At 63.3% G+C, this 909,541-nt stretch carries 857 protein-coding genes, 1 tRNA gene, 2 other RNA genes, 22 pseudogenes and 1 riboswitch (1 of these 883 cut by a window edge); of the genes and pseudogenes, 532 read left to right on the top strand and 350 right to left on the bottom strand.

Annotated features, from left to right (window positions below; translation table 11 throughout):
* Together V1280_RS22695 and V1280_RS22690 are read right to left on the bottom strand one after the other, a co-directional pair.
* Positions 1-194, bottom strand: the beginning of a protein-coding gene (locus V1280_RS22695; protein WP_334529075.1) for a DUF3320 domain-containing protein. The gene continues 5,755 nt to the left of window position 1, outside the view; 194 of the gene's 5,949 nt are visible here — the first part of the coding sequence; it begins with the start codon at positions 192-194; its stop codon lies off the left edge, out of view.
* A gap of 602 nt (positions 195-796) precedes the next feature.
* Positions 797-1,186: a hypothetical protein gene (locus tag V1280_RS22690; protein ID WP_334529073.1), complete on the bottom strand. Its 390-nt coding sequence runs from the start codon at positions 1,184-1,186 to the stop codon at positions 797-799.
* Between the two features lie 179 nt (positions 1,187-1,365).
* Here V1280_RS22690 and V1280_RS22685 point away from each other — a divergent pair, with 179 nt between their 5' ends.
* The gene (locus V1280_RS22685) at positions 1,366-2,370 is read left to right on the top strand and encodes a SphA family protein (RefSeq protein WP_334529070.1); all 1,005 of its coding nucleotides are present in this window, start codon (positions 1,366-1,368) and stop codon (positions 2,368-2,370) included.
* Positions 2,371-2,458: 88 nt separating this feature from the next.
* Here the strand turns inward: V1280_RS22685 and V1280_RS22680 are convergent, their stop codons facing one another.
* Together V1280_RS22680 and V1280_RS22675 are read right to left on the bottom strand one after the other, a co-directional pair.
* On the bottom strand, positions 2,459-2,827 hold the full coding sequence (locus V1280_RS22680; RefSeq protein WP_334529067.1) for a nuclear transport factor 2 family protein: 369 nt from the start codon (positions 2,825-2,827) through the stop codon (positions 2,459-2,461).
* 33 nt (positions 2,828-2,860) lie between these two features.
* Positions 2,861-3,649 (bottom strand): FadR/GntR family transcriptional regulator, encoded by a 789-nt coding sequence (locus V1280_RS22675; RefSeq protein ID WP_334529064.1) that lies wholly within the window; start codon positions 3,647-3,649, stop codon positions 2,861-2,863.
* A gap of 124 nt (positions 3,650-3,773) precedes the next feature.
* On the opposite strand from V1280_RS22675, the gene V1280_RS22670 reads away from it, so the two are divergent.
* From V1280_RS22670 to V1280_RS22620, 11 genes are all read left to right on the top strand, one after another.
* On the top strand, positions 3,774-4,205 hold the full coding sequence (locus V1280_RS22670) for a GlcG/HbpS family heme-binding protein (RefSeq protein ID WP_334529061.1): 432 nt from the start codon (positions 3,774-3,776) through the stop codon (positions 4,203-4,205).
* A 111-nt stretch (positions 4,206-4,316) separates the two neighbouring features.
* The gene (locus V1280_RS22665) at positions 4,317-5,159 is read left to right on the top strand and encodes an HpcH/HpaI aldolase family protein (RefSeq protein ID WP_334529058.1); all 843 of its coding nucleotides are present in this window, start codon (positions 4,317-4,319) and stop codon (positions 5,157-5,159) included.
* Between the two features lie 35 nt (positions 5,160-5,194).
* The gene (locus V1280_RS22660; RefSeq protein WP_334529055.1) at positions 5,195-5,728 is read left to right on the top strand and encodes a cupin domain-containing protein; all 534 of its coding nucleotides are present in this window, start codon (positions 5,195-5,197) and stop codon (positions 5,726-5,728) included.
* Positions 5,729-5,798: 70 nt separating this feature from the next.
* The gene (locus V1280_RS22655) at positions 5,799-7,166 is read left to right on the top strand and encodes an MFS transporter (protein WP_334529052.1); all 1,368 of its coding nucleotides are present in this window, start codon (positions 5,799-5,801) and stop codon (positions 7,164-7,166) included.
* 497 nt (positions 7,167-7,663) lie between these two features.
* Entirely contained in the window at positions 7,664-8,155 is a 492-nt protein-coding gene (locus V1280_RS22650; RefSeq protein ID WP_334529049.1) for a MarR family winged helix-turn-helix transcriptional regulator, read from the top strand.
* A 144-nt stretch (positions 8,156-8,299) separates the two neighbouring features.
* Positions 8,300-9,466 (top strand): LLM class flavin-dependent oxidoreductase, encoded by a 1,167-nt coding sequence (locus tag V1280_RS22645; protein WP_334529046.1) that lies wholly within the window; start codon positions 8,300-8,302, stop codon positions 9,464-9,466.
* A 12-nt stretch (positions 9,467-9,478) separates the two neighbouring features.
* Entirely contained in the window at positions 9,479-10,276 is a 798-nt protein-coding gene (locus tag V1280_RS22640; RefSeq protein ID WP_334529043.1) for an alpha/beta fold hydrolase, read from the top strand.
* Positions 10,277-10,328: 52 nt separating this feature from the next.
* Complete coding sequence (locus V1280_RS22635; RefSeq protein WP_334529040.1) at positions 10,329-11,546, top strand: ABC transporter substrate-binding protein; 1,218 nt, start codon at positions 10,329-10,331, stop codon at positions 11,544-11,546.
* A gap of 10 nt (positions 11,547-11,556) precedes the next feature.
* On the top strand, positions 11,557-12,360 hold the full coding sequence (locus V1280_RS22630) for an SDR family NAD(P)-dependent oxidoreductase (protein WP_334529037.1): 804 nt from the start codon (positions 11,557-11,559) through the stop codon (positions 12,358-12,360).
* 14 nt (positions 12,361-12,374) lie between these two features.
* Entirely contained in the window at positions 12,375-13,193 is an 819-nt protein-coding gene (locus V1280_RS22625; RefSeq protein ID WP_334529034.1) for an SDR family NAD(P)-dependent oxidoreductase, read from the top strand.
* Between the two features lie 42 nt (positions 13,194-13,235).
* Positions 13,236-13,859, top strand: coding sequence for an NADPH-dependent FMN reductase (locus V1280_RS22620; protein ID WP_334529031.1), 624 nt, complete (start codon positions 13,236-13,238; stop codon positions 13,857-13,859).
* 209 nt (positions 13,860-14,068) lie between these two features.
* Here V1280_RS22620 and V1280_RS22615 read toward each other — a convergent pair.
* From V1280_RS22615 to V1280_RS22605, 3 genes and pseudogenes are all read right to left on the bottom strand, one after another.
* Positions 14,069-14,605: pseudogene (locus tag V1280_RS22615) on the bottom strand (LysR substrate-binding domain-containing protein); the annotation flags it as partial.
* Positions 14,606-14,861: 256 nt separating this feature from the next.
* Entirely contained in the window at positions 14,862-16,763 is a 1,902-nt protein-coding gene (locus V1280_RS22610; RefSeq protein WP_334529028.1) for a sigma-54-dependent Fis family transcriptional regulator, read from the bottom strand.
* A 389-nt stretch (positions 16,764-17,152) separates the two neighbouring features.
* Complete coding sequence (locus V1280_RS22605; RefSeq protein WP_334529025.1) at positions 17,153-18,997, bottom strand: sigma-54-dependent Fis family transcriptional regulator; 1,845 nt, start codon at positions 18,995-18,997, stop codon at positions 17,153-17,155.
* Between the two features lie 317 nt (positions 18,998-19,314).
* On the opposite strand from V1280_RS22605, the gene V1280_RS22600 reads away from it, so the two are divergent.
* The 10 genes from V1280_RS22600 to V1280_RS22555 all read left to right on the top strand — a co-directional run bounded on the left by V1280_RS22600 (position 19,315) and on the right by V1280_RS22555 (position 29,034).
* On the top strand, positions 19,315-20,358 hold the full coding sequence (locus tag V1280_RS22600; RefSeq protein WP_334529022.1) for an NAD(P)-dependent alcohol dehydrogenase: 1,044 nt from the start codon (positions 19,315-19,317) through the stop codon (positions 20,356-20,358).
* 95 nt (positions 20,359-20,453) lie between these two features.
* The gene (locus tag V1280_RS22595; protein ID WP_334529019.1) at positions 20,454-20,780 is read left to right on the top strand and encodes a hypothetical protein; all 327 of its coding nucleotides are present in this window, start codon (positions 20,454-20,456) and stop codon (positions 20,778-20,780) included.
* Positions 20,773-21,006 carry a hypothetical protein gene (locus V1280_RS22590; protein WP_334529016.1) on the top strand — a complete coding sequence of 78 codons (234 nt, stop codon included), beginning with the start codon at positions 20,773-20,775 and terminating at the stop codon, positions 21,004-21,006. Before V1280_RS22595 ends, V1280_RS22590 begins: the two co-directional genes overlap by 8 nt.
* A 122-nt stretch (positions 21,007-21,128) precedes the next feature.
* A complete protein-coding gene (locus V1280_RS22585) occupies positions 21,129-22,799 on the top strand; it encodes an aromatic/alkene/methane monooxygenase hydroxylase/oxygenase subunit alpha (protein ID WP_334529013.1) in 1,671 nt (556 codons plus the stop codon).
* Between the two features lie 119 nt (positions 22,800-22,918).
* A complete protein-coding gene (locus tag V1280_RS22580; protein ID WP_334529010.1) occupies positions 22,919-23,959 on the top strand; it encodes an FAD-binding oxidoreductase in 1,041 nt (346 codons plus the stop codon).
* 67 nt (positions 23,960-24,026) lie between these two features.
* Positions 24,027-25,112 (top strand): aromatic/alkene monooxygenase hydroxylase subunit beta, encoded by a 1,086-nt coding sequence (locus tag V1280_RS22575; protein WP_334529007.1) that lies wholly within the window; start codon positions 24,027-24,029, stop codon positions 25,110-25,112.
* Positions 25,113-25,142: 30 nt separating this feature from the next.
* Positions 25,143-25,496, top strand: a complete 354-nt coding sequence (locus V1280_RS22570) for an MmoB/DmpM family protein (RefSeq protein ID WP_309178496.1) — start codon at positions 25,143-25,145, stop codon at positions 25,494-25,496.
* A gap of 92 nt (positions 25,497-25,588) precedes the next feature.
* A complete protein-coding gene (locus V1280_RS22565) occupies positions 25,589-26,605 on the top strand; it encodes an amidohydrolase family protein (RefSeq protein ID WP_334529004.1) in 1,017 nt (338 codons plus the stop codon).
* Positions 26,602-27,351, top strand: coding sequence for a metal-sulfur cluster assembly factor (locus V1280_RS22560; protein WP_334529001.1), 750 nt, complete (start codon positions 26,602-26,604; stop codon positions 27,349-27,351). Before V1280_RS22565 ends, V1280_RS22560 begins: the two co-directional genes overlap by 4 nt.
* A gap of 45 nt (positions 27,352-27,396) precedes the next feature.
* Positions 27,397-29,034 (top strand): molecular chaperone GroEL, encoded by a 1,638-nt coding sequence (locus V1280_RS22555; protein WP_334528999.1) that lies wholly within the window; start codon positions 27,397-27,399, stop codon positions 29,032-29,034.
* Positions 29,035-29,164: 130 nt separating this feature from the next.
* On the opposite strand, the gene V1280_RS22550 is transcribed toward V1280_RS22555, so the two are convergent.
* Complete coding sequence (locus V1280_RS22550) at positions 29,165-29,914, bottom strand: hypothetical protein (protein ID WP_334528996.1); 750 nt, start codon at positions 29,912-29,914, stop codon at positions 29,165-29,167.
* 257 nt (positions 29,915-30,171) lie between these two features.
* Complete coding sequence (locus V1280_RS22545) at positions 30,172-31,248, bottom strand: sensor histidine kinase (protein ID WP_334528993.1); 1,077 nt, start codon at positions 31,246-31,248, stop codon at positions 30,172-30,174.
* Between the two features lie 171 nt (positions 31,249-31,419).
* On the opposite strand from V1280_RS22545, the gene V1280_RS22540 reads away from it, so the two are divergent.
* The 5 genes from V1280_RS22540 to V1280_RS22520 all read left to right on the top strand — a co-directional run bounded on the left by V1280_RS22540 (position 31,420) and on the right by V1280_RS22520 (position 37,263).
* The gene (locus V1280_RS22540; protein WP_195799827.1) at positions 31,420-31,788 is read left to right on the top strand and encodes a response regulator; all 369 of its coding nucleotides are present in this window, start codon (positions 31,420-31,422) and stop codon (positions 31,786-31,788) included.
* A 4-nt stretch (positions 31,789-31,792) separates the two neighbouring features.
* Positions 31,793-32,518, top strand: a complete 726-nt coding sequence (locus V1280_RS22535) for a histidine kinase dimerization/phospho-acceptor domain-containing protein (protein ID WP_334528984.1) — start codon at positions 31,793-31,795, stop codon at positions 32,516-32,518.
* Positions 32,506-33,402, top strand: a complete 897-nt coding sequence (locus V1280_RS22530) for an adenylate/guanylate cyclase domain-containing protein (RefSeq protein WP_334528982.1) — start codon at positions 32,506-32,508, stop codon at positions 33,400-33,402. The genes V1280_RS22535 and V1280_RS22530 overlap by 13 nt, the downstream gene beginning before the upstream one ends.
* 545 nt (positions 33,403-33,947) lie before the next feature.
* Positions 33,948-34,880, top strand: coding sequence for an esterase/lipase family protein (locus V1280_RS22525; RefSeq protein ID WP_334528980.1), 933 nt, complete (start codon positions 33,948-33,950; stop codon positions 34,878-34,880).
* Complete coding sequence (locus V1280_RS22520; protein WP_334528978.1) at positions 34,840-37,263, top strand: tetratricopeptide repeat protein; 2,424 nt, start codon at positions 34,840-34,842, stop codon at positions 37,261-37,263. Before V1280_RS22525 ends, V1280_RS22520 begins: the two co-directional genes overlap by 41 nt.
* 165 nt (positions 37,264-37,428) lie before the next feature.
* On the opposite strand, the gene V1280_RS22515 is transcribed toward V1280_RS22520, so the two are convergent.
* Both V1280_RS22515 and V1280_RS22510 read right to left on the bottom strand, forming a co-directional pair.
* Positions 37,429-39,132 (bottom strand): adenylate/guanylate cyclase domain-containing protein, encoded by a 1,704-nt coding sequence (locus V1280_RS22515; protein ID WP_334528976.1) that lies wholly within the window; start codon positions 39,130-39,132, stop codon positions 37,429-37,431.
* A gap of 605 nt (positions 39,133-39,737) precedes the next feature.
* A complete protein-coding gene (locus V1280_RS22510; protein WP_334528971.1) occupies positions 39,738-39,950 on the bottom strand; it encodes a hypothetical protein in 213 nt (70 codons plus the stop codon).
* 809 nt (positions 39,951-40,759) lie between these two features.
* Here V1280_RS22510 and V1280_RS22505 point away from each other — a divergent pair.
* Positions 40,760-40,957, top strand: a complete 198-nt coding sequence (locus V1280_RS22505; protein WP_334528969.1) for a hypothetical protein — start codon at positions 40,760-40,762, stop codon at positions 40,955-40,957.
* A gap of 14 nt (positions 40,958-40,971) precedes the next feature.
* On the opposite strand, the gene V1280_RS22500 is transcribed toward V1280_RS22505, so the two are convergent.
* From V1280_RS22500 to V1280_RS22490, 3 genes are read right to left on the bottom strand one after another with little or no spacing between them, the layout of a single operon-like run.
* A complete protein-coding gene (locus tag V1280_RS22500; RefSeq protein ID WP_334528966.1) occupies positions 40,972-41,118 on the bottom strand; it encodes a hypothetical protein in 147 nt (48 codons plus the stop codon).
* The gene (locus V1280_RS22495) at positions 41,115-41,408 is read right to left on the bottom strand and encodes a hypothetical protein (protein ID WP_334528963.1); all 294 of its coding nucleotides are present in this window, start codon (positions 41,406-41,408) and stop codon (positions 41,115-41,117) included. Before V1280_RS22495 ends, V1280_RS22500 begins: the two co-directional genes overlap by 4 nt.
* Positions 41,405-41,584, bottom strand: coding sequence for a hypothetical protein (locus tag V1280_RS22490; RefSeq protein ID WP_334528960.1), 180 nt, complete (start codon positions 41,582-41,584; stop codon positions 41,405-41,407). Before V1280_RS22490 ends, V1280_RS22495 begins: the two co-directional genes overlap by 4 nt.
* A gap of 184 nt (positions 41,585-41,768) precedes the next feature.
* Here V1280_RS22490 and V1280_RS22485 point away from each other — a divergent pair, with 184 nt between their 5' ends.
* A complete protein-coding gene (locus V1280_RS22485; protein WP_334528957.1) occupies positions 41,769-41,951 on the top strand; it encodes a hypothetical protein in 183 nt (60 codons plus the stop codon).
* A gap of 1,185 nt (positions 41,952-43,136) precedes the next feature.
* Positions 43,137-43,304 (top strand): hypothetical protein, encoded by a 168-nt coding sequence (locus V1280_RS22480; protein ID WP_334528954.1) that lies wholly within the window; start codon positions 43,137-43,139, stop codon positions 43,302-43,304.
* A gap of 151 nt (positions 43,305-43,455) precedes the next feature.
* Here V1280_RS22480 and V1280_RS22475 read toward each other — a convergent pair whose 3' ends face one another.
* The 3 genes from V1280_RS22475 to V1280_RS22465 all read right to left on the bottom strand — a co-directional run bounded on the left by V1280_RS22475 (position 43,456) and on the right by V1280_RS22465 (position 45,162).
* A complete protein-coding gene (locus tag V1280_RS22475; protein WP_334528952.1) occupies positions 43,456-44,073 on the bottom strand; it encodes a LabA-like NYN domain-containing protein in 618 nt (205 codons plus the stop codon).
* Between the two features lie 34 nt (positions 44,074-44,107).
* Entirely contained in the window at positions 44,108-44,560 is a 453-nt protein-coding gene (locus V1280_RS22470) for a hypothetical protein (protein ID WP_334528949.1), read from the bottom strand.
* A gap of 353 nt (positions 44,561-44,913) precedes the next feature.
* On the bottom strand, positions 44,914-45,162 hold the full coding sequence (locus tag V1280_RS22465; protein WP_334528946.1) for a PilZ domain-containing protein: 249 nt from the start codon (positions 45,160-45,162) through the stop codon (positions 44,914-44,916).
* A 791-nt stretch (positions 45,163-45,953) separates the two neighbouring features.
* Between V1280_RS22465 and V1280_RS22460 the strand changes: the two genes are divergently transcribed.
* The gene (locus tag V1280_RS22460) at positions 45,954-46,130 is read left to right on the top strand and encodes a hypothetical protein (RefSeq protein WP_334528943.1); all 177 of its coding nucleotides are present in this window, start codon (positions 45,954-45,956) and stop codon (positions 46,128-46,130) included.
* 168 nt (positions 46,131-46,298) lie between these two features.
* On the opposite strand, the gene V1280_RS22455 is transcribed toward V1280_RS22460, so the two are convergent.
* On the bottom strand, positions 46,299-46,526 hold the full coding sequence (locus tag V1280_RS22455) for a hypothetical protein (protein WP_334528941.1): 228 nt from the start codon (positions 46,524-46,526) through the stop codon (positions 46,299-46,301).
* Positions 46,527-47,482: 956 nt separating this feature from the next.
* On the opposite strand from V1280_RS22455, the gene V1280_RS22450 reads away from it, so the two are divergent.
* The 5 genes from V1280_RS22450 (at position 47,483) to V1280_RS46825 (ending at position 49,501) form a co-directional block, all read left to right on the top strand.
* The gene (locus V1280_RS22450; RefSeq protein WP_334528939.1) at positions 47,483-47,716 is read left to right on the top strand and encodes a hypothetical protein; all 234 of its coding nucleotides are present in this window, start codon (positions 47,483-47,485) and stop codon (positions 47,714-47,716) included.
* Positions 47,717-47,719: 3 nt separating this feature from the next.
* Entirely contained in the window at positions 47,720-47,941 is a 222-nt protein-coding gene (locus tag V1280_RS22445; protein WP_334528937.1) for a hypothetical protein, read from the top strand.
* Between the two features lie 121 nt (positions 47,942-48,062).
* A complete protein-coding gene (locus V1280_RS22440; RefSeq protein WP_442895151.1) occupies positions 48,063-48,302 on the top strand; it encodes a hypothetical protein in 240 nt (79 codons plus the stop codon).
* A 312-nt stretch (positions 48,303-48,614) separates the two neighbouring features.
* Complete coding sequence (locus tag V1280_RS22435; RefSeq protein WP_334528933.1) at positions 48,615-48,956, top strand: hypothetical protein; 342 nt, start codon at positions 48,615-48,617, stop codon at positions 48,954-48,956.
* 140 nt (positions 48,957-49,096) lie between these two features.
* Entirely contained in the window at positions 49,097-49,501 is a 405-nt protein-coding gene (locus tag V1280_RS46825) for a PilZ domain-containing protein (RefSeq protein ID WP_442895245.1), read from the top strand.
* A gap of 710 nt (positions 49,502-50,211) precedes the next feature.
* Here the strand turns inward: V1280_RS46825 and V1280_RS22430 are convergent.
* The gene (locus V1280_RS22430) at positions 50,212-50,628 is read right to left on the bottom strand and encodes a hypothetical protein (RefSeq protein WP_334528931.1); all 417 of its coding nucleotides are present in this window, start codon (positions 50,626-50,628) and stop codon (positions 50,212-50,214) included.
* Positions 50,629-50,647: 19 nt separating this feature from the next.
* On the bottom strand, positions 50,648-50,869 hold the full coding sequence (locus V1280_RS22425) for a hypothetical protein (protein ID WP_334528927.1): 222 nt from the start codon (positions 50,867-50,869) through the stop codon (positions 50,648-50,650).
* 815 nt (positions 50,870-51,684) lie between these two features.
* Here V1280_RS22425 and V1280_RS22420 point away from each other — a divergent pair.
* Positions 51,685-52,050, top strand: coding sequence for a VanZ family protein (locus V1280_RS22420; RefSeq protein ID WP_334528924.1), 366 nt, complete (start codon positions 51,685-51,687; stop codon positions 52,048-52,050).
* Between the two features lie 85 nt (positions 52,051-52,135).
* On the opposite strand, the gene V1280_RS22415 is transcribed toward V1280_RS22420, so the two are convergent.
* The 4 genes and pseudogenes from V1280_RS22415 to V1280_RS22400 form a co-directional block, all read right to left on the bottom strand.
* A complete protein-coding gene (locus V1280_RS22415; protein ID WP_334528922.1) occupies positions 52,136-52,483 on the bottom strand; it encodes a hypothetical protein in 348 nt (115 codons plus the stop codon).
* Positions 52,461-52,901 carry an SOS response-associated peptidase family protein gene (locus V1280_RS22410; protein ID WP_334538385.1) on the bottom strand — a complete coding sequence of 147 codons (441 nt, stop codon included), beginning with the start codon at positions 52,899-52,901 and terminating at the stop codon, positions 52,461-52,463. Before V1280_RS22410 ends, V1280_RS22415 begins: the two co-directional genes overlap by 23 nt.
* 25 nt (positions 52,902-52,926) lie before the next feature.
* Positions 52,927-53,511 (bottom strand): annotated as a pseudogene (locus V1280_RS22405) (ATP-dependent DNA ligase); the annotation flags it as partial.
* A gap of 2 nt (positions 53,512-53,513) precedes the next feature.
* Complete coding sequence (locus V1280_RS22400) at positions 53,514-53,978, bottom strand: hypothetical protein (RefSeq protein ID WP_334528920.1); 465 nt, start codon at positions 53,976-53,978, stop codon at positions 53,514-53,516.
* On the opposite strand from V1280_RS22400, the gene V1280_RS22395 reads away from it, so the two are divergent.
* From V1280_RS22395 to V1280_RS22385, 3 genes are all read left to right on the top strand, one after another.
* Positions 53,968-54,195 carry a hypothetical protein gene (locus V1280_RS22395; RefSeq protein ID WP_334528918.1) on the top strand — a complete coding sequence of 76 codons (228 nt, stop codon included), beginning with the start codon at positions 53,968-53,970 and terminating at the stop codon, positions 54,193-54,195. The genes V1280_RS22400 and V1280_RS22395 overlap by 11 nt on opposite strands.
* A gap of 224 nt (positions 54,196-54,419) precedes the next feature.
* Positions 54,420-54,620 (top strand): hypothetical protein, encoded by a 201-nt coding sequence (locus V1280_RS22390; RefSeq protein ID WP_334528916.1) that lies wholly within the window; start codon positions 54,420-54,422, stop codon positions 54,618-54,620.
* Positions 54,584-54,943, top strand: coding sequence for a DUF6894 family protein (locus V1280_RS22385; protein WP_334528913.1), 360 nt, complete (start codon positions 54,584-54,586; stop codon positions 54,941-54,943). The genes V1280_RS22390 and V1280_RS22385 overlap by 37 nt, the downstream gene beginning before the upstream one ends.
* A 768-nt stretch (positions 54,944-55,711) precedes the next feature.
* Here the strand turns inward: V1280_RS22385 and V1280_RS22380 are convergent.
* Positions 55,712-55,903 (bottom strand): hypothetical protein, encoded by a 192-nt coding sequence (locus tag V1280_RS22380; RefSeq protein ID WP_334528911.1) that lies wholly within the window; start codon positions 55,901-55,903, stop codon positions 55,712-55,714.
* A 418-nt stretch (positions 55,904-56,321) separates the two neighbouring features.
* Between V1280_RS22380 and V1280_RS22375 the strand changes: the two genes are divergently transcribed.
* The gene (locus V1280_RS22375) at positions 56,322-57,143 is read left to right on the top strand and encodes a nodulate formation efficiency C protein (RefSeq protein WP_334528908.1); all 822 of its coding nucleotides are present in this window, start codon (positions 56,322-56,324) and stop codon (positions 57,141-57,143) included.
* Positions 57,144-57,499: 356 nt separating this feature from the next.
* Positions 57,500-57,766: a DUF2934 domain-containing protein gene (locus V1280_RS22370; RefSeq protein ID WP_334528906.1), complete on the top strand. Its 267-nt coding sequence runs from the start codon at positions 57,500-57,502 to the stop codon at positions 57,764-57,766.
* 826 nt (positions 57,767-58,592) lie between these two features.
* Here the strand turns inward: V1280_RS22370 and V1280_RS22365 are convergent.
* The 4 genes from V1280_RS22365 to V1280_RS22350 all read right to left on the bottom strand — a co-directional run bounded on the left by V1280_RS22365 (position 58,593) and on the right by V1280_RS22350 (position 64,568).
* Positions 58,593-59,306, bottom strand: coding sequence for a hypothetical protein (locus V1280_RS22365; RefSeq protein ID WP_334528904.1), 714 nt, complete (start codon positions 59,304-59,306; stop codon positions 58,593-58,595).
* A 14-nt stretch (positions 59,307-59,320) separates the two neighbouring features.
* Positions 59,321-59,809 (bottom strand): hypothetical protein, encoded by a 489-nt coding sequence (locus V1280_RS22360; protein WP_334528901.1) that lies wholly within the window; start codon positions 59,807-59,809, stop codon positions 59,321-59,323.
* 218 nt (positions 59,810-60,027) lie between these two features.
* Positions 60,028-62,964 carry an AAA family ATPase gene (locus tag V1280_RS22355; protein ID WP_334528898.1) on the bottom strand — a complete coding sequence of 979 codons (2,937 nt, stop codon included), beginning with the start codon at positions 62,962-62,964 and terminating at the stop codon, positions 60,028-60,030.
* Positions 62,961-64,568 (bottom strand): hypothetical protein, encoded by a 1,608-nt coding sequence (locus V1280_RS22350; RefSeq protein WP_334528895.1) that lies wholly within the window; start codon positions 64,566-64,568, stop codon positions 62,961-62,963. The genes V1280_RS22355 and V1280_RS22350 overlap by 4 nt, the downstream gene beginning before the upstream one ends.
* Positions 64,569-65,391: 823 nt before the next feature.
* On the opposite strand from V1280_RS22350, the gene V1280_RS22345 reads away from it, so the two are divergent.
* Complete coding sequence (locus V1280_RS22345) at positions 65,392-65,751, top strand: hypothetical protein (RefSeq protein WP_442895150.1); 360 nt, start codon at positions 65,392-65,394, stop codon at positions 65,749-65,751.
* Here the strand turns inward: V1280_RS22345 and V1280_RS22340 are convergent.
* The 4 genes from V1280_RS22340 to V1280_RS22325 all read right to left on the bottom strand — a co-directional run bounded on the left by V1280_RS22340 (position 65,714) and on the right by V1280_RS22325 (position 69,806).
* Positions 65,714-66,808, bottom strand: a complete 1,095-nt coding sequence (locus tag V1280_RS22340) for an amino acid ABC transporter permease (RefSeq protein ID WP_334528892.1) — start codon at positions 66,806-66,808, stop codon at positions 65,714-65,716. The genes V1280_RS22345 and V1280_RS22340 overlap by 38 nt on opposite strands.
* A complete protein-coding gene (locus tag V1280_RS22335; protein WP_334528889.1) occupies positions 66,805-67,953 on the bottom strand; it encodes an ABC transporter permease subunit in 1,149 nt (382 codons plus the stop codon). The genes V1280_RS22340 and V1280_RS22335 overlap by 4 nt, the downstream gene beginning before the upstream one ends.
* A complete protein-coding gene (locus V1280_RS22330) occupies positions 67,934-68,947 on the bottom strand; it encodes an amino acid ABC transporter substrate-binding protein (protein ID WP_334528886.1) in 1,014 nt (337 codons plus the stop codon). Before V1280_RS22330 ends, V1280_RS22335 begins: the two co-directional genes overlap by 20 nt.
* A 187-nt stretch (positions 68,948-69,134) precedes the next feature.
* Positions 69,135-69,806 carry a helix-turn-helix domain-containing protein gene (locus V1280_RS22325; protein ID WP_334528883.1) on the bottom strand — a complete coding sequence of 224 codons (672 nt, stop codon included), beginning with the start codon at positions 69,804-69,806 and terminating at the stop codon, positions 69,135-69,137.
* Positions 69,807-69,894: 88 nt separating this feature from the next.
* Here V1280_RS22325 and V1280_RS22320 point away from each other — a divergent pair, with 88 nt between their 5' ends.
* The 3 genes from V1280_RS22320 to V1280_RS22310 all read left to right on the top strand — a co-directional run bounded on the left by V1280_RS22320 (position 69,895) and on the right by V1280_RS22310 (position 71,595).
* A complete protein-coding gene (locus tag V1280_RS22320) occupies positions 69,895-70,986 on the top strand; it encodes a threonine aldolase family protein (RefSeq protein WP_334528880.1) in 1,092 nt (363 codons plus the stop codon).
* Positions 70,987-71,158: 172 nt separating this feature from the next.
* Positions 71,159-71,347, top strand: a complete 189-nt coding sequence (locus tag V1280_RS22315; protein ID WP_334528878.1) for a hypothetical protein — start codon at positions 71,159-71,161, stop codon at positions 71,345-71,347.
* A 41-nt stretch (positions 71,348-71,388) separates the two neighbouring features.
* Positions 71,389-71,595 carry a dihydroxy-acid dehydratase domain-containing protein gene (locus V1280_RS22310; protein WP_334528876.1) on the top strand — a complete coding sequence of 69 codons (207 nt, stop codon included), beginning with the start codon at positions 71,389-71,391 and terminating at the stop codon, positions 71,593-71,595.
* A 34-nt stretch (positions 71,596-71,629) separates the two neighbouring features.
* Here the strand turns inward: V1280_RS22310 and V1280_RS22305 are convergent, their stop codons facing one another.
* The 3 genes from V1280_RS22305 to V1280_RS22295 form a co-directional block, all read right to left on the bottom strand.
* Positions 71,630-73,180: an AMP-binding protein gene (locus V1280_RS22305; RefSeq protein ID WP_334528873.1), complete on the bottom strand. Its 1,551-nt coding sequence runs from the start codon at positions 73,178-73,180 to the stop codon at positions 71,630-71,632.
* A gap of 110 nt (positions 73,181-73,290) precedes the next feature.
* Positions 73,291-74,007, bottom strand: coding sequence for a TetR/AcrR family transcriptional regulator (locus V1280_RS22300; protein WP_334528872.1), 717 nt, complete (start codon positions 74,005-74,007; stop codon positions 73,291-73,293).
* A gap of 10 nt (positions 74,008-74,017) precedes the next feature.
* Positions 74,018-74,803, bottom strand: coding sequence for an SDR family NAD(P)-dependent oxidoreductase (locus V1280_RS22295; protein WP_334528870.1), 786 nt, complete (start codon positions 74,801-74,803; stop codon positions 74,018-74,020).
* Between the two features lie 77 nt (positions 74,804-74,880).
* Between V1280_RS22295 and V1280_RS22290 the strand changes: the two genes are divergently transcribed.
* From V1280_RS22290 to V1280_RS22275, 4 genes are read left to right on the top strand one after another with little or no spacing between them, the layout of a single operon-like run.
* Complete coding sequence (locus V1280_RS22290) at positions 74,881-75,669, top strand: enoyl-CoA hydratase/isomerase family protein (RefSeq protein ID WP_334528867.1); 789 nt, start codon at positions 74,881-74,883, stop codon at positions 75,667-75,669.
* A gap of 24 nt (positions 75,670-75,693) precedes the next feature.
* Positions 75,694-76,926, top strand: a complete 1,233-nt coding sequence (locus V1280_RS22285) for a thiolase family protein (RefSeq protein WP_334528864.1) — start codon at positions 75,694-75,696, stop codon at positions 76,924-76,926.
* 3 nt (positions 76,927-76,929) lie between these two features.
* Positions 76,930-77,889 carry an NAD(P)H-dependent flavin oxidoreductase gene (locus V1280_RS22280; protein ID WP_334528861.1) on the top strand — a complete coding sequence of 320 codons (960 nt, stop codon included), beginning with the start codon at positions 76,930-76,932 and terminating at the stop codon, positions 77,887-77,889.
* 30 nt (positions 77,890-77,919) lie between these two features.
* Positions 77,920-79,125, top strand: a complete 1,206-nt coding sequence (locus V1280_RS22275) for an ABC transporter substrate-binding protein (protein ID WP_334528858.1) — start codon at positions 77,920-77,922, stop codon at positions 79,123-79,125.
* A gap of 284 nt (positions 79,126-79,409) precedes the next feature.
* On the opposite strand, the gene V1280_RS22270 is transcribed toward V1280_RS22275, so the two are convergent.
* From V1280_RS22270 to V1280_RS22235, 8 genes are read right to left on the bottom strand one after another with little or no spacing between them, the layout of a single operon-like run.
* The gene (locus V1280_RS22270; protein WP_334528855.1) at positions 79,410-79,961 is read right to left on the bottom strand and encodes a nucleoside 2-deoxyribosyltransferase; all 552 of its coding nucleotides are present in this window, start codon (positions 79,959-79,961) and stop codon (positions 79,410-79,412) included.
* 45 nt (positions 79,962-80,006) lie between these two features.
* A complete protein-coding gene (locus V1280_RS22265; RefSeq protein ID WP_334528853.1) occupies positions 80,007-80,948 on the bottom strand; it encodes a nucleoside hydrolase in 942 nt (313 codons plus the stop codon).
* Positions 80,949-80,960: 12 nt separating this feature from the next.
* A complete protein-coding gene (locus V1280_RS22260) occupies positions 80,961-81,404 on the bottom strand; it encodes a VOC family protein (RefSeq protein WP_334528850.1) in 444 nt (147 codons plus the stop codon).
* Between the two features lie 12 nt (positions 81,405-81,416).
* Positions 81,417-82,310 carry an ABC transporter permease gene (locus V1280_RS22255; RefSeq protein WP_334528847.1) on the bottom strand — a complete coding sequence of 298 codons (894 nt, stop codon included), beginning with the start codon at positions 82,308-82,310 and terminating at the stop codon, positions 81,417-81,419.
* Complete coding sequence (locus V1280_RS22250) at positions 82,307-83,356, bottom strand: ABC transporter permease (protein ID WP_334528845.1); 1,050 nt, start codon at positions 83,354-83,356, stop codon at positions 82,307-82,309. Before V1280_RS22250 ends, V1280_RS22255 begins: the two co-directional genes overlap by 4 nt.
* Positions 83,353-84,915, bottom strand: coding sequence for an ABC transporter ATP-binding protein (locus V1280_RS22245; RefSeq protein ID WP_334528842.1), 1,563 nt, complete (start codon positions 84,913-84,915; stop codon positions 83,353-83,355). Before V1280_RS22245 ends, V1280_RS22250 begins: the two co-directional genes overlap by 4 nt.
* 38 nt (positions 84,916-84,953) lie before the next feature.
* Positions 84,954-86,012, bottom strand: a complete 1,059-nt coding sequence (locus V1280_RS22240) for a BMP family ABC transporter substrate-binding protein (RefSeq protein WP_334528839.1) — start codon at positions 86,010-86,012, stop codon at positions 84,954-84,956.
* Positions 86,009-86,374 (bottom strand): GMC oxidoreductase, encoded by a 366-nt coding sequence (locus tag V1280_RS22235; protein WP_334538383.1) that lies wholly within the window; start codon positions 86,372-86,374, stop codon positions 86,009-86,011. The genes V1280_RS22240 and V1280_RS22235 overlap by 4 nt, the downstream gene beginning before the upstream one ends.
* A gap of 340 nt (positions 86,375-86,714) precedes the next feature.
* On the opposite strand from V1280_RS22235, the gene V1280_RS22230 reads away from it, so the two are divergent.
* Together V1280_RS22230 and V1280_RS22225 are read left to right on the top strand one after the other, a co-directional pair.
* Positions 86,715-87,224, top strand: coding sequence for a cytidine deaminase (locus V1280_RS22230; protein WP_334528836.1), 510 nt, complete (start codon positions 86,715-86,717; stop codon positions 87,222-87,224).
* A 359-nt stretch (positions 87,225-87,583) separates the two neighbouring features.
* Positions 87,584-87,724, top strand: a pseudogene (locus V1280_RS22225) (proline racemase family protein); the annotation flags it as partial.
* A gap of 125 nt (positions 87,725-87,849) precedes the next feature.
* Here V1280_RS22225 and V1280_RS22220 read toward each other — a convergent pair.
* The 8 genes from V1280_RS22220 to V1280_RS22185 form a co-directional block, all read right to left on the bottom strand.
* Positions 87,850-88,023, bottom strand: coding sequence for a hypothetical protein (locus V1280_RS22220; RefSeq protein WP_334528833.1), 174 nt, complete (start codon positions 88,021-88,023; stop codon positions 87,850-87,852).
* A gap of 341 nt (positions 88,024-88,364) precedes the next feature.
* Positions 88,365-88,556: a CsbD family protein gene (locus V1280_RS22215; RefSeq protein WP_334528831.1), complete on the bottom strand. Its 192-nt coding sequence runs from the start codon at positions 88,554-88,556 to the stop codon at positions 88,365-88,367.
* Positions 88,557-89,308: 752 nt separating this feature from the next.
* Entirely contained in the window at positions 89,309-89,551 is a 243-nt protein-coding gene (locus V1280_RS22210; protein ID WP_334528828.1) for a DUF6894 family protein, read from the bottom strand.
* A gap of 200 nt (positions 89,552-89,751) precedes the next feature.
* Entirely contained in the window at positions 89,752-89,973 is a 222-nt protein-coding gene (locus tag V1280_RS22205; protein ID WP_334528825.1) for a hypothetical protein, read from the bottom strand.
* 61 nt (positions 89,974-90,034) lie between these two features.
* The gene (locus V1280_RS22200) at positions 90,035-90,265 is read right to left on the bottom strand and encodes a hypothetical protein (protein ID WP_334528822.1); all 231 of its coding nucleotides are present in this window, start codon (positions 90,263-90,265) and stop codon (positions 90,035-90,037) included.
* Positions 90,266-90,388: 123 nt separating this feature from the next.
* Positions 90,389-90,544, bottom strand: coding sequence for a hypothetical protein (locus V1280_RS22195; RefSeq protein ID WP_334528819.1), 156 nt, complete (start codon positions 90,542-90,544; stop codon positions 90,389-90,391).
* Positions 90,541-90,738 carry a hypothetical protein gene (locus tag V1280_RS22190; RefSeq protein ID WP_334528816.1) on the bottom strand — a complete coding sequence of 66 codons (198 nt, stop codon included), beginning with the start codon at positions 90,736-90,738 and terminating at the stop codon, positions 90,541-90,543. Before V1280_RS22190 ends, V1280_RS22195 begins: the two co-directional genes overlap by 4 nt.
* A gap of 94 nt (positions 90,739-90,832) precedes the next feature.
* On the bottom strand, positions 90,833-91,012 hold the full coding sequence (locus V1280_RS22185) for a hypothetical protein (RefSeq protein WP_334528814.1): 180 nt from the start codon (positions 91,010-91,012) through the stop codon (positions 90,833-90,835).
* A 241-nt stretch (positions 91,013-91,253) separates the two neighbouring features.
* Between V1280_RS22185 and V1280_RS22180 the strand changes: the two genes are divergently transcribed.
* Positions 91,254-91,397: a hypothetical protein gene (locus V1280_RS22180; protein ID WP_334528811.1), complete on the top strand. Its 144-nt coding sequence runs from the start codon at positions 91,254-91,256 to the stop codon at positions 91,395-91,397.
* A gap of 1,046 nt (positions 91,398-92,443) precedes the next feature.
* Here the strand turns inward: V1280_RS22180 and V1280_RS22175 are convergent.
* Both V1280_RS22175 and V1280_RS22170 read right to left on the bottom strand, forming a co-directional pair.
* Positions 92,444-92,926 (bottom strand): response regulator, encoded by a 483-nt coding sequence (locus tag V1280_RS22175; protein WP_334528808.1) that lies wholly within the window; start codon positions 92,924-92,926, stop codon positions 92,444-92,446.
* Positions 92,923-95,214 (bottom strand): PAS domain S-box protein, encoded by a 2,292-nt coding sequence (locus V1280_RS22170; RefSeq protein ID WP_334528805.1) that lies wholly within the window; start codon positions 95,212-95,214, stop codon positions 92,923-92,925. Before V1280_RS22170 ends, V1280_RS22175 begins: the two co-directional genes overlap by 4 nt.
* Positions 95,215-95,497: 283 nt before the next feature.
* Between V1280_RS22170 and V1280_RS22165 the strand changes: the two genes are divergently transcribed.
* The gene (locus V1280_RS22165) at positions 95,498-96,847 is read left to right on the top strand and encodes a carbohydrate porin (RefSeq protein WP_334538382.1); all 1,350 of its coding nucleotides are present in this window, start codon (positions 95,498-95,500) and stop codon (positions 96,845-96,847) included.
* Here the strand turns inward: V1280_RS22165 and V1280_RS22160 are convergent.
* The 3 genes from V1280_RS22160 to V1280_RS22150 are packed head-to-tail and all read right to left on the bottom strand — an operon-like array spanning position 96,844 to position 97,782.
* On the bottom strand, positions 96,844-97,281 hold the full coding sequence (locus V1280_RS22160) for a DUF3147 family protein (protein WP_334528803.1): 438 nt from the start codon (positions 97,279-97,281) through the stop codon (positions 96,844-96,846). The two genes, V1280_RS22165 and V1280_RS22160, sit on opposite strands and share 4 nt — an antisense overlap.
* A gap of 5 nt (positions 97,282-97,286) precedes the next feature.
* A complete protein-coding gene (locus V1280_RS22155; RefSeq protein WP_334528800.1) occupies positions 97,287-97,637 on the bottom strand; it encodes a DUF3147 family protein in 351 nt (116 codons plus the stop codon).
* Between the two features lie 19 nt (positions 97,638-97,656).
* On the bottom strand, positions 97,657-97,782 hold the full coding sequence (locus tag V1280_RS22150) for a hypothetical protein (RefSeq protein ID WP_334528798.1): 126 nt from the start codon (positions 97,780-97,782) through the stop codon (positions 97,657-97,659).
* 596 nt (positions 97,783-98,378) lie between these two features.
* Here V1280_RS22150 and V1280_RS22145 point away from each other — a divergent pair.
* A complete protein-coding gene (locus V1280_RS22145) occupies positions 98,379-98,939 on the top strand; it encodes a phosphatase PAP2 family protein (RefSeq protein ID WP_334528795.1) in 561 nt (186 codons plus the stop codon).
* A gap of 2 nt (positions 98,940-98,941) precedes the next feature.
* The gene (locus tag V1280_RS22140; RefSeq protein ID WP_334528792.1) at positions 98,942-99,550 is read left to right on the top strand and encodes a cysteine hydrolase; all 609 of its coding nucleotides are present in this window, start codon (positions 98,942-98,944) and stop codon (positions 99,548-99,550) included.
* A gap of 237 nt (positions 99,551-99,787) precedes the next feature.
* Here the strand turns inward: V1280_RS22140 and V1280_RS22135 are convergent, their stop codons facing one another.
* The gene (locus V1280_RS22135; protein WP_334528789.1) at positions 99,788-100,357 is read right to left on the bottom strand and encodes an inorganic diphosphatase; all 570 of its coding nucleotides are present in this window, start codon (positions 100,355-100,357) and stop codon (positions 99,788-99,790) included.
* A gap of 22 nt (positions 100,358-100,379) precedes the next feature.
* Positions 100,380-100,895, bottom strand: a complete 516-nt coding sequence (locus V1280_RS22130; protein ID WP_334528786.1) for a YciE/YciF ferroxidase family protein — start codon at positions 100,893-100,895, stop codon at positions 100,380-100,382.
* Between the two features lie 203 nt (positions 100,896-101,098).
* On the opposite strand from V1280_RS22130, the gene V1280_RS22125 reads away from it, so the two are divergent.
* Together V1280_RS22125 and V1280_RS22120 are read left to right on the top strand one after the other, a co-directional pair.
* Positions 101,099-102,604 (top strand): FAD-dependent oxidoreductase, encoded by a 1,506-nt coding sequence (locus V1280_RS22125; RefSeq protein ID WP_334528783.1) that lies wholly within the window; start codon positions 101,099-101,101, stop codon positions 102,602-102,604.
* 188 nt (positions 102,605-102,792) lie between these two features.
* Positions 102,793-103,878 (top strand): NAD(P)/FAD-dependent oxidoreductase, encoded by a 1,086-nt coding sequence (locus tag V1280_RS22120; protein ID WP_442895244.1) that lies wholly within the window; start codon positions 102,793-102,795, stop codon positions 103,876-103,878.
* Here the strand turns inward: V1280_RS22120 and V1280_RS22115 are convergent.
* Positions 103,875-104,075 carry a hypothetical protein gene (locus tag V1280_RS22115; protein ID WP_334528777.1) on the bottom strand — a complete coding sequence of 67 codons (201 nt, stop codon included), beginning with the start codon at positions 104,073-104,075 and terminating at the stop codon, positions 103,875-103,877. The genes V1280_RS22120 and V1280_RS22115 overlap by 4 nt on opposite strands.
* A 486-nt stretch (positions 104,076-104,561) precedes the next feature.
* Positions 104,562-104,789, bottom strand: coding sequence for a hypothetical protein (locus tag V1280_RS22110; RefSeq protein ID WP_334528774.1), 228 nt, complete (start codon positions 104,787-104,789; stop codon positions 104,562-104,564).
* Between the two features lie 231 nt (positions 104,790-105,020).
* Here V1280_RS22110 and V1280_RS22105 point away from each other — a divergent pair, with 231 nt between their 5' ends.
* Positions 105,021-106,127, top strand: coding sequence for a DUF1236 domain-containing protein (locus V1280_RS22105; protein WP_334528772.1), 1,107 nt, complete (start codon positions 105,021-105,023; stop codon positions 106,125-106,127).
* A 24-nt stretch (positions 106,128-106,151) separates the two neighbouring features.
* Positions 106,152-106,469, top strand: coding sequence for a hypothetical protein (locus V1280_RS22100; protein ID WP_334528769.1), 318 nt, complete (start codon positions 106,152-106,154; stop codon positions 106,467-106,469).
* 593 nt (positions 106,470-107,062) lie between these two features.
* Here the strand turns inward: V1280_RS22100 and V1280_RS22095 are convergent.
* Positions 107,063-107,481: pseudogene (locus V1280_RS22095) on the bottom strand (ATP dependent DNA ligase); the annotation flags it as partial.
* A gap of 95 nt (positions 107,482-107,576) precedes the next feature.
* On the opposite strand from V1280_RS22095, the gene V1280_RS22090 reads away from it, so the two are divergent.
* The 6 genes from V1280_RS22090 (at position 107,577) to V1280_RS22065 (ending at position 112,435) form a co-directional block, all read left to right on the top strand.
* Positions 107,577-107,786 carry a hypothetical protein gene (locus V1280_RS22090; protein WP_334528766.1) on the top strand — a complete coding sequence of 70 codons (210 nt, stop codon included), beginning with the start codon at positions 107,577-107,579 and terminating at the stop codon, positions 107,784-107,786.
* 141 nt (positions 107,787-107,927) lie between these two features.
* The gene (locus tag V1280_RS22085; protein ID WP_334528763.1) at positions 107,928-109,043 is read left to right on the top strand and encodes a glycosyltransferase family 4 protein; all 1,116 of its coding nucleotides are present in this window, start codon (positions 107,928-107,930) and stop codon (positions 109,041-109,043) included.
* A gap of 88 nt (positions 109,044-109,131) precedes the next feature.
* A complete protein-coding gene (locus tag V1280_RS22080) occupies positions 109,132-109,551 on the top strand; it encodes a CopG family transcriptional regulator (RefSeq protein ID WP_334528761.1) in 420 nt (139 codons plus the stop codon).
* Between the two features lie 5 nt (positions 109,552-109,556).
* Positions 109,557-110,735 carry an extracellular catalytic domain type 1 short-chain-length polyhydroxyalkanoate depolymerase gene (locus tag V1280_RS22075; RefSeq protein ID WP_334528758.1) on the top strand — a complete coding sequence of 393 codons (1,179 nt, stop codon included), beginning with the start codon at positions 109,557-109,559 and terminating at the stop codon, positions 110,733-110,735.
* Between the two features lie 226 nt (positions 110,736-110,961).
* Positions 110,962-111,888 carry a non-homologous end joining protein Ku gene (ku, locus tag V1280_RS22070; protein WP_334528755.1) on the top strand — a complete coding sequence of 309 codons (927 nt, stop codon included), beginning with the start codon at positions 110,962-110,964 and terminating at the stop codon, positions 111,886-111,888.
* A 79-nt stretch (positions 111,889-111,967) separates the two neighbouring features.
* Positions 111,968-112,435 (top strand): metallophosphoesterase family protein, encoded by a 468-nt coding sequence (locus tag V1280_RS22065; protein WP_334528753.1) that lies wholly within the window; start codon positions 111,968-111,970, stop codon positions 112,433-112,435.
* A gap of 128 nt (positions 112,436-112,563) precedes the next feature.
* Here V1280_RS22065 and V1280_RS22060 read toward each other — a convergent pair whose 3' ends face one another.
* From V1280_RS22060 to V1280_RS22030, 7 genes and pseudogenes are all read right to left on the bottom strand, one after another.
* Positions 112,564-112,818 (bottom strand): FitA-like ribbon-helix-helix domain-containing protein, encoded by a 255-nt coding sequence (locus tag V1280_RS22060; protein ID WP_334528750.1) that lies wholly within the window; start codon positions 112,816-112,818, stop codon positions 112,564-112,566.
* Positions 112,819-112,894: 76 nt separating this feature from the next.
* A pseudogene (dinB, locus tag V1280_RS22055) lies at positions 112,895-113,997 on the bottom strand (DNA polymerase IV).
* A gap of 40 nt (positions 113,998-114,037) precedes the next feature.
* On the bottom strand, positions 114,038-114,310 hold the full coding sequence (locus tag V1280_RS22050) for a hypothetical protein (protein ID WP_334528747.1): 273 nt from the start codon (positions 114,308-114,310) through the stop codon (positions 114,038-114,040).
* Between the two features lie 570 nt (positions 114,311-114,880).
* Positions 114,881-115,984, bottom strand: coding sequence for an alkene reductase (locus V1280_RS22045; RefSeq protein WP_334528745.1), 1,104 nt, complete (start codon positions 115,982-115,984; stop codon positions 114,881-114,883).
* Between the two features lie 78 nt (positions 115,985-116,062).
* On the bottom strand, positions 116,063-116,737 hold the full coding sequence (locus V1280_RS22040) for a peroxiredoxin-like family protein (protein WP_334528742.1): 675 nt from the start codon (positions 116,735-116,737) through the stop codon (positions 116,063-116,065).
* Between the two features lie 150 nt (positions 116,738-116,887).
* A complete protein-coding gene (locus V1280_RS22035) occupies positions 116,888-117,205 on the bottom strand; it encodes a hypothetical protein (protein ID WP_334528739.1) in 318 nt (105 codons plus the stop codon).
* A 148-nt stretch (positions 117,206-117,353) separates the two neighbouring features.
* The gene (locus V1280_RS22030) at positions 117,354-118,235 is read right to left on the bottom strand and encodes a LysR family transcriptional regulator (protein ID WP_334528736.1); all 882 of its coding nucleotides are present in this window, start codon (positions 118,233-118,235) and stop codon (positions 117,354-117,356) included.
* 103 nt (positions 118,236-118,338) lie between these two features.
* On the opposite strand from V1280_RS22030, the gene V1280_RS22025 reads away from it, so the two are divergent.
* The 4 genes from V1280_RS22025 (at position 118,339) to V1280_RS22010 (ending at position 123,454) form a co-directional block, all read left to right on the top strand.
* Positions 118,339-118,590, top strand: a complete 252-nt coding sequence (locus V1280_RS22025; RefSeq protein ID WP_334528733.1) for a hypothetical protein — start codon at positions 118,339-118,341, stop codon at positions 118,588-118,590.
* Positions 118,591-118,680: 90 nt separating this feature from the next.
* Positions 118,681-121,539, top strand: a complete 2,859-nt coding sequence (locus V1280_RS22020) for an ATP-binding protein (protein WP_334528730.1) — start codon at positions 118,681-118,683, stop codon at positions 121,537-121,539.
* Between the two features lie 344 nt (positions 121,540-121,883).
* Positions 121,884-122,267 carry a hypothetical protein gene (locus V1280_RS22015; protein ID WP_334528727.1) on the top strand — a complete coding sequence of 128 codons (384 nt, stop codon included), beginning with the start codon at positions 121,884-121,886 and terminating at the stop codon, positions 122,265-122,267.
* 419 nt (positions 122,268-122,686) lie between these two features.
* On the top strand, positions 122,687-123,454 hold the full coding sequence (locus V1280_RS22010) for an enoyl-CoA hydratase/isomerase family protein (RefSeq protein WP_334528724.1): 768 nt from the start codon (positions 122,687-122,689) through the stop codon (positions 123,452-123,454).
* 472 nt (positions 123,455-123,926) lie between these two features.
* On the opposite strand, the gene V1280_RS22005 is transcribed toward V1280_RS22010, so the two are convergent.
* Positions 123,927-124,553, bottom strand: a complete 627-nt coding sequence (locus V1280_RS22005) for an AraC family transcriptional regulator (protein ID WP_334528721.1) — start codon at positions 124,551-124,553, stop codon at positions 123,927-123,929.
* Positions 124,554-124,862: 309 nt separating this feature from the next.
* On the opposite strand from V1280_RS22005, the gene V1280_RS22000 reads away from it, so the two are divergent.
* The 8 genes and pseudogenes from V1280_RS22000 to V1280_RS21965 form a co-directional block, all read left to right on the top strand.
* Positions 124,863-125,552 carry a hydrolase gene (locus V1280_RS22000; RefSeq protein WP_334528718.1) on the top strand — a complete coding sequence of 230 codons (690 nt, stop codon included), beginning with the start codon at positions 124,863-124,865 and terminating at the stop codon, positions 125,550-125,552.
* A gap of 55 nt (positions 125,553-125,607) precedes the next feature.
* Entirely contained in the window at positions 125,608-125,898 is a 291-nt protein-coding gene (locus tag V1280_RS21995) for a XapX domain-containing protein (RefSeq protein WP_334528715.1), read from the top strand.
* Positions 125,895-127,775: an amidohydrolase gene (locus tag V1280_RS21990; RefSeq protein WP_334528712.1), complete on the top strand. Its 1,881-nt coding sequence runs from the start codon at positions 125,895-125,897 to the stop codon at positions 127,773-127,775. Before V1280_RS21995 ends, V1280_RS21990 begins: the two co-directional genes overlap by 4 nt.
* 1 nt (position 127,776) lies before the next feature.
* Positions 127,777-128,196: a DoxX family protein gene (locus V1280_RS21985; protein WP_334528709.1), complete on the top strand. Its 420-nt coding sequence runs from the start codon at positions 127,777-127,779 to the stop codon at positions 128,194-128,196.
* 28 nt (positions 128,197-128,224) lie between these two features.
* The gene (locus V1280_RS21980) at positions 128,225-129,133 is read left to right on the top strand and encodes a glyoxalase (protein ID WP_334528706.1); all 909 of its coding nucleotides are present in this window, start codon (positions 128,225-128,227) and stop codon (positions 129,131-129,133) included.
* A pseudogene (locus V1280_RS21975) lies at positions 129,099-129,980 on the top strand (alginate export family protein); the annotation flags it as partial. The gene V1280_RS21980 and the pseudogene V1280_RS21975, both read left to right, overlap by 35 nt.
* Before the next feature lie 3 nt (positions 129,981-129,983).
* Entirely contained in the window at positions 129,984-130,148 is a 165-nt protein-coding gene (locus V1280_RS21970; RefSeq protein WP_334538381.1) for an alginate export family protein, read from the top strand.
* Between the two features lie 25 nt (positions 130,149-130,173).
* A pseudogene (locus V1280_RS21965) lies at positions 130,174-130,603 on the top strand (DUF1275 family protein); the annotation flags it as partial.
* 783 nt (positions 130,604-131,386) lie between these two features.
* Here the strand turns inward: V1280_RS21965 and V1280_RS21960 are convergent.
* The 7 genes from V1280_RS21960 to V1280_RS21930 form a co-directional block, all read right to left on the bottom strand.
* Entirely contained in the window at positions 131,387-131,590 is a 204-nt protein-coding gene (locus V1280_RS21960; protein WP_442895149.1) for a hypothetical protein, read from the bottom strand.
* A 170-nt stretch (positions 131,591-131,760) separates the two neighbouring features.
* Positions 131,761-133,104 (bottom strand): dicarboxylate/amino acid:cation symporter, encoded by a 1,344-nt coding sequence (locus V1280_RS21955; RefSeq protein ID WP_334528703.1) that lies wholly within the window; start codon positions 133,102-133,104, stop codon positions 131,761-131,763.
* The gene (locus V1280_RS21950) at positions 133,101-133,487 is read right to left on the bottom strand and encodes a cupin domain-containing protein (protein ID WP_334528700.1); all 387 of its coding nucleotides are present in this window, start codon (positions 133,485-133,487) and stop codon (positions 133,101-133,103) included. Before V1280_RS21950 ends, V1280_RS21955 begins: the two co-directional genes overlap by 4 nt.
* Before the next feature lie 4 nt (positions 133,488-133,491).
* Positions 133,492-134,517, bottom strand: a complete 1,026-nt coding sequence (locus tag V1280_RS21945; protein ID WP_334528697.1) for a quinone oxidoreductase family protein — start codon at positions 134,515-134,517, stop codon at positions 133,492-133,494.
* Positions 134,518-134,526: 9 nt separating this feature from the next.
* Positions 134,527-135,438, bottom strand: a complete 912-nt coding sequence (locus V1280_RS21940) for a 3-keto-5-aminohexanoate cleavage protein (RefSeq protein ID WP_334528694.1) — start codon at positions 135,436-135,438, stop codon at positions 134,527-134,529.
* Positions 135,439-135,449: 11 nt separating this feature from the next.
* Positions 135,450-136,193, bottom strand: a complete 744-nt coding sequence (locus V1280_RS21935; protein ID WP_334528691.1) for an SDR family NAD(P)-dependent oxidoreductase — start codon at positions 136,191-136,193, stop codon at positions 135,450-135,452.
* A 23-nt stretch (positions 136,194-136,216) separates the two neighbouring features.
* A complete protein-coding gene (locus V1280_RS21930; protein WP_442895148.1) occupies positions 136,217-137,146 on the bottom strand; it encodes a dioxygenase family protein in 930 nt (309 codons plus the stop codon).
* Positions 137,147-137,252: 106 nt separating this feature from the next.
* On the opposite strand from V1280_RS21930, the gene V1280_RS21925 reads away from it, so the two are divergent.
* A complete protein-coding gene (locus V1280_RS21925) occupies positions 137,253-138,284 on the top strand; it encodes a LacI family DNA-binding transcriptional regulator (RefSeq protein ID WP_334528688.1) in 1,032 nt (343 codons plus the stop codon).
* Positions 138,285-138,305: 21 nt separating this feature from the next.
* On the opposite strand, the gene V1280_RS21920 is transcribed toward V1280_RS21925, so the two are convergent.
* Complete coding sequence (locus V1280_RS21920; protein ID WP_334528687.1) at positions 138,306-139,940, bottom strand: MFS transporter; 1,635 nt, start codon at positions 139,938-139,940, stop codon at positions 138,306-138,308.
* 439 nt (positions 139,941-140,379) lie between these two features.
* Between V1280_RS21920 and V1280_RS21915 the strand changes: the two genes are divergently transcribed.
* Positions 140,380-141,258, top strand: a complete 879-nt coding sequence (locus V1280_RS21915; RefSeq protein ID WP_334528685.1) for a ring-cleaving dioxygenase — start codon at positions 140,380-140,382, stop codon at positions 141,256-141,258.
* A gap of 38 nt (positions 141,259-141,296) precedes the next feature.
* Entirely contained in the window at positions 141,297-142,367 is a 1,071-nt protein-coding gene (locus tag V1280_RS21910; protein WP_334528683.1) for an AraC family transcriptional regulator, read from the top strand.
* Between the two features lie 17 nt (positions 142,368-142,384).
* Here V1280_RS21910 and V1280_RS21905 read toward each other — a convergent pair whose 3' ends face one another.
* Complete coding sequence (locus V1280_RS21905) at positions 142,385-142,924, bottom strand: isochorismatase family protein (RefSeq protein WP_334538379.1); 540 nt, start codon at positions 142,922-142,924, stop codon at positions 142,385-142,387.
* 106 nt (positions 142,925-143,030) lie between these two features.
* Complete coding sequence (locus V1280_RS21900; RefSeq protein ID WP_334528680.1) at positions 143,031-143,846, bottom strand: alpha/beta fold hydrolase; 816 nt, start codon at positions 143,844-143,846, stop codon at positions 143,031-143,033.
* Between the two features lie 309 nt (positions 143,847-144,155).
* Here V1280_RS21900 and V1280_RS21895 point away from each other — a divergent pair, with 309 nt between their 5' ends.
* The 7 genes from V1280_RS21895 to V1280_RS21865 are packed head-to-tail and all read left to right on the top strand — an operon-like array spanning position 144,156 to position 150,513.
* Complete coding sequence (locus tag V1280_RS21895) at positions 144,156-144,806, top strand: hydrolase (protein ID WP_334528677.1); 651 nt, start codon at positions 144,156-144,158, stop codon at positions 144,804-144,806.
* 28 nt (positions 144,807-144,834) lie between these two features.
* The gene (locus tag V1280_RS21890; protein ID WP_334528674.1) at positions 144,835-145,125 is read left to right on the top strand and encodes a XapX domain-containing protein; all 291 of its coding nucleotides are present in this window, start codon (positions 144,835-144,837) and stop codon (positions 145,123-145,125) included.
* Positions 145,122-147,002, top strand: coding sequence for an amidohydrolase (locus V1280_RS21885; protein ID WP_334528671.1), 1,881 nt, complete (start codon positions 145,122-145,124; stop codon positions 147,000-147,002). The genes V1280_RS21890 and V1280_RS21885 overlap by 4 nt, the downstream gene beginning before the upstream one ends.
* Position 147,003: 1 nt before the next feature.
* Positions 147,004-147,471, top strand: coding sequence for a DoxX family protein (locus tag V1280_RS21880; protein ID WP_334528668.1), 468 nt, complete (start codon positions 147,004-147,006; stop codon positions 147,469-147,471).
* Positions 147,468-148,400: a glyoxalase gene (locus tag V1280_RS21875; protein WP_334528665.1), complete on the top strand. Its 933-nt coding sequence runs from the start codon at positions 147,468-147,470 to the stop codon at positions 148,398-148,400. Before V1280_RS21880 ends, V1280_RS21875 begins: the two co-directional genes overlap by 4 nt.
* Before the next feature lie 6 nt (positions 148,401-148,406).
* Positions 148,407-149,831: an alginate export family protein gene (locus tag V1280_RS21870; protein WP_334528663.1), complete on the top strand. Its 1,425-nt coding sequence runs from the start codon at positions 148,407-148,409 to the stop codon at positions 149,829-149,831.
* A gap of 1 nt (position 149,832) precedes the next feature.
* Positions 149,833-150,513: a YoaK family protein gene (locus tag V1280_RS21865; RefSeq protein ID WP_334528660.1), complete on the top strand. Its 681-nt coding sequence runs from the start codon at positions 149,833-149,835 to the stop codon at positions 150,511-150,513.
* 67 nt (positions 150,514-150,580) lie between these two features.
* Here the strand turns inward: V1280_RS21865 and V1280_RS21860 are convergent, their stop codons facing one another.
* The gene (locus V1280_RS21860; protein ID WP_334528658.1) at positions 150,581-151,216 is read right to left on the bottom strand and encodes an alpha/beta hydrolase; all 636 of its coding nucleotides are present in this window, start codon (positions 151,214-151,216) and stop codon (positions 150,581-150,583) included.
* On the bottom strand, positions 151,216-152,151 hold the full coding sequence (locus V1280_RS21855) for a ring-cleaving dioxygenase (protein ID WP_334528657.1): 936 nt from the start codon (positions 152,149-152,151) through the stop codon (positions 151,216-151,218). Before V1280_RS21855 ends, V1280_RS21860 begins: the two co-directional genes overlap by 1 nt.
* A gap of 121 nt (positions 152,152-152,272) precedes the next feature.
* Here V1280_RS21855 and V1280_RS21850 point away from each other — a divergent pair, with 121 nt between their 5' ends.
* Positions 152,273-153,178, top strand: coding sequence for a LysR family transcriptional regulator (locus V1280_RS21850; protein WP_334528655.1), 906 nt, complete (start codon positions 152,273-152,275; stop codon positions 153,176-153,178).
* A gap of 328 nt (positions 153,179-153,506) precedes the next feature.
* Here the strand turns inward: V1280_RS21850 and V1280_RS21845 are convergent, their stop codons facing one another.
* Genes V1280_RS21845 through V1280_RS21830 form a run of 4 tightly spaced genes read right to left on the bottom strand, consistent with a single transcriptional unit; the run spans position 153,507 to position 158,198 of the window.
* Entirely contained in the window at positions 153,507-154,625 is a 1,119-nt protein-coding gene (locus V1280_RS21845; protein WP_334528653.1) for an alkene reductase, read from the bottom strand.
* 43 nt (positions 154,626-154,668) lie between these two features.
* Positions 154,669-155,817, bottom strand: a complete 1,149-nt coding sequence (locus V1280_RS21840) for an FAD binding domain-containing protein (RefSeq protein ID WP_334528651.1) — start codon at positions 155,815-155,817, stop codon at positions 154,669-154,671.
* Between the two features lie 27 nt (positions 155,818-155,844).
* Positions 155,845-156,954: an FAD binding domain-containing protein gene (locus tag V1280_RS21835; RefSeq protein ID WP_334528648.1), complete on the bottom strand. Its 1,110-nt coding sequence runs from the start codon at positions 156,952-156,954 to the stop codon at positions 155,845-155,847.
* Positions 156,955-156,992: 38 nt separating this feature from the next.
* Positions 156,993-158,198 (bottom strand): MFS transporter, encoded by a 1,206-nt coding sequence (locus tag V1280_RS21830; protein WP_334528646.1) that lies wholly within the window; start codon positions 158,196-158,198, stop codon positions 156,993-156,995.
* 436 nt (positions 158,199-158,634) lie between these two features.
* Here V1280_RS21830 and V1280_RS21825 point away from each other — a divergent pair, with 436 nt between their 5' ends.
* From V1280_RS21825 to V1280_RS21815, 3 genes are read left to right on the top strand one after another with little or no spacing between them, the layout of a single operon-like run.
* On the top strand, positions 158,635-159,927 hold the full coding sequence (locus V1280_RS21825; protein ID WP_334528643.1) for a c-type cytochrome: 1,293 nt from the start codon (positions 158,635-158,637) through the stop codon (positions 159,925-159,927).
* A 41-nt stretch (positions 159,928-159,968) separates the two neighbouring features.
* Positions 159,969-160,457 (top strand): (2Fe-2S)-binding protein, encoded by a 489-nt coding sequence (locus V1280_RS21820; RefSeq protein ID WP_334528640.1) that lies wholly within the window; start codon positions 159,969-159,971, stop codon positions 160,455-160,457.
* On the top strand, positions 160,454-162,682 hold the full coding sequence (locus tag V1280_RS21815; RefSeq protein WP_334528637.1) for a xanthine dehydrogenase family protein molybdopterin-binding subunit: 2,229 nt from the start codon (positions 160,454-160,456) through the stop codon (positions 162,680-162,682). The genes V1280_RS21820 and V1280_RS21815 overlap by 4 nt, the downstream gene beginning before the upstream one ends.
* Before the next feature lie 76 nt (positions 162,683-162,758).
* On the opposite strand, the gene V1280_RS21810 is transcribed toward V1280_RS21815, so the two are convergent.
* On the bottom strand, positions 162,759-163,430 hold the full coding sequence (locus V1280_RS21810) for a TetR/AcrR family transcriptional regulator (RefSeq protein ID WP_334538378.1): 672 nt from the start codon (positions 163,428-163,430) through the stop codon (positions 162,759-162,761).
* A gap of 176 nt (positions 163,431-163,606) precedes the next feature.
* Here V1280_RS21810 and V1280_RS21805 point away from each other — a divergent pair, with 176 nt between their 5' ends.
* From V1280_RS21805 to V1280_RS21770, 8 genes and pseudogenes are all read left to right on the top strand, one after another.
* Positions 163,607-164,857, top strand: coding sequence for an FAD binding domain-containing protein (locus V1280_RS21805; protein ID WP_334528634.1), 1,251 nt, complete (start codon positions 163,607-163,609; stop codon positions 164,855-164,857).
* A gap of 28 nt (positions 164,858-164,885) precedes the next feature.
* On the top strand, positions 164,886-165,185 hold the full coding sequence (locus V1280_RS21800) for a DUF485 domain-containing protein (RefSeq protein WP_334528631.1): 300 nt from the start codon (positions 164,886-164,888) through the stop codon (positions 165,183-165,185).
* Positions 165,185-166,840, top strand: a complete 1,656-nt coding sequence (actP, locus tag V1280_RS21795) for a cation/acetate symporter ActP (protein WP_442895243.1) — start codon at positions 165,185-165,187, stop codon at positions 166,838-166,840. The genes V1280_RS21800 and actP overlap by 1 nt, the downstream gene beginning before the upstream one ends.
* A 36-nt stretch (positions 166,841-166,876) precedes the next feature.
* On the top strand, positions 166,877-167,287 hold the full coding sequence (locus V1280_RS21790) for a hypothetical protein (protein WP_334528627.1): 411 nt from the start codon (positions 166,877-166,879) through the stop codon (positions 167,285-167,287).
* Between the two features lie 97 nt (positions 167,288-167,384).
* Entirely contained in the window at positions 167,385-167,567 is a 183-nt protein-coding gene (locus V1280_RS21785; RefSeq protein WP_334528624.1) for a hypothetical protein, read from the top strand.
* 105 nt (positions 167,568-167,672) lie between these two features.
* A pseudogene (locus V1280_RS21780) lies at positions 167,673-168,089 on the top strand (helix-turn-helix transcriptional regulator); the annotation flags it as partial.
* A 690-nt stretch (positions 168,090-168,779) separates the two neighbouring features.
* Complete coding sequence (parS, locus tag V1280_RS21775; protein WP_334528622.1) at positions 168,780-169,262, top strand: type II RES/Xre toxin-antitoxin system antitoxin; 483 nt, start codon at positions 168,780-168,782, stop codon at positions 169,260-169,262.
* The gene (locus tag V1280_RS21770; protein WP_334528620.1) at positions 169,259-169,771 is read left to right on the top strand and encodes an RES family NAD+ phosphorylase; all 513 of its coding nucleotides are present in this window, start codon (positions 169,259-169,261) and stop codon (positions 169,769-169,771) included. Before parS ends, V1280_RS21770 begins: the two co-directional genes overlap by 4 nt.
* A 296-nt stretch (positions 169,772-170,067) precedes the next feature.
* Here the strand turns inward: V1280_RS21770 and V1280_RS21765 are convergent.
* Both V1280_RS21765 and V1280_RS21760 read right to left on the bottom strand, forming a co-directional pair.
* Positions 170,068-170,641 (bottom strand): annotated as a pseudogene (locus V1280_RS21765) (type II toxin-antitoxin system VapC family toxin).
* On the bottom strand, positions 170,631-170,927 hold the full coding sequence (locus V1280_RS21760) for a hypothetical protein (protein ID WP_334528618.1): 297 nt from the start codon (positions 170,925-170,927) through the stop codon (positions 170,631-170,633). Before V1280_RS21760 ends, V1280_RS21765 begins: the two are co-directional and overlap by 11 nt.
* Positions 170,928-171,282: 355 nt before the next feature.
* Between V1280_RS21760 and V1280_RS21755 the strand changes: the two genes are divergently transcribed.
* Positions 171,283-171,507: a hypothetical protein gene (locus V1280_RS21755; RefSeq protein WP_334528616.1), complete on the top strand. Its 225-nt coding sequence runs from the start codon at positions 171,283-171,285 to the stop codon at positions 171,505-171,507.
* A gap of 180 nt (positions 171,508-171,687) precedes the next feature.
* Positions 171,688-171,981, top strand: coding sequence for a helix-turn-helix transcriptional regulator (locus V1280_RS21750; RefSeq protein WP_334528613.1), 294 nt, complete (start codon positions 171,688-171,690; stop codon positions 171,979-171,981).
* An 804-nt stretch (positions 171,982-172,785) separates the two neighbouring features.
* Here V1280_RS21750 and V1280_RS21745 read toward each other — a convergent pair.
* Positions 172,786-174,057: a hypothetical protein gene (locus V1280_RS21745; RefSeq protein WP_334528610.1), complete on the bottom strand. Its 1,272-nt coding sequence runs from the start codon at positions 174,055-174,057 to the stop codon at positions 172,786-172,788.
* A gap of 612 nt (positions 174,058-174,669) precedes the next feature.
* Between V1280_RS21745 and V1280_RS21740 the strand changes: the two genes are divergently transcribed.
* Positions 174,670-175,605, top strand: a complete 936-nt coding sequence (locus V1280_RS21740) for a hypothetical protein (RefSeq protein WP_334528607.1) — start codon at positions 174,670-174,672, stop codon at positions 175,603-175,605.
* A 453-nt stretch (positions 175,606-176,058) separates the two neighbouring features.
* Here V1280_RS21740 and V1280_RS21735 read toward each other — a convergent pair whose 3' ends face one another.
* The 9 genes from V1280_RS21735 to V1280_RS21695 form a co-directional block, all read right to left on the bottom strand.
* On the bottom strand, positions 176,059-176,373 hold the full coding sequence (locus V1280_RS21735) for a hypothetical protein (RefSeq protein ID WP_334528605.1): 315 nt from the start codon (positions 176,371-176,373) through the stop codon (positions 176,059-176,061).
* Positions 176,374-176,823: 450 nt separating this feature from the next.
* Complete coding sequence (locus V1280_RS21730) at positions 176,824-177,396, bottom strand: hypothetical protein (protein ID WP_334528602.1); 573 nt, start codon at positions 177,394-177,396, stop codon at positions 176,824-176,826.
* Between the two features lie 667 nt (positions 177,397-178,063).
* Positions 178,064-178,657, bottom strand: coding sequence for a DUF433 domain-containing protein (locus V1280_RS21725; protein WP_334528599.1), 594 nt, complete (start codon positions 178,655-178,657; stop codon positions 178,064-178,066).
* A gap of 3 nt (positions 178,658-178,660) precedes the next feature.
* The gene (locus V1280_RS21720) at positions 178,661-178,927 is read right to left on the bottom strand and encodes a hypothetical protein (RefSeq protein ID WP_334528596.1); all 267 of its coding nucleotides are present in this window, start codon (positions 178,925-178,927) and stop codon (positions 178,661-178,663) included.
* A 136-nt stretch (positions 178,928-179,063) separates the two neighbouring features.
* Complete coding sequence (locus V1280_RS21715) at positions 179,064-179,402, bottom strand: DUF6634 family protein (RefSeq protein WP_334528593.1); 339 nt, start codon at positions 179,400-179,402, stop codon at positions 179,064-179,066.
* 1,014 nt (positions 179,403-180,416) lie between these two features.
* On the bottom strand, positions 180,417-180,572 hold the full coding sequence (locus V1280_RS21710) for a hypothetical protein (protein ID WP_334528590.1): 156 nt from the start codon (positions 180,570-180,572) through the stop codon (positions 180,417-180,419).
* A gap of 115 nt (positions 180,573-180,687) precedes the next feature.
* On the bottom strand, positions 180,688-181,278 hold the full coding sequence (locus tag V1280_RS21705; protein WP_334528587.1) for a hypothetical protein: 591 nt from the start codon (positions 181,276-181,278) through the stop codon (positions 180,688-180,690).
* Positions 181,279-181,984: 706 nt separating this feature from the next.
* Complete coding sequence (locus tag V1280_RS21700) at positions 181,985-182,590, bottom strand: Uma2 family endonuclease (RefSeq protein ID WP_334528584.1); 606 nt, start codon at positions 182,588-182,590, stop codon at positions 181,985-181,987.
* Positions 182,591-183,271: 681 nt separating this feature from the next.
* Positions 183,272-183,538, bottom strand: a complete 267-nt coding sequence (locus tag V1280_RS21695; RefSeq protein WP_334528581.1) for a helix-turn-helix domain-containing protein — start codon at positions 183,536-183,538, stop codon at positions 183,272-183,274.
* A gap of 293 nt (positions 183,539-183,831) precedes the next feature.
* Between V1280_RS21695 and V1280_RS21690 the strand changes: the two genes are divergently transcribed.
* Positions 183,832-184,119, top strand: coding sequence for a hypothetical protein (locus tag V1280_RS21690; protein WP_334528578.1), 288 nt, complete (start codon positions 183,832-183,834; stop codon positions 184,117-184,119).
* A 254-nt stretch (positions 184,120-184,373) separates the two neighbouring features.
* Here the strand turns inward: V1280_RS21690 and V1280_RS21685 are convergent, their stop codons facing one another.
* Both V1280_RS21685 and V1280_RS21680 read right to left on the bottom strand, forming a co-directional pair.
* On the bottom strand, positions 184,374-186,071 hold the full coding sequence (locus V1280_RS21685) for a hypothetical protein (protein ID WP_334528575.1): 1,698 nt from the start codon (positions 186,069-186,071) through the stop codon (positions 184,374-184,376).
* 673 nt (positions 186,072-186,744) lie between these two features.
* A pseudogene (locus tag V1280_RS21680) lies at positions 186,745-187,182 on the bottom strand (ABC transporter substrate-binding protein); the annotation flags it as partial.
* On the opposite strand from V1280_RS21680, the pseudogene V1280_RS21675 reads away from it, so the two are divergent.
* Positions 187,183-187,386: pseudogene (locus tag V1280_RS21675) on the top strand (ABC transporter permease); the annotation flags it as partial. It lies immediately after the preceding pseudogene.
* A gap of 38 nt (positions 187,387-187,424) precedes the next feature.
* The gene (locus tag V1280_RS21670; RefSeq protein ID WP_334528572.1) at positions 187,425-188,063 is read left to right on the top strand and encodes a GAF domain-containing protein; all 639 of its coding nucleotides are present in this window, start codon (positions 187,425-187,427) and stop codon (positions 188,061-188,063) included.
* Positions 188,064-188,161: 98 nt separating this feature from the next.
* Here the strand turns inward: V1280_RS21670 and V1280_RS21665 are convergent, their stop codons facing one another.
* Positions 188,162-188,854 carry a TetR/AcrR family transcriptional regulator gene (locus V1280_RS21665; protein ID WP_334528569.1) on the bottom strand — a complete coding sequence of 231 codons (693 nt, stop codon included), beginning with the start codon at positions 188,852-188,854 and terminating at the stop codon, positions 188,162-188,164.
* Positions 188,855-188,929: 75 nt separating this feature from the next.
* Here V1280_RS21665 and V1280_RS21660 point away from each other — a divergent pair, with 75 nt between their 5' ends.
* Complete coding sequence (locus V1280_RS21660) at positions 188,930-191,086, top strand: alpha/beta hydrolase fold domain-containing protein (protein WP_334528566.1); 2,157 nt, start codon at positions 188,930-188,932, stop codon at positions 191,084-191,086.
* 84 nt (positions 191,087-191,170) lie between these two features.
* On the opposite strand, the gene V1280_RS21655 is transcribed toward V1280_RS21660, so the two are convergent.
* The 3 genes from V1280_RS21655 to V1280_RS21645 all read right to left on the bottom strand — a co-directional run bounded on the left by V1280_RS21655 (position 191,171) and on the right by V1280_RS21645 (position 195,174).
* Positions 191,171-192,451: an MFS transporter gene (locus V1280_RS21655; protein ID WP_334528563.1), complete on the bottom strand. Its 1,281-nt coding sequence runs from the start codon at positions 192,449-192,451 to the stop codon at positions 191,171-191,173.
* 101 nt (positions 192,452-192,552) lie between these two features.
* Positions 192,553-194,178 (bottom strand): FAD-dependent oxidoreductase, encoded by a 1,626-nt coding sequence (locus V1280_RS21650; protein ID WP_334528560.1) that lies wholly within the window; start codon positions 194,176-194,178, stop codon positions 192,553-192,555.
* A 12-nt stretch (positions 194,179-194,190) separates the two neighbouring features.
* Positions 194,191-195,174: an amidohydrolase family protein gene (locus V1280_RS21645; protein WP_334528556.1), complete on the bottom strand. Its 984-nt coding sequence runs from the start codon at positions 195,172-195,174 to the stop codon at positions 194,191-194,193.
* A 76-nt stretch (positions 195,175-195,250) separates the two neighbouring features.
* Here V1280_RS21645 and V1280_RS21640 point away from each other — a divergent pair, with 76 nt between their 5' ends.
* The 10 genes from V1280_RS21640 (at position 195,251) to V1280_RS21595 (ending at position 205,140) form a co-directional block, all read left to right on the top strand.
* Complete coding sequence (locus V1280_RS21640; protein ID WP_334528553.1) at positions 195,251-195,994, top strand: GntR family transcriptional regulator; 744 nt, start codon at positions 195,251-195,253, stop codon at positions 195,992-195,994.
* Positions 195,995-196,101: 107 nt separating this feature from the next.
* Positions 196,102-196,965: a fumarylacetoacetate hydrolase family protein gene (locus V1280_RS21635; protein ID WP_334528551.1), complete on the top strand. Its 864-nt coding sequence runs from the start codon at positions 196,102-196,104 to the stop codon at positions 196,963-196,965.
* Between the two features lie 139 nt (positions 196,966-197,104).
* Positions 197,105-198,019, top strand: a complete 915-nt coding sequence (locus V1280_RS21630; protein ID WP_334528549.1) for a VOC family protein — start codon at positions 197,105-197,107, stop codon at positions 198,017-198,019.
* 41 nt (positions 198,020-198,060) lie between these two features.
* Complete coding sequence (locus V1280_RS21625) at positions 198,061-198,525, top strand: (2Fe-2S)-binding protein (protein ID WP_334528547.1); 465 nt, start codon at positions 198,061-198,063, stop codon at positions 198,523-198,525.
* Positions 198,522-200,747, top strand: a complete 2,226-nt coding sequence (locus V1280_RS21620; RefSeq protein WP_334528544.1) for a xanthine dehydrogenase family protein molybdopterin-binding subunit — start codon at positions 198,522-198,524, stop codon at positions 200,745-200,747. The genes V1280_RS21625 and V1280_RS21620 overlap by 4 nt, the downstream gene beginning before the upstream one ends.
* Before the next feature lie 40 nt (positions 200,748-200,787).
* On the top strand, positions 200,788-201,684 hold the full coding sequence (locus V1280_RS21615; protein ID WP_334528541.1) for a VOC family protein: 897 nt from the start codon (positions 200,788-200,790) through the stop codon (positions 201,682-201,684).
* A 55-nt stretch (positions 201,685-201,739) separates the two neighbouring features.
* The gene (locus tag V1280_RS21610; protein WP_334528538.1) at positions 201,740-202,741 is read left to right on the top strand and encodes an NADP-dependent oxidoreductase; all 1,002 of its coding nucleotides are present in this window, start codon (positions 201,740-201,742) and stop codon (positions 202,739-202,741) included.
* A 1,117-nt stretch (positions 202,742-203,858) separates the two neighbouring features.
* Entirely contained in the window at positions 203,859-204,326 is a 468-nt protein-coding gene (locus V1280_RS21605) for a metallophosphoesterase family protein (RefSeq protein WP_334528535.1), read from the top strand.
* Positions 204,327-204,600: 274 nt separating this feature from the next.
* Positions 204,601-204,789 (top strand): hypothetical protein, encoded by a 189-nt coding sequence (locus tag V1280_RS21600; protein WP_334528532.1) that lies wholly within the window; start codon positions 204,601-204,603, stop codon positions 204,787-204,789.
* Between the two features lie 48 nt (positions 204,790-204,837).
* Positions 204,838-205,140 (top strand): hypothetical protein, encoded by a 303-nt coding sequence (locus tag V1280_RS21595; RefSeq protein WP_334528529.1) that lies wholly within the window; start codon positions 204,838-204,840, stop codon positions 205,138-205,140.
* A 90-nt stretch (positions 205,141-205,230) separates the two neighbouring features.
* On the opposite strand, the gene V1280_RS21590 is transcribed toward V1280_RS21595, so the two are convergent.
* The 8 genes from V1280_RS21590 to V1280_RS21555 all read right to left on the bottom strand — a co-directional run bounded on the left by V1280_RS21590 (position 205,231) and on the right by V1280_RS21555 (position 215,507).
* The gene (locus V1280_RS21590; protein WP_334528526.1) at positions 205,231-205,944 is read right to left on the bottom strand and encodes a class II aldolase/adducin family protein; all 714 of its coding nucleotides are present in this window, start codon (positions 205,942-205,944) and stop codon (positions 205,231-205,233) included.
* Positions 205,941-207,356: a carbohydrate kinase gene (locus tag V1280_RS21585; RefSeq protein WP_334528523.1), complete on the bottom strand. Its 1,416-nt coding sequence runs from the start codon at positions 207,354-207,356 to the stop codon at positions 205,941-205,943. The genes V1280_RS21590 and V1280_RS21585 overlap by 4 nt, the downstream gene beginning before the upstream one ends.
* 6 nt (positions 207,357-207,362) lie before the next feature.
* A complete protein-coding gene (locus V1280_RS21580) occupies positions 207,363-208,370 on the bottom strand; it encodes an ABC transporter permease (RefSeq protein ID WP_334528521.1) in 1,008 nt (335 codons plus the stop codon).
* The gene (locus V1280_RS21575) at positions 208,367-209,371 is read right to left on the bottom strand and encodes an ABC transporter permease (RefSeq protein ID WP_334528518.1); all 1,005 of its coding nucleotides are present in this window, start codon (positions 209,369-209,371) and stop codon (positions 208,367-208,369) included. The genes V1280_RS21580 and V1280_RS21575 overlap by 4 nt, the downstream gene beginning before the upstream one ends.
* On the bottom strand, positions 209,364-210,848 hold the full coding sequence (locus tag V1280_RS21570) for a sugar ABC transporter ATP-binding protein (RefSeq protein ID WP_334528515.1): 1,485 nt from the start codon (positions 210,846-210,848) through the stop codon (positions 209,364-209,366). The genes V1280_RS21575 and V1280_RS21570 overlap by 8 nt, the downstream gene beginning before the upstream one ends.
* Before the next feature lie 112 nt (positions 210,849-210,960).
* Entirely contained in the window at positions 210,961-211,962 is a 1,002-nt protein-coding gene (locus tag V1280_RS21565; protein WP_028150067.1) for an autoinducer 2 ABC transporter substrate-binding protein, read from the bottom strand.
* Between the two features lie 843 nt (positions 211,963-212,805).
* Positions 212,806-214,533 carry a tetratricopeptide repeat protein gene (locus V1280_RS21560; RefSeq protein ID WP_334528507.1) on the bottom strand — a complete coding sequence of 576 codons (1,728 nt, stop codon included), beginning with the start codon at positions 214,531-214,533 and terminating at the stop codon, positions 212,806-212,808.
* Positions 214,530-215,507, bottom strand: a complete 978-nt coding sequence (locus V1280_RS21555; RefSeq protein ID WP_334528504.1) for a LysR family transcriptional regulator — start codon at positions 215,505-215,507, stop codon at positions 214,530-214,532. The genes V1280_RS21560 and V1280_RS21555 overlap by 4 nt, the downstream gene beginning before the upstream one ends.
* A gap of 678 nt (positions 215,508-216,185) precedes the next feature.
* On the opposite strand from V1280_RS21555, the gene V1280_RS21550 reads away from it, so the two are divergent.
* From V1280_RS21550 to V1280_RS21470, 17 genes and pseudogenes are all read left to right on the top strand, one after another.
* A complete protein-coding gene (locus V1280_RS21550; RefSeq protein WP_334528501.1) occupies positions 216,186-217,607 on the top strand; it encodes an ABC transporter substrate-binding protein in 1,422 nt (473 codons plus the stop codon).
* A gap of 12 nt (positions 217,608-217,619) precedes the next feature.
* On the top strand, positions 217,620-218,633 hold the full coding sequence (locus V1280_RS21545) for an ABC transporter permease (protein WP_334538377.1): 1,014 nt from the start codon (positions 217,620-217,622) through the stop codon (positions 218,631-218,633).
* Positions 218,634-218,636: 3 nt separating this feature from the next.
* Entirely contained in the window at positions 218,637-219,479 is an 843-nt protein-coding gene (locus tag V1280_RS21540) for an ABC transporter permease (protein ID WP_334528499.1), read from the top strand.
* On the top strand, positions 219,479-220,390 hold the full coding sequence (locus V1280_RS21535) for an ABC transporter ATP-binding protein (RefSeq protein WP_334528490.1): 912 nt from the start codon (positions 219,479-219,481) through the stop codon (positions 220,388-220,390). The genes V1280_RS21540 and V1280_RS21535 overlap by 1 nt, the downstream gene beginning before the upstream one ends.
* Positions 220,384-220,911, top strand: coding sequence for an ATP-binding cassette domain-containing protein (locus V1280_RS21530; RefSeq protein WP_334528486.1), 528 nt, complete (start codon positions 220,384-220,386; stop codon positions 220,909-220,911). Before V1280_RS21535 ends, V1280_RS21530 begins: the two co-directional genes overlap by 7 nt.
* On the top strand, positions 220,895-221,200 hold the full coding sequence (locus tag V1280_RS21525) for an ABC transporter ATP-binding protein (protein ID WP_334528484.1): 306 nt from the start codon (positions 220,895-220,897) through the stop codon (positions 221,198-221,200). The genes V1280_RS21530 and V1280_RS21525 overlap by 17 nt, the downstream gene beginning before the upstream one ends.
* 13 nt (positions 221,201-221,213) lie before the next feature.
* Complete coding sequence (locus V1280_RS21520; protein WP_334528481.1) at positions 221,214-222,026, top strand: phosphate/phosphite/phosphonate ABC transporter substrate-binding protein; 813 nt, start codon at positions 221,214-221,216, stop codon at positions 222,024-222,026.
* Between the two features lie 540 nt (positions 222,027-222,566).
* Positions 222,567-223,883 (top strand): flavin-containing monooxygenase, encoded by a 1,317-nt coding sequence (locus V1280_RS21515; protein ID WP_334528478.1) that lies wholly within the window; start codon positions 222,567-222,569, stop codon positions 223,881-223,883.
* A 20-nt stretch (positions 223,884-223,903) separates the two neighbouring features.
* The gene (locus V1280_RS21510; protein WP_148771033.1) at positions 223,904-224,320 is read left to right on the top strand and encodes a RidA family protein; all 417 of its coding nucleotides are present in this window, start codon (positions 223,904-223,906) and stop codon (positions 224,318-224,320) included.
* A 4-nt stretch (positions 224,321-224,324) separates the two neighbouring features.
* Positions 224,325-225,362, top strand: a complete 1,038-nt coding sequence (locus V1280_RS21505) for an ABC transporter substrate-binding protein (protein ID WP_334528474.1) — start codon at positions 224,325-224,327, stop codon at positions 225,360-225,362.
* 12 nt (positions 225,363-225,374) lie between these two features.
* Positions 225,375-226,385 carry an ornithine cyclodeaminase family protein gene (locus V1280_RS21500; protein ID WP_334528472.1) on the top strand — a complete coding sequence of 337 codons (1,011 nt, stop codon included), beginning with the start codon at positions 225,375-225,377 and terminating at the stop codon, positions 226,383-226,385.
* A gap of 4 nt (positions 226,386-226,389) precedes the next feature.
* Complete coding sequence (locus V1280_RS21495) at positions 226,390-228,054, top strand: thiamine pyrophosphate-dependent enzyme (RefSeq protein ID WP_334528470.1); 1,665 nt, start codon at positions 226,390-226,392, stop codon at positions 228,052-228,054.
* Positions 228,051-228,725 carry a DUF1028 domain-containing protein gene (locus tag V1280_RS21490; protein WP_334528468.1) on the top strand — a complete coding sequence of 225 codons (675 nt, stop codon included), beginning with the start codon at positions 228,051-228,053 and terminating at the stop codon, positions 228,723-228,725. The genes V1280_RS21495 and V1280_RS21490 overlap by 4 nt, the downstream gene beginning before the upstream one ends.
* A 285-nt stretch (positions 228,726-229,010) precedes the next feature.
* Positions 229,011-229,820 (top strand): ABC transporter ATP-binding protein, encoded by an 810-nt coding sequence (locus V1280_RS21485; RefSeq protein WP_334528465.1) that lies wholly within the window; start codon positions 229,011-229,013, stop codon positions 229,818-229,820.
* Complete coding sequence (locus V1280_RS21480; protein WP_334528462.1) at positions 229,817-230,650, top strand: ABC transporter permease; 834 nt, start codon at positions 229,817-229,819, stop codon at positions 230,648-230,650. Before V1280_RS21485 ends, V1280_RS21480 begins: the two co-directional genes overlap by 4 nt.
* A gap of 155 nt (positions 230,651-230,805) precedes the next feature.
* Positions 230,806-231,807, top strand: a complete 1,002-nt coding sequence (locus tag V1280_RS21475; RefSeq protein ID WP_334528459.1) for an ornithine cyclodeaminase family protein — start codon at positions 230,806-230,808, stop codon at positions 231,805-231,807.
* A 337-nt stretch (positions 231,808-232,144) separates the two neighbouring features.
* Positions 232,145-232,439 (top strand): annotated as a pseudogene (locus V1280_RS21470) (ABC transporter substrate-binding protein); the annotation flags it as partial.
* Positions 232,440-232,955: 516 nt separating this feature from the next.
* Here the strand turns inward: V1280_RS21470 and V1280_RS21465 are convergent.
* Both V1280_RS21465 and V1280_RS21460 read right to left on the bottom strand, forming a co-directional pair.
* Positions 232,956-233,726 carry an SDR family NAD(P)-dependent oxidoreductase gene (locus V1280_RS21465; protein ID WP_334528456.1) on the bottom strand — a complete coding sequence of 257 codons (771 nt, stop codon included), beginning with the start codon at positions 233,724-233,726 and terminating at the stop codon, positions 232,956-232,958.
* 31 nt (positions 233,727-233,757) lie between these two features.
* Positions 233,758-234,972, bottom strand: coding sequence for an NADH:flavin oxidoreductase (locus V1280_RS21460; RefSeq protein ID WP_334528454.1), 1,215 nt, complete (start codon positions 234,970-234,972; stop codon positions 233,758-233,760).
* Between the two features lie 50 nt (positions 234,973-235,022).
* Between V1280_RS21460 and V1280_RS21455 the strand changes: the two genes are divergently transcribed.
* A complete protein-coding gene (locus V1280_RS21455) occupies positions 235,023-235,529 on the top strand; it encodes an Rrf2 family transcriptional regulator (RefSeq protein WP_334528452.1) in 507 nt (168 codons plus the stop codon).
* A gap of 37 nt (positions 235,530-235,566) precedes the next feature.
* Here V1280_RS21455 and V1280_RS21450 read toward each other — a convergent pair whose 3' ends face one another.
* Positions 235,567-236,298 carry a TetR/AcrR family transcriptional regulator gene (locus V1280_RS21450; protein WP_334528450.1) on the bottom strand — a complete coding sequence of 244 codons (732 nt, stop codon included), beginning with the start codon at positions 236,296-236,298 and terminating at the stop codon, positions 235,567-235,569.
* Positions 236,299-236,669: 371 nt separating this feature from the next.
* Here V1280_RS21450 and V1280_RS21445 point away from each other — a divergent pair, with 371 nt between their 5' ends.
* From V1280_RS21445 to V1280_RS21380, 14 genes are all read left to right on the top strand, one after another.
* On the top strand, positions 236,670-238,229 hold the full coding sequence (locus tag V1280_RS21445; RefSeq protein WP_334528448.1) for an AMP-binding protein: 1,560 nt from the start codon (positions 236,670-236,672) through the stop codon (positions 238,227-238,229).
* The gene (locus tag V1280_RS21440) at positions 238,219-239,457 is read left to right on the top strand and encodes an acetyl-CoA C-acetyltransferase (RefSeq protein ID WP_334528445.1); all 1,239 of its coding nucleotides are present in this window, start codon (positions 238,219-238,221) and stop codon (positions 239,455-239,457) included. Before V1280_RS21445 ends, V1280_RS21440 begins: the two co-directional genes overlap by 11 nt.
* An 11-nt stretch (positions 239,458-239,468) precedes the next feature.
* Positions 239,469-241,595 carry a 3-hydroxyacyl-CoA dehydrogenase NAD-binding domain-containing protein gene (locus tag V1280_RS21435; protein ID WP_334528442.1) on the top strand — a complete coding sequence of 709 codons (2,127 nt, stop codon included), beginning with the start codon at positions 239,469-239,471 and terminating at the stop codon, positions 241,593-241,595.
* A complete protein-coding gene (locus V1280_RS21430) occupies positions 241,585-242,082 on the top strand; it encodes a PaaI family thioesterase (protein ID WP_334528439.1) in 498 nt (165 codons plus the stop codon). Before V1280_RS21435 ends, V1280_RS21430 begins: the two co-directional genes overlap by 11 nt.
* The gene (locus tag V1280_RS21425; protein ID WP_334528436.1) at positions 242,079-243,326 is read left to right on the top strand and encodes an FAD-dependent monooxygenase; all 1,248 of its coding nucleotides are present in this window, start codon (positions 242,079-242,081) and stop codon (positions 243,324-243,326) included. Before V1280_RS21430 ends, V1280_RS21425 begins: the two co-directional genes overlap by 4 nt.
* Before the next feature lie 2 nt (positions 243,327-243,328).
* Positions 243,329-244,195 (top strand): branched-chain amino acid ABC transporter permease, encoded by an 867-nt coding sequence (locus V1280_RS21420; RefSeq protein ID WP_334538376.1) that lies wholly within the window; start codon positions 243,329-243,331, stop codon positions 244,193-244,195.
* The gene (locus V1280_RS21415; RefSeq protein ID WP_334528433.1) at positions 244,192-245,196 is read left to right on the top strand and encodes a branched-chain amino acid ABC transporter permease; all 1,005 of its coding nucleotides are present in this window, start codon (positions 244,192-244,194) and stop codon (positions 245,194-245,196) included. Before V1280_RS21420 ends, V1280_RS21415 begins: the two co-directional genes overlap by 4 nt.
* On the top strand, positions 245,193-245,948 hold the full coding sequence (locus V1280_RS21410) for an ABC transporter ATP-binding protein (RefSeq protein ID WP_148771047.1): 756 nt from the start codon (positions 245,193-245,195) through the stop codon (positions 245,946-245,948). Before V1280_RS21415 ends, V1280_RS21410 begins: the two co-directional genes overlap by 4 nt.
* Positions 245,938-246,729: an ABC transporter ATP-binding protein gene (locus tag V1280_RS21405; protein WP_334528430.1), complete on the top strand. Its 792-nt coding sequence runs from the start codon at positions 245,938-245,940 to the stop codon at positions 246,727-246,729. The genes V1280_RS21410 and V1280_RS21405 overlap by 11 nt, the downstream gene beginning before the upstream one ends.
* The gene (locus V1280_RS21400) at positions 246,726-247,979 is read left to right on the top strand and encodes a cytochrome P450 family protein (RefSeq protein WP_334528428.1); all 1,254 of its coding nucleotides are present in this window, start codon (positions 246,726-246,728) and stop codon (positions 247,977-247,979) included. The genes V1280_RS21405 and V1280_RS21400 overlap by 4 nt, the downstream gene beginning before the upstream one ends.
* A gap of 21 nt (positions 247,980-248,000) precedes the next feature.
* Positions 248,001-249,452, top strand: a complete 1,452-nt coding sequence (locus V1280_RS21395) for an aldehyde dehydrogenase family protein (RefSeq protein ID WP_334528425.1) — start codon at positions 248,001-248,003, stop codon at positions 249,450-249,452.
* Positions 249,449-250,543 (top strand): alcohol dehydrogenase catalytic domain-containing protein, encoded by a 1,095-nt coding sequence (locus tag V1280_RS21390; RefSeq protein ID WP_334528422.1) that lies wholly within the window; start codon positions 249,449-249,451, stop codon positions 250,541-250,543. Before V1280_RS21395 ends, V1280_RS21390 begins: the two co-directional genes overlap by 4 nt.
* Before the next feature lie 53 nt (positions 250,544-250,596).
* The gene (locus V1280_RS21385) at positions 250,597-251,769 is read left to right on the top strand and encodes an ABC transporter substrate-binding protein (protein WP_334528419.1); all 1,173 of its coding nucleotides are present in this window, start codon (positions 250,597-250,599) and stop codon (positions 251,767-251,769) included.
* A gap of 65 nt (positions 251,770-251,834) precedes the next feature.
* The gene (locus tag V1280_RS21380; RefSeq protein ID WP_334528416.1) at positions 251,835-252,782 is read left to right on the top strand and encodes an NmrA family NAD(P)-binding protein; all 948 of its coding nucleotides are present in this window, start codon (positions 251,835-251,837) and stop codon (positions 252,780-252,782) included.
* Between the two features lie 209 nt (positions 252,783-252,991).
* On the opposite strand, the gene V1280_RS21375 is transcribed toward V1280_RS21380, so the two are convergent.
* From V1280_RS21375 to V1280_RS21365, 3 genes are all read right to left on the bottom strand, one after another.
* The gene (locus V1280_RS21375) at positions 252,992-253,366 is read right to left on the bottom strand and encodes an SDR family NAD(P)-dependent oxidoreductase (RefSeq protein ID WP_334528413.1); all 375 of its coding nucleotides are present in this window, start codon (positions 253,364-253,366) and stop codon (positions 252,992-252,994) included.
* 176 nt (positions 253,367-253,542) lie between these two features.
* A complete protein-coding gene (locus tag V1280_RS21370) occupies positions 253,543-253,716 on the bottom strand; it encodes a hypothetical protein (protein WP_334528411.1) in 174 nt (57 codons plus the stop codon).
* A gap of 139 nt (positions 253,717-253,855) precedes the next feature.
* Positions 253,856-254,311 carry a MarR family winged helix-turn-helix transcriptional regulator gene (locus tag V1280_RS21365; protein ID WP_334528408.1) on the bottom strand — a complete coding sequence of 152 codons (456 nt, stop codon included), beginning with the start codon at positions 254,309-254,311 and terminating at the stop codon, positions 253,856-253,858.
* 247 nt (positions 254,312-254,558) lie between these two features.
* On the opposite strand from V1280_RS21365, the gene V1280_RS21360 reads away from it, so the two are divergent.
* From V1280_RS21360 to V1280_RS21295, 14 genes are all read left to right on the top strand, one after another.
* A complete protein-coding gene (locus V1280_RS21360) occupies positions 254,559-255,608 on the top strand; it encodes a substrate-binding domain-containing protein (protein WP_334538375.1) in 1,050 nt (349 codons plus the stop codon).
* 65 nt (positions 255,609-255,673) lie between these two features.
* Positions 255,674-256,912: an urea ABC transporter substrate-binding protein gene (locus tag V1280_RS21355; RefSeq protein WP_334528405.1), complete on the top strand. Its 1,239-nt coding sequence runs from the start codon at positions 255,674-255,676 to the stop codon at positions 256,910-256,912.
* Positions 256,913-256,974: 62 nt separating this feature from the next.
* A complete protein-coding gene (locus V1280_RS21350) occupies positions 256,975-257,841 on the top strand; it encodes a branched-chain amino acid ABC transporter permease (RefSeq protein ID WP_334528402.1) in 867 nt (288 codons plus the stop codon).
* Positions 257,841-258,905 (top strand): branched-chain amino acid ABC transporter permease, encoded by a 1,065-nt coding sequence (locus V1280_RS21345; protein WP_334528399.1) that lies wholly within the window; start codon positions 257,841-257,843, stop codon positions 258,903-258,905. Before V1280_RS21350 ends, V1280_RS21345 begins: the two co-directional genes overlap by 1 nt.
* Positions 258,906-258,907: 2 nt before the next feature.
* Positions 258,908-259,636, top strand: coding sequence for an ATP-binding cassette domain-containing protein (locus V1280_RS21340; RefSeq protein ID WP_334528396.1), 729 nt, complete (start codon positions 258,908-258,910; stop codon positions 259,634-259,636).
* Complete coding sequence (locus tag V1280_RS21335; protein WP_148771167.1) at positions 259,633-260,334, top strand: ABC transporter ATP-binding protein; 702 nt, start codon at positions 259,633-259,635, stop codon at positions 260,332-260,334. The genes V1280_RS21340 and V1280_RS21335 overlap by 4 nt, the downstream gene beginning before the upstream one ends.
* A gap of 84 nt (positions 260,335-260,418) precedes the next feature.
* On the top strand, positions 260,419-261,933 hold the full coding sequence (locus V1280_RS21330; RefSeq protein WP_334528391.1) for an amidase: 1,515 nt from the start codon (positions 260,419-260,421) through the stop codon (positions 261,931-261,933).
* Positions 261,933-262,235: a putative quinol monooxygenase gene (locus tag V1280_RS21325; protein WP_334528389.1), complete on the top strand. Its 303-nt coding sequence runs from the start codon at positions 261,933-261,935 to the stop codon at positions 262,233-262,235. Before V1280_RS21330 ends, V1280_RS21325 begins: the two co-directional genes overlap by 1 nt.
* 54 nt (positions 262,236-262,289) lie before the next feature.
* Positions 262,290-262,745 (top strand): urease accessory protein UreE, encoded by a 456-nt coding sequence (gene ureE / locus V1280_RS21320; RefSeq protein WP_442895147.1) that lies wholly within the window; start codon positions 262,290-262,292, stop codon positions 262,743-262,745.
* On the top strand, positions 262,732-263,412 hold the full coding sequence (locus V1280_RS21315) for an urease accessory protein UreF (protein ID WP_334528386.1): 681 nt from the start codon (positions 262,732-262,734) through the stop codon (positions 263,410-263,412). Before ureE ends, V1280_RS21315 begins: the two co-directional genes overlap by 14 nt.
* A gap of 16 nt (positions 263,413-263,428) precedes the next feature.
* Positions 263,429-264,124 carry an urease subunit beta gene (ureB, locus tag V1280_RS21310; RefSeq protein ID WP_334528384.1) on the top strand — a complete coding sequence of 232 codons (696 nt, stop codon included), beginning with the start codon at positions 263,429-263,431 and terminating at the stop codon, positions 264,122-264,124.
* Between the two features lie 2 nt (positions 264,125-264,126).
* Positions 264,127-265,833, top strand: coding sequence for an urease subunit alpha (gene ureC / locus V1280_RS21305; RefSeq protein ID WP_334528382.1), 1,707 nt, complete (start codon positions 264,127-264,129; stop codon positions 265,831-265,833).
* On the top strand, positions 265,830-266,480 hold the full coding sequence (gene ureG, locus V1280_RS21300) for an urease accessory protein UreG (RefSeq protein WP_334528379.1): 651 nt from the start codon (positions 265,830-265,832) through the stop codon (positions 266,478-266,480). The genes ureC and ureG overlap by 4 nt, the downstream gene beginning before the upstream one ends.
* A gap of 26 nt (positions 266,481-266,506) precedes the next feature.
* Entirely contained in the window at positions 266,507-267,304 is a 798-nt protein-coding gene (locus V1280_RS21295) for an urease accessory protein UreD (protein WP_334528376.1), read from the top strand.
* 28 nt (positions 267,305-267,332) lie between these two features.
* Here V1280_RS21295 and V1280_RS21290 read toward each other — a convergent pair whose 3' ends face one another.
* The 8 genes from V1280_RS21290 to V1280_RS21255 all read right to left on the bottom strand — a co-directional run bounded on the left by V1280_RS21290 (position 267,333) and on the right by V1280_RS21255 (position 277,859).
* Positions 267,333-269,639 (bottom strand): penicillin acylase family protein, encoded by a 2,307-nt coding sequence (locus V1280_RS21290; protein WP_334528373.1) that lies wholly within the window; start codon positions 269,637-269,639, stop codon positions 267,333-267,335.
* A gap of 56 nt (positions 269,640-269,695) precedes the next feature.
* The gene (locus V1280_RS21285) at positions 269,696-271,093 is read right to left on the bottom strand and encodes an amidase (protein ID WP_334528370.1); all 1,398 of its coding nucleotides are present in this window, start codon (positions 271,091-271,093) and stop codon (positions 269,696-269,698) included.
* 37 nt (positions 271,094-271,130) lie between these two features.
* The gene (locus V1280_RS21280; RefSeq protein ID WP_334528367.1) at positions 271,131-272,090 is read right to left on the bottom strand and encodes an ABC transporter ATP-binding protein; all 960 of its coding nucleotides are present in this window, start codon (positions 272,088-272,090) and stop codon (positions 271,131-271,133) included.
* Complete coding sequence (locus V1280_RS21275) at positions 272,087-273,076, bottom strand: ABC transporter ATP-binding protein (protein WP_334528364.1); 990 nt, start codon at positions 273,074-273,076, stop codon at positions 272,087-272,089. The genes V1280_RS21280 and V1280_RS21275 overlap by 4 nt, the downstream gene beginning before the upstream one ends.
* Entirely contained in the window at positions 273,077-273,964 is an 888-nt protein-coding gene (locus tag V1280_RS21270; protein WP_334528361.1) for an ABC transporter permease, read from the bottom strand.
* Entirely contained in the window at positions 273,957-274,904 is a 948-nt protein-coding gene (locus V1280_RS21265) for an ABC transporter permease (RefSeq protein ID WP_334528359.1), read from the bottom strand. The genes V1280_RS21270 and V1280_RS21265 overlap by 8 nt, the downstream gene beginning before the upstream one ends.
* A gap of 56 nt (positions 274,905-274,960) precedes the next feature.
* On the bottom strand, positions 274,961-276,496 hold the full coding sequence (locus V1280_RS21260) for an ABC transporter substrate-binding protein (protein WP_334538373.1): 1,536 nt from the start codon (positions 276,494-276,496) through the stop codon (positions 274,961-274,963).
* 91 nt (positions 276,497-276,587) lie between these two features.
* Positions 276,588-277,859 carry an aminotransferase class III-fold pyridoxal phosphate-dependent enzyme gene (locus V1280_RS21255; protein ID WP_334528357.1) on the bottom strand — a complete coding sequence of 424 codons (1,272 nt, stop codon included), beginning with the start codon at positions 277,857-277,859 and terminating at the stop codon, positions 276,588-276,590.
* 170 nt (positions 277,860-278,029) lie between these two features.
* On the opposite strand from V1280_RS21255, the gene V1280_RS21250 reads away from it, so the two are divergent.
* Positions 278,030-278,740, top strand: a complete 711-nt coding sequence (locus tag V1280_RS21250; protein WP_334528354.1) for a GntR family transcriptional regulator — start codon at positions 278,030-278,032, stop codon at positions 278,738-278,740.
* 40 nt (positions 278,741-278,780) lie between these two features.
* On the opposite strand, the gene V1280_RS21245 is transcribed toward V1280_RS21250, so the two are convergent.
* Together V1280_RS21245 and V1280_RS21240 are read right to left on the bottom strand one after the other, a co-directional pair.
* A complete protein-coding gene (locus tag V1280_RS21245; RefSeq protein WP_334528351.1) occupies positions 278,781-278,927 on the bottom strand; it encodes a type II toxin-antitoxin system RelE family toxin in 147 nt (48 codons plus the stop codon).
* 554 nt (positions 278,928-279,481) lie between these two features.
* Positions 279,482-279,874 (bottom strand): hypothetical protein, encoded by a 393-nt coding sequence (locus V1280_RS21240; RefSeq protein ID WP_334528348.1) that lies wholly within the window; start codon positions 279,872-279,874, stop codon positions 279,482-279,484.
* Between the two features lie 906 nt (positions 279,875-280,780).
* Between V1280_RS21240 and V1280_RS21235 the strand changes: the two genes are divergently transcribed.
* From V1280_RS21235 to dhaK, 13 genes are all read left to right on the top strand, one after another.
* The gene (locus V1280_RS21235) at positions 280,781-282,460 is read left to right on the top strand and encodes an IS1182 family transposase (protein ID WP_334528346.1); all 1,680 of its coding nucleotides are present in this window, start codon (positions 280,781-280,783) and stop codon (positions 282,458-282,460) included.
* Between the two features lie 439 nt (positions 282,461-282,899).
* Entirely contained in the window at positions 282,900-284,246 is a 1,347-nt protein-coding gene (locus tag V1280_RS21230; protein ID WP_334528344.1) for an ABC transporter substrate-binding protein, read from the top strand.
* Between the two features lie 101 nt (positions 284,247-284,347).
* Positions 284,348-285,307 carry a carbohydrate ABC transporter permease gene (locus V1280_RS21225; RefSeq protein ID WP_334528342.1) on the top strand — a complete coding sequence of 320 codons (960 nt, stop codon included), beginning with the start codon at positions 284,348-284,350 and terminating at the stop codon, positions 285,305-285,307.
* Entirely contained in the window at positions 285,304-286,257 is a 954-nt protein-coding gene (locus V1280_RS21220; RefSeq protein WP_334528340.1) for a carbohydrate ABC transporter permease, read from the top strand. Before V1280_RS21225 ends, V1280_RS21220 begins: the two co-directional genes overlap by 4 nt.
* Positions 286,254-286,466: a hypothetical protein gene (locus tag V1280_RS21215; RefSeq protein ID WP_334528337.1), complete on the top strand. Its 213-nt coding sequence runs from the start codon at positions 286,254-286,256 to the stop codon at positions 286,464-286,466. The genes V1280_RS21220 and V1280_RS21215 overlap by 4 nt, the downstream gene beginning before the upstream one ends.
* 5 nt (positions 286,467-286,471) lie before the next feature.
* Positions 286,472-287,569: an ABC transporter ATP-binding protein gene (locus V1280_RS21210; protein ID WP_334528334.1), complete on the top strand. Its 1,098-nt coding sequence runs from the start codon at positions 286,472-286,474 to the stop codon at positions 287,567-287,569.
* A complete protein-coding gene (locus V1280_RS21205; protein ID WP_334528331.1) occupies positions 287,562-288,569 on the top strand; it encodes an ABC transporter ATP-binding protein in 1,008 nt (335 codons plus the stop codon). Before V1280_RS21210 ends, V1280_RS21205 begins: the two co-directional genes overlap by 8 nt.
* Positions 288,566-289,180, top strand: a complete 615-nt coding sequence (dhaL, locus tag V1280_RS21200; RefSeq protein ID WP_334528328.1) for a dihydroxyacetone kinase subunit DhaL — start codon at positions 288,566-288,568, stop codon at positions 289,178-289,180. Before V1280_RS21205 ends, dhaL begins: the two co-directional genes overlap by 4 nt.
* Positions 289,177-289,578, top strand: a complete 402-nt coding sequence (gene dhaM, locus V1280_RS21195; RefSeq protein ID WP_334528325.1) for a dihydroxyacetone kinase phosphoryl donor subunit DhaM — start codon at positions 289,177-289,179, stop codon at positions 289,576-289,578. Before dhaL ends, dhaM begins: the two co-directional genes overlap by 4 nt.
* Positions 289,571-289,885 (top strand): HPr family phosphocarrier protein, encoded by a 315-nt coding sequence (locus V1280_RS21190; protein WP_334528322.1) that lies wholly within the window; start codon positions 289,571-289,573, stop codon positions 289,883-289,885. Before dhaM ends, V1280_RS21190 begins: the two co-directional genes overlap by 8 nt.
* Before the next feature lie 4 nt (positions 289,886-289,889).
* On the top strand, positions 289,890-291,488 hold the full coding sequence (ptsP, locus tag V1280_RS21185; protein ID WP_442895146.1) for a phosphoenolpyruvate--protein phosphotransferase: 1,599 nt from the start codon (positions 289,890-289,892) through the stop codon (positions 291,486-291,488).
* Positions 291,485-291,916: a hypothetical protein gene (locus V1280_RS21180; RefSeq protein WP_148773007.1), complete on the top strand. Its 432-nt coding sequence runs from the start codon at positions 291,485-291,487 to the stop codon at positions 291,914-291,916. Before ptsP ends, V1280_RS21180 begins: the two co-directional genes overlap by 4 nt.
* 38 nt (positions 291,917-291,954) lie before the next feature.
* Positions 291,955-292,944, top strand: a complete 990-nt coding sequence (gene dhaK / locus V1280_RS21175; protein ID WP_334528314.1) for a dihydroxyacetone kinase subunit DhaK — start codon at positions 291,955-291,957, stop codon at positions 292,942-292,944.
* Positions 292,945-292,954: 10 nt separating this feature from the next.
* On the opposite strand, the gene V1280_RS21170 is transcribed toward dhaK, so the two are convergent.
* The 5 genes from V1280_RS21170 to V1280_RS21150 all read right to left on the bottom strand — a co-directional run bounded on the left by V1280_RS21170 (position 292,955) and on the right by V1280_RS21150 (position 297,574).
* Positions 292,955-293,752, bottom strand: coding sequence for a carbohydrate ABC transporter permease (locus tag V1280_RS21170; protein WP_334528311.1), 798 nt, complete (start codon positions 293,750-293,752; stop codon positions 292,955-292,957).
* Entirely contained in the window at positions 293,749-294,639 is an 891-nt protein-coding gene (locus tag V1280_RS21165; RefSeq protein ID WP_334528308.1) for a carbohydrate ABC transporter permease, read from the bottom strand. Before V1280_RS21165 ends, V1280_RS21170 begins: the two co-directional genes overlap by 4 nt.
* Positions 294,640-294,798: 159 nt before the next feature.
* A complete protein-coding gene (locus tag V1280_RS21160; protein ID WP_334528305.1) occupies positions 294,799-295,128 on the bottom strand; it encodes a hypothetical protein in 330 nt (109 codons plus the stop codon).
* A 28-nt stretch (positions 295,129-295,156) separates the two neighbouring features.
* Positions 295,157-295,558 carry a DUF302 domain-containing protein gene (locus tag V1280_RS21155; RefSeq protein WP_334528302.1) on the bottom strand — a complete coding sequence of 134 codons (402 nt, stop codon included), beginning with the start codon at positions 295,556-295,558 and terminating at the stop codon, positions 295,157-295,159.
* A 228-nt stretch (positions 295,559-295,786) separates the two neighbouring features.
* The gene (locus V1280_RS21150) at positions 295,787-297,574 is read right to left on the bottom strand and encodes a peptide ABC transporter substrate-binding protein (protein WP_334528299.1); all 1,788 of its coding nucleotides are present in this window, start codon (positions 297,572-297,574) and stop codon (positions 295,787-295,789) included.
* Positions 297,575-298,026: 452 nt separating this feature from the next.
* Here V1280_RS21150 and V1280_RS21145 point away from each other — a divergent pair, with 452 nt between their 5' ends.
* Positions 298,027-300,348, top strand: a complete 2,322-nt coding sequence (locus V1280_RS21145) for a molybdopterin guanine dinucleotide-containing S/N-oxide reductase (RefSeq protein ID WP_334528296.1) — start codon at positions 298,027-298,029, stop codon at positions 300,346-300,348.
* 110 nt (positions 300,349-300,458) lie between these two features.
* Here V1280_RS21145 and V1280_RS21140 read toward each other — a convergent pair whose 3' ends face one another.
* From V1280_RS21140 to V1280_RS21130, 3 genes are read right to left on the bottom strand one after another with little or no spacing between them, the layout of a single operon-like run.
* Positions 300,459-301,343 carry a polysaccharide deacetylase family protein gene (locus tag V1280_RS21140; RefSeq protein ID WP_334528293.1) on the bottom strand — a complete coding sequence of 295 codons (885 nt, stop codon included), beginning with the start codon at positions 301,341-301,343 and terminating at the stop codon, positions 300,459-300,461.
* Between the two features lie 30 nt (positions 301,344-301,373).
* Positions 301,374-302,459: an LLM class flavin-dependent oxidoreductase gene (locus tag V1280_RS21135; RefSeq protein WP_334528290.1), complete on the bottom strand. Its 1,086-nt coding sequence runs from the start codon at positions 302,457-302,459 to the stop codon at positions 301,374-301,376.
* A 31-nt stretch (positions 302,460-302,490) separates the two neighbouring features.
* Positions 302,491-303,135 (bottom strand): FadR/GntR family transcriptional regulator, encoded by a 645-nt coding sequence (locus V1280_RS21130; protein WP_334528287.1) that lies wholly within the window; start codon positions 303,133-303,135, stop codon positions 302,491-302,493.
* A gap of 185 nt (positions 303,136-303,320) precedes the next feature.
* On the opposite strand from V1280_RS21130, the gene V1280_RS21125 reads away from it, so the two are divergent.
* From V1280_RS21125 to V1280_RS21075, 11 genes are all read left to right on the top strand, one after another.
* A complete protein-coding gene (locus V1280_RS21125) occupies positions 303,321-304,484 on the top strand; it encodes a zinc-dependent alcohol dehydrogenase (RefSeq protein ID WP_334528284.1) in 1,164 nt (387 codons plus the stop codon).
* Between the two features lie 46 nt (positions 304,485-304,530).
* The gene (locus tag V1280_RS21120) at positions 304,531-304,974 is read left to right on the top strand and encodes a hypothetical protein (protein WP_334528281.1); all 444 of its coding nucleotides are present in this window, start codon (positions 304,531-304,533) and stop codon (positions 304,972-304,974) included.
* 31 nt (positions 304,975-305,005) lie between these two features.
* Positions 305,006-305,989, top strand: coding sequence for a quinone oxidoreductase family protein (locus V1280_RS21115; RefSeq protein ID WP_334528278.1), 984 nt, complete (start codon positions 305,006-305,008; stop codon positions 305,987-305,989).
* 102 nt (positions 305,990-306,091) lie between these two features.
* Positions 306,092-307,969 (top strand): ABC transporter permease, encoded by a 1,878-nt coding sequence (locus tag V1280_RS21110; protein WP_334528275.1) that lies wholly within the window; start codon positions 306,092-306,094, stop codon positions 307,967-307,969.
* Positions 307,966-308,730, top strand: a complete 765-nt coding sequence (locus V1280_RS21105; RefSeq protein WP_334528272.1) for an ABC transporter ATP-binding protein — start codon at positions 307,966-307,968, stop codon at positions 308,728-308,730. The genes V1280_RS21110 and V1280_RS21105 overlap by 4 nt, the downstream gene beginning before the upstream one ends.
* Positions 308,720-309,451: an ABC transporter ATP-binding protein gene (locus V1280_RS21100; RefSeq protein ID WP_334528269.1), complete on the top strand. Its 732-nt coding sequence runs from the start codon at positions 308,720-308,722 to the stop codon at positions 309,449-309,451. Before V1280_RS21105 ends, V1280_RS21100 begins: the two co-directional genes overlap by 11 nt.
* A 35-nt stretch (positions 309,452-309,486) precedes the next feature.
* On the top strand, positions 309,487-310,761 hold the full coding sequence (locus V1280_RS21095) for an amino acid ABC transporter substrate-binding protein (RefSeq protein ID WP_334528266.1): 1,275 nt from the start codon (positions 309,487-309,489) through the stop codon (positions 310,759-310,761).
* A 32-nt stretch (positions 310,762-310,793) separates the two neighbouring features.
* On the top strand, positions 310,794-311,714 hold the full coding sequence (locus V1280_RS21090) for an NAD(P)-dependent oxidoreductase (protein WP_334528263.1): 921 nt from the start codon (positions 310,794-310,796) through the stop codon (positions 311,712-311,714).
* 10 nt (positions 311,715-311,724) lie between these two features.
* A complete protein-coding gene (locus V1280_RS21085) occupies positions 311,725-312,012 on the top strand; it encodes a DUF1330 domain-containing protein (RefSeq protein WP_334528260.1) in 288 nt (95 codons plus the stop codon).
* Positions 312,013-312,606: 594 nt separating this feature from the next.
* Positions 312,607-313,857 (top strand): efflux RND transporter periplasmic adaptor subunit, encoded by a 1,251-nt coding sequence (locus V1280_RS21080; protein WP_442895145.1) that lies wholly within the window; start codon positions 312,607-312,609, stop codon positions 313,855-313,857.
* Positions 313,854-316,991, top strand: a complete 3,138-nt coding sequence (locus V1280_RS21075; protein WP_334528257.1) for an efflux RND transporter permease subunit — start codon at positions 313,854-313,856, stop codon at positions 316,989-316,991. Before V1280_RS21080 ends, V1280_RS21075 begins: the two co-directional genes overlap by 4 nt.
* Before the next feature lie 16 nt (positions 316,992-317,007).
* Here V1280_RS21075 and V1280_RS21070 read toward each other — a convergent pair whose 3' ends face one another.
* A complete protein-coding gene (locus V1280_RS21070) occupies positions 317,008-317,580 on the bottom strand; it encodes a TetR/AcrR family transcriptional regulator (protein ID WP_334528254.1) in 573 nt (190 codons plus the stop codon).
* Positions 317,581-317,734: 154 nt separating this feature from the next.
* Here V1280_RS21070 and V1280_RS21065 point away from each other — a divergent pair, with 154 nt between their 5' ends.
* The 11 genes and pseudogenes from V1280_RS21065 to V1280_RS21015 all read left to right on the top strand — a co-directional run bounded on the left by V1280_RS21065 (position 317,735) and on the right by V1280_RS21015 (position 330,667).
* On the top strand, positions 317,735-319,171 hold the full coding sequence (locus tag V1280_RS21065; protein WP_334528251.1) for an MATE family efflux transporter: 1,437 nt from the start codon (positions 317,735-317,737) through the stop codon (positions 319,169-319,171).
* A 176-nt stretch (positions 319,172-319,347) separates the two neighbouring features.
* The gene (locus tag V1280_RS21060) at positions 319,348-320,130 is read left to right on the top strand and encodes a MetQ/NlpA family ABC transporter substrate-binding protein (protein WP_334528248.1); all 783 of its coding nucleotides are present in this window, start codon (positions 319,348-319,350) and stop codon (positions 320,128-320,130) included.
* Positions 320,131-320,261: 131 nt separating this feature from the next.
* Entirely contained in the window at positions 320,262-321,296 is a 1,035-nt protein-coding gene (locus V1280_RS21055) for a putative FMN-dependent luciferase-like monooxygenase (RefSeq protein WP_334528245.1), read from the top strand.
* Between the two features lie 30 nt (positions 321,297-321,326).
* Positions 321,327-321,926: a CMD domain protein gene (locus V1280_RS21050; RefSeq protein WP_334538371.1), complete on the top strand. Its 600-nt coding sequence runs from the start codon at positions 321,327-321,329 to the stop codon at positions 321,924-321,926.
* A 14-nt stretch (positions 321,927-321,940) separates the two neighbouring features.
* Entirely contained in the window at positions 321,941-322,519 is a 579-nt protein-coding gene (locus tag V1280_RS21045; protein ID WP_334528242.1) for an alkylhydroperoxidase domain protein, read from the top strand.
* A 62-nt stretch (positions 322,520-322,581) separates the two neighbouring features.
* Positions 322,582-323,739, top strand: a complete 1,158-nt coding sequence (locus tag V1280_RS21040) for an ABC transporter substrate-binding protein (protein WP_334528239.1) — start codon at positions 322,582-322,584, stop codon at positions 323,737-323,739.
* A gap of 53 nt (positions 323,740-323,792) precedes the next feature.
* Complete coding sequence (locus V1280_RS21035) at positions 323,793-325,616, top strand: ABC transporter permease (protein ID WP_334528236.1); 1,824 nt, start codon at positions 323,793-323,795, stop codon at positions 325,614-325,616.
* The gene (locus V1280_RS21030; protein ID WP_334528233.1) at positions 325,616-326,464 is read left to right on the top strand and encodes an ABC transporter ATP-binding protein; all 849 of its coding nucleotides are present in this window, start codon (positions 325,616-325,618) and stop codon (positions 326,462-326,464) included. Before V1280_RS21035 ends, V1280_RS21030 begins: the two co-directional genes overlap by 1 nt.
* Positions 326,461-327,201: an ABC transporter ATP-binding protein gene (locus tag V1280_RS21025; protein WP_334528231.1), complete on the top strand. Its 741-nt coding sequence runs from the start codon at positions 326,461-326,463 to the stop codon at positions 327,199-327,201. Before V1280_RS21030 ends, V1280_RS21025 begins: the two co-directional genes overlap by 4 nt.
* A gap of 104 nt (positions 327,202-327,305) precedes the next feature.
* Positions 327,306-328,377 (top strand): annotated as a pseudogene (locus V1280_RS21020) (HoxN/HupN/NixA family nickel/cobalt transporter).
* Positions 328,358-330,667 carry a TonB-dependent receptor gene (locus V1280_RS21015; protein ID WP_334528228.1) on the top strand — a complete coding sequence of 770 codons (2,310 nt, stop codon included), beginning with the start codon at positions 328,358-328,360 and terminating at the stop codon, positions 330,665-330,667. The pseudogene V1280_RS21020 and the gene V1280_RS21015 overlap by 20 nt, the downstream one beginning before the upstream one ends.
* A gap of 70 nt (positions 330,668-330,737) precedes the next feature.
* Here V1280_RS21015 and V1280_RS21010 read toward each other — a convergent pair whose 3' ends face one another.
* The 6 genes and pseudogenes from V1280_RS21010 to V1280_RS20985 form a co-directional block, all read right to left on the bottom strand.
* Positions 330,738-332,249, bottom strand: a complete 1,512-nt coding sequence (locus V1280_RS21010) for an ATP-binding protein (protein ID WP_334528225.1) — start codon at positions 332,247-332,249, stop codon at positions 330,738-330,740.
* A gap of 159 nt (positions 332,250-332,408) precedes the next feature.
* Positions 332,409-332,770, bottom strand: a pseudogene (locus V1280_RS21005) (transposase); the annotation flags it as partial.
* A gap of 132 nt (positions 332,771-332,902) precedes the next feature.
* A complete protein-coding gene (locus tag V1280_RS21000; protein WP_334528222.1) occupies positions 332,903-333,538 on the bottom strand; it encodes a MarR family winged helix-turn-helix transcriptional regulator in 636 nt (211 codons plus the stop codon).
* 856 nt (positions 333,539-334,394) lie between these two features.
* Positions 334,395-335,720: a flagellar protein export ATPase FliI gene (fliI, locus tag V1280_RS20995; protein ID WP_334528220.1), complete on the bottom strand. Its 1,326-nt coding sequence runs from the start codon at positions 335,718-335,720 to the stop codon at positions 334,395-334,397.
* A 36-nt stretch (positions 335,721-335,756) separates the two neighbouring features.
* Positions 335,757-336,485 carry a flagellar basal-body rod protein FlgF gene (flgF, locus tag V1280_RS20990; RefSeq protein WP_334528218.1) on the bottom strand — a complete coding sequence of 243 codons (729 nt, stop codon included), beginning with the start codon at positions 336,483-336,485 and terminating at the stop codon, positions 335,757-335,759.
* A 3-nt stretch (positions 336,486-336,488) separates the two neighbouring features.
* The gene (locus V1280_RS20985) at positions 336,489-337,280 is read right to left on the bottom strand and encodes a DUF1217 domain-containing protein (RefSeq protein WP_334528216.1); all 792 of its coding nucleotides are present in this window, start codon (positions 337,278-337,280) and stop codon (positions 336,489-336,491) included.
* Between the two features lie 142 nt (positions 337,281-337,422).
* Between V1280_RS20985 and motA the strand changes: the two genes are divergently transcribed.
* From motA to V1280_RS20795, 38 genes are all read left to right on the top strand, one after another.
* Positions 337,423-338,319 (top strand): flagellar motor stator protein MotA, encoded by an 897-nt coding sequence (gene motA / locus V1280_RS20980; protein WP_187436891.1) that lies wholly within the window; start codon positions 337,423-337,425, stop codon positions 338,317-338,319.
* On the top strand, positions 338,316-339,257 hold the full coding sequence (locus tag V1280_RS20975; protein ID WP_334528211.1) for a flagellar motor switch protein FliM: 942 nt from the start codon (positions 338,316-338,318) through the stop codon (positions 339,255-339,257). The genes motA and V1280_RS20975 overlap by 4 nt, the downstream gene beginning before the upstream one ends.
* The gene (locus V1280_RS20970) at positions 339,238-339,552 is read left to right on the top strand and encodes a hypothetical protein (protein WP_148772967.1); all 315 of its coding nucleotides are present in this window, start codon (positions 339,238-339,240) and stop codon (positions 339,550-339,552) included. Before V1280_RS20975 ends, V1280_RS20970 begins: the two co-directional genes overlap by 20 nt.
* A 74-nt stretch (positions 339,553-339,626) precedes the next feature.
* Entirely contained in the window at positions 339,627-340,001 is a 375-nt protein-coding gene (gene fliN / locus V1280_RS20965) for a flagellar motor switch protein FliN (RefSeq protein WP_027535981.1), read from the top strand.
* 2 nt (positions 340,002-340,003) lie between these two features.
* Positions 340,004-341,044, top strand: coding sequence for a flagellar motor switch protein FliG (locus tag V1280_RS20960; protein WP_148772966.1), 1,041 nt, complete (start codon positions 340,004-340,006; stop codon positions 341,042-341,044).
* A gap of 13 nt (positions 341,045-341,057) precedes the next feature.
* On the top strand, positions 341,058-342,143 hold the full coding sequence (gene flhB / locus V1280_RS20955; protein WP_334528201.1) for a flagellar biosynthesis protein FlhB: 1,086 nt from the start codon (positions 341,058-341,060) through the stop codon (positions 342,141-342,143).
* A gap of 64 nt (positions 342,144-342,207) precedes the next feature.
* Positions 342,208-342,609: a flagellar basal body rod protein FlgB gene (gene flgB, locus V1280_RS20950; RefSeq protein WP_035973106.1), complete on the top strand. Its 402-nt coding sequence runs from the start codon at positions 342,208-342,210 to the stop codon at positions 342,607-342,609.
* An 11-nt stretch (positions 342,610-342,620) separates the two neighbouring features.
* Positions 342,621-343,037 carry a flagellar basal body rod protein FlgC gene (gene flgC, locus V1280_RS20945; RefSeq protein WP_148772964.1) on the top strand — a complete coding sequence of 139 codons (417 nt, stop codon included), beginning with the start codon at positions 342,621-342,623 and terminating at the stop codon, positions 343,035-343,037.
* Between the two features lie 2 nt (positions 343,038-343,039).
* A complete protein-coding gene (locus V1280_RS20940; protein ID WP_334528195.1) occupies positions 343,040-343,372 on the top strand; it encodes a flagellar hook-basal body complex protein FliE in 333 nt (110 codons plus the stop codon).
* A 17-nt stretch (positions 343,373-343,389) separates the two neighbouring features.
* A complete protein-coding gene (gene flgG / locus V1280_RS20935) occupies positions 343,390-344,181 on the top strand; it encodes a flagellar basal-body rod protein FlgG (protein WP_254133688.1) in 792 nt (263 codons plus the stop codon).
* Between the two features lie 13 nt (positions 344,182-344,194).
* Positions 344,195-344,671, top strand: coding sequence for a flagellar basal body P-ring formation chaperone FlgA (flgA, locus tag V1280_RS20930; protein ID WP_334528188.1), 477 nt, complete (start codon positions 344,195-344,197; stop codon positions 344,669-344,671).
* Positions 344,668-345,798 (top strand): flagellar basal body P-ring protein FlgI, encoded by a 1,131-nt coding sequence (gene flgI / locus V1280_RS20925; RefSeq protein WP_334528185.1) that lies wholly within the window; start codon positions 344,668-344,670, stop codon positions 345,796-345,798. Before flgA ends, flgI begins: the two co-directional genes overlap by 4 nt.
* 67 nt (positions 345,799-345,865) lie before the next feature.
* Positions 345,866-346,633: a MotE family protein gene (locus tag V1280_RS20920; RefSeq protein WP_334528182.1), complete on the top strand. Its 768-nt coding sequence runs from the start codon at positions 345,866-345,868 to the stop codon at positions 346,631-346,633.
* On the top strand, positions 346,634-347,329 hold the full coding sequence (gene flgH, locus V1280_RS20915) for a flagellar basal body L-ring protein FlgH (RefSeq protein WP_334528180.1): 696 nt from the start codon (positions 346,634-346,636) through the stop codon (positions 347,327-347,329).
* Positions 347,330-347,359: 30 nt separating this feature from the next.
* Entirely contained in the window at positions 347,360-347,803 is a 444-nt protein-coding gene (locus V1280_RS20910) for a flagellar basal body-associated FliL family protein (RefSeq protein ID WP_148772957.1), read from the top strand.
* Positions 347,800-348,540, top strand: a complete 741-nt coding sequence (gene fliP, locus V1280_RS20905) for a flagellar type III secretion system pore protein FliP (protein WP_334528175.1) — start codon at positions 347,800-347,802, stop codon at positions 348,538-348,540. Before V1280_RS20910 ends, fliP begins: the two co-directional genes overlap by 4 nt.
* 242 nt (positions 348,541-348,782) lie before the next feature.
* On the top strand, positions 348,783-349,688 hold the full coding sequence (locus V1280_RS20900) for a flagellin N-terminal helical domain-containing protein (RefSeq protein WP_334528172.1): 906 nt from the start codon (positions 348,783-348,785) through the stop codon (positions 349,686-349,688).
* Between the two features lie 272 nt (positions 349,689-349,960).
* Positions 349,961-350,869 (top strand): flagellin N-terminal helical domain-containing protein, encoded by a 909-nt coding sequence (locus V1280_RS20895; protein ID WP_334528169.1) that lies wholly within the window; start codon positions 349,961-349,963, stop codon positions 350,867-350,869.
* Between the two features lie 276 nt (positions 350,870-351,145).
* Positions 351,146-352,054 (top strand): flagellin N-terminal helical domain-containing protein, encoded by a 909-nt coding sequence (locus V1280_RS20890; protein ID WP_334528166.1) that lies wholly within the window; start codon positions 351,146-351,148, stop codon positions 352,052-352,054.
* Between the two features lie 305 nt (positions 352,055-352,359).
* Positions 352,360-353,985 (top strand): flagellar basal-body MS-ring/collar protein FliF, encoded by a 1,626-nt coding sequence (gene fliF / locus V1280_RS20885; protein WP_334528163.1) that lies wholly within the window; start codon positions 352,360-352,362, stop codon positions 353,983-353,985.
* Positions 353,982-354,683 (top strand): hypothetical protein, encoded by a 702-nt coding sequence (locus V1280_RS20880; protein WP_334528160.1) that lies wholly within the window; start codon positions 353,982-353,984, stop codon positions 354,681-354,683. The genes fliF and V1280_RS20880 overlap by 4 nt, the downstream gene beginning before the upstream one ends.
* A gap of 7 nt (positions 354,684-354,690) precedes the next feature.
* Positions 354,691-356,010, top strand: coding sequence for a MotB family protein (locus V1280_RS20875; protein WP_334528157.1), 1,320 nt, complete (start codon positions 354,691-354,693; stop codon positions 356,008-356,010).
* Positions 356,007-357,191: a chemotaxis protein gene (locus tag V1280_RS20870; protein ID WP_334528155.1), complete on the top strand. Its 1,185-nt coding sequence runs from the start codon at positions 356,007-356,009 to the stop codon at positions 357,189-357,191. Before V1280_RS20875 ends, V1280_RS20870 begins: the two co-directional genes overlap by 4 nt.
* The gene (gene fliK / locus V1280_RS20865; RefSeq protein WP_334528153.1) at positions 357,188-358,543 is read left to right on the top strand and encodes a flagellar hook-length control protein FliK; all 1,356 of its coding nucleotides are present in this window, start codon (positions 357,188-357,190) and stop codon (positions 358,541-358,543) included. Before V1280_RS20870 ends, fliK begins: the two co-directional genes overlap by 4 nt.
* Positions 358,494-359,078, top strand: coding sequence for a lytic transglycosylase domain-containing protein (locus V1280_RS20860; protein WP_334528151.1), 585 nt, complete (start codon positions 358,494-358,496; stop codon positions 359,076-359,078). Before fliK ends, V1280_RS20860 begins: the two co-directional genes overlap by 50 nt.
* 116 nt (positions 359,079-359,194) lie before the next feature.
* On the top strand, positions 359,195-360,448 hold the full coding sequence (locus V1280_RS20855) for a flagellar hook protein FlgE (RefSeq protein WP_334528148.1): 1,254 nt from the start codon (positions 359,195-359,197) through the stop codon (positions 360,446-360,448).
* A gap of 46 nt (positions 360,449-360,494) precedes the next feature.
* The gene (gene flgK / locus V1280_RS20850) at positions 360,495-361,979 is read left to right on the top strand and encodes a flagellar hook-associated protein FlgK (RefSeq protein WP_334528145.1); all 1,485 of its coding nucleotides are present in this window, start codon (positions 360,495-360,497) and stop codon (positions 361,977-361,979) included.
* 2 nt (positions 361,980-361,981) lie between these two features.
* Complete coding sequence (locus tag V1280_RS20845; RefSeq protein WP_334528143.1) at positions 361,982-363,040, top strand: flagellar hook-associated family protein; 1,059 nt, start codon at positions 361,982-361,984, stop codon at positions 363,038-363,040.
* A 61-nt stretch (positions 363,041-363,101) separates the two neighbouring features.
* Complete coding sequence (flaF, locus tag V1280_RS20840) at positions 363,102-363,446, top strand: flagellar biosynthesis regulator FlaF (protein WP_334528140.1); 345 nt, start codon at positions 363,102-363,104, stop codon at positions 363,444-363,446.
* Complete coding sequence (gene flbT, locus V1280_RS20835) at positions 363,446-363,856, top strand: flagellar biosynthesis repressor FlbT (protein WP_148772942.1); 411 nt, start codon at positions 363,446-363,448, stop codon at positions 363,854-363,856. Before flaF ends, flbT begins: the two co-directional genes overlap by 1 nt.
* A gap of 14 nt (positions 363,857-363,870) precedes the next feature.
* Positions 363,871-364,290 carry a flagellar hook assembly protein FlgD gene (gene flgD, locus V1280_RS20830; RefSeq protein ID WP_334528135.1) on the top strand — a complete coding sequence of 140 codons (420 nt, stop codon included), beginning with the start codon at positions 363,871-363,873 and terminating at the stop codon, positions 364,288-364,290.
* A gap of 2 nt (positions 364,291-364,292) precedes the next feature.
* Complete coding sequence (gene fliQ, locus V1280_RS20825) at positions 364,293-364,559, top strand: flagellar biosynthesis protein FliQ (protein WP_148772940.1); 267 nt, start codon at positions 364,293-364,295, stop codon at positions 364,557-364,559.
* A gap of 78 nt (positions 364,560-364,637) precedes the next feature.
* On the top strand, positions 364,638-366,719 hold the full coding sequence (gene flhA / locus V1280_RS20820; protein ID WP_148772939.1) for a flagellar biosynthesis protein FlhA: 2,082 nt from the start codon (positions 364,638-364,640) through the stop codon (positions 366,717-366,719).
* Positions 366,716-367,465: a flagellar biosynthesis protein FliR gene (gene fliR, locus V1280_RS20815; RefSeq protein ID WP_334528127.1), complete on the top strand. Its 750-nt coding sequence runs from the start codon at positions 366,716-366,718 to the stop codon at positions 367,463-367,465. The genes flhA and fliR overlap by 4 nt, the downstream gene beginning before the upstream one ends.
* Positions 367,466-367,471: 6 nt before the next feature.
* The gene (locus V1280_RS20810; RefSeq protein ID WP_334528124.1) at positions 367,472-367,891 is read left to right on the top strand and encodes a hypothetical protein; all 420 of its coding nucleotides are present in this window, start codon (positions 367,472-367,474) and stop codon (positions 367,889-367,891) included.
* Positions 367,888-368,361, top strand: a complete 474-nt coding sequence (locus V1280_RS20805) for a rod-binding protein (RefSeq protein WP_334528122.1) — start codon at positions 367,888-367,890, stop codon at positions 368,359-368,361. Before V1280_RS20810 ends, V1280_RS20805 begins: the two co-directional genes overlap by 4 nt.
* Positions 368,362-368,405: 44 nt before the next feature.
* Positions 368,406-368,945 (top strand): flagellar biosynthesis protein FlgN, encoded by a 540-nt coding sequence (locus tag V1280_RS20800; RefSeq protein ID WP_334528119.1) that lies wholly within the window; start codon positions 368,406-368,408, stop codon positions 368,943-368,945.
* The gene (locus V1280_RS20795; protein ID WP_283049937.1) at positions 368,942-369,400 is read left to right on the top strand and encodes a hypothetical protein; all 459 of its coding nucleotides are present in this window, start codon (positions 368,942-368,944) and stop codon (positions 369,398-369,400) included. The genes V1280_RS20800 and V1280_RS20795 overlap by 4 nt, the downstream gene beginning before the upstream one ends.
* A gap of 214 nt (positions 369,401-369,614) precedes the next feature.
* Here the strand turns inward: V1280_RS20795 and V1280_RS20790 are convergent, their stop codons facing one another.
* Positions 369,615-370,385 carry a response regulator transcription factor gene (locus V1280_RS20790; RefSeq protein WP_334528112.1) on the bottom strand — a complete coding sequence of 257 codons (771 nt, stop codon included), beginning with the start codon at positions 370,383-370,385 and terminating at the stop codon, positions 369,615-369,617.
* An 815-nt stretch (positions 370,386-371,200) separates the two neighbouring features.
* On the opposite strand from V1280_RS20790, the gene V1280_RS20785 reads away from it, so the two are divergent.
* Positions 371,201-372,130: a hypothetical protein gene (locus V1280_RS20785; RefSeq protein WP_334528109.1), complete on the top strand. Its 930-nt coding sequence runs from the start codon at positions 371,201-371,203 to the stop codon at positions 372,128-372,130.
* Between the two features lie 13 nt (positions 372,131-372,143).
* Here V1280_RS20785 and V1280_RS20780 read toward each other — a convergent pair whose 3' ends face one another.
* Positions 372,144-372,722, bottom strand: coding sequence for a MarR family winged helix-turn-helix transcriptional regulator (locus tag V1280_RS20780; RefSeq protein ID WP_334528105.1), 579 nt, complete (start codon positions 372,720-372,722; stop codon positions 372,144-372,146).
* Between the two features lie 531 nt (positions 372,723-373,253).
* Between V1280_RS20780 and V1280_RS20775 the strand changes: the two genes are divergently transcribed.
* Complete coding sequence (locus V1280_RS20775) at positions 373,254-374,480, top strand: MFS transporter (RefSeq protein ID WP_442895242.1); 1,227 nt, start codon at positions 373,254-373,256, stop codon at positions 374,478-374,480.
* A gap of 114 nt (positions 374,481-374,594) precedes the next feature.
* The gene (locus tag V1280_RS20770) at positions 374,595-375,482 is read left to right on the top strand and encodes a dienelactone hydrolase family protein (RefSeq protein WP_334528099.1); all 888 of its coding nucleotides are present in this window, start codon (positions 374,595-374,597) and stop codon (positions 375,480-375,482) included.
* A gap of 57 nt (positions 375,483-375,539) precedes the next feature.
* On the opposite strand, the gene V1280_RS20765 is transcribed toward V1280_RS20770, so the two are convergent.
* Both V1280_RS20765 and V1280_RS20760 read right to left on the bottom strand, forming a co-directional pair.
* A complete protein-coding gene (locus V1280_RS20765) occupies positions 375,540-376,805 on the bottom strand; it encodes a serine hydrolase domain-containing protein (RefSeq protein ID WP_334528096.1) in 1,266 nt (421 codons plus the stop codon).
* A 113-nt stretch (positions 376,806-376,918) separates the two neighbouring features.
* Entirely contained in the window at positions 376,919-377,767 is an 849-nt protein-coding gene (locus V1280_RS20760; RefSeq protein ID WP_334528093.1) for an SDR family oxidoreductase, read from the bottom strand.
* 130 nt (positions 377,768-377,897) lie between these two features.
* Between V1280_RS20760 and V1280_RS20755 the strand changes: the two are divergent.
* A pseudogene (locus V1280_RS20755) lies at positions 377,898-378,431 on the top strand (HAD-IA family hydrolase); the annotation flags it as partial.
* 13 nt (positions 378,432-378,444) lie between these two features.
* Here V1280_RS20755 and V1280_RS20750 read toward each other — a convergent pair.
* Both V1280_RS20750 and V1280_RS20745 read right to left on the bottom strand, forming a co-directional pair.
* On the bottom strand, positions 378,445-378,852 hold the full coding sequence (locus V1280_RS20750; RefSeq protein WP_334528091.1) for a nuclear transport factor 2 family protein: 408 nt from the start codon (positions 378,850-378,852) through the stop codon (positions 378,445-378,447).
* Between the two features lie 86 nt (positions 378,853-378,938).
* Positions 378,939-380,444 carry a mannitol dehydrogenase family protein gene (locus V1280_RS20745; protein WP_334528088.1) on the bottom strand — a complete coding sequence of 502 codons (1,506 nt, stop codon included), beginning with the start codon at positions 380,442-380,444 and terminating at the stop codon, positions 378,939-378,941.
* Between the two features lie 109 nt (positions 380,445-380,553).
* Here V1280_RS20745 and V1280_RS20740 point away from each other — a divergent pair, with 109 nt between their 5' ends.
* The 7 genes from V1280_RS20740 to V1280_RS20710 all read left to right on the top strand — a co-directional run bounded on the left by V1280_RS20740 (position 380,554) and on the right by V1280_RS20710 (position 387,970).
* The gene (locus V1280_RS20740) at positions 380,554-381,363 is read left to right on the top strand and encodes a FadR/GntR family transcriptional regulator (protein WP_334528085.1); all 810 of its coding nucleotides are present in this window, start codon (positions 380,554-380,556) and stop codon (positions 381,361-381,363) included.
* An 87-nt stretch (positions 381,364-381,450) separates the two neighbouring features.
* Entirely contained in the window at positions 381,451-382,410 is a 960-nt protein-coding gene (locus tag V1280_RS20735; protein ID WP_442895241.1) for a sialic acid TRAP transporter substrate-binding protein SiaP, read from the top strand.
* Between the two features lie 133 nt (positions 382,411-382,543).
* Positions 382,544-383,122: a TRAP transporter small permease gene (locus V1280_RS20730; RefSeq protein WP_334528079.1), complete on the top strand. Its 579-nt coding sequence runs from the start codon at positions 382,544-382,546 to the stop codon at positions 383,120-383,122.
* A 4-nt stretch (positions 383,123-383,126) separates the two neighbouring features.
* Entirely contained in the window at positions 383,127-384,533 is a 1,407-nt protein-coding gene (locus tag V1280_RS20725) for a TRAP transporter large permease (RefSeq protein WP_334528076.1), read from the top strand.
* Entirely contained in the window at positions 384,530-385,579 is a 1,050-nt protein-coding gene (locus V1280_RS20720; protein ID WP_334528073.1) for an L-idonate 5-dehydrogenase, read from the top strand. Before V1280_RS20725 ends, V1280_RS20720 begins: the two co-directional genes overlap by 4 nt.
* Positions 385,580-385,593: 14 nt before the next feature.
* Positions 385,594-386,784 (top strand): mannonate dehydratase, encoded by a 1,191-nt coding sequence (gene uxuA / locus V1280_RS20715; protein ID WP_334528070.1) that lies wholly within the window; start codon positions 385,594-385,596, stop codon positions 386,782-386,784.
* A 34-nt stretch (positions 386,785-386,818) separates the two neighbouring features.
* Entirely contained in the window at positions 386,819-387,970 is a 1,152-nt protein-coding gene (locus tag V1280_RS20710) for an alpha-hydroxy acid oxidase (RefSeq protein WP_334528068.1), read from the top strand.
* Between the two features lie 114 nt (positions 387,971-388,084).
* Here V1280_RS20710 and V1280_RS20705 read toward each other — a convergent pair whose 3' ends face one another.
* A complete protein-coding gene (locus V1280_RS20705; RefSeq protein WP_334528066.1) occupies positions 388,085-389,023 on the bottom strand; it encodes a LysR family transcriptional regulator in 939 nt (312 codons plus the stop codon).
* Between the two features lie 212 nt (positions 389,024-389,235).
* On the opposite strand from V1280_RS20705, the gene V1280_RS20700 reads away from it, so the two are divergent.
* The 6 genes and pseudogenes from V1280_RS20700 (at position 389,236) to V1280_RS20675 (ending at position 395,115) form a co-directional block, all read left to right on the top strand.
* On the top strand, positions 389,236-390,315 hold the full coding sequence (locus V1280_RS20700; protein WP_334528063.1) for an ABC transporter ATP-binding protein: 1,080 nt from the start codon (positions 389,236-389,238) through the stop codon (positions 390,313-390,315).
* 35 nt (positions 390,316-390,350) lie between these two features.
* The gene (locus tag V1280_RS20695; protein ID WP_334528060.1) at positions 390,351-391,067 is read left to right on the top strand and encodes an HAD family hydrolase; all 717 of its coding nucleotides are present in this window, start codon (positions 390,351-390,353) and stop codon (positions 391,065-391,067) included.
* Positions 391,068-391,082: 15 nt separating this feature from the next.
* Positions 391,083-392,390: an NAD(P)/FAD-dependent oxidoreductase gene (locus V1280_RS20690; RefSeq protein ID WP_334528058.1), complete on the top strand. Its 1,308-nt coding sequence runs from the start codon at positions 391,083-391,085 to the stop codon at positions 392,388-392,390.
* A 22-nt stretch (positions 392,391-392,412) separates the two neighbouring features.
* The gene (locus tag V1280_RS20685) at positions 392,413-393,450 is read left to right on the top strand and encodes an ABC transporter substrate-binding protein (protein WP_334528055.1); all 1,038 of its coding nucleotides are present in this window, start codon (positions 392,413-392,415) and stop codon (positions 393,448-393,450) included.
* Positions 393,451-393,518: 68 nt separating this feature from the next.
* The gene (locus tag V1280_RS20680; protein WP_334538370.1) at positions 393,519-394,331 is read left to right on the top strand and encodes an ABC transporter permease; all 813 of its coding nucleotides are present in this window, start codon (positions 393,519-393,521) and stop codon (positions 394,329-394,331) included.
* Positions 394,328-395,115: pseudogene (locus V1280_RS20675) on the top strand (ABC transporter permease). Before V1280_RS20680 ends, V1280_RS20675 begins: the two are co-directional and overlap by 4 nt.
* 139 nt (positions 395,116-395,254) lie before the next feature.
* Here the strand turns inward: V1280_RS20675 and V1280_RS20670 are convergent.
* Positions 395,255-395,908 (bottom strand): TetR/AcrR family transcriptional regulator, encoded by a 654-nt coding sequence (locus V1280_RS20670; RefSeq protein WP_334528052.1) that lies wholly within the window; start codon positions 395,906-395,908, stop codon positions 395,255-395,257.
* Between the two features lie 213 nt (positions 395,909-396,121).
* Between V1280_RS20670 and V1280_RS20665 the strand changes: the two genes are divergently transcribed.
* On the top strand, positions 396,122-397,459 hold the full coding sequence (locus V1280_RS20665) for an MFS transporter (RefSeq protein WP_334528049.1): 1,338 nt from the start codon (positions 396,122-396,124) through the stop codon (positions 397,457-397,459).
* Positions 397,460-397,482: 23 nt separating this feature from the next.
* Entirely contained in the window at positions 397,483-398,943 is a 1,461-nt protein-coding gene (locus V1280_RS20660) for a carboxylesterase family protein (RefSeq protein WP_334528047.1), read from the top strand.
* Positions 398,944-398,971: 28 nt separating this feature from the next.
* Here V1280_RS20660 and V1280_RS20655 read toward each other — a convergent pair whose 3' ends face one another.
* Positions 398,972-399,856 carry an NmrA family NAD(P)-binding protein gene (locus V1280_RS20655; RefSeq protein ID WP_334528045.1) on the bottom strand — a complete coding sequence of 295 codons (885 nt, stop codon included), beginning with the start codon at positions 399,854-399,856 and terminating at the stop codon, positions 398,972-398,974.
* 112 nt (positions 399,857-399,968) lie between these two features.
* On the opposite strand from V1280_RS20655, the gene V1280_RS20650 reads away from it, so the two are divergent.
* Both V1280_RS20650 and V1280_RS20645 read left to right on the top strand, forming a co-directional pair.
* Positions 399,969-400,547, top strand: coding sequence for a TetR/AcrR family transcriptional regulator (locus V1280_RS20650; RefSeq protein WP_334528042.1), 579 nt, complete (start codon positions 399,969-399,971; stop codon positions 400,545-400,547).
* A 130-nt stretch (positions 400,548-400,677) separates the two neighbouring features.
* Positions 400,678-400,836, top strand: coding sequence for a hypothetical protein (locus V1280_RS20645; protein WP_200512540.1), 159 nt, complete (start codon positions 400,678-400,680; stop codon positions 400,834-400,836).
* A gap of 15 nt (positions 400,837-400,851) precedes the next feature.
* On the opposite strand, the gene V1280_RS20640 is transcribed toward V1280_RS20645, so the two are convergent.
* Both V1280_RS20640 and V1280_RS20635 read right to left on the bottom strand, forming a co-directional pair.
* Positions 400,852-402,168: an MFS transporter gene (locus V1280_RS20640; RefSeq protein WP_442895240.1), complete on the bottom strand. Its 1,317-nt coding sequence runs from the start codon at positions 402,166-402,168 to the stop codon at positions 400,852-400,854.
* A 246-nt stretch (positions 402,169-402,414) separates the two neighbouring features.
* On the bottom strand, positions 402,415-403,251 hold the full coding sequence (locus tag V1280_RS20635; protein ID WP_334528032.1) for a transporter substrate-binding domain-containing protein: 837 nt from the start codon (positions 403,249-403,251) through the stop codon (positions 402,415-402,417).
* A gap of 214 nt (positions 403,252-403,465) precedes the next feature.
* Here V1280_RS20635 and V1280_RS20630 point away from each other — a divergent pair, with 214 nt between their 5' ends.
* From V1280_RS20630 to V1280_RS20590, 9 genes and pseudogenes are all read left to right on the top strand, one after another.
* The gene (locus V1280_RS20630) at positions 403,466-404,383 is read left to right on the top strand and encodes an NAD(P)-dependent oxidoreductase (protein ID WP_334528029.1); all 918 of its coding nucleotides are present in this window, start codon (positions 403,466-403,468) and stop codon (positions 404,381-404,383) included.
* A 17-nt stretch (positions 404,384-404,400) separates the two neighbouring features.
* Entirely contained in the window at positions 404,401-404,754 is a 354-nt protein-coding gene (locus V1280_RS20625; RefSeq protein ID WP_334528026.1) for a RidA family protein, read from the top strand.
* 129 nt (positions 404,755-404,883) lie between these two features.
* A complete protein-coding gene (locus V1280_RS20620; protein WP_334528023.1) occupies positions 404,884-406,545 on the top strand; it encodes a thiamine pyrophosphate-binding protein in 1,662 nt (553 codons plus the stop codon).
* Between the two features lie 3 nt (positions 406,546-406,548).
* Entirely contained in the window at positions 406,549-407,814 is a 1,266-nt protein-coding gene (locus V1280_RS20615) for an NAD(P)/FAD-dependent oxidoreductase (RefSeq protein ID WP_334528020.1), read from the top strand.
* A gap of 10 nt (positions 407,815-407,824) precedes the next feature.
* Positions 407,825-408,568: an aspartate/glutamate racemase family protein gene (locus tag V1280_RS20610; RefSeq protein ID WP_334528017.1), complete on the top strand. Its 744-nt coding sequence runs from the start codon at positions 407,825-407,827 to the stop codon at positions 408,566-408,568.
* A gap of 91 nt (positions 408,569-408,659) precedes the next feature.
* On the top strand, positions 408,660-409,364 hold the full coding sequence (locus V1280_RS20605) for a GntR family transcriptional regulator (protein WP_334528014.1): 705 nt from the start codon (positions 408,660-408,662) through the stop codon (positions 409,362-409,364).
* A gap of 382 nt (positions 409,365-409,746) precedes the next feature.
* Positions 409,747-410,287, top strand: a pseudogene (locus V1280_RS20600) (phosphonopyruvate decarboxylase).
* A 5-nt stretch (positions 410,288-410,292) separates the two neighbouring features.
* Entirely contained in the window at positions 410,293-410,883 is a 591-nt protein-coding gene (locus V1280_RS20595) for a thiamine pyrophosphate-dependent enzyme (RefSeq protein ID WP_334528012.1), read from the top strand.
* Positions 410,884-410,941: 58 nt separating this feature from the next.
* Positions 410,942-411,721, top strand: a complete 780-nt coding sequence (locus V1280_RS20590) for an SDR family NAD(P)-dependent oxidoreductase (protein ID WP_334528009.1) — start codon at positions 410,942-410,944, stop codon at positions 411,719-411,721.
* A gap of 7 nt (positions 411,722-411,728) precedes the next feature.
* On the opposite strand, the gene V1280_RS20585 is transcribed toward V1280_RS20590, so the two are convergent.
* From V1280_RS20585 to V1280_RS20575, 3 genes are read right to left on the bottom strand one after another with little or no spacing between them, the layout of a single operon-like run.
* Positions 411,729-412,556 carry a carbohydrate ABC transporter permease gene (locus V1280_RS20585; RefSeq protein WP_334528006.1) on the bottom strand — a complete coding sequence of 276 codons (828 nt, stop codon included), beginning with the start codon at positions 412,554-412,556 and terminating at the stop codon, positions 411,729-411,731.
* The gene (locus V1280_RS20580) at positions 412,553-413,401 is read right to left on the bottom strand and encodes a carbohydrate ABC transporter permease (RefSeq protein ID WP_334528003.1); all 849 of its coding nucleotides are present in this window, start codon (positions 413,399-413,401) and stop codon (positions 412,553-412,555) included. Before V1280_RS20580 ends, V1280_RS20585 begins: the two co-directional genes overlap by 4 nt.
* A 7-nt stretch (positions 413,402-413,408) precedes the next feature.
* Positions 413,409-414,749, bottom strand: coding sequence for an ABC transporter substrate-binding protein (locus V1280_RS20575; protein WP_334528001.1), 1,341 nt, complete (start codon positions 414,747-414,749; stop codon positions 413,409-413,411).
* A 155-nt stretch (positions 414,750-414,904) separates the two neighbouring features.
* Between V1280_RS20575 and V1280_RS20570 the strand changes: the two genes are divergently transcribed.
* Together V1280_RS20570 and V1280_RS20565 are read left to right on the top strand one after the other, a co-directional pair.
* Entirely contained in the window at positions 414,905-415,882 is a 978-nt protein-coding gene (locus tag V1280_RS20570; RefSeq protein WP_334538369.1) for a LacI family DNA-binding transcriptional regulator, read from the top strand.
* Positions 415,883-415,915: 33 nt separating this feature from the next.
* Positions 415,916-418,066, top strand: a complete 2,151-nt coding sequence (locus V1280_RS20565) for an ADP-ribosylglycohydrolase family protein (RefSeq protein WP_334527997.1) — start codon at positions 415,916-415,918, stop codon at positions 418,064-418,066.
* Between the two features lie 165 nt (positions 418,067-418,231).
* Here the strand turns inward: V1280_RS20565 and V1280_RS20560 are convergent, their stop codons facing one another.
* From V1280_RS20560 to V1280_RS20550, 3 genes are read right to left on the bottom strand one after another with little or no spacing between them, the layout of a single operon-like run.
* The gene (locus tag V1280_RS20560; RefSeq protein WP_334527994.1) at positions 418,232-419,026 is read right to left on the bottom strand and encodes an IclR family transcriptional regulator; all 795 of its coding nucleotides are present in this window, start codon (positions 419,024-419,026) and stop codon (positions 418,232-418,234) included.
* Positions 419,027-419,046: 20 nt separating this feature from the next.
* The gene (locus tag V1280_RS20555; RefSeq protein ID WP_334527992.1) at positions 419,047-420,780 is read right to left on the bottom strand and encodes an FAD-dependent oxidoreductase; all 1,734 of its coding nucleotides are present in this window, start codon (positions 420,778-420,780) and stop codon (positions 419,047-419,049) included.
* 8 nt (positions 420,781-420,788) lie between these two features.
* Positions 420,789-422,003, bottom strand: a complete 1,215-nt coding sequence (locus tag V1280_RS20550; protein WP_334527989.1) for an ABC transporter substrate-binding protein — start codon at positions 422,001-422,003, stop codon at positions 420,789-420,791.
* Between the two features lie 316 nt (positions 422,004-422,319).
* Between V1280_RS20550 and V1280_RS20545 the strand changes: the two genes are divergently transcribed.
* Positions 422,320-423,621 (top strand): MFS transporter, encoded by a 1,302-nt coding sequence (locus V1280_RS20545; RefSeq protein WP_334527986.1) that lies wholly within the window; start codon positions 422,320-422,322, stop codon positions 423,619-423,621.
* A 6-nt stretch (positions 423,622-423,627) separates the two neighbouring features.
* On the opposite strand, the gene V1280_RS20540 is transcribed toward V1280_RS20545, so the two are convergent.
* Entirely contained in the window at positions 423,628-425,061 is a 1,434-nt protein-coding gene (locus V1280_RS20540) for a hypothetical protein (protein ID WP_334527983.1), read from the bottom strand.
* 303 nt (positions 425,062-425,364) lie between these two features.
* Between V1280_RS20540 and V1280_RS20535 the strand changes: the two genes are divergently transcribed.
* The 8 genes from V1280_RS20535 (at position 425,365) to V1280_RS20500 (ending at position 434,900) form a co-directional block, all read left to right on the top strand.
* Entirely contained in the window at positions 425,365-426,726 is a 1,362-nt protein-coding gene (locus tag V1280_RS20535; RefSeq protein WP_334527980.1) for an ABC transporter substrate-binding protein, read from the top strand.
* 82 nt (positions 426,727-426,808) lie between these two features.
* Positions 426,809-427,699: an ABC transporter permease gene (locus V1280_RS20530; RefSeq protein ID WP_334527977.1), complete on the top strand. Its 891-nt coding sequence runs from the start codon at positions 426,809-426,811 to the stop codon at positions 427,697-427,699.
* Positions 427,696-428,586: an ABC transporter permease gene (locus tag V1280_RS20525; protein WP_334527975.1), complete on the top strand. Its 891-nt coding sequence runs from the start codon at positions 427,696-427,698 to the stop codon at positions 428,584-428,586. Before V1280_RS20530 ends, V1280_RS20525 begins: the two co-directional genes overlap by 4 nt.
* Before the next feature lie 18 nt (positions 428,587-428,604).
* Positions 428,605-429,711 carry an ABC transporter ATP-binding protein gene (locus V1280_RS20520; RefSeq protein WP_334527972.1) on the top strand — a complete coding sequence of 369 codons (1,107 nt, stop codon included), beginning with the start codon at positions 428,605-428,607 and terminating at the stop codon, positions 429,709-429,711.
* Positions 429,712-429,729: 18 nt separating this feature from the next.
* Positions 429,730-430,221 carry a (2Fe-2S)-binding protein gene (locus tag V1280_RS20515; protein ID WP_334527969.1) on the top strand — a complete coding sequence of 164 codons (492 nt, stop codon included), beginning with the start codon at positions 429,730-429,732 and terminating at the stop codon, positions 430,219-430,221.
* Between the two features lie 2 nt (positions 430,222-430,223).
* Positions 430,224-432,611, top strand: coding sequence for a xanthine dehydrogenase family protein molybdopterin-binding subunit (locus V1280_RS20510; RefSeq protein ID WP_334527966.1), 2,388 nt, complete (start codon positions 430,224-430,226; stop codon positions 432,609-432,611).
* 11 nt (positions 432,612-432,622) lie between these two features.
* Positions 432,623-433,420, top strand: coding sequence for an FAD binding domain-containing protein (locus tag V1280_RS20505; protein ID WP_334527963.1), 798 nt, complete (start codon positions 432,623-432,625; stop codon positions 433,418-433,420).
* 16 nt (positions 433,421-433,436) lie between these two features.
* On the top strand, positions 433,437-434,900 hold the full coding sequence (locus V1280_RS20500) for an amidase (RefSeq protein WP_334538368.1): 1,464 nt from the start codon (positions 433,437-433,439) through the stop codon (positions 434,898-434,900).
* 192 nt (positions 434,901-435,092) lie between these two features.
* Here V1280_RS20500 and V1280_RS20495 read toward each other — a convergent pair whose 3' ends face one another.
* Both V1280_RS20495 and V1280_RS20490 read right to left on the bottom strand, forming a co-directional pair.
* Positions 435,093-435,992 carry a LysR substrate-binding domain-containing protein gene (locus V1280_RS20495; RefSeq protein WP_334527960.1) on the bottom strand — a complete coding sequence of 300 codons (900 nt, stop codon included), beginning with the start codon at positions 435,990-435,992 and terminating at the stop codon, positions 435,093-435,095.
* A 46-nt stretch (positions 435,993-436,038) separates the two neighbouring features.
* Entirely contained in the window at positions 436,039-437,007 is a 969-nt protein-coding gene (locus tag V1280_RS20490; RefSeq protein ID WP_334527958.1) for a LysR family transcriptional regulator, read from the bottom strand.
* A gap of 137 nt (positions 437,008-437,144) precedes the next feature.
* Between V1280_RS20490 and V1280_RS20485 the strand changes: the two genes are divergently transcribed.
* From V1280_RS20485 to V1280_RS20440, 10 genes are all read left to right on the top strand, one after another.
* On the top strand, positions 437,145-438,458 hold the full coding sequence (locus V1280_RS20485; RefSeq protein WP_334527956.1) for a cation:dicarboxylate symporter family transporter: 1,314 nt from the start codon (positions 437,145-437,147) through the stop codon (positions 438,456-438,458).
* Positions 438,459-438,476: 18 nt separating this feature from the next.
* Positions 438,477-439,511: a PdxA family dehydrogenase gene (locus V1280_RS20480; RefSeq protein ID WP_334527954.1), complete on the top strand. Its 1,035-nt coding sequence runs from the start codon at positions 438,477-438,479 to the stop codon at positions 439,509-439,511.
* Positions 439,501-440,955 (top strand): MmgE/PrpD family protein, encoded by a 1,455-nt coding sequence (locus V1280_RS20475; RefSeq protein WP_334527951.1) that lies wholly within the window; start codon positions 439,501-439,503, stop codon positions 440,953-440,955. The genes V1280_RS20480 and V1280_RS20475 overlap by 11 nt, the downstream gene beginning before the upstream one ends.
* A 17-nt stretch (positions 440,956-440,972) precedes the next feature.
* Positions 440,973-442,409 carry an MmgE/PrpD family protein gene (locus V1280_RS20470; RefSeq protein ID WP_334527948.1) on the top strand — a complete coding sequence of 479 codons (1,437 nt, stop codon included), beginning with the start codon at positions 440,973-440,975 and terminating at the stop codon, positions 442,407-442,409.
* 40 nt (positions 442,410-442,449) lie between these two features.
* Complete coding sequence (locus V1280_RS20465; RefSeq protein ID WP_334527945.1) at positions 442,450-443,421, top strand: Bug family tripartite tricarboxylate transporter substrate binding protein; 972 nt, start codon at positions 442,450-442,452, stop codon at positions 443,419-443,421.
* A gap of 10 nt (positions 443,422-443,431) precedes the next feature.
* Entirely contained in the window at positions 443,432-444,220 is a 789-nt protein-coding gene (locus V1280_RS20460) for an SDR family oxidoreductase (RefSeq protein ID WP_334527942.1), read from the top strand.
* A complete protein-coding gene (locus tag V1280_RS20455; protein WP_334527940.1) occupies positions 444,220-445,038 on the top strand; it encodes an alpha/beta fold hydrolase in 819 nt (272 codons plus the stop codon). Before V1280_RS20460 ends, V1280_RS20455 begins: the two co-directional genes overlap by 1 nt.
* 84 nt (positions 445,039-445,122) lie before the next feature.
* Entirely contained in the window at positions 445,123-445,914 is a 792-nt protein-coding gene (locus V1280_RS20450; RefSeq protein WP_334527937.1) for a fumarylacetoacetate hydrolase family protein, read from the top strand.
* Between the two features lie 36 nt (positions 445,915-445,950).
* Positions 445,951-446,742, top strand: a complete 792-nt coding sequence (locus V1280_RS20445; RefSeq protein WP_334527934.1) for a transporter substrate-binding domain-containing protein — start codon at positions 445,951-445,953, stop codon at positions 446,740-446,742.
* A gap of 116 nt (positions 446,743-446,858) precedes the next feature.
* On the top strand, positions 446,859-447,275 hold the full coding sequence (locus V1280_RS20440) for a hypothetical protein (RefSeq protein ID WP_334527931.1): 417 nt from the start codon (positions 446,859-446,861) through the stop codon (positions 447,273-447,275).
* Between the two features lie 7 nt (positions 447,276-447,282).
* Here the strand turns inward: V1280_RS20440 and V1280_RS20435 are convergent.
* A pseudogene (locus V1280_RS20435) lies at positions 447,283-447,900 on the bottom strand (IclR family transcriptional regulator); the annotation flags it as partial.
* Between V1280_RS20435 and V1280_RS20430 the strand changes: the two are divergent.
* From V1280_RS20430 to V1280_RS20410, 5 genes and pseudogenes are all read left to right on the top strand, one after another.
* A pseudogene (locus V1280_RS20430) lies at positions 447,896-448,822 on the top strand (TRAP transporter substrate-binding protein); the annotation flags it as partial. The pseudogenes V1280_RS20435 and V1280_RS20430 sit on opposite strands and share 5 nt — an antisense overlap.
* Before the next feature lie 27 nt (positions 448,823-448,849).
* Positions 448,850-449,404 (top strand): TRAP transporter small permease, encoded by a 555-nt coding sequence (locus V1280_RS20425; protein WP_334527928.1) that lies wholly within the window; start codon positions 448,850-448,852, stop codon positions 449,402-449,404.
* 12 nt (positions 449,405-449,416) lie between these two features.
* The gene (locus tag V1280_RS20420; RefSeq protein WP_334527925.1) at positions 449,417-450,460 is read left to right on the top strand and encodes a TRAP transporter large permease; all 1,044 of its coding nucleotides are present in this window, start codon (positions 449,417-449,419) and stop codon (positions 450,458-450,460) included.
* A 111-nt stretch (positions 450,461-450,571) separates the two neighbouring features.
* A complete protein-coding gene (locus V1280_RS20415) occupies positions 450,572-451,735 on the top strand; it encodes an acyl-CoA dehydrogenase family protein (RefSeq protein WP_334527922.1) in 1,164 nt (387 codons plus the stop codon).
* 7 nt (positions 451,736-451,742) lie between these two features.
* Positions 451,743-452,990, top strand: coding sequence for an acetyl-CoA hydrolase/transferase family protein (locus tag V1280_RS20410; protein WP_334527919.1), 1,248 nt, complete (start codon positions 451,743-451,745; stop codon positions 452,988-452,990).
* Position 452,991: 1 nt separating this feature from the next.
* Here V1280_RS20410 and V1280_RS20405 read toward each other — a convergent pair whose 3' ends face one another.
* The 3 genes from V1280_RS20405 to V1280_RS20395 form a co-directional block, all read right to left on the bottom strand.
* Entirely contained in the window at positions 452,992-453,528 is a 537-nt protein-coding gene (locus tag V1280_RS20405; RefSeq protein WP_334527916.1) for a hypothetical protein, read from the bottom strand.
* A 13-nt stretch (positions 453,529-453,541) separates the two neighbouring features.
* Positions 453,542-454,861: a hypothetical protein gene (locus tag V1280_RS20400; protein WP_334527913.1), complete on the bottom strand. Its 1,320-nt coding sequence runs from the start codon at positions 454,859-454,861 to the stop codon at positions 453,542-453,544.
* Between the two features lie 67 nt (positions 454,862-454,928).
* Positions 454,929-457,343 carry an HAD family hydrolase gene (locus V1280_RS20395; RefSeq protein ID WP_334527910.1) on the bottom strand — a complete coding sequence of 805 codons (2,415 nt, stop codon included), beginning with the start codon at positions 457,341-457,343 and terminating at the stop codon, positions 454,929-454,931.
* 513 nt (positions 457,344-457,856) lie between these two features.
* Between V1280_RS20395 and V1280_RS20390 the strand changes: the two genes are divergently transcribed.
* Positions 457,857-458,555 carry an RNA polymerase sigma factor gene (locus tag V1280_RS20390; RefSeq protein ID WP_334527907.1) on the top strand — a complete coding sequence of 233 codons (699 nt, stop codon included), beginning with the start codon at positions 457,857-457,859 and terminating at the stop codon, positions 458,553-458,555.
* 141 nt (positions 458,556-458,696) lie between these two features.
* The gene (locus V1280_RS20385; protein ID WP_148772853.1) at positions 458,697-459,521 is read left to right on the top strand and encodes a flagellin; all 825 of its coding nucleotides are present in this window, start codon (positions 458,697-458,699) and stop codon (positions 459,519-459,521) included.
* Here V1280_RS20385 and V1280_RS20380 read toward each other — a convergent pair.
* Complete coding sequence (locus V1280_RS20380; protein WP_334538648.1) at positions 459,518-459,664, bottom strand: hypothetical protein; 147 nt, start codon at positions 459,662-459,664, stop codon at positions 459,518-459,520. The genes V1280_RS20385 and V1280_RS20380 overlap by 4 nt on opposite strands.
* Here V1280_RS20380 and fliD point away from each other — a divergent pair.
* The 9 genes from fliD (at position 459,594) to V1280_RS20335 (ending at position 467,873) form a co-directional block, all read left to right on the top strand.
* Positions 459,594-461,291, top strand: a complete 1,698-nt coding sequence (gene fliD / locus V1280_RS20375; RefSeq protein WP_334527905.1) for a flagellar filament capping protein FliD — start codon at positions 459,594-459,596, stop codon at positions 461,289-461,291. The two genes, V1280_RS20380 and fliD, sit on opposite strands and share 71 nt — an antisense overlap.
* Positions 461,291-461,719, top strand: coding sequence for a flagellar export chaperone FliS (locus V1280_RS20370; protein ID WP_334527902.1), 429 nt, complete (start codon positions 461,291-461,293; stop codon positions 461,717-461,719). Before fliD ends, V1280_RS20370 begins: the two co-directional genes overlap by 1 nt.
* 169 nt (positions 461,720-461,888) lie before the next feature.
* On the top strand, positions 461,889-462,161 hold the full coding sequence (locus V1280_RS20365; protein WP_334527899.1) for a hypothetical protein: 273 nt from the start codon (positions 461,889-461,891) through the stop codon (positions 462,159-462,161).
* Positions 462,162-462,420: 259 nt separating this feature from the next.
* Entirely contained in the window at positions 462,421-463,089 is a 669-nt protein-coding gene (locus V1280_RS20360) for a flagellar hook assembly protein FlgD (RefSeq protein ID WP_334527896.1), read from the top strand.
* A 31-nt stretch (positions 463,090-463,120) separates the two neighbouring features.
* Complete coding sequence (flgE, locus tag V1280_RS20355) at positions 463,121-464,401, top strand: flagellar hook protein FlgE (protein ID WP_334527893.1); 1,281 nt, start codon at positions 463,121-463,123, stop codon at positions 464,399-464,401.
* Between the two features lie 3 nt (positions 464,402-464,404).
* Positions 464,405-464,665 (top strand): hypothetical protein, encoded by a 261-nt coding sequence (locus V1280_RS20350; protein WP_334527890.1) that lies wholly within the window; start codon positions 464,405-464,407, stop codon positions 464,663-464,665.
* A 9-nt stretch (positions 464,666-464,674) separates the two neighbouring features.
* The gene (locus V1280_RS20345) at positions 464,675-465,148 is read left to right on the top strand and encodes a flagellar protein FlgN (protein WP_187435269.1); all 474 of its coding nucleotides are present in this window, start codon (positions 464,675-464,677) and stop codon (positions 465,146-465,148) included.
* A gap of 18 nt (positions 465,149-465,166) precedes the next feature.
* On the top strand, positions 465,167-466,942 hold the full coding sequence (gene flgK / locus V1280_RS20340) for a flagellar hook-associated protein FlgK (RefSeq protein WP_334527885.1): 1,776 nt from the start codon (positions 465,167-465,169) through the stop codon (positions 466,940-466,942).
* A gap of 19 nt (positions 466,943-466,961) precedes the next feature.
* Entirely contained in the window at positions 466,962-467,873 is a 912-nt protein-coding gene (locus V1280_RS20335; RefSeq protein WP_334527882.1) for a flagellin, read from the top strand.
* Between the two features lie 7 nt (positions 467,874-467,880).
* Here the strand turns inward: V1280_RS20335 and V1280_RS20330 are convergent, their stop codons facing one another.
* The 9 genes from V1280_RS20330 to V1280_RS20290 all read right to left on the bottom strand — a co-directional run bounded on the left by V1280_RS20330 (position 467,881) and on the right by V1280_RS20290 (position 473,194).
* Positions 467,881-469,455 carry an AMP-binding protein gene (locus V1280_RS20330; protein WP_334527880.1) on the bottom strand — a complete coding sequence of 525 codons (1,575 nt, stop codon included), beginning with the start codon at positions 469,453-469,455 and terminating at the stop codon, positions 467,881-467,883.
* Positions 469,456-469,488: 33 nt separating this feature from the next.
* Positions 469,489-470,124: a uracil phosphoribosyltransferase gene (gene upp, locus V1280_RS20325; RefSeq protein WP_334527873.1), complete on the bottom strand. Its 636-nt coding sequence runs from the start codon at positions 470,122-470,124 to the stop codon at positions 469,489-469,491.
* 155 nt (positions 470,125-470,279) lie between these two features.
* Entirely contained in the window at positions 470,280-470,408 is a 129-nt protein-coding gene (locus tag V1280_RS20320; RefSeq protein ID WP_334527870.1) for a hypothetical protein, read from the bottom strand.
* A 1-nt stretch (position 470,409) separates the two neighbouring features.
* Positions 470,410-470,766: a hypothetical protein gene (locus tag V1280_RS20315; RefSeq protein WP_334527867.1), complete on the bottom strand. Its 357-nt coding sequence runs from the start codon at positions 470,764-470,766 to the stop codon at positions 470,410-470,412.
* 18 nt (positions 470,767-470,784) lie between these two features.
* Positions 470,785-470,976, bottom strand: coding sequence for a hypothetical protein (locus V1280_RS20310; RefSeq protein WP_334527864.1), 192 nt, complete (start codon positions 470,974-470,976; stop codon positions 470,785-470,787).
* A gap of 127 nt (positions 470,977-471,103) precedes the next feature.
* A complete protein-coding gene (gene dapA / locus V1280_RS20305) occupies positions 471,104-472,021 on the bottom strand; it encodes a 4-hydroxy-tetrahydrodipicolinate synthase (RefSeq protein ID WP_334527861.1) in 918 nt (305 codons plus the stop codon).
* Positions 472,022-472,045: 24 nt separating this feature from the next.
* Positions 472,046-472,294, bottom strand: a complete 249-nt coding sequence (locus V1280_RS20300) for a hypothetical protein (protein ID WP_334527858.1) — start codon at positions 472,292-472,294, stop codon at positions 472,046-472,048.
* A 133-nt stretch (positions 472,295-472,427) separates the two neighbouring features.
* Positions 472,428-472,643 (bottom strand): hypothetical protein, encoded by a 216-nt coding sequence (locus V1280_RS20295; protein WP_334527855.1) that lies wholly within the window; start codon positions 472,641-472,643, stop codon positions 472,428-472,430.
* A gap of 86 nt (positions 472,644-472,729) precedes the next feature.
* Positions 472,730-473,194: a hypothetical protein gene (locus V1280_RS20290; RefSeq protein WP_334527852.1), complete on the bottom strand. Its 465-nt coding sequence runs from the start codon at positions 473,192-473,194 to the stop codon at positions 472,730-472,732.
* Between the two features lie 441 nt (positions 473,195-473,635).
* Here V1280_RS20290 and V1280_RS20285 point away from each other — a divergent pair, with 441 nt between their 5' ends.
* From V1280_RS20285 to V1280_RS20260, 6 genes are all read left to right on the top strand, one after another.
* Positions 473,636-473,725 (top strand): K(+)-transporting ATPase subunit F, encoded by a 90-nt coding sequence (locus tag V1280_RS20285; protein ID WP_038965694.1) that lies wholly within the window; start codon positions 473,636-473,638, stop codon positions 473,723-473,725.
* A gap of 112 nt (positions 473,726-473,837) precedes the next feature.
* Positions 473,838-475,541 carry a potassium-transporting ATPase subunit KdpA gene (gene kdpA, locus V1280_RS20280; protein ID WP_334527849.1) on the top strand — a complete coding sequence of 568 codons (1,704 nt, stop codon included), beginning with the start codon at positions 473,838-473,840 and terminating at the stop codon, positions 475,539-475,541.
* A 32-nt stretch (positions 475,542-475,573) separates the two neighbouring features.
* The gene (gene kdpB, locus V1280_RS20275) at positions 475,574-477,688 is read left to right on the top strand and encodes a potassium-transporting ATPase subunit KdpB (RefSeq protein ID WP_334527846.1); all 2,115 of its coding nucleotides are present in this window, start codon (positions 475,574-475,576) and stop codon (positions 477,686-477,688) included.
* 60 nt (positions 477,689-477,748) lie between these two features.
* On the top strand, positions 477,749-478,354 hold the full coding sequence (locus tag V1280_RS20270; protein WP_334527843.1) for a K(+)-transporting ATPase subunit C: 606 nt from the start codon (positions 477,749-477,751) through the stop codon (positions 478,352-478,354).
* 40 nt (positions 478,355-478,394) lie between these two features.
* Positions 478,395-481,118 (top strand): sensor histidine kinase KdpD, encoded by a 2,724-nt coding sequence (locus V1280_RS20265; RefSeq protein WP_334527840.1) that lies wholly within the window; start codon positions 478,395-478,397, stop codon positions 481,116-481,118.
* Positions 481,115-481,804 carry a response regulator gene (locus V1280_RS20260; protein ID WP_148772832.1) on the top strand — a complete coding sequence of 230 codons (690 nt, stop codon included), beginning with the start codon at positions 481,115-481,117 and terminating at the stop codon, positions 481,802-481,804. The genes V1280_RS20265 and V1280_RS20260 overlap by 4 nt, the downstream gene beginning before the upstream one ends.
* 131 nt (positions 481,805-481,935) lie before the next feature.
* On the opposite strand, the gene ku (V1280_RS20255) is transcribed toward V1280_RS20260, so the two are convergent.
* A complete protein-coding gene (ku, locus tag V1280_RS20255) occupies positions 481,936-482,820 on the bottom strand; it encodes a non-homologous end joining protein Ku (RefSeq protein ID WP_334527835.1) in 885 nt (294 codons plus the stop codon).
* Between the two features lie 118 nt (positions 482,821-482,938).
* Between ku (V1280_RS20255) and ligD the strand changes: the two genes are divergently transcribed.
* Positions 482,939-485,596: a DNA ligase D gene (ligD, locus tag V1280_RS20250; protein ID WP_334538367.1), complete on the top strand. Its 2,658-nt coding sequence runs from the start codon at positions 482,939-482,941 to the stop codon at positions 485,594-485,596.
* An 87-nt stretch (positions 485,597-485,683) separates the two neighbouring features.
* Here ligD and V1280_RS20245 read toward each other — a convergent pair whose 3' ends face one another.
* Positions 485,684-485,848, bottom strand: coding sequence for a DUF3309 family protein (locus tag V1280_RS20245; RefSeq protein WP_092021464.1), 165 nt, complete (start codon positions 485,846-485,848; stop codon positions 485,684-485,686).
* A gap of 183 nt (positions 485,849-486,031) precedes the next feature.
* Between V1280_RS20245 and V1280_RS20240 the strand changes: the two genes are divergently transcribed.
* Entirely contained in the window at positions 486,032-486,349 is a 318-nt protein-coding gene (locus V1280_RS20240) for a polyhydroxyalkanoic acid system family protein (protein WP_334527831.1), read from the top strand.
* Between the two features lie 3 nt (positions 486,350-486,352).
* Here the strand turns inward: V1280_RS20240 and treY are convergent, their stop codons facing one another.
* The 6 genes from treY to V1280_RS20210 are packed head-to-tail and all read right to left on the bottom strand — an operon-like array spanning position 486,353 to position 500,358.
* On the bottom strand, positions 486,353-489,136 hold the full coding sequence (treY, locus tag V1280_RS20235) for a malto-oligosyltrehalose synthase (RefSeq protein ID WP_334527828.1): 2,784 nt from the start codon (positions 489,134-489,136) through the stop codon (positions 486,353-486,355).
* A gap of 1 nt (position 489,137) precedes the next feature.
* The gene (gene treZ, locus V1280_RS20230; protein WP_334527825.1) at positions 489,138-490,892 is read right to left on the bottom strand and encodes a malto-oligosyltrehalose trehalohydrolase; all 1,755 of its coding nucleotides are present in this window, start codon (positions 490,890-490,892) and stop codon (positions 489,138-489,140) included.
* A complete protein-coding gene (gene glgX, locus V1280_RS20225; RefSeq protein WP_334527822.1) occupies positions 490,889-492,967 on the bottom strand; it encodes a glycogen debranching protein GlgX in 2,079 nt (692 codons plus the stop codon). The genes treZ and glgX overlap by 4 nt, the downstream gene beginning before the upstream one ends.
* 3 nt (positions 492,968-492,970) lie before the next feature.
* Positions 492,971-495,118: a 1,4-alpha-glucan branching protein GlgB gene (gene glgB / locus V1280_RS20220; protein ID WP_334527819.1), complete on the bottom strand. Its 2,148-nt coding sequence runs from the start codon at positions 495,116-495,118 to the stop codon at positions 492,971-492,973.
* Positions 495,111-498,404, bottom strand: coding sequence for a maltose alpha-D-glucosyltransferase (gene treS, locus V1280_RS20215; protein ID WP_334527816.1), 3,294 nt, complete (start codon positions 498,402-498,404; stop codon positions 495,111-495,113). The genes glgB and treS overlap by 8 nt, the downstream gene beginning before the upstream one ends.
* Positions 498,405-498,414: 10 nt before the next feature.
* Positions 498,415-500,358: a maltotransferase domain-containing protein gene (locus V1280_RS20210; protein WP_334527813.1), complete on the bottom strand. Its 1,944-nt coding sequence runs from the start codon at positions 500,356-500,358 to the stop codon at positions 498,415-498,417.
* 204 nt (positions 500,359-500,562) lie between these two features.
* Here V1280_RS20210 and malQ point away from each other — a divergent pair, with 204 nt between their 5' ends.
* Together malQ and V1280_RS20200 are read left to right on the top strand one after the other, a co-directional pair.
* The gene (gene malQ, locus V1280_RS20205; RefSeq protein ID WP_334527810.1) at positions 500,563-502,524 is read left to right on the top strand and encodes a 4-alpha-glucanotransferase; all 1,962 of its coding nucleotides are present in this window, start codon (positions 500,563-500,565) and stop codon (positions 502,522-502,524) included.
* A gap of 32 nt (positions 502,525-502,556) precedes the next feature.
* On the top strand, positions 502,557-504,359 hold the full coding sequence (locus V1280_RS20200; protein WP_334527808.1) for a glycoside hydrolase family 15 protein: 1,803 nt from the start codon (positions 502,557-502,559) through the stop codon (positions 504,357-504,359).
* A gap of 189 nt (positions 504,360-504,548) precedes the next feature.
* Here the strand turns inward: V1280_RS20200 and V1280_RS20195 are convergent, their stop codons facing one another.
* The 6 genes from V1280_RS20195 to V1280_RS20170 are packed head-to-tail and all read right to left on the bottom strand — an operon-like array spanning position 504,549 to position 512,053.
* The gene (locus V1280_RS20195; RefSeq protein WP_334527806.1) at positions 504,549-505,361 is read right to left on the bottom strand and encodes an HAD family hydrolase; all 813 of its coding nucleotides are present in this window, start codon (positions 505,359-505,361) and stop codon (positions 504,549-504,551) included.
* A gap of 14 nt (positions 505,362-505,375) precedes the next feature.
* The gene (locus V1280_RS20190; RefSeq protein WP_334527803.1) at positions 505,376-505,915 is read right to left on the bottom strand and encodes a gluconokinase; all 540 of its coding nucleotides are present in this window, start codon (positions 505,913-505,915) and stop codon (positions 505,376-505,378) included.
* Positions 505,902-506,651 carry a 6-phosphogluconolactonase gene (gene pgl / locus V1280_RS20185; protein WP_334538366.1) on the bottom strand — a complete coding sequence of 250 codons (750 nt, stop codon included), beginning with the start codon at positions 506,649-506,651 and terminating at the stop codon, positions 505,902-505,904. The genes V1280_RS20190 and pgl overlap by 14 nt, the downstream gene beginning before the upstream one ends.
* Positions 506,651-508,162, bottom strand: coding sequence for a glucose-6-phosphate dehydrogenase (zwf, locus tag V1280_RS20180; RefSeq protein WP_148772818.1), 1,512 nt, complete (start codon positions 508,160-508,162; stop codon positions 506,651-506,653). Before zwf ends, pgl begins: the two co-directional genes overlap by 1 nt.
* Positions 508,163-508,191: 29 nt before the next feature.
* Positions 508,192-509,190: a phosphogluconate dehydrogenase (NAD(+)-dependent, decarboxylating) gene (gene gnd / locus V1280_RS20175; protein WP_334527798.1), complete on the bottom strand. Its 999-nt coding sequence runs from the start codon at positions 509,188-509,190 to the stop codon at positions 508,192-508,194.
* 13 nt (positions 509,191-509,203) lie between these two features.
* On the bottom strand, positions 509,204-512,053 hold the full coding sequence (locus V1280_RS20170) for a bifunctional transaldolase/phosoglucose isomerase (protein WP_334527795.1): 2,850 nt from the start codon (positions 512,051-512,053) through the stop codon (positions 509,204-509,206).
* A gap of 999 nt (positions 512,054-513,052) precedes the next feature.
* On the opposite strand from V1280_RS20170, the gene V1280_RS20165 reads away from it, so the two are divergent.
* Genes V1280_RS20165 through V1280_RS20155 form a run of 3 tightly spaced genes read left to right on the top strand, consistent with a single transcriptional unit; the run spans position 513,053 to position 517,825 of the window.
* Complete coding sequence (locus V1280_RS20165) at positions 513,053-514,996, top strand: PrkA family serine protein kinase (RefSeq protein WP_334527792.1); 1,944 nt, start codon at positions 513,053-513,055, stop codon at positions 514,994-514,996.
* Positions 514,997-515,015: 19 nt separating this feature from the next.
* Complete coding sequence (locus V1280_RS20160) at positions 515,016-516,293, top strand: YeaH/YhbH family protein (protein WP_334538365.1); 1,278 nt, start codon at positions 515,016-515,018, stop codon at positions 516,291-516,293.
* On the top strand, positions 516,290-517,825 hold the full coding sequence (locus tag V1280_RS20155) for a SpoVR family protein (RefSeq protein WP_334527789.1): 1,536 nt from the start codon (positions 516,290-516,292) through the stop codon (positions 517,823-517,825). The genes V1280_RS20160 and V1280_RS20155 overlap by 4 nt, the downstream gene beginning before the upstream one ends.
* Before the next feature lie 30 nt (positions 517,826-517,855).
* On the opposite strand, the gene V1280_RS20150 is transcribed toward V1280_RS20155, so the two are convergent.
* From V1280_RS20150 to V1280_RS20125, 6 genes are all read right to left on the bottom strand, one after another.
* Positions 517,856-518,296 carry a DUF1801 domain-containing protein gene (locus V1280_RS20150; protein WP_334527786.1) on the bottom strand — a complete coding sequence of 147 codons (441 nt, stop codon included), beginning with the start codon at positions 518,294-518,296 and terminating at the stop codon, positions 517,856-517,858.
* The gene (locus tag V1280_RS20145) at positions 518,293-518,505 is read right to left on the bottom strand and encodes a hypothetical protein (RefSeq protein ID WP_187436872.1); all 213 of its coding nucleotides are present in this window, start codon (positions 518,503-518,505) and stop codon (positions 518,293-518,295) included. Before V1280_RS20145 ends, V1280_RS20150 begins: the two co-directional genes overlap by 4 nt.
* A gap of 46 nt (positions 518,506-518,551) precedes the next feature.
* Positions 518,552-518,983: an SRPBCC family protein gene (locus tag V1280_RS20140; RefSeq protein WP_334527779.1), complete on the bottom strand. Its 432-nt coding sequence runs from the start codon at positions 518,981-518,983 to the stop codon at positions 518,552-518,554.
* Entirely contained in the window at positions 518,980-519,303 is a 324-nt protein-coding gene (locus V1280_RS20135) for an ArsR/SmtB family transcription factor (RefSeq protein WP_334527776.1), read from the bottom strand. The genes V1280_RS20140 and V1280_RS20135 overlap by 4 nt, the downstream gene beginning before the upstream one ends.
* Before the next feature lie 86 nt (positions 519,304-519,389).
* On the bottom strand, positions 519,390-519,839 hold the full coding sequence (locus V1280_RS20130; RefSeq protein WP_334527773.1) for a DsrE family protein: 450 nt from the start codon (positions 519,837-519,839) through the stop codon (positions 519,390-519,392).
* 98 nt (positions 519,840-519,937) lie between these two features.
* Positions 519,938-520,558 (bottom strand): hypothetical protein, encoded by a 621-nt coding sequence (locus V1280_RS20125; RefSeq protein WP_334527770.1) that lies wholly within the window; start codon positions 520,556-520,558, stop codon positions 519,938-519,940.
* Positions 520,559-520,750: 192 nt separating this feature from the next.
* On the opposite strand from V1280_RS20125, the gene V1280_RS20120 reads away from it, so the two are divergent.
* From V1280_RS20120 to V1280_RS20110, 3 genes are all read left to right on the top strand, one after another.
* On the top strand, positions 520,751-521,335 hold the full coding sequence (locus V1280_RS20120) for an STM3941 family protein (protein ID WP_334527767.1): 585 nt from the start codon (positions 520,751-520,753) through the stop codon (positions 521,333-521,335).
* A gap of 288 nt (positions 521,336-521,623) precedes the next feature.
* Entirely contained in the window at positions 521,624-523,153 is a 1,530-nt protein-coding gene (locus V1280_RS20115) for an SUMF1/EgtB/PvdO family nonheme iron enzyme (RefSeq protein WP_334527764.1), read from the top strand.
* Positions 523,154-523,170: 17 nt separating this feature from the next.
* Entirely contained in the window at positions 523,171-523,617 is a 447-nt protein-coding gene (locus V1280_RS20110; protein ID WP_334527761.1) for a DUF4399 domain-containing protein, read from the top strand.
* A gap of 98 nt (positions 523,618-523,715) precedes the next feature.
* Here the strand turns inward: V1280_RS20110 and V1280_RS20100 are convergent, their stop codons facing one another.
* The 11 genes from V1280_RS20100 to pqqA all read right to left on the bottom strand — a co-directional run bounded on the left by V1280_RS20100 (position 523,716) and on the right by pqqA (position 535,176).
* Positions 523,716-525,047 (bottom strand): adenylate/guanylate cyclase domain-containing protein, encoded by a 1,332-nt coding sequence (locus V1280_RS20100; RefSeq protein ID WP_334527758.1) that lies wholly within the window; start codon positions 525,045-525,047, stop codon positions 523,716-523,718.
* Positions 525,048-525,170: 123 nt separating this feature from the next.
* Positions 525,171-526,226: a 2-oxoacid:ferredoxin oxidoreductase subunit beta gene (locus V1280_RS20095; RefSeq protein WP_148772803.1), complete on the bottom strand. Its 1,056-nt coding sequence runs from the start codon at positions 526,224-526,226 to the stop codon at positions 525,171-525,173.
* Entirely contained in the window at positions 526,223-528,070 is a 1,848-nt protein-coding gene (locus tag V1280_RS20090; protein WP_334527753.1) for a 2-oxoacid:acceptor oxidoreductase subunit alpha, read from the bottom strand. Before V1280_RS20090 ends, V1280_RS20095 begins: the two co-directional genes overlap by 4 nt.
* Positions 528,040-529,839 (bottom strand): FAD-dependent oxidoreductase, encoded by a 1,800-nt coding sequence (locus V1280_RS20085; protein ID WP_334527750.1) that lies wholly within the window; start codon positions 529,837-529,839, stop codon positions 528,040-528,042. Before V1280_RS20085 ends, V1280_RS20090 begins: the two co-directional genes overlap by 31 nt.
* Positions 529,840-530,077: 238 nt before the next feature.
* Positions 530,078-530,755 carry a hypothetical protein gene (locus V1280_RS20080; protein ID WP_334527747.1) on the bottom strand — a complete coding sequence of 226 codons (678 nt, stop codon included), beginning with the start codon at positions 530,753-530,755 and terminating at the stop codon, positions 530,078-530,080.
* A gap of 25 nt (positions 530,756-530,780) precedes the next feature.
* Positions 530,781-531,767, bottom strand: a complete 987-nt coding sequence (gene pip, locus V1280_RS20075) for a prolyl aminopeptidase (protein WP_334527744.1) — start codon at positions 531,765-531,767, stop codon at positions 530,781-530,783.
* Positions 531,757-532,950, bottom strand: coding sequence for a pyrroloquinoline quinone biosynthesis protein PqqE (pqqE, locus tag V1280_RS20070; RefSeq protein ID WP_334527741.1), 1,194 nt, complete (start codon positions 532,948-532,950; stop codon positions 531,757-531,759). Before pqqE ends, pip begins: the two co-directional genes overlap by 11 nt.
* Complete coding sequence (gene pqqD / locus V1280_RS20065; protein ID WP_334527739.1) at positions 532,947-533,258, bottom strand: pyrroloquinoline quinone biosynthesis peptide chaperone PqqD; 312 nt, start codon at positions 533,256-533,258, stop codon at positions 532,947-532,949. Before pqqD ends, pqqE begins: the two co-directional genes overlap by 4 nt.
* Positions 533,259-533,270: 12 nt before the next feature.
* Positions 533,271-534,050: a pyrroloquinoline-quinone synthase PqqC gene (gene pqqC, locus V1280_RS20060; RefSeq protein WP_334527736.1), complete on the bottom strand. Its 780-nt coding sequence runs from the start codon at positions 534,048-534,050 to the stop codon at positions 533,271-533,273.
* Positions 534,047-534,976 carry a pyrroloquinoline quinone biosynthesis protein PqqB gene (pqqB, locus tag V1280_RS20055; RefSeq protein ID WP_334527733.1) on the bottom strand — a complete coding sequence of 310 codons (930 nt, stop codon included), beginning with the start codon at positions 534,974-534,976 and terminating at the stop codon, positions 534,047-534,049. The genes pqqC and pqqB overlap by 4 nt, the downstream gene beginning before the upstream one ends.
* A 119-nt stretch (positions 534,977-535,095) precedes the next feature.
* On the bottom strand, positions 535,096-535,176 hold the full coding sequence (pqqA, locus tag V1280_RS20050) for a pyrroloquinoline quinone precursor peptide PqqA (RefSeq protein WP_007595659.1): 81 nt from the start codon (positions 535,174-535,176) through the stop codon (positions 535,096-535,098).
* A 249-nt stretch (positions 535,177-535,425) separates the two neighbouring features.
* Between pqqA and V1280_RS20045 the strand changes: the two genes are divergently transcribed.
* From V1280_RS20045 to tarD, 6 genes are all read left to right on the top strand, one after another.
* Positions 535,426-535,683: a DUF6894 family protein gene (locus V1280_RS20045; RefSeq protein ID WP_334527730.1), complete on the top strand. Its 258-nt coding sequence runs from the start codon at positions 535,426-535,428 to the stop codon at positions 535,681-535,683.
* Positions 535,684-535,996: 313 nt separating this feature from the next.
* On the top strand, positions 535,997-537,268 hold the full coding sequence (locus tag V1280_RS20040) for an IS110 family transposase (protein WP_334527727.1): 1,272 nt from the start codon (positions 535,997-535,999) through the stop codon (positions 537,266-537,268).
* 185 nt (positions 537,269-537,453) lie between these two features.
* On the top strand, positions 537,454-538,854 hold the full coding sequence (locus tag V1280_RS20035; RefSeq protein ID WP_334527724.1) for an amidase family protein: 1,401 nt from the start codon (positions 537,454-537,456) through the stop codon (positions 538,852-538,854).
* Between the two features lie 2 nt (positions 538,855-538,856).
* On the top strand, positions 538,857-539,333 hold the full coding sequence (locus tag V1280_RS20030; protein ID WP_334527721.1) for a glutathione peroxidase: 477 nt from the start codon (positions 538,857-538,859) through the stop codon (positions 539,331-539,333).
* Entirely contained in the window at positions 539,330-539,587 is a 258-nt protein-coding gene (locus tag V1280_RS20025) for a DUF3297 family protein (RefSeq protein WP_027529356.1), read from the top strand. The genes V1280_RS20030 and V1280_RS20025 overlap by 4 nt, the downstream gene beginning before the upstream one ends.
* A gap of 233 nt (positions 539,588-539,820) precedes the next feature.
* Positions 539,821-540,990 (top strand): D(-)-tartrate dehydratase, encoded by a 1,170-nt coding sequence (gene tarD, locus V1280_RS20020; protein ID WP_334527716.1) that lies wholly within the window; start codon positions 539,821-539,823, stop codon positions 540,988-540,990.
* A 192-nt stretch (positions 540,991-541,182) separates the two neighbouring features.
* On the opposite strand, the gene V1280_RS20015 is transcribed toward tarD, so the two are convergent.
* Positions 541,183-542,325, bottom strand: a complete 1,143-nt coding sequence (locus V1280_RS20015; RefSeq protein ID WP_334527714.1) for a DUF418 domain-containing protein — start codon at positions 542,323-542,325, stop codon at positions 541,183-541,185.
* A gap of 258 nt (positions 542,326-542,583) precedes the next feature.
* Between V1280_RS20015 and V1280_RS20010 the strand changes: the two are divergent.
* A pseudogene (locus tag V1280_RS20010) lies at positions 542,584-542,870 on the top strand (GIY-YIG nuclease family protein).
* A gap of 153 nt (positions 542,871-543,023) precedes the next feature.
* On the opposite strand, the gene V1280_RS20005 reads toward V1280_RS20010, so the two are convergent.
* Both V1280_RS20005 and V1280_RS20000 read right to left on the bottom strand, forming a co-directional pair.
* Positions 543,024-544,373 (bottom strand): malonyl-CoA decarboxylase, encoded by a 1,350-nt coding sequence (locus tag V1280_RS20005; protein WP_334527711.1) that lies wholly within the window; start codon positions 544,371-544,373, stop codon positions 543,024-543,026.
* 230 nt (positions 544,374-544,603) lie between these two features.
* A complete protein-coding gene (locus tag V1280_RS20000; RefSeq protein ID WP_334527708.1) occupies positions 544,604-545,476 on the bottom strand; it encodes an AraC family transcriptional regulator in 873 nt (290 codons plus the stop codon).
* Between the two features lie 51 nt (positions 545,477-545,527).
* Between V1280_RS20000 and V1280_RS19995 the strand changes: the two genes are divergently transcribed.
* Together V1280_RS19995 and V1280_RS19990 are read left to right on the top strand one after the other, a co-directional pair.
* Positions 545,528-546,700 (top strand): MFS transporter, encoded by a 1,173-nt coding sequence (locus tag V1280_RS19995; protein WP_334527705.1) that lies wholly within the window; start codon positions 545,528-545,530, stop codon positions 546,698-546,700.
* 231 nt (positions 546,701-546,931) lie between these two features.
* Positions 546,932-549,199, top strand: coding sequence for a cation:proton antiporter domain-containing protein (locus tag V1280_RS19990; protein ID WP_334527702.1), 2,268 nt, complete (start codon positions 546,932-546,934; stop codon positions 549,197-549,199).
* 261 nt (positions 549,200-549,460) lie between these two features.
* Here V1280_RS19990 and V1280_RS19985 read toward each other — a convergent pair whose 3' ends face one another.
* Complete coding sequence (locus V1280_RS19985; protein ID WP_334527700.1) at positions 549,461-552,619, bottom strand: efflux RND transporter permease subunit; 3,159 nt, start codon at positions 552,617-552,619, stop codon at positions 549,461-549,463.
* Between the two features lie 13 nt (positions 552,620-552,632).
* Complete coding sequence (locus tag V1280_RS19980; protein WP_334527697.1) at positions 552,633-553,826, bottom strand: efflux RND transporter periplasmic adaptor subunit; 1,194 nt, start codon at positions 553,824-553,826, stop codon at positions 552,633-552,635.
* A gap of 239 nt (positions 553,827-554,065) precedes the next feature.
* On the opposite strand from V1280_RS19980, the gene V1280_RS19975 reads away from it, so the two are divergent.
* Positions 554,066-554,857 (top strand): transporter substrate-binding domain-containing protein, encoded by a 792-nt coding sequence (locus V1280_RS19975; RefSeq protein WP_334527694.1) that lies wholly within the window; start codon positions 554,066-554,068, stop codon positions 554,855-554,857.
* Between the two features lie 22 nt (positions 554,858-554,879).
* Positions 554,880-556,133 (top strand): alpha/beta hydrolase family protein, encoded by a 1,254-nt coding sequence (locus V1280_RS19970; protein ID WP_334527692.1) that lies wholly within the window; start codon positions 554,880-554,882, stop codon positions 556,131-556,133.
* A gap of 4 nt (positions 556,134-556,137) precedes the next feature.
* Here the strand turns inward: V1280_RS19970 and V1280_RS19965 are convergent, their stop codons facing one another.
* Complete coding sequence (locus tag V1280_RS19965; protein WP_334527689.1) at positions 556,138-557,313, bottom strand: YncE family protein; 1,176 nt, start codon at positions 557,311-557,313, stop codon at positions 556,138-556,140.
* Between the two features lie 232 nt (positions 557,314-557,545).
* Between V1280_RS19965 and V1280_RS19960 the strand changes: the two genes are divergently transcribed.
* Together V1280_RS19960 and V1280_RS19955 are read left to right on the top strand one after the other, a co-directional pair.
* Positions 557,546-559,246: an alkaline phosphatase family protein gene (locus V1280_RS19960; RefSeq protein WP_334527686.1), complete on the top strand. Its 1,701-nt coding sequence runs from the start codon at positions 557,546-557,548 to the stop codon at positions 559,244-559,246.
* A gap of 17 nt (positions 559,247-559,263) precedes the next feature.
* Positions 559,264-560,610, top strand: a complete 1,347-nt coding sequence (locus V1280_RS19955) for a cytochrome-c peroxidase (RefSeq protein WP_334527683.1) — start codon at positions 559,264-559,266, stop codon at positions 560,608-560,610.
* A gap of 9 nt (positions 560,611-560,619) precedes the next feature.
* On the opposite strand, the gene V1280_RS19950 is transcribed toward V1280_RS19955, so the two are convergent.
* A complete protein-coding gene (locus V1280_RS19950) occupies positions 560,620-561,693 on the bottom strand; it encodes a hypothetical protein (protein WP_334527680.1) in 1,074 nt (357 codons plus the stop codon).
* 309 nt (positions 561,694-562,002) lie between these two features.
* Here V1280_RS19950 and V1280_RS19945 point away from each other — a divergent pair, with 309 nt between their 5' ends.
* On the top strand, positions 562,003-563,565 hold the full coding sequence (locus V1280_RS19945; RefSeq protein WP_334527677.1) for a pilus assembly protein: 1,563 nt from the start codon (positions 562,003-562,005) through the stop codon (positions 563,563-563,565).
* On the opposite strand, the gene V1280_RS19940 is transcribed toward V1280_RS19945, so the two are convergent.
* The gene (locus tag V1280_RS19940) at positions 563,562-565,055 is read right to left on the bottom strand and encodes a flavin-containing monooxygenase (protein ID WP_334527674.1); all 1,494 of its coding nucleotides are present in this window, start codon (positions 565,053-565,055) and stop codon (positions 563,562-563,564) included. The genes V1280_RS19945 and V1280_RS19940 overlap by 4 nt on opposite strands.
* 121 nt (positions 565,056-565,176) lie before the next feature.
* A complete protein-coding gene (locus tag V1280_RS19935; RefSeq protein WP_334527671.1) occupies positions 565,177-565,626 on the bottom strand; it encodes a cupin domain-containing protein in 450 nt (149 codons plus the stop codon).
* A gap of 185 nt (positions 565,627-565,811) precedes the next feature.
* On the opposite strand from V1280_RS19935, the gene V1280_RS19930 reads away from it, so the two are divergent.
* Complete coding sequence (locus V1280_RS19930) at positions 565,812-566,837, top strand: AraC family transcriptional regulator (protein ID WP_334527668.1); 1,026 nt, start codon at positions 565,812-565,814, stop codon at positions 566,835-566,837.
* A gap of 19 nt (positions 566,838-566,856) precedes the next feature.
* On the opposite strand, the gene V1280_RS19925 is transcribed toward V1280_RS19930, so the two are convergent.
* Together V1280_RS19925 and V1280_RS19920 are read right to left on the bottom strand one after the other, a co-directional pair.
* Positions 566,857-568,710 (bottom strand): ATP-binding protein, encoded by a 1,854-nt coding sequence (locus V1280_RS19925; RefSeq protein ID WP_334527665.1) that lies wholly within the window; start codon positions 568,708-568,710, stop codon positions 566,857-566,859.
* A gap of 140 nt (positions 568,711-568,850) precedes the next feature.
* Complete coding sequence (locus tag V1280_RS19920; RefSeq protein ID WP_334527662.1) at positions 568,851-569,486, bottom strand: cupin domain-containing protein; 636 nt, start codon at positions 569,484-569,486, stop codon at positions 568,851-568,853.
* A 204-nt stretch (positions 569,487-569,690) separates the two neighbouring features.
* Here V1280_RS19920 and V1280_RS19915 point away from each other — a divergent pair, with 204 nt between their 5' ends.
* From V1280_RS19915 to V1280_RS19885, 7 genes are all read left to right on the top strand, one after another.
* Entirely contained in the window at positions 569,691-571,385 is a 1,695-nt protein-coding gene (locus V1280_RS19915; RefSeq protein ID WP_334527659.1) for a peptide ABC transporter substrate-binding protein, read from the top strand.
* Positions 571,386-571,412: 27 nt separating this feature from the next.
* A complete protein-coding gene (locus tag V1280_RS19910; protein WP_334527656.1) occupies positions 571,413-572,363 on the top strand; it encodes an ABC transporter permease in 951 nt (316 codons plus the stop codon).
* A 3-nt stretch (positions 572,364-572,366) separates the two neighbouring features.
* Complete coding sequence (locus tag V1280_RS19905) at positions 572,367-573,242, top strand: ABC transporter permease (protein ID WP_334527653.1); 876 nt, start codon at positions 572,367-572,369, stop codon at positions 573,240-573,242.
* Between the two features lie 40 nt (positions 573,243-573,282).
* Positions 573,283-574,611 carry an NAD(P)/FAD-dependent oxidoreductase gene (locus tag V1280_RS19900; RefSeq protein WP_334527650.1) on the top strand — a complete coding sequence of 443 codons (1,329 nt, stop codon included), beginning with the start codon at positions 573,283-573,285 and terminating at the stop codon, positions 574,609-574,611.
* Between the two features lie 7 nt (positions 574,612-574,618).
* A complete protein-coding gene (locus tag V1280_RS19895) occupies positions 574,619-575,545 on the top strand; it encodes a 2-hydroxyacid dehydrogenase (RefSeq protein ID WP_334527647.1) in 927 nt (308 codons plus the stop codon).
* Positions 575,546-575,791: 246 nt separating this feature from the next.
* Positions 575,792-576,895: an ISAs1 family transposase gene (locus V1280_RS19890; protein WP_334527643.1), complete on the top strand. Its 1,104-nt coding sequence runs from the start codon at positions 575,792-575,794 to the stop codon at positions 576,893-576,895.
* A gap of 60 nt (positions 576,896-576,955) precedes the next feature.
* Complete coding sequence (locus V1280_RS19885; RefSeq protein WP_334527641.1) at positions 576,956-578,824, top strand: ABC transporter ATP-binding protein; 1,869 nt, start codon at positions 576,956-576,958, stop codon at positions 578,822-578,824.
* On the opposite strand, the gene V1280_RS19880 is transcribed toward V1280_RS19885, so the two are convergent.
* Positions 578,821-579,735: a LysR family transcriptional regulator gene (locus V1280_RS19880; RefSeq protein WP_334527639.1), complete on the bottom strand. Its 915-nt coding sequence runs from the start codon at positions 579,733-579,735 to the stop codon at positions 578,821-578,823. The genes V1280_RS19885 and V1280_RS19880 overlap by 4 nt on opposite strands.
* A 159-nt stretch (positions 579,736-579,894) precedes the next feature.
* Between V1280_RS19880 and V1280_RS19875 the strand changes: the two genes are divergently transcribed.
* The 7 genes from V1280_RS19875 to V1280_RS19845 all read left to right on the top strand — a co-directional run bounded on the left by V1280_RS19875 (position 579,895) and on the right by V1280_RS19845 (position 585,612).
* On the top strand, positions 579,895-580,860 hold the full coding sequence (locus tag V1280_RS19875; protein ID WP_334527637.1) for an agmatinase: 966 nt from the start codon (positions 579,895-579,897) through the stop codon (positions 580,858-580,860).
* 44 nt (positions 580,861-580,904) lie between these two features.
* On the top strand, positions 580,905-581,762 hold the full coding sequence (locus V1280_RS19870; protein WP_148772761.1) for a transporter substrate-binding domain-containing protein: 858 nt from the start codon (positions 580,905-580,907) through the stop codon (positions 581,760-581,762).
* Between the two features lie 67 nt (positions 581,763-581,829).
* Positions 581,830-582,489 (top strand): amino acid ABC transporter permease, encoded by a 660-nt coding sequence (locus tag V1280_RS19865; RefSeq protein ID WP_334527634.1) that lies wholly within the window; start codon positions 581,830-581,832, stop codon positions 582,487-582,489.
* A 4-nt stretch (positions 582,490-582,493) separates the two neighbouring features.
* The gene (locus V1280_RS19860) at positions 582,494-583,213 is read left to right on the top strand and encodes an amino acid ABC transporter permease (protein WP_334527632.1); all 720 of its coding nucleotides are present in this window, start codon (positions 582,494-582,496) and stop codon (positions 583,211-583,213) included.
* Positions 583,213-584,025 (top strand): amino acid ABC transporter ATP-binding protein, encoded by an 813-nt coding sequence (locus V1280_RS19855; RefSeq protein WP_334527630.1) that lies wholly within the window; start codon positions 583,213-583,215, stop codon positions 584,023-584,025. The genes V1280_RS19860 and V1280_RS19855 overlap by 1 nt, the downstream gene beginning before the upstream one ends.
* Before the next feature lie 4 nt (positions 584,026-584,029).
* Positions 584,030-584,998, top strand: a complete 969-nt coding sequence (locus tag V1280_RS19850; protein ID WP_334527627.1) for an arginase family protein — start codon at positions 584,030-584,032, stop codon at positions 584,996-584,998.
* A gap of 11 nt (positions 584,999-585,009) precedes the next feature.
* Positions 585,010-585,612 carry an urea carboxylase-associated family protein gene (locus V1280_RS19845; protein ID WP_334527624.1) on the top strand — a complete coding sequence of 201 codons (603 nt, stop codon included), beginning with the start codon at positions 585,010-585,012 and terminating at the stop codon, positions 585,610-585,612.
* 15 nt (positions 585,613-585,627) lie between these two features.
* Here V1280_RS19845 and V1280_RS19840 read toward each other — a convergent pair whose 3' ends face one another.
* Positions 585,628-586,851, bottom strand: a complete 1,224-nt coding sequence (locus tag V1280_RS19840; RefSeq protein ID WP_334527621.1) for a polyhydroxyalkanoate depolymerase — start codon at positions 586,849-586,851, stop codon at positions 585,628-585,630.
* A gap of 194 nt (positions 586,852-587,045) precedes the next feature.
* On the opposite strand from V1280_RS19840, the gene V1280_RS19835 reads away from it, so the two are divergent.
* Positions 587,046-587,702 (top strand): glutathione S-transferase family protein, encoded by a 657-nt coding sequence (locus V1280_RS19835; protein ID WP_334527618.1) that lies wholly within the window; start codon positions 587,046-587,048, stop codon positions 587,700-587,702.
* A 280-nt stretch (positions 587,703-587,982) separates the two neighbouring features.
* Here V1280_RS19835 and V1280_RS19830 read toward each other — a convergent pair whose 3' ends face one another.
* Positions 587,983-588,207 carry a hypothetical protein gene (locus V1280_RS19830; RefSeq protein ID WP_334527615.1) on the bottom strand — a complete coding sequence of 75 codons (225 nt, stop codon included), beginning with the start codon at positions 588,205-588,207 and terminating at the stop codon, positions 587,983-587,985.
* 183 nt (positions 588,208-588,390) lie between these two features.
* On the opposite strand from V1280_RS19830, the gene V1280_RS19825 reads away from it, so the two are divergent.
* From V1280_RS19825 to V1280_RS19800, 6 genes are all read left to right on the top strand, one after another.
* Positions 588,391-588,744, top strand: coding sequence for a hypothetical protein (locus V1280_RS19825; protein WP_442895144.1), 354 nt, complete (start codon positions 588,391-588,393; stop codon positions 588,742-588,744).
* 76 nt (positions 588,745-588,820) lie between these two features.
* Positions 588,821-589,654 (top strand): AraC family transcriptional regulator, encoded by an 834-nt coding sequence (locus V1280_RS19820; RefSeq protein ID WP_334527612.1) that lies wholly within the window; start codon positions 588,821-588,823, stop codon positions 589,652-589,654.
* 136 nt (positions 589,655-589,790) lie between these two features.
* Positions 589,791-590,717: an SMP-30/gluconolactonase/LRE family protein gene (locus V1280_RS19815; protein ID WP_334527609.1), complete on the top strand. Its 927-nt coding sequence runs from the start codon at positions 589,791-589,793 to the stop codon at positions 590,715-590,717.
* A 115-nt stretch (positions 590,718-590,832) separates the two neighbouring features.
* Complete coding sequence (locus V1280_RS19810; RefSeq protein WP_334527606.1) at positions 590,833-591,426, top strand: GNAT family N-acetyltransferase; 594 nt, start codon at positions 590,833-590,835, stop codon at positions 591,424-591,426.
* Positions 591,427-591,442: 16 nt separating this feature from the next.
* Positions 591,443-593,089 (top strand): GMC family oxidoreductase, encoded by a 1,647-nt coding sequence (locus V1280_RS19805; RefSeq protein WP_334527603.1) that lies wholly within the window; start codon positions 591,443-591,445, stop codon positions 593,087-593,089.
* Between the two features lie 142 nt (positions 593,090-593,231).
* Positions 593,232-593,816 (top strand): WG repeat-containing protein, encoded by a 585-nt coding sequence (locus tag V1280_RS19800; RefSeq protein ID WP_334527600.1) that lies wholly within the window; start codon positions 593,232-593,234, stop codon positions 593,814-593,816.
* Between the two features lie 842 nt (positions 593,817-594,658).
* On the opposite strand, the gene V1280_RS19795 is transcribed toward V1280_RS19800, so the two are convergent.
* A complete protein-coding gene (locus V1280_RS19795; protein WP_027529387.1) occupies positions 594,659-595,501 on the bottom strand; it encodes an AAA family ATPase in 843 nt (280 codons plus the stop codon).
* Between the two features lie 93 nt (positions 595,502-595,594).
* Positions 595,595-595,840, bottom strand: a complete 246-nt coding sequence (locus V1280_RS19790; RefSeq protein WP_254133485.1) for a GlsB/YeaQ/YmgE family stress response membrane protein — start codon at positions 595,838-595,840, stop codon at positions 595,595-595,597.
* Positions 595,841-595,963: 123 nt separating this feature from the next.
* On the opposite strand from V1280_RS19790, the gene V1280_RS19785 reads away from it, so the two are divergent.
* From V1280_RS19785 to sseA, 3 genes are all read left to right on the top strand, one after another.
* The gene (locus tag V1280_RS19785; protein WP_334527593.1) at positions 595,964-597,139 is read left to right on the top strand and encodes a vWA domain-containing protein; all 1,176 of its coding nucleotides are present in this window, start codon (positions 595,964-595,966) and stop codon (positions 597,137-597,139) included.
* Between the two features lie 32 nt (positions 597,140-597,171).
* Entirely contained in the window at positions 597,172-597,585 is a 414-nt protein-coding gene (locus tag V1280_RS19780) for a rhodanese-like domain-containing protein (protein ID WP_334527591.1), read from the top strand.
* 123 nt (positions 597,586-597,708) lie between these two features.
* The gene (sseA, locus tag V1280_RS19775) at positions 597,709-598,563 is read left to right on the top strand and encodes a 3-mercaptopyruvate sulfurtransferase (protein ID WP_334527589.1); all 855 of its coding nucleotides are present in this window, start codon (positions 597,709-597,711) and stop codon (positions 598,561-598,563) included.
* Positions 598,564-598,565: 2 nt separating this feature from the next.
* Here sseA and V1280_RS19770 read toward each other — a convergent pair whose 3' ends face one another.
* Positions 598,566-599,357, bottom strand: coding sequence for a hypothetical protein (locus V1280_RS19770; protein ID WP_334527586.1), 792 nt, complete (start codon positions 599,355-599,357; stop codon positions 598,566-598,568).
* Between the two features lie 366 nt (positions 599,358-599,723).
* On the opposite strand from V1280_RS19770, the gene V1280_RS19765 reads away from it, so the two are divergent.
* Positions 599,724-600,884 carry a L,D-transpeptidase family protein gene (locus V1280_RS19765; RefSeq protein ID WP_334538363.1) on the top strand — a complete coding sequence of 387 codons (1,161 nt, stop codon included), beginning with the start codon at positions 599,724-599,726 and terminating at the stop codon, positions 600,882-600,884.
* Between the two features lie 90 nt (positions 600,885-600,974).
* Here V1280_RS19765 and V1280_RS19760 read toward each other — a convergent pair whose 3' ends face one another.
* Positions 600,975-601,937 carry a D-2-hydroxyacid dehydrogenase family protein gene (locus tag V1280_RS19760; RefSeq protein WP_334527583.1) on the bottom strand — a complete coding sequence of 321 codons (963 nt, stop codon included), beginning with the start codon at positions 601,935-601,937 and terminating at the stop codon, positions 600,975-600,977.
* Between the two features lie 156 nt (positions 601,938-602,093).
* Positions 602,094-602,309 (bottom strand): hypothetical protein, encoded by a 216-nt coding sequence (locus V1280_RS19755; RefSeq protein WP_334527580.1) that lies wholly within the window; start codon positions 602,307-602,309, stop codon positions 602,094-602,096.
* Here V1280_RS19755 and V1280_RS19750 point away from each other — a divergent pair.
* The 3 genes from V1280_RS19750 to V1280_RS19740 are packed head-to-tail and all read left to right on the top strand — an operon-like array spanning position 602,308 to position 605,426.
* Positions 602,308-602,526 (top strand): hypothetical protein, encoded by a 219-nt coding sequence (locus V1280_RS19750; RefSeq protein WP_334527577.1) that lies wholly within the window; start codon positions 602,308-602,310, stop codon positions 602,524-602,526. The genes V1280_RS19755 and V1280_RS19750 overlap by 2 nt on opposite strands.
* A 16-nt stretch (positions 602,527-602,542) precedes the next feature.
* The gene (gene ettA, locus V1280_RS19745) at positions 602,543-604,192 is read left to right on the top strand and encodes an energy-dependent translational throttle protein EttA (protein WP_334527574.1); all 1,650 of its coding nucleotides are present in this window, start codon (positions 602,543-602,545) and stop codon (positions 604,190-604,192) included.
* A 7-nt stretch (positions 604,193-604,199) separates the two neighbouring features.
* The gene (locus V1280_RS19740; RefSeq protein WP_334527571.1) at positions 604,200-605,426 is read left to right on the top strand and encodes a lytic murein transglycosylase; all 1,227 of its coding nucleotides are present in this window, start codon (positions 604,200-604,202) and stop codon (positions 605,424-605,426) included.
* An 84-nt stretch (positions 605,427-605,510) separates the two neighbouring features.
* Here V1280_RS19740 and V1280_RS19735 read toward each other — a convergent pair whose 3' ends face one another.
* Entirely contained in the window at positions 605,511-605,795 is a 285-nt protein-coding gene (locus tag V1280_RS19735; RefSeq protein WP_148772736.1) for a hypothetical protein, read from the bottom strand.
* 238 nt (positions 605,796-606,033) lie between these two features.
* The gene (locus V1280_RS19730) at positions 606,034-606,372 is read right to left on the bottom strand and encodes a hypothetical protein (RefSeq protein WP_334527567.1); all 339 of its coding nucleotides are present in this window, start codon (positions 606,370-606,372) and stop codon (positions 606,034-606,036) included.
* A gap of 136 nt (positions 606,373-606,508) precedes the next feature.
* Here V1280_RS19730 and V1280_RS19725 point away from each other — a divergent pair, with 136 nt between their 5' ends.
* The 3 genes from V1280_RS19725 (at position 606,509) to bfr (ending at position 607,862) form a co-directional block, all read left to right on the top strand.
* Complete coding sequence (locus V1280_RS19725; RefSeq protein ID WP_334527564.1) at positions 606,509-606,802, top strand: hypothetical protein; 294 nt, start codon at positions 606,509-606,511, stop codon at positions 606,800-606,802.
* A 166-nt stretch (positions 606,803-606,968) separates the two neighbouring features.
* Complete coding sequence (locus V1280_RS19720) at positions 606,969-607,241, top strand: (2Fe-2S)-binding protein (protein WP_334527561.1); 273 nt, start codon at positions 606,969-606,971, stop codon at positions 607,239-607,241.
* A gap of 132 nt (positions 607,242-607,373) precedes the next feature.
* Positions 607,374-607,862, top strand: coding sequence for a bacterioferritin (gene bfr, locus V1280_RS19715; protein ID WP_334527558.1), 489 nt, complete (start codon positions 607,374-607,376; stop codon positions 607,860-607,862).
* Positions 607,863-607,935: 73 nt separating this feature from the next.
* Here the strand turns inward: bfr and V1280_RS19710 are convergent, their stop codons facing one another.
* From V1280_RS19710 to V1280_RS19700, 3 genes are all read right to left on the bottom strand, one after another.
* Positions 607,936-608,538, bottom strand: a complete 603-nt coding sequence (locus V1280_RS19710) for an MSMEG_1061 family FMN-dependent PPOX-type flavoprotein (RefSeq protein ID WP_334527555.1) — start codon at positions 608,536-608,538, stop codon at positions 607,936-607,938.
* Between the two features lie 77 nt (positions 608,539-608,615).
* Positions 608,616-608,960 (bottom strand): hypothetical protein, encoded by a 345-nt coding sequence (locus tag V1280_RS19705; RefSeq protein ID WP_234680080.1) that lies wholly within the window; start codon positions 608,958-608,960, stop codon positions 608,616-608,618.
* A 141-nt stretch (positions 608,961-609,101) separates the two neighbouring features.
* Positions 609,102-610,163, bottom strand: a complete 1,062-nt coding sequence (locus V1280_RS19700) for an alpha/beta fold hydrolase (protein ID WP_334527550.1) — start codon at positions 610,161-610,163, stop codon at positions 609,102-609,104.
* Positions 610,164-610,396: 233 nt separating this feature from the next.
* Here V1280_RS19700 and V1280_RS19695 point away from each other — a divergent pair, with 233 nt between their 5' ends.
* Complete coding sequence (locus V1280_RS19695; RefSeq protein ID WP_148772729.1) at positions 610,397-610,663, top strand: DUF2277 domain-containing protein; 267 nt, start codon at positions 610,397-610,399, stop codon at positions 610,661-610,663.
* Positions 610,664-610,759: 96 nt separating this feature from the next.
* Positions 610,760-610,975: a hypothetical protein gene (locus V1280_RS19690; protein ID WP_334527544.1), complete on the top strand. Its 216-nt coding sequence runs from the start codon at positions 610,760-610,762 to the stop codon at positions 610,973-610,975.
* 7 nt (positions 610,976-610,982) lie between these two features.
* On the opposite strand, the gene V1280_RS19685 is transcribed toward V1280_RS19690, so the two are convergent.
* The 3 genes from V1280_RS19685 to V1280_RS19675 all read right to left on the bottom strand — a co-directional run bounded on the left by V1280_RS19685 (position 610,983) and on the right by V1280_RS19675 (position 612,832).
* A complete protein-coding gene (locus V1280_RS19685) occupies positions 610,983-611,492 on the bottom strand; it encodes a collagen-like protein (RefSeq protein ID WP_334527542.1) in 510 nt (169 codons plus the stop codon).
* A gap of 123 nt (positions 611,493-611,615) precedes the next feature.
* Positions 611,616-611,864: a helix-turn-helix domain-containing protein gene (locus V1280_RS19680; RefSeq protein WP_334527539.1), complete on the bottom strand. Its 249-nt coding sequence runs from the start codon at positions 611,862-611,864 to the stop codon at positions 611,616-611,618.
* 200 nt (positions 611,865-612,064) lie between these two features.
* Positions 612,065-612,832: an SDR family NAD(P)-dependent oxidoreductase gene (locus V1280_RS19675; RefSeq protein ID WP_334527536.1), complete on the bottom strand. Its 768-nt coding sequence runs from the start codon at positions 612,830-612,832 to the stop codon at positions 612,065-612,067.
* Positions 612,833-612,943: 111 nt separating this feature from the next.
* On the opposite strand from V1280_RS19675, the gene V1280_RS19670 reads away from it, so the two are divergent.
* On the top strand, positions 612,944-613,429 hold the full coding sequence (locus V1280_RS19670) for a J domain-containing protein (protein ID WP_334527533.1): 486 nt from the start codon (positions 612,944-612,946) through the stop codon (positions 613,427-613,429).
* A gap of 6 nt (positions 613,430-613,435) precedes the next feature.
* Here the strand turns inward: V1280_RS19670 and V1280_RS19665 are convergent, their stop codons facing one another.
* The 3 genes from V1280_RS19665 to V1280_RS19655 all read right to left on the bottom strand — a co-directional run bounded on the left by V1280_RS19665 (position 613,436) and on the right by V1280_RS19655 (position 615,112).
* The gene (locus V1280_RS19665; RefSeq protein WP_334538362.1) at positions 613,436-614,056 is read right to left on the bottom strand and encodes a hypothetical protein; all 621 of its coding nucleotides are present in this window, start codon (positions 614,054-614,056) and stop codon (positions 613,436-613,438) included.
* Between the two features lie 257 nt (positions 614,057-614,313).
* A complete protein-coding gene (locus V1280_RS19660) occupies positions 614,314-614,574 on the bottom strand; it encodes a hypothetical protein (RefSeq protein WP_334527531.1) in 261 nt (86 codons plus the stop codon).
* A 154-nt stretch (positions 614,575-614,728) separates the two neighbouring features.
* Positions 614,729-615,112 (bottom strand): RidA family protein, encoded by a 384-nt coding sequence (locus V1280_RS19655; protein ID WP_334527528.1) that lies wholly within the window; start codon positions 615,110-615,112, stop codon positions 614,729-614,731.
* Positions 615,113-615,628: 516 nt separating this feature from the next.
* Between V1280_RS19655 and V1280_RS19650 the strand changes: the two genes are divergently transcribed.
* Positions 615,629-616,063 carry a hypothetical protein gene (locus tag V1280_RS19650; RefSeq protein ID WP_334527525.1) on the top strand — a complete coding sequence of 145 codons (435 nt, stop codon included), beginning with the start codon at positions 615,629-615,631 and terminating at the stop codon, positions 616,061-616,063.
* A 145-nt stretch (positions 616,064-616,208) separates the two neighbouring features.
* Here the strand turns inward: V1280_RS19650 and V1280_RS19645 are convergent, their stop codons facing one another.
* Both V1280_RS19645 and V1280_RS19640 read right to left on the bottom strand, forming a co-directional pair.
* Positions 616,209-616,901, bottom strand: coding sequence for a glutathione S-transferase family protein (locus V1280_RS19645; protein WP_334538361.1), 693 nt, complete (start codon positions 616,899-616,901; stop codon positions 616,209-616,211).
* Positions 616,902-617,158: 257 nt separating this feature from the next.
* Positions 617,159-617,545, bottom strand: coding sequence for a hypothetical protein (locus V1280_RS19640; protein WP_334527522.1), 387 nt, complete (start codon positions 617,543-617,545; stop codon positions 617,159-617,161).
* 261 nt (positions 617,546-617,806) lie between these two features.
* Between V1280_RS19640 and V1280_RS19635 the strand changes: the two genes are divergently transcribed.
* From V1280_RS19635 to V1280_RS19620, 4 genes are all read left to right on the top strand, one after another.
* Entirely contained in the window at positions 617,807-618,244 is a 438-nt protein-coding gene (locus V1280_RS19635; RefSeq protein ID WP_334527519.1) for a VOC family protein, read from the top strand.
* A gap of 178 nt (positions 618,245-618,422) precedes the next feature.
* Complete coding sequence (locus V1280_RS19630) at positions 618,423-619,151, top strand: SDR family oxidoreductase (protein ID WP_334527516.1); 729 nt, start codon at positions 618,423-618,425, stop codon at positions 619,149-619,151.
* A 194-nt stretch (positions 619,152-619,345) separates the two neighbouring features.
* A complete protein-coding gene (locus V1280_RS19625) occupies positions 619,346-619,570 on the top strand; it encodes a DUF6429 family protein (protein ID WP_334527515.1) in 225 nt (74 codons plus the stop codon).
* A gap of 10 nt (positions 619,571-619,580) precedes the next feature.
* Positions 619,581-620,126, top strand: a complete 546-nt coding sequence (locus V1280_RS19620; protein ID WP_334527512.1) for an HD domain-containing protein — start codon at positions 619,581-619,583, stop codon at positions 620,124-620,126.
* A gap of 211 nt (positions 620,127-620,337) precedes the next feature.
* Here the strand turns inward: V1280_RS19620 and V1280_RS19615 are convergent, their stop codons facing one another.
* A complete protein-coding gene (locus V1280_RS19615) occupies positions 620,338-620,850 on the bottom strand; it encodes a mismatch-specific DNA-glycosylase (RefSeq protein ID WP_442895143.1) in 513 nt (170 codons plus the stop codon).
* Between the two features lie 120 nt (positions 620,851-620,970).
* Here V1280_RS19615 and V1280_RS19610 point away from each other — a divergent pair, with 120 nt between their 5' ends.
* Complete coding sequence (locus V1280_RS19610; RefSeq protein WP_334527506.1) at positions 620,971-621,423, top strand: hypothetical protein; 453 nt, start codon at positions 620,971-620,973, stop codon at positions 621,421-621,423.
* Between the two features lie 142 nt (positions 621,424-621,565).
* Here the strand turns inward: V1280_RS19610 and thiC are convergent, their stop codons facing one another.
* The 6 genes from thiC to V1280_RS19580 all read right to left on the bottom strand — a co-directional run bounded on the left by thiC (position 621,566) and on the right by V1280_RS19580 (position 627,211).
* The gene (thiC, locus tag V1280_RS19605) at positions 621,566-623,464 is read right to left on the bottom strand and encodes a phosphomethylpyrimidine synthase ThiC (protein WP_334527503.1); all 1,899 of its coding nucleotides are present in this window, start codon (positions 623,462-623,464) and stop codon (positions 621,566-621,568) included.
* A 306-nt stretch (positions 623,465-623,770) separates the two neighbouring features.
* Positions 623,771-624,376, bottom strand: a complete 606-nt coding sequence (locus V1280_RS19600) for a thiamine phosphate synthase (RefSeq protein WP_334527500.1) — start codon at positions 624,374-624,376, stop codon at positions 623,771-623,773.
* Entirely contained in the window at positions 624,363-625,145 is a 783-nt protein-coding gene (locus tag V1280_RS19595; RefSeq protein ID WP_334527497.1) for a thiazole synthase, read from the bottom strand. The genes V1280_RS19600 and V1280_RS19595 overlap by 14 nt, the downstream gene beginning before the upstream one ends.
* Before the next feature lie 157 nt (positions 625,146-625,302).
* Complete coding sequence (thiS, locus tag V1280_RS19590) at positions 625,303-625,500, bottom strand: sulfur carrier protein ThiS (protein ID WP_334527495.1); 198 nt, start codon at positions 625,498-625,500, stop codon at positions 625,303-625,305.
* Positions 625,491-626,501, bottom strand: a complete 1,011-nt coding sequence (locus V1280_RS19585) for an FAD-dependent oxidoreductase (RefSeq protein ID WP_334527493.1) — start codon at positions 626,499-626,501, stop codon at positions 625,491-625,493. Before V1280_RS19585 ends, thiS begins: the two co-directional genes overlap by 10 nt.
* A riboswitch (TPP riboswitch) is annotated at positions 626,489-626,633 on the bottom strand. Its footprint overlaps the gene before it by 13 nt.
* A 26-nt stretch (positions 626,634-626,659) precedes the next feature.
* Positions 626,660-627,211: a lytic transglycosylase domain-containing protein gene (locus V1280_RS19580; protein WP_334527490.1), complete on the bottom strand. Its 552-nt coding sequence runs from the start codon at positions 627,209-627,211 to the stop codon at positions 626,660-626,662.
* A gap of 232 nt (positions 627,212-627,443) precedes the next feature.
* Here V1280_RS19580 and V1280_RS19575 point away from each other — a divergent pair, with 232 nt between their 5' ends.
* Positions 627,444-627,659: a hypothetical protein gene (locus V1280_RS19575; protein ID WP_334527487.1), complete on the top strand. Its 216-nt coding sequence runs from the start codon at positions 627,444-627,446 to the stop codon at positions 627,657-627,659.
* Here V1280_RS19575 and V1280_RS19570 read toward each other — a convergent pair.
* Both V1280_RS19570 and V1280_RS19565 read right to left on the bottom strand, forming a co-directional pair.
* Positions 627,656-628,993, bottom strand: coding sequence for an ATP-binding protein (locus V1280_RS19570; RefSeq protein ID WP_334527484.1), 1,338 nt, complete (start codon positions 628,991-628,993; stop codon positions 627,656-627,658). The two genes, V1280_RS19575 and V1280_RS19570, sit on opposite strands and share 4 nt — an antisense overlap.
* Before the next feature lie 15 nt (positions 628,994-629,008).
* Complete coding sequence (locus V1280_RS19565; RefSeq protein WP_334527481.1) at positions 629,009-629,749, bottom strand: response regulator; 741 nt, start codon at positions 629,747-629,749, stop codon at positions 629,009-629,011.
* 180 nt (positions 629,750-629,929) lie between these two features.
* On the opposite strand from V1280_RS19565, the gene V1280_RS19560 reads away from it, so the two are divergent.
* A complete protein-coding gene (locus tag V1280_RS19560) occupies positions 629,930-630,514 on the top strand; it encodes a hypothetical protein (RefSeq protein ID WP_334527478.1) in 585 nt (194 codons plus the stop codon).
* A gap of 218 nt (positions 630,515-630,732) precedes the next feature.
* Positions 630,733-631,275 (top strand): PRC-barrel domain-containing protein, encoded by a 543-nt coding sequence (locus V1280_RS19555; RefSeq protein ID WP_334527475.1) that lies wholly within the window; start codon positions 630,733-630,735, stop codon positions 631,273-631,275.
* 192 nt (positions 631,276-631,467) lie between these two features.
* Here the strand turns inward: V1280_RS19555 and V1280_RS19550 are convergent, their stop codons facing one another.
* From V1280_RS19550 to V1280_RS19515, 8 genes are all read right to left on the bottom strand, one after another.
* Positions 631,468-632,676 carry an ABC transporter substrate-binding protein gene (locus V1280_RS19550; protein ID WP_334527472.1) on the bottom strand — a complete coding sequence of 403 codons (1,209 nt, stop codon included), beginning with the start codon at positions 632,674-632,676 and terminating at the stop codon, positions 631,468-631,470.
* Positions 632,677-632,910: 234 nt separating this feature from the next.
* Positions 632,911-633,741, bottom strand: a complete 831-nt coding sequence (locus tag V1280_RS19545; RefSeq protein WP_334527469.1) for an ABC transporter permease — start codon at positions 633,739-633,741, stop codon at positions 632,911-632,913.
* Complete coding sequence (locus V1280_RS19540; RefSeq protein ID WP_334527466.1) at positions 633,738-635,000, bottom strand: ABC transporter permease; 1,263 nt, start codon at positions 634,998-635,000, stop codon at positions 633,738-633,740. The genes V1280_RS19545 and V1280_RS19540 overlap by 4 nt, the downstream gene beginning before the upstream one ends.
* Before the next feature lie 34 nt (positions 635,001-635,034).
* The gene (locus V1280_RS19535; RefSeq protein WP_334527463.1) at positions 635,035-636,093 is read right to left on the bottom strand and encodes an ABC transporter substrate-binding protein; all 1,059 of its coding nucleotides are present in this window, start codon (positions 636,091-636,093) and stop codon (positions 635,035-635,037) included.
* A gap of 67 nt (positions 636,094-636,160) precedes the next feature.
* Positions 636,161-637,264: an ABC transporter ATP-binding protein gene (locus tag V1280_RS19530; RefSeq protein ID WP_334527460.1), complete on the bottom strand. Its 1,104-nt coding sequence runs from the start codon at positions 637,262-637,264 to the stop codon at positions 636,161-636,163.
* A gap of 135 nt (positions 637,265-637,399) precedes the next feature.
* The gene (locus tag V1280_RS19525) at positions 637,400-638,968 is read right to left on the bottom strand and encodes a DUF4403 family protein (protein WP_334527457.1); all 1,569 of its coding nucleotides are present in this window, start codon (positions 638,966-638,968) and stop codon (positions 637,400-637,402) included.
* A 129-nt stretch (positions 638,969-639,097) separates the two neighbouring features.
* Positions 639,098-639,736, bottom strand: coding sequence for a Vgb family protein (locus V1280_RS19520; protein WP_334527454.1), 639 nt, complete (start codon positions 639,734-639,736; stop codon positions 639,098-639,100).
* Positions 639,737-639,763: 27 nt separating this feature from the next.
* Positions 639,764-640,984 (bottom strand): helix-turn-helix domain-containing protein, encoded by a 1,221-nt coding sequence (locus tag V1280_RS19515; protein WP_334527451.1) that lies wholly within the window; start codon positions 640,982-640,984, stop codon positions 639,764-639,766.
* 99 nt (positions 640,985-641,083) lie between these two features.
* Between V1280_RS19515 and V1280_RS19510 the strand changes: the two genes are divergently transcribed.
* On the top strand, positions 641,084-641,863 hold the full coding sequence (locus tag V1280_RS19510; protein ID WP_334527448.1) for a DUF899 domain-containing protein: 780 nt from the start codon (positions 641,084-641,086) through the stop codon (positions 641,861-641,863).
* Positions 641,860-642,129 carry a hypothetical protein gene (locus V1280_RS19505; RefSeq protein WP_334527445.1) on the top strand — a complete coding sequence of 90 codons (270 nt, stop codon included), beginning with the start codon at positions 641,860-641,862 and terminating at the stop codon, positions 642,127-642,129. Before V1280_RS19510 ends, V1280_RS19505 begins: the two co-directional genes overlap by 4 nt.
* 82 nt (positions 642,130-642,211) lie before the next feature.
* Here V1280_RS19505 and V1280_RS19500 read toward each other — a convergent pair whose 3' ends face one another.
* Positions 642,212-642,916: a L,D-transpeptidase gene (locus tag V1280_RS19500; protein WP_334527442.1), complete on the bottom strand. Its 705-nt coding sequence runs from the start codon at positions 642,914-642,916 to the stop codon at positions 642,212-642,214.
* Between the two features lie 274 nt (positions 642,917-643,190).
* Between V1280_RS19500 and V1280_RS19495 the strand changes: the two genes are divergently transcribed.
* From V1280_RS19495 to V1280_RS19485, 3 genes are all read left to right on the top strand, one after another.
* Positions 643,191-644,243 carry a glycosyltransferase family 4 protein gene (locus V1280_RS19495; RefSeq protein WP_334527440.1) on the top strand — a complete coding sequence of 351 codons (1,053 nt, stop codon included), beginning with the start codon at positions 643,191-643,193 and terminating at the stop codon, positions 644,241-644,243.
* A 33-nt stretch (positions 644,244-644,276) separates the two neighbouring features.
* On the top strand, positions 644,277-644,966 hold the full coding sequence (locus V1280_RS19490; protein WP_334527438.1) for a class I SAM-dependent methyltransferase: 690 nt from the start codon (positions 644,277-644,279) through the stop codon (positions 644,964-644,966).
* A 155-nt stretch (positions 644,967-645,121) separates the two neighbouring features.
* A complete protein-coding gene (locus V1280_RS19485; RefSeq protein ID WP_334527435.1) occupies positions 645,122-645,781 on the top strand; it encodes a hypothetical protein in 660 nt (219 codons plus the stop codon).
* 395 nt (positions 645,782-646,176) lie between these two features.
* On the opposite strand, the gene V1280_RS19480 is transcribed toward V1280_RS19485, so the two are convergent.
* The gene (locus tag V1280_RS19480; protein WP_334527432.1) at positions 646,177-647,841 is read right to left on the bottom strand and encodes an aminotransferase class III-fold pyridoxal phosphate-dependent enzyme; all 1,665 of its coding nucleotides are present in this window, start codon (positions 647,839-647,841) and stop codon (positions 646,177-646,179) included.
* A 35-nt stretch (positions 647,842-647,876) separates the two neighbouring features.
* Here V1280_RS19480 and asd point away from each other — a divergent pair, with 35 nt between their 5' ends.
* Positions 647,877-648,740, top strand: a complete 864-nt coding sequence (gene asd, locus V1280_RS19475) for an archaetidylserine decarboxylase (RefSeq protein ID WP_334527429.1) — start codon at positions 647,877-647,879, stop codon at positions 648,738-648,740.
* Between the two features lie 67 nt (positions 648,741-648,807).
* Positions 648,808-649,377 carry an NUDIX hydrolase gene (locus V1280_RS19470; RefSeq protein ID WP_334527426.1) on the top strand — a complete coding sequence of 190 codons (570 nt, stop codon included), beginning with the start codon at positions 648,808-648,810 and terminating at the stop codon, positions 649,375-649,377.
* Positions 649,378-649,547: 170 nt separating this feature from the next.
* Here V1280_RS19470 and V1280_RS19465 read toward each other — a convergent pair whose 3' ends face one another.
* Positions 649,548-650,966, bottom strand: a complete 1,419-nt coding sequence (locus tag V1280_RS19465; RefSeq protein WP_334538360.1) for a FecR family protein — start codon at positions 650,964-650,966, stop codon at positions 649,548-649,550.
* 201 nt (positions 650,967-651,167) lie between these two features.
* Positions 651,168-651,947, bottom strand: coding sequence for a DUF2147 domain-containing protein (locus tag V1280_RS19460; protein WP_334527423.1), 780 nt, complete (start codon positions 651,945-651,947; stop codon positions 651,168-651,170).
* 187 nt (positions 651,948-652,134) lie between these two features.
* Here V1280_RS19460 and V1280_RS19455 point away from each other — a divergent pair, with 187 nt between their 5' ends.
* The 3 genes from V1280_RS19455 (at position 652,135) to V1280_RS19445 (ending at position 655,199) form a co-directional block, all read left to right on the top strand.
* On the top strand, positions 652,135-652,986 hold the full coding sequence (locus V1280_RS19455; RefSeq protein WP_334527420.1) for a DUF2147 domain-containing protein: 852 nt from the start codon (positions 652,135-652,137) through the stop codon (positions 652,984-652,986).
* Between the two features lie 309 nt (positions 652,987-653,295).
* Positions 653,296-653,640 (top strand): hypothetical protein, encoded by a 345-nt coding sequence (locus V1280_RS19450; protein ID WP_334527417.1) that lies wholly within the window; start codon positions 653,296-653,298, stop codon positions 653,638-653,640.
* Positions 653,641-653,999: 359 nt separating this feature from the next.
* Positions 654,000-655,199 (top strand): extensin-like domain-containing protein, encoded by a 1,200-nt coding sequence (locus V1280_RS19445; protein ID WP_334527414.1) that lies wholly within the window; start codon positions 654,000-654,002, stop codon positions 655,197-655,199.
* 85 nt (positions 655,200-655,284) lie between these two features.
* On the opposite strand, the gene V1280_RS19440 is transcribed toward V1280_RS19445, so the two are convergent.
* Positions 655,285-655,626, bottom strand: coding sequence for a DUF6665 family protein (locus V1280_RS19440; protein WP_334527411.1), 342 nt, complete (start codon positions 655,624-655,626; stop codon positions 655,285-655,287).
* 54 nt (positions 655,627-655,680) lie between these two features.
* Positions 655,681-656,316, bottom strand: a complete 636-nt coding sequence (locus V1280_RS19435) for a TetR/AcrR family transcriptional regulator (protein ID WP_334527408.1) — start codon at positions 656,314-656,316, stop codon at positions 655,681-655,683.
* A gap of 195 nt (positions 656,317-656,511) precedes the next feature.
* Here V1280_RS19435 and V1280_RS19430 point away from each other — a divergent pair, with 195 nt between their 5' ends.
* From V1280_RS19430 to V1280_RS19415, 4 genes are all read left to right on the top strand, one after another.
* Positions 656,512-657,819 (top strand): HlyD family secretion protein, encoded by a 1,308-nt coding sequence (locus V1280_RS19430; protein WP_334527406.1) that lies wholly within the window; start codon positions 656,512-656,514, stop codon positions 657,817-657,819.
* Between the two features lie 27 nt (positions 657,820-657,846).
* Entirely contained in the window at positions 657,847-659,433 is a 1,587-nt protein-coding gene (locus V1280_RS19425) for a DHA2 family efflux MFS transporter permease subunit (protein WP_334527403.1), read from the top strand.
* Positions 659,434-659,813: 380 nt separating this feature from the next.
* On the top strand, positions 659,814-661,613 hold the full coding sequence (locus V1280_RS19420; RefSeq protein ID WP_334527400.1) for an ABC transporter ATP-binding protein: 1,800 nt from the start codon (positions 659,814-659,816) through the stop codon (positions 661,611-661,613).
* A 54-nt stretch (positions 661,614-661,667) separates the two neighbouring features.
* Positions 661,668-663,071, top strand: coding sequence for an MATE family efflux transporter (locus V1280_RS19415; RefSeq protein ID WP_334527397.1), 1,404 nt, complete (start codon positions 661,668-661,670; stop codon positions 663,069-663,071).
* Positions 663,072-663,124: 53 nt separating this feature from the next.
* Here V1280_RS19415 and V1280_RS19410 read toward each other — a convergent pair whose 3' ends face one another.
* Complete coding sequence (locus tag V1280_RS19410; RefSeq protein WP_334527394.1) at positions 663,125-663,868, bottom strand: sulfite exporter TauE/SafE family protein; 744 nt, start codon at positions 663,866-663,868, stop codon at positions 663,125-663,127.
* Positions 663,869-663,965: 97 nt separating this feature from the next.
* Complete coding sequence (locus tag V1280_RS19405; protein ID WP_334527391.1) at positions 663,966-665,336, bottom strand: aminotransferase-like domain-containing protein; 1,371 nt, start codon at positions 665,334-665,336, stop codon at positions 663,966-663,968.
* A gap of 49 nt (positions 665,337-665,385) precedes the next feature.
* Here V1280_RS19405 and V1280_RS19400 point away from each other — a divergent pair, with 49 nt between their 5' ends.
* Both V1280_RS19400 and V1280_RS19395 read left to right on the top strand, forming a co-directional pair.
* Positions 665,386-665,847, top strand: a complete 462-nt coding sequence (locus tag V1280_RS19400) for a DUF983 domain-containing protein (protein ID WP_334527389.1) — start codon at positions 665,386-665,388, stop codon at positions 665,845-665,847.
* A gap of 74 nt (positions 665,848-665,921) precedes the next feature.
* Complete coding sequence (locus V1280_RS19395; protein WP_334527386.1) at positions 665,922-666,635, top strand: alpha/beta fold hydrolase; 714 nt, start codon at positions 665,922-665,924, stop codon at positions 666,633-666,635.
* A 158-nt stretch (positions 666,636-666,793) separates the two neighbouring features.
* On the opposite strand, the gene rnpB is transcribed toward V1280_RS19395, so the two are convergent.
* Positions 666,794-667,270: RNase P RNA component class A (rnpB, locus tag V1280_RS19390), an RNA gene on the bottom strand.
* 150 nt (positions 667,271-667,420) lie between these two features.
* Here rnpB and V1280_RS19385 point away from each other — a divergent pair.
* Complete coding sequence (locus V1280_RS19385; RefSeq protein ID WP_334527383.1) at positions 667,421-667,771, top strand: YciI family protein; 351 nt, start codon at positions 667,421-667,423, stop codon at positions 667,769-667,771.
* The gene (locus tag V1280_RS19380; RefSeq protein ID WP_442895142.1) at positions 667,768-669,003 is read left to right on the top strand and encodes an RNA polymerase sigma factor; all 1,236 of its coding nucleotides are present in this window, start codon (positions 667,768-667,770) and stop codon (positions 669,001-669,003) included. Before V1280_RS19385 ends, V1280_RS19380 begins: the two co-directional genes overlap by 4 nt.
* Here V1280_RS19380 and V1280_RS19375 read toward each other — a convergent pair.
* Complete coding sequence (locus V1280_RS19375) at positions 669,000-670,022, bottom strand: D-cysteine desulfhydrase family protein (RefSeq protein ID WP_334527380.1); 1,023 nt, start codon at positions 670,020-670,022, stop codon at positions 669,000-669,002. The genes V1280_RS19380 and V1280_RS19375 overlap by 4 nt on opposite strands.
* A 115-nt stretch (positions 670,023-670,137) precedes the next feature.
* Positions 670,138-670,920, bottom strand: a complete 783-nt coding sequence (locus V1280_RS19370) for an N-acetylmuramoyl-L-alanine amidase (protein ID WP_334527377.1) — start codon at positions 670,918-670,920, stop codon at positions 670,138-670,140.
* Positions 670,921-671,432: 512 nt separating this feature from the next.
* Between V1280_RS19370 and rsmH the strand changes: the two genes are divergently transcribed.
* The 20 genes from rsmH to ligA all read left to right on the top strand — a co-directional run bounded on the left by rsmH (position 671,433) and on the right by ligA (position 697,684).
* A complete protein-coding gene (gene rsmH, locus V1280_RS19365; RefSeq protein WP_334527374.1) occupies positions 671,433-672,422 on the top strand; it encodes a 16S rRNA (cytosine(1402)-N(4))-methyltransferase RsmH in 990 nt (329 codons plus the stop codon).
* Between the two features lie 3 nt (positions 672,423-672,425).
* Positions 672,426-672,818 carry a cell division protein FtsL gene (ftsL, locus tag V1280_RS19360; protein WP_334527371.1) on the top strand — a complete coding sequence of 131 codons (393 nt, stop codon included), beginning with the start codon at positions 672,426-672,428 and terminating at the stop codon, positions 672,816-672,818.
* The gene (locus V1280_RS19355) at positions 672,815-674,557 is read left to right on the top strand and encodes a peptidoglycan D,D-transpeptidase FtsI family protein (RefSeq protein WP_334527368.1); all 1,743 of its coding nucleotides are present in this window, start codon (positions 672,815-672,817) and stop codon (positions 674,555-674,557) included. Before ftsL ends, V1280_RS19355 begins: the two co-directional genes overlap by 4 nt.
* Positions 674,558-674,642: 85 nt before the next feature.
* On the top strand, positions 674,643-676,115 hold the full coding sequence (locus tag V1280_RS19350; RefSeq protein WP_334527365.1) for a UDP-N-acetylmuramoyl-L-alanyl-D-glutamate--2,6-diaminopimelate ligase: 1,473 nt from the start codon (positions 674,643-674,645) through the stop codon (positions 676,113-676,115).
* On the top strand, positions 676,112-677,491 hold the full coding sequence (locus tag V1280_RS19345; RefSeq protein ID WP_334527362.1) for a UDP-N-acetylmuramoyl-tripeptide--D-alanyl-D-alanine ligase: 1,380 nt from the start codon (positions 676,112-676,114) through the stop codon (positions 677,489-677,491). The genes V1280_RS19350 and V1280_RS19345 overlap by 4 nt, the downstream gene beginning before the upstream one ends.
* Before the next feature lie 163 nt (positions 677,492-677,654).
* The gene (mraY, locus tag V1280_RS19340) at positions 677,655-678,758 is read left to right on the top strand and encodes a phospho-N-acetylmuramoyl-pentapeptide-transferase (protein WP_334527359.1); all 1,104 of its coding nucleotides are present in this window, start codon (positions 677,655-677,657) and stop codon (positions 678,756-678,758) included.
* A 4-nt stretch (positions 678,759-678,762) separates the two neighbouring features.
* A complete protein-coding gene (gene murD, locus V1280_RS19335) occupies positions 678,763-680,160 on the top strand; it encodes a UDP-N-acetylmuramoyl-L-alanine--D-glutamate ligase (protein WP_334527356.1) in 1,398 nt (465 codons plus the stop codon).
* An 89-nt stretch (positions 680,161-680,249) separates the two neighbouring features.
* A complete protein-coding gene (locus V1280_RS19330) occupies positions 680,250-680,561 on the top strand; it encodes a hypothetical protein (protein ID WP_334527353.1) in 312 nt (103 codons plus the stop codon).
* Between the two features lie 101 nt (positions 680,562-680,662).
* Positions 680,663-681,814, top strand: coding sequence for a putative lipid II flippase FtsW (ftsW, locus tag V1280_RS19325; RefSeq protein WP_334527350.1), 1,152 nt, complete (start codon positions 680,663-680,665; stop codon positions 681,812-681,814).
* Positions 681,815-681,925: 111 nt separating this feature from the next.
* A complete protein-coding gene (murG, locus tag V1280_RS19320; protein ID WP_334527347.1) occupies positions 681,926-683,026 on the top strand; it encodes an undecaprenyldiphospho-muramoylpentapeptide beta-N-acetylglucosaminyltransferase in 1,101 nt (366 codons plus the stop codon).
* Between the two features lie 122 nt (positions 683,027-683,148).
* Positions 683,149-684,552 carry a UDP-N-acetylmuramate--L-alanine ligase gene (gene murC, locus V1280_RS19315; RefSeq protein WP_334527344.1) on the top strand — a complete coding sequence of 468 codons (1,404 nt, stop codon included), beginning with the start codon at positions 683,149-683,151 and terminating at the stop codon, positions 684,550-684,552.
* A gap of 186 nt (positions 684,553-684,738) precedes the next feature.
* Positions 684,739-685,659 (top strand): UDP-N-acetylmuramate dehydrogenase, encoded by a 921-nt coding sequence (gene murB / locus V1280_RS19310; RefSeq protein ID WP_334527341.1) that lies wholly within the window; start codon positions 684,739-684,741, stop codon positions 685,657-685,659.
* Between the two features lie 22 nt (positions 685,660-685,681).
* Positions 685,682-686,668 (top strand): D-alanine--D-alanine ligase family protein, encoded by a 987-nt coding sequence (locus V1280_RS19305; protein WP_334527338.1) that lies wholly within the window; start codon positions 685,682-685,684, stop codon positions 686,666-686,668.
* A gap of 348 nt (positions 686,669-687,016) precedes the next feature.
* Positions 687,017-688,045, top strand: coding sequence for a cell division protein FtsQ/DivIB (locus tag V1280_RS19300; RefSeq protein ID WP_334527335.1), 1,029 nt, complete (start codon positions 687,017-687,019; stop codon positions 688,043-688,045).
* On the top strand, positions 688,042-689,364 hold the full coding sequence (ftsA, locus tag V1280_RS19295; protein WP_334527332.1) for a cell division protein FtsA: 1,323 nt from the start codon (positions 688,042-688,044) through the stop codon (positions 689,362-689,364). The genes V1280_RS19300 and ftsA overlap by 4 nt, the downstream gene beginning before the upstream one ends.
* An 87-nt stretch (positions 689,365-689,451) precedes the next feature.
* Entirely contained in the window at positions 689,452-691,239 is a 1,788-nt protein-coding gene (gene ftsZ, locus V1280_RS19290) for a cell division protein FtsZ (protein WP_334527329.1), read from the top strand.
* A 362-nt stretch (positions 691,240-691,601) separates the two neighbouring features.
* Positions 691,602-692,564, top strand: a complete 963-nt coding sequence (gene lpxC, locus V1280_RS19285) for a UDP-3-O-acyl-N-acetylglucosamine deacetylase (protein WP_334527326.1) — start codon at positions 691,602-691,604, stop codon at positions 692,562-692,564.
* Between the two features lie 232 nt (positions 692,565-692,796).
* Positions 692,797-693,684: an outer membrane protein assembly factor BamD gene (locus V1280_RS19280; RefSeq protein ID WP_334527323.1), complete on the top strand. Its 888-nt coding sequence runs from the start codon at positions 692,797-692,799 to the stop codon at positions 693,682-693,684.
* A gap of 24 nt (positions 693,685-693,708) precedes the next feature.
* Positions 693,709-695,379: a DNA repair protein RecN gene (recN, locus tag V1280_RS19275; RefSeq protein WP_334527319.1), complete on the top strand. Its 1,671-nt coding sequence runs from the start codon at positions 693,709-693,711 to the stop codon at positions 695,377-695,379.
* A 157-nt stretch (positions 695,380-695,536) separates the two neighbouring features.
* A complete protein-coding gene (gene ligA, locus V1280_RS19270) occupies positions 695,537-697,684 on the top strand; it encodes an NAD-dependent DNA ligase LigA (RefSeq protein ID WP_334527316.1) in 2,148 nt (715 codons plus the stop codon).
* A 104-nt stretch (positions 697,685-697,788) separates the two neighbouring features.
* On the opposite strand, the gene V1280_RS19265 is transcribed toward ligA, so the two are convergent.
* Together V1280_RS19265 and V1280_RS19260 are read right to left on the bottom strand one after the other, a co-directional pair.
* Positions 697,789-699,069, bottom strand: a complete 1,281-nt coding sequence (locus tag V1280_RS19265) for a multidrug effflux MFS transporter (RefSeq protein WP_334527313.1) — start codon at positions 699,067-699,069, stop codon at positions 697,789-697,791.
* A 219-nt stretch (positions 699,070-699,288) separates the two neighbouring features.
* Positions 699,289-701,115 carry an aminopeptidase P family protein gene (locus tag V1280_RS19260; RefSeq protein ID WP_334527310.1) on the bottom strand — a complete coding sequence of 609 codons (1,827 nt, stop codon included), beginning with the start codon at positions 701,113-701,115 and terminating at the stop codon, positions 699,289-699,291.
* A 185-nt stretch (positions 701,116-701,300) separates the two neighbouring features.
* Here V1280_RS19260 and V1280_RS19255 point away from each other — a divergent pair, with 185 nt between their 5' ends.
* Positions 701,301-701,480: a hypothetical protein gene (locus tag V1280_RS19255; RefSeq protein ID WP_334527308.1), complete on the top strand. Its 180-nt coding sequence runs from the start codon at positions 701,301-701,303 to the stop codon at positions 701,478-701,480.
* Between the two features lie 119 nt (positions 701,481-701,599).
* Here the strand turns inward: V1280_RS19255 and V1280_RS19250 are convergent, their stop codons facing one another.
* Positions 701,600-702,487: a 50S ribosomal protein L11 methyltransferase gene (locus V1280_RS19250; protein ID WP_334527306.1), complete on the bottom strand. Its 888-nt coding sequence runs from the start codon at positions 702,485-702,487 to the stop codon at positions 701,600-701,602.
* 163 nt (positions 702,488-702,650) lie between these two features.
* Between V1280_RS19250 and V1280_RS19245 the strand changes: the two genes are divergently transcribed.
* The gene (locus V1280_RS19245) at positions 702,651-702,806 is read left to right on the top strand and encodes a Flp family type IVb pilin (protein ID WP_148754203.1); all 156 of its coding nucleotides are present in this window, start codon (positions 702,651-702,653) and stop codon (positions 702,804-702,806) included.
* A 291-nt stretch (positions 702,807-703,097) separates the two neighbouring features.
* Here V1280_RS19245 and V1280_RS19240 read toward each other — a convergent pair whose 3' ends face one another.
* On the bottom strand, positions 703,098-704,708 hold the full coding sequence (locus V1280_RS19240; protein ID WP_334527302.1) for a phytoene desaturase family protein: 1,611 nt from the start codon (positions 704,706-704,708) through the stop codon (positions 703,098-703,100).
* A 232-nt stretch (positions 704,709-704,940) separates the two neighbouring features.
* Here V1280_RS19240 and V1280_RS19235 point away from each other — a divergent pair, with 232 nt between their 5' ends.
* On the top strand, positions 704,941-707,223 hold the full coding sequence (locus V1280_RS19235) for a spermidine synthase (protein WP_334527299.1): 2,283 nt from the start codon (positions 704,941-704,943) through the stop codon (positions 707,221-707,223).
* A 9-nt stretch (positions 707,224-707,232) separates the two neighbouring features.
* On the opposite strand, the gene V1280_RS19230 is transcribed toward V1280_RS19235, so the two are convergent.
* Both V1280_RS19230 and V1280_RS19225 read right to left on the bottom strand, forming a co-directional pair.
* Complete coding sequence (locus V1280_RS19230; RefSeq protein ID WP_334527297.1) at positions 707,233-708,168, bottom strand: glycerophosphodiester phosphodiesterase; 936 nt, start codon at positions 708,166-708,168, stop codon at positions 707,233-707,235.
* A 198-nt stretch (positions 708,169-708,366) separates the two neighbouring features.
* A complete protein-coding gene (locus tag V1280_RS19225) occupies positions 708,367-709,224 on the bottom strand; it encodes an alpha/beta hydrolase (RefSeq protein WP_334527294.1) in 858 nt (285 codons plus the stop codon).
* A gap of 345 nt (positions 709,225-709,569) precedes the next feature.
* On the opposite strand from V1280_RS19225, the gene V1280_RS19220 reads away from it, so the two are divergent.
* From V1280_RS19220 to V1280_RS19210, 3 genes are read left to right on the top strand one after another with little or no spacing between them, the layout of a single operon-like run.
* Entirely contained in the window at positions 709,570-710,529 is a 960-nt protein-coding gene (locus V1280_RS19220) for an acyl-CoA desaturase (RefSeq protein ID WP_334527291.1), read from the top strand.
* A gap of 38 nt (positions 710,530-710,567) precedes the next feature.
* Complete coding sequence (locus tag V1280_RS19215; RefSeq protein WP_334527289.1) at positions 710,568-711,950, top strand: MBOAT family O-acyltransferase; 1,383 nt, start codon at positions 710,568-710,570, stop codon at positions 711,948-711,950.
* On the top strand, positions 711,925-712,935 hold the full coding sequence (locus tag V1280_RS19210; protein WP_334527288.1) for a hypothetical protein: 1,011 nt from the start codon (positions 711,925-711,927) through the stop codon (positions 712,933-712,935). The genes V1280_RS19215 and V1280_RS19210 overlap by 26 nt, the downstream gene beginning before the upstream one ends.
* 6 nt (positions 712,936-712,941) lie before the next feature.
* On the opposite strand, the gene V1280_RS19205 is transcribed toward V1280_RS19210, so the two are convergent.
* Complete coding sequence (locus V1280_RS19205) at positions 712,942-714,642, bottom strand: fatty acyl-AMP ligase (RefSeq protein ID WP_334527285.1); 1,701 nt, start codon at positions 714,640-714,642, stop codon at positions 712,942-712,944.
* A 26-nt stretch (positions 714,643-714,668) separates the two neighbouring features.
* Positions 714,669-714,923 carry an acyl carrier protein gene (locus V1280_RS19200; RefSeq protein WP_148775772.1) on the bottom strand — a complete coding sequence of 85 codons (255 nt, stop codon included), beginning with the start codon at positions 714,921-714,923 and terminating at the stop codon, positions 714,669-714,671.
* Positions 714,924-715,142: 219 nt separating this feature from the next.
* Here V1280_RS19200 and V1280_RS19195 point away from each other — a divergent pair, with 219 nt between their 5' ends.
* Both V1280_RS19195 and V1280_RS19190 read left to right on the top strand, forming a co-directional pair.
* On the top strand, positions 715,143-718,346 hold the full coding sequence (locus V1280_RS19195; protein WP_334527279.1) for a CHAT domain-containing tetratricopeptide repeat protein: 3,204 nt from the start codon (positions 715,143-715,145) through the stop codon (positions 718,344-718,346).
* A 54-nt stretch (positions 718,347-718,400) separates the two neighbouring features.
* On the top strand, positions 718,401-719,663 hold the full coding sequence (locus V1280_RS19190) for a hypothetical protein (RefSeq protein WP_334527276.1): 1,263 nt from the start codon (positions 718,401-718,403) through the stop codon (positions 719,661-719,663).
* Between the two features lie 2 nt (positions 719,664-719,665).
* Here V1280_RS19190 and V1280_RS19185 read toward each other — a convergent pair whose 3' ends face one another.
* Complete coding sequence (locus V1280_RS19185) at positions 719,666-720,454, bottom strand: L,D-transpeptidase (protein ID WP_334527273.1); 789 nt, start codon at positions 720,452-720,454, stop codon at positions 719,666-719,668.
* Here V1280_RS19185 and V1280_RS19180 point away from each other — a divergent pair.
* Positions 720,438-720,761 carry a hypothetical protein gene (locus tag V1280_RS19180; protein ID WP_334527270.1) on the top strand — a complete coding sequence of 108 codons (324 nt, stop codon included), beginning with the start codon at positions 720,438-720,440 and terminating at the stop codon, positions 720,759-720,761. The two genes, V1280_RS19185 and V1280_RS19180, sit on opposite strands and share 17 nt — an antisense overlap.
* 53 nt (positions 720,762-720,814) lie before the next feature.
* Positions 720,815-721,138 carry a hypothetical protein gene (locus tag V1280_RS19175; protein WP_334527267.1) on the top strand — a complete coding sequence of 108 codons (324 nt, stop codon included), beginning with the start codon at positions 720,815-720,817 and terminating at the stop codon, positions 721,136-721,138.
* 43 nt (positions 721,139-721,181) lie between these two features.
* Here V1280_RS19175 and V1280_RS19170 read toward each other — a convergent pair whose 3' ends face one another.
* Positions 721,182-721,943 carry an ABC transporter permease gene (locus V1280_RS19170; protein WP_334527264.1) on the bottom strand — a complete coding sequence of 254 codons (762 nt, stop codon included), beginning with the start codon at positions 721,941-721,943 and terminating at the stop codon, positions 721,182-721,184.
* Positions 721,940-722,863: an ABC transporter ATP-binding protein gene (locus V1280_RS19165; RefSeq protein WP_334527261.1), complete on the bottom strand. Its 924-nt coding sequence runs from the start codon at positions 722,861-722,863 to the stop codon at positions 721,940-721,942. Before V1280_RS19165 ends, V1280_RS19170 begins: the two co-directional genes overlap by 4 nt.
* A 278-nt stretch (positions 722,864-723,141) precedes the next feature.
* Between V1280_RS19165 and V1280_RS19160 the strand changes: the two genes are divergently transcribed.
* The gene (locus V1280_RS19160; RefSeq protein WP_334527258.1) at positions 723,142-723,858 is read left to right on the top strand and encodes a hypothetical protein; all 717 of its coding nucleotides are present in this window, start codon (positions 723,142-723,144) and stop codon (positions 723,856-723,858) included.
* Between the two features lie 213 nt (positions 723,859-724,071).
* Positions 724,072-725,103, top strand: coding sequence for a zinc-binding metallopeptidase family protein (locus V1280_RS19155; RefSeq protein ID WP_334527255.1), 1,032 nt, complete (start codon positions 724,072-724,074; stop codon positions 725,101-725,103).
* A 66-nt stretch (positions 725,104-725,169) separates the two neighbouring features.
* Here V1280_RS19155 and V1280_RS19150 read toward each other — a convergent pair whose 3' ends face one another.
* The 5 genes from V1280_RS19150 to V1280_RS19130 all read right to left on the bottom strand — a co-directional run bounded on the left by V1280_RS19150 (position 725,170) and on the right by V1280_RS19130 (position 728,366).
* Entirely contained in the window at positions 725,170-725,694 is a 525-nt protein-coding gene (locus V1280_RS19150; RefSeq protein WP_334527252.1) for a MarR family winged helix-turn-helix transcriptional regulator, read from the bottom strand.
* Positions 725,695-725,860: 166 nt separating this feature from the next.
* The gene (locus tag V1280_RS19145; protein WP_334538358.1) at positions 725,861-726,058 is read right to left on the bottom strand and encodes a hypothetical protein; all 198 of its coding nucleotides are present in this window, start codon (positions 726,056-726,058) and stop codon (positions 725,861-725,863) included.
* A 117-nt stretch (positions 726,059-726,175) separates the two neighbouring features.
* The gene (locus V1280_RS19140) at positions 726,176-726,550 is read right to left on the bottom strand and encodes a hypothetical protein (RefSeq protein ID WP_334527249.1); all 375 of its coding nucleotides are present in this window, start codon (positions 726,548-726,550) and stop codon (positions 726,176-726,178) included.
* Positions 726,551-726,580: 30 nt separating this feature from the next.
* Positions 726,581-727,462 (bottom strand): NmrA family NAD(P)-binding protein, encoded by an 882-nt coding sequence (locus tag V1280_RS19135; RefSeq protein WP_334527246.1) that lies wholly within the window; start codon positions 727,460-727,462, stop codon positions 726,581-726,583.
* Positions 727,463-727,688: 226 nt separating this feature from the next.
* Positions 727,689-728,366: a TetR/AcrR family transcriptional regulator gene (locus V1280_RS19130; protein WP_334527243.1), complete on the bottom strand. Its 678-nt coding sequence runs from the start codon at positions 728,364-728,366 to the stop codon at positions 727,689-727,691.
* Between the two features lie 171 nt (positions 728,367-728,537).
* Between V1280_RS19130 and V1280_RS19125 the strand changes: the two genes are divergently transcribed.
* The 4 genes from V1280_RS19125 to V1280_RS19110 all read left to right on the top strand — a co-directional run bounded on the left by V1280_RS19125 (position 728,538) and on the right by V1280_RS19110 (position 731,182).
* Positions 728,538-729,401, top strand: coding sequence for a DUF3313 domain-containing protein (locus tag V1280_RS19125; protein WP_334538357.1), 864 nt, complete (start codon positions 728,538-728,540; stop codon positions 729,399-729,401).
* Between the two features lie 128 nt (positions 729,402-729,529).
* Positions 729,530-729,718 carry a hypothetical protein gene (locus V1280_RS19120; RefSeq protein ID WP_334527241.1) on the top strand — a complete coding sequence of 63 codons (189 nt, stop codon included), beginning with the start codon at positions 729,530-729,532 and terminating at the stop codon, positions 729,716-729,718.
* A 53-nt stretch (positions 729,719-729,771) separates the two neighbouring features.
* The gene (locus V1280_RS19115) at positions 729,772-730,098 is read left to right on the top strand and encodes a hypothetical protein (protein ID WP_334527238.1); all 327 of its coding nucleotides are present in this window, start codon (positions 729,772-729,774) and stop codon (positions 730,096-730,098) included.
* A 145-nt stretch (positions 730,099-730,243) separates the two neighbouring features.
* A complete protein-coding gene (locus tag V1280_RS19110) occupies positions 730,244-731,182 on the top strand; it encodes a LysM peptidoglycan-binding domain-containing protein (protein WP_334527235.1) in 939 nt (312 codons plus the stop codon).
* A gap of 303 nt (positions 731,183-731,485) precedes the next feature.
* Here the strand turns inward: V1280_RS19110 and V1280_RS19105 are convergent, their stop codons facing one another.
* The 5 genes from V1280_RS19105 to V1280_RS19085 all read right to left on the bottom strand — a co-directional run bounded on the left by V1280_RS19105 (position 731,486) and on the right by V1280_RS19085 (position 735,294).
* Positions 731,486-731,716 carry a hypothetical protein gene (locus V1280_RS19105; protein ID WP_334527232.1) on the bottom strand — a complete coding sequence of 77 codons (231 nt, stop codon included), beginning with the start codon at positions 731,714-731,716 and terminating at the stop codon, positions 731,486-731,488.
* Positions 731,717-731,744: 28 nt separating this feature from the next.
* Positions 731,745-732,062: a hypothetical protein gene (locus V1280_RS19100; protein WP_334527230.1), complete on the bottom strand. Its 318-nt coding sequence runs from the start codon at positions 732,060-732,062 to the stop codon at positions 731,745-731,747.
* A gap of 122 nt (positions 732,063-732,184) precedes the next feature.
* Positions 732,185-732,640 carry an Hsp20 family protein gene (locus V1280_RS19095; RefSeq protein ID WP_334527227.1) on the bottom strand — a complete coding sequence of 152 codons (456 nt, stop codon included), beginning with the start codon at positions 732,638-732,640 and terminating at the stop codon, positions 732,185-732,187.
* Between the two features lie 260 nt (positions 732,641-732,900).
* A complete protein-coding gene (locus V1280_RS19090; protein WP_334527224.1) occupies positions 732,901-733,974 on the bottom strand; it encodes a tartrate dehydrogenase in 1,074 nt (357 codons plus the stop codon).
* A 21-nt stretch (positions 733,975-733,995) separates the two neighbouring features.
* The gene (locus V1280_RS19085; protein WP_334527221.1) at positions 733,996-735,294 is read right to left on the bottom strand and encodes an MFS transporter; all 1,299 of its coding nucleotides are present in this window, start codon (positions 735,292-735,294) and stop codon (positions 733,996-733,998) included.
* A 132-nt stretch (positions 735,295-735,426) separates the two neighbouring features.
* Here V1280_RS19085 and V1280_RS19080 point away from each other — a divergent pair, with 132 nt between their 5' ends.
* Positions 735,427-736,344 carry a LysR family transcriptional regulator gene (locus V1280_RS19080; protein WP_334527218.1) on the top strand — a complete coding sequence of 306 codons (918 nt, stop codon included), beginning with the start codon at positions 735,427-735,429 and terminating at the stop codon, positions 736,342-736,344.
* 37 nt (positions 736,345-736,381) lie between these two features.
* Entirely contained in the window at positions 736,382-737,206 is an 825-nt protein-coding gene (locus tag V1280_RS19075) for an aspartate dehydrogenase (protein ID WP_334527215.1), read from the top strand.
* Between the two features lie 3 nt (positions 737,207-737,209).
* Here V1280_RS19075 and V1280_RS19070 read toward each other — a convergent pair whose 3' ends face one another.
* The 9 genes from V1280_RS19070 to V1280_RS19030 all read right to left on the bottom strand — a co-directional run bounded on the left by V1280_RS19070 (position 737,210) and on the right by V1280_RS19030 (position 745,653).
* Positions 737,210-738,514, bottom strand: coding sequence for a PQQ-dependent sugar dehydrogenase (locus V1280_RS19070; RefSeq protein WP_334527212.1), 1,305 nt, complete (start codon positions 738,512-738,514; stop codon positions 737,210-737,212).
* A gap of 402 nt (positions 738,515-738,916) precedes the next feature.
* Positions 738,917-739,543: a methyltransferase family protein gene (locus V1280_RS19065; RefSeq protein WP_334527209.1), complete on the bottom strand. Its 627-nt coding sequence runs from the start codon at positions 739,541-739,543 to the stop codon at positions 738,917-738,919.
* 30 nt (positions 739,544-739,573) lie between these two features.
* Positions 739,574-740,605, bottom strand: coding sequence for an NAD-dependent epimerase/dehydratase family protein (locus V1280_RS19060; RefSeq protein ID WP_334527206.1), 1,032 nt, complete (start codon positions 740,603-740,605; stop codon positions 739,574-739,576).
* A gap of 32 nt (positions 740,606-740,637) precedes the next feature.
* Positions 740,638-741,156 carry an Mpo1 family 2-hydroxy fatty acid dioxygenase gene (locus V1280_RS19055; protein WP_334527204.1) on the bottom strand — a complete coding sequence of 173 codons (519 nt, stop codon included), beginning with the start codon at positions 741,154-741,156 and terminating at the stop codon, positions 740,638-740,640.
* A gap of 172 nt (positions 741,157-741,328) precedes the next feature.
* Complete coding sequence (locus tag V1280_RS19050; protein ID WP_334538356.1) at positions 741,329-741,997, bottom strand: OmpA family protein; 669 nt, start codon at positions 741,995-741,997, stop codon at positions 741,329-741,331.
* A complete protein-coding gene (locus V1280_RS19045; RefSeq protein WP_334527201.1) occupies positions 741,997-742,413 on the bottom strand; it encodes a hypothetical protein in 417 nt (138 codons plus the stop codon). The genes V1280_RS19050 and V1280_RS19045 overlap by 1 nt, the downstream gene beginning before the upstream one ends.
* 88 nt (positions 742,414-742,501) lie before the next feature.
* The gene (locus V1280_RS19040) at positions 742,502-742,792 is read right to left on the bottom strand and encodes a type II toxin-antitoxin system HicB family antitoxin (protein WP_334527198.1); all 291 of its coding nucleotides are present in this window, start codon (positions 742,790-742,792) and stop codon (positions 742,502-742,504) included.
* Between the two features lie 7 nt (positions 742,793-742,799).
* The gene (locus V1280_RS19035; RefSeq protein ID WP_334527195.1) at positions 742,800-742,994 is read right to left on the bottom strand and encodes a type II toxin-antitoxin system HicA family toxin; all 195 of its coding nucleotides are present in this window, start codon (positions 742,992-742,994) and stop codon (positions 742,800-742,802) included.
* A 79-nt stretch (positions 742,995-743,073) separates the two neighbouring features.
* On the bottom strand, positions 743,074-745,653 hold the full coding sequence (locus V1280_RS19030; protein ID WP_334527192.1) for an ATP-dependent helicase: 2,580 nt from the start codon (positions 745,651-745,653) through the stop codon (positions 743,074-743,076).
* Between the two features lie 238 nt (positions 745,654-745,891).
* On the opposite strand from V1280_RS19030, the gene V1280_RS19025 reads away from it, so the two are divergent.
* A complete protein-coding gene (locus V1280_RS19025; protein ID WP_045006173.1) occupies positions 745,892-746,062 on the top strand; it encodes a DUF1328 domain-containing protein in 171 nt (56 codons plus the stop codon).
* Between the two features lie 4 nt (positions 746,063-746,066).
* Here the strand turns inward: V1280_RS19025 and V1280_RS19020 are convergent, their stop codons facing one another.
* Positions 746,067-746,573, bottom strand: a complete 507-nt coding sequence (locus V1280_RS19020) for a thioesterase family protein (protein ID WP_334527174.1) — start codon at positions 746,571-746,573, stop codon at positions 746,067-746,069.
* An 87-nt stretch (positions 746,574-746,660) separates the two neighbouring features.
* On the opposite strand from V1280_RS19020, the gene V1280_RS19015 reads away from it, so the two are divergent.
* The 3 genes from V1280_RS19015 (at position 746,661) to V1280_RS19005 (ending at position 750,028) form a co-directional block, all read left to right on the top strand.
* Entirely contained in the window at positions 746,661-748,085 is a 1,425-nt protein-coding gene (locus V1280_RS19015) for an FAD-binding oxidoreductase (protein ID WP_334527172.1), read from the top strand.
* A gap of 106 nt (positions 748,086-748,191) precedes the next feature.
* Positions 748,192-749,532: a Spy/CpxP family protein refolding chaperone gene (locus V1280_RS19010; RefSeq protein WP_334527170.1), complete on the top strand. Its 1,341-nt coding sequence runs from the start codon at positions 748,192-748,194 to the stop codon at positions 749,530-749,532.
* Between the two features lie 124 nt (positions 749,533-749,656).
* Entirely contained in the window at positions 749,657-750,028 is a 372-nt protein-coding gene (locus tag V1280_RS19005; RefSeq protein ID WP_334538355.1) for a hypothetical protein, read from the top strand.
* A 6-nt stretch (positions 750,029-750,034) separates the two neighbouring features.
* Here V1280_RS19005 and V1280_RS19000 read toward each other — a convergent pair whose 3' ends face one another.
* From V1280_RS19000 to V1280_RS18990, 3 genes are all read right to left on the bottom strand, one after another.
* Positions 750,035-751,702, bottom strand: coding sequence for a SulP family inorganic anion transporter (locus V1280_RS19000; RefSeq protein ID WP_334527167.1), 1,668 nt, complete (start codon positions 751,700-751,702; stop codon positions 750,035-750,037).
* A gap of 151 nt (positions 751,703-751,853) precedes the next feature.
* Entirely contained in the window at positions 751,854-753,344 is a 1,491-nt protein-coding gene (locus tag V1280_RS18995) for a caspase family protein (protein WP_334527164.1), read from the bottom strand.
* A 143-nt stretch (positions 753,345-753,487) separates the two neighbouring features.
* Positions 753,488-754,408: a LysR family transcriptional regulator gene (locus V1280_RS18990; RefSeq protein ID WP_334527161.1), complete on the bottom strand. Its 921-nt coding sequence runs from the start codon at positions 754,406-754,408 to the stop codon at positions 753,488-753,490.
* A gap of 96 nt (positions 754,409-754,504) precedes the next feature.
* On the opposite strand from V1280_RS18990, the gene V1280_RS18985 reads away from it, so the two are divergent.
* From V1280_RS18985 to V1280_RS18970, 4 genes are all read left to right on the top strand, one after another.
* On the top strand, positions 754,505-754,948 hold the full coding sequence (locus V1280_RS18985; protein ID WP_148775812.1) for a DoxX family protein: 444 nt from the start codon (positions 754,505-754,507) through the stop codon (positions 754,946-754,948).
* Positions 754,949-755,309: 361 nt separating this feature from the next.
* Positions 755,310-756,341, top strand: a complete 1,032-nt coding sequence (locus tag V1280_RS18980; RefSeq protein WP_334527158.1) for a TRAP transporter substrate-binding protein — start codon at positions 755,310-755,312, stop codon at positions 756,339-756,341.
* 37 nt (positions 756,342-756,378) lie between these two features.
* Complete coding sequence (locus V1280_RS18975) at positions 756,379-758,232, top strand: TRAP transporter large permease (protein WP_334527155.1); 1,854 nt, start codon at positions 756,379-756,381, stop codon at positions 758,230-758,232.
* 12 nt (positions 758,233-758,244) lie between these two features.
* Positions 758,245-759,222 (top strand): hydroxyacid dehydrogenase, encoded by a 978-nt coding sequence (locus tag V1280_RS18970; protein WP_334527152.1) that lies wholly within the window; start codon positions 758,245-758,247, stop codon positions 759,220-759,222.
* Between the two features lie 6 nt (positions 759,223-759,228).
* On the opposite strand, the gene V1280_RS18965 is transcribed toward V1280_RS18970, so the two are convergent.
* Positions 759,229-760,395 (bottom strand): ABC transporter substrate-binding protein, encoded by a 1,167-nt coding sequence (locus V1280_RS18965; RefSeq protein ID WP_334527149.1) that lies wholly within the window; start codon positions 760,393-760,395, stop codon positions 759,229-759,231.
* A gap of 323 nt (positions 760,396-760,718) precedes the next feature.
* On the opposite strand from V1280_RS18965, the gene V1280_RS18960 reads away from it, so the two are divergent.
* The 5 genes from V1280_RS18960 to V1280_RS18940 all read left to right on the top strand — a co-directional run bounded on the left by V1280_RS18960 (position 760,719) and on the right by V1280_RS18940 (position 769,072).
* On the top strand, positions 760,719-763,109 hold the full coding sequence (locus V1280_RS18960) for a bifunctional diguanylate cyclase/phosphodiesterase (RefSeq protein WP_334527146.1): 2,391 nt from the start codon (positions 760,719-760,721) through the stop codon (positions 763,107-763,109).
* A 90-nt stretch (positions 763,110-763,199) separates the two neighbouring features.
* Positions 763,200-764,492 (top strand): MFS transporter, encoded by a 1,293-nt coding sequence (locus tag V1280_RS18955; protein WP_334527143.1) that lies wholly within the window; start codon positions 763,200-763,202, stop codon positions 764,490-764,492.
* Positions 764,493-764,649: 157 nt separating this feature from the next.
* Positions 764,650-767,235 carry an EAL domain-containing protein gene (locus tag V1280_RS18950; RefSeq protein ID WP_334527140.1) on the top strand — a complete coding sequence of 862 codons (2,586 nt, stop codon included), beginning with the start codon at positions 764,650-764,652 and terminating at the stop codon, positions 767,233-767,235.
* 61 nt (positions 767,236-767,296) lie between these two features.
* A complete protein-coding gene (locus V1280_RS18945; RefSeq protein WP_334527137.1) occupies positions 767,297-767,458 on the top strand; it encodes a hypothetical protein in 162 nt (53 codons plus the stop codon).
* Between the two features lie 177 nt (positions 767,459-767,635).
* A complete protein-coding gene (locus V1280_RS18940) occupies positions 767,636-769,072 on the top strand; it encodes an IS1182 family transposase (protein ID WP_334527134.1) in 1,437 nt (478 codons plus the stop codon).
* Between the two features lie 681 nt (positions 769,073-769,753).
* Here V1280_RS18940 and V1280_RS18935 read toward each other — a convergent pair.
* Positions 769,754-770,365 carry a TetR/AcrR family transcriptional regulator gene (locus V1280_RS18935; protein WP_334527131.1) on the bottom strand — a complete coding sequence of 204 codons (612 nt, stop codon included), beginning with the start codon at positions 770,363-770,365 and terminating at the stop codon, positions 769,754-769,756.
* 129 nt (positions 770,366-770,494) lie between these two features.
* On the opposite strand from V1280_RS18935, the gene V1280_RS18930 reads away from it, so the two are divergent.
* The 5 genes from V1280_RS18930 (at position 770,495) to V1280_RS18910 (ending at position 779,269) form a co-directional block, all read left to right on the top strand.
* Positions 770,495-771,724 (top strand): cytochrome P450, encoded by a 1,230-nt coding sequence (locus V1280_RS18930; RefSeq protein WP_334527128.1) that lies wholly within the window; start codon positions 770,495-770,497, stop codon positions 771,722-771,724.
* Between the two features lie 159 nt (positions 771,725-771,883).
* A complete protein-coding gene (locus V1280_RS18925) occupies positions 771,884-775,516 on the top strand; it encodes an AsmA family protein (protein WP_334527125.1) in 3,633 nt (1,210 codons plus the stop codon).
* 352 nt (positions 775,517-775,868) lie between these two features.
* A complete protein-coding gene (locus V1280_RS18920; RefSeq protein WP_334527122.1) occupies positions 775,869-776,993 on the top strand; it encodes a DUF2336 domain-containing protein in 1,125 nt (374 codons plus the stop codon).
* Between the two features lie 25 nt (positions 776,994-777,018).
* Positions 777,019-777,264, top strand: coding sequence for a hypothetical protein (locus tag V1280_RS18915; RefSeq protein WP_334527119.1), 246 nt, complete (start codon positions 777,019-777,021; stop codon positions 777,262-777,264).
* 310 nt (positions 777,265-777,574) lie between these two features.
* Positions 777,575-779,269 (top strand): di-heme-cytochrome C peroxidase, encoded by a 1,695-nt coding sequence (locus V1280_RS18910; protein ID WP_334527116.1) that lies wholly within the window; start codon positions 777,575-777,577, stop codon positions 779,267-779,269.
* 9 nt (positions 779,270-779,278) lie between these two features.
* Here V1280_RS18910 and V1280_RS18905 read toward each other — a convergent pair whose 3' ends face one another.
* Entirely contained in the window at positions 779,279-780,118 is an 840-nt protein-coding gene (locus V1280_RS18905) for a class I SAM-dependent methyltransferase (RefSeq protein ID WP_334527113.1), read from the bottom strand.
* Between the two features lie 160 nt (positions 780,119-780,278).
* On the opposite strand from V1280_RS18905, the gene V1280_RS18900 reads away from it, so the two are divergent.
* From V1280_RS18900 to V1280_RS18885, 4 genes are read left to right on the top strand one after another with little or no spacing between them, the layout of a single operon-like run.
* Positions 780,279-781,976 carry an AAA family ATPase gene (locus V1280_RS18900; protein WP_334527111.1) on the top strand — a complete coding sequence of 566 codons (1,698 nt, stop codon included), beginning with the start codon at positions 780,279-780,281 and terminating at the stop codon, positions 781,974-781,976.
* A complete protein-coding gene (locus V1280_RS18895) occupies positions 781,976-782,371 on the top strand; it encodes a hypothetical protein (protein ID WP_334527110.1) in 396 nt (131 codons plus the stop codon). Before V1280_RS18900 ends, V1280_RS18895 begins: the two co-directional genes overlap by 1 nt.
* Before the next feature lie 7 nt (positions 782,372-782,378).
* Positions 782,379-783,665 carry a hypothetical protein gene (locus V1280_RS18890; protein ID WP_334527108.1) on the top strand — a complete coding sequence of 429 codons (1,287 nt, stop codon included), beginning with the start codon at positions 782,379-782,381 and terminating at the stop codon, positions 783,663-783,665.
* Entirely contained in the window at positions 783,644-784,192 is a 549-nt protein-coding gene (locus tag V1280_RS18885) for a sterol desaturase family protein (protein ID WP_334527105.1), read from the top strand. Before V1280_RS18890 ends, V1280_RS18885 begins: the two co-directional genes overlap by 22 nt.
* A gap of 181 nt (positions 784,193-784,373) precedes the next feature.
* On the opposite strand, the gene V1280_RS18880 is transcribed toward V1280_RS18885, so the two are convergent.
* Both V1280_RS18880 and V1280_RS18875 read right to left on the bottom strand, forming a co-directional pair.
* Positions 784,374-784,736 (bottom strand): hypothetical protein, encoded by a 363-nt coding sequence (locus tag V1280_RS18880; RefSeq protein WP_334527102.1) that lies wholly within the window; start codon positions 784,734-784,736, stop codon positions 784,374-784,376.
* Positions 784,737-784,858: 122 nt separating this feature from the next.
* A complete protein-coding gene (locus V1280_RS18875) occupies positions 784,859-785,599 on the bottom strand; it encodes an SDR family oxidoreductase (RefSeq protein ID WP_334538354.1) in 741 nt (246 codons plus the stop codon).
* A 95-nt stretch (positions 785,600-785,694) separates the two neighbouring features.
* Here V1280_RS18875 and V1280_RS18870 point away from each other — a divergent pair, with 95 nt between their 5' ends.
* Positions 785,695-786,294: a TetR/AcrR family transcriptional regulator gene (locus V1280_RS18870; RefSeq protein ID WP_334527099.1), complete on the top strand. Its 600-nt coding sequence runs from the start codon at positions 785,695-785,697 to the stop codon at positions 786,292-786,294.
* Here V1280_RS18870 and V1280_RS18865 read toward each other — a convergent pair.
* Positions 786,291-788,073 (bottom strand): annotated as a pseudogene (locus V1280_RS18865) (B12-binding domain-containing radical SAM protein). The gene V1280_RS18870 and the pseudogene V1280_RS18865 overlap by 4 nt on opposite strands.
* Positions 788,074-788,268: 195 nt before the next feature.
* On the opposite strand from V1280_RS18865, the gene V1280_RS18860 reads away from it, so the two are divergent.
* The gene (locus V1280_RS18860; RefSeq protein ID WP_334527096.1) at positions 788,269-788,637 is read left to right on the top strand and encodes a cupin domain-containing protein; all 369 of its coding nucleotides are present in this window, start codon (positions 788,269-788,271) and stop codon (positions 788,635-788,637) included.
* A 125-nt stretch (positions 788,638-788,762) separates the two neighbouring features.
* A complete protein-coding gene (locus tag V1280_RS18855) occupies positions 788,763-789,191 on the top strand; it encodes a universal stress protein (RefSeq protein ID WP_334527093.1) in 429 nt (142 codons plus the stop codon).
* 82 nt (positions 789,192-789,273) lie between these two features.
* On the opposite strand, the gene V1280_RS18850 is transcribed toward V1280_RS18855, so the two are convergent.
* The 11 genes and pseudogenes from V1280_RS18850 to ssrA all read right to left on the bottom strand — a co-directional run bounded on the left by V1280_RS18850 (position 789,274) and on the right by ssrA (position 804,298).
* Positions 789,274-789,771: a GNAT family N-acetyltransferase gene (locus V1280_RS18850; protein WP_334527090.1), complete on the bottom strand. Its 498-nt coding sequence runs from the start codon at positions 789,769-789,771 to the stop codon at positions 789,274-789,276.
* A 63-nt stretch (positions 789,772-789,834) separates the two neighbouring features.
* Positions 789,835-791,541: a response regulator gene (locus V1280_RS18845; RefSeq protein WP_334527087.1), complete on the bottom strand. Its 1,707-nt coding sequence runs from the start codon at positions 791,539-791,541 to the stop codon at positions 789,835-789,837.
* A pseudogene (locus tag V1280_RS18840) lies at positions 791,538-793,051 on the bottom strand (ATPase domain-containing protein). Before V1280_RS18840 ends, V1280_RS18845 begins: the two are co-directional and overlap by 4 nt.
* A gap of 372 nt (positions 793,052-793,423) precedes the next feature.
* Complete coding sequence (locus tag V1280_RS18835; RefSeq protein WP_334527084.1) at positions 793,424-798,100, bottom strand: autotransporter outer membrane beta-barrel domain-containing protein; 4,677 nt, start codon at positions 798,098-798,100, stop codon at positions 793,424-793,426.
* Between the two features lie 667 nt (positions 798,101-798,767).
* Positions 798,768-800,639 (bottom strand): ferrous iron transporter B, encoded by a 1,872-nt coding sequence (feoB, locus tag V1280_RS18830; protein ID WP_334527081.1) that lies wholly within the window; start codon positions 800,637-800,639, stop codon positions 798,768-798,770.
* 24 nt (positions 800,640-800,663) lie between these two features.
* Positions 800,664-800,939, bottom strand: coding sequence for a FeoA family protein (locus tag V1280_RS18825; RefSeq protein ID WP_148775844.1), 276 nt, complete (start codon positions 800,937-800,939; stop codon positions 800,664-800,666).
* A 113-nt stretch (positions 800,940-801,052) separates the two neighbouring features.
* Positions 801,053-801,307 carry a ribbon-helix-helix domain-containing protein gene (locus V1280_RS18820; protein WP_148775845.1) on the bottom strand — a complete coding sequence of 85 codons (255 nt, stop codon included), beginning with the start codon at positions 801,305-801,307 and terminating at the stop codon, positions 801,053-801,055.
* A complete protein-coding gene (locus tag V1280_RS18815) occupies positions 801,304-801,492 on the bottom strand; it encodes a DUF4169 family protein (protein WP_254133305.1) in 189 nt (62 codons plus the stop codon). The genes V1280_RS18820 and V1280_RS18815 overlap by 4 nt, the downstream gene beginning before the upstream one ends.
* A gap of 281 nt (positions 801,493-801,773) precedes the next feature.
* The gene (fumC, locus tag V1280_RS18810) at positions 801,774-803,201 is read right to left on the bottom strand and encodes a class II fumarate hydratase (protein ID WP_334538353.1); all 1,428 of its coding nucleotides are present in this window, start codon (positions 803,199-803,201) and stop codon (positions 801,774-801,776) included.
* An 89-nt stretch (positions 803,202-803,290) separates the two neighbouring features.
* The gene (locus V1280_RS18805) at positions 803,291-803,809 is read right to left on the bottom strand and encodes an SspB family protein (RefSeq protein WP_334527071.1); all 519 of its coding nucleotides are present in this window, start codon (positions 803,807-803,809) and stop codon (positions 803,291-803,293) included.
* A gap of 114 nt (positions 803,810-803,923) precedes the next feature.
* Positions 803,924-804,298: a transfer-messenger RNA gene (gene ssrA / locus V1280_RS18800) on the bottom strand.
* Between the two features lie 95 nt (positions 804,299-804,393).
* Here ssrA and V1280_RS18795 point away from each other — a divergent pair.
* The 12 genes from V1280_RS18795 to V1280_RS18740 all read left to right on the top strand — a co-directional run bounded on the left by V1280_RS18795 (position 804,394) and on the right by V1280_RS18740 (position 815,122).
* Entirely contained in the window at positions 804,394-804,999 is a 606-nt protein-coding gene (locus V1280_RS18795) for a chromate transporter (protein ID WP_334527069.1), read from the top strand.
* Positions 804,996-805,526, top strand: coding sequence for a chromate transporter (locus V1280_RS18790; protein ID WP_148775849.1), 531 nt, complete (start codon positions 804,996-804,998; stop codon positions 805,524-805,526). Before V1280_RS18795 ends, V1280_RS18790 begins: the two co-directional genes overlap by 4 nt.
* Positions 805,527-805,619: 93 nt before the next feature.
* The gene (locus V1280_RS18785) at positions 805,620-806,384 is read left to right on the top strand and encodes a tripartite tricarboxylate transporter TctB family protein (protein ID WP_334527063.1); all 765 of its coding nucleotides are present in this window, start codon (positions 805,620-805,622) and stop codon (positions 806,382-806,384) included.
* A gap of 7 nt (positions 806,385-806,391) precedes the next feature.
* Positions 806,392-807,906 carry a tripartite tricarboxylate transporter permease gene (locus V1280_RS18780; protein ID WP_334527060.1) on the top strand — a complete coding sequence of 505 codons (1,515 nt, stop codon included), beginning with the start codon at positions 806,392-806,394 and terminating at the stop codon, positions 807,904-807,906.
* 136 nt (positions 807,907-808,042) lie between these two features.
* Positions 808,043-809,023 (top strand): tripartite tricarboxylate transporter substrate binding protein BugD, encoded by a 981-nt coding sequence (locus V1280_RS18775; protein ID WP_334527057.1) that lies wholly within the window; start codon positions 808,043-808,045, stop codon positions 809,021-809,023.
* Between the two features lie 171 nt (positions 809,024-809,194).
* Positions 809,195-809,989 carry a thymidylate synthase gene (locus tag V1280_RS18770; RefSeq protein WP_334527054.1) on the top strand — a complete coding sequence of 265 codons (795 nt, stop codon included), beginning with the start codon at positions 809,195-809,197 and terminating at the stop codon, positions 809,987-809,989.
* 5 nt (positions 809,990-809,994) lie between these two features.
* Positions 809,995-810,480: a GNAT family N-acetyltransferase gene (locus V1280_RS18765; RefSeq protein ID WP_334527051.1), complete on the top strand. Its 486-nt coding sequence runs from the start codon at positions 809,995-809,997 to the stop codon at positions 810,478-810,480.
* A complete protein-coding gene (locus V1280_RS18760) occupies positions 810,480-810,995 on the top strand; it encodes a dihydrofolate reductase (RefSeq protein ID WP_334527048.1) in 516 nt (171 codons plus the stop codon). Before V1280_RS18765 ends, V1280_RS18760 begins: the two co-directional genes overlap by 1 nt.
* Before the next feature lie 160 nt (positions 810,996-811,155).
* Positions 811,156-812,292, top strand: coding sequence for an FtsH protease activity modulator HflK (gene hflK / locus V1280_RS18755; RefSeq protein ID WP_334527045.1), 1,137 nt, complete (start codon positions 811,156-811,158; stop codon positions 812,290-812,292).
* Positions 812,289-813,185, top strand: coding sequence for a protease modulator HflC (hflC, locus tag V1280_RS18750; RefSeq protein ID WP_334527042.1), 897 nt, complete (start codon positions 812,289-812,291; stop codon positions 813,183-813,185). The genes hflK and hflC overlap by 4 nt, the downstream gene beginning before the upstream one ends.
* A gap of 71 nt (positions 813,186-813,256) precedes the next feature.
* Positions 813,257-813,463 (top strand): DUF2065 domain-containing protein, encoded by a 207-nt coding sequence (locus V1280_RS18745; protein WP_057747247.1) that lies wholly within the window; start codon positions 813,257-813,259, stop codon positions 813,461-813,463.
* Between the two features lie 144 nt (positions 813,464-813,607).
* Positions 813,608-815,122, top strand: a complete 1,515-nt coding sequence (locus tag V1280_RS18740) for a Do family serine endopeptidase (protein ID WP_334527033.1) — start codon at positions 813,608-813,610, stop codon at positions 815,120-815,122.
* 139 nt (positions 815,123-815,261) lie between these two features.
* On the opposite strand, the gene serB is transcribed toward V1280_RS18740, so the two are convergent.
* A complete protein-coding gene (serB, locus tag V1280_RS18735; protein WP_334527031.1) occupies positions 815,262-816,167 on the bottom strand; it encodes a phosphoserine phosphatase SerB in 906 nt (301 codons plus the stop codon).
* An 11-nt stretch (positions 816,168-816,178) separates the two neighbouring features.
* On the opposite strand from serB, the gene miaA reads away from it, so the two are divergent.
* From miaA to V1280_RS18690, 9 genes are all read left to right on the top strand, one after another.
* Complete coding sequence (gene miaA, locus V1280_RS18730) at positions 816,179-817,120, top strand: tRNA (adenosine(37)-N6)-dimethylallyltransferase MiaA (RefSeq protein WP_334527028.1); 942 nt, start codon at positions 816,179-816,181, stop codon at positions 817,118-817,120.
* A gap of 329 nt (positions 817,121-817,449) precedes the next feature.
* Entirely contained in the window at positions 817,450-819,225 is a 1,776-nt protein-coding gene (locus V1280_RS18725; protein ID WP_334527025.1) for an acetolactate synthase 3 large subunit, read from the top strand.
* Positions 819,226-819,443: 218 nt separating this feature from the next.
* Positions 819,444-819,584 (top strand): hypothetical protein, encoded by a 141-nt coding sequence (locus V1280_RS18720; RefSeq protein ID WP_334527023.1) that lies wholly within the window; start codon positions 819,444-819,446, stop codon positions 819,582-819,584.
* A gap of 11 nt (positions 819,585-819,595) precedes the next feature.
* Positions 819,596-820,138 carry an acetolactate synthase small subunit gene (gene ilvN, locus V1280_RS18715; RefSeq protein ID WP_334527020.1) on the top strand — a complete coding sequence of 181 codons (543 nt, stop codon included), beginning with the start codon at positions 819,596-819,598 and terminating at the stop codon, positions 820,136-820,138.
* A gap of 3 nt (positions 820,139-820,141) precedes the next feature.
* On the top strand, positions 820,142-820,831 hold the full coding sequence (locus tag V1280_RS18710; RefSeq protein ID WP_442895141.1) for a class I SAM-dependent methyltransferase: 690 nt from the start codon (positions 820,142-820,144) through the stop codon (positions 820,829-820,831).
* A 69-nt stretch (positions 820,832-820,900) separates the two neighbouring features.
* Positions 820,901-821,791: an EamA family transporter gene (locus V1280_RS18705; RefSeq protein WP_334527019.1), complete on the top strand. Its 891-nt coding sequence runs from the start codon at positions 820,901-820,903 to the stop codon at positions 821,789-821,791.
* A gap of 7 nt (positions 821,792-821,798) precedes the next feature.
* Complete coding sequence (locus V1280_RS18700) at positions 821,799-822,401, top strand: LysE family translocator (RefSeq protein ID WP_334527016.1); 603 nt, start codon at positions 821,799-821,801, stop codon at positions 822,399-822,401.
* Positions 822,402-822,534: 133 nt separating this feature from the next.
* Positions 822,535-823,554, top strand: a complete 1,020-nt coding sequence (gene ilvC / locus V1280_RS18695) for a ketol-acid reductoisomerase (RefSeq protein ID WP_008131520.1) — start codon at positions 822,535-822,537, stop codon at positions 823,552-823,554.
* A 522-nt stretch (positions 823,555-824,076) separates the two neighbouring features.
* Entirely contained in the window at positions 824,077-824,928 is an 852-nt protein-coding gene (locus tag V1280_RS18690; protein ID WP_334527006.1) for an SDR family oxidoreductase, read from the top strand.
* 9 nt (positions 824,929-824,937) lie between these two features.
* Here V1280_RS18690 and V1280_RS18685 read toward each other — a convergent pair whose 3' ends face one another.
* Positions 824,938-825,558, bottom strand: a complete 621-nt coding sequence (locus V1280_RS18685) for a hypothetical protein (RefSeq protein ID WP_334527003.1) — start codon at positions 825,556-825,558, stop codon at positions 824,938-824,940.
* A gap of 105 nt (positions 825,559-825,663) precedes the next feature.
* Between V1280_RS18685 and V1280_RS18680 the strand changes: the two genes are divergently transcribed.
* Positions 825,664-826,332, top strand: a complete 669-nt coding sequence (locus tag V1280_RS18680) for a TetR/AcrR family transcriptional regulator (protein WP_334527000.1) — start codon at positions 825,664-825,666, stop codon at positions 826,330-826,332.
* A 189-nt stretch (positions 826,333-826,521) separates the two neighbouring features.
* Entirely contained in the window at positions 826,522-828,234 is a 1,713-nt protein-coding gene (locus V1280_RS18675; RefSeq protein ID WP_334526997.1) for a sulfatase-like hydrolase/transferase, read from the top strand.
* 11 nt (positions 828,235-828,245) lie between these two features.
* On the opposite strand, the gene V1280_RS18670 is transcribed toward V1280_RS18675, so the two are convergent.
* Both V1280_RS18670 and V1280_RS18665 read right to left on the bottom strand, forming a co-directional pair.
* On the bottom strand, positions 828,246-829,805 hold the full coding sequence (locus V1280_RS18670; RefSeq protein ID WP_334526994.1) for an ABC transporter permease/substrate-binding protein: 1,560 nt from the start codon (positions 829,803-829,805) through the stop codon (positions 828,246-828,248).
* Positions 829,802-830,584 (bottom strand): ABC transporter ATP-binding protein, encoded by a 783-nt coding sequence (locus V1280_RS18665; protein ID WP_334526991.1) that lies wholly within the window; start codon positions 830,582-830,584, stop codon positions 829,802-829,804. The genes V1280_RS18670 and V1280_RS18665 overlap by 4 nt, the downstream gene beginning before the upstream one ends.
* A 278-nt stretch (positions 830,585-830,862) precedes the next feature.
* On the opposite strand from V1280_RS18665, the gene V1280_RS18660 reads away from it, so the two are divergent.
* Both V1280_RS18660 and V1280_RS18655 read left to right on the top strand, forming a co-directional pair.
* Positions 830,863-831,681, top strand: a complete 819-nt coding sequence (locus tag V1280_RS18660; RefSeq protein WP_334526988.1) for an ABC transporter ATP-binding protein — start codon at positions 830,863-830,865, stop codon at positions 831,679-831,681.
* Complete coding sequence (locus V1280_RS18655) at positions 831,681-832,466, top strand: ABC transporter permease (protein WP_334526985.1); 786 nt, start codon at positions 831,681-831,683, stop codon at positions 832,464-832,466. Before V1280_RS18660 ends, V1280_RS18655 begins: the two co-directional genes overlap by 1 nt.
* A gap of 42 nt (positions 832,467-832,508) precedes the next feature.
* On the opposite strand, the gene V1280_RS18650 is transcribed toward V1280_RS18655, so the two are convergent.
* Entirely contained in the window at positions 832,509-832,958 is a 450-nt protein-coding gene (locus V1280_RS18650) for a cupin domain-containing protein (RefSeq protein ID WP_334526982.1), read from the bottom strand.
* 139 nt (positions 832,959-833,097) lie between these two features.
* On the opposite strand from V1280_RS18650, the gene V1280_RS18645 reads away from it, so the two are divergent.
* The 8 genes from V1280_RS18645 (at position 833,098) to V1280_RS18610 (ending at position 840,533) form a co-directional block, all read left to right on the top strand.
* Positions 833,098-834,123: an ABC transporter substrate-binding protein gene (locus V1280_RS18645; protein WP_334526979.1), complete on the top strand. Its 1,026-nt coding sequence runs from the start codon at positions 833,098-833,100 to the stop codon at positions 834,121-834,123.
* A 29-nt stretch (positions 834,124-834,152) separates the two neighbouring features.
* A complete protein-coding gene (locus V1280_RS18640) occupies positions 834,153-834,857 on the top strand; it encodes an NUDIX hydrolase (RefSeq protein WP_334526976.1) in 705 nt (234 codons plus the stop codon).
* Between the two features lie 93 nt (positions 834,858-834,950).
* Positions 834,951-836,261 carry an ABC transporter substrate-binding protein gene (locus tag V1280_RS18635; RefSeq protein WP_334526974.1) on the top strand — a complete coding sequence of 437 codons (1,311 nt, stop codon included), beginning with the start codon at positions 834,951-834,953 and terminating at the stop codon, positions 836,259-836,261.
* Positions 836,262-836,276: 15 nt separating this feature from the next.
* Complete coding sequence (locus V1280_RS18630; RefSeq protein WP_334526971.1) at positions 836,277-837,047, top strand: ABC transporter ATP-binding protein; 771 nt, start codon at positions 836,277-836,279, stop codon at positions 837,045-837,047.
* The gene (locus V1280_RS18625; RefSeq protein ID WP_334538352.1) at positions 837,047-837,751 is read left to right on the top strand and encodes an ABC transporter ATP-binding protein; all 705 of its coding nucleotides are present in this window, start codon (positions 837,047-837,049) and stop codon (positions 837,749-837,751) included. Before V1280_RS18630 ends, V1280_RS18625 begins: the two co-directional genes overlap by 1 nt.
* Before the next feature lie 7 nt (positions 837,752-837,758).
* Positions 837,759-838,640, top strand: coding sequence for a branched-chain amino acid ABC transporter permease (locus V1280_RS18620; protein ID WP_334526968.1), 882 nt, complete (start codon positions 837,759-837,761; stop codon positions 838,638-838,640).
* Positions 838,637-839,656, top strand: a complete 1,020-nt coding sequence (locus tag V1280_RS18615; protein ID WP_334526966.1) for a branched-chain amino acid ABC transporter permease — start codon at positions 838,637-838,639, stop codon at positions 839,654-839,656. Before V1280_RS18620 ends, V1280_RS18615 begins: the two co-directional genes overlap by 4 nt.
* Complete coding sequence (locus tag V1280_RS18610; protein ID WP_334526963.1) at positions 839,616-840,533, top strand: polyphosphate kinase 2 family protein; 918 nt, start codon at positions 839,616-839,618, stop codon at positions 840,531-840,533. The genes V1280_RS18615 and V1280_RS18610 overlap by 41 nt, the downstream gene beginning before the upstream one ends.
* A 505-nt stretch (positions 840,534-841,038) precedes the next feature.
* Here the strand turns inward: V1280_RS18610 and V1280_RS18605 are convergent.
* Positions 841,039-841,662: a hypothetical protein gene (locus V1280_RS18605; protein WP_334526960.1), complete on the bottom strand. Its 624-nt coding sequence runs from the start codon at positions 841,660-841,662 to the stop codon at positions 841,039-841,041.
* A 217-nt stretch (positions 841,663-841,879) separates the two neighbouring features.
* Here V1280_RS18605 and V1280_RS18600 point away from each other — a divergent pair, with 217 nt between their 5' ends.
* From V1280_RS18600 to V1280_RS18565, 8 genes are all read left to right on the top strand, one after another.
* Complete coding sequence (locus V1280_RS18600) at positions 841,880-844,216, top strand: mechanosensitive ion channel family protein (protein WP_334526957.1); 2,337 nt, start codon at positions 841,880-841,882, stop codon at positions 844,214-844,216.
* A 104-nt stretch (positions 844,217-844,320) separates the two neighbouring features.
* On the top strand, positions 844,321-845,319 hold the full coding sequence (locus V1280_RS18595; RefSeq protein WP_334538351.1) for a tripartite tricarboxylate transporter substrate-binding protein: 999 nt from the start codon (positions 844,321-844,323) through the stop codon (positions 845,317-845,319).
* Positions 845,320-845,716: 397 nt separating this feature from the next.
* Positions 845,717-847,369: an NAD-dependent malic enzyme gene (locus V1280_RS18590; protein ID WP_334526954.1), complete on the top strand. Its 1,653-nt coding sequence runs from the start codon at positions 845,717-845,719 to the stop codon at positions 847,367-847,369.
* A gap of 331 nt (positions 847,370-847,700) precedes the next feature.
* Positions 847,701-848,093: a BlaI/MecI/CopY family transcriptional regulator gene (locus V1280_RS18585; RefSeq protein ID WP_148753097.1), complete on the top strand. Its 393-nt coding sequence runs from the start codon at positions 847,701-847,703 to the stop codon at positions 848,091-848,093.
* On the top strand, positions 848,090-850,609 hold the full coding sequence (locus tag V1280_RS18580) for a M56 family metallopeptidase (protein ID WP_334526950.1): 2,520 nt from the start codon (positions 848,090-848,092) through the stop codon (positions 850,607-850,609). The genes V1280_RS18585 and V1280_RS18580 overlap by 4 nt, the downstream gene beginning before the upstream one ends.
* A 77-nt stretch (positions 850,610-850,686) precedes the next feature.
* The gene (locus V1280_RS18575; RefSeq protein WP_334526947.1) at positions 850,687-850,887 is read left to right on the top strand and encodes a hypothetical protein; all 201 of its coding nucleotides are present in this window, start codon (positions 850,687-850,689) and stop codon (positions 850,885-850,887) included.
* A gap of 152 nt (positions 850,888-851,039) precedes the next feature.
* Positions 851,040-851,564, top strand: a complete 525-nt coding sequence (locus V1280_RS18570; protein WP_334526945.1) for a septal ring lytic transglycosylase RlpA family protein — start codon at positions 851,040-851,042, stop codon at positions 851,562-851,564.
* Positions 851,565-851,667: 103 nt separating this feature from the next.
* The gene (locus V1280_RS18565; RefSeq protein WP_187437560.1) at positions 851,668-851,820 is read left to right on the top strand and encodes a hypothetical protein; all 153 of its coding nucleotides are present in this window, start codon (positions 851,668-851,670) and stop codon (positions 851,818-851,820) included.
* 13 nt (positions 851,821-851,833) lie between these two features.
* Here V1280_RS18565 and V1280_RS18560 read toward each other — a convergent pair whose 3' ends face one another.
* The 3 genes from V1280_RS18560 to V1280_RS18550 all read right to left on the bottom strand — a co-directional run bounded on the left by V1280_RS18560 (position 851,834) and on the right by V1280_RS18550 (position 855,352).
* Positions 851,834-852,136 (bottom strand): hypothetical protein, encoded by a 303-nt coding sequence (locus tag V1280_RS18560; RefSeq protein ID WP_334526943.1) that lies wholly within the window; start codon positions 852,134-852,136, stop codon positions 851,834-851,836.
* A 122-nt stretch (positions 852,137-852,258) separates the two neighbouring features.
* Positions 852,259-852,531 (bottom strand): hypothetical protein, encoded by a 273-nt coding sequence (locus tag V1280_RS18555; protein WP_334526940.1) that lies wholly within the window; start codon positions 852,529-852,531, stop codon positions 852,259-852,261.
* Between the two features lie 130 nt (positions 852,532-852,661).
* Positions 852,662-855,352: a flavin-containing monooxygenase gene (locus V1280_RS18550; protein ID WP_334526937.1), complete on the bottom strand. Its 2,691-nt coding sequence runs from the start codon at positions 855,350-855,352 to the stop codon at positions 852,662-852,664.
* Between the two features lie 190 nt (positions 855,353-855,542).
* Between V1280_RS18550 and V1280_RS18545 the strand changes: the two genes are divergently transcribed.
* Together V1280_RS18545 and V1280_RS18540 are read left to right on the top strand one after the other, a co-directional pair.
* Complete coding sequence (locus tag V1280_RS18545) at positions 855,543-855,791, top strand: hypothetical protein (protein ID WP_334526934.1); 249 nt, start codon at positions 855,543-855,545, stop codon at positions 855,789-855,791.
* Positions 855,792-855,872: 81 nt separating this feature from the next.
* On the top strand, positions 855,873-857,342 hold the full coding sequence (locus V1280_RS18540) for a carboxylesterase/lipase family protein (protein ID WP_334526931.1): 1,470 nt from the start codon (positions 855,873-855,875) through the stop codon (positions 857,340-857,342).
* A 7-nt stretch (positions 857,343-857,349) separates the two neighbouring features.
* Here V1280_RS18540 and V1280_RS18535 read toward each other — a convergent pair whose 3' ends face one another.
* Positions 857,350-857,529 carry a hypothetical protein gene (locus V1280_RS18535; protein ID WP_027519499.1) on the bottom strand — a complete coding sequence of 60 codons (180 nt, stop codon included), beginning with the start codon at positions 857,527-857,529 and terminating at the stop codon, positions 857,350-857,352.
* A 157-nt stretch (positions 857,530-857,686) separates the two neighbouring features.
* Between V1280_RS18535 and V1280_RS18530 the strand changes: the two genes are divergently transcribed.
* On the top strand, positions 857,687-858,481 hold the full coding sequence (locus tag V1280_RS18530) for a DODA-type extradiol aromatic ring-opening family dioxygenase (protein WP_334526928.1): 795 nt from the start codon (positions 857,687-857,689) through the stop codon (positions 858,479-858,481).
* Positions 858,482-858,560: 79 nt separating this feature from the next.
* Here V1280_RS18530 and V1280_RS18525 read toward each other — a convergent pair whose 3' ends face one another.
* The 3 genes from V1280_RS18525 to glgC form a co-directional block, all read right to left on the bottom strand.
* Positions 858,561-860,318, bottom strand: a complete 1,758-nt coding sequence (locus V1280_RS18525) for a serine hydrolase (protein ID WP_334526925.1) — start codon at positions 860,316-860,318, stop codon at positions 858,561-858,563.
* Between the two features lie 208 nt (positions 860,319-860,526).
* On the bottom strand, positions 860,527-861,957 hold the full coding sequence (glgA, locus tag V1280_RS18520) for a glycogen synthase GlgA (RefSeq protein WP_334526922.1): 1,431 nt from the start codon (positions 861,955-861,957) through the stop codon (positions 860,527-860,529).
* Complete coding sequence (gene glgC / locus V1280_RS18515; protein WP_334526919.1) at positions 861,954-863,216, bottom strand: glucose-1-phosphate adenylyltransferase; 1,263 nt, start codon at positions 863,214-863,216, stop codon at positions 861,954-861,956. Before glgC ends, glgA begins: the two co-directional genes overlap by 4 nt.
* Positions 863,217-863,562: 346 nt before the next feature.
* Here glgC and V1280_RS18510 point away from each other — a divergent pair, with 346 nt between their 5' ends.
* A complete protein-coding gene (locus V1280_RS18510; RefSeq protein ID WP_334526916.1) occupies positions 863,563-863,976 on the top strand; it encodes a hypothetical protein in 414 nt (137 codons plus the stop codon).
* A gap of 114 nt (positions 863,977-864,090) precedes the next feature.
* Here the strand turns inward: V1280_RS18510 and V1280_RS18505 are convergent, their stop codons facing one another.
* Both V1280_RS18505 and V1280_RS18500 read right to left on the bottom strand, forming a co-directional pair.
* Positions 864,091-865,071 (bottom strand): ABC transporter substrate-binding protein, encoded by a 981-nt coding sequence (locus V1280_RS18505; protein WP_334526913.1) that lies wholly within the window; start codon positions 865,069-865,071, stop codon positions 864,091-864,093.
* Positions 865,072-865,178: 107 nt separating this feature from the next.
* A complete protein-coding gene (locus tag V1280_RS18500) occupies positions 865,179-865,424 on the bottom strand; it encodes a hypothetical protein (RefSeq protein ID WP_334526910.1) in 246 nt (81 codons plus the stop codon).
* A gap of 134 nt (positions 865,425-865,558) precedes the next feature.
* On the opposite strand from V1280_RS18500, the gene V1280_RS18495 reads away from it, so the two are divergent.
* The 7 genes from V1280_RS18495 to V1280_RS18465 all read left to right on the top strand — a co-directional run bounded on the left by V1280_RS18495 (position 865,559) and on the right by V1280_RS18465 (position 872,831).
* Positions 865,559-866,662, top strand: coding sequence for an ABC transporter substrate-binding protein (locus V1280_RS18495; protein WP_334526907.1), 1,104 nt, complete (start codon positions 865,559-865,561; stop codon positions 866,660-866,662).
* Positions 866,640-867,662, top strand: a complete 1,023-nt coding sequence (locus tag V1280_RS18490; protein ID WP_334526904.1) for an ABC transporter permease — start codon at positions 866,640-866,642, stop codon at positions 867,660-867,662. The genes V1280_RS18495 and V1280_RS18490 overlap by 23 nt, the downstream gene beginning before the upstream one ends.
* A complete protein-coding gene (locus tag V1280_RS18485) occupies positions 867,656-868,453 on the top strand; it encodes an ABC transporter ATP-binding protein (protein WP_334526901.1) in 798 nt (265 codons plus the stop codon). The genes V1280_RS18490 and V1280_RS18485 overlap by 7 nt, the downstream gene beginning before the upstream one ends.
* Entirely contained in the window at positions 868,447-869,619 is a 1,173-nt protein-coding gene (locus tag V1280_RS18480; protein WP_334526898.1) for an acyl-CoA dehydrogenase family protein, read from the top strand. The genes V1280_RS18485 and V1280_RS18480 overlap by 7 nt, the downstream gene beginning before the upstream one ends.
* A gap of 27 nt (positions 869,620-869,646) precedes the next feature.
* Entirely contained in the window at positions 869,647-870,741 is a 1,095-nt protein-coding gene (locus V1280_RS18475; RefSeq protein ID WP_334526895.1) for an LLM class flavin-dependent oxidoreductase, read from the top strand.
* Positions 870,738-871,676 (top strand): ABC transporter substrate-binding protein, encoded by a 939-nt coding sequence (locus V1280_RS18470; protein WP_334526892.1) that lies wholly within the window; start codon positions 870,738-870,740, stop codon positions 871,674-871,676. Before V1280_RS18475 ends, V1280_RS18470 begins: the two co-directional genes overlap by 4 nt.
* A 309-nt stretch (positions 871,677-871,985) precedes the next feature.
* Complete coding sequence (locus V1280_RS18465) at positions 871,986-872,831, top strand: CmcJ/NvfI family oxidoreductase (protein WP_334526889.1); 846 nt, start codon at positions 871,986-871,988, stop codon at positions 872,829-872,831.
* Between the two features lie 88 nt (positions 872,832-872,919).
* Here V1280_RS18465 and V1280_RS18460 read toward each other — a convergent pair whose 3' ends face one another.
* Positions 872,920-873,195 (bottom strand): hypothetical protein, encoded by a 276-nt coding sequence (locus V1280_RS18460; RefSeq protein WP_334526886.1) that lies wholly within the window; start codon positions 873,193-873,195, stop codon positions 872,920-872,922.
* A 234-nt stretch (positions 873,196-873,429) separates the two neighbouring features.
* Here V1280_RS18460 and V1280_RS18455 point away from each other — a divergent pair, with 234 nt between their 5' ends.
* From V1280_RS18455 to V1280_RS18445, 3 genes are all read left to right on the top strand, one after another.
* A complete protein-coding gene (locus V1280_RS18455; RefSeq protein ID WP_334526883.1) occupies positions 873,430-873,744 on the top strand; it encodes a septal ring lytic transglycosylase RlpA family protein in 315 nt (104 codons plus the stop codon).
* 48 nt (positions 873,745-873,792) lie between these two features.
* Positions 873,793-874,962 (top strand): Gfo/Idh/MocA family protein, encoded by a 1,170-nt coding sequence (locus tag V1280_RS18450; RefSeq protein WP_334526880.1) that lies wholly within the window; start codon positions 873,793-873,795, stop codon positions 874,960-874,962.
* A gap of 480 nt (positions 874,963-875,442) precedes the next feature.
* Positions 875,443-875,643 carry a hypothetical protein gene (locus V1280_RS18445; protein WP_334526877.1) on the top strand — a complete coding sequence of 67 codons (201 nt, stop codon included), beginning with the start codon at positions 875,443-875,445 and terminating at the stop codon, positions 875,641-875,643.
* 287 nt (positions 875,644-875,930) lie between these two features.
* Here V1280_RS18445 and V1280_RS18440 read toward each other — a convergent pair whose 3' ends face one another.
* Together V1280_RS18440 and V1280_RS18435 are read right to left on the bottom strand one after the other, a co-directional pair.
* A complete protein-coding gene (locus V1280_RS18440; RefSeq protein ID WP_334526875.1) occupies positions 875,931-876,149 on the bottom strand; it encodes a GCG_CRPN prefix-to-repeats domain-containing protein in 219 nt (72 codons plus the stop codon).
* Between the two features lie 118 nt (positions 876,150-876,267).
* Positions 876,268-877,578, bottom strand: coding sequence for an ABC transporter substrate-binding protein (locus V1280_RS18435; RefSeq protein ID WP_334526872.1), 1,311 nt, complete (start codon positions 877,576-877,578; stop codon positions 876,268-876,270).
* 453 nt (positions 877,579-878,031) lie between these two features.
* Between V1280_RS18435 and V1280_RS18430 the strand changes: the two genes are divergently transcribed.
* The 4 genes from V1280_RS18430 (at position 878,032) to V1280_RS18415 (ending at position 882,834) form a co-directional block, all read left to right on the top strand.
* Complete coding sequence (locus V1280_RS18430; protein ID WP_148778553.1) at positions 878,032-879,162, top strand: sugar ABC transporter substrate-binding protein; 1,131 nt, start codon at positions 878,032-878,034, stop codon at positions 879,160-879,162.
* Positions 879,163-879,225: 63 nt separating this feature from the next.
* A complete protein-coding gene (locus V1280_RS18425) occupies positions 879,226-880,773 on the top strand; it encodes a sugar ABC transporter ATP-binding protein (protein ID WP_334526866.1) in 1,548 nt (515 codons plus the stop codon).
* The gene (locus tag V1280_RS18420; protein ID WP_334526863.1) at positions 880,766-881,878 is read left to right on the top strand and encodes an ABC transporter permease; all 1,113 of its coding nucleotides are present in this window, start codon (positions 880,766-880,768) and stop codon (positions 881,876-881,878) included. The genes V1280_RS18425 and V1280_RS18420 overlap by 8 nt, the downstream gene beginning before the upstream one ends.
* Complete coding sequence (locus V1280_RS18415; RefSeq protein ID WP_334526860.1) at positions 881,875-882,834, top strand: ABC transporter permease; 960 nt, start codon at positions 881,875-881,877, stop codon at positions 882,832-882,834. The genes V1280_RS18420 and V1280_RS18415 overlap by 4 nt, the downstream gene beginning before the upstream one ends.
* Positions 882,835-882,860: 26 nt before the next feature.
* Here V1280_RS18415 and V1280_RS18410 read toward each other — a convergent pair whose 3' ends face one another.
* Positions 882,861-884,249, bottom strand: a complete 1,389-nt coding sequence (locus V1280_RS18410) for an aminotransferase-like domain-containing protein (RefSeq protein ID WP_334526857.1) — start codon at positions 884,247-884,249, stop codon at positions 882,861-882,863.
* A 333-nt stretch (positions 884,250-884,582) separates the two neighbouring features.
* Here V1280_RS18410 and V1280_RS18405 point away from each other — a divergent pair, with 333 nt between their 5' ends.
* From V1280_RS18405 to V1280_RS18370, 8 genes are read left to right on the top strand one after another with little or no spacing between them, the layout of a single operon-like run.
* A complete protein-coding gene (locus tag V1280_RS18405; RefSeq protein ID WP_148778558.1) occupies positions 884,583-885,065 on the top strand; it encodes an MSMEG_0572/Sll0783 family nitrogen starvation response protein in 483 nt (160 codons plus the stop codon).
* Positions 885,066-885,103: 38 nt separating this feature from the next.
* Entirely contained in the window at positions 885,104-886,159 is a 1,056-nt protein-coding gene (locus V1280_RS18400; protein WP_334526852.1) for a Nit6803 family nitrilase, read from the top strand.
* Complete coding sequence (locus V1280_RS18395) at positions 886,086-887,204, top strand: MSMEG_0568 family radical SAM protein (protein ID WP_334526849.1); 1,119 nt, start codon at positions 886,086-886,088, stop codon at positions 887,202-887,204. Before V1280_RS18400 ends, V1280_RS18395 begins: the two co-directional genes overlap by 74 nt.
* A complete protein-coding gene (locus tag V1280_RS18390) occupies positions 887,201-887,749 on the top strand; it encodes an MSMEG_0567/Sll0786 family nitrogen starvation N-acetyltransferase (protein WP_334526847.1) in 549 nt (182 codons plus the stop codon). Before V1280_RS18395 ends, V1280_RS18390 begins: the two co-directional genes overlap by 4 nt.
* 2 nt (positions 887,750-887,751) lie before the next feature.
* Positions 887,752-888,747, top strand: a complete 996-nt coding sequence (locus V1280_RS18385; protein WP_334526844.1) for a sll0787 family AIR synthase-like protein — start codon at positions 887,752-887,754, stop codon at positions 888,745-888,747.
* Positions 888,744-889,910, top strand: coding sequence for an MSMEG_0565 family glycosyltransferase (locus tag V1280_RS18380; RefSeq protein ID WP_334526841.1), 1,167 nt, complete (start codon positions 888,744-888,746; stop codon positions 889,908-889,910). Before V1280_RS18385 ends, V1280_RS18380 begins: the two co-directional genes overlap by 4 nt.
* Positions 889,903-890,190 (top strand): MSMEG_0570 family nitrogen starvation response protein, encoded by a 288-nt coding sequence (locus V1280_RS18375; RefSeq protein ID WP_334526838.1) that lies wholly within the window; start codon positions 889,903-889,905, stop codon positions 890,188-890,190. The genes V1280_RS18380 and V1280_RS18375 overlap by 8 nt, the downstream gene beginning before the upstream one ends.
* Positions 890,191-890,202: 12 nt before the next feature.
* Positions 890,203-891,507 carry an MSMEG_0569 family flavin-dependent oxidoreductase gene (locus tag V1280_RS18370; protein ID WP_334526835.1) on the top strand — a complete coding sequence of 435 codons (1,305 nt, stop codon included), beginning with the start codon at positions 890,203-890,205 and terminating at the stop codon, positions 891,505-891,507.
* Between the two features lie 14 nt (positions 891,508-891,521).
* Here the strand turns inward: V1280_RS18370 and V1280_RS18365 are convergent, their stop codons facing one another.
* From V1280_RS18365 to V1280_RS18320, 10 genes are all read right to left on the bottom strand, one after another.
* Positions 891,522-892,421, bottom strand: a complete 900-nt coding sequence (locus tag V1280_RS18365; protein ID WP_334526832.1) for an SMP-30/gluconolactonase/LRE family protein — start codon at positions 892,419-892,421, stop codon at positions 891,522-891,524.
* A gap of 174 nt (positions 892,422-892,595) precedes the next feature.
* On the bottom strand, positions 892,596-893,834 hold the full coding sequence (locus tag V1280_RS18360) for an ABC transporter substrate-binding protein (protein WP_334526829.1): 1,239 nt from the start codon (positions 893,832-893,834) through the stop codon (positions 892,596-892,598).
* 41 nt (positions 893,835-893,875) lie between these two features.
* A complete protein-coding gene (locus V1280_RS18355; RefSeq protein WP_334526828.1) occupies positions 893,876-895,357 on the bottom strand; it encodes an ATP-binding cassette domain-containing protein in 1,482 nt (493 codons plus the stop codon).
* Positions 895,357-896,283, bottom strand: coding sequence for a branched-chain amino acid ABC transporter permease (locus tag V1280_RS18350; RefSeq protein ID WP_334526826.1), 927 nt, complete (start codon positions 896,281-896,283; stop codon positions 895,357-895,359). Before V1280_RS18350 ends, V1280_RS18355 begins: the two co-directional genes overlap by 1 nt.
* 1 nt (position 896,284) lies before the next feature.
* Positions 896,285-897,160, bottom strand: coding sequence for a branched-chain amino acid ABC transporter permease (locus tag V1280_RS18345; RefSeq protein ID WP_148778570.1), 876 nt, complete (start codon positions 897,158-897,160; stop codon positions 896,285-896,287).
* A 92-nt stretch (positions 897,161-897,252) separates the two neighbouring features.
* Positions 897,253-898,497, bottom strand: a complete 1,245-nt coding sequence (locus tag V1280_RS18340; protein WP_334526822.1) for an ABC transporter substrate-binding protein — start codon at positions 898,495-898,497, stop codon at positions 897,253-897,255.
* A 220-nt stretch (positions 898,498-898,717) separates the two neighbouring features.
* Positions 898,718-899,815, bottom strand: a complete 1,098-nt coding sequence (locus V1280_RS18335; protein ID WP_334526819.1) for an NAD(P)/FAD-dependent oxidoreductase — start codon at positions 899,813-899,815, stop codon at positions 898,718-898,720.
* 40 nt (positions 899,816-899,855) lie between these two features.
* Entirely contained in the window at positions 899,856-900,974 is a 1,119-nt protein-coding gene (locus tag V1280_RS18330) for a D-alanine--D-alanine ligase family protein (RefSeq protein ID WP_334526816.1), read from the bottom strand.
* A 51-nt stretch (positions 900,975-901,025) separates the two neighbouring features.
* Positions 901,026-901,769 carry a 3-deoxy-manno-octulosonate cytidylyltransferase gene (locus V1280_RS18325; RefSeq protein ID WP_334526813.1) on the bottom strand — a complete coding sequence of 248 codons (744 nt, stop codon included), beginning with the start codon at positions 901,767-901,769 and terminating at the stop codon, positions 901,026-901,028.
* A 93-nt stretch (positions 901,770-901,862) separates the two neighbouring features.
* A complete protein-coding gene (locus V1280_RS18320) occupies positions 901,863-903,086 on the bottom strand; it encodes an SMP-30/gluconolactonase/LRE family protein (RefSeq protein ID WP_334526810.1) in 1,224 nt (407 codons plus the stop codon).
* A 233-nt stretch (positions 903,087-903,319) separates the two neighbouring features.
* Between V1280_RS18320 and V1280_RS18315 the strand changes: the two genes are divergently transcribed.
* The 5 genes from V1280_RS18315 (at position 903,320) to V1280_RS18295 (ending at position 908,251) form a co-directional block, all read left to right on the top strand.
* Positions 903,320-903,565 (top strand): hypothetical protein, encoded by a 246-nt coding sequence (locus tag V1280_RS18315; RefSeq protein ID WP_334538350.1) that lies wholly within the window; start codon positions 903,320-903,322, stop codon positions 903,563-903,565.
* Positions 903,566-904,343: 778 nt separating this feature from the next.
* The gene (locus tag V1280_RS18310; RefSeq protein ID WP_334526808.1) at positions 904,344-905,906 is read left to right on the top strand and encodes a 2-isopropylmalate synthase; all 1,563 of its coding nucleotides are present in this window, start codon (positions 904,344-904,346) and stop codon (positions 905,904-905,906) included.
* A 285-nt stretch (positions 905,907-906,191) separates the two neighbouring features.
* On the top strand, positions 906,192-907,193 hold the full coding sequence (locus V1280_RS18305; RefSeq protein ID WP_148778577.1) for a TRAP transporter substrate-binding protein: 1,002 nt from the start codon (positions 906,192-906,194) through the stop codon (positions 907,191-907,193).
* 197 nt (positions 907,194-907,390) lie between these two features.
* Positions 907,391-908,008 carry a Spy/CpxP family protein refolding chaperone gene (locus tag V1280_RS18300; RefSeq protein ID WP_334526803.1) on the top strand — a complete coding sequence of 206 codons (618 nt, stop codon included), beginning with the start codon at positions 907,391-907,393 and terminating at the stop codon, positions 908,006-908,008.
* A 167-nt stretch (positions 908,009-908,175) separates the two neighbouring features.
* A tRNA-Lys gene (locus tag V1280_RS18295) sits at positions 908,176-908,251 on the top strand.
* A 61-nt stretch (positions 908,252-908,312) separates the two neighbouring features.
* Here V1280_RS18295 and V1280_RS18290 read toward each other — a convergent pair.
* Positions 908,313-909,089: a tyrosine-type recombinase/integrase gene (locus V1280_RS18290; RefSeq protein ID WP_334526800.1), complete on the bottom strand. Its 777-nt coding sequence runs from the start codon at positions 909,087-909,089 to the stop codon at positions 908,313-908,315.
* Positions 909,090-909,541: the final 452 nt, after the last annotated feature.

The raw sequence follows: 909,541 nt of genomic DNA, 5'->3' as shown, positions 1-909,541 counted from the left end.
GGCGTCAGAAATGCCGGCTCCGCTGTCAGGTGCACAGATAGTTCGGAGAGGTCACGTCCCGTGCAATTTTCAATCGCGAGCTCGCGGACGATCGGAACCGCGTTCTGATAGAAGGCGATGTTGACGTTGTCTGCGACGGTACAATTAATCCTTAGCTCGCCAGCTGCTTCTACGACCTCAGCTCGCTCCACCATATTCTGCCCCCGAAACAAAACCCGGCACTTGCGACCATGTCCGTCCGAGAACAGTCATGTCCGCATAGCGCCCGATCAGGCTCCCCGAGATGGTTTCAGCCTGAAGAATGCCTGATCGGCTCTCAGCGTCTTGTACTCGTTTTGCGCGACTGTAAAGTGCGCAGTTCGCGTAATTCGAGCGCCGTCGAGCGCTTATGCTCTGGATTTAGTGCGAGCCGGTTCGAGAACGCGCCGGACGCTCCGAACCAGTTAGCGTTCCGGCGTTCGACAGCGTTGGCGCGAACCTCGTCGTGGAATGTCGCCCGTGGCGGCGGTCTAGGAATGCCTTCCTCGAAGAGACGGCCAGCTTCAAAGTGACTCCAATCCCAGCGATGGCGGGTAATGATAACAGCGCGGTCACCGAGCTCGGGTCGATAAACGGGGACCCGTGTAAAGCGTGACTATGAGCAGGCCTCGATCGGCTTCTGAGACTCCTGTCGAAAGTCGCGATTTTCAAGATCAGAGAGGCCCGAGGGGTGTCGATCAGCGTTAGTACGCGCCAAGTTTTCTCCGCTTTCTCACACGCATCGATCGCCAAGCCGCTGCGCCTCTTGCAACTGAGATCACTCCAATTGGCGGCGCCGTACCAAGTTGAGCAACGCAAGGAATTGCAGCAGAGCAATGACGAGTGGACCTGCTGTCTTGCCGATGTCTTGCTGAAAGAGGCCGACCCCAGCGTCGAGTAGCTGCACGATTCCGGCAAGCGTTCCCAACCGCAATATCCAGGACCTTCGACCAAGTGTCGACAAGGTAATCAAGGCGAGCGGCACTGTTCGCGCTGACGCATACATCGCAAAAATTTGTGAGGCCTCCGTCGGCGACGAGCCCGAAGGCAAGATCCCGCTGGGACTGACAAGTCCAGCAATCGAAAATCCGCACGCGACGATGACGTTAATCGCCGTGACCAGTGATGCGATGCGCAGCGCAAGTTTATCCGAACCGTCAGTTGTCATGCTTCCGTCCCGTTTATGGGTGCATCCGACCTAGGGTTCAAGTTGCCTCTTGACAAGGTTACTAGGTGACTTAGTGTCTGGCATAACAAGTATGTGATCGGGTCTCGAGATGCAGCTTCCCGCTCTTCCTGGCGGAGGCGGACGCTTCATCGAGCTGGAAGTCACCAATTGGGGGGAAAATGCGTATTGATCTGAAGAAGATGTGCTGTGCCGCGACCGTTGCGGTCGCAGCAACTTCGCTAGGGCCGGCGAACGCCTATGAATCGGGCTCACCCGGCACGCAAGTGCCACCCGGCATTGCGATCGGTAACACGACCGCTGCTGCGCCTGGTCCCGGCATTTACATGTTTGACCAGTTCTGGACCTATCAGGCCAAGATCGTTGGTCCCGGAGCTCCGAATGTGGGCGGCGCCGCTACCACGGTGAACGTCAACGCGGCCACGCCTGGCTTTCTATTCGTTCCTGGCTGGACCTTCCTCGGGGCGACCTATGATGCGGTGATCGTTCAGCCCTTCGCCAGCGCCGACACGGGCGCTCCAGTCAACACCATGAAAACTGGCGTGCACAACACCCTTGTGGTGCCGGTCGAACTCAGTTGGAAGCTTGGTCAATCGGGCTTTTTCGTCAAGACGGGGCTCGGTATCGGCGTGCCCGACGGCACGATCTCTGGTGTCAACGGTCTGGGTAACGTCGGCAATCCCTGGTGGACGTTCAGGCCAGAGTTCATCGTCTCCTATCTGGACGAAGGGTGGAATCTGACCGCCGCCTTCTACTACGAAACCAACACCCGAAATTCCATTACGAAGTATCGTAGTGGCGACGTGCTCGATTCCGAGTTTGCCGCAACGAAGCAGTTCGGGAAGTGGACCCTCGGCGTCCTTGGCTACTACGTGGCACAAGTCGGAGACGATACATCGAGCGCCTTCTACGGCAACGCCACCAGCGCGAACCGCTTTCACGAAGGAGCCGTCGGAGCCCTTGTCGGATACAACTTTGGTCCCGTGCAGTTGAACGTCTTTGGCTTCCGTGAGGTAAGCGCCGGCGCTTCCGGCGGCTCGCCTACCCCGTTTGTTACCGACCGGGCGGCAGTCACCCAGGGCTACAAGTTGTTCGCCAATGTGAGCTATCGCTTGTGGGCACCTGATCCACCGGCGACGGCAATCAAACCACAGATCTACAAGTAGCGGATTGGACCACCGCTAACTGGAGGCGCCGAGAGGCGCCACCTCTCTTTTTGAAATCGTACAGGATCGTACGTCTCTCCAGGATGACCTAGCTCTGCACGCGGGTCGATTGCCACAGGACAAGCTTGGTAGCGCCCAGCGCTCCTGCCCAGACCCCGGTAAACAGATTCACAGACGTGCGGCTTGTCCCGTCTGCCAATACATCCATTTCCAGCTTGCCCCGCACGATTGCGACTGAATCATAGATGCAGATCGCAACTTCGGAGTGGTCTAGGCGATGGCAACGGAGACTTCCGCTGGCAAACTTCCCGATCAAGGACTTCTTCGTGTCCGACTTGGACGATGCATGTATCCAGACCAGGTCGTCGGCGAATAAGCGGTCGAGACCAGCCAGATCGGCTGCCAGCATGGCACTGCGCCGAGCCTGCTCCAGTTCGTCAATATCGCTCTTCTGCATGTGCGGTATCCCTCACAGGCGCGGCGCGTGGAATCATCCAACCCGCAACAGCAATGTTGACAGCAATTGGCGAAGCTTGGGGTCGTTCAGTCGAATTTCCTTCGCCTTTGGCAAGGCGGTGATCAAAGCGACCGCCTTCTTATGGAACTGTTGTGCTGCAGCGACCGCCTTGGTTCGATTTCTCGCGATGACTGACTCGACCAACTGCGTGCGAATTGGCTTGAGCTTGGCGAGAATAGCGCGCCATTGTGTGACGGAATCACAAAGCTGATGACCGAGCTCGGTCTGCAGTTCGGCTAGAAAACTGCAGAGCGCGGCGAGCAGAGGATTGTGCGCTGCGGTCGCCATGGCGTTGTGAAAAGCGAGAACAGCTTGGGCGGCCTGCTCGGCCGTGGCGATGTCATCGAGCGCGGCGAGGGTGCTGCGCAGACGTTCGTGGTCCTCGCGTGTCGAGACCTCGGCGGCCAATGTGGCCACATGTTCGTTCAACGCCCCCCACACGCCGAGGACATCGGCCACTCCCAGCTTGCCGAGTTGAATCACGGCGCTCAAGGAGGTGGCGACCAGCTGATCCGGATTGGCGACAACGTAGGCGCCGCTGCCATGTCGCACGTCGGCAAATCCCAAAAGACTAAGGCCGCGGATCGCCTCACGGACTGTGGGTCCACTGACGCCATAGCGCTGCGCCAAATCCTTCTCTGAAGGCAGTTTAGTGCCCCGCGGGATGGTACCGAGAATGATGTCGTTCCGCAGATCCTTGAAGATCTGATCGGCGATGCGTTCGCGATCAATGACCTGCGACCCGCTTCGGAAGGTTGCCATTTTTGATTGTCCAGCGGCACGATTTGATAGTAGGTGACCTAGTGACTAGCAATTTGTTCGGCTCCGATCAATCCGCAGCGGCATACGCAATTGCTCGAGAGCACAACTTTAAGGGAGTTTCACAATGCTGTCCTTGTCAGATGCGTCACGCGTCGTGGACGAAGCCCTCAAGACTGCGCGCGAGATGAATTTACCGCCGATGACCGTTGCGGTCCTCGACGCGCGGGGATGCCTTGTTTCCTTCAAAATGGAGGACGGATCGAGCTTGTTGCGGGAGCAGATTGCAAGGGCGAAGGCCTGGTCCGCACTGGGCATGGGAATGGGCACCCGGACGCTAATGTCTCGGGCGGCTCACCATCCTTCGTTTTTCGTAGCCCTCTCTTCACTTGCGGAAGGCTCCATGGTGCCAGTCCCGGGCGGTGTGCTTGTCAGATCGCAAGAAGGAGCCGTCATAGGTGCTGTTGGCGTGAGTGGCGACGTGCCGGACAAAGATGAAAACTGCGCGCTGGCCGGAATCCGCTCGGTCAATCTTGTTGCTGATCCCGGAGCCGCGTGAGCCCCGGCAGGGGCGCGCTCGAAAATCTTTGCAAGTTGTTTCTTCCCAAGCAAAGAAACTTATGTCACAAAGACACCAAGTGACTTTATGTGTTTAAGGGGAGGATGCGTTTTGTTCAAGCCCAACCGGCTGATCGAGATGCTTGAGCGCGGCGAAGTTCCGCTCGGCATGCAATGCTTCACTGGCGATTCGGCGCTCGTGGAAGTGCTTGGATTGACCGGGTTCGACTTCGTGATGTTGGATTGCGAACACTCCGGCAACAATGCGCGGGGGCTCGAAGGCCTCATTCGCGTGTCGGAACAAGCCGGCCTTGCGCCATTCGTGCGCGTTCCCGATCGCGCCAACGAGGCTGATATTCGACGTGCGCTTGAAGCCGGGGCGAGCGGGATCTTTCTTCCGATGGTGCGCTCGGCGGAAGACGTCAAGCGTGCTGCTGATGCCGCGTTTTTCCCGCCGCTAGGATCGCGCGGAATTTGTCCCGCGATCCGCGCGGCCGGCTACTCCTTGCGGACATTTGAGGAATATGCAGCGTGGAACAATCGCGAGGTCATCCTGATCCCGATGATCGAGCATCCGACTGCCGTCGAAAATATCGATGAGATATGCGCGATGACGGAAGTAAAGGTCATCGTCTTCGGGGGCGGCGACCTGTCCTATGCGATGGGCGAGGGCACCGCGATGATGAAAAGCCCCCGCGTTCAGGACGCCTACCGGAAGGTGCTGGCAACGGCCAAGCGGCATGGTGTTGCCGTGGTCGGAGGTCCGATCCTGGATCCAACGCCGGAGTCGTGCCGCAAGTCGCTGGACGACGGGATCACTGTGTTCTGCCTCGGTCTCGACACGCTGGGCTTTCGACGCTTTTGCGAACAAACCGTCGATGCGCTCAATGCCGGCATTGAGGGAACAAACTACAGGCGCGCTCCAGCTCCGGCCAGCGGATTTCCAGGGCGCTAATTCCAATCCAACAAACAACACATCGCGAGAGCAAAATGGCTAAGTGGAAAAGATACGTGGTCGGCCTGAATGCTGCCGGAAAATCCGCCGTCCTGATGGACGAAGCTACCAACGTGCAGGAAAATCCCGGAATCTTCTACCGCGCAACGCTGTGGGGTACGAAAGAAGTCCCGGTCGATAACAGCATCGATACGGACCGGTCGCTCGATATCACAACCCGCGAGCCGTTTCCTGGTGGCATGCTCTGCCGCGCCCTCGAGATTCCGCCTGACACCGGTGACAAGACCGGGCATATCGAGGCGCTCCAGCAATTGAATGTCGAAGTGAAGCAGAAACACACGCCTACTGCTGAAGACATGGCGCGCCATCCGAGCATGCACCGGACCGATACGCTGGATTGCATCACTTGCGTGAAGGGCGAGATCTATATGGTGACCGACGTCGACGAGGTGTTGATGCGGCCGGGCGATACCGTCATCATTCGTGGCACCAACCACGCTTGGAGCAACCGTTCGAAAGAACCGTGCTTGTTGGTCGGCTGCATGATTGATGCAAAGCCGCTGACATAACCAAGCAAACGATCAGCAAGAAGAAGACCGGGTAACCGGCGCCTCGGGAAACGCTCGCAATGGAGTGCGCATGGATTCGAGTGAAGCCGTCGACTTGGAAACAGTCGTAGATTCAGGTCGCCTGGGACCTTCCCAGTACCTGATCATCTCGATCTGTGCGCTCGTTGCCATGATAGATGGCTTCGACACGCAATGCGTCGCGTTTGTCGCGCCAGAAATAGCCAGCAGTTGGCACGTCGAGCCTTCCCAATTTGGTCCCGTTTTTGGGGCTGGTCTGCTCGGCGGCATGATGGGCGCAATGGCACTCGGGCTTGCCGGCGACCGGTTTGGCCGCAAGCCTGTGCTGATGTTTTCGGTCGCATTGTTTGCGATATGCTCGTTGCTCACACCCTTCGCCACATCCATCAGCAATCTGGCCGCCTTGCGTTTTGTCACAGGCCTTGGTCTCGGAGGAGCTCTCCCAACGGCCATTTCGCTGACGTCGGAGTATACGCCGACGCGCTTGCGGGCCACGGTCGTCGCGCTCATGTTTTGTGGTTTCCCTCTGGGAGCGGTCATTGGCGGCTTCGCAATGGCGAAACTGCTTCCAATGCTGGGATGGACCAGCGCCTTCTACGCTGGCGGCGTGATCCCGCTTCTCTTTCTCCCGCTCGTGGCCATCTGGGTGCCGGAGTCGATCCGGTTTCTTGCGCTCAAGGGGGATAGCCTCGCGATCACTTCCATCCTGGATCGGATGAAACTGGGAAAGAAGTGGGACGTCAAATTGACGGTCGAAACGCCGGCGCCGCTTTTCAGTCTATTTGCCAGGGGCACCGCGCTCGGTACGATCCTACTTTGGATCACCTTTTTCTTCAGTTTGATGTTGTCCTATTTCCTTCTCAACTGGATCCCCATGCTTGCTCGGCAAGAGGGGCATAGTGTCGAGGAGGCCGTCGTCGCCGTGGCCGTGATCAATTTGGGTGCGATCATTGGCTGCCTTACGCTCGGACAGTTGGCGGAACGCTACGGGCAGGCAACGGTTATTGGGGCCGGGTATGGTCTTGGTGCCTTCGCTATCGTCGCTATCGGCTATGTCGGCACGTCAAGCGCGCTCTTACTGATCTTCTCAGTTCTTGCCGGGATCCTGACCATCGGCGCGCAGATGTGCACGGTGGCTCTATGCGCGGGCTTCTACGATACGCGTCTGCGCGCGACGGGTGTTGGTTGGACGATGGGAATGGGACGAATAGGCGCAATCCTTGGTCCTGTTCTTGGTGGCGTCTTGATCGGAGCGGGCTTCACGGCGCCAACGTTCTTTTTTATTGCTGGTTTGACGTCACTCGGCGCGGCGGCGACGGTGTTCGCGATGGGATGGCTCGTGCTTCGTGGCCGCTTATCTAGCACTCAAAAAAGCGATCTCCGTGGTCAGATTGACGCCCTCGAGGGCCTATCTGGATAGTGAGTGGCCGCACAGGCGGCAACGGATGCCCCTGTTGCCGCCGCTCCCCGCTCCCGCGGTCCGATGATCTGAGTATTGCGTTCGCCGGTGTCTTCTCGATGGCCGAGCGCACACGACGCGCTTCTGCCTTTGATCAAAATCAGTAGCCGCGATCGTCCCGGTCGTTCACCGCTAATGTGATCAGTGCCATCCACGCATCGCAGCAGCGAGCCTGGTGCGCTACAGCAATCGCTCGCGCACCGCTGTCTACGCACGCCACAGCCGGTCGCGAGCTCTGTTGCCGGCTCTCCGCCGCGATATTCCCGACCATGCTGACGCTGCGCCCCGTTGGCCGCCTTCTGCCCGGCGGAACGAAGCGGTGCAGCCAAGCCAAAGCTATTGAATCTCTTGGCAAAAGGCTGCACATGGCTTCCCCTGTAGCTTGGACCAAGATGGTGGTATCCAGCAACAGCATTTTGGCCACGACTTGGCAGTTCGAGACTCATTGAAAGCATTGGATGACCAGGCCCAGCAAAGTTGAAGACGAGCGCGGTGAAACTCAACCGTCCACTGATCGAGAGAGAATTCTCGGCCTTACCGTAAACACCCTCGGCCGGAATATCACCTGGAGCTTGGCGCAGCGAACGGCCCGCCACGGTTTCCTTCCTGGCGTTAATCCTGTCATTGCGCGGTTGATGCAGCTGACGGAATCGACCCAGGGAGAGCTTTCACGCCTCATTGGTATCGAGCAGCCAACGATGGCTGTGACGTTGAAGCGAATGGAAAGGGACGGGCTAATCTCCAGATCGCCCGATCCGGCGCATGGGCGGCGCACTACAATAAGGCTTACTTCGAAAGGTCGCGCGCTCAGTCAACTCATGTCCAAAGCAGCTCGAGAGGTCGAAAAGATGGCCACCAAGGGACTTAGCGCGCATGAGGTCGCCGAGTTTTTCCGCATTGCAAACATAATGACGCAGAACCTAAACGCCGAGCGTTACGGCGACAAATAGGTCTCGTCCACATCCCCAAGTCTTTCGGCCGATAGATCGCAGCGATTCAAATTCGCGCAACACGCCTTGACGTCTCGATGATTATCATAGCATACTATGATTATAAGAGAGCTTCGATGCTCTCGATCATCCAGGGAGGTTACGATGGCGGGATTAGGTGCTCCGCAGTTCTACTTGATGCACTTCATGCCGTATCCGGATGTCGTGCCGAATCGCCCGCAGGGCCAGTGGGTCGACATTCCCAACACGCACTTCGATCCGAAGGTCGGCTACAAGCTCTACAAGGAATACATTGACGAGCTTGTACTGGGTGACAAGCTTGGGTTTGACGGTCTCGTGGTCAACGAGCACCACGCCACCTTCTACAGTCTGATGCCTTCCTGCCAACTGATCGCCAGTGCGCTCGCAGTGCTTACCGAGCGAGCGAAGATCTGTGTGATGGGGACGCCGATCGGGCTGACCTATCCGCATCGCCTGGCGGAAGAGTATGCAATGCTCGACGTCATGTCCGGCGGTCGCCTTGAATGCGCGTTTCCTCTCGGCACTGGCATGGAGTACTGGGTCAATCCGCTCAGCCCTGCCACCGCGCGCGAGCGTTTCCGAGAGGGAATGGACATCCTGATGCAGGCTTGGACCAAGCCCGGCCCAAGCCGCTACGACGGTGACTTCTATCAATACAAGTATCTGAATTGCTTCCCGTTGCCGTACCAAAAGCCGCACCCAAAGATCTATGTGGTCGGTTCGGGTACGGAAGATACCGTAAACTATGCGGCCGAACGGGGTTACGGCTATTCTCAAGTGTTCACGCCCATACCGGCGCAATTGAAGTCCTTCGAGAACTATCGCGCCGTCGCTGCCAAGCACAACCAGCCGACCGATTCAGAATCGATCATCATTTCGGCGATGGTATTCGTGGCTGAATCGGAAGAGAAGGCAATTGAAGAGGGGCGCGATCATATTCTCTTCTACTTCAAAAACTTGCTGAAGACCGACTCTCACCTGAACTCGCCGCCCGGCTATCTCCCGGTCGAGCGCCTTCGCAAGCGGCTCGAATCTGGTGTCACTGAACTCGATGTGACCTGGGAAGGGCTGACCACGGTGTATCGCACCGCTCTCGGGACGCCTGATCACGTCGCTGAGCGTATCGCCTTCTGGTGCGAACAAGCTCAGAGCACCAAGATCATCTTGCATCTGCACGTTGGCGACATGCCGCACTGGAAGGCGGTCAAGAACATCACTCTGTTCGCCGAAGAAGTCATTCCGCGTGTGCGGAAGCTGATGTCGTCCTCGGTTCAAGTAGCGGCAGAATAGTTGGAGGATTCAATGATCAGCTTCATACAGCGTGACATCACCGTCGACGGAATTCGCGTTCAGGTCCTTGAAGCGGGCGAGGGCGAGCCTCTTGTCTTCTTTCATGGTGCCGGCACCACGAGCGGATTCCAGGATCTGTTGCCGCTTGCCCAGGGTCGCCGGCTCGTCGTGCCGATCCACCCGGGATTCGGTGCGTCCGACGATGATCCGGCAGTCAACTCCGTGCTGGACTTTGCTGTCCACTACGCCGCGCTTTTCGATCAGTTGAAATTGTCCGCGCCGGTCGACCTCGTAGGCCACTCACTGGGCGGCTGGATCGCCAGTCTCTTTACGGTATTCAACCAACATCGCGTTCGCCGCCTCGCTCTTGCCTGCCCGGCGGGACTGCGGGTGAGGGAGCATCCGACAACGGACCTGTTTACGATCCGCGCGGAACATGTCCCATCGAAAATCGTGTCCTCGCCTGATGCTCTTGCCCGGATCCCGGCGGTCAATCTCACCAATGACCTCAAGATCGCTCGGTATCGTGAAATGACCTCGCTTGCCCGCATTATCTGGGAGCGAAACTATGAGCCGAAACTCACGCGCTGGCTCGGGCACATCAAGGTGCCGACGTTGGTGCTCTGGGGCGACAAAGACCAAATCATTCCAGTTGAGCAGGCGAACTATTGGTCCAAGCGGCTAGCTTCCAGCGAAGTTGCGCTGTTCGAAGGAGCCGGGCACCTCGTCTTCTTCGAGGCGCCGGCGGCGGTAGCGCGGGTGAAGGCATTCTTCACTGAGCGCGAGGTTCCCCGACGACAGTCAGCCTAATTAGCCAGAACACTGGCATCCAAGACAACAAATGACGGGGAGGTGCGTGCCAATGAGACTCGACATGCGTTTGTTGAGTGTCGTGCTGCTGTCGGGCCTTCTCGCGACGCTCGCCAATGACGTCGCGATGGCCCAAAAGAAATACGACGTGGGAGTGACCGACACGACCATCAAGATTGGCAACATAATGCCTTATAGCGGCCCGGCGTCAGCATATGCTGCCATCGGCAAAACCGAGGCCGCTTACTTCAAGATGATCAACGACCAGGGAGGCATCAACGGTCGAAAGATCGAGTTTGTCACCTATGACGACGGCTTCAGCCCCCCCAAAACAATGGAGCAAGCTCGCAAGCTTATCGAATCCGACGAAGTATTCGCTCTTTTCAACGTTGTTGGGACGGCTGGAAACTCCGCGATCGAGAAGTACGTCAATTCCAAGAAGGTGCCGCATCTCTTCATCTCCAGCGGCGGTGCCAGGTTTGATGACCCTGAACATTCGCCTTGGAGCATGGCGTGGTGGCCGGGATATGTCAGCGAAGCCACGATCTATGCAAAATACATTCAGCAGAACTATCCGACCAAGACGGTCGGAATTCTTTATCAAAATGACGACTCTGGCAAAGACTACATCGCTGGATTCCGTCAAGCGTTCGGAGCTGATGCTGACAAGAAGATAGTCATCGCGCTTCCATACGAGGTGACTACGCCTACGGTCGATTCGCAAGTCGTGCAGATCAAATCTGCCAATGTCGATATCTTCGTCAATCTCTCTACGCCAAAATTTGCCGCGCAGGCGATCAAGAAGATTGGAGAAGTCGGATGGAAGCCCGTCCAGTTCTTGGGCAATGCGTCGGCGTCTACCCAGTCGACAATGTCCGCCGCTGGCATTGATGTCTCACAGGGAATCATCAGTGCCGTCTACCTGAAGGATCCAGCCGATCCTCGTTGGGCCAATGACGAAGGCATCCGGCAATTCCGCGCCTTCATGACGAAGTATTACCCAGAGGGCGATCAAGAGAACGGCACGACTGTATTCGGCTACGGCGCGGCCAAAGCATTCGCAGAAATTCTCAAGCAGTGCGGCGACAATCTCACGCGAGAGAACCTGATGAAGCAAATGACCAGCCTCGATATGGAGATCGATGTCTATCTACCTGGCATCAAGATCCGCACCAGCAAGACTGACTATTCGCCGATCGACCAACTTCAGCCCGTGAAGTTCAACGGTCGACGCTTCGAGCCCTTCGGCGACGTGATCGGCAGCAAGTAGGAGACAAGTCATGACCTCTCTTCAGGGACGGACAGCATTGGTGACAGGTGGTGCTGGCGGAATCGGCTCTGCGATCTGTCGACGCCTTTCGGTGGACGGAGCACTGGTCGTAGTTGCCGACCTTGATGGTGAGCAGGCAGATCGTGTGGCGAGTGGCATCGTGTCAGATGGCGGTCGCGCGGTCGGGATCGGACTCGATATCACGGACCGCGATCAATGGAGGGCGGCCATTGCCGGAACGACCCGGATCGCCGGTGGGTTGAACATTCTCGTGAACAACGCCGGTGGCGCAAAAATCAAGCCGTTTGAAGCACTCACGATCGAGGACTGGAAGCACGACATCGATGTGAATTTGAACGGCGCGTTCCTGGGCATCAAGGAGGCACTTGACGTCATGCGTCAGACTGCAAGCGGTTCCCCCTCTGATGGGGCCATCATCAACATTGCATCTGTCTCTGCGCTAAAGGGATCGCCCGGCATGCCTGCTTATTCGGCGGGCAAGGGTGGGCTGCGATTATTCACAAAAGCTATTGCGGTCGATTTCGCGCGCCGCGGCTATGGGATACGAGTGAACTCTATCTATCCAGGCTTGATCGATACGCCACTAACGAAGCCCTTGTTCGAGAGCCAACTTAAGCCTGGCTCAGAAGAGAGCCTCGAAGCTGCTCGTTCGCGGATCCTTCAGCAATACCCAATCGGTCGTATTGGCAGGCCGGATGAAATAGCGAGCGTAGTTAGATTTCTAGCCGGAGACGACTCCTCGTACATGGTGGGAGCCGAATTAGTCGTCGATGGCGGTCTAACGGCAGCATAATGAAAGGCCTAGCGATGAAAGTCGAGCAGCTATTTGACGTAAAGGACAATGTCGTCGCCATTACTGGCGCTGCGAGTGGAATCGGCCTGGCTATCGCGGAGGTCTTGGCGGCCAATCAAGCGAGGCTGGTGCTTTTTGATATCGACAAGGCGTCGCTCGCCGCCGCTTCAGACCGTCTTACGCAGACGGGCGTAGAAGTCTTCGCAAGGGCAGCCGATGTACGTGACCGCCGTGCCTTGAGGCAGGCATTTGATGAGGCGGTCGCTCACTACGGAGTCCTCGACACGGTATTCGCCAACGCAGGCATTGGTGCAGGCCCAGGCTTTGTCGGCCTTGAGGGGGCCCGCTATCCGGGAGGCGCACTCGAAGCGATCACTGATAACCATTGGGACGATGTTATCGCGGTGAACTTAAGTGGAGTATTTGCGACAATCCAAGCCGCCGTCCGACACATGAAGTCGCGTCGAATGGGGAGGATCATCGTCACCACCTCGATTGCCTCGTCCCGTAATCAGGCCTGGATCGGTACGCCCTACATGCCGGCGAAGGCTGGTGCGGCACACCTGGTCCGGCAGGCAGCCTTGGAACTCGCCGAATTCAATATCACGGTGAATGCGATCGCGCCCGGCGCCTTTGCTACCAATATTGGAGGGGGTCGACTTAAGTCGGCGGAAGTTGCCGCCACCATGAGCAGGAATATCCCACAGCGCCGGGTCGCCGATCCTCAAGATGTTCAAGGGCTAGCATTACTCCTCGCATCGCGGGCCTCCAATTTCATCACCGGCGCAGAGATTCCCATTGATGGAGGAGCCTCGCTCGGGAGGGGGTCCTGAGATCTTGCGGGTCCAGCTCGGTTCGGCATGTGAGGTGACGCTATGAAAATACCATACATCGTGGCGCTTGGAGGCACTACGCGGGTAGGCTCTTCAACCCAGAAGGCGCTCGCGCTGTGCCTCCGTGAAGTTGCCTCACTGGGAGGAGAAACGCACCTGGTGAGCGGCGCCGATCTTGACCTGCCACCATACACACCGGGCGCCAAACTCTCCATTGGAGCGCAAAACATCGTAGCCGAACTCCGTCGCGCCGACGGAGTGATTGTGGGTACGCCAGGCTATCACGGCGGAATTTCAGGCCTCGTCAAAAACGCGCTCGACTACGTCGAGGAACTCAGATCGGACGCAAGGCCCTATTTGGAAGGACGAGCTGTCGGTTGTGTTGTGACCGCGGCAGGCGAGCAAGGTGCCGTCTCGACGCTGCTGGCACTTCGTTCGGTTGTCCACGCCCTAAGAGGATGGCCGACCCCATTGGGAGCGGCGATCGTCACTGTTGGAGAAACATTCGATGCAGCGGGACAATGCCTGTCGGAAAAAGTCGATGTGCAGCTAAGGACTCTGTCCCAACAGGTGTTGCTCTACGCGAAGCGACAAAGATGTGAGGCACAGCTCAACCTTGCCGGTCCAAAATCTCCCGAGATATCGAGCGATAGATACTGCTCGTGATGTTCTAGGCACCAAGGAACTTAAGCGGGAGGTTCTGAATCGTGTTCAGACGACCGATAGTTGATGGCGGGCTCCAGAAAGGATGCACTTGCGCGTGCTAAGGACACCAGGACCCGGTGGACACGGCCTTGAACGCCGTGGTGGGAGAATGGCGCACGATTACCATCGCCCTTTTCCAAAAGCTCTCTACCGAGTTCCGCAAGAGTCCGTCAGGCCATCGTCTCCCTGCTAAACTTCTCACCTCGGAGTTTTGCGCGCCAAGTGCCATGCTCCACGAGCTCCGCGATCAGTTCCGCCAACACGCGGGCAACTGCCTCGCTTCCACGTGTGTTCATGGTTCTTTGCGAAACCACAACTGCAAGCGTCCATGATGGAACCGGATCCACGATCGGGATCGCCACCATCTCGCCACGCGCCATTTCATCGACAAACGCAAAGTGCGGCATGATCGCCATGTAGTTAGAATTGCAGATCAGCTTGGCGATGGCAGGCAGACTGTCGCAGTCCTTGACTGCAGGCGTTATATCATGACGGGCAGCCAGTTGTTCTATCACGGTTCGAAGCACGTTCGGACGCCCTGGGAGAACGATGGGGAAATCAAACAATTTTCTGAAGGACACCGATTTCCGTTTAGCTATCGGGCTGTTCTTGGGCACGAACAGCATCAGGTCTTCCGTCATCATCTCGGTCCACGCGACGTGCTCGAACGCCTTGTGATCGTAGAGAAGCGCCACATCGAGACGACCCGCTTCAAGCTGAACAGAAAGATACGCGTCGTGGAAGTTGAATACGTTTCGGCTGTTATTTTCATATGGCCAACATCAGCGAATGCCGATACCTGTGGTTGCGAGCCCCGCAACTAAGTCCTCCTATAAACTCTTTATGACATCAATCAACGCAGGGACTCCTGCTCGACCGCCGTCGAACGACAAGATCATTCTGACCGCGCCGGACACTGCTCGAGGACCCGATAGACGGTATTTCGTGCGTCGAACGACAAGATCATTCTGACCGCGCCGGACACTGCTCGAGGACCCGATAGACGGTATTTCGTGAGATCCCGAGGCGTCGTGCGGTTTCGCTGATGTTGCCGGCGGTCTCGGAGTGGACGGCGAGGACGCGGGCGCGCTGGATGTCCTGTAGTGAACCGGAGGCCTTGTGCGGAGGCGGGCCGATCATAGCGCCGACCGCGGCCTCGTCGATGAAGCCGTCGGTCGCGGCAAGGGTGAAGCGCGCCAGCATGTTGCGCAGCTCGCGGATGTTGCCGGGCCAGGGCCACGCGGCGAGACTGGCGATGGTGGCCGAAGTGATTTCGCAATCCGGATCGATGGCGCCGAGCAAATGGTGGACGATGGCGTCGAAGTCGGTGCGGTCCTGCAGCCGCGGCAGCGTGACCTCGAGGGTATTGAGGCGGTAGAGCAGGTCGGAGCGGAAGCGGCCCTCGAGGATGGCTTTGTCGAGGGTGGCGTTGGTGGCGGAGACGAGGAAGACATCGACCTTGGTGCGGGCGCCGCCGATCGGACGCACGGTCCAGTCGTCGAGCAGGCGGAGCAGCACCGCCTGCAGGGTGACGGGCATATCGCCGATTTCGTCGAGGAACAGGGTTCCGCCGTCGGCCTCCTTGACGAGGCCGACGGCGCCGCCGCGCCGTGCGCCGGTAAAGGCGCCCTCGGCATAGCCGAACAGTTCGGCCTCGACGAGGCTTTCGGGAAGGGCGGCGCAGTTGACGGGAGCAAAGGCGCCGGTCCGTCCGCTGGCGGCGTGGGCATGGCGGGCGAGTTGCTCCTTGCCGGTGCCGGTCTCGCCGCGGATCAGGATCGGCATCTTGCGGGCTGCTGCGGTCTCGACCTGCCGCACGATCGCCCGCACCGCCGGATCGTGGGCGACGAAGCCGGTCACCGCCGGCTTGAGCGATGCCGCAGCCCGCCGCGGCATCTCCGTCGAGCGAAGGTTCTCGGTTTGGCTGTTCCGATCTCCGGTTGCCGCACGCCGGCGCGCGTGTAGCAATATGATGGCACCTATATTGGAGCTTTCGTTCCTTACGAGATCGAAACTCGCGTTCGGAAGGAACTCCTTCAATTTGATTGGCCATTCGTCAAAGGGAAACGCTTTCAGAAATTGTGTAGGCGTATGATCGCCGACAACGTTGCGATGACCCCTGACGACGCTCAGTGCGTGCTCGGTCGCATGGACGATCATGCCCCGGCGATCGAGCACGACGCAATCCTCGCTAGCCCACAGCGGCCTCTTGGAGAGAAAGTGACGCAGCAGATTTTCGTGATCTTGCCGGATCGACTGCGCCAATACGCTTTCCACATGATGGCCCACGGAAACGGCCAGCGCGAGACTCTGCGAGTTGAAAGTGTTTGCCGGACCCGAAATATCGACGACGCCTAGAAGTTCGCCGTCGGCGGGATCATGAATCGGGACGGCAGCGCAGGTCCATCGCTGAATTTCCGAGCAGAAATGCTCCGTGCCGCGAATCTGAACGGGCTTCGATTCCGCCATCGCCGCGCCGATGGCATTGGTGCCGATGTCGGCCTCGCTCCATCGCCCGCCATGCTCCAGGTGAACCGCGCGGCCGGCGTCAATAACCCTGGCGTCTCCCTGGGTATCGATGATCAACCCGGAGGGATCAGTCAAAATCATCATGGAGTTCGCATCGCTCAGGAATGTTCCGGAGCTCTCGAGCGCGGACCGCGCCGCATGGCGGAGAGCAGCGTGTTTGGAACGGTGACGATATAACTCAGCTTCCGGCACGAGCGGCGCTCTTGCGCGATCGACCGTGACCTGATGATTTTTGGATCTCTGCCACGATGCAGCGACCGACAATCTCAAATTCGCTGACAAGGCGCCGCGCTCGACGAACTTCTCCCAAGCCACCCGTACTTCTCGTTGGTCCATCCCGGCTCCTCCGAGGTGACGGCATCGGCGACCCGTAAAGGAGGTCGCGCTATCGATCACCTTGATGTGGATTGCCTGTCAAATAACCGTCTGCGTGACGTAAGGGCGCGCATCGACCGGACTCCATCCATTCATCTGGAGGGCTGTCCAGGCTCGAATTTTGAACGCTGTCCGGCGCTCGCGTTACGATGACGGCGTCTCCGATCAAACCTATCCTGCGTTTCACTTCCCGGATTCAGCAGGCGCTTCTTTCGTGTCGCCTATCGGCGCAATCTATACCCCTTGTCTACGCGCTGCAAAAGGAGACCCGCTCCAGCAGGACGATGTTCCAATCAGGTCCATGCCGCCAATTCGAAGGCCAACGGCCTCCGCATCTGGGTCGGCGGCGGCTATGGACCGTCCCGGCGGCTTTGGCCGAGCGCCCGATAGACGGTATTTCGTGAGATCCCGAGGCGTCGTGCGGTTTCGCTGATGTTGCCGGCGGTCTCGGAGTGGACGGCGAGGACGCGGGCGCGCTGGGTGTCCTGTAGTGAACCGGAGGCCTTGTGCGGAGGCGGGCCGATCATAGCGCCGACCGCGGCCTCGTCGATGAAGCCGTCGGTCGCGGCAAGGGTGAAGCGCGCCAGCATGTTGCGCAGCTCGCGGATGTTGCCGGGCCAGGGCCACGCGGCGAGACTGGCGATGGTGGCCGAAGTGATTTCGCAATCCGGATCGATGGCGCCGAGCAAATGGTGGACGATGGCGTCGAAGTCGGTGCGGTCCTGCAGCCGCGGCAGCGTGACCTCGAGGGTATTGAGGCGGTAGAGCAGGTCGGAGCGGAAGCGGCCCTCGAGGATGGCTTTGTCGAGGGTGGCGTTGGTGGCGGAGACGAGGAAGACATCGACCTTGGTGCGGGCGCCGCCGATCGGACGCACGGTCCAGTCGTCGAGCAGGCGGAGCAGCACCGCCTGCAGGGTGACGGGCATATCGCCGATTTCGTCGAGGAACAGGGTTCCGCCGTCGGCCTCCTTGACGAGGCCGACGGCGCCGCCGCGCCGTGCGCCGGTAAAGGCGCCCTCGGCATAGCCGAACAGTTCGGCCTCGACGAGGCTTTCGGGAAGGGCGGCGCAGTTGACGGGAACAAAGGCGCCGGTCCGTCCGCTGGCGGCGTGGGCATGGCGGGCGAGTTGCTCCTTGCCGGTGCCGGTCTCGCCGCGGATCAGGATCGGCATCTTGCGCGCTGCCGCGGTCTCGACCTGACGCACGATCGCCCGCACCGCCGGATCGTGGGCGACGAAGCTGGTCAGCGCCGGCTTGGGCGAGACTGCCGGCCGCCGCGGCATCTCCGTTGAACGAAGGTTCTCGATCGTCGCGACGAACGTGCTCCCAACTGCGTCCTCCAATCGCTGGCCCTCCTGCCTGCGACTTTCAGAGAGGAAGGATTGGAAGGGCGTCAGGAATATCTCCTCGAAGCGCTGTCCGGGGGGCGTGGCTAAACCCTGCAGCAGGTTCTTGGCGCGTCCGTTCAAGGCAAGCAGTCGCCCCTCGCGATCGACGGCGAGCAATCCGGCGCTGAGCGTATGGACGTACTCGCTCCGGCTATGGAATGCGATCAGGAGGTCGTTCTCATGTTGGCGGCGAAACAGGCCGTTCTCGATCTGCGCCGCGGCCATGGCCACCAGCGCCTGGGTGTGTTCCTGACGCGATCGGCAGTCCGACGAAGCATCCAGCACACCTGCCAATGATCCGTTCGGCGTAAAGACCGGTGAGGCGACACAGGTGAGCCCGCCAAAGCGCGGAAAGTAATGTTCGGCGCCGTGGACCAGAACCTGGCGGCGCACAATGGATGCGGTCCCCAGTGCGTTGGTGCCGCAACGTGCCTCCGACCAGACGGCACCAGGCCTGATCGAGGCGCCATGTACCGACGTCCGAAAGCTGTCGTCGGCAACCATATCCAGCAACATGCCGTCGGGCGATGCGAAGGCGATCACGAAATTCGTTCCGGCGATCTGGCTGTGAAGACTGTGCATCTCCGCCATGGCGAACCGCAACACGAGTTCGTGCCGCTGTCGCGCAGCCCGCAGCACGGCGGCGCCTTCGATCTGAAGCGGCGGCGGGCGGCGAGGATCCAGTTGGACGTTCGCGCAGCGCTTCCAGCTCTCCAGAATATCGGGTGGCAACAATTCGGTCGAAACCGCTCCGTGCCGTTCTAGCTCGCGACGCGCAAGTGCGACGCGTTCCTCCGTGGACAGCATGCTTTTCCTCCGCGGATGTTTCTCTGAAGACCGCGTTGGCTGTTGCGCCACTCTTGTCGGTCTCGGCCGGACATCGCGATCATCACCTTACGCGCGCGCGAAAGATATCAAAGGCTGAAATATGCTGCGCCGCATGATGTTCCGCGGCTCAACATCTCTGCTCGCAGAATTGTTCATTGGTGCAACAGTCCTGGCAATCGTCCTTAAGCATTGCGTTGGGATTTCAACGCGTTGAAGTGCTGGCACGGCAGTTGCTCATTAGGGAGGAGAAAAGATCAAAGCCGCGCTGAAGGCGGCGGAAAAGAAGGAACCGGGAGATGAAAGCCGCCGTCTTGCACCGTTACGACGAAACCTTGACCGCCAAGGAATTCGTCAGTTTCGAAGATGTCGTCGATCCGCGCCTTGATAATCCAACAGATGTGATCGTGCGTATCGGCGGTGCCGGCGTTTGCAGAACCGATCTCCACATTGTCGAAGGCATCTGGCGCGAAAAGTCTAGCGTCAATCTTCCCTACATCATGGGGCACGAGAACGCCGGATGGGTTGAAGAGGTCGGCAAGGGCGTCACTGGATTCAAGAAGGGCGAGCCGGTGATCTGCCATCCGCTTGTCACCAGCGGCCATTGCCTGGCGTGTCGTCGCGGTGACGACATGCACGCCGAAGAGAGCGTCTTTCCGGGGATCAACGCCAATGGCGGCTATGCCCAGATTCTTCTGACCGGCGCGCGCAGCCTGATCAAGCTCCCGAAGACGCTGGCGCCCAAGGACGTCGCTCCCTACACCGACGCCGGTCTCACGGCCTATCGCGCCGCCAAGAAAGCCTCGCGCCATCTGCTGCCCGGCCAGTACGCGGTGATTATCGGAGCCGGTGGGCTCGGGCATATCGGCATCCAGGTCTTGAAGGCGCTATGCGCCGCCGAGATCATCGTGCTCGATCGTGCGGCGGGCGCGCTCGAGCTCGCCCGGGGTTGCGGCGCTCATCATGTGGTGAAGGCGGACGGCAATGAGGTCGAAGCCGTGCTGTCCTTGACCGGCGGTCACGGAGCCGAAGCCGTCATCGACTTCGTCGGTGAGGGCGATGCGATCGCCAAGGGCCTCGCGATGACGAGGAATGCCGGTTTTTACTACATCGTCGGCTACGGCGGACGGATCGACATTCCGACCATCGACATGATCACGTCCGAAAAGACCATCGTCGGCAATCTGGTCGGGACCTACGCCGAGCTAGTCGAACTCATGGCATTGGCGGACCGCGGTCTGGTCGACCTGAAGACACGCGAGTATCCGCTGAGCGCAGCCAACGACGCGCTCCATGATCTTCATCATGGCCGCGTGCCCGGACGCGCGGTGCTTGTCCCATGATCGCGAGCAACACGGCGTCGGAGTGCGTCTTGCGATGCAGTTTATCATTCAACTGCCTCCTGGCGCGCAGGCCGGCCCTCCCGGAGGGTGACCAGATGGAATCCCAACGTGACGACAAGGCGCGCATGAGGGCACGGCACGAGATGGTGATGAAGTTGATCGACAACAATGCGCGCCAGTTACGCTGCGACAACCAGCGGCACGGCGCCGAGATCGAACGAAAACTGGCGGTTCGTGCGGCGGCTCTGCCGGGTGCGTCCCGATCTTCACTGGCGGCGATCGCGCAGTGCGACCAGCGCCTCGCGGTCATCGACGAGGAAGAGCAGAGGCTCGCCGCCGAGCGGGACTGGCTGACAGCGATGCTTGTCGCATTCGATGCCGCAGCCGATGAGCCGGACACCAAGGAGGATTTCAATGGCTGACGCCAACACCATGGAAGCTCCCGTTCAGACCGACGAGGAGCGTTCGAAGGACGAATTTTTCAAGCGTCTCGCCCTGATCGGCGAAGACATGATCGCCGCCCACGGCAAGGATTTCGCAATAGGGGCCCTGGTGCTGCTGGCGCGATTTCTTGTCGAGGGCAAAGAGCTCGCCAAGCCATCCGAACCCAACATTGGCGAGTGGACGAAAGGGACGAAGCCGGCCTGACGGTCGGTTCGCCGAAGACAGCCTTGAGGCCGCAAGCCGATCGGTGAGGATACCGCGGACGTCGTCCGCAACAATGATCTGACACGGAAGCGACGCTAACGCCACAGATAGGGAGAAGCTAAATGACGGCAAGTCTCACGCTCAACAAGATCACGGCGCAGAAGGGTATCGGTATTACGGAGGCCGCGAACCGGGTCGCCGATCTCGGCTGGACGCCGAGCTATGTTCAGGAAGCGATGACCTTCCCGACCGATTACAAGATCTCGAAGGTTGCCAGGGACCCGATGAAACAGGTCCTGCGGTCCTATTTCCCGATGCAGGAGGAAAAGGACAACCGCGTCTACGGCGCGCTCGATGCGGCGTTGCGCGGCGACATGTTCCGCAATGTCGAGCCGCGCTGGGTGGAGTGGATGAAACTGTTCCTGGCGATCATTCCGTTCCCGGAGATTTCGGCGGCGCGTTCAATGGCCATGGTCGGACGGCTCGCGCCCGGCGAAGAGCTGCGTACCGGCTTCACCATGCAGATGGTCGACGAATTCCGGCATTCGACGATCCAGATGAACCTCAAGAAATGGTACATGGAGAACTACATCGACCCGGCAGGCTTCGACATCACTGAAGCCGCTTTCGGCAAGTGCTATGCGACCACGATCGGCCGGCAGTTTGCCGAAGGCTTCATTACCGGCGACGCCATCACCTCGGCCAACGTCTATCTGACCGTCGTCGCCGAGACGGCTTTCACCAATACGCTGTTCGTGGCCATGCCCTCGGAGGCAGCGCGTAACGGCGACTATGCATTGCCGACCGTGTTCCTGTCGGTGCAGTCGGACGAATCGCGCCACATCGGCAACGGCCATTCGATGCTGATGTCGATGATCAACAACCCCGACAACCATCTCCTGCTCGAGCGGGATCTGAAATACGCGTTCTGGCAAAATCACGCCATCGTCGATGCCGCCATCGGCACGTTCATCGAGTACGGCACCACCAATCGCGACAAGAACAAGGAGTCCTATGCGGAACTCTGGCACCGCTGGATCTATGAAGACTACTACCGGACCTACATGCTTCCGCTCGAGAAATACGGCATCAAAATCCATCATGATGACGTCGCCGAAGCATGGGACCGCATCGTCAAGAAGAACTACGTCCACAAGGTTGCGCAGTTCTTCTCGGTCGGCTGGCCGGTCAATTTCTGGCGCATCGAGGCCCAGACGGAGAAGGACTTCGAGTGGTTCGAGCACAAATATCCGGGCTGGTATGCCGAGTTCGGCGACTACTGGAAGTGGTACGGCAAGAAGAGCAAGCCAGGCGAGACCAACATCCTGTTCGACCAGGAGAACGGATACGTCTATCCGCACCGGTGCTGGAGCTGCATGGTGCCTTGCCTGATCCGCGAAGATATCGTCTGCGACGAGGTGGATGGCAAGGTCTACACCTATTGCTCCAAGCAATGCGCATGGACCCACAAGGTGGCGTTTGCGGCAGAATACGAGGGCCGTCCGACGCCCGCGATGGGCCGCTTCAGCGGCCGCCGCGAGTGGGAGGATTGCTACCACGGCTGGGATCTGGCCGACGCCATCAAGGACCTCGGCTTCGTTCGCCCGGACGGCAAGACGCTGGTGCCGCAACCGCACTTGAGGTTTGACGACAAGGAAATGTGGACGCTCGACCACGTGCGCGGTCACACCCTGCAGAGCCCGTTGCGTCTGCTGCGGGAGCTGAGCCCGGCCGATCGTGAAAAGTCGCTCGCGGAATATCGCAAGGGCTTCAAGATCCGGGCATTCAACTGAGGCGCCACTGAACTGACGTTGCACCGGGAGCCGCCAGGGCGGCTCCCGGATCACCCCGGCGGGCACGCTCGATCCGCTGCGGGACCATCAACAGCTTGGGCACGATCCGGAGAGACTCCATGCCGGCGCCAGCAGTTCACACCGTCCGTTTCGAGCCGCTTGGCGTCGAAATGGAAGTTGAAGAGGGCGAGACCGTGCTCGATGCGGCGTTCCGCCAGGGCATCTCGCTGATGCACGGCTGCAAGGAAGGTCAATGCGGCAGCTGCAAGTCCCGCCTGATCGACGGCGACATCGAGCTTCTCAAATATTCGACGTTCGCGCTGCCGGACTATGAAAGCGACACCAACCATGTTCTGCTGTGCCGGACCCATGCTTTCAGCGATCTAACCGTCGAACTGCTAAATTACGACGAAGATCTGTTGAGCCGCTCCATCGCGGTGAAGGAATTCGATGCGCGGGTCGTCGGTGTCCGCGCACTGACCCACGACATTCGCCGGCTCGAGGTCGAGCTCGAAAAGCCGCTGCGCTTCTGGGCCGGGCAGTATGTCGATCTGACGGTTCCCGGAATGGGCATCACACGCGCCTTCTCGATGGCGAGCGCGCCCAACAGTCAGATGACGCTTCATTTCATCATCAAGAAATATCCCGATGGCGCATTCTCCTCGCTGCTCGACGGCGATCTCAAGCCAGGCGATCAGCTCGTTGCCAAGGGACCGTACGGCACGTGCTTTCGCCGCGAGGCGCGTCCTGGCCCCATGATCCTGGTTGGCGGAGGCTCGGGCATGTCGCCGCTATGGTCGATTCTCACCGATCATATCGAGAGCGGCGAACAGCGGCCGATCCGTTTCTTCTACGGTGCGCGTACCCGCGCTGACCTGTTCCTGTTGGAAGAATTGGCGGCGATCTCAAGCAAGCTTCCCGACTTCAAATTCATTCCCGCGCTGTCGCACGCAGGGCCCTCGGACGATTGGCAAGGAGAGACCGGCTTCATCCACGAAGCCGTGGGCCGCCTTCTTCGGGAAGAGCAGCTGGCCGGTGAGATCGACAGCTATTCGTGCGGTCCGCCGCAGATGATCGACGCCGTTCTGCCGATTCTGCAGATGGCCGGGATCGAGCCGGACCGAATCTACTTCGACAAGTTCACCCAGCCTACAAGATGAGAACACCTGAACAAGATCGCACACAGCACCACACCCGACGACAACCAAGAAGCCCGAGGAGGATACCATGAGCGCCCAAGTCCAATCTGCAGCACAGAAGTCCGGAGCCGCGGGTGCGGCCGTCTTCGCCGGTTCCGAAAGCCGGAAATACAATTATTACGAACCGAAAGGCCGCAAGGCGACGCACTATGAAGACATGACTGTCGACGTTCAGCCCGATCCGGAACGCTATTTGTTGCAGGACTGGATCATCGCCTTCGGTGACGGCCGCCCGGCCTATTCAAAGGACTCGACCGCCGCCAAGAGTTCGAATTGGCACAAGTTCCGCGCTATCGATCAGGAGTGGGAGCGCACCCATTACCAGCGCCAGTCGACGATCTGCGGCATGATCCAGAACGTGATCGACAACGGCCGCAAATCCGGTGCCGCATCGAGATTCGACAAGACCTGGGTCAAGGTCCTGCAGGATCATCTCGGCGCTTACAAGCACGCCGAATTCGGTCTCGGCACCGCGACGATGCAGGCGCAGCGTTACGGCTACACCCAGATGATCAACAATGCGGTGTTGACCAACTCGTCCTACAAGCTGCGCTTCGCCCAGGATCTCACGCTCTATCTGGCTGAGCTCGCGATCGACATCGGTCCGACCCTCGATACCGCGGCGGGCAAGACGCACTGGTTGGAGGATCCGGTCTGGCAGGGCACGCGCAAGTCCGTCGAGTCGATCATGGGCGCGAGCGATTATCTCGAACAATACTTCGCGATCAATCTGGTGTTCGAGCCGCTCGTCGGCGAATTGTTCCGCAGCGGCTTTATCATGCAGCTGGCAGCCGCGCAGGGCGACTTCATCACGCCGGCGGTGGTCTCGGCCGCCGAGGCCGACTACGAGCGCAATCTCGCCAATGCGGTGGAGCTGTTCCATATCCTGGTCCACGAACCGGAGTTCGCGGCGCATAACCAGGGCGTGTTCAACGGCTGGCTCGCCGAACATGGGGCGCTTGCGCTCGAGGCCGCGAAGAACCTGCAGCCGATCTGGTCACAGCCACGGGTGAAGGTGTCCAGCTTTGCCGATGCGCTGGCGGCCGCCAAGAATCGCATCAAGACCATTACCACCGAGGTCGGTATCCGGGCGCCTGCTTCGCTCACCGCCTGATCAAACCCGTCAACAGAGAAGGAGGCAGCGATGTCCCAACACCAGGCCAATATTTTTAAGTCGATGAAGGACGTCCGTTTCGAGGGGACGATTTCCCATCAATGCGGCGTCACCATGAACGACAGTGTCGAGGCGCGCGTCATCGCCGAGGTCATGGCGGACAAGGCGGGAATAACGGTCACCTATATGCCAGCGATGATCCGGATCGATGGCAACGGCAAGATCTTGTTCGACATGGCCGAGATTTCCGAAGCGCTCGGCCGCGTCATGACGCCGCATCTGTTCGAGATTTCGACTTCAACGCACTACGGACGGATGGTGATGATCGACGACAACACCGTCGCGCTGTTCGGCGACATGAACGATGCCCTTGCCTACGAATAGGCGTTCATAGTGACCGGCTGGCTCGGTATCGATTGGCTCGCCCGGCAACACCGCGTGGGCCGGGCGAAAATCAGGATAGGGGAAGAAACACCATGTTCAAGACCAAAGACGGCGAGGAAATCTTCGTGATCGACGGGCACACCCATTTCTGGGATGGCAGCCCGCAGAATCAGAAGAACGTTCACGGCAAGCAGTTCATCGACTGCTTTTATGCCTACCATTCAAATCTCAGCCCGAAGGAGTGGCTGTGGCCGAAGGAGAAGTTTGAAAAATACGATGCGCAGACCATGCACGACGATCTTTTCGTGCATGGCTATGACGACATGGCGATTCTGCAGTCGACCTACCTGTCCGACTTCTACAAGAAAGGCTTCAACAACATCGAACGCAACTATGCGATGATGAAAGCCTATCCCAATCGCTTCATCATCAACGGTGCGTTCGATCCACGGGATGGCGAACGGGGCCTCGATCAGCTGCGCGCCGATGCCGAGAAATACCATCTGAAGGGCGTCAAGCTCTACACCGCCGAGTGGAAGGGCGAGTCCAAAGGCTACAAGCTGACCGATCCGGCCTCGTATCGTTTCCTGGAAGAGGCCGAGAAACTCGGGATCAAGAACATCCATGTGCACAAGGGGCCGACGATTTTGCCCCTGAACCGTGACGCCTTCGATGTCGCCGACGTCGATGATGTCGCGACATCCTTCCAGAACTTGAACTTCATCATCGAGCATTGCGGCCTGCCGCGGCTGGACGATTTCTGTTGGATCGCCACGCAGGAGACCAACGTCTATGGCGGTCTTGCCGTCGCACTACCGTTCATTCATACCCGACCGGGCTATTTCGCCCATGTCATTTCCGAACTGCTGTTCTGGCTCGGAGAGGACAAGCTGCTTTACGGCAGCGACTACGGCATCTGGACGCCGAAATGGCTGATCGAGAAATTCATGGCCTTCGAGCTGCCGGATGATGTGGCCAAGGAGACTGGCGTGTCGTTGTCGCCGACGGCGAAGAAGAAGATTCTTGGGTTGAATGCGGCTCGCCTCTACGACGTCGATATCGTGGCGCAGAAGCAGAAGCTGACGGCCCCTATGGCGGCGGCATCATGACCGCCAGCGGACCACATGCCGGTCGCACGTCCGAGATTTGGGATCGGCTACGCCATGTAATCGACCCGGAGCTTGACGAGTCGGTGACGGAGCTCGGCTTCGTCACCGGTGTGGAGGTGGATGCCATTGATCATGTCCACATCCAGTTCCGTTTGCCGACCTATTGGTGCGCCGCAAACTTTGCCTTCATGATGGCGGACGATATGCGTGCCGTCGTGAGCGCCTTACCATGGGTTCGCGGCGTGAGCGTCGTTCTTGGCGAGCACATGTATGCCGACAAGATCAACGAAGGCATTTCGCAGGGCCTGTCGTTCCAGGAAACCTTCGGCAGCGAGGCAACGGGAGACTTGAGTGAAGTGCGCCGTACTTTTCTTCTGAAGGCGTTTCAGCGCCGCCAGGAAGCGCTGCTGAGTCAGCTGATGGTTCGGGGTTACACGGCGGAGCGACTTGTCACGATGATCCTCGCCGAGCTTGGTGCGCTGGCTGTCGAAAGGGAAGGCCAAGACCTGGTCGGGCGCTATCTGGAGCGGCGAGAGATCGTTGGGCCGTGCAGCTCGGATGCGCCGGCGTTCTTGTCGGCGGAGGGACGGCGTCTTCCGGCCGAGGGCCTCGAAACCTATGTCAGGGGGCTGCGGCGCGTCGGCGTCAACGCCGAGTTCAACGGTGCCTTGTGTAGGGGCTTGTTGTCAGCGCGCTTCGATATGACAACCCCCCTGCCTGAACGCCCCAAGATGAATCCGTCTTAGCGAGCGGCGCCGGAAGCCAGCGACAACAAAATCGGGAGAGAAGCAATGCCAAAGATGATGCTCCATGACGCCGCCGCTCGCGAGGCCCTTGGCCGCGGGGTTGCAAAGCTGGCGCGCGCTGTTGCGGCGACGCTGGGACCGCAGGGCATGAACGCGATCATGGATCGGCCGATCGGTACGCCGGTCGTCTCTCGCGACGGCGTGAGCATAGCCGACGAGATCGAACTCGAATGTCCGTTCGAGAATATGGGCGCGCAGATCGTGCGCGAAGTGTCGCGGCAGACCAATGAGGTCGCCGGCGATGGCACCACGACTGCGACGGTGCTGGCGGATGCGCTTGTTCAGCAGGGGCTGGCGTGCCTCGCCGAGGGCGCCAATCCGGTGGAACTGGTTCACGGAATCGAAGCCGCCGTCGAAGCGACCGTGGCAACGTTGAAAGCAGAGGCAAAGCAGCTTCAGGGCGGCGAGGGTGTGCGGGCGATCGCGCGCGTTGCCGCCAACGACGTCGCGCTTGGAAACCTCGTCGCTGAAGCCTTCGAACGGGCAGGGTCGCAGGGCATCGTCGACGTGCAGTTTGGCATCGGCGTCAAGACTGTCCTGGAGGTGGTCGAGGGCATGGCGTTCGACCGCGGCTATCTCTCCCATCACATGGTGACGGATGTCGAAAGGATGCAGGCTGTGCTTGATAATCCCTTTATCCTGATGACGGACCACAAGATCCTGTCGCCGGCCGAGTTGACGACGGTCTATGGATTGATAGCGAAGAGTGGGCGGCCGCTGCTGCTGATCGCCGATGAGGTGGCTCCGGCCTGCATCATCGACATGCTCGCGCGCCGCGAGCGAGACAAGCTCAAAGTTGCTGCCATTCATCCACCGGAATACGGACATTGGCGCAAAGCGCTGCTCGAGGATATCGCGATCGCGACGGGCGGCAAGGTGATCGCCCGTGATCTTGGCGGCAGCGTCGATAAATGCGAACTCGCGGATCTCGGCAGTGCGCGTCAAGTGCGAATTTCGGCAGAGCGGACGCTGATCACCGCCGGTAACGGCGATCAGGTGGCCGTCGACGCCCGGCGCGAACAGATCAAGCGCCAATATGAGGCCGCGCCGGAGAACATCGAGCGCGACAAATTTCAGGAGCGGCTGGCAAAGCTTGCCGGTGGTACGGCCATCATTCTCGCCGGCGGGGCAACTCCCGTCGAGCAGAAGCGGCGTGTGCAATTGATCGAGGATTCGATCAATGCAACACGTGCCGCACTCGAAGAGGGCGTCGTACCAGGCGGTGGCGTTGCGCTGATACGTGCTGCACCAGCGCTGGAGTCGCTGATCGCCGGCCTCACCGGCAGCGCACGGCAAGGTGCGCAGCTTCTGCAGCGGGCGCTGACGCAGCCGCTCTTCCGCATCGCTGCCAATTGCGGTCTGGACGGCGCGGCCTACGTCGACAAGGTCGCAAAGTCGCATAACGGCGTTGGCCTCGATGCCCGCACCGGTAGCATGGTCGACCTCGTCCAGGCCGGAATCATCGATCCCGTCAGGGTGAGTTACAGCGCGGTGCGCAATGCGGCATCGGTCGCGGGACTGGTTCTGACGACGCAGACGCTGATCGCGAAGAAGCCGGACGATTTTGATCTAACGGTCGCGCCGGCGCGGGGCGGCGGAGCAGAATTGCTCGGGCGGGCTTGAAGTGCGGGTTGTTGCTGCGAAATCAACTCACTTCGACGAGCGCTTCCGCAAGCGATGAGGCACATAGTTGCAGAGCGGGAGTAAGTGGCCGCGTCAGTTCGGATTTGCTGACATGTGGTCGATGCTGTGCTCACGCAAGCGGGCCTCGTCTTGCTTCCGTGACCTCGGGATCGATGGGCTCGTACCACATCGTCAACGTTGTCGCTAACAGCAGAGCGCTGATCGCGATGCTTAGAGGGCGCGACAATACGTAAGCTGCGATGTCGCCGAGGTTGGTGCCAAAGGCGCGGATCGCGACAACGCCTATCCAATAGGTAGCAGTCCCGACCGACGCTTCGCGACGCGGCCTCGCGCCAAGAATGAGGGCAACGGCCACGCCAGTGATCGTTGCAGAGATTGGCACACCGACCGTAACCGGATGAATCGCGTGGCCGATGCAGTCGCCTATGATCGTTCCGAGCGTGCCGGCAAGCAACATGGCCCCCCAATAGTTACCATCTGCATATGAAGCTTGCGGCATCTCTCGTTTAGAGATGAAAGCGTTGCGCACCGCAAGGAACGCCACCAGAATTGCCGCAATCAGGACGGAGAGCGTCGCGTAGCTCGCGTTCGCATATTCGACACCGATATCGGCCAAGCTTGTCGCAGCCGCACGGACGACAAGAATGGCCAGCCAATAGTGAATCTCGCTCCCGCGACTGCTCCACTGATTTGCCAGCACGACGACCGCGAAAGCGAGCCCCGGCGCCGCAAGACGGGCAGCATCGCCCAACTCGAGCACATCCACCGTGGCATCACCCAGATTCGCGCCACAGACACTGGCGATCGCAATGCCGACCCAATAGCGCGCCCCAATGGGCGGAACGATCTTGATGTGCATGAATGCGTTCTCCGATGGTCTTCGCAGGCTTTGGTTGCACGCGACGTTTTGAGCACGTCCGCGGGTATGCTGCCGCTCCATTAACGCGCGACTACGTTGCCCGAGCATTGCTCGATGCCGGCCTGGGTGCCGACGACATGACGCAGGCGCAGCCTGGCGCCTTTCATGGAACGGTTGCGTCCACGATGGTGATGCGGTTCGGCAATCGGCTGGAGTCTTGCGGCAGGTTCGCCACGCGAGGCCCGGAAGCCGTCGCCCTAGGTCGGTTCGATCCCAGGGAAGCTGGTTTCGTTTCGCGCCGCGAAGGCAGCTTCGGGAAAGCGAAGGCAGGCGGTCGTCCCGCCCCCCGGAGCCGACGCCATGGTCAATTCGCCCCCGTGCGCTGCCATGATCTCCTGAACGATTGAAAGCCCGAGCCCCGCGCTGTCCCCGGCGCTGTTGCCCGTCCGGAAAGGCTCAAGCAGTTTGTCCCTGACGTCCGGAGATATGCCCGCTCCGTCATCGGTGATGGATACGCTCCCGGGACCTAGCCTGGCCACAATGTGTCGAGCGCCTCGGGCATGAATTAATGCGTTGCTAACCAGGTTGGCGAGGGCACTCCGAATGGCTGCTTCGACGCCCTTTATACTTGCAGTACCTTCGTCCGCTTCGAACGAGAGCTCGATACCGGCATCCAAAGCCGAGGGACTAAGGTCAGCGAGCACGTCCCTTGTCACTATTGCTAGGTCGAAGGGCTGCTTTTCGATCGCATGATTCTGCAGACGGGCGAGGTCCAGCATTGCCGAGACGAGCGAAGCCAGGCATCGGACATCGCGTACGAGTTCGGCTCTTATCCCCGGTTCGGTGACATCCTCGATCTTCGCGCGGAGCACGGTTAGCGGCGTACGTAGCTGGTGAGCTGCATTGCCGAGGAACCGCCGCTGCATTCGGATGTAGGCATCGATCTCATCGAACGACCGGTTGAGAGCTTGGACCAGCGGTTTGAGCTCGAGCGGGACTTGATCCAGTGCAATCGATCCCTGCGGAGCCGCCGGGTCGATGGCTAGAGCGAGTTCCGTGGCGCGAGCGATGGTGCGGGACACGAAGCGCGCCGACAACAGGATACCCAGCGCAACGGTCAGGGCGAAGGCCAGTGCAGCCAGCGATATGGTCAAACGACCTCGAAGCACGAATGATCTCGCGATCTGCGCGAAATGGATCTGTGCATTGCCTATCATGATCACCAATCGGTCGGAGCCGTTCCGCACGACGGCGAGGCAGAACATGCTCTTCTGGTCCAGCGCGCTGAGCGTCGAGAAGCCGAAAGGTCCGTTATAGGGAAGCGCGAAGGGCAACTCCGGTCTGCGGTCGCTTCCGAACTCATTTGTCAGAGCCCCGTTCGAGACGACGTACCAGAGGTCCGGACTATTAAATTTCAACTCGTCCAATTTGTGCGTGGAATGGACGGTTAGCGGCCGGCCAGAGCCGATCCGACGATGTGACTGCATGACCTGATGGCGGAAACAATGGCCAAGATACTGCTAGTTGAAGATAATGAGATGAACCGGGACATGCTCTCTCGTCGTCTTGTCCGCAAGGGATTCGAGGTGGTGATGGCGGTCGACGGTGGCGAGGCAGTCCACATGGCTGAGAGCGAACAACCGGACCTGATTCTGATGGACATGAGCCTGCCTGTTGTCGACGGCTGGGAGGCAACTCGGCAGGTTAAGGCATCCGCGACGACGGGGCATATCCCGATTATTGCGCTGACGGCCCATGCGATGTCCGGCGACAAGGAGAAGGCCCTTGGGGCGGGTTGCAACGACTACGATACCAAGCCCATCGAAATGTCGCGTTTGCTGGAAAAAATAGAAGCTCTGTTGCCGCCAAGTTGATGGCATGACCGCTCGTCCCACCACAGGCGAACCAGATCCGCGCTTCGACCGCGCGCTGGAGGCATTCGTCCGGCAAGAATTCAACATTTCGACTCAGGTCATTATCGAGATTGCTGAACTCCTGATGGATGACGCGCGCCGCGATCATGACGACGCGCTGGTCGCGGATCTTACACGCATTCGCACCGCAGGACTTTCGCTCCAACAAGAACTTCATCGGCTCGTCGCGTTGACCCTCAAAGGGTCTACCGCTACCGAGCCTGATCTGGTGCAATTCAAGGCCAAGCTTCGCCACGATTTGCGAACGCCCTTAAATGCGGTCAAGGGATACAGCGAACTGATCATTGAGGATGCGCGCGAGAACGGCCGCGAACAACTGCTCAACGATGCCGGGAAGATGGTCTCTGCCGCCGAGCAATTGCTGAAACAGGTTGATCGGCTGGTGGCGATGACCGACTCGGGCGCAATCGGGACGCGCGACAGTCTGCCACTTTTGGTCAGGTCGCAGCAGGACCTCGTCGGCCAGGTTATCGCGTCGATCGGTCCGGCCCGCAGCCGCCTTCAATCGCAATCGAGTCGCATTCTCGTCGTTGATGACATCCTGGCCAATCGCGAATTGCTGTCCCGCAGGCTCAGCCGCGATGGTCACGTTGTCTGCATGGTCGAGGGGGGGCGAGTGCGCTCGACCTGCTGGCGCAAACGCCGTTCGATCTGGTGTTGCTGGACCTGATGATGCCGGATATGAACGGCTTCGAAGTCCTGCTGCGCTTGAAAGAGGATCAGGCGCTGCGAAATATTCCCGTCATCATGATATCCGCACTCGACGAGATCGACAGTACCGTTCGCTGCATCGAAGCGGGTGCCGAGGACTACATTCCGAAACCCTTCAATCCCGTGCTGTTGACTGCACGCATCGAAGCGACTCTCGAGCGAAAGCGGCTACGCGATCGCGAACAGGCTTTCACTGACCAGTTACGGATTGAGAAAAGCAAATCTGACGCGCTGTTGCTGAACATTCTGCCAGCAGGCGTTGTGGACCGCATGCGACTAGGCGAGGTGGCGATCGCGGACCGATTCCCGGATGCGACGATCCTTTTCGCGGACTTGGTCGGCTTTACCAGCTTGGCCAGTGGCTCTTCGCCCGCTCGGATTATTGAAATTCTTAATCACCTGTTTTCCGCTTTCGATACGTTGGCGAAGTCGCTGAACCTCGAGAAGATCAAGACCATCGGTGACGCCTATTTGCTCGCCGGTGGCCTTCCTGATGAGCGGCCTAATCATGCGATTGCGGTCGCGGACATGGCACTCGGTATGATCGACATCGTTCGCGAGACCGGCAAGCAGTTCGGAATAGCGCTGTCATCCCGAATTGGAATTCATTCCGGCGATGTGGTGGCCGGCATCATTGGCCAGCACCGGTTTATCTACGACGTCTGGGGCGACACCGTTAATCTGGCGAGCCGGCTTGAATCGACAAGCCAGCCCGACCAAATTCAAATCTCGGAGGCCACCTACGAAAGAGTCGCGGGAGTGTTTCACTGCGAACCGCGCGGGCAGATCGAAGTTAAAGGCAAGGGGCTCCTCTTAACCTTTTTTCTCGGATCACGGATCTAAAACGTGCGGCAGTGATCTGTCGCCCTTCTTCGGCGGCAGAGGTCGGAAGTGGCGCGGTCGAATTACTGGGCGACAATGAACTCTTCCTGCCATTGCCTCACCGTACCGCCGAATGCCTTTTCGGCGCCTTGCTGAGTTTCGAGAAGGCGCCACCACGTCAACGTGATTTAGCCGACCTGAGAGGATGGCATCCACCGGCTACTCCATCAGATTGACGAGGATGCGACGGCGATTGGGCCGCCTGCGCAGCATCGAGGGGCACTAGCACGCTACTCGTGGGGGATCACCGCTCCTCCAAACCGAGTTTGCTACCGGTCTGAATTTCCACCGGTCTCCTGACAGCTGCAGGTAGCTTCGCACCCTAGCTACGGTGCCAACCCACGCTTTTGCGACTTGGAGGCCCGCCTTCTGGCCCTTGGTACAGCGCCCGGAACGGTGAGCTCACTCGCGGTAAGGCGTGATTATCGGTAGGCAGGTGCAGTCCAATGTCGCCACTAAGTTGCAAATATGCTAACTTCAGCGGTTGAGTAGTCATTGGCGACACGATGTCTGATCTCTTCAAAGTGGCGGATCCCGCCGAACAACCCACCGGCAGCATTTTGTTGCTGCACGGACTTGGCGGGCATCACTATGACACCTGGCGGCTTGAAGTTGGGCGCAAGCCTTGGAACCTGGACGAAACATTCTGGCCGGCATGGTTGGCACGAGACTGTGCGTCACTTGCTATTTACGTTGTGGGGTACAACGCGGCCGTATCGCGTTTGCGCGGGACTGCGATGCATTTAACGGATCAGGCGACCAGCATTTTGGCCAGAGTCAACGCTGAATCAGAGCTCGCGCAGGGCCCATTGACGCTGATCGGGCACAGTCTCGGCGGGTTAGTAATCAAGCAGATATTGCGGACGGCGGATAGCATGGCGCGCTATGATAAGCGCTCGGCTGGATTCATCGAACGCGTTGAACGGGTGGCTTTTCTTGGTACTCCGCATCTTGGATCGGGTTTGGCGACCTGGGGAGATCGCCTACGGATTCTCGTACGCCCTTCGTCCGCGACCGCCTCGCTAGTTCGCAATGACCCCAACCTTCGAGATTTGAACAATTGGTATCGGGATTGGGCAAACGCGCGCGGCATAACTCACTTGGTACTCACTGAAACGCAAAGGACGTCCTTCCTCGGAACCATTGTTTCGCCGGATAGCGCAGATCCTGGTCTCGCAAATGTGCGACCCATTGCAATCGACGCCAATCATTCGAATATCTGCAAGCCTTCCGATGACACGAGGCAAATCTACATTCTCGTGCGAGACTTCAATGTCAGGTTGATAGAAAAACCGAAGCCCTTGGAAGACGCGTTGGTAGAGAGATTAGTTGCTGCCTTCGATGCGCGTGCCTCGATTGCAGCAAAATCTGAGACGGGAGTAGAGAGACGCACTGTATTTGAGCTATGCCCGTCGGCTGAAACCCGCAGAGGTACTTGATTTCGATCAGGCAGTCTTAGAACTGGTTGGCGCAGTGGAGATTGCTGTCGCTGTTAGCGGGAAGAGTATGCGCGGCAGTAACCTCGGTCATCTCGTGAACAGTGTGCTAGACGACGTCGCAGAGAAGACCAGAATTGGTGATCTCGATGGCGCAGCGAGGAAAGCTGATCAGGGCATTGCTGATTGGGAACGTGAAGAAGCGGATCGGCGGCAGGCCTCAACTCGCAGTGGCATCGCACTTTTGGAGGCAGGACTACACCAAGACGTCCTCCGGCGCGACGCGCGTGGCGCTGCTAAGCGTGTGCTGAGGATTGCGACGCTAGAACAACCTGAGAATGAGCCTGCTTGCTTTGAAGCAGTTTGTGGACGCTTTCAAGACTTTTACAGGCGTGGCCGCGATCAGGGAACGAATTTGGATCTTTCAATCGCAATCGAGGTAGCGCGATGTGCTCTACTGATAGCCGGAGGGGCACAGCTCGGACGAGCGCTAAACAGTTTGGGGTTAGCACTCTACATGCTTGGCCGTCGCGAGAGCAATCCCGAGCGCTTGGAAGAAGCTGTCGCGACCTATCGCAAGGCATTGTTACAACGGACCCAGGATAGCGCGCCGCTCGACTGGGCTGAAACGCAGCACAATCTTGGTCACGCGCTTCGGACTCTCGGCGAGCGCGATCGAGGAACGCTACGACTCGAGGAGGCGGTCGCTGCTTTTCGGGCAGCCTTGTTGGAACGCACCCGTGGCCGCGCACCTCTCGATTGGGCCGCAACGCAGGACGGCCTCGCGGCGGCGCTCCGCGAGCTTGGGGGCCGCAGGGGCGGCACCACCTTGTTAAAGGAAGCGATCCTTGCGTACCGGGCGGCACTGACTGAGCGGACCCGTGATCGCGCGCCGCTCGATTGGGCAAGGACTCAGAACAATCTTGGAATTGCGTTGGCAGAATTAGGCGATCGGGAGGAGGGCAGCACATGCCTGGCGGAAGCGGTCGCGGCCCACCGTGCCGCTCTTACCGTGAAGACTCGCGAGTTAGTGCCCCTTGATTGGGCGGCTACGCAGAACAATCTCGGTTGTGCGCTTCTCAGGCTTTCCGGCGGAACAGACTCGAGTGCTCTTAGGGACTCGGTTGAGGCCTACCGCGCTGCTCTGACAGAACGAACCAGAGAACGTGTTCCGCTACAGTGGGCTGCCACTCAGAGTAACCTGGGAGCCGCCTTATCCCTAATCGGTGAGTTTGAAAGCGACGCCGGATTTCTCAGGGAGTCAATTGTTGCCCTAAGGGCTGCCCTGCTGGAATGGACCCGAGAGCGCGTTCCTCTTGATTGGGCGAGCTCAAACACTCATTTAGGTGATGCGCTTTTTGCGCTCGGTGGGATCGTTGACGATGCCAAACTGATTGAGGAAGCGATCGCATGTTACCAGTTAGCATTGCTGGAACGAACCCGCGAAAGTTCGCCGCATCAATGGCCTCTAATGAAGTGGCAGCTGGGCGATGCGCATTGGGCTCTGGGGGTACGCGAGAGCGGGACCACAAATCTTGAACAAGCTGTGACGGCATACCGTGAAGCCTTAACAGAAATGACCTGCGAGCGATCGCCACATTCTTGGGCATTGCTGCAATTTGATCTCGGCAATGCGCTCGCCAAACTTGGCGATCGCGAGCAAAGTACAGGACGGCTACACGAGGCGGTCGTTGCGTTCCAAGAAGCACTGAAGGAGTGGACCAGCGAACATAAGCCCTCGCACGGTGGGGTGCTCAACAATCTCGGGATTGTGCTTAAAAATATTGGCCAACGAGAGGATCGCATGGCTGCGCTCCTTGAAGCCGTTGAGAAGTATCAATGGGCGCTTTCAGTACTTCCGCGTGATCGTGTACCCCTCGACCGGGCTATGGTGCAGTTTAATCTTGGCAACGTGCTAGTAGTAATAGGCGAGCATGAGGGGAATGTAGGACGACTCGTTCAAGCAGTTGCAGCGTATCGTGAGGCGTTGACGGAAAGGACGCGCGAGCTGGTACCATTTGATTGGGCCAGGACACAGCACATGCTCGGATTGGCTCTTTCAAGCCTCGCGCGAAATAGCGGTGATATAAGGGCGTTGGAGGAGGCGATCGATGCATACCAGCGGGCGCTGTTGGAATTGACCCGTGAACGGGCCCCCGATGAGTGGGTCGAATGCGCGTGCAACCTCTGTTCCGGCCTCACGATGCTTGCCGAGCGAACTGGTGATTTAGGAGTGGCACGAACGGCTATTTCACAGATCCAGATTGTGCACGAATATGCCGGCAGCAACGGGCCGATATGGCTCGCGGAAAAATGCGCGGGAGAACTTAAGAAGGCGAACGCTGTCGTAGAGTCCTTAGCTAAGCTCGCTCTTCCGAGCCAGTAACGCTAATTGTGATGCTGCGCATTTCGTCGATGTGACGGTTTTGATAACGTCCGATTATCGAGATCTAAGACTGCTCTCGGCGCGAAGCAGAAATTTGATACAAAGCCAAGGTCGCCTAGGGCCAGAAGCAGTCATTCGGTCGCCTCGTCCCTCCTACGCAGCGGGCTATTCGGGCAACCCCGCTTTCCGAAGACCCTCAACAAACAGCTTTGAGTGTTTGGGGACCTGGGCGATCCACGCCGATATTGTAAAGGCGGGATCGATCTCAAGCACGCGCGCCGCCGCCTCGTGCGCCTCAGTGTCGCGTCCGAGATGGGCGAAGCCGGACGCGAGGCCGCGGTAAGCTGGCACGAAGGAGGGATTGTGACGAAGGGCTTTCTTAAATACGATGATCGCCTCGTCAAAGCGGCGAAGCCTCATAAGGGCATTCCCAATGCCAAAAAACGTCATGTGTAACAGCGGGTCTACGGGGCTCATGCGAATGGCGCGTTCAAAGCTTCGCATCGCTTCCTCTGGATGCCCCGCCAATATGTAGACCCAGCCTCTGTTGTTCCAAGTGCGCCATGAGTTTGGGTTGAGCGCGACGGCCCGGTCAGCCATTTCGATCTCGGCTTCGCTATCGCCGACCATGCCCGCCAAGGTTACGGCAACCCTTGACAGCGTGTCCGGATCACCATCATCGATGCTCAATGCCAAACGGGCAAGCCGAACTGCTTCCTTGCAGTCGAATTGGGGATCCTTGGAATAGCCTAGAGCGACGTTGCTCGCATGACAGTCACCTGCCAGAGCCGCCGCAGAGCCGAACCTCGGGTCTAGCTCCAGAGCGTGATGAGCCTGCTTGATCGCCTCGGCCAAACTTTCGCGGGTCGTCCGGTGATACTGGTGCATGGCTCGGAGAAAAAAGTCATAGGCAGTAAGGTTCTCTGGTCGCCGCCGCGTCGCCATTTCAATTTCTGTTTGAAGCATCTTTGGCTGAACAGCCGAGACAACGGCGAGCGTTACTTCGTCCTGAAGAGAGAAGACGTCGGTCAGGTCACGCTCAAACCTGTCCGCCCATAGATGCGCGCCAGTAACCGCATCGATCAACTGCCCCGTGATGCGAACTTTCCCCGACGCCTTGCGCACCGCCCCCTGAAGGACATAGCGCACGCCAAGCCTGCGCCCGACTTCCTTGATGTCGACGGCTTTGCCCTTGAAGGTGAAACTCGAATTTCGAGCGATCACGAACAACCATTGGAACCGCGAAAGCGCGGTCGTGATCTCCTCAACCATCCCGTCCGCGAAGTACTCCTGCTCGGGATCGCCAGACATGCTCGCGAACGGCAGCACGGCGATGGAGGGCTTGTCTGGAAGTGGAGGAGCCGGAGTGAGCCTCTCGGCCAGCGGGCCATGTGCTCTCGCACATACAGCGTAAGTGCGGACCGGCTTGGCGATGTTCTTGAGCTGCTGTCCGCCGCGATCCTCGAAGCCAGCATCCAGCTTGCCTTCGACCTCGCCGTACACCTTTTCGGAAATCAGGATGCCGCCCGGATCGGCGACCCCCTCTAGCCGGACAGCGATGTTGATCCCGTCGCCAAAAAGATCCCCGTCAGCCCCAACGATAACCTCCCCGAGATTGACCCCAATGCGTAGCTTAAATGAGCTTCGGCCTGAAGCGATGCTTTCCTGTATCTCCACCGCGCATCGCACCGCAGCCGATGGACTTGCGAACTCGGCTAGCGCGCCATCACCCGTTGTCTTGATGAGCCGCCCTTCGTGGCGGGAGAGGCTAGGCTCGATCAATTCTCGCTTGAGCCGCTCGAACTCGGCATAGGTAGCTTCCTCGGCGCGTTGCATCAACGCGGAGTAGCCGACCACGTCGGCAGCCAAGATTGCCGCTAGTCGCCTTGGGACTCGCTGCTCGGTCACAGCCATCCTCTCGCAGGTACCTACCCAGCGGGTGAACTCCCGCGCCGCTACTTTCGACGGCTCCGTTGCATACGCAGCCTAACACAATGTCGCTGGCTGCGGTTGGCAATTGAGGGTGTTCAAACCGTTTGCGGGCCAGACACAACGTTCGTGCCCACTTCTGCATTGGGTCAAAATGCGACGTCGCCGGCTCATAGCGCTCGCCGTGCTTCACAAGCCAGCCACCTTCAACCATCTTTTGCGCCAATTCCGTCGAGCATGCCGGTTGGCTGCCGCCTGGGTAATGAATGCCGCCTCCGCGCTGGACCAAGAAGCCGTAGACGCGCGCCAGCCTTAGCGCCTTGAGCATGCCAGGAATGAGAATGATGGAGCCGGTCATTGCGGACGCTTCCGAATCACCAACGGCGGAGAGAACGGCCCCGGCTCGCGTGGGGCAGGGGTATGGGCCGGGGCCGCTCCACCAGCTCGGTCGAGCGAGCCAGCGAGACTCAGAAGCCGACATGGCGGCCTTTGCTCCTCGCTGAGGATCCACGCTGACAGCTTCGCGAGGCGATCGGGACTCTTGGCTAGCCGTCTCGGCGACGAATGCCAAAGTTGTCGCAGGTTAGCGCAAAAGCTTCTTTCGCCGCGTCATCTTCAAAACAGAAGCGCGTGCCAACTTCGGCGCGATCGGTCCACCAGTTGATCTGTTTTCCTTTTGCGATGCGCGAAGCTTCTCCGCGTAGCAGATCCAATTGTCTTCCAGCTGCGTGGACGATCAGGCAATGTTCGTCAGGCATAGAGTCAATCCCTCAAACAATACGAAGGCCGCAGCGGGAGGTTTAAACCGCTGCGGCCCGCGCATGGTCAAATAAACCGGGTGAAATTGATAAGTGGAATAAGGCGCCAGCCCCGGTAAGGATTTTTTAGCAAAGATCCAATGCCTGCGCGAATCATTCGTAAGTTCCGAAGCGGGAACTTGTGGCATGTCCGGGAGATGCTCACTCCCGGCGCTCTAATCCGAAATTGGATCGGCGGCCGGGAGCATTGGGGCTGGAAAGAGAGCAGTGCCATGTTCCTCTTCGGCTGCAATCCATCTGACCGGTTTCACCAATCCCAATTTCGGAACGGGGTGTTCTATTTGAAGGAACATGGAGAGCCTGGAAGCGCGCGGACGGCTACTGCGCATCGAGGGTCGGCACATGAGCGACAATCGAGAGACACCGCAGCGAGATCGGTTTCTTCACTGCCCTGCGTGCGCCACCCCACTTAAACTTGCCCATAAGTTCCTCGATCCCACACAGGGAAAGACAGTTCGCCTTTTCAAACGCGAAAGGTGCGGCGAACGCATCTGGGATGAGTAGGGCCGCTTCAGTCGGCAGCCTCTTCGCGATCTCCCGCAGGTTCACGCTGGCGGGCTTTGTTTGTAGGTCCGGCGAACTCCCCGTTGATGCGGCCGGGGAAGCTGTCACATCACGTTAACAGTCAGGTGCCAATTTAGCAGGCGCTGGGATTTCAGAGCCCAGACCGGAATACGTGGCGAACGCTGCCGAGCGAATATATTCCGCTTGTGCAGCGTTCAGCATCCCCTCAATTTCGGGAGTTCGGCGTGTTTGATGCTGAAATGACTGCGCTGCTCAGGGCGGTGCTCGAGGAAGTTTGCGAAAATATTCCTGTAAGCGAGACGGGCGCCAGAGCGTACGTTGCTTCGAAGCTGCTCGATGCCGCGTCACATGGACAGCTCTCAACCGACGCGTTGAAAGCGGCGGGTCGCAAGGCCCTGAGCCCACCAACGATGTGGCGCTGATTATCTGCTCCACATCACTCGATCACGTCGTACTCGAAGGCGACGCCTTCCGGATCGTTCGCCTCGAACCACGTTTCCGCGGCGTCGACCGTGGCGAAAACCTTGATGTGGTCGACGTCGCCGACCTGCTTGGCGGTGTTCACGTAGACGAAGACGGTCATTGATCCCTTTTCAGCTTGCGCCGGCCCCAATGCGGCTCTTTGCCCTTCGGGTTGAACTCCGGGACGTAGTGTCGGTTCAACGCCCGCATGATGCCGATTCGGGCGAACATCGTCGGGCCACCGCGCTCGACCACCAGGAGCAAGGCTTCCATTGCAGCCCGCCATTCCAACGCGTCGTGCTCCTTCTTCGGCAGCGCTGCTATGTACTCGCCGGCATCGCGCAGCGTTACCAAGTTGGGGCCGGCTACCTCTATCGGGTCATTGAACGGCCGCCCCCAGCCACCAGTCATCCCTTGCTCACACCCTCCGCAATCGCACGCTCGACCTCGGCGGCGAGCACGCTCAGGTGATCCGCCAGCCGGGTGAACAGGTCTCGCTTCTTGGGATCGGTCGCCAGATCTCGGATCAGCGCGCACTCGGCCGCATCAGTGCGGAGCTTTTCCAACTGAGCCTGCATGTCTTTCATCGCAGCTGCTCCGTTCCCGCCTATGGAACCCTATCGCCAATGTGCGGAAGCGGAACAGTGCTGATTGCCGTTTTTTCCTAGGCTCTGGACCCTTGGCCTTGCCCAAGGTCCAAGCACCTCCAGCGGCCCCGGCCACCCACACCCCAAAAGCCCCCTAGGCCGGGGCCGTCGTTGGCGACGACCCATGTCAACGATCCTCCCTGGCTTCGGCCCACCCTGCTGCATGAGTCCGACAGACCCGCCCCGTCTGGAGAAGGATGCGCCAAAGCCTCAGCTTTCGCGCATGGAAGAGGCCCGCCGGATCATCGAGGAATACGCAAACGACCTTCGCGAGATCATCAAGAAGCTGACCGGCAGGCTGCATTGAGGGCGCCTCGATTGGCGGCCTTTTACTTGGCCCATCACCTCATTCAGGAACCAGTGGCGAGCGACCGGATTGGTGCTGTGCTCCGGCTCCAAGTCCCCCCTGCGGGCCGGAGTAAATACCAACGGCCCCAGCCGCCGCCAAAAAGCTGGGGCCGTTTTTTGGCTCTATCGCGTGTTTCGATGCCCCATGATTGCACGCTGCTGATTGCCGCGCTCGAAGTCGGGCCGGACGTCGGCGCCGCGGCTACCGCATCCCCGGCAGACGAACCGCGGCTCCAGATCCGAAAGCCTCAGGTCGTCCGACCATCCATCCGCATTCAGAGCGGCATGGTGGCCGCAGTGGCAATAGACCAGCACGTCGCGCAATCCTATCCCGCGCATCTCGCCGAACGTGATCTTGGTCTGCCGGTCGTTAGCGTGCGTAGGCGTGGGGCGTAGGGCAGGGCGAAGCATCCGACAAACGACGACGCCGGACTCTAGAGAGTCAAATTATCAATACCTTGGGGCTCAGCTCGCGCGCGAGCTACTGGGCGTCGTGGGTGTGGAATGCGCGTCGCACACCAGCCGACCCTGAAGGTGGGCGCCGGAGACTGAATAGCGCCCATGGGCGACATCAGTCCGCCTGGCATTGCCGATCCGGAAACTGGTCTGTGCGCATCTGGCCGCTCGTCGGCAAGGTTGCTTTACTGATGAGGGAACAGGTCAGCGCCTAGCTGAAGCAGCCGCACATAGGTGCCGCTTTCATGCAGCTCGAGCCACCCCTTTTCGATCGCGTATCTGATGCCGGCGCCGAACTCCGGCCCGCTTGCATTGCATCCGGCCTTGGACATGAAGGGATAATTGACCTTTTCGATGTGGATGCGGCCGTTGATCGGCTCGATGCCGGCGGCGAGCTCGAGAAGCTTGCGAGCGGCGGTCTCCGGATGAGCGTAGGGCGCCCCTCGGTGTGTTCACCAGCTCACCTTTCCTGCCGCATGCGCGGCGTAGATGTGGGCGCGATTGGGGGGCCACAAACGCAGCCTCCTCCGTGCCAATTGCGCTTGCCGGATGCCACTTCGTTCATTCTCTGACCGGTCCGCCCAAACGTCATCCGGCTCCCACGTAATGCGAATCGTCAGCGCGATAGGAACGGAAGTTGGATTGCCAAGTTTTCCCGGTGCCTGGGGGCCCTAGCGAGGCAGCCACAATGAGCAACACAGAAATAGCCCTTCAAACTTCGCCGGTCACTAGGGTCACCCGGATTAAGGATTTCATGTTCGTCGGCGCGTTTGTCTTGGCGACCGTTGCCGCCACGTTCGGATGGGTCGCCGCGCTGGGATGGGGCGCCTTCAGGCTGGGGTCTTGGCTGTTTTGATGCCTGGCTGCGATCCGCAAAGTTAGGCAGGCCGAGACCGGCGCTCACATAAGCGAATGGCTGAACTCGCCCGGACTACGACTACCAGAATAATTACCGGATTCCGCTTCATTCCGCCCGAATTCATCGATGCCGACGCCGCCTTCACAGTCTAGTCGTGAGGGTCGATTCCCCTCGGCTCTTGCAGGAATTTAGGCGCGTGTCCGCGCGCTTCGCGATCGCGCGGGGCAGGGCGCTCGGACGGGTCGCGGCCAAGCTTGGACTGCAACTCGACGAGATCGGTGAAGACATCGGCCTGGCGGCGCAGCTCGTCGGCGATCATCGGCGGCTGGCTGGCGATGGTGGAGATCACCGTCACCCGCACGCCGCGCCGCTGCACGGCCTCGACCAGCGAGCGGAAGTCGCCGTCGCCCGAGAACAGCACCATCTGGTCGATGTGTTCGGCGAGCTCCATGGCATCGACGGCGAGCTCGATGTCCATGTTGCCCTTGACCTTGCGGCGGCCGGAGGCGTCGATGAATTCCTTGGTCGCCTTGGTGACGACCGTGTAGCCGTTGTAGTCGAGCCAGTCGATCAGCGGACGGATCGAGGAATATTCCTGATCCTCGATGATCGCTGTGTAGTAGAACGCCCGAAACAGCTCCCCGCGGCTCTGAAATTCCTTCAGCAGGCGCTTGTAATCGATGTCGAAGCCGAGAGTTTTCGCCGTCGCGTAGAGATTGGCGCCATCGATGAAAAGCGCGATCTTGTTCGTCGGAGCGGATGACATGACTCGCAGGCTTTCCGGAGCGGATTTAGAAGCCCTAAAATACTTTAAGCTTCAAACAATGGAATACGAAGAGGAACTTCGCGCCACCAATAAAATTAGGCTTTGTTAGATTGTTGAGTATTGTGGCGATTTTAGGTGGCTGTTTTGGAGTATGCGTCCCATGAGCGATGCGGATTTCCTTCTCTTTGATAGCTCGATCACGCGGCACGGTCGCGCCTGGCGTTGGTGTGTTTCTAGCGAAGCCGGTGAGATTGTCTTGCAGGGTATCGAGCGCAGCCGACCAGCGGCGCAGTATAGGGCTGCGCGCGCCACTTTTTCGTTGCTTCTCACCGCGCCGTACGGGAGACGCACGAACTCTGCTGAGCCAAGCGACTGGCTTGGGATTGCGGCGCTGAAATTCAGTCGCGGAAAGATCTAGCGAGATGGGCGGCGAGTCCGTCGGATATTCTAATCTGACAGAGCGACTGCCTAATTCGTTCAGCAACATCCTTCGACCTGTTTCCCCACAGTTGGCCTGATTCGGAGCCCACTTTGGGTAGAACGTGACGGGTCGCAGCCGGTAAGGATCAAGCAAGCGGGCCTTTCTGTTTATGAGAGGCAGGCGACGACGGCGAGAACTACATTGGCCAAAGTCACTGAATAGATTGACCAGGTAATCCAGAGACCAAGCGCAAGAGCAACCACTTTAAGAGCGATCATCGATATTCGTTCTGCTCTACGCGATCGTCGAGAAGATGCACGTGAGATGAGAGCTAGTCCGAAATTGAAGTGAGCCGCTACTTTCGCGGCCCGCAGCTGCCCGCGCGCTGTAGGATCAAGCGCTCCGCAATCGCCTAAACGTCAATCTGTAAATTCAACGCCGATACGGCTGCCTGAACGCCAGATTAGACGGCAATTTCTGTCGACGCGATCCTTTGCGATCATCAGCTTGAACCGGTCTCTCATAATATGCCCAGCTGATAAGGGTAGCTCGATTGCTGCTCCGTGCTCGGTGATGTCGACGACGCGGCAAGAGGTGCTCGATCCGTCGCCGAAGATGTAGGCGACCTCGTTTGTTTCGATGCGCTTTTGTCTGCGACGTTCCTGCACTGTTTCTTTCCAGTAGAACGCGTGCGGTCACTCTGCCGAGCAGCAAGGGCCTCGCGTTGCGGGCTTATCGAAGACCACGCCAGCCGCGTAGGGCTGACGCGTTTCCGATTGCCCATGCGTATCCGCGGTACTCGTCACCAATCCGCGACAGCAAATCGTATAGCCACAACGGTTGAAGTTGGGTTACCACTCGCGACCTTAGCGGCGTCGTTCGACGTCGGCCCGGCGGGAGGCGGCGCCGGCGATAAGGAGCGTGGCCGCTCACACGCGCCAGCGACGCGCCATAACGAGCGCAGGCCGCCGCGTTGTTGCCCGCGAAATAGCCAGAGCCTGCCAGAATTGGTTAGTGGGTTGTTAATCGCCGTTCGGCAGGCTTGCCTCAGCGCTGCCGATTACCCCCAGCCCAAGGTAGCGCGAAGCGATGGCCGGCGGCAGTGATGCCCGCCGGCCATTGTTCATGTGTTAGCGAGCCTCGAAGGGCAGGCCGGATGCACGATCTGGCGCTGCCCTGACCAGAGAGCGCCTAGGGATTGCGGGCTGCTTCTGCGGCGAGGTAGTTAACACTCGCGCAATCTCGCAGGCGAGACGCGATCTGGATATGGCCGTCTTCCGATGACGTATGCGAAATAGAAAATGGTCATGGCGCGCCACAGATCGGTTTGGTTGCGATGCGAAAACGGAAATCGCCCATCAGCAAAAAGATATTATGCTCCATAACAATGTTCGCTCTGACTTAATTGAGCGAATACGGTCCTCATCCCTTTTGTAGTAACGAGTTCGGGGCCCCGCCAATGACCGGTTTCCAAGCCAAGCTGGAACGTTTTGAAAGCCTCGCAGCCGAATGCGAGCTGATTGCCAAACGATCGGATGGAAGTAATCGCGGGTTCTATCTGCGTGCCTGCGAACACTATCGCGAGTTGGCCGACGACATACGTGCCCTGATTGCATCGTTCGACGTCGCCGCGTAGAAAACTTCGGATGCTCGCGCCGAAGGAAAACGGCCGTTGTCGATGTCCCGGGCGCAGGTCTCGATCTGGTCTGCGAACAATTGCACGGCCCTCTCCGTCTAAGGCGGAAACTCGCGGCAACCCAAGCAAGGGCTCGGACGAACGCGGGCTTTCGTCCGCATGCTTCGATTAAAGATCGCGTCGTCGAATTCCGTCGGCTTTGATCAAGCAGTTCGTATAGCGCTTATCGAAGGCCTTCGCACGCTGGAACAGCACGGTTTGAAGTCCGGTGATGATCAACTTGTTCAACGTCTCACAATCGTTCGGCGACAGGTGAGGAAGCTGGCGCGCCGTCTTCCACTGCTCAATGGCGGCGGTGACCGCGGCGCGCAATTCGTCATCAGTCGGGCTGGTCATCAGTCGATCCCAATGCGATCGCCTCAGCTTCGCGCCTTTTGAAGCGGATGCAATTGAACCTTCGATGTACCAGCTGAAGGTTACCTCAGCGCGGGCGAACGGACGATGCGATCGGATCGGCTCGCGATCCACTGCGGATGTGATTTTGCGACCTTAGGGATCGATCGTCGTCGCCAGATCGCTCTGGTAACTGAGCAAATGACTTCCCACTCGTCCTGCTCGCTCGCCCCCGCTGTTTTTGAAAGCGCTGCAAGCGAGCGTAAACCGCTTGGCGCGTACGACCTAAGCATTCTCCGACCTCGTCAGCGGTGGCGCCATCGCCAATGAGCGAAAGCAGCTGCGCTTCTTCTTCCGGCAACCAATGTCGCGTCAACCCGCGGCCTTTTGTCATTCGCGACCTCGCGGCTTAGGCACGCGGCGGCGCAGGCCGCCGTGGTTTCTCAGGAATTCGGTTGGGCCGTTCGACCCGCGGCGGTGCCGGCAAGCGGTATCGCGCACCATCCACGCCGCTAGGCGAGCATAGCTCCGCCTGAGTGCCGGCACGAGCCAAGCCGATGCGTCCTCGTGATCCATGCCGCAAAACAATATCCTTGAACCATTTAGAAAAGATTGCCGGCCTTTCTCGATCCAGTATTGATCGTAAACGATGCGATGGCACCAACGGCCATGGACACTGAACGCTCGCCGGAGGCTATACTTCAAGACATACGCCGGAAAGAAAAGCATAGGCCGCTTTTCAATCAGTATCACCGGCAAATGCTCGATCCTCTTCGTGACCGCGATTGGGTGTCTTCTTCGGTGCTTCCCGATCACCCCGGAACAACGCTCGCTCTTTTACGAAACGGATGGATGGAGCGACGCTCAACCGGCGAAGGTGTCGAATTTCGTATGACCGAAGCCGGTCTGACAGAACTTAGCCGGCCCTGTTAATCCGCAACCGGCGGGAAACGACGAACGTGTCAAAGACCATGGAACTGATCGTAGCCAGCTACGTGAAGGTGCGGGACCGTCGCGCCCTGACGGACTTGCTGGCGCATCGGCGCAAGGTGCTCGCCCAATTGCAAGGTGTGTCGGGCATCAATCCTCAGAACGCGGTCGCAGCGATCCAAGAGGAGCTTGCGCTGATCGAAGCCGGTCTCGAAGAACTCAAGCCGCCACCCGGTTCGCTGCCCGAGAATGAGTGGGGCTAGCGAGTGCGCGTTAACAAGATCATATGGGATAAAATCGGCCGTGCAACCGAGCCCGGACGGTACAAGTGCTTTTTTGGCTTTCTGACCGTTACCCAAGACGATATCGACGTGTGGACGCGCTACCCCAACGCCACGTTCACCTTGATCACGCGGCCGACGACTGAGCAATCGGTGGGTGAAGATTACCGCCTAGGCGCGTTCGACATCGGCGATCGTCAACAGTAGGCCCGCTCCGCGACGCGGTCTAAGGACTGAAGCATTGCAGCCCCTATAGGAACTTAGCCACGCAGGTTCGGTTGGTTAGGGTGTGCCGTTCCGCGGCCCTTTGCCAACTCAGGAGATGAAGGTGGCAAAAGCTTTAATTTCAAAGGCGGACCTCGAACGCATTGCGCTTCAGGACATTCGTAGTTTCCCCGGCTCCGAACATGTCGTCTCAGTAGAAGTCGAATACGAGGCCCATCAACCACAGGGCATCAACTGGCAATTGTGTGTCATAGCGAACGACGGAGGCGATCTCGACCGCATTCAATATGCCGCCAAGGTCACAAGCGATCGGTTGAAGCGCCGATACGATCTGGCCTCCTAGGCAGCACGATCAGCCGTGGCGTCCAGTTAGAAATCGGATTGCGAAAAAGCAGTTGCGATGATTGCCGGAAGTCCCTCGGCGCACCTTCCACTTCTTCGATGATCCCCTCGACGTCGGCAGGTCGGCCCGATCAGCCATATTGCACTTGCAAGGCATGCCGGCGCCGCGCTGGCATGCTGCCGCGCGACAGCAGCCCTTGTTCCAGATTTAACTTTTCGCGGCGACATCAAGCTTAATGCGCGTCTTCGGTTGCACCTGGGCTACAGAGCATTAGCCTCTCTTGCACCGGACATTGCCCCGTTCGGGTTCACCATGGCGAAGTCGTCGCGCCAACATATTCGGCGCGGCGGCTTCGTTTATCCGCCGCATCGGTATGAGCTTCACTTGGCGAATAATCCCGACGATAGCCGGCTCGACCTCGTTGAGATGCGACGACAGATCACGAACTTGCGCTCGCAGCACTCTGACAATCTTCTAGTCGCATCGCGATTGAACCGCTTCCTCGTGAAGATTGCGTTTTTGTCAGAGCCAAAGGATGCGGCGCACGAAAAACATCTGCGGTCCGAGTTCGAACGGACGTTGCGAAATGTTGAAGCGATCGCCTCGCGGAGCCGATCTGCGAAGCCATCGGGCGTCGCTAAGCAGCCCAAGTAACACTAACGCACGGACGTTATTGCGTCGGCCCGGGCCAGCGCCGATGCTCGATGTAGTCGCGAAGTCGTCCTCGTTTCGCGTATCGACGCCTTCGCGGCGAGGGGGTCGCCGCCCCCGTGGTCGGTGACCCCCGCCATGTGATGCTGCTAACGTCCGGAGGCAAAGTGTCTGTTGAATGGACGGGTGTTGAACGGCGACGCGTCAGACGCAAGACGGTCGACCAGACAGTTATGCTCTCGCTCTCAGGCGGTGCAACAGTCACGCCCTGCGCAATGCAAAACCTTTCGGTTCTTGGCGCCGGAATTCTGCTAAAAGATACTCTGATCCCGTCGACTGACTTCGACCTATCGTTCGACCAGTTTCGAACGAGCTTCGCCTGCCGCCTCGTATGGCATCGTGATCCTTTCGCCGGGGTGGAGTTTGTCTATTGGCGTGCCACGACCGGGCGCGCTCGAAAAGGACTTGCGATGTTGACGACGCCGCGGGCCAGACAGGAAGGCACCGCGCGCCGATCGCCCGCGACGCGACCCGCGCCAAGGCGCTAGGCGCCGACCTTGGACGAGTTTCAACACGTCGCGTACCAATCGTCAGGGAATGGAATGAGCAGCCAGGGCCCATCCTCATTGTTATCGTTTGCAGCTACAGGTCTGCCGGTCGCTAGAAGCTCGGCCGCGAACTCTTCCACCTCAGCGGCATTCGCCGCGTTACGCTCGGCGCACACTAAATCGCTTTGCATGAGCAAATTTCCCATCCGGGACACGATCAAATTCGCGGCGTCTTCAAAACTTATCGATTAAAAGTTCAGGAACGCCAAAAGATATCAGGGCGCCGTGGCAAGCGATAGGAGCGCGGTCCTGTCCTTTCGCATCCTAGCCGCGGCGTCACCAGGCGTTTGCCGCGGAGCCAACAATCTCGTCGTCGAGCGATGGTCGCTCCAATAAACTTGCGGGCGGCGATCACGGCCTGTCTGTGAGGGCGGCTCAACGGGGTTCTGCGACGGGCGCCTTACACGCCGGCGGCCGAGCGAGCGGCCGCGGCCATCGCGGCGAGCCCGGAGAAGTCGGACCCGCTATCGCGGCGGAAATCGGCGTTAGCCACCCAGCGGTAGCGAAAATCCGTCGTTCAACTAGAAAGCAGTTTCCAGTTGAAAAGCGTACCGGCCGCGACAGGAAGCAACGGAAGGCGCCGACCGCGCAAACGCCGCCTGCTCGGGAAGGGAACGCCGCCACAAGCCGGCCGCCCGCCCATGAGCAGATTAGTAGGCGCGCCGCACCACTTGGGGCCGCGAGGGCGGTCTCATAGAAACCCGGTTGGCGATCGCGAGCACTGCGGCTTCGTCAGTCTCGAGCGCAATCTTCTGTGCCAGCATCACGTCGCCAGCCACCAAGGCGCGCTCGGGAACGAAACACCACCCGGTATTAGGCTGCATTTCGTCATCAAGCTCCAAAACATTACTCACGGTGCCATAATGAATTCGATAACGCCGGCCGGTGTGCGAGCCCGTGACTTCGAAATAACCCTTGGCATCAAACTGCGCCCGCTGATCCGGAGACAGCCATTCGCGGAGAAGGCGACGCGCACGCACCTCCGGTGCATTTTGTTCGATGAAGCTCCGGTAGAACGCACGCACAGCGCGCGCACTATCGGCGCCTCTGCGCCTGAACAAAAACATTTGCCGCACCGCGAAGGTTCTAACCGCCGACCAAGCGTGGATAGAATAGGGTTTCGTCCGCTGTTGGATCAAACGACCGTATCGCGTGGAGATCGCCGCCCCCAGTTCGAGTGGCAGCGGTAAATCCTTGGCCAATCAGCTTTTTGAAGCGCCGCTCAGCCTCGGCGAGCTGCTTGGGATCATCCTGCTCAAAAGAATGTCGGCTGTCGCCTGTGTGGTCCATCACGATCTGGGTAGCCATGGAAGAGAACTCCGCAATGCCTAGCCTCTGATGAGGAAGGAAATCTCGCGACGCTGGATAGCGTTCCTAAGTTCGGCGTACCTTTCCAGCAACTGGCAGCTCGTCTGGCGACGCTCGAAATCGCCGAAAACCTGATTCGACGTGACGTCGGCACAGCGTGCGAAGCTGATCGCGATGCGGAAGGCGGCTTATGAAGGAGTGCATCCGGAGACAAAGCACGGCGGCGTGCGGCGCGGGTCAAGTCCCAAAGTTGAGGACTTGAAAAGCTTCGCAGCCGAAACGGCCGCCAAAAGTAGCCGATCGCGGCAATCCGTCGAGCGGGACGCCGCCCGAGCCAAACGGCTAGGCGTCGACCTTGACCGCGTCGCCGGGACGTCGCTGAACGAGGCGCGTGGGGAACTACAGCAGGCCAAGCATCGTTCTAGACGCGCGAGGGGCCGAATATCTTGCGCAACAGTCTGATCGACACTCCCGCGATCGAATGAAAGCTTGACAAGTTGGCGTCAGAAAGATCGCGCACGGCGCCAGCTGTATTGATGCCTTCGTCCGCGAGAGCATTCCGCAACCGCCGAGGAAGATCGACGTGATTCAGAGGCGTGTCGTCTGGGATTTGATTGGTGGGCAATGCAATGGTGCTCAGGAAAGCCAACATTATTGCGTTTGGCTTATCGCCCCGTCAAGGACGGCGCGCGGGAGCGCATTGATCCTGGACCGGCACGGACCGGCCAAGAATGATTTGGGACAGCCCTGCGCTCCAATTTAGGATATTCTAATTTAGACGACGCGCGATAGCCGAAGCGTCATATGATCCCCTGATGCGACGGAACCGCCAACTCACGCTCGCGATCGGCTTCTGCTTCGGTTTGACCAATTACGTCACAGTGGCAGCCCTGCAAGGCTGGCCCGCAATCGGCGATCCCCATCACAACGCCGCCGGAGCATTCATTGAGCGCTTCTGCGCATACGCCCTTTTCGGATCCGGATTGTCATTCTTTCTACCCGGAAGGGTGTTGCTGGTTTGCGCTTTACTCGTCCTCTCCTCGCTCTCAATCGAGCTGTCGCAAGCTCTACGCCCCGATCGCTATCCGAGCGTGTTTTGCGCGGTACAGCAAATCATCGGCGGCATCGTGGGGGCAGTAATCGCACAAATCGTTCTCATGTTCTTGCCGCGTCCTCCATAGCGGTCGCCGACCAGGGCCCATCGCGCATGCCCAGCAATTCGAATCGTCGGGCAGTCTGCCGCGAAAGGGGCCCGTGAATTCCCAATTAGATCAAGCCACGATCTCGCCGGACGATCAGGCGCCAAGTCGCCGCGATTGTTGCTAGCGCAACGCGCAAGGCAAGAACGAGCAGCGTGATTTGGAGCCAGATCAGTCCGCCAATTTCTCTGAAAACAAATTCGATCCGCGGTCTCCATGGAGACGGTATGGCATCACCTACATGCTCGATGCCGTGTTGAAGAAGCCGCTGAGCCCCTGTCAGCATTTCAGGGCGTTCGTAAAACGCGCCAACTATCAGCGCCCACGCAAGAACCACAGTGATCGTGCGAAAAGAATGGACCCTTAAGTGATAACCCCAGCTGGGCCGATTGCTACCGTCTCGAAGCAGGTTCATTGCATTGGCGCCTAGCGTTGGGAATCGAACAAATCGGTTCAGCGCGCGTTCCGACGTGGCGATGCCTCGCGTCTCGCATCAGTGAGTGAGAATGGGGTGTCGTCAGGATGACAGGCATAGCCTTCGGATGGATGGCGCGGACCTCGGTGTTCGGCTCGGTCGTGAGGAATGCGTAGAGGTCGTTGGTGGTCTCGCCCTCTTTCACCTTTCGGACCGACGTCCAGTTTGCCCATATGCCGCCGAAGCATGCGAGGGGACGCGACTCGTCGAGCGCGAACCAGACGTCGCCGCCTTCGGCCTTGTTGAACTCGCTGAAGCTGTTGAACGGCACCACGCAACGGTTCGCCGGATCCAGCCACCGCGTCCAGTGTTTTGATCTCACGTTCCGAATATTGGTGGTGCCGGAATCCGGCTCCATCCGGAGCAGCTCCTTGAAATCGACGGTCTTTGCTGCGGCCGATCGGGTAGACGCTGTCCCGCACTTTGGAAACGACGCCCTCGAGGCCGACCTTGCAGGCGTGGGTAAACAGATCCGGGCCATCGATCTCGAAGCTTTCGCTGAACTGGACGTCAGTGCCGGCGATGATCTTCTTCAATTCCGCCTTGCGCTGGATCAGAGGCAGTTTTCGAAGATCTCGGCCGTTGAGATAGAGCAGGTCGAAGGCGACCAGGACGATCTTGGTTGAGGTACCTTTCAGCTCATTCTGCAATACGGAGAGGTCGGTGGTGCCATCGGCGGCCGGCACCACGATCTCGCCGTCGATGACGGCCGAGCTCGCCTTGATGTGCCAGGCGTCGGCGGCAACCTTCTGGAAGCGGCGGGTCCAGTCGTGACCGCGTCGTGTGTAGACCTTGACGGCTTCGTTGGCGAGATGAACCTGGACGCGGTACCCGTCGAACTTGATCTCGTGAACCCACCGGTCTCCGGAAGGCACCCGATCGATCGACGAAGCCAAGGCCGGTTCGATGAAGCTGAGAAGCGGCGACTTGGCACCAAGCGCTTCCGGCTTTTTCCGTTGGAACGCCATGGCTAGACCAAGCGCAAGCTGTACTGCCGCGTGTCCTGAGCGGCGTTGCGGTCGACGAACTCCTGAAGGTGCGATGGAACGTCGGTGAGCTGCAGATCGCAGCGGCGCCGGATCTCGTGGGCGATATCTTCGGAGACGTCCTCTGACCAGCGCTCCGATGTGTTGAACGCGATTACCTTGATTGGCCGGAGCTCCTGGATGACCGTTTCGAGGTCCGCGGTCTCCATGTCGGCTTCGCGCCAGGCGCTGCCTGTGCGCCCGAAATCGTCCGCCACCAGGTAGACGGTCGGCTCGTCGGCCGCGACGATCGAGGGAGTCCAACGGGACTGACGCATACGCAAAAAACTCCACGCCACAGAACCGGGATTCAATTTGACGCCAACCGATTCGTTCCAGAGCGTGGAACAGCCTGTCACGACAGCGCTTTTATAGAGCTGGTGGCTCAATGGAGGAAGCATGGCAGTCAACAAGCCTATCGGTGACAACGCTCGCAAGGGCGCGGTGAAGAAGCGCTCTCAAACGAAAACGTCGATCGGCGGAGCTTCGGGATGGACGAAGCGCGACAGATCGTCTGGCGAGTTCATGGCGGTCAAGAGGCCGCGCAAGGCGAAGAAGGCCGCGAAGAAATTCAAGGGCGTGCGGATCGAGAAGAAGAGCGCAAAAAAGAAAAAAGCAAAGCGCTAGCCCCGCGACGGCCCCAGACGTCCCGGGGCTGGAGAGGAGCGGGACACCGGGGCCGCGAGCGCTCGAATACGCTTGGCGCACTGCGGATATCATCCGATTTTTGGCGGCCGATGCCGCTAACAAATGTGGGTATCCCGGATTAAACTTTGTCCAAGTTTCGCCGGCGGAACTAAATCTTGCTGACCCCGTTTCCCAGTCGTTTTTAATTGCTTGAGGAGTGCGCCATGCCGGAGCGCCGCAAAGTGAAGCAGACACGGTCGCTCGAAGAACGGATGGCCGAGCAGGCGGCTAAACTCAAGGCGCAAGCCGGTCAGTTACCTGCCGGTGCTGAACGCGAGGCCCTGCTCAAGCGCGCGCGGATCGCGGAGACCGGGGCGCATCTTAGTGATTGGTTGATTCCGTCCGGGCTGCGGTCGCCAAGTTAATCGTTCGTGGTAGTCAGGAAACTGATCCTGCCGTAGCGCATTATTGGCGCATGCCAAAATACTTCTTTCACATCACGCACGACCGCACCGAGATTGACCGCGAAGGAGAGGAGCTTCCGGACGAACACGCGGCGTGGAAGGAGGCCACGGTCACCGCCGGGCAGATCCTTCAGGGCATTGACGGGAAGCTGGTGCCGGGCTGGGATTGGCGGATGGAAGTGACGGACGAATTCCAGAACACGCTCTACGTCCTGCTCATTCAGGCCCAAAAGCCAAAAGTAGATCGTCGCCGGACGCGTGGATGCGGCCGGCGCCGTCCTTAAGTGCGGGAAAAGTTGCAACTCCCCCGGGGTGGTGCGGTTATGAGTCTCTATCGTTCTTGATTGATGGAGCCCGCATGATTACGGCCGCCAGATGTAAGGAACTCGCAAATCACTACAAAGCCCTTTCTTCAATGCCCCGCATTTCCGAAAGCCGAGCCTTCCTACTGAGAAACATCGCCAGGAGCCTCACTGGTTTATCCGGTCAACTGGAAAGACTGGACGCGGTGACGAGAGCTGAGGTGACGAGAGACGGAGAGACCTCCAGTTAGTCAGCCGTGCTTCTGTCCAATAGTTGCCCGCCATTAAGGCAAATAAATCTGGTCCACTGAGTATGGGAGCGGGCCTCACTGACGCGGGAATAGGTCGGCGCCTCGCGGCAGCAGCCGCACATAGGTGCCGCTCTCGTGCAAGTTCGGGTACTGGCCTGTGTCCGAGCGCGATGGCCTAGTTGAATTTGGGGGGCCTGTTTTGAAATAGGAGCGTTAGGAACGTTAGGAACGTCGCCCGGCGCTTGTCGCTGCAAACTAGCAGTTGTCAGTGATGAGTGAGCAACGCAGGCGGTTCAAACAAACGAAAACGCTGGAGCAGAGACTGGCCGAGGAAGCAAGACGCTGAAGCCGAGTCACTCCCCCATGGACCTGTACGGGAGGCAGCGATCCGCAAGGCCAGACAGGCTGACCGGCTCACAGATGAGTGAATGGCTTCACTCGCCCGGCTTTCAGCGCCGAAGTAAGTCCGATGATCCAAGACCCGCACGTTGAGAATTATTCACGTCGCGCGCGCATTTGCCTTGGCATTGCAGCCTTTGGCGCCGCACTGTTTGTTGCGGCGCTGTTCATGGGCATGCGGTAAGACCGCCTCAATTAGTGCAATTTCGTTGATCACCTGCAACGGACTTACCTGCGACGTTCCTTGGCGGCTCGCGCAAGCTTCATCCACTCGTCGGCGAGCTTCAGCCAAGCCTCTTGATCCAGCGGATTTCTCGCCTTGTCCGCCTCTCGGAGGCACTCCTCGGCCTCTCGTAAGAATCTCTCTGCGTCGGTCTCCGGCATGGCGTGGGGACAATGCGCAGAATCGAAATAGGACAGCAGTCCCGGCGACAATTTCTCGCCGGCAGAAGCGGCGGCTCACGGCCTCGTCGAAGGCTCGGTCCCAGGTCATCCGCACTTATGGTTCTTGGCCTCACGCGCGGACTTGGTGATACTGTCTAGTCTGCTAGGAGCACTGTCTTCGGCCTGAACCGGTATGGCGGAAAACATCATGTTGGCTACAAGAACAGCAAAGGCTGTGGAAACAAATCGCATGGAAGACCCCCGAACCCTTTGGGCGGATAGAGTATCAACCCTAAGATGCGCGCGATAGGAGGGGCGGGGGTAGTATGCGACAGATAATCACTTTGGCCGTGGCTGTCCTGTTGACTAGCTTAGCAGCGCGTGCCGACGACAACGCCACCATTGCCAAAGTCAAAAGCACGTGGCGAGCACAGGACGGCGAAACCGCCGAACAAATATTTGCTAAGGTCTCGAAGGTTGCGCACTTCGTCCCTAGGGGATGGGAGGTCGATAAGACCGGTGGCGGACAGGAAGCCGTTACGTTCTCATGGGCTAGACACAGCAATGACAAATCGGGCGACGAATATACGATCTTTTGGGAATTGGCGGCAGACGGCACGATGACTCTTGATCCGCCGTACGCAAAGCCGATGGAGTTGGGTTGGCAGCCCTTCGCGCTGTCATTGATAGGTGCGGAGGCCACCGAGGGAGGAGAGAAGCCGAACCTTGGCTTTTTGCACGATCTCTCAAACTTCAACTTTGTTGTCACCGCGCAAGGCAAGCTGGGAGACCTTCTCAAGCTTGGCCGGTGCGCTATCACCAATGATCCGGTTGCAGTGGATTACGTCCCAAAACTCGATGAGCAGAAGCCGAAGAGCGGAGACTTCTGGCATCTTCAAATGCAGGTAAACTGCGACATTGCGGGACCGCGGTATTTCACCCGGGGGGGAGTCGTTCTCTTCGACAAGCGTCCGAAGGAAGACTGGCATCCGTCCTCATTTTTCGCGCATCGTATTGCCACGAACGCCCCCGGCCACTGGTTCGATCACGCGGATGCCCGAGAGCAGGAAACGTTCGACGCTGCCCGCAAGGCGTTTGAGCGCAACGGCCTCCCGACCGAAGGGGTGCAATCGCCTTTTCCCAAGTGACGGCAGCCGTCAATTCTCGCGCGGTAGCTCCGCGTTAGCTCCACGCAGCATGATCTCTACGCACCGCCCGGAGATAAGCTCGCCGCGCCCGGCCGGAGGCGCAAGGACCATCAGCTCCCCCGGCTCGAACTCTTCTTCGCAATGTTCGCAGCGGACGCTTTCAGACATCCGGCATTTGCCCGCGTAGTTGTGGCGGAATTCGGCGGCGAAGGCGACTTCTCCCGTTCGAAGGAGCAGCGCCGCCCGCGGGGCTTCGGGAATCTGGAACCCGTCACATCGGTCGGGTTACCTCCGCAGCGGAGGCCGCCGCACGTCCCCGGACACTCTCTGACGCCGTCGCAACCGGGTCTGCGTTGATGGATCAACTAATCGAAATTCGGAAACTTGAGCATCAGCTCGAACTGGCTAACCGGGCCGTCTCACGCATCGGGGATCACGCGACCGTCGAGCGTCTCAGGGAGTTCGCCGCGGAGATCAGCGATAGGCTCCGAAGACTGCGGGCGGCGACCCTGGAGGCGGAAATCAAAAGACGTTCGCACAAGCTTTGGGAAGACGCGGGACGCCCTGAGGGCCGGGACCTGGAATTCTGGCTGCGCGCGGAACGCGAGCTGTCGGAGCGCTGATTGGTCTCTGCCCGATTCTGCACAAACATGCGTAAAGCTGTACGTCAGTGTTTGCGAAATTCTGTTACCCCCGCGTTACCCGAGTCGCAGAAAGTGTTTTGAGCGCGTGACATTAATTCAGAATTTGACTTGAGATATCAGGGCTTTAGGTGGTGAGCGCGCTGGGGCTCGAACCCAGGACCCCGTGATTAAAAGACATGTGCTCAAGGTCGTTCGTGCGTCCTTAGATCCGCTCCCCGGCCATTTCGAAGGAAGGCTTTAGGGGCAGGCCGCAGGGCAAGTTCGCGGGCGAAACTACGGTTGCGATGGTGCTGAGGCGACCGTTGCAAACACCGTAGCTATTGTTCCGGGGCGTAAGAAAAAGCGAGTTAGATCAATAAGGTTGATAAGACACCCCTGGCCCCGAACCTCCGAGGCTTTCAGCGCACTGGCAAGGATCCTCGGGAGGTTGCTGCCGGGGCCGTTGTATGCTTGCGACATCTTGTCGAGGTCGGAACAAGCTTCGAGACGACAGACGCGACATGAGCAATCCTTGCGAGAGACATTGAGGCGCCTATGACGTCAAATCCGGTCCATTTGCCGGCTGATAAGGTTTGATCGCAAACGGAGTCAGTTCTTCGACTGATAAAGTTTCTAACAAACAAAATGGAGTCAATTGGCGCACTTATAAGGAAATTGTACAAAGCTTATCAGTCAGACGAACTCTAACAGTGTGCCGAGCGTTGCGACCGGTCGCCGGGCTGGCGAGTTTTCAGGACAGATTGGTGGAATAGAAGTCCGTGCATCACATATTGTGAGGCAACCTGCATTTACGACGACCGTAACGCTAGTAGGCGCGTCCCCCTTCATCAGCGACCACGTCGCGGATTCTGGAGCGCAGCACGTTTACAAAGGTGTTTACCCGCTCCGCTAACCAATCAAAGGCTTCCTTGCGAACGGCAGCATCTCTGAGGTTCCCTACCGACTTTGAGTCGATAATTCGCTTGCGATTATATCTGTCCTCCGTGAGACGGGCCGTGCCGTTCAAAGCAGGCTTGATTTCGTCCCAGTTGGCAACAATTTCATTCATAGCCATCTCGCCGGGGCTGTTCCGACTAGCGGAGAGGAAGACGCCGACCTCTCCTTTGTGCAAGTCTCGGTAGACGGTGAGCCAGCTGCTGCCTTGAGGTGCTGGCAACATGAAAGCGAGATAGCCCTGACGCGCAGCCTTGGGAATGCTCTGGGTCCGATCGTCGAGGTGCAGATGAGAGTCCAAAAACTCCTTCCAGAATGCCTGTTGCGTGGCGGCTAAAGCGGCGCGGTCGGGATCGACCTCTGCGTCCTCATCAGCTACGGCGTCATCCGGATCCTGCACGATAACGCCTTCAGGTACCGCAACGACATTTCGCAAAATGGACGTTGTGCGAGCGACGACGCGAGGTGCGATCAAGTGCTCTCCGGTAGGCAGGCGGTAAATCGGGAACTCTACCAGACTAAAGGTGAAGTGCAATCCGGCATGGATCTGCAGGTAGCTTGCGATAGCCTCGACATCTTCTCGCACTCCATCGCCAAGAATCAGTAGCAGGAAGCGGCCGCGGCGCAGGTTGGCCGTGACAGCTCAACATTCGGGGCTGCGGCAAGGACGAGCGTGAGAAGTGCATCCGGCCCCATGCCCGTGCGGATCCCGACTTCTTGCTGGAGATCGGAGAAAGACCATCGACTGAGCACTTTGGCATAGTCGAGGATTTGGCCTATCACCTCGCGCCGTGCTTCTGGGTTGCGCCACAGCTTGCATTCGACCAACACCGGCAAGCCTGAAGGAGTGATCAGGAAGTTGTCGACGCGTCCAGCCCTGCCAAGCTGCATCTCCCGGCAAACGCTAATGGCACCCACAAACATAGGGTCAATTTCGGCAATCGGCAGAGCTGCAGCGTGAGCGTGGACCAGCACCTGTATTTCGGCCTCAAGCATTGCAGCCGCCGGGCCACGCTGCGGGATAAGCTCAAGAGCAACGGAGCGCCCTTCTGAGGTGAGAAGAATTGGCGCGCTGTGTTGTCGATCCAAGTTGTGCTCCGCGGGTATTGGTAGAGGGTCTTGATTGGCGAATATTCCTCATCAACTGTGAGATGCCGTTCGCGAAGAGATACGAAACATTGGCCTCAGCCACTGATAAGCTTTTGCGTATTTCCTTATCAGTCGCGAACTGGCTCCGTTTCGTATGAAGGTTTGTCCCTCGACAGGTTGACCGGCAGAGAGAGTGGCGGCGCGGCGCCCCCGCCCATTCACGGCGACGACGGCATGGCGTCCGCCAAATACTGCGCAAACAGGCGCTCGCCGTTCTGCACCGCGCGGCGCTCCTGTTCGGCGACTTCAGAGCGGGCCTCGTCGTGGCGGCCGAGCCTGACCAGCGCCTGCGCGCGGAGCGCACCGAACCAGGTCTGCCAGGTCTCGAAGCCAGTGGCCTTCCAGGCGGCGATGCCCTCGTCGAGGCGCGCAAGGCCATTCTCCACGGCGCCGTCCCGGATCTCGGCCCAGCCGGACGCGACGTCGGCGAAGGCGACGAATTCCGGAAAACCCATCTCGACGCAGAACGGGCGGCAGCGCGTCGCCCAGTCGCGGGCGGTCGCGACGTCGTCGCGCAGCATCGCGACGATGAAATTGGCGAGCATGGAAAAGCCGCGTGAATGCGGCTGGCCGAGCGCCTCCGCAAGCTGCACCGCATCCCGCGCATGGGCCGCGCCGGCATCGCCCGCGCCGGTCATCGCGCAGGCGATGCCGAGATAGAAGCGGCCGAACACGCCGAAATCCATCATGTAGTGCGGATAGAGGGGCGCGTGGCGCTCCGGCCGGTAAAGCCGGACCGTCTCGCTCAGACGGCTCCGCGCCTCAACCGCGTCGCCGAGATGCAGGCGGATCATGCCGTTCATGTTACCGGCCGCGAGCGTGTGCTCGTCGCTGGGGTCATCGGCCTTCATCGCATCGAGCGCTTCAGCAAGCGGCAGCGCGGTTGCAAATTCCGCCTTGCCCCAGTGAAACAGGGCAAGGCCATAGGTGATGCGGAACAATGACGGCGTGTCGGGCAGCGCGCGGCAGGTGTCGTAGGCGCGCCGCTGCACGGCACCGAAGTCGGGACTGCCGGGACCCTTCATCACCATCTGCGCCGGGCCGAGCACAGCGAGCAGGCCGAGTTCCTCGCGCCGGCGCGCCTCGTCATCGGGCTGGTCGGCGAGCGCATCGAGACCCGCCTGCAACAGCGCCGCCGCCTCCTGCGCGCTGCCGCGCCCGATCGCGGCGCCGCCCGCGCGCAGCCACCATCCCGCTGCCGCATGCGGCCTGCCGCCGAGGGTGAGATGGCGGGCGACGAGCTCGGGCTCGCGCTCGGCGGTCTCAGTGAAGTCCAAGATCAGCCGCTGCGCGACGCGCTCGTGAAGCTCGCGCCGCGGCCGCGCCAGCAGCGAGGCATAGGCCGCATCCTGGATCAGCGCGTGCTTGAAGCTGAGGTTCTCGCCCGGCCCCTGGCCGATCAGGCCGGAGGCGAGGATCGCCTGTAGGGGCTCGTCGAGCTCTTCGAGGGGCTGTTCCGTCACTGCGGCGAGCAGCGCGGGCGCGAACTCGCGCCCGATCACGGCGCAGACCTGAATCACGCGCCGGGCCGGCCCGAGCCGGTCGAGCCGCTCGGTCAACAGGTCGGAGAGGGTTTCGGGCAAATCGCCGCGGCGGATGCGATCCGGCGACTCCAGCATCATGCGCGTCATCTCTTCGACGAACAGCGGCACGCCGTCGGTCTTGGCGACGATGCGCGACACGTCAGTGGGCGACAGCCCGATATTGCGCCCGATCGCCTCGGCAAAGCGCGAGGAATCGGCCGCCGTCAACCGGTCGACTGCGAACGTGGTCACGCTCTCGTGCGCGGCCCATTCGAGCCGCGATCCGGGCCGCGTGGTCGCGATCATCATCAGGGGCGCCGCGGGACTTGCCTCGACGAAGCCGGAGAGAAAATCGAGCGAGGTGGCATCGGCCCAGTGCAGATCCTCATAGACGACGACCAGCGGCTTCTCCCGCGCCTGCGCAACCATGAGCTCCTGGAGGATCGCGAGCGTGCGCGCGCGCTGCTCGGGCGGGCTCATGCGGACCGGCGGCACATCCTCGCCGGCAATGCCGAGCAGGCTCGCGAGCAGCGCCGGCGCATCGGGATCGGTCGCCGGCCGGCCATCGAGAAACACGCGCAGCTTCTTTAGCCGCACGCCGTCTTCGTCATGGGCCGCGATGCCGCACTGCCGCTGCAGCAGATCGATATGGGGGTGCAGCACGGTGTTGGCGAGCGCAGCGTTGCATTGCAAACTGACGGTCTGGAACGCGGCGTCCGGCGCGGTTTCGTCCAGCACGTGCGCAAGGCGCGACTTGCCGATGCCGGCTTCGCCGACGAGATTGATGAACTGTGCCGCTCCCCCGCACGCCGCGTCGAACAGGCGCCTGAGCGCATCGCGCTCGACATGGCGATTGATCAGCGGAGCGCGCGCGATATCGAGCCGGCGCTCGAAGCGGCTGCGGCCGGCGCGAATCCCGGTGGGCACGAACGCGGCGATCGGCTCGGCGAAACCCTTCAGCGTCTGCGGCCCGAGCGCGCGCGCCTCGAACACACCCTCGACCAGGCGTGCAGTTGACTGCGCAATGATGACCTCGCCCGGCGCAGCCAGCGACTGCAGCCGTGCGGCAATGTTGAGAGCCGCGCCGGTGAAATTGTCCTCGATGCGCGCGGTGGCCGCATTACCCTGCCCAACGATCACACCGGTGGCGATGCCGATACGGACCTGAAGCGGAGTGCCGGCGACCGCAGGCGCAAGCCGTGCGACCTTGTCGACGATGGCGAGACCGGCGCGGACCGCGCGCTCGGCGGCGTCCTCATTGGCGATCGGGTAGCCGAAGCAGACCACCACGCCGTCGCCGAGATGATGCAGGATGAAACCGCCGAAGCCGTCGACTGTCTCGCGGATGGCCATGCGATAGGCGGCGAGGCCGTCGAGCAGCTCTTCGGGGTCGCGCCCGTCGATCATCTGGGTCGAGCCGACGAGATCGGCGAACAGGACGGTCATGCTGCGCCGCTCGCCGAGCGCAAGCCGAACGGTCACCTTCGCCTCCGGAACCCGCGTGCCGCACGCGCCGCAGAACTTGACGCTCTCGCCGAGCGGCGTGCCGCACTCGGTGCAGAAGGCGGTCAATGGACCGGTGTCCGCTTCGGCAGCAGGGTAAAACCTTGGCTGCTCGTCTGCGCATTACCGATGGCGAACATCAGGAGCATGTCATAGTCGAGCCCCCGGGGCGCCTGCGTCAGGGCGCGGTGGATCGCTTGCGGATTGACCGGCGTCGCAGGATTGGGCGCGAAGCGCACGAACGGCAGCGCCGTCATGCTCGCGGTGGAGACGGCCGCGGGCAGCAGCAGCGCTGGCAACAGAAGCTGCGGCTGGTCGCCCGGACGGTTCTGATACCACTGCGCCCATTGCGGGCCGCCCGGCGTGTAGAGGCAGAACGGCGTTCCGTCCAGCGGCAGCGACGCGATGACCGGTGAAGGATACATCCGCGCCGGAACCAAGCTTTGGGCGGTGCCATGGCAGCTCAGGCATGCGGACGCATGGAAGCCGCCAGAGACGTCAGTATGCCTGACGTTCGGCGAATCGCAATCGGCGTCGGTCTTAAGCTGGCCGCGCTGGACGCCCTCCACCAGGATCACACCGTGGCGCTGGGCGATGTCGATCGGTCCCGACATGCGCCCGCCCCATCCGAGGGTGGCGTCGGTATAGGCGGGCGCGTTCGGATTGTGCCAAAACTGCGTGAGGGCCGTGCCGGGCGGATGACCTTCCGGATAGAGATCGAATTGCGGATCGTTGCCCCAGGTGGCGCCGAGCGGCACGAGCTGGTCCCAGGCGCCCGTGCCCTTGGGCGCATCCTTGTCGTAGACGAAGGTCGTGAACACCCAGCCCGTCTCCGGCGCCGCGTCGGTGTCCTTGACGATGATGTCGAACTGCATCACGCGCAAATCCGTTACTTGCAACGTGTAGGGCGCATTCGAGCCGTGCAGGCGATGGTCGAGGATCTCCTTGAGCGGCGGCCGATACACGCGCCAGATCGCCGCGCCATCGACCACCGACCAGTCGGCCGGCGTCGCCGCCACGCCTCCAGCCTTCACCACGAGGCCGCCCTCGGGAAAGCTCGCGGCATCGACCTCGGGTTTGCCTATGTCCTTCCAGATCTTGCCCAACATCGTCGCCGCCATGCGGTCGTAATAGACGATGGTGTGGTTTTCGGTGTCGCCCTTGAGCGCGCTGTTGGTCTCGCTCGCCCCGAGGATTATCTGCCCGGTGAACGCACCAAGGATCGGATCGCGTCCGCTGTCGTAGTCGGCGGGCGCGTCCGCCGGCCCCATCCAGGGCATGTCGTACCAGCCGCTCGAGGCCGGATCCCATTGCGCGGGCGCCTCGATCATCTTGCGCAGCGACGGCGCGACATAGTCCTTCAGCCGCGCCATGTAGTCGGCGGCGTTGGCAACGGTGATGCGGCCTTCCGGCTTGACGTCGCGCCACGACCGCTCCGGCGGCTGCGCCGGATAGTCGTGGCTCAGCTTGCGAAACTTGTAGGGCCCTTCGAACGGCGGCGGGTTGGAGTCCGCTGGCGGATAGACGCCGAAATTGGAGGCGAACGGATCAGGCGCGTCCGCCGCGACCGCCGTCGCGGGCAGGAGCGCAGATATCAGTGCAAGTTTCAGCGTCAGCGTCGTGGCGGCTGTGGCGACGACCGCCCAGCTCGACCGGGAACCAGATCGCGGCATGTGTACCCCTCGTGCCCGTGAGACTACTGCTCAAGCGCGCATGCCTGCAGGGCACCAATTCCGGCGATTAATCTGACCCGGAGATGCCGTTTGCGCAAGCGCCCGGCAGAGGCCCCATTGAATTTGCAGAACTCTGGAATTTGCAGAAATTTTGAAACTTTGCCGAACCAACCTTGGGACGACGATCGAAAGAAACAAATACGGCGCCCCGTACTCACGAAGCGTAGCATACGATTACGGGAAGATATGTGACATCTATCACAATTCGACATTTTGGATTTTCTTCGACTCATGGCGAAGGGGACAAAGAGATTCGGATCGCTGACGCTCGTGTCATTTCCATCCGCGCGGACGAAGTGCTCGGGACGCTTGCTCGCCTGATCGGTCGTCCGATGGCACGCGGGCAAGTTCGAACCTAAACGAGCCAAAGCGTGCAAACGCCGCGATCTCGCCGACATAGATGAATCGCGACTGGCGGACTGCACCCTAGGTCCCTTCGTCCTGTCTGACGCTGGGGCACGCGTCATAGCGGGGCGCCCCCTTTGCCCAGCTTTGGCTCTTCAGCAGGCAAGAACGCACTGCGTCCTGAAGACCCGATCGGCTCAACAACTGGCCCATTTCGGCGTGCTACGACGATCTTCCTATCAGGAGCAACAGCAACCGCTAAGGCGCGCCAGGATCGTGTCCCTTGGCGTGGTGTAGCTGGCGGCGGGTCACCGCGTTCGCCGGCGAGAGCCGGGCTGGTCAGCTGGCGATCGCCGGAAGGCTGACGGTGGGATCATCGCTCATTGGTGCGATGGTTTCCAGCGTCATATAGCGCGACATGGCGAAGCGTTACGAGCGGATTGGCGATGTTCGCGGCGCTGGTCTCTATGTCGGCGTTGAGTTGGTCAAGGACCGAAAGACCAAGGAGCCGGACGCCACCGCCGCACTAGCCGTCGTCAACGGGCCTCGGGCCCGTCGCGTACTGATCTCGGCAACGGGGGCCGCGGCAAATACGCTGAAGATCCGGCCGCCGCTGGTGTTTTCGGAGGCCAACGTCGACCGGCTGCTGAGCGAAACCGAGGCGGTATTGGCGGCGCTCAAAATAGACGTGCTAGGAACTCCTATGGCAGTCGACCATCCGTGCCGATTGCCGCGAAGAGTTACGCCTGTCCTCCGGCGGCAGCCGCAGACAGCATGATGGATGCGCTGTCGTTTTGGAGGGGGGCAGCAGTGTCTAGCCGCGCTGAAAGCCGACGTCCGAGGCTTGCTACGGCGGAGCACATGAGGAAATAGGCCAGGCCGATGACGAGATACACTTCCACGAAGTATCTCTCCCAGCGGACGTCGATCAACGTGAGTTTTGAAGCGTTCATGAGATCGAGCAGGCCGATGACAGCGACCAGAGAGGTGTCTTTCACAATTCCCACGGCCTCGTTCACTAGGGATGGAGCGCAGACCTTGAGGGCTTGAGGCAAAACGATCAGCCTCTGCATTGTGATCCACCGAACACCCAGAGATTCTGCAGCCTCAAATTGACCTCGCGGGACGGTGCTGAGGCCGCCTCTGATGATTTCCGATACATACGCTGCGTTGAACAGAACAATCGCCCCGGCGGCGGCGGAGAGCTTGTCAAGGTTGGACAGGCCCGAAAGAAAAAGCGGCATTACAAGCGTCGCGAAGAAAAGCAACGACACGAGTGGGACACCGCGAATGCACTCGACCGCGACCAAGGCCAGGGAACGCAAGACCACGCTGCCACTGTTGCGAGCAAGAGCAACGGCGAGCCCGAGAGGGAAGGCGAGCAGTATGGTTCCCTCGGAGAGGAGCAGCGTGAGGGGTATTCCGCCCCAGTCATGGGTTTCGACGACAGGCAAGCCAAACGGCCGACCATCGAGAAGGGCAATCGCAGTTACAAGGCCGCCGGCCCAGTTGCTCGCGAGAACCCGTAGGCTGGGCCGAACCAGCGGGACGGCAAATGCCGCGAGCAAGACCACGGTTGCCGCGAACGGACGCCAGATTGCGGCGAACGGATAGGTGCCAAACAGCACAAGCTTCCACTGGCTGGTGATGACAGCCCAACAGGCTCCGTTGGCCGCTCGGCAGACGTCGGGACTGGAGGACATGAAAACCGCATTCCAAATGCCCCAGCGGATCGCGATGAAGACGGCGATCGCCAGACTGCCCCGAATTATCCACCGGCGAGTCGCCGAGTTTCCGGAGGTTGTCGTTCGATAGACGTCCTGGATGGCGCTCATTTCGAGGCCTGTCTTATCGGATCGCCGAACAGACGCTGCGAACCGAACGATACAACCAGCGAGATCACGAGGTAGCTGGCGAGGATCAACGCAATCGCCTCGACGGCCTGCCCTGTTTGACTAAGCTCGGTGTTGGAGACGGAGACGAGATCAGGATAGCCTATCGCGATCCCCAGCGAGGTCGCTTTGATCAGATTGACGTAGACATTGACCATTGCCGGCGCGATGCCGCGAACGATTTGTGGCGCCATCACGAGGAGGAAAAACTGCGTCTTTGATAGACCTATGGCGAAGGCACCCTCGACTTGACCGCGCGGAAATGAATCGATCGAGCCACGGACGATTTCGGTGACGTAGCCACCGGCATAGAACCCAAGCGCGAGCACGAGCGCGCAGAATTCCACGGACACGGTCCAGCCGCCGGTATAGTTGAAACCACGAAGCACTGGCGCGTTCATCGGCAGGAGGCTTAACCAGACCGAAATTCCGCCGCAGGCTGATACGGCGATCCAAAATCTCGACCACCGTCCCCTCAAGACACGGAATGCCAGCGCGAATCCGATCGTCGATGCGATCGCTGTAACGAGCTCAAAGAGGCCGCCCCATTCTCGGGGGATTGGCAGAACGAGGCCGCGAGTGCTGAGAACGACAGAGCCGAAGGTTAGTGCGCTACGCGGTGCAGGAAGCGTTTCACGAAACACCGCATACCATGCGATGATATGAAGAAGTAACGGGACGTTTCGCGTCAGGCTGACGTATCGCCTGAGACCGGCTCGGCCGCCACCTCCGCCGAAGGCGACGACAAACCCAGCGAACAAGCCGATCAGGGTAACGAGAATTGCAGCGCCCCCGCCAGCGACAAGCGTGTTCACCAAGCCAACCAGGAGCGCACGACCGGCGCTCATCTGCGGTGAATATGAAATCCAGGTGTCGCCGATCTCGAAGCCTGCGGGCCGTGACAGATAGCCAAAGCCGCTCGCAATATTTCTGGCGCGCAGATTCGCGAACAGATTGGCGAATGCGAGCGAGAAACCTCCTACCACTAATGCGAACAGCAGGACCGGGACGAGGCGCTCTGCCCGAAACTGCCGCCGCATGATTTTGCGAAGATAGCTCACTTCGCTCTTAGCGGAACGAGGGAGCAAAAATCAGCCCGCCATCGCGCCAACTACGATTGAGCGCCCGTGGCAGGCCCAGAACGCTGAGATTGCGATTGTAGAGCTCCCCGTAGTTGCCGATCGCGGCAACGACTTGAGACGGCCAGTCATTTGGCAGGCCGAACGGCTTTCCGGCTTCTCCGTCAAGCCCTCGCATCCGTCGGATCTCGGCGTTATCGTTCTTGACGCTGGGGTCCTTCGCCGTCTTGCTGTCGATGCCAAGGTCTTCGGCATCGATGACCGTGTTGACGACCCATCGGACCAAGGTCAGCCACTGATCGTCACCCTGGCGGACGACCGGAGCGAAAGGCGATTTTGTTATGATTTCCGGCAGTATGATCCAGTCGTCTGGCGATGCGAAGCTCTTCGCCTTCATGGAAGCCAACCCCGTAACATCTGTCGTGAATACATCGCAACGGCCGGCATTCAGAGCTGAAACGATTTCCTGCTGGGATTCGATCATAACCGCCTTGAATTCCATGCCGTTGCTACGAAAGTAGTCGGTGGCACCAGATGCGGCATCGGACCCTGGCTGAAGGCAGACACTGGCGCCACTGAGCTGCTTCGCAGATGTCACGCTGAGCTTCTTGGATGCGATGAAACCCTGACCGTCGTAGAAATACGTATTCCCAAAAATCAGACCCAGGCCGGTATCGCGGGAAGAGTTCATCGTCACCGTCATGAGGAGAACGTCTATCGTGCCAGATTGCAGCGCTATGAAGCGTTGCGTCGGCGTAGTTACCATCAAGCGAACCTTGGATGGATCACCGAAGACGGCAGCAGCGATGCCGCGGCACACATCTGCATCCATGCCACGAAGAACTCCCTGGGCATCTGGCGCAGAGAAGCCGAGCAGTCCGGCGGTGACCCCACAGTTGAGAACGCCGCGCTCGCGCACGGCAGCTAGCGTAGAGTCTGCTTTGGCGCCGCCAGCCCAAAGGGTGGCGAACACCGCGAAAGCTGTTGCTAAGCACCACCTCATGCCATCCTCCATCTATGATGGGGGCAATGCTAGAGGTTACGAAAAACAGGTGTCAATAGGATTTTCTCTTAAGAAAAAAATTCTCTCGTGGGACCTGCTAGGTATCCGTAGTACCCGTGTCAACGGTGTCCGTTTGAGTGTCCCCGGCCTGGCGGCCCGGCCCAGCCAAACAATATCCGCGAAAATGTCAGCGGCGAGTTCCAGTGCGTGATCGACGTCGCGTCGCGTCCAGGAACTCGTCGGCTGTGCGCTGTCTGTGCTTGGGGTCATAGCAGATGGAAAGCATGCGCGCGGGGCCGGGGCTGAGCGCCACAAAGGCATGCCGCATACGGCTGTCGATATAAGCGCTTTCGCCCTGCTTCAGCCGAAATGGTGCATAGTCCGACAGCCGCACCTCGATCTCGCCTTCGAGGATGAAGATGAATTCTTCGCCGTCATGCTGGCTCCAATCGGGCGGTTCGGGCAGATCGCGTGCTCGGATTTCCATTTCCAACGGTACCATTGCCTTGTTCGCCAGTTCGCCTGCGTGGACGCGATAGTCGTAGCGCTTGCTCTTGAACTTCAACGTCTGGCGGCTGCGGGTTATCGTGCGGCGGGCACCGCTTGCTTCGGGTCGATCGCCGGAAATCAACTCTTCGAAACCGAGTTCGAGGCCTTCGGCGATCCGCTTGAGCGTGCCATAGGCAGGAGCGGCCTGTCCCGTTTCGATCTTGGAAAGAGTGGACAGGCCGACGCCGCAGAGCCGAGAGGCGGCCTGCAAGGTGAGCTTGCGCTCGAAGCGGATCGCCCTCAGGCGCTCGCCAATAGTGGCGTCGGGAGTCGCTGATTTCGAACGATGGCGAGACGCAGGGGCTTGCATTTGCGGATTTTCCAACTAGAAAATAAATTGACATTCGGCATAATCGCCTACCAGCCGATGGCGGTCAATGCAACGTTCGCGAGGAATAGTGGGCATCATTCCCGATAGCGCTCCGAAATTTCGCTTCGACCTGAGGAGCGACATTGTCGCTCCTCCGTCGGCTTCAGTCGCCAGTGCCGTAATCGCAGCCGCGGGCCGGCACGGCGAATTTGGATGGCGGAGCGATCCAATTGAGCAGGCTCTCGAGCGCAAGGTATGCCAACTGCTCGACAAGCCTGCAGCCGCAATATTTCCGACCTGCACTGCGGCGAACATCGCGGCTCTCGTTGCCCTGGGCGCGGCTAGCCGCACTCTCATTATGGATCGATCCTGCCACCTCATGACGAATGAACGGGCAGGGCTCGACTGGATCGCCCGACCACGCCTTCAGACTTTTGCACAGACCGTCGGTTCGATCGATCTTTCAACCTGCCATGATGAGCCGGATGCGATTCTCTGTTTGGAGAATACCCATAACCGCTTGGGAGGCGCGGTGTTGAGCGCGGATGAAACCAACCGCGCTGCGCAACGGGCCAAAGCTTCGGGCTGGAGCGTTTTTCTGGACGGATCGCGGCTCTGGAACGCTTCCGTCGCATCGGGAGAGTCGCCGGCTGCGCTGGCAGGCCCGGCGGATCTCGTAAGTGTCAGTTTCAATAAGGGACTGGGAGCGCCTAACGGTGCGGCGATAGCCGGCAACCCGGACATTGTAGCAGCGGCTGCAGAAGCTTGGCGCCGCGTGGGCGGGATTTGCCGTCCGAGCCACGTTATCTCAGCGGGAGGTCTTGCGGCGCTGGATGAAATCCAATGCCTCAAACAGGATCACGAACTGGCCCGCGAGGCCGCCGCTGCGATTGCAGAGCTGCCGGCCTTTACCGTCACAAGGCCGCAGACGAATATCGTGCTGGTTTCAGCAGTTGGTTTGGGCTTAAGCGGCGAGGCGCTGGCCACAGTGCTCGATCGGGTCGGATTGGGATGCCTCCCCTTTGGTCCACAACACATCCGCCTGGTCTTTCACCGCGGTATTCCTGCTGGCAGTGCGCCGCTGATTGCCGAAATCTTTCGCGGGATCGTCAGCGATGACAGCCCCGCTACGCGAGCCACCTCTCGCCCTGCAATTGCATCCGATGCCAATCGTGCCTGAATCTCTTTCGATTTCCCCCGATATTTGTACGAGAGGCCGCGAGGTTTCCGCACGCGTTTTTCTCAGAAGCTTCCGGGATATAAGCCGCCATCCATCGGCAGGTTCTGGCCGGTGATGTAGCCGGCTTACCGGCTGCGCCGCGCAAGCCGGCAGCATTCCTACCACCCCACCGGTGAATTTCACCAATAGCACCGACCCCACCGTCGGATACACCATCGTCAACCTGCTGGATTATGCCAGTCTGATGCAGTTCAATCCGAAGCTGAGCCATGGCGTCGGGGTGATGGATTCAGAACTTCGAGACCGTCATCAGGATGACGCGGACTCGCACGACGGCGCAGACCCTGGCCGCGAACCATGACGATCGCACTGCACAGCCCTACAGCATCCTCAACGGATTAGATGGCGTCGCTCTCGGAGGCGCCCGGTGTGCTGCTGCCCGGGACTGTTATCATCCCGGCCGTCCATGCCGAACGTCTGCGAGCCGCTGAGGCGACCGGCGCCGCGGCTATGAACCTGCTACGCGCCGGAATCCGTATCGGCGACATCATCACGGAGAAATCAATCGAGAACGCGATACGTGTGCTGCGGCGCCCGAGCTGTTACTGAACCTTCGGTGCGAGCTAGTCGGTGTCGCCAGGCGTCAGCCTGCATGGTTAGCCATCAGCTCTTGTCGGAGCCTTACTTTGTCTATCTTGCCGAGCGAGGTGAGTGGCAACTCGGTAACGATGTGAATGTGCTTCGGCGTGTGAATCGCTCCCTTCAATGCTTTGACATGAGCGACGATCGTTTCCTTTGAGATGTCGGATCCAGAATCCACGATGACGGCAGCTGCGACCGTTTCGCCCCAATAGTTGTCTGGTAATCCAACCACGGCAGCCATCTTCACTCCTGGACACTTCGTCAGTGCATCTTCCACTTCTCGCGGATAGACATTGAAGCCGCCGGAGATGATGAGGTCTTTCTTGCGATCGACGATGAACATGTACCCGCGCTCATCCATGCGTGCGATGTCGCCGGTATGTACCCACCCGTCTCGAAGTGTTTCGGCTGAGAGTTCGGGCTGACGCCAGTAGAAATCCATCGCCGCCGGAGTGCGCGCGCATATCTCGCCGGGCTCGCCAACCGGGACCTCTTGACCTGCGCTGTCCAACAGACGCACCTCGCAGTTCGCCACCGGCAACCCGCAAGAAGTCAGGAGCTCGGGAACCAAGTGGTCTTGGCGTCGGAGTACTGAAATCGGGTAGCACTCGGTTTGACCGTATCCCTGTGACAGAACCGGTCCCAACCGATCGATCGCCTGCTGCAGCCTTTGTGGCGACGCCGGTGCCGCACCATAATAGACGCACTGAAGCGACCTGATATCATTCCGGGCGAGTTCGAGATGGTCCAGCAATGCGTACAGCATCGTCGGCACCAGGAATGTTATGTTGATCCGCTGCTTTTCAATCGCGTTGAAAACGCGCTCGGGTTCGAACTTCGTTACCGTATGAACGGTCCCGCCCTGACGCCAAGTTGGAAGTAGCATCGTTCCACCTGCATGGCTGTTTGGCGCGATCGCCAGATAGTGAGGGACCTCGGGCAACTCGACATCGGCGAGGACGCTTACGCACGCAAAGGCGACCGCGCTCCGATTAGACCGAACTGCGCCTTTGCTTCGGCCGGTCGTGCCACCCGTATAATGGACAAGCGCGATATCGTCGGGCTTTGCCAGATCGACCGCCGTCGTCGCGCCGCTATCAGTAGCGAGTTGCAGCAAGTCTGGGGCGGCGTCAAAAGAGCCCAAAGAGAACAGTTTGACCGAGCTCCCGCATTTGGAAGCCAAGTCTCTGCCGCGCTCGGCGTGCGTCGCAGGGGAGATGACGATCGCGGCCGATTCGCTGTCCTCCACTTGGAAGGAATGGTCCGCAAGTGAGCCCTTCGGATGAAGCCATGTGACGCTTAGGCCCAATCCTTGAGCTGCAACGGCAGTGCACCAGCTCTCCGCCGAATTCTCGGAGAGCAGGGCTACGCGTTCGCCTCGCGCGAGCCCATCACGCGAAAACACCGACTGAATGCGTCCGATCAGGTCGGCTGCCCCAGCGTAGCTGAGAGTCCCAATTTCGGAAGAAAACGCAATCCGGTCGGGGTATCGGCGCAGGGCGCGAAGCGTCTGGCCGGCGATGGTCAGGCCGCTGTGGATCGACAAGCTCATCGCAGTCCTCCCAGTTTTGTCTTTTTCGATGATAAAGTGACTTGAAAGTCAAATATCTGCTGGCCCTTTTCGATGCGCCGGATCGGCGCACGGCCCGTGGTTATGACGCATCAGGCTTGGTTCGAACTCGCCTTGATTGACTCTCGCAGATAGTCAGCGAATCGATCCGCCATTTCTTGTCCGCTGAAGGCGCCGTCCGGTCGAAACCAGCGGGTCATCCAGTTCACCGATCCCATGAAGAAAAAGACGGTGAGCTTGGGATCGACTTTGCGGATAGACCCGTCTTCGACGCCTTTTTCGATCAGGGCACGGAACCGACGATCAAAGCGGTTTCGGCCGGTCACGATCGTCTTCTTGTTTTCGGGCTGGAGGGCATCGAACTCCATCAACACCGCGGATGCGCCAAATTCTCCCGTGAGAAGTTCGACGTACCGGCGTGCGAGCGCCACCACCCGATCGAGCCCGCTGCCGGGCAGGCTCTCCGCGAACGTCATCGCCTGAGTACCGAGTTCGTTCGAAATCAGGTGGCAGGCGTAAAGGATCTCTTCCTTGTTCTTGACGTAGTAGTAGAGAGCCGGCTTGGTGACGCCAAGCTCTGCCGCGATGTCGTCGAGCGAGGTATTATAAAAGCCGCGCGCGCTGAAAGCTCTGGCAGCCTTCCGGATCAGGGCAGCGCGCTTTGCGGCGAACTGGTCGTCGCGGCTCTGACCAGCGTCTTTCCAGGCGTCAGCCCTCCGAGGTCGTGCAGGCAATGTCGTCTCCCTTCGTCCGGCGATTACCAGAAGCGGCAGGTTTAAACAATCAGTTCGCCGTTCGGTCCGGTGCATATCGACGTTCTCACGAGGAGACGGCGTACCCTCCATTGACGGGATAGGTCTGCCCACTGATCCAACTCGCCGCATCTGAGCTCAGGAAGAGGATCATATTGGCAGCATCGGTCGGTTCACCGAGGCGGCGGATTAAGTAGCTCTTTAACATTCGGGCAACCGCCTCGTCGCTAATGAGGCCGGCTACTCCGGGCGTGCGGATTCCCGATAATGCAACGCAATTCGCGGTGATGTCCGACCGTCCGACGGCCTTGGCGAGCGCTCTCATGAAGCCGGCGGCTCCCGCCTTTGCACCGGAATAGACCGCAAGATGGGGTTCGCCGACGCGGCCCGCATCAGAAATCACGGTGGTGATCCGCCCGTACCGTCGCGACATCATGTTCGGCAAGGCCACCTTGCAACAGTTCAAGACGCCGTAAAAATTGGTACCGAGCCACGCCGCCCAGTCTTGCGGGCCGGTCTCCCAAAACGGCTTGATATCGGCAACATCCTGGGTCGGTCCAGCGTTGCCGGCATTATTGACCAGGACATCGACGGGACCGAAAGCCTCCTGCGCCTTCGCGAACATGCCCTCGACCGACTCGAGCGAAGTGACATCCGCCTGAACGGCGGTCGCGGAGCCGCCCATCGAGCGAACTTCCTCGGCGACGGCCAGCGCCCGATCCAGATGGAAATCGTTGACCACCACGCCGCCGGCGCCATTGGAAGCCAGGTGCAGCGCGGCTTGGCGACCCACCCCCTGTCCTGCGCCGGTGACGAGCGCGATGCGTCCGTTGAGGTCGAGGATGTTGGTCATAAGGACCTCCTTCAAGATCTGTATTGACTTTAAATACAATCATTTTACTTTGAAGTAAATAGACGAGGGCACGCAAAATGACAGAAGAGTTATCCATTCAACGACGCGGTGCGGCTGCCTGGTTCACGCTGAATCGTGCCAAGGAGTTGAACAGCCTAAGCCCGGACTTGTTGAAGGCCCTGGATTTCGGCCTCGCCGAGATGCTGGCGGATCAGTCGGTTCGGGCGATCGTCTTCACGGGTGCTGGTCGCGCCTTTTGCGCAGGCGCGGACCTCAGATTCCTTGAAGCACTGCCTGATCACCAGCGTGACGAAGCGACCGCGACGTTCCTTCTGAGCGCGACAACCCTCATGTCGAAAATTGCGGCAAGTCCGAAGCCGACGATCGCTGCGGTCAACGGCACCGCTGTCGGTGGTGGCCTGGAATTACTGCTGGCCTGCGACATCATCATCGCGGCACGCAGAGCGCCGATCGGAGATGGTCACGCCACCTACGGTCTTGTGCCTGGCGCCGGCAGCAGCATTCGCTTGCCTCGTCGGATCGGAATCGGACGCGCCAAACAACTCCTGTTCACGGGCGAGCTATTGCCCGCCGAGCGCCTGGCAGAGTTCGGTCTGGTCAATGAAGTCGTCGAGCCCGCGGAACTTCAGGCGCGCGTCGATGCCATCGCCGGCGCCATTGCAGCCAAAAGTCCGATCGGGCTCGCGCGCATGAAGCAGCTCGTCGAGCACGCTTTCGACATGTCGGAAGCAGCCGGCCTCGCGCTGGAACAATCTCTAAGCAATTTGCAGACGACGAGCTTCGACCGAAGCGAAGGTTTGGCGGCGTTCCGCGAACGCCGCAAGCCGAATTTCGTCGGCCGATAGCAGCCACTCCAGGGAGCAAATGTCATGAAGGAAGAAATCTTTGTCGTCGGCGTCGGCATGACCCGCTTCGGCCGCTGGCTAGATCGGTCCCTGAAATCGCTTGTGGCCGAGGCCGTTCTGCAAGCGCTCAAGGATGCGAACTGTCGGGCCGCCGATATCGAGGCCGCATTCTTCTCCAATACGACCCAGTCGATCATCGAGGGTCAGCATCTGATCCGCGGTCAGATCGCCTTGCGAGAGATCGGGATCGAATCCATTCCGATCGTGAACGTCGAGAATGCGTGCGCCAGCGGTTCCACGGCGTTCTACCAGGCAATCAATCATCTTCGTGCCGGCGCCGCCGATATCGCCCTCGTGGTTGGCGCGGAGAAGATGTACAACGAGGATCGCCTCAAATCCGCTGCCGTTTTCGACGGCGGATGGGACGTCCACCAGTCGAAGGCCATTGCCGAGCGGCTCGCTTCGATCGGGGCCGGCTTCCCGACTCCGGCGGGGCGTGGGCCCGGGGTAGCAAGCCCGTTCATGGAGCTCTACGCATCCCTCGCCAAGGGTCACATGAGCAAATTCGGCACGACCGAACGTCAGCTCGCGACCGTCGCCGGCAAGAACCACCGCCATTCCACGCTGAACCCTCTGTCACAATATCAGAACGACATGAGCGTCGAAGACGTCTTGGCGGGCAAACTCATCGCCTGGCCACTCACGCTGCCGATGTGTTCGCCGATCAGCGACGGCGCTGCGGCAGCGATTCTCTGTACCAAGCGAACATTGCAGCGATTTTCCGACGTCCGACCGGTCCGCGTTCTCGGTTGCGCGCTCGCCAGCGGATCCTCCCGCGAATGGTCCGATGCCGAGGGACATATTTGTCGACGTGCAGCGGACAAGGCGTACGACGAGGCGGGTGTCGGACCGCAGGACATCTCGGTCGCGGAAGTGCACGACGCATCCGCGTTCGCAGAAATCGTCCAGATCGAGAACTTGAGGTTCTGCGAAATCGGCGAGGGTGGGGCGTTTTCGGAGCGCGGCGAGACCGCATTGGGCGGACGAATTCCAGTCAATCCTTCGGGAGGTCTCGAATCGAAGGGGCACCCGATCGGCGCCACCGGTCTCGGTCAGATCTACGAACTCGTGCAGCAGCTCCGCGGCGAGGCCGGCGCCCGGCAGGTCGCTGACGCGCGTCTCGCGATCGCTGAAAATGGCGGCGGCTTCATCGGCGTTGAAGAGGCTGCCGCTGTTGTCACCATCCTCGGGAGGTGACGGATGATCCCCGAGAAACTGCGTCAAAGACTGAAGCTGCCGGTGATGGCCGCACCGCTATTCCTGGTCTCCGGACCGGACCTTGTCGTCGAGGCATGCAAGGCCGGCGTCGTCGGAGCATTTCCGACCCTCAACCAGCGAAAGGCGGAGGGGTTTGAAGCCTGGCTGATCGAAATTCGACGCCGCCTGTCCGACGAGAGCTCGGCGCTGTTTGCCCCCATGTTCGGGATTCATCGCACCAATCCACGCCAAGCTCCTGATTTGGCGCTTGCGATCAAGTACCAGGCCCCCATCGTCGTCACGACGCTTGGCATCACGCGCGAGATTGTCGATGCGATCCACGCCTATGGTGGTCTTGTATTTCACGATGCGACCACCGTCAGACACGCGATCAAGGCGCTGGAAGCGGGAGTCGATGGGATCATCGCGGTTACGCAAGGGGCAGGTGGCCATGCGGGGACATACAATCCCTTCGCCTTCCTGGCCGAGCTGCGGCCTATCGTCGACAAGAAGACTCTCATCCTCGCCGGTGCAATCAGCAGTGGGCAGGCGATCGCGGGTGCGATCGCCGCGGGGGCCGACATGGTGTCGCTCGGAACGAGGTTCGTCGCCACCGAGGAGAGCATGGCTTCCCGCGGCCAAAAAGAGACGATTCTCTCCTCATGCATCGAAGATATCGTCTTCACGGATGAAATCTCGGGGATGGGAGCGAGTTTCCTCAGGCAAACCATCGAGAAATTCCGTCGACCGCAGACCGGTCCCGTTCAATTCAACGTGGCCGAGGAAATCAGTCCGAAGGTCTGGAAGGACTATTGGTCCGCCGGTCAGGGCGTGGGGGCGATAACCGAGATCGTGTCCGTCCGCACTCTCTGCGAGCAGCTCAAGGTCGAATACCAAAGTGGAGTCACCCGACTTGTCGGGACCCAAGTCGGAGGAGATGGCGAACTCGTCACCCAGCAATAATACGCAATTCGTCGCGGGGAGGAATCAACGATGCAAATACGCGTTCTGCTGTCGTCAATCGCGCTTGCGACATTCTCTATGTTGGCGCACGTCCAAGCCGCAGATGATCGTGTCAAAATCGGTATCTTGACAGATATGAACGGCCCCTATGCGGCGATAACCGGCAAGGGGGCAGTCGCCGCGGCAGAACTCGCGATCGAGGACTTCGGCGGCAAGGCGCTCGGCAAGCCAGTCGAACTCGTCGTTGCTGACCACATGCAAAAGCCCGACATCGGCGCAAGCATCGCCCGAAAGTGGTACGACAACGAGGGGGTGGATGCCATTTTCGATGGGGCCGGCTCCTCAGTTGCTCTGGCAATCCTGGAAATAGCGAAATCGCGCAACAAGATCGTTGCATTCTCCGGCGTCATATCGCCCGACGTGACCGGCAAGCTGTGCGCCGAGACGATCTCGAGCTGGGCCTGGGACACGCATGCGATGGTTGCAACCAGCATCAAGTCCCTGATGAAGTCCGGCGGTAAGCGCTTCTTCTTTCTGACTCTCGACGCTGCCGCTGGCCGCGCATTGGAGGCGGACGCGACCAAGATCATCGAAGCGAACGGTGGATCCGTCGTCGGCTCCGTGAAACACCCAATCAATACTGCGGACTTCTCCTCGTTTCTTTTGCAGGCTCAAGGAGCCAAGCCTGATGTCATCGTGCTGGCCAACGCCGGCGCTGATGCCGTCACTTCACTCAAGCAGGCCGCTGAATTTGGTCTTACATCGGGGCCCAATGCGATCAAGGTGGCTGGTCTACTTGCCATGCTCAACGACATCGAAGCGCTGGGCCTCGAGTTTGCACACGGCGTGGTCGTCTCGGAATCGTTCTACTGGGACATGAATGACGCGACGCGAGCGTGGACCAAACGTTTCAAAGAGCGCACAGGCGCAGCACCGAACATGCTCCAGGCGGCGGTTTACAGCTCAGTGCTTCACTATCTGAAGGCGGTCGAGCAAGTTGGTAAGACCGACGGAATCCCTGTAGCCATGGCCATGAAGGCGGCCCCAATCAACGACATGTATTCGAGGGACGTCCGCCTGCGCGCCGATGGACGGGCGGTTCGCGACTTCCATCTGTTTGAGGTAAAGAGAAGGACGGATTCGAAGGGCGCTTGGGACGACTACAAACTCCTTCAGACCTTGCCGGGAGATGAAGCGTTTCCAGCGTCCGCCAGTGCTTGCCCGTTGCTAAGATAGGGCGGTTCAGAAGACTGGGCGGTGCTCAGGTTGACCGGTGTGGGGGCAACTTACTTTTCGCCGGTTGCTTACCGGCATTTTTGCCGATGACGGGCCATCGGTGGAAGGCGAAACCCATTTTTCGGCCGTAGCTCGAATGGTGGGTTTTGGCCTAGGAAGGTCGAAAACGCTTGATCTTTCAATGGGGATTGACTGACACTCTCTCCGCCGCACTGCCTCTGCGTTGTATCCGGCCGTTCGAAGCGACGATCTCGGCGGACCGCTGCAGGACCGCAAGCACTTCGTCAGCGCTCCTTCCGATCGGCAACAGCGTGCGCCGCGGCGGCTGCGCAGGCCTCGAACACGTCCAGCGCATCGATGCCGCGCGCTTCGCTGTCCCTGGGAACAAAAATCGGGCATCCGCCGCTGGAGACGGCGCCGACGATCATCAGATTGTCCGGCAGATGGAAACCTTCGATGCCGAGGTTCGCGCAGCCGTCGCCAAGCTGCCTCCGCATCCGCTGCTCGAAGCTCCCGGAAAAATTCGAGTAACCAAAGATGGGCTTACCCCTTCCGAGAAACCAGCCGACCTCGATCAGGGTACCCGCATCGGCGGATGCACCTCCGAATGGCGTGAGGTTGGCGATGATGATGTCGCATCGTTCCATCATCGCAATGTCCTTCTCGTAAATGGATTGCCAGACATCCAGCGCCTTGGCGGCCGTCTCGATATCCTGATTGAGCGGCGGGAGACCCTGCAAGCCGAATCGCCGGCATATCTCCACCTTCCGTGCGGCATGCTCGACCGCGTTCGGAAGAAACACGTCAGGCCCCGCCAGATAGGCTGTTGCTGTCATGACAAGTCTCCCCAGGTCGGATCAGTTCGAGGCGGACGGGAACGATCAGGGTAGGCGCGCAAGCCGCTCGGTGAGGAGCTTGTAGAACCCCGGCACATCGACCTCGCGAAGGAACAGGACGTTGGCAGGCTTCTCTGTCACGCGCCACCAGTCGACGATGCACATGCCCGCCGTGGGCCCGTCGCCGGTCTGCACGCCGACGTTCACCTGTTTGCCGCCGAACAGTTTTGACGCCAGCAGATAGGCGATCACACAGGGATCATGGAGCGGCGCGCCGTCCCAGCCGTATTTCTTGATGTCGAACCCCTCCGAGAAGGTCAGCATCTCGCGCGTCGCGATGCCGCAGGCGTTGCCGATGTCGCGAAAGGCCGTAAGACGCGATCTGGTGCTCAGGCACTGATGCGTCACGTCGAGCGGAACCATCGTGATCTTGACGCCGCTGCTCAGGACGACGTCCGCGGCCTCCGGGTCGACGTAGCTGTTGAACTCGGCCACCGGCGTGATGTTGCCACCTTCCGAATACGCACCGAACATCATCACGATTTCCGCGATGCGCTCGACGATATCGGGCGCGAGGACCATCGCCATGGCGATGTTGGTGAGCGGCCCGAGCGTCACCAGCGTGATCTCGCCCGGCTTCGCCGCTCGCAGCGCGTCGACGATGAAAAGCACGCCGTGCTGCTCACGGACCTCCATCGTCGGCGCCGGCAGCGACGGGCCGTCGAGCCCGGTTGGACCATGCACATGTTCCGCGGTGACCGGCTTTCGGCGCATGGGACGCGCGCATCCGGCATGAAGCGGCACGTCGGCGCGCTGCGCGAGCTCCAGGATCTTTCGCGCATTGTCGGTCGTGCGCGAGAGCGGCACGTTGCCCGCCACGGTCACTAGTCCCTGCACGTCGAGCTCTTCAGGCGAGCCAAGAGCCATCAGGATCGCCACGGCGTCGTCCTGGCCGGGATCGGTATCGATAATGATCTTGCGCGCCATGGAGCGCCTCCCTCATTGTCGTGGCGCAGCGTCGGGCGCGATCATGCCGGGCGCGCCGCCGGCAAGCCAGGTGTAGAGCTCCCACAGCTCACCATCCGGACCCGCAAAATACACACATCGCGCGTTCCAGGGATAATTGGCGGGCGGCCGAATGAAGGCGACGTCTTTTACGCAAAGCTCCGCATATACAGCATCGAGCGACGCCGCGTCCGGCAGCCTGACGGCAATCAGGAGGCCGGCTGACGCGTCGAGGTCGACTGGAACGCCGGTATTGGCGGCGATATGCGTGCGTTCCCATAGCGCAAGCGTATGGCCGGCGCCGGTAAAGTCGGCGAAGCCCGGCGCGCGGTGCTGAAGCGCGAAGCCAAGCTTGTCCCGGTAGAACGCGATCGAGGCCTCGAGATCGCGCACCAGAATGCAGGTGTCGGTGATGGCGTGCCGTTGTGCAAATTCCATCCTGTGTCGTCCTCAATAGTCACGCAGTTCGGCGAAGTCTGCCGCTGCTTTGGCGCCGCCGCGCAGCTGGCCGCTGAGCCAAACGCCAAAGACTGTCGCCAAATAGGGAAGCGCCAGCAGCAGGTCGTGCGGCACTGCGTCGCCGAAGACCAGTTGCGCGCGGATGCCGACCGCGCCGACGACGCTGAAGAAGAGCGCGGCGAGGACCGAACCGATGGGATGCCCGGCCCCGAACACTACCGCTGCGAACGCCATGAAACCGCGACCAGCGGTCATGTTCTGCGCGAAGATCTGCAGGCTCCCCGCCGCAAGCTCCGCCCCGCCCACCGTGCACAGGACGCCGCCGCCCACGAGCGCAATGAGGCGCATCGCCGAAGGGCTCACGCCCACGCTGCGCGCTGCGAAAGGATGCTCGCCCGCCGCTGCGAGCTGAAGGCCGAACCGTGTGCGCCGCAATAGTGCCCAGAGCGCAAAGACGACGAAGGGCATTGCCAGGACGAAGACGGACAGGATGCCGTAAGGGCCGAACGCGGGCCCCAGCCTGGGCACGCCGAACGGGGCGGTGACAGCGGCCTGGCTGCCGAAGATCGACTGGATCGCGAGCGCCGTGCCCCCGATGCCGAGCCCCGTCAATCCGAGCCCGGCGATGATTGGGCTGGCCTTCAGCCTCTCGATCACGAACCACAGCAGCGCCGAGGTGATCACGCAGGCGAGGCAAGCGATCAGCATCGCCAGGGCGAACGATCCCGTGGCGACTATGCCGAGAATGGTGGCGCATGCGCCGATGATCATCACGCCTTCAAGGCCCAGGTGCCAGACGCCGGAGCGCTGTGCGAGCACGCCCGCCAGCGTGACGTAGACGAGTGGCGTACCCGAGCGCAGGATGGCGATGATGATATCGTTCATGAGGGCGCGTTCCCGAGCCGAAGCAGGCGGTCGACCCATTCGGACTTGGCGGTGATGAACAGAGCGATCGCCGCGTTGACGATGTCGATCGCCGCCGCCGGCAGGCCCGCCATGATCGGCAAATAAAGCGCGGCGGATGCGAGACCGCCGAAGAACAGGCTGACGAAGCCGATGCCGACGATGGACAGACTGGCGACGAGGGCGATGAGGATCGCGGTAAAGCCGTGCGTGGGCAGGAACCCGCCAACCAGCCGGCCATTGGGACCGAAGACCTCGATGACCCCGGATAGGCCCGCCAGCGCGCCGCTGATGAGGAAGCTGGCAAGTCCGAGGTGCCATACCCGCGCGCCCTGCCATTTCACCATCGTCGGATTGCGGCCGGCGAGGCTCGCGAGCACGCCGAACGCGGTGCGATTGACCAGCAGCCACATGGCGACGCCGACGACCAGCGCGATGACGACGATGACGGGCGAAACACCCAGCGAATCGCTGATCCGATAGGCTGCCTTCAATGGACGGCTCGAGGATTGCTGGCCGCTACCTGACGGGTCCTTCAGCGGTCCGGTCGTCACATACACGAGAATGAGCCCAGCGATGAAGTTGCCCATCAGCGTGGTGATGACTTCGTCGGTCCCCGATCGCAGGCGCAGCCAGCCCGGCCAGAACGCCCAGAGCGCACCGCCGGCCATGCCCGCGAGGAAGCAGAGCGGGGTCAGAACGAAGGCCGGCGCATCGTTCAGCCAAGTCGCCATGAACGTGGCGCATATCGCTCCGATGTAGAACTGTCCCTGCGCGCCGATGTTGAAATAGCCGCACCGGAACGAGATGGAGACACCGACCGAAGTGATGAACAAGGGTAACGCCCAGCGCAAGCTCTGCAGGGACGCGCCCGGCCTCAGGAAAGCGCCATCGACGATGTTCTGAAACATCGAGAACGCGGAGTATCCGGCAAACTGGAAAATGACGCCGCAAAGAGCCAGCGCAGCGACGATGAAGACCAGCGCTCTGACGAAGGGAATCAATCTCGCCGTCAATCTCGCCGTCATGGGCGCGCCTCTGTCATGGTCGCGCCGACTCGCGCGATGTCGTAGGGGGCTGAGAATTCTCCAGCCACGCCGCCTGACAGCATCACCACGATGCGGTCGCTGATGTCGAACAATTCGTCGAGATCCGACGAGACCAACAGGACAGCGCACCCTCGGTCGCGCGCAGCGCGCAGCGAGCGCCAGACGAAGGCGGTCGCACCGATGTCGAGCCCGCGTGTCGGTTGGGCGGCGAGGATCAGCCGCGCCTCGTCGTCGATCTCGCGCGCGAGGATCACCTTCTGGGCGTTGCCGCCGGAGAGCGAACCCGCTCTCTGTCCTGTTGATGCATATCGCACCTCCCACGCCTTGAAGGCGGCCTCGCTGTCGCGCCGGATGCGATGCGGATTGATGAACTGGAATAGAGGCGAGCGCAGAAGCTGGCGCGCCGACCAGTTCTCCCACAGCGCGCTCGAAAGGCTGAGGCCCTCGGTGTTGCGCTCGAATGGGATGATGCGCAGTCCCCGGTTCCTGCGATCGCCAAGTGCCACGCCCATCACCGCCGCTCCGTCTAGCTTGATTTCGCCTTGCGTCGCCTCGACCAGCCCGGCGATGGCTCTCACCAGCGTCCGCTGGCCGTTGCCTTCGACGCCTGCGACGCCGACGATCTCGCCGGGGCGGATGACGAGCGAGACGTCGCGCAGCGCGGGTCCTTCATTGTCGCCGCGCGTCGCGACATTTCGCAATTCGAGCATGGGAGCGGCGACGACCGCGGCGTGGCCCGGCTCGACCACGCCGCTCTCCGCACCGACGAGCGCCTTGGTGTCGGCCGGCGAAAGCGTTTGCGCGCTTGCCGAGCCGATGATCTTTTCCGCGAGCTGAGCGGAATCCGTCTCTCCGACCGGCATCGTTGCCGCGATCAGCTTGCCGCCTCGCAGCACGGTCACGGTGTCGGCGATCGCCAGAACCTCGCGAATCTTATGCAGGATGAGGATGACGGTCACACCGCGCGCATTGAGCGTGCGAATGCGATCGAACAATTTTTCTGCGCCGGACGGCGACAGAACCGCTGTCGGTTCGTCCAGGATCAGCACGCGCGCGTCGGTCACCAAGGCGCGCGCGATTTCCACGCCCTGCTGCGTTTCCACCGGCAGGTCGCGAATCCGGCGGCGCTTGTCCACGGAAATGTCGAGCGAGGCGAGATGGCCGTTCCATCGTCGCTCGAGCTGGCTACGCGTGAAGGCGGAGCGATTCCTCTGTGCGCCGAACTCCATTGCCTCGCAGATCGTGAAACTCGGCGGCAGGGCGAAGCTCTGGTGCACGAGTTCGACGCCCGCCGCACGCGCGCCCTTCACGCTGCCCGCAGCCACCGGCCTCCCCTGGACGAGCACCTCGCCGGATTGCGGCCGGATCAGACCGGCCACGACCCTGGCGAAGGTGGTCTTACCCGCGCCGTTCTGCCCCACCACGGCGTGGACCCGGCCGGCTTCGAAGCGGAGGCTCACCTGCGACAGCGCAGTGACGGGGCCGAACGTGACGGAGACGCTTCGGCACTCGAGAGCGGGCTCCTGCATGTCCGTCATGGGTCCGCGATCCCTGTCGAGTCCTTGAGCGTCCTGGATTACAAAGTGGTGTTGAACGGCACTTTCAGCGAGCCGGCGAGGATGGCGGATTTGGCCTTCTCGATCTGTGGCCAGGCCGCCTTCGCCTTGGCGACGATGTCGGGTGGGCCTTGCTCTAGAAATACAGGCGACAAGACGAAGTCGATCACTCCTGTGCCGAGCCCCGTGGCGACGTGACCGCCGGTCCAGCCCGCGTCGAGGGTGCGCAAGACCTCGTTACGGAGCGACTGGCCAAAGTCGAGCTCCACGAGCGTGACGACGGTCTTGGGCCCGAGCTTGTATTGCGCCGGAGAAATGGCTCCCACCAGGCGGCCCGCGCCTTCGTTCGCCGCAGCGATGATGCCCGCGTCGGTCGCTGCCGAGTCCGTCTGAATATAGTCGACACCTCCCTGGTACATCTGGGTGGCGATTTCCTGGCCCTTCGCCGGGTCCTGGAAGGAGCCGGCGAAGGCGGCGTTCAGCGTCGCCGCGGCGTTGACGGACGTCGCGCCGGCCTTGATCGCGTTGACATCCGCGTTGAGCGGCGGCAATGAAATGCCGCCGATATAGCCGAGCTTGCCGGTCTTGGAGATCAGCGCGCCGAACAGCCCGGAGAGATAGCAGCCGAGGTAATAGTCATAGGATACGGTCGCCACATTGGGCAAAGGCGGCGCGATGGGGTCGCCGAACAGCTGAATCCATTTGGTCTTGGGATAGGTCGGCGCGAGCGCCTTGATCGGCTCGCCGACCTCGTTGAAGGTCGAGACGACGACCGAGGCACCGGCGTCGCCGAGCGTGCGGAAGATCGTCTCGTAAGTGGCGGGATCCGAGGCGTAGACGATGCGCGTCGCAAAACCCTTTTCCTTGGCGAGCTGCTGGAGCTTGGCTATCATAGAGTCGACTGGGCCGTTGTCGCCGGCCGCCTGCGTGTGGACGAGCGCGACGAGGTCGCCCGCGGCCTGCGCTTCGAACGGCGCGAGCGCCGCCATCAGGCCGAGCACCCCCGCGCCGCCCTTAAGGACATCGCGGCGCGAAGGGTCGTTCAATTGACTTTTCGACAGATCGAAAGACTTGCTCACCGTACTCTCCCTGCATAATGGCGCGCCCCGGTCGGCGCGCGCCGGAAAACAGCGCGCAACGGCGCGACGGTCAGGCCCGCGCCATGCCCGTGACCGGTGAAAAACGCGCCGGGTTGGTGACTATCACGTCCTGAGCCAGAATGGTCTCGATCGAACGCCTTTTGCGCGATGAACTCGCGCGCTATGCCGATGCCGTCGATCATCGAACGCCGGTCAAGTTCGGTCTGCAAGTAGTCCGCCCGGATTCGGGGCGGCGCCGTCGGATCGGACGAGCGTAAGGTGCGGCATTGCCAAAGCCGAACTCTACCTCGCCGCACGCCACTCCGGAGGCAGATCGTGAGGCCAATCCGTGGGGATCCCATTTGCGCGCGCTTGACCGAAACCACCATCCGCCATCCCGTGGCGTTGCCGTTGCGGCGGATTTACAAAAACCTCACCAGAACGTTGACCTTTGTCAAGTTGGATCCTGACCAAAACGCCAGCTCTGTTCAAGTTGTCAGGATTTCCCGCGGCGCCTAAATTGTGTGCTGTCTGGCGCCGCCACGAACGCGTTTGAGAAAGAACTCGAGATGCTGCGTCGCGTGCTCTGCCTACGAGAGGCAGCCTACCAATCGGCGTGGTGGCTAGTAGGAAGTATATCCGTTCTGCTAATCATTCATTTCCCTGATTTCATAAGACGCACAATCGGAAGCTAGCAAATCGATGAGCGACCCAGAAAGACCTTCCGTTCATCGTATTGTCCCTGTTTCGGCGCTCGAGCCGTCGGACCAGCATCTTTGCCGCGAAGCAGCCAAGGTCGCGCGGAACGCGTACGCGCCCTATTCGAAATTTTCTGTTGGGGCTGCTGTGCGCACCGAGCGTGGAGTCCACGTTGGTGCGAACCTGGAAAACGCTTCGTACGGCATCGGGATTTGTGCTGAAGTTTCTGCCGTGACTGCGGCGAATTCAGCCGGCGATTTCAATATCAACGCCATCGCCGTGGTAGGATACCCATCGGACGATCCGGCTAGGGGCATCGACATCGTCGCTCCGTGCGGTCGCTGTCGCCAGATTATCCTCGAGGCGAGCCAAGCATCTGCCATAGATATTCGAGTCATCAGTTGCAATGGCGATCTCAGCAAATGCAAAGTGTCTTCGGCTTCCGAGTTGCTGCCGGACTCCTTCGGTCCTGCCAATCTGGGCATCGACGTGAACACTTATGGGAAGAAGTAAGCTCATGTAGGTTAGAAAGAAAGCGGTGATCTGTCGTCCGCCACCAACCTCAGGGCTGAGCAGGCGCAATCCCGCGCCGTCGTTGGAAGCCGGGGTGGGTGGTCGTCTCGGGCTACTTGGCGCCGTGGCGGTGGGCTGCCCGAAATTGATAGCCGACCTTTGGTCGAGGACCGACAGGACCTGATCGGGGGGCTCGGAGCAAGTTCGGTTCCAGTACTCTCTCTCTCTCTCTCTCTCTCTCTCTCTCTCTCCGGCCACCCTACCGAAATCATCTCGTACTTGGAGCCGGAGACAGGCCAGAAACTTGGCCGTTTTCGTACTTTTTTGGGGGCGGAGAACTCCCATTCGTCGTCCAAAGCAACGCCGTCTTTTACGGCGAGAAAGCCATCGACCGCTCGCCATGCGGCACCGGCACCTCAGCGCGCATGGCGCAGCTCGCCGCCAAAGGCAAGCTGAAGGTCGGCGATGAATTCGTGCATGAATCGATCATCGGCTCGATTCACTGGTTCTGGGGCTTGGCCGAGCAGGAATTGATCAACGAGGACAAAAGCTCTCCTCGACGCACGCCGGATACGCTCTAGAAACACCATAACTAGCGTCGCGCTCAAGACGATGAACCGGCCTATTACTTCTCCTTGCGCACCCCCTTGAACTTCTTTGCGCTCTTCTTCACGGCCATGAACTGGCCGCCCTTTTTGTTGCGCTTGGTCGAGGTCTTCGTCAGCGCATTGTTGAGCTGCGTACGCTTCTTCATTGCGCCCTTGCGAGCGTTGTCGCCGGTAGGTTTGTTGATGGCCATCAGTCGCTCCTAAAGGAAGCTCGGTGCGGCCTGTCGAGGCGAATAAATGGACCGCCGAGCTTTTGCTCAAGCAGCGCGCCATACGGAAGCGAATGTTTGCGAGTGCGTTGGGCTAGCATCGATGTCGGCTGGTACCTGCGACATGCGCGGCATCGGCAGAGGGCGGCATGGTCCATGCGAGCAACGCGAAACCAGCCATTGGCGCATTGGGCGACTGACGCATACACAACTCCAACTCAAAGATAGCAATGACGCCGCTGGCCACAGACAGTGTCGGGCGAATGCCAGGAACAGAGCAGAAGAAAGCCGCCCGAAGGCGGCGAGTTCAGTTTCTAGTTTGCCTACCTCTTTGCAGCATCAGCCGCATCGCGCACGGCATCCTTTACGTCACCGGCCGCGTTATGTGCGGAGCCCTTGGCCTTATCCATCTTGCCTTCAGCCTCCATGCTCTTATCGCCAGTGAGCTTACCGGCGCCTTCCTTAATTGCGCCCTTTGCCTTGTCAGCCGCGCCTTTCACGTGTTCGCGATCCATAATCGTGATCCTCCTTGATGATTGTGCACGACAACGGCGAGCCCTGCGGGCCGTTCCGAATGGAAACATTACAAGCTTACAAGCACTCAAGTGTGCTGTGAGGCGCAACAGCGACCTCAATGGCTTAAATTTGAATTTTGCGTGGGCTAATTTTGCCTGTTGGAATGAGCGTCTAACAAAAACGGCCCCAGCTCTGGGGCCAATGGGGGTGAAGCTGGGGCCAATCGGGGTCGCCCTTGGGGGAAGGGCACCGGGAAAAGTGGCAGCCGCTCTACTGTTCCTTGCCCACACCGGGTGTGGGGAGACGAGCAGTGCAAGGCGCAGTAGTGGTCATCTTGATCGTGGAAGACGATCAACTAGTCCGCGAGTTGGTGACGGACGCACTGTCCGAGGGTGGCTTTGAAACCGAGGCCACAACAATAGGGGAGGAGGCGGTAACCCGTTTGAGAGGCGACACGAGCAAGTATGAGCCCTCGTCACGGATATACATCTGCTTGGCACACTCAACGGATGGGAAGTCGGGCACCGCGCCAGAGAGCTAAATCCTGACATCCCCGTCATTTACATGACCGGCGCGGCGGCCGATCAATGGTCCGCCAACGGCGTGCCCAACAGCATCCTGCCGCTGTTGCTCAGCTTCTCAACTCCAGTTCCGCGCCAACGTAAGGGCCGCCTCAGTGGGCGGCTTCTTTCATTACAGCCGCCATTGACGGACTCCACGCAACAACACAAACCCTCTCCCTTGGCGGATTTTACGGATCGGGGGACTGCGAAGTTGTCTCAACCCGTTCGGTCTTGATCTCGATCTTGAAGAGGGGAGCCTGCCGGTCGGTACTGACTTGAAGGCGCCATGTCCCGCCGGGCGCGAGCCTGTCCTCGATCTCGCGCGACCGCCTCAGAGCAGTGCGCCAAGCCGCCTGATCATCTAGCAAGTACTCGCCGATCTCGTCGCGGTATGGCTGTCCGCTCTCGATGTCGAAATAATATCGCGGCATGAAACCGAAACGCTCCAGTGCTATGGCCGTTCCGGAAGCGACCAGTCGCGATTTGGCCACTGAGATGAGGAGGAGCCCCGGCCTGCGGGCCTGCGGGGGGACGAGGGGCCGGGCCGCCAAGGTCCTCGCGCCGATGGCGGACCGGACGAGCAAGTCCAATCCTTTAACTGCTGGCTGGTTCCTATGAGCAGCGGCTCGGCTCATTCTGCCACTCTGCGACCCTGCTCGGTCGGCTCATAGCGCTCGCCGTGCTTCACCAGCCAGCCACCTTCAACCATCTTCTGCGCCAATCCCGTCGAGCATGCCGGTTGGCTGCCGCCCGGGTAATGGACGCCGCCTCCGCGCTGCACCAAAAAGCCGTAGACGCGCGCCAGCCTTAGCGCCTTGAGCATGCCCGGAATGAGAATGATGGAGCTCGTCATGGCTCCCCAAGCAACCGCGCCGATGAACGTTCCGAAGCATTTGGGCGGACGTCGGCGGCATCTAGTCCGTGCGCGTGCCGAGTCGCTCCAGTCCATCTTCGATCACTCGAAGATCATCGGTGACGTGCTTCAAGGCGGTGCGCGGGTTGGTGCTGGACGCCAGCTTGAGCTTGTCCAGCAATTGGCGCCGAAGTTCCCTCATACTCTCCAGCGCGTGGCGGTTTTTCAAGCGCACATAAACGGAAACGAGTGTTTCAATGGGGGATGACAATTGCGGGATTCCAAAAAACATACTCCTGCCCGGGTTATGAAATCTCCCCGCCTTCATTGGTTCCTGCGAACGCAATTGTGAAACCGCGCCAGTCTTACGGCCAGTGAGCATTGGCCGCCAACTGAAGCGCCTTCATGCTGCTATTCACGCTGACGGGCCTATAACGTCGTACTCGAACGCCACGCCCTCGGGATCGTTCTCCTCGAACCACGTTTCCGCGGCGTCGACCGTGGAGAAGACCTTGACGTGGTCGACGTCGCCGACCTGCTTGGCGGTGTTCACGTAGACGAAGACGGTCATTGATCCCTCTTCAGCTTGCGCCGGCCCCAATGCGGCTCTTTTCCCTTCGGGTTGAACTGCGAGACATAGTGTCGGTTCATCGCCCGCATGATGCCGATCCGCGCGAACAGCGTGGGCCGCCGCGCTCGACGACCAAAAGCAGGGTCTTCCATGGCCGCACGCCACTCCGACGCGTCGTGTTCCTTCTTCGGCAACGGGCGATTTATTCGCCGGCATCCCGCAGCGTCGCTAGGTTGCGGCCGTCAACCTCGATCGGATCCTCGAACGGCCGCCCCCAGCCCGCCTTCATCAGGTGCGCTTCAGACTATCCGCGATTTCGCGTTCAACTTCTGAGGCGAGAACCGTCAGATGATCGGCCAGCCTTGTGAACAGATCTCGCTTCTTGGGATCGGTCGCCAGATCTCGGATCAGCGCGCACTCGGCCGCATCCGTGCGGAGCTTTTCCAACTGAGCCTGCATGTCTTTCATCTCAGCTACTCCGCTCCCTGAGGGGAACCGTATAGCCAACGTGCGGAAGTGAACAGAGCTGATTGCCGAATTTTCCTAGGCTCTGGACCTTGGCCTTGCCCAAGGTCCAAGCATCTCCACCGCCCCCGGCCTCCTACACCCCAAAAGCCACGAGGCAGGGCCGTCGTTGGCAATATAGCTCGGCCTCGCAACATCTTGACACAAGTCAACGATCCTCCCTGGCTTCGGCCCACCCTGCTGCATGAGTCCGACAGACCCGCCCCGTCTGGAGAAGGATGCGCCAAAGCCTCAGCTTTCGCGCATGGAAGAGGCGCGCCGGATCATCGAGGAATACGCAAACGACCTTCGCGAGATCATCAAGAAGCTGACCGGCAGGCTGCATTGAGGGCGCCTCGATTGGCGGCCTTTTACTTGGCCCATCACCTCATTCAGGAACCAGTGGCGAGCGACCGGATTGGTGCTGTGCTCCCGCTCCAAGTCCCCCCTGCGGGCCGGAGTAAATCCCAACGGCCCCAGCCGCCGCCAAAAAGCTGGGGCCGTTTTTTGCCAGCTTTCGGCTCGGCAAGAAGCAAGCGACGCGGTTGGACCGAGGACAAGGCGGGTCTTTTGCCGAATTTCGATAGGTCTCCGTACTCACCGCGACTGTACGCATCTTTCGCTCAAACCTATCTTGCTTACGATCGCGAGCGTTGGGGTGATGAGGAGCAGCAAGCAGGACAATCCGCCTATCCTCATTTGAAGAGGCTGCAGGCGCCCCATGAGTTATCTCGCTTGCTTGCCAGAGATTGCAAACCTCCCAGCGGTCTACGCTTACAGATGCGTGCCGTGCCGCAGGTTCGATACAATCGACCTGAAGCAACCATTTTCCAACCCTTGATCATTGCGTGTTTCGATATCCCATGATGGCACGCTGCTGGTTGCCCCGCTCGAAGTCAGGGCGAACATCGGCAGCCCGCCTCAGGCGCGGCTAGGGGCTGCACTGCACACCAAAATTCACGCCGCCGGACGCGGAGGAATGTTCGCTCTAGGTCCTCATCCGGACCGCAAGCAAGATTCAGAAAACATGTCGAGGGGACAGCAGGCTCGCGGGTGACGGAGCGTCGAGCGCGCAAAACACAGCGCTGCTTATATCGTTCAGATCGGGACGTGGGATTGGAGCGACAGCTTCGGTGCGAATGACCTCGCTATGACGACTGGCCTATAGCGATCACGCCACATGAAGGTGCAAGAAGCGGCTATTGTCCCTCGCAGGATCAACCTCACAACTATTCCAATGAATTTGGCTATGGCCTGTTCTGAGTTGCAGCGCACAAGTGGACGGAACTCGAGCCGGAATGCGTGCGTTAGTTAACCATCAACGCCCGGCCCGCGACTTCCATCGGTGATGAGATCGCCGGTTGCGCTCCCGCGGAGGCAGACGCCGCAGAGATATCACCTTGAACTCGATTTCGCGATGGCTTCCCGAACCTGATTGATTAGCGACATCATGGTGTAGGGCTTGGACAGCCAGCCGAGAGGCAAAAATGGCGTGGCTCTCGCTCGCGTCTGCTGATCGTCATGGGCCGTTGCAAACACGCAGCGCACGCCGACTTCGCGGTAGAGATCGCCGGCGGCGTCAATGCCGTCGCGACGGCCAGCCAAGCGGATATCCATAATGGCGATCGCGGGTTTATGCGTCCGTGCAAGCGAAATGGCTTCCTCGGCCGTGGCGGCTATGCCGCTGATCTGAAATCCGGCCGCGATCAACGCGCTCTCTGCCTCCATCGCAATCAGGAAATCATCCTCGACAATAAGGATCGCGGGCCTTTGCTGCGCCGCTTTCGCTACGTTCCCGGTCTCCGAAGTAACCGGCTGATCACCGGCCTCGCCAGACGTGGACGCGTTGCCCTGTTTCTCGGATTCCGAAGGCGTCATGAGCTGGTCGTCGCGAAGCGCAGGCGAGCGCGCGAAGGCGCGCGTGTCACCTTGAATTCCCCGCGCAGCTGGCGGGCTAAACCCTGCACAAGACGTAAGCCTGAGGAGTTCTGTTGAACGGCGCTCAACTCAAAACCAGGGCCGTCATCGTCCACCTCCAGCTCGTATTCTCCATCCCGTTCGTTCAGCGTCACGCGGATGCCATTCCGGTCCGGATCCTTGATGCCGTGCTTAGCAGCGTTCGTCAGCAGTTCGTTGAGGATGAGAGCGAGCGGCATGGCGATATCGTTGGACAGCACGCCCGTCGCCGGAGACCGCTCAATCCTCACGTTGTTTGGCAATGTCTGCTGTACCGTTTCCACCACCGCTCCGAGAAACTGCTCGGCGGAGAAGCGGGTCGCATCCGTCGTGCCATAAAGCACGCGTTGAGCCGCGGCCATCGCGGCGATGCGGCGGGAGGCTTCCTCGAGAACCTGACGCGCTTCCTCACTGCATGCGCTCCTCGCAGCACCCTGCAATAGACCTTGCAGCACCTGCATGTTGTTCTTGGTACGGTGATTGAGCTCGTTCAGCAGCAGCCGCTGCTGTGTCTCGGCCTGCTTGCGCTCGCTCAAATCCACCAGCATGTTGATGGCGCCGGTGACGTTTCCGAAGGCATCGCGCAAGGGGGTCGGGAACGGGATGAAGGGAACTCGCGTCCCGTCCGGTTTCTCGGCAACCGCTTCGACGCCCCGTACAGATCGGCCTTCCTTCAAGGCAATGGCCATCGGACACTGGTCGTGCGGCAACGGTGTTCCGTCCGGCCAGTAAAGTTTCCAGGTGACACACCATTCATCGGTGCCGAGCTCCGGCGTGCGGCCTGCGAGCTCGACCGCCGCCTGATTGAAGTAAGTGATCCTGCCGGCCGCGTCTGTTGTATAGATTGCCGCCGGTATCGCCGCGAGCAGCTCCTGCAATCGCCGTTCGTTGTCCCGGAGGCGCTCTTCCGCGAGTTTCCGTCCGGTGATATCGCGTGCGATTTTCGAGGCCCCCACAATGCGACCGTTGCGATCCCGTATCGGCGATATTGTCAGCGAGATATCGACCATGCGTCCATCCTTGCGACGGCGCACGGTTTCATAGTGGTGAATGGGTTCGCCACGCCTGATCCGAGCGAGAATGTCGGCCTCTTCACCCTCGCGATCTTTGGGTATCAGCAGCATGATCGACCGCCCGATCACCTCCTCCTTGCGATACCCGAACAGCCGTTCAGCGCCTTCGTTCCAAGTCTGGATAATTCCGGCGATATTTTTGCTGACGATCGCATCGTCGGAAGACTCGACAATCGCCGCGAGCTGCCGCGCATCGCGTTCAGCCACTCGCCGCGCTTCCTCGCTGGCGAGGCGGGCAAGGCCGAAGCCCAACAGTCGCGCAAGGACCAGCGCGACATCGATCTCGGCCTCGCTAAAGGAATGAGGAAGCCTGTGATAAGCCATGAATTTGCCGGCGAGGCGGCCATCCTGCAGAATGGGAATAAAGGCGGCTGCTTGAATGCCTTCCTCAAGAATGGTCCGTTTCAGCGCGTCCGGCAGATCGGCTTTCGCGACATCCTCGATGCCGATGGGTTGCGGATCGTGCGCGTCCGGCGTCCAAGGCGAATGCCCTTCGACCGCCTGCCGGTAGCCGTGTGAAAGACCGCGCCACGCCGTAAACCGCATGATCTGGGCCTCGTCAAACAGGAGGATTGATGCCCGTTCGCAAGCCAGGGCCCGCGTGATGGCATCAAGCGAGGCCTCGTAACAATCGTTGGACGAGGTGCAGTGCTGCAATCGCTCCGAAAAGGCAAACAGCGCCGCCTGTTCTTCCATGCGACGTGCGAGTGCCTCTTCAGCCCGCTTGCGATCGGTGATGTCGTGCTGAACGCGAACCGCATAAAGAAAGCGCCCGTCAGCGTCGCGAACGCTCGACGACGTCACCTGGGCCCAGAAATGGCCGCCATCCTTGCGGGCGATGCGCTTTTCGATGCTGTAACGCTCGAACTCGCCCGCGAGCTGGCGCTGGAATTGATCGCGATCCTCCGACACATCTTCCGGATGCGTCTCCCCGAAAATTGTTCGGCCGAGCAGTTGGGCAGCCGAATAGCCTGTGAGTTCGCAGAGCTGCTGATTGACCCGCAACATGCGGCCATTCTGGTCCACTTCAACGATGCCGGCGCCAACATGCTCGTAGGTTGCGGCAAGACGTGCATCGACGAGGGCCAATGGCTCCAGATCGTCACGGCCGGACGGCGCTCGATTTTGGATGTTCATTGGCCTCGTCCCTCCCGCGCCGCGGCATGTCGCCTGACGTCCTTGCCGCCTCGGTCTCCCGAGGCTGCGCAAAGCGTTATGAAACGCACTTTTGGAACAGGAGTTCCTTTGGAGGGCCCCGCGACGCACAAAACATCCGTTGGCGAATCAGCATCGGGCGACTTGAAACCAGCCTTCGAACATGGCCATCCTCGAAAAGGGTCTCCTTGGCTGGGCTTACCAAGTGTCGGCATTAGTTCAAATCCGTCACCTCTGCAGTCTGACGCTGATTGCCGCGTGCCTTATGGCAGCCGGGAATGTCTTCGCACAAGACGACAAAAAGACGGATGACGACAAGCCGGCGGATCCCGACACGGGCGAGAGCACCGTCGAGGAAAAGGCTCTCGGCTTATTGCCGAACCCTCTTCAGAAATACGGTGTCAAGTTTGCCGCGACCTACATCGGGGAAGGCCTTGGCAATACGACCGGCGGGCTGAAACAGGGAGTGGTCTACGAAGGTCGGTTGAACCTTGCCGTCGATATCGACCTCCAGAAGCTCGCCGGCATCGACAAGCTCACCTTCCACGCCAACATGTTCCAGATTCACGGCGACGGCCTGTCGCGCAGCAATCTGCAGAACTTCTTCGTCGTTAGCGGCATCGAAGCTCTGCCCTCGACCCGGTTGTATGAGGCTTACTTCGAGAAGCAGTGGGGCAACAAGAAAGTCTCGCTGAAGTTTGGCCAGCTGGCGGCCGACAGCGAGTTCTTCAACACCAAATACACTGATGTCTTAACCAATGCCTCGATGGGGTGGCCGGCAATGACCTCGCTTGATTTGCCCAGCGGCGGTCCGTCGCCTCCATTGGCGGCCATGGGTGCGAGGCTGCTCGTAAATGTCACCGACCAACTGTCCGTCCTCGGCGGCATATTCGACGGCGATCAGGCCGGTCCCGGGCCGGGCGATCCACAGGAGCGTAACCGCTACGGCGTGAACTTCCGCATCAACGATCCACCCCTGCTGCTCGGACAGATCCAGTACGCCTGGAACAACAAAAAGGGCGATGAAAACCCTGCCGGGCAAATCAAATTTGGCGCCTGGCGTCATTTCGGTAGCTTTTCCGACCAGCGTTTCGCATCCAACGGCGTTTCTCTGGCATCGCCCGCCAGCAGCGGCCAGCCCCTGCTGCTGTCCGGTGACATTGGTGGCTGGATGGTTTTTGAACAGAAGCTTTATCGCGTGCGGAAAAGTGACGATCGTGGCATTGGCTTTTTTACCCGTGTCTCCGGCGCACCTGCCGACCGCAACCTGATCGATCTTTATGCGGACACCGGTATCGAGTTTATCGGTCTCAGCGATGCACGGCCTGACGACAAGTTCGGCATTGCGGCCGGCTATGCACATGTCTCAAAGCGCACGCAAGCGCTCGACGCTGATTATCGCGCTCTCGTCAATCCCAACTGGCCGACCCGAAGCTTCGAGGCGCTTTTGACAACCGTCTATCAGTACCAGATCCGGGACGGTTGGACGCTGCAGCCCAATTTTCAGTACATCATTCACCCCGGTGGAGGAGCAACAAACCCTTCAGGACCTCTAGCCGGAACGCCACTCAAGAATGCTTTCGTGTTCGGCTTGCGGACGACTCTTAAATTTTAGGAGGGACTTCCGAAAAGTAGTTCGCGCCGTAGACGCCACATGAGGACGGCGACCGCGAACCAGACGAGCGAAGCCGCCGCAAGGCAGAGCGCGGGCTGCAAAGCGCGTCCCTGCCACCAGATGAAGAGCGCGAAACAGGCAAGGCCCAGACTTCCCCAACCGGCCCCGGCGGCATCAAGTGCGGCGGCAGCCTTTCCGCGTCGCTTCCCGCGCAGGCCGTTTTTCTCCTTGCGCTCGCGCTCATGCTTTTCGATCAAAGTCGCACTGGCACAGAAGATCGCGGGAAAGGCCAGCATCAGCCCGCCGGCCTCTGGGCCTGCCCCATCCGCGACAAGGCCAGCCACCACGGTTGCCAACCCGCCCAATGCAAAACGCACGACATATTCGTAAGGTCGTCCCTGCTTGAGTGCGGAGAACTTGAAGTGGACAACCATGGCGGTCAGCCTATCAAAAATTGCTTGAGGCCTATCGCGGCTACAAGCCAGACCGCGAGAGCGGCGAGGGTGGCCTTGAGTGCCGACCATTCGGCCCGTATCAGCAACTGACAAACAACAAAGCTGTAAGCCGCCAGCGCGATCGAACCGAGGATCATCGAGCGGCCTTCGATCGCAACATAGTCGCCGCCGTGTTTTGAGAAGGCGAGGCCGAGCGTTGCTAGAGCCACGGAGGGTGCGGCGCCAAACAATCCCGCGAAGCTCTTGGGCCGCAGCGGCCGCAGCACGTCGCCTACGACCGCAAACAGGGAGACGACCAAACCGCCAATCAGAAAGCGCAGCGCGTAGTCCACCATTCCTCCTTGCTTGCCGTTTTTAGGACGATCCTGGCATCAGTATGCTGACCGCCATGCCGACGATGCAAAAAACCATCGCCGCCGTCGACGCCCAGCCGAGCCAATACAGCCAGCACAGCCAGCCTTCGACCACGAGCTTGCCCATCACGTCACGCCGTCTGAGCGCGCCCGCTTGGCTGTAAGTGCCAATCCCAGACGGATCGTCATCCGATGCGCCAGTGATCAGCCCGGGTCCAAGCCGCTTCAAAAGACTTCCATCCGGCTTTTGGCGTCGGCCCTTGCCATGTGCTCCTCGGGGTGGGACTGCGCGCTGAGCGTCCCGTCTGCAATGTCAGGAAGCAATGAGGGCTTCATTGGCCTGGGGCAACGCCTGATGCGGAACGCGCGAGGTACCGCATGAATATTACATCAGCCGGTTGCTCAGGACACTTCGACAGTCCTTTCGCCGAGGCTCGCCTGATCTGTGCCGCCGGTTTAATGGTGCCAGAAGATGGCGAGCAGCAGAATGATCGGCAGCGGTATGCCCAGCAACCACAACAATGCGCCCCGTCCAAAGCCCATGGCACTCTCCTCCATTGATCTGTCCCTCGTATCCAACGCGACCGTCCGGCGCACGTTCCTCGCCGGGAACGGTTTTCGAGGCGGTTGATTGAAAGACCAGGAAGACTTGCTCTGCTTTCCAATCGCTTTTTTACGGAGATTGCTGCAGGGCGTAAGGACATCTGCGAGAGAAGGCAGTCGATGACGATACGAGTGCATCCTTTGTCCTCCGATATCGAACTTGCGCGTGCGATTGCGCGACACACCCGTCCGCTGCCGGAGCGGATTTCGGGCGCGCTGACCTGGGGAGCGGATGAGCATATTCTGACCGCGGTTGCCGTCGGATGGTGGCTCTGGTGTCGCGCCAAGCCACTGCCACAGCGGCACGCAAGCGCTCATGTGTTGCTGACGTCGCTCGCCTCTGTCCTGCTGCCACACCTTCTAAAAACGCATTTTGACCAGGTGCGGCCGGACCGGTGCACCGTGCGCGGCCATCTGCATGGCATCCCGCTCTCCGGCCGCGCGCTGGATGCGTTCCCCTCGGGGCACGCCGTGCATGTCGGTGCCCTCGCATCCGCCGCCGCGGTCCTGCCGCCCGCCAAGCGCAATCTTGCGTGGAGCCTCGGCGCCGTCCTGGTGTCGACACGCATTCTCCTGCTGGCCCACTGGGCAAGTGATGTGCTTGCGGGTCTCGCGATCGGTGCAGTGCTCGAGCGCGTCATAAGGCGACTGACGGGATTTGGTCGTCAGGGCTCGGCCTAGTCATGGGCCAGCTTCTTGCACCCCCCGGTCCGCATGCCGTCCACCTCTGCATCGACATGCAAAGGTTATTCGCGCCGGGTGCCCCCTGGGCAACGCCCTGGCTGGAAAGTGCGCTACCCGAGGCGGTCAGACTGATTGCGCATACGCCGCGACGTACCGTCTTCACGCGCTTCATTCCGGTCCGCAACAAGGCCGAGGCGCGCGGCGTCTGGAAAATCTATTATGAGAAATGGGAATGCGTGACACGCGACAAAGTCGATCCGGTGTTGCTTGAGCTGATGCCGGCCCTGACACGCTTTGTGCCGCCCGCTACGGTAATCGACCGCCAAACTTACTGCGCATTCACGAATAGCCGGCTGCAAGCCTTTCTGGATGAGCATCAGGTGGACACGCTGATCGTGTCCGGCGGCGAGACCGATGTCTGTGTGCTCGCAACGGTGCTGGCTGCAGTCGATATCGGGTACCGTGTTATCCTTGCCGAAGACGCGCTCTGCAGCTCGTCTGATGAAAGCCACGATGCGCTCATCAATCTTTACAGCAAGCGGTTCAGCTTGCAGATCGAGGTGACTCCCGTTGCCAGCATCCTTGCGACCTGGAGCGTCGACGATTGACGGCCGGTCAATTGCCTTCCTGCGTAGTCTGGCGGGGAAACTGATTACCCGCTTGATTGAGGAGGCGTCGCGATGTCGACGTTTGGCTGCTTATATCAGTGAACGAGAAGCCGCTTCGAAAATCGAGGCGTTGGCGGCCGACTATGCGCGGCGCTCGCCGCTTCCAAGGAAGCGAAGCCGGTAAAGGGTGCGGACGAGCCCTCAAATATCACGCCGTGTGCAGTAAGACCGGGCCGACTAACGGGCCAGACGCTTGATGGTCTTGGCCGTACGGTTCGGGCCATGCCATCCGAGAAATTTCAGTTCCTTGTTTTCCAGCGCATTCGTCGCCCGAAAGAACTGTTCGAGATCGTCGCGCGCGTGGGCAGGGAGATTCCGGATATCCTTGAGATCCGTTTCGAGCGGCGACCGGTCAGGCACCGCAAACACACGATCGTTTCGCTCCTTCTTGCCTTTGCTTCTTTGTTCGACTTCGAGAATGCCGACGGGGCGACAGCGCAGCACGACGCCCGGATAGGTCTGCGCATCATGCAGGATCAGCACGTCCAGCGGATCGCCGTCCTCGGCCTTGGTCGAGGGAATAAAGCCCCAATCGTAAGGATAGGTCAGACCCGCCATTAGGGGCTTCGCCAAGGCAAAAACAGCAAGCTTGGGATCGAAATCGAGCTTGCACGAGCTTCCGCGCGGCGTCTCGACAACGGCGAAGATGTTGTCGTCGTCGGCCCAGCTCGGCAGTTTTGTCAGATTGGTCATGGCGCGACCGTCGATCTCGGCATCGGCATACGGGTCCGGGCCTGGCGAGATCATGCGCCAGACCCGTGGGCGGCGATCAGGCGGCGGTGGAGGCCTTCTTGTTGACGCCCTTGCGCAGCGCAACCGTGTTGAGCTTGGTGTTGGCCGCCTTCTCCTCGTTCAGGTTCGTGGTCAGGAAACGCACGATGTCGTCGTGGCCGAGCTCTTCCGCCCAGGCGATCAGCGTGCCGTAGCGGCATATCTCGTAATGTTCGACCGCCTGCGCGTTGGCCACGATCGCCGTATCCAGTACGGCCTTGTCTTCGATCTCGCCGGCCGTCTCATCCGCTTCCTTGATGATGCCGTCAATCGCGGGACATTGCGTGCCGCTTGGCGACTTGCCGAGTTTCTCGAAGGCCTTTTCGAGACGCTCGACCTGCTTGTTCGTCTCTTCGAGATGGTTCTTGAGGCTCGTGACCAGATCCCGGTTGGTGGCCTTGTCGATCATTTTCGGCAATGCCTTGAGGATCTGCTGCTCGGCATAATAGATGTCCTGCAAGCCGTGCACCAGCAGGTCATCCATCGTCTTGATGTCTTTTGAGAATAGTCCCATGACGTCACTCCTTGATCTCAAACCGATGGAACGGCGCGCATTGGGCTTTGTTCCTCGCCGGCTTTGCCTGCAGCCGGCCGCGCAGGTCCCGCGCTCGCCTTCCGAATTGGCGAACTCCCGTCCGAAGCAGGTCGCGAAGCCCGCTGACGGGCGGGAGGAACCGCGGTCCGAAGCCGGCGTTTTGCTTTTTTGCGGAGTTTTGCATGGTCAGCACCTCGCTCTGGATGGAGACCGAGATATTCCCGGAAGCGGGTGGGCTCAAAGGCGATGTGCATTGCGATGTGGCCGTTGTCGGCTCCGGGATCGCAGGCATCTCGACCGCCTACGAGCTTTGCAAGCGCGATCAGTCGGTCATCGTCATTGATCGCAAGGGCATCGTCAGCGGCATGACAGCGCGGACTTCGGCGCACTTGGCGCCGCTCTGCGACGATCTGATGAGCGAATTCAAGAAATTGCGCGGCGCTGAAATCGCCAAGCTATTCTACGAAAGCCAGGCCGCCGGCGTCGACCGGATCGAGGAGATCCAGGCGAGCGAAAAGATCGCCTGCGACTTCCGGCGGCTGGATGGGTACCTCTTTCAGGGCAACGGCATGCCGGCCGACATCATCGACCAGGAATTGGAAGCGGTGCAGGAAGTCGGCGCGCCGGTCCATCGACTGGTCGGCGTTCCGCTCAAGGGATGTGAAAGCCGCCACGTGCTTCGTTATCCCCGGCAGGCGATTTTCCATCCGCTGAAGTACCTTGCTGGAGTTGCCGCGGTTTGTGAGGCGAACGGCGTGCGTTTCTTCGCCAATAGTCCCGTCGAAGAAGTTGCGGAACGGGACGGCGCCGTCACGCTGCGAACAGCACAGGGCCAGATCACGGCGGCTCACGCCGTGATCGCGACCAACGCCTCGATTGCCGACCGCTTCCAGCTGCATACCAAGGTCGCTCCCTACCGCACTTATGTGCTCGCTTTTGCGATCGCGCGTGGCGAACTTCCCGACGCGCTCTACTGGGACACCGAGGATCCCTACCACTATGTGCGGCTGCAAACGGGTCCAGACGATCATGATTTCGTTCTTGTCGGCGGCGAAGACCACAAAAGCGGCGAGGCGAATGACGCCGACCAGCGCTTTGCCCGGCTGGAGAGCTGGGCGCGTGAATTGATTCCGGCTGTTGGCTGCGTCACGCACCGCTGGTCGGGACAGGTACTCGACACCATCGATTATGCCGGCTTCATTGGCCGCGAGCCCGGCAGCGAGCGCACATACCTCGCGATGGGCGACTCCGGTCAGGGTCTGACCCATGGTGTGATGGGAGCAATGCTGAACTCGTCTCTCATTCTCGGCGAGCATCACCCTTGGAAGTCTGTTTATGCGCCGGATCGCAAACCTCTCGTAGCGGCGAGGAATTTCCTGCGCGAGAACATGACGATCCTGCAAAACCTCGCCGAGTATGTGACGGCGGGTGAAATCGCCTCGCTCGAGGAGCTTAAGCCGGGCGAGGGCGCCATCCTGCGTCGCGGTCTCGAGAAGATCGCTGCCTACAGGGACAAAGCGGGCGAGCTGCATTTGCACTCGGCAAGTTGCACCCATATCGGCTGCCATCTGCACTGGAACAGCTTCGAGACCTGTTGGGACTGTCCCTGCCACGGCTCGATCTTCGCGCCCAATGGCCAGCCGATCAATGCGCCGGCCGTTTCGGCCTTGCGACCCGTTCAAAGATAAGCCTGCGTGAAGAAATCACTTCACCTGTTTTTGGGAGCTTGTCCATCTTCAAAGACGAAGATATCGAACAGGACGACCTGCGCAGCGCCCGAACACCATGGGCGGTTCTGCCGCCGCCGTCCATAGAGCCGATCACCGACAGCTTTCGCTGCGAGGTCCTGGTCGTAGGCGCCGGTATCACGGGTGCCCTGCTGGCTGAGCGTCTCAGCCGGCAGGGTCGGCAGGTCGTCATCATCGATCGCGAGGTTCCAAGCCTCGGCAGCACGGTCGCCAGCACCGCAATGCTACTTTGGGAAATCGACCGTCCGCTCTTCCAACTCACCCAGCTTTACGGCTTCGAGAAGGCAGTCCGCTGCTACCGCGCCAGTCACCAGGCCGCTCGGGGATTACGGGCGTTGATTGCGCAGTACGGAATCGCGTGCCACATGCGACCACGTCTTTCGCTCTATCTTGCCGCCGATGACAGCTCGAAGCTCATCCAGGACGAATATAGCCTCAGAAGCCGCGCTGATCTGCCATCCCTCTTCCTGGGGCACGCCGAACTTCTCCAGCGCTTCGCGATCGCCCGGGCGGGCGCCATCCTGTCGAGGGACGCAGCCGACGCCGATCCCGTTCTGCTCACGCGCGGTCTACTCGATCTGTCACTCAAGCGCGGCGCCCGCCTTCTGAAGGCCAACGCGGTTGCTTATGACGGCACCGCATCGACCGTGACCGTCGGCCTCGAAGACGGGTTTTCGATCGAAGCGCGCCAGGTGGTGCTTGCGACAGGCTATGTCATGCCGGACATCGTGCGGCCCACGGCTCAACAACCGGCCTCCAGTTGGGCGATCGCAACTGCGCCGCAGGCGGATAATCTATGGCCGGGGCAGGCGCTCATCTGGGAAGCGACCCAGAACTACCATTATGCCCGTACGACATCCGATGGACGCATCATCTTCGGCGGTGAGGATGATCATGGGCTTATTCAGCCTGACGCTCGTGACGCGGCGACCCCGACAAAGGTGAGGGTGCTCAAGGAACGCCTGAGAGCTTTCTGGCCCCGCACCTCCAGCCACGTTGCATTCACCTGGTCAGGAGCCTTCGACACCACCCGCGACGGGCTGCCCCTCATCGGCGCAGTGCCCGGCTCCAAGAATATCTTTGCGGCCTTTGGCTATGGCGGTAACGGGATCACCTTCAGCCTCCTCGCCGCGGAGCTCATCGGCTCGCTTCTTTCGGGAGGATCGTCGCCCCTGCTCGATGACTTTGCGATCGACCGTGACATTTCCGGCTAGCGGCGGGCGACAAGGCAGCCAAGCGTGAAAGCGACGAGCAATGAGGGAAGCGGAGCCTCACGAACCACGTCGCGGAGAAAGCCGAGCGCTTGGCCAGGGGCCTGACCCTGTTCGAGACTCTGCCGCACAGTGCGGGCAGTCTCCCGCACGCCTTCCGACACTTCTTTCACTTTCGCCATGGCGTCTTCGCTGTCCATTTGATCCTCCTCCTACAGGCCTCCCGCACAACAAATGTCTCGGCAGCTATCCGTTCCTGCAACCCACGACGCGCGGATGCGGATCGTTGCCTTCCATGACTTGAGGAGCGACATGGGAGGTCGCCAGCCAGACGGGTGAGAGCCGCATCTGAAGCGGTGCGACAGGCAACGCGCAATATGTCGGCCATCACTTTGCTTTTCCGATCGCCGGAGGCGTCAACGCGGCGGTCGCCTTGTACGGCGTCTCCGAAAGTATTCGAATGCCTTGGGAGCAGGGACGCGCGCCCTTTGGACAGCATCGCTTGACGGAGAAGTGGCCCATCCGAGGGGATTGGACGGGCCACTTTCGAAGCGAACTTCCATTTACTCAATGCATGTGAATTAGCAACAGCCGGCGCCGCCGATGACGATCGCCGCGGCGACGACCCACAACAGGAATACTGGCAACTGTATTTGCTTGGGCAGATGCCGATCCGTCCGAAGTTCTTACTGCTCGGTGCAGACCTTGGTGGTCTTGACTGCGGACTCCGCTTCCGTTTTGGTCTTGTAGACACCGTCGCCCACGACTGTCGTGGTGGTCGTCGTCGGCTTGGTGTCGACCACGGTGCACTTCTTCGTGGTGGCATCGCGGATGACGTAGAACTCGGCGGCGCTGGCCGCCTGGGTACCCAGAGCGAACGCGGCGAGCGTGCCGCAAACGATCAGCTTCTTCATTTCTGTCTCCTCCAGTGGCTTCAAAGTAGTCACTCCCAACGACGGGTTCAGTTGCAAGTTCCAGTTGTTCCCGAAAGATGCCGTAGCGCGCGCTGCTGCGGTGTCGCAGCAATCTTCCTCTCGCCGGAACAAATCGTCGGCGCACGTGCAATTCTGATTGCCGAGTTTTCCCGATCTGGAACTCAGCCCACCATCGCGTGTTAACGGGCCACCGCATTCAGGAGGTTTCAAATGAACAAGCGTTTATTTTTGGCTACGACCGCTGCAGTCGCGATTGCGACTTCGGCATTTGCGCAGTCGTCTCCCAACACCTCGAGCTCAAATTCGCCGACCGCGCAACGACCGCAGGATTCCACTTCCACGACGACGCCGTCCTCCACGTCCACTACACCATCGTCCAACTCGTCCGGGCAGGCCAGCAATCCTTCGACGAACTCGGCCCAGACGCAGCAGCCTTCTTCGACCGGTCAGAACGCAGCGAACCAGTCGTCCAATTCCGGGACCGGGTCTAACACCACGCAGGCGCCGACCTCCGGCAACTCGACCAATCAGGCCCAGACCAGCCAGCCTTCTAACCAGACCACTACGCCCTCGAACCAGGCGCAGACCAATTCGCCCTCGTCCGGCCAGACCCAGAGCGCGAATCCGCCGGCCTCGACCAGCAATCAGGCGCAGTCTCCGACCGGCAGCAACTCGACCAACACGGCCCAGCAGCCGAACAACCAGCAGAACACGGCCGATCGCTCATCGAACACCAACATGAATGCGTCGGTGAACATCAACGATCAGCAGCGGACGCGGATCAGCACGTCGATTTCGCACCTGAACGTGCAGCCCCTCAACAACGTGAACTTCTCGCTGTCGGTCGGCACGGTCGTGCCGCGCGACGTCCGGGTGCAGCCGCTGCCGGCGGAGGTGGTCGAGATCGCGCCCCAGTACCGAGGCTACGACTTCGTTCTGGTGAAAGACGAGATCGTCATCGTGGAGCCCTCCAGCTACAAGATCGTCGCCGTGATGCCGTACTCGGGCCGCTCGACGGCGGCAGCGCCGGCGCGCGCCGAGCAGCGCAATGTCACCTTTAGCGATCGTGACCGCGAGGTGATCCGCAAGCACGCCAAGGCGCGTCCCGTCGAGCGCGAACGGCAAACGACCGGCAGTACGGTGCGAACCGAGATCCGCCGAGGCGAGCGAGTGCCGGACGGCGTGGAGATCGATGCGTTCCCGGACGAAGTCTATCGCGAGGCGCCGAGTCTGCGGGAGTACCGATACATTCACCGGGATAGCCGCACCTACATCGTTGAACCGCAGGAACGTCGTGTCATCGAAGAGATCGACTGATCTCGCCAAGGAAGGAGAACGCTCATGAAGACAATTGCACTTGGAGCTTTCGCGACGGCCTTGTTGGCGTCGGCTGCCCCTGCCGCTCCGCTCAATCCGACCGCGCTCGGTTCACCCGAGTTATCGGGCATCGATCAGGTCCGGCTCGTTTGCAACGAGTACGGCCGCTGCTTCCGGACCCGCGGTCCCCGCTATGTCCAGCGCTATTACGGCGACGATGACGGCTACGTCGTGCGCCGGAGCTACGGCTACTACGGCGGACCAGGATACTACGATCGCGGCTACGGCTACTACGGCGGTGGCCCGAGCATCGGCTTCAGCTTCGGCACCGGCCGCTGGTGACCAAAGAAAGGGCCGCTCCCGAGCGGCCCTTTCATACGGATATCGACGTTGCGGTGATCGGATGTCCGCTCTTACCAGATTGCTAGGACAGAAAGAGCAACTGCTGGCGCGGCTTGAAGCCGGACCCGGCCCAAATCCAGGCGCTTCTCGCCAAGATCGATACCGCGCTGAAGCTTCTCGGGGCTGAAATGTCTCCCGGAGCAGAGCCGACGGACTAAGGACTGAGGGGCCTTAACTCACCAGCCCCCTGGCGGGCTCGCAGACGACCGAAAGCCCCAGCTCGGGGGCTTGGGGGCGGTGAGCTGGGGCCAGTTCGGGGTTGCCCCTTGGGGTAGGGGCTTCGGGAAAACCTGGCAGCCGAGCTATCGTTCCTCTGCGTCGTCAGGAAGTTTTGGAGGGCGGGCGGTACCGAGCCGGTCAATCCAAGTCCGGCGGCCTCATGGGCTGCCGTCCCGGTAAGGGCGCTTGCGAGCAAATGGCCACGTTGAATGCGACGGGCGTTTAGGTTCAGGGTCGCCGTTGCAAGTCGAGGCATTTGCAGGCGGGGACAATGCAGCGGCGTCCAGGTCGAGCGGCGAGGCGCCTACCGAACACAGATCCTCCCGCAAGCCCTTGAAGAAGGGATGCCGGACCTTGCCTTCCGCGGATGTGGCCCGGTACTCGATCTCCGCTAACAACTTTGGATGCCCTTGTGGCCGACGCGCTTCGCGAAGGGCTGCGTCTTCCGGATCAGCGGCTCCAGCCGCTTCTGCAGGTCGGCGGCGGAGGCCTTGTCGTCGCCATGGTCGACCTTGCCGGCGTAGCTCAGCTCGCCGTCCTTGCGTCGGCCGAGGTAGATACCGTCTCATTGACTCTCGTCGAGCGCGAAACCGGCGATGGTCAGGGTCTACCGCTCCGCGCAGGTCTTCTTCACCCAATTGTTGCCGCTGCCGCTCACGTAAGCGCAGTCATGGACGCCCTCAAGTCCGAGCTTGCAGGCGTGCGTGAACATCTCGCGCCCGTCAAATGACTCGCCTCGACGGGACACGATTTTTCGGGAAAAAATAGAAACTCGATCTTCCGAGACGAGTTGGCATCCAGCGATATCTCTTCTCGTCGGAGCCGAACATGGTCGATGACGTCCCGCTGCGCACGGCGGTACATGCGGTCTGGTCTCTCTACCTGGCGAAGCATCGCGATGTCGATGCTTCCGACACCCTCCGCTGCCTGCTGGAGCGTCATCTGCAAGGGAGATGGGAAGCGCGTGTGAGCGATGCCGAAGAACTCACGGGATTCGGCTTGGCTTACCTTGAGCGCCTTCCCGAAGACGAATGTTGAGGCTGGTGGAGGGGTTCGTCAGGCGAGCTGCGGTCGGCAGCGCCAGGCCGGATTGGACGTTGTTGGCCGTCTCAGAACTCGCCTCCGCGGCCATCGTCCTGTTCTTCCGCTCGATGTTTTCGGTCTAGAGGATCGGCTTTGATGCGCATCGCTCAACTCGCTCCCCTGGCCGAAAGCGTCCCTCCGAAGCTGTACGGAGGCACGGAACGGGTCGTGGCATGGCTGGTGGATGAACTGGTCGAGCTCGGCCACGACGTCACGCTGTTCGCGAGCGGCGACTCCCGGACGAAAGGCGAGCTTCATTCCGTGTGGCCCCGCGCGCTGCGTCTCGGACGTAAGGGCGCCGACCCAAATGCCGCCTGCGCCGTGCTGCTGGAGGCGATCGCAAAGCGCGCGAAAGACTTCGACGTGATCCACGCGCACATCGACTGGCTGCCCCTTCCGCTGCTCAGTCGGCTCGGCGTGCCCTTCGTGACCACCATGCATGGCCGGCTCGACCTGCCGGGCCTTTCCGAGGTGCTGCGGCAGTTTCCCGGCGCGGGCTTCGTGTCGATATCGGACCATCAGCGTCTGCCGTTGCTGGAGGCGAATTGGATCGCCACGATCCAGCACGGACTGCCATCGAACAACTTTCGCCCGTCTTTCGATCAAGGATCCTATCTGGCGTTCCTCGGCCGCCTGACCGCGGAAAAGGGCCCCCAGGACGCCATCCGCATCGCGGGCGCCGCCGGAATGCCCTTGCGCATTGCCGCCAAGATTCCGCGCGGCGAGACAGCCTACTTCAAGAAGCAACTTGAGCCCCACATCGACGGTCGGGCGGTCCAGCTCGTCGGTGAGGTGGACGAGGTGAAGAAGCAGCCGTTCCTCGCAGAGGCCGCGGCCCTGTTGTTTCCGATCGATTGGCCGGAGCCTTTCGGCCTCGTCATGATCGAGGCGATGGCCTGTGGGACGCCAGTGATCGCCTACCGTTCCGGCTCCGTGCCGGAGGTCGTCGAGGACGGCGTGACCGGCTTCATCGTCGAGAACGAGGAGCAGGCTGTCAGAGCCGTAGGCGATCTGGGTCGGCTCGACAGACGAAAAGTACGCGCCCGCTTCGAGGAACGCTTCTCCGCGGACCGAATGGCGCGAGCGTATGAAAGCGCGTACCGCGGATTGATCTCTGCCGCGGTGGGGCACTCGGCTGCGGCATTCGCGGCGCCAAACGCTGAACATCGGCGCGAACCGAGGCCAGCCGACGAACTACCAGCGCCCAGCTAATCGATTTTTCGCTCCCTTGAAACCCCGCCATGAACATCCATATGACATCCATGGAACATCCCATTGGATGGTTGAAATGGATGCTTTCATGGCCGGCAATGTTCGCGAGCTGCGACCCCGAATCCCCGATACTGAGAAGATCACGATCAACCTTGGCTATGTCGATCTGGGTCAGGTCGATCTGATGGTGCAGGAAGGGTTCTATTCGAACCGCACCGATTTCATCCGGACGGCCATCCGCAACCAGCTTGAACGCCACGCGGACGTCGTGAAGCAGTCGACGGTCCGAAAGGGCTTGGACTTGGGCCTGCGGAACTACAGCCGCGAGGATCTCGAAGCGGCGCGGCGCGCCGGCGAGATGCTGCACATCAACGTGCTGGGTCTCGCGACCATCGCCCAGGACGTCACCCCCGAGCTGGCCCGCGCCACCATTGCTTCGGTCTCGGTGCTCGGTGCCCTTCACGCCACTCCCGCGGTCAAGGCCGCACTCTCCGACAGAACTAGGTGAATGCGATGCTGAATCAGAACATGATTTCTGAGGCCACGCGCCTCACGCGTGCGGGCCACCTGGTCGAGGCCACCGCGCTCCTGCAGCGCATGCTCCGCGGCGAGAGCGCCTCCGAGCCGTCGGGCAGCACCGCCCGTGTCTCGCCAGCTCGGCTCGAGCCGCCGACCATCAACGTGACGGCCAACGTCGCGGAGGAGAAGGAAAGCCGACGAACCGCCCGCGTTTCTCCCGCTCCTTTGCAGCGCAGGAGCATCGCCCAGTTCGATCGCTTGAAAGACTTCCCCGGACTCAACCTGCGTGGTCCGATGACCCGCGCTCCGCCTGCCACGACGGATATCGCACCCGAAGGCACGAGGTTCATCGCAGGCACCTTCCGCAGCGCTGCCGGAAGCCGGACCTATAAACTGTTCATCCCCAGCCGCTCGCAAGGAGAACCGCTTCCGCTCGTGGTCATGCTCCACGGTTGCACCCAGTCGCCGGACGATTTCGCGGCCGGCACCCGGATGAATTTCCTGGCGGAAGAACAAAATTGCTTCGTGGTCTATCCGGAGCAGCCCAGCGGAGCCAATCAGTCAAAATGCTGGAACTGGTTTCGCACGGGCGACCAGCAGCGGAACGGGGGCGAGCCGTCGCTGATAGCGGGCATCACCCGTCAGATCATGCAGGACTATCCGATCGACCCGAACCGCGTCTACGTCGCAGGGCTCTCGGCCGGCGGGGCGGCTGCCGCTATCATGGGGGCGACGCACGCCGATCTGTACGCGGCCGTTGGGATCCATTCCGGCCTGGCATGCGGCGCAGCAAGCGATCTTCCCTCAGCGTTCGTCGCGATGCGGCAGGGCGGCGGGAAAGCCAGGAATGGCGGCCCGTCAGTGCCGATCATCGTTTTCCATGGCGACCGTGACACCACTGTGAATCCGAACAACGCCGACCGGATTGTCGAGCAGTCCGCGACGGGGATGAGATCGAAAGCGATCGAGGGACGAGTGCCGGACGGACACGGATATACCCGCACGATCCTGACCCATGCCGACGGGCGCGTCGTGTCCGAGCATTGGAATGTTCACGGCGCTGGTCATGCCTGGGCGGGAGGCAGTCCCGCAGGCTCCTACACCGATCCGCGCGGGCCGGACGCAACCAGGGAAATGCTGCGCTTCTTCCTCGATCATTCGCTCGGGAGTTAGTCGAAACCAGGTTCGCGCAGCGGTTCCCGAGCGAGCTGAAGCCAGCTGGTCTCGCACACGGATTATATTCCCGTTTCGTTCTGAAGAGTGAAGAGGCCCGGTTCGGATTCTGCTGGCATCGCGGCCGACGCAAATGAATCTCAGGGTAAGCGGCTGGCGTGTCGGAACTGGCCGCCCCCGTTCGTCTTGAGTCCGAGTCCCCGTAACCTGGAGCGTTGCGTTCACCATGGCCCCGCGAGCGAACTGGAAAGGCTTCCTGCGTCTGTCCCTCGTCACCTGCCCGGTGGCGCTCTATCCGGCGACCTCGGAGAGCGAGAAGATCGCGTTCAACCAGCTGAACCGGGCGACGGGTCACCGCATCAAATATCTAAAGGTCGATGCCGACACCGGCGACGAGGTGCCCAACGAAGACATCGTTAAGGGCTACCAGATCGAGAAGGACCAGTTCATCGAGGTCACCAAGGAGGAGCTAGAGGAGGTCGCGCTAGAGTCCACGCGCACCATCGAGATCGATGAGTTCGTGGACCGAACCGAGATCGATCCGCGCTACCTGATCCGCCCCTACTATCTGCGTCCGGACGGCAAGGTCGGCCACGACGCCTTCGCGGTGATCCGCGAGACCATCCGGGAGATGGACAAGGTGGCGATCGGCCGCGTGGTTCTCACCAGCCGCGAGCACATCATCGCGCTCGAGCCCATGAACAAGGGTCTCGTCGGCACGCTGCTGCGCTACCCCTACGAGGTCCGCTCCGAGCAGGAGTACTTCGACGAGATCCAGGACGTCAAAGTCACCAAGGACATGCTCGACCTCGCAAGGCACATCGTCAACCAGAAGACGGGCACGTTCGACCCCGAGAAATTCGAGGATCACTACGAGACCGCGCTGGTCGACCTGATCAACCAGAAGCGTGCAGGCAAGACCATCCGCCCGAAGGAGCGGCCCAAAGGCGAAAACGTGGTCGATCTGATGGAGGCGCTGCGGCAGAGCGTCGGTCGGGAGGCTGCGCCGGCGAAGGCAGCAAAGCCCACCAAGAAGCCGCGCAAGGAGGCGGCGGGCCAGAAAGAGATGTTGATGCCGATCCAAGGCAAGAAGCCGGCGAAGGAAGCAGCGGCGAAGAAACCCGCGACGGGCCAGCGGCGGAAGTCGGCTTAGGCGGTTGATGTCCGGGCACCGCGGTGCATCAGGAAGCCGCGGCCCAACGCGCGATAAAGTGCTTCAACCGGACGCTTCGATGACCTTCACCATCGGCATCATCTCGGATACGCACGGCCTGCTCAGGCCGGAGGCTCTTCGCATGCTGGCCCATGTCGACCACATCATTCACGGCGGCGACATCGGCGATCCCGAGATCATCACCGCGCTGCGGAGAATTGCCCCCGTCACGGCGATCAGTGGGAACGTGGACACGGGCGATTGGGCCACCGAATTTGCCAGGACCGAGTTCGTGCGGCTCTCCGGACGGCTGTTCTACGTTCTGCACGACCTCAACACTCTGCAGGTCGATCCCGTAGCTGAGGGCATCGATGTCATTGTTTCCGGCCACTCCCACGTGCCGAAGATCAACACCGTCGACGGCTTGCTCTACCTGAATCCGGGCAGTGCTGGGCGCCGACGCTTCAAGCTACCGATCACGCTTGCGCGCCTCGAAATCACGCCCGACGGTCTGAAACCGATCATCCACGATCTTGAAGTTGGATAGGCCGCGCCGCCGCACGTCCAGTCAGGCGAAACTTTCGGTGCCGTTTCGGCCGCCTTGGCTTCGAGCCAGTCACGGACCGATGGATGCGGTTCGGGCTTCATCGCCTCGGAGACCACATTCGAGCAAGATCATTCGAAGCGCATCGGCTCAGCGGGACGCGCGTCGCGGCCATGTTCAAGTGCCTCGACATCGGCATTGTTGAGGCCGATCTTCCGGCTCATCTCCGAAAGGGCGGTGCCGAGCCGCAGGCGGCTCTCGGGACGCACGGCGGCCTCCAGAATGGCGCGCATTTCCGCTTCCGCGCTGCGATTGTGCTGCGCCGCGCGGACTTTCAGAGCGCGATGCGCCTCCTCGGAGAGGTTACGGATGGTGACATCGGCCATGATAGCGTCCTCCAGAGACGGACGGCGATGCTATCAAAGTCAAATATTTGATGGTGTTTTTCAAGGGATAATGGCCTCAGATCGGCAGATCCAGCTGCGGCTCGGCTAGATCACTAGCCTGCAGCGATGACAGCGAGACCCCCAGTAGCCGCACGGATTTAGGCATCGGCATCTCGGCCTGCAGCAGGCCGACGGCTAGGCTTTCGAGATCGTCCCGGCTCGGAACCGGCGCCACGACAGACCTGCTGCGGGTGATGATCTCGAAGTCGAAGAACTTGACCTTCAGGGTCACCGTCCGCCCCCGATTCCCCGTGCCCTCGCAGTGGCGCCAGATCTTGTCGATCAATGGCCGGAGCTCGGCCGCCATCGCGTCGAATGTCGTGAGGTCCACCGAGAACGTGTTCTCGGCGCCGATGGACTTGCGGATGCGGTTGGCGCGGACGGGACGATCGTCGACGCCGCGCGAGATCCAGTAGTAATAGGCGCCGGACTCGCCGAAGTTGGCGTTCATGAATTCGAGCGTCTGGTTGCGGATGTCCATTCCGGTGAAGATGCCGAGGCCGTTCATCTTCGCGCTCGTCGCCGGACCGATGCCGTGGAATTTGCCGACCGGCAGCGACTCCACGAATGCGGCGCCCATCTTCGGAGAGATGACGTACTGGCCGTTCGGCTTCCTGTGATCCGAAGCGAGCTTCGCCAGAAACTTGTTGTAGCTGATGCCGGCCGAAGCGTTGAGACCCGTCTCGGCCTTGATCTTCTCGCGGATCCGACGTGCCACGTCGCGGGCGAGGGGTATGCCCTGCAAGTTTTCGGTGACGTCCAGATAAGCCTCGTCCAGCGACAGCGGCTCGATGATCAGGGTGTGCTCGGCGAAGATCTCGCGGATCTGCCGGCTAATGGCCTTGTAGACCTCGAAACGCGGCTTCACGAAAATCAGGTCCGGGCATTGCCGCCGGGCCGTGACCGAGGGCATTGCCGACCGCACCCCGAACTTACGGGCTTCATAGCTGGCAGCGGCAACGACCCCCCGCTCGGCCGAGCCACCGACTGCGACCGGTTTCCACGCAGGTCCGGATTGTCCCGCTGCTCGACTGACGCGTAGAAGGCGTCCATGTCGATATGGATGATCTTGCGATGGGGCGCCGTCGAGACGCCTTGCTCCGGATCGGATGGGGCCATGCGCGGATTATAGAGGACCGCAGTCGAGTCGTCGCAGCCGTTAGACCAGGTCCTCGGGCGGACACTCCGGACAGGTATCGCCGATAGAATCAAAGACCTCTGCGATCGCGACCGTGGCCGCCTCCGGCGACACGCCGGCCGGAGGATCCCGGCGGGCGATATCGAACGCGCGGTCGCTCGCATGCGGATCGGCGCGATCGTGAATCCACCCGTGCTCCTCGCATTCACGTATGGCGCCGGCGTCGTTGAGCACGGAGATGGCCCAACCGCGCAGCGTCCGGACCGCAGGCCGCCTATCCTTGAACATCAGCATCGAATTCGCTCCACCGGGATGAATTCTCGTCTCCCGCCGCCGTTCCTGCCGGTTAGCACAGCGCAGGGATTCGAAATCGCGGGCAGTGTAGCTTGTCCACGTGTTCCGCCTTCCTGCGCACACACTACGAGGCCGCAGCGGGATCTTCCTTCTCGCCCGTCGCGACGATCTTCAACGCGCCGTCCGGCAGCGGCCGCTGCAGCCGCAAAGGGCGCCGGGACCCAGCCGGACGCCAACCACCTAAGCCAGAGCCCCGCCGGCCGGGGATTCCGGCCCGGTGGTACGACGAACGCTTGGTCCGGTACCAACCGGGCCGCACGGCTCCCAGAACGCCAGTTCGCCGGCCGGGCCAACGGTGGCGCGTGCCAGTCGCTTTGGTTGTAGGCAAAACCACGTTGCCGCCTGGGACCACCAGTGCCTGCCGACGCAGGCCCACCACGTACGCAGGTAGCTTGCCCTACGCAACGGGTCGTCGATCCTGCCCGGCGTCGATAGTCCGTTGGTGCCGCGCTCCGGCGTGGCAGGGGCCCATCCAACCGCACTCGCGGAGGGATAGGGAAGCGCTGCCGCTTAGGCGGCAGCCGCCGCCTCGGCGACCGGGTAGTCCGTATAGCCGCGCGCGTCGCCGCCATAGAAGGTCGACCGGTCGTAGCGAGTGAGGGGCAGGCCCTGCCGCAGCCGTTCCGGCAGATCAGGGTTCGAGATGAAGTGGCGACCGAAGGCGACAAGGTCGGCATCGCCGAAGGTGACGATGGCTTCTGCGGAAGCCGGGGTGAAGCCGCCAGCCGCGATCAAAGTCCGCGAGAACTTCGGCCGCAGATGCTGCGTGGCGATCGGCGACCGGCCATGCGCGACTTCCTCGGTGCCCTTGATGCGCGGTTCGACGACGTGGAGATAGGCGACGCCCAGGCGGTCAAGCTGCGTCGTCACGTAGCCGAACGTCGCCGCCGGGTTGCTGTCCGACATGGATCCGTAGGTGCCGCTCGGCGCGATGCGCACGCCGACGCGATCGGCTCCCCAGGCGGAGATCGCGGCCTGCGTCACCTCCAGCAGGAAGCGGGCGCGGTTTTCGATGGGCCCGCCGTATTCGTCGGTCCTCTTGTTCGTTCCGTCCTGCAGGAACTGGTCGGGCAGGTAACCGTTCGCGCCATGGATTTCGACGCCATCGAAGCCTGCCCGCAGCGCCCGCTCGGCGCCCGACCGAAACTCTTCGATGATGCCGGGGATCTCATGCAATTCGAGAGCGCGCGGCATCGAGAACGGGACTTCGCCGCGTTTGGAGTACGCGTAGCCCTCGGCAGCGATGGCGGAGGGCGCGACCGGCGCGTCGCCGTTCGGCTGCAAGTCGACATGCGACTGCCGGCCGACGTGCCACAATTGCTGGAAGATGCGGCCGCCCTCGGAATGGACCGCGTTGGTGACGCGTTGCCATCCTGCGATCTGAGTGTCGGAGTAGATGCCAGGCGCACCGGCATAACCGTTGCCGCGGGTCGAGACCGGCGTCGCTTCGGAGACGATCAGGCCGCTTTTGGACGCGCGCTGTGTATAGTATTCGACCATAAGGTCGCTCGGGATGTCGCCCGGATCCGAGCGCATCCGCGTCAGCGGCGCCATCACGACGCGATGGGATAACTTGTAGGGACCGATCTGGGTCGGCGTGAACAGCTTGGACATTGGTATGTTCCTTTCGTGGCTTGAGTGGAGGGACAGCGGCCGATGGTCATTGCGCCCCACCGGCCGCCTCATGCGCCGTCACGCCTTGACGGCGGCCGCCTGCTGGAGGACCGGGATCATGTCTTCTGGCTCGGGCCGGCGGGTGTAGTCGGGGTTCACTTCGGAATAGAGGATCAAGCCGTCCTGTCCGATGACATAGCGGGCCGGCATCGGCAGGGTCCAACTCGGGTCGTCGTTGAACGTCGGCAGATCGTTCTTGAGCTGCTTGTAGAGTTCGACCAGATAGTCGGGCAGGTCGAAGCGCAGGCCGAATTCGGCGCCGACCTTGCCTTTCACGTCCGACAGGATCGGGAATGAGAGCTTGTTCTGACGCACCGACTTGCGGCTGTTGGGGGCGGTCTGCGGCGAGATCGCGACCAGCGAGGCCGCGTACCGGTCGAACTCCGGCTTTGCGGCTTCGAGCGCCTGCAGCTCCGTGTTGCAGTATGGGCACCAGACGCCGCGGTAGAAGCTGAGCACCAGCGGACCACGCTTCAGGAGATCGGCTGAGCTGATGACGTTGCCTTCCGGATCCTTCAGCGAAAAGGACGGGGCGATATCGCCGGCTTTCTTGGCACGCCGGGCAGCCCCTGACTCGATCAGTTCGGCGGTGGCGCGGTGCATCGTCTCGATGACCGAGCGAGGAACATTGTAGGGCGGCTTTCCGGCTTCGAAATCGGCTTTGAAGGCGTCGAGCTTGGCTTGAAGCGACATGACTGGTCTCCTTTGGCGTCTGCGTGGAGGACGGCGGCGCCGCCCGTTTGGTTGAACTCACGCGCAGAAACTAAAGGAGACCGCCATACGAGGTAGCGGGCATGTCGGACTAGCGCTTATTCCGCTCGGGAATGATCGCGGCGCTGCGGTTCAGCAGCCCCTGCAGATGATCAGCTTGCGATCGAGTTCCCGGTCGAACTGCTGTTGCTGATGCTCCCATGCCGAGACGGCTTCGTGCTGGGGGACATTTGCCTGGTGCGGTTGCCGATGGCCGACCGGAGCAAGCCAGGGCAAGCGCGAGGTCAACACGATCGGCGCACGATCTTTGGCGGCGCTGATCGACACATCGGGGGAAGCGGCGACGGTATCTTGCCGATAGGTAGCGTTTGCCGGTGAAAGCAGGGCGGCAAAGATGGCGACGGCGGCGCTTGCGCTAAGTGAGCTCTTCAGGATCGGGGTGCGGGACATGGTGACACTCCTTTGCAGGAGGCTCGGGATGAGCAGCTCCGTTGCGTGTCACCGTACTCATCTGCCCGAGGCGTTGAATGCCGGTCGGGATCGAAGACATGCTCGTTCGTCTCACGAGTCGCGCGAACTACGCCCGCGGCTGCATCGCCTACGCATTGAATCCACGCTCGAAGAAGGCGACGAACGCTCGCGCTTTGGCCGTCGCCGCACGACCGGTCGGAAGCACCGCCCATAGGTCGAGTGGCGGGAGACTCCATTCCGACAGGACCGCACGTACGGCGCCGGATCGCAGTTCGGGGGTGAACATCCATTCCGACGCGACGGTCAGTCCGGCATGGGCGAGCACCGCCGCTCTCACACCTTCCGCTGCGGTCACCCGTAATCTGCTTTGAACGCTAACGGCCAATTCCGTACTTTCGCGCCTGAACGACCACACACTGCCTTCTCCTTGCAGATAGACGACGGCCTGATGCTTGCTCAGCTCACTCGGCGTCGACGGCGTGCCTGCCCGATCGAAGTAGGCGGGCGTGCCCAGCACGAGCCGCTTGCACCTTGCGACGCGCCGAGCGGTCAGCGTCGAATCCATCATCTTCCCCATCCGGAGAGCCACATCGATGCCCTCCTGGACCAGGTCGATTTGACGGTCATCCAGGATCACCTCGAGGTCCAATTCCGGATGCTGCGCCATGAACTGCGGCAACATCGGAATGAGATGGATCCGCGCAAACGTGACGGCGGCGCAGACGCGCAATCGTCCTTTGAGACCTGCTCCCGCTCCACGCGCGGCGAGCTCGGCCTCCGCCGCTTCTTCAAGCGCCCGCCTGGCGCGCTCGAGATAGCCAAGCCCGGCTTCGGTGGGCGTTAGTCCTCGCGTCGAGCGCGTCAGCAGCTTGACTCCGAGATATTCCTCGAGTTGCGCGACCGATTTCGAGACGGCTGGTTGTCCTACTCGAAGCTGCCGCGCCGCTCCGGAGAAGGACCCCGTTTCGACCACCCGCACGAACGTCTCCATCGAAGCCAGACGATCCATCCTATTCTCCGCAGGAATGAGCGATATCGCTCCGCCCTATCTGCCATGCCGCGCGAGAATTGGCCATCTCTCCACGCATTCGAGCCGTCCAAGGAGAGAAGCGATGGGCGCCTATCAAGACGTGACCGCGATGACGGTCCGCAGCGCCGGAACTGTTTCCCGCGGCACGGTCCGCGCGAAGGCCATCGCCTTCGAAACGGTGCAGTCCCTGTCTGGAACGGTGAGGGACGCGCTGTTCGCATATGCGATGACGGGCAGCGCGGTGGCAAGCCTCGCGATCATCGCCGCGCCGCATTTTGAGGCGCTGTTGCGCTGCTCGAGAGCCAACTCTCCGAAATCAAGCATGGCGCAGTAGACTTCATGAGGATCCGGCGTAAAGTCGTCCCAGCGAGGAACTCCGCTTCGCGCGAATGTCCGCGCCGGCTCCTGTGAGCGGAACACTTGCATGAATGATCATCGTCATTCCTTCCAGGACGAAGTCCTTTCCTTTGGGCCATTCAGTTTGTTTGTGACTGGCAGGCAGCTGAAGCGGGTCGACGAACCGGTACCTCTAGGTGGCCGCGCGTTCGATCTCCTGCTTGCCCTAGCGGAACGTGCGGGCGAAGTCGTCAGCTACGACGAGCTGATCTCATGCGCCTGGCCTAATGTGACCGTCTATGACGGAAATCTCCGCGTGCAGATCGCGGCCCTTCGTAAGGCGCTGAACGACGGAGAGGAGGGCGCTCGTTACATATCTAACGTCGCCGGTCGCGGCTATTGCTTTGTCGCACCTGTGTCGCATTTGACAACGCGGTCGACCACCGCCGAAGAAAACGCTGACGCTGAGCTGTCGACGAAGCTGCCGCTGCCATTGGCACGGATGGTCGGTCGGGATGAAGTCGTTCGAGCCGTATCCGAGCAGCTCATCATGGGACGCTTCGTGAGCATCGTGGGCCCAGGTGGCATAGGAAAGACGACGGTCGCCATTTCAGTTGCGCATTTGTTGCTGCGCGGCTTCCGTGGCGCCGCTGTCTTTATCGATCTGAGCGCGTTGACAAATCCCCAACTCGTGCTGGCGACAGTCGGCTCGGCGCTCGGCTTTATGGTTCAGGCTCACGATCCTTTCGGCAGCCTTGTGGCATTTCTAGGCGACAGAAAGATCCTTCTGATTCTCGACAACTGTGAGCACGTGATTGACGCGGCGTCGGCGTTTGCAGGACGCCTCGTCAACGAGGCGCCACAAGCGCATATTCTCGCGACCAGCCGCGAGCCGCTTCGCGTCGAGGGAGAGCACGTCCACCTGTTATATTCACTTGAGTTTCCGCCGGCGGATGCCGATCTGACTGCCGCGGAGGTGCTCAGATATTCGGCTGCTCAGCTTTTTGTGGAACGGGCAGCGGCCGCTGGCCATAGTACGGCATTGAGCGACGTTGACGCACCGATCGTCGCTGCGATCTGTCGTCGACTTGATGGAATCGCGCTCGCCATCGAGCTCGCGGCCAGTCGCGCCGGCTCTCTCGGGATTCGTGGAATTGCGGAGCTGCTCGACAATCGCTTCAGCCTGCTCTGGCACGGACGCCGAAGCGGGTTGCCCCGGCACCAAACCATGAACGCGATGCTCGACTGGAGTTACAACCTCCTTCCCGAGCAGGAAAGGGCCGTTCTTAGCAGGCTCTCGGTATTCGTGGGGGTTTTCACGGTTGAGGCAGCCTGCTCGGTTGCGTGGGAGGCGGGAGCAGACGAGGCCAGTTCTATCGAGGCTCTCGAAAGCCTAGTGACGAAGTCGCTTATATCGACGACCCGGGCATCCGAAGCGACATGTTATCGGGTGCTCGATACGACACGCGCATACGCCCGAGCAAAGCTCGCCGAGCGTGGTGAAGCAGATTCCATCGCGCGCCGTCATGCGGAATACTATTCCAAGTTTCTCCAACGCGACGAGATTACCCGCTCGAGGATCGGCCAACACGATTTTTCGCTATACGCCCCACATATAGGCAACGTGCGTGCGGCGCTGGAGTGGGCACTGTCGGATCGTGGGGATCCCGCCTTCGGAACAGCTCTAGTTGCGCAAGCGGCGCCGCTGCTCTCGGGCCTATCTTTGCTGGAAGAGTGCAGATACTTTTGCGAAAGGGCTTTGGCCGCTCTCGAGGATAACAGCATTGACGCGCGAACGGAGATGATTCTCCAGGAAGCTCTGGCGCTCGCGTCTATGTACACTCGCGGACACGACGCCCGCGCTCGCGCCGCGCTCGAGCGCGGGCTCGTACTCGCCGAGGCACTCGAGGACAGGCCGCGCGAATTGCAACTCTTGGCGAGCTTGAATCTGTTCCTCGTCCGGCAACGTGACCTTCGCGGCGCGCGAGCGGCTGTCGAACGCGGAAGGCGCGTGGCGCAGGCAATCTCAGACCCTGCCGGCCTTGTCTGGGCCGAGTGGATGACGGGTGTTTCGCATTACATGCGTGGAGATCAGGCTTCAGCGCAGGTTCATATCGAAAAAGGAATGTCACTTGACGCCGAAGTCGGCTCACACCACGCTAACAACTACTTTGGAAGCATCAATCGCACAGGAGCCATCGTGGCTCTTGCCAGAGTCTTGTGGCTCCGTGGGTTTCCGGATCGGGCGCTGCGAACAGCACAAAATGCAATCGATGAAATGAGCGGTGGCCGAAACCACCCTGTATGTGTTTGCACATCCCTGCTCTACGGCGCTTCGGTCATTTTCTGGACTGGGAATTTCTCCAGGGCCTGGGAGTTGGTCGAACAGTTGATAGTATACGCCGAAAGATACGCTCTGCGGCCTTATCGCGCCGCGGGGGTTGGGCTGAAGGGCGAACTTCAGGTCGCCAGTGGCGAGGCACAAGCTGGAACAGAGTCATTGCGGGAAGCGTTGGAAATTATGCAAGCCGAGCGGTACCACGTGGTTCGTACCGCAGCTATGGGGGCGCTCGCAGAAGGCCTTCGAAAAATCGGGCAGTTCGAAGAGGCATTCTTTACGATCGATGGTGCAATTGCCTCCGCGACTCATACAGGTGCCGAGTTTGACATGCCCGAACTGCTACGCGTCAAGGCGCAAATCCTTGCCGCGCGAAAGGAGCGTGCATCCGCCAGGACATGTTTGAGGGCGTCGATTGCGAAGGCGCAGGCACAACATGCGCTCAGTCTTGAACTCAGGGCGGCCATGGCACTTGCGGTCCTTCTTCAGGAAGATGGCGAGAGTGTCGAAGCCCGTCAATGCGTGGCCGGCGTCTACGACCGTTTCACGGAAGGTTTCGATACTTTGGATCTGAAATTGGCGCATGCGATGATCTCGCAAGACGGATGAACCTTATCGCAAGTGTGTGACGCCAGGCGGCTGGCGCCGCCCCGAAGGTGGCCTAAATGGTTTAGATCAAGGTCCATCTATAAGCAGTCTTGCTCACGTTCCAGCGGCGGAGTGTCACGTGGATTTCCAGATCGCGCTTCCTCAAAATATGGAACCATGATCGTGGTGGTTCTTGATAGAACCTTAGGCGGATATGCCGGAACCGCCTCACGATCGCCGTGGAAGATCCACAGAGCGCGTGAGAAGCCGTTCCAATTTACACTTTTTTACATCATACAATGCGCCAAGGCTCCCCAACTCAGTCATGTTGGTGAGAATATCTTCTGTGACGGTAGTGGACTGACATGCCAAGTTCCCCATCTTCACCCGATGTTCCTATCCGGCTCCCTCCGCTGGTTGCTGGATTCGTCGAAGCAACGAACAGTTTCGATTTGGAACGATTACTGGGCACATTTGCCGACGATGCCCTCGTCAACGATCAATTGCGCGACTACTGGGGCAAAGCGGCCATCAGGGACTGGGCAGAGCGAGACATCATCGGCGATAGGCTGACGATCGCGGTCACAAAAATAGTGAGTCACTACGGAAATTTCATTGTCACTGCCGATGTTGATGGAAATTTCGATAAGCGCGGGTTACCTGACCCACTTGTCCTGGCGTTTTATTTCACGGCGTACCACGAACTCATTGCCCAATTGATCATCCTGCGCAATCGCCGTGATATTTGATCCGCTTTCGCGCGAGGGCCGCTCCACGCTCGCCCTGCAACCTTTCGAGACGACCCATTTGTCGGAAAACGGCGTGCACGACGTGGGCGACTAAATGAAACCGGGATCGAAGAACGCAACGCGAGCTTTCGGTCCGTTGGTGCGCCTGCATCTTGGCGAACACATCTGGCTCGTAGCAAGACGGGCGGGCCATGCGTTCGAGCGCCTGCTGCGACATTGGAATTCAATCCTGACAAGAAACTTCAAGAACCGACCGATAGGTTGATCGATAATAACAGTCCGAGCTTGTGCGTTCGGCCATCGCCCACGTCATCGCCACGTAAGTCATCTCGGTTGGGTAAGCAGCCGTTCCTAGCGGACTTCTGGCTTACCCTGGGCCGAACAACTGAGCCGGTTCGAACCATACTGGAGAGACTCAAATGTCACGCTTCGAAGATTACCGCGAATCCTTCCCGAACGCGCGCCTCACGCGTTCAGGTACCGGCGTGCTGCAGGTCGTATTGCATACGAACGGGGACAAGCTCGTCTTCAATGGTTTTACGCACGAACAGTTTGTCGACCTGTTCCATGCGATCGGGGAGGACAGAGAAAACCGGGTCGTGATCCTGACGGGAGCCGGCGACGCGTTCATGGATACAATTACCGAAGATGGCTTCGATTTCTTCACGCCCATGGGCTACGACAAGATCTATCGCGAGGGCAAAAGGGTCCTCATGAACATACTGGACATTGAGGTCCCAATGATCACAGCCCTCAACGGACCGGTCCTGCTGCACAGTGAGTATGCCTTGCTCACCGACATCATAATTGCGACGCCGGAAACCGTATTTCAGGACTTTCCTCATCCGGAGTTCGGCATCACCCCGGGAGACGGTATGCACCTTCTCTGGCCGGAAGTGATTGGCTCGATCCGAGGCCGATATTTCCTTCTGACTGGGCAGAAGCTCGACGCCAAGACTGCGAAAGAGTGGGGCGTGGTAAACGAGATCGTGCCGGCAGCCGGCTTACTTGCTCGCGCGTACGAGATAGCCGAAGGCATCGTTAAGATGCCGCCGCTCACAAGCAGTTATACTCGCATCGCTCTCACGCAGCGGCTGCGACGTCTGATCGACGAAGGAGTCGGCTACGGGCTTGCGCTTGAAGGGATAACTGCTGCCGACGTCGCGCGCAGAAGGTCGAAAAACTGACCGGTGACCCATCGTCGGGCGAAGCTCGTCTGGTTGCGATCAATCGTCTAGCGGTCGTTAGTCAAGGCGTGGTCACTTTGGTCGAGCCGATTAGGTCGCATCTTCGGGCGAGGTATCAGCCAAGCGACCAAACTCAGGGGCTTTCAGTCGGCTTCACGATCTGCGGGCGCCTTACATGAAGATCGGGATCGTCGGGACAGGCAATGTCAGATGCGCGCGTGCGATGGCAGCCGTCATGCGAGGGAGCGCAGCCGAGATCGCGCTCGTGAACCGAACTCAAATACGGGCGGGGCCGTTGCGACCGACATGCGCTACGGTGTTCTGATCGCAAGCAAGGTCAACATCGTCGAGGGGATCTATGGCGATCTTTAGGTCGTGGAAGTAGCCTCGGAGCGGAACATCGGGGCCATGGCTAAGGGCAGGCACAGGCACATGCGGCGAGTTGGCCGTCCTTTCGGCGAAAAGGAAGTCGTCAACGCTCCAACGAACGGCGATTTTGCATTCGCTCGATGAGACGATTGCACAGCGCCTCGTCCAATGTTTCTCGATCTGTGGATTCAATTGCCGCGCCTCCCTGCTCGTGGGCGGCACCGACGAGCTGCCGGCGCCAAGTATATGGCGGCACGCCGACAGCCCGGCCGAAAACGCGCGTGAGATGGGGTTGGTCGGAGAACCCGCACAAGAGGGCGATTTCCGCAATCGGTAGTTCGGTCGTGAGCAGCAAACGTTTCGCGAGGGCGATCCGGGCTTGGGCGACGAATTCCGTATAGCAGACACCCACGCTCGCTTTGAATGCTCGGGAAAAATAGCTTGCGCTGAGATGCACCTGGATCGCCACCTCCTCGATGCGGAGGCTCGTGCCGAGATTGTTCTCTATGTAGCCGATGGCACGACGTAGTTGCCAGCCCGCCAGTGTCCCCCCGTTCTCTATGAGTTTGCTGTCGTTGCGCGGTCTAGACAACGCAAAGGCGTGCTCGATCCGTCGGCGAGCCTTGTTGCGGTCCCGGTCGAGAAGGGCAAGCGCTTCACCCAGTAAATGGGCGACCAGGTTGTCGCCGATCGCTGGTGTATCAGGAGTACTTAGCGGTTTTTCCAACACCGAACGACGCCTCTCTATTGATACCACGCTCGATAGATTGAGCCAACGACGACAAAGCGGCCAGTTAAAGATTGTCAAAACTCGTTAGCGCAGGCGGCGAACTTGGCAAAGAGCTCCGGTTCCGGTTCCGAGACCAGGTCCGCACGAGCGTCGGCGACGTCACCGAAAAGCTGCACGTGAGCGAGCGGGCAAGTGTTCGAACTAGGACGACATCAAAAGTCAATTTGAGGCGGCAGACTGCAAGATATTTCGAGGCAGGTGGATGAAATTCCAGCCGAAGTGACTTCGAAAATCGCAAGGGAGAAAGCGATGGCGAAATATCTGGAAGTTCTGACCCCCAAAAACTGTCAGGTCCTTTTCATCGATCAACAGCCTCAGATGGCGTTTGCCGTGCAATCGATCGATCGACAGACGTTGAAGAACAATGTCGTCGGCCTGGCTAAGGCTGCGAAAGTCTTTCGGATCCCTACGACAATCACGACGGTCGAATCCGAGTCCTTCTCCGGCAACACCTATCCCGAATTGCTTGCGGTGTTTCCCGAGAATCAGATCCTCGAACGCAGTTCTATGAATTCTTGGGACGATCAGAACGTCCGCGATGCGTTGGCCAAGCATGCAGCGGACGGCCGCAAGAAGGTCGTTGTCGCGGGCCTCTGGACGGAGGTTTGCGTTAACACCTTTGCCCTCAGTTGTCTGCACGACACTGACTACGAAATGTACATAGTCGCGGACGCGTCAGGCGCCACATCGGTGGACGCGCAAAAGTTCGCGATGGATCGAATGATTCAGGCTGGCATGGTGCCAATGACGTGGCAGCAGGTACTTCTCGAGTGGCAGCGCGATTGGGCGCGCCGAGAGACATACGATGCCGTGATGGGAATCGTGAAGGAGTTTTCAGGAGCATACGGTATGGGCGTAGACTATGCCTATACGCACGTGCACAAGGCGCCGGAGCGCGTCAAGCATGGCCAGCGTATCGGACCAAACCCGGCGAAGTGAAAGCTTCGCTTCGTCTGGTGATCCGTAGCTCCGTTCTCGCTCCGTGGCGGGTGCTATGAAAATGTATGTTCTGTCCCTCGGCGCCGGCCTTCTGGTCGGCGTCATCTACAGCCTGCTCAACGTCCGATCGCCGGCGCCGCCGCTGGTGGCCCTGGTTGGATTGTTGGGCATTCTTGCTGGCGAGCAGATCGTCCCCATCGCCAAACAGGTCGTTGCGGGTCATGGGCTTGCCGCTGCCTGGCGGCAGGCGAAGTGTGCGCCGCATATGTTCGGTATGCTGCCTGGCGGTCGGAGTTTGCAATCGAACGCCGCTGCCAAGGCAACGACTAAGGAGATTGGATCATGAGCAATGCACCGGACGTCATCCTGCACCGCGGCCTGTTCACCACCCTCGATCGCACCAATCCCGCGGCGAGCGCGGTCGCGATCAGCGATGGCCGCTTCATAGCGGTCGGCCACGACCAATCCGTGATGCCGCTCGCCGGCGCCAATACGAAGATCATCGACCTCAAGGGCCGCCGCGTGCTGCCGGGCCTGATCGACAATCACCTGCACATCATCCGCGGCGGGCTTAACTTCAACATGGAGTTGCGCTGGGATGGCGTGCGCTCGCTCGCCGACGCCATGACCATGCTCAAGCGCCAGGTGGCGGTCACGCCGCCGCCGCAATGGGTGCGCGTGGTCGGCGGCTTCACCGAGCACCAGTTCGCCGAGAAGCGCCTGCCGACCATCGATGAGCTGAACGCGGTGGCCCCCGACACCCCAGTGTTCCTGCTGCACCTCTACGACCGCGCCATCCTCAACGCCGCGGCGCTGCGCGCGGTGGGCTATACCAAGGATACGCCGCAACCGCTGGGCGGCGAGATCGTGCGCGATGCCAACGGCAACCCCACCGGGCTGTTGATCGCCAAGCCCAACGCCAACATCCTCTATGCGGCGCTCGCCAAGGGCCCGAAGCTGCCGTTCGATTACCAGGTCAATTCGACCCGCCACTTCATGCGGGAGCTCAATCGCCTCGGCGTCACCGGCGCCATCGACGCAGGCGGGGGCTTCCAGAACTATCCGGAGGACTATGCGGTGATCCAGAAGCTCTCCGACGAGGGCCAGCTCACTATCCGCCTCGCCTACAACCTGTTCACGCAGAAGCCGAAGGGCGAGAAAGACGATTTCCTGAACTGGACCAGGACCTCGAAATACAAGCAGGGTACCGACTACTTCCGCCACAACGGCGCCGGCGAGATGTTGGTGTTCTCGGCAGCTGACTTCGAGGATTTCCGCGTGCCTCGTCCGGATATGCCGCCGGAAATGGAGGGGGAGCTCGAAGACGTCGTCCGCATCCTGGCTCAGAACAAATGGCCATGGCGGCTGCACGCGACCTACGACGAGACGATCTCGCGAGCGCTCGACGTGTTCGAGAAAGTTAACGAGGACACGCCATTGGATGGTTTGCACTGGTTCTTCGACCATGCCGAGACCATCTCCGATCAGTCCATCGACCGTATCGCGGCGCTTGGCGGCGGCGTAGCCGTGCAGCACCGCATGGCCTATCAGGGCGAATATTTCGTCGAGCGCTACGGCTTCGGCGCGGCCGAAGCGACGCCGCCGATCAGGAAGATCATGGACAAGGGCGTGAAGATCTCCGCCGGCACGGATGCAACACGCGTCGCTTCCTACAATCCCTGGGTTTCGTTGGCTTGGCTCGTAACGGGCATGACGGTAGGCGGCCTGCGACTGTACCCCCAGCGTAACTGCCTCGATCGCGAAGCCGCACTTCGGATGTGGACCGAAAATGTCACTTGGTTCTCAAATGAGGAGGGGAAAAAGGGGCGTATCCAGGTCGGGCAGCTTGCAGATCTGATCGTTCCGGATCGCGATTTCTTCTCCTGCTCCGAGAGCGAGATCGGCGACATCACAAGCGATCTGACGGTAGTAGGTGGACGCGTCGTCTATGGTGCGGGAGAGTTCAAGGCTCTCGACGACAGCGAGCCGCCGGCCGCTATGCCCGACTGGTCGCCAGTGCGCAGTTTCGGCGGGTACGGCAGCTGGGCCGAGCAGGGCGGCAAAGCGCAGGCCGTCCGCATGCAGGCGATGCAGATGTGTGGCTGCGCTCATGCCTGCGCCGTGCACGGCCATGATCACCCGCGCGCGTGGTCCGGAAAGCTGCCGGTTTCGGATCTCAAGAGTTTCTGGGGGGCACTCGGTTGTGCCTGCTGGGCGGTGTGAGATGTTCGCCAAATCGGATACGCCGAGCTGGGTCGCGACAATCCTGTCTTGGTCATGGGTTGCGGCGGCGGCCAGAATAGCGCTTGTCTCTGCGTTCCTGATCGGCGGAATTCAGAAAGCCATCGATTTTCCTGGGGCCGTTTCGGAGCAGGCGCATTTCGGACTTCAGCCAGCGTGGCTTTGGGCCGCGGCAGCCATTGTCGTCGAACTCGGCGGCTCCGTGCTCGTCATTTTTGGCCGCTGGGTGTGGCTGGGAGCCGGCGGGCTCGGCGTGCTGACGGCGTTCGCCATGCTCACCGCAAACGATTTCTGGGCCAAAGCCGGTCACGATCGCTTCCTGGCCGTGAATGCCTTTTTCGAGCATTTGGGTCTGATCGCCGGCCTGGTGCTCGTGTCCATACTGTCCTTGCGCCTGAAATGAGCGCTCAACTCCGTGATCGAGGTGTTCCATGACCTGTAAGCGTCATCTGATTGAAATCCTCCTGGTGTGCTCACTGCTATCTCCATCCGTGGCAATCGCCCGGGATCAGGAAGCGCGTACCGCGCGACAGATCGGCGTCGGCGCGCAATACGACACCACACATGTCTATGTCGCTCCCGAAGACGTGGACAAGTTCGCGGCCAGTTTTCTCTCTACGTTCGGAGGTCAGAGCACGAAGCAGATCGTTGCCACGGTGACGCCGACACCGAGCAGCACGACTTCCCAGCTCCTTCAGACGCCGGTTGGTACCGTGTCGCTGTTTGGATTCAAGACGCCCATTCCTCATCCGTTTGGTGCTGAGAGGACGGGCTATCTCGTTACGGACCTCGACGAGGCGATCAACGCGGCCCGGGACTCGGGCGCGGACGTGCTGGTGGCGGCCTTTCCGGATCCCATCGGACGCGATGCCGTGATCCAGTGGCCGGGCGGCGTGAATATGCAACTCTACTGGCACACGACGAAGCCATCCTATACACATTTCGAGACAATTCCCGAGAACCGCGTTTACGTCTCGCCTGAGCGGGCGGATGCCTTTACCCGCAGCTTCCTGCGGTTTTCGCACGGGAAGGTTGTTTCCGACGATGCGCGCGCCGCGGGGATCGAGATCGGCCGAGCCAAAGACACATATCGACGTATCCACATTGAATCGGCATTCGGAAAGATGACGATCCTCGTCACCGATGGCCACTTGCCTTACCCGTATGGACGGGAACTGACCGGCTATGAGGTGGGGGATTTGCAGGAAACCCTGATGAAGGCCAAGGCCTCGGGGGCTACCTTGCTCGTCGAGCCCTACACCTCTGACGGGCGGACCGAAGCCATGGTACAATTCCCCGGTGGATATGTTGCGGAGATTCATGCGGCAGCGCCGAAGTAAGGGGAAGGGATGGCATTCCTGCTGGCACGATTGCTTTTGCGGAGGGAATGGGCGGCAGGCGTACTGTGTTTGGCGGCGCCTCAGATGGCCTGGGCGGATGATCAGAAGTCTCAGGCTTCCGCGCCGCAGCGGCCTGCCATCATGTTCAACCGCTGGCAGGAAGACTGGTCGGTGCTCGCGGACCCACGCGTGCCGCGTGAGCCGTTTGATCAGCTCAAATTATATACCGCTGTCGACCATCGATCCGTACACCTATCTCTCACTCGGCGCCAACACGCGTGAGCGCTTCGAGTCCAACAATGCGGCGAGTTTCGGTACCGGGCCGAACCGCAGCCAGAATTACGTTATCAGCCGAAGCGAATTCCATGCCGATCTCCGCGTAGACAATCAAATCCAGGCGTTCGTGCAATTTCAGGCTGACTAGGCGCCCTGGAAGACCATGTTGACGCCGGTCGATCGGGACCGGCTTGATCTCGAGCAGGCGTGGGTGGCTTTGACCGAGCCAATCGGAGGCGGAACGCTTAAGCTGCGGGCCGGACGGCAGCAATTTGCCTTCGATCTCCAGCGCTTCGTATCCGTTCGCGATGGCCCCAACGTCCGACAATCTTACGACGCCGCTTGGGCTGACTACGAGAATGGACCCTGGCGGTTTATCACTTTTTACAGCCTACCGGTCCTGGTCCGGGACGTTACGATATTCGACGATTACAGCAGCGTCTCCGCGCAGACCTTCGGGATGGCGCGGGCAGAGTATAAGGTTTCCGAGGCCCTGTTTATCGCCGGTTACTATGCCAATTTCACACAGGCCAACGCGCAGTTTGCAAATGCGTCCGGCGACGAACGAAGAAACATTTTCGATACCGGAAGCTACGGCCAGGTTCGGCTCGATTGGACTATAGACCGCGCAACTTCATTCGCAATCGAGGCGGTGCACTTTGCAATCGGTGGCGCATTGCGCAACGCTGGCGGCCATGACTCAAACTATGTCGGCGTTGAAATTAAACGGGGATGGTAGTGCAGCTGGATCGAGCGGAAGTCCCATGATCGTGCCGTTTCTCTTGAGCCTCACCGCAGGCTATGTCGACACGGCAAGGTCTTTTCACAGCCCATGTGACTGGGAATTTCGTGTCCCTTGGTGCGTCGCTTGTTCTCGGTACGTCGGGAGCCGTTGCGAAACTCCTAGCCCTTCCGGTCTTCTGTGCGGTCGTCGTGGCTGTCCGCCTGCTTAGCTCGGCACTAACGCCGCGGTGGCGTTCCGTATTCGAAGTCATGCTCGACCTTAAGGTGCTCCTGTTGATCGTCGGCGCTGCGCTGGCGATCGAGTTCGGTCCTTTCAAGAACGGCGATACCTGGCAAGCGGTAATCACCGGGATGGTACTCGTTGCGGCGATGGCCATCCAGAACGCCGCACATCGGGTCTCAACGAGACGATCGATGCCAGTGTCTTCGGGCGTTGGCGCCTCGACCCAAAGTACCGTCCGGCCAATCTCGTCGAATGGGCACAACGCAAGAACGTTGATCCAGCCCAAGTGCAAACTTCCGTGCGGGCTGACGACCCTCGTGCGCAAGTGCCAGACCAATAGGCCGCCGGCAAATCTTCAGGCCCAATAAGCTCGAATAGACCCCCTCGGTTTTTTCGAGCTCAAAAATGGGCGAAAACATCGAGGCGAAATTCGTCAGCCGCGTCAGGAGGATGCGAGATCGAGTCGTTTTCAAAACGAAATCGAGTCGTTCTTAAAGCGGAAATCGAGTCGTTTTCAAAGTGTCCGCATACTGTGTGGGGCCACTTTGAAAACGACTCGGCTATCCCGTTGATTTCGCCAGACCTCGCATTTTGAAAACGACTCGATTTTGACTTTGAAAACGACTCGATCATCGGTGCTTTCGTTTTGAAAACGACTCGATCCTGGGAGTCATTAGAGATGCTGCGAAAAATCGCCGTGGTTTTTTCGCCGCACCGATGGATTTGAGGGCTGTTGTTCGATCACAAAGCAGGTGGCAGTCCTGGTTTACCGCTCCTACAGGCCCTTCTTACCGCCAAGGCAAACGTTAGAGATGCACCAGCCGCCATTGTTGCGGCGGGTTTCGATGCGGTCGCGCTCGCTTTGGAAGAGGGGCACTATGTGGCCGGCTTGCACCGACCGGCCGAGCACCAAGCCCTCGTCACCGATTTGGAACGTGCGAAATTCGTAGCCAGAGCCGAACTCCAGACAAAGCTTGATCGTTTCGCCGAAGTCGCCGCTCGCGGATATATCAGCTCGACGTCGCCGAAATCCCCCGTTGCCGGATCCCGCTGCGGCTGAACGCGACGGCGGCGGCGTGTCTGGACCTGCGCGACAGCGCCTCGGCCCGCATGGCCGCGGCACTGGCGCTGAAGCACTCCGCCACCTCGCCGGCGACCACGTCGTCGTCGGAGAGAACGAATGGTAGAGCGACGTAGTCGGTCACTTCAGCCATTCGCCTCCTCTTTCCGTTCGCGCGGCCGTGGGGGCCGTCGGCGGTCGCCTTCCGGCGATCCAGACCGTTCCCGCCCAGCCGGCTTACCTTCCATTGCCTGCCCTCACCAAGCCTCCGGATCGCGACCGCGCATTGTATCGCTTGGGCATCCAGGAGACGATTTCGCAGATTCAGGGGAGCGTAGGCTGCTCAGCCAACTGGCCCCCCGAAACCTTAGTCGCCTCACTTTCCGGCATCCTCCCGTCGAGCACCGCAGCCAAGCGGGCGGAATCGAGCTCGCCCTCGCTGCGCGAGATCACGATGGTGGCAACGCCGTTACCGATCACGTTGACCAGGGCTCTCGCCTCGCTCATGAAGCGATCGATGCCGAGAATCAGGGCCATCCCGGCGACCGGAATGGTCGGCACTACGGACAGCGTGCCGACGAGTGCGATGAAGGAAGCGCCGGTGACGCCGCTCGCGCCTTTGGAGGTGACCATCGCGACCGCAAAGATGGCGCACTGCTGGGACAGCGTGAGATCTGTGTTTGTGGCCTGCGCGACGAAGAGAGCCGCGAGCGTCATGTAGATCGAAGAACCGTCTGTGTTGAAGACGTAGCCCGTAGGCACTACCAGACCGACGACTGGCTTCGAGCAGCCGAGCCGTTCCAGCTTTTCCATGAGGCTCGGCAGAACGGGATCGGACGATGACGTCCCGAGCACGATCAGGATTTCTTCCTTGATGAAGAGGAGGAACTTCCAGATGCTGAATCCGGACCACCACGCGATCGGTCCGAGCACGCCGAATACGAACAGGGCCGACGTGAGATAGAAAAGCCCGACCAGCTTGATCAGTGGTCCCAGCGAGCCGATTCCATACCGGCCGACCGTGAACGCCATTGCGCCGAACGCGCCGACCGGGGCGAACCGCATGATGACGTTGATGGCCCCGAACACAAGCATCGATCCGGCGTCGATCATGTCGCGTATCGGCTTGGCGCGATCGCCAAGGCGGGCCAGGACGAACCCGAACAAGACGGAAGTCAGGACCACCGGCAAAATGTCGCCGCGCGCAAATGCGTCGATCACGGTGTTCGGAATGATGTTGAGCACGAATTCCGCGATCGTCTGCTCCTTCGCCTTGCCGGCATATTGCGCGACAGCCTTCGCGTCAAGCGTCGCCGGATCGACGTTGAAACCGGTGCCCGGCGCTGCGACATGCGCCGCGAGGAAGCCGATCAGGAGCGCCAGCGTGGACACGACTTCGAAATAGAGCAGCGCCTTGCCGCCTACGCGGCTGACCTTCTTCATGTCGGACATCCCGGCGATGCCGGTGACGACGGTGCAGAAGATGACGAGGGCGATCACCATCTTGATCAGCTTGATGAAGCCGTCGCCCAGCGGCTTCATGTCGACCGCGACCGAGGGCCAATAATGGCCGAGCACGACCGCGACCGCGATGGCCGCGAGCACCTGCACGTACAGGACTGCGTAGAACGGCCTCCGCGTTGCCTTCTCCTTGACGATCGTGCTCATCGATTTTCTCCGCCCGTTTTTTGTTTCTGGGTTGATATGCGTTCTTCGGCCGGCAGCGGCATGACGAGAAGCACGACCGCGGGCGCATTCGTTCGATTGCTCAGCCGGCGATTTTCCCCGCCGTCGATGCGGCAGGAGTCCCATTTGCCGAGCGAGACGTCGGTCCTGCCGTTGGAGAGCTCGACCGTACCCTCAAGGACCACGTACATTTTCTCCTGGGGCGACGACGTCAGTGTCGTTCCGCCGCCCGGCGCGATGACGGAAACGCCCATCCAGAGGTCGGCCGAGGGGCCAGCCTCTCTGCCCTGAAGCCGCACCATGGACATGTCGACGTGCCCAGGAGCAGCGTATTCGGGGGCGTCGGCGAAGCGGACGACGTGCATGAACTCAGCCCGCCGGTCGCAGGATGACGCGATCGCGGGACGACCCGATCACCGCCGTGTAGGCGGCCCTGGCTTCGGCAAGCGGATAAATGGCGCGCCCGGAAATCGGGAACGGCTTGAGCTTGCCTGCTGCGAAGCCAGGCATCACGCCGCGCAGCAGTTCGCCGCTCTCGATGGAGGAGAACGCAAGCGTGTCGATGCCGATATAAGTATGGCGGCCCCGGTAGAACTCCAGAATGTTGAACGGCACGGTCTTGCCGACCGCGGCGATCAGGATCTGCCGGCCGCCCTTGGCGAGCGAATGGTGCGCATCCTGGAAGTAGGGATCGCCGACCGTGTTGAAGACGATGTCCGCGCCCCTGCCATCGGTGAGCTCGCGGACCCGCTGCGCGACGTCCGTGGCCGCGGCGTTGACGATCTCCACCGGAGCACTGGCGTGGCCGGCATAGGGTTCGTCCCTCCGCACCACGCCGATGACTTTGGCTCCTTGCCACGTCGCAAGTTGAGCGGCGGCCTGGCCGACCTTGCCGTTCACGCCCATCACCAGAACGTGCTCGCCGGGCTTAGGCATTCCGGCTCTGCGAAATCCTTCGATGGCCGTCACGAACGGGACCCCGACGCCTGCGGCCTCGTCCATCGAAATCGCGACCGGCTTTTCGACGAGCGCCGCCGCCTCGACGACCAGGTGCGAGGCATGTGTGCCGTCGCGACGAATGCCCAGGTCACCGGAGGTGCCGAACACGGCTTTTCCGAGCCACTCGCTCGGTCCCTCGATCACGATCCCTGCGAAGTCGCGCCCCGGCGTGCGTGGAAATACGGCATAGGGCATCAGGCCGGTCGCCGCCTTCACGTCGGAGGGATTGACGCCTGCGGCCCGGATCGCGACGATGACGTCATCGGGGCTGCGGGTGAGGGGCCTCGTCTCGATCGCGGGCGCGATCGAAGCCGCATCGGCCGCCTTGGAGTTCAACCGCACGCAGATAGCGTCGGTGCCGGCTACTGAATTCCTTGTGCTCACGCTCGCTTCCATGTCGACCGCCTACGCCGCGCGACTTGATTGTGACTTGGCAGGCAATCCGGCGATCTGTCGCGCTTCCGCAGCGGTCGCGATCGTTCCTCCGAGATCCTCGACGATGCGCCGCGCCTTGGCGACCATTTCGGCATTGGAGGTCGCGAGCCGACCCCGTGACAGGTAGACGGAGTCTTCGAGTCCAATCCTGACATGACCGCCGGCTAGATAGGACTGTGCGACGGAGGTGAATGCCGCCTTGCCGATGCCGATCGCCGTGAATTCCGCGTCGTTCGGGAGCAGGTCGCGGGCATAGAGCGCCGTCTCCGGACCTGGCTGGAAACCGTAGCGCACGCCCATCACGAACGAGCAGAGCGCGGGCCCTTGCAGTGTACCGTCCTCGAGCAGGTCGCGCATGAGCGCGATGTCGCCGGAATCGAACAGTTCGATCTCCGGCTTGACGCCGCAATCCGCGATCACCTTCGCCATCCGGCGGACGTTCGAAGGCGTGTTGATGACGACCTCCTTGCCGGAGTTCATCGTGTTCAGGTCCAGCGTGCAGATGTCCGGCCGCAGCGCGGAAATGTGCTCGACCCGCTTCTCCGGCAGCATCAGCGTCGTGCCCGCGGCGGCGACCTTGGGATCGTCCGGGGAAGGCACGAAGCGCCCGCCAGGACCTGTCGTAAGGTTCAGGATGAGCTCGGGGTTGCTCGAACGGATCCGCCCCACGACGTCGACGTAGTGGTCGAGGGACATCGAGGGGCGTCCGGTCAGCGGGTCGCGCACATGGATGTGCACGATGGCCGCGCCGGCGTCGGCGGCGCCGAGACAGGCGTCGGCGATCTGCTCGGGCGTGATGGGAAGATGGGGCGTCTGTTCGGGCGTGGTCAGGTTGCCGGTCACGGCACAGGTCATGATGACCTTGTCGCGGGGAGATCGCATGGTGGTTTCCTTCAGAGCGAGCGGCCGCCATCGACGACCAGCGTGGTGCCGGTGGCGAAGCCGAGTTGCGTGGCGCATGCGAGGATCGCGGAGGCGATGTCACCGGCGGTGGCGATGCGCTTCAGCGGCGTCGTCGCCGCGGTCTTGCTGTTGAAATCGGCGCTGCGACCCGGGACGAAGCCGGTGTCGACCACGCCCGGTGCCACGGCGAGCACCCGGACTTCGGGGGCGAGCACGCGCGCCAGGGATTTCGTCATTACGTCGATGCCGGCCTTCGCCGCGCAATAGGCGATCGACGAGCCAATGCCATTGCTGCCCGCGATCGACGAGAGGGAAACGATGAGACCGTCGCCGGAGGCCTTCAGAAGGGGAACGAAGGTGCGGATGGTTGCGAACTGACCACGCCAGTTCACGGCGAACATCCTGTCGATCAGTTCGTCGTCGAGCGCCTCGAGGTCGGCGTGGGCCACGGGCTTTGTGAAGCCGGCGGCATTCACCAGCACGTCGAGGCGGCCGTACCGCCGCTCGATCTCGCCGCGCAGCCCCGTCAGCGTCGCGGTCTGCGCGACGTCGGCAACAAGGGCCGCGTGGCCCGCTCCGGAGAGGGTGGCGACGAGCTCCGCAGCGGAGGCCGTTTCCCCCGCTTCGTCACGATGGCTGATGACGATGCGGGCCCCCAGCGAGGCGAAGAGCCGCGCTGCGGCGGAGCCGATGCTGCCCGCCCCGCCGACGATGAGGACGACCTTATCGGTCATGCATGGTTGGATGTTCATGGATCTCACTTGATTGGCGGTTTGGGAAGGACTGCTTCGCCTGCTTCCATGACGAAGCGGTGCGAAAGCGTGTACCAGGGCGCAGAAACGTCGGGCGCCGGTGGCGGCCCGCGGTCATGCCGGCGGAAATCGCCGATCAGTGCCCGGGTGACGCCGAACACCACGTCGCTTTCGAGGTGCGCGTCGTCGTCGACGAATATCTGCGTGATGAGCGTCTTGAAGCCCGGCTTGAAGCCGAGGAAATGGATATGCGCCGGGCGGTAGGGATCCCGGTTCTGTGCGCGCAGCAGATCGCCGACAGGTCCGTCGGTCGGCACGGGATAGCCCGCCGGCTTCACCGATCTGAATGCGAATTGCCCCGCTGCGTCGGTCGTGAGTTTTCCGCGCAGGTTCATCTCCGCCTGGGTCTCGTCCTGGTTTTCATAGAGGCCAACCGGCGAGGACTGCCAGACGTCGATCTCGGCGCCCTCGATCGGCTTACCGGCGCTATCGACGACCTCGCAATTGACGAATAGTTCGGGACCGGGAGTTGGCGACCTGACGATGGACTCGCCATTCCCGATGCGGGGCGAGTTTGCCCGCCAGAACGGACCCAACAGCGCGGCGGCCGTCTCGGTCGCCCCGGCATTGCCGTTGTTGAGCAGGCAGACCAGCGTGGACAGGCCGATCGCGTCCGCAAAGAGGATCCCCTCGTTGTGGCTGTCGTGGGTGGCCTGGCCGATCCGGTTGAGAAAGTCGATGCCGAGTTCGAATTCGCCCTCCGTCAGATTCACCTCGCGCGCGAACGCGTGCATGTGCTTCACGAAGGCCTCGGCGACCCTTTGGAGCCGCAGGTTCGGGGCGCCTGCCATGGCCCGCAGCACGATCGGGGTCACATCGGCGCTGTTCTCGATAATCCCGGCCTGAGACGTCTCTTGCCTGTGTGACTGAGCCATTGGAGCCTCCTGCAATCGATTGCAGCTCAGTATGCAATCGATTGCAATAAGTCAAGCCGGGCGTTATCATGATGGCCATGCAGGACCTAACCCGAAGAGAACTCTGGTGAATCGACAGTCGCCGACCATCAAACAGATCGCTGACGCCACGGGGGTGCATCCCTCGACGGTGTCGCGCGCGCTGGATCCCAGCAAGAAGCACCTGGTCGCCGCGGACGTCGCAAAGCGCATTTCAGCGGAGGCGGCATCGCTTGGATACCGGCCCAATCGGCTGGCTGCGAGCCTCCGCCTCGGGCGCTCGAACCTGGTGGGCGTGCTGCTGCCCGATATCGCCAATCCGGTTTTCGGACCCATCCTCGGCGGAATAGCCGAAACGCTTGCGGCGGCAGGCTACGCGCCCATCGTGGCCGATGCCGGCAATGACTCCTCGCAGCAGATCTCTTTCGTCGAGAAGCTGCTCAACCAGCGTGTCGACGGCCTCATTCTGGCGACCGTCTCGCAGGACGACAAACTGGTCGGATATTGTCTCGAGCGCGGCTTGCCGATCGTTCTGGTCAATCGCTCGGAAGCGCGGGATCGCGTCTCGTCCGTGGTGTCCGACGACGACATGGGCATGAGGTTCGCCGTCGATCATCTCGTGAGCCTCGGGCACAAACGTATCGCGCACGTGGCGGGGCCGTTGACGACGTCCACCGGCCTGCTCAGGCGTGACGGCTTCAAGCGCGCCATGGAAAGCCATGGACTGGAGGGAATCGTACGGGAGGCATCGCACTATACGCGCCAGGCGGGGAGTGCAGCGGCCGCGGGGTTGAAGCGATCTGCGGTCACGGCCGTGGCGGCCGCCAACGACCTGATCGCATTGGGTGTTCTCGATGCGCTGCGGGCAGCCGGTCTCCGCTGTCCGGAGGACGTTGCGGTCGTCGGCCACAACGACATGCCTCTGATGGACGTGGTGTCGCCTTCCTTAACCACGGTTCGCATCGAACATCGTGAAATGGGGCGGATGGCAGCCCGGATGCTGGTCGAGAGCTTCGAAACCGGCAGCAACGAAATCCGCCACGTCGTGCTGTGTCCCGAGCTTGTTGTGAGGAGTTCGACTGCATCCTCAAGACCAACGGCGCAGCGCGCAAAGCGCTGAAAGTGCGCCTCTTCGCCTAACTCACCCGGATGCCGTAGACGACGGCTTGGCCGCTATGAAGTGAGTGACCTTCGGCTCGGTCGCGGCGCCAAATTCGCGGATCGCATCCTGGACGACCCGGTCCGCATTGGTCACGCGCTGATGCTGCCGCAGATGTTCGAGCCAGGACGCCACCATGAATGTCTCAAGGAAACGCTCACTATCGGCCGCATCCTCGAACACGTCCCAGGCGTAGGCGCCGTCTCGCCGGCGTTGCCGACCCAGATCCGTGACCGCAACCAGGAAGGCGTCCCGTTTCTTCCGATCGATGCGGTACTCGACCGTCACCAACACCGGACCGCGATCGGCTTCCGTATCGATCGCCAAGACCGGCGCAGGCCAGTGCATCGACGGCGCGAGATCCACGCCCGCTCCGGACTGGAGCTTCCAGCGCCAAGTCAATCCGATGCCGAGGAGAGCGCCAGCGGCCGCGATGAAGTGCGCCGTGGGCAAGCCGAGCGTGGAGGCAAGCTCTCCCCAAAGCGCGCTACCGGCGGTCATCGCTCCGAAGAAAACCGTGACGAACATGGCCAGCCCGCGGCCGCGCACCCAGTCCGGGAGCGAGACCTGAACCGAGACGTTGAGGCTGGCCAAGACGGCGATCCACGAAATGCCCGCGACCAGGCAGGCGGCAAGCCCGAGCGCGGGATGACGCGCGATGCCCAACAAGATCAGGGTAAGCACGGTCCCAAGCGTCCCCGCGGCAACGAGCCGGTCCGGACCGAGCGCCGTCTTCAAGGTGGGCAGGGCGAAAGCGCCGACGACGGCCCCCAGGCCGATGGCGCCCAGCAGCAGGCCATAGAGTTCAGGACCGCCGGCGATCTGAGTGCGCGAGACCAGCGGGAGAAGTGCCCAATATGCGCTCGCGAAGAAGAAAAACGCCACGGCCCTGACGAGCGTTGCGCGCAGATTGGAGTTGAAGCGGACGTGCCGAAATCCGACCACCAGTGCACCGGTCAGGCGCTCTGGTGGAAGCCCACTGCCTTGCAATGTTGGGGGACGCCACCACAGCAGCGCTCCGATCACCGCGAAATTGCTCAGTGCATTGATCCAGAAGGGTGCGGCGATGCCCAATCCGCCGATGACGACGCCACCCAACGCGGGCCCGATCGCCCTGCTGATGTTGACACCAACACCGTTGCTCGTCACCGCTGCGGCTAGGTCCTCCTTCGGGACCAGCAGAGGTACGATGGACTGCCATGCAGGTGCGGTGAATGCCGCCCCCGCGCCAAGGAGGAACGTGAACACGAGGAGTATCGACGGGTTCATCAAGTCGAGCCAGACGAGAACAGCGCTCGTCGCCGCGAACACCGTGAGTACGATCTCGGAGCCGATCAGAAAACGGCGTTTGTCGACAGTGTCGGCGAGTGCCCCCGCGGGAAGCGCGAACAGAAACATGGGAAGGCTGCTCGCCACCTGAACCATCGAGACGGTGAACGGGTCGGCAGCCAGACTGGTCATAAGCCAACCGGACGCGGCGTTGTACATCCAGGTTCCCACGTTGGCGACGACGGTCGCCGACCAGACTACCGTGAACGCGATATGACGAAACGCGATCCACGGAGAAGCGTTGGGCGCCGCGGATGGTTGATTTGGCTTTTCATCGGGTGGTGGCATCGAACCTCATCAAGCTCCCCACGCCCAACAGAGCGGATACCGGCGGCGCGCATCCGCGTTTGCGCGCCTGCTCATGGCACGTCAGGGGCAATACCCCGATCTCGTTTCCCCGTACAAGGATTCGGGGCATCCTTCGTCGAGCCAGCCCGGGACTGATTGCAGGTTCTCAAGGCGTTTTGTACGATTGCGTCGAGGCAGGAGCGGAACGCCCGGGCTCCTGCCGAATATTTGCTCAGGCGGCCGCTCCGACATCGTGAGAAAGTCCAAGACCTAGTGGTGATGTTCGGGATTGTGTGTTTGAAACGGCCGGCAACCCAGGTGAGGATGAGAGACCGCAAGGCGGATTTCGGCGTCGAGCGGACCCCCTCGGGACCACGGATTAGGTAGTAACCGCGTGAACGCACGGGGACTTCATCACGTTACGACCATCATCGGGGATGTGCGCCGCTCCGCGGACTTCTATGCGGGGGCGCTCGGACTGAAGCGGGTCAAGAAGACCGTCTGCTATGACGACCCCGGCAGTTATCACGTGTACTATGGCGACGATGTCGGAACTCCGGGCGCCGTGATGAGCACGCTCGCTTGGAATTGCGTGACGCGGGGGATGATTGGCGTCGGCGAGGTCGTACAGACCGCCTTCCGGGTGGGGCCGAATTCGCTGGATCTGTGGGCGGATCGTCTCGAATCTCTGCATGTGCCCAACCGACCGGAGATGTCGCCGTTCGGCGAGCGCATGCTTTGTTTCGCAGACCCCGATGGTACGGCGCTTTCGTTGATCGAGACGTGGGAAGCACGATCGGCGTCAACCAGCCGATCATCCCCTGCCGAACTTACCCTGCAGGGCCTTCACGGCGTTACGCTCGACGTTCGCGAGGAGGACGCGACCATCGACATTCTTCAGAAGGTATTCGGATTCCGCCTTGTCTCTCATCGGAACGGGGCCATGCGCCTCGTGGCCCATGACGGCCCTGGCGGCGCGATCACGCTGCGCATGATCGGAAAGTCTTCGCGGGGCCGACTGGGCGGTGGCACCGTCCGACACGTCGCCTTCCGCTCGAGGGATAGCGACGACAGATCGGAAATGGTCGAAAAACTGCAGGCGGCCTACGGCATCGTGGTGAGCGATCCGATCGAGCGGACCTACCTCAATGCCGTGGGCTTTCGCGCGCCTTGCGGGGTGCTTTTCGAGATCGCGACGGACGGCCCGGGCTTCGCGGTCGACGAGGCGCCGGACGGGCTGGGCCAGAACCTTCAGCTTCCTGCCTTTCTCGAAGAGCGCCGTGCCGAGTTGCAGGCGATCCTGCCACCGCTGAATTGAAGCGATCCATCGAGCGAGCGAGCCCCCCGGCGGCTATCATGGGACGTCGCTTTCGATGCGTGGCCGATCTTGCACTTGAATCAAGGCTCTTATCTGTCTATCTGGGAACCTTGTTCGGCAGACGGGACCTGGAATATGGTACTTCGGCGGACATATCCAGCGGAGAGGAAGCTTTGGACGTTCCAATCAGGGAATCTGATAGTGCGTCCCGCGGCTTCTACGGTCGTCGCCTTGGTCAGCACCTCGGAATGGACGGCGACTGCCTGTTGCAGATCGAGCGCGAGCAGCAGTTGATCCTTGCGGTAACCCGCCTGACCTGCTCCCAATTCCTTCCAGAACGAACCGCCGCCATTCCTTCGGAGCCGGCCTTCAGCATCGTTCACCAGCTTGGCGATTTCGATAAGCACTCCTGCTGGCTCGCCGGACGGCCGCGGTATTCGGAAGCTTTCGGTGCGGGGGCGGTCAGCGTGACAGATCTTCGCGACAACCCGCAATGCCAATTCAAAGGGCCGTTCGACGCCCTTCAATACTACGTTCCGGGCAAGGCGCTGGACGACTTCGCGCGTGAGCATGGAGCCAGGCCCATCTCGACGCTCAAATGGAGCAGGGATCAGCGCGACCCCTTCCTTTCGACCCTGTCGAGCGTTCTGCTCAGCGCCGTGGAGCAGGGTCCGCCGACTAATCAGCTATTCATCGACCAAATCGGGTTGAGCCTGCTCGCTCATTTCGCGCAGGCCTACGGCGGCATGCGCCCGGGCGACGAGGTCATGGGCGGGGGTCTTGCGCCATGGCAGGAGCGACGCGCCAAGGAGATCATGCGGACGCGGCTTGCCAGCAGCCTGACCATTGCCGACGTCGCTGCGGAGTGCAAGTTGACGCCGAGCCACTTTGCGAGATCCTTCCGACGGAGCACCGGGGTCGCACCGCACGAATTCCTGTCGCAGCTTCGCATCGAGGAGGCGAAGCGTCTGATGTTGAGCACGAAGCTTCCGCTCGCCGACATCGCGCTTATCTGCGGCTTCGGAGACCAGAGCTATTTCACCAGGGTGTTCTCCCGCTGCGTCGGAGCCAGCCCCGGAGCCTGGCGACGGGCCCGCTCCGAAGGTTGACGCCATCGCGCCCCTGCTCAAGCCGGGCGGATCATGTCGCGGGCGTAAGCCAGGCCGATCCCGTATCCTCCGGCATGGGATTCGACTATGGCGCGTGCACCGTCGTATGTTTCGTGTCTTGTCCAATCGCGCTGCATCTCGAGCAGGACCTGGATCCAGGACGTGAGACGGGCGCCAGCGGCCTCCATCCGGCCCAGAGCCAGTTCGTGGCTTGCGGTCGTGAGCCCTCCGCAGGCGTCTCCGACGACGTAGACTTCCAGGCCGGCCGACAGCGCCGAGAGCACGGCGAACGTCACGCACGCCTCGGTTAAAAGCCCGGAAACGATCAGGCGGCCGCGGCCGGTGGCCAAAACTGCCTCGCGCGCCTTGTCGTCCTCCCACATGTTCATGCTACGCCGGTCGATCGGCTCGACGCCGGGAAGCGCCGACTTGACCGCCGGCATCAGCGGTCCGCTGTATACCTTGGTCGCCGAGGTGGAGGCGACGACCGGGAGGCCGAACACGGTCGCGGTCTTGGCGAGAGCGACGACATTGTTCAAGAGGACCTGCCGGTCGATCGATCCAACTCCGAAGGCCAGACCGGCCTATTGGTCGACCAGGAGCAGGGCGCAGTCCTTGGGTTCGAGCAGGTGAAGCGGATTCGGTGCCATTGGTCTTCTCCGCCTAGGCCTTCAGGAAGGCGAGGAGGTCGGCGTTGACCTGGTCGGCATGCGTCGTCGCCGTCGCGTGGGGAGCGCCGGGGTAGGTCTTCAGTTTGGCGCCCTTGATCATCTCGGCCGCCAGCTTACCCGTATAGGCGAGCGGCACGACCTGGTCGTCTTCGCCATGGATGACAAGGGTGGGCACGTCGATCTTGGCCATGTCCGGCCGGAAGTCGGTTTCCGAGAATGCAGTCACGCAATCGATCGTCGCCTTGACCGACGCCTGAAGCGCGATCTGAAGGGTCTGCTTGAATATGCCTTGCGATACTTTCATGCCGTGGTTGGTGCCGTAGAAGAGGGGGCTAAAATCGTCGAGAAACTGCGGGCGGTCCTTGACCAATCCGGCCTTGATGCCGTCGAACACCGATTTGTCCACGCCGTCGTGGTCCGGAGTCTTCACGAAGAGAGGCGTCACGGCGCTCAGCAGGACGAACTTGGAGACCCGCGACGTTCCGTGGCGCGCGACGTAGCGCGAGATGTCTCCGCCTCCCATGGAGAATCCGACGAGCGTCAGATCCTTCAGGTCGAGATGCTCGACGAGATCGGCAATATCGTCGGCAAAGGTGTCGTAGTCGTACCCCATCCAGGGCTGGCTCGACCGGCCGAAGCCCCTGCGGTCGAACGCCACGGTCCGGTAGCCGTGCTCGGCGAAGAACAGCATCTGCGCGTCCCACATGTCCGCGCTGAGTGGCCAGCCGTGGCTGAACAGGATCGGCTTACCGGCCCCCCAGTCCTTAAAATAAAGCTCGGTACCCTCCCGCAATTTAAGAAAAGCCATGTTTCGCTCCTGTGACGAGTTGCGGACCGGGATGTCGCCCGCGAGGTGGCCCGGATCCCGCGCGCAAACGTCGCGGATGAAGTGCGCGGTGGCTTGGACTGTCTGCGCATGCTTTGGACTTGCTTGCGATCCCGGACCGGCGCTGACGCAGCGAACACTCGGCAATTAGGCGCCCTCGGACGTCATCGGGCCTGAGTCCAAGCCGCGACGCGATCGTCCAAGCGTTGCGCGGGGTTCGATGTTCACGATGCGGCGGCTTGCACCACCCTTACGCCAGATCGCGCACGCCGATCGCAAGGAGACGTCCCGATGTCGAAGCTCGAAATGCTCACCCCGGAAAACAGCGCGATCGCGTTGATCGACTACCAGCCCGCGATGTTTCAGGGCGTTCAATCTCATGATCGTCTTGTCACCGTGAACAACGTCCAGATTCTCGCGAAGGCGGCAAAGCTTTTCAAGATCCCGACGGTCCTGACGACCGTCGCGCGGGATTCCTTCTCCGGACCTTTCATGCCTGAGGTCGCCTCTCTGTTTCCCGAGCACGACATCATCGACCGGACGTCCATGAACTCCTGGCTGGATCCGAACTTCCGCAAGGCCGTGGCGGCGACCGGTCGCAAGAAGTTCGTGATTGCAGGCCTTTGGACCGAGGCTTGCGTCATCTTCCCGACGCTCGACATGCTCAGGGAGGGCTATGAGATCTACATTTCCGCGGACGCTTGCGGCGACCTCTCGCTCGAAGCGCACAACCGGGCCATGGAGCGCGCAATCCAAGCCGGCGCGGTTCCCATCACCTCCTCGCAATACGCCTACGAGCTCCAGCAGGATTGGGCGCGCAGCGAGACGTATGAAGGCATGATGGACATCCAGCGCGCGCATTCGCCCTACGGGATCCAGATCCGCTTCTCGAAGTGGGCGCTCGGCGAACACGCGTCCGAAGGCGGAACGAAGGCGGCCTGAAATCGGCATCGTTACCGGGAGTGATGCCATGAAGATCTACCTGCTGTCGTTGGGCGCCGGCCTTCTGGTCGGCGTCGTCTACAGTCTCCTCAACGTACGCTCGCCGGCGCCGCCGTTGGTGGCGCTCGTCGGGCTTCTCGGCATCCTCGCCGGCGAACAGATCGTGCCGGTGACGCGGCAGTTGCTGTCGGGCAACGGGCTCGCCGCGGCTTGGAAACAGGCCAAGTGCGCTCCCCACATGTTCGGGATGCTTCCCGGACGACAAGACGATCGGTCGTCGAAGACGACTTCCCTCGAAAGCGTGGAGAAGCATTCATGAGCCCGGAACCTGACGTCATCCTGCATCGCGGACTGTTCGCGACGCTCGACCGGTCCAATCCGACGGCTTCCGCCGTCGCGATCGCCGACGGCCGCTTCGTCGCGGTCGGGCACGATCACGACGTGATGAAGCTCGCCGGCCCCTCGACGAAAGTCGTCGATCTCAAGGGCCATCGCGTGCTGCCCGGCCTGATCGACAACCATCTTCACATCATCCGCGGCGGTCTGAACTTCAACATGGAGCTCCGGTGGGACGGGGTGCGCTCGCTTGCGGACGCGATGGACATGCTGAAGCGGCAGGTCGCGGTCACACCGCCTCCCCAGTGGGTGAGGGTCGTCGGTGGATTCACGGAGCATCAGTTCGCCGAGAAGCGGCTGCCGACGATCGACGAGCTCAACGCCGTTGCGCCCGACACACCGGTCTTCCTGCTGCATCTCTACGACCGGGCGATCCTGAACGGCGCCGCGCTGCGTGCCGTCGGCTACGCCAAGGACACGCCGGAACCGCCGGGAGGCGAGATCGTCCGCGACGCCAATGGTAACCCGACCGGGCTTCTGCTCGCGAAGCCTAACGCGAATATCCTCTACGCGACGCTCGCCAGAGGTCCGAAGCTGCCGTTCGACTATCAGGTCAATTCCACCCGCCATTTCATGCGAGAATTGAACCGGCTGGGCGTCACCGGCGCGATCGACGCGGGCGGAGGATTCCAGAACTATCCCGAGGACTATGCCGTCATCCAGAAGCTCAACGACGAGGGTTTGCTGACGGTCCGGCTCGCCTACAATCTCTTCACCCAGAAGCCCAAGGGCGAGAAGGAAGACTTCCTGAACTGGACGAAGACCTCGAAGTACAAGCAGGGCGACGACTATTTCCGGCACAACGGCGCCGGCGAGATGCTTGTCTTCTCGGCAGCCGATTTCGAGGATTTCCGGGTCCCCCGTCCGGATATGCCGCCGGAGATGGAGGGCGAGCTCGAGGAGGTCGTCCGCGTCCTCGCCCAGAACAAGTGGCCGTGGCGGCTCCATGCGACCTACGACGAGACGATCTCGCGGGCGCTGGACGTGTTCGAACGTGTCGACCAGGACATTCCCCTGGAAGGTATGCATTGGTTCTTCGATCACGCCGAGACGATCTCCGATCAGTCGATCGACCGCATCGCGGCGCTCGGCGGCGGCATCGCCGTGCAGCACCGCATGGCCTACCAAGGCGAATACTTCGTGGAACGGTACGGCGCTGGGGCGGCCGAAGCGACGCCGCCGGTCAAGAAGATCATCGACAAGGGCGTCAAGGTTTCGGCCGGCACCGATGCCACGCGTGTGGCTTCCTACAACCCTTGGGTTTCGCTGTCCTGGCTCGTCACTGGCCGGACCGTCGGGGGACTTCGGATCACGCCGCAGCGCAACTGCCTCGATCGCGAGACGGCGCTGCGGATGTGGACCGAGAACGTGACCTGGTTCTCGAACGAGGAAGGCAACAAGGGACGCATCCAGGTAGGCCAACTCGCCGACCTCGTCGTTCCGGACCGCGACTATTTCTCCTGCAGCGAGGCTGAGATCGCCGATACGACCTCGCTGCTGACCATGGTCGGGGGGAAGGTGGTGTTTGGTGCCGGCGACTTCTCCAAACTGGAGAGCGTCACGCCGCCGCCCGCCATGCCGGACTGGTCGCCGGTGCGACGCTTCGGCGGATACGCGGCTTGGGCCGACGAAAAGGCGAAGGAAGGCAATCTTGCGATGAAGGCCATGCAGATGTGCGGCTGCGCAAACTCTTGTGGCGTGCACGGCCACGATCACGCAACGGCCTGGTCGAGCCGGCTGCCGGTGTCCGATCTCCGAAGCTTCTGGGGCGCGCTGGGGTGCGCCTGCTGGGCGGTCTGACGTGCGGAAAAGCGCATCACCCGGCTGGATCTCCGTCATCCTGCGCCGGCCGATCCTGTGGCATGTGGCCAGGCTGCTATTGGTGTCCGCATATATCCTCGGCGGTTTCGCCAAGCTGCTCGACTTCGGCGGCGCCGTCGCCGAGCAGGAGCATTTCGGCCTCACTCCGGGCTGGCTATGGGCGGCAGCCGCCATCATCGTCGAACTGGGTGGGTCTCTGCTCGTCGTCTCGAACCGATTCGTGTGGCTCGGCGCCGGCGCGCTCGGCGTTCTGACGTTCGTCGCGATGCTTACCGCGAACGCCTTCTGGACGATGGAAGGCCATGAGAGGTTCATGGCTATGAACGCCTTCTTCGAACACCTCGGGTTGATCGCCGGTCTGGTCGTCGTCTCGATTCTTTCCGAGGAGGGCGCCTTCGGCCCGAACCCCGCAGCGCGGACCCAAATCGTCCAAGGAGTTTCACAATGAAATCAACGAGCGCTTTCGCAATTTTCGTGCTTGCCGCCGCTGTCGCAGCGAGCGCGCCGGTCGTCGCCAAGGATGCAACGAAGTCCAAGGAGACGGCGGTTGCCGTCGCTCCTCAATACGATACGACCCACGTCTACGTTGCGCCAGACGATGTGGACAAGTTCGTGGCGAGCTTTCTGGCGACTTTCGGCGGCAAGAGCACCAAGCAGGTGGTTGCGACCGTGACGCCGACGCCGAGCAGCACCACGTCGCAACTATTGCAGACGCCTGTCGGCACCGTGTCCTTGTTCGGCTTCAAGACGCCGATCCCTTATCCCTTCGGCGCCGAGCGCAACGGCTACCTGGTCAGCGACATCGACCAGGCGGTCAAAACGGCCCGAGCTGCGGGCGCGGACGTGATCGTCTCCACCTTCCCCGACCCCATCGGGCGCGATGCCGTGGTCCAGTTTCCCGGCGGCGTCAATTTGCAGATCTATTGGCACACGACGAAGCCCGACTACGCGCCCTTCGAGCGGATTCCGGAGAACCGCGTGTACATCTCGCCCGATAGGGCGGGCGCTTTTACCAAGGGCTTCGTCGGATTTTCCAACGGCAAGATCGTGTCGGACGACGCGAAGGCGCCGGGCGTCGAGATAGGCATGCCTGACGCGACCTACCGGCGCATCCGGATCGAGTCCGGATTCGGGAAGATGGTCGTACTGGTCACCGACGGGCATCTGCCCTATCCCTACGGTCGGGAGACGACGGGCTATGAAGTGGCCGACCTCGCTGCAACCCTTGGCAAAGCAAAGGAAGCCGGCGCTACGGTCCTGGTCGAGCCCTATACGGCGGACGGGCGCTCCACGGCATTCGTCATGTTTCCCGGCGGCTACATCGCAGAGGTTCATTCGGTTGCGGAAAAGAGCGCCGCGCGGGCAATCGGCAGGTAAGGAGTGATGAGTTCGGTGTCGGATTGGGCCGGTCTGCGCGGATTCTGGATCGTCCTGGCGCTCGCGACCTTCAGCGCGCGTGCCGACAGCGCGTTCGCGGATGATGGCGCGCTCCCGAAACGGCCAGCGATTCAGGCGAACCGTTGGGCGGAGGATTGGTCGGTTCTCGCCGATCCGAGACTGCGCACCGAACCGTTTGACGGGCTCAAGTACATCCCGCTCTGGGCCACCGACCCCAAGAGTTATATTTCGCTGGGCGCCACCTTGCGCGAGCGGTTCGAGAGCAACAACGCGGCAGGTTTCGGCACCGCCAATACGCCGTCCGACAGCTACCTGCTGCAACGCCTGCAGGTCCACGCCGACATTCACTTCGACGAGAACTGGCGTGCCTTCGTCCAACTCGAGGACGATCGGGCCTTCGACAAGCTCAGCATCTCTCCGGTCGACCAGGACCGTCTCGACCTTCGCCTTGCCTTCCTGGAGTACGTCAACACGTTCTCCGGCGGGACCCTGAAGGCGCGGATAGGACGACAGGACTTCGCATTCGACCTTCAACGCTTCGTTTCGTCGCGGGACGGGCCCAACGTCCGGCAGTCGTTCGATGCGATCTGGGGTGATTGGGAAAGCGGAGCCTGGCGATTCATCGGTTTCGTCAGCCGTCCAGTGCAATACTTTGATGGGCGTCCCTTCGACGATACCTCGAACGACAACTTCCAATTCAGCACGTTGAGGGTCGAGCGCAAGGTGTTCGGCGATAAAGAGCTGTCCGGCTACTATTCCCTCTACGAACGGAACAATGCCAGATATCTGGATGCGAGTGGTGAGGAACATCGACACGTGTTCGATGTCCGCTTCGCGGGCAACGCCCAAAATTTCGATTGGGACCTCGAGGCCATGGGGCAGGTAGGCCAGGTGGGGACGACGGACATTCGCGCTTGGGCCGTCGGCGCGCGCACGGGCTACACGTTCAGCAGCGTGCCGTGGCAGCCGCGGGTCGGGCTACAGATCGACGCCGCGTCCGGCGACCATCACCCCGCAGATGGATCGCTGGGCACGTTCAATCCGCTCTTCCCCAACGGCTACTACTTCACCCTTGCCGGCTACACGGGCTACGTGAACCTGGTGCATATCAAACCGGCCATCATGTTCAATCCGATAGAGCGGCTGAAAGTGCTGGCCGCGGTCGGCTTTCAATGGCGCGAGACCACGGCCGACGCGATTTATGTCCAGCCCAACGTGCCCATTGCGGGGACCGCCGGTAAGGGAAGCAATTGGACGGGCGCATATGGCCAGCTTAGGGTCGACTACGCCTTCAACGACCATCTCACGGGCGCCATCGAAGCTGTGCATTTCGACGTCGGCGACACGATCATCCGCGCCGGGGGACACACCAGCAACTATCTGGGCGTCCAGCTTCAGTACGGTTGGTGAGATGCCCCGGCATATATTCCTGCTTCCGCTTCTGATGAGCCTGAATGCCGGCTTCGTGGATACCGCCGGCTTTCTGGCGCTCCAAGGACTGTTCACTGCGCACGTCACCGGCAATTTCGTCACGTTCGGAGCGGCGATGGTGCTCGGCACGTCCGGCGGCCGCGCCAAGCTCCTCGCGCTTCCCGTCTTCTGCCTGGTCGTGATCACCACACGGATGTTCAGCTTCTTCCTGCCTACGATTGGGTTGCCGATCTTCCGCTCGATGATGGCCCTCAAGGTGGTGCTTCTCGCCATAGGCGGTGCCTGCGCCATCCAGTTCGGGCCGTTCGTCCAGGGCGATTCTTGGCAGGCGATCTGCACCGGCATGATCCTGGTCGCCGCGATGGCCATTCAGAATGCGGCGCACCGGATCCATATGGGTAGCGAGCCTCCCACTACGCTGATGACCGGCACGACAACCCAGATCATGATCGACGTCGCGGACGTCCTGCGCGGCGCGCCAGCATCGGTACTGACCGTAGCCAGGCCGCGGCTCGGCAAGATGGCGGCGAGCGTGGCTGCCTTTGCGTTGGGCTGCGCCGCTGGTGCATGGCTCTACGCGAAGTTCGGGACCTGGTGTTTCGTCTTGCCTCCGCTGATCGCGTTCCCGGCGGTGTTCCTGGCCGCGCCCGAGCCTAAGTGACCGGGTGCCGACCGTTGGAGTCGAGGTGTGTCGATCGGTGCCCGGCCGTGAGGCCAGAGTCTCCTGTTCAGGTGGCCATCGCATGCTGCTTCGCTTTGGCCAGCCAGGCGCGGGCGAGCGCGACGTCGATCTGCGAAAGCTGATGGCCTACCGGCAGGATGCGATGATCCACCTTGGCTCCCGCCGCCGACAGCATCGCGGCGAGCGCATCCGCGTTGTCGGATGGAACGATGGGATCCTGCTGTCCGGACACGATCAAGACCGGCTTTCCGTCGAGATGCGCGGCGGGCGGGTCCGTCAGCGGGACCATGGCGCGCAGCAGGATCGCTCCGGAGAGCGCCCGGGGATCCATCAGCAGAAGCGCGGCGGCGATGTTGGCGCCGTTCGAGTAGCCCACGGCGAGCGGTGCGTCGATGCCGTAGCGTTCCCGGGCGACCTGGACGAACTCTCCGAGCTCGAGCGCGCGATCACGCACGTCTTCCTCGTCGAACACGCCCTCCGCAAGGCGACGAAAGAAGCGTGGCATCCCGTTCTCGAGCACGCGGCCCCTGGGCGACAGGAGCGGGGAGCCCGGCGAGATCATGGTGCCGAGCTGCAGCAGATCGTTCTCGTCGCCGCCCGTGCCGTGAAGCAGCAGGAGCGGCGGCGCGCCCGTCCGATCGCCCGGTTCGAAGCGATGGGTGAATGGAGAATTTGCGGTCATCATGCGGCTCCTTGAAGTTCAGGCAGAACGCCCTCGATTTCCTTGCGGTGCGACTCCAGGAAGCTCGGCAGTTTCAGATCGCGGCCGAGCGTCTCGACCGGTTCGTCAACCGCGAATCCCGGAATGTCCGTCGCGATCTCGAACAGCACGCCGCCCGGCTCCCGGAAGTAGATCGATCGGAAGTAGTTGCGGTCCTTCTGTTCGGTGGGATGAAGCCCATGATTGCTGACAAGCTTCTCGGCCATGCTTCCCTGTTCGGCGTCGTCCTTGGCGCGGAATGCGATGTGGTGCACCGAGCCGCGGCCCTGTCTGCCGCGCAGGAAGCCCTTCGCCTCATAGATGTCGACCACGTTGCCATTCGCGTCGCCGGGCGCCATGAACCGGATCACGGAGCCTTCGCGGGCAGTCTCGCGAAACCCGAACACGTCGGTAAGGACCTTTGCGGTCCTCGTCGCATCCTCGATCAGGAGAGTGACGCCTTGGAAGCCGCGGATCGCATGTTCCTCCGGCACGTCGCCGTTGCTCCATCCCGCTTCGTCCGCAGCGCCGGCGACCCCGACGAGGGCGAGAGCCATGCCGTCCGGATCTGAAAAGGCGAGCACCGGCTCGCCAAAGCGCTTTTCCAGCGCCTCGAACTTGATCCCCTTCTCGAGGAAGCGCTGCGTCCAGTAGCCGATGGAGCGCTGCGGGACCCGGAAAGTCGTCTGGTGGGTTTCGCCGACTCCGCGACGGCCCTCCGGAGCTCCTTCCCAGGGAAAGAATGTGAGGATCGTGCCGGGGCGGCCGGTCTCGTCGCCGTAATAGAAATGGTAGGTCGCCGGATCGTCGAAGTTGACGGTCTTCTTGACGAACCGCAGCCCGAGATCCCGCGTGTAGAAGCTGTAGTTCTTATGCGAGTCGCCTGCGACGGCGGTGACGTGGTGAATGCCTGACATGTTGATCTCCGGGGTTTGCAGTTCGGCTTGGTTCTGCTCCCCATATCGGGCAGCTTTGATTTGAGAACAATCCATGCTTTTATGTCGCCTCTGTTTACGTTTTGGCGACAATGGGGTGGGAATGGACAAGCTGGCCAGTCTGAGGGCTTTTGTGAAGGTGGTCGAAAGCGGGAGCTTCTCCGAGGCCGGCCGTCAGTTGCGGCTGTCCAGGTCAGCCATGAGCAAATACGTTTCTGACCTCGAGGAGAGCCTCGGAGTGCAGCTTCTCAACCGGACCACCAGGCACGCCAGCGCCAACGAGAACGGCCAGCTCTACTACGAGCGGGCGCTGGTGATCCTCTCCGAGCTCGAGGCCGCCGATCAGGCGGTGACGCATTTGCAGTCGACCCCGCGCGGCCTTCTGCGCATCAACGCGCCGATGTCGTTCGGCACGATCAGGCTGGGGCCGGCGCTCGCCGACTTCATGATCAAGTATCCGGAGATGCAGCTTCAGCTCGTGCTGGGCGACAACTTGGTCGATCCGGTCCAGGACGGCTTCGATGTGACTCTTCGGATCGCGGAACTTGAATCGTCCAGTCTGATCGCGAGGAAGATCGCGCCGATGCCAAGGGTGATCTGCGCTTCGTCCGATTATCTGAAGCGGCACGGTACGCCTCGTCACCCGCAGGACCTGCGCGGTCACGTCTCGCTAACGTACGGGTTCCTGCTCACGGGCAACCAGTGGAAACTGACGGGGGCGGACGGAGAGCACTGGATTCAGCCGGCCTGGTCGCTGTGCGTCAACAATGCGGAGGTGCTGCGCGACGTCGCCCTGAAGGGGCGGGGCGTGGCGCTGATACCCGAATTCATCGCGAGAGAGGCTCTGCAGAAGGGGCGTTTGAAGGAGGTCCTGAAGGATTTCTGGGCGCCGCCATTGGCGTTGTACGCGATCTATCCGCCTACCAGGCACCTGTCGATCAAGGTGCGGCTCTTCATCGATTTTCTCGTCGAACGTTTCGGGCGCGAAGTCGAACCGCAAGGAAAATGAAGGGAGGCGATCGCGTCCGGTACGTCTCAGGCAGCTCCGCAGATCGGAAGATGGAGCGGTGCACGACCTTCTGAGGGCAATGCGCCATTCCATCCCGTTCCGTGACCGCTGGCAGGTCACTGCGCCCTTTTGCGACGTCAGACACGTCTCGGCCGTCGCACGCTCACCAGCGAGCCTAAAACAACCGGCAGAACCCAGGCGGCTTCCGCAGGGCGGCCTGCTCAGGCGAAAAGTTAGCCGTAGCGTCCCAGCAGCTTGCCGAGAGAGATCGAACTGGCAGAAGCCACCGCCACCCGCCCGAGCCGCGTAACGCGGCGCCTCCGGTCGGTCAGGGCGCGCTATCCGGCCTCGGCGAATTCAAGCTCGGGTAGTCGAGATAACCCAGATCCGAACCACCATAGAACCCGAACGGTTGTGGCGGGTTGTAGGGGCCGCCCGCCCGGATCCGGGCCGGAAGGTCCGGATTGGCGAGAAACAGGCGCCCGAACGCGACCGCGTCCGCTTCGCCGGAGCTCACGATCTCGACGGCTCGCTCGGGAGTGATGCCGGCGTTGACGATGAGCGGCCCGCGATAGATATCGCGGAATATCGGAAGCATCCGGCCGAAGTCGGGGGCGCCGGTCCAGGCGTTGGTGTCGGCCAGGTGAAGGTAGGCGAGCCCCGCAGTTCGCAGCCACTCTGCGAGCCCTCCATAGGTATCTTCCGGATTGGGGTCTCGGGTGCTGTTGTAGTCGGCGAACGGCGAGAGTCTCAGTCCGATCCGCGACCTCGCAATGGCCTCGGCGATCGCCGCGACGATCTCGACGAGCAATCTCGATCGGCCCTCGACGCTCCCACCATAGTCGTCGGTCCGCAGATTGATAGTCGGCGAAAGAAATTGATGCACGAGATAGCCGTTGGCGCCGTGGATCTCCACGCCGTCGAAACCCGCGCGCGCGGCGTTGGCCGCGGCTACTCCGAACTCGTTCACGGCGTCCTGGATCTCGCGGACGGTCATCGCTCGCGACGGCGTGGCGGCGATGCGCACGTAGGCGCCGTTGGCCAGGAGCGCCCACACCTGCAGCCGGTCCAGATCGTCGTTGACGCCGGATGGCGACAGCGGCTGCTCGTCCGACAGCAGCCCGCGCGCACTCGCGCGACCGCCGTGCCAAAGCTGGGCGACGATGCGACCGCCTTCTTCGTGGACCCGACCGACGACGGTTTTCCAAGCCTCGGTCTGTTCGTCCGTCCACAGTCCGGGCGCCCGATCGAAGGCGTTGGACTTTGGGCCCACGTTGATGCCTTCGGTTATGATCAAGCCGGCGCTCGCGCGCGAGCCGTAGTATTCCGACGCGGAAGAATTGATGACGCCGCGCTCGTCCGCCCGCGAACGCGTCATCGGCGCCATCACCGTTCGGTTCGCCAGACCGATATCGCCCAGCGCCGTCGATTCGAAGAGATCCGCCATTTATCGCACTCCTGTCGTGTTGTGTTGAGCGGCAGCCGGCCGTCTAGTCGGTGGTTCTGTCCCGCGACCAGCGATTGCCGAGCGCGAGGCCGTAGTCGTAGAGAGCGTTGCCGTACTCGAGTTGCTGCCGCTCCGTGGATCGGAGGGCGACGTCGACGTTGGCGCGCGCAGACTTCAGCGCGCGCGCGAGGGTCGATGCCTCGTAGGCGGCCTTGGCAGTGCCTCCTGCCGTGTGGGGGCGCACGACGAAAGCAGCGTCGCCGGTCACCAGGACCCGGCCGAACAGGGTTTTCGGCACCGTCACGTCGAGAATGCTCTGAAGGAAGGGGTCCGGCGTCGCCGAGACCAGCGCGGCCATCTTCGGATGGATCTCGCGCAGGGCGCGTTCCCGCAGACCGGCTACCGTCCTCTCGGGCGCGGTGCCTCGCGGCAGCGACGAGCGATGCCGCACGCCGTTCTTGTCGGTCAGCACGTCGGCGATCTCGGCCAGGCTCACGTGCACATACCACACCCAGTTGAGGCGTCGCGATCCGGCTGCCACCGCGCCGTCGCTTCCCGGGATGAAGTACGCCAGCATGTGGCCGCCGCTGCGCGCTTCGGAAAACGTGAAGAGATCGTCGAAGAAGGGCAGGAGATCCGAAGGAACGCTGCTTTCCTCGACGGTACCTCTCCAGGCCACGTACCCGGCGTAGCGCGCCTCGACTTCGGGAAGCATCTTCCGGCGGATCGGCGAGCCGGAGCCGTCGGCTGCGATGAACAGATCGCTTTCCACCGTCGTCCCGTCGCGGAGCGTCACCGAGACCTTCGAGCCGGTCTGCGACGCCGAGACCACTTCGGAGCCGGGCCGGTAGCACTCGTCCGGAACGGCGGCCCGCAGCGCCGCGTGGATGGCCTCCCAGGAGGTGAATTCCTGCGGCATCTGCTGCAGGACGCCGTCGCCTCCCTCCGGATCCAGGTATCGCCTGCCGCGGCAGGTGGTGAAGGGAAGGGGACCGGCGCCGTTTTCCTGCAGCAGTCGTATGAGTTCGTTTTGCACGACGATTCCCGCGCCACGCGCTATCATCTGGCCCGGCAGGCGTTCGTGGACCGTTACGGTCGCACCGAGCTTGCGAAGGACGATGGCATTACATAGTCCGGCGACCGAGCCGCCGCTGATCGTCACCGCGAAGTCGTGGTCGGCGTGCCAACTCATCCGTTTCTCCGATTCATGTTCGTGCGCTCATTCCAGGTGCGCGCCCAATTCGCGACCGGACGCGGCGACCGCCGCGTTGGCCTGGAGCCGTTCCTGTCCGTAGTCCCGGAGTGCGTCATCGAGCGACTTCGATGAAAGGTGATTCCGCAAGGCGAGCGCGTCTGCCGCGGCCTTGGCGATGCCCATCCCGGTGTGGGGACGCACCACGAAGGCTGCGTCCCCCGCCAGTGCGATCCGTCGGGAAACCATGCGCTTCGTTTCGTAGTCGAAGACCCCCTGCACGAATGGATGGGCGGTCGCTTCGATCGCTGCGGCGAAAGCAGGAGGCAGGAGCCGCGTGGCATCTTCGACGAGCCTGTTGCGCGCGCTCTCGGACACGGCACCCGGAGGGAGGGAATGCGGATGGATTCGGCCTTCACCGTCCGTGAGCACTTCGTCCCTCGCGTGCGATCCGGCGGCCGGCCGGTACCAGACCCAATTGTACCTGCGACTTCCGAGCTCGGTTTCGCCGTGCGGTCCGGGCACCAGGAAGCCGATCACGTGGGAACGCGGCATTCGGAAATAGGCAAAGCGCTCGAGCAGTTCGTCGGCCGCCAAGCCGGGCAGCGCCGCCTCCGGAAGAAGGCCGCGCCACCCCACGTAGCCCGCGTAGAGATTGGTTGCGGAAGGGCCGTCGACGGCGGCTCGCGAAACCGATGCGATCCCGTCGGCGCCGATCGCCAGGTCGGCGAACGTCTCGCTTCCGTCGGAAAAGCCAAGTGCCACCTGATCCGCGTCCTCGCGGATGTGTTCGATGCGCCGGTCGAGCCGATAGGAGCCCCGAGGCATGTGCTGGCGGAAGACGCGGTAGATGTAGTCCCAGGAGATCTGCGCTTGCGGGGGCATCTTCCGATCGACGACGCCGCCCGAAGGGCCGAACACGATGCGCTCTCGCGCAATCACGCCGACGCGCGCCACGTGCTCGCATCCGGACGCGCGCAGAATGGCGAATGTCTCGCGCTTGCCGAGAAGGCCGGCGCCGCGACCTTCGAGCCCATGGACGGATCGCTCGTACACCGATACGTCATGTCCATCGCGGGCGAGCAGCGATGCCGCGAACAATCCGGCAAGCGAACCTCCGACGACCGCGATGCGCATGGCTGGCAACCTCCAGGTCCGACGATCAGAAATCGGCTTCAGTGATGGGCTGGATCGCCGTTCCGACCGAAAGCGGTCGGCAGCTGTAGCAGCAGTCCCGCCGTCGCAAGGGCGGCGCCATAGCCGCACACGCCGAGCCACGACAGGTGCGCGTGGGCCCAGCTCGCACCCAGCGAGCCGAGGGAGCCGCCGACGAACATCGCGGTCATGAAAACGGTATTCAGCCTGCTCCGTGCCTCTGGACGGAGCGCGAATATCAGGTGCTGATTGGAGACGAGCGCGGCGTTCACGCCCACGTCGAGCAACACGACGCCGACGGTCAGTCCGGCGAGCGAATTCCAGCCGGCGAAGACGGCCCAGGATGACAGCGTGATAGCCGCAGCGATCGCGATCACCAGGTGAGGTCCGCGCTTGTCGGCCACGCGACCGGCGAGCGGCGCCGCCAGGATACCGGACGCACCGATCACTCCAAACAGGCCGGCGATCTCGGCTCCCAGTCCGAATGCCGGCTCCTGGAGATGCAGGGACAGGACGGTCCAGAACGCGATGAACGAGGCGAACAGCATCGCCTGCGTCGCAGCGGCCAGTCGAAGCGCCGGCTCCTCGACGACGAGATGGATCAGCGATCGCAGGGCGGCGGTGTAGCCGATGCTGTGCGTCGGATGGTGCCGTGGCAGAGTCAAACGCACCAGTGCGGCGGCGCCCAGCGCCAACGGCGCACCGAGCCAAAACATCTCGCGCCAACCGAAGTGGGCTCCGACGAAGCCGGCGATGGTCCGGCTGAGCAGAATGCCGCCCAGGATTCCGCTCACCACCGTTCCGACCGCGGCGCCTCTGGTCCGGTTATCCGCGAGCGTCGCGGCGAACGGAACGATCTGCTGGGCCACGGTGGCCGCCACGCCGAGCGTGAGCGAGGCTACGATCAATGCGAGCGTGGACGGGGCGACGGCCGCAAGTGCCAGAGCCAACGCGAGGACAACGAATTGCACCGTGATGAGGCGCCGTCTCTCGAAGAGGTCGCCCAACGGGACCAGGAAGAGCAGGCCGACTGCATAGCCGAATTGCGTGGCCGTGGGTACGAGGCCGATGACGGAGGAGTTCGGATAGTGCGCCTCGATCATGCCCAGCAGAGGCTGATTGTAGTAGATGTTTGCGACCGCGATGCCGGCGCAAAGCGCCATGGCAAACGTGCGTGCGCGGGTGAGTTCGGGGACCCGCTGCTCCGTGAGCGTGGACGATGACATGGCTAAAATCCTTGTTGCTGGGCGCGCAGCTTCGGTTCCGCGGCTCCGACACTTGACTTCGAGCAGAGCAACAGTTAATTTATCAACTGATAAATAGCAAGATCGTTCCGCCGGCCGTACTGCTTTTCTTCGAACCGGGCCGCTTTGGCGGTGGGCTGGTGTTGTGAGTCCGCATCGAGCCAGAGCTAGGACGTCGTTTCCCGGAGCCGTATTGGACTCCGTGCCGGCGCTTTGGACTGTCTCGCTCCAATGCACGTCGCGGCGATCCGCAGAAAGAGCAACTGAGGAGGCCTCCGCCGTTGAGGATCGACGAAAAGGTGCTCGAGCCGCCATCGACAGTTTGTTCAAACGCCGCATCAAACTGAAAAGACCACGGAGCGGCTCGGCCGATAGTGCGGTTTCGTTCGGTAGGGGAAGGACGATGAAGCTCCGGTCTATGTTGTTCGTCGTGCTCGCCGTCGGATCGGTCGCCGCGGCGGGGGCGCTTTTCTATGCATGGGAAACACCGATTCCGCCTATCGAACCACAGTCGGTCGGCGCGCCGGATCGCGACGACGCGAAACGGGGAGCAAGCCTCGCGCTGCTCGGGGACTGCGCCACGTGCCACACGGCGCCTGGCGGAGCGCCCTATGCCGGAGGCCTGGCGATGCCGACCCCGTTCGGTACGATCTTCTCGACCAACATCACGCCGGATCCGCAAACCGGCGTCGGGCGATGGTCCGAGCAGGCTTTCATTCGTGCCCTGCGCGCGGGAGTGGATCGCGAAGGCCGCCATCTCTATCCGGCATTCCCCTACGATCATTTCACGCGGGTGTCGGACGATGATGCGAAGGCGCTGTACGCCTTCTTCATGTCCATCGATCCGGTCAACTCGTCGCCGCCGCCGAACCAGTTTCTCTTTCCTCTCAACGTGCGCCTGACGCTCGCCGGTTGGAAGCTGCTGTTTCTGCGCCAGGCGCGCTTCGTGGCCGATCCGTCGAAGGATGAGACATGGAACAGGGGAAAGTATCTGGTCGACGGGCTTGGGCACTGCGGCGCTTGTCATTCTCCCCGCAATCTGCTCGGGGCGGAAAGAACGTCGGCCAGCTTCGAAGGAGGCGAGGCCGAAGGCTGGCGCGCTTACGCGCTCGGGCGAAGTTCTCGATCGCCTGTCCCGTGGGACGAGGCTGCCCTGACCGAGTATCTCGCGACGGGCGCCCATGCGCAGCACGGCACCGCTCAGGGGCCCATGGCCAACGTCGTCGACAACCTGTCCTTGGTCGCTCCCGCCGATGTGAGCGCGATGGCCCACTATCTCGCCTCGCTTGGCAAAGGCGAGGGACGGAGTGACGTGAAGATGCCGGCTTCCTCGGGCCCGGGACGTCTGCCGCAGGTCGCCGGCGCACAGGCGGCGACGCCGACCCTGCCGGCCGACCCGGGCCAAGCCACCTACACCGCCGTTTGCGCCTCGTGCCACGAAGGCGACCGGCCGTTACCGCTGGGCGGCATGAGGCTCGGTCTGTCCACTGCAGTCGCCGGCGAGACCCCGACGAACCTAATCAATCTCGTGGTGCGAGGAATACCGGCATCCACCGGCGGCACTTCGCGTCCGATCATGCCCGGCTTCGGGGATGTTCTCGACGACCGGCAGATCTCGGATCTCGCGGACTATCTACGCAGTCGGGTTGCCGGGAAGCGGCAGTGGGACGGGACGGCCAAAGCGATCGCGGAAGCAAGAGCAAACCCGTGAGACCCCTGGACAACGATCAGCGGAAGTTTCGGTGAGGCATTATGACGACACTGACGGTTAACGGTGAGACCCGATCGATCGAGGCGAGCCCGGACACTCCGCTGCTCTACGTTCTCAGGGACGAACTCGGGCTAAACGCCGCGAAGTACGGATGCGGTCTCGGTCAGTGCGGAGCTTGCACCGTCATGGTCGACGGCAAGGCCGTTTTCTCCTGCATCACGCCTGTGATGCTGCTGCAGGGCCGGACGATCACCACGCTCGAAGGACTGGGGACCGTGGAGGCGCCGGGCCCGATGCAGCGCGCCTTCATCGCGGAGCAGGCGGCACAGTGTGGGTTTTGCATTCCGGGCATGATGATGCGGGCGCAGGCGCTGCTGAACCGCGAACCGCACGCAACCGATGAATCGATCAGGGCCGAGCTCCAGCCTCACCTGTGCCGGTGCGGAACGCACATGCGTATCCTGCGTGCGGTCCGGCGCGCGGCGGAAGACATGAAGCCGAAGACTGCCCAGGCGAGGACCGAACGATGACACATGCCCTCTCGCGGCGCAGCGTATTGTCCGGCGCCGGCGCTCTCATGGTGGCTTTCCGGCTTTCCGGAGCGTGCGCACAAACCGAAACCGGAACCGGTGGCAGCCCCTCGAAGCGCGGGTTGCCCGGAAGCCTCGAGGACACCCCGAAAATAGACTCCTGGATCCGCATCGACGCGTCCGGAGCCGTCACGATTATCACCGGAAAGGCCGAGCTTGGCCAAGGTCTCAAGACGGCGCTGCTCCAGGTCGCGGCGGAGGAGCTCAAGGTCTCCTTGGACCGCCTGACGCTGGTCACGGCGGATACCGCGCGGACGCCGAACGAAGGCTACACGGCCGCAAGCCACTCGATGCAGGATTCGGGCACGGCAATTCGGCACGCCGCGGCACAGGCGCGGGAGATCCTCGTCGCCGAGGCGGCGCGAAGGCTGGGTGTCGCGGCCGCCTCGCTGCAGGTCCGCGACGGCGAGGTATTCGGCCCCGATCGCAAGCGCGTGGGATACGGAGACTTGGTTCGCGATCAACTGTTGTCCGTCGACGCGAAGCAGACCTCGCCGTTGACGTCGCCGGCGGACTTCGTCGTGATGAATCGATCCGTACCGCGCATCGATGTCCCCGCCAAGGTGACGGGAGGGAGCGCCTACGTCCAGGATCTGCGGCTCGAGGGAATGCTGCATGGTCGCGTCGTTCGTCCGCCAAGTTACGGAGCCACGCTGCGCGACTGTGATCTCGCCCAGGTCGAGCGGATGAGCGGCATAGCCAAGGTCGTTCGAGACGGCAACTTTCTAGGCGTGCTCGCAGGCCGAGAATGGACGGCCATCCAGGGTATGCGGACTCTCGCGGCGACAACGACCTGGACCGAGCAGCAAACTCTTCCGGACAGCGCGGGGCTGCCGGCGGCTCTGATGCATCTGCCTTCGAAAGACACGACGATTCACGATGCGGGAAGTCCGGGCAAGCCGGGAATCGTGGTCGAAGGGATCTTTAGCAGACCCTATCTCACGCACGGCTCGATCGGTCCGTCCTGCGCGATAGCGCAATTCCAGGATGGGAAACTCACGGTCTGGACCCATACGCAAGGCGTGTTCTTCCTCCGCGGCGCGATTGCCGGCATGCTGCGGATGGCGCCCGAGAACGTCCGCTGCATCCATGCGGAGGGCGCCGGCTGCTATGGGCACAATGGCGCCGACGACGCGGCGGCCGACGCGGCGATGCTCGCGCTCGCGATGCCGGGTCGGCCGATCAGGGTCCAACTGATGCGCGAACAGGAGCACGCGTGGGATCCGTTCGGGCCGGGCATGGTGGTCAAGCTCAAGGCGGCGGTCGGAGCGGACGGTACGATTGCGGATTGGCACCATGAGGTTTGGAGCCAGTCGCACATGATGCGGCCTGGCCCTCCTGGGACGCTCGTCGCCGCCCGGCTGAAATCCGACGCCTTCCCGCCGCCGCCCCCGATCGCGCTGGCTCAGCCGGAAGGCGGCGGCGATCGAAATGCTATTCCTCTCTATGCGATCGCCAATTCCAAGGTGATCAGTCACTTTCTGCCGGACATGCCCTTGCGCGGCTCCTCGATGCGCTCGCTCGGAGGCTACCTGAACGTCCTCTCGATCGAGAGCGTCCTCGACGAATTGGCGGCGCGATCAGGTCAGGACCCGGTGGCGTTTCGGCTTCGGCACACCGTCGATTCCCGGGCGCGAGAGGTCATCGAAACGGCGGCATCGCGCTTCGGTTGGGCAGCTCGGGTCAAGGCTTCGGCGAGCACCGGCTTCGGCTTCGGCCTTGCACGCTACAAGAACCTTGAGGCCTGGTGCGCGGTCGCGGTCGAGATCGAGCTTCCGCGCCAGAGTGGCGTGGTTCGCGTCCGTCGCGTCGTGGCGGCAGTGGACACCGGCCAGGTGGTCAATCCGGACGGTGTTCGCAATCAGATCGAGGGCGGCATTCTGCAGTCGATGAGCTGGACGCTCTTCGAGCGGGTGACCTTCGACCGCACCCGCGTGACGTCGGTGGACTGGTCGGCCTATCCGATCATGCGCTTCGACGGCGTCCCGGAATCGGTCGAAGTCGATCTGGTAGATCGGCCGGGCGATGTCTTCTACGGCGTCGCCGAGGCTGCGCAAGGGCCGACGGGAGCGGCGATCGCCAACGCGATCAGGGATGCAGCCGGCGTGCGGCTGTATGAACTTCCGTTCACGGCGGCCCGTATCAAGAAAGCGCTCGCCGTCTGATCGGAGGAGATTAAGCCATCGCAGGCTTACGACGCGCCAGTACCCCACGCGAACGATGCGTGCGCGCCGGCCGGACCTAGGCGGTTGCCTTCGCGGGCAGCACGGAGCGAATGCCGCCGAGGAACGTCGTCACCTTTGCATCGATGATCGAATTGACATCCGTCTCGAGCGGCATCGAGTAGATGAATTGACGCACTCCCAGATAGAAGATCGCCGCGTGAAGTCCCCACACCATCTCGATTTCGAGAACGGTGATCGGTAGCTCGTCGGTGGAGGGGCGTCCGTACTCGACCCTGATCTCCTCGATCACTCTATCGAAGGCGCGCTCGCGCAACATTTTGAGATAGCGGGCATTCAAGCCGAGGTCCTTCAGGCCCGCGAACATGAACAGACGGATCCACTCATATGTGAGAATGACCTCGGCGTATTCGCGATAGAAGTGGATCAGCCTCGCCTTCAGAGGGGTCGAGCGATCGGTGATGATCTTTTCCCAGGACGGCTTCCATCGCCCGACGAAAACCTCCTGATACACCCGCTCGATCAGAGCTTCCTTGCTCGGAAAGTAGCGGTAGAGCAGGGGCTGGGTGATGCGCAGCCGTTTCGCGAGTTCTCGGGTCTGGCCTTCGAACCCGTACTCGGCGAAAAAGGACACCGCCTCCCGAGCGATGATGGCCTCGCGCTCCGACGGGTCCAGCCTCTGCGGCTCTCGAATCTGCGCTCGCGCGCGCGCTCTGTTGGGCTGCTTCACACCTGAAATTTCTGCTTTGTGGGTCTTCTGCATTCCATATACCCGTTTCGTGGTCCCGCCGACCCGACACATTCTGTTGATCAATTGATAAATAGTAATTGACTCGCGTCAATGACATGCGCATTATTGATCAACTGATAAATAACAAATTGATACCGAAACAAGGGAGATTGCTCATGACGGACTATGCCGGCAGCCCTGAAGTGCAGCCCAAGGCTGCGATAATCGGAGGCTCGATGGCGGGGCTGTTTGCGGCGTTGCTGTTGCGGCGGTCGGGCTGGCAGGTCGACGTGTACGAACGTATCGGGGCCGAGCTCGGCGGGCGAGGCGCCGGCATCGTAACTCATTCCGAATTGTTCGAGGTGCTGGGCAGGGCCGGAATCGATACCGAAGCCGCCGCCGTCGGCGTGGTCGTTCCGGGTCGGCGCGTGCTGGACCGGTCGGGCCGTATCGCAGGCGAACTCGGCCTGCCGCAGGTGCTTACGTCCTGGGGCCACCTCTACGGGCTTTTGAAGGCGGCGCTTCCGTCGCAACACTATCACCACGGCAAGAATCTCGTCGACGTCACGGAATTCGCCGATCGCGTGGTGGCACGCTTCTCGGACGGCTCGGAGGCCTCCGCAGATCTGCTGATCGGGGCCGACGGCATATTTTCGTGCGTCAGAGCCCGGCTCGCTACCAACGTCCGGCCGGCGTATGCCGGCTATGTCGCTTGGCGGGGCCTCGTCGACGAGCGGGATCTATCGCCTGGGACACGCGCTGAACTGTGCGACTGGTTCGCCTTCAGCCTTCCTCCCGGCGAGCAGATGCTCGGGTATCCCGTCGCCGGCGCCAATGAAGAGATGGGTGTCGGGGAGCGCCGCTTCAATTTCGTCTGGTACCGACCAGCCGACGCTGACGGCCAGTTGGCCAATCTCCTGACCGACATCGACGGGGTCCGGCATGAATTATCCATTCCGCCGACCGGGATCCGTCCGGATGTGATCGCCTCGATGCGCCGGGACGCAGAGCGGTTGCTTGCCCCGCAGTTCGCCGAAGTCGTTCGCATCACGCAACAGCCGTTCATACAAGCCATCCTGGACCTCGAGACGCCGCGCATGGCGCTGGGCGCCCGGACGGTGATCCTGGGCGATGCTGCTTTCGTTGCCAGACCCCATGTGGGAATCGGAGTGACGAAGGCCGCCGCCGACGCGGCCGCCCTGGTCGATGCCCTCGAGGCGCATCCGGACGATCTGCCCGCCGCGCTCGCGAAATTCGAGTCGGTCCGCCTCCCGTTCGGGGCCGCGGTCGTCCGGCGGGCCCGTCATCTCGGCGCGTACATGCAGGCGCAAATCGCGACCGCCGAAGAGCGCGCAATGGCGGAGCTGCATCGCAGTCCTGAGGCCGTGATGGCGGAGACCGCCGTCGCGACCGGCATAGCGGCCTAGGCAACATCAGACAGGGAGGAGAGCAGACATGGACCTGCAAACGATCCAGAATCATCCTGCGTTCAAGCAGCTTGCGAGCGAACGCGCGCGCCTCGGCGTCGGCATGTCGATCGTCATGGCGGCCACCTACTTCACCTACATTGTGACGGTCGCATTCTGGCCGCGGCTGCTCGGGCTTCCGCTGTGGGACGGCACCGTCATCACGTGGGGCTTTCTGATCGGGGTCAGCCTGATCGGGCTCGGCTTCCTTCTCACGGCCATCTATGTGCGGCGAGCAAACTCCCGCTTCGATCGGCTCAGTCAGCATCTTCTGGAGGACCTTCGATGATGTCACGCCCAACCCGCGGAGCCATGCTCTCGGCCGCGTTCGCCCTTCTATCCAGTCCCGCAGCGGCCGATGCGCTGACCGGACCGGCCGGCATGCGACAACCGCTGAATGCCACGGCGATCACAATGTTTCTCGGCTTCGTCGCGATAAGCCTCGCCATCACATGGTGGGCGGCTAGACGGGGCACCAGCACAGCAAAAGATTTCTATGCCGCCGGCGGCGGTCTCAAGGGCGTCCAGAACGGGCTCGCGATCGCCGGCGACTACACATCGGCCGCGACGTTCCTGGGCGTCACGGCGCTCGTCTATACCTCCGGGTACGACGGCATGATCTACGCGATCGGCTTTCTGGTCGGTTTCCCGATGATCCTGTTCCTGATCGCGGAGCCGCTGCGGAATCTCGGCCGGTTCACGTTCGCCGACGTGGCGGCATACCGGCTGTCGGAGGTCCCCGTGAGGGCGGTCGCCGGGGTGAACACCCTTGTGATCGTCGTGTTCTATCTGATCGCTCAGTTGGTGGGGGCCGGCAAGCTGATCCAGTTGCTGTTCGGGCTTCCCTACATCTATGCGGTGGGCATCGTTGGTGGGCTGATGATGGTCTACGTGACTGTCGGGGGCATGCTCGCGACGACCTGGGTGCAGATCATCAAAGCCGTGCTGTTGATGTCGGGTTCGGTGCTGATGTCGATCCTGATTCTGGGGCACTTCGGCTTCAGTCTGGAAGCTCTCTTCCGAGCGGCGATCACTTTGCATCCTAAGGCCGACGCGATCATGGCCCCCGGTGGACTGGTCAAGGATCCGATATCGGCGATCTCTCTCGGATTGGCGCTGATCTTCGGCACGGCCGGGCTGCCGCACATCCTCATGCGCTTCTTCACCGTCAGCGACGCCCGACAGGCTCGCAGTTCGGTGCTGGTCGCGACGGGGTTCATCTCCATCTTCTACAGCCTGCTGTTCGTGCTCGGCTTTGGCGCCATCGCGATCGTTTCGGCCAACCCCCAGTTTCGGGATGCCTCGGGAGCGCTGCTTGGGGGCGTCAACATGGTGGCCCTGCATTTGGCGGACGCGGTCGGCGGGTCGCTGCTGCTCGGGTTCATTTCCGCGGTGGCATTCGCGACCATCCTTGCAGTCGTGTCCGGGCTGACGCTCGCGGGCGCTTCGGCGGCGAGCCACGATCTCTATGCCCGCGTGCTCCGCAGGGGCCGTGCGAGCGAGCAGCAGGAAGTCGTTGTTGCTAAATGTGCCGCGATCGCGATCAGCCTGCTTGCGATGGGGTTGGCTATCCTGTTCGAAAACCAGAATATCGCCTTCATGGTGGGATTGGTCTTCGCCATCGCCGCGAGCGCGAACTTCCCCGTCATACTTCTGTCGATCGTCTGGCCTGACCTCACGACGCGAGGCGCAGCGAGCGGGTCGATCGTCGGCTTGCTGACTTCCGTGGGATTGGTCGCCCTCAGTCCGGGAGTATGGACTGCGACGTTAAAGCTCGGAGCTGCACCGTTCCCTTACGACAATCCGGCCCTGGTCTCGGTTCCGCTGGCCTTCGCCGTGTCGTGGGCGGTATCGGTGCTGGACCGCAGTGCGGCCGCCGCTTCCGTCCGCGCATCGTTCGGCGCGCAGCACGTTCGCGCCCAGACTGGGCTCGGCATCGAATAACGCGATTAGATAACTCGGCTCCAGGAGGAAACTACAATGAGCGCTGTCGTGACGGAAGAGGGCACGGAGTCCTGGCCCGACTTCATTCGCAAAGAGTTCGACGCCAATCGGTTCAACGGGCGGGTCGGCACGCGGCTCCTATCCGAAACGGACCGTGTGCGTGTGTGGGAAATTCGGCTCGCTCCCGGTGAGCGCATCGGATTTCATCGGCACGTCCTCGACTATTTTTGGACCGCAGTGACGCCAGGACGAGCGAAGTCGCACGCGGAAGATGGCACGATCGTCGAGGCCGTCTATTCGGCTGGCGAGACCCGTCACTTCGTTTATGGCAAGGGCGAATACAAAATCCACGATCTCGAAAACGTTGGCGATGCTGACCTGTGGTTCACCACGGTTGAATTCTTGCAAAGCGTCAACGCGCCTTTGGAACTTGGCCATGAATGCTAGATCGAACCCTCTTCCGAAGAGGTCCGGGCGGGCGCCATCCGAACGGAGTTCATCCCGATCCGTTGGCTTCCGTATCCTTCACGATCGGAGAACGCCCATGAAGTTGATTTTTGCCGCAACTTGCGTAGCCGCCATTTCGCTTGCTTTCATGCCCGGCGCGGACGCCAAGGGCTGCACGACTAGGGCGGCTGAAAGCGGCGAAGTTAAGCTTTCTTCGCGACAAATTCCGTCAACAGATGTTGCCGCAGCGGCCCCTAATGAGACCCATGTGAAACCTTGAGCAGCTACTCCTCCGTCCCCGTACCTTCGTCAAACGGAGCGCTCGCCATGACACCCCGACGTGCCGAACTCGCCGCCTTCGTCACCCGCTGGATTTCATCATCTCGGTGGTCGTGCGATGCTGAATGCGCTGTCGACCGCAATGTTTGCGCTGGTGCTGCGGCTCGCAAGCGAGGCCGAGGATGCACCGCGTGGTCTCCTCGCGCTTGCCGGTCATCCGCGCCTAGCCCCGGCCCTGGCGGCTCTCTTCGACGAGCCTGCGCGCGCATGGTCGCTGCCCGACCTCGCGCGCTTGTGCAACATGTCGCGCGCCACGCTCGCCCAGCAGTTCCAGGAGAAGCTCGGACGATCGGCCTCCGATCTTCTGACTGATATCCGGATGACGCTCGCGGCGAACGAGTTGAGGAAGTCGTCTCTTTCGACGGGCGCCGTGGCGGAGGCGGTTGGCTACCAATCCGAAGCCGCTTTCCAACGCGCCTTCAAGAGCCACATGGGCGCCACTCCGGCGCAGTGGCGCAAGATGCAGGAGCCGTCGGGTCACGACATCTTCGCAAGGCCGGCAGCTCCTGCCGACGCGAATCCATTTTATACAGGTGCCATTTCGCACCAGCGTCAGCGGGTAGGGTGCTCGAAGGCCGAGCAGGGTGCACCGGCGACCGAACCGTTCACGATTGATTATTTCTCGGTCCGTCAAGCTCGGTTCCCACAAGGAGTCTTCAGACCGTCCAACGGGGGCGATATCGGGAAGCCCCGCCCGAGGCGATTTTGCATTCCAGCGTGCTTAAACCGATGGCAGCGGAAGCTTGCGTGCGGCGCTACTAGGAGATCGCGCTACACCAGCCCAGGAAGCTCAGCGGCCAACCCAAGCTGATGGCCTACTACGCCGCGCCGCCGCCATTGGAGGAGCCGCGTTTGCCGCGGCGTGGTTCTCGCGCACGCAAAGCGCTAGTTCTTGCCCCAGAGAGGTGCAGACTCGAATCCAGCGTGAATGACTCAGATCCAATCCAAATCGACAGATGCATCCACGGTAGGACGGAAACCGTTCGCATAAGGAGGCATCTCCGAAGAAGTGGGCGCTCGGCGCAGTCTCTTCTGTCGTTTCGCGTTCGATCTGAGTCGTTCTGCTTCAATCGGAATCTCTTGCCCGGCTGCGGGTGCTTGATTAGTTGCGACATGTGACGTATATTTAGCGACACGTGACGCGAGGACTACTATGACTGCCACAGCCGAGAAGCCCGCTCCAAAGGGGTCGGGCAATGATCTGCAGAAGGTGGCCGATTTGCTCGGCGGGCCACGCATCCTGTCGCGCCGGATCACAAGCGCCCTCGACGCCCACGAACTGCTGCTGGACGGACTGCCAGGCTCTGCGTTGACCCACTTCGTCCGTCACCTCCTTATCATTCAAACGGACTCGTTGGAAAAAGCCTTCGGAATGAGCCTTCGCACCTTTCAGCGACGCAAGGACGCTCCGGACAAGCCGCTCAGCCAGGAGCAAAGTGGGCGGACCTGGAAGTTTGCCGAAATCCTGGCCAAGGCCACGGACGTGTTCGGTTCGCAGGAAGAAGCCGAGCAGTGGCTCGAGCGTCCAGCCATCGGTCTTGACCAGCGTCGTCCGATCGACCTGCTTGCCACTCCGGCCGGCATCGAGCTCGTTGAACAGTACCTCACACGGCTCGCATACGGCGTCTATGCATGACGCCTTCTGTAGGGCCATTGGAAGGCGGCAAGCTCATCGCTTGGCGCCTCGATCAGGCGCGCTTTGCGTCGACCTGGGATAGTGGCGAAGGCGCATTCCAGGTCGGCGGCCGGTGGAACAGCACAGGCGTTCGCGTTGTGTATTGCGCGCTTGATCCAGCGACCGCGATACTCGAAGTGGCGGTTCACAAAGGCTTCAAAGCGCTCGACACTCTCCCGCACGTGTTGACCGCGCTTCATATCGCCGACGTGTCTGACGTTCATATTGTTCGCCCTGCCGACGTTCCGAACGCCAATTGGCTGCGACCGGGAATCCCAGGCGCAGGCCAGCAGGCGTTCGGGGATGCGCTCCTGGCCAAGCACAAATTCGTCGTGATCCCAAGTGTGGTGTCCAATCACAGCTGGAATCTGATCTTCGACCCGACCAGGGCGAAAGGCGCGTACCAGCAGCACCTTCAGGAGGCGTTCGCGCTAGATATGCGCCTTCATCCTTCGACATCACCGCCCTAATTCGGCCCCGTAGCAGTACGATCTCGCCTGACCGACCAATTCTGGCTATTTGACTCCGATGGAACCGGAATAGGCTCCGAAGGAGCCATAATCCCCAGACTGAAATATTGGATTTTCTCGCTCCGAGACTCAGATCGAACGCGAAACGACATCTTCTGTCGTTTCTCGTTCGATATGAGTCTTTGTGGTTCAATCGGAGTCTGCCTCGGCCGCAGGCTCCTGGGAGGCGGGGAGGGCTCCTGGCGGCTCGGCAGACTTCGCGACCAGCATTGCCTGTTCGACGCTCACTGATTGGCTCACGCATGCCGATACAGAATGATTGGAACGCCCGGAGCAAGTTGGTTCAGGAAGGCGAAGTTGTCGACATTGCCTGTCAATACGCTGGCACCGATACCCCGCGCCTGGAGATAGATGAGCGCATCGTTGAGGTATTTTCTCTCATGACCCGCGCCCCTTCGGCGCGCCGCTGAGACGAAATAGCTCTCCCGCAAGTATTCCCGCTTCGCCCCACATCGCCGTACCTGGAGCTTGCAAGCGATGCTGCGGAATGTCTTCAATCACATCCCGTACCGTTTGCAGAATCCCACTCGTTGAGGGGTGGGCCGGATCGAGCCGCCCGAACACTTGCGTTAGTTCGGCTAGGCAGACGGCCGAGTGGTGGCAGACGCGATATGTCAGCAATTCATCGACGGCAGCCGGCGTGCGTGCCTGTAAGACGTCGAGGTAAACGCTGGTATCGAGAATTAGCGCACCGCCGATGAGCGGCTCGTCGGATCCCCAAGCAAGAGCGGAATCTGGTCGTCGCGTCAACCGCTCCAAACGCCTGTGCGGCTCCAGACTCCGCAACGCTCCCTGGAGATTAAATGGCAAGATCGATATCTGCCGGGACGCTTCCCTTGCGCACGACAAGACGCGCGCCGAAATCGTCTTCGAGCGCCAAACGCGACAACGCGAGCTCTAGAAGTTCGGTATCTGAAGATACGTGAGCCCGCTTCTTTGCCGCTTCTACCAGGCCTGCCGGCACGCGGCCGGACAAGCGCGTGTTCTTGGCCCCTCCGAGCAGCCCGACGGCGCGCGCCTGCTCGAGCACGAGCCGGTTGCGCTTAAGCGCAATGTGCTCCTCGGCCTCTATCGACGTGCGGGTCCGCATAACCATGGCAATCTCTAGCGTTGGACAAAAAATAACAATTGTTCAACATCTTGCAATGCCGGAAACACTGTCCATAAGGACTGTTACGCACCAATTGAACTAATCCAACACGGCGGCCCTCGCCGGAGGAAACCCCGAACGTCCGATTGCGCCAAAACTACCCTCGTCCCAGGCGGCAGTCGCGGCCAGAGCGACTCTGAAGGAAGCGAATCGCGGCCAACTGACTGCGATCGAACCAGCATCGACTCCGCCTTGCTGCTTCAATCGGAGTCTGGCGCCTGCCGCGGGCAACCCCAGCGAGCAGTCCCAAGGCGGCCTAGGGACTCCATCGGAAACGGCGAAGAATGCTCCTGGCGCTGGAGTGCTTCCCGACGCGTCGGCCTCGGTCGTGATGCAGCTGAAGGGCGGACAAGAGGTGACGCTGACGCCGGGACAGTCCTTCTATGAAGGGCCTGCCGACGTTCATGTCGTCGACCGGAACGCGAGCGCTACCCAGCTGGCGAAATTCCTGGTGCTCCTGATCGCCGCTCGAGTCACTGAAGGCCGGTCGTTCGGGCAATCGACGAAAGCCCAGCACGTTGGCTGATCATAGTTACGGTTGAGCACATGAAGGGGTGTTCCGCTTGTGGTGGCTCGAGCAAAGCATCGATCCGGCCTCGGGTTGCGGGCGAGTGGTTTGCTTCTATTGTGCGTGTCATACGTTTGAGCGTGTTTTAAACGTTATAACGTGTGGTGTTGAACGCCCGCAAATGCATCATCCTGGCGGATGAGGCGGCGAAAACCTGCACACACGCGGCGACTTCTTGCGCGCAACATTCGGCGGCTTCGCTTGCAACGAAACTGGTCGCAGGATGATCTTGCGGACGCTGCCGGCGTGCGTCAGGCGCTGGTCAGCGCACTGGAAGTCTCGACCGCCAATCCCACTCTGGAAACGCTGGACAAGGTTGCAATTGCCCTTGACGTCGAGGTCGCTGACCTGCTGATGCCGACAGCAAAGGTGTTTGCGGGATCGAGCAGGCGACGGCCCCCCGCGCGTTCTCACGGAAGAAGCGTGGCTTAGGCCCGACCTGGACGCACGCGCGCCGAACGCCACTAGTCGATATCGCCGGCTCCGCTTTGCCGAATGTAGCCGCAAGTTGTGAGCTGCTGAACTCGCTATCGCTTTGCACGGCACCATGATCCTGCTTGCGCCGAGTCTGCGTTGCGCTGAGGCCTCGTGATGGCAGGGGCGGTCCGACGCTCCACCGAATGCTTGTAGTCGGCCACGAACCGAGAAGCTTTAGAGGTCGCATAGCCGGCGGGCGCGCGCCGGGTGTGCTGCCACGCGACGCAAGCCGGATCCGGAGGAGAAATTGAGGTCTGCAGTCCGGGAACCAGACCGCTCCGCGCTTCGGGAGGACTTCGGGACCCACGCGCCCCTTGCCTCCCCTTCTTTCTCCTTTGTTCCCCATCTGCTCGTCAGGTGTTGCCGAGGCGCGGAAGGACTAAGTGATTGTTCGAAAACCCTGTTCTTTAAGTCTCCGGGCCAACGCAGCGCTAGAAGGTAGCCAGCCGATTTACAGTCGGTTGCTGAAATTGGATGGAGATGGCTCTTCCTCAGGCGCGATCTCCTCCGGCCGGACGGCATCGCTCTGCCGCTTTTCATCGGAGCGCCGCCGGCGGTCTCATCAGCCTAGACATGCCGCCCCTCACGATCCAACAGGTGCCGCCGACAAGTGCCGCAGATTGCAAGTCAATGGAGATCTTCCTAATTGCCGCTAAGCTGTCCACCGACGTCCGTCGGCTCTCGTACGATCCCGGAAGGCGACGCCTTTGCCCGACGTCTATCCGCCCGCCGGCGGCGAGCGGAAAAGAATTCTCTTGATTACGTCACGATATCGACCCCGCGTTTGACCTTCTTACGGCGCCAGCGGAGGCGATGCTTCTGTCCTTCCATTGCGGTCTCTTGGCCTTTTTCGATGTAGATCTGAGCTGTCTGTTCCGTGAGAAGCATGCTTTGGCTCATAATCTGTGTGGTCGTCAGGCCGGCAGTCCCCGATTCTGTCAGACCCCCCTTGCGGAATTGGGTTAGCGTCAGGTGGGGTAATCCGGCTTCCTCGCACATCTTCGCCACTGTCTCGTAGAGCCTGTTTCTGGACCAAGGTCTCGGCTTGCCCGGCGCCGATCGTTCGCAGACGAAGAGCGGTCCCGAAGTGCGATTGCCCTTGAGCTTGTCGAGGCGCTGCATCAGCGCAGGATAGAGCGGCTTACCGTCGTCATCGTGCAATCTAAAATATCGCTCCTGGTCTGTCTTTTCGGCACGCACGAATACCTCCGCCTCATGATCGAGCCCGCGATATTCATTTACTGTCATTTTGTAAGGAAAATGGCTGACGCGCGCTTCCATCTCCCACGCGAACAGTGCGATGGCCGAAACAGAAAAGTGGCCTTTGCGGTCGGCGGTCCCGACGAACGTCGCGAGCTGAGGGATGGTGACGGCTGGCGCACCTTTGGAACGGTGTGGCATATAAGCGCCTTCAAACGGATTGACGCCCTTATGGAGCAGGTGTGCGTGCTTGCGCTTGGTTCCGTTGACCATCGCCCGCAGACTGTGGATATCGCCTTTCGCTGTGCGACTACGCTTGCGCTGGACCGGCTTGCCCTTCTGGTCAATGTCGGTGACAAACAGGTATTCTTCATAGAAGTCGTCAACCAGCGCGGGGGTGATTTGGATCATCGGGACATCCCCGAAGCGCTTGCCCGCGAACGGACCCTTTAGCATCACGTGATTGCAACAGCGCCGAATATTGTTGGCATAGGTCTTCTGCGTGATCTTGACGAGATTCTTGAAGCGGACAGTGGCTTCGTACTTGCTTAATAACCACTCGAGCGTGCCGTATAGCGGCCCGCTCTCAACCGGGATTGCGAGGCAGTTCAGTCTTCTCGTCTCAAGCAGTGGCAGGACCACACTATCGTAGGTCGCGAGCGCTGTTCTGAGATCAGTGCCAAGCGATAAGCCTGTGATAGGGAAGCCGTCCTTCCGCATTTTCGTCGACGCCTCGAATCGGAAAAAGGTCATCTGCTTGGATTCCGACCAATGGTGCCGCACATACGGCGGCAGCGCCGTCTGACAGAGGCTCTGAATATCTTGAGTCATCTGAAGTTCTCCTTGAACTCCGCTAAGCTGATTTTGGCATACGCAGCGCTGCGAACCGCTTGAATGCCACCAAATTTCTGGGATGAAGCCAACCGCCGTGCGGTAGAAAGAGTGGTAACGCTTAGGTTGGCATCACTACGCCGAGCAGAGACGAGCGGATCACCAAGTAAGGCATCGCTACCATTCCGGCTGTCGAGTCGGGATAGCTCTTGGCAAATGAGTCGGGACAGATACAAAAATCCAGCAATGTAAGTGCCTTACGTCGACCGACTTGCGGAAGGGGCGGAATTTAAACCTGCGCGCGGTCAGCGGCCGACCTTGAAAATCCAACATAATTTGCCATCCATTCCGACTCGAACGCCTAAAACTCCGTCGAATGTCGTGGTTTTCTGCCCTGAGAGTCGGGATGCGCGACTGCGACTACTTGTCACCATCTGATTTGAACCAATTGCCGATTTGAACCGTTTTGAGGTTCGGTTCAATTAGCGCGTCTTCCACCAACTCGCGTGGTTTCCAAGGACTCGGGTCGCTGCTGGTCACCGTGGGAGTCTCGCAGAGGTTGCGGTTGAGAGGTGCGCCCCCTGCAACGCTGACAGGAGAGGAGACAGTGCGATGCCCAACTTTGGACAGGTGAAAATGGCGGCATATCGGGTGATGCGCGAGGTCGGACTGCCAAATCTCAGAACGGCAGCAGTCAGCAGGCAGATGGTCAAAGACGGTGCGCGGCCCGGTTCCAATCGCGATTTACCCGCGATGATCAGGCTCTTCATTGATGAACAGAAGGACATTGCGCGACTGCCGCCGGCCGTCGTGAAACTAGCCGAACAATTCGCGACCAGGGTTTGGGAGATTGCCTTAGCGACCGCCGGTGAAATGGAATTGCAACGGGGAGGGTCTCGCCCGGAGCCGCGCGCGATCCGGAAACCGCAGCCGACGCCGATCAAAGGTCGGGCCAGGCTCGTTGCACTGCAGAAGATCGTTGAATTCATGCTCCGTCCTGACGCGAGGGGCAGCAGTCTGGTCCGTGAGCCGATCGCCGCCATCGAGGTGTACCGCCGGCTGACCGATCGGCAGGCCGCATTGACTGACGAAGATCACATCAGTCGGGACCTTCAAAGAATCGAAAAACGATCCCGGGTTATTTACCGCGTGAGGGACCCGCGCAGGGAAGCTAGATGGTGGCGACGCGATCGAACGCTTCCGCAAGTGTACGGGGATACCAAGGTCGCGCCGCGTTATGTCCCACGCGGGACCCCGCTGTCCCAGATCCGGATGGGCAATCGTCCCTTAGTGGAAGACGCAATCTCGTTCATGATTATCTCGAAACGACCGGTGGGTGGGCAAGAAATCTGCGATGCCTTGAAAGTTCCAGTCCCAGAGCGAGCGAAGTTCAGCCTGATGTTGCGCAACCACCTGCGGGCCAAGAACCCCCGCTACACACGCGATGCTGACGGCAACTACTCAGTGTTCAAGACAGGAGCGCAGCCGCGGGTCAGCGCGGCTGATGACAAACCGCGGACGGGCGCTGGACTGCAATCGAGTCCTTGATCGCGGAATTGCAGGATGGGCGTCTAACACACTCTGAACTGCGGTCGCCCGCGTCGGCATCGAATCCTCGATGCCGGGCAGCAACGAACGCGCGCACAGCGTCTCGCGACCAGACCACCTCAAGTCCGGTGCCGTGTCCCCGCACGGCTCCCGGGCGCGGAGCCGTTCCGTCGGCGATGGCCTTGCACAGCTGCCTTGTCGTATCGAAATCGAGCAGTGCCGCAACCATGTCTGCGCGCAGCTCAAAGGGCCATACTCCGGCCGGTGGAAATCTCGCGGGCCGATTTTTTACTCGGACGTTTTGCTTGCGTAGACCCGCGCGCACATCCTGGACGTTTCTTGTTGTGTCCGAAGAGGAAGGCTTTACCGAAAATGCCACACCGGTTGCCGGTGGCCCCATGCGTGCTTGGCGCCGGAAACAGGGCCGACCATCTATCTGCCGAACGTCTGCCATCAATTCGCTCCCAGGCGCCCAGGCAAAGCGGCGCTCGCTGCCGGAGAAAAGCAAATGCTGAAATGATCTGCGATCTCGTCGAGGGCGATCGTGAGATCGTCGGTCTCGGAACTGCTCGCTGCTCCGTCGATGATACCAACCGTAACCGTGGCGATGCACTTCGATGCCGACGAGCGAGCCAGAAACGCGCGCAGCACCAGCTCGACCGCGCGCAGCTCCGCCGCGATCCGGCGCCGAGCTCGCGAGGAGTGCGAGCCTCCCCAGCAAAAGTTGTAACCGCCGGCCCAGCCGTTATTCTCGTCAACGACGATCATATCGACGAGGGTGCTCTCGGTCGCCGCGTCTCCGCACGGGAGAGAGGCTCCGATGTACGCCTCCCTCGCTAGGCGCACGCACCGTTGACTTTCGGCGGTAAGCGGGACTCGGATATTGCGTCGGACCGTGTAGCTGCCCAATCGACGCAACGCGTCGACCAGCCGACGCCGGAGCAGATCGTTCCGCCGGGCAGCCTTTAGATCTATCCGATTCCGTCGTCGCGTCGGCGGAAGCGCATCAGATTGCGACGCAACGACGGTTTTGCAGACTCGGGTCGTCATCGGGGGACCTCCTCCGCGCTGCACTCGGGGCGGGGCTTACTTGAAGCGGTCTGCCGATAAAAAGGGCGGCCGCGCATGAGAGGACTGGAGCCGCCGGCTTACGCCGGCTCTCCCCTTGCCACGCCGGACCGTGCCATGCCAGGCCGGGCCACACCCCGCCACGAACGGTTAGTCGAGACACTCGACGCGAAATCTTCCGAACTTGGGACGCCAGTCGCCAAGACCACGCGCAAAGCCGCTGGCCGCAAAAATGTCCGCGATCAATGGCGGGCTGAGCAGGCTCGGTAGGAAGGACGCCTTGAAATGGACGTTCCAAGTGTCGAACCGCGGTCGCGTTCGCATGGTGCGCGCCGTGCCAACGCGCACCGGCACCCGCAGGCGGAAACGCTCCTGCTTCCACAACTCATCGATGTCCTGGGGACCGTCGTAGAACAGTCGTGCCGGGCCGTCGACCTCGATTCCGGCCGCCGCCTGCTTGCCGCGCCGCTGCATCCTAGCACCCGCGACGAACGCCGCCTCGATCGCTTCGGCGGGAATGCACGGGATGCCGTCGGTGAGCCAAAGCCCGCCGAACCATTCGATGCGGGCGATCTCGCAATGGTCAGATGCGGTCTTCAGTCGTTTTCCGGTAATCCTCGCGAGCTCGCGCGAGATCGGATCCAACGGGTCGCACAGGCGGCCGGCATGCATCAAAAGCGGGCGGACGCCGATCAAGCGCAAGGAAACGAAGTCGCTCACCATTGGCCTCTCCATGAAACGGATCCGGGACTTTGGGTTGGTTGACGAGCAGACGTGGGACGTCGGCGCGCTTGGGAATGCGCGATACGTACTGCCGTCCGCGCAGAATCAGCGTGAAGTCGAAATGACAAGCGGCGCAGAGCGTCGTTAGATCCTCCGCAAGCTCGTGTTCGAAGCGCTCGTAGGTGCGGTGGTGCACCTGCAGTTCCGCCTCTTGCGCGCTGGCGTTGCAGATGCGGCAGCGCATGCCGGAGGCTTCGAGCTCCGCCAAGCGCGCCGGATTGTTGCGCCAGGCGCTGCTCGCGATGTAGCGCTGATAGCGATCGCGGCGGGCCAACGCGTTGTGGAGTTCTGGATCCGCGCCAGTCATTCGATCTCCGCAAAGAAGGCCCGCCGCAATGGCCCCACCCGCCTCAGGTTGGCCTCTCCGAGGGCGTTGGCGCGGGCAGCCGTAGCGCGCCCATGAATGCGCGACCACGCCAGCATCGGCGTTAAGGTTCCGAGAAGGAGGCTCGCCTGGCGAACCTCATCATGATCCCCGATGCCAGTTTCGATCGCTGGAACGATTTCTGCATTATCCGCTAACTAGGGACTCCCGATCGCGCACCGCGGCGTCGCGTTCTTCCAGCACCTGAGGCGTGGCGGCTCAGCCGTTGCAAGCGTCTCGTCGTCATTGGTCGACCCATGGTGCTTCGCACTCCAGCAGACGGCACGCCTGCTGCAATGCCAGCTCGATGTCGGCCTTGGACACCGAGGGGTAGTCGTTACGGATGATCTCGCTGGCCGACATCTCGGCCAGCATCGAGAAAATCGGCGCCGGCGGCACGCGCGTCCCCCGAAACACGGGATCGCCGCTCATCACGCCGCGGCGCCTAACGATGACGGGTTCCTTGATCATTGGTCTGATGCCGTGATCCTTGAGGCGCGCCAGATATGCATCGTCCGTCTCATCAGGATCTCGGGTAAGAAACGCAGAACGCAAGCCGAGCCGCTGCTCTGAGAGACGATCCAGACAGGCGCTAAGCCCCTCCCCGGGAATTCTGGGCGGGTCACCATGGTTCTCAACGCGGGCGGCTTCGAGAGCGACCCGAGCAACCAGGACGAGTGGCGACTCGTCGCCGCTCGGCGGCGGTTCGAGCGAGAACTCTAGATGCCGTCCGTGAGCGAATACGGTGGCACGCCCATCGGGATCGACAAACACCCAGACGAGATGTCTTGAGCCAAGGCCAATATCCTCGGAGGCTCTGATGAAGATCGTTCCCATTGCTCACACCCAGTGATTGACCGCGTAACCATTGGCCGCGAAGTGCTGGGCATCGCTGCGGTGGCGGTCTGCCTTGTCGACAGCACTGCAGACGTCGATGGCGCAGGCCCGGGCGAACTGCTCCGGGAGCGGGAAAGGAACTGGTTGAATATCGCCGAACAGCAATGCGTAGACAGGCAATGGCTCGTCGGTTGCCGGCCCAAACCGCACGCGGCCGGTCGTCCGGTCAGCAATTCCCCCTGGTGGAGCAGCAAGACCAGATGCCGCCAACTCGGCCGTCCGTAGTGATCGGCAGGCGCGAGATAGGCAAACAAGCATCGAGGCCGGTATCGCGGAACCGCAGAGGTAACGCGGCAGCAGTGGCGGCGAGGGCGGTTGTGCGGAGATCGTCTGATCAGAGCTGCCATCAGAGCCTCGCGCCTTCATCTTCAGTGCTGTTGCCGACCGGCTCGCCGAGTCGGTAGACACGATTCCAGGTGCGGGCCCACTTCCGGTCGCGGTCGAGCCAGATCAGTTGCGACGTATGGATGCTCTTGTCGTCGTCGAGCAGCGGATGGTTGACAACGCTTCCGCTCAAAACCATGCGCAACGAATCGCTTACGAGTCCGAACTGCACGGTGACCGCGCGCCAGTTTTTGAGCAGCGGCGCGTGTATGAGTTGTTGCGACGACGGCTCCTCGCCCCTCAGATAGCATTCGAAGTCGCACTTCAACTGCACCTCGGCATCCTTTTCTTCCGTCACCATGGTCCCGATTCCCCGATCAAGTTGCCAACACTTCACTGCCGCACCGCGGCGTCGGGCGACGGCCAAACCGATAGAGGCGATCCTTCGCCTTTGCCTGATCGAGCCACACCAACGTCGTCGTCTCAATCGGCTCAGGATCGGCAAGCTCTGGGCGTCCGATGACAAGGCCGGCGAGCGACATGCCGTTCTATGTGTGCGGGACTTTCGACCCGCTAGACACGTGGTTCGCCCGCCAGTTCTCAAGCAGTGGCGCACGCGCCAGTTCGATCGGACGAGGTGCCTCGCCTTTGAAAGAGCCTCGACGTCGAGCTTGGGCCAGCGATCGAGATAGTCCTGTGCAAGCGACATCTAGTGCCTCACCGCGATGGCATTGCGCGCCTCGACCGTTCGGTAGGAGCGGGCCGTGATCCTCTGCCTGGTCCCACACGCGACGATGAAGGACAGATAGGGCCTCTCGAGCGTCCTCAAATGCGCCATCGGTGATGCGTCGGCGGCGCCAGTCCCGCCAGAGCCGATCGATCCCATCCAGCCAAGCGGCCGCCCACTCGCTCGCCACCGGCCGGCGCCACACGATCACGAGGTCAGACCCGTTCCACTCTGGCGGTGCGGCGGCACGTAGCTTCGTTTCCAACGTTGCGCGCTCGGTCTTGTCCATATCCCACGTCTTGTCATCTCGTATTTCGATCGTGACGTGAGGCCCCATAAAATACCGGACCGCTTCCTGATCCCACCTGTGCTCCTGCTGGATCGTCGCCGCGGATGCGGGAATGCCCTCGGACGCCAAAGTAGCAAGGATCGGCTTCCACTCCGCGCGGTCCGTCACCAGTCCCATCGAGTTGCGATCGTCGTCCTCTAACGCTCCTGTATTCATCTTGGGCTCCTGTAACTGACGGGTGACAGCAGAGCGGACGTGCAAGTCTGTGACCTAGACCGAGTTAGTCGCCCAATCCTTCCGATCTCGCGCCGGATCGAATCAGCCAAGGGTTAACCCTGAACGGCCTTTCCCCGAGTTGGCTAGCGTTCGAAGGAGTCCGCCTTCGTGATCTCCTCCGGAGCTTCCGCCAATAGAGCCCGTACCGATTGACGCGCGAAGGTATCCGTGGATGAGGCGTCGAACGGTGCGTGGCGAGTGCCGGCAAGCGGATTGCTGGTCTCGCGCGTCTCGACCATCGAAGAGTCTCGTGACGAAAGAGTTGCACCCGTAGACGAGCCGGCGAACGGCATCGATGCGGTGATCGCTACCGGAGTGCGGACCCGGCTCTTTCGTTGCCCCGAGGGGGTGTCGCTAAGGCCCACGCACCACGCTGCGCGGACCTAAGGGGGCGTCGCGGATGTCGATTTCCACCAGCCCCTCGCACGCCAATGCACACACGGCGGCGATGATGTCGCAGTACGGACGGGCACGCTCCTCGATTTCAAGTATTGTTTGCGGGCCGTCTTCGGCGAGCGCGGCGCCAATCTTCAGTCGGTCCCTGACGGACACGTGGCAGCGCGCGTTGGACCAGATCTCTCGCACGTTGGAGTAGATCGGTTCGCGCCTGATGTCGTCCGCATCGCGTTCGAGAAGGCGCAGCCCGTCCGACGCAAGCAGCCCAGCGAATCGCTCGTAGTCCGCTGCGGATCTCTGCGGCCGCCTTTCGCAGACGGCGAGCAGGAAATCTCCATCGATCCTTTGCAATACGACGCTCATCAGCGAGGGCGGCGTACCATAAAGGTTCGAAGCCTTCCGATAGTGAATCGCGCGAACCTGCGCATCAAGGCTCGCCTCCCGGAGCGCGTCACGGAGGAGGAGGCTTGCAATGGGAATTGCGACCTTGCATTTCGGGCCGAAGAAGGTGGTCGATGTTGCCTTGCGAAGGGGTTGGTTGCCATGCATGACACGGTGTCCTGAACGCGTTGCGGGAGCGGAAGGCGACGTTCCGGACGACGGTGATGATCGATGAACATGAGCGCGTTCCTTCCATAGGTGAATTCGAAGTGGCCGATTTCGGCGGACCTGCGCTGGACAAGCGAAGCCGAGCACGAGCGAGGTCTGGTTGCCCAGGACGAGCGCTTTCGATGTGCTGAATGCGAAGCGAACTTGTGAGTGCGTCAGTTCAACAACAGTGCTGGCGTTCTGCCGGGTCGCATGCTGTAGGACCCAAAGGTCAATAGGCCAACTCGGAGGTTTGTCTATGACACGTTAAAGCGTGTCACAAGAATGCGCCAAAGATATGGCGGTCAGCCGCCGCCGCGGAAAATCGCGCGAACCGTAATGTTGGGCGACGCCGAGGGATCAAAGCTTTCCGCGCCCAAGCGCGGCGCGACAGGCGAATGTCGCCTTAGCGCTCGCAGCCGAGCATCTCGCAAGGCTCGACGTGGTCATCGTTAGCCTCGCTCTTGTCGCGGTGCAGGCGTTAAAGATCATCGTCCTCGATCTCTATGGAGGCACGATCGCGACTGATCTGCCCGTCGACTTGCGGGGATGCGAGCGCTCGTTCAGTCGACCGCGGGATGGAGGCTGGGATCGCCGCCGAGGCGAGACGACGGCATGCTCGCAATCGACACGAATCTCATCGTCAGCGCGGGGCCGCGGGAAACGATCAACGAGGGGTATGGTCGCTTCTTACGACCTGGAGACGCGGTCGAGGCTTCACATCGAGCGTATCGTAAATCTCGTTCAGCGTGATGGACATTCCCAACGTCGGCAGCGGAATAGCAACGTCAAATGCTTCGAACGTATCCTCGAGCCAAGTCCCGTTTGTTTGCCGTCGATGAACTTTAACAAGAGCGATTTCTGACTCGATCTGCATGACCATTTCGACGCTCTCTACGGCCTGGTATTCCCGCAGTTTCGCGCCGTAGTCGAAGACGGCCGTGCCCGGCGAGGAGACCTCAACGATGATTGCGGGCCTGGAGGCCGTCATGGCCGCAGCATTTGGCGGGCCGCAGTCCACCACAACGTCCGGATATCGGACCGTGTCCGGGCCGGTTTGGACGGCCGTATCGCTCGACGTGGTGCGACACCCCTTCTGCTTTCCAGCGGGCACAAAAGCCGTCTGAACGTTGCTGCAGATGACGTTGTGCCCTTCTTTGGCACCGGCCATGGCATAGGCTATGCCGTTCACCAGTTCGTAGCGGATCTCGCTGCCCGAAATGGCAGCGAAAAATTCCTCGATTGTGAGCTTTTCGTGCCCAGGAACACCCATGGCAACATTCCAGACCTTCACCCGCGTGTAGTATAATCGGCTTGGTGCGATAGGAAAGGGCGCCTCGAGGACTTGACTCGTCGTCGTCGTGGCTACGAGGGCGGCAGTTTTAAGAGTTGGGTCCCGTGTTCAAGAAAACCGTAAAAGCCGCCCTGATGTCGCGACTGCGCATCGACCGTCGACGAATTCGTTTCCTCCTATGCAGCAGGCGCACAATCACGCGCTCTGGCGAACCTGCTACGGCACCGGCATCTCACTCCAGGCGGGACTCGCATTCCGTGGATCCAGTCATCAATGACCCTGAAAAGGTGGTTATCGTCGGCAGCGAGCGCCCTGACCCGGGCACAAAGAGCGCACAGAAAGGCGATAGCGGACGTCCAATTCGTGCCGGCACCGAATTGCGGGGCGGTGGGGACAGGCTGAGGTGGGCGATGCCAATAGCTTGGCAGGCCTCTAGGAGACCTACCTTGCCGGTGCGCAGCCGATCGACGACGCCACTCTTTTGCTGACAATGACCTCGATCCCAGCTTCGCCTCCGGCGGCATGTGGAGCGCGTCCGAGCGGGTTCCCCTGATCTTTCCTCCCGTTCCACAGTCTCATGCGATGACACGCGTCAAGGTGTCGACGTCTCACCCGTCGACCAGCCAGTTTCCGCGCCAGGTGGGCTGCGGCTCAGGAGGGCTAGGAACCAGCCCGTGCATCGTCGCCTTTCGCTGCGAACAAGCCGGCAAGATCGAGGTCCAGCGCGATTGCAATTCTAAGAAGGGAGTCCAGCGTTGCATTGGCCTCGCCGAGCTCGATCTGGCTGACCAGCGCCTGCCGGATCCCGGCTCGTTCGGCCAGATCCCGTTGGCTCAAGTTAGATAACTGCCGCCGCTCCTTGACCCTGCGGGCCAGCGTGGCCCGCAGCTGCAATTGAGTCTCAAGGAAGGATTCAGATATCGCCAAACGCCTACTCCCGGATTCCTTGGCTTGGTGAAGACCGCAGCTTGCCATGTTAGGCGAGACGGCGCCACGTTTGCGAATGAGCATTCGCCGTCCCCGACTTCCATAGCAGAATGGAAGGATGGCCACTGGTCTCCGCGAGATCAATCCAGCTGGCTCCGAACTGCAACGGTGGTTCTTGGATAGTTTCAATGATGAGAGGCCAAATCTTTCGGAATGGGCATCCCCGGATGGTCTGATCGACTTTGCAGAGGTCAGACGAATCCTTGCGGCCGGCCAAGTCGGTTGGGGAACTGGTGAAAACGGGCATCGGAAGGCTGCGGAAGTTTGATGCCGTGCTTGCGCGCAGCGGGAGACTCACTCTAACCAAGACACCAGTCACCAAACTCGTGCGTGAGCCGAAGATGCCGAAGTCTAGCCGAAATCTGCCCACCAGCGGTTACGCAATCATGATCGATGGCCTTGTGAAGACCGAGTTCGCGACGAGAGATGGGGTGGAGATCGCGGCGCGGGATCTGAAGCGGCGATTTCCCATGCTGCAAGTCAAAATCTACGATGCGGCCGCTGGGCAGATCGTGGCGTGAGTGCGTCTTGACCGTCCGTCACCGTTTGTACGCGTCCTAGTCCTTTTCCGTTCCGCAGTGAACAAATGCAGTCGCTGCGGCTCGGTGAAGCGTGCGGACGAGCTGGACGATGGCATCGTTTACGAGCGCGCGGTGCGCACCGAAGCGTCGGCGGGCATCGCAAACGCCAATGCCCTCGGCGTGGCGGAGTGCTGGGCTCGGGTCAGGAGGGCCGCCTGATGTTTCCGACAGCGGCGGTCCGGCACGCGCCAAGCTCACGCGCTGCGAAGCCGCCTCTGGCGTTGCTGCCGTTTGCCGCGGTTTGCCGCCGGTCGTGAACCGCGGTCGCGGCGAGGCTGCGAGCGGCCCCGGTGCTGCTGCGGTCCTGCGACCTGCGGCAGCTTCGGCAGCGGCCAGCCGAGCTTCTCCGGGCTGTTCGGGTCGAGTTCGTGCGGCATGGGCAAGGTGCCGCCGGCCTCGACATAGGCGCTCAGCACGGCGTCGCTCCACGATTTCATCGCCTCGATCTTCAACGGCATCTCTTGGCTCGTAAGGTAGAACTCCCGCGTGACCTCCGACATCTCGTCGTCCGGATCGTTGCTGTCGTGCGGCAGGACATGGCCGAGCAGGGCCGATACGGCCGCGCCAGACACCTTGCCGGGATGCTCCTTCAGGAAATCCGTGCCTACGGTCCGCACGAGGTGCGGCCAGAAGCGCGGCAGATCTCGCAAATAGTCTTCCGTGTACTCTCCTTTGCTGTTCTTCTTCCTGCCGCCCATGGCGCGCAAATGCGCATTCAGGCTGCTCGGATAGAGCCCGGGATCCGGGTTTTGGGGGTGATTGCGGCGGCTCCTTCTTCGGGAAGAGGCGAACATCCAATCGCTCCTGCTGCGCAGGCCGCGCTTCTTGCCGATGAGCGCTTCAAAATCTCGCTCGCAACAGCGCACGATGTGCAGCAGGAACGGCGGGATCGGGAGCATGAAGCGCCGCTTGTTCTTGACGCCTTCGGCCGGCCATTCCGCCGTGCCCCACGGTTGCGCCGCCGTGGAATACGGGTTCAGCGCATCGGCGTACTGCAGCTTGCTCCGCCGGAGCTGGGTGCAGGTGTATTTTCGGTTGAGCGTGAAGACCAGCCACCACAGGCTGGCTCGCACCGCGGGCGAGACCTTGCGGTTTCCGCTGCGAGCGGCGCAATAGCGTTCATGGATCACGAGCAGCTTGCCGAGCGCGTCGACTTTGAATGCTGCCCTTGCCGCGTTGAACTCGCGGTCGCGGTCTTCCATCTCCTCGATTTCGTCGGCCGTCGGTTGCGGCGGCTTGATCTCCTCCCACCAGGGCACGACGCCAGCGAGTCCGCTCTCGATGGTTCGTTCGGAACGGGCCCAACTCAGCGCGGCCCGGACCCAGGCGAGTGTCTTGCAGCAGGCGGCGTGCCCTCGCTCGCGGTGGACGGCATCGAGCAGTTCAATCAAATCGATGTCGGTCAGGTTGGAGAGCCTCTTGGCCTGCCAGGCGGCGAACTGAGGCTTGTCGAAGCACCCCGCGATGTCGCTCAGGGTGCTTGGTGCCGGCAGTTTGACGCGCTTGCCCTTCTTGCGCTTGACTCGTCGCGAGGCCTGGAATTCGCGGTCGAGGTCGGCCCACGTCCACCCCTTGGTGCGCGGGCGGCGGCCCGATCGCATGGCATAGTGGCGCTCCCCGGCCGTGCTCCGCGCCTTCTTCACCGTAAGATAGCCGTCCTCGTGCGGCTCGCGTCTGGCATTGCCGATCCGCTTCATCTGCCCGGCGGCCCGGACGAACCAGCCGACGCGAGGCCCGCGCTGGCGCAGGATCAGGCAGCGCTGCTCCGTGTCGTAGTAGTCGTAGAGCTCATTCGAGTCCTTGGCCCGCTCGGCGCGCGCCAGCGCCTCGGCCACGATGTCGTCGGTGATCAGAACCCGCCTCGACTTGTCGTCGTTTTGCCGGCGTGACATGGCCACCTCCATGGGGCCTGCCCGTAGCAACATCGTAGCACAAAGTGCCGGAGAGGGGCGGAAATCCACCCTGGCAAGCCCCGGGCGGGGCGCAGGTTTTCGTGCTATTTCGAGGCGGATCGGCGTAAATCACCGCCGCCAAGGACTCCTCAAGGACTAAAACCGTCAGAGCTCAGGAATCATAATCCTGGGGTCGGGGGTCGAGTCCCTCCCCCGCTACCAATTTCTACGATTTTGGTCGCCTTTCTTCGATCGTCTGCGACCCTCTTCGCTCAATGGTAGCGCCTCGTCAGCGAGAAAGGATTCGCCTCACAAGCGTAGGCGAAGGTTTGGAAGAAAGCGCGGCTTGTGCGCGATCAATGTCGATGTTGCAGGTCCCGGATTTGAACCTATCGGAGACGCCGCCAGGCTTTCCGGCTCTCGGGACCCGGCCAACGCACGGACGTCGCCAGCCACAAGGGCCCTCTGAGGTGAGTGCTCTATTCAGCTTGTAATGATGACCCACTCAAAGCGGCCATTAGGTAGCAAGTTGCCCAACCAGAGCTGAAAGGCCGCGGTCACGATCAGCTTGCTCTGTGCCTGAGATCAGCCAACGTAGGCGACCCGTCCGGCAAGTCGTACCAAGTTGGTTCGATCCAGCTTGATCATTGAAATGTATTTGGCTGTCTCGTTGTTAGTGATTGGTATGCTCAACAACATCACCAGTGATGACGTCCCCGAAGCGCTGCCAAACCTGACCGTCGAATCTCATGAGCTGTATCTGTTCGATCGGGAAGAAGTCGTCCGGACTTGTATTGATTTTGATGCCGGGCAACAGCATGTCGCCTGAGAAGTCCTTCAGGTTGGCCGCCTGCCTCATGATGTTTTCGCGCGTGAGCTCGTCGCCGCATTGCTTGAGTACCTGAACCATGGTCTGGGCCGCCGCATAGCCGTAAAGCGTATTCCAATCCGTCTTGTCACCATCCGCGTAGTACTTGTCCATGAAAGACCGCCACGCCTGTACGCCTGGATCGTCCTTCCAGGCCGGATCAGTCGGATCTTTCAGATAGGCCGTCGAGATGATGTCCTTTGCATTTTGCAAGCCCGCAGGCTTCAGCACACTGGCAACCGCATGAACGCATACGCGACTGCGGTATTGCTGGGAGGTCCCCGCTTCAAGATGATGGCGCCCGCCGTGTATGATCAGTTTATCAGAAGTAACAACTGGCCCATGGGGGCGACGTTGGCGTTCATGCTGTTGATCTTCACTATGGTCTTCACCGTGCTCGGGAGCGCCGGTTTCGCACGACGCTATGGCAAGGCATCGAAATCCTAGAGCAGCTCGGCGAAGCGATCAGTTGTAAGAATAGGGAGGTGATAGTTTCAGTCCCACCAATCAGCTCTTTGTCTATAGCCCGCCGCAGTTTGTTGGCGGGAGGGCTAGGGGCGATCCTCGCGACATCGATGTGGGGGCGGCCCCGAGCCGCGACGGATACCGATATCGCGTCTGATCCGAGCGGCCATCTCGCTGCCATAAACGAGCTTCCGCGGGTAGGGACGGAGGAGGGGCAGCCCAACGCTCTCCTGGCCAAGCTCGACCGTGCGTTGGAGCGGGCAGTTGGACATAAGCTGTTCACCGTTCTCGTCTTGAACGAGGAGGTGGGCCAGAACCAGCGCTACTATTCAAACCAACCGAAGGACTATCCGGTCGGCGGTAGCAAGCCCATCGATCGATCAAGCGCGTTCTATAAAGACATCGTGCTCATCGGCAAGCCGCGCATCTGCTACGATTACGAAGACATCAAGCGTGCATTCTTCGACCACGAGCTCATTCGATCACTCGGTTGCGAAGGTGCGGTTAATTATCCGGTCCGCTGGAACGGAAAGACGATCGGGTCACTCAATTTGCTTCACCGAGCCGGCTGGTACAACGAACGCAACGTCGCCTCGATCAGCCCCTTCGCGGCGCTTTCGGTGCCGGCCCTTCTCGATATCGCGCGTGCCTGGCGCTAGTGATCCTCCGTGAGATCGGGGCCACGCGAATCGTGCTTTATCGGCGGTAGTAAGCAATAGAAATCGCTCACAGAGCGAAGCCGACATTGGGCCGGATACTATTGCCACGCAGCGGGCGTCTCTGCCATGGCGGTCTGCAAGGTGGCCTGCGAAGGCGGGCAGGTGATCGCAGCCTCCAGCATGTCGAGGATGTTCTCGATGGTGAAGGGCTGGCTCCACAGACGACTGCTCCTGGTATTCCGTGACTCCCGCGCAGCTTCGTGCGCGGACAGAACCGCGTTGGAATAGATCGCCAACATCGAAAGGCGCTGTTCGACGATGGCCGCGGGTCCGGGCAGCATCCGCTTCAGATGGTTGACGCACTCGACATAGCCGGCGTTCCACCGGTTGTTCAGCGCATCGCGTAGCGCCTTGGGATCGGATGCCTGGAGGTGTGAGATAAATCGGATATAGCCGCGCCACCGTTCGTCCTCGCCGAGTTCGATGACCGGCATGAACAGGACCAGCATCACCTCGCGAATGTTCGCCGGGCCGCCGCGCTTTTCCATGTCGTCGAGCATTTCGCGCCGTCGCGCATCGAGCACGGCGGCGCCATCGACCACCATCTGCCGGATCAGCTCTTCCTTGGTCCGGAAGTGATAGTACAGCGCGGCGTTGTTCCGCTGTCCGGCGGCATCGACAATCTGCTGAACCGTCACGGCGTCGATGCCGTGGCGCGCGAACAGCATTTGCGCCGCCATCTTGATCTGGTCTTTGGTCTGTTCCGAGGCGGCGCGGGGCACCGTTTTCATTCTGCTTGACATTCAAACCTGCCTGAATCTAAGTTAAGTGAAATCGCTTAATACGTCAAGATGAGGAAACGAACTATGCGCGTGCTCGTAGCAGGTGGTGGCATCGGCGGACTGGTGACTGCAATTGCGTTGCGTCATCACGGCATCGAGGTGGTCGTCCTCGAACAGGCGGAAGGGCTGAACGAGGTCGGCGCCGGCATTCAGATCGCCAGCAATGCCGCGATCGTGCTCCGCGAACTGGGGCTCGAAACCGCCATGCAAGCCGTCGGCGTCAAGCCTGAATCCTACGACTATCGCGATCTGCGCACGGGGCACCTGCTCTATCAGGCGCCGCTCGGCGATGAGGCGGCCCGCCGCTACGGAGCGCCGATGTACAACGTCCATCGCAGCGATCTCATTCAGTTGCTGTTCGACGCTGTCCCTGCAGAATCGAAGCGGCTGGGCGCCCGTTGTGTGGCGATCTCGCAGTCCGATGACGCGGTCGAGGTCAGGCTGCAGACCGGCGAGACGCTGAAGGGCGACGTATTGGTGGGGTGTGATGGCATTCACTCCGTCGTGCGACAGTATCTGCGCGGGCAGGAAGAGAAGCATTTCTCTAATATTCTGATGTGGCGCTCATTGATTCCGGCAGAGCGCCTCGAAGGCCTCGAGCTTCCCGAGCGCGGCAACTACTGGTTCGGGCCTGGCCGCACGCTGATCACCTATTGGGTGCGGCCTAAAAATCTGTACAGCATCCTGGCTTCGGTGCCGGCCGATGAGGTACGCCGCGAATCCTGGACCGAGAGCGGCGACATTGCCGAAATGCTCCGTTCTTTCGAAGATGCCGAGCCGCGGGCGCGGGCCATGCTCGAGCAGTCGAAGACGGCCTTCATCACCGGCATGTACTACCGCGATCCGATCGACAGCTGGAGTTCGGGCCGCGTCACGCTGCTTGGCGACGCGGCACATCCCATGGTGCCGTTCCTGGCGGCAGGTGCCGGACAGAGCATCGAGGATGCCTGGACGTTCGCGCGCGTCCTGTCTCGACGGCAAGACGACGTCCCGGGCGCGCTCCTCGAGTATGAGCGGCGTCGCCTGCCACGCACGACGCGCATCCAGGCCGGAGCGCGTGCCGCCGTGAAGCTCGTACACGAGACGGACACGGCCCGCCTGCGCAATCGCAATGCGCGCTGGAAAGGTATGGCGCGCATCGATCCGCTGGCGGAGACGAGCTGGGGTCTGGCATGGGACTACAATGTCGTGAAAGCAGTGGAGGGGGCGCCGGGCGAGGTCGTCAATGTCACCGGCCTGCGTGAAGGCAAGCGGCTGCAGCGTCCGGAGAGCCAACGCGCCTTCGACCTCTGGAAATACGCGTTCCGTCCCGAGGACGTGGCGCGTGGTCATGACGGCCTTCGCGAGGCCTACGATCGCTTCCTGACCACGAACTTCCCGTTGCCCGGCGGATTCAAGGCGATCGAGGACGAACTCGGCGACGTCAGGGCGTTCCGTGTTTCAGCAAAGGAAGCTCACTCCGGCAATGTGGTGCTGCACTTCCATGGTGGCGGCTACCTGATCGGTTCGGCCGAAGGGTCGCTGGAATATGCAAGCAGGCTGGCAACGGCTGCCGACGGGGTTTGCTATACCATAGACTACCGGCTTGCGCCTGAGCATCCTTATCCGGCGGCGATCGACGACGCCGTCGTCGCGTATCGTGCATTGCTGGGAAAAGGCGTTCCCGCGAGTTCAATTTTGCTATCCGGCGAATCCGCCGGCGGCGGCCTTGCCCTCGCGCTGGCGCTCGCGCTCCGCACGGCCGGCGATCCCATGCCCGCCGGCATCCTCGCGGTCGCGCCATTTGCCGACCTCACCCTATCGGGCGAGAGCGTCCGTGCGTTCAATGGAGACGATCCCGCGGCGAACCGCGATCTCCTGACCTTCATGGGAGCGTCGTATTTCCAGGGCCATGAGCCCACGGATCCTCTGGTGTCGCCACTGTTCGGCGATCTCACCGGCCTGCCGCCGCTTTTCATTACGGCAACGCAAGGCGAAGTGTTGCTCAGCGACGCCATACGCCTGGCCGAACGCGCGGAAAGGGCTGGTGTCAACGTGACGCTACGTCTGGTAGAGGATTCCGTCCATGTTTACACGATCTTTCCCTTCCTCCCCGAAACGGAGAGCACGATGGGCGAGGTCGCTGATTGGGCGCGGCGGAATCTGCAACGGAGTGCGGCGCACTCGCAAGCCGCGGAATGAGAAATGCAGGACGTGTCGCACTCCAAAGCGTAATGACGGCTCAACCCGATCTGGTCGCCTTTTGGGTGGATCCGCGTTCGAGTCTCATATGTGAGTGCCCGCTCTCTCTGACGTGAACGGCAGATCAGCTCGCCGCAGCGTTACGATGAGTCCGCTGGACAGCACGGAAATTCCGGCAGCGATCCACAGCGCGAGCTGATAGGTCTGGAACTGATCGTAGATCCTCCCGAACAGGGTCGGTCCGAACGCCAGGCCGAGCGTGAACGCGACCATGAGAAAGCCGAGTATTCGACCAAAATGTCGAAGCCCGAATGCGCGTGAGGCGATGTAGGTCAGCGCGTCGACTTCCGCGCCGAGGCCGAAGCCGAGGAATGCGGCCGCAATCATCGCGTTTGCGCCGGTGGCGTTGGTCAGTAGCAGCACGCTGAATGCGACCGCCGGCGCCAGGAACACCAGCGCGGTCAGATGCGGGGCAAATATCCTGTCGAGTAGCAGCCCGAGTGAGAGGCGACCGACCATCATGGCGAGACCTACGATCGTCATGACGAAGGAGGCCTGCTGTGCTGACACGCCTCGGTCCGTCAGAACGAGCGGAAGACTGGTGCTGCCGCCTCCGATCGCGATCGAGATCAGGAAGAATGCTGCGAACAGCGTCCAGAACGCGCGTCCCGCCAGCGCCGCCCTTACGGACAATCCCGGCGTGTTGTCCTCGTGACCGAGAGTCTTGTCGGTGAGATGCGGTGGATCACGCAGGAGAAAGGTAGCGGCGAATGCACCTATCGTGAATACGATGAGCCCCAGGAAAACATAAGCATGGCGCCAGCCGAATTGCGTGATGAGCGCAGAACTCAGCGGCGGAAGCAGCGCTGTGCCGAGACCGCTCATGGTCAACATGAGCCCCAACGCCAGGCCTCGCCGCCGGTCGAACCAGCCGGATACGATTTGGGCATATGGCAGCGGTGTCAATGCGAAGCCGCAAGCGTAGGCGACCACGAGCAGTAGTGCGAACAACCCCGGTGTCTGCGAGAACTGACCGAGCAGTAACATGCCGACGGCGAACAATATCGAAGACAGCAGCGCGATGCGCCGAGCGCCATACGAATCGACGGCCCAGCCGACCAGCGGCAGGGTCAAGGTGATCAGAAGGTTTGCCGGCAGGCCGGCGGCTGCAATCGTGCCCCTGGTCCATCCTGTGTCGTCGGTGATCGCCTTCGTGAAAATGCCGCCCGTGTAATAGAGAACGGGTCCGAGGTTGACGAACATTAGGAGGCCGGCGCCGACAACGACACCCCAGGCGCGGTCGAAGCGCGAGGCTGATGCGGGAGCCGCACGGTTCGATGGCAGCTTTTCGGCCAGGTCCGTCATCGTCCTCGTCCTCCCTTGCCGCCCATTCGGGTCTCTTGTTGGTGGTTTCTGGCGCTGCTGGCCTGGATCTCAGGGACCGCGAGGCGAGAGCGTCGGCGGCTTCATGTGTGCCCCGTCGCAACGATGGCGATAGCGCGATGGTCGGCAGGAAGCGAGTTGCCGCGCCAGACGACGTGCAGATCGGGTCGAACCAGGACGAGGTCGTAACCATAGACCTCGCGCGCCGGCTTGCTTTCGACCCGAACAATGTCGAGCTTCGCGCCGAACTCCGCAAATGATTGACGGAGCGCGGGCAGCGCATTGTGGTCCCGGCCAAGATTGACCAGCGTGAATTCAGTGCCGATGCGGTCGTGCAGCGCCTGGCCGTCGTCGAGCCAGACGTGGGGCAATCTGGAGCCGGGTCGTGTCGTCGGTTGGTAGCGATCGTCGATCAACAGGGTCGGCGGCTCGTCGTCCGAGCCGATCAAGGGTGAGCCGGCGTAGCTGTAGCCGAGCTCGGTTCCGATCATCTCGTGGCTGAGGCGCTGGCCAATGGCCGCCAGCCTTGCGACCTCGTTGCGGTTTGCCTCACCTTCGGGCGTGTCGCTGTCGATCTCGGGGCGGCACGCCGCGCGCCACGTGTTAACTCCGGCCGCAGCGCGGCCGGAAACGTCGCGGTTGTGGAGTCCGACCGGGCGGCGCTCCAACTCATAGGACGAGAGCAGGTTCGGTCCGCCCCAGCCGGCGAGCGTTCCCGCAAGCTTCCATGACAGGTCGATCGCATCGCCGACACCCGTATTCATCCCGAGCCCGCCGGTCGGAATGACGAGGTGAACGGCATCCCCAGCAAGAAACACGCGCCGATCCGAATAGCGCTCGGCAACCAGGAGGTTTTGATGCCACAGGGCGACATTCAAGACTTCGAAAGGAACGTCGATTCGAAACACGTCCTTGAGCAGAACGTCCGGCGCGGGATCCTCGAGAGAACCCGTATTCGCCATGAAGTGTTTGAGATCGTCCTGGACGACGAGCATACCGGATGGGAAATGATAGTGGCGGCCGGGTCCAAACGGTAGCCGCGAGAAGAGAGCTTCGCTACGGAAGAAGATCTGGCGTTGCTGCGCGATACGGCCCCGCCCTTCCAGCTTGATGCCCAATTGCCTGCGGATGGTACTGCTGCCGCCGTCGCAGCCGACCAGGTACCGTGTCCTGATCTTGGTCGTCGTTCCATCCGTAGACTTGACCTCGGCGTCGACGCCGGCAGCGTCCTGCGAAAAGCTGATCAATTCGCATCCAAAGCGGACATCGGTCTTCGGCAGGCTTTCGGCGACCGATTTCAGCAGCGGCTCGAGCGTGTATTGCGAGATGAGCTGGTAGGGCTCGAGCGGCATCGTGCCGTCATTGCGGCGACGGCCGGCTTCCTGCATGGCAGTGACCGATGGATAGGGAAGCTGAAGAATCTTCTTGCCGCGCAGATGCGTTGCGATGAAGACGTCCATCGAAATGTCCCGGAATCGGCTCGCAGCACGAATTCCGTCGGCCAATCCAAGACGACGATAGAACTCCATGGTTCGCGCGTTGCAGCGCTCCATCTTCGGATGTTGCAGGCACGTCTGGTTCCGTTCGATCAGCAAGACCGATACGCCGCGCCTGGCGAGGTCAATGGCAAGTGTCTGCCCGACCGGGCCGGCGCCCACGACAAGGACATCGGCATGGTAGGTGCTCGCCTCTCGCGTGGTAGATCCCATCGACCCACACTCCTACTGTCGAGCCCGACCCGATCCCAACAAGACCGCGGCATTCGCATCGAACGAAACGTCCTCGAGCGCGGAAGCCGCAAATGCGCCCGGCGCAGGCTGACGAATGACGAAGGGATAGTCCGAGCCGACGACCAGTCGGTCCGACCCCACCTGATCGGCCAGGAAGCGGAGCGAGTCAGGTGCGTAGACGATGGTGTCGTACCAAAATCTTTTCAGTGTTTCCGACGGCGCCTGTGCAATCGCTTTGCTCCAGGGTGCCGCCATCTTCCAGGCAAACTCGATGCGGGGGGCGATCCACGGGAATGCGCCTCCGCCATGGCTCAACAAGATGTTGAGCCGAGGAAATTTCTCAAGCACGCCACCTGCCAGTAGCGAGGTCGCCGCCAGCGCGGTCTCAAGTGGGAACACCGCTGCCGCTGCGAGCTCCCTGGGTCCACCGATGCGCTCGAGACCGGCGGGATGCAGCGGATGGACAAACACAAGTAGACCAAGCTCTTCGGCGCGCGCGTAAAACGGCAGCAGCTTCGGGTCGCCAAGTGGAACGCCGTCGATATGCGTCCCGATTTCCACGCCGTGAAGACCCTGCTTCTGGATGTCATCGAGCCGTTTGGTCGCAAGCTCGACGTCCTGCATCGGCACCATCCCGATGCCTTGAAACTTGTCGGGGGCGCGAGCGATCATCTCAACGATGTGATCGTTCATGATCCGCGCAAGATGATCGGCGAGCTCTACGGGCAGCCAATGGGACAGCAGTTCAGGCATCGGCGAGAGGACTTGAACGTCGGTGCCGTCCGCAGCCATGTCGCGTATCCGCCGCTCCACGTCCCATGAGCGTGCGTCGATCTCGCGAAATGGCTTGCCGTCGATCACGAGAGCCGCCCGGCCGGCTTCGCGCATCTCGAGCGTCGGCCAGAGACGGTGACGTGCGGGCAGATCGGCCAAGGAATTCGGCACGACGTGCGTATGGATGTCGATGACCGCCACGTGGACTCCTCCCCAAGGTTGGGTAAGTCCTACACCAAAAAATATCGATATAAAATGGAAAAAATGATCTTTATCGATGTTCCTTCGTCCTGCTATGATAGCCGAGATTCGGAGAGACAGAGTTATGACAGGCCTCGAGGACGGCGCTTCGGCCGCCGTCACAAGAACAAGGGCGATCTACGAGCGGCTTCGCCGGGACATCATCCAGGGAACATTGCTACCGGGCGAAAAGCTCCGGATCGAACTGCTGCGGGCCAAATATGATGTCGGCGGCACCCCGCTGCGGGAGGCGATGAACCGCCTGTCTGTCGAAGGGCTGGTCACCCAATCCGAGCAAAGGGGATTCCGGGTCACGCCGGTCAGCGCCGACGATCTGCTCGAGCTCACGCGCACCCGCTGCTGGATCAACGAAGTTGCCTTGAGGGAATCGATCGCGCGCGGCGGTCGGGACTGGGAAGAGCGCGTTTTGCTGGCTCTTCATCGGTTGTCTCGTGTTCCCGTCGTTGTCGATGACAGCCGCATGAACCCGGAATTCAGCGAGCTGCACCGGGTTTTCCATGCCGCCTTGATGGCAGGCTGCGGCTCGCGCTGGCTGATGGACTTCAATGACCTGCTGTTCGATTGCGCCGAGCGCTACCGGAATTTGCTTGCGGTCATCGGAGGCACGGGGCGGGACGTGCACGGCGAGCATCGCGCGATTGCCGAGGCTGCAATTGAGCGCAAGACCGCATTGGCCGTCGGGCTACTCAACGATCATTACGAGAAGACGAGTGGGACGCTGCTCCGCGCGATCGAGGCCGGCGGGCTCACGGGGCGTTGATCGGCGCGACTGGTGCGTCGCTTCATCCGGGCTTGATTTTCGATAAAAAAGATGATTACGATAAAATATCGATATTTATAAGCCGCCTTCTCAGATGGAACGAGCCCATGCGAGTTGTGAGATACGACCACCAGGGAATAGCCCGGCTGGGTATCCGCGAAGGTAGCGAGGTTGTTGACCTGTCGCGCGCCGATCGCGAGCTGCCCGGCGATGTTGCCGATCTGTTGCGAGCTGGTCCTGAGGCTCAGGACGCATTGATCTCTGCAGCCCGAACCAGCCGGACGCGCTTGCCTGTAGCCGATCTGAAGATGCTTCCGCCCGCCTCGAGCTGCGGCAAGATCATCTGTCTTGGCTTGAACTATATCGATCATGCGGCCGAGGGCGGCGCCAAGCCGCCGGACTATCCGATGATCTTTCTCCGCGCGGCAACCTCGCTTGTCGGTCACAACGCGCCGATGATCCGGCCGGATTGCTCGGATCAGTTTGACTATGAGGCGGAGCTCGTCGCCTTCATTGGAAAGAAGGGGCGGCACATCTCGCGCGCAGATGCGCTCTCGCATGTCGCGGGTTACTCACTGTTCAATGACGGCTCGATCCGGGACTACCAGTGGAAGACATCCCAGTGGACGGTCGGCAAGAATTTCGACGGCACCGGCGGCTTTGGTCCGGAATTCGTATCGGCCGACGAGGTGCCGTCCGGCGCAAGCGGCTTGAGGATTCAGTCGCGTCTGAACGGTCAGGTCATGCAGGACGCGAACACCAAGGACATGGTCTTTGGCGTCGCGGAGACGATCAGCTTGATCTCCGAATGCATGACGCTCGATCCAGGCGACATTCTGGTGATGGGGACGCCGGGCGGCGTCGGTGCCGCGCGCAAACCGCCCGTGTTCATGAAGCCTGGCGATGTCTGCGAGATCGAAATCTCGTCGATCGGTGTGCTCCGGAATCCGATCGCGCAGGAAAGCCGTTAGCCGCTCCTCAACGTCCATCGCAGTTTCCGGGGCGATGGTCGCGAGCGGGATTTACGAAGCGGTGCCTCGCGGCGGGTTTGCACCTCGCAGCTCGAAGAAACATTCCTGATCACGCGTGCCAGTACGGGAGGAAACGAAAATGATCCGCTACAAAAAACTCGGATACGTTGAGTTGAACGTCAGCGATCTCGAGAAATCGCACAAGTTCTATGAGGACGTCGTTGGTCTCGAGTTCGTAGGTAAGCGATCCGACGGGGCCGTCATGTTTCGGTGCGATGACGAGGATTCCCGCTCCGTCATTTTGCATCAGAAGCGACCGGCAGGTTTCAAGAGCGTCGGCTGGCAGTTGGAGGACGTCTCGCAGTTCGAGTTGCTTCATCGCCGGCTTCGTGAGGCTAATGTGCCATATGAGGAGCTTGGCCCCACGCAGTGCAATCTTCGCCAGGCGAGGCGGGTGACGCGTACCATGGATCCGCATTCACGCGCGGCCCTGGAATTCTTCACGGCTGACGGTCCGCGTCCCAGCAAGCCGTTCGCGACCACCCACACCAAGATCCAGCGCCTCGGCCATGTCGTATGGTCCGTGCCGCAGGAAGCCGAATCGATCGCCTTCTTCCGTGACGTGCTGAACTTCCGGGAATCCGACAGCATTGGAGAGATAATGACCTTCATGCGGCCGTTCCCCAGTCCGTTCCATCACGGCATCGGGGTCGGCAAGGGTCCGAAGGGGGTTATTCATCACCTGAACTTCATGGTCTCCGAGATCGACGATATCGGAAAGGCGCAGAACCGCATGAAGAAGCACGATGTGCCGATCGTGTTCGGACCGGGTCGGCACCCAGCCTCCACCAGCGTGTTCTTCTACTTCCTGGACCCCGATGGCATGACGCTCGAATACAGCTTCGGCATGGAGGAGTTCACCGAGGTGGATCCGCGAACGCCGCGCACTCTCCCCATGGCGGCGGAATCGATCGACACCTGGGGCTCGGTCCGAGATCCACGCATGGGGCAACTTGGTGACATTGAGGAGACAAAGATCGGGACACCGGCGTGAGCGGGGTAGTCGGATGTTGTGCTGAGCTTCGCGGGTGAAGGATGACATACCGGATCACGGTGAACGGCGAGTCCCATGAAGTTGCGGCGGCGCCGGAGACGCCGCTGTTGTATGTGCTGCGGAACGATCTCGGATTGAACGGTCCGAAGTTCGGCTGCGGTCTCGGGCAGTGCGGTGCCTGCGCCGCTTTGGTGGGCGGAAAGCTTACGAGAACCTGCTCGGTTGCGTTGGCCGACGTCGAGGACGCCCCGATCGTCACGCTCGAGGGATTGGGCGCGATGCAGAAGCCGCATCCCTTGCAAAAGGCGTTTATCGACGCGCAGGCCGCGCAGTGCGGCTTCTGTTCGAACGGCATGATCATGGCAGCCAAAGCCCTGCTCGACCGCAATCCAAAACCCAGCGACGGGGAAATCAAGGACGCGCTCGCGGACCAGCTTTGCCGCTGCGGCACCCATAACCGGATCGTCAGCGCCATTCGCAAGGCTGCCATGGAGCCGATGCGATGAGCGTCATGAGGCTGTCCCGTAGGCATGTCACGCAGTCGCTCGGGGTGGTGCTTGCGACCTTTGCGCTGCCATCTCTTCCGGTGTCTGGCCAGACTCCTGCAAATGTGCCGTTCAGCCTGCGTGCCAATCGCAGGCTGGAGGGATGGATCCGATTGGAGCCCGATGAAACGGTGACGGTCTTCACTGGCAAGGCCGAGCTCGGGCAGGGGATCCTGACCGCGCTGGCGCAGATCGCGGCGGAGGAGCTCGACGTCGGCTTCGACAAGATCCGCATGGTCTCCGTCGACACGTCGCGGGGACCGGACGAGCAGTACACGTTCGGCAGCCAATCGGTCGAGCAGGGCGGCGGCGCCATTCGCGCGGCCGGCGCGGAGGCGCGTGGCATCCTTGTCGCTGCGGCAGCGCGCCGGTTTGGCGTTCGCGCCGAAGAGCTACAAGTCAGCAATGGCACGATCGTTGCGGCTGATGGTCGGCGCGCGACCTTTTGGGAGCTGGCGAGAGAGAGTGCCGGCCTGTTGATGGGCGATATCGCACTTGCCACGGCGCCGAAGAAGCCGGGCGACTATGCGATCGTCGGCAAGTCGATCAACCGGATTGATCTGCCCGGCAAGCTGACGGGAGCGCCGTCCTATGTCCAGGACATCAGGCTTCCCGGGATGGTCTTTGCGCGGGTGGTTCGGCCGCCGCGCTACGGCGCAAGACTTCTTGCATGCGACGAGGCGGCCGTGCGCGCGCGTCCCGGCGTGGTCGCGGTTATCAGCGACGGCAATTTCCTTGCCGTTGCTGCGGGGCGAGAGGAGCAGGCGATCGCCGCGCGCGATGCGCTTGCCGCGAGCGCGCATTGGAGCGACGACGCGGTCGAGCTTCCTGACATGGCGAGTTTACGCACCGAGCTGCAGAAGCTGCGCGCGGAAACCATCGTCGTGGGCACGGCCGGTCAGTCGGAGCCGGTGCCGGCCCAGGCGAGGCGAATGAGCGCCGAATACTCCCGTGCCTATCTCTCCCATGCTGCGATCGGCCCCTCCTGCGCAGTCGCCTGGCTGAAGGACGGGCGCATGACGGTGTGGTCGCACACCCAGGGTGCGTTTCCCCTGAGGGGCGATCTGGCCAAGGTGCTGGGCATGCAGAATGGCGAGGTCGACGTCGTCCATGTGCCCGGCGCCGGATGCTACGGGCACAATGGCGCTGATGACGTCGCTCTGGACGCAGCGCTTGTCGCGCGCGCCGTTCCGGGCGCGCCGGTCAAGCTGCAGTGGATGCGGGACGACGAGTTCGCCTGGGCGCCCTTCGGTCCGGGAATGGCGATGAAGGTCGAGGCGGCGCTCGGATCCGACGGCAAGATCGTGGATTGGTCCTACGACGTCTGGAGCAACAGCCATGCGATGCGGCCGGGGCAGGCCGGCGGCGTCAATCTGCTCGCGGCCTGGGACTTGAAAACGCCCTTCGTCAAATCTCCCGTGCCGCATATCCCCCAGCCGTTCGGCGACGGCGACCGCAATGCGGTGCCTTCGTATGAGCTGCCGCGGAAGGAGATCCGCAATCATCTGCTGCTCGATGCGCCGGTGCGCAACGGCTCGTTCCGGACGCTGGGCTCGCACGGCAACATCTTCGCGATCGAGTCCTTCATGGACGAGCTCGCCGAAGCCGCCGGCAGCGATCCCCTGGCGTTCCGCCTTGCCCATCTCAGGGATCCCCGCGCCCAGGCGGTGCTGCGGGTTGCCGCCGACAAGGCGGGATGGGCTCCGGGAAGGAAAGGCGATGGTCAGCGCGGCCGCGGCCTGGCCTTTTGCCGCTACAAGAGCATCGGGATGTACGCTGCCGCGGTGGTTGACGTTGAGGTCGACCGCAAGACGGGTGTCATCAAGGTCCCCCGCGTGGTGATGGCGGCCGATATCGGTCTCGTCGTCAATCCCGACGGCGCGAAGAACCAGCTTGAAGGCGGCATCGTTCAGGCGGTCAGTCTCGCGCTGAAGGAGCAGGTCACATTCGACCGGCGTCAGATCACGAGCCGGGACTGGTCGGGATATTCCGTCCTCACCTTCTCTGAGGTCCCCAACATTGACATCGTTTTGGTGCAACGGAGCGATCCGCCGCTCGGCGCGGGGGAAGGCTCACTGCCGCCAACCTCGGCTGCCCTTGCCAACGCATTCGCCCACGCGACCGGCCGGCGATTGCGAGAGCTGCCCATGACGCCGGAGCGCGTCAAGGCCACGCTGTCCTGATCGGCCGGATTCAAGAACCAAAAAATGCCGGAGGAAACATATGAAGACATTCGACCCGAAGGTGTTTCGGCTTGGATACGTCGCACTGGCAACGGCGGACATTGAACGAACGAAGCAGCACTATCTCGAAGCCATCGGATTGACCCAGACGGCGACGGGCGACGACGGATCGGTCTTCCTGTCGCTCGGCTACGACCAGCACAACATCGTACTCAGTCCGGCCGGCGAGAAGGCGTTGCGTCACGTCGGTTTTCAGCTGAATCCAGGTATTGCTGTGGCGGAGTTCGCCAAGCAGGTGAGGGCATTTGGTCTGGCCGCAGAAATCAAGACGGACTCTCAGCCGGGAATCGCCGAGCTTGTCGAGGTCGAGGGCCCCGGCCACAGCATCTTCCAGTTCTACGGCACAATGGAAGCCCCGGCGCCGGGATTCAAGAAGACCGCCGTGGCGCCGGTTCGGCTGGGACATCTCGCCGTCGTTTCACCGGAAGGTGAGAAGCTCGTCAAATTCTACGAGGAATTCCTGGGCTTTCGCTACACGGACGATATCCAGGGGATCGCGACCTTTCTCACCTGCAACCGAGAACACCACGTAATCAACGTGGTCAGCGCCCCGGAGTCTCGGCTTCATCACATCGCCTTCGAGCTCAAGGACACCGCATACCATGCAGTGGCGGCGGACAGTCTTCGTGCCGCCGGGGTCAAGCAACTCTGGGGCCCCTCGCGCCACACGGCGGGCCACAACATCGCCGGCTATCACTATGATCCCGACAAGGTGATCGTCGAGCTTTACACGGAGATGGATCAATTCATTCCGGAACTCGGCTTCCACGAACCAAGGCCTTGGCATGAACACCTCCCGATGCGCCCCAGGACCTGGCAGCTCACTGAACTGAACGCCTGGGGAGCCGAGTTCAGCTTCAATCTGGCTCAGGGGTGATCCCCTGGGCTCGCAGGTCCAGTCGCTTACAGCGCGTAAGGAAAGGAAGGCAGCAATGAAGAACCGCCAGATTTGGCTACGCTCCCGCCCGAACGGCATTCCTCAGGCGGCAGATTTTGATCTCCGCGAAGTCGAGTCGCCGACTTTGTCTGATGGAGAATTTCTCGTTCACAACTCCTATCTCTCTGCTGATCCCGCGATGCGCGGATGGATCGCTGACAAGAGCACGTATTGGCCAAGAATAGAGGTGGGCGACACCATGCGGGCATTTGCTGCCGGCGAGGTCGTTGAATCGCGCAATCCTGCCTATGCTGTCGGCGACAAGGTCACGGGCATATTCGGTTGGCAGGATTACTCCGCGGTCAAGCAGCCCCAGGTGATGCGCAAGGTCCAGGAAGCGGATTTGCCGCTGTCGCTCTCTTTAGGGATTCTGGGGCTCAATGGGCTCACTGCGTGTTTCGGCCTGTTGGACGTCTGCCGGCCGAAGTCGGGAGAAACTGTTGCGGTTTCGACCGCGGCCGGAGGTGTCGGCTCCGCCGTCGGGCAGATCGCAAAGATCAAGGGATGTCGCACGATCGGGTTCGCTGGCGGACCCGAGAAGGTTCGACAGTGTGTCGAGGATTTCGGCTACGATCACGCAATCGACTACAAGGCAACGAAGGACCTTGACGAGGCGCTGGTAGAGCGCTGTCCGGATGGGATTGATGCATTCTTCGACAACACGTCGGGCGCGGTCCACGATGCTGTTCTTCGCCGCATCAATCTGGGGGCACGAATAGCGATCTGCGGTACGGCGTCCTACGCGAGCTGGGATCCATGGAATGAGGGACCGCGCCCGGAGCGGCATTTACTCGTCAAGCGCGCGATCATGCAAGGCTTTCTGACGACCGACTTCGCACCAAGGTACGAGGAGGGAGTAGCTGCGCTCGCCGGCTGGATCCGAGAAGGACGTCTCAAATATCGGGAGGACGTCCTGGAGGGCATTGAGGCCGCACCCGCGTCAATCGCAATGCTTTATGCCGGCGAGAATCGAGGAAAACTCATCATCAGACTGTAGGCGAGGAAAGCAAAATTCGGGACGATCTCTACCTAGTCGTCTTCAGCGTCCACATCGAAGAACTGGAGCTATCGGTAGCGGAAGGATGGCAAGCAGTGCTGGCCATGCCTAGACGATCACCTGAAATAGCAAGTTGAGATGGTTGCAGGTCCCCCGATTTGAACCTACCGTTCGACAAGCTTCTGAGCTTAGGCAGACGGTCGGAGGAAATATCGCAGATTTGCGGCGTGTGGGGAAAAGCGCTAGCGGTCTCGTGACTCCAATCCCCGACACTGCGTCTCTTTGGCTCGTCGCAGCTGCCGGACTAACGAGGCTCGATCACAGACGCAATGCAGGTTTACCCGTACGTTTGGCGGAATGGGCGTTGAGTTTCTATGAGTATACGCTTCCTGCTCAGAGGCTCCGTCAGACCACCATCCAACCGATGAGTGAGCGACGATTGCATTCAACATCACCCAAGTCCTGCCTGGCGCCATCGAGCGGATTGCGGTGCGCGAACTCACGCCGAACGAAAAGCGCACGTATCTGGTGCGGTTCCTGGTGCGGTCGTCGCGCCGAGAGCAACGAAGACCAAGTAAGATACTGATATTCTTGGTGGGCCCGGCAGGACTCGAACCTGCAACCAGACCGTTATGAGCAGTGGGCCAACCTGACCTCGCGTAGGACAGGGCTCTTCTACTAGCCGCTCGGCAATCGCCAAGCTCAAGAGCTGTAGGTCACAGCAAAAGTAGCCCAAACTTCTTCGCTGAATCCGAGAACGCTCTATAGACGTCCTCATTCGGTGAGGCGGGGTGGCGAACCATTCTTTTCAACCGGGGGCAAATTCGCGCGGCGCGCGAATGCTTTCGTAGTGCGCTCGGCACCGCGATTGCTCGCGCCCAGCCAGAAACAACGCGCAACCGTTGCTGCGATCGGCACGAGGATGAGACATAGAAAGACGAGCAAGGGCTTCTTCAAAGGGATCACTGCGGAGGCTATATACTGTCATGTAAGGCGTATCGATGCTCGCGCCATGGCAGCCAACTGGCCGTTAGGGTGGCGCCGATGCGGCGAGGCGTTATAAACGCGGAGGCGTGCTCAGTAAACGCACGTCACGGCGGCCGACAAAGGTTTCAAGATGGCTTTCAGGGTCGGTATCATCTCAGATACCCACGGGCTTTTGAGACCGGAGGCCGAGCGTGCTCTGGCCGGCGTCGGTCACATCATCCATGCCGGTGACATCGGCGAACCTAACATCATAGCAACGCTACGGAAGATTGCGCCTGTCACCGCGATCCGCGGGAACGTGGATGCGGGCGCTTGGTCCGTGGAGCATGCCGAAACCGAAGTTGTGCGCCTCGCAGAGAAAGTGGTCTACGTCCTTCATGACCTAAAAAGCCTGAACATCGATCCTGTCGCACGCGGCATCGACGTCGTCGTATCTGGCCATTCCCACGAGCCGAAGATCCAGACGATCGACGGAGTTCTCTATGTTAATCCCGGAAGTGCCGGCCGACGGCGCTTCAAGCTGCCGATCACGCTCGCAACGCTCGACCTCACGCCGGACGGGATCTGGCCACGCATCCACGACCTCGAAGTCGGCTGAACGTACAGCGCGTGCAGATCAAAGCGACGGGAGCGGTTGGCTAGCCTTCACGAAGCATGCTTTCGAAGCGGTATTATGGGTCTGCTTGCGATGCCGGTCGCAGTCGACTTTTTGTTGGGGCAGCTTTCGCCGATACCGGATGGCAAAAATGAAATGCAGCAATTGCGTATTGAGCTCATGGCCGTGCTTTTCCGGGGCGGTACTTGCTGGCGCTGTTTGACCGACTCACGGTATGCAATCGATGTTCGATCAGCTTTATCGGTGAAGGAATAATATGCTTGCAGCAGCTCACCAGCAGTCCGATTTTGGCTATTCGCTAGAGGTTGATGGCCGTCTGAAGGCCGAATTTGCGACTGCGGATGGGGCAAGAGCTGGTGCGAAAGAGCTCAAAAAGCGCTTTCTGTTGCAGCAAATTCGAATCTACGACGCGCAGACCAAGACTCGAGAGGAAGTGCATCTCTAGGCACGCTGGTCGCGACGTCAAAGATTGTCCGGTAGCGAATCTCGCTCCGTGCTGCTGTATTGGCGCGGCAGCTTCGGGCCTGGTGACCCGGAGCGGACCTCGTCATGCAAACGCGGCCGTTGCAGACGATCTGCACAGCGCGTACCGTCGCCGATGCCGATACAAGGAACCCCAATGACCGATCGAGACAAGATTCTGATTGCCCTTGGCGAAAAGCCTCTGAAGGTTTTCGAAATCATGAAGCGCGTGAACATAAAGCATGAGGACGATTGCCAATCGCTCTTGTTGAAGATGCGAGACGACGGCGCCGTGAAGTTCGATATTCACAAGGGATATTGGCTCGCGGTCTGACAATTTTCGCTTGATCACTAGGGGCTGGTAGAGTTGCTTGCAAATTTCCTTAGCGAAGAGAATACTAGCCGCGTTCAACGACACTCTGAGTCAATGTGGCACGGGTTTCGACTGCAGTATGGCGCGTGGAACGTCACCGACGTCGTCAAGATCGGGCGCCTGGCCGTAGCCCATGCGTTTCATCTGTTCGTGGACCTGTGCCATTTCGGTCTCGCTGAGGCGCGGAGGTTCGCCGATCGCCAGCGCGTGGACATACATCTTCGCCAGGGTCTCCACCTCCACGGCAAGCCAAAGCGCCTTTTCAAATGTCTGCGCCGTTACGATCAAGCCATGATGGCCGAGCAGGCAGGCATTTCGTCCTTCGAGCGCATTGACGGCATAATCCGACAGCGCCTGTGTGCCGAAACAGGCATAAGGCGAACAACGGATATCGTTGCCACCGGCTACCGCGACCATGTAGTGGAAGCAGGGAATGCCACGCTCGTGCACGGCGAGAATGGTGCTGAAGGTGGAATGCGTATGAAGCACGACGTTTATGTCGTCACGCGCTCGCAGAATATCGCGATGAAAACGCCATTCTGAAGAAGGGCGATGGTTGCCCTGGTAATTCGCGCCAAAATCCATCGCGACAATGTCTTCTGGCCGCATGCGCTCGTAGGGCAGGCTTGTCGGTGTGATTAGCATGCCGTTGGGAATCCGGTGCGAAAGATTGCCGGAAGTCCCTTGGTTGAGACCGTTTCGGTTCATCTCCTTACAGGTATCGACGATGCCCTGGCGGAGATCGGCATGATTGCGGTCTGTCATGATGGGTGCTCCGAAAAAGAAACCCAGGATTGATAGGCGGCGGAAAGGGTGCGTTTGCACTCATCCTCGCCGAGCGGCGTGACAGCTTCAAGCACCACGCTCGAAACCGCAATCGTACGCGAAAATCTCCGCCACAGCAGCGCCGCGCCGAGCGCCGTTCCATCCCGAGATTGGCTCACCGAGACGCTCTGCGATGGCCGCAACGCGGCCAGAGCGCGCGCGAAGAGCAGGTTGGCGGCGAAGCCACCGTCGATGACGATGTGTTTTGAGCTGCCAAGCGCATCTAGACAGCGGTTTGCGTTGAATGCGGCGTAGAGGACTGCCAGCCCCTGCCATTCGGCTGGCGTCTCGGGCCGCGGTCCGATAATGCGTCCGCGGTGAGCTGCACCGGGGAACAGTCCGTCATCCCCAACGAAGGAGGGGAGTGCCAGGGTTCCAAGGGCCAGTAGACTCGGCAATGCGGTGAGGACAGCTGCATCAGAAGCGTTGTGGTCTCTGCTGATCAAGTCGTATTCGCGGCCTGTCGCGATCAGCGTGGAGGGTACGTTCTCACCGTCGACATCGATATTGAGCACCATGCCGCGTGTGGCGTCGAGCTTGTCTAGCGCGAGGCCGCGCTGAAAGCCGATCATCCAGGTGCCTGTTGATAGGATCGAGGTATCGGCCATGCCGGCGGCCTTGTAGCGGAACAGGTTGGCGTTGGAATCATGCACGCCGCAGAGGATTTCGGTCGAGCGCGCCAGGCCGGTACGCTTGGCTACGGCCTCCGAAACCCTCCCTAGCACCGCTCCGGCGGATGCCCGCTCCGGCAGAAGACGGTCCCAGCCGCGCTTGCGCATCAGGGAGGAAGGCTGATTGTGGAAGAGGTCCCAGATATGGCTCTGAGCCGCGAGCTGTGAAATTTCACTTGCAGCACACCCGCCGAGCCGCAAGGCGAAATACTGCGCAGTCGTAAGATAGGTTTTCGCGCGGGCGAATTCGGCGGGATATGCGCTTTCCTGCCAGAGCAATTGCTTGCCGAGCCGCATCGCGCCGCTGATACCGCAAAACACTTCATCATAGGCAGGCGCAATCCGGGCGTAGGTCTGGTCGATCTCAGGCGGCGAGACCGCATCATAGTCCATCATCGGCAGCACTGGCTCGTCACCTTCGACAAGAACGGCGCCACACCCATGCGCGGTCGCGATCACCGCGCCGATGGTGTGGCGTTGCGTCACCACGGCCAAAGTGTCGAGGAACCACTCTTCCAGCCCGGCAAGATCATAGGCAAGGTATGGTCCTGCCGTGGTCGGCACATTCGGGATCGAATGTGTTTCGAGCGGCCAGCCGTCCTCACTCGCGATCAGCAGTTTCAGATTCGTCTTGCCAATGTCGAGAACCGCGATCCGGGGAGAGGCTTCCGATCTTGTCATCGTTGTCTACCGGGGCGCTTTGCCGCCCAGATGAGGGACCGCGGCAACGGCAATCAGGATGCCCCCCCAGATCGCCAGAGTGAGGAACTGGCTGAGATTGAGAAGGTTGAACGCCGAAGAGATCACCTGAAGGATGATCAGCGCAAGCAGCAATCCGCCGACTTTGCCAAAGCCGCCAAATGGATCGACGCCACCGAGCACTGCTGCAAGAATGGTGACGAGCAGATAGCTCTCGCCATATGCCGCGTTGGCTGAATTGAAACGTGCCAGCATGACGACCGCTGCGACACCGGCCAGCAGGCTCGAGAGGAGATATAGCTTGAGCAGGACGGCGCGGGTATCGACGCCGGAATAGCGGGTTGCCTTCTCGTTCGAGCCGATCATGTAAACCCTTGCCCCGAAGGGCGTTGCGTTTAGCATGAGCGCGACGGGCAACGCACAGAGCGCCAGCACGATCAGGGCAAAAGGCACCCCGAGAATCGTTCCATTGCCGATGAAAACAATGGGCTCCGGAAATCCGGAGATGACATTGCCGCGTGTCAGGCCGATCGCGAGTCCCTTGCAGAGTGTCATGGTGCCGAGGGTCGCGAGGATCGGCGAAACGCCGAGATAGGCGATGACAAATCCGTTGACAAGGCCGACCAGTGCCGCGACGGCAAACCCTGCCGCAATCGCCAGCACCTGCACGCCGGCCCAGGCAATGCCCTGAGTGCCCGGAATGTAGTGGGTCAGCAGGAAGGCAATGGTCAGTCCGGAGAGATTAGCGGTGGCGATGATGGAAAGGTTGAGGCCGCCAGATAGCAGGGCCAGCATCATCGCAAGCGAAAGGATGCCGAGCTCCGGCATCTGGAAGGCCATCGATTGCAGCGTGTTGACGGAGAAAAACCGGTCGCCGATGGTAATGGCGAACACCAACCAGAGCGCGGCCAACAACAGGATCAGGGTTGCGATCGTTCCGCTGCCGGCCAAACGGATCAGGTGTCCGCGAAGGGCGAGGGTGGACGCATTTCTCATGGCCGCATGCTCCGGGTTCGCCGTTCTCGTTGCGACCAGGCTGTCGCTGAGACCGAGATCAGAATGACCAACCCGACAAAAAATGGCGACCAATAGGACGAGACGCCCAACAAAATGATTCCATTCTGCAGGATGGCGAGCAGTGCCAACCCCAGAAACGTGCCGAAAACAGTGCCGGCGCCGCCCATCAGGCTGGCGCCGCCGAGCACGACGGCCGCAACCACGTCAAGCTCCTTGCCGACCAGCACCGTCGGAGCGACGGACTGTGCAAGCTGCGCCTGGACCAGCGAGGCGATACCGGCCATGACCCCCATGTAGCAATAGACCAGCATGTTGAGGCCGAAGACATGGAAGCCAAGTCGCTGCGCGGCATCGGTATTGCCCCCCATGGCGTAGATCTGACGACCGATATTGCTACGATTGAGCAGGAGCCAGGTGAACAGAAAAGAGAACCCGAGCGCGAGGATCTGCAGGTTGACGCCGTAGGACGTATCCTTGCCCCAATCGAACTCGAACCAGAATATCCCGGTCGCGAACCAGTCGGGTAACGAATAGATGTATTTACCGCCCGTGAAGAAAATCAGCAGCCCATAGAAAATGTTCAACGTTGCCACGGACACGATGATTGATGGTATCCGAAACTTCTGGATGAAGATCGCGTTGAGGGCGCCGAGCGCACCGCCAATGCCGATCGCGATCGCAAAAACGCAGACCCAGTTCGCGCCGTATGCGTTCGCCACCGTAAGCGTGACATATTGCGCCACCGATGCCGTCGCCGTGAAGGAGATGTCGATTCCGCCGGCGATCAGCACCACGAGCAGCCCGAGGGCGAGGATGCCTACGAATGCGTAGGAGGTCAGCAGGTCAAACAGATTCTGCATGGTCAGGAACTGGCCGTTCGCCGCGCCCAGGCTGGCGCAGAGCACGAGGATCACGATCAACAGCCAGAACTCATGGCTGCGCCGAAACCTGCCAAATGAAGCAAACCGCGATTCAGGCATTGACCGCCTGCCGAAGCGCATCTTCGGAGGTGTCTGCGGCCATCACGTCAGCGGTCAAACGCCCTTCGCGCATCACCAGCACGCGATGGCTGTGATAAAGCACCTCGGGGATTTCGTCTGATATCATCAGCACTGCGACGCCCTCGCGGGCCAACCGCCGGATGATCTCATAAATCCCATCCTTAGCGCGGATGTCGACACCGACCGTTGGGCTATCAAGGATAAGCACTCGCGGGTTGGTCGCCATCCATTTGGCGAGCACGATCCGCTGCTGATTGCCGCCGGAGAGCGTCTTGACCGGGTTGTTGGGATTAGAGACCTTGATTCCGAGTTCGGCGACCCATCGCGCAACGTGGCTTTGCCGCGCGCGTGCGCCAATCAGGCCGAATGCGCCAGCGAGACGTTCCAACACAGTCAGCGTGACGTTCGACGTGATCGACTGGTCAAGAATAAGGCCAAGTGTAAGCCTGTCCTCAGATACGTAGGCGATGCCTCGACGGATCGCGTCTGCATTTGTGTTCAGCGCGATGCGGTGACCGTCAAGCGCCATGGTGCCTCGATCGGGCGGGTTCATGCCGAAGAGCGACAGTGCGAGCTCGGTTCGGCCCGATCCGAGCAATCCGGTAAGGCCCACGACTTCTCCGGCGCGCAATTGCAAGCTCACATCGTCGTAGTCACCATCGCGGCCAAGGCCCTGGACTTCGAGGACAACCGCACCCACGGCAAGGTCGGGCACCTGTTTCTGATACTCAAAAGCCTTCCCGGTCATCAGGTAACTGAGTTTGCTGCCGTCGATAGTCGCTGCGGCAAAGGTGCCTACCTTGGCGCCGTCCCGCAACACCGTCACGCGTTCGGCAATCTCAAGCACCTCGTCGAGGCGATGGCTCACGAATACGACGCAGATACCGCTTCTTTTCAGGTCGCTGACGAGCTTGATCAAGGTGTTGACCTCGTGGCGGGTCAGCGACGCCGTCGGCTCATCCATGATGAGAAGTTTGGCATCCGCCGCCAAGGCCCGGCAGATCGCTACCAGCTGGCGTCCGGCAATGCTGAGTTCGGAGACTTTTGTTTCAGGATCGACCTCAATGCCGACCTTCGCCATTGTGGCCATGGCGATGGCCCGCATGGAGGACCAGTTCACCGTGTGGATGCCGCCAAGATGGTGCGCCATGGCGATGTTCTCGACGACGGTGAGGTTGGAGAATAGCGATAGATCCTGATAGATGACCTGAATGCCGCAATGGGTGGAGTAGACCGGGCTCAGTTTTGGGTACTCCTTGCCGGAAATGACGATCCGGCCTCCTGGTTCCGGCGCCTCGACGCCGGAAATGATCTTGATCAGCGTGGACTTGCCGGATCCGTTTTCGCCGACAAGGCAATGCACCTCTCCGACCTCCAGCGTCAGATCGACGTCGCGAAGCGCATGCACGCCGCCGAAACGTTTTGATATGCCGGACATCTCCAGGAAAGTCGTCAAGGCTTCGTCCTGTAATGGGACCGCATGTCGAGTGATCGTCTCGACGAGGATCGCATTCCCGGCCGGAAAGCCGGGAATGCAGCGCGACGAGGCGGCTGGGACCGGTGTAGTTCTAGAGTCCTCCGGCGATCAGTCCATCGATGGTTTCTTTGTTGATCCGCATGATCTTGTCGACCTTGATCTGCTTGCCGGCCACATCGACCGCGGCCTTGCCGAGGCCGGGAACATCGACGCCATCCGTGATTGGCTTGCCATCAAGCACGAGCTTGGCAACTGCAACCATGGCGTAACCTGCATCGGTGGGATTCCACAGGAAACCTTCGCGGATGGTATCATCCGCGATGAGCGATTTCGCCTGGCTCGGCAGCACGGTGCCGACCACGGCGATCTTCTTGCCAAGGCGTTGCTGACGCACCGCATTGCCGGCCCCGATCGGCCCATTCGAGCCGAAGCCGAGAATGCCGCGCAGGTTCGGATAGGCTTTGATCACGTCAAGCGTCGTGCGCTGGCTGGTATCGATCTCGTCGGCGCCGGGGAAACGGTCGGCGACGAGCTTCATTTTCGGGAAATTCTTCTGCTGATAGGCAATCGCGGCGTCGGCCCATTTGTTGTGAAGCGGCGTCGTCAAGGTCCCGACATAAACCACGTAATCGCCTTCGCCGCCCATGTCCTTGGCGAGACGCTCCATCTGCACTTCACCGAAGCGAACGGAATCGATCAATTCCACATTCCAGTCACGGCCTTCTTGTTCGGGGCCCTCATGGGTGATGACTTTGATGCCGGCCGCTTGGGCGCGCTTGAGCACCGGCTCGCACACTTTGACGTCCAGCGGCACCAAGCCGATCACGTTGACCTTCTTGGCGATCAGGTCATCGAGCAGCTTTACCTGCTGTGCCGGATCGACGTTCGCCGGTCCAACCATGGTGGCATTGATGCTGAAGTCCTTGGCGCCCTTCTGGATTCCCTTTTCAAGAGCGTTGAACCACGGAATGCCGGCGATCTTCACGACCGTGACCATTTCCTTTTGAGCCTGCGCAAAAGCAAACCCCGGAAAACCGGTACCGGCGATCGCCGCCGCACCACCAAGCATTTTGATTGTCTGGCGTCTGTCCATTGTTCCCTCCCAGGAAGCTATTTTTAACCTCCGCTCCTTTACCCGGCACTCGCCTGGCGGAGCAGTTGGCCTCATTCTTGACTGGCGACGAAAACTTCGCCTCCAGCCTCAGGACTTGCCCGGGGATTAGAGACCAACGCTACGAAAGGTGTCAAGCAAGTGACATGTCAGCTAGCCCCGCCTGTGGCGATGTCCGGGCATGGCCATGGCCGACCTGCAGCTAGCAACCGCCAAAGTCTGCCCTCACGAAGAGAGCGGACCAAATCCTTGCAAACGTAGGCAGATCACGACCGGCGGAAGACTTTGGGAGAGGTCGTTGCGGTCCCCGAATTGAATCCACCGTTCGACCAGCTTCAGAGTTCAGGCGGACGATCGGAGCAAATATCGCAGATTTGCGTCGTGTGGGGAGAGGCGGCAGTACACACTCTCCCGCTACCAAACCTACGCTTTCGCACGCCGCCCTACGATATTCTGCGACCGCATTCTCTCAGCAGAGCGGATGACCTTCTTCATAACCGCGCGCAGATGACCGCAGGAAACCAGACCGGCGAGATTGAGCTCACCGGTGAAGCCGTTGTCGCGCTCTGCGGAGAGAACAACGATTACGGCTCAACTCGCAGCTTGCGAGGGCTATGAGACTGTTTCCGCGGCCTCGAAACTGCATGTCGGTGCAGCCACTGACGGAAATGAAATCGCGCAGTTCGGGCTTCATACGGTGCCGCGCACGTCTCTCGATAGAGGCGCGGCCAGCTGTGCTCGGGTGCGCGAAGGCACACCGTCATGCCGGCCATTTCGCGCCCAGGATAGTGAGCTCTCTTCCCGAAAATCGGTAAGAACAGCGGTTCAGTTACAGCAACAGGCCCGTGTTGGACGATATTCATCGAGTCTACACATACAAGACGAAGTTATTGGTGTGTCCGCCTTTGCAAGAGCGGCTGCCAGTTTTGACGAGAGGAGTGGCAGTTCGACCGTTTCCTCTCGCCTTTGCAGGCATTCTACCAGGCCGTGAAGGGCCCACACGTTGTCCGGATGCTGAGTGCAGCGTTGCACTCTGTTGGTAAGCCCGAGGTCATCGCGGTAGATATCTTCCGCTTCGGCGTAGTGTCCCCGCTCCATCAGGAGGGCGGCGAGCGCGTGGCGCGGCGGATGCATCCAGGCCCAGGGCTCGGTATAGCCGAGATTGTCGTCGCGCCGGACGGCCTCCCGCAGATGGCGATAGCCGGCCTCGTGATTTCCCTTGTGATATTCCAGCTCGCCCTCGAGCATAGCTTCACCGACCGACAGGACGTCCAGCGCAAAATTGCTGAGAAAGCGTCTAGACGGCGGCACGCGGCTCTTGGCGAGCTGGAACAGCCGTCGCTCCTCGTCGGCTTTCGCAAAGTCCTTCAGCGTCGCATGCGCAATTGCGCGCGCGTAGTGGTGCATCGGGATCGTAACCAGGAAGATGTTGCCGTCAGCGGGGACCGGCTCATCGATGATCTCCTGCCAACGTCCGAAGCGGATCAGAACATGCATCTTGACCGAGTAATAGCCTTCGGTTGTATTCGCCAGTTTGGGGCGATTGCGGACGCCGAGAATGTCGGACGTGAGCATCTCGCGTATCTTGTCGGCCGCAGCGATGGCTGGCGCAAATTGGCCCAGGAACATGCAGGTGAACATCATCAGATGCAGGTCGTGACAGCGTGCGGTTACGTAGAAATTCAATGAACCGGCGTAGTCGGCGTACATGTCGTCGGCTTTGATGGCTTTCTCGCTTGCAATCCTGGCCCGCTCATAGTCGCCGCAAAGAACGTAGATGTGGCCCGGCATGTGATTCATGTGCCCGGCGCCGGGGCACAAATTCGACAAGACGTCGGCCGATCGCAAGGCACGTTCGGGTTCGTTCGACATCTCGAGCAGATGAATGTGAAGATGAACGATGGCCGGATGCAGAGGAGTGCCCTGTTTGTCGGCCAATGCGATCGACTTGTCGCAGACATGCAACGCCTCCACTGTGTCCGCGTTTCGCGCAGGCAATCCGGATTTGACGTCCCAGAGCTTACGCGGCGTCCGCGTGATCAGCGCCTCGACCAACAACGCCATGATGTCGTGGTCGTCGGGAAACGCATGGTGGACCCGCCGCATCGCGGCGGCGTAGTCATCGTCCCAGCGATCGTACTGTTCCGGTTCGACGTGGTGCGGCTTCTGAAACCGCGTCGCGAGGGCTTCGACCAGATGACGTTCGGCATCCTCCCGTCCCTCGCTTAGTGCGAGCGCGCGCTGGACATGATGGAAAGCCACTTTCGTGATCTGGTCGGCCTCGATCTCTCCCAGGTCGCGCCAGATCAAATTGTAGAAGGGGCCCGATCCATACGCGACACCCCAGTGGGCCATCACGCAATCCGGATCGAACGCAAGCGCGTTGTGAAAACATTTCACGCCCTCTTCCTGGTTGAAGCCGAGACACCAGTTCAGCCCGAGATTAAACCAGCGCTGCGCCTCAGGCGAAATCGTCGCGATCGTCCGGCCGTGAGAGCCAAGATCGAATGGATACGTGTCAGCGGATTGGGTCGGAAAGGGTTGCAGCGTCACGAAGGTTCCTCAGTATTCTCTGGGCTCGTCCTTCGCTTTGTCTTATCGAAGACTGGCGCGACCATTCCGGGTATGTAACTGTCGGAGATGAATGAACGGCAGTGGCTCTCGAACGCTTGGATCAACCGCGATTTACTCACGGTTTTCAGGGTTGCTGTGCCGATCACCATCGGCCGATTGTCTCCAATCAGTCTCACGCGTTTCAGGCGTTTTCCGTCCAAGGCCTGATCGGACCTCGGTCTGATGTTGAGAAGCGAGTATCCCAGTCCGTTGGCCACCATCGTCCGGACAACCTCGATGTGCTCTGAACGCGCATAAATGTTCGGCTCGAGATCTTCCTTCATGAACAAGGCAAGGAAATATTCCCGGCTCAGCGGCAGATCGAGCAGGATCATCGGATGATCGACGATCTCCTTCAAGGTCAATGCGGTTCGGCTGGCCAAAGGATGAGACTCGCTTAACAGGACGTGCGGAGGTAGCCGGGCCAGCGGTAGGAAATCGATATCGGCAGGGACCTGCAGGTCATAAATGATCGCGACGTCGATCCGCGACCGTCTTAGATCGTCGAGAAGTTGATCCGGATTTGCTTCCCTGTGCGCGACCTTCGTTGTCGCGAAAGCAGTGGTAAAAGAGTGAACCAATTCCGGGACCAGCATCGGGGCGAGTGTGACCATGCACCCTAGCGATAACGTTCCACGGATCTGGTTGCTGGTCTCGGATGCGAAGACATACAGGCGCTGGGCCTGCGCTACCACATTCTTCGCCTCGCGCAGCAATTCCCGCCCGGCGGGAGTGAGCGACAGGCCTTGAGCATGGTGACGGATGAAGAGTTGAACACCCAGCTCCTTCTCCAGGAAGGATATTGCGGTTGAGATCGACGGTTGGGAGATATGAATTCGCTCGGCTGCCAAGGTGATGCTCAGCGTTTCACCTGCAGCGATGAAATACTCCAATTGGCGAAGCGAATACCGCATGGAACTGACTCTATTGGCCCAAGATGGGCCGTCAAGTGCCGGCATCTGCGCGGAATCCTGCGGGTTTGGCCGATCCCGGAGCGGGGGTGGCCAGAGTTGCGGTAAAGGGTTGTCGCCAGGGACTCTGGCCGAGCTTCGCGCGCCGCGTCCCAGACTTAAGTCTGGGACGGCGCTGTCGGCGGGGTCAATCATTGGACGCCAGAATATCTGCCTAGCGGACCGTCGATAAAGAAAAGCTTTGTTTCGATCTGGTTCGGTTTTCTTGAACCGTATTGTTTTCGATCATGCTCCCACGCGCCGCCTCCAGATTGCGCACGCGGACCGCGCTCAGACCAGTTCGGCTGGTTCAAAAATCGCGATCCAATGAAGAGCAAAATACTGTCCGCCTTTTCCTCGAATGCAGAGGTCAAGCTGGCGATTGCCAGGGATACGGTGCAGCATGCTCCCTTGACTTCAGAATTATGTCTATACAAAATTGTGGCCGTTCTTCAGGGGGCATACCGAATGGATCGTCGACAGTTCTTGGAGCTGGCTACCGCGGGTGCAGCTTCGTCGCTCCTGGTTCTTCCCGCTTACGGCCAATCCAAATCAAGCCGCATCGTCATCGTGTCGGAGTCCAATTCGAATACGCTGGACGTTCACACGCCGGGGGCAAATCGTGCGTCCTACGGACTTTGCATGATGACGTACGACAGGCTGATCCGGTTCGGTACGAAGATTTTGCCGAACGGAGTGCCGAGCTACGACTACGACAAGCTCGAGCCGCAACTCGCGGAAAGCTGGGAAATCGCGCCCGACAATTCCGCGGTCGTCTTCAAGCTGAAGCAGGATCTCAAATTTCACGACGGGGCGCCGATAACCGCGCGTGACGTCAAATGGTCGTTCGACCGCTTCGTATCGGTCGGAGGTTTCCCTCAGCGTCAGATGGAGCAGGTTTCACTCACCGACGTCAATCAGTTCGAGGTCGTCGACGAGCGTACTTTCAAGATCAAGCTTCTGAAGCGAGACAAGCTTACGCTCCCAAGCCTCGCGATCGTTGTGCCCGGCGTTTACAACAGCGAGCTTTGCAAGTCGCACGCGACAACCTCTGATCCCTGGGCGCTGGAATTCACCAAGGTCAATTCAGCGGGCTCAGGCGCATATAAGGTCGAATCTTTCAAACCCGACGAGCAGATCATTCTGACGCGGTTCGCCGATTGGAAAGGAGGGACCTTGCCGAAACAGGAACGGGCTCTCTATCGGTCCGTGCCTGCGGCCGGCACCCGCCGGGCCCTGGTCGAACGGGCGGACGCTGATGTTGCAACCGATCTCCCGCCGCGCGACGTGGCCGACATTGCTGCTGCCAAGAAGATCAAGATCGAGTCGGCACCGCAGGCAAACACGCTGAGGTATCTCTCCCTTTCGACAATCACCAAGCCGTTCGACGACGTGAGAGTAAGACAGGCGATCGCCTATGCTATTCCCTACGAGAAGGTGATCGAGAGTGCGGTATACGGCCGTGCGAAGCCGATGTTCGGTGCGTCGGCAAATGCGCCTCAGGACGCGTCCTGGCCGCAGCCGTTCCCCTATGGCTACGATCCCGACAAGGCGAAGGCTCTGCTGTCCGATGCAGGGCTCGCAGGCGGATTCGAGACCAAGCTCTACTTCGATGCAGGAGCGGCAACAGTCGACGAGCCGGCCGCGCTCATCATTCAGGATGCACTGGGCAAGCTCGGCGTGAAGCTGACGATCGAGAAAATTCCGGACTTCTTTGCGAGACGAAGCCAGAAGAACTGGCCGATGGCGATCGACGTTTTCGGCGCCTGGTTTGACGGAGCGGACTTCTACTTCCGTTGGCTCTGGCACGGGCAAAATACCGTCTTCAATGTCGCAAGCTACAAAAACCCCGAGATGGATAAGCTGCTCGACGCCGCGAGACAGGCGCGCGAAGGAGGCGAGTACGAATCGATCGCAAGGCAATTCATCAAGCTCGCGATGACGGAAGTACCCTACATCCCGCTCTATCAGCCAGTGCTGGACGTCGCGGTTCAGCAGGACGTCAACGGGTACGTCTATATGTTCCACCGTCAAGTGGATGCGCGCACCCTGGCAAAGGCCTAAAAGTTGTTCCCTCTGCTGCGATCGGTCATCAAGCGGGTCGCATTTGCGGTGCCGACCATCTTCGGTGTCGTTCTGGTTTCCTTTGCTCTCACGCGACTGCTGCCGGGGGACCCGGCGGTCTACTTCGCTGGCGCGGCTCCTACTCCCGAAGCGATCGCCGACATACGCAAGGCCATGCTTCTCGATCGGCCTTTATGGGAGCAATTCGTCTCCTACATCGTCAATCTGCTTCATGGCGATCTGGGAAAATCGCTGATAACGGGTCAGCCTGTTGTCAGGGACTTGGCGGCGCGAATGCCGGCGACGCTCGAGTTGACCGGGCTCTCGCTCCTGATCGCATTGCTGGTTTCGATTCCGCTCGGAGTCATAGGTGCGCTTCGGAAGGGAAGCCTGATCGACCACGCTGCCAGGTTCTTCTCGACGACGGCATTGTCGATGCCCTCTTTCTTCACGGGCCTGCTGTTGGTCTTCGTCTTCTATTATCTGCTCGGTCTTGCGCCGGCTCCTCTGGGTCGGATTGATCCACTTGGTTTTCCTCCGCCTGTCAAGTCCGGCCTGATAGTCATCGACGGTGTCCTTGCGGGTGACTATGAAAGCGTAACGGACGGCCTCGCCCATCTGGTCCTTCCATCGATTGCGCTTGCACTTTCCGGCATCGGACCTCTGACCCGGATCACGCGAGGAGCGATGCTGACGGTGCTCTCCAGCGATTTTATCCGGGCTGCCCGTTCTTACGACATGCCGAGGTGGCGTCTGATCTACGTCTATGCGCTCAGAAACGCCATGCTGCCTGTTCTGACCACGGCTGGTTTCGTGTTCTCGTTTCTGATCAGCGCGAATGTCGTAGTCGAGAAGGTCTTCTCCTGGCCAGGCATCGGATCGTACGCTCTCGAAGCCCTCGTGGCGTCAGACTATGCGGCGGTGCAAGGCTTCGTGCTCAGCGTGGCGCTCCTCTATGTCTTGATCAACATCCTGATCGACGTCCTTTACGGGATCGTCGACGTTCGTGTGCGCCTTGCGGAGTAGGACATGGAGTTTGCGGCAACCCTCCAGAACGGCTTGCGTCGAGACCCTCTGACGGCGACCACGATGGCGATCATCGCGATCATCTGTCTCGTCGCGATCTTTGGTCCGTTCGTTGCGTCTCACGATCCCCTGGCTACCAATCCTTCGATGGCGCTCAAGCCGCCAACCTGGGAACATCCTTGCGGCACCGATCAGGTGGGCCGGGATATATGTACAAGGATCGTTTACGCGACGCGTCTTGATCTGTTGATCGCGCTGTCTGCGGTGGGGTTGGGGCTCGTCATCGGGGGCATCATCGGGAGTCTCGCCGGCTTCTTCGGTGGGATCGTGGACCGCCTGGCCATGTGGATCGTAGACACGATCATGGCATTCCCGCTCTTCGTGCTCGCTATGGGAATCGTCGCCGCGCTCGGAAACAGCCTCGAGAACATCATCTATGCGACAGCCATCGTGAATGTGCCGTTTTACGCCCGGACAATGCGGGCTGAGATGAAGCAACGCCGCGAAATGGGCTTTGTGGAGGCGGCGAGAGTAAGCGGGAACGGTCCTTTCAGAATTCTTGCCGTTCACCTCGTTCCCACGGCTGTACCCCAGCTCATGATTCAAGCGACGTTGACAATGGGCTGGGCCATGCTCAACGCTGCCGCTCTGTCCTTCATCGGTCTGGGGATTAGACCTCCGACGCCGGAGTGGGGGATCATGGTGGCGGAGGGCGCGAGTTTCATCATTACGGGGGAATGGTGGGTAGCGCTCTTCCCGGGGATAACTTTGGTTCTCGTCGTTCTGTCGCTCAACCTCGTGGGCGACGGCTTGCGCGACGTCCTCGATGCCAGGGAACGACGCTAGTGCTCGAAGTCACGAACCTGTCGATTGAATTTTCCACGCGCCGCGGTACGGTCAAGGCGCTGGATCGGATCGATCTGAGTATTGCTCCCGGCGAGATCGTCGGCCTCGTCGGCGAAAGCGGCTCCGGAAAGTCCGTTCTGTCCTACGCGATATCCGGTTTGCTGGATCGGTCCGCCCGAATCGCGAGCGGTGAAATCCGTTGGCACGGAGCCGTCATCGGGCCGATCAGGGAACGGCGGAGCAGGCGTACCGCTATTGCCCAAATATTCCAGAATCCCCGGGCGAGCCTGAATCCGATCATGACCGTACGCCGTCAACTTGGCGATGTTGCGGGGAGGGACCGGGTGCTGTCGCTCCTCGAAAATGTCCGCATCGATCCCAATCGCGCGGATCATTATCCGTTCGAGCTTTCAGGCGGTCAGTGCCAACGCGTCGGGATCGCACTCGCTCTCGGCTGCGAACCTGAACTTCTGATCGCGGATGAACCGACCACCGGGCTCGACGTGACAACCGAGGCCGCGATCATGGCTCTCATCGGTGATCTTTCGGAACGACGTGGGATGGCGACCTTGCTCGTCACGCACAATCTGGCGCTCGCTGCCGCGAATTGCGATCGCATCGCCGTGATGCATGCCGGACAACTCGTCGAGTGCGGGCCTGCCGAGCGGTTGGCTTACTCGCCGATGCATCCGTACGCGGAACAATTGCTTGCATCCGTTCCCCAGCATTCCGAGACCGCCGACGATCTTCGGACCGTATCGGGCCTCCTCCCCGACCTGGCTGGGCCTTTGCTGCCCTGTCGCTTTGCGCCCAGATGCGATCGTCACCAACCGGATTGCGATGCATCGCCTCCATCCTTGACCGCTCGTTCTCCGCAGCATTTCGTTGCGTGTAGGCACCCGCTATGTTGAAAGTCTCGCGCCTCACGAAATCGTTCAAGGGGCGAGGATGGCGGTCGCACGACGTTCTCGCGGTCGACGACGTCAATTTCGAGATTGCTCGCGGGGGAAGTCTCGGCGTCGTCGGCGAAAGCGGCTCGGGAAAGAGCACGCTGGCGCGGATGATCTCGCGCCTGATCGACAATACTGGCGGCAGCATCGTATTCGAGGGGATCGACATCGGCGCGGTGTCGCCATCGTCGTTCGTGCGCCGTCCAGAGAGACGGAGGATACAACACGTCTTTCAGGATACGGGTGAGAACCTGACGCCGCATCTGACCGCGGGCGCAGCTATCGCCGATCCGATTCGAAGGCTCGTCGGGTTGGCCGACGAACGGCAAATCCGTCAGAAAGTGGAAGCTCTCGCCATCAGCGTTGCGCTAAATCCGGAGTTGCTGAATCGCTACCCTCATCAGCTATCGGGAGGGCAGAAGGCGCGCGTGGGGAATTGCGCGCGCGCTTGCCTCTGCCCCGGATTTGCTGATTCTGGATGAGCCGACCGCCGCCCTCGATGTCTCGGTTCAGGCGGCCATTCTGAAGCTGCTTCATCGTCTGCGGCGTGAAATCGGCCTCGCTTATTTGTTCATAAGCCATGACATCGAGGTTGTCAGACTGATGTGCGAGGATGTTATCATCATGCGCCTCGGTCGCGTGGTCGAACAGGGGCCTACGCGGCAAATTCTCAAGGCGCCCCAGAGCGACTACGGGCGTGAGCTGCTGGAAGCCGTCCCTCGTCTTAACGACCGAAAGCATGCCTCGAGTGCCATGATCGCGCCAAGCTGACGAGAGAGATCAGATGCTGGAACTGACCGCCAGCCTGCCGATGTATAATCTTCCCGAGATGGCGGGCAGAAACGCCGCTTTCTGGGAAGCGCTGTCGAAAGAAATGCGGGCCCAGAAGCTGGCCTCCATTCCGCCCGATCTTGTGTTCTCGCGTCCCGCTGTTCCGGATGCCATTGGCTCGGAGGTCCTGTTTTCCCAGACCTGCGGTTATCCATTGCAGACCATCTATAGCGGTCAGTTCGCCTTTCTCGGCGTTCCGACTTACGACTTTCCGGGCTGCGGTCCTTCGACCCATCGGGCCTATGTCATCGTAGGCAAGGAATCCCCCTATCGAACCATCGAAGATCTGCGCGGCGCCAGGTTCGCGCTCAACAGCATCCACTCAAATTCAGGGATGAACCTCCCAAGGCTATTGTTGGCCCGGCATGGCATCAAGGCGCCCTTCTTCGGAACGGTCGCGGTGACGCGCTCGCATACCGAGAGTATCAGGCAAGTCCAAGTGGGCGATCTGGATGCAGCCTCGATCGATTGCGTGACCTTTGGTTTCTTCAAGGAGCTGTCTCCGGAGAAGGTGAGCGCTATTCGCGTGCTCGCCGAAACGCCGGAGAGTCCGGCCATTCCGTTCGTAACCTCGATCGCGACGCCGTCCGATCAGCTTGAAAAGCTGCGCGATGCCTTGTTTCGCGTGGCGAACGATCCCGTCTACCGGCCGGTGCTTGACGGCCTCCACATCAAGACAATCACCGCTGTCGATCCGGCGGAATACGGACGGGTCGTCGCATACGAGCGCGAGGCCGCCGAACGGGGATACGCCGAGCTGAAATAAGAGAAGGTCCTGAGTGGGACGGTGTCCGCCGGGGATCGGTTCCCGTAGCTCCCATCCGGTGGATTGGATTTTCCGAGGATGAACCTCCAAAGAACGTTTTGGACGTGCTCTTTTCCCGGGAGCATCGTGAGCAGCCGCCTGCTTCCTGGAGGGACCCCGTCTTGGCAAATCAAGAGGCCGAAGCAAAAGCGAAGAGTGTCTGGCGACGCATCTTCGAGGACTACATCAAATACCTGCCGCCCTGCGACTGAGACCGGTCAGATGGACGAGGTCGATCGAACCGATGCGAAGACGGGTGTGGGATCGATGTTTTCGTCGGCGGTCGATGAGCGCGTCGCCGCAGCCGTAGTCTGCCGTCCATAGCGACCCGAATTGTCGTTACGGCGTGCGGGCGACCACCGGATCGGCCGTGTTTAGGAGGGACCTAAGCACTGGGACGAGAAATCATAATTTCCCGCCGCCGTGTTTGCTCCTAAGTGGACTTCGTAGCCGTCTGTTGTACGCGCGTCTCGTTCGAACGAGCCGGAAGTGGAAACGGTCATGCCGATAGAAGAAGTGGACACGGTTGTCGTCGGAGCAGGTCAGGCCGGATTGGCCATGAGCGAGCATCTGAGCGCCGCCGGCATCGCTCACGTTGTTCTGGAAAGGCATCGGATCGCCGAAAGGTGGCGGACAGCGCGATGGGACTCGCTGGTCGCAAATGGCCCCGCTTGGCACGACAGATTTCCCGGGATGGAATTTCCGGGTCATCGAGATTCGTTTCCGTCCAAGGAGGTAGTGGCGGACTATTTTGCCGCCTACGCCGAAATGATTGTCGCCCCGGTGCGGTGCGGCGTGGAGGTCACATCCGTTAGCCGCCTCGAGGGTCGGGCAGGTTTCCGCGTCGAAACGTCTACGGGGATATTCGAAGCCAACAACGTTGTTGCAGCAACCGGCCCTTTTCAGATTCCCCTGATCCCCGATGTCATACCCAAGGGCGCGCGCGTCACCCAGATCCACTCAAACGACTATCGCAACCCAGCGCAATTGCCGAACGGAGGTGTGCTGGTCGTCGGCGCGGGATCATCCGGTGGGCAGATCGCTGACGAGCTTCTTCGTGCCGGCAGAGCCGTCTATCTTTCGGTCGGTCCGCACGAGCGGCCGCCGCGATCCTACCGCGGGTATGATTTTTGCTGGTGGCTGGGCGTGCTTGGAAAGTGGGACATCGAGACAAAGACGCGTGGCAAGGAGCACGTCACGATTTCCGTGAGCGGCGCCCGCGGTGGTTACACAGTTGACTTCAGGCGGCTTGCTGAAGAAGGAATGATGCTAGTAGGCTCGACCGAGTCTTACAGCAACAGCAAAGTGACTTTCGCCAATGATCTCCGGGAGAACGTCGCCATGGGAGATCAATCGCTCGTCTCCCTGCTGGACGAGGCGGACGACTACGTCAAACGCACCGGCCTCGAACTTCCCGAAGAGCCCGAGGCTCGTATCATGCCACCGGATCCGGAATGTCTGACCAATCCGCTGCGTGAGCTCGATTTGCGTGCGGCGGGGGTCAATACAGTCATTTGGGCCACGGGCTATTCGTCGGATTACTCCTGGCTTAAGGTCGACGCTTTCGACCCGGCAGGCAAGCCGAGGCATCAACGAGGCGTATCGCGCGAGCCTGGAATTTTCTTCCTGGGGTTGCCGTGGCAGTCGCGCAGAGGGTCAGCGTTCATCTGGGGAGTCTGGCACGACGCGAAGTACCTGGCGGATCGGATTTCCACACAGCGGCGCTATCGCGACTATCACAACGAAAGGGCCGGGGAGATCGATCGCGGCAAAGCTGCGGCAGCGTCCCGGAAATCAAACCCGGTGATTGCGGAATAGGGAATAAAAGGAAGAGCTGAGTGGCACATCATCGAATCCGGAAGTTCAACACCAAGGACACCTATCCGGAGCAAAAGCTGGACAACGATCTCTGTCAGGCGGTCGTCACCTCGGGCGGAAAGATCGTGTGGCTGCGCGGGCAGTGCCCGCAGAATCTGGACGACGCCGTAAACATCGCGAGCCATGATCCCGTGGAGCAGACCCACAAGGTCATGCAGAACATCAGGCAGCTGATCGAGGAAGCCGGCGGCACGATGGAGCATCTGGTCAAGGTCGTGGTCTATCTGACAGACGTGCGGCATCGTGAGGCGGTGTATCGAACCATGGGCGAATACATCAAGGACGTCTATCCGGTATCGACTGGCCTGGTCGTTCAGGCGCTGGCTCGACCCGAATGGCTGGTCGAAATCGACGCCACCGCTGTGATCCCGGAGTGACCGAATGACGCGCTTCATGAACATGGATCGCAGACAATTTGCCTTCGCAACGTTCGCGCTCGCCGCATCCGCGCGCTGGCCAGCTAACGCAGCGGCCAGGGACACCGTGCGCATGGGCCAAGCCACGACGACGTTGGGTTTTCTCCCGGTATGGGCCGCGCGTGCCTACGATACGTTCGCAGCGGAGCAGGTTGAGTTGAACTGGGCAGCCATCAACGGGGGAGATCCCGCCTGCCTGGCCGCGCTCGACAGCGGAGACATCGACATTGCGGCAACGGGTAGCGATTCAGTTCTCGAGGCGGTCGCCAAGGGACAGCCCTACCAGATCATCTATTCGCTGATGTCGAAGATTTCGCTCAATTTGACCGTGTCCGAAGCGATGATCAAGCGGACCGGCATCTCCAGGAGCATGCCGATCAAGGAGCGCATCGCTTGTCTCAAGGGCGCTACGATAGGGGTCGCCGTGGTCGGAGGCGCTCAGGACCGGACCGTTCGCTGGCTGGCGACGCGTGGCGGCCTCGATGGACGAAAGGATGTCCAGGTCGTCCAGATCGGTTCAGCCGCGGCACTCGGCGCGGCCCTGGAGAACGGACGCATCGATGCATTCATGCTGTCGCCGCCCGAAGGGCCATTGGCGGAGGCGGCAGGATACGGCCGGACCGTCATCGAGCCCGATACCGATATTGCGGGCTGGAAGGGGATGCCAAGCCTCGTGCTCGTTGGCCGCTCCGACGCAAACGAGACCGCGCAGAAGAAGATCGTCGCGACGCTACGGGCGATGAATTCCGCCAACCATGCTGTGCTCTCCGATCTGGAGGGGAGCGCCGACAAGATAGGAGGAAAATTCTTCCCGAAGCTGCCTCAGCCCGTGATGCGCGTCAGCATCAAGACTCTTGCAGACGGAATCCGCGACGACGGGTTGCTCAACGATGAGCGCGCCAAGCTGTTGTCCCAATTCGTCGAAGACTCCGGACGAACCCCGCCGGCGCCGGGCTCTTTCTGGACCAACAAATACGTCGAACTCGCCAAGACTACCAAATAGGGGGCAGCCGCCATGGCTCGTGTCGATTTCCGCTATCTCGATCGGCAGCAGGTGCGCTCGCTTTTGCCTCCGATCAAAGTCCTGCTCTCGCTGATCGAACAGGGCCTGTCCGCGCACGGACGGCGGGATGTTGTCCTGCCTCCGAAGGCCCACATCCAGCTGGATGACCGCTACAACGGCCATTTCAACATTCTCGTGGGCTGGGCAGGCCCAAATGATACGGCCGGCGTCAAGGTCATCGGCGACTACGTCGATAACTACAAACATGGGCTTCCTTCTGAGGTCGCCATGCTCACATTGTACAATCCCAGAACTGGCGTACCGCGGGCCTTGATGGACGCGACGGATTTAACGACGGAGCGAACCGGTGCGGTCACGGGTATCGGAGCAAAATATCTCGCCCCCAAGGGAGCGAAGATCATCGGCCATGTCGGCGCGCGGGGCACTGCATTTGCGAATATCGCGATTCTCGCCAAATTGTTCGAGATCGCCGAAGTCCGCATCACCAGCAAGAGGCCCGAAACGCGCGAGGCCCTGGCGCAACGCGTTCGGGAGGAATGCGGCATCAAGGCCGCAGCCGTCGCCACCGCCGAAGAAGCCTGCCGGGGCGCCGATATCGTCGTGGAGGCGACCCGCCTGGAGAAGCCCGAGATCCTGATCCGCGACGAGTGGCTGACGCCGCACTGCCTTCTGATTTGCTATGGCTGGAAAATGGCCGTCGATCCGGACACGGTTAAGACAGCCTCGAAGGTCATCGTCGACGATTGGGAGCAGTGCTGCAAGGGCGGCCAGTTGCATCCGATGATCGAGAGCGGCGAACTCACGCGCGCCAAGCTATACGCCGAGATTGGCGAGGTGACGTGTGGCTCAAAGGCGGGGCGTGCCGATCCTGACGGTCGCATCGTGTTCTGGCATCGCGGCTTCGCCATCAGCGACGTCATGCTGGGCGCGCACATTCTGGACTCGGCCGCTTCAAAGAACATCGGCACCGTCTTGAACCTGTTTGACCTTCCGGATGAGTAAGACGGTGAACGAAGCCCTCGCGCCACAGACGACACGTGAAATGAGCGGCGCAGACGCGGTTGTCGACGCGCTGCTCAAACATGGGTTGAAGTCGCTCTACTGTCTTCCTGGCATCCAGAACGACGCCTTGTTTGTTTCCTTGTTCGATCGCCGAAACGAAATCCAGGCCGTGCATACCCGACATGAGCAGGGCGCCGCCTATATGGCGCTGGGCGCGGCACTGGCGACCGGCAAGCCTGCGGCCTATGCCGTGGTTCCAGGCCCGGGCGTGCTCAATACCGCAGCCGCGCTCGGGACGGCTTACAGCGCCGGCGCGAAGGTACTCTGCCTGTCGGGTCAGATCCCAAGGCATGCGATCGGCAAGGGACTTGGCTATCTGCACGAACTGCCCGACCAGTTGGGCATCCTTGAACGGTTGACGAAGTGGGCCATGCGGACAAGGGCGCCTGAGGATGTGCCGGCTGACTTTGCAGAGGCCTTTGCAGCGGTGCGATCGGGCCGTCCTCGTCCCGTCGCCATCGAAGTGCCCATGGACGTTTTGTCCCGAAGAGCCGAAATCAAGGCCGCATTCGTGCGCGAGCCGGACGTCCAGCCGGTGCCTGAGGACGACTCAATCGCAAGAGCGGCCTCCCTGCTGTCCCGTGCCGAGCGCCCTTTGATCTTTGTCGGGGGCGGGGCCCAGGACGCCGGTCTGCCGTTGAGGCAACTTGCGGAAAAGCTCGGTGCGCCCGTTGTGGCTCATCGCATGGGGAAGGGCGTGTTGGACGACAGGCATCCGCTCAGTCTTAATCTTACCGCCGGCCACGCCCTCTGGAAGGCCTGCGACGTCGTCCTTGCAGTTGGAACAAGGATGCATTTGCCACTGACACAGTGGGGATCTGACGGAGAGCTGCGGGTCATCAAGGTGGATGTCGACCGAGTAGAGATGTCACGCGGTCGCCAGCCCGACGTGGCCTTGTGTGGCGAGGCTCTTGATGTCCTGCAGCGTCTCAATGACCAGATACGAAAGCCCGTCGGGGATCGCGATAACCGGGTCGCATCGAGCCGTGCCTTGAAGGCCGAGATTGCGGGTAAGCTCGATCTTCTGCGTCCGCAGTTGGACTATTTGCGCGCGATCCGAGATGTGCTCCCGGACAATGGCATTCTCGTCGACGAGTCGACACAGGTCGGCTATGTCTCGCGCATCGCTTATGAAACGCGGTTGCCCCGGACATATCTCTCCTCCGGGCATGCGGGAACCCTAGGCTGGGGATTTCCAACAGCGCTCGGCGCGCAACACGCGTTACCGGATACCCCGGTCGTGTCGATTACCGGCGACGGCGGCTTCATGTTCAACGTGCAGGAGCTTGCTACAGCGGCCCATCACAAGATTCCTCTCGTGACGGTGCTTTTCAACGATGGCGCATTCGGGAACGTCCAGCGTATGCAGCGTGAGCTCTACGGACAGCGCGTCATCGCAACAGACCTGACCAACCCGGATTTCGTGCGGATGGCGGATAGCTTTGGCATCGACGCCATGCGCGCTGAAGGGCCGCAGGCCTTGAGGGGGGCTCTGGCAAGAGCCATCGAGGCTCGTCGTCCCTCCCTGATTGAAGTGCCATGCCGTCAAATGCCGGAACCTTGGCCGTTCCTTCAATTGCCGCGGGTTCGCGGGCGGAGCGCGGTATGACGATCTCGATAAGTGGACGCTGTAATCGGACGGGTCAGCTTGGAATCGCGATCGCGTCGTCCAGTATGAGCGTGGCGGCGCGATGCGCATATGCCCGCGCCGGCGCCGGCGTTTGCGCCACCCAGAATATCACCGATCCGCGCTTGGGGCCACGTGCTCTTGCCTTGATGGAGCTGGGGCTGGACGCCGATGCGATCCTTGCCGGGATTCGCGCAAACACGGAACACATCGAATTCCGCCAACTCGGGGTTCTCGACCATTCCGGGCGGACCGCATGCTATTCCGGACTCCATAGTCTAGGCATTTTCGCAAGTGCGCACGGCCAGAACGTGATTGCGCTCGGTAACCTCCTCGCGAACGCTGAAGTGCCAAAGCGCATGATGTCGGCATTCAACGAGAACGCAGATGCCGAACTCGGCGATCGGCTGATCACTGCCATGCAAGCGGGCCTGGCAGCTGGCGGCGAGGCCGGCCCAATGCTTTCAGCGGGCATGATGATTGTTGATCGCGTTCCCTGGCCGATCACAGATATCCGGGTCGACCTACATGATGAGCCAATCACCCGACTGTCGGAGCTATGGAAGGCCTGGAGGCCGCAAATGGATGACTATGTAACTCGGGCCCTGAAACCGTCCGCGGCGCTAAAGTTTGGCGTTCCTGGAGATTTGTAAACTCGTTCGGGCGGGATTCGTCTGCCGTATCTCTGAGCCCCGACGAGTTGCTCTGCTATCATTCCGCGTCGTCCGTGCCCAATATTCCGTCACGTCGCTCCGAAAGTCGGAGATAAACTCAGAATCCGCGGGGAGGCGGCCAGCGCAAAGGCCCCTGACGAGTCTTGAATGGAGCAGGTTCGTTCGCGACCAGCTTTGCGGGCCCGATAGTAAATCGAGGAGGATGACGTCTTCCCGATTGCCCATCTGATTGTGACCCGTGCGACGTCTGAAGAATGGATTACGATGAAAATGATCGAAGCAGCAAGCGCAAGCGTTCTCCGATTCAGTGCGATTCAACAGAGCTTTGCGAGTCCGACCGGAGATGCGCCAAACGTGGTCATCAGCGATGTCGGCTTCGAAGTGAAGCGGGGTAAGTTCGTCAGTGTTATCGGGCCGAGTGGCTGTGGGAAGAGCACTCTCATCCAAATGGCCGCAGGGCTTCTCAAGCCGTCGGTCGGCATGGTCTTCCACCATGATCGGGAGATCACTAGCGTGAATCGCACCATCGGCTTCGTGCCACAACAGGCACAGTTGTTGCCGTGGAAGACGATGATCGAAAACATCGAATTTCCGTTATTGCTGCGCGGCATGGCTCTATCCGAGCGCCGCGCGAAGGCCATGGAGGCTATTAAGCGAGTGGACCTCGCCGGCTTTGAATCGCACTACCCATATCAATTGTCGGGCGGTATGCAGAAGCGCGCGTCCATCGCACGCATGCTGGTCTACAAGCCGGATACAATCTTGATGGATGAGCCGTTCGGTGCGTTGGACGCGCAAACGCGCATGGTCATGCAACATGATTTGCAGACAATGCTGGCTACCGAAGGTGCAAGCGTGCTCTTCGTCACGCATGACATCACCGAGGCGGTCTTGTTGTCGGACAGCGTTGTCGTGCTAAGTCGCAGGCCCGCGCGTGTCATCGCCGAAATTCCCATCGATTTGCCACGACCTCGCGACATGTTCGAACCTTACGCGACCCCCGGCTTTGCCGAAGCGTACGATCGGGTGTGGTCCGTATTTCGAAGCGAACTCAACATCAGGCGTGCAGCATGAGCGACCAGATGACACTGACTTCACTCCGCGCGCCATCGCCGAAACAAATCTGGGCGCCCTTACGTCGGGCGCTTTTGTTGGCAACTCCAGGCGTCGTGTTGCTCTGCTTCTGGCAATTTGCGTCCGGACGATTGATACGCGAGACGTATGTCAGCAAGCCGACGGAAATCGCATGGCGACTTATCGATCTGTTCTACACCGGTGAGATCTGGCCAAGCCTCCGTGTGACAGGGGAGGAATTGGTTCTATCTTATGCAATCGGCGTCCTGCTCGGGCTGTTGCTGGGATATGCGCTCGGGCGTTCTCCGCGCCTGGCCTCAATCTTCGAACCCTACGTGATGGCATTCTACGGAATCCCGAAAATCGCCTTGGCGCCATTGTTCGTCATCTGGTTCGGTATCGGCATTTGGTCGAAGGTGATGCTGGCCGGCACAATGGTATTCTTTCTCGTCTTCTATAATGTCTTCGCCGGCGTCCGATCGGTCGACCGGGATGTCGTTAACTTGGCCCTGGTTTTGGGCGCAAATGAACGTCAGCTGGGTCGACAGATATATCTACCTGCTGCGGCGCCGTTTCTGCTGCTGGGGATGCGCATGGCAATACCTTATGCTGTCATCGGCGTGATCGTGGGAGAGTTTACCTCGTCAACCGCAGGGCTCGGTCTGTTTATCAACTATGCGTCTTCGACTTACGATCCGGCCGGCGTATTCGCAGGCATTTTTATCCTCTTGGCTTTCGTGATGGGGATGAATGCGTTGGCCAATCGCCTTGAGCGCAAGCTCCTGAAATGGCAGCCAACCTCCCAGAGGATTGCCTCCGAGCCAAACTAGGCCGTGCGTGCAGCATGCTCCGATCTTTTCGGACTGGTCGGCTCCAACGGGCTCGAACGGTCACTACGGGCGAATAGGGGCATAGTCCTGGACCCACTCCAACAGACGATCGTCGGCCACATTCCGTTGTGCTGTAAATTGGAAGAGACCGCCTCATGGATCCAATCTATCTCACTTATCTGAATCGCCAGGACATCGAGGCGCTGAAACTGTCCGATCAAGAGGTTCTGGACGCGATTGAGTCGGGTCTCGCGAGACAAGGCCGCGGGGAGGCGGTTATTGAGCCGCGTGTTCATCTCGAACCAAAGTTGGCTGACGGCCATTTCAACGTTCTTCGAGGCGTTCTCGGCACCGCCAACAACGCCGCAGGCGTGAAGATTGTTGGTGACTTCGTCGATAACTACAAGTTTGGAATGCCGTCGGAATTCGGAGTCCTTCTGCTGTTCGACCCGCGCAACGGTGTGCCGAGAGCCATCATGGACGCGAGCGGCATAACGGACATGCGGACGGGAGCTGTGACGGCAATAGGCGCCAAATATCTAGCTCGGAAGAATTCGAAGGTACTGGGGCACATCGGGGCGCGAGGCACCGCGTACTGGAATGTCCGCCTATTGGACCACCTCTTCGCCTTCGATGAAATTCGCGTCCATTCAAGGCGACCGGAGAGCCGGAATGGGTTTGCGGAGCGATTGAGTCGAGACCTCGGAAAAAAGGTGATTGCGACCGAAAATTGGCGGGCTTGCGTCGAAGGGGCAGATATCGTCGTTGAAGCGTCGCGCCTTGTCGAACCTGAACCGATGCTCCTTACGAGCTGGATTAAGAGCGGAGCCTTCGTCGTTCCCTATGGGACCATGAGCGCGGTCGAACTGTCTCTGACCGATATCATGAGCAAGCTCGTGGTTGACGATTGGGGCCAGTGCAAGTCCGGAAAGTTTGGAAGTCTTCGGGCGCATGTTGAGGCCGGAAAGCTGTCCGAAGAATCACTCTACGCCGAACTCGGCCAGATTGTCGCCGGGCTGAAACCTGGTCGGGAAAGCGAAAACGAGACCATCTTGCTATGGCACCGCGGCCTCTCCCTGAGCGATATCGCGCTCGGGCATGCGATGCTGAAGAAGGGAGAGCTTCTTGGTATCGGGCAACGCCTGAGATACGCTTAGCCGCGGAAATCGAAGGCAAGTTCTCGGATCCGGACGCGGGATAGCGGGCATATCAACGGCCCTTTGGAGCAGCATCCCGTAGCGTTGCGCTCGTGGCAGAATTTGTTCGCCTTCAAACACATGTGGGCCGAGCATCAGCTCGGCTGGTGCCACGATGCCCCAGCTTCCCCCGCCGAGGCGCGCAAATCCATTTTTTACCGTCGGCCGCAGCAAAAAATTCTAAGGGCAAGATCACAAAAGCGGCGGGTTAGCAGTCGCATTATTTTGTAGCAGCAACGGAGCGGGTAAATGACGACCTACTTAAGCCGAAGAGGATTTTGCGTCGCTATGCGTGCCCAGCACCGAGCCGACGATTCGGCTTCTGGGCAGGATCATGGGGGCGCGAGACTCGTGCGGAGGAGATCATCGCGTTTCGCCGCCAAGCCATGGCTGCGGTTGCCGACGTCCCTGCCGCCAAACAACCGAAACGTCCGAATGTGTTCGTCGAGCGGATCGGCGGCTACTCGCAGAATTGCTGCCTGTCTTTCGGCGCGGAGAATTTCGGCAAATATGTCGAACTCGCCGGCGGTCATAATACCGGCAGCGATATCATTCCTTCGACCTTTGGGCAGATCAGCCCCGAACAGGTCATTGACTCCGAACGTCGCATCCTCCTTTTGCCATTGGAGGAGCGCGCCGACGTCGTCGAAGCAGCCGGCGATCTTGTCAAGCGCGGATGGCCAGAGTGACGGGTTGGGTGCTGTGTCGTAGATCGCTTCGACGGCGGCGAGAAGACGGTCGGTGGCAGCGGGCATGGGGTCCGATGGGTCGCAGAGAACTCATTCAGATTACATGAGATTTGCCGCCCAACAACGAGGGTCAGCCCGGATTCATCGGGACTTTGCCCCGTACTTCTACGGAAGATGTCACTCAACAGCGGCGGCTGGAGCAGCAGGAGTCGCTGGGCGTGATCTCCATTCCAGAGTGAAGGTTGCCAAAGAGACCTGTTTGGGTCATGCGGCCCCACTGGGTAAGCCGGCAATTTACGGTCCAATGGTGTTACGACTTCCCAGGTCTGGATTTGATGTGCGCTTCGCAGCCGGTGCGCGGTGTTGCTGGAAGCAGGCAAATCTCTTGCAATAGCCATCAGGCAAGCACCACGCTGAGGTTCAGAGCACCCATCCCCCGGACACTTCGATACGCTGAGCGTTGATCCAACGATGGGAGGGTGACAGCAGCGCCGCGATTACAGGCCCGATATCGTCGGGCACCCCGGCGCGCCCCAGCGCTGTCTGCGATGCGATGAAAGCATTCACCTCAGGGATGTCGCGCAGCGCCCCTCCGCCGAAATCTGTTTCGATTCCGCCGGGCGCGACGACATTCACGGCGATTCTGCGGTCCCCAAGCTCCTTCGCGAGATAGCGCGTGAGTACCTCGATCGCACCCTTCAGAGCCCCATAGACGGCAAAGCCCGGCAGAGCGACCCGCGCAAGGCCGCTCGACAAGTTCACGATGCGGCCGCCATCGGCGATGATCGGCAGGAGCTTTTGCGTCAGGAAGAACACGCCCTTGAAGTGGACGTTGACAAGGCGATCAAAGAGCTCTTCCGACGTCGTCGCGAAGGGAGCATCCAACCCGATGCCCGCATTGTTGACGAGAGCGTGGATGTTCTCGTGTCCGAGCTGAGCGAGCTCGCGGCGCAAAGCGGCGGCGAAGGCGTCGAAAGAGCCAACGTCAGTGGTGTCCAATCGCAAAGCGACCGCCTTGCGGCCGAGCCCTTCAATCTGGCTCGCGACCTCGGCCGCTGCATCTCCGTTGCTATGATACGTGATGACGACGTCGAAGCCGGTTCTTGCAGCTGATATCGCCGTGTTGCGGCCGAGACCACGGCCGCCACCGGTCACGAGAATGATGTTGGGTCTTGAGTCTTGACTGGACATGATGGTTTTCCTGCGGGACGAGAGAAGGACGTCAGACGAGGGTCTGAAGCATGCTGAGGCTGTAAGGGATCAAAGGCGTGCCGTTTCGGACACGGTGCGGCCAATCGGGGTTGGCGATCAGCGCTCTTCCCACCGCCACAAGGTCGAAGTCTCCGCGTTCCAGCCCTGCGAGCAGCGGGACGAGATTGTTTTCGGGCAAGCTGCCCTCGCCACGCATCATCTCGGCCATCGAGTTGTTGAGCGTGATCGAGCCGACGGTGATCGTCGGCTTTCCCGTCAGCCGCTTCGTCCAGGTCGCGAGATTTGCCTCCGTGCCGAACTCACCTTCCCAATATCGACGCTGCGACAGATGGAATGCGTCGACACCGGCGCTTGCGAGGGGGCGAACGATGGCAGCCCATTCGCCCGGGCTGGCCGCGAGCCGCGCGCCATAATCCTGTTGCTTCCAGGTCGACAGCCGCAGCACCACCGGGAAGTCCGGCCCGACATTCGCGCGGATCTCCTGAATGACCTCAGCCGCGAAGCGGGTTCGGCGGCCGATGTCGCCGCCATACGCGTCCTCGCGCAGGTTGGTTTGATCCCAGAGAAACTGATCGATGAGGTAGCCATGCGCGCCGTGAATTTCGACGCCGTCAAAGCCCAACGCCTTTGCGGTGCGCGCTGCTGCGCCGTAGGCCTCGATCGCGCCGCGAATGTCGTCAGGGGTTGCCGGCCGCCCGACCCGTTCGAGAGGCAGACCGTTCCCTCCGATGATGCCGGAAGGGCTGAAGCAGTCGTCGCCGCCGGGACCACCGTCATAGAGACGCCCCACCCCGTCGACCTGCGGCTTGCGCACCAGCCCGACGTGCCAGAGCTGTGCGAAGATCCGCGCTCCGGCGTCGTGCACGTGCTCAACCACCCGCCGCCATCCGTCGAGAGCGTCATCGCCGTAGATGCGGGGGGCGTTTTCATCGTGTCCCGCGCTGGCGTGAGGAATGAACGTGCCTTCAGTAATGATGAGGCCGACGCCGCCCTCGGCTCGCCGCCGATAGTAGCGGGCGACATTCTCACCCGGCACGCCTCCGGGCGACATGGCGCGGGTCATCGGGGCCATTGCGATGCGGTTGCGCAGTTCGAGACCACCGATCCGGGTGGGCTTAAACAGGATGTCGAGAGGGTCGGAGAGACTCGTTTGGACGGCGGACACGCTGTGCTCCTGGAGGGCGCGGGTCTGAGAGACCCACCCTTCTAAAATGCATCGATACATGATACATTTAAAACTCAAAATGCAAGCATGTCAGATACATTATCACAGGAATGTGTGCGCTTGCGTGGTTGTGGCGAGGTAAGCTAATGATAGATCTACGTTTTTCGACCGCTCTCCAGATGGTGCTGAGCGTAGCGCTCGCGGATCAAGATGGCTTTCGGTGCACGAGTCGGACTTTGGCGGAGGGGCTTGGCACAAACGCGAGCTTCATTCGCAAATTGCTTATCCCGTTGACTCGCGAGGGCATGCTCGTGGCGGCGATCGGCAAGGGCGGCGGTCTTCACCTCGGCCGGGCGGCCGAGCAGATCACATTGCGGGACCTTTATCTTGCAGTGATGGAGGACAAGAGGCTCCTCGTCGGCCGGGAGGATGTCGCGCCTCGATGCAGGATCAGCGCTAATATCAGTGAGTTTTTTGCGGAGGTCGCCACCGACGCTGAGACTGCCATGTTAGACGCTCTCGGCCGTCGAAACATCGCCGATAGTCTTGCCGAGCTTCTGCGTCTCGACGCCAGCCGAATGAAGCAAGTGAGGAAAACGGCGAACGCCGCCGAATAGCCGTCTCGGCGCTCCGACCCGAAGGCGACGCTCCGCATCAGGCGGGCGAGCGCCATGCGATGGAATGGGAGGCGATCTGTTTCAACGTCTGTATGGCGGCGGTTTTGCTCATCTTCGCGCCGGCAAAATCTCCCCAGCGAGATGTCCAGTTGTAGCAGGTGAATTCCAGCATCGAACACAAAGCGGATGCCGCGTAATGTGGGTCGATCGTCGGGCAGTAGCCGAGCTTCCTGGCTTTGCCGATAATGTGCGCGATGGCGCCGATGCCTTGTTGGCGGAGATCATGCCAGCGTTTCGCGAAGGCTTCATCGACCATCGACATCTGGAGTGCCGAATTTACGATCGGCCAGTCTTCCATATAGAGCTGCCAGAAGATGCCAAGCTTTTCCTCGAAGTTTTCGATTGGATCCTGATTCGGTCGCAGCGGCAGATGGATCTGTTGAAGCAGCTTCTGTCGAAATTCCTCGGTGAGTTCCAGCAGCAACTCGTCCTTTGACTTGTAGTAGCGATAGAATACGCCGATCGACCGCTGCGCTTCTTTCATGATTTCGGCAATCGTCGAATTCAGGAAGCCATCCCTGGCAAAGATCACACGCGCGGCGGCCTTGATTTGAAGTCTGGTGCGGTCGCCCTTCTTCGCGGGCACGTCGTTGCTGGCCCGCGACCCGGCCCCAATGGGCTGCGCGGTCTTCGCCAGCGGCAGTTCGCTTTGCCGGGGCAGGCGAGTCTTTTTTAAAGCCCCTGCTGCTTCCTTGATGGCTGGCTTCACCGCGAACTGTCCTGATCTGATGAAAACGGGATGGCGAGCTTGTGCCATATTTTGTCGCTCATCCAAAATACTTCCCTCATTGTCATGGCTTCCGGCACAGGGTGACTTGGCGCGCTGGTTCGGGTTGCGGTTGCGATGGCAGCGCCGCGTTGGGGGCAGTGAACCGCAAAAATTCACAAAAGTGAAGATGATTTCACTTTCACTTCCGGAAGAGGCATGTTAGCCATGGCCAAAATCAAGAGACCATTCAGAGGAGACGTGATGCAGCCATCGACGGCAAAGTCGCCCAGTCGCCTTCCTTGCTGGAAGACGCGTACCCGCCAACGGCATGCGGCGCGGGCGATGTCCGTTCCGGCTTCGGCGAGGCTTGCATGTCGCTGACCTCGACCGTTCGGCGCGCCGCCCAGATCAACGCGCGGGGCCCCGCGGTGGTTGACGGCGCCGTCCGCACGTCATGGAGTGCGTTTGCCGATCGCGTTTCCCGCGTTGCGGGAGGGCTCGCTGCCCTCGGATTGCAGCCCGGTGAGCGAGTCGCAATTCTCGCCGTCAACCATGCGAGTTTTCTGGAACTGCAATACGCGGTTCTATGGGCGGGTGGCGTTCTCGTTCCGGTGAACTACCGGCTCTCCTCAAACGAGATCTCCTATATTGTCGGTGCCGCTTCTGCCTGCACGATTGTCGCCGACCCGCAATTCGAGCGTGTTGTCCGTGATGTCGCAGACAGCGTACCGGCGTTGCGGCGTGTCATCTGGTTCTCCGGCCCGGAAGCGCGTGGCGACTCGTCCTATGACTGGCTCGCGGCCCAGAAGGCAATCGAGGATCGGTCGGAGAGTAGGGCGGATGACACAGCCGGCATCTATTTTACCGGTGGAACCACCGGGCGTCCCAAGGGTGTCGTTCTCTCGCAGTTGAATTTTCTCAGCCAGGCTGCCGCGATGCAGAGCTCGCTGGAGCTACGCTCGGACAGTGTCTATTTGCACGCCACACCGCTGTTTCATCTGGCGGATTGCGGCATCGGTCACGCCGTCACGTTCGCTGCGGCAGCTCACAGTTTTCTTGCGCAGTTTGAGGCCGGCGCCTGCTTGCGGAAAATCCGCCAGGACGGCGTGACGGAAATCAATCTTGTTCCGACCATGCTCGCGACCTTGCTTGATGTCGCCGAAGGCGAGTCGCGCGATGTGGCGGCTGCACTGGCTGCGGTACGAACGGTGGCCTATGGCGGCGCGCCGATCCCGGCGCCATTGCTGGATCGGCTGCTCTCACGGCTGCCAAACGCGAAATTTCGACAATTCTACGGAATGACGGAGACCTGCGGCGCGTGCGCGTCGCTGCCGCCAGAATTCCACGTGAGGGGCGTTGACGCAAGCCGGCTGCGATCCGTCGGTCAGGCGATGCCATTCGCCGAGATCAGGATCGTCGCGCCCGACGGCACTGAGCGTCCGCGCGGCGAGGCGGGCGAGGTGGCCATCCGGGGGCTCCAGACCATGCGTGGCTATTGGAACGATCCCGACGCGACCTCGCGCGCGTTGCGAGGTGGCTGGCTTCACAGCGGCGACGTCGGGGTGATGGACGCGGACGGCTTCGTGACCATCGTCGAACGGCTCAAGGACATGATCATATCGGGTGGCGAAAATATCTATTCGGCTGAAGTCGAGAACGTCATCGCGGCGCATCCGTCGGTGACCGCGTGCGCCGTGATCGGGCTTTCGGACCAGCGCTGGGGCGAACGGGTTCACGCCGTGGTCGTGCGCCGGTCCGATGTCGAGAGTGCCGAGCTGCAACGCGACCTCGAGGCGCGCTGTCGCGATCTGATCGCCGGCTACAAATGCCCGAAAAGCTGGGACATTCGGGCTGAGCCGCTGCCGCTCAGCAGCCTCGGCAAGGTCGACAAAGCCAAATTGCGCGAGGAGGCAGCAAGCTATGCCGGCTAAATTGGACGTCCGTGCGCATCGCGGCACGGAGGCCATTATTTTCGATGCCGTCCGGACCCCCCGCGGCAAAGGCAAGAAAGACGGTGCGCTGCATCATCTGTCGCCGCTGCATCTGATGGCGGCGACCTTGCGCGCGCTGGAGAGCCGAAACGGCCTCGATACTTCGCAGCTCGAGGACGTCATTCTCGGCTGTGCCGAAGGTGTCCATGACCAAGGCGCCAATATCGCGCGCTCAGCGGTGCTCGCCGCTGGCTTCAGTGAGAGAGTCCCGGGAACGACGGTTGCGCGATTCTGCGGCTCCGGTCTGGAAGCGGTCAATATCGCCGCGGCGAAAGTACTGGCAGGGCAGGTCGATCTGGTCATCGCCGGCGGCATCGAAATGATGTCGCTGGTGCCGATGCTGGGGACCGGTGGCCCGATGGCCAGCGACATCTTCTTCAACGACGCGTCCTGGCTGACGCCGCAGGGCGTATCGGCCGATCTGATCGCAACCCTTCACGGCTATTCGCGCGCCGACGTCGATGCATTCGCCGCCGAGTCGCATCGTCGCGCGCATGTTGCGAGCTCGAGCGGCTGGTTCGATCGTTCGATCGTGCCTGTCGCCGACCAGAACGGCGACATCGCCTTGACGCATGACGAACTGATCCGGCCGGACACGACTGTCGAGCGGCTGGCGCAGCTGCGTCCGTCGTTTGCTGGATTTGGAAAGGCGGGCTTCGAGACCACCGTCAAGCATCGCTATCCGGAGGTCGATCGCCTCGATTATGTTCACCACGCCGGCAACTCCTCCGGCATCGCCGACGGCGCCGCCGCCATGCTGATCGGATCCGCTGCCGCCGGGGAAAAACTCGGCCTGAAACCGCGCGCCCGCATTCGCGCCATGTCTCAGATCGGCATCGACCCCTGCATCATGCTGACGGCACCGGCGGAAGCGAGCCAGCGCTGCCTCGATCGTGCCGGCCTCACCTTCGCGGACGTCGATCTGTTCGAGGTCAACGAGGCCTTCGCGTCGGTCGTGCTCTATTTCATGGAGGCGACGGGCGCCGCGCACGGCCAGGTGAATCCGGTCGGCGGCGCCATCGCGCTCGGCCACCCTATCGGAGCGACGGGATCGATCCTGATCGGCACGCTGGCAGATGAGCTCCACCGTCAAGACAAGCAGTTCGGCATCGCGACGATGTGCACGGGCCTTGGCATGGGCGTCGCAACTCTGATCGAGCGGATGTGAAAGACCAGGCGATGATTCAGACAGCTTTCGAGCCAGAGACCGGCATCTCCGTCATCACCTGGGATGCGCCGAATTCTCCGGTGAACATCAAGAACCGCGCAGCGATCGCGGCCTTTGTTGCTGCTGTTGCGGAAGCGATCGGGAATGCCTCGGTCAAGGGCGTGATCATCACGTCGGCGAAGAGGGATTTTATATCCGGCGGTGATCTCGACGAACTTCGGCAGGCGCAAACTCCAGCCGAAGCGGCGGCCCTGGTCAGTGAGATCGGGCGGTGCCTTCGCCGCATTGAGACCAGCGGCAAGCCTTTCGTCGCCGCTCTGAACGGCGCCGCGATGGGTGGCGGACTGGAAGTTGCCCTGGCTTGCCACCGTCGCATCGCGGTTGACGATCCGACGCTGCGGCTTGCATTTCCGGAGGTCACGCTCGGCCTGATCCCCGGAGCGGGCGGAACGCAGCGGTTGCCCCGCCTGATCGGGATCGCACGCGCGATGCCGCTACTGATGGAGGGGCGTCCGGTCGATGTCCACGAGGCGCTCAAGATCGGCCTGATCGATGAACTCGTCGATCGGACGGCGCTCATGGATGCGGCGCGGCGCTGGATCGCGTCGGCGCCGGAGGCGGTCCAGCCGTGGGATCGAAAGCACTACGCGCTTCCCGGCTTTCATCCGCAGTCGCCGGAAGGCCGCAACTTCTTCTCCGCGGCCTGGCCCGCACTGCGCCGCAAGACATTGGTGGCGGATGCGGCACCTGGCGCGATCCTCCAGGTCCTGCATCATGGGCTCGAGCGCGGCATCGATGCCGGACTGCGGATCGAAGCCACGCATTTCGCTGCCGTGGCATCGTCACGCTCGGCCAAGAACAAGATCCGCACGCAGTATTATGCGGCCAACGCCGCGCGCAATCTCAAGGCGCGTCCCAAGGATGTCGCGAAGTTCGAACCCGTCCGGGCGGGCGTGATCGGCGCCGGCCTGATGGGCAACGGCATCGCCTATTGCCTGGCGCGAGCCGGCGTCGCGGTGACGCTGGTGGATGTTTCCGAAGAGCGGCTCGGGAAAGCGCGCGATCAACTGCACCGGAACGGACTCAAGGCGGTCGAGCGCGGCGCGTTGTCACAGGCCAAGCTCGACCAGCTGATGTCGTTGATCGGAACCACGACGGATGTTGCCGGTCTGGTAGGTTGCGATTCCGTGTTCGAGGCGGTCGTCGAAATCGAATCCGTCAAGCGTGATGTGATCAGCCGGGCGGCTGCGGTGCTTCCGGCCGATGCGCTGATCGCCACCAACACGTCAACGCTGCCGATCTCCAATCTCGCAGGCGCCTCGTCAAGTCCCGGCAATTTGATCGGCATGCACTTCTTCGCACCTGTCGATAGGATGCCGCTGCTTGAGGTCATCCGTGGCCCGCAAACCACTGATGCAACGCTGGCGCGCGCGCTCGACGTTGCCAGGCTCATGGGAAAAACCCCCATCATCGTTCGCGATGGCCGCGGATTTTTCACCAGCCGTGTGGTGGCATCCTACACGCGCGAGGCTCTGCTTCTGCTGTCCGAGGGCGTGCCCCCGCAGGTCGTGGACAATGCTGCACTGGCCGCAGGCATGCCGATCGGGCCGTTGGCGATGGCCGACCAGACCTCGCTCGACCTGCTCTATGACATTCTCGGCAGCGTCGCTGGTCCGGACCGGGAGTTGGATCACCACGCACGCTCGCTCGAAGTGCTCAATCGTCTCAGCGGTCGGCTGGGACGACCGGGCCGCAAGGCATCGGCGGGAATCTATGATTACGGCTCCGACGGCAGCCGTGTCGTCTGGTCTGGCCTGTCCGCGGAATACCCGGCGAAAAAGACAGGATCGGACGTGCAGGAAATTCAGCGCCGCCTTTTGCATATCCAGGCGATCGAAACCATACGCGCGATGGAGGACGGCATCATCGCGAATGCATCCGATGCCGATCTCGGCTCGGTGCTCGGCTGGGCGTTCCCGGCTCATCACGGCGGAGTGCTGTCGTATGTCGACGGCATCGGGGCCGGGCCGTTCGCAAAGGAATGCGAAGCTCTGGCGGAAACGTGCGGCGACAGGTTCGTTCCGCCGTCTCGCCTGCTTGCCATGGCCGGCAGCAAGGAGCGCTTCCATGACCTCTGACAACACGGCGGCGACCGGCCTCACAAAGGCTGATCTCTCGGCCATTCTGGCGGATGCGTTCGCGCCCTGGGTTCAGGATCTCAACCTTTCGGTCGACGACATCGGCAGTGACGGAATCACGATGCGTCTGCCCGCGGATGCCAGGCTCTCGCGTATCGGCGGCATTGTATCCGGTCAGGCTATGACGGCCATGGCCGACACAACGATGGTGCTGGCGCTGGCTACCCATTTCGGCGGCTTCCGCCCTGTCGCGACGGTGGATATCGCGATGTCGTTCATGCGCGCAATCAAGTCGAGTGATGTCTTATGCCAGGCGCGGGTGCGCCGTGCGGGACGTTCGCTCGCCTTTGTCCATGCGGAACTGCGCGGCGCCGAGGACACGCAGGTCGCTGCCGTCGCCAACGGGACATTCGCTATCCCTGACACCGCCGCGCGACACGAAATTGACCGTCAACCGCCCTCGATGCAGACCCGGAGCGGGATATGAGCAGTCTACGTGTTGCGGTGATCGGAGGGGGCATCGGTGGGTGCTCGGCAGCGCTGGCGTTGCAGCGTGCCGGCTGCATTGTCGATGTCTACGAGCAGGTGCCGGTGAAGGGCGAGGTTGGCGCCGGCATCCAGATTTCGCCAAATGCGAGCCGGCTGCTCAACGTCTATGGCCTGGCTCAGCAGCTCGAGGCGATTGCCGTCAGGCCCTCGATGACCGAAGCCCGGCGCTGGGATGATGGCCGTATCCTGTCCCGGGAGCAGCTTGGTCCGGCAATGGAGCGCGACTTCGGTGCACCCTATTATCATGTTCACCGCGCAGATCTGCTCAACATCATCAGCGGCGCGATCCCGCAGCACTGTTTGCATATGGGACGGCGATGTATCGGCCTCGTGCAGCACGATGATCGCGTCGAGGTGATGTTCGAGGGTGGTTCTACAGTCGAGGCCGACGTGGTGGTCGGGGCGGACGGGATTCATTCCGCGGTCCGGCGCGAGCTGTTCGGCGCAGAACAACCCAGGTTCTCCGGCAATGTCGCCTATCGCGGCGTCGTTCCGGTCGAACGCATCGCAGATCTCGGTATCGAGCGGAAATCCACCAACTGGATGGGCCCCGGCGGCCACTTCGTCCACTATTTCGTGTCGGATGGGCGCTGCCTGAACTTCGTCGCGGTGGTCGAGCAGGCGGCCTGGCAACGCGAATCCTGGAACGATCGCGGCGATGTGGCTGAAGCGCTGCAGTATTACGAGGGCTGGCATCCGCAGCTTCACGCAATCCTGCGTGCCGTCGACGATATCTACAAATGGGCCTTGTTCGATCGCGATCCGCTTCCGTCATGGACGCTGGGGCGCGTGACGTTGCTCGGCGATGCCTGCCATCCGATGCTTCCTTACATGGCGCAGGGCGCAGCCCAGGCGATCGAAGACGGCGCTGTGCTGGCAGCCTGTCTCGGCTCTGTGCCGGACCTCAGTGTCGAGGATGCATTGAAGCGCTACGAGGCCATCCGTAAGCCGCGCGCATCCGAAATCCAGGCGCTTGCGCGGCGCAATGCCCAGACCTTCCATCTGCATGACGGGCCAGAACAACAGGCGCGAGACGGCCGGATGGCCGCACACGCCGGCGGTCGCGACGTGGCCGCGGTCAGCCCGGCGCGCAGCATGATCTTTGCCTACGACGCCATGCAGGAGCAGGTCGGCCCGGCCGCCGGGGATGTCACACCGAAGCGAATGGACCTCTGGACATGATGATCGCAAGTGTCCTCGAGCTGCTTTTCAACGGTGTCGCCTACGGCATCGTGCTGTTCCTGATCGCATGCGGATTGTCGATCACGATGGGCCTGATGGGTTTCACCAATCTGGCGCATGGTTCGATCGTGATGTTCGGCGGCTACCTCGTCGTCGTGCTGATGAAGGGCTTCGGCTGGCCGTTTCTGGCGACGATTCCCGTAGCGTTCGTCGTCTGCGCGCTCGTGGGAGCCGGGTTTGAGCGTCTGCTGTTTCGCCGGTTATATTCCGCCGGTGAACTCAATCAGGTTCTCCTGACCATCGGGCTGGTGTTCATATCGGTTGCGATCGCGACCTATCTGTGGGGCGCGGGACAGCAACCCCTTCAGATGCCGGCCTATCTGAACGCGCGCGTGACCCTCGGCCTGTTCGAGGTCAGTTCATACCGCCTGTTCCTCCTTCTGGTGGGGGGCGCAATGACGGGCCTGCTGGCGCTGGTGTTCGAGCGATCGAATCTCGGCGCGCAGGTTCGGGCTGCCGTCGACAACCGGCAGATGGCGATGAGTTGCGGTATCAACGTCGATCGCCTGTTCACGGTCGTGTTCGCCGTGGGATGCGGCATTGCCGGCACCGGCGGTGCGCTGAGCGTCAATTTGTTGGGGCTCGATCCGTCCTTTCCGCTCCGCTATCTCGTGTTCATTCTCATCGTCGTGACGGTCGGCGGCTCCGGATCGATCTGGGGAACGCTGATCGCAGCGCTGTTGCTCGGGATCTGCGACGTCTTCAGCAAGTATTATGTGCCGGAGGCGGGCGCTTTCACCATCTTCGCCTTCGCCGCGGTGATCCTGTTCTGGCATCCACAAGGGCTGTTCGGGAGATCGGCGACATGACGATGGTCGCCCTCAAATCGCTCGAACCGGTCAGGCTGCTTGCCGAGCGCAGCCGCTGGCGCACCACCGAGATCGTCTTCTGGTCGTTCGTGGTCGCCAGCTATTTCCTATTCCCCGGTTATCTGGTGCTGATCAGTCAAATTCTGATCGCTGGTCTTTTTGCCTTGTCGCTCGACCTGTTGCTCGGCTTTGGCGGCATGCCATCGCTGGGACACGCGGCGTTCTTCGGCCTCGGTGCCTACACGGCGGGACTTCTGGGGCAGATGGGCTGGGGTGAGCCGATCTCGGGGTTGCTGCTGTCGGGGATTGTTGCCGGTGTTTTCGGCCTGGTGTGCAGTCTCTTTCTGAGCCGGCTCAGGACAACCGCCTTTCTCATGGTGACGCTGACGCTCGGTCTGCTGTTGCGCGAATTTGCCAATCGATGGTCGGGTCTGACCGGCGGCGACGACGGGCTCTCGGATATTGCTCTGTGGCCCCTGTTCGGTGTCTTCAGGTTCGGCCTCTCGGGCCATACGGCGTTCTGGTACGGCCTGTGCGTCACTTTCATCGTTTTTCTGCTCGTTCGCCGGCTGGTGCATTCCCCGGTCGGTCTGGCGCTCGAGGCGATGCGCGAAAACGAACGCAGAGCGGTCGCGCTCGGCATATCGCCACGGTTGATGGTGATCGCCATATTCACCCTGTCATCGGCCATTGCCGGCCTCGCCGGCGCGCTGCTGACCCAGACAACCTCCTTTGTCGCGCTGGAGGTCCTCAGCTTCGAGCGTTCGGCAGGGGTCCTCATCATGCTCGTCCTGGGTGGCGTCGGAACGCTTTACGGCGCGCTTGTCGGGGCTGCCGTGTATCTCGTCGCACGGGATGTCCTGTCCGCACTGGATCCGGTCTACTGGTACTTCTGGCTCGGGCTCATCATCGTCATGGTGGTGCTGTTCGCCAATGACGGCCTGGTCGGCCTGTCGCAACGCCTTCAGGCGCGGGCCGTGCGGCGATGGGAGGCGGCATGACCGATCCCGTGCTTTTCACCCAAGGGCTGTGCAAGAGCTTCGGCGCGCTTCGCGTGACCAACAATCTCGATCTCCGCATCGAGGCCGGTGCGCGACACGCGCTGATCGGCCCGAACGGCGCGGGTAAAAGCACGCTGGTCAATTTGCTGACGGGCGTGCTGAAGCCGTCAAGCGGCAGGGTCTGGCTCAACGGCGAGGACATCACCAGGTTGCCGGCGGCGGAGCGGGTCTGGAAAGGCCTGTCGCGGACGTTTCAAGTGTCGACCATTTTCCCGCGCCTCACCGCGTTCGAGGCCGTGGTCCTTGCGGTCTGCCGACGCGAACGCCTGTTGCGCAATCCATCCCGCCTGTTGTCGGGCTGCAAGCCCCAGGCGGAGGAAGCCTGGGACTTTCTCGGGCGTTTTGGATTGACCGGAGTTGCGGACCGCCAGATGGGCGAGTTGGCATATGGTCAGCAACGCTTGACCGAGATCGTGCTGGCTCTCGCAGCGCGCCCCAAGGTTCTGCTGCTGGACGAACCGGCGGCCGGCGTCCCGGCGCAGGATAGCGAGGCGCTGTTCTCCGCGATCGAAAATCTGCCGAGGGATGTCGCGGTGCTGTTCATCGAGCACGACATGGAGCTCGTGTTTCGCTTCGCGGAGAAGATCACCGTTCTTGTCGCCGGCGAGTCGTTTCGAGAGGGCGTGCCGGCCGAGATCGCCTCCGATCCCGATGTGCGTCGGGTCTATTTGGGCGACGAAGATGACGAGTAAGCAGGTTCTTCTCCATATCGAATCGCTTTGCGCCGGCTACGGCGATTCCATCATCATTGAGGACATCGGCTTTTCGCTCGCAGCCGGCTCGTCGCTGGCATTGTTGGGTCGCAACGGCGTCGGAAAGTCGACCTTGTTCCGTACGCTGCTCGGGCATGCGCGCCAGCGCAGCGGCGTCATCCGCTTCAATTACCGCGATATCAGCGGAACGACGCCGTATGCGCGCGTCTGGCAGGGGTTGGGGTGGGTGCCGCAGGAACGGCTGATGTTTCCGAGCCTGACGGTCGCCGAGCATCTGGCGATCGCGGACCGCAAGGGCGCCTGGACGCTCGATCGTGTCTACGGCCTGTTTCCGCGGCTCAAGGAACGTCAGCGCAATCTGGGCGGACAGCTCTCCGGCGGCGAACAGCAGATGCTCGCCATTGCGCGGGCCCTGATGACCAATCCCACGCTGCTCTTGCTGGATGAGCCCTTGGAAGGGCTGGCGCCGATCGTCGTGAAGGAGGTCGGCGATTGCATCCGTCGCCTCGTCGAGGAGGAAGGGCAGGCCATCATTCTCGTCGAGCAGCGCGTGAAGTTTGCCTTGCGGCTGACGGAGGCCGCGCTCGTTCTCGATCGGGGCAGGGTGGCGTACTCCGGCCCCAGCAATGACCTGCTCAACAATGCCCGGTTGCTCGACGATCTGATCGGACTCCGGAGCGGGTCGAATCTTCAAGGTCAACGATCCGGTGGCGAAGTACGCCGAGAGCCCGATGGCATCACAGTGGGAGGACAATCATGAACCAGGTGAGCCTGCAAGTGGACGGTGAACTGATCGACGTTCCGAACTTCGAGGCGATGCTCAATCCGCATCCGCTCTATGCCGAGCTCGCCGCAATGGGCCCCGTCGTGCGGCTGCGGACCCATCTCGGCGTGGAAGTGTACGGCATTACCCAATGGGACACTGCGATCGCCGTGCTGCGTGACGCCCGCTTTTCGAAGAGCTCGATCAACATGCAGGAAGCGCTCAAGAAGAGCGGGCTGTCCGGGCCAGGCTCGGGCTTTCCGATCTCCGGGGCCAAATCAGGCAATCTCCTGAACACGGACCCGCCGGACCACACGCGGTTGCGCAACCTGGTCAACATGGCGTTTTCGCCCCGTCGCATCGAGTTGCTCCGCCTGCGCGTCGAAGCCCTGGTCGACGACCTCCTGTCGCGACTCGTCGGGCGCGAAGAAGCCGACATGATCGGTGAATTCGCCTATCCGATCGGCATCACCATGATCTGCGAACTGCTCGGCGTCCCGGACGACAGCCGATCGAACTTTCGTGACTGGGCGACGAAGGCGATGTCGCCGGGTCACGCGGATCAGCAGCAGAGCCTCAATCTTCTGATGCAATATCTTGGCGACCTGATCGCCGCGAAACGAAAGCTGGTGGATGACGGCGCGGCGCCGGATGCCCAGCCCGATGTCCTGTCGGCGATGATCGCCACACGCCTTACCAATGATGCGCTCACCGAGGACGAACTCGTCAGCATGTCGTATCTGATGCTGATCGCCGGGCATGAAACCACGGTCGGATTGATCGGCAACGCGTTGCTCCAACTCATGCGGCATCCGGAGCAGATGACGCAGCTCGCCGGTCAGCCGGACTTGATCAAGCAGGCGATCGAAGAGGTCTTGCGCTACGACGGCCCGGTGCACAGGACGACCATGCGCGCCACCGCGGAAGAGGTCGAAATCGGAGGCCTCACGATTCCGCGCGGAAGTTTCGTTCAGGTGCTGATTGCGGGGTGCAATCGCGATGCGGTGCGGTTTCCGGATCCCGATCGTTTCGACATCACCCGCAAGCCGTCGCAGAATCTCGCCTTTGGCTATGGCGCTCACTTCTGCCTCGGATTGCATCTGGCCCGGCTCGAAGCGCAAACCGCCATCACACGCGCCCTGAAAGCCCATCCCGGGATGCGCCTTGCCTGTTCGCCGGAGGATATCCCCTGGGCCAGGACGGTCATCCGCGCACCGGCGCGGTTGCCCGTGCGGTTCGGCCGTTGAGGGAATGTAACGATGCCGGTCATGTCCAACAATGAATCGCAGATGCGGGACCTTCACAACATCAGTGGAGGAAAATACGTCCGCGGTTCCTCTGCCTATTCGGTTTTCAACCCGGCGACGCTCGAAATCGTCGGGCGTGCGCCACTGTCGACGGCTTTCGACCTCGACGATGCCGTGACCTCTGCAACGATGGCATTGAAAGGTCAATGGTCGCGCGACGAGGCACTGCGCCGCGAGGCACTCGCCGCATGTGCGGATATTCTCGACCGGCATGTCGATGAACTGGCCCGGCTGCTGAGCCTCGAACAAGGCAAGCCTGTGGTGTCGGCTGCCGGAGAAGTCAGGATCGCCAGCCGGATTTGCCGGCACTATGCCGCGCGGACGACGCGACCTGAGATCATCCGCGATACCAATGCGGATCGTGTCACCGTGCTGCGTGCGCCGGTCGGGGTGGTTGGACTGATTGTCCCCTGGAATTTTCCTATGACGATCCTGTTCATGAAGCTCGGCCCGGCCATGTGGAGCGGCAACACCGTCATCATCAAACCGGCGCCGACGACCCCGCTGACGACGCTGAGGCTGGCCGAGCTGTTCAGTGGCGCGTTGCCCGCGGGCGTGCTGAACACAATAACCGGTGAAGGCGATATCGGCGAGGCATTGGTCGCTCATCCCGGAATCGCAAAAATATCCTTCACCGGATCGACCACAACGGGGCGCCGCGTCATGCAATCGGCGGCGTCGACGCTGAAGCGTCTGACGCTGGAACTCGGCGGCAACGATGCCGCGATCGTTCTGGAGGACGCCGATCCCGATCTCGTCGCGCCCCGTCTGTTTGCCAGCGCTTTCACCAATGCCGGTCAACTCTGCGCCGCGGTGAAGCGGCTGTATGTGCATCAGCGGGTCTATCCGCAGCTCGTCGAAAATCTCCGGAGGCTGGCGCGGGAAACGAGGGTCGGTGCTGGCGCGGCCGCAACCACGCAAATGGGCCCTGTCAACAACCGCATGCAATTCGACCGTATCCGGGGGCTGGTGGACGAGGCCAGAGCCGCTGGCGCGAACGTGTGCGACGATGGCGACGCGCTGCCAGATCTCCCCGGATATTTCCTGCGCCCCGCGATCGTCACGGGGCTTGCCGCGGACGCGCGTCTTGTGGTCGAGGAGCAGTTCGGGCCGGTTCTGCCCGTGCTTCCGTTCACGGAGACGGAGGGAGCCATTGCACAAGCCAATGCCTCCGAATTCGGGCTCGGCGGATCAGTGTGGTCGAACGATCCGCAGCGCGCCATCGATGTCGCTGCGCGACTCGAGGCCGGGAGTCTTTACGTCAACAGCCACGCCATTCCGCCCGACCCGGAGATTCCATTCGGCGGGATCAAGGCCAGCGGCTTCGGCTACGAACTCGGCGATTGGGGAATTGACGAATTCAGCATCCGAAGGGTGATGCGGGTCGAACACCCGGCGGGGGCGAAGGCATGAGACCGATGCGGGCGGCGGTATTCACCCAACCTGGCCGGGCGCTGGACATCGTCGAGGGGATCGAGATCGACGATCCGCGTCCCGGCGAGGTTCTCGTTCGCATTCGCTATTGCGGCGTTTGTCATTCCGACCTCAGCATCATCGATGGTACGTTGCCGTTTCCGACGCCCGCGATCCTCGGACATGAAGCGTCGGGAACGATCGCAGCGTTGGGTCCGGGCGTGACCGGACTTGCGGAAGGCGCCCGCGTCGTGCTCTCGATGCGGCCTCCGTGCGGACATTGCTACTGGTGCGTCCGCAACGAACCAGTTCTCTGCGCAGAAACGGCCGGACCGCCCGGTAGCGGCGAACCGCGGGCTTGGCACGAGGGCAAGCCGATCACGCGCGGTTTTCGTCTTGGCGCGTTCGCCGAATATGCGCTGGTCGAGGCGTCCGGTGTGGCGCTGGTCCCGGACGCGGTGCCGCTCGATGCCGCGGCCGTGGTCGGATGTGCCATTCAAACCGGGATCGGCTCGGTGACGAACGTCGCGAAAACCGAACCGGGGGCGACGGCCGCGGTCATTGGACTGGGCGGTGTAGGCTTGGCCGTGATCCAGGGACTGGTGCTTTCCGGAGCCGCGACGATCATCGGACTGGATCCTGTGGCCGAACGTCGGGACCGGGCCGTCGCGTTGGGAGCGACCCTCGCGCTCGATTCCGCCGACGCCGATCTGATGACGCGCGTCCTGGCCGCAACCGGGCGGATCGGATGCGACTACGTCTTTGATACCGTGTCTTCCACGCAGACGACGCAGCTTGCATCCGGCATGCTGAGGGCAGGGGGCAAGGTCGTTCTGATCGGCGTGACCGGTGAGCCGCAATCTCTCGGCATGTCGTCGATGGACCTCGTGATGCGCCAGAAATCCATCGTGGGATCCTTTCTCGGCAATTGTCATTCGCAGCGCGATCTTCCGAAGTACCTCACGCTGTGCTCTGCCGGGCGGCTCGATCTGGCGGCCCTGGTGACGGCCATACGGCCGCTGTCCGAAATCAATGTCGCGATGTCGGAGCTGCGCGCCGGCAAAGGTGTGCGCACCGTGCTGTCAATATGAAACGACAATAACGCACCGATTGAACCTGAACCGTTCCTTGAGGGAGGACATCCATGATCAAGAGCTTCGCGATTGCGATCGTCTTGGCGAGCATATTGCTGCAATCCGCTGCGATCGCAGAGCAGGCGCCGTTGCGTATCGGCCTGGTCTACTGCTTTTCCGGGCCGTTTGCGCTCGCGGGTGCTCAGGTCGATGCCGCCATCAACTTGTTCATGAAGCGCCACGGCGACGTTGTGGCCGGACGCAAGGTCGAGATCGTCCGGCGGGATACGACGGGTCCTGCTCCCGATGTTGCGCGCCGGCTCGCCGGAGAACTGGTCACGCGGGAGAAGGTCGACATTCTGACCGGCATCGACTTCACGCCAAACGCAATAGCCATCGCCGCAGTTTCCACCGAAGCCAAAATTCCGGTCTTCAGCATGAATGCCGGCTCGAGCGCTTTTCTGCCGAAGGCGCCTTATGGCGCGCGGTTTTCCTTTAGCGTGCCTCAGCAGGCTGTGCCGCTGGCGTCCTGGGCCGCAAGCAGCGGCATCAAATCGGTCTATTCGCTGGTGGCCGACTACAGCCCGGGCCTGGACGGCGAGAAGGCGTTCCAGACTGAATTCAAGCGGGCCGGTGGCCAGATCGTCGGATCGGTCCGCGTCCCGCTCAACAATCCGGATTTCGGTTCCTATCTCCAGCGCATCAAGGAAGCCAAGCCGGATGCTGTTTTCGTGTTCCTGCCGTCCGGCGGCGGCGATTTGCCGGTTCTGTTCCTGAAGGCGTTCAACGAGACCGGCCTTTCGGCTTCAGGAGTCAAGATCATCGGAACCGGTGAGACCGATGAGGTGTCGATCGATGCGCTCGGGGACGCCGCGCTCGGGATGGTCACGGCCTCGCATTACTCCGCCGCGCACGAGAGCGAGTTGAACAAGGCGTTTGTTCGCGATTTTGAAGCCTCGACCGGAGGAAAGCAGCGCGTCAGTTTTGCCGCCGTGGCCGCCTATGACACGATGGCCGCGATCTACAGGCTTGCCGAGGCCCAGAATGGCCGGCTGGATGCGGAAAAAACCGTCGAGCTTCTGAAAGGCCTCAAACTCGACAGCCCGCGCGGCCCGATCGAGATCGATGGATCGAGAGACATCGTACAGACCATCTACATCAGGCGCGTCGAACGACGAAACGGACGGCTGGAGAATATCGAGTTCAGCAGTGTCCCCAACGTGCCGGCGACCGAGGCGCGTTGATCACATGAATCGTTGGCTGCGACCGTCGACGTGATGTCCGTCGCCACACAGCGGAAAGGGTAGCCATGAACTTCGATACCAAGCCAATCCCGGGTACGATCGCCGTCTTCGGGGCCAATGCGCACATCGGAAAGCCGCTTGCGAAGTTTTTACATTTCAAAGCTCCGCACGTGAAGCTGAGGCTCATCTCCAGCAATCCCGCAACGACGAAGAACCTCGGGCAGGAATTTCCGGATGCGCTGGTATGTCGCGCTGACTACTTCGACCGGGCATCGCTGGACGATGCTCTCCGGGATGCGGAAGGGATATTCATCGTCACGCCAACCTACCTGGACGAACAGGTTGCGATGACCAATCTCGTCGCTTCAATCAAAGTGGTCGCTTCAGCGGTACATATCGTTCGGATCGTCGGGCACGAGCCGGAACAGACGATCGACCGAATTCCGCAGAGGCTGCGTGAGTTCGGGAGTGGCACGGCGACGCAACATTTCATCGCGCGCGAGGTGTTGGGCGCGAGCGGACTCCCGATCACGTATCTCAATATCGGGGCATCCTACATGGATAATTTCATCAGGATTGCGGAAATTACCCGGCGGACCAAGTCCCTGGTGTGGCCGCAACGCTATATCCCATACATCGATCCGCGGGAGGTCGGGGAGATTGCGGCCCGCATATTGCTGTCTCCCGATCGTCGGTACCTGCACCAGTTTCTGACCATCAACAACGGTCATGATTTGCTCACGTCAGATGCCGTCGCGGCAATCCTGAGCGATGTTTTGCTCGAGCGGATCTCTCATGACGGATCAAAGGAGACGTTCTTGCGAGAGTTTACCGGGATCTGGGAGAGGCGTTACAACAGGAAGGGAGTCGCAGAGTACCTTTGGGACTTCTTCAAGTACGAGGCCGAAAATTGTGCATTTCAATCGCTCAACGATGTGGCAGAGCGGATCCTGCAACGGAAGCCTATGGCCCTGCGCGCATTCTTCCAGGAACATCGGGCGTTGATATACTAGGTTGCTCGACAAGCTTCCGAGTTTAGGCGGACGATCGGAGGAAATATCGCAGATTTGCGTCGTGTGGGGAAAGGCGGTAGCGGTCTTCCGCTACCAAGCCTGCGATTTTGCACTCTAAACTACGATTTTGTGCGCATTCTTGCGGTAGATGGTAGCACCCCAGCGTCGGCAGATCAGCATCTACGGCAACGACCGTTTGCTGCGCGTGCCTAAGCTGGCTTGCCGAATGCCGGCCGCGCGTCCCTCGCGGCGATGCCGTGGGTGAGCGCGACCATGGCGAACTTGGTCATGGCATAGCCGACATTGCTGCCCACGCGCTTTCCGGAGAGGAATCCCAGATTGACGACCCGTCCATGACCGTAGACGGCCAGATGAGGCAGAACGGGTCTGACGAGGCGCAAGGGACCCTTGACGTTCACGCGCCGCATGTCATGCAGTTCGCTCTCGCCTTCGTCGGAGACGCGAACTCTGGTGTTGATTCCGGCTGCATTGACGATGGCATCGACGCCGCCCCACCGCGCGACCGTTGCATTGGCCCAGGCGAGCGGGCTCATGGCGTCTTCGGCTTCATAGCGGTGCGTCATCAGTCGCTCGCCTTCAGCAAGACAGCCCGGATCGCGAAGCGTCGCCGAATCTTGTGACAGCTAAAGTAAGCAAGCCTTTCGAAATTGGACGGGAGTGTGCAGGTCCGACAATAGAGGTCGCTTACGCTCGTCTTAGGGACAGAAACTCCAAGCTGGGTCTTGTCGCCTTTGGTCGTTCAATTGGACGCGCCGGCCCATACGGGATCAACGTCCTGTACGACGCGATAGCTCAACACCTTGACTTGTCCGGTGTCTGTGTCGACGGCGACCTCGCAATCATGGACGGCGAAGACGGGGATGTTGATCGCATCGACGAAATGGCCGGCGACGCGGCTGGGCATCGCGGGCACACCGGCTCCTGTGAAGGCGTCTGTGCCGGAGACTGGGCCGATCTGCGCTTAGCACGGGCTGCAACTTCGCTGACTAGGCGACCGGAGCCGGGCGCTCCGGCGATTTAAGTTCGCCCGACGTCTAATCGCATGTGACCGATCATTTGTGGTCTAGCGTTTCACGCCCGCGAGACGCAAGTGAAGGCCAAGAATTAGTGCCACAGAGCAGCTCTGACAGCAGGTTAGTCAAAGCTGCGGCATCTGATTTGCCAAGCCTATCCAAAAATTCCTGCTGAATGGACGTTATCAGCGGGCCAACGTCCTCGAAATGCGCTGCTCCTCTGCGCGAGAGGAAGATTAGAACCTTGCGCCGGTCGTGCGGGTCGGGACCGCGATAAACCTCGGCCGATTCGACCATCTTATCGATGATTTTTGTGAGCGTCGGACCATCGACAAAGAGCCGCGTTGCCAGTTCGCCCATCGGCAGCCCATTCCGTTCAGTTAGCGCCTCCAGCACACGGTACTGGTGCAGAGATACGCCCTTTGGCTTGAGTTCCGCCTCCAGCACCTGCTCGAGTCGGCGGTTCACGCCTCGGATGAGATCAGGTAGATCCACTCTATAGGCCCTCGGCGAATTATTTGAGATTTCAACCTTTGCCTTGGAATGTAAAGTCGGGCAAGTGGAAAGCAGCTTTTGCTCTAGTTGCCTAATGGACGGGCTGATGCCGCCGCCCGCGCCGGAAAAAGGGGCAGCCCCGCTCCGAGACTGAGTGCTTTCACTGCAGAACCGTCCTTTTGGGGGCCGGATTGTCCTTGGCACGATTCGTGAGTGGTGTGTGTCTGGAAGCGCGGAGACACCGCCGTTGCGTAGCGTTCGAATATGTCTGCTCGTCCCGCAGAGCGGAGCAGCGGGACTTTGGGCCCCGTCGGCTGAGGCCTGCGGTCGCTTGGCTGTCGACGAAATCAACAACATGTCCGGCATCCTGCGGCGTCCGGTCGAGCTACGCGTAGTGAATGCGGGAGAGACCGGTGCGAGCGCGGGCCAGGCCGCGCGCGATGCCATCGAAATCGATGGTGTCGACGGTATCGTCGGGATGTTGCCCAGCTTTGCGCGCGATTTCGTGGCGCGTATTGCTGGCGGCCGCGTTCCCTTCATCTATACTCCGCAGTTCGAGGGGCACTCGCCGACGTCGGATGTGATGGCGACCGGCGAGACAGCCGAAGAGCTTCTTGCGCCTGCGATTCAATGGCTCTCGGAAGCGAGGCATGCCCGCCGCTATTTCCTCTGCGGCAACGATTACGTTTGGCCGCGCTCGTCCTTACGGATCGCGCGCGCTTTGATCGCCCGCTTTGGGGGAATAGCGACGGGAGAGTACTATCTGCCTGTGGGTTGGCACGACTTCGATGAAATCATGGAGCAGATCAAAGCCACGCGCTCGGACGTCGTCCTTCCGTATTTCCTGGGGCTCGACTGCATCGCATTCAATCGCGCGTTCTGCGCGGCTGGATTGAGCTCGCGCGTGTTGCGGTTTTCTTCGGCGATCGACGAGACCGTAGCGTACGGACTCGATGTCCACGAGACCGAAAACCTCTACGCTACCTCAAGCTACTATGCGTCAATCCGCTCGCGCAACAATGGTGCGTTCCTGGAGCGTTATCATACGGCGTTCGGCGACAGTCCCCCGCCCGTAAACGCCTTCGGTGAATCCTGCTACGAAGGAATCTATTCGCTCGCAGCCCTGATTGAGGAAGCTGAGAGCCTGGATGCACGCAAGTTGATGCGCCTTTACGGCCGAACATTCCAGCAGCGCACGGCGCGAGGCGATCAAGTGCGATCCGTGGTCGGGGGGCGGCACCCCATCTATCTCGCCCAGGTCGACGGCTATGACTTCTCAATCGTCACGCGGCGATAAAACACTTGCTTTTTCAAATATTGTATTCTTAATATTTTCCGTATCAAAAACGTATGGGGACGTCTATGCCTTTTTCTCGTCGCCGCTTCTTGCGGCACTCGGCCTTAGCCACGACGACATTGATTGCCGCGCCCGCGGTCTTCCGCTCTGGCGCATTCGGCGCGGAAAACCCGATCGTCGTCGGCAGTCTGCACGACCAGTCAGGGCCGATCGCAGCCTCGGGGACCCCGATGGTCTACGCGCTGCAGCTCGCCGTGGACGAGATCAACGCCGGCGGCGGCTTGCTGGGCCGGCCGTTGAAGGTGATCCACTATGACACCCAGTCCAACATCCAGATGTATTCGCAATTCGCCCAGCAGCTCGCTGTGAAAGACAAGGTCGACGTGGTCCACGGCGGCATCACCTCGGCGTCGCGCGAGGCGGTGCGTCCGACCTTTGACCGCTTCAAGGTGCTCTACTTCTACAACGTGCTCTACGAAGGCGGCGTCTGCGACCGTAATACGTTCTGCACCGGCACGACGCCCGCGCAGACGGTGGAGAAGCTGGTGCCGACCGCGATGAAGAAGGCGGGCAAGAAGGCATACATCATCGCCGCCGACTACAATTACGGCCAGATCACCGCGAAGTGGATGACCAAATACGTCAAGGACAATGGTGGCGAGGTGCTGTCGACCGACTTCTTCCCGCTCGACGTCACCAACTTTGGCACGACCATCTCCAAGATCCAGGCGGCGAAGCCCGACCTCATCCTGTCGGCGTTGGTCGGCGGCAACCACACCGCCTTCTACCGGCAATGGACCTCGGCCGGCATGAAGGGCAAGATTCCGATCGCGTCGACCACCTTCGGTCTCGTCAACGAGCCGACGACGCTCGATGCCGCCGAGAGCGATTCGATCCTCGGCTCGTACGGCTATTTCGAGGAGCTCACCACGCCCGCCTCCAAGAGCTTCGTCGACAAGATCAAGAAGGCGCATCCGGACTCGCCCTATGTCAGCGAGCTCGCTGCCTGTACTTATGAGGGCGTCATGCTCTGGGCGGAAGGCGTGAAGAAGGCCGCCAGCATCGACCGCATGAAGGTGATCGAGGCGCTGGAGAGCGGGATCGCTTTCGACGGTCCAAGCGGCAAGGTCTCACTGGACAAGCCGACCCATCACACCACCCGCAACGCGTTCCTCGCCGAAGTGAAGGATCGCAAATGGTCGGTGCTGGAGAGCTACTCCGACGTCAAGCCGGCCGATACGGCGAGTGTGTGCGATCTCGTCAAGAATCCGACCGACACCAAGCAGTACATCATCAATCTCTGAGGCGTAGCGGGCCCCGCACACCGGCGGGGCCCGCTATATCGGGGCCTGAAAGAATCCAAAGAATGGCGCTCTACCTCATCGTCGCGCTCGACGTCCTGAACGGAATATCGTTGTTGTTCCTGTTGTGCCTCGGGCTGGCGATCATTTTCGGCATGATGAAGATCATCAATCTCGCCCATGGCGAGTTCATCATGCTCGGTGCTTACGCGACCGTCATATCGGCAAATGCAGGCGTCAATATCTGGATCGCGATGCTGGTCGTCGCTCCGCTCTTCGTCGGTCTCGTGGGTCTCATCATCGAGCGCTGTCTCATTCGCTTTCTTTATGGGCGTCTCGTCGATTCCATGCTGGCGACCTGGGGGCTGAGCCTTCTGATCATCGGTATCGTCACGACGATCTACGGCAACACGCAGCAAGGTGTGCCCACGCCGCTAGGCGGTTTCTCCATTGGTTCCTATCAATCCAGCTATTACACGCTGTTCCTGGCCGGCATGGCGATCGCCATGATGGCGCTGGTCTACGGCGTCATGCGTCACACCCGGTTGGGACTGATCGCTCGCGCAACGATGCAAAATCCGGCGATGGCAGCGACCTTGGGTGTCAATCCGACCAGGGTCTATATGAGCACTTTTGCGGTCGGCGCTGCCGTCACGGGATTGGCCGGCGGCCTGGTGGCGCCCGTCTCGGGCATCACGCCCGGCATGGGCGGCGCCTATGTCGCCAAGGCCTTCATGACTGTCGTCGGCGGTGGCGCAGCCATGCTGTCGGGCACGATGTCGGCGGCGAGCCTGTTCGGCGCTGTCAATCAAGTCGGCGCCTTTTTCACGACGCCGGTCTATGGCGAGGTTCTCGTGTTCACGGCAGCGATCGTCCTGATCCGCCTACTGCCGCAGGGCATCTCCGGACGCTTCTTCAAGGGGAATTTGTAATGGCCGTCCGCTTTAGCCTTGTGGCCCAGGCGGTCGTCGTCGTTCTCGCGATCGTTGCGATCGCGGTGATTCCCAGCGTGATCGAGCTGTTCGCGATGATGCAGCTGACATTGTTCGCGGCGATGGCAGTCTTGGCGCTCAGCCTTGCCTTTATCTGGGGTTTTGGCGGTATCCTGTCGTTCGGCCAAACGGCCTTCTTCGGCCTGGGCGGCTATGCCTACGCGATATCAGCGGTCAACTTCCAGGATTCGACGCCGTCGATCCTGCTCGCCATTATTATTCCAGCGCTGTTCGCCGCGATCCTGGGCTATTTCATCTTCTTCGGTCGCATCTCCGACGTCTATCTTGGCGTGATCACGCTGACCGTCACGCTGATCCTGTTCAATTGCGTCAACTCGACCTCGGGGGATGAATACAGGATCGGCAAGGCGTTGCTCGGCGGTTTCAACGGCATGCCGGCCGTGCCGACCTTCAACGTGCCATTTTATCCGGACCAGGTTCTGTCGCCGGAACAATCCTGGTGGGTGACAGGCGGAGCGTTGCTTGGCGTTTTCCTGCTGCTGCGCTTGCTGCTGTCGCTCCCGGCCGGCCGCATTGTCGTGGCCGTTCGCGAGAACGAGACCCGCGCCTCCTTGCTCGGCTATGACCCGCGCAAGGTCAAGCTGCTCACCTTCATTCTGAGCGGCGCGATAGCGGGACTGGCCGGCGCGCTCTACGTCAACTGGGGTGCGTTTGTCGGTCCGACCATTTTCAGCCTGTCGCTGTCGGCCGAGATCATTATTTGGATCACGGTGGGTGGCCTCGGCACCTTGCTCGGACCTGTCGTCGGCTGCGTCCTGATCGAATACATCGTCGCCTACATCGGCTCGCAACAGGCCTTGAATTCGAACCTCGTTCTCGGGGCGGTTCTGGTCGTGTTCGTGCTATTGCTGCCGAAGGGGTTGGTGCCGACGGCGCGCGACCTCCTGATGCGGCTGGTGCCCGCGCCCAAAACGAAGAGGCAGCTGGCTGACGAGCAGGTGCCGCCCTCTGCGGCGACGTCCCACATGGCCGGAGCTGAATGACCATGGCGGACCTTATCCCTCTGCTCAAGGCCGAGCACCTCACGATGCAGTTTGGCGGTGTGGTCGCCAACGACGACATCACCTTCACCTTGGAGGAGATGGAGCTGCGCTGCTTGATCGGACCGAACGGCGCCGGCAAGAGCACATTCTTCAAGACGCTGACCGGACAATTGGTGCCGACCTCTGGCGCGATCGCATTTCGTGGCCAGTCGATCACCGGCAAGCTGTCGCACGAGATCGCCCGCATGGGGATCGGGATCAAGACGCAAGTGCCTAATGTTTTCAACGGTCTTTCGGTGCGCGAGAACATCTGGCTCGCCGTCCGCCGCAAGGCGACGCCTCGGGCGCAAGGCCCCGCGGTCGATGCCGTGCTGGAGATGATCCGGTTGACCGATCATGCCGACCGCATCGTTGCGACGCTGTCGCATGGCCAGCGCCAGTGGGTGGAAATCGGCATGGTATTGGCGGCTGAACCGGAATTGATCTTGCTCGATGAGCCAGCTGCCGGGATGACCGACGGGGAGACCTTGCACACTGCCGCGATCATTCGCGAGATCAACAAGACCCGGGCGATCATCGTCGTCGAGCACGATATGGAATTCATCAAGCAGATCGCCAAGAAGGTGACGGTGTTTCATCAGGGGCGCGTGCTGATCGAAGACACCGTGGACAAGGTCATGGCCGACCAGCGCGTGCGCGATGTCTATCTCGGCAAGAAGGTGGCGGCATGAGCGCGCTCCTCGAGGTCCGGGACCTGCGCTCAGGCTACGGCCGCATTCCGATCCTGTTCGGCATCGACATGACGCTGCAGGACGGTGAGTATCTCGGCATTCTCGGCCACAACGGCATGGGCAAGACCACGACGCTGCGGGCATTGATGGGGCATCTGCCGACCACCGGCGGCACGGTCGCCTTCGCAGGCAAGACAATCACCCATCTCAAGCCGCACGAGCGGTCCCGCCTGGGAATTGGGCTCGTGCCGCAGGGCAGGGAGATATTTCCCGACCTGAGCGTCCTTGAGAATTTGCGCATGGGCCTTGCGGCGGCGCCGAAGGAGGACCGCTCGGTCATCGACACCGTGCTGGAGGATTTCCCGCGCTTGGTACGCCTGCTCGATCGGCGTGGCGGAGCACTGTCGGGCGGCGAGCAGCAATTGCTCGCGCTTGCGCGCTGTCTCTGCACCAGGCCGAAGCTCATATTGCTGGACGAACCCACCGAGGGCATCCAGCCGTCGATCATCGAGGAGATCATCGAGACCCTGCTCGCGCTGAAGAAGCGATGGAGCATGTCGCTGATCGTAGTCGAGCAGAACCTCGAATTCATCACCTCGCTCTCCGACCGGATCCTCAACATCCAGAAGGGACGCATCACGGGAGAGCTCGACCGTGAAAGCCTTCTGGCGCGGGATGCGACCATGCACCCAGCCTAGCCAGTTTCGGCGCTGCCGCGCCGGCCATTGCGAATGCGATCTATGTCTTCTCTGCCAGCTTGTCTTCACAAGAAAGGATGACTCATGTCTATCAAGCGTCCAACCGCCGAGGATGTCGCCGAACTCGCTGCGAGCCTGCATATGAACATGACGGTCGGAGAGGCCGGAAGCTATCTCTCGCTGATGGGCGGGATGTTCGATGCTTACGATGTCGTCGACGAACTGCCGAACCCGCTGCCGCCGGTTAAATATCCGCGCACGCCGGGCTCCAAGCCGATGCCGAAGGACAACAAATACGGCGCCTGGGCAATCAAGACCGAGGTCAAGGGCGCAGCGAGCGGTAAGCTCGCCGGTCGCACGGTTGTGCTGAAGGACAATGTCGCACTCGCCGGCGTCCCTATGATGAACGGCTCGACCACGCTCGAAGGCTTCATTCCCGCGGCAGATGCGACGATCGTAACCCGCATTCTCGATGCCGGCGGTACCATCGTCGGGAAGGCCGTATGCGAGCATTTCTGTTTGTCGGGCGGCAGTCATACCTCCCATCCGGCACCGGTCCACAATCCGCTGAAGATGGGCTATTCGGCCGGTGGATCCTCGTCGGGCAGCGCCGCGCTGGTCGCTGCCGGCGAGGTCGATATGTCGATCGGTGGCGATCAGGGCGGCTCGATTCGTATCCCGGCATCCTATTGCGGCATCTATGGCATGAAGGCGACGCACGGGCTCGTGCCGTATACGGGCGTGATGCCGATCGAGTCGACCATCGACCACACCGGCCCCATGACGGCCAACGTCGCCGATAATGCGTTGTTGCTGGAAGTGCTGGCCGGGGCCGACGGGCTCGACCCGCGCCAATATGCGCCGAAGGTCACGAGCTACACGGAGATGCTCCGCAAAGGCGTGAAAGGCATGAAGATCGGCATCCTCAAGGAGGGATTTGCCGTTGCGAACATGCAAGAGGGCGTGGCCAACAAAGTGAAGGCCGGCGCGGAACGCTTCGCAAAGCTCGGTGCCAGCGTGTCGGAGGTCTCGATCCCAGAGCACCTGCACGCGCTCGCCGCCTGGAATCCGATCACGCTGGAAGGATTCCTGGTCCAGATGATGATCGGCAACGGCATGGGCTTCAACTGGAAGGGGCTCTATGACGTCGGTCTTCTCGACGCGCATTCCAGCTGGCGCAACCGCGCCGACGATCTGTCGGAGACGCTCAAGCTCACCATGCTGGTCGGGCAGTGGGGCGTCAGCCACTACCGCGGCCGCTACTATGCCAAATCGCGCAACATCGCGATCGCTGCCAAGGCGGCCTATGATGCAGTGTTTGGCTCCTATGATCTGCTGCTGATGCCGACCTTGCCCTGTGTCGCCACGCCGATCCCCGCCAAGGACGCGCCGCTCTCCGAAATCGTCCAGCGTGCCTTCGAGATGACGGCCACCACCAGTCCGTTCGATGTCACCGGTCATCCCGCGATGAGCATACCCTGCGGCCTCTCGGACGGCCTGCCGGTCGGCCTGATGCTGATCGGCAAGGACTACAACGAGGCGACGATCTACCAGGCGGCCAGCGCGTTTGAGGCCGACGGCGATTGGAAGAAGTTCTGATGATCACGATCACCGCCGTCATCAGGGCGAAAGCCGGCCATGAGGTCACGATGCGCGATGCACTCGTGGCCGTCGCTGCCAATGTCGCAGCCAATGAGCCAGAAACGATCGGGTTCTTCATCTCGCAGAGCGAGGACGATCCTCGTGTCTTTACGACATATGAGCGCTTTGCCGACAGGGCAGCGATGGATCGCCACAACGGTTCGGCGGTCGTCGCGACCTTCTTCGGGATCGCAAAGCCGATCCTGGACGGTGAGGCGATCCTGGTCACGTCGCAAGAAGTCTCGGCGACGCTTCGCTAGGGCATGATCTGAACAGCGCAGAGGCGGTTTTAACGGCAAGAACGGGAGGGCATCATGACGATGCGGCTTCATGGCATTTTGGGGAGATCCGACGACGCGGCCTTTGCCCGTCGTCTGCATCACCTCGAGCATCATGACGGCATCGAGCTCTTGTTCGTCCCTCCCGCCGATGTCGGCCGCAAGCGCTTTCGGCTGACGACCGATCGCGGAACCGACTGCGCGGTGAGCCTCGATCGGGACGAGGAGCTGACCGACGGCGCGCTGCTGTTTCTCGCACCCGACCGGGCGATCATCGCGCGCTTCGGAGAGCAGGAGAGCTGGCGGTTGACGCCGTCCGATCAGGCAGCGGCGCTCAAGCTCGGATGGAACGCGGGGAATTTGCATTGGAGGGTGCGTTTCGACGGCGACAGTCTCGTTGTGCTGCTCGATGGGCCCCTCGACACCTACCGCGCGCGCATCAGGCCGTTGCTGGAGTCCGGCGAAGTGGTGGAGCGCGATGCTGTTCGATAGATTGCAGGCGCTCGCACTGCTGCAGTTCGGCGACAGCGCCTATCCGGCTGGCGGCTTCGCCTTCTCCTGGGGGATCGAAGGCCTCGCGGCAGACGGCATGCTTGCCAACCGCAACGAGCTCGACCGCGTCATCGCCGACCAGCTCACGCGGCGCTGGGCGACGATGGACCGCATTCTGCTACGCAAAGCCTTTCAGGCGAGCAATTGCAAGGCCATCGCGGAGATCGATCGCCTCACCGAGGCGGGGACACCGTCGGCCGAGATGCGGGACGGGTCGCGCCGCGCGGGCAGGGCGCTACTCGGCGTCTGGGTCAAGCTCGAAGGGCCGCTGTCCATTGCCTATCGCGATCAGGTCTCGGCGGATGCGCGGCTTGGTCATTTGCCGATCGCCCAAGCCGTCGTCGGCCGGGATGCGGGTTTCAGCCTGGACGCGGCCGAGCTGGTCTCGGGCTGGACGCTGGTGACCGGCCTCGTCAGCGCGGCCGTGCGCCTCGGCATCATCGGTCATATCGAGGCGCAGCAGAGCCAAGCTGCGGCGCGCGGCCTGCTCGGCGAGTTGCTGGCGGACACGCCGGGCGCGGATGCCTCGCCGGCGAGCTTTACGCCTTTCATCGACATCGCGGTCTCGCGCGGGCCGCTTCGGCACGTTCGCATGTTCACGACCTGAGAGAGGTGACCTCGCCATGATGAATCTGTCGCCGACGGAAATGGATCGTCTCGTGATCTTCAACGCCGCGCAGATGGCGCGCCGCAACCGGTCGTTGGGGATCAGACTGAGCCACCCGGAGGCGGTCGCCTACATCACCGACGAGGTGATGACGGCGGCACGCCGCGACATCTCCTATGCCGAGATCCGCGACATGGCCGGCCGTCTTTTGACGTCGGACGACGTCGAGCCGGGCGTCCCGCAAATGATCCCGATGCTCTACATTGAATGCATGTTTGCCGAAGGCACCAAGGTGATGGCGGTGTTCGAGCCGATCGCGCCAGACGATGCCGCCGCCGAGGACATTGTCCCCGGCGAGATCATCGCGGGCGGTGACGATATTGAGCTGTTCACCGATCTGCCGGCTATCACGATCGACGTCCTGAACACGGGCGACCGCGATGTTCAGGTCCGCAGCCACACCCATTTCTTCGAGGTCAACCGCGCCCTACGCTTCGATCGCGCTGCCGCTTGGGGCATGAAAGTCGACCGGCCGGCCGGTGCCGGCGTGCGCTTCGAGCCGGGTGTCACCAAGTCGGTGCGTTTGGTTCCGATTGCGGGAGCCCGGGTCGTGCGTGGGCAGGCCGGTCTCGTAAACGGTTCGCTCGACGCGCCGTCGGCGCTGGAGCGGGCGCTCAAGCTCGCAGCCGATCGCGGTTATCAGGGAGCTTGACCGTGGTCACACTGACGCGTCGCGCCTATGGCGAGCTCTACGGTCCCACCAAGGGCGATCTGGTCCGGTTGGCTGACACCAGCCTGCTTGCCGAGATCGAGCACGACTACACCACGTACGGACATGAATTGCTGGTGGGTGCCGGAAAGAATCTGCGCGACGGAGAGGGCGTCAACGCTCACCGCACCTCGTCGCACAAGGCCCTCGACGTCGTGATCAAGAACGCGACGATCGTCGATGCGGTTACCGGAATCATAAAAGCCGACATCGGCATCCGCGACGGCCGCATCGTCGGCATCGGCAAAGCTGGCAATCCCGACGTGATGCCGGATGTCCATCCCGATATGGTCGTGGGTCATTCGACGGCGCCGATTGCCGGAGGACCCTTCATCGTCACAGCCGGCGCGATCGAGTCGCACGCCCATCTGATCTCACCGGAGCAGTCCGACCATGCCCTGGCTGGCGGGACCACGACGCTGGTCGGGAACGGGTCGGGTCCGGTCTTCGATGTCGGCAGCGGCGCGGCCGCAAGCTTCGGGCGGTTTCTTCAGGCGATCGAATTCTCACCTCTCAACTACGCCCTGTTCGGACGCGGAGGGTCCAATCCAGAGGCCGTCGAAGAGGCCGTGGCCTCTGGCGGCATGTCTGTCAAGATCCACGAGGATTTCGGCGCAGCTCCCGATGTGATCGACAAGAGCCTGGTTGCGGCGGATCGCAACGATTTCGCCGTCCACCTCCATACCGACTCGATCAACGAATACGGCTTCTGCGAAGACACGATGGCCGCCATCGATGGCCGCACCATCCACATGTACCACGTCGAGGGCGCCGGCGGCGGTCATGCGCCCGATCTGCTCAAGGTAGTGTCGTGGGAGAACGTCATCCCCTCGTCGACCAATCCGACCAATCCCTATACGTCCTACGGCATGGAGGAGGGCGTGCCGATGACGATGATCTGCCATCAGCTCAACTACAACGCGCCCGAAGACGTCATGTTCGGCGAAGCGCGCGTGCGGGCGCAATCGATGGCCGCTGAGGATTTTCTCCACGACATGGGCGCGATCTCGATCTTCGGCACCGACACGCAAGGCATGGGGCGTCTGGCCGAGAACGTCGCGAAATGCTGGCAGCTCGCCAGCGTCATGAAGGATCGCATCGGGCGCCTGCCCGAAGAGACCACAGCGCGTGCGGACAACGAGCGCATCAGGCGCTATGTCGCCAAGCTCACCATCAACCCAGCCATTGCGGTCGGCATTGATCACGTGGTCGGCTCGGTCGAGGTCGGAAAGATGGCCGACCTCGTGCTCTGGCCGCGCGCCTCGTTCGGTATCAAGCCCTATATCGTGATCAAGAACGGGTTCGTCGTCTGGGCTGCCATGGGTGACGGCAATGGTAGCCTCGGCCTGTCGGAGCCGATGATTCAGAAACGCATGTGGGGCGCGCTCGGCGCCGCGCCGCAGCGGCTTGGCGTCAACTTCATGTCGAAGCTGGCGATAGAGGCCGACGTGGAGCGCAGGCTTGGCCTGGCCCGCAATTGCCTACAGATCAGAAACGTGCGGAAGCTGAAAAAGATCGACATGGTGCGAAATGCGGCCATGCCGCATGTCGAGGTCGATCCGCAAACTTTTGAGGTCCGCGCCGACGGAAAGCTTCTGATGTGCCCACCTGCAACCAGGGTCCCGCTGGCGAGGCGGTATATGCTGCGATGAACAGGCTTTCGCTGACCGGCACGATAGCCAATTCGCGCATCGCGGCCGCGCGCGTCGGGATCGGCGGACCGGTCGGCTCGGGCAAGACGGCGCTGGTGGAGCGCCTGATCCCGGCACTTCTGAAGCGCGGCGTCGACATTGCCGTCATCACCAACGACCTCGTGACGGCGGAGGACGCCGAACGGATCAGGCGCTCCGGGCTGATCGACCCCGCCCGTGTCTCGGCGGTCGAAGCGGGGGCATGCCCCCACACCGTCATTCGCGAGGATCCAACGCTGAATATCGAGGCTGCGGACGAACTGGAGCGACGCTTTCCGGGCGTCGAGCTGATCCTGCTGGAGAGCGGTGGCGATAACCTCGCCTCGACCTTCTCGCGCGACCTGACTGACTTCTGGATGTTCGTCATCGACGTGGCCGGCGGCGACGATATTCCGCGCAAGCGCGGTCCCGGCGTCATCCGCGCCGATCTCCTCGTGATCAACAAGGTCGACCTGGCGCCGCATGTCGGCGTTGACCTGGCGCGCATGCACCAGGAGGCATTGAAGGTCCGGGACAACCGCCCGGTTCTGCTCACCAATTGCCGACGCGGCGAAGGGATCGATACCGTGGTCGATCTGCTCGAGCGCGAGGTTCTTTTCAGGACATGAGGGCCGTTGCAGCGGGAGAACGTGCGTTGCTCGATCTGAGCTTCGTCCGCCGCGGCGGGCGCACCGTGATCGACCGGCGTCTGTTTGCCTGGCCGTTTGTTCTCACGCGCAGCTTTCACGTCGACCGGGATCGGTCGGATCGCCTCACCGTGATCGTCCAGACGGGAAGCGGGGCAGTTCATGGCGAGGACAATCTCGCGCAGCGTCTCGTGCTTGGGCCGGGAACGGCCGTATGCCTGGCCAACCAAGGCGCGACATCGGTGCATCGTGCGGAGCCGGCCACTCGCGCCAGGGAGAGTATAAAGCTTCATGTGGAGAACGGCGCCAGCCTCGAATACCTGCCTGAGCCGCGTATTCTATTTCCCGACGCGGCATTGTCACAGACCGTCGAACTTGACTGTGCGACCGACGCTTATGCGTTGATCTTCGACGCTTTCACGATGCACGACCCCATGGGTATGGGGCGCTACTTCCGCGAGTTGGAATCGACATTCTGTCTGAGGAGATCTGGTAGCGAGCCGCTGCTGATTGAGCGGACGCGTCTATACCGGCCAGAGCGTAGCATCTTTCGCGGCTATGGAGCTTTTGGATCAGCATTCATGGTGCTGCCCCCCGGTCATGATCTGGCGGATATCCAAGAGAAGTTGACATCAGAGCTGGAGAGGATCCGAGGGCTCTATGGAGCCGCGAGCGCGTCGCCGGCGCAGGCGGGGCTCGGGATCCGTCTCGCGGCCCTTGAGCTGAGGTGTATTCGTCAAGCTTTCGAGAGCATCAAAGTGATCTACCGCCAAGCGCTAGCGAGATCGTTGACCATTTTTTCCTGATCGACGGGAAGGGTGGGGCTCGAAGGACCTACATGGAAGGCTTCAGCACGAGCTGGTCGCTGGCGTTAGTAATTTTGCTCCAATCGTACAACATCGGAACCATTTGGACGGAGGCCCATGGAGCATGCTGATTAGCAAAATGCGGGCTCGCGGGGTGGCCCGACGCGCCGTGAAACACGACCCAGGCGCAGTTGTCCCAATTGCCCACATCGAAGACATAGCGCGCGACTGCGCCATATGCCGCGTTGAGGCCTGACGAGGCCCAATAGCATCCATTGGCCATAACGGTATCGTTGTCGCCGCCAACCGGAAGGCCCGGTGGTTCGAGCTGCGACGCCGCCTGCGGGAACGCCGCCGACAGCGGATGCGACATGCGGACGTGATGCAGCTCCGACCATGTCTTGTCCTTGTCGGTCCCCGCCGCCCGCTCGAGCGCCGCCGTCAGGGCGCGATCCCAATCCCAGCCGCCGAGGAACGCGGTATCGTCGTTGCGCAGCAATGAAGGGAGTGCCCACCAGATCTGATTGAGCGGCGCCACGCCGGGGGCAACCTGGGCGATGGGATCTCGCGATACCGCGCTCAAACCGGACCGCTCGAGAACGATACGCGCAAGTTCCCGTCGTGTCCGCGCATAGGCAGCTGCGGCCTTTGAATTGGCAGCCATGCGGGCGTCCCAATCGACAATCAGGTCGCGCAGTGCGGCAGCCGGTCCTTCGATCGACGGGAGCCGGTTCAGGCGGGCGATGAACTCGCGCGCCGTGAAGCTGTGTGTGTCGGCATGGATGCTGCCCATGTCGCTGACGGTCGCGGCCGGAAGTTCAGCCAGCCGATCGGCGATCCGTTTGGCCCGGTACGGAGGATGACAGTCGGTGCACAGATAGTCCGGATTCTCGTCCGTGACGACGCGGTTGTTCGCGGTAACCAGAAAGCCGTCCGGCGGGTCAAAGGCGCGCGGCATATCTTCCCAGGGAATGACGCCCTGCCATTCATACTCTCCCGTCCAGCCCGGCACCGGCAGCCAGCCGTTCAGTCGCGGGCGCCGCGGCACGATGGCACGCACGAGATTTCCGATCCGCCCGGTGGTATCGGCCGCGACCAGATTGTGATCGATCAGGCCCCAGCCTCGCGTCGCCTCGTAGAGCGCGTCGACGCTTTGGGCGTGCAGCATCGGCAACAGGCAATCAAACGATCGATCAAGCTCCGCGAACTGCACCGACCGCAGCGTCAACGCCGCTCCCTGATGCGGGTCGCCCGCGATCACCGGCCCGTGGTGGGTCGCGATCACCTCCACATCGGCGGCAGGTTCACCGCGAACCGCGATGCGCTCGTGACGTATGTCGCTGTCACGCCATTCATTCCGAAACAGGTAGCGCGACGCGTCGCCGGGCTTGAATTTCTCGACATAGACATCGTGGATATCGACAAAAGCGTGAGTGACGCAAAATGCGACATGATCGTTGTGGGCAAAATGCGGGAACGCTGGCACGCCCGGCACCGAAAGCCCGATGGCATCGAACGCGTCGCAGGCGAGGTGAAACTGCGAATACAGGCTCGGCATCTCGAAGGCGCGGTGTGGATCGCCGGCCAGCAATGGCCGGCCGGTCGCAGTCCGCGACGGCCCGACCGCCCAATTGTTGCTGCCACCATCGGTGGCCTCCGGCCCTGCGAGCATTGCCAGCGCATCGATCGCCGGCGCCAGGTCCTGTAGCACGGCGATCCATCGCTTGCCTTCCGCACCCGGAGGAGTGGCGAGAAAATCGTGGCCGCCATCGTCGTAACGCAGCTTGGCGACGTGATCGGGTCCGATTCTGCGCATGGCTGCTGCGCGCCACAACTTGAACCAGACCGAGCCCATCAGATAACCGCGCTGTCGCATCACGAGGATACAATGCCACGGCTCCCAGCGTTCGACGTCGCCTCCGACCAGGCCGTACTCGAGAGGCAATGGCGCGCCCTGTGCCAGGAAGGCATTGACGCCGCTCGCATAGGCCTCGAGCATCGCGCGCGCCTCGTTCGACAGACCGGCGAAGTCGCGGCGCGACGCGCCCGCGACGTCGAGCCGCCGCGCGAGCGAATCTGCCGCTACACCTGCGCTGCCCTCCCATTCCGACCAGCGGCCCAGCATACGCCGTCGCGCGGCGTCCATCTGCCAGAGCCGGTCCTGGGCGTGGACATAGCCTTGCGCAAAGAAGGCGTCCGCCGTTCCGCGTGCGCGGACGTGCGGGATGCCCCAGGCATCGCGGTGGACGTCGACCTTGTTCTCAAGGCCACGCAGCCCGACGGTGCCTTTGGTCTGAGGCAGGCATGAAGATCTGTCATTGGCAGCGTTTGTCACGCTCTTCTCCCGGTTTTGTCAGGCTTGTACACAAAGGCTTCGCGTTCGATTGGTCTTCACACGGGCGGCCGACGATCGGCCCACGGACGAATCCGCTCCAGGATGGCGCCGAGGCGCAGAACATCATTGTCTTTCCACCAGCGGCCGACGATCTGCAGGCCGGTCGGTAATCCATCGGCGCCGAAGCCATTCGGCACAGACAGCGCCGGATTGCCGCTCTGGTTGAACGGATAGACGAAGGCGTTCCAACCGCGATTGAACAAGGCATCGACGGTCTTGCCGGCGTCGGCTGCAATCGCGGTCGTCGGCAAGGTGGGCGTGACAAGGAAGTCGTAGTCTTCCAGGAGCTTCTGCACGGCGCGATAGAGCCGCGAACGCGCGACTTGGGCCTTGCGAAAGTCGACCAGGGTCGCGCGGCTGCCGGCCGCGATCCATTCCACCAGGACCGGGTCCATCCGGTCGCGCCATTTTTCCAGGTGGTGGCCGAAATAGACGTTCAGATTGGCGAGGTACATGAGCCGGGCAGAGCCGGCAATCCAGTCCATTCCAACGCCGGCCTCCTCGATCTCGGCGCCAAGCGTTGCGAGGGTTGCGAGCGAGGTTTTGGCGTTTGCGGCAACGTCCGCGCTGCAGTCGCTCATGGTAGACAGGTATCCGATCCGCAGTCCCGACAGATCCTCTGAGATCAGGCTCGGCATCAGCGCGCCGTTACCGGGCGCACCCAGCGACCAGGGATCGAGCGTCGACGGACCCACGAGGCTTTTCATCATCAAGGCAGCATCGGCAACGGTGCGCGTCAACGGACCTGCTGCGGCATAATTGAAGAACGAATCCGAGGTCTGCTCATAGGGCACCGCGCCCGTGGTCGGCTTCAGTCCGACCACGCCACAGGCCCCTGCGGGAATCCGGATCGATCCCGCGCCGTCCGTGCCGAGGCCGAGCGGCCCAAGTCCGGCTGCCACCGCGACGGCCGCGCCACCGCTCGATCCGCCCGCGGTGCGCTCGGGATTCCAGGGATTGCGCGTGATTCCGAAGCTCGGTCCGTCAGTGTGGCCCTTGTGGCCGAATTCAGGTGTGGTCGATTTACCCACCATAATCGCGCCCGCGTGCTTCAGACGAGTTACCAGGATGTCGTCCTGCGAGGGAAAATTGTCGGCCAGGATCGCCGATCCGTGCGCAGTGCGCACGCCCTTGGTGGCAAAGAGATCCTTGATGCTGACGGGTATGCCGTGCAGCGGCCCGAGTTGTTCGCCTGCCATGACGGCTTGCTCCGCAACCCGCGCCTGCGCCCGCGCGGCGTCGGCGGTCACCGTCGCATAGGCATTGAGCGTAGGCTGCGTCCGCTCGATCGCGCCCAGGACGGCGTCGACATACTCCACCGGAGACAACGCGCGCTTACGGATCAGGCTTGCAGCGCTCGTGGCGGGCATAAAGAGAAGATCGCGGTCGGGCATCTCGAAACTCCATCAATCGGCAAAGCGGCGGCGGCCGTCAGGCGGGAACTTGGTGAAGGTGGCAGGCGGCTCGATGGCCCGGAGCAATGTCGCGCAGCTTCGGCTTCTCAGCGCGGCAACGTTCGAATGCGAACGGACAACGCGGATGAAACGTGCAGCCCGGCACCATATCGATCTGGCTCGGCAATTCGCCGGTAACGACCGCGGTACGGGCCCTGTTCGGCCTGACACGAGGGATCGCCGCAAGCAGTGCCTGCGTGTAGGGATGCCGGGGAGCGGTGTAAAGCTCGCGCTTGGGCGCAATCTCGACGATGCCGCCGGCATACATCACCGCCACTCGCGCTGAAATGCTGCGGACCACCGCGAGATCATGGGCGATGAAGAGATAGCTGAGGCCTAGCCGCTCCTGGAGGTCGAGCAGCAGGTTGACGATTTGCGCTTGCATCGACACGTCGAGCGACGATACCGGTTCGTCGCAGACGATGAAGTCCGGCTTCAGCGCCAACGCGCGCGCGATGCCGATGCGTTGGCGTTGGCCGCCGGAGAATTCGTGGGGAAAACGGTCGCCGCACGAACGTGGCAGACCGACCATCTCCAGCAGTTCACGGACACGATCATTGCGGGCGGCGCGCGAAAGGCCGCCCGCGACGTCGAGCGGCTCGGCGATCGCGTCCTGCGCGCGCATGCGGGGATTGAGTGAATTCTGCGGGTCCTGAAACACGAATTGCAGTCGTCGCCGTACCGCCCGGAGCGCAGCCTTGCCGTTCCCCGGAGAAACCTCTTGGTCGAACAGCTTGATCGACCCGCTGGTCGCGTTTTCAAGCCCAACCAGGATGCGTCCTGTGGTGGATTTCCCCGAGCCGGATTCTCCGACGAGGCCCAGCGTCTCCCCTTGCCCGACATCGAAACTGACACCGTCGACGGCGCGCAACGACGCGCCGCGCGCCGCAAAGGTCTTCACTAATTCGCGTACGGCGACGATGGGTGCTCCACTCATGCGGTTTGTCCCGCAGCGATGCGCGGCGGACAGCGCGCGAAATGGCCCGCACCGGCATCGGCCAGCGCCGGCGGCTCCGTCAGGCAGGACTTGATCGCCTCGCGGCAGCGCGGATTGAACCGGCATCCGGCGATCGACGTCGACGGATCGGGAATGTTGCCGGGAATGGTGGCGAGCCGGCGCATGTCCGCGTCGGGATCGGGCACGGCGCGGATGAGCCCTTCGGTGTAGGGATGCACCGGCCGTTCGAACAGGGCAGGGACGGCGGCGGATTCCACAACCCGCCCGGCATACATGACGACGACGCGCTGCGCGAACTCCGCGACCACACCGAGATCATGGGTGATCAAGATCACCGACATGCCGATCTCACGCTGCAATTCGCGCAGCAATTCGAGGATCTGGGACTGAATGGTGACGTCGAGCGCGGTGGTCGGCTCATCTGCGATCAGGAGCTTGGGACGGCATGCCACTGCGATGGCGATCATGACGCGCTGGCGCATTCCGCCTGAAAGCCGGTGGGGGTAATCATCGATACGGCGCGACGCGTCAGAGATCCGCACCATCTCCAGCAGCTCGATGGCCTGACGACGGGCGGCCCGCGAGGACAGCCCCTGATGCTGGCGCAACGGCTCCATGATTTGGTCGGCGATGCTCAGGACCGGATTGAGCGAAGACATCGGATCCTGGAAGATCATTGCGATCTCGCCGCCGCGAACCTGGCGCAGCCGGCGTTGCGGAACGGTGAGCAGATCATGCCCGCCATAGCGGATCGTCCCCGATGCGTAACGCGTGTTGGCACGGCCATGCAGCTTGAGAATCGAAAGCGCACTGACGCTCTTGCCGCTGCCGGATTCACCGACGATGCCGAGGCATTCGCCGGCGCGAACGGCAAAGTCCACGCCCTCGACGGCATTCACCCAGCCAGCGTCACCGCGGAACTGGACCGTGAGGTTCTCGACACTCAGAAGGGCTTGCTGCGCCATTCAGGTCTCGATCTTCAAGCGTGGATCGAGCACGTCGCGTAACCCGTCCCCGAGCAGGTTCATGCCGAGCGCGGCGAGGCTGACTGCGAGGCCGGGAAACAGCATCACCCACCACGCCTCGACCGAGTAGTCGCGCCCTTCCGCGATGATGTTGCCCCAGCTCGGGGCCGGCGGCGGCGGGCCGATGCCGAGAAAGCTGAGGGTTGCTTCCGCAAGAATAGCGTAGGCAAAGATGAAGGTCAGCTGGACGATCAGCGGCCCGAGGCAATTCGGCAGCACGTGCTTGAGGATGATGTGCGCGTCGCCGGCGCCGCTCACCCGCGCGGCTTGGAGATACTCCATCTCGCGAATGACCAGCACCGAGGCGCGCACGATCCGCGCTGTCCGCGGAACATAGGCGACTGCCAACGCCACAACGATGCTGCTGGCCTGCGCGCCGAGTGCCGCGCCGATACCGATGGCGAGCAGGATCGCCGGAAACGCCATCAGCGCGTCCATCAATCGCATGACGTACGGATCCAGCACGCGAAAATATCCCGCTATAACCCCGATCACGGCGCCAAATACGCCCGAGAGCAGGGCCACCGAAAACCCGATCGAGAGCGACAGCCGGCCACCATAGAGCACACGCGTGAGGATGTCCCGCCCGTATTGATCGCTGCCGAACGGGAAACGCGCCGACGGCGGCTTGAACCGGTAGCGAATGCTCATCGCCGTCGGATCGGTGTCGGTCAGTAACGGCCCGATGATCGCGCAAAGCACCAGGACGGTCACGAGCACCAGCCCAATCTTGAACGAGCGGTGCGCGGCGAGCTTGCGCAGGATGCGAAATCGCCGGCGCTCCGCCAGTATCTGCGTCGACGGAGTGGCGAACACGACGTCAGTCATAGCGCACCCGTGGGTCGACCAGGGTGTAGATGATATCCACGGCAACGTTGATCAGCACGAAGGCGAATCCGAACAACAGCATGGTGCCCTGGATCAGCGGGTAATCGCGGGCCATGATCCCCTGCACCACGAGCCGACCGATGCCTGGCAACGCAAACACCTGCTCCACGACGACTGAACCTCCGATCAGGAGACTCAGGATGATGCCGCTGACCGTCACGACGGCAACCAGAGCGTTGCGGAAGCCGTGCTTGCCGACGGTTCGCCACTCGCTCACGCCCTTGGCGCGCGCCGTCCGGATGAAATCCTGTTCGAGCACATCGAGCATCGCCGAGCGTGTCATGCGCGCCAGGAAGCCGATCTGGAACAGGCTGAGCACCATGGCAGGCTGGATCAGCGAGGCGAACCATGCGCTGGGGCCCGCCGTCAGCAGAGGCGCGTAGCCGGCGGAGGGCACCCATCCGAGCTTAACGCTGAACAAGATGACCGATACGATCGCGATCCAGAAACTTGGAGCCGAAACCCCGATCAGAGCGATTGCCATGACACTTGCGTCAATCCAGCTGCTCCGGAAGTAAGCGGCTAGCATGCCGAGCGCGATGCCAATCGGCAGAGTGATGGCGAGCGACAGGGCGGCCAGCGACAATGTCACGGGCAAGCGCTCCCCGACCGCGGAGAGCACGGTCTGGTTCAGCACCAGCGAGCTGCCGAACCTGCCCTGGGCCAGGTTGAGGAACCATGACAGCAGTTGCCGCCAGATCGACTGATCGAGGCCAAGTTCACGACGAATCCGTTCAACCGCCGCTGGCGTGGCATCGGCTCCGGCGATCACGACTGCAGGATCTCCCGGCAGCAGGTGCATCAAAATGAAAGACAGCACCGCAACCAGCAGCAGGACCGGTATGGATTGCATGAGACGGACGCTAATCGTGCGAAACATGAGACACCCGATACGACGCTTTTCGCTCCTGCCAGGTCGCTGTCTTGCCGACGACGCTACTTCAGCCAGACGTCCCAGAAATGAACGATATAATAAGGCATGAAGTTCACGACCTTGGCGGCGTTGTAGCTTCGCATCGTGCCCATATCGGCGATCTTGATCATGTAGGCCTGATCCAGCACACGCTTCTCGATATCGGCCCAGGCCGCAATGCGCTTTTGCGGGTCGAGCGAGGCGTAGAATGCGTCATAGGCAGCGTCGAGAACATGGTCATCCTTGACGTGCGGGAAGGTGTAGAACATCACCTTCCATTGTTGCGGGCCGAGCAGCGGATTCGAGCAATAGCCGGTGGTGGATACATTCCAGACCCCGGTGCCGCGCTGCATGTTGCTCGCGTTCGTGGTCCAGTCGACGATATCGACTGCGACGTTGAAGCCGGCGTCCTTCATCTGCTCGGACAAGACCAGGATAGCGTCGCGGAAGTATGGGTAGTTGGAGTTGGTCTGGAGCACGATCTTTTCGCCGTTGTATCCTGCCTGCTTCAGCAATTCCTTGGCTTTGGCTGGATTACGCTGGTCGTAATAGGGCTTCATCGCATCGCCCTGATAGTAGGGGCTCGACGCGTACACCAGCGAATGGCCCGGCCGCGAGATTTGTCCCATCGCTCCGGTGATGTCGTCGACATTGACCACCGCCTCGATCGCCTGGCGAACCAGCGGATTGGTGGTCGGTGCCGCCTGCGTGTTCACCACGAACACCTGCATGCAATAGGGGAAAATCTGCTGCGTCGTGACATTGGCCTGGCCGTCGAACCGCTTGGCGAGATCGCGCGGGACGTCGCCGATGACGTCCGCGTTGCCGGTCTGCAATGCGGCGACGCGGGCGTTCGCCTCGGGCACGAAATTATAGCGGACCTGGTCGAGATAGACGGTGCGGCGACCGGCCAGACCATCCGGCCCGGGGGCGCTTTCGTCGGGCACATAGCCGTCGAAGCGTTTGATGACGAGATGGCTGTCCTTGACCCACTCACCAAGCATGAATGGACCGGTTCCGATGATGTCGATCTCGCGCGCCGCCTTGTCCTTCTGCTCAGCCGGCAAGATCTCAAACGGGTAGACCGGCGACTTCAGCACGTCGACAAATACCGCGTTCGGCTTCTTAAGGCGGATGACGAAGCCGTACGGATCGGGCGCCTCGAAGCCGTCGACGTCGGCGAGCACGGACGCGTTGGGACTGACTTTCCGGTAGCGCTCGAACGAGGCCAGCACGTCGGCTGACGTCATCTCCTTGCCATTGTGGAATTTCACGCCCTTGCGTAGCGTGAAGGTGAACACCGTGGCATCGGCACTGGTCTCGATCTTCGAAGCGAGAACGGGCCTGGCGTTATAGTTATTGTCGATCGCAACCAGCGGCTCGAACAGATGGTGGATGACTTCGAGTTCGACGAGGCTCGAGGCGACGTGAGGATCAAGCGTGCCTGGGCCGGAGAGGTAGGCATAGACGAGGCTTCCGCCACGGTTGGGTTCAGCGGCATGAAGCGGGGCCGCAAGCGCGCAGAGCAGGGCAATCGACCGGCCCATCGCAGTGATCATACGAAACATGGCCGAAAAGCTTGTCATTACAACTGCCTTCCTGTTGAGCTCGCGTATCAGTCCTTCACCCGTATAGATGCCCCCACCGCGTTCACTGCGTCGCTTTCGCAGATTGGCGTCGGTCGACCGAAGCGCCGACCTGCTTGAGGGCCCCGTTGGTCGCCTCGAGAACACGATCGATGTCATCGGCCTGATGGGCCGCGGACAGAAACATGTTGTGCCAGGGATGCATATAGACGCCACGCCGCAGCGCTTCCTGCACGAAATGATAGCCAAGCACGAAATCCGGATCGTCCTCGAACATGATCATCGGCATCTGCACCGGTCCAGTCTGCCGCAATCGCACATCGTGCGCACGTGCCTGCGACTCGAGGCCGTCGCGTAGCCGGCGGCCCATGGCTTCCATCGTGGCGATCGCGCCTGTCGCACGCAGCTTCTTGATGGTGGCAATCGCTGCCGCCATCGGCACTGCCGAGCACCAGAAGGAGCCGGTGACATAAACCTGTTGCGCGGCGTCGCGAAAGCGATCGGTGCCGGTCACCGCCGCAAGCGGATGACCGTTCGCGATCGCCTTGCTCCAGGCACACAGATCGGGCCGCACGCCGTACGGCTCCCAGCTCCCGCCAATGTGGAGGCGAAAGCCCGCCCTGACGTCGTCGAGGATCAGCGCCGCACCGGCCGCGTCGCAGATCCGCCGCGCCGCCTGGGCGAAGGCTGGCGTCGGCGCCTCCTGATGGCGTCTCACGTCATGCCTGAACGCCGTCACCAGCACGGCTGCGAGGTCGCGGCCGGCCTCGTCGGCGGCGCGCTCCAGGCTCGCGACGTCATTATAGTCAAAGTGCAGGATGTGGGCTCGATCTTCCGAGGTGACGCCGGCCAGCGAAGGCGTGCACCACGGCGCGGCGCCATGATAGGAGCCCTTCGCCACCAGCACCTTGCGCCGCTGTGTGCCGGCTCGCGCGATGGTCACGCAGGCCGTGGTCGCATCGGTGCCGTTCTTGGCGAACAGCACCCAGTCGGCGTGCGGAATGGTCTCGACCACGAGCTCCGCGAGTTCGACCTGACATTCGGACGGGCCGGTCATCAAGTCGCCGCGGCCGCGCTGCGCCGCGGCTGCGGCCTCCACATCCGGATCGCCGTAACCGAGCACGATCGGTCCGTAACCGCACATCAGGTCGACATATTCCGTGCCCGCGACATCGCGGAGGCGGCAGCCGCTTGCGCTGCGAAAAAACTGCGGATAGCCGGGTGGAAGCCGAGCGACATTCATGTGACCCCACATGCCGCCGGGAATGACCTTCAGGGCTCGTGCCCGCAACGCCTCGTCCTGCGGGAGCCTGGATGCGGTGTCATCAGGTGCCATGGCAAGTCCCTCGTGTCGGACGGCCGCGCCGTTGCGACGCCACTACAATATATGATATATCATCGCTGCAAAGACCCTTTCTCGCCTTTTGATCTTGCAAAGACCGCCGGCAGACGTGCGGGCCACGCATAGATATCGATCGCCTCTCTACTGGAAAGCAGGCCCCCTCGATGTCCAACGATACTGTCGGTCTGGTCGGCCGAGACAATCTGACGGCCCGCGTGTTTGGGGAGTTGCGGCTTGCCCTGATGGAGGGACGATTTCGTCCCGGGCATCGCTTCAAGATCCGCGAGCTCGCCGAAACGATGGGCGTCTCGGAGACCCCGATCAGGGAAGCGCTGATGCAATTGGTACGCGCGAGGGTGCTCGACATGCAGGCAGGCCGCTCGATCGAGGTCGCCCGCTTGAGCGCGGCGCAGTACGAAGAATTACGCGGCATCCGGATTCTGCTCGAAGGACTGGCCGCCGAACGCGCAGCCACCCGGATCTCGAAGGCTGATATCGCCAACCTCAAGAAGTATCATCAGGCGCTGGCCGCGGCAGAGCGCGGCAAGCGCTGGCGCGAAGCCGTGCAAGTGAACTGGCAATTCCACCACACGCTCTACAAGGCAGCCGACGCGCCCGAGCTGCTCGAGATGATCGAGACGATCTGGCTTCGCAACGGACCTCTGCTCAACATGTTGTATCCGCATGCGACCCCGACCTATCCGGGACGGCATCAGCATCTCAACGTGCTCGACGGTCTGATTGCGAGAAATCCCGAAGCCGTGAAGCAGTCGATCCAAGCCGATTTAATGGAAGGAGGCGCCAGATTGCTGCAACTGCTTCGGGATATCGAAGCCGGTGCGACGCCGTCGAAGTTGGTTGCCGCAATGACATAGTCGGCGAGAGAGATGGTCTCGAACGCGCTGTCGGACCAGTTCAGCGGGCGTCACCGGTGTCTCTCGTTTCCGAGAAGATCACCCGGAAGTCGCCGACCCGCAATCGGTAGTCCGGACGGCCCTTCAGCTTCTTGACGTTGCTCGCCTGCGCCGCCGGATTCTTTGCGCAGGCGTCGATCTTCGCCATGATGGCGGCCTTGCGGTTCGAATGCTGCCGCAAGGCCCGCGGTCAATCCCAATGGAGATAACAAATAAATCCCAATAGAGATGTAGCGAGATCCAAGTGGCCTTGGCGAACAGATCGCTTTCTTCAGGCAACAGGCCGCCTCATTGGCTGACCATATCCGGGGAAGGTCTCCGATCGCACCTTACGCCTATCCCGCCCAGGCGGCATGCGGTGATCGGTTTCTATCGAGCGATCGCGATTCAGAAATTAGGTGCAGTCCAGTGCACCTAGCTGCTGCCGCGAATATGTTCCACGCGTGATGATGAGGCGGGCCGAGTGGCGGTGCCTTAGACCCGGCCCCGCAAGCTCAAGTCGTGCAGCTGTTCGTGCGGGGTCACTTGCTCTTCGCCTTGGGTTGCTTTTTTGGCACCGGGCCCGCTGCGGCCCAAAAGTGCAGGGCGTCCCCCTAACGGTCCCAGCGCACCGGCGGAGCTGCCACACGAACGCTTGTTACATTGCGTCACAGCATGCTCTACACTAGAGCAACCGTAGATGACCTTGGAGGTAAGCACATGTCATATGCCTATAAGCTGAATGAAGACGTCCGCCACCAGCCCCAAGGTCCACAAGGACGCGCAGCAACTGATCCGGCAATGGTTTACACCGTCGTTCAATGTATGCCCATCGAGGCAGATGGACGTCTTCGATACCGTATCAAGAGCAAGTCGGGGAATGTCGAGCGAGTCGTCACGGAAGATCAGCTGTCGTACTTTCAGTGAATTGGCGCGCTTGTTGGCAGAAGGAGTTTCGTCGTGCTGAATGATCGAGAAAATATCCTGGTGGCGCTTCGGGAGAAGCCGCTCAAAGTCTACGAAGTCATGAAACGCGCCAATGTCGCGAACGAGGAAGCTTGCCAATCCCTCCTGTTGAAAATGCGAGACGAAGGCTCGGTGAAGTTCGATATCCACAAGGGGCGATGGCTCATCAAATGAGCCGTGAATTGCGGCGACGGCCCGGCATGCGTTCCTTCTCAGCGTGCCTTCCGTTTCAGAATGTCTTCCTCGTAGCTTAAGTCCCTTGCTTGGCCTGGCTGCCACGCCACAAGAGGCGCAGTCAGGTGCTCGTCCGTCGGGCAAAGCCGCCCTGTTTCGCCACCCGTCAATCCCTCCTCGTAAAAATATTCTACTTTACCGAAATTCGGAAATGGCGTATGTGTTGCGGCATCCCGGCTCATCCTTGAGGGGCGATCTCGTGTCGTCTTGTTCGCGAGCCGGGCTTGCGGTGGACGCGGGCAGCGTTGGATACGAGAGGTGCGGGCAGGGCGGGTAGTCCCTGTGAGCCTGAAACCGCGTGTCGACGAGCGGCGCTGTTGAGGTTCGTCTCGCCTGCATTCTTCCGGCAACGTCGACAACGCTGGAGGATAATGCGGCGAACCAGCGAGCCGTGCGTACGGCAAAACCGTGTGGTCCTGGCCGTCGTTGCTACGGTCAAGCTTTCGCGGAGGTGTGGAGCGCCCAACCGGGTCAACCGCATCGTCAATTCGCGGAAGGGAGGGAGGCCAGAAGGAACTCGGCTCCCGGGAGAGCACGGCATAAGCCGTCAACCCACTGCGCAGGGAAGGCCGAGTGATTGGCACCACCTGTATGCTGCTGTGCGGTCTTTTTGCGCTACACATTTCGCGCAGCAGACCGCGGGTGCGAGGTCAGCACCCGGCCTTCCCTGCGCCCTCTTGGTCAAGAGGGTGGACGGTCAAGCAAAGCTCGGGCGAAATGAGCCGCGAGAGCGCGAAGGCGTGTCTGCAAGGCCGTAGGATGGGTAGAGCGAAGCGAAACCCATCAACGCTTCTTCCGCGACGAGCATGATGGGTTTCGCAAGTGAGGCTGGGCAAGAATTTTTCTCAGCTGGATCTGGATCGCTGTACGATTCTGTTCATGACGAATCGCACCTACAAGACGGGCCCGTGCCGGGAGCAGTTGAGCCTACTGCCGGCTCGCGTCGAGGATTATGTTGCGCGGGATAACCCGGTTCGGGCGATCGAGGCCTATGTCTGCGCTCTCGATCCTGAGAAGCTCGGGTTCCGGCATGCCGGAGGTGGCATCGGGGCGGGGCAGCCAAGCTACCATCCGGCGGACCTGTTGAAGGCCTATCTTTACGGCTACCTCAATCGGGTCCGCTCGTCGCGTCGCCTTGAGCAGGAGGCGCAACGCAATCTGGAACTGATGTGGCTGCTCAAGGGGCTGACGCCGGGCTACCGGACCATTGCCAACTTCCGCCGGGATAACTGGGCGGCGCTCAAGGCGACGAACCGGGAATTTGTACTTCTGCTGCGCGAACTCCAGCTTCTGGGCGGCGAGCTTGTGGCGATCGACGGCGCCTTCTTCCATGGTGACGCGAGCAAGGCGAGCATCAAGACGAAGAAGCGGCTGGCCGAACAGCTTGTGGCGATCGATCGCGACATCGAGGAATACGGCAAAGCGCTGGCGTCGAACGATGCTGTCGAGGAGGCGCATTCGTCTGGCGACGAAGATGGCGGGAGCCGGAACAGTGGCGCGATTGCGGACAAGCTCGCGGCATTGATGGCCCGGCGGGCGAAGGCCCAAGCCGACCTTGATCGATTGAAGGACAGCGGCGAGACCCAGTTGTCGACCACCGATGCGGACGCCCGGCTGTTGTCGAAGAGAGGCCATGTCCTCGCAGGCTACAACGTCCAGATCGCCGTCGATGACAAGCACAAGCTGATCGTTGCGAGCGAGGTCGTCAACGACGGCAATGATACCGGTCAGCTCTACGAGGTGGCCACAGCGGCGAAAGAGGCGCTGGGAGTGGAGACGCTGCAGGCGGTCGCCGACACCGGTTACTACAATGGCGCCTCCCTGAAAGAATGCGAGGAAGGCGGCATTGTTGCCTATGTCTCGCCGCCCAAGCGAACAGGCGGCTTGGAGGAACAAGGCCGCTTCACGCACGAAGCGTTCGGCTATGACGCCGAGGCCGACGTTTATCGCTGTCCGGCGGGTGCGCTGTTGAAGCCGATGAATGGCGTCAAGACCAACACCAATGGCCGGCCCGAGATCCGTTATGTGAGCCTGAAATCCGTCTGCAAGGCGTGTCACCTGCGCGAGCAATGCCTTGGTCAAAAGTCTGACAAGCGCACCATCTACCGCTGGCAGCACGAAGAGGTCATCGATCGTCACAAGGAGCGGATGAAAGAGGCCGGTGCCTTGATGCGCCAGCGGGCCTGTCTGGTCGAACATCCCTTCGGCACGCTCAAATGCCGCGCCGGCTACCGTCACTTCCTGGTCCGCGGCTTCGACAAGGTGCGCGGCGAATGGAGCCTGATGGCGCTTTGCTACAATCTCGCCCGCGTGCTCAACATCCTCGGGTTCGACGGCTTTGTCGCATTTTTTGCCAGCAGGGCGGCAGAGCGCGTGATTTTGTGCGTTCTGCGCGTCGCCATGCTCGCCATAGGCCGCGCCGCCGCCTCCATGAAGCGCCTCCTGGCCAATCTGGGCCAAAACTCAGCGATCATCTGCTTCCGCTTCAGTGCCGCTGCGTAATCGCGGGATTCTTGCCCAGCCTCAAGTGCTCTACCCATCCTACTGAAGCTGCGAATTGGCAGATGACGATGCTGCCTCATACTCCGTCATTGCTTCGCTGCGCTCACAATGACGCGGACGCGAGAGACCCGGCCACTTAGCCGCCATCTCTGAGCTCGACAGCGCATTGCGCGCGCGCCCTCACAACGTCCCCAACGCCCCATCCCGTGCCGGCCTCAGCCGCCCGCGTCAAAGCCCCACCAACGCCGCTTGCAATGTTTAGTAATTGGTGGTTCACTAAACAAATCGAGCCTGCCGGGCCTCTAGAATCCGGGTGGCGCGAGGAAACGCAAGTTTAGTTGTTCAGCTCGTCACGGACTGTGTCGCTCTGCTCGAAGCATTCGGGCGGACAGGAAAGCCGCGCCACATCGATGGCCGGTCCACTCGGAGGGAACGCATCATGAAACGGACGACGAAGACGCTTGTTGTGGCATGCGGGGCTGTTGCCGCCGCGCTCAGTGTCGGAGCGGGGACCACGCCCGCGCAGGCGCAGGGCAAGACCATCACGCTGTGCTGGGCCGCATGGGATCCGGCCAACGCGCTGGTCGAATTGTCGAAGGACTTCACCGCCAAGTCGGGCATCGGCATGAAGTTCGAATTCGTGCCGTGGACCAATTACGCCGATCGATTCCTGAACGAACTCAATTCGCACGGCTCGCTGTGCGATCTCATCATCGGCGATTCCCAGTGGATCGGCGGCGCCGCCGAGAACGGCCAGTACGTCAAGCTCAACGATTTCTTCAAGAAGGAAGGAATCAGCATGGACGACTACATGCCGGCCACCGTGGTCGGCTATTCCGAGTGGCCGAAGAACTCGCCGAACTATTGGGCGCTGCCGGCGATGGGCGATGCGGTGGGCTGGACCTATCGCAAGGACTGGTTCGCGCGGCCGGACGTGCAGAAGGACTTCAAGGCCAAATACGGCCGCGATATCGGCGTGCCGAAGACGCTCGATGAGCTCAAGGACATCGCGCAATTCTTCCAGGGCCGCGACATCGACGGCAAGAAGGTCTATGGCGCCTCGATCTATACCGAGCGCGGCTCGGAAGGCATCACCATGGGCGTCTCGAACTACCTCTACGACTACGGCTTCAAATACGACGACCCGAAGAAGCCCTATGCGATGGACGGGTTCGTGAACTCGCCCGGCGCCGTGAAGGGGCTCGAGGCCTACAAGGAACTCTACAAGTGCTGCACGCCGCCCGGCGCCTCCAACTCCTACATGTCGGAGGGGCTTGATGCCTTCAAGTCCGGCCAGGTCGCGCTGCAGATGAACTTCTTCGCCTTCTTCCCGGGCCTCTACAAGGACCCGAATGTCGGCGGTGACAAGATCGGCTTCTTCGTCAATCCGGCCGGTCCTGCCGGGCAGGCGACGCAGCTCGGCGGCCAGGGCATCTCGGTGGTCTCCTACTCCAAGAACCAGGCCGAGGCGCTGCAATACATCAAGTGGTTCTCCGGCGGCGACGTCCAGAAGAAGTGGTGGGCGCTCGGCGGCTATTCCTGCGCCAAGTCCGTGCTGAACGATCCGAGCTTCCCGACCAGCGCGCCCTTCGCCAAGGAGTTCCTGCAGTCGATGGGAATGGTCGTCGACTTCTGGGCCGAGCCCTCCTACGCCCAGCTGCTGCAAGCCGAGCAGAAGCGCGTGCATGATTATGTAGTGGCCGACAAGGGCACCGCACAGGAAGCGCTCGACGGTCTGGTGAAGGACTGGAAGGCGATCTTCAAGGAAGAGGGCAAGAAGTTCTGAAGTGGCTTGCCCGGAGCGCGTGCGCTCGCGCTCCGGGATTCCTTCGAGATGACCGGAATTGTCGCATCGTCGACGCCCCGGTGCCAGGATCGGTCGACGCAATGAATGAATTGAGTGCCTCTTCGCGGATCACCTATCGGGCCGTCATGGTCCGGCCAGGCATGGTGCGTCGTATCCGGGGCCTGTCGGACAAGACGCTCGCCTGGCTCTTCATCACGCCGACGATCGTATTGCTGCTGGCGATCAACATCTTCCCGCTGCTCTGGACGATCTATCTCTCGTTCACGAACTACCGCGCCAATCGCGCCAACGTGCCGACGATCTGGCTGGGGGCTGACTGGTATCAGTCGATCCTGACGGATCCGGACATCTGGGCGGCGATGCAGGTGACGGCGCATTTCGTGATCTGGACGGTGGTGATCGAGACCGTCCTCGGATTTTGTCTTGCCTATCTCATCGACAAGAAGTTTCGCGGCCACGGGATGTGGACCACGATCATCCTGCTGCCGATGATGCTGTCACCCGCCGTCGTCGGCAATTTCTGGACGTTCCTCTACCAGCCGCAGATCGGCCTGTTCAACTACGTGGTCGCCTTCTTCACCGGACGCGCGGCCTCGTCATTCCAGATGCTGGGCGACGTTACGCTGAGTCCCTGGGCCATCGTCATCGTCGATGCCTGGATGTGGACGCCCTATGTGATGCTGATCTGTCTGGCAGGCCTGCGGTCGATCCCGGACTACATCTATGAGGCGGCGGAGGTCGACCGCGCGTCGAAATGGCGGCAGTTCTGGTCGATCACGCTGCCGATGGCGCTGCCGTTCATCATGCTGGCAGTGCTGTTCCGCGGCATCGAGAATTTCAAGATGTTCGACATGGTCAATCTGCTCACCGGCGGCGGGCCGGGATCGACCACGGAAGTCGCCTCGATCACGCTCAAGCGTGCGGCGTTCGAGAGCTGGCGCACCGGCTATTCCTCGGCCTTCGCCATCATCCTGTTCGTGACGGTGTTCGGCCTCGCCAACATTTATGTGAAAGCGCTGAACAAGGTGAAAAGCCGATGACCTCAGCCACCACAGCCCATTCCGTCGTCGAGCCGTCGACCACGACGCGGCGCTTTGCCGGCTCGCTCGTCGTGCTCTATGCCGTCATCACCATGATCCCGCTGGTGTGGATCATGCTCACCGCGTTCAAGTCGCCGGACGATGCGATCTCATATCCGCCCAAGGTGATGTTCAAGCCATCGCTCGAAGGCTTCTGCAACCTCTTCACGACCCGCTCGCGCCAGACGCCGGAGTTCATTCGCTCGCTCGGACCGCCGCAGGGGCTTTGCGACAGCATTGCGCGTAGCCGCAACATGGTGGTCGCCGGTCCCTCGAACTATGTGCCGCGCTTCATCAATTCCCTGATCATCGCGTTCGGCTCGACCGTGCTCGCCGTCGCGCTCGGCACCTTGTCGGCCTATGGCTTCTCGCGCTTCCGTGTGCCCCTGAAGGACGATCTGCTGTTCTTCATCCTGTCGACCAGAATGATGCCGCCGATCGCGGTCGCGATCCCGATCTATCTGATGTACCGCACCATCGGATTGTCCGACACAAGGCTCGGGATGATCCTGCTCTACACTTCGGTCAACGTCTCGCTCGCGGTCTGGCTGCTCAAGGGTTTCATCGACGAAATCCCGCGCGAGTACGAGGAGGCGGCAATGATCGATGGATACACGCGCTTTCAGGCCTTCGTGAAGGTCGTGCTGCCGCAGGCCACCACGGGAATTGCGGCGACGGCGATCTTCTGCCTGATCTTCGCCTGGAACGAATACGCCTTTGCGGTGCTTCTCACCTCGGGCAACGCGCAGACGGCGCCGCCCTTCATTCCGATCATCATCGGCGAGGGCGGGCAGGACTGGCCCGCGGTGGCCGCCGGCACGACGCTGTTCCTGGTGCCGATCGTGGTGTTCACCGTGCTTCTGCGCAAGCATCTGCTGCGCGGCATCACCTTTGGAGCCGTCCGCAAATGAGTATCCAAGCCACCCCAACCATCGCGCGTCGCGGTCTTGCGGATCGCATTCTGCGCCGTGGCCCGTTAGAGGCCGTGGCGACCACGATCATCGCTGCCGGTGTCGTGATGCTGATGCAGCCATTCTTCCTGACGCTGTATTCCTGGTCGTTTGCGACGACCCTGTTCGGCACGGTGATGTTCACCATCGTGTCGAAGGTTCGGGAGTAGGCGCGATGGCACAGATCAAGGTCGGGGCGCTCGACAAGTCCTTCGGGACGTTTCATGCGGTCAAGTCGGCTAGCTTCACGGTCGAGGACGGCCAGTTCCTCTGCTTGCTCGGACCGTCCGGCTGCGGCAAGACCACGACGCTCCGCATGATCGCCGGCCTGGAGCTGCCGACATCAGGCACCATCCGGCTCGATGGCGAAGACGTAACGATGAACCGCGCCTCGGCGCGCGACATCGCCTTCGTGTTCCAGCTCTTCGCGCTCTATCCGCATATGAATGTCCGGCGCAACATCGGCTTTCCCCTGAAATGCGAGGGCATCAGTGTGGCCGAGCGTGACCGGCGGGTCGTCGAGGCCGCACGCATCCTGCGGATCTCCCATCTCCTCGACCGATCGGTGTCGGGCCTTGCCGGCGGCGACCGGCAGCGCGTCGCGCTGGGACGGGCGATCGTGCGCAAGCCGAAGTGTTTTCTGATGGACGAGCCGCTCGGCGCGCTCGATACCGAGATGCGCGAGGCCATGATTCATGAACTGCGGGCCCTGCATGACCGCCTGGGCGCGACGACCGTCTATGTCACGCATGACCAGCTCGAGGCCATGGCAATGGCCGACAGGATCGCGGTGATGAACAATGGCGTCGTCGAGCAGGTCGCAAGCCCGCGTGACATCTATGATCGGCCGGCCTCGCTGTTCGTCGCCGATTTCATCGGTTCGCCGCCCATGAACTTTCTGCCGTTCCGCAGTGGCCTGCAGACCGGCGCCGAGGCGATCCGGCTTGGCGAGCGTGACGTTGCAATTCCGGCCGCGCACGAGGCCATGGCGGAAAGCGAACTCGTGCTCGGGGTGCGGCCGGAGCATGTGCGCTTCACCGACCGCGGCATGGTCCGCGGCGAGGTCTATGGCACGGAATATCTGGGCACGACGCAGATCGTGACCGTGACGACGCACTACGGCGCACTGAAGGCCCGCTCACCCAGCAGCAGATCGTTCCGGACCGGGGAGACTGTCGGGCTCGACTTCCGGCCCGATACGCTGTCGATCTTCGACAAGGCGTCGGGCCGGGCGATTCGCACCGCGCTGCATGAGGGAGGTGCGCATGGCTGAGGTCGAGATCAACGCCGTTTCCAAGGCATTCGGCAAGACTCAAGGCTTGAGCGATCTGTCGCTGACCATCGGTGATGGCGAGTTCGTCGCATTGCTCGGGCCGACCGGCGCCGGCAAGACCACGGTCTTGCGCTTGATTGCCGGATTGGAGCAGCCGGACAGCGGTTCGATCCGCATCGACGGGCACGACGTGACCGGCGATGCACCGGCGGACCGCGATGTTGCCTTCGTGTTCCAGCAATATTCGCTGTACCCGCATCTGACCGTGTTCGAGAATATGGCCTTTGCGCTGCGCGCGCCGACCCGCCGCGTGCCGGAAGCCGATATCCACGCGAAGGTGCAGGAGGTGGCGCGTCTGCTTCATATCGAGACCAAGCTGGACAACAAAGCGACGCAGTTGTCGGGCGGGCAGATGCAGCGCGTCGCGATCGGCCGGGCTCTGGTTCGTTCGCCTTCGATCTATCTGATGGACGAGCCGCTCTCCTCGCTGGATGCGAAGCTGCGCGGCGAACTGCGCCTCGAGCTCAAGCGGATCCAGGTCGATCTCGGCGCGACGATCCTCTATGTTACCCACGACCAGACCGAGGCGATGACCATGGCCTCGCGCATCGGCGTAATCGAAGGCGGCCGGCTGATGCAGATCGGCTCGCCACGCGAGATCTACGAAAACCCGATCAACGCGCATGTCGCAGCAAGGCTGGGCCAGCCGACGATCAACCTGCTACCGGCAGCCTTGTTCGGCGGCGCGCCTGATGGCGCCGAGACGATCGGCGCGCGGACCGAGCACCTGACGATTGCGCGCGGCGGTGGTGACGTGTCGGCGACCGTCAAGCGGGTCGAACATCTCGGCGACCAGAGCCATCTCCATCTCGACGTCGCCGGGCGACCGGTTGTGACCCTGGCGGATCCGGAGACGGGCTTCGGCGCCGGTGATGTTGTTTCGCTCCGTCTGAACAAGCCGCTGTTTTTCGATGCGAGGGGCTGGAGGGTAGCGGCATGAGCCTTGATCGGGTAGCCAGAGAAAGACTGGTGCGAGCGCTGGCAGGAGCGGTGATCGAACACGCGGACGAATTGACGAGCCTCGACCAGGCGATCGGCGATGGGGATCACGGGTTGAACATGAAACGCGGTTTCGAGGCTGTGCTCGCGACATTGCCGGGCCTTGCCGACAAATCGCTCCCCGAAATGCTGAAGGCGATCGGAATGACCCTGGTCATGAAGGTCGGCGGCGCGTCGGGGCCGCTGGTAGGAACTTTCTTCATGGAGCTGGGCAAGGCACTTCCGGAGCAGCCGAGCCGGACCGATCTCGTCGCAGCAACGGAGAAGGCGATCGAGGCCGTCAAGGCGCGCGGCCGTTCGGAGGCAGGGCAGAAGACGCTGCTGGATGTCCTGGTCCCGGTTCACGCCGTGTTGGCGGGAGGCGGCGACGCCAAGGCGATTGCGGCCGAGGCTGTGCAAGCGGCCGATCGCACCACGCCGATGCAAGCGATTCGCGGCCGCGCGTCGTTTCTTGGGGAACGTTCCATCGGTCATATGGATCCGGGCTCGCGCTCGGCGTCCCTTCTGATCGGCGCAGCAGTTGAGATACTGGAGTTCGAGGTCAATACATGAGCAGTTTACGTCCCGGCAATGTCGGAATTGTCATCGTGTCGCATTCACCGAAGGTCGCGGAAGGTGCGGCCGATATGGTGCGCCAGATGGTTGGAGACGCGGTGCCGCTGGCCTGGACCGGTGGCGACGTCGATGGCGGGCTCGGTACGAACGTTGCAGGAATCCTCGAAGCGATCGAGACGGCCTGGTCACCGGCAGGCGTCGCGATCCTTGTCGATCTCGGCGGTGCCGAGACCAATTCGGAGATGGCGGTAGAGATGCTCCCTGAAGATCGGCGCGCGCGCGTCCTGGTTTGCAATGCCCCGGTGGTCGAGGGGGCCGTGATCGCTGCGACCGAGTCTTCGGGCGGCTCGCCACTTGCCGCCGTCAAGCGCAGCGCGGAGGAATTCTATGCATGATGCCAACGCCAACCGGGCGGCCCAGACGTTTGCGCCGCTGATCGCCTCCGCGGTCCTCGTCAATCCGGTCGGCCTGCACGCGCGGCCATCGGTGAAGCTCACGCAATTGGCAAAGGGCTTTACCGCAAAGATCGAAATCGCGCTCGCCGCCGATGGACCCTGGACGGACGCCAAGAGCCCGGTGAAGGTGATGCGGGTGAAGGCGCCGCAAGGCGCAACGCTGCATTTCCGCATCGCTGGTCCCGACGGCGAGGCAGCGCTCGCCGCGATGCTGGCGCTAGTGCATGACGGTTTCGGCGAGGCCTAGAATCGTGGGCGAGATCCATCTCACCGGCCATCCCGCCGCGCCAGGTCTCGCCATCGGCCCGGTCGCCGTACTGACGGCCGACGTGGCGAGCAGGGCGGCGAAGGGCGATCCCGCTCAGGAGGCCGCAGCGTTGAAAGTGGCGATCGAGGGAGCAGCAGTGGAGCTCGCCGAGCTGATCGCGACGGTTCATGGCGAGGCCGCGGAGATCCTGGAATTCCAGGTCGCGATGCTCGGCGACGATGCGCTTGCGGAGGGGGCCTACGAAGCTATTGCGGCTGGTACGGCGGCCGATGATGCCTGGCGCGCGGCGCTCGACGCGGAGATCGCCGGCTATCGCGCGGCGGATGAGGAATATTTCCGGGCCCGTGCCGCCGATCTGGTCGACATTCGTGACCGCGTGCTCGCGGGTCTGAATGGCGCGGATGCGGTCGCAAAGATCTCCGGCGATTCTGTCGTCATGGGTGATGACATTTCGCCGTCGACGTTCCTTGCCGTCGACTGGACCCGTGGCGGCGCTATTGCGCTTGCAGCCGGATCGCCGTCGTCGCATGTCGCGATGCTCGCGCGATCGCGCGGCGCTCCCATGGTAGTTGGACTAGGTCCACTGCCGTGGAACGGACAGCCGCCGTCGCTGGCGCTGGTCGACGGTGACGCCGGCACCGTGATCTTTGATCCCAAGCCCGAAACGCGCCGCTTGTTCGAGCATCGCATGGCGGCCGCGAATGCTGCGCAGCTTGCTGCTGATGCCGGTCGCCTCAAACCGGCGCTGACGGCCGATGGCCGGCGCATCACCGTGCTGCTCAATGTTGCCGCGCCCGAAGATCTTGCGGGCCTCGATCCCGCCATCTGCGACGGCATCGGCCTCGTGCGGACGGAGTTTCTCTTCGAGGGATCGAGGGGCCTGCCCGGCGAGGATGCGCAATACGCGGTCTATCGGCGCATTCTCGAATGGGCTGCGGGACGGCCGGTGACGATTCGCACCCTCGATGCTGGCGGCGACAAGCCAATTGCCGGCCTGACGGTCGATGGCGAGCGCAATCCATTCCTGGGCCTGCGCGGGATTCGGCTCTCGCTTGCGCGGCCGGAGGTGTTTCGCGTGCAGTTGCGGGCGCTGTGCCGTGCGGCCGTCCATGGGACGCTGAAGGTGATGTTGCCGATGATCGCGGTCCCCGCGGAGGTAGATCGTGCCAACGTCATGCTGGATGTGGAGTTTGCGGCGCTCAGGGCAGAGGGCATCGCCTGTGCCCGGCCGCCGCTCGGCATCATGGTCGAGGTCCCGGCGGCAGCGCTATGCGCGGAAGATTTCGGCGCGGCATTCTATTCCATCGGGTCGAACGACCTCACCCAATATACGATGGCTGCGGCGCGCGATATCGGCGCTGTCGCCGACCTCAACGATGCCGGTCATCCGGCCGTGCTCGCGCTGATCGCGCGCACCGTCGAGGCCGGGCGCAAGCGCGGCGTCGAGGTCTCGCTCTGTGGCGATGCGGCGGCCGATACGCGCTTGACGAAGACGCTGCTGTCGACGGGGCTGACGACGCTCTCGGTCTCGCCGATTGCGGTGGCGCGGCTCAAGGCCGCCATCGCCGGGGTGACCGCATGACCGACGATGCAGGCGAAGACACAAGCCGGCCGGGCGACAGCAATGTCGCGGACTACAAGCTGATCCTGCGGCGGGCGCTCGACAACCGACCGTCCGGGACGCGGTTGAAGCTCGCGGCGGCGCTCGGCAAGAATCGCTCCTTCGTCAGCCAGATCACCAATCCGGCCTATCTGGTGCCGATCCCGGCAAAGCATGTCCCGATTATCTTCGAGGTCTGCCATCTCGCAGGCGCCGAGCGCGCGGCTTTCCTCAAGGCCTATGGCCGCGCGCATCCGGGACGGCTGCGCGGCGCCCACCGCGAGGCGCGCACCCGTGTCGTTACCGTGACGGTGCCCGATCTCGGTGACGACAAGAAGAATCGCGCACTCGAGCAGCTCATCGTCGACTTTGCTGCTCAGCTCGCGCGCTACGCCGAGAGCATCGGCTGACGAATTCGGACTGCAGAAAAGAAAACCGGGAGGACGCCATGAAAAAGCTGATCAACAGCGCCGACACGGTGCTCGAAGAGAGTCTCGATGGGTTGGCGGCTGCACATGCCGATATCCTGCTGCTCGGCGCCGAGCGAAAGTTCGTGCGCCGCCGTACCCTGAAGCCGGGCAAGGTCGCGCTCATCTCGGGCGGCGGCTCCGGCCATGAACCGCTTCATGCGGGCTTCGTCGGCGTCGGCATGCTCGACGCCGCATGTCCGGGCCAGGTCTTCACGTCGCCGACGCCGGATCAGATGATCGAGGCGGCGGAGGCCGTCGACACCGGGGCAGGCGTGCTCTTCATCGTCAAGAACTACGAAGGCGACGTGATGAATTTCACCATGGCCGCCGAGATGGCCGGACGCGAGATCGTCAGCGTCGTGACCAATGACGACGTCGCCGTCGAGAAATCGACCTACACCACCGGCCGTCGCGGCGTCGCAGGCACGCTGATCGTGGAAAAGATGGTCGGTGCCGCGGCCGAAAAGGGCATGCCGCTCGCCGCGCTCAAGACGCTCGGCGATGACGTCAACCGGCGCACCCGCTCGATGGGCGTGGCGCTCCTGCCGTGCACCGTTCCAGCGGCGGGCCGGCCGAATTTCACCCTGGCTGACAACGAAATGGAAATGGGCGTCGGCATTCACGGCGAGCCGGGTCGCCGCAGGGTGCCGTTGGCATCTGCCGATGCGATTGCCGCCGAGATGCTCAACGCGATCCTGGGTGATCTCGCACCGGGCAAGGGCAGCGAAGTCCTGCTGCTGGTTAACGGCTTCGGCGCAACGCCGTTGATCGAGCTCTATCTGATGGCCAACAGCGCCAAGCGCATTCTGGATGGCGCCGGGATCACGGCGACGCGCTTCCTGACCGGGTCCTATGTGACGTCCCTCGACATGGCCGGTGCCTCGATCACCGTCTCCGTGCTCGACAGCCAGTCAAAGGAATTGTGGGACGCTCCGGTTCATACCGCTGCGTTTCGTTGGGGCATGTGATCGATTTGGCTCAGGTGCGGATCACAAAGCCCTTGGCGAGATGATTCCGCACGAAATAGATCATCGCTACCCCCGGCACGAGCGCGAGCACGGTCATGGCCATGACGAGGCCGAAATCGGTTCGGAAACCGAACAGCGCGTTGATGGCCATGGTGATCGGCTTGCCGCCGGTCGTCGTCAGGATGCGTGCCAGCACCACCTCCACCCAGGAGAAGATGAAGCAGAAGAACGCAGTCACGCCGATGCCCGGCGCAATCGCTGGAACGAGGTGGCGAAAGAAGAAGCTGGGAAGCGAATGGCCGTCGAGGAAAGCCGTCTCGTCGAACTCGCGCGGCACTGACGCGATAAATCCCTCCAGAATCCAGATCGAGATCGGGATGTTGAAGACGCAGTGAACCAGCGCAATGCCGACCGGTGTGTTCTCCAGGCCTACTTGAGCGAACAACACGAAGATCGGTAACGAAAGTACGACAGTCGGGGTGATGCGGAACACCAGCAGCAGGAAGAACAGCTGCCGGTCGCCGACGAAGCTGTAGCGCGCGAACGCATAGGCGGCCGGCAATCCGACGCCGAGGCAAAGCGCGACGTTGAGCACGACGTAAATGATGGAGTTGAGGATCGCTTCCTTCAGAACCGGCGAATGAAGGATGTTCAGGTAGTTGACGAGGCTGAAATGCCCTTCCGTGATCCCGGCTCTCGGCAGTGTCGACACACAGCTCGTGATGATCGTCTGGGCCAGTGGCACCAGGACGAAGGCGCCGACCACGGCGAACAACGCGATCCGCCCAACGGATGACAGCGACTTCACGTGGTGAGTTCCTTGGCCGGCTCCATGGCGACCGGCGCCCGTGTGCTCGTTGCCGCCTTGAAGATCCAGGCGACCGTCAGGACGATCAGGAAGTAGACGATCGAGCGGGCGGCGGAGGGTCCGTAGTTGAAGGACTGGATCTCCTCGCCGAGGTCGAGGCTGAGGAATGCGGTGGCGCTATCAGGGCCTCCGGCATTGATGCGGAAGGCCTCGATATAAATCATGAAGCTGTCCATGAAACGAAGCAGCACGGCCATCGACAGCACGGTCTTCATTTTCGGCAGCTGAATGAAGCGGAACACCTGCCATGGTGACGCGGCGTCGATGGCGGCGGCCTGATAGTAGGCAGGCGGAATGCTGGAGATGCCGGCATAGGCGAGCACGACGACGAGACCCAGCCAATGCCAGGTGTCCATCACAACCAGCACGATCCAGGTGTGCAGGGCATCGAACTTGTAGTCGAAGGCGACACCCAACCAGGCCAGCGTCCGGCCGGCAAGACCGATATTGGGATTGATGAAGTTGAGCCAGATCACCGGGATCATGTTCCATGGCACCACCAGCGGCACGGTGATCAGGACGAGAACGGTGCTGACGACAAAGCGATGCGATCCTTGCAGCAGCAGCGCGATCCAAATGCCGAGCGGCAGCTGGATCGACAAGACGATCGCCGAGAACAGAAAACTGCGCCCCAAGCTCGCGTAGAAGCGTTCCGACGTGACGATGTTCCGGTACCAGTCGACGCCGACCCAATAGGGGTTGTTCAGGCTGAACAGGTCCTGGAAGGAGTAGTTGGTGACGGCGACCAGAGGGAGGATTCCGACGAAGGTCACGATGACCAGGGCAGGAAGCACCAGGAACCAGGCTCTGTTGTCGTATGGCTTCATTTCAGACAATTGCAATGGGGACACGTTCGGGCACGAAAAAGGGCCTCGGTCGACACCGAGGCCCTTCAGCATTCCGGATCAAGCCAGAACTAGCCCGTCAATTGACTGAAGTCCAAGAGACGGCAGCGCAGCCCAGTTCCGCGCGGTGATCATGTGTCGTCAGTGCGGGCCGCGTCCATCGTTCGGATCGCTCTCCGGGCCGCCCTCCGATTCTTGGATCAGCACCACCGGCTCGTCGTAGCCTTTGCGGCTGCTGTAGAACACCAGCGCCATCAGCCCGGCGCCGACGAGCAGCGAGAACACGACGCCGAGCACCAGCGCGACATAGCCGGCCTCCGGCACCTTGGTGTCCGTGCTGGTCCAGCCGAGATAGCCGAGACTACAGGCAGCAACGAGCAGAACGGACAGGACCGCGATGACGGCCCATCTGGAGAGCTTGCCGCCTCCGAGGTTGGATGGCGCGGTCGACTGACTGTCGGTGCTGGTCATGGACCTCTCCTCTTGCGCGTATGTTGCGCTATGGCGCGGTGGCTTTGGTCGCGATTGCATGCAGCGCTCCCGTCATTGCGGTAACCGCAGCATTGGCCGGTTCGCCAATGCCGTGACGGCCGGCGAGATAGGCCGGATCGTTGTAGGACAGCCAGGTCGCGCCTTGCTCGTCCTGCCAGACCAGCGCCTTCAGCGGCAGGTCGATGCCGACAGTCTGCGCCTGCTGCATCAACGGCGTGCCGCCCTTGGCGTTGCCGAAGATGAGAAGGTCGGTCGGCCGCAGCTTCAGGTCGACGGCGGCCGCCCCCGCGGTGTGATCGATATGGGCGAAGACGGTGAGGCCCCTGGTCTTCACCTCGGCCTCGAGCCGCTTCATCGTGTCCGCAGGTCCAAAATTGCTCCTGATGGTGATGAGTCCGTCTGTGGCCATGGCTTGCGTCTCCCATGAACATATCGCTGCAACCAGCGCGAAGATGCTCATACGATCTCGCGCTGATAATCGTGCGCTTTGGAAAACCCGATCGCATTCATGTGACGATATTTACCGCACGCCGCGACGATTGCTAGTTAGGTTGTGTTAGAAGGAGTGAGCGTTGACGCGCTCACTCGTACCTTCGTTGCGCGCTGATGGCGGAGCCGGGTGCTCGGGCGGCGACGGTCAGCTCCGATACCAGCTCGCCACATTCCACGTCGTGACGTCCCACCCCGAGATGTCGGTCATGAGGTTGTTGACGGCGCCGCCGGTGATGTAGCGCGACAGCAGCGGCAGGAAGATGTTGGCTTCGCAGAAGATCTCATTGACCTTGATCAGCAGCGCGGCGCGCTTGACCGGGTCGAGCTCCTGTTGCGCGGCCTTGTAGGCCTTGTCCGCCTCGGGATCGGACCAGCGCGAGACGTTGCGGCCGAGCCATTTGTTGTCCTTGTTGGCGATCTCCCAGGAGACGCACTGGTTCAGGAACCGCTCCGGATCGGGCTGCGGCATCGTCGTGTTGTACATCTCGATGTCGCAATAGAATTTCGAATAGGTGTCGGGGTTGCCGACGTCGGAGGAGAAGAACACCGATGCGGTGATCGATTTGAGCTCGATCTCGATGCCGGCCTTCTGGCAAGCCTGCTTGATGATGGCCTGCGTCTTCTGGCGTGGCGCGTTGATCGACGTCTGGAATACGTATTTGAGCTTCTTGCCGTCCTTCTCGCGGACGCCGTCCGCGCCCATCTTCCAGCCCGCCTCGTCGAGAATCTTGTTCGCCTTGTCGACGTTGAACTCGAAGCTCAGCTTGCTCGACTTGAACTGGCCGGGCTGGTTGACGAAGCTCGCCGTTGCGACGCCGCCGCGGCCGTAGATGAATTTCTGGATCCCGTCGCGGTCGATCAGCAGGTTGAGCGCCCGGCGCACGGCCGGGTCGGATAGCGTCGGATGCTTGGTCTTGGCGCTGGAGCGTTCGCTGTCGACCTCGGTCCACGGGTCAGTCGTATTAACGATGATGAACTCGACGCCGCCGGAGATTGTGAACTCCACCTTGCCTTTGCCGCCGGCCTCCATGCGCTTGAGGATCTCGTCCTCGACCAGCAGGTTCCAGGCATAGTCGTATTCGCCGGTCTGCAGCACGGCGCGCGCCGCGGAGACCGCGTCGCCGCCACCCTTGATCTCGAACGTGTCGAAATAGGGCTGGTTCTTGACGTGGTAGTCGGGATTGCGTTCGGCCCGAACCAGATCGCCCGGCTTGAACTCGACGAACTTGTAGGGACCGGTGCCGACCGGCTTTAGATTGCCTGGCGCATCGCGCGATTTCGCACCGATATAGTCGCCAAAGTGATGCTTCGGCAGGATCTGGCCGACCGCGCCCACGAAGGGATCGGCCCAGAACGGGGTCGGGGCCTTGAAGGTCACCTTGACGGTGTAGTTGTCGATCTTCTCGACCGCGATGTTCTGATAGGACCCCGTGGTGTAGGCGGCGGTGGCCAGATCCGCGGCGTAAGCCCACGTGAAGACGACATCGTCGGCAGTGAAGGGCTCGCCGTCATGCCATCGCACGCCCTGCTTCAGCTTCCAGATCACGGTGGTGCCGTCGGCGGAGAGACCGCCATTCGCCTTGGTCGGGACCTCGGCGGCGAGGCAGGGGATGAGGTTGCCTTCCTTGTCCCAGCCGGCGAGCGGCTCGAAAAAGACGCGCGAGGCGACCTGGTCCTTGGTGCCGAGCGCGAAATGCGGATTGAGCAGCGTCGGAGCCTGCCAGAGCAGGAGCTTGAGCGGACCGCCGCCGCCGGCCTTGGTCGGCTTGTAGGCCAGCGTGGCGTCCGCCATCGCCACGTCGTTCCAGCTCAGGATCTGGCTCGCGATGGGGGCGGCGATCCCGACCGCAGCCATCCTCTGGATAAACGAGCGTCTCGACAGTGTGCCTTGCTTCACCTCCGCGATGAAGTCGCGGATGTCGTGTTCGTTCATCAGATGACCTCCACCTGCCACAAGAACAGTCGTCACCGGCAACCCCATCATGTTGCATCAAGGGCAGGGCGGCAATGCTGACAACGTCGGAAAGCCCTGCGGCGAAATGGCGGCCGCGGAGCGCGGGTGCCTCGGCACCCGAAGAACGCGAAGGCGTGTCTGCAATTTCGGACGCAAATGGAAGATTGATGCTGTCGCATCTTGCTCCGTCATTGCGAGCGCAGCGAAGCAATCCAGAATCCCTCCGCGGCGACAGACTGGATTGCTTCGCTGCGCTCGCATATGACGACGTCGAAACTGACGCGTTAAAGGGCTGCAACCCGCGGGATGCGGCCATGCGCGCGGTTCCAGGCATGGGTAATCCGTTGCCCTCCACGCGCGGGCCTCATTATATTGTCCCCCTGATTGCGACCGGAGCCGCCTGCACGGCGCTCCGCGATGAGGGCCACGCGATGGACGATACGATTGGTTTTCCCGACCCCGGCCTGGATTTGTCTGACGGATTCAAGCCGCACACCTCGCATTGGGGCGTGTTCTCGGCGCGCAACAGCGCAGCCGGGCTTGAGGTGCGGGCCTATGCGGGCGATCCCGATCCGAACGGCATCATCGACAATTTTCCGGGGGCGTTGCGCCACCAGGCGCGCGTCGCCCAGCCTGCGATCCGCCGTGGCTGGCTCGAGCGCGGCCCCGGACCCGACGATCGGCGCGGGCGCGACGAATTCGTCTCCGTCAGCTGGGAGAAGGCGCTCGATTTGCTCGGCGACGAGCTGGCGCGCATCCGCGACACGCGCGGCCCCGGCGCCGTGTTTGGCGGCTCCTATGGCTGGTCGAGCGCGGGCCGTCTCCACCACGCCCAGAGCCAGGTGCACCGCTTCCTCAACATCGCGATGGGCGGCTATGTCCGCTCGGTGAATTCCTATTCCTCGGGCGCGTCCTCGGTGCTGCTGCCGCAGATTCTCGCCGGCTACGAAGACATCACCAAGCGCAACGTCACCTGGGAGCAGATCGCGGCCGAGACCGAGATCGTGCTCGCGTTCGGCGGCATGGCGCTGAAGAACTCGATGGTCGCCGGCGGCTCGATCAGCAAGCACGTCGAGCGCGGGGCGATGGAAGCGGCGCGCAAGCGCGGCTGCGAGTTCATCCTGATGAGCCCGCTGCGCGAGGATCTGCCCGTCGAGGCCGGCGCGGAATGGATGACATGCATACCCGGCACGGACACCGCGCTGATGCTCGGCATTGTCCACACGCTTGTCGCTGAAGGCCTGCACGATCAGGCCTTCCTTGATCGCTACACGGAGGGGTGGCCCGTGTTCCTGCGCTATCTCACCGGCGAGAGCGATGGCCAGGCCAAGGACGCCGCATGGGCCGCCGCGATCTGCGGTGTCGATGCCGAGACAATCCGGTCACTCTCGCGGCGCCTTGCCGGCAAGCGCGCGCTCATCACCGTCTCGCATTCGCTCCAGCGCGCCGAACATGGCGAGCAGCCGGTGTGGATGGGCATGGTGCTGGCCGCAGCGCTGGGCCAGATCGGCCTTCCCGGCGGCGGTTACGCCTATTCGCTGGGTGCGATCGGCTATTATGGCCGCCGCGTCAACGACGTGCCCGGGCCGACGCTGGGGCAGGGCCGCAACGGCGTCCGTGATTTCATTCCGGTGGCGCGCATCGCCGACATGCTGCTCAATCCCGGCAGCACCTATCGCTACAATGGCGAGACGCGCATCTATCCGGACATCCGACTGGTCTATTGGGCCGGCGGCAATCCGTTCCATCATCACCAGGACATCAACCGCCTGCGCAAGGCGTTTGCGAAAGTCGACACGCTCGTCGTGCACGAGCTCGCCTGGACCGCGACCGCGCGCCACGCCGACATCGTGCTGCCCTCGACCATGACGCTCGAGCGCGAGGACATCGGCTATTCCACCAATGATCCCTTGATGGTCGCGATGCACCGCATCGCCGAGCCGTTTGGCCTCGCGCGCGACGACTACGATATCTTTGCCGACCTCGCCGATCGTCTCGGCGCCCGCGAACCCTTCACCGAAGGGCGCACGTCGCGCGAGTGGCTCGAACATCTCTACGAGCCGACCCGCGCCTCACTCGCCAAGCGCGGCTTGGAGGCACCGAGCTTCGAGGAGTTCTGGCAGCGCGGCAGCCTGATCGTGCCGCAGCAGCCAGACGATGGCGGCCGGCTGCGTTCTTTCCGCGATGACCCCGTCGCTCATCCTCTGCCGACGCCGAGCGGGCGCATCGAGATTTACTCCGCGAAGATCGCCGGCCATGGCGACGCGGATTGTCCGGGCCATCCGGTCTGGCTCGAGAAAAGCGACATGCCGAAGCCCGGCGCGCCGTGCTTCCTCGTCGCCAACCAGCCGGTGACGCGCCTGCACAGCCAGCTCGACTTCGGCGGGCATTCGCTCGCCGCAAAGCATCGCGGCCGCGAGGTCGCGCGCATGAACCCGCGCGATGCTGACGTGCGCGGCATCAAGGACGGCGACATCATCCGCCTGTTCAACGAACGCGGCGCCTGCCTCGCAGCGGTGAACGTCACCGACGGCATCGCGCCCGGGGTGGTTCAGCTGGCGACGGGCGCCTGGTACGATCCGATGGATCCGGAAGACGAGGCGCCGCTCTGCGTTCACGGCAATCCGAACGTGCTCACCCGCGACATCGGCACCTCGTCCTTCGCGCAGGGCTGCACCGGCCAGCTCACCACGGTGGAGGTGGAGAAGTTCACCGGCAATCTGCCGCCGATCCGGGCGTTCGATCCGGTGTAGTTGGCACCCGGCGTGTTACGTAGGATGGGTAGAGCGAAGCGAAACCCATCATGTTTCGACGCGTAAATGCTCGATGGGTTTCGCTGCGCTCTACCCATCCTACAAGTCGTCTAACCGCGCGCGACCCGCGCCATCTCCGCGCGATACCAATCGCCGATCTCGCTTGCCGTCATCAACGCGACGCCGTCCTGGCCGATGACGTAGTCGAGCAGCTGTTCGAGATATTTGATCCGGTGCGGCACGCCGGTGATGTAGGGATGGATCGAGATCGCCATCACCCGCGCATTGTCTGCGCCTTCGAGGTACAGCCGGTCGAATTGGTCGATGCCGCGCTTCAAAAACTGGTCGGACGGCAGATGCTGGAGCGCGTGGACGACGATGTCGTTGGTCTCGACCGTATAAGGGATCGTCGTGATCGTGCCGTGCGGCGTTGCGATGTCCTGCGGCAGATCGTCGATCACCCAGTCGGCGACATATTCGATGCCGTTGAGGCGCAGCAGGTCGAGCGTGTCCTCGGTCTCGGTCAGGCCTGGAGACTCCCATGAGCGCGGCGCGCGCCCGGTGAAGTTTGCGATCGTCTCAACCGAGCGCTTGATCGCATCGGCTTGGTCGGAAAGCCGATGCATCGGCCCCTGCATGAAGCCGTGGCCCATGAACTCGAATCCGGCCTCGCGCGCGGCGGAGGCAACGCGCGGATAGGCGTTGCAGACATCGGCATTCGCGGCCAGCGTCACCTTCATGTTGCGGTCCGTCAGCGCCTTGAATTGCCGCCAGAAGCCGGCGCGCATGCCGTATTCGTGCCATGACCAGTTCGGCACGTCCGGCAGCAGCGGCTGGCCCATCGGCGGGCTGAGGACGACGCGCGGCATCGCGTTCTCGATCCGCCACTCCTCGACATTGAGGATCACCCAGACCGCGAGCCGCTTGCCGTTCGGTAGCGTCAGCTTCGGTCGGTCGACCAGAGCCTGATAGGGAATGCGGTCACTGAGGGCCATCGCGAGCCTCCTGTCGGCTGAGAGCTAAAATTATCGTCTGCCGGCGGTGACGCGCGGCATCACCTGTTCGGCCATCAGGATCATCGAACGCCGCGCGAGCTCGCGGTCGCGCCAGTCCTTGCCGGCATAGAGCAGCGTGCCGAATTCGCCGACTTCCTCCTGAAGCGCGAGGATCTGGTCGGCGACGCTGTCGGGCGTGCCGTAGATGATCAGCTTCTCGCAGACGGATTCGAGCGTGACCTCGTCATCCGGCTGGTCGCGGCGCGTCTTGAACAGCTCGATGCGCCCGTTGCGCTTCAGCTTGGTGAAGAGCGAGCGGTAGTAATACACGTAAGGACTGTCAGGATCGGTGGCGTAAGCCTTGGCGGTCGCCATGTCGTTCGCCACGAACACGCTCTTGGCCACGCGCCAATTGCCGGAATCGACGGTCCTGCCGACGCGTTCGCAGCCCTCGACATATTTCGGCCAGTGGCTCTTCACCCACATCGGCATCAGGAAGTTGGCCGAGATCGGATCCCAGCCGCGTGCGGCGGCCTCGGTGACGCCCTTGGAGAACGGGGCGACGGCGGTGACCACGATCGGCGGATGCGGCCGCTGCAAGGGCTGCGCGATAAAACCCTGGCCGATGTCGGCCATCAGCGTCCTCTCGGTCGTGATGTTCCAGAACTGGCCCTCGATATTGTAGGGTGGCTCGCTCGCCCAGATTTGCAGCACCTGGTTGATCGCCTCGAGGAACATGGCGTTGCGATCGCGATCGAGCGTACCGAACAGCTCCGCATCCGAGAGCAGGCCGCCCGGGCTGATGCCGAAGATCAGCCGCCCGTCGAGCATGTGGTCCAGCATCGCGATGGTTGCGGCGACGGTGGCCGGATGCACGTTCGGCATGTTGACGGTGCCGGTGCCGAGCTTGATCTGCTTCGTCGCAGCCGCAATCCAGGCCAGGAATGCGACGCAGGAGGTGATGTTCTCGGCCTGGTCGGTGACGTGCTCGCCGACATAAGCTTCGCTGAAGCCCAGTTCGTCGGCGAGCAGGAACGCCTCGCGATCCTCCTGCAAGGACTGTCGCCAGTCCTTGTCGAGCGGATGGATCGGCATCGTGAAGAAGCCCAGTTTCATGGCCGGCACCTTGTTGTTTTTATGTAGGACGTCAGGCCTGCGTTCCCATCAGCTTGTCGACGGTGGTTCGCAAATGCCGGCGCATCGCCTCCATCGCGCGGATGCGATCGCGCTGCTCGATCGCATCGATCAGCGCGTCGTGCTCGGCAAAGGAGGAGTAGTCTTCCGGCGGACGCTCCGGCCTGGTATCGAGCCATCGCCACACCACCGCGCGCCGGACGTCGTCGACCGTCTGATGGATCGCCGACAGCAGCGGATTTCCGGTCGCCTCCGCGATCAGGCGGTGCAGCCGCCCGTCCAGCGTCTCGTAGTCCTTCCAGGTTTCGGCCTCGCGCATCTGCTGCGCCAGCACACGCATGCCTTCGATCTGCTTGAAGGTGGCGTTGACCGCGGCGAGGCTGGCGATCTCCGGCTCCAGCACGAGCCTTGCCTCCATCGCGTTGCGCGGGCTGGTGCTGTCGCGCAGCGCGGCGAGATTGGCGCTGCCGTTGTCCGCTGGCGCGCGGATGAATGTGCCGCGGCCGACCTCGCGCGAGAGGCGGCCGTCGAGTTCGAGGCGCGCGAGCGCCTTGCGGATCTCGTTGCGTGAAACGCCGAACTGCGCCGCGAGTTGTCGCTCCGGAGGAAGGCGCGTGCCGGGACCGCCTTCAGTCAATCGAGCCAACAAATCGAACACCGGTCCAATCCTCTCGCAACCAATACCAACCAATCCGCATTTAACGCGCGCGGCATTCACAAATGCAAGACCAAAACGACGGTGATGAAAGTTAAGCGTTGACTCCGTCGGATTTAAAAGCGAGGCTTCAACCAATCAAAAAGCCAATTACAAAATTGGTTGACCAATAGGTGAGGATCGTTGTGATGGTCGAGGCTGCTGGCGTTCGCACGTCAACCGACATGCCGATTCCTGACATGATGAAGGCCTGGGTGCTGGGCGACCCCGGCCAGCTGCGTCTCAGCGAAAAGCCGGTGCCGATGCCGAAGCGCGCGGAAGTGCTCGTGCGCATCGATGCGGTTGCGATCTGCGCAACGGATCTGGAGATCATCGAGCACGGAACGCCGGCACTGATCCAGGGCGGCCCGCCCTTCAACAAGAATTTTACGCCCGGCCACGAATATATGGGCACGGTCGCAGCGCTCGGGCCCGGCGTCGACGAATACAGGATCGGCGAGCGCGTCACGGTCGAGATTCATGCGGGCTGCGGCCAGTGCAAGCGCTGCCGGCAGGGCATGTACACCTCCTGCCACAACTACGGCCTGAACTACGGCGATGTCGACAAGGGCCATCGCGCCAACGGCTTCACCACAGACGGCGGCTTCGCCGAATATGCCGTCAACCACATCAACACGCTGTCGCGCGTGCCCGACGACATGAGCGACGAGGAGGCGACGTTGGTCGTCACCGCCGGCACCTCGATGTACGGTCTCACGGAGCTCGGCGGCCTCGTTGCCGGCGAGAGCGTGGTCGTCACCGGCCCCGGCCCGATCGGCCTTCTCGCGGTGGCCGTTGCGAAAGCGCTTGGCGCGAGCCCGGTGATCCTGTCGGGTACCCGTGACGCCCGCCTTGCCATCGGCACCAAGCTCGGTGCCGATCGCGTGGTCAACGTGCGCAACGAGGATCTCGTCTCCGTCGTCAGGGAGATGACGGGCCGCGGCGCCGATTATATCGTCGAGTGCGCCGGCACCGGCACGGCGATCAACGAAGCCGCCAAGATGGTCAATCGCGGCGGCAAGATCTGCCTTGCCGCGTTTCCGCACGAGCCGGTGCTTGCCGACATCGGTGCTCTCGTGAAGAACAACATCTACGTCTACGGCATTCGCGGCGAAGGCAAGAGCGCCACCCATCGCGCCATGGCGCTGATGGCGGAGAAGCGCTTCGACGCCACGCTGATCCATACCCACACGTTCCCACTCGCGGACCTGCCGATGGCGCTGCACTACGCGCGCAATCGCATTGACGACGCCATCAAGGTCGTCATCAAGACCCGTGGTGCGGTGACCCAGACCAGGAAAGAAGTGGCGTGACGATGCCGCGCCACGACAATTGCTAGCATCTGGAAGGAAACGGCTCATGTCGGACTCGAATCCCCGCGCTCATTGGCCCGTCGAAGTGCAGCGCGAATACGAAGAGGGGCGCAACAGCGGCTGCGTCGGCAGCGTGCTGGTGTCGGAGACCGATCGCGTGCGCGTCTGGCATCTGTCGATTGCACCGGGCAAGCGCTGCGGCTTCCATCGCCACGTGCTGACCTATTTCTGGACGGCGCATAATCCGGGCAAGGCGCGCGGCTATTTCGAGGATGGCCGCATCGTCGATGTCGAGCACTACAAGGGCGAGACCAGGCATCTCGCCTTCGGTGCCGGCGAGTACATGGTGCATGCGGTCGAAAACATCGGCACCACGGATCTGCTGTTCACGACGGTCGAGTTCCTCGACATCGCCAACAAACCTCTCGCGGTGCCCGACCATGTGCGGCTGAAAATTCCGCAGGGCGCTGACATCAAGATGGCATCATAGCCGGGCAGGATCGGCAGACGGGAATTTCGGTATGGGTACGAGAGCCAAGGCAATTCGCATGGCCGCGCAGGGTGGCCCTGATGTTCTGAAGCTGGAGACGGTCGAGCTGGCCGCGTCCGGCAAGGGCGAGGTGCTGATGCGGCAGACCGCGATCGGCCTCAATTTCATCGACGTCTATTTCCGCGACGGCTCCTATGCGCTGGATCTGCCTGCCGGGCTCGGCGCGGAAGCCGCGGGTGTGGTCGAGGCCGTCGGCGAGGGCGTGACCGAGTTCAAGGTGGGCGACCGCGTCGCCTATGGCGGCTCTGCGCCGGGCGCCTATGCGACGCACCGGCTGATGCCGGCCGCGCGCCTCGTTCCCGTTCCGCAATCCGTGAGTGACGAGGCCGCAGCGGCCGTGCTGATGAAGGGCATGACGGCGGAGTACCTCTTGAACCGCTGCGTTGCGGTCAAGCCGGGGCAGCAGGTGCTGTTCTACGCGGCCTCGGGTGGTGTCGGCCTGATCGCCGGCCAATGGGGCAAGCATCTCGGCGCCCGCATGATCGGTGTCACCAGCGGCGGGGAGAAGGCGGAGCTCGCGCTCGCGCATGGCTACGATGCTGTGATCGACCGCAAGACCGAACGCATCCCTGAGCGGGTGAAGGCGCTGACCGGCGCCAAGGGTGTCGCGATTGCCTATGATTCCGTCGGCAAGGACAGTTTTGAGGCCACGCTCGCCTCGCTTGCTCCGCGCGGCTACTTCGTCACCTTCGGCGCGACCACCGGCGCGCCGCCGCCGCTCGAGGCGGCATTGCTCCAGAAGAACGGATCTCTCTATTATACGCGGCCGACGCTTGCGACCTACATCGCCGCGCGCGACGATCTGGTAGCATCGGCTGCTGCCGTGTTCGACCTGGTCGGCAAGGGCGTCATCAAGCCGATGATCGGGCATCGCTACGCACTGTCCGAGGCAGCGGCCGCGCACTGTGATCTCGAGGCCGGATCGACCCGGGGATCGTCGCTGCTGATACCCTGACTTTTCTGATGGAGGCGGACAGCTGCCGCCTCCATGCGACCCGCGAAAAAACGACAACAAGAATCTCGGTTGCGTGCGCGAACAGGAGGAGGCCGGCAGCGGATGGGTCAAGTCGCAGGATTATTGCTCGATTCCATCGTCTCAGGTATTCTCGTCGGAGGCTTCTACGCCGCCATGGCGGTCGGTATCTCGATCGCGTTCGGCATGCTTGGCATCAGCAATATCGCCCATCCCGCGCTCATTCTGCTCGGCTCGTTCATCGCCTATGTGCTGAACTCCCAGTTTGGGATGGATCCGATCCTGGTCGGCGTGCTCGCGACCGTTCCGTTCTACTTTCTCGGGACGCTGCTCTACACCGCCTATGAATTCGCCTTCGAGCGGCGCGGCACGCAGCTGATCCGCGGGCTCGCGTTCTTCTTCGGGCTGCTGTTCATCACCGAGGTCGGGCTTCAGTTGATCTTCGGCGTCGACTACCGCCTGGTCGAGGCGCCCTATATCGGGCCGTCCTACAATTTCGGACCGGTGTCGCTGCCGGTCCGGATGCTGATCCCGTTCCTGGCCTCCGTCCTGCTTCTGATCGGCCTGCAGATATTCTTCGCGCGCACCTTCACCGGGCGCGCCATCATGGCGGTGGCGCAGGACAAGTTTGCGCTTCAACTGATGGGCGCGGCACCCGTTCGCATCAAGCGAATCGCCTTCGGCTTGTCCACTGCGACCGCGTCGCTGGCCGGCGCGTTCCTCATCATTCTCCAGCCGGTCGAGCCGTCGATGGGCCGCGATTATATCGGCAGAATATTTGCGATCTGTGTGCTCGGCGGCATCGGCTCGCTGCCGGGCACCTTCATCGCGGCCGTGATCGTCGGCGTCGCGGGAAAGCATCACGGCAACCTTCTACGGTCCGTCATGGTCGCCTGCGATTGCGTTCGGCTTCCTGCTGATTGCGCTGGTGGTCAGGCCCGCCGGCCTGTTCGGGAGAGCTTGATGTCGAACGGGCGCTTCATCCTGGTCGCCTGCCTGGTCGGCGTCGCGCTGGTCGCGGCCAGCCTGTTCGTGACCAACGAATATTATGTGTTCGCGGCGTATTTCGTTCTTCAATACGTCGTGCTGGCGACAGCCTGGAACATTCTCGGCGGCTATGTCGGCTACGTTAATTTCGGCACGACGGCGTTCCTCGCCATCGGGCTCTACAGCGCAGCCGCTTTGAACAAATGGCTTGATCTGCCGATTCCGGTACTCATCCCTATCGCTGGTGTGCTCTGCGGCGCCGTGGGCCTCGCCATGGGCTACCTGACGATCCGCCTGCGCGGTGTCTACTTTACCATCGCAACGCTGGCGCTCTCCGTCGTCGTCCAGACCTTCATCACCAACTGGGATTATGTCGGCGGCTCGCGCGGCATCTACATCATGCGGCCGACCGATGTTCCGGTGTTCGGGAGTTATGTCGCCTATCTCTTCTTCCTGATGACGGTGCTTGCGGTCGCTTCCGTCGTCATCGCGCGCGTCATCGAACGCTCGACCTTTGGCTTCGGCCTTGCCGCCATACGCGACGATGAGACGGCGGCCGCCGCATCCGGCGTTCCGGTACTGCGGTTGAAGCTGGTCGCCGCGGCCATCAGCGGCGCCTTGATGGGAATGGCCGGCGCGCCGCTGCCGTTCTATTTGACCTATGTCGAGCCGACCTCCTCGTTCAGTCTGGCCTACACCGTCAACAGTGTGGCGATGCCGCTGGTCGGCGGCACCACGAGCTGGCTTGGCCCGGTGATCGGCGCGGTCCTGCTCGGCACCATGCAGCAGGCGATGACGGTCTTGATTTCGTCGTCGGTCAATCTGCTCGTGGTCGGCGTGCTGCTCGTGATCTTCGTGATCGCGGCGCCGAACGGAATTTTGGGGTTGATCCGCTCCCTAGGGGGCAAGAAGGTCGATCCGGAGACCAACCCGCTCGCGGCGATGCTCGTGACCGAGAAGCGGAGCAGCCAATGACGATCGAGGCACGCCCAGCTGTGGCGAACGAGCTGATCCTCGATGCCCGTGGTATCACCAAGCGCTTCGGCGGCTTCGTCGCGCTGAACAATGTCGACCTCGCGGTCCGGCCCGGCGAGCGGCTCGGCCTGATCGGCCCCAACGGCTCGGGCAAGAGCACGCTGACCAACTGCCTCTGCGGCGCGCTGAAGACGGATGGCGGCTCGATATCGTTTGCGGGCAGGGCGATCGACAATCTCTCGTCCTATCAGCGGGCGCGGCTCGGGCTTGGCCGCAGCTTCCAGCTGCCGCGGCCGTTTCACAGCCTGTCGCTGCTCGACAATCTTCGCATCCCGCTGGTCTATGCCGTCAATGCGCGCGGCGGCACGCATCTGACCGAGCAGCAGATCCGTGCGCGCAGCACGGAGCTGCTCGGCGAATTCGGCCTCGGCGGCAAGCTGCATCGGCTGCCGGGCGATCTGACCCAGGTCGAGATGCGCAAGCTCGAGCTCGCGCGCGCCATGGCGACGGACCCGACGTTGCTGGTCTCGGACGAGGCGCTCGCCGGTCTATCGCATTCGGAGGTGAACGAGATTTTGGCGCTGCTGCTCGCGCTTAACAAGCGCGGCGTTGCCGTGATCTTCATCGAGCACATCATGCGCGCGGTGATGGCGTTCTCGGAGCGGCTCGTGGTGCTCGTCGCCGGCGAAAAGATCGCGGACGGTGCGCCGAAGGACGTGATCGCCAACGAGCGGGTGATAGGGGCGTATCTTGGCCAGTAGCATCCGGATCGACAACATCAATGCCGGCTACGGGGCCGTTCGCGTTCTCCACAACGTGTCACTGAACGTCGGCGCCCGCGAGACGGTGACGCTGCTCGGCACCAACGGCAACGGCAAAAGCACGCTGATCAAGACCATCATGGGCGTGGTGCGGCCGAGCTCGGGACGCATCGTCGCGACCATCGACGGCAGGGACCACGAGCTCATCGGCAAGGAGACCGAGGAGATTGTCGACCTCGGCGTCGCGCTGGTGCCCGAAGGACGGCGGCTGTTTCCGCGCCTGACGGTCGAGGAGAACCTTCTGCTCGGCGGCTATCGTCCGACGGCGCGTGCGCGGCTGAAGGACAACATGGCTTACTGCTACGAGGCATTTCCGCGGCTTGTGGAACGCCGCGCCCAGCTTGCCGGCACCATGAGCGGCGGCGAGCAGCAGATGCTAGCGCTGGCACGCGCGCTGATGTCGGCACCGAGCATTTTGATCGTCGACGAGCCGTCAGTCGGGCTGGCGCCGCTGTTCGTCAGCCGCACCATCGACATGATCGCGCAGCTGAAGGAGCGCTATCATCTGACCGTGCTGATGGCGGAGCAGAATTTCACGCAAGCGATGCGGATCGCCGACAAGGGCTATGTGATCGTCCACGGCGAGATCGCGTTCCGCGGCGAGAGCCCGGAGGAGATGCGGCGGAGCGACCTGATACGACAGCATTATCTCGGCATGTAGAACTCAAAACATAAAACAGGGAGGACGACGTGAGGATGTTTCGGCTGACTGGCTTGAGGGGCGTCGCACTGGCGCTCTCGACAATGATTGCCGCGCTCTATGTGTTCAGCGACGCTGCGCGCGCAGCGGATCCGATCAAGATCGGCTTCGGCATCCAATTGACCGGGCCGCTCGCCGGCAACGGCAAGGCGGCGCTGCTCGGTGCGCAGATCTGGGCCGACGAGGTCAACAAGGCCGGCGGCCTGATCGGCCGGCAAGTCGAGCTCGTGCCCTATGACGACCAGAGCAATCCCGGTCTCGTGCCCGGCATCTATTCCAAGCTGCTTGACGTCGACAAAGTCGATCTGCTGCTGTCGAACAACACCAACCAGACTGCGCCGGCGATGCCGACGATCATCCAGCACAAGCGGCTGATCATGGGCATGTTCGCGCTCGCGATCAACGAGCAGTTCAAATATCCCGGCTATTTCCAGATCCAGCCCTATGGACCGAACGGCAAGGATTCGCTGACCCGCGGTTTCTTCGACAACGCGATCGCGATGGACCCGAAGCCGACCACTGTGGCGCTGGTCGGCGCGGATGCGGAATTCGCCAAGAATGCGCTCGAAGGCGCCCGCATGCAGGCCAAGCGGCTCGGCCTCACCGTCGTCTATGACAAGGTCTATCCGCCGACGACGGTGAATTTCACGCCGGTGCTGAAGGCGCTGCAGGCGACGTCGCCGGACCTGGTGTTCGTCGCGTCCTATCCGTCCGATACGGTCGGCATCATCCGCACCGCGCACGAGATCAATCTCGAGCCAAAGGTGTTCGGTGGCGCCATGGTCGGCACCCAATATGCCGCGATCAAGCAGCAGCTCGGCGAGGCGCTGAACGGCGTCGTCTCCTTCGAGCAGTACATTCCCGAGCCGACCGTCAAATTCCCCGGCATCGAGGACATGCTGAAGAAGTACCAGGCCAAGGCGGCGGAGGTCGGCGTCGACGCGCTGGGCTATTACGTGCCGGCGTTCGTCTACTCGGCGCTCCAGGTTCTCGGCGAAGCCGTGACCAAGACCGGCGGCGTCGATCAGCAGAAGCTGATCAATTACATCCATGGCAACACGTTCCAGACCGTGGTGGGCGACATCACCTTCGGTCCCGATGGCGAGTGGGTCGAGCCACGCATGTTTGCGGTGCAGTTCCGCAACATCAAGGGCAATGACATCCAGCAGTTCACCCAGGCCGGCAAGGAAGTGATCATCTTCCCGCCGAAGTACAAGTCCGGCGACCTGGTCTATCCCTTCGCCAACGCCCAGAAGGCCGCGCAGAACTGACCAGACCGTTCAAAAAGAAGAAACGACAATTCATGACTGAAACGATCGGCATGCTCGGCATCGGGATCATGGGCTCCGCCATGGCGGGGAATTTGATCAAGGCCGGCTTTGCCGTGGTTGGCTACGATCCCGTGCCGGCGGCACGGGATCGTCTTTCCGACATGGGCGGCATGGCGCTGTCGTCGCCGAAGGATGTGGTCGAGGCCGCCGCGATCAGCTTTGCCTCGCTGCCTGGTAGCGCCGCGCTCGCGGAGGCCGCAGCCAGCGTTGCCGGCGCGCGTGGCTCCGGACAGATTCTGATTGAGTGCTCGACGCTGCCGCTCATCGCCAAGCGTGAGGCGTTTGCCGTGATGGAGAGCGCCGGCAAGATCCTGCTCGATTGCCCCGTCAGCGGCACCGGTGCACAGGCCGCAACCGGTGATCTCGTGATCCTCGGCAGCGGCGACGAGCAGGCGTTCAAGCGCTGCGCGGTTGCCTTCGCCGGGATGTCGCGGCGGCAGGTCTATCTCGGTCGGTTCGGCACCGGCAGCATCATGAAATACATCGCCAATCATCTCGTGACGATCCACAACGCCGCAGCAGCCGAAGCGATGCTGCTTGGCATGAAGGCCGGGATCGATCCTGGCCTCGTCTACGATACCCTTGCCGACAGCGCGGGGACGTCACGCATGTTCCAGATGCGCGGGCCGCTGATGCGTGACGAGAACTACGACAATCCGACCGCGACCATTCGAACGCATCTGAAGGATCTCTCGATCATCTCAGGCTTCGCAGCCGAGCTCGGATGCACGCTGCCGGTCTATACCGCCGCAGAGCAGCTCTATCATGCGGGCGAGGCGCTCGGCTTTGCGGCGCGTGATACCGCGTCGGTCTGCGCGGTGCTGGAGCACATGAACGGTTTCGACCGTCACAGCGGCGCCGACGCGCCCACACTTTCGTCCTCCCAATCGTAAAGGAAGAGCCATGTCTGCCTATTGGTGCGCGCGCGTTCACGTGACCGATCCCGAAACTTACGGAAAGTACGCGGCTCTCGCCGGGCCTGCCATCGAGATGCATGGCGGCGTGTTTCTCGCGCGCGGCGGCAAGCAGGTGATCCTCGAGGGCGGCAATTACGAACGCAGCATCGTTGCGCGCTTCCCGAGCCTCGATGCCGCAGTGAAATGCTACAACTCGCCCGAATATTCGGAGGCGCTCAAATACACCATTGGCACGTCCGAGCGCCACATGGTGGCGGTCGAGGGACTTGATTAGACCGTCTTGAAGGAAACTGGACCGTCGCCTGACAACAGGTTCAGGCGACGGGTCCAGTGCGAACTCAGCGAACTTGGGGAAGTTGTAAGGCCGCGTGCAGACGCTAACCCGGCCGCCGAGGGCACTTCAAGTTTCGCTGTGTTGCAACGGCCAGAGATTCATTACTGCTGCCTCCAAACCGCCACAGATGGCGGCCGGTAATTCGAACGCATCAGCGTTCGTTGGCAATGGCAACCGCCGCTTCCACCGCATTCTCCAGGAGTTCGCCGGACTTCGCTGTGTTGCAACGGCCAGAGATTCATTGCTGCTGTGACGAAGCACCCGTGCAAAATGCTGCCTGAGATTCAGGTGCTTCGCCGCGCTTCTGCGACTAATGAAGTCAACGAAATCTGACAAATTGTTATCTCGCGGGAAAGTCTCATCGGCCGAGGCGCGCGGATGCGCGCCAACCATGAATCAAGTCGCTCCGGACCGGTTCCCGAGAAAGTGAACTGACCCTTGAATTGAGAGCCCGCGCAAGCCCGTTTCCGACTATTGCGTCCCTGCCGGCGGTTTGCGAGCATGTCTCCCGGTTGCCCCGGGAGTCACGACGGCATGAGCACGAAGATGACGATCAGTCGGGTTGCCGGTGCTGTTGTGATGGGAATGGCCTCGCTCAGCATGCTCAGCCCGGCGAAGGCCCAGACGGGCCAAGTCGCCCCGCCGGCGGTTGGCGTGATGGAAACGGTCAATCGGCCTGTTACCCAATCGAACGAGTTCTTGGGGCGCATCGAATCTCCAAACCGTGTCAGCGTGGTTGCCCGCGTGACCGCCTTCCTGGAGAAGCGCAATTTTGTCGAGGGCGCCGAGGTGAAAACCGGCGATTTGCTGTACGAACTTGAGCGTGGCCCCTTCGAGGCGGACCTTGCCGCCAAGAAGGCCCAAGTCGCCCAGTTGCAGGCGACGCTCGCCAACGCGAAGCTGACGACGGACCGTGCAAGGACGTTGTTGGGCGGTCCGGCCGGCCAGCAGTCGACATACGATGCCGCGGTCGCCAATCAGCAAAGCCTCGAAGCCCAGGTCCAGGGTGCTCAGGCGCAGGTCGATCTGTCGCAAATCAACCTCGATTACACCCAGATCCGTTCGCCGGTTGACGGCATGATCGGTCGCACGGCGGTGACGCAGGGCAACGTCGTTTCGCCGAGTTCGGGCGTGCTGACCACAATCGTCAGCCAGGACCCGATGTACGTGGTCTTCCCAGTGTCCGTGCGCGAGGCTTTGATCTTGCGCGAGCGCTATGTGACGCGCGGCGGGTTCAAGGCGGTCGTGATCCGAATCCGATTGTCGGACGGTCGCCTTTACGAGCAGGCCGGCCAGCTCAATTTCGTCAACAACACCATCGCCCAGAATACCGATACAATCACGCTGCGTGGCACGATTCCAAATCCTCCACTCTATGAGCGGTCTGCGACCCAGGGATCCGTACGCGAGCTGACCGATAACGAGTTTGTCACGGTCCTTCTGGAAGGCGTAGAGCCGGTCGAGGTTTTGGCGATTCCCCGCGCGGCGGTGCTCTCGGACCAGCAGGGTGATTACGTCTACGTGGTAGGTGACGACAACAAGGCCGAGCAGCGGCGTATTCAGCTTGGGCAGTCCACCTCAACCGTCGCCTCAATTACGTCTGGTCTCAAGCTTGGCGAAAAAGTCATCGTCGAAGGTCTCCAGCGGGTGCGGGTGGGACAGCCTGTATCGCCCGGCCCGGCGAGCGCATTGTTGCAATCCAGCATGAAGGCGACTGCGGACGATGCCGGCGGCCAAAAGGCCAGCAACGGCATCGGGCCGAAGCCGGTGGGCAACGCCCCATGATCTCGTCCGTCTTCGTCGACCGCCCGCGGCTTGCGATCGTTATCGCGTTCGTCATCACGATTGCGGGCGCGCTCGCGCTGTTGCAGATTCCAGTGGCGCAATTCCCCGATATCGTGCCGCCGCAGGTGACCGTCAGCGCCAATTTCCCCGGCGCGTCGGCCGAGGTCGTGGAGTCCAGTGTCGCGCAGCCGCTCGAGGCGCAGGTCGTCGGCGTCGACAAGATGCTCTATATGAAGTCGACCAGCGGCAACGACGGCAGCTATACGCTGACCGTGTCGTTTGCGCTCGGCAGCAATCCCGACATCAATACGGTCAACGTCAACAACCGAGTGCAGAGCGCGCTTGCACAGCTTCCGACGGAGGTCCAGGCACAAGGCCTGACCGTGCAGAAAAAATCCTCCGCCGTGCTCCAGTTCATCGTGCTCTACAGCAACAACGGTGCGCAGGATCCGCTGTTCATCACCAATTATGCCATCATCAACGTGCTGGACGCGATCTCCCGGACGCCCGGCGTCGGCCAGGCGACGCTGTTTGCCAAGCTGAACTATTCGATGCGGATCTGGTTCGATACGCAGCGCTTGACCAGCCTCAATCTCGCACCCTCCGACGTCATTGCGGCAATCCGCGCGCAAAGCGTCCAGGCTCCGGTCGGCCGTATTGGCGCGCGCCCGATCAGCGACGAGCAGCAATTCCAGTTCAACGTGCAGACGCAGGGGCGCCTCACGACCTCGACCCAGTTCGGCAATATCGTGCTGCGGGCCAACACGGACGGATCGGTGCTGCGCATCAAGGATGTTGCCCGGGTCGAAATCGGCGCCCAGAACATGGACAGCGAGTCCCGCATCGACGGTAATCCCGGTGTGCCAATCGGTATCTATCTGGCGCCGGGCGCCAACGCGGTGACGACGGCGAAAGCGGTGCAAGATACCCTGACCAAGGCGTCGGCCCGCTTTCCGCCGGGCCTGAGCTATCTCGTCCAGTACGATTCCACGACCTTCGTGTCCGACACGATCAAGGAGGTACTGAAGACGCTCGGCGAGGCCTTCGTTCTCGTTGTGATCGTCGTGTTCCTGTTTCTCGGGAATTTGCGCGCGACGATCATTCCGGCGGTTGCCGTGCCCGTCAGCCTGATTGGCGCCTTTGCCGTGCTGCTTGCGCTCGGTTACTCCGCCAATACCGTATCTCTGCTCGCGATGGTGCTTGCGATCGGCATCGTGGTCGACGATGCCATCGTCGTGGTCGAGAACGTCGAACGGGTGATGGAGGAAGAGCCCGATCTCTCTCCCGCGGACGCAACCAAGAAGGCGATGAGCCAGATCACGGCTCCGATCATCGCGATCTCGCTGGTGCTGCTGTCGGTGTTCGTCCCGATCGCCTTCATTCCCGGCATCTCCGGAACGCTGTTCCGGCAGTTCGCGGTGACGATCAGCGCGGCCATGGTCATCTCCGCCCTGAACGCATTGACCTTGTCGCCGGCGCTGTGCGCGGTGTTCCTGCGCCATACCGGGCCACGCCACGGCATCATGGGCCGCGTGCTTGGCGGCATCGACTGGGTTCGCGACCGCTATGCCGGCGTCGTGGGCCGGCTGCTGCGGGTGTCCGTGTTGTCGCTGGTTGCGGTGCTGGTGTTCGCCGGCGGCATCTTCGGCGTAGCGAAGATCACGCCGACGGGATTCCTGCCCGAGGAAGATCAGGGAGCGTTCTTCATCGCCGTGCAATTGCCCGACGGCGCCTCGGTGGCACGCACCAGCCAGGTCGCCAAGCAGGTCGAGGCCCTGCTGAAGAAGATGCCCCAGATCGACCACGTGCTCGCGATCATCGGCTTCTCGTTGCTCGACGGCGGCAACGAGCCGAACGCAGCCTTCATCGTCGCGCGTATGAAGCCGTTCGCGGATCGTCAGGCGGCAACCGATACAGTGCAGGCAACGATCCGGCGGACATTCGGTGAGGGCGCGCAAATTCGTCAGGCCAACATCCTGCCGTTCAACCTACCTCCGATCATCGGGCTGTCGACCTCGGGCGGATTCGAGTATCAGCTCGACGCGCTCGAAGGTCAGGATCCGGCCGCGCTCGGCAGTGTGATGGGCGGGCTGGTCGGCGCCGCCAACCGCGATCCGCGGCTGACCCGTGTGTTCTCGACTTTCACCGCGACCAATCCGTCGATCTATCTCGATATCGATCGGGCCAAGGCCCAGGCCCTCGGCCTCAACATGAGCGACGTTTTCACGGCGCTTCAGGCCACGCTCGGCGGCATCTACGTCAACAACTTCAATTTGTTTGGCCGCACCTGGCAGGTCAACGTGCAGGGCGAAGCCGCCAATCGCGGCGACATTCCTGATATCTGGCAGATCTATGTGCGCAATGCGACCGGCGAGATGGTGCCGATCCGTTCGATCGCGAGCCTGAGGATCGTTACCGGACCGCAGGTCATCACCCGTTACAATAACTACCGCTCGGTGACGATCAATGGCGGGCCAGCGGCCGGCGTCTCCTCAGGAACGGCGATTGCAGCCATGGAGGAGTTGTCGAAATCGACCCTGCCGGCCGGCTACTCCTATGAATGGACCGGGACGGCCTATCAGGAGCAGGCTGCCTCCGGGCAGACCGGGATCATTCTCGGTCTCGCGGTGCTGTTCGCCTATCTCTTCCTGGTGGCGCTGTACGAGAGTTGGACCATTCCGGTGCCGGTGCTGCTGGCGGTTACGGTCGGCGTGCTCGGCTCCTATCTCGCCATCAAGATTGCCGGCCTCAATCTCGATCTCTACGGCCAGATCGGCCTCGTGGTGCTGATCGCGCTCGCGGCCAAGAACGGCATCCTGATCGTCGAGTTCGCCAAGGAGCAGCGCGAAGCCGGTCGGTCGGTGGTGGACGCAGCCGTCTTGGGATCGCAGATGCGCTTTCGTGCCGTCATGATGACTTCGATCGCCTTCATCCTTGGCCTGGTGCCGTTGGTGGTCGCGACCGGCGCCGCCGAGATTAGCCGCAGGGCCGTCGGCACGGCGGTGTTCGGGGGCATGCTCGCGGCGAGTTCGATCGGCATTTTTCTGGTGCCGATGCTCTACGTGACATTCCAGAACTGGCGAGAAGCCATAAAGCGGCTGTCGAGCAAGAAACAATCGTCGGAAAAAGCCTAGGAACCAGTCCGAACTATTACCCGTTGGCGAGGGCGACCGCGGCCTCTACCGTATTGTCCAGGATCTCGTCGGACAATTGCTTGTCATTGACAGCGCGTGACAATTGCAATGCGCCGACCATGGTAGCGTAGATCGTGATCGCCTTGCGCCGACGCTCCTTCGCGGAGCCCTGCCTGATCTGCTCCGCCACCAGCGTGATGATGTCGGCGACCTTGCCGGTGAAAGCATCGCGTGTCGCCTTTGGATGCCGCGCGATCTCGGCGACCAGCGCGGCGGTCGGGCAGCCGGACCCGGCGCGGTCGCGATGCCGTGTCGAAAGATAGTCGCGGATCGTGGTTTCGAGCGCGACGCCGTTTTCCAGATTGGCCTTGTGCCGCTCCTCGCGCCGGGTGAGCGCATCGGTCAGCACCTCCCGCACCAGATCCTCCTTGGAGGCAAAGTGCGAGTAGAAAGCGCCGTTGGTGAGGCCTGCCTCCGACATGATGCCGGCAAGGCCGACCGCGGCGATGCCGCTCTCGCGGAACTGCGCGGAGGCGATATCGAGGATATGCCGGCGGGTTTCGTCCTTGTGTCCCTTGTCGTAGCGCATGGGCCCTAACTCCCTCCTGTCGTCCGCCCCTGGAAGTGCTGGCCACAGGATCGTGAGCGATTTTCTATTGCATTACGATCATAATAAAGCATTATGAGCGTAATGCAATGGCTGACGCACCGGCGACAGCCCGAAGAGCAACAGGACCTCAGGAATGTCAGTCGAGGACGTCGCCGCACCGCCCTTGTCAGCAATGGGGGCGCCGGCTCGCAGCGCGCCTCGCACCGTGCCGACACCCGCCGATCAGCGGCGCGCCGCGCTTCTGACGGCACCGATCCTGCCGACCTTGCTCAAGCTCGCGCTGCCGACCGTGACCGTTCTGGTGGCGCAGACCGCGGTCAACATCGCGGAGGCCTATTATGTCGGCTATCTCGGTACCGATGCGCTGGCCGGTGCTGCGCTGGTGTTTCCGATCTTCATGCTGATGACCATGATGTCGAACGGCGGGTTCGGCTCCGGCGTGGCCTCGTCGGTGGCGCGTGCGGTCGGCGCCGGCCGTCGCGACGATGCGGATGCGGCACTGCTCCACGCCATCGTGCTTGCGATCATCGCGGGCGCGCTGTTCACGCTGGGGGTGCACTTCGGCGGCCCGGCGTTGTTCCGCGCCCTCGGCGGCCGCGACGGCGCGCTCGACGCGGCCATCACCTATTCGAGTTATCTGTTTGCAGGTGCGATTCCCGTTTGGATCGTCAACCTCCAGGCGGCCGCGTTGCGCGGCTCCGGCAACGTCAAGGTGCCGGCGCTGGTGACGCTGATCGGCGCGATCGTGACGATCCCGGTTTCGCCGCTGCTGATCTTCGGCTTCGGCCCCGTGCCAAGCCTCGGCATCGGCGGCGCCGGCATTGCTTTCGGCCTCTATTACGGCGCGGCCATGCTGTTTCTGCTACGCTACATGTCCTCGGGCGCATCCGGCCTGAGGCTGCACATCGTCCCGCTGCGCGCAAAGATTTTCGGCGACATGCTGAAGGTCGGCATCCCCACCGCGTTCAACGCCGTGCTGACCAATCTCACCGTCATCCTCGTCACCGGAGCGGTCGGCCTGTTCGGCACCTCGGCGCTGGCCGGCTACGGCATCGCTTCGCGGCTCGACTACATCATGATCCCGCTGCTGTTCGGCATCAGCACGGCGACGCTGACCATGGTCGGCGTCAACATGGGCGCAGGCCAGACCGCGCGGGCGCAGAGGATCGGCTGGATCAGCGGCGCTGCCGGCCTGATCATGACCGGCGCGATCGGCCTGCTGGTCGCGATCTTTCCGACGGCTTGGCTGCACATCTTCAGCCACGACGCGGAGGTGGTGAGCGAAGGCATGACTTATTTGCGCATCGTGGCGCCAGCTTATGCCGCGCTGGGTTTTGGCTTCGTCACGTCGTTCGCCGCGCAAGGCACAGGCCGGGCAATGGGCCCTCTGCTGTCCGCGGTCGCGCGCATCCTGATCGCGGCCGGTGGCGGCTGGATTGCGGTTACGTATTTCGGTGCGGGAATGACCGGGCTCGCCGTCATGGTGACGGTGTCGCTCGCCGCCTATGCCGTGATCTGCGTGCTGATCATGCTGTCGCCGTCGACCTGGCGCGCCGAGCCGCGCGCGTAGGGAAGGGCTTGCGCGCGGCCTGCATCTGCCCAATTTGCGTTCGTTTCCCATTTGGCGGCAAACGGAGAAGCGTTGACCGCGGGGGGCGGTCAATATGGATTTTCATTTCATTGATTTCGCCTTGGGGAGAAGCGATTACGGTTCCAATCATTGCCGCTGAGTTATGGAGGCCCAAGATGTCGTTTCGTCCCGCCCTGATTCTCGCAACCGTGCTCGCCGCATGGTTGGCCGCAGCAAACGGTGAGACCATCAAGATCGGCGTGACGCCGGGCCCGCATGCACAGATCTTCGAGGCGGTGAAGCCGGTCGCCGCCAAGCAGGGGCTCGACATCCAGCTCATCGAGTTCTCCGACTATGTGGTGCCGAACGCGGCGCTCGATGCCGGCGACATCCAGGCCAATTCGTTCCAGAACCAGCCTTATCTCGACAACCAGAAGGCCGACCGTGGCTACAAGATCGAGCCGGTTGGCCTCACCGTGAATTTCCCGATCGGCGTCTATTCGAAGAAGCACAAGGCTTTCGCCGACATTCCCGACGGCGGCAAGATCTCGATCCCCAACGATCCGACCAATGGCGGCCGCGTGCTGCTGCTGCTGCGCGACAAGGGCGTGATCAAGCTGAAGGACGGTACAGGCTTCAAGCCGACCGTGCTGGATGTCACCGAGAATCCCAAGAAGCTGAAGTTTATCGAAGTCGATGCGGCCCAGGCGCCGCGCGCGCTCGACGACGTCGACGCGGCCGCGATCAACACCAATTATGCAACCCAGGCGGGCCTCGATCCCGTCAAGGATCCGATCCTGCGCGAGGACCCGAAGGGGCCCTATGTCAACCTGATCGCGGTACGCAGCGCCGACAAGGACAAGCCCTGGGTCAAGATTCTGGTCGACAGCTACCACACGCCCGAGGTGAAGGAGTTCATCCTCGCCAAGTTCAAGGGCGCGGTGCTGCCGAGCTGGTAGGCAATCTGCCTGCCCAAGGCCCAGCGCCGGAGGCCTATCCCGGCGGGCAGCCTTGCGCATTGCCCGCTTGTCTCGGGCCGCCGCAACCGACATCATCGGGGCCGTGGCCATCCTCGCCCGACAGGGGTCGTATGAAACGCTTTGCAAACCTGAAACGCCTGGGCTTCTTCACGCGGCTGCTCGACGAGGCGCCGCCGGCGGAGCGGTATCGCTTCGCCGCCGAGCAGATCGTGCGGGCTGAGCAGGCCGGTCTCGATTCCGCGTGGATCGCGCAGCATCATTTTCACGAGCGCGAGGGCGGGCTGCCGTCACCCTTCACCTTCCTCGGCTATGTCGCAGCCCAAACCTCGCGCATTCGCCTCGGCACCGGCATCGTCACCCTGCCGCTGGAGAGTGCGGTGCGGGTGGCGGAGGACGCCGCGGTGCTCGACCTCCTCTGCAAAGGCAGGTTCGAGCTCGGCGTCGGCACCGGTGGCAACCCGTCGGCGTTTGCCGCCTTTGGCCTCGACGGCACCCAGCGCAACGAGATCTTTGCGCGCAATCTCGAGGTGGTCCGCAAGGCGCTGACCGGCAAGCAGCTCGATGGCGGCGACACGCTCTATCCGCAGCGGCCGCAATTGGACAAGCGCATCTGGCAGGCGACATTCTCGGTGGCGGGCGGCGCGCGCGCCGGTAAGGCTGGCGATGGCCTGCTGCTCTCGCGCACCCAGCCGCGGGCCAAGGACGCGCCGAAGGCCACGCTCGCAGAGATCCAGAATCCGATCATCGACGCCTATCTCGCAGCGCTGCCGTCGGGCGCGGAGCCGCGGATCATGGCGTCGCGCAGCGTGTTCGTCGCTGACGATCATCGCGAGGCGCTGCGGCTCGCAGATATTGGGTTGCGGCGCGCTTTGCCGCAGTTCATGAAGAGCGGCCACCTTCCCCCGGGCGAGACGCTGGAGGAGATGATCACGGCGTTCGACACCCATGTCGGCGGCGCCGACGAGGTCATTGCCTCGCTGCGCACGGATGCGACGCTGGAGCGGGTGACCGATCTGGTGTTCCAGGTTCACTCGGTCGATGCGCCGCACCCCCACGTTCTGCGCTCGATCGAACTGGTGGCCGAGAAGGTCGCACCGGCACTGGGTTGGACCAGGACAGCACCCGAAGTGGCCCTTGCGGGCTAGTCGGATTTATGGATTGCAAGAGGCCCTATGATGAGTACGCCTGACATCATCGATACGCTCGCCGGGATCAAGCCAGGATCGGAGCTGGACGCCATCCGCGCGAAGCGCGTGCAGGCGCGCGACAATGCGCAGAAGAGCTACCTCAGCCTGTTCGAGCCGATTGACGCCGGCGATTTCTCGCTGCTCGAACGCGCCGCGGTTGCGGCCTTCGTGACCGGGCTCCATGGCGAGTCTCCCGTTGCCACCTTCTACCGCGAGAAGCTTGCCGCGAGCGCGGATGGCGCGCGTCTGGTCGAGGTGATCGAGGCCGAGATCGCGCGGGGCAAGACGTCGGGTCCGTATGGCTCCTTTCCGGCCGGCCCGCTGTCGATCGAGAACACGGCCGGCTTGATCTATCGCGTGAGTGCAGCGAGCAAGCCGGCACTCGGCAACAGGCTCGTTGCGGCGCTCGAGCATGCGCATCTCCTGGTGTTCCGGCCGCGCGATGCGGCGTCCACCGACATGAAGGCGTTGCTTGCCGCCGGCTGGTCGAACACCGGCATCGTCACCTTCTCCCAACTCGTCGCGTTCCTGTCGTTTCAGGTGCGGGTCGTCAGCGGCTTGCGTACGCTCGCCGCGGCGAACGCATAAGAGGAGGCTGCATCATGAGCGCCACCGTCAATCCGCCCGTCGTCTTCACTCAGGATGAGCTTGGCTGGGTCTCCTGGATCGAGCCGTTGCCCGAGGCTGATCTCACCGAGCGGCATTTCGCTGGCCTCGTCGATCGCGCCCGCGCCAAGTCGGAATATTTCCGGCTGCTGGTGCGCGATCCCGAGGTGCTGGAAGCCCGCACCAAGACCGACAAGGACATCTTCTACAACGTTGCCGACGGTCTGCCGCGCGCTGAGCGTGAGCTCGCAGCGGCGGCAACCTCGCGCTACAACGGCTGCATCTATTGCGCCTCGGTGCATGCGCGCTTCGCCAGCACCTATTCCAAGCGCCGTGAGGACGTGCAGAGGCTGCTCGACGAAGGCGTCACCGCCGATCTCGGCGAGCGCTGGAACGCCGTGGTCAAGGCCTCAGTGGCGCTGGCATCGACGCCGATCGCGTTCGGTCCCGACAATATTGCGGAGCTGCGCAGCGCGGGCCTCGACGATGCCGAGATCGTCGATGTCATCAACGGCGCCTCGTTCTTCAACTGGGCGAACCGGCTGATGCTGTCGCTTGGCGAGCCCTCGAAATAGGCAATCTCACCGGCACAAGAATTGCTGCTTTGTTTGTAACACCTGACTGGATGGAGCCGTGCATGAGCAACATCAATCGTAGAACCCTGGTCAAGGGCTCGCTCGCCGCCGCAATCGCCGGAACAGCGCTCTCGCGTGCTGCGTTCGCTGATACCGCAGAGCCGATCCTGCTCGGCGTCAGCGGTCCCCTCACGGGACCGAACGCGCAATATGGCACGCAATGGAAGCAGGGCTTCGATCTCGCGCTCGACGATATCCTGGCCGGCGGCGGCATCAACGGCCGCAAGCTCGCCTATCAATTCGAGGATAGCCAGAGCGATCCGCGGCAATCGGTCGCGATCGCGCAGAAGTTCGTCTCTGACCCCAAGATTGTCCTGGAGCTCGGCGATTTCTCCAGCCCCGCCTCGATGGCGGCCTCGCCGATCTATCAGCGCGGCGGCCTCGTGCAGTTCGGCTTCACCAATTCGCACCCTGACTTCACCAAGGGCGGTGACTTCATGTGGAGCACCTCGGTGAGCCAGGCCGATGAGCAGCCGCTGCTGGCGGCCTATGCCGTGAAGAAGCTTGGCCTGAAGAGGCTTGCGGTGCTGCACCTCAACACCGATTGGGGCCGCACCAGCCGCGACTATTTCAACAACGCCGCCAAGGAATATGGCGCGGAGATCGCCATCACCGAAGGCTATATCGCCGAGGAGCGAGACTTCCGCTCCACGCTGGTCCGCGTGCGCGACGCCAATCCGGACGGGCTGGTCCTGATCTCCTACTATTCCGACGGTGCGCTGATCGCGCGCCAGGCGCGGCAGGTCGGGCTGAAGCAGGTGATCTGCGCCGCGAGTTCGGTCTACTCGCCGAAATTCATCGAGCTCGGCGGCGACGCCGTCGAGGACGTCCACGTCGGCACGCGATACTTCCCGGAGGACCCGCGGCCAGAGGTGCAGAAATTCATCGCCGGCTTCAAGAAGAAGTACAACGGGCTCGAGCCCGACGCGTTTAACGCCTATGCCTATGACGCCATGAACATGGCGGCTGCCGTGGTGAAAATCGGCGGCACCGACCGCCGCGCCATTCGCGATGCCTTCACCAAGGTCAAGGACGTCCCTAGCGTCATCTTCGGCACCGCGACGTTCGACGTTGCCAGCCGCCGCGTCAAGGGTGCGATGAATGCCGAGCTCGTCGTGCGCAAGGGCCAGTTCGCGCTTTGGGACGGCAAGCCGACCTGACATGATGGCCGGGGCGCTAGCCTCGGCCGCTTTTCTCTGATTGGGACCATCGCGTGTCTTCCTGGCTCGACTACACCATCAACGGGCTGATCGTCGGCAATGTCTACGCCCTCGTTGCAGTCGGGCTCGCGCTGATCTTCGGTGTCAGCCGGCTGATCAATTTTGCGCAAGGGTCGATCTATCTGGTCGGTGCCTATATCGGCTGGGTCGCGGTGGTGCAGCTGCATACGCCGCTGCCGCTCACCATCATCTTGGTCGCGGTGGTGGCGGCGCTGGTCGGGCTGATCATCGAGCGGTTCGGCCTGCGGCCGCTGCAGAACTCGGTGCGCATCGCGCCGCTGCTGGCGACGATCGGCATCAGCTTCGTGCTCGATCAGCTGGTGATGCTGACCTTCTCGCCGAATCCGCGCGCGCTGCCGAGCCAGTTGCCGGACGTGCGCTTCCAGGTCGGCGGTGGCACCATCGGGCCGCTTGATCTCCTCATCGCCGGTGTCGGCATCTCCAGCGCGCTGCTGCTCTTCGTGTTCCTGCGCTACAGCAAGCTTGGCTGGGCGGTGCGCGCGGCCTCGCAGGACCGCGACGCCGCGATGCAGATGGGCGTCGATGTCAACCGCGTCAATCAGGCGGTGTTCGGCATTGCGGCTGCGCTCGGTGGCGTCTCCGGCCTGCTGGTCGGCATGTACTATAACCAGATCGACACCGCGATGAGCCTGCAGGCGACGCTCAAGGGCGTCGTCGCGGAAGTCGTCGGCGGTGCCGGTAATGTGCCAGGTGCTGTAGTCGGCAGTCTGCTGTTGGGACTGGTCGAGAGCTACGGCGTCGCCGTGTTCGGCACCAGCTACCGTAACCTGTTCGCCTTCCTGCTGCTGGTCGTCGTGCTGGTGCTGCGGCCGAACGGCTTGTTCGCAAGCGCCCGGCAGGCGCCGCCCGAACCACTCACTGGCACGTTCATCGCGCCGAGCCGGCCGGTGCGCATTCCGCGTTGGGCCTTGGCTGTCGCGGTCGCCGTATTCGCGATCCTGCCGCTGTTGCCGGTGTCCTTCTACGTGCTCCAGACCCTGATCAACGCCTGGCTGCTCGGCATGCTCGCGCTGAGCCTCACGCTGATTGCCGGCACGATCGGCCAGGTCTCGCTGGGGCACGCTGCGCTGCTCGCGATCGGCGCCTATACGTCGGCGCTGCTGTCGCTGACACTCTCCGTTCCCGTCGGTCTGGCCATCATCGCCGGCGGCCTGATGAGCGCTGCGCTCGGCACGATCCTGATCTCGCCGTCGTTCCGGCTGCGCGGGCATTACGTCTCGATCGCGACACTCGCCATCGGCGAGATCGTGTCGCTGGTGATTTTGAACTGGGAAAGCGTCACGCGCGGCCCGATCGGCATCTCCGGCATCCCGCCGCTGTCGTTGTTCGGCTACGATCTGATCGATCCGAAATCGGTGTACTGGTTCAGCTTCGCCGTGATGATCGTGCTGGCGCTGCTCCAGGCGCGCCTGCTCTCATCGCATCTCGGCCGCAGTTTTCGCGCCATCCGCGACGACGATATCGCGGCGCGTGCCTATGGCCTCAGCCTGAACCGCTATAAATCGCTCGCCTTCATCTTCGGTGGGTTCGCCGCCGGCGTCAGCGGCGGCATCGCGGCGCATCTCTATTCCTACATCAACCACGAAACGTTCAACACGCAGCAATCCATTCTGGCGCTGACCGTCGTGATCCTCGGCGGCTTGGGCAATGTCGTCGGTGCCATCGTCGGTGCGGTGGCGCTGGTCGGTCTGCCGGAAGTGTTCCGGATCGCGGCGGAGTACCGCATCCTGATCTACGGCATCGTGCTGCTGCTGCTCGTGCGGTTCAGGCCGCAGGGCCTGTTGGGGACGATCTGATGGCGGAGGCGCATGCACCGCTGTTGTCCCTGCGCGGCTTGACCCGCCGCTTCGGCGGGCTGACGGCCGTCGACGGCATTGATCTCGATCTCGCCAGGGGCGGGCTCGTCAGCATCATCGGCCCGAACGGCGCCGGCAAGACCACGCTGTTCAATCTCGTCACCGGGCTCGACCGGCCGGATGCTGGCGAGGTTCGTTTCGAGGGGCAGGACATTACCGGGCTCTCGCCGGAGCGACTGGCAGCGCAAGGCATCGCGCGCACGTTCCAGCTGGGCCGCGTGTTCGGCAATCTCAGCGTGATGGACAACGTCCTGATCGGCGCCCATACGCGCTTACGCGCCGTGAAGCCGGCGGTGCCGGTGATCGGCCCGCTGCTGGAACTGGGGCTGGCGCTGTTGCGCCCTTCCAGCGTCAAGGCCGAGGAAGAACGGCTGCGCGAAGAGGTGAAGGCCATTCTCGCCCGCTTCGGCGAGCGGCTGGTGCCGCGGATCGACCAGCCCGCCTACAGTCTCTCTTACGCCAATCGCCGCCGCGTCGAGATCGGCCGCGCGCTGGCGCTGAAGCCGCGTCTCTTGCTGCTCGACGAGCCCACGGCCGGCATGAATCCGAGCGAGACCGCGGAGATGCAGGGCCTCGTCGCCGAGCTGAAGGCGGAGGGGCTGACCATCCTTCTGATCGAGCACAAGCTGGAGATGGTGATGCGTCTCTCCGACCGCGTCATCGTCATGGACGAGGGCCAGAAGATCGCGGAAGGGCCGGGCGAACAGGTGCGCAACGATCCCAAGGTGATCGAGGCCTATCTCGGTCACGGCCTGTCGGGGACGGCGGAGCAGGAGAGCGCGGCATGACCACGGGCGCCCCCGAACCGTTGCTGGCGCTGACGAACGTCAACACGTTTTACGGCCAGGCCCAGGTGCATTTCGACCTGTCGATCACTGTCGGCCGCGGCCACATCGTCTGCCTGCTCGGCGGCAATGCCAGCGGCAAGTCGACGACGATGAAGATCATTTTGGGCCTGGTGAAGCCGCGCTCCGGCGAGGTGACGTTTGACGGCGCCTCGCTGATCGGGCTCACCACGCCGCAGATCGTTCGTCGCGGCATCGCCTCGGTGCCGGAGGCGCGCCGTCTGTTCGCGGAGATGAGCGTCCGCGAGAACATTTTGATGGGCGCCTTCGTGCGCAACGACCGCGAGGCCGTGGCGCAGGATCTCGATAAGATGCTCACGCTGTTCCCGAAGCTCGGGCAGCGGCTGTCGCAGCGGGCAGGCTCACTCTCCGGCGGCGAGCAGCAGATGGTCGCGATGGCGCGCGCACTGATGAGCCGTCCCAGGATCATCGTGATGGACGAGCCGACCATGGGCCTGTCTCCGCTCTATGTCGATCGCGTGCTGGAGCTGATCCGCACCATCAACCAGGAAGGCGTCTCGGTCTTCATGGTCGAGCAGAACGCCAGCCTCGCGCTCGAGATCGCGCACGAGGCCTATGTGCTCCAGACCGGCAAGATCGTGCTGTCCGGCTCGGCGCGGACGCTGAAAGACGATCCCCGCGTTCGCGACGCCTATCTCGGCGGGTCCGAGGCGGCGTAAGGCGGGCATGCACGAAAATCGTCCCGGTCGCGCGGGATTGCACTGGTCCGTATGATCATTCTATGAAAAGATCATACCGTTGACGCAACGAGGCGCGCGGCGTGATGAGTTTTGTGACGAGGTCTTTGCGGGCGGCCGAGCCCGGAATGGTGCTGCTGTTTCGGCGGGCTCGTCGCCGCCAATGTCGCCGCATGGGTCTGGGCTTTTGCGGCGTTTGGCGACCGGCCCGCGGTGATGGCGACCGTGCTGCTCGCCTGGGTGTTCGGCCTGCGTCACGCCGTCGATGCCGACCACATCGCGGCCATCGACAACGTCGTGCGCAAGCTGATGCAGGCGGGCGATACACCGCGCAGCGTCGGCCTCTATTTCGCGCTCGGACATTCCAGCGTGGTCGTGATTGCGACTATGCTGCTCGCGCTCGGCGTGGTCAGCCTCGGCGGCGACAGTTTACTGAAAGATATCGGCAGCCTGGTCGGCACCTCGGTGTCGGCGTTGTTCCTGCTGGCGATCGCGGCAATCAACCTCGTTATCTTCGCCGGCCTGTGGCGGACATTTCGCGCGGCGCGCGAGCAGGGTGTTCATGACGCCGCCGGGCTCGACGCGCTGCTGGCCCATCGTGGCTTCCTCGCGCGCCTGCTCGGCCCGATGTTCCGCCTGGTGACGAAGCCCTGGCACATGTTTCCGCTCGGCCTCTTGTTCGGTCTCGGCTTCGACACCGCGACCGAGATCGGCCTGCTCAGCATCTCCGCCACAGAGGCTGCGCGCGGCGCGTCGCTCGCCGATATTCTGGTCTTCCCCGCGCTGTTCGCATCAGGCATGGCGCTGGTCGATACCGCGGACTCGGCGCTGATGGTGAGCGCCTATCGCTGGGCCTTCGTCGATCCCATGCGAAAGCTCTGGTACAACCTCACCATCACCGGTGCGTCAGTCGCGGTTGCGTTGTTCATCGGCGGCATCGAGGCGCTTGGCCTTGTCAGCGACCGGCTGGGTCTTTCTGGCGGCGTGTGGGCGCTGGTTGACGCGCTCAACGAGTCGCTTGCGAACGTCGGTTTCGCGGTCATCGCGCTGTTCTTGATCGCCTGGCTGGTTTCAGTCGTGCTCTACCGACGCATGTTCGCGGATGGCCCGCCGCGCGCGGACGTCCTTCGGAGGGCCGATGCGACCGAGGCGGCCTGAGTCCGGCCGTCGTTGTGTCGTTCTCGCGGCGCTCCCAGCCTTCGTCCTTGTCGCGGATGACGCCTTCGCGCAGAGCAGCAGTGCCCCGCGCGAATTGCCGCCCGTCGAGGTCAGCGGCGGCGAGGCGCCGCATCACAAGAAACCGTCCGAGCCGCGCCGCGCCGTCAGACCTGTCGCGGCGAGGCGCCCCGTCGTTGCCCAGCCGTCGCCGGCGCCAGCAGCCGGCTCCTCCAGCGTTGCCTCCGGCGCCAAGGGGCCGCCGAGCATGGCGAGCGAGCTCACAATCTCCGGCGAGGCGCTCAACGCGCGCATCTTCACGCGGCCGGGCGAGGCGCTCGAAGCCGCGCCGGGGCTGATCGTCACCCAGCATTCCGGCGAAGGCAAAGCCAACCAGTATTTTCTGCGCGGCTATAATCTCGATCACGGCACCGATCTCGCCATCACCGTCGACGACGTCCCCGTCAACATGCGCACTCATGCGCATGGCCAGGGCTATGCCGACCTGAACTGGCTGATCCCCGAGACGATCAGCGCGATGGATGTGCGCAAGGGGCCATATTTCGCCGATGAAGGCGATTTCGCCTCGGTCGGCAGCATCCATATCGACCTGATCGACCGCACCGAAAAGGGCCTCGCGCAGGTGACGGTCGGCAGTTTTGGCTATCGCCGCCTGCTCGGCATGGACTCTGCCAAGGTCGGCGACGGTTCACTGCTCGTGGCCGGTGAGATCGGCACCTATAACGGCCCGTGGGTGAATCCAGACGATGTGAAGAAGCTCAACGGCCTCGTTCGCTACAGCCAGGGCACTGCGACCGACGGCGTCTCCGTCACCGGCATGGCCTACGCCAACAAATGGAATTCCACTGACCAGGTGCCGCAGCGCGCGATCACGAGTGGATTTCTCGACCGCTTCGGCTCGGAAGATCCAAGCGACGGGGGCAACACCAATCGCTTCGCGTTGTCGGGCCGTGTCGCGCAGAGCGACGATCTCGGCTCCTGGAAGGCTAACGCCTATGTCGTGAAGAGCCAGCTTGATCTGTTCAACAATTTCACCTACTTCCTGAACGATCCGGTGCTCGGCGACCAGTTTCACCAGCACGACGACCGTCTGATGGCTGGTGCCAACATCTCGCGCACGCTGAACGGTTCGTTTGTAGGGCTGCCGATGCAAACAACGTTCGGCCTGCAATCGCGCTATGATTCGATCGATCTTGCGCTCTCCAACACGTTCCAGCGCAGCTTCCTGTCCAACATCCGAAGCGACAAGGTCGGCGAGGGCAGCGTCGGCATCTATGCCGAGAACACCGTGCGCTGGACCGACTGGCTCCGGACGACGGTCGGCTGGCGCGGCGATTACTACAACGCTGACGTCACCTCACTGTTCAATTCCAACAATTCCGGTCATGTCGATGCCTCGCTCGGCAGCCCGAAATTCAGGATGGTGCTGGGCCCCTTCAACCAGACCGAATTCTTCCTCGGCGCCGGTTATGGCATGCATTCCAACGACGCCCGCGGTGCGACCACGACGGAAGACCCGAACGATCCTACGACAAGACTCTCACCATCGCCGCTTTTGGTGCGCACGCGCGGCGCTGAGGTTGGCGTCCGCACCAGGATCATTCCCGGCCTCGATTCCTCATTCAGCCTCTTCATCCTTGACCAGGATTCCGAAATCCTGTTCTCCGGCGATGCCGGGGATACCGAGGCCACTCGAGCCAGCCGCCGCTACGGCTTTGAGTGGACCAACCATTACCGCCCAAAATCCTGGATCGACATCGACGCCGATCTCGCCATGACGCATGCGCGCTTCCGCGGCTATGATTTCGATCAGGCGGATGTCTATGCCTCGCTGGCCGGCTACCCGGAGGCGCAGATCGGCAACGCGCCCGGCAATTACATTCCGAACGCGCCGCCGATGGTGGCGTCCGCCGGCATCACCCTCGGCGAGAAGACCGGGTGGTTCGGTGGTGTGCGCTGGCGCTATCTGGCGGCGAGCCCGCTGACGGAGGACAATGCGTTTCGCTCGTCGGCGACCAGCGTCTTCAACGGTCGTCTCGGCTACCGTGCCGACAACGGCTGGCGCATCCAGCTCGACGTGCTCAATCTCTTCAACACGCAGGCAAACCAGATCACCTACGCCTATGGTTCGCTGCTCAAGACCGACACGCTCTATAATCTCTGTACCGGCGGTGTCGCGCCGAGCGCGGTCTGCCAGAACGGCGTCATGGACTACGTGCTGCACCCGGTCGAGCCGCTGACGTTTCGCGTTACCGTGGCGGGTGCGTTCTAGCGCTGCGGGCTCCTCTTACCTCTCCCGCTTGCAAAGCGGGAGAGGGCGCGCACCATCTTCGTGGCAGCAATCAGGCCGACGCTGCGCTCGGCATCGGCTCGGTCGGCTGGTCGTCTCCATTGGGATCGCCCGGGGCGGTCGCCCAGGCCAATTCCACCAGCGTCACGAACCTGCGTCCGCCGCCGTCGAGCTGGACGACGATCAGGCCCTGCTCCTCCATATAGCCGAGCAGCCGTTGCGCCCGGCGCAGCGAGTGCGAGCCATAGGCGCGGGCGATCGCGGCATCGCCGGGGCAAGGCCAGCCTTCCTTGGCAGCGCGCGCGATCATCATGAACACGCCCTGCATGTCGTCGGGCAGGATCGAGGCGCGCAGCGTCACTTCCTGCCAGGCGTCGTCCTCGGCGATGTCTGTGCCGAGGCCGGCGCGTGCATGCGTCAGCATGCGGCGGAATTCGCCGAGGTCAGGCACGGCCGCGCCGAGGCCTTCGATGCGGCAGCGGACCACGAACTCCTGATAGAGCACGCCGATGGCGCGGAAGCCGGCATCGGGCGCGGCCATCACGGCGTGCAACGTCCGATCCACGCGCGCGCGCCGTTCTGCGAGCTCCTCGGCGCTGACCGGCACTTCGACCACTTCGGGGCCGACCTCGGGCGCCGCCGCCTTCGCCGCGCGGAGCTGCTCGAGCAGGTCCGGTGCAGGCCGGCGCTGCGGACGGCTGGCATCGGGCGGCGGCGCGGCCAGGATCACGGCACGGGCATCCTCCAGCGCCGCTTCCGGCATCGGCATCAGCCGCGGCGTCGAATTGCGCGGGGAGGTCGCGGTCGGCCCGATGTTCAGCCGCAGCGGACGGCGCGACAGCGCAGGTCCGAGCGCCATGAATTGCCCGCGTTCGAGATCGCGAAAGGCTTCCGCCTGCCGCCGCTCCATGCCGAGCAGATCGGCGGCGCGCGCCATGTCGATGTCGAGGAAGGTGCGGCCCATCAGGAAGTTCGAGGCTTCCGCCGCGACGTTCTTGGCGAGCTTTGCCAAACGTTGCGTCGCGATGATGCCGGCGAGCCCGCGCTTGCGGCCGCGGCACATCAGATTGGTCATGGCGCCGAGCGAGAGTTTTCGCGCTTCGTCCGAGACTTCGCCAGCGACGGCCGGCGCAAACAGCTGCGCCTCGTCGACCACCACCAGCATCGGGTACCAATGGTCGCGCTCCACGTCGAACAGACCGCCGAGGAAGGCGGCCGCGCGCCGCATCTGGTTCTCGGCATCCAGCCCTTCGAGATTGAGCACCGTGGAGACCCGATGCAGCCGTGCGCGCTCGCCCGCGACCTGAAGGCCGCGCTCGGTGTGATCCTCGGCCTCGATCACGAGATGGCCGAAGCGCTCGGCCAGCGTGACGAAATCGCCTTCTGGGTCGATGATGGCCTGTTGCACCCAGGGCGCGCTCTGCTCGAGCAGGCGCCGCAACAGATGCGACTTGCCGGAGCCGGAATTGCCCTGCACCAGGAGGCGGGTCGCCAGGAGTTCCTCGAGGTCCATGGCCGCCGCGGCGCCCGCCGTGGTCAACCCCATCTCGATCGCAACCGTCATCCCGACTCAGGCCCTTCCATTCGCGGACTGGGGCTTATCAATCGGATCGGGATGCGTCGAGCGAAACCCGGCAAATCACGCCGCGTTGCCCACGGTGGATTTCAGTCGAGATTCGAAAGCCGTAGAGGTGCGGGCCGGGATGAGCGACTATCTCTGCTGTCAAGTTGCATTGGTGTAAGCGGTACGCGCATCGCGAGCTTTGGCGTTGAGACGGACGAGAAGCTTGCGGGCGAGCGCCATGCGAATGACCATTTTTTCCTTTCCGGCGGCGACCAGCCTGTCGCGGAAGTCGGCGAGGCTTTTGTCGTAGCGGGCGCGGTGGCCGCGACGAGGAAGAGGATGGAGCGGACACCCTCGCGGCCCCCGCGGGTGGGGCGTTTGCCCTTTCGCTTACCGCTGTCATTTGCGATCGGGGCGAGGCCGGTAAGCTTGGCGATGGCCTTGTTCGACAGGATGCCGATCTCCGGCAACTCGGCGTGCAGCCGAGCGACGGTCCGTCCTGCAACGCCTTTCACCTCGCGCCAGGTCTCGGCGCGCTTTGCCCACCCTACGGCACTGCGCCGCATCGCTCGCACCTCCAGCGACAACCGGATCGCGGTTGCGCTGGGATGACGGAGCCAACAATACGTCCGCTCAAGCCGCGCGCGGCTGCCTCAACTCTGGCTTGCGACGCGCGCGCGATCGAGATGCTCCTCGATCTTGGGGCGGTCACGGGTGCGCTCGAAGCTGGTGCAGAGCAGCTCCGTCTCCTCGAGCGAGACGGGCGCGCGATACAGCCGGCACATGAACTCGGCGGTGGCGCGTCCCTTGCCCGTGCCGGGGCTGCGCTCGGCCAGGAACATGCAATCGCGGCAGACGCTGGCATCGAGCCGTTGATGGGCTGCATCGAGATGATTGAGAACCTCGCGCAGCGAGTCGCGCAGCCGGAGACGCTCGTCGGTCTCGAGCGCCCTGACGGCATTGACGACGTGATTGATCGGATCGTGCTGGCTCAGGCATTTCTCGCCCTGCGCGGTGACGTGGAGCACGACGGAACGCTTGTCTTCCTGCGACGGTTTCCGCACCAGGAAGGATTTGCTCTCCAGCGTCTTCACGATCTGCGATGCGGTCGCTCTGGTCGCGCCAATGAAGCCGGCGAGCGCGGATGGTGTGCGCGAGAAGCGATTGGCGCGGCCGAGAAAGCGCAGCGCCATCCATTCCCGATCGCGTAACCCGTGTTGATTGCCTTCGAAATACCAGGCTCTGGCCGCCTGAACCAGCAGCTCGACTGCTTCGCGTGCCAACGGCATAAAATTCCTACCTCGCCCCGGGAATCGCGTGTGCGGCGCCCCGAAGCCGCTTTCCACCATGGTGCACGAATGTCTCGCGGGAATCCTGATGCCCGCCAATGTCCGATACGTGCGTCGTGCCGGGCTTCAGCGCGAAGCCCTGGACTGCACGGCACATGACTTGGACTGATGAGCGTCGCAGGATACTGCGCGAGAAACGCTGCTGCCGATGGCATGCCAACCGCAGATTCGTCGAACGCAAGCCCGAGCTGCCGTCACTGCCGGACGATGGATCGGAGTTGTACAACCGAAGCCCCTGAGTTCAAGTCACACGCAGACGTTTCTTATGTTCGACCGAAACGATGAATGAGCTTCTCAACAAAATCAAGTAGAGACACTCGTGGAGATCGGATGTCGTTGCAGACGAATGTAACGTTCAAGACAATCTCGCTCTTCAGGACACATGATGGTGAACGCATGCGCAGTCTAGCCGGCTAGATGCACATAGTTCTACGCCCGTTTGATTGCACGGATATTGCTGTCCGTCGTTGATGCAAGATGATCGATGCTTGTGCATGACAGGCACTGTGCGCCACGAAAATCATCCACAACTTCCGCGATCTGCTTCCGGAATCGCCATGACGGCATCAGGGGAACTCGTTGGGATTGCACGTGGCGGTTGCTATGGTGCTATACCCTGAGTATCATCCGCGTGTCGTTTTCCACGACCATGCTGATCGTCACATCCAAATGGTTGAGATTCGCGCGGCGAACATTGCTGGCGAACAAGCGCCTATGCAGTTTGTGCCACGACATGCGCGCATCGAGGGCAAGATGCGAGGGCGCGGGTCGCGCACCCGGCTAACGGCCTGCGCCGCTAGTCGCCCTTGAGCATGTCCCTGAGCTCGCGGAACGGATCGGCGCTCGGCGCAGCAGAGACGTCTTGTCGCATGGCGTTGTAGATTCGCGGAACCATGTCGACCGCCTGGTCGAGCCCCGAATCACGTCCCGATTGGTATCCGCCCATCAGGCGAAGGTCGCGGGTGTCCTCGTATTTGGCGATCAGGGTGCGCAATTTGCTCACCAATTCGCGCTCCTCGGGGTCCCAGACGTTGTGGGCGAGGCGGGAAACCGAGGCCAGCACGTCGACGGCGGGATAGCGCGCCTGGTCGGCAATGTGCCTGGAGAGCACGATGTGCCCGTCTAATGTGCTGCGGATGGTGTCTGCGATCGGCTCGTTATGGTCGTCGCCGTCGACCAGCACGGAGAAGATGCCAGTGATGGTTCCGGAGCCCTCCTCGCCGGGGCCAGCGCGCTCGAGCAGGCGCGGCAGGTCGGTGAAGACCGTCGGGGCATAGCCGCGGGCCACTGCGGGCTCGCCGGCCGCAAGCGCGACCTCGCGGGAAGCATGGGCGAATCGGGTGATCGAATCGACGACGAGCAGCACCGATTCGCCGCGGTCGCGGAAATATTCCGCCACGGCCATTGCCGTCTTCGGCGCCAGCCGCCGCATCATGGGGCTTTCATCGCCGGTCGATACGATGGTGACGGAGCGGTTGCGGTCGTTGCCGAGCACGTCCTCGATGAATTCGCGCACCTCGCGGCCACGCTCGCCGACCAACGCCAGCACTACGGTGTCAAAACCCTGGCTGCGGGCGAGCATCGCGAGCAGCGTCGATTTGCCGACGCCGGAGCCGGCAAAGATGCCGACGCGCTGGCCGGCGCAGATCGGCGCGAACAGGTCGATGACGCGGACGCCGGTGCGCAGCGGCTTGTGGACGCGCGCCCGCTTCATCGCCGGCGGCGCGTCCGTCTCTGCCGAGACCGCACGCGATCCCGGGGTGAGCGGGCCCATTCCGTCCAGCGGCGCACCGAGGGCATTGATGACGCGGCCCTTCCAGCTCGGATCCGGCGCGAACGACAATGCCGGCATGCGGTAGGCGACCGAGCCGAGTCCGCCGGCGAATTGCCGGTCGAACGGCTTTGCGACGATGCCGTCGCTGTCGATCCGCACCACCTCGCCGATCTGGGGCTTACCGCCGGAATTGACACCGATCAGCTCGCCGAGCTTGACGGCGCGCGACAGGCCGGAGACGCGGAAATGCGTCGGGGCGATCTCGGAGATCGCGCCGCCGACGCTTGCCAGCGGCGTACTCTGCTGGAGCTCGAGCAGCGCCCACTCAAGTTGACGAAGAGCGTTCAAGGAAACCGTCCACCCAAATTACGCGCGACGCGCGGCCTACTTACTCGGATCGCCCAGCGTCCGGATTGCGTTGCTGAGCGTGCTCTCGGTACCCTCGATCAGCGAATTGGTGCTGTCGAAAGCGCGCGAGGCCGACATCAGCTTCGTCAATTCCATCATCGGGTTGGCGCTGGAGCCCTCGACATAGCCCTGCTTGAAGCCGTCCCGGCTGAAATCGGCGATGGCGGTCGCGGGACGGTCGGGCGTGACGCCGGAATTGCCGTACCGGTCGAGATCAGCCTCGGCTGGAATGTTGAACAGGCCGATGGTGCCGATCTCGTTGTTGTCCTGGGTGATCGCGCCGCTGCGCGAGATCGAGACCGGCCCGCCGTTCGGGTCGAGCGAGATCTGCGCACCGCCGGAATCGATGACGGGGAAGCCCGATACCGTCTGAAGGTCGCCGTTGGCGGCGATCTGGAGCCGGCCGTCGCGGGTGTAGACCGTGCCGTTGGGGCCGGCGAAGGCGATCCAGCCCTGACCGACCACGGCGACGTCGAGCGGGTTGCCGGTCTCGGTGATGTTGCCGGACTCGCGCGAGATGATGTTCTCGCCGGGCGAGGAGAACGCGACCGGGTTCGCGGCAGCCTTGGACAACACCGTCTCGAACTTCACCACGTCGGTGCGAAAGCCGGACGTGTTGACGTTGGCGACGTTGTTGGCGATCGTCTGGAGGCGCTTTTCGAGCGCGACCTGTGCCGACAATCCCACATAAAGAGCCGATTGCATGGCTTACCTGTTGAACTTGATATTCTGAAGGGTCGTGAGCAAGTCGGTGTCCATGCTGGTCGACGACGCCGACGCTCCGGTGATCAGGACCAGTGCGGGGTTGGTCGAGGTGTCGCTCTGGGCCTGGGTCGCATCCCACATCGCGGCGAAGCGCTGCACGAATTTGGTGACCTTGGTCGGGTCCTGGAAATCGGTGAGATTGATCTTGTCCGTGATCATCTTGGCCTGCATGTCGATGTCGGACGAAGAGATCATCGACGACCAGCCTTCTGCGGTCTGTACCACCTGGGTCAGCGCCTTGTCGGCGAGGATCTGGTAGGGGCTCGTGATCGAGGAGGCCTTGCGCGTGAAGTAGAGCGCGAGCCGCAGACCCTCGTTCTGGTCGCCGGCATCCTGCTCCAAGGTCTGGGTGGCATATTGGCTGGTCGTGCCGGTCGTGGCCGCGGTGCTCTGGGTCGCATTGGCGCCGTTGGCGGCGAAATTGAAGGCGGCGGCGAAGTCCCGGTAGCGGCTGTCGCTCAGCTTGTTGGCGAAGGTGTCAGAGGTCGCGATGCCCTCGGTCAGCACCTTCCGCATGAACGCCTTGGCGTAGATCATGTCGTCGAGGCCGAAGGCCTTCATAGCATAGGAGTAGAGCTTATAGTTGTTCAGGAAATCGTCGATGCTCTTCACGTTACCGATGTTGGCCAGGTAGTAGGCGGTATCGCGGCTGACGTCAGGTTGCTGCTCGATCTGAGTCAGCGACTTGCTCATGTCGGTGGTCAGTCTGGTGTAATCCGCGATCGTGGATAGCATGGCACGCGCCCCTTTGGCCGCTATTGCGACATTGTCTCAAGCTGCCGTGAATTGCTTGCGCGGGGCTGGCCATGCGGAAGCCAGCTTCGCGCAAGCGTCGCCGACTAGGTATTCCCGATGGGATCGGCGATGGAGTGGCGGGTTGCTCAGTTTCGTGGGGATTTTCATCACGGTGGCGGCACTGCTTGGCGGATTTGCCGCCATGGGTGGGCATCTGGCCGTGCTCATGCAGCCGTGGGAATTCGTGATCATCATCGGCACTGCGGTCGGCACCTTCCTCGTGGCCAACCCGTGGAAGACGGTCGTGGACTCCGGGGTGGCCTGCATGCAGGCCATCACCGGCGCGGTGCCGGGTGAGCGCTATTATCTCGATCTGCTCGGAGCGCTCCATGCCCTGATGCGCGAGCTGCGCGGCAAGGGCCGCAACGAGGTCGAGGCGCATATCGACGATCCCTCGTCCTCGGAGATTTTCAAGGCGTTTCCGAGCGTGCTCGGGGACCCGGCGCTGCTCCAGTTCATCTGCGACTATGTCCGCCTCATCATCATGGGTAATGCGCGCACGCACGAGATCGAAGCGCTCATGGATGAGGAGATCCACACCATCGTGAAGAGCAAGCTGACGCCGTACCATGCGCTGGTGACGGTGTCGGAGGCGCTGCCGGCACTCGGTATCGTCGCCGCCGTGCTCGGCGTCATCAAGGCGATGGGCGCGCTCGATCAGTCGCCGAAGCTGCTCGGCGGCTTCATCGGCGCGGCGCTGGTCGGCACCTTCGCCGGCATCTTCCTGTCCTACGGCATCATTTCGCCCTTCGCGCTGAAGATCAAGATGACGCGCGAGAAGAAGTGCCGGCCCTACATCATCGTCAAGCAGACGCTACTGGCGTTCATGAACGGCGCCATGCCGCAGATCGCCGTCGAGCACGGCCGCAAGATGATCGCGAGCGGCGAGCGGCCGTCGATCGACGTCGTCGAGAACGAGACGATCGCAGGTCCCAAGGCCGTCGTGACCGAGGCTGAACCCAAGGCTGCACGCGCATGACGATGGAAGACGTCGAGATCGATCAGCGGAAGCAGCTGCCGAACTACCTGCTGGACGCGGCCGGCATCTCGATCGAACGCATGCCGATGCTCAATGTGATCTTCGATCGCATGGCGGCATCGTGCACGGACAGCCTGCAGCCGATGGCGGGTACACCCTGCTACTTCTCGGTCAACGGCATCACCAGCGATCCTCTCGGCGACATCATCAAGGACTACGAGGGCAACGCGGTCGCCGCCGTGCTCTATGCGGAACAGTGGGACTCCCGCGTCATTATCGTGCTCGACCGCGACTTCGTTTTCACCATGGTGGAGGCGATGTTCGGCTCCGACGGCGCCGAGCCGCCGCTCGACGTCGAGCGTTCGTTCTCGAACATCGAGATCCGCCTGGTCCAGGCGCTGTTCGAGCGGTTCGCCAAAGCGCTACAAGCCGCCTTCGCCGGCACGTCCAACGTCACCTTCCGCGTCGAGCGGGTCGAGACCGCCATGGCGTCGCTGGCGATCGGGCGCAGCAGCAACATGTCGATCTGCGCGAACATCATGGTGCAGGCACTCTATCGCGGCGGCCAGATGTTCCTGATCATTCCGCACTCCGCGCTCAATCCGCTGCGGCAGAAGCTCGCTCACGTCGTCGTCAGCGACGGTCGCGCGGCCGATCCGCGCTGGCGCGAGCAGATGGAGAGCGAGGTTCACCGCACCGAGGTGACGCTGAGCGCAGTGCTCGACGAGAAGATGATAACCCTCGACGACGTCGTGAAGTTCAAGGTCGGACAGGTGCTCGAGCTCGAAGCCACGCCGCGCACGCTGGCGCGGCTCGAGAGCAACAACCAGGTGCTGTTCTGGTGCCAGATCGGCCAGCTTGATGGCTACTACGCCATGCAGGTGGCAGATCCCGTCGATCAGAAGCGGGAGTTCGTCGATGATATCCTATCTCGTTGATGCCGTGTTGCTGATTGCGCTGGCCTTCACCAGCATGCGGGTGACCCGGATGCACCGCGAACTGGCACGGCTGCGCAGCTACCAGGGTGAGTTCTCGACCATCGTCCACGAGACCGCGGGCGCCTTCGATACGGTGATCACGGCGGCGCATGATTCCACGGCAAATCTCGGCCGGCTGGCCAACGTGCTGAGCACGAAGATCGACCAGGCCCACGACGCGATCGCGGCGCTCGATGCGCGGATCGGGCTCGAGCCCGCCGCGACCGCGAGCGGCGCTGAGGCCAACAAGCATTGAGGCCGGGACCGGCTGAACGGATAGTCGGAACGTCGCGGCGCTCCGGGAGCGGAAATACCAAGAGGCGATACCAAATGGCGCAATCCTTCGACTACGAGTCAGCAACCGCATCTGATGATGCCGAGACGTCTCCGCTGGAGCGGCTCGCGGAGATCGCCGCGCGCACCGCGGAGGAGACCGGCAAGTTCGCCAATGTCGATGCCATCCTGCGCATTCCGGTCACCATGCAGGTGGTGCTGGGATCGGCGACCATCCCGGTGGCGAACCTGATGAAGCTCGGCCGCGGCGCCGTGGTTCCGCTGGATCACCGCGTCGGCGAGCCCGTCGACGTCGTGGTCAACGGCCGCGTCGTTGCCCGCGGCGAGGTGGTCGTCGTCGAGGAGGACAATTCGCGCTTCGGTGTCTCGCTGACTGAGATCGTCGGACCTCTGGGGCAGGGTGATTCCTGACCATGGCTGCACAGGTCGGCATCGCTCCCATCAAGCAGCGAGGCGTTGCCACGCTGGGCGGAACGGAAAAGGTCGCGGCACTCCTGCTGGCCATGGGCCGGCAGGCGGCCGCGAGCGTGCTTGCGCAGTTCGAGCCGCAGGACATCCGCATCGTCACCAAGGCCGCGGCTGAGCTGCGGCCGATCACGGCGCAGGAACTCGAGCAGATCGTCGAGGAGTTCGCCCAGCAGTTCTCGATGGGCGCGAACATTCTCGGCACCCTCGGCGGCCTCGAAGCGGTGCTCGGCGACGTGCTTCCCGCCGACCAGGTCTCAGCGATCATGTCGGACCTGCTCGGCAATTCGAGCCGGTCGGTGTGGGACCGCGTCTCGTCGGTCTCGGAAAACTCACTGGCGACCTACCTCTCCAAGGAGCATCCGCAGACCGCGGCGCTGATCCTGTCCAAGGTCAAGCCGTCCTGCGCCGCCAAGGTGATGAGCCAATTGCCGTCGAGCCTCCGCAACGAACTGATGCGGCGCGTGCTTAGCCTCAAGCCGATCGTCGACGACGCGCTGAAGGTCCTCGAGAAGACGCTGCACGAAGATCTGACGCTCAATTTCGCCCGCAACCTCGGCGCCGACACCTACGCCCGCGTCGCCGACATCATCAATAAGATGGAGCGCGGCCACATCGAGGACATGCTCAAGAGCCTGTCCGAGAAGCGGCCGAAATCCGCCGAAGTGTTGAAGGAGCTGCTGTTCACCTTCGACGACGTCATCAACCTGGCACCGAAGGCGCGCACCATGATCTTCGACCAGGTGCCGACCGATCGTATCGTCGTCGCGCTGAAGGGCACCGACAAGCACTTCCGCGAGCTGATCCTGTCCGCGGTCGCCTCGCGCGTCCGCCGCGTCGTCGAGCACGAACTCGCGATCGGCGAGCCGTCGAACCAGCGCGACGTGCTGGAGGCGCGCCGCGTCATCACCGACCTCGCCCTCGACCTCGCCGAGAAGGGCGAAATCGAGCTCAATCCCGACCAGGAGGATGAGCTGGTCTTCCGCTGACCGCTGAGCAGGCATGGCAGAGTCATCCGATCAGGAGAGCAGAACAGAAGAGCCGACCGAGAAGAAAGTCCGCGATGCGCTCGAGCAGGGCAATATTCCGGTCTCTCGGGAGGCATCCATGTTCGCGACCATGGCGGCGCTGATGGTGATCCAGGCGTTCCTGATCGGTCAAGGCGTGCAGCGACTGACACCGACCTTGAAGAGCTTTATCGACGAACCCGACGGCTTCCCGCTCAGCACCTCGGCGGACGCACTGAATCTTCTCACCGTGGTGGGTCTCGAGGCACTGCGATTCCTGGTGCCGCTGGTCGTAATCATTGCGGTGTTCGGGCTTGCCGCGTCGCTGCTGCAAAACGCGCCGCGGCTGGTGCTGCAGCGCGTCCTGCCCGACTTCTCCCGAATCTCGCCGACCAGCGGCTGGAGCCGCATTTTCGGAGCGCAGGGCCTCGTCGAGTTCGCCAAGTCGATGTTCAAGCTCGCCTCGGTGAGCGTCGTCGTCTGCTTCGTGCTGCGATCGTCGGAGGCAAGGGCGTTCGAGGCGATGTACACCGATCCTGTCGCGTTGCCGGAGATGATCCTCACCATCGCGATGCGGATCGTGTCGGCGATCTGCATTGCGACGATCGTTCTGGTCGCGATCGATCTCGCCTGGGCGCGCTTCCGCTGGCGGCGTGAGCTGCGCATGACCAAGCAGGAGATCAAGGACGAGCACAAGCAGTCCGAGGGCGATCCGCTGATCAAGGCGCGTCTGCGCTCGCTCGCGCGCGACCGCTCGCGCCAACGCATGATCGCCTCCGTGCCGCGCGCGACACTGGTGATCGCGAACCCGACGCACTTTGCGATCGCATTGCGCTACAACCGCGACGAAAACCCGGCGCCGCTCGTGGTGGCCAAAGGCATGGACGTGATCGCGCTGAAGATCCGCGAGGCCGCCGAGCAGAACAAGATCCCGGTGATCGAGAACAAGGCTCTCGCGCGCGCACTTTACGAGGCGGTGCAGGTTGATCAGGTCATCCCTGCCGAATTCTTCCGCCCGGTTGCCGAGATCATCTACTTCCTCCAGTCGAAGCAAACGCCGCGGCCCGAGAAGGTTCAGTAGATTTACGAGGATGGTGATTCGCCCAACAGCTTGACGAAAGCTTAACGCCCTAGGGTTCTCTCCAATGAATCATAATGGGGCTGTCGTGGGACCGCTTTATCTCTTCGAACTCGCATCGTCGCAGGCACGCTGGCTCGAGCTTCGTCAGTCGACCATCGCCACCAACGTCGCGAACGCCAACACGCCGGGTTTCAAGGCGCGCGACGTCGAGCCGTTCAACAAGGTGCTCGACGGAATGCCGGTCAGGCTTGCGACGACATCGCCCACGCATATGCAGCTTTCTCCGGCCGAAACCGATACACGGGCAACCGCGAAGAAGGATAGCTGGGATGTCGTCCACTCCGGCAACTCGGTCAGCCTCGAGCAGGAAATGATCAAGGGCAGCGACGTCAATCGCGACTATTCGATGAACTCGGCGATCGTGCGTTCGTTCAATCGCATGATCCTGACCAGCGCGAAGACCTGAGGTGAACCGACATGCTTGACGCTCTATCGGCTTCATTGACGGTCGCGAGCTCCGGGCTCGAAGCGCAGTCGACCCGCATGCGCGTCGTCTCGGAAAACCTCGCGAATGCGAGCTCGACCGGGCGCACCGCCGGCGCGGATCCGTATCAGCGCAAGACCATCACTTTCGATGCCGCGATGGATCGCGCTTCGGGCTCGCAGCTGGCGAAGGTCAAGGAGATCGGGGTCGACACCACGCCCTATCGCGTCGAGTACGATCCGGGACATCCCGCGGCCGACAAGGCCGGCTACGTCAAGATGCCCAACGTCAACATGATGATTGAGATGGCGGACATGCGGGAAGTTAACCGGTCCTATGAAGCCAATCTCCAGGTGGTGAAGCAAGTGAGATCGATGCTCGGCATGACCATCGATCTTTTGAGGAGCTGAAAATGCTAGAAGCGATTTCATCCACTGCGATCACCGCGGGGCAGGCGGCGGCGTCCCGCATCACCGAAACGCAGGCCATTGCGCCCAGCGCGACGTCCCCGGTTCAGGCCGGCGACGACGTTGGCTTCGATTCGGTGATGAAGCAGGTGACCACGGACGCGATCGGTACGCTGAAGGCCAGCGAGAGCGCGTCGATCTCGGCGATGCAGGGCAAGGAATCGACGCGGAAAGTCGTCGAAGCGCTGATGTCGGCCGAGCAGGCCTTGCAGACCGCGGTCGCCGTCCGCGACAAGGTCGTGCAGGCCTACCAAGAAGTCGTTCGTATGTCGATTTGATCTGAAGGAATGATTCTGTGAAATCGCTTGCCATCGCGGCCACGGGCATGAATGCCCAGCAGACCAATATCGAAGTCATCGCAAACAACATCGCCAACATCAACACGACGTCGTTCAAGCGTGCACGTGCGGAATTCACCGATCTGTTCTACCAGATGGACCGCATGCAGGGTGTTGCGAACGTCAACGGCGCCTCGCCGATCCCCGAAGGCGCCAATCTCGGCCTCGGCGTCAAGTCGGCCGCGATCCGCAAGCTGCACATCCAGGGAGCGCTGACGCAGACCGGCAATCCTTATGACCTCGCGATCAACGGTCGCGGCTGGTTTCAGGTGCTCGGCCCGAACAACGAGGTGCAGTACACCCGCGCGGGCTCGTTCAACACCAACGCCACCGGCCAATTGGTAACGATGGACGGATACCTGCTGGATCCCAACATCACGGTGCCGCAAGGAACGGTGCAGGTCACTGTCAACCAGACCGGCCAAGTGTTCGCCAAGCTGGACACGGAAGTCAATCCGCGGCAGATCGGCCAGCTCAACCTTGCCAATTTCGCCAACGAAGCGGGCCTCGAACCGCTAGGCAGCAATCTCTATCGCGAGACCACGGCATCAGGCGCGCCGGTCGTTGGTCTCCCCGGCGATGCCGGCTACGGCAAGATCAACCAGCAATATCTCGAGGCCTCGAATGTGGATCCCGTCAAGGAGATCACCGAGTTGATCTCGGCACAGCGCGCTTACGAGATGAATGCCAAGGTCATCCAGGCGTCGGATGAGATGGCGCAGACGGTATCGAAGAATCTCAGTCGCTAGTTCCGGTGTGTCCATGTTGAACAGGATGGGCCTGATCGCGCGCGGGTTGGCCGCCGCGCTGCTGGTTCTCGTCTCCGCGCGGCTCGCCGCCGCAGACGAGAAGCGGCTTCCGGTGCCGGCTGTAGCGATCCGCGCCGGAGAGCTGATCAGGGACGACATGATCACCGAGCGCACCTTTGCGCCGAACGTGCTCGGTGTCGCCATGTTCATCGAAGGGCGTCAGGTCCTCGTCGGTCGCATGGCGCGGCGGGCGTTGCTGCCGGGCCAGCCGATTCCCACCAATTCGGTCGAGGATCCCTGGACCATCGCCCGTGGCGCCATGGTCAAGGTCGTGGTCGAAGACTCCGGTCTGTCGATCGTGACCTACGGCGCGGCCATGCAATCCGGTGCGCCGGGCTCGCTCATTACCGTGCGGAACACCGACACGGGCGTGATGATCAGGGCCATCGTTCAGCCGGATGGCACCGTCAAGGTTGCGGACGGGTCATGACCAGAGTCCTGATCGCGCTTCTCCTCATCCTTTCCGCCGCCAGCGCCCAGGCCGCCGTCCGCATCAAGGACATCGCGGACATCAAGGGGCTGCGCGAAAACCAGATCGTGGGCTACGGCCTCGTGATCGGCCTCAACGGCACTGGCGACACCCTGCGCAACGCGCCGTTCACGGAACAGTCGCTGCAGTCGATGCTCGAAAACATGGGCATCAATGTCCGGAACGAGACGACCAGCACGAACAACTCGGCGCGGCCGACGACGCTGCGCACGCGCAACGTCGCCGCCGTGATGGTGACCGCGGATCTGATGCCGTCGATCGGCCCAGGCGAACGGATGGACGTGACGGTGTCGTCGCTGGGAGATGCGACGTCGCTGCTCGGCGGCACGCTGGTGATGACGTCGCTGCGCGCGGCCGACGGTGCGGTTTACGCGGTGGCGCAAGGTGCGGTCATGGTCGCCGGTTACAGCGTCGGAGGCCAGGCCCAGAACGTCAGCCAGGGCACGCCGACGGCGGGCCGTATTCCGAACGGCGCGCTGGTCGAGCGGGAGGTGCAGGGTAGCCTTCACGAGATGGAATACCTGGTGCTGGAGCTGAAGAACCCCGACTTCGTCACCGCGACGCGAATCCTCGACGCCGTCAATCGCTATGCCGGCGGCCGCTATCGCGCCCAGATCGCGTTCGAGCGCGATTACCGGACCATCGTGTTGTCCAAGCCGCGCTATGTCGGCCCGGTTCGCTTTCTGGCCGAGATCGGCGAACTCACCGTCGAACCCGATACGCCGGCGCGGGTGGTGATCAACGAACGCACCGGCACGGTGGTGATCGGACGCGACGTGCGAATCTCCACCGTCGCCGTCACCCATGGCAATTTGACGGTCCGTGTCACCGAGATGCCCGTGGTGTCGCAGCCTGCGCCGTTCTCGCAAGGCCAGACGGTCGTGGTGCCCCAGACCATCGTCGAGGCCAACGAGGCCGGATCGCAGGTGGCGATCCTGAGCGGTGTCGACCTCCAGCGCCTCGTACGCGGCCTGAATCAGATCGGACTGAAGCCGTCCGGCATCATCGCGATCCTCCAGGCGATCAAGACGGCCGGCGCGCTGCAGGCTGAAGTCATCGTGCAATGATGCATAAGCGTCGTGCAAGCTTGGTCGCTCAATGCTCTGGTCTCGACCGAGAATCGCACGCGACCCGATGCTGAAGCTGGATTACATAGCGCAACTTCTTCTCCTGGCCGCGATGTTGGCGCTCGCGGGCGCGTCGCCCGCGCTGGCGCTGGACGAGCCGAAGTCGTCGAAGCCGCTCAATCTGCTCTCCTTCGCACGCGCTCGCGCGCCCGGGCCACAGAAGCCGCATGCGCCAGCGACGCCGGTCCCGGGTGATAGCTCACGGGCAACGGCCTGGGCGGCCGAAGATTCGGGTCCCGCGATCACGGGGGCGGTTCCGACGGAGGCTCCTCCGCCGGCGCCGGCCCCCGCGCCCGTGCCGAGCCGTCCGGCGAAGTCCGGCAGCGTCACGGCGCCGCCGAAGCCGGTGCCGGCTCAAGCTGCCGCGCCTGGGGACAACGAAGTTGCGCTGTTCTGCAGCAACGTGGCCGATCCCGCCGTCGACGCCAGGCTCGCCTGGCAGCTGAAAGAGCTGGAGAAGGCCGAGAGCCTGCTGCGGGAGCGGATCGCCGAAGTCGAAGCCAAGCGCGCCGAATACGAGAAGTGGATGGCGCTGCGCGACGACTTCCTGAAGAAAGCGGAAGCGAGCGTCGTCGAGATCTATTCGCGCATGAAGCCGGACGCTGCCGCCACCCAGATCGCCGGCATGGCGGACGAGACGGCCGCCGCGGTGCTCGCAAAGCTCAGCCCGAGGAGCTCGAGCGCAATTTTCAACGAGATGGAGACCGGGCGCGCAGCACATCTCGCCGACCTGCTCGGTGGAATGCGTCGCGTGGATGACGGGAAGACCAAGTAAATGAAGACGCTGATCCTCATCCTGTCGCTCGTGCTTCTCGCCGGATGCTCCCATGATCCGGCAGAACTCCTGACTGGCCCGAAACTGTCGCCCGTCGGCAGCGGTCTGAGGGCGCCGGCCGAACCGATCCCGGTGACGCCCCGCATCCGCACGCCCGTCAGCTATCGCTCGACCTGGGATGACGGCACCGATCTCTACCGCGATCCCCGCGCCCGGCGCATTGGCGACGTCGTGACGGTGATCATCTCGATGCAGGACAAGGCCAAGCTCGACAACAAGACCGGCCGCTCGCGCGATTCGCAGATTCAGTTCGGGCTGAACTGGCTGATGGACGTCGCTGGATGGCAGGACAAGGGCCAGACCAACGCCAACCTCAACACCAATACCCAGATCAAGGGCAACGGCCAGATCGACCGCTCCGAGGACATCAAGCTTTCCATTGCGGCCGTCGTCACCGACGTGTTGCCGAACGGAAATATGATGATCAGCGGTTCGCAGGAGTTCGGTATCAACACGGAGATGCGCGTGCTCAATGTCGGCGGTATCGTGCGTCCACGCGATATTTCGCGAACCAACACGATCTCCTACGAGAAGATCGCCGAGGCGCGCGTGGCCTATGGCGGTCGCGGAAATCTGTCTGACGTGCAGCAACCTGGATGGGGGCACCGGATCTATGACGCCGTCGCACCATTCTGAGACTCGCGCGTCGTGGAAGCAGGGGGTGTCATGCGCCTGATTGCAGCCATCCTCGTGCTGACCCTGGTCGCGATCGGCGCGGGCGCGCTGGCGGGCTTGCACCTGTTCGCCGCAGCCGAACGCGTCGCCGACGCAAAGAAGGGCGCCACCCCGCCGCCGATCGCGTCGAGCTACGCCGGCAGCGCGCGGCTCAGGAAGCTGTCGCCGATCGTGACCAATCTCGCGGCGCCGGCCAACAATTGGGCCCGGGTCGAAGCCTCCATGGTGACCGACAGCATGAGCGACGAGGATGCCGGCATCCTGGCCGCTCATATCAGCGAGGACATCGTCACTTATCTGCGGTCCGCCTCGGTCACGCAGTTCGAAGGCACGCGCGGGCTCCAGCATCTGCGCGACGACCTGTCCGAACGCGCCAGCATCCGCTCGTCCGGCAAAGTCCGCGAATTGATCATTGAGACGTTGGTGATCCAGTGAAATTGAGAGTCTTGCTGCTTGCGTTGCTGCTGGTCGTGCTGCCCGAGGTAGCGTTCGCCCAGGTCCCGGACCTCAATTCACTGCTGCCGCCGGGCAACGGCTCGACCAGCGGCCGCATCATCCAGCTCATGGCGCTGCTGACGGTGCTGTCCGTCGCACCGGGGCTGCTCATCATGGTGACGAGCTTCACGCGCTTCGCCGTCGCGCTCTCGTTCCTGCGCGCCGGCCTCGGGCTTCAGACGACGCCTCCGAATCTCGTGCTGATCAGCCTCGCCATGTTCATGACCTTCTACGTCATGGCGCCGACCTTCGATCGCGCCTGGGAAACCGGCGTGCAGCCGCTGATGAAGAACGAGATCTCGGAGGAAGAGGCTTATCTGAAGATCAGCGATCCGTTCCGCGAATTCATGCTGGCCCATGTCCGCGACAAGGACCTGCAGACGTTCGAGTCGCTCGCCGCGGAAAGCTTCCGCAGGAAGTTCGACGACAAGCGCATCGACATGCGCGTGATCATCCCGGCGTTCATGATCTCCGAGCTCCGGCGTTCGTTCGAGATCGGCTTCCTCATCATCCTGCCATTCCTCGTCATCGACATGATCGTGGCGACGCTGACCATGTCGATGGGCATGATGATGATGCCGCCGTCGATCCTCGCGCTGCCGTTCAAGGTGCTGTTCTTCGTGCTGATCGACGGCTGGAACCTGCTGGCCTCCGGACTGGTGCGGTCGTTCTCGTAACAGCGGCCCTCGACCTAACGGTTCGTTAAGGTTAGCGAAGAGTAACATTAACCATATGATTTTGCTGAAGAATTCAATCCCGTCTTAATTCGGAAGCAAGATTCGACGTGCTAGCAATGCGGCACGGCGGGTTGGACCCCACCCACATCAGTCCAAAGGCATGATGCCGCCCCTCCGTACCGGTGAAAGCCCGGTATGTCCCCTCGTGAAAATGTAACGCGTACATCAAAGGGACATTCGCAATGTCAAGCCTGCTTACGAACTCGACCGCTATGACCGCCCTCCAGACCCTGCGGTCTGTGAGCTCCCAACTCGCCACCACGCAGACCCGCATCTCCACCGGCCAGCGTGTCTCGACCGCTTCGGACAACGCTGCCTACTGGTCGATCGCGACCTCGATGCGCGCCGACAACGCCGCGCTCTCCGCCGTCTCCGACTCGCTCGGTCTGTCGGCCGCGACCGTCGACACCGAATATACCGCTCTGACCTCGGTCGTCGGCGACAGCACCGGCGGCCTGACCAAGCTGCAGTCGCTGCTGGTCGAAGCCAAGACGGCGGGTATTGACCGCACCAAGATCCAGGCGGACGTCACCCAGATCCAGCAGCAGATGAAGAGCACCGCCGATGCGGCGACCTTCAACGGCGTGAACTGGCTGAGCACGACGACGGCCACGCCGGCGACGGTCGACCTGGTGTCGTCGTACTCCCGCGTCGGCAGCACGCCGACCACCGGCTCCATCCAGCTGACCACTGCCAACTATGCGCTCTACAGCTCGTCCACCAACGGCATCCTGGACACGGTGAGCAGCGGCGTGTCGGTCAACACGATCGACATCTCCACGCTGACTGACGCGGCGACCGACCAGGCCACGCTCGATACCTACATCGCGCAGGTGACCTCTGCGATCAACTCGGTGGCTTCGGCCGCCGCGAACCTCGGTGCCGTCAAGAACCGTATCTCGACCAACACGGACTTCGTGAAGTCGTTGATGGACTCGGTGACGCGCGGTATCGGTCAGCTCGTCGACGCCGACATGAACCAGGAGTCCACCCGTCTGTCGGCTCTCCAGGTCCAGCAGCAGCTCGGCGTTCAGGCGCTCTCGATCGCCAACAGCAGCAGCCAGAGCATCCTCTCGCTGTTCCGCTAAGCCTGAAAACCATCTGAGGGAGGGCCGCGCTTCTCGTGAAGCGCGGCCCTTTCGTTTGACGTGACGTCGCGCGCACGCCGCAATTTCGGCTGCGCTGTTGCGGCCAGGACACAGGGCCACAAGCCCCGCACAAGCTTCACGCGCTACGGTCACCGCTACGACGGGTTGGGCCTAACCGCTTTTCCGCAGCCCAAAGGCATGACGCCGCCCTGTCGTACCGGTGCAAGTCCGGTATGTCCCCAAATCAACTCAATCTTCAAAGGGACATCAAAATGGGTTCTAGCCTTCTCACCAACTCCGCAGCAATGACCGCGCTGCAGACCCTCCGCAACGTCAGCTCCAGCCTCCAGACCACCGAAAACCGGATCTCGACCGGTCAGCGCGTGGCCACGGCTTCGGACAACGCCGCCTACTGGTCGATCGCGACCTCAATGCGCGCCGACAACGCCGCGCTCTCCGCCGTCTCCGACTCGCTCGGTCTGTCGGCAGCGACCGTCGACACCGAATATACCGCTCTCACCGCGGTTGTCGGTGACAGCACCGGCGGCCTGACCAAGCTCCAGGCGCTCCTGGTCGAAGCCAAGACCGCCGGTATCGACCGCACCAAGATCCAGGCCGACATCACCCAGATCCAGCAGCAGATGAAGGGCACCGCCGATGCGGCCACCTTCAACGGCGTGAACTGGCTGAGCGTGACGACGGCAACGCCGGCGACCTTCGACCTGGTGTCGTCGTTCTCCCGCGTTGGTGGCACGCCGACCATCGGCTCGATCACCCTGACGATTTCCAACTACTCGCTCTACAGCACGTCCACCACCGGCATCCTGGACACGGTGAGCGGCGGCGCGTCGGTCGACACGATCAACATCACCTCGCTGACCGACGCGGCGACCGACCAGGCCACGCTCAGCACCTACATCACGCAGGTGACTGCTGCGATCAACTCGGTGGCTTCGGCCGCCGCCGACCTCGGCGCCGTCAAGAACCGCATCGCGACCAACACGGACTTCGTCAAGACCTTGATGGACTCGGTGAATCGTGGTGTCGGTCAGCTCGTCGACGCCGACATGAACGCGGAATCCACCCGCCTTCAGGCACTCCAGACCCAGCAGCAGCTCGGCGTTCAGGCGCTCTCGATCGCCAACCAGAACAGCCAGAGCATCCTCTCGCTGTTCCGCTAAGCCTGAAAACCATCTAAGGGGGCCGCGCTTCGTGAGAAGCGCGGCCCTTTTCATTTTGGCGTGCGTTGTTCGGGTATCAGAGGCGCGATTTCGTGCCCCGAATTGCGGTCCGGTCACAGAGCCACAAGCCTCGCGCAAACTTCGCGTGCTATCGCCGCCATTACGACAGGTTGAGCGCGCTTTTTCGCAGCTCAAAGGCATGATGCCGCCCTCTCGTACCGGTGCAAGCCCGGTATGTCCCAAAAATTTCAAATCGTTTTCAAGGGGACGTCAAAAATGAGTTCTAGCCTGCTCACCAACTCCGCAGCAATGACCGCGCTGCAGACCCTCCGCAACGTCAGCTCCAGCCTCCAGACCACCGAAAACCGGATCTCGACCGGTCAGCGCGTGGCCACGGCTTCGGACAACGCCGCCTACTGGTCGATCGCGACCTCGATGCGCGCCGACAACGCCGCGCTCTCTGCCGTCTCCGACTCGCTCGGTCTGTCGGCAGCGACCGTCGACACCGAATATACCGCTCTCACCGCGGTTGTCGGTGACAGCACCGGCGGCCTGACCAAGCTCCAGGCGCTCCTGGTCGAAGCCAAGACCGCCGGTATCGACCGCACCAAGATCCAGGCCGACATCACCCAGATCCAGCAGCAGATGAAGGGCACCGCCGATGCGGCCACCTTCAACGGCGTGAACTGGCTGAGCGTGACGACGGCAACGCCGGCGACCTTCGACCTGGTGTCGTCGTTCTCCCGCGTTGGTGGCACGCCGACCATCGGCTCGATCACCCTGACGATCTCCAACTACTCGCTCTACAGCACGTCCACCACCGGCATCCTGGACACGGTGAGCGGCGGTGCGTCGGTCAACACGATCGACATCACCTCGCTGACCGACGCGGCGACCGACCAGGCCACGCTCAGCACCTACATCACGAAGGTGACTGCTGCGCTCAACTCGGTGGCGTCGGCCGCCGCCGACCTCGGCGCCGTCAAGAACCGCATCGCGACCAACACGGACTTCGTCAAGACCTTGATGGACTCGGTGACGCGTGGTGTCGGTCAGCTCGTCGACGCCGACATGAACGCGGAATCCACCCGCCTTCAGGCACTCCAGACCCAGCAGCAGCTCGGCGTTCAGGCGCTCTCGATCGCCAACCAGAACAGCCAGAGCATCCTCTCGCTGTTCAAGTAAGCACTAGCTTCCAAGACGACCGTGCTCCCTCGGGAGCACGGTCCCCGCCGTGACCGGCGGAAGTGATGGCACATGATGTGCCCGCAATCGTCCTCCCGACGCCAGACCTGATGCAAGAGGCTGCGGCCGATCGCGCGGCAACGCGTTCGATCGCCCGCACGTTGCCATCGACCTGCCTGCGTCGCCCAAGGTTCTTGTAAAATTGCAACGCCTCGCCTGCGAAGCGGCGCATTCGCGTTTGCGCGCAACCTTCAGACAAGGTTGACAGCAGAGTGTCCTCTACGTTCGCATTGGTACGAGGTCATATGCTTAGTCGCGCGCAGCTACAGCAGCTGCTCAACAATCTGCTGGAACTTGGGCCGCGACGTCTGATGGCCTTGGGATTGATCGGCTTCGCCGTCCTCGTCACCGTGGTCGGTGGTGCTTATTACCTGAGCCGGCCGGAATTCGAATCCCTCTATACCGGCCTGTCCCGCGAAGACGTGACGCGTATCGGCGCCGCCCTGCGCGAGCAGAACATTACTTTCGATATCAGCGCAGCCGGCGATGCCGTCTCGGTGCGGCCGAGTCAGACCGCGCAGGCGCGAATGCTGCTGGCTGAGAAGGGGCTGCCGACCAGCGCCAATGCCGGCTACGAGCTGTTCGACAAGATCGGATCGCTCGGACTGACCTCCTTCATGCAGGAGGTCACGAAGCTTCGTGCGCTCGAGGGTGAGATTGCGCGCACCGTTCAGCTGATGAAGGGCGTCAAGGCGGCGCGGGTGCACATCGTGATGCCGGTGCGCGGCTCGTTCCGCGCGACGCAGCAGCCGCCGTCCGCATCGGTCGTGCTGCGCACCGACGGCGCGATCGAGGCGCGCACGGCGCAATCGATCCGCCACCTCGTCGCGGCCGCCATTCCCGGCATGACGCGCGACAAGGTCACCGTGCTCGACGCCGACGGCTCGATGCTGCTGGCCGAAGAGGACGAGGCCAGCGCCGCGCCGACCAAGATGGCGAGCCTCCAGAAGACGGTCGGCGGGATGGTGCAGGAAAACATCCGCAAGGCGCTGACGCCCTATCTCGGCCTGGACAATTTCGAGGTCAGCGTCGCGCCGCAGCTCTCCACCGACAAGCGCCAGGTCAACGAGACGGTCTACGATCCCGAGACCCGCGCCGAGCGTTCGGTCCGCAACGTCCGCGAAAACGAAAAGTCGTCGAACGCCGACCGATCGACGCCGACGACGGTCCAGCAGAACCTTCCGGATCAGCAGGTCAACGCCGGCGGCACCAAGAACTCCAGCGAGGACAAGACGCGCCGCGAGGACGTTACCAATTTCGAGGTCTCGTCCAAGACCACGACGACGGTCAGCGACGGTTACTTGGTCAAGAAACTCTTCATCGCCGTCCTGGTCAATCGCGCGCGGCTCGTCGCCGACCTCGGCGACAAGACCAATCAGGTCATCGTCGACAGCAAGCTCGCCGAAATCAGCCAGCTCGCAGCGACCGCCGGCGGATTGGACAAGGCGCGCGGCGACCAGATCCAGGTGACTGCGGTCGACTTCGTGGAGGGCTCGCGCGAGCTCGCGCCGGTACCGCCGATCAGCTTCGTCGAGATGATGAACAAGCAGCTCGGCAGCGTCATCAATGCGGTGACGATCCTGGCCGTCGCTTCGATGCTGGTCTGGTTCGGGCTTCGGCCCGCGGTCAACGGCATCCTGGCCCATCGCGCCGCGCAGGAGCAGACCGAGGCTGCCGAGGCGGCCGAGCTCGAGGCTGCTACGGCCCTTGCATTGGCCGATAGCCAGGATCCCGAGCTCAACCTCGTCGAGGACCTCGAAGGCAAGATGCAGCGTACGCCGCAGAAGCGGCTGGAGCAGATCGTCCGCCTCGATCAGATGCAGGCGGCAGCAATCCTTAAAGACTGGATGCGACGCGAGGAGGCGGCATGAACGCGGCAATCGGAAAGCTCCTGACCCAATTCGACGCGAACGGCCGGGCCAAGTCGCCGCCGCCGCCTCCGCCGCCCAAGATCCAGGACGTCCTGACGAGAAAGGAAATCCGGCGCGAGCCTCAATCGCAGCCTCAAGCGCAACGCCAGGCGCAGGCCCAGCCGCAACTTCAGCCGCCTCCGGCGTCCGCGCCGGAAGCCGCGCCGGTCAATCTGCTCGAAGACGCCTATCGCCGCGGCCATACCGCAGGCCTTGCGGAAGGCGAATCCAAGCTCGCCGAAGAGCGCGTCCGCAGCGCGATCCGGCTCGGTGAGGAGCGGGCCAAATGGTCCGACCAGCAGGCGGTCGCGATCGTCAACGGATTCGACTCTGCCTGCCGCGAGATCGAGAGCAACATTGCAAGCTCGGTCGCGCGGATATTGCTGCCGTTCCTCGCCGATGCGGTCCGCGACAAGGCGATCGGATCCCTGGTCGAGCAGATCTCGGCGCTGACCTCGAATTCCCCGGTGCCGGCGTTCCGCGTCACCGGCCCCAGCGAGCTCATCGACCTCGTCCGGACGCAACTCAATCTGGCCGGCCGCTCTGGCGTCGAATACCAGTCCGCCGACACCGTCGAGGTTCGCGTCCTCGCCGATCAGACCACGATCGAGACGCAGATCTCGACCTGGATGGATCGGCTGAAAGAGGCGCGCCGGTAGTTTCACCATGGAAGAGGTCAAGCACGAGCTCGTCATTATCCGTCGGCGGAGCGCTTTCGAAGACGAGAAGCCGCACGGTGGCGTTTGGAAGATCGCCTATGCGGACTTCATGACCGCGATGATGGCGTTCTTCCTGGTGATGTGGCTGCTCAACGCGCTCAACCAGGACCAGAAACAGGTGGTCGCGAGCTACTTCAACCCGATCAAGCTCGCGGAGAACGCGCCCGCGCCGAAGGGACTGAAGGACCTCACCAAGAAAGAGCCGACGACGTTCGAGGGACAGGATGGCAAGCGCCAGCCGTCCGGGCCGAACGAGGAGCGCCGCGGCGACTCGCCGACGGCCGAGAAGCCGCCCTTCTACGAAGAGAAGGTCCTGTTCCGCGATCCCTACGCAACGCTCGCCGAAATCGCGGCGAGCTCGAACCAGGCCTCGGGCCAGCGGCGCGCCGGTGCGCTGACGTCGGCCGAAGAGGATGGCCTCAAGGGCGGCGACGCCTATCGCGACCCGTTCGATCCCGGCTATTGGAAGCTCGCGCCCGAGGCTTCGAAGGAAGCCGACAGGATTATGGACGGCGAGCCGAAGCCGAATGCTTCCGCGCGCGACAATCCGGCCGGCACAAATCAGGGCGAGCCGCGTCGCGGCAGGACCGATGATGCCGGCGGCAGCGTGGCACCCGACGCGCAGGCGTCGTCCACGAGCCAGTCGCCATTGTTGCCGCCGGGACCGGCGCCATCATCGTCTGCGCGCGACGGCAGCGTTCAGCCGAATGCGCAGGCTAACCTTCAGGCCAACGCCGGGCCGCAGGCACGTCCTACCGACGCTCCGAAGGAATCCGAGCCACGTGACGCGGCCCAGACCCAGCAGCCGACGGTCAAGCAGCTTCAGTCTGCGATTGCCGATGCCCTCTCGGATATCAAGGCCGGCGCCGGGCCGGTGGCCGAGGTCCGGCAGGTGGAGGAGGGCTTGTTGGTCAGCCTAACCGACGATGCGACCTTCGGCATGTTCGCGGTCGGCTCGGCCGAGCCGCGGCCCGAGCTCGTTCGCGTTATCGACAAGATCGGCCCGCTGATCGCCAAGCGCCGCGGCATGATCATCGTCCGCGGTCATACCGACAACCGGCCCTACAAGTCCGATAATTACGACAATTGGCGGCTGTCCACGGCGCGCGCGCAGATGGCCTACTACATGCTGGTTCGCTCCGGCGTCGATGCGCAGCGGATCGAGCATGTCGAAGGCTATGCCGATCGCCGCCCAAAGCTTCAGAACGATCCAGCCGCCGCGCAAAACCGTCGTATCGAAATCCTGATCCGGGAGAAGCGCCCTTGACCAGGCCGCTGCTCCGCGCCGTGATGCTGATGGTGTTGTCGCTTGTGGCGACGCGCGCATCTGCCGAACCGACAGCGCCGTCCAGGGAGCCGTTTGAGCTCGTCCGCGCGCTGCAGGCGGTGCAGGACGGCATCGCCAATGGCGACACCGCGGCGCATGCCAGCCACATAGCGCTGATCCGGCAGATTGGTGAAAAATTTCTCGCCGCCGACGCGAGCGTGTGGAGCAATCCGCAGAACGGCCAGGCGGTCGTGATCTATCTGCTCAGCGGCGGCGCCCCGCAGATCGTCCGCAAGCTGCCGCGCGACAAGATCAATGTGGATTCGCGGCTGTTCGACGGCGCGCTCGCTTACGTCGAAGGCCGTCAGGATGAGGCGAGGGACCTGCTCAAGGACGTCAAGCCGCGCACGATCCCGTCCGGTATGGGCGGGCAGGTGGCGCTGGTCCAGGGCGCGCTGTTCGCACGTTCCGAGGCCTCGCTCGCGATCGAGCGTCTCGATGACGCGCGCCTTCTGCTGCCCGGCACGCTGGTCGAAGAGGCGGCGTTGCGGCGCGAGATCCTGCTGGTCGGGCAGGCGGAGGATTTCGACAAGTTCGAGTTCCTGACGCTGGCCTATATCCGCCACTACCGCAACTCGGTCTACGCCGGTGATTTCTGGCAGCGCTTCTCCACAGGCCTGACGCAATCTGGTCTCGCGCTGGATGATCGCCGCTTTGCACGGGTCGCGGCGCTGCTGGAGCAGGTCGACCGCGCCAGCCGCCTCAAGCTCTATCTGGTGATCGCGCGCGGCGCGCTGGTTCGCGGCAAACTCACCGTGACCCGGCTCGCAGGCGAGCGGGCGCTGACGCTTAGCGCCGATGCCACGCCCGATCGCGAGCGCGCCCATTTCTACCGCGGCGCATCCCGCGCGCTCACTGACGAATACGACGGCGGCTTTGCCGAGCTGAAGGCGCTCGACCGGACGAAGCTAGCGGAGCGCGACGTGCTTCTTCTCAATGCAACCCTCCAGCTCGCGCTCGACGTCCGTAAGCCGATTGCAGGTCCGACCGCTGTCATGTCGGCGGACAAGCCGCCGCTCACGCCGGCGCGGATCGATCTGGCGTCGTCGAACGCAATGCTCGCGCGCGCCCAGACGCAGCTCGGCGAACTGGAGCTTCTCACCAAGGATCGCCGTCCATGACCAAGCTTAGCGGAACTTCCGGACAGCTTTTCGCAGGCCTCGCCGAAACTCTTACGCGCGGGGTGTCCCGCTCGGCGAAGGGCACGGCGACGACGGGTGCAAAAACGGCGGACGATTCATCGTTTCACGATCTGCTTCACACGGTCTCGAACATGGCCAAGCGGGCGCTGAACGATCAGGGCGGCGATACCACCACAAAAGCTGCTTCGGTACGCCCGCGCCTGGCCCAGCTGACCGAGCCCGACACGTCGAAGGACGAGCCGGTGCACGAGCGCACCGAGGAGCCCAAATCGTCGACCAGGAAAGACCCGGTCGATCAAACGGCGAAGGCGGACGTCCCGACCAGATTGAGCGTTCCGACGATCGTGGGGCAGGAACTTGCCGCAGCCCAGGCCGTGACGATGCAGACGTCGCAACCGTCGAGCGACACGAAGGACACCTCGACCCGCGACGAACGAACCTCGACTGCGAAGCGCGAAGTTCAGAGCGTGACCGACGCGAAGGTGGCGACGGCAGATGTCGCGCGGTCCTCCGCAGCGTCATCGACCGTCGCGCCGTCGACTGCCGCGCGTTCCACGGCCGATGCTTCCGGGCCGCGCGCGCAGCCGGCCGCTGCGACGCTGCAGGCGTTGCCGGAGGACAGCGACGTTCAACCGAAAGCGATGCCGGGCGCCACATCCGGGTTCGAAGCCGTCACGGCGAGTGTCGAGCGCGCCGTAAAGTCCGCGAGCCGCGACGCCTTGCCGGAAACGACCAAGGTCACGGTGGTTCAGCAGGAGACGCATCTGCCTCCCGTTGCGCAGTTCAGCGCGAGCCAGCAGGTCGCGAACGCGGTGGTGTCAGATCTGAAGAGCTCGGCCGCGCCGGCCGCATCCACCGGTGCCGATCTCGTGGGCGCCCAGAGCAATGCGCCGGATCAGCCGGTCAAGATCCTCACCGTCAATCTCGAGCCGCCGGACCTCGGCAATGTCACCGTGCGCCTTCGTCTCGTCGGCACCGAGGTGTCGGTTCAGCTTGCCGCGCAACGCAAGGACACCAGCACGATGCTGGATCAGCAGCGCGACCAGATCCGTGACCTGATGCAGTCGGCGGGCTACGTGGCCGACGTCGCGCCCGTACAGCACGGCTCGCTCGATGGGTTCCAGGCCGGATCCGGCCAGTCACAGTCGCAACTCGCGAGCCAGCAACAGCAATCATCCCAGTCGCAAGGCGCGTTCGGCGGCGCGGGCACCTCGTCCGGTCAGTCGGACGGCGGAGCCAGGCAAGCCCGGCAGGATCAGCAGCCCAACCAGGAGGCACGCCATGACCAGGACGTGGCGCCGCATACTCGTCGCGGCCCTGTTTATCTGTAGCACCGGCGCCGCCGAGGCGGCGGCGACCGACACTGCGCGCCCCTGCGAGCGCGAGATGGCGCGCGCCTCACAGCAGTACGGAATTCCGCTCGGCATTCTCTATGCCGTCGGCCTCACCGAGACGGGTCGGCGCGGCGCGCTCTATCCCTACGCGCTCGGTGCGGAAGGGCAGACCGTGTTCGCCAGGGACATGAATGATGCGATGGCGAATTTCGAAGCGATGCGAGCCAAGGGCATCAAGCTGATCGATCTCGGCTGCATGCAGATCAACCATTACTTTCACGGCGACAAGTTCACATCGGTGCGCGCGATGTTCGATCCGGCCAAGAACGTCGACTACGCCGCGCGCTTCCTCAAGGAGCTGAAGCAACGCGAGGGAAGCTGGACCATGGCGGTCGCCCGCTACAATGCCGGCCCCAACAATCAACCGGCGCAGAAACGCTACGTCTGCCACATCGTCGCGCATCTCGTCTCCAGCGGATTCGGCGCGTGGACCGACAAGGCGCGCTCATTCTGCCAACCCAAGACAACATGACTCAACGACGTGAAATTGACGATGCGTCGCATGAAGTTGTGCATCGTCACTGACCATCAGCCCCGCGCAAGCAAGACCCCCCATTGTAACGACAATCTGTCAAAGGAGCCCAATCTATGAGCCTGTATGGTGTTATGCGCACCGGCGTTTCCGGTATGAACGCGCAGTCCAACAAGCTGTCGACGGTCTCGGACAACATCGCGAACGTCAATACGGTCGGCTACAAGCGGGCTTCGACGGAATTCTCCTCGCTGATCCTGAAGAGCGGCTCCGGCAATTACGATTCCGGCGCGGTCGAGACCACGGTCCGCTACGCCATCACCGATCCCGGCAACCTCCAGTTCACGACCTCGACGACGGACCTTGCGGTCCAGGGCAACGGCTTCTTCGTCGTGCAGGACACCAACGGCAACAACTTCCTCACGCGTGCCGGCTCGTTCGTGCCCGACAGCACGGGCAATCTCGTCAACACGGCTGGCTTCCAGCTGATGGGCTACAACATCCAGAACGGCGCCACGCCAAATGTCTCCGCCAACGGCTTCGGCGGCTTGCAGGTCGTCAACGTCAATCAGATGGCGCTGCAGGCCTCGCCGTCGACGCTGGCGACCGTGGCAGCCAACCTCGATCCGAGCGCGGCGGTTGTCGGCACACCGGCCGCTGCGGCTGGCCCGGGCAATTACACGTCGAAGACGTCGATGGTGACCTACGACAATATCGGAAATCCCGTGACGCTCAGTGTCTACGCGGCCAAGACCAGCGCGAATACGTGGGACGTCGAAGTCTACGATCCCGCGGGCAACGTGCTCACGACGCACGGTGCTGCCACGACATTCAAGTTCGACGTGAGTTCAACCGGAAAAGGCAAGCTTGACCTGGTGGGCCCGCCGCCGAGCGCGACGTCGCTCACGGTTGCAATCCCGGGCGGCTCGGGCACCTTCAAGATTGACATGTCGGCGATGACCCAGGTCGCCTCCAGCTTCGACTTCAAGGCGACCGTCGACGGCAACGCGCCGTCTGCCGTCGACAAGGTCAATATCGACAGCAAGGGTGTGGTCACCGCAGTGCTCAAGAACGGCACCGAGCTGCCGAGCTTCCAGATCGCGCTCGCGACCGTGCCGAGCCCGGACCATCTGACGCCCGAGGTCGGCAACGTCTATTCGCCGAACCTGGACTCCGGAAACGTACAGGTCGGCCTGGCCGGTCAGGGCGGTCTCGGAACCATCCAGTCCGGCGCGCTCGAAGACTCCAACGTCGATCTTGCCAGCGAGCTGACCGACATGATCTCGGCGCAGCGCGGTTTCACCGCGAACTCGAAGTCGTTCCAGACCGGCGCTGATCTCCTCGACGTCGTCGTCAACCTGAAGCGCTGAATTCTTCAGCGCCCTTCCCGGGCAAGAGAACGTTCAAGAGCACGCCATGTCCATTACGTCAGCCCTCGACTCCGCCCGCAATTCGCTCATGGCGTCGGGCATCCAGTCGTCGACCGTCTCGCGCAACATCGCCGGCGCCAGTTCGACCGGCTATTCGCGCAAGATCACGGTGCTGGACAATCTTCCCGGTGCCGGCGTCTACGTGGCGGCGATCCAGCGCGCCGCCTCCTCCGGCCTGTACAGCAACGTCCTGACCGCGACCTCCGCGGCCGCCACGCAGAGCGCGATCTATGACGGTCTCCAGAAGATCGCTTCTGCCACCGTGGACGACCCGCAGCTCGACCAGTCGCCGACGGCGCAGCTCAATGCGCTGAAGCAGGCGCTTCAGCAATATGCCAACGCCCCGGACAATACCACGCTGGCCCAGGCCGCCGTGACGTCCGCCAAGGACATGGCGACCGCGCTCAACCAGGCAACCCAGACCGTGCAGTCGGTCCGCGAGGGCGCGGATGCCGACATGAACATTTCGGTCCAGAACATCAACCAGCTGCTCTCCCAGTTCCAGACCGTCAATACGGCGGTCGTGAAGGGGACGATCGCCGGCGACGACGTGACCGATTATCTCGACCAGCGCGACAGCATCGTCTCGAAGCTGTCCCAGGAGGTCGGCGTCACGATGTCGATCCGCACCAACGGCGATGCTGCGCTCTACACCGACAGCGGCGTGGTGCTGTTCGACAAGACGGCGCGGGCGGTGAGCTTCGCCCCGACCACCTCCTATTCGGCGAACATCACCGGGAACGCGGTCTTTATCGACGGCGTGCCCGTGACCGGCGCCAATTCGGTGATGCCGATCAAGTCCGGCAAGCTCGCCGGTCTCGCCCAATTGCGCGACAACGACACCGTCACCTATCAGAGCCAGCTCGACGAGGTCGCCCGCGGCCTGATCAATACTTTCAAAGAGAGTGATCAGTCCGCCACTCCAACGCTGCCGGACGTGCCGGGTCTCTTTACCTATCCCGGCGCGCCGACGATGCCCGCGAGCGGAACCGTCTTGGTCGGTCTTGCCGGAACCATCTCGGTCGCTGCCTCAGTCGACCCATCCGCCACACCGGGCGGAAATCCCAACCTGCTGCGCGACGGCGCGATCAGCGGCAACTCCGCCTACCAATATAACACCGCCGGCAGCGGCGGCTATTCGACCCGGCTTCAGCAGCTCATCACCAATATGGATGCGTCGCAGCCGTTCGATGCGACCACGCAAGGCAAGCCGAACGGCAGCCTGATCGACTACGCCTCGTCGTCGACGAGCTGGATCGAAAACCAGCGCAAGACCGCCAACGACAACTCCCAGTACCAGAGTACGCTGCTCGACCGCAGCACGACGGCGCTGTCAAACGTCAACGGCGTCAACATGGACGACGAGATGTCGTTGATGCTCCAGGTCGAGCGCACCTATTCGGCGTCGTCGAAGATCATCTCGACCGTCGACCAAATGTTGCAAGCCTTGCTAGCCGCCGTGGGGACTTAGTCATGATGAGCGCCAACTACATTTCCACCCTGATGTTGTCCTCGTCATTGAGGTATTCGATCACGAGCAACCAGGCTGCGCTGAGCAAGGCGTCGACGGAGGCGACCACCGGCCGCTTTGCCGATGTCGGCCTCGAGCTCGGTGCCACGACGGGAGGCGACGTCACCTTAAGGGCGGACTTGAGTTTCGCCGACCAGCTCGTCGATACCAACGGGCTCGTCGCGGGGCGCCTGGACGTGACCCAGGACCGCATCACCCAGCTCAGCTCGACCGCAACGGACTTCCTCAAGGACCTGATCGCGGCCCGCAGCACCGACGGTGGCGGGCGGATCATCCTGCCGCCTGCGTCCTCCAACCTCCAGGATCTGATCGGCGCGCTGAACATCTCCTACAACGGCTCGTATCTGTTCTCGGGCATCAACACGCAGAACCAGCCGGTCACACCTTACGCCGCCGGCTCCGCCAGCAAGAACCAGGTCGATACGGATTTCGCGGCACCGCCACCGACGGGCTTCGGCTTCCCGCAATCCTCGCCCAGCGTGAGCAGCATTACCCCTGCTCAGATGCAGACGTTCCTCAACACCACCTTCGATGCAGAATTCGCAAGCCCGGCCTGGAACACCAACTGGTCGTCGGCCACCGACCAGGTCATGCAAAGCCGCATCTCCACGACCGAGATCGCCGACACTTCCGTCAGCGCCAACCAGACCGGCTTCCGCAAGCTTGCCGAGGCCTACACGATGATGGCCGATCTCGGGAACGCGAATCTGAACCAGTCGACGTTCCAGGTCGTTGTGGACAAGGCCATCGGCCTCGTCGGCAGCGCCATCACCGACCTTGCTGCGCTCGGCGGCAGCGTCGGCACGGTTCAGCAGCGGATCACCACCGCGACCGACAAGCTCAAGACCCAGAAAGACATTCTGAACAATCAGATCGTCGGCATGGAGCAGGTCGATCCGACCGAAGCATCGGTGCGCGTCAATGCGCTGCAGACCCAGATCCAGACGGCGCTCGCGCTCACCTCGCAGCTCCAGAAGATCAGCCTGATCAACTATCTCTGAGCCTGAGCCGGGTTCGCGTTCGCTTTTCGTTTCTTGCAATTTTCTGCGCAGAGTTGTCCGGATGACTTTTGAAGCCTACGAAACGGTCGTTGAAGACAGCGGCTACGAGGCGCGGGGGCGCGAGCGCCAGGCGCTCAGCCTCGGCATCGACCGGCTGGAGCGGCTCCAGAAGGAGGACTACAGCAGGGAGGATCAGGTCCAGAGCCTGCTCTACGTCCGTCGGCTGTGGACCATCTTCATCGAGGATCTCACGCATCCGGAGAACGGACTGCCCGAACAGCTGCGCGCCGACATCATCTCGATCGGCTTGTGGGTCGTCAAGGAAGCCGATCGCCTTCGCGAGGAACGATCGAACGACGTGATGCAGCTCGTCGAAATCAACCGCATGATCCGAGACGCGCTTTAATGAAGATTTCCTTGCGGGCGGGCGAACGGGTCTACATCAACGGCGCGGTGCTGCGCGTGGACCGCAAGGTCTCGCTCGAGCTCGTCAACGACGTGATGTTCCTGCTCGAAGGGCAGGTCATGCAGGCCTCCGACGCCACCACGGCGATGCGCCAGCTCTATTTCATGGTCCAGCTCATGCTGATGAACCCGACGGATGTCGGCGCCGCCGCCTCGCTCTATGGGCAGCACCACGCGGCCCTGCTCGCGGTGTGCGAGAACCCTGAGATGCTGGACGGGCTCGCCGCGATCGACGAGATGGTCGGCGGGACCCGCTACTTCGAGGCGCTCAAGCGGATCCGGGCGCTGTTTCCCCTGGAGCAGGCGATCCTCGCCGGCGCCACCACCGAGTCCCCAGTCCAGGCTGCCTGACAGCGGAGAGGCACATGAACGTCCCCAGCGCGACCGATACCACAAGCACCAATTCGACCAGCTCGACCTCGTCCACGACGAACACGTCGAACAACACCGTCGACTACAACACGTTCCTGCAGCTCCTCATCGCCGAGATGAAGAATCAGGATCCGACCAATCCGATGGATACGTCGCAATATATGAGTCAGTTCGCCCAGCTGTCGTCGGTCGAGCAGGCGATGCAGACCAATACGAAGCTGGACTCGCTGCTGTCCTCGCAGGCGCTGTCGCAGGCGGACGGGCTGATCGGGAAGAACGTCAGCTTCACCGACTCGACCGGAGCGACCTTCACCGGCAAGGTCGCGTCGATCTCCATCAACAGCAACGGCTCCGTCGCGACCCTCGAAGACGGCACCAAGGTCGCGGTCGGCCCCGGCCTGACGATCAGCTAGCCATGAACGAGCGGGACGCCCTCGACATCGTCCAGGCGGCGATCTGGACCATCCTTGTTGCCTGCGGACCCGCGGTCGGCGCGGGGATGCTGGTCGGCATCGGTATCGCGCTGGTCCAGGCTCTGACCCAGATCCAGGAGGCGACGCTGACCTTCGTTCCGAAGATCGTCGTCATCCTCGTGGTTGTGGCCGTCTCCGGCTCCTTCATCGGCGCGCATATCTCCACCTTCACCGAGATGGTCTATTCGCGGATCGAGCACGGCTTCTGATCCGCGGAGCGCTCCGGCCACCACCCTCGCGTAAGCTTTGCGGGGCAAATTGCAGGCGGACCCTGCTGCCGGTGACCCATGGCCGATACTTTAGCTGCTAGCCTGCCGAACGCGCGACGCTTGGGCGCGGACGCCTTCTTTGCGGGCGGTATCGTGGCTATGCTCACGATCCTGTTCCTGCCGATACCTCCGATCCTGATCGACCTTGGCCTTGCCTTCTCGATCGCGCTGTCGGCCCTGATCCTGATGGTCGCGCTGTGGATCCAGCGTCCGCTCGACTTCTCCGCCTTCCCGACGGTGCTGCTGATCGCGACGATCCTGCGGCTGGCGCTGAACGTTGCAACGACCCGCCTGATCCTGTCGCGCGGCGGCGAGGGCGAGGAGGCTGCGGGCCATGTCGTCGCCGGCTTCTCGAAGTTCGTCATGGGCGGCGACTTCGTCATCGGCCTGATCATCTTCGCGATCCTGGTCACGGTGAACTTCGTCGTGATCACCAAGGGCGCGACGCGTATCGCCGAAGTCGGTGCCCGCTTCACCCTGGACGCCATACCGGGCAAGCAGATGGCGATCGACGCCGACCTGTCGGCGGGCCTGATCGACGACAAGGAAGCTCAGCGCCGGCGCCGCGAGCTCGAAGAGGAAAGCTCCTTCTTCGGCGCGATGGACGGTGCCTCGAAATTCGTCCGCGGCGATGCCATCGCCGGCCTGATCATCACCGCGATCAACATCTTCGGCGGCATCATCATCGGCGTCACCCATCACGGTCTGACGCTGTCGCGCGCTGCCGACGTCTACACAAAACTCTCCGTCGGCGACGGTCTGGTCACGCAGATGCCGGCACTGATCGTGTCGCTTTCGGCGGGCCTTCTGGTCTCCAAGGGCGGCACCAGGGGGTCGGCGGAGCAGGCCGTGCTGCGGCAGCTCGGCGGCTACCCGCGCGCGGTGTCGGCGGCGTCGTTGATGATGTTCGTGCTCGGCTTGATGCCGGGACTGCCGATGGCGCCATTCGTGCTCCTGGGCGGCGTCATGGCCTTCGTCGGCTACTCGCTGCCGAGGCGGCAGGCGGCCGCGCAGCAGAAGGAAGCGGCGCGCAAGGCGGAAGAGCGTGCGCAGAGCGACGCCAAGGAATCCGTCAAGGAGTCGCTCAAGACCGCCGAGATCGAGCTGTCGCTCGGCAGCCATCTGTCGGTCCATCTGCTCAGCTCGCGCAACGAGCTTGCCCACCGCGTCAGCAAGATCCGCAAGAAGTTCGCCAAGCAGTACGGCTTCGTCATTCCCGAGATCAAGCTGTCGGACAATCTGTCGATCGATCCCAAGAGCTACCAGATCCGGATCCACGATACCCGCGTCGCCCATGGCGAGCTCAGGATCGGCGAGGTGATGGTGCTGGTGGACAAGGACGGCAAGCCCGACGTGCCCGGCGACGAGGTGATCGAGCCCGCATTCGGCATGAAGGCGCTGTGGGTCACCGAAGCCTTCACCGATGAGGTCAGGCGGCAGGGCTGCAAGCCGGTCGACAATCTGTCGGTGCTGCTCACGCATCTGAGCGAGGTGCTCAGGGCGAATCTCTCCCAGCTGCTGTCCTACAAGGATATGCGCGGACTGCTTGACCGGCTCGAGCCGGAGTACAAGCGCCTGGTCGACGATCTCTGTCCGTCGCAGATCTCCTATTCTGGCCTGCTGGCGATCCTGAAGATCCTGCTGGGCGAGCGGGTGTCGATCCGGAATCTTCATCTGATCCTCGAGGCGGTCGCCGAGATCGCGCCTCATGTGCGGCGGTCCGAGCAGGTGGCCGAGCACGTGCGCATGCGCCTGGCTCAGCAGATCTGCGGCGATCTCTCAGACAATGGCGTGCTCAACGTCCTTCGCCTCGGCAACCGCTGGGACCTCGCCTTCCATCAGAGCCTGAAGCGCGATGGCAAGGGCGACGTCGTCGAGTTCGACGCCGACCCGCGGCTGATCGAGCAGTTCGCGACCGAAGCCAGCGCCTCGATCCGGAAATTCACCGAGGACGGTACCAGCGTGGTGCTGGCGGTGACCCCGGAAGCCCGACCCTATGTCCGCATGATTCTGGAACGGGTGTTCCCGACATTGCCGATCCTGTCGCATGTCGAGGTCGCTCGCAGCGCCGAGATCCGGGCGCTCGGAGCCATCTCGTGATCAGCGGCCTCGCCGACAACGTGCTCGCGACGTTCATCGTGTTCTGCCGTATCGGCTCCTGCCTGATGCTGGTGCCCGGTTATTCCAGCACGAACATTCCGCCGCAGATCCGCCTGTTCGTCGCGCTCGTCACGACGTTCGCGCTGTCGCCGATTCTGGTCTCGGTCCTGAAGCCGCTCGTGGACGATGCAGCACCGCTGACGCTCGCGTTGCTGATCGGCACCGAAGTCCTGGTCGGCAGCGTCATCGGTCTCGGCGGGCGCGTGTTCTTCCTCGCGCTCCAGACCATGTCCACCGTCATGGCGAGCGCGATCGGGCTCAGCAACATTCCAGGCGTGCCGATCGGCGACAACGATCCGACGCCGGCGTCGGTGCCGCTGATCATGGCAGCGGTCACCACCCTGTTCTTCCTGACCGATCAGCATTGGCAGGTCCTGCGCGGGTTGATGAACTCCTACGACGTCTGGCATCCCGGTGAGAAGCTGAGCGGCGAGATGGCGCTGAACCAGCTCGCCAGCCGCCTGACCGACGCGTTCGTGCTGACGCTGCGGATCACCAGCCCTTTCATCGTCTATTCCGTCATCGTCAATTTTTCGGTCGGCCTCATCAACAAGCTGGCGCCGTCGATTGCGGTCTATTTCGTCTCGGTGCCGTTCGTCCTGGTTGGTGGCCTTCTGCTGCTCTACCTCACCAGCGACGAGTTGCTGACGCAATTCATGCTCGGCATGTCGTCGTGGCTGGGATGACGGGCCATGACCTCGCGCGCGGACAAGCTCGGTCGGATCGTCTCGCTGGTGAAGCTTCAGCTCCGTCTGTCCGAATGGCAGCTCGCGCAATTACGGCAGCAGGAGCAGACCATGCAGGATGAGCAGGTGTGGCTGGTCGGGACTCTGAACGAGGGAACGCCGCCAGCCGGATCGTCGAGCGATTCGCTGGCGAGGCGCCTCAACAGGACGACCGTCGGCGCGCGTGCCGTGCAGGAACGTGCCGCGATGCAGCTCGATAAGGTCCGTTCGGAGAACCGGCGCGTGAAACAGCTCGAGGAGGTCGCCAAGGTGGCGCTGGCCGAAAAGCTGCGCGACGCCGAGAAGCGCTCGCTCGCGGAAATGACGGAGACACATGCCGCCGTGCGGGATTTGACACCGCGGCCAGCCAGCCGGAACAAGACATGATCGTGACACCGACATCCGACGTCGTCCTCGACGTCCTCGACGCCGCCGATCCGGTGACGCAGCGCGCCGCGACCGCGAAGCTCGACGCGCTGAAATCGTCGGACGCCGATTTCGCCGCGACGATGGACGCCGAGGCCACCAAGGCGGCCGCGGCCGATCAATCCGCCGCAAAGGTGGCGGAAGCGCAGTCCGGGGTGGTGAACGGGCCGCCGGTGCAGGTGATCAAGAAGCCCGGCCCGGACGAGGTCTATCGCAAGTTCGAAGCATTCATTCTCCAGACCTTCGTCGAGACGATGTTGCCGAAGGAGTCGGAGGAGGTGTTTGGCAAGGGCACCGCCGGCGGCGTCTGGAAATCGATGCTGGCCGAGCAGCTCGGCGCCCAGCTCGCGAAGGGCAAGGGGATCGGAATTGCCAAGCAGCTCGCGTCCGCGCATCCGCCTGGTCCGGATGTGACGGGCAAGTCGGGCTGATGGTTCTGGGACATGGGTGACGAAAGTTGAAGGGTGAATTTGCGATGCAGGTAGAACAAGGCGCGACACTTCCGGTGATGGAGCAGCCGGTCGTTGAACGGCAGGTGCTGGACTCCGAGGTGATGACAGGGGCCGCGTCGGGCGATGCTCTGTTGCCCGTGCTCCTGTCGAATGTCGGCGGCGACATGCCGTTCGACGAGGCTGAAGCGGCAAGATTGGAGGCGACGCGGGCCGAGGAGGTCAGTGGCCTGCTATCCGCGATCCGCCGGCTCGAGACCATCGTCGAGGAAGAAACCGTCGCGCTCGCGACCGGACAGAAGGTCGATTTCGACGATTTCAGCATGCGCAAGAGCCGGAGCATGCTGGAATTCGTCCGCCTGATGCGGGCGCGGATGCATCTCGGCGGCGAGACCGAGATCACCGAGGAGATCCGGCAGCTGCGCGAGAAGCTCGAGCGAAACCGTTCGCTTCTCGAAATGCATTACGACGCCGTGCGTGAGGTCGCGACCATCATCGTCAGGGCGATCAAGGACGCCGAGTCGGACGGCACCTACACCGGTCGCGTAGCGCGAGACGGAAAATGATCAAACTGGTGCTGGCCGGGCTCTGGGTATGCATCCTCACCGCGGGCACGAGCTATGGCGTGGCCTATTGGAAGGAAAATGGCACCCTGTTGCCCGCGAAGGACGAATATCTCGACGGGCTGCAATACCAGAAGACCCGGGCGCTGAGCATACCCATGGTCGAGAGCGGCGCCGTGCAGGGCTACATCGTCGCGCGCTTCGTCTACACGGTGGAGGCGCGAACCATGCACCAGCTCACCGTTCCGCCCGAGCCGTTCGTCGTGGATGAGGCTTTTCGCAGGATCTACGCTGACGACAAGCTCGATTTCAGGAAGCTCGCCCGCTACGACCTCTCCGTCCTCACCGCCGGGATCAAGCAGCGCGTCAACGAGCGGATGCAGGCCGACATCGTCCAGGACGTTCTGGTCGAGGACTTCAACTACGTCTCCAAGGAAGAATTCCAGCAGAAGCCGTAACGCTCGGGGCCGCGTGGCTTCACCGTCGTAACGACGTTTCTTGCTGCTGAAAACAAACCGGCCTCCGCGGATGTCCCCGCAGAGGCCGTTTTTCGTTTGCGAGCCGTGGTTTAAAGCATGATCCGGAAAAGTGTGCGGCGGTTTTCCGAATAGATCATGCTCAAACAACAGTCTAAAGCGCGATGAGCATTTAGTCTCATCGCGCTTTAGCGCGTCAGTTGCCGGCCGGATATGCCGCCGGGGCGGCATGTGCCCGGTTCAGGAGGATGCCGACCTCGTCGAGCTCCTGCAGCGGCTCGTCGATGGCCTCATTGGCTGGGATGTTGAGCCGGTATCCGACGTAGCGCCGTGCCACGATCGCGTCAAAACCCAGTCGGTCACGCAGCTTCTTGCGCAGCTTGCTGACGTGGCTTTCGATCACGCTCTCATCGAACGTGGATTCGAAGATGCCGTAGACCGCGTTGAAGATCTGCGTCTTGGTGATCCACTTGCCGTGATTGCTGACCATATACTCGAGAATGCGCAGCTCGCGGCGGGGCAGGGTGAGGGCGTGGCCCGCGATCTCGGGGTCACGTCCGTTGAAGAAGACCTGGATCCTGGTCTCGCAGGGCCTCGGCAGCTCGCCCACTCGGCGGCGGGCGATCGCAGCCGTTCGGGCGAGGATCTCACGCAGGTGAATCGGCACGTGAACCACGTCGTCCACGCCGGATTCAAACAGCTCCAGCGTGTTCTTGAGCATCTTCTGGCCGCTCATGGCGATGATCGGAGCCGTGGACCGCTTCCGCATCGCGCGTGGCAGGCTTCCGCGGGCATCGCAGTCCCCCAGAAGGAAGGCATCGACCGCTGCCAGGTCCGATTCGTTCGCGGATTGCAGCCAGTCCCAGAATTCTCCGGAGGAGAAGCCGATCGACGATACGCCTTCGCGAACGAGCCCTCCTACGTAGCTGTTCGTGACGCTCTCGCGATCATCAACGATTATGTACATCAGTCAGTCGCCCCTGTTTCGCACTTGCAGCGGCCGGGAATTTGTTGTGATGCCCCGGCTCGACGCCATGCTGTTTGACGATATTTCCCTCCCGCGAACCGTTGTTATGGTTTCGATATTCGCGGGCAGCCCTACGCATTCAGTGCCTGCGTGAGCAGGCCTGTTACTTCGACTCGATACTGAACGCTTACTGCGTGAGGCCCGGCGGGTGTCTTACGGATCACCCCGCGGAGCGGTGAGACAGCGACCTAGAACAGTTGCGCCACGTTGCTGTGCGTCCGAACGCTACTGAACTCAGTCGATCTCCTCGCCAACTGGCGAGAATCACTTGAGTAGGACCGTAACAATTGCCGATTTCCGATCAAGCGTGCGAAACAAAGCGTTTGCTACGTGTGCTTGATGCTGTTGGTTTGTTTCTGGTTGTTTCTTTGTATGTCCAAGCTCATCAGTTGGTTTGATATCCAAACTACTTTTGCACCGTGACGGTTATAAAGTTCCATATGCCCGTACAAATACAGCTATTTTGGGTAGTGCTGCCGCACCGTCGCAGGGTGGAGTTTTCAACCCGGGATTGACTCTCCTGGCCGCGCACCCGCCTGCGACAATTCGACTCATGTATGGCGGTGAGACTCCAGCTTGGCGAAATCTTGGCGAGTGTGTGTCTTTCGAGTCGCACTTTCGCCTCGTGCATGACGCGTTGGACTCATTCGACGTCGCATTGTTTGTGACGAACAGATTTTTTGATGCGCACGTTTCAGGCAAGCTTCACCAACTAGCTTTGTTCAACAGATCGAAAACGAACGGAGCATTTTCAAATGTTGTCCGATGGAAAAACGCGCCCCGCCGAAACTGCGGATTTAACCGCAGCGGCGAAGCCGGCTCCGGAAGCACGCGATACGAAGACCAACAATGCGCCGCGCGCGGCCAAGCCCGCGACAGCTGCCAAGCCCGTGTCGGCAGCGAGCGACGAAGTTGCGGCCAAGGCAGCGCTCGAGGGATTGAAGCGCATTCGCGCCAAGGCGCGCCTTGATAAGATGGCGATACCAAAGCCTGCGCCGGTGGTGATCAAGCCGGCGGTGATTGTGGCCAAACCGCCGCCGCCGCGTCCGACATGGGTCGCACCGCTCGCGACATTGGCGGTTGCCGCCGTCCTGGTGGTGTGTGCCTGCACCGGGTTTATTGCCTATCTCACCACGCAGCCGAGCCAGACCAATGTTGCGGCCAACGCCGAGATCAGGAATTTGCGCGATACGGTCGCGCAGCTGCGCAAGCAATTGTCCGGCGTGTCCGAGAATCTCGACGGCCTGCGAACCGCAGTCGATCAGTCGAGCAAGGCGACCAGCGATCGTTTCGGCCGGTTCGCCGAGAATCTGGATCGCATCGAACGGGTAAGCTCGTCCTCGACCGCGAAGCTCGACAGGCTCGCCCAGGCCCAGGTCCAGCCGACTCCGGCTGCCGCGCAGCCGTCGCCGGCGATGCCGATGATGGCCTCGGTCGCGGCACCCGAGACCACGGGCTCGGTATCTCCGGCCGAACGCAGCTCGGCACCCCGAAAGGCGGTCAAGGGCTGGTCGGTCCGCCAGGCTTATGAAGGCATTGCGATCCTGCAGGGGCCGAGCGGTGTCATCGAAGCCGTGCTCGGCCAGCAGGTCCCGAATCTCGGTCGCATCGAGGAGATCAGGAACGAGAACGGCCGTCTGGTGGTGGAAACCAGCGGCGGCGTCGTCTACTCAGCGCGCAAATGAGCGGCGGACAGTTCTATTGGCGGTGATGCTCGAAGCTGGTGCATAGCAGGTCGATCTCGGCTTCGGCGATCGGCGCGCGAAACAGCCGGCAGGTGAATTCGACCGTCGTCTTGTTCTCGGACGCAGTGCGATCCTCCCGCAGGAAGATGCATCGCTTGCAGACGTCGGTGTGGTGCCGCTGTTCGGCGGCATCCGCCTGATCGAGCACGTGTCGCAAGGTGTCGCGAAAGCGGATCTTGCCGTCGTCATCGAGGACGTCAATGGCCTCGACGAGGCCATTGACGGGGTCGCGCGCCAGAAACTTCTTGCCCTGCTGCGTCACGCTCAGCGTCACCGAACGCTTGTCCTTGGTGGAGCGCTTTCGCTCGACATAGCCGAGACGCTCGAGCTCGCCGATGATGAACGAGGCGGTGCCGCGCGTGGTGCCGACATAGCTTGCCAGCGCCGAAGGCGTCCTTGAGAACCGGTTGGCACGGGAGAGAAAGCGCAGCGCCATCCACTCGCGATCGCGCATGCCGTGCTTGGTGCCTTCGAACCACAGGATTCGCGCCACCTGTCCCAATAATTCAATTGCTTCGCGAGCCAAATTCATTTCGATGCCAGATCGGATAAAGCTTTATTCAATTGATGCGTTGGGTGCGCAATCGCTGCGGGTCAGAATGAAGCTGTCGAGCTTCGCTCGAAGCGGAAACAATTGCCGCGCTTGGAAGACGCTTCTCCGTTCTGGAGATGGAACATTCGGGAGTGGAACTAGAGCGTCACGACGAAAGTTCGAGTAAATATGACGGCTCAACTGATCTGAAAATTTCAGTCAAATGACGCGGGCTCGCGCTCAGATGTCGGACTGTGTGCTGTGCCTGGGCAACATGATGTGTCATTGCGGCCACGATCGAGCCGAATGTTGCGGCGAAACGTTTCGAATTGCGCGAAGCCGCACACAACCTGCAACGCGTGATGGCGCCGCGGGCAGCGGGAGAACCCCTCTTTTCGGTTAATGGATGTTGCGACGCAATGCGGTCACGCGGTTAAATCGGGCGAACAGATCGGGGAATCAAGAGTGCCGTCAGATCAAGCTGAGCCGTTCAACGTTAAACGCGCCGCACTGGCCGCCACCGTCGGCAACATGCTCGAGTTCTACGACTTCATTACCTACAGCTTCTTCGCGATCCAGATCGGCCACACCTTCTTCCCGACCGGAAGCGAGTACGGCAGTCTGATGCTATCGCTTGCGACTTTCGGCGCCGGCTTCGTGACGCGGCCGATCGGCGGCATCGTGCTCGGCATCTATTCCGACCGGATCGGCCGGCGGCCCGCCATGCTGCTGAGCTTCGCGCTGATGGGGGCAGCGATCCTGACCATCACGTTCACGCCGTCCTACAATACGATCGGCATCGCAGCGCCGATCATCGTGATTGCGGCCCGCATGGTGCAAGGCTTTGCGCTCGGCGGCGAGGTCGGGCCGACCACCGCCTATCTGATCGAGATCGCCCCGATCGAGCATCGGGCGCTGGTGGTGGCGTGGCAGCCGGCGAGCCAGGAGATCGCGGCGACGGCAGGCGCCCTCGTCGGCGTCATCCTCAGCAAGACCATGGCGCCGGAGATGCTCGATGCTTATGGCTGGCGGGTGGCGTTTCTGATCGGCGCGGTCTGCCTGCCGTTCGGCATGTGGATGCGCAAAACCCTGCCGGAGACGATCCCGCAGGCCGAGGCCGGTGCCGCCGCGAAAGAAAGCGCGGGCCATTTATCGCAGGCCCGCCGTCACATCGGACTGATCGCGCTGGCGCTGATGGTTCTGGCCAGCGGCACGATCTCGACCTATGTCACGCAATACATGACGACCTATGCGCAGAACACGCTGCATGTCTCGTCGACTTTGGCGTTTGGCGTGTCGCTCGTCAGCAACGCCATTCAGTTTGCCGGCGCGCTGGTCGGTGGCTGGCTTGCCGACCGTCTTGGCCGCAAGCCCGTGATGATCTGGCCGCAGCTCGCTACCCTGTTGCTGACCTATCCGGTCTTCCTGTGGATCGTCCATGCGCCCGGCACGCTGTCGCTGCTGGTCGGCTTCGGTCTGCTCTCCGTCATCGGCTCGCTGCCGTTCACCGCGTTCTATGCCACGTTCACCGAGGCGCTGCCCCAGAACATCCGTGGCGGCGTGTTTGCCACCGTCTACGCAGTCGCGATCGCGAGCTTCGGCGGCACGGCGCAGCTCGTGGTCACTTGGCTGCTCCATGTCACCGGCGATCCGCTGGCGCCCGCCTGGTACCTGCTGCTTGCGGCGATCGTCGGACTTGTCGCGATGAGCCTGATGCCGGAGACTGCGCCGGTGAAGCAGCGCGATCGCCGGATCTGAAAGGTCCGCCGCTCGCAGGCTGGTGATTTGCGTTTTGCCGGCAACTATTGGCGAATGCGTCGCCTGAAGGATCAGGGCAAGACACTAGGGCAAGGCATCAGCAAGGACAGACCGATGAGCATTGAAACCACCATGACAGCCGACGTCGTCGGGCTAACGAAAGTCGCCCCGGTCTCGCGTCGCGGCTTCATGAGCGCCACCGCGGCTGTCGCCGCCGGCTACACGCTTGCGGCAGGTCCCGTTCGCGCCGAGGTGATCACGACTGACACCAGTGGCCTCCAGGCCGGCGACGCCAAGATCAAGGTCGGTTCCGAGGAGATGCCGGCCTATTTCGCCCGCCCTGCCGGCAACACCAAGGCACCGGTGATCATCGTCGCGATGGAGATTTTTGGCCTGCACGAGTACATCAAGGACGTGACGCGGCGCCTCGCCAAGCTCGGCGCCTTCGCCGTCGCGCCCGACTATTACTTCCGCAAGGGCACCGATCTCACCAAGATCACCGACTTCGAGGACTTGCTGCCGATCGTCAACGCCAAGCCGGATGCCGAGCTGCTGTCCGATCTCGACGCGACGGTGGCCTGGGCGGGATCGCAGGGCGGCGACACCGCCAAGCTCGGCATCATCGGCTTCTGCCGCGGCGGGCGCACGGTCTGGGAATATGCCGCCCATAGCGGCACGCTCAAGGCCGGCGTCGCCTTCTATGGTCCGCCGGTCGATGCGCCCGATCCGCTGTGGCCGAAGAGCCCGCTGCAGCTCGCGCCCGAGATGAAGGCGCCGGTGCTCGGCCTCTATGGCGGCGCCGACACCGGCATTCCCGTGGCCCAGGTCGAGCAGCTCAAGGCGGCGCTCGCTGAGAACAAGAAGACGGCCGAATTCAAGATCTATCCGGAAGCGCCGCACGGCTTCCATGCCGACTATCGCGGCAGCTATCGCAAGGAGGCGGCGGAAGATGCGTGGGCGCAGGCGCAGGCCTGGTTCAAGAAGTACGGCGTGTTGAGCTGACGCTGAATATCAGGGGCGGCCGATCGGCCGCCCTTTCTACTTGAGTGCGCGCCGGTCTCACTTCGTCATCGCGCCATAGACGATATCCTGCACCTGCTCGCGATAATATTTCCTGAGCTCGCCGGGCGCGGCCGTTCCCACCACCACGACAAGCCGCTCCTTCGGATCGCAGAAGAACTGCGTCCCGTAGGCGCCGTTCCAGCTGAACTCGCCGGGATTGCCGGGAACCGACGAAAGCCCTTCGCTGGTGCGCACCGCGACCGCGAGACCAAAGCCGAAGCCGGCACGATGCGGCTCGATATTGGCCACGTTGTTCTTGATCTCGGGGCCGAGATGGTTGCTCGTCATGTGGTGGACAGTTTTTGGTGAGAGGATGCGCTGGCCGTCGAGCTCGCCGCCATTGAGCAGCATCTGGCCGAAGCGGATGTAGTCGCCGACCGTCGCAAACGAGCAGGCGCCGCCGCAATCGAACTTGGTCGGCGTGTCCAGCAGCTTGATGGCCTGCGGTCTTCCGGTCAGCGGGTCGTTGGCAAAGGGACGAGCGAGGCGAGGGCGCTGTGCGTCGGTGGGATGGAAGGTCGCGTCCTTCATGCCGAGCGGCTGCCAGACATTGGCGGCGAGATAGTCGCCGAGATGCTGCTCGCTGACCTTCTCGACCACCGCGCCAAGCACGTCGATCGAAAAGCCGTATTCGAATTCAGTCGAGGGCTGATGCACCAGTGGCAGTTTTGTGATGCGCTCGATGAAGGCCTGTGTGTCGCCTTCGATCGCGGGCGCCGTGCCCTCGGGGTATTGACGAGCAAGCATGCTGGAGCTGTCCGGGCGGCCGCCATACATCAGGCCGGACGTGTGCCGATACAAATCGTGGATGAAGATCGGTGAGGCCTGCGGCTCGAGCTTCAGGGAGCCGTCGGCCTGCTGAACGCCGACTTGCATGTCGGCAAAGCCGGGAAAGTAGTCGGACAGTTTTGCCTGGAGCGGCAGCTTGCCTTGCTCCATCAGCGTCAGGCCGGCGACCGCGGCCATCGGCTTCGTCATCGAGGCCAGCGCGAACATCGCGTCGATTGGCATCGGCGTGCCCTTGTCCGGATCGAGCATGCCATAGGCCTTGTAGTGCACGAGGTTGCCATCCCGCGCGATCGCGACGACCGCGCCCGGCACGCGCTTGGCAGCGATCTCGCGCGCGAAGAAGCTGTCGAGCCTTGCAAGGCCCTGCTTCGAGAAACCGGCGTCGTCGGGATTGGTCTCGGGCAATGGCGCGGCGCGCGCTGCTCCGAGCGTGATGACGGCAGCCGCCGCGATCATGGCGATCGTCTTGTTCATTGTATCCTCCCAAGGCGAGCTCGTTATGCGGTGGCTCGCTCCATGCCTAGATCACGACCGTGCAGATGCGAAGTCAAGCGCGGGCAGGGCATGTCTGGGACGCGCCCGGAACCTTATCGTCCGTCGCCTTCACGCCACAGCGCATCGAGGCCGAGCCGATAGGTTGGATAGACCAGCGCGACGCCGAGCTCGTGCTTCAGCCGTGCGTTGGAGACGCGGGCGCTGCTGGCATAGAAGCTGCGCGCCATCGCCGACATCTCCGCGGTCGCGAAGGCTTCTTCGTCCGGCGGCGCAACGCCCATCAGCTGCGCGGCGTAGGCGATCACGTCCTGCGGCGGCGCGGGCTCGTCGTCGCAGACGTTCCAGGTGCCGCCGCTGTTGTGGTTGACCGCAGCCATGATGGCGCTGGCGATATCGTCGACATGAATGCGGTTGAAGACCTGGCCGGGCTTGATGATGCGGCGCGCCGTGCCGCTGCGCAACGTCACCAGCGCGTTGCGGCCCGGACCGTAGATGCCGGCAAGCCGCAGGATCGCGACGTCGCCTTGTGCCGTCCCCGTCCAGGCCTGCTCCGCCGTGACCCGCATCCGCGCCCGCTCGAGGGTAGACTGCGGCGGCGTGCTTTCGTCCACCCATCCGCCGGCGTGATCGCCGTAGACGCCGATGGTGGAGAGATAGACGACCTTGCGGCGCCTCGCCGCCAGCACATCGCCGAGCGCGGCGATTGCGGGATCGCCGGTGCTGCCCGGCGGGATCGAGATCAGAAGGGCATCGGCATCGTTGATACGGCCGACCGTCGCGTCCGCCGGACGGCTGCCGGAAAAGCCATGCACCTCGATCCCCGCGAGGTCGTCCCGCGCAGTGGGGTCGCGGACCGTGCCGGCGATATGCGAGAAGCTACCGCCGAATTTGCGGACGAAATGCCGGGCGCTGTAGCCGAGGCCGAGGATGAAGAGCCGCATGCGTCTCCCGTGAGTTCCCGTTCGCGCCGGAGCGCGCACCTCCGCTCATAAGAGATTTTTGGGTCCGGCAAAAGATATTGCGATTTTACTCGTTGGCCGCCTCGGGCGATGGTCGCTCGTGACAGGGAGGCGCGCCTTCCACACCAGGCAGTGGATCGCGCCGCCCTTGTCGGATGCTGACATCGCCGAGCTCCACCGCATCAAGACCGCCCATTATGCCGAACTGGTCGAGACCGGTTGCTGCGCCTTGCGGCCCGGTGTGACGGACCTGCTCATTGCCGCCAAGGCGCGCGGCCAGCGGCTCGCGATTGCGACCACGACTTCGCACGGCAACATCGATGCGTTGCTGTCGCGGGCGCTGGGGACGCGCTGGGCTGCAGATTTTGCTGCGATCGTTGCGGGTGATGACGTCAGGCACAAGAAGCCTGCGCCGGATGTCCATCGCGAGGTCCTGGCGCGGCTGAAGCTACAGCCGTCCGACTGCGTCGCGATCGAGGATTCCGCCAACGGGCTGATCGCGGCGGTGCGGGCCGGCATTCCCGTGCTGATCACACGGAGCCTGTTTTTCCGGGATGATGATTTCAGCGCGGCGCGGGTGGTGCTGGACGATCTGTCGGAACTCGTCGCCGAACAAAAAACCGCAAAACAACCCCATGCACAGTAGAACGCTGCCGCTCTCAGTGCACCCGGTGACTTGCTCTATCGTCTTCAGCCTGCTCGACAATCTGCGCAATTGGGCTCGACTGGTGATGCACCAGGCGCCAGTCGTCGCCGACGCGCCGAAAATGGTTGGCGGCGGCCAGGGCGGTGCCGTCGACGATCTCGATGCAGAGCACGCGCGCACTGTCGCCGTCGACGATCGCCTGCGGCTCGGCGCAGACGATCTGTGGACGTTCCGGATTTTGCAGGATGTCGCGCCAGCTTCCGATCACGGTGGCGTGGCCGACGATCGCAGGCCAGCCGGGATGAATGCAGGAAATGGCGTCGTCATCCGCCCACATCCGCTTCATTTCGTCAAAATCGCCGGTCGAAAAGGCGGCGTAAAAAGCCGCGTTCGCGGCGATGACCTTGCTGTCCTTTGCCATGCCTCTCGGGTGCGGCAACGGCACGCAAAAATCAAGCGCGACTTCCGTCCGAATTTGACCGCAGTGCAGCATTGCCCACTTTGTGGTCACGCCGAAACGAGCGTCTCCACCGCGCGCCGCGCACCTTCCTTGTAGAGACGGCCGAGCGCGGCTGTCACGGCCTCGCGCAGCCGCGGCTCGGCGCCGAGCGGCCCGAACACTTGTGTGACGCCGAGCAATGCGGGCGCCAGCCGTTCCGCGACGGGACCGGCCTCGCGCGCCAGGCCCGCGAACTCGGCGGCGAGGGGATCGCGCACGTCGATGGCGCGGCCCTGCTCGTCGCGCGCGGTGACGTAGCGCATCCAGCCCGCGACCGCGAGCGCGTGCGTCGCGATCGGCAGGTTTTTGGCGAGGCGATCCTGCATCGCGCCGAGCAGGCGCTGTGGCAGCTTTTGCGAGCCGTCCATGGCGATCTGCCAGGTGCGGTGATGCAGCGCCGGATTGGCGAAACGCTTGAGCAGCGAGGCGCGATAGGCGGCGAGATCGGTGCCCGCCGGCATCGTCAGCGTCACCGCGGCCTCTTCCATCACTTGTGCTGCGAGCCGCGCGAAATGCGGATCCTGCATGGTATCGGCGATGGTCTCGTAAGCAGCGAGATAGCCGAGATAGGCGAGCGCTGAATGGCTGGCATTGAGCAGCCGCAGCTTCATCAGCTCGAACGGCTTGACGTCGGCGACGAGTTCGACGCCCGCCGAGGCGAGATCGGGCCTGCCCGCGGCAAAGCGATCCTCGACCACCCATTGCATGAACGGCTCGGTCATCACCGGCCAGGCGTCACGCATCCCGAGCGCCGCGGCGGCCGCATCACGGTCGGCATCCGTCGTTTCCGGCACGATGCGATCGACCATGGTGCAGGGGAAGGCAACGTTATCCGCGATCCATTTGCCGAGGTCCTTCGACCGAAGGGCCGCGAACTGCGTCACGATCCGCTGCACGGTGTGACCATTGGCGGCGAGATTGTCGCAACACAGCACGGTGAAGGGCGAAAGTCCCTGCGCACGCCGGCGCGCCAGTGCAGCCACGATGAAGCCGGGCGCCGAGCGCGGCGCGTCAAAATTGTTGAGATCGTGCACGACATCAGGATGCCGCTCGTCGAGATCGCCGGTCTGCGGCGTGTGGCAATAGCCCTTCTCTGTCACGGTGAGCGAGACGATGCGGATGGCAGGATCGGCCATTCTGTCGACCAGCGCAGCCGGTTTTTCGCGCGCGACGACGCTGTCGAGCAGCGCGCCGATGACGCGATGTGTGGTGCCTTCGGCGGCGCGCACGGCGACCGTGTAGAGATGATCCTGCGGGGCGAGGGCGTCGCGCGTCTCCGGACTGCGCAGGCTCGCGCCGACGATGCCCCAGGCGTTAGCGCCGGTTGCAAGGCAATCGTCGATGACGACAGCCTGATGGGCGCGATGAAACGCGCCGAGACCGAGATGCACGATGCCCGGTGTCACGCGTGAACGGTCATAGGCCGGGCGACGAATGCCGGGTGCCAGTTGATCGAGATTGGCGCCGCCAAGCCGCATGGTCGTCTCTCCCTGTGTTTGGCGGCTGCTTGACATGACGCCCGTCCTCGGTCAATGGTCCGGTCAATTGGTAAGGCCAATTATCCAAAATTGGCGGGCCGCCGGGCTGGAAGCCATCCCGGCGAGACCCTTAGGGGAGGCCAGCGTGCCGCTGGAAGCTGTGGAGGCGAGACGGCTCTATCGCCAAATCGCCGATCAATTGCGAAGCCTGATCGACAGCGGCGAGTACGCCGTCGGCAGCCGCTTGCCGACCGAGCGCGAGCTCGCCGATCAGCTCAAAGTGTCGCGGCCGACGGTGCGCGAAGCCCTGATCGCGCTCGAAGTGGAAGGACGCGTCCGCATTCGCGTCGGCTCCGGCATCTATGTGATCGACCCTTCGGACGCGACGCCGGCGCCGTCCGCCGTCATCGAGGGGCCATTCGAGCTGTTGCGCGCCCGCGAATTCCTCGAAAGCGCGATTGCCGAGCAGGCCGCACGCGTGGCGACCAAGGACGATATCGCACGCATCGACGCAGCCCTGGTCGCGATGGAGAACGTCGCGCACCCCGGCGAAGCGTCGATGGTTCATGACCGCGCCTTCCACATCGCGATCGCCGGATGCCTCGGCAACGCCGTGCTGGTGCGCGTGGTCGGCGAGCTGTTCGACCAGCGCCTCAATCCCTACTTCGCGCAGCTTGCGCACTATTTCGAGAACCCCGGCACGTGGCGCACCGCGCTTAGCGAGCACCGGGCCGTGCGCGATGCCATTGCGGCGCGCCAGCCGACCGCGGCCCGCGACGCGATGCGCGATCACCTCGCGCATTCGCAGGAGCGCTTTGCGCAGAATTTTGGCGCGGAAGCCGCCACGGGATCGGCGGCGATGAGGAAACGGACCGTGCGATCCGGGTCTGCTCCCGCGAAGCCAAAACGGCCGTCGAAGAAGCAGGCAAAAAGCGGCAGCGCGCGGCGGCGATGAGATTGAGCGGCTCGACTCGTTTCGGGGCGGGCAAACAAGAAACAGACTTGAGTTAGTGGAGGAAGATCAGTGTTGAAGAAAATCACGATGGTGCTGGCGACATCGGTCGCCGCAATGTTTGCGACGACTGAGGCCAGCCTGGCGCAGACCAAGCTGAAATGGGCCCATGTCTACGAGACCTCGGAGCCGTTCCACACCGCTTCGATCTGGGCCGCACAGGAGATCGGCAAGCGCACCAACGGGCGCTACCAGATCGACGTCTATCCGGCCTCCCAGCTCGGCAAGGAAGCCGACATCAACCAGGGCCTCTCGCTTGGTTCGGTCGACATTATCATCTCCGGCTCGAGCTTCGCGGCCAAGAGCTTCCCGCCGATCGGCGTGACCTACTATCCCTACACCTTCCGCGACGCCGATCATCTGCTCGCCTACACCAAGAGCGACATCTTCAAGGAGCTCGCCAAGGGTTATGAGGACAAGAGCGGTCACCACATCATCGCGGTGACCTATTACGGCGTGCGCCAGACCTCGTCGAACAAGCCGATCAAGACCTGCGCCGATCTCAAGGGCCTGAAGATGCGCGTGCCCGACGTGCCGGCCTATCTCGCCATGCCGCGCGCCTGCGGCGCCAACACCGCGCCGATCGCGTTCGCCGAAGTCTATCTCGCGCTCCAGAACGGCACCGTCGAGGCGCAGGAGAACCCGCTGACCACGATCGAAGCCAAGAAGTTCTACGAGGTGCAGAAGCACATCGTGCTGACCGGCCACATCGTCGACCACCTCAACACCGTGGTAGCCGGCGCGCTCTGGAAGAAGCTCTCGGACGAGGACAAGAAGATCTTCACCGACGTCGCGCAGGAAGCCGCCGCCAAGGCCACCGAGGAGATCAAGCAGAACGAGGCCAAGCTCGTCGCCTTCTTCAAGGAAAAGGGCCTGACTGTGACCGAAGTCGACAAGAACGAGTTCCGCGACATCGTGCTGAAGAACGTTCCGTTCGAGACCTTTGGCTATCGCAAGGCCGATTGGGAGCGGATCCAGGCGGTCAAGTAATTTGCGCCGTCGTTCCGGGGCGACGCGTAAGCGTCGAACTACGGTGCGCAATTGCGCACCTGAGAACCTCGAGATTCCGGGTTCTCGCTTCGCGAGCCCCGGAATGACAGTAGGGCCTTTGAGGAGTAACCACATGTCGACCGCCGAAGTGCACCGGCAGATCACCGGGGACGAAATCGCCCATACCTTCGAGGAGGAGGCGGTGCCGAAGGTCGATCTCGGCATCTACGCTTTCGAGGATTGGATCGCGCTGGTGATCTTCTGGGTGATGGCGCTCGCCGTCTTCCTGCAGTTCTTTACCCGCTATGTCCTCAACGACAGCTACGCCTGGACCGAGGAGATCGCGACCTACTGCCTGATCGGCGTGGTCTTCATCGGGGCCTCGATGTGCGTGCGGTTGTCGCGGCACATCCAGGTCGACCTGATCTATCGCTATCTGCCGCACGCGGTGGCGCGCACGCTGTCGACCGCGATCGACCTGATCCGGATCGCCTTCTTCGGCTACGCCGTCAAGCTGGTCTGGGTCTACATCCAGATCATCGGCGATGAGAACATGACCACGATCAACTTTCCGAAGAATTACGTCTACTACGCCGTGCTGCTCGGCTTCGTGCTGATGTTCGTACGCTCCGTGCAGGTGGCCGTGCAGCATCTGCGACAGGGCTACTCGATCCTCGAACGTCCCGGCGCCTACGACGGTTTTGAAGGATAACGCCATGCTGCTGTTGCTTGGAGGCTTTCTCGTCCTGATGCTGCTCGGCGTTCCCGTGGCGATTGCCATGGCCGCGGCGTCGCTGCTCTACATCCTGGTCAGCGGCGTGACGCCTGATGTCACGTTGGCCCAGCGCATGATCGCCGGCGTCGAGAGCTTTCCGCTGCTCGCCGTTCCCTTCTTCATCCTGGCCGGCAATCTCATGAACATCGCCGGCGTCACCGGGCGCATCTACAAATTCGCCGTTGCGCTGGTCGGCTGGATGCGCGGCGGCCTCGGCCACGTCAACATCATCGGCTCGGTGATCTTCTCCGGCATGTCCGGCACCGCGATCGCGGATGCCGCCGGTCTCGGCACCATCGAGATCAAGGCGATGAAGGACCACGGCTACACCACCGAGTTCTCGGTCGGCGTCACCGCGGCCTCGGCGACGCTCGGCCCGATCATCCCGCCGTCGCTGCCCTTCGTGATCTACGGCATGATGGCCAACGTCTCGATCGGCGCGCTGTTTCTGGGCGGCGTCATTCCCGGCATCGTCATGACCTTGCTGATGATGGCCACCGTCACCTATTTCGCGCATCGGAACAATTGGGGCAGCGACACGCCGTTCTCCTGGCCGCAACTCGGTTCGGCCGGCCTCGAGATCACCATCGTGCTCGCGTTCCCGCTCGCGATCTGGCTGATGACGCTGGCGGGCATGTCGACCAACATGGCCGTCGTGATCGGTCTCGGCGCGTTGCTCGCGATCGACTGGTATTTCGACTTCTCGGCGGTGATGGCGCTGATGGCGCCTGTCATCCTGATCGGCGGCATGACGCTCGGCTGGTTCACGCCGACCGAGGCTGCCGTCGCCGCGGTGATCTGGTCGCTGTTCCTCGGCCTCGTGCGCTACCGCACCATGACCTTGAAGACCGTGGCGAAGGCGACCTTCGATACCATCGAGACCACGGCCTCGGTGCTGTTCATCGTCACCGCCGCCTCGATCTTCGCCTGGCTGCTAACAGTGTCGCAGGCCGCCCAATTGCTCTCGGACTGGATGCTCAGCATCACCCACAACAAATGGGTGTTTTTGGCGCTCGCCAACGTCCTGATCCTGTTCGTCGGCTGCTTCATCGACACCACGGCGGCGATCACCATTCTGGTGCCTATCCTGCTGCCGATCGTGCTCAAGCTCGGCATCGATCCGATCCACTTCGGTCTGATCATGACGCTGAACCTTATGATCGGCCTGTTGCATCCGCCGCTCGGCATGGTGCTGTTCGTGCTCGCGCGCGTGGCAAAGCTCTCGGTCGAGCGCACGACGGTCGCGATCCTGCCCTGGCTGGTGCCGCTGCTGATCGCGCTGATCGCGATCACCTACATTCCTGAACTCACCCTCTGGCTGCCGAAATACATGGGACTCTCCAAATGACCTCGACCTCTCTCGCCGCAACCTTGTTCGGCCCCGAAGATCTGCGTATGATCGAGCATCCGCTCGACAGACTGGCCGACGGCATGGTGCGCATCCGCTTCGGTGCCGGCGGCATCTGCGGCTCGGACATGCATTACTTCCGCCACGCCCGGACCGGCGACTTCGTGGTGAAGTCGCCGCTCGTGCTCGGTCACGAGATATCGGGCGAGGTCGTGGAGATCGCCGGCTCTGCTGCGAACCTGAAGGTCGGTGACCGCGTCGCCGTCAACCCGTCGCGCTGGTGCGGCCATTGCGGCGCCTGCCGCGAGGGACGGCAGAACCTCTGCGAAAATATCTACTTCATGGGCTCGGCGTCGAAGACGCCGCACATGCAGGGCGGCTTTGCCAGCCATTTCGACGCGATCCCGGCGCAGTGCGTGAAGATCCCGGACCATGTGTCCTATCAGGCTGCGGCGCTGGCCGAGCCGCTCGCTGTCTGCCTGCACGCCGTTGCGCGCGCCGGCAACATCCAGGGCAAGCGCGGCATCATTTTTGGTGCCGGCCCGATCGGGCTGTTGACCATGCTCGCCGCGCACCGCGCGGGCATGGCGGACGTCACGGTGGCCGACATCGCGCCGGCCCCGCTCGCTTTCGCGACCCGGCTCGGTGCCTCGCATGTCGAGAACGTCGCAAACGGTGAAGAGGGCCTGAAGGCGCAGGCCGCCTCGCGTCCCTACGACGTCGCGTTCGAAGTCTCGGGCACGGCCGCAGGGCTTGCCAGTGCCATTGGCATTGTCCGGCGCGGCGGCGTGGTGGTGCAGATCGGCAATCTGCCGGGCGGCCAGATTCCGACACCTTCGAATGCGGTGATGGCGAAGGAAATCGACCTGCGCGGCTCGTTCCGCTTCGGGCTCGAATTCATGACCGCGGTGGAACTGATCGGCGCAGGCAGCGTCGACGTGCTATCGCTGGTCACCGCCGAGCGGCCGCTGTCGACCGCACCGGACGCGCTGCGGCTGGCGCTCGATCGCTCGCAGAGCGTCAAGGTCGTTCTGACTGCAAACTAATTGGGAGAACGCGCATGATGCTCGAAGGATGGCGCTGGTACGGGCCAAATGATCCCGTGTCCTTGGATGATGTCAGGCAGGCCGGGGCGAGTGACATCGTCTCGGCCCTGCATCAGGTGCCGATTGGGGAAGCCTGGACGCGCAAGGCGGTCGAGGAGCGCAAGAATTTCATCGAGAACGGCCAGCCCGGCCGCTCGCAACTGACATGGTCGGTGGTGGAATCGATTCCGATCCCCGACGACGTCAAGCGCCTCGGGGGAAAGGCAACGAAGTCCATCGAAGCGTGGATCGCGAGCCTGGAGGCGGTCGCGGCCAGCGGCATCAAGATCATCTGCTACAATTTCATGCCGGTGGTCGATTGGTGTCGCACCGATCTGGAATGGGAGCTGCCGAACGGCGCCCGCGCCATGCGCTTCGACCAGGACCGTTTTGCGGCGTTCGAGCTGCATATCCTCAAGCGCCCGGCCGCTGTCCAGGAATACTCATCCGAGCAGCAGGCGCGCGCGAAAGCGCTGTTCGACAAGATGAGCCAGGCCGATATCGACTATCTCATCATGGCCATCGCCAGCGCGCTGCCGGGCTCGACCACCGAGCCGATGACCATTCCGCAATTCCGCGACCGGCTGGAGACCTATCGCGACATCACGCCAAAGATCCTGCGGCAGCATCTCGCCGAATTCCTTGCGCGCGTCGCGCCGGTCGCCGAGCAGCTCGGCGTCTCACTGACCCTGCATCCCGACGATCCGCCGCGCCCGCTGTTCGGTCTTCCACGGGTCGCTTCCACCGCGGACGACTATCAGGCGCTGTTCGATGCCGTACCGTCCAAGGCCAACGGCATTTGCTTCTGCACCGGTTCGCTCGGCGTGCGCGCCGAGAACAATCTGCCTGCGATAGCGGAACGCTTCGGGCCGCGCATCGCCTTTGCGCATCTGCGCGCGACCAAGCGCGAGGCCGACGGCCTGACGTTCTACGAGTCCGATCATCTCGACGGCGACGTCGACATGGTCGCGGTGCTGAAGGTGCTGTTGAAGGAGAACGCACGGCGTTCGCCGGACAAGCAGATCGTATTCCGCCCCGATCATGGCCACAGCATGCTCGACGATCTCGCCGCTACCAAGCGCACCAATCCCGGCTATACTGCGATCGGCCGCCTCCGCGGCCTCGCTGAGCTCCGCGGCGCGATCCGCGCGATCGAGCATCAATAGGAGATCCGCGGCGGTGTGTCAGCGAAGGTAAGCGATGCGTCTGGCTCAATGTCATAACTTCCACGACTTCCGGCGGCTGGCGCGTCACCGGCTGCCCGGCCCGATCTTCAACTATATCGACGGCGGGGCTGACGATGAGACCACCCTCCGCCGCAACAGCGTCAGCTTCGAGCATTGCGATTTGCTGCCCAACGTGCTGCGCGGCGTGCAGCAGGTCGATCTCTCGGTCACTGTCATGGGTCAGAAGCTCGCGCAGCCGTTCTACTGCTCGCCGACTGCCTTGCAGCGGCTGTTCCATCATGACGGCGAGCGTGCCGTCGCCGCGGCGGCTGCGAAATATGGCACCATGTTCGGTGTCTCCTCGCTGGGCACGGTGAGCCTCGAGGAATTGCGCAAGGCCTACGACACGCCGCAGGTCTATCAGTTCTATTTCCACAGGGATCGCGGTCTCAACCGCGCCATGATGCAGCGCGCCAAGGAGGCGGGCGTCGAGGTGATGATGCTGACGGTCGACAGCATCACCGGAGGCAATCGCGAGCGCGATCTGCGCACCGGTTTCAGCATTCCCTTCCGCCTGACCCTTGCCGGCATGCTGCAGTTCGCGATCAAGCCGAATTGGGGCATTCAGTATCTCACCCACGAGAAATTCAAGCTGCCGCAACTGGACGAGCATGTCGACATGAGCGGCGGCGCGATGTCGATCGGCCGTTATTTCACCGAGATGCTGGATCCCGCGATGAACTGGGATGATGTCGCGGAGATGGTGCGGACCTGGAACGGGCCGTTCTGCCTGAAAGGGATCATGTCAGTGGAAGACGCGCGTCGCGCGGTTGATATCGGCTGTGCCGGAATCGTGCTGTCCAACCATGGCGGCCGCCAGCTCGACGGCTCCCGCTCAGCCTTCGATCAACTCGCCGAAATCGTCGACGCCGTGGGCGACCGCATCGACGTGATGATGGATGGCGGCATCCAGCGCGGAACGCACATCCTGAAAGCGTTGTCGCTCGGCGCCAAGGCGGTCGGGCTTGGACGATATTATCTCTATCCACTTGCCGCCGCCGGCCAGCCCGGTGTCGAACGCGCCCTCGGCCAGCTGCGCGCCGAGCTCGAGCGCGGCATGAAGCTGATGGGGTGCAATTCGGTCAGCCAGCTGTCGCGCGCCAATCTGCGCTTCCGGCCCGGATAGAGCGTTTTCGAGCGAAGTGGATACCGGTTCGCGTCAAGAAAACGCGTCAAAACAAGAATCTAGAGCCTTTCCCGTTCCGATTCCATCGGAACGGGAAAGGCTCTAGCGCGCCGCTCAATAGCAGGCCTCCATCGCGCCGAGCTTCGGATAGAGCTTGTCGATCGCGGCGATCTCGCTGTGCATCTGCGCGAGGATCCAGTCGCGGATCTCGGCTGCGATGGGGCGCATCGGGCGGTTGCGCGGCGGCAGGAATTCGCAGATGCGGCGCGTGGTGGTGAGCCTGTCGGAGGCCGGTACCAGCGCGCCGGTCAACAGCCAGTGCGAGGCGACCGTGAGCCAGCCGAGCGCGATGCCCTGGCCGAGCAGGGCTGCCTGCACCACGACCGCGTAATCTGTGAAGCTCAACGCCTTGGCGGCACCGCGGCGGCCGGTGAGCAGCGATGAATAATCCGCGGCCCAGTCGCCCGGAGTCTCGGCGAGGCGGATGATGGTATTGCTTTCTGCGGGATCGGTCTCGCCGAGATAGCCGGGGCTGCACATCGGCAGCATCACTTCCTTCATCACCAGCGTGCCGCCGGAGGACGGCTCTTCGCGGTCACGAAAGCGCATGCCGAGGTCGACATTCTCGACCGCCCCGCGCAGCGCGCCGGAGATCAGCTGGAAACGCAGATCGACTTGCGGGAATTGTCGCTGCAGCTTGTCGATGCGTGGCATCAGCCAATGCGTCGTGAAGGCGGAGGAGACCGACAGCGTCACCGTCTCGGTGCCCTTGCGGCGCCGCTCGATCTCGACGAGACCCGTCTCGATGCTGCGGAAGCCTTCGAGCACGCGGCGGTACAACAGCTCGCCTTCCTCGGTCAGCACCGCGCGGCCCGCCTTGCGATCGAACAGGCGGACGCCGAGATGGTCCTCGAACTGGCCGAGCATGCGGCTCACCGCGGGCTGCGTGACATTCAATTCGGCGGCGGCCGCCGTGAAGCTGCCATTGCGCGCTGCTGCGTCGAAGACGAACAGGGCGTTACTGGAGGGCAGCATCCGGCGCAGCTCGGGCATAACGTCATGTTATGAGCGCGGTGAGAATTTGGCAATTGCCGAGTTTTGCCAAGTCTGGTGTCATTGGCATCACAGCCTAAAGACAGGGTGTTCTGGAGAAGATTTGGTGCAGCGCACGCTGTGCCGGCGAATGCTCCAAAACGCTGTCTATAATGCAGGCTTATGGCGCGCAGTGAGGCACGCCATTGCAGGGAACGAGACGAGGTCGATCGTTGGACAAACGAGCGGAAAGCGTCGAGATCAGGTCTGCGAGCAAGGCGTATGGCGCCGTTCGCGCCCTCGACGATGTTTCCCTCAATGTCGGCGCCGGCGAGTTCGTCTCGCTGCTCGGCCCCTCCGGTTCCGGCAAGACCACGCTGCTCGGCATTCTCGGCGGCTTCATTCTGCCGACCTCAGGCACAATTCTCTTCGGCGGCCGCGACGTCACCTACATGCCGCCGCACAAGCGCGACATCGGCGTCGTCTTCCAGAACTACGCGCTGTTCCCGCATATGAGCGTCGGCGAGAACGTCGCCTTTCCCCTGCGGGCGCGGCGCCTGCCGAAAGCGAGCTGGCCGGACAAGGTGCGCGCGGCGCTCGCGATGGTCGGGCTCGCCGGCTACGAAGAGCGCGGCATCGCGCAGCTCTCCGGCGGCCAGCGCCAGCGCGTGGCGCTCGCGCGCGCCATGATCTTCGAGCCGCAGCTGATCCTGATGGACGAGCCGCTCTCCGCGCTCGACAAGCAGCTCCGCGAATCCATGCAGATCGAGTTGCGCGCGCTGCACCGGCGCATCGGCGCCACCATCATCTATGTCACGCATGACCAGCGCGAGGCGCTGACCATGAGCGACCGCGTTGCGGTGATGAAGGACGGCCGGCTGATCCAGATCGATAAGCCCGAGCGGCTGCACGATCATCCCGCCGATTCCTTTGTCGCAAGCTTCATCGGCGAGGCGACGATGCTGCCCGTCCGCCGCGTCGATGCTTCCAGCGTGTCGCTCGGCAATGCGCTTTTGCGCAGCGCCCGCGCCATTCCTGACGGCGATGCCTTGATGCTCGCCATACACAGCGAAAAGCTCCTGATCGACGACGGCGCACAGGATTCCGCCTGCAACCGCCTGACCGGGACGGTTACCGACATCGTCTACCAGGGCGAGAGCCTGCGCATCTTCCTCGCACTCGCTGACGGCATCGCGATCAGCCTGCGCCAGCCGAGCTATCACCAGGCCTATAGCCGCATCCCGCCGCTCGGCGGCAGCCTCACCGTCACCCTTCACCCCGAGGACACCATCGTCGTGCCCCGGGCGGACTGACCAAAACCTTGTCCAACCTGAGAGAAGAAACTGACATGTCGACCCAAGCCGCGTTCAGCAATTTCAAGGTTCTCACCTTCGACGTCGTCGGCACCTTGATCGATTTCGAAACCGGCGTGCTCTCCGCGGTACGCAGGATCTCCGGCAAGACGCCGGCCGAGCTCAGCGACGAGCAGATCTTTGAGCCCTACAAGCGCGGCCGCGACAAGCATTACGAGCGTTCCAGCGAGGCGATGTTCCACGTCTATCGCCATCTCGCCACGGAGCTTGGGCTGCCGGCGGACGATGCGTCCTGCGATGTGTTCCAGCTTTCGGTGTTGCGCTGGGGGCCGTTTTCGGACTCGGTCGAGGCGCTGAAGCGCCTGCGCACGAAGTTTCGTCTGGTGGCGATGACCAATGCCGACCGCGTCGCGTTGTCCTGCTACGCGCACGCGCTCGGCAATCCCTTTGACGACACCGTCTGCGCCGACGACACCGGCGTGGCAAAGCCGAACCCTGAGTTCTTTGCCTACAACAAGGGGCGTCAATCCGCCTTCGGCTACAAGCAGTCCGACATTCTGCACGTCGCACAGAGCCAATACCACGACATCGGGATCGCGCGGAAACTCGGATATAAAGTGTGCTGGATCGAGCGCCGCCAGGGCATCGGCGGATTTGGCGGTACGCCTGCGGTCGAGACATTGACAAAACCGGACTTCCATTTCCCGACGCTGAAGGCGCTGGCCGACGCGGCCATCGGGCCTGCGGCGTAATCCGTGAGCGCCGGCATGACACGGGACGGGAACGCGCTGCCATCGGCCAATTCGCTGTGGGAAGCCACGGCGGAACCGGCGCGCGCGTTTCCCGTGTTGTCGGGCGAGCATCAGGCGGATGTGGTGATCATCGGTGCGGGCTATACGGGTCTGTCCGCCGCGCACCACATCGCCAAGAGCGGGCTCGCACCGGTCGTGCTCGAGGCCAACCGGCCCGGCTGGGGCGCGAGCGGGCGCAATGGCGGCGTGATCACCGCAAAGTTTCGGCTCTCGTTCCGCGAGATCGACGCCACCCATGGCCGCGCCATGGCCAAGCGGATGTACGAGATCGCGCATGAATCGACCGACATGGTCGAGGAGCTCGTCTCCGAGTTCGGCATCACCAGCGCCAACCTCACGCGAACCGGCCAGGTCAAGGCCGCGCATAACGCGACGACGCTGAAGGCCGCGATCGACGAAGCCAATTGGGTGACGCGCGAGATGGGCTCGGCGGAGGTCCGCACCCTCGACAAGAACGGCGTGCGCGACGAGACCGGCTCGGACATTTTTGTCGGCGGCGTGCTCAATCCCGGCTCGGGCGGCATCCATCCGCTGAACTATCTGCGCGGCCTCGCCGATGGCGTCGCGCGCCGCGGCGTTCCGATCTTCCAGGAGACGCCGGTGATCAAACTCCGGCGCGAGAACGGCGGCATCGTCGCCGAGACGCCGCAAGGTGCGGTGCGCGCGAAGCAGGCAATCATCGCGACCAACAGCTATTCCGATCTCACTGGCGCCACTGCGCATCTGCAGCGCACGCTGATCCCGTTCCGCAGCGCGCTGATCGCGACCGAACAGCTGCCGCGCAATCTCGCCGGCAAGCTGATGCCGACGGGACGCACCTACACCGAGACCAAGCGCATGATGCGCTGGTTCCGCATGGTCGACAACCGCGTGATCTTTGGCGGCCGCGGCGCCTTCGGCAAGCAGGACTCGCAGGCCGCGTTCGACGCGCTGCGCAAGGCGATGGTCGGCATCTTCCCGGATCTCGCCGATGTCCCGCTCGCTTACAATTGGTCAGGCCTCGTCGCCATGACGCTGGACTCGGTGCCGCATATCGGCCGGATTGACGACCGCACGCTGGTCTCGATGGGCTACAACGGAGCGGGCGTCGCGATGTCGAGCCTGATGGGCCGCTATCTCGCCGCCTTCGTCCGCGGCGAGACGCCCGAGGTCGGGCTGCTCGACGTCAGTCGCATGAAGGCCATTCCGTTCTATCCGCTGCGCGAGCCTGCCGTGCGCATGGTCGCCGGCTGGTACCAGTTTCTCGATGCGATTGGTCAGTGAGATCTCTTTGGAGGAGGTGAGGATGACGATGAAATTTGGTTACGCTTTGTTGGGCGCGGTCGCGCTGAGTGGCACCGCGGCCAGCGCCGCCGAGCAGATCACCTTCGTCTCGCAAGGCGGCGCCTATCAGCAGGCGCAGACGGTGGCGATCCTCGATCCCTCCGCCAAGAAGCTCGGCATCACCATCAACCAGGATTCCATCCCCGATGCCTGGCCCGCGATCAAGACCCAGGTCGGCAGCGGCAAACCGATCTGGGACGTCGTCGACACCCCCACCGGCTATTGCCTGCGCGGCGGCGAGCAGGGGCTGATCGAAAAACTCGACTTCTCGAAGATCCCGAACGCGGCGGCGATGCCCGAGGCCTATCGCAGTCCCTATTCGGTGTCCTACGAGTTCTATTCCAGCGTATTGGCCTACAGCCAGAAGACGTTCCCGAAGGACGCGCCGAACAGCTGGGCTGATTTCTGGGACGTGAAAAAGTTCCCCGGCCGCCGCGCGCTGCGCAACCATCCGATTGCGACGCTGGAGGCCGCGCTGATGGCCGACGGCGTCGCGCCCGAAAAACTCTATCCGCTCGACGTCGATCGCGCCTTCAAGAAGCTGGAAGAGATCAAGCCAAGCATCACGGTGTGGTGGACCTCAGGTGCGCAGTCGGCGCAGCTTCTCAATGACGGCGAGGTCGACATGGAGATGGCCTGGAACGGCCGCGTCAGCGCGGTCGCGAAAGAGGGCGCCAAGGTCGCCTTCACCTACAACCAGGGCATCCTGCAGAGCACCTCGCTGTGCATCCTCAAGGGCGCGCCGAACCTCGACACAGCCGTGAAATTCCTCAACGAGGCCGTCGATCCCGTGCACCAGGCCAACCTGCCGCTCAACATCGATTATGGCCCGGGCAATCCCAAGGCGTTCGAGACCAGCGTGATCAAGCCGGAGCGCGCGGCGCAATTGCCGAGCGAGCCGGCCAATGCGGCTAAGCAGGCGCTGATGTCCTACGCCTGGTGGTCCTCGCCGGCCGGAGAAGCCGCCGAGAAGCGCTGGGCCTCGTTCATGCAGAAGTAGGCGAGGCAGCCTTGGTGACATCCGTGCCAGATCCATCGCAAAAGCATCAGCGCCGTGAGCACGGCCTGATGCTGGCACTGGTGTCGCCGGCGCTGCTCGTGATTCTGCTGCTGATCGTGCTGCCGGTTGGCTGGCTGGCCTGGCAGTCGATCTACCATGACGGCTTCACGCTGGAGAATTATCGCCGCGTCTTCACCGAGGACATCTACTGGCGCAGCTTTGCGCTGACCTTCGAGATCAGCCTTGCCGTCACAGCAATCGCGCTGCTACTCGGCTATCCCGTCGCCTTTCTCGCCAACTCGTTGCCGAAAGGCTGGAGCATCCTGATCCTGTCGCTGGTGGTGCTGCCGTTCTGGACCAGCGTGCTGGTGCGCGCCTATGCCTGGCTGGCGCTGCTCCAGCGCACCGGCGTGATCAATCAATTCCTGCGCTATCTCGATGTGATCTCCGAGCCGCTCGCGCTGGTGCACAACACCTTCGGCACGGTGGTCGCGACCGTGCACATCCTGCTGCCGTTCATGGTGCTGCCGCTCTACGCCACCATGCAGAAGATTCCCGGTGATCTGATGCAGGCTGGCGCAAGCCTGGGCGCGAGCCCGTCGCTGACGTTTGCCCGCGTGTTCCTGCCGCTGTCGCTGCCGGGCGTGCTCGCCGGCTGCACCATGGTATTCGTGCTCTGCCTCGGCTTCTACATCACGCCGGAATTGCTCGGCGGCGGCCGCACGGTGATGGTGTCGATGCTGGTGAGCCGCAATGTCGAGCTCTACAACCAGTTTGGCGCCGCAAGCGCGGTCGCCGTCGTGCTGCTCCTCAGCGTGCTCCTGATCTTCGCAATCGTCAGCCGCTTCATTTCCCTCGATCGCATCTTGGGGCAGAAATGACGCGCATTTCGCCCGCACGGATCGCTCTCTCTACGTCATCAGCGCGCTGGTGCTGGTCTATCTGATCCTCCCCGTCCTGATCATCGCGCCGATCTCGTTCTCCAGCGCGCGCTTCCTGACCTTCCCGCCGCCGTCCTTCTCGCTGCGCTGGTATCAGCAATATTTCGCCAATCCGGCCTGGATGCAGGCGACGCGGGTGACGCTCACGGTTGCGCTCTTCACCGTCGTGATCGCAACGCCGTGTGGCGTCGCCGCCGCCTACGCCATCAGCCAGTCGAAGCTGCGCATCATGCGGGTCATCCACATGGCCCTGCTGCTGCCGCTGGTGGTGCCGATCATCATCACCGCGGTCGGCATCTTCTTCGTCTATGCCAAGGTCGGCCTGGTTGCGACCCTGCCGGGTCTCGTGCTGGCGAATGTGATGCTGGGCTTGCCTTACGTCGTCATCTCGGTGCTCGCCGGCATGCAAAGCTTCGATCCCGCGCAGGAGATGGTGGCCCGAAGCCTCGGCATGAACCGCCTGCGCAGCTTCTTTGCAGTGACGCTGCCGCAGATCAAATCCAGCGTGGTCGCGGGCGGTATCTTCGCCTTCATCTCGGCGATGGACGAGACCATCGTCGCGCTGTTCATCTCCGGCGGCCAGTATCAGCCGCTGACCAAGCGTATGTTCACCGCGCTCCGCGACGAGATCGACCCGACCATTGCGGCGATCTCGACGCTGATGACCGCGGCCTCGTTCATGCTGGTGCTGGCGGCGAGTGCGCGGCAGAAGAGGAGCGGGTGAGGGGGCGGCGGCTCCGGTCTCCGCTGTCATCGCCCGACTCGATCGGGCGATCCAGTATTCCAGAGACGGTCGTGATTCCTCGATAGGCCGCGGCGTACTGGATTCCCCGCCTTCGCGGGGAATGACAGCGAATGTGCGGCTAAGCGTTTCCCGCCGCCAGCCACGCCAATATCATCTCCACGATCTGGCTCCTGCTCCTCGCCAGCACCCTGGGCTCGCTGAGGTCGAGGTCGAACAGCGCCCCAAACGTGTGGCGGTTGGCGACGCGGAAGAAGCAGTAGGAGGAGATGGCCAGATGCAGGTCGATGGCGGCGACGTCGTCGCGGAAGGCGCCCTCAGCGCGGCCGCGCTGCAAAATGCCGTCGAGCGTTGCGATCACGCTGGCGTTGAGCTGGCGCAGCTGCAGATTCTGCTTCAGGTGCTTGCCGTGGTGGATGTTCTCGATCGAGACGAGGCGAATGAAGTTCGGATTGCGCTCGTCGTGGTCGAAGGTCGCCTCGATCAGCCGGCGCAGGCCCTCGCGCGCATCGCAGCTGGCGATGTCAAGCTGGTCCTCCAGCGCGCGGATGCTGCGATAGGCCTCCTCCAGCACCGCGAGGTAGAGCTGCTCCTTGCCGCCGAAATAATAATAGATCATCCGCTTCGAGGTGCGCGTCCGCGCCGCGATCGCATCGACGCGGGCGCCGGAATAGCCCTCCGAGGCGAATTCGGCCATCGCCACTTCGAGGATGTCGCGCCTGGTGCGCTCGGGGTCGTTGGTGCGCTTCGATGGGGCTGGCATGCGCTTGAGCATCACTGTTTCTCCCGCCCGTTTCTATGGATCACCCTGAAGGTGAAGGCAAATTTCGCCCAATCCGACGTTTTTCGATGCAGTCTTTAATAAACGTACTAGTTCGTACATTATGGATTGAAACCAAGGTTGCGGCAACCAAAAGCAAAAACTCGCGCACGGCCGGACGGGCATGACGCGAGACGCGGCCGACATCGCACACGGGGAGGAATTTTGATGAGCTCGACCTCAATCGCATCGCTGCACGCGCAATCCAGCGCGGAAGTTTCGCAAGGCAGGCTGCCGAAGCGCGCCGCGCTCGTCAGCTTCGTCGGCAGCATGCTCGAATACTACGACTTCTTCATCTACGGCACGGCGGCCGCGCTGATCTTTCCAAAAGTGTTCTTCGCCAATGTCGATCCCGCGACCGGGACGCTGCTCGCGCTGCTGTCGTTCGGCATCGGCTATATCGCGCGTCCCGTCGGCGCCGTCATTCTCGGCCATTTCGGTGACCGCATCGGCCGCAAGACGGTGCTGCTGTTCACCCTGGTGGTGATGGGCGCCTCGACGCTTGCGATCGGCCTGTTGCCGGATGCCAAGACGATCGGCAGCGCCGCGCCCATCATCCTGACGCTGCTGCGCCTGTTGCAGGGCCTGTCGGCCGCCGGCGAGCAGAGCGGGGCGAACTCGCTGACGCTGGAGCATTCCGCCAATTCCAACCGCGCCTTCTTCACGAGCTGGACCCTGAGCGGCACCCAGGCCGGCGCGATCCTGGCGACGCTAGTGTTCATTCCGGTGTCCAGCATGCCGGAAGATCAGCCGTTGAGCTGGGGCTGGCGCATTCCGTTCCTGCTCTCCGCGCTGGTGCTGCTGGTCGCCTATCTGGTGCGGCGGACCATGCCGGAAACGCCCGTGTTCGAAGACATCAAGGACAAGGCGCAGGTGGCGCGCTTTCCCGTGGTCGCGCTGCTGCGCGACTACTGGCCGGACGTGCTGCGCGTCATCGTCTGCGCGCTGATCGCGACCGTCAGCACCATGACCGCAGTGTTTGCGCTCGGCTATGCCACCAGCAAGTTCGGCGTCGCGCGTCCGACCATGCTGTGGGCCGGCGTGCTCGGCAATGTCGTGGCGCTGTTCGTCCAACCGTTGTGGGCCCTGCTCGCCGACAGGATCGGCCGCAAGCCGGTGTTCATCGGCGGGGTGCTCGGCTGTGCCGTGCTGCTGTTCCCCTATTTCATGCTGGTGACGTCGGGCAGCACGCCCGCGATCTTTGCCGCCTCGGCACTCCTGTACATCATCTACTCCGCGCCGAACGCGATCTGGCCGTCGTTCTATGCGGAGATGTTCGAGGCGCGCGTGCGCTATTCCGGCACCGCGATCGGCACCCAGCTCGGCTTCCTTGCCGCCGGCTTCACGCCGCTGGTGAGCGCGAGCCTCGTCGGCGAAGGACCGAACGGCTGGATCCCGGTTGCGATCTTCGTCGCCGGTTGCTGCGTCGCCTCGGCCGCGGCCGCCTCGACCGCGCGCGAAACCCACAAGGTCGATATCGCCGATCTCGGCAAGCGTCGCGCGTGAGCGACAGACAGGACAATGATCGCATGCTGACCAACGCAGTTCCGACCACGCTCGGCCCGATCATCGGGGCCGAGCAGGGGACCGTCCGCGCCTTCAAGGGCGTGCCGTTCGCGACCGCGCGGCGTTTTGCCAAGGCGACGCTGCCGCCGGCGTGGACCGAGCCTCGCCCATGCACGGACTACGGTGCCTACGCGCCGCAGCCCGGGCATCTCGATCAGGCAGAAGAATCCTGTCTCAGCCTGAACATCTGGACGCCGGTCGAGGCCGTTCGTCCATTGCCAGTGCTGTTCTTCATCCATGGCGGCGCGTTCGTCACCGGCGGCGGCGCTGACTATGACGGCGCATTCCTCGCCGCGCACGGGCCGGCCGTCATCGTCACCATCAACTATCGGCTCGGCCCGCTCGGCTTCCTGCAGCTGCATCGTCACGGATTGGGCGAGGCCAACAATCTCGCCATCTCGGACTCACTCGCCGCGCTCGACTGGGTCCATGCCAATATCGCCAATTTCGGCGGCGATCCCAACCAGCTGACGCTGTCGGGCCAGTCGGCCGGCGCGTCCATGGTGATTGCGCTCGCGACGCTGCCGCGGGCCAAGGGCAAGTTCGCCCGCGCGCTCGCGCTGAGCGCGCCGGGTCGCAACATCATGAGCGCCGACCATGCCGACCACGTCGCGCGCCACGTCATCGAAGAGCTCGAGCTTGCGAGCGACCTTGGCGCGATCGCATCCGTGCCGTTGCCAAAACTCTTTGCCGCGGTGGAGCGCGTCGGCCGCCGGATCGCTGATGAAACCACCTCAGGCACCGTGTTCGGACCGGTGCTCGACGGCACCGTGATCCCGCGCGAGCCGCGCGACGTCTTCGCCGAGGGAAGCTTGCGCGACATTCCGCTCTGGCTCGGCTCCTGCCGCGACGAGATGGTGATGTTCCTGAAGAGCACGCCGCCGGCCGCGATGATCCGCACCACCGAGCGCAATGTGCGCGCCGCCCTCAGTGATGCCGGCTGGGAGCGGCTGCTGGCCTGCTATCGCGGCTCGGCGCGCGTCGACGAGGATCCGTACGAGGCGCTGCTGTCGGATGCGTTCTGGCATCGTCCGATGGCGGATCTCGCGCGAAGCCACGCAGCCGCGGGTGGCGCGGTGTGGCTAAGCCGGTTCGACCATCGCCCGGCGCTGCAACCGTTCCTGTCGCAAGGGCCGACCCACGGTGCCGACAATGCCTGCCTCTGGGCGCATCTGCCCGACTTCATCGATCGCCCGATCCTCAAGCGCAAGGGCGGCCCGATGACCCCGGCCGATATCGACGTCGCGGCGCGATTTCAGACTAGCCTGCTGCGCTTCGTGACAGCAGGCTCACCCGATGTCGCGGAAGCCTGGCCGCGGTTCGAGCTGCCTAAGGAGCCACTCGCAATCTTCGGCCAGCCGTTTCATATTGTGCCTCTCAACGAAGGCGTGCGCTCCCGCCTGTGGGGGAAACTGCTCGGATGACACTCGGCTCCCCAATTCCGAGCTTGGGCTATTTTCGAAACAGCGAGATGTTGTCACTCAGCCAATCGGTTACCGGGCGCGGAGCATGGCCCGTCAACTCGCGAACGGTTGTTGTTGTTTCAGCGAGCGTCGATTCGTAGAAAGCACGATCGAGACCGAGCAGCAGGTCGGCGACAAATTCGGTGAGTCCCGAGGCGAGCAACTTCTCGCGCTGCTCCGCGGGACTTCGGTGCTGATATGTGACAGTGCGGCCAAGCAATCTTGATAGTTCACCTGCTATCCCAGGCATGCTCACCGCGGTTGGCCCGGTCAGGTGATAGGCGCGCTGGGATGTCACGTGCGCATCGTCGAGAAGAGCAGCGAAAGCGGAATCCGCGACATCGCGTGTGTCGATCAAGTTGACTAATCCATCGCCCGCCGCTCCGCCCCATGTGTCATTGGCAATTGGAGCGCCAGCCCGCGCCAGGATGTCGACGAAACTCGAAGGTCGCAAAACCGTAAAGCCTATGTCGCAGGTCGCAAGATGCGCTTCAATTTGCATGTGCCAGTCGAACGGATGCAGCCGAGACGGCGGTCCCAACACTGACAATTTGACGATGTGACTGACGCCGACGGCCACGGCTGCGTCGATGAGCGCGATTTCATTGGCGACCTGCCGGGGAGACGTTCCGTGGGCGAGGAACAGACGGTTTGCGCCGCGCAGCGCGTTCTCCAGAGTTGACCGCGCATCGAAGTCCACGGTCGCAAGCGAGGCCCCCGACGGCAGGCGTTCAGCGTCGGATCTGCGGGTCAACGCCACAAGCTCAATCGGTTCGGCGGCCAGTTTCGAGATCAAGGCGGACCCCACGCGTCCGGTGGCTCCTGCGACCGCAATGCGCGGACGGGCAGCGCTGGGTTCGGAGGGATTGAACATCGGGACAACCTTTCGTATCTTGGAACGATCAGTTCATGATACTTGGAACGATCGTTCCAGGATGTCAAGCGGGAATAGGATGAGCGGAAAACCCCAATTCGATGACGATGCCGTGATCAATTCCGCGATGGATGTATTTTGGCGTCACGGCTATGCGGCCTCGTCGATCGATCAATTGACGACGGCGATGGGTTTGTCGCGGTCCAGTATGTACAAGCGATTTCAAGACAAGGACGGACTATTCCAGGAAGTTCTCTCGTCTTACGTAGAGCGCGTCGTGCGGCGGATGACCGCCGTTCGCGGCGACACGAAGCGCCAACAGCTCGAAACGCTGATGCACGAATTCTTGCCCAGAGGAGGCAAGACGGTGCGACCTGCCGGGTGCATGCTGGCCCGATCTTGCGCCGAGATGGCCGATCTCCCCCCGGCAGGCCAGTCGGTCGCGCGGCAGGGACTTACGCGGCAGCGCGCGATCATCGGCGAGATTTTGCGCGAGGCGGTCGAAAGCGGAGAATTGGCGGCGGCAACCGACATCGAGGGATTGGCGTGGCACTATCTCGGTGTGTTGCAGGCCATAATGAATTTGCCGCAAGCTGGCGCGACTGTTGGCGAGCTTCGCCGCGTTGTCGAACTTGCAATGACGGCGTGGCCATTGCTCCCAGCGGTCGCGGCCCCCCGATGCGCAGTCTGATGTGAACGTTGGCTTATGTCCGCTGTGGGACACGAAGCCGGCACCTGTAATCTGCTTCACAGGCAGACGCGCCGATCTGCGCTAGATGAAGTCAGGCCCCGCGTCCGCGCGGCCGGCTTCGGAGCTGGCGATGATTGCTGCACTGGCAAGAGCAATATCCCGGGCGACGGGAACCAATGTTGACGTCGAAACTCTGAAGATCCTAGTGATCTTCTCGGGCGCGGGCCTGCTGGTCTCGCTGGTGGCCGCGATGATCTACGGACAGGCTTTCAACGCCGCTCTGTTCTGAGCGCGTTGCAATCCGTCAGGCCACCGGATCCTCCGATCGGTTCCGCTCACGTGACGCCAGCGGCGGTGAGCGCTTGAGGGGAGCGTCCTCTCGTGGTGCGGCGTCGCCGTCTGAGACGTGCTCGACCGGCGCGGGGCCGGTGTCGCGATAGGCGACGATCCAGATCAGAAAGCCCAGAACCGCGAGCCCGGCGCCGACGGGACCGGTGGAGGTCCAGCCTAGGCCCTGACGAATGGCGAGGCCGCCGAGGAACGGGCCGATCGCATTGGCTGTGTTGAACGCCGAATGGTTGAGCGCGGCCGCGAGCGCCTGTGCGTCTCCCGCGACGTCCATCAGCCGCGTCTGCAGCACGGCCCCGAGCGCGACGCTGGCGCCGATCGCAAAGATGTCGATCGCGAGCAGCCAGGGATTGCCGGCGACGAGCGGAAACACCAGCAGCGCGACGGCTGCGAACAGCAGGATGACACCCGCCGTCGGCATCAGCGCGCGGTCGGCGAAGCGCGGCACGACCAGATTGCCGAGGGTGGCGCCGATGCCGAAAATCGCGAGGAAGAACGGAATCACCTCGGTGCTGACCTTGGTGACCTCGATCAAGGTCGTCGCCAGATAAGTGTAGACGGCGAACATGCCGCCGAATCCGATGGCGCTGATCGCGAGCGTCGTCCAGACGCGGCGGCTTTTGAGCGCGCCGAGCTCGCGCAGCGGATCCGACCGGCCGGCCTGGTCGCGCGGGGCGAACAGTGCGCACAGCAGCATCGTGAGCAGAGCCAACACCGACACGAAGCCAAAACTCGCGCGCCAGCCAACCGCCTGGCCGATCAGATTGGCCAGCGGCACGCCGATGATGGTGGCGATGGTCAGGCCCAGCATGACTTGGCCGACCGCCTGCGAGCGGCGATGTTGCGGAACGAGCGAGGCGGCGACCAGCGCGGCGATGCCGAAATAAGCGCCGTGAGGCAGACCGGAGAGAAAGCGGGCCGCGACCATCGCGCCGAAGCCGGGTGCGAGCGCTGTCAGGGCGTTGCCGAGTGCGAACACGGCCATCAGAGCGAGCAGCTGCGTGCGCCGGGCGAATTTTGCGCCGAGGACGGCGATCAGCGGCGCGCCCAGCACCACGCCGAGCGCGTAGGCGCTGATCGCATGTCCGGCGGTCGGCTCGTCGATATGAAGGTCGGCCGCGAAGAACGGCAGCAGGCTCATCGATGCGAATTCGGTGGTTCCGATCGCAAAGCCGCCCATCGCGAGCGAGAACAGGACGATGGCGAGATGAGGGGGCGCGGAAGCCGAATTCGATTTTTGGCTTGGCGAGGTCGCGTGAGGCGCGGGCGTCATGTGTCCTGCATTAATGGCGGCAACGGGAACCAGCCCAGCAAACGTCGCCATCCCTGCAGTCTTTGTCTCACCTACTTAAACCCGCACCAGTCCGCGTCAACACCGGAAGCTCCACGTAAGGCAGAGCGCATATCAGCCTCCCGGTTTGCTCGGGGCATCCGCGTCAATATGTCCAGTGAATCCGGCTCAAGAACGCCTTCAGCCGCTCGCTGCGCGGCTGGCGACGTCCCTGATATACATGATCGATCAGAACTGCACTTCGCCCGGGATGTCGTCGGCGCTGAGGCCGACGGTCTCATAGGCCTTCAGCAGCCATTCGCGGGTCTGACCCAGCGAACGGTTGTAGTCGGCCCAGGCGCTGAGGAAATCCCTGTAGCGGCGATCGGTTTCGGCGCGGATGCCGAGATTGGTCGGCAGTGTCAGGATCGGCCGCGGGATCGCGAGCTCGCCGAGCGTCGGATTCTTCTTCAGCGTGAAGATCGACAGCACCGCGAGCGAGACATTGCAGTCGGCGCGGCCAGTCGACACCGCGAGGATCGCCTCGTCGCGCGTCTTGAAGCCGAGGATGTTCGCCTTCGGGCAGTAGCGGCGCGCGATCGTCTCATGGGTCGAGCCGATGTCGACGGCGATCTTGACCTCGGGCTTGTTCAGCTCGGACCAGGTCTGCGGCTTGGCAAAGCCCTTCTTGGTGATGACGGTGAAGGAGTGCACCAGGATTGGGCTCGAGAAATCGATGACGAGCGAACGCTCGGGCGTCGGGTTCACGGCGAAGGCGAGGTCGACCTTGTCGGCCTGGAGATCGAGGATCTGGTTGCCCCAGGTTGATTCCAGTGTCTCGACCTTGGCGCCGAGCTTGCTCGCGATGTCGTTCGCCATGTCGATGCAGGCGCCCGACCACTGATTGGTCGCGAGGTCCTTGTGGAAATAGGGGTCCTGGCCGGCGATGACCGCGATGCGCAGCACGCCGCTCTTCTTGATGCGATCGAGCGTGGACGTCGGCGCGGTGTCGGCCTTGGCCGAAGCGGTCGCGGCCATTGCGGCGCCCGCCAGCGCCACGGTGGTGAGTGCGTCCCTGCGGTTCATGGACAGTGCTCCTGGGGAATGGGGATCATCAACTCCGGCCCGTCGATTATTTCTGTATTCAGGACGTAATGCAATATGGTATTGCAGCTCTGCCGGCGATTTGAGCGATGAGGCAGATTTGAGCCTAGTCCATTGGCAAAGCGAGAGAAAACTCCGTGGTGCCGGGCTGGATGAGCGCCGGTCCGCGGGTGCCGGGATTGAGAGGAGAAAGTCTGTGCGTGCTGTTTTCGTCGATGCCAACGACACCCTGGCGGCGGTCACCGACAAGCTGCTGGCCTCGCAGAAGCTGCCGGTCAGCATCAACCGCAATCCTTCCATCAAGCCTGACGATCTGCCCGGCCTGCTCGGTGATGCCGAGATCATGATCGTCGATCACACCGCGGTGCCGAGTGCGATCGCCGAGACGTGCAAGGCGCTGAAGCATGTCGTCTTCCTTGGCACCGGCGCGCGCAGCTACATGAATCCGGAAGAGCTCGCTGAGCGCGGCATCTCCGTGCACACGATCAAGGGTTATGGCGACACGGCCGTGGCCGAATGCGCGATCGCGCTGATGTGGGCGTCCGCCAAGAGCTTTGGCGAGATGGACCGCGGCATGCGCGAGGGCAACTGGCTGCGTCGCGACGCCGTGCAGCTCACCGGCAAGACGCTTGGCCTGATCGGTTTCGGCGGCATCGCGGCGGAAGCCGCGCGCATGGCGGCGGGCTGCGGCATGAAGGTGATCGCCTGGAACAGGACGCCGAAGACGCATCCGGGTGTCGCGTTCGTGCCGCTGGAGAAGCTGTTGGCCGAGAGCCACGTGATCTCGCTGCATCTCTTGCTCAACGACGAGACCAAGGGTTTTCTGTCGCGCGAGCGCATCGCGCAGATGCGGCCCGGCAGCATTCTGATCAACACCGCGCGCGGCGCCGTCGTCGACGAGGACGCGATGTTAGAGGCGCTGCGCTCGGGCCACATTGCGCATGCCGGCCTCGACGTCTTCACCGTCGAGCCGCTGCCGGCCGGCCATGCCCTGACAAAACTGCCGAACGTGACGCTGTCGGCGCATTCGGCGTTCCGCACGCCCGAGGCGAGCGACAATCTCATTGGTGCTGCGCTCGATCACTGCCGCCGCATCATCGCCGCCGGCAAGTAAAGATAGAAGGACATCCCATGTCGGATATCACCCGCATCGACCAGAACGCCCGCCGCAGCCGCGCCTCCGTGTTCGGCGATCTCGTTTTCCTCGCAGGGCAAGTGGCTGACACCAAGACTGCCGACATCACCCAGCAGACCAAAGAGGCGCTGGCGAAGGTTGACGACATGTTGGCGCGCGCCGGCACCGACAAGTCGCGCCTGCTCAGCGTGCAGGTTTGGCTCAAGACCATGGACGATTTCGATGCCATGAACGCAGTCTATGATGCCTGGGTCGTGCCGGGCAACACGCCGACCCGCGCCTGCGGCAAGGTCGAGCTCGCCGATCCCGCCTTCCGCATCGAAGTGATCGCGATCGCCGCGCGCGGCTGACATGCACATCGATGCCCCTTGCATGGGCTGTTTCGGCCTTGCACCTTATTTCCGCCTGTCCTACGCCACCTCGGAACAAAACTTGCGCGAAGCCTTGAAGCGCATCGCCAGAGCCTGCAGGGAGCTGTCATGACCATTCGCAACACCCGCACCGGGGGCCAGATCCTGATCGACCAGTTGGTCGCGCAAGGAGTCGACCGCGTCACCTGCGTGCCGGGCGAGAGCTATCTCGCGGCACTCGACGCGCTGCATGACAGCCCGATCGACGTGGTGATCTGCCGCGCCGAAGGCGGTGCTGCGATGATGGCGGAAGCCTATGGCAAGCTCACGGGACGCCCGGGTATCTGTTTCGTCACCCGCGGTCCCGGCGCCACCAATGCCAGCCACGGCGTCCACATCGCGATGCAGGATTCGACGCCGATGATCCTGTTCGTCGGCCAGGTCGACACCGGCATGCGCGAGCGCGAGGCGTTCCAGGAGCTCGACTACAAGGCGGTGTTCGGCACCATGGCGAAATGGGCCGTCGAGATCGATCGCCCCGACCGCATTCCGGAGCTGGTCGCGCGTGCCTTCCGCGTCGCGATGCAGGGCCGTCCGGGTCCCGTCGTGATCGCGCTGCCGGAGAACATGCTGACCGAGACCGCAGCTGTTGCGGATGCCATGCGCATCGAGCCGGCGGCGAGCTGGCCCGCGCCCGCTGATATCGAGCAGGTCGGCGCGATGCTCACGAGCGCCAAGGCGCCGCTCGTCATTCTCGGCGGCTCGCGCTGGAGCGATGACGCCACCAGGAGCATCGCGCGCTTTGCCGAACGCTTCGACCTGCCGGTCGCGACCTCGTTCCGCCGCGCCTCGCTGATCGATGCCGATCATTCGCATTATGCCGGCGATCTCGGCATCGGCCCGAGCCCGGGCCTGAAGGCGCGCATCGACAGCGCCGATGTCATTCTGCTGATCGGCGGCCGCATGTCGGAGATGCCGTCCTCGTCCTACACGCTGCTCGACATTCCGACGCCGAAGCAGAAGCTGATCCACGTGCATCCGGGCTCCGAAGAGCTCGGCCGCATCTATCAGCCGGCGCTCGCGATCCAGGCGACACCGGCCGCGTTCGCCGCCGCCGTCGAGACGTTGAAGCCTGCAGGCGCTGTCGCCTGGAAAGGCGAGGCCGCCAAGGCGCATGCCGATTATCTCGCCTGGACCGAGAAGGCGCGCGAGCTGCCGGGCACGTTCCAGTACGGTCAGGTCATGACCTGGCTGCGCGACCGCCTGCCGAAAGACGCGATCGTCTGCAACGGCGCCGGCAATTATGCCGGCTGGATCCATCGTCATCACCGCTTCCACAGCTTTGCCTCGCAGCTCGCGCCGACCTCGGGCTCGATGGGCTATGGCGTGCCGGCGGCGGTTCTCGCCAAACGGCAGTTTCCGGATCGCGTCGTCGTCGCCTTTGCCGGCGACGGCTGCTTCCTGATGAACGGGCAGGAGTTCGCGACCGCCGTGCAGTACGACGCGGCGCTGGTCGTCATCGTCGTCGACAATTCGCAATACGGCACCATCCGCATGCACCAGGAGCGCGACTATCCCGGTCGCGTCGTCGGCACCCAGCTCAAGAACCCCGATTTCGCGATGTACGCGAAGGCCTTCGGCGGCCATGGCGAGCGCGTCGAGCGCACCGAAGAATTCGCGCCGGCGTTCGAGCGCGCGCTCGCCTCGGGCAAGCCGTCGATCCTCCATTGCATCATCGATCCACGCGCGATCTCGGTCGGCAAGGATTTTGCGCCGGCAGTGAAGGCGTAAGCGATGTCGCAAGCCCGCCACGTCGCCATCATCGGAGCCGGCGCGGTCGGCGTGATCAGCGCCATCGAGGCGCTGCGCGAGGGGCATCGCGTCACGCTGATCGATCCGGGCGAACCCGGTGGCGAACAGGCGGCGAGCTACGGCAATGCCGGCTGGCTCTCATCGCATTCGGTGATCCCACCGGCGGAGCCGGGCGTCTGGAAGAAGGTGCCGGGCTATTTGATGGACCCGCTCGGCCCGCTCGCGATCCGCTGGTCTTACTTGCCGAAGGCGCTGCCCTGGCTGATCAAATATCTGCTGTCGGGCTGGACCGAGGCGCGCGTCGAAAAGACCGCGTTCGCGCTGCGCGATCTCCTGAAGGACGCGCCGCTGCTGCACAGGACGCTTGCGGAAGAGGCCGGCGTGCCCGAACTGGTCGAGCGCAACGGCGTGATGCACGTCTTCCCGTCGCGCGGCAACTTCGACAACGATCTCGGCTGGCGGCTGCGCAAAAAGGTCGGCGTCGAATGGCTGGAGCTGAACGCCGACGAGATGCGTCAGCGCGAGCCGGATCTGCATCCGCGCTACACTTTTGGCGTGGTGGTGGAAGAGGCCGGCCGCTGCCGTGATCCCGGCGCGTACGTTGCGGCGCTTGCCCAGCACGCGCTGGCGAGCGGCGCAAAACTCGTGCGCGCCAAGGCGACGGGCCTTAAGCTTTCCGGCAACAAGCTTGTCGCCGTCCTCACCGAGACCGGTGAGATTCCTTGCGATGCCGCCGTCGTGGCGGCCGGCGCCCGCTCGAAGCAGCTCACCGCATCGGTCGGCGATCCCTTGCCGCTCGAGACCGAGCGCGGCTATCACGTCATGATCGAGCATCCGGAATCAGGTCCGCGCAACTCGATGATGGCGTCCGACGCCAAAATGGTGGTGAACTGGACCGACAAGGGCCTGCGCGCCGCCGGCACGGTCGAGATCGCAGGTCTTGAAGCCGCGCCGAACTGGAAGCGCGCCGAGATTTTGCGCGACCATCTCCTCAGCATGTTCCCAAAACTGCCGAGGGATATTCCGTCGTCGCGCATAAAGACCTGGTTCGGGCATCGGCCGAGCATGCCGGACGGCATTCCCTGCATAGGCTATTCACGCGCCTCGCGCGACATCGTCTATGCCTTCGGACACGGCCATATTGGTCTGGTCAGCTCGGCCCGCACCGGCCGCCTTGTCGCGCAGCTTCTGAGCGGCAAGCAGCCGGAAATTCCGCTCGCGCCGTTCGCGCCCACCCGCTTCCTCTGAGATCGCATCCATGACCATCGCAGCCAGCTCGTCTTCTCGTATTGCCCGTGGCGGCAAGGCCATCTACGGAGCGCCGCTCGGCATCCTGATGCTGGAGGCGCGCTTCCCCCGCATTCCCGGCGACATGGGCAACGGCACGACCTGGCCTTTCCCGGTGCTGTATCGCGTGGTGAGCGGCGCCTCGCCGGAGAAGGTCGTGCTGAAGGGCGCCGCCGGCCTGCTGCCTGACTTCATCGATGCCGCCAAGGATCTGGTGCGGCTCGGGGCCGAGGCCATCACCACCAATTGCGGCTTTCTCTCGCTGTTCCAGAAGGAGATCGCGGCCGCCGTCGGCGTTCCCGTTGCGACGTCGTCGCTGATGCAGGTGCCGTGGGTGCAGGCGACCTTGCCGCCCGGCAAGCGCGTCGGCCTCGTCACGGTGTCGGGCTCGACCCTGACGCCGGCCCATCTCGAAGGCGCCGGCGTGCCGCTCGATACGCCGCTGGTCGGCACCGAGCACGGCAAGGAATTTTTCCGCGTGTTGATCAAGGCCGAGAAGGACGACATGGACGTGGCGCAAGCCGAGCGTGACGTGGTCGAGGCCGGCAAGCAGCTGGTGGCAAAGAACCCTGACGTCGGCGCCATCGTGCTCGAATGCACCAACATGCCACCTTATGCCGCCGCGCTGCAGGCCGAGGTCGGGTTGCCGGTCTACGACATCTATTCCATGATCACCTGGTTTCATGCTGGACTGCGCCCGCGCGCGTTCGCCTGATTCCGTCTGTCACAAGCTCTGCTGTTGTTTACATTGCAATCGCTCCCGCAGCCCCGGTATATTGGGCTGTGTGCGGGCATGAATGCAGCTGATGATGAGCAACGTGGAACTGGCTTCCGATAGTATCGTCGATCGCGTCTATGAACAGCTCAAGGCGATGGCCGTGAGCTATGAGTTCAAGCCGGGCGAACGTCTCAACGAAGGCGAGCTGGCGAAGCGCCTCGGCGTCAGCCGCACGCCGCTGCGCGAAGCGCTCAACCGTCTCAACACCGAAGGCTTCCTGCGTTTCACGCCGGGCAAGGGTTTTTTCTGCCGCGAGCTCGACGCCCACGAAATCTTCGATCTCTACGAGCTGCGCAAGTCGATCGAGGTCGCTTCGGTCCGCCTCGCCATCAAGCGCGCCAAGGACGAGGACATCGACGCGCTGCTGAAATTCCTCGAAGCCACCGGCCCCGATCCCGGCGAGCGCACATCGGTCGAGCTCGTCGAATTGGACGAGACCTTTCACGAACGGCTGATGGCGATGTCGAACAATGCCGAGATGCTGCGCGTTCTGCGCAACGTCAACGCCCGCATCCGCTTCGTGCGCTGGATCGACATGGACAGCATCAACCGCTCCAACACCCAGGCCGAGCACCGTGCGGTGATCGAAGGGTTGAGGGCGCGCAACGAAGAGGTTTGCGTCTCGGTGCTTGAGAAGCACATCGACCGCCGATTGGATCGCATCACCTCCGCGATCAAGGAAGGCTACGCGCAGATCTATATGCCGGCGGCGGCGCGGTCTGCGACGAACTGAGGGGCTCTTCCCTTCTCCCCTTGTGGGAGAAGGTGGCGCGAAGCGCCGGATGAGGGGTACGCCTCCGCGATCACAGTATCGTAGGGTGGGCAAAGCGAAGCGTGCCCACGCATTTTGCGTTTCATTGGCGGAATCGTGGGCACGGCGCTTTGCGCCTTTGCCCACCCTTACGATTCCCGGCTCGTGGCGACATACCCCTCACCCTACCGAGTATGTGTTGACCTGCGGTGATGCCCTCTCCCGCAAGGGGAGAGGGCGCAGTCATGCGCATTGCGCTGTTCCCCCAGCTATACAATCCTTCAATACCAGCTCATGCCAGACGGTCAGAGCCTTCGCACGCAAACATCGCTAGCGTGCCGCTCGAAATTCACGGAGACACGCGGTGCATAGCCCAAAGCCCAATCCCGAAGCGCGCTCGGACGACTGGCCGTCCGAGCTCTATCGTGTCCTGAAAGCCGCCGACGTCCAGCAGATGTCCTATGTGCCGGATGCCGGCCATAGCCAGCTGATCCGCATGTTCTCGGCCGACCGCGACGTCACCACCAATGTGCTGACCACGGAGGAGGAGGGCATCGCGATCGCCGCGGGCGCCTGGCTCGGCGGCCAGCGCAGCGTGCTGCTGATGCAGTCGAGCGGCGTCGGCAATTGCATCAACATGCTGTCGCTGTCGGCGATCGGCCGCTTTCCGCTGCTGATGCTGGTGACGATGCGCGGCGAATGGGCCGAGTTCAATCCCTGGCAGGTGCCGATGAAGCCGCGCGACGCAGCCATCGCTGGAGGCGATCGGCCTGAAGGTGATGCGGGCGGAGACGGCGGAGGATCTGGTCGAGACGGTCGAGTCGGCCGCTTCGCTCGCCTACGAGTCCGACCAGCAGATCGCGGTCCTGATCGGGCAGCGCCTGATCGGCAAGAAGAAGTGGTGATATCGATGTCGGTGCCCTCTCAGCTCGATCGCCGTGCCGCCGTCGCGGCACTCCTGAAGAACCGCGGGGATACGCTGGTCGTCTCCGGCCTCGGCTCGCCCACCTACGACCTGCATTCCGTCGGCGACCACGACGGCAATTTCTATCTCTGGGGCGCCATGGGCGGCGCCGCGCTCATCGGGCTTGGATTGGCGCAGGCCCAGCCAGGCAAGCGCGTCCTCGCCTTGACCGGCGACGGTGAGCAATTGATGGGGATCGGCGGTCTCGCCACCATCGGTGTTGCCCGTCCGCGAAATCTCGACATCGTCGTGATCGACAACCAGCATTTTGGCGAGACCGGGATGCAGGCGAGCCATACCGGTCGCGGTGTCGATCTCACCGCGATCGCCGCAGCCTGCGGCTTTGCCGCAACCGCCACGTTGCGGACGCTCGAGGAAGTGCAGCACCTCGCCACGCAAATCGCCGAGCTGGCCGGTGGTCCGCGGCTTTTTGTCATCAAGGTTTTGGCCGAAAATCGGCCGCGCTCGCTGCCCTCGCGCGATGCCGTCTTTATCAAGAACCGGTTCCGTGCTCATCTCGGCTTCGCGGCGGCTTGAACGGGAGTCCTCTCCGGGATAGCTCGCTGCCTTGAGCAGCTATCCTGGAGTGAGACCCATGAAACTATCCGGCAAGGTTGCCGTCATCACCGGCGCGGCGCGCGGTATCGGCAAGGCCTGCGCAAAGCGGTTCCTCGATGACGGCGTCAAGGTGGTCATCTCTGACGTCGACACCGATGAGCTCGAGAAGGCCGTCAACGAGCTGGGCAAGCCCAAGGAGCTCTACGCCGTGCCCTGCCACGTCGCGCGGCGCGCGGACGTCGATCGTGCGGTCGCGACCGCGGTTCGCGAGTTCGGCCGGCTCGACATCATGGTCAACAATGCCGGCGTCGCCCGCAACCGGGACTTACTCGAGATTACCGAGGAAGAATTCGACGAAATCATCGGCATCAATCTGAAGGGCGCGTTCTTCGGCGTGCAGGCGGCGGCGAAGCAGATGATCGCGCAAGGCAGCGGCGGCGTCATCATCAACATGTCCTCGGTGAACGCGCTGCTGGCGATCCCGGCGCTTGCGACCTACGCGATGTCCAAGGGTGGCATGAAGCAGCTGACCTCGGTGGCCGCCGTCGCGCTTGCCCCGCACAATATCCGCGTCGTCGCGGTCGGGCCGGGCACGATCCTGACCGACATGGTGGCCTCCTCGATCTACACCTCGGAAGATGCCCGCAAGACCGTGATGTCGCGCACGCCGGCCGGCCGCGGCGGCGAGCCGAGCGAGGTCGCCTCGGTCGTCGCGTTCCTCGCCAGCGACGATGCGTCCTACATCACAGGACAGACCATCTATCCGGATGGCGGCCGGCTGATCCTGAACTACACGGTGCCGGTGAAGGACAAGTAGCGCGGCGCTACGATTTCACCGCGCCCGAGGTCATGCCGTCGATGAACTGGCGCTGCAGCAGCACGAAGATCGCGACGACCGGCAGCACGATCGTCACGGCAGCGGCGAGCATCTCGCCCCAGTCGGTCGAATACTGGCCGGTGAGGTTGTAGAAGCGCACGATCGCCGTGACATTGCTGTCGTTCTGCAGGAACGTCACGGCGATGACGAACTCGTTCCAGGCGTTCAGCCCGACGATGATCGCGACCGTGAGCAGCCCCGGCCGCATCATCGGCAGGATCACGTACCAGAATGTCTGCCACGGCCTGGCGCCGTCGACCTGGGCTGCTTCCTCGAGCGCGACGGGAATCGCGAGCGCATAGGTGCGCAACAGGAAGATCGCGAACGGTGAGAACATCGCGGTGTAGATCAGCGCGACGGCGGGAATCGAATTCACCAACCCCAGCTTCGCGAAGATGAAATAGAGCGGATAGAGATAGAGCTGCACGGGCACGGTGATCGTGGCCATGAAGTAGAAGGTGATGAAGCGCCAGAATTTGCCCTTCTGCCGCGCGAGCACATAGGCGCAGGGCGTCGCGGTGATGCAGACCATCAAAATGGTGAGCGCCGCCACCTCGGCGCTGTGCAGCAGGCTGGGGCCGAGCCGGGCGTTGCGCCAGGCGGACGAGAAATTCTCCCAGTGCAATTGCGTCGGCAGCGCGAGCGGATTGCTGCCGATCTCGACCGTCGTCTTCAGCGCGTTCATCACGGCGAGCACGATCGGCAGCAGCGAGCTGAACGATGCGACGCCGATCAGCCCCAGGCTGAATGTCTTGCTCCAGCGATCTCCGATCATGTCGATTGCGCGTCGTCGGTGATCTGGAGCCAGAGATAGACGGCGGTGGCACACAGGCCGAACAGGCTCATGACGCAGGCGGCGGCTGCAGCCTGCCCGACATCGCCTTCGAAGAAGGCGTGGCGATAGGCAAACGTCGCCAGCACCTCGCTGCCATAGGCGGGCCCGCCGCGGGTGACGATGAAGATGAACTCGAACACCTGGAACGACCAGATCACGGTGAGGATCAGCATGAGCGTCAGCGTCGGGCGGATGCCCGGGATCAGCACGTAGCGGAACAGCTGGAGGAAGCCGGCGCCATCGAGCCGCGCTGCCTCGATCTGCTCGACGCTGATCTGCCGCATCGCCGACAGGAACACGACGGCAAGAAAGCCCCACCAGTGCCAGATGTCGACGGCCGCGACCGCATAGAGCGAGCGGTCGGGATCGGCAAGGGGATCGGAGATCGAGAAGCCCCGCTCGTTCAGCCAGGCGACGATGCCGGTGACGGGGCTGAAGATCATACCCTGGAAGATGCGCCCGGTGACCGCGACGGCGATGATGCGCGGCAGGAAGATGATGGACTGCACCACGATGCGCGCTTTCGGCGCCACCAGAAGTGCTGCGGCCATCACCAGCGCGAGGCAGACCGGCACGGTGAGGAAGATCGCGGTCCAGATGAAATTATTGGTGAGAGCCGACCAGAACACGGGATCGGCGACCATGTTCTGGAAATTGGCGAGGCCTGCCCACATCGGCGTGCCGACACCGTCCCACATGAAGAACGCCGCCGTGAATGTCAGCACGGCTGGCACCAGGATGATGCAGATATTGATCAGCAGCGCCGGTAGCGCGAACAGCCACATCTTGAGATCAGGCCGTCCGCGGCGGCAGCGGCGGCACCTTGCCTTCCTTCGCTTCCTGGCTGAACAGCGTCTGCATCCGCGTCAGGTAAGCATCCGCTGTGATCTTGTTGAGCCAGACCTGCTCGATGCCCTCGATCAGATAGGAGTTGGTGGCACCCGGCCAGAACGTCCAGGTGGTGAAGCCGTACTGCCCCTTGCTGAAGGCCTCGTGCAGATTGGCGACGGTTTTCTCGAACAGGGGGTAGCCGATGCCGCTCAGCATGTCCGGCGGCAGATCCTTGACCGGCAGCGCCCATTTTCCGGGCCAGTCGCGGTTCATCGTCTCGTAGAATTTGCGTGTCAGCATGAACTCGAACACGGCCGCGGCGCCTTCCGCGTTCTGCGAGGTCTTGGCGATCGACAGTGTCGCGCCGCAGGCAAGATGCACCAGCGGTCCCGTGAAGGCCGAGCCGAGGCTCGGCGTCGGCATCACGTCCATCACGGTGTCGGGCTTGGACATGCCGTAGGATTTGGTGCCGAACGACCAGGTGCCGCCCAGCGCCATCGCCGCCTTGCCGTTCACGACCTGAAGGAAGCTCTGCTCGATCGTCAGGGAGAAGTAGTTCTTGCCGAAATAGCCCTTGTTGTACCAGGCCTTCGACAGCTCGACGGCCTCGACGAAGGGCGGCGCGGTCCAGGGTAGTTCGCCGGCAAGCGCCTTGCGGACATTGTCGGGGCCGGCGACGTTGTTGAAGAACACCGTCATCAGCCACTCGTTGACGCCCTTCCAGTCGGCATTGCCGGCGCCGAGGGGGATGATGCCCTTGGCGAGCGCGGCGTCGGCGACTTCTTCCATCTCCTGGCGGTTGGTCGGCAGTTTCCAGCCGTTCTGCTTGAACAGCTCCTTGTTGTAGAACAGGTGCATCGATTCATAGTCGCGCGGCAGCGCGTAGAGCTTGCCGCCATAGACGCTGGTGTTGAGCAGGGGCGCGAGGAAACGGTCCTTCCATTTGTACTTCTCGGCGAAATCGTCGAGCGGCAGCACCTGGCCGGCATTGGCGATCGCGGTGAGATAGGCGGGTCCTGCGGTCTGCACGATGTCAGGGCCATTGCCGGCGACGAGGGCGACCTTCAGCAGATTGTTGACCGCCGCGCCCTTCACTTCCATCTGCAGCAGATATTTGTCTTGCGAGGCATTGAAGGCCTCGACCAGATCGTTGCGCAGTGCGGCTTGTCCGTCCGAATTCGCCTGACCGAACCAGAAGGTCACGACCTTGCGCGCGTCCTCGGCGCGGGCGCTACGCGGCAGATTGGCTGCAAGCGCGGCGGCTGGAATGGCGGCGACAAGCTGGCGTCGGGTCATGGTCATGGCGATGAACCTCGGTTTCCTCGGGCGCAAATAGCGATTGTTGATTTTGCTTTAGTAATACGTATAACTAAGCGGAATGACGACGTCAACAACGAGGACGGCGCGGGGGAAGGGGGCGCGACAAAGCGGCGCCGGCCCGCCCCACGCAGAAGGATATTGCACTCGCGGCCGGTGTTTCGCAGGCCGCGGTGTCGCTCGTCCTGAACAAGGCGGAGACGCCGTCCGTTCCGCCGGCAACGCGGACGCGCATCCTCGAGGTCGCCGAAGGGCTCGGCTATCGGCCGAATCATCCGGCGCGGATGCTGCGCAGCGCGCGCACCATGACCTTTGCCTGCGTCATCCCTGATATCACCAACCCGTTCTATCCGGGTCTCGTTCGTGGCCTGCAGACAGTCGCGGCGCCCGCCGGTTACGACGTGCTGATCTTCGACACAGACGGGCGGCCAGAGCGCGAGGCGCGCGCGATCGACTGGCTGCTGCAGGGGCGCGCCGACGGCGTGGTCGCCACGTTCTTTCACCTGCGCGTGCCGCAACTCGCGGTGCTAGCGCGAAAAGGCATTCCGCTGGTGCGGCTGGAAAGCCAGCACAAGCCGGACGGGCCGCTCGCGATCGACAGCGTCTATATCGACAACGCGGAAGCCGCAGCCGCGATGACGCGGCTTCTGATCGCGCGGGGGCATCGCCGCATTGCCATGATCCAGGCCGAGTTCGGCCCGAGCCAGCGACGCGCGCAAGGCTACAGCGCGGTGATGCGGGAGGCCGGGCTATCGCCCGATTTCGTCACCGACAGCGCCTATTCGGAAGAATCCGGCGCGCGCGCGATGACGCGGCTGCTCCAACGCAAGGGCGAGCGCCCGACCGCTGTGTTCGGCGCCAGCGACGTGCTTGCGCTCGGCGCGATGGAGGCGGCGCGCAATGCCGGGCTCTCGATCCCCGGCGATATCGCCATCGCGGGCTTCGACGACATTCCGGTCGCAAAGCTGCTCGGCCTCACCACGGTGCGGCAGCCGGAGTTCGACCTTGGCGCGCTTGCGGCAGAGACGCTGGTGAGGCGCTTGCAGCCGGGCGGGTTCGGACCGCCCGGCAAGAGCCATGAGCTGAAATTCGAGATCATGAAACGCTCGTCGGTCTGACCGGGCGATGCAATGGAACGTGGGAGTGAACAAGTGACGGCAATTCCTCATGACTACGCGGAGCGCGTCTATGCCGGTGTGCTTGGCAAGCTCATCGGCGTCTATCTCGGCCGGCCTTTCGAGGGCTGGACCTATGAGCGCATCATGAAGGAGCTCGGGCCGATCAACTACTACGTCAACGAACGCCGCGACGTGGCGCTGCGCTCGCATCATCTCGTCGTCACCGATGATGACGTCTCCGGCACCTTCGCGTTTCCGCGCGCGCTCGCCGACAACGGCTATCCGAAGCGCCTGACGGCGAAGCAGGTTGGCCACGCCTGGCTCAACTACATCGTCGAGGAACGGGCCGTGCTGTGGTGGGGCGGCATCGGCAATTCCACCGAGCACACCGCCTATCTCCGCCTGAAGTCCGGCATCCCGGCGCCGCAGAGCGGTTCGATCGAGCTGAACGGCGCGACCGTGGCCGAACAGATCGGCGCGCAGATATTCATCGACGGCTGGGCGATGGTGAGCCCTGGCAATCCCGAGCAGGCCGCCTATCTCGCGGAACAGGCCGGGCGCGTCAGCCATGACGGCGAATCCGTTCATGCCGCAAAACTGCTCGCCGCGATGGAGGCGCAGGCCTTCGTCGAGCGCGACGTGCAGAAGCTGATCGACACCGCCCTTGCCTTCGTGCCGAAGGACGCGCTGATCCGGCGCGTGGTCAATGACGTGCGTGACTGGCACGCCGGCGACAACAGCAATGACTGGGAACGCACCCGCGCGCTGATCGCCGGGCGTTACGGCTACGACAAATTCCACGGCAATTGCCACGTCGTGCCGAACCACGCGCTGATCATCCTGGCGACGCTCTACGGCGAGAACAGTTTTCAGGACGCGATGCGCATCGCCAACACAGCCGGTTGGGACACCGACTGCAACGCCGGCAATGTCGGCTGCCTGTTCGGCATCCGCACTGGATTGGCCGGCCTCGATGCCGGGCCGGACTTCCGCACGCCGATCGCCGATCGGATGTATATCTCGACGGCCGACGGCGGCGCCGCGATCACCGACGCCGTGATCGAGACGCAATCGCTGGTCGCGGCGGGGCTTGCGCTGGCGGGAGCGCCGGCGCTTGCGGTCGCCAAGGATGGTGCGCGTTTCAACTTCAATTTTCCGGGCAGCCTGCAGGGTTTCCACAACAAGGGCGGCTCGCCGGCGCGGCTGCACGAGGTCGAGCTCAGCAACGTTGCCGGCCACAGCCGCAATGGCGAGCGTAGCCTCGCGATCGACTTCCGCCGCCTCGCGCCCGGGCGTGTGGCGCGCATCGCCAGCCCCACCTTCTTCGACAAGGAGGTGTTTACGATGCCGACCTATCAGCTGGTGTCGTGCCCGACGCTGTACTCAGGCCAGCGCGTCGAGTGCCGGCTGGAGTCGGAAACAGACAGCGGCACGGTCGCGGTGCGCTTGTTCGCCAGCGTCTACGACGAGCACGACGAGTTGGTGCAGATCCATGGCGATGCGCAGGAGCTCACCGGTGGCTGCGAGGCCCTGCTGAGCTGGCAGGTGCCGGAGACGAACGCCTATCCGATCTTCGAGATCGGTGTCGAGATCGAGACGCGCGATCCGCTCGGAGTCGATGGCACGCTTTATCTGGACTACCTGACCTGGGGCGGCGCGGCGAACACCGTGCTGAAGCGTCCGGACAACAATGTCAGCACGATGTGGAAGCACGCCTGGGTCAACAATGTCAGCCAGTTCCAGACCCGCTGGGAAGGCCTGCGCGTCACCAATGGCGATGGCCTCGGCTTCATCGCGCAGGGCTCGCGCGACTGGAAGGACTATCGCGTGACCTCGGAAATCACGCCGCTGTTGGCAAATGCCTGGGGGCTTGCCGCGCGCGTGCAGGGACGCGAGCGCTATTATGCGCTGATGTTCGACCGCGCCGAGGGTGGCCGCGTGCGCCTGGTCAAGCGCGTACATGACGAGGTCGTGCTTGCGAGCGAACGCTTCGCCTGGGAGCTCGATCGTAAATACAAGGTCGAGCTCCGTGTGATCGGGGGCGAGATCGAAGCTCATGTTGACGGCAGGAAGCTGTTCAGCGTGCAGGACACCGGCGAGTTGCCATTGACCGGCGGCGCGGTCGCGTTGGTGGTCGACAGCGGATCGATCTCGGCCGAAGAGGTGAGGGTGGCGCCGCTCTAGCGGTGGTGGGTTTTCTTACCTCTCCCGCTTACGGGAGAGGTCGCGCCGAAGGCGCGGGTGAGGGCTTTCTCCTCTAGGGGATTGTCCCGTTGCGGAGACACCCTCTCCCCAACCCTCTTCCGCAAGCGGGAGGGGGCGCACCGCGCAATTGGCTCTAGCGGCGCCTCACTCCGCCGCGATCGTCATGCCGGAGCCGAGCCGCTTCGAGATGTGGCTGGCGCAGTCGCGCAGGGCATGGGCGATCGGGCTGTCCCAGCGCGCATCAAAGGTCCCTTCCGGCCCCATCGCGGTGATCACCAGCGCGACATGGCCGGCATGGTCGAACACCGGTGCGGAGAACGCATTGACGCCGGGCAGGGGATCGCCAAGCGCGCGGGCGAGGCCATGCTTGCGAACTTCAGCGAGCATCTCGGCGACCTTGGCGCCTTTCACCGCACGCTTCGGATTGTAGCCGACGCCGTGACGATCAAGCCCGCTTTCGAGCGCGGCGTTGATCGTCTTCTCCGGTAGGAACGCGGCAAAGGCGCGGCCGGTTGCGGTTTCCAGCAGCGCCATCACAGAGCCGGCGCGCATCACGATGTGCACGGGCTGGCCGGGCTCCTCCAGCTGCACCACGGTCGGTCCATGCGTGCCCCAGACCGCGAGCGAGACCGCGTGCCCGATCTGGCTCGCAAGTGCCGCAATCTTCGGCTGGGCGATGCGAACACCGGACAGACGTCGCAGGCTGATGAGGCCGAGCTCGAGCGCGAGTGCGCCGATCTCGTAGCGGCCGGTGGTCTCGTCCTGCTCGATCAAGCCGATGCGGGAGAAACTGGCGAGATAAGGATGCGCCTTGGCCGGCGTCATGCCGGCCTCGCGCGCGAGATCGCGCAGCATCATCGGCTCGCCGCATCTCGCGAGCGCACGGAGCAATTCTCCGCCGACCTCGATCGACTGGATGCCGCGGCTTTCCCTCTTCATGCGCCTCCGATGCGCTGTGGTTACGCCGCGTCGCGCTTGGCGGCGCTGTCGGCGAGATGACGGCCAGCAATGTAGCCGAAGGTCAGCGCCGGCCCAAGCGTGATGCCGGCGCCGGGATAATTGCCGCCCATGATGCTCGCCATGTCGTTGCCGGCGGCATAGAGGCCGGGAATCACCCGGCCCTCGGCATCGAGCGCGCGGGCGTTCTCGTCGGTGACGATGCCGGCATAGGTGCCGAGATCGCCGACCACCATCTTGATGGCGTAGAACGGACCGTTCTCGATCGGCGCGATGCAGGGATTGGGGCCGTGCATGGCGTCGCCCTGGTAGCGGTTATAGGCTTTTGAACCTTTGCCGAAAGCGGCGTCGTGGCCTAGCGGCGCGGCCGCGTTGAACTGCTTGACCGTCTCGGCGAACGCCTTCGCGTCGATGCCGGCCTTCGCCGCGAGCGCTTCGAGCGTATCGCCGCGCATGAGATAGCCGGTGTTGAGATGATGACCCAGCGGCATCGGGAACGGCGGCACGCAGCCGAGACCGTATTTGCGCAGCGTCGGGTGATCGCAGACGAGATAGGCCGCGATCTCCTCGCCGGGCTTGGCCGCCTTGATCATGGCCTGGACGAAGTCGTGATAGGAATTGCCTTCATTGGCAAAACGTTTGCCGTCGCGCATCACCGCGATCACGCCGGGTTTGGCGCGGTCGATGAAATGCGGCATCACGCCCTTCGAGCCGTCCTTGCGCGTGGTCAGCGATACCGGCACCCAGGCCGCCGCATTCGGCAGCCGATCCTCGACATGCCCGCCGGCACTTTCCGCGAGACGCAGGCCGTCGCCGGTGTTGCCGGTGGGGCCGGGCGAAAAATGCTCATGGCCGGTCGGCGCGTGCGGAAACATCTTCTTGCGCCGTTCGACATCATGCGGGAAGCCGCCGCAGGCGAGGACGACGCCCTGCCTCGCGCGAACACGCACGTCGCGGCCCTCGCGCGTGACGATCGCGCCGGTGACGGTGCCGTTCTCGACCGTCAGCTCGCGCACCGGCGAGGACAGCCACATCGGAATCTTCAAATCCTGCGCGGATTTCGCCAGGCGCCCGGCGAGCGCGTTGCCGTTGGTCAGCGTCATGCCGCGGCCATAGCGCAGCACGTCCATCAGATGCCGCGACAGGCGTTTTGCGACGTAGACCGCCGAAGTCAGCGACTTCGTCACCCGCATGAAATGGATGATCTCCTTGCCGGAGCCCAGCATCATGCCGAACACGGTGAGCTCGGGCAGCGGCATGCCGAGCGTCTTGATCTGCTCGCCGAGCTCGCGGCCGTCGAACGGGCGCGTCACCATGGAACGGCCACCTTGCGCGCCGCCGGGCGCTTCGGCATGGTAGTCCGGAAACACCAGCGGCATGTCGAAGCGCAGCGCCGTCTTGGTGGTGAAGAAGTCGACCGCTTCGGGGCCGGCGCTGAGGAACGCATCGACGCGTGCGGCATCGAAATTGTTGCCGGCCTCGTGCCGCAGATACGTGCGGGCCTGCTCCGGCGTCTCCGCGATGCCGTAGGCTTTCGCCAGCGAGGTGCCAGGAATCCACAGCCAGCCGCCGGAGCGGGCGGTGGTGCCGCCGAAGCGCGGCTCCTTCTCGACGATCAGCGCGTCGAGGCCGCGATAGCGCGCGGTGATCGCGGCGGACATGCCGGACGCACCCGATCCGGCCACGAGCACATCGCACTCGTAAGTCTCAATTGCGTTGCGCGCGTTGCCGGTCATGTCTCACCTCACTTCTTCAACAGCGGACATTTGGATTCGGAGACCGGGCGATAGGCGTCCTCGCCTTTCACGGTCTTGACGATCTCCAGATAATCCCACGGCTCCTTGGACTGCTCGGGCGACTTCACCCGGGCCAGATACATGTCGCGGATGACACGGCCATCCTCGCGCAACTTGCCGCCATGAACGAAAATGTCCTCGATCGGCAGCTCGCGCATCTTGGCCATCACCTTGGCCGGATCGTCGGTGCCGGCGGCCTTGATGCCTTTGAGATAATGCAGCACTGAGCCGTAGACGCCGGTCTGGATCATGGTCGGCATCACATTGGTGCGGGCGAAGAATTTCTTGGACCAGGCACGGGTCGCCTCGTCCATGTTCCAGTACGACGCCGTGGTCATGTAGGTGCCCTGCGCGGACTTCAGCCCGATCGCGTGCACGTCGGTGTCGAACATCAACAGGCCGACGAGCTTCTGCCCGCCCTGGACCAGGCCGAACTCGCCGGACTGCTTGATGGCGTTGTCCGTGTCCTGGCCGGCATTAGCGAAGGCGACCACGTCAGCCTTGGAGCTCTGCGCCTGCAGCGCGAACGAGGAGAAGTCTGCCGTGTTGGTCGGATGCTTGACGCCGCCCAGCACCTTGCCGCCCATCTCGTTGATGAAGCGGGTAGCGTCCTTCTCGAGCTGCTGGCCGAAGGCGTAATCCGCGGTGATGAAGTACCAGGACTTTCCGCCCTCCTTGATCACGGCCGAGGCGGTCACCTTGGACAGCGCGTAGGTGTCATAGGTGAAGTGCACGGTGTTCGGGCTGCACAGCTCGTCGGTCAGCGAGCTCGCGCCGGGGCCGGACAGCAGCGCGATCTTGTTGCGCTCGCGCACCATGTTGTGCACGGCGATCGCGATGCCGGAATTGGGAATGTCGACGACCGCGTCGACCTTGCTGTTGTCGAACCAGCCGCGCACAATCTGCACGCCGACGTCGGTCTTCATCTGGTGGTCGGCGCTGATGATCTCGATCGGCTTGCCGAGCACGGTCGGCCCGAATTCCTCCACCGCCATCTTGGCCGCCTCGACCGAACCCGGCCCGCTGTTGTCGCGTCCCCAGCTCGACAGATCCGTCAGCACGCCGATCCGCACCACGTCGTCGGAGACTTGCGCGTTCGCGACAGACGTCATGATCGTCGAAGTCATGGCCGCGAGCATGGCGCAGGCCAAAAGCCCTCTCATCGTCGTTCCCTCTCTTTTATGGGCCACTTGGCGCGGCCGGTTGTTCTGGGAATCAAATTAGATATTGGCGAATAGATTTGTCAATGGCGAATTAGGTCTCTCCATGCGTCATTGCGAGCGAAGCGAAGCAATCCAGAATCTTTCCGCGGAGACAGCCTGGATTGCTTCGTCGCAAGGGCTCCTCGCAATGACGGGTGTGGGAACAGCGCCGCGAAAATCTCGCAATGTGATCTCGGTTTGAGGCAATGCCTCCGCAGGTTGCAACCATCACCCCGATTGGCCATGATGCCGTCTGGAATTCTTGGGGCGCATGGCAATGACGGCAGCAACGGGGGTCTCCGGCGCGGCGGAGCGATCGACGACGGCGCATGTGGTGTGGGCGAGTGCGCTCGGCACGGCGATCGAGTGGTACGACTTCCTGATCTACGGCACGGCCGCAGCCCTCGTGCTCAACAAGCTGTTCTTCCCGAGTTTTGACCCGTTCGTCGGCACGCTGGCGGCGTTCTCGACCTACGCGGTCGGCTTCGTGGCGCGGCCGATCGGCGGCGCCATCATCGGGCACTACGGTGATCGGCTCGGTCGCAAGACAATGCTGGTCGCGACCATGATCGCGATGGGCCTCGGCACCTTCCTGATCGGATGCCTGCCGACCTACAGCCAGATCGGCCTCTGGGCGCCGGTCCTGCTCGTCATCCTCCGTTTCATCCAGGGCATCGGTCTCGGCGGCGAATGGAGCGGCGCTGTGGTCATGGTGGCCGAGCATGCCGGCAATCGGCGCGGCTTCTATGGCAGCCTGGTGCAGATCGGTTTTCCCGTCGGCGTTGCCGCCTCCACCGGCATTTTCGGGCTGATGACGCAACTGCCCGAAGCGGACTTCTTGAGCTGGGGTTGGCGCGTGCCGTTCCTGATCAGCATTCTGCTGGTCGGCGTTGGCTTCATCGTGCGGCTCAGGCTCGCGGAGACGCCGCACTTCAAGGAGGTGGTCGAGCGCAAGGAGGTGCTGGCGCAGCCGGTGTGGGAGGTGCTGCGTCGCGACTGGCGCAGCTTTCTGCTGGCGATCGGCATCACGGTGTCGGAAGTCGGGCTCGCTTATCTCCTCACCGTCTTCACCGTGGTCTATGCCACGACAAAGCTCGGCCTGCCGCGTCAGGTGATCCTGAATGCGGTGGTCTATGCCGCGATCGTCGAATTCGCGACGCTGCCGCTCGCCGGCTGGCTGTCCGATATCTTCGGCCGCAAGGCGCTCTATCTCGCCGGCGGTGTGTTCTCGGTGGCGCTGGCGTTTCCGCTGTTCTGGTTCCTCGACACCAAGGAGCCGGTGCTGATCACGCTCGCGCTCGTGGTCACGGTGACGCTGACGCATGCGCTGCTGTTCGGACCCAAAGCCGCGTTCATGCCGGAGCTGTTTCGCACCCAGGTGCGCTACAGTGGCGCCTCGCTCGGCGCAAATGTCGCAGCCGCGTTGAGCGGCGGCTTCTCGCCGCTGATCGCGACTGCGCTGCTCGCCTGGGCCGGCACCTACTGGCCGGTGTCGCTCTACATCATCGCGCTGTCGATCATCACCATTGTTGCGACGCTGATGGCGCCGGAGACCGCGCGCGACACGCTCAAATCCTGAGAGCGGCTAACGGCAGGCAGGATTCGCGGCTGCTGGAAATACCAGGAAGGTGATGCTCGCCGGTGGAAGCCGGATCGGGCCCGCGGCTGCTGCGTGCGGCACAAGCCGGGGCAGTTCGTCATCGGCACTCAGCGCGAGCGGCCGGCCGTTGAGCTGCACGGTCGCGCCTTCCAGGCGCGTCGCATGCAACGTGTAACGCTCGGCGGGGTGTGAGAGCGTCAGGGCAGACGATGCATGACGGGACGCGTTGATCGCGAGCACGGACACTGCGCCCCGCATGCCCGGGTGGCAATGCGCATAGAGATGGAGATCCGGCGCGGCGACCGAGTTCGCGTCGAGCACGATCGTGCCCATCAGCCGGTGCCAGAGCAGCGCAGCCCAGTAGCTCGGCCGCGGACGGAACGTCCCTTCGTCGAGCAGGCCGTAATCGCTGGCGGCCAGCGTGTTGTGCATCACCACCTGGACGCCGGCTCTTGCCAGCCGCCCGAGTTGGTCGAGATAGCGGAGCGTGTCGAGAAACGTCTTGTCCCAGCGGTTGCCGCCGCAGGCCGCGTCCGCTGTCTCCGTCAGCCAGATCGGTTTGCCCGGCTCGAATGCGTCACGCAGGGTCCGGTAGATCGCGAGAGTCGCCTCGGTGCGCGCCAGCCAGCTCGCCGAGAGCGCCTGCGGCGGGTCATCACGGCCGCCGCAGCGCGGCGAGAGCGTGTTGTAGTGATGATAGGAGAAGCGATCGATACCGGGGCCGGATGCGGCCAGCAGATCCCGCGTGGTGGTGCCCGATCCGGACGGCGACGGCGCGTCGCCGATTGAACCCGGCCCGACGATCAACGTGTCAGGTGCCGCGCGTTGCATCCATTCGCGAAAAATCCTGAAGTCGCGGCCATAGGCCTTCGCATCATATCCAGGCGGTGCACCGTCCGCCGCGCCCAGTGTCGGCTCGTTCATGAATTCCGCCGCCGCGATGTGGCCATCCAGCGAACGCGTCGCGTCGATTAGGCGCTGCGCCTGATCGGTCTTCCAAATGCCATCGGCATCGCGGCTGCCCGGACTGATCGCGAAGGAGGTGACGATCTCCGCGTCGACCGCGCGCGCGAAATCGATCACGCCACGCCACTGTTGGTGGCTCAGCACGGAGTCGAATCCCGGTGGCGGCTTGCCCGGCGCATCGTCCGTGTCGGCAAAGAACGTCGCATTGGCCCACGTGCCGCTCACGCGCAGATAGGCCGGCGCCAGCGCGGCAGCGAGCTTGCGCAGCCGTGCATTGGCAAGATCGATCGGTGGTCTCGCGCTGTAACGATCCCGCTCATCGAACGCACGCATCATTCGCGGATAAGGCTTCCAGAACCGCCCGCCGGTCACCTCCACCATCTCGATATTGTAGGATTGAAAGCGCGCATCGATCGTGCCGATCGCCTTGAGCTTTTCCGGCGCAATAGACACATCGCCGGCGTGTGCCGCGCACAACCTTGCGGCAACGAGCAGCGCAATTGTTATCGCACCTGCTGCGCGAACGAGCCAGTGCGATCGAAGTCCGCGCCTTGCATACACGTCCTGACGCCTTCTTATGCGCCGCTGCTAAAACCAAATGCAGCGGCCTGATCCATTAGCCGCGTTTATACGGCGAATTTCTACTTCCAATTTTACTTCGCGAAATCTCAGCCATAGCCTCACGCGTAACGATCACATAAGCAGCCGATCAATGGCGATCGGTGCGAGCGTTCATCGTAACCAATGAGGGTTGCCATGTCTGATGAGACCAAGGGGACGTTGACTTCCGATCCGGCGGGAACGGAGGCCAAAACGGGCGTCAAGTCGACGAAAAAGCTGAGCCGGCGCACGCTGTTGAAGGGTGCGGCCGCCGTTGCGGGCGCAGCCGTTGGATCGGACGCAATCCGCGGATTCCCGACCATCTGGGCGCAGGAGATCAAGGACATCGAGCTGCGCCATGTCGGCGTCTCCTATTCGGTGGTGAAGGCGATCGGCGACCAGGCCGCCAAGGATCTCGGCTTCAAGGTGACGATGCAGAACCTCGACACCTCCGCGGCCATCAACCGCTTCATAAGCCAGCCTAATACGGTCGATATCGCCGATCTCGAGGGCTGGCAGGCCAAGCTCGCCGCCAAGCGCAGCGTGATCCAGGGCATCGAGGTCAAGAAGATCAAGGAGTTCGACAACATCCTGCCGATCTTCACCAAGGGCGAGATCGACGGCCACAAGATCCCGCGCCAGGGCATCTCGCCCTATGAAGCCATGTATATCGCGAAGCCCGATTCAACCGATCTGAACGACGGCGTCACCGAATGGGCGACCTTCCTGCCGCAGGTCTACAACGCCGACTCCATCGGCTATCGCCCCGATCTGGTCGGCCACGAAGTGACCGAGTGGAAGGATCTGATCGATCCCAAGTTCAAGGGCAAGGCCGCGATCCTCGACGTGCCCGCGATCGGCATCATGGATGCCGCGCTCTGCTTCGAGAGCGCCGGACTGATCAAGTACGGCAACAAGGGCAACATGACCAAGGAGGAGATCGACTTCACCTGCAACAAGCTGATCGAGCTGAAGAAGCAGGGCCAGTTCCGCGCGACCTGGACCACTTTCGACCAGTCGGTGCAGCTGATGGCGGCGGGCGAAGTGGTGATCCAGTCGATGTGGTCGCCGGCGGTCGCAGCCGTCCGCGTCAAGGAGATCCCCTGCGTCTACGCGCCCGTGAACGTCAAGAACGGCAAGGAAGGCTATCGCGGCTGGTGCAACGGCATGGGCCTGATGAAGCATCTCTCCGGCAAGAAGCTGGATGCCGCCTACGAATATCTCAACTGGTATCTGTCGGGCTGGCAGGGCGGCTTCGTCGGCCGCTACGGCTATTACAGCCCGGTGCCGTCGACGGCGAAGAAGTTCCTGACCGCTGCCGAATGGGATTTTTGGTACGACGGCAAGCCGGCGCCGGAAGTCATCAACGATCCCTACGGCGTTGCGATGGAGAAGGCCGGCACCAAGCGTGACGGCGGCTCGTTCCTCGACCGCGTCAAGAACATCTCGTGCTGGAACACGCTGATGGATGAAGCGGCCTACATGAACAAGCGCTGGAACGACTTCAAGGTGGCCTGAAACCTGCTTTCCCTGACCCAAGCGAAGCACCGGCGCCGTCACGCGCCGGTGCGACAAGATCGACTTCGAGGCATTTGCTGATATGCAGCCAGGTTCGAGTTCAGCTCAAGCTCCTTCACGTTCCAATCTCGCCGGCTGGCTCTATGTCTCGCCGCTGGTCCTGGTGCTGGTGCCGTTCTTCGTGGCGCCGATCCTGGTCGTGCTGGCCGCGAGCTTCTTCGCCACCGACGGCTTTGGCGGGCTGACGCCGGGCTTCACGCTGGCAAGCTATGTCGAGGTGCTGCACTCGGCGCTGACGCTGAAGCTGTACCTGGCGACTATCAAGTTCACCGTGCTGACCTGGATCTTCACGCTGATCATCGGCTTTTTCGTCGCCTATTTCCTGGTGTTCCACGTCCGCAACCAGTTGCTGGCGATCGGCCTGTTCCTGCTGTGCACGGTGCCGTTCTGGACCTCGAACATCATCCGGATGATCTCGTGGATTCCGCTGCTCGGCAAGGAAGGCCTGATCAACCAGGCTCTGCTGGCGATGGGCGTCATCCATCAGCCGCTGGAAGTGCTGCTGTTCTCCGACCTCGCGGTGGTCATCGCCTATGTCCACCAGCTCACGATCTTTATGATCGTGCCGATCTTCAATTCCATGGCGCGGATCGACAAGAAGCTGATCGAGGCTGCGATCGACGCCGGCGCCAGCCGTTTCGACATCATGCGCCTGATCGTGGTGCCGATGTCCAAGAGCGGCATCGCGCTCGGCACCATCTTCGTGGTCTCAATCGTGATGGGCGATTTCTTCGTGGTCAAGGTGATGTCCGGCGGCGGCTCGGCTTCGGTGGTCAGCGCCTTCTACGAGGACGTCGGCGTGCTGCAATATCCGACCGCAGCCGCAAGCGCCGTGCTGCTGACGCTGGTGCTGGTCGCGATCGTCTCGCTGATTCTGCGCACCGTCGATATCCGGCAGGAGATCACGCGATGAGCGCGGTTCTCGCCGAGATGCCCGAGACGGTGGTGCCCGCGACGACCAAGGCGATCGCGCCCAGCAAAGGCGGGCGGCCCTGGACGTTCTACGTGCTGGCGACGCTGTTCGGCCTTTACGTGATTGCGCTCTACGGCCCGATGTTCTGCATCTACATCCTGTCGTTCCAGGATATCCGTGGCGGCCTGGTGTTCCCGATGAAGGGGCACTCGCTGCACTGGTTCGTCGATCTCTTCACCCAGGTCCGGACCGGCGACGTCAAGGGCTCGTTCGACCGTTCGATCAAGCTCGCCGTCATCGTCACCGTCATCACGGTGGTGGTGTCGTTCCTGGCCGGGCTCGGTTTCCGCAAGCGATTTCGCGGCGACACTTTTGTCTTCTACATGATGATCGGCAGCCTGGTCGCGCCCGGCCTCGTGCTCGGCCTCGGCTCCGGCCTCCTGTTCCAGGCGCTCGGCCTGAATGCGAGCTGGTACACCTCGGCGCTCGGTGCGCAGCTGTCCTGGACGCTGCCGTTCGGCGTGCTCGTGATGTTCGCAGTGATGTCGCGCTTCGACCATGTCTGGGAGGAGGCGGCCTACGATCTCGGTGCCAGCCGCTGGCAGTCGATCCGGCTGGTGATGATCCCGGTGCTCGCACCCGGCCTCGTCGCAGTCGCGCTGTTCGGGTTCACGCTGTCCTACGACGAGTTCGCCCGCAGCCTCCAGACCGCGGGCTCGTTGAACACGCTGCCATTGGAGATCTGGAGCATGACGCTGAACGTCACCTCGCCCTCGCTCTATGCGCTGGGCACGGTGACCACCATCGTCTCCTTCATCGTCATCGGCGCAAGCCTCGGCAGCATCGTGCTGATCCAGAAGAAGCGCGGCAGCCAGGCCAAAGGTTGAGCAAGGGTTGATGTGGGAATGAAGAACGATCGCGGCGATATCGAACTGGCAGGCGTCTGCAAGAGCTTTGACGGCGCGACCTATGTGGTCGACGGCGTCAATCTCAGGATCGCCGACGGCGCCTATTGCTGCTTCATCGGCCCCTCCGGCTGCGGCAAGACCACGATTTTGCGCATGATCGCGGGCCACGAGGACCCGACCGCGGGCGAGATCGTGATCGGCGGCCAGAACGTCGTCGGGCTCGCCCCGGTGCAGCGTCGTACCGCGATGATGTTCCAGTCCTATGCGCTGTTTCCGCATCTGACCGTCCGCGAGAACATCGCCTTTGCGCTGCGCGTGCGCGGCATGTCCAAGACCGATCGCCTGCGCGCCGCCGACGCCATGATCGAGAAGGTGCGGCTGACGCAATTCGCCGACCGCCTGCCGGCGCAGCTCTCCGGCGGCCAGCAGCAGCGGGTCGCGCTGGCGCGCGCCGCGATCACCGAGCCGCGGGTGCTGCTGCTCGACGAGCCGCTGTCGGCGCTCGACGAGCAGCTCCGGGTGCAGATGCGCCAGGAGCTGCGGCGGATGCAGCAGGAGCTCGGCATCACCTTCATTCACGTCACCCACACCCAGCTCGAGGCGATCGCGCTTGCCGATCTCGTGGTGGTGATGGAGCAGGGCAAGATCAAGCAGGCGGGCGCGGCGCGCGATGTCTACGCCCATCCGCACGATCGTTATGTTGCCGAGTTCATGGGCGGCCAGAACGTGCTCTCCGGTCGGGTCGAAAAGGTCAACGGTGCAAGCTTTACGCTCGCACAGGCGGCGCCGTCGGGCATCGAAGTGCCGCTTCAGGCGCGCCCGACCGTCAGCGTCGGCGACAAGGTCGATATCGCCGTGCGCCGCGACGATGTCGCGCTGGTCCGGCCGGGCAGGGACCTACCGCCCGGCTATACCACGTCGCTGCCAAGCCGCGTGCTCGCGATCGAATACCAGGGCTACTTCGTCAAGGTCATGCTCGACACCGTGCCGGACGACGAGTTCGTCGCCTACGTGCCGGAAAAGACCTTCTTTGCAGACCCCTTCACCGTCGGCGATGTCGTCATGGCCACATGGGCCACCGGCAGCGCGCTTCCACTCGCCTAAGACCCGTCGCGCAGGAGTATGACCTTGCAGATATCCTTCACCCTCAACGGCCGGCCCACCACCGTCGACGTCGAACCCGCGACGCTCGTCGCCGAGCTTTTGCGCGAGCAGCTCAACCTCACCGGCACCCATATCGGCTGCGACACCAGCCAGTGCGGCGCCTGCGTGGTGCATCTCGATGGCTTGCCGGTGAAGAGTTGCACGCTGCTGGCGCCCACGCTCGACGGCGCGACCCTTCTCACCATTGAAGGGCTTCAGGGCGCGCCCGGCTCGAACCAGATGCATCCGATGCAGGAGGCGTTTCGCGAGCATCACGGCCTGCAATGCGGCTTCTGCACGCCCGGCATGCTGATGACCGCGGTCGCACTCGCCACCGGGAAGCCGGATTTGACCGAAGCCGAGGTTCGTCATGGCCTCGAAGGCAATATCTGCCGCTGCACCGGCTACCAGAACATCGTCGTCTCAGTGATGGCCGGCGCCGCCGCCATGAACGCCGCCAAGGGAGAGTGACCATGGGCAATGTGATCGGCATCGGCGCCTCACCGAAGCGGAAGGAAGACCAGCGCTTCCTCACCGGCCGCGGCAATTACGTGTCCGACATCAAGCGCCCGGGCATGACCGCGGGCGTGTTCGTGCGCTCACCGCATGGGCACGCGATCCTGCGCGGCGTCGACAAGGCTGCGGCGCTGGCATCGCCCGGAGTCATCGCGGTGTTGACCGGCGAGGATGTCGCGGCCGACAAGCTGGGCTCGCTGCCCTGCGGCTGGGGCATTTCGGACGCCAAGGGCGTGCCGATGAAGGAGCCGCCGTTCCCGATGCTGGCGCAGGGCAAGGTACGCTTCGTCGGCGACATGGTCGCTTTCGTCATCGCCGAGACGCCTGAGCAGGCAGATGCTGCGGCCGAGCTGTTGACCATCGACTACGAGGTGCTGCCCTCCGTGGTCGGCGTGCTCGAAGCTGTCAGGCCCGGCGCGCCGCAATTGTTCGAAGATGTGCCGAACAACATCTGCTGTGACTGGGAGCTCGGCGACAAGGCCGCGGTCGAGTCCGCATTCCGGAAAGCGGCGCATGTCGCCAAGCTCAGCCTCGTCAACAACCGCCTGATCGGCAACCCGATGGAGCCACGTGCGGCGATCGCCGAATATGAGCCGGGCACGGACCGCTTCACGCTGTGGACCACCAGCCAGTTTCCGCACGTCGTGCGCTTCCTGATGGGCGCGCTGGTGCTGAACATCCCACAGCACAAGCTGCGTGTGGTTGCGCCCGATGTCGGCGGTGGGTTCGGCGTCAAGCAGTTCCACTACGGCGAAGAAGCCGTGATCACCTGGGCCGCCAAGCGGGTGAAGCGGCCGATCAAATGGGTGGCGAGCCGCTCGGAAGGCTATGTCTCGGACCGCCATGGCCGCGATCACGTCACCGAAGCCGAGCTTGCGCTCGATGAACACGGAAAGTTCCTGGCGTTTCGCGTCAATACGCTCGCCAATATGGGCGGCTATCTCTCGACCTTCGGGCCGAATATCCCGACCAATCTCTACGGTCCCTTGCTTGGCGGCGTCTACACCACGCCTGCGATCTACTGCAACGTGAAGGTCGTCTTCACCAACACAGTGCCGGTCGACGCCTATCGCGGCGCGGGCCGCCCCGAAGCGACCTTCGTGCTGGAGCGCATTGTCGATGTCGCCGCCAGCGAGATGGGCATCGACCGGGTCGAGATCCGCCGCCGCAACATGATCCCGAAGGAGGCCTATCCCTACCAGACGCCCGTGCTGGTGCAGTACGATTCCGGCGATCCGATGGGATGCCTCGACGGCGCGCTGGTCGCAGCCGACGTGAAGGGTTTTGGCATCCGCAAGGCGGCCTCCGCCAGCAAGGGCAAATTCCGCGGGCTCGGCTATTCCACCTATGTCGAGGCCTGCGGTCTTGCGCCGTCGCGCTTCGCAGGAAGGCTGGGCGCGCGTGGCGGCCTCTATGAGAGCGCCACGGTGCGCGTGCATCCGACCGGCCAGGTTACGGTCATGATCGGTACCCACAATCATGGCCAGGGCCACGAGACGACCTTTGCGCAGATCGTGTCGGAAAAGCTCGGCGTGTCCTTTGAGAATGTCGATATCGTGTTCGGCGATACCGATCGTGTGCAGTTTGGCATGGGCACCTATGGCTCGCGCTCGCTGGTGGTTGGCGGTGCGGCGCTGTCGAAGGCGACCGACAAGGTGATCGCCAAAGGCAAGAAGATCGCGGCGCATCTGCTCGAAGCCGCTGAAGTCGATATCCAGTTCGAGGCTGGAAACTTCTCGGTCGCGGGTACGGACCGCCTCAAGTCGTTCGAGGAGATCGCGGGCGCCGCTTACGTGCCTCACAACTATCCGCTGGAGGTGCTGGAGCCGGGACTGGAAGAGCAGGCCTATTACGATCCCGTCAACTTCACCTATCCCGGCGGCTGCCACATCGCCGAGGTCGAGGTCGATCCGGAGACGGGCACGGTGACGCTGGTCAATTACACCGCGGTGGATGACGTCGGCACGGTCATCAATCCGATGATCGTCGAGGGCCAGCTGCACGGCGGCATCGTCCAGGGCGTCGGCCAGGCGCTGTTCGAGAATGCGGTCTACGACGAAGGCTCGGGCCAGCTGCTGTCGGGTTCGCTGATGGACTACTGCATGCCGCGGGCCGACCACATGCCGATGATGAAGGTCGCGACCCACTCGACGCTCTGCACGCACACGCCGATGGGCGTGAAGGGCTGCGGCGAGGTCGGCACCATCGGCTCGCCGGCCGCCGTCATCAACGCCGTGGTCGATGCGCTGTCGCATCTCGGCGTCACCCATGTCGATATGCCGGCGACGCCGAACCGGATCTGGCGCCTGTTGCAACACGCGTCGCTGCCGGTCGCCGCGGAATAGGGAGGATAACAATGAAACCATTTGCCTATCACCAGCCCGACCAGATCCCGGATGCGGCCAAGCTGCTCACCTCGATCGAGGACAGCAAGCTCGTCGCCGGCGGCATGACGCTGATCCCGACACTGAAACAGCGGCTGGCGAGCCCCGTCGCGCTGGTCGATCTTTCAAAACTTGGATCCCTCAAGGGCATCACCGACGACGGCGCAACCATCACCATCGGCGCGATGACGCCGCATGCCGTGGTGGCGGCCTCAAAGCTGGTGCAGACGAAAATCCCCGGGCTCGCGGCGCTGGCCTCGATGATCGGCGATCCTGCGGTACGCAGCCGCGGCACCATCGGCGGCTCGGTCGCGAACAACGATCCGGCAGCCGATTATCCGGCCGGTGTGCTCGGTCTCGGCGCCACCATTGTCACCAGCACGCGCGAGATCGCGGCCGACAAGTTCTTCCTCGGCCTGTTCGAGACCGCGCTCGAGCCAGGCGAGATCATCACGGCGATCCGTTTTCCCGTGCCGCTCAAGGCAGGCTACTCAAAGTTCAAGGCGCCGGCGTCGCGTTATGCGCTGGTCGGCGTGTTCGTCGCGAAATTCGCCGATGGTGTCCGCGTCGCCGTAACCGGCGCGGGTCCCGGCGTATTCCGCGTGCCGCCGATGGAGGGGGCGCTGTCGGAGAATTTCGATCCGTCCGCAATCGCGGCGATCAAGATCGACAACGACGGCCTCACCTCCGATATCCACGCCGAAGCCGATTACCGTGCGCATCTCGTCACGGTGATGGCCAAACGCGCCGTCGACGCGGCGCTCAGCTAGATCTTTAGGGTTGATGATGACTGATGGTTCCGGCCGAGCGGCGTTCCCGCCGGCGCCGACTGGCCTTGGCGCGCTTTCTGCTAACGAGATCATGGCCGGCTACCGGCGCAAGGCGTTCACGCCGCGCGATGTCGTCGACGATACAATTGCCGCGCTCGAAGCCACCAATGAGGCCTGCAATGCGGTGGTGACACCGATGTACGAGCAGGCGAGGGCGGAGGCCGACCGTATCGCCAATGAGATGCGCGCGGGCGAAGCCAGGGGGCCGCTGGCCGGCGTGCCTGTCACGATCAAGGATCTCGTCTTCGTCGCGGGTGTGCCGGCTTACGCCGGCTCGCCGATGAACAAGGCGTTCGTGCCCGATGTCGATGCCGCCGTGGTGTCGGCGCTCAGGGCATCCGGCGCGATCATCACGTGCAAGACCACGACCTGTGAGTCCGGCTACAAGCTGACGGCCGACAGCCCCGTCACGGGTACGACGCGCAATCCCTGGAATCCCGGTCGCACCAGCGGTGGATCGAGCGGCGGCGCGGCAGCGGGCGTCGCCGCCGGTTGCGGCCCGATCGCGATCGGCACCGATGGCGTCGGCTCGATCCGTGTACCCTCGTCCTTCTGCGGCGTATTCGGGTTGAAGCCGACCTTTGGCCTGGTGCCGCGCTCGCCCGGCTTCTCGCCACCGTCCTGGGCCTCGCTCGCGCACACCGGACCGATCACGCGCACAGTCGCGGATGCCGCGCTGACGCTGGAGATCATTGCGGGCTACGACATGCGCGATGCCGCTAGTCTGCCGGTACCGTCCCGCCGCTTCGACACCAACGCAGGGCGCCTCGATGGCATTCGTATTGGCGCCAGCGCCGATCTCGGCTACGCCGCCGTCAGCCCCGACGTCTGCGCGGCATTTGGCAAGGCGCTCGCCGTTCTCGATTCCTGCGGTGCACAGGTCACCATGGACGGTCCGGGTCTCGATCCCGAAATTCTCGAGCACACACTGAAGCCGATCGCCTTCACCGAGCAGGCGGCTGCGGTGGCGACCAAGACCACGGCCGATCTCGCCAGCTCTGAGGCCGATTATCGCGATGTCGTCCGTGCCGGCCGCCACTACAGCGGCACGGATTACATCGAAGCCAGCTACCGCCGCGGCCAGGCCCGCAATGCGTTCCTGAAATTGTTCGAGCGCGTCGATGCGCTGGTGACGCCGACCGTCGCGGTGACCGCATTCGAGGCCGGCCGGATCGGCGTCGACAAGATTGACGGCAGCCAGGTCGATCCGCATCTCGGCTGGTCGCCGTTCACCTGGCCGATCAATCTCGCCGGTCTTCCGGCGGCGACGCTGCCTTGCGGTTTCGATCGTGACGGCATGCCGATCGGACTTCAGATCATCGCGCCCTGGCTCGACGAGCCCACGATCTTCCGCATCGCAGCCGCGTTCGAGCAGGCGCAGCCCTGGGCCAAGTTCTGGCCACAGGTGGCGTTACGTTAGCCGGAGGGGAGAGCGCCGAGGGGTGCAGCGCCCATGATGCTAGTGTGCCGGTGTTTTGCCCGACGTGTCAAATCTCTAAAAACATGACCTAAGAAATCGCGCAGCCCTTCTCCGGAAGGGCGCGCGAAAAGCCCTTTTGCAAACAAGGGCCATTCTACTGTGCATGGGGTTGTTTTCGACGTTTGTGTGGGCCTAGCCCAGCTCGATCGGCGCGCCGCGACCGCTGAGCTCTTCGTCGAGGCGCAGATAATGCGCGAGATAGTCGTGCAGCGCGGTCGCGGCCTTTGAGGTGGCGCCGCTCGATTTGTAGAGCAGCAGCTCGATCTTCGGCAGCGGCGGCAGCCCTTCGTTCGGCCCGATCTCGCGCATCGCCGGCACCAGCGCGCTGCGGCCGAGCACGGTGACGGCCATGCCGGCGAAGGCGGCCGCTTGCAGTCCGCCGACGCTTTCGCTGACGCAGGCGATGCGCCAGCGCAGGCTCGCACGCTCCAGCGTATCGATGGCGTAGTCGCGATAGATGTTGCCGGGCGGCAAGAGCGCGAGCGGGATCGGGCGTTCCTGGTGCGCGGCGGATTGCTCGCCGGTCATCCAGACCAGCTGCTCGCGTCGCACCACCTGGCCGCCGGTGAAATCATTCATGCGGGTGACGAGCGCGATGTCGACATCGCCGCGCTTGACGAGTCCGACCAGCGGCGTCGACAGCGCGCAGTTGAGTTCGACCTGCACGCGCGGAAACGATTTTCGGAACACGCTGAGGATCTGCGGCAGCATGAACGCCGCATAGAGATCGGGCGTGCCGAGCACGACTTGGCCCTCGATCTCCTGCGACGCCAGCTGCGAGATCAGCTCGTCATGCAGCCTCAGGATGGATTTGGCGTAGGTGAGGACGGTGGTGCCGTCGTCGGTCAGGATCAGCCTGCGGCCGCCATGCTCGAACAGCTGCTTGCCGGTCAGTTCCTCCAGCCGCTGCAACTGCAGCGTGATCGCCGGCTGGGTGCGGCCCAGCCGTCGCGCGGTCTCGGTGATGCTGCCGGTCTCGACCACCGAGATCAGCGACCTGAGCATGCGGATGTCGAGACTGATGAGGTTCATGCGGCGTCCATGTCGCCCAGAATTTATGCAAGTTCCATGCTAGGGCTCATCTGGCCCGAGACGCAGATGCGGCGGATTTCACGCCCGGCCGGCCCTTGCGCACTGAATTCCAGAAAGTCTCGGCCGCCCGGGTCATGCGGGCGCGGGTGCGGAACAGCGAGACATTGATCGGGATGTCCCATTCCCCGCCGCCGGCACGCAGCAGGCGGCCAGTGTCGAGATCGGCGCGGACGAGGCTCATCGGTGCCCATGTCACGCCGCGTCCCTCGCGCGCCATGTCGATCAGCAGCATCACCGGCGCGGCAAAGCCCGGAACGAGCCAGGCCGTCGGATCCTTCGCCGCCAGGAACGATGTGACAAGCCGTCCCACGCCCGAGCCCGGGTGATAGGCGAGATAGGGCAGCGGCGCGCCGGATGCGCCGGGCAGGGTATAGCGAGGCTGCGCGTTCTTGCTGCGCCGTCCGCCGCGGCCCGGCTTTGCCGCCGGCGCGCTGATCGGGATCAGCACGTCGGTGGCGAGATCGATGCGCTGGAAGCGGTCCATGTCGAGCCGGCTCACCAGCGACGGATGGTAGTGCGCCAGCATGAAATGCGCCTGCGCATCCAGCAGCAGCTTCTCGCAACCGGCGAAATTCGAGGCGACGAGCTGGACCGCGGAGCCGTCGCGCGCGCCGTCGGAGTTACGGATCCATTCGGGAAAGAAGGTCTGCGACAGCGAATGCGTGGCGACGAAGGTGATGGTCTCGGCCTTCAGCCGCGCGACTTCGAGCGCTTCCTCGCGGCCGACCAGGACCCGGCGCAGCACGTCCTCGGCCACAGGGCGAAAGCGCTCACCGGCGGCCGTGAGCGTGATGGTGTGGGTCGAGCGTTCGAACAGCTGCGTGCCCAGCCACTCCTCGAGCGATTTGATACGGCGGCTCAGCGCCGGCTGGGTCACGTTGCGTCGCTCGGCGGCGCGGGAGAACCCGCCCTCCTCGGCGATCGCAAGGAAGTCCTCCAGCCAGACCAGGTCCATAATAACGTTTTGTCCTCAAATGATACCGATACGGCATTAGCGCCGGAAAGGCCGCTGGTCCAATGTAAACCGCATCGAGAGATAAGAACAAAGCGCCATCGACGCATGGCGCGCCGATGTCGTTGGAGGAACGTCAATTGCAGATCGCCGCAGCGCCGCTGTCTGAGCCTATCCCAAGCGCCACGTCCGAACGTCGCCGCAAGCCGCTCTGGCGCGAGCAATATGTCCTGGTGGTCGCAGGTGCGGCGCTTGGCGCGCTGTTAGGCGCTCTGTTTCCGAACTTTGCGGTGGAGCTGAAGCCGCTCGGCGATGTCTTCATTTCCTTGATCAAGGTGACGATCGCGCCGCTGATCTTCCTGGTCGTGGTCACCGGCATCGCGCAGGTCGGCGACATGAAAGCGGTCGGACGTATCGGCCTCAAGGCCTTCGCCTATTTCGAGGTGGTGACGACGATCTGTCTCTTGATCAGTTTCGTCGTGGTGCGCTGGGTGCAGCCCGGTGCGGGCGTCGCACACGCAACGGCGCAGCAGGCTGAAACGGTCGCGCGCTTTCAGCAGGCCCATGTCGGTTCGCTGTCGGCCTACATCCAGCACATGGTGCCGGAGAGCTTCGTCGGCGCGTTTGCCGCCGGCGACGTGCTTCAGGTTCTGGTGCTGGCGCTGCTCTGCGGCATCGGCCTGTTGCTGCTTGGCGAGAAGGCCGGCCCGCTGCGGACGGGCCTGGAGCGTATCACCGAGCTCGTCTTCAGCGTCGTCCATGTCGTAGTGGCGCTGGCGCCGATCGGCGCGTTCGGGGCCATGGCGTTCACGGTGGCGAAGTTCGGTGCCGCGACGCTCTATGCGCTGGCGATGTTGGTCGGCACCGCCTGGGCGATGATGGCGTTCTTCATCTTCGTCATCCTCGGCACCATCTGCCGCCTGGTCGGCATTCGTCTGATGGACCTCCTGCGCCTGCTGCGCACCGAGCTGCTCGTGGTGCTCGGCACCTCGTCGTCGGAGACCGCCATCCCCGGCATGATGGAAAAGCTGCCGAAGGCCGGTGTCGGCCGCGCGGTCGCCGGCCTCGTCATTCCCTCCGGCTATTCCTTCAATCTCGACGGCGTTGCGCTGACATTGCCGCTCTCCACTATCTTCGTCGCCCAGGTCTATGGCGTCGAGCTCTCGGCCGGGCAGCAGCTGGGCCTGTTCGTGGTCATGCTGTTCACCAGCAAGGGCGCGGCCGGTGTCACCGGCGGCGCGTTCGCAGCACTCGCCGCGACCGTCGTCGCCGCCGGGCTGCCGGCGGAAGGACTGGCGCTGCTGCTCGGCATCGACCGCTTCATGTCGCTGGCGCGCGCCATCACCAACACCATCGGCAATGCGGTCGCCTCGATCGTTGTCGCGAAGTGGGACGGCGAATTCAATCGCGAGGACTGGGCTCAGTCCGCCGCGCAAATCCAGCAAGCGAAGTAAGGATCCAAGGTCTCCAATATGGCTACCAGCACCAATGAACTGCCCGTCATCGCGCTGACCCCCGGTGACTGCACCGGCATCGGGCCCGAACAGATCGCGCGCATCCTCTCCGACGACCGCCTCGCCGACGTCGCGCGCCTCGTCGTGGTCGGCGATGCCCGCGTGCTCGACATGGGCATGGAACATGCCGGCGTGAAGCTGAAGGTCGAACGGATTGCCTCGCCCAAGGCAGCCAATTGGCGTAGCGGTGCGGTGCAGCTTGTCGATCTCGGCAACACCGATCCCAGTAAAATCCCGCTCGGCAAGGCCAGCGCCGAATCCGGCCGGCTGACGGGTGAAACGCTGTCGCGCGCGATCGATTTCTCCAAGGCGGGCGAGGTCGAGGCCATCACCTTTGCGCCGCTGAACAAGCGCGCGATGTTCGACGGCGGCTGGAAGTTTCCCGACGAGCACAAGATGTTCGCGAGCCTGCTCGGGCACAAAACCTATTTCTCCGAGATGAACGTGCTCGACGGCCAATGGATGTCGCGCGTCACCGGGCACCAGTCGCTGCGCGAAGCGCTCGACGGCATCAATCCGGAGAGCATCACCGATGCGATCGAACTTGTCGACCGCATGATGAAGAGAGCGGGCGTTGCCAAGCCGCGCATCGCGGTCGCAGCCCTCAATCCGCATGCCGGCGAGAACGGCCTGTTCGGCCGCGACGAGATCGAGATGATCCGCCCGACCGTCGAAGCTGCCGCGAATGCCGGCATCGCCTGCACCGGCCCTTATCCCGCCGACACCGTCTATATCCGAGCCTTCGCCGGCGAGTTCGACAGCGTGGTCGCGATGTATCACGACCAGGGCCAGATCGCGACCAAGCTGCGCGGCTTCAACCGCGGCGTCACCGTCACTGCCGGGCTCGAGACCGTCTTCACCACGCCGTCGCACGGCACGGCGTTCGACATCGTCGGTACTGGCGTCGCCAACACCGGTGCGCTGGAGGGCGCGGTGCGTCTTGCCGCAAAGCTCGTATCGATCAAGGTCAAGGAGGCCGCCTATGCGCACTGATCGCAGGACCCTGCTCCAGGCCGCGGCCGCGCTACCGCTCGCGACTGTCGCCACCAACACGGCCTTTGCGCAAACGCCGGCTGCGGCTCCTGCCGCGGCGCCGCCGAAGGACGTCACGCGCGCACTGGCGCACTACCTCGTCACCGCAAGCTATGATGACCTGCCGGCCAATGTCCGGAAAGAAGGCGTCCGCACGCTCTTGAATTGGGTCGGCGTCGCCATCGGCGGCTCGCATCACGAGACGGTCGATATCGCGGTGTCGGCGCTCGGGCCGTTCTCCGGGCCGCAGCAGGCCTCGCTGTTTGGGCGGCGCGAGCGGTTCGACATCATGAACGCCGCCTTCATCAATGGCGTGTCGAGCCACATCTTCGACTATGACGACACGCATCTGAAGACGATCATCCATCCCGCTGGTCCCGTGGCCTCGGCGATCCTCGCGCTTTCGGAAATGCAGCCGGTCTCCGGCAAGGAATTCCTCAACGCGCTGGTGCTCGGCGTCGAGACCGAGTGCCGGATCGGCAACTCGGTCTACCCAAACCATTACGATGTCGGCTGGCACATCACCGGCACGGCCGGCGTGTTCGGCTCGGCCGCGGCCGTCGGCAAGCTATTGAAGCTGAACGAGCAGCAGATGACCTGGGCGCTCGGCCTCGCCGCGTCGCAGCCGGTCGGCTTGCGTGAATCCTTCGGCTCGATGAACAAGAGCTTTAATCCGGGCCGCGCCGCGTCGAGCGGCATCTTCGCGGCGATCCTGGCCTCGAAGAACTTCACCTCGTCCGATGCGATGATCGAGGCCAAGCGCGGCTGGGCCAACGCGATCAGCACCAAGCAGGACTACAACGAGATCCTCGGCGACCTCGGCAAACGCTACGAGGCCGCGCTCAACACCTACAAGCCGTTCGCCTGCGGCATCGTCATCCATCCCGCGATCGATGCGGCGATCCAGCTCCGCAACGAGAACAAGCTGACCGCCGACCAGATCGAGCGGGTCGATCTCGAGGTCCACCCGCTGGTGCTGGAGCTGACCGGCAAGAAGACGCCGAGTCAGGGACTCGAAGGCAAGTTCAGCATCTACCATGCGGTGGCGGTGGCGATCGTCGCGGGCGCCGGCGGCGAGAAGCAGTTCAGCGATCGTGCGGTAACCGATCCGACCATCGTCGCGCTGCGCGGCAAGGTCAATCCGATCATCACACCGGGCATCAAGCCGGAGCAGGTCGATCTCACCATCGTGCTCAAGGATGGTCGCAAGCTCAACCGCTACATCGAGCACGCGATCGGCAGCGTCGAGGTGCCGATGACCGACAAGCAGCTTGAGACCAAGTTCTCGGATCTTGCCGACGGCATCATTCCCGCCGCGACCGTCCGGCGGGTGATGGACGCCTGCTGGAATGTCGAGAACCTGCCGAGTGCGGCGGAGATCGCAAAGATGTCGGTCGCGGTCTGATCGCGAGGGAGAAAAGCATGCCGTCACGCCGACATTTCCTGCAATCCGCCGGCTCGGTTGCCGCGCTGGCCGCCACCGGTGGCCGTTCGGCTGTCGCGGCCGGCCCGGGCGTGACGGAGCGGCTCGCCCGCTACATGGTCGCCGCGCGGGATCAGGAGTTGCCTGAGCAGGTGCTGCTCGAATGCAAGCACCGCATCCTCGATACGCTCGGCGCGATGATCTCGGGTTCGCGTATGAAGCCGGGCGAGATGGCGCTAAAATATGTGCGTACGCTCGGTGGCGATGCCCAGGCTTCCGTGGTCGGTTCCGATTTCCGCACCGCGGCGGTCAACGCGGCATTGGCGAACGCAATGTGCGCCCATGCCGACGAGACCGATGATTTCGAACCCGTCACCAAGGCGCATCCAGGATGCTCGGTGGTACCGGCCGCGCTCGCTTTCGGTGAGCGGGAGCATCGCAGCGGACAGGATGTCATTCGTGCCGTCGCGCTCGGCTACGATTTGACCTGCCGCCTGCTGATGGCATTGGGCCCGGATCTCGTGCGTGGCACGCATCGCAGCGCCGAGGGAACGTCGTCGACCTTCGGCGCGCTCGGCGCTGCCGCTTCGCTAGCGCGGCTCGACGAGAAGGGGATGCGCTATGCGATCTCCTATTCCTCGCAGCAGGTCTCCGGCCTGTGGAGCTGGGTGAAGGACCACGACCACATCGAGAAGGCGTTTGACTTCGCTGGCATGGGCGCGCGCAACGGCGTCATGGCCGTCGACATGGTTCTTAACGGCCTGACCGGCGTCGACGACGTGCTGGACGGCACCCATAATCTCTTCATCGCGCTCTCGACCGATCCGAAGCCGGAGGAGATGGTGAAGGATCTCGGCAAGCTCTTCTATGTCACGGAAACCGCGATCAAGACCTTTTCGGTCGGCTATCCCATCCAGTCGCCGCTGGACGCGATGCTGACGTTGCGCAAGCAGCACAGCCTCACGCCAGATAGCGTCCGTAGCATCCTGGTCAAGCTGCCGACCGATGCGATGGGGATTGTAGGCGAGAGCGCGATGCCTGACGTCAATTGCCAGCACCTCGTGGCGGTTGCGCTGGTCAAGGGCGCGGTGTCGTTCAACGACAGTCACGACGTCGCGCTGATGCATGATCCAAAAATCCTGGAGCAACGTGCCAAGGTGACACTCGCCGGCGACAAGGCGTTGATGGATCCGGCGGCGCCGCGCGGGGCTGTCGTCGAGGTGACATTGACCGATGGCAAGAAGGTCGAGCACTTCACGAAATATCCGCCTGGCACCAAGGAGAATCCGCTGAGCACCGACGCCGTCGCGGCGAAGACGCGGGATCTGATTGCGCCGGTGCTGGGCAGCGACAGGGCCGAGAAGCTGATCGAGCAGATCGGCCATCTCGAGCGGCTGGACGACGTAGGCAAGCTGAGGCCATTGCTGACGGCGTGACAAGTCAATCAACAACAAGACAAGCATCAAGGAAGTGCCCATGCGCGGGGTTATGCGACGAACCTTTCTGGCCGCTTGTGCGGCCGTTCTGTTCTCCGGCGTTGCGAGTGCGCAGGATTATCCGTCCCGGCCCGTCAAGATTATCGTGCCGTTCCCGGCCGGCGGCTCCAACGACATCATCGCCCGTATCGTCGCGCAGAAGCTGACCGAGCGGAACGGCCAGAATTTCCTGGTCGAGAACCGTGGTGGTGCCGGCGGCAATATCGGCGCCGAAGCGGTCGCGAGCGCAGAGGCCGATGGCTACACTCTGCTGCTGACCGCGCCGCCTCCACTGACCATCAATGGCTCCCTCTACAAGAAGTTGCCGTTCGATCCCGCAAAAGCCTTTGCGCCGGTGGCGCTGATTGCCTCCGTGCCTATCGTCCTTGTCGTCAATCCGTCGGTGCAGGCGAAGGATGTAGGCGAGCTGATCGCGCTCGCCAAGGCCAAGCCGGGGACGTTGAATTTTGGCTCGTCCGGTATCGGATCGACCAACCACCTTGCGGGCGAGCTGCTCAAGAGCATGGCCGGCATCGACATCGTCCACGTGCCCTATCGTGGCGCGGCGCCGGCGATGAACGATCTGCTCGCGGGCCAGATCCCCTTCATGTTCGACAACATGCCGGCGGTGCTGCCGCAAGTGCAGGGCAAAGCCATCAACGCGATTGCGGTCGCCGGTGCCAAGCGCGCGGAAGCGCTGCCGGACGTGCCGACGGTTGCCGAGACTGTTCCTGGCTTCGAGGCTTCGTCCTGGTTCGGTTTGGTGGCTCCGGCGAAAACGCCTGCGCCGGCGCTCACCAAGCTGAGCGGCGAGCTCGAAACCATCTTGAAGATGCCTGACGTCAAGAAGCGGCTTGCCGAGCTCGGGGCCGAGCCCGGCACGGTGTTCGCCGATGCGTTCGGGCAATTCATGACGGATGAGACTGCAAAGTGGGGCAAGCTTGTCAAAGCCTCCGGCGCCACTGTGGACTGAGGCGCGCGTCATGGATCTGAATCTGGGCGGCAAGGTTGCCGTCGTTACCGGCGGCAGCATCGGCATCGGCCGCGCCATTGCCGCCGAGCTTGCGCGCGAGCAGGCGCATGTCGTCATCGTCGCGCGCGACGCCGAGCGTGTTGCCGCGTCCGCGCAGGACATGTCGCGGGACACCGGCGGGCGCGTGATCGCCTGTGCCGGCGACATGACCAAGCCGGACGACATCGCCCGCGCGATGGATGCCGCGCGCGAGGCCTTCGGCCGCGTCGACATCCTTGTCAACAATGCCGGCGCCTCGCCGATGGGCCGGCTCGCGGAAACGCCGGATGCGATCTGGGCCAAGTCGATCGAGCTGAAACTGCTCGGCTACATGCGCTGCGCGCGCAACGTGCTGCCGGAGATGCGGGACCGCCGCTGGGGCCGTGTCATCAACATCATCGGCCGCAGCGGGCATCAGCCGCGCGCCGCCTATATGGCGGGCGGGGCGGTCAACGCAGCGCTCCTCAACTTCACGCTGGCGCTCGCCGAGGAATGCGCGCCGGATAATGTGCTGGTCACCGGAGTCAATCCCGGTCCGGTGCAGACCGATCGCTGGGACAGCCTCATTTCCCAGGGCGCCGCGATCTCCGGGCAGGATCAGGGGGCGACCAATGCCGCCGCGATCGCCTCGGTTCCGCTCGGCCGTGTCGGACAGCCGCACGAAGTGTCCGGGCTTGTTGCATTCCTCTGTTCGGATCGCGCATCCTTCATTACGGGTACTTGCATCAATGTCGATGGCGGTGGAACGAGGTGTATCTGATGGCTAGCGAACTGCGGAAGATCGGTGTCAGCAACGATTGCGAGCTTGCGGTTCGCATCGACGACTATCTCCTGCCATGGGACACCAAGCCGCCGGTCGTGATGCTGCATGGGCTTGCCGAGAGCGGCGAGGCGTTCCGGCGCTGGGTGCCGTATTTCGCCACGCATCATCTCGTGGTGCGGCCCGATCTGCGCGGCTATGGCGATTCGACGCCGATGCAGGGCGACTATGCCTATCGCTTCGCCGGCCTCGGCGACGACATCGTCCGGATGCTGGATGCGTTGAAGCTCGACCGCGTGTTCCTGGTCGGCGGCAAGATCGGCGGTACGCTGGCGATGCATCTGACGGCCAAGCACCCGGATCGCGTGATCGCAGTCGCCGCGGTCGGCGCGCCGGCCTCGCTGACCTCGTTCAACGAGCGGGCACCGACCTGGCGCAAGCAGATCCGCGGGCAGGGCGTCGAGGTGTGGGTCCGCGAGACCACCGCCGGCCGGCTCGGCTCATCGCTGCCGCCGGCGGCGCTCGACTGGTGGATCAACCTGATGTCGAAGACCAAGGCCTCGACGCTGGAAGCGTTCCTCCAGATGGTGCCGACGGTTGACGTCACCGGCGAACTCCCCTCGATCAAGCGGCCGACGCTCGTGATCACGACGACCGGTTCGGGGCTAGGCGACGTCGCTTCGGTGAAAGCGTGGCAGGAAACAATCCCGGGCTCGAAGCTGGAAGTACTGCCCGGCGATTCCTATCACGTGGCCGCAACCGACCCGGATGTCTGTGCGCAGAAGGTTCGCGCCTTCTTCGATCGTGTCGCGACTTAAGACGTACAGGGCGGGCATTGGCCCGCCCATCGTTTGGCTCTATGACTGGCGGTCCGAGAAGAAAAGAGATCAGGGAGTGAAGCCATGACAAAAACCACCCGACGCAGCGTGCTCACGGCTGCAGCCGCGATGACCGCCACAGGCCTCTCGGATGCGTCGCCGGCCGCAGCGCAAGCCGCACCCAAGCCGATCTTCCCGGTGCCGATGGTCGCGATCCCGATCGTCGGCGAGACAAGTGTGTTCCAGGTTCGCCGCATCTACTGCATCGGCCGCAACTACGCCGCGCACGCGATCGAGCGCGGCTCGGATCCGAATCGCGAGCCGCCGTTCTTCTTCCAGAAGCCGACCGACGCGATCCAGAACGTCGCGGTGGGTGAGGTCGCCGATCATCCCTATCCGTCGCTGACCAAGAACTATCATCACGAGGTCGAGCTGGTCGCGGCGCTGAAATCCGGCGGCGCCAACATTCCGGCCGAGAAGGCGCTTGACCACGTCTATGGCTACGCGCTCGGCCTCGACATGACCCGGCGCGATCTTCAGAACGGAATGGCGGCGGAGAAGAAGCCGTGGGAGATCGGCAAGAGCTTTGACCACGCCGCGGTGATCGGCCCAATCCATCCTGCAAGCAAGACCGGCCATTTCGACAAGGGCGCCATTTCACTCGCGATCAACGGCACCGTGAAGCAGAGCTCGGATCTCAGCAAGATGATCTGGAGCGTCGCCGAGCAGATCGCAAAGCTCTCGGAAGCGTTCGAACTCAAGGCCGGCGACATCATCTATTCCGGCACGCCGGAGAATGTCGGGCCCGTGGTGAAGGGCGATGTGCTGTTGTGCAAGCTTGAGGGCCTGCCGGACATGTCGATCAAGATCGTCTGAGTATCCGAGAGCAATTCGGTGCTGGAGGGACGTGATATGTTGCGGCTCGGCTTGATCGCCACGTTGGGATTGGTCGTCCTCATGACCGCTGCTCCCGAGGTGAAAGCCGAGGGCGTGCTCGAGGTTGCGCCGACGGGAACATTGCGCGTGGCGGTGGCCGTCGGTCCCGCCGCGTCGGCGTTCTGGACGACACGCGATCCCGCGACCGGGAAGCCGCGCGGCGTCACGGTCGAACTGGCGAAGGTGGCCGCCGACAAGCTGCATGTGCCGCTGCAGCTCGTCGAGTACCAGAGCTCCGACGAAATCGCCGCGGCCAGCAGCAAGGACGTGTGGGATCTTTCCTTCATGCCGGCGGACGTCAAGCGTGAGGCGTTCGTCGACCAGGGGCCTGCTTACGTCGCCTACATGAGCGGCTATCTCATCCGCGCCGGTTCGGACATCCGCTCCGTTGCCGATGTCGATCGCGCGGGCATGCGGGTCGGCTGCATCGAGGGGACATCCACCTCACGCACGGTCGAGAAGTCCCTGAAGCAGGCGAAGCTCACGAAGTTCGTGAGGCCGGAAGAGGCGGCCGCGTTGATCGGCAAGGGCGAACTTGACGCGCTCGCGATGGGCATGGGTGCGCTGGAGGATCTCTCGCGAAAACTGCCGGGAACGAAGGTGCTGGACGAGGTGGTCCAGTCGACCGGTGTGGTGGTGGTCGTTCCCAAGGGCAAGGCTGCAGCGAAGGCCTGGGCTTTGCATTTCCTGGATGACGCCAAGGCCGACGGCACGGTCCGTCGCGCGCTCGACGGTAACGGGTTTACCGGCGACAAGGTCGCGCCGTAGCGCGGAAGCCTTTGAATTGCCGGAGTTCCATCCGCGATTGCCCCGTGTTGGGCCACGAACAAACCCGCTGCGGCCATATTTGAGTAAGAGTGATCTCCCGAGAGGGAGGCGCTCCGATGAACAAAGCTCTGATCATGGCCATCGTGCTGCTGGCTGGCGTGCCGGCAAGCGCCGCTGCGCAGGAGCGCGCGGGCTCTGCGGCGTTAGGCGCAGTGTCGGGTGCCGTCGTGCTCGGTCCGGTCGGTGCCGTTGCGGGTGCAGTGATCGGCTATACCGCCGGACCTTCGATCGCCAGGTCATGGGGCGTGAGAGGTTCGCATTCGGCGAGACATCGGCAGCCGTCACGTCGTGAGGCGTCCCCTGTCGCTGCGACCACCGCTCCGCCGCGTACGCGCCAGGCCATGGAGGCCAACGGTCAGATGGGAGCTGCGAGCAATCCGCCGGTCCAGGCAGCCCCCGTGGTGCCACCGGCGCAAGCTGCGCCTGCGGCGCCGGCGGAGACCGCGACGCCACCCGTTCAGGGATTTGACTGAAGCGATCCTAGGCCGCCGTTTTCGGCCGCAGCCGATCGACCGTCCGCGCGATCAGCGATGCGACCTCCGCTACCTTCGGCCCGATCCGAAACTCCGGCCCTGCGACGACGACAGAAAGCCTGCGGTCGCCGATCGGTAGCGGGATCGCAGCGCCGGCGAGGTCGCGGCTGTAGTCGGCAAAGCTCTGGCAGTAGCCACGCGAGATCGAATTGCGCAGCTCGGCCTCGACTGCCTCGATGCTGATCGGGGTCGAGGGGCCGTATTGCTTGAACTCGATCTTGCGATAGACGGAGTCGCGCTCCTCCGGCGAATATTGCAGCAGCAGCGCCCGGCCGCACGCGGTGGCGTGGATCGGCACGCGGTGGCCGATGGTGGCGAAATAGCGGATCGCGGCCTGGGACTCGACGACGTCGATGAACACCGCGCTGACGCCGGCCGGTGCCACGATGGATGCCGTCTCTCCGGTCTCGGCGGAAAGGTCGGCGATCAGCGTATGTGTCCATGGCGGCAGCGGCTCGACCTCGGAGATCATCCGCGCCATCGCCAGCCACCGCGGCGTCGGATAGAAACCGGCGCGGGGCCGCGGTTCGTAGAGATAGCCTTTCTCCGACAATGTCGCGAGCAGGCCCGCCGGACATTATCTCGTCCGCCTGATGCTCAAGCCCTGGATGGACGACGTCACCAAGCGCACCAACGGCGCGGTGACCTTCACCTATTATCCAAACCAGCAGATCGGCAAAGCCGCCGACATGCTGCGGCTGACGCAGTCGGGCGTGGTCGACATCGGCTACATCGGACCGTCCTATGTTTCCGACAAGATGCCGCTGTCGGAAGTCGCGCAATTGCCGGGTGCATTTGCGACCAGCTGCCAGGGCACGCTCGCTTACTGGAAGGCCGCGCGCGAAGGCGTGCTGGCCAGCCGCGAATACGCGCCGAACAAGATCAAGCTGCTGATGGCCGTGGTGCTGCCGCCCTACCAGGTGTGGACGGTCAAGTCGAAGGTCGAGACCACCAAGGACATGCAGGGCCTGAAGCTGCGTACCACCGGTGGCGCGCAGGATCTCACGCTACGTGCGCTCAACGCCGTGCCGGTGCGCATGGCCGCGCCCGATGCTTATGAGTCACTGTCGCGCGGCACGATGGACGGGCTGCTGATCCCGCTGGACAGCGTCGTGGCCTATGGCCTCGACAAGCTGGTCAAGCACGCCACCGAAGGCGTCAGCTTCGGCAGCTTCATCGTCGCCTATTCCATCAACCAGTCGGTCTGGGACAAGCCTGACGACGTGAAGACCGCGATGAACGAGGCTTCCGAAGCGATCACGCCGAAGGCTTGCGCCGACGTCGACAAGGAAGGCGAAGTCACCAAAAAGCACATGCAGGACGAAGGCGTCACCTTCGATCCGCTGCCGGAGGCGACGCGCGCCGAGATGAAGGACAAGCTCAGGGGTGTCGGTCATGAATGGGCGGCCGGTCTCGACAGCCGTGGCAAGCAGGCCTCTGCTGCGCTGAAGGAATTCGAAGATCTGCTGGCTGCCGGCAGCAAGTAATCCGAAAATCGAAGAGGGAGGCGCGAAGTGATCGAACGGGCGGGGCATGTGCTCGGCGCGCTGGAGCGCGCGCTGACGATGATCGCGGTAGCGTTCATGTTCGTGATCATGTTGCTGGTCGTGACCGACGTGTTCATGCGCTATGCGCTGAACAGCCCGTTCTCCTTCACCTATGATCTAATCGGGCTCTATCTGCTCGCCGGCGTATTCTTCTTCACACTGTCGGATGCGTTGCGCGAGCATGTCCATGTCGGCGTCGACATCCTGTTGTCGCGCTTCTCGCCGGTGGGGCGGCGGCTGTCCGAGATCGTCACCGCGCTCGCAGGGTTGTTCGTATTCGTCCTGATCTGCAAGGTCGGCTTCGCGCGCGCGATGGAGAATTACGAGCAGCACGACGTTCTCTCGGGCGCCATTCCCTGGCCGACCTGGATTTCGGCGGCGCTGGTGCCATTCGGCTGCGGCGTGCTGGTGCTGCGGCTGGCGCTCCAGCTGGTCGGCAATGTGCTGAGCCTCGTCAGCGGCCGCGACCTCTATCCGCTGCCGCCGGTGACCGGCGTCGGCGAAGCGCGCGGCTTCGAGTAACGGCGGATATCCATGACACCCCTCATCGTTCTCGCTTTGCTGTTCGGCCTGCTTGCGCTCGGCACGCCCGTCGGTTTCGCCATGGCCTTTTCCGGGTCGGTCGGCCTCGTGATGGTCGGCGGCTTCCCGACCCTGTTCGGCATCCTGGAGACCGCGCCGCTCTCGACCGTCTCGTCCTACGAGCTGATCACCATTCCGATGTTCCTGCTGATGGCGGACCTTGTGCTGCTGTCCGGCGTCGCGGATGATCTGTTCAAGACCGCCTCGGCCTGGGTCGGCCGCGTTCCCGGAGGGCTCGGCATGGCCACCGCGCTCGCCGGCGCAGGCTTTGGCGCGATCTGCGGCACCTCGACGGCATCGGCGGCGACGCTGTCCTCGACCAGCCTTCCCGCGATGATCCGCCAGGGGTATGAGCCGAAGATGGCCGCCGGCGTGGTCGCGATCTCGGGCACGCTGTCGATGCTGCTGCCGACCAGCGTCGCGCTCGTCATCTTCGGCCTGCTCGCCGAGGTGAACATCGGCAAGCTTCTGATCAGCGGCATCATCCCCGCGATCCTCGTCACCTTCACCATCATGGCCACGATCTATTTCCTGGTCTGGCAGGATCCGTCGCGCGCGCCGGCGGCGAAGTCGGTCCCGTGGCGGGAAAAATTCGCGCTGCTGACGCACGTGACACAGGATCTGGTCGCCTGGATCGGCAGCTTGCCGACCTCGCGCTGGGTGATCATTACCTTGATCTTGTGCGGCTACATCGTGCTCGGCTCCTTCATGGACCAGATCGCGATCCTGGTGCTGACCGTGCCGATCGTGCTGCCGCTGATCAAGACGCTCGGCTTCGATCCGATCTGGTTCGGCGTCATCAAGATCGTCACCGCCGAGGTCGGCATGATCACGCCGCCGGTCGGGCTGAACTGCTTCATCGTCGCCCGCTACGCCAAGCGGCCGGTGGCGGAAGTGTTCCACGGCACCTTCCCGCACTTCATCGCCCATCTGATCGCGATTCTGGTGGCGTTTCCGTCTATCATCCTCTGGCTGCCCTCGCAGATGGGGCGCTAGGCACAACAGCATGATCCGGAAAAGTGTGTAGCGGTTTTCCGAAGATCATGCGCAATCAAAGAGCTCAAGCGCAATGTCATTGCGCTTGAGCGACTCCACAAGGAGACCATCATGGATTTCGCGCTCACCGATCAGCAGGAAGCCATTCGCGATGCCATCGCAAAGATCTGCGAAGGCTTTCCCGATGCCTATTGGCTGAAGAAGCACGACGGCGGCTTTCCGCACGACTTCCACAAGGCAATGGCCGATGCCGGCTGGCTCGGCATCTGCGTGCCGGAGGAATATGGCGGTTCGGGGCTCGGCATCACCGAAGCCGCGATCATGATGCGCGCTATTGCAGAATCAGGTGCCGGCATGTCCGGCGCCTCCGCGGTGCACATCAACGTGTTCGGTCTTAATCCCGTCGTGGTGTTCGGCACCGAAGAGCAGCGCAAGCGAATGCTGCCGCCGATGGTCGAGGGCCGCGAGAAGGCCTGCTTCGCCGTCACCGAGCCCAACACTGGCCTCAACACCACCCAGCTCAAGACCCGCGCGGTTGCCAAGAACGACCGCTACATCGTCAACGGCCAGAAGGTGTGGATCTCGACCGCGCAGGTCGCGCACAAGATCTTGCTGCTGGCGCGCACCACGCCGCTGGAGGAGGTGCGCTCACCCACCCACGGTCTCAGCCTGTTCTACACGGATTTCGACCGCAAGAAGATCAAGGTCCATGAGATCGAGAAGATGGGCCGCAAGATCGTCGATTCCAACGAGCTGTTCTTCGAGGACTTTGAAATTCCGATGGAGGATCGGATCGGCGAAGAGGGCAAGGGGTTCCAGTACATCCTCGAAGGCATGAATCCGGAGCGCGTCCTGATCGCGGCGGAAGCGGTCGGTCTCGGCAAGCTCGCGCTGTCGCGCGCGACCGAATACGCCAAGACGCGCGTCGTCTTCAACCGGCCGATCGGCAAGAACCAAGGCATCCAGCATCCGCTCGCAGTCAACTGGGTCGAGCTCGAGGCGGCCTGGCTGATGGTGATGCAGGCGGCCTGGCAATACGACAAGGGCCTGCCCTGCGGCGCTGGCGCGAATGCTGCGAAATATTTCGCAGGCGAAGCCGGATATCATGCGTGCGAGCAGGCGGTGATGACTCATGGCGGCTTCGGCTATGCCAAGGAATTCCACGTCGAGCGTTACTTGCGTGAAGTTCTGATCCCGCGCATCGCGCCGGTCAGCCCGCAGCTCGCGCTCAGCTTTATTGCGGAGAAGGTGCTGGGACTGGCCAAGTCGAATTGAGGCGGCAATGCCAGGAGACACTCCGCCAATCAACTTCTCCGGCCTGATCCGTGAGGGCGATTTCGTGGTGTGCGGCCAGGCGACGGCCGAGCCGGTCACCCTGACTGAAGCGTTGATGGCGCAGGCCGGAGATCTGCCGGCATTCCGCATGATGGTCGGGCCGGTCTTCTCGGATACGTTCTCCGCGGCGTGCGCGCCCAACGTGTCGTTCCGGAGCTATGGCGTGATCGGCAATGCGCGGCGGCTCGCCAAGGCCGGGCGGCTCGACGTGACTCCGAGCAACTACAGCGCCTTCTGTGCCGACTTCGCCGCTCGTCGTCATCACGCCGATGTCGTTCTGGTGCAGCTTGCGGAAACAGGGGGACGGCTCAGTGCGAGCCTCTCCAACGATTACGTCATCGATGCCGCGCGCGGCGCACGCCTTGTGATCGCGGAGATCAATCCTGATGCGCCATTCACGTTTGGTTCGGAATGGCCGGGCGACGTGCCGATCCACATCCGGGTAGCGGCCCGACGTCCGCCGGTTGAATTGCCTTCACCCCCGCTAGATGACGTATCGCAGCGCATTGCCGCACATGCCGCGAGCCTGATCGCCGACGGCAGCACGCTTCAGTTTGGCGTCGGTCGCATTCCGGACGCGATCCTCTCGTCGCTCTCCCACGCACGCCATCTCGGTATTCATTCCGGCTTGATCAGCGATGCCGTGGTCGACCTGATCGAGCGCGGCGCGGTCACGAATGCGGAGAAGGGAATCGATGCGGGGATCACGGTCACCAACCAGGTGATCGGCACGAGACGGCTCTATCGCTTCGTGCACGAGAACAAGGCGGTCGCAGTGCGGCCGACGTCCTATACGCACGGTCAGGGCGTGCTGGCGCGGATCAACCGGCTGGTCGCGATCAATTCGGCGCTTCAGGTCGGGCTTGACGGCAGCGTGAATTCCGAGACGCTGAACGGCATTGCGATCGGCGCGATCGGCGGGCAGCTCGATTTCGTGCGTGGGGCCAATGCGTCTCCCGGCGGACGGGCGATCATCGCACTGCCGGCGACGGCATCGGATGGCACCAGCCGGATCGTGGCCCATGTCGAGACGGTGACGACGCCCCGCGCCGATGTCGATGCGATCGTCACCGAATGGGGCATCGCCGAGTTGCGCGGTTGCGGTCTTGCGGAGCGCGCGCGGCGCATGATCGCGATCGCGGCACCGGAGCACCGCGATGCGCTGTCAGAGCAGCTCCGCGGCCGTCCGCGCTAGCTCAGTTCATCATGGCCAGCGTCGGCCGCTGGCTCTCGGCAGATCCGATGATCCCGGGAAGATCCGTCACCTCGCCCGCGATCATGATCGACATCCGCCAGAACAAATGGGCCAGGCGGGTGAACACCAGCCGCTCGCGTTCGGCGGCAGCGGTTCCGTCCGGGATCGTCACGGTTTCCAGGCCCACCACCTTCTTGAAATCCGGCCATATCATCATCGACTGCGCGATCACGGAGTAGCAGCTCGGATTCTCGTCGCTCTCGTCGGGCGCCGGCGGCAACCCAGGATATTGCGTCGCTGCGGCGTAGAATTTGTAAGCACCGTAGCCGAGCTGCAGCAGGAATTTTTCGGGAACCGCGACATCGGCGGCAAAGGACACCAGGCGCGCCTCGCTCAGGGTTTCCGGATCGATGGCGCTGAGGTCCTGGGCGCGCAGCGCGGAGACGAACGCGAGCTCGCGATTGTGTTCGCGCAGCAGGTTGGCCAGCGGCTGTTGCTGTTGCACGGTGTCGGTAAGCAGGATGATGGTCTTGAGCATCGCGCGATGTCCCTCAGGGGAAGAGATGGCGGGCAGTCATGACGGCGTCGTCGGCTGCGCAGTGGGTGAAGAAGTCGTTGGCGATGCGCTGTCCCGGCGCGATCTCCAGGATGCGGTAACGCGCCAGCGCCGCCGCATCACGCGCCGCGCCGACGTCGTCCTGCCACGCGCAGAGCGACAGTTCGAGGCGGCCGTAGCCGCCGCAATCGGCGGCATAGGCGCCAGTCACGGCTTCGACGGTGGCGGCGACTGCGCCGGCGTCGCTGGCCGAGATGTCGCGCAGGATGACGGCGATGCCCTTGCCGGCTTCGGCCTTTGACGTCATCACCATGAAGGCATCGCGCGCGCCGGTGCGGCCGGCCCGGCGCGCGGTGCGCACGAGGCCTGCGAAGGCGGGATCTGGTCCAAGCTCCAGCGTCGTCGTCTGCTGGTTATGCAGAACAGTGGCGCGCATCGCGCCGAGATCGCCCGCCAGCGCGTGATAGGATCGCGGCAGCCATACCGTGTCGAGCGGCACTTGCGACGAGGTCAGGCTCCAGGCCTGGTCGAGCAGATAGCCCTCCCAGATCGCAGGGTACGACGCGGCGAGATGCTGCCAGGTGCGCAGCAGCATCTCTGCAGCCCTGGTGCGGCCGAGATAGAGCGTGCGGGCCGACATCTCCCAGCGATTCCATTTGTGGAGTGCGACGTCGCAGCCGAGGAAGGACGGCAGCAGCGGCGCCTCGCGGAGCACGGCGCCAGCTTCGACAAACAGCAGCGGCTCGCGATATTTGTTCCACATCCGCAGCATGAACTCGGCCTTCTCGAAGCAGAGCAGGTGGTCGCTGAACTGGGTGTCGATCGGCTCGATATGACAGGGGAGATCGAACCGTTCGAGCGAGTGCCGGAGCGCGAAGGCGGCGGTTGCGTCGCCGCCGCGCGGGTAGCAGGAGACGATCCGCGGGCGGACGGTGGATGTATCGGCGGCGGACAGGAATTTCGACCAGCCGATGCCACCCCACCACATCTCGTGCGGGCCGTCGGCGCCGCAGGGGCCGACCGTGCCGAACTCGGTCAGCTTGGACTTGAGGAAGTCGAAGCCAGGATTTTCGCTGGTCGGAATGGCGACGGCGCAGCCGGGATTGAGCGAGCGGTAGAACAGCTCCGCGGCCGCGCCGCTCGGCGGCTCCTTAAGGATGAGAACGCCGCTGCGTCGGCCCCCGGCGAGGTCGTCCAGCGTCGGCGCGCCATATTGGCCGGTCAGCCAGTCCAGACGATCGCGCTGGGCCCGGCCGAGCCGGACGCCGCCGGATTGCAGGAGATCATCAAGGTTTGCGTGCGTCCCGTCCGTCAATTTCGTGCCCCTCGCGTCGCCGGTCAGCCCTTGGACTTGAACGGCCGGGGCGGCGCGATCAGGCGCACTATTTGGAGCTGGAACCGAGCGGGGTGATCGCGACCGAATAGATCGCGATGTCATGCGCCAATGGGGCGACGGGGATCAGCAGGCAGGCATCGTCGGTCTCAGTGTGATAATGGGCACCGCTGTGCTGCATACCGGCATAGACCAGGCTTTCAGCCGCGACGCCGATCACATCCTGGCTCTCGGCGGCGTCGCGAATGTCGTCGGCTGATTGGATGGTCACGCCATGAAGAAGACCTTCTGCCGCGAATTTCGGCAGCGGCAGCGCGATCATGGCGATGGCCATGGTGCGCGAAAGGGGAATGCGCAGGCGCAGCTCGCCGAAACCAGTGCGGTAGAGGGTCACGGTGTCCAGCGTGGCGGCGGCATTGGCGCGAAACAGGCCGATTTGGACCTGTCCGCAAGGGCTCTCTTCAAAGACGTCGGCCGGCAGGCGGTTGGCCCCGAACAGCGTGTACAGATAGGTGTTCGACGGCGACAGCCGGGCAAAGCTGCCGGCGAGCCACATTGGCGGGGCGGCAGACGCGCAGGCGGCGGAAAAGCCGCGGGCGGTGATCTGCCGCCGGACGAAGTCGCTGTCGATCATCGGCGCCAGCGCGTGCGTGCCGAGATTGACGTCGTGCTTCATTCCGCCGAGCAGCGCCAGCTCTTCCTCATCGGGCAGCAGCAGGAACCGCGCCAGTGTCGCCGTGCACCAGCGCGCAGCGACATCAGGCGCGGCATAGGGGTCGAGACAGAAGTCGAGCGCGACGTCCTCGGCGCTCTCCGCAAAGGCAACGCTGCCTGCCTGGATCTCCGCGGCGCGCGCGATCTGGCTTGCGGGGCGCGGATTGATCTCGCGCAGAACTTGCTCACCGTCATAGTCGCGGACCGAGCCATCGGCGGAGCAACAGATCTGCTCCAGCAGCGCGATGTTGCGGATCAGCATGCGCTTGATATGCGGCGTCACCACGAGGTCCGAGATGAAGCCCGCCGCGCTGTCCACGTCGGCGATATCGTCGAAGGCATCGTCGAGCGAGATCAGATAGGCGCCGTGGAGACGGATCTTGATGCCTTCCATGTCGAACACGCGGCGCAGCGCCTTCTGCACGCTCCCGGAGTAGCCGAGATCGGCGAGCACCAGGTCGGTACATTCGTCGAAGCCGGGGATCGTGTGACGCAGATAGGCAAGCAATCGCTCGCGCAGGGCCGCCGCGAGATCGACGATCTCGCCGGCATCCATCAGCCCCGGCAGGGCTTCGGCGAGATCTTCGCCGGGAGCAATTCCGTCAGCATAAGCCGCGAAGAACGCGGCGACCTTTGGCGGCAGCATCTTGATCATGTCGCGGAAGGTTGGCGCGTCGATCTTCAACACCTTGCTGAAGAGGTCGATCAACGGCTGCATGGTATCGGCCGAGGCGATCAGGCTGACGCGCCGGTTGATCTCGAGATAGGCCGATGTGGCGCCGTGCAACTCCTGCCAGATCCGGTGCGGCAAAAAACCGTCGCGGCCGAGGAAGGCGAGGGCGACTTTTCGGCCGGGGCCGGCAACCTCCTGGCAGCGCCGGGCGATGAAGGCATCGAAGGCCGTCATCACCGGGCCGAGTACGGTCATGCCGAGATGAAAGGCGGGAGATTTCTCGGCGTTGCGCGCGGCGACCATGCGCCGCAAGGTCCGCGCGCCATGATCGAGCCTGGACGGCGCGCCGGCGCACAACAGCTCGAGCAGCGCGGTCTCGCGCTGGAATTTCGAGGCCAATTGCGGCGTCGCCTGCGGATAATAGCGCGGCCGAATGCCGTGGCGCTTCGCGCCCCTGATATCGGCCTTGTCGTTGTCGCCGACGTGAAAGGAGGCGTTCGCGTCGATACCCTGCTCGGACAGGTATTTTGCGAAAAGCGCCTCGCTCTTGCCGCTGCCGTAGTCGCAGGAGGCGTAGAGGAAGTCCCATGTCAGCCCGGGGCGGCATGCGCGCAGCAATCGCGCCAGCCGGTCGGAATCCAAATAGGTATCGGAGATGAAGCCGACGCGATGGCCGGCACGTTTCATGTCCAGATATTGCCGAAGCATGTCCGGGTTGGCACGGCAGAGCTCGAGCTCGGCCGCGAACTCTGATTCGACGAGATCGTTCAGATGGCGGCGCTCGAGGCCGAACAGCCTGAAAGGAAAACAAGAATAGATTTCATCGATGCGAACTTCGCTGCCACCGCGCTTCTCCTTCGCGGTTCTCCGCGCACGCGCTTCGGCCTGGATACGATGCTGAACGAAACTCGCGGAAACATTCGGACAAGTCCGTGAAATACCGGAAAGCTCGTAAGTCCTTTCAAATACGCCATCTGGCGTCGTGCAGGCGCGCAGCAGAAATGTATCGAAAACATCGAACGACCAAGCAGAAACAATTTGAGCGCGGCGCTTCGCACCGGCCGTTGCGATCGTCATGTGCAGTTTCCCCGCCAATCAGATCAATTAACGCGCACGTTCACCATGTCAGGCGCCACAAGCGCGAAAAAAATTCACGCGTGATTCAAAAACGCATTCGTCACGACTGACAGATTCAAAAAAATCGCTAGGTTCGAAAAAGGTGATTCGGAAAAAATTGCCGGGTGCAGAAGTCGTCTCGCGTTCATTCACACTCGGAAACAATCGCTTCTTGATGCGCAAGGCGCGTGTCGCGTTTGATCACCTAGTGCAGCGTAATGTCAGCGTTTTCTCTCAACGACATCTGTTCAGGATGGACGATCCGCCATGGCGCGAGACGATGTGATGATTGCAGGATTGATGCGCGGGAGTAGCGCGCGCCCGGCAATTATTGCCCGATACTCGGCAAAAGATACCGGCTAACATCTTGAAAAACAACAAAAATTCTCCGCCTGGATTGTTTTGGCCCTGCGTTCAACGCCTGGAAGCCGTGTGGCATGTGCGCCGCCGGCATTGCGGGTTGGAGATTGCGGGATGAGTTACGCTGCTGATGTCTGGGCTCCCGCCGAGGCCGAGATCACGACGACACTGCCGGCTGAAGAGATCGTGCCCATGATGCCGTCCGTGCCGCTGGCGCCGGACAGCACGCCGGTCGCCGCCGAAATCGTCTTCGACGAGGACAGCGAACTTCTCGACAAGCTTGCCGCCGGCGACGAGGCTGCGTTCCGCATGCTGGTCGAGCGTCACATCGATCGCGCCTACGCGATCGCGCTGCGCATCGTCGGCAACGCCGCGGACGCCGAAGACGTGGTGCAGGACACCATGCTCAAGATCTGGAGCCATCGCGGACGCTGGCAGCACGGCCGCGCAAAGTTCTCAACCTGGCTCTACCGCGTCATCTCCAACCGCTGCATCGATCTGCGCCGCAAGCCGCGCAACGAGAATGTCGAGACCGTGCCGGAGGTCGCCGACGGCCAGCCTGGCGCCGTCGAGATCATCGAGCGCAACGAGCTGAACGGCATGCTGGAGCTGGCGATGCAGCGCCTGCCCGAGCAGCAGCGTATCGCGGTGATCTTCTCGTACCACGAGAACATGAGCAACGGCGAGATCGCCCAGGTGATGGACACCACGGTGGCGGCAGTGGAGTCCCTGCTCAAGCGTGGACGCCAGCAGCTGCGTCAGTTGCTGCGCAAGCACGAACGCGACATCCGCACCGCGTTTACCGATTGCTAACCATAAAATAGGCCCTGCGAAAACTTTCGCGCCTGATCTCCTCGCGCTCCGCCGTTTGAGCGAACGGACGGGGCTGCGGTCTGCGTCGTCAATCGTCTTCAACGATGCGGCACGCCATGCCCATCAGCACAGGAGTTTCCAATGCCTGCAATTTCCACCAATACCGCGGCGAACTCTGCGGTCCGCTACCTCAACATCAATTCCGCGCAGGAGAGCAGCGCGCTCGCCAAGCTGTCGAGCGGCTCGCGCATCACCTCGGCCTCCGACGACGCCGCCGGCCTCGCCATCTCGACCCGCATCTCGTCGGACGTCACCACGCTGCAGCAGGCCGCGACCAACGCCTCGCAGGCGACCGCGATCCTCCAGACCGCCGATGGCGGCGCTTCGAATATCTCCGACATCCTGGCGCGCATGAAGTCGCTGGCCTCCGAGTCGGCCTCGGGCACCACCACCGACTCCAGCCGCGCCTACATCAACTCGGAATTCACGCAGCTCACGAGCGAAATCGATTCGATCGCGAGCGGCACGCGCTATTCCAGCCAGAGCCTTCTGGACGGCTCGAGTGTGTTCTCCTCGGGCGTCTCCGTGCTGGTCGGCTCGTCCGGTTCCGACACCATCACCATCACGCTCACGAGCCTGACGTCGTCCTCGCTCGGCGTGACCTCGCTCGACGTCAGCTCGCTGTCGGATGCGGCCTCGGCGCTCGACACGCTCGATACCGCGATCGACACGGTCTCGGCCGCCCGCGCCAGCATCGGTGCGCAGGAATCGCGGTTCAACTTCTCGTCCGACTCGATCTCGACCCAGACCCAGAACCTGCAGTCGGCGAACTCGGCGATCAAGGACGTCGATATCGCGGCCGAGCAGGCCACGCTGTCCTCGGCCGAAGTGAAGACCCAGGCCGCGGTGTCGGCGGAATCCGCGGCGAACCAGATGCCGCAGTACCTGCTCAAGCTGCTCGGCTAAGCGCTTGCCTTGACGACCTCCGGGCCGGCTTGATGCCGGCCCGGTTCACCCTGGGATGGATCGGGCAGCACAGTGACGTCAGTCAGTTCGAGCACCAGCAGCACTGCGAGCACCAGCACGTCGAGCGCGTCCACGGTGACCACGACCGGCACCACCACGTCGACCAGCGTGGACTGGAGCGCGCTCATCACCGCGGCGGTGAACGCCAAGCTGACGGCAGCGACCACGATCTCGACCTCGATCACCAGCAACGAAGCCAAGATCTCCGCCTACCAGACGCTCCAGACCGATCTTTCGACGCTCTCCAGCGGCCTTTCGTCGCTCGCGACGGCCGTCGTCAATTCGCTCGCGACCAATGCCTTCGCCACCCGGGCGGCGACCATCAGCTCGTCCGGCGACGTCAGCGCGTCCTCCGCGCTCTCGATGTCCGTCAGCAATGGCGCTGCGACCGGCGACCATACGCTGACCATCAGCCAGGTCGCGACCGCGCAGAAGGTGGTCGGCACCTCGCAGTCGAGCCAGACCTCGGCGCTCGGCTACTCCGGCACGTTCTCCCTTGGCCTCGGCAGCGGCAGCACCGCCGATATCACCGTCACCAGCACGATGTCGATGCAGGACGTTGTCGACGCCATCAACGCCCAGACCTCGACCACCAACGTGCAGGCCTCGATCGTCCAGGTGTCGAGCGGGTCGTACGAGATGGTGCTGTCGGGAACCGAGGATGCCGCCGACATCAGCTATTCGAGCACGTCCGGCGACGACATCCTGAACAAGCTCGGCGTGACCGACAGCACGGGCGCCTTTGCCGACGTGCTGCAGACGTCGCAGGCAGCTGAATTTTCGCTCGATGGCATCTCGATGACGCGAGATACCAACGATATCACCGACGTGCTGACGGGCGTCACCTTCAACCTGCTCCAGGCGACACCCAGCGGAACATCGCTCAGCATCAGCATCGAGCCCGACACCAGCCAGATCACGACGGCGATCGAGAGTCTCGTCACCAACTACAACACATTCCGCGATGCGGTGATCGCGCAGCAGGCGACCGCCTCGGACGGTACGGCGGATTCGAGCGCGGTGCTGTTCGGCGACGGCACCATGCGCGACATCATGGATTCGCTCCAGAACGCGCTCAACAGCACGGTGGGCGGCCTCACCATGGCCGACCTCGGCCTGTCCTTCAACGAGAAGAACGAGCTCGAACTCGACACCTCGACGCTATCAAATGTCCTCAGCACAAATCTGAGTGGCGTCACCACGCTGCTGTCGGCACAGACCAAGACCTCGTCGAGCCAGCTCAGCGTCGTCAACACCGGGACGTCGCCGCAATCTTTCACGCTTGACCTGACGGTGGATTCGTCCGGAAATCTCTCTTCTGCCTCGGTCGGCGGCGATTCCTCGCTGTTCACGGTAAGCGGCACGACGATCCTTGGCGCGGCCGGAACGGCCTATGCGGGCATGGCCTTCACCTATTCGGGATCGACGTCGCAATCGATCACGGTGACCTCGACCTCCGGCATCGCCACGCAGCTCTATCAGTTGTCCAAGACCTATTCGTCGAGCTCCGGCTCGTTGCAGACGCTGATCACGAACCTGACTGACCGCGACACCGACCTCCAGCAGAAGGTCGACGACATCGAGAGCAACGCGTCGGCCTACCAGACCCAGCTCCAGACCCAATACGCGAATTACCAGGCGGCGATCACGAGCGCGAACAACACGCTCACCTATCTCAAGGCTTTGCTTAACTCCAGCTCGAGTGGTTGATGATGCATAATCCGATGGCGTACATGGCCAATCAGGCCTATCGGGGCGCGGCCACCAGCGTGCCGCCGCTGAAGGCGATCTCGATGCTGCTTGGCGGCGCGATCACTTTCTTCCAGAAGTCGCTGGCCGCGCAGGAAGCGCGGCGCTTCGAGGAAGGGCACGACTATTTGCTGAAGGCGACCGCGATCCTGCGCGGGCTTAGCCACAATCTCGACTTCACCAAGGGCGGGGCGGTGGCCGAGCGGCTGTTCCAGACCTACAACAGCCTGATCGTAGCGAGCCACAAGGCGTTCGGCCGGCCGCATGCGCCGCAGAGTTTTCGGCGGATCATCGCGGCCGTGACCGAGCTGCGGGAGGCCTGGGAGCATGTCGACGCGACGGCGCGAGGCGGCAAAATCGCGCCGGCCGATTCGGCCCGCACCGGCTGAGCCAAGCCAGGCCGCTCTCTCCCGGGAGGGGATGGCAGCCCAGGAGCGCCGTTTCTGCCGCTTTCCGTCGTGTCTTGGGCAGTTTTGGCGCTGAATACCGCGGAAATCCGGTTTTCGACGCGCTTGCAATGCTTTATGAGGGGCTCGACCGAGGCGGGATCGGCGGGCGATGGACGTCACCGAGTTTGAGGAACTGATCGACCGGCTGGGCGAGGATCCCTCCCTCTGGCCCGACGACCGGCGTTTGCCCGCCGAAGAGCTGCTGAAGCATTCCTCCTCTGCCCGGGCCGTGCTGGAAGAGATGCGCGCCTTGCGCCAGGCGCTCGCTGCGCCTCCGGTGCGGGCGCCTGCAGGCCTCGCCGACCGTATCGCTGCCGCCGCCGCGAAAATGAAGAGCGACACCGCCGAGCCGCGCACCGAAGGCGAGACGGCGGGCAGCTGAACGGCTCTTCCTCTGACATTCCAATCTGATTGATTCTTGCGCTCGAGCCGGCGTGCGCGGGCGGCTGCGCTTTTTCGTAAGCGCGCTTTTGGCATTTCCGGACACCACACACGCGGCAGATTTTGCCGTGTCGAATGCGACTTTCGCAGCGGTGAATCCGCGCCTGAATCCGCGCGGCCACGCGTTTCATCAGCACACAGATTTCAAGCGCGCTGACGACATCCCTGTCGCCGGCTGCGCGAGAAAGCCGGAGTTTCTGATGACAGTATCCGCAACGAGTTCTGCAACGACTGCGACCACGACGACGTCGTCATCGTCGAGCACCTCGTCCAGTTCGACGCTGACCTCGAGCGATTTCCTGAGCCTGCTGGTCAGCGAGCTTCAGAACCAGGACCCGCTGAACGCGACCTCGACCACCGACTTCATCAATCAGCTCACGTCTTACGCCAATTTCAGCCAGCAGCAGTCGATCAACTCCAACCTGACATCGCTCTCCAGCTCGTTCTCGAGCCTGGTGACGCTCAACTCGGTCAACTATATCGGCCACACCGTCGAAGCAAAGACCGACACGTCGACCTTGAGCAACGGCTCGGCGACGTTCGGCTATTCGCTGTCCTCAGCCGCTTCCGACGTCGCAGTCACCATCAAGGACTCCTCCGGTAACACCGTCTACACCGGCACCGGGACCGGCAACTCCGGATCCAACACCTTCACCTGGGACGGCAAGAACTCCAGCGGCACCCAGCTCACGGACGGCGGTCAGTACACCATCTCGGTGACCGCGACGGATTCCGCCGGCAACTCGGTGCTCAACTACACCACCATCTCCGGCACGGTGACGGGCATCGACACCTCCACTTCCACGCCATCGCTGACCGTGAACGGCGTCTCCGTCAGCGCCGCCGACATCATCGGCGTCACGTCCTGATCCTACGTCCTGATCCCTCTGGAGTTTCTTCATGAGTCTCACCGGTGCACTCTCTTCGGCGATCTCCGCGCTCAGCGCGCAGAGCCAGTCCCTGTCGATGATCAGCGACAACATCGCCAATACCAGCACGACGGGCTACAAGACGACGTCGGCGATGTTCGACGATCTCGTGACCGCATCGAGCAACGCGACCTCCTATGCCTCGGGCGGCGTCACCGTCTCGGGCCGCGCCAACATCACCCAGCAAGGCCTGCTGGCTGCGACCTCGAACGCCACCGACGTTGCCATCCAGGGCTCGGGCTTCTTCGTGGTGAGCAGTGCCACGTCAGGCGGCACCACGTCCTATACCCGCAACGGCGCCTTTTCGACCGACAACGCCGGCTATCTCGAGAACAACGGCAGTTACCTGGAGGGATGGCGCACCGATTCGGATGGCAACGTCGTCGGCAATGAATCGGCAAGCAATCTCGCAGCCATCAACACCCAGGTCGCCTCGACCAGCGGCAGCGCCACCACCAAGACCACGATCGCGGCGAACCTGCCGTCGGATGCCGCGACCGGCGATACCTATACCAGCTCGATGACCGTCTACGATTCGCTCGGTGCCGCGAACTCGATGCAGATCACCTGGACCAAGACCGGCACCAACGAATGGAGCGCGAGCGTCGGCACACCGACCTCGACGTCGGACACCACGACTACGACTGCGACCAGCGCGACGGCCGGCACGAGCGGCACGATCGACATCGTCTTCAACACCGACGGTTCGTTGAAGAGCACCAGCCCAAGCCCTGCGACCGTCGCGGTGAGCGGCTGGAAGGACGGCGCGGCCGACAGCTCGATCACGCTCGATCTCGGAACAGCCGGAGGCACCGATGGATTGACGCAATATGCCTCCGGCGAGACGACGCCTGCAGTCAACGTCACCAGCATCGACTCCGACGGCCTGTCCTACGGCAAGCTGTCCAGCATCGCGATCGGCAAGAACGGCGTGGTCGACGCCACCTATTCCAACGGCCAGACCATCGCGATCTACAAGATCGCGGTTGCGACCTTTGCCGATCCAACCGGGCTTTCCGCCGCCAGCGACGGCCTCTATTCCGCGACCGTGACATCGGGGAATGCTGCGCTGCAGGCGTCCGGCGAGAACGGCGCGGGAACGATCTACGGCAGCGAGCTGGAATCCTCGACCACCGATACCTCCAGCCAGTTCTCGAGCATGATCTCGGCGCAGCAGGCCTATTCGGCCGCCTCCCAGGTCATTTCCACCGTCAGCAAGATGTACGACACCCTGATCTCGGCGATGAGGTGAGCGATGCGCAGCGAGGAGGCCAAAGCCGCCGGAGAAGCGCTGTTGCGCCGGCTGCGACGCCTGGTGGCACGGGCCGCAACCGTGAAGGACAGTGACCACAAGCAGCTGCTTGCCTTGCTCGACGATCTCGAGACGACCCGCCGCGGCCTGTTGAAGGAATGCGCGGAGGTCGAGGGCGAGATGAGACAGGCGACCGTCAGGACGACCGCGATCGGCGCTTACTTGCGCAACTCGCAAGTCCATCGCGGCAAACGGCATAGTTAGAAGAAGGCGATGACCATGAGTGTAGCCCAAGCCAATAGCCAAGCCACGCGGACCAACGCCGCAAATGGCGACGCCCGGATCAAGTCGCTGATCGGACTGATCGACGTCCTGACCGCGCTGGTCGCGGAAGAGAATGCCGAGCTCGCCAAGGGCCTGCCGGCCTCGCGCCTGAAGCAGGTCGACGAGAAGAACCGCCTCGCTGAGATCTTCGAACGATCCGTCGCCGAATGTGCGGCGGGCGGAACCACCCTGAACGTGCGGGACCGGATCCTGCGCGAGCAGCTGTTGGATCGGATCCTGAAGCTGCGCGCGGCGATGGACGAAAACCTGGTGCGCCTGCGTGCCGCGATCGAGGCCAGCAATCGCCGGATCGAAGCGGTCATGCAGGCGATCCGCGAGCAGATCGCCGCGGTGTCGCCCTATGGCGCCTCCGGCCGGGTCGCCGCGCGCGCCGTCTCCAGCGGCACCAGCCGCAGCGCCTGACGACAAGGAGAGCCCGCCGTGTCGCTCGATATCGCACGATCGATCGCCTTCAGCGGCCTGTCGTCCACGTCGGTGCAGATCAGCGTGACGTCGTCGAACATTTCGAACGCCGACACGACCGGCTATACCAAGAAGACCGCGAACCAGTCGAGCAGCGTCACCAACGGCGTCGGCACCGGCGTCACGGTGACAGGCATCACCTCGACGGTCGACAAGCTGCTGCTGAAGTCGCTGGTCAGTGCGGATTCCGATCTCGGTTCGGCCGACACGACCAATACCTATCTGACCTCGCTGGAGAAGCTCTACGGCTCGACCAGCAGCACCGACAGCTCGTCGACCGGGACCTCGCTGGCCAACAGCATCGCCTCGCTGGAATCGGCGCTGTCGTCGCTGGCAAGCACGCCGAGCAGCGCCTCGCTGCAATCCAACGTCGTCAGCGCGCTCGACGACGTTACGAGCCAGTTGCGGGAGACCTCGAGCGGCATCCAGAAGCTGCGCTCCAATGCCGACCAGGACATCTCGTCCTCGATCGACGACGTCAATACGGACTTGCAGAACATCGCGGATCTGAACGCCGAGATCAAGCAGACGGCGGCAACCGGGCAGTCGACCGCCGACCTGGAGGACCAGCGCAACACCGCGCTGCAGGACGTCGCCTCCAAGATGAACGTCAGCTACTACACGGCGTCGAATGGCGATCTCCAGATCTACACCACGACCGGGCAGGCGCTGGTCGACTCTTCCGCACACAAGATCAGCTATACCGCCGCGGCTAATGTGTCGTCGTCGACGACCTACACCGCCGGCTCCTCGTCGAGCGGGTTCAGCGCGATCACGGTGAATGGCGTCGACATCACCTCGCAGATCACCGGCGGTGACATCGGCGCGCTCATTACGCTCCGTGACAAGACCCTGCCGGCGGCACAGTCGCAGCTCGACCAGTTCGCGACCCAGCTTGCCTCCGCGGTCAATACCGTCTCAAACAGCGCCTCCTCGGTGCCGGCACCGACCAGCCTGACCGGCACGACCAGCGTCACCAGCAGCACGGCGCTGTCGGCCACCGGCACGGTGCGCATTGCCGTCACCGACCAGAGCGGCAATCTGGTCTCCTACGGTGATATCGATCTGTCGTCCTATTCCAACGTTGGGGATCTCGTCACCAAGATCAACACCATCTCCGGACTGTCGGCGTCGGTCGATGCGAACGGGCATCTCTCGATCACGGCTACCGGCTCTGGCAATGGCATCGCCATCAACGAGATGACGAGCTCGGTCGGTAGCTCGAGCGAAGGATTTTCCGACTATTTTGGTCTCAACGACCTCGTGACCGGAACGAGCGCATCGGATATCGCGGTCAACAGCAGCATCCTGTCCGGCACCAACGAGCTGCAGCTCGCCACGCTGGACTCCTCGTCTAGCCTCACGGTCGGCAGCAGTGTGCTGACGTCGGGATCGGCGACCGTGGTCAATGCGTTCTACAGCGCATTGACGGCCTCGCGGACGTTTTCCTCCACCGGGGGGCTCGCCGCCACCACGGGTTCCTTTGCCGACTATGCCTCGACCATCGTGGCCGATGTCGCGAGCAAGGCCTCGCAGGCGTCCACCAATTACACCGCCAAGGAGACCGCGCAGTCGACCTATGCGAGCTCGCTGTCGTCGCAATCGGGCGTCAATCTCGACGAGGAATCGGCCAATCTGAGCACGCTGCAAAACCAATACTCGGCAGCCTCCGCGCTGATCTCGGCTATCAACAGCATGTACTCGGCGCTTATCACCGCCGTGCAGTCGTCGTAAAGCGCGCGGGAGCAGCTCCATGGTCGCGATGCGGATCGCCACCTTCGCCCAGTCGAGCAAGATGATCGCCGACGCGATGCGTGTGGAGTCGGTCATGGCCAACGAGCAGGTTCAGGAATCGTCGGGCGTCGTCTCGACCGATTTCGGCGGTTACGGCTCGAATGCGCAGCATGTCGTCAATCTCCAGGTCTCGGTGACGCGCGCGCAGTCCTATATCGATGCGGCCACGCTCGCCGACAGCAAGGTCCAGGTGATGTATTCGGCCGTCGGCTCGATGACCGATATCGTCACGCAGCTCCGCTCTCAGCTCAGCGCCGCCTCGACCGGTAGCTCGACCGAAACGAACTCCGTGATCTCGTCCGCGCAGCAGATGCTGGAGCAGATGGGCTCGCTGATGAACACGCAGTATGACGGCCAGTATGTCTTTGCCGGCGGCAAGACGGACACGGCGCCGGTCGATCTCACCAGCTTTTCCTCGGGGACGGGCTCCACCACCACGGCGGATACCAGCTACTACAAGGGCGATGACGAGATTGTCTCGGTGCGCGTCGCCGCCGACAACACGGTGTCTTATGGCGTGACCGCCGACAATTCGGCGTTCGAGGAGGTGATGCGCGTGCTGAAGTTCGTGGCCAACAGCACCTCGCTGTCATCCTCCGACATCACCAGCGCGCTCGACCTTGCCAGCACGGCGCTCGACGACACCGCGGCGGTGCAGGCAAAACTCTCCAGTTCGGCGTCCTCGATCGAGTCGGCGAGCACGCAACAGACCGACTACAAGAGCTACGCCGAAAGCCTGTCGAACGATCTCACAGGCGTCGATGTCGCCGCCATCACCGCGCAGCTCTCGACCTACCAGGCGCAGCTCACAGCGTCGTATTCGGCGATGTCCAAGATCCTCAGCATGAATCTTGCGAGCTATCTGAAATAGGCGAGGCCTATTCGGCCGCGATCCGCTCCATCGCCATGGTGCGAAGTTTTGCGCGCTGGATCTTGACGCCGTTGGCGCTGTCGGTCACGGGGAAGGCGTCCACGACATAGATCCGTGCCGGGACCTTGTAGCTGGCGAGCCGCTCGCGCAGGCGTGCCGTCAGCACCTCCTGTTGCGGTGAAGTCTCGCCCGGAATGACGAAGGCAACGCAGCGGGCGTGGCCCTTCAGATCGACCGCGACGACCTGAGCATCGGCGACATCGGCACAGGATTTGAGCTCGTCCTCGATCTCGCCGGGCGCGACCAGGAAGCCACCGAGCCGCATCGCGTCGCCTGCGCGGGTCTCATAGACGAACGAGCCGTCGCCGCGGAGACGGCCGATGTCGCCGGTGCGGAAGAAGCCATCGGCGGTGATGGCATCCCGCGTCGCCTCGGGATTGTTGAAATAGCCGAGAAAGCGCGACGGCGCGCTGATCTCGATCTCGCCGGAGACGCCATTGGCTGCAAGTTCGCCGGTCTCGGTGCCGCGCACGCGAACCCTGGCCTCGGGCGACATGGGCCAGCCGCCGCCCTCGACGCGGTCGGCGAAGGCGTCGCTGGCGCGGCTGATCGAGAACAGCGCCTGCACCTCGCTCGAGCTGTAGAGGCCGAATAGCGGCAGGCCGCGGGCCTCGGCCGCTGCGGCCAGATCGCGCCAGCCAGGTTGGAACGCGGCGAAGCCGCAGACTTCGAGATGCGGGAACGGACATTGCTCATCGGTGAGCGCGAGGATGCGGCGGAACATCTCGTCGGAGCCGAAGGCGTGCGTGGTCTTGTGCGCGCTGAGGATTTTTTGCGCCGGTGCCGCCTCGAAGGCGTCGAGCACGTGGACGGTCGCGCCGGCCGCGATGAAGCCAAGCAGGCTCGTCATGCCAAAGGTGCCGCAGAACGGCAGCATCGCCAGCAGGGAGTGACGCCGCGGCGAAAGCTGGAGCGCCTTGGCAACGGAGTTGGCGTGGGTCGCGAGCGTTCGCTGCGAGTGCGCGACGAGTTTTGGTCCTTTGGTCGTGCCCGAAGTCGTGTAGAGCAGCACCGGTAGATCGACGTTATCTTGCGGCATCGGGGCGGGCGGGTATGGCTTGTCGAACGCATCAAAGCGAATGCAGGGCCATTGCGCGGGGATCGCATCCGCGCCGACCACCGCGAGCTTCTGCAGCGCGGGTACGTCGTCCTTGGCAATGTCGGCGAGAATGGCCGCGAAATCGATCGAGCGGAATGCCGCCTCGACCACCAGCAGCTTGGCGCCCGACAATTTCAATAGATGCGCGACTTCCGCGCTGCGGTAGCGCGTATTGACGGCGGCAACGATCGAACCGAGCCGGGCGGCGGCGAACAGCAGCGTGATCCATTCGACCCGGTTGACCAGCCAGACCGCGACCACGTCGCCCTTGCCGATACCCTGCGCAGCGAGCCAGGCCGCAGTCTGCTCGACCATCCCTGAAAACTCCGCGCGCGAGACGGGCGTGCCGTCGAACACGAAGGCAGGATCGGCGGCGGTCTCCGATACGATCAGCGATTGCAGTGAAACATGGTCGGCGTGCATGGCAACCGAAGTAGCCCGATCGCGCAAACCTGTCTACTTGGTGCCGAACATCCGGTCGCCGGCATCGCCCAGGCCCGGCACGATGTAGCCATGATCGTTGAGACGCTCATCGATCGCGGCGGTCCAGATCGGCACGTCGGGATGCTCGCTCTGGAACTGCGCGATGCCCTCGGGCGCCGCCAGCAGGCAGACGAAGCGGATGTCGCGGGCGCCGCGGTTCTTGAGCAGGGAGGCCCCGGCACAGGCCGAATTTCCCGTCGCCAGCATCGGGTCCATCAGGATCACGGTGCGGTCGGACAGGTCCTGCGGCGCCTTGAAGTAATATTCCACCGCCTGCAAGGTCTCGGGGTCGCGGTAGAGCCCGATATGGGCGATGCGGGCCGAGGGCATCAGCGCCAGCATGCCGTCGAGGAAGCCGACGCCGGCGCGCAGGATCGGTGCCAGCGTGAGCTTCTTCCCGGCGATCTTTGGCGCCTGCATCGGCGAGATCGGGGTCTCGATCTCGACCAGTTCCAGCGGCAGGTCGCGCGTCACCTCGTAGCCGAGCAGCATCCCGATCTCGTTCAGGATCTCGCGAAAGCTCTTGGTCGAGCGGTCCTTCTCCCGCATCAGGGATAGCTTGTGCTGGACCAGGGGGTGGGCGACGACGTTGACGTTGCTTGTGCTCATGAAACCGATCTACACGGTTCCACGAAACTGCGCCAGATCGGCCGGGCGTTTTCCGCAAGGAGGGGCGGCCTATCCGGGCTGCGCGACCGCCGTTTGCAGCCGGTTGCTTGCCTCGTAGGCAGCCATGGTCAATTCGCGGTCGATCGCCGTGAAGTCTAGACGCCGAGCCCGCGCGCTGCGAGCGTGATCACGATGGTCAGGATTGCACCCCAGACCAGGCTCAGCGTCATGGTCAGGATGGTCGTGGTGACCGCGTGCTCGAGATGTCCCTTGAGGAACTGCACGTTAGTCTCTCAGCGAACGCGCAACCAGCACGATCAGCGGATTGCCGCGGTTCTCGATGTCGAGCTCGAAGGTCTCGGTGGGGAACACCAGCGCGCACCGCGCAGGCTTGCTCTGCCGGTTGGCGAAATCGACGGCCGAGCTCTTGAACAGGAACAGGCCGCCGATGCGTCCGTGCGCCTCGCGGGCGACCCAGAGGCCGGCCTGGTTGCGGCCGATAAAAAAGGCGGGAATGGCGTCGCTGATCACATCGGGATCGAGCGGCTTGAGTTCTACCGCCTGCACCTGCCGCGGCTGGCGGTGAGTTGCTTGAAGAGCAATTGCGGCCATGGCGGCCTCCTCACACATCTGCAAGGTCATGATTGTCACCGCTGCCTTTCAGGCGTGGAGGTGCCAGACGAAGATCGCGGTCTTCAGTGCGATCAGCGCAGTGAACACGCCGCCCATGGTGAGCACCGCAAGTGCGCGCAGCGCGACGCGCTTGAGTTGAGCCTTGCGCGCCGTCGACATCCGCGGCCGGCGCTCCATCCAGTCAAGAGGCCGTTCAAGGCCCTGTGTCAGCATCGACATGTCCGATAGTCCTTCTCTGCAGCGGCTGCCTTGGCCGGCATGATCTGCCGGATATGATGAGCATGGCAGCATAGGAATGCGAGACGGGAGGCCGTGCTGTCATATAGGAGCGCCATAAAGGCGCGTCCTACGCGCCGACGCTGTCGATCAGCTCCTCGTCGGCGATGGCGGCGAACGCCCTGACCACCTCTCTCTGCGCGGTCGCGTCCAGCGGCACGATAGGCAGCCGTGTAGCCGCCGACATCAGGCCAAGCACACTCAGGGCGTATTTGAGCGCGGCTGGACTTTCCCGGGAGAGGCAGGCAATCAGCGGGACGAGGCGCTTGTGCAGATAGCGCGCGGTTTGCAGGCGGCCTTGCCTGACCTGCGAGAAGATCGTCCGGCAGAGATCCGGTGCGATGTTGGAGACTTCCGAGATCGCTCCGTCGCCGCCGCCGGCGATATAGCCGAAGGTGGTCGCGTCCTCGCCGGACAGCAGCCGAAAGCCTGCCGGCAGCAGTCGGTTCAGCCGCATCGGGCGGGTGATGTCGCCGCCGCCATCGCGCAGGCCGACGAACTGGCGAGACTCGACGAGGCGTAAAAGGGTCTCGTCGGCGAGTGGGCGCAGCGTGCGGGAGGGAACGTCGTGCACGATCACCGGCAGTCCGGTCGAGCCGGCAATGGTGCGGAAATGCGCGAGCATCCCCTCCTGCATCGGCTTGTTGTAGGCGGGCACCACCGCGATGATGGCATCGGCGCCGGCCGCCTCCGCCCGCCGCGCAAGTTCGACGGCGCGGCTGGTCGCATTCGACATCGCACCGGCGATAACCCGCGTGCGACCGCGGGCGACATCGACCGCCGTGCGAATGACAAGCTCCTGCTCGGCGGGCGAGAGCGTCGGCGCCTCGCCCGCCGTCTCGCAGACGACGAGCGCGGGAACACCGGCTGCGATTTGGCGTTCGCACAACGCGGCGAACGCATTGAGGTCGATCGCGTCAGCCGCATCGAACGGCGTCGGCAGATCGGGAATAAAGCCTGTGAACCAGGCAGAGGGAGGGATGAACATGGCGTTTCGCCGAATGCGGCCTGCTCAGGCGGCGCGCTGCGCGAGGTCGGGGTGTTTACCCATGTCGAGCTCGATCTCGCGCGGCAGCTCGACGATGGTCTCGGGGTGCTGTCCGTTCTCGAACAGCGCATATTTGATGGCCTGGGCGCGGCTGACGAACAGGCCGCCATAGAGGCCGTTCTGCTCTTGGGCAATCCACTGTCCCCTGTGGTTGCGGCCGATGAAGACGATGCTTGAGAGGGAGCTGCACGAGGGAGGTTCGACGAGTTTCACGGACGTATTCCTTCCGATTGAACGAGGTCGCGGGTGCATGTCCCGCAACCGTCCGATCAATATCGAAGCAAGCAGATATGATTTCGAGTGAGGCTGCGTGGCGATCTCATAGGCGCATCATAAAGGCGGGCGTTCAGGTCAGTTCATTGACGACATGAACCAGGGCGAAAAGCGCGCCAAATGCGGCGCATTCGTCCCAATGATTGAGGACGGCACCGAACGGTGTCTCGTGTTTGAGAAGGGCAACAGCAGCACACAGGATGATCGACATCCAAAGCAGGGCTTTGAGGCTTCGTCCGAATCCGATGCTGCCGAACGCTGCGAAGGCAGCGAGAAGCGCCACGCGCACGGCAAATCGCGCTATGATCCGCGCCGGGCTCAGGGCCCCGCGATATGTCCGAAGATTGCGGCAAGGCATGAACCGGACCGGTTGGCTCAGCTGAAATTCTCGCAGCCGACCGGTTCGTAGAACGGGTCGAGAGCGGGGCGCACGGTCGGAACGCTCGGTCGCGAGACTTCCATGGCCAATGCCTGGACCTCGACGAAAGCCGACAGCAGCGCGATCGCGAGGTCGGCGTGGCATCCCTCGACGGCCGCGTCGAGCCAATCCGGCAGCTCGCGTTCACGCGAGAGTGCGCAATGCCATTCACCTTCGTCATAGGCGATCCGGCGGACATGCCACAGCGGCAGTTCGAGCTCCATCAACGCAAGCGCGGCGTCGGCCCAGGCCTCCGCATCGATCAGGCGCATCACGCGAGCGGTGCGCTCGGTCTGTCCGAGCGAGGGAAAGCGGCGACAGGCCTTGTCGATGATCTCGAGCATCAGGGGCCGCGTCATGTCTTGCGCATTGCGCAGGCGGTCGCCAAGCGAGGGCAAATCGTAGAGTCGTAGAGCGGTCATCTCAGGCCTCCTGGAATTGGCGTCGGTCAGTCGGCCGGCCTCTTCAGGATGGCGGGAAGGGCATTTGAAAACGAGAGGGGCACAGGGCGGGAGATATAAAGATTCCATAAGTGCGGGCGCCCACGCATGAGTAACGCGATGCGCCACCGGCCGCTCCGCCCTTTATGAGATTCCTATAACTTGGCCATAGCCCTCGTCTCGAAAACCTATGCCCGTGGTGGCACTTCAGCATGGTCAAAAGTCCCGTTTGGGGCCGTGGAAATGCGTTGCGCTTCTCTCCACGAGCTCCGCCGGGTCCCCGAGAAAGTGTTGCTCCCGATATAGGGACGCAACCAGGAGCAATCCCATGATGGACATTCTGATGCTGGCGCTGGGCTTGGGCTTCTTTGCCCTTGCGATCGGCTACACCTACGCCTGCGAACGGTTGTGATGGAGCGGACTATGATCTTCGATTACGCACTCGCCGGCGCCGTCTCGTTCGGCCTCCTGTTCTACCTCACTTACGCGCTGCTGCGGCCGGAACGGTTCTGAGTCGTGCTGCTGCTCGTCGAATTGCTACTGGCGGACATTGCGCTCGTCGGCAGCCTGCTTGTGGTGCTCCTGCCGCTGTTGCGCCGGACGCCGAGCCTGAAGGGTTAATGCCATGACTGTGATCGGTTGGCTCCAGATCATTCTTTTCTGCGTTATCATTGTCGCGCTCACAAAGCCGCTCGGCTGGTACATGACGCGCGTGTTCAACGGCGAGAAGACGTTTCTCTCGCCGGTGCTGCGTCCGATCGAGGCCGGCATCTACTGGATCTCCGGCGTCGACGAGAAGCGCGAGCAGCATTGGCTGACCTACACGGTCGCGATGCTGCTGTTCCATGTCGGCGGCTTCCTCATCATCTACGGCGTGATGCGCTTGCAGGCCGTGCTGCCCTTCAATCCGGCAGGCCAGGGCGCGGTCGCCGAGGATCTCTCGTTCAACACGGCGATCTCCTTCATCACCAACACCAACTGGCAGAATTACGGTGGCGAGAGCACGATCTCCTATCTCGTGCAGATGGTCGGCCTGACGCATCAGAATTTCCTGTCCGCGGCTACCGGCATCGCGCTCGCGGTTGCGCTGATCCGCGGCTTCTCGCGGGCGTCGATGCGGACCGTCGGCAATTTCTGGGTCGACGTGACCCGCACCACGCTTTATGTGCTGCTGCCGATCTGCGTCATCTACACGCTGTTCCTGATCTCGCAGGGCATGCCGCAGACGCTCGGCGACTATGTCGAGGCCACAACGCTCGAAGGCGCCAAGCAGACCATCGCGGTCGGCCCGGTCGCCTCGCAAGTCGCGATCAAGATGCTGGGCACCAATGGCGGCGGGTTCTTCAACGCCAACGCCGCGCACCCCTTCGAGAACCCGACCGCGCTGTCGAACTTCGTGCAGATGCTGTCGATCTTCCTGATCGGCGCGGCCATGACCAACGTGTTCGGCCGCATGGTCGGCAACCAGCGCCAGGGCTGGGCGATCCTCGCCGTGATGGGCGTGCTGTTCATCGCCGGCGTCGCCGTCACCTACTGGGCGGAAGCCAACGGCACCTCGACGCTGCAGGCGCTCGGCCTCACCGGCGGCAACATGGAGGGCAAGGAGGTCCGCTTCGGCATCGTCGCGTCCTCGCTGTTTGCCGTGATTACCACCGCCGCCTCCTGCGGCGCGGTCAACGCCATGCATGACAGCTTCACCGCGCTCGGCGGCATGATCCCATTGATCAACATGCAGCTCGGCGAGATCATCATCGGCGGCGTCGGCGCCGGCCTCTACGGCATGCTGCTGTTCGTCGTGCTCGCGATCTTCGTCGCAGGCCTCATGGTCGGCCGCACACCGGAATATGTCGGCAAGAAGATCGAGGCGCGCGAGGTCAAGATGGCCATGCTCGCGATCCTGGTGCTGCCGCTGATGTATCTCGGCTGGACTGCGGTCGGCGTGGTCTATCCGCCCGCCGTCGCCTCCATGGCCAATGCCGGCCCGCATGGCTTCACCGAAGTGCTCTACGCCTATACGTCGTCGACCGGCAATAACGGCTCGGCCTTCGCAGGTCTCACCGGCAACACCTTGTTCTACAACCTCACGCTCGCCAGCGCGATGTTCGTCGGTCGCTTCTTCATGATCATCCCGGCGATGGTGATCGCGGGTTCACTGGCCGCGAAAAAATCCATTCCGCCGTCGGCGGGCACGTTCCCGACTACCGGCGGGCTGTTCGTCGGTCTCGTCGTCGGCGTGATCCTGATCATCGGCGGCCTCACCTTCTTCCCGGCTCTCGCACTCGGCCCGATCGTCGAGCATCTCGCGATGAACGCCGGTCAAGTCTTCTAATCGACAGTCTTCTGATTGCTGGAGTGACCTCCATGGACACCATGAAACTGCAAAAACGCGCTTCTGTCTCGGCAATGCTCGATCCCAAGATCGTCGTGCCCGCGATCCGCGCATCCTTCGCCAAGCTCGATCCGCGGCTGATGATCAAGAACCCCGTGATGTTCGTGGTCGAGATCGTGGCCGCGCTCACCACCGTGATCTTCCTGCGCGATCTCCTCACGGGTGGCGCCAACCTGGGCTTTACGTTCCAGATCATCCTCTGGCTCTGGTTCACGGTGCTGTTCGCCAATTTCGCCGAAGCCGTGGCCGAAGGCCGTGGCAAGGCGCAGGCCGATTCGCTGCGCAAGACCCGCACCGAAAGTCAGGCCAAGCTCCTGGCCGGAGCAGGCCGGGATTTCAGGCTCGTGCCGGGCACGAGCCTGAAGGTCGGCGACATCGTGCTGGTCGAGGCGGGTGATACCATTCCCTCCGACGGCGAGGTGATCGAGGGCGTCGCGTCCGTCAACGAAGCTGCCATCACCGGCGAATCCGCGCCCGTGATCCGCGAGTCCGGTGGTGACCGTTCTGCGGTGACCGGCGGCACGCAAGTGCTGTCCGACTGGATCCGCGTCCGCATCACGGCGGCGCAAGGCTCGACCTTCATCGATCGCATGATCAAGCTGGTCGAGGGCGCCGAGCGGGCGAAGACGCCGAACGAGGTCGCGCTCAATATCCTGCTGGCCGGCCTCACCATCATCTTCGTGTTCGCCACCGTCACCATTCCGAGCTACGCGGCCTATGCCGGCGGCTCGATCTCGGTGGTCGTGCTGGTCGCGCTGTTCGTGACGCTGATCCCGACCACCATCGGCGCGCTGCTGTCGGCGATCGGCATCGCCGGCATGGACCGCCTGGTGCGCTTCAACGTGCTGGCGATGTCCGGCCGTGCGGTCGAGGCCGCCGGTGACGTCGATACGCTGCTGCTCGACAAGACCGGCACCATCACGCTCGGCAACCGCCAGGCGACGGCGTTTCGTCCCGTGCGGGGCGTCAGCGAGCAGGAACTGGCGGACGCCGCCCAGCTCGCCTCGCTCGCCGATGAAACGCCAGAAGGCCGTTCCATCGTGGTGCTGGCCAAGGAGAAGTATGGCATTCGCGGCCGCGATATGGCCGAGCTTGGCGCCACCTTCATCCCGTTCACGGCGCAGACCCGCATGAGCGGCGTCGATGCCGGCGGTTCGTCGGTGCGCAAGGGCGCTGTCGACGCGATGCTCAACTATGTCGGCGGCGGCGCGCCGCTGGCCGTTGCCTCCGGCAATACGGCGCGCGCCATTCAGCCCGCCGGGCTCTCGGATATCGGTCGCGAGGTCCAGACCATCGCGGACGAAATCTCGAAGGCCGGCGGTACGCCGCTGGCCGTGGCCAAGGACGGCAGGCTGCTCGGCGTCATCCAGCTCAAGGACATCGTCAAGGGCGGTATCCGCGAGCGCTTTGCCGAGCTGCGCCGCATGGGCATCCGCACCGTCATGATCACCGGCGACAACCCGATGACGGCGGCCGCGATCGCGGCGGAAGCCGGCGTCGATGATTTCCTGGCGCAGGCGACCCCCGAGGACAAGCTCAAGCTGATCCGCGACGAGCAGGCCAAGGGTAAGCTGGTCGCCATGTGCGGCGACGGCACCAACGACGCGCCGGCGCTGGCGCAAGCCGATGTCGGTGTCGCCATGAACACCGGCACGCAGGCCGCGCGCGAGGCCGGCAACATGGTCGATCTCGATTCCAACCCGACCAAGCTGATCGAGGTGGTCGAGATCGGCAAGCAGCTGCTGATGACGCGCGGTGCGCTGACGACCTTCTCGATCGCCAACGACGTCGCAAAGTATTTTGCGATCATCCCGGCGATGTTCCTGGCGTTCTACCCACAGCTCAACGTGCTCAACGTCATGAACCTGTCGAGCCCGCAGAGCGCCATCCTGTCGGCGATTATCTTCAATGCGCTGATCATCATCGGGTTGATCCCGCTCGCATTGAAGGGCGTCGCCTATCGCGCGGTCGGGGCTGGCGCGCTGCTCCGCCGCAACCTGCTGATCTACGGCCTCGGCGGCATCGTCATTCCCTTCATCGGCATCAAGGCGATCGACCTCGTCGTTGTTGCCCTGCACCTGGCCTAACCATCGTCCCGGGGCTCGCAGCGCGCGCCCCGGCCGCGACGAAAATATTGGAGACCCAACATGCTCAGAGAAATCCGCCCCGCCATCGTCCTGTTGCTGGTGCTCACCGCCATCACGGGCCTGGCCTATCCGCTCGCCATGACCGGCATTGCCGGTGCGATCTTTCCGGCACAGGCGAAAGGCAGCCTGATCGAGAAGGACGGCAAGGTGGTCGGCTCCGCCCTGATCGGTCAGGAGTTCAAGGACGACAAATACTTCCACGGCCGTCCCTCGGCGACGCTGGCGCCGGACCCGAATGATTCGACCAAGACGGTCTCGGCGCCCTACAACGCCGCCAATTCGGGCGGCTCCAATCTCGGCCCGACCAGCAAGGTGCTGGCCGACCGGTTGAAGGAGGACGTGGACAAGCTGAAGGCCGAGAACCCCGACGCCGCCGTTCCGGTTGATCTCGTCACGACGTCGGCCAGCGGGCTCGATCCCGACATTTCCCCGGAAGCGGCGCAATTCCAGGTGCCGCGTGTGGCCAAGGCGCGGAATGTATCGGAGGACCAGCTTAGGCAGATCGTCGCCTCCAACACCCAGGGCCGTCTGCTCGGTCTGCTCGGCGAACCCCGGGTTAACGTTCTTGCTCTGAACCTCGCACTGGATCGTGCATCCGCGAAGTAGTGGTCTAGGCTCGCGGTACACGGATGATTATATTCGCAACATGGTCCGAGAGCGCCGCGATCCCGAACAACGTCCGTCTCCCGAGGCGCTGCTGGAAGCCGCGCGCCGGGAGGAGAGCGCGAGCGGCAAGCTGAAGATCTTCGTCGGCGCCGCCCCCGGCGTCGGCAAGACCTACGAGATGCTGCAGAGCGCCCACGCCAGGCGCAAGGCCGGCATCGATGTCGTGGTCGGCTTCGTCGAAACCCACGGCCGCGCCGAGACCGAGGCGCTGATGCGCGGGCTTGAAGTGGTCCCGCGCAAGCGGCTCGATCACCGCGGCCAGATTGTCGAGGAGATGGACCTCGACGCCGTGATCGCGCGGCGCCCGAAGATCGCCTTGGTCGACGAGCTCGCCCACACCAACGCGCCCCTTTGCCGCCACCCCAAGCGCTATCTCGACGTCGAGGAGCTGCTCTCCCACGGCATCGACGTCTACACCGCCGTCAACATCCAGCACATCGAGAGCCTGAACGATGTCGTCGCGCAGATCACCCATGTGCGGGTGCGCGAGACCGTGCCGGATTCGATCTTCGACCGCGCCGATGCGATCGAGCTGATCGACCTCACGCCCGACGATCTGATCCAGCGCCTGCGTGAAGGCAAGGTCTACGTCCCCAAGCAGGCCGAGCGGGCGCTCGAGCATTATTTCTCGCCGGGCAATCTGACCGCGCTGCGCGAGCTCGCGCTGCGGCGTACGGCGGAGCGGGTCGACGAGCAGCTGCTCACTCACATGCAGGCGAACGCCATCGCCGGTCCCTGGGCCGCGGGCGAGCGCATTCTCGTTTGCGTCAGCGAGGATCCGCGCGCGGCCGGGCTGGTGCGCTACACCAAGCGGCTGGCCGACCGGCTGCATGCGCCCTTTACCGCGATTTCGATCGAGACGCGGCGCTCGCTTCAGCTCTCGGACCAGGAGCGCGACCGGCTCGCCGATACGCTGCGGCTCGCGGAGTCGCTCGGCGGCGAGGCGCTGACCATTCCGGCCGTCGGCCGGCGCATCGCCGACGACGTCATCAATTTCGCGCAAGGCAACAACGTCACCCAGATCGTGATCGGCAAGTCGACGCGCTCGCGCTGGTTCGAGATGGCGCGCGGCTCGGTCGTGCATGATCTGGTGCGCCGCGCCGGCAATATCAGCGTTCACGTCATCCCCGGCGACGAGCTGACGGACGAGGCGGTGCCCAAAACGGCGGTGCAGACCGCGGCGCGATCCGAGCCGTTCAATCCGCTGCCCTATCTGAAGGCGCTCGGCATCGTGCTGGTCGGCCTCGGTGCTGCAGTGCTGCTGCAGCCACGATTCGGCATCGAGAACGTCGACCTCGTTCTGCTCACCGCGGTGGTGGCTGTCGCGGTACGCTACGGCTTGTGGCCGTCGTTGCTCGCGAGCCTCGCAGCCTCGCTCGCCTATAATTTCTTTTTCCTGCCGCCGGTCTACACTTTCACCATCACGGATCCGACCAACGTCGCGGCGTTCTTTTTCTTCATGCTGATCGCGATCCTTGTCTCGAATGTTGCCGCGCGCGTGCGCACACAGGCCGACACCGCGATCGGCCGCATCAGGACCACCGAGCAGCTCTATGCCTTCAGCCGCAAGCTCGCCGGCACCGCCACGCTCGACGACGTGCTGTGGGCCTCGGCCTATCAGATCGCGTTGATGCTGAAGGTCCGCGTGATGCTGCTGCTGCCGGAGGACGGGCTTCTGACGGTGAAATCCGGCTATCCGCCGGAGGACCAGCTCGACCAGGCCGATCTCGCCGCCGCCAACTGGGCCTGGAGTAACGATCGCTCCGCCGGCCGCGGTGCGGATACGCTGCCTGGCGCCAAGCGACTGTTCCTGCCGATGCGCACCGGGCGTGGCCCGATCGGCGTCATCGGCATCGACAACGACCGCACCGGCCCGCTGCTGACGCCGGACCAGCGCCGGCTGCTGGACGCGCTGGTGGATCAAGGAGCGCTCGCGATCGAGCGCGTGCTGCTGGTCGAGGACATGGACCGCGTCAAGCGCACGGTTGAGTCCGAACGGTTGCGCTCGGCGCTGCTGACCTCGATCTCGCACGACCTTAAGACGCCGCTCGCTTCCGTGCTGGGTGCCGCCTCGACCATGCGCGATCTCGCCGGGGCGTTGTCGGACACCGAGAAGCGCGATCTGCTCGCGACCGTGATCGACGAATCCGAACGGCTCAACCGGTTCATTGCCAATCTGCTCGACATGACCAAGCTCGAATCCGGCGCCATCGTGCCCAACACGGCGCTGCACGATCTCGGCGAGATCGTCGGCAGCGCGCTGCGGCGGGCCGCCAAGATACTGACCGGGCACAAGGTGGAGCTGGTGCTGGCCGCCGATCTGCCGATGCTCCAGCTCGATGCCGTGCTGTTCGAGCAGGTGCTGTTCAATCTGCTGGACAACGCCGCGAAATATTCGCCGGCCGACACCACGGTTTCAATCAAGAGCCAGCGCGAGCGGGATCAAGTGATGCTGCAGATCGCTGACGAAGGCGCCGGCATTCCACCCGATGAGCTCGAAAGCATCTTCGACAAGTTCTATCGCGTGCAGAAGGGCGATCACGTCCGTCCCGGCACCGGGCTTGGGCTTGCCATCTCGCGCGGCTTCGTCGAGGCGATGCGCGGCACGATCTCGGCCGCCAACCGCGGCGACCGCAGCGGCGCGATCCTCACCATCCGTCTGCCCGTTCCGGCGCAGACCAAAACATTGGATACCGCCGCATGAGTGCTGCCCCGATCAAGGTTTTGGTGATCGACGACGAGCCGCCGATCCGCAAATTGCTTCGGATGGGGCTCTCGACGCAGGGCTACGAGATTTTGGAGGCGTCGAACGGCAAGATCGCGCTGGAGAAGCTCATCGAGGATCCCGCGCTGATCATTCTCGATCTCGGCCTGCCCGACATCCAGGGCCATGAGCTGTTGCGCACCATCCGCGCCCGCAATGAAGCCGTGCCGATCGTGGTGCTGTCGAGCCGGGGCGACGAGGCCGGCAAGGTACAGGCGCTCGATCTCGGTGCCGATGATTATCTGACAAAGCCGTTCGGCATGGACGAGCTTTTGGCGCGCCTGCGCGCGGCGCTGCGGCACCAGTTGCAGGTCCAGGGCGAACGCCCGGTGTTTCGCACCGGCGATCTCTCGGTCGATCTGGTGCGTCGCATCGTCAAGATCGGCGAGCGCGACATCAAGCTGTCGCCGAAGGAGTATGACCTGCTGCGCGTGCTGGTGCAGCACGCCGGCAAGGTGCTGACCCATCGCTTTCTGCTGAAAGAACTCTGGGACGAGCTGACCGACGCGCAATATCTGCGCGTCTACGTCCGCCAGCTCCGCCAGAAGATCGAAGCCGATCCGGAGCGGCCGCAATATGTGCTGACGGAGACGGGGATCGGGTACCGGCTGAAGGCGGGGGATTAACGTTCCACAGACCTGTAGGGTGGGCAAAGGCGCAAGGCGCCGTGCCCACCATCCTCTCAATTTCGATAAAGGTGGTGGGCACGCTTCGCTTTGCCCACCCTACGATATTGAGTACCAGGCGAGCAGTCTCCTCAACCCACCTTCCTGTGCCGCGCCGTCGCCCGCTGCGTCTTTTTCGTAGCCCGCTGCCGCCCCGTCGCACGCCGCGCATGCGACTTTGCCGCCGTCTTCTTCCCGCCGCGCCCCTTCAGGCTCTGCTTCAGTGCATCCATCAGGCTGACGACGTTGCTCGGCCGTTCCTCCGGCTCGGGCAGCTCGATTGTCTTGCCGCTCGCCTTGCGCTTGACCAGCGCTTTCAGCGCGGTCTCGTACTCGTCCTTGAACTTGCTCGGGTCGAAATGGGCGGCCGTGGTGCGCAGGATGTGCCCGGCGAGCTCGACCATGTCCTTGGTGATCTTCGGGCCCTTGATGTCGTCGAAGAACTGGTCTTCGTCGCGCAGTTCGTAAGGGAAGCGCAGCGTGGTGCCGAGCAGGCCCTTGCCGAGCGGTTCGATCGCGATGATGTGCTCGCGGTTGGTCAGCACGATTTTGGCGAGCGCCACGCGGTCCTGGTCCTTCATGGCATCGCGGATCACGGCAAAAGCATCCACCGCGGCCTTGCCTTCGGGCGCGATATAATAGGGGTGGTTGAGATAGCGCTGGTCAATCTCCTCGCTCGGCACGAAGCTTTCGATATCGATGGTATGGTTGCTCTCGATCTGGACGGCTTCGAGCTCCTCCGGCTCGATCTCGACATATTTGCCCTTGCGCAGCTCATAGCCGCGGCCCTTCTGGTCGCTCTCGACGACGTCGCCGGTGTCGGCATCGACCATCTGTTGCTTGAGCCGGTTGCCGGTCTCGCGGTTGATCATGTGAAAGCGTGTCTTCTCGGCCGCCGTGGTCGCGGGGTAGAGCACGACCGGGCAGCTGACCAGCGACAGCTTCAGCGTTCCCTTCCAATAGGCGCGGGGAGCCATTCCATTCTCCAGTGATTTCAAGGCTTTTCAGGAACTCCAACCGGGCTCCGGGGTTTTGGTTCCGGCTGGGACTTTTGCCGTGATAGGCTCCCACGCCGAAAGAAATGCGGGACCGGTCGTGCTGCGAAAACTCTCCACTTACCGCGAGAAACGTGATTTCGAGAAGACACCGGAGCCGTCCGGCAAGACGGCAGTAGCGCCGTCAAAACAGCGGCGCTTCGTGATCCAGAAGCATGATGCGACTCGGCTGCATTACGATTTTCGGCTCGAATTCGACGGCGTCTTCAAGTCCTGGGCGGTGACCAAGGGCCCTTCGCTCAATCCGCACGACAAGCGGCTGGCGGTGGAGGTCGAGGACCATCCGCTCGACTATGGCGATTTCGAAGGCACGATTCCCGAGGGCCAATATGGTGGCGGCACGGTGATGCTGTGGGACCGTGGCACCTGGGACTCCGATAACCCGGAAGCCGGTTTCAAAAAGGGTGACCTCAAATTCACCCTCCACGGCGAGAAGCTGCATGGAAGCTGGGTGCTGGTGCGGATGCGGAATGACCGCACCGGGGGCAAGCGCACCAACTGGCTGCTGATCAAGCACCGCGACGAATATGCCAGCGAAAGCGAGGATATTTTGGCGGAGGACAAGTCCGTCGCGTCCGGCCGCGCCATGGAGCAGATCGCCGGCGGCAAGGGCCGCGCCCCAAAGCCGTTCATGCTGGCAAAGGGTAGGGGCAAGGCGGACGCGGTCTGGCAGTCCAACCGCGCCGAGGAGACGATGGGGCGGACCGTCAAGCCGGCGCCTCGCGTGGCCTTGAAGAATGTCAAAACCTCGAAAAAGAAGGCGACGACCGCGACCACGGCCAAGCAGGTCTCGGAGATGCCGGACTTCGTGGCGCCGCAGCTCTGCACGCCGGTCGAGCGGCCACCGGCTGCCGATGGCTGGTGTCATGAGATCAAGTTCGACGGCTACCGCGTGCAGCTGCGCGTCGAGGACGGCGAAGCGACGCTGAAGACGCGCAAGGGCCTCGACTGGACCGAGAAGTTCGCTTCGATCGCGACGGAGGCAGGCGCACTGCCAGACGCGCTGATCGACGGCGAGATCGTCGCGCTCGACCACAAAGGCGCGCCGAATTTTTCATCGCTCCAGGCCGCGCTGTCCGACGGCAAGACCGAAGACCTGATCTTCTTTGCCTTCGATCTCCTGTTCGCCGAGGGTCTCGACTATCGCCGCCTGCCGCTTGGCGAGCGCAAGGACCGTCTCAAGGAATTGCTGGAGGCACGCAAGAAGAAATCGAGCCAGATCCGCTATGTCGAGCATTTCGTAAGCAGCGGCGATGCGGTGCTGCAATCGGCCTGCAAGCTCGAGCTGGAAGGCATCGTGTCGAAGAAGCTCGACGCGCCCTATCGCTCCGGCCGCACCGAGAGCTGGACAAAAGCAAAGTGTCGCGCCGGGCATGAGGTGGTGATCGGCGGCTGGAAGACGACGGCGGGGAAATTTCGCTCGCTGATGGCGGGCGTCTATCGCGGCGATCATCTTGCCTATGTCGGCATCGTCGGAACCGGCTTTGGCGTCGACAAGGTCAAGCGCATCATGCCGTTCCTGAAAGAGGCCGCAGCGAGCGAAAGCCCCTTCGGCGGCAAGAACGCGCCGAAGAAGACGCGCGACGTGCACTGGGTCAAGCCGGAGCTGGTCGCCGAAATCGAATTCGCCGGCTTCACCGCCGACGGCAATATTCGCCAGGCCGCCTTCAAGGGCCTGCGGCAGGATAAGCCGGCCGAGGAGGTCGAGGCGGAAACGCCTGTTGATACCGAGCTCGCGCAGCCTTCTGCCAGAAAGCGCGTTGTGGCGAAGCCTGCCAAACCGAATGGCACCGCCGAGGTGATGGGCGTCGTCATCTCGAAGCCGGAGAAGGAGCTATGGCCCGACGGCGAGGGCGTCACAAAGCTCGATCTCGCGCGCTATTTCGAGGCCGTCGGCCCCCGGATGATCGAACACATTAAGGGCCGCCCTTGTTCGATCCTGCGCGCGCCCGACGGCATCAATGGCGAAAAATTCTTCCAGCGGCATGCCATGCAGGGCACGTCGAACCTGCTCGAGCTCGCAAAGGTGTCCGGCGATCGCAAGCCGTATTTGCAGATCGATCGCGTCGAGGGGCTTGCCGCGGTCGCGCAGATCGGCGGCGTCGAGCTGCATCCCTGGAATTGCGCGCCGGATGCCTATGACACTCCGGGCCGCCTGGTGTTCGACCTCGACCCGGCGCCGGACGTCAAATTTGCCGATGTCGTCGAGGCCGCCAAGGAAATGCGGCGGCGCCTCACCGACGTCGGCATGGAGAGCTTTTGCAAGACCACCGGCGGCAAGGGCCTGCACGTCGTGGTGCCGCTGCTCCACGGCGCGCGCGACAGGGTGAGCTGGAAGGAGGCCAAGGCGTTCGCACAAGGCGTCTGCCAGTGGATGGCCGATGACGATCCCGACCGCTATCTGCTTAACATGTCGAAGAAGCTGCGCAACGGAAAAATCTTTCTCGACTATCTGCGCAACGATCGTCTGTCCACGGCCGTGGCGCCGCTATCGCCGCGTGCACGCGATGGCGCGACCGTATCGATGCCGTTGATCTGGGCGCAGGTGAAGGGCGATCTCGATCCGAAGAAATTCACGGTGCGGACGGTGCCGGGCCTGCTGGCGCGTTCGAAGGCGTGGGAAGGCTATGACGATGCGGCCGCGTCGATCAAGGCGGCGATCAAGAAGCTGGCCGGGAAAAGAAGTAGGGTGGGTTAGCGAAGCGTAACCCACCTCTTCTGTTGACGCGGAAAGAAAAGAGGTGGGTTACGCCTTGCGGCTAACCCACCCTACGAGATCTCGTGGCTAGATCCGTCCCAGCAACAGCAAGATCAGCAGAATCACGATGACGAGTCCGAGGCCGCCGCCGCCGTAATAGCCGGTGCCGTAGAACGGACCGCCGCCGACGCCGCTGAAGCCACCGAGCAAGGCGATGACCAAGATGATCAGAATGATCGTACCGATAGACATGCTAGTCTCCTCCAGCCCTTCGTTGAAAGGGTCGTTTGCACCTGTCCCGTTGTGCGGAGGCAACTTGCCGCAGGTTTTATAGTTCCAACTTTGAAACACCGGTTGCACATCCAACTTGCATGGAACCTTTGCGCGTTGTGCCGGCATGACTATGTGAGGATCAGTCACCACAGGGGCATGGCCATGTCAGCACCGCTTGTCGTCTCCATTCCGCATCGCCTCGGCCGCGAGGAAGCCGCGCGCCGCCTCAAGACCGGGCTCGGCCGCGCCGCGACGAGTATTCCCGTGATGCAGGTCGAGGAGGAGCACTGGAGCGGCGACACCATGGCCTTTCGCATCCGCGCGCTCGGGCAGATCGCGACCGGGCAGGTCGACGTTGCCGACGACCACGTCAAGGTCGAGGTTGTGCTGCCGTGGCTGTTGCAGCGCTTTGCCGAGATGGCGCAGGCGACCATCCGCAAGCGCGGACAATTGCTGCTGACCAAGGACGAGGGAAAATAGGCGTCAGGCGCGCGCGGGTTTCCGCGCATGTCTGATGGCGCTTGCTGCGCGGGCCTCGATGACGGCCGCAGGAAAATCACGGAAAGCTTGCGCGAGCGGCAATTCGTTGCCCGCAAGACCTGGCGCGGTGTAGCCGCTGATGTCGACGGTTGCGTCAAAGCCTTCGAGCGTGGGCCATTCCCGCCCCGCTTGTGTGAAGGGCGCGAACTGGCGTCCGACCACGACGATCGCGGTCGCACGCCCATGCCGGCGCGAGAAGGCGATGACGTGGTCGGCGTGCGCGCCGCGGACGACGAGCGGCTGATAATCTCCCTGCGCGAAGACGTCGGCGAGTTCGTTGCGCAGCTTGAGCAGCCGGCGCGTCCAGGCGAGCTTGAGCTGCCCGTCCGGCCAGCTCTTGGTCAGTCCACTCCAGTCCGGCACTTCCAACGAACCCAGCGCCGCCTGCCGTGCAGCAAAATCCACCAGGCGCCGGTTGTCGGGGTCGACCAGCGACAGGTCCCAGTATTCGGTGCCCTGGTAGAAATCGGGCACGCCCGGCAGCGTCGCCTTGAGCGTGAGCTGGCTCAGGGAGTTCAGCGCGCCGAGCAGCGCGACGCGGCGGGCGAGGGTTTGCAGCGCCTGCAGGAATTCGCCTGACAGCGCGCGATCCAGGATCTTCTCGATGAAGTCTCTTACGCCGGTCTCGTACGCCTCGTGCGGATTGAGCCAGCTCGTCTCTTCCTTGCCTTCGCGCGCAGCCTTGAGCGCATAGGCTTGGATGCGCTCGACGAAGCCGGCATCCCTCCCCTCGAGAGGCCAGGCGCCGAGCAGGGTTTGGTAGAGCATGTATTCGAATGTCGCCGACGGCGCGCGCAGATTGCCGTGCAGCGCGAGGTGCGGCGCGTTCAGGACCTTCCAGCGCGAAACCGCGCTGGTCCATTCGCCGGGAATTTCGCTGAGCGCCGCGACCCGCGCCCGCGCATCCTCGCCGCGCTTGGTGTCGTGGGTGGCGGTCGCCGTCATCCCCTGCGGCCATTCCCTGGCGCGGGCCCGCATCGCCTCGTGGAACGCGGGAATGGTGAGGCCGTGGCTTGCGGGATCGCCGCCGACCTCGTTCAGCGCGAGCAGCCGGTGGAATTGATAGAACGCCGTGTCCTCCAGCGACTTCGCCATCATCGGCCCGGTGAACTGCTGCACCTTCAGCGCAAAACGGCGCACGCGCGGGGCGCTGTGCGGCGGGCGGCCGGGCTTGAGCAGGTCCATGGTCAGCGCATCGCGCAGGAAGTCGAAAATGCCTTCGTCGGCAGCGAACCATTCGGCGCGGGCGTGCGCGATGGTGTCGTCGATCAGTTTTCGGTCGAGCGCGGTCGGGCCGCTATGCGTCAAATAGGTGCGATAGACCGGGAAATGCAGCACGTACAATTCCAGCGCCTGCCGCAGGCTGTCGGCGGAGAAATCGCGGGTCGAGTAGTGCCCGTTGGCGATACGCGCGAGCAAGCGCGTCAGCACGGTGAATTCGCTGGTCAGCAGCGTCTCCAGCACGCGCCGCTTGGCGTCCTTGACGTAAGGGGCGAGCCGGGGTGGCCGGTTGCTGATCTGCCGCCAGGTCTCGTCCAGCGCCTCCAGCCCCTTGGCGTCGACCAGCACCTGGGTGATGACGTTCATCCACTCGTAACCAGTGGTGCCCTGGATGCCGGCGAAGTGCGGCAGTTTCTCGTGCTCGCACAGGATCTTTTCGATCACCGTGTAGAACGGTTTTGTGTTGCCTTGCGCGTCGCGCACAAGGCGGCGCAGCCGCTGGCAATATTGTGCGGGATCGCGCAGGCCGTCGATATGGTCGAGGCGGATGCCCTGCAGCCTGCCGTCTGCGACGAGCTGCTTCACCAGCCGGTGCGTGGCGGCAAATGTGCTCGCGTCTTCGACGCGCAGGCCGGCGAGCCCGTTGACGTCGAAGAAGCGGCGATAGTTGATGTCGCTGGAGGCAAGCCGCCAATGGCCGAGCTTGTAGTTCTGCCGCTCCAGCAGATGATGCAGCGCCAGCGTCTGCGCCGGGCGATCTTTTCCTGAGCGATAGGCGTCAAGGCCGCGCGCGATAATATCTGCGCTGCCTGCGATCTCTTTGAGCTCGGCCTTGAAGCCGGGCGCTTCCTTGCGGTTAGGACGCCGCAATCCCGTGTAGCGCGCGGCGAGCGAGAGCAGGCGTTTGCCGGCCTCCGTCTCGGCAGCGTCCGCTTCCTTCACGCTCATTCGCAGCAGCTCGCCATAGCGCTCCGGCGCGATCGGCAGGCGATGCTCGAAATACCAGGCGGAAAAACTGCCCTCATCGGGATCATACCGCAGCGCGATGTCGCCGCGCTCCAGCGCCTCGCCATAGGATGAGCCGAGGATCGGCAGCAGCACGCCGCCGCGGGCGCGGTGGGGCAGCAGATCCCAGTCGATATCGAAGGCGAGCGCGTGCGGTGAGGTCTGGCCCCATTCCAGCACGTCCAGCCACCAGGGATTGTCGGCAAAGTGCACGCCGACATGGTTCGGCACGAAGTCGATGATGAGGCCGAGGTCGTGTTGCTTGAGCGCATCGCTCAGCCGCGCAAAGCCGGCCTCGCCGCCGAGCTCGGGATTGAACTGGCTGTGATCGACGGTGTCGTAGCCGTGGGTCGAGCCCTTGCGCGCCTTCATCACCGGCGAGGCGTAGAGGTGCGTGATCCCGAGCGCGTTGAGATAAGGCACCACGGCGGCAGCCTTGTCGAAGTCGAAATCCGCAGTGAGTTGAAGCCGGTAAGTCGCGAGCGGAATCGCGGAAGGCATATCAACCTCCGAGATGCCAGACCACCGACCAGGGCGTGAGCCGATTGCCACTTGCGGTGCCCCAGAGCGGCGCGCCTGCATTTTCGCTGGAATACGTGTTGTCCTTGTCCGACAGATTGGCAGTCAGGCGCAGCGTCGCGCCGTCACCCATGCGCCAGTGCGCGGTGAGCAGGCCGCTGTCGGCCGCCTCGGCATCGCCGAAGCTCGCCCCTTTCAGCCGCGGCATGATCTCCTTGCCCCGAAGCGTGAGCAGCTCGCGCACCAGCGCAAGCCGCTTGTCCTGCCCTGGGGTGCGCCCAGTCCAGTCGAGCACGGCCGATTGCGGCGTGGCCGGATCGAGCGGGTCGGGCACCTCGTCGCCATACTTCTCGTAGGCCCAGGCATATTCCTGCTTGCGTCCCTTGCGCACGGCGTCGGCAAGTCCGCCCTGGAAATCGCAGAAGAACGGGAAGGGGATTTTTGAGCCCCATTCCTCACCCTGAAACAGCATCGGCACCATCGGCGCGAGCAGCGTCACCGCAAGTGCAGCCTCGATCTGCTGTGGCGATGCCAGGCTCTCGAGCCGGTCGCCGAGCGGACGGTTGCCGATCTGGTCGTGGTTTTGCAGGAAGTTGACGAAGGTGGCCGGCGGCAGCTCGCCGCTCGCCTCACCGCGCGGCTTCTTGCCCCAGAATTCCGAGATCTCGCCCTGGTAGACGAAGCCGGAGGCGAGCGCGCGCGCCAGGTCCATGCGTGGCGTCTGATAGTCCGCGTAATAGCCGGCGAGTTCGCCGGTCAGCATCACATGCCAGGCGTGGTGGTAGTCATCGTTCCACTGCGCGCGATATTTGCCGTTTGGCGGCTCCTGCGCGGCGTCGAGCAGGCTCGCGCGGTTGTCGCCATTCTCCAGCACGAGATGGATATGCCGGCTGGTGGCCTTGGCGAGCTCACCAGTGGCGGCACTGAGATCCTGCAGCATCGACTGCTCGCCGGGGATCGCCATGATGTGGTTGGCGGCATCCAGCCTCAACCCGTCGAAGCGATAGTCGGTGAGCCACGACAACGCATTCTCGACCGCGAACGCCCGCACCTGCGGCACGCGGTAGTCGATCGCGCTGCCCCAGGGGGTGTGCGCGTCGGTGAAGAAGGTCGGCGCATAGCGGCCGAGATAATTTCCTTCGGGGCCGAAATGATTGTAGACGACGTCCAAAAACACCATCAGCCCGCGGAGATGGGCCTCGTCGATCAGCGTCTTCAACTCTTCCGGGCGGCCATAGGCGCTGTCCGGCGCATACCAGAGCACGCCGTCATAGCCCCAGCCGCGGCGCCCGGCAAAATCGGCCAGTGGCATCAGCTCCAGCGCGGTGATGCCGGTCGCGACGAGATGATCGAGCTTGTCGATCATGGCGCGGTAGGTGCCATCGCGCGTGAAGGTGCCGACATGGGTCTCGATCAACACGGTCTCTTCCCAGGGGCGACCGCGCCATTGCTTCGCGCGCCACGCAAAGGAATCGTGGTCGATCACTTCGCTCGGGCCGGACACGTCCTCGGGCTGGAACGCCGACGCGGGATCAGGCACGTCGGTCTCATCGTCGATCCGAAACTTGTAGGTGCTGCCGACGGGCAGGCCGGCGATCTCGGCGACATACCAGCCATCCTGCCGGCGCTGCATGGCGTGTCGTCGGTCGAGCAGGAGATCGACGCGACGCGCACCAGGCGCCCACAAACGGAACGAGACGCCGTCCTTGACCGGCTTCGCCCCGAACGATGGCCTCATAGCGCCCCCGCGAAGGCGAGCACGGAACGCGGCGGCGCCTTGCTGTCGCTTCCGGGCAGGAAATCAACGCTGTTCAGCTTGGCATCCGTCGTGTTCAGGATCTGCTGCCAGCTCTTGTATTCGGGCATTTTTGGCAATTTGAATGCGATCTCTTCGGGGGCGGCGTTCAATACGATAAAGATTGCGGCGCTGCCCGGTTCCATCGGACCCATCACATAAGAGAGGAACCGCCCATCGGGAAATGTCCAGTCGCTCTCCGTCATCTCGTCACCGGCGGGCGTCAGCCACAGCGCGCCGTAGGAGATGCCGTCCTTCGGCCGGCCATCGAGCCAGCGATGGCTGCGAAGCTGCGAGAAGCGGCGGCGGATGTCGGCGAGACCTGAGACGAAATCGACCATGTCGTCGCCGTCCTTGCCGAGATTATCCCAGCCGACCCAGCCCACCTCGTTGTCCTGGCAATAGGCGTTGTTGTTGCCTGACTGCGTATTGCCGACCTCGTCGCCGGCGAGGATCAGCGGAATGCCCTGTGCCAGCATCAGGCAGGCCAGCACGTTCTTGCGAAGCTGCCGCCGCAGCGCGAGGATATTGGGATCGTCGGTCGGGCCTTCGACACCGCAATTGTTGCTGTGGTTGTCGCTGGAGCCGTCGCGATTGTCCTCGCCATTGGCCTCGTTGTGCTTCTCGTTGTAGCTGAAGAGATCGGCGAGCGTGAAACCGTCATGCACCGTGATGTGGTTGATGCTGGCGCGCGGCCGCCGTCCGTCATGGTTGAACAAATCGGAGGACGCCGTCATGCGGCTGGAGATGTCGCCGATCAGGCTGCCTTCGCCGCTCCAGTAGCGGCGCATGGCGCTGCGATAGCGATCGTTCCACTCCGACCATTGCGAGGGGAATGCGCCGACCTGATAGCCGCCGAGGCCGAGGTCCCAGGGCTCGGCAACGAGCTTGACGGTGGCGAGCACCGGGTCCTGCCGGATCGCCGTGAGAAACGAGATGCCGCGGTCATAGCCGTTCGGTCCGCGTGCGAGCGTGGTGGCGAGGTCGAAGCGGAAGCCGTCGACATGGCAAACCTCGACCCAGTAGCGCAGTGAATCCATCACCATTTGCAGCACACGCGGATGGGTGAGGTTTACCGACGAGCCGCAGCCGGTGAAGTCGTCGTAGTAGCGCGGGTTCTCGCGGTTGAGCCAATAGTAGGAGGCGTTGTCGATGCCGCGATAGCACAGCGTCGGTCCGAGATGGTTGCCCTCGGCAGTATGGTTGTAGACGACGTCGAGCATCACCTCGATGCCGGCATCGTGCAGGCGTGCCACCGTGGTGCGAAAGGAGTCGAGAGCGTTGTCCTGGGCGTAGCGCTGCTCCGGCGCGAAGAAGGACAGCGTGTTGTAGCCCCAGTAATTGGCGAGCTTCTTCTCCACCAGCATGCGGTCGTCGACGAAGGCGTGGATCGGCAACAGCTCGACCGTGGTGACGCCGAGCTTCTTCAAATGCTCGATCATCGCGGGCGAGGACAGCCCGCCATAGGTGCCGCGCAAATTCGGCGGTACGTCATCGCGCTTCTGCGTCAGGCCCTTGACGTGGGCCTCGTAGATGATGGTGTCTTCCCAGGGAATGTTGGGGCGGATCTCGCGGCGGCCCCAATTAAAAGTCTCGTCGACGACGACGCCCTTGGGCATGCCGCGGGCGTTGTCGCGGCGATCAAAAGACAGATCCTCGCGCGCGCTGCCGGTGCGATAGGCGAAATGCGCATCGCTCCAGACCAACCGTCCGGCGAGCCGCTTGGCATAGGGGTCGAGCAGCAGCTTGTTGGCGTTGAAGCGATGGCCGTGCTCCGGTTCATAGGGGCCGTGCACGCGGTAGCCGTAGAGCTGGCCCGGCGAGACGTCGTTGAGATAGCCGTGCCAGACGTCCTCGGTACGCTCCGGCAATTCGATGCGCTCCAGCTCGCGGCGGCCCTGGGGGTCGAACAGGCAGAGCTCGACCTTCTGCGCGTTGGCGGAGAACAGCGCGAAATTGGTGCCGCGTCCGTCCCAGCTTGCGCCGAGGCGTGCGTGCGATCCAGCAGTCAGGCGCATCGGTCAGCTTTCCGGAACGAGGAAGATCGCGGCGAGCGGCGGGATGGTGAGGCGAAGCTCCGGCGCCTTGCCGTCAACGGTCTGGACCTCGCCGATGTTCCCGACATTGGTGCCGCCATAATGGGCGGAGTCCGAATTGAATATCTCTTTCCACTTGCCGGCAAAGGGCACGGGGACGCGATAGTTGCGATAGACGTTGGGTGAGAAGTTGACGATCACCAGGCACCGCGCGTGCTCGTCAAAACCCTTGCGTAGCCAGGCGAACACGTTGCGGTTGGCATCATTGGTGATCAGCCATTCGAAGCCGGCCTGGTCGCAGTCCATCTGGTGCAGCGCCGGCACCGCGCGATAGAGCCGGTTGAGATCGCGGATCAGCGCCTGGATGCCTGAATGGTACTTGTATTCGAGCAGGTGCCAGTCGAGCGACTGGTCGTGATTCCATTCGCGGCTCTGTGCGATCTCCGCGCCCATGAACAACAGCTTCTTGCCGGGATGACCGAACATGAAGCTGTAATAGGCGCGCAAATTGGCAAAGCGCTGCCACTCGTCGCCGGGCATGCGGCCGAGCAGCGAGCGTTTTCCGTGCACCACTTCGTCATGCGACAGCGGCAGGATGAAGTTTTCAGAGAAAGCGTAGTGCAGGCCGAACAGGATGTCGCCGTGATGATGCTTGCGGTGGATCGGATCCTTGCTGATGTAATTCAGCGTGTCGTGCATCCAGCCCATATTCCACTTGTAGCCGAAGCCGAGCCCGCCGAACTCGACCGGGCGCGAGACCTGCGGCCAGGCGGTGGATTCTTCCGCCGCCGTGGTCGCCTGCGGGAAGCGCGCGAACAGTTCGGTGTTGAAGCGGCGCAGGAAGGCGATGGCCTCGATGTTCTCGCGGCCGCCATACTGGTTCGGAATCCAGGCACCGGGCGGGCGGCTGTAGTCGAGATAAAGCATGGACGCCACCGCATCGACGCGCAGGCCGTCGATCGCATAACGCTCGAGCCAGAACAGCGCGTTCGACACCAGGAAGTTCGTCACTTCGGTGCGGCCGTAATTGTAGATCAGCGTGCCCCAGTCGAGATGGCGGCCCTGCAGCGGATTGGCATGCTCGTAGAACGAGGTGCCGTCAAAACTGCCGAGCCCGTGCGGGTCGTCCGGGAAGTGACCGGGCACCCAGTCGAGCAGCACGCCGACGCCTTCGCGATGGCAGGCATCGACCAGCGCCGCAAAATCTTCCGGCGTGCCGAAGCGGCTGGTCGGCGCATAGAGGCCAGTCGGCTGATAGCCCCAGGAGCCGTCGAACGGATGCTCGCTCACGGGCAGGAATTCGAGATGCGTAAAACCCATGTCGCGGGCGTAGGCCGGCAATTGCTCGGCGAGCTCACGATAGGTCAACCATTCGTCGCCGTTCTTGCGCCGCCACGAGCCGAGATGGACCTCGTAGATCGACATTGGCGCCGACAGCGCGTTGATGCCGTCGGGCGCGGGCCGCGGCCGCGGCAGATGAGCTTCATCGAACACGATGGAGGCCGTCTTCGGCCGAACCTCGCTGGCAAATGCCAAGGGATCGGATTTCAGCGGCAGCAGATGGCCGTGTGGCCCGATGATCTCGAATTTGTAGTGGTCGCCGGCCTTGGCGTTCGGGATGAACAATTCCCAATAGCCCGCGCCGCGCACCCGCATCGGGTGACGCCGGCCGTCCCAGAAATTGAAATCGCCGACCACCGACACACGTCGCGCATTCGGTGCCAGCACGACGAAGCCGATGCCGTCGATGCCTTCGAGCCGCAGCGGATGCGCGCCGAGCTTATCGTAGATGCGCTGATGGGTACCTTCACCGAGCAGATAGAGGTCGAAATCGGTCAGGATCGGCGGGAAGCGGTAGGCATCCTCGAACTCGACGACGTTGTCGCCGAATTTGGCGCGCAGCTGGTAGTGCCTGGAGCCGTTGGGCAGGGCGCCGATGAACAGGCCTGAATCGTGGACGCGATCGAGCTTTGCCACCTCGCCGTGCTCGCCGACGGCCTCGACATTGGAGGCCTCGGGCAGGAAGGCGCGCACCACGCTCTTGTCCCCCTCGGGGTGCAGCCCGAGATAGTGGAAGGGATCGGAGTGGCGGCCCTCGATGATCGCGTAGGCTTCAGCTGGCAGTTTAGGCATGGGCTTCGCTCTCGGCATTGGACAGAATGCGAAGCAGGCCGGTCAGCGGCGCATTGAGCCCCTCCGGCCGGTGGGACAGCTCGTACTCTACCTCGTCGAACGCTTGATCAAGCAGGAAAAATCTTAACATGCCTTCCGCGGAATGGTTCTCTTGCGGCCAAAGCCGGCGATCGGTCATGGCCTCGCGATAGGCGGACAGGAAGGTCGCGGTGGCGTGTTCGCGCCATTCGCCGAGTGCGGCCGTGAGCCGGCCCTGCTCGTCGCTGCCCCCGGAGACCGCCCGGTTAAGTGCGGCGTTAACCGAAAGATCAATCGAGCGGACCAGGCCCGCGACGTCGCGTGCGGCAGGCAGCTTGCGCCGTTTGTCGGCCAGCGCGAGACGCGGATCGCCGTCGAAATCGATGATGAAGATGTCGTCCTTCACGATCAGAGTTTGCCCCAGGCGGAAGTCGCCATGATGACGGATGTTCAACCCGCCGATGTCGGATGGCAAGAGCGCATTGAGGTGGTCGGGCAGGGTCGCACGCACCGCAGCCAGTTGGTCGATCAGCGGGCGGTCGCCCTCGCGCAGGCCATCGCGGCTGTCAGCCAGCCGTTCGAAGACGCGCTCCGCGCGCGCCTTGAGGTCCGAGGTCCAGCGCTTGATGTGCGCGGGATTGATCGGCTCCGGCGCGAGAGCGGCGGGCTTGGCGGCGGCCAGAGCCACGTGCAGCTCGGCGAGCCGCCGGCCGGTCTGCGCCATGAAGTGCAGATAGGGCGCCTGCTCCTGGGTGACCCGGGGCATCTCGTCCACCGGCCCCAGCCGCTGCTCATCGACGTAGCGGTCGAGATAGCCCGTGGACACGGCCCAACCGTCGCCCTGGTTTTCGACATAGGCGTGCAAAACGCCGATCGCGCTGCGACTATTGCCCTCGATCAGCTCGACGCTGCCAAGCAGCGCCGGTGCATTGGCAAAGCGGGCGACCTCGGTCAGGTAACAGCCGATCTCGATCTCGGGATTGATGCCGCCCTCGAGCTGGCGATGGATCTTGGCGACATACTGGTTGTCGACCAGCGCCGTGCTGTTCGACTGCTCGACGGCGCGGATGCGCTCCGGCTCCTTGATGGTGTAATCGGCGAACCGGCTGGTGGCCTTGAACTCCAGCCGCAGATTGTTTTCCTCCACCACCAGGTTCTGCGACAAGCCCCGCAGGAAAAGCCCGATGAAGATCTGGTCGGTCGCGACGTCGAGGAGCGTGCCCTCGCGCGCACCCTGGCGCACGGCGGCGAGCGCCTTCGGGTTGAAGCGCTCGCGGTCGAAGCGCACCCACTCGATCTGCATCGGCAGCACGTAGCGCGTCGTGACGTCGTCCTGTGACGTCTCGAAGAACGCGATCCAGGGCCGGTTGTCGCCGATCTCGCTGAACGGAACGGCCGAGATCAGCGTGGCCTGGATGTGCTTGGGATTGTGCTCGGGATACCAGCGTGTCCGCGACAGGAATCCCGGCAGCACGTCGCGCTCGAACACGCCGCGCTCGCGCGCCAGCGACACCCAATTCGAATTGACCGGCACCACCAGCGTCTCGAATTCCGGCACCGCGCGTGGCACGACCGGCTCGGACTTGTCGCGCTCGGTGAGCTGGAACCAGTAGAAGCCGTACGGCCCCAGCGTGATCATATAGGGCAGCTCGCCGATCGCCGGGAAGCGCGTGCGGCCGAGCATCTCCTGCGGAATGCGGTCCTTCCACGGCGTCAGGTCCAGCTCGGTCGCCTGCGCTGCGCGCGATAGATTGGCGACGCAGAGGATCACCTCGTCGCGGTATTGCCGAACATAGGCAAGCACGGACCGGTTGGCCGGGCGGATGAAGGTCATGGTGCCGCGGCCGAAGGCCAGCGTCGACTTGCGTACCGAGATCAGCCGCTTAGTGGCGTTGAGCTGCGAGGACAGGCTGCGCGACTGCGCTTCCACGTTGACCGACTCATAGCCGTAGACGGGATCCATGATCAGCGGCGCATAGAGGCGGGCGGGATCGGCGCGCGAGAAGCCGCCATTGCGGTCAGGGCTCCACTGCATCGGCGTGCGCACGCCGTTGCGGTCGCCGAGATAAATGTTGTCGCCCATCCCGATCTCGTCGCCGTAATAGATGATCGGCGTGCCGGGGAATGACAGCAGCAGCGAGTTCATCAGCTCGATCTTGCGCCGGTCATTGTCCATCAGCGGCGCGAGACGCCTGCGGATGCCGACATTGATGCGGGCGCGAGGGTCGTTGGCGTAGGTGGTCCAGAGATAGTCGCGCTCGACGTCGGTGACCATCTCCAGCGTCAGCTCGTCATGGTTGCGCAGGAACAGCGCCCATTGGCAGCTTGCGGGAATGTCCGGCGTCTGCCGCAGAATGTCGGTGATCGGGAAGCGGTCCTCCTGCGCGATCGCCATGTAGATGCGCGGCATCAGCGGGAAGTGGTAGGCCATCTGGCACTCGTCGCCGCGGCCGAAATATTCCTGTACGTCCTCCGGCCATTGATTGGCCTCGGCCAGCAGCAGCTTGCCCTTGGAGTAGGAATCCAGCTCCTGGCGCAGGCGCTTGATGATCGCATGCGTTTCGGGGAGGTTCTCGTTCGAGGTGCCCTCGCGCTCACAGAGATAGGGAATGGCGTCCAGCCGGAAGCCGTCGACGCCGGCGTCGAGCCAGCGCTTCATCACCTGGATGATGGCGCTGACGACGCGGGGATTGTCGAAATTGAGGTCGGGCTGGTGCGAGAAGAAACGATGCCAGTAGAACGCGCCGGCCTCGGGATCCCAGGTCCAGTTGGATTTCTCGGTATCCGTGAAGATGATTCGCGTGCCCTGGTATTTCTGGTCGGTGTCGCTCCAGACATACCAGTCGCGCGCGCTCGAACCGGCAGGGCTGCGGCGCGCGCGCTTGAACCAATTGTGCTGGTCCGAGGTGTGGTTGACCACGAGCTCGGTGATGACGCGCAGGCCGCGCTTCTGCGCTTCCTGGATGAAGCGCTTGAAGTCCTTCATCGTCCCGAAATCGGGGTTGATCGAACCGTAGTCGCCGATGTCGTAGCCGTCGTCGCGACCGGGCGAGGGGTAAAACGGCAGCAGCCACAGCGCGGTGACGCCGAGATCCTGCAGATAGGACAGTTTCTCGGTCAGGCCCGCGAAATCGCCGATGCCGTCATTGTTGCTGTCGGCAAACGCCTTGACGTGGAGCTGGTAGATGATGGCGTCCTTGTACCACAGCTCATCCACGGTCTCGGCAGCCTCGGCCTTCTGGGTGTCTACGGAAGACAATACATTCATGGCGCGATCCTTACGCCAGGCAGCGGAACATGAGTGCCGGATCGCGGTCGGGATCGATACGCAATTTGATCCCGCCCCATTCGATGCGGGACTGCTCGCCCGTCATGAGATTTTCGATTGTCGTGACGTGGCGGCGCTCGCCGCCGACGTCGATGGTGAGATCGCCGAGCGGCAACCAGAATTCGCGCACATGGCGTGAGAGGGCGATGGCCACGACGACAGTGTTGACCGGTTCAGCCGCCTTCACAAAGGCGATGGTCTCGCTGTCCTCGATGCCGAGGAAGCGTAGATGTGTCGTCTGCTGAAGCGCCGAATTGTCGTTGCGGATTCGATTGAGTTCAGTGATGTAGGGCTTGATGTTGCCGGCCTTGTCCCAGTCGCGCTGCTTGATCTGGTACTTCTCGGAATCCAGATATTCTTCATGGCCGGGGACGGCTTCGTGCTCGAGCAGCTCGAACCCGCTATAGAGGCCGTAATTGCCCGACAGCGTTGCCGCCAGTGCCGCGCGCGACTTGAACATCCAGGCTTCGCCACTCTGGAGATGATAGGGCAGCAGGTCTGGCGTGTTGACGAACAGGTTCGCCCGATAGAAGTCCCGCTCGGGATAGCGCGAGAGCTCGCCAAAATATTGCTCCAGCTCCGCCTTCGCCGTCCGCCAGGGGAAATAGCTGAAGGACTGCGCGAAGCCGAGCTTGGCGAGCCCCTTCATCAGTTTTGGTCGCGCAAAGGTCTTGGAGAACAGGATCACCTCGGGATGCCGCAGACGAATGTCGCGGATCAGCCATTCCCAGAACGGCAGCGGCGCGGTGTCGTGATTGTCGATCGCGAAGATCGTCACGCCATGGTCGATCCAGAACAGCATGGCATCGCGAAACGCATTCCACAGTCCGATCCGGTCGACGGAGGCGAAATCGGGAATCACGATATCCGAATAGGGACCATCCGCCGTTCGTACCGAACGGTCCGGCCGCCATTTGAACCATTCCGGGTGTTGCGTCAGCCAGGGATGATCCGGCGAGCATTGCACCGCGAAATCGAGCGCGAGCTCGAGGCCGTATTCCAGACAGGTCGCGACCAGCGCGCGAAAGTCCTCGATGGTGCCGAGCTCGGGATGCAGCGCATCGTGCCCGCCCTCGGCCGTGCCGATCGCATAGGGTGAGCCGGGCTCGCCCTCGGTTGCGACGGCAGCATTGTTGCGGCCCTTGCGGCGGGTGTGGCCGATCGGGTGGATCGGCGTAAAGTACAGAACGTCAAAACCCATCGCGGCGACGTCAGGCACGCGCGCGATGCAGTCGCGGAGCGTGCCGTGCCGGCCGGCAACATGGCTCTGGCTGCGCGGCATCATCTGATACCAGGCGCCGAAGCGCGCTCTGTCGCGGTCGATCATGAGCGGGAAGTTCGGCGAGCGGGTCAGGTCGGGTCGCGCCTGGCTTTCGGCCATGGCCTCGCCCAGTTCGGTCGCAAGCAGTGGCGCGACATCGCCGCTGCCGAGATAGTTTTCGCATTGCCTGACGATCACGGCCGCGGCGTCCTGTCGCGCGCCGTGAGCCTTGGTCAGCAGGCCAGCACCCTCGATCGCATCGAGCGTGACGTCGCCGCCGGACAGCTGCTTGCGCTCGAGCCCGTGGCGCCAGGTGGCGAATTCGTCGGTCCAGGCTTCGATGGCATAGACATATTGGCCGGGCTCGGCCGGCACGAAGGCACCGGACCAGCGGTCATTGCCGTGATGGATCATGATCTCGCGCCGCCATTCGCGCTCCTGCTCGCCGCGCCAGATCAGCGCGGCGCTGATGGTGGCGTCGCCGTCGCGGTAGATGTCGGCCCACACCTCGACCCGATCGCCCGCGATCCGCTTCACGGCGAAGCGGCCGCCGTCGATCAACGGATAGATATCTTCGATGAGGAAAGCGCTGCCCGAAGCGGCACTCTCGACAGTTTGAATTGTCTTGTTCACGGTGATGCCATTGACAAGAGTGCAGGGGCCCGTTTCCCTTGTCGGGAACCTACGCTTGGTACCTATATAGAAAGCCGCTTGTGTGTCATTGGTTCCCTTGGGAACGGGAGGCTCGGTTTGTGAGTTAAGTCCGACTAACCTCTTCCGCGACAACGTTAAAATCGATTCCCCCGGCCAGTTGATGGCTTGCAAGCTGCGTGCCGAATGGACCTTTTAGCTCAAGCCCGGATCAAGGGCGTTCAATCCGAATTCGTCGATGCCCTCGGAAAGCTGCGGACCACCGCGCCCGAGGCGCTCAAATCCATCCTGGATGCCCTGCCGGAGAAGCGGGTCTACCGCTTCGTCAGCGGGCCGGTCGTGGTTCGCGCGCTGGGTCATCCGCGCACTGAGCTTACGACCATCGGCGCGCCGCCGCTGCAATGGAAAGTCACCTGCAACGGCAATGTGATTGCGCAAGGGAAGACGCGCGAGCCGGTGATCGCCTGGCCCGACGGCCTGCCGCTCGGTTATCACCGTCTGACGCTGACCGATGTCAAAGGTATGACGGAAGAGGTGCCGATGATCGTGGCACCCGAGCGTGCCTTTGGCGGTGATTTCGACCGCGGCTGGCTGCTCGCCGTGCAGCTTTACAGCGTCCGCTCTGACCGCAATTGGGGGATCGGCGATTTCACCGATCTCGCCGGCCTGCTCAGGCTCGCCAAGCAATTGGGCGCCGACGGCGTCGGGCTCAATCCGCTGCATGTTCTGTTTGATAATCATCCGGCCGATTGCAGCCCCTATTCGCCGAACAGCCGGCTGTTTCTCAATCCGCTTTACATCGACGTCGAGGCCATCCCGGAATTTTCGGCAGACCTGATCCCGGACGCGACGGCGACCGCCGCGCGGCTGCGCGAAGGTGATCGTGTCCCTTATGCCGATATGGCGGCGTTGAAATGGCTGGGCCTGCGCGCCGCCTTTGACAGTTTCGTGAAAACCGCGAGCGGTGTCCGCCGCAACCAATTTGATGCCTTCCGCGCCGACCGGGGGCCGCTGCTGTCGCGCTTTGCCTGCTTCGAGGTGCTGCGGCATCGTTTCAGTACGCCGTGGTGGGAATGGCCGGTGGAATGGCAGCAACCGGACGATGCCAAATGCGCCGAGCTTCGCAAGGGTCCGGACCAGCATGACGTCGAGTTCGTCGAATTCGTGCAGTGGACCGCTGACGCCCAGCTGCGTGCTGCCAAGGAGCTGTCGGCCGAGCTCGGCATGCGCGTCGGGCTCTATCTCGACGTCGCCGTCGGCGTACAGTCCAACGGCTTCGATGCCTGGAACGAGCAGACGGCCATCTCCCGCCACCTTGCCGTCGGCGCGCCGCCCGACGTGCTCAACACCGTCGGGCAGGATTGGGGGCTGGCCGGCTTCAACGCGGGCGGCCTCGAGGCACAATCGTTCGTGCCGTTCGCCAACATGGTGGCCGCCTCGATGCGGCATGCCGGCGCGATCCGGCTCGATCACGTGCTGGGCCTGAAGCGGCTCTATCTGGTGCCGCGCGGCTTCAAGCCCGACAACGGCGCCTATGTGCAGATGCCGCTCGAAGCGCTGCTGGCCGCGGTCGTGCGCGAGAGCGTCACCCATAAATGCATCGTGATCGGCGAAGACCTCGGCACCGTGCCGGAGGGTTTCCGCGAGACCATGCAGGATTTCGGCATCTGGTCCTACCTCGTCATGATGTTCGAGCGCGACGATGCCGGCCAATTCCGCAACATCGATCACTACCGGCCGAACGCGCTGGTCACGCTGAACACGCACGATCTCTGCACCTATGCGGGCTGGCGCTCCTTCAGCGATCTCAGGATGAAGCGCTCGCTCGGGCTCGATCCCGGCGAGGACGACCAGGCGCGCTGGAATGCGCTCGGCGGGCTCGACCAGATCCTGCGCCAGAACGGCATCGCCGCCAACGATCTCTATTCGGTGCTCAATTTCCTGTCGCGCACGCCGTCGCGGCTGCTCGCGGTGTCGATGGAGGACCTGCTCGGCGTGATCGACCAGCCCAACATTCCCGGCACGATCGACGAGCATCCAAACTGGCGCCAGCGCCTGCCGGTTACGCTCGACAAGATCGCCTCGAAGGTCGATCTTGCGGCTTTGAAGGCCGCGACGCGGGAACGTTCGCTGCCCGGCAGGAGTTGATCAGCCGAGGTTTTTCCAGGGCTCGCAAAACATTGTCAGAGAAGATCGAGGACTATGCGTTGATCGGCGACTGCGAGACCGCGGCGCTGGTCGGACGCAACGGCTCGATCGACTGGCTGTGCTGGCCGGCCTTCGATTCCGACGCCTGCTTTGCCGCGATCCTCGGCACCCACAAGAACGGCCGCTGGCTGGTCGCGCCGAGCGACGACGCGACCGCGATTTCGCGGCGCTATCTCGGCGATACCCTCATCCTTGAAACGCGCTTCGAGACCAAGAGCGGCACCGTCGCGCTGATCGACTTCATGCCGCCGCGCGGCAAGGCTTCCGACATCGTGCGGCTGGTGCGCGGCCTCACGGGCACCGTGAAGATGCGGATGGAGCTCGTGATCCGCTTCGGCTTCGGCGTCGACATTCCCTGGGTGCGCCGGATCGACCATTCGCTGCTGGCGGTTGGCGGCCAGGACATGACGGTGCTGCGTACGCCGGTCGAAACACGCGGTGAGGATCTAACCACGGTTTCGGATTTCGAGGTCAAAGCCGGCGAGACCGTGCCGTTCGTACTGACCTACGGTCCCTCGCATCTCGATCCGCCCGCGCCGATCGATCCGGAGATCGCGCTGCAGGAGACCGAGAAATTCTGGCAGGATTGGTCCAGCCGCTCCACGCATGACGGCGAGTATCGCGATCTCATCATGCGCTCGCTGATCACGCTGAAGGCGCTGACCTTCGGCCCGACCGGCGGCATCGTCGCCGCGCCGACCACGTCGCTGCCGGAAAAGCTCGGCGGCGCCAGAAACTGGGACTACCGCTTTTGCTGGCTACGCGATGCCACCTTTACGCTGCTGGCCCTGATGAACTCGGGCTATACCGAGGAAGCCTCGGCCTGGCACAATTGGCTGCTGCGCGCCGCCGCCGGCTCGCCGGCCAACATGCAGATCATGTACGGCATCTGGGGCCAGCGTCGGCTGCTGGAATGGGAGGCGGGCTGGCTCGACGGCTATGAGGGCGCGCAGCCGGTGCGCGTCGGTAATGCCGCGCATGCCCAGCTCCAGCTCGACGTCTACGGCGAGCTGATCGACGCCTTCCATCAATCGCGCATGGCCAAGCTCAAGCTCGACGATGAGGCGACCTGGGCGTTGGAATGCGCCGTGCTCCAGCATCTCGCCGAGGTCTGGGACCAGCCCGATCACGGCATCTGGGAGCGCCGCGGCGAGCCCCGGCATTACGTCTTCTCCAAGGTGATGACCTGGGTCGCCTTCGACCGCGGCATCAAGAGCGCTGAGACCTTCGGCTTCAAGGCGCCTCTCTTACACTGGCGCGCCCTGCGCGAGGCCATTCACCGCGATGTCTGCCACAGGGGTTTTGACGCGGAGGAGAACGCCTTCGTCGAATCCTATGGCTCAAAACTGCTCGATGCCAGCGTGCTGCTGCTACCCGGCGTCGGCTTCCTGCCGGCGGACGACCCGCGCATCCGTGGCACCATCGCCGCGGTCGAAAGGCACATGATGCGCGACGGCTTCGTGCTGCGGCACGATCCGCGCGAGATCTCCGAGGAGACCCAGCCGATCGAAGGCGCGTTCCTGGCCTGCACCCTGTGGCTGGCCGACGCCCATGTGCTCGCGGGCAATCTCGACAAGGCGCAGGCACTGCTTGATCGCGTCGCCGCGCTCGCGAACGATGTCGGGCTGCTGGCCGAGGAGTATGACTCCATCGCACGTCGCCAGACCGGCAACTTCCCGCAGGCGCTGACCCACATCGCGCTGATCAACACCGCGCATAATCTCTCGGCGGCAAGGCACGCGAGCGAGAAGCCTGCGATGCAGCGGTCGAAATAGATCGGCGCGGCGGGTTCTTCACCTCTCCCGTAGGGAGAGGTCGGATCGCATCGAAGATGCGGTCCGGGCGAGGGGTTACGGTTTCACCGATCGCTGCGGCCCCTCACCCGGATTGCTGCGCAATCCGACCTCTCCCCGCTGGGGAGAGGTGAACACCGAGCGGCAGGCGATAGTTGAGGCCATCAAGCGCTAACTAACCCCGTTCCGCTTCAAGATCATCTCCATCGCCTCCGCAAACCCGTCCTGCTCGTTGGTCGCGGTGACGTTTGTTGCCTGCTCCTTGACGCTGTCGGTGGCGTTACCCATGGCGATCGAGGTGCCGCTGACGCGGAACATCGCGAGATCGTTCTGCATGTCGCCGATGGTGGCGACTGCGTCGGTGGAGATGCCGAGGCGCTTGGCCATGGCCTGCACGAAGGTGCCCTTGTCGAAGCCGGGCGGTGTGATGTCGAGATAATAGGTCTGCGAGCGGACGGCAGTGGCCTCGCTGCCGAGCGCCTGCTGCATCGCCTTCTCGCAGGCCTCGAGACCTGCCGCATCGGCGCTGGCGCCGACGATCTTGCAGGCGCTCTCAAGGTACGGCGAAAAATCCGTCACGATGGTCGGCTCGGAGCGGATCGTGTGCTGCTCATGCGCGACATATTTGCCGTTCGGATTGTCGATCAGCCATTTGTCGTAGGTGAACAGCCAGATGTCGGCGCCGAACTCCCGGAGGATCTGCAAGCTGCGCTCGGCCGCGCTTTTCGGGATCAAATGCTGCTCGACCGGCTTCATCTCGGGATCGACGATCGAGGAGCCGTTGAACGGGCCGACCGGCAGCCACAGCGCCAGCGGCTCGATCAAAAAGCGCATGCCGATCGCGGGGCGGCTCGAGGTGATGGTGAAGCCGATGCCGGCCTGGTGCAGCCGCTGCACCGCAGACCTCGCGCGGTCCGTCAGCGTCTTGTCCTTGGTCAGCAGCGTGCCGTCGACGTCGGAAACCACGAGTGAGATTTTCGTCATGGCTGAGCCCTGGGTTATACGGCTTTGCTTTTCCCGCCGTCGATTTTCAACTGCCGCACGATGCCGTCCACGATCGCCTCGACCGATTCGTCGATCGACGCCGTGATGACATGTTCGCTCGCCACGGGCGGCTCCAGCGTGTTGAACTGGCTGGTGAGGAGCCCGGGCGGCATGAAATGGCCCTTGCGGTGCGCGAGCCGGTCGGCGATCAGCTCCTGCGTGCCCTTCAGGAACACGAACCGCACGTCGTCGCGTCCGCGCAGCAGCACGTCGCGATAGGTGTGCTTGAGCGCCGAGCAGGCGATGATGATTTGCTCGCCCTTGTTGCAGACCCGCGCGATCTCGTCGGCGATGGCGCTGAGCCATGGCCAGCGGTCCTCGTCGGTGAGGGGATGGCCGGCCCGCATCTTCGCGACATTGCGCGCGGGGTGAAAGCTGTCGCCGTCCTCGAATCGCCAGCCGAGCCGCTTGCCGAGCAATTCCGCCACCGTGCTCTTGCCCGAACCCGACACGCCCATCACGATCAACGCACAAGGTGCTTTAGCGCCCGCCACGAATTCCCTCCGGAAGCGCGGCCTGGTCGACCATCCAGACGGTCTCACCATTCGAGCGCGCGCGTACAGCCGGCAGAGTCTCGCCATTGAGGAGGCGCGTCAAGATCGGCTGCTTGTCATGCCCGGCAATCTCGAACAGCATCTCGCGGCAGGAGGCCAGCGCAGGCAGCGTCAGCGAGACCCGCGGCACGAAGGGCGCGACATTGGCCTTGGGGACGCCGACGACCCAGCGCGCGGTCTCCTCGATGGCGGGATAGCCGGGAAACAGCGACGCAGTATGTCCATCAGGGCCGGCGCCCATCAGCACCAGGTCGAACAGCGGCCGTGCCGGATCGAGCTGGTCTGAGCCGTAGAAGGCTTTTAGCTCGCGCGCATAGGCCTCGGCGCTCTCGTCCGGATTTTCGGCCGTGGTCGGGATCGGATGGATATGTCCGGCCGGCGCATTGCGGTCGAGAAAGGTCGCACGCGCGACCGTCATGTTGTTGAGGGAATCGCTCTCGGAGACAAATCGCTCGTCGCCGATGAACCAATGCACACGATCCCAGGGGATTTGGCCACGCCAGGCGTCGCTGCCGAGCAGCTGATAGAGCTTCTTCGGGCTCGAGCCGCCGGTGAGGCAGATTGCGATGCGGCCGGGATTGGCCGAAATCAGAGCCATCACCCGTTCGGCCGCGGCCTGCGCGAGAGCCTCGGGGTCGGCGACGACGATCAGCTTCGGCTGGTCAGCCGCGACCATCACGAAAACTTCCGCCAGCTGCGGCCGTCGCGCCGCAGCAGTTCGTCGGCGCAGGCGGGGCCATCGCTGCCGGCCTCATAGGTTTCGATGCCGTTGGTGCCTGCGCTCTTCCAGGCATCGAGGAACGGCTGCACCGCTTCCCATCCGGCTTCGACGCCGTCGGCGCGCTGAAACAGGATGTTGTCGCCGATCATGCAGTCGTAGATCAGCGTCTCGTAGCCGGTGGAGGGATCGGCGCGGAAATAGTCGCCGTACTTGAATTTCATCTCGACGCCGTCGATGGTGATGCTCGGTCCCGGGATCTTGGCGTTGAACTGAAGCTCGATGGTCTCGGTCGGCGCGATGCCGATGGTGAGAAAGTTCTGCGAGAGACGGTCGACCGTGGTCCCGTTGAACATCGACAGCGGCGCCTGCTTGAACTTAATCGCCACTTCCGTCCGCTTGTGACCGAGCGCCTTGCCGGTCCGCAGATAGAACGGCACGCCGGCCCAACGCCAATTGTCGATCAGAAGTTTCAGCGCGACATAGGTCTCAGTGGTGCTGCCGGGCTTGACCTCCTCGGTCTTGCGATAGTCGATGATATCGTCGTCGCCGATCCGACCGGCGAGATACTGCCCGCGAACCGAGCGCCTCAGTGCTTCTTCTTCGGTTGGCTGTTGGATTGCGGAAAGCACCTCGGCCTTCTCGGAGCGCACGGAATGTGCGTCGAAGCGCGCCGGAGGCTCCATCGCGACCAGCGACATCAGCTGGAACAGATGGTTCGGCACCATATCGCGCAGCGCGCCGGTGGCGTCGTAGAATCCGCCGCGATGGCCGACGCCGAGCTTTTCCTCCACGGTGATCTGGATGTGGTCGATGTGGTTGCGATTCCAGATCGGCTCGAACATGCCGTTGGCGAAGCGCAGCACCAGGATGTTCTGCACGGTCTCCTTGCCGAGATAATGATCGATCCGGTAGATCTGGTGCTCTTCCATGATCTTCAGCAGCTCGGCATTCAGCGCCTTGGCCGATGCGAGGTCGGTACCGAACGGCTTTTCGATCACCAGCCGCCGCCAGGCGCCGTTCTCCTTCATCATGCCGGTGCGGCCGAGCTCGCGCGCCGTTGGCGCGAAGGCGGCGGGCGGGGTCGCCAGGTAGAACAGGCGGTTGCCGCCGGTGTCCTGCGCGCATTCCAGCGAATCCAGATGCTCGCGCAGGCGGTCGAACGACGGCGGGTCCTTCGCATCGGCTTCGACGAAGGTCACGCATTCCAGCAGCTTCCGGGCAATGTCGTCGTCCACGGGCCGCGTCGCGAATTGCTTCAGGCCCTTCAGCAGGCTGTCGCGCAGCTCGTCATCGGACTGGCCGTTGCGGGCCACGCCGACGACGCAGAACTTTTCCGGCAGCATGTGCTCGGCTGCGAGATTGTAGAGCGACGGCATCACCAGGCGATGGGTGAGGTCGCCGGTCACGCCAAAGATGATGAAGGCGCAATTTTCCGGCTTGCGCTTTGCTTGCGGGTCTTTTGTCACGAACGATTGGCCTTCGCTTTGTGGAGGTTTTATTTGGGCTTGGAAGCGTCCGGCTGCTTTGGCTCCTTGTGGCCGCCGAAGCCCGCGCGCATCGCGGAGAGAATTTTTTCCGCGAAGGTGTGTTCCTTGCGGGAACGGAAACGTGCGTACAGAGCCGCGGTCAAGACTTCGGCGGGTACGGCTTCGTCGATTGCCGCATTCACGGTCCAGCGACCTTCGCCGGAATCTTCCACGAACCCGGAATATTCCGACAGCGTCGGGTTATCGGCGAGCGCAGTTGAGGTGAGGTCCAGCAGCCAGGAGGGGATCACCGAGCCGCGACGCCAAACCTCGGCGATATCGGGGAGGTTGAAATCGAAGCGATGGTCCACGGGCAGCGCATCGATATTGGCGTTCTTGAGAATATCAAAACCCTCGGCATAGGCCTGCATCAGGCCGTATTCGATGCCGTTGTGGATCATCTTGACGAAATGGCCGGCGCCGACGGGACCTGCATGGATGTAGCCCTGCTCGATGCGGGGATCGCGGCCGTCACGTCCTTCGGTACGCGGAATGTCGCCGGCGCCGGGCGCGAGTGCTGCGAAGATCGGGTCGAGCCGGTCGACCACCGGCTTCTCGCCGCCGATCATCATGCAATAGCCGCGGTCGAGGCCCCAGACGCCGCCGGAGGTGCCGACGTCGACATAATGGATGCCGCGCGCGATCAGCGCCTTGCCACGGCGAACGTCGTCCTGCCAGAAGGTGTTGCCGCCATCGATGATGACGTCGCCTTCCTGCATCGCGCCCGCGATCGTGTCGATGGTTTGCTCGGTGATGCGGCCCGCAGGCAGCATCACCCAGGCCGTGCGCGGCCGCTCCAGTTTCGAGACGAACTCTTCCAGCGTCGCCGAGCCGACTGCGCCATCCGCGGCGAGGCCGGCGACGGCCTTGGCGTCCTTGTCATAGACCACGGTCGAATGGCCGTGGCGCATCAGCCGGCGAACGATATTGCCGCCCATCCGGCCGAGGCCGATCATGCCGAGTTGCATGTGAGAGATCCCCTTAATTCAATGCGTCTGTGAGTGCGGCATTGAGTGCCGCGAGACCTTTCTTGAGCGGACCCTTCAGGTGCACCCGAAGCGCCCGCCGGCCGCGCTCGGTAAGCACGTCGAAATCGCCGCGCGCCTGTGCTGCCTTGATCACGCCGAAGCTTGCCTTCTGGCCCGGCACGGCCAGGTCCTTGGCGTCATCGGCGGTGATCTGGAGGAAAACGCCGCTGTCGGGTCCGCCCTTGTAGGCCTGGCCCGTGGAGTGCAGGAAGCGCGGGCCGAATTCGGCGGCAGTCGCCAGATGCCGCTTCTCGAGCACGGCCGTCCGCATTTCCTGAAGCGCCTCGATCGTGGCCTTGTCGCGCGCGATGTAGCCGAGCAGGGCAAAATAATCGCCGCGCCGCGATCGCGTGATATGGGCCCTGAGCCAGGAGGTGAGGTCGCCATTGGCTCCCATCGTCCGCAACGCGGCGGCGTTGGTGTCGTTGGTGTAGAGGTCGAACTCCGCGGTGCTGACCACGGGCTCTTCGGCCGGCAGCGCGCCGGTCTTCTCGTACGCCGACGTCAGCTCGCGGGTCTTGATCTTCGCCGCTTCGACGTCGGGCTGGTCGAACGGATTGATGCCGAGGATCGAGCCCGCGACGGCCGTGGCCATCTCGAAGCGGAAGAACTCCTGACCGAGATGGTCGATCGACTTCATCACGATGCGGACGACGGGATGACCGGCCTGTTCGAGCGCGGTGAGCTTCGAATCATGGCCGGCATCCGCTTCGCCCTCGGTGCGAATGTCGATGAAGAACCGGTCGGTGCCGTAGACCGAGGGATCGCCCAGCGGCTCGCCGGCGATCGGGATCAGGCCCTTGCCCTCCTTGCCGGTCGATTCCGCGATGAGCTGCTCGGCCCAGGCACCGAAATCGGCGATCTTGTTCGACGACAGGATCGTCACCTTGTCGCGGCCTTCGAGGCCGGCGAGGCCCATGGCGAGGCCGAGCTGCACGCCCGGGTTCTCAGCTGGCGGTACGTCCGGTCCGCAGGAGCGCGCCATCGCGAGCGCATGCTTGATCAAGGTCTTGACGTCGATGCCGGCCGTGGCCGCCGGCACCAGGCCGAACGGCGACAGCACCGAATAACGACCGCCGATCGACGGCTCGCCATGGAAGATACGGGCGTAGTTCAGCTTCTTCGCCGCTTTCTCCAGCGACGAGCCGGGATCAGTCACCGCAATGAAGCGGAAGCCGGTCTTGGCCTTCGGGCCGAGGGCCTGCGCCACGCGCTCATGGAAATAGTCCTTCATCGCGTTCGGCTCGGTGGTGCCGCCGGATTTGCTGGAGACGATGAACACGGTGTTGGCGATGTCGATCTTGGCCTCCATCGCCCGCACCTGCGCCGGATCGGTGGAATCCAGCACATGCAGCTTCGGGAAGCCCGCCTTCCTTGCAAAGGTCTCGGCCAGCACCTCCGGCCCGAGGCTCGATCCGCCCATGCCGAGCACGACGGCGTCGGAGAATTTCTGGCCCTTCACGCGGTTGGCATAGTCCTCATAGTCGGCGACGTCGGCTTTCGCCGCGCTGTCGAGCCAGCCGAGCCATTTGTCCTCATCCGTCCCGGTCCAGACCGATTTGTCGCGCTGCCACAGCTTGCGGATCTTTGCCGATGCACGCCATTCCTCGGTGCTCTTGGCCACGGCCTTGCCGAGGCCGTCACCCAGCGAAAGCTGCTGGCGGTCGATCGCGGGCCCGAGCACGGTCGCGCGCTTGTGCGCGACCGCGCCGTAGAGCTTGTCGGCGGCGTCCGCGAACTGCTTGACGCCGTCCTTGACGAGCTCCTCGGTGATGGCGTCGAGCGAGACGCCGGAGCGTTCCAGCTCTTCCAGCACGCGGCGGGCGTCGTCGACGTTTTCCTCCAGGCTGTCGCGCGGCTTGCCGTGGTCGCGGAACGCGTCCAGCGTCGCCGGCGGCACGGTGTTGACGGTGTCGGGGCCGATCAGCTCCTCGACATAGAGCACGTCGCGGTAATCCTTGTTCTTGGTGCCGGTCGAGGCCCACAGCATGCGCTGCGGCTTGGCGCCCCTGGCGGCGAGCTTCTCCCAGCGGGGGCCCGAGAACAGGCGCTTGTAGTCCTGGTAGGCGACCTTGGCGTTGGCGATCGCGACCTTGCCCTTCAGCGCGGCGAGGCGCTCCTTCTCGGACGGGTCGTTGGCCCGCGCGATCTTGTCGTCGAGCTGCTTGTCGACCACGGAGTCGATGCGGCTGACGAAGAAGCTCGCCACGCTCGCGACATGCGAGGGGTCGCCGCCGCCGGCGACATACTTCTCGAGGCCGGCGAGATAGGCCTCGGCGACCTCCAGGTAGACCGCCTTCGAGAACAGCAGGGTGATGTTGATGCTGATGCCGTCGCCGATCAGCGTTTCGACCGCCGGCAGGCCCTCCGGCGTCGCCGGCACCTTCACCATCAGGTTCTTGCGATTGACATCCTTCCAGAGCCGCCGTGCCTCGGCGATGGTGCCGGCGGTGTCCATCGCCAGATAGGGCGAGACCTCGAGGCTGACATAGCCGTCATGGCCATTCAGGCGGTCATAGACGGGGCGCAGCACGTCGGCCGCGTTCTGGATGTCCTCGATCGCGACCGCCTCGAACAGGTCGGCCACGGTCCGGTCGCCGCGCTTCAGCGCCTTGCCGATCGGGGCGTCGTATTCGTCCGAGCTGCCGATCGCCTTCTCGAAGATCGACGGATTGGAGGTGACGCCCTTGACGCCATCGGTGTCGATCAGCCGCTTCAGGTCGCCCTTGGCGATGAAGCCGCGGGCGAGGAAGTCCAGCCAGACGGCTTGTCCGTGCTTTTCCAGTTCTTTGACGGGATTCATGATGCTTTTTATCTCCAAGCCTGCGGGCGGAGGGGGTTTCCGCGCCGGTCCTGACGCGCTATCCTTTAGCTCACATGCTCCCGGGAGGGAACCAATCAAGGGTATTGGCGTCATTCTCTCAGTCTAACTCCGTCGCGATCATGGCGATCCAGGCGGGAGTCGTGCTTTTGCGTAATAAAAATTTGGCCGGGACGGTTCGGCCCAAGCTTTGTTACGTGAGCCTTGTTGCGTGAGGGCATCTGTCGCGTCGCGGAGTGTCGTCAGCGGTGATCGATCCGTCTGATCGTCATTGGCCGATCGTCATTGGCTCCATCGCGAATGGCCATGCTGGGGGAAAGTATGCACGCACGTCCTGACGGCGCTGCCGCCGCCAATTGCCGGCCATCGATCGTGTCGGCCGTCTGCGTCGGCGCATCCCATGATCTCGACATCGGTCAATCCGTCATGCGGCTCCTGGTCGCGGCGCGCCTCGCGGCGACGCGGCTGAGCGCAGGCGTTGCTTTCAGGTCAAGTGCGGCAGCTCTTCGGCATCCGAGCCGCCAGGCAGAACGGTGTTATCCCTTCGGTGGGTTTGGCGACCGATTTTGACACAGCGCTGCGCGCTTGCAGCGACATTCATGCTGCATGCAGCCCAGGCATCGCATTGCAGCAGGAAGATGAACGCGGCACGCAAGGCATCGCCCCTGCGGACGTCATAAGTTTGCCGCTCGCAGATCGCTCTATGTTGCAGTGCCGGAGGGACTTGTCCCCGGTATTGCCCGGATGTGGCGAGCGAGTGACAATTTCTGGAAATGAGCGAAGATAGATAGAGATTCGCACAAATTACAGGCAAGTGCCTGTTCGTAATTCAGCGAGTGCCTACCTTGTGCGTTGCGTCGTGTTGGCACCCGGGTGTCCAATGAACGTCATGTGCTCACGCTGATTCGAGAAGCGGCCTGAGGAACGGTCCAGTAACTGCTTTCGTTTCAGCATGTAGCGGAACTCACGCGGAGAGGGATCATGTACAACGATTCTCTATTCAACGCTTTCGCTAAGTCGTTCGAGGCGAGAAGCCAGCACGACATGTCGATGGCGGAATACCTGGAATCGTGTCGAAGCGATCCCATGAAATACGCCAATTCGGCTGAACGATTGCTAGCGGCGATCGGCGAGCCCCAGACGATCGATACGGCCAAGGACTCACGCCTTGGCCGTATTTTTTTGAACCGCACGATCCGGACCTATCCGGCCTTTGCCGGCTTCTACGGCATGGAAGAAACCATCGAGCGCATCGTCGGTTTCTTCCGTCATGCGGCGCAGGGTCTGGAAGAGCGCAAGCAGATCCTCTATCTGCTCGGTCCGGTCGGCGGCGGCAAATCTTCGCTCGCCGAGCGGCTCAAGTCGCTGATGGAAGTGCATCCGATCTACGTGCTCAAGGCCGGCGATGAACTCTCGCCCGTGTTCGAAAGCCCACTCAGCCTGTTCGATCCCGATCAGCTCGGCCCGATGCTGGAAGAGAAGTACGGCATTCCGCGCCGTCGTCTCACCGGCTTGATGAGCCCGTGGTGCTACAAGCGGCTGGAAGCCTTCGGCGGCGATATCTCTCAGTTTCGTGTCGCAAAAATCCAGCCGTCGCGGCTGCGCCAAATCGCGGTCGCCAAGACCGAGCCCGGTGACGAGAACAACCAGGACATCTCCTCGCTGGTTGGCAAGGTCGATATCCGCAAGCTCGAGACTTACGCGCAGAACGACCCCGATGCGTACAGCTATTCGGGAGGCCTCAACCGCGCCAACCAGGGCATTCTCGAATTCGTCGAGATGTTCAAGGCGCCGATCAAGATGCTGCACCCGCTGCTGACCGCGACGCAGGAAGGCAACTATATCGGCACCGAGAATATCGGCGCGATCCCGTTCACCGGCGTCATCCTCGCGCACTCCAACGAAGCCGAGTGGTCGAGCTTCAAGGCCAACAAGAACAACGAGGCCTTCATCGACCGCATCTGCGTGATCAAGGTGCCGTACTGCCTGCGGTTCACCGAGGAGCAGAAGATCTACGAGAAGCTGATCCAGGGCTCCGAGCTCGCGGCCGCGCCATGCGCGCCCTCGACACTGGAGACGCTGGCGCGGTTCTCGGTGATGTCGCGCCTGCGCAAGCACGAGAATTCCACGGTGTTCGCCAAGATGCGGGTTTACGACGGCGAGAGCCTGAAGGAATCCGATCCGAAGGCGCGCAGCGTCCAGGAATATCGCGATGCCGCCGGCGTCGACGAAGGCATGGACGGCGTCTCCACCCGCTTCGCCTTCAAGATCCTGGCTGCGACCTTCAACCACGATCCGCAGGAGGTCGCCGCCGACGCCGTGCATCTGATGTACGCGCTGGAGCAGTCGATCAAGCGCGAGCAGCTGCCCGAGGAAATCGAGAAGCGCTACCTCGAATTCATCAAGGCGGACCTCGCACCGCGCTACGCCGAGTTCATCGGCAACGAGATCCAGAAGGCCTATCTGGAATCCTACTCGGATTATGGCCAGAACCTGTTCGATCGCTACGTCGACTATGCCGACGCCTGGATCGAGGACCAGGACTTCAAGGATGCCGACACCGGCCAGCTGCTCGATCGCGAATTGTTGAACCAGGAACTGACGAAAATCGAGAAGCCGGCGGGCATCGCCAACCCCAAGGACTTCCGCAACGAGGTGGTCAAATTCTCGTTACGGTCGCGCGCCCAGAATGGCGGCAAGAATCCGACCTGGATCTCCTACGAGAAGATTCGCGATGTGATCGAAAAGCGGATATTCTCTCAGGTCGAGGACCTGCTTCCGGTCATCTCGTTCGGGTCGAAGAAGGACGGCGAGACGGAAAAGAAGCACGGCGAGTTCGTCGCACGCATGGTGGAGCGCGGCTACACCGAGCGTCAGGTTCGCCGACTGGTCGAATGGTACATGCGCGTGAAGCAAGCCGGTTGAGGCGGATGAGAAAGTGGCCATTCACATTATTGACAGGCGCCTGAATCCAGGCGGCAAGAGTCTTGAGAACCGCCAGCGGTTCTTGCGTCGGGCCAAATCCCTGGTGCAGGGCGCCGTCAAGAAGACCTCGCAGGAACGCGACATCAAGGACGTTCTGGAGGGTGGTGAGGTCACGATCCCGCTGGACGGCATGCACGAGCCGCGGTTCCGCCGTGAAGGCGGGACGCGTGACATGGTGCTGCCCGGCAACAAGAAGTTCATCGAGGGCGACTATCTCCAGCGCTCCGGCCAGGGCAGCGCCAAGGATTCCGGTCCTGGCGAAGGCGACAGCGAGGACGCCTTCCGCTTCGTGCTGAGCCGCGACGAGTTCGTCGACCTCTTCCTCGACGATCTCGAACTGCCCGATCTCGCCAAGCGCAAGATCGCGCAGACCGAGAGCGAAGGCATCCAGCGCGCCGGCTATACGACGTCAGGCTCGCCCGCCAACATCTCGGTCAGCCGTACCGTAAAACTCGCGCTCGCCCGCCGCATCGCGCTCAAGCGTCCCAGCAAGGAGGAGATCGACGAGCTGGAAGCCGCGATCGCCGCCTGCACCGACGAGGACGAACGCGTGGAGCTTCTCGCCCGGCTCGAAAAGCTGAAGGCGAAGACCAAGCGCATTCCCTTCATCGATCCGCTCGACATCCGCTACCGCCGCTACGAGAAGGTGCCGCGGCCGGTGGCGCAGGCCGTGATGTTCTGCCTGATGGACGTCTCCGGCTCGATGTCCGAGCATATGAAGGATCTGGCAAAACGCTTCTACATGCTGCTCTACGTGTTCCTGAAGCGGCGCTACAAGCATGTCGAGATCGTCTTCATCCGCCATACCGACCGCGCCGAGGAGGTCGACGAGCAGACCTTCTTCTACGGCCCGGCCTCCGGCGGCACGCTGGTCTCCAGCGCTCTGCAGGCGATGCATGAGATCGTGCGCGAGCGCTTCAATCCGTCGGACTGGAATATCTATGCCGCGCAAGCCTCCGACGGCGACAATTCCTATTCCGACGGCGAGCTCACCGGCCTGCTGCTGACCGAGAAGATCCTGCCGGTCTGCCAGTTCTTCGCCTATCTCGAGGTCGGGGAATCCGGCGGCAGCGCCTTCGATCTCTCCGATTCCTCGCTCTGGACCCTTTACGAGCGCCTGCGCAACAGCGGCGCACCGCTCTCGATGCGCAAGGTCAGCGAACGCAGCGAGATATTCCCGGTGTTCCACGATCTGTTCCAGCGCCGCGACACTGCTCAGGAGAAAGCCGCTCCATGACGGAACGCTTGTTCGAAGGCGCCGATTGGGATTTCCACACCTTGCAGCGCATCACCGATGCCTGCGAGGAGGTGGCGCTGAAAGATCTCGGGCTCGACGTCTACCCGAACCAGATCGAGGTGATCACCGCCGAGCAGATGCTGGATGCCTATTCGTCCGTCGGCATGCCGCTGTTCTACAAGCACTGGTCGTTCGGCAAGCATTTTGCGTATCACGAGGCGTCGTACCGCAAGGGCCTGATGGGCCTCGCCTATGAGATCGTGATCAACTCCTCGCCCTGCATCTCCTATCTCATGGAGGAGAACACGGCGACGATGCAGACGCTGGTGATCGCGCACGCCGCCTTCGGCCACAACCACTTCTTCAAAAACAATTATCTGTTCAAGCAGTGGACCGACGCCGACGGCATTCTGGACTATCTGGATTTCGCCAAGAAATACGTGATGCAATGCGAGGAGCGCTACGGCCGCACCGAGGTCGAGCGTACGCTCGACGCCGCGCATGCGCTGATGTCGCACGGCATCGACCGCTATCCCGGCAAGAAGAAGCTGGATCTGCGCGAGGAAGAGAAGCGGGCAGGGCGCCGCCGCCAGCACGAAGAGGAAGTCTTCAACGATCTCTGGCGTACCGTGCCCAAGGGGGCCTCGAAGACCCGATCCGCGATCTCTCTCGAACGGCGCCGCAAGCTGCTTGGCCTGCCGCAGGAGAACCTGCTCTATTTCCTGGAGAAGAGCGCGCCGCGGCTGGCGCCCTGGCAGCGCGAACTGCTGCGCATCGTCCGCCACATCGCGCAATATTTCTATCCGCAGAGCCAGACCAAGGTGATGAACGAGGGGACGGCGACCTACGTCCACTATCGCATCATGACCCAGCTGCATCAGCAGGGCCGCATCACTGACGGCAATTTCCTCGAATTCCTGGGATCGCACACCAATGTGGTGTTCCAGCCCGAGTTCGACGATCAGCGCTTCTCGGGCTTCAATCCCTATGCGCTGGGCTTTGCGATGATGCAGGACATCGAGCGCATCGTCGCCAATCCTTCGGACGAAGACCGCGAGTGGTTCCCGGATATCGCCGGCAAGAACGACGTGATGGGCGTGCTGCGCGACGTCTGGGCCAATTACCGCGACGAAAGCTTCATCGCCCAGTTCCTGAGTCCGAAACTGATGCGGCAACTCCGCATGTTCCATTTGCACGACGATCCCGAAGAGCGCGCCGGCATCCGCGTCGATGCCATCCACGACGAGCGCGGTTTCCGCCGCGTCCGCCGCGAGCTGGCCCGCCAGCACGATGTCGGCTACATCGACGCCAATATCGAGGTGGTCGACGTCGATCTCTCCGGCGACCGCCGGCTGATCCTGCATCACCGCGTTATCAAGGGCTCGCAGCTCAACGAGACCGACGCCAAGCGGGTGCTGCAGCATCTGGCCGATCTCTGGACCTACGACGTTGCGCTGATCGAGGTCGACGGGAGTGACAAGGTGCTGCGCGAATACGTCGTGAGCCCGCGCCCGATCACGGCGGCAGCGTAACGCCGCCGGCCCGGCCCGGCTTTTCTTGGCTTAGCTCTCCTTGGCCGGCTTCTTCTTGGCCTTGGACGCGTTCAGCGCCACGGCCGCGCGGATCAGCGCCTTCAACGCCTTCTCGTTGATCTCAGTGCCCTCGGGAATATCGATCGCGCGCCGCACATTGCCGTCGAGACTGGAATTGAACAGGCCGGCCGGATCATCCAGCGCCGCGCCGTTGGCGAACGTCAGCTTGACCACGGCCTTGTAGGTCTCGCCGGTGCAGATGATGCCGTCATGCTCCCACACGGGAACGCCGCGCCATTTCCATTCCTCGACCACGTCGGGATCGGCCTCCTTGATCAGCGCGCGGATTCGCCTCAGCGTTTCGCCGCGCCAGTCGCCGAGCTCCTTGATCCTGCCGTCGATCATCTTGGAGGGCGACGGTCCGTCCGCGTCCTTCGCGCTGGTCTTCTTTGCGGTCACCGCCTTTTTCATGATCGCGCCTCGCTGCGACGGCCAAGATAGGGCAGCGCGAACAGATAGAGCCCGGTCGCGAGCAACGGGATCAGTGGCACGAAGGCCAGCAACCCGATCCACGTCGCCTGAACCTGCATGGTCAGCGCAACGATGTTGGCGATGACGGCAAGCGTGAAAGCAAGCGACAGCCAGCGATGGATCTGTCGAATCCACATGTTCGAACTCATTGAGGGTCTCCGGTGAGAATATTGGAAATGGACGCCGGTGGCGGGGCTATTCGGCCCGCGCCAGCAACTCGTCCAGCCTGGTGAAAAACTGCTTCCAGCCGGCATGCGCGCCGCCATAGGCCTGCTTCTGGCTCGGACGGAAGCCCGCTTGTTCGACACGCAGATGCGTGCCTGTGCCTTGCGGGGTGAGCGTGAACGTCACCACGCTCTTGAGGTCGTAGGCCGCGTCCTCATGCGTGAAATTCCAGGTGTAGGCGAGCGATCGCTGCGGCTCGATGGCGAGCACCTCGCAATCCAGCACGCCACCCCACTCGCCGCGGAGATTGAAGCGGTGACCGACCGTCGGCTTGAAGTCGTTCTTCATCAGCCATTCCTCGATCAGATGCGGCTGCGTCAGCGCGCGCCACAGCCGCTCCGGCGGATAGGCAAATTCGCGCTCGATGACCACGGAACGTGTTTCGGTCGCAGCCTCAGTCATTGGTCCATCCTCTTCAGCAAATCGTCGAGCGCATCGAGCCGGTTCTGCCAGAAGCCCGCCATCTGGCCGGTCCAGTCGATCAGCGGATTGAGCGCACCGGGCTGCGCGCTGTAATGGGTCTGGCGTCCTTCATGGCGATCGCGCACCAGGCCCGCCTGCTTCAGCGCGCCGAGATGTTTTGAGACCGCCGGTTGGGAAACGCCGGATCGCACCGTCAGTGCCCCGACCGTCTGCTCGCCCTCGCGGCACAGCCGCTCGAAGATCGCCCGTCGGGTCGGGTCGGCGAGCGTCCGGAACAGGAGATCAGGGGTGGGAGACATGCGAATCCATAACTCGTAGGTTATGGATTAATTCATAACCATGGAGTTATGAATATGTCAAGCGCCGTGTGGGTCGGGGGCTGCTGCTACGGCCGCAAATACAGATACCCCTGCGACTGCAGCTCGGCCAAACGAACCACGCCGCCTTTCTCGGCACTCACGAACCCCGGCAGCAGATCCGTCAGCGTGATGTTCTGTGCCTTCATCGTGTTGCTGCAGGCGGCGAGCTCGACGCCGTCCTTGGAGAAATCGCCGATCCGCTTGCTGATGTCCGGATTGGCCTGCGCCGAGTGGAACGCCTTCAACGCCGGTCCGTGGGTCACCAGCGCGATCGTGACATGGCCGGGACCGCCGACGCCGTCGATGTGGTTCTGGATGTTGCCGAGCACGAAATTGACCTTGTCGGCGTCGCTGAGGTGATAGACGACCTTGAGCTTGTTCGACGGCGCGGCTTCAGTCGCAGCCTTGGCGCGCGAGGCGGCGAATGCTGCGCCCAGCGCCGAGACGGTGCTCCACAAGATGTTCCGGCGGTTCATGGCGATCTCCTTCAAAGCATGATCCGGAAAAGTGTGAAGCGGTTTTCCGGCAAGATCATGCGCAAACAACAACTGCAACTGGCTTTGCCGGAGACATATCACTTGTGGCGGAGCGCGGCGAGTTCCTTGCGGTCGTATGCAAGCGCAGCACACTCGCTGTTATCGGTCCGCTCGAGGCGGAAGATCCCGTCATCGCTGCCGGCGACCAGGGCCCGTTTGTCGTCTTCAGTTGCCTTGTTGTGCAGCCAGACCCTGATGCTTTCCAGCCGCACGATGGCAGATTTGTCGTCCTTCGACAGCGCGATGCCGAGGCCGCCGCCCTCGCAATCGACGCCGCAGCCGAGGCGGACCTCGCTGCCGTCCTTGGTGAGCACGGTGTGGTGGCAGGAGCCGCTGGAGTCGAAATCGCCGTTGCGGTGTCGGTACCGGAAGCCAATCCGGAAGGAGTTGTGCAGCTGCTTGTCTTCTTCGTAGGTCTCCGCGGACACCAGCAGCTTCATCGAAGCAACCTTCTGCTTCGGATGCTGCGCCAGATGCTCGGCATCGTAGCGGCGGACAAAGCAGGCATAGGCCGTCTTGCCGGGCGTGCCTGCATACATGCGCGCATTGAAGGTTTCGGCCTCAGCCGGGGTGGCTTCGCGAAAGTCGCCGGCTTCCTCGGCCCGGGCAGCGCCGATGAAAGCGGCAAATGCAATTGGGAGGATGAGGGCAAACTTCATGGTGCACCGGGCATGTCAGCATTGACGGCCCGCATCGGGACAAGGGGCCAATTGGCCGTTAGTCGCAAGCGGCACAGCCCGCGTTCAAGTCCATTCGCTCCGGCAGCCTCGCGCAAGGTTCCAGGCTTAACCGTTGCAAGGGAGGGGCGTGGATAGACCCCGGATTGTTGCAAATGGCTGGAGGCGATCGAAATGTCCGAAAGTCAAAACTTGCCCAATCTTGCGATCGGCTATTCGCGGGCGCGCCTGCTGACGCTTTTCGGTGGCAGCGGGCTACTGACGCTGCTCTTTGCCGGGCTCGCATTCGCCTGGCAGGAAGGCAAGAACATCACCTCATTCCAGGTCGCCGCCTGCTATGTCGGTGCGGTGTTCTTCGGCCTTGCCACCTGCCGCATGCTCTGGCGGCTGTTCTCCGCGCGGCAGCCGGTGGTCTTCATCAGCCGTGTCGGCATCCGCGACACCAGGCTCGCCGACGAGACCATCGCCTGGAGCGCCGTGCGAAAGATCATGCTCTGGGAGCAGCGCACGCAGAAATTCGTGGTGCTCAAGGTCGATCCACTCATCGCCGAGCGATTCTCCGGAGGATTTGCGACGCAAGCCTTGGTGCTGATGAACAAGGCGCTTGGCGCTGACAGCGTGGTCGTCAAAGCGGGCGGCCTGACCATGAACACCGAAACATTGCTCGAGACCTGCAAGCAATATTGGGGCGCGGGACGACCGGCCCACGCGGACCACGCCGTGCCGGAACCTGTGCCTGCGCCGGAGCCTGTCAGCTAAAGGTCAGGCTTGATTGCTTCCCGGCGGCGATGCGCTCCCTCTCCTCCAAGCGGGAGAGGCTAAGCACTGGCACAGCCTGGCGTTGATCTTCTCCGGCTCCGCGTCGCCTTAGTCGCGGGTTGGGCCAGGAAGGTTCAGGCAACTCATAAGCCCTTGCCCTCCGGAACTCGCTGTCGGCGATTCCTTCGACATTGTTCCAGTTCGTCAATGTGATAGCGTTCACACGCGATTGTTTCTCGAAGTCGTAGGCTGGGGCCGCCTCCTGCAGATTTGTGGAGTCCCCGTGCAATGGGCGAAATTCGCAACTTCAGATCCGGGAATCAGAACGAGCCGCCTCCGCACGGCGGAATGCCTCGTCGTCTCGCAGCCATCATTGTCGGTGACATCGCATCCTACAGCCGCTTGATGCAGGCCGACGAGGAAGGCACGCATGTCCGCGTCAAGCGGATCGAGCGGGACCTCATCGAACCCAGCATCGTCGAGCATCATGGAAGTCTGGTGAAGACCACGGGCGATGGTTTCATCGCCATTTTCGATAGCCCCGTCGAGGCCGTTCGATGCAGCATTGTGATCCAGCAGAACCTCATCGGCCGCAATGCCTCGATTCCGAAGGACTCCCGGATCGAATACCGAATTGGCGTCAACCTCGGTGATGTCATCGTCGAGCCCGACGACGTCTACGGCGATGGCGTCAACATCGCCACACGCATCGAGGGCATTGCCGAGCCTGGTCAGGTCTACATCTCTGGCGCGATCTACGAGCAGATCAAGCACAAGGTGGTGTGCGGCTATGAGTCGCTCGGGGATCGCAAGGTCAAGAACATCACCGATCCCGTGCGCGTCTATCGCGTGCTGCCGGACGCAGATGCAGTCGGCAGGACGCGTGGCCGGCGCGAGAATACCTTGATCTTTCTCCTGGGCATCACGCTGCTGGTGATTGCCACGGGCGTGCTCTGGTATTTGCTGGCGCAGACCGGCAGGGTGGGCGAGCAGGTCGCCACGCCGACCGCTGCTCCGGCCGCGTCACCGATCCCCCAGCCGTCACCGCGCGAGGCGGCGACACAGACGCCGCAACCGTCTCCCTCAGTGGCCTCAGCGCCTGCGTCGCCCACTCCGGCGCCCAGCCCACCGGCAGCGGCACCGCTCCGTGAACCCGAAATGATCGCCATTCGCGGCGGCAGCTTTGCGATGGGGAGCAACGATGACCCGACCGAACGTCCTGTTCACCAGGTCACGGTCAAGCCATTCTCGATCGGAAAATATCCGGTGACGGTGCAGGAATGGAACGAATGCGCCGCCGCCAAGGCGTGCGGATTCACGGCCATCGGCAAGGACGGCGCGCCGATCACCAATGTGAGCTGGGCCGACGCGCAGCAATATGCCGCCTTCCTCGTGCAGACGACGAAGAAGCCTTACCGGCTCCCAAGCGAAGCCGAATGGGAGTATGCGGCGCGCGGTGGGACGTCGACCAAGTATTGGTGGGGCGACAAGCCCCAGCAGGGCATGGCCGGGTGCAAGGACTGCGGCGACGCCGTGGCCGAGCAGCCGGCGAAAGTCGGCAGCTTCAAGCCCAATCCTTTCGGTCTCTACGACATGGGCGGCGGCGTCGACCAATGGGTCGAAGACTGCTGGCACAAGACCTATCAGGGCGCGCCCAATGACGGTTCGGCGTGGAGCGGCGGGGACTGCAGCTCGCACGTCCTCCGCTCGGGCTCCTGGAAGAACGACTTGAGATACGTACGGCCGTCCAACCGCGACGGTTACGATACCAATGTGCGTTACCCGACGCATGGATTCCGCGTCGCGCTCAGTCCTTAACTGCCGGAGTAGATTCGATGCAAATCCTTCGCTGCCTTGCGCTGTCGGCGGCGCTCGCGTTGCTCCCGGGTGTCGCCTTCTCGCAGGGTAAGACTGCTCCAAAGGACGCGAAGGTCTATTTTATCACCCCGTATGACGGGCAAAGGGTGCGCGGCGCATTCCTGGTCCGGTTCGGCTTGCGCAACATGGGTGTGACGCATGCCGGCGACGACTATCAGAATGCCGGCCACCATCATCTGCTGGTCGACGTCAACGACCCCATCGATCCCAAGGAGCCGATCCCGCAGGACAAGTCGCATCTGCATTTCGGGGCAGGGCAGACAGAAACGACTCTCGATCTTCCGCCGGGCACGCACACCCTCCAGCTGGTGCTGGGCGATGCGAAGCATTATCCGTTCGACCCGCCTGTCGTCTCGGACAAGATCACCGTGCGCGTCAGGCAGCCGTCTCAGCGCGGCAAATGATCAGCGCAGGCTGGGCTCTCGCCCGGGACGCGCGCTGCAACTGGCGTTGGGCGATGCCAAGCACAGTCCGTTCGAGCCGCCCGTCGTTTCGAGCAAGATCACGGTGCGGGTGAGATAGAGCTCTCGGCGGCAAAGATTTGCCATTCGCCGGGAACGCCCTTCAGTGGCGTGACACCACGGCTACCAAAGCGAAGGCCCGACCCAGCGACGAGATCCTTCACGGTGCTCGACACCAATACTTCCCCGGCGCCGGCCAGCGCCGCGACCCGCGCCCCGATGTGGACGGCGATCCCGCCGACATCATCGCCGATGATCTCGCATTCGCCCGTATGCAGGCCGGCACGGATATCGATGCCCAGCGACCTGACTTCATCAGCGATCGCTCGAGCGCAACGGACCCCGCGCGCAGGCCCGTCAAACGTCGCGAAAAACCCGTCGCCGGTGGTCTTGATCTCGTGGCCCCGGAAGCGGGTGAGGATGCCGCGGACCATGGCGTGATGGTCGTCAAGCAGGGCGCGCCAACGACGATCGCCGAGGCTGGCGGCCTTTTCAGTCGAACCCACGATATCGGTGAACAGCACCGTTGCCAGCACGCGATCAGCCACTGCGGAACCACGTGCTCCCGTCAGGAATTCCTCGATCGCATCGGAAATGTCGTCGGCGTTCTCGCCGACATAGAAGAGGTGATCGCTCCCGGGAAATTCCGCCAGACGCGCTCCGGGAATTTTCGCGGCGACGTCGCGCCCGCCCGCGACGTTGACGACCTGGTCCCCGGTCCGGTGGATGACGAGGGTTGGCACACGAACCGCCGGCAATACGCCGCCGATCTCGATCTGGCTGTTCATGCGCATCAAGGCCGTCACTGCGGCAGGGCTGGCGCCCAATCGCTCGTTGCGCCCCCACCAGCGCTGGAACGCGGCGTCGTTCGCCCGCGACGGTGCGAACTTCTGAATGCTGCCGCCGGTGCCCCAGGCTTTCTCGACATAGCCGAAGAATGCCGCGAGCGCCTCGTCGGTCGCAAACCAATAGGAGAAGCGCGAAAAGCTGCCGTAAAGCACGAGCGCGCGGCAACGATGCGGATAGGTGGCCGCAAACAGAATGGAGAGTGGCGCGCCCTCCGAGATTCCGAGCAGGGCGGCCTGCTCGATGCCAGCCGCATCCATCACCGCACGCAGATCGTCCATGCGCACGTCGAGACCCGGGAGTTCGCTGACGCGATCGGATCCGCCGGTACCTCGCTTGTCGAAGGTGACGACGCGCGCGTAGCTCGCAAGGCGGGTCAGGAAGCGAGCGAGGTCGGGTTGGTCCCAGTAGTTCTCGACGTTGGACACGAAGCCCGGCACCAGAACAAGGTTGATCGGACCGTCGCCGAACGCCTGGTAGGCAACGTGAACGTCTCCGCTCCTGGCGTACTGCGTAACCGGCTGCATACGTGATCCCTGCCTGCAGGGCTGACCATAGCAAACAAGATCTGCAGACGGAAAGCCGTCACTTTGGTCCAAAAGGCTAAGGCGCGCTCGGACGAACGCGCCTCGGAATCGCGACGCCGGTTTCTAGCGCAAACTGGCGTTGAACTTGTCCAGCGCCGCCGAGCCCGGGCAGAGCGTGTCCGCTTCCAGCGTGTTGAGCGGCGTCTCGACCGTGTTGAGATGGCTGTGCAGATCTTCCGCGTCGGGATCGACGTAAAGCAGACCGGTGACGATCTGGCCCTTGGCGGCGTGCCGCGCGAGGAAGGTCTGGGCGCCGAGCCGGTCATGCGGATCGTAATCGGCATCGATCTTGCGCAGCGCGATCTTGCTGCCGTCATGCTGCTCGACCACCTGCACCGTGCCCGGCGCATAGTCCACCGCGATCGGATCGCGGCCGACCAGCACGTCCAACCGGTTCACCGCATCGTTGTGCTCGCGGACATAATCAAAGCTCTTGGTCGAGCCGGCATGGTTGTTGAAGGCGATGCAGGGGCTGATGACGTCGATGAAGGACGCGCCCTTGTGGCCGATCGCAGCCGCGATCAGCGGCACCAGCTGGGCCTTGTCGCCGGAGAACGAGCGCGCCACGAAGGTCGCACCGAGCTGCAGCGCGATCGCGACCAGGTCGATGGCGTTATCAGTGTTGGTGACGCCTTTCTTGGACTTCGAGCCGCGGTCGGCGGTGGCCGAGAACTGGCCCTTGGTCAGGCCGTAGACGCCGTTGTTCTCGACGATATAGGTCATGTTGACGCCGCGCCGGATCGAATGCGCGAACTGGCCGAAGCCGATCGAAGCGGAATCGCCGTCGCCGGAGACGCCGAGATAGATCAGATCGCGATTGGCGAGGTTGGCGCCTGTCAGCACGCTGGGCATGCGGCCGTGCACGGAGTTGAAGCCGTGCGAATTGCCGAGGAAATAGTCCGGCGTCTTCGACGAGCAGCCGATGCCGGAAATCTTCGCCACGCGGTGAGGCTCGATCGAGAGCTCGTAGCAGGCCTCGATGATCGAGGCCGTGATCGAGTCATGGCCGCAACCGGCGCACAGCGTCGAGATTTTTCCTTCGTAGTCGCGATGGGTGTAGCCGAGCTCGTTCTTCTTCAGCCCGGGATGATGAAATTTCGGCTTTGCAATATAGGTCATGATACGGCCTTGCGGAGCGGGGTCACCTTAAGGTGATCCTGGTGGTCGCCAATGGCTTTTGCGATGTAGCGGGCGGTGATCGGTGAGCCGTCGTAATGCACGATCGGCACGAGGCGGACGGGATCGATGCCGTTCTCGTTGACGATGAGCTGACGGAGCTGGCTGTCGCGGTTCTGCTCGACCACGTAGACGAAGTCGTGCTCGGCAAGGAAGCTCGCCACGCTCGAGTGGAACGGGAAGGCGCGGATGCGCAGGCGGTCGAGCTGATGCCCGCGCGCCTCGAGCATCCCGATTGCTTCGTCCATCGCCGGCGAGGTCGAGCCGAAATAGATCACGCCATATTTGGTCGGCCGTTCCGCATTGGCTTGCAGCGGCCGCGGCACCAGGTCCTGCGCCGTCTCGAACTTGCGTACGAGCCGCTGCATGTTGTCCGCATAAACCGAGCCTTCCTCGGAGTAACGCGCATAGCGATCACGCGAGGTGCCGCGGGTGAAATAAGAGCCCTTGGTCGGATGCGTACCGGGATAGGTGCGGTAGGGGATGCCGTCGCCGTCGACGTCGAGGTAGCGGCCGAAGTCGCGGCCCTCTTCCAGCATTTCCGTGGTCATCACCTTGCCGCGGTCATACTGCTTGGAATCGTCCCACTTCAAGGGACGGCAGAGCCGGTGATTCATGCCGATGTCGAGATCGAGCATCAGGAAGATCGTGGTCTGCAGCCGCTCGGCGAGATCGAAGGCGGCCGCCGCGAACTCGAAGGCCTCCGCCGGATCTTCCGGGAACAGCAGCACATGCTTGGTGTCGCCATGCGAAGCATAGGCGCAGGCGATGATGTCGCATTGCTGGGTGCGGGTCGGCATACCCGTGGAGGGGCCGGCGCGCTGGATATTCATGATCACGGCCGGGATCTCGGCAAAGTAGGACAGGCCGATGAACTCGGTCATGAGGGAGATGCCGGGACCGGAGGTCGCGGTGAAGGCGCGCGCGCCATTCCAGGAGGCGCCGATGACAATACCGATCGAGGCCAGCTCGTCCTCGCCCTGCACGATCGCGTATTTCGCCTTGCCGGTTTCGGGATCGTGCCGGAACTTCTTGCAATGGGCGGTGAAGGCTTCTGCCACGGACGAGGACGGTGTGATCGGATACCAGGCGCACACGGTGGCGCCGCCATAGACGGCGCCGAGTGCGGCGGCACTGTTGCCCTCGATGAAGATCCGGTCGCCGACCTTGTCGGACTTCTTCACCCGCAGCCCGAGCGGACACTTCAGGTTTTGCAGCGCCCAGTCGCGGCCCAAATGCAGCGCATGGACGTTGGAGGACAAGAGCTTCTCCTTGCCCTTGTACTGCTCGCCGATCAGCTGCTCGATCAGCTTCGGGTCCATGTCGAGCAGCGCCGAGAGGCTGCCCAAATAGATGATGTTCTTGAACAGCTGGCGCTGGCGCGGATCGGTGTAAGTCGAATTGGTGATCGCAGTCAGCGGCACGCCGATCACGGTGATGTCGTCGCGGAATTTCGTCGACGGCATCGGCTTGGTGGAATCGTAGAACAGATAGCCGCCCGGCTCGATGCCGGCGACGTCCTTGTCCCAGGTCTGCGGATTCATCGCCACCATCATGTCGACGCCGCCGCGGGCGCCGAGATGGCCGGCTTCGGTGACGCGCACCTCGTACCAGGTCGGCAGGCCCTGGATGTTGGAGGGGAAGATGTTGCGCGGGCTCACCGGCACGCCATGACGCAGGATCGCGCGCGCGAACATCTCGTTCGCGCTGGCCGAGCCCGAGCCGTTGACGTTGGCGAAGCGGACGACGAAGTCGTTTACGCTGCTGATCGGCTTTTTGTCGGACATGCTGAACCTGCTTGAGTCATCTCGATCAAATATTTCTGCATGTCCCAGGCTCCAGTGGGACAACGCTCGGCGCACAGCCCGCAATGCAGGCAGACATCCTCGTCCTTGACCATGACCCGCCCGGTCTTGAGGTCCGAGGAGACGTAGAGGTCCTGGTCCGGATGCGGCGAGGGCGCCTTCAGGCGCTGCCGCAGATCGGTTTCCTCGCCATTCTCCGTGAAGGTGATGCAGTCCATCGGACAGATGTCGACGCAGGCGTCGCACTCGATGCAGAGCGAAGTCGAGAACACCGTCTGCACGTCGCAATTCAGGCAGCGATGCGCTTCGCCGAGCGCGAGCTTGACGTCGTAGCCGAGCTCGACCTCGGTGCGGATGTCCTTCAGCGCGATCACCTTGTCGCGATGCGGCACCTTGAAGCGTTTGTCGTTGGAGATGTCGTTGTCATAGCTCCATTCGTGGATGCCCATCTTCTGCGAGGAGACATGCACCTCCGGCAACGGCCGTTCGGTGATGTCCTCGCCCGACAGCAGCTTGTGGATCGACAGCGCTGCGTCGTGGCCCTGCGCCACCGCCCAGATAATGTTCTTCGGACCGAATGCGGCGTCACCGCCGAAGAACACTTTCGGGTTGGTCGAGACGAAGGTCTTCGGATCGACCTTGGGCATGTGCCATTTGTCGAACTCGATGCCGCAATCCTGCTCGATCCAGGGGAAGGCGTTCTCCTGGCCGACCGCGACCAGCACGTCGTCGCAGGGAATCGTCTGATCGGGATCGCCCGAAGGCACCAGATTGCGGCGGCCTTTTGCGTCGTATTCGGCTTTGACGTGCTGGAAAGTGACGCCGATGAGCTTGCCGGCGACATGCTTGAATTCCACCGGCACCATGTAGTTGAGGATCGGAATATCCTCGTGGATCGCGTCTTCCTTCTCCCAGGGCGAGGCCTTCATCTCCTCGAAGCCGGAACGCACGACCACCGTGACTTTCTCACCGCCGAGGCGACGCGCGGTGCGGCAGCAATCCATCGCGGTGTTGCCGCCGCCGAGCACGATCACGCGCTTGCCGATCTTGTCGGTGTGGCCGAACGACACGGACGATAGCCAGTCGATGCCGATATGGATATTGTTCGCAGCTTCTTTTCGGCCGGGAATGTCGAGCTCGCGGCCGCGCGGCGCGCCGGAGCCGACGAAGACTGCGTCGTATTTCTCGGCGAGCAGGGCCTTCATGCTCTCGATGCGGTGGCCGCCTTTGAACTCGACGCCGAGGTTGAGGATGTAGCCGGTCTCCTCGTCGATGACCGAATTGGGCAGGCGGAATTTCGGGATCTGAGTCCGCATCATGCCACCGGCTTCGGGATCACCGTCGAACACGGTGCAGTGATAGCCGAGCGGCGCGAGATCGCGCGCCACCGTCAGCGACGCCGGGCCGCCGCCGACGAACGCGACGCGCTTGCCGTTCTTCGCGGTCGGATGCGGCAGGCGCTGTCTGATGTCGTCCTTGAAGTCGGCCGCGACGCGCTTGAGGCGGCAGATCGCCACCGGCGTTTCCTCGACGCGTCCGCGTCGGCACGCCGGCTCGCAGGGACGATCGCAGGTGCGTCCCAGAATTCCGGGAAACACGTTCGATTTCCAATTGATCATGTAGGCGTCGCTGTAGCGGCCTTGCGCGATCAGTCGGATATATTCGGGAACCGGGGTGTGTGCAGGACAGGCCCACTGGCAATCGACCACTTTGTGAAAGTAGTCGGGGGCCGCGATATCGGTCGGTTTCATTCCTACCCTGTCCGCGCAGGCTCAAAGACCCGGCGGCCTTTTCTTGAGCTTGTCGAACGCTTAACGCGCCGCGATCTGGTTTCTGAATGACGTCATTGGGTTAGCTTATTAGAACCGTTCCCAAGTACAACGGCAAATTTGGGTGATCACCGGCTTTCATGGGAGCTGCGCGCGCACAGCATTAACGGCCGCGCGCAGCAATGCGGCGGTGCAATATGTTGCGTTGCGAGTAGCTACTTCAGCCCTGCGCGATATCGCTCTTCGCGAGATCCCACATCAGCCTGTAAGTGCCGACAGAGATCGGCAGCGGGAAGGGCGCCGCAGCCGGACCGGTGAAGCGTTCGGCGATGACGGCGGAGACCGCGCCGACATGCGTGCCGTCGATCAGCACGAACCAGTCGCGCGCGCCTTCGTTGCGCACCGCCGGAATATCCGCCGTTGCGCCGGACAATTCCGGCTCGCTCTCGAGCAGATGCATCGAGATGATGCCTTCGCGATCCCCATGCGCCAGCTTCTCTTGCAGTGCATCACGCCATGCCGCCGCATTGTCGGCCGTAGGGCGCAGCCGCACCAAGCCGAGTGCCGCGCCGCGGCCGGTGCCCTTGCTGATGGTGGTGCGCGCGACCACGCGCAACATATTCTTGAAATGCGCCATGGTACGCCGCGACCATTCGGTCTGGTTGGCGAGCCGCGCCCGGTAGGCGGGACTGTCGAGCACGTCGAGCGTCGCGGTCGAATACAGCGACAGATATTTGGGGTTCGCCGCGTGCGCGACATAGCGCCGCGCTTCCAGAAATCCCTCGATCGCGACGCGCTCTTCCAGATGCTCGCGATCGTACCAGCGATTGAAATCGGCTTCGTCGCTTGCGTCAATGTTCATCGACGTCAGCAGCATGCCCGTCCCGGCGAGCGGCATTTTCTTGTTGTCCTTGTTTCGCGCGCTAGCGCGCGGCCTTCGACGCGAGGTCGGCGATCGACTTCATGACCGCGTCCCTCACGCCGGCATCATAGAGCGAATGTCCGGCTTCTTCCACGATCCGAATCTCGGAACCCGGCCATTCTTTCGCGAGCCGCGCGGATGTCTCAGGAGGGCACAGCAGGTCGTACCGGCCCTGCACGATGATGCCGGGAATGCCGGCGAGCCGGGGCGCGTTTCGCAACAGCTGGTTCTCGGCCATGAAGCTGTCATTGATGAAGTAATGTGCTTCCATGAACGGTGTCGCGGGCAATGTGCGCCAGACGTTCAGCGAGGCCAGGTCGATCCGCGCCTTTGCCGGCTTGTGCTCCGACAGCGCGCGCTCGGTGTCGTGCCAGGCGCGCGAGGCAGGTCCATGCACGGCCGGATCGGCGTCGAGGATGCGGCGATAATAGGCTGCCACCGGCTGCGCACGTTCCTCCGGCGGCAGCACGCTCAGAAAATCCTTGTGCAACGCCGGATAGAATTGAGCCAGGCGCGAGGTGAAGGCCGTCTCGACCTCTGCCTGCGTGCCCAGAAAGGTCGCACGCAGCGCGATGCCGGAGACGCGCTCGGGATGGGCCTGCGCATAAGCCAGCGCCAGCGTCGCGCCCCAGGAGCCGCCGACCACCATCCAGCGTGTGATGCCGAACTTTTCGCGGATCTTCTCCATGTCCGCGATCAGATGCGCCGTCGTGTTGTGCTCGCGCGATCCTTTCGGGCGGCTGCGGCCGCAGCCGCGCTGGTCGAACAGCACGGCATGCATACGCTCGGGATCGAACAGGCGGCGATGATCCGGCTGGCAGCCGCTGCCGGGCCCGCCATGCAGATAGATGGCGGGGATGCCGTCGGCGCGGCCGACGCTCTCGACATAGAGCTCGTGGCCGTCGCCGACGTCGAGCATGTCGGAGGTCAGGGGGGCAAAGGGATCGGCACGTCTGGCCGATGCGGCCGCGTCGGCGTCAGGCGTCATTCCCGGATTCCAGAGTGCCGCCGGCAAAATTGCGATAGAGGAAGCGGTTGGTCTCGCCCTCGGCCTCGCGCTCGGCCTGCTTGAAGATGGTCTCGTGCAGCGGCGACAGCGCGCAGGCCGGGTCGGTGTTGGCGGCGTCACCCGTCAGCGCAAAAGCCTGGCAGCGACAGCCGCCGAAATCGATCTCGCGGAATTCGCAGGACTTGCACGGCTCCTTCATCCAGCCGGTGCCGCGATAGCGGTTGAAGGCGTCGGAGTTCTGCCAGATCCAGGCGATCGAATGGTTGGAGCGCACGGATTCGAAGTCGAGCCCGGTGATGCTTTCGGCGGCGTGGCAGGGCAGCACCTTGCCGGCTGGCGAGATGTTGAAGAACTGCCGGCCCCAGCCGCCCATGCATTTCTTCGGCCGCAGCGCGTAATAGTCAGGAACGACGTAGTCGATCGCAAGCGTCCCCTTCAGCCGTTCGCGCGCGTCCTCGACGATGCGGGTGCATTCATCGAGCTGCGCGACCGTCGGCATCAGCGCGGCGCGGTTCTTCAGCGCCCAGCCGTAGTACTGGACGTTGGCGACCTCGAGCCGGTCGGCGTCGAGATCGATCGACATCTGGATGATGTCGGGGAGCTGGTGCAGGTTCTGCCGGTGCATCACCGCGTTCACGGTGAGCGGAAGGTCAAGGTCGCGCGTCCATTTTGCCACTTCGAGCTTCTTGCGGTGCCCGTTCTTGTAGCCGGCGACGCGATCGGCGAGGCCTTCTTCGATGCCCTGGAATGAGATCTGCACGTGGCAGAGCCCGGCGTCGGCCAGCTCGCTCAGCCGCTCGCGCGTCAGCAGCACGGCCGAGGTGATGAGGTTGGTGTAGAGGCCGACGTCGCTCGCGTGCTTGACCAGTTCGACCAGATCCTTCCGCGCCGTCGGCTCACCGCCGGAGAAATGGACCTGGAGCACGCCGATCTCGGCGAGCTCGCTCAGCACCTTCTTCCATTCGTCCGTCGTCAGCTCCTTGCCGGAGCGGTCGAGCTCGACCGGGTTGGAACAGTAAGGGCATTGCAGCGGGCAGCGATGGGTGATCTCCAGCAGCACGGCGAGCGGAATGCCGAACGTCTCCGCCGTCGAGCGGGTCTTCTCCAGCACCGCGAGGCTGTCGCTTGTGTCAGGTGGGATGGTCGGGAGCACATCGCTCATGGCGTCTTCTCCCGGGCCTCGGTCAGGAAGCCCTTGTCGGCGAGATCCTGCAGCATGACGATGACGTCGGCCAGGATCGCCTCGCGCGGTGCGGCGTATTTCGCCGCCAGCTGATCGGACACGTCACCGACATTGCGCTTGCCGTCGCACAGCTGCAAGACCTCGACCGCGATCTCGTCCGGCGCCAGCACGCGTTCCGGCGCCAGGATCACCCAGACCTTTCGCGTGTCGTCATATCTCAGCTTGGCATGCCGCGGCAGCACGGGGCGGCTTGCCTCGCTGACGCTGATGTTCCGCGGCCCGGCCATCGCTCTAGTTCCCTAACTCGCTTTGGGCACGAACGCGCCCGGCGGAATGTTGCCCTCGACATAGGCGTGCTGCAGCGCGTCCAGTTGCACCCATAGCACGCTGGTCTTGAAGATCAGCGCATTGCACACCTGCGCGCGCTGCTCCGGTGTCGTGGCATGCGCCTTGACATAGTCGAGCGCAAAGCCGGCATCGCGCGGCGCCTGCGCCAGCCGTCGCTTGAAATAGCTCATGATGTCAGGATTGACGAAGTCGTAATGCTCCAGCATCCCGGAGATGCGCTCTTCGTGCAGGTTCGGCGCGAACAATTCGGTCAGCGAGGACGCGATCGCCTCCAGCGGCGATTTTTCGCGGCAGTAGTGGACGTAGGCTTCCACCGCAAAGCGCGTCGCCGGCAAGATGCCTTCGGTCGATTCCACATAAGCCGTGTCGAGCCCGAGACCTTCGGTCAGCTTCAGCCAGCGCTCGATGCCGCCCTCGGAGCCGACATCGCCGTCATGGTCCTCGATGCGGTGGCGCCATTCCAGCCGCGTGGCGCGGTCGCGGAAGCGCGAGATCACCACCGCGTCCTTGATCGGGATCGTGCTCTGGTAATAGTAGCGGTTCAGCGCCCAGGCCTGCACCTGGCCCTTGCTGAGCTTGCCGCCATGCAACAGCTTATGAAACGGATGCAGGCTGTGATAGCGCGTGGCGCCGATGTGGCGCAACGTCGCCTCCAGCTCCTCTGCCGAGTTGAGCCTGATGTCCTTGCCAACAGAGAGCGCAGTCATTCCAGTCATGGACGCGGCATTCACAGCACGATCTCCGTTCCGTCGGCGGGTATCTGCCAGCCCGCTTCTTCAGCGGCCTTGCGCTCGGGGGACGAGGGCAGCAGCGCCGGGTTCGAGTTGTTGATATGCAGAAACATCTTCCTGTCGATAGTGAGGTCGGCCAACCGCGCAATCGCGCCATCGTGACCGGACATCGCGACATGGCCCATGCTCTTGCCGGTCTTGTGGCCGAGCCCGCACCTGATCATCTCGTCGTCCTGCCAGACCGTGCCGTCGAAGAACACCAGCGCGGCGCCGTCGATCTCGGCCTTGAGCGCATCGGTCACCTCGGCGCAGGCGGCGATGAAGAAAAAGCACTTGCCGGTCGACTTGTCGGTGATCTTCAGGCCCAGCGTATCGCCATCGCCGCTCTCGCCTCCCGGATGCGCCTTGCCTTCGAGATACCAGGCCGGCTTGCCCGGCACCGCAAACGGCAGCACCTCGAGGCCGGAGCGCGCACCATCGGTGAGACGCGGCTCGAACGGCTCGCTGATCCCGATCGGCTGGCGCCTGACGTTTGTCTCGCTCAGCACGTTGAAGATGCTGTTGCTGGCCAGGATCGCCAGCACCTTCTCATGCGCATAGACCGTGAAGGGCGAGCCCTCGCGCATCGAGAGCAGGCCCGCCACCGCATCCACTTCGCTGTTGGTCAGGATCACGCCTGCAACAGGCGTATGGCGCAGGCTGCCCTCCTTGGGATGCAGCTGCGGCGTGGCATTCAATTGCTGGCGAAGGTCGGGCGAGGCGTTGATCAGGAACCAGTGCTCGCCGTCGCCGCTGAAGGCAACCGAGGCCTGGGTTCGATAAAGCTCATGGCCGTGGTGACGGGCTGCCCGGCAGCCTTCGCAACCGCAATTCCATTGCGGGACTCCGCCGCCGGCCCCGGCGCCCAGGACGACGACGCGAAGCATGATCCGTCTCCTGGAAGCAACGTCGCCAGGTGGATCCTCAGGCCAACACAGTTTCCATCATCCGGAAACCGATCGTGACCGGCAGACCCACCTGCGCAAAACGCGTACTCACCAACCGCTCACTTGCGGGTGGCGCTCACATACATGTTGATTTCCATGCCGCAGGGCACTTCGACGATCTTGGGGGCTTTCCAGGCCATTTTGGCTCTCCATTTTCGCGATTTCGGACGTGTACGCCCGAGGGCTAAGTTAATGCGGGCACAAAAGTTCGCCAGTGAAATTTTCCCGAGAAAGCCATGTTGCGCCGCGAAAAACGCGCCTGGAACGCCAGTTTCTGCCGATGCAGCCTTGCGCCTGGCGTATTCGGTCGCGAACCCTGTCCTGATAAAGCAGTTGTGAGCGCAGTGCAGCTTTCAATCCGGTACAGGCGACCCAAGTGGAATTCGGTGATGCCCAAATATTTCTTCAACACCCGTATCGGCGATGAACTGATCGTGGATCCCGAAGGCGAGGATCTGCGCAACCCCGATCGTGCCTGGGAGGTCGCCCGCCAGATGATCCTGGAGGTGGTGAAATCCGAGGGCGCCCAGCCGGCGCTCATGGAGGCGGTGATCGAGGTCACCGACGTCGAAGGCGACATCGTGCTGGAATTCCCCTTCACCGAGGCGCTGCTGGACATCCCGGACCAGTCCGCGACGCGGCACTAGAGCGGACTGGTCATCGGGGCGGCGAGCGAGGCCCACCGCTCTCTCCCCGTCATTGCGAGTTGGGACCGGCGTTGAGGAGCCGACGCGCGCTGGATGAAACTGTCCGAGCGGGTGCAAATGCGGTATTTTGAGACGCCGTCGGCAAAGAGGTCGATTACTCTCTGGTGCGTGAGAGCCCGGTTGCGAGTTGGACCCGGGTTGCCTGGATGACCCACACTGGCGCGGAGGGGCCGCATGGCCCTGGAGCACGCTTCCTAGCATTCTTTTTTGACAGGCGCCTATGCCGCCGGCGCAAACTGTCGAGGAGATGAGCATGGATATTCTGTACGAGCGGGTGGCAGGCCTGGATGTGCACAAGGACACGGTCGTGGCCTGTGTGCGGATCATGATTGATGGCAAGGCGCGGCGGGAGTGCCGGACCTTTGCGGCCACGACGGAGCAGCTTGTGATGCTGCGAAGGTGGCTGGAAGAGAGCGGATGCACGCATGTGGCGATGGAGGCGACGGGCGTCTACTGGATGCCGGTGTTCCGGATCCTGGGCGAAGGCGCCTTTGGATTGATTGTCGCCAATGCGGCGCACATCAAGAATGTGCCGGGACGCAAGACCGACATGAACGATGCGATGTGGATCGCCGACCTGTTGGCCTGCGGGCTGATCAAGGGCAGCTTCATTCCGGAAGAGCAAGTGCAGGAGCTGCGTGCGCTGACACGGACGCGCAAGCAACTGGTTCGCGAGCAGACGCGGCACGTGCAGCGGATCGAGAAGACGCTGGCAGAAGCCAATATCAAGCTCAATTCGGTGATCTCTGACATCATGGGCGCGAGCGGCCGGCGGATCATCCAGGCGATGATCGAGGGCGTGCGCCAGCCAAACAAGCTCGCCGAGTTTGCCGGTAAGCAGATCAAGGCGTCGCCGAAGGAGCTTTACGATGCCCTGCACGGGCGCCTGACGGATCACCACCGCTTTCTGCTCGCGCTTCATCTGCAGCAACGCGATGGTCTGGATGAGACGATTCGCAAGCTTGATGTCGAAATCGCTCAGCGGATCGGCTGCATGGAGGCGGAGGTAAACGGCAGCAAAACCCCCTTTCGCCACTTGATCGGACTTCTAAGCACGGTCCCCGGGGTCAGTGCGGTGGCGGCGCCGGCAATTTTGTCCGAGATCGGTGCCGACATGAGCCGCTTCCCGACTGCTGGCCATCTCGTTGCCTGGACCGGCCTGTGCCCCGGGCAGAATGAAAGTGCCGGCAAGCGCAAATCCTCGCGCCTGCGCAAAGGGGCGCCGTGGCTCAAGACGATGCTCGTTCAATGTGCCTGGGCCGCCAAGCGCAGCAAGGACAGCTACTATCGAGCTCAGTTCTACCGACTGCAGGCCAGGCGCGGGCCACAAAAAGCCATCTGCGCCGTCGCCGCCTCGATCCTCACCGCCATCTACCACATCCTCAAGGACGGCACCGAGCATCGTGACCTCGGCGCTGGCTACTTCGACCGCCGGCCCGCCGCGGCCAAAGCGAGCCGACTGGTAGCAGGCCTCAAAAAGCTCGGCTTCTCCGTCCAACTCCAGCCCATCGCGGAGGCTGCCTGACATCAGTTCGCCAGTAGTTTCTTCCTAGCGGTAGCGAAGCAATCCAGACTGTCCCCGCGGAGGCAGTCTGGATTGCTTCGTCGCAAGGGCTCCTCGCAATGACGGGGAGGGGGTTTTCCCTGCGAAATCCGCATGGCTTTGCCGCGTTCCCGGCGCTAAAAGACGCCGGTTACACGGAGCAAATCATGCAAGACCTCTGGCGCCTGTCGGCCGCCGACCTCGCTACCCTCGTCAGGTCCAAGAAAGTGTCCGCCCGAGAGGCGGCCAAGGCCGGCCTCGACCGCCTGGACGCCGTCAATCCCAAGCTCAACGCGGTGATCGACCACCGGCCCGAGGACGTGCTCAAGCAGGCCGGCGCCGTCGATGCCGCCATTGCCAGGGGCGAGGACCCCGGCGTGCTGGCCGGCGTGCCCGTCACCATCAAAGCCAATGTCGACCAGGAGGGCTTTGCCACCACCAACGGCCTCAAGCTGCAGCGCGACCTGATCGCGCGCGAGGACAATCCGGTGGTCGCCAATTTCCGCAAATCGGGCGCCGTTCTGCTCGGCCGCACCAATTGCCCGGCCTTCTCCTACCGCTGGTTCACCACCAATCTGGTCCATGGCGACACCAGGAACCCACGCGACGCCGCGCTGACCCCGGGCGGCTCGTCCGGCGGCGCTGGCTCGGCGGTCGCGGCCGGTATCGGCCATATCGCCCACGGCACCGACATCGCCGGCTCGATCCGCTATCCCGCCTATGCCTGCGGCGTGCATGGCCTGCGCCCGACCTTGGGCCGCATCCCCGCCTTCAACCCGGCGCTGCCGGAGCGCCCGATCGGGCCGCAGATCATGGCGGTATCGGGACCGCTGGCGCGCACCGTGAATGATTTGCGCATCTCGCTCGCCGCGATGTCGGCGCGCGATGCGCGCGACCCCTGGTATGTGCCGGCGCCGCTGGAAGGCCCGGCCGTGCCGAAGCGCGCCGCGCTCTGCCTCAACCCGGATGGACTTGCGACCACGCCAGAGGTGAAGGCCGCCGTCACCGACGCCGGCAAGCGGCTCGAGCGTGCCGGCTGGACCGTCGATGTGATCGAGAACACCCCGCCGATGCGCGAAGCCGTCGAGTGGCAGAGAAAACTCTGGCTCGGCGATGCCTACGAGGCCCAGCTCGACATGGCCGAGCGCGAGGGCGATCCCGGCGCGCTGGCGTGCCTGCGCGGCAACCGCGCCAAGGTCACGCCGATGGATCAGGCCAATTACGCGCAGGCGCTGACCCGCCGCGCCGCGCTGACCCGCGACTGGATGCTGTTCTTCGAGAAATATGCGGTCGTGCTGACGCCGGTCTCCGGCGAGCTGCCGTTCCCCGACCATCTCGACCGCAAGGACGCCGCCTCCTTCGAGCGCGTCTGGGAGGCGCAGTTGCCGCAGATCGCGACGCCGTTTATGGGATTGCCGGGGCTCGTGGTCTCGACCGGCCTCGTCGGTAAGGCGCCGGTCGGCGTGCACATCGTCTCCGGCCGCTATCGCGAGGATCTCTGTCTTCTCGCCGGCGAAGCGATCGAGGCGGGCGGCGTGCCGCCGTCGCCGATCGACCCCGTGGGTTAGCGATGTCTGCGATCTACGACTTCAAGGCCAATTCGCTTCTCGGCGACGAAGTGCTGATGCGCCAGTTCGAGGGGCAGGTGCTCTTGATCGTCAACACCGCGAGCAAATGCGGCTTCACGCCGCAATATCGGGGCCTCGAAGATCTGCATCGCGATCTCTCGCCGCGCGGCTTCTCGGTGCTCGGCTTTCCCTGCAACCAGTTCGGCGCGCAGGAGCCGGGGCAGGCCGCCGAGATCCAGGCGTTCTGCTCGACCCATTACGACATCACCTTTCCCTTGTTCGAGAAGATCGACGTCAACGGCGCCCACGCGCATCCCTTGTATGAGTACCTGAAACACCAGCAATCCGGCCTGCTGGGCGCCTCCATCAAATGGAATTTCACCAAATTCCTGGTGGACCGTGCCGGCCAGGTGATCGCGCGCTACGCGCCGACCGCGCGGCCGGAAGGATTGCGGCAGAAGATCGAGACCCTGTTATGAGCGAGACAATCATGAGCGACGAATTTCCCGACCGCCTGTCGGTCGACCCGAACAGCCCCTATTACAACGCCGACATCCTGTCGCGCGACGTCGGCATCCGCTTCAAGGGCGTCGAGAAGACCAATGTCGAGGAGTACTGCATCAGCGAAGGCTGGGTCCGCGTCGCCGCAGGGAACGCCAAGGACCGCTACGGCAATCAGCTGACCATCAAGGTGCACGGTCCGGTGGAGCCGTATTTCAGGGATAAGAAGTGACGACGAAGCCGTCATGGCAATGACGATGTGGAGGCACCGCGCGTCCAAATGCATCCCCGTCACCCTGAGGTGCTCGCCTCTTCGGCGAGCCTCGAAGGGCGACGGCCCGGCTGCAGCTCGGCCGTTCATCCTTCGAGGCTCTCCGTAGGACGCGATGCGTCCCACGGCTCGCACCTCAGGATGACGGGGAGACAGTCGACGAACTTCCTCTAGACCATCGAAAGCCGACCCCCATGTCCGTCCGCATCGTCGATGTTCGCGAGATCACAAAGCCGATCTCGTCCCCGATCCGCAACGCCTATATCGACTTCACCAGGATGACGACGAGCCTCGTGGCCGTCGTCACCGACGTCGTGCGCGACGGCAAGCGGGTCGTCGGCTACGGCTTCAACTCCAACGGCCGCTACGGCCAGGGCGGCCTGATCCGCGAGCGCTTTGCCGCGCGCATCACGGAGGCCGATCCGAAATCTCTGCTCAACGCCGCCGGCGACAATCTCGACCCCGACAAAATCTGGGGCGCGATGATGACCAACGAGAAGCCGGGCGGCCATGGCGAGCGCTCGGTCGCGGTCGGCACCATCGACATGGCGGTGTGGGATGCGGTGGCGAAGATCGCAGGAAAACCGCTGTTTCGCTTGCTCGCTGAGCGTCACGGCCTGACAGCCAATCCGCGCGTGTTCGTCTACGCCGCCGGCGGCTATTACTATCCCGGCAAGGATCTCTCGGCGCTGCGCGGCGAGATGCGCGGGCATCTTGATCGCGGCTACAATGTCGTGAAGATGAAGATCGGCGGGGCGCCGATCGATGAAGACCGCACCCGCATCGAGGCGGTGCTGAAGGAGATCGGAAAGGACGCGCAGCTCGCGGTCGACGCCAACGGCCGCTTTGATCTCGAGACCGGCATCGCCTACGCCAGAATGCTGCGCGATTATCCGCTGTTCTGGTACGAAGAGGTCGGCGATCCCCTCGACTACGCGCTGCAGGCCGCGCTTGCAGAGTTCTATCCGGGCCCGATGGCGACAGGCGAAAACCTGTTCAGCCATCAGGACGCGCGTAATCTCATCCGCTACGGCGGCATGCGCCCCGACCGCGACTGGCTGCAATTCGATTGCGCGCTGTCCTACGGCCTCTGCGAATACCAGCGCACGCTGGACGTGCTGAAAACCCACGGCTGGTCCCCCAGCCGCTGCATCCCGCACGGCGGCCACCAGATGTCACTCAACATCGCCGCCGGTCTCGGCCTAGGCGGCAACGAAAGCTACCCGGATCTGTTCCAGCCCTATGGCGGCTTCCCGGATGGTGTGCGCGTCGAGAACGGCCACATCACCATGCCGGACCTTCCGGGCATCGGGTTCGAAGGCAAGTCCGATCTCTACAATGAGATGAAAGCGCTGGCGGAGTAGGCGAGGCGCGTTGAGACGCGACGGCCGCGCCCCATACTCCCGTCATTGCGAGCGCAGCGAAGCAATCCAGAATCTTTCCGCGGCAACAGTCTGGATTGCTTCGTCGCAAGAGCTCCTCGCAATGACGGCGGAGGGAGCTGGGTCGTCCGCGGGCGCCTTCGTTTGCGATGGACGGTGGCAAGAGATGGCGCGTCACACCGCCCCCGCCTCCGCCACCACCATCGGCTGCCGCACCCCATACATCAACGACCGCCATAGCCATTCGAGCGGGCCGTAGCGGTAGTGGCGCAGCCACCACGTGCTGAAGCGGACCTGTGCGGCGTAGACGATGAGGCCGATGGCAAGCGCCGGGGTGATGCCGAGCCGGCCGAACAGGCCGAGGCCGTAGCCGTAGAAGATCCAGCCGAAGATGATGGATTGTGCGACGTAGTTGGTGAAGGCCATCCGGCCCAACGGCGCGGCCCAGCCGAGTAGCCGCTTGCCGCGCTCGAAACTTGCAACGAAGAGGATCGCGGCACCATAGCCCAGCGCCAGCACGATGGTGCCGAGCGGCTCGAGGCCGCGATAAAGCAGGCCTGCGCCGAGGCCGATCGCGGGCAGCGCGATGGTGAATAGCCCACGGGCATTTTGCACGATGCCGCTGCGCCATGCCAGCGCGCCGACCAGAAACAGCCCGATCGTGCGCAGGAAGACGAAGGCGTGCAGGGAGGCGATGAGGGGAATTTCGCGCAGACGGAACGCCAGCACGTCGAGGTAGCCGCCGGTCGCATAGATGCGATTGGCACCCATGACGTCCTGCCAGATCGCAGCCCTGCTCGGAAACAATCCCGCCGGCGGAAAGGCTAGCATGGCCAGATACAGCGCGAGAGACACCAGCGCGGCGAGCGTCAGCAGCCAGCGCGGACCAAACAGGAACGGCAGCACGATGAATCCGGCCAGCGCATATTCGGTGAGGATGTCGCCGTTCCAGATCAGGCACAAATGGATGACGCCAAATACCAGCAGCACGGCGAGCCGGCGCACGAGCAGCGCGGTGCGGCGCTCACTGGTCGCGAGCCGGTCGAATTGAATGGCGAGGCCTGCGCCGAACAGCAGCGAAAACAGCGCAAATGCCTTGAGCTCGACGGCCTGGGTCAGGATCGTCTCGATGGCACGATCGATTGGCGACGCCAGCATCTTGGGCCCAAGAAACTGGTCGAAGATCGAAATGCGAAATTCCATCACGAGGTTGATGGCCATGACGCCGAACAAGGCGATGCCCCGCAGCACGTCGATGGCATCGATCCGCTCCGCGGCGGGCGTCGGCGTGGGGATTTCGGCGCTATCGGACGTCATGGAGGAATTCCAATTGTAGCTCAGCGACGCGCGGTGAGGGACGAGGGGCCGCCACATTCTCTGTCATTGCGAGCGAAGCGAAGCAATCCAGAATCTTTCCGTGGACGCAGTCTGGATTGCTTCGTCGCATCAGCGCAAAATTGCTACGACAATTTTGTCGCGAGCTCCTCGCAATGACGAGTCCGCGATAGCGCGTTTTGCTCGCAATCATCTTTGGGTTGTGATATCGTGAAAGCTCTCATCAATTGAGCGCGATCCATGAAGCAGCCCTGCGTGTACATGTTCGCCAATCGCCGCAATGGGACGATCTACGTCGGCGTCACCTCGAACCCACCGCGCCGCGCGTTCGAGCATCACGAGGGTCTGGTAAAGGGCTTCTCGTCGAGATACGGCTGCAAGCTCCTCGTCTGGTACGAGCTGCATGAGACCATGACTGACGCGATCACGCGCGAGAAGCAGATCAAGAGCTGTAGCCGGGCGAAGAAGCTTGCGTTGATTGAAGCGTCAATCCGGACTGGACGGATTTGTACGAGACGCTGATCTGAGTACCAGGACAGCGGCGTCAAAGCGCAGGCGCTTACCACACACTCCGTCATTGCGAGCGCAGCGAAGCAATCCAGGATCTTTCCGCAGAAGCAGTCTGGATTGCTTCGTCGCAAGGGCTCCTCGCAATGACGATGTAGAGGGAGCCGAGCCCCCTACGACAACCGCATATCCAGCAGTCTTCGTCCTTCGCCCTTCAGCAGCTTCTTCACCGCGCTCGACGCCACCACCTCGCCGTCATTGGCGTAGGCTTCGTGGTTCTTCTCGATGTCGTCGAGGCGATAGAGGTAGTTCACCATCACGCCGGCGGATTCGCGCACGCCCTTCGGCGAGAGGTCGCCGAGCCAGTTGATGCGCTCGAGGCGGGCACCGTTGCCGAGATGGAAGCGGGCGACGGAGTCGATCAGCTTTCCCTTCGGCGTGCGCGCCTTCAGGAAATAATGCGCGGCCAGCGGCTCGATCACGCCGCGCAACTGCGCGGTGGTCTCGGGATTCTCATACCATTTGGGATCGTCGAGGCGCTTCAGGATCTCGCGGTCCTCGTCCGACAGCGGCAAATCCTTGTCCTGCTTCACCCATGGCATGAAGCCCGGCACCGGAGACAGCGTCACGAAGGTGTCGAGCTTCGGCGTCTCGCGGCGCAGCTCCTCGACCACCTGCTTGATCAGGAAGCTACCGAAGGAGATGCCGCCAAGGCCGCGCTGGGTGTTGGAGATCGAATAGAACACGGCGGTGCGCGCCTTCTCGATCGGAAGGTACTGGCGATCGACCGCGAGCAGCGGCGCGATCGCACCGGGAATGGTCTCGGTCAGCGCGACCTCGACGAAGATCAGGGGCTCGTCGACCATCGCGGGATGGAAGAAGGCGTAGCAGCGGCGATCGACCGGATCGATGCGGCGGCGCAGATCGTCCCAGTCGGAGATCTCGTGCACGGCTTCATAGCGGATGATTTTTTCGAGGATGTTGGCCGGGGTCGACCAGTCAATCCGGCGCAGCACGAGAAACCCCCTGTTGAACCACGAAGAAAGAAGATGCGAGACGTCGCGGTCGAGCGCGGCGAGATCGGTGTGTCCGTTCATCATGCCGAGCAGGTCGGCGCGCATGGCGACAAGATCGCTGGTGCCGCCCGGCGCGCGGTTGAGACGGCGGATCAGCTCCTGCCGCCGCGGCTCCGAGGCGAAATGCAGCGCGCTCGCGTCCTCGTCGGCCGGCTTCGCGCGCCATGTCTCGATCGCCTGTGCCAGTCGTTCCCGGTCCGGGCCGAAATCGCGCACGAGCGCGTCGAAAAAGGCGCGGCGTCCTGCCGCATCCAGCTCCTGGTAGACGTCGAGCACTTCACGCGCCATGGCTGTGCCGGATGCTTCGCCCCGGCCCGACAACAGCGCGCCGCAAAGCTCGATCAGCCCGTCGGCATCCTGTTTGGTATCGGCAGAATCGCGGCGCAGCAGCGTGCGGCCGCGCTCGGAGATGGTCGCAAGCAGGTCGGAGAAGAAGGCGTTAGCCATCTGGGCCTTTCGAAACCGGGTTTGTGCGGTGCGGAAGCTTACACGGGATTTGGGCGGAAGCCGATCACAATCAAGCAGGAGATGTTGGCAACTTTAGCTGGGCCGTGCGTTTCGAGAAGGCTGTCATGCCGGGTGAGGGGCGTGATGTCGTGAGACGTGCTAACCCCAAAACGCGCTGTCATGCCCCGGCTTGACCGGGGCATCCAGTACGCCGCGGCCCATCGGTTCAATCACTGTCGTCTCGGAGTACTGGATCGCCCGGTCAAGCCGGGCGATGACACCGAGTGTGTGGCAAACTCCGTAGGCGTCCGTCCCGTCACCTGGCGGAACGCCGCCGAGAAAGCCGGCACGCTGGCATAACCGAGCTGTGTCGCGAGCTGCTTCACCGATACGCCGGCATCGGTCGACAGCCGCTGGATCGCCGCCGCAATCCTCGCCCGCTGGCACCAGCTCTTGAAGCTCAGCTGCGTCTCCGCCGAGAACAGCCGCGATAGCGTGCGTGCGGAGGTTCCGACCTCGCGCGCCAGCGTATCGATGTCGTGTAGCCCCGTGGGATCGTCGAGCACGATCATCGCGGCGCGCCGGCAGCGCGGCTCGTGCGGCAGCGGCACGAAGGTCGCGGAATCCTCGGCCTGGTGCAATTCCAGCATCACCAGGCGCACCAGCAACTCGGTGCGCTCCTCGGTGTTGCGCGCGTCGAACAGCGCGAGGATCGCCTGATTGAGCAACGGCGACACCCGCACCACGAATTCCCTGGTCAATCCCTCATAGCGCTTCTCGCGCTTCAGCCAGGCGAGGTCGAAATACAGCGTGCGCATCTCGATGTCGGCGAGCACGTCGATCGCATGTTCGAGCCCGGCCGGGACCCAGACTGCGCGGTCCGGCGGCACCAGCCAGCGTCCCCCCGGCGTGTTCACCTGCATCGTGCCTTTCGCGGCATAGACCAGCTGTGCCTCGCGGTGCATGTGCGGGTCGAGCCGCAGGCCCTTGGGATAGTCGCGCGCGACCAGGTGCACGCCCGCGGTGGAGCGGTGGTTGCCCCGGACCTCCCTGAGGATTGGCGTTTCCAAAATTGGCGTTTCCAAGACAGTCATTGGCAGCATCCCGTCAAGCCCACGACATATAACTCATTTCGGAACAGGAGAGGATTCCGAATGAACAGCCCCAGCCGGGTCATCAGTTTCGTCAACGCAGGCCATTTCATGGACCATTATGCGATGCTGATCTTCGCCGCCGCCGTGATCATCATGGGGCCGGCGCTCGGCATGGCCTATTCGGAACTGCTGCCCTACGCGACCCCCGGCTTCATCGCCTTCGGCGCCGGCTCGCTGCTCACCGGCTGGCTCGGGGACCGCTGGAGTCGCCGCCACATGATGCTGATCTTCTTCATCGGCATCGGCGCGTCCATGATCTCGGTCGGCTTCGTACAGACGCCAGTGCAGCTCGGCGCGGCGCTGCTGGCGATCGGCGTGTTCGCCTCGATCTATCATCCCGTCGGCACCGCGATGATCGTGTCCTATGCCGACAGGCTCGGCCGTGAGATGGGCATCAACGGCGTCTGGGGCAATCTCGGCGTTGCCTCGTCCGCGCTGGTCACCGGCGTGATCGGCCAGTATTTCGGCTGGCGTTTTGCCTTCATCGTCCCCGGCATCGTCACCATCCTGATCGGCATCGCCTTCGCGATGCTGGTCGTGCATGAGGACCGCAAGGGCTCGAAACAGGCGGCCGCGCAAGCGCGCGTCGCCAAGCAGGACATGTGGCGCGTGGTGCTGTCGTTGCTGATCGTCGTGACCGCGATCTCGACCACCTTCAACGCCGTCACCGTTGCGCTGCCAAAGCTGTTCGCCGAGCGGCTCGCCGACCTGACCAAGAGCCCGGCGCTGCTAGGGGGCATCGCGGCCTGCGTCTATGTGTTCGGCGCGATGACGCAGTACACGATCGGCCGGCTGCTCGACCGCTATTCGCTGAAGACAGTGGCGCTGCCGCTGTCCTTCATGCTGGCGCCGTTTTTGTATCTCGCCGCGAGCCTGTCCAATCTGCCGCTGATATTGGTGTCGATCGGCATCGTCATGGGCGCGTTCGGACAGGTCACGGTGAACGACGCCATGGTCGGCAAATACACCAGCGAGGAATGGCGCTCGCGCGCCTATGCCGTGCGCTATTTCATCGGCTTCACCGCGGCGGGTGCGTCCGTGGGCCTGGTCGCCTGGCTCTACGAGCAGGGCGGCTTCGTCACCATGCTGCACGCGTTTGCAGCGCTCTGCCTGCTCGCGATTGCGGCGGCGATCATTTTGCCGCGCGAGATCCGGACGCCGGCGGCGGCGTGAGGGCGGCGTTCTCTCCACTCGTCATTGCGAGGAGCTCGCGACAAAATTGCGTAGCAATTTTGCGCTGATGCGACGAAGCAATCCAGACCGCTTCCGCAGAGGCACTCTGGATTGCTTCGCTTCGCTCGCAATGACGGGGAGGCTCGAGGGAGGGAACCCGCTCCACCTCCCGCGGGTTCTATCCCCGTGGCCCCGGCATCTTGCCGGGACGGAACGGGGGAAGAGACCTGCATGCAGTGGAGCCTGCTCCGACCGGTCGGCCTTGTCCCCGCGGCGCTCGTCCTCACCACCATTGCGGCCAGCGCCGAGGGCGGCAAATCGGCGGCCCCGTCTGAATTCCTGCTGGTGGCGCAGATCGTGCTGCTGATCGCGGTGGGGCGCGGTCTCGGCGAGATCATGCAGCGGATCGGCCAGCCCTCGGTGATCGGCGAATTGCTCGCCGGCATCATTTTGGGGCCGTCGTTGTTCGGCTGGATCTGGCCCGAAGCGCAGCACGCGATTTTCCCGAAGACACCCGAGCAGAAGGCGATGATCGACGGCATCGCCCAGTTCGGCATTCTGCTGCTGCTCCTGCTCACCGGCATGGAGACCGACCTCAAGCTGGTCAGGAAGGTCGGCAAGGCCGCAATCGCGATCTCGATCGCCGGCATCCTTGTGCCGTTTGCCTGCGGATTTGCGCTCGGCGGGTTCCTGCCCGATGCACTGCTGCCGAAGCCCGAGCAGCGGCTGGTGGCCTCGCTGTTCATGGGCACGGCGCTGTCGATTTCTTCCGTGAAGATCGTCGCCGTGGTCGTGCGCGAGATGAACTTCATGCGTCGCAATGTCGGCCAGATCATCGTCGCCACAGCGGTGATCGACGACACCATCGGCTGGATCATCATAGCCGTCATCTTCAGCCTGGCCTCGCAAGGCACGCTGGACGTCGCCTCGGTGGCGAAGGCCGTGCTGGGCACGCTCGCTTTCCTCGCGATCTCCTTTACCATCGGCCGGCGACTGGTGTTTCAACTGATCCGCTGGGCCAACGACAACCTCGTCAGCACTGCGGCGGTCATCACCGTGATCCTGCTGTTGATGTGCGTGATGGCGCTGATCACCCATGCGATCGGCGTCCACACCGTGCTCGGTGCCTTCGTCGCCGGCATCCTGGTCGGCGAGTCGCCGATCCTGACGCGACAGATCGACGAGCGCCTGCGCGGCCTGATCTCGAGCTTCTTCATGCCGGTGTTCTTCGGTCTCGCCGGCCTCAGCGCCGATCTGTCGGTATTGCGCGATCCCAATCTTCTGATGCTCACGGGCCTCTTGGTCGTGATCGCCAGCGTCGGCAAGTTCGGTGGCGCCTTTGTCGGCGGCACTGTGGGCGGCCTCAGCACACGGGAGTCGCTGGCGCTCGCGAGTGGCATGAATGCACGCGGCTCGACCGAAGTGATCATCGCGACCATTGGCCTCTCGATCGGCGTGCTCAGCCAGAACCTGTTCACGATGATCGTGACCATGGCGATCGTGACCACGATGGCGATGCCGCCGATGCTGCGCGCGGCGCTCGCAAAGCTGCCGATGAACAAGGACGAGAAGGACCGGCTCGATCGCGAGGAGTTCGAGAGGCGCGGCTTCGTCGCCAATCTCGAGCGTCCCTTGCTGGCGGTCGACGAAAGCGTCAACGCCACCTTCGCCGCTCACATCGCTGGCCTGATCGCCGGCATGCGTGGTTTCCCGATGACCGTGCTGCATGTCGGCAAGCGTGCCAAAGAGCAGGAGAAGGGCCGTGACGAGGCGGAGAGCCACGAGGCCGTGGTGAAGAAGGCGGCGGAGACCGTCTCCGCCAATAGTGACGGCGATGCCGGCAGCGTCGATGTCGTCACCCGCTCGCGCCGTGCGGAGCTCGGCGAGACCATCGCGGACGAAGCGCGCAGGGGCTTTGATCTCCTCGTCGTCGGCGTTGACAAGGTCGCTGCCGCTAAGGATCGGTTCGATCGGAAGATCGAGGACATCGCCGCAAAGTTCGACGGTCCACTCGTGATCGTTGCGGCCAAGGGCAAGCATTTGAAGCAGCCGATGCCGGACGGGCTCAACATCCTCGTCCCGGTCTCCGGCAGCGGCGTCTCCAAGCGCGGCGCGGAGGTCGCGGTCGCGCTGACGCAGGCGGGATCAGGCTCGCTGCGCGTGATCTATGTTGCGACGACGCGGGACAAGGGTGCCCAGCGCGGTGCGTCGCGCGGCCTGAGCCAGGAAGCCGGCATCCTGAAGGACGCCAGCGATCTCGCCGCCCGCTACGACGTCGACATCACCACGACCTTGCGCGTGAACCGCGCGCCGGAGGCTGCGATTCTGCGCGAGATCGACACCACCGATGTCGATCTCGTCGTCATGGGCGTCGACCGCATCCAGGGCGACTATCTCTCCTTCGGCGGCGTTGCGGACGCAGTGCTGCGGCAGTCGAAGGTCTCGGTGATGCTGGTTTCTAGCGGCGAGGCACGGCAGGCTCCGGCGGAGAAGGCTTAGCATGTGATGCATACTCCGTCATTGCGAGCGCAGCGAAGCAATCCAGAATCGTTCCGCGGAGGGACTCTGGATTGCTTCGCTGCGCTCGCAATGACGGGGAGCCGGAGGCGTCGCGCCACGTCACGCGCATCGCCCATGATGCCATCATGCCGGTGTTTTGCCCGACGGAGCAAGCGATTTCGGCAAGACCGAAATTTCTCCAGCCTTTTCAACCCCATCTCTACTGTGCATGGGGTTGTTTTCGCCTTTTGCCGGAGCGGCCTAGGACTTCGCCTCCGTAACCGGCTGCGCCTTCGGAGCCTTCTTCGACGCGCGCCGGTTCTCGAAGCGCTGCACCACCACGAAGAAGGCCGGCACGAACAGCACCGCGAGGCAGGTCGAGGCCAGCATGCCCGAGAACACGGTGATGCCGATCGACTTGCGGGCGCTGGCGCCGGCGCCGGTCGCGATCACCAGCGGCACCACGCCGAGGATGAAGGCGAACGACGTCATCAGGATCGGACGGAAGCGGGCACGCGCCGCCTCGATCGCACTCTCCAGCACCGGCTTGCCGTCGCGGCCGTGCAGCTCGAGCCCGACCTCGACGATCAGGATCGCGTTCTTGGCCGACAGCGCGATCAGCAGGATCAGGCCGATCTGGCAGTAGAGGTTGTTGTCGATCTTCAGGCCGTTGAGGATCAGCATGGGCCCGATCAGCGACAGCGGCACCGCGAGGATCACCGAGATCGGCGCGTACCAGCTCTCATACTGGCCGGCGAGCACGAGATAGACCAGCAGCATGGCAAGCCCGAACACCCAGTAGATCTGGTTGGAGACCGCCTTCTCCTGGTACGACATCGCGGTCCATTCGAAGCCGGTGCCCGGCGGCAGCGTCTTGTCGCCGATCTCTTCCATCAGCTTCAGCGACTGGCCGGACGAATAGCCCTGCGCCGGCAGGCCGACGATGGTCGAGGAGGGATAGAGGTTGTAGAGGCTGATCAGCGACGGGCCGGTGACCGGCGTGATGGTGGCGACCGTGCCGATCGGCACCATGTTGCCGTCCTGGTTGCGCACCTGCATGTTGGCGATGTCGCGCTCGGTGACGCGGAACGCCGGGTCGGCCTGGGTGTAGACCTGGAACACGCGGCCGAACTTGTTGAACTGGTTGACATAGGACGAGCCCAGATAAGTCGACAGCGCCGCGAACACCGCGTCGGTGGTCACGTGCAGCGTCTGGGTCTTGACGCGGTCGATCTCGACATTGAATTGCGGGACCGAAGAGCGGAACGAGGACGAGACGCGCTGCAGTGCGCTCTGGCTCTGGGCGTTCGAGACCATCGCGCCGGTGATGGCCTGCAGCTTGGCGAAATCGCTGTTGCCGTCGCGCAGCTCGACCTGCATCGAGAATCCGGCGGCGTTGCCGATGCCTTGAATGGGCGGCGGCGGCAACACCAGCGTGCGCGCCTCCATGATGGTGGCGACCTTGTCGTTCAGCCCGTACACCAGCGAGCGCAAATCCTCGCCGGGGCCTTTGCGCGCATCCCAGTCCTTCAGGATGATGTAGGCGACGCCGGCGTTGGCAAGGCTCGCGCTGCTGTCGAGCGCGGAGATGCCGGCGATGGTGATCACCTGGGCGACGCCCGGCGTGTCCTTGATGATATCGGCGGCCCGGTCGAGCACCTTCTGGGTCCGCTCCAGCGAGGAGCCGTCTGGCAGCTGCACGGCGGCGATCAGATAGCCCTGGTCCTCGATCGGCAGGAAGCCCGTCGGCACCCGCGACAGGCCGTAGCCGCCGATCCCGATCAGGATCAGTGCGAAGGCGACCGACACCGTGGCGTGCCCGCACAGGAAGGTGATCAGCCGCGTGTAGCCGCGCTCGACACGGTCATAGACATTGTTGAAACCGCGATAGAAGAAGTTGCGCTTTTCCGGCGGCACCGTCGGCCGCAGCCAGAGCGCGCACTGCGTCGGCTTCAGCGTGGCTGCGTTGATGGCGGACAGCAGCGCGGTCGCCGCGATCACCAGCGCGAATTGCGAGTAGATGCGGCCGGTGAGGCCGGCGAGAAACGAGGCCGGCAGGAACACCGAGATCAGCACCAGCGTGATGCCGACGATCGGCGCGAACAGCTGGTCCATCGCCTTGATCGCGGCGTCGTGGCCGTTCATGCCCTGCTCGATATTGTGGGCCGCACCTTCCACCACGACGATGGCGTCGTCGACAACAATGCCGATCGCGAGCACGATCGCGAACAGCGTCGACATGTTGATGGTGAAGCCGAGCGCCGCCATCGCGGCGAAGGCGCCGATGATGGTGACCGGCACGGTCGTCGCGGGCACTAGCATCGCGCGCCAGTCCTGCAGGAACACCAGGATCACGACCAGCACCAGCAGGCCGGCCTCGATCAGCGTCATATAGACCTCGTGCACCGAGGCATTGACGAATTTGGTGGTGTCGAACGGCGTGTCGTATTTGATGCCTTCCGGAAAACGCTTGGCGAGCTCCGTCATCTTCTTCTCGACGGCCTGCTCGACCTCGAGTGCGTTGGCGCCGGGCGACTGGAATACGCCGATGCCGACCGAGGGCTGCTTGTTGAGCGAGAATATCTGGCTGTAGGTCTGCGCACCCAATTCAACCCAGCCGACGTCGCGCACGCGGGTGACGTCGCCGCTGGTGCCGGTCTTGACGATGATGTTCTCGAACTGGCCGGTGTCGTCGAGCCTTCCGTTGACGTTGAGGGTGTACTGGAACGCCTGTCCCGGCGGTGTCGGCGGCGCGCCGACCTGTCCGGCCGAGACCTGCTGGCTCTGCTGCTGGATCGCCTGGATGACGTCCTGCGGCACCAGTCCGCGCGCCTGCAGCTTGTTCGGATCGAGCCAGATCCGCATCGAATACTGGCCGGCGCCGAACACCGTGACGTTGCCGACGCCGGGCAAACGAGACAACTCGTCGCGCAGATTGATGGTGGCGTAATTGCTCAAGTACAGGCTGTCGAACCGGGAGTCTGGCGAGGTCAGCGTCACGAACAGCAGGATCGAGGTCGATTTCTTCTGAACCGTGACGCCCTGGTTCTGCACCGATGACGGCAGCTGCGACAGTGCGCTGGAGACGCGGTTCTGCACCAGCACCTGCGCGAAGTTGAGGTCGGTACCGATCTTGAAGGTCACCGTCAGCGTATAGGTGCCGTCGGAGCCGCTGTAGGACTGCATGTAGAGCATGTCCTCGACGCCGTTGACCTGTTGTTCTATCGGCAAGGCAACCGTGTCGATCACGGTCTTGGCGCTGGCGCCGGGATAGCGCGTCGTCACCTGCACCGTCGGCGGCACCACGTCGGGATATTGCGAGATCGCGAGGTTGAACAGCGCGACGCCGCCGATCAGGATCATCAGGAGCGCGATGACGTTCGAGAGGACCGGCCGTTCGATGAAGAACTTTGAGATCATGGCTGGCGGCCCCTCACTTGGCTGACGCCTGCGGCTGCTCGATCTTGGTCTGTTGCGGGTCGATCTTCTGGCCTGCAATCACGCGCAGCAGTCCCGAAATGACCACGCGGTCGTCCGGCTTCAGGCCGCTCTCGATCACGCGCAGGCCGTTGTCCGCGGCGCCGATCTGCACCTTTCGCTGCTCGACCACATTGTCCTTGTTGACCACCAGCAGATAGCGGCCGCCCTGGTCGCTGCCGAGCGCGGTGTCGGGGACGAGGAGGGCGTTCTTGTCCTGGTCGAAGGGCACGCGGACGCGGACGAAATAGCCGGGCAGCAGCACCCGCTTGTCGTTGGGCACGAGGCCGCGCACCGCCAGCGTGCCGGTCGATGAATTCAGGGTCGGCGCGACGTAGTCGAGGTGGCCTTCATGCGGATAGCCGGTCTCGGTCTGGAGGCCGACTTCGATCGGGAATTGCTTGAGGTCGACGGCGGTCAGCCCGCGCCGTTGCGCTTCGGCGCGGATGCGCAGCACGTCCTGCTCGTTGACGGTGAAGTTCACCCAGATCGGGTCCATCGCGACGATGGTCGCAAGCTGTGTCGGGGAGGAGACGCCGACGAGTTCACCGACCGAGACCATATGCGCGCTGACGATGCCGTCGAACGGCGCGCTCACCTTGGTATAACTGTAGTTGAGCTCGGCGATCCTGGTGTTGGCCTGGGCCTGCTGGAGGCTGGCCTGGGCGTTGTCTCGGGTCGACGTCGACGTGTCGAGGGTGGCCTGCGAGACCGCCTGGCGCTGAACAAGATCGACCTGCCGCTTGAAATCGGCCTCAGCCTGTTTGAGCGAAGCCTGCGCGCCGGCCTCGGCGGCCTGCGCCTGGTCGAGCTTCAGCTTGTAGGTTTCGGGCTCGATCGTGAACAGCTGGGTGCCCTGCTTGACGAAGGTGCCGTCGGTGTAGTCGATCGTTTGCAGAAAGCCCTGCACGCGCGCGACGAGATCGACGCTCTTGATCGGCGCGGTGTTGCCGGTGGCCTCGACATAGCGCGCAACTGCGCGCTGGATCGGCGTCGCTACGTCCACTTTCGGCGGCGGCGGCGCCACGAAAGTGTTCTTGTCCTCGCAGCCGGCGAGCGCGACTGCGGCCGCGATCGCGACAGGTAGAAGGCCGATCCGCCGCCATGATCCGTCGGCTCGTGCGGGAGAAGCGAGAGTCGCGCGCGTCATTCGGTGGCCCCCGATGGCTGTCTGTCGGTGCGGCAGGCTACCAACAAATGCCCGGCCGTGGAACCACCATAGCCATGGTGGTCGCAGGCCTTGCAACGCAAACGGACTTGAAGTTTGTCACGAGATGCCGCTTTTCACGGAGCGCATGATCCGTCAGAATTACGTCAAAGGCCGCGCGACGGGCGCGACGCCAGCGAAATGAAGCGGACGCAAAAGAAGAAACGTGAGGAGACGATGACATGCCAACGCCGTTCTGGTCGGCCTGCGCCGGCCTCGCTCTTGCCGCTGTGGTCGCCATGCCCGCGCTAGCCGATGGCCTGAAAGACGAGATCGCACCGACCGGCAAGCTGCGGGTCGCGATCGCGATCAGCCCGGCGGGCGGGGCGTTCTGGTCGACCAAGACCGAAGCCGGCTATGCAGGTGTACCCGTCGATCTCGGCAAGGACATGGCGGCGCAAATCGGCATCCCCGTCGAATATGTCGTGTACCAGAATTCCGGGCAGATCACCGACGCGGCCGGTAAGGGCAGCTGGGACGTCACCTGGTTGCCGAAAGATCCCGAGCGCGAGACCAAGATGACATTCGGCCCGATCTACGAGGTCGCGGACGCCACCTATATCGTCAAGGCCGGTTCGAGCGTCACCAATTTCGCTACGCTCGACCAAGCCGGCATCAAGGTCGCGGCCGTCAACGCCACGACGACGATGCGCGGCGCCGTTGCGCATCTGAAGAATGCGAACGTCACGGGCTATCAGACCTATGATGAGATCTTTGGCCTGTTGAAGAGCGGCGAGGTCGATGCCTTCGCGCTGTCGCGCGATCAGCTCAACAAGATGGCGCAGAAGCTTCCGGGGACCAGGGTGCTGGACGAGACGTTCAAGAAGACGGTGACGGCCGTCGCGGTCCCGCTCGCCCATCAGCAGTCGCTTGCCTTCGTCACAAAATTCATGAACGAGGCCGTGACGAACGGCACCTTGCGCAAGGCCTATGATAATAATGGTCTGAAAGACACGCCGATCCGTACCGAGTAGATAGTCCTTGGACTGGGAGCACATGCTTGGACGTTGGATTGTAGCCGCGATGGTGTCGCTGGTCTTGATGATGCAGAACGCTCAGGCCCAACCGCTGACGGTCGATCCCGAGACCATCGTCCCATTGCCGCCGCGGTTCGACATGGAGCCGCCGGCGTCCGACGTACCGCCCGAGATCGCGCGCTTCCAGGGCGCATGGATCGGGACCTGGCAGGACGACAGGCACATCCTCGTGGTCGAGCGCGTCAGGGCTGACGGGCATGCGGACCTCGTTTTTGCCAAGTCGGATTCTTCATTCAACGGCATGAATCGCGAATGGTGGCGCGATCAGGCGACGGTCGTCAACGGCGTGCTGACCATGACTGGGTTTCGCATCTTCCGCTATGCCTTCGATGGCCCCGACCGACTGTACATGACGGCGACGCTCAAGAATGGTATCGTCACATCAGGAGCGCTGGTCCGTGCCGATCCGGCGCGCCTCGCCGCAGGGGAGCGGCCGATCGATTGGCCGTGGCCTGGCGAGCGCGTCCGGATTCCGCATCTCACGGTGCGCACGCCCGATGGCACGCGGCCGATCACGCTCGAGGGCACGTTCTATCCGCCGTCAGGGCAGGGGCCGGCACCGCTCGCGATCTTTACCCACGGCTCCGATATCGGCCGGATTCAACTCAGGTCCTGGTCGTTCTCGACCGAGGCGCACTGGCTTCGGGACAATGGCTTTGCCGTGCTAGCGCTGATGCGCCGCGGACGCGGCAGCTCCGAGGGTATCAGCGGCGAGGAGAATTTCGGACGCGATCATGACGGCAGCCTGATCGATGTCTCGGCCGGTGTCGCTGAGGCCGTCGAGGACCTCGAATCCGCGATCGCCTATGGCCGCACTTTGCCCGGCGTCAAGCCGGGCAAGGTGCTGCTCGCCGGCCAGTCGCGCGGTGGCTTTCTCGCCATGCACTACGCCGGGCTCAAACCGAACGAGGTGATGGGCGTGGTGAATTTCAGCGGCGGCTGGTACCCGTACGGACCGGTGACCACGCCATATTACGCGAATGCCGGCCGCGGCGCGGGCGCCAAAGTCAAGCAGCTCTGGCTCTATGCCGACAACGACCGCCTCTACAAGGAAGATCTGATCCGCGAATATCAGCAGGCGTTCGCCGCCGCCGGCGGCAACGCGCACTTCGAGCTGCTGCACGGCGTTCCCGGCGACGGCCATTTGCTGCGGCTCTATCCCGAGCGATGGCGTGCAGTCGCAGACCAGTATCTCACGTCACTCGATCGATGAGTCCTTATGGTTCGGCGGTGCGGATGCCGGCAGGACTTACCTGCATCTTGAGCGTGGATGTCCTGGTCAGTGCCTTGCCGTCGAACGAGAACGCAATCAGTTCGCTCTCGACCATGCATTGGGCCACGACAAACTTGGAGTCCGTTGACCACACCATGCCCTGGCACCAATGGCCGATCTTTGCATCTGCCACCGGCGCGAGCTCGGTCCCGGAGATCTTGTAGACTTTCAGCAGACCGAAATCGTTGAAGAAAGGCGACGTGGAGGGTTTGTTCGAGCCGTTCATGACGGTGACGGCGACGTAGTTTCCGTCCGGCGACATCTTCACGCCCTCAGGCGTCTGGCCCACGCTGATCGTGGTGACGACGCGGATCGGCTTTGCATTCATGTCGATCACGCTGATCGTATCAGCATCGCCGCCGCTGGCGCCGACATTGCCGATGATCGCGGTGGCGCTCCCGGTGAGATCGATGTCGTAGGGGCGCACGCCGGAATAGAGGTCGCGCTTGGCGTACTCGACCTTGTTGCCGTCCACGGTCAGCAGCGAGGTCCGGCTGTCGCCGTCGCGGGTGACCAGTGCGGTCGCGCCGTCATGGGAGAAGACGGCGTGGCTTGGACCTGATTTCGCGTCCCCGAGCTGGATCTTGCCGGCGGCCGTCAGCGTGTTGCCGTTGATGGTGAAGACCGAGACCGTACCTTCGCTCCGGTTCGCGACCAGCGCCAGGGTCGCTGTACGGTTGATCGACACGCCGGCCGCGCCGGCGCCTGCCTGCAGCGTCGCCAGCACTTTTGGCGGCGAGGATTTCAGGTCGATCACGGAGAGCTTGTCGTCAGGCACCGTCTTGGTCGCATCCGCCGGGTCGACCTTCATCGCACCCGTGACCAGCGCGAAGGAACCATCCGGCGCGATCGCCACGCTTGGCGGCGGACCGACGACGCTTGCGGGAGCCGGCACTTCAGCCAGGAGCTTGAGTGCGCCGTCGGTGAAATCGATGACGCTGACCGTATCGGGCAGAGGCTGCTTGCGCACCACGGCGTTGCCGTTCTCCAGCACCATCTTGCCGTCATTCGCCGTGACGAGGATCTCGGCATGGACGGGGAAATTGGCCAGGCCAGCCACTGCGCTTGCGACGACGGTTGATGCAACGCGGCACAGGCGCGTGTGATAAGCGGCTCTCATGGTTCCCCCGCAGGATTGTTTTTGTTCGACAGAGCTAAAGGTAACCGGAGCGATTTCGCAACAATGCCGGAACCGCGATTTTTTATTCCACGCGCGGAATAATTGCCGATGCGCGGGCCCGTGATTTTTTTTGTCCCAACAATTACGCAAGATGTCTCTTGCGTCAAACTGACACAGCTCTGTCAAATGTGATCGCTAGGGTCGCGCCGTCATTCCTTCAGGGCACACAAAAATGAAATCCAGATTTTTGACGACGGCTGCGATTTTCGCGGCCGCGACGACTCTTGCGTGCAGCGTTCCGGTGCTCGCCGAAGATTTCGGTCGTGATCACGACCGCGATCATCGCCATCCGCATGAGATTCATACGGAAACGCCGATCAAGCATCTCGTGATCATCTTCAACGAGAACCGCTCGTTCGACCATTATTTCGCGACCTATCCGAACGCGGCCAATCCCTCGGGCTCGATCCCCTTCGTGCCGAAGCCGCATACGCCCCGGGTCAACAACCTCGCCAACGCCAATTTGCTGGTGAACAACCCGAACAACAATCCAGCCAACGGCACCGGCGCGACGGACCCGTTCCGCCTGGATCGCACCCAGGCCAACACGCGCTCGCAGAACCACTCCTATACGCCCGAGCAGCAGGCCGTCGACAACGGCAAGGACGACTTGTTCCCGAAATTCACCGGCCGCGGCACTGCCGGCGGCGCCGGCGCGTTCGGCACCAACGGGCAGGTCATGGGCTACTTCGACGGCAACACCACCACTGCTCTCTGGAACTACGCCCAGCATTTCGCCATGAGCGACAACAACTGGACCGACACCTTCGGTCCGTCGACGCCTGGCATGCTGGAAGTGGTCGGTGGCCAGACCAACGGCGTGCAGCCGGTCATCGGTACCACGGCGTCGATCGCCGACGGCCAGGGCGGCCTGACCCTGATCGGCGACACCGATCCGGGCAACGACGCCTGCTCGAGCACGACGAGCACCATGCTGATGGACGGCAAGAACATCGGTAACCTGCTCACCGACGCGCGCATCAGCTGGGGCAGCTTCATGGGCGGTTTCGACCTGACCCTCAAGAATGCCAACGGTACCACCGGTTGCGCCCGCAGCACGTTCTCGACCGTCGTCAACGGCACCATCGTCGATTACAGCCCGCACCACGCCTTCTTCCAGTATCACGCGTCCACGGCCAATCCGACCCATGCGCGGCCGGGCTCGGTGCACGTGATCGGCCATACCCATGACTTCAATGGCAAGGTCGATCCCGCGAACCACAACTATGACCTCGAAGACCTCTATGCCGCGATCAAGGCCGGCAATTTCCCGGCCGTCTCCTACGTCAAGATGCCGGCCTTCCAGGACGGTCACGCCGGCAACTCCGACCCGCTCGACGAGCAGGCCGGCAATGTCGAGCTGATCAACTTCCTGCAGAAGCAGCCGGAGTGGCGCGAGACCGCCGTCATCATCACCTATGACGACTCCGACGGCTGGTACGATCACCAGTACATTGCGCCGAAGAACGCCTCGTATGACGCGACCGCCGATCAGATCAACGGCCCCGGCCTTTGCGGCCTTGGCCCGACCAAGCAGCCGGCGCCGAAGGGTCTCAGCGGCAAGCCGGTCAACGGCCGCTGCGGTCCGGGCACCCGCGTTCCCCTGATCGTGGTCTCGCCCTACGCCAAGACCAACTATGTCAGCCACACCTATACGACCCAGGCTTCGGTGGTTCGCTTCATCGAGGACAATTGGCTGCGCGGTGAGCGTCTCGGCGGCGGTTCGTTCGATGCCACCTCCGGATCGATCATGGACCTGTTCGACTTCGACCAGGATCACAGCCATGATTTCCGCACCGACGCGTTGTTCCTCGATCCGACCGCTGGCACTGTGATCGTCAGCCCGCCGGACGAGCACCACCACCACCACTAGTCCAACGGGACGTCATAATGAACAGCCGCACTTTGTGGCTCCTCGGCGCCGGCCTGATCGCTCTGGCCGGCGCCGTCTTTGCAGCCGAGACGCAAGGACTTGCAGAGGCGAACCCGGCGGGCACGAACCCGAACCCGGTTCGCCTCATGCGTCCGGCTGTTGTCCCGTTGTCCGCGATGGCGCAGCTCGGCAAGGAGATCTTCTTCGACGCGTCGCTATCCTCCTCCGGCGCGTTGTCATGCGCGTCCTGCCACAGCCCTGATCGCGCCTATGGCCCGCCCAACGACGGGCCGGTCATGCTCGGCGGCTCCGATCTGTCGCGGCAAGGCGCGCGCGCCGTGCCGTCACTGACCTATCTGGAGCGGCACCCGAATTTCAGCATCGGCCCGGACAAGGGCGACGACGACAACATCATCGACCTCGCGCAGATGGCCGCGCTCGGCCAGCAGGCCGCGCGTACGACCAAGACCGCAGGCGGCAACGCTGCATCGGCGCAAAACATCGTGCCGCAGGGCGGCCTGTTCTGGGACGGCCGCGCCGATACGCTTCAGGACCAGGCGCTGTTTCCGTTGCTCGATCCCAACGAGATGGACGGCGGCAGCGCGGAAATCGTCGCCGAAAAGCTGCGCCGCTCGCCCTATGTCAACCGCTTCGTCGAGCTGTTCGGAGTCGGCGTGCTGAGGAATCAGCGGCTGCTGATTGCGGAGGCGATGTTCGCCGTCGCGCGCTATCAGGTCGAAGAGCAGAGCTTCCATCCTTACAGCAGCAAGTATGACTACTGGCTCGAGGGCAAAGCCCGGCTGTCCGAGAGCGAATTGCGCGGCCTGCAATTGTTCAACGATCCAGACAAGGCGAATTGCGCCGGCTGCCACACCTCCGCGCCGACCCGCGACGGCCTGCCGCCGCAGTTCACCGACCACCAATACGAGGCGCTGGGCGCGCCACGCAACACGACACTCGCCGGCAACCGCGATCCGAATTACTTCGACCTCGGCGTCTGCGGCCCGCAGCGCACCGACGTTGCCGAGCAGATCCAATATTGCGGCATGTTCCTGACACCGACGCTGCGCAATACGGCGACGCGTCGCGCCTTCTTCCACAATGGCGTCTTCTCCACCCTAGAGCAGGTGATGGATTTCTACAATTTCCGCGACACCAATCCGGACAAGGTGTTCCGGCGCGCCGCCGACGGCACGGTGCAGAAATTCGACGACATTCCGCAAAAATATCATGCCAATGTCGACGTGACCGATCCGCCGTTCGATCGTCACCTCGGCGACAAGCCGGCAATGACGGATCAGGACATGGCCGACATCGTCGCCTTCCTGAAGACGCTCACGGACGGTTACAAGGTGGAGAACTAGGGGCTTCGGTCAGCGCGGCTTGATCTCCGCGTATTTCACCATCGCCTTGTCGAACTTCCGCTTGAACAGCCACATCGCGCCGAGAATCTCGCGGAAGCTCGCCGAGCTTCGCGCCCGGTCGGTCTTGCCGAAGGCGAAGATGCTGTTGTTGCGCAGGTGCTTCATGATGGTGGGATCGAAGACCCTGTAGTTCAGCAAGTCTCCTGACTTGAGTGCTGAGCGCGTCGGTGTCGGGACGATCTGGATCAGCTCGAACAGCTTCATCTGGTCGATCGGATCGGGCAGCGTCTTCACGATCGCGGGGATCTCGGCGAACAGCTCCGCATGCGCGTTCATGAGGCCGTCGCGCACATTGGTCCAGTGATTGAAACGGCGATCGGTGCCGCGGGATCGTGCCTCCTCCTTGTCGTCGCGCGCGTTCAGCGCGGGATCGGTGGCCGCGATCGCACCCTTGATGGCCTCCCATTTGCGCTGGCCGTTGCGGTCCTCGGACGGGCCGGTCTGCAGGCTGCCCATATAGGTGTTCGAGCGCGCATTGCGGACGTTCTGCTTGCCGTTGGTCTCGGCATAGAACAGGCCGAGGCTGATGCGGCCCGCCGCGTCAGCTTGAACAGGCGCAAGCCCCTTGGCGCGCGCAATCGCTGCGGCGAGATCGACGACATCCTTGAACGGCGTCGCCGAATTCTGTGCGCTCGCCGGCGGCGCCTCCATGATCTCGAACAGATCAGCATATTCGTCGACCAGCGGCTCGATTGCGGCATCGAAATAAGCCGGGGGAATTTCAAACTTGTTCGGTTTGCCGATCCGCGACGGTACGGCGTCGGTGAGATCCTTGTACGTGCTGATCACCGCGACGCGTGCAAGATACAAGGCTTGGCCCGGCAGGTTGGGCAGCGGCTGCTTCGCCTCGATCTGGCGGCGACGCTCGGCAAGGACCGATTTGAAATCGCCGAGCGCGCGATCGTAGGCGGCCTGCGCGTCCGATTGCGTTGCCGTGAGCGTTTGCGTTTCGCCCGTGACAGGCGTTGTGAGGAAGAGGGTAAGCGCCGCGATGGTCGCGGCGGCGTGACGTCTTGGTCGCATCGCGGGCTCCCAGGGCCTATCGATTCGGCAGCTGCGCAGATCGTAAGCATCTGCGCGGTGTTGGTCGAGGAAGGCCAGCTTCGGATCTCCGTAGAACAACGGATTACTCGGCCGAGGCTGACAAAACGCCTTTACGTTTCAGTAGCTTCGCATCGGCACAATGCGTCGTCTCACCAGGGACGATGCGATTCTTCCGGCGCGAATTTATCATCTGCGCTACCGCGCGTTGGTCCTGGCATCAACTTGGTCTCACCTTCCTGCAATTCATCTCAGTTACTTCAGATCGAACAGTCGAGCGGGGGCTTGGCAATGGCAATTCCCGAAACGATCCAGCATGTCGGCCGGCTCATCTCGCGGTTGAAGCACGACACCAAGGCCAATATCGCAGTCACTTTCGCGGTCGCGCTCGTGCCGATCGTCGCGACGATTGGATGTGCGATCGACTACAGCATGGCGACGCGCATCAAAGCCAAGCTGCAAAGCTCGGCGGATTCGGCAAGCGTCGCCTCGATCTCGGTGAACTCGGCCGGTTATAACGCCGCGATGGCGATGACGTCGAACGGATCGGTTGGCGCCGGCGTCACGGAAGCGAACAACATCTTCAACGGAAATGCTGCGACGTTCTCCAGCAGCTACACCAATCTGGGTCTGACGAGCACCGTCACCAAGACCGGCAACAAGCTCGTGTCAAACGTGCAGTTCAGCGCGGATGTGCCTGTCACCTTCATGCAGATTCTCGGCTACAAGAAGTTGACCGTGACCGGCAATTCGTCCTCGTCCACCACACTGCCGCTGTATCTCGATTTCTACCTGACGCTGGATGTCTCGGGCTCGATGGGTCTGCCCTCGACCACCGCAGAAGCCCAGCGCATGCAGTCGATCAGTCCCGACAACTACCGGCAATATCCGACGGGCTGCACGCTAGCCTGCCATTTCTCGCCGCAGAACAGCGCCTGCACGGATTCGGGAACGCAAGGCTATCCCACCAACAATTACTGTCTCGGCTATGCGATCTCGCGCGTCAGTCAGAGCGGATACAAGGGCCTGCTGCAGACAAAGGCCAGCAACCCCATGGGGGTCCAGCTGCCGTCCTCGATCGTCTCCGGCCTGCCGAACTCGCTTTACTCCAACCTCGCGACAGTGGCGAACTGTCCGACGGATGGGACCGATTCCTGCATTCAGTTGCGGCTGGACGCTGTCGGCTATGCGGTCAACCAGTTGTTCGTCACCGCGAACAGCACCACGAAGGTGGCGAACCAGTTCCGCATCGGTCTCTATCCCTTCATCCGCTACCTCTATTCCTACTTTCCGTTGACCAGCAGCATCAACGGGTCGACGACCAATCCCTCGACCATCAACTATGCAGCCGCGAACCTCGCGACCTTGCTTGATACCAACACGAATACAAATCTCGGTTCGGGCGGCACGCATATCGACACGGCGTTGTCGAGTGTGAACACGCTGATCACGAGCGTGGGCGACGGCAGTGCGTGGAATAACACGTTGCCCTATGTCTTCCTCGTGACCGACGGCGCGCAGGATCCGCAGGTGAAGGGCGTTCCGAACGGCTCCTGGTCCGGCAGCAACCATGCCACGACGATTGATCCGGCCACGTCATGTACGCCGGTGAAGAACCGCGGCGTCATCATCTCCGTGCTCTATATTCCCTATCAGAAGATCAATCCGGTCAACACATCCTTCGCCGGCGACGAGGACGACTACGCCAACTGGAATATCCCGAACATTCCGGCGAGCTTGCAGAATTGCGCCTCGCCGGGCTTCTTCTACACCGCGAACACGCCGGCCGACATCACGTCGGCATTGAACGCGATGTTCAATCATGCGGTAGCCGAGGCCCGCATCACCAATTAACCCGTCGCCCGGTACTCCGGCGCTGACGTCAGGAATTTGGCATAGTCTTCGGCGTCGGGCGGCAGGAAGTGTCCGGCGAGCCCGCCGCGCTTCCGGGTCTTGGCGCCGATGTCGGTCATCAGCTCGTCGAAATGGCGATAGTGATAAGGCGCGACGCACAAGCCGCCATAGACGCCGGCGGCCGGTCGCTCGACGCGCTTGAAGTGCAGCATCATCTCGATGTTGTCGCGCATCGCTTGCGCCGTCGGCTGGTTGGCGAGTTGCCCGTCGGCATAGCGGACCAGCCAGTTAGCGGCGAGATCGGCGCAGAGCACGGTGCAGAACGACGAGTTGAAGCCGACGAAGCCGAGGTCGGGCAGATCGGGGTTCGCGATCAGCCGGTAGAGCCGGTATTGCCCGTCTGCATCGACCAGCTTGGCCTGACAGGCGTCCGGCAGGAAGGGCACGCCGAGCTTGTAGCCGATCGCGAGCACGGCGATGTCGGCGCCGATGCGCTCGCCGCCGCTCATCACGATAGTGTCGCCTTCGTAGTGGTCGAAGCTGCCGAACACGGCCTTGATCCGGCCATCGGCGACCATCGGGTAGAAGCCGGGCGTTGCGATCGGCACCGAGCAGTTGACGCCGTCCTCGATCCGCTCCTTCGGCACCATCTTGCACCGGTTGAGCTTGAGCTGCGCCTTCAACAGGCTCTCAAGCCCGCGCCAGTTTGCCCAGATCAGGGGCGCGGCGACGCGGTACGCGAGTCGCGACATCGCACCGATGCCCCAGCCCGGAAACATCTCCTCCTGCGCGCGGATGTAGAGGATGCGCTTGAAGTTCACGAGCCCACCGATGAAATAGGGAATGCGCCAGACCGGCTCGCGCATCACGATGGTGACCTCGCGCGCACCTGATTTCACCGCGTTTACGGCGATGTCGGTCGCGGACTTCGAACCGCCGAGCACGACGACGCGGCGTCCTTTTGCCAGCGCGGGATCGCTGTATTTCGACGAGTGCAGGATCTGCCCGCCCTGCGCCAGAAAGCCGTCCTCGCCGGGGCAATGCAGCTCGCGCGGCTCGTTGAACTGCCCGGTGCACACCGCGACGAAGTCGAAGTCCTCGTTCGTGGTCGTACCGTCCTTGCCGGATAGCGCGAGCGTCCAGCCCGGCCTGCCGTCGGCGCGCCGCGCCATGCCGGCGACCGCGGTGTCGAGGCGCAGCATGCGGTCGAGACCGAAGCTTTTCGCGTAGTCGGCGAGATAGGCGTGGACCTGCGGCCCGGTCGGCCATTCCGGATAGGAGTCCGGCATGGCGCGATCGGTGTAGCGGTAGAGATCCTTGGGGCTTTGGGTCTGCACCTCCGGATAGGAGCGCGCCGGCTCCCAGACGCCGCCGAGATCGGCGCTGCGCTCCACGATCGTGACGCGGTGGCCGCGGGCGGAGAATGCTTTTGCGGTGGCGAGGCCGGAGACGCCGGCGCCGATCACGCAGACATGCTTTGGGCTGACCATGGGATGGCTCGCAATCAATGTGTTTCGCGCGCAAGCAGCCTCGTTCGGCCGCGAGACGCGGCCGGCGGACCAGCAAGCAGATGAAAGTGGACGCGGAGGGCGGCCTGCCTGGTTGTTTGGCCTAGTCGTTGGCCTCGGGCGGCAGGAAGTCGACCTCGTGCAGCGCCGAGATGCGCACGACTTCGGCAGGGTCGGTCAGATTGTGGAGCTGGTCGAACAGCGCCTCCAGCTTCTGCATCGGGGAGACCCAGAACAGCGCGCGGGCCGGCTTGTCGGATTTGTTGAAATAGCCGTGCGGGATGCCGCGCGGCAGGCGCACGAGGTCGCCGGCATGGGCCTTGACCCATTTGCCGTCGAGCTTGAGGTCGAGGGTGCCTTCCTGCACCAGGATGAACTCGTCCTGGGTCGGATGAATATGCACCGGCACGAACTGGCCGGGATCGCTGTTGGTCTCGAACGCGAAAGTGGACTCGGTGACGGCCTTGGGGAAATAGACCTGACCCAGGATGTTCCAGGTCTTGCCGCCATAGCCCGTGCCGTTTGCGGTAATGCCCTTTTCCAGTGCAGTCATGTTCGCCTCCATATGAACTCCGGCTGTACCGAGCTTCGGCCACGTGCGAGCCGGTGTCTATCCGCTAAACGAATCCGGTGGCGGCTGTTGCCATGCAACACGACGATTTTGCGACGCGGCCCTTTTCGCGTCCGCGGAACTATTATAGGCTTAAAGCAATTCCGTGACGCGAAGCGTGGTCGACGATGTCCGCAGCCGTGCAGGAAATGAGCACACGGTGCTCCCAGGCCGAAAGGCTTGCGGAGTTCGCTCGCGTCACCACCGATGATGTCGACGAAGCGGCCGAGCAGATCGGACGCATCTTCTGTCCGCACGACCTCAAGCCGGCACAGGCCCGTGCTTCCGGATTTTCGGCCCGGCACAATTGCGCAGCCTTCGACGGCTTTTCCATCAACTACGTTGCCTATGGTGGGACTGTGAGCATCGATCCGGGCTGCCTCGATCGCTTCTTCCTCGTCCAGATCCCGCTCACGGGCACCGCGCAGGTTTGGGCGGGTGCCAGCGGAGTCGATGCCGCGCCGGACCGGACGGCGTCGCTGTTGTCGCCGACGGTCCCGACCCGGATGATGTGGCACGACTGCGCGCAGGCGATTTTGCTGCTCGACCGTCGCATGGTCGAGCAGCGCGCCGCGGCGCTGTCGGGCAGGGCGGCCGGCACCGTCGAATTCGATCCCGCGATCGACCTGCGCGCGCCATCCGGCCGCCACCTGCAGGCCAGCCTTGCCGAGTTGATGAGGCTCGCCGAGCGGCTCGGGCCGTCCGGCCGGCTTTCACCGGCGGCAATGGCCGACTGGCGCGAGGCGCTGCTCGATCGTCTCCTCAATGGCCAGCGGCACGGTCTGTCGGATGCGATCAGGACGTTCTCGGGGCAAGCCGAACGCCTGCCGCGCGCGCTCCGCGCCGCGCGGGACCATCTCGCGGAAAATGCCGGCGAGCCGCTCGATCTCGCGCAGCTCGCGGGCGCGTCCGGCATCGGCATTCGCGCGCTCCAGCTCGGCTTCCGCCGTCACTTCGGCGTGTCGATCTCGGAGATGCTGCTCGATATGCGCCTTGCTGGTCTCCATACCAGGCTCGCGCAGGCCTCGCCGGATGTCTCCATCACCGACATCGCTTTCGATCTCGGCTTCACCCATCTCGGCCGCATGGCCGGAGCCTACCGCGAAAAATTCGGCGAGACGCCGTCGGCAACGCTGCGGCGGCGGATGAGCTAGCGAGAGGCGCCGGAAAACTTCATTTTCGCGATCGCGTCGTGCCCTCGTCGGTCTCCTGCTTGCGCAAGAACCCTTCGACCTCGGCCTGTACCGAATAGGGCGTCGGGATCGGGTCGCCTGCCGCATCGACGGCGGTGTCGAGCGAGCGGCGCAGCATGCGCGCGAGCTCGGCCTTGCGGTAGGGTTTTGTCAGAAGTGGCGCACCCATGGTGGCGTGTCCCGGCCCATGCGGGGCGTCGTGGGCATAGCCCGACGTGAACAACACCCGTAAGGACGGCCGCGCAGCCACCATCTCGTCGGCGAGCTCCCGTCCATTCAAGGCGCCGGCCATCACGATATCGGTGAAGAGCAGATCGAACGGCGTGCCCTTGGCCGCGATGGCGAGCGCGTCGCTCGCGTTGGTGGCGGGGATGACCTTGTAGCCGAGGCTTTCGAGCTGGACCGTGACGTAGTGACGGACGTCGCGGTCGTCCTCGACGCAAAGGATGGTTTCCTTACCGCCCACGATCTTGCGCTCGTCAAAGCCGGTCGGGCGAAGCGCACTGGTATCCGCTTTCGGCAGGTAGATCGTGAATGTCGTGCCGCGGCCTTCTTCAGATTTGACCTTGATGCCGCCACCCGACTGCTTGACGAAGCCGAACACCATGCTGAGCCCGAGGCCCGTGCCCTTACCGACCTCCTTGGTCGAGAAGAACGGATCGAAGATGCGTTCGAGGATCGCCTGCGGAATGCCCGTGCCGGTGTCGGCAATCTGGATCTCGACATAGTCGCCGGCATAGCCGGCGCCGACCGCGACGGCCTCGCGCACGCCGAACACTACGTTGCGCGTCCTCAGCGTCAGCCTGCCGCCCTCAGGCATCGCGTCGCGGGCGTTGATCGCGAGGTTGAGCAGCGCCGAGGAGAGCTGCCCGCGGTCGGCGAAGGCGAGCCAGATGGTGCCGTCGAGCCTCTTAACGATCTCGATCTTCTTGTCGAAGGTCGCCCGCATCAGCTTTGCGAGCTCTTCGAGCAGGTCGTTGACGTCGATATCGGCCGGCTGCAGCGCCTGCTTGCGCGCAAAGGACAGCAGGCTCGAGGTCAGTGCCGCGCCGCGATCGGCGGCCTCGCTGATCAGCTTGGTGATGGTGGCGAGCGGCGGGTTGTCTTTCACGGCATCGGCGAGGATCTCGATCGTGCCCGTGATCACCGTGAGCATGTTGTTGAATTCATGCGCGATGCCGCCGGTGAGCTGGCCGACAGCGTCCATCTTCTGCGCCTGGATCAGCTGCTCCTCGGCGGCGCGCTTCTGGGTGACGTCCTTGACGAAATTGTTGATGACGGTACGCCCGCCGATCTGGAGCGCGGTGCTCGACGCCTCGATCAGAATCTCGTCGCCTTCCCGGTGCAGCAGGGTCGCCTCAAACCGGATCCCGATCGGCGTAGTCGAGAGCTCCGGCAGAAGGTGCATCATGCGTTGCCTGAAACCGTCGCGGAGCGGCTCGGCGATGAGAAGGTTGACGACGTCCGCGCCGAGCGCCTCCTTGCGCGTCCATCCGGTCAGCGCCTCGGCCTGAACGCTCCACTCCAGGATGATCCCGTTCGCGTCGGTCTGGACGAAAGCATCCAGCGCAGTCTTGATGACGGCCTGGGTCATCTGTGCGCTCGACTGCGCCTGCTCGGCCAGTTGTGCGGCAGTGTGCTTGTCCTGAGCCGCCTCGATGGTGCGGGTACAGAGCCGCGCGACCAGCACCGCGACGGCGCCGCTTGCGAGCAGGGCAATGATCTTCGCAACGCCGAACCCGGGTCCGGTCACGGCATACGAGACAAAGAGAGCCGCGGCGGTCACGACGACCTGCGCGGCCATCGCGAGTGTCAGAAGCCCCCTGAGTTTCATGGTCTCGCACCAACGACGTCAGCCGCGGACCCCCGAAGTCCGCTTTGTCAAAATGAGTCCGGCTCCCTGTGAGCTACAGACTCCCTGCGGCGGCGTCGAGGGCAATTTCCGGCGGTATCGGGGCGAGGCGTTGCTTTGGGTCAACCTGCCGGCGAATCGGTCTGGCGCAGCGTCGTGACCCAGATCACACGCGCCGCCTGTTGGGTCGGGTTGTCGAACATGTGCGGCACGATGCTCGGAAAACGAAAACTGTCGCCGGCCTCGAGCACATGGGCCTGGTTGTCGAGCCACAGCCGCAAGCTGCCGGAGAGGATGTAGCCGGCCTTCTCGCCGGTGTGCTGCAGGAAGTCGGTGCCTGACGAGGCGCCGGGATTGAGCGTGAGCTCGTAGAGCTCGAGCTGGCCCGTGCCTTCCGGCGTCAGCGCTTCCTTGACGACGCCGCTGGCGGTGAGCCGCAGCAGCCGCCGGTTGTGCTTGCGCACGATGTAGCGCTGCACGTCGGCGGCGGGATCGCTGGCCTCGAAGAAATAGGAGATGGGGACGTCGAGCGCGATGCTGAGCAGGCGCAGCGTGCGGATCGACGGCATGGCGCGCGCCCGTTCGAGCTGGCTGATCATGCCGTTGGAGAGACCGGTCTTGTTGGCGACGTCCTGGATCGAGAGGCCGGCACGCTGGCGCAGCAGCCGCACGGTCTCGCCGAGCCGCTGGTCGACCGCATCGTCGGTCTCGGCCGTCGGCGCGTCCTTCGGACAGTTGGTGTCGCCGCGACCATCCATGTCGCTCTCCCGTGCATGACCTCGCCGCCGGAATCGGGCGGCGGTGTGAAAAGGTCGCGCATCCTAGCAATCCGATTGACAGCTGTATTTAGTCATGATGAACTTTTGATCGAAAAATTTAGAAGCACTAAAGCCCACTCCTGTCCCTTTGCCGGGGTCTCGGGGGCGCGGGAGAGGTGCCGCGTGCGGGAACGGAGACTGGTCATGGCAGACAGCACCGGCAAGTTCGGCGTTGGCGGACTGCATCATCTCGGCATTCCAAGTCGCCGACAATTCTTCCAGCTCGGCGCTGGCGCCGCGGCGGGATGGACGCTTTCAGGCAGCGCCCTTGCGCAGACCGAGCGTCCGAGCAATCCGCCGGACAAGCCGCGCGGGCAGGTGATCGCCGCGCTGTCGCAGGAGCCGACCGTCTTCCATCCCCTGATGCCCAGCATCGAGGTCGACCAGGGCGTCTGGTGGCAGGTGTTCTCGCCGCTCTGGTTCATCGATCCCGACGGCAAGTTCATTCCCGACCTCGCGCGCGAAGTCCCGACGATCGAGAATGGCGGCCTGTCGGCCGACGGCCTGACCTGGAAGATCAAGCTGCGCAGCGACGTGAAGTGGCACGACGGCACGCCGTTCACGGCGGACGACGTGAAATTCTCGCTCGAGCTGAACAACAATCCCGACTTTCGTGCGCGCAGTCGCGTCGGCCATAGCCTCGTGAAGGACATCAAGATCGTCGCGCCCGACGAGATCCATTGGCGGATGGAGGCTGCCTATTCGCCCTACATGTCGATCCTGGGGGCGCTGACCTTCATCGTGCCCAAGCACATCCTGGAGAAGGTGTCCGATCCGAATGCCTCGCCATTCCACAACGCGCCGGTCGGGACCGGACCGTTCCGCTGGGGCGAGCGCGTGCCCGGCGACCATATTCAGTTGAATGCCTACACCGGCTATCACGGCAAAGGACCTTACGTCGAACGGGTGGTGTTCAAATACATCCCGGACCTTACCGTTCTCTACACCCAGTTCCGCACCGGCCAGGTCGACTACACCGGCCTGCAAGGCATCTTGCCGAACTTCGTGCAGGAGGCAAAGACGCTCAAGGGCCGCAAGATCTTCGTCTCCTCGACGTCCTCGGTCGAGCACATCGCGCCCAATCTGGAGTTCGGGCCGCTCGCCGACCGCACGGTGCGCGAAGCGCTGTATCTTGCGATCAACAAGCAGGCGATCATCGATGCGCTGAATTACGGCCTGCCGACGCCGACCGAAAGCTTCGTGCCGCAGCAGGCCTGGTCGTTCCAGCAGGGACTGCCGCAACACAAATACGACCCTGCCAAGGCCAATGCACTGCTCGATGCCGCGGGATGGGTTCGCGGCGCCGGCGGCGTGCGCGAAAAGGGCGGCGTCAAGCTCGAATTCACCAACTCGACGACCTCGGGCAATGCCGTCCGCGAGCAGACCCAGCAACTCCTGATCCAGGACTGGCGCGCGATCGGCGCGACGATGCGCGTCAACAACATGCCGGCGGCGGTGATCTGGGGTGATTTCTGGCAGCAGTCGAAATTCAACTCGGTGATCGTGGGGGTGAACTTCATGCTGGGCAGCGACCCCGACGTGACGCCGCGCTTCGGCTCCGGCGCCATTCTCGCCAAGGGCGGCCGCGGCTACAACACCTATCAATACCAGAGCGCGGAAGCCGACCGGCTGCTTGCCGAAGGCGCTAAGCAGTTCGATCTCGCCCAGCGCAAGACCACCTATGGCGATCTGCAAAAGCTCGTCCGCAACGACCTCGCCATCCTGCCGCTGTTCCAGGGCTTCATCGCCGAAGGCGTGAAGGAAGGGCTGCAAGGTTTCCGCCCCAACATCAACATGTCGATCAACTGCTGGAACATCCGCGAGTGGTATTGGGCCTGATGCATTCGATCCGCGGGATCGCCTGAGATGGCCCGTTACGTCGCCAATCGCCTGGCGCAGGCGATGATGCTGCTGGTGATCGTCTCGGCGATCGGCTTTGCGATTCTGCATCTTGCCCCTGGCGGCCCGCTGTCGCAGTTTGCCGTCTCCGGGCAGATGACGCAGGAGGATCTCGACCGCGTCACCAGGCAGCTCGGGCTCGATCGTCCGCTGCCGATCCAGTATCTCGACTGGTTCGGCCGCATGCTCAAGGGTGATTGGGGCAAGTCGTATCGCGACGGCGAGGCGGTGCTGTCGGTGATCTCCTCGCATCTCGGCGCCACGCTGGAGCTGATGGCGACGGCAACGATTATCGCGGTCCTGCTCGGCTGCTGGATCGGCATAATCGGCGCGCTGCGCCGCTATTCGCTGTTCGACACGCTCGCGACCGTCGGCGCCATGATCGCGCTGTCGATCCCGACCTTCTGGTTCGGGCTCGTCACGATCTACATCTTTTCGGTGAAGCTCGGCTGGCTGCCGGCCGGCAACCGCGAAACCATCGGCGACGGCTCGCTGCTCGACCTGCTGCATCATCTGATCGCGCCGGCCTTGGTGCTGGCGCTGGTCGAGACCGCGATGTGGGGCCGCTTCATGCGCTCCTCCATGCTGGAGGTGATCAACCAGGATTACATCCGCACCGCGCGCGCCAAGGGCATGCCGGAATGGCGGATCCTCACCGTTCACGCGCTGCGCAACGCGCTGCTGCCGGTGATCACGGTGGCCGGCCTCCAATTCCCGACGCTGCTCGGCGGCGCACTGGTGGCGGAGACCGTGTTCACCTGGCCGGGCATGGGCCGGCTGTTCCTGGATTCCATCGGCTATCGCGACTATCCCGTGGTGATGGGCATCCTGATGTTCTCGGCGATGATGGTGCTGATCGGCTCGCTGCTGGCCGACATCCTCTATGCCGTCGTCGATCCGCGCATCCGGGTGGGCTAGGCGATGACGACTGCTGCTCTCTCCACCGCTCAACCCGCCCCTGGCCAGGCCGCGTGGCGGCGCTTCTGCCGGCACCGGCTGGCGCTTGCGGGTGCGGTGATCATTGTGATCCTCGTCCTCGGCTCGGCGATCGGTCCTTATCTGCTGCCGTTCGACGACACCTATATCGACATCATGAAGCGGTTCGCACCGCCGTTTGCGGGCGCGCATATCCTCGGCACCGACGAGCTCGGCCGCGACGTGCTGGCGCGCTTGATGATGGGTGGACGCGTGTCGCTCTCGGTCGGTATCGTCGCGATGGTGATGGCGATGGCGGTCGGCATCGTGGTCGGCGCATTCGCCGGCTTCTATGGCGGCGTGGTCGGCGCGGTGCTGATGCGGCTCGTTGATGCCGTGCTGTGCTTTCCGACGATCTTTCTCCTGCTGGCACTCGCCGCGCTCACCGAGCCCGGCCCCGTCACCACCACCGTGCTGATTGCGGCTACCGCATGGATGAGCGTTGCCCGCATCGTCGAGGCGCAGGTCCGTTCACTGCGGGAGCGCGAATTCGCGGTCGCAGCTCTCGCGTTCGGTTCGTCGAACCTGCGGATCATGTTCCGCGAGCTCGTGCCCAACGCGATTGCGCCGATCGTGGTTGCGGCAACGCTGAACGTTGCCCAGGCGATCCTGCTCGAATCCTATGTCAGCTATCTCGGCTACGGCATCCAGCCGCCGGCCGCGAGCTGGGGCAACATGCTCAACAACGCGCAGATCTATCTCACCAGTGCGCCCTGGCTTGCGATTGCGCCGGGCCTCGCCATCACGCTGGCGGTGACGAGCTTCAACTTCCTCGGCGACGGCCTGCGCGATGCGCTCGATCCGCGAATGAACATCCCATGACGAGTAAGACCTCGATCGAACTGAAGTCCAGGAGTGTCCCATGTCCCCGCCGCTCAACCGTATAAACAGCGACGAACGCCTGCCGGCGCAGGTGGACGTCGTCGTCATCGGCGGCGGCGTCATCGGCGTCTCAGCGGCTTATCACCTCGCCAAGAAGGGCCTCTCCGTCGCCCTGGTCGAGAAAGGTCATGTCGGTGGCGAGCAGTCGAGCCGCAATTGGGGCTGGTGCCGTCAGCAGGGTCGCGCACGTGAGGAAATTCCGCTGGCGCGCGAAGCGCTGCTTCTGTGGGAGGACATGCAGAACGACGCCGGCGTCGATGCCGGCTTCCGCCGCACCGGCGTGCTGTTCCTAACCAAGAGCAAGGACGAGCTCGCGAGCTGGGAGCGCTGGGCGGCCGTCGCGCGCGAGATGCAGGTTCACTCGACCGTGCTGACGCCGGCCGAGGTCGCCGAGCGCATGCCGGGCAATACCGACAAATGGGTCGGCGGCCTGCACACGCCGAGCGACGGGCGCGCCGAGCCGTCAATGGCCGTGCCGGCGCTGGCGACTGCCGCGCGGAAACACGGCGTTACGATTCACCAGGGCTGCGCCGCGCGCGGGTTGGAGACGACTGGCGGTCGGGTCAGCGCCGTCGTCACCGAGAAAGGCACCATTCGCACGCAAGCCGTGCTGCTGTCGGGTGGCGCGTGGTCGTCGCTGTTCTGCCGCCGTCACGGCATCGAGCTGCCGATCGGTCTCGTCAATGCCACGGCATGCCGGACCACGCCAGCGCCGGAGATTACTTCGGGCGCGCTCGGCACCGATCTCTATTGCATCCGCCGCCGCCTCGATGGCGGCTTCACGCTGGCGCTGCGCAACCGCGGCACGGTGGAGCTGTCGCCGGACCTGTTCCGCTACGCGCGCACCTTCTGGCCGACCTATCAGCATCGCAAGGGCGGACTGAAGCTGTCGTTCGGCAAGTCCTTCTTCGACCAGATCATGCGCGGCACCAGCTGGAGCCTTGACAAGCCGTCACCGTTCGAGACCGAGCGTGTGCGCGATCCCGAGCCTGACATGTCGCTGGTCACTGCCGCGCTGGCGTCGCTGATCAAGGCGAACCCGGAATTGAAGGACATCGAGATCGCGGAGGCCTGGGGCGGCACCATCGACTGCACGCCGGATACGATCCCGGTGATCTCGCCGGTCGACGCGCTGCCCGGATTCTTCCTTGCGACCGGCTTCTCCGGCCATGGCTTCGGCATCGGTCCCGCCGCCGGCAAGCTTGCCGCCGACATTGTCACCGGCGCAACGCCGCTGGTCGATCCCGCCGCCTACAGCCACAAGCGCATGATCGACGGCCGGCGGCTCGCGCCGGTCAGCCCGTTCTGAGGGCGGCATGGCGGTTCTCTACAAGGCCAACATGGTGCGTGGTGCGGAGTGGGCGACCTTCTTCGCCGAACGCGCGCCGCACGTGCCGTTCCGGCTGTGGCCCGATATCGGTGATCCCGCTGATGTTCGCTACCTCGTGGCGTGGGTGCCGCCGGACGATATCGCGGTGACCTTCCCCAACCTCGAACTGGTCTTCTCGGTCGGCGCTGGCGTCGATCAGTTCGACACAACAAAAGTACCGGCGCACGTCCCACTGGTCCGCATGCTGGAGCCCGGCATCGCCGAGACCATGGTGGAGTATGTGACCATGGCGGTGCTCGGCCTGCATCGCGATCTCCTGTCCTTCGTCAATCAGCAGAAGGAGCAGGTCTGGCGCGAGATCCGGATCACGCCGGCCAAACGTCGCCGTGTCGGCGTGATGGGGCTCGGCCAGCTCGGTCAGGCCGTGCTCGAACGCCTCAGGGCGTTCGGCTTTCCGCTTGCAGGGTGGAATCGTTCGCCGCGCCAGATCGAGGGCGTCACCTGTTATGCGGGCGCGCGTGCGCTGCCGGAATTCCTGGCACAGTCCGACATTCTCGTCTGCCTGCTGCCGCTGACAGACGAGACCCGCGGCATCCTCAACGCCGATTTGTTCGCGCGCCTGCCGCGCGGGGCAGGGCTCGTCAATGTCGGGCGCGGCCCGCATCTCATCGAGGCCGATTTTCTCGCGGCGCTCGACAGCGGCGCGCTGTCGGGTGCGGTGCTCGACGTCACCGATCCCGAGCCGCTTCCGGCGGGTCATCCGTTCTGGAGCCATCCGCGCATCCTGCTGACGCCGCACAATGCCAGCATGACGAGTCCGGACACGGCCGTCGATTTCGTGCTCGATGTCATCGCACGTCACCGCCGCGGCGAAGAGCTGCCGGGACTTGTCGACCGCAGCCGCGGTTACTGAGGGCGCGATGGCAATAGAGACATCAGTGCAGCAACGAGCTCCTCTTACCTCTCCCGCTTGCGGGAGAGGTCGGCGCGTAGCGCCGGGTGAGGGTTCTCTCCTCTTGGGGGTTCTCGCTTGCGGAGACACCCTCTCCCCAACCCTCCCCCGCATGCGCAGGGGAATCGCATGTGAATTTGCGCGAGGTGTTGCGCGGGCCGACAATATGGATTCTGAAGAGGGCTCCCGATTCGCAGAGGGGCCCCTATGCGCAAGATCCGCAATATCTTCAGTACGTTGCCCGATCCGCGTGCACCGAACGCGCTGCACGATTTGCTGGACATCATCGTCATCGCGCTGGCCACGATCCTGTGTGGCGGGCAGAGCGCGACGGACATGGAGGTATTTGCATCGTCCAAGGAAAAGCTGTTGCGGCAATTCCTTCGGCTGGAGCACGGAGTTCCCAGTCACGACACGTTCAGCCGCGTGCTCAACGCGCTCGACCCTGCGGCTTTCGAGCAAGCCTTCCGATGCTTTATGGCAGCCTTCGCCGAGGTCAACGGGATCAAACTTACCGGTGTTGTGGCCGTCGATGGCAAGGCGGTGCGAGGAGCCTACGAGCGGGGCCGCAGCGCTACGCCGCTGCACATGGTCAATGTCTTCGCCACCGAGGCGCGGATGGCGCTTGCTTCGTGCAAGGCACCGGGTCGCAACGAGGCCCAAGGGGCGCTGGAAGTGCTGCAAATGCTCTCGCTCGAAGGCTGCATCGTCACGGCCGACGCCCTGCATTGCAATCGCCCCTTCGCCAACAAGGTGCTCGCACGCGGCGCCAACTACGTGCTGGCTCTCAAGGAGAATCAAAGCAAATTGTTTGCGGACGTCGAACGCTGCTTCACCCGCTCGGGCAAGCGCAACGTGGCGCAGAGTCTCGAGCCGAGCACCCACGATCGATCCGAATCCAGACGCGCCACCATCATGCGCAACAGCAGCCTGGGGGTGGCAAACCGCTTTCCCGGAATGGCCGCCATCGCTCGCGTCACCTCGCGCCGACGGCTGCATGGCAAACCAGCCGGAAAACCGGCCGTGCGATATTACGTGTTGTCCAAGTATATGCCTGCAAGACGATTCTTGCAGGTCGTCCGCAGCCATTGGAGCATCGAGAACCAGTTGCACTGGGTCCTGGACGTCGTCTTTGGCGAGGATGCCTGCCGAACCCGAAAAGACAACGGTCCCGAGAACTTTGCGACCTTGCGGCGGAACGCGGTCAACCTCATTCGCGCTCACCCCGCCCGCATCTCCATGCGCCAAAAGGTCAAGCGCGCTGGCTGGGACGATGCCTTCCTTCTCCAACTCATCAGCCACATGCGATAGCCCTGCCCGCATGCGGGGGAGGGAGCGGACCTACTCCGCGGCAAACCTCTGGGCTTGCGCATGAGCAGCGGCGCAAGCAAATCTGATCGAGCGATTGCCGAAGCACAGGCGCCCGTGCTGTCGGTCTCCGGCCTCACCACGTCCTTCCTGCGCGAGCGAGAGTGGATTCCGGTCGTCCGCAACGTCTCCTTCGATGTCGCGCCCCGCGAAACCGTCGCGATCGTCGGCGAGTCCGGTTCGGGCAAGAGCGTCACCGCGCTGTCGATCATGCGGCTCATTCCCAAGGAGAGCGGCCGTAGCGAGGGCCGTATCATGCTCGCCGGCCGCGATCTGCTGACGCTGCCCGAAGCTGATATGAAGGACATCCGCGGCAACGACATCGCGATGATCTTCCAGGAGCCGATGACGAGCCTCAATCCGGTGCTCACGATCGGCTTCCAGATCGCGGAAGCGCTGATGCAGCATCGCGGTCTGTCGCGTGCGGCGGCCGAAGCCGAGACCATCGGCCTGCTCGACCGTGTCCGTATCCCAGCGGCAAAATCCCGCTTCCACGAGCATCCGCATCGTTTCTCAGGAGGCATGCGCCAGCGCGTGATGATCGCGATGGCGCTGGCCTGCAAACCAAAACTCCTGATCGCGGACGAGCCGACCACGGCGCTCGACGTCACCATCCAGGCGCAGATCTTGCAATTGCTGAAGGAGCTTCAGCAGGAGGAGGGGATGTCGATCCTCTTCATTACACACGACATGGGCGTGGTCGCGGAGATCGCTGATCGTACCGTGGTGATGTATGGCGGGCAGGCGGTGGAGACCGACGCGACGTCGCGCATCTTCGCCGCACCCTCGCATCCCTACACGCGCGCACTGCTCGCGGCCGTGCCGCGGCTCGGCTCGATGGACGGCCGGACGCGGCCGATGCGCTTTCCCATCGTCGACAAGGTCACGGGCACCTCGGACGAACCGGCGGAGACGCCCGACACAGTGTCGAGCGCCGAGCGTCCGCTGTTGGAGGTGTCAAATCTCACTACGCGATTTCCGATCCGCTCTGGCCTGTTCGGCAAGGTCTCGGGCCGCGTCCACGCGGTCGAGAACATCTCCTTCACCTTGCGCGCCGGTGAGACGCTGGCGCTAGTCGGCGAATCCGGCTGCGGCAAGTCGACCACGGGCCGCTCGATCCTCAAGCTGACCGAACCGGACGCCGGCACGGTCCTGATCGACGGCCAGGACGTGCTCGCCATGAACGGCCGCACCTTGCGCGATTTCCGCAAGCACATGCAGATCGTGTTTCAGGATCCGTTCGCGAGCCTCAATCCGCGCATGTCGGTGGGAACGGCGATCGCAGCGCCACTGCTGGCCAATGGTCTCGCGACTGCGTCACAGGCGCGCGACAAGGTCGCCGACCTGCTCAAGCGCGTCGGCCTCACCGCCGACATGGCCGCACGCTTTCCACACGAATTCTCTGGTGGCCAGCGCCAGCGCATCTGCATCGCGCGCGCGCTCGCGCTCGGACCAAAATTGATCGTCGCTGATGAGGCTGTCTCCGCGCTCGACGTCTCGGTCAAGGCGCAGGTCGTCAATCTGATGCTCGATCTTCAGGCCGGCATGGGGCTGGCCTATCTCTTCATCTCGCACGACATCGCGGTGGTCGAGCGGATGAGCCATCGCGTCGCAGTAATGTATCTCGGCGAGATCGTCGAGATCGGTCCGCGTGCGGCATTGTTCGGCAATCCGCAGCATCCCTACACCAAGAAGCTGATGGCTGCCGTTCCCGTGCCCGATCCCGCGCGCCGCGGCACCAGGCGCGAGGTCGCAAACGACGAGATCAGAAGCCCGGTGCGCGCGCCCGACTATCAGCCGCCAGCGCGGCAATATCGTGAAGTCTCGCCCGGCCATGCCGTGCAGGTCTGGGGCGAGGAGTGGTCGGCTTAGTTCGTGCTCCGCGACTCGGTCAGCAGCTTAGTCAGCAATCGGCCACTCGGTGGAAGTGGCCGGTTGATCGCCGACACCAGCGAGAACTGGGTCATGTAGCGAAACGCCTCGGCACCCGACACTTCCTCCAATGGATGGATCGGTCTTAGCATCTCGACATAATGCGTCGGCAGGAAGCCAACAAACCCGCCGCCGACCAGCATTGTCGCGACCGCCTCGAGCCCGAAGGCAACGGCATGTTGCTTGATGTGAAGCCGCCGCGCGAGATTTTGCGTACGTCGATCGTTTGTCCGCGTCACCACAACCACACCGCCGTCGCGCAAATCGTCGAGCGCAAGCGGCGCCGCTGCCGCCGTGTAAAGCCGGAACTCCTCGGTGAACAGCGAAACGTATTCGAGCTTGCTGTTGACGGCGGGCTGTCCGCTGATGGCCAGATGCAGTCGTCGCTCCAGCACGTCGTCGACGAGCGCACTCGGCAGGCCGATCGCAACGTTCAGGGTGACATTGGGGGCGGCAGCGCGAAACCGAGCCAGCGTGTCCGCCAACCGGCAGTGCGGGTTGGACAGGCAGTTGTCGGCGATGCCAATCTTCAGTTCGCCCGACAGGAGGTTGCGGGCGAGATTGAGCTCGTGATGCACCATTTCGAGCGCGTCACAGGCCGCGATGCTGGCCGATAGGGCCCGTTGGCCGAAATCAGTCAGTTCGAACCCGGAAGGACCGCGAAAACAGAGCCTGCTGCCGAGGCGCGTTTCCAGCGCGAGTAAATGCCGGCTGATGGTCGATCGCTCCATCCCGAGCTGGGTTTCTGCCGCGGTCAGGCCACCCGCCTCGGCGACGGCGCGAAAGATGCGCAACAGCCTGAGATCGCTCTCCGTGAGCTGCGGAACGGGTGCCGGCGGGACGTGCTTCATGTTGCGGTTCCTACAAGCATGGTTTCGGGAAACGTCATTCCGGGCGCTATTCGGTCCGCGTTAGCGTCGCTGAACATCTGAGCGATGCGCAGACCGGTTGCCTGGCGGCCGGATGCCGATTTGCTCGGCAAGACCAACCTGCTGTGACCTGGAGGACCTATGGTTCTGCCTCTGACGGTGCCGCCTTCTCTCAAGCACCAGAGCCTGCTCTGGTCGCCAATTTGCACCGATCTCGACGCTCTCGACGCGCACATTGCCATCCTCGGCATTCCCTATGGCAGCGCCTACCACGCTGCCGCGATCACCAACGACCAGTCGAAGGCACCCGACGCTGTCCGCTCGGTCACCGATCGCATCTGTCGCGGCCTGGAGCGCTACGATTTTGACGTCGGCGGCCCGATCTACGGCGGACGTGCCTTGAAAGTGGTCGATGTCGGCAACGTGCCTGCCGATATGACCGATCTCCGCAGCCATTCCATCCGAGCTGAAGAAGCAGTAAGCAAGATCCTTGCCGCCGGCGCCATGCCCATCACCATCGGCGGTGACCACGGCATCCCGATCCCGATCCTGCGCGCCTTCAAGGGCCATGGTCCGATCACGCTGATTCAGGTCGACGCCCATATCGACTGGCGCGATGAAGTGAACGGTGTTCGCGATGGCCTCTCGAGCCCGATCCGGCGGGCCTCCGAGATGTCCCACATTGGCGAGATCTTCCAGATCGGCATTCGCTCATCCGGCAGCGCGCGACCCGAAGAGGTGGAGGCAGCGGCTGCCTACGGCTCCAACATCATTCCGGCCTTCGAGGTGCACGACAAGGGCATGGATTCGGTGCTCGAACGGATTCCGGAGGGCGGCCAATATTACATCACGATCGACGCCGACGGCCTCGATCCGACCGTGATGCCTGCCGTCGATGGCCCGGCGCCGGGCGGCCTCACCTTCCATCAGGTCCGCAAGCTCATCCACGGCCTGGTGCGCAAGGGGCGGGTGGTTGGCATGGACATTGTAGAGATCACGCCATCCATCGACGTCAACATGATCACCTGCATCACGGCCGGCCGCCTGATCGTGAATCTGATCGGCGCGGCAGTGAGGGCGAATTATTTCGACGCGCCGCCTGCCTGAGGCGGCGGCAACCTTTGCGGACATCGACAACGAAGGGATCAGCCATGCGGAAGACCAATCGCACGATATTCGGCGTTCTGGCGGGCAGCGCCTGTCTCGCGCTGGTCGCGAGCGAGCCTGCCTTCGCCGAGACGACGCTGGACAAGATCAAGCGGACCGGTGAACTGACGGTCGGCACCGAAGCGGCCTTCCCTCCTTTCGAATTCGTCAAGGATGGCAAGATCGTCGGCTATGGTTCCGATATTCTCGCCGAAGTGGTCAAGGAACTCGGCGTCAAGAAGCTGAACCAGCTCGACCTGCCCTGGCAGGGCATCCTGCCGGGTGTGCTGGCCGGCAAGTTCGATTTTGTCGCCACCACGGTCGGCATCAATGCGGAACGCGCCAAGCGTTACGCCTATACGATGCCGATCGCCGATGGCGTGCCCTACGCCATGAAGCGCAAGGGCGACAAGCTCACCAAGGTGGAAGACCTCAACGGCAAGGTGGTCGCAACCCAACTTGCGTCGTCAACCGAACCGGTCGCTCGTGCGCTCGATGCCAAGCTGAAGGCCGCGGGGGGAACGGGCTTCAAGGACCTGAAGCTCTTCACCGCTTTCCCCGAAAGCTACGTGGCCCTCGCCAGCGGCGAAGCCGACGCCGTGATCCAGTCGCTGCCGAGTCTTGCCGCGCTGGTCAAGGAGAAGCCTGACGTCTTCGAGTTGCTGGCGCCAACGCCTCAGGACGGCGGATACTCCTATCTCGCCTGGGTGACGCGGCCTGACGACAAGGATCTGCGGGACGCCATTTCCGCGGTGATCCGCAAGATGCGCGACGACGGCCGCCTCGCGACCCTTCAGAAGAAATGGTTCGGCTTCGAGATGACGATCCCGGATCAAGGCTATCTGCCGCCCGGGGCAATGTAGCCGATCGACGTGGTGACCGAGGGGTAACAGCGAGACCAGGCATCTTGCGACATGAAAGGCCCGTGCCATGGGCTTCAAGCTCGACTACCTGCTGTCGATCCTGCCCCGTCTGATTGGCGCGGCGGCCGTGAACATCCGGCTGGCTGTCATCATCATGCTGCTCGCCCTGGCGCTCGGCACGGCGTTGACCATCGTCCGCTCGCTGAAGATCGTTGCCGTCAATGCGTGCATCGCCGTCGTCATCAGCTTCGTGCGCGGCACGCCGCTCCTGATCCAGATCTTCATCGCCTATTACGTGCTTCCGGCGGTCGGTCTCGACCTCTCGCCGGAAGTGGCGGGCGTCTCAGCCATCGCCTTCAACAGCATGGTGTTCGTCAGCGAGAGCATGCGCGGTGGCCTCGCCACCATCGATGCCGGTCAGATCGAGGCGTCGACGGCGCTCGGGCTGCCACCGCACGCCATCTGGCTCAAAGTGGTGCTGCCCCAATTGTTCCGGCGCATCGTGCCGGTGCTGATCAACGAAGCGACAATTGTCGTGAAAGGCACCGCGCTTCTGTCGGTCATCACCGTCGTCGACGTGCTGCGCACGGCGCAGCAGATCGCCAGCGCCAGCTATCGGCCGTTCGAGACCATGATCGGCTCGGCGCTCGTCTTCCTCGTCATCAATCTCGTCATCAGCCTGTCCGGCAGGGTGGCAGAGAGCCGCTTCGCTGCGGCGCGGGTCTGAGGCGATGCATTTCGATCCCGCCGTTCTGGTCGACTATTGGCCGCTGCTCCTGCAAGGCGCGTGGCTGACGCTCCAGGTCTCGGTTGCGGCGCTCGTGATGGGCTATGTCGCGGGGATTGCGGTTGCCTTGATTGCGCTCGTGCCGGGCTGGCTGCCGGGACTCGTCACGGGCCTCTATGTCGAAACCCTGCGCAACATTCCCTTCATCATCATTCTCTTCGTCGTCTATTATGGATTGCCGTTTTGCGGCATCCGGCTGCCGGCGACCCTGGTCGGGACCACAGCACTCGCGCTGTTCGCCAGCGCCTATTATGCCGAGATCGTGCGTGCTGCGATTCTCGCATTGCCGCGTGGCCAGTTCGAAAGCGGGCGCGCCATCGGCATGTCGCCGATGAGCGCGATGTGGCACGTGATCGCCCCGCAGATCCTTCGCGCCCTGGTGCCGCCATCCACCAACATGACGCTGACCATGATGAAGGAGTCGGCCGTCCTGTCCTCCATCACTGTGCCGGAGCTCACCTACCAGAGCCTCGTGGTGCAGGGAAACACCTTCGCTCCCTTCGAGGTGTTCGCAGCCGTGGCCTCGATCTACTGGCTGATCGCGGTCGTCATCGCGGAGGCATCCAGGCGACTGGAGCGCAGGGTCGGTGCCGTGCAGGCCGAGTCCGTCAGCCGCAACCGCATCGCCGACCGCTATCTCTCGCTGGTGGCCAGGAGGACGTGATGAGCGCTCCCCCCGTCCTCCGCGTCTCCAACCTGACCAAGCGCTTTCACGGCGTCACCGCGCTCGACAAGGTGTATCTTGACGTGCATGCGGGTCAGATCGTGGCGCTGATCGGTCCGAGCGGGTGCGGAAAGAGCACCCTGTTGCGCTGCCTGACCTGGCTCGAGCAACCCGACGATGGCTTCATCGAGGTGGCGGGCAAGCCGTTGGGGCGCGAATTGATGCCGGGCGGCGTCGTGCGCCGCCAGAACCGCCGGCAGATCGACGCCCTGCGCCCGCAGGTCGGCATCGTCTTTCAGCAGTTTCATCTCTGGCCGCACATGACCGCGCTCGAGAATGTGGTCCGGCCGCAGACCGTGGTGCTGGGCCGGCCGCGGGACGAAGCGACGCGGCGCGGTATCGAATTGCTCACGCGGCTCGGGCTCGCCGACCGGATGGACCGCCACCCGCATGCGCTCTCCGGCGGACAGAAGCAGCGCGTGGCCATTGCGCGAGCGCTGGCGATGGATCCGGCCCTGATGCTGTTCGACGAGCCGACCTCGGCGCTCGATCCGGAGCTGGTCGGTGAGGTACTCGCCGTGCTGCGCGCGCTGGCCGGTACTGGCATGACCATGCTGGTCGTCACGCATGAAATCGGCTTCGCGGCGAGCCTCGCCGACCGCATTGCCTTCATGGACCACGGACGCATCCTGGAGGAGGGGCCGGCGCGCGACATCATGGCCGCGCCGAAAGAGCCGCGCCTTCGCAACTTTCTCGACCTGGTGCGGGCGGACCACCGCATCGTCACGACTACAGCCACCCCCACGGAGTAGCACCATGCCTCGCGTCAACCGTCCCTATGTCGGGATCCCGTCCTTCCTGCGTTCGCGAATCTGCGAGGATCTGTCCACGCTGGACGCGGCCATTGCCGTACTCGGCGTGCCTTTCGACGAGGGCTCGCCGTTCATGCCGGGCAGCCGCCTTGCGCCGCGCGCACTGCGCGAGCATTCACTGCGCTTCTACGGCAGCGGCGAAGGTTACTACGATCCGGAGACCCGGCGCGAATATCTGGTCGAGGAAATGTCGAAGGGCCTGATCGCTGACGTCGGCGACGTCGATATTCACCCGGCCAACGCGCCTCGCACCTTCGAGAACATCACCGCCATGGTGCGCGGGATTCTCGATCGCGGCGCGCTTCCTGTGGTGCTCGGCGGCGATCATTCGATTACCTATCCGATCTTCCGTGCCTTCCAGGAGAAGCTGCACGTCATCCATTTCGACGCGCATACCGACTACGCGCCGTTCGAGAACGACCTGACCATCACCAACAGCCATGCCTTTCGCCATATCGCCGGCATGGACAACACGCTCAGCCTGACGCAGGTCGGCATTCGCAGCCTGCGTCATTCGCCGGCGCAGATCGAGGATGTCATTGCGTCGGGCAACCGTGTCATTCCGATGGGCGAGTTCCGTCAGATCGGTCCGCAAGGGGTCGCCGATCTGCTGCCCGCGGGCTCACGGGTGTACGTCAGCATCGACGTCGACGCTATGGACATGTCGCTGGTTCCAGGCTGCGTTTCGGCTGAGCCCAATGGACTGACGTATCCCGAGCTGCGCGACAGCCTGAAGGCGATCGCCGTGAGACACGATATCGCGGGTTTCGACTTCGTCGAGGTCAATCCGCCGCTCGATGTTGGCACCGGTGTCACCGCTTATCTCGGCGCGCTGACCGTCATCGAATTCCTGGGCCACATCTGCGCCCAGCCGCGCTGGGCAGCCCGCCGCAGCGCTCGTCTCGCCGCTTGAAGGAGGGCATCATGACTGGAACACTCGACGTCATCCCGGCCACGCGTGGCAAAGCCGTTCGGCTGGGCAAGGGGCAGGCCGTCCAAATCATCAACACCTATGGCGCTCAGGTCGTGGACACCTGGGCGTTCTGCATCGGGGATCTCGGACACCATATGTCGATGGAGCACACAAGGGTCGAGAACGGCCGGTTGATGCCGGCCGCCGGCCAGACGCTCTTCACCAATAAACGGGAACCGATTCTGGTGCTGGAGCAAGACACATCGCCCGGCATCCACGACACCCTGATGGCGGCGTGCGACCGCTGGCGCTATGAGCATCTGGGTTGCACGGACTATCATCGCAACTGCGCCGACAACATGGTCGAGGCTCTGGACGAGATCGGCATGAAGGCGAGCCATGTACCGCAGCCGCTCAACCTGTTCATGAACATCCCGGTCAACGGCGATCTCAGCCTGACGCAGGGCGAGCCCGTCAGCAGGCCAGGCGACTATGTGGTGCTGCGGGCTCTCCGGGATTGCTACGTGGTCTTCTCGGCCTGCCCGCAGGATATCACACCGATCAACGGCGCCGGCCGCAAGCCGACAGCCGCGCATATCCGGCTGGTCACTTGAAATCGACGCAGCGCCTCACGAATTGACGTGCACGAAATCCCGCAGCAGCGGATAGATCTCGTTATTCCAGCGCTTGCCCGAGAATACGCCGTAATGGCCGACGCCGGCCTGCATGTGGTGGACGCGGCGATAGGCGCGCACGCCGGTGCAGAGGTCTTGCGCTGCGAGCGTCTGGCCGATCGAGCAGATGTCGTCCTTCTCGCCCTCGACCGTCATCAGGCCCATGCGGCCGACGGCCTTGGTGTCCACCGGGCGGCCGCGATGCATCAGCTTGCCTTGCGGCAGCAGGTGCTCCTGGAACACGTCGCGCACCGTCTCGATGTAGAACTCGGCCGGCAGATCCATCACCGCGAAATATTCGTCGTAGAAGGTCTTGATGCTGGCGGCCTTCTCCTTCTCGCCCTTGGCGATGTGGTTGGCGAGATCCATGTGCTGCTTGATGTGGCGCTCGAGGTTCATCGAGACGAACGCCGTGAGCTGCACGAAGCCGGGATAGACTTTCCGAAGCGCGCCGCGGCACTGCACCGGCACGTAGTTGATCAGGTTCTGCTCGAACCATTCGATCGGCTTGCTCTTGGCGAAGTCGTTGACCTTGGTCGGCTGGATGCGCGTGTCGATCGGCCCCGCCATCAGCGTCAGCGTCGCCGGCCGCGAAGGGTGATTGCCCTCGCACATGATCGCTGCGGCCGCGAGCGCGGAGACTGACGGCTGGCAGATCGCCACCATATGCGGGCGCGGACCGAGCTGGCCGAGGAAGTCGATCAGATGCTCGGTGTAGTCGTCGAGCCCGAAGCGGCCCTCGCTGCGCGGGATATCGCGCGGATTGTGCCAGTCGGTGATGTAGACGTCGTGATCCTGCAGCAGGGTCTTCACCGTGCCGCGCAGCAGCGTGGCGAAATGGCCGGACATCGGCGCCACCAGCAGCATGCGCGGCTGCTCGGTCACGCCGTCCTTCTTGAAGTGCAGCAGCGAGCCGAACGGCGTCGCGTAGGCGATCTCCTCGGTGATCCCAACCTCACGATCGCCCACCTTCACGCTGTCGATGCCGTAGGCCGGGCGGTCATAGGTGAGGGTGGAGCGCGAGATCAGCTCCAGCGCAGCCGAGAGCCGGCCGATCACCTGGTCTGACATGCCCTGGGGCGCCAGATGGAGGAATTTGAGCGCGGACGAGGCCCCTGCCCGAAGCGGGGCCGTCAAGTCCATCTGGTTCTGAAAAGCCTGATAATACATCGACATCATACTGAAGCGCCCACCTGTCCGATGGTGCCATGCAATATCGGAGCCAGAAGCGCGTTGGGCCGACCTCAAAATTGGCACGTCGCTTGCTGCTCATTTCGCAGGAAGCACAGGTGACGGGCACGTCCAGGCCGGGCGGCGTGCAAGTCACTGCGAGTCCAAATAACTGCAAGTCAAAGGCGTGAGGGAAGAGCCCTATGGCGAAGGCGACACTGACCATCAGCAGCAAGAACTACTCGTCCTGGTCGCTGCGTGGCTGGCTGCTGACGAAGTTTTCCGGGCTCGATTTCGAGGAGATCGTCACCGCGCCCGATGACGCATCGGCGCGCGCCGAAATCCTGCTGCTGTCGTCCTCGATCCTGGTGCCCTGCCTGCGCCACGACGGCGCCACCGTCTGGGATACGCTCGCGATTGCCGAATATCTCAACGAGGCGATGCCGGACGCCGGACTGTTGCCGGCAGACCGCGTCCAGCGCGCGCATTGCCGCTCGATCTGCGGCGAAATCCATTCCGGCTTCACCACGCTGCGCGCCTCGCTGCCGGTCAATCTGAAGGGGCATTTTCCCGGCTTCAAGATCTGGTCGCGCGCGCAGGCCGACATCGACCGGGTCTGGTCGATCTGGCGCGACTGCCTGGAGAAGTCCGGCGGCCCGTTCCTGTTCGGCGAGACGCGCACCATGGCGGATGCGATGTACGCCCCCGTGGTGACGCGCTTCGTCACCTATGACGTCAAGCTCGAGCCGCAGCTGAAGGCCTATGCCGATACCATCATGGCGATGCCCGAGATGAAGGAATGGATCGCGGCGGCGAAGGAAGAGCCGGCCGAGATCGAGGAGCTCGAGGTCGAATATTAGGCAGGCGCTGCACGGTCCTGCCTGTTTCCGCGGCGGCCGTGGCCCGCGTCCTCGCCAGCCTCTATGTCTTTGCCATCATTAACTTTTGGCCCCGGTCATTGGTGAGGGCGGTTCTTGCGTCGCGCAGATATTGTGCGCGACGGCTGCGCTTTGTCGACATCTAGCCGTGAACAGCCGCGTACAGCGCTAAACGGCTGATTCGGACGTGATTCGTTCGGGCCGCGTTCCGTTCCTTAAGGCTGAGCGCGGCCCCGTTGCATTTTGAGACAGAACCAAGCCGTCAGGCGACGCCGGAATGCTTCACACGCGGCACGCGCCAGCCGATGACGGTGGCTTCCACCGGGACGCCGGCTGCGTCGTTCTGCCAGCGGCCCTCGACATAGCGGCAGGCGAACGGCAGTTGATATGTCCCGCTGTGGTCCTCACACAGCACTTCGACCGGCAGGCCAGGTGGCGGCTGTCCGGCGCCATCGAATTCCGCCAGACGTCTATCACGCGTTGCCATTCCAAAAATCTCCCCTAATCAAAGCCACGGAAAGAGCGCCCACTTCTTCCGCGCGCGGTTCACTGCTCCCCGTCCGAGGGAACAACCCAAGCTCAACGCGAGAATGCGGTACGAGTGTGGTAGCTTCGGGAAGGCGCGCCCAATCGGCGCACATTGCCGTGATTAATTTGACGAGGAACCTGAATGCCGCGCACGCTCGCCGCCGTGTGTTTCGCCATGTTACTGCTCGTCGCGCACACTCAGGCGCTGGCGCAGGACGTGCCCGGCATCGAGATCTGCACGGTCGAGAAGACCATGGAGCGGCGCACCGGCTGTCTGCAGAGCAATGTCGATTTTCTCCAGAAGACCATCGCCAAGCTCAATCTCGATCATCAGCAGAAGATCGATGCAGCCAACCGCCAGATCGACGCGCTGAAGGTGACGCTCGTGGGCCTGCAGAAGACCGTCGGCGATCTCCAGGCGGCGCAGGCGAAGCAGGCGGACGATCTGAAGAAGAAGCAGGACGCGCCGCCGCCGAAGGATGCGAAGGACAAATAGCGCCTGACCGCAACGCCGATCAAACAGGGCATCTCGTGATCGACTAAACCCGTCCTTGCTTCGAATGAGGGTCATCATGAACCCAGCCCAGCGCGCGCTCTGGTACATCGAGAGCCATCTGGCCGAGCCGATGACGCTCGACGAGATCGCTGCGATCGGTGGCGTGTCGCGGTTCCACATGGTGCGTGCGTTTGCCGCAGCCACCGGTCTGCCGGTGATGCGTTACGTGCGCGCACGGCGGCTGAGTGAGGCGGCGCGCAGTCTTGCCAGGGGCGCGCCGGACATTCTGTCGCTGGCGCTGGAGGCGGATTACGGCTCGCACGAAGCATTCACCCGCGCGTTCCGCGACCAGTTCGGCACCACGCCGGAAGCGGTGAGGGCGGCGACGAGCGTCAATCATCTCACGCTTCAGGAGCCGATCCTCATGGACTCCACCATGCTCGACAACCTCAAAGCCCCGCGTTTCGAAACCGCAAAAGCCTTCCTCGTCGCCGGCCTCGCCGAGCGCATCTCCTGCGACAACGGCGCGGCCATTCCGGGCCTGTGGCACCGCTTCCACCAGGAGGTCGCCGATATTCCGGAACGTGTCGGAAACGTCGCTTACGGCGTGTGCTGTAACGGCGATGATTCCGGCAACTTCGATTACATCGCCGGCGTCGAGGTCACCGACTTCTCCGATCTGCCGCGCGGGCTTGGCCGCATCCGCATTCCCGAGCAGCGCTATGCGGTGTTCACGCATTCAGACCACGTCGCCTCGATCCGCAGCACCGTCAACACCATCTGGAATCAATGGCTGCCGGCCTCTGGCCTGAAGGCCGCGGACGCGCCGAACTTCGAGCGCTATGACGAGAAGTTCGATCCCGTGAGCGGCAATGGCGGCTTCGAGATCTGGGTGCCGGTGAGGGAGTAGCATTGCAACGCTGGCATACCATCCCGCTTGCTTGGCAAGGGGGACCTACTTTGTCATAACCGCAGGCAAATCTTGCGTGTGGGGCCCGTGCCGGACATCCCGTGCAAGCCATAACAAGCAGCCGGGAGGGTCCCACATGTCCAACGTTCGCGTTCTCGCCACCGACCTCGAATTTCCCGAAGGGCCGGTCGTGATGCCCGACGGCTCGGTCGTGCTGGTGGAAATCCGCGGCCAGCGCCTGACCCGCGTTTATCCCGATGGCCGCAAGGAGATCGTGGCCAAGGTGCCGGGCGGCCCGAACGGCGCGGCGCTCGGTCCCGACGGCAAGATCTACATCTGCAACAATGGCGGCTTCTCCTGGATTCCCACCGGCAAGATGATCATGCCCGGACCGCAGCCGGACAGCTATCTCGGCGGCTCGATCCAGCGCGTCGACCTGCAATCCGGCCAAATCGAGACCGTCGTGACCAAATGCGGCGAGCACGATTTGCGTGGGCCGAACGATCTCGTGTTCGACAAGCACGGCGGCCTGTGGTTCTCCGACCTCGGCAAGCGCCGTGCGCGCGAGATGGATGTCGGCGGCATGTACTATCTCAAGCCCGGCATGACGGAGATCGTCGAGGTCGTGCATGGCGTGCTGCCGGCCAATGGCATTGGTCTGTCGCCGGACGAGAACACCGTCTACATCGCGGAGACGCCCACCGGCCGGCTCTGGGCCTATGAGCTCTCCGCGCCCGGCACGCTCAAGCCGGGTGAGGTGATCTACCGCGGCGAGCGGGGAAAACCGATCTGCGGCCTCGGCGGCTACCAGATGTTCGACTCGCTCGCGGTCGAAGCCAACGGCAACGTCTGCGTCGCCACCCTCGTCTCGGGCTGCATCTCGGTGATTGCACCCGATGGCACCCTGGTCGAGCAGGTCCCGACCGGCGACCGCGTCACCACCAATATCGCCTTCGGCGGCCCCGAACTGAAGACCGCCTACATCACGCTGTCCGGCAACGGCGAGCTGATCGCCATGGACTGGCCGCGCGGCGGTTTGCCTCTCAATTTCCTAAACAAGTAAACGGTGCTAGTGACCGTCATTGCGAGCGAAGCGAAGCAATCCAGGAATGCGTCCGCGGAGACGGTCTGGATTGCTTCGTCGCTGCGCTCCTCGCAATGACAAAGGAGACTTCAAGATGCCCTGGCCTGATCCCATCACCCTGCGTGGACAGCACGCCCGTCTCGAGCCGCTGTCGAAAGAGCACCGCGAAGGACTGGTGGAGGCCGTGAAGGACGGCGAGCTCTACACGATCTGGTACACCGCGATCCCGACGCCCGAGAACGTGGCCAAGGAGATCGACCGCCGGCTCGGTCTCCAGGCCGCGGGCTCGATGCTGCCGTTCACCGTGTTCGACGCGGGCGGCAAGATCGTCGGCCAAACGACTTACATGAACATCGATGCCGCCAACCGCCGCGTCGAGATCGGCTCGACCTGGTATGGCAAGAGCGCGCAGCGCGGACCGCTCAACACGCAGTGCAAGATCCTGCTGCTCACCCACGCGTTCGAGACGCTGAACTGCATCGCGGTCGAATTCCGCACGCACTTCTTCAACCACCAGAGCCGTCGCGCCATCGAGCGTCTCGGCGCCAAGCAGGACGGCATTTTGCGCAGCCACCAGGTCGCGCCGAACGGCACGCTGCGCGACACCGTCGTGTACAGCATCACCGCGGCGGAATGGCCGACGGTGAAGGCGCATCTCGAATATCAACTCAACGACAAGCCGCGCTAAAGGCGGCCGAGGCACCATGGATAGATTTGACTATGTGATCATCGGCGCGGGCTCCGCCGGTTGCGTGCTCACAAGCCGGCTCAGTGAAGATCCCAACACCAGCGTCTGCGTGCTCGAGGCCGGCCCGAGCGACTGGCATCCCTACATCCATCTGCCGGCGGGTTTCATCAAGACCTTCCACATGAAGAGCATCAACTGGGCCTACCAGCAGGAGGTCGGGTCCTACACCGGCGGCCGCAGCATCTACGCGCCGCGCGGCAAGACGCTCGGCGGCTCGTCCTCGATCAACGGCCACATCTACAACCGTGGCCAGCGCATGGATTTCGACACCTGGGCGCAGATGGGTAATCGCGGCTGGGGCTATGCCGACGTGCTGCCCTATTTCAAGCGGCTGGAGAAGCGGGTCGGCGAGGGCGAGGACGCGTTTCGCGGGCGCGACGGCAAGCTCACCGTCACGACGATGGAGTGGCGCGATCCGCTCTGCGAGGCCTTTATGGAAGGCGCGGTGTCGCTCGGCATCCCCCGCAACCCCGATTACAACGGTGCGAAACAGGAAGGCGTCTCCTACTGCCAGCGCACCATCGACAAGGGCCTGCGCGTCTCCGGCTCGACTGCCTTCCTCAAGCCCGCGATGAAGCGGCCGAACGTGCATGTGCACACGCATGCGCATGCGACCGAGATCATCTTCGAGGGCAAGCGCGCCGTCGGCGTGCGCTATGCCAAGGGCGGCCGCGGCGGTACGCCGGTGGAAGTGCGCGCCAACAAGGAAGTGATCCTCTCCGGCGGCACCTATAATTCGCCGCAGCTGCTCCAGCTCTCCGGCATCGGCTCGCCCGATTTTCTGAACGCCCACGGCATCCAGGTGCGTCACGCGCTCCCGGTCGGCGAGGGTCTGCAAGACCATTACGCGCCCCGAACGGTGGCGCGCGTAAAGGACATCAAGACCATCAACGAGCTTCGTCGTGGTTTCTCGCTGTGGATCGAGGCGTTGAAATGGGCGACCGCGCGCCGCGGTCTGCTCTCGCTGTCGCCGACCATGGTCTATTGCTTCTGGCATTCCGGCGAGAGCGCCGATAGTTCCGACCTGCAGCTCACCTTCACCCCCGCGAGCTACAAGGAAGGTGTGCAGGGCCAGCTCGAGGACGAGCCCGGCATGACCGTCGCATCCTGGCAGCAGCGCCCGGAGAGCCGCGGCTATGTCCGCATCCGCTCCAATGATCCGTTCGCGCCGCCGATCATCCAGACCAATTATCTCGACGCCGAGCTCGACCGCCGCGTCATCGTCGGCGGCATGAAGCTCGCGCGCAACCTGCTGAAGTCCGCGCCGCTCTCGCCCTATTACGCCTATGAGGATTTCCCCGGGCCGAACATCAACACCGACGACGAGTTCCTGGCCGCCGCCACCGAACGCGGCACCACCACCTTCCACCCCGGCTGCACCTGCCGCATGGGCCCGGCGGACACTTCTTGGGCAGTGGTCGACGACCAGCTCCGTGTTCACGGCCTGGAAGGCCTCCGCGTCATCGATGCCTCCGTGATGCCGCGCATGATCTCGGCAAACCTCAACGCCTCCACGATGATGATCGCGGATCGTGCCTCGGACCTGATCCGCGGCAAGGTGCCAATGGAAGCCGCGCGGATTCCGGAGGCCGCGGTGGCGTGAGGCGATCTTCGTAGGGTGGGTTAGCCCCGCGGCTGCGCAAAGCGCAGTCCGCGCGGCGTAACCCACCACTTCTCTCGATACGGAAACAGAAGAGGTGGGTTACGCTAACGCTAACCCACCCTACGAGCTGAAGGATTTTTGAATGGCGAAGATTGTGAAGGCGGCGGCGCTGCTCGCTCTAATGCTTCTTTCGTCCAAATCTGTCACCGCGGCTGAACGAGGCGGAGATGCGTCGGACGCGGTGTTCGATTGCTGGGAGCCTGAGCTGGACATCAAGCAATGCGCGGCGAGCGGTCCCGATGGTCAGCCGCGCCTGACGAGTTCCTATTTGTCGCGGCTCCAATTCGACTCCAATGGTCTCGCGCGAGTCCTGCTGTATGGCACGGGCAAGAAGGGCCAATGGTACTACACGCGACGTGGCAAACCGCTGGTGCCGGTCGAGACCTACGACAACGGCGCGGATGATTTCGTCGATCGCCGTGCGCGGTCGCCGGTCGGAGGCAAGCTTGGGTATGTCGACCGCAATCTCGACCTCGTCATTCCCGCCATCTACGATGGGGCCTATCCGTTCGAGAAAGGCCTCGCGGTGGTGTGTCGGGGTTGCACGCAGGCTTCCGACGGTTCGCATCATTGGTACGAGGGCGGAGAGTGGGGCCGGATCGATCCCGAGGGACGTGTGGTCGCGCCGTTCCAGCCGTGGGAGATCTGGAAGGAGCAGCAGCGCTAGTCCTGCGAAAACTGCCCGTCGGGCAAAACACCGCCCACCCCGTCAATTCCTCCCCGCAAAAATATTCCACTTTACCGAAATTCGGAATTGCGGCATAAATCGAAACAGCCCGGCCCATCGAAGAGGGGCGTCTCGTTTGTCGTTCGAAACGTGGGTCGGGTTGCGGTGGACGCGGCAGCGTCGGCACGAGATGGGGCGGGCAGGGCGGGTAGTCCCTGTGAGCCTGAGACCCGCGTGTGAACGAGCGGCGCTGTCAAGTTCGTCTCGCCAGCATTCTTTCGGCGCGTGTGCACACTGCCGGAAGACCCTGTGGCGTCGATGAGCGCGCGTACGGCAAAACCGTGTGGTCCTGGCCGTCGTCGCTACGGCCAAGCCTTTTGCGGAGGTGTGGAGCGCCCAACCGGGTCAACCACATCGTCAATTCGCGGGGCGAGGGAGGCCAGAAGGAATTCGGCTCCCGGGAGAGCACGGCATAAGCCGTCAACCCACTGCGCAGGGAAGGCCGTGTGTTCGGCTTCACCTGTATGCCGCTGTGCATTTCTCCCTGCGCTACACTCGCACAGCGGACCGTGGGTGCCAGCCGGCACCCGGCCTTCCCTGCGCCCTCTTTCCTGGAGGGCGAGGAACGAAGCAAAGCTCGGGCGAAATGCGCCGCGAGGATGCGGAGGTGCGTCTGCGGCCACACTCTCGCTGTCATCGTCCGGCTTGACCGGACGATCCAGTATTCCAGAGGCGGTTGTGCTTGAATCGAGGAGCCGCGGCGTACTGGATGCCCCGGTCAAGCCGGGGCATGACACCGATGGTGACGCGACAGCGCAGCGCTATCCCAAGAGAGCGTGCCCTCAAACTTCCCGTCGGCTCAAGAACGCCAGCCGCTCGAACAGGTGCACATCCTGCTCGTTCTTCAGCAGCGCGCCATGCAGCGGCGGGATCAGTTTTCGCGGGTCGCGCTCGCGGAGTTGCTCGACGCTCATGTCTTCGTTGAGCAGCAGCTTCAGCCAGTCGAGCAGCTCGGAGGTCGAGGGCTTTTTCTTCAGGCCGGGCACCTCGCGCACCTCGAAGAAGATGCGCAGCGCTTCCTCGACCAGGCGCTTCTTGATGCCGGGGAAGTGGACGTCGACGATGCGGCCCATGGTGTCGGCGTCGGGGAACTTGATGTAGTGGAAGAAGCAGCGGCGCAGGAAGGCGTCCGGCAGCTCCTTCTCGTTGTTGGAGGTGATCATCATGATCGGGCGCTGCTTCGCCTTGATCGTCTCGCCGGTCTCGTAGACATGGAATTCCATGCGGTCGAGCTCGAGCAGCAAATCGTTCGGGAATTCGATGTCGGCCTTGTCGATCTCGTCGATCAGGAGCACCGGGCGCTGCTCGGCCGCGAAGGCGTCCCACAGCTTGCCGCGCTTGATGTAGTTCTTGATGTCGGAGACGCGGGCATCCCCGAGCTGGCTGTCGCGCAGGCGCGACACCGCGTCGTATTCGTAGAGGCCCTGCTGCGCCTTGGTGGTGGACTTGATGTGCCAGGTCAGCAGCGGCGCGTTCAACGCCTTCGCCACTTCCTCCGCCAGCACCGTCTTGCCGGTGCCAGGCTCGCCCTTGATCAGCAGCGGGCGCTCCAGCACGATCGAGGCGTTGACGGCGACCTTGAGATCGTCGGTCGCAACATAGTCCTTGGTGCCGGTAAATTTCATCGCGCGTCCTTGTTGGTCGTCGGCCGAGGTGCTAGCTCGGTCACGACATGGGAACGGCCGCTCATGGCGGCCGTTCCTGGTTCGGTCAGGCTTTCAGACCCGTTTTATCAGCGAAAGGATGACGAGCACAATCACGGCGCCGACCGTGGCGTCGATGATGGAGCCCAGCGTGCCCGTGGCGAGCGCGATGCCGAGCTGCGGCAGCACCCAGCCGGCCACCAGCGCGCCGATGATGCCGACGACAATGTTGCCGATCAGCCCAAATCCCGCCCCGTGGACAATCTTGCCGGCAAGCCAGCCGGCGATCGCGCCAATGATGAGCGCTGCGAGAATACCCATTGCAAACGTCCCCAAAACAACCCTGTGAGGCGGTCAATTCTAGAGCAAAAAGCCCACCGGTCCAGCGTGCAGCGCCGGGCTCCGCCCCTTGACGTTCGCCACCCGACGGGCAATCTGTCACCCATGTTCCTGCAATTCTTTACGTCTCTGCGCGATGCGCAGGTCCCCGTGACGCTGCGCGAATACCTCACGCTGATGGAGGCGCTCGACGCTGACCTGTCGGACTATTCGGTCGAGAATTTCTACTATCTGTCGCGCACCTCGCTGGTGAAGGACGAGCGCAACCTCGACAAGTTCGACCGCGTCTTCGGCACGGTGTTCAAGGGGCTGGAAAGCCTGCTCGACGCCATGGAGAAGGCGGAGATCCCCGAGGAGTGGCTGAAGAAGCTCGCCGAGAAATACCTCTCCGAGGAAGAGAAGAAGCAGATCGAGGCCATGGGCTGGGACAAGCTCATGGAGACCCTGAAGAAGCGGCTCGAGGAGCAGAAGGGTCGGCACCTGGGCGGCTCGAAATGGATCGGCACCGCCGGCACTTCGCCGTTCGGCGCGCACGGCTACAATCCTGAAGGCGTGCGCATCGGCCAGGAGAAAAACCGCAACAACCGTGCCGTGAAGGTGTGGGACAAGCGCGAGTTTAGGGATCTCGACGGCAATGTCGAGCTCGGCATCCGCAACATCAAGGTGGCGCTGCGCCGCCTGCGCAAGTTCGCGCGCACCGGTGCGCCGGACGAACTCGATCTCGATACCACCATCCGCGAGACCGCCAATCACGGCTATCTCGACGTTCACATGCGCCCCGAGCGGCGCAATGCGGTGAAGCTGCTGGTGTTCTTCGACATCGGCGGCTCCATGGATTCGCATATCGAGCAGGTCGAGGAGCTGTTCTCGGCGGCGAAGAGCGAGTTCAAGCACATGGAGTATTTCTACTTCCACAACTGCCTCTATGAAGGCGTGTGGAAGCAGAACAAGCGCCGCTTCACCGATCGCACGCCGACCTGGGACGTGCTGCACAAATACCCGCACGACTACAAGGTCGTGTTCGTCGGCGACGCCTCGATGTCGCCTTACGAGATCATGGTGCCCGGCGGCTCGGTCGAGCATGTCAACGAGGAGCCCGGCTCGGTCTGGCTCGACCGCATCATCCGCACCTATCCGCATTCGGTGTGGCTCAATCCGGTCGCGCAGAAGCACTGGGACTATTCGGAATCGACCACCATCATCAAACGCATCTTTGCGAACCGCATGTTCCCGATCACGATCGAGGGACTTGAAGGTGCGATGAAGGAATTGACGCACTAGCTGCACGCGCGGCCGACTAGAGGGAGAACCACATGCCCCAAAACATCACCCGCGGCATCAAGGCGCTGATCGACGAGGCCAATGCCGAGATCGAGACGCTGACCGCCAAGGACGCCATCGAGATCTCCAAGAACGGCGACGTCGTCATCGTCGACATCCGCGACCCCCGCGAGATCGAACGCGACGGCCGCATCCCCGGCGCGTTCTCCTGCACGCGCGGCATGCTCGAATTCTGGATCGATCCGCAGAGCCCGTATGCGAAGCCGGTGTTCCAGGAGGACAAGAAGTTCGTCTTCCACTGCGCCGGCGGCCTGCGCTCCGCGCTCGCGGCCAAGACCGCGAAGGACATGGGCCTGAAGCCCGTCGCCCACATCGCCGGCGGCTACGCAGCCTGGCGTGATGCCGGCGGTCCGACGGAGCAGTGGGAGCCGAAGAAGAAGGGGTGAGCGCTCTCGTCATTCCGGGGCGCGCGAAGCGCGAGCCCGGAATCCATTCATCCTCAGTCTCTGCCGCACGATGGATTCCGGGCTCGTGCTGCGCACGCCCCGGAATGACAAGAAAGACCTCGCATGACCGCCACCGACCCCCTCGTCTCGACCGAATGGCTCGCTGCCCACATCAACGACGCCAACGTCAAGGTGCTCGACGCCAGCTTCAAGCTGCCGGGCGTGCTGCCGCTGCCGAAGGATGACTATCTCGCTGCGCATCTGCCGGGGGCGGTGTTCTTCGACGTCGATGCGGTGTCGGATCATTCGAACCCGCTGCCGCACATGTATCCGAGCGCCGAGCAATTCGGCCGCGATGTCGGCAATCTCGGCATCTCGAACGCCGATACCGTGGTGCTCTACGACGCAGGCGGCTGGGTCGCAGCACCTCGCGCATGGTGGATGTTTTTGGCCTTCGGCCACAGCAATGTGCGCATCCTCAATGGTGGCCTGAAGAAGTGGCGCGCCGAGGGACGCGCCGTCGAGAGCGGCGAGGTCAAGCCGAAGGCTGCGACGTTCAAGGCGAGCTACGATACGAAGCGTGTACGCAGCATGCAGCAGCTGATCGCCAATGTCGAAAGTCACGCCGAGCAGGTGATCGACGCACGTGCCGCCGATCGCTTCGAAGGCCGCGCCCCCGAGCCGCGCGCGGGCATTCGCTCCGGCCACATCCCCGGCGCGCGCAACGTGCCTTACAACCAGCTGTTCGATGCCGCGACCGGCGCGATGAAGCCGCTCGAGGATCTCCGCGCCGCCTTCACCGGCGCCGGTGTGAAGCTCGATGCGCCGATCGTGACGAGTTGCGGCTCCGGCGTCTCGGCCGGCGTGCTGACGCTCGCGCTCTATCGCTTAGGGATTACCGACACCGCACTTTATGACGGCTCATGGTCGGAATGGGGCCAGGAAAAAGGCCCGCCGATCGCGACGGGTCCGGCGTAAGATCAGCGCGTGCGCGTGGCGGTCGTGGCGAGCGTCTGCTGCTGCTGGCCGAACGGATCGAGTGATTGCTGTAACTGCTGAGGCGGCGGGCGCCGCACGATGCGGTGACGCTTCTTCGGCTTGTGCGCGCGCGGCTTGCTGTCGGGCGCGGCGCTGTCGGTCTTGGTCTTCGCAGGCGCGAGGTCGTTCAGCGCAGCCACCCTGGCCGCTGCGATGTCGCTCACGCGCGAAGCCAGCGCCGGTGTCGCGGTTCGCGGCACGTCGGTGGCGCTCATCGCCGGGGCCGGCGTCGTGGTGGCGGTGGCAACCGTCGTGTCGGCCAGGGTGAGCGTGTCGGCGGGCGCGGGAGCCGCAGCCTGGATCTTGGCGGGCTCGGCGACTGGCGCTTCGGTTGCGGGCGGAGCCGTCTCTGCGGGCGGCGCGACAGCGGCGACCTGAGGCTCTGGCTGGGGCTCAGACTGAATCTTGGCCTCGAGCGTCACCGCGGCCATCTGCTCGGGCGCGGTTTCGACCGCGGGCAGGCCAATGCTCGGGATCTGGTTGCTTGGGGCTTGGTCTTGCACCGCGGGCGTCGCCTCATTGGCGACCGGCTCCACGCGGAGCGCCGCGAGCACCGGCTGGGCCGGCTCGGGGCTTTGCGCGAACACCTGCTCCTGCGGGCCGTTCCGCCAGGACGGGTTGCTGACATACTGCTCGTGGCTCGCCCGCAGCAGCGAGGCGGCCCCTAAGCCGAACACCAGGATGGAGGTAGACAGCAGGATCGCGGCAAGCAGGAAGCGAAAGCCGGGAAGCATTGACGGATTGCGAATTTCCGCCCCGGCGGTCGGTAGCCAGGGCCCATGAGCCATCTGAACGCGGTGACGGTACTGAGCGCCGTCTTCGCCACGCAGGGATTCGAGCTCAAATCGGTGGCGAATCAGGCTGATTCGACCATATCGCAACGTCTCCGCGCCGTTCCGTAAAAATCGGGGTGGATGACTCCGGCAATCTACGGCGTGATGCGATTTCCATCCCGTGATGCAACGGGGCAACTGTGTGCGATTGCATCACAAATCGCTAAATCGGCCCAACTCGGCCTGTTATGTCTTGAATGTGCCGCTATCTTCGGTCATCTGGCCGTTGACGGCTCGGACGGGGCCCGGGGACTAACAAGAGCGATGATGATCAAACATTTTCTGACGATATGCGCTGCCGCAACAGTCGCTGCGGCGGGAACCTCGCTCGCACAGGCCCAGAGCTATCCGGTCCAGCAGGCGCCGAGCTACGGCGCTCCGGCCGAATACCGGCCCGGCGACCGCGCCCCGAATTTCGACTCGCTGGAAGATGACGACGACGCGATGCCGCAGGCCTCGCTGCCGCCGCCAGGTCCAGCCGACGATCCGCGCTACGGCCGCCCGGCCGGCGCTCCGCCGGTCTATTCGGCCGCCCCGCCGCAGGGCCCGGTGATGTCGCCGGATGATCCGCGTTATGGCCGCCCGGCTGGCGCTCCGCCCGTCTATTCCGCCGCTCCGCCGCAGGGGCCGGTGATGTCGCCCGATGATCCCCGCTATGGCCGCCCCGCCGGTCCGCCCGCAGTGATCTATGCTGATCGTCCGGGCCAGGCGCCCGGCGGTGATGGCCTGCGTCCGCCGGAGGCCGTTGGTGGCCCGGCCTCGACCGGAGCGGTCTCGCAGCAGCCCGCCGTCGGTGCCGATGGCCGGCCGATGGCGATCGCCTCGCTGCCGCCCGAGGAACAGCCCGACGCCGCTCCTGCGCAGTTGGCGCCGAACCTGCGCCGCCAGGAAGTGTCGCTGGCGACCAAGGAGCCGGCCGGCACCATCATCGTCGATACCCCGAACACCTACCTCTATTACGTCCTCGGCAACGGCCGCGCGATCCGCTACGGCGTCCGCGTCGGCCGCGATGGCTTCACCTGGACCGGCGTGCAGAAGATCACCCGCAAGGCCGAGTGGCCGGATTGGCATCCGCCGGCGGAAATGATCGAGCGCCAGCCCTATCTGCCGCGCTTCATGGCCGGCGGCGAAGGCAATCCGCTCGGCGCTCGCGCCATGTATCTCGGCTCGACCGTGTATCGCATCCACGGCACCAACCAGCCCTCGACGATCGGCAAGTTCGTCTCCTCCGGCTGTATTGGCATGCTGAACGAGGACGTCTCGGATCTGTTCGATCGCGCCAAGGTCGGCACCCGCGTCGTGGTGATGCAGGGTGGTACGCCGCCGGGAACGGCGACCGCATCGGCTGCGCCTGCGCCGGCCGGTCCGGTTCCGGGCACGCAGCCGACGGTGGTGCCGCCGCTGCCTGCGCCGGTCACCGTGCGCTAAGCGCGTCACGACAATTCAGATTGCAAAAGGGCGTGCCACTGGCACGCCCTTTTTTGTTTCAGGCTTGCGTCGTTTCAAGTCCGCGTCGCTTCAGGCGAGCTTGCGCGGCAGCTCGTTGCCCTTGGTGAAGGCGTCGATCGCCTCGACCATCTGGCCGTAGTGGATGCACAAGCCGTCCTCGGTCGCGTAGCCGAGATGCGGCGTCAGCACGAGATTGTCGAGCTTGCGGAAGGGATGATCGACCGGCAGCGGCTCGACCGAGAACACGTCGATGCCGGCGCCGGCGATCTTACGTTGCTGCAAGGCCTCAAGCAGCGCTGTCTCATCGACAATGGGTCCGCGCGCAGTGTTGACGAGGAAGGCGGTCGGCTTCATCCGCGCGAGGTCTGCGCGGCTGACGAGGCCGCGTGAACGATCGCTCAGCACCACATGGATGGTGATGATATCGGCCTTGGCGAACAGCTCCTCCTTGGTGGCGTAGCCGACGCCTGCGCCTGCGCACTTCTCCGGCGTCAGGTTCGGGCTCCAGGCGATCACGTTCATACCGAAGGCCTTGGCGATGCCCGCCATTTTGGTGCCGAGCTTGCCCAGCCCGACGACGCCGAGCGTCAGACCCTCGATCTCGACACCGGCAAAGGTTTGCCAGGGCTCACCGGCATGCATGCGCGCATTCTCGCGGCCGATGCCGCGGGTCAGTTCCAGGATCAGGCCCATGGCGAGGGGCGCGGTCGGATCGCGGGAATATTGCGTGCCGCCGAGGAGGATGCCGCGTGCCTTCGCGGCCTCCATGTCGATCGCGGCATTGCGCATGCCGGAGGTGAGCAGCAGCTTCAGCTTCGGCAGGCGCTCGAACAGGCTCTTGGGGAATGCGGTGCGCTCGCGCATCGCGCAGATGATGTCGAAATCGGCCAGCGCGCTGGCTGCGGCTTGCTCGGAGGCGAAGGGATGGCTGAACACGGTGGCGTCGACGCGGTCAGACAGTTTCGACCAATCTGCAACGTCGAGGGCGAGGTTGAAATAGTCGTCGAGAATTGCACAGCGCAGCCGCGTCATCCGCGTTCATCCAAGGCTAGAGTTGATGGCGAGAGGTGGCGGCGCCGGGCGGAGAGCGCCATCGTCGGAACCGGGCCATGGTTGCGCGCAATCAGGCCTGCGCGCAAGCAGTCTGGGTCTTCAAAAATCCGTAGGCAAACGAGATGGAACGGCGGCTCAGAGGTCGCGGGGCTTCAGCCGGATCGGCGTATCCATGCCGTGCTTGGCGCGCCAGGCCGGGCCGGGGCCGCGCATGTAGTGCAGTTCGGGCCGGTAGGGGTCGAAGGCCGTGGCGAAGAAGCGCTTCCAGAAGCCCTTGACCTCGGACACGAGTCCGGACGCGTTCCCGGCTTCGACCGGAACGGCGATGGAGTGGATCTCAATCAGAGCCATGATGGGCCTCGCTGTGCTCCCCGTTCATTCTGAGCGGGTGGCGCTGTTTCCGCGCGAGACCGAGCTTTGGCCTGATTTATTGAAAGATGGTTTCAATTGTCCGGAACGGGGTCAGGATGGTGTCCGCCCAGTATTCATCCGTGGTGAACGGAGGGAAAACATTGCCCTTTGGGGGCGGGATCGCTACATCGGCACCAAGCAAAACTCCTCAAATTGAAGGTTTCACGGGACCGATGGCGCGCCAATTTGTCTACTTCATGGACGGCCTGACCAAGAGCTACCCGACCCGCAAGGTGCTCGACAACATCCGCCTCAGCTTTTACCCGGACGCCAAGATCGGCGTTCTCGGCGTCAACGGCTCCGGTAAATCGACCCTGCTCAAGATCATGGCGGGCCTCGACAAGGAATACACCGGCGATGCCTGGGTCGCCGAGGGCGCGCGCGTAGGCTATCTCGAGCAGGAGCCGCATCTGGACCCTGCGCTGACCGTGCGCGAGAACGTCATGCTGGGCGTCGCCAAGCAGAAGGCCATCCTCGATCGCTACAATGAGCTGGCGATGAATTATTCCGAGGAGACCGCCGACGAGATGACCAAGCTGCAGGACGAGATCGAGGCCCAGGGCCTCTGGGATCTCGACAGCAAGGTCGACCAGGCCATGGACGCGCTGCGTTGCCCGCCCGACGATGCCGATGTGACGAAGCTCTCCGGCGGTGAACGCCGCCGCGTCGCGCTGTGCAAGCTGTTGCTCGACCAGCCCGAGCTGCTGCTGCTCGACGAGCCGACCAACCATCTCGATGCCGAGTCGGTGTCGTGGCTGGAAGGCCATCTGCGCACCTATCCCGGCGCGATCCTCATCGTGACCCACGATCGCTACTTCCTCGACAACGTCACGAGCTGGATTCTCGAGCTCGATCGCGGCAAGGGGATTCCCTACGAGGGCAACTATTCGTCCTGGCTGGTGCAGAAGCAGAAGCGGCTCGAGCAGGAAGGCCGCGAGGACGCCGCGCACCAGAAGACGATTGCGCGCGAGCAGGAATGGGTCGCGTCCTCGCCGAAGGCGCGCCAGGCCAAGTCGAAGGCGCGCTACCAGCGCTACGAGGATCTGCTCAAGCAGGCGAGCGAGAAGCAGACCCAGACCGCGCAGATCATCATTCCGGTCGCCGAACGGCTCGGCGCCAACGTGGTCGATTTCGAAACCCTCAGCAAAGGCTATGGCGATCGCCTGCTGATCGACGATCTCACCTTCAAGCTGCCGCCCGGCGGCATCGTCGGCGTGATTGGCGCCAACGGCGCCGGCAAGACCACGCTGTTCAAGATGATCACCAAGCAGGAGGCCCCGGACAAGGGCACCATCACGGTCGGCGAGACCGTGCATCTCGGTTATGTCGACCAGTCGCGCGACGCGCTCGATGGCAGCAAGAACGTGTGGGAGGAGATCTCCGGCGGCAACGAGTTGATCCTGCTCGGCAAGAAGGAAGTGAACTCGCGCGGCTATTGCTCGTCGTTCAACTTCAAGGGCGCCGATCAGCAGAAGAAGGTCGGTGCGCTCTCGGGCGGTGAACGCAACCGCGTCCATCTCGCCAAGATGCTGAAGTCCGGCGCCAACGTTCTGCTGCTCGACGAACCGACCAACGACCTCGACGTCGATACGCTGCGCGCGCTCGAAGAGGCGTTGGAAGATTTCGCCGGCTGCGCCGTCATCATCAGCCATGATCGTTGGTTCCTCGACCGCATCGCGACCCACATCCTGGCCTTCGAAGGCGACAGCCATGTCGAATGGTTCGAAGGCAACTTCCAGGATTACGAGAAGGACAAGATGCGCCGGCTCGGCCAGGACAGCGTCATTCCGCACCGCGTGAAGTACAAGAAGCTGACGCGGTGATGTCGGCATGATGGGGCGGTCGCTCATCGCTGCAGTGATCATGGTCACCTGCGGCTTGTCGTCCGCTCACGCCGCCGACGCCGCCTTTACGCAATTCATCGCCTCACTCTGGCCGGAAGCGCAGGAGGCCGGCGTCTCGCGCGCGACGTTCGATCAACAGACGCGCGGGCTCGAGCCGGACTACAAGCTGCCTGATCTGATCCTGCCCGGACGGCCCGCGACCGGCGCGCCGTCGCAGGCCGAATTCGTGCAGGTGCCGGCGGACTATGTCAGGGAAGGCTCGATTGCGAATCTCGCGGGCGAGGGGCAGCGGCTGCTGCAGAAATACAATGCCGCGCTGACGAAAATCGAGAAGAGCTCCGGCGTTCCCGCCACTGTGATGCTCGCGATCTGGGGACGCGAGACCGATTACGGCCGCTATACGCTGCCTTACGATCTCGTCCGCGTGCTGGCGACGCAGGCCTATGTCGGCCGGCGCAAGGACACCTATCGCAACGAGTTCATCCTGTCGCTGAAGATCCTCGGCGAGGGCGTGGTGACGCGCAAGGACATGCGCTCGTCCTGGGCCGGCGCCACCGGGCTCACGCAGTTCCTGCCGTCCGAATATTACAAGCATGGCGTCGATTTCGACGGCGACGGCCGCATCGACATCTGGCACTCGGTGCCGGATGCGCTGGCCTCTGCTGCGCAGCAGCTCGTCAACAAGGGCTGGCAGAGCGGTGTGCGCTGGGCCTATGAGGTGAAGGCGCCGGCAAAGGTCGACTGCACCACCGGCGTGCCCGAGGTGACGAAGCCGATCGGCCAGTGGTTGCGCGAAGGCTTTGTGCCGGTGCGTGGCGAGAAGCTCAGCGCGGCCGAGCAGGCGCAGCCGGCATCACTGCTCCAGCCGGAGGGCATCTATGGTCCGGCGTTCCTGACTACGAAGAACTACTTCGTCATCAAGGAATACAATTTCTCCGACCTCTATGTGCTGTTCGTCGGTCATCTCAGCGACCGCATGACGAGCCCGCTGCCGTTCGCGACGCCGTGGTCCGCCTCGAAGCAATTGCGCACGAAGGACGTCGAGACGATGCAGCGCGGGCTGACACGCGCCGGGCTTTACAAGGACAAGATCGACGGCAAGGCCGGCATGCAGACGCGCGCTGCGCTTGGCGCCTATCAGAAGGCGGCCGGGCTCAAGGTCGATTGCTGGCCGAGCGAAGAGGTGCTGCGTTCGATCCAGGCGGCGCGCTGACAAGGCCGCCGAAAAGAAAAAAGCCCGGCCGATGGTCTCGGCCGGGCTTCGATCGCGGCGCTTGGTCAGCGCTGTGCGATCAGATCAGTAGCAGACGCGAACCGGACGAACGGCCCAGCCGTAACCGTCCCAATAGCGCTGGCGCTGCCAGTAGCAGGGCGGCGGGGGCGGGCCGGGCTCGGCAACGTACACCGGTCCGCCGTAAGCGGGACGGCTCGACGCGATGGCGCCGCCGATGATCGCGCCGCCGAGCAGGCCGGCCGCGATGCCGACGCCAACGCCGTCATGGGCCTGGGCGGACGGCGTGGCGGTCACCAGCGAACCGGCGATCGTCGCAACCGTGAGGGCGGCAACAATAGTCTTCTTCATGCTCTTGGCACTCCTGAGAGATGGACGCTCCTTGTTGGAAGCGCCCGGGTTTCAAAGGTTCACGCACACTCTGATCGAATTGGCCTTGCAGCTAGGAAGCGCGCAAATGGTCAATCCGCGGTAAACGCGCACGGAGCTGTGACGAGAAAAAGCGGTCTTTTTCAGGCCCGGAGATGAACGGCGCATCCGTAGTGAACCCGCTCAATTGAATCGCTTCAATCGAGCGGCCTGACGCGCCTCAGCCGCAGACTCTGACGCGGCGAATGCGCCAGGCGTAGCCGTCCCAGAAGCGCTGCTTCTGCCAGACACAGCCATCGCCGTAATAGTCGTCAGCGACGTAGCCAGGACCCGGTGCGTAGTAGCGGGGCGGATAGTAGCCGGGGCCGTAACCCGGGCCATACGCGTAGCCCGGTCCGGGTCCGTAGTAATACGGAGAGGCCAGCGCGCCACCGACGATGGCGCCCCCGATGATCCCGGCGGCGACGCCGGCAGCGACACCGCGCTGTGCATGGGCCGGCGTACCCGCGGCCAAAACCAGGGTGGCGGCGGCAGCGACCGCCATAAGCGACTTCTTCATTGGGGCGACCTTTCACAGCGAACGCGGAACTCTTGCGGCTAAAGTTCCATACTTCGTTTGAACGATCAATGAACGGCACATTGGCCGGGTGCGACTAATTGGTAGAAATGGCCGATTTCATGCTTGGGAGGCGAACATGAACATCCTGACCAACGCCCTGATCGCCGTCGCGGCCGTCGGCGTGGTCGGTTATGCCCTGATGAGCCATTTACAGAGCCGCGCCCCGCGCCCGCGCGCCAGGGCAGGCGGCGACGGCGGAAGCGACACTTATTCGGACACCACGAATGAGAGCTTCTCGCTCGGAAGCTGGTTCTCCAGCGACAGTTCCGGAAGCTCAACCGACAGCGGCAGCTGCTCCACGAGCGATAGCGGCGGGGGTGGAGATTGCGGAGGCGGGGGCGATGGTGGAGGAGGCGGGAGCAGCGACTAGGCCCAATCCGGCCTCATCTTGATCCAGTGCAACTCCCTATTTTAGAGCCGTTCTAGGCTGCTTCCGGGCTAGTTTGGAATAGCTTGAAATACCGGTTTTTCCTTTTGCATCCGGATGGCCTCTTAAATATCGATGATGGTGCATCACCGAAGGGCCTACCGCTTCCATGATCGTTTGTTCCTGTAACGTGCTGAGCGATGACGACATCCGCGCCGCCGTCGCCGAGTCCGACGATGCCGTGCGTCATGCCAAGCAGATCTATGGATGCCTCGGCTGCAGCGCCGAGTGCGGCCGCTGCGCCCGGACGATCAAGACCATCATCGACGAAGCGCTCGGCCCCTGCGCCAAGTCCTGCTGCTCCGGCTGCCCGCACAACCACACCGTGGCTGCGAATGACGAGACGGCCCAGCCCGCCCAGTTCGCCCTCGCGGCCTGCTGAAAACTTCCGCAAATTCGGCTGAGCTTTTCCCCGGCTGCGTCCCGTAGCCGGTTGCCCTCGTCGGTGAACTAACTTAGAAGCATTCTAAATTCGGTTTAGGGCCGATTTGGACTGCAAGAGCTGGAGTGAACCATGCAGGGCGACGCAAAAGTTATCGATTACCTCAACAAGTCACTGCGTCACGAGCTGACTGCGATCAACCAGTACTGGCTGCACTATCGCTTCCTCGACAATTGGGGCCTGCTGGACATGGCCAAGGTCTGGCGCAAGGAGTCCATCGAGGAAATGGAGCACGCCGACAAGCTCACAGCGCGCATCCTGTTCCTCGACGGCTTCCCGAACATGCAGGTGCTCGATCCCCTGCGCATCGGCCAGAATGTCAAGGAGATCATCGAGTGCGATCTCGCCGCGGAGATGAGCGCACGGGCGCTCTACCAGGAAGCGGCGACCTACTGCCACGGCGTCAAGGACTACGTCACGCGTGACCTGTTCGAGAAGCTGATGAGCGACGAGGAGCACCACATCGACTTCCTCGAAACCCAGCTCGACCTGATCGGCCGCATTGGCCTCGAGCTCTACACCCAGAAGCACGTCGGCGGGCTCGAGGGCGAAGGGCGCTAAGCTCCGACGTCAGCCGCGCATTTTTGCAAATCGTCCCGGCGAAGGCCGGGACGATTTTTTGTCGAATACCCAGTTACAGCTGCGTCTTGTAGCGCTCTTCCACGATCTCCTGGCTCTCCGGCTCGCCGAGGCTGGTCTGGTCGTGGATGACCTGGCTGATGCTCGGCATCACCGAGCGCTGCACCTTCTCCGGTGCCCATAGCTTTGAGCGCATCAGCGCCTTGCCGCAGTGGAAATAGACTTCGTTGACAGCGACGCTCAGCACCGCGCGCGGCGGCTTGCCGAACTCGACCATCGAGGCGAGCAGATCCGGATCGGCCGACAGCGTGCCGCGCCCACCGACGCGCAGCGTCTCGTCGATGCCCGGCACGAAGAACAACAGATGCACAAAGCCGGAGCCTTCGACGACGTTGCGGAAACTGTCGATGCGGTTGTTGCCGGCACGGTCGGGCATCAGCAGCTGATTGGGGCCGGCGACATGGACGAAGCCGATGCCGCCGCCGCGCGGCGAGGCGTCGACGCTGCCGTCGGTGCCTGACGTCGCGAGCACGCAGAACGGCGACATCTCGATGAACTTCCTCGCATGCACGTCGATCGCGGGACGTGCCTTTGCGATCACGCGCGGGGTCGGCTTCGCATAGATGGTGGCGAGGTCTTCGGCGCAAAGGTCGGTCAATTGTGTGCCTCCACATCAGCTTGCCGTCAAACTACCCGATCGAGCCGTCTCCGGCCAATGGAATCCATCAAGACGCGCTACACTGCGTCGGCGGGCACGAAGCAACTGATGATGATGGCGCCGCGGTGGTGGACGTACCACACCACGGCTTGACCGACCGGATTGCCACGATCGCGGATGATGGCGCGCTCGGGCACCTCCATCCATTGTCCCTCGATCGGCACCCAATAGGTACCTTTGCGCACGTCGTAGTCGGTGCGATGGCCATCGGAGATGTCGCAGCAGGGTACGCCGTTCGGCGCGATCACACTCTTGAACCAGGCGCGAATGTCGGGCGGAACGTTGTCGTATTGGCCGTTGTCGAACGCGAACGCGGCGCTCGTCATCGCGGCGAGCCAAACGCACAGCGCAAGCCTGTGCATGCAATCCTCCTCATCGCGTGTCGATTCGTATCGTTGACGCGATTAAGCCCGAGCCGTCAGCTCATTGCATGCTCAAATAATATGCGGCGCCAAGACGCCGCATATGATGCGTTGCGATATCGGGGGCGGCTTTGACGATGCCTACATCGTGCGCTGCGGTGCAGTCTGCAGCAATTGCCGAACCTGCTCGCTGTAGAATTTTGCGTTGCCGGTGGTGCCGTGGCCGCGCGTCTCGGTGCTTGCGGGGATGAGATACAGCTTGCCGTTCTTGACCCGCTTCATTGCGGCGTCCGTCACGCCGGTCTCAGGCGGATTACGCTCGTCGTCGGCGGAGTTGATCAGCAGCAGCGAGGCCTCGATTCCCTCCAGCTTGTCGCTGGCGTTGTAGTCGTGCGAGGAGTCCCATTGGTAGACGTAGTCGTTGGCATCCGCCGGGATCGGCGTCGCCAGCCGTTCGTCGACGATCTTGTCGGCCTTAGCTGCGGTCGGTGCCTGTTGCTGATAGGCGAGCGTGCCGCCGATGCTGGCGATGCCATAGGCAGTGATGGCGTATTTCATCATGCGCGGCTGGCTGGTGTAATTGCCACCATTGTAATCAGGATCGTTGCGGATGGTGTCGAGCATGATCCGCCGCATCATCCAGTTGCGCGACGCCATCTCGGTCGGCTGCGAGGCCATCGGCACCAGCGCGTCCATGTCCTTGGGATATGTCTCGCCCCACAGCCAGGTCTGCATGCCGCCCATGGAGTTGCCGATCACGAGCCGCAGATGCTTGACGCCGAGGCCTTCGGTCACGAGGCGATGCTGCGCCTCGACCATGTCGTCGTAATTGTATTTCGGGAAGCTCGTCTTCATGCCGTCGGACGGCTTTGACGATTTGCCGTGGCCGATCGCGTCGGGAATGATGATGTAATATTTGGACGCATCGAGCGGCTGTCCGGCGCCGAACAACTCGCCGGCGAAGGCGGGCGTCAGCATGCTCGCGCCCGAGCCGCCGGTGCCGTGCAGCACCAGCACCGGTTGTCCGGTCGGTTCACCGACAGTGGTGTAATGCAGCTTCAGCTCCGGCATGACCTCGCCGGTGTGGAACTTGAAATCCTTGGCAACCCAGTCGCCCTGTTTCGGCGCCGGATAATCGGCGGCGAAGACCGATGTCGTGATGGACAGCAGAACGGCCGACAGCGCCGCGCAAGAGGCTTTCATGTTGGTCTCCCCAAGTGCGGCTCATGGCTCGTGGCCGCGTTGCGCGCGATCTTATCAGCCCGCGTCCCGGGATCGAGAGCGGACCGCTGCTCACCCCTGAAAAACATTTCCCCGATGTTGCGGCGCGCAAGTGGAATATTTGGGCGCCTGTGACATGCGGCTATAGGCGATGTAGGATTTCGGCTTCTCCATCCGTCCTTGGATCAAAATCGGGCCTCTACGGGAGAGACTGCATGTGCCGCAACATCAAGACGCTGTTCAATTTCGAGCCGCCCGCGACGGAGGACGAGATCCATGCCAGCGCGCTCCAGTTCGTGCGAAAACTCTCCGGCTTCAGCAGGCCGTCGCAGGCCAATGAGGCGGCCTTCGACCGCGCGGTCGCTGAGGTCTCGGAGGCTGCGCGAAAACTGCTGACCTCGCTGCACACCCATGCACCGACGCGCGACCGCGAGGTCGAGGCGGAGAAGGCGAAGGAGCGTTCGCGGCTGCGCTTCGGTTAGTGGTTCCGCCAGGCACGACCGTGATCTGGCTCACGGAAGCGATCGCCATCACGCGCGATGATGCTCGCCGGGGTTTTGACAACCCGGAGCTCGACCATGAACCGCCCCCTTCTTCCGCTGAAAGCAGGTGCCATCGTTTTCACGCTGTTGTGGACCGCGTGGATGATGTGGTGGAGCGGCTCGTTCTCGAGCGCGAACGTGGTGATCCTGGCCGTTTGCGGCGCGGTGGTCGGTTATCTCTGGTACCGCGCCATGCGCTGGCAATTCGAGCGCATGGGCATGCTGCCGCGGCGTGAGGATCAGGCGAAGTAGGCGCCTGCTAATCCTTGTGGCCGTGCTTCTTCTTTTTCTTCTTTTTCTTGTGCTCGTCGCCCTCGGCATCGTCGCTCTCGGCGTCGTCGTCGGAGGACGCATCTTCTTCAGCCTCGTGGACGGCGGCCTCTAACGCGGCGCGCTCCGCGGCCTCCTGCTCGCACTGGCGGCGGCGTTCGTCCCAGGCATCGAACAGCTGCTCCAGCCACGGCAGCACCTGCTCGATCGACGGCAATTGGCCGGGCGGACCGGCCTCGCCGCGCGGGCCTTGAGGACCCACGGCGCCCTGCGGTCCGGCTGCGCCCCGCGCACCGGCTTCGCCCGCCTTGCCCGGCAGACCGGCCTTGCCTTGCGCTCCAGCCTTGCCGGCAGGCCCAGGCTTACCCTGCGGTCCCGGCTTGCCGCGTGTGCCGTCGGGCCCCCGCTTGCCCGGATGACCCTGTGGTCCCGGCCGACCCGGTTCGCCCTGCCGCCCGCGCGGGCCCTGAGGTCCCGGCCGTCCCTGATCGTCTGCCACGCCGCTACTCCTTCTGCGCAAGCAAGCTACTTAGCGGCGTTTGACGACAGCAGCAATTCCGCCCGCGCATCATGCCGGGCTTGATCAACATCAATCGGCGCTGCGGCGCAGGGGGCTATCGCGTCAATCGTGATACGCCGGCACCTCGATGCCGGAGGCCGCATAGATCCTGATCTTGTTGCGCAGCGTGCGCACCGACAGGCCGAGCACGCGCGAGGCGCGTGTGCGGTTGCCGTCGCAGCGCGCGAGCGTCTGGAGCACGAGCTCGCGCTCGACCTCGTCGACGGTCGCGCCGATCAACAGTGGAACGATCTCGTTGGGTGTAAGGAATTGCGCGCCCTGCTCGGGCGCCGCGACATGAACAGTGGTCATCAACACACTCCCCGATCAACGCCCGCTTCCATCGTTGAAAGCGGATCGAGAACAAACGACCCCCAAGCCGTAGATCTACGGTGGGCGGGTTTGGTTAATGAAAGGTTAATTGCGAGCCGTCGCACGAATTGACCTTGGGAATGCCGCTGCATTGCCGCGATTGGCACGAGATGCATAGCGATGCGGACCGATCTCGCGGCTCACACCGTGCGATATCCGCCGTCCACCATCACGATCGTGCCCGTGACGAAGGACGACAGGTCCGAGGCGAGGAAGAGCGCGGGGCCGACGATGTCCTCGGGCTTGCCGGTGCGCGCGAGCGGGGTGTGATCGACGAAGGCCTGCACCAGCGCCGGATTGGTGGCGCGCACCTTGGCGTTGATGTTGGTCTCGATGAAGCCGGGCCCGATCGCGTTGACGCGCACGCCTTCCTTGCCGAGCTCGACCGCGAGCGCCTTGGTGAAGCCGAGCACGCCATGTTTGGAAGTGGTGTACGCCGCCGAGCTCGGCGTGCGCAGATGCACGAAAGACTGGATCGATGCGATATTGACGATGCGGCCTTTACTCGCGCGCAAGGGGCTGAGGAAGGCCTGCGTCATGTTGAAGACGCCGTTGAGGTTGAGCGAGATGATATCGTTCCAGTCCTTCGCGACCGTCTCGGTCTCGGCGGTGAAGGCATTGCGGCGGGTGATGCCGGCATTGTTGACGAGGATCGAGACCTGCCCGACCTTGTCGGCGACGGTCTTTGCCAGCGCAAAGCAGTCGTCGCGCCTGGTCACGTCGAGGGCAAAGCTCTCGGCCTTGCCGCCGGCCTTGCGGATCTCCTCGGCGGCTTCCGCGACCGTGTCGGCATTGACGTCGAGCAGCACCATTTGCGCGCCCTCGCGCGCATAGCCGGCGGCGATCGCCCGGCCGATGCCGGAACCGGCGCCCGTGATGACGGCGATGTGGTTTGCGAGCAATGCCATGGCAATTTCCTCCCGATTTCGTTTCTAAGTTTCATGAAAGGCTAACTCGAAATTAAGGGGTCGGAAACGGCCGCCTTGGCATACTCGTCTTCATTGCTAAACGTTGCGCACATGATGGAACGACTTGAATCCTGGAAATTGGCGCTCGAGCGCCTGCGGTCGGCGGAATTCGCCGACTGGGCCGAGGCAGGGCGGCTGGTGGCCGAGATCGCGCGGATGAGCAGCGATGCCACGCTGCGGCAGGCCGCCGAGCAGGCACTGCCCGTGCTGCGCCAGGCCGCGGACAATGACGATCACGGCGTGGCGCAGGCCGCCCGGCGCCGCGTCGGTGTGATCCTGGATGTCGTCCATGACCTGACCGCGCCGCGCTTCGGCCGCCGCAACGGCGCGCCGAAGAAATTGTCCAGGGAGGATCGTGCGCGAAAAATGCTGGGCCTGCCGCTCGTGGTGCAGCTCACTTGCGACGACATCAACCAGGCCTATCGCCGCGCCGCCAAGGGCATGCATCCCGACCAGGGCGGCAGCGCGCAGGCCTTCATCGACCTCTCCACCGCGCGCGACGTCTTGATTCACCCCGGCGCGCACAAGGACGCCTGAGGCACCTCAGCTCTTGTTCAGGCAGCTCGGATAGGGCGCGGCTTCGCCCGGCATGATCGGGCAGAGATCGATCGGGCTCAGATCGCGCAGACGCGCTTCCCAGCGGTCGTCATTGACCGGCGGCTCGTCGCTTTCGGGGCCGCGCTCGGCCCATTGGATGGTGTAATAGTCGGTCGCGCCCTTGAGCGTGATCAGCAGCGCAGTTTCGCTGTGCCGCGTCGGGCCGCTGTCGATGCGGCCGCAACCGACCACGGCGACAAAGCCCTCGAAGCGGCCGAAGGTGGTGGCGCCGAGCGGCCTGGCGGCAAAGCTGTCCGGACATGCCGTCTTGAAGCCACCTGCGATCGTGCCCGCAAAAATCTGTGGCGATGCGCCCGGCGTCAACGTCATGCCCTTCTCGCCGGTGACCGTGATCATCTGCGTCCAGCGCTCGGGCGTCTCGCCCTTCAGCACGGCTTCGCGGATGTAGTGGCCGCCCTTGGTGTTCTCGAACACCGCTTCGAAATGTGACGGCATCGCGAAAGAGACGAGCTGGCCGAAGATCGGCGAGATCACGCGGAAGGATTGCGGGGCCTGCGCCTGCGCCGTTGCGGCGAGCAGGAGCAAAGCGGTGAGAGCGGCCAGCATCGTCGTCCGTGCGCGCATCGACCTGCTCCAATCCGGGTTAAAAAACGACCGGGCATGGATGCTAGCATTGCATCCTTGCCCGGCCCTTATCGTCCGCCGACCGAATTCCTACCGGCTACAGTGACCGGCCGATGTGAGTAGTTCCGCGTGCTGATCAGGTTCAAAGCGTATGCGAGGGAAATGACGGAATTCGCTCGCGAAAAGAAGAGGGCAGGCTGCTCGCGCAACCCGCCCTCGAACTCGATTGGCCGATCGGATCAGAGAAAGCAGCGGCGGTCGGCGCGCATCTTGAGCTGGAGCTCGGAGGCGGCCGTGAAGGTCGGGAGCGGCTTGCTGACGACCTTGTAGGTCGACACGCCCCACTGGAACGGCTTGTAGCGGAGGTCCTCGTTCCAGACCTGGCAGATGCCGGTGTTGTCCCAGCGGATCACGTAATAGCCGGCTGCCGCCGACGCCGGCACGGCAAACACGGACGAGGCGATGCCGGCAACGGCACAAAGGGCGAGAACGCGACGCATGAAAAATCTCCTGATGGGGAAGTGTGACCCGAAAATTCGTGCGGTAAAAGCAGGTCCTTTGCAAGCCGAGGAGCGGCCGTTCACGGATATGTCAGACGGGATCGTGCACTTGGTTCGGCCGAGTGTCCGGCAAGACACACGCGCCAAGCGTGGCTCACTTCGCCAGCGAGGCCACCGCCTCGATCTCGATCAGCATCTTCGGATCGGGCAGTGCCTGCACCACGCACGTGGTCCGTGCAGGAAACGGCGGCGGGCCGAACGCGCCGGCATAGAGCGCATTCATCGCGGCCACGTCCGAGGCGCGGGTCAGGAGCACGTTGACCTTGACGAGGTCGCGCATCGTGGCGCCGGCCTCGTCCAGCACACGCTTGATGTTGACGACGACATTGGCGAACTGCGCCTCGAATCCGTCAGGCAGCGCGCCATGGGCGTCGAAGCCGGGAATGCCGGAGACGAACAGCAGGTCGCCGACGCGGGTCGCGAACGAGAGCGGCGGCGCCTTGACGTGCGGTGGGGCAGCGAAATGCTGGATCGGCATGGGGGACCTCGGAGGTGATGGAGCCGGCAGGAGCGTAGCGGTGTGCGGGGCGTGCTCCAACACAAAACGCGAAAACAACCCCATGCACAGTAGAAATCGTTGGCGAAATCCAAATTTCGGGAATACAGAAATTGTGGTTGACCCGTCGGGCAAAACACTGGCAGGATGGCATGGTGGGCGATGTGCGCGGAGGCTCGCAGCGTGCGGCCCGCTGGCGGGAAAGGCGGGAATCCATCCGCCCGTCGTTGCGAGCGCAGCGAAGCAATCCAGACTGTCTCCGCGGAAAGATTCTGGATTGCTTCGCTGCGCTCGCAATGACGGAGAATGAGGACGGTCCGCGAGTCCAACTGCCACCGTGATTGCGGAGGCAGCCCCTCACCCCAACCCTCTCCCCGTAAGAACGGGGCGAGGGAGCACACCGACAGCGCCGCCCATCATGTTGCCGCCGCGTTCGATCGGATAGATTGCAGCATCTGATTCGCTTTCCCCTTGAAAAATAGCCCCCGGAGACGCCCCATGAAGATTGCTTCCACCTTGCGTGCCGCGCTCGTCGCCATGGCCGCACTTGTCGGCCTCTCGACCGCGGCGCAGGCCGATGGCGGCACCGTGGTGCTGACGATCTACAAGGCGGGCTGGATCATCGGCGGTTCGGGCGGCTCCGGCGTGCTGAACTTCCGCGGCCGCGCCTATTCGCTTTCGACCGGCGGGCTCGATTACGGGCTCGTCTTCGGCGGCTCCAAGACCGTGCTGCGCGGCCGCGTCTCCAACATCAACCGTCCCTCCGATGTCGCCGGCGTCTATGGCGCTGCCGGTGCCGGCCTCGCCGTCGGCCGCGGCGCCCGCGCCATCGTGCTGACCAACCAGAAGGGCGCGGTGCTGGAGCTGTCGGGCTACCAGACCGGGTTGATGGCGAACGCGGACCTGAGCGGGCTTGCGATCACGATGCGGTAGGAACAGGTGCCGTAGGGTGGGCAAAGGCGCGTAAGCGCCGTGCCCACCATTCTCCCGTGATGGATACAGATCGTGGGCACGCTTCCGCCTTCGCTCTTCGAGCTACGGCGGACAAGTCGCTTTGCCCACCCTACGAGACCGCCGATTAGGTCGACACCATCGCATGAACCCGCTCGCAATGCGCGACGAGGTTCTTCTGCGCATCGACGAACGCCTTCAGCGGCGTCGGGATCGGATAATAAAAAATATTCGCGATGAAGCCGTAGATGCCGGCATCACAGCTGGTCGGCCGCTCGCCATCCACAAAACCGTTCGCGGGCACGATCTCGGCCAGCACCTGCAGATCAGCTAGCCCTCGCGCGTAAGCCTGCTCGGGCGTGTAGCGGCCGATGCCCTGGTAGTGATAGCGCTGCGCATTATACGCCTTCGCCTTCTCGAAGCCGGCAGCGTCAATCTGCGGATGCTGGGCGATGAAACCGTCGCGAAATGCGGGATAGTAGCGGTCGTCCTTCCAGCGCGAATAGGACATCACCCAGTAGAGATCGTCGAGCATGCGCGTGACGAGATGATGGGTGCGGCGCTGCGCCGGCGACAGCGCGGCATCGATGGTCAGATGATACTTTGCGATCGTATGCGCGATGATCGTCTCGCTGTCGCCGATGGTCTCGCCGTCGTCGACGACGTAAGGAAGCTGCGCGCGTGGGGCGGCGGAGGCATCGAACAAATGCTCGTGCACGAACGCCACGCCGGCGAGCTTCAGGAAAGCGTAGACCTTGAGCCCATAGCCGTTGTTATCGGCGACGCCGAACAATTGCGGGTAGGAATAGAGGGTCAGCATTGACATCTCGCTCCTGGTTCGTAGTTGACGAAATCAAGCTCTATCGGCTGTCGACCACCTCTCCCCGTTGGGGAGAGGTCGGATTGCTTCTGGCGATGCGAAGCATCGTCGGGAGCCATCCGGGTGAGGGGCCGCGGCACGAAGTGAAACTGTAACCCCTCACCCGGATCGCATCTATCGATGCGACCCGACCTCTCCCTACGGGAGAGGTGACCGGTTTCCGGGCTCGCGTCGAGTCAATCAATCTCAGCGCGCCCTCAACGTGTTGGCACCTGGTCGGCGGTGGTGCTCGCCTGCGCGCGCTTGCTGGAGCGGATCATCAGGAACGACCCGGACGTGCCCGGCAGCCGCCAGCGCCCGTCGATTTCGGTCGCCTCTCCGTTCATGATGCCGTCGTAATTGACAATGTCGAAGCCGTAACCCGGCGGCTCATAGCGCTTGACGAAGGACACGACGTGGCCTGAGCGATGGCCCGTGATCGAGGCGCTGTGGGTTCGCACCGGGCAGCGCGGATTCGAGCAGGGTTCGGTGACGTGGCCTGCGAGCGCGCCGCCGGCCTCGACCAGCGTCGCGGTGAACGTGACCATTCCCGTGCCGGGTTGAATGTAAGTGCCGTCCCAGACACCGGAGAGATCGTCGCTCATGGCGGCGGCTTCCTCGACATGATGAGCGCCGGTTGAGGCTCGGCTGTTCCGTCCCAATTTCTTCCACTCCAAGTCGTATCGCCGCCATCACGCCCTTGCAATAGTCCGCGTGCGACGTCGATCGATCGGAGGATGCCCGGCATCGACCGTTCGACGGAGGCCAAAAAGTGCTATTCCGCCTGTCGGATTATCGCCCGCGCGTTCGTCCTTCGAGTGACGGCGCGCGTGTGCGCGTCCGGTTCGAGGCAAAGGATAGCGCATATGACCTCCATCACGCCGTTTCTCTGGTTCGACAACAACGTTCCGGAAGCCGTCGCCTTCTACAAATCGGTGTTCCCCAATGCGAAGGTCGAGACCGTCAGCGACTTCATGGCGGTGTTCGAGCTCGAAGGGCAGCGCTTCAACGCACTCAATGGCGGGCCGCAATACCGCTTCAACGAGGCGGTGTCGTTCTTCATCAGCGTCGAGACGCAAGAGGAGGTCGATTATTTCTGGAGCCGCCTCACCGCCGACGGCGGCGAGGAATCCCGCTGCGGCTGGCTGAAGGACAAATTTGGACTTTCCTGGCAGGTGGTTCCGACGGCGCTTGGCCGCTATCTCGGCGACTCTGACCGGACGAAGGCCAATCGCGTCATGCAGGCGATGATGGGGATGCGGAAGATCGTGATTGCGGAGTTGGACAAGGCGTATACCGGCTGACGGTGCCGTAGGGTGGGCAAAGGCGCGCTCTTCGCGCCGTGCCCACGGTTCTGCCGGTGTCGTGGAGAGATCGTGGGCACGGCGCTTCGCGCCTTTGCCCACCCTACGAGGCCGGTGATCCGCTTCGCCAATTCGCCTTGCATTGCTATACTGCCGACCTCAGCAGAATGGTGATCTCATGGCAAACGAATTGGCAGGCAAAATTGCCGCCGTGACCGGGGCCGCGTCGGGCATCGGGCTGGCGAGCACCGAAGCGATGCTGGCCGCGGGTGCGCGCGTGGTGATGGTCGACCGCGACGAGGCCGCGTTGAAGGCGCTCGGCAACAAGCATGGCGACGCGGTCATCCCGCTGGTCGTCGATCTGCTCGATCCCAAGGACTGCGCCACGCTGCTGCCGCGCGTCCTGGAGCAGGCAGGGCAGCTCGACATCCTGCATGCCAATGCGGGCACGTATGTCGGCGGTGATCTCATCGATGCCGACAATATGGCGATCGACCGGATGCTGAATTTGAACGTCAACGTCGTGATGAAAAACGTGCACGACGTGCTGCCGCACATGATCGCACGCCGGAGCGGCGACATCATCGTCACGAGTTCTCTTGCCGCGCATTTTCCGACGCCGTGGGAGCCGGTCTATGCGTCGTCCAAATGGGCGATCAACTGCTTCGTCCAGACAGTGCGGCGCCAGGTCTTCAAGCACGGCATTCGCGTCGGCTCGATCTCGCCCGGCCCGGTCGTCACCGCGCTGCTCGCGGACTGGCCGCCCGAGAAGCTGCAGGAAGCGAGGGACTCCGGCAGCCTGCTGGAGGCCAGCGAAGTGGCTGAAGTGGTGATGTTCATGCTGACCCGGCCGCGCGGCATGACCATTCGCGACGTGGTGATGCTGCCGACCAATTTTGATCTTTAGGGCGCACTCTCGTAGGGTGGGCAAAGGCGCGCCCTTCGCGCGCCGTGCCCACGTTCTGCCGGATTGCGGGGAGAGATCGTGGGCACGGCGCAAGGGCGCCTTTGCTCACCCTACGCAGCTGAGGTCTCGGAGGGTGTTGCGGATTGCCTTTCGTGCAATAGGATGGCCTCAACACCGCTCTGAGGAGGTCCAAGATGGCAATCAACGAGGACAAGATCGACGACGCGGCGCTGGCCTTGCTCTATCTGACTCTGCACGACGGCTGTCGCGCCTGGAAGGGTTTTGATTGGGATGTGCTCGGCCGCCTGCATGACAAGGGCATGATTGACGATCCCGTCGGGAAAGTGAAGTCGGTGGTGTTCACCCCCGAAGGGCTCGAACGCGCGAAGGCGCTGTTCAAGGAGTTGTTCGAGGAATAGTCGTTTGCCGATGAGCCGCGAAGAACTGGCCGCTGCCTACGCAGCGCCGAACCGCCACTATCACAATCTCTCGCATATCGAGGATTGCCTGGCCGCGCTCGCGCGTGTCGACGGCCTTTCGGCCGCCGAGCGCGAGACGCTGACGGAGGCGCTCTGGTGGCACGACGTCGTGTACGACCCGACCCGATCGGACAACGAGGAGCGCAGCGCGGCGCTCGCCGAGCAGCACGTCCGCGCTGGGCTTCGCCCGGAGGTCGGCCGCCTGATCCGACTGACGAAAACGCATGACGTCGGCGCCGGCGATCGCCTCGGGGCGATCCTGATCTCGATCGACCTCAGCATTCTCGGCACTGATCCCGCCCGCTATGACGCCTATGCCGTTGCGATCCGCCGCGAATTCGGCCATGTCAGCGAGGGCGATTATCGCACCGGCCGAGCCCGGGTGCTCCGCCATTTCGCGGTCCGTCCGGTCATCTTTCCCGATCCGGATTTTGCCGCGGTGTATGATCAGCAGGCCCGCGACAACCTCGCGCGCGAGCTGGCGTCGCTGAGTTGAGGCAGCGCCTTCGTCCACCCTACGAAGCCCGCACTGCGTGTCAAACCCACGGTGTCGTCCCGGCGAAGGCCGGGACCCATACCGCGGAATCCATCGTTGCGGACGGCAGAAGTACCGAACGACGAGTCTTCGCCAAACCGCTGCCTGTGGTTATGGGTCCCGGCGTTCGCCCGGACGACGGCGGTGTCCGAGGCGCGATCGCCGATCCACCCTACGCAGCAATCCAGTTCGCCAGCTCCCGCCATGGCTCCAGCGTCCAATGCCCCGACGCGGCACCCGACGGCGACGGCAACACAAAAATCTCCGGCAAGCTCTCGTCGCGCGGCTGCCGCCCCAGCGAAATCCCGCTCGACGGCCTGCCATAAAACAAGCTCGCCGCCTTCTTGCTCGTGAACGCAACTGTCCGCGGCCGGTATTTCTCGATCTTGGCCCTCAAGCCGGGCACGTCGATCGTCTCCGTCGCGATCTGGTGATCCATCCCCGCACCCGACTTGGAGAGATCGGTGAAGCCGATCCCGAGCTCGATCAGTGCGGCGAACTCGCCGGGTTGATAGCGCCGCGGCGTAATCCCGGCCTCATGGATCGCGCGCCAGAAGCGGTTGCCGGGATGGGCGTAGTAGTGCCCGAGCTCAGCCGAGCGCGTGCTGGCGGCTGTGCCGACGAAGACGAGACGGAGGTTGGGGAGGAGTTGGTCGGGGAGGCGGTGGAGGACGGAGTTCGACACATCAACCATCCGCTGCTGGAGCCCGCGTGAGCGGAGCGATATGCGGGAGGACAAAGACAACGGATGTCGCTACGTTTGCCCGGCTTTGCTTGCTAGCGGTGAATCGGGAAGAAAATTGATATGGCAATTGGTTTTACCCAACGCTTTGATTTCTGCCCCATCATAGGATGGGAACTCTATCAAGTGACAATCGATAAATATCACGTCATGTTTTGGTTTGAGGACGAGAATGCGTTGTTGAATGTAGCGGATCGTTTTTCATTCCGATCCTCCGACGGCGCAGTCAATTTCCTTTACGAGATCTACGGCAATCATAAATCCCTGAATGTAGATCGCATTCTACGAGTTAAAATCGCCGAGACGAAGATTGTCAGTAAGGACCAACTCGATCTTGTGTTCGAAAATGGGGACGTACTGTCTATCTACGATAATCCGGAATTCAGATCTTGGTGGTTTCTCGGGGGGCGCCAAAAAGATCCGGCTATCCAAAGGACGAGTTGGTCATTCGCAATCTGCGATCACGATCCTGAGGATCTCACAGAGCAAGAGTGCCAAGATCGGCGCACCCTGTGATTCCGACATCTATCTAGCGCTAAGGGCCGTGCTTTCCCGCGCCGTGTGACACTGTTGCAAACAAAAAGCCGGGCATCTGCCCGGCCTTTCATTTTCAGCGGAATGCCCGGGGCAAGCCCGAGCATGACGAACGGAGCGGCCCTCACAACACCCGATTGCTCTCCTTCACCTTCTCCGCATCCAGATAAACGCTGCTCCCCATCTCCTTGAACTTCGCGCTCATCTTGGCCATGCCGTCCTCGGCAGTCCCACTCATGGACATGCCGATCGAGTTCGGATCATTCAGCGTCGCCGCATAGTCCCGCACGTCCTGGGTGATCTTCATCGAGCAGAACTTTGGGCCGCACATCGAGCAGAAATGCGCGACCTTGTGGGCTTCCTTCGGCAGGGTCTCGTCGTGGAAGTTTTTTGCGGTGTCGGGGTCGAGGCCGAGGTTGAACTGGTCGCTCCAGCGGAAGTCGAAACGAGCACGAGACAGCGCGTCGTCGCGGAGCTGGGCTGCCGGGTGACCCTTGGCGAGATCGGACGCGTGCGCGGCGATCTTGTAGGTGATGACGCCGACCTTGACGTCGTTGCGGTCGGGCAGGCCGAGATGCTCCTTCGGCGTGACGTAGCAGAGCATGGCGCAGCCGAACCAGCCGATCATGGCCGCACCTATCCCTGAGGTGATGTGGTCATAGCCCGGCGCGATGTCGGTGGTCAGTGGCCCGAGCGTGTAGAACGGGGCCTCGCCGCACTCCTTGAGCTGCTTGTCCATGTTGATCTTGATCTTGTGCATCGGCACATGGCCGGGGCCTTCGATCATGACCTGGCAGCCCTTGTCCCACGCAATCTTTGTCAGTTCGCCGAGCGTCTCCAGCTCCGCGAACTGCGCGCGGTCGTTGGCATCCGCGATCGAGCCCGGACGCAGGCCGTCGCCGAGCGAGAACGAGACGTCATACTTGCGCATGAGGTCGCAGATCTCGTCGAAATGGGTATAGAGGAAGCTCTCCTTGTGATGCGCCAGGCACCACTTCGCCATGATCGAGCCGCCGCGGCTGACGATGCCGGTGACGCGGTTGGCGGTGAGGTGGATGTATTGCAGGCGGACGCCGGCGTGGATGGTGAAATAATCGACGCCCTGCTCGCACTGCTCGATCAGCGTGTCCTTGTAGAGCTCCCAGGTCAGCTGCACCGGATCGCCGTTGCACTTCTCCAGCGCCTGGTAGATCGGCACCGTGCCGATCGGCACCGGCGCGTTGCGCAGGATCCATTCGCGGGTGGTGTGGATGTTGCGCCCCGTCGAGAGGTCCATCACGGTGTCGGCGCCCCAGCGGATCGCCCACACCATCTTCTCGACCTCTTCCTCGACCGACGAGGTCACCGCCGAGTTGCCGATATTGGCGTTGATCTTGGTGAGAAAATTGCGGCCGATGATCATCGGCTCGAGTTCACTGTGGTTGATGTTGGAGGGGATGATGGCGCGGCCGCGCGCGATCTCGCTGCGGACGAACTCCGGGGTGATGAAGGCGGGCACGGAGGCGCCGAAGCTTTCGCCGTCGGCGAGTGCGGCTTCCGCGCGCTCGAGCTGCTGCTTGCGGCCGAGGTTTTCGCGGGCGGCGACGTAGATCATCTCCTTGGTGATGATGCCGGCGCGGGCGAATTCGAGCTGGGTGATCTTGTGGCCGTCGAGGCCGCGCAGCGGCTGGTGATAGGCCGCGAAGGAGCGCGCCGCGTTGTCGGTGGAGACGCTGCCGTTGTCCTCCGGCTTGATCTGCCGGCCCTGATATTCCTCGACACCGCCACGCTCCAGCACCCAGGCTTTGCGCCCGCGCGCGAGACCGGCGTTGACGTCGATCGTGACGGACGGATCGGTGTAGGGGCCCGAGGTGTCGTACACCGGCAGGTTCGGCTCGCCGGCGCCTTCGGAGAGAATGATCTCGCGCAAGGGCACGCGGATGTCGGGCGCTGCGTCCGGCGAGGCGAAGATCTTTCGCGAGGACGGCAGGGGGCCGGTGGTGACGGCGGGGACGGTCTGTTGCGGGTTGGAGCGGATGTTCATGGGATCCTCCGGTTTAATTCTGTGGTGCGATGTTTGATCTCGTCATCCTGAGGTGCGAGGCCTGCGGCGCGAACGCGTCGCTGGGCGAGCCTCGAAGGATGAACGAGCCGGGCTGTCGCCCTTCGAGGGCCGCTGAAGAAGCGGCCACCTCAGGGTGACGGGATGGAGATTGAGTGAGGTGGGCAAGCTTTTGCTCCGTCATTGCGAGGAGCTCTTGCGACGAAGCAATCCAGGCTGCCTCTGCGGAGAGACTCTGGATTGCTTCGCTGCGCTCGCAATGACGAGGGGAGGGAGCGGAGTGCGGCATCACGCAGCCTCCTTCTGGCCGAGCCACTGCCGTACGCGTGCATCCGGATCGGCATTCTGGGTGACGTCGCTGACCACGGCGATGGAATCCGCGCCCGCGGCAAAGATCTCCGCGGCGTGCTCGAACTTGATGCCGCCGATGGCGACCAGCGGGATGGTGCCGATGCGCTTCTTCCATTCCGTGATTTTTGGAATGCCCTGCGGTTGGAAGCGCATCGATTTGAGTGTGGTGAAGAAGATCGGACCGAGCGCGACGTAATCGGGTTTTGCGGCGAGTGCGGTTTCAAGCTCCGCGTCGTCATGCGTGGAGACGCCGAGCGACAGGCCGGCCTCGCGGATGGCATTGAGGTCGGCGTCCACCAGATCCTCCTGGCCGAGATGCAGGTATTTTGCGCCGGCGACGACCGCGGCGCGCCAATAGTCGTTCACGACCAGCTTGGCCTGCGTGCCGTTGGTGATGGCCAGCGCATCGGTGACGATCTGCAGGGCCTGCGAGTCGTCGAGGTCCTTCGCGCGCAGCTGAATGGTGCCGACGCCGAGCTTGGTCAGGCGCTCGACCCATTTGAGGCTGTCGACGACGGGGTAAAACGGATCAGGATACGGCATGCCAGAACGGGGTCCCAACGACAGGGGTGGAGGGGGAGGCGAAGTCGCGGGCGTTCATTAGCCCGGCTTCGTAAGCGGTGCGGCCGGCATCACAGCCGAGGCGGAAGGCCTTGGCCATCGCGACGGGATCGGCGGCTTTGGCGATGGCCGTGTTGAGCAGCACGGCGTCATAGCCGAGCTCGAGCGCCTCGGCCGCATGCGAGGGCGCGCCGATGCCGGCATCGACCACCAGCGTGATGTCCGGCAGCCGCTCGCGCATCAGCTTCAGCGCGTCGCGGTTGGTGATGCCTTTCGCGCTGCCGATGGGCGCGGCCCATGGCATCACGACCTTGCAGCCGGCATCGACCAGCCGGTTCGCGACCGAGAGGTCTTCCGTGCAATAGGGGAACACCTCAAAGCCGTCCTTGATCAGGATGGTGGCGGCTTCGACCAGGCCGACGACGTCGGGCTGCAGCGTGTCGTTGTCGGCGATCACTTCCAGCTTGATCCAGCTCGTGCCGAACAATTCGCGGGCGAGTTTTGCGGTGGTCACGGCTTCGCGCACGCTGCGGCAGCCGGCGGTGTTCGGCAGCACGGTGACGTCGAGCTCGCGGATCAGATTCCAGAAAGCGTCCCCGGTCTTGCCGCCAGCGGATTCGCGCCGCAGCGACACCGTGACGATGTTCGAGCCGGAGGCGCGGATCGCGTCCTGCATGATGGCGGGCGAGGGATAGAGCGCGCTGCCGATCAGCAGGCGGGAGGCGAAGGTTTTGCCGTAGAAGGTCACCATTTGGAAGGTGTCTCCTCAATTGACGCTGTCATCCCCGCGAAGACGGGGATCCAGTACTCCGCGGCGGCGCGGCTAGAATCGTGAAGCCGCGGCGTACTGGATCGCCCGGTCAAGCCGGGCGATGACAGCGGAGTGTGTAGCGGGCACTTCATCTCCATCACCCTCCCTGCCGCGGCGTGATGATCTCGATCTCGTCGCCGGCCTTCAGGCTGGTCTCGGCCCAGCGGCTTTTCGGCACGACGTCGTAGTTGAGCGCGATGGCGAAATGGGTGCCCTTGTAGTCGAGCTCGCTGAGCAACGCATCGACGCTGGCCGCATTGATCTCGCGCTGTTCGCCGTTCACGATCACGCGCATTGCATCACCTCATTGTCGATCTGGCCGCGCTCGACGAAATTGAGCGTCAGCTCGGCGAGCGCCGGCGCGAGCAGGAAGCCGTGGCGGTAGAGCCCGTTGACGCTGATCTTGCCGCCGCGCACGCCGATGCGCGGCAGGTTGTCGGGATAAGCGGGGCGAAGGCCCGAGCCGAATTCGACGATGCGGGCCTCGCCGAAGGCGGGATGCACGGCATAGGCTGCGCCCAGCAGCTCCAGCGCCGAGCGGACGCTGACGCCGGTGTCCTCGGCCTCGATCGAGGTCGCACCCAGCATGAACAGATTGTCCTCGCGCGGGATCACGTAGAGCGGCCAGCGCGGATGGATCAGCCGCACCGGGCGCGACAGCTGCACCTCGGAGGTCTCGATCAAAATCATCTCGCCCTTGACGCCGCGCAGCTCGGGCTGCTCGTCGCGTGCGGACAGGCCGCGGCAGTCGATCACGAGCCCCTCGAGATCGTTGGCGGTGACGTCGCTGCCGAACTTGATGGTGCCGCCGGCAGCTTTGATGCGCGCGTGCAGCTTCGGCAGCACGCGGCGCGGCTCGACATGGCCCTCGGTCGGGAAGAACAGCGCATCGCGAAAACGGCCTTCCAGCGACGGCTCGAGTTCGGCCAAGGCCGCTGCATCGAGCCGGCGGTGGCCCTCGGTCATCCGCGCGAAGCGTTCAAAATCGTTGCGCTCGCGCGGATGGGCGACGACCAGCGAGCCGTTGAAGGGGGTATCGGGCAATTCGCGCCGCCAGATGTCGAGGGAACGTAAGCCCAAGCGGCTGATGATGGGCTCGGCGACCTCCGCCTCGCAATAGGGTGCGAGCATGCCGCCGGCCCAATGGCTGGTGGCGTCGGTCATGCCTGCGTCACTGCGCTCGTGTAGCGTCACGGCATGGCCGGCCTGCGCGAACAACAGCGCCTGCCAGGCTCCGGCTATGCCTGCACCGATGATGGATACCGGAGACTCCGGTCGCTTGGTCGTCTGCAACATCCCTGTCCCTTCGCCGGCATGACCCGGATCAGGTTCAAAGGGTCACCGCGGTCCTGGGCCGGCTTGCTGAAGTGCAGGCTTGCCCATTTAGCGGTATCTCAGCTCCTCCTCGGAGCACCCCTCGGAACGGCTCTAATGTAGGCTAGTGACGGCTGGTGTCAACGCATGTTCCCGGGAACCTGCGCCCGCGCGTTGCGGATGTGCTGGGCGAGCTTCCTGTGCGGCGGCGCGCCGAACATCGGCTGCGGATTGCCGTTCGGCTCCAGCCAAGCCTGGTCACTTGCCTCGAAGCTCGCTTGTTGCACGGCCTGCTGGCGCTGGTGCTTTGCAACGTAGTAATAGCCGCCCGCGAAATAACGCACGGCGCGGTCGTGGTCGCCATTGGCGGCGTGATAGGCGCCGGCGAGGTATTTGACCGCATAGGTGAGATTGGTGTTGGGGTCGCGCAGGCCGGCGGCATCGCCGGTGTAGCCGAGCCCGCGGGCGGTGGCGAGCTTGATCTGCATCATCCCGATCGCGCCGCCACGGCCGACCAGACCGGGCTGATAGCGGCTCTCGCGCATGATGACGCGATGCACCAGCGCCTCCGGCACGCCGTTGGCGCGCGCATGCATGGCGACCATCTCGGCATAGTCGGCCTGGCCCGCGAATGCGGCCTGCGGCGACACCAGTCCGGCCGCGATTGCGGCGGCAACGATTAAAGCTTTCATCAAATATCTCTCGGTCAATCAGACCTGCGCCCGTTCGCGTTAGGCCCCGTGAACGCGGCGATGATGTGGCGAAACGCCGCCGATCACGATTTTGCAGCGCAGAGCCGTCATTCTGACGCAAGGCCGGCGTAGAGGTTAACGGCAGATGAAGCCGCCATTCGCGACAGCGGGCCTGTCTATTCGCGCGCTGGCCGAAAGCAGTATGAGAGCGGTGCAAATCGGGAGAGGTGCCATGACAAAAACAACCATGGTCAACACCCACGGCGGCGACATTCCAAGACAGAACCCGTGTGCCCAGTGCGGCGCGCCGATCGCGCAGCCCGACTGGATCGAGCCGGGCGAGGGGCGAGTGTCCTATCTCTGGACTTGCCACGCCTGCAACTATCGCTTCGAGGCGATCGCGATCTTCGACGAGCCCGCTGTCGTTTATCCGCCGCTCGCGGCTTAAGCGGCGGCCTGCGCCGAAAGCCTCGGCTGCTGCCACACCGGCAATTGCATCCGCACGATCAGCCCGTGCGGCTCGCGGTCGTGCAGCGACAGCTCGCCGCCATGGGCGAGCGCGATCGCGCGCGCGATCGACAGGCCGAGGCCGAAGCCGGTGGAATCGTCCATGGTGCGCGCGTCGTCGCCGCGAACGAACGGCTCCAGCATTTCCTGCTTGCGCGCATCCGAAATGCCGGGGCCGTCGTCCTCGACGTCGATGACGAGCTTTGTGCCGGCGACATCGAGGCGGATCGTCACCTCGGCGCCGAAGCGCACCGCGTTCTCGACGAGATTGGTGACGCCGCGATGCAGGTCGTCGGGACGCGCCGCGGCGGTCGCCGATGACGGGCCGTCATAATGCACGACATGGCCCATGTCGCCGAACTGGTCGGCGATCAGCTGCAGCGTGCTCGCGATGTCGACCAGCGTGATCGCCTCGATCTTGCGGTCGTTGCGCAACAGCGACAGCACGCTTTCCAGCATCGAGCGCATCTGGTCGAGGTCGATCAGCATGCGCTTGCGGTTGCCCTCGTCCTCGATGAACTCGGCGCGCAGGCGCAGCCGCGTGATCGGCGTGCGCAGATCGTGGCTGATCGCGGCCAGCATGCGGGTGCGATCCGACATCAGCCGCCCGATCCGCTCATGCATGCGGTTCAGCGCGCGGGCGACCGAGCGGATCTCCTCCGGGCCACGCTCGGGCAGCGGTTCGGAGGTGCCGTCGAGGCTGAAATCCTCGGCGGCCTTGGCAAAGGACGACAAGGGCGTCGCCAGCGCGCGCGCCGCCCACAGGCCGAGCACGCTGATGGAGATGAAGGCGGTCATCAGCGTCACCAGCCACGGCGCGCCCCAGAACCAGGGACGCGGGCCGTTCTCGACATGGCCGGCGATCGTGGTGCCGTCAGGCAAGACCACGCCGATGCGGTGGGCGTCGCCCTCCGGCGCGAGCTGCACCACCTTGTAGCCGCGACCGAGATGGCGGCGGAGCCCGTGCAGGTGCTGGCTTTCGCTGTCCTCGACCACAATCGCCGTGCCCGGCGCCGATATCTCGATGTTGAGCTTCGGGAAGGCGCGCGCGATGTCTGCGGCGAGACGCGGCCGGTCGTCCGGCCTGGCCGAGCCGAGCAGCAGCGCCGCATCCAACAATTGCGGAGCGCCGTCCGGCGGCTGGTCCGGGCGGTCGGGCCGGGTGATCAGGAAGACGGTGGTGACGACGAGATGCAGCGCGACGGTCGAGGCCAGCACCAGCGCGGCGATCTGCCCGCCGATGCCCTTGAGGTGGAAGAACCCGAACGGCCTCATGGTCTTAACGCCCCGTCAGTTGCTCAGGGGCGTCGTAACCGCTTCCGTTCTGGGCGTAAACAAATAACCGCCGGAGCGCACCGTCTTGATGAGGGTGGGATCGGCCGGATTGGGCTCGATCTTGCGGCGGATGCGGCTCACCAGCACGTCGATCGAGCGCTCGAACGAGCCGGTGTTGCGGCCCTGCGTGAGGTCGAGCAGGCTGTCGCGCGACAGCACGCGGCCGGGACGCTCGCAGAACGTCCGGAGCAGGTCGAACTCGGCGCTGGTCACCGCGACGCGCGCGCCTTCCGGATTGCGCAGCTCGCGCAGCCGCAGATCGATGCGCCAGCCTTCGAAGGCAAGCGTCGAGGCGCCGTCGATCGAGCTTGCCGCCTGCGCGGAGGCCTGACGCCGCAGCACCGCGTTGATGCGGGCGAGCAGCTCGCGCGGGTTGAACGGTTTCGGCAGATAATCGTCCGCGCCCATCTCGAGGCCGACGATGCGATCGACGTCCTCGCCGCGGGCGGTCAGCATGATGATCGGCGTCTGTGCCTCCGAGCGCACCTTGCGGCACAGGCTGAGACCGTCCTCGCCCGGCAGCATGACGTCGAGGATGATGAGATCAACGCGGTGGTCGGCCATGGCACGCGACATCTCGCGGCCGTCGCTCACAGCGGTAACGTTGCAGGAGTTGTTGCGGAGATATTTCGCAATCAACGTCCGGGTTTCGCGGTCGTCTTCGACGACCAGGATGTTGGGAGAAGGAATGGCCATGAGCTTTGTTTGTCCAAGATTCGGGCCAAAAGGCGAAGATTTTTGTTTCAGTTTGTTTCCGAATGTATTTCCGCAACACCCCGCAACGACTGGGTCGTCATATGGCAAGGTCTCGTTAAGCCCGTTAACCATACCGTGGGGCAGTCGCGTACGAAACCCCGCAAAAACCACGGTGCACTCATGACCTCGATTTCGGCGGCCTCCGCCGGTAATTACCAGTCGCCGCTGCAGAAGCTGCAGCAGGAATTGCAATCGGAAGTATCCGACGGGACCATCTCCTCCTCGGACCAGTCCGCGCTCACGACCGCCCTGCAGGACATCGACACGGCGCTCCAGCAGAGCAAGTCGAGCGATCAGTCCAGCGGCACCAAGCCGTCCAGGGACGGCCTGAAGTCGAAGATCGACGATCTCATTTCCAACGAGGTCTCGAACGGGACGCTGACGTCGGACCAGGCCGACGAGCTGAAGGGCGTGTTTCAGTCCGGTTTCGGCAAGGGGCCCGGTGGTCCCGGCGGAGCGCATGGTGCAGGCGGCCCGCCGCCCGGACCGCCGCCCTCGGACGACAGCTCGTCTTCGGATGCGTCGTCGACGGATTCGACGAGCAGCAGCTCGACCGATTCCAGCACGGCCAAGATCCTCGAGCAATTCCTCCAGGCGTTGCAGCAGTCACAGTCCTCGTCGAGTTCGTCCTACAGCGCGAACGGCACGACGAGCTCCTCGAGCAGCACGGACATCTCCGCGCTTCTGATCGACTACCAGAGCTGACCTGAGCGACGCGGGTCGGCGCGTTCCTCGCCGCGATCGTGCTACATCCCAGGGCGCAAGATCGTCGGCGGGGAACTGTGCATTTCGCACGTTCCTCGACAGGAACCTTCCTCGCAACGCAGCGCCGCAATGGCACGACGAAATTGCCGCAGCACAGGAACTGCGGCTGGTCGTGGCTGTTCTCTCCACATGCGTTTTCTGCTGAAGGAGAGGACACAATGTTGATGAAATCGATCGCCGCCGGGCTTGCCGGCACAGCACTGCTTGCGACCGTCGCGTTTGCGCAAAACCCCACCGCCACCACCGACAAGTCGCCACCCGCGGCCACCACCGCGACGACGACCACCACGACCGCTTCGGGCGAGTGGCGCGCGTCGAAAATGGCCGGCTTGAAGATCTACAACGACGCCAACGAGAGCATCGGCTCGATCAACGATCTGCTGATGGACAAGAGCGGCGCCGTGAAGATCGCAGTCATCGGCGTCGGCGGCTTCCTCGGCATGGGCGAGCATCTCGTCGCAGTGCCGTATGAGAAGCTGAAGTTCGTCAACGAGGCGGTGGCCTACACCGGCGCGGCCGGCACCGGCGCCAACCCGAACCCGAACGCCAAGCCCGCCGCGACCACGACGACGGGCGCTGCGACCGGCACCGAGAAGACCACGACGGCATCGTCTTCGTCGAAGTGGTATCCGGACCACGCCGTGTTCAACGCGACCAAGGATGAGCTGAAGAACATGCCCGAGTTCAAGTACTCGGAGTAATGCGGATCGCGTGATGGCCTAAACGCAGCGCGCCCGGTTTTCCCCGGGCGCGCTGTCGTGTCTGCTCGTCATTGCGAGGAGCCCGCGACAAAATTGCGAAGCAATTTTGCGCTGGCGACGAAGCAATCCAGACTATTGCCGCGGATGCATTTCTGGATTGCTTCGCTGCGCTCGCAATGACGAAGGAGGGAGCTACTTCACCAGCTTGCAGCCGCCCTTGTCGAGCGGGCGGAAGGCTTCGTCGCCGGGCACGGTGGCGATCAGCTTGTAGAGGTCCCACTCGCCCTTGGACTCTTCCGGCTTCTTCACCTCGAACAGATACATGTCGTGGACCATGCGGCCGTCGATGCGGATCTTGCCGTTCCTGGCGAAGAAGTCGTTCACCGGCGTGTTGCGCATCTGCTCCATCACCTTCGGCGCTTCGTCGGTCTTGATGGCCTCGATCGCCTTCAGATAGTGCACGGTTGCCGAGTAGAGGCCGGCCTGGATCATGGTCGGCATGTGGCCGACCTTCTCGTTAAAGCGCTTGGAGAAGGCGCGGGTCTCGTCGTTCATGTCCCAGTAGAACGCATCGGTGACGATCAGGCCCTGCGTCGCCTTGATGCCGAGCGAATGGGTGTCGGTGATCTCCTGCAGCAGCGCGATCATCTTCTGCCCGCCCTGCGTGATGCCGAACTCGGCGGCCTGCTTCAGCGCATTGGTGGTGTCGCCGCCGGCGTTCGCCAGCGCGACCACCTTGGCCTTGGAGGCCTGGGCCTGCAGCAGGAAGGACGAGAAGTCGGACGAGTTGAGCGGATGGCGGACCTCGCCGAGCACCTTGCCGCCGCTCTCCTTGACGACGTTGGCGGCGTCGCGCTGCAGCGCCATGCCAAACGCGTAGTCTGCGGTGACGAAGAACCAGGTGTCCTCACCGCGCTTCACCATCGCCTTTCCGGCAACATTCGACAGCGCGTAGGTGTCGTAGGTCCAGTGCACCGTGTTGGGCGAGCAGGCAATGCCGGTGATGTCGGAGGAGCCGCCGCCGGAATTGATGTTGATCTTGTTCTTCTCGCGCGTCAGCGCCGAGATCGGCAGCGCGACCGAAGAGGTCGGCACGTCGAGGACCGCATCCACCTTCTCGTTGTCGTACCAGTTACGGGCGATATTGACGCCGACGTCGGGCTTGTTCTGGTGGTCGGCGGACACGATCTGGATCGGAACTCCCGCGACCTTGCCGCCGTAATCGGCGACGGCCATCTCGACAGCGGCCAGCGAGCCCTTGCCGGTCGCGTCGGCATAAAGGCTCGACATGTCCGTGAGCACGCCGAGCTTGACGACGTCGTCGGAAATCTGCGCCTGCGCCGTGCCGCAGGTCGCGGCAATGGCGAAGCCGGCCGCGACCGCGGCGATGAGTTTCTGCATATCGTTTTCTCCCTCAGCCTTGTTGTTTGGGGCTTTGTTGCGGGGACTGTTCTAGCGACAAACCGTCGCGGGGCAAAGCCGGGGAGGGATGGAGAGGGGTGAGAAATAAGTAGGGGCCTCCGTCATTCCGGGGCGCGCGTAGCGCGAGCCCGGAATCCATCGTGCAACAGCGACGGTGGATGAATGGATTCCGGGCTCGCGCTACGCGCGCCCCGGAATGACAGTTGGGGGCACTCAGCCCCCGCCGCCCTTCAGCCGTTCGTTGCGTCGGCGCAGGCCTTCCAGCGTGGCGAGGAGGATGACCGAGACCGTGGTCAGGACCACCGCGGCTGCGGTGATGGTCGGGCTGATGTTCTCGCGGATGCCGCTGAACATTTCGCGCGGCAGGGTGCGTTGTTCCGGCCCTGCCATGAACAGCACGATCACCACCTCGTCGAAGCTGGTCGCGAAGGCGAACAGCGCGCCCGACGCGAGCCCCGGCAGGATCAGCGGCAGGATCACGCGGCGGAACGCTTCGAGCGGCGAGGCGCCGAGCGAGGCGGCGGCGCGCGCGAGATTGGTGTCGAAGCTTTGCAGCGTCGCGCCGACCGTGATCACCACAAAGGGCGTCGCCAGCGCGGTGTGAGCCAGGATCAGGCCGAGATAGCTGCCGGTCAGTCCGATCGGCGCGAAGAAGAAATAGAGACCGACGGCGGTGATGACGCCGGGCACGACCACCGGCGACAGCACGAAAGCCAGCACCAGCGGCTTGAACCGGCTCTTCCACTGCGCGAGCCCAAGAGCTGCCAGCGTGCCCAGAACCATCGACAGCAGGGTCGAGGCGACGCCGATGATCATGCTGTTCTTCAGCGAATTCATCCAGCGCGGCGAATTGATGAAATCGTCGTACCAGCGCAAGGAGAGGCCCGGCAGCGGATACGTCAGGTACGAGCCTGAGCTGAACGACAGCGGCATGATCGCAAGGATGGGCGCGATTAGGAAGATGAACACCAGCGTCGAGATGACGATGGTCGCGGTCCACGCGATGCGCTGGCTGGGCGTGCGGAGGGAGGAACTGTCGCTCAATTCTTCATCCCTCCCGTGACCTGCTGGCCCTGCACCAGCTTGCCGTAGACAAGAGCGAGCAGAATGGTGGCCAGCAGCAGCACTGCACCTAGCGCCGACGCAAGGCCCCAATTGGCCGTCTCGGTCGTGTAGAGCGCGATGAAGTAGCTGATCATCTGATCGGCGGCGCCGCCGACCAGGGCGGGCGTGATGTAGTAGCCGAGCGCCAGGATGAAGACGAGCAGGCCTCCCGCGCCGATGCCGGGCAGGGTTTGCGGCAAATAGATCCGCAGGAAGGCGATGAGGGGTGGCGCACCGAGCGAGGCGGCTGCACGCATGTAGGCGGGCGAGATCGCCTTCATGCTGCTGTAGAGCGGCAGGATCATGAACGGCAGCAGCACGTGGGTCATGGCCACGCAGACACCGAAGCGGTTGTAGATCAGGCGCAGCGGCTCGTCGATGATGCCGAGCCAGTGCAGGCTGTCGTTCACGACGCCCTTGCTCTGCAGCAGCACGATCCAGGCGCAGGTGCGCACCAGAAGCGAGGTCCAGAACGGCAGCAGCACGAAGATCATCAGCAGGTTCGACCGGCCGGGCGGCAGTGTCGCCAAGAGGTAAGCGGCCGGGAAGCCAAGGATCAGGCAGAGCGCGGTGACACCGAGGCTGATGAGGAAGGTGCGGCCGAAAACATCGCGGTAAATCGCCTGATCCGCCGGAGCTGCGACGATCGCGCCGTCTACGTTGCGCGTCAGGTCGAGTGCGGCCAGAAGGTAGAAGCCGGTGACCGGGCCACCGGCGTCCTTGATCGTCGTCCAGGTGGTGCGTTCGCGCCAGGCCGGGTTGATCTTGCCCAGCGTCTCCTTCGCGGTGCCGGGCTCCGGCACCGCCTTCAGATTGCGTGCGGTGCTGGTGAGGATCGTGCGAAAGCCGTTCAGGGCGTAATTGAGCCGCTTGGCCGCGATGGCGATGGTGCCGGCGGCGCGCGCCGCCAGGATGTCGTTGGCAAGCGCCGCGTAGGCCTTTTCGTCCGGCAGGTCCTTGCCGTCCCAGTTGGCGAGAGCCGCGACCGTCTGAGGCAGAGCCTGGCGCACCTCGCGGTCATCGACCGCGCGCCACAGCATGCCGGCGATGGGCCCGGCGAAGGTAAAGAGCAGGAAGACGAGAAGCGGCAGCACCAGCGCCAATGCCTTGACCTGGCGTGTCCGCTCTGCGCGCCTCAATCGGCGTTTGAGCGGCACCTCGGTCGACGCATTGGCGCCGGTCAGAAGCGCTTCCGTCATGGGGCGAGCCTTGAGTCGAGTCTTGCGGGGGGCGCTATTTCGCGGCCCATTTGTTGAAGCGCTCGGTCAGGCGGTCGATGTTCTCGAGCCAGAAGGCAACGTTGATCTCGACCGCGTTCTTGATGTTGTCAGGCGCGGTCGGCAGGTCTTTCAGGACGGCCGGCTGGATCAGGGCGGCAGCATCCTTGTTCGAGGTGCCGTAGGCAATGTTCTCCGACAATTTCGACTGGTTCTCCGCCTTGCCGGCGAAGTCCAGGAACTTGTAGGCCGCGTCCTTGTTCGGGCTGCCCTTCAGGATGACCCAGCTGTCGAGGGTGAAGAGCGCGCCGTCCCACACCATGCCAAAATTCTTCTTCTCGTTCTTGTTCGCGGTGTCGATGCGGCCGTTGTAGACCGAGGTCATCGCCACCTCGCCGGAGGCGAGCAATTGCGGCGGCTGGGCGCCGGCCTTCCACCAGACGAGGTCGCCCTTGATCGTATCCAGCTTCTTGAACGCGCGATCGACGCCCTCGTCGGTCGCCAGCACCTTGTAGACGTCCTTCGGCGCGACGCCGTCGGCCATCAGCGCGATCTCCAGCGTGGTCTTCGGGCCCTGACGCAGGGCGCGCTTCCCTGGAATCTTCTTGGTGTCGAAGAAGTCGGCCCAGCCTTTGGGCGCGTCCTTCAGCTTGTCCTTGTCGTAGCCGAGCACGAAATCGTAGAGGATGGCGCCGACGCCGCAGGGATTGACCGACGGCTGGATGTAGGCGGCCTCGCCGCCGATCTTGGAATAGTCGAGCTTCTCGAACAGGCCTTCCTCGCAGCCGACCGCGAGCTCGTCGCTCTCGACCTGGACGAGGTCCCAGGTGGCGGCGCCGCCCTGCACCTTGGCGCGCAACACGCCGACGCCGCCGTCCCAGGACTCGTCGTTCATGGCAACACCGGCCGCCTTCTTGAACGGCTCGAAATAGACCTTCTTCTGGGCATCCTGATACGCGCCGCCCCACGACACGACGGTGAGGTCACGCGCCTGCGCGATGGTGGCCAGCGCAGCGCTGGCGCTGAACGCCGCGGCGAAACCCAGAGCAATCTTGCCAATCTTGCGCTTCAGCATGGTCCTTGTTCCTTCTTCATCTGCGTTTACGTTAAGGTCAATTGATGCAGGTTCGCCTGCGCTGGGATCAGACGGGGTCGAGCGCGAGGCAGTCCTCGGGGCGGAAGGTGATGAACACGCTTTCGCCGTGTCGCAAGCTATCATGTACCCCCGGTTGAAGCTTGACCATGAACTCGGCATTCCCGGCGACGTCGAGCACGGCCAGCGCGTGGTCGCCGAGATAGATGGTGTTCTGCACTTTGGCCGGCAGCCGGTTCGGTCCGTCGCTGGAGCTGCCGTCGGGGACAATCGCGATCCGCTCCGGCCGCACCGACAGGGAGGTCGATGCGCCTGCACCCGACACGTTGACCGCACGCGCCATGACCGAGCCGCCGGCCGCCAGCGCGACGCGGCAATAGTCCTTCTCGATCGTCTCCACGGTGCCGGCCAGCACATTGTTCTCGCCGACGAAATTGGCGACGAAGCTGTTGACGGGATGCTCGTACAGCGCGTCGGGCCTGTCGATCTGCTGCACGATGCCGTCGTTGAACACGGCGATGCGGTCCGACATGGTGAGCGCTTCGCTCTGGTCGTGGGTGACGTAGACGACGGTGATGCCCATCGTCTCGTGCAGCTGCTTGATCTCCAGCTGCATCTGCTCGCGCAGGCGCTTGTCCAGAGCGCCCAGGGGCTCGTCCATCAGCACGAGCTGCGGGTTGAAGACCAGCGCGCGGGCCAGCGCCACGCGCTGCTGCTGGCCGCCGGACAATTGCCCGGGCCGCCGCTGCGCCAGGGTCTCCATCTTGATCATGCGCAGCGCCGCTTTGACGCGCGCCTGCGTTTCCGCCTTGCTGACCTTGCGTACGGACAGCGGAAAGGCGACGTTCTCCTCGATCGTCAGGTGCGGAAACAGGGCGTAGTTCTGGAATACCATGCCGATGTCGCGCTTGTGCGGCGGCATGTTCTTGATCGGCCGTTCCGCGAGGTAGATCTCGCCATGGGTCGGAACCTCGAAGCCGGCCAGCATCATCAGCGTGGTCGTCTTGCCTGAGCCCGACGGGCCGAGCAGGGTGATGAACTCGCCCTTTTTGATGTCGAGGTCGAGGTTCTTCACCACGAGATGCTCGCCATCATAGGTCTTCTGAATGCCGGAAAACCGCACCAGTGCGGGCGTGACCATGCCGGCTTCCATATCGTCTTCGCGCCCCACTCAACTGCCGCTGTCAGCACCTCGTCCGAGGTTGCGACGAGCAGCTTAGCACCCTCCGACGAGAATGCCAGCGGCGCAAGCGATAAGCGCTGCGCGGATTCCGTGCATGAAAGCGCGCTACATCCCCGACAGCTTGGTCACGTACACATTCAGTGTGCCGCCGGCTTCCGCGACCACGCGCAGCGTCCTGGAATCGAAGGCGATGTCGGCCAGCGTCAGGCTGCTGATATTGGCCTCGACCTTGACGCCGTCCTCGCTTTTCTGGAAATCGGCAATGACGCCTGCGATCTTCTCGCGCGCATTGGCGGCGATCGGCTTCAGGTCGAGCGTCGCCTTCTGCACCAGCGCCTGCTGCATCTGCGGCACCACCGCGCGGGCGGCAGCGCCGAGCAGGCCGAAGGCCGCCTCGGACTCCACCGCGAGCTGGATGTCGGCGAGCCGCAGCGTCTGCTGCGCCTGGTCGAGCATTGGCCGGCCCCAGATGTGCACGTTCGCCTCGGCGCCGAGCCCGAGCCAGCTCTTCTTCTCCTTGGCGCGCACCAAGAGCGAGATCAGAAGCCGCTCGCCGGAGGGGACGACGTTGACGCTCTTCACCGTGACCTCGACCGGACCGGAGCCGTCCTCGGGATAGGTGTGGCCGACCATCTGGGCCGCGATCAGCTTGTTGATCTCGGTGAAGGGCACGTCGATGGGAACGCCGATGTTCACGCCGGTGCCGGTCGGCGGCACGATCGAGATCTTGTCGGGGAACGGGCAGTCCGGCTTGGTCGGCGTCGACGTCACACGCGTCTCGGCCTCGAGGCCGAGCAGCAGCGTCACGTTCTGCGCGTCGACGCGCGGCTGCGCCGCGATCGCGCGGGTCGGCTTCATCTCGAGCCAGAGCGGCGGCAGCGCGGCCGAGGAGCCCGAGCCTTGCAGCGGGATCGAGCGGCAGGCCTTGGCCCATTGCACCTTGGCGTTCTCGCGCAGGCTGGGGTCGTGGCGGATGCGCTCCGAGACGACGTTGAGCTGATCGCCGACGGTCTTGTCGATCAGCGGCTTCACCTGCGCGGGAACGTTGACCTTGGCGCCGGCGACGTTGAGGTTGGTGTCGCCGAGATTGACCTGCGCGCCCAAATTCGGCTCGAGGTGCCAGGCGGCCGCGAGCTTCGGGCGCGCGGTGACGACGACGCTGCCCTTGATCTCGGCGCTGGCGTTCAAATTCTTGATGTTGACCGCGCCGATCCGTTTCGCCGCGTCGCCGCCAAGCACGCTGCCCAGCGCATCGCCGAGCGCGCCGGTGGCTTTCGCCGACAGCGACCCCGTCACGTTCAGCTTGCCGGTGATCGGCGTCGACAGCGTCAGCACGTCCTTGTCGCCGGTCGCCGACATCGGTCCGCGGACGGCGGTCCAGCCGATATCGGCGTCCTGCAGGATCTGCGAGATCGGGTTCTCGGCCTTGCCGGCGAAATTGCGCGGTGAAGCCTTCTCGGCCTGCTCCCGGATCGCCGACAGTGCGATCGCCACCGGCGCCACCACGATGGAGCTTTTCGAGACCGGCGGCAGCGGCGGCAATTGCGCGACCGGCGGCCCCGAATTGGTCGCGCGCGGCGACAGCAAATCCATCGCCTTCAGGCTGATGAAAAACGACGCCGCGAGCACCGCAACGGCGATCAGGACAGTCTTCAAGTTCAACGTCAGACGCATCAATCCCCCAGGCCGCCCGGGCCGGAGTTTATAGGGCAGGCGAGAGGGGCGCTAGAGCGCACCGATGGGGTGGAATTGGGGCAGATGGGTTAACGGCTGTGTCCGTCTGCTGAGCCCGCCCGTGCGCAGCTAGCCGCGCCGGGGACGGCGGACCGCGCGCACCTTGCCAGCCTCGCCGCCGCCGCAGAACAGGCGATCGCCGCCGTCGGATTCCAGCCCCGAGACCATCGTCCCGGCCGGCAGGTCGAGCTGCTCGAGCACCTTGCCGGTTTGGGGATCGATCCGCCGGATGTCGCTGTCCTCGCCTTCCCAGGTGCCGTGCCAGAGCTCGCCATCGACCCAGGTGACGCCGGTCACGAAGCGCTTGCTTTCGATGGTGCGGAGCACCGTCCCCGTGTCCGGATCGATCTGATGAATCTTGCGCTCGCGGTACTGCCCGACCCAGAGCGAACCTTCGGCCCACGCCAATCCGGAGTCGCCGCCGCCCCCGGGCGCGGGGATCGTGGTGAGCACCTTGCCTGTCGCCGCGTCGATCTTCTGGATGCGATCCTCCGCGATCTGGAACAAATGGCGGCCGTCGAACGCCGTGCCCGCATGTGCGGCGACATCGAGCGAGCGTGCGATCTTGCCGTTGGCCGGATCGAGGCTATTCAGCTTGTCGCCCGATGCGAACCAGACATGGGTGCCGTCATAGGTGACGCCGTGCACGGCCTCGACGCCCGGAAAAGGTCCGTACTCCCTGATGATCTCGGCGGCGGAACGCTTCATCTGCCCGATCCCTGCGATGCGACCAATCTACGCTTTTAACAGCGGTCCGGGGAGTAACAAGCCTGTCGGGAATCCGGGGACGGGCGGGGTCATCCAGCGCCGCGCCCGTCCGTGGCCGAACGACTGCACCTTGTCCGATCGGGCGAGTTCCTCGAGGGCTCGCTGCACCGTGCGTGCGCTCATGCCAAGCGCGAGCGCGAGCGCCGAGCTCGACCACGGTTCGCCGTCGGCGAGAATGGCGAGGACCGCGGCGTGCTTCTCCTCGACCGGCCGCGCCAGCACGATGACGTTGCGTGTCCTCCGCGGCGCCAGCTCAAAACCCTGCTTGGTCGCGCTGATCTCGGCGAGCGGCTTGAGCTGGGTGCGCAGCCGCCCGATCTCGACGCGCAATCGCGCGCGGTGCGACTCGTCGACGTGCCTGGCCTGGAACGCACCTGATATCAACGCCTCGCGCGAGACGTCCGCGGGCCATGCCTGCGCCAGCAGACGGGCCAGCGCGAACAGCACGGGCCGCGTGCCGAGCGACACGGCTGTGCCTTGCCTGCGCACGACATGATGGAAGGTGTCGACGACGAGTGCCGTCGAGGTCGCCAGTCGCTCGACCTCGCCGAGCAGCAGCGGGTGTTCGCTGCCGCGTGCGATCAGGCGCGCAGCCGGCGTGTTCAGGATCAGGCTCGCGCTGTCGACCTCGGCGACGAGCGCCGGGATCTTTGCCAGCCGCGCTGCCTTGCCTGCGCGGTCGAGTGCTGCGCGTGCATCTCTTGTTTTCAACCGCCTGATGGCGATGCCGGCAACCACCAGCTCGCGAACGACGAGCGATGCAGGCGGGAGCGGGGAGACGCTGATCTCGGCCAGCGTGCGCTCTGCCTCGTCGACGCGTCCGAGCAGGAGCAGACGGCGGGCCTCGATATGGCCGGCATGGGCGGCATTGGCGAGATCGCCATGGCTTGCGAGCGTTGCGCGTGCGCTTGCGAGCGTGTGCGCCGGCCAGCTCAGGTCGCGCGAGACCAGCGCGATCTCGGCCTCGGCCACCACGCACCGGGCGCGCGCGACCGCCTCTCGCGGACCGAACGCGCGCGCGGCGCTGCGCAGCAGCGTCTTGGCTTTCGCGAGATCGCCGAGCTGCGCCATCGCGATGCCGCGCAGCGCCAGCGACGGCGCATCGTTGCGCAGCGCGACGCGGTTCAGGGCGCCGAGCGGATCGCCGGCCTCTAACGCGCGCGCGGCGGCCGTGATCAGCGACTCCATGAAAATCCCGCCACACTTGTTACTCCCACCACGCAACCGTCTGGTGCCAGAAATCGTTGACGGCCGACAATGTGCGGTGAGCAGGAAGTTTGGAGAGCCATGATGACATCAGCAGAAAAAGCAGGAACTAACGCCACCATGCAAACACCGCCAGTGGTGTCGCCGCAGGACTGGGAGGCAGCCCGTCAGCAACTGCTCGTGAAGGAAAAGGCGCATACCCGCGCCCGCGATGCACTCGCCGCCGAACGCCGGCGGATGCCGTGGATGGAAGTGGACAAAACCTACGCATTCGAGACGCCCTCGGGCAAGGCCAGTCTGCTCGATCTGTTCCAGGGCCGAAAGCAGCTCATTCTCTACCGGGCCTTCTTCGAGCCGGGCGTGTTCGGCTGGCCCGACCATGCCTGCCGCGGCTGCTCCATGGTGGCCGACCAGGTCGCCCATGTCTCCCATCTGAACGCCCGCGACACCACGCTGGTGTTCGCCTCGCGCGCGCCGCAGGCCGATATCGCGCGGCTGAAGACGCGGATGGGCTGGAACATCCCGTGGGTCACCATCACCGACAGTTTTGACGCCGATTTCGGCGTCGGCGAGTGGCACGGCACCAACGTGTTCTACCGCGACGGGACGCGCATCTTCCGCACCTATCTGATCAAGAGCCGCGGCGACGAGCAGATGGGCGGGACCTGGAACTATCTCGACATCACCCCGCTCGGCCGCCAGGAGCCCTGGGAGGATTCGCCGGCCGGCTATCCGAAGTCGCCCACCTACAAATGGTGGAACTGGAATGACAGCTACGAGGATGGTGGCGCGCCCGACAAGAAATGGGTCGAGGTGTCGGACGCCGGCGAAAAGGCGCTCCGCGAGAAGGGCGCGCAGTGACGGACGTCCATCCCATCGGCACCGGCCGTGACGGCAGGGAGGCCGCATCTCGCCTCGCCCGATGGCTGGGTCTTGCGGCCACGCCGACGTTCGCGATCATGGCCGTGCTGACGGCCGTGATCAGTGGCGGTCCGGCGGACATGCTCTGCTCCGCCGGACACGGGCTGTCGCCGGGCGGGATGGTGCCGATGTATCTGCTGATGAGCGCGTTTCACTCCGCGGCGTGGCTGAGGCTGATTTCGGGGTGGCGTTGGGGCGGCGGGTAAGCGGCCATCCCGCCCCCCAAACGAAACAGCCCCGGCATCGCCGGGGCCGTTCGCAATCTCGTTCGCGGATGACCGCCTCGCGCTACCGAAGTTCGGCGCGGCGCTCGGTCATCGGCAGCACGACCACCTTGGTACCGACGTTGACGCGGGAGTAGAGGTCGGAGACGTCGTCATTGGTCAGGCGGATGCAGCCGGAGGAGACGTGCTTGCCGATGGTGTCGGGGGCGTTCGTGCCGTGGATGCGGTAGACGGTGCCGCCGAGATACATGGCGCGGGCGCCGAGCGGGTTGCCGGGGCCGCCGGCCATGTGGCGCGGCAGATAGGGCTGGCGCTGGATCATTTCCGGCGGCGGGGTCCAGTCCGGCCACTCGGCCTTCTTGGTCACCGACTGGGTGCCGGACCAGGTGAAGCCATCGCGGCCGACGCCGATGCCATAGCGGATCGCCTGGCCGTTGCCGAGCACGTAATAGAGATAGGTGTTGGGCGTATCGATGATGATGGTGCCCGGCGCTTCACGTGTTGAATAGCTGACGGTCTGGCGGCGGAAGCGGGCCGGCGTCTCGACGGCGTCCTGATCCTCGGACGGCGCGGTCTGATAGGTCGGCGCCTGATAGGGCTGGTAAGGCTGAAGCGGCTGCGGCGCGGTCATCTCCGGCAGCGGCTGGAAGAACGGAAACAGCTGCACGGGCGCGGCTTTGACCGGGCCGGCAAATGCGATTGCGGTCACAGCCACTGCACTGACGGCAACGGCGCGCGAAAACGTCTTGAACGTGTCCAGATTGAACATTGGTCGCCCCTGTATGCGTGGTGTTTCTTGGTCACCCAGGCACCGTTTCGGTGCTCCGTTGCCTAATTCACTAACGGAAAGAAGTTTCGGGACGTTTGCGCGGAAAACCGAAAACGGTTTCGTCGTGGCAAGGATTGTTTCATGACAGTTTCGTGGCTAGGTGCGCCCGTTAACAAACAAAACAGCAGGCCGACACTTATGTGACGTCACACGCCTGAAATATCCGTGGTTGATGGTCCTAACCCGAGAATCATCAAACTCTCGGGATTTCCCCATGCGGGTATTAATCGCGACTGACGCCTGGCATCCGCAGGTCAACGGTGTGGTCCGGACGCTGACCTCGCTGGCGGCCGCTGCCAAGGCCCTCGATGTCGAGATCGACTTCCTGACGCCGGACGGCTTCCGGTCGTGGCCGCTGCCGACCTACCCGGGCCTGCGCATCGCGCTGCCGAGCGGCAAAGAGATCGCGCGGCGGATCGAGAAGGCCGCGCCCGAAGCGCTGCATATCGCAACCGAAGGCCCGATCGGCTGGGCCGCGCGGGCCTATTGCCGCCGCAACGGCCTCGCCTTCACCACCTCCTACACGACGCGCTTTCCGGAATACGTCTCGGTGCGGACCGGCATCCCGGATGCCGTCGGCTATGCCGTGCTGCGCCATTTCCACGATGCCGCCGCCATGACCATGGTGGCGACGCCGTCGCTGAGGCAGGAGCTCTCCGGGCGCGGCTTCAAGCGGCTCGGCTCCTGGGGGCGCGGCGTCAACACCGAGCTGTTCCATCCGGATGCTCCGGCCAAGCTCGACCTGCCGGGCCCGATCTTCATGACCATGGGCCGCGTCGCGGTGGAGAAGAATCTCGAGGCGTTCCTCTCGCTCGACCTGCCTGGCACCAAGGTCGTGGTCGGCGACGGCCCGCAGAAGGCTGCGCTCGAGAAGAAATATCCGGACGCCGTCTTCCTCGGCGAGAAGAAGGGCGCGGATCTGACCGCGCATCTCGCCGCCGCCGACGTCTTCGTGTTCCCGAGCCTCACCGACACCTTCGGCGTGGTGCAGCTCGAAGCGCTGGCCTGCGGCACGCCGGTTGCGGCGTTTCCGGTGACGGGCCCGAAGGACGTCATCGCCGATCATCCGATCGGCGCGATCGACAACGACCTGCGCGCCGCATGCCTCCGCGCACTCACCATGTCGCGCGAGACCTGCCGCAACTTCGCGCTGGAGCGCTCCTGGGAGAACAGCGCGCGCCAGTTCGTCGGCAATCTCACCTCACTCCAGCCCAGCCGCATCCTGCGCGCCTCGCCTCGCATGGCGCGGCGGCCGGTGCGCGGTTGATCCATACTTTGACCCACAGCGAGAACCTCATCGATGGCTAAGATCATGAACCTTGACGGCACCCAGCAGCTCGACCTCACCCGCGGTACGGTCGAGCAGGCCTATGATCGCTGGGCGCCGGTCTACGATCTCGTGTTCGGAGGCGTGTTCGCCAAGGGCCGTCAGGCCGCGATCGCAGCTACCAACAAGATCGGCGGGCGGGTGCTCGAGGTCGGCGTCGGCACCGGCATCTCGCTGCCGCTCTATGCTCCCAACCTCCGCATCTTCGGCACCGACATTTCGGAAGCGATGCTCGACAAGGCGCGCCGCCGCGTCAGCGAAGGCAACCTCAAGAACGTCGAGGGCCTCGCGGTGATGGATGCCGAGAAGCTCGAATTCCCCGACAATTCCTTCGACGTCGTGATGGCGCAGTATGTCGTCACCGCCGTGCCGAATCCGGAGACGGCGCTTGATGAATTCGCCCGCGTGCTGCGTCCGGGCGGCGAGCTGATCATCCTCACCCGCGTCAGCGCCGACACCGGCATGCGCCGCTTCATCGAGCAGAAGCTCCAGCCGGTGGTGCGTCCGCTCGGCTTCCGCACCGCCGAGTTCGCCTGGTCGCGCTACGCCAAGTGGCTCGCCGGCGCTGAGGGTATCGAGCTCGCCGAGCGTCGACTGATTCCGCCGCTGGGCCATTTCTCGCTGGTGCGCTTCCGCAAGGTCGACGTCGCCAAGGCAGCCTGAGCAAGGCTGCGAGAGAGCGGCGGTTCGATCCGCCGCTCACGCGTTCGCGTGCGTCATCGCGTCGCTGCACATCGTCACATGACAAAATGATGATGTCACACGGCGTACATCGAATCTCTGTAAATCTCTTACCCGAAAGCATTTTGGGGCATAGCATGATCAAGAATTATCTCGAGCAGCTGCGGATCCAGCGCTGGGACGACCATCGCTACTATCACCACAGCCGCATCAATCAGAGCCTGCACTTCGTCAGCGCGCTGAGCTTCCTCTTTGCCTATGTCTGGCTGTTCGTCGATCCGATGATCTCGGCGCTGGTCGGCTGGCTCGTCTCGATGACCTCGCGCCAGGCCGGTCACTTCTTCTTCGAGCCGCACGATTACGACCACATCAACCAGGCGACACACGAGTACAAGGAAGACATCAAGGTCGGCTACAACCTTCAGCGCAAGGTGGTGCTGATGGCGATCTGGGCGCTGTCGCCGCTGGTGCTGTTCGCCGATCCGACTCTATTCGGCCTGTTCACGCCCTGGGCTTCCGCGACCGACTTCATGCGTCAGGTTGCCAAGATCTGGCTCGTGATCGGCGGCGGCGGTCTCCTGTTCCGCACCGTGCACCTGTTCTTCATCCGGGACGTCGAGACCGGCCTGGTCTGGATGACCAAAATCCTGACCGACCCCTTCCACGATCTGATGCTCTATCGCAGCGCTCCGCTCGCCTTGATGCGCGGCGAGCTGATGGATCCCGGCCTGCACCTCAACCCCGAGCACACGCTGGGCTTCATCGACGAGCCCACACTCGAAGAGCAGCACGCCTGAGCGCGCTGTTCTCACAAAATACTCCGATGTCGATTGGCTACGTCATGCCCGGGCTTGTCCCGGGCATTCACGTCTTGCGGGCTTCTTCGCCTCTCCCCGCGTGCGGTAGGGCAATCGCATATGGTCCACACAACGCAGCGGCATCGGCTGTAGGCTCCCTCTCCCGCGTGCGGGCAGGGCAATCGCGTATGGAGTGCACGAGGCAGCGGCATCGGCACTGGTGCTCCCTCTCCCGCTTGCGGGGGAGGGCTGGGGTGGGGGTGTCTCCGCGTCGGGATTGTCGAGGATTACTGAGGATGTCCCTGCGTTGCGAGAACCCTCACCCGCCGCGCTCTGCGAGCGCGTCCGCCTCTCCCGCGAGCGGGAGAGGCGGAGCAAGCCCGCGCAGTGTAGCCTCAGCGCCCAAGACGCTTGGCCAGCATCTCTTTCAAAATCTGCCGCTTGATGTTCTTGTTGGTGAGCACGCCGTCGTGCCACCAGAAGCCATCGGCCTTCATCTTCTCGGCCGCGCGGACGAAGCGGTCGGCGACCTCGCTGAAGTCGGCGTCGGTGTAGTTCAGGCTGAAGATCAGCCGTCCGGTGCCGACCCAGCTCAGCGACAGGCCTTCGGCACGCAGGTAGTATTGCAGCATCCAGTTGTAGCGGGACGGGGTGGTGTATTTCACCGTCCAGATCGACGAGAAGTTGGCGAAGCGGACCGGCAGGTCGGCATCGATCATCATCTGGTTGAGCTTTTGCGCGCGGCCGTTCCAGGTCGCATCCAGGCCGTCATAGATGGCGCGGAAATTCGGGCTGGCGAGCCGGCTCAAGAACTCGTCCATCGCCGTCATGACGTAGGGATGCGAGTTGAAGGTGCCGCGGGCGAAGCAGATGTCGGCGGGACGATCGTCGCGGAAGCGGCGCATCAATTCCTTCTTGCCGCAGACGACGCCGACCGGCAGGCCGCCGGCGAGGCTCTTGCCGTAGGTCACCATGTCGGCCTTGACGCCAAAATATTCCTGGGCGCCACCGGCGGCGAGACGGAAGCCGACGAAGACCTCGTCGAAGATCAGCACGATGCCGCGCTCGGTGCAGACCTCGCGCAGCTTGTGCAGCCACTCGGTGTAGGCGGCGCGGTCGAAGTTACCCCCGCGGGAGCTGTCGACCAGCGAGGAATCGCCGGGCGCATTGCCGTTCGGATGCAGCCCTTGCAGCGGATTGACCAGCACGCAGGCGATGTCCTTGCGCGTGCGCAGCACATGCAGCGTCTTCTCCGACATCTCGGAGAGGGTGTAGGTCTCGTGCGCGGCGATCGGATTGCCGACGCCGGGCTGCACGTCGCCCCACCAGCCGTGATAGGCGCCGGCGAACCGAACCAGATGCGTGCGCTTGGTGTGGTAGCGCGCGAGCCGCACCGCCTGCATCACCGCTTCGGTGCCGGACATGTGGAACGAGACCTCGTCGAGGCCCGAGATCTGGCAGAGCCGCTGCACGTTCTCGAGGATGACGGGATGGTAGGGCCCGAGCACCGGTCCGAGCGCGTGCGCCCGCTTCTCGGAGCCCTCGATGCACTCCTTGTAGAAGTCGTTGCCGAAGATGTTGACGCCGTAGGATCCGGTGAGATCGTAGGAGGTGTTGCCGTCGACATCCGTGACGGTGACGCCGCTCGAGGATTCCATGAAGGTCGAGGTGCCCAGATGCTCGCGAACGAGGCGCGAGAACTGGAACGGCACGCGGTAGGTTTCGGTGAAGTTGAGGTCGGAGATCGTCTCCGCCGCCTCCTTCGTCATCGCGCGGCCCTTGGGGTAGCGATCGGCGTAGAGTCGCGCGAGGCGGAAGAAGGCCTCCTTGCGCTGCATCACCACATTCGCCGGCGCGCCGTCGCAGCCGAAATATTTGTCGCCCTCGAATTCGTAGAACGGGAGCAGCTTTGCCACCCGGCGCGACATCTTGGAGTGCCCGGCGAGCGAGCGATGCTTGGCGCGGGACAGTTCGAGCCGCGCCTTGAGCTTCGGGAAGGCGGCGGCAGCGGACGCTGCGGCGGCCACGGAAAATGAGAGAATCGGGAGTGTCGTTTCCATGACAACAAGCGCTAATACTGCGAGCTGACAGATTCATGACAGTCAAAGCCCTCATCGCCTCTTTCACCCAGCGGGAAGACCTCAACTTCCTGTTGACCAACCGTATCCCCCGCGCGGCGCTGACCCGCTTCATGGGCTGGTTCTCCAAGATCGAGAATCCGCTGGTGCGGGACGGCTCCATCGCGCTGTGGAAGCTGTTCTCCGACCTCGATCTGTCGGAGGCGAAGAAAGACCATTTTGGGAGTCTGCACGACTGCTTCACCCGGGAGCTCAAGCCGGGCCTGCGGCCGTTTGATCCGGATCCGTCCGTGGTCGCCAGTCCCTCGGACGGCATCGTCGGCGCCCACGGCCGGATTGCCGACACCGAGCTGTTCCAGGTCAAGGGCGCGCCCTATTCCCTGCTCGACCTCCTTGGTGATCCCGCGCTGGTCGAGCAGCACCGCAACGGAAGCTTCGTCACGCTGCGGCTGACCTCGAGCATGTATCACCGCTTCCACGCGCCGTTTGATGCGCATATCGAGCGCGTCACGCTGATCCATGGCGACGTCTGGAACGTCAACCCGATCGCGCTGAAGCGGGTCGAGCGTCTGTTCTGCAAGAACGAGCGCGCGGTGATCCGCACGCATTTGTCGACCGGCGAGGCCGTGACGCTGGTGCCGGTTGCAGCGATCCTGGTCGCCAGCATCCGGTTGCATTTCCTCGACATGGTGCTGAACGCGCAGACGAAGGGGCCGGTCAATTTCCCCTGCGACGTCAACGTGACCAAGGGCGAGGAGCTCGGCTGGTTCGAGCATGGCTCGACCATCATCATCCTGGCGCCGGGCGATCTTTCGTTCTGCGATGGCATTGCCGAAGGGACGCGCATCCGCGCAGGACAGGCGCTGCTGAGGAAAGAATAGCCTTCAATCCGCCGTCTCGGACCCCTATATCGTCCGCCGGGACAATTCGCTCGATACGGATCTTGTGATGGCGCGGGCGCCGGTGATGGCGGCGGGTGGTATCGTGCTGCGGCGTGGCGACACGCCGCTGATTGCCATCGTGCGTCAGCGCAAGCGCAATGAATGGGTGTTGCCCAAGGGCAAGCTCGACGACGGCGAGACGCCGAAGGAAGCCGCGCACCGCGAAGTGCTGGAGGAGACCGGCCACGACGTGGTCGTGCATGAGTTTCTGGGCACGATCGCCTACCAGTCCGGCGGCCCCATCAAGATCGTGCATTTCTGGCGGATGGAGGCCGGGGGTGGTCCCGTTCGCAAGCTGATGAACGATATCAAGGCGGTCGACTGGCTGACGCTGGACGACGCGCTCACACGCCTCTCGCGCGAATATGAGCGTGCCTTCCTCACCCAGGTCGGCCCGATCGCGATCGCTGCGGCCGGCCTCGCATCGTCCCCCGCGCCTGAGCCGGCGCCAACGTTGGCCGCCGACGACGTCGACGCCGCTTTGCAGACGCTGACGCCCGCGGAAGCCGCCTCCGTCGACGAGCTGCGGCACGGCCTGCTGCAGAAGGTGCGAGCCTGGCTGCGCGGCGAGGCGTGAGCGCTCCGCGAATCCGGAATCGGTAGAGTGGGCAAAGCGAAGCGTGCCCACGATACCGATGACGTGGGCACGGCGCTAACGCGCCTTTGCCCACCCTACGATACTGTCATCGTTGAGGGACTCTGGATTGCTTCGCTGCGCTCGCAATGACGGGAAGGAGCGCTCGCCAACTACCGCTTCTTCTTTTCCTTCGGCGCCGGAGCCGGCGCAGGCCGGCGCGGCGCCGCTGGGCGCTGCGCGGCGGGCAGGCGCTGCTGCAGGCCGGGCTGGCGTGGTGCGGCGCCTTGTTGCGGCTGCGCGGCCGGCTGTGTGCCGGGCTGCAATCCGGTGCGCGGCGTTTGCGGTTGTGGCGTCGTGCCCGGCTGAGGCGCGACCGCGCCGGGCGCTTGCGGAGATTGTCCGCTGCGCTGGGGCTGTGTCTGCGGCGTTCCGCCGGGTTGCGTGCCTTGTCCGGTGCGCCGCTGGCCCGTGCCTTGCGGCTGACCAGGTTGCTGCTGACCCTGGCCCGCGCGCGGCGTGCCCGGCTGCACGGCGCCGCCTTGTCCTTGCCGCTGCGGTGTCTGCGTACCCTGGCGGTTCGGCGCACCCGGCTGCTGCTGGCCCGGACGGTTGTTCTGACCCGGCTGGCCATTCGGCCGCTGCGGCTGCTGGTTCGGCGCCGTGTTCGGACGCAATTGCTGTTGCTGCGGCGGCTGCGCCGGTCGCGGAATGCGGCTGACCGCGGCCGGATTGGCGCGGCGGAAGTCGCGCTGTTCGGTGACGATCTGCCGTCCGGTGGTCTGCGCCGCATGCACCTGGCTGACGAAGCCGCGGTCGCGCGCAATCTGCTGCGGTGGAATCGTGATCGGCACCGCGGCAAAGCGCATGCCGCCCGGGCCGGCTGCACCCGGCCGGATCGCAAGGCCGCTCGAGGCTTGCGTCAGCGCGCCGAGCCGCGTGCCGCTGGCACGGTCGTTGACGTCGATATGGCCGACCCGGCCGTCGGCGTCGGGATAGAGTTTGATGTTGATGTTATTCGCAGTGTTCGCGGTCGCATTCTCGGGCACGTCGACGACGCCGGTGGTGCCACGAATGCCGAGCGTTGCGGTCGGCGTTGCGATCTTCATGTCGCCGGTCTTCGCCACCGCCGCCGCGACGAAGGCGACCGTGCCCTTGCCGATGTCGAAGATCGCCGAGTTCTGCTTGCCGCCGTCCTCATAGACGTAATTGTCGATGGTGATCCTGGAGCCGGCCGAGAGGTTGAACGTGGTGGCGTCGTTGAAGGTGATGCCGAGCGACGAGTTCGAGGAGGTCTGCACGGCGTCGTTGAGATAGATGTCGTCGCGCACCTTCAGCGGATAGGAATTCTTGTCGCGGATCACGGTCGCGATCCCCGTCACGGTCGCGACGTTGCCGATCGGCTCCACGGCGGCGGGCTGGGCATCGGCGGCCGGCGCAGGCGAGGCCGATGGCGCGGGCGTCGGTTGCGCCTGCGGCTGCGCTTGTGCTTGCGCGAGCTCGACTGCATCGGACGCGCACGCGCTGTCCGCGCCGGCCAGCGGCAGCGCCAGCAGCGGCAAAGCAAACACGACGCGGCGCCAAGCCACCATCAAAGCCACGAATGAGGTCCCGGTGAGAACACGAGGCAGGAACGGCCGATATCAGCCGGAGCTGGCTGAATGGCGGATGAACGTCTCTCGCACGGGACGAGCGAACGTTCAAACGCCAACATTCAAACGCCACGTCCCGGTGTCAGGGACGTGGCGTCATCTTGAGAACAAGAACGTTTGCCAGCGGCGACGCCGTCGGTGTCAGCTGACCCGCTTCCAGGTCTGGCCGCCGCAGAACATGCCGCCGAAGGCGCAGCCTTGCACGCGCATTGCATTCGGGCCCTTCATCGCGATCGTCGAGTCGTAGTTCTTGCCGGAGTCGGGATCGTGGATGCGGCCGCTCCACTTGGCGCCGTCGGGCTTCATGTTGATCAGGATGCGCTCATTGCTCTTCTCGGCATAACCACAGAGGTTGGGGCCGCACTGTTCGACGCGGACATTGCCCTTGTTCTCTTCGGTCGCCCACACGCCGACCGGCGTGTTCGCGGCCTGCACGGGCGCGACAGGAGCAGGTGCCGGAGCCGGCGCATAAGCAGGAGCCGTGGCGACCGGCGCGGGGGCGGCAACCGGAGCAGGGGCTGCAACCGGCGCAGCCTGCGTGGCCGTGTCGACGGACGGCGCGGCGGCGACGGTCGTGGCCGGGGCTGCGGGCGCCACTGGCGCGGTAGCCTGCACGGGCGCCTGCTGCGCGGGTTGCTGCTGCACCGGAGCCGGCGCGGGCGTTGCCGTCGTCGTCGCCGGCGTGGTGTCGTCATCGTCCTTGGAGCCGCCAAGGCCGTTGAGGTTGATGTTGTTCAGCTTGATCGGCTTGTCCGACAGGCCCGGCGCCACGATGGTGACGCAATCGAGCGAGGCGCAGTTGCGCGGCGTCTCGATGCGGATGCGCTGGCCTTCGATCTGGAACGAGACCGAATTGCCGGCATGGGCTGCGGCGGTCGATGCGAGGAAGAGTGCGGTGGCGGCGATGGTGAGCTTGTTCATGACAACCTCCGAAATGGCGTGGTCCCGATATGGACTGAAGTCGGTCGTGGACCGGATGTGGTTCGACCCTATGCCCGATGCGTCCGGCCTTCTGTGATGGACCTCACAACGGCTGCGTGGGTGAGCCAGCGCACATTCGGCAGCCCTTCATCTGCGTAACATCCTCGCGATCGAGAGGGAGAGGTCGATGAAGCGGCTTGCGATTTTGCCTGGCACGTTGATCGCACTGATGGCGATCGCGCCCGCGGCGCAGGCCGGTTCCTATTCCTTCTCGATCGGTGGTCAGCGGTTCCGTGTCGAGGCGCCCAGGAATTGCCGATCCACCTCCTGCGTTTCGGTTTCCAGCCGCGGCTTTCGGACGACGGACGATGTCAGCACGGCCCCGCCGCCTGCGCCGGTGGTCCAGGCGCCACTGCCGGTCTATCCGGTTGCTCCGGCCAAGCCGGCGCAAGCGACAGTCGCGGCCCCACCGCCGGCTCCCATCCTTGCCGCCACGACATCACAGCCCGTCGTGCCGCCGCCGGCGCCAAGACTCGAGACACTGATCCCCAATCCGCCGCGGGTTGAGCTGTCACGCCTGGGTCCGCCGAAGACGCTCGTCCCGCCGCAGACAGAGCCACCGGTCGCCAATCCGGACCCCAAGATCATGCCGGCGACGACGATCGCAAAGCGCAGCGACGACGAGACGGCCTATATGCCGCTCGGCGAATGGGAGAGCGACGGCGCCAAGGGCACGGTCCGCATCGAACGCTGCGGCCCCGCGCTGTGCGGTTACGCGCTGACCGAGGCGTCGACCCGGGGCGAGAGCGTGCTGGTCAACATGAAGCCGAAAGCGCACGACGTCTGGACCGGCAACATCTACAGCCGCTCCAGCGGCAACACCTATTATGCGACGATGACGCTGAAGAGCTCCGGCGCGCTGCACGTCGAAGCCTGCGCGCTCGGCCGCTTCTGGTGCTCCGGCAATGACTGGACGCGGGTCGAGGCGCGGCCGAAGCAGTTGATCACGACATCGCGCCAGTGGGGCGCGCGGTCATAGGCAACGCGCTCTTCTCTTACCCTCCCCTGGAGGGTTCCCTGGAGGGGGAGGGTCGATCGCGCGCAGCGCGAGCGGGGTGGGGTGATCTCTCCACGCGGGCACTGTTTGATGTCGAGAGACCGTCACCCCACTCCGTCTCACATTCCGCTGCGCTTCATGTGAGCCGACCCACGAGCGAGCTACGCTCGTCTCGGACCCCTCCAGGGGAGGGTGGCAGTTTGGGCTGTCCAATTTGTAATCGTCCCGCGCCGAACCTGCATCTCGCTTCGACGCGACCGATGGCTGACGACGCATGCAGGGAGATTGCACATGAAACGTCTCGGCAAACAATTTGGCCTCATCGCTGCGCTGCTGATCGGCAGCGCGATCTCGGCTCACGCCGACACCGACATCTGGACCAATGTGCTGAAGCAGAAGCGCGGCGACGACGCGCTGAATGTCGACAGCTCCTTCTGCGATGCGCAATTCGGCGCGCCGCAGAACGGCGCGGCGACATCGGCAGAGTACAAGCGCTGCATGCGCGCACGCGGCTGGCGCTTCAGCCATACGCGTCGCGAGAAGGACGACCGCTATCCCGACCCTGATAATCCCGGCATGATGTGCCGCGATTTCAAGATCGGCGACATCACCGGATCGGACTGCTCGAATTTCTGAGCACGGCAAAACGTCCGGCCGCCGGATGATCCGGTGCCGCCGGGCGAGCCCTGCGATAAGGTCGGTGGACGCTGCTAGATCATGCCGAGCACGATGGCGCCGACAAAGGCCATGGCAAGGTACGCAGTGACAACGCTCAGTCTCCCGACGAACGTCATGACGTTGCTCCCTGAGATCCCGCTTGGGATCACTCCTTCTGCGCGCCGCTTTGCGCGCTATCGTCATGGTTAACAGAAACTCACCTTTGAAGAAAGTCAGCCCCGCTGTCGTTCATCTGTGGCCGCGGACGCGACATGGTAAAGGAAAGCTGAAATCGACACGTTGAAGAGTCTTTAAGTAAATTCACCGAACGTGCGCGCATGACGCGCGGAGTTCGTTTGTATCTCGTCGGCTCCATCGTCCTCGTTTCGCTCGCGGGTTGCGGACGCGGCTTGTTCCAGGCCGAACGTGAACCGTGGCGGGCCGAGGCAGAAGCGGCGTGCCTGAAATCGGGCGCCGTGAAAGAGAGCCCTGACATCGTCCGGATCGAGCCGATCTCGGGCCCCGGCATGTGCGGCGCCGAGTTTCCGCTGAAGGTCGCCGCCATCGGGGAAGGCACGAGCAGCTACGGTTTCGCCGATGAGGAGTTGCGTCCGCCCGGCAGCGTCGGCACCCAGCCGCGCTGGCCGGTGACGCAGCCGCAATCGAATTATCCGGCGCCCGGCTATCCGCAGCGATCGAACTATCCCGAGAGCGCGGTGCGCCAGCCCTCCGGCTATGGCGCCTCCTCCGGCCCGGTGTCGCTCAGCGCGCCCGGCGTGGCGCCGCAGGAAGACGAGATCGACCTGCCGCCCGAAGGCACCGACGCCGCGGGTGCCGCGCGCTATATGAATGCGCCGAGCTATCCGGCGCGGCAGCCCGGTCCGGCACCTTATTCGCAAGCGCCCGCGCAACAGCCGCCGCCGCGGCTGGGTCCGGCGCAGGGCGATCCCGTCACCGCCGTCGGTCCCGTCGCGATAAAGCCGACCGCGACGCTGGCTTGTCCGATCGTCTCCGAGCTCGACCGCTGGTTTGCCGACAGCGTGCAGCCTTCGGCGATGCGCTGGTTCGGCGCCCGCGTGGTCGAGATCAAGCAGATCTCCGCTTATTCCTGCCGCGGCATGAACGGCAATCCGAGCGCCCATATCTCGGAGCACGCCTTCGGCAACGCGCTCGATGTCGCCGCCTTCGTGCTCGCCGACGGCCGCCGCATCAGTGTGAAGGACGGCTGGCGCGGGATGCCGGAAGAGCAGGGATTCTTGCGCGACGTCCAGTCGGGCGCGTGCGCGCATTTCACCACCGTGCTCGCACCGGGCTCGAACGTCTATCACTACGATCACATTCACGTCGACCTGATGCGCCGCGCCAGCCGCCGCCTGATCTGCCAGCCGGCCGCAGTCTCCGGAGAAGAAGTCGCCGCGCGCGCGCAGCGGCGTACGCCTTACGCGAACGCGCGCGATCCGTCCGTGACCGGTTCGCTCGGCACGCACAAGAGCAAGCACGAGAAGGTCAACGAGGAAGACGAGTTCTCGGACGATTAGCCGGACGCAATCCAGAATGCCCGCCGACATCGTCCGCTATCTCACAATGAAAGAGGGCGGGGCGTAGCGCTGCCGAGCTAGAAAATCATCTCGAAGACGGCTTCGACGGCGGCGGGGCCATGCCCATGCACAGCTGCACTTCGGCCGGGACGTTGTAGGTCCGCATGATGTGGCGGCTGTCGCGCAGGCCGGTCGCCTCACGTTGCACCACGAGCATCCAGAGCGCGTGGCCAGCTGCCATCACCAGCTTGCGACGGGCCGGCTGCATCTCAGCCGGCGTCTCCGGGAGCGCGTGCGTGGCGTCGAATTCGCGCAATTGCGCGAGCGCCTGTTCGAGCGCACGGCCCATTCGTCCAAGCGCTGAGGCTTGTTCCTGGACGATCTCGTAATGGAGGATATCGACCGGCGGGCGAAGATCACGGGACATGGCGCCCAATATAATGCGACATGAACCGCGCGCGCAACGCGTGGCCCGCCGCCGTTACTTCGCCTTGTACGCGGCCAGAAACATCCGTGTCGCGCTGTCGACCACATCCGTCATGCGCTGTTCCGACGGCGGCGGCGCGGCCTGAAAGACGAAAGGCAGGAAGAGCGAGGCCTTGCACAGTTCCATGAACTGCGAGGCGGCCAGGTCGCAATCGTCGATCGCGAGATCGCCGGGGGCGACATGGGCTTTGAGATAGTCGGACAGCCGGTTGATGGTCTTGTCCAGCACGCGCAGATAATATCGACAGCCGACATCGGGCATGCGCTCGGCGATCGCCATCACGGTGCGGATCGCCGATCCGCCGCCGGGCCGGCAGAGCAGGCGGATGTAGGCCTGCCCAAAATCGTTCAGCGTGGTCTCGACGTCGCGCGCCGGATCGAAATTGAACACGACCTGACCGTACTGGAGCGCCTCCTCCTCGAGGATGGCTTCGAACAGCGCGGATTTGTCGGCGAAGTAGACGTAGAGCGTGCCCTTGGAGACGCCGGCCGCGCGCGCGATCTCGCCCATGCTGGCCCCGTCAAAACCCAGATCCATGAACACCTTACGGGCGCCGGCCAGGATCTGGCGGCGCTTGGAGCTGTCCTCCTCTTGGAGGATTTGCAGATGTTCGCGGTCAGCTACAACCATTGGTTTAGGGTCTCGGAAGGTTTTGGACCGGGGCTTGGACCATGAAACGTAAATAAAGGATTCGGGCCAGTAGGGTTCGGCCCTGGAATATAAGTATATTGACCGAACCGTTCGGTCAATGGTATTTGGGATGGGCGAGCGGACCGCGGCCGTGCGACGGCTGCCCCGGGTCGCGTTTTTGTTGGGGAGGCCTTTATGGCCACATCGAGAGACCAGGCTGCGCGCGTCCTTCGCCAGGAAGCGGTGGAGACGACGACGGCGGACGGTGAAGCTGCGACCGGGACACCCGCAGTCCTCGCCGAACAGCTACGGTCTCATGTGGCCGAAGAAACCAAGCGCCGCACCAATGAGGCGCCGGAGAAGCCCGTGACCGACCAGCCGGCCCCGACCGCCCCTGCCGCTGTCGCGCCAAAATCCGGCAAGCGCAAATTCGTCATGATGGGCATCGGCCTCGTGCTGGCGCTCGCGGCGGCAAGCTATGCCGGCTACTACACGCTGGTCGGCCGCTTCTACGTGTCCACCGACGACGCTTATGTTCGCGCCAACAACACCATGCTGGGCGCGCGCGTGGCTGGCCATATCTCCTCGATCCTGGCCGGCGACAACACGCTGGTGCATGCCGGCGACACCGTGCTGCGCATCGACGACGGCGACTACAAGATCGCCGTCGATGCTGCCGCGACCCGGATCGCGACCCAGCAGGCCACCATCGATCGCATCGGCCGCCAGATCGCGGCGCTTGACAGCCAGGTCGCGCAGGCCAAGGCGCAGCTCGTCTCTGCCGAGGCGGGCCTCAAGCGCGCCGATCTCGACTATGAGCGCCAGCAGGCGCTGAGCACCAAGGGTTTTGCCTCGCGCGCCACCTTCGAAACCGCGGAAGCCGGACGCGACCAGGGCGCCGCCGCGGTCAAGGCCGCGCAGGCCGCCTACGACGTTGCGGTGAGCAATGTCGATGTCGCCAAGGCACAGCAGGCCGAAGCCCAGGCGCAGCTCGCCGAGCTCAAGACCACGCTCGCCAAGGCCGAGCGCGACCTCGCCTTCACGGCGGTGCGCGCGCCGGTCGACGGCATCTTCTCCAACCGTCTCGTCAGCGCCGGCGACTTCGTTGCCGTCGGCCAGCGCCTCGGCAATGTCGTGCCGCTCGACGACGTCTATATCGACGCCAATTTCAAGGAAACGCAGCTCAAGCGCATCCGTCCCGGCCAGCCGGTGATGATCAAGGTCGATGCCTACGGCATGCGCAAGTTCTCCGGCGTCGTCGACAGCATCGCGGCGGGCTCCGGCTCGGTGTTCACGCTGCTGCCGCCTGACAACGCCACCGGCAACTTCACCAAGATCGTGCAGCGCGTGCCGGTCCGCATTCGCGTACCGAAGGCGGTTGCGAAGCAGAATATGCTCCGCGCCGGCATGTCGATCTATGCGACTGTCGACACCAACAAGGGTGCCGCCGATGCCGACAGCGAGATCGATCTCGACGATCCCACCATGATCCATCCGCAGTAAGCGCCAACAGCGCTACGAGGTCAGACCATGGCGAACGCCACGACTGCTTCACCTGCCATGATGGCGGCCGCCGATTCGGAGCGTATCGCGCCGAAGCGGCTGTTCGCCTTCATCATCATGGTGTTCGGGATGTTCATGTCGATCCTGGACATCCAGATCGTCTCGGCGTCCCTCAGTGAAATCCAGGCCGGCCTGTCGGCGAGCTCGAGCGAGGTCTCCTGGGTCCAGACCGCCTATCTGATCGCCGAAGTGATCGCGATCCCGCTGTCGGGATTTTTGTCGCGCGCCTTCGGCACGCGGCTGCTGTTTGCGATCTCGGCCGCCGGCTTCACGATTTCGAGCCTGCTCTGCGGCTTCGCCACGACCATCGAGGAGATGATCCTCTGGCGCGCGCTCCAGGGCTTTCTCGGCGCCGGCATGATCCCGACGGTGTTCGCCTCGGCCTACACCGTGTTCCCGCGTTCGAAATTCCACATCGTCGGCCCCATTATCGGGCTTGTTGCGACCCTGGCTCCCACGATCGGACCGACGGTCGGCGGCTACATCACCGATTTGATGTCGTGGAACTGGCTGTTCTTCATCAACGTCGTGCCCGGCATCGGCATCACCCTCGGCGTGTGGGCGTTGGTCGATTTCGACGAGCCGCATTTCGAGCTGCTCGACCGCTTCGACTGGTGGGGCCTGATCTTCATGGCCGGCTTCCTCGGCACGCTGGAATATGTGCTGGAGGAAGGTCCGCAATATGAATGGCTGCAGGACACCTCGGTGGCGATCTGCGCCTGGATCGGCGTCGTCTCGGCGGTTGCCTTCTTCGTGCGTGTCTTCACGGCGGACGAGCCGATCGTCAATCTGCGTGCTTTCACCAACCGCAATTTCGCCGTCGGCTCCACGCTGCAATTCTGCATCGGCATCGGCCTCTACGGCCTGACCTACATCTATCCGCGCTATCTCGCCGAGGTGCGCGGCTACAGCGCGCTGATGATCGGCGAGACCATGTTCGTCTCGGGCATCACCATGTTCCTGGTCGCGCCGCTGGTCGGCCGGCTGATGGCGAGCCTCGACATGCGCTACATGATCGCGTTCGGCCTGATCGTGTTCGCGATCGGCTCCTACCAGATGACCTGGATCACGCGCGACTTTGATTTCTACGAGCTCCTGATCCCGCAGATCCTGCGCGGCATCGGCATGATGTTCGCGATGGTGCCGACCAACAACATCGCGCTCGGCACGCTGCCGCCTGACAAGGTGAAGAATGCGAGCGGCCTGTTCAACCTGATGCGCAACCTCGGCGGTGCGGTCGGGCTCGCCGTCATCAACACCGTGCTCAACGATCGCGCCGACCTGCACATCAGCCGCCTTCAGGAGCGCGTGCATTGGGGCAACGCCACCGCGACCGAGACCCTGACCCTGCTTCAGCAGAAATTCCAGGGGCTCGGCGACTCGACGCTGATGGCGATGAAGCAGCTCAGCCAGATCGTGCACCGCCAGGCCGTGGTGATGAGCTTTGGCGACGCGTTCTTCATTCTGACCTTGTTCTATCTGAGCCTCAGCCTCCTGGTCACGCTGTTGAACAAGCCGGCTTCGCCGTTCGGCGCCGGCGGCGACGCGCATTAGCGGTCAGACCTTCGGTGTCGTCGCCCGGCTTGACCGGGCGACCGGCGCACCAAAATGCAACACTCGTGCGTGAACTCGCGCGGGCCCGTTGCAAATCGCGAATCACACATCTATAAAGCGCACCTCATTCAATCGAACCGGGGAGAGATTTGCATGATTTCGTCGCATTCGCAGATCGCGTTTCCGCGCTCGATGATGGTCTGGCTCGGTACCGTTTCGGCCTGTTAGAGGCCGCTTCCGCCAGCTTCGATTGGGCTTTTTTCCCCGGTCGCTCCGCTTCCCAAGTCAAAATCAGTTTCAAGTGACGCCGTCTCGGCCCTTGCGGCCGGCCTGCGTCCATCGATGGAGCCGGCCCCGCGGCAAAGCGGCCGGATGACGCCATGACCGCTCTGTCAAAAAAGCCCGCGGCTATCCGCGTGGTCCTGCCCTTCGTGTACCGGCACTGGCTGAATCAGCCGGGGCGGACGCTTGCCATTGCCGCCGGTCTGTTAGGGGCGACCGTCGCCGATCTGTTCATGCCGGTGTTCTCAGGACATCTGGTCGACGCGTTGACGCGTGGCCCGTCCGATCCTGCCGCCCGCCACGCCGCACTGGTGGCGTTGGGCGGCATCGTGGTGCTGGGCGCGGCCTCGATGGTGCTGCGCCTGACGGGCCTGCAAGTGATCGTGCCGTTCACACTGAAGATCATGTCGGACGTGGCGCAGGACGCATTTCTGCGCGTGCAGCGTTTCTCTACGGACTGGCACGCCAACTCCTTCGCGGGCTCGACCGTGCGCAAGATCACGCGCGGCATGTGGGCGCTCGATTTGTTGAACGACACCATCCTGCTGGCGCTGGCGCCGTCACTGTTCGTGCTGATCGGATCGATGATCCTGCTCGGCGTGCACTGGGCCTCGCTCGGCGCGGTGATCGCGCTCGGCGCGGCTGCCTATGTCACGATGACGGTGCTGTTCTCGACGCGCTACATCGCGCCGGCCGCGCGTGTCTCCAACGCCTGGGACACCAAGGTCGGCGGCACGCTGGCGGATGCGCTGACATGCAATGCAGTGGTGAAATCCTTCGGCGCCGAGGCGCGTGAGGATGCGCGGCTTGCTCGCGTCATCAATCGCTGGCGCGTGCGGGTGCGGCGGACCTGGTTCCGCTACAACTACACCGCCATGGCGCAGCTCTCGCTGCTGCTATGCCTGCGGGGGTCGGTGATCGGCGGCTCGGTGCTGCTGTGGATGTACGGGCATGCCTCGCCCGGCGACGTCACCTATGTGCTGACGAGCTACTACGTCATCCACGCCTATCTGCGTGACGTCGGCATGCACATCAACAACCTCCAGCGCTCGGTCAACGACATGGAGGAGCTGGTGGCGATCCATGACGAGCCGATCGGCATCGCCGATGCCGCCGACGCGCGGCCGATCGCGATCGAGGGCGGCGAGATCGTGTTCGACGACGTCACGTTCCACTATGGCGGCCATCGCGCGCCGCTGTATGACGGGCTGTCGATCAGGATCCGGGCCGGCGAGCGTGTCGGCCTCGTCGGTCGCTCCGGCTCCGGCAAGACGACGTTCGTCAAGCTGGTGCAGCGGCTCTACGACGTCACCGGCGGTCGCGTGCTGATCGACGGGCAGGACATCGCCCTAGCCACGCAGCAATCGCTGCGCAGCCAGATCGCGATCGTGCAGCAGGACCCGATCCTGTTTCACCGCTCGCTTGCCGAGAACATCGCTTATGGCCGGCCCGGCGCCAGCCTCGAGGCGATCGAGCAGGCGGCGCGGCTGGCGAACGCGCACGACTTCATCCTGCGCCTGCCGAAGGGCTACGGCACGCTGGTCGGCGAGCGCGGCGTGAAACTGTCAGGTGGCGAACGGCAGCGCGTGGCGCTGGCGCGCGCCTTCCTGGCCGATGCGCCGGTGCTGATCCTGGACGAGGCGACCTCGAGCCTCGATTCGGAATCGGAGGCGCTGATCCAGCAGGCGATGGAGCGGCTGATGAAAGGCCGCACCTCGATCGTGATCGCGCACCGCCTGTCGACGGTGCGCAGCCTCGATCGCATCCTGGTGTTTGACCGCGGCGAGATCGTCGAGCAGGGCACGCATGCCACGCTCGCGGGCAAGCCTGGCGGAATCTATCGCAGCCTGTTCGAGCGCCAGGTGGTGGAGCTCGGGCATATCGCAGCAGCGGAATGACGCGCGGCGGCAGGGGCGTAAGTCCCGCCGTCATGTCGTCAAGGATGGAATGAGATGAAGGACCTGACGCGCGGCTCCATCGTGAGCCACATCCTGAGCATGGCGCCACCGATCGTGGTCGGCATGATCACGATCATGATCTGCCAGCTGGTCGACCTGTACTTCGTGTCCGGGCTCGGCGATGCGGCCGTGGCCGGCGTCGCTGCGGCCGGCAACGCGGGATTTCTCGTCAACGCGCTCATGCAGATGCTCGGCGTCGGCACGGTGGCGCTGGTCTCGCATGCCGTCGGCCGCAAGGATCGCGACGACGCCAATCTCGTGTTCAACCAGGCGGTCGTCTTGTCGGTGCTGTTCGGGCTGTTGACGCTGCTCGGCGGCTTTGCGCTGGCGCGCCCTTATATGCGCGCGATTGCCGCCGATGAGGCCACTATCAATGCCGGCACCACCTATTTTCTCTGGTTCATGCCGGCGCTGGCGCTGCAATTCGTCACGCAGGTGATGGCGGCCGCGCTGCGGGCCACCGGCATCGTGCGGCCGAGCATGCTGGTGCAGGTGCTCGCGGTCATCATCAATATCGCGTTGGCGCCGGTCCTGATCACGGGCTGGGGCACCGGATATGCGCTCGGTGTCGCCGGGGCGGGCCTCGCAAGCACGATCGCCGTTTTCATCGGCGTGCTGATGCTGTTCTATTATTTTCGCAGGCTGGAGCGCTATGTCGCGTTCCATCCGGCGCAATGGCGTCCGCAACTCCGGCAATGGAAGAGGATCCTCAATGTCGGCGTGCCTGCGGGCGGCGAGTTCGTGATGATCTTCATCTTCATGGCGGCGATCTATTACGTGCTGCGCGATCTTGGTCCGGCGGCCCAGGCGGGCTTCGGCATCGGGACGCGCGTCGTCGGCTTGATCCAGATGCCGGCCCTCGCCGTCTCCTTGGCGGCAGGGCCCATTGTCGGCCAGAATTTCGGTGCGGGCAATTACGAGCGGGTGCGGGAGACCTTCGTCAAGGCGGCGCTGATCGCGACCGTCGTGATGACCGCGCTGACGACCCTCGCGCAGCTCGCGCCCGGATTGTTGCTCGCCGGCTTCTCGAACGATCCGGAGACGATGAGCGTCGCGTTGCTGTTTCTGAAGATGATCTCGCTGAACATGGTGGCGCAGGGATTGATCTTCACCTGCTCCAGCATGTTCCAGGGCCTCGGCAACACCAAGCCGGTGTTGTGGAGTTCGGCGACGCGCGTCCTCACCTATTCCCTGCCGGCGATCTTTCTATCGACACGGCCGGGCTTTCGGATCGAGTACGTCTGGTATCTGTCGAACGCGGCAACGACGCTGCAGGCGGTCCAGAGCCTGTGGTTGCTGCGCCGCGAGTTCAGGAAGCGGCTGGTGCCTCCGAAGGGGAAAGTTGCAGGACCGGCGAGCCCTGAGCCCGTCGTGCCGCTCGCACGCGAGCCCGCGTAACGACAGCATGTTTCATCCCTGCAGCACCGGCTCATTTGCCGGGCTGCAGGCAGCTAGAGCGAGCTGATGCTGTTCCAGACCAGGGTGGCGCCCGACAGGAACAGAAGGCCGAGCACGACATCGCCGAAATGCTTGTCGCTCAGCGCGTGATAGACGCGCGCGCCGGCCCATGCGCCGATCAGCGTGCCCGGGAATGCGACCATCGCGAGCCAGACCACCTTGAACGCGACCAGGCCCGAAGCCGTCTGCAACACCAGCGCCGCCGCGAGCACCGTGAAATTGAAGAGCTGGAAGATGCCGCGCCGCTCGTGCTTGTTCCAGCCGCGGATGTTGGCCCACAGGATCGGCAGCGGCCCGGACAGCCCGGCGAGGCCGCCCAGAATGCCGCCGGCAAATCCGATCGCACCGTCGGCGATGCGGCCGCCGAAGGTGATGGCGAGCGGCTTCTTGTTCAGGTACAGCGCGGTCGAGAAGATCAGCAGCAGCACGCCGACACTGAGCTTGAACACTTTTGGATCGGCGGAGGCGACCAGCATGGTCCCGAGCGGTACGCCGATCAATCCGCCGATCAGGAACGGCCACACCAGCGACAGGTCGAAGCTCTTCCACATCGAGGGCAGCGTCGAGGTCTGCGCGATCACCGAGCAGATCAGCACCAGGGGCACCGCGAGCGAGGGCGGCAGCACGTAGAGCCAGATGCCGAGCGCCATCAGCGCCGTGCCGAATCCTGCCAGCCCCGAGACGAAGCCGCCGGCCAGCGCGCCGAACAAGAGCAGCGCGTAGTTAAGCGTTTCCACCAATGAATCCCTGCCGTTACCGGCGATGCCCCAGCCTTGATCGCCTCATGGCGCATAGCACAGATGCGGCGCGGGAGGTCAATATCAGAGAAGTTTGCTAGACGATTTGCCTGACATCGGCGGGCTTCTGCAGCGCGCCGACGAGGATGCGCAGTGCCTCGGTCAATTCCGATCGGTTGCGCGCCGCGCCGAGTGAAACGCGCGCCGCATGCGGCGAGGTTCCGTCGACGGTGAAGGCGTCGCCGGCAACGATCGCGAGCCCGTTGCGCAGCAGATGCGCGGCGACGTCCGGTCGCCCCTCCGGCAAGTGCAGCCACAGATGATGCGCGGCGGGCTTCGCCTGGAACTGAAAACCCTTCAATGCGCGCTGTGCCAATTGCTGGCGGCCGACGGCCTCGTTGCGGATCGCAGTGATGATGCGGTCGGCGACGCCGGTCTCGAGCCAGTGCGTCACCAGCGCAACCATCAGCGGTGCCGGCATCTGCACGGTCGCCTGGAGATGGCCGCGCATCTGAAGCTGCGCGCCGCTGTCGGGCGCGAGCAGATAAGCGACGCGCAGCGCCGGAGCGATGCATTTCGACAGCGTGGTCGCGAGATATGTTCGCTCCGGGATGAGGTTGGCGATCGGCGAGGCCGAGCGGTCGAGCAGCCCGTAGGCGTCGTCCTCGATCAGCATCGTATCGGCGTCGCGGACGATTTTTGCGATCGCGCTGCGCCGCTCGGAGGATAGAGTCGCTGTGGTCGGATTGTGGAGCGTCGGAATGAGATAGACGGCCTTCGGCCTGTGCGTGCGGCAGGCCTTCGCCAGCGCATCGGGCAGCACGCCGCCGTCATCCATGGCGACGCCGACGAGCTTGACGCCGAGTTGTGCTGCTGCCGCCTTGATGCCGGGGAAGGTGATGGCTTCCGTCAGCACGACATCGCTGGGCCGCGCGAGATGGGCGAGCAGGTTGAACAGGATCGTCTGCGCGCCGGGAAAGATCACGAGCTTGTCGGCATGCGCATGCGGAACGCGCGTGCGCATCCAGCGCGCGGCGACCTCGCGCTCATGCGCGCTGCCGCCGGGTGGCTGGTAATTCAGAAAGGCGGTCAGGCCCGATTGCGCGCGAATGGCCTCTAAGCCCGCGATGACGCGCTCGTCGAGCTGCGCTTCGAGCGGATGCGGCGGCACGTTCATCGAGAGGTCGATCGCCACCGGATGCGGCAGGTCGACCGCGCGGCGCGCGCTGGTCTCCGACACGAACGATCCCTGTCCGACGCGGGCCTCCATGATGCCGCGGCGCCGCGCCTCGGTGTAGGCGCGTGTCACCGTGGTCAGATCGACGCCGAGCGCCTTGGCGAGCGCACGCTGCGTCGGCAATTGCTGTCCCCGCACCAGCCGGCCGGCGGCGATGTCGGCTTCCATGGCCTCGACGATGCGCTGGTAGCGCGGCCCGCTCAGCTCCGAGATTGTAGGGGTCCAGTCCATGCAATTTAGGCCCATATCCTTTGAATGTATGGATGCAAGATATTATTGTATGGATCATCAAAACGGAAGAGGTGTCGTCATGGCAACCGGTTCAGTTTCTCTTGCAAAGGCGATGTGGCGCGGTTTTCGCGGCAAGTGCCCGAACTGCGGCGAAGGGCATATGTTCGGCCGCTTCCTGAAGGTGGCGAACAGCTGCGACCATTGCGGCGAGGAGTTGTTTCACCAGCGCGCCGACGATTTCCCGGCCTATCTGGTGATGGTCGTGGTCGGGCATCTCGTGGTGCCGGCGATCCTTGCGGTCGAGACCGTTTACGCGCCGCCGGTCTGGCTGCAACTGTCAGTGTGGTTGCCGGTGACGTTGTTTGCTTCGCTCGGATTGCTGCAGCCGACCAAGGGCGCCATCGTCGGCCTGCAATGGCAGATCGGCATGCACGGCTTCGAGGCGGGCAAGCTGCGGCGCGAGGCCACCGAGTTCGCTCCGGCACTTGTGAAGGATTCGCGCGCGGCCTGAAGCAGTCGTGAAGTTTATTTGGCGCGACCCTCCACTACACTCCATCACACCGACACTAACGATGGAAAATGTAGATGGCCGGACGCTCGAAGATTTTTCTACTCTGTCATGGCGCATGGTCCGGCGGATGGTCCTGGAAGAAGATGCATCCGTTGATGGCACAGGCCGGTCATCGCCTGGTGACGCCGACCTATACCGGGCTCGGCGAGCGTGAACATCTCGCCAGTCCCGGTGTCGATCTCGACACGCATATCCAGGATATCCTGAACGTTATCAGGTTCGAGGATCTCAATGACATCGTGCTGATCGGCCACAGCTATGGCGGCATGGTCGCCACCGGTGTGGCCGATCACGCGCGCGAACGCGTGACGCAGCTGATCTATCTCGATGCCTTCGTGCCGCGTGACGGGCAATCGCTGTTCGATCTCAACGAAGGCGGGCGCGAGCCGATGCGCAAGGCAGCCGCCGCGGGAGACGGCTACCGCATCCCGCCGAACCCACCACCGCCGGATACGCCGCAGGCCGATCTCGACTGGCTGGACGCGCGCCGCGTCAACATGCCGATCAAATGCTGCGAGACGAAGCTGAACCTCGCGCATGGCGAGCCGGCAATGCCGCGCAGCTATATCTATTGTAAACGCATTCCACCGGGCGATGTGTTCGGGCAGTTCGCCAAGCGGGCCAAGAGCGAGGAAGGCTGGGGCTATTTCGAGCTCGACGCCAGTCATGCACCGAACGTCACGGCGCCGGAGGCGCTGATGGGTGTGTTGGAGACGATTGTCGGTTAGTTTGTCATTCCGGGGCTCGCGAAGCGAGAACCCGGAATCCATTCATCCACCGTCTCTGTCGCCTGATGGATTCCGGGTTCGTGCTGCGCCCGCCCCGGAATGACTACGGTGAAATTGGTGAGGGGTCCGATGCGTTAGCATCGAACCCCTCGTTGCAAGATATCAGCCGGCCTGTAAGCCGGGTTCTGTAAGGCACCGTCCGCTTGCGCGAACGATACGTGACGGCCATTCCTCTGGGACCATGTTTGCACGTGGCCTCGAGCAACCTACCCGGACGGCGGGCCTGACATCGCCCCGCGGCGTTATCGCTTAAAGCGAACAGCCCGCTACGCCGTCCCTATTCGGTTTTGCTCCCGGTGGGGTTTACCATGCCGGCTCCGTTGCCGGATCCGCGGTGCGCTCTTACCGCACCTTTTCACCCTTACCCGTCTACGCAGCTCTCGCTGCTACGACGTGGCAAGCCTGGGCTTGCCTCGCCGAAGCCCAAAGGGCGGAGGCGGGCGGTTCGTTCTCTGTGGCACTTTCCCTGGGGTCGCCCCCGCCGGACGTTATCCGGCACCGTATGTCAAGGGAGCCCGGACTTTCCTCCCCGGCGGCCTTTCGGCACTTGCCGGAGCGGCCGTCCGGCCGACTGACGGCCTAGGCAATGAGCATTTGTGACGGTTTCGTCAAGCCAAGATCGTCGCGCACGCGGGGGCGTAAATAATTTATCCTGAAGATGTCGTTCGATATGCGCCCCGTTCGACTGGATGTCGGCAATTGAGCCGAACAACAGGAGTTGAGCCATGCAATATCTGCTGCTGATCTATCGGAGCGAAGCGGAATTGAGCAAGATGACCCCCGCGGACCGTCAGGCGATGTCGGCGGACTACGGTACTTACACGCAGTCCATCGTGCAGAGCGGTCATTTCAAGGCCGGTGACGGGCTTCAGCCGAGCACCACGGCGACCACCGTGCGCGTGCGTGATGGCAAGACCCTGACGACGGACGGTCCGTTCGCGGAGACCCGCGAGCAACTCGGCGGCTATTATCTGGTCGAAGCCAAGGATCTCGACACCGCCATTGCGTTGGCTGCGCGGATTCCCGGGGCCCGCGAAGGATCGATCGAGGTCAGGCCGGTCATGATCTACAAGTGATCTCGTCCACCGACATCGACGGGATCTTCCGCGACGAGGCGGGGCGGGCGCTGGCCACCCTGATCCGCCTCGTCGGTGATTTCGATCTGGCCGAGGATGCGCTGCAGGATGCGTTCGCGGTCGCGCTTGAGCGCTGGGCGGCAGACGAGGTCCCCGACAATCCCCGCGCCTGGCTGGTCAATGTCGGCCGGAACAAGGCGATCGACCGTGTGCGTCGTCAGGCCGCCTTCCGCGGCAAGCAGCAGGCGCTCCTGCACGAGCTCGAGCTCAACTCAGACACGCCGGCCGAACCGCCGGCGATGCTCGACGACGACATGCTGCGGCTGATCTTCACCTGCTGCCACCCGGCGTTCGCGGCCGAAGTCCGGGTCGCGCTGACGCTGCGCACGGTCTGCGGCCTCTCCAGCGCGCAGGTCGCGCGTGCCTTCCTCGTTGGCGAAGACGCGATGGCGCAACGCCTCGTTCGCGCCAAGCAGAAGATCAGGCTCGCCGGCATTCCCTATGAAGTGCCCGAGCGCGATGCCTTGGCACCGCGGCTCGATGGCGTGCTCGCAGTCATCTACCTCGTCTTCACCGAAGGCTATGTCGCAACCTCGGGCGCCGACCTGATGCGGCCTGACCTTGCGGTCGAGGCAATCAGGCTCGGCCGCCTGCTCGACCGGCTGATGCCAGACCGCGCGGGGATCAAGGGACTGCTGGCGCTGATGCTGCTCCATGATTCGCGCCGCGCCGGGCGCGAAACCGCGGCCGGCGACATTGTTCTTCTGGAAGAGCAGGACCGCTCGCTCTGGGATCGCGCGCAGATCGAGGAAGGCCTGCGTCTCGTCGATGACGCGCTGCGCGTGCCGGGCCGGCCGCAGCCTTATGCGGTGCAGGCCGCGATCGCCGCGCTGCATGCCCGCGCACCGAGCTTCGAGGAGACTGACTGGCCGCAGATCGCCGGCCTGTATGAAGTGCTGTTGCGCATCAGCCCGTCTCCGGTGATCGAGCTCAATCATGCTGCCGCGGTCTCGATGGTCGACGGTCCGGCGCGCGCGCTCGATCTCGTCGATGCGATCACCGCGCGCGGCGGGCTGGACGGCTATGAGATGTTGCCGGCGGTGCGCGCCGATCTGTTGCGGCGGCTCGGCCGCAAGGACGACGCGCGTGAGGCCTATCATGTGGCAACGGAGGCGACACAGCTCGCGCCGTTGCGGCGGCTGTACGCGCGGCGGGTGCGCGAGCTTGACTAGATGCCGAGCGCGCTCTGGTAGGCGAACAGGGCCGGCGCGCCGCCCGTGTGCAGGAAGATGACATCCTCGTCGTTGCGCCAACGCCCCTGGCGGATCATCGCAATCAGACCGGCGAGCCCCTTACCCGAATAGACGGGGTCGAGCACGAGCGCTTCCGTTTGTCCTGCCAGCCGGATCGCTTCGATCGTGGCCGCGTGCGGCACCCCATAGGCCGGTCCGGCATGACCGGCGACCACTTCGACCGTGGACTCGTCGAAGCCTGCGCCGAGCAGATCCGCCGCTTGCCGTGCAAGGGCCACCACATCGGAGCGCACCCGCGCGGGCTCGGCATCGATATCGATCCCGACGATTCTTGTGCCCGGCATGGCCACGGCCGCGCCGACGACGAGACCGGCCTGCGTGCCGGCACTTCCGGTGCAATGCACGATGGCGGCCGGCTTGAAGCCCGACAGCGCCGCCTGCTGCTCGATTTCGGCAATCGTGGTGGCATAGGCGACCGCGCCCAGCGGATTCGAAACGCCGTAAGGCACGAAATACGGCTTGCGTCCCTTCGCCCGGAGATCGTCGACGAGCGTGCGGATGGCGGCATTGCGGTCGCCGGTCCAGGGCACGTCGTGCAGGTGCGCGCCGAACAGCCGATTGAGAAAGGCGTTGCCCGAAGTCTCGTATTCCGGCGTCGGCGGCGCGAGCCGGCCGTGGTAGACGGCCAGGTGACAGGCGAGCCCGAGCTTTGCAGCAACCGCCGCGACCTGCCGCTGGCTGTTCGATTGCACCACACCGCCCGAGACGATCGTGTCGGCGCCTTCTGAGACGGCATCATGCAGGACGTAGTCGAGCTTGCGCAGCTTGTTGCCGCCGAAGCCGAGCCCGGTGGCGTCGTCGCGTTTGACCCACAGCCGCGGCCCGCCGAGATGAGCCGTCAGCCGCTTCATCGGTTCGAGTGGTGTGGGAAGATCGGCGAGGCCCAGCCGCGGAAAAGCTGCGAGTCGCTCAGTCAGTGGCCTGCGATCGATCTGCATCGTATCGTTCGTCCTGCTCGCGTCCGATCGCCGGACAATAGCCCGACGTCCGCAATTGCAGTGACGATCGCGCGATCACATTCGAGCGAACAGCGGAGGATTTCTGATCGAGGCGTCACTTCGACGCGACGGCCGTCCCATCCGCCGGCAGGCTCGCGAGCAGGGCCTGCAAGGTCGACAGCGTCGAGTGATCGGCAACACCGTCCAGGCGTGCGGGGCGGAAGTGGCGCTGGAATGCCGTGATGACTTCCATCGTCGATGCGTCGTATTTGCCGGTCAGCGGCACGCCATAGCCGTAGCGCGCAAGCGCCTGCTGCAGGCTCAGCACCTCGTCGCTGATGGTGCCGAGCATCAGGCTTTCGCCGCGCACGACCGGCGCCGGCGTCACCCAGTGACCGACGCCGGAATTGGCCAGCGAATGCCAGGGAAATTTTTCGCCGGGATCCTTCTTGCGCGCGGGCGCGACGTCGGAATGACCGAGCACCCGTTGCGGCGTCACCTTGCGACGGAGCATGATGCCGCGGCACAGCGCGATCACGGCGGCGATCTGGCGCAGCGGATATTCCGGATAGCCCCAATCGTGGCCGCGATTGATGATCTCGATCCCGATCGAACAGGAATTGATGTCGTCCTCACCCGCCCAGGTGGAGACACCGGCGTGCCAGGCGCGCCGCGCTTCGGGGACGCATTGCACGATGCGGCCGTCTTCGAGCACGACATAATGAGCCGACACCTCGGTGCCCGCCGTGCACAGCCGCGCCAGCGCGCCCTCGACGTCGGGCATGCCGGTGTAGTGCAGCACGATCATGTCGGGCTGCCGACCCTTGGTGCGCTCGCCGTGATTGGGCGACGGGATGATGTCGGACACGATCGACGAATCCGGCTCGAACGTCCGCATGTTCGCCGCGGCCTTGGGAACCGGGAGAACGCGCTGACGCTTCGAATCAGTTCCAGGCGGCGTGGACGAACCGGACGACATAAACAGCTCAGGTCGGACAGGAGAGGGGGCCAAGCCCTTCTCTTTACTATTTCTTTACTGTCCGGTCCGCGCAATCGCGCGGTGCGGTTAACGGGCGCATTTTGGCGCATGTGTGTGGATGCCGCATCACCGCCAGGCCGCCTTTTCGACTTGTAACGAGCCGATCAACGCTTTCTTAACGCTAAGGGCCGTTACTGAGGGGTGAAGAGCCGACCCGCGTCCTGAGGCGGCCAGAAGCGATTTTGGCTCGAAATCCCATGGCTGCCCGACATATTCCACTGGGAACACCGGGTCTGCCGCCTGGGACGACCGGGCTCGGCGCGCGTGTTGGACTGGGGCTTTGTCGTGGAACCGCCGCGACGCGGAATTATTCGAGGCGTGATGGGCTGCTTCGCCCCCGATTTCACCTGTCTGCCTGGCGGGCGCGGCGCATGAGCTCCGCGCCGCACATTCCCGTGCTTGGCCGCGAGGCGGTCGAGCATCTCGCGCCGCGCGAGGGCGGCATCTATGTCGACGCCACCTTCGGCGCCGGCGGCTACAGCCGCGCCATCCTCGACGTGCCGGGAACCCGCCTGATCGCGATCGACCGCGACCAAACGGCGATTGCCGGCGGTTCCGAGCTGGTCGCGCGCGCCGCGGGCCGGCTGACGCTGGTCGAGGGCCGCTTCTCGAATCTTGCCGAGGTCTGCGCCGCGCAAGGCGTCGATGCGGTCGACGGCGTCGTGATGGATGTCGGGGTGTCATCGATGCAGCTCGACCAGGCCGGTCGCGGCTTCTCGTTCCGCCTCGACGGTCCGCTCGACATGCGCATGGGGCAGGCTGGGCCGACGGCCGCCGACATCGTCGCGCGCGCCTCGGAAAGTGATCTCGCCGACATCATCTATCTCTTCGGCGAGGAGCGGCATTCGCGCCGCGTTGCCCGCGCCATCGTGGCCGATCGGCAGGAGACGCCGTTCACCACCACGCGCGCGCTCGCCGATCTCGTCGGCAGGGTTGTTCGTTCAAAGCCCGGTGACATTCATCCGGCGACCCGGACGTTCCAGGCCCTGCGCATCTTCGTCAACGAAGAGCTCGAGGAGCTTCAGACCGCGTTGGCTGCGGCCGAGCGCGTGCTCAAGCCCGGCGGCCGTCTGGTGGTGGTCTCGTTCCATTCGCTGGAAGACCGCATCGTCAAGAATTTCCTCGCCTCACGGTCGAAGACCGGCGGCGGCTCGCGGCATCTGCCGGAACTGGCGCAAGGTGCGCCGAGCTTCCAGCTTTTGACGCGACGACCCGTGATCGCCGGCGAGGCGGAGGTTGCGCATAATCCGCGCGCCCGTTCCGCAAAGCTTCGCGCCGCCGAGCGCACCGCGGCGCCGGCGCATGACGATGCCGAGCCATCGTCCTGGCCAAGACTCTCCGACGTGATGAGGGGAGGCTAGCGCATGCGCTTCATCCACCTTCTCGTCATCGGCGCGCTGATCTTCGCAGCTGCCTATGTCTACCGGATCAAGATGGATTCCACCGCGCGCACCGAGAAGGTGCTGCGGCTGCATGCGGAGATCCGCGAGCAGCGCGATGCGATCGCGCAGCTGCGCTCCGAATGGGCCAAGCTCGATGCGCCCTTGCGGCTGCAGGGCCTGTCCGAGCGGCATCTGCCGCTCAAGCCCGTCAACGGCACGCAATATGATTCACTGAAGAACCTGCCGGACCGTCCACCGCGGATGTTCCGGCCGGGCGAGCCCGATCCGATCGGAGCCATGCTCAACACCATCGAAGCCGCGAGCGATCCGGATAGCGTGACAGGCTCCGTGCCTCAGCCCGAGGACAAGCAATGAGCGCTGCGACTCCGGCCAAACCAGTTGAGCCTTGGCGGCAGCGTCTGATCCGCAGCCTGCTCTACGGGCGCAATGTCGATCGTGCCGCGAAGGCGCGCGCGCGCGTCGGCCTCGCAATGCTCGCTTTCGCCTCGGTCTACGCCCTGATCGGCGGCCGGCTCGTGATGTTCGCGGTCGGCGCCGACGCTCACAGCGCGCGTCGTGCTGCCTCGCAGGAGGTGGTCGCGACCGCGCGGCCCGACATCGTCGACCGTAACGGCGCGATCCTGGCAACCGACGTCAAGGCGGCAAGCCTGTTCGGCGAGCCGCGCCGCATCATCGACAAGGACGAGGCGATCGAGCTTCTGACCGCGACCGTGCCGGATCTCGACGAGGTCGAGGTGCGCGAGCGGCTGTCGTCGCGAAAAGGCTTCGTTTGGCTGAAGCGCGAGATCACGTCGAAGCAGCAGCAGGACATCCACAAGCTCGGCATTCCCGGCATCGGCTTCCTGCGCGAGAACAAGCGCGTCTACCCGACCGGCAATGAGGTCGCCCACCTCATCGGTCTGGTCAACATCGACAACCAGGGCATCGCCGGCATGGAGAAGTGGCTCGACAATCAAGGGCTCGCCGATCTGCACCGCGCGGGCTTTGCCACCGACCGCCTGCAAAAGCCGATCGAGCTGTCCGTCGATTTGCGCGTCGAGCACGCGCTGCGCGACGAGCTTTCGAAGGCCAAGGAAAAATTCCATGCCAAGGCGGCGTCCGGCATCATATCCAACGTCAAGACCGGCGAGATCGTGGCAATGGTCTCGCTGCCGGACTTCGATCCTAACAATCCGAAGGAAGCGCACGATCCCGATCGCATCAATCGCCTGACCACCGGCGTCTACGAAATGGGATCGACGTTCAAGGCGTTCACGCTGGCGATGGCGCTCGATTCCGGCAAAATCAACCTGAACTCGTCGTGGGATGCACGCGGGAACCTGCACTATGGCAAGTTCACCATCCATGACAGCCACTCGCTCGGGCGTTTCATCAACACCAAGGAGGTGTTCACCTATTCGTCCAATATCGGCGCCGCGCGGATCGCACTCAACCAGGGTGTCGAGGCGCACAAGGCGTTCCTGGCCAAGATGGGACAATTGACGCGGCTGCGCACTGAGTTGCCGGAGAGCGCGGCGCCGCTGGTGCCGCGCCGCTGGGGTGAGCTGAACACGGTCACCATCGCGTTCGGTCAGGGCCTGTCGGTCGCGCCGCTCCAGGCGGTGATGGGCATCAACGCCCTGATGAACGGCGGCTATTTGATTCCGCCGACATTCATGAAACGCAGCGAAGACGAAGCGCGGGCGATGGCCAAGCGCGTGATCAAGCAGGAGACCAGCGACAAGATGCGGTATCTGATGCGGCTCAATGCCGAAATCGGTACTGCCAAGTCCGCCGACGTGAAGGGCTACTATGTCGGCGGCAAGACCGGCACGTCCGAGAAGGTCATCAACGGCCGCTATGCCAAGAAGCGGGTGCTCAACTCCTTCACCGCGATCATGCCGTCCGACGATCCAAAGTATCAGATTCTCGTGATGCTGGACGAGCCGCAGCCGCTGAAGGAGACCTACGGCTTCATCACGTCCGGCTTTAATGCCGTGCCGACCGGCGGCAAGGTGATTGAGCGGATCGCGCCGCTGCTCGGCATCGAGCCCCGCTACGACCTGCCGCCTGCGGACCGCCTTATTCTTGCAGCATCCAGGACAACCCAGTAATCAATCGGGGGGGGCCCATCGCCGGTGCTGATTCGGCTTTTCCTGACGATTCGGCTTTCCGGCGCGGCATGTCGACTGGAAGACCATGAAGCTGCGTGAACTCTTGGGTCAGGATGTCCTGGGCAACGATGCCGCGATCGAGCCCGCTGTCGCGGCGCTCGATGTGAGCGGCGTTGCGCTCGACAGCCGCGCGGTCAAGCCCGGCGATCTCTTCTTCGCGCTCGCGGGGAGCAAGACCGACGGCGTGCGCTTCATCGATGCTGCCATTGCGGCGGGCGCAGTGGCCGTGGTCGGCGATCATGCGCCTGATGGCTGCAAGGTGCCGTTCATCGCTGTCGCCAATCCGCGCCGCGCGCTCGCACTGGCTGCGGCGGGATTCTTCCCGGCCCAGCCTGCGACGATTGCGGCAGTAACCGGAACCAGCGGCAAGACCTCGGTTGCCGCGTTCACGCGCCAGATCTGGGAGCGGCTGGGGCATGCCTCGGCCAGCATCGGTACCATCGGCCTCGTCTCGCCGAAACGCACTGTCTACGGTTCGCTGACGACGCCGGATCCGATCGCACTGCACCGGCAGCTCGATGAGATCGCGCGCGAGGGTGTGACGCATCTCGCCTTCGAAGCGTCGTCGCACGGCCTCGATCAATATCGCGTCGACGGCGTGCGCGTCTCCGCCGGAGGCTTCACCAATCTCTCGCGCGACCACATGGATTATCACCCCTCAGTCGCGCATTACCTCGCGGCAAAACTCAGGCTGTTTCGCGAGCTCGTGCCGCCCGGCGGCGCCGCAGTGATCTCCGCCGATCATGATTGCTCGGCGGAAGCGATCGACGCCGCGACGACGCGCGGTCTGCGCGTGATGGCGGTCGGCCGTCACGGCGACGGGGCAGGCGAGGGCATTCGTCTCGCCGATGTCGAGGTCGAGGGCTTCTCGCAAAAGCTTGCACTTGAACATCGCGGCAAGATTTATGTGGTCCGGCTGCCGCTGGCCGGCGAATTCCAGATCGAGAATGCGCTGGTCTCGGCCGGCCTTGCCATCGGCACCGGCAGCGATGCGGCCAATGTGTTCGCGAGCCTCGAACATCTCGAAGGCGCCAAGGGCCGGCTCGAGCGCGTCGGCGAATGCAACGGCGCGCCGATCTTCGTCGACTATGCGCACAAGCCCGATGCGCTGGCGAAAGCGTTGCAGGCGCTGCGTCCTTACGCCAAACGAAGACTGATCGTCGTGTTCGGCGCCGGCGGCGATCGCGACGCCGGCAAGCGTCCGATCATGGGCGAGATCGCGGCTGAAAACGCCGATCGCGTCATCATTACCGACGACAATCCGCGCAGCGAGAAGCCGGAAGCCATTCGTGCTGCGATCCTCGCGACTGCCAAGGGCGCGCGCGAAATCGGCGATCGCGCGGCCGCGATCCGCGCTGCGATCGAGGAGCTGGAAGATGGCGATGCGCTGCTCGTCGCCGGCAAGGGCCATGAGACCGGGCAGATCGTCGGAGGCGAGGTCCTGCCGTTCAGTGATCACGAGGCGGTCGCCGCCGCATTAGCATCGAGGGTCGCATGAGCGCGCCACTATGGACGGTTGCCGAGGTGGCGCGTGCGCTTGGCGCGACAGGATCTTTTCCGAACACGCCCATCGACTTCGTCACCCAGGACAGCCGCCTGGTGAAGCCCGGCAGTCTCTTTGTCGCGCTGAGCGGCACGCCGAGCGGCGGCTTCATCTCGGCCTTCGCCAGCGCGCGCGACGGCTGGGAGTTCGCGGACAAGGCGGAGGCCTCAGGCGCGGTCGCGATGATCGTGCCGCATGAGATCGCGGGCGTTGGCATTCCGCAGATCGTCGTCAAGGACACGCTGATCGACGGCCTCTGGGGCCTCGCCCGCGCCGCACGGGCGCGTTTCAACGGGCCGGTGATCGGGCTGACCGGCAGTGCCGGCAAGACCAGCACCAAGGAATTCATTGCGGCCTATCCCAATGCCTATGCGAGCCCGTCGAGCTTCAACAATTTCTGGGGCGTGCCGCTGACGCTGTGCAACGCCCGGCCCGATGCCAGCCTCTGGGTCGTCGAGATGGGCATGAATCAGACCGGCGAGATCGCGCGGCTCAGTGAATTGACGCGGCCGACCGTCGCGCTCGTCGTCAACGTCCAGCCGGTGCATCTGGAAAAGCTCGGCTCGCTCGACGCCATCCGCCACGAGAAGGTGTCGATCGCGCTCGGCCTGCCGCAAGACGGCGTGCTGGTGCTGCCGGCCGGGCTCAAGGCATCCGAATGGAAGGGCAAGGTGGTGCGCTTCGGCGAGAAGGCCGGGGTGCACGAGGTGACGCACGCCCCGCATGGCGATAGCTGGCAGGTCGTGGCCGCGATCGGCAAGAAGGAGATCGCCTTCAGCCTGACGCCCGGCGCACCGCACCGCGTGCAGAATGCGCTCGCCGCGCTCGCCTCGGTTCACGCCGCGCATCTCGATGTCGCGACGCTCGCGATCAAGCTCGACCGCGTCGGCATCATGACCGGCCGCGGCGTCGAGCAGGCGGTCGGCGGCGTCACCGTGATCGACGACAGTTTTAACGGCAATCCCGCGAGCGTCGCTGCTGCGCTGCAAAGCCTGCAGGCGCGCAACATGACGGGTGGCCGCCGCATTGCGGTGCTCGGCGACATGCTGGAACTGGGCGACGACGCACCAAGCTACCACACCGCGCTGACCACGCATCTCGACGGCATCGACGGCATCTATTGCGTCGGGCCGCTGATGCGGCATCTCTATGACGCGCTTCCCGCCGGCAAAGGGCTCGGCTGGCACGACGATCCCGCCACGCTGAAGCCGGGCGAGGTCGCGGGCCTGCTGAAGGCAGGCGATGTCGTGGTTGTCAAGGGCAGCAAGAAGATGTTCTGGGTCAACAAGTTTGTGCCGGGCCTAGTGGCCGCCTTGCAGGCAAAGGCGTAAACTGCTTGGAAGGCGCTGTTCCCGAATCCCACTCTTTGCGGCGCGCCGCCGTCCGGTTTCTTTGAGGTCGCCCGACCCCATGATGAAGACCAGCGAATGCGCGTGACACATGTTGAGGCCAAAGGCGAAGGCCGCGTGCGAAAGGCGCCATAGGACCGACTGAATGTTTTACTGGCTGATCGAGCTTTCCAATACATTTCCGGGCTTCGGTGCAGTGCGCACCGTTCTGAACGTCTTCCGCTACATCACCTTCCGCACCGGCGGCGCCGTCGTCACCGGCGCGCTGTTCGTGTTCCTGTTCGGACCATGGATCATCGACCATTTGCGCATCCGCCAGGGCAAGGGCCAGCCGATCCGCACTGACGGTCCGCAATCGCATCTGGCCAAGAAGGGCACGCCCACCATGGGCGGGCTGATGATCCTGTCCGGCCTCACGGTCGGGACGGTGCTGTGGGCCAACCCGCTCAATCCCTATGTCTGGATCGTGCTGGCGGTGACGCTCGGCTTCGGCTTCGTCGGCTTCTATGACGACTACCTCAAGGTGACCAAGCAGACCACGAGCGGATTCGGCGGCAAGCTGCGCCTGCTGATCGAGGCGATCATCGCGCTGGTCGCCTGCTATGCGCTGGTGCGGTTGAACCGCGATCCTGCGTCGACCGCGCTGACGATACCTTTCCTGAAGGACACCGTGCTGCATTTCGGCTGGTTTTTCGTCGTGTTCGGAGCCTTTGTCATCGTCGGTGCAGGCAATGCGGTGAACCTCACCGACGGTCTCGACGGCCTCGCCATCGTGCCCGTGATGATCGCGACCGCGAGCTTTGCGATGATCGCCTATCTCGCCGGCAACGCGGTGTTCGCCGACTACCTCCAGATCAAATATGTCGCCGGCACCGGCGAGCTTGCGGTGCTCTGCGGCGCGCTCTTGGGCGCCGGCCTCGGCTTCCTCTGGTTCAACGCGCCGCCGGCCTCGATCTTCATGGGCGACACCGGCTCGCTTGCGCTGGGCGGCATGCTGGGTTCGATCGCGGTCGCGGTGAAGCACGAGATCGTGCTCGCGGTGATCGGCGGCCTGTTCGTGCTGGAGGCGGTCTCCGTCATCGTGCAGGTGGTGTCGTTCAAGCTCACGGGCAAGCGCATCTTCCGGATGGCGCCCATCCACCACCATTTCGAGCAGCTCGGCTGGACCGAGCCGCAGATCGTGATCCGCTTCTGGATCATCTCGGTGATGCTGGCGCTTGCCGGCCTCTCCACGCTGAAGCTGCGCTGACACGATGATCCCGGTTACATCCTTCGCCGGCAAGACGGTCGCGGTGTTCGGCCTCGGTGGCTCGGGGCTCGCCTCCTGCCATGCGCTGAAGGCCGGCGGTGCCGAGGTGATCGCCGCCGACGACAATGCCGAGAACGTCGCCAAGGCCGCGCAGGCCGGCTTCGTCACCGCGGATTTGCGCAACGTTTCCTGGGGCAATTTCGCAGCGCTCGTGCTCGCGCCCGGCGTGCCGCTGACCCACCCGGTGCCGCACTGGAGCGTGCTGAAAGCGCGCGAGGCCGGTGTCGAGGTGATCGGCGACATCGAGCTGTTCTGCCGTGAGCGCCGACGGCACGCACCGAACGCGCCGTTCATTGCGATCACCGGCACCAACGGCAAATCGACCACGACGGCTTTGATCGCGCATCTCACGAAGGTTGCGGGCTACGACACCCAGATGGGCGGCAATATCGGCACCGCGATCCTGTCGCTGGAGCCGCCGGGCACGGGCCGCGTCCATGTCATCGAGATGTCGTCCTACCAGATCGACCTCACGCCCTCGCTCGATCCCTCCGTCGGTATTCTGCTCAATGTCAGCGAGGATCACATCGATCGTCACGGCACCATCGAACATTACGCTGCGGTGAAGGAGCGCCTGGTTGCATGCGTGCAGGCAGGCGGCACCTCGATCGTCGGCGTCGACGACGGCTATTGCCGCGACATCGCCGATCGGCTCGACCGCGCCGGCAAGAACGTGGTGCGCATCTCCGTCAGGAATCCGCTGGCGAGCGGCATTCACGTCGAGCATGGCACCATCGTGCGCACCTCGGGCGGCGCCCGCAGCGAAATCGCAAAACTCGGCGGCATCGGTTCGCTGCGTGGCCTGCACAACGCGCAGAACGCGGCCTGCGCCGCCGCTGCCGCGCTTGCGATGGGCATCAGCCTGGACGTGCTGCAGAACGGCCTGCGCAGCTTTCCGGGCCTTGCGCATCGCATGGAGCAGGTCGGCCGCCGCGGCAACGTGCTGTTCGTCAACGATTCCAAGGGCACCAACGCCGACGCCACGGCGCATGCGCTGTCATCTTTTGCCGACATCTTCTGGATCGCAGGCGGCAAGCCGAAGGCGGGCGGCATCACCAGCTTGACCTCCTTCTTCCCGCGCATCCGCAAGGCCTATCTGATCGGCGAAGCCGCACAGGAATTTTCCGGCACGCTCGGCACGGTCGCGCACGAGATCAGCCAGACGCTCGACGTTGCCGTCGAGCACGCCGCGCGCGATGCGGAAGCGTCGGGCCTTACCGACGCGGTCGTTCTGCTCTCGCCGGCCTGCGCCTCCTTCGACCAGTACCGCAACTTCGAAATTCGCGGCACAAAGTTCCGCGAGCTGGTGCAGGCGCTACCGGGTGTGAAACCGGTGGTGTGAGGATGTCGCGGCGACGCTGGATCGGAATTGTCGTCGCCGCTCTTGCTGTCCCGGTCGGTTTCCTCTGTGTTGTCCTCATTGACAACGTCATGAGCGGGTTCGGCGCATGCCACGTCGTTCGCCAGCGGGCGTTTGCCTCCCCAAGCGGCAGTCAGTTGGTTGTCGTGGTCTGGAAGACGTGCGGGGCGACAGTGCCCGACAGCACGCAAGCCAGCATCGTGGCGCGCGGTCGGACGTTCTCACCCGAGAGCACGCCGACCTTCGTCAGCGTGCGCGGGCATCTTGATGTTGTCGTTGCCTGGAACAGCGAGCGGGCAGTCAGGATCGGCTTCATTCCCGAGGCAGCGCAGATCGACAAGCGCGATCAGCGCGCGGGGGATGTCGCGATCAATTACGAATAGGGCCGCCGGTGGATCTATCGCCAAAGATATCGATTTCCTTAACCCTGCGGTAACCAACCTCGGCGACCAATGGACCGACCTCTGTCCGAAAGCGGCCGCCCATGCTCTCCCGTGAAGATCGCACCCCCTTTACCGAGTGGTGGTGGACCGTCGACAAGCCGCTGCTCGGCGCGATCCTGGTGCTGATGCTGACCGGCGTCATCCTGTCGCTGGCGGCGAGCCCGCCGGTCGCGACTCGCATCGGGCTCGATCCCTTCCACTTCTTCAGCCGCCACGTGATGTTCCTGGCGCCGTCCTTCATGGTGCTGGTCGGCGTCTCCTTCCTGTCGCCGCGCTCGATCCGGCGAAGTGCGCTGATCATCTTCACGATCAGCATCATCCTGATCGTGGTGACGCTCGCCATCGGCCCCGAGGTCAAGGGCTCGCGGCGCTGGATCACGCTGCTCGGCGTCAACATCCAGGCCTCCGAAATCGCAAAGCCGTCGTTCGTCGTCATCGCGGCCTGGCTGTTCGCGGAATCGACCAAGCGGCCGGAGATGCCCGCGACCTCGATGGCGCTGGTGCTGCTGATGATGCTGGTCTCGCTACTGGTGATGGAGCCCGACTTCGGCCAGACCATGCTGATCCTGATGGTGTGGGGCTCGCTGTTCTTCATCGCGGGCATGCGCATGATCTGGGTGTTCGGCCTCGCCGGTATTGGCGCGGCCGGCCTGTTCAGCGCTTATCTTTTCGTTCCCCACGTTGCCGGACGCATCAAGCGCTTCATGAACCCGGCCTCCGGCGACACTTTTCAGGTCGATACCGCGATGGAGGCCTTCTACAACGGTGGCTGGTTTGGCCTCGGACCGGGCGAGGGCATCGCAAAACGCAGCCTGCCGGACAGCCACACCGACTTCGTGTTCGCGGTTGCCGCCGAGGAGTTCGGCATCATCCTGTGCCTGGCGATGCTGACGCTGTTCGCCTTCGTCGTCATTCGTACGCTGTCGCGCGCCTATGCCAACGAAGACATGTTCTCGCGCTTTGCGGCTTCGGGTCTTGCGATCCTGTTCGGTGTGCAGGCCGCGATCAACATGTCGGTCAACCTCCAGCTCATCCCCGCCAAGGGCATGACGCTGCCGTTCATCTCCTATGGCGGCTCCTCGATCGTGTCGCTCTCCTATGGCGTCGGCATGATGCTGGCGCTGACGCGGCTGCGCCCGCGTACCGAGGTGGAGTCGATCGGTCGCGCCGAGGCGATGCGGAGTTACGCTTAGTTTTTCGTCATTGCGAGCGCAGCGAAGCAATCCAGAATCCCTCCGCGGGGGCGGTCTGGATTGCTTCGCTTCGCTCGCAATGACGAGAAAGACCTTGTAAAAAGCCTCTCCATGGACACTTCCCCCTTGATTCTTCTCGCCGCAGGCGGCACTGGCGGCCATCTGTTTCCGGCCGAGGCGCTCGGCGTCGAGTTGATCCGGCGCGGCTTTCGCGTGCGCCTCGTCACCGATGAGCGCGCACTGCGCTACAGCGGGCTGTTCACCAAGGACATGATCGACGTTGTCGCGAGCGAGACCGCTCGCGGCCGCAATCCGATCCAGCTCGCTTATGCCGGCCTCACGCTCGCGACCGGCACGCTCTCTGCGTACCGCCTGATCAAGCGATTGAAGCCCGCTGCCGTCATCGGCTTCGGTGGCTATCCGACATTGCCGCCGCTGGTCGCGGCCAAATTCGCCGGCGTGCCCGGCATCATCCACGACGCCAACGCGGTGCTCGGCCGCGCCAACCGGTTTCTGTCGAGCCGTGTCCGCGCCATCGCGACGTCGTTGCCGGGCGTGCTCGACCGCGATCCGGCGCTGGCAGCCAAGACCACGACGGTCGGCACGCCGATGCGACCGGCGGTCCTCGCCGCTGCCGCCGTGCCATACGTCGCACCGGAGGTGAACGGCCCGCTGCGCCTGCTCGTCGTCGGCGGCAGCCAGGGTGCCCGCATCATGGCCGACATCGTGCCTGGCGCGATCGAGCGGCTCGAGCCCGCGCTGTGGGGCCGGCTCATCCTCACCCAGCAGGTCCGCGACGAGGACATGACCCGCGTGCGTGCGGTCTACGACAAGCTCAAGATCAAGGCCGAGCTCGCGCCGTTCTTCACGGATTTGCCGGCGCGGCTCGCCTCCAACCATCTGGTGGTGTCGCGCTCCGGCGCCGGCACGGTCGCCGAACTCGCCGCGATCGGCCGGCCCTCGATCCTGGTGCCGCTGCCGGGCGCGATCGATCAGGACCAGTTCGCCAATGCCGGCGTGCTGGCCAAGGTCGACGGCGCCATCCGCATCCCGCAGACCGAGTTCACGTCTGACCGCCTTGCTGCCGAGATCTCCGGTTTCGCGGCCGAGCCCGCGCGCCTCGGCGCCATGGCGGCGGCGGCGAAAGGGGCAGGCCGGCTCGATGCCGCCGAGCGGCTGGCCGATCTGGTGGTCAAAGTCGCGGGAATCTGACGCGAAAAAGCCCTTGTCTTCGTCTTCCAAAGCGGGGCATCCAGTAAGAACGGCGCGGCTGATTTGGCCGTGATCTTCGCCAGACGCCGCCTGCGCAAGGCGGCGAGGTCAGGGAACAGAGCATGAGACTGCCGCGCGAGATCGGACCCATCCACTTCGTCGGGATCGGCGGGATCGGCATGAGCGGTATCGCCGAGGTGCTGGTCAATCTCGGCTATGCCGTGCAGGGCTCGGATGCCTCCGACAATTACAATCTCGACCGTCTGCGCAAGAAGGGCGCAAAAGTCTCGGTCGGCCACAAGGCCGAGAATGTCGACGGGGCCGAGGTCGTCGTCGTGTCCACCGCGATCAAGCGCGACAATCCGGAATTGGTGGCGGCGCGCGAGCGGCGCATTCCGGTGGTGCGCCGCGCCGAGATGCTGGCCGAATTGATGCGGCTGAAGAGCTGCGTCGCGATCGCAGGCACGCATGGCAAGACCACCACGACCACGATGGTCGCAACCCTGCTCGACGCCGGCGGGCTCGATCCGACCGTGATCAACGGCGGCATCATCAACGCCTATGGCTCCAACGCGCGTCTCGGCGCAGGCGACTGGATGGTGGTGGAGGCGGACGAGAGCGACGGCACGTTCCTGAAGCTGCCGACCGATGTCGCGATCGTCACCAATGTCGATCCCGAGCATCTCGATCACTTCAAGACTTTTGACGCCGTGCAGGACGCGTTCCGGCATTTCGTCGAGAACCTGCCGTTCTACGGCTTTGCCGTGATGTGCACCGATCACCCGGTCGTGCAAAGCCTCGTCGGCGAGATCGAGGACCGCCGCATCATCACCTACGGCGAAAATCCGCAGGCCGACGCGCGATTGCTCGACCTCACGCCGATGGGCGGCGGCTCGAAATTCAAGGTCGCGTTCCGCGATCGCAAGACGGGCGTCGTGCACGAGATCGCCGATCTCATGCTGCCCATGCCGGGGCGCCACAACGCCTCCAACGCGACGGCTGCGATCGCGGTCGCGCGCGAGCTTGGCGTTTCAGATGACGCGATCCGCAAGGCGATCGCCGGCTTCGGCGGCGTCAAGCGCCGCTTCACCAAGACCGGAGAATGGAACGGCGTCACCGTGATCGACGATTACGGCCATCACCCCGTCGAGATCGCAGCGGTGCTGAAAGCGGCGCGGGAATCCAGCAACGGCAAGATCATCGCCGTGGTGCAGCCGCATCGCTACACCCGTCTGCAATCGCTGTTCGAGGAATTTTGTACCTGCTTCAATGACGCCGATGCGGTGGTCGTCGCCGACGTCTATGCCGCGGGCGAGACGCCGATCGACGGCATCGACCGCGATCATTTCGTCACGGGCCTGCGCGCGCACGGCCATCGCGAGGTGGTTCCGCTGCCGGCGGCGTCTGAGCTCGCCGGCATTGTGAAGGGAGTTGCCAAGTCAGGCGATCTCGTCGTGTGCCTCGGTGCCGGCAACATCACGCAATGGGCGTATGCGCTGCCCGGCGAATTGAAAGCGCTGGGGTAGGGCGGTGATTTTGATCTCGCTATTTGCCCCAAAGCACACTGCGCTCCCTCCCCCCTTGTGGGGGAGGGTGGGGGAGAGGGGTAGCCACACACTCCGATCTTGCTTGGGGCTACCCCCCTCCCTGACCCTCCCCCACAAGGGGGGAGGGAACGGAGAGATTGTGCGTCCCTCAGGCGGGCCGATGGCATGAGCTTTCCCAACATCACACCCGCTCTCAAAGCCGCGATGCCGGATCTTCGCGGGCGGTTGCTTGCCAACCAGTCGCTGGCCGAACTGACCTGGTTTCGCGTCGGCGGGCCGGCGCAGGTGCTGTTCACGCCGGCGGACGAGGATGATCTCGCTTATTTCCTCGCGCATCTCGCCAGCGACATCCCGGTCTATGTCGTCGGTGTCGGCTCCAACCTGATCGTGCGCGATGGTGGCATTGCCGGTGTGGTGATCCGGCTGGCGCCGCGCGCTTTTGGTGAGGCCACTGCGAACGGTGACGTCGTGACCGCGGGTGCGGCCGCTCTGGACAAGCGCGTCGCGGAGGTCGCGGCCTCTGCCAATATCGGCGGGCTCGAATTCTACTTCGGCATTCCCGGCACGATCGGTGGTGCGCTGCGCATGAATGCCGGCGCCAATGGCGGCGAAACCAAGGATTTGCTGATCGAGGCGACCGGCATCGGCCGCGACGGCGCGAAGCACGTCTTCTCCAATGCCGACATGAAATTCGTCTATCGCAACAGCGGCGTCGATCCCTCCATCATCTTCACGTCCGCACGCTTTCGCGGCGAGATCAGGGACACTGATGCGATCCGCGCGCGAATGGCCGACGTGCAGAGCCATCGCGAGACCGCGCAGCCGATCCGCGAAAAGACCGGCGGATCGACCTTCAAGAATCCGCCCGGCCATTCGGCCTGGAAGCTGGTTGACGCCGCAGGTTGCCGTGGCTTGCGCGTCGGCGGCGCGCAGGTCTCCGAGATGCACTGCAACTTCCTGATCAACACGGGCGATGCCACCGCGCACGACATCGAGACGCTGGGCGAGACGGTGCGCGAACGCGTGAAGGCGAATTCCGGAATTGAGCTGCACTGGGAAATCAAGCGGATTGGAATTCCCGGCTAATTTGGACAGGCGACGAGAGAACATGCGCACCACGATCCTCTTTGGCGGCTCCAATCGCGAGCGTCTGGTTTCTGTCGCGTCAGCCCAGGCGCTGCATCAGGCGCTGCCCGAGGCCGATCTCTGGTGGTGGGACGTCGAGGACAAGGTGCACGTCGTGCAGTCCAGGCAGCTGCTCGAACATTCGCGGCCCTTCGAGGACGAGTTCAAGCCTGGCACGCGTGGCATTCCGCTGGCGCAGGCGCTCGACAAAGCCAAGACTGAAGATCGCGTCCTCGTGCTCAGCCTGCATGGCGGCAGTGCCGAGAATGGCGAATTGCAGGTGATGTGTGAAGTGCGCGGCGTGCCATTCACCGGCTCCGGCTCGGCCTCCTCACATCTCGCCTTCGACAAGATCGCGGCCAAGCGCTTTGCCGCGCTCGGCGGCGTGACGCCGCCCGAGGGCATCGCGATCGAGAACATCGATGATGCCTTCGCTGAGTATGGAAGGCTGATCGCAAAGCCGGCGCGTGATGGATCGAGCTATGGCCTGATCTTCGTCAACGCCAGGCAGGATCTCGTCGCCGTCCGCAATGCCGCCAGGCACGAAGAGTATGTGATCGAGCCCTACATCGCCGGCGTCGAGGCGACCTGCGGCGTGCTGGAGCGCACCGATGGCTCGATCATCTCGCTGCCGCCGATCGAGATCATTCCGGGTGAGGGCAATTTCGACTACGCCGCAAAATATCTTTTGAAGTCGACCCAGGAGATCTGCCCCGGCCGCTTCACGCCCGAGATCACCGCCGCGCTCAAGACGCAGGCCATGGCGGCGCATCGCGCGATGTCCTGCAGCGGCTATTCCCGCTCCGACTTCATCGTCTCGGAGAAGGGGCTGGTCTACCTCGAAACCAACACGCTGCCCGGGCTGACCAAGTCCTCGCTCTACCCCAAGGCGCTGAAAGCCGAGGGCATCGCATTCCCCGACTTCCTCCGCGACCTGATCGAGCTGGCGGTGCGGCAGGTGCGGAAATAGTTAGGATTGGTTAACGGCTGCGAGGCCGAAAACGGCCGGTTTGGTGCCCAAAACCGGTAAAATGCCGGACATCGTGGCATAACTGCCTCACAGAGCTGGGCAAAACGCATTCTTCGTTAACGAACTTTACCTTTTGTTTACCAGGAAGTCCGAAGGTTAACGCTGGCGGCGCATATGGCGTTTTGGCTGCCGGCGCGTGAGCCGTTTCGGATTGTCTCCGACCGGCGAACGCTTTGAAGGGGAGCGGTTTCTTCTGCCGAAGACCAGTACCCGGCCCGGCAAGTCCGAGACGTCATGTTCGCCAGGACCCGCGCGATGTCGCGGGCAAACTGTTGACGAGCTCGTGCAATGGATGGTGCAGGAAGCCTCACCCGGTCGTTTTTGAGATCGCTGAGGCCCCAAGCTGACCTGAAGGCGGCCGCTATCGGAGCGGTCGTGCTTCTGCGCGAGTGGGTGCAGGATCGGCGTGAGGAGAACCGCGCCACCGCCGAGCGGAAGATCAAGGCCAAGTCCAAGGTCAAGGCCGTCGTCGAACGTGAGCCGCCGCCGCGCCTGATCGCGATGGTCGAGCGTTATCTGCCGCGCCGGGTCGGGATCAGCATGACCGTGCTGCTGTTGATCGGCAGCTGCGGCCTCGGCATCGTCAAGGGCGGCCATCTCCAGGATTTCATCACGGCGGTCAGCGACGCGCGCAACGCCATGGCCAATTCGGCCGGCTTCCGCATCACCTCGGTCGTGATCAACGGCCGCAAGCAGCTCAGCCAGGACGAGATCCTCGCCATCGGCGGCGTCAGCGGCCGCTCCTCGCTGCTGTTTCTCGATGCCGACAACGTCCGCGACAAGCTCAAGGCCAATGCCTGGATCGCGGACGCGACCGTGCTGAAGCTCTATCCGGGCCAGCTCATGATCGAGATCACCGAGCGCAAGGCGTTCGCGCTGTGGCAGGAGGCCGGCCGGCTCTCCGTCATCGCCGACGATGGCGCGCTGCTCGAACCCTATGTCTCGCGCCGGTTCCTGTCGCTGCCGCTCGTGGTCGGCAAGGGCGCCGACACGCAGGCCCGCGACTTCCTCGCGCTGCTTGCCCGCTATCCGCAGGTGAACGCGGTGACGAAAGCCGCGATCTATGTCGGTGAGCGGCGCTGGAACCTGAGGCTGAAAGACGGCCTCGACGTCCGCCTTCCGGAGCAGGATGTCGGCAACGCACTCGCCGCGCTCTCCAAGCTCGACAAGGACGACAGGCTGTTCTCGAAGGATATCGTCGCGATCGACATGCGCCTGCCCGACCGTCTGGTGGTGCAGCTGTCCGATGACGCCGCCAAGGCGCGCGAAGATCTGTTCAAGGACAAGAAGAAAAAGAAGGCCGGGGACGCCGCATGACCGGTCTTGATCGCACCCAGACGCCGAAGACGCGCCAGATCCCGCACAAGCGCGGCGGTATCGTCGCCTGCCTGGATATCGGCACCAGCAAGATCGCCTGTATGATCGCGCGGCTGAAGCCGTCCGCGCCGAGCGAAGCCCTGGGCGGCCGCACCCATGCGGTGGAGCTGATCGGCTACAGCCAGATCCAGTCGCGCGGCATGAAGGCCGGCGCGGTGGTCGATCTCGCCGAATGCGAGCAGGCGGTGCGCCAGGCCGTGGGCCTCGCCGAGAAAATGGCCAAGGTCCGGGTCGAGTCCGTTCTGCTGTCGGTCTCCGGCGGCCGTCTCGCGGGCCAGCTGGTCGAGGCCGCAGCCGATATCCGCGGCGGCGCGGTGACGCCGGCCGATGTCAGCCGCGTCACCTCCACCGGCATGCGCCACGCCACCGGCGAGGGCCGCACCGTGCTGCATGCGCTGCCGGTCGGCTACACGCTCGATGGCGTCAAGGGCATCCGCGATCCGCGCGGCATGGTCGCGCATCAATTTGGCGTGGACATGAACGTCGTCACCTGCGACGCCACCGTGGCGCGGAACCTGATGCTGGCGGTGGAACGCTGCCATCTCAACGTCGAAGCCATGGCGGCGAGCCCCTATGTGGCCGGCCTGTCGGTGCTGACCGACGACGAGGCCGATCTCGGCGCCGCCGTGGTCGAGATGGGCGCCGGCACCACAACGATCGCGGTCTATTCCGGCGGCCGCTTCGTGCACGCAGCCGGATTTGCGGTCGGCGGGCAACATATCACGATGGATCTCGCGCGCGGACTCTCGGCGACCATTGCCGACGCCGAGCGAATCAAGACGTTATACGGCACCGTCATCACCGGCGGATCGGACTCGCGTGAGCTGATGTCTGTACCGACAGCCGGTGACGACCAGGATCTGCCGCAGATCGTTTCGCGCGCCACCATCGCCACCATCGTCAAGCATCGTGCCGAGGAAGTCTTCGAAATGGTTCGGGACAAGCTGAAGGATTCGCCCTTCGCGGCAGAGCCCAAGGGCCGTGTCGTGCTCTCCGGCGGCGCCTCGCAGCTCACCGGCCTCGTCGAGCTCGGAACCCAGATTCTCGGCCGGCCCGTGCGGGTCGGACGTCCGCTCGGTTTTGGCCGGCTGCCCAACGAGGCGAAGAACGCCGCGTTCGCGGTGCCGGCCGGACTTCTCGTCTACCCGCAATATGTTCACCACGAGCATGTCGAACCGCGGCATACGCGGCAGCAGGTCAGGACAGGAACGGGCGGTTATTTCGGAAAGGTCGGACGATGGCTACGCGAGGGCTTTTGATGACCGCTTTCCGCAATTGTCGATTTTCACCAACTCCCGCGGCCGCAGGCCGGGGCGAACCCACGCGCGCGTGATCGAGAGGCAAACATGACCATCAGCATCAACGTTCCTGATATTCACGAGTTGAAGCCCCGCATCACCGTGTTCGGCGTCGGCGGCGCCGGCGGCAACGCCGTCAACAACATGATCACGGCCGGCCTCCAGGGCGTCGACTTCGTGGTCGCCAACACCGACGCGCAGGCGCTGACGATGTCGAAGGCGCAGCGCATCGTGCAGATGGGCACCGCAGTGACGCAAGGGTTGGGCGCCGGCTCGCAGCCGAACGTCGGTGCCGCGGCGGCCGAAGAAGTCATCGACGAGCTGCGTGACCATCTCTCGGGCGCCAACATGGTGTTCGTCACCGCCGGCATGGGCGGCGGCACCGGCACCGGCGCTGCTCCGGTCATCGCCAAGACCGCGCGCGACATGGGCATCCTCACCGTCGGCGTCGTGACCAAGCCGTTCCACTTCGAGGGCGGCCGCCGCATGCGCACCGCCGAAGCCGGCATCAACGAGCTTCACAAGGTCGTCGATACGCTCCTGATCATCCCGAATCAGAACCTGTTCCGGGTCGCCAACGAGAAGACCACCTTCGCCGACGCCTTCGCGATGGCCGACCAGGTGCTCTACTCGGGCGTGGCCTGCATCACCGATCTGATGGTCAAGGAAGGCCTGATCAACCTCGACTTCGCCGACGTCCGCGCCGTCATGCGCGAGATGGGCAAGGCGATGATGGGCACCGGCGAAGCCTCCGGCGACAAGCGCGCGCTGACCGCCGCTGAGGCCGCGATCGCCAATCCGCTGATCGACGACAGTTCGATGAAGGGTGCCAAGGGCCTCCTGATCTCCATCACCGGCGGCAAGGACCTCACCCTGTTCGAGGTCGACGAAGCCGCGACCCGCATCCGCGAGGAAGTCGACCAGGACGCCAACATCATCGTCGGCGCCACCTTCGACGAAGCGCTCGACGGCCTGATCCGCGTCTCGGTCGTCGCCACCGGCATCGAGCAAGACGCGATCGCCCGCAACAGTAAGGGCACCAGCGCTCCGGTCGCGAACGTTGCGCCGCAGCAGGTGCAGCAGGCGCCCGCAGCTCCGGCCGCCGCTGCCGAAAGCCGTCTCGCCGACCTGACCGCACGACTCCGCGCCGACAACCAGCGTCTGGCCGAACGCGCCCAGAAGTTGGAAGGGCAGATTCCGGCCGCCGCGCCCGTCGGGCCGCGTGCGAATGTCGAACGTGCGGCGCTTGCCGCGATCGCTGCCGCCGTTTCCGAAGTCCCGCAGGTGCCCGCGCCGATGCAGACCTATGGCGACGTCACCGTGCGCCCGATCGCGCAGAAGCCGACGCTGTTTCCTGAGCCCGAGCAGGCCCCGATGGCCATGCATGAGCCGATGACGCCGGAAACCTTCATCCCGCCGCAGGCCGAGCGCGCGCCGGTGCGTGCGCCGCGGATGCCGCGCATCGAGGAACTGCCGATGCCGGCCCAGGCCGAGCTTCGTCAGGCCCGTGGCGAGGTCGAGGAGGAAACGCCGCAGAAGACCCGCCTGTCGCTGCTCCAGCGCCTCGCCAATGTCGGCCTCGGCCGTCGCGACGAAGAGACCGAGGCCCCGATCGCCGCCCGCACCGCCGGTCCCGCCATGCCGGCGCTGCCCGAGCGCAAGCAGCAGCGGACGGTGCAGCAGCAGATCGCAGCCAGCGAACCGGTGTCGGAATATGCCCGCCGGCCCGCGCCGCAGGGTCTCGACGCCCATGGCCGCCCGGCACCTGTTGCGCCGGCGCCACAGGGAGACGACCATCTTGATATCCCGGCCTTCCTGCGGCGTCAGGCGACGTGAGGATTGTTACAATAAGGCAGACGCAGAAAGGCCCCGGCGGGAAGCTTGCCGGGGCCTTTCCTTATGTCCCGTGCATATCCGGATTGCGCGTTCAAGCAACTGATTTTAAATCATTAATTACCGGTTCGGTGCTTCAGTAAAGCTGCCGATAAGTGCCCCAAACCGAGGTGCAATTTGGTTAAGCCTTGGCGCGAATACGGCAGGTTTGGGGTAACAATCGGTAAAAAAGCGTGAGTTGGCGCTGTTTGAGGCAGTGACTATGGTTCGGTGTGACTTGGGGATACGGAGATTCGGACGGTCGATCTCGATCGATCAGTCGGGTCCAGTATAAGTCGCAGTTGGTCGTAGTGGGGCGGTTCCTGATGAAATTTAGCCGGCAAACAACGCTTCGTGCGCAAGCCACCGTGGCCGGCGTCGGCGTTCATTCCGGTCTTCCCGTCACCCTTACGCTTGGACCTGCACCCGTCGATGCAGGTTTTATTTTTGTCCGCACCGGCCTTGAAGGACGTGACCGCGAGATCCAGGCGACCGCCGAGCAGGTGATCGCGACCGACTTCGCGACCGTCCTCGGCGATCGCAGTGGTCCGCTGGTTTCCACCGCTGAGCACGTGCTGGCTGCGCTGCGGGGCATGGGTGTCGACAATGCCACCATCGAGATCGACGGTCCGGAAGTGCCGATCATGGACGGCAGCGCCGCTGCCTTCATCGCGGCGATCGATCAGGCCGGCATCGTCAACCAGCCGGCGCAGCGTCGGTTCATCCAGGTTTTGAAGCCGGTTTCGGTCAAGGTCGGCGACTCCTTCGGCGAGATCCGGCCCTACGCCAACGGTTTCCGCGCCGAGGTCGAGATCGATTTCACCAATCCCGTCATCGGCCAGCAGAGCTACGGCTTCGACGTGAGCCCCGAGCGCTTCCGCCGCGAAGTCGGCCGTGCCCGGACCTTCGGTCTGATGGGCGATGTTGCCCGGCTCTGGAGCGCGGGCTATGCGCTCGGCGCCTCCTTCGAAAACACCGTCGTGTTCGACGAGGAGCGGCTGCTCAACACCGAGGGCCTGCGCTACGCCGACGAATGCGCCCGCCACAAGGTGCTGGACGTGATCGGCGATCTCGCGCTGGCCGGCCTGCCGCTGCTCGGTGCCTATCGTTCGGTACGTGGCGGCCACAAGCTCAACCACGCCGTCCTGACCGCACTGCTGGCCGACCGGACCGCCTGGCGGGTGGTCGAGGGTGAGGTGGCCCGCCGCACCACGCGTGGCGTGGCCGAGGTCGGCAGCGGCATTGTTGGCGGCAGGATCGCTGCCGCCTACGGGCCGGACGTGTCCTGAAGCCTGAAGCGGCTGGCGTTTTATCCGGGAAACTCCTGGTAACCATGATCGACTAGGATTGCGGCGTTTTCGCCTTAATCCGGGCGGAATGCCTGCCTATCCGATGGGTTAACAATCGTTTTTCGGTTACACCGACGTGGTCGCATGGCAGGCACCACGGTTACATTTCGCGCCCGTGACGGGGATCATGGGCTGGCGGGCACCGCATCACAGGGCGTCAGGTCTTAAATTCATGTCGGCACAGCGTATGACGCGCGGATATCTCTTGGTTTCACCGCGAGCCCGTGGGCTGCTTCAGGCCGCGACCCTCTTCGTGCTCGCGTTGCCGCTGGCCGGCTGCGGCACCGGCTCGCTCTGGGACAAGTTCATCGCCAAGGATGATACCTTCGTCGAGGAGCCTGCCGACAAGATCTACAATGAGGGCTTGTACCTCATGAACGAAAAGAAGGACATGAAGGCGGCGAACAAGAAGTTCGAAGAGGTCGACCGCCAGCATCCCTATTCCGACTGGGCGCGCAAATCGCTGCTGATGTCGGCCTACGCATCCTACCAGGGCGGCGACTATGACAGCTGCATCGGCGCTGCCACTCGCTACGTCACCCTGCATCCCGGCAGCCCGGACGCCGCTTACGCGCAATATTTGATCGCCGCCTCGCATTACGATCAGATTCCGGACATCAACCGTGACCAGGGCCGCACCGAGAAGGCGATCGCCTCGCTGGAAGAGGTGGTGCGCAAATATCCGACGTCCGAATATGCGACCTCCGCCAAGGCCAAGATCGAGGGCGCGCGCGACCAGCTTGCCGGCAAGGAAATGAATGTCGGCCGTTATTACATGCAGAAGCGCGACTACACGGCCGCGATCAACCGCTACAAGGCCGTGGTGACGCAGTACCAGACCACGCGCCACGTCGAGGAGGCGCTCTACCGTCTCACCGAGGCCTACATGTCGATCGGCATCGTCGGCGAGGCCCAGACCGCCGCCGCCGTGCTCGGGCATAATTTTCCCGACAGCCGGTGGTACAAGGACGCCTATAATCTTGTAAAATCCGGCGGTCTCGAGCCGAGCGAGAATCAGGGGTCTTGGATCAGCCGGACCTTCAAGAAGATAGGCCTCTAGGTCTCGGCTAGGAAATCTGGTTCCATGCTGGCGCGTCTGTCGATCCGTGACATCGTCCTGATCGAACGGCTCGATATCGAATTCGCCACCGGACTTGCGGTTTTGACCGGCGAGACCGGTGCGGGCAAATCCATCCTGCTCGATGCCTTTGCACTGGCGCTCGGTGGCCGCGGCGACGCCGGCCTCGTGCGCCATGGCGCGGAGCAGGGGCAGGTCACGGCCGTCTTCGATATCCCCAAAAATCACCCCGCAACGAAAATCCTCGCCGAGAACGGGCTCGACGACACCGGCGAGATGATCCTGCGGCGGGTGCAGTTCGCCGACGGCCGCACCCGCGCCTTCATCAACGACCAGGCGATCAGCGTGCAGACTCTGAAGGCCGTCGGCGCCGCGCTGGTCGAAATCCACGGCCAGCATGACGAGCGCGCGCTGGTCGATGCCGCCACCCATCGCCGCCTGCTCGATGCCTTTGCGGGCCTCGAAAAGGATGTCGTAGCCGTCGAAGCCCTCTGGGACGCGCGCCGCACCGCCAACACTGAGCTGGAAGAGCATCGCGCCGGCATGGAGCGCGCCGCGCGCGAGGCCGACTATCTGCGCCACGCCTCCGACGAACTGAAGCAGCTCGCGCCGAAGGACGGCGAAGAGACCTCGCTCGCCTCGCGCCGCACCACCATGATGCAGGGCGAGAAGATCGCCTCTGATCTGCGAGAGGCGCAGGAGGTCGTCGGCGGCCATAATTCGCCGGTCGCGGCGCTGTCGGCCGCCGTGCGCCGGCTGGAGCGCCGCGGCGTCAACTCGCCGGCGCTGGTCGAGCCCGCGGTGAGGGCAATCGATATCGCAATCAACGCGTTGGAGGAGGCCGATCAGCATCTCCAGGCCGCGCTCGCCGCAACCGATTTCGACCCGGCCGAGCTGGAGCGCATCGAGGAGAGGTTGTTCGCTTTGCGCGCCGCCTCGCGCAAATATTCGACGCCGGTCGATGGCCTGGCGGCGCTTGCCGCCAAATACGCCGCCGACGTCGTGCTGATCGATGCCGGCGCCTCGCGCTTGAAGAAGCTGGAGCAGGTCGCGATCGAGGCCGATGCACGCTATGCGGCGGCTGCGAAAAAACTGTCGGCAGCGCGGCAGAAATCGGCCGAGATGCTCAACAAGGCCGTCAATGCCGAGCTCGCCCCGCTCAAGCTCGAGCGCGCGAAATTCATGACGCAAGTCACGACCGACGAGGCCGCGCCCGGGCCGCAAGGCTTCGATCGCGTCGAGTTCTGGGTGCAGACCAATCCGGGCACCAAAGCCGGGCCGATGATGAAGGTCGCCTCCGGTGGCGAGCTTTCGCGCTTCCTTCTGGCGCTCAAGGTCGTGCTGTCCGACCGCGGTTCGGCGCCGACGCTCGTCTTCGACGAAATCGATACCGGCGTCGGCGGCGCGGTCGCGGATGCCATCGGCGGGCGTCTGGCACGGCTTGCTGGCAAGGTCCAGGTGATGGCCGTGACCCACGCCCCGCAGGTCGCCGCCCGTGCCGACCAGCATCTCTTGATCTCCAAGGATGCGCTGGACAAGGGCAAGCGCGTCGCCACCCGCGTCAACGCGCTCGCCGCCGACCACCGCCGCGAGGAAATCGCCCGCATGCTCGCAGGCGCCGAGATCACGGCCGAGGCGAGGGCGGCCGCGGACCGGCTGCTCAAGGCGGCGAGTTAGGCTTCGTGTCCCGGACGCGCGTAGCGCGAGCCGGGACCCAGACTTCCGCCCTATGGGCCCCGGCTCTGCAGCGCACCGTTTCGCGCTGCGCAGTGTCCGGGGTACGAGATTTTCACACGCCTTTACCGTCCTACCCGCTCCATCGTATCCAAGCACCATGGCAAGAGCACCAAAATCCAAAACGCTTCGTGACGTTGCCGACCTCACCAAGGCGCAGGCCAAGGTCGAGCACATGCGGCTGTCGCTCGAGATCGAGGGGCACAACGAGCGCTACTATCAGGACGACGCGCCCACCGTCACCGACGCCGAGTATGACGCCCTGCGTCACCGCCTCGATGCGATCGAAAAACGCTTTCCGGAATTCGTCAGTGGCGACTCGCCCTCACAGAAGGTCGGCGCGGCGCCATCGGGGCGTTTCAGGAAGGTGCGGCATTCCGTTCCGATGCTGTCGCTCGACAATGCCTTTGCCGAGGAAGACGTGCGCGACTTCGTCGGCCGCATCGTGCGCTTCCTGAAGCTCGACGACGACAAGATCAATTTCTCCGCCGAGCCGAAGATCGACGGCCTCTCGATGTCGCTGCGCTACGAGGGCGGCGAGCTCGTCACCGCGGCGACGCGTGGCGACGGTGCGGAGGGCGAGGACGTCACCGCCAACATCCGCACGCTCGAAGACGTGCCGCAGAAGCTGAAGGGCCGTAACGTCCCTGACGTCTGCGAGGTGCGCGGCGAAGTCTATATGACCAAGAAGGCCTTCCTCGCGCTCAACGAGCGCCAGAAGGCGGCCGGCGACACCATATTCGCCAATCCGCGCAATTCGGCCGCAGGCTCGTTGCGGCAGAAGGATCCGACTATCACCGCATCACGCCCACTCGGCTTCTTTGCGTATGCCTGGGGCGAGATGAGCGCGATGCCCGAGGATACGCAGAGCGATATGATCCACTGGTTCGAGCGCTGCGGCTTCAGGACCAATCCGCTGACCAAGCTGTGTCACTCCGTCGAGGAGCTGATCGCGTTCCACCAGAGTATCGAGGAAGAGCGCGCAAAGCTCGACTACGACATCGACGGCGTTGTTTACAAGGTCGATCGCCTCGACTGGCAGGAGCGGCTCGGTTTCGTCTCGCGCACGCCGCGCTGGGGCATCGCTCACAAATTCCCGGCCGAACGCGCCATGACGGTGCTCCGCGACATCGAGATCCAGGTTGGGCGTACCGGCTCGTTCACGCCGGTCGGCAAGCTCGAGCCGATCGGCGTCGGCGGCGTGATCGTGCAGAATGTCACGCTGCACAACGAGGACTACATCAAGGGCATAGGCAACAAGGGCGAGGTGCTGCGCGAGGGGCGCGACATCCGGATCGGCGACACCGTCGTGATCCAACGCGCCGGTGACGTCATCCCGCAGGTGGTTGACGTCGTTCTCGACAAACGGCCGAAAGGCGCGAAGGAGTTTCACCTCCCGAAGAAGTGTCCGTGCCCGCTGCACACCGACGTTGTGCGTGGAGAGACGGCGGCAGGCGAGGAGGAGTCGCGATCGCGCTGCACCGGCGAATTCGCCTGCCCCTATCAGAAGATCGAGCACTTAAAACTGTTCGTGTCGCGACGCGCTTTCGACATCGACGGTCTCGGCGAGAAGCAGCTGCAGTATTTCTTCGACGAGGGATGGGTGAAAGAACCCTCCGACATCTTCACGCTTGAGAAGCGCAACGCAAAGCTCAAGCTCGAGGAGATCGAGGGCTACGGCGCGACCTCGGTGCGCAATCTGTTCGCCGCCATCGAGAGCCGGCGCAAAATCGCGCTGGAGCGCTTCGTCTATGCGCTCGGCATGCGCCATGTCGGTGAGACCACGGCGCTCGCACTGGCACGCGGCTACGGCTCCTGGGATGCCTTCCACGACGCCTGCCTCAAGGTCGCCAAGGGCGACGAGGAGGCGATGGCGGAGATGGACGCGCTCGACCAGATCGGCGAAACCGTGATCAAGAGCATCGCCGACTATTTCGGCGAGAGCCACAATCGCGGCATTGTCGAGCGGCTGACCAAGGAGGTCGAGATCGTCGACGCCGAGAAGCCGAAGAGCAACTCCGCCGTCGCCGGCAAGACGGTGGTGTTCACGGGATCGCTGGAGAAGATGACGCGCGATGAGGCCAAGGCGACCGCGGAGCGATTGGGCGCCAAGGTCTCAGGCTCGGTGTCGAAGAAGACTGATCTTGTCGTCGCCGGCCCCGGCGCGGGCTCGAAGCTTGCGGAAGCCACCAAGCACGGCGTCAAGGTGCTGACCGAGGATGAGTGGCTGGCGCTGATCGGGGAGTGACTCTTCTCCGTCATTGCGAGCGCAGCGAAGCAATCCAGAATCGTTCTGCGGTGACGGTCTGGATTGCTTCGCTGCGCTCGCAATGACGGGGAGGCAGCCGTCCCTCACATCATCCCGCTCTCTTCCTCTTCCGCCTGTTCGATCAACTCCTCACTCACCACCATTTCCCGGCGGGGGACGATGAAGAGCATTGTCGAGGCGCAGAGCAGCGAGACCGCAAGCACGGCCGAGGTCAATGGCAGCGTCGTTGCCGAGTGGCCGCCGAGATAGGCACCGAATTGCGACATCAGCGCGCCGATCCCCTGCTGCAGGAAGCCCATCGCGCCTGACGCGGTGCCGGCGGCCTCGGGACGGATGCTGATCGCGCCGGCAGCGGAATTCGCCATCACGAAGGCATTGCCGACCATCACGATCATCTGCGTGCCGAACAGCCAGGCGGGCGCCTCGTTCCAGCCGGTAAAGCTCCACAACAGGTTCAACAGGCTGCCGCAGAGCTGCAGGCCGAGTCCGAACCAGATCAGCTTTTCCAGCGAGTGCCGCGGCGCGAAGCGCACGCACAGGAGATTGCCGACGAGATACGCAAATCCGGTCGTTGCGAACCACGCGCCGTATTCGGCACTGGTCCGGCCCATCTGCGTCACAACGATGTAGGGGCCGCCGCCGGCGAAGGTGAAGATGATCTGGGACGCCAGCACCTGGCACATCACATAGCCGATGAAGGCGCGGCTCTTGATCAGGGTGCCGACGTCGCTGCGAAAGCCGCCGCTGCCGACCGCGCGGTCGCGGCGCGTCTCGGGCAACGCGATCGCGATGCCGATTGCGACCGCGATCGCGGCGATGGTGACGGCGTAGAAGATCGCGCGCCAGCCAAATGCGGTCTCGATCAGGCCGCCGGTGAGCGGCGAGACCATCTGGCCGATCATTAGCGCTGCGACCACGAGGCTGATCATGGAGGCGACGCGGTCGCGCGCGTAGATGTCGCGGATGATGGCGCGGCTCACCACCATGCCGGAAGCGCCGCCGAGCGCCTGGAAGAAGCGCGCTGCGATCAGCTGCGGCAGGGTTTCGGCGAAGATGCAGGCGACGCTTGCGGCGACCATCAGCGCGAGGCCGCCAAGCAGCACCGGGCGCCGGCCGAACCTGTCCGACAGCGGCCCCATGATCAGCTGCGACAGCGCGATGCCGACCATGTAGAGCGACACCGTCATCTGCGCGATCGAGATGTCGCTGCCGAAATTCGTCGCCAGCACGGGCAACGCCGGAACCAGGATGTAGAGCGAGATCGGCGCGATCCCGGTCATGACGACCAGCAGCAGCAACACCAGGCGCGACGTCGCGAGGTTGGTTGTCGCCGTTCCCGGCGGCTTGCTGATCATGCCGTGCATGCGTGTCCATCTTCCGAATTCGAATCGGACTGTAGCGCGCTGGCACAAGACGGATATCGGCGTTTGGGAATGCGGCTATACCGATTCCGGGACTGTTATCATGACCGTGTGCAGGAGGCCGTTGTTTTACGGGCAAACTGCGTCAGGAGCGTGCAAAGCCTGTCGTGATTGCGGGCGAAAGCGGCCAAGCCTTGCGCAAACCGCGTAGCGCCATGCGCGCTAGGTCAACTCCGCCGTCGCCTGATCAAGCCACGCTTTCGTTGCTTCATCCAGCGCCGGGCCCACCTCGGCGCGGACGCGCGCATGGTAGGCATTGAGCCAGGCGAGCTCTTCCTTGCTCAGCATCGCGGCGTCGATGAGCCGGCGATCGATCGGCGCCAGCGTCAGCGTCTCGAACGCATTCATCGATTTCTCGGCACCCTTGATGTCGGCGGCAACCACCAGCGCGAGGTTCTCGATGCGGATGCCGAAGCCATCAGTCTTGTAGTAGCCCGGCTCGTTGGAGAGGATCATGCCGCGCTTCAGCGGCGTGGTGCCGAGTTTCGAGATCCGCGCCGGGCCTTCGTGCACACTGAGATAGCTGCCGACCCCGTGGCCTGTGCCATGCTCGAAGTCGACGCCGGCGGCCCAGAGATATTGCCGCGCCAGCGTGTCGAGCTGCGCGCCGGTGGTGCCGTCGGGAAACACCGCGCGTGCGATCGCGATATGGCCGCGCAGCACGCGGGTGAAGCGGTCGCGCATCTCCTCCGTCGGCTCGCCCACCGCCATGGTGCGGGTGACGTCGGTGGTGCCGTCTTCGTATTGCGCGCCGGAATCGATCAGCAGCAGGTCGCCGGGCGCGATCCGCCGGTTGCTCTTGCGGGTGACGCGGTAGTGCACGATGGCGCCGTTCGGGCCGGTGCCGGAGATGGTCGGGAACGACACGTCCTTCAGGGCGCCGGTATCGCGGCGGAACGTCTCCAGCGCCTCGACGGCGTCGATCTCGGTGAGCTTGCCGCTTCCTGCCTCGCGATCGATGAAGGCGAGGAAACGCGCCAGTGCGATTGCGTCACGGCGGTGCGCCGTCTGCGTGCCCTTGATCTCGGTCGCGTTCTTCACCGCCTTGAGCAGCGCGATCGGATCGCTGCCGCGCACCGGCTTGCCGCCGCTGCTCACAATCAACCGGCTCAGCGCGTCGGCCGCAGTGGCGTTGTCGAGCGCAATCGCCGCGCCGCTCTTGGCGAGCGCCATCAGCGTCGGCGTCAGCGCATCGGGCTCGCGCACGTCGGCCGATTGCTCGAGATGGTCACGCGAGAGGTTGGAGAGCTTGCGGTGGTCGATGAACACGGTCGGCCGGCCGACCTTTGGCACCAGTGCGTAGGACAGCGGCAGCGGCGTATGCGCTACGTCGGCGCCGCGGATGTTGAAGGTCCAGGCGACCGCGTGGCTATCCGACAGCACCAGCGCGTCGGCGCCCAGCTTGTCGATCTCGCCCTTGATCTGAGCGACCTTCTCGGCCTCGGCGACACCGGCATATTGCAGGCCGTGGATCGCGACCGGCGCGACCGGCGGCTGCGGCCGGTCCTGCCAGACCGCGTCGACCGGATTGCTGTCGACTGCCACCAGTTCGGCGCCGGCTTTGGTGCAGGCGGCGGAGAGGCGCTCGGCTGCCGCAAAAGTGTGCAGCCACGGATCAAATCCTAGGCGATCGCCGGATTTGAGATGCGCCGAGACCCAGCTTTCCGGCGGCGGATCGATCAGCGACTCCACCGCCCACGCCTTGGCGTCGACCTGCTTGGCCGCCTGGATCGTGTAACGGCCGTCGACGAACAATGCAGCTTCCTGGGCCAGCACCACGGCGAGCCCGGCCGAGCCGGTAAAGCCGGTCAGCCAGGCGAGGCGCTCTTCGGAGGGCGCGACATACTCATTCTGCTGCTGATCGGCGCGCGGAATGACGAAGCCGGTCAACTTGCGGCGGGCGAGTTCTTCACGGAGTGCGGCAAGCCGCGCCGTCAATGCGACGCCGGCCTCGGGCTCCTCGAATGTCTGGAAGTGCGCTTCGAACATGGCTCAGTTTAGGATCATGGAGATCAGTCCGCAATGTAGACGCATTTGGCATTTCAACTGGCATGGACTGTGCTTGAAATAGTTCAATTCGAATTGAGTGGAGTAAAGGATGCAGCTGTTGCGCTTCATCCGGATAACAGGGAAATTCGAGCAAGTGGTTCATCTCAACGGCGAGGGGACACACGATGCCAGCATTCACCTTTGAGAAGATTTCGCCGCCGGTGCGCGGCGCGCCCGCAGCAACGACACCGAAGAAGCCGCGCGGGCTCATCAGCCAGATGATGGACCGGTTTAGCGAGCGTCGCGCGAGGCGGGCGTTGCGAGACAAACGCGTCATGCGCCGGGACGACAAGCCGGCTGAGTAGCGCGGCGACGACAGTCTCGTAGGGTGGGCAGAGGCGCAAAGCGCCGTGCCCACCATCTTTCCGGGATTCGCTGACGGAGGGTGGGCACGCTTCGCTTTGCCCACCCTACGGCACCTCGCTCAATCCACTCGCCGCAGCAACAAACTGCTCCACCCCTCGATCCGCAGATGCCGCAATGGCACAAGGCCGCGCGCGCGGTAGGCGGCGATCACGGCGGGGGCCTGGTGGGTTAACAGGCCGGAGAGAATGACGCGGGCGCCGGGCGCAAGATGCCGGACCATCGGACCCGACAACTGGCGTAACGGATTGGCAAGGATGTTGGCCAGCACCAGGTCGAACGGGCCGCTTGTGGCAAAGTCCGGCGCGGCGAAGCCAGTGGCCCGGATCACCCGCACATAATGACCGGCTTCGTTCAGGGCCGCGTTCTCGGCCGCGACCCGCACCGAGGGCGGGTCGATATCGGAGGCCAGCACTGTGCGATGCAGCGCCTTGGCTGCCGCGATCCCCAGCACGCCGGTACCGGTGCCGAGGTCGAGCACGCGCTTGGGCCGCGCGTGTTTCAGGACATGGTCAAGCAGAAGTAAACAGCCACGCGTGGTGCCGTGGTGGCCGGTCCCGAACGCGAGCGCCGCCTCGATCTCGATGGCGAGCTTGTTTGGCGCCACGCGGTCGCGGTCGTGGCTGCCATGGACGACGAAGCGTCCGGCCGGCACCGGGACGAGATCTTCGAGGCTCGCCTTGACCCAGTCCTTGGCCTCGACCGTGTCGAAAGAAAGCGTCGCAGCGATGTCATTTCCTGCTGAAGTTGCAACGAGTTCACGCAGCAATTCCTGATCCGGCGCCTCGGCGAAATGCAGCGTGACGTCCCATTGTCCGTCCGGCCGTTCGAAGGCGGCGACAGCTGCATCGCCCTCGAAAAAGACCTCCGTGAGGACGTCGACGACACGCCTGGCAGCAGCCTCGTTGCCGATCGAGAAGCTGGCGCGATGGGTAGGTAAAGGCTGCATCTAGGGTTCCGTCAGGTTCAATTTTGAGAACTTTTGTTCCAAATTTTCCGTATAACTTGCAGTCCCCGGGTTAACTAGACCGCAGGTTGTTTTCCGTAGATTTCCGGATGTTGGACCCAACCAACACACCCTTGAATGGAAATGGAGGCGAGTCTTGAAGCGCATGGTTTCGAAGTTCTGGTCCGATGAGTCCGGCGCGACCGCGATTGAATACGGCCTGATCGCGGCCGGTATCGCGCTGGCGATCATCACCGTGGTGAACAGCCTGGGCACCACCATGAACGACAAGTTCGGTTCGATTAGCAGCTCCTTGAAGTAATTTCTGCCTCCCATTTCCCAGCGGGAGCCACTTTCTTCATAGACGGCTTTTTTCGACGCGCGCCCGCTGGGGGAATTGCCCCTTGGCGGGCGAAGTCGTTTTGGAGTTCGTTTCACAGGAACTCCCCAGCTTGTCCGCCCGTAAATCAAGTGGCGATCCACCGGCTTATGCGCGGCATATCCAGTCCCTTCTCCACAGCTTGATCCGCGCTTGTACCAAGCTGTCGCGCCACGCATCCACGGCTTCACCACAGCTCTGCCAACAGGCCTGTCCACAAGCCCGTCCACAGACCTATCCACGGCTTGCGAACAGGCCGCGGTGGTCCCGCAGGATCGCCTGCGCCGCGTTGTGGCCGGGCGCGCCGGTGACGCCGCCGCCGGGATGGGCGCCGGAGCCGCAGTGATAGAGGCCCTTCAGGGGCCCGCGATAATCGGCATGGCCCAGCATTGGTCGCGCCGAGAACAGCTGGTTCAGTGTCAGCGCGCCATGAAAAATGTCGCCGCCGAGCAGGCCGAACTGCCGCTCGAGATCGAGCGGGGAAAGGATCTGGCGTCCGAGCACGCTTGCCGCAAAGCCCGGCGCGTAGCTGTCCACCGTCGCGATCATGAGATCGGCGACCTCGTCGCGATGGTCGTCCCAGGATTTTCCGTCGGGCAATTCCGGCGCGACGTGCTGGCAGAACAGGCTGGCGACGTGTTGTCCCGCAGGCGCGAGCGTGTCGTCGAGCGTCGAGGGGATCAGCATCTCGACGATGGGTGATCGGCTCCAGCCCTGCACCCGTGCATCGAGATAGGCGCGGTCCATGTAGCCGAGGCTCGGCGCCAGGATGATGCCGGAGGAGAGGTGATCGCCATCGCCCGGCAACGCCGTGAAGGAAGGCAGGCGGTCCAGCGCCACGTTCATGCGGAAGGTGCCGGAGCCGTTCTTCCAGTGGCGGATGCGGGTGAGGAAATCGGACGGAAGGGCATCGGCCGCGATCAGCCGCGTATAGAGCAGCTTTGGATTGACGTTGGCCGCGACATATTTGGCGCGAATGGTCGTGCCGTTCTCCAGCACCACTCCGACGGCACGGTCGCGCTCGACGATCACCTCGCGCACGCTCGCATCGGTGTCGATCGTGACCCCGCGGTTGCGCGCGGCGCGCGCCATCGCCTGCGTGATCGCGCCCATGCCGCCAATGGCATGGCCCCAGACGCCCTTCTTGCCGTTCACCTCGCCAAAGGCGTGATGCAGCATCACATAGGCCGAGCCGGCCGCGTAGGGGCTCGCATAATTGCCGACGATGGCATCGAAGCCGAACAGCGCCTTGACCAGATCGTGCTCGAAGCGCTCGTCCAGCATCTCGCCGGCCGAGCGGGTGAAGAGATCGAGCAGGCTGCGGCTTTGCTCCAGCGTCAGGCCGCGCAGGATGTTGGCCGTCGTCAACGCGTTCGCAGCCTCGCGGATGGCGCCAATGCCAAAACTGGCGAGCAGGTTCGGCGGCGCGCGCAGCACGAACTGCCGCAGCACGTCGGCGATATCTTCGAGCTCGCGCGAAAACCCGTCGAGCGCATCGGCATCGCGCGCACTGAGCCGCGCGACTGATGCTTTGGTCCGGCCCTCGCCGGTGAGGAGATAGTTGCCGTCAGGGGCGGGCAGGAAATTCTGCGCGCGCCGCTCGACCACGCGCAGGCCCTGCTCTGCGAGCCCCAGATCGCGGACGACCTGCGGGTTGAGCAAGCTCACGGTGTAGGCCGCGACCGAGTTGCGGAAGCCCGGATGAAACTCCTCCGTGACCGCGGCTCCGCCGACCACCTTGCGGCGCTCGACCACGTGCACGCGCAAGCCCGCCATCGCAAGATAGGCCGCGCAGGTGAGGCCGTTATGGCCAGCGCCGATGATGACGACGTCGGTTTCGCTCATGATCGATTTCAAAATGTTCCACGGTCATTCCGGATGGTCCGAAGGACCGCGCCCGGAATGACAGCTGTATATCAGCCATTTCCCGACGCAACATCACGAGACCATTTATTGCCCGTTCAGGCGCGGTGTGCTCCATTGCGCGCGCCCGGCGCCCGCCGGGGGCTTTGTTCGACGCGGTTTCTCGCGCGAACCGGTGCCCACCTCGCTGGAAAACGCTTTTGCCGGAGCTCCCATGGATTCGATCGTGCAACCCGCAGCCACGGAGCAACCGTCCTCGTCGCGCAACCGGCTGCTGCTGACGGTCTACACGGCTGCGATCTTCGTCAGTGCGCTCTTGCTGTTCTCGGTGCAGCCGCTGTTCACGAAGATGGTGCTGCCGCGGCTCGGCGGCTCGCCGGCGGTGTGGTCGGTGGCGATGGTGTTCTTCCAGTCGCTGCTGCTGGCCGGTTACGCCTATGCGCATCTCCTCATGCAGATTAGGAATCGCGTGGTTCCGGTCGTGGTGCATCTGGTGCTGCTGATCGCGGCCTTCGCGACGCTCCCGCTCAGCATCGCCAGCGCTTATGGCGAGCCGCCGGCGTCAGGCTATGCGTTCTGGCTGCTTGGCCTGTTCGTGATATCGATTGGGCTACCGTTCTTCGCGCTCGCCGCCAACAACCCATTGCTGCAAGCCTGGTTCGTCCGCACCGGCCATCCTGACGGCCGCGATCCGTATTTCCTCTATGCCTCCTCCAACATCGGCAGCTTCCTCGCGCTGTTGTCCTATCCGTTCCTGCTGGAGCCGATCTTCACGCTGCATACGCAGAACCGGCTCTGGACCGGCGGCTATGGCGTTTTGATCCTTTTGATCTCCGCTTGCGGCGTGTTGTTGCTGCGCTCGCCGAAGCTGGCTGTGGCCGATGTGCAAGCGGAGGAGGCGAATGCGCCGGCGCCGACGGTGGTGACGCGGCTGCGCTGGATCTTCCTCGCCGCGGTGCCGTCCGGCCTGCTGATCGCAGTCACCGCGCATATCTCGACCGACGTCGCGGCGGCGCCGCTGCTGTGGGTGCTGCCGCTGTCGCTGTACCTCCTGACCTGGGTTGTAGTGTTCCAGTCGCGGCCGCTGCTGCCGCACAAATGGATGCTGATGCTCCAGCCGGTCGCGATCGCGGGAATCATCTTCCTGCTCGCCTTCGGCGGCGAGCAGAATTTGCTGCTCACGCTCGGTGGCCATCAATTGTGCTTCTTCGTTATCGCCATGGCCTGCCATGGCGAACTGGCGCGGACCCGGCCCGCAGCCAAATATCTCACCGGCTTCTATGTCGCGCTGTCGTTCGGCGGCATGGTCGGTGGCCTCTTTGCCGGCCTCGTCGCTCCCTTCACCTTCTCATGGATCGCCGAATATCCGATCCTGGTCGCGCTCGCCGCGCTGTGCCGGCCCTCAGTGAACGAGCGTCTTGCGGGCATTGTGAGATGGTATTGGTTGGCGCTTGCCGTGCTCGCGGCGGCGCTCGTTGTGCCGTCTTACATGACAGGGGATATCTCGACCTGGTTCGGGGATCACCGCGTCTGGGTCGCCGGCGCCGTCGGCGTGCTCGCAGCGCTTCTGGCGCTGGCCCTCAACGCAGACCGCTGGAAGATATTTGCCACCGTCGCGCTGGCGCTGGCCTTGACGCGGATCTATCCGGCCGACGAGGGCCGCGTCACCACCGTGCGCAGCTTCTTCGGCGTGCACAAGATCGTGGTGACGCCGGGCGGCTATTTTCACGTGCTGATGCACGGCACCACCATTCACGGTGCCGAGCGTTTCCTGAACAATGACGGTACGCCGGTCACCGGCCGGCCCGAGCCGATCACCTATTACCACAAGGACGGCGGCATCGGTCAGGCCATCTCCGCGATCCGCGAGCGCAAGGGCGCGCCGTTGAAGGTCGCGGCGATCGGTGTCGGATCGGGCACGCTCGCCTGCGCCGCGGAGCCAGGCGAGGACTGGAAATTCTTCGAGATCGACCAGTCCATGGTGGATGCCGCGCGTGATCCCAAAAATTTCCGCTACATCTCGAGCTGTCTGCCGGACCTGAAGCCGGTGATCGGGGATGCGCGTCTCACCTTCGCGAGGGAGCCCGACGGCGTCTACGACCTCATCATCGTCGATGCCTATTCGTCGGATGCGATCCCGATCCATCTCGCGACCGAGGAGGCGATGAAGATCTACAAGGACAAGCTCGCCCCGCACGGCGCCGTAGTGATGCACGTCTCCAACCGGCATCTCGATCTCGAGCCCGTCGTGGTCGGCATTGCCGATGCCAACGATCTCAAAAGCTGGGTCTACGACGAGGATTCGGGCCGCGACGCCGACTACATCTTCTCCACCGACGTCGTCATCTCCGCGCGCGAGGCTGATGATGTCGGCAAGCTTGCCTCTTCCAAGCAATGGGAGGAGACCGACGCGGACGAGAAGGTGCGGGTCTGGACCGACGACTATTCCAACATCCTTGGTGCGCTATACCGGCGGCTGCGGTACGGAGAGCAGTAAGGCTGAGGCTTACGGCTGGACCGGCGTCCCCGGCGGCAGCGCCAAGCCTTTCTCGCCGGCGACCTGCCGCAACAGGTCGGGCCGGTCCGAGATGATGCCGTCGACGCCGATATCGATCATCCGCGCCATGTCATCGGGCTTGTTGACAGTCCAGACCACAACGCGCAATCCCTGCGTATGGGCTTCAGCAACAAGCGCTGCAGTCACGTCACCGAAATAGGGCGACCAGATCGCGCCGCCCGCGGCCTTGATCGTGCGTGGCAGCGAGCCGCCGTGGTCGGCCAGGCTGTAACCCGCCGTCCAGCTGGTGGCCTTGTCGAGAGCGATGGTCGGCGCCGAGCCGCGCTGCAGAGTCAGATACACCGTCGGAATTGTCGGGGCCTGCTGCTGGATCAGCAGCAGCGTTCGCCAGTCGAACGACTGGATCATGACGCGGTCAGAAAATTTCTCATCTCGGATCACCCCGAGCAGCTTCGCGACAAAGGCCTGCGGCTCCATCGATTCATCCGGATGATCCGGATCGATCTTGGTCTCGATATTGAAGCGCACGCGTTCGTTGCCGGATTTGCGCACCAGCGCGAACAGCTCCTTCAGCGTGGGAATGCGGGTCCCCGGCACGGCGCGCTGGTCGGGAAATTGCTTGGCGTAGGCGCTGTCCGGCCGAATTTGGCCGACATCGTAGGCTCTGACATCGGCGAACCGCAGCTTCACGAAAGGCGTGCCGGGCGCAGCGATATAGGCGCCGTTCGCATCCCTGGCGAGATCGGGATTGAGCCCGCGCTCATGCGACACGACGACCTCGCCGTCAGCGGTCACGCCGACATCGAGTTCCAGCGTGTCCACGCCCATCGAGAGGGCATTGGCAAAAGCCGGCAGGGTGTTTTCCGGCATCAGCGCCCGCCCGCCGCGATGCGCCTCGAGGTCGAAAGCCGAATCAAGAGCCATGGCCCCTCCCGCACCGAGAAGACAGATCGTGCCCAGCAGGTGCGCAAGACGGAATGACATCATGAACCACGCCGGGCAAGAGGGGGCGGCTTCCGCCGCAATGCCATATCGACCAATAGTCGGCATCAGCTGCGCCGTCCACCCGGCGAGGGCGGAGGGGCAGGGCGAGGGCCGCGAAATGCGCGGGAGGCCGTGCGCTCAGCGATCGGGCACCGAGGCCGCAAGCTGGTCGATGGTGGGGCGCGGCTTCGACAGGCGCGGCATGTTGAACGGGCTGTCGTCTTCGCCGAGGTCGTTCAGGAAATCCTCGACCGCGCTGCCGATGAAGCCCTTGACCTGGTCCGAGCCGCGGTCGCTGAGATCATTGTGCTGGAATTCGGTCCTGACCACCTGGATGCCGGCCTTGGCGCAGGTTTCATCGTCGGGGACGACGCCGGGATCGGCCTTGAATTGCGGATCCTTCGAGCGGAAGGACAGGATCTTGACCTTGCCGTCGGTGACGAAGGGCACGCGCAGATTGTCGAGCGTGACGACCTTCTTCACCAGATCGGGATGCAGCTTGGCGAAATACATCGAGATGTCGCCGCCATTGGAATGTCCCACCAGGGTCAGATGGCGGTAATCCGCATTCGGATACAGCTTCTTCAGCTCGTCGATCGTGAAAAGGATGTTGGCGATGCCGCGGTTGTATTGCGAGCGGCGGCCGACATATTCCTCGCTGGCCTTGGTCACCATCGGATCGTCGGCTGCGAGATCGTGCTGGATGCTGACGACCAGATAGCCGCGGGCGGCGAATGTGTTGGTGAGGAACGAATACTCGGTGTGCTTGACCGTGTTGCCGTGGCTGAGGATCACGACCGGAAGCTCGATCATTTCCGCGATCGCTTCCATTTCGCGGTCGCGGCGGACGGAGACCTCCACGGTCACGTCGCGGTCGCCGCGCAGAATGTCGGCGAACGCCATGGTGCTGTGGTGGATCGCCCATTTGCCTGCAATAAAATAGAAGAAGCCCATTAGCGCCGCGGCTGAGGCGAAAACGGCAATGCCTCGCTTCATGACAGTCTCCGCATTCGCTGTTCAGATCGCGTGGGCGGAAGCCAACGATGCACCTGCCTCAATGCAGGGCACACCGCAAAACCTCCCGCCCGACGTCCATGCTGAATGAATGGGCGGACGGTATTGCGGGCTTTTTACAGCTGGATGAACCGGCCCCGCCGGCGCGGCCGAGGAGGCGGATTCTCGCGCAAAAGTGAGGGGATTGACCGCCTTTTGGCGCACCGGCCGCCGCAGTCCCCATGGGCAAGACCTGTTGAAACCTTGACCTGTTGAGACCTGGGGCGGCAGCTTGGGTTGCGGTCGGGCGGCGGTTATGTACTGTTGACCGCCTTGGAATCCCCGCCCGTGCAACCAAAACGCGATCACCGCATCATTCGCAGCCGCCATTTTCACAAGATGCAGCGGCGGCATTTCATCATTTTCGACGTGCTGCCCTTCGTAGGCACCTTGGTTGCGCTGGGGCTGTTGTTCTACCGTCCGATCGGGGTGATGGAACTCAGCCTGTTCTTCGGCTTCTGGCTGGTCACCGGCCTTGGGCTGACCGTCGGCTATCACCGCCTGTTCACCCATCGCGCCTTTGCCACCTCGACCGCGACGAGCGCGATCCTGATCGTGATGGGATCGATGGCCGGGCGCGGCCCGATGCTGTCCTGGGCGGCCATGCACCGCCGGCACCACGAATTGTCCGACCACGATGGCGATCTGCATTCGCCGCGGCTGCATGGCGGCGGCCTGCTGGGCCGCCTGCGCGGCTTCCTGCACGCGCATCTGACCTGGATGATCGCGCACGACTATCCCAACGTCGCCCATTACGTGCCGGATCTGATGGCCAACCGCACGCTGGTCGCCGTCAACAGCTACTATTACAGCTGGGTCGCGCTCGGCCTGTTGCTGCCGGCCGCGATCGGCGGCCTGGCCACGATGAGCCTGTGGGGCGCGCTGAGCGGCCTGCTCTGGGGCGGCGTGGTGCGCATGTTCGTGGTCGAGCAGACCATGTCCGCCATCAACTCCATCATGCACACTTTTGGCGCGCAGCCTTTCGTCACCCGCGACGACAACAGCAGGAATCTCGGCGTGATGGCCTGGCTCGCCTGGGGCGAGGGCTGGCACAACAACCACCACGCCTTCCCGTATTCGGCGGCCTTCGGCTTGCGCTGGTTCGAGTTCGATCCCGGCTTCATCTTCATCCGCGCGCTGGAAGCGCTCGGGCTCGCCTGGGACGTCAAGGTGCCGAGCGAGGAGAAGATCGCCCGGCGCATGCTGCGGCAGCCGGGCGATGCCGCGCCCGATCTGGAAACGGGCTAAGGATCGGCGTCCGGCGATGACGGCGCAGCGCTGAACCGATGCTATTCAACGACTACCCCTTTCTCCTGGTGTTCCTGCCGGCGGCACTGCTGATCTACCGCCTGGTCGATCCCTATCCGCATTTGCGCATCGGCGTGCAGGTGGCGCTGTCGCTGGCCTTCTACGCCTGGGGCAGCCCGTCCTTCATCCTGCTCCTGATTGCCTCGATCGTCATCAACTGGCTCGCCTCGGTCGCCTATGGGCGGATGAAATGGAAGGCCGTGCTGACGCTTGTCATCGCGCTCGATATCGGCGCGCTGGCGTTGTTCAAATACGCCAACTTCATTCTCGCCAATCTCGGGCATGTGCTGGGCGTCGCACTGCCGACACTCGACATCGGGTTGCCGCTCGGCATCTCCTTCTTCACCTTTCACCACATCATGTATCTGGTCGATCTGAAGCGCGGCAAGGCGCCGCTCTACGCGCTCGATCGCTATGCGCTCTACATTGCCTTCTTCCCGCAGGCGATCGCAGGCCCGCTGGCGCGCTGGTCGGAGGTGATGCATCAGTTCGGCAGGCAGGTCTATGTGCCGGGCTGGCAACGCCAGTTCTGCATCGCGATCTGCTTCATCGCGCTCGGACTGTTCCAGAAGGTCGTGATCGCCGACAGCATCGCGCACCTGCTTGATCCCATTTACACGCAGGCGGCGGCTGGACCGCTGGCAAGCGGCGATGGCTGGCTCGCCTTCTGCTTTTCGTTCCAGATCCTGTTCGACTTCTCCGGCTATTCCGACATCGCGATCGGCCTCGGCCTGCTGTTCGGCGTGCAGCTGCCCTACAATTTCAATGCGCCGCTGCGTTCGACCAACATCCAGGATTTCTGGCAGCGCTGGCACATCACGCTGATGTTGTTCCTGCGCGATTACGTGTTCTACCCCCTCGTCAATCTACGCATCCTGCCGCGGCGCTTTCTGCCGGTACAGTTCTTCGGTGCGATGCTGATCACCATGGCGCTGTGCGGCCTGTGGCATGGCGCGAGCTGGGCCTTTGTGCTGTGGGGCGTGCTGCATGGTCTCGCGCAGGTCCTTTGTTCGTTGTGGCGGCGCTATGGCCCACATTTCCCGTCATGGCTCGGCTGGGCGCTCACCGTGTTGTTCGTGCTGGCGACCGGCGTGATCTTTCGCGCCGGCTCGGTCGAGGCCGCCTGGCATGTCTTCGCCGGGCTCGTCCAGCCATTGCCGCTCGCGCGCGGGCAGCACCTCTGGCCGCTGATCGTGGCGCCGTTGTTTGCCTTCCTGTTGCCGGCCAGTCAGGACATCGTCGCGTTCTTCACGCGCCGCCCGAGTCCCTGGCTTGCCGGCGTGCTCGGGATCTGCCTTTTCGCTTTGCTGCTCCACATGGGTGGTCGGGATCTCCATGAATTCGTCTACTTCAAGTTCTGAGACCGATCCCGATTGGGGGCGGAGCATCACAGCCTGCATGGGCACGCTGATCGGCGCGGCCGTGCTGGTGCTGGCGCTGATGGTGGTCGTCGATCCCTATGACAGCGGCAAGCTCGGCCTGCTCGGCATTAACGGCGTCGACAATCGTCTGACGCAGATCACGGCTGCGAGCCGGGCGAGAGACCCGAATTTCGACGCCGCCATCCTTGGTAACTCGACGGCGCAGATGATCGAGCCCGTGGAATTGTCCCGCGCGACAGGCCTGCGCTTCGTGCAGCTCTACACCACCGGCTCGGCTCCGCGCGAGCAGCTCGCGGTGCTCGACTTCTTCCTGCGCAATCACAGGCAGGTCGGCGCGCTGGTGATCGCGGCCGATCCCGGCTGGTGCGTGCATGCGCGGCCGAAGGAGGAGGGCGCTCCGTTCCCCTATTGGCTCTACGACAGAAGCGTCGTCACCTACGCGGTGCGGTTGATCTCCTGGCAGGCGATCGAGCAGGCCTTTCAACGGCTCAGCATCGGGCTCGGCTGGCGGCAGCGGATGAATCCGGACGGCTTTGTCAGCTATGAGGACATCTGGCCGCCCGGCCAATTCAAGGAGGCCAACGCGCCGCGAGACCCTGTACCTGCCGTCTCGGCGGAGGAGCGAGCGATCTTTCCCGAGATCAGCGCCCTGCAAGACGTCGTCCGGACGCTGCCGGCCGACGTGCCCATCGTCATCATCGTGCCGCCAACGCTTGCGAACGTCGTGACAAAGCCCGGCACGGATGTTGCGCTGGATCGCGCGGCCTGCGATTGCGCGCTGAAGAAGTTGATCGTGGACCGCCCACACAGCAATTTCATCAGCTATCGCGTCGACAACGCGCTGACCCGCGACCGCGACAACTTCGCGGACTTCATCCACTATCGCCCCAAACTCGCACGCCGGATCGAGCAAGGCATTATCGCGAGCCTGCGCGATGGCGAGAGCGCGACGATCGATTTCTGAGCCGGCTCAGCCGATCTCCTCAAACCCGCCGTCGAGCCAGAGCCTGCGGGCGAGCTTGCGCTGGATCTTGCCGCTGGTGGTTTTTGGCAGCGCGCCGGGACGGATCAATGCGACGTGTCGCGCGGAGAGCTCATGGCTGTCGGCGATGGCCTCGCGGATCTGGCCCTTGATCTCGGCGGTATCGATCGCGTGGCGCGCGGTGCGTTCGACTTCCTGGACGATGACGAGACTTTCCTCGCCATGTTCGTCCGGCACCGAAAAGGCCGCACCGCAGTTCTCGCGCAAGCCGTTGTCCTGCGATTGCACCGTGCGCTCGATGTCCTGGGGATAGTGGTTGATGCCACGGATGATGATGAGATCCTTGATCCGGCCGGTGACGAACAATTCGCCCGTATGATCGAGGAAGCCGAGGTCGCCGGTGCGCAGCCACCGGCCATCCTCGCCCGCGATCTCCGCATTGAGCTCTTCGCGCGTCGGCGCATCGTTGCGCCAGTAGGCGCGCGCGACATTGGCGCCGCTGACCCAGATTTCGCCGACGCGGTCGGCGGCAAGCCGCACACGGTGCTCGGGGTCGACAATGGCGATCTGCTCGCCGGTCAGCGCGCGGCCGCAACCGACGACAAGCTGCGCGTCGTCAGGATCGGCCGACGCCTCGGCCGCATGGGCCTGAAGCGCCGCGCGGCTGATGCTGCGTGTGACATGGCCACCGCCGCGCGTTCCGCCGGAAATCAGGAGCGTCGCTTCCGCCATGCCATAGGCGGGAAACATCGCGTGGGATTCGAATCCGTGCGGGGCAAATGTTTCGATGAAGCGCGCGATGGTATCGGCGCGCACCGGTTCTGCGCCGTTGAGCGCGATCCTGAGCGAGGACAGATCCACGCCGTCCATCTGATCGGCACGATAGCGGCTGACGCAGAGATCGAAGCCGAAATTGGGCCCGCAGGCGACCTCCGCACGATAATGCGAGATCGCGCGCAGCCAGCCGAGCGGCCGCTGCATGAATGCGTTCGGCGCCATCAGCACGCAGGTCGCGCCGACATAGAGAGCCTGAAGCGCATTCAGGATCAGCCCCATGTCGTGATAGAGCGGCACCCAGTTGACATAGGTCGACTGCCTGGCGTTGCCGAGCGCGATCCGGATCATCTCGAGATTGGCGAGCAGATTGGCGTGACTCACCATCACGCCCTTCGGCTCAGAGGTCGAACCGGAGGTGTATTGCAGGAACGCGATGTCGTCGGGTGCAGGCTCGGGCAGGTCGACCGTCGCACCGGCCGCTTCGGAGAGATCGACCTCGATCCACCGGATGTTCTCCTGCGCAAAGCGTTCCCGCAGATCGCCACGCAGGGCGAAGGCCGAAGTGGTCAGCGCGAGCGCCGGCGTGCAATTGGCGAGGATCGCGGCGCTGGAATCGCGGGCGCTGTTTCGCCGGGGCATCATCATCGGTACGGCGATGATACCCGCCATCAGGCAGCCGAAGAACGCCACCATGAACTCGATGCCCGGCGGAAACACCAGGATCGCGCGATCGCCGGGCTGCGCGGTCGCGGTCAGGCGCGCCGCGAGCGCGCGCGCAGCCTCGTGCAATTGACGGAAGGTGAGGGAGGCTTCCTCCGTCCCGCGATCGGAGACGAAGACATAGGCGCGATCGCCGGCCTGCTCCGCAGCGCGCCGGGCGAGTAGCGCGACGAGCGAGCGGAGATTGTCCATTGGGATCGCGCCGGCTTCAGCCGCCCTCAGGCGGCGGAGCGGAGCGCGCTCTTGTCGGCGAGAAATCGCGACAGCGCCTCAACCGTAGGGTGATCGTAGAAGTCGTCCGTCGACAGTTCGAGGTCCAGTTTCTCCTCGAGTTCCATCATGAGATAGACGAGCATCGCCGAATCGAGGCCGAGACGGCTGAATTTTGTGCCGGTATCGACGCGGTCCTTGGAGATTCTCAGGATATTGGCTAGCGCCGTAACGCAGAAATCCGAAATCTGCTCGCGTGTCATGTCATTTCCCAGAAACAGTCAGAACGACAATACGGGTGACCTCAAGGTTGTCAATTTGGCCCGAACGCCGCGGCGTTGAAGGTTGGGGACTGTTGCTTTCCTGCGTCGCTGGATGCTCATTTCGTGCACAGGCGGACACGATTTCCCGCGGTCGACAGGGGTCGCGGCGGCCCTTATCCTCCCAAAATTGCAATTTGACGCGCGTGACGGGATTTTTGCATGAGCCGCGCCCGCTTGTTCGCCGCCCTTTTGCTCGCGGCCTTGACCGTATCGAAGCCGGCGACCGCCCAGCGCGGCAGCGATTTTGATTCGCTGCTGGCGCAGATGAATGCAGCGACGCAAGGGGGGCACTGGGCCGAGGGGCTGGCGGCCGCCCAGAAGCTGGAAAACCTGGTGCGCCGCCGGCAGGGCGCCGACAACATGAACTACGCCGGCGTGCTGCATAATGAAGGCATGTTCCTGCACAATCTCGGCCGCTACCCCGAGGCTATCGACAAGCTCAACGCGGCTCTTGCCATCAAGCAGCGCAATAACGACGTCGCCTCCACGCTGCGCACCTCCAATCTCCTGGTTGGCGCGCTTGGTATGCTCGAGCGGCGGGCAGAGGCAACCACGGTCGCGGAGCGCGCCCTGGCGCTTGGCACCAGCGCGTTCGGCGCAAACGACGTCCGTCTCTCGGATACGCTGAGCGCGCTCGGCGGATTGGCGCGCGACAAGGAGAACTACAGGGAGGCAGCCGGCTATTTCGAACGCGTGCTCACCGGCCTGCAGGCCGCGAATGCGCCGCCGGTCGATCTTGCCGGCGCGATGGACAATCTCGGCGACGCCTATGGACGGCTTGGACGTTTCGATGACGGCGAGCGTCTCCTGAAGCAGGCGATCGACCTGCTCGATCGCAGCTACCGCCAGAACGCTCAGGCCGCGCCGAATTACGACGAGATCTTCAACAATCTCGGTAGTCTCTACAAGGATGCCGGCCGCCTTGCCGAGGCGGAAGCCGCGATGCGGCGATCGCTGGCGATCGTGCGCGTGCGCAGTGGCGAGGATCACCCGAACACCGCTGCGACCATGGGCAACCTCGCGATCGTGCTCGAGCAGGAGGGGCGCTACGCGGAGGCCGAGAAGCTCTACCAGCGCGTCCTGGAGGTGTATGAGAAGGTCTATGGTTCGAACCATCCGACCACGGCGATCGGCCTCTACAATCTCGCCAACGTTTATGCCGATCAGGGCAACGTCGAGGCCGCGGTGGGATTGCAACGGCGCGTGCTTGCGATCTACGAAAAGGCCTTTGGCACCGACAGCCCCGATGTCGGGCGCGCCTTGAACAATCTCGCCAACAGCTATGCGAGTCTCGGGCGCTACGACGAGGCGATCGATCTGTTTCGGCGCGCGCTTGCGATTATGGAGCACAAGTTCGGCCAGGGCAGCGGGCCGACCGCGGTGGCGGCGGAGTCGCTGGGGCGCGCGCTGACGGATGCCGGCCGTCTCGACGAGGCCGCGCAATATCTCCGCCTTGCGCTCGAGATCAACCAGCGCCTGCTCGGCGAGACGCATCCCGATTTGATCAAGCCGCTTGGCGATCTCGGTTTTCTGGAACTGAAGCGGGGTCATGCCGCCGTAGCGCGACGCCGGTTCGAGCAGGCACTCCAGATCGCGCAGGATCGGCTGGGACCGCGTCATCACGACACCGTCGCGGCCATCGTCCACCTCGGCAATCTCGACACGCAGGAGGGGAAATGGGCCGATGCATTGGTGCGGCTGAGACAGGCATCGGCCGTGTTCAACACGGAGCGCAATGCGCAATTCGCCCGCTTCGTCGAGCTTGATCCACTGCTGATCGAGGCGATCTGGCGCGTCACGGATGGCCATCCTGACGATGCTGCGAAGGACGAGGCTTTCGGCGCCGTGCAGCGGGCCCACGAGACCAAGGCAGGCGCGGCGCTGGCGCAGATGGCGGCGCGGTTCGGTGCGGGCAATGATGCCATCGCGGCGCTGGTGCGGCGGCAACAGGATCTGAAGGCGAGCCTCGAGGCGCTCGACAAGCGTGTCACAACCGAGCTCGGCCAGCCCGAGGGCAGGCGCAACGATGCGCTGATCGGTAGCCTGCGCGCGGAATTGGCGCGGACGCAAAAATCCTATGCTGACGTCACGGCGCAGCTCGATCGCGGCTTCCCCGCCTATGCCGAATTATCAAACCCGCAGCCGCTGTCGATCGCACAAGCGCAAGACCAGTTGAAGCCGGACGAAGCGCTGGTGGCGTTCATTGCATGGTACAACGAGGTCTTCGCCGTCGCGCTGACGCGGGAGACCAGCGCGCTGCGCAAGATTGCGCTCAACAGCAAGCAGATCAGCGACCGTGTGGCGCATCTGCGGACCGGCCTCGGCAACGCGGAGACGACGCGCGCGACATTCGATCTCGACGCTTCGTTTGATCTCTATGGCGCGCTGTTCGGTCCGATCAACGCAGACATCGCGGGCAAGCCCAAGCTGCTGGTGGTCCCGGCCGACACGCTGACCAGCCTGCCGTTCCATGTCCTGGTCACGACGAAGCCCGATCCCGCGCTGGCGGTCGATGATCGCTACCGGCAGGCGGCCTGGCTGCTCAACGAGCGTGCGATCACAGTATTGCCGTCAGTGCCGAGTCTGCGCGCACTGCGCAACTTGGCCAGGGAGTCGCATGCGGCAAAGCCTTTCATCGGATTTGGCGATCCGGTGTTCCGGCGCACATCCTCGGAAAAACCCGCAGACATTGGGCGCAACGTGCGGCCGTACCAGGACTACTATCAGGGCTCGGCCGTGGATCTCGAACGCCTGCGCACTGGCCTGCCGGCGCTGCCGGAAACTGCGGGCGAGCTCCGCGCCGTGGCGAAGGCGCTCGGTGCCTCGCCGCAGGACGACGTCAAGCTTGGTGCGGCTGCGACAGTCACCAGCGTCAATCAGCTCGCGCTCGATCAGTACCGCGTCGTCGATTTCGCGACTCATGGGCTCGTCGCGGGCGAGGTCAATGGCCTCAGCGAGCCGGCGCTGGTTCTGACACTGCCGGACCGGCCAACCAGCGACGACGACGGTCTGCTCACCGCAAGCCGTATCGCAAAACTCAAGCTCGATGCCGACTGGGCGGTGCTGTCGGCCTGCAACACGGCCGCGGGCGACAAGCCCGGCGCAGAAGGCTTGTCGGGTCTCGCGCGTGCCTTCTTCTATGCCGGTGCACGCGCGCTGCTGGTTTCGCACTGGCCGGTCGATTCCGATGCGGCGGTGCGCCTGACCACGGGCGCCTTCTCCGAACTCGGCGCGCATCCCGGCATCGGCCGCGCCGAAGCGCTGCGGCGCTCGATGAAAGCGCTGATTGCGGATCGGTCGTCACCGCGCAACGCCGATCCCGCCATGTGGGCGCCCTTCGTGCTGGTCGGCGAGGGCGGTTGACGGCAGCGGAAGAAAGCCGAAACTGGTCTGCAAAAAAGACCGGGAGCGATTCACATGCGGCTCATCCTCATTGCAACGATGGCGGCTCTGATGGTTGGACAGGCGGCGGCCAAGGATGCGTTGTCAGGCGCGAGTCTTTATGCCGATGTGGCGCGCTACGCCTCCTTTGGCCTGCACCGCTTCGGCTCGCCCGGCGATCGCGCGACCGCCGACTGGATAGCCGGTGAGCTATCGGCTGCCGGCTTCGCGATCAAATTCCAGCCCGTCGTGCTCGGCCGGCAGTATGTCGTGGAACGGGCCAGCGCGGACGTGGCCGCCACGAGCGTCGAGGCGACGCCGTTCTGGTGGCCGCCGGAGGACAAGGCGAGCTTCCATCTCTCCGTACCGATCGCACGCGATGGCGATGTCACCGGCAAGATTCTCTGGATCGATCTGCCGTTTGATCGCGGCGCCTATCTCGGTCCCGCGCATCGTGCTGCGATCGCTGAGGCCGCGGCCAGGAAGCCCGCTGCCATCCTGCTGATGATCGGCAATCCCGCCGACGACCGCTTTGCCTACAACGTGACGCAGGAGGACGCACCCTGGCCGGTGCCGGTGATGGTGGTCGGCGCCAGGGCGCGCGGCATGTTCGAGCGTGCGCTCGCGGCGGGCGCGCCGGTGACGCTCGACGTTGCCGGACACTACGAGCGCAACGTCTCCGGCCGCAACGTCATTGCCGAGACCGGCATCGGCCGCGGGCCGACCATCGTCATCTCGACGCCGATGACCGGATGGTACAATTGCGTCTGCGAGCGCGGTCCAGGCATCGCCAATTTTCTCGCGCTGGCGCGCACGGCGGCGGCGGAGACATGGCCGGCGCATTTCGTCTTCATCGCGACCGCCGGCCACGAGATCGGCCATGGCGGCATGGAGCTGTTCCTGAAAGACGGCGCACCTGCGCCAAAGGACACGCTGGCCTGGATCCACTTCGGCTCGTCGAACGCGTGCTACGCCTTTGCAGAAGGCGCACGCACCAGCCGGCCGGAGGAAGAGCGCTATCTCGTGTTGAGCAAGTCAGCCGTCGCGCTGACCGATGAGGCCTTCGTCGCGGTCGCGGCAAAACGTCTGGTGACGGAGAAGCAGGCAGTCGGCGAGCTGCGCGACGTACATGCGGCGGGTTACGCCAATTTCCTCGGCATGGCCGGCCGCCATCAAACTTTCCACACACCGGCTGATGACGTCAGTGCGACCGGACCCGAGATACTCGAGCCGGTCGCCCGCGCCTTCGTCGATGCTGTGCGGAAAATCGTCGAACGCGGCGACGCCGCGTTCAGATAGCCTCAGTTTTGGTAGTAATAATTGCGCGGCTGATAATACTGCCGGGGCTGCTGCTGCTGATAGTAGTAGCCCTGCTGGCTATAGGCCGGGTCGTAGCTCGGCTGTGGTTGCGGCAGCTGTTGGTAGACCTGCGCGCCATTGGGGCGGTTGATCGGGCGCGGCGCCGGGTAGCGTGCGCCGGTGTCGCTGCCGTCGGCGGGATAGATGTAGTTGTCGTCCTGCTGCATGAAGCGGCGGGCGGGCTGCATCGGTGGCGTCAGATTCACGGGATCGCCTGTCGTCGCGTACTGCTCCTCAGCTGGCTGCTGGGCGCGGGCCACCGCATTGTTGGTCCGGCCGCGCGGGTTGCGGGCCAGTGCCACCTGCGCCGAGCCGGTCAGCGTCACCGTGGTGTTGAGCACGCCCTGCTCCTGCACCAGCGCGTAGAGCGTCGAGGCGTTCTGGCGCGACAGCCGCACGCAGCCATGCGAGGCGGGCGTGCCCAGTCGTCCGACCGAGTCGGTGCCGTGGATGGCGTGCCCGATCTTGGTGAAGAAGATCGAGTGCGGCATCGGCGCGTCGTCGAATTCCTTGGAGTAGTGATCCTCTTCCATGCGGAAGGCGCGGAACGAACCGCCCGGCGTCTCGCGCGAGGGGATGCCGGTCGACACCGGCCAGTGGTAGCGGGTGACGCCGTCGACCACGACGGTCATCTGCTGATTGTCCTTGTCGACGGTAATGTCGACCTTGGCCTGCGCGGCGCCCGCGCTCAAAAGCATGAGGGAAGTGAACGCAATGAAAGAGGAACGCATTCGAATTCTGGCCTCCGGCCTGTTCGCGCTAGAGCATGATCCGGAAAAGTGTGTAGCGGTTTTCCGAAAAGATCATGCCCAAACAATAACACCGCGGCTCTCCGTCCCCGGCGTGCACTATGCCTGCAATCCGGCTTTCGTTCCAGCGGCCTGCCCACCCATCGTTAACGTCATGCCGGGCGTAAGCAAGGCCGCTTTGCGCCGCGCTGGCTTCGGTGATGCTGACATTTTCGCGAGCGGGAGCAGCGGTCACAAACGCCAACAATTCGTCACAAAGGCGCAACCATTTGGCCGCTTCGGGCGTTGAACACGGCCTACCAATTGGCGGCCGTCGCCGCCGTCTACTCCCGGGGACTCAAGATGAACAAAGCTCGTATCGCCGCCGCGCAGTTGCCGGCGGGTCTGCCCGTCCGCCTGCTCTTCGCGGGCGCCGCCGTCCTTCTTGCCCTGGCTTGCCTGCCGCAAGCCAGCCACGCCCAGGGCATCGTGCGTGGCGCCCAGGAGGGTTCTTACGAGGGTAACCGGATTGCCGGTCCTGTGGGCGGTGCGGTCGGAGGTGTCGTCGGTGCCGGTGTCGGCGGCGCTGTGGGCGCCGTCGATGGTATTCTGGGCATTCCCGACCACGGCCATCGCCATTGCCGCGGGTACTACGACGGCTATCACCACTTCCGCTGCTACAGGTAACAGGCGGTCATTCCGGGCGCGCGGAGCGCGCCTGAAATGACGATCAGTTCTTCAGCCGATACCCGGTCCGGAAAATCCACCAGATCACGGCGAGGCAGATCACCAGGAACGCCAGCGTCATGCCGATGCTGACGGACACGCTGACGTCGGCGATCTCGTAGAAGCTCCAGCGGAAGCCGGAGATGAGATAGACGACCGGGTTGAGCAGCGCCACCGTGCGCCAGGTCGGCGGCAGCATGTCGATGGAATAGAAGCTGCCGCCGAGGAAGGTCAGCGGCGTCACCACCAGCATCGGGATCATCTGGAGCTTTTCGAAGCCGTCGGCCCAGATGCCGATGACGAAGCCGAACAGGCTGAACGTCACCGCCGTCAGCACCAGGAAAGTCAGCATCCAGATCGGATGATGGATGTGCAGCGGCACGAACAGGCCGGCTGTTGCCAGAATGATCAGGCCCAAAATGATCGACTTGGTCGCGGCGGCACCGACATAGCCGAGCACGATCTCGACATAGGAGATTGGTGCGGAGAGAATTTCGTAGATCGTGCCGGTGAATTTCGGGAAGTAGATGCCGAACGAGGCGTTGGCGATGCCCTGGGTCAGCACCGAGAGCATGATCAGGCCCGGCACGATGAAGGTGCCGTAGCTGACGCCCTCGACCTGGCTGATGCGCGAGCCGATCGCAGCGCCGAACACCACGAAATAAAGCGAGGTCGAAACCACAGGCGAGACGATGCTTTGAAACAGCGTGCGCCAGGTGCGCGCCATTTCGAACAGATAGATGGCGCGAACGGCGCGGTAATTCATGACGCCCTCACGAGGTCGACGAAGATGTCCTCGAGCGACGATTGGGTCGTGTCGAGATCGTTGAAACGGATGCCGGCGGTGCGGAGGTCGCTGAGCAGGCTGGTGATGCCGGTGCGCTCGCCCTTGGTGTCGTAGTCGTAGACCAGCGTCGCACCGCTATCGCAGAGGTCGAGCTCGTAATGAGCGAGGCTCTCCGGCAGCGCGGCGATCTTGTTCTGCAGATGCAGCGTCAGCCGCTTCTTGCCGAGCTTCTGCATCAAGGTGGCCTTGTCCTCGACCAGCACGATCTCGCCCTTGTTGATCACGCCGATGCGATCGGCCATCTCCTCGGCTTCCTCGATGTAGTGCGTGGTGAGGATGATGGTGACGCCGGATTGCTGAAGGGTGCGCACGACTTCCCACATGCCCTTGCGCAGCTCGACGTCGACGCCGGCGGTCGGCTCGTCGAGGAACAGGATCTGCGGCTCGTGCGACAGCGCTTTGGCGATCATCACACGGCGCTTCATGCCGCCGGAGAGCGTGATGATCTTGTTGTCCTTCTTGTCCCAGAGCGAGAGGTCCTTGAGTACCTTCTCGATATGCGCAGGATTCTTCGGCTTGCCGAACAGGCCACGGGAGAAGCTCACGGTGGCCCACACGCTTTCGAAGGCGTCGGTGTGGAGCTCCTGCGGCACCAGGCCGATCAGCGAGCGTGCCTTGCGGTAGGAGGTCTGGATGTCCTCACCGCCGACCAGGACCTTGCCCTCGCTGGGGTTGGCGATGCCGCAGATGATGGAGATCAGCGTGGTCTTGCCGGCGCCGTTGGGGCCGAGCAGCGCAAAGATCTCGCCGCGCTTGATGTCGAGATTGATGTTCTTGAGCGCCTTGAAGCCGGACCCATAGGTCTTCGACAGATTGGCGACGGAAATGATGGAGGACATGGTTGCCGGTGGGTGGGGAGGGAGGCGCTGGAACCCGCACCCTGTCGGGCGGAGAGCAGCGGAGACCTGAAATAGGAATGGCCTTGCCCGGTCGCAATTGGCGAGAGAAAAATGGTCTCAAAACAGGCATTTCAAGGGCAGGTTTTGGGCAAGTGTTGCGGGATGGTCACGGATTGCGGCTAAGATCGCAGTTCACGCGGCTCTTTGTTGCGTCTGCGAGCAGGCCGTGGCTACGATTCCCGCCAATCGCGAAGCGTATGTCCCCAGGGAAACAATCGATGAGACCGAACGGCCGTCACACCGCCGGCGCAAGCCAATTGCCCGCCCTCCGCGTGTGGGCGATCTGCCTGCTCCTGCTGTCAGCTGTTGCCATGAGCCCGGCCACCGCCAAGGCGGCGCCGAACCAGGCTGCGGCGACGACGCATGTCTATCTGCTCCGCGGCGTGCTCAACATCTTCTCGCTCGGGCTCGACACGATCGGCGCAAGGCTCGAGGCGCAGGGCATCCCGGTGACCGTCGCGAACTTCGTGTCCTGGTCCTCGCTCGCTGACGAGGCCGCGACTGCCTACAAGGCCGGCCGCATCAAGACCATCGTGCTGGTCGGCCACTCCTCGGGCGCGACCGCGCTGCCCGACATGATCGCCAAGCTCAACCAGCTCGGCGTGCCCGTGAAGCTCGCGATTGGCCTCGACTCCGTGTTCAAGACCAAGCTGTCGACCGGCGCCGAGCGCTACATCAACATCTATATCGGTGACGGTCCGGGTGAGCCGGTGCGTGCCGCGAACGGCCTGCGCGGCAAGCTCGACAATGTCGACGTGCGCGGCAGCGGCGTCGGCCACATCACCATCGACAAGAACGAGGCGATCCAGCGCCGCGTGATCGCCGAGATCGATGCCGCGATCGCCCGTTCGCGCGGTCCGGCTGGACCGGTCGCCGAACCCGGCGCGCCGCGGGCGGCGCACTCGGCGGCGGCAACGGCGCCGGCGAGGAACTGAAGCCTTCCGCCTGCAACGGCTGACTTCATCATGCCGCCGTCGACTTGATTGTCGACGGCGGCATTGTCTTGTTCGCGCTGCCGCCAGGATGTGAGAAGGGCCCGCTGCCGGGTACAGCGAGCCCTGTTCAGGCCTCCACGGGGCCCAACGGAACCCGACGTTCAATCTGGTGTTGTTGGAGCGTGACGCGTCGTCTGATTGGGACCACAGCACGTGAAAGAATTTCAGTGTCCGTCGTGCCGAGAGCCTGTCTCGTTCGAGCACGTCGCGTGCGCGAGTTGCGGCACCGAGTTGGTCTTTGACTCGTCGGGCATCGAGATGAGCAAACTCGCGTTCGATCAGGCCTGCCGTAATCGCGAGATCATCGGTTGTAACTGGTGTGTTGAAGGAGCGCATTGGTATTGCGGATCTTGCCGCCTGACGCGAACCACTCCTGACCTCGACAGCCCAAGAAACATCATGCACTGGCGGCGCATGGAGGAGGCGAAGCGCCGTCTTCTCTACGACCTCTTGCGTCTTCAGCTCCCGCTAGCGTCGCGCCGCGGCATACCAGTCGCATTCGACATCCTCTCGGATGAGAGCAATCCCATTCTGACGGGACACCATGAGGGTCTCATCACGCTCAACCTTGCGGAGGCGGACGACGTCGAGCGCGAGGCGCGCCGTGTCGCATTTCGAGAGCCGTATCGGACGCTGCTCGGCCATTTCCGGCACGAGATCGGTCATTTCTACTGGGATTTGCTCGTCGACCAGACGACGCTCCAGGCCCCGTTCAAGCTGATCTTTGGTGACGAGACGCAGGACTACCAGGGTGCGATCGGCGGCTACCATGGCCGCGCCGATCGTTCCTACGATCGCATGGGCTTCATCAGCGAGTATGCGACGTCCCATCCTTGGGAGGATTGGGCTGAGACGTTTGCGCATTTCCTGCACATCGTATCGACGCTCGACTCGCTGGTAGGCCTGCCGTTGGCGCTGGAGGAACGCGCCCGGCAAACCCTGACCGACCCTTATCTGGAAAGCGACTTCGAAGCCCTTCTGGCGTTGTGGATGCCGCTTGCGCGTGGCATCAACGAGATCAACCGGTCGCTCGGGATGGGCGATGCCTATCCGTTCAACATTTCGCCTGCGGTGAAGGGCAAGCTACATCTCGTGCATATGGCGATCAGCGTGTTCCGCGGGCAACAGAGGTTCGCGGGGAGGGAAGATGCCGCTCAGGCTCACCGCGCGGCCAAGGCAGGCTAACAGGGCAAAGCCGCATCACGCCTGCGAAAGTCCAAGGAATAGACGCTGAAGTCTCATGGAGACGACTCAGTCTTCGGATGAGCCCGGCTTCATGTCGCCGACAACCATGTCGCGGAGGGCGCCCCGCAGCGCGGCGACATTCTTCTCGCCGTTCAATTGCTCGAATTCCCGCTGCGCTTCCTGCCAAAGCGGGGCCGCCTTGTCGTGAAGACGGCGGCCTGCATCGGTGAGTTCAATCAGGCGGCTTCGGCCATCGGTGGGTGAAGGCCGGATTCGGACGAGGCCGTCACGTTCGAGAAAGCCGACCATCTTGCCCATGGCGGTCCGCTCGATGTCGAGCTGCTCGGCAAGCGCATTGACGGCAGCGCTGCCGAGCTCGTTCAGGGCCGCCAAGGTGAGGAATTGCGTGATGCGCAGTCCTGTCGGCTCGAGATGAGCATCGTAGAAGCGCGAGATCCGCCGGTTGGCCTTCCTCATGGCGGAGCAATTGCATTGATCGATTCCCAGAGGCTTGTTCACCGCCAATATCTCCTTGTCCTTTTCATTTCCGTCGAAGGCCACGCCGCGAATATAGGCGCGGAGCGGACGCAACGATATTCTCAAAATCCGGACGGCGGAGTGATGTAGCCGGGCTCTTCGGCCGCAAGCGTGCTCTTCAGCACTGCTGTCCCCTTGTCAGCCATTACCTCGCTCTTGCCCGCGGCGAGGGCGTCACAGGTCTGGTGCACCACGTCCGCAGGGGCTCGCTTTCGGCACATCAATGGGCGGCGATGCCGGCATTATTGACGAGCAACGTCGTATCGTTAGCGAGTTCGGCGGCTGCAGCGATCGATGCCGGATCGGTGACGTCGATCTTGATCGGGATGATGCCGGGCTCATTGAAGCCATCCGTGTTGCGCATGCCCGCGTAGACTTTCGCAGCTCCGCGGTGTCGTGCCTCGCGTGCAAAGGCCAGGCCCAGGCCGCGATTGGCACCAGTGATGAACGTTTGCGTTCTTGATGTCTACGACAGTCTACCTTTCCAGACTCTGGTGCCAGGGAGGCTTGTTCACGCCGCTGGCCCATTTTTAGTTCAAAGAAAAAGACGTTCCGGCAACTGGTTCGAAAGTCGCTTGCGCAGACCAGTGGCAAGAGACAGCACTGTGCCAAGCGGGCCCATGCGCACGCTGACGCGCGGCACCGAGCCGTCGGGATTGTGGTCGACGATGACGGCCGCGCTCAGCTTCTCTCCGCTGTTGAGAATGGCCTCGTATTCGAGAAACAGCCGCGAGCCGACATTCTGCACGAAGGTCGGTGTTTGCGACGCGTAGAAGGTTCCAACGGCGTCGATGACGCGGCGGATGTCATCGCGTCCGGTGACGGGGCCGCGTAGCACGGAGCTGACCAGTTCGGCATCAGCAGTCAGATCGTCCAGAAACGGATGACGCTCGGGTCGCGGGTGGGACATTTTCAACCCCTATGTTGGCTTTGATCGTGCTCAGGCGAACACGGCGCGGTTCTGCGCGATGAATTGCTGGACCGAGAGAGGCTGCGTTCCCGTGATCTTCTCGACGACATCGTTGGTGCCTGAGAAAATGCCGTCGCGATAATTCTGGGCGACCTCGACCAGGTGCTGCACGAGGAATGGAGGAAACTTGTAGAGCTTCTCCATCTTCTCCTTGAACATTGCGATCGAGGTTGGCGCGTACTCGATCCTGGTGCCGAGCACTTCGCTCATCGCTGCTGCGATCTCGGTGTGGTTCATCTCCACTGGGCCGTGCAGCGGATAGATCTTGCCTTCGTGACCTTGCGGCTTGGCCAGGAGGTGGGCGATGACACGGCCCTGATCGTCACTGGCGATCGGTGCGTGGCGTCCGTTCTCAAACGGAAATTCGATCTTCTTCCTGGCCCAGATCTCCTTGCCGAAATGCGGGTACACCAGCCAATCGGCAAAGAAGGTGGGGCGCAGGTGCGTTGTCGCGACACCCGACCAGTCGAACACTCGCTCCGAAACCCAGTGGTTCTGTGCCGCTTGGCTTGCCGATTCCCTGCGTGCCGAAATCTGCGACATGTTGACGATTGCGGTGACGCCGGCTTCCTTCGCGGCCTGGGCGAAATAGGCCGCCGCGCCGATGATTCCCGGCGCGATCGGATGAAGGAAATAGGCGGATTGGATGCCTTCCATGGCAGCGCGAATGGCGTCGATATCGGTGAAATCGCCGATGGCGATGTCGACGCCACGCTGTCTCAGCGCAGCCGCCCGTTCGCCGTCCGAGCGCACGTAGGCGCGTATCTCCTTGCCCATCTTGAGCAATTCGTCGACGGCGGCTCCTCCAGTGCGTCCGGTTGCACCGCTGACCAGAATGGTTGACTCGCTCACGACACCGCTCCTTCAACTCATGTGAGAGCATATGCTCTTATAATCCGAAAATGGGAGCATGCGCTCTTAAGTCAAGGCGTTTCTTTCGACAGGTGGAGGAGGGCGGTTCACATCGCCGTGTAGCAGTCGCGTTGACTCCGGCCGATCCAAAAGCCGCGGGCGGGTTGCGGAGATGGCGGCGGCTCGGGCCTAACCGGGCGAAGCAGCTTGCCCGAGCACGATAATTCTATCGCTTCGTGACCAGCTTGAGGGGACGCACGGTCTTCTGACTGCGCGGCTTGCTCGTGGCGCTCCCGGCTTCCGGCGGCCTCAGAAAACGGACCAGCATCGTTCTGAGATGCTCCACGTGCTGCCTGACATCCAGCTTGGGATTGCGGATCGGCAGTGCGCGCGATCCGTCGATGAGGGCGATCAGGATGTTCGCGGTTGTATCCGCGTCCAGCCCGGGATCCATCCGCCCCTGGTCTTGCGCCCGGCGCAGGAAGTCAGCCCACAGGCGGCGGAACGCGTCGGTGTGCCGTTGGATGATCTTGGCGAATTCGGGATTGCGGGCGGACTCCGCGAGTCCATCCATGTTGAGGACCTGGGTGGGGCGGAGCCGCAGGCAGGTTTCCTCGATATCCGCAAGCAGCGCCTCGATCACGTCGGGGGCAGCCAGAATCTTTTCAAGCCGTTCGGCTGCATATGCAAGGCCAAGGTCGATCATGGCCTCGATGATCGCCTGCTTGCTTGCGAAGTAGTGATAGAGGTGACCGGGGCTGATCCCGGCTTCGGTGCAGATGTCCGTGGTGCTGGCCCCGCGAAAGCCGTCCCTGGCGAAGCAGCGGATCGCCGCGTGGAGAATCTCCCCGCGCTTCTGCTCATGCTTGACGGGGTCCACCTTCCTCAAATTGCTCGTCTCCATTCTCGCTTGCCCCATTTAGCACGGCGGTCCGCCACGAGAAAATCCAAATTAGAGAGTTCCATCTATTTATGTTGACGGGTGGGGCGTGGTGTGAGAATGATTAGTAGAGTGATCTCTCTAATAAATTGTCCAGGCGTGAACGGGACAATGCGCTTTCCACGGACGACCCTGATGTGTGTCACGCTGGCGCTGGGTGGCTGCGCGACCGCGCCGCTCGAGCAGGCGGGCTCGCTCAGGAGCTACGACCGGATGTCGGACGCGAACGGTCTGGTGACGCGATCCAAGATCCGCGTGAACAAGAAGGACGTGCTGGCGGCGAAGACGATCCGGATCGCATCGACCGTCTTTCCGGCACGCGCCGACGTCCCCTTGACCGAAAAGGAACGGCGTCTGGTCGCCAACGCGATCAGCCGCGAGCTGTGTCTGCGCCTGAGCGAGCGCTTCCGCATCGTGGCTGCCGATGACGATGCCGACCTCACGGTGCAGGCGACGGTGACGCATGCCGCACCGACCAGTCCGACCGCCTCCGGCGCATCGCAAGCCCTGTCGATAGCGAAGACTGTTGCGCTTCCCGGCGTGCCTGTGCCGGTGCCGAGGCTTCCGGTCGGGCTCGGCAGCCTGTCGGTCGAGGCGGAAGCGCGCGACTTCGCCGGATTTCAGAAGGCGGCCATGGTCTGGGCGCGCAGCGCCAACTCCATCACGAACTCTGCGCGGGTCGCCAACGAGGGCGACGCATACGATCTCGCCGCCGATTTCGGCGCCGACTTCGCCAAGCTGGTTACGACCGGAGACTCTCCGTTTGGCGGCATCCCTGCGCTGCCCCCGATCGAAAGCATTCCCGTGCGGTTCGGCGGTGCGCCCAAATACGTCGCGTGCGAGGCGTTCGGACGGTTTCCAGGCGTGACCGGCTTCGCGGGGGAGAAGCTCGGCCTGCCGCCAGCCTGGACGGATTCAGGCGCCAAGGAAAGTCCGGCCAACAGTCCGGCCGCGCCACCGGCGCACGAGGCGTCTCCGGAGCAGACGCTCACGCAATGACGAGGCTGCGCATCCAGCGACCTCCAAGCTCAACCTGTTTGTAACCGACCCGAGTCAACGACATGCCGACATCTGGAACACCTCGCCCGTCCCAACGCGCTTTGCGCCAAAGTGCAACGCGCGGCGATGTGCACGCGAGGAGCGTTCCCCTGTTCACGGCCGATGAGGCGTGGAGCCGAACCAACGCGGATCGGCGCGCAACGAGCGAGAAGGACGACCCGAACGCAATCCTCGAACCCGGCTTCTGGATGACGGCTCTGGTTGCGTTCCTGCCGACGGTCGCAGGCTGCCTCTATCTCTTCCTGACCCAGGGATGACACACAGGTATCGAACGCGGCGCCGCGCATCCCCGCGTGCGTTGGCCGCTGTCTTGGCGCTGTTGCTGGCGGGATGTGCGTCGAGCGCGAATCTGCCGCCTGCCTATCATCCTTCGCGTGCGCCGAGCGCCAAGGCGGTACAGGAGGGCGTCAAGAAAGCGGCCACCGAGGCCAAGCTGACCGGAGGCCTCGAGACATCAACCATCCGTCACAGCGATCACGGGCCGGGATCGTTTTTCGTCTGCCTGAGGCAGACAGGCCCGTCGGCGGGCGGACGGCCTGCTTATTCGGTATTCTTCGACAATGACGAGTACAAGGGAATCCAGAGTTCGGTATTGTCCGAGGCGTGTGAAGCCGAATCATTGGTTCCCTTCAAATGAGGCCGGAATGTCGAATTGGTCAGAATGAGCGCCCCTGCTGACCGGCGCTATGGTCTCGGTTCCGTGCCCCAAAAACCGCCCAATCAGGGGGCACTAAGCGCCGCGGTGGAGGCCTCTGCCTCCTGTGGCGGGACTGCAGGACTTGATGATTGATCCAAGGCGACTTGTGGTGTTGGCAGCTTTTGCGCTGCTCGCCTTGAATCCCGGTCTGGCCGCAGCCTCGCCTGCCAAGTCGAAGCCGGCTGCGGCCCCGACCGTCGCGCCGCCGCCACCTCCGCCCGCTGAGCCGCTGCCGCCGCCGAAAATCTACTTGTTCCGCGGCGCCATGGGCCCGTTCTTCTCGACCGGCATGGACCGGCTCGAAGAGAAGCTGACAAAAGCGGGCTTTTCGGCCGACGTCAACGAATTCACCATCTGCCGATGGATCGGCGATCGCGCCGTCTCAAGCTACAAGGAATCGCCGGCGCCGATCGTGCTGATCGGGCATTCCATGGGCGGGCTATGCTCGGTGATCATCTCCGAGATGGCGGCCAAGGAAAACATTCCGATCAGCCTCGTCATCACCATCGATCCCGCGCATGCGACCGATGATGTGCCGCTCAATGTTGAGCGTTTCATCAACATCTTCCTTTCCGACAGCGTGCTCGGCGGCGGCAATGTGGTCGCGGTGCCGGGCTTCCGTGGCCATTATGCGAGCTATGATCTGAAGGAGAACAGCCGCGTCTCGCACATCAACATCGAGAAGTCGGACGACATTCACCGCCAGATCGTCGACATGGTGACGCAGTTGCCGCGTATCCAGGCGCAGAGCCAGGGCGACGCCGTGCCGCTGCGCTATCTGGTGCCCGCGGATACGCTGGTCGAATTGTGGGATAGCGGCGTGCGTTTGCCGGTGCGCCGCGGCGACACCATGGAGAGCATTGCAGCCGCCCATCGCGTGCCGCTGTGGACGCTCGTGCAGAGCAACTCGCTGCCCGAGAACGCGACACTCACACCGGGCCAGTCCATCATCGTCCCGCGGCATTTGACGCCGCCGGACGCCGCGGCCGCGATGGCGGTGCCGGCTCCGTCGGGGCGGCGGTAGGTGCTCACCCGTGGAGCCTCGACCCCTCATCCACGCGTATGGTGCCGTGGCAGCCATTTCGATGTTGACGACGTTGCCAACGACGATCGCGCCGTGGTGGAAGTTCGGATCGCCGGTTGATGGGGCGCGGAGAGAAGCATCAGAAACAGCGCCCTTTCAGCCGCATATTTGGCCGCGGGCCGGCCGCTCTCCGAACCGTGCATGACAAGGCGTCCTTCCGTCGTGCAAACGCGCCAACGCCAGGTCTTTCGGCTGCTTCTCTTCAAGAACATTTCGAAAGTCGGGAATTGATCGGACATTGGATTAACAGTGGTTGCTGGTTGCCTCTAGCGTTGTTGCGTTCATGACAGACCCGATCGGAAACGTTATGGGGAACGTGGCCGCGGCGATCCTCTCCATCGCGGACCGTTCCTCAGAGAGGCGCCGCTCGATGAAACGCCGCTCGCATTCCGTGAGTTCGGTCTGTAGAAGCCGGTGGTAGCGGCTGATGTTGTTGCGATGCGCGCGCAACAGGGCCAACTTCTCGTCCGTCATCGTCATCATCCGTTTGAACAGTCGTTTGCTAGGCTGCGAGGTTGGTCCGCGAGGCCGATCTGGTGCGAACAGGCTTGCCACCGGGAGGCCCTTTCGGATGGTGGTCCAGCGTGCAGAGGGCTTCCAAAATCTCGTCGATCGTCACGATACTGTTTGCGCCGGGCAGCGTTCTCAGCGCCGGGTTTGAGGCGACGCTGGCTGCGTCCGAGGCCCAGGATGCGAGGATCGCCCGCTTCTCGCTGATCGATATCGTCGGATCTTGGACGACGTCACGAGGATGATCGTAGACGGAGGCGGGGTGCAATATCGCGTTCAGGTCGATAACGTTATCAGCATCGTCGATCATGCGAGGTTCTCCTTTCTCCTTTCGCTAAAAACCTCTGGTTTGCTTTCCGGGCCGCGGTCAAAGGGCAATGGTCGCTCCCGCCCGGCGTCGGGCGGGAGCACAAAACCTCTGACAGGCGAGATTCAGGCTGCTTTGCCTTCGAGTTGATGCACGGTGCCTGACGGCAGGCTATTGATGGCAATTCGTCGCGGCCTCATCGCTTCGGGGATTTCCCGGATCAGTTCGATCTTCAGCAGGCCGTTCTCGAACGCGGCGCTCTTCACCTGAACATAGTCGGCGAGGTTGAACTGCCTCTTGAAGGGCCGCGCGGAGATGCCGTGGTAGAGATATTCCCGTTCGGCCTTGTCCGCCTTGTTGCCCTCGACGATCACCGCGTTCTGCTCGGCGGTCACAGATACTTCGTCGGGCGAAAAGCCCGCAATCGCCAGCGAAATCTGGTAGCGATCCTCGCTGACGCGTTCGATGTTGTACGGGGGATAATTGTCCTCACCGGCACGCTGTGCCGCTTCAACGAGGTCGAAGAGGCGGTCGAAGCCAATGGTCGAACGCCACAGGGGAGAGAAGTCGTAAGTGCGCATAGCCAGATCCTCCAAAGAGCAAAATGGATACGAGCGGCACCGGACACGACCGGTGCCCGTCTCAGGTCCCCGACCCATCAGGCGTCGGGAACGCCACCTCTCGGCGGCGAAACAAAAATAAAAAAACACCGTTTTGGTTTCAAGAGGGGGTCCAAAAATTTTAGAGGTTTTCGCGCCGGCCGGAATAGCCGGACAATCGCTTCCGAGCCCCGACAGCTTGTCGGGGCCCCTGAGATCGCAGTGCCGATGTTATCAATCTCCTATATATTCGACCCGTGGATCGCGTCGATCACGGCATCCGTCACTTCCTTCGTCGTGGCCTTGCCGCCGACATCAGGCGTCAGCACGCCGGCTGCACACACTTTCTCCACCGCCGCCATCAGGCGCACCGCTGCATCTTTCTCGCCGAGATGTTCGAGCATCTGTGCCCCGGTCCAAAACGTCGCGACCGGGTTGGCAATGCCCTTGCCGGTGATGTCGAAGGCCGAGCCGTGGATCGGCTCGAACATCGAGGGAAAGCGGCGCTGCGGATCGATATTGCCGGTCGGCGCCACGCCGAGGCTGCCCGCAAGCGCGCCGGCGAGGTCGGAGAGAATGTCGGCGTGGAGGTTGGTCGCCACGATGGTGTCGAGGCTCTTCGGATGCAACGTCATGCGCACCGTCATGGCGTCGACCAGCATCTTGTCCCAGGTGACGTCGGGGAATTCACCGGCGACTTCGGTTGCGATCTCGTCCCACATCACCATGCCGTGGCGCTGCGCGTTCGACTTGGTCACCACGGTCAGGAATTTGCGCGGCCGCGATTGCGCGAGCTGGAACGCATAGCGCATGATCCGGGTGACACCGACGCGGGTGAAGACCGCGACTTCGGTGCCGACCTCTTCCGGCAGGCCCCTGTGGGCGCGGCCGCCCATGCCGGCATATTCGCCTTCCGAATTCTCGCGCACGATCACCCAGTCGAGATCGCCGACGCCGACATTGCGCAGCGGCGAGGCGACGCCGGGCAAGATCTTGGTCGGCCGCACATTGGCGTATTGGTCAAAGCGCTGGCAGATCGGCAGGCGCAGGCCCCACAGCGTGATGTGGTCGGGCACGTCGGGCGCGCCGACCGCGCCGAAATAGATCGCGTCGAACTTCTTCAGCTCAGTGAGGCCGTCGGCCGGCATCATGACGCCGTGCTTCTTGTAATAGTCCGAACCCCAGTCGAACGTCTTGATGGTGAAGGCGATGTCGCCGCTGCGTTTTGCAAGTGCCTCCAGCACGCGAACGCCGGCCGAGATGACCTCGGGGCCGATGCCGTCGGCGGGGATCGCTGCAATCGAATGGGTGCGCATGGGAGTGCTCCGTTTCAGATATCAATGAGTTTGCGGGACGGGTTCGACGCGTGCGGTCTGCGCGCGCGACAATAGCAGGGTCAGGACCGCCGAGAGAACGAGCAGGCCGCTGACGAAATACAGGCCGCCGACAAAGCTGCCGGTCTGGTCCTTGATCCAGCCGATCATGGCGGGACCGACGAAGCCGCCGAGATTGCCGATCGAGTTGATGGTGGCGATGCCGGCCGCAGCCGCAGGGCCGGACAGAAACAGCGTCGGCATGCTCCAGAGCGGCGGTTTTGCGGAGGAGATACCGATATTGACGAGCGTCAGCGCTACGAGGACTGCGACGACGCCGGATGCAAGGCCGGCATAGGCAAGCCCGACCGCTGCGATCAGGCAGGCGATGACGACGTGCCAGGTGCGCTCGCCGGTGCGGTCCGAATGCCGTGCCCACAGCACCATGGCGACCACGGCGGCCGTGGCCGGCAGCGCATTGAGGAAGCCGACCTGGAGCGTGGACAGGCCGAACTGCTTGATGATCTGCGGCGCCCAGACGCCGAGCGTATAGAGGCCGGCCGAGGTGCCGAAATAGATCAGCGACAGCGCCAGCACCCGCGGATCGGCGAGCCCGCGCCAGATGCTGTGGCTCGCGGTCGCGGCCTTGCTGGTGGTCTCCTCGTTCATAGTCTCGACCAGCCAGCGGCGCTCGTCATCGGCGAGCCATTTTGCCTTCTCCGGGCGATCGGTCAGGAACGCCAGCACGACGAAGCCGAGCAGCACGGCCGGCAGCGCCTCCAGCACGAACAGCCATTGCCAGCCCTTGAAGCCGAATAGTCCGTCCATCTCCAGCAGCGCGCCGGAGACCGGCGAGCCCAGCACGGTCGAGAGTGGTGCTGCCGCCATGAACAATGCGGTCACCGCGGCGCGCTGGCGTGCCGGGAACCAATAGGAGAGATAGAGGATGATGCCGGGAAAGAAGCCGGCCTCTGCGACGCCGAGCAGGAAGCGCAGGATGTAGAAGCTGGTGGCGCCTTGCACAAACACCATCGCGGCCGAGACCAGACCCCAGGTGATCATCACCCGCGCGATCCAGATCCGCGCGCCGACCTTGTGCAGGATGATGTTGGAGGGCACTTCGAAGAGAAAGTAGCCCCAGAAGAAGATGCCCGCGCCAAAACCATAGACGGTCGGCGACAGGCCGATGTCCTTGTTCATCGTCAGCGAGGCGAAGCCGATATTGACGCGGTCGATGAAGGCCACGAAGTAGAGCAGCATGATGAAGGGAACGATGCGCCAGCTGATCTTGCGCAGTACGCGCGTCTGAATCTCGCTCGCCATCTCGCCTCCCTCAAGTTCCGGTTTTGGTTCTGTGGCGGCGAGCCTAGGCGTAGGCAGGAGCTGGACTCAATTGGCGCTGGTTTATACAAAAAAATGATATAATCCTCTTGCGGCAAGGCGAGAGGATCCGGGATGGAATTGCATCAGTTGCGATGCTTCGTGGCGGCGGCCGAGCAGTTGCATTTTGGTCGCGCCGCGCAGCATCTCCAGATGCTGCCATCCGCGCTCGGGCGCCAGATCAGGCTCCTGGAAGAGGATCTGGGAACGCGGCTGTTCGCGCGCACAACCCGCGCCGTCTCGCTCACCGAGGACGGCACGACGCTGCTGCGCGACGCCCGCGCTATCCTCGCCCGGGTCGAGGCCGTGGAGAGCAATCTGCGCAACCGCTCGCGCGCGGGCGCTGCACGGCGGTTGCGGGTCGGTGCCATCGACAGCGCAGCGGCGGGGTTGCTGCCGCCGCTGCTGCGCGACTTCCGCGCCGGACATCCCGAGGTCGCGGTGCAGCTGCTCGAGGACAAGACCGTCCGGCTGTTGCCGAAGATCCTGACCGGCGCGCTCGATCTGGCCTTTGTCCGTCCGCCCGACCGGGCAGACAAGCGGCTGGAATTCCGTCCCCTGCTTCAGGAGACCGCAATCGTAGCCTTTCCGCAGCGCCACGCGCTCGCCGGGCGCAAGTCGATCACGCTGGCTGACATCGCCGACGAAGCCATGCTCGTCCCGGACCGCCGCTCGCGGCCGCACAGCCACGACCTCACGATAAAGCTGTTCGAGCAGGCCGGCTTGACGCCGCGCATCGTGCAGGTGGCCGACGAGAAGCAGACCATCATCCATCTGGTGGCAACGAAGCTTGGCGTTGCGATCGTGCCGCGCTGGACCACGCGGATGGCGGTGTCGGGGGTGCGCTTCGTGCCGCTCCGTCCGAAGCAGAGCGGCCCTGTCGGCCGGCTGCCGCTGGCAGCGGCCTGGTTGCGCGGGTCGCGCGATCCGGCCCGCGATGCGATGCTGGCGGTGCTGGAGGCGCGCCTGCGCAGCTATGCGCGGGAAGCGTGAGCGGCTATGACTTGGGCTTGGCGAGAAGGTGATTGCGATGACTGAACAGAAAGCTTCGAACGAATTGCGGGTGGCCATTGCGGGGTTGGGCTCCATCGGCAGCAAGATTGCGACCGCGCTTGATCAGGGCATCGAGGGTCTGGCGTTGTCCGCCGTGGCGGTACGCGATCCCGCGAAACACCAGAGCTTCCTGAGCAGCCTGCGCCGGCCGCCGAAAGTTTTGCCGATCGACCAGCTCGGCGACGCCGCCGACATCGTGGTCGAATGCGCGCCGAGCAGCGAGCTGCGCGCGATCGTCGAACCGACAATGAAGCGCGGTAAGGCCGCGGTCGTCGTCAGCGTCGGCGGTCTGCTCGACAATTACGATCTGATCGATCTCGCCCGCGCCAATGGTGGTCGCATCCTCGTGCCGACCGGCGCGCTGATTGGGCTCGACGCGGTTAACGCAGCCGCGGTCGGCACCATTCATTCAGTGAGGATGGTCACGCGCAAGCCGATCGACGGGCTGAAGGGCGCGCCGTTCATCGTTCAGAACAACATCGACATCGACAATCTGCGCGAGCCGCTCAAACTGTTCGAGGGCAGCGCGCGCGACGCGGCGAAGGGCTTTCCGGCAAACGTCAATGTCGCCGTTGCGCTGTCGCTGGCGGGCATCGGGCCCGATCGCACCCAGATGCAGGTTTGGGCCGACCCCACTGTGACGCGCAATGTTCATCGCATCGAGGTCGAGGCGGATTCGGCGCGGTTCTCGATGGGCATCGAGAACATCCCGTCCGAAAATCCCAAGACCGGGATGATCACCGCGCTGTCCGTGATCGCGCTGCTGCGCAAGCAGCGCGCCACGCTTTGCGTTGGAACGTGATTCTTACGCGCCGGTGACGCGCCAGATCACGTTGCCGACGTCGTCGGCCATCAGCAGCGACTTCTTGTCCGGGCCGATCACGACGCCAACCGGGCGGCCGTAGGATTCCTTCTCGTCCGGGGACAGGAAGCCCGACAGGATGTCGCGACCGGGGCCGGAGGGCTTTCCGTTCTCGAACGGGATGAACACCAGTTTATAACCGGACAGCGTGCTGCGATTCCACGAACCGTGCTGGCCGATCACCATGCCATCGGGGAAACCAGGCAGGGTGCCGGCAGGCATCCAGCACAGGCCGAGCGAAGCGGTGTGGCCACCGAGCGCGTAGTCGGGTTGAAGCGCCTTGGCGACCATTGCTGCATCCTGCGGCACGCGGTCGTCCACCGTCTTGCCCCAGTAGCAATAGGGCCAGCCGTAGAAGCCGCCGTCGCGCACCGAGGTCAGATAGTCCGGCGGCGTCTCGTCGCCGAGCCCGTCGCGCTCGTTGACGACGGTCCAGAGCACATTGGTGTTTGGCTCCCAGGCCAGGCCCACGGGATTGCGCAGGCCTGCACCAAAAATGCGATGCGTGCCGGCGGCGAGGTCGAGCTCATAGACCGCGGCGCGGCCTTCCTCGACCTCCATGCCCATCTCGGCGATGTTGCTGAGCGAGCCGACGCCGGCGTAGAGCTTCTTGCCGTCGGGGCTGGCGAGCAGGCTGCGCGTCCAGTGGCCGCTCGGCTTGAAGGTGGTGAGCCGCTTGCCCGGCGCAGTGATGCGATCGGCGTTGGCGACGTAAGGAAAGGCCATCACGCCGTCGGTGTTGCCGACATAGAAGGTCTCGCCGACCAGCGCCATGCCGAACGGCTGGCTGAGGTTCTCCATGAAGGCGCCGCGGACTTCCGCGACACCGTCGCTGTCCTTGTCGCGAAGCAGCGTGATGCGGTTGGCGGACTCGCCGAGCGCCGCGGCGCGCCGCATCGTCGCCTGCATCGCGTAATGGAACACCGATCTCGGTGCGCCCGCGATCTGCGTTGATTCCGCGATCAGCACGTCGCCATTGGGCAGCACCTCGATCCAGCGCGGATGGTCGAGGCCGGTCGCGAATGCGTTGACCTTGAGCCCGGGGGCGGCCGTCGGCTTCTGTCCCTCGCTCCAGCCGCGGGCCGTCGGCATCTTGAGCGTCGGCAGCGCGCCTTGCGGCTTCGCTTCGGGAATCGACGGGGCCTGACCCCAGGCCGGCGCGGGCGTGGTGCCCGACAGCTTTCGCCATTGCAGCGCGATGCCGCCGACGAACGCGACGAACTGCGCAAAGATGCTGGAAAATGTCATGAAAATCCCCTGTCGAATCCTGCGGCACTGTCCAACGACGGATCGTCCAAAGCCCCGCGCGGGCCCAAGACCTAGTTCCTGCCGGATCGTCGACCTCTCCAGATCCACGATCAAACGTCATCGTGCCGTTTTGCGCGCGCATCCAACTGGGTGGCGGTCAAAAGGTCAACCTGTGCAGGGTCGGATCGGGCCGTTCACGGCGCAAATGGCTGCAAGCCGAATTTGCATGGCAGCTGCCACCACATCGTCGTCCTGGCGGAAAGCCAGGACCCATACCGCGGAATCTATCGGTGGGGGGCGCGGCAGAAGTACCGAGCGACAAGTCGTCGCCAAACTCCTCCCTGGGGTAATGGGTCCTGGCCTTCGCCAGGACGACACAGAAGAGTTTAGTGGCTTGCTACCTTACCGCGGCGACAGGAACGGGATGATCATCGGCACGCGGCGGCAATAGGCGCCGTAGGCGTCCTCGCCGAGCTCTTTCGACAGAAACACCTCTTCCATCCGGCCCTTCTGCCACATGCCGAGCGAGATCAGGATCGCGCCGAGGATCGTTGTCACTGTGCCGATCGCAATGCCGGTGACGAGCATGCCGAAGATCAGCCCGGTGTAGATCGGGTGCCGCACGATGCCGTAGGGGCCGGTGTCGATGACGCGGTGGTCTTCCTTCTGGGTGATGGTGTTGGACCAAAACTTTCCAAGATGCAGCCGACCCCACCAGGCGAAGGCGATGCCGGCGACCGAGAGAACCGCGGCGATGGAGATGCCGGTGTTGCCGAGCACCCAGAGCGGCTTCCAGCCCATGATTTCCGCAATCCATGGCGTGTACAGGATGCCGCCGACCAGGATCGGCAGACGATAGCGCTGCGACTCCAGCGTCATGACCTGCTTCTTGGTCCGCCCCTGCCAGAACGAGGCGCCCACCCAGCTGGCGAGAAAGGCGAGCCAGATCAGGGCCAGGAGTTCGGTCGGCCAGGTCGTGGTCCAGCCGCCCCAGGCGACAGAGAGAAGCTTGCTGAAATCAAAGGACATGCGGAAAGGTTCTTTGCTTTGGGGAGCAGATCAGCTCGCGCGCGACGACAGCGCGTGATGCTCGATGGCATTGGACGCGGCCTGGCCGCCGCGGGCGAGCAGATGGGTGATGGTTTCGCGCAGCACCGGCTCGATCGGGCGCGGCGCATAGCCGAGCTCGTCACGGGCCTTGCCGATTGAAAGGTCGCTCGCGGCAAGCGCGATGCGCACGCCCTCGGCGGTGCCGTTGGGCGGACGGTGCGTGATGCGATCGGAGATCGATTCCAGCATGATGGCGGAGAGCTCGGCGATCTTGCCGGGAACGACGACCGGATATTGCCGCCGTCCGCTCATCGCCGACATCATGCGCAGGATCTGGCCGAGCCGCACGCAATCGCCGCCGAGGATGTAGCGCTGGCCGATGCGGCCGCGTTCCATCGTCAGCACCAGGCCCATCGCGACGTCACGGACGTCGACGAGATTGACCAGGAAGTCGAGATGCGGCTGCACCTTCTTCTGTAGGAAGTACCACAGCATCGCGGTGGGCGGCGTCAGATTGTGGTCGGCGGGGCCGATCGGCATGGTCGGCGTGCCGATCACGAGCGGGAAGCCACTGGCTGCGGCCTTCGCGGCGTGGTGCTCGGCGAGCGACTTCGACCGCGTGTAGGCGCCGGGCATCGCTTCGGCCGGCTGCAGCGCCTCCTCGGCGGCAACGCCGTTGAGGTTCGCATAAGGAAACAGGATCGATTCCGTCGAGCAGTGCAGGAAGCGCGACACACTGCGCTTCATCGCAGCCGCAAGCACCACCTCTGTGCCGCGGAAATTGACGTCGTGGAAGTCCCGCTTGTTGGCGACCCACATGCCGGGCAGGCCGGCGAGGTGATAGACCTGATCGACCCCGGACAGCGCAGCATCGACCGCGGCACCGTCCAGCACCGAGCCGTGCACACATTCAACGTCCGCGTTCGCGGCAGCCGGCGGCCGCACATCAAGAACACGTACCCGCTGCCCACGGGCGCGGAGCGCTTCGACAAGATGATGTCCGATGAAACCACTGCCACCGGTAACCAGTACGAGAGTCATGAAGTAGGTTTTGCTGTTCCGCTTCGAGAAAGCTATCGGGTTGAAAGGGAGTTGGTCGGAAGAGGCGCGAGAATCGCGGCGAGGTCGCGACGAAAACCCAGTGCAATATAAAGTTTTGCCATGACGAACATCGGTCCAAGCAGAAAATGCGTGGGGTGGTCGACCATCGATGGCTGCCGCTCCTCAAACACCCTGTGGCCGACGATCTGCGATGCGACGCCGAGCACGATCAGCACCGCAAAAATCGACCACATCATGGCAAGTGAGACCTGATTGCCGATCGCGGTTGCGACCGAAAGCAGCACGATCATCGACACGAGGATGCCGAGCCCGACCCCGGCGTCCAGCATCAGCCAGTATGCCAGCACGGGCAGGGCCAAAATCACCGCCAGGCTGACCTCGACCCCGAACACGGAGAAATGGACCAGCGTCAGCGGCAGCGTCGCGCCGGTGAAGAGCAGGAGAATGCCGACCACATGCATCGCGCAATTCCAGGGATCGCGATGGTATTCGACATAATCGGCCAGTTGGCGTTGAAAATAGCCAGCCATCTCAGTCTCGTGCGGCACGGGGTCGGGGAAGGGCGAAAACAGCCTATAGCACCGGACAGGGCAGTGCACAAACCGGCGCTATTGTCGCGCAGGACCATGCTGTCGCGCTGTGAGACAGGTCACAAAACAGTCAGAAGTTCAACGGGTTCCGCACGGTGCGCGGCGCATGCGCTCAATGCTTCTTGGCGGGCTTTTTCGCCGCAGGCGCAGGGGCTGCTGCGGGATGCGCAGGCGCTTCATCGGGCACTTTGGCAAAGGTCAGGATTTGCAACTGGCCGTTGACTGCCGAGGTCGGCTTGGCGCGGTCGAGGAACTGCTCCTCGCCGAGGCCGATCGGCTGAAGCCGCTTGGTCGAAATCTTGAAGGTGTTCACCAGCACGTCACGGATCGCGTCCGCCCGGCGCTGGCTCAGGATCGCGTTGGCTTCCCGCGTCTTCTGATTGGACTCGACATGGCCGACGATCAGGAACGTGTAGGGCAGCAGCGAGGCGTGAACCATTGCGTCGGCGATCCGGCCGACGGTCTGGTAGGAGTCCGGCTGGATGATCGGCGTGTCGGCGTCGAACTGGATCTGGGCGTTGAAGGCGGGCAGCTTGGCCAGATCAGGCACGATCAGCGGCCGGTTCACCGGACCCGGATCGTTCTTGATCCTGGCCTTGGCCCGTTCCATCACCTGCTGCTTCAGCGCGGGCAGGTCGACCTCGGGGGTCTCCTCGAAATGATTGAGCTTGCCGACGATGTCGTCGCGGGTCGGCGCCGTCTGTGCGCCGGCCGCGCCCGCGAGCAGAACGAGGCCCAATGCGAAACCGATTCCGGCGGTGATGTGCCCGGTTGCGCGCATCATCGATACCCCGCGTCGTCGACGGCCTTCAGGCAGTTGTTGCTGATGCCCTTGGGCGTCGAGACCAGGCAGGGGATCGACTTGCTGGTCTCCTTGGTCGAGCCGCCGCAGACCTTGACGATCTCGCGCTGGCAGGCGTTCGCGACCGTGACGCGGGCCGCGACGCGCTTCTGGATGGAGTCGAACACGGTGAGGTAGTCGCTCTGGCACTGCTGGGAGAGCACGTCCCGGTTGCGGGACAGGCACTCCTTCAGGCGGGTGGAGTCCGGATTGACGCCGCGGCAATTGGCGACGATTTCCGCACCGCAACTCTTGGCCAGCAGCCCGATCGAATCGCCAAAGCTCATGGTCTCCGCCGTCGCGAGCGACGGCATCCCCAATGCAAGCACGATCAGTGTGATGGAGCCCCGGACCATGGTTGCATCTGATACGGGGAAGTTCGCGGTGGTCAAGGGCTGTTCGGGCGAGAACTGTCGAGAGTCCGGCCAGTGCGGCGAACAGTCCTCACTCCGCGGCGTCGGCGCGGGGAGGAAATTCGATCAGGGCGACCATGTAGTTCTTGAGGTCTTCCGCAACTTCGGGGTCGGCCTTGAGCTCCGTCAGTGTCCGGGGCGGAGGAAGCTGGCGGCCATCCGCACTCAGATCCTGCGCGTAGAGGTCGAGCGCCTCGGGCGCGTTCTCCAAGGCCTCGTCGATGTCGTCGCCACCCGAAATGCAGCCGGGCAGATCAGGGAACCACACGCCCACGGCGTGGTCCGGGCCAGCGTCTTCAATGATGGCAATGTAGTGAGCCATGTCGACCTCAATCAGGCTTCCAGCCCGCCCCCTTATAAATGGCACGGACCAGGCCCTTTCCCAAGTCCTTCTTAGGATGCGGAATAACGAGCGTTTCGCCCGAACCAGGGCTCTTGAAAACATGGTGTGAGCCGGTCACTCGGACGAGTTTCCAACCCTCGCGCTCCAGGCGCCGAATAATGTCGCGGCTCGCGGTCAGCATGAATTTCTCCCCAAAGAATCATCTGACCGGAAAACTAGAGCGTAGCCGCCTGGGTTAAATGCGGTCGACGCGGGTGTACTCACGTCCGCTGCACAAAGCTGTCCACGACCTTCTTCTCGCCGGCCTTGTCGAAGGCGATGGTGAGCTTGTTGCCGTCGATCTTGGTGACGCGGCCGTAGCCGAACTTCTGGTGGAAGACGCGGTCGGAGAGCGAGAATTCCGATGTCGTGCCGGTCGATTTGGCGACCAGCTCGCCCTCGATCGTCATCGGCCCGCGGCGGCGCGAGGAGAAGCTGCCGAAATCGGGGCCGGATGACGAAGAGGATGAGAAATTCGAGGCCTCTTCCTCGAAGCCGCCACGCCCGCCGCCGCCATTGCGTCCACCGCCGCGGTTGCGATTGGCCTGGGCACGCTGCCAGCCGGGCGTCGAATAGGTCGAGCCGAACGCCTCCATGTCGTCGAAGCGTGAGGCGCCGTAACCGCCGGTGCCACCCCAGGCCGAGCCGCCCTTGGATTCCGTGATCTCGACATTGGCCGCCGGCAATTCGTCGAGGAAGCGCGACGGGATCGTGGTCGACCAGGTGCCATGGATCCGCCGGTTGGTCGCAAAATAGATCTTTGCGCGCCGCCTCGCGCGCGTGAGGCCGACATGGCCGAGCCGGCGCTCTTCCTCGAGCCCGGCGCGGCCCTGTTCGTCCAGCGTGCGCTGGCTCGGGAACAGGCCTTCCTCCCAGCCGGGCAGGAACACGTTGTCGAATTCGAGCCCCTTGGCCGAGTGCAGCGTCATCAGTGACACCGCGTCTTCCTCGGCGCCGTTGTCGCGGTCCATCACCAGCGAGATGTGCTCCAAAAACCCCTGCAGGTTCTCAAACTCCTCCATCGAGCGCACCAGCTCTTTCAAATTCTCCAGCCGGCCGGCGGCGTCCGCCGAACGGTCCTTCTGCCACATCTCGGTGTAGCCGCTCTCATCCAGCACGATCTGGGCGAGGTCCGTATGCGCGGTGACCTCGCGCTGGGCGCGCCAGCGATCGAACTGGGCGACGACCTCACGGAGCGAGCCGCGCGCCTTCGGTTTCAGCTCGTCGGTCTCGACCACGGCGCGCGCCGCCTCGAACAGCGGGATGCGGCGCTTGCGGGCGTGGTCGTGCAGCATCTGCACGGTGGCATCGCCAAGCCCGCGCTTGGGCACGTTGACGACGCGCTCGAAGGCGAGATCGTCGGCCGGTGAGTTGATGACGCGCAGATAAGCCAGCGCATCGCGGATTTCGGCGCGTTCATAGAAGCGCGGACCGCCGATGACGCGATAGGGCAGGCCGAGCGTGACGAAACGGTCTTCGAACTCGCGCATCTGATAAGACGCGCGCACGAGAATGGCGATCTCGTTGAGCTTGTCGCCCTGGCGCTGGATCTGCTCGATCTCCTCGCCGATGCCGCGGGCCTCCTCTTCCGAGTCCCACGAGCCCGTCACCGTGACCTTCTCGCCGTCCTGGTCCTCGGTGCGCAGCGTCTTGCCGAGCCGGCCTTCGTTATGCGCAATCAGGTGCGAGGCGGCCGCGAGGATGTGGCCGGTCGAACGGTAGTTGCGCTCGAGACGGATGACTTTTGCGCCGGGAAAATCGTGGTCGAAGCGCAGGATGTTGTCGACCTCAGCGCCACGCCAGCCATAGATCGACTGGTCGTCGTCGCCGACGCAGCAGATGTTTTTGGTGGGGCCCGCCGAAGCAGCCGCGATCGCCGCGCGCTCCGTCATTTCGGGACGATGTGTATTGTCGGATTCACTTGGAGAATCGGGGTTCGAGTCTTCGACGCGCTCTGGAATGACGGCTTGTGCGGCAGGTTTCGTCGGCGCCTGCGACAGCAGCCGCAGCCACAGATACTGCGCAACGTTGGTGTCCTGATATTCGTCGACCAGGATGAATTTGAAGCGCTGCTGGTACTGCCGGAGAATATCCGGGTGCTCGCGGAAGATGCGGATGTCTTCGAGCAGCAGGTCGCCGAAATCGGCGGCGTTCAGGATCTTCAGCCGCTCCTGGTAGCTTGCATAGAGCTTGCCGCCCTTGCCGTTGGCGAAGACGGCGGCTTCGCCGGCCGGCACCTGCGACGGCGTCAGGCCGCGGTTCTTCCAGCCGTCGATCAGCCCGGCCAGCATGCGCGCGGGCCAGCGTTTGTCGTCGATGTTGTCGGCTTGCAGCAGCTGCTTGAGCAGCCGCACCTGGTCGTCGGTATCGAGCACGGTGAAATTCGACTTGAGCTGCGCCAGCTCTGCATGGGTCCGCAAAATGCGGCCGCCGATGGAGTGGAAGGTGCCGAGCCACGGCATGCCCTCGACGGCCTGGCCCAGCATCTGGCCGAGCCGATGCTTCATCTCGCGCGCGGCCTTGTTGGTGAAGGTCACCGACAGGATCTCGGCGGGGCGGGCGCGGCCCTGGCTCAGGATGTGGGCGATGCGGGTGGTCAGCACGCGGGTCTTGCCGGTGCCGGCGCCGGCCAGCACCAAAACCGGGCCGTCCAGCGTTTCGACGGCGTCGCGCTGCTCCGGATTGAGCCCGGTCAGATATTTCGGACCCACCGTGGCGCGCGCACGCGCGGCGATGCCGCCGGCTGCGGGCTGATGGTCGGGAACGCTGGTGATCTTGCTCGGCTCGGTCATGCGAATCATTGGCCCACGATGGCACCGCGCCGTCGCGGGAGGGAGCCTTCATAACAGGGATTGCAGCCTATATGGGGCGGCGGGGCGGGGTTTTCCACGTGCGTGGTGGGCCGATTTGTTCCTGCGACGCTCGCGAATTTCCCGTTCGTTTGGGTCGGAACCTTCGTTCCTGCGTCGAGATTGTCTGAACAAGCGAGGCGCGTCAGCCGCGCCGATCGCAGACAGACTCGAAACAGAGGTTCTGACCATGCTTAGCTGGGTTGTGACGTTTCTGGTTATCGCCCTGATCGCCGGCATTTTGGGCTTTGGCGGCCTCGCCGGCGCATCGATCGAAATCGCCAAGATCATCTTCTTCGTCGCGGTCGTCCTGTTCCTGGTCTCGGCCGTGGTCGGCCTCGCCCGCGGCCGCAGGATCTAGCGGCTTATCGCTTCGAGGGCATCGCCACGTTGCGGCCGATGCCCTCGGGCCGCGGCAGGACGCTGTGGGCCTTGGCGACCCCCGCGATCCGCTGCTGGATGTCCGGCGGAAAAGCCGCAACGCGTCGCGCGTTCATATCCATATGCAGCGACATGTTCTCCGATGTGGCCGACAGCCAGCCTTCGGTCGCGTGCCGGAGCTCCTCGAATGTGTGCAACCGCTTGTCGTCGGCCTCCAGCAGCCACACCAAAATCTGCACGGGATCGCCGAGGTGGATCTCACGCAAATACCGCACATGGCATTCGGCCGTGAAGGTCGAGCCGTGGCGTTCCTTCTTGTAAGTGGGACCGATCCCGAGCTCGAGCCAGAACTCGTCGATCGCCCGGTCGAACATCACGTTGTAATAGGCCATGTTGAGATGGCCGTTGTAGTCGATCCATTGCGGCTCGATCTGCATGATCGAGGAGCGGAACGGCTCTGCGTTCGGGGCGGTGGCGGCACTCTCCGGCATGTCTCAGTCCCTGGCTATGCGTCCGGTCGCTTGACTTGACCGGTGAGATGTCCTTTGCCACGGTTTCCTGTGTCGGGAGGACTATCCGTGGGTACGACCATCACCAATAATCCGCCGCGGCCGGCGCCGAAAGCCCTCGCGAGCGCGCTGGAGCAGCTTGCCGCACGCTTCGGCAACCGCCTCATCACCTCGCAGGCCGTCCGCGAGCAGCACGGCCATACCACGACATGGATCGTCAACCAGCCGCCGGATGGCGTGGTGATGGCGCAGGAGACCGCCGACATCCAGGACGTGGTGCGGATCTGCGCCAGCAACGGCGTGCCCGTCATTCCCTTCGGCACCGGCACCTCGCTCGAGGGCCAGGTCAATGCGCCCGCCGGCGGCATCTCGATCGATTTGCGCGACATGAACAAGGTGCTCGCGGTGCATGCCGAGGACCTCGACTGCGTGATCCAGCCCGGCGTCACCCGCAAGGCGCTCAACGAGCATCTGCGCGACCAGGGCCTGTTCTTCCCGATCGATCCCGGCGCGGATGCCTCGCTCGGCGGCATGGCCTCGACGCGCGCCTCCGGCACCAACGCGGTGCGCTACGGCACCATGCGTGACAGCGTGCTGGCGCTGAAAGTCGTGCGCGGCGACGGTGAGATCATCACCACAGGTACGCGCGCGAAAAAATCATCCGCCGGCTACGACCTGACGCATCTGTTCGTCGGCGCCGAAGGCACGCTCGGCATCATCTCGGAGCTGACCATTCGGCTCCGCGGCATTCCCGAGACGATCGCGGCGGCGGCGGTGTCGTTCGAGACCGTGCATGGGGCGTGTCAGGCCGTGATCCTGGCGATCCAGACCGGCATTCCCGTGGCGCGCATCGAGTTGCTCAATGCCGCGCAGGTGAAGGCCTGCAATTCCTATTCGAAGCTGACTCTGCCGGAGACGCCGCTGCTGTTGATGGAATTCCACGGCAGCGAGATCGAGGTCGATGCGCAGTCGAAGGCGTTCGGCGAGATCGCAAAGGATTGCGGCGGCGGCGATTTCTCCTGGACCACCAAGCCGGAGGACCGCACAAAACTGTGGCAGGCGCGGCACGATGCCTACTGGTCCGTCAAGGCACTGCGGCCCGGCGACAGCATCGGCGTGGTCGCGACCGACGTCTGCGTGCCGATCTCGCGGCTTGCCGATTGCGTCAGCGAGACCGAGGAAGACCTCAAGCGACTCAACCTGTTGTCGCCGATCGTCGGCCATGTCGGCGACGGCAATTTCCACTGCTCGCTGGTGTGTGACACCAACGACGCGGCCGAGATGGCGCGCGGTGAGGAATTCATGCATCGCCTCGTCGAGCGCGCGCAAGCGATGGACGGAACCTGCACCGGCGAGCATGGCATCGGACAGGGCAAGCAGAAATATCTCAAGGCGGAACTCGGCCCTGAAGCAATCGATGCGATGCGTGCGCTGAAAAAGGCACTCGATCCGCAAAACATCTTCAACCCCGGCAAGATCGTGCCGGAGGCGTAGCGCGCGCAGCTGCTGCGTCGCGTTCACGGAACTTTCGCCCACCACGCCGGTTCCAATTCTCGTCAACTTCCGATGCCGCAATGGCGCGGCTCTGCGGGAGGATGCGATGTTGCGACCGGTCATTGGAATTGCCGTGATGGTGCTCGCCTGCATGCTGGCAGGCACAGCTCTGGGGAAGGGCGGCGGAGGACATGGCGGTGGGCACGGAGGTGGCCATGGCGGTGGGCACGGAGGTGGTCATGGTGGTGGGCATCATGGTGGTGGGCATCATGGTGGTGGCCATTTCGGCGGTCATGGCTTCGGGCACGCGCATGGCGGTGGCGGGCAGCATGGCGGGGTGCGGTTCGCAGCCGGAGCGCGACATGGTGGTCCGAACTTCGGTCAGATCCGCAATGCAGGCGTCCGTCCTGCGAATTTCCGCAATGCCCTCAACGCGCACTCCAGCGCGTTCCGCAATGGCCGGCTGATCAGCAATCCGGCGGCGCGAGCCCAGATCGCAGCCGCGGCCGCACTTGCCGGCTGGCATGGCGCAAGCAGCGGATGGTGGCAACATGCGGGGGGCGGCTATGGCTGGGTCGGACCGTTGTTCTGGCCGTTCGCCTATAACGACCTCTACGACTACACGATCTGGGGCGACGGTCTCGGCTTCTGGGGCTACGGCTACCCGGACATCTATGCCGGCATCTTCGGGCCCTATGGCTATGACGGTCTCTCGGCCTATCTACCGCAACGACCGCAGGGACGGCGGCAACCGCGAGGAGTTGCGCTCGATCAGCTTTGCGGCAGCGATCGACGCGAAATCGTCGGACTGCCGATCGACCAGATCGCAGCCGCGGTGCAGCCGACGGACGCGCAAGGCGCAAGCCTCGACGAACTCGGCAATGCCTCGATCCAGGCGGCGGACATGATCCGTGCGTCCTGTCCGGCGCAGGTCGCGGCGACCGCGCCCGGTCGGCTGATGGCGATGCGGCAGCGTGTCGAGGCGATGGAAAAGGCCGTCGATCTCGTTCAGCCTGCCCTGGACAAGTTCTATGGCTCGCTCACCGACGAGCAGAAGGCACGCTTCAATGCGCTGGCCGAAGATCAGCGTCGCGCGACGGCGTCCAACAACAGCAATGGATCGCTGGTCCAGAATTGCGGAGCGTCTGCCGCGCTCGATTGGCCCGGCGCCGAGATCGAAGCGAGGCTTCATCCCAACGACACCCAGCGCGCCGCGCTACAGGTGCTCCAGGATACCAGCACCAGGGTCAGCGCATCGCTCAAGGCGGCCTGCCAGCCCAACGACGTCATGACGCCGCCGGCGCGAATGGCCGCGGTCCGCAAGCGGCTCGACGTCATGCTCGACGGCGTCAAGTCGGTTCGCGCGGCGCTGGAGGATTTCTACGCCACGCTGAATGACGAGCAGAAGGCGCAGTTCGAGGCGATCGGACCACGTCGGACGTCCTGAGCGTGTCGCGAGCCACGGAATTGTGGCGGAAAAAACCGCCTCGCCGATCTCGCTGCGGTTCTCTATGCTGGGTGGAGCTGAAGCACGGCAATACGGTGGCGGGAAGACCACGGGTGGCGGGGTGATGAAGTGGTTCGCAAGGAAGACGCCGGGGGACGTCTGGGACGAGGTGATCCAGGGGCCGCTCGGCGACATCGAAGCCGCTGCCCGCATCCGCACCATCTGTGAGGCTGCGACCGCGAGCGCAGCGACGGTCGGAGGTTCGCCGCGCAACGACATGCGCGAGAGCGAACGCTATGAAGGTGCGGCGCGCGCCGCGATGGAAATCGCGATGAAGATCTCCGACGATCTGATGCGCGACGACGCGGTCCGCCGCATCGTCGATCTCTGCATGAAGGCCAATGACGTCAAAACCGCGCAGATTTTGTCGCGCGCGATCCAGGCAAGCTGGATCCGCGAGACGGTGCAGCGTGACTATCCCGTGCTGTTGCAGTGAGCGCGGCTATTTCGCCAGCTTTCTCACGGCCTCGTCCACACTGTGGAAGACGTGCTCCTTCGGCAGCACATCGAACAATTTGAAGCGCTCGAATGCGTCCTGCGCGCGTACCGATTCCAGCCGCGCCAGCGCGACCGTGACGCCTTGTTCGCTGCATGCCTTGAAGACGTCGAGCAGGATCTGCGCGGCGGTGAAGTCGATCTCGACCATGCCGCTCGCCTCCAGCACCAGCAATTGCGGCGTCGCCGCGCTCAGGACTTTCGTCACGTCGCTGCGGAAGCCGGGCGCATTGAGGAAGGACAGCGGCGCCTGCAGCCCGATCACGGCGACACCCGCGATGCGCTCGCCGGTGATGTGGGGATGCGCCGGCCACCAGATCGTGGTGCCCGGCACGCGCTCGAACTCGATGAGCCTTGCGCGCGTCGTGCTCCAGATGCCGTGCAGCAGCGACAGCACGATGCCGAGGAACGCGCCCTGCTGGATCGGCAGCACGATGATCAGCGCCGCGGTGGCGACGATCAGCAGAAACTCGCTGAACGATTGGCGATAGATCGTGAGGATCTGCTTGGTGCGGATGATGCGCAGCGCGACGAACAGCAGGATGCCGCCAAGGGCTGCCTCCGGGACGTGCTGCAGCAGCCCCGTTCCGAACGCGAGCAACAACAGGACGATCACCGCGGCCGCCAGGCCCGCAAGCTGCGATTGTCCGCCGGTCTCGGCGACGATGCCGGTGCGCGGCGGGCTGGCATTGACGGGAAACGCGCCGAACAGGCCCGACAGCACGCTGCCGGCGCCGGCGCCGAGGAAGTCGCGATCGACGTCAGCGGGCTTGTCGAGATCGGACGGGAAGGATCGCGTGGTGGCTGCGGTCTGCACCATCACCACCACGGTGATCACGAAGGCGAGCGGCACCAGCCGCACCCATTGCTCTGGTGCAAGCTCGGGCAGTGTCGGCCGCGGCAGCGTGCCCGGCACGCTGCCGACGACGTTGACGCCTTTGCTCTCGAGGCCGAGCGAGATCGTGGCCAGAGTCGCGGCGACGAGCCCGATCAGCGCGCCGGGAATCTTTGCGCTGATCTTTTCGGAGATGACAACCACGGCCAGCACGCCGAAACCGATGCAGAGCGTCACGGGATTGGTGCGGCCGATCTCGGTTGCGAGCACGCCGATGCGATCGAGCGTCGGCCCGCTCGGCGATTCCAGTCCCAGCACGCCCGGCAATTGCGACACGATGATGTGGACGGAGATGCCGGCGAGGAAGCCGACCATCACCGGCATCGACAGGAGGTTGGCGATGCCGCCGAGCCGAAACGCTCCGCCGGCGAGCATCATCACGCCGACCATCAGCGCCAGTGCGATCGCGAGCCCCTGATATTCGGGTGAGCCGGCAGCAGCCAACGCGGCAAGGCCGCCGGCGAAGATCGGCGTGATCGTGGAATCGGCGCCGCAGGACAGAAAGCGGTTGCCGCCGAGCAGGGCAAAGCCGAGTGAACCCGCCATGAAGGCGAAGAAGCCGATCTGCGGCGCGAAGCCGCCGAGCCGCGCGGTCGCCATCTGCTCGGGGATCGCGATCGCCGCCAGCGTCAGCCCCGCCATGAGATCGCCGGGCAGCGAATAGGAGGCGAGCGAGCCAAACAGCGGCCATGCTTTCCTGGCGTGAGCGTCTTGCGGCATCGATGCGAAGTCCCCGGAAAATCTGCGTCGGTCGATCAGACTACAGCATTTCCGGATTGGAGGGCGGCAGACTGCGAAGGCCCGGGGCTATCAACAGAAATGTCCGCAAGCGAAGCTTGCGGACATCAATGCCTATCGCAATGCGGCAGTGTCAGTACCTGGTGCCGCGGTTGTAGTCGCCGCCGCCGCGTCCCATGCCTCCTCCGCCATGGCCGCCCATGCCCATGCCCATGCCGAGACCGATCCCGATGCCGATCCCGACGGCTTCGGGCGGCGGGCCTTGAGGCGGTGCGCGCTCGACGACCTCGTCAGGCGGCGGCCGGCGCGGCTTCGGCGGCGTGTCGACGACCTTGCGCTTTGGCGGCGTGTCGTCGACGCGCTTCTTGATGATAGGCGCAACCGTCGGGTTGATCGGCGTTGCCGGCGTTGACGGTGTCGAGCATGGGCAGGTCGGCGCCATCGCGACGGCGACCGGCACCGCAGCGGCCGCCACCGGCAAGGCGTAGTTGCGGTTCTGCACACGCAGCAGCAGCCGACGCGCGGTCGCCGCGAGATCGCTGTTGTCCCAGTTCGCGAGATAGGCCTCGTACGAAGCGCGGGTGTTGATCGCCACAGCGCGGTCCCACGCCAGCATCTGGCGCCGCCGCTCCAGCACCGTGCGCAGGCGCGGCGTTTGAGCGTCCTGCGCGTAGAGCTCGATATAGGCCTGATAGGCGGGCACGGTGTCGTCGGCGATCACGAGCTGATAGGCGACCTTGGCGTCCTTGCCCTGCAAATCCTTGCGCCAATCCTCGACGCTGCGCGTAGCGCTGGCGAGGGCCATCGCGTTCGCGCCCGGAGCAGGGGGCTGACCGCCGCTGCTATCACCACCGAAGAATTTGAAGTCGGTCGTCAGCGACGAGCTTTCCCAGGGGATCTGTCGTCCGTCGGTCGATTGCGCCACGGAGATACGAATGCGCTTGAACACTTCCTCGATCGGGACGTTCGGCTGCTTGGCGACCGTCAGCGCTGCCGTGGTGTAGGGACTGTCGGCTCCGGATCCGTCCTCGGCTTCGGCACCGGGCGAGGTCGAATATGAAATGAACGAGCCCGGCGCGCCTGCCTTGGTGTCGACGATCGCAAGCCCGTGGCCGGCACCGCTCAGCGCCGGGAACGGATTGTTGCGGCAGGCATCGAGCATGAAGATGCGCGCCCGCGTCGGCAACGCGCCGAGCGTGTTGAGCAGATCGTTTAGACGCACGCCCTGCAACGGAATGTCGGCCTCGCGCTTGGGATCGAGATCAACCGGCACGAGATAGTTCTCGCCGTCGATCTGCAGGCCGTGGCCGGCATAGAACACCAGCGCGACGGTGTCGGCGCCGCTGGCGCTGACCTTTCCGGCGAAATCCGATATCGTCTGGCGCATCTCGTTCTGCGACAGATTGGGCGCCGCGGTGACGTTGAAGCCGGCATTGCCGAGCAGCTCGGCCATGCCCTTGGCGTCGTTGGCGGCGTTGGGCAGTTCCGGCACGGTGCGATAGGCGGACTGGCCGATCACCAGCGCAAGCCGCGCTTCGGCCGCGGCCTGTGTCGGCGTCATCAACTGCGTGAGTGCAAGGAGACTGGAAGCAAGAACCAAATTACAAAGGACTGGACGGCGCATGGTGTCACCTCCATAGGCAATGGGTGCGAGGATGTCACCTTTTCTAGTCGTCCGCCACGACTCTGTCTGTGCGCTATCTCACGCTCTCGCGTGCGGCAAATGGGGCAGGGGGTCTGCCGGAGCCGGCGCGCTATGCCGTGTTTTCAGAACAATCCACGGTCCCAGGGCGGGTCAGGCGCAAAGCGTGCGGCGAGGAAATCGATGAAGGCGCGCACCTTCGCCGGCGGCCGGCGATCGGGCAGGTAGACCGCATGCACCGCGGATGACTGCATCTCCGGCTGATCGAGCGGAAGCGCGACCAGCGTGCCGGCGCGCAGATCGTCGGCGATGATGAAGGTCGGCTGCCGGGCGAGGCCGAGGCCGGCCAGCGTCGCAGCGCGCAGCGCATCGCCATTGTTGGCACGCAAGGTGCCACTGATCTGGATGCGGATCTCGCCGTCGACGCCGAACGGCCATTCCGCGGCGCTGCCCTGCTGCGTAAGCGTGTAGCCGAGGCAATTATGCGCGGCGAGGTCGGCGACGGTGCGCGGCGTGCCGTGCTTCGCCAGATAGGACGGGGCGGCGCAGACCACCAGCCGGTTCGGCGCGAGCTTCCGCGCCACCATGCTGGAGTCGCGTAAGCGTCCGATGCGGATTGCGAGATCCCAGCCTTCCTCGGCAAGGTCGACGAGGCGATCGTTGAGGCCGAGCTCGATGGTGACCTCGGGGTAGCGTTCCGAGAAATCTGCAATGAGGGGCGCAATCTGCCGTGTGCCGAACACGACGGGCACGTTGACCCGCAACAATCCGCGCGGCTCGACGCGCTCCCGCGCCACTGCGGCATCGGCCGTCTCCATGTCGGCAAGGATCCGCTCGGAGGACTCCAGATAGAGCCGGCCGGCCTCGGTGATCGACAGCCGCCGCGTGGTGCGGTGGAACAACTTGATGCCGAGCCGCGCCTCCAGCGAGGCCACGTGCTTGGTGACCATGGTCTGCGACAGGCCCATCGCCCGGGCCGCACCGGACAGGCTGCCGTTCGCCGCCACCTTGGCGAAGACTTCCAGGCTGGTCAGCCGGTCGAGCATTTATCTCACTCTATTGGTGTGAAGTATTTTTCCAGATTAGCCGATTATCGTTCTTTTGAGAATAGATCATAGCTGTCCCCAACAATGGAGACCGCCATGATCGATTCCCGTACCGCTCCTTACGCCGCGCTGGTGCTGCGCGTGACGCTGGGCGCGCTCTTCCTGGCCCATGCCAGCCTGAAACTGTTCGTCTTCACCCCGGCCGGCACCGCAAAATTCTTCGGCAGCCTCGGCTTCCCGCCCGAGCTCGCCTACCTCGTGATGACCGTCGAAGTCCTGAGCGGCATCGCCCTGATCCTCGGCGTCTGGACCCGCTATGCCGCGCTGGCCGGCATCCCGATCCTGCTCGGCGCGATCTTCACCGTGCACGGTGCCGCCGGGTTCTTCTTCACAAATCCCAAGGGTGGCTGGGAATATCCCGCGTTCTGGGTGATCGCGCTGGTCGCGCAGGCGCTGCTCGGCGATGGCGCCTTCGCGCTGCGGCCTTCACGCGACGTCGAGGCGGCGAGCGGACAGTTGAGCGTCGCGTCGTCGCGCTGACATCGTCGCATCATTGAAACGTGAGAGCTGCGGGATCACGGTCCCGCAGCTCTTTGTTGCGTGCCAACGCGCAGTGACCAGCCAAAAGCCCATCAATCTGCGTTCGGCATTGATCCATACCCGAATTGGATCGATCTGCGCAATCTGCATAGCCCGCCGTTCGGTCGCGATGCGGCATGATCGAGAACATCGGCAAATATAGGCATTCCGCTGCGGTCTCTGCCGGCGCGCCTTGCTCTCGTCCCGTCTCGGCTGCGCAGGCCGCAACGCTTGCCTGCGTCGTCGCTTTGGCCATACAGTCCGTGCAACAGGCTGTGGCTACGACCGTGGCCGCGAACAAAAAATACTGGGGAGAGACACCATGACCATCGTTCCCGTCAGCCGTCGCACGTTCATCAAGTCGTCGACGGCCGTGACCGCCGGCCTCGTGCTCTCTCCCGCCATCATCGGCCGTGCCGAAGCCGCGACGCTGAAGCTGAAATGCTCCTCCTCGCTGCCGAACGATCCCAAATTCGCCAACGGCCGCGTCTACTACGACAACCTCGTTAAGAATTTGAAGGGCAACGGGCTCGGCGAGCAGGTCGAGGTCGCCTTCTTCCCGGATAACCAGCTCGGTCAGGAAATCGACGTCATCAATTCGGTGAAGCTCGGCGTCATCGACCTCATGGTGTCGGGCTCGTCGATCTCGGCCAATCTGGTGCCACTGGTCGGCACCTACGACCTCGGCTTCCTGTTCTCGAGCTTCCCGCAGCAGACCAAGGCGTTCGACGCCGGCGCCGCCAAGCCGATCGAGGACGCGCTGCTCAAGGGCAGCAACATCCGCATCATCGCCTGGGCCTATAATTTCGGCTCGCGCAGCGTGTTTGCGAAGAAGCCGGTGAAGACGCCGGAGGATCTCGCCGGTCTCAAGATCCGCACCCTGCCGAATCCCGTCATCACCGAATGTCTGCGGCTGATGGGGGCTGCGGCCACACCGCTGGCGTTCGGCGAAATCTACACGGCGTTGCAGGCCGGCGTGCTCGATGGCCTCGAGCACGATCCGCCGACAATCCTCGCCAGCAAGTTCTTCGAAACCGCGAAGTTCTATGCGCTGACGCAGCACAATTTCTCGCCGCTCGCGGTCTATTTCAGCGACACGACCTTCAATCGCATGGATCCGAAGCTGCGCGAGGGCTTTCTCGACGCCGCGAAGAAGGCCGCGGCCGACACGCGGACCCATGGGCTCGCAGTCGAGAAGGAAGCGCTGGCGGCTCTGACCGAGAAGGGCGTGACGGTGGCCCAATGCGACCGCGAGGCGTTCAAGAAGCGCGTGGCGCCGCAGACCGAGAACTTCATCAAGGCACGGCCGGAGTCCAAGGCCGTCATCGACATCATTCGTTCGACGCAAGCCTGAGATGGCCAAATCCGGGTTGGCCAAATCTGATTTGACAATGACAGAAGCCGTGCCGCTCTCGGGCGGTCGCCACGGGAGCATCGCCCTTCTGCTTCGCCTGAGCGACACGATCGCGGCCATCCTTCTGGCCGCCGATCTCGCGGTCGTCTGCGGATCCGTGCTGCTGCGCTTCTGCTTCAACGCGCCGGTCGAATGGTCCGATGACGTCGCGCGCGGATTGATGGTTGGCTCTGCCTTCTTCGGCGCGGCAAGTGCGCTTGCGCGCGGCGAGAATGTCGGCGTATCCTTCTTTCGCGATCTGCTGGCGCTGCGGCTGCGTACCCTGGTCGACGCCGCCAGCGCCGTGCTCGTCGTGCTGATCTCCGGCTACGTCGCCTATAACGCCATCAAGCTGGGCTCGTTGACGGCGGGGCAGACCACCGGCTCGGGCTTGCCGCTGGAATTGACCTTCTATCCGATGGGCGTCGGCGCGCTGTTCATGACGGTGTTCGCGATCGACCATCTCTGCGCGCGACCGCTGCCTGAGATCGTCAGGGGCCTCGTTGCGGTCGCCGTCGTGACGGTGCTCTATCTCGCCTGGGATTATCTGTCGCCGTCCTCGGTGCCGTCGGCGGGCGTGCTGATGCTGATCGGTTTCTTCGCCACGCTGTTCGGCGGCTTGCCGATCGGTTTTGCGCTGGCGCTGGCCGCGCTGATCTTCATCTGGGTCGAGGGCGCGATGCCCGGCGTCATCTTCGCCCAGCAGATGGCGCGCGGGATCGACAATTTCGTGCTGCTCGCGATTCCGTTCTTCATCCTCGTCGGCTACCTCATGGAAGCCAACGGCATGTCGGTGCGACTGATCGAGCTGCTGCAGCGCGGAGTCGGCCGCATGCGCGGCGGCCTGAACGTCGTGATGGTGGCCTCGATGGTGCTGTTCTCGGGCATCTCGGGTTCGAAGATGGCCGATGTCGCGGCCGTCGGCTCCGTGCTGATTCCGGCGGCGCGCCGCTCGAAGCAGAATCCGGGCAGTGCGGTGGCCCTGCTCGCGGCGTCCGCGGTGATGGCGGAAACGATTCCGCCCTGCATCAACCTGATCATCCTCGGCTTCGTCGCGAACCTGTCGATCGGCGGCCTGTTCATGGCAGGGCTGCTGCCGGCGGCGCTGATGGCGGCGGTGCTGATCGCCTTCTCGATCATCTTCGGCAAGACGCCGGCGGACGCCGAGGAGGTCGAGCCGCAGATGCCGGTCTCGGGCCTGTGGAGCGGCGCAATCGCTTCGTTCGGCCTGATCTTCATGATCTTCTTCGGCTTCAAGAGCGGCTTTGCCACGGCAACCGAAATTTCCGCCTTTGCCGCGGCCTATGCGCTCATCGTCGGGAGCGTCGTGTTCCGCGAGCTCAGCTTCAGATCGGCGACGCATAGTTTCGTTCAGGCGGCGACGCGCGCGGGGCTGGTGCTGTTCATCGTCGCCGCCGCGCAATCGCTGGCGTTCACGCTGACCTTGCAGCAGGTGCCGCACGCGGTCGGCGACTTCATGCTGGGACTGTCCAAGACGAGCGGCACCTGGCTGTTCATCCTGCTCGCGATCGCCGTGCTGATCGTGATGGGCTCGGTGCTGGAAGGCGCGGCCGCGCTCATCATCTTCGGGCCGCTGCTTCTTCCCGTGGCGGTGCAGCTAGGGATCGATCCCCTACATTTCGGCGTGGTGCTGGTGATCGCGATGGGCGTCGGCCTGTTCGCTCCGCCGCTCGGGCTTGGGCTCTATGGCGCCTGCCTGATCGGCAATGTGCCGATCGAGCAGACGGTGAAGCCGATCCTGGGCTATCTCGGCCTGTTGTTCCTCTGCCTGCTCGTCATCGCCTTCGTGCCATGGCTCTCGACCGCGTTGCCGCGCGCGTTCGGTTATTAAGGGAGTGTTGCTGTGAAAGTCCTGCTGGCCCACACGCCGGAGATGCGCCGCAATTATTACGGCGATCGCAGCCTGAACGGCCTGCGGGCGGTTGCGGACGTGATCCTGCACGAGGGTGATCAGGCGCTCGATTCCGCAGGCCTCGTGAATGCGGCAAAGGACGCCGACATCATCGTCGCCGATCGCATGACGGAAGGGCGCGGCGAGATATTTGCGCAATTGCCGAATCTCCGAGCCTTCGTTCGCTGTGCCGTCGACATCCGCAACGTCGACGTCGATGCCGCATCAACGGCCGGCGTGCTGGTGACGCGCGCCGGTCCCGGCTTCGTGCAGGCGGTCGCCGAGCTCGCGATCGGCTTCATGGTCGACCTGTCGCGCGGCGTGTCGCGGGCCACAGCCGACTTCCATGCCGGCCGCAAGCCGGAGGCGCGGACGGGCCGTCAGCTCGCCGGCAGCACAATCGGCATCATCGGCTATGGCAGCATCGGTCGTTACCTCGCCGAGATCGCCAAGGTGATGCGCATGAAGGTGCTGGTCGCCGATCCCTTCGCTGATGTCAGCGACAGCGCGATCAAACAGGTCGGTCTCGACGAGCTGCTGGCGGCATCGGACTACGTGGTCTGCCTCGCAATTGCCAACGAGCAGACGGAGAAGCTGATCGACGAGGCGGCGCTGGCGCGCATGCAGAAGCATGCCGTCTTCATCAATCTCTCGCGCGGCAATCTCGTCGACGAGGCCGCGCTGGCGAAGGCCCTGCTGGAGAACCGCATTGCCGGTGCTGCGATGGATGTCGGCCGCGCCCCCGACCAGATGCCGACGCCGGAGCTGGCGAAGCTTTCCAATGTCGTCGCCACGCCGCATGTCGGCGGGCTGACGCCGCAGGCGATCGAGTATCAGTCGCTGGAAACGGTCCGGCAGGTCGACGCCATCATCAAGGGCGAGGCCCCGCAGGGCGCCGTCAACGCCGACCGCTGGACGCGGCGGCCTTGAGGCGCCCTAGAGCCGGTCGATCGCCCTGAACGTCCCGTCTTTCTGGATCACCGTCAGGAACACCTTTGGCGGCGTCTCGATGGCGCGAAAGCCGACGGTGACGACGCTGCCGCTGATGTCGAAGCGGCCGATGTCGTTGATGGTGCGCAGCAGCCCCGCGCGTGTCGGGTTCGGTCCGAGATTTTCGAGGGCGGCCGCCGCCAGGCGACCGCAGAGATAGCCTTCGAGCGACACGAAATCCGGCGTCAGCGTCGGATCAATCGCCTTCTGCGCCGCCTGGTAGTCGGCGACGAGCTTGATCGAGCGATCCCAGGGAAACGGCACGACCTGCGCGACCACGACGCCTTCGCCGTCGGAGCCGAGCTCCTTGGCGAGCGCGGTGGCGCCGACGAAGGAGATGTTGACGAAGGTCGGTGAGAGGCCGCTGCGGTGCGCGAGCTTGATGAACTCGGCGCTCGGACCGTAAGTGCCGACCATGACGATCGCCTCGGGCTCGGCGCGCTTGATGGTGCGCCAGGCCGCGCCGACCGCGCGGGTGTTGCGCTCGAAGGTGCCTTCAGCGGCGAGCTCGAGGCCGCGCTTGGCGAGCGCGTTCTTCACGCCGGTGAGGCCGTCGCGGCCAAAGGAATCGTCCTGGTAGAAAATGGCGATCCGGGTGAAGTGGCGATCCTCGGTGAGATGCTTGATGAGCGTCTCCGACTCCGCGCCGTAGCTCGCGCGGATGTTTACGACATTGGCCAGTTCGAGGTCGCGCAGGAATTCGGCGCCGCTGACCGGTCCGATGAAGGGAACGTCGCGGGCGCTCGTGATCGGGATGGTCGCCATTGCGGTCGGGGTGCCGACCGCGCCGATCAGCGCGAACACTTTGTCATCCTCGATCAGCCGCAGCGTCTGCGCCACTGAGCGATCGGGGTCGTAGCCGTCGTCGCGGCTGACGAGCTGGAGCTTGCGGCCCCGGATGCCGCCCTTGGCATTGATCTCGGTGAACGCGGCGACGATGCCTTGTCGCATCTGTTGACCGAGCACGGAGGAGGGACCTTCGAGCGCCGCGGCCTGGCCGAACAGGATCGCGTCCTCGCTGACGCCGACCTCGTCGCCTCTGGCCGTCAGCGTCGCCGCCGCCAGCAGCGCGGCGGCAAGCGCGATGCATGTCGGTGCGCGCGATCGTTTCATGAGAGAGCTCGCCGGATGCAGGAAAGGGTGTGGCAATGATAGGTCCGCAGGCTGAACAGGGCGCTAACCGGCGCGGGGAGAGCGGTCCGTAGGATTCCGGGTAATCCAGCAATTGGCTACCACATTGCCGGGAATGCGCAGGTCAATCGTTAACTACGCCTCGCAATGCGGGCCGGGTTGGTTCCAATATTGTGCAGTTCTTAACCCCGATCCTTGTCCGATAGTCGCCACGGTGGCTCAACCCTAAGTTCGGCCGCCGCGCCGAGGGGACGTGCGGAATCAAGATGGGCGATCGCGATCAGAATGATCAGGATCGAAGGCGTATGACTGGACGGTGGCGCGTTGCGCCGCTGCTCGGCCTCTATCGCCCTGCGCTCGTGGCGGCTGCCGTCGGCCTGCTGTTCTCGATCGCGGGCGCCGCTGCGGTGGCGCGCTGGGAAGACCGCGTCAACAGGATCGAGTTCGAGAACGCGGCCGAGACCGAATCCATCGTCATGCAGCACGGCATGAGCGAATATATCAGCCGGCTCGTCGCGTTGCGGACCCTGTTCGAGTCGACCAGCGAGGAAATCACCCGCAGCGAGTTCGAGACTTTCAGCGCCCGGTTGTTCGAGCGTCATCCCGGCATGCTGCGCATCGCCTGGCTGCCGCGCGTCAACCGCAAGGAGCGCGCCGAGTACGAGGCCGCTGCGATGACGGACGGTATCTCCGGCTATCATATCAGGTCGCTCCAGGACGAGACTTTCGCGATTGCGCCCCAGAGCGACGAATATTTTCCCGTCTTCTACTCGACCCAGCCGAAGACCTCGTCGGTCTACGGCATGGATCACAACAGTGTTCCCGAACGTCGCGTTGCGCTCGAACGCGCGCGCGACAACGACCGCATCGTTGCGATTCGCGCGCGCCTCTACGCCGAGCGTGAGACCGGCCGCCAGCCCGACGTGATCGTCTCCGTGCCGGTCTATGCCAAGGGCACCTCGCGCGACACGGTCGCGGACCGTCGCCGCAACCTCGCGGGCTACGTCGTCGGCGCGTTCGATCTGCCGCTGCTGATGCAGGCCATTCGCGTGACGACCGGGGCAAACCCTGCGGTCAGCGTCAACGTCTATCCGCCCTTCACGGGACGCATCGTCAGTCTCGAGGAGACGCTGCCGGACTATTCCTCTGCGTCCTCATCTCCGCAGTCGATGCGCGACGTCGCGCGGGGGCGACACTGGGCCGGCCATCTCAGGATCGGCGACACCGATTGGCAGGTACGTGCCATGCCGACGGCCGGCGGCGCGCTGGAGACGAGTTACGATCGCGCCGGCGCCGTGCTGATGGTCGGCATGCTGCTGACGCTGTCGCTGGCGACTTATTTGATGCTCGCCAGCCGCAACTCGCGGCGGCTGTCGCTGGCCAACCGCCGCGTGCTCGAGCTTGCGCAGACCGACGTCCTGACCGGACTGCCGAACCGCGCCTTTTTCCTTGCCCGGCTCGACGAGCTCAACAGCCAGCTGAAGGACCACGGTCCGACCTTCTCGATCCTGATGCTCGATCTCGATCGCTTCAAGAACGTCAACGATTCCCTCGGTCATGGTGCTGGCGATGCGCTGCTGCGGCTGGTGGCGCAGCGGCTGAAATCCGCGGTGCGCGCCACCGACGTGCTGGCGCGGCTCGGCGGCGACGAATTCGCCATCATCCAGGAAGGCTGCGAGGACCAGCGCGCCTGCTCGACCGAACTGGCGGCGCGGATCGCCAAGCTCGTGGCCGAGCCGTTCCTGTTGCCCGGCCATCGCGTCGAGATCGGGACCAGCATCGGCATCGCGATCGCGCCGGATCACGGCCGCGACCAGGAGCAGCTGCTGAAGAAGGCCGACCTGGCGCTCTACCGCTCGAAATCGGCGGGCCGCAACTGCTTCACCATCTACGACGAGGCGATGTCGGCCGAGCTCGAGGCACGCAACACGCTGGAGGGCGATCTGCGCGACGCCATCGCGCGCTGCCAGCTCGAGGTGCACTACCAGCCGTTCATGGATGCCACCACAGGCGCGCGGCGCGGGTTCGAGGCGCTGGTGCGCTGGCGGCATCCGGCCCGCGGCTTGATCCCGCCGGATCAGTTCATCGGGCTCGCCGAGGAGACCGGGCTGATCGTGCCGCTCGGCGAATTCGTGCTGCGTCGCGCCTGCGCGGATGCAGCAAACTGGCCGTCCGATCTGATGGTCGCGGTGAACCTGTCGCCGATCCAGTTCAAGGAAGCCGATCTGTTCGACGTCATCTGTGCGGCCTTGCGGGACTCCGGCCTGTCGCCGCAACGGCTCGAGATCGAGATCACCGAATCCGTGCTGCTGGAGCGCGGTGCCGAGAACCATGCCTTCATGGAGCGGCTCAAGCACATCGGCATCGAGCTTGCGCTCGACGATTTCGGCACCGGCTATTCCTCGTTGAGCTATCTCACCGCGTTTCCATTCGACAAGATCAAGATCGACAAATCGTTCATCCGCAACCTTACGCACCAGCCGCGCAGCTCTGCGATCATCTCCTCGATCGTGACGCTGGCGCGCGGGCTCGACATGTCGGTCACCGCCGAGGGCGTCGAGACGGCTGAGGAGTTCGAGCGGCTGAAGGCGCTCGACGTCAACTTTGTGCAAGGCTATCTGTTCGGCCGCCCGCTGCCGGTCGACCAGATCGAGCTCGACGAGTCCACCGAGCGTTCGCAGCGCGACGCCGCCTGAGCGCTCGGCCAAGCGGTACGCACGAAAATCGCTTGACCCAGGCAGTCCCGGATGATCGGTAGTGATCGTCCAGGGATGAAATAAGTAATAATGCGGCTTCCGTTCTTCTACGGCTGGGTCGTGGTCGCGGTGACCTTTGTCACCATGGCCATCGGGGTCAACGCGCGCACCGCCTTCTCGCTGTTCTATCCGCCCATTCTCTCTGAATTCGGCTGGCAGCGCGGCGTCACCGCAGGCGCCTTCTCCTTCGGGTTCGTTGCGTCCGCTGTTGCCAGCCCACTGATCGGACGGCTGATGGATCGCGCCGGGCCGCGCGCCGTGATGGAGCTTGGCGTGTTGCTGATGGCCGGCGGCCTGCTGCTCGCGCCGCTCACCAGCCAGCCATGGCATCTCTATCTGACGATCGGCGTCATGGTCGGCGCCGGCTCGGTGTGTCTCGGCTATTCCGGCCAATCGCTGTTCCTGCCGAACTGGTTCATCCGCAAGCGCGGCTTTGCCATCGGCATTGCCTTTGCCGGGGTCGGCATCGGTTCGGTGACGCTGCTGCCATGGGTGCAGCACTTGATCGAGCAGACCGGCTGGCGCACCGCCTGCACCGCGATGGGCCTGATGATCCTGATCGTGCTGGCGCCGATCAATCTGCTGCTGCACAAGCGCCCCGAAGACATCGGCCTCCAGCCCGACGGCGACGCGGCGCCGGCCGCGGGCGGCGCAAAGCCGGTCTCCAACATCGTCGATCCCGTCTGGGCCGCCACCGACTGGACGCTGAAGCGCGCGGTTGCGACGGCGCGCTTCTGGTGGATCGCGCTCGGCTATTTCTGCGGCTTGTACATCTGGTACGCGGTGCAGGTGCACCAAACCAAATTCCTGCTCGACATCGGCTTCAGCCCAAGCGTTGCGGTCTGGGCGCTCGGCGCCGTCAGCCTGCTCGGCATTCCCGGCCAGATTTTCCTCGGCCATATCTCCGACCGGATCGGGCGGGAATGGGTGTGGGCCATCAGCTGCGCCGGCTTTGCGATCTGCTTCGCGGCGCTGATGGCGCTGAAGTTCCAACCCTCGTTCTGGCTGGTCTGGCTGATGGTGTTCACGCAAGGCGCGCTCGGTTACGGCCTCACCTCGATCATGGGCGCGGTGGTGTTCGAGATTTTCGGGGGCCGCCACCAGGGCGGCATTTTCGGCATGATCATGCTTGCCGCATTGGCGGGTGGCGCGGCCGGTCCGTGGGTGACCGGCCTGCTCTACGATCGCGTCGGCGACTACACGCTCGCCTTTGCCATCGCCGTCGTCGTAAGCCTCCTGTCGGCACTGTCGATCTGGCAAGCCTCGCCGGGCAAGGTGCGGGCCGTGGCTGGCCGGCTGCACAAGCTTCAGGCTACAAAATAGGTTCCTTCTGCACCGGATTACCTCAGCATCTTTCGCGGAATGTTAAGCATGTCGCGGCTTGGCGCAGCGCGAGCCGGTTGCAAAAACGTCTTGGACACCATCGGAGCATTAGCCTGGGGCCGATTGCCGCATTGTCCTGATGCTGCCGAGCCCAACGATGTCTGCCTCCGACTTCCCAGTGACCGAAATGCCGGATGTGCTGCGGGCGGCGCTCGAATGCGCCGACGACGGCATCGTCATTGTCGATAGCGCGCATCGCATCACGCATTTCAACGCCGGCGCGGAGCGGGTCTGGAAGCTTGCGCGCGCTGACGTGCTTGGCCGCGATGCCGAAATCCTCTCGCTGAGATGCCTTCAGGCCGATCCGGTCGCGAATTTTCGCGATGAGATCAGCCTGGTGCGGCGCGATGGCAGCCGGATCAAGGCGACGATCGCGCTGTCATCGGCGACGATCGACGGCGCAACCCATCACATCGTGTTCGCGCGCGACGTCACGGCCGATGCTGAGCGCCGCGTCAGGATCGGGCTGCTTAACGCGGTCTCAGACCAGACCAATCGCGTCGTGATCGTCACCGACGTCGAGCAGAATATCCGCTACGTCAATGCCGCCTTCACGGCGCTGTTCGGCTACACCAGCGACGAAGCCGAGGGCCGCCGCGCGGCCGAGCTCCTTGCCGGTCGCCATACCGATCGCAACGCCGTCGCGAAGCTCGTCAAGCGCCTGATGCAAGGGGGCCGGCGCGGCGAGGTCGAGGCGCTCGCTTACGACAAGAACGGCGAGGAGATCTGGGTGTGTGCCCGGATCGACGCCTTCCGCGACAAGAAGGGCCGGGTCAAGCACATCTTCGCGCTGCTCGAGGACATCACCGAAACCAGGCAGCTGCGTTCGCTCCAGCAGCTCATCATGAGCGCGCTCGCCGACGAGGTGCCGATCACCGAGATCGCCGACCGGCTGTGCCGCCGTGTCGAAGAGATCGCGCCCGATGTCGTCTGCTCGCTGCTCCATGTCGATGCTTCGGGGCTTGTCCATCCACTCGGCGGTCCGAGCCTGCCAGAGGATTACTCGCGCGCGCTCGACGGCGTGGCGATCGGCCCTGACGTCGGCTCCTGCGGAACTGCGGCCTATTACGGCGAGCCGGTTCTGGCCGAAGATATCGATACCGATCCGCGCTGGCAGCCCTACAAGGCCATGCCGCTCGAAGTCGGCTTGCGCGCCTGCTGGTCGACGCCGATCAAGGCCAAGGACGGTCGCGTGATCGCCACCTTCGCGTTCTACTTCCGTGAGCAGCGTGCGCCGAGCAATTGGCACCGGCGTATCGTCGACGCCTGCGTCAACCTCGGCGCTTTCGCGATCGAGCGCAAGGAAGCGCGCGCCGAGATCGCGCGGCTCGCCTATCACGACATCCTCACCGGCCTGCCCAATCGCGCGCAATTGCGGCACCTGATCACCACCGCGATCGCCGCCTGTCCGAACGGCAGCCACGTTGCGCTCGCTTTCCTCGACGTCGACCATTTCAAGGACGTCAACGACACGCTCGGCCACGCCGCGGGCGACGAACTGCTGATTCAGCTCGCGCAGCGTTTGCGCGAGCAGATCGGTCCCGAGGACATGCTGGGCCGGCTCGGCGGCGACGAGTTCGTCATCCTGCTGCCGAATCGCAACGCCGAGAGCGCCGAGCGCGTCGCGGCCGACGTCTCCCAGGCGCTCGCCGCGCCGCTGCGGCTCGGATCGAAGCTGATGCCGATGTCGGCCAGCATCGGCATCAGCCTCTATCCCGACCACGCCACCGACATCGACACGCTGATGCAGCAGGCCGATGCCGCCATGTACATGGCCAAGCAGGCGGGCCGCTCGACCCATCGCATGTTCAGCGCCGAGATGAACGGACTGACCGAGCAGCGGCTGGCGATGATCGCGGCACTCCGCGGCGCCATCGCCGACAATGCGCTGAGCCTCAGCTACCAGCCGCAGATCCGCAGTTGCGACGGCGCCATCCACGGCGTCGAGGCGCTGGCGCGCTGGCATGACGCCGCGCTCGGTGACGTCTCGCCGGCAAAATTCATTCCGCTCGCCGAAGAATGCGGCCTGATCGAGCAGATCGGTCTGTGGTCGGTGCGCGAGGCCTGCCGGCAGATGGCAAGCTGGCGCCGCGCCGGGCTCAACATACCCTCCGTCTCGGTGAATTTGTCGCCGATCAATTTCCGCAACGTCACGCTGGCCGCGCGGCTCGAGGACGTTCTCGCCGAGTACCAATTGCCGCCGGATGCGCTGATGCTGGAGATCACCGAAGGCACCTTCATGCAGGACGGCGCCGCCGCGCTGGAGACGATGCACGCGATCCGCGCGCTCGGCATCGGCCTGTCCGTGGACGATTTCGGCACCGGCTATTCGAGCCTCAGCCGCCTCGCGCATCTGCCGATCCGCGAGCTCAAGATCGACCGCAGTTTTATGCGCGACATCGAGAAGGACGCGGGCGCACTCGCGATCGCCACCGCCGTGGTGCGCGTCGGCCAGGGCCTCGGCATGACCGTCGTCGCCGAAGGCGTCGAGACCGAAGGCCAGCGCAAGATGCTGGCCGAGCTCGGCTGCGACGTCGTGCAGGGCTTCCTCTATGCCCCCGCGCTCGCGCCGGTCGCCTTCGAGCGCTGGTTGATCGAGCACTGCGCCGAGCAGGCGAGGGCGATGCTGGGCCGGCTCGATGTCAAGCCGGTCGATGTGGTTGCGGTGAAGCGATCGGCGTAGGCGGCTCTAAGGCCTCTGCTTGCCATGGATAGCGAGCGCTCCTGGACGCTACGCGATCAGCGTGGCGGCCGGATCGCTGGTCTCGCTGCCGTTACGCCTTCCCGGAATCAATGTCTCGGTGTCGCCAACCGACTATTCCACTTACGACACGTTCAAGCTGGCGAAGTTCGACGGCAAGACCTGGAAGTTCTTCGGCGAGAACCTCAGCACGGCATCGCGCTGACGACGGGCAATGGGATGTTGTCATCGCAGGACGCCGCGGCTCCGCTGCGTCCTGCGGATCGTTACGAAAAGACGATCGTGGTTAGGCTAACGTCAGCCTACACTCCAGGCCGTGTGAAAACGCTCTGTTTTCCGTGATTCGCACGATAAGATTCCCGGTGACTTTGCGGGGCATCTGATGAAGCGCTTTGTTGAAGGGTTGGATCGCGGGCAGAGCACGATGTTTCCGGCATCGCTCGACGATTATGTAACCGAGGATAACCCGGTGCGTGCGGTCGACGTGTTCGTCGACGGTCTCGATCTCGATAAGCTCGGGTTTGTCGGTGTCCAGCCCCTCGATACCGGCCGACCCAGCTATCACCCCGGTGTTATGCTCAAGCTGTACATCTACGGCTATCTTAATCGGGTTCCGTCGAGCCGGCGCCTGGAGCGGGAATGCCAGCGCAATATCGAGATGATCTGGTTGACCGGGCAGTTGACGCCGGACTTCAAGACCATCGCGGATTTCCGCAAGGACAATGGCAAGGCCATTCGTGAGGTCTGCCGCGAGTTCGTCGCGCTGTGCCGCAAGCTTGATCTGCTTGTTGCAGCGAGCGTCGCCATCGATGGATCGAAGTTCAAGGCCGTCAATGCGCGGGACAAGAACTTCACCGAGGCGAAGATGAAGCGGCGTCTGGAGCGGATCGACGAGAGCATCGCCCGGTATCTCTCACAGCTCGAGACCGCCGATCGACACGGCGATGCGGTGCCGGAGGCGAAGGTTGAGCGATTGAATGGAAAGATCGAGAAGCTCAAGGAGGAGATTGTCCGGCTCAATGCGATCAATGCGGAGATGATGAAGAGCGAGGACAAGCAGATCTCGCTGACCGATCCTGACGCACGCTCGATGGCGACCAGTGGCAAGGACACCGGCATCGTTGGCTACAACGTGCAAATTGCGGTTGATACGCAGCATCATCTCATCGTGGCTCACGAGGTGACTAACGTGGGCACCGATCGCCACCAACTCGCCAACATGGCCGGACAGGCGCGCGGCGAGATGGCTGTCGAGGCGCTCGAAGTCGTGGCAGACCGCGGCTATTACGATGGTGAGGAGATCAGGGCCTGCGAGGAAGCCGACATCACGGTGACGTTGCCGAAGCCGATGACTTCGGGCGCCAAAGCTGCTGGCCGCTTCGGCAAACAGGACTTCGTCTATGTCGCCGCCGACGATGTCTATCGCTGTCCCGCCGGCGAGCGGCTAACTTATCACTATACGAACGTAGAGGACGGAAAGACACTGCGCCGCTATTGGACAAGCGCCTGCAAAACCTGCGCGCTAAAAGCTCAGTGCACGACAGGCCCCGAGCGCCGCATCTCACGCTGGGAGCACGAGGTCGTTCTGGAGAAAGTTCAGAATCGGCTTGACCACAACCCCAATGCAATGAGGGTTCGCCGTCAGACAGTGGAGCATCCGTTCGGCACGATGAAGTGTTGGATGGGGGCAACGCACTTTCTCACGAAAAAGCTGCCAAAGGTGGCCACCGAAATGGCGCTCAACGTGCTCGCCTACAACATGAAGCGCGTGATGATGATCGTGGGCGTAGGCGGATTGCTGGAGGCGATGCGGGCGTGAGGCCGGACTCTGCGCGACCAAATCAGCGTCTATATGACGCTCCTGGTTGCCACTGAGATGACAGGGAGTCGATTCCACCGAATTAGAAGCTAGGCGGTGCGAAATGCGCCAAAGCGCGCCCCAAGTTGCGGGATTTTCACACGGCCTGACTCGTTAGCTGACCGTTAGGAACAATATGCGCCTGGTCATTTCGTAAGTTGGAGAAGCAAGGTGTCGCTGCTGTTGGTCTTACTTGCCGCTTGCTTGATTGGTGTTGCCGGGTGGGGATTTCAAACAGTGATGGCAGAGGTCGCCAAGCAGCATCCATATCAACCAGAGGAACCGATGTCCCTCAGGTTCGAAGTTGAAGAGTTCATCTGGAGCTCCCGCGCGCCGCGCGCATTGCGCCGTCAGTACGTTGCGACACAGGCGTGTGCTATCCCGGCGAGCCTCTGCTTGGGTGGGCTGGTATGGCTGAATGAGACACACCCTAACACTCGCATATGGGGAACTCTTGCCTTCTGCTCGCTTTCGCTCCTCTTCGCCGGTCTTTTGGCGTGGCGCGTCATTCGGCGCGGCATATGATCGACGAGCATGCACATGCACTTTTGGCAGCGAGGTTGCGGCTGCCTGTGGCCTTCTGTTCACGCCGCTTGACGTCTGCCCTCGGGTAAGCCAGCTCGCTGATGTTTTGAAGCCACTCTACTCCGACGCCAACCCCGTCCTCCGCAGCAAATCCGTGATCGCACGCAAAAAACTGTCGGCCGGCGTCGTCTCCGGATCAATCAGCCGGTGTAGGCGAAATCCGTCCTCCATCGCCAGCACGACAGAGGCCATCCAGGGCGGGTTCAGCGTCTCGCCCTTCGCGTTGTCCTTCAATGTCGCCTCGACGATGTCGGCGATCAGCTTGCGCCGCGCGCGCAGCCGCTTGGCGAGCTCGGGCCGGCGTTTCTCGGCACGCGCGACGAACAGGATCATCTCCATGTGCAGCAGCGGCGAGCGGCCGAGAGGATCCTGCCGGGTGCGGTCCATCGCCTTCAGCGCTGCAATGAAGTCGTCGAGATTTGTGTGCTGCGCGAGGATTTCCATATTGCGCCGGATCGATTGCTCGACATGATTCTCGAGCATGGCGAAGATCAATTCGTCTTTGCTTTCGAAGTTCGAATAGAACGCGCCGCGCGTGAAGCCGGCCTCTGCCGCGATCGCCTCGATGCTGGCGCCGCCGATGCCGTCTTGCTCGAACATCCGCGCGGCTGCCTCGAACAGTCTGTCGCGCGTGTCGTCCCTGGTCGGCCTGGTTCTCACCCTTGACATCGGGCCAGTTTAGGGCAGAATGCAACTCGATACAACAATGTATCGAGTTGATAATCTACAGGGATGGTTACGCAGGGCAGGGGCTGCCTCGCGTATCGTGTCATGCGGCAACCGATGTCGAGGTCCACCATGAACGAGCAAGTGCAACCCGCAGGCGATCCGCTGTTCAACCCGCTGTCGCCGGACTTCATTCGCAATCCCTATCCGCATTACGACCGGCTGCGCACGGTCGATCCGATCCACGAGACGCCGTTCGGCCAGTTCGTCGCCAGCCGTCACGCCGATGTCAGCCTCGTCATGCGCGACAAGCGCTTCGGCAAGGATTTCGTCGAGCGCACGACGCGCCGCTACGGCCCCGAGATCATGAAGGAGCCGGTGTTCCGCAGCATGAGCTACTGGATGCTGCAGGCCGATCCGCCCGACCACACCCGCCTGCGCGGCCTCGTCGTGAAGGCGTTCACCGCCCGCCGCGTCGAGGACATGCGGCCGCGCATTCAGGAGATCGTCGACCAGACCATCGATGCGGTGAAGGACCGCGGCCAGATGGACCTGATCGAGGATTTCGCCTTCCGCCTGCCTGTGACCATCATCTGCGACATGCTCGGCATCCCCGAGGAGCATCGCGAGGTCTTCTACAAGAGCTCGCGCGACGGCGGGCGACTGCTCGATCCGGTGCCGATGACGCCCGAGGAGATCGCGAAGGGCAACGCCGCCAACATGATGGCTCAGATGTACTTCCAGCAGCTGTTCGAGTTGCGCCGCCGCAGTCCCGCCGACGATCTCACCACCCAGCTGGTGCAGGCCGAGGAAGACGGCAACAAGCTCACCAATGAGGAGCTGACGGCCAACATCATCCTGATGTTCGGCGCCGGCCACGAGACCACCGTCAATCTGATCGGCAACGGCCTGCTGGCGCTCCACCGCAATCCCGACCAGCTCGCGCTCCTGAAGGCGCGGCCGGACCTGATCACCAACGCGATCGAGGAGTTTCTGCGCTACGATTCGTCGGTGCAGATGACCGGCCGCGTCACGCTGGAGGAGATCGACGATCTCGGCGGCAAGCGGATCCCGAAGGGCGAGTCCGTGCTCTGCCTGCTCGGCTCGGCCAATCACGATCCGGCGGTCTATCCTGATCACCCTGACAGGCTCGACATCACCCGGCCGAACGTCCGCCCGCTGTCGTTCGGCGGCGGCATCCATTTCTGCCTGGGGGCCCAACTGGCGCGCATCGAGGCCGAGATCGCCATCGCGACGCTGCTGCGGCGGCTGCCGGATCTGCGCATTGACGACGTCGAAAACCCGGCATGGCGGCCGACCTTCGTGCTGCGTGGGCTGAGGTACCTGCCGGCAAGCTGGTGATAGCGAGCTGGTGATTCCTGGACGCGTTAACCTCCGTGCGCAACAGTCGCTGTGACTTCGCCACACTTCCCTTTATATAAGGGGCAGTTCCGGCGCGCCTGAAGCTTGGTTTGTCAGCTTGGGTTTGACCCGGGTGCCGGCTTGGCCGAGGGGAGACCCGTGCAGACGACGCTGCTCGGATTGGCAATTGCCTTCATCTTAGCGCTGCTGGCCGCGCTGATCGGGCCTTATTTCGTCGACTGGAACCAGTTCAGGCCCCAGTTTGAGGCGGAGGCGAGCCAGATCATCGGCGTGCCGGTGCGCGTGGCGGGCGCGCTCGATGCGCGGCTCCTGCCGGCGCCGACCCTGCGGCTGCGCTCAGTCACCTTCGGCGGCAACAACGATCTCGGCCGTCTGCGCGCCGACAAGCTCGACGTTGAGTTCAGCCTGAGCTCGCTGATGCGGGGCGAATGGCGCGCCACCGAGCTTTCGGTCGGTGGCATGGCGGTGGATCTCGGCCTCGACGCCAAGGGCAAGGTCGATCTGCCGTCCACCGCGAGCGGTACCTTCAACCTCGCTTCGCTCGCCATCGAGCGGCTGAACCTCACCGGCCGCATCGCGCTTCACGACGCCGCCAGCCGCGCGACGCTGGAGCTCAACGACATCGTCTTCTCCGGCGACGTGCGCTCGCTTGCCGGCTCCGTGCGCGGCGATGGCAATTTCACTGCCGCAGGCACGCGCTATCCTTTCCGCGTCTCCTCCGGCCCGAGCCCCGACGGCAGCGCCACCCGCCTTCACCTCAACATCGATCCCGGCGAGCGTGCCGTCCTGGCCGATCTCGAAGGCGTGCTTGCCTTCGACAACCGCCAGCCGAAATTCGACGGCGCGCTGACCCTGGCTGTGCCGCCGACGAAGAAGCCGGGCGAGGCAGGCCCGACGCCGTGGAAGCTCACCGCAAAACTCAAGGCCGATCCGGCTGGTGCCAAATTCGATCAGGTCGACGCCAGCTTTGGTCCCGAAGACGCCGCGCTGAAGCTCGGCGGCGTCGGCGATCTCAGGTTTGGCGCCTCGCCGCTGCTGCGCGCGGTGCTGTCGGCGCGGCAGGTCGATGCCGACAAGCTCGCCGGCCGGGACGATGCCGAGCCGCTGCGCATCCTGCCGGCGTTGCGCGGAGGTCTTGCCGCGATTCCGCAGGCGCCGATCCCGGCACAGATCGAGTTCAACTCCGACCAGATCATGCTGGGTGGCCGTCCGCTCCAGAACATCACCGCCGAGCTGCAGACCGATGGCCGATCCTGGACCTTTCAGCGGCTCGAGCTGCGCGCGCCCGGCACGACGCAGTTGTCGCTCAACGGCGCCACGCCCGGTGCCGACAGCTTTAGCGGCCGGCTCAGCGTCGAGTCCTCCGATCCCGATACGCTGGTGGCGTGGCTCCTGGGCCGCAATGAGGTCAACCGCCGCAGCACGCGACCGCTCCGCCTTGCCGGCGACGTGACGATCGCCGCCAACCATCTCGCCATCGACAAAATGAAAGCCGACATCGAAGGCGGCGCCGTCGAGGGACGCATCGCCTTCGCGCAGACCGGTGCCAGCAAAGGCTCGCGGATCGATGCCGACCTCAAGGCCGACCGGCTCGACCTCGATGCCGCCGCGAGTTTTGTCCGCGCGCTCGCCGGACCGCAGGGCGAATGGCCGGAGGAGGCAAAACTCTCGCTTGACATCGGGCGCGCGATCTCGGCCGGACAGGAGCTGCGGCCGTTCGCGGCCAAGCTCGGCTACGGTCCGACCTCGCTGTCGCTGGAGCAGTTGCGCTTCGGCCAGGCCAGCGGCGTGACCACGGAGGCGAGCGGCAGTTTTGATCGCACCAGGGCCACCGGCAAGCTCGCGCTGAAATCCTCGGCCAATTCGCTGGGCGATCTCACGGCGCTGCTGGAGCCGATCGCGCCTGCGCTGCGCGCACGTTTCGATGCGATCGCGCCATTGCCGGGCGCAACACGGCTGAAGCTCGACCTCAGCCTCGACAAGAACGCCGAACATGCCGATCGCAGCGACGCGCGCGCCGTCTTTGATCTCGATGCGCCGCAGCTCAAGGCCACCGCGACGCTCACCGCGCAGCTGCCGGTCGCCGCGGTCAACGGCATCGACATCGACAAATTGCGCAACAGCGACTTCACGCTGGAGTCGAAACTGTCATCGCCGCAGGCCGCTTCGCTGACGGCGCTGCTCGGCCTCGATCGTCTGGTCGCCGCAGGCGAGGGCGCCTCGCAGATCGAGGGCAAAGTGAGCGGCGCGTGGCGCCGGCCCCTGCAACTGAACGCCAAGCTCAGCGGCGGCGGGCTTGATGCAGATGCGCAAGGCAGCGTCGAATTGTCGGCGCCGGAGCCGAAGGCCAGCGTGAACTTGCGCGTCCGCAACGCCAATCTGGCGCCTTTGTTCGGGACCAGCCCGGCCGACAAATCAGCACAGAATGTGAGCCTGTCCTCCCGCGTCGGACTATCCGGCAATCGCCTGACCTTCGACGATCTCGACAGCACCGCTTTCGGCTCGCATCTGCGCGGCCGTCTCGCCATGACGCTCGATCAGGAGAAGCGCGTTGACGGCGAATTCGGGCTCGACACGCTCGATCTGATGCCGGCGCTTGCGCTTGCCGTCGGCGCGGCCGGACGTGACAGCGGCCAGCCGCTGAGCGCAGGTCTCGTCAGCGGCTGGCGGGGCCGGATCGCGTTCCAGGCATTGCGCGGCAACTGGCCGGGTGGAATCGAGATGCGTCCGTTCAGCGGCACGATCAGTGGCGATGGTCAGTCGCTCGCGCTCGATGCACTCAAGGGCGGCGTCGGTGGTGGCGAGATGACCGCAAGCCTCGATGCGCGCAACGGCGCCAACGGTCTGGCGCTGAACGTGCACCTTGATCTTACCAATGTCGATGCGGCGTCGCTGCGCTACCGTGATCTCGCGCTGCCCAAGGGGCGCGTCTCGGTGCAGATGACGCTGACGAGCCAGGGCCGCAGCGTCTCGGCGCTGACCGGCGCGCTCGCCGGCAACGGCACGGTGACGCTGGACGCAGCTGAAATCTCAGGCCTCAATCCGCGCGCCTTCGAGATCGCCATCCGCGCCAGCGACGGCGGGCAGGTCAGCGACGACAACCGGTTGCGCCAGCTCGTCGAGCCCGCATTGTCGGCCGCTCCTATTGCGGTTGCCTCGGCGCAGATCGCGTTCACGATCCGTGACGGCCGCCTGCGCGTCGGCGCAACTCCCCTTGAAGCGAAGAACGCCCGCGCGATCGTTTCCGGCGGTTACGACATTCCCGCCGACCAGGCCGACATCCGCGCCAGCCTGACGCCGATCATGACCGGCCTCTCCGGCGCGCCGCCGGAGATCCAGCTGTTTGCGGCAGGCCCGCCCGACAGGCTCAGCCGCACCGTCGATCTCACGCCGTTGTCGTCGTGGCTTGCGGTGCGCACGATCGATCGCGAGACGCGAAGGCTCGACGCCATCGAGCGCGGCGAGCCACCGCCGGCCACCGCCGCGCTGCCGACGCTGGTGTCGCCCGAGCCTGAGCCCGCGCCGTCGTTGACCGACGTGCCGATGCCCGGCCGCGATCCGCGCCGCGCGCCGCCGAAGGTGAAGGTTGAGCCCAAGGTCGCACCGATGCCGAAGGCGCCGCTTGCAGCGCCCGCCGTGCCGAGCCCGCCGCTTGCAAGCCAGCAGGTCGCGCCCCTGCCGCCGCCGATCGAGGTGCGGCCCGCGCCGGGCCCGCCGCCGGCAAAACCCCGGCCGAAGCCACCGCTGGTCCTGACGCCGTCGAATCCGTAGGGCGAAGTTGATTTGGGAGATTGGGCCGCGGGCTCCTCTTACCTCTCCCGCTTGCGGGAGAGGTCGCGCCGAAGGCGCGGGTGAGGGTTCTATCCTCTTGGGGGCTCCCACTGCGGAGGCACCCTCTCCCCAACCCTCTCCCGCAAGCGGGAGAGGGAGCGCACCTTCCGCCTTGCGCGGTGGTAACCACAGTCGCTCGCATTTGAACGAATTTTCGTCGGCAAAACTGAGCTGCTGATTTTACTGGATTCTCGCGTTTGATCCCTAGTGTCGGTTCCCAGAGGAATTCGGCGTCCGGCCCGCACAAGCAGGATGGCTCGCCGAGGAACTACCAAGAACTGGGGTTATCGAGATGAACGGGGCACCAACGCTTCTGCAGGATCTGGACGACGCGATCGCGCGCGGCACCGACGAAAGCCGGGCGAAGGCGTTGTGGCATGCGACCGATCTTTTGATCACCGGTCGTTACGTCGACGACGAGATCAGCATGTTCGGCGAGGTCATCGGCCGGCTTGCCGACGAGATCGAGGTCGAAGCGCGGGCGCAGCTCTCCGAACTGATGGCGGGCTGCGACCATGCTCCGCTCAACGTCATCGAGAAGCTCGCTCTGGACGACGAGATCGCGGTCGCCGGCCCCGTGCTGCGCGACTCGACCCGGATCGACGAGAAGGTGCTGGTCGCGAGCGCCATGACCAAGGGCCAGGCGCATCTGCTCGCGATCTCCCAGCGTGATGCGATCGGCGAGGCCGTCACCGACGTGCTCGTCAAGCGTGGTAACCAGGAGGTTGTCACCTCGGTCGCCAGGAACGAGGGCGCGCGCTTCTCCGGCTCGGGCCTGCTGCACATGGTCCGCCGCGCCGAGGGTGACTCGATCCTCGCCGAGCAGCTCGGCCTGCGCAAGGACGTGCCGCGTCACATCTTCCAGCAGCTCATCTCCAAGGCGTCGGAAGACGTCCGCCGCCGGCTCGAGACCGAGCGCCCCGAGATGATGTCGCAGATCCAGAGCTCGGTGACCGAGGTCACCGGCGATTTGCAGTCCAAGTTCGGCCCGTCCTCGCGCAGCTATTTCGTCGCCAAGCGCGTGGTGACGACGCAGTACCGGCAGGGCAACCTCAACCAGGTCTCGATCTCGAACTATGCGCGCCAGCACCGCTTCGACGAGGTGCAGATCGGCCTCTCGCTGCTGTCGTCGCTGCCGGTCGACGTGATCGAGCGCGCGCTGATGGACCGCAACCGGGAGATGATCCTGGTGCTGTGCAAGGCGCTCGACTTCTCCTGGGACACGACGATGTCGCTGTTGTTCCTCGGCGCCAAGGATCATCTGATCACGGCGCGCGAGCTCCACGACAATGAGCGCGATTTCGGCCGGCTCAAGATCGAAACGTCACGCAGCATTCTGAAGTTCTACCAGTCGCGCAAGAACAGCGCCGGCACCGATCCCGCGACGGGTCGTCAGCCCGAGCTCCAGGTTCACTGAACGGGACATCGAGGGAGTATTTGCAATGTTGCCTCAATTCGGCACCGCAGTTCGCAAGAACAAGAGCCTCACCAACAACCTCGACGCCGAGACCGGCGGAGCGGCTCCGGAGAAGGCCACGGTCGACGCCGCATGGCTCGTGCTGGAAGCCGCCAATGATCTCGGCGACCACGCCGCCATCGAAGCCTGCCGCCGCGTCATCGACGCCGAGCTGAACGGCACGGTCGCCGCCAGCGCGGATACCGATCTCGTGCTGGGATATTTCCGGTAACGGACGTAAAGTCTGATCGGCCCATCTCTACCTTTGCGCTTATATCCGACATGATGTAGCCTCCACTTGCGGGCGCCGAGAGGCGGCTGCAGGCAATGGGGTTCGGAGCGGTCGCTATGGGGCGGCGTGTCTTCCTTGTTGGTGGTTCGGCGCGAGCGCACGTGCTCGCCGCGCATTGTCATTTGCACGAAAATATCTGGAAGGCCTCCGGTGCTGCGCGCAGCGCCATCGGTGGCGCACGATTGCTGATTGCGATGTAGCGACGGCATTCACGCCGTCATGATTGAGAGCTTCACCCTGATTGGAGCCGATGATGAAATTTGATGTGCGCGTACCATTGATTGCCGTCGCCGCCCTTTTCGCCGGCTTCATCGTCGCATTAGCCCAAGACAAGCCTCAAGATAAGCCAGCGCCGAGCAGTCCCGTCCATCTGCAACAGGGCTGGAGTGACGAGACCGCCGATCGCTGGCATTTCATCTCGCAGGGAACGGCGCTGATCCCCTATGAATGGTTCGTCGCGCTGGAGCAGCCGGGACAGCCTTCCGGGCAAACCGCGTTGATCAAGGCGCCCGACAATTTGCAGCGTCTGGGTTTCCTCCCCGAATCCGTCAACCCGACCAACAATCCGGACGGTCTCGCGATCGGTCTCTACAGCACGCCGGTGGATATTCCAGACGGCAGGCACGCCTGCTGGAGAGGCAATTGGCTCGGCCTTGGCTGCGCCGGCTGTCACACCGGGCAAGTCAGCTATCGCGGCCAGCAGATCCGCATCGAGGGCGGTCCGTCCCATATCGATATCGATTCATTCGTCGGACAGCTGGTCGGGTCGATCACCGCGGTCCTGCAGAATCAGGACGGGGCCGGGCAGCGCTTCATGGCGCGGGTGAAGGCGCCGCCTGCCGACGTGCAGAGCGGATTGCAATGTTTCGGCGGCGTCCTGCAGGCGGCCGCCAAGTTCAACCAGATCGTCGGTGGAAACTCCGGCGATACGGCGGGCGGGGCGGGCAGGCTGGATGCGCATGGCGCCGGCTTGAACCAGCTGCTGGCCGGACCATTCAGGCTGATGACCGACCCGTCGGACATCGGCGAGACCAGGAATTACGCGCATCTGACCGCGCCGGTGCGATACCCGGCGCTGTGGGACACGCCGCGCTTCAGCTGGGTTCTGTACAACGCCTCGATCCGTCAGCCGCTGACGCGCAACATCGTCGAGGCGCTGGGTGTGCTCGCGCCGATCAAGCATGACGCGACGATGATCACGCCCGACGTGATGCACGGGGTCCAGATGGAGAATGTCGTCTGGGGCCAGCGCAAGCTGATGGATCTGCGCTCTCCGCGCTGGCCCGAAGCCATTCTCGGTGCATTCGACCAGAAGCGGGCGCTGCGCGGCCAGCTTGTTTATGTCAGCGCGTGCGCGAATTGCCACGAAGCCGCGCCTGCTGAAGCGGCTTCCGGGGCTTGCAGCGAGATCCAGGTCCCGCTGGTCGATCTCCGCAGGATCGGCACCGATCCCGAGCAGGCGACGACGTTCAACCGCCGCAGAATCGCGCTGTCGAAGATCGGTGGTCCGGACGTGATGTCCAACTACAAGGCCGCCGAGGTTCTCACCGGAAACATCGCCGCGCAGTGGATCGGCCGGTCCAAGGACAACGCGGCCAGCGCCGCCGAGATCAATTGCGGGCGTCCCAACCAGTACAGGGCACCGCTCGCGTACCGGGCAAGGCCGCTCAACGGCATCTGGGCGATGGCGCCCTATCTGCACAACGGCTCGGTGCCGTCGCTGAATGATCTCCTGCTGCCGCCAGGGCAGCGACCGAAGACCTTCTATGTCGGCAATTGGGAGTTCAATCCGGACATCGTGGGATACGACATGAAGGCGCAGGCGCCGGGCGCGTTCCTGTTCGATACGACCGTGCGCGGCAACTCGAATGCCGGGCACGTCTACGGAACGGATATGACCGAGGACGACCGCAAGGCGCTGATCGAATATCTCAAGACGCTCTGAGCGGGCGCTTCAGTCCTTGCGGCAGGTGAAGCAATAATAGGGGCAAGTGCCGTCGGCGAAGGACGCATGCAGCTGCGTGCCCGGAATGCCGGCGAACTCGTGTGAGACGCCGAGCAGCATCCGCGGCACGATCTCGTCCGCCAGCGCCGTGCGTCGCGCGCCGTCGAGCTCCAGCGCGCGCGCCACATTGGCGGTGATGTCGTCCTCTTGGATCAGGCGCAAGCGCGACTGGGCCAGGGCCTCGCGCGGGTACACGTCCTTCGACCGGTCTTCGAAGCACGCCATCAGGAAGGCGCCACCCGGCCTGAGCACGCGGTGGACCTCCTCCAGAAAGCGTCCCATGTCGCCATAATGCTGCGCGCTCTCGACGTTGACCACGACGTCGAAACTCTCGTCCGCGAACGGCAGGCTGAGCGCATTGCCGACGCGGAAGGCGAGATTGCCCTGGTCGGCATAGCGCACCTTGCTGAAGCGGATCGCCGGCTTGCAGATGTCGAGCCCGGTGTAGCTTTTGGGGTGGAGATATCGCGCGATGTAGGACGCGCCGCCGCCACGGCCGCTTCCGACCTCCAGCACATCCTTCCCCTCGATCGCGGAACCCGATGCGACATGATGATAGAGCTGGATCGCGTAGCGATCGGGCTCGTCGGCGGCTTGCAGCGCGACCTGCTCGCCGTTCAGCGAGGCATAGCCGTAGTTGAGGAACCGGATCGCGGCGTCCCTGTCGAGGTTGCTCAGCAGGGAGTACCAGGCATTGGTGAAAAGCTGGCGCGCGGCGCGCGAATAAAACAGTTTTACGACGGCCGAGTGGATCGGGCTTGCCGCCGTCGGATACGGGTCCTGCTTCACGGATGAATACTCTCACGCGAAAATGGGGAACGCTTCCACCATCAAGCATGAGCCAGGGTCCTTGATGCGTCAACAAGCGCGACGCTTGCCTGCCGCGATTGACTTCATTCCTTGGGGGGATATACTTTAGGTTTAGTACAGATATAGCGGACCCCGCGTGATGACTGGGCAGGTTGCTGCCTGGTTGGAGAAGGTCGGCCTCCCTCAATACCTGAAGTCCTTTTCCGACCACGGCATTGATTTCGACATCCTCTCCGAGATTACGGATCGCGATCTCGCGACCATGGGCGTCGTGCTGGGGCACCGGCGCAGGCTGCTGCGTTCGATTGCCGAGCTCGACGTTCCCCGGGCGCGTCTGCTCGCACCGAAGATCGACGCGGGCGCCGAGCGCCGACAGCTCACGATCATGTTCTGCGACCTCGTCGGTTCGACTGCGCTGTCGCAGCAGTTCGATCCCGAGGAGATGCGCGAGATCCTGCAAGCCTATCGCGAGGCCGCGACCGCGGTCATCGCGAGCTATGACGGCATCGTCTCGCGATTGGTGGGCGACGGCATCCTGTCGTATTTCGGCTATCCATCCGCTCACGAGGACGATGCCGAGCGCGCGGTCCGCGCCGGGCTCGAGATCACCGCCGCGGTCCAGGCCATCGACGTGCAGCCGGGATTGCGGCTGGAGGTGCGGATCGGGATTGCGACCGGGCTCGTCGTGGTCGGCGATCTCATCGCAAAGGGCGCCTCGAGCCGGCTCGAGGTGATCGGCGAGACGCCGAACCTCGCGGCCCGGATGCAGGCCTTCGCCGAGCCCGGCACCGTCATCACAGCCTCCTCGACGCGGCGGCTGCTCGGCAATCTGTTCGAGCTGCGCGCGCTCGGCACGCGCGCGATCAAGGGATTCACCGAGCCGATCGAAATCTGGGCGGTGGAACGTCCATCGCCGTCCGCGAGCCGCTTCGAAGCTTACCGCTCGGCGGGCTTCGCCGGCTTCGTCGGCCGCGAGCATGAGCTCGACCGGCTGGCCGAGTGCAAGCAGCGGGCTTGGCGCGGCCAGGGCCAGGTCGTGCTGATTTCCGGCGAGCCCGGCATCGGCAAGTCGCGGCTGGCGGCGCATTTCCTCAATGAGCGGGTCGCGGCGGAGCCGCACATCCGCTTGCGCTATCAGTGCTCGCCGCATCATCGCGCCAGCGCGCTCTATCCTGTCATCACGCAGCTGCAGCGGGCGGCGAAGCTTGGCGCCGGCGACGGCAACGCACAGCGGCTGCGCAAGCTCGAAGCGCTGTTCGGGCGCAGCGATCTGAAGACGCCGACGCTGGTGCCGCTGTTTGCGGATCTGCTGTCGATCGCCACCGACGGACGCTATCCGCCGCTCGACTGGACCCCGCAGCAGCTGCGGCGCAATACCCTCGCCGCGCTGATCCAGCGCTTGCAGCGCCTCTGCGCCGAGGCGCCGGTGGTCTGCATCGTCGAGGATCTGCATTGGGCCGATGCGACCTCGCTCGAGCTGCTCGGGCTCGCGGTCAGGCTGGCCGACCAGCTTCGCCTGCTGCTCGTGCTGACATTCCGCGCCGAATTTTCGCTGCCATGGATGGGCCCGGCGAATCTGACGACGCTGGAGCTCGGACGGCTCAAGGAGAGCGACGTCCAGCGCATGATCGCCGAGGTGATCGGCAGCCGCGCGGTCCCGTCCGAGCTGGTCACGCAGATCGCGACGCGGACCGACGGCATCCCGCTGTTCGTCGAGGAGCTGCGACGCGCACGGTGCTCGAGATGGGCGTTCTCGAAAAGGGGGCGGGCGGCCGCTACAGGATGGCCGGCAGCCTGCCGCGCCTGTCGATCCCGACGACGCTCCAGGATTCGCTGATGGCGCGGCTTGACCGGCTCGGGCCGGCCAAGGAGGTCGCGCAAGTGTGCGCCGTCATCGGCCGCGAATTCTCCGACGTGCTGCTGCGTGCGATCTCGGACAAGGACGATGCGGAGCTCGATGCCCGGCTCGCCCAGCTCGAAGCCGCCGAACTGATTTTCCGCAGCGCCTCCGCACCCGAAAGCGTCTATACGTTCAAGCACGCGCTGGTGCAGGACACAGCTTACGAAAGCCTGCTCCGGAGCAGCCGGCGGCGATTGCATGAGCGGATCGCAGCCGTGCTCCAGGAGAAATTCCCGGACGCCGCCGCCGCAGCGCCGGAAATCGCCGCGCATCATCTCACGCAGGCCGGCCTCGTCGAGGACGCCGTCGAGTGGTGGGGCAAGGCGGGGTGACCGGTCCTTGCGCAGTTCGGCCTATCCCGAGGCGATCGCGCATCTGACCAAGGCCATCGGCCTTGCGGAAGGCCTCAGCGAAAGCCCGGCCGGACAAAGCCGGCGGCTGCAATTGCAGATCGCCTATGGCAACGCGCTGATCGCAACGCGCGGCTATGGCGCGCCGGAGACGTCGGTCGCGTTCGCACGCGCGCGCGAGCTCGCCTCCAGCCTCAAGGGCGCGCCCGAGCGCTTCGCCGCCACTTACGGCCTGTGGGTGGGCAGCCTCGTTCGCAGCGAGCTCGGATCGATGCAGGAGCTCGCGCAGGCGTTCCTGCACGATACCGCCGACCGGCCCGACGCGCCGGAGGCGGGGATCGCGCATCGCGTCTGCGGCATGACGCGCTGGTTCGAGGGCAATTTCGTCGAGGCCAAGCAGCATCTCGAGCAGGCGATCACGATCTACCGCGACGAGCACGATCGCAATCTCGCCTTCCTGTACGGCCACGATTGCGGGATCGCCGCGGCGATCTACCTTGCGCTGGTGCTGTGGCCGCTCGGCGAAGTCGATCGCGCCGAGCAACTGGCGCAGCAGGCGATCCGCCGTGCGGCCGACAGCGGCCATGTCGCGACGATGGTCTACACGCATTTCCACAAGATCGTGCTCGAGGCGGTGCGCGGCAATCCTGAAGGCGCGAGGCCGCATGTCGATGCGGTGATCGAGCTCAGCCGCGAGCACGGCCTTCTGCTCTACACGCGGGCCGGCAAATTCTGGAACGGCTGGATCCGTTGCCGTCTCGGCGAGCGCACGGCCGGGCTCCAGGAGATGGAGGATTCCATCGCGCTGCCGCTGGTCGGGAAGATGGCAACCGGGCTCTACGTGCCCTTGACCTGGACGCTGCTTGCGGAAGCCAAGGCCGGCGAGGGGCAGTTCGACGAGGCGCTCGCGATCCTCGACGAGCAGCTCGTCGAGGTGGAGCGGACCGGACAGGAATGGTTCACGCCGGAGATCCTGCGCTGGCGCGGCGAGCTGCTGCTGCGCAAGGATCCTATCGATATCGTCGCCGCGGAGGCCGCGTTCATCCAGGCCATCGAGACCGCACGAGCGCAGCACACCGCGACGTACGAGCTGCGCGCAGCCCTTTCGCTGGCCCGACTGTATCAGGCGAGCGGAACGGATGCGCAGGCGCACAGCGTGCTCAGTCCGGTGGTCGGGATGTTCACCAACGCACAGGAGTTGCCGGAGATTTTCGAAGCACGGGCGGCCATGGAGCGTTCCAGCAAGACCAGCCCATGCGCAAACCCATGCGACTGAAAAATTTCTTGTACTTTGCCGATTTCGTGTTCTATCCCCTCGCAAGCGCCGTGCTGGTCGCGGTCGCGTTGCTCCTGAGAGAGCCGCTGCGCTGGGACGAAGCGGTGATCGGTTTCGCAAGCGGGCTGTTGCTCTGGAGCCTCGCCGAATACGTCATTCACCGCTTCGCCCTGCATGGTCCGGCCTTTCTCGCCGCCTTGCACGACATGCACCATTCCGATCCGCGCGCGCTGGTCGGCTCGCCGCTGTGGCTGAGCCTGGGCTCGATCTGTTTGGGATCGCTGCTGCCGGTGTGGCTCTTGGTCGGGTTTGGCAGCGCCTGCACCGTCACGGCGGGACTGATGCTGGGCTACATCTATTTCGGCGCGCTTCACCACATCATTCATCATCATCCCGTGAAGCGCGGCGGATATCTCTGGCGCCTGAAGCGCCGCCATACGCGCCATCATTACGGCAAGCGGCCGTGCAATTTCGGCGTGGTCACCAGCATGTGGGATCGCGTGTTCGGAACGTATTGTTCCGAATGAGCGCGCTCAATCCTGATTGAAGCGCGACCGGCCGATTGGCCGCAGCTATCGTAGGGTGGGCAAAGCGAAGCGTGCCCACGACTTTCTGTCGTAGTGCTGGATCCGTGGGCACGGCGCAAATGCGCCTTTGCCCACCCTACGATTTCAGACTCGTGGAGACATGAATGGATCCGTCGTGCAATCAGCCGCAATTCCAGATCGCGCCGATCGGCGTCCGGGTCCAGCACGGACCGAAACTGCCGCCATTGTAGCGGGAGCCGCCAAAACCGGGCCGGCCGAAATAGTATCGTTCGCCGTCAATGTAGCGGTAATAGCTCGGCACCGGATCGATGTACCAGGGGCGCTGGTTTTCGCGCGCGTAGCGCTTGAACCCGTTTTTCTGCATGAAGATCGGCTGGCTGTTGCTCAGCGGCTGGCGATAGCCCGGCAGGAACCCGTAGCCGTGCCAGGCTTGCTTGGGCTTTTTTGCGACGGGCTCGGCAGGCGCTGTGGCCGGCAGCAGCGACAGGATGACAGCAACAAACAGACATAAGAGGCGCGACATGGGTCGACCATAAACAGTCGATCGCGGGAACGCCATTCAAATTCGAGTGGGATTCTTTGCAGGCGCACGAACGGAAAATCCGGCCGGGCCGAATCGCGGCCCGGCCGTCACGTCCTTGTCGTCTACGCGTTCGCACCGCCGTCGACGGTCAAGGCCGAACCGGTGATGTATTTCGCCTTCTCGCTCGCCAGGAACGCCACCGCATTGGCGATGTCGTCCGGCGCGCCGTAGCGGCCGAGCGCCATGAACTGCTTCAGCGTCTCCGCGGTCGGGCCGTGGGCCGGGTTCATGTCGGTGTTGATCGAGCCCGGCTGCACCAGATTGACCGTAATGTCCTTGGGGCCGAGCTCGCGCGCCAACGCCTTGTTGAACGCGATCAGCGCCGACTTCGATGCCGCGTAGACGCCGAGTACCGGCGCCGGCACGCGGTCGGCGAAATAGCTGCCGATGGTGATGATACGACCGCCCTTGCCGAGGTGGGCCAAGGCCGCCTTGCTCGCCACGATCGGCGAACGCACGTTGACGTTCAGCAGCGCATCGATGTCGGCGAGCGAGATATCATTGAGGCCGCCCAGGCGCAGAATGCCGGCATTGTTGACGAGGATATCGAGTCCGCCCAGGGCGGCGACGGTCTTGTCGACCGAGGCTTTGACGGCGGCGACATCGGCGCTGTCGGCCTGGATCGCGACCCCTTTCCGACCCGAGGCCTTGATGGCGTCGACGACCTTCGCGGCGCTGTCCGCAGACTTTTCGTAAGTGATGGCGACATCGGCGCCTTCCGCGGCGAGCGCCTTTGCGATGGCCGCGCCGATACCCCTGCTTGCGCCCGTCACGAGCGCCCGCTTTCCTGCCAGTGTCATGATCTTCTCCTATTCTGTAGTGATCGACACAGAATATCTGGGATCTTGATCGCCCGCGTCAAGTGAATTATGTGTTGATCATTACAGAAAGAGACGTCATGGCGGGACGGCCACGGGAATTTGATCGCGACGCGGCGCTGGAGGCCGCGATGCTGCTGTTCTGGCGCAAGGGCTTTGCCAGCGCGTCGATGAACGATCTGTGCGAGGCCATGGGCGTCCGCTCGCCCAGCCTCTATGCGGCCTTCGAGAGCAAGGAGGCGCTGTACCTGGCGGCGTTCCAGCATTACGCCACGACGGAGGGGCAGGCGGTCTGGGACAAGCTCGCGGAGGGGGCGACCGCGCGCGCCGGCGTCGAGAATCTGCTGATCAAGGCGGCCGACACATTACCGAAATCCCGCACGGCGCCCGCCGGCTGCATGATTGCGCTCGGCGCCATCAGCGACGAATGGCCGGCCACCATCGCGCGCGAGGTGAGAAAGGTCAGGCTCGATCTGCTGGACAATTTGCGCGCACGGTTAGAGGCGGCAGTCGCCAGCGGCGAATTGCCCGCCGCGACCGACATCGACGCGCTAAGCCGGCTCTATCTCGGCGTCTTCCAGGGCATGGCCATTCAGGCCAAGGACGGCGCCACGCAGGCGGAACTGAGAGGTGCAGCCAAGGCGGCGATGGCGGCGTGGCCGGGCGAGGGCCGGGGTTAGCTCTGCGCCGGTCGATGTGTGAGATCGAACACCTTCTTCTGGTGCGCTGCGGCCTGCTTTGCGCTTGAAGTCTGGGTCAGCAACTGGAGCGCGCCTTCGTCCTCATCATCACTGCGCGACAGTGCACGATCCCTGTAGTCGAGACGGTTGGGAGTACGGGAAATCTTGATGCCCAGAACGGCGAGACGTGACAATGCAGCGATCGTAACGACTGTCTTGCGCGCAATCTCGAGCGTCAGCCTCGGCCAGAACAAGAGAGCGCTTTCAGCGGCCAGGCCCGGACGACGTTCGGAGGGATGACGTAACCGTATGATCCCGCTTTGCAGCGGATGGACCTGCTCAAGCCTTTGCGTCAACGAGAACGTCAACAGCAGCTTCACCAGGCTGCTCATATTGACGCCGGTCGCTGCGCCTCGGAGCAGCAGCGTTTCCATGTGCTCAGGCGTGTAGTACATCGCCCAGGCATCCCGGTAGATGGCCTTCCACTCGTCCTGCGACATGCGGGAATGCGCGGTGCAGACGTGCTCGAGGTCATAATTGTTGAGATCGGGATCCATCGGGATATTGGCAGTCCAGAGGGTCTTGTGATCCTCCGAGCCTGGCAACGGGGTCAGGCAAAAGAACTCGAGGATATCGATCGGCAGCTCGCGTTTGATGATTTCAATATCGTTGCGGATCGATTCAGGCGTATCGGCAGGGAATCCCAGGATGTAGCCCGCGAGCGTGAGGATGCCCTGGTCTTTCCAGGCCAGAAGCATCTGCCGATATTCGGTAATCTTGTTTTGCCGCTTTTTTGCCGCCAGAAGATTGTCGGGGTTGATGTTCTCGAGCCCGATGAATACGCGAGTCACACCTGCGCGTTTCGCTTTCTCGACGAAATTCGGGATCTTGTGACAAAGCGTATCGACCTGGATCAAAAGCCCGAGGGGAATGCCCTCGGATTCCCGCAGCCAGATCAGGCGATCGAGGATTTCCTCCCAATGCTTGTTGCGTGCAAAATTATCGTCGGTGATGAAATACTTGTAGACACCCTGTTCCCAGTTGCTTCGGACCAGTGCCTCGACATCGTCGTGGCGACCGGAATCGCGACTTGCGTCCCTGCACGTTGATGATGGTACAAAACGAGCATTGGTAGGGACAGCCGCGTCCGGCATCGAAGCTGGTACTCAGACCCAAAGTCTTCCGCACGTTCTCAACGGGCAGGAAAGGCACCGGCGTGCCGTCAATGCCAGGCAAGTCGTTGAGGAAATCGTAAGTCGGCTTCAGTTTTCCGGTAGCAGCGTCGTGCAACACGATATCGAGGCGACCTTCCGCCTCGCCAGCAAACAAGGAAACGCCCATGGCGCGGCCGGCCTCCAGATCGACCGCGCCGCCGTCGAGCATCGACAGACAACCCGAGACGTGAAAACCGCCGATCGCGACCTGAATGCCGGCTTCGCGTAGCGGACGGGCAATATCGAGAGCGCGAGGATACTGGTTCGACTGCACGCCCACGAGCATGACGACACCGAAATGATCGTGCCGCGAAAAGCGTGCCATTAGCTCTGGAATGTCGACCCGGGTGCTGAATTCGTCGATCGCCTCCATATCGATCTCGACATCGGGTCCCAGCACGCGACGCGTCAGGCATTCCTGGGCAATTCCATACACGCTGGCGAGCGAATTCGAGGGAATTGTCGCCCGCCACCACCGGATCACATATCCATCTTCGCCATAATGTGACGGTTTGATGAGTACGAGCTGGAATCGCCGTTTGAGCGGAAGGGCCGAAGCAGGCATGGGTCACTTCCCGGTTTCAGACCCTTTTAGCTAGCACGTTTCGGTAATTTGTTTTGCGACAGTTTGTGTCCGGTTCGGTCAAATGCAGACCTTGCGTGCCGGTTAGCCCTTGTCAGCACAGTATCTGGAAGGTTCGTAAGGATGGGTATCCTACGAGCTGGTCTATAAATCCGGCGTACGCAAAAAAGGTGGCCAATGGTTGAACGTCCCGACGGTCAGGAAAGCGCTCCACAAACAGGCTTCGCCGGCGTCACACGCAAAATTCTCGAGCGTCTTCCATTGCCGGGCAATCAGGAACTCATGGTCGTCGAGGTCACCTATCCGCCGGGCGGCGTCGCTCCGCTTCACCGCCATCCCGTGGCGGGCGCGATCTATATCGTCGAAGGCGTTGCCGAGTCCGCTTATGGCGATGACGCTCCGCGACAATATCGCGCGGGCGAGACCCTGCAGGACCGGGCCGATCTTCCACACACGCACTTCCGCAATTGTGACCCGGACCGTCCGCTCCGTTTTCTCACCATCTACGCGCTCGAGCCCGGGCGCTCCTACACGATGGAGCCGTAAGCGATGACAGTGCGGTGTTGCGGCGTTGGGCCGGGGGATTGATCTATCTCAAGACTATATCCGAAATGCGGGCCCAGCTTATTTACGGAAGGCAGTGATGCATCCAGAGGAGCGGGAGGCGAAGCATGTACCGGCATATTCTCATTCCGACTGACGGGTCCGAGCTGGCGGAGCATGGCGTGACGCACGGGTTGGCGCTGGCGAAGTCCCTTGGAGCCAAGATATCTGTCATCTTCGTTGTGGAGCCGTTTTCAGAAATGACGGGGCGGTTCCGTGAAGCAGTCGCAACATATGCCGAACTGCGCAGGGAACAGGCCAAGAGCGCATTGGATCGCGCGGCAAAGGCGGCCAAGGAGGCCGGCGTTGCCTGTGAGCCGATTCAATTGGAGAACGGCCAACCCCATCAGGCCATCATCGCAGCAGCTGAGGATAATGGTTGCGATCTCATCGTCATGTCATCCCATGGGCGTAGCGGCCTCTCGATGCTTCTGATCGGTAGTGTGACCAACAAGGTTCTGACGCAGGCGAAAACTCCCGTGCTGATTTGTCAGTGAATGCGTGGACCTTACAGGCCTTACGCGCCGGCTAGGCCTCGTCGGTCCCGGCACGCTGGAAGCGGGCAATCCGGATTTATGCTCACCGTTGGGCGCGGTAGATCACCACGTCCTCGCCGTGATGCGTCGTGCTTTTCTCGAGCAGGTAGTTCGACTTCACCAGCACGCGGCGCGATGCGCCATGTGCGACGGAGACGAGGCCGATGAGGGACGGCAATTTCAGCTGTGACAGCCCGATGTCGGTCATTGCAGTCGCGATCTCGCTCGCAAGACCCTGGCCCCAGAGATCGCGCTTGAACGTGTAGGCGATCTCGATCTCGTCGATGCCGTCCACGCGGATATGCCGAATTCCAGCTCGCCCGGCGAACGCGCCGTCTTTCGTTCGCAGAACCCAGAGCCCAAAGCCGTGCTGGTCCCAATGCGCCATGTTGGTGGCGAGATAGGTCTTCGTGACCTCGGCCGAGCGCACGCCGCCGAGAAAGCGGGAGACGTCGGGATCGAGATGGAGTACGACGAGATCGGCGAGGTGGCCCTCGCTTAGCCGCTCGGCGGTCAATCTGTCAGTGCTGAATTGATCCATGGAGACAGATAGCGGCTTTTGAAACCTGATGTCGACCGCTTCGCGATGCGAGGCCACGCGATGTCAGCGTCGGTTGGATCGCCTGGACTCCGTTTCAAGCCCAAGTTCCGACTTTACCGCGTTGAGCGCCGCCGCCAGCTCCTCGATATGATAAGGTTTCGGTAAAATCCGGATACCTGCAAGTTCAGCTTCATGGACGGCAGCCTCTGAATAGCCGCTGGTCAGCAGGACGGGGATGTCGCTGCGCCGTCTTTTGATTTCCTGCACCAGCTCGACCCCGTTCATGCCGCCGGGCATCATGATATCGGAAAAGATGAGGTCGACGGCGCGGCCGTCGGCCAGGGCGCCGAGCGCGGCGGCGGCGCTGGCTGCGCGTGTGACCTCGTAGCCGAGCTGTCCGAGCATCTCGCTCACGAGTGCGGCCACCTCGTCGTCGTCTTCGACCAGAAGGATTCGGCCATGGGTGCTCTTTTTCGGCCGTGCCATGTGGAGATCGATGAGATGCCGCTCCCCGGAGGGAACGGTGAGCGATCGCGGCAGGTAGAGCTCGATGCTGGTGCCTTGGCCGAGCTCCGATCGAATGCGGACCGTCCCCCGCGACTGCGTCGCAAATCCGTGAACTTGGGCAAGCCCGAGGCCTGATCCCTTTCCAACCTCCTTGGTCGTGAAGAACGGCTCGAACACGCGCGACAGGATCTCCGGCCCCATGCCGACGCCGGTATCGATGACCGACAGACGCACGAAATCTCCGGCGATCTGCTCGTCGTTCAGGTCGGGGAGGTTTTCTCCTCGCACCAGAATCGTGCCGCCATTGGGCATGGCGTCACGGGCGTTGACGGCGAGGTTGAGGATCACCAACTCCAGCTCGCCGGGATCGACCTCGACCGGCCAGAGCGTGTCCGGAAATTCGAATTCGACGTGGACGTCGCCTCTCAGGCTTCGATCGAGCAGTTCGCGCATGCCGCCCATCTGCGAGGCAACGTCGACCGGCTCCGGCCGGAGCGTCTGCCGGCGAGAGAACGCAAGCAGCTGCTTGGTCAGGCTGGCCCCGCGCTGTGCGGCCTGGACCATCCCGTCCATCAAGCGGCGACGGCGGTTTGGGTCTTTCTGACGGTCGAGCATGTCCAGGCCACCCGAAATGACCATCAGCAGATTGTTGAAGTCATGCGCCACGCCGCCGGTCAGCTGGCCGATGGCTTCGATCTTCTGAGCCTGGCGAAGCGTCTCCTCGACCCGGGCGCGCTCGTTCATTTCAAGGCGCAATTGCTCATTGGCGTCCGCCAGCGCACGGGTGCGCTCGACGACCAGCTTTTCGAGCTGCTGAGCCGTCTGCTCACGAGCCTCGAGCAAAGCGCGAATCTCGTATTGGCGCCGCCGGGCTCGCATCGCGGACTGGATGGCGCTCGTCAGCGTCATCGGCTGGACCGGCCGTTCAAGCAGCGAGACGTTACGGAGAAGCGCGACGATACCGCGGCGCCAGGCGACGACCGCAGGCTGCTCGCGGTGACTGGTGAGGACGACGAAGGGGAGGTCGGACCATGGCGGCTGGCTGGCGATCCATTGCTCCAGCGACGCCGTGTCCTGCCCGAACAGGCCTTCCTCGGCGAGGAAAACCACCCCCGCGCCGGCCGTCATCTCGCTGACCAGGTCATTGAGACTCCGGCAATTGATGGCTGGAAGGTTCGCGCTGCGGAAAAGTTCGGCGGAAGCCGGCCCGTCGCGGCCAATCGGAGCAAATACGAGAACCTGTTGATCGCGGTCTGCGCTCATCCGGAGGATCCTTCCGGCATTCCCTTGCCGGTATATTGTGGATTACCGGAAAAGATGCCGCTGAACTCGCGGAGGGGCGGGCCGAGCTTGATGCCGGCGCTGCCGAGACGAAACTCACGGATGGTGTGCTCGTGGTGGCCGCTGCGTTTCTTGACGACCGACAATGCGCGCCGCACCGTTCCGGCCATCTCGAAATAGCGCAACATGACCACCGCATCGCTCAAATAGCTGATGTCGAGTGGCGTATCCATCGGGCCGACCAGCCCGTGTTGAGCAAGGACCAGGATTGTCAGAACGCCTTGCTGCCCCAAATAGGTCAGGAGTTCGTGCATTTGCAGGATGAGAAATCGCTCGTCTGGCATCGCGCTCAAATAGCCGTTCAGGCTGTCGATGATGACAACGCGGGCATTGTCGACTTCGACGCTCTTCCGTACATTTGCCGCGAATTCTCCCGGCGACAACTCGGCTGGGTCAATCTGCTGGAACCGGAGATGTCCGGAAGCGACATACTCTTCAAGAGGCAAGCCGAGTGTCTTGGCGCGCGCCTCGACGGTGCCGCGACCTTCGTCGAATGCGAAGAAGGCGGCGTGCTCACCACGTTGGGCCGCAGATGTTGCATAGGTAAGCGCAACGGATGACTTGCCGACTCCGGCAGCGCCAATGAGGAGCGCGTTCGTGCCACGTTCGAGGCCGCCTCCCAGGAGCTGATCGAGCTCGGCGTTACCGCTCGATGCGAGCTCACCGAGAAAGGACCTGTGATGCTCGGCGGCGACCAGGCGGGGAAAGATCCGCAAGCCTCCCGCTTCGATCGTGAAATCATGGAAGCCGCCGCGAAACCGGATGCCACGCATCTTGATCACGCGAAGCCGCCGTCGCTCCGCGCCGTAATCGATGGCGAGTTGCTCGAGCATCACGACGCCGTGCGCAATTGAGTGCAACTGCAGGTCATCCTGGGACGAAGTGAGATCGTCGAGCAGCACGACCGTGCATTTGCGGTTGGTGAAGAAGTGCTTCAGGGCCAACACTTGGCGCCTGTAGCGCAGCGGGTTCTGGGCAAGGAGGCGCAGCTCGGACAAGCTGTCGAGCACCACGCGGGTGGGATTGATGCGTTCGACCTCCCTGAGAACGAGGTTGGTCGTTTCGCTCAGCTCCATCTCGGCGGGATGGAATACCGTGAGCTCGCGGTCCGGATCGAGCGTCGTCTCCGGCGGCACCAGTTCAAAGATGTCGATACCCTCGAGCGACCAGCCGTGGCGTCTGGCGACGAGATCCAGCTCTCGCTTGGTTTCGGACAGGGAAATGTAGAGCACGCGTTCACCGCCACGACCCCTTCCAGCAGAAACTGGAGCGCCATCGTGGTCTTGCCGGTGCCGGGCCTTCCCTCGTAGAGATACATCCGGTTGGGATCGAAGCCTCCTCCGAGGATGTCATCCAGCCCCTCGCTGCCTGTCGAAATCCTCGGCAAATCAAGGGACTCACCGTCTGGAGCGGCGCTGGCTTTGCTGATCATCGAACTTCCTGACGCTTTCACCCGAAAAGGGCGTCATCGGTAATGTCCCGCTGCTGCGGCTTCGACCGAAAGGGACGACAGTAGGAACTGCAGGACGGGCCCCGAGTTCCATTCCGGAAAGCAGGCTTGGTGCGCAGGTTCAGCGGCGCTCATGTCGCGCCGCAACCGGTCCTTACCCTAACCAGAAAGCACGTGGATGGCCGGGACAAGCCCGGCCTTGACGAAATACGCTCAAAACCCAGCCGATCTTTTCCAGCACCGGCAGGCCGCACCTTGAAGGCGGCGCAGAGCAGACCAGCGCTCTTCGGTCAAAGCCGGGACGATTTCATCAAGTCGGCCAAGGCCGATTGCGCTCGCGGCTCACGTGGTCGCTTACCAAACCACGCGGAAGCCGCCTGTGCCCTTGTAGCTGTGATTATCAGAGCTATCGGCGAGGCTCGCATTGTAGGAGACTTCGCCGAAGACGGCATAGCGGCCATTGGCCCAGCTGTAGGTGCCGCCGCCGCCGATGCTACCCCACAGCCGGTCTGGCGCGCTGGCGAAGCTGGTGCCGGCTACATCGACGCTCGTGCCGTTGAGGAACTCGTAGTGGACATTGGCGATGCCGTAGACGTTGGAGCGCACGATGCCCGAGCCGTCATTCCAGGTCTTCTGATGGCTGAGCGCCAGTCCGGCGCGGCCGAGCAAGCTGTCGTCATCGCGCAGCGTCACCCGCGCGCCGAACCGATCGGCGAAGCTGTCGAAATCGACCTTCGAATATGCGAGCTGCGCCTGCGGCGTCAGTGACCAGCCGTTGCCGACTGCGATCCGCCTGCCGGTTTCGACGCTGAAGGCATAGCCCAGCCCTTCATTGCCGTGCGTCATGTTTCCGGTCAGCACCGACGAAAGATCGCTGTGGTAGAACATCGACTGCGCCTGGCCATCGACATAGAAACCGTTGTCGCCATACCAGGTCAGGGTGCCGCCGACGCCAGCGCCTTCCACGCGGATGCGGCCGTTGCCGAAGAGCGACGTGACGTTGGCCGTCGTCAGACCATATTGCGCCGTGAGGCCGACGATCAGCCTGCCCCGCTCATTCTCCAGCGCAAGACCATCGAGGCCCGCCTGCAGCTTCATCTGATCGGCGGTGTAGGTCGAGCCGGTCGTGTTAGAGGGCTGCAGGTCGACGCGCCTACCTTCGATGTGCCCCCAGAATGCCGATGGCGTCGGCGAACCGTCACCCGGCACTGGCGCGATACCTGCGCGCGCCATGGCATCGGTGCCGCCCCAATAGCGGTTGCCGACACGCTGCTGCAATGTCGGCAGCTCGTTGAGGCCGAGCAAGATCAGGGCATAGTTCTCGTAAAGCGGAACACCTGGCTGATAGAGCGGACCGGGAGGTGCGGCAGGGGCCGATGGAGCCGAGCTCGACGGATTGACGAGGCTGGAGCGCAGGTACCAGTCGCCGTCCGCAGGCGTGCTGATACCATTCTTCTGCAGCGTATAGGCGTAGGCGCCGCCGACTACCGCCTGCTGGCCCTGAATGACATAGTTCCCCTGCAGCGTGAAGGTGCCATTCGAGGCGCCGCCGACATCGACGACCTTGATGCCTTCGACGGTCGGCGCTCCAGTGCCGCCGACATTGGTAACCTGCAAGGCCGTGGCGCCCAGGGTGTTGCCCTGAACCACGAGGCGGTCGGTCACTGAAGCGTCGCTACCCAGAGCGGTATTGAGACGAAGCAAGCCATTCCCGCCGACATAATCCCCGGTCACGGTCAGGGTCGTGCCGGCAGCGCCGTTCAGCCTCACCGTGCCCGCGTTGCCAAGCGATGCGACAGTCTGGTCGTGGCCATTGAGGTCAAACGTGCCGCCGCTCAGGACCGAAAACGCCGATGCCGCGCTGAACACGTTCGCTGCGCCCGCCTGCAGCATGCCGGCTGCCACCGTGGTGCTGCCGGCGTTGGTGGCAGCGCCGTTCAGAAGCAGCGTGCCGGTGCCATCCTTCACAAAACCGCCCGCACCGGACAGCGTGCCGTTGAGGGTCAGCGTGGTACCGGAGTCGGTCAGGAACGTGCCGGCGCTCGGCAGGCTGACGAGACGGTTGCTGGCAATGCTCGCGGTGGTCTGCAGCGTACCGCCATCGAGGGTCAAGCCACCGCTCGCCGCACCCAGATTGGTGTCGCTGGAAACGCGCAGCGTCCCGCCCTGGACTGCCGTGCCCCCGGTATAGGTATTGGCGCCGTTCAGAACCAGCGTGCCGAGATCGGTCTTGACCAACTGGGTGCTGCCGCTCAGCACATTGTCGATCGTCGCAATGAAGCTTGCGCCCGTCAGCGTGCCATCGCCAACGCGGACGATCGAGGTCGGCGAACCCGACAAAGCGATGGCACCGCCGGTCAGATGATAGCCATCGGCGGCGAACTGCATGCCCGCGGCCGTGACCTGGCCGTGGCTGTTGTCGACCGTCACCGTGCCGCCGATCCCAGCGAAGATCGCAAATGCGGCGTCGGTGAATGGCGCGTTCACCGCCCCGGTGGCGGTGGTCCAGCTGTCATTGCCGGCGGAGCTTTGCCAAATGCCGTTGCCGCCGTTGACCACACCGTTGTTCTTCGGGCCAGCCGCGCCGTCCCAGAAGTTCAGCGTCAGCCCCGCGGTGTTGACGAGATTGACCTGGTTGGCGATCGAGGTCTGGACGAAGAAATCCGGCGATGGAATCGTGCCGACCTGCAGACCATTGTTGGTCAAGGAGCCATTGTAGCTGATGACCCGGTAGACCCCCGGATCGAACGTGCCGCCCGGTGACACCGTCACACTCAACGTGCCACCGAGCGTGAGATTGCCGTTGACCTTGGTCAAATCGTTCAGGGCCCCGCCGGCGACGTTGGCCTGGCCGAAATTGTAGTTCAGCGCCGATCCGCCGCTGAGCGCGAGGTTCTGCTGGATCGTCAACGTGCCGGGAGCCCCGCCGGTATTGCCGGGCGCGAGTGTGCCGCCATCGGCCACAGCAACGCTGCCACCGATGACGCCGTTGCCGCCAAGCGTTCCCCCGTTGTTCACCGTGGTGAGGCCAGTGGCCGCCGTCTGGTCGCCGTTGACGATCAAACTGCCGGCGGAGATTGTGGTCAGGCCAGTGAAGCTATTGTTGCCGGTGAGCACCGTCGTGCCCGGGCCGATCTGGTTCACCGCGCCTGTGCCCAAGATCGCTCCGCCGAACGTGACTGCGTCGGAGCGGTTGAACGCCAGCACGCCGTTGTTGGTTACATCGCCGAGAATCGAGCCGGTCGTGGCGCCGTTGCCGAGCTGCAGTGTGCCGGCACTGATCGTCGTGCCGCCGGCATAGGTGTTGGCGTTGGTGAGGGTCCAGCTGCCCGCGGTATTGACGACGAGATTGCCGGCGCCGGAAATGATGCCGGAGATCGTATTGGCGCCGCTGAAACTCCCGCCCAGCGTCGCGGTGTTGGTGATCGCCATGGTCCCGGTGAGCGCCAGCGCCCCGCTGCCGTCGTTGCGGAGCGTGCCGTTGTTGAGCAGATAGCCGCGGTTGGTGCTGGCGCCCGCGCCGGTATAGCTCAACACGCCGTTGGAACTGATGCCGACGGTGCCGCTGCCCGAGCCGGTTCCGAGGGAACTGGCCACGCCTAGGTTCGCGAGCACACCGGCCTGCACCGTCACGACTGTAATAGAACTGGTGCCGGCATAAGTGTTGGCGCCGCCGAGCGTGATGGTGCGCCCGCTGGAGCCGCCGAAGAACAGAGGCTGGTTCGGAGTGACGTTGCTGATCACGCCGAGCAGCGCCATGTCGGCCCCGGTGGCGTTGAATCGAATGTTGGCTGATGCGCCGCTGGTCACCGCGATGGCGCCGGTCAGCGTCAGGACGCCGCTGCCCGCATTACCAAGCGTGAAGCCGCCTAAGTTGACGGGCTGGATCGTCCAGTTACGGTTCGAGCTGCTGCCCGTGCCGGTGTAGTTCAGGACCGGGGTCCCGCTGGTGGGGGCCACGAGGACCGTGCCGTTGGCCACCGTGGTCGGCGCGCCCAGGGAGCTGGCCACGCCCAGATTGGCGATGGAGCTGAACGAAAAGTTGGATCCCGCTCCCGCGAACTGGGTCTGGCCGGTATAGTCGTTGGCGTTGTTGCTCAGGATGACCCCGGAAACCGCGATGATCCCGCCCGCGCCGGTGAAGCGGGCCGCGCCGACGCGCGCGCCGCTCAGGGTGACGCTGCCGCTGGTGAGCGTGACCACCCGGCTGGCGACCAGAGGGGCGCCGCTGTTGGCGGTAAGCTGGGTGCCGCCCGCCATCGTGATGCCGTTGCTGGCGGCGCCAAGCGCCGCGTCGCCGATGACGGTGAGGTTGCCGGCAGTGACGTTGACGCCGCCGCTGAAGGTGTTGACGCCGCTGAGGGTCAGGGCGCCCGTACCGGCCTTGGTCAGGCCCGCCGTGCCGGTCAGGACGGACGAGATGGTGGCGGACGTGGCGCCGCTGTCGATGGTCGCGGCTGCGGCCCCGAAATTGACCGTGCCGCCGATCAGGCTTGCCGTGCCTTCCTGGAAGATCAAGCTGTTGATGCTCTGTGTCCCGTTCACCGTCACCGTATAGGCGCCGGTGGCGTCCGTTCCCGCCGAGAAGAACAGCCGGTCCGCCGTCGTCGTGGTGACCGCGCCTGTGGCCGCGGTGCCGGTGGAGCTGGTAGATAGCGTCGTGCCGCCGGCGCTCCAGGTTCCGCTCGGCGCCGGCCCGCCAGCGCCTGCCGTGGCACCGTTCGTGTCCCAAAAGTAATCTGTTGCTTGCGCCGACGTGGCGGCAAGGCAAAGCGGCGCGACCATTATTCCGCAGCGCGCCAACGAGGTGAGCGCAATGCTCGCGCTGCGCGGCGCGCCGAACCGGCTGCGACGCGCCGGCGCGACACCGCCGATGCCGAACGCACCGAGACCGAGCCGATCGCGCCGCAGGCCGAGGGCCTGCTGTGCCCGCCGCAACACCATCATCAATCGTCGTCGCAGCGATCGGCCGTTTTCCTCCGCACCGGCGAGCCAGTTCTTCCCGAAGCGAGCGCAGCGACGAGTGATCATGAGCTCTCCCTACGGTTCTCAGTTCCCTCTTGCGTGCCTGTTCGCGCGATCGCCGCATCGCTGAAGCGGCGACCGGTGCTTTCCTGCCGCGCTTTAGCGAAGCGGCGCGTGTGTGGCATTCCAATTCGAATAAAACAACGAGCGTAGGTTAGTCGGTTGCCATCAGCAACAAATAAATCCTAAAGTCGTAACGGAACTGGTAGCCTGTAACCTCGGCGCAACGCTGATTCAATTCGAACCAAATTTGAGCCTTCACGTTTGCGACTGACTGAGCACGTAGGCGCGAAATGGCCGTGCGATTAACGTTGGACGAACGCGCAATTCGGTTTGAGGCTCCGGCGCACGCAGCGCAAAGGACGATGACCGCATCACGAAGGGGCCTTGCGTCACCGACACGAGGCGGCCCTCGTAGATCGAAATCAGAAAAGCGGTTTGGCCGACCGCGAGAAGAAAGCTGGCGCCCCTACCCCTGAAATGTCATCGGGCCGCACGCCGCGGCCCGTTTTGTTTTCTTGCATAGCCGCGCCGTCAATCAAGGTAGTGTTTTCGAGCGAAGTGGATCTCGGTTCGCATAGCAATCAAGTTTACGCAGATTGCGTAGACTTACCCCCACAACCCCCGTCTACTGTGCATGGGGTTGTTTTCGCGGTTCTGGTTTTGAGTGAGGCTAGCCGGCGCCTAACGCGACCGCGACGTTGTACGTCAAAAGGCTTGCGGCATAGGCCAGCACCAGCATGTAGGCGAAGGTCGCCGCCATCCAGCCCCAGCTTCCGGTCTCGCGCCGGATCACGGCGAGCGTCGAGGCGCATTGCGGGGCGAAGATGTACCAGGCGAGCATCGACAGCGCGGTCGCGAGCGACCATTTCGTCGCCAGCACCTGGCCGATCTGCTCGGCCGCTTCCTTGCCGCCCTCGATCGCATAGACGGTGCCGAGGGCTGCGACCGCGACCTCGCGTGCCGCCATGCCCGGGATCAGCGCGACTGCGATCTGCCAGTTGAAGCCGACGGGCGCGAGCAGCGGCTCGAGCGCCTTGCCGATGATGGCGGCGAGGCTGAAGTCGATCGCGGGCTCGGTCGCGCCCGCGGGCGGTTGCGGGAACGAGGCCAGAAACCAGATCAGCACCATCATCGAGAAGATCGTGGTGCCGGCGCGCTGCAGGAACATTTTTGCGCGGGTGAAGATGCCGATCGCGATCGATTTCAACCTGGGCATCTTGTAGTCCGGCAGCTCCAGCATGAACGGCGCCGGCGCATAGTCGCGCAGCATGAAGAATTTGATCAGGAACGAGACAATCAGCGCGCTGGTGATGCCGGCCGCATAGAGGCCGAACATCACGAGGCCCTGCAGGTTGATGAAGCCCCAGACGTCCTTGGCCGGAATGAAGGCCGAGATGATCAGCGTGTAGACCGGAATGCGCGCCGAGCAGGTCATCAGCGGCGCGATCAGGATCGTGGTCAGCCGGTCGCGCTTGTTGTCGATGACGCGCGTCGCCATGATGCCGGGGATGGCGCAGGCAAAGCTCGACAGCAGCGGAATGAAGGCGCGGCCGTGGAGCCCCGCGCCGCCCATGATGCGGTCCATCAGGAACGCGGCGCGCGCCATGTAGCCGAAATCTTCCAGCAGCAGGATGAACAGGAAGATGATGATGATCTGCGGCAGGAACACGATGACGCTGCCGACGCCCGAGATCACGCCGTTCTGCAGGAAGCTCTGCACCAGGCCTTCGGGCAGGGTGGCGTGGACGACGTCGCCGAGTGCGTCGAAGCCCGATTGCAGCAGCTCCATCAGCGGCTGCGCCCAGGCGAACACCGCCTGGAACATCACGAACAGGATCAGCGCGAGCACGATGAGCCCGCCGACCGGATGCAGCACGATCGCATCGATCCGGGCGGTCCAGGTGTCGGGGCTAGCAGGCAGGCTGACGCAGTCCGAGATAATGCGGTCGGCCTCGCGCTGGGTCGCGCGCAATTCGGCGACGCTGAGCGCGCGCCAGCTGTTCTCGGCAGGCTCAGTGGCGAGCCTGGCCGAGATCTCGTCGGTCAGCGCCAACAGATCGGCCGTGCCGCCCTTGCGCACTGCGATCGAGGTGACCACGGGGACGCCGAGCTCCTTGGCGAGCCGCTCGACGTCGACCGAGATGCCGCGGCGGTTCGCGATGTCGAACATGTTGAGCACGAGGATCATCGGCCGGCCGGTGCGCTTCAGCTCGAGCAGCAGGCGGATGGTCAGGCGCAGATTGGTGGAGTCGGCCACACACAGCACGAGGTCGGGCACGGTCTCGCCGGAGGCCTTGCCGAGCACGAAGTCGCGGGTGATCTCCTCGTCCGGGCTGCGGCCGCGCAGCGAATAGGTGCCGGGCAGGTCGACGACGGAGACCTGGCGCCCCAAGGGCGTAACGAAAAAACCTTCCTTGCGCTCGACGGTGACGCCCGGATAGTTCGCCACCTTCTGCCGGCTGCCGGTCAGGGCATTGAACAGCGAGGTCTTGCCGCTGTTGGGCGTGCCGACCAGGGCGAGATGCAGAAGAGGTAATTCCATGGAATCAGATGTCCGGCCGCGATCTCAGGCGACGATGATGGCCATGGCCTCGCGGCGACGCACCGCGATGGTGATGTTGTCGACACGAACGGCGATCGGGTCGCGCCCGACCAGCCCCTCGTGCAGGACCTCGACCCGGGCGCCCTCGACGAAGCCGAGCTCGATCAGCCGGCTCTCGAGCTCGATGTCCGAGAGTGCCGAGCTCGCGTCCTTGGCGGAGAGGTGCTGAATGACGCCGGTATAGCCGCGCTGGGCCAGGCCCAGCGGCATCTCGCGGCGCGTATCATGGGTGTCGGTCATGCCCTGTATTTTCAACGCAGGGCATGGAGGTCAAGCGCGCACGCTCGCCTAAACTGCACCTTAGAGCGATTTTAAAGTGCAGATCACGAAGCCGTGGGCGGAGCGCCTCGGCGCTACTGCGCCGGGACCTTCTCCGGCTGGACGGCGGCCATGGCTCGGCTCTTGAAGTAGTCGAGCACGAACAGACGGATCGCCGAGGACAGATTGCCCTGTTGGCGGCCGCCGTCGATCTCGCCGACGAGCTCGGACAGCGTCATGTTGCGCAGGCCCGAGATCTCCTTCATGCCGTTCCAGAACGCCTCTTCCAGGCTGACGCTGGTCTTGTGGCCGGCGACCACGATCGAACGCTTCACGACGGGCGACTTCATGGCTGCTCCTCGCGATCGATCCGGTGCTGGTCCAGATGCGCCTTCGCCTGGTCCGCCTGCTTCTCCTCCGACGATCGCTCGGCCTTCGTGCGGCCGAACTTCGTTCGGTTGGCGTCCGCCTGCTTCGCCGAGGCTTCCCGCTCGGCGCGCTTCCTGAAACGATTCAGGTTGATGACGTTCCCCATGCCGCGTCTCCATCATCCGCTCCTCTTCAGGCTGGATGAAACTTCCAGAAACAGGGCGCCGCGTTGCGCCTTACAAGACTTGATCGTCATTCGCTCGTCCTCGTCAATCGGCCTGTCGGCCATCAAACGATGAATTTCGCCCCGTCAAGGGCAGAGGACGCTTGCGTCGCACGCGTCCCCGTCGCCACATTGACGGTAATCAAATCCTGCCCGTTTAGCCTCATATTTATGAGCCTTAAGGCTCCGTATCACTACGGATGACTATCGGAATTCGGAATTCGTCATCCGGGCCTCGTCATCTTCTCCGGCTGCACCAGGCGGTCGAACTCGTCGGCCGAGACGAAGCCGAGCCGCAGCGCCTCTTCCTTCAGCGTGGTGCCGTTGGCATGCGCGGTCTTGGCCACCTTGGCTGCGTTGTCGTAGCCGATCTTCGGCGCGAGCGCGGTCACCAGCATCAGCGAACGCTCCATCAACTCCTTGATGTGCTTTTCGTCGGCGCGAATGCCGCTGACGCAATGCTCGGTGAAGGAGCGCGCGGCGTCCGCCATCAGGCGGATCGAGTGCAGCATGTTGTAGGCGAGCACGGGCTTGTAGACGTTGAGCTCGAAATGGCCCTGGCTGCCGGCGACCGTGATCGCGGTGTGATTGCCGAACACCTGGCAGCACACCATGGTCATCGCCTCGCACTGCGTCGGATTGACCTTGCCCGGCATGATCGATGAGCCCGGCTCGTTCTCCGGCAGGATCAATTCGCCGAGGCCCGAGCGCGGGCCTGATCCGAGCAGGCGGATGTCGTTGGCGATCTTGAACAGGCCTGTCGCGACGGAATTGATGGCGCCGTGTGCCAGCACATAGGCGTCGTTCGAGGCCAGCGCCTCGAATTTGTTGGCGGCGCTGGTGAAGGGAAGTTTCGTGATCCCGGCGACGTGCTTTGCAAACAGCTTTGCGAAGCGCGGCTTGGAGTTGAGGCCGGTGCCGACGGCGGTGCCGCCCTGCGCCAGGGGATAAAGGTCCTTCACCGCGACCTTGAGCCGCGCGATGCCGCTCTCGACCTGCGCGGCATAGCCGGAGAATTCCTGGCCGAGCGTCAGCGGCGTCGCATCCTGGGTGTGGGTGCGGCCGATCTTCACGATCTTGGCGAACTCCTTCTCCTTCTTGCGCAGCGCGCTGTGCAATTCGCCGAGCGCGGGGACGAGATCGGCGGTGACGCGGCTTGCGGCCGCAATGTGCATTGCGGTTGGGAAAGAGTCGTTCGACGACTGGCTCATGTTGACGTGGTCGTTGGGATGCACCGGCTTCTTGGTTCCGAGCTCGCCGCCGAGCAGCTCGTTGGCGCGGTTGGCGATGACCTCGTTGAGGTTCATGTTGCTCTGGGTGCCCGAGCCGGTCTGCCACACGACCAGCGGAAAATGATCGTCGAGCTTGCCCTCGATCACCTCGTGCGCGGCGCGGATGATGGCGTTGGCGCGGCGCTTGTCGAGCAGGCCGAGCTCGAGGTTGGACTGTGCGGCTGCAAGCTTGACGATGCCGAGCGCATGCACGAGCGAGATCGGCATGCGGTCGATGCCGATACGGAAGTTCTGGCGCGAGCGTTCGGTCTGCGCCCCCCAATAGCGATCGGCGGGGACCTCGATGGGACCGAAACTGTCGGTCTCGATGCGGGTCGCGGGGCGGGCGGTCTTCGCAGCTTTGGCCATGAGCACATCCATTCTGCCGCGCGAAACGCCGCACGGCCTCTTCATGTGCTCTTCTATATAGGGAGTTTGGCCGGGCGCGACGGTCTCGCGGCCAGCCTAGATCATTTCTTGCGGAAACGATCGAGCCGCACGACCTCGGCGCCGCCCTGGTTCGGCGGGGTCGGCTCCTCCGCAGTCTCTGTCGTCTCGGTGGCTAGCGCGGGTGCCACGACGGCTGAAGGGGCCGGGGTCGCCGGCAAATTCTCGCCCGCCACCTCGGCGACATCAGATGTGTCGAACTGGAGGCCGAACTTCACGGACGGATCGAGGAAGCTCTTGATGGCGCTGAACGGCACGATCAGCCGCTCCGGGATGCCGCCGAAGGACAGGCCGACCTCGAAGCGGTCCTCGAGCACGGTCAGGTCCCAGAACTGGTGCTGGAGGATGATCGTCATCTCTTCCGGATATTGCGCCAGCAGCCGCGACGAGATCTTCACGCCCTCGGCCTTCGAGACGAAGGTGATGAAGAAATGATGCTCGCCCGGCAGGCCATGGGCCGCGGCGTCGGTCAGCACCTTGCGCAGCACGCCGCGCAGCGCGTCGCGGGCCAGCACATCGTATCGGATATGATCGGTCGCCATGGTGGTCCTGTTGCATTCCAGGAGACGGGCCCTGCCGGCCCGACTCGCCAAGCCGCAATAGTACCGCGCCTGACGGGTCAGCAGGAGTCCCCGCCGGGAAGGAAATCAAAGGTAAGTGGAGGCTTCTGTTGCCAGGTGCCTCCGAACCCCGCCTAACGGAGCTTAACCCGTTAGGACTTCAGAATGGTCTTTCAAACTGCGTTACGCAGCCTGAGCAACCGGAGCAAAGTTGTCGTTGGCAACTATTGCATAGCCCGATAACGGCGGAACAATACCGGGAAAAAGTTCGCCCTTTACGCCCTCGTCGATCCTATTTCGCCCCCGCCGAAGCTCACTTGTCAGTGGGCCAAGCCCGCCGAACGATGAGCTTTGGTGGAGGCGCCGGGTACCGCCCCCGGGTCCGAATGGTTTATTGCGACGACCGTTTATTTCCATAGCCGGCGAACCGGCACCCCCAATATAGGGGGCAAAGGTTTAGAAAGACAGGGGTTTGGCGCGACCGGGCCGAGTTCCCTTTGGATAGATTCCGACCGGCCTTCTGTCTGATCTTGGCCCCGCCGCGGACCGCGTTCTAAGCTGTTGGGATGTCCCCGCATTCAGCACCGGCCGCCCAAGAGCCGGATCCTCTACCAACTCACGCTCCTCCGCCCGGCTTGATCGCGCTCTTCCTGGCCTTTGCCCGGATGTCGCTGGCCGGTTTCGGCGGGGTCCTGGTGTTCGCCCGGCACGCCATTGTCGATCAGCATCGCTGGATGACCGCTGACGAGTTCAACGAGACCTTTGCGCTCTGCCATTTCCTGCCCGGGCCCAACATCGTCAATCTGTCGATGGTGTTCGGCTCGCGACTGCGCGGCATCGCCGGCGGTGTCGCGGCCTTCACCGGGCTGTTGCTGCCGCCGACGCTGATCATGACTTTGCTCGCGATCGTCTACGCCCGGTTCGGCGACGTGGAGGTGCTGCGTCGTATTCTCGCAGGCATCTCCTGCGCCGCGGTCGGCCTGCTGATCGCGGTGGTGTTTCGCATGATGACGCCGCTGCTCAAGCGGATGGACGCCGTCGTGCTCATCCTGATGCTCGGCGTGTTCACAGCTATCGGCGTGTTTCGCTGGCCGTTGCAGGCGGTGCTGCTGGTCGCGATCCCGCTCAGCATCGGCGTCACATCTGTGATGCGACGGAAGGTAGCAGCATGAGCAGCGAGAACCCGATCTGGGCGCTGATCTCCACCTTTGGTCTAATGTCCTTATTCGCTGTCGGCGGAGCCGCAGCCGCGGTACCCGAGATGCACCGCATCGCGGTCGATGTGCATCACTGGATGACCGACAAGCAGTTCGCCGACGCCTATGCGATCGCACAGCTCTCGCCAGGTCCCAACGTGCTTATCGTCACGTTAATCGGCTATGCCGTGGCCGGCATTCCCGGTGCGCTGGCCGCAACGCTGGCGATGTGCCTGCCGACGGCGCTGCTTGCCTATTATGTCAGCCGATTGCTGAACCGGCCGAGCCAGTCGCGGTGGCCCGGCCTGATCCAGGCTGCACTGGTTCCGCTGTCGATCGGATTGATGGCGGCGAGTGCTCTGATCCTGGCACAGTCGACCGATCGCAATATTGCTGCGCTGCTCCTGACGGCAACGGTTGCAGTGATCGCCTCCGTCTCGCGCATCAATCCGCTGTGGCTTCTGCTCGCAGGGGGCGTGTTGGGTTTTGCTGGCATTGTGTGATGAAAATCGCTAGGCAATGATCCGGGCCGGGGATCCCTTCCAGCCGATTAGAACAACAGTACTCGTGACTTACAGGTCGCGGAGGAGACATGCATGGCCGACACAATGGGCCACTCGGCGACGACAGCCACACGAAACAAATCGGTGGTGATCGGCTTCTGCCTGCTGGCGCTCGCGCCGCAGATTTTCGAATTGATCTGGTCGATCGGGACGATCTTCGGTTGGGGCGCTGGGCGCGGCCCAATCCAGGTCGTGGCCGCACATGCGGCGGCGCTGGTCGCGGGCGCCCCCGCCGGTTTGCTCGCCGCTGCCGGCGGTGACACCAAGAAGGCGTCATCGGATGTGCTGCTGGCGCTGATCTATTCCTATCCGCTGTTTGCGGTGGCCATCCTCACGATCTTCATGACGATCCGGTCGGCACAGGACTATGTCGGTGGCATCGTCCTGATGGCGCTCGCTCTGTTCGCCCTATGGGCCTCGAGCGATTTGCAGGGGATGCGCGGCTTCTCCTTTGGCGCTGGCACGGCGCCGCGGATGTTCGGCGGGCTTCTGGTCGCGCTTGGCGCCGGCATCGCCTTGACCGGGCTGTTGTCCGATGGACCGGCGATGGCACATTATTCCTGGCGCGGGCCGCTGTTCGTGATGGCCTCGATCGTCTTCTTCGCCCTCGCGATCCGTCCGCTTGGGGTCGTGGTTTCGGCGTTCGTGAGCTTCCTGATCGCAGCGATGGGGACGCATGAGACGCGCTGGATCGAAACGATCATCGTCGGCGCCTGCCTGACGCTCGGCTGCGCACTTCTATTTCCCTACGTGCTCGGGCTACCGATGCCGATGTTCCCGCGTTTCCTGGCTCAGTGAGGCTGTCATGGAGCTTTTTGCCAACCTCGCTCACGGTTTTGCCGTCGCATTCTCTCCGATCAATCTTTTGATGTGCCTGATCGGCGCCCTCGTCGGCACGCTGGTCGGCGTGCTGCCGGGCATCGGCACCATCGCGACCGTCGCGATGCTACTGCCGATCACTTTTGGACTGCCGCCGGTCGGCGCGCTGATCATGCTCGCCGGCATCTATTACGGCGCACAATATGGCGGCTCGACCACGTCGATCCTGGTCAACATACCCGGCGAAGCGACGTCGGTGGTCACCGCCATCGACGGCCACGCGATGGCAAAGCAGGGCCGCGCCGGCCCGGCGCTGGCGATCGCCGCGATCGGCTCGTTCTTCGCCGGATGCGTCGCGACCGTCCTCATCGCCGTGCTCGGCGCGCCACTCACAAAACTCGCGCTGGCGTTCGGTCCGGCGGAGTACTTCTCGCTGATGGTGCTCGGCCTGATTTTCGCGGTCGTGCTGGCCAAGGGCTCGGTGCTGAAGGCGATCGCGATGATCGTGTTCGGCCTGCTGCTATCGATGGTCGGCTCGGACATCGAGACCGGCGCTTCGCGCATGGCCTTCAACATTCCGGAGCTTGCCGACGGTCTCGGCTTTGCGACGGTAGCGATGGGCGTGTTCGGCTTTGCCGAGATCATCCGCAATCTCGACGCCGGTGCCGAGATGAACCGCGATCTCGTGCAGCAGAAGATCACCGGCCTGATGCCGACCAGGAAAGACCTGATCGACTCGACGCCTGCGATCCTGCGCGGCACCGTGCTCGGCTCGATCCTCGGCATTTTGCCGGGTGGCGGCGCGGTGATCGCGTCGTTTGCGGCCTATACGCTCGAGAAGAAGCTCGCCAAGGACCCGTCGCGGTTTGGTCGCGGTGCGATCGAGGGTGTGGCGGCACCGGAAAGCGCCAACAACGCAGCCGCGCAGACCTCCTTCATCCCGCTGCTCACCCTCGGCATCCCGCCGAACGCGGTGATGGCGCTGATGGTCGGTGCGATGACCATTCATGGTATCGTGCCGGGCCCGCAGGTGATGCAGAAGCAGCCGGACCTCGTCTGGGGCATGATCGCCTCGATGTGGATCGGCAATCTGATGCTGATCATCATCAACCTGCCGCTGGTCGGCATCTGGGTTCGCCTGCTGCGCGTGCCGTACCGGCTGATGTTCCCCTCGATCGTGATCTTCTGCGCGATCGGCATCTACTCGGTGAACAATGCGCCGGTCGACGTCATCCTCGCCGGCGTGTTCGGCCTGGTGGGCTACTGGCTGATCAAGCACGATTTCGAGCCGGCGCCGTTGCTGCTCGGCATGGTGCTCGGGCCGCTGATGGAAGAGAACCTGCGCCGCGCGCTGCTGATCTCGCGCGGCGACTGGACCGTGTTCCTGACGCGTCCGCTGTCGGCCGTGCTGCTCGCGATCGCGGCCTTCCTTCTGGTGCTCACGGTGTTGCCTTTCTTGCGGAGCAAGCGCGACGAGGTGTTCACCGAATCCGAGAATTGATTGCGTCGCGCCTGCGTCGGCATGTCCTGCGTCGGCGCGCCGCATTCGGAAGTCCAATCGACTTGTGTGACCTCTTCGTGAAATGAAAATGCCGGCCGTGAGGCCGGCATTTTTGTTTATGTCGGAGAGGATCGAGATGACGTCCATTCGCGCGCTCACGGGCGCATGTGCAGCCGTGCTCGCACCGCTGTGCGGCTTTGTCGCACCGGGCGAAGCGCAGACCTATCCGACGCGCAGCATCACCATGATCGTGCCGTTCGCGGCGGGCGGTCCGACCGACGTCGGCGCGCGCATCGTCACCTCGCACATGGCGCAGACGCTGGGGCAGAGCATCATCATCGAGAACGTGGTCGGCGCCGGCGGCACCACTGCGACCACGCGCGCCGCGCGCGCGGCCAATGACGGCTATACGCTGATCACCGGGCATATGGGCACGCACGCCGCCTCCGTGCCGCTCTATCCGAAGCTCGCCTACCATCCAGAGAAAGACTTCGAGCCGATCGCGCTGCTGGCGGGTACGCCGATCCTGATCCTGGCGCGCAAGGACTTTCCGCCGAAGGACCTCAAGGAGTTCGTCGCCTATGTGAAGGCGAACGCCGAGAAGGTGAACGCGGCGCACGCTGGCATCGGCTCGGTCTCGCATGTGTCCTGCGAGCTCCTGCATTCCATCCTTGACGTCAAGCCGGTCGACGTGCCCTTCAACGGCACTGGACCCGCGATGAACGCGCTGGTGGCGGGGCAGGTCGACTACATGTGCGACCAGATCGTCAACGCCGTGCCGCAGATCAACGCCGGCACCATCAAGGCCTATGCGATCGCAACGCCGGAACGCAATCCGTCGCTGCCGAACGTGCCGACGACGGCGGAAGCGGGCCTGCCCACATTCCAGGCTCAGGCCTGGAACGCGATGTTCGCGCCGAAGGGAACCTCGCCCGCGATCCTGGCGACCCTGAACGCCGCCGCCGTCAAGGCGCTCGACGACGAGACCGTCAAGAAGCGCCTGCTTGAGCTCGGTAGTGTTATCCCGGGTCCTGCGGACCGGACGCCGGAGGCGCTCGCCGCCCTCGTCAAATCCGAGATCGCGAAGTGGACCCCGGTGCTCAAGCCGGCAAGTTAAGCCAGCACAATCAAGCCGATAGGCGAGGGGTTGGACGCGAGTTCCGCCCCTTGTCGTTTAGGCCCGGAGCACTCACTTTTGCGGGTATAATCGGTGGAGGCAGCGAATCGCCGCTGTCGCAGCGCCGGGGGCGCCGTTAAGTTCGCCGCCTCCCCAAAGGCTCTATCGCACATGCACCAGTATCAGGACCTGCTCGAGCGGATTCTTTCAGACGGCGCCGAGAAGACGGATCGGACCGGTACCGGCACGCTGTCGGTGTTCGGCCATCAGATGCGCTTCAATCTGTCCGCCGGCTTCCCGATGCTGACCACCAAGCGACTGCCGCTGAAGGCGATCGTGCATGAGCTGCTGTGGTTCCTGAAGGGCGACACCAACATCAAATATCTGCGCGACAACGGCGTCACCATCTGGGACGAGTGGGCCGACGCCAATGGCGATCTCGGCCCGGTCTACGGTCATCAATGGCGTTCCTGGCCGGCGCCGGACGGCCGCAGCATCGACCAGATCGCTGACGTCGTCGACATGATCAAGCGCAATCCGGACTCACGCCGCCTGATCGTCTCGGCCTGGAATCCGGCCGAGGTCGACAAGATGGCGCTGCCGCCGTGTCACTGCCTGTTCCAGTTCTACGTCGCCAATGGCAAGCTGTCGTGCCAGCTCTATCAGCGCTCGGCGGACGTGTTTCTTGGGGTGCCCTTCAACATCGCCTCCTATGCGCTGCTCACGATGATGGTGGCACAGGTCACCGGCCTAAAGCCCGGGGACTTCGTGCATTCGTTCGGCGACACCCATCTCTATTCCAACCATCTGGAGCAGGCGCGACTGCAGCTCACGCGCGCGCCGCGTGCGCTGCCGGTGATGCGGATCAATCCCGACGTGAAGGACATCTTCTCCTTCCACTACGAGGATTTCGAACTCGTCGGCTACGATCCGCATCCGCATATCAAGGCGGCAGTCGCGGTCTAGCGCCGATGTCGCTCAGCATTCGCCGCGCGCGTCCTGGCGAAGCCGGGCTCGTCCTTGATTTCGTCCGCGAGCTTGCCGAGTACGAAAAGCTCTCGCATGAGGTCGAGGCGACCGAGGCTGACATTGCAGACGCCTTGTTCGGCAGCGATCCGCGGCTGTTTTGTGCGCTTGCCGAGTGGAACGGCGAGCCGGTCGGCTTTGCGGTGTGGTTCCTGAATTTCTCGACCTTCAGCGGCCGCCACGGCATCTATCTCGAAGATTTGTATGTGCGGCCGTCGCATCGGGGCAAAGGCCTCGGCAAGGCGCTGCTGGTCTATCTGGCGAAGGAATGCGTCGACAATGGCTGGTCGCGCCTGCAATGGGCGGTGCTCGACTGGAACGCGCCGTCGATCGCGTTCTACCAATCGCTCGGCGCCGTGATGCTGGACGACTGGACGCTGTGCCGTGTCTCCGGTCCTGCGCTGACGCGGCTTGCAGGGAGCGCCTCCTGATGGAGATCGTCTTCGTCGTTGCGATTGCGGAGAACGGCATCATCGGGGCCGGCAACGGGATGCCCTGGCGATTGAAATCCGACATGGCGCGCTTCAAGGCGCTCACCATCGGCAAGCCCGTGATCATGGGGCGCAAGACCTTTGAATCCTTGCCCGGGCGTCGTCCGCTTCCGAACCGCACCAACATCGTGATCACGCGCGATGCGGCCTATCGCGCCGCCGGCGCTGTCGTCACGACGTCGGCCGTGGATGCCGGCGCGATTGCGCTTGGTGACGCCCTGCGGCGTTCAGCCGCTGAAATCGCGGTGATCGGCGGCGCCGAAATCTTCCGGCAATGGCTTGATCGTGCCGACCGCCTCGAGATCACGGAAGTCCACGCACGGCCCGATGGCGACACGCATTTCACGATCGACCAGGCGCAATGGGACGAGGTGGCGCGCGTCCGTCATCCGGCCGGTCCCGACGACAGCGCCGACTACTCCTATGTGACATATCGTCGGCGGGCGCCCCATTAACTGCATTCGCCAATGTTTACATTGACTTTTCCGCCCCCGAGCATAGCTCGTGGGTCGGTCAGGCTTGCGTTGTAAGGGTCCTTTCGGTCCCCTATAAAGCCGGGCCGGACAATGCGGGCCGGCTTTAGTTCTAGTCCCGGTCTGCCGAGGAGAGCGTCGAATGCCGTGGAAGAATCAGGGCGGTGGCCCGTGGGGCTCGGGTCCGAAAGGACCGTGGGGCACAGGTCCGCAACCGGTCGGGCCGAGGCCGCCGGATCTGGAGGACCTTCTGCGGCGTGGCCAGGACCGGCTGCAGCAGATCATGCCCGGTGGCTATTTCTCCGGCATCGGCATCACGCTGATCCTGCTTGTCGTCATCGCACTCTGGCTGTTGTCGGGCTTCTTCCGCGTGCAGTCCGAAGAGCAGGGCGTCGTGCTGCGCTTCGGCAAGCATGTGCGCACCGTGGATCCGGGCCTGAACTATCATCTGCCCTATCCGATCGAGACCGTGCTGCTGCCGAAGGCGCTGCGCGTGTCCACCATTTCCATCGGCATGACGCTGATCGACGATCCGGCCCGCCGCGGCCGCTCGATCCGTGACGTGCCGGAAGAGAGCCTGATGCTGACCGGCGACGAGAACATCGTCGATGTCGACTTCACCGTGCTGTGGCGCATCAAGCCCAACGGCGTCGGCAACTTCCTGTTCAACATCCAGAACCCCGAGGGCACCGTGAAGGCGGTCGCCGAAAGCGCGATGCGCGAGGTGATCGGCCGTTCCGACATCCAGCCGATCCTGACCGGAGCCCGGACGCAGACCGAGACCACCGTGCAGGATCTGATGCAGAGGACGCTCGACGGCTACGGCGCCGGCATCCAGATCACCCAGGTGCAGATGCAGAAGGTCGATCCGCCGGCACAGGTGATCGATGCTTTCCGCGACGTGCAGGCGGCGCGCGCCAATCTGGAGCAGCTGCAAAACGAAGCGCAGACTTATGCCAACAAGGTCGTGCCGGAAGCGCGCGGCAACGCGGCGCGGATTCTGCAGGCCGCCGAAGGCTACAAGGAGCAGGCAGTCGCCGAGGCCAAGGGCCAGAGCTCGCGCTTCCTGAAAGTGTACGAGGAATACAAGAAGGCGCCCGACGTGACGCGTGAACGGATTTATCTGGAGACGATGGAGCGCGTGCTCGGCGGCTCTGACAAGCTGATTTATGACGGTGGCGCCTCGGGCCAGGGCATCGTGCCCTATCTGCCGCTCAACGAATTGTCGGCGAAGCGGCCCACGACGACCGGCCAGCTGCCGAGCGGAGGCTCAAGATGAGGTCGCCCGTTACAGGCATCGTCGCGCTGCTTGCGGCGCTTCTGGTCGTGATTGTCGGCTACATGTCGTTGTTCACCGTGCAGCAGACCGAGCAGACCATCGTGCTGCAATTCGGCGCACCGGTGGACGTCGTCACTGACCCCGGGCTGCACTTCAAGGCGCCCTGGAACTCGGTGATCAACGTCGACAAGCGCATTCTCGACCTCGAGAACCCGTCGCAGGAGGTCATTGCCTCCGACCAGAAGCGGCTCGTGGTCGATGCCTTCGCGCGCTACCGCATCAAGGATGCGCTGCGCTTCTATCAGAGCGTCGGCTCGATCCAGGCCGCGAACCTCCAGCTCACCTCGCTCTTGAACGCTGCGCTGCGCCGCGTGCTCGGTGAGGTCAGCTTCATCACCGTGGTGCGTGATGAGCGCGAAAAGCTGATGGGGCGCATCCGCGAGCAGCTCGACCGCGAGGCCGGCGGTTACGGCATCGAGGTTGTCGACGTCCGCATTCGCCGCGCCGACCTGCCGGAACAGAACAGCCAAGCGGTGTACGACCGGATGAAGTCCGAGCGCCAGCGTGAGGCGGCCGAATTCCGCGCGCAGGGCGGCCAGAGGGCGCAGGAAACTCGTTCGAAGGCCGACCGCGATGTGACGGTGATCATTGCCGAAGCGAACTCGACCGCCGAGCAGACGCGCGGCGTGGGTGACGCCGAGCGCAACCGCCTGTTCGCCGAGGCCTATGGCAAGGATGCTGACTTCTTCGCCTTCTACCGGTCGATGACGGCCTATGAGACCGGACTGAAGAAGGATGACACCCGTTACCTGCTGCGGCCGGACTCGGATTTCTTCCGGTATTTTAGTAACCCGTCCGGCAAGACGGCGACCGAGACGCCGGCGAAACCGTAAGTTAGACAAGGGCGGCAGGTTTGGCCGCCCTTCGTCCAGACAAGAACAGCACCACGGGAGGTTCCAATCCGATGAGGTCCATTGCGTTCGCCGACTTCCTCATCGGCTTAGGCATCCTGTTCGTGCTGGAAGGCTTGATGTTCGCGGCCAGTCCGAACTGGATGCGCAAGGCCATGAAGAGCGCCATCGCCACGCCGGACAATATTCTGCGGGCGGTCGGGATTGGCTCGGCCGTGGCCGGCCTGATCCTGATCTGGGTGATGCGACGTCCGATCTAGTCGTCGCGCCAACGCCAAAGTGAAGGCGAGGGGCGGGTTTTCGCCGTATTATCCGGGTCTTGAGGCCCGTTAAGCTCCGCGCTTGCACCGTGCCCCCGTTCGAGCGCAGTCTTGAGGCCGAATCCTTTTTCTCTGGAGACCACAATGACCGCTGCCACCATTGTTCCGACCCGTTTGCGCCAACATGCGCGATTTGGGCTGGCCGCGCTCGCCATCGGCGCTTTCAGTGTGTTCGGCTCGCCGGCGCAGGCACGCGGACCGGAGGGCATCGCCGACGTCGCCGAGAAGGTGATCGACGCGGTCGTCAACATTTCGACCTCGCAGACAGTCGAGGCCAAGGGCGGCGGCGGCAGCAACACCATGCCGCAACTGCCGCCCGGCTCGCCGTTCGAGGAATTCTTCGACGACTTCTTCAAGAACCGCAAAGGCCCCGGCGGCGGCAGCAAGGGCGGCGATAACGGCAACGGCCCGCCGCGCAAGACCAACTCGCTCGGAAGCGGCTTCATCATCGACACCTCCGGCGTCGTCGTGACCAACAATCACGTCATCGCTGACGCCGACGAGATCAACGTCATTCTCAACGACGGCAGCAAGATCAAGGCTGAGCTGGTCGGTGTCGACAAGAAGACCGATCTTGCCGTCTTGAAGTTCAAGCCGCCGAAGCCGCTTGTTTCGGTGAAGTTCGGCGACTCCGACAAGCTGCGCCTGGGTGACTGGGTGGTGGCGATCGGCAACCCCTTCAGCCTCGGCGGCACGGTGACCGCGGGCATCGTCTCGGCCAAGAACCGCGACATCTCCTCAGGCCCCTATGACAGCTACATCCAGACCGACGCCGCCATCAATCGCGGCAATTCCGGTGGCCCGCTGTTCAACCTCGATGGCGACGTCGTCGGCGTCAACACCCTGATTATCTCGCCCTCCGGCGGCTCGATCGGCATCGGCTTCGCCGTGCCGTCGAAGACGGTCGCGGGCGTCGTCGATCAGCTCCGCCAGTTCGGCGAATTGCGTCGCGGCTGGCTTGGCGTGCGCATCCAGAGCGTCACCGACGAGATCGCCGAGAGCCTCAACATCAAGCCGGCGCGCGGCGCGCTGGTGGCAGGCGTCGACGACAAGGGCCCGGCCAGGCCGGCCGGGATCGAGCCGGGTGACGTCGTCGTCAAGTTCGACGGCAAGGACGTCAAGGACCCGAAGGACCTGTCCCGTGTCGTCGCCGACACCGCGGTCGGCAAGGAGGTCGACGTCATCATCATCCGCAAGGGCGAGGAGCAGACCAAGAAAGTCACGCTCGGCCGCCTGCAGGATCCCGACAAGGTGCAGGCCGCGGTGAAGACCGATGAGCCGCCGCCGGAGAAGCCGGTGACGCAGAAGGCGCTCGGCCTCGATCTCGCCGTGCTGAACAAGGATCTGCGCACGCGCTACAAGATCAAGGACACCGTCAAGGGCGTGGTCGTCACCAATGTCGATGCCAATTCGGACGCTGCCGAGAAGCGGCTCTCCGCCGGCGACGTCATCGTCGAAGTCGCCCAGGAAGCGGTCGCGAGCGGCGCCGACATCCAGAAGCGGGTCGACCAGCTCAAGAAGGACGGCAAGAAGTCCGTGCTGCTGCTGGTCTCCAATGGCGACGGCGAACTGCGGTTCGTGGCGCTGAGCGTGCAGTAGGGGCGTACAGTCCCGTAGGGTGGGCAAAGCGAAAGCGTGCCCCCCATTTCACTACCGTCGCAGCAAAAGTGGTGGGCACGGCGCAAGTGCGCCTTTGCCCACCCTACGGCTGCAGAGTGTGTAGGAACGATCGCAGAGGCTACGCCTCCACGAACTCCGCGCGCTTATACCCCTGCGCATACAGCAGTGCGGTGAGATCGCCGTGGTCGATCCGGGCCGCCGCGGCGGCCGCGACGGCCGGCTTGGCGTGATACGCTACACCGAGTCCTGCCGCCTGGATCATCGCGAGATCGTTGGCGCCGTCGCCGACGACGATGGAGTCGATGTCGTCGAGATCGAACGACTCCATCAAATCCACCAAGGTCGCGAGCTTCGCCGCGCGGCCCAAAATCGGCTCCTTCACTTCGCCGGTGAACTTGCCGTCGCGCACGACGAGCTCGTTGGCGCGGTTCTCCTGGAAGCCGATTTTTGCGGCGACCGCGCTGGTGAACAGGGTGAAGCCGCCGGAGACGAGGCAGGTATAGGCGCCGTGGGCGCGCATGGTCGCGACCAGTTCGCGGCCGCCCGCGGTCAGCGTGATGCGCTTGGCCAGCACTTCATCGACGACGCTGGCCGGGAGATCCTTCAGCAGCGCGACGCGCTCGCGCAGTGCCGGCTCGAACTCGATCTCGCCCCGCATCGCGCGTTCGGTGATGGCCGCTACATGCGCCTTCATCCCGACGAGAGCGGCGAGCTCGTCGATGCATTCCTGGCCGATCATGGTGGAATCCATGTCGGCGAGAAAAAGCTTCTTGCGCCGGACGCCGGCAGGCTGCACGACGATGTCGATGGGCAGATCGCCGCGAAGCTCGCGCAACCGCTCTTCGATGGCGTGACGGTCACCTTCGAGGTTACTGTCGGCGCCGAAGGGAATGTCGACCGCAACTCCGTCGAACAGCCAGTGCGCGGGTGCCGCTTGCGGCAGCACGGCGCGGGCGCCGTCGACGATGGTCGAGTCGAGGGCGGGATTGGCGGGATTGCAGATCAGCGTGGCGACGAGGGACATTTGAGGTTTTCGTGAGCGAGAGGCATTCGAGCAAGGCCGTGCTTATCGCAGGCCCGACCGCAAGCGGCAAGTCGGCGCTGGCGCTGGAGCTTGCGCTGAACGCGGGCGGAATCGTGATCAATGCCGATTCCATGCAGGTCTATCGCGACCTCCGTGTCATCACCGCGCGTCCCACGCAGGATGAGGAGGCGCGCAGTCCGCATCGCCTCTATGGCCATGTCGATGCGGCCGTGAACTTTTCCGCCGGCGCCTGGGTGGCTGACGCCGCGAAGGCGCTTGAAGAAGCGCGGGTCGAGGGCCGCCTGCCGATCTTCATCGGCGGCACCGGGCTGTATTTCAAGGCGCTGACGGCGGGTCTCTCGGTGGTGCCGCCGATCCCTGTGGACATACGTGAGGACGTACGTGCCCGGCTGGAGCGCAACGGCGTCGAGGCCCTGCATGCGGAACTCGCGCGCCGTGACCCGCGCGCAGCCGAGCGATTGAATCTCCGCGACCGGACGCGGATCGCGCGTGCGCTCGAAGTGGTCGAGGCGACCGGCCGTTCGCTGCTCGACTGGCATCATGAGGGCCAGCCGCCGCTGTTGCCGAAGGACAGTTTTCGCGCGGTGTTTCTCGCGCCCGAGCGCGACGAGCTCTATGCCCGCATCGACGCCCGTTTCGACGCCATGCTGGGCGCCGGTGCCCTGACCGAGGTCGAGCAACTGGCCGCCCGCGGCCTCGATCCGCTGCTGCCGGCCATGAAGGCCCATGGCGTGCCGGCCCTGATCCGCCATCTGCGCGGTGAGCTCAGCCTGGAGGAGGCCGCCACGATCGGCCGGGCCGACACCCGCCACTACGCCAAGCGGCAATTCACCTGGTTCCGGCACCAATTGCCGGAGTTCGACTGGGTGAAGCCGGGTGAGGCGAGGGGCTGGCTCGCAGCGGCCGCCGGCGCTGCGCGGGACCCACACTGACGTGCTTTTGTGCTCGGGCTCCCGCATTTACCTCTCGCCGAACCCCGGGAACACCGCTACACTGCTAAAATCGCGCGGGAACGGCTGCTTTGCCTTGACATCGAGGCTTTGGTCGTTATGTTTCGCGCAACCTTTGGGAAGCTGAGCGCCTGCCATGCGTAATATTATTACCAAACTCCTTATCGTCGTCGTAACCAGGCACACCGCCGGGGGTGGCTAGCTGCCATCCACATGACAGGCGGTGTGCAGGGTCCCTCTTCGGGGCCTTTTTTATTTCCCGAACCCGACACGAACCAAGCCGCTGACAACAGCGCATCCGGAGCAAGCCAATGAGCGACAAGAGCCACGATCCGAACCAGATGACCGGCGCAGCGATGATCGTCCGCGCGCTGATCGATCACGGCGTGACCGACATTTTCGGCTATCCCGGCGGCGCGGTGCTTCCGATCTACGACGAGATCTTCCAGCAGAGCGAAGTCCAGCACATCCTGGTCCGCCACGAGCAGGGCGCGGGCCACGCCGCAGAGGGCTACGCGCGCTCGACCGGCAAGCCCGGCGTTGCGCTGGTGACCTCCGGTCCCGGCGCCACCAACATGGTGACTCCGCTGACCGACGCGCTGATGGATTCGATCCCGCTGGTCTGCATCTCCGGCCAGGTGCCGACGCATCTGATCGGCAACGACGCATTCCAGGAATGCGACACCGTCGGCATCACGCGCCCCTGCACCAAGCACAATTGGCTGGTGCGCGACGTCAACGATCTCGCAAAAGTCCTGCACGAAGCCTTCTACGTTGCGACCACGGGCCGTCCGGGCCCGGTGCTCGTCGACGTTCCCAAGGACGTGCAGTTCGCGACCGGCACCTATCATCCGCCGCGCAAGTCCGACGTGCACCGCTCCTATGCGCCGCGCGTGAAGGGCGATGCGACGCAGATCCGCAAGGCCGTGTCGCTGCTCGCAGGCGCCAAGCGCCCGGTGATCTACAGCGGCGGCGGCGTCATCAATTCCGGACCTGAGGCCACCAAGCTGCTGCGCGAGTTGGTCGAGGTTACGGGTTTCCCGATCACGTCCACGCTGATGGGCCTGGGTGCGTATCCGGCGTCGGGCAAGAACTGGCTCGGCATGCTCGGCATGCACGGCACCTACGAAGCCAACATGACCATGCATGATTGCGACGTCATGCTGTGCGTCGGCGCGCGCTTCGACGACCGCATCACCGGCCGTGTCGATGCGTTCTCGCCGAACTCGAAGAAGATCCACATCGACATCGATCCGTCCTCGATCAACAAGAACATCCGCGTCGACGTGCCGATCATCGGCGATTGCGCCAACATCCTCGGCGACATTCTGCAGGTGTTCAAGGCCGAGGCGAAGAAGCCCGACATCAAGACCTGGTGGCAGCAGATCGCGCAGTGGCGCGCCCGCAACTCGCTCTATTACAAGAAGAGCAACGACGTCATCCTGCCGCAGCACGCGATCCAGAGCCTGTTCGAGGCGACACGCGGCAAGGACACCTACATCACGACCGAAGTCGGCCAGCATCAGATGTGGGCGGCGCAGTTCTACGGCTTCGAGCAGCCGCATCGCTGGATGACGTCGGGCGGTCTCGGCACCATGGGCTACGGCCTGCCGGCCGCGATCGGCGTGCAGGTGGCGCACCCGGATAGCCTGGTCATCGACATCGCGGGCGACGCCTCGGTGCAGATGACGATGCAGGAGATGTCGACGGCGGTTCAGTACGAGCTGCCGATCAAGATCTTCATCCTGAACAACCAGTACATGGGCATGGTGCGGCAGTGGCAGCAGTTGCTCCACGGCAACCGGTTGTCGCATTCTTACTCGGAGGCGCTGCCGGATTTCGTCAAGCTCGCGGAAGCCTATGGCGGCGTCGGCATCCAGGTGCACAAGCCTTCGGATCTCGACGGTGCCATCCAGGAGATGATCTCGGTCAAGCGTCCGGTGCTGTTCGACTGCCGCGTCGCCGCGCTGGAAAACTGCTTCCCGATGATCCCCTCCGGCAAGGCGCATAACGAGATGCTGCTGCCCGAGCAGGCCAACGACGAGGCGACAGCCAAGGCCTTCGCCGGCGGCAAGGCGCTGGTGTGAGCCGGTAGATCGATGACGCAGCAACGACGAGCGCGCCTTCTTCGCCTCTCCCCGCTTGCGGGGAGAGGCCGGATTGTGCGTGAGCGCAATCCGGGTGAGGGGGAGTCTCCGCGAGTCCAATTCTCACCGTTTGTGCGGAAGCAGCCCCTCACCCCAACCCTCTCCCCGCGAAGAGCGGGGCGAGGGAGCTCACCTTCCGCGCAAATGGCGGTCGCACAATGACCCGGGCAATTGTGAAAAACTCCGCTGTCATCGTCCGCCTTGACCGGACGATCCAGTACGCCGCGGCAGTCGTGGGAATCTCAGGCGCCGGTGATTACTGGATGCCCGCCTTCGCGGGCATGACGAAGAAGATTTGAAGGGGACGACAATGAACCAGCCGGCATCCGCCTACTTCATCGAGGAGCGTCACGATCCCAACGAGACGCACACGCTTGCGGTGCTTGTGCAGAACGAGCCCGGCGTGCTCGCCCGCGTCATAGGCCTGTTCTCCGGTCGCGGTTACAACATCGAGAGCCTCACAGTCTCGGAGACCGAGAGCCAGAAGCATCTCTCGCGCATCACCATCGTCACCACGGGCACGCCGATGGTGATCCAGCAGATCAAGCACCAGCTCGATCGCATGATCCCGGTCTACCAGGTCGTCGACATGACCCAGACCAAGCGCTCGATCGAACGTGAGCTTGCGATGGTCAAGGTGCGCGGGCAGGGCGAGCATCGTGTCGAGGCGCTGCGGCTGGCGGATGCGTTCCGTGCCCGCGTGATCGACGCCACCACCGAGAGCTTTGTGTTCGAGATCACGGGCAATACCGACAAGATCAACCAGTTTATCGACCTGATGCGCCCGCTCGGCCTTGTCGAGGTGTCGCGCACCGGCGTTGCCGCGATCGGCCGCGGGCCTGAGGGGATGTGAACCATGCTGGCGCGCGACTGGTACTATAACGAGCGGAACCGGATGGGCATCGGGCCCACGGTGGCGTCGATCTACGACTCTCACGACGATGCCGATCTGCATGCGCGCGCCGCGCTGAAAATGTTGGGTGTCCAGCGGGGCTGGCGGATTGCCGACATCGGCTGCGGTAACGGCGTGCTGGCGACCGAAGCGTCGCTGATGGGCGCCGAGGTCGACGCCATCGACATCTCGCCGGCGATGCTGGCGCTCGCCGAGATCTACGCGCGCGACCGCAAGGCGCCCGTGCGCACGCAATCAGCCGGCCTGCTCTCCTTCGCCTACCAGCCGGAATCCTACGATCTGATCGTCAGCGAGTTCACGCTGCACCATCTGCCGGACTTCTGGAAGGCGGTGGCAATGTCGCGGATTTTTCGCGCGCTCAAGCCGGGCGCGACCTTTTACCTGCGCGACATCGTCTACGCCTCGATGCCTGACGCCGTTGAGCGGGACGTCGAGCAATGGGCCGACTACCACATCAAGAACCACGATTTCTCGCACGAGAGCGTGGTGACGCATATGCGCGACGAATATTCCACTTTCGGCTGGGTCATGGAGCGGATGCTGACCGATGTTGGCTTTGCGCTGGTCTCGGCCGACTACCACGCACCGATGCACGGCACTTATCTTCTGCGCAAACCCAATCCTTCAACGTAAAGGCCGGCGAGCAAGGCTAGACGAGAACAACAAGCAGGGCTGCACGACAGGGCAGAACCGGAAATAACAATGAAGCCGGCCGACATCCTCATCGCCCTCATGGTGGCGATCATCTGGGGGCTTGCCTTTGTGGCGAGCCGGATCGCGCTCGACGAGTTTTCGCCGGAGCTGATGACGGCTATGCGTTTCACCATTGCGGCGGTGCCGTGCCTGTTCATTCCCAAGCCGAAGGTCGCCTGGTCGCTGCTGATTGCGATCAGCTTTACGCTGTTCCTCGGCCAGTTCCTGAGCCAGGCCTACGGCATCGCCCATGGTGTGCCGGTGGGTCTGACCTCCGTCGTCGTGCAGAGCCAGGCGCTGTTCACGATCGGCTTTGCGGCGCTCGTCTTCGGTGAACGCCCGACGCCGGCGCAGACGCTCGGCATCGTCATCGCAGCCATCGGGCTGCTGATGATCTGCGGCACCGTCGGTTATGATTTCAGCGTCGGCGCCTTTGCGGTGCTGATGATCGCCCCGATCTGTTTTGCCGCGGGAAATCTCCTGCTGCGCGGCGCTCGCGGCGGGCCGATGTTCGATCTGTTCGCCTGGCTGTGCCTCACTGCGGCGGTGCCGCTGTTCGCGCTAGCGCTTGTCGTGAACGGGCCGGCGCCGACCTTCAAGTCACTGATCCATATGTCGCTCACCGGCTTGATCTGCCTGCTGGTGATCGGCGCGATCTCGACCAGCATCGCCTATTGGCTGTGGGGCCGGCTGCTGCGTGATTATCCGGCGGCGCAAGTCGTGCCGTTCGCGCTACTGGTGCCGTTCGTCGGCTCGGCTGCGTCCAGCGTCGTGTTCGGCGAACGGTTCGGGCCGCTGCGCCTCGCCGGCATGCTGACCGTGATCGGTGGCATTGCGGTGATGGTGCTGGTCAAGCGGCCCAAGGCGTTACCCAAAGAATCGCTTGCGAAGACCGCGTGAGGTGAACATGGCCAACTCGCTCTTCTACGCCTTCCTCGCCTTCATGGTGGTGATGTACTTCACCCCCGGGCCGAACAACATCATGCTGCTGGCCTCGGGCCTGACCTACGGCTTCCGGCGCACCATCCCCCACATCGCCGGCATCGTCATCGGCTTCGCCTTCATGGTCGGCGCGGTCGGCCTAGGGCTCGGCACCGTGTTCCTGGCGTACCCGATCCTCCAGACCATCCTGAAATATGCCGGCGCGGCCTACCTGATTTACCTGGCCGCTGTGATCGCCTTCTCCGGTCCGGCCAAGCCGGGCGAGGGGGACAGCCGCGGTCCGATGACCTTCTGGGGTGCCGCCATGTTCCAGTGGATCAATGCCAAGGGCTGGGTGATCGTGATCGGCACCATCACCGCCTACGCGGCGATTGCCCAGTTCCCGATCAACATCGCCATCCAGACCCTGATCAGCCTGCTGGTCGGCGCTGTCTCGACCGTGGTCTGGGCTTTCTTCGGCACTGCACTACGACCGGTGCTGACCTCGGAGCGGCTGGTCCGCGCCTTCAATATCCTGATGGCGCTGCTGCTGCTCGCCTCCCTCTACCCCGTTTTCATGGATGCATGATGTCGCGGATTTCCATGCAGAAACGGGTTTCCCTAAGGGCTGAAAATGCTCTAGACAGCCCCCGAAATCCGCAAATTCCACCCTTCGGACACCGACCTTTGGCCGATTCTGGCCCTCAAATGAGGAAATGACTATGCGTGTTTATTACGATCGCGACGCCGACCTGAACCTGATCAAGGGCAAGAAGGTCGCCATCGTCGGCTATGGCAGCCAGGGCCACGCCCATGCGCTCAACCTCAAGGACTCCGGCGTCAAGGACGTGGCAATTGCGCTGCGCAAGGACTCGGGCTCGGTCAAGAAGGCGGAAGCCGCCGGCTTCAAGGTGATGGAAGTGGCCGACGCCGCCAAATGGGCCGACCTCGTCATGATGCTGACCCCGGACGAGCTCCAGGGCGATATCTATCGCGAGCACCTGCACGACAACATGAAGAAGGGCGCCGCGCTCGTCTTCGCGCACGGCCTCAACGTCCACTTTAACCTGCTCGACCCGCGCGCCGACCTCGACGTGCTGATGATCGCGCCGAAGGGCCCAGGCCACACCGTGCGCTCGGAGTATCAGCGCGGCGGCGGCGTGCCCTGCCTAATCGCGATCGCCAAGGATGTCTCGGGCAACGCCCATGACCTCGGCCTGTCCTACGCCTCCGCTGTTGGCGGCGGCCGCGCCGGCATCATCGAGACCACCTTCAAGGAAGAATGCGAGACCGATTTGTTCGGCGAGCAGGTCGTGCTCTGCGGCGGCCTGGTCGAGCTGATCAAGGGCGGCTACGAGACCCTGGTCGAAGCTGGCTACGCGCCGGAGATGGCCTATTTCGAGTGCCTGCACGAAGTGAAGCTGATCGTCGACCTGATCTATGAAGGTGGCATCGCCAACATGAACTACTCGATCTCCAACACGGCTGAGTACGGCGAGTACGTCACCGGTCCGCGCATCGTCACCGCTGAGACCAAGGCCGAGATGAAGCGCGTTCTCGCCGACATCCAGGGCGGCAAGTTCGCCCGCGACTGGATGCTCGAGAACAAGGTCAACCAGACCTCGTTCAAGGCGACCCGCGCCAAGCTCGCCCAGCACCCGATCGAGGAAGTCGGCGCGAAACTCCGCGACATGATGCCCTGGATCAAGAAGGGCGCGCTGGTCGACAAGTCGAAGAACTAAGGCGGCGATCTCTGGACGTGGCGCGTCGCTGACACGCTACGTTCGGGCTGCCGATGCGAAAACAAAAAGCTTCGCGCGCCAAACCAAATCTTAAATCTTCGCGACTATGTCTGAGCGAGATCGCAAACAGCGGTCTCGCTCTTTCCGTCTCGCGCGAAGCATTGCTGCTTCATTCAAATTCTTCGCGAGTTGAAGTGCTCTCAGAGAGCCAAGAACTGACGCTTAAACCACATTCTTGAGATCGCGTCGTTTCTCAGACTTTTTCAGAAAGTTGCGATCTCCAAAAGCGCTGTGTCCTCAGAGTCTAGGATTCGGATCTTCATCTGCGCTCTCATCGCGCGATCAAGCGCGTTTCGCGACGTTCGCACGCCGCTTCATCTTAAGAGCCGGCACCCGCTGTGCCTTCTTGCAGTGCGCCGAGGTCTCGAAAAAGATCGTCGGTGCGCGGCTTGAGAACCGGGCATCATTGCGCTGGAGGGGCCTTCTCCTACATGATCGCGTGGGGCTAAAGGGGGGAAGACCATGCGATCTGTCGTCATCACCGGCGCATCCACCGGCATCGGCTGGGCCATTGCGAAATTTCTGATTGGGCGCGGCTATCGCGTCTTCGGCAGCGTCCGCAAGCAGGCCGACGCCGACCGGCTGAAAGGTGAGTTCGGCCAAAACTTCACGCCGCTGCTGTTCGACGTCACCGACGAGGCCGCCGTGCTGGCGGCCGCGCGCCAGGTGCGCGAGGCGCTGGGCGGAGAGACGCTGGCGGGTCTCGTCAACAATGCCGGTGTTGCCGTCGCTGGCCCCGTGCTCGAATTGTCGGCGGATGACTTCCGCCGCCAGATGGACGTCAACGTCATCGGGCCCGTGATCGCGACGCAGGCGTTCGGACCGCTGCTCGGTGCAGATCCGTCGCTGAAGGGGCCGAAAGGGCGGATCGTGATGATCAGCTCGGTCGCGGGCAAGAATGGCAATCCGCTGTCGGCACCCTATTGCGCCTCCAAGCATGCGATCGAGGGCCTCTCGGAAAGCCTGCGCCGCGAGCTGATGCTGTTCGGCATCGACGTCATCATCGTCGCGCCCGGCGCGGTGAAGACGCCGATCTGGAGCAAGGCCGAGCAGATCGACATGTCGGTCTACCAGAACTCGCCCTATCTCCCCGCGCTCAACAAGGTCATGGCGTTCATGATGAAGCTCGGTGAGACCGGGCTGCCGGCTGAGCGGATCGCGGAGGTCGTCTTCGAGGCGCTCACGGCTGCAAAGCCCAGGGTTCGCTACCAGATCACGCCTGACCGGATGCGGCACTTCATGACGGCCACGCTGCCCAAGCGAGCCGTCGACCGCATCATCGCCAAGCGGCTCGGGCTGCTGCCGCAGGGCTGAGCCGGCCGCTCAGCTCGCCACGGCCGTCCGTCCGCGCGGATGGGCGGCCATCGCGACCAGCCGTAGTGCCATCACCGCGAGCAGCGGAACGAGGAACGCGGCATAGAGCGGCATCGCCGGCACGCGTTTGCCGAACGACACCATGAACTGGAACCAGAGATAGTAGCCGCCGACGAGGTGCAGCGCGCGCCAGGCGCGCGGACCGATCAGCGCGGCCGTGCGATCGAACGAGGTCGCGCTCATGGCGATGATCACGGCATAGCCGATGCCGCCGAAGATGTAGGAGGCCGGCGAGGTCGCCTCCGCAAAGCCGGCCGGGTCCATTTTCGCGAATACAACGATCGCAACCGCGTGGATGGCGTGGGAGGCCGCAAAACTGAGGCCCAGATAGCGGCGGTTGCGGCGCTGCCAGCGCGTCCAGGCGTTTGGCCAGAGCCGCGCCAGCGCCGCGGCACCGAAGGCGAGGCAGAACAGCAGCAGCGAGCTGCGCGCCGTGAAGCGGATCACCATGCGCACGCCCTCGACCTCGAACTGCCGCATCGAGGCGATCCAGAGGCTTAAGACGATCAGGCTCAGCGTGAGGGCGGCGAGCAGCCGCCAGCCTTCGAACCAGCTTTGACGTTGGGACATGGGGTCTCCTCCATTATGTAATCATCGATTACATTTCGAGGTGATGGGGTCGTCAATGGTGTAATCGCCGCTTACATTCACGTTCGGGTGATGCTAGAAGGCGCCATGCCCGCCCGTCAGACGTCCAAGCCTCAGACCTCAAGACCTCGCGCCCGTCGCCAGACATCCGAAGCCCGGCCCTATCATCACGGCGACCTCCGCCGCGTGCTGATCGATGCTGCGCTGCAACTGGCGGCCGAGGGCGCTGAGGTGTCTGTGCGCGAGGCTGCGCGCCGGGCCGCGGTGTCGCCGGGGGCGCCGTTCCGGCACTTCCCCAACCGCGACGCGCTGATGGCGGCGGTGGCCGAGGAGGCGCAGCGGCGCTTTCGCGCCGGGATCGAGGCCGCGCTGGCGGAAGCGCCGTCAGCCGATCCGCTGGCCCGCTTCCGCGCCTTCGGCATCGCTTATGTGCGCTGGGCGATGCGCAATCCCGCCCACTTCGAGATCATCTCCACGGGGCGCTATTTCGCCCATGGCAGCTCAGCCGAGCTGACGCGCGACAATGCCGAGCTGGTCGCGCTGACCGAGCGGATGCTGGCCGAGGCGGCCGGACAGGGCCTGCTGCGATCGACGGATATCAAACGCATCCTGATTGCCGGCCGTGCCCTGATCTACGGCTTTGCCCGGATGAACCTCGACGGCCATTTTCCGCGCTGGGGCGTGGCGGAGGACGAGATCGAGCTGATGGCGGAGGGGGTGATCGATCTGTTCATCGCGGGGATCGCCAAGCCCTAGCGTGCTCGGCGTGCGGCTCTTCGCCCCCCGCTAACATTAAGCGAAGGTCGGATCGTTACACGCGTTGCTTGTCCGTGACCGTTCAATTACAGTTTTATGACACGGCGCAGGCTTTCCGGCTGCGTCGAACGCCGCAGGCCGATCAGACGGCTTGGCATCACCCGCCGGACCAGAAGTTGCGTGTCGTCAATGGCGTCCGCGCCTAATTCAGGTCCTTCCGCCACCACCGCCGTCCTGGCGAGCGTCGCCGCGCTCGGCATCTGGCGGCTGCTCGCGGTTGCCGCGCCGCATTTCGCCGCGCTTGCGCTGATGTACGAGACCGAGACCGATTTCGGCTCGCGCCTCTCCTTCCTGCTCGCCTGGGGCATCCTCAACTTCTTCTGGATCACGCTGCTGCGCCGGCCGGCACTGTCGGGCGCGCTGTCGCTGACCATGGTCGTGGTGCTGGTGCTGCTGTCGCGGCTCAAGCACGACGTCGTGCAGATGACGGTCAACTTCATCGACCTGATGATGATCGACCGCGACACGGTCGCGTTCCTGTTCACGATCTTCCCGAATTTGCGCTGGTCGGTGATCGGGGCCGGCTTGGTCACGCTGCCGCTGATGTATGCGCTGTGGTGGCTCGATCCGTTCCGCATCCGCCGCCTGCCGGCACTCGCCGCGATGCTCGCCTGTCTCGCGGGGTTAGTCGGATATTCCGTCTATCATCCGGATGAAGCCTGGCGCGGCTATTACGACGACGGCTATCTCTCGAAATTCTTCCGCTCGGGCGTCAGTGCGGTTTCCGACTTCGCGCAGTATGGCTTCATGGAGTCGGACGCCTCGACCAATGAGCGGCTCAACATGCCGCTGGTCGATTCCTGCCATCCGGCTGGCAGGCGGCCGAACATCATCATGATCCATGATGAATCGAGTTTCGACATCCGCGCCGCACAGGGCATCAAGGTGCCGTCGGGTTACGGTAGCCACTTCAAATCCTGGGACGGCAAGCAGCGGACCTTCCTGGCCGAAAGCAATGGCGGGCCGAGCTGGTTCACCGAATACAACGTGCTGGCCGGTCTCTCCTCGCGCTCGTTCGGCCGCTTCGCCTATTTCGTGACGCGCATCGCCTCGGGCCGTGTCGAGCGCGGCCTGCCGCTGGCGCTGCGCCGTTGCGGTTACGACACCATGTCGCTCTATCCCGCCTATGGCGGCTTCATGGGTGCGCGCAGCTTTCAGGTGACGACCGGCGTCGAGCGCTTCCTGGACTCGAAAGACCTCGGCGCCAAGGATGTCGAGCCCGACAGCTTCTTCTACGACAAGGCGCTCCAGTTGATGGGCACGCGGACGCCGAACAAGCCGCTGTTCAGCTTCATCTATCTCGGCGCCAATCACTTCCCTTGGGAGACGCGCTTCCGCCCCGATCTGGTGCCGAACTGGCGCGCGCCGGGCAACGTACCGTCCATCGACGAATATCTGCGCCGGCAGGCGATGAGCGCCGAGCAGTACAAGACTTTCATCGCGGGCTTGAAGAAGACTTTTCCGGGCGAGCCTTTCCTGATCGTGCGCTATGGCGATCACCAGCCTGAGTTCGCGCCCAATCTGCTCGAGCCCGGGCTCGATGAAGGCGCGATCGGCAAGAAGCTCGACGCCTATGATCCGCGCCTCTATGCGACCTATTACGCGATCGACGCCGTCAATTTCGAGCCGGTGAAGAGCGACGCGGTGATGGACACGATCGACGGTCCCTATCTGCCGCTGGTGGTCCAGGAAGCCGCCGGCATTCCGCTCGATCCGTCCTTCGCCGAGCAGAAGGAGATCATGCTCCGCTGCAAGGGCATCTTCTACGGCTGCAAAGACGGCGCCGAGGCGCGGCGGCTGAATCGGCTGCTGATCAATGCCGGGATGATTCACGGGCTTTAGTTACTGGCATCCTAGCGCCCGCCGACTTTCCCCCACAGCCACTTCGCCACCACATCCGGCGATGAATTCGCGTCATTGCCGCTGGCGCGCAGATTGGCCTCGCGCATGGTGGCGATGTCGATCTTGCCGAGGAGCGGGCTCAGCGCCGCTTTGAGCCGTTCGTCACCGGCGCGCTTCGGCGCCAGCAGCAGGATAGCATCGTAAGGCGGGATCGCTTGCTTGGGATCGTCGAGCGCCACCAGCTCGTATTTCGCGATCAGCCCGTCGCTGGTATAGCCCGCGATCACGTCGACCTCGCCGCTCGCGACCGCCGCATACATGAAATCCGGCTGCATCTGGCGCTGCGCGCTGAACTGAAGACCGTAGGCCTTTTGGAGCGCCGCCCATTCGGGCCGCGAGAAGAATTCGTAGTCGCCGGCGATCGACATCGTTGATGCATGCGCGGCGAGATCGGCGATGGTGCGGATGCCAAGCGCGTCGGCGCGCTTCTTCGGCAGCACCAGCGCATAGGCATTCTCGAAGCCGAGTTCGCCGAGCAGCGTGATGTTGTCCTTCGCGAGCGCCGTCTTCAAATCTGCCACCAGCTCCGCACGCGGCTTGATGTCGGTGCGGTGCAACTGGTTGGCCCAGAGCGTGCCGGAATAGTCGACATAGAGATCGATGTCGCCGGCCTTCAGCGCCTCGAAGATCACGCTCGAGCCGAGACCCGACCGCGCCGTGGCGGAGAGGCCGGTTGCCTGGAGGCGGTCTCGAAGCAGGGCCGAGAGCACGTATTGCTCCGCAAAGGTTTTTGCGCCGACCACATAGCCGGACGACGAACGCCCCATCGTCGGCACCAGCGTCGCCGCAACCAGCGCCGCGATCCCGATCGCACCCAGCCCGGCGCCCATGCGGCTGCGATTGCGCAGCCCGCTCTCGATCAGGCCGAGCAGCTGATCGACGGCGAGCGCGAGCAGGGCTGAGGCAAAGCAGCCGAACAGCACGAACACCCAGTTCTGGGTCTGGAGCCCCGCAAAAATGTAATTGCCGAGGCTGGTCTGCCCGATCGGCGTCGACAGCGTGGCGGTGCCGATCACCCACACCGCGGCGGTGCGGATGCCGGCCATCATCACCGGCAGTGCCAGCGGAAGCTCGACCATGACGAGCGACTGTCTCCCCGTCATGCCGACGCCTTTCGCGGCCTCGATCAGCGCGGGGTCGATGCCGTTGAGCCCGGTGATGCCGTTGCGCAGGACGGGCAGCATCGAATAGAGCGCCAGCGCCAGCATCGCCGGCAGGAATCCGAATGCGGAGAAGGAGACGCCGAACCATTTGAGCGTCACGGACGCCGCAAGCAGCAGCAGCGGATAGAACAGCGCGAGCAGCGCCAGCCCCGGCACCGTCTGCACGATGCTGGCGAGCGCGAGCAGGATGGCGCGCGGCGCGGGGCGGTTGCGTGTGAGGATTGCGAGCGGCAGGCTGACGGCGAGGCCAAGCGCGAGCGCGGCGAGGCTCACCCGCACATGATTGCCGAGATAATCGGGCAAATGCGATAGCGCCTCGCCCCAGCGTGGATCGGCGAACAGGCTCATGCCGCACCGCTCTGTGGCAAGAGCGCGTTCAGCCGTTCGACCTGGCGCCGTGGCGTCCGTAACAGCTCCAGCACATAGGCATCGCTGCTCGTTGAGAGCTCCGACGGCGTGCCCTGCGCGAGCGGCTTGCCGCCACGCATCACCGCAATGCGGTCGGCGAGCAGGATTGCCTCCGTCATGTCGTGTGTGATCATCACCGTCGTCAGGCCGAGCCTGCGATGCAGTGAACGATAATCGTCCCCGAGCGCATCGCGGGTGAGGGGATCGAGCGCCCCGAACGGCTCGTCCATCAGCACAATGCGAGGTTTTGCTGCCAGCGCCCGCGCCACGCCGACGCGCTGGCGCTGCCCGCCCGAAAGTGCCTCCGGCAGCCTGTCACGATGGGCGGCACGGTCGAGCTGCACCAGCTCGATCAGCTCGTCGACGCGCGCGGCGATCTCGGTTGCGGGTGCGCCGAGCAGCTTTGGCGTGATCCCGATATTGTCGGCGACGCTTAAATGAGGAAACAGCCCGCCGCTCTGGAAGACGTAGCCGATCCGGCGCCGCAGCGCGACCGGATCGACGTTCTGGACGTTCTCGCCCTCGACCGTGATATTGCCGCTATCGGCCTCGATCAGCCGGTTGGCGAGCCGCAGCAGCGTCGTTTTTCCAGAGCCGGAGCCGCCGACGATCGCCAGAAACTCGCCGTCGGCGATGTCGAGCGAGACGTCGTCGACGGCCCTGAGGGCACCGAAGCTCTTGGTGACGTTTCGGTAGCTGATCGCCAGCTTGGAGGACATCGCGGGTGGGCTCGCTGTTCTCTTACCCTCCCCTGGAGGGGGAGGGTCGATCGCGCGAAGCGCGAGCGGGGTGGGGTGATCTCTCCGCACGGGCACCGCTTCTGCGGAAAGACTGTCACCCCACCCCGTCTCACATTTCGCTGCGCTCATGTGAGCCGACCCTCCCCCTCCAGGGGAGGGTAAGGGGACGGCCAGCCCCATGCGTAGCACGCTTGGCCGGTTGATTGAACTTGATCGCGCGAGCGGCTAAGGCATCAAGCCAAGTTCGGAGGAAACACATGACAACGCCCACGGCAGTGGCGCTGGAAGATGCCAAGGTTGCGTTCCGGCTGGGGGACGGGCGGGTCTATACGGCGGTGGAGAAGGCCCAACTCGCGGTCGCGCAGGGCGAGTTCGTCGCCATTGTCGGCCCGACCGGCTGCGGAAAATCCACGCTGCTCAATGTCGCCGCAGGGCTGCTGAAGCCGGCCGCCGGCAACGTCAAGATTTTTGATCGGCCGCTCGCGGGGCTGAACCGGGACGCCGGCTATCTGTTCCAGGCCGATGCGCTGTTCCCCTGGAAGACCGCGCTCGATAATGTCGCGATCGGGCTCGAGATCAAGGGCACGCCGCGGGCCGAGGCGCTGCCGCAGGCGCAGAAATGGCTCACCTCCGTCGGCCTCGGCGCCTTTGCGGGCCGCTATCCGCACATGCTCTCCGGCGGCCAGCGCAAGCGTGTGGCGCTCGCGCAAGTGCTGATCCGCGACCCAAAGATCCTGTTGATGGACGAGCCGTTCGGGCCGCTCGACGCGCAGACGCGCCAGGTGATGGGCAATCTGCTGCTCGACTTGTGGAATGCCGACCGCAAGGCCGTGCTGTTCGTCACTCATGATCTCGAGGAGGCGATCGCACTCGCCGACCGCGTCGTGATCATGTCGGCGGGACCGTCCTCACGCATCATCGGCGACTGGCGCGTGACGCTCGCCCGCCCTCGCGACATCTTCGAGGTGCGGATGGAAAAGGAGTTCCATGCGCTGCATCGCGAGATCTGGAGCGTGCTCAAGGACGAGGTGATGAAGGGCTACGCGCAATCCACTCACGCGGCGGAGGCGGTCTGATGTCACGCGTCACGCTGCTTGCACTGCAAGTCCTGGTCGCCATCGTCTGCATCGTGTTGTGGCAGTTGCTGTCGACCGTGCCGGTGTTCGGCAAGATCCTGCTGCCGCCGTTCTTCTTCTCCAATCCGGTCGACGTATTCGAGCAGATCGTCAAATGGTTCGCCTCTGGCGTGATCTGGAAGCATCTCTGGATCACGCTTGTGGAGTCGATCCTGGCCTTCGTGATCGGCTCGCTCGGCGGCGTCCTCGTTGGCTTCTGGTTCGCGCGCCAGCCGCTCGTCGCCGCAGTGTTCGACCCCTACGTTAAGATGGTCAACGCACTGCCGCGCGTGGTCCTTGCGCCGATCTTTGCGCTGTGGCTTGGCCTCGGCATCTGGTCCAAGGTCGCGCTCGGCGTGACGCTGGTGTTCTTCATCGTATTCTTCAACGTCTATCAGGGCGTCAAGGAAGTCAGCCGCACCGTGCTCGACAATGGCCGCATGCTCGGCATGAGCGAGGGGCAGCTGATGCGGCACGTCTATTGGCCGTCGGCGCTGTCCTGGATGTTCTCCTCGCTGCACACCTCTGTCGGCTTCGCCGTGGTCGGCGCCGTCGTCGGAGAATATCTGGGATCGGCCGCAGGGCTCGGCTATCTGATCCAGCAGGCCGAAGGCGTGTTCGACGTCGCCGGCGTATTTGCCGGCATGTTCGTGCTGTCGGCCTTCGTCATCCTGATCGATTTTGGGGTTACGCTGGTGGAGCGTCGCCTGCTGGTGTGGCGGCCGACGGTGGATGGGCGCGGCTAAGTGCTGGGCCCGCGCATCGGCGCGAGCCCCGATCGCGAAGGTTCAATCCAGCAGCTTGACGTCGTCCGGCGCCTGCGGCGGCGTCTTGATCGCGATCGCCTTGACCTGGCCGCTGATCGGCTTGGTGCCGCCATGCGGCGTGCCCTTGGGGATGATGACGAGGTCGCCCGGCTTCACCGTGACCTCCTTGTCACCGAACCAGATCGTACCGGTGCCCTCCAGAATGTACTGGATCTCGTTGGTGTTGGGATGCATGTGCTTGGGCACGTTGCCGACCTGAATCGACACAGTGGCACCATCGGCAACCATGAAAGTCTTGGAGCGATAGCCGACATTGTTGGCGGCCCCGAGCGCATCGCCTTCCATCTCGCTGGTATGGATAATTTGCGGGGTGACATTTTCGGCCGCCAGCGCCGGCCGTAGCAGGTGAGCTGCGCCGCATCCGGCGGCAAAAGCGGTGGCGATCGACAGCCCGATTCCAAGGCGATTCATGTATCATCCTCCCGATCAAGAATTGTTCTTGTTTGCGCATGCTATTGCGCCGAAAGGCCAATGGCCAGTGCCACTTAAGCGGTGCTTCTCAAGCCAGTCGCGCTGCTCTATGGTGCCGCATGCCGAACGGAGGAAACCAATGAAGAACACGATAGCCAGGCTCGCCGGCGCGCTGCTCGCGCTGACGCTCACCACCGGTCTTGCCGCAGCGCAAAGCAAGGTGACCATCGCGATCGGTGGCGGCGCCTGCCTGTGCTATCTGCCGACGGTGCTGGCCAAGCAGCTCGGCGAGTACGAGAAGGCCGGCCTCAATGTCGAGCTGGTTGACCTCAAGGGCGGCTCGGACGCACTCAAGGCCGTGCTCGGCGGCAGCGCCGACGTGGTGTCCGGCTATTTCGACCATTGCGTCAACTTGGCGGCCAAGAAGCAGGAGCTGCAGGCTTTCGTGGTCTATGACCGCTATCCCGGCCTCGTGCTGGTGGTCGCGCCGTCGCACACCGGGGACATCAAATCGGTCAAGGATCTCGCCGGCAAGAAGGTCGGTGTCAGCGCGCCCGGCTCCTCCACCGACTTCTTCCTGAAATATCTCCTGAAGAAGAACGGGCTCGACCCCGCCGGCACCGCCGTGATCGGCGTTGGCCTCGGCGCCACGGCCGTGGCTGCGATGGAGCAGGGTCAGATCGACGCTGCGGTGATGCTCGATCCCTCCGTCACCGTGCTCCAGGGCACCCACAAGGATTTGCGCATCCTCAGCGACACGCGCACCCAGAAGGACACGCTTGAGACTTTCGGCGGCGAATATCCGGGTGGGGCGCTGTATTCGACCGTGGCCTGGATCAATGGACACGAGAAGGAGACGCAAGCACTGACCAATGCGATGCTCGCCACGATCGCCTGGATCCATTCGCATTCGCCCGAAGAGATCATGGCCAAGATGCCGGACGAGATGGTCGGCAAGAACAAGGAGCTTTATCTCGCCGCGCTGAAGAACACGATCCCGATGTTCTCCGAGACCGGCAAGATGGATCCGAAGGGCGCCGATGCCGTGCTGGCGGTGTTCAGCGTCGGTTCGCCCGAGGTGGCCAACGCCAAAATCGACGTTAGCAAGACTTTTACCAACAAGTTTGTCGACCAGGCCAAGAAGACCACGGGGAGCGCCAAATAACTGACGCGAAGGCTTGGTAATAAGGCATCATGACGTCACCGACCATTCATCGCGTCTCGACGCTTGAACTTGCCGTGCGCCCCGTGATCTGGCCGTTCGCTGAAGAGCGACGCGCCGAGATCGAGGCGCATTTCGCCGAGCAGCAACGCGCGCGGCCGAAAATCTGGAACGGCCGGGTTCTGCTCGGACGCGATGCCGTCTTCACCGATGGTCATCTTGCTGCGACCTATTTCGAGACCGATTTCGCCAGCTTCCTGGCCTGGCGCGATTGGGGCTTTCCCGATCCGGCCGTGTTCAATGGGTTCGGCATGGGTGCGCTGCGCACCTCCGATGGCGCGTTCGTGATGGGCGAGATGGCACATCACACCGCCAATGCGGGACGCATCTACTTCGCGTCAGGCACGCCCGACCTCGACGATGTCAGGGGCGGCGCGCTCGACATTCCCGGCAGCGTCGTCCGCGAGCTCGAGGAGGAGACCGGCCTGCTCCCCGCCGATTATTCCGCGGAGGCGGACTGGCACTGTGTCGTCACCGGCAGCGCACTTGCCATGATCCAGATCCTCAACCTGGATATGCCGGGTGAGGCGGCTCGTGCGCGGATCGAAGCCAATCTGGCTCGCCAGGACGAACCGGAGCTTTCGGCCATCCATCTCGTGCGCGGAATGGATGACCTCACGCCGACCATGCCGCGATTTGTCACGGCCTTCATCGCGCAGCAGTTCGCCTCGCGCTGAGGCGCGAGGCTTGACATCGCGCGCCCCAGCCCATGTGATGGGTGCAAAAGCAAAACAAAAAATTGCAATGCACAATCGTCCAGGGAGGTTTAGATGCGCCCGCGCATGGCTGCCCGCTTGGTCCATGGGTTGTTGATCGCAATCGCTGCGATGGGTTTGACGGTTTCGGCCCAAGCTCAAGACAAGAAAATCAAGATCGGCGTGATTTTCGACCTGACCGGCCCGCTCGCGGGCGGCGGCTCCGAGCTCGAATATCTCGGCACCAAGATCATCCTCGATCATTTCAGCAAGACAGGTGTCGAGGGCTACAAGGTCGAGGCGGTCTACGCCGACGCGCAGAGCAAGCCCGACATCGCGATCAATGAATCCGTCCGCCTGCTCGAGCAGGAGAAGGTCGATATGGTGCTCGGCTTCTTCTCCTCGGCGCAGTGCGTGCCGGTTGCCGCCCGTGTCGAGCAGCTGAAGAAGTTCATGTGGATGACGACCTGCATCTCGTCCGCCGTGTTCGCCGACAAGAACTACAAATATGTCTTCCGCCCGCAGGCGAGCGGCGACCAGTTCGGTGCGATGACGATGGATTTCATCGCGCAGAATGCCCAATCGAGGCTCGGCAAGGAGCCGAAGGATCTCCGCGTCGCCATCATCCACGAGGACGGATCTTATGGTGTCGACGTCTCCAAGGGCAACGAGGCCGGCGCGAAGAAGGCCGGCTTTAACGTCGTGATGAAGGAGGGCTATTCGGCGACCGCGCCGGATCTCTCGGCGCTGGTGACCAAGCTGAAGCGCGCCAAGCCTGACGTGATTTTCCACACCGGCTACAACCCTGACATCACGCTGTTGCTGCGGCAGGCGCGCGAGCAGGGCCTGAAGTTTGCAGCCCTCGTCGGCCACGGCGCCGGCTACGGCGTCTACGAAAAGCTGAAGGAAGGGATGGGCGCCGACGCGAGCTACATCTTCAACACCGATCCGATCTCGATCTGGCTCGCCAACCAGAAGACCATGAACCCGAAGCTTGCGCCCATCATCAAGATGGTCGGCGAGGAGTTCGACAAGATCAAGCCGGGCGTTGCCATCCGCTCCGCCCATGTCGGCATCGGCGCGTCCAACACCTACGTGTTCATGGATGACGTCCTGCCGCGCGCGATCAAGAAGTATGGCGGGGTCGATCCCGAGGCGCTGCGCAAGGCGTCACTTGACACCGACATTCCGGAGGGTGGCACCATGCTCGGCTTCGGCGTCAAGTTCTACGGCGAGGGCACACCGATGGCGGGCCAGAACGAGCGCTCGTTCCCGGTCGTGATCCAGTACATCGACGACAAGTCCTCGGTGGTGTGGCCCAAAAGCCAGGCGCAGCGCGAAGCCGTGCTCCCGCTGCCGAAGGGCACCACCTACAGCAACCAGTAGCAGCGGAGCGGGGCGGTGCTGGAGGTCAGCGGGCTGATGAAGCGGTTTGGCGGCTTCACCGCTGTCAACAACGTGTCGTTCAGGGTAGATCAGGGCGAGATCCTCGGCCTGATCGGCCCCAACGGCTCGGGCAAGAGCACGATCTTCAACATGCTCTCCGGCACGCTGGCGCCGAGCTCCGGATCGATCCTGTTCGATGGCTCGGAGATCGCGGGGCTGGCGCCGCACCGGATCATCAACCGCGGCATCGGCCGCACCTTCCAGATCCCGCGGCCGTTTCGGCGGCTGACCATTTTCGAGAACGTCGCGCTGGCCGGCTTCTATGGCCAGGGCCGCCACAGCCGCGTCAAGGCCGAGGAGGCGGCGGAGCGCTCGCTTGCCATGGTAGGCTTGCCGACCGATCGCCACGCCAGCGTCGACGGCCTGGGCGCGGCCGGATTGAAGAAGCTCGAACTCGCGAAAGCGCTCGCCACCGCGCCGAAACTTCTGCTCGCCGATGAGAGTCTCGGCGGTCTCGACGAGACCGAGATGGGCCAGGCGGCCGACATGCTGCGCAACATCCGCGACGAGCTCGGCATCACCATCATCTGGGTCGAGCACATCATGGGCGTGCTGATGCGCGTCGTCGACCGCGTCATGGTGCTCGATCACGGCGAAAAAATCTCGGAAGGCCTGCCGAGCGCGGTTGCGGGCGATCCGCGCGTCATCGAGGTCTATCTCGGCACCGATGCCGAGACCACGCAGGCCGCGGCCGCCGAAGCGCGCCGCCGTGCGGGAGGCCAATGATGCTGGAGCTTCGCGGTGTCAATGCCGGCTATGGCACGTTCCAGGCGCTGTTCGACGTCAATCTCGACGTAAGGGCCGGTGAGGCCGTGGGCGTGATCGGTCCGAACGGCGCCGGCAAGACCACGCTGATGCGCGTCATCTCCGGCCTGATCCGTCCCTCGCGCGGGTCGATCGCGATGGAAGGCATCGACGTCGTGGCGACGCCGGCGCACAGGATCGTCAGCCTCGGGATTGCGCATGTGCCGGAGAACCGGCGGCTGTTTCCGCAGCTCTCGGTCGACGACAATCTCAAGATGGGCGCCTTCATGAAGGAAGCGCGCGGGAAATACGCCGAGCGGCTGGAGGTCGTGTTCGACCTGTTTCCGCGGCTGAAGGAGCGCCGCCACCAGATGGCCGGCACCATGTCCGGCGGCGAGCAGCAGATGTGCGCGATCGGCCGCGCGCTGATGTCGAACCCAAAACTTCTGCTGCTCGACGAGCCGTCGGCGGGGCTGGCGCCGGTCGTGGTGCAGCAGGTGTTCGAGCTGGTGAAGCGGATCCGCGGCCGCGGGCTGACGGTGCTGATCGTCGAGCAGAACGTGCAGCAGGTGCTGCGCGTGGTCGACCGGGCCTATCTGATCGAGGCCGGCACGATCCGCGCTTCAGGCACCTCGGCGGAGATGCTGGCGAGCGACACGGTCAAGGAAGCGTATCTCGGGGTGTGAGGGGCATATGCAGGGGTTCCTGGACATTTTCGACATCTATCTGCTGGAGGCCGTGATCAACGGCATCCTGCTCGGCGGCGTGCTGGCGCTGCTCGCGCTCGGGCTGAACCTGATCTTCGGCGTCATCGACGTCACCTGGATCTGCTACGCCGAGCTCGTGATGATCGGCATGTACGCCATGTACTTCATGGTCCAGTACTACGGCATCAGCTATTTCATCGCCGCACCTCTGACCATCCTGCTGGTCGCGATCCTCGGCGCTCTCCTGCATTATCTCGTGATCGCGCCGCTGCTCACGGCGCCGCCGATCAACCAGCTGCTCGCAACCGGCGGCGTGCTGTTCGTGTTGCAGAGCTTTGCCACTGTTGCCTTCGGCATCGACTTCCGCAATCTCGGCATCCGCCTGCCGGTGCTCGCCTTCGGCGACATGAACTTCAGCTACGCACGCCTGCTGTCGTTTCTGGCGGCGCTGGTCGGCATGGTCGCGGTCTATCTGTTCATGACCCGCACCTTCACCGGCACCGCGATCCGCGCCATCTCGCAGGATCGGCAGATCATGGCGCTGATGGGCGTCGATACGAAGAGGATCTATCTGATCACGTCCGCGATCGGCGGCGGGCTGGCCGGGCTCGCCGCCTGCCTCTTGGTGCTGCAATATGACGTGCATCCCTTCGTCGGCCTCTCCTTCGGGCCGATCACCTTTCTGATCTGCGTGCTCGGGGGCCTCGGCAATTTCATCGGCGGCTTCATCGCGGCCTTCGTGTTTGCCGAGATCATCTCGCTCGGCGGCCTGTTCTCCGATCTCGAATGGGGCTATGTGCTCGCCTTCGCCTTCTTCATCGTCATGATGTTCATCCGGCCCGCGGGCCTGCTCGCGAGGCGCCGATGATGGGGCAGGGCCGGCTCGTGGCTTGGGGGATAGGACTGGCGGCGCTGGTCGCGCTGCCGTTCGTGTATCGCGATCCCTATCACCTGCACATTCTGGTGCTGATCCTGATCTGGTCGTTCGCCTACACGTCGTGGTCGATGATGGGACGGTTCGGCCTGGTCTCGCTCGGGCACGGAGGCTTCATGGGGATCGGCGCCTATGTCACCGCGCTGCTGTGGAATCATCTCGGCCTGTCGCCCTGGATCGGCATTCCCATCGGCATGGTCGCGGCCGGCGCGCTGGCGCTGATCGTCGGTTATCCCTGCTTCCGCTTCCGCATCACCGGGCACTACTTCGTGCTGGTGACGCTCGCGCTCTCCGGCATCGTGCTCCAGGTCATCACGGCCACGCGCGACTATACCGGCGGCTCGCTCGGCTACACGCCGAACCGCGGCTCGGGCAACAAGCTGCTGGCGCTGCAGTTCGACGACAAGATCACCTGGTATCTGGTCGCGCTTGCGGTATGGCTCGGCGGCATCGTCGTCTGGCACCTGATCGATCGCAGCATGAGCCGCTATGCGCTGGAGGCGATCTCGGAGGACGAGGACGCGGCTGCCGCCGCCGGCGTCGACGTCACCGCGGAGAAACTGAAGATCACCTTGATCAGCGCCGTGATGACGGCTCTCGCCGGCGCGATCTATTGCCAGTACCAGATGTTCATCACGCCCGACACGGTCTCCGGCATCGCGGTGTCGCTGCAGATGGTGTTTGCGGCCATCGTCGGCGGCCTGTTCGTTTCGCTCGGTCCGACCGTCGGCGCCGTCATCACCATCCTGCTTGCGGAAACCCTGCGCATCGGCTTCGGCACCAGGGCGGTCGGCTGGGACAACCTGGTCTACGGCGTGCTGCTGGTGCTTTTCATCATATTCCTTCCGAAAGGCATCCTTGGTAGCCTGCTCGACCGATTGAAGCCGCAACGCAAGGTGCCCCGCGCTCATGAGCAAAAAGCCGTCCAAATCGCTCGCCCAGGAGCTTGACCGCTACATCACGCCATTCCGGCACGACGGGTCCGGCAAGTTCCACCTGAAGACCTACAAGACCAGCGAGAAGGGCGATCTGGACAAGGAGACGGCGCAGGAGATTCTCGACGCCAACAAGAAGCGGCTGGTCGCGTTCCAGGAAAAGCTCTACGCCCAGGACCGCTGGTCGGTGCTGATCGTGTTCCAGGCCATGGATGCTGCCGGCAAGGACAGCGCGATCAAGGCGATCTTCGAGGGCATCAATCCGCAGGGCTGCGAGGTGTCTTCCTTCAAGGCACCGAGCAGCAAGGAGCTCGACCACGATTTCCTCTGGCGTCACGTCATCGCGCTGCCGGAGCGCGGTCATATCGGCATCTTCAACCGCTCCCATTACGAGGAATGCCTGGTGACGCGCGTGCACCCGGAGATCCTCGCCAAGGAGAAGCTGCCACCAAGGCTCGTCACCAAGAACATCTGGAAGGAGCGGTTCGAGGACATCTCCGCCTTCGAGCGCTATCTCTCTCGTAACGGCACATTGGTGCTGAAATTCTTCCTCAATCTTTCGAAAGAGGAGCAGCGGCAGCGTTTCCTCGACCGGCTCGAGGAGCCGGCCAAGCAGTGGAAATTCTCGATGGACGACATCAAGGAGCGCGCGCTGTGGCCGCGCTACCAGGCAGTCTACCAGGACATCGTGCGCCACACGGCCACGCCGCACGCGCCGTGGTATGTCGTGCCGGCCGACCACAAATGGTTCGCCCGCGTGGTGATCGGCTCGGTCATCGTCGCGGAGCTCGAGAAACTGGACCTGCGCTTTCCGCGCGCCGACAAGGCCTCGGCAGCGGAATTCGAGAACGTGCGCAAGGCGCTCGAGAAGGAAGGCAAGGGGAAGCGGTAAGGCGCGTCTCCGAACGATCTCCGCTCTCCCGGTTCTCGAAAACAACCCCATGCACAGTAGCCGATGATCGCAAAATCAATGGCTTGTCCGCCGGCGCAAATGATGTTCGGATTCAGCGAATTTTACTTGACCCGTCGGGCAAAACAGGAGCATGATGTCATCATCGCGCCTCTTCACTTCAGCGGACAAATCCTCTGGTCGGTCGACGCGGAACCGCTCCGCAAATGTGATCCTCACACCATTGATCCCGCTTGACAGTTTTATGTCACGGGAGGACGATCCAGATGGTCGCAAACAAGCGACGCGCAACGTCCACATCATGAGCAAGGGGAGGTCTATGACGCCACCTCCGCAAATCCAGCCGCGTTAAGTGCGATGGAGCTCGTTCGGACTATCGCATAGCGGCAGAAACCGCGAACGGCACGCCGGGTTAAGGTTTAGTGGGCTGCATCAGCAAGGCATAGCCCCTACCTGCCCGGCGCTGTGCGTTTTAGGCCGACTGCAACTACGCCTTCTTCTGCACGCCGAAGAGATCATCGAGCCATTGATAATACACCGGCTGCTTCTCGTGCAGCGTGGCGCGGTCGTTGGGGGGACGGTCGACATTGCCCCAGAGGTAGAGGCTTCCCGTCACCGCAAAGAACTCCTGTACGTTCTTCAGCACGTAAGAGTCCGGCGGATAGAGCTCGTTCTGCCTGGCGATGCCGTAGAAGCGCACGAGGTCCGGATTCTCCAGCGCGCCCGGCAGGACGCGGAAATGATAGGCGTGGAGCAGCTCGTGCAGCAGCACCGGCTTCTCCGGCGCAACGACGGCCGCGTCAACCGTGACGCCTTCGACCTTGGACGAGAAATGCCCGCCGCCGTCGCCCTGTCCGGGCTTGACCGAGACCGGCTGACTCTTGAAGAAGGTCATGATCTCTGGCTTCGCGCCGCATTCGACGACGATGTCGATCTGATGCTTCAGCGATGCGACGACCTCCTTGAGGTTTGGCTGGCCCTGCGCGGCGCTGGTGTCGACCGTGATGCCGCGATAAATGAAGGTCGGTCCGCTCTGTGCGATCGCGGATCGCGTGCCGAGCAGGACCGCAGCTCCCGCAAGCACGAGCCGGCGCCGATCGAAATCTGTCATGTGATGCCCCCGAATTCCCACGCGCAATCTCGCATGCTTTGGCGACACTGGCCATGACACGGTTCCATCACATCTGCGTTGGGGGAAATGCCAAGAGATGGTCGCCTGATCGGCAAACTTCCGACACATGATCGGGGCGAATAGCCCCATCCGACATGACGCAGTGCCTCGCGGTCACGATTCCGCCGGCGCATTTCATTTATTTTGGGGAATCCGCGTGTCGCACAAGCTTGCCTCGGCGCTTTTTGTAGCGCTCTTCCTCGCCATCTCGTCTTTCTCCCCGGCCCAGGCAGAGCCGCCTGCGCCGGCCGCCAATGGCACGGCCGCACTGTCGCCTGACGAGGCCAGGCGGGCGCTGGAGACGCTTCAGGACGACAAGAAGCGCGCGCAGATGATCGATACGCTGCGCGCGATCGCGAATGCGTCCGGTCCGCAGCAGCCGGCACCCGCGCCCGAACAGAAGTCACCGATCCCGCTGTCGGCCGACGGCCTCGGCGCGCAGCTTCTGCTCACGGTGTCCGAGCAGATCGGCGAGATCTCGCGCGATGTCGCCGACATGGCGCGGACGCTCACGCATTTTCCGGCGTTCTATTACTGGATCGTGCGGACCGCGAATGATCCCGACGCTTACAATCTCCTGATCGAGATCGCCTGGAAGCTGGCGCTGGTGTTCGGCTGCGCGCTTGCGGTCGAATGGGTGATTTTCCGCCTGATCCGGCGCCCGGTGGCGTTCCTCGAAGGGCGCGTGCCGCAAACCGCGCACCTGCCGGTGCAGGCGCTGCCCATTGCCGATCCGCCGTCATCGGTCGCCGATGTCACGCCATCGCCGGAATTGCACAAGCGCAGGCACAGCCTCGCGCGGGTCTGGCAGCTGTTGCTGCGGCTGCCCTTCGTGCTGGGGCGGCTGTTGCTCGAACTGCTTCCGGTGGTCGTTTTCGTTGGCATCGCGACTGCATTGCTTGGAACGGAGATCGGCGAGCCCGCGACCGTCCGCCTCGTGATCCTTGCCGTCGTCAACGCCTATGCGTTCTCGCGCGGGCTCATTTGCGTCGTCCGTGCGCTGGCCGGTCCGTTCGGCCTGTTTCCGGTGCGCGCAGAGACCGCAGCCTATATCGAGATCTGGGCGCGTCGTATCGTCGGCGTCGGTGTAACCGGCATTGCGTTTGCCAATGTAGCACTGCTGCTCGGCCTGCACCGTGCCGGCTATGCCGCGCTCATTCGCATGGTCATGCTGGTCGTGCATCTCTTCGTCGTCGTCATCATCCTGCAATGCCGCCGCCAGGTCGCCGATGCCATCCGCGCGCCTGCGGACCGGCAGGGGCTAGCGGCGCGCCTGCGCAACCGCATCGCCGGCGGCTGGCATTATCTGGCCATCGCGCTCGATCTGGCGCTGTGGGCGGTCTGGGCGCTGAACATCCGCAACGGCTATTCGCTGCTGCTGCAATATTTCGTCGGCACCATCGCGGTGGTGCTGATCACCCGGGTCGCGATCATGGTGACGCTGAGCCTGATCGACCGCGGCTTCCGGATTCAGCCGGAGATCCTCCATCGCTTTCCGGGGCTGGAGATCCGTGCCAATCGCTATCTGCCGCTGCTGCGCAAGATCGTCTCCGGCGTGATCGCCTTCATCGGCTTCGTGGCCGTGCTCGAGGTCTGGGGCGTCGATGCCATCGTCTGGTTCTATGGTGGCCAGATCGGCAGCCGGCTGCTCGCGGCGGTGGCGACGATCGGCGTCGCTGTCGTCATCGCCGCGGCGATCTGGGAGGCCAGCAATGCGCTGCTGGACCGGCAGATCAATACGCTGTCGCGCGACGGACATTATGCCCGCGCGGCACGCCTGCGCACGTTCCAGCCGATGCTGCGTACCGCGCTGCTGTGCCTGATCGCCACGGTCGTTGGGCTCACGGCGCTGAGCGAGATCGGCGTCAATGTCGCGCCGCTGCTCGCGGGCGCCGGCATCGTCGGCATCGCCATCGGCTTCGGCTCGCAAAAACTGGTGCAGGATATCATCACCGGGCTGTTTTTGCTGCTGGAGAACACGGTCCAGGTCGGCGATACCGTCAGCGTGTCGGGCCTGTCGGGCGTGGTCGAGAATGTCTCGATCCGCACCATTCGCTTACGCGCCGGCGACGGCGCCGTGCACATCGTGCCGTTCAGTGCGGTGACGACCATCACCAATGCCAGCCGTGGCGCCGGCAATGCCTCTGTCAGCGTCAATGTCGCCTACAAGGAAGACACCGACCGCGCCGGCCAGATTCTCAAGGACATCGTCGAGGAGATGCGCCGCGAGACGGAATTCCGCCCGTTGATCCGCGGCGATCTCGAGCTCTGGGGCATCGACAAGGTCGATGGTGCCATGGTGTCGATCGTCGGCCAGATCCGTTGCACCGAGGCCGGCCGCTGGCCGGTCCAGCGCGAGTTCAACCGCCGCATGAAGCAGCGCTTCCAGCAGAACGGCATCGAGGTGGCATCCGCGACCCAGACCATTTTGATGCACGTCGCGCCACCGGCCGATGTCGCCACGAATCTGACGCCGCGGCGGGCGGCTGGATAGCCGCACCGCAAAATTTCCGGCTTGCCTCCGTTCACGCGGCAGCGTTCACTCACCTTCCAGTCCGTTGATGACATGCGGGCGACAAAAAGGGTGGGGCAAGAATGGTGCGGGGGCTGTGGGCTGCATTGCGCGGTCATGTCATCGTCATGTGTGCGTTGATCGGATGTGCTGCGTGGAGCGCACCCGGCCACGCCCAGCCGTTCCCCTCCCGTCCTATCACCCTGGTGGTGCCGTTCGCGGCCGGCGGGCCGACCGATACGCTGGCGCGGATCCTGTCGGAACGGATCGCAGCCGAGCTGCATGCGACCATCGTGGTCGAGAACGTTGCCGGCGCGTCCGGCAGCATCGCCGGCGCCCGCGTCGCACGTGCAACACCTGACGGCACGACCATCACCATCGGCCATTGGGGCACCCATGTGCTCAACGGTGCGATCTTCAAGCTGTCCTATGATGTGGTCGCGGATTTCGAGCCGGTCGCGCAGGTCGCGATGGGCACGCAGCTGATCGTCGGCCGGAAGTCGCTCGAGGCCAACAATCTGAAAGAGATGATCGCGTGGCTGAAGGCCAATCCCGGCAAGGCCACCGCGGGGACCGCCGGCGCCGGCACCGGCGCGCATGTTGCGGGTGTCTTCTTCAAGGAGAAGACCGGCACCGACTTCCAGTTCGTGCCCTATCGCGGTGCGGGGCCCGCGATGATCGACCTCGTCGCCGGACAGATCGACATCATGTTCGACCAGGCCTCGAACTCGCTGCCGCAATACAAGAACGGTGCGATCAAGGCGTTCGCGGTGACGTCGCCGACGCGGCTCGCATCCGCGCCCGACATTCCGACCGTCGACGAGGCGGGCCTGCCGGGCCTGTACATCTCCTACTGGCACGGCATCTGGGCCCCGAAGAACACGCCGAAGGAGATTGTCACAAAGCTCAACACCGCCATTGTCGCAGCGCTTGCCGACGCTTCCGTCAAGCAGCGCTTTGCCGAACTGGGCCAGGAGATTCCGCCGGCGGACCAGCAATCGCCCGCAGCGCTTGCCGCCTTCCAGAAGGCCGAGACCGAGAAATGGTGGCCGGTCGTGAAGGCCGCGGACATCAAAGCGGAGTAGGCACAGGCCGTGGGCTTGCTCCGCCTCTCCCGCGTGCGGGAGAGGCCGACGCGCCCCGGGCGATGCGAAGCATCGTCCCGAGCGTGGCGGGTGAGGGTTTTTTCCTCTGGGGGATTGTCCCGTTGCGGAGAGACCCCCACCCCAACCCTCCCCCGCAAGCGGGAGAGGGAGCACAGTGCCGATGCCGCCGCATCGATGCACATCATCGTCCGGTGACGCGCGGCCGCGCCTCCTCACCATGAGGGGCGATAGTCTTCGATGTTAACCTTTTATCGTTCGCGAAAGTCTCGCTGCGGTGCGAGATCACAATCGCGGCCCAAGGGGCAACGTCCTTGATCTCGACGGAACGCTGGCCGACAATGCTTGCCCTTCAATAAGAAACTCCCTGGGGGAATTCGTGAATAGACCTGCTCGGGTCAGCGCCCATTCGACATCATCCGATTCCGCGCACGGCATGGCCTTGCTGCGCGATCCCCTGCTCAACAGGGGCACGGCCTTCACGGAAGCGGAGCGCGATACGCTCGGCTTGCGCGGCCTGCTGCCGCCCTGCGTGCTGACGATGGAAACGCAGGCCGAGCGCGTGCTCGTCAATCTGCGCACGCTGCCGACGGATCTGGAAAAATTCGTCGCGCTGAATGCGCTGCATGACCGCAACGAGGCGCTGTTCTTCCGTGTCGTCGTCGACAATATCGACGAGATCCAGCCGATCATCTACACGCCGACGGTCGGGCTCGCCTGCCAGAAATACGGCCTGATTTACCAGCGGCCGCGCGGCATGTTCATCTCCTCGCGCGATCGCGGCCAGATCGCGGACATCCTGAAGAACTGGCCCAATCCTGCAAAACTCATCGTCGTGACCGACGGCGAACGCATCTTGGGACTTGGCGATCTCGGGGCTAACGGAATGGGCATTCCCGTTGGAAAACTCTCGCTCTATTCGGCGTGCGCCGGCGTGCATCCCGAGCATTGCCTGCCGATCGTGCTCGACGTCGGCACCAACAATGAAGAGCTGTTGAACGATCCCTATTATCTCGGCCTGCGCGAGCGACGGCTCACGGGCGAGGCCTATGACAGCTTCGTCGACGAGTTCATGACGGCCGCGCGAAAAACCTTTCCCGATGTGCTGATCCAGTTCGAGGATTTCGCCAACCACTCCGCGTTCAAGCTGCTGCACAAATACCGGGACGAAGCCTGCGTCTTCAACGACGACATCCAGGGCACCGCGGCGGTCGCGCTCGCCGGCCTGTTCTCGGCGCTGCGTGTGAGCGGCGGCAAGCTCCGGGATCAGCGCATCCTGTTCCTCGGTGCCGGCGAGGCCGCGACCGGTATCGCCGATCTCGTCGTCTCCGCCATGATGGCCGAGGGCGCAACGGAAACGGAAGCACTCCGGCGCAACTGGCTGGTGGATTCCCGCGGCCTCGTCGTCAGCGGCCGCGATGGTTTGCACGGCCACAAGCTCCGTTATGCCCACAAGGATCAGGCGCCGATCGCCGACTTCCTCACCGCGATCAAGACGCTGAAGCCGACGGCGATCATCGGCGTTGCCGCGGTCGGTGGCGCCTTCACGCCCGAGGTGCTCAAGGCGATGGCCGAGCTCAACGAGCAGCCGATCGTGTTCGCGCTGTCGAACCCGACCTCGAAGGCCGAGTGCTCGGCGGAGGATGCCTATCGCTACACCGCCGGCCGCGCGCTGTTCGCCTGCGGCAGCCCCTATGATCCGGTCAAGCTCAACGGCCGCACCTTCGTGCCGCGCCAGGGCAACAACTCCTACATCTTCCCCGGCGTCGGCCTCGGCGTCATCGCCAGCCGTTCGCGGCTCGTGACTGACGAGATGTTCATGGCGGCCGCCCACACGCTCGCCAATTGCGTCGGCAAGGAGGATCTGGATCAGGGCAGCCTCTATCCCGCGCTGCCCCGCATCCGCGAGGTCTCGGCCCGCATTGCGGTGGCCGTCGCCGATGTCGCCTATCAGCGCGGGCTCGCGGACGGCCCGGCCCCGAACGATGTGAAGGGGCTGGTCCAGTCGCAGATGTACGAGCCGAAGTATTGACGCTGCTAAGCGAAATGGACTTAGGTTGAATCAACCAGCCGCGGGCTCGGTGCACCTCTCCCGCTTGCGGGAGAGGTCGGCGTAACGCGCCGGGGGAGGGTTCTCTCCTCTGGGGGAGTGTCCCATTGCGGAGAAACCCTCTCCCCAACCCTCCCCCGCAAGCCCCCGCAAGCGGGGGAGGGAGCACACCTCCCTTGCCGCGGCAATTGAAACCTAATCTCATCAGGCTCTACCAACGATCCCGGTTCCGCCGGAATCGCCGTTGTTTGCCGTCGCCTGATGTGCGACGGTTCGTAGCGTTACAAGAATCTCAAGCCGTTAGGTAAGCCACATGGACGATCGTTTGCCCGACCTGGGCGATCTCGAGCACGAGGTCATGCAATTGGTATGGGCCCATGGGCCGGTCACGGCCGAAATCGTGCGCGAGCGGCTATCGCGACGCCTGAAGGAATCGACGGTGCGGACGGTGCTGCGCCGGCTGGAAGAAAAGGGCTATGCTCGCCACACCGTGGACGGGCGCACCTACGTCTACCACGCGGCCGAAGAGCGGGCCCGCGTTGCGGCCAAGGCGGTGCAGCGCATCGTCGACTGGTTCTGCAACGGCTCGATGGAGGAGGTCCTCGTCGGCATGGTGGACAATGCGATGCTCGACCAGCAGCAATTGCGGGCGCTGGCTGACCAGGTGGCCAAGGCGAAGAAGGCAAGGGGAGTGAAGAAAGAATGATCGCAGCTCTGGCTGAGGCGGCGTTACGCTCCTTCGCGCTGGGAGGCGTCGTCTGGATCGGTCTCATCCTGTTTCGTGTGCGCAATCCGCACATCCACATGACGGCGTGGGTCGTCGTGCTGCTGGCATCGCTCGCGATGCCGTTCGTGATGCATTGGCCGACGCTCACCCTCGACCGAATGCCTTTGTCCGTGCCGGTGCCGGACGACGCCTGGCCGGCCGACTTCGCGATGCCTGAGCGACCGCAGCCGTCCCTGCCGATCGCGCCCGCTGCGGCGATTGCGCCGACGGTCAAGGCAGGCGTCTCGATCAATTGGTGGATGGTCGCCACCACCGTCTATGCCTGCGTCGCCGGCCTGTTGCTGCTGCGGCTGGCAATCGGCCTCTGCCTGACCTGGCGTCTGGCGCGCGCGGCGAGGCCGGTGAAAAGCCGCGAGATGATCGATGCCGATGTGCGCGTCAGCCGCGACGTCGGCGGCCCCGTCACCTTCGGCTCGACCATCCTGGTGCCGCCGCAGTTTTTCCGCTGGGACGCGAAGAAGCGCCTCGCGGTACTCGCGCACGAGGGCGCGCATGTCGCCAATGGCGATTTCTACGTCCTCCTGCTCGCCTCGCTCAACCGCGCGGTGTTCTGGTTCAGCCCGTTCTCCTGGTGGCAGCTCACGCGGCTTGCCGAGCTCGCCGAGATCATCAGCGATGCCCGGGCGATCGAGATGATCGACGACCGGCTGTCCTATGCCGAAATCCTGCTCGACGTCGCTACCTCCGTGAAGCCGCGGCCGATGGAGCTCGCGATGGCGCAGGTGTCGACCGTGCGCGCGCGGGTCGAACGCATCATCGCGGCCGCCGCCATGCCCGTCGCGGTCGGCTGGCGCAAGCGGCTGTGGATCGCGGCCGCAATCGTGCCGGTGGTGATCGTGTCGGCCGGCATGATCGCCTATCGCACGCCGGATCCGGTGCCCGCCGGTACGGATCTCGGCCAGGTGCCGGCCGAGCATTACCACCCGTTCGTCAATTTCTACGCCATGGGCCCCGCCTCGGTGTTCGCCATCTTCCGCGAGGGCGACGAGATCTACGGGCAGCTCACCGGGCAGCGCAGGCTGCGCCTGACCGTCACCAACGACGGCACTGCGTCCTATGCGGCGTCGTTCGGTGAGATCACGTTCCCGATCGATGCGGAGCGTCGCTCGTCCGAGTTGACGCTGCGCATGAATGGCCGCGACGTGCGCGCCGTTCGCGTGGCCGAGATGCCGGCGCCGGCCACCGATCCGGTGTCGCTCGATCAATATGTCGGCTGGTACAAGGTCGCGCCGAACCGCGTGCTCACCGTTCGGCGCGATGGCGATCGTCTGCAAGTGCAGGAGACCGGGCAGGGCCGGGCGCCCGTTCTTGCCGAGGGCACTGACGCCTTCTCCGTCCACGGCGATCATCTCCTGATCTTCCTGCGCGATGACGCGACCAGCGTCTCGCGCGTGCTGGTCCAGACCATCACCTCCGGCGCCCGTCTCGCGCAGCGGATCGATGCGGCGGAGGCCCAGGCGATCGAGACCGACTTCGCGCGCCGCCTGGCGGAAGTGCCCGACAGGTTCAGGGAGCAGGTTCCGGCTGCGGGCAGCAAGGAAGCGATTCTGACTGGAATCGAGGATCTGCGCCGCGGGACGCCGAACTATGATCGCATGAGCGCGCCGCTCGCCGCCAACATCCACCGTCGGGTCGACGAATTGCGCGCGACCTTCGTAGCGCTCGGCGCGGTCGAGACGATCTTCTTCCGCGGCGTTGGGCCCGGCGGCTATGACATCTATGGCGCCAAGTTCGAGAACGGCACGGCGGAATTCCGCGTGCTGCTCGAGCCCGACGGCAAGGCCGGCGACGTCATCTTTCGTGCCGATGGCAATGACGAGCTCGGCGGCATCGTCCCCTGCTCGGAAGAGGCGAACGTGCGCGGCCGCGCCGGCACCTCGCCGATCCGGATCATGGTCTATAACGAGCTGGGCGACGACATTCGGATCTTCAATTTCGACGCCGATGGCAATCGCCGGACGCAGAGCATCGTCCGGTCAAACATGACCTGGGCTTCCACGACCACCGTGAACAATCCATGGGTCATTGCCGACCAGTCGGGGAAGTGCCTGGAGATCCTGGTGCCGGGCCGGCAGACGCGCTTCCATAATGTCGAGGCCTCGAACCTCGGTGCCAGGCCCGGGCGCGCCGCGCGCCGCGCCGTTCCGATCGCCGATGGCGAGGCGATGCTGCGGCGGTACATCGAGGGCGTCGGCAAGGGGCAGCCGGACTACGACCACATGACGACCGAGGTTGCCAACATCACGCGGCAGCAGCTTCCGTTCGACCAGGCCATCCTGGCGCGGCTCGGCACGTTGCGCGCGGTTTCGTTCCACGGCGTCACCGCGCTCGACAGCGACATCTATGTCGCCCAGTTCGCCAACGGCTCGGCGGAATGGCGCATCGGCGTCAGGAACGGAACGATCACCAAGATCGCGTTGGGGCCGAATTTCTAGCGGCGCGGCTTGCGCATGAGTGCTGCGAGCGCTACGGTGTGTAACATTACGTGAGGTAGCCGGCCGCGGGCCCGGGAATGCGGCGCGGCCCTCGCAAGCTGTCCGGGTTCATGATGTGCACGCTGACGCAACGGGAGCTCGACTTTCTCGCCAGCCTGAAAACCGGCTGGCGGCTGCTCTATCGGCGCGAACTGATGCGGCTCATCAGGAGCGACGTCGAAGCCGGCGAAGCGCAGCCGGAGACGCGCGCGATCGGCTGGCGCGTCGTATCAGGCTGATTTTCCGCCGATTTGTCTCGATTCAGGACAGCTAACTGTGGTGGATTCATCACAGCCGGCGCCAAACGATGGTGGCCGCAAGGTCGCTTTCGTTCAGCCAAGGTTCTGCCCTCATTGCCCACCGAAACTTGGGGTTGTTCGGAGGGCGCATCATGTCTTGCATTGCACGTGCCGAAACTGCCCGGATTTCGCTGGCAACCTCGAGCCGGTTGCTGCTCGCCATCATCGGAGCCGCCTCGCTCGCCGCGTGCGCGCAATCACCGGCCGGCCGGCAAAGGGCCGATCTCGCTCCGACCACAAGGCAGACCGCGATCGAGCGTCCGCACAGGGTGGCGGCGCTGCATCCGCATCCGATCTACCGGCCGCATCGGTCCACCGACACAGCGCGCGCCAAGTCGACTGCCTCGCAGGGCGTTGCGAGCTTCTATTCGGATACGGAGACCGCGAGCGGTGAGAAGTTCGACAAGAACGAGTTGACCGCGGCGCATCCGAGCCTGCCGTTCGGCACCAGGCTGCGCGTGACCGACGTCTCCTCCGGCCGCTTCGTGACAGTTCGTGTCAACGATCGCGGGCCCTTCGTGCGCGGACGCGTGGTCGACATCTCGCCCTCCGCGGCCGAGGCGCTCGGCATGGTCGACAAGGGCGTCGCCAATGTCCGGCTCGACGTCGTGCAATAGAGCGCAATTCATCGATCCGAGATGACGCCGCTTAACCGGCTGTTAGCCGCTTCTCACGCACCATGGCTGCCCAAACAAATTGGGGTTATGGGGGAGATGGCGCTTGAACACGATCCAGTATCTCGAAGATCAGGCGGCGCGCGCCGAGCGACTTGCCAAACGGATCACGGATACGCTGACGATCGAAAAGCTCCTGACCTTCGCCGGCGAACGCCGCCGCGAGATCGAAGTCATCGCCGGACGGCGGCGCGGCTGACGCCTGGACGCGCTCAGCTATGGCTTTCGACGAAGTCGCTGAGATAGTCGGGAAGCCGGATGCCATCGATGTCGCAGCGCGCGCGAATTTCGCCGGCGACGTCAATCGAGATGTCCTTCATCCAGTGCTCGAGCGTGTTGAACGAGATCACCTTGATGGGGTCGTTGAAGCAGCCGGCGACGAGCTCGCCGATGGTGGCTTCGAGATCGCTTCGCTCGACGCGAATTTCTTTTCCCTCGTCGAGGCGATCGATCACCACGAACAGGGTCTGGTCTGCGCCATAGGGCACGCTTTGACTGGGCACGGCTTCAAGCATCTCAGGCACTCACGCCTTGGCGTTGGAGTCTTGGCTTTGGATTCCTGGCTTCCGATCCCCGATAACGGGAAAAACCGGAAGAAGGTTCCTGCCTTTTTGAGGAGCCGGCCGTTACGATGCCGTCAGAGATATTCACGTAGCCGCGACAGCTCCGCGATGTGCTCTGGCGAGAGGATGTCCGTGACCAGCGGCGGCTGCGGCGCCGTGTGGATGTCATAGAGATGCCGGGTCGGCGCGGGCTTCTCCATCAAGGCCGAGATGCACTCGTCGAGCGTGCCCTCGCTCACCTGGTAGGATTCGCGGTCCGGCCGGCGCTGGTTTCCGAGTGACGGCCATTTATGCAGCACGGCGTGCGCGGTGAAATCAACCTTTGAATCAACTGATACGCCACCCATCGTCCCCGCCTCACGCAAGAAGAACCCCACCACGCAAACCTTTCGTGCCGGGGCCCATACCCATCGCTGCATCTCAATGCCACACGCCGACAACGCGGTGGCCGGGAAAAAGTTCCCGGCCGATGGCGTCCTAACTTGCGGCCGCTGCGATCTTGTGTCCCGGGCTGTCATGGCCGTGGCTGGTGTCGTCGCCACGGCTGACCTCCGGCGGAAGCCCTGCGAAGCGCCGCAAGGCTTGAGCCATCTGCACCCGGCCCTGGACGCCGGTGATCACCACATCGACCATCGGAAAGGACGAGTGGAAATGGCCGCGGGCTTTCAGCTGTTCGACCGGGACGCCGGCGGCCGCCATCGCGTCCGCATAGGCGATGCCCTCGTCGCGCAACGGATCGAACTCAGAGGTGACGACGAAGGCCGGCGGCAGGCCGGCGACGTTGCCGCGCAGCGGTGAGACACGCGGATCGGTGCGGTCGGCCGGCGAGCAGTACAAGTCCCAGAACCAGTACATCAGCGAGCGCGTCAGGAAGTAGCCCGTTGCATTGTCGTTGTAGGAGGGACGGTCGAAGCTGCAATCGGTGACCGGGCACACCAGCAGCTGGCCCGCGATCTCGGGCCCGCCGCGGTCGCGCGCGAGCTGGCAGGTGACGGCGGCAATGTTGCCGCCGGCGCTCCAGCCCGCGACCAGCACAGGTCCCTGCTTGCCGCCGAGCTCGGCCAGATGCTCCGCGATCCAGCGCGTCGCCGCGTAGCCGTCCTCGGCCGCCGTGGGGAAGCGGTGCTCCGGCGCGTGGCGATAGCCGACGCTGACAAAGGTCATGCCGGTCCGCCGCACCATGTCGCGGCAGAACGGCTCGTCCGACTGCTCGTCGCCGAGCACCCAGCCGCCGCCGTGGAAATAGACCACGACCTGGTGCGGCCCCGGCGTGGCCGGCTTGTAGACGCGATAAGGCAGCGGGCCGTCCGCGCCGGGCAGGGTGCCGTCGACGATATCGCCGATCAGCCGTCCCGCAGGCCGGCCCTTGTTGAACTCGTTGACGAAGGCGCGCGCGCCGATCGCGCCCATCGATTCGATCGGCGGCAGGTTCAGCGACGTCAGCAGGTTCAGCACCAGCCGCACGTCCGGCTGGAGCCGCACCACCTCGCCGTCATTGCATTGTGCGGCGACGTCGGGGCCGGTGAGCTTGAAGCCGAGCATGCCGCGGCTCGTGACCTCGTCGCAGATGCTGCGATAGGGACCGACGCCGCCGGTATAGGGCATCAGGCCCTGCACCTTGCCGGGCACGTTGGCGCCCGTGTACCAGGTGTTGGCGAGCCGGTGCAGCGTCACCATCGAGCAGTCGGCCAGGTGCCGGCCCCAGCCGGCCTGCGCCGTCTCGGTCGGCTCGATCGTGGTGAAGCCGGCATCGCGCAGCGCGGCAAGACGATCGACGACCCAATCGACATGCTGCTCGATCGACACCGCCATGTTCGACAGCACCGACGGGCTGCCGGGTCCGGTGATCATGAAGAAGTTCGGAAAACCCTCGACAGTGAGACCGAGATAGCTCTGCGGTCCCTGTGCCCAGACATCGGTCAGCGACTTGCCGTTGCGACCCATGATCGGATGCACGGCGCGGATCGCGCCGGTCATGGCATCGAAGCCGGTCGCGAACACGATGACATCGACGTCGACATTGCGTTTACCGGTGGTGATGCCGCCTGCGGTGATCGCCTTGATCGGCTCCTGGCGCAGATTGACCAGCGTCACGTTCGGCCGGTTGTAGGTCGCGTAATAATTGGTATCGAGGCAGGGACGTTTGGCGCCGAACGGATGATCGTGCGGCATCAGCGCTGCCGCCGTCTCCGGATCCTTCACGGCCGCCGAAATCTTCTCGCGGATAAGCTCGCCGATCAGCGCATTGCCGTCGAAATCGACGCCCTGATCGGCCCAGAGCTGGGTCAGGATGTGGACGAGGTCGCCGGCGGCCCAGGCACGTTCGAACCGCTCACGACGCTCGGCATCGCTCAACTGCCAGCTCACCACCGTCTGCTGTGGATACGGCACGCCCGCCATCGACTGGCGCGCCTGCTCGCGATAGGCCGCGCGGTCGCTCTGGAACAGGTCCCTGCGATCGGCGGGCGAGGGGCCATTGTGCGCGGGCAGCGCGAAATTCGGCGTGCGCTGGAACACGGTCAGATGCGCGGCCTGCTCGGCGATCAGCGGGATCGACTGGATGGCCGACGATCCCGTGCCGATCACGGCAACGCGTTTTCCGGCGAGATTGACGCCGTCATGCGGCCAGCGTCCGGTGAAATAGATCTCGCCCTTGAAGTCCTTGACGCCGTCGATCTCCGGCGGTTTTGGCGCGGAGAGGCAGCCGGTGGCCATGATGTAATGACGGCAGGAGACCGGCGCGCCGTTGCTGGTGCTGAGTTGCCAGCGCTCGGCTGTCTCGTCCCAATTGGCTTCGGTGACCTTGGTCTTGAAGCGGATGTCGCGGCGCAGATCGTAGCGGTCCGCGACGAAGCCGAGATAGCGCAGGATCTCGGGCTGGGTCGCGTATTTCTCCGACCAGGTCCAGGCCTTGTCGAGTTCCGGATCGAACGTGTAGCTGTAGTCGATGGTCTGGATGTCGCAGCGCGCGCCGGGATAGCGGTTCCAGTACCAGGTGCCGCCGACGTCGCCGGCCTCGTCGAGACCGACGGCCGAAAGGCCGGCCTTGCGCAGACGATGGAGAAGGTAGAGGCCGGAAAATCCGGCGCCGACCACGGCAACATCGACCTGTTGGACCGTTCCACTCGCCGCTTTGGACTCGCGCGCGGCGATCATTGCTTCCGGCATGGCATTCCTCCCGTGTATTTTGTTTTGCCGGCAGGCTAGTCCTGCAGGCCCGGCTTGTCATCAGAGCAAGTGCAATCTTCGGTAGTCGTTTGCGGCGTGATCGTGGCGGCGCGAACCCTGCTTCAATGCACGCATCGCGATGCACAATGGCCGTGATTACCCGGGCTAATCATGTCCGATCCGTCTGTGTATGCTTGCGGCTACAAGCCACGCGCACCGACCGGGCGTCATGACAGAGTTGAGTGAGCGAACCAAAGCCAACATGGATGTCGTCCTGGAGGAGACGTGCCGCCAGTTGCCGCACGGCGGCGATCACGACAGCCGCAGGATCATCGCGGAGCGCCTGATCGAGGCGGCGCAATCGGGTCACTCCACGCTCGGTGAGCTCGGCATCATCGCGCGGCGTGCGCTGTCGGAGATCATTGCCAAGGGCGGGTAGCTGCCCCCTCAGCGCTTGCCTCGGTGCTGGCTGCGGACGTAACCTGACGGGGAACATTTCCGCGCATCGAGATCCCCGAAGATGCGGTCCCTGCTTGCGCTCATTGCAGCCTTTGCATCGCTCTATGCCGGCGCGGCCGTGGCGCAGTCGGTCGGCCAATTTCCATTTGCGTTGACGCGCGAAGGCCAGATGCTCGGCGCCGTCGAGGGCGAGGTGGCGTCATTCAAGGGGCTTGCCTATGCAGCACCGCCGGTCGGCAGCCTGCGCTGGCGTCCGCCGCAGGCCTTGCCCGAGAGTTCCGAGATGAGCACGGCCTACGATTATGCCGCGCCCTGTCTCCAGCCAGCGATGCCGGCCGCGCGCGAGGATTGCCTCACGCTCAACGTGTTTCGGCCCTTCGGCGTCGACGGGCCGCTGCCGGTGATGGTGTTCATCCATGGCGGCGATTTCATCGCGGGCACCGCCAGTGATCCGCTGTTCGACGGCTCGAGGTTCGCGCAGGCCGGGCTCATCGTCGTGACCTTGAATTATCGTCTCGGCGCGCTCGGCTGGCTGACGCGTCCCGCGCTGTCGGACGGCGGCTCCGGCAATTTCGGCCTGATGGACCAGGTCACGGCGCTGCATTGGGTGCATGACAACATCGCGGCCTTCGGCGGCGATGCGAACAACGTCACGCTGTTCGGCAACGGCGCCGGCGCAACGTCGATCGCGCTGCTGATGCTGTGCGCGCAATCGCGCGATCTATTCCAGAAAGCCATTCTGCAATCGGTGCCCGGCCGCGCGCGCCTGCATTCGTCGCAGGAGGCCGAGGCCGCAGGCCGGCAATTTGTCGCCGCGCTCGGGCAAGAGGCGGATCTGCGCGCCGTCAAACCGGCGCGTCTGCTTGCGGCTGAAAAGCGTCTGCTGGAGAAATCGTCACGCAGCTTCGCGCCGGCGATGGATGGACATCTGGTGACGGAAGACATCGCCGCCGGATTTACAGCAGCACATGAGAGCCGCATTCCCCTGATCATCGGCTCGAATGACGACGAGACCCGTTTCGACAGCGAGCTGGAGGTCAAGGAGACGCTGTCCGCTTCGGGCGAGAGCATCGACGAGCTGCGCAAGCTCTATCCCGATGCCGCGAGGCCATCCGACGTTGCGGCGAGCTTCTACACCGACAAGGTCTTCTCCGAGCCGGTGCGAATGCTCGCCCGGCTTCATGCCGTGAGCGGCGCGCCGACCTTCCGCTATCGCTTTGCCTATGTGCCTGAAGCACGGCGCGGCAATCCCGACGAAGGCCACGGGCGGGAGTTGCAGTTCATCTTCGGCGTGGAGGGCGTGCCCGGCGCTGGAATCTTCTCGCGACGGGATCGCGAGGTCTCAAGCCGCATGCGGGCCTACTGGATCAACTTTGCCAGGAGCGGCGACCCCAACGGCGCAGAGCTGCCGCATTGGGATGCGGCCGCGGATCACGACCATCTGCTGCTGATCGCGAACGATCGCATCGCGAGCGGCGACGACCCCTGGGTGGAGCGTCTCGACCGGCTCACGCGCGAGAGCAAAAAATGAATTAGAGTTAGGCCGCGAGCTCAACGCGCGGCGCCGGGCTCAGCCGGTCTTCTTCCAGATAGTCCATCGCGCCGTCCTTCTCGACGGCATAGAACTGCTGGCCTTCCTTCGAGCGGTAGGCGGCGCGAACGACGCCGCGGCGGCCCTTGTCACTGTTGACGACATCCCCCAGCGCAAACTTCTTCATCTCACGTCTCGCATGTCTTCTGGCCGATTCCTTCGGCCACGCCGGATTGTTGGCGGCAAATCGTTAACGACTTGCTAACCATACCGGTTTGCCTATGCTCGCCGCCGATTGCGCGACTGGTACATGCGCATGTTGTCAACGAAACGAGCTGGCACAAATGACGCGATTTCCGACCCTGTTCCTGTCCCACGGCGGCGGCCCCTGGCCCTTCATGGAGGACCGGCGGGTGCAATATGCGAAGACGGCTGCGGAATTCGGTCGGTTGCCGCAGCTTCTTCCCGAGCGCCCGAAGGCCGTGCTCGTCATCACCGGCCATTGGGAGGCGGACGCCTTCACTGTGTCGACCTCGGCGCATCCGCCGATGGTGTACGATTATTACGGTTTCCCCGAGCATACCTACCACATCACCTATCCGGCGCCGGGCCAGCCCGAGCTCGCGGCAGAAGTGAAGGCGCTGCTCGCGCGCGCCGGCCTCGATTGCCGCGAGGACGCCAATCAGGGGTTCGACCACGGCACTTTCGTGCCGCTTGGGCTGATGTATCCGAACGCCGACATGCCGATCGTGCTGCTGTCGCTGAAGTCGAGCTACGACGCGGCCGAGCACATCAAGGTCGGGCAGGCGATCGCCGCGCTGCGGGACGAGGGCATTCTGATCGTCGGCAGCGGGCTCACCTATCACAATATGCGCGGTTTCGGCCGCGCGGAGTCCAAGCCGGTCTCGTACGATTTCGAGGCCTATCTGAACGAGGCGATCGGCAATCCGGATGCGGCACGCCGCAATGCGATGCTGGTCGATTGGGAGAATGCACCGAGCGCGCGTCTCGCCCATCCGCGCGAGGATCATCTGCTGCCGTTGATGGTCGCAGCAGGCGCCGCCGGCAGCGACGTCGGCAAGCGCGTCTTCGTCGACGAGGTCGCAAACGTCGCGATGGCGTCGTATGTGTTCGGGTGAATCCGTAGAACTCGTAGGGCGGATCAGCGTAAGCGTAATCCGCCATTGGGCTAAAACGTAGTTCGCGGATTACGCTTCGCTAACCAATCCGCCTTACGGGCTGCGCTTCGCGATGAAGGTGCCGTTCGGCTGGTGATACACGAGTTCCTCGATCGCGCCGGACGGGCCGCGGCGGAATTCGGTGCGATAGCCGTCGAGCTGGACGATGCTGAACGTCGCGCCTTGGTAGGGCCGCAGCTGGTAGAGCGGCACGAACGGAATTTTCAGAGTAAGCTGGCCCTCGCCATCCTCGTGTGACGATGTGGGTCTGATCGCCGCGAATGTATTCGCCGACGCAGGCCGACCGGAACGCAGGGTCCATGCATTCGCCGGCGGCGGCGCGCGTGAAGACGATGTCCGGCACCAGCACCTCGAGCTGGGCCGAGAGACTCGCAATGTTGCCGTCGCGGTCGGTCGCAAAGGTAATCACGAGATCGTCCGGATTGAGGTCTCCGAAAACGTACGGCAGCTGGAACGAATCGTAGTGCCGGTGTGCGAGCTTCGCCTTCGTGCCGCGCCAGGCCCAGTGCAGGCTGTCGCCGTCTTGTGTGATGAACACCCGGCCATAGGCCGGGTGTTCATAGGCGCCGCAAAAATCTGCGAGATCATGGCTGGGCTTCGTGTTCAGCTTGCGCGCCGTCGGCTTCGCCGCCTCGTCGGCTTTCTGCTGCGCCAGCGCTTTGCGGCGCATGTCGCGCAGGCGGTCCAGCCACGGCACGGGTTCGTTGCCGGCGAGATGATCGTGAACGCGGTTGACCAAGATGCCGGACACCAGATTGCCGCCGGTGTTGGTGAAGACGGCGATGCCGGTGTTTCGCGCCGGGATGAGGCGCATCAGCGTACTCCAGCCGAGCCAGCCGCCGGAGTGTCCGACCACGCGCTCGCCGCGGTAGGTGGTGTGGTTGAAGCCCAGCCCGTAATGCGAATGGCCGAACTCTTCCCACTCAGCAGCGCCTGCGAAGACGCGCGGCGATTGCATCTGCCGGATCAGCGTGGACGACAGCAGGCGCTCGCCGGCGAATTCGCCCTCGGCCAGCAAGAATTTCATCCAGTTGGCGAGGGCGGCAACCGAGGTGACGATGGCGCCGGCGCCCGTCGTGGTAATGGGGAAGAATTTGCTTCGCGAGCGCACGTCGCCCCGTTCCACCAGGTAGGGAACGGCGGCGTCAGTTGCCGCGGCGTACTCCTCGGCCGAAAACCCGACCTGCATCCGCAATTTATCGGTCAGCCGGGTGCGGACGAAATCTTCATAGCTCTGACCACTGATGCGCTCGACGACAAGGCTGGCGGCATTGTAGGCGAGATTGTTGTATTGAAAATCGGTGCGGATGTCCCGGGCCGGCTCAAGGTGACGCAGCGCCGTCATCATCTCGCTGCGCGAGAGATCGGCTGGAATCCATATCCAGTCGTGGCGGGGCAGGCCGGAGTGGTGGCTGAGCAGGTCGCGCACGGTGACGCGCTCGGTCGCGACCGCGTCCTGCAGGCGGAATTCGGGAATGGTGTCGCGGACTGGTTTTGTCCAGTCGAGCCGTCCCTCGTCCACCAGAAGCGCCAACGCCGCGGCGGTGAACGTTTTGGTGATCGAGCAGATCAGGAACTGCGTCTCCGGCGTCGCGGGCAGCCCGGTCTCGACGTCGCGCTGGCCCCATGCCCTGAGCAGCATCGTCTCGCCGTTCTGCACAACGGCGAGCGTCAGAGCCGGCACCTGCCACTCCGCCATCGCCTCCGTGACCAGCGCGTCGAGCTCGGGGATGAGGGCTGTGATGGTCGTGTCGCTTCTGGCAGATCGGCTGGACATGGCATACTCCTTCTTCCGCTCGCCTCCACAACGGCTGGACGACGACCCGTAATGTTACAAGCCGTAGCATTTGCGACTGACCGACGCAAGCTGCGGGCGAGGCGAGACGGGTCGTCGCTTCCGCCCTCGCTCTTCGAGCTAAGGCGGACAAGTCCGCCTCGCGCAACGCGCGCCCGGAGAACCCACGACGCGGTAAGACTAATCCGCCCTACGCGCCGCGGGATGCCATCAGGCCGCGATAGAGTGCCGCGTACTCGCCCGCCCGGTTGCGCCAGGACACGTCGGTCGCGAGGCCCGCGAGCTGCAATTGCCGCCACGCCGTCTTGTCATGGAAGATGAAGCTCGCGCGCCCCAGCGTTGCCGAGAGATTTGCCGACGTTACGGGCCCGAACGTAAAGCCGGTCGTCTCGTTCACGGTATCCGCGAGGCCGCCAACGCGCGACACGATCGGCACGGCGCCATAGCGCAGCGCGCAGAGCTGGGTCAGCCCGCACGGCTCGAACCGCGACGGCACAATCAGGGCGTCAGAACCCGCCTGGATCAGATGCGCGAGCGCCTCGTCATAGCCGATCACGGCCGCGATCCGGCCCGGATGTCCGCGTGCGGTTCCCTGGTAGCGATCCTGCAGTTCGGCATCGCCACTGCCGAGCAGCGCCAATTGCATCCCATCACCGAGGATGGTGGGCATGGAATCCAGCAGCAGATCGAGCCCCTTCTGCCACGACAGGCGGCTGATAACGCCGAGCAGCAGCGCATCCGGCCGCGGGTCGAGGCCGAGCCGCTGCTGCAGCGCGGCCTTGTTGGCCGAACGAAACGACAGCTCCTCGGCGCTGAAGCGATAGGCGATGTGCGGATCGGTGTGTGGATTCCACACCGAGATGTCGATGCCGTTGAGGATGCCGCTCAGCACGCTTGCGCGCTCGCGCAGCAAGCCGCCGAGCCCCATGCCGCCCTCGTCGCTCTGGATCTCCTGCGCATAGGTCGGCGACACCGTGGTGATGCGATCGGCCAGTTGCAGGCCGGCTTTCAAAAAGCTGATGCCGCCGAAATATTCGAGGCCGTAGACATCGAACGATGCGTCCCAAGGCAGCCCGATCGCGCCCGCGAGCGTGCGGTCGAACTTGCCTTGATAGGCCATGTTGTGAATGGTCATGACGGTGCCGGGCCGCGTCCCGCCGTCGTAGTGCAGATAGGCCGGCGCGAGCCCGGCCTGCCAGTCATGGGCATGCACCACGTCAGGCACGAAGGCCGGAACGAGACCGTGGCCGATATCGGCCGCGATGCGCGACAGCGCCGCGAAGCGCACGCCGTTGTCCGGCCAGTCGACGCCCTCGGCGGTGACGTAAGGATTGCCCGGCCGCGCGTAGAGATGCGGCACGTCGAGCACGAACAGGTCGAGCCCGTCATGGGAGCCCGCGAGCAACCGGCCGGGGCCGCCGAAATAATCCGGCCAGCGCCGGATTTCTTCAGCACCCGAAAGCCGCCGCATCACGTCCGGGTAGCCCGGCATCAGCGTGCGCATCTCGACACCGTGCGCCTTCAGCGCGATCGGCAGCGCACCGGCGACATCCGCGAGGCCGCCGGTCTTGACGATGGGGTAGACTTCAGATGCGACCGCGAGGACGCGAACAGGCGTCATGTATTGAGCCCGTCGATCATCGTCTGGGTGATCAGCGAGATCCCTTGCTCGGTGGTTCGGAAGCGCTTGGCGTCGAGCTCGGGATCCTCGCCGACCACAAGCCCCTCGGGGATCTCGATGCCGCGATCGATCACGACGTTCTTCAGCCGCGCGCCGCGCCCGACGTTCACATAGGGCATGATCACGGCGTTTTCGACACTGGCGTAGGAGTTGATGCGCACGCCGGTGAACAGCAGCGAGCGGCGCAGCGAGGCGCCGGAGATGATGCAGCCGCCGGAGACCAGCGAGCTCACCGCCTGGCCGCGCCGGCTCTCCTCGTCATGGACGAACTTTGCAGGTGGCGTGATCTCCGAATAGGACCAGATCGGCCAGGCGCGGTCGAACAGGTCGAGCTCCGGCACCACGTCGGTGAGGTCGATATTGGCAGCCCAATAGGCGTCGACCGTGCCGACGTCGCGCCAGTAGGAGCGGGGGTCGTCGCCGGACCGGACGCAGGAGGTCGAGAACTGGTGCGCTATGGCGCGGCCGTTCTTGACGATGTAGGGAATGATGTCCTTGCCGAAATCGTGGTTGGAGTGCGGGTCCTCGGCGTCGCGCTTGAGTTCGTCGAACAGGAATTTCGAGTCGAACACGTAGATGCCCATGCTGGCGAGCGAGACGTCCGGCTTGCCGGGTATCGGCGGCGGATCCTTGGGTTTCTCCAGGAACTGCTGGATCCAGCCGTTCTCGTCGATATGCATGATGCCGAAGCCCGAGGATTCAGCGCGCGGCATTTCGAGGCAACCGACCGTGACGTCGGCACCGCTGTCGACGTGCTGCCGCAGCATCACCTCGTAATCCATTTTATAGATGTGGTCGCCGGCGAGCACCACGATGAAGCGGGCGTTGTGCGACTCGATGATGTCGATGTTCTGGTAGATCGCATCCGCCGTGCCGACGTACCACATGCTCTCCGACACGCGCTGGCTCGCGGGCAGGATGTCAAAGCTCTCGTTGCGCTCGGGCCGGAAGAAGTTCCAGCCCATCTGGAGATGCCGGATCAGGCTGTGTGCCTTGTACTGGGTGGCAACCGCGATGCGGCGGATGCCGGAGTTGACCGCGTTCGACAGCGCGAAATCGATGATGCGGGATTTGCCGCCGAAATAGACCGCGGGCTTGGCGCGCCGGTCGGTCAATTCCAGCAGCCGGCTGCCGCGACCACCGGCCAGGACAAACGCCAAAGCCTGGCGGGCAAGCGGCTCATTTCCGGCGGCACTCATGTCGTCCTCCCACTCGTCTGGCGCAAGCCAAATTCTGGCGTAAACCGAGGCCTTCGCGAAGTGCCTTCCGGCCGCGCATCATTGGAACCGATAGTAACGGTACGAATAGGTAATCGGGAAGGTGCTTGTTGGTTGCGAACGCATGGGAAGCTTAACGCTTTCCCGCCGGTCTCAACGCTCCAGCGCCGTCGTACCGGCGTCATATCGGCACGGCGGATGATCACATTTCAGGCACGCGGCATCTTGTGCGCTGCACGCAAATTCGAGGCTTTGACTTAACGCCGGGATGCCTGAATCATGGCTTGCGATCCTTTTCCTAAACGAAACTCAGATAGGGAGAAAGGCGATGAATATCTGGAAAACGGCAATTGCCTGTTCGCTCACGGCTGCGGTCGTGGCGGGCCAGGTCGGGCAGGCGACAGCGGCTCCGCTGCCGACCCATGTCGCGACCATGAAGGCCACGGCCGGCGATGACGTCACGCCGGTCTATTGGCGCGGCCGCGGCTTTGGTTGGGGGATCGGTGGTCTCGCGGCCGGCGCGATCATCGGTGGCGCCATCGCCAGCAGCGGGCCTTACGGCTATTACGGCGGTGACCCTTATTACGGTGGCGGTTACGGGCCGGGCTACGGCTATGCGCCGGCCTACTATGGCTACGGCTACGGGCCGGCCTATCCGCGATATTATCGGCCCTACCGTCCGTATTACGGCTATGGCTACGGCTACCGGCCGTACCGCCCTTACTATCGCGGCTACTGGTAGGTTAGAGCGACAGCCACACGATCAAGCTCATGCAGGCGAGATGCCCGAGCACGATCACGGCGAGATGCAGCGGGCCGGCTTTGAGTCGAAGCCTGCGCATCTCGCCGCCCCGCGCTAGTTCGATCCCGCGGCCGCGGCGGTGAAGCTGCGGTCGACGGCTTTGCTGACGTCGAGCGTCTTCGGCAGGATGCCGTAGCGCGTCGAGCGGTCGGATGCTTCCTGCACCTCCTTCACGACGTTCTCGTCGATCGGAATCGGACTGGTGCGCTGTGCGGCGTAGGCCGATAGCAGCACATCCTCGGGCAGTTTTGTGAGTTCGGCCGTGCTTTTGGCGTATTCACTGATGTGATCGAGCGACCACAGCCGGGCCTTGTTCAGCCGTTGCAAGAGATCCAGCACCGCCACGCGCTTGGTGGCGATGGCGCTGTCGGTGGCGACGATGAAGGTGATGGTCGGCGTCAGGCCGTCGCCGTCGGCGATCACGCGCGCCTTGTCCTTCAGCGTCGCGAACGAGACGTAGGGCTCCCATACCGCCCAGGCGTCGATCGAGCCGGCCACCAGCGCGACCTTGGCATCGACAGGGCCGAGCGGCGCGAAGGTCGCGTCCTCGAGCTTGATCTGCGCTTTCTCCAGCGTCGCGTCGATCAGGAACTGGCCCCAGCCGCCGCGCGTGCCGGCGAGGCGTTTTCCCTTGAGGTCGGCGGCCGACTTGATCGGCGAATCCTGGCGCACCAGGATCGCTTGCGTCTTCGCGTCCGACTTGGTGCCGCCGATCGCCTTGATCGGCGCACCGGCCGCATAGACCGACAGGAAGGAGAGATCGCCGGTATAGCCGACGTCGAGCGCGCCGGCATTGAGCGCTTCCAGGATCGGCGCTGCCGCCGGGAATTCCGACCATTCTATTCTGTACGGCAGGTCCTTCGCGTAGCCGGAAATTTCCAGCAGCGAGCGGTTGCCGCCCTTCTGGTCGCCGACGCGCAGCACGACCGTGTCGGCCGCGAACGATGCGGCCGCCGTCGACAAGGTGACGGCCGCGGCAAACAGCGAGGCCGCCAACCGGCGCGTGATGGGATGGTCGTGGGAATTGATGCTCATGTGATCTGTCTTGTTGCCTGCTTGTTATCTTGGCTCACGACACGTGAGCGCGTGATGCAGTAAGACGATCGAGTCTATGATTGCGCGGTGCGCAGTCAATGAAATGGCTATCCGTATTGCAGATGCGTCGGGCAATGACGTTTCAGCGCGGCGCCGCTTTCGAGAATGCGCAGCGTGCAGAGCCGCAGATGCGCAAGAATGGAGCAGATCGCGGGAGTCGCGAATGCCATTGCCGGATGATGCATCGCCTGAAATCGTTGCATCGTTCCTGCGCGCGCTGATGGAGAGAATGACTTCGCAGCGCGCCACATTCGAAATTCCATTTCATTGACGATGCGGCAGGCGCGCCGCATGATTTGCGCATCGCATCAGCGCAGCGCCGGAAGCGCCTGCGAAAAATATTCTCTCAACGCAGCTCCGCACGGAACATGCGCAACGCGAAGCGGTGCGCGAATGGTGGAGCCGTGCCAACTCAGGAGTGGGGCCGATGGGCAACGACGACAAGCGCGCTGGATCGGGCTTCGATCGGCGTCATCTGCTCCAGGCGGGGTTGGCTGCGGCGTTCGCCGCGCCGCTCGGTGCCTTTGGTGCAGCGCAGGCCTTTGCGCCGCAGGCGATCGCGCCCGGCGTCAATCTCTCCGAGTTCCCGCTGTGCCGGACGGCTTCGGATGCGCCCGCGCTCACCGGTGCGCCGCGCAAGCTGAAACTGTCCTGGAATGCCGGCGCGGTCTGTCTCGCGCCGGTACCGGTCGCCATCGAGCACGGCTTTTTCCAGAAGCAGAATCTCGACGTCGAGCTCATCAACTATTCAGGTTCGACCGACCAGCTGCTCGAGGCGATCGCGACGGGAAAAAGCGATGCCGGGCTCGGCATGGCGCTGCGCTGGCTGAAGCCGCTGGAGCAGGGCTTTGACGTCAAGATCGCCGCCGGCACCCATGGCGGCTGCATGCGTGTTCTGACCCGCGCCGACTCCAATGTGAGCAAGCTCGCTGATCTAAAGGGCAAGATCGTCGCCGTCGGCGATCTCGCCGGCCCGGACAAGAACTTCTTCTCGATCCAGCTTGCAAAACTCGGCATCGATCCGATCAAGGATGTCGATTGGCGCGCCTATCCGGGCAATCTGCTCGACGTCGCGGTCCAGAAGGGCGAGGTCCAGGCCTTCCTGTCGTCCGATCCGCTGGGCTATCTCTGGCTCAAGGACAGCCAGTACAAGGAAGTCGCGTCCAATCTCGACGGCGAGTATCGCGACAAGAGCTGCTGCATCCTCGGCCTGCGCGGCAGCCTGGTGCGCGAGGAGCCACAGGTCGCGCGCGCCCTGACGCAGGCGCTGCTCGATGCCGCGATGTTCACCGCGCAGAATCCGGCCGTGACGGCAAAATCGTTCCAGCCTTACGCGCCGAAGACGGCATCGCTCGCCGATATCGAGGGCATGGTGCGCTACCACACCCACCATCATCATCCCGTCGGTGAAGTGCTGAAGCGCGAGCTGAAGGGATATGCCGACGATCTGAAGAGCGTGCAGGTCTTCAAGCAGAGCACCGATACCGCCAAATTCGCGGAGCGCATCTATGTCGACGTATTCGCTGTCTGACGGCCTCGCGTCCGGCGCGCCGCGCCTCTCGCGCGCGCCATGGTTTGCGACGTGGCTACGGGAATCCGGCGCGGGCGTGGCCGCCAGCTTCGCCTGGATTGCCTTCGGACTGTCCTGCCTGTTGTGGGAGGATGTCGGCGACTGGTCGCGCACGCATTCGCTCGGCATCGCTGCGTTTGTCATCGCCGCCATCGCGCTGTTCGGGACCGTCGGCGCCGACTATCTCGGCTCGGCCGGGCGGGCCTTGCGCCAGCGCGCGCCGTGGCTCATTGCGCTCGGAGCTTTCCTGACGTTATGGGAGGTCGCGACCGCCAAATTTGCCTGGCTGCCGCTGCCGTTCTTCCCGCCGCCGCAATCGATCGTCGAGGTCTATACCGACGATCTGCCAAAGCTGCTCGACAGCGTCTTCGCCTCGGTCAAGCTTCAGCTCGGCGGTTATCTCATCGGCGCAGCGGTCGGCTTCCTGACCGGCGTCTCGATCGGCTGGTCGCGCGCGGTCGGATACTGGGTGCATCCGGTGCTGCGCTTCATCGGTCCGCTGCCGGCGACCGCCTGGCTGCCGATCGCCTTCTTCACCTTTCCGTCGAGCTGGAGCGCCTCGACCTTCCTGATCGCGCTGGCAACCGGATTTCCGGTCACCGTGCTGACCTGGTCGGGCGTCGCGAGCGTCAGCACGGCCTATTACGACGTCGCCCGCACGCTTGGCGCAAAGCCCTCGTTCCTGGTGCTGAAGGTCGCTATCCCAGCCGCACTCCCGCATGTCTTCGTCGGCCTGTTCATGGGGCTCGGCGCGTCCTTTGCCGTGCTGGTCGTCGCCGAGATGATCGGCGTCAAGGCCGGGCTCGGCTGGTACCTGCAGTGGGCGCAGGGCTGGGCCGCCTACGCCAACATGTATGCGGCGCTGATCGTGATGTCGCTGCTCTGCTCCGGCGCGATCACGCTGCTGTTTGCAATCCGTGACCGCCTGCTGGTCTGGCAGAAGGGGACCGTGAAATGGTAGCCGCAGCTTTCGCCGAAGCGATCACGCACCCCGCTGCGGGTGCCGCACTCGACATCGAGCAGGTCAGCCATGCCTTCGACATCGACGGTGTCGAGCTGCCGGTGCTCACCGAGGTCAGCATCGCCGTCGAGCCTGGCGAGTTCGTTGCGCTGCTCGGCCCCTCCGGCTGCGGCAAGTCGACCCTGCTGCGGCTCGTCGCCGGCCTCGACAAGCCCAAGGCTGGAAGCCTGCGCGAAGACGAAGTCCGCATCACCCGGCCGCATCCGTCGCGCGTCGTCGTGTTCCAGGACCCGACGCTGTTTCCATGGCGCTCGGTCTGGGACAATGTCGCGCTCGGGCTGGAAGCGCAGGGCATTTTGAAGAGCCAGCGGCACCGTGTCGATGACGCGCTCGATCTGGTCGGGCTGTCGGAATTTCGCACCGCCTATCCGCACCAGCTCTCCGGCGGCATGGCGCAGCGCGTGGCGCTGGCGCGTGCGCTGGTCAACGATCCCAAGATCCTGATCCTCGATGAGCCGCTGGGCAAGCTCGACTCGCTGACCCGCATCACCATGCAGGCCGAGCTGGTGTCGTTGTGGCAGCGCAAGGGCTTTACCACGCTGCTCGTCACGCATGATGCCGAGGAGGCGCTGGTGCTCGCCAACCGCGTCATCGTCTTCAGCGAGCGTCCCGCGCGCGTGAAGGCCGATATCCGCGTCGACCGGCCCTATCCGCGTCATCGCGGCGACCCGTATCTGGCCGATCTGCGCCGTCAGATTCTTGGCCTCTTGGGATTGGATGCGACATGGTGACTTCTGCAGCTCAGGGACGGGTGGCGCATAGCGAGCCCGACTACATCACGCGCGCCGAGGCGCTTGCGCCGGGCTTTGCCGCGCGGGCGGCCGAGCATGACCGTACCGGCAGCTTTCCCTTCGAGAATTTCCGCGAGCTGTCCGAGGCGGGCCTGCTGTCGCTGACGGTGCCGGCCGCGCTCGGCGGGGCCGGCGCGGGCGCACGATACACCGCGCGTGTCCTCGGCATCATCGGCAAGGCCGATCCGTCGACCGCGCTGGTGCTGTCGATGCACTACATCAACCATCTGGTGATGGGGCGAAGCCCGACCTGGCCGGCAAAACTGTCGCGCAAGCTCGCGCGCGAGACGGTCGAAGGCGTCGCGCTCGTCAACGCATTGCGGGTCGAGCCCGAGCTCGGCTCACCGTCGCGCGGTGGGCTGCCGGCGACGATTGCGCGCCGCACCGAAACCGGCTGGCGCCTGACCGGCCACAAGATCTATTCGACGGGATCGCCGATCCTGAAATGGTACCTGGTCTGGGCCCGGACCGACGAGGCGGAGCCGCGCGTCGGCCAGTTCCTGGTGCCGGCGGGCCTGCCGGGCACGCGTATCGTCGAGACCTGGGATCATCACGGCCTGCGCGCCAGCGGCAGCCACGACGTCATCTTCGACGACGTCGTGATCCCGCTCGACGCCGAGGTCGATGTTCGCAAGCCCGCGGATTGGAATGCGCGCGACATTACGCAGGCGACCGTCCATACCGTCTTCGTTGCGGCGATCTATGACGGCATTGCCCGTGCGGCACGGGACTGGTTCGTCTCGTTCCTGAAGCAGCGCGTTCCCGCCAGCCTCGGCGCGCCGCTTGCGACCTTGCCGCGCGCGCAGGAGATCCTTGGTGCGATCGAGGCCAGGCTCGCGGTCAATGCCCGGCTGCTCGACACGTTCGCCCGCGATTTTGACGACGGCGTCGATCTCTCCACCGGCGAATCCAACGTCGTCAAGCTGACGGTGACCAACAATGCCGTCGCCGCGGTCGAGGATGCCCTGTCGCTGACTGGCAATCATGGGCTCAGCCGGACCAATCCGCTGGAGCGGCACTATCGGGATGTCCTGTGCGGACGCGTGCACACGCCGCAGGACGATGCCACTCGCATCGGCCTCGGCCGCGCCGCATTGGGCCTCTAGCTTTCAGAAAACAACAGGGAGACCATCATGTCGGTCGAGTTCATCGGCTTTATCGCAAACAGCAACGCTTCCGAGACCATCGTGCGCCAGGGACCGGTGCTCGATCCGCACTATATCGAGACGGTGGCGAAGGCGCATGAGCTCGCCGGTTTCGACCGCGCGCTGCTGGCGTTCCATTCGACCACGCCGGATGCGCTGCAGATCGCCCAGCACGTGCTGACCATCACCAAGCAGCTCAAGGTGATGATCGCGCAGCGGCCGGGCTTTACCGCGCCGACGCTGCTGGCGCGCCAGCTCGCCACGCTGGACCAGCTCTATGATGGCCGCGTCTCGCTGCACGTCATCACCGGCGGCAACGCCATCGAACTGCGCCAGGACGGCAACACGCTCGACGACAAGGACGAGCGTTACGCCCGCACCAGCGAATTCCTCGACATCGTACGGCTCGAATGGACCAGCGAGAAGCCGTTCAACTACAGCGGCAAGTATTACACCGTCGAGAACGGCTTTTCGCAGGTGAAGCCGCTGCAGAAGGGCGGTATCTACACCTTCGTCGGCGGCGGCTCCGATGCCGCGATCGAGGTCTCGGGCAAGCATGCCGACACCTTTGCGCTGTGGGGCGAATCCTATGCGCAGGTGCGCGACGTGACCGCGCGCGTGCGTGCGGCGGCCGCGAAGCACGGGCGGCCGAGCCCGCGCTTCAGCCTGTCGGTGCGGCCGATCCTCGCCGATACCGAGGAAAAGGCCTGGCAGAAGGCCGAAGGGATCCTCGAGCGCGCCACCGCGCTGCAGGACCAGACCGGCTATCGCCGGCCCAATCACGCGACCGAGGGCGCCAAGCGGCTGTTGGCGGCGGCCGACCAGGGCGCGCGCATCGACAAGCGGCTGTGGACCGAGATCGCAAAGCTCACCGGCGCCAACAGCAACACCACCGCGCTGGTCGGCACGCCCGAGCAGGTCGCGGAAGTCTTCGCCGATTATTACGATCTCGGCGTCAGCCACTTCCTGATCCGCGGCTTCGATCCGCTTCCGGATGCCATCGACTACGGCGGCGAGCTGATCCCGCTGACGCGCAAGCTGATCGCCGAGCGCGACCAGCAGCGGGGGATCGCGGCGGAATGATCCGGTTCATTGTTGCAGCAGCGCTCGCATTCGCAGGCGCTGATCTCGCCAGCGCGCAGACCACGCTGCGCGTCGGCGACCAGAAGGGCAATTCGCAGGCGGTGATGGAAGCCGCGGGCGTGCTCAAGGACGTCCCCTACAAGATCGAGTGGAAGGAGTTTCCGGCGGCCGCGCCGCTGCTGGAGGCACTGAGCGCCGGTGCGATCGAGACCGGTCTCGTCGGCGACGCGCCCTTCACCTTCGCCGCCGCCTCCGGCGCGCCGGTGAAGGCGATCGCAGCGATCCGGCAGACCGGCGAGGGGCTCGCGATCCTCGTTCCCGAAAACTCGCCGATCAGGAGTTTTGCCGATCTGCGGGCTAAGAAGATCGCGACCGGCCGCGGCTCGATCGGCCATCAGCTGATCCTCGCCGCACTGGAAAAGAACGGGTGGGCTGCGAGCGACGTGCAGATCGCGTTCCTGGCGCCGTCGGACGCCAAGATCGCCTACACGCAAGGCTCGGTCGATGCGTGGTCGACCTGGGAGCCTTACGTCAGCCAGGAAGAGGTACTGTTCAAGTCACGCCGCATCATCACCGCGGAGGGCCTGACGCCGGGGCTGAGCTTTCAGGTGGCGCGGCCGGATGCGATCCGCGACAAGCGCGCCGAGCTGACCGACTTCATCCGCCGCCTCACCGTCGCGCGCGCGTGGTCATTGACGAATTCCAACGGCTATGCCGAGACCTGGGGCAAGCTGATGAACATCCCGACCGCCGTGCCGCAGAATTGGCTCTCGCGCGCAAAAATCCGCATCGCGCCGATCGACGACGGCGTGGTCGCGGACGAGCAGAGCACGATCGATCTGTATTTCCGCGGGGGCCTGATCAAGCAGAAGCTCGATGCCGCGGAGATCGTCGATCGCTCGTTTACGGATGCGATCGCCAAGGCGGGGTTGTAGAGAGCGCTTTCCCTCTCCCCTTGCGGGAGAGGGTGGCTCGCCGCGAAGCGGCGAGACGGGTGAGGGGTCTCTCTCCGCGATCACATCTCTGGCATCTTGAACTCGCGGATAGATACCCCTCATCCGGCGCTACGCGCCACCTTCTCCCGCAAGGGGAGAAGGGGATCAACGCACACCTGTCCCCCCTCAAAACATTTCTTCTGCACTTCACGCTGACGACGACACTTGCATTGCTATTTGCATCGCACCTCTTGCACCGCCGTCCGTCCCGTCAAAAATCATTCACACGACCACATCGGGAGACCGGCCATGGGCCTGCAAGAAACAAAAATCGAATCGCTTCCCTTCGTCACTGCTGAACTCAACTATCTCGCGCCGGTATCCGGCAAACCACGCACCTATGCCTTCGATCCGCCGCCGGGCGAGCCGAAAAGCACATCGCTGCCGGAGCCGCATCAGGTGCCGATCTTCGATGCGCGGCTGATCGCGAACAATGTCTCGCTCGATCGCGAGGGATTTGCGCTGGTGCGCCACCCGAACCAGGTGAAAGACTTTTACAACGACGAGGAGATACGGGCGGTCTACTATCCAGCCGTCGAGGCCTTCCTCCGCGCGACGTTGAAGGCTGACCGCGTCGTGATCTTCGATCACACCGTGCGCAGGCGGGTCGAGGGCGCCGCGGATATTCGTGACGGCGGTCCGCGCCAGCCTGCGACGCGCGTCCACGTCGACCAGACCGCTGTCTCAGGCGCCAACCGCGTGCGCGAGCATGTGCCTGATGAAGCCAAGGAGCTGCTCAAGGGCCGCGTCCAGGTGATCAACCTCTGGCGGCCGATCCGCGGGCCCCTGCGCGATTCACCACTCGCAATGGTCGACGGCAGCACGGTGTCGCCCGACGATCTCGTCGCTTCGGACCTGATCTATCCCAACCGTCGCGGCGAGACCTATTCGGTGAAATACAATCCGAACCATCGCTGGTTCTATTTCCCTGAGATGACGGCGGACGAGGCGCTGCTGCTCAAATGCTATGACTCAGCAACCGACGGCCGGACCCGTTTCGGGCCGCATACCGCCTTCGTCGATCCGACCACGCCGGCCGATGCCGCGCCGCGTGAGAGCATCGAAGTGCGCACGCTGGTCTTTCACAAGCGTTGAGGCGCTGTCGAGGGAGTTCAGCCGTGTCGGGCCGGACAACCCGACACGGCTGCAATCCGTCTGCTGACGTAGTGATCGGCCTCGTCCGTCATCGGCAGACATAGGCTCCGTTAACAAGCACGCGAACGCATCCGGTGCTCGCTGCCGCCGCGCCAACGGCCGCGCCGCCTACGACGGCGCGTCGTGTGGTGCGACGCGCAACGCCGGCCACGCTGACAGGCGTCAGGGGACGTCCGACCCTGGCCTCTGCACTGCTGACCGACAGCGCGAGTCCTTCGGTCGGCGACCACTGAAATGAACCGGATAGTCCGAGGCCGGCTATCAATGCAGCCAGTAGCAGCATTGTCGGCTTGCGATATGTCATGCTGACCTCCCGTCGTCTTAGAGTGAGAGGTCATCAGCCTACGGCTGGATCTCCAGACCATTGATCAGGATCAACAGGGCCGCGAAAGGTGCGGCGGTGTCTTGCCGCAGGCGGGTATTTCACAGGTCGTAACAATGTGTGATGGCACTGCCGGGCCTCGCCCGGCAGTGTTCCCGGAACCAACGGGAACTGCGCGACGTTGCAGCGCGGGGCAGGCCAACCGGGAGCGGTGCCGTGCGAGCGCAGCCAACGCTATTGTTGTGTTTGACCACTTTTTCGCTTTCTGCATTTTCCGTCGCCCACGCCGAAAGCGGACTTGCCTCATATTACGGATACGGGAAAGCCGCGAAGAGCGGTGAGCTGACTTGCGCGCACCGGACGCGTCCGTTCGGGAGCGTGCTCAGGGTGTCCTATGGCGGCCACTCGATCCAATGCCGCGTCAATGATCGCGGCCCCTTCATCCGCGGCCGCATCGTCGATCTGTCGGTGCCCGCCGCCCGCGCGCTCGGCATGATGAGCGCAGGCGTGGTGCGGGTCTCGGTGGAATAGGCGCGTAAGCCCGCTATAGTGCCGCCCAAAGCAAGGGGGAGGGGCGCTATGGCGAAAATCAGAGTCGGACTCGTCGGCTGCGGCTTTGTGTCGGAGCTGCATATGTATGCGTTCCGGCGCGTCTACGGTGTCGACGTCGAGGTTGCGGCGGTCGCCGCGCGCGGCGATCACGTCGTGGAGTTTGCCGCCCGCCATAACATCCCGCGGGTCTATCGCGGCTTTGCCGAATTGATCGCGGACCGCGCGCTTGATGTCATCGACATCTGCACGCCGCCCAATCTTCATGCGGAGATGATCGTCGCCAGCATGCAGGCCGGCAAGCACGTCATCTGCGAAAAGCCGTTTGCCGGCTATTTCGGCCGCAACAGTGACAGGGAGCCGATCGGCAAGCACGTGCCGAAGGCGCTGATGTATGAACGCGTGCTGGAGGAGATGGACGCAACGCGTGCCGCGATCGAGCGTACTGGAAAACTCTTCATGTATGCCGAGGACTGGATCTACGCACCGGCCGTGACCAAGACCGCCGAGATCCTCAAGGCGACGAAAGACAAAATCCTGTTCATGAAGGGCGAGGAGAGCCATTCCGGTTCGCACGCAGCGCATGCCGCGCAATGGGCGATGACCGGCGGCGGCTCGCTGATCCGGATGGGCTGCCATCCGCTCTCGGCCGTGCTCTATCTCAAGCAGGTCGAGGCCAAGGCGCGCGGCGAGACCATTGGGGTTGCCAGCGTCACTGGCGATGTCGGCAACGTCACGGCCGGCCTCAAGCCGGAGGAACGGACCTACATCAAGGCCAATCCGGTCGATGTCGAGGATTGGGGCACGCTGACGGTGACCTTCTCCGACGGCACCAAGGCCACCGTGTTCTCCGGCGACATGATCATGGGCGGCGTCCGCAATCTGATCGAGACCTACACCAGCGGCGGCTCGCTGTTCGCCAACATCACGCCGAACAACCATCTGATGAGCTACCAGACTTCTGAAGAGAAGCTCGCTCCGGTCTACATCACCGAGAAGGTCGACCGCAAAACCGGCTGGCAATATGTCTGTCTCGAGGAGGAATGGACGCGCGGCTATCTCCAGGAGATCCAGGATTTCATGGAATGCGCCGCCACGGGACGGCAGCCGCTGTCGGACCTCGCGCTGGCCTACGAGACGATCAAGGTGAACTATGCCGGCTATTGGGCGGCGGAGGAGGGACGGCGGGTGGTGTTGTAGGACGGAAAAGGTCGCCACAGGCACTCTGCAAATCCTTCTCCCCTTGTGGGAGAAGGTGGCGCGAAGCGCCGGATGAGGGGTATCTATCCGCGGGTCCATACTGAGAGAAGTGCTCGGTGAGGCAACCCCTCACCCGTCTCGCCGCTTTGCCATAGCCGACGCAAAGCATCGGCGTTCTAAGAACGGCGGCCGAAGGCCGCCTATGCCACCCTCTCCCACAAGGGGAGAGGGGAAGTGTGAGCGATGCCGCCTACCAGGCTCCGGCAGCCATCATCACGACAATGGTCAGGCAAGAGAGGCAGGCAATCGACGCAGCATAGAATTCAGGCGTGTTCAATGTTGCCTCCTGCAAATGTTCTGTCTTTCCAAGATACCGTTGCCGCGGCCTGATTATTCCCTCGTGCGCTTCAATTCGGCTTGGCGTTGCGGGTCCATCCCATCCGGCTCGACGGGATCGTCCTCCGGCAGAAAGAGTTTTGGATGTTTGCCCGTGAGCAGAAGCTGCTTGCGCATCTCGGCAAGGCGAGCACGGCAGAATTCCTTGTAGAGCAATTCGAATATGGCGGGCATTGTCACCCCCATCGCTGGAATTCACGAACTGAAAATGTCGGATCCCTGCTGGACGGCTTCGAAATGCGAGCCGGTTTGCCGGTTGTGCCAATGCTGAGCGCGATTGGCTGATCGGCTTGTACGTACGAAACGAAGCGCGGCTAGTTACCCAGATCACACTTTAGAAAGCTTTTGTTTCAAAGCGACGTCGTCTCACAACCAGCACGAGTTGCTCGGTGGTCGAAAATCCAACTACAGCGCGAAAACAATGACCACCGGATGCATTTGCCTTCAGCTGCAACGCGACGAACAATGACGGCCTTGCACCGCCAAGCGCCCGCCGTGGGAGATCATCCCCTCCCACGAGGAGAGAGGATGCGTTGCGTCGTATGGATGAAAGAGCGTCGCGAAGCCTCAGGTCAGATGCACTTCATCGTCCCGTTGGGCATGCGCGTGGCCGGATGGCCGGTCTTGCGGATGCAGTAGTCTTCGTTCTGTCCACCGAAAACGCAGCGGCCGGCTGCACTGCGATGTTGGTTTGGACCGCAGCCGCCAAGGGCAACGGCGGGGGTCGACGTCAACCAGAGACCAGCCAAGAGAACAACAATTCCAAACAGAGCAGCAGAAAGAGTCTTCATGAATACCTCCACCTCTCGCGCCATCGTGATGAATGGCGGCCCTCTATATCACGAGCGTGGAACTCTCATAAATGGCTCAGGCCCGACAAGAAAGCGCTGTCAGGCTGGTGTCAGGTAGCTATGCCCCGTAAGTCGAGCCCTTCGGCAGCGGAAACACCGGATCCTGGGTACGGATGTTGGTCGGCCACACCACCGAGATGTGCTCGCCGGCGTTCTGCATCACCACCGGCGTCGAGCGTTCGTTCTGGCCGGAGAGCGGCGTGCCCGGCGGGAAGAATTTCACGCCGTAGCCCTGGATGGTGCCGCCGGGCGGGATGTCGACGTCGAGGGCGGCCTTGCGAATGGCCTCCGGCTCGAAGCTGCCGTATTTCTCTTTCGCCACCGGCAGCACGTTGTTGAGCAGCACCCAGGTCTGGTTGAAGCCCATCGAGCAATGCGGCGGCACGTCGGTCGCGCCGGTCTTGGCCTGGTAGCGCGTGACCATGGTCTTGATCAGATCGCCCATGCCGGGCGCGAGCTTCGACGGATCGAGCAACTGCGCCGGCACCGGATCGATGTTGCAAAAATTGTCGATGTCGGCGCCGAAGGCGGTGCGCAGCTTGTCGAGTTGGCTGTAGCCAGCGCCGGCGCCGAACAGCATCTTGAAGCGCAATCCGCTCTCGCGCGCCTGGCGCAGAAACAGGGTGATGTCCGGGTTGTAGCCGGCGTGCGAGATCACATCGACCTTGGCGCGCTTGAGTTTTGTGACGAGCACCGAGAGGTCGGGCGCGGAGGCCGAATAGCCCTCGCGCAGCACCACCTGGATGCCGGCCTCCTTGGCATAGGCCTCGTCTGCGGCGGCGACGCCGACGCCATAGGGACCGTCCTCGTGGATCAGCGCGACCTTGACCTCCTTGGGGTCCATGCCGAGCTTGCCCTTGGCGTGCTCGGCGATGAAGCCGGCAAAGGCCTGGCCGTATTGATCCGAATGAATCTGCGCGCGAAAAACGTATTGCAGGTTCTTGTCCTTGAACACGGCGGTCGAGACCGCAGTCGTGATCCAGAGGATCTTCTTTTGCTGCTCGACCTTCGCCGCCATCGGCACGGCATGCGCGCTGGAATAGACGCCGTTGATGATGTCGATCTTCTCCTGGCTGATCAGCCGCTCGGCCTCGTTGATGGCAACGTCGGCCTTGCTCTGGGAGTCGGCGGAGACGGGCACGATCCTGGTCTTGCCGCCGATGCCGCCCTTCTCGTTGACGAGATCGATGGCGATCTGCGCGCCGACCGAGGAGGCGACCGAGCCGCCCGCGGCGAATGGTCCGGTGAGATCGTAGATCAGGCCGATGCGCAAATTCTCGGCTTGCGCCTGGGCCCGGGTCCAATCGAGGCTGAGTGTGGCGGCGGCAGCCGCCGTACCCTTCAGCAGCTGCCTGCGTGAAGTCGGCATCCTATTCCTCCCTCCGAACCGTCGTTTGCGACTGGTTTTATGCTTTTTTGCGAGTATTTGGAGGGGGCTTGTGAAAGTCAACATGCACCGCACCAGGCAATTCGGACGCGCTGCAGACCATGATCGCGTCGGCATTTTTCCCTGAGTCTCATTCTTTTGCGCTGCGCTGTCCCTTGATCCGGATCATTCGATTGCGCTGCGTCAGGGTGGACGCGAACATCCACTTGTCACGCGTGTGTTTTCAGCTTCGTCGCAACGCGGCATCGTCTCCCGCAATTGTGATGGTTTTGCTTGACGCGTTCGCAGCAGGGCAGGGCCCACGACCGGCATTCGGCTTGTGCGCATCGGAGGTTGCGTGCCATCCTAGCGGGGCAAATTGCACGGGAAGCCCAATTCCCGGCTTGGCCATTGCGCCGCGTTTAGGGTTGAAACAAAAGCTTAGGGAGAAGAGACATGGTGTGGACGCTTCGTTTTGCGGGGCTCGCTTGCGTTGGCCTGCTGCTGTCCCCGGTCAGTGCCTTGGCAGGGCCGAAGGTCGTATCCGGTCCGGGCGCCGATCCCGGTTGCTTCAAGCCCTGGTCTGCTCAAACCAAGTTCTTCCAGTGGGACAAGAAGCCCGGTCCCTACAAGATCGCGCTCGTCAACGGCTTCGTCGGCAACACCTGGCGCATTCAGATGGTGAAGACCGCCAAGGCCTTCGCCGCGCAGCCGGGCATCAAGGAGAACATCAAGGAGTTCAAGGTCGTCTCGACCGGCACCGATGTTGCAGCGCAACTCGGCGCGATGGAGGACTTCATCAATCAGGGCTTCGACGCCATCGTCACGATTGCGGTGGCCCCCGATGGCTTCGACCGCATCATCCGCCTCGCCGACAAGAACAACGTGGTCGTGGTTCCCTTCGACAACGTCCTCGACACCGACAAGGTGATGATGGTCAACGAGGACCAGAAGGAAATGGGCCGCATGTCGGCGAAGTGGTTGATCGATGAGAGCGGCAAGAAGGCGGGCGACATCCTCGAAGTCCGCGGCCTGCCGGGCAATTCGGTCGACCGTGACCGCCATCTCGGCTTCCGCGAGGTCATGGAAGCTTCGGGCAACAGCTTCAAGATCACCGAAGTGGTCGGCAATTGGGATACCGGCACCTCGCAGAAGGTGACGGCGGACGCGCTCGCGGTGCACGGCCATTTCGACGGCGTGTTCACGCAAGGCGGCTCCGACGGCACCGTGCAGGCGCTGATGTCGGCGAAGCATCCCTTCGTCCCGATGTCGGGCGAGGGTGAGAACGAGTACCGCAAGCAGATCGCCGATCACGCCAAGGACGGGCTCAAGGGCATGTCCTACGGCCAGTCTCCGGCGCTGGTCGCCATCGCCACCAAGGCGGCGATCTCCGCGTTGCAGGGCAATGTGATGCCGCAGCTCATCTCGATCCCGATTCCGGTTGCGACCTACAAGGATCTGAAGCCCGGCACCAACTACTGGCCGGACCTCAACGCAAACTTCTTCGCGCCGAACCAGTTCACGCCCTGCGGCGTCAACTTCACGGCGCCGGAGATCATGTCGCAGAGCGAGAAGAACACCCAGTGAGCGGACTGGAGATGTCCCGGTTGCGGCCCGGCGTTTGCCGGGCCGCCGCTGCCTGAGCCCGCCATGCCGGACGCCATTTCGAGCCAATCCGCCTTCCTCACCTTGTCCGGAATCTCCAAGCGCTACGCCGGTGTGCGGGCGCTCGAAGGCGTCGACTTCGCATGCGAGCGCGGCAAGATCCACGCGGTGCTGGGCGAGAACGGCGCCGGCAAGTCGACGCTGATCAAGATCATCGCCGGCGTCGTCCAGCCCGATACCGGCACCATGCAGCTCGGCGGACGCGATGTGAGCTTCGCGACGCCGTCCGCGGCCAATGCAGCCGGCGTCGTCTGCATCTTCCAGGAATTGTCGCTGATGCCCGACCTCTCGGTCGCGGACAACATCTCGATCGCGTCGCCGCCGCGCCGCTTCGGCCTCATCGACGCGCGGGCGCAGCGCCGCCGGGCCGAAGAGCTGCTGGCCGTGATCGGTTGCGAGGACGTCAATCCCCTGATGCGCGTGCGCGATCTGCCGCTGTCGCGCCGCCAGGTGGTGGAGATCGCCAAGGCGCTCGGCAAGAAGCCGCAACTCCTGATCCTCGACGAGGCCACATCGGCCCTCACCAGTGCCGACGTCGAGAAGGTGTACGCCATGCTGGCACGGCTCAAGGCCGAGGGCGTTGCCATTCTCTACATCTCGCACCGGATGCACGAGGTCGAGGCGCTGGCCGACCGCGCCTCCGTGTTCCGCAACGGGCGCCATATCGAGACCTTCGACAAGGGCCGGCGCTCGACTGCCGATATCGTTCAGCTCATGATCGGGCGTGACATCGCCACCCAATATCCTCCAAAGCCCGCGCGCGGATCGCCGAAGCCGATGCTGGCTGTCGATAATCTGAGCTGGGACAAGAGTCTCGATCGCATCTCGCTCCGCGTAGGCGCCGGCGAGATCGTCGGCCTCGGCGGGCTGGATGGCCAGGGCCAGAAATCCCTGCTGCTGGCGCTGTTCGGCGTGCTGCGCGGCATCTCCGGGCAGGTCACGGTCGAGGGTCGCGAGGTGCGTCCGGGATCTCCGGCGGCGGCGAAGTCGGTCGGCATCGCGCTCGTGCCGGAGGATCGCAAGACTGAAGGCCTGATGCTGCCGATGTCGATATCAGACAATCTGGTGATTGCCTCGCTCGACGCGATCTCGACCGGACCTCTGGTCGACCGTGCGCGCGAGACAGAGGCGATCAAGCGCGGCATCGCGCGGCTGCAGATCAAGATCGGCGCGCCCGGCGACGCGGTCGCCACGCTCTCCGGCGGCAACCAGCAGAAGGTCGTTCTCGCCAAATGGCTGATGACCGATCCGCGCATCATCCTGCTCAACGATCCCACGCGCGGCATCGATGTCGGCACCAAGCAGGAGCTTTACCGGCTGATGCGCGAGCTCGCCGACCAGGGTGCCGCCATCCTGTTCTACTCGACCGACTATGACGAGCTCATCGGCTGCTGCGACCGGGTGGCGATCATGTATGACGGGCGCATCGTGCGCGAGCTCGAAGGTGACGAGCTCAACGAGACCAACATCATCGCCAGCGCGCTGAACATCGACGCGGCGACGCCGGACTCGCCCGGAGCCGCCCATGCTTGACGATGTCGCCATCAGGATTCGCCAGAACATCGGCATCGTCACCGCCGTCCTGTTGTTCTCCATCCTCTACCTGCTCTACAATCTCGCCCACCCCAGGGGCTTCTCGTCAGCGGTTCTGGTGCAGAACGGCGACGAGATATTCGCGCTCGCCATGGTGGCGATGGCCCAGACCGTGCCGGTGCTGGCGTCGGGGCTGGATCTCTCGGTGGGCGCCGTCATGACCATGGTGGGGTGTTTCGCGAGCTACCTGCTCACGGGTGCGGCGGGGGGCACTCCGTTGCATCTCGACATCTTCGGTCTGCATCTCGGCCTCGGCACCTTTCCCGGCGGCGTGAGCGGCATCCTGCTCGGGATTGTCATCTGCCTCGCGATCGGCGCGCTGGCCGGCTTCGTCAACGGCTGCGTCGTCGTCTATGGACGCATCCAGCCGATCATCGCGACGCTCGCGACCGGCGCGGTCTATATCGGCATTGCGCTGTTCCTGCGGCCGACGCCGGGCGGCAAGATCGACGAGGATCTCAACTGGGCGCTGACCAATTCGCTCGGGGATTTCGCCGCGACCGTCCATATCTTCGATGATGGTGCAGCCGCCTGGTTTGCGCCGTTGGCCTGGATCCCGGTGCCGTTCGTGCTGCTGGTCTTGATCGCGCTGCTGGTCTGGGTGCCGTTCCGCCGCTCCGTGCTCGGCCGGGCTGTGTATGCGGTCGGCTCAGCTGAAGGCGCGGCCTACATGTCCGGCCTTCCGATCGAGCGCGCCAAGATCGCGGCCTTCACGCTCGCCGGCTTCTTCGCCGGCTGTGGCGGCCTGTTCCTCGCCATCCAGACATCCTCAGGCAATGCCGACATCCCGCAGGCCGGCGCCTATACGCTCAACTCGATCGCCTCCGTCGTCATCGGCGGCACCTCGCTGCTCGGCGGGACCGGCAGCGCGATCGGCTCGATCTTCGGTGCCATGGTCCTGCGCGTCATCTCGTTCTTCTTCCGTATCTTCGACATCGCGCCGTTGTTGCAACCGCTGTTCGAGGGCCTGATCCTGCTGGCGGCGGTCAGCATCGGCGCGCTCGGCGTCCTGCGCGTCAAGAACACGCTGGAGCTGTTCCGATGAGTTCGGCCTCGCTCAGTCTCTCGCGCGATGACCGTCCGATCCTGATCGCGGCGCTGTTCATCCTCGTCATCCTGGTGGCGGGCACGGTCTACACATTTGCCCGCTTCGGCAGTGCGCCGCTGCTGTCGCCGACCTATTTGTTGCAGCAGCTTCAGATCGGCGCCTTCCTCGGCATCGTGGCCGCCGGGATGATGATGGTGATCCTGATCGCCCAGATCGATCTGTCGGTGCCGTGGACGCTGGCCGCGGCTGCCATGATGGCGACCTCGATCGGCGGGCCGCTCGCAATTCCGGTCGGGCTCGGGGTCGGGCTTCTGGTCGGTCTCGTCAACGGCATCGGGGTTGCCTATCTGCGCGTGCCCTCGATGATCTTCACGCTTGGCGTCAACGCGGTGATGCGCGGCCTGATGGTTGCGCACACCGGCGGCTACGCGCCGCAGACCGGCGCCACCGACCTGATGCGGATGCTCGCCGGCGACCGCACGCTCGGTATTCCCAACGCCTTGTTCGTCTGGATCGCCGTGTCGGTGCTCGTCACGATTGTTCTGCAGCGCACAACGCTCGGCCGCTATGTCTATGCCATCGGCAACAAGGAGGCAGCCGCCTATCTGGCCGGCGTCGACACCCGCCGCATCACCGTGGTCTGCTTCGTCCTGTGCGGTCTTGCAGCCGCGCTCGCCGGCGTGCTGCTCGCCGGCTACTCCACCAAGGCCTATCAGGGCATGGGGGATGCCTATCTGCTGCCGTCGATCGCGGCGGTCGTGATCGGCGGCACCCATATCCTCGGCGGCCGCGGCCGCTATCTCGGGACGCTGATCGGCGTCGTGCTGATCGTGCTGCTCAACAGCGTGCTGTCGATCATGGACATGCCCGAGGCCGGCCGCCAGGTGATCTACGGCCTCGTCATCATCTTCATGCTGCTGGTCTACGGGCGCGGCGAACGTGTCACGAGTTGACGCCGCGCCATCGTACCCCTTGCGGATCAGAGAAACGGCGACGCCAGGGCCGGAGTCTCGACCAGCGCGTGAGCGGCATACTCGAGCGCAGATCTAATCTGCGCCCGGGTTGAAGGACCGCAGATGCATATTCTCACGGCCTCGGGAGGCGGATCGCTCACGACAAAGGCGTCGCTTGCGACCACACCGATGCCGGTCTGCCGCATATGCCCCACGAAAGCCGATCGGTTCCAGGCGTCGGGCAGCGCGACCCACAGGTTGAAGCTCAGCGGATCGCCGCGATAGGACCCCTTGGGCAGGATTTCGGCGGCGAGCTTCTGTCGCGCCGAAGTCTCGGCCCGGATGAACCGCAACATCGTGTCCGCGGTGCCGTCTTCGATCCAGCGCGTCGCGATCGCCACGGTGAGGGGAGATGCCATCACAGTCGCTGACCGCAGCGCCGAGGCAAACGGCCAGGCCGAGCGCGTATCGGGCACGACGACATAGGCGGTGCGCAAGCCCGCTCCGATGCATTTTGCCAGTCCCGCGACGTGCCAGGTCAGATCGGGCGCGATGGCCGCGAAGGGTGCGTGGCCGTGGCCGTGCTCGGGAATGAAGCCATAGGCATCGTCCTCGATGATCGGCAGCTTGAAGCGTCGTGCGATCGCGACGATCTCGCGCCGTCGCGAGTCCGGAATCGTCAGGGTCGTCGGATTCTGCAGCGTCGGATTGAGGTAGATGGCCTTGGGCTTCAGCTTCTTGCAGGCGTCCGTCAGCGCCTGCGGCTCGATGCCGTCGCCATCCATCGGCAGGCCGACGAGCGTGATGCCGAGCTGCGCGGCGATGGACCTGATCCCGGGATAGGTGATGGCCTCGCACAGCACCGCCTCGCCTGATTTCGCGAGGATCGAGAGAATGCCAAGCAGCGCCGGATGTGCGCCCGGCGAGACGAAAATGCGGCTCTGTGCCGGCACCAGCGCACGGCGGCCGAGCCAGCTCGACGCGGCATCCTTGTCGGCCTGCGTGCCGCCAAAGCCCTGGTAGCGCAGCAGCGACACGACGTCGCGCAGCACATGTTCGGCGCCGGCCTGCATCCGCTCGATCAATTCGGGATCATCAGGCTCTGGCGGCAGGTTCATCGACAGGTCGACGGGACGGGGCGGAAAGCTCGTCGCCGAGCGCCGCGGGCGCGGCTTGTCGCGAACGAAAGTTCCCTGTCCGACCTTCGATTCAATCAACCCGCGCTTCTGGGCTTCGACGTAGCCGCGTGCAACGGTGGTGAAATCGACATCGAGGCGCTTGGCGAGTTTCCGCTGTGGCGGCAGGCGGTCGCCGATCACAAGCCGTCCGGCAGCGATATCGTCGGCAATTGCGTCTGCAATCGCGAGATAGCGCGGCTTGTCGCTGTTCGATAGATCGGGGCGCCAGTCGGCCATTGCTCGGTTCCGTCAAGTTACGTCAGTAGAATTGACTGTATATTGTTGCAAGCGTCGAGGCAATTGCATCGCGGCTATTGCTTGCCTCGGCGAGGCGGTTCCGCCTGAGCATGTTGCACACCGATCGAGCGCGCTGCCCAGCATTTCTCAGGCATTATTTTTCGACCATTGGGCAAACATATCCATATCCAGTCAGGTCTCCATTCAACATTGAATGTACAAATGAATGTATATTGTATGGGTTGATGATTTGTAGTGCAGAACGCTGCTTGGCACATTGATTGCAAAACCTGATCTCGATCCGGGAGGCCCGGACGTGAACAGGAGATGTCTATGCCAGCAGTGAACATGCCCGCGCGTCAGAAGGGCGACTTTCTTGTCGACTACGAAGAGAAGGTTTTCGAGGACGTCAAAGCAAAGCCCGGTGAGAAGGCGCTCGTCACCTTCCACACCGTCGCGTTCGAAGGCTCCATCGGCCTCGTCAACATTCTCCAGGCGCTGCGCCTGAAGCGGAAGGGTTTCGAGACCTCGGTTCTGCTCTACGGTCCCGGTGTCACGCTCGGTATTCAGCGCGGCTTTCCGAAGATCGGCGACGAAGCCTTCCCTGGCGCGCAGAACTTCAATAACCAGCTCGCAAAGTTCATGGATGAAGGCGGCAAGGTCTACGCGTGCCGGTTCGCGCTGCAGGCGCTCTACGGCCATGGCGAGCCGTCACTCATTCCGGGCATCCGGCCGATCAATCCACTGGATGTGCTCGACCTCATGCTGATTCACCGCAGGGACGACGCGTTCATGATCCACACCTGGACCGTCTGATCCCGGTTGGCTCGCGCGGCGGACGAGGGAGGAGCGCAGTGACAGCGAAGCGCACGATCAGGGCCGGCGCGATTCAGATTGCGCCGGATCTGGAGACGCCGACCGGAACGGTCGACCGGATCCTGGCGGCTATCACGGAGGCCGCCGGCAAGGGAGTCCAGTTCTCCGTTTTTCCGGAGACGTTCGTTCCCTGGTACCCGTATTTCTCCTTTGTCCGTCCGCCGGTCCTGAGCGGCGCCGAGCACATCCAGCTCTACGACAACGCCGTCGTCGTGCCTGGTCCCGTGACGGACGCGGTTGCGCAAGCGGCCAGGCGTCACGGCATGGTGGTGGTGCTCGGCGTCAACGAGCGCGATCACGGCTCGCTTTACAACACCCAGCTCGTGTTCGACGCGAACGGCGCGCTCGTCCTGAAGCGGCGCAAGATCACGCCGACATTTCATGAGCGCATGATCTGGGGGCAGGGCGATGGCGCCGGGTTGAAGGTGGTCGAGACCGCGGTCGGCCGGGTCGGCGCGCTGGCCTGCTGGGAGCATTACAATCCACTCGCCCGCTACGCGCTGATGGCCCAGCACGAAGAAATCCATGCGGCCCAGTTTCCGGGATCGCTGGTCGGACAGGTCTTTGCCGATCAGATCGAGGTGACGATCCGGCATCATGCGCTGGAAAGCGGATGCTTCGTCGTCAACGCCACCGGCTGGCTGACCGAGGAGCAGATTGCGAAAATCTCGCCCGAAGAGAGCCTGCGCAAAGGCCTGCGCGGCGGCTGCATGACCGCGATCGTCTCCCCCGAAGGCAATCATCTGGTGCCGCCGTTGACCAGCGGCGAGGGCATCCTTGTCGCCGATCTCGATCTCGCTTTGATCACCAAACGCAAGCGGATGATGGACTCGGTCGGCCACTACGCCCGGCCGGAGCTGCTTTCGCTGGTGCTGAACGACCAGGCCGCGCGTCCGATGCACGGCTTTCACCCGAACCGCCTCGCGCCCATTCCGGGAGACCAATCAGATGAGACCGCAGATGCTGCAACCCAAGGCGATGCCGACCGAGCAATTGATCAACGAGTTGCAGTCCTTCGGGGTCCGGCTCGCTGATCCCAAGACCGCGGGAACCGGCCGCCGCGGCGGTGCCGGGCCGTCGGATCATACGCCGTTCACGATCGACGGCGCGACCGTGATGATTCCGGTCCACAACGCACCGGCCTTCGAGAGTCCCTATCTCGTCGAGCGCCCGGACGAGGCCGGACGAAGCCGCATCTCGCGCGACGGCGTGGTGCTCGCCGAGGTATCGTTTCCGTTGCGGCCCAAATTCTACGACCGCACCACCGAGGACGGCGTTCCCTATTGGAAGATTGCGACCCTGCACGGGCGCGACGTTCTCGCTACCACGGTGCTGCAGACCTGCATTCGCTACCAGAGCCGCACCAAGACCTGTCAGTTCTGCGCCATCGGCCAGTCGCTCGCGGCGGGACGTACGGTCGAACGCAAGACGCCGGCACAGCTTGCCGAAGTGGCCAAGGCGGCCGTCGAGCTCGACGGTATCAGGCACATGGTGATGACGACGGGCACGCCGCATACGTCCGATCGCGGCGCCGGGATCCTTGCGGAGAGTGCGCAGGCCGTTAAAGCCGCTGTCGACCTGCCGATCCAGGCGCAATGCGAACCGCCGGATGATTTTGCCTGGTTTGGGCGCATGAAGAGTGCGGGCGTCGACGCGCTCGGCATGCATCTGGAGGTGATCGGCCCCGCCGTGCGGCAAAGGATCATGCCCGGCAAGGCGCAGGTCTCGATCGAACAATATATGGAGGCGTTTGCTGTGGCCGTCCCGGTGTTCGGCCGCGGTCAGGTCTCGACCTATATCCTGGCTGGCCTTGGCGACGAGCCTTCCGAGATCCTCGCGCTGTCGCGCCGGCTCATCGATATCGGCGTCTATCCCTTCGTCGTGCCGTTCGTGCCGATTGCCGGCACGCCGCTGGAGAGCCATGCGACGCCGTCTGCGGCGTTCATGCACGACATCCTGCGGCCGCTCGCCGAGATGCTGCGCGCCGGCGGCATACGCGCCACTGACATCAAGGCAGGCTGCGGCAAATGCGGCGCCTGTTCGGCCCTGTCCACCTACGAACGCGGAGCAAGCGCATGATGTTCGAGCCGTTCAAGCCATTCGTTGCTCCGGAATTCCAGGTGAAGTTCGCAACCGAAGCCTGGGAGCGTGCTGCCGCCGCAGCCCTGCGCCGCGACGTCTTCTGCGAGGAGCAGGGCGTGTTTGCGGGCGATGACCGCGACGCGGTCGACGATATCGCCATTCCGCTCGTGGCCGTGTCGCTGCTCGGCGTGGCCGAGGCCGATGTCGTCGGCACCGTGCGCATTCACGCCGATGAACACGAGGCGGACGTGTGGTGGGGCTCCCGCCTTGCCGTCGACAAGGGCTATCGCCGGCTCAGCGCGGTTGGCGCCGGTCTGATCCGGCTTGCGGTCTCCTCCGCGCATGCGCGGGGCTGCCGGCGCTTCCTTGCCAACGTGCAGAGTCAGAATGCGCTCCTGTTCCAGCACATGCACTGGCGCTCGCTCGGCGAATTCGAGCTCCATGGCCGGCCGCACCATCGCATGGAGGCTGACCTCGACCACTATCCGCCGTTCCGGACGCCCGAAACCGGCTTCCGGTCACTCGCAAAACTGGCGGCCTGATCATGCTGACGGATGCCGCACTCACAAGTCTCGCCGAAAGGCTCCGCCAAAGCCGCGGCATCGCCGCCAAGGCCGACATCGCGGCTGTTGCCGCCGCGCTCGACCTCTCGGGCGGCGACGCCATCGCGGTGGGGGACGACTGCGCGGCGATCCCGGAAGGTGACGGCTACACTCTGTTCGCGATCGAAGGCTTCATGAATGAATTCGTCGCCGCCGATCCCTGGTTTGCCGGCTGGTGCGGCGCCATGGTCAACATCTCGGACGTCGCTGCGATGGGCGGACGGCCGACGGCCATTGTCAACGCGATCTGGTCCAATGGTGCGGACAAGGCCGCGCCCATTCTCGAAGGACTGAAAGCTGCCGCGAAGACATTCGGTGTGCCCGTCATCGGCGGGCACACCAATGTACGCAGCAGCCAGAGCCAGTTTGCCGTCGCGATCCTCGGCCGCGCCAGGCGGCTGCTCACCAGCTTCGACGCCAGGCCCGGCGACAAGCTCATCGCGGCGATCGATCTTCGTGGCCGCTACCGTGAGCCTTTTGCGAACTGGGAGGCGGCCACCGACGCGCCCGCGGAGCGGTTGCGCGGCGATCTGGAGATCCTGCCATCCATTGCCGAGGCGGGGCTCGCACTCGCAGCCAAGGACATCAGCCAGGGCGGTATCGTCGGGACCGCGGCGATGCTGGCCGAGTGTTCGCAAGTCGCCATCACGCTGGACGTCGAGGAGATTCCGATTCCCGTCGATGCGCCGCTCGAGCGCTGGCTGCTCACGTTCCCGAGCTTCGGCTATCTCCTGTCGGCGAAGCCCGACTCCGTCGACGAGATCCTGTCGCGCTTCCAGCGACGTGGCATCGCGGCGGCTGCGATCGGAGAGGTCAGTGCGGGAACATGCGTGGACATTCGCGACCGCTCCGGCCGCGCAACGGTCTGGGACTTCGCGACGCAACCGCTGATTGGCTGTGCGCCAGATCACAGCCATCAGCAGCGGAGCGTGGCATGAGCGGCGGCTCGTCCCGGCTTCGCATCGCGATCCTCACCCACTCGACCAATCCGCGAGGCGGCGTGGTGCACGCGCTCGCGCTTGCCGACGCCCTTGCGGAACTCGGACATAGGCCGGTCGTGCATGCGCCCGACCCCGCAGGCAAAGGCTTCTTCCGCCGCAGCGTCGCCGCGACGCGCTCCGTGCCTGCGTCGCCCGCCTCGAGTGACGTCGTCGCGATGGTCGAAGCGCGCATCGAGGATTATGTCAGGTACTTCGAGGATGCCGCAAATCGGCAATACGACGTCTTCCATGCCCAGGACGGCATCTCCGGCAACGCGCTCGCGACGCTGAAGCAGCGCGGCCTGATTCAGCGCTATGTCCGCACCGTTCATCACATCGATGCATTCAGCCACGAGCGGCTCTGCGAACTCGACCGTCGCTCGATTGTTCACGCCGACGGCCTGTTCGTCGTCAGCCGGTTCTGGCAGGCGCAGCTGAAGGCGGAGATGTCGCGCTCGGCGACGCTGGTCGGCAATGGCGTCGACACGGCACGCTATTCGGCTGCTCCGACATCCGCCGACCAGGTGCTGCGCGCCCGGCTCGGCCTTCGCGCGGGCCCAATCCTGCTGTCCATAGGCGGCGTCGAGCAGCGCAAGAATACGCTCGGCATTCTCGATGCCTTCCGGCAGGTGCACGCCGTGCACCGGTCCGCGCAGCTCGTCATCGCCGGCGGGGCTTCTCTCCTTGACCATGGTCTCTACCGACAACAGTTCAAGTCGCGGCTGCGCGATGCGGGACTGCCGGCGGATGCGGTGATCGAAACCGGTCCGCTGATGGATGCCGACATGCCATCGCTGTTTCGCCTGGCCGATGCGCTGCTGTTTCCGTCCTTGCGCGAAGGCTTTGGCCTCGCCGTGCTGGAAGCGATGGCCAGTGGCGTGCCGGCGGTGGTCTCGCATATCGCGCCTTTCACGGAATATCTCGGCCCCGATGATGTTGCCTGGTGCGATCCGCATCACGCAGGCTCGATCGCGGATGCCGCCCTCAGTGCGCTCGCCGAGCCCCTGCGCTCGCGCCTGATCGCGAATGGCGCCAGGGTCGCCAGGCATCACGACTGGGGCCGCACCGCCAGGGCACACATTGCGACCTATCAGGATCTGCGCGAGGTGCACTATGCCTGAGATGCACTTCAACGTGCGCTGGCCCGATGAACGGATAGAGGCCTGCTATTCGCCCTCGCTTGTCATCAAGGATCATCTCGTCGCCGGCACGACCTATGGGCTCGACGATTTTCGCGAACGCAGCCGCGTTGCGCTGACGATTGCGGCCGAGCGTGTCCGTGAGAAATACGGCTTTCTCTGCTCGCGCGCGCTCGGCCAGCTTGCCCGGATCGAGGCGACGGCCGTGCAGTTCGAGGCCACGCCTGGCGCTTCCGTCACCATCGTCTCGTTTGAAGAATAGCAGGAGCTGATCATGCCTGACCTTGACACTCACTATCCGGTCGTCGTGATCGGGGGCGGCCAGGCCGGCCTTGCGATGAGCGCGCAACTCACGGCTCAGGGTATTGAGCATGTCGTTCTCGAAAAGAACAGCATCGCCCATTCCTGGAAGACGCAGCGTTGGGACGCGTTCTGCCTCGTCACGCCGAACTGGCAATGCCAGCTTCCCGGCTTTCCCTACGCCGCCGGTGATCCGCATGGCTTTATGCTGCGCGATGAGATCGTCTCCTACATCGAGAATTTCGCCAGGCACATCGATGCGCCGGTCCACGAAGGTGTCGCCGTCACGCGCCTCAGGCAATCTGGCCGCGGTTTCATGCTCGAGACGACAGCCGGCGAGATCGCTGCGGATCGCGTCGTGCTGGCCGTCAGCGGATATCACGTTCCAAAAGTGCTGCCGTTTGCCGACCGGCTCGATTCATCGATCACGCAGATCCACTCCTCCGCCTACCGCAATCCGGATCAATTGCCGCCGGGCGAGGTCCTCGTGGTTGGGAGCGGGCAATCGGGCTGCCAGATCGCCGAGGATCTACATCTGGCCGACCGCAAGGTGCATCTCGCTGTCGGCAGCGCGCCGCGGTGCCCGCGCTTCTATCGCGGCCGGGACGCAGTCGACTGGCTTGACGATCTCGGCCAGTATGACCTGCCCGTCGACAAGCATTCGCTGAAGGAGGGCGTTCGCAAGAACGCCAACCATTATTTGACCGGGCGGGATGGCGGCCGCGACATCGACCTGCGCAAATTCGCCCTCGAAGGCATGAAGCTCTACGGTCGTCTCAGGGATGGCCGCGGAACCAAATTGCAGCTTGGCGATGATCTTCAGATCAATCTCGACAATGCCGATCGGGTCTACAACGGCATCTGTCGAATGATCGATGAGCACATCGCAAAGAATAGAATAGCCGCGCCTGTGACGCCTCACTATGAGCCCGTGTGGTCTCCCACTGCTGTGCCCACGGAGCTCGACCTCGCAGCGAGTGGCATCAGCACTATCATCTGGACGACCGGTTTCCGGTCTGACTGGTCCTGGATCGACCTGCCGATGTTCGATGGCACCGGTTATCCGACCCACAAGCGGGGCATCACGTCGGTCGACGGTGCCTATGTGGTCGGCCTGCCGTGGCTCTACACCTGGGGCTCGGGCCGATTTGTCGGCATCGGGCGCGATACAGAGTTTGTTGCCGATCACATCAAGGAGCGATCGAGCGCATCGCACGCCGGCACGCATCAGGCCGTCCCACGCGAGGCCTCGCAATATGCAGCGAGAGAAGCCGTGTAGCCTCGCTGCGCGCTCTACACCGCCGCCCGTGTGTTGAGATAGATCGAATACAGCGAGGTCTGGCCGCAGATGTAGAGGCGGTTGCGGCGCGGGCCGCCGAAGCAGACATTGGCGACGATCTCGCCGATCGCGATCGTACCGAGATGCTTGCCATCGGCTGCGTAGCAGAACACGCTGCGGCCCGCCGAGGTCCAGATGTTGCCATGGATGTCGCAGCGGAACCCGTCATAGAGGCCGTCCGGGCAGGTGGCGAACAACGAGGCTTCCCCGACTGTTGGCCCCTTGACCTCGTAGGACCAGATCGTCGGCGGAAGCCCGCGGACATGGGTCGCGCCGGTGTCGGCGACATAGAGCCGGGTTTCGTCCGGCGAGAAGGCCAGCCCGTTGGGCTGGACCCGGTCGGACACGACGCGCGTGATGGCACCCGAACTGCCGTCGATCCGGTAGACGTTGGAGGCGCCGATCTCTGACGGGCTTTGCTGCCCTTCATAGTCGCTGTCGATGCCGTAGGTCGGATCGGAGAACCAGATCGAATTGTCCGATTTGATCACGACGTCGTTGGGTGAATTCAACCGACGACCCTCGAACGCATCCGCCAGCACGGTGATCGCGCCATCGTGCTCGGTTCGGGTGACGCGCCGCATGAAATGCTCGCAGGTTACGAGCCGCCCCTGGCGATCGGTGGTGTTTCCGTTGGAATTGAAGCTCGGCGCGCGGAACACCGACACTGAGCTGTCGGTCTCGTCGAAGCGCATCATCCGGTTGTTTGGAATGTCGGACCAGATCAGGTAACGCCCGGCCGGAAAATAGGCGGGGCCTTCAGCCCAGCGGCAACCGCTGGTGAGTTTCTCGAGATTGACATGGCCGAAGACCAACCGCTCGAAGCGAGGGTCGTGGGCGACATAGGGGAGCATGCATCCTCCTTGATGAGCCGCAGATTCTTGGAGCTGCCTGCGTGCCGTCCGTAGTTTGATCGACCCTGCCAAATTTGCAAGCGTGCTTCACTTCAAGGGCGCATCGCGGCAGAAACGAAATGCCCGGGAATAGGCCCCGGGCATCACGCGTTTGCGAAAGCATTCTTCCGATATTTACTGCGACAGCTTCACAAAATTCGGAAACTTCAGCTTGCCTTCCGCGACCTTCTCCGGCCACACCGTGACTTGCTTGCCGTCCTGCCACTGGAAGACGAGACCGGTGACCGCGCCGGGACCGTACTTGATGCCGTGGGTGAACTCGTCGTCCTTGCCGTAGAACTGGATTTTTCCAATCGTGCCCTCGAAATCGGTCTTCTCCAGTTCAGTGACCATCTTGTCCGGATCGGTCGAGCCGGCGCGCTTGATCGCATCAGTGATAATGTAGACCTCGTCATAGGCGGTGTAACCGGTATAGGCCGGCGGCATGCCGAACTTGGCCGCGAACGCCGCCGCGAACGGCTTTGTCTTGGAGGTGACGGCGACGTCGGCCGTCGACACCGCGAACGACGGCACGCCGTCGGCGGCGCCATTGGTATCCTTCCAGAAGGTCGGGCTCAGCGCCTGGGCGCTGATGCCGAACATCGGGATCGGCACCTGCTGGTTCTTCCACTGCACCGTCGGCTGAACGCCGACATGGGAGATGCCGGTGACGATCACGTCCGGCTTCTTGGCCTCGATGTTGTTGAAGATCGGCGTGAAGTCGGTGGTGTCAGGCGAGAAGCGCACATGCTCGACGACCGTCAGGCCGGCCTTGGGCAGGCAGGCCTCGTAGCCGATGTCGAGCGGCTTGGTCCAGGCGGCGTCCTCGCTCATGATGGCGACTGTCTTCATGTGCATCTTGTCGACCAGGAGATCCTTGGCGGCGTCGCAGACGATCTGGGCCTGGGCCGCCGAGGTCAGATAGCCATGGAAGGAGTACTTGTTTTTCTCATAGTCGTTGTGGATCGCCTTGGTGATCTCGTTCGAGGCGGCGCCCGGCGTGATCAGCGGCATCTTCAGGCGAGCTGCCCAGGGCTCCAGCGCGAGCACGACCTCGCTGATATAGCTCGCGATCACCGCAGAGACCTTGTCCTCGCTCACCGCGCGCTGGAAGGCGCGCACGGAGTCGGCCGAGGAGCTCTTGTTGTCATAGGTGACGATCTCGACCTCGCGGCCGAGGATGCCACCCTTGGCGTTGATCTCGTCGGCGGCGATCTGCGCGCCGCCGGGTGTCGCAGCACCGGCGATCGACTGCACCTCGGCAATGACGCCGATCTTGATCGGATCGTTCGCCTGCGCGTAGGCGGGGGCGGCGAGGCACAGCGCCAGCGCGGAGGTGAGGAGGCTGCTGCTCAAGATGGTTTGTGGTCGCATGGTCGTTTCCCTTTGCTTGTTTTGTTATTGATACGCGCGAATTAGAGAAAGTCGGCGCCGGCCTCGGCGGCGAAGCGGCCGGGATCGCCCTCCCAGACGATCCTGGCGTGCTCCAGCACATAGACGCGGTCGGCATGCGGCAGCGCGAAGGTCACGTTCTGCTCGCCGAGCAGCACCGTGATCGACGTGGTCTGCCGCAGCCTCGTTAGTGCCTTCGACAACAGCTCGAGGATGACGGGCGCGAGCCCCAGCGTGGGCTCGTCCAGGATCAGGATCTGCGGCTGCATCATCAGCGCGCGGCCGATCGCCAGCATCTGCTGCTCGCCGCCGGACAGCGTCTGTGCCATTTGGCCCTGTCGCTCTTTCAGGATCGGGAACAGCTCGAACAGCCAGGCGAGCTGCGCCGCGCGCTTGTCGTCGGCTAAATGTTGCCCGCCGAGATCGAGATTTTCCCGCACGCTCATTTCGCCGAACAGCTCGCGCGATTCCGGGCACTGCACGAGGCCGCTGCGAGCGATCTTCGCGGGGCTGGTGCCGCGCAGCTTTTCGCCACCGCGCTTGATCTCGCCGCTATAGGGCAGGAAGCCGGAGATGGCGTTGAACAGCGTGGTCTTGCCGGCGCCGTTGAGGCCGACGATGGAGACGAACTCGCCCTCGTGGATGTGGATCGAGACATTCTCCAGCGCCTGCGCCTTGCCGTAATGGACGCTGACATTCTCGACCTGGAGCAGCGGCACCTTGTCCTTGAAGCTGGTCTCGGGCCGCGCATGGGTCTCGATGGCGCCGCCGAGATAGACCCGGCGCACGGTCTCGTTCTTCATGACGTCCTCGGCCTTGCCGGTGACGATCTCCTCGCCGAGATACATCGCCAGCACGCGGTCGACCAGCGCCGCGACGCTCTTGACGTTGTGGTCGACCAGCATCACGGCGCGGCCGTCGTCGCGAAAGCTGCGGATCAGGTCGGAGAAGACATCGACCTCGCCCCGCGTCAGCCCGGCGAAGGGCTCGTCTACCAGCACGACCTTGGGATCGCGCGCGATCGCCTTGGCGAGCTCGAGCCTTCGCAGATCGGCGAAGGGCAACGTCGGCGGGCGGCGGTTCATGACGTTGCCGAGGCCGACGCGATCGGCGATCCATTTGGCGCGCTCGACCAGCGCCTTGTCCGGAAACAGCATGAACAGGCTGTCGGGCAGCAGCGCCACCATGATGTTCTCCAGCACCGTCTGCCGATTCAGCGGCCGCGAGTGCTGGAACACCATGCCAAAGCCTTTTCGCGCGATCTTGTGCGCGGGCAGGCCGGCGACATTCTCGCCCTCGAACACGACTTCGCCTGCGGTCGGGCGCTCGATGCCCATCACGCTCTTCATCGCGGTGGATTTGCCCGAGCCGTTCGGCCCGATCAGGCCGAAAATCTCGCCGCTGTTGACCTCGAAGCCGAGGTTCTTCACCGCCGTCAATCCACCGAAGCGTTTGGTCAGGCCGCGGACTTCGAGCACGGGCCGATTTGAAAGCCTTTGATCCATTACGAGCGAGCCTCGCGCGAGAGGGCCGCTCCGAGGAAGCCGCCGGGGAAGAACAGGACGACGAGGAGGGCGACTGCCGAGACGATGAAGGTCGCAAGCTCGCCGGTCGGCCGCAGGAATTCGCCGGCGACGATCAGGAAGATCGCGCCGAGTGCGGCCCCAAGCACTGTACGCCGTCCGCCGAGCACGGCCGAGACGATCACGTTGACGCCGACCGCGACGTCGACGACGGTGCCGACCGAGGCGGTGCCAAAGTAGAACACCAACAGCGCGCCCGATAGCCCGGAGAAGAACGCGCTGACGATGAAGGCCGCGAGCTTGTGCTTGACGATGTTGAAGCCGAGCGCGCCGGCCTGCACCGGATCCTGGCCGCTGGCTTGGAGCACGAGCCCGATCGGCGATTGCGACAGGCCGTAGAGGATCGCCGCCGAGATCGTCATGAAGCCGAGTGCGATCCAGTAATTGGCGCCGGCATTGATGGTGATGACGTCGGGGATGGTCAGCCCGATCTCGCCGCCGGTGAGGTCGGCGAACACCACGATGAAGTTCTGCAGCATCAAGACCGCGACAAGGGTGGTCAGGCCGAAATACGGCCCGCGCACCCGCAGCGCCGGCAGCGCCAGCACGAGGCCGGCGATGACGGAGGCGAGCGCGCCGAGCACGATGCAGAGATAGACCGACCAGCCGAACTGGGCATTGAGAATGCCGGCGGTGTAGGCGCCGACGCCGATCAGGAAGGTTGGACCGAAATTCACTTCGCCGGCGAAGCCGAACAGCAGGTCCCAGGCCATCGCGAACACGCCGAAATAAAACGCGACAGTGAGGAGCCCGAGCACATAGCCGGAGACATAAAGCGGCAGCGTGGCTGCGATGATCACGAGCGCCAGCGAGACGAAGAACAGGCGCGAGGTAAAGAAGCTCGCCATCTCAGCGCCTCCCCAGAAGGCCCTGGGGCCGGATATACATCACGAACACGAGCAGCAGCAGCGCCGGAATGGTGCGGTAGGCCGGCGACACCAGATAGGCCGTCAGCGTTTCGAGATAGCCGACCACGAAGGCCGCGATCAGCGAGCCGGAGACGCTGCCGAGGCCGCCGAGCACGACGATCGAGAACGCGCTTGCGGTCAGCGGCCCCACGCTGTAGGAGCTGACGCCGAGGAACATGCCGAGCAGCACGCCGGCGATACCGGCAAGGATGCCGTAGATCCCCCACACCACGATGTAGATGTTGGTGAGCTCGAGGCCGAGCAGGGTGACGCCGCGCGGGTTCATCGAGGCCGCCAGCACCGCCTTTCCGGTGCGGGTGCGGTTCACCAGCAGCCACAGCAGCGCGATCACGAGGCAGCACACGATCGCGGTGAAAATCTCGTTCTTCGGCGTGCGCACGCCGAGCACGTCAACGACGCCCTCGACAATCGGCAGCACCGTCTTGGCGTTGTTGGTGAAGAAATAGGCGATCAGCTCCTGGATCATGATGCCCCAGAGCAGCGTTCCCGTGAGGACGAAGATCTCCTTCTCCTCGTTCGGGATGCGCCGGGAGTCCTGGATCGGCTTCACCACCGCGAAGTAGGTGGCGAACGCCGCGAGGAGGGCGACGCCCACTCCGATCAGCGCGCCGGCATAGGTGCCGACACCAAGCACGCTGGCGGCGGCCCAGGCCGCCACCGCTGCCGCCACCATGATGGCACCGTGGGAGAGGTTGAGCACGCCGGAGACGCCGAAGATCAGTGTGAAGCCGGTGGCACCGAGAGCGTAGAGGGCACTGATGGCAAAGCCATCGATCAGAATCTGGAAAGCTCGCATTGATGATTGGCCAAGAGTCCTGACTGGAGGGAAGGTGCCGCGGAAGGCCGCAAATAGAAGCTCCCGGGAGGTGGTCCCGGGAGCATGTCCGATCAGTTGCCGAGCTTGATGAAGCTCGGGAACTTGATATCGACCTTGGCGACGTCCTTCGGCCAGACGGCGCTCTGCTTGCCGTCCTGCCATTGCAGCATCAGCCCGGTGATCAGGCCCTTGCCGTATTTGATCGAGTGCGTGAACGGATCGTCCTTGCCGTAGAACTGGACGCGGCCGATCGTGCCTTCCCAGTCGGTCTTCTCCAGCGCATCGACCAGCTTGTCGGCATCGGTCGAGCCGGCGCGCTTCACGGCGTCGGCGATGTAGTAGACCTCGTCATAGGCGGTGTAGCCGGCATAGGACGGGTAGTTGCCGAACTTCTTCTTGAAGTTTTCCGCGAACGGCACCGACTTCGGCGTCACGGCCACGCCGGGTCCGGAGACGCCCTGATAGAGCACGCCTTCCGCCTCCTGGTTGCTGTCCTTGCCGAAGGTCTCGTTGGTCGCCTGCGAGGAGATGCCGAACATCGGGATCGGCACCTGCTGGTTCTTCCACTGCACCGTCGGCTGCACGCCGACATGGGAGATGCCGGTGATGATCACGTCGGGCTTCGATCCCTCGATCTTGTTGAAGATCGGGGTGAAGTCGGTGGTGTCGGGCGAAAAGCGGATGTGGTCGAGCACCTTCAGCCCGATCTTGGGCAGACATTCCTCGTAGCCGACATCGAGCGGCTTGGTCCAGGCGGCGTCCTCGCTCATGATGACCGCCGTCTTCATGTGCATCTTGTCGACCAGCAGGTCCTTGGCTCCGTCGCAGACCGAGAGCGCCAATGCCGCCGAGGTCAGATAGCCGTGGAAGGTGTACTTGTTCTTCTCGTAATCGGCATGGACGCTCTTGCTGATCTCGTTGGAGGCCGCACCGGGCGTGACGAACGGCGTCTTCAGCCGCGAGGCCCAGGGCTCCAGCGCCAGCACCACCTCGCTGATGTAGCTGGCAATGACCGCGTTGACCTTGTCCTCGTTCACCGCACGCTGGAAAGCGCGCACCGAGTCGGCCGAGGAGGAGTGATTGTCGTAGCCGATGATCTCGATCTTGCGGCCGTCGATGCCGCCATTTGCGTTGATCTCGTCGGCGGCGAGCTGCGCCGCCTGCGGGATCGATGCGCCGGCAATCGCCTGCGCTTCCGCGATCACACCGATCCTGATCGGATCGGCTGCAAAGGCCGGGCCTGACGCTGCCAACACTACGCCGGTCGCGGCCGCACCAAGCACACTTCGCAATGCACCAGAGAGTGCGTTATTCATATTGTTCTCTCCCTTGAACCAAGCTTCTTTTGAGCTATTGGGGCGGGACTATAACGACGAGAGAATCCCCGGCAAGTGAAACTGTATTCAGGATTGTACGATGGGGACTAAAGTCTAGCGCTGCGCAAAATGCAGGCAGAGCGAACCGACATTTCGCACGCAGGCATGCAGATTTCGGCGATGGGCATGCGAGCGCATCGCAGGTTGGCGTTGAGCCGGCTCAGCGCGCTTGCAGCAGCGATGGATCGAGCGGCGCGAGCCGGGCGGGATCGAACGGCGCGAGATCCACCTCGCGCGTTGTGCCGTCCGCGATCAGCTGCGCCATGGCCTCGCCGGTCGCGGGCGCATTCAGGATGCCCCACACATTGTGTCCGGTCGCGACGTAGAGACCGTCGCTCTGCGACACCCGGCCGATCAGCGGCAGGCCGTCCTCCGTCACGGGACGGAAACAGGCCTGCTGCGCGATGATCTTGTCGGGACGAAACAACGGCGATAGCCGCTGCGACATGGCTTGCAGGCGCGTGATCGCATCGCGGTCCGGCGTCACCGCCGCCGGATCGAGCGGCAGCGGCGCGATGTCGGAGAGTGCGGTGACATGCGTGCTGCCGTCGGCGCGCGGAAAGACCTCGATCGACACAGTGCTGCGATCCGTCTCGCATTCCAGGAACAACGCATCGGCCGGCACGTTGGGGCCGATGTCGTACACGATACTCGGGCTGCGCTGGCCATAGACAGCGGGCAAGCTCATCCATTGCGCCGCGAGCAGCGACCATGGTCCCATCGCGATCACGACGGCATCGGCGTCAATGATGCTGCCTTCGACCGCGACACCCTTCGCGCGCGTCGCATCGCGGACGATGCCGGTGACGCGGCCCCGGCGAAGCTCGGCGCCTTGCGAGAGCGCCGCGTTCATCACGGCTGACGTGAATTTTTGCGGATGAACGATCGCAGTCGTCTCGGTCGTGCCGATGCGTTGTGTGATGACGACGCCGTCGCTGAGCCAGCCGAGCACGGATGGCGTACTCCGGCGCGGATCGCCATCGGGAGCCACATAGCCGGCATACGCGCTCATCGGGCGGTAGCCCCAATCGCCCGCGATCTCCTGGGGTAGTTGTGCGTGAAGTGCAAAACTGCGCCGCGCCAGGCCATCGAGCGGCGTGCCTGCGCACCAGTCGCGCGCCAGAAAGCCGCCGGCCTTGCCGGAGGCCGCGGCCGCCACTTCAGCCCGTTCGACGACGATGACATCGACGCCGCGGCGGCGGAGGAAGTAAGCCGTGCAGGCTCCGATCACGCCGCCGCCGCAGATCACAACGCGCATGGCTTGTTTCCTGACCCGGGCCTACGCTTGAGGAGACGACCTAGCTCGAATAGCCGCGTTCCAGGGCATGGCGCTGCTGGTAGCGGTCCAGCGCCCGATGGACGAGGCGCGTCAGCAGCTCTCCATACGGCACGCCCGAGGCTTCCATCATCTTCGGATACATGCTGATCGAGGTGAAGCCGGGCAGGGTGTTGATCTCGTTGAAGCAGAATTCGCCGCTCTGCCGATCGAGGAAGAAGTCGACCCGCGCGAGGTCGCTGCATTCGAGCGCCGCGAACACCTGCACCGCGAGCGCGCGCACGCGCTCCATCTGTGCCGGGTCGAGCCTGGCCGGAAGATCGACGCGGGCGCCGTCGGGATCGAGATATTTGGCTTCGTACGAATAGAATTCGTGATGGGCGTTCGGATTGAGTTCGCTGGCGACGCTCGCAAACAGCGTGTCGCCGTCGAGCACCGCGACCTCGATCTCGCGGGCGTCGATGCCCTGTTCGACCAGCACCTTGACGTCATAGCGAAACGCATCATCGAGCGCAGGCCCGAGTGCATCCCACGTCTTGACCTTGTGAATGCCGACACTGGAGCCCATGTTGCACGGCTTGACGAACACCGGAAGGCTCAGCCCCTCGACCGCCCCGGCGAGAGATGCGGCGCGGTCCGCGGCGAAGGCCTTGCGGGTGAGCACGCGATAGGGCGCGACCGGAACGCCGGCGAATTCCGCGAGCCGCTTGGCGACATCCTTGTCCATGCTGACGGCGGAGGCGAGAACGCCCGAGCCGACATAGGCGACCTCGGCCAGCTCCAAAAGGCCCTGCACGGTGCCGTCCTCGCAAAGGGGGCCGTGCATGACCGGAAACACGACGTCGATCTCGATCGGGCCTGTCGCGCTTTCGGAGATCGGCACGAGAACGCCGCGTCCGTCAGCCCCTCGGGCGAGCCGCATCTCGGGTGCATCGGGCAGGATCGGCAAGGCCGCCTGCGCCGGATCGATCCTGGCAAGATCGTTCCACTGCCACCGGCCGGTCTTGTCGATGGAGACCGGGATCACCTCGAAGCGCGCGCGGTCGAGATGCCTGAGCACGGAGGCCGCCGATTTCAGCGAGACCTCGTGCTCACCGGACCTGCCGCCATAGAGAACAACGACGCGAATTTTGTTTGCCATGGCTCAATTATCACGCGCCTTGTCTGGAAGTCACGCGTTGCGTGCGGAGAACTAGATCGATCTGGATGCCAAAAGTTCTCGGGCGCGCTCGAGATCGGCCAGCGTGTCCACGCCCAACGGCTCCGTCTGGATCACCTTCGCGTCCATCCGCATGCCGTGCTCGATCGCTCGGAGCTGTTCGAGGCTTTCGCGCTGCTCGAGGACGCCGCGTGGGAGGCTGACATATTTCATCAACGCCTCGCGCCGATAGGTGTACATGCCGACGTGATGGTAGTGCTTGCCGGAGCCAGCGGGGATCACGGCCCGGCTGAAGTAAACCGCGCGACCGATGGTTTCTCCCGGGTGAATCGCAAGGGCGATCTTCACAACGCTCGGTGCCTGAAGCTCGATAGGATCCTCGATCTCGGTGGCGAGCGTTGCGATCGCGCATTCGGCATGTCGAGACAACGGCTCCATCGTCGCCCGTATCGTCGCCGGATCAATGGTCGGCAGGTCACCCTGAAGGACAACAACGACATCGTAGGCCGTTTCCGCGTCGATCAGCTGCAGTGCAGCGTGTGCACGATCCGACCCCGTCGGGAGAGTCGAGTCAGTCAGGACCGCACGGCCGCCCAAGCCATCGATGACATCCACGATGGCTTGATCGCCACAGGCAACGACGACGGGGCCGATATCGGCCTCGAGACCTCTTCGCCAGACGTGAACGATCATTGGCTCACCGTTGATCTCCGTCAGCGCCTTGCCTGGGAGCCTGGTTGAACCAAGCCGGGTGGGTATGATCACGATCGGACGCATTGAAGCCTTCTTCCTGAATAGGCACCGTAGCGCGCAAGTTTGAGGCGCCAGCGGGGCACGCTGGCGCCTCGTCGCAATTCAGCTCACGCCTGCTCAGCCCGGCCCTGCACCTTGCGTCGCCGTGAACACCGCGTAGAGCGACTGGCTCGCGGCCATGAACAGGCGGTTGCGCTTCGGCCCGCCGAAGCAGATGTTGCCGCAGACTTCCGGCAGTCTAATGCGGCCGAGCAGCTTGCCGTCCGGCGACCATGTCGTGACGCCATTATAGCCGACGGCGCGACCGGCATTGCTGGAGGCCCAGACGTTGCCGTTGACGTCGCAGCGCACGCCGTCCGGCCCGCACTTCACGCCGTCGATCACGCAATCGGAGAAGCGCTTTCCGTTGGACACCTTGTTGTCCGCGCCGACATCGAACACAAAAATCTCGCCATTGCCGCCCGGTCCGGTGTCGCCCGGTCCCTTGCCGGTCGAGACGACGTAGAGCTTCTTGAAGTCAGGCGAGAAGCACAGCCCGTTGGGATCGGGCACCTGCTCCTCGGTGACGACGAGATCGACGCGGCCGCTTGGGTCGATGCGATAGCAATTGGTCGGCAGCTCGCGCTTGCCCGGTGTAAAGCCGGCCGGCTGCCCGATCCGCGGATTGAGCTTGCCGCCTGCATTGCTCGGTCCGCCTGCCGCATCGGGCTCGCCTTCATAGAGCTGGCCGCCATAGGGCGGATCGGTGAACCAGTAGCTGCCGTCGGGATGCGCGACGACGTCGTTCGGCGAGTTCAGCTTCTTGCCGTTGTAATTGTCGCACAGCACGGTGGCGGTGCCGTCGTGCTCGTAGCGCGTCACCCGACGGGTCAGATGCTCGCCTGAGAGCTGGCGGCCCAGGAAGTCGAACGAATTGCCGTTGGAATTGTTGGAGGGCGCGCGGAACACGCTGACGCGGCCGTCATCCTCGCTCCAGCGCATCTGCCTGTTGTTGGGAATGTCGCTCCAGAGCAGATACCGTCCTTGCGCGCTCCAGGCCGGACCTTCCGCCCACAGCAGGCCGGTATGAAGCCGCTTGATCGCGGTGTTGGGCTGCGCCAGATCGTTGAAGGAGGGATCGACCGCGATGATATCGGGGTCCCAGAAATAGGTGGTCGGCGCGCCGTTGGGGCCGAAGTCGCGCGGTGGTGTGGTGATCGTCGACGGCGGGGCGGCAGGTCCGGTCTGGGCCAGCGCGGTGCCCGTTCCGGCGATCGTGGCCGCGGCACCGAGCGCAAGGCCCTGCACCAGCGTCCGTCGTGAAAGCGCAGCATCCTGCTCACGCTGCTGTTGGCGTGTCATTCGCGTCCTCCCGGGTCATGTCAGCTGGCCGGTTGATCCGGCCGAGCAAGTGCAAGGTTAGTCCCATTCATCCCCGGTTGCGAGGGCGGCCCGGCTGATTTCGGGCGCAACGGTGTGACGCGACAATTCGCGCGCCCTTGGGGAATTAACCGAGCCCCAGTTTGGGCCCTGTCAAGTCTTGACCTCGCCTCTATTGCTGCGCAGAAATCTTGAGAGAAAGGCCGCAGCCAATGGTGCAGGGTGTCATCACATTGATCGTGTTGCTCGGGATCGCGTATGCGGCCGGCTATTTCACGCGCGATTTCCAGTCCCGCAAACGGCGTGCCGTGGCTCGCCGCTCGGGCGGCTACAGGCAGCCGGACTGGCTTAGCCCCACCGTTCCCGCCAACACCAACGAAACTCCGTCCCCCGCCCTCGGTGAACTCGGCCAGATGCTGGATCGCTGGGAGACCAGGGCCCGCTCGCGTCGCACCGGGTAGCTTTCTGGAGACCACAAGCTCGACGGTCATCCCTGAGCAACCGTGACGCGGTTGTCGCCGGATGGAACGTAGCGCAACCGGGACCGGTCCCGCATTCCGCTCCGCTCCATGCGGGCTACGAGTGCTTGCGCTGCCCGCCGGGCAAAACACGCAAGCGCTGGGTCAATCGGGGTGCATCAAAATATTCCACTTTACCGAAATTCGGATTTGTTGGCGTTGTCGAACGCTGTCACCTTGAGGTGCGCGCCATGGGGCGCAACGCACCGCAGGGCAAGCCTCGAAGGGCGACGGCCCGGATGCACCAGTTCGGCTGTGCATCCTTCGAGGCTCCTGGCGCGATGCTATGCGCACCGCGCCACTCGCACCTCAGGATGACGGAGCCGCCATTGCGAGCCGAGCGGCGAGATCCGCACCCAGGTCAGTCCCCCTGACCATCTTTTGGCGTTGCGGTTGCGCCTATTTCTCGTCTAGAAACGACGCACTGAGCCTCCCGGCAACCAACCGTCAACGGTTTTGACCGAGGATTTGGAGCTCAAAAGGGTCTGGCAATGCTGATTCGCGGCCAAATCGATGGGATTTCGGGGGAGGTGGCTCTGGCCGCCGCCACGATCCCGGCCGCGCTGCTGCCCACCCTCCTTATTGGCGGCCTTCTTCTTACTTGCCCCTGAGGGCCGGCTGGGCGCCACGCGCCTGGGCACTCAGGGGTTGGTCGAGATCACCGGACACCTCCAAGCGCCCAGCAGACTGAACGGCGCAAAAGCTCAAAAGGAATTTTGCAATGGCCCCCGCGAACAAGTCCGATAAGGACCGCGTCATCATTTTCGACACCACGCTGCGCGACGGCGAGCAGTGCCCCGGCGCCACCATGACCTTCGAAGAGAAGCTCGAGGTCGCGGAGCTCCTGGATGATATGGGCGTCGACGTCATCGAAGCCGGCTTCCCCATCACCTCCGAAGGCGACTTCCAGGCGGTCAGCGAGATCGCCCGCCGCTCCAAGAACGCCGTCATCGCCGGCCTGTCGCGTGCCCACCCGGCCGACATCGACCGCTGCGCTGAAGCCGTGAAATTCGCCAAGCGCGGCCGCGTCCATACCGTGATCGCGACCTCGCCGCTGCATATGCGGGTGAAGCTGAACAAGACCCCGGAGCAGGTGCTCGAGACCTCGGTTGCCATGGTCGCGCGAGCCCGCAACCAGATCGACGACGTCGAATGGTCGGCCGAGGACGGCACCCGCAGCGAGATGGACTATCTGTGCCGCATCGTCGAGGCCGTCATCAAGGCCGGCGCCACCACGGTGAACATTCCCGACACCGTCGGCTACACCACGCCCGACGAATACACCCACTTCATGAAGACGCTGATCGAGCGCGTGCCGAACTCCGACAAGGCGGTGTTCTCGGTGCACTGCCACAACGACCTCGGCATGGCCGTTGCGAACTCGCTGGCCGGCGTGGTCGGCGGCGCGCGCCAGGTCGAGTGCACCATCAACGGCATCGGCGAGCGCGCCGGCAACGCTGCGCTCGAAGAGATCGTGATGGCGATCAACGTGCGCAACGACAAGTTTCCGTTCTGGAACAAGATCGACACCACGCAGCTGACCCGCGCCTCGAAGGTTGTGTCGGCGGCGACCTCGTTCCCGGTGCAGTACAACAAGGCGATCGTCGGCCGGAACGCGTTTGCGCATGAGAGCGGCATCCACCAGGATGGCGTGCTGAAGGACGCCTCGACCTACGAGATCATGCGGCCCGAAATGGTTGGCCTGAAGCAGTCCTCGCTGGTGCTCGGCAAGCATTCCGGACGCCATGCCTTCGTGCACAAGCTGGAGGAGATGGGCTACAAGCTCGGTCCGAACCAGCTGGAAGATGCGTTCACGCGGATGAAGGCGCTCGCCGACCGCAAGAAGGACATCTACGACGAGGACATCGAGGCGCTGGTCGACGAGGAGATGGCGGCGTCGCATGACCGCATCAAGCTGACCTCGCTGACCGTGATCGCCGGCACCCATGGCCCGCAGCGCGCGACCATGAAGCTCGACGTCGACGGCCAGATCAAGATCGAGGAGGCCGAGGGCAACGGTCCGGTGGACGCGGTGTTCAACTGCATCAAGGCGCTGGTGCCGCACGAGGCCAAGCTCGATCTGTATCAGGTGCATGCGGTCACCGAAGGCACCGACGCGCAGGCCGAAGTGTCGGTCCGGCTTTCGCATGAGGGACGTGCGATGACGGCGCGCGCGGCGGATCCGGACACGTTGGTGGCGTCCGCAAAAGCCTATCTCGGCGCGCTCAACAAGATCGTCATGAAGCGCCAGCGCGACACCGTGACGACGGCCGCGGCGAGCTGACAGGCGAAGCTGCGAGTTGTTTTCGCCTCTCCCGCTTGCGGGAGAGGCCGATGCGCGCGATGCGCGCGGCGGGTGAGGGTTCTCTCCTTTCGGGGGTTCTCGCCTGCGGAGACACCCTCTCCCCAACCCTCTCCCGCAAGCGGGAGAGGGAGCGCAGCGGCATTCACTGTGAATAGCAGCCCTGCTAACGGCCAATAGCACGCAGGGGCGCCGGCCTGTATTGAAGTGCCTGGCATGAGGACAGGCCGCCCGCGCCGGGCGGCCCAAAAACAACAGGGAGAGATTATGCGCACCTTCGCGATCGCGGCATCCGTCGCGGCATTGGCCTTGAGCCTTGCCGGCCCCGCCAGCGCCGACCCGATCATCATCAAGTTCAGCCACGTCGTCGCGACCGACACGCCGAAGGGCAAGGCCTCCGAAAAATTCAAGGAACTCGCCGAAAAGTACACCGGCGGCAAGGTCAAGATCGAGGTCTATCCAAACTCGACGCTGTACAAGGACAAGGAAGAGCTCGAGGCGCTGCAGCTCGGTAGCGTGCAGATGCTGGCGCCGTCGAACTCCAAGTTCGGCCCGCTCGGCATCCGCGAGTTCGAGGTGTTCGATCTGCCCTATATCCTTCCCGACCTGAAGACGCTGCGGAAGGTGACGGAAGGTCCGCTCGGTGCGCGGCTGCTCAAGCTGCTGGAGCCGAAGGGCATCACCGGCCTTGCCTATTGGGACAACGGCTTCAAGCAGATGAGCGCCAACAAGAAGCTGGTGGCACCGAACGATTATCAGGGCGTCAAGTTTCGCATCCAGTCCTCGCGCGTGCTGCAGGCGCAGTTCAAGGCGCTCGGCTCGCTGCCGCAGGTGATGGCGTTCTCGGAAGTCTATCAGGCGCTGCAGACCGGCGTGGTCGACGGCCAGGAGAACACCTGGTCGAACATCTATACCCAGAAGATGCACGAGGTGCAGAAGTACATCACCGAGACCAATCACGGTTACATCGGCTACGTCGTGATCGTGAACAAGAAGTTCTGGGACGATCTGCCGGCCGACATCCGCGACCAGCTCTCGAAGGCGATGAAGGAGGCAACCGACTTCAACAACGCGCAGTCGCAGAAGGAAAACGACGACGCGCTCGCCGAGATCAAGAAGAGCGGCAAGAGCGAGATCATCAAGCTCACGCCGGAGCAGGACGAGGCGATGCGCAAGGCGATGGAGCCGGTCTACAAGGACGCCGCAGGCCGCGTCGGCCAGCCGCTGATCGACGAGTTCCTGAAGGAATCGAAGAGCACGACGAACTAATCTAAACGAAATATGAAGGAGAGCTTCCGTGCGGGCTGCACGGAGGCTATTTTTTGTTGCGGATGATGTCCGCGGTGGCTGAACGGACATTCAAGTGAGTTACATCTGCGAAAGAACGCCCTCTCTGTCCAAGTTGTAAGTTGCACCTTGGCCTCGCGACGCCCATCTTCAGGACATCCTTCCAGAGGAGGTACGTCATGAGGAAGTTCACCATCGCCGCCATCGCCGTGCTCAGCATCGCCGGCTCGGGCGCGGTCTATGCCCAATATCATCGCCCGTGGATGGAGCACTTCCGCCACATCCGCATGAACCCCGAAGATCGCGCCGCCTTCGTCGACGCGCGGATCGCCGCGGTCCATGCCGGGCTGAAGCTCAACGCCGACCAGGAGAAGCTGTGGCCGCCGGTTGAAGCCGCCGTGCGCGACTTCGCCAAGCTGCGCCTCGACCGCGCCAATGCGCGGATGAACGCGGGTCCCGGCGACGCTGCCAAGGACGGCAATAAGGACGGCGACAAGCCGGACGATCCGGTCGCCCGCCTGCGCCAGCGCGCCGACGACATGGGCGCGACCTCTACGGCTTTGAAAAAGATCGCCGACGCCGCCGATCCGCTCTACAAGAGCCTCGATGACGGCCAGAAGCGCCGCCTTGCCATGCTGACCCACCACCGCGGCCCGTTCGGCGGCGGCGAGGATGGTCCGCCCCGCCACTTCATGGAACGCGGCATGGACCGCATGATGGAGCGTGGCATGGACCACTTCCGCGGCGGCGACCGGTTTGACCGCGACGGCGGCCCGGATCGGGAAGGGCGTCTTTGAGCGCTCCGGGATTTCCCGGGTATTAACCTCTGAGAAGCCGCTGGAATCCAGCGGCTTTTCGCATTTCCGGGGCTGTGGAAGAACCTTGGAAAACATGCGCCACATCGCTTGCCAGACCCGGATCGCTTTGCTAAACGACCGGCCTCGCAAGGCATTGACCGCCTTTCGGGCGCATAGCTCAGTTGGTAGAGCAGCTGACTCTTAATCAGCGGGTCCCAGGTTCGAGCCCTGGTGCGCCCACCAAACAAATCAGGCACTTAACATATGGCTTGGTAGGGTGGATGACCTCATTTTACAGGTCATTTTACAGTTTTGTTCTCGCTTCGAGCTTGAGCACCGCAGCCTCTGCAAGCTGAATGTCGCGACCAAGATAGTGCGCATCGAGAATGGCCTCGACGTCCTTTAGCGAGTGGCCGGTGACGGCCGCGATCTGCGGCACACTGGCGCCGGCAATCGCAAGCCGAACCACCGCGGTGCCCCTCAGATCGTGAAATGTAAGGCCGCTAACGCCTGCCCGCTCGCATGCCTTTGCCCACGATGTTCGAAAGCCATCAGACGTCCAGGGCCGGCCGAGCGTGTTCGTCAGGATAAGAGGTCCCCGACGCTGCGTGGTGTCGAGCAAAGCTCTCAAGGGAGTGCCAGCGGGCATCGCCACGCGCCGCCCGCCTTTCGACTGGCGAAGGCGAATGTGAGGGCTCTCGTAGGCTGACCAAGGCAAGCGCAAGAGGTCGCCTTGTCGCTGACCGCTCCATAAAGCCAAGATCAGCGCCAGCCTGATCTCGTCGGAGGCAACCGACAGAACTGCGGCAATGTCCTGTTCGGTCCAGATCTTGTCTCGGCGGTCTGCGACGTAGAGCCGGCCTCCGCGCTCGCAGGGATTGTTGGTAATGATCCCGCGGTCTTTCGCGAAAGACAGAATGCGCGCCAGCACCGTCCAGGCAAGATCAGCTTTGCGTGGGGTGTTGGCGTATTTGTCTCGCCAGCTCTTGAAGTCGCCGCGAATTCTGCGATCGGCGAGGGCGGCAATCGGCAGGTCACCGAATTCTTCTTCGATCAGCCTCCGCGCTGTCGCCGATCGCATTCAGCTCATGGGATTTCCGGTCGAAGTTCATCTGGTCGAAAAGCTCTGAGAGTATCGGTTCGCCGATTTCGACTGCTGAGTCTTCGGGGGCAGCCTCGCCGTGGACATTCGGTGTGGATCTCTGCCGTATGGATGACTGGCGCCAAAATGCATGCGTTACGAACGAACAGCGCACGTATCTGGTGCGGTTTCTGGTGCGGTCGTCGCGATGAAGGCAACGAAGATCGAGCAAATTACTGATATTCTTGGTGGGCCCGGCAGGACTCGAACCTGCAACCAGACCGTTATGAGCGGCGGGACAATGGCCGCGGCCGTTGATTTTCCTGTGCTTTCCGTGGAATTCGACCACGTTCGTTGCGTTTCGTGCGGGTTGTTTCTGGAGCGAAACTGGTGCGCTTCGTCCGCAATCGAACCTTGGACTTAGAGCATGTGCCTTCTGCTGGTGATAACTT

It is taken from the genome of Bradyrhizobium sp. AZCC 2230 (genome assembly GCF_036924495.1).
Classification (GTDB): Bacteria; Pseudomonadota; Alphaproteobacteria; order Rhizobiales; family Xanthobacteraceae; genus Bradyrhizobium; species Bradyrhizobium rifense.
This window is presented reverse-complemented; position numbering and strand designations above follow the sequence as displayed.

Excerpts from the sequence above, each read along its gene's own strand:
- V1280_RS18320 (WP_334526810.1), bottom strand. The coding sequence starts at position 903,086 with ATGACACGCCAACAGCAGCGTGAGCAGGATGCTGCGCTTTCACGACGG.
- V1280_RS19785 (WP_334527593.1), top strand. The coding sequence starts at position 595,964 with ATGTTCCTGCAATTCTTTACGTCTCTGCGCGATGCGCAGGTCCCCGTG.
- V1280_RS19570 (WP_334527484.1), bottom strand. The coding sequence starts at position 628,993 with ATGAGGCCGTTCGGGTTCTTCCACCTCAAGGGCATCGGCGGGCAGATC.
- V1280_RS22030 (WP_334528736.1), bottom strand. The coding sequence starts at position 118,235 with ATGGATCGTCTGGCTTCGATGGAGACGTTCGTGCGGGTGGTCGAAACG.
- V1280_RS18760 (WP_334527048.1), top strand. The coding sequence starts at position 810,480 with ATGGAGATCGTCTTCGTCGTTGCGATTGCGGAGAACGGCATCATCGGG.
- V1280_RS19725 (WP_334527564.1), top strand. The coding sequence starts at position 606,509 with ATGAACATCCTGACCAACGCCCTGATCGCCGTCGCGGCCGTCGGCGTG.
- V1280_RS22145 (WP_334528795.1), top strand. The coding sequence starts at position 98,379 with ATGACGATACGAGTGCATCCTTTGTCCTCCGATATCGAACTTGCGCGT.
- V1280_RS19640 (WP_334527522.1), bottom strand. The coding sequence starts at position 617,545 with ATGAGCGACGATCTCTCCGGTGTCTGGGACGGCACTTACATTCAACCC.
- V1280_RS20240 (WP_334527831.1), top strand. The coding sequence starts at position 486,032 with ATGTCAGCACCGCTTGTCGTCTCCATTCCGCATCGCCTCGGCCGCGAG.
- V1280_RS18310 (WP_334526808.1), top strand. The coding sequence starts at position 904,344 with ATGGCCCCCGCGAACAAGTCCGATAAGGACCGCGTCATCATTTTCGAC.
- V1280_RS19085 (WP_334527221.1), bottom strand. The coding sequence starts at position 735,294 with ATGGCGAGCGAGATTCAGACGCGCGTACTGCGCAAGATCAGCTGGCGC.
- ftsA (WP_334527332.1), top strand. The coding sequence starts at position 688,042 with ATGACCGGTCTTGATCGCACCCAGACGCCGAAGACGCGCCAGATCCCG.
- V1280_RS21855 (WP_334528657.1), bottom strand. The coding sequence starts at position 152,151 with ATGTCAGGCATTCACCACGTCACCGCCGTCGCAGGCGACTCGCATAAG.
- V1280_RS20495 (WP_334527960.1), bottom strand. The coding sequence starts at position 435,992 with ATGAACCTCATCAGTCTCGACATCCGCATGCTCAGGTCGCTGATCTCG.
- V1280_RS19705 (WP_234680080.1), bottom strand. The coding sequence starts at position 608,960 with ATGCACAGGCTTGCGCTGTGCGTTTGGCTCGCCGCGATGACGAGCGCC.
- V1280_RS19920 (WP_334527662.1), bottom strand. The coding sequence starts at position 569,486 with ATGGATGGTCGCGGCGACACCAACTGTCCGAAGGACGCGCCGACGGCC.
- V1280_RS19855 (WP_334527630.1), top strand. The coding sequence starts at position 583,213 with ATGAGCGCTCCCCCCGTCCTCCGCGTCTCCAACCTGACCAAGCGCTTT.
- flbT (WP_148772942.1), top strand. The coding sequence starts at position 363,446 with ATGAAGATTTCCTTGCGGGCGGGCGAACGGGTCTACATCAACGGCGCG.
- V1280_RS20270 (WP_334527843.1), top strand. The coding sequence starts at position 477,749 with ATGCTCAGAGAAATCCGCCCCGCCATCGTCCTGTTGCTGGTGCTCACC.
- V1280_RS22325 (WP_334528883.1), bottom strand. The coding sequence starts at position 69,806 with ATGCAAGCCCCTGCGTCTCGCCATCGTTCGAAATCAGCGACTCCCGAC.
- V1280_RS18305 (WP_148778577.1), top strand. The coding sequence starts at position 906,192 with ATGCGCACCTTCGCGATCGCGGCATCCGTCGCGGCATTGGCCTTGAGC.
- V1280_RS21580 (WP_334528521.1), bottom strand. The coding sequence starts at position 208,370 with ATGAGAAATGCGTCCACCCTCGCCCTTCGCGGACACCTGATCCGTTTG.
- V1280_RS21380 (WP_334528416.1), top strand. The coding sequence starts at position 251,835 with ATGAACTTCGATACCAAGCCAATCCCGGGTACGATCGCCGTCTTCGGG.
- V1280_RS21620 (WP_334528544.1), top strand. The coding sequence starts at position 198,522 with ATGAGCGTCATGAGGCTGTCCCGTAGGCATGTCACGCAGTCGCTCGGG.
- V1280_RS22590 (WP_334529016.1), top strand. The coding sequence starts at position 20,773 with ATGGCTGACGCCAACACCATGGAAGCTCCCGTTCAGACCGACGAGGAG.
- V1280_RS21600 (WP_334528532.1), top strand. The coding sequence starts at position 204,601 with ATGCTTGCAGCAGCTCACCAGCAGTCCGATTTTGGCTATTCGCTAGAG.
- V1280_RS18675 (WP_334526997.1), top strand. The coding sequence starts at position 826,522 with ATGGCGTCCGCGCCTAATTCAGGTCCTTCCGCCACCACCGCCGTCCTG.
- V1280_RS22195 (WP_334528819.1), bottom strand. The coding sequence starts at position 90,544 with ATGACCGTCTTCGTCTACGTGAACACCGCCAAGCAGGTCGGCGACGTC.
- V1280_RS20095 (WP_148772803.1), bottom strand. The coding sequence starts at position 526,226 with ATGACCTATATTGCAAAGCCGAAATTTCATCATCCCGGGCTGAAGAAG.
- V1280_RS22605 (WP_334529025.1), bottom strand. The coding sequence starts at position 18,997 with ATGCTGTCCACGGAGGAACGCGTCGCACTTGCGCGTCGCGAGCTAGAA.
- V1280_RS20695 (WP_334528060.1), top strand. The coding sequence starts at position 390,351 with ATGTCGACCCAAGCCGCGTTCAGCAATTTCAAGGTTCTCACCTTCGAC.
- V1280_RS19230 (WP_334527297.1), bottom strand. The coding sequence starts at position 708,168 with ATGGCTCTTGATTCGGCTTTCGACCTCGAGGCGCATCGCGGCGGGCGG.
- V1280_RS20090 (WP_334527753.1), bottom strand. The coding sequence starts at position 528,070 with ATGTCCGACAAAAAGCCGATCAGCAGCGTAAACGACTTCGTCGTCCGC.
- V1280_RS19830 (WP_334527615.1), bottom strand. The coding sequence starts at position 588,207 with ATGGCAACGCGTGATAGACGTCTGGCGGAATTCGATGGCGCCGGACAG.
- V1280_RS22285 (WP_334528864.1), top strand. The coding sequence starts at position 75,694 with ATGAAGGAAGAAATCTTTGTCGTCGGCGTCGGCATGACCCGCTTCGGC.
- ftsZ (WP_334527329.1), top strand. The coding sequence starts at position 689,452 with ATGACCATCAGCATCAACGTTCCTGATATTCACGAGTTGAAGCCCCGC.
- V1280_RS20370 (WP_334527902.1), top strand. The coding sequence starts at position 461,291 with ATGATGCATAATCCGATGGCGTACATGGCCAATCAGGCCTATCGGGGC.
- V1280_RS20780 (WP_334528105.1), bottom strand. The coding sequence starts at position 372,722 with ATGAATTTGGCTCGCGAAGCAATTGAATTATTGGGACAGGTGGCGCGA.
- V1280_RS19215 (WP_334527289.1), top strand. The coding sequence starts at position 710,568 with ATGCTATTCAACGACTACCCCTTTCTCCTGGTGTTCCTGCCGGCGGCA.
- sseA (WP_334527589.1), top strand. The coding sequence starts at position 597,709 with ATGACCGCCACCGACCCCCTCGTCTCGACCGAATGGCTCGCTGCCCAC.
- V1280_RS18525 (WP_334526925.1), bottom strand. The coding sequence starts at position 860,318 with ATGTCCAGCCGATCTGCCAGAAGCGACACGACCATCACAGCCCTCATC.
- V1280_RS18940 (WP_334527134.1), top strand. The coding sequence starts at position 767,636 with ATGAAGCGCTTTGTTGAAGGGTTGGATCGCGGGCAGAGCACGATGTTT.
- V1280_RS22485 (WP_334528957.1), top strand. The coding sequence starts at position 41,769 with ATGTCAACGATCCTCCCTGGCTTCGGCCCACCCTGCTGCATGAGTCCG.
- V1280_RS19595 (WP_334527497.1), bottom strand. The coding sequence starts at position 625,145 with ATGGTGACCTTCTACGGCAAAACCTTCGCCTCCCGCCTGCTGATCGGC.
- V1280_RS19385 (WP_334527383.1), top strand. The coding sequence starts at position 667,421 with ATGCAATATCTGCTGCTGATCTATCGGAGCGAAGCGGAATTGAGCAAG.
- V1280_RS22645 (WP_334529046.1), top strand. The coding sequence starts at position 8,300 with ATGGCGGGATTAGGTGCTCCGCAGTTCTACTTGATGCACTTCATGCCG.
- ku (WP_334528755.1), top strand. The coding sequence starts at position 110,962 with ATGGCCCCGCGAGCGAACTGGAAAGGCTTCCTGCGTCTGTCCCTCGTC.
- V1280_RS21940 (WP_334528694.1), bottom strand. The coding sequence starts at position 135,438 with ATGCGATCTCCCCGCGACAAGGTCATCATGACCTGTGCCGTGACCGGC.
- V1280_RS19610 (WP_334527506.1), top strand. The coding sequence starts at position 620,971 with ATGGCAATTGGTTTTACCCAACGCTTTGATTTCTGCCCCATCATAGGA.
- V1280_RS22160 (WP_334528803.1), bottom strand. The coding sequence starts at position 97,281 with ATGGTTGTCCACTTCAAGTTCTCCGCACTCAAGCAGGGACGACCTTAC.
- V1280_RS20015 (WP_334527714.1), bottom strand. The coding sequence starts at position 542,325 with ATGACGTCCGATAGCGCCGAAATCCCCACGCCGACGCCCGCCGCGGAG.
- V1280_RS18420 (WP_334526863.1), top strand. The coding sequence starts at position 880,766 with ATGCTTGACGATGTCGCCATCAGGATTCGCCAGAACATCGGCATCGTC.
- V1280_RS19455 (WP_334527420.1), top strand. The coding sequence starts at position 652,135 with ATGAAGCGGCTTGCGATTTTGCCTGGCACGTTGATCGCACTGATGGCG.
- V1280_RS18405 (WP_148778558.1), top strand. The coding sequence starts at position 884,583 with ATGCCAGCAGTGAACATGCCCGCGCGTCAGAAGGGCGACTTTCTTGTC.
- flgD (WP_334528135.1), top strand. The coding sequence starts at position 363,871 with ATGAACGTCCCCAGCGCGACCGATACCACAAGCACCAATTCGACCAGC.
- ureG (WP_334528379.1), top strand. The coding sequence starts at position 265,830 with ATGAACAGGCTTTCGCTGACCGGCACGATAGCCAATTCGCGCATCGCG.
- V1280_RS22250 (WP_334528845.1), bottom strand. The coding sequence starts at position 83,356 with ATGACGGCGAGATTGACGGCGAGATTGATTCCCTTCGTCAGAGCGCTG.
- V1280_RS22230 (WP_334528836.1), top strand. The coding sequence starts at position 86,715 with ATGAGCGACCCAGAAAGACCTTCCGTTCATCGTATTGTCCCTGTTTCG.
- V1280_RS18605 (WP_334526960.1), bottom strand. The coding sequence starts at position 841,662 with ATGACAGATTTCGATCGGCGCCGGCTCGTGCTTGCGGGAGCTGCGGTC.
- pgl (WP_334538366.1), bottom strand. The coding sequence starts at position 506,651 with ATGGTCGCGGCTGACCAGCCGAAGCTGATCGTCGTCGCCGACCCCGAG.
- pqqA (WP_007595659.1), bottom strand. The coding sequence starts at position 535,176 with ATGGCCTGGAAAGCCCCCAAGATCGTCGAAGTGCCCTGCGGCATGGAA.
- V1280_RS20875 (WP_334528157.1), top strand. The coding sequence starts at position 354,691 with ATGGAAGAGGTCAAGCACGAGCTCGTCATTATCCGTCGGCGGAGCGCT.
- dhaM (WP_334528325.1), top strand. The coding sequence starts at position 289,177 with ATGAGCAGTTTACGTCCCGGCAATGTCGGAATTGTCATCGTGTCGCAT.
- V1280_RS19905 (WP_334527653.1), top strand. The coding sequence starts at position 572,367 with ATGACGACTGCTGCTCTCTCCACCGCTCAACCCGCCCCTGGCCAGGCC.
- V1280_RS21700 (WP_334528584.1), bottom strand. The coding sequence starts at position 182,590 with ATGGGTGTTCCTGGGCACGAAAAGCTCACAATCGAGGAATTTTTCGCT.
- V1280_RS22155 (WP_334528800.1), bottom strand. The coding sequence starts at position 97,637 with ATGGTGGACTACGCGCTGCGCTTTCTGATTGGCGGTTTGGTCGTCTCC.
- V1280_RS18395 (WP_334526849.1), top strand. The coding sequence starts at position 886,086 with ATGCTGCAACCCAAGGCGATGCCGACCGAGCAATTGATCAACGAGTTG.
- V1280_RS19700 (WP_334527550.1), bottom strand. The coding sequence starts at position 610,163 with ATGAAAGCCTCTTGCGCGGCGCTGTCGGCCGTTCTGCTGTCCATCACG.
- V1280_RS22255 (WP_334528847.1), bottom strand. The coding sequence starts at position 82,310 with ATGAACGATATCATCATCGCCATCCTGCGCTCGGGTACGCCACTCGTC.
- V1280_RS22130 (WP_334528786.1), bottom strand. The coding sequence starts at position 100,895 with ATGGGACTATTCTCAAAAGACATCAAGACGATGGATGACCTGCTGGTG.
- murD (WP_334527356.1), top strand. The coding sequence starts at position 678,763 with ATGATCCCGGTTACATCCTTCGCCGGCAAGACGGTCGCGGTGTTCGGC.
- V1280_RS22300 (WP_334528872.1), bottom strand. The coding sequence starts at position 74,007 with ATGCACCGGACCGAACGGCGAACTGATTGTTTAAACCTGCCGCTTCTG.
- V1280_RS18915 (WP_334527119.1), top strand. The coding sequence starts at position 777,019 with ATGTTGCCTCAATTCGGCACCGCAGTTCGCAAGAACAAGAGCCTCACC.
- V1280_RS18900 (WP_334527111.1), top strand. The coding sequence starts at position 780,279 with ATGACTGGGCAGGTTGCTGCCTGGTTGGAGAAGGTCGGCCTCCCTCAA.
- V1280_RS19045 (WP_334527201.1), bottom strand. The coding sequence starts at position 742,413 with ATGGTCCGGGGCTCCATCACACTGATCGTGCTTGCATTGGGGATGCCG.
- V1280_RS20735 (WP_442895241.1), top strand. The coding sequence starts at position 381,451 with ATGGTGCTGGCGACATCGGTCGCCGCAATGTTTGCGACGACTGAGGCC.
- V1280_RS18845 (WP_334527087.1), bottom strand. The coding sequence starts at position 791,541 with ATGAGCGCAGACCGCGATCAACAGGTTCTCGTATTTGCTCCGATTGGC.
- V1280_RS19890 (WP_334527643.1), top strand. The coding sequence starts at position 575,792 with ATGCGCAAGATCCGCAATATCTTCAGTACGTTGCCCGATCCGCGTGCA.
- ureE (WP_442895147.1), top strand. The coding sequence starts at position 262,290 with ATGACGATGCGGCTTCATGGCATTTTGGGGAGATCCGACGACGCGGCC.
- V1280_RS20575 (WP_334528001.1), bottom strand. The coding sequence starts at position 414,749 with ATGACCATGACCCGACGCCAGCTTGTCGCCGCCATTCCAGCCGCCGCG.
- V1280_RS21750 (WP_334528613.1), top strand. The coding sequence starts at position 171,688 with ATGAGGCGGCGAAAACCTGCACACACGCGGCGACTTCTTGCGCGCAAC.
- V1280_RS21790 (WP_334528627.1), top strand. The coding sequence starts at position 166,877 with ATGAGCGCTGTCGTGACGGAAGAGGGCACGGAGTCCTGGCCCGACTTC.
- V1280_RS21515 (WP_334528478.1), top strand. The coding sequence starts at position 222,567 with ATGCCGATAGAAGAAGTGGACACGGTTGTCGTCGGAGCAGGTCAGGCC.
- V1280_RS19375 (WP_334527380.1), bottom strand. The coding sequence starts at position 670,022 with ATGCAGATCGATCGCAGGCCACTGACTGAGCGACTCGCAGCTTTTCCG.
- V1280_RS21825 (WP_334528643.1), top strand. The coding sequence starts at position 158,635 with ATGTTGTTCGTCGTGCTCGCCGTCGGATCGGTCGCCGCGGCGGGGGCG.
- V1280_RS18850 (WP_334527090.1), bottom strand. The coding sequence starts at position 789,771 with ATGGATCAATTCAGCACTGACAGATTGACCGCCGAGCGGCTAAGCGAG.
- V1280_RS22330 (WP_334528886.1), bottom strand. The coding sequence starts at position 68,947 with ATGAGGTGGTGCTTAGCAACAGCTTTCGCGGTGTTCGCCACCCTTTGG.
- V1280_RS18355 (WP_334526828.1), bottom strand. The coding sequence starts at position 895,357 with ATGGATCAAAGGCTTTCAAATCGGCCCGTGCTCGAAGTCCGCGGCCTG.
- murB (WP_334527341.1), top strand. The coding sequence starts at position 684,739 with ATGAGCTTTCCCAACATCACACCCGCTCTCAAAGCCGCGATGCCGGAT.
- V1280_RS21460 (WP_334528454.1), bottom strand. The coding sequence starts at position 234,972 with ATGTATCGATGCATTTTAGAAGGGTGGGTCTCTCAGACCCGCGCCCTC.
- V1280_RS19255 (WP_334527308.1), top strand. The coding sequence starts at position 701,301 with ATGCCAGCATTCACCTTTGAGAAGATTTCGCCGCCGGTGCGCGGCGCG.
- V1280_RS22305 (WP_334528873.1), bottom strand. The coding sequence starts at position 73,180 with ATGAGCTTGTCGATCCACAGCGGCCTGACCATCGCCGGCCAGACGCTT.
- V1280_RS21250 (WP_334528354.1), top strand. The coding sequence starts at position 278,030 with ATGTCCAACGATACTGTCGGTCTGGTCGGCCGAGACAATCTGACGGCC.
- V1280_RS21345 (WP_334528399.1), top strand. The coding sequence starts at position 257,841 with ATGGCCGTCCGCTTTAGCCTTGTGGCCCAGGCGGTCGTCGTCGTTCTC.
- V1280_RS20460 (WP_334527942.1), top strand. The coding sequence starts at position 443,432 with ATGGATCTGAATCTGGGCGGCAAGGTTGCCGTCGTTACCGGCGGCAGC.
- V1280_RS19735 (WP_148772736.1), bottom strand. The coding sequence starts at position 605,795 with ATGAAGAAGACTATTGTTGCCGCCCTCACGGTTGCGACGATCGCCGGT.
- V1280_RS22690 (WP_334529073.1), bottom strand. The coding sequence starts at position 1,186 with ATGACAACTGACGGTTCGGATAAACTTGCGCTGCGCATCGCATCACTG.
- V1280_RS19995 (WP_334527705.1), top strand. The coding sequence starts at position 545,528 with ATGAACAGCCCCAGCCGGGTCATCAGTTTCGTCAACGCAGGCCATTTC.
- V1280_RS22390 (WP_334528916.1), top strand. The coding sequence starts at position 54,420 with ATGCCGGAGCGCCGCAAAGTGAAGCAGACACGGTCGCTCGAAGAACGG.
- V1280_RS21340 (WP_334528396.1), top strand. The coding sequence starts at position 258,908 with ATGGCGGACCTTATCCCTCTGCTCAAGGCCGAGCACCTCACGATGCAG.
- V1280_RS19485 (WP_334527435.1), top strand. The coding sequence starts at position 645,122 with ATGATCAAGAATTATCTCGAGCAGCTGCGGATCCAGCGCTGGGACGAC.
- asd (WP_334527429.1), top strand. The coding sequence starts at position 647,877 with ATGACAGTCAAAGCCCTCATCGCCTCTTTCACCCAGCGGGAAGACCTC.
- V1280_RS20145 (WP_187436872.1), bottom strand. The coding sequence starts at position 518,505 with ATGAGTTCGAACATGTGGATTCGACAGATCCATCGCTGGCTGTCGCTT.
- V1280_RS20680 (WP_334538370.1), top strand. The coding sequence starts at position 393,519 with ATGCTGGCACTGGTGTCGCCGGCGCTGCTCGTGATTCTGCTGCTGATC.
- V1280_RS22010 (WP_334528724.1), top strand. The coding sequence starts at position 122,687 with ATGTCACGCTTCGAAGATTACCGCGAATCCTTCCCGAACGCGCGCCTC.
- V1280_RS19670 (WP_334527533.1), top strand. The coding sequence starts at position 612,944 with ATGATGGAACGACTTGAATCCTGGAAATTGGCGCTCGAGCGCCTGCGG.
- V1280_RS21355 (WP_334528405.1), top strand. The coding sequence starts at position 255,674 with ATGCCTTTTTCTCGTCGCCGCTTCTTGCGGCACTCGGCCTTAGCCACG.
- dhaL (WP_334528328.1), top strand. The coding sequence starts at position 288,566 with ATGAGCCTTGATCGGGTAGCCAGAGAAAGACTGGTGCGAGCGCTGGCA.
- V1280_RS22125 (WP_334528783.1), top strand. The coding sequence starts at position 101,099 with ATGGTCAGCACCTCGCTCTGGATGGAGACCGAGATATTCCCGGAAGCG.
- flgC (WP_148772964.1), top strand. The coding sequence starts at position 342,621 with ATGCTTGACGCTCTATCGGCTTCATTGACGGTCGCGAGCTCCGGGCTC.
- V1280_RS19225 (WP_334527294.1), bottom strand. The coding sequence starts at position 709,224 with ATGAAGCGAGGCATTGCCGTTTTCGCCTCAGCCGCGGCGCTAATGGGC.
- V1280_RS19520 (WP_334527454.1), bottom strand. The coding sequence starts at position 639,736 with ATGAAGCGTTCCGCCGCCGAGATCATCAGGGAGTACGGACCTTTTCCG.
- V1280_RS21895 (WP_334528677.1), top strand. The coding sequence starts at position 144,156 with ATGTCGAAGCTCGAAATGCTCACCCCGGAAAACAGCGCGATCGCGTTG.
- V1280_RS19050 (WP_334538356.1), bottom strand. The coding sequence starts at position 741,997 with ATGCGCGCAACCGGGCACATCACCGCCGGAATCGGTTTCGCATTGGGC.
- V1280_RS20750 (WP_334528091.1), bottom strand. The coding sequence starts at position 378,852 with ATGGCAAAGGACAGCAAGGTCATCGCCGCGAACGCGGCTTTTTACGCC.
- V1280_RS18870 (WP_334527099.1), top strand. The coding sequence starts at position 785,695 with ATGGCGGGACGGCCACGGGAATTTGATCGCGACGCGGCGCTGGAGGCC.
- V1280_RS19415 (WP_334527397.1), top strand. The coding sequence starts at position 661,668 with ATGAAGGACCTGACGCGCGGCTCCATCGTGAGCCACATCCTGAGCATG.
- V1280_RS19900 (WP_334527650.1), top strand. The coding sequence starts at position 573,283 with ATGTCCCCGCCGCTCAACCGTATAAACAGCGACGAACGCCTGCCGGCG.
- V1280_RS21410 (WP_148771047.1), top strand. The coding sequence starts at position 245,193 with ATGACCGATCCCGTGCTTTTCACCCAAGGGCTGTGCAAGAGCTTCGGC.
- V1280_RS19010 (WP_334527170.1), top strand. The coding sequence starts at position 748,192 with ATGTTGCGACCGGTCATTGGAATTGCCGTGATGGTGCTCGCCTGCATG.
- V1280_RS19955 (WP_334527683.1), top strand. The coding sequence starts at position 559,264 with ATGAACAGCCGCACTTTGTGGCTCCTCGGCGCCGGCCTGATCGCTCTG.
- V1280_RS19160 (WP_334527258.1), top strand. The coding sequence starts at position 723,142 with ATGAGACCGAACGGCCGTCACACCGCCGGCGCAAGCCAATTGCCCGCC.
- V1280_RS21010 (WP_334528225.1), bottom strand. The coding sequence starts at position 332,249 with ATGACGGTTGCGATCGAGATGGGGTTGACCACGGCGGGCGCCGCGGCG.
- V1280_RS19510 (WP_334527448.1), top strand. The coding sequence starts at position 641,084 with ATGATGACATCAGCAGAAAAAGCAGGAACTAACGCCACCATGCAAACA.
- V1280_RS20520 (WP_334527972.1), top strand. The coding sequence starts at position 428,605 with ATGAAGAACGATCGCGGCGATATCGAACTGGCAGGCGTCTGCAAGAGC.
- V1280_RS22205 (WP_334528825.1), bottom strand. The coding sequence starts at position 89,973 with ATGACGAGCTCCATCATTCTCATTCCGGGCATGCTCAAGGCGCTAAGG.
- V1280_RS22185 (WP_334528814.1), bottom strand. The coding sequence starts at position 91,012 with ATGAAAGACATGCAGGCTCAGTTGGAAAAGCTCCGCACGGATGCGGCC.
- V1280_RS21655 (WP_334528563.1), bottom strand. The coding sequence starts at position 192,451 with ATGACGGACCTGGCCGAAAAGCTGCCATCGAACCGTGCGGCTCCCGCA.
- V1280_RS21995 (WP_334528715.1), top strand. The coding sequence starts at position 125,608 with ATGAAAATGTATGTTCTGTCCCTCGGCGCCGGCCTTCTGGTCGGCGTC.
- V1280_RS19105 (WP_334527232.1), bottom strand. The coding sequence starts at position 731,716 with ATGACGGACGAGAAGTTGGCCCTGTTGCGCGCGCATCGCAACAACATC.
- V1280_RS21610 (WP_334528538.1), top strand. The coding sequence starts at position 201,740 with ATGAAGAACCGCCAGATTTGGCTACGCTCCCGCCCGAACGGCATTCCT.
- V1280_RS20150 (WP_334527786.1), bottom strand. The coding sequence starts at position 518,296 with ATGAAAAAGGCGGTGACCGCAAAGAAGACCAGCGCGAAGGACGCGGAC.
- V1280_RS21860 (WP_334528658.1), bottom strand. The coding sequence starts at position 151,216 with ATGACCGCAAATTCTCCATTCACCCATCGCTTCGAACCGGGCGATCGG.
- V1280_RS18765 (WP_334527051.1), top strand. The coding sequence starts at position 809,995 with ATGTCGCTCAGCATTCGCCGCGCGCGTCCTGGCGAAGCCGGGCTCGTC.
- V1280_RS18725 (WP_334527025.1), top strand. The coding sequence starts at position 817,450 with ATGAGCGACAAGAGCCACGATCCGAACCAGATGACCGGCGCAGCGATG.
- V1280_RS22420 (WP_334528924.1), top strand. The coding sequence starts at position 51,685 with ATGCGACGGAACCGCCAACTCACGCTCGCGATCGGCTTCTGCTTCGGT.
- V1280_RS21500 (WP_334528472.1), top strand. The coding sequence starts at position 225,375 with ATGGCTCGTGTCGATTTCCGCTATCTCGATCGGCAGCAGGTGCGCTCG.
- V1280_RS21800 (WP_334528631.1), top strand. The coding sequence starts at position 164,886 with ATGGACCTGCAAACGATCCAGAATCATCCTGCGTTCAAGCAGCTTGCG.
- V1280_RS20350 (WP_334527890.1), top strand. The coding sequence starts at position 464,405 with ATGCGCAGCGAGGAGGCCAAAGCCGCCGGAGAAGCGCTGTTGCGCCGG.
- V1280_RS18430 (WP_148778553.1), top strand. The coding sequence starts at position 878,032 with ATGGTGTGGACGCTTCGTTTTGCGGGGCTCGCTTGCGTTGGCCTGCTG.
- V1280_RS19635 (WP_334527519.1), top strand. The coding sequence starts at position 617,807 with ATGACCTCCATCACGCCGTTTCTCTGGTTCGACAACAACGTTCCGGAA.
- flaF (WP_334528140.1), top strand. The coding sequence starts at position 363,102 with ATGACTTTTGAAGCCTACGAAACGGTCGTTGAAGACAGCGGCTACGAG.
- V1280_RS22050 (WP_334528747.1), bottom strand. The coding sequence starts at position 114,310 with ATGCTGATGTTCAAGGATAGGCGGCCTGCGGTCCGGACGCTGCGCGGT.
- V1280_RS19945 (WP_334527677.1), top strand. The coding sequence starts at position 562,003 with ATGGCAATTCCCGAAACGATCCAGCATGTCGGCCGGCTCATCTCGCGG.
- V1280_RS20920 (WP_334528182.1), top strand. The coding sequence starts at position 345,866 with ATGCTGAAGCTGGATTACATAGCGCAACTTCTTCTCCTGGCCGCGATG.
- treY (WP_334527828.1), bottom strand. The coding sequence starts at position 489,136 with ATGCCTTCCGCGATTCCGCTCGCGACTTACCGGCTTCAACTCACTGCG.
- V1280_RS20550 (WP_334527989.1), bottom strand. The coding sequence starts at position 422,003 with ATGAGAGGGCTTTTGGCCTGCGCCATGCTCGCGGCCATGACTTCGACG.
- V1280_RS21045 (WP_334528242.1), top strand. The coding sequence starts at position 321,941 with ATGAGCGCCACCGTCAATCCGCCCGTCGTCTTCACTCAGGATGAGCTT.
- V1280_RS18610 (WP_334526963.1), top strand. The coding sequence starts at position 839,616 with ATGAGCAAAAAGCCGTCCAAATCGCTCGCCCAGGAGCTTGACCGCTAC.
- V1280_RS19425 (WP_334527403.1), top strand. The coding sequence starts at position 657,847 with ATGGCGAACGCCACGACTGCTTCACCTGCCATGATGGCGGCCGCCGAT.
- V1280_RS21135 (WP_334528290.1), bottom strand. The coding sequence starts at position 302,459 with ATGAAACTGGGCTTCTTCACGATGCCGATCCATCCGCTCGACAAGGAC.
- V1280_RS21205 (WP_334528331.1), top strand. The coding sequence starts at position 287,562 with ATGGCTGAGGTCGAGATCAACGCCGTTTCCAAGGCATTCGGCAAGACT.
- V1280_RS20845 (WP_334528143.1), top strand. The coding sequence starts at position 361,982 with ATGATGAGCGCCAACTACATTTCCACCCTGATGTTGTCCTCGTCATTG.
- V1280_RS19750 (WP_334527577.1), top strand. The coding sequence starts at position 602,308 with ATGATGGGCCTCGCTGTGCTCCCCGTTCATTCTGAGCGGGTGGCGCTG.
- V1280_RS18680 (WP_334527000.1), top strand. The coding sequence starts at position 825,664 with ATGCCCGCCCGTCAGACGTCCAAGCCTCAGACCTCAAGACCTCGCGCC.
- V1280_RS19100 (WP_334527230.1), bottom strand. The coding sequence starts at position 732,062 with ATGATCGACGATGCTGATAACGTTATCGACCTGAACGCGATATTGCAC.
- V1280_RS19200 (WP_148775772.1), bottom strand. The coding sequence starts at position 714,923 with ATGACACGCGAGCAGATTTCGGATTTCTGCGTTACGGCGCTAGCCAAT.
- V1280_RS18425 (WP_334526866.1), top strand. The coding sequence starts at position 879,226 with ATGCCGGACGCCATTTCGAGCCAATCCGCCTTCCTCACCTTGTCCGGA.
- V1280_RS20590 (WP_334528009.1), top strand. The coding sequence starts at position 410,942 with ATGAAACTATCCGGCAAGGTTGCCGTCATCACCGGCGCGGCGCGCGGT.
- V1280_RS19495 (WP_334527440.1), top strand. The coding sequence starts at position 643,191 with ATGCGGGTATTAATCGCGACTGACGCCTGGCATCCGCAGGTCAACGGT.
- V1280_RS18460 (WP_334526886.1), bottom strand. The coding sequence starts at position 873,195 with ATGACATATCGCAAGCCGACAATGCTGCTACTGGCTGCATTGATAGCC.
- V1280_RS21060 (WP_334528248.1), top strand. The coding sequence starts at position 319,348 with ATGTCGTTTCGTCCCGCCCTGATTCTCGCAACCGTGCTCGCCGCATGG.
- V1280_RS19190 (WP_334527276.1), top strand. The coding sequence starts at position 718,401 with ATGCGGCTCATCCTCATTGCAACGATGGCGGCTCTGATGGTTGGACAG.
- V1280_RS20970 (WP_148772967.1), top strand. The coding sequence starts at position 339,238 with ATGATATCCTATCTCGTTGATGCCGTGTTGCTGATTGCGCTGGCCTTC.
- V1280_RS19480 (WP_334527432.1), bottom strand. The coding sequence starts at position 647,841 with ATGGAAACGACACTCCCGATTCTCTCATTTTCCGTGGCCGCCGCAGCG.
- V1280_RS18910 (WP_334527116.1), top strand. The coding sequence starts at position 777,575 with ATGATGAAATTTGATGTGCGCGTACCATTGATTGCCGTCGCCGCCCTT.
- V1280_RS21210 (WP_334528334.1), top strand. The coding sequence starts at position 286,472 with ATGGCACAGATCAAGGTCGGGGCGCTCGACAAGTCCTTCGGGACGTTT.
- V1280_RS18985 (WP_148775812.1), top strand. The coding sequence starts at position 754,505 with ATGATCGATTCCCGTACCGCTCCTTACGCCGCGCTGGTGCTGCGCGTG.
- V1280_RS19550 (WP_334527472.1), bottom strand. The coding sequence starts at position 632,676 with ATGCAGAAACTCATCGCCGCGGTCGCGGCCGGCTTCGCCATTGCCGCG.
- V1280_RS19865 (WP_334527634.1), top strand. The coding sequence starts at position 581,830 with ATGGGCTTCAAGCTCGACTACCTGCTGTCGATCCTGCCCCGTCTGATT.
- V1280_RS20730 (WP_334528079.1), top strand. The coding sequence starts at position 382,544 with ATGTCGACCGCCGAAGTGCACCGGCAGATCACCGGGGACGAAATCGCC.
- V1280_RS19580 (WP_334527490.1), bottom strand. The coding sequence starts at position 627,211 with ATGAAAGCTTTAATCGTTGCCGCCGCAATCGCGGCCGGACTGGTGTCG.
- V1280_RS21190 (WP_334528322.1), top strand. The coding sequence starts at position 289,571 with ATGCATGATGCCAACGCCAACCGGGCGGCCCAGACGTTTGCGCCGCTG.
- V1280_RS21070 (WP_334528254.1), bottom strand. The coding sequence starts at position 317,580 with ATGCGCTACGACAAGGGACACAAGGACGAAACCCGCCGGCATATCCTC.
- V1280_RS22350 (WP_334528895.1), bottom strand. The coding sequence starts at position 64,568 with ATGCCGCGATCTGGTTCCCGGTCGAGCTGGGCGGTCGTCGCCACAGCC.
- V1280_RS18815 (WP_254133305.1), bottom strand. The coding sequence starts at position 801,492 with ATGGGGAACGTCATCAACCTGAATCGTTTCAGGAAGCGCGCCGAGCGG.
- V1280_RS18745 (WP_057747247.1), top strand. The coding sequence starts at position 813,257 with ATGAGGTCCATTGCGTTCGCCGACTTCCTCATCGGCTTAGGCATCCTG.
- V1280_RS20480 (WP_334527954.1), top strand. The coding sequence starts at position 438,477 with ATGGCTACCAGCACCAATGAACTGCCCGTCATCGCGCTGACCCCCGGT.
- ilvC (WP_008131520.1), top strand. The coding sequence starts at position 822,535 with ATGCGTGTTTATTACGATCGCGACGCCGACCTGAACCTGATCAAGGGC.
- V1280_RS18640 (WP_334526976.1), top strand. The coding sequence starts at position 834,153 with ATGACGTCACCGACCATTCATCGCGTCTCGACGCTTGAACTTGCCGTG.
- V1280_RS22610 (WP_334529028.1), bottom strand. The coding sequence starts at position 16,763 with ATGGACCAACGAGAAGTACGGGTGGCTTGGGAGAAGTTCGTCGAGCGC.
- V1280_RS20135 (WP_334527776.1), bottom strand. The coding sequence starts at position 519,303 with ATGTCTCCCACCCCTGATCTCCTGTTCCGGACGCTCGCCGACCCGACC.
- V1280_RS22585 (WP_334529013.1), top strand. The coding sequence starts at position 21,129 with ATGACGGCAAGTCTCACGCTCAACAAGATCACGGCGCAGAAGGGTATC.
- V1280_RS22685 (WP_334529070.1), top strand. The coding sequence starts at position 1,366 with ATGCGTATTGATCTGAAGAAGATGTGCTGTGCCGCGACCGTTGCGGTC.
- V1280_RS20985 (WP_334528216.1), bottom strand. The coding sequence starts at position 337,280 with ATGCTATCCACGATCGCGGATTACACCAGACTGACCACCGACATGAGC.
- V1280_RS21615 (WP_334528541.1), top strand. The coding sequence starts at position 200,788 with ATGAAGACATTCGACCCGAAGGTGTTTCGGCTTGGATACGTCGCACTG.
- V1280_RS18700 (WP_334527016.1), top strand. The coding sequence starts at position 821,799 with ATGGCCAACTCGCTCTTCTACGCCTTCCTCGCCTTCATGGTGGTGATG.
- V1280_RS18635 (WP_334526974.1), top strand. The coding sequence starts at position 834,951 with ATGCGCCCGCGCATGGCTGCCCGCTTGGTCCATGGGTTGTTGATCGCA.
- V1280_RS21180 (WP_148773007.1), top strand. The coding sequence starts at position 291,485 with ATGACCGACGATGCAGGCGAAGACACAAGCCGGCCGGGCGACAGCAAT.
- V1280_RS18360 (WP_334526829.1), bottom strand. The coding sequence starts at position 893,834 with ATGCGACCACAAACCATCTTGAGCAGCAGCCTCCTCACCTCCGCGCTG.
- V1280_RS22220 (WP_334528833.1), bottom strand. The coding sequence starts at position 88,023 with ATGGCCATCAACAAACCTACCGGCGACAACGCTCGCAAGGGCGCAATG.
- V1280_RS21475 (WP_334528459.1), top strand. The coding sequence starts at position 230,806 with ATGGATCCAATCTATCTCACTTATCTGAATCGCCAGGACATCGAGGCG.
- V1280_RS19445 (WP_334527414.1), top strand. The coding sequence starts at position 654,000 with ATGACGCGCGGAGTTCGTTTGTATCTCGTCGGCTCCATCGTCCTCGTT.
- V1280_RS19070 (WP_334527212.1), bottom strand. The coding sequence starts at position 738,514 with ATGACATTTTCCAGCATCTTTGCGCAGTTCGTCGCGTTCGTCGGCGGC.
- V1280_RS19800 (WP_334527600.1), top strand. The coding sequence starts at position 593,232 with ATGGCGAAGATTGTGAAGGCGGCGGCGCTGCTCGCTCTAATGCTTCTT.
- V1280_RS19080 (WP_334527218.1), top strand. The coding sequence starts at position 735,427 with ATGGAATTGCATCAGTTGCGATGCTTCGTGGCGGCGGCCGAGCAGTTG.
- flgA (WP_334528188.1), top strand. The coding sequence starts at position 344,195 with ATGTTGAACAGGATGGGCCTGATCGCGCGCGGGTTGGCCGCCGCGCTG.
- V1280_RS19540 (WP_334527466.1), bottom strand. The coding sequence starts at position 635,000 with ATGACGGAAGCGCTTCTGACCGGCGCCAATGCGTCGACCGAGGTGCCG.
- V1280_RS21835 (WP_334528648.1), bottom strand. The coding sequence starts at position 156,954 with ATGCGCATCGCGGTCGTCGGAGGTTCGCTTGCCGGATTGTTCGCGGCA.
- V1280_RS19815 (WP_334527609.1), top strand. The coding sequence starts at position 589,791 with ATGTCCAACGTTCGCGTTCTCGCCACCGACCTCGAATTTCCCGAAGGG.
- V1280_RS20455 (WP_334527940.1), top strand. The coding sequence starts at position 444,220 with ATGGCTAGCGAACTGCGGAAGATCGGTGTCAGCAACGATTGCGAGCTT.
- V1280_RS18690 (WP_334527006.1), top strand. The coding sequence starts at position 824,077 with ATGCGATCTGTCGTCATCACCGGCGCATCCACCGGCATCGGCTGGGCC.
- V1280_RS22200 (WP_334528822.1), bottom strand. The coding sequence starts at position 90,265 with ATGTTTTTTGGAATCCCGCAATTGTCATCCCCCATTGAAACACTCGTT.
- V1280_RS22075 (WP_334528758.1), top strand. The coding sequence starts at position 109,557 with ATGCTGAATCAGAACATGATTTCTGAGGCCACGCGCCTCACGCGTGCG.
- V1280_RS18370 (WP_334526835.1), top strand. The coding sequence starts at position 890,203 with ATGCCTGACCTTGACACTCACTATCCGGTCGTCGTGATCGGGGGCGGC.
- V1280_RS19645 (WP_334538361.1), bottom strand. The coding sequence starts at position 616,901 with ATGCTGACCCTCTATTCCTACCCGCAATTGTTCGGCGTCGCCGATAAC.
- V1280_RS21555 (WP_334528504.1), bottom strand. The coding sequence starts at position 215,507 with ATGCGGTATTCGCTTCGCCAATTGGAGTATTTCATCGCTGCAGGTGAA.
- V1280_RS22065 (WP_334528753.1), top strand. The coding sequence starts at position 111,968 with ATGACCTTCACCATCGGCATCATCTCGGATACGCACGGCCTGCTCAGG.
- V1280_RS18795 (WP_334527069.1), top strand. The coding sequence starts at position 804,394 with ATGTCCCCGCATTCAGCACCGGCCGCCCAAGAGCCGGATCCTCTACCA.
- V1280_RS19970 (WP_334527692.1), top strand. The coding sequence starts at position 554,880 with ATGCTTGGACGTTGGATTGTAGCCGCGATGGTGTCGCTGGTCTTGATG.
- ettA (WP_334527574.1), top strand. The coding sequence starts at position 602,543 with ATGGCGCGCCAATTTGTCTACTTCATGGACGGCCTGACCAAGAGCTAC.
- V1280_RS21960 (WP_442895149.1), bottom strand. The coding sequence starts at position 131,590 with ATGGCTGAAGTGACCGACTACGTCGCTCTACCATTCGTTCTCTCCGAC.
- V1280_RS22670 (WP_334529061.1), top strand. The coding sequence starts at position 3,774 with ATGCTGTCCTTGTCAGATGCGTCACGCGTCGTGGACGAAGCCCTCAAG.
- V1280_RS19680 (WP_334527539.1), bottom strand. The coding sequence starts at position 611,864 with ATGACCACTGTTCATGTCGCGGCGCCCGAGCAGGGCGCGCAATTCCTT.
- V1280_RS19720 (WP_334527561.1), top strand. The coding sequence starts at position 606,969 with ATGATCGTTTGTTCCTGTAACGTGCTGAGCGATGACGACATCCGCGCC.
- V1280_RS21230 (WP_334528344.1), top strand. The coding sequence starts at position 282,900 with ATGAAACGGACGACGAAGACGCTTGTTGTGGCATGCGGGGCTGTTGCC.
- V1280_RS20415 (WP_334527922.1), top strand. The coding sequence starts at position 450,572 with ATGGATTTCGCGCTCACCGATCAGCAGGAAGCCATTCGCGATGCCATC.
- V1280_RS19620 (WP_334527512.1), top strand. The coding sequence starts at position 619,581 with ATGAGCCGCGAAGAACTGGCCGCTGCCTACGCAGCGCCGAACCGCCAC.
- V1280_RS19430 (WP_334527406.1), top strand. The coding sequence starts at position 656,512 with ATGGCCACATCGAGAGACCAGGCTGCGCGCGTCCTTCGCCAGGAAGCG.
- gnd (WP_334527798.1), bottom strand. The coding sequence starts at position 509,190 with ATGCAACTCGGCATGATCGGCCTCGGCCGGATGGGCGGCAATATCGTT.
- V1280_RS20535 (WP_334527980.1), top strand. The coding sequence starts at position 425,365 with ATGTCTGATGAGACCAAGGGGACGTTGACTTCCGATCCGGCGGGAACG.
- V1280_RS19515 (WP_334527451.1), bottom strand. The coding sequence starts at position 640,984 with ATGGAGTCGCTGATCACGGCCGCCGCGCGCGCGTTAGAGGCCGGCGAT.
- V1280_RS18335 (WP_334526819.1), bottom strand. The coding sequence starts at position 899,815 with ATGCGCGTTGTGATCTGCGGCGGCGGCGTGATCGGAGCCTGCACGGCT.
- V1280_RS18825 (WP_148775844.1), bottom strand. The coding sequence starts at position 800,939 with ATGACCGACACCCATGATACGCGCCGCGAGATGCCGCTGGGCCTGGCC.
- V1280_RS21430 (WP_334528439.1), top strand. The coding sequence starts at position 241,585 with ATGACCTCTGACAACACGGCGGCGACCGGCCTCACAAAGGCTGATCTC.
- V1280_RS21820 (WP_334528640.1), top strand. The coding sequence starts at position 159,969 with ATGACGACACTGACGGTTAACGGTGAGACCCGATCGATCGAGGCGAGC.
- V1280_RS19040 (WP_334527198.1), bottom strand. The coding sequence starts at position 742,792 with ATGGCTCACTACATTGCCATCATTGAAGACGCTGGCCCGGACCACGCC.
- V1280_RS20465 (WP_334527945.1), top strand. The coding sequence starts at position 442,450 with ATGCGCGGGGTTATGCGACGAACCTTTCTGGCCGCTTGTGCGGCCGTT.
- hflC (WP_334527042.1), top strand. The coding sequence starts at position 812,289 with ATGAGGTCGCCCGTTACAGGCATCGTCGCGCTGCTTGCGGCGCTTCTG.
- V1280_RS18855 (WP_334527093.1), top strand. The coding sequence starts at position 788,763 with ATGTACCGGCATATTCTCATTCCGACTGACGGGTCCGAGCTGGCGGAG.
- V1280_RS19170 (WP_334527264.1), bottom strand. The coding sequence starts at position 721,943 with ATGAATTACCGCGCCGTTCGCGCCATCTATCTGTTCGAAATGGCGCGC.
- V1280_RS20690 (WP_334528058.1), top strand. The coding sequence starts at position 391,083 with ATGACACGGGACGGGAACGCGCTGCCATCGGCCAATTCGCTGTGGGAA.
- V1280_RS18920 (WP_334527122.1), top strand. The coding sequence starts at position 775,869 with ATGAACGGGGCACCAACGCTTCTGCAGGATCTGGACGACGCGATCGCG.
- V1280_RS19350 (WP_334527365.1), top strand. The coding sequence starts at position 674,643 with ATGAAGCTGCGTGAACTCTTGGGTCAGGATGTCCTGGGCAACGATGCC.
- treS (WP_334527816.1), bottom strand. The coding sequence starts at position 498,404 with ATGAATGTATTGTCTTCCGTAGACACCCAGAAGGCCGAGGCTGCCGAG.
- upp (WP_334527873.1), bottom strand. The coding sequence starts at position 470,124 with ATGAGCACAAGCAACGTCAACGTCGTCGCCCACCCCCTGGTCCAGCAC.
- V1280_RS19075 (WP_334527215.1), top strand. The coding sequence starts at position 736,382 with ATGACTGAACAGAAAGCTTCGAACGAATTGCGGGTGGCCATTGCGGGG.
- V1280_RS18710 (WP_442895141.1), top strand. The coding sequence starts at position 820,142 with ATGCTGGCGCGCGACTGGTACTATAACGAGCGGAACCGGATGGGCATC.
- V1280_RS20005 (WP_334527711.1), bottom strand. The coding sequence starts at position 544,373 with ATGGCTAACGCCTTCTTCTCCGACCTGCTTGCGACCATCTCCGAGCGC.
- glgX (WP_334527822.1), bottom strand. The coding sequence starts at position 492,967 with ATGCGCCTGACTGCTGGATCGCACGCACGCCTCGGCGCAAGCTGGGAC.
- V1280_RS19490 (WP_334527438.1), top strand. The coding sequence starts at position 644,277 with ATGGCTAAGATCATGAACCTTGACGGCACCCAGCAGCTCGACCTCACC.
- V1280_RS19110 (WP_334527235.1), top strand. The coding sequence starts at position 730,244 with ATGATTGATCCAAGGCGACTTGTGGTGTTGGCAGCTTTTGCGCTGCTC.
- V1280_RS21745 (WP_334528610.1), bottom strand. The coding sequence starts at position 174,057 with ATGACTCAAGATATTCAGAGCCTCTGTCAGACGGCGCTGCCGCCGTAT.
- feoB (WP_334527081.1), bottom strand. The coding sequence starts at position 800,639 with ATGGAATTACCTCTTCTGCATCTCGCCCTGGTCGGCACGCCCAACAGC.
- flgB (WP_035973106.1), top strand. The coding sequence starts at position 342,208 with ATGAATCATAATGGGGCTGTCGTGGGACCGCTTTATCTCTTCGAACTC.
- V1280_RS20660 (WP_334528047.1), top strand. The coding sequence starts at position 397,483 with ATGCTGACCAACGCAGTTCCGACCACGCTCGGCCCGATCATCGGGGCC.
- V1280_RS19440 (WP_334527411.1), bottom strand. The coding sequence starts at position 655,626 with ATGTCCCGTGATCTTCGCCCGCCGGTCGATATCCTCCATTACGAGATC.
- V1280_RS18575 (WP_334526947.1), top strand. The coding sequence starts at position 850,687 with ATGCGGCGCGGCCCTCGCAAGCTGTCCGGGTTCATGATGTGCACGCTG.
- V1280_RS19575 (WP_334527487.1), top strand. The coding sequence starts at position 627,444 with ATGACAAAAACAACCATGGTCAACACCCACGGCGGCGACATTCCAAGA.
- V1280_RS20080 (WP_334527747.1), bottom strand. The coding sequence starts at position 530,755 with ATGCCGCTCGCCGGGACGGGCATGCTGCTGACGTCGATGAACATTGAC.
- V1280_RS22115 (WP_334528777.1), bottom strand. The coding sequence starts at position 104,075 with ATGGACAGCGAAGACGCCATGGCGAAAGTGAAAGAAGTGTCGGAAGGC.
- malQ (WP_334527810.1), top strand. The coding sequence starts at position 500,563 with ATGGACCTTTTAGCTCAAGCCCGGATCAAGGGCGTTCAATCCGAATTC.
- kdpA (WP_334527849.1), top strand. The coding sequence starts at position 473,838 with ATGACTGTGATCGGTTGGCTCCAGATCATTCTTTTCTGCGTTATCATT.
- V1280_RS19770 (WP_334527586.1), bottom strand. The coding sequence starts at position 599,357 with ATGCTTCCCGGCTTTCGCTTCCTGCTTGCCGCGATCCTGCTGTCTACC.
- V1280_RS22470 (WP_334528949.1), bottom strand. The coding sequence starts at position 44,560 with ATGTTGCTGAACGAATTAGGCAGTCGCTCTGTCAGATTAGAATATCCG.
- V1280_RS20265 (WP_334527840.1), top strand. The coding sequence starts at position 478,395 with ATGGTCCGAGAGCGCCGCGATCCCGAACAACGTCCGTCTCCCGAGGCG.
- V1280_RS22655 (WP_334529052.1), top strand. The coding sequence starts at position 5,799 with ATGGATTCGAGTGAAGCCGTCGACTTGGAAACAGTCGTAGATTCAGGT.
- V1280_RS20195 (WP_334527806.1), bottom strand. The coding sequence starts at position 505,361 with ATGACGAAAATCTCACTCGTGGTTTCCGACGTCGACGGCACGCTGCTG.
- V1280_RS20940 (WP_334528195.1), top strand. The coding sequence starts at position 343,040 with ATGCTAGAAGCGATTTCATCCACTGCGATCACCGCGGGGCAGGCGGCG.
- V1280_RS20545 (WP_334527986.1), top strand. The coding sequence starts at position 422,320 with ATGACGGCAGCAACGGGGGTCTCCGGCGCGGCGGAGCGATCGACGACG.
- V1280_RS21875 (WP_334528665.1), top strand. The coding sequence starts at position 147,468 with ATGAAATCAACGAGCGCTTTCGCAATTTTCGTGCTTGCCGCCGCTGTC.
- V1280_RS19060 (WP_334527206.1), bottom strand. The coding sequence starts at position 740,605 with ATGACTCTCGTACTGGTTACCGGTGGCAGTGGTTTCATCGGACATCAT.
- V1280_RS19330 (WP_334527353.1), top strand. The coding sequence starts at position 680,250 with ATGAGCGGGTTCGGCGCATGCCACGTCGTTCGCCAGCGGGCGTTTGCC.
- V1280_RS20110 (WP_334527761.1), top strand. The coding sequence starts at position 523,171 with ATGCAAATCCTTCGCTGCCTTGCGCTGTCGGCGGCGCTCGCGTTGCTC.
- V1280_RS21220 (WP_334528340.1), top strand. The coding sequence starts at position 285,304 with ATGACCTCAGCCACCACAGCCCATTCCGTCGTCGAGCCGTCGACCACG.
- V1280_RS21440 (WP_334528445.1), top strand. The coding sequence starts at position 238,219 with ATGCCGGCTAAATTGGACGTCCGTGCGCATCGCGGCACGGAGGCCATT.
- V1280_RS19665 (WP_334538362.1), bottom strand. The coding sequence starts at position 614,056 with ATGCTGGCCGCTCTCACCGCTTTGCTCCTGCTCGCCGCAACGGCGCAG.
- V1280_RS22560 (WP_334529001.1), top strand. The coding sequence starts at position 26,602 with ATGACCGCCAGCGGACCACATGCCGGTCGCACGTCCGAGATTTGGGAT.
- V1280_RS21945 (WP_334528697.1), bottom strand. The coding sequence starts at position 134,517 with ATGGAAGCGAGCGTGAGCACAAGGAATTCAGTAGCCGGCACCGACGCT.
- V1280_RS21770 (WP_334528620.1), top strand. The coding sequence starts at position 169,259 with ATGACGCCTTCTGTAGGGCCATTGGAAGGCGGCAAGCTCATCGCTTGG.
- V1280_RS21685 (WP_334528575.1), bottom strand. The coding sequence starts at position 186,071 with ATGTCACGCCGGCAAAACGACGACAAGTCGAGGCGGGTTCTGATCACC.
- V1280_RS20785 (WP_334528109.1), top strand. The coding sequence starts at position 371,201 with ATGTTGTCCGATGGAAAAACGCGCCCCGCCGAAACTGCGGATTTAACC.
- V1280_RS19950 (WP_334527680.1), bottom strand. The coding sequence starts at position 561,693 with ATGCGACCAAGACGTCACGCCGCCGCGACCATCGCGGCGCTTACCCTC.
- V1280_RS19740 (WP_334527571.1), top strand. The coding sequence starts at position 604,200 with ATGATGGGGCGGTCGCTCATCGCTGCAGTGATCATGGTCACCTGCGGC.
- V1280_RS21330 (WP_334528391.1), top strand. The coding sequence starts at position 260,419 with ATGTCTATCAAGCGTCCAACCGCCGAGGATGTCGCCGAACTCGCTGCG.
- V1280_RS20805 (WP_334528122.1), top strand. The coding sequence starts at position 367,888 with ATGATCGTGACACCGACATCCGACGTCGTCCTCGACGTCCTCGACGCC.
- V1280_RS18885 (WP_334527105.1), top strand. The coding sequence starts at position 783,644 with ATGCGCAAACCCATGCGACTGAAAAATTTCTTGTACTTTGCCGATTTC.
- V1280_RS20260 (WP_148772832.1), top strand. The coding sequence starts at position 481,115 with ATGAGTGCTGCCCCGATCAAGGTTTTGGTGATCGACGACGAGCCGCCG.
- V1280_RS20530 (WP_334527977.1), top strand. The coding sequence starts at position 426,809 with ATGCAGCCAGGTTCGAGTTCAGCTCAAGCTCCTTCACGTTCCAATCTC.
- mraY (WP_334527359.1), top strand. The coding sequence starts at position 677,655 with ATGTTTTACTGGCTGATCGAGCTTTCCAATACATTTCCGGGCTTCGGT.
- V1280_RS19535 (WP_334527463.1), bottom strand. The coding sequence starts at position 636,093 with ATGCTGAAGCGCAAGATTGGCAAGATTGCTCTGGGTTTCGCCGCGGCG.
- V1280_RS20420 (WP_334527925.1), top strand. The coding sequence starts at position 449,417 with ATGACACCCCTCATCGTTCTCGCTTTGCTGTTCGGCCTGCTTGCGCTC.
- V1280_RS19345 (WP_334527362.1), top strand. The coding sequence starts at position 676,112 with ATGAGCGCGCCACTATGGACGGTTGCCGAGGTGGCGCGTGCGCTTGGC.
- V1280_RS18880 (WP_334527102.1), bottom strand. The coding sequence starts at position 784,736 with ATGTCGCGCCTCTTATGTCTGTTTGTTGCTGTCATCCTGTCGCTGCTG.
- V1280_RS19465 (WP_334538360.1), bottom strand. The coding sequence starts at position 650,966 with ATGGTGGCTTGGCGCCGCGTCGTGTTTGCTTTGCCGCTGCTGGCGCTG.
- V1280_RS18935 (WP_334527131.1), bottom strand. The coding sequence starts at position 770,365 with ATGTCAAGGGTGAGAACCAGGCCGACCAGGGACGACACGCGCGACAGA.
- flgE (WP_334527893.1), top strand. The coding sequence starts at position 463,121 with ATGAGTCTCACCGGTGCACTCTCTTCGGCGATCTCCGCGCTCAGCGCG.
- V1280_RS19435 (WP_334527408.1), bottom strand. The coding sequence starts at position 656,316 with ATGGTTGTAGCTGACCGCGAACATCTGCAAATCCTCCAAGAGGAGGAC.
- V1280_RS22580 (WP_334529010.1), top strand. The coding sequence starts at position 22,919 with ATGCCGGCGCCAGCAGTTCACACCGTCCGTTTCGAGCCGCTTGGCGTC.
- V1280_RS18770 (WP_334527054.1), top strand. The coding sequence starts at position 809,195 with ATGCACCAGTATCAGGACCTGCTCGAGCGGATTCTTTCAGACGGCGCC.
- V1280_RS18860 (WP_334527096.1), top strand. The coding sequence starts at position 788,269 with ATGGTTGAACGTCCCGACGGTCAGGAAAGCGCTCCACAAACAGGCTTC.
- V1280_RS20645 (WP_200512540.1), top strand. The coding sequence starts at position 400,678 with ATGATTGCTGCACTGGCAAGAGCAATATCCCGGGCGACGGGAACCAAT.
- V1280_RS22495 (WP_334528963.1), bottom strand. The coding sequence starts at position 41,408 with ATGACTGGTGGCTGGGGGCGGCCGTTCAATGACCCGATAGAGGTAGCC.
- ureB (WP_334528384.1), top strand. The coding sequence starts at position 263,429 with ATGATGAATCTGTCGCCGACGGAAATGGATCGTCTCGTGATCTTCAAC.
- V1280_RS21105 (WP_334528272.1), top strand. The coding sequence starts at position 307,966 with ATGACGATCGAGGCACGCCCAGCTGTGGCGAACGAGCTGATCCTCGAT.
- V1280_RS21145 (WP_334528296.1), top strand. The coding sequence starts at position 298,027 with ATGGACGATACGATTGGTTTTCCCGACCCCGGCCTGGATTTGTCTGAC.
- kdpB (WP_334527846.1), top strand. The coding sequence starts at position 475,574 with ATGGACACCATGAAACTGCAAAAACGCGCTTCTGTCTCGGCAATGCTC.
- V1280_RS21985 (WP_334528709.1), top strand. The coding sequence starts at position 127,777 with ATGTTCGCCAAATCGGATACGCCGAGCTGGGTCGCGACAATCCTGTCT.
- V1280_RS22105 (WP_334528772.1), top strand. The coding sequence starts at position 105,021 with ATGAACAAGCGTTTATTTTTGGCTACGACCGCTGCAGTCGCGATTGCG.
- V1280_RS21830 (WP_334528646.1), bottom strand. The coding sequence starts at position 158,198 with ATGTCATCGTCCACGCTCACGGAGCAGCGGGTCCCCGAACTCACCCGC.
- V1280_RS18385 (WP_334526844.1), top strand. The coding sequence starts at position 887,752 with ATGCTGACGGATGCCGCACTCACAAGTCTCGCCGAAAGGCTCCGCCAA.
- ilvN (WP_334527020.1), top strand. The coding sequence starts at position 819,596 with ATGAACCAGCCGGCATCCGCCTACTTCATCGAGGAGCGTCACGATCCC.
- V1280_RS18495 (WP_334526907.1), top strand. The coding sequence starts at position 865,559 with ATGGGCAACGACGACAAGCGCGCTGGATCGGGCTTCGATCGGCGTCAT.
- V1280_RS21930 (WP_442895148.1), bottom strand. The coding sequence starts at position 137,146 with ATGGCTCAGTCACACAGGCAAGAGACGTCTCAGGCCGGGATTATCGAG.
- V1280_RS19795 (WP_027529387.1), bottom strand. The coding sequence starts at position 595,501 with ATGAAATTTACCGGCACCAAGGACTATGTTGCGACCGACGATCTCAAG.
- V1280_RS21015 (WP_334528228.1), top strand. The coding sequence starts at position 328,358 with ATGCGACCGAGGCGGCCTGAGTCCGGCCGTCGTTGTGTCGTTCTCGCG.
- V1280_RS19055 (WP_334527204.1), bottom strand. The coding sequence starts at position 741,156 with ATGGCTGGCTATTTTCAACGCCAACTGGCCGATTATGTCGAATACCAT.
- V1280_RS18570 (WP_334526945.1), top strand. The coding sequence starts at position 851,040 with ATGTCTTGCATTGCACGTGCCGAAACTGCCCGGATTTCGCTGGCAACC.
- V1280_RS22170 (WP_334528805.1), bottom strand. The coding sequence starts at position 95,214 with ATGAACATCCAAAATCGAGCGCCGTCCGGCCGTGACGATCTGGAGCCA.
- V1280_RS19400 (WP_334527389.1), top strand. The coding sequence starts at position 665,386 with ATGGATCATCAAAACGGAAGAGGTGTCGTCATGGCAACCGGTTCAGTT.
- V1280_RS22270 (WP_334528855.1), bottom strand. The coding sequence starts at position 79,961 with ATGACAGCAACAGCCTATCTGGCGGGGCCTGACGTGTTTCTTCCGAAC.
- V1280_RS19370 (WP_334527377.1), bottom strand. The coding sequence starts at position 670,920 with ATGCGGACGTTCGAGCCGGATTCGTCGATCGTGTCCGACATCATCCCG.
- V1280_RS22455 (WP_334528941.1), bottom strand. The coding sequence starts at position 46,526 with ATGACCAGCCCGACTGATGACGAATTGCGCGCCGCGGTCACCGCCGCC.
- V1280_RS22035 (WP_334528739.1), bottom strand. The coding sequence starts at position 117,205 with ATGTCCCGCACCCCGATCCTGAAGAGCTCACTTAGCGCAAGCGCCGCC.
- V1280_RS18540 (WP_334526931.1), top strand. The coding sequence starts at position 855,873 with ATGCGGTCCCTGCTTGCGCTCATTGCAGCCTTTGCATCGCTCTATGCC.
- V1280_RS20245 (WP_092021464.1), bottom strand. The coding sequence starts at position 485,848 with ATGTCTATCGGTACGATCATTCTGATCATCTTGGTCATCGCCTTGCTC.
- V1280_RS19780 (WP_334527591.1), top strand. The coding sequence starts at position 597,172 with ATGCCCCAAAACATCACCCGCGGCATCAAGGCGCTGATCGACGAGGCC.
- V1280_RS21505 (WP_334528474.1), top strand. The coding sequence starts at position 224,325 with ATGACGCGCTTCATGAACATGGATCGCAGACAATTTGCCTTCGCAACG.
- V1280_RS19655 (WP_334527528.1), bottom strand. The coding sequence starts at position 615,112 with ATGCCGATCCAGCATTTCGCTGCCCCACCGCACGTCAAGGCGCCGCCG.
- V1280_RS20360 (WP_334527896.1), top strand. The coding sequence starts at position 462,421 with ATGACAGTATCCGCAACGAGTTCTGCAACGACTGCGACCACGACGACG.
- V1280_RS19690 (WP_334527544.1), top strand. The coding sequence starts at position 610,760 with ATGAACCGCCCCCTTCTTCCGCTGAAAGCAGGTGCCATCGTTTTCACG.
- V1280_RS19185 (WP_334527273.1), bottom strand. The coding sequence starts at position 720,454 with ATGCGTTCCTCTTTCATTGCGTTCACTTCCCTCATGCTTTTGAGCGCG.
- rsmH (WP_334527374.1), top strand. The coding sequence starts at position 671,433 with ATGAGCTCCGCGCCGCACATTCCCGTGCTTGGCCGCGAGGCGGTCGAG.
- V1280_RS19530 (WP_334527460.1), bottom strand. The coding sequence starts at position 637,264 with ATGGAAGCCGGCATGGTCACGCCCGCACTGGTGCGGTTTTCCGGCATT.
- fliF (WP_334528163.1), top strand. The coding sequence starts at position 352,360 with ATGCTTAGTCGCGCGCAGCTACAGCAGCTGCTCAACAATCTGCTGGAA.
- V1280_RS21315 (WP_334528386.1), top strand. The coding sequence starts at position 262,732 with ATGCTGTTCGATAGATTGCAGGCGCTCGCACTGCTGCAGTTCGGCGAC.
- V1280_RS21485 (WP_334528465.1), top strand. The coding sequence starts at position 229,011 with ATGAAAATGATCGAAGCAGCAAGCGCAAGCGTTCTCCGATTCAGTGCG.
- V1280_RS22235 (WP_334538383.1), bottom strand. The coding sequence starts at position 86,374 with ATGGGATCCCCACGGATTGGCCTCACGATCTGCCTCCGGAGTGGCGTG.
- V1280_RS21625 (WP_334528547.1), top strand. The coding sequence starts at position 198,061 with ATGACATACCGGATCACGGTGAACGGCGAGTCCCATGAAGTTGCGGCG.
- glgA (WP_334526922.1), bottom strand. The coding sequence starts at position 861,957 with ATGACGCCTGTTCGCGTCCTCGCGGTCGCATCTGAAGTCTACCCCATC.
- V1280_RS21075 (WP_334528257.1), top strand. The coding sequence starts at position 313,854 with ATGATCTCGTCCGTCTTCGTCGACCGCCCGCGGCTTGCGATCGTTATC.
- V1280_RS22430 (WP_334528931.1), bottom strand. The coding sequence starts at position 50,628 with ATGTTTTTGTTCAGGCGCAGAGGCGCCGATAGTGCGCGCGCTGTGCGT.
- V1280_RS20125 (WP_334527770.1), bottom strand. The coding sequence starts at position 520,558 with ATGAAGTTTGCCCTCATCCTCCCAATTGCATTTGCCGCTTTCATCGGC.
- V1280_RS21630 (WP_334528549.1), top strand. The coding sequence starts at position 197,105 with ATGATCCGCTACAAAAAACTCGGATACGTTGAGTTGAACGTCAGCGAT.
- V1280_RS18955 (WP_334527143.1), top strand. The coding sequence starts at position 763,200 with ATGCGGCTTCCGTTCTTCTACGGCTGGGTCGTGGTCGCGGTGACCTTT.
- V1280_RS21215 (WP_334528337.1), top strand. The coding sequence starts at position 286,254 with ATGAGTATCCAAGCCACCCCAACCATCGCGCGTCGCGGTCTTGCGGAT.
- V1280_RS20285 (WP_038965694.1), top strand. The coding sequence starts at position 473,636 with ATGATCTTCGATTACGCACTCGCCGGCGCCGTCTCGTTCGGCCTCCTG.
- V1280_RS20030 (WP_334527721.1), top strand. The coding sequence starts at position 538,857 with ATGTCTGCGATCTACGACTTCAAGGCCAATTCGCTTCTCGGCGACGAA.
- V1280_RS21065 (WP_334528251.1), top strand. The coding sequence starts at position 317,735 with ATGTCAGTCGAGGACGTCGCCGCACCGCCCTTGTCAGCAATGGGGGCG.
- parS (WP_334528622.1), top strand. The coding sequence starts at position 168,780 with ATGACTGCCACAGCCGAGAAGCCCGCTCCAAAGGGGTCGGGCAATGAT.
- V1280_RS20605 (WP_334528014.1), top strand. The coding sequence starts at position 408,660 with ATGATGAGCAACGTGGAACTGGCTTCCGATAGTATCGTCGATCGCGTC.
- V1280_RS21375 (WP_334528413.1), bottom strand. The coding sequence starts at position 253,366 with ATGACGCACCGCTATGAAGCCGAAGACGCCATGAGCCCGCTCGCCTGG.
- V1280_RS19210 (WP_334527288.1), top strand. The coding sequence starts at position 711,925 with ATGAATTCGTCTACTTCAAGTTCTGAGACCGATCCCGATTGGGGGCGG.
- bfr (WP_334527558.1), top strand. The coding sequence starts at position 607,374 with ATGCAGGGCGACGCAAAAGTTATCGATTACCTCAACAAGTCACTGCGT.
- V1280_RS22340 (WP_334528892.1), bottom strand. The coding sequence starts at position 66,808 with ATGAGCGCCATCCAGGACGTCTATCGAACGACAACCTCCGGAAACTCG.
- ftsW (WP_334527350.1), top strand. The coding sequence starts at position 680,663 with ATGCTCTCCCGTGAAGATCGCACCCCCTTTACCGAGTGGTGGTGGACC.
- flgH (WP_334528180.1), top strand. The coding sequence starts at position 346,634 with ATGAAGACGCTGATCCTCATCCTGTCGCTCGTGCTTCTCGCCGGATGC.
- V1280_RS20335 (WP_334527882.1), top strand. The coding sequence starts at position 466,962 with ATGGTCGCGATGCGGATCGCCACCTTCGCCCAGTCGAGCAAGATGATC.
- V1280_RS21155 (WP_334528302.1), bottom strand. The coding sequence starts at position 295,558 with ATGGCCACAGACGGACTCATCACCATCAGGAGCAATTTTGGACCTGCG.
- ligA (WP_334527316.1), top strand. The coding sequence starts at position 695,537 with ATGGCAAGAGCACCAAAATCCAAAACGCTTCGTGACGTTGCCGACCTC.
- V1280_RS19300 (WP_334527335.1), top strand. The coding sequence starts at position 687,017 with ATGGATGGTGCAGGAAGCCTCACCCGGTCGTTTTTGAGATCGCTGAGG.
- V1280_RS19560 (WP_334527478.1), top strand. The coding sequence starts at position 629,930 with ATGACCTCGATTTCGGCGGCCTCCGCCGGTAATTACCAGTCGCCGCTG.
- V1280_RS19940 (WP_334527674.1), bottom strand. The coding sequence starts at position 565,055 with ATGGTCAGCCCAAAGCATGTCTGCGTGATCGGCGCCGGCGTCTCCGGC.
- V1280_RS19175 (WP_334527267.1), top strand. The coding sequence starts at position 720,815 with ATGAACAAAGCTCGTATCGCCGCCGCGCAGTTGCCGGCGGGTCTGCCC.
- V1280_RS22575 (WP_334529007.1), top strand. The coding sequence starts at position 24,027 with ATGAGCGCCCAAGTCCAATCTGCAGCACAGAAGTCCGGAGCCGCGGGT.
- V1280_RS20860 (WP_334528151.1), top strand. The coding sequence starts at position 358,494 with ATGACCAGGACGTGGCGCCGCATACTCGTCGCGGCCCTGTTTATCTGT.
- V1280_RS22435 (WP_334528933.1), top strand. The coding sequence starts at position 48,615 with ATGGCGAAGTCGTCGCGCCAACATATTCGGCGCGGCGGCTTCGTTTAT.
- V1280_RS19240 (WP_334527302.1), bottom strand. The coding sequence starts at position 704,708 with ATGAGCGAAACCGACGTCGTCATCATCGGCGCTGGCCATAACGGCCTC.
- flgK (WP_334528145.1), top strand. The coding sequence starts at position 360,495 with ATGTCCATTACGTCAGCCCTCGACTCCGCCCGCAATTCGCTCATGGCG.
- V1280_RS19130 (WP_334527243.1), bottom strand. The coding sequence starts at position 728,366 with ATGGAGACGAGCAATTTGAGGAAGGTGGACCCCGTCAAGCATGAGCAG.
- V1280_RS20770 (WP_334528099.1), top strand. The coding sequence starts at position 374,595 with ATGAGCATTGAAACCACCATGACAGCCGACGTCGTCGGGCTAACGAAA.
- dhaK (WP_334528314.1), top strand. The coding sequence starts at position 291,955 with ATGAAAAAGCTGATCAACAGCGCCGACACGGTGCTCGAAGAGAGTCTC.
- V1280_RS21275 (WP_334528364.1), bottom strand. The coding sequence starts at position 273,076 with ATGGCGCAGCAAGCCCTTCTGAGTGTCGAGAACCTCACGGTCCAGTTC.
- V1280_RS18380 (WP_334526841.1), top strand. The coding sequence starts at position 888,744 with ATGAGCGGCGGCTCGTCCCGGCTTCGCATCGCGATCCTCACCCACTCG.
- V1280_RS21890 (WP_334528674.1), top strand. The coding sequence starts at position 144,835 with ATGAAGATCTACCTGCTGTCGTTGGGCGCCGGCCTTCTGGTCGGCGTC.
- V1280_RS22025 (WP_334528733.1), top strand. The coding sequence starts at position 118,339 with ATGGGCGCCTATCAAGACGTGACCGCGATGACGGTCCGCAGCGCCGGA.
- V1280_RS20130 (WP_334527773.1), bottom strand. The coding sequence starts at position 519,839 with ATGAACCGCCGGAACATCTTGTGGAGCACCGTCTCGGCGCTGGGCGCA.
- V1280_RS19730 (WP_334527567.1), bottom strand. The coding sequence starts at position 606,372 with ATGAAGAAGTCGCTTATGGCGGTCGCTGCCGCCGCCACCCTGGTTTTG.
- V1280_RS22410 (WP_334538385.1), bottom strand. The coding sequence starts at position 52,901 with ATGGAGCCGGATTCCGGCACCACCAATATTCGGAACGTGAGATCAAAA.
- serB (WP_334527031.1), bottom strand. The coding sequence starts at position 816,167 with ATGTCCCTCGTCGCCACGCTGATCTGCAATCCCGCCAATCCCGCCCTC.
- V1280_RS18555 (WP_334526940.1), bottom strand. The coding sequence starts at position 852,531 with ATGGGTGGCGTATCAGTTGATTCAAAGGTTGATTTCACCGCGCACGCC.
- V1280_RS20165 (WP_334527792.1), top strand. The coding sequence starts at position 513,053 with ATGTACAACGATTCTCTATTCAACGCTTTCGCTAAGTCGTTCGAGGCG.
- V1280_RS21030 (WP_334528233.1), top strand. The coding sequence starts at position 325,616 with ATGGCGGAGGCGCATGCACCGCTGTTGTCCCTGCGCGGCTTGACCCGC.
- V1280_RS18410 (WP_334526857.1), bottom strand. The coding sequence starts at position 884,249 with ATGGCCGACTGGCGCCCCGATCTATCGAACAGCGACAAGCCGCGCTAT.
- V1280_RS22165 (WP_334538382.1), top strand. The coding sequence starts at position 95,498 with ATGGCAGCCGGGAATGTCTTCGCACAAGACGACAAAAAGACGGATGAC.
- V1280_RS18705 (WP_334527019.1), top strand. The coding sequence starts at position 820,901 with ATGAAGCCGGCCGACATCCTCATCGCCCTCATGGTGGCGATCATCTGG.
- V1280_RS20475 (WP_334527951.1), top strand. The coding sequence starts at position 439,501 with ATGCGCACTGATCGCAGGACCCTGCTCCAGGCCGCGGCCGCGCTACCG.
- V1280_RS19885 (WP_334527641.1), top strand. The coding sequence starts at position 576,956 with ATGAGCAGCGGCGCAAGCAAATCTGATCGAGCGATTGCCGAAGCACAG.
- V1280_RS19565 (WP_334527481.1), bottom strand. The coding sequence starts at position 629,749 with ATGGCCATTCCTTCTCCCAACATCCTGGTCGTCGAAGACGACCGCGAA.
- V1280_RS21255 (WP_334528357.1), bottom strand. The coding sequence starts at position 277,859 with ATGGCACCTGATGACACCGCATCCAGGCTCCCGCAGGACGAGGCGTTG.
- V1280_RS21415 (WP_334528433.1), top strand. The coding sequence starts at position 244,192 with ATGACGATGGTCGCCCTCAAATCGCTCGAACCGGTCAGGCTGCTTGCC.
- V1280_RS21565 (WP_028150067.1), bottom strand. The coding sequence starts at position 211,962 with ATGGACAGACGCCAGACAATCAAAATGCTTGGTGGTGCGGCGGCGATC.
- V1280_RS22045 (WP_334528745.1), bottom strand. The coding sequence starts at position 115,984 with ATGTCCAAGCTGTTCACGCCGACCCAGATCGGTCCCTACAAGTTATCC.
- flhA (WP_148772939.1), top strand. The coding sequence starts at position 364,638 with ATGGCCGATACTTTAGCTGCTAGCCTGCCGAACGCGCGACGCTTGGGC.
- V1280_RS21605 (WP_334528535.1), top strand. The coding sequence starts at position 203,859 with ATGGCTTTCAGGGTCGGTATCATCTCAGATACCCACGGGCTTTTGAGA.
- V1280_RS18445 (WP_334526877.1), top strand. The coding sequence starts at position 875,443 with ATGTTTGCCCGTGAGCAGAAGCTGCTTGCGCATCTCGGCAAGGCGAGC.
- V1280_RS20895 (WP_334528169.1), top strand. The coding sequence starts at position 349,961 with ATGGGTTCTAGCCTTCTCACCAACTCCGCAGCAATGACCGCGCTGCAG.
- V1280_RS20525 (WP_334527975.1), top strand. The coding sequence starts at position 427,696 with ATGAGCGCGGTTCTCGCCGAGATGCCCGAGACGGTGGTGCCCGCGACG.
- lpxC (WP_334527326.1), top strand. The coding sequence starts at position 691,602 with ATGAAATTTAGCCGGCAAACAACGCTTCGTGCGCAAGCCACCGTGGCC.
- V1280_RS21150 (WP_334528299.1), bottom strand. The coding sequence starts at position 297,574 with ATGAACGAACACGACATCCGCGACTTCATCGCGGAGGTGAAGCAAGGC.
- V1280_RS20445 (WP_334527934.1), top strand. The coding sequence starts at position 445,951 with ATGTTGCGGCTCGGCTTGATCGCCACGTTGGGATTGGTCGTCCTCATG.
- V1280_RS20725 (WP_334528076.1), top strand. The coding sequence starts at position 383,127 with ATGCTGCTGTTGCTTGGAGGCTTTCTCGTCCTGATGCTGCTCGGCGTT.
- V1280_RS21400 (WP_334528428.1), top strand. The coding sequence starts at position 246,726 with ATGAACCAGGTGAGCCTGCAAGTGGACGGTGAACTGATCGACGTTCCG.
- V1280_RS22415 (WP_334528922.1), bottom strand. The coding sequence starts at position 52,483 with ATGAACCTGCTTCGAGACGGTAGCAATCGGCCCAGCTGGGGTTATCAC.
- V1280_RS18650 (WP_334526982.1), bottom strand. The coding sequence starts at position 832,958 with ATGAATCGCCTTGGAATCGGGCTGTCGATCGCCACCGCTTTTGCCGCC.
- V1280_RS20620 (WP_334528023.1), top strand. The coding sequence starts at position 404,884 with ATGACCATTCGCAACACCCGCACCGGGGGCCAGATCCTGATCGACCAG.
- V1280_RS21425 (WP_334528436.1), top strand. The coding sequence starts at position 242,079 with ATGAGCAGTCTACGTGTTGCGGTGATCGGAGGGGGCATCGGTGGGTGC.
- V1280_RS21435 (WP_334528442.1), top strand. The coding sequence starts at position 239,469 with ATGATTCAGACAGCTTTCGAGCCAGAGACCGGCATCTCCGTCATCACC.
- V1280_RS21110 (WP_334528275.1), top strand. The coding sequence starts at position 306,092 with ATGGGTCAAGTCGCAGGATTATTGCTCGATTCCATCGTCTCAGGTATT.
- V1280_RS21845 (WP_334528653.1), bottom strand. The coding sequence starts at position 154,625 with ATGGCGGATCTCTTCGAATCGACGGCGCTGGGCGATATCGGTCTGGCG.
- V1280_RS18435 (WP_334526872.1), bottom strand. The coding sequence starts at position 877,578 with ATGCCGACTTCACGCAGGCAGCTGCTGAAGGGTACGGCGGCTGCCGCC.
- V1280_RS21520 (WP_334528481.1), top strand. The coding sequence starts at position 221,214 with ATGCTGGAACTGACCGCCAGCCTGCCGATGTATAATCTTCCCGAGATG.
- V1280_RS22310 (WP_334528876.1), top strand. The coding sequence starts at position 71,389 with ATGGCGTCGCTCTCGGAGGCGCCCGGTGTGCTGCTGCCCGGGACTGTT.
- V1280_RS18835 (WP_334527084.1), bottom strand. The coding sequence starts at position 798,100 with ATGATCACTCGTCGCTGCGCTCGCTTCGGGAAGAACTGGCTCGCCGGT.
- ku (WP_334527835.1), bottom strand. The coding sequence starts at position 482,820 with ATGGCTCCCCGCGCCTATTGGAAGGGAACGCTGAAGCTGTCGCTGGTC.
- V1280_RS18485 (WP_334526901.1), top strand. The coding sequence starts at position 867,656 with ATGGTAGCCGCAGCTTTCGCCGAAGCGATCACGCACCCCGCTGCGGGT.
- V1280_RS21465 (WP_334528456.1), bottom strand. The coding sequence starts at position 233,726 with ATGTCCAGTCAAGACTCAAGACCCAACATCATTCTCGTGACCGGTGGC.
- V1280_RS22510 (WP_334528971.1), bottom strand. The coding sequence starts at position 39,950 with ATGCCTGACGAACATTGCCTGATCGTCCACGCAGCTGGAAGACAATTG.
- dapA (WP_334527861.1), bottom strand. The coding sequence starts at position 472,021 with ATGTTCATCCCTCCCTCTGCCTGGTTCACAGGCTTTATTCCCGATCTG.
- V1280_RS19820 (WP_334527612.1), top strand. The coding sequence starts at position 588,821 with ATGAACCCAGCCCAGCGCGCGCTCTGGTACATCGAGAGCCATCTGGCC.
- V1280_RS22100 (WP_334528769.1), top strand. The coding sequence starts at position 106,152 with ATGAAGACAATTGCACTTGGAGCTTTCGCGACGGCCTTGTTGGCGTCG.
- V1280_RS18625 (WP_334538352.1), top strand. The coding sequence starts at position 837,047 with ATGCTGGAGCTTCGCGGTGTCAATGCCGGCTATGGCACGTTCCAGGCG.
- V1280_RS22280 (WP_334528861.1), top strand. The coding sequence starts at position 76,930 with ATGATCCCCGAGAAACTGCGTCAAAGACTGAAGCTGCCGGTGATGGCC.
- V1280_RS21395 (WP_334528425.1), top strand. The coding sequence starts at position 248,001 with ATGTCCAACAATGAATCGCAGATGCGGGACCTTCACAACATCAGTGGA.
- V1280_RS22600 (WP_334529022.1), top strand. The coding sequence starts at position 19,315 with ATGAAAGCCGCCGTCTTGCACCGTTACGACGAAACCTTGACCGCCAAG.
- V1280_RS20115 (WP_334527764.1), top strand. The coding sequence starts at position 521,624 with ATGGGCGAAATTCGCAACTTCAGATCCGGGAATCAGAACGAGCCGCCT.
- V1280_RS19990 (WP_334527702.1), top strand. The coding sequence starts at position 546,932 with ATGCAGTGGAGCCTGCTCCGACCGGTCGGCCTTGTCCCCGCGGCGCTC.
- V1280_RS20470 (WP_334527948.1), top strand. The coding sequence starts at position 440,973 with ATGCCGTCACGCCGACATTTCCTGCAATCCGCCGGCTCGGTTGCCGCG.
- V1280_RS21710 (WP_334528590.1), bottom strand. The coding sequence starts at position 180,572 with ATGGTCGAGACGCGCGAGACCAGCAATCCGCTTGCCGGCACTCGCCAC.
- V1280_RS21725 (WP_334528599.1), bottom strand. The coding sequence starts at position 178,657 with ATGGGAACGATCTTCATCAGAGCCTCCGAGGATATTGGCCTTGGCTCA.
- V1280_RS20655 (WP_334528045.1), bottom strand. The coding sequence starts at position 399,856 with ATGTTCAATCCCTCCGAACCCAGCGCTGCCCGTCCGCGCATTGCGGTC.
- V1280_RS21265 (WP_334528359.1), bottom strand. The coding sequence starts at position 274,904 with ATGTTTCGCACGATTAGCGTCCGTCTCATGCAATCCATACCGGTCCTG.
- V1280_RS22525 (WP_334528980.1), top strand. The coding sequence starts at position 33,948 with ATGTCTGATCTCTTCAAAGTGGCGGATCCCGCCGAACAACCCACCGGC.
- V1280_RS20450 (WP_334527937.1), top strand. The coding sequence starts at position 445,123 with ATGACAAAAACCACCCGACGCAGCGTGCTCACGGCTGCAGCCGCGATG.
- V1280_RS19960 (WP_334527686.1), top strand. The coding sequence starts at position 557,546 with ATGAAATCCAGATTTTTGACGACGGCTGCGATTTTCGCGGCCGCGACG.
- V1280_RS18325 (WP_334526813.1), bottom strand. The coding sequence starts at position 901,769 with ATGCGTCCGATCGTGATCATACCCACCCGGCTTGGTTCAACCAGGCTC.
- V1280_RS19165 (WP_334527261.1), bottom strand. The coding sequence starts at position 722,863 with ATGTCCTCCATCATTTCCGTCGCCAATCTGTCGAAGACCTATGGGTCC.
- V1280_RS19840 (WP_334527621.1), bottom strand. The coding sequence starts at position 586,851 with ATGATGTCGATGTATTATCAGGCTTTTCAGAACCAGATGGACTTGACG.
- V1280_RS22215 (WP_334528831.1), bottom strand. The coding sequence starts at position 88,556 with ATGGATCGCGAACACGTGAAAGGCGCGGCTGACAAGGCAAAGGGCGCA.
- V1280_RS20580 (WP_334528003.1), bottom strand. The coding sequence starts at position 413,401 with ATGTGGCTGTTCGCGCTACCGGCGCTGCTGATCAATATCTGCATCATC.
- V1280_RS19260 (WP_334527310.1), bottom strand. The coding sequence starts at position 701,115 with ATGTTCGAAGCGCACTTCCAGACATTCGAGGAGCCCGAGGCCGGCGTC.
- V1280_RS22650 (WP_334529049.1), top strand. The coding sequence starts at position 7,664 with ATGACCAGGCCCAGCAAAGTTGAAGACGAGCGCGGTGAAACTCAACCG.
- V1280_RS20100 (WP_334527758.1), bottom strand. The coding sequence starts at position 525,047 with ATGCAGCCGGTTACGCAGTACGCCAGGAGCGGAGACGTTCACGTTGCC.
- V1280_RS22275 (WP_334528858.1), top strand. The coding sequence starts at position 77,920 with ATGCAAATACGCGTTCTGCTGTCGTCAATCGCGCTTGCGACATTCTCT.
- V1280_RS21900 (WP_334528680.1), bottom strand. The coding sequence starts at position 143,846 with ATGGCTTTTCTTAAATTGCGGGAGGGTACCGAGCTTTATTTTAAGGAC.
- V1280_RS21640 (WP_334528553.1), top strand. The coding sequence starts at position 195,251 with ATGTTCCTTCGTCCTGCTATGATAGCCGAGATTCGGAGAGACAGAGTT.
- V1280_RS20720 (WP_334528073.1), top strand. The coding sequence starts at position 384,530 with ATGACCTCGACCTCTCTCGCCGCAACCTTGTTCGGCCCCGAAGATCTG.
- V1280_RS19845 (WP_334527624.1), top strand. The coding sequence starts at position 585,010 with ATGACTGGAACACTCGACGTCATCCCGGCCACGCGTGGCAAAGCCGTT.
- V1280_RS18560 (WP_334526943.1), bottom strand. The coding sequence starts at position 852,136 with ATGCTTGAAGCCGTGCCCAGTCAAAGCGTGCCCTATGGCGCAGACCAG.
- fliN (WP_027535981.1), top strand. The coding sequence starts at position 339,627 with ATGGCGCAATCCTTCGACTACGAGTCAGCAACCGCATCTGATGATGCC.
- V1280_RS22460 (WP_334528943.1), top strand. The coding sequence starts at position 45,954 with ATGACCGGTTTCCAAGCCAAGCTGGAACGTTTTGAAAGCCTCGCAGCC.
- V1280_RS22490 (WP_334528960.1), bottom strand. The coding sequence starts at position 41,584 with ATGAAAGACATGCAGGCTCAGTTGGAAAAGCTCCGCACTGATGCGGCC.
- V1280_RS20385 (WP_148772853.1), top strand. The coding sequence starts at position 458,697 with ATGCCTGCAATTTCCACCAATACCGCGGCGAACTCTGCGGTCCGCTAC.
- V1280_RS22180 (WP_334528811.1), top strand. The coding sequence starts at position 91,254 with ATGAGTCCGACAGACCCGCCCCGTCTGGAGAAGGATGCGCCAAAGCCT.
- V1280_RS19140 (WP_334527249.1), bottom strand. The coding sequence starts at position 726,550 with ATGTCCCACCCGCGACCCGAGCGTCATCCGTTTCTGGACGATCTGACT.
- V1280_RS20500 (WP_334538368.1), top strand. The coding sequence starts at position 433,437 with ATGACTGATGGTTCCGGCCGAGCGGCGTTCCCGCCGGCGCCGACTGGC.
- V1280_RS19965 (WP_334527689.1), bottom strand. The coding sequence starts at position 557,313 with ATGAGAGCCGCTTATCACACGCGCCTGTGCCGCGTTGCATCAACCGTC.
- V1280_RS22500 (WP_334528966.1), bottom strand. The coding sequence starts at position 41,118 with ATGACCGTCTTCGTCTACGTGAACACCGCCAAGCAGGTCGGCGACGTC.
- V1280_RS21090 (WP_334528263.1), top strand. The coding sequence starts at position 310,794 with ATGACTGAAACGATCGGCATGCTCGGCATCGGGATCATGGGCTCCGCC.
- V1280_RS21585 (WP_334528523.1), bottom strand. The coding sequence starts at position 207,356 with ATGACAAGATCGGAAGCCTCTCCCCGGATCGCGGTTCTCGACATTGGC.
- V1280_RS21815 (WP_334528637.1), top strand. The coding sequence starts at position 160,454 with ATGACACATGCCCTCTCGCGGCGCAGCGTATTGTCCGGCGCCGGCGCT.
- V1280_RS18665 (WP_334526991.1), bottom strand. The coding sequence starts at position 830,584 with ATGTCCTCCAAGCTGGCGATCAGCTACCGAAACGTCACCAAGAGCTTC.
- V1280_RS19825 (WP_442895144.1), top strand. The coding sequence starts at position 588,391 with ATGCCGCGCACGCTCGCCGCCGTGTGTTTCGCCATGTTACTGCTCGTC.
- V1280_RS20615 (WP_334528020.1), top strand. The coding sequence starts at position 406,549 with ATGTCGCAAGCCCGCCACGTCGCCATCATCGGAGCCGGCGCGGTCGGC.
- V1280_RS19760 (WP_334527583.1), bottom strand. The coding sequence starts at position 601,937 with ATGACGCGGCTGCGCTGTGCAATTCTCGACGACTATTTCAACCTCGCC.
- V1280_RS21055 (WP_334528245.1), top strand. The coding sequence starts at position 320,262 with ATGAAACGCTTTGCAAACCTGAAACGCCTGGGCTTCTTCACGCGGCTG.
- V1280_RS20390 (WP_334527907.1), top strand. The coding sequence starts at position 457,857 with ATGAGTTACGCTGCTGATGTCTGGGCTCCCGCCGAGGCCGAGATCACG.
- V1280_RS19025 (WP_045006173.1), top strand. The coding sequence starts at position 745,892 with ATGCTTAGCTGGGTTGTGACGTTTCTGGTTATCGCCCTGATCGCCGGC.
- V1280_RS22110 (WP_334528774.1), bottom strand. The coding sequence starts at position 104,789 with ATGAAGAAGCTGATCGTTTGCGGCACGCTCGCCGCGTTCGCTCTGGGT.
- V1280_RS18780 (WP_334527060.1), top strand. The coding sequence starts at position 806,392 with ATGGAGCTTTTTGCCAACCTCGCTCACGGTTTTGCCGTCGCATTCTCT.
- V1280_RS21080 (WP_442895145.1), top strand. The coding sequence starts at position 312,607 with ATGAGCACGAAGATGACGATCAGTCGGGTTGCCGGTGCTGTTGTGATG.
- recN (WP_334527319.1), top strand. The coding sequence starts at position 693,709 with ATGCTGGCGCGTCTGTCGATCCGTGACATCGTCCTGATCGAACGGCTC.
- V1280_RS18470 (WP_334526892.1), top strand. The coding sequence starts at position 870,738 with ATGATCCGGTTCATTGTTGCAGCAGCGCTCGCATTCGCAGGCGCTGAT.
- V1280_RS21650 (WP_334528560.1), bottom strand. The coding sequence starts at position 194,178 with ATGGGATCTACCACGCGAGAGGCGAGCACCTACCATGCCGATGTCCTT.
- V1280_RS18820 (WP_148775845.1), bottom strand. The coding sequence starts at position 801,307 with ATGAAGTCGCCCGTCGTGAAGCGTTCGATCGTGGTCGCCGGCCACAAG.
- V1280_RS19985 (WP_334527700.1), bottom strand. The coding sequence starts at position 552,619 with ATGATCTCAAAGTTCTTCATCGAACGGCCGGTCCTCTCGAACGTCATC.
- thiS (WP_334527495.1), bottom strand. The coding sequence starts at position 625,500 with ATGCGCGTGATCGTGAACGGCGAACAGCGCGAGATCAATGCGGCCAGC.
- V1280_RS20405 (WP_334527916.1), bottom strand. The coding sequence starts at position 453,528 with ATGCTCAAGACCATCATCCTGCTTACCGACACCGTGCAACAGCAACAG.
- V1280_RS21160 (WP_334528305.1), bottom strand. The coding sequence starts at position 295,128 with ATGACCAGCACCGACAGTCAGTCGACCGCGCCATCCAACCTCGGAGGC.
- V1280_RS20330 (WP_334527880.1), bottom strand. The coding sequence starts at position 469,455 with ATGCACGCCGACCATGTTTCACTGCAATCGCTGATCGTATCGGAGACC.
- V1280_RS19660 (WP_334527531.1), bottom strand. The coding sequence starts at position 614,574 with ATGCGTCGCGTTCTCGCCCTTTGTGCCGTTGCCGGCATCGCCTCGTCC.
- V1280_RS18585 (WP_148753097.1), top strand. The coding sequence starts at position 847,701 with ATGGACGATCGTTTGCCCGACCTGGGCGATCTCGAGCACGAGGTCATG.
- V1280_RS19695 (WP_148772729.1), top strand. The coding sequence starts at position 610,397 with ATGTGCCGCAACATCAAGACGCTGTTCAATTTCGAGCCGCCCGCGACG.
- V1280_RS22370 (WP_334528906.1), top strand. The coding sequence starts at position 57,500 with ATGGATCAACTAATCGAAATTCGGAAACTTGAGCATCAGCTCGAACTG.
- V1280_RS19280 (WP_334527323.1), top strand. The coding sequence starts at position 692,797 with ATGTCGGCACAGCGTATGACGCGCGGATATCTCTTGGTTTCACCGCGA.
- V1280_RS21125 (WP_334528284.1), top strand. The coding sequence starts at position 303,321 with ATGGTCGAGGCTGCTGGCGTTCGCACGTCAACCGACATGCCGATTCCT.
- V1280_RS18740 (WP_334527033.1), top strand. The coding sequence starts at position 813,608 with ATGACCGCTGCCACCATTGTTCCGACCCGTTTGCGCCAACATGCGCGA.
- pqqE (WP_334527741.1), bottom strand. The coding sequence starts at position 532,950 with ATGAGCGATGTGCTCCCGACCATCCCACCTGACACAAGCGACAGCCTC.
- V1280_RS21115 (WP_334528278.1), top strand. The coding sequence starts at position 305,006 with ATGGGTACGAGAGCCAAGGCAATTCGCATGGCCGCGCAGGGTGGCCCT.
- V1280_RS18930 (WP_334527128.1), top strand. The coding sequence starts at position 770,495 with ATGAACGAGCAAGTGCAACCCGCAGGCGATCCGCTGTTCAACCCGCTG.
- V1280_RS21885 (WP_334528671.1), top strand. The coding sequence starts at position 145,122 with ATGAGCCCGGAACCTGACGTCATCCTGCATCGCGGACTGTTCGCGACG.
- V1280_RS20035 (WP_334527724.1), top strand. The coding sequence starts at position 537,454 with ATGCAAGACCTCTGGCGCCTGTCGGCCGCCGACCTCGCTACCCTCGTC.
- V1280_RS22570 (WP_309178496.1), top strand. The coding sequence starts at position 25,143 with ATGTCCCAACACCAGGCCAATATTTTTAAGTCGATGAAGGACGTCCGT.
- V1280_RS21870 (WP_334528663.1), top strand. The coding sequence starts at position 148,407 with ATGAGTTCGGTGTCGGATTGGGCCGGTCTGCGCGGATTCTGGATCGTC.
- V1280_RS20345 (WP_187435269.1), top strand. The coding sequence starts at position 464,675 with ATGACCATGAGTGTAGCCCAAGCCAATAGCCAAGCCACGCGGACCAAC.
- V1280_RS19765 (WP_334538363.1), top strand. The coding sequence starts at position 599,724 with ATGATCAAACATTTTCTGACGATATGCGCTGCCGCAACAGTCGCTGCG.
- V1280_RS18785 (WP_334527063.1), top strand. The coding sequence starts at position 805,620 with ATGGCCGACACAATGGGCCACTCGGCGACGACAGCCACACGAAACAAA.
- V1280_RS19470 (WP_334527426.1), top strand. The coding sequence starts at position 648,808 with ATGGCGCGGGCGCCGGTGATGGCGGCGGGTGGTATCGTGCTGCGGCGT.
- V1280_RS22265 (WP_334528853.1), bottom strand. The coding sequence starts at position 80,948 with ATGGCGCGCAAGATCATTATCGATACCGATCCCGGCCAGGACGACGCC.
- V1280_RS21120 (WP_334528281.1), top strand. The coding sequence starts at position 304,531 with ATGTCGGACTCGAATCCCCGCGCTCATTGGCCCGTCGAAGTGCAGCGC.
- V1280_RS18965 (WP_334527149.1), bottom strand. The coding sequence starts at position 760,395 with ATGAAACGATCGCGCGCACCGACATGCATCGCGCTTGCCGCCGCGCTG.
- V1280_RS21935 (WP_334528691.1), bottom strand. The coding sequence starts at position 136,193 with ATGACCGATAAGGTCGTCCTCATCGTCGGCGGGGCGGGCAGCATCGGC.
- V1280_RS19525 (WP_334527457.1), bottom strand. The coding sequence starts at position 638,968 with ATGCGTCTGACGTTGAACTTGAAGACTGTCCTGATCGCCGTTGCGGTG.
- V1280_RS22625 (WP_334529034.1), top strand. The coding sequence starts at position 12,375 with ATGAAAGTCGAGCAGCTATTTGACGTAAAGGACAATGTCGTCGCCATT.
- V1280_RS22375 (WP_334528908.1), top strand. The coding sequence starts at position 56,322 with ATGCGACAGATAATCACTTTGGCCGTGGCTGTCCTGTTGACTAGCTTA.
- V1280_RS18475 (WP_334526895.1), top strand. The coding sequence starts at position 869,647 with ATGTCGGTCGAGTTCATCGGCTTTATCGCAAACAGCAACGCTTCCGAG.
- V1280_RS21000 (WP_334528222.1), bottom strand. The coding sequence starts at position 333,538 with ATGCCGTTGGCACGCGAAGCAGTCGAGCTGCTGGTTCAGGCGGCCAGA.
- pqqB (WP_334527733.1), bottom strand. The coding sequence starts at position 534,976 with ATGCTTCGCGTCGTCGTCCTGGGCGCCGGGGCCGGCGGCGGAGTCCCG.
- V1280_RS46825 (WP_442895245.1), top strand. The coding sequence starts at position 49,097 with ATGCTGCTAACGTCCGGAGGCAAAGTGTCTGTTGAATGGACGGGTGTT.
- V1280_RS22635 (WP_334529040.1), top strand. The coding sequence starts at position 10,329 with ATGAGACTCGACATGCGTTTGTTGAGTGTCGTGCTGCTGTCGGGCCTT.
- V1280_RS22640 (WP_334529043.1), top strand. The coding sequence starts at position 9,479 with ATGATCAGCTTCATACAGCGTGACATCACCGTCGACGGAATTCGCGTT.
- V1280_RS22135 (WP_334528789.1), bottom strand. The coding sequence starts at position 100,357 with ATGATCTCGCCAGGCCCGGACCCGTATGCCGATGCCGAGATCGACGGT.
- V1280_RS21245 (WP_334528351.1), bottom strand. The coding sequence starts at position 278,927 with ATGGCGAAGATCGACGCCTGCGCAAAGAATCCGGCGGCGCAGGCGAGC.
- V1280_RS18500 (WP_334526910.1), bottom strand. The coding sequence starts at position 865,424 with ATGCGGCGCGCCTGCCGCATCGTCAATGAAATGGAATTTCGAATGTGG.
- V1280_RS22555 (WP_334528999.1), top strand. The coding sequence starts at position 27,397 with ATGCCAAAGATGATGCTCCATGACGCCGCCGCTCGCGAGGCCCTTGGC.
- V1280_RS20045 (WP_334527730.1), top strand. The coding sequence starts at position 535,426 with ATGCCCAAATATTTCTTCAACACCCGTATCGGCGATGAACTGATCGTG.
- V1280_RS21050 (WP_334538371.1), top strand. The coding sequence starts at position 321,327 with ATGAGTACGCCTGACATCATCGATACGCTCGCCGGGATCAAGCCAGGA.
- hflK (WP_334527045.1), top strand. The coding sequence starts at position 811,156 with ATGCCGTGGAAGAATCAGGGCGGTGGCCCGTGGGGCTCGGGTCCGAAA.
- V1280_RS20040 (WP_334527727.1), top strand. The coding sequence starts at position 535,997 with ATGGATATTCTGTACGAGCGGGTGGCAGGCCTGGATGTGCACAAGGAC.
- V1280_RS18805 (WP_334527071.1), bottom strand. The coding sequence starts at position 803,809 with ATGGCGACCGATCATATCCGATACGATGTGCTGGCCCGCGACGCGCTG.
- V1280_RS18950 (WP_334527140.1), top strand. The coding sequence starts at position 764,650 with ATGTCTGCCTCCGACTTCCCAGTGACCGAAATGCCGGATGTGCTGCGG.
- V1280_RS19450 (WP_334527417.1), top strand. The coding sequence starts at position 653,296 with ATGAAACGTCTCGGCAAACAATTTGGCCTCATCGCTGCGCTGCTGATC.
- V1280_RS20505 (WP_334527963.1), top strand. The coding sequence starts at position 432,623 with ATGAAACCATTTGCCTATCACCAGCCCGACCAGATCCCGGATGCGGCC.
- V1280_RS18615 (WP_334526966.1), top strand. The coding sequence starts at position 838,637 with ATGATGGGGCAGGGCCGGCTCGTGGCTTGGGGGATAGGACTGGCGGCG.
- V1280_RS19000 (WP_334527167.1), bottom strand. The coding sequence starts at position 751,702 with ATGCCGCAAGACGCTCACGCCAGGAAAGCATGGCCGCTGTTTGGCTCG.
- V1280_RS22020 (WP_334528730.1), top strand. The coding sequence starts at position 118,681 with ATGAATGATCATCGTCATTCCTTCCAGGACGAAGTCCTTTCCTTTGGG.
- V1280_RS19555 (WP_334527475.1), top strand. The coding sequence starts at position 630,733 with ATGTTGATGAAATCGATCGCCGCCGGGCTTGCCGGCACAGCACTGCTT.
- V1280_RS20765 (WP_334528096.1), bottom strand. The coding sequence starts at position 376,805 with ATGAACAAGACGATCGCCATGATCGCGGCGGCTGCCGTCATCACGCTC.
- tarD (WP_334527716.1), top strand. The coding sequence starts at position 539,821 with ATGTCCGTCCGCATCGTCGATGTTCGCGAGATCACAAAGCCGATCTCG.
- V1280_RS20085 (WP_334527750.1), bottom strand. The coding sequence starts at position 529,839 with ATGAAACCGACCGATATCGCGGCCCCCGACTACTTTCACAAAGTGGTC.
- V1280_RS19125 (WP_334538357.1), top strand. The coding sequence starts at position 728,538 with ATGTGTGTCACGCTGGCGCTGGGTGGCTGCGCGACCGCGCCGCTCGAG.
- V1280_RS19895 (WP_334527647.1), top strand. The coding sequence starts at position 574,619 with ATGGCGGTTCTCTACAAGGCCAACATGGTGCGTGGTGCGGAGTGGGCG.
- V1280_RS19935 (WP_334527671.1), bottom strand. The coding sequence starts at position 565,626 with ATGACTGCACTGGAAAAGGGCATTACCGCAAACGGCACGGGCTATGGC.
- V1280_RS21225 (WP_334528342.1), top strand. The coding sequence starts at position 284,348 with ATGAATGAATTGAGTGCCTCTTCGCGGATCACCTATCGGGCCGTCATG.
- V1280_RS22475 (WP_334528952.1), bottom strand. The coding sequence starts at position 44,073 with ATGTCATCCGCTCCGACGAACAAGATCGCGCTTTTCATCGATGGCGCC.
- V1280_RS21740 (WP_334528607.1), top strand. The coding sequence starts at position 174,670 with ATGCCCAACTTTGGACAGGTGAAAATGGCGGCATATCGGGTGATGCGC.
- V1280_RS20025 (WP_027529356.1), top strand. The coding sequence starts at position 539,330 with ATGAGCGAGACAATCATGAGCGACGAATTTCCCGACCGCCTGTCGGTC.
- V1280_RS20975 (WP_334528211.1), top strand. The coding sequence starts at position 338,316 with ATGACGATGGAAGACGTCGAGATCGATCAGCGGAAGCAGCTGCCGAAC.
- V1280_RS21955 (WP_334528703.1), bottom strand. The coding sequence starts at position 133,104 with ATGAGCACGATCGTCAAGGAGAAGGCAACGCGGAGGCCGTTCTACGCA.
- V1280_RS19630 (WP_334527516.1), top strand. The coding sequence starts at position 618,423 with ATGGCAAACGAATTGGCAGGCAAAATTGCCGCCGTGACCGGGGCCGCG.
- V1280_RS19880 (WP_334527639.1), bottom strand. The coding sequence starts at position 579,735 with ATGAAGCACGTCCCGCCGGCACCCGTTCCGCAGCTCACGGAGAGCGAT.
- V1280_RS18290 (WP_334526800.1), bottom strand. The coding sequence starts at position 909,089 with ATGCGATCGGCGACAGCGCGGAGGCTGATCGAAGAAGAATTCGGTGAC.
- V1280_RS18330 (WP_334526816.1), bottom strand. The coding sequence starts at position 900,974 with ATGGCAAACAAAATTCGCGTCGTTGTTCTCTATGGCGGCAGGTCCGGT.
- V1280_RS22395 (WP_334528918.1), top strand. The coding sequence starts at position 53,968 with ATGGCAGTCAACAAGCCTATCGGTGACAACGCTCGCAAGGGCGCGGTG.
- V1280_RS18580 (WP_334526950.1), top strand. The coding sequence starts at position 848,090 with ATGATCGCAGCTCTGGCTGAGGCGGCGTTACGCTCCTTCGCGCTGGGA.
- V1280_RS20315 (WP_334527867.1), bottom strand. The coding sequence starts at position 470,766 with ATGACCTTGCAGATGTGTGAGGAGGCCGCCATGGCCGCAATTGCTCTT.
- V1280_RS22345 (WP_442895150.1), top strand. The coding sequence starts at position 65,392 with ATGGCGAAGCGTTACGAGCGGATTGGCGATGTTCGCGGCGCTGGTCTC.
- V1280_RS20800 (WP_334528119.1), top strand. The coding sequence starts at position 368,406 with ATGCAGGTAGAACAAGGCGCGACACTTCCGGTGATGGAGCAGCCGGTC.
- V1280_RS21850 (WP_334528655.1), top strand. The coding sequence starts at position 152,273 with ATGGACAAGCTGGCCAGTCTGAGGGCTTTTGTGAAGGTGGTCGAAAGC.
- V1280_RS20395 (WP_334527910.1), bottom strand. The coding sequence starts at position 457,343 with ATGACGATCGCAACGGCCGGTGCGAAGCGCCGCGCTCAAATTGTTTCT.
- V1280_RS21350 (WP_334528402.1), top strand. The coding sequence starts at position 256,975 with ATGGCGCTCTACCTCATCGTCGCGCTCGACGTCCTGAACGGAATATCG.
- V1280_RS22260 (WP_334528850.1), bottom strand. The coding sequence starts at position 81,404 with ATGGAATTTGCACAACGGCACGCCATCACCGACACCTGCATTCTGGTG.
- V1280_RS19980 (WP_334527697.1), bottom strand. The coding sequence starts at position 553,826 with ATGACGCGCGCGACTCTCGCTTCTCCCGCACGAGCCGACGGATCATGG.
- V1280_RS20000 (WP_334527708.1), bottom strand. The coding sequence starts at position 545,476 with ATGCTGCCAATGACTGTCTTGGAAACGCCAATTTTGGAAACGCCAATC.
- V1280_RS21530 (WP_334528486.1), top strand. The coding sequence starts at position 220,384 with ATGTTGAAAGTCTCGCGCCTCACGAAATCGTTCAAGGGGCGAGGATGG.
- V1280_RS18685 (WP_334527003.1), bottom strand. The coding sequence starts at position 825,558 with ATGTCCCAACGTCAAAGCTGGTTCGAAGGCTGGCGGCTGCTCGCCGCC.
- V1280_RS18365 (WP_334526832.1), bottom strand. The coding sequence starts at position 892,421 with ATGCTCCCCTATGTCGCCCACGACCCTCGCTTCGAGCGGTTGGTCTTC.
- V1280_RS19585 (WP_334527493.1), bottom strand. The coding sequence starts at position 626,501 with ATGTTGCAGACGACCAAGCGACCGGAGTCTCCGGTATCCATCATCGGT.
- V1280_RS18670 (WP_334526994.1), bottom strand. The coding sequence starts at position 829,805 with ATGAGCCTGTTCGCCGATCCACGCTGGGGCGAGGCGCTATCGCATTTG.
- V1280_RS20880 (WP_334528160.1), top strand. The coding sequence starts at position 353,982 with ATGAACGCGGCAATCGGAAAGCTCCTGACCCAATTCGACGCGAACGGC.
- V1280_RS21385 (WP_334528419.1), top strand. The coding sequence starts at position 250,597 with ATGATCAAGAGCTTCGCGATTGCGATCGTCTTGGCGAGCATATTGCTG.
- V1280_RS20635 (WP_334528032.1), bottom strand. The coding sequence starts at position 403,251 with ATGAACCGCAGGGACGCACTCACCACCGTGGCGCTGGCGGGCGCCGCA.
- V1280_RS18530 (WP_334526928.1), top strand. The coding sequence starts at position 857,687 with ATGACGCGATTTCCGACCCTGTTCCTGTCCCACGGCGGCGGCCCCTGG.
- V1280_RS20775 (WP_442895242.1), top strand. The coding sequence starts at position 373,254 with ATGCTCGAGTTCTACGACTTCATTACCTACAGCTTCTTCGCGATCCAG.
- V1280_RS22675 (WP_334529064.1), bottom strand. The coding sequence starts at position 3,649 with ATGGCAACCTTCCGAAGCGGGTCGCAGGTCATTGATCGCGAACGCATC.
- V1280_RS19810 (WP_334527606.1), top strand. The coding sequence starts at position 590,833 with ATGCCCTGGCCTGATCCCATCACCCTGCGTGGACAGCACGCCCGTCTC.
- V1280_RS21040 (WP_334528239.1), top strand. The coding sequence starts at position 322,582 with ATGAGCAACATCAATCGTAGAACCCTGGTCAAGGGCTCGCTCGCCGCC.
- V1280_RS20960 (WP_148772966.1), top strand. The coding sequence starts at position 340,004 with ATGGCTGCACAGGTCGGCATCGCTCCCATCAAGCAGCGAGGCGTTGCC.
- uxuA (WP_334528070.1), top strand. The coding sequence starts at position 385,594 with ATGATGCTCGAAGGATGGCGCTGGTACGGGCCAAATGATCCCGTGTCC.
- V1280_RS18645 (WP_334526979.1), top strand. The coding sequence starts at position 833,098 with ATGAAGAACACGATAGCCAGGCTCGCCGGCGCGCTGCTCGCGCTGACG.
- treZ (WP_334527825.1), bottom strand. The coding sequence starts at position 490,892 with ATGAGGCCATCGTTCGGGGCGAAGCCGGTCAAGGACGGCGTCTCGTTC.
- V1280_RS21280 (WP_334528367.1), bottom strand. The coding sequence starts at position 272,090 with ATGAGTGGAGCACCCATCGTCGCCGTACGCGAATTAGTGAAGACCTTT.
- V1280_RS22595 (WP_334529019.1), top strand. The coding sequence starts at position 20,454 with ATGGAATCCCAACGTGACGACAAGGCGCGCATGAGGGCACGGCACGAG.
- thiC (WP_334527503.1), bottom strand. The coding sequence starts at position 623,464 with ATGAACATCCGCTCCAACCCGCAACAGACCGTCCCCGCCGTCACCACC.
- V1280_RS22085 (WP_334528763.1), top strand. The coding sequence starts at position 107,928 with ATGCGCATCGCTCAACTCGCTCCCCTGGCCGAAAGCGTCCCTCCGAAG.
- V1280_RS18960 (WP_334527146.1), top strand. The coding sequence starts at position 760,719 with ATGACTGGACGGTGGCGCGTTGCGCCGCTGCTCGGCCTCTATCGCCCT.
- V1280_RS20290 (WP_334527852.1), bottom strand. The coding sequence starts at position 473,194 with ATGACCGCTCTACGACTCTACGATTTGCCCTCGCTTGGCGACCGCCTG.
- V1280_RS18490 (WP_334526904.1), top strand. The coding sequence starts at position 866,640 with ATGTCGACGTATTCGCTGTCTGACGGCCTCGCGTCCGGCGCGCCGCGC.
- V1280_RS19355 (WP_334527368.1), top strand. The coding sequence starts at position 672,815 with ATGAGCGCTGCGACTCCGGCCAAACCAGTTGAGCCTTGGCGGCAGCGT.
- V1280_RS21285 (WP_334528370.1), bottom strand. The coding sequence starts at position 271,093 with ATGCCCGACCGCGATCTTCTCTTTATGCCCGCCACGAGCGCTGCAAGC.
- V1280_RS18390 (WP_334526847.1), top strand. The coding sequence starts at position 887,201 with ATGATGTTCGAGCCGTTCAAGCCATTCGTTGCTCCGGAATTCCAGGTG.
- V1280_RS22290 (WP_334528867.1), top strand. The coding sequence starts at position 74,881 with ATGACAGAAGAGTTATCCATTCAACGACGCGGTGCGGCTGCCTGGTTC.
- V1280_RS18340 (WP_334526822.1), bottom strand. The coding sequence starts at position 898,497 with ATGAATAACGCACTCTCTGGTGCATTGCGAAGTGTGCTTGGTGCGGCC.
- V1280_RS18995 (WP_334527164.1), bottom strand. The coding sequence starts at position 753,344 with ATGCGCCGTCCAGTCCTTTGTAATTTGGTTCTTGCTTCCAGTCTCCTT.
- V1280_RS21805 (WP_334528634.1), top strand. The coding sequence starts at position 163,607 with ATGACGGACTATGCCGGCAGCCCTGAAGTGCAGCCCAAGGCTGCGATA.
- V1280_RS18510 (WP_334526916.1), top strand. The coding sequence starts at position 863,563 with ATGAATATCTGGAAAACGGCAATTGCCTGTTCGCTCACGGCTGCGGTC.
- fliQ (WP_148772940.1), top strand. The coding sequence starts at position 364,293 with ATGAACGAGCGGGACGCCCTCGACATCGTCCAGGCGGCGATCTGGACC.
- V1280_RS21325 (WP_334528389.1), top strand. The coding sequence starts at position 261,933 with ATGATCACGATCACCGCCGTCATCAGGGCGAAAGCCGGCCATGAGGTC.
- V1280_RS20310 (WP_334527864.1), bottom strand. The coding sequence starts at position 470,976 with ATGTCGATGCTGACACAGGGCCTTGAACGGCCTCTTGACTGGATGGAG.
- V1280_RS21735 (WP_334528605.1), bottom strand. The coding sequence starts at position 176,373 with ATGATCGTCGTTGACGAGAATAACGGCTGGGCCGGCGGTTACAACTTT.
- V1280_RS21910 (WP_334528683.1), top strand. The coding sequence starts at position 141,297 with ATGGGACGTCGCTTTCGATGCGTGGCCGATCTTGCACTTGAATCAAGG.
- V1280_RS19065 (WP_334527209.1), bottom strand. The coding sequence starts at position 739,543 with ATGTCCTTTGATTTCAGCAAGCTTCTCTCTGTCGCCTGGGGCGGCTGG.
- V1280_RS22150 (WP_334528798.1), bottom strand. The coding sequence starts at position 97,782 with ATGGGCAAGCTCGTGGTCGAAGGCTGGCTGTGCTGGCTGTATTGGCTC.
- V1280_RS22060 (WP_334528750.1), bottom strand. The coding sequence starts at position 112,818 with ATGGCCGATGTCACCATCCGTAACCTCTCCGAGGAGGCGCATCGCGCT.
- V1280_RS22680 (WP_334529067.1), bottom strand. The coding sequence starts at position 2,827 with ATGCAGAAGAGCGATATTGACGAACTGGAGCAGGCTCGGCGCAGTGCC.
- V1280_RS22245 (WP_334528842.1), bottom strand. The coding sequence starts at position 84,915 with ATGACGGACATGCAGGAGCCCGCTCTCGAGTGCCGAAGCGTCTCCGTC.
- V1280_RS22090 (WP_334528766.1), top strand. The coding sequence starts at position 107,577 with ATGGTCGATGACGTCCCGCTGCGCACGGCGGTACATGCGGTCTGGTCT.
- V1280_RS18450 (WP_334526880.1), top strand. The coding sequence starts at position 873,793 with ATGGCGAAAATCAGAGTCGGACTCGTCGGCTGCGGCTTTGTGTCGGAG.
- V1280_RS21270 (WP_334528361.1), bottom strand. The coding sequence starts at position 273,964 with ATGACTGACGTCGTGTTCGCCACTCCGTCGACGCAGATACTGGCGGAG.
- V1280_RS22425 (WP_334528927.1), bottom strand. The coding sequence starts at position 50,869 with ATGGCTACCCAGATCGTGATGGACCACACAGGCGACAGCCGACATTCT.
- V1280_RS19650 (WP_334527525.1), top strand. The coding sequence starts at position 615,629 with ATGAAGATTGCTTCCACCTTGCGTGCCGCGCTCGTCGCCATGGCCGCA.
- V1280_RS19915 (WP_334527659.1), top strand. The coding sequence starts at position 569,691 with ATGGCAGACAGCACCGGCAAGTTCGGCGTTGGCGGACTGCATCATCTC.
- V1280_RS20585 (WP_334528006.1), bottom strand. The coding sequence starts at position 412,556 with ATGATCGGAGATCGCTGGAGCAAGACATTCAGCCTGGGGCTGATCGGC.
- V1280_RS19395 (WP_334527386.1), top strand. The coding sequence starts at position 665,922 with ATGGCCGGACGCTCGAAGATTTTTCTACTCTGTCATGGCGCATGGTCC.
- V1280_RS21390 (WP_334528422.1), top strand. The coding sequence starts at position 249,449 with ATGAGACCGATGCGGGCGGCGGTATTCACCCAACCTGGCCGGGCGCTG.
- actP (WP_442895243.1), top strand. The coding sequence starts at position 165,185 with ATGTCACGCCCAACCCGCGGAGCCATGCTCTCGGCCGCGTTCGCCCTT.
- V1280_RS21660 (WP_334528566.1), top strand. The coding sequence starts at position 188,930 with ATGCGCGTGCTCGTAGCAGGTGGTGGCATCGGCGGACTGGTGACTGCA.
- V1280_RS21950 (WP_334528700.1), bottom strand. The coding sequence starts at position 133,487 with ATGCACGTCGTCCGCTTCGCCGACGCCCCCGAATACGCTGCTCCTGGG.
- V1280_RS18895 (WP_334527110.1), top strand. The coding sequence starts at position 781,976 with ATGGCGCGGCTTGACCGGCTCGGGCCGGCCAAGGAGGTCGCGCAAGTG.
- V1280_RS21260 (WP_334538373.1), bottom strand. The coding sequence starts at position 276,496 with ATGATCACTGCGATGGGCCGGTCGATTGCCCTGCTCTGCGCGCTTGCG.
- V1280_RS20795 (WP_283049937.1), top strand. The coding sequence starts at position 368,942 with ATGATCAAACTGGTGCTGGCCGGGCTCTGGGTATGCATCCTCACCGCG.
- V1280_RS20640 (WP_442895240.1), bottom strand. The coding sequence starts at position 402,168 with ATGACGCCCGCGCCTCACGCGACCTCGCCAAGCCAAAAATCGAATTCG.
- V1280_RS19420 (WP_334527400.1), top strand. The coding sequence starts at position 659,814 with ATGACCGCTCTGTCAAAAAAGCCCGCGGCTATCCGCGTGGTCCTGCCC.
- V1280_RS22210 (WP_334528828.1), bottom strand. The coding sequence starts at position 89,551 with ATGCCGCGATATTATTTCGACATCGAGAGCGGACAGCCATACCGCGAC.
- V1280_RS19020 (WP_334527174.1), bottom strand. The coding sequence starts at position 746,573 with ATGCCGGAGAGTGCCGCCACCGCCCCGAACGCAGAGCCGTTCCGCTCC.
- V1280_RS21760 (WP_334528618.1), bottom strand. The coding sequence starts at position 170,927 with ATGGTTATGCGGACCCGCACGTCGATAGAGGCCGAGGAGCACATTGCG.
- V1280_RS19030 (WP_334527192.1), bottom strand. The coding sequence starts at position 745,653 with ATGATTCGCATGACCGAGCCGAGCAAGATCACCAGCGTTCCCGACCAT.
- V1280_RS21480 (WP_334528462.1), top strand. The coding sequence starts at position 229,817 with ATGAGCGACCAGATGACACTGACTTCACTCCGCGCGCCATCGCCGAAA.
- V1280_RS19245 (WP_148754203.1), top strand. The coding sequence starts at position 702,651 with ATGGTTTCGAAGTTCTGGTCCGATGAGTCCGGCGCGACCGCGATTGAA.
- V1280_RS20665 (WP_334528049.1), top strand. The coding sequence starts at position 396,122 with ATGAGCTCGACCTCAATCGCATCGCTGCACGCGCAATCCAGCGCGGAA.
- V1280_RS19600 (WP_334527500.1), bottom strand. The coding sequence starts at position 624,376 with ATGCCGTATCCTGATCCGTTTTACCCCGTCGTCGACAGCCTCAAATGG.
- V1280_RS20490 (WP_334527958.1), bottom strand. The coding sequence starts at position 437,007 with ATGGACCTGGTCTGGCTGGAGGACTTCCTTGCGATCGCCGAGGAGGGC.
- V1280_RS22620 (WP_334529031.1), top strand. The coding sequence starts at position 13,236 with ATGAAAATACCATACATCGTGGCGCTTGGAGGCACTACGCGGGTAGGC.
- V1280_RS21445 (WP_334528448.1), top strand. The coding sequence starts at position 236,670 with ATGTCGCTGACCTCGACCGTTCGGCGCGCCGCCCAGATCAACGCGCGG.
- V1280_RS20440 (WP_334527931.1), top strand. The coding sequence starts at position 446,859 with ATGAACAAAGCTCTGATCATGGCCATCGTGCTGCTGGCTGGCGTGCCG.
- V1280_RS20855 (WP_334528148.1), top strand. The coding sequence starts at position 359,195 with ATGAGCCTGTATGGTGTTATGCGCACCGGCGTTTCCGGTATGAACGCG.
- V1280_RS21730 (WP_334528602.1), bottom strand. The coding sequence starts at position 177,396 with ATGGTGAGCGACTTCGTTTCCTTGCGCTTGATCGGCGTCCGCCCGCTT.
- V1280_RS20170 (WP_334527795.1), bottom strand. The coding sequence starts at position 512,053 with ATGAATCCCGTCAAAGAACTGGAAAAGCACGGACAAGCCGTCTGGCTG.
- V1280_RS20705 (WP_334528066.1), bottom strand. The coding sequence starts at position 389,023 with ATGCCCGAGCTGCGCCGGATGCTGCCCTCCAGTAACGCCCTGTTCGTC.
- V1280_RS22550 (WP_334528996.1), bottom strand. The coding sequence starts at position 29,914 with ATGCACATCAAGATCGTTCCGCCCATTGGGGCGCGCTATTGGGTCGGC.
- V1280_RS19180 (WP_334527270.1), top strand. The coding sequence starts at position 720,438 with ATGAAAGAGGAACGCATTCGAATTCTGGCCTCCGGCCTGTTCGCGCTA.
- V1280_RS21865 (WP_334528660.1), top strand. The coding sequence starts at position 149,833 with ATGCCCCGGCATATATTCCTGCTTCCGCTTCTGATGAGCCTGAATGCC.
- V1280_RS18535 (WP_027519499.1), bottom strand. The coding sequence starts at position 857,529 with ATGAAGAAGTTTGCGCTGGGGGATGTCGTCAACAGTGACAAGGGCCGC.
- V1280_RS20610 (WP_334528017.1), top strand. The coding sequence starts at position 407,825 with ATGACCATCGCAGCCAGCTCGTCTTCTCGTATTGCCCGTGGCGGCAAG.
- V1280_RS20515 (WP_334527969.1), top strand. The coding sequence starts at position 429,730 with ATGACCTTGCAGATATCCTTCACCCTCAACGGCCGGCCCACCACCGTC.
- V1280_RS21335 (WP_148771167.1), top strand. The coding sequence starts at position 259,633 with ATGAGCGCGCTCCTCGAGGTCCGGGACCTGCGCTCAGGCTACGGCCGC.
- V1280_RS21165 (WP_334528308.1), bottom strand. The coding sequence starts at position 294,639 with ATGAAGCCATACGACAACAGAGCCTGGTTCCTGGTGCTTCCTGCCCTG.
- V1280_RS21025 (WP_334528231.1), top strand. The coding sequence starts at position 326,461 with ATGACCACGGGCGCCCCCGAACCGTTGCTGGCGCTGACGAACGTCAAC.
- V1280_RS21590 (WP_334528526.1), bottom strand. The coding sequence starts at position 205,944 with ATGACAGACCGCAATCATGCCGATCTCCGCCAGGGCATCGTCGATACC.
- flgI (WP_334528185.1), top strand. The coding sequence starts at position 344,668 with ATGACCAGAGTCCTGATCGCGCTTCTCCTCATCCTTTCCGCCGCCAGC.
- V1280_RS18720 (WP_334527023.1), top strand. The coding sequence starts at position 819,444 with ATGACCCGGGCAATTGTGAAAAACTCCGCTGTCATCGTCCGCCTTGAC.
- V1280_RS19095 (WP_334527227.1), bottom strand. The coding sequence starts at position 732,640 with ATGCGCACTTACGACTTCTCTCCCCTGTGGCGTTCGACCATTGGCTTC.
- V1280_RS20155 (WP_334527789.1), top strand. The coding sequence starts at position 516,290 with ATGACGGAACGCTTGTTCGAAGGCGCCGATTGGGATTTCCACACCTTG.
- V1280_RS20120 (WP_334527767.1), top strand. The coding sequence starts at position 520,751 with ATGTCCGAAAGTCAAAACTTGCCCAATCTTGCGATCGGCTATTCGCGG.
- V1280_RS19265 (WP_334527313.1), bottom strand. The coding sequence starts at position 699,069 with ATGCACGGCATGATCAGCAAGCCGCCGGGAACGGCGACAACCAACCTC.
- V1280_RS20710 (WP_334528068.1), top strand. The coding sequence starts at position 386,819 with ATGCGTCTGGCTCAATGTCATAACTTCCACGACTTCCGGCGGCTGGCG.
- V1280_RS19850 (WP_334527627.1), top strand. The coding sequence starts at position 584,030 with ATGCCTCGCGTCAACCGTCCCTATGTCGGGATCCCGTCCTTCCTGCGT.
- V1280_RS18480 (WP_334526898.1), top strand. The coding sequence starts at position 868,447 with ATGGTGACTTCTGCAGCTCAGGGACGGGTGGCGCATAGCGAGCCCGAC.
- V1280_RS21085 (WP_334528260.1), top strand. The coding sequence starts at position 311,725 with ATGTCTGCCTATTGGTGCGCGCGCGTTCACGTGACCGATCCCGAAACT.
- V1280_RS18655 (WP_334526985.1), top strand. The coding sequence starts at position 831,681 with ATGTCACGCGTCACGCTGCTTGCACTGCAAGTCCTGGTCGCCATCGTC.
- flgF (WP_334528218.1), bottom strand. The coding sequence starts at position 336,485 with ATGCAATCGGCTCTTTATGTGGGATTGTCGGCACAGGTCGCGCTCGAA.
- V1280_RS21785 (WP_334528624.1), top strand. The coding sequence starts at position 167,385 with ATGAAGTTGATTTTTGCCGCAACTTGCGTAGCCGCCATTTCGCTTGCT.
- V1280_RS18660 (WP_334526988.1), top strand. The coding sequence starts at position 830,863 with ATGACAACGCCCACGGCAGTGGCGCTGGAAGATGCCAAGGTTGCGTTC.
- V1280_RS19930 (WP_334527668.1), top strand. The coding sequence starts at position 565,812 with ATGTCCGCAGCCGTGCAGGAAATGAGCACACGGTGCTCCCAGGCCGAA.
- murG (WP_334527347.1), top strand. The coding sequence starts at position 681,926 with ATGGACACTTCCCCCTTGATTCTTCTCGCCGCAGGCGGCACTGGCGGC.
- V1280_RS19235 (WP_334527299.1), top strand. The coding sequence starts at position 704,941 with ATGGATTCGATCGTGCAACCCGCAGCCACGGAGCAACCGTCCTCGTCG.
- V1280_RS21455 (WP_334528452.1), top strand. The coding sequence starts at position 235,023 with ATGTGTGCGCTTGCGTGGTTGTGGCGAGGTAAGCTAATGATAGATCTA.
- V1280_RS18375 (WP_334526838.1), top strand. The coding sequence starts at position 889,903 with ATGCCTGAGATGCACTTCAACGTGCGCTGGCCCGATGAACGGATAGAG.
- V1280_RS19925 (WP_334527665.1), bottom strand. The coding sequence starts at position 568,710 with ATGAAACTCAGGGGGCTTCTGACACTCGCGATGGCCGCGCAGGTCGTC.
- V1280_RS20595 (WP_334528012.1), top strand. The coding sequence starts at position 410,293 with ATGTCGGTGCCCTCTCAGCTCGATCGCCGTGCCGCCGTCGCGGCACTC.
- V1280_RS20670 (WP_334528052.1), bottom strand. The coding sequence starts at position 395,908 with ATGCTCAAGCGCATGCCAGCCCCATCGAAGCGCACCAACGACCCCGAG.
- V1280_RS21990 (WP_334528712.1), top strand. The coding sequence starts at position 125,895 with ATGAGCAATGCACCGGACGTCATCCTGCACCGCGGCCTGTTCACCACC.
- V1280_RS19755 (WP_334527580.1), bottom strand. The coding sequence starts at position 602,309 with ATGGCTCTGATTGAGATCCACTCCATCGCCGTTCCGGTCGAAGCCGGG.
- glgC (WP_334526919.1), bottom strand. The coding sequence starts at position 863,216 with ATGAGTGCCGCCGGAAATGAGCCGCTTGCCCGCCAGGCTTTGGCGTTT.
- fumC (WP_334538353.1), bottom strand. The coding sequence starts at position 803,201 with ATGGATGTGCTCATGGCCAAAGCTGCGAAGACCGCCCGCCCCGCGACC.
- fliK (WP_334528153.1), top strand. The coding sequence starts at position 357,188 with ATGACCAAGCTTAGCGGAACTTCCGGACAGCTTTTCGCAGGCCTCGCC.
- V1280_RS22630 (WP_334529037.1), top strand. The coding sequence starts at position 11,557 with ATGACCTCTCTTCAGGGACGGACAGCATTGGTGACAGGTGGTGCTGGC.
- V1280_RS21705 (WP_334528587.1), bottom strand. The coding sequence starts at position 181,278 with ATGCATGGCAACCAACCCCTTCGCAAGGCAACATCGACCACCTTCTTC.
- V1280_RS21405 (WP_334528430.1), top strand. The coding sequence starts at position 245,938 with ATGACGAGTAAGCAGGTTCTTCTCCATATCGAATCGCTTTGCGCCGGC.
- V1280_RS22565 (WP_334529004.1), top strand. The coding sequence starts at position 25,589 with ATGTTCAAGACCAAAGACGGCGAGGAAATCTTCGTGATCGACGGGCAC.
- V1280_RS19875 (WP_334527637.1), top strand. The coding sequence starts at position 579,895 with ATGGTTCTGCCTCTGACGGTGCCGCCTTCTCTCAAGCACCAGAGCCTG.
- V1280_RS18990 (WP_334527161.1), bottom strand. The coding sequence starts at position 754,408 with ATGCTCGACCGGCTGACCAGCCTGGAAGTCTTCGCCAAGGTGGCGGCG.
- V1280_RS19835 (WP_334527618.1), top strand. The coding sequence starts at position 587,046 with ATGGCGAAGGCGACACTGACCATCAGCAGCAAGAACTACTCGTCCTGG.
- V1280_RS22295 (WP_334528870.1), bottom strand. The coding sequence starts at position 74,803 with ATGACCAACATCCTCGACCTCAACGGACGCATCGCGCTCGTCACCGGC.
- V1280_RS18465 (WP_334526889.1), top strand. The coding sequence starts at position 871,986 with ATGGGCCTGCAAGAAACAAAAATCGAATCGCTTCCCTTCGTCACTGCT.
- V1280_RS19090 (WP_334527224.1), bottom strand. The coding sequence starts at position 733,974 with ATGCGCACCCATTCGATTGCAGCGATCCCCGCCGACGGCATCGGCCCC.
- V1280_RS22140 (WP_334528792.1), top strand. The coding sequence starts at position 98,942 with ATGGGCCAGCTTCTTGCACCCCCCGGTCCGCATGCCGTCCACCTCTGC.
- V1280_RS19860 (WP_334527632.1), top strand. The coding sequence starts at position 582,494 with ATGCATTTCGATCCCGCCGTTCTGGTCGACTATTGGCCGCTGCTCCTG.
- pqqD (WP_334527739.1), bottom strand. The coding sequence starts at position 533,258 with ATGGCCGGGCCGCGGAACATCAGCGTCAGCGAGGCAAGCCGCCCCGTG.
- V1280_RS18620 (WP_334526968.1), top strand. The coding sequence starts at position 837,759 with ATGCAGGGGTTCCTGGACATTTTCGACATCTATCTGCTGGAGGCCGTG.
- glgB (WP_334527819.1), bottom strand. The coding sequence starts at position 495,118 with ATGCCTAAACTGCCAGCTGAAGCCTACGCGATCATCGAGGGCCGCCAC.
- V1280_RS22660 (WP_334529055.1), top strand. The coding sequence starts at position 5,195 with ATGGCTAAGTGGAAAAGATACGTGGTCGGCCTGAATGCTGCCGGAAAA.
- murC (WP_334527344.1), top strand. The coding sequence starts at position 683,149 with ATGAGACTGCCGCGCGAGATCGGACCCATCCACTTCGTCGGGATCGGC.
- V1280_RS21635 (WP_334528551.1), top strand. The coding sequence starts at position 196,102 with ATGCGAGTTGTGAGATACGACCACCAGGGAATAGCCCGGCTGGGTATC.
- V1280_RS19625 (WP_334527515.1), top strand. The coding sequence starts at position 619,346 with ATGGCAATCAACGAGGACAAGATCGACGACGCGGCGCTGGCCTTGCTC.
- V1280_RS22080 (WP_334528761.1), top strand. The coding sequence starts at position 109,132 with ATGGCCGGCAATGTTCGCGAGCTGCGACCCCGAATCCCCGATACTGAG.
- V1280_RS21715 (WP_334528593.1), bottom strand. The coding sequence starts at position 179,402 with ATGGTGACGGAAGAAAAGGATGCCGAGGTGCAGTTGAAGTGCGACTTC.
- V1280_RS18550 (WP_334526937.1), bottom strand. The coding sequence starts at position 855,352 with ATGCCGGAAGCAATGATCGCCGCGCGCGAGTCCAAAGCGGCGAGTGGA.
- V1280_RS21540 (WP_334528499.1), top strand. The coding sequence starts at position 218,637 with ATGGAGTTTGCGGCAACCCTCCAGAACGGCTTGCGTCGAGACCCTCTG.
- V1280_RS19675 (WP_334527536.1), bottom strand. The coding sequence starts at position 612,832 with ATGGCATTGCTCGCAAACCACATCGCCGTCATCACGGGCGCCGGTTCC.
- V1280_RS18440 (WP_334526875.1), bottom strand. The coding sequence starts at position 876,149 with ATGAAGACTCTTTCTGCTGCTCTGTTTGGAATTGTTGTTCTCTTGGCT.
- V1280_RS20910 (WP_148772957.1), top strand. The coding sequence starts at position 347,360 with ATGCGCCTGATTGCAGCCATCCTCGTGCTGACCCTGGTCGCGATCGGC.
- V1280_RS18505 (WP_334526913.1), bottom strand. The coding sequence starts at position 865,071 with ATGAGCATCAATTCCCACGACCATCCCATCACGCGCCGGTTGGCGGCC.
- V1280_RS21550 (WP_334528501.1), top strand. The coding sequence starts at position 216,186 with ATGATGACGTACGACAGGCTGATCCGGTTCGGTACGAAGATTTTGCCG.
- V1280_RS20900 (WP_334528172.1), top strand. The coding sequence starts at position 348,783 with ATGTCAAGCCTGCTTACGAACTCGACCGCTATGACCGCCCTCCAGACC.
- flhB (WP_334528201.1), top strand. The coding sequence starts at position 341,058 with ATGGCAGAGTCATCCGATCAGGAGAGCAGAACAGAAGAGCCGACCGAG.
- V1280_RS20890 (WP_334528166.1), top strand. The coding sequence starts at position 351,146 with ATGAGTTCTAGCCTGCTCACCAACTCCGCAGCAATGACCGCGCTGCAG.
- V1280_RS21575 (WP_334528518.1), bottom strand. The coding sequence starts at position 209,371 with ATGCCTGAATCGCGGTTTGCTTCATTTGGCAGGTTTCGGCGCAGCCAT.
- V1280_RS19195 (WP_334527279.1), top strand. The coding sequence starts at position 715,143 with ATGAGCCGCGCCCGCTTGTTCGCCGCCCTTTTGCTCGCGGCCTTGACC.
- V1280_RS19405 (WP_334527391.1), bottom strand. The coding sequence starts at position 665,336 with ATGGACTGGACCCCTACAATCTCGGAGCTGAGCGGGCCGCGCTACCAG.
- V1280_RS20410 (WP_334527919.1), top strand. The coding sequence starts at position 451,743 with ATGCCAGGAGACACTCCGCCAATCAACTTCTCCGGCCTGATCCGTGAG.
- V1280_RS18975 (WP_334527155.1), top strand. The coding sequence starts at position 756,379 with ATGACAGAAGCCGTGCCGCTCTCGGGCGGTCGCCACGGGAGCATCGCC.
- V1280_RS20560 (WP_334527994.1), bottom strand. The coding sequence starts at position 419,026 with ATGAAGAGGGAAAGCCGCGGCATCCAGTCGATCGAGGTCGGCGGAGAA.
- ftsL (WP_334527371.1), top strand. The coding sequence starts at position 672,426 with ATGCGCTTCATCCACCTTCTCGTCATCGGCGCGCTGATCTTCGCAGCT.
- V1280_RS20745 (WP_334528088.1), bottom strand. The coding sequence starts at position 380,444 with ATGTCAAGCAGCCGCCAAACACAGGGAGAGACGACCATGCGGCTTGGC.
- V1280_RS22480 (WP_334528954.1), top strand. The coding sequence starts at position 43,137 with ATGAGCAACACAGAAATAGCCCTTCAAACTTCGCCGGTCACTAGGGTC.
- V1280_RS18345 (WP_148778570.1), bottom strand. The coding sequence starts at position 897,160 with ATGCGAGCTTTCCAGATTCTGATCGATGGCTTTGCCATCAGTGCCCTC.
- V1280_RS20555 (WP_334527992.1), bottom strand. The coding sequence starts at position 420,780 with ATGACCGGCAACGCGCGCAACGCAATTGAGACTTACGAGTGCGATGTG.
- V1280_RS20625 (WP_334528026.1), top strand. The coding sequence starts at position 404,401 with ATGTCGGATATCACCCGCATCGACCAGAACGCCCGCCGCAGCCGCGCC.
- V1280_RS21840 (WP_334528651.1), bottom strand. The coding sequence starts at position 155,817 with ATGAGTTGGCACGCCGACCACGACTTCGCGGTGACGATCAGCGGCGGC.
- V1280_RS18790 (WP_148775849.1), top strand. The coding sequence starts at position 804,996 with ATGAGCAGCGAGAACCCGATCTGGGCGCTGATCTCCACCTTTGGTCTA.
- V1280_RS22040 (WP_334528742.1), bottom strand. The coding sequence starts at position 116,737 with ATGTCGCTTCAAGCCAAGCTCGACGCCTTCAAAGCCGATTTCGAAGCC.
- V1280_RS20365 (WP_334527899.1), top strand. The coding sequence starts at position 461,889 with ATGGACGTCACCGAGTTTGAGGAACTGATCGACCGGCTGGGCGAGGAT.
- V1280_RS18980 (WP_334527158.1), top strand. The coding sequence starts at position 755,310 with ATGACCATCGTTCCCGTCAGCCGTCGCACGTTCATCAAGTCGTCGACG.
- V1280_RS21490 (WP_334528468.1), top strand. The coding sequence starts at position 228,051 with ATGACGATCTCGATAAGTGGACGCTGTAATCGGACGGGTCAGCTTGGA.
- V1280_RS18415 (WP_334526860.1), top strand. The coding sequence starts at position 881,875 with ATGAGTTCGGCCTCGCTCAGTCTCTCGCGCGATGACCGTCCGATCCTG.
- V1280_RS22540 (WP_195799827.1), top strand. The coding sequence starts at position 31,420 with ATGGCCAAGATACTGCTAGTTGAAGATAATGAGATGAACCGGGACATG.
- V1280_RS21980 (WP_334528706.1), top strand. The coding sequence starts at position 128,225 with ATGACCTGTAAGCGTCATCTGATTGAAATCCTCCTGGTGTGCTCACTG.
- V1280_RS20685 (WP_334528055.1), top strand. The coding sequence starts at position 392,413 with ATGACGATGAAATTTGGTTACGCTTTGTTGGGCGCGGTCGCGCTGAGT.
- V1280_RS21095 (WP_334528266.1), top strand. The coding sequence starts at position 309,487 with ATGTTTCGGCTGACTGGCTTGAGGGGCGTCGCACTGGCGCTCTCGACA.
- V1280_RS20810 (WP_334528124.1), top strand. The coding sequence starts at position 367,472 with ATGACCTCGCGCGCGGACAAGCTCGGTCGGATCGTCTCGCTGGTGAAG.
- V1280_RS22175 (WP_334528808.1), bottom strand. The coding sequence starts at position 92,926 with ATGACGCCTTCGGAATCCGAGAAACAGGGCAACGCGTCCACGTCTGGC.
- V1280_RS19460 (WP_334527423.1), bottom strand. The coding sequence starts at position 651,947 with ATGAACAAGCTCACCATCGCCGCCACCGCACTCTTCCTCGCATCGACC.
- V1280_RS19790 (WP_254133485.1), bottom strand. The coding sequence starts at position 595,840 with ATGGGTATTCTCGCAGCGCTCATCATTGGCGCGATCGCCGGCTGGCTT.
- V1280_RS18545 (WP_334526934.1), top strand. The coding sequence starts at position 855,543 with ATGCTTGCGGCTACAAGCCACGCGCACCGACCGGGCGTCATGACAGAG.
- V1280_RS21920 (WP_334528687.1), bottom strand. The coding sequence starts at position 139,940 with ATGCCACCACCCGATGAAAAGCCAAATCAACCATCCGCGGCGCCCAAC.
- V1280_RS19805 (WP_334527603.1), top strand. The coding sequence starts at position 591,443 with ATGGATAGATTTGACTATGTGATCATCGGCGCGGGCTCCGCCGGTTGC.
- V1280_RS21140 (WP_334528293.1), bottom strand. The coding sequence starts at position 301,343 with ATGGCCCTCAGTGACCGCATTCCCTATCAGGCTCTGGTCGACCGACCG.
- V1280_RS18300 (WP_334526803.1), top strand. The coding sequence starts at position 907,391 with ATGAGGAAGTTCACCATCGCCGCCATCGCCGTGCTCAGCATCGCCGGC.
- V1280_RS18775 (WP_334527057.1), top strand. The coding sequence starts at position 808,043 with ATGACGTCCATTCGCGCGCTCACGGGCGCATGTGCAGCCGTGCTCGCA.
- V1280_RS20760 (WP_334528093.1), bottom strand. The coding sequence starts at position 377,767 with ATGCGGCTCTTCATCCTCGGCCTCGGCTACAGCGCCCGGCATTTCGTC.
- pip (WP_334527744.1), bottom strand. The coding sequence starts at position 531,767 with ATGACGCCTGACGCCGACGCGGCCGCATCGGCCAGACGTGCCGATCCC.
- V1280_RS19870 (WP_148772761.1), top strand. The coding sequence starts at position 580,905 with ATGCGGAAGACCAATCGCACGATATTCGGCGTTCTGGCGGGCAGCGCC.
- V1280_RS19250 (WP_334527306.1), bottom strand. The coding sequence starts at position 702,487 with ATGCAGCCTTTACCTACCCATCGCGCCAGCTTCTCGATCGGCAACGAG.
- V1280_RS18350 (WP_334526826.1), bottom strand. The coding sequence starts at position 896,283 with ATGGCGAGCTTCTTTACCTCGCGCCTGTTCTTCGTCTCGCTGGCGCTC.
- V1280_RS22015 (WP_334528727.1), top strand. The coding sequence starts at position 121,884 with ATGCCAAGTTCCCCATCTTCACCCGATGTTCCTATCCGGCTCCCTCCG.
- V1280_RS20510 (WP_334527966.1), top strand. The coding sequence starts at position 430,224 with ATGGGCAATGTGATCGGCATCGGCGCCTCACCGAAGCGGAAGGAAGAC.
- V1280_RS19305 (WP_334527338.1), top strand. The coding sequence starts at position 685,682 with ATGCGCACCACGATCCTCTTTGGCGGCTCCAATCGCGAGCGTCTGGTT.
- V1280_RS22000 (WP_334528718.1), top strand. The coding sequence starts at position 124,863 with ATGGCGAAATATCTGGAAGTTCTGACCCCCAAAAACTGTCAGGTCCTT.
- V1280_RS20140 (WP_334527779.1), bottom strand. The coding sequence starts at position 518,983 with ATGACTGAGGCTGCGACCGAAACACGTTCCGTGGTCATCGAGCGCGAA.
- V1280_RS21665 (WP_334528569.1), bottom strand. The coding sequence starts at position 188,854 with ATGAAAACGGTGCCCCGCGCCGCCTCGGAACAGACCAAAGACCAGATC.
- V1280_RS19975 (WP_334527694.1), top strand. The coding sequence starts at position 554,066 with ATGCCAACGCCGTTCTGGTCGGCCTGCGCCGGCCTCGCTCTTGCCGCT.
- V1280_RS20790 (WP_334528112.1), bottom strand. The coding sequence starts at position 370,385 with ATGTACATAATCGTTGATGATCGCGAGAGCGTCACGAACAGCTACGTA.
- V1280_RS19205 (WP_334527285.1), bottom strand. The coding sequence starts at position 714,642 with ATGGACAATCTCCGCTCGCTCGTCGCGCTACTCGCCCGGCGCGCTGCG.
- V1280_RS22535 (WP_334528984.1), top strand. The coding sequence starts at position 31,793 with ATGACCGCTCGTCCCACCACAGGCGAACCAGATCCGCGCTTCGACCGC.
- V1280_RS19005 (WP_334538355.1), top strand. The coding sequence starts at position 749,657 with ATGAAGTGGTTCGCAAGGAAGACGCCGGGGGACGTCTGGGACGAGGTG.
- V1280_RS19500 (WP_334527442.1), bottom strand. The coding sequence starts at position 642,916 with ATGTTCAATCTGGACACGTTCAAGACGTTTTCGCGCGCCGTTGCCGTC.
- V1280_RS19035 (WP_334527195.1), bottom strand. The coding sequence starts at position 742,994 with ATGCTGACCGCGAGCCGCGACATTATTCGGCGCCTGGAGCGCGAGGGT.
- V1280_RS19910 (WP_334527656.1), top strand. The coding sequence starts at position 571,413 with ATGGCCCGTTACGTCGCCAATCGCCTGGCGCAGGCGATGATGCTGCTG.